The organism is Bacillus sp. D386 (assembly GCF_006346415.1).
The window spans coordinates 115,344-1,023,476 of sequence record NZ_VEMV01000001.1 but is presented as its reverse complement, the minus strand read 5'-3'; the positions used below and the strand labels follow the sequence as shown (position 1 = coordinate 1,023,476).

Sequence of the window (908,133 nt, the reverse complement as noted above, 5' to 3'; positions counted from 1 at the left end):
ATTCGTACATTTCTCAGCTATCCAAAGCGAAGGATTCAAATCTTTAGACGAAGGTCAAAGCGTAACGTTTGAAGTAGAACAAGGACAACGTGGCCCACAAGCTACAAACGTTCAAAAAGTTTAATAAGAGCTAATGAAAGATCCTGCATATGCAGGGTCTTTTTTTGTTTTTTATTCAATTTGGGCAATAAAAAAGCCCTATTCAAGAAATGAATAGAGCTTAGACAACAAAAGAATGAAACTGTATAGCAAATGGTAGGCTAAGTATAGCACAGTGCTTGAATAATCCCTAATTTAAACTTGCTTACTTGCAAGGGTTTTTTATCAAATCTTCTATCCCACTTTTGGCTCTATTTATTAGTCACGTGGACATCTTCTAATGTTTCCTCATCCAGTGAATAAAGGGACTTCCAACCGAATTATTATGCTCTGAATACGGAAAAGGCAACTCCTTCTTACACATTATAATCATAGCGCCTGATTTTCCCTCAACAAAATAATTTAATAAGAGGATTTCTTATTTCTATTTATTTACAGAAAATTCATTTAAAATAATATCAAGGTTTAACTTGAATTTTATAGTAGAGGGAGTCTTTGGTGTTGAAGCATATATTTGCATTTGAGAAAGAAGAGGATTTTCAGGAATACAAATATTTGATTGAGAGGTTTTCCAAAAAACATAAAAGGCTATCAGCTTGAATTAGTAAATCATTATGAGCTCAAAGAATTGCCAAAAGGAGTTGTATGGACAACAGATGAACTAGCCACAACTGTTTTTTCCAATATACCGATCCCAGCCTTTACAAATAAAGATCTCATTTATCTTTCTCCTGATTTGGTAAGCTGGAGGAGGTTATTTCTTACACAATTAGAGGGAAAGAAACATTCTAAAATAGAAGACTTCTATACTAATATGTCTGAAAACCATATATTAACTATACTTGGACACGAATTAACCCATCACTCCGATTTGTTTTTGGATGAATTTGATGATGAGAGAGAGAACAGTATTTGGTTTGAGGAAGGAATGTGTGAGTACTTATCAAGAAAATACTTACTAACTGATACAGAAAATAAGCAGATTACAAATATTGAGATAGAATTGATGGGTCTGTTTAAGCACAAATATGGTAACCATTCGTTAGAGGAGTTCGGAAGTGACAGTTATCAAGGGAGTTTAACAAGTATTATGTTCGATTACTGGCGAAGCTTTCTTGCAGTAAAGTATTTGGTTGAAGAGGTTGCTAATAATGACCCCAAACAAGTTTTGAAAGAATATCATAAATGGCATAACGAGGGAAGAAAAAAGCCTTTAATAGAGTACTTCCATTTGGAAAACTTATTTTAAGAGCAAGAAAAAAGGATTGAATCTTATTGTTGATTCAATCCTTCTAACTATTAATTAATATTATTTATTCAACGACTACTGTTTCTTTGTATGGAGTATCTTCGCTGGATGTACCAAGATATACAGTGTACTCGCCAGGTTTCACCACGAAATCGTGTTCGTAGTAGTCCCATACACCCATTGGATGGTTCGTAGCAGTTGGGTCAATCGTGATGCTAACTTCACGTGACTCATTAGGCTCTAGGTAAACTTTTTGGAAACCAACAAGACGCTTAGGTGGCTGTCCTTGGACAGGAATACCTAGATATACTTGAACAACCTCAGCTCCAGCAACTTTTCCTGTGTTGGTTACGGTCACCTTTACCGTAATCGGGGATTTGCCATCTGTTTGTGATGGTGTTACTGAGAATTCGGAAAGCTCAAAGGATGTGTAGGATAGACCGTATCCAAACGGGAATAATGGCTTAATTCCTTGGGATTGGAACCAACGATAACCCATGTTAAGGCCCTCAGAATATCGGATAACCGGGAAGCCATTGCCTTCATCTGTACCAGGATAGCGCTCAGGTCTGCCTGCGTACAAAAGATCATCCTCAGAAGCTGAGTATGTGGTAGGAACTTTACCGGATGGATTTACAACGCCAAAGAGTAAATCGGCAACGACGTGACCATCTTCAGTACCTTGGTTCCATGCCTCAAGAACAGCTTTAGCCTTTTGGATCCATGGCATCATGACAGGGCTGCTGTCTTTCATGACTACAACCGTTTGCGGGTTGATATCCAATAGTTCTTCGATCATACGATTCTGATCATTTAGCATGTTTGGACTAGGTAAATCAAAACCTTCAGAGGCAACTAAGCCGGCCATTAGAATAACCATATCAGCTTTAGCCGCAGCTTCTTTGGCTTCGTCAAGATTTGAAAGATCTTTAGCGACAGTAACCTTGCTGACTGACGTGTGTGAACCAAGACCTTTAAGGACATTTTGCATGCCTTCTACCGGTGGTACCGTGTAGAGCGGAGTAACCTTTGAAGAACCACCCCCACCATTGCACGCATCATCAACGTACTCAGATTGACCAATGATTACGATGGAGTCATAAGCTTTCGGATCAAGTGGCAGCATTTCGCCTTCATTTTTCAGAAGAACAGCGGTCTGGGAACCGATTTTGCGAGATCTAGCACCATGACCTTTCGCATCAATCTCACCTGGATTGTAAGGACGCTCGAATTGATTGAAACGGAACATTTGTGTATAGCGGCGCACCAATGCGCGGTCAACAGTTTCAATCTCAAGGCTAGTGTCTTGAAGAGCGTTCTTTACATTCGTCTCGTTCAACCATTTAGCATCCGGCATTTCATGGTCCATACCAGCATTCAATGATGCAGCGGCAGAACGGCAAGACCAGAAGTCGGATTGTACATAGCCTTGGAAGCCCCACTCGTCACGGAGTATATCGTTGAGGAGATATCGGCTTTCAGTTGCATATACACCACGAACGCGGTTGTAGGCACTCATCATTGCCGCGATATCCCCGTCTTTAACTAGCATTTCGAACGGTAGCAGGTAAAGCTCACGCAATACGTGCTCATCCAACTCAACACTTGTGCGGAAGCGCTCGTACTCCTGGTCGTTAACAGCATAATGCTTACCCATGGCGATAACATCATGGTCTTGAATCGCTTTCGTTACCTCAACGCCCATTACGCCAGAAAGGTATGGATCTTCAGAGAAATATTCAAAGTTACGTCCAGCAATTGGAGTTCTGTGCAGGCAAACCCCTGGTCCTTCTAGTACGTGCTGACCAAGAGTAGCCGTCTCAGAACCAATGATATCACCGTACTCACGAGCAAGCTCAGGATCAAAGCCGGCAGCAAGACCAATGGTCATTGGCAAAGCAGTAGCTGGCGGGCTTGGATGTCCGTCACCCATACCTACGCCAACAGGACCATTGGTAATACGGAAACGAGGGATGCCTAACTCGTCAATTCCCTTTACATGGCGTTGAACCTGCAACTGCGCCATTAACTTATCCTGTTCCTCAGGAGTCATGGCATTCATTTCATCCATTGAAGGCATATCGTAGATGTTGATGGTCGCCATCGCACCGTGAAGCTGAGCAATTTTTTGTTCTAATGTCATAGCAGCTACAAGCTTCTCAGCACGCTCACGTGGGGACAATGACTTGTCCATCCATGGAAACTGTCCATTCTTTTCTGTATCAGTAGTATGTTGATTATTCATGTTGAACACTCCTAACACAATATTTTTATAAAAATAAACGTATTATTTCTAATACTTTTTATCTGATAGTCTAAACCGCTTACATATTTAAGATAACCAGATAATTCTATAAAATCCTAAGTAAAGCAAATGAGACTTCCTTTGTTAGATCTGCGGAATTCTCTTTTATGATTTGGTTTCAATGTGTAAATTATATTTTTTTTATCATTCTTTTACTCGTACTATTTTTGTTTTATTAGTAGATATTTTAGTTATATGCTATTTATTAAAGTGGAAAATCGAATAAATGAGTTTTGATGGTAGAAGTCTTCGTCAAAAAAGCAAACGGATGGGTTAGTAGTTATAAAGATTGTAGATGGAAATCTTTGTTTCTGGTTTTATATATTATAAGGACAACTAGGGCAGTGGTTATGAGAAAAAAGTCTAATAGGGTAAACAGAGAATCAAAATATTAAACTACCTCTTGAAGAAAGGGTTAAATGATACTAAAAGATCTATAGTAAAGATAAGAAAAAGACGGAACTCATAATATCGTGATTGAGGAGTATTTCTAATAACATATAAGGGGACGGTAATTTGAGTTTATTACAAAAATGGTTTTATTGGCTACTTGCCTTTATATCAATCATTGTTTTTCTATTACATAATATGGGTCCCTATACGGGGCAGTTAAGATTAATCGCCTATATACTGTTTACTATTCTTTGTGCAGCTTTGCTTATTAAAAGTAGAGAGTCAAAGGCAAAGATAGCAGGAATCATTGTGTTTTACCTGGTTATTGGTATAGGTGGATATTTTTAATAAGAATACTGCTAGTCGAGAAGAGATTTTACTTATGGTTTTGGAAAGTTGAAGCAGTAAGCTGGTGATACTTTAGCTTACTGTTTTTTATTTTCTTGATTTTAATTATTAAGTCATATAATATAAGTAATGTCTTATATAAGCGTTTGGTTATATAAAGGAGGTATATATGAATACAATTGAGCAAATGGCTCAGCAATTAAAAGCAGTCAGTGACCCGAATCGGTTAAAATTATTGGCTTGTCTGAAAAAGGGAGAGGTATGTGTTTGTGATTTTGTGGATGTTCTTCAAATTTCCCAGCCTGCAGTCAGCCAACAAGTGAAAAAGTTGAAAGATGCAGGAATTATTCTGGAAAGAAAAAAAGGCACATGGAAACATTTTCGCCTAAATGAAACTCAACAGCCGTATATTCAGGCAATCATTGACCAGCTGGAGCCAATTAGTGTGAAATGCTGTTCATCAGATTGTTAAATCAACAAAGAGTGGGGGAGAACCAGATGGCAGAAAAAAGTGTGACGAAAAGGCTGTCTTTTTTAGATCGATATTTAACGGTATGGATCTTTGCAGCCATGACAGTGGGTATTTTAATTGCGCTGTTAGTACCTGATTTTAAAACAATGTTAGATACTATGTCCGTAGGGACGACATCCATTCCAATTGCTATTGGATTGATTGTAATGATGTATCCGCCATTGGCAAAAGTGAAGTATGAAGAGATGTGGCGTGTATTTAAGGATTGGAAGGTATTATTGCTATCCTTATTCCAAAACTGGTTGCTCGGTCCGGTTCTAATGTTCTTCTTAGCAATTATCTTTTTACATGATTATCCTGAGTATATGGCCGGCCTGATTATGATTGGTCTTGCGCGTTGTATAGCTATGGTTATTGTTTGGAATGATCTGGCTCGCGGGGACCGTGAATATGTAGCTGGACTTGTCGCTTTTAACTCTGTATTTCAGATTCTATTTTATTCGGCATTTGCCTACTTTTTCTTAAATATCTTGCCAGGCGTATTTGGGTTGGAGAATTTTACTGTTGTCATTTCGATGTGGGAAGTTACAAAAAGCGTTCTCATTTATTTAGGTATTCCTTTTATAGCAGGAATGGCAACACGATTCATTGGATTAAAATTAAAAGGGGAAAAGTGGTATCAGGAATCTTTTTTACCTAAAATCTCTCCTCTTACACTTATTGCTTTATTATTTACGATTGTGATGATGTTCTCCTTAAAAGGAGATAAAATTGTTGAACTCCCATTGGATGCAATTCGAATTGCTATACCATTGCTCATTTACTTTTTAATCATGTTTGCTGTATCATTTTTTGCTTCAAGAAAAGCAGGAGCATCCTATCCTGTAACGGCATCGTTATCCTTTACAGCAGCGAGTAATAACTTTGAATTGGCAATTGCAGTTGCGGTTGCTATGTTTGGGATTAATAGCGGCGTAGCTTTTGCAGCTGTTATCGGTCCATTGGTGGAAGTTCCTGTTTTGATTGCACTTGTAAGTGTAGCACTGCGCTGGGAAAAGAAATACTTCCATAGGAACAAAGTAGAAACGTCTGAACAAAAGTTCAATCAGGGGGAATAATTTAATGCCAAAGAAAAAAACACTTTATTTTTTATGTACAGGTAATTCGTGTCGCAGTCAGATGGCGGAAGGGTGGGCAAAGGAAATCCTGCCTGACTGGAATGTCAAAAGTGCTGGACTTGAAGCCCATGGATTAAATCCGAATGCAGTGAAAGCGATGCAGGAAGTAAATATAGACATAACTAATCACACTTCAGATGTGATTGATCCGGATATTTTAAATCATGCAGATTTGGTCGTAACTTTATGTGGGCATGCAGATGAACATTGCCCAGTAACACCGCCCAGAGTAAAACGAGTTCATTGGGGATTTGATGATCCGGCAAAAGCGGAAGGAAGTGAGGAAGAAAAATGGGCATTCTTCCAAAGGGTACGCGATGAGATAAGGGATCGGATTGATTGGTTTGCTAAAACTGGGGAATAAGCCTGTTAATTATTAAAGATAATGTAATGAAAAAAGCTAATCATTTAGATTAGCTTTTTTTACTTAGGCAGTGAATTGGACAACATATGTATCATTAATCAATTTTAGCTAATTCCTGAAGCCGCTCCCTATCCAAAATGATATAGCCACGATCATATTTTTTTATAAGATTTCCCTTACAGAATTGTGAGATAACATGTAATAAGTGACGGTAGGAAACTCCTAAATATTCACTGACTTCTGTGTGTTTTTCTTTGTAAAAATCATTTTCAGCTGACATTAAAATAAATGAAGCTAACCGATTTTCGAGCGGATAAATTTGAGTTTGGACAGATTTAAATGAAAGATAATGTGTTTTTTTGCTTAAAAATATGGACAAATGCCTCAGGAAAACCGGATCTTCTAATAATTGATTTTTACATATATGCATGGGAATAGCTAAACAGACCGTTTTTGTTGATGTTTGGACCCCTATAGAATATTGCTCTACTCCCAATAATTCGAGTTCGCCAATAAGTGACGGTGCTTCAATAAAATTAAGGAGAGATACTTTTCCGTTTTCAAGCGTGATATATAGTTTCGCTTTCCCTTCAACAATAAGGTATAGATACTCTGGTATAGAACCTTCTTTGTAAATGAATTCACCACGCTCAAATTCATGGACTTGAATAAATGGTTTTATCGAGACACTGGAAAAGGGTTGGATACTGTTTAAATCAATATATTGGCTGCGCAATGGTTCAGATAAAATCTGCACTTTTTTCCTCCAAATTATTAAAAAAATATGAGATATCTCACATTATTGTAAGCGTGAAACATGCTATGATGCAATAAGTATGGAGGGAGAAAGAATGAACAATCCGCGTTGGTTTTCACAGAACTTTTTTTTATTTTTTATGACATGGGGTATATTTTTACCTTATTGGACAGGTTATCTTGTACAAGGAAAAGGATTGACAGTATCAGAAGCAAGCTTAATTATGGGATTTGGATTGGTGGTACGAGGGCTATCAGCGCTCTTTGTTTATCCAATCGCCTCCAGATACTGGAGTGCTCATAAAGTCGCTTTCCTTTTAATTATCTGCTCATTAGCAGTGACAATCCTATATATACCATCGACATCATTTACTTCCCTATTTGTTGTCACTCTTATTTTTAGTGCCTTTTATCCAACTTTACTTCCCGCAGTGGAAGGTACTGCTAGTATTTTAATGAGACAGGGGGATGGGGCATATGGAAAAGCTCGCTCATATGGCTCTCTTGGATTCATTGTCTCTGTGCTAGTAATTAGTATGGTTACTGGGTATTTTGGGGATAGTGGGATTTTATGGGCAATGATGTTCATGCTTGTTTTAATGCTTATCAAGTATATTTTACCTAGCCCGGATATACTAACTGAAAAACCGATCAAAAATGAAAGTAAAAATACAATGAAAATGAGCAGCTTATGGAAGATTAAAAGCTTCTCAATTGTTTTGCTAATCGTATTTTTACTTCAGGGTGCTCACGCATCTTATTATAATTATGGCTATATTTATTTACAGGATTTAGGTGTAAACACATACTATATCGGTATGATCATTAATATTGCTGTTATTTTTGAGATCATCTGTTTTGCGAAGGCTGATCATCTGTTTAGAAAATGGCAGCCATCTTCTTTATTATTGGTAGCTGCTGCTGGATCAACTCTGCGCTGGTTATTGGTAGCTGTATTCCCGAATGTTTGGATTTTCATGTTATCGCAGAGTTTGCATGCACTATCCTTTGCTTTGGCACATTATGCATTTATCCTTTATATAACAAACTCGCTGCCAAAAGAGCAAAATTCCAATGCACAAGGTGTATACTCGGCTTTTGCTATGAGTTTTAGCACAGCGATATTGACACTGGCAGGAGGATTTTTATATGATATTTCTCCAGGACTCTCTTTTGCCGGAATGGCTATTTTTACATTGCCAGCAATTATAATCATTTTAGTGACAAGAAGAAAATATCGTTATTAATTTGGTACAATCGTATAAATGAGTGTCTTTTCAATTTATTGTAATTGGAGATGATCTAGATGGTAAATAAAGAAACATTATTGGAAAGTGCCCGTGCTGTAAAATCAAATGCTTATATGCCGTATTCTCAATTTCCTGTTGGGGCTGCCCTTTTACTTAAAGATGGAAGTATTATCAATGGTGTAAATGTTGAAAACGTATCTTTTGGTGCAACAAACTGTGCAGAAAGAACAGCCATTTTTACGGCAATTACAAAAGGTTATCAAAAAGGTGATTTTCAGGCGATAGCTATTTCAGGGGCCACAGAGGATTATTTACCGCCTTGCAGTATTTGCAGACAGGTTTTAGTTGAATTTTGTTCTCCTGACATGCCAGTTTATTTAACGAATGCAAAGAAAGAATGTAAAGAATTGACTTTAAAAGAATTAGTGCCATATGCTTTTACAGAATTAGATATGTAATGAATGCAATGACAAGAGAGAGCCACCTGGCTCTCTCTTATTTATTCAATGGAATCTGCAATTACTAATGGGAGTGTAATATCCCATCCTGCTTGAGAAGTATAAGTAAAGGAACCGTTTACTTCACCATAAATAGTGACAACGTCTTCATCAACAAAATCTGTATAACCGAGGTAAGCTACATAAATAATATCAGATACAGACCAGCCGTAAGAGGTTGGAGTAATAGAAAGACGAATTGCAGTCATTCCATCACTTTCCATTATTTGAACAATTTCACCTCTATATTTTACATATTCACCTTTGTAGCGGTCAGGGTTTTTATTCAGCTTGTCAAAACTAATGGTTTTAGCATTTGCTCTCTTAGCTTGTGCTTCTTCTTTTGCTGATAAGGTTCTTGTAAAAGCCACTTCTTTTGTTTGTTCCTTGAAATTTTCTTTAGTAGCTTTTATGGTGTATTTATATTCACCTTTTTCTTTTGTATATACATTAAAGGAGAAAGTCCCATCTTTTCCGGCAGTAGCTTGATCCAGCTTTTTTTCATCCTTCATAATCGTTACTGTTGCACCAGGTTCTGTTTTACCTTTAATCGTATAGGAAGGTGCTTGTATCTGGCTATCATTTGTAACAGTAAGAGGAATATTAGGGATTGTTCTGTTTATGGAAATGTTCAAATGTTCTTCTGTATATCCCTCTTTATTAGCATCTACAACATAGTTGTAGGTACCTTCAGCTTTTGTATCAAGTTTGAAGGAAAATGTGCCATTTGCATCAGCGGTAACTTCTCCATTTTTTGTGCCATCTTTATTTAATATGACGGTTGCCCCAGGTTGTACGGTGCCTTTTAAAGTATAAGAAGGCACTTCTATATGACTATCATATGAAATATTCAAATCGATAGGTGGATACGCTCTCATTACTTCATACTTTAACTCTTTACTATACTCTTCGTTATTGGCATAAATGACAATTGGGTTTTCTCCTTCCTCAAGTACCACATCAGTAGAAAAGCTGTCTTCTTTGATAGTTACAGTTTTACCATTAACCTTTAATTGATCAGCATGTTCTACAGTACCTTTAATAGTGATAGTATCCTGAGTAGTTTTCACTTCTTCAGGTATTTCACTTGTTACATTCAGGCTGATTTCCATAGGAATAGGGTTTACAATGGATTCAATGATAAGAAAAACAAAGGAAGCTAGAAAGCAGCCACCCGCTAGAATTAAATTCTTTTTACCTTTCCCATTCTTCTTGATAAAGCCAATAATGGATAATATCAAAAAGGCTATAAAGGCAATAATTAAGGCTAGTACAAGAAAAACCAACATTTTGCACACCTCCAGATATTATTATATTGTTATAATTAATTTACCCGTTCTAGTAGACTATAAATATGGAAAAATATTCAGGGTGTCCTAAATGCAAAATAGAGGAAGAATGTATTAGAATCAAGGGGGAAATTAGTCCATTGTTCACCAATACCTTTGTAACCAACATTTTTTTAAATATGGTACTTTGTATTTGACTTAAGAAGCTTGAATTCGAAGTGTACTGCAGCTCTTAGTAAAGTATAATAAATTGTTGCAATAATTTTATGAAACAGAAGATGGACAGGAATTATTTATCGAATTTTAATTGATCGCCAGGAGTTATTTAATGAAGTTATTTAGATTAAACAGACCGTTTAAGGGATTTAAAAAAGAAACAGAGTTTTATTTGATTGCAGAATCTGAATTTATTGGTGTTAAGGAGTTTGTATTAAGAACGACTGATTTAAAAAAAGTGATATCTGTAAATGAAAGCGAATATCTAAAGAATTTTACTCAAGTAAAGAACTAAATCTTTGGTTGTTAATTTTACGAGATTTAGATCTACAGTGGAAAGGTCCTTTTTACTGGTCTTTATAGGATACCAATTTATAAAAAAAGATAAAAGTCAGCCTGTCTGCTGACTTTTATATAGAAGCTGATTTTCTGTTGGATAGTTCATTTAATCTTTGTAAGACATAATCATTACCTTTATTTAATTCGGATATTAGTTCTTTTAATTTTCTCGCTCTTTTATATTCCTTGATTTTATAATAGTATTCAGAGGAATCTGTAGCCGAGTCAACCGCCTTTGCAGCCTTTAAGATTTCTATATTAATCATGCTTTTTAAGCTTGTATTTACGATAGTTTCCTTCATAATAGTCACCTCATAGTTTTCTTGATTTTATACTAGCATAATATTTTTTTGATTCTGTATATCTAACATACCTGTTAGATACTTATGGTCTTCTTGTTAACTTCCAATCAATTTGTTATTTTCTGAAAATACAGAAAGGATAATAAAGAAAATGGGGAATATATCAGCCTTGATTTATGGATATAATCTAGAACAGGAGCAGATGAAACTGTGAATAAATAAAGATAATTACCCATTCTCTAGTATGAGGAGTATTAAAGCAGGATTTTTTATATTTGTCTTGAAATAATTTTAAGTAGTTTCTATCATTTAGATTCTAAAATTTGCTAATTTTTATAAAGCATGTTATTCTTAAGAAGAATTATTTTTGTTCTAAGCAGATTGAGAAAAGATTTTGTTTTTCGTCTAAGGTAATTTGAGCAAGGATATTAATACATTGTGTGATATACACACTGGGAGGCAACAAACATGGAACAAGGTAAAGTTAAATGGTTTAATGCAGAAAAAGGTTTTGGATTTATCGAACGCGAAGGCGGAGAAGATGTATTTGTACATTTCTCAGCAATCCAAGGCGAAGGTTTCAAATCTTTAGACGAAGGTCAAAGTGTAACATTTGAAGTAGAACAAGGTCAACGTGGACCCCAAGCTACTAATGTTCAAAAAGCATAATAGCCAAAGCTATTAAGAAAGACTCTCCCTTGAGAGTCTTTCTTTGATTTAATAACGAAATAGGCATTCTGAAAGGCTCTATTCCATATGGAATAGGGCCTTTTCAGCTATATGCTCAACAAGTAAAATGTACAAATGGAACTTTTTGTAGGATAGGATATACTAATCCCCTTTAGGTATATTAGGAGTTCGTATATCTCTTTAATAGAGATATACGAATAATTGATAATGCTGTAAGGCTCTAAAACTTCTTGTTGTTAAAACAAAATGACATTATCAAAAAGTAATCTGGATAATCTAATATACAGATTTTCAAATCTTTTCACCTATCTTATAAACTGTTTACCAGTGCTAAAGAAAAAATGGATATTGTTAATTTGGACATCTCAAATGAATAGTTTTTTTACCTAATAAATAATATAAAGCAGAAATTTTAATTACTTCAAAGGTATATAGTATAATGATACTAATTCTTAATATTAATAAAGGAAGTCCCCATTTCAAATAAGCCTAGATAGTTTTGGACTTATATGATATGGGGTTTTTATTTTAAAATGAGGTGTTTACTATATCCTATAAAGCTTTAGCAGATAGTGTAGAGATTGAAATGAATGGATCTAAACCAAGATTAATTAAATATAGCCAGAATCTAATACTAATAGGTACAGGCAGGAGTGCTTTTGTATTTAAAATTAAAGATAAGGATTTGGCTTTAAAAATATATTTTCCACATAAAAAGAGAATAGCCCTTGAGGAAGCGACCATTTACCGTAAATTGCAGCATATAGATTATTATCCGTCGTTATATGATGATGGTAATAATTATATTATCATTGATTTTATTGAGGGCTATACATTGTTTCAATGTCTACAAAAAGGTATTTTTGTACCTGAAGAGAAAGTTAAAGAGATAAGCAAAGCTTTAAAAATGGCGGTGGAAGTCGGATTAAATCCCGCTGATATACATCTTAAAAATATTATCATTACTTCTGATGGAGGAGTAAAAGTGATTGATGTTGCTCGTTTCATGCAACAGGAAAAAGATAACCAGTGGAAAGATTTGGAGAGAGCGTATTTTCAGATGTACTCAAAAAAATATTTCCCTAAAAAAGTTCCAACCTTCATCCTCAATTTGACGTCATTCATTTATAAAAAAAGATATCTCCCAAAGCCAATACGGGTTTTATTTGATTCTACCGAGTAGATATTTTGTGCGTACAGTTGAAAGGGAGAGTCATGAAGCAAAAATGTTAAATAGAAACCTTATTTCAACTCAACCTAAATATATTGTGACTATTTACCAATAAAACACTACTTTTAAAAGGCTGGTTGTCATGGTTATAATCTACTTTATGGATAAACATGAAAATATGTAAAATGCGAATACTATTAGTGTATAGATAGTATTAATTGCTCGGAGGTTAATAATATGACAACATTGCCAAATTGCCCTAAATGTAATTCTGAATACACATATGAAGATGGTCCGCTTTTAGTTTGTCCGGAATGCGGGCATGAGTGGACGTTAGAATCTGAAAGTGAAGATGTGAAAGTGTATAAAGATGCTAACGGGAATATTTTAAATGATGGTGACACTGTTACTGTTATCAAAGATTTAAAAGTAAAAGGAAGCTCCTCGGTTTTGAAACAAGGTACTAAGGTGAAGAATATTCGTCTCGTGGATGCTGATCATGACATTGATTGTAAAATCGATGGCTTCGGACCAATGAAATTAAAATCAGAATTTGTTAAGAAAATCTAAATAATCTTTTTAAAAAGGCGTTCAACAAAATATTTGTTGAACGCCTTTTTGCTGTGATTAATGTTGAAAAGTGAGAAAATAGTAGGTCTTTTAACACGTTATGTCATGTAAATGTAATATTCATAAAGATACTTATGAATTTAGTAGCAAAAAATGTAAATAAAAATATATAGATAACAAATTTTAACATAATCTTATATATTCTGTAACTTTATTCCAATAATTAACATGTATACTTTATAATAGTTAAACTATTTTAGGGAGTGGATGAATTGAAAGCGGTTAACAAAAAGGTTTTATCTGTATTTATAGCGCTATGTTTGCTTATTGGTTTAAGTACCGGTTTTCTATCTCTTGAAAAAAAAGAACATGCCGAAGCGGCAGGAAAGAAAAAAACAGAAGTTAAAAATATCATTTTTATGGTGGGGGATGGAATGGGAGTCCCATTTTTAGCTGCTCACAGATATATGAAAGATAATCCAACCACAAAAATAATCGAAAACACAACATTTGATTCATATTTGGTAGGCATGCAAACTACATATGCTGATGATGAGGAGCAAAACATTACTGACTCTGCTTCAGCAGCAACAGCGATGTCTTCGGGTGTTAAAACATACAATGCAGCAATCGCTGTAGATGTTCATCAAAATGAAGTTAAAACGGTCCTGGAAGAAGCTAAAGCGCTTGGGAAATCAACCGGACTTGTAGCTACATCCGAATTAACACATGCAACACCAGCATCTTTTGGTGCCCATGATATTTCCAGACATAATATGGATCAGATTGCCGATGATTATTTTGATGAAATGATTAATGGAAAACATAAAGTGGATGTTATGTTAGGTGGCGGACTAAAGAATTTTGTACGCACTGATCGTGATCTAACAGAAGAATTCCAAAATAAAGGATATAGTTACGTTACAAATAAAAACGAAATGAGTTCGGATAAAAATAAACAGATTCTAGGGTTGTTTGCGGATGGTGGCCTTCCAAAAATGATCGATCGTACTAAAGAAATCCCATCATTAAAAGAAATGACAAATGTTGCAATAAATAAATTAAATAAAAATAAAGATGGATTTTTCTTATTGGTAGAAGGGTCGCAAATTGACTGGGCTGCGCATGATAACGATATTGTAGGTACAATGAGCGAAATGGAGGATTTTGAACAAGCATTTAAAGCTGTAATAGAATTTGCTAAAAAAGATAAGGAAACTTTGGTTGTCCTTACTTCAGACCATTCAACTGGTGGATATACTATGGGAGCAAACGGAGAATATAATTGGTTTCCTGAACCGGTCCAAAGCGCAAAAAGAACCCCAGACTTCATGGCAGCAGAAATAGCAGCCGGTAAATCTGTTGAAGAAACACTAAATAAGTATAGTGGCTTAGAACTAACGAGTGAAGAGCTAGATACGGTAGTGATAGCCGCTGAACCGATTGACGGTGTAAAAGACGTTACAAAAATTGATAATGCGATTGAGAACATTTATAATGCACGTTCAAATTCAGGTTGGACAACAAGCGGACACACTGGGGACGATGTGGCAGTCTTTGCATATGGACCTAAAAAAGATAGATTTAGTGGTTTAATAGATAACACAGACCAAGCAAAATTTATTTTTGATATTCTAGAAGAAAACAGTCCATACCTACCGCTGACAATCGAAGATGTATCCAGTAAGTCTACCAAAATAAAAGGAATGACTGCACCTGGAGCTACCATTTCTGTTAAAGTAGGAAAAGAGACAATTGGTTCTGGAAAAGCTAATGAAAATGGAGAATTTATAATTAATATCAAGAATCAAAAGGCTGGTAAAGAATTAACAGTATTAGCGAAGAATAAAGATAAAAGCAGCAAGGTTGTTAAATTACTCGTAAAATAATTACAAAAAAGACATTGCGATTTTGTGCAATGTCTTTCTTGTTTTTAGGAATGTTTTTATATTAGCGTTTAATTAGTTGGTTAAAAGAAAAATTATTAAAAGGAGAATTCTCAAAAGAAGATTAGAGTTTATATTTTACATTCAAAGAAATAGTCATTATAATCTAAATGGAATGCTAATTTTTTAAAAGCTGCAGAGCAAGTGTGTGGCAGGTGGATTTTTGAATGTTTTGTTTTCGCCACCCATCCCTTTATAAGGGGTGGGTGTTTTTTATTTTGGCCAGCTTCAGGGCCTAGGAGCTCGGGACATAGCAAAGCCACTACGGGGATGAAACTCCCTCTGTGCCTTTGTCTTATACTCCTCGCGGGCCTACAGGATGTAGGTCATGAAGACGTTGCCACAGGACGTGGCGTTCTTAGTCTTCGTTCCTTGAGTTTTAGCTTTATATGCAATCTAGCTTCAACGGCTAGAAACTCAGGACATAAACATAGCCTCTACGGGGGATGAACCTCCCCTTCGAGTCTCTTTCTTATGCTCCTCGTTTCTGAGCGAGCCGTTTCAGCTTTTTATTTTAGGAGGTTTTTATGGGGATTTGGAGATATGCTTTACTTGTTTTTTTAGGCGGTTGTTCGTATGGGGTGGTTTCTACTTTTGTGAAACTTGCCTATGGGGAAGGGTTCACTCAGGGTGAAATTACAGGTAGTCAGTATTTGTTGGGTGCTGTTATGCTGTGGATTGTAGCATTATTTGTACCTAAGGTTAAGTTGTCAGGTAAGCAAATAATAATTTTATTAATCAGCGGCTTCCCAATGGGACTGACGGGAATCTTTTATAATAAATCGCTGACCTATGTAGATGCATCGTTTGCCATCATTTTGCTTTTGCAATTTACATGGATTAGTTTTGTATTACAATATATTTTCGATAAAAAGGCTCCTGGTAAGAAAAATATTATTGCCACTGTGATCATTTTATTAGGATCCATTCTTGCATCAGGTATCTTGGCAAGTAATGGCGAAGTTTCATTAGTGGGTATAGTTTGGGGACTCCTATCTGCGACATCATTTGCCTCTTTCATTGTAGTAAGTGGACGCAGCAATATCGAAATTCATCCTATTTATAAGAGTGCATTTATGACAACGGGGGCAGCGTTACTCATTTTAATCGTATTCCCGCCAGTATTCCTTCTAAATGGTACATTGATGGATGGCTTATTTATATATAGTATAGTTGCAGGTTTATGTGCTTCCTTAATTCCTCCTATATTCTTTAATATAGGTATGCCTAAGATAGGAAGTGGGCTCGGGACTATCTTAAGTGCTTCAGAATTGCCTATGGCTGTATTAATGTCTGCTCTTGTGCTTAATGAAGTAGTAACTGGAGCACAATGGATAGGCGTAATTATTATTTTATGCGGAATTGCTTATCCGAATATGAGGATGCGGTGGAACCGTGAAATTCAAAATGAACCGATTGAATTGTAATATTAATTTTTTGTACAATAAAGATTTACTTAGTTCAATTTAGAGGCTGCCGACAATGTCGACAGTCTTTTTTTTGTAGATATTGCTTAGCACGAAAACTTCCGGGACTTTAAAGCAGGAGAACTTCATCGGTGTCGTCAATTAAAATATGGTTTCATCCTGATTGCTTAATTTAATGAAAAAAGGGAAAAAAATAATAATTAGTATAGCAATTGTTCCGCTTAAATAACCCAACCCCAATATAAAACCTCTATCTTTAAAAGATACATATTGCTTGCTTTTGCAGCTTGGACAATCCTTTCCTTCCTTAGTAAAGCCGAGTGACCAAATGTCTTTAACTTTCCACTTGAAATTACAGTGTGTACACCTTGCCAACAATCCATCAACCCCATCTCTATTCTTTGTTGGATTACAGGGAATTTCTGTATTTCATTTTACCATCAAATCAAAATTATTGGGAAAGTAGGAAGGTTAGAAAATAACCGTATAAGATTATACCTGCGAGAAAGTAAAGGAAATAGACTTTTGCTCAAATAATAAAATAACCCAAACCTTTTTCAATATTCAAACATATATTTGAATGATAAGTAGAAGGGATATATAATATAATCAAACGAAGGTTTGAATGAAGAGGGTGAAATAATGAGTAAAAAGGATACATGTGATGTATACGGGTTTGATCAAACTAAGGTTGATCGCATAAGGACAGATATACAAAGAGAAAATTTGTCCAGCGTTGCTCAATTATTCAAAGCGCTAGCTGATGAGAATAGAGCGAAAATAACGTATGCTTTATGCCAGGATGAAGAGCTATGTGTTTGTGATATAGCGAATATTATTGGTTCATCAGTTGCGACTGCTTCTCACCATCTAAGGACTCTTTATAAACAAGACATTGTTAAATATCGAAAAGAGGGCAAATTAGCTCTATATTCATTGGATGATGAACATATTAAACAAATCATCATGATTGCCTTAACGCACAAGAAAGAGGTGAAATGAAATGAATGAACATGTAAAAACAGATCAAAAAACATACCGTATTGAAGGGTTGAGTTGTGCTAATTGTGCCAATATATTTGAGAACAATGTAAAAAATCTAGATGGAGTCAAAGAAGCTAAGGTGAATTTCGGAGCATCCAAGATTTATGTGCAAGGCTCAGCTACAATTGAAGATATAGAAAAAGCGGGTGCTTTTGAGCATTTAAAAATACGAGATGAAAAAGAGAAAAAAATCGAAAAGACTCCGTTTTGGAAACAGAAAGAAACCTACAAAGTTTATATCTCAGCTATATTAATAGTGATTAGCTGGTTTTTAGGCCAGATATATGGTGAAGATCAGATAATTCCTACAATTGGATATGGAGCAGCGATTTTAATAGGTGGTTATACCCTTTTTATAAACGGCCTGAAAAATTTAGGGAAATTAACCTTTGACATGAATACCTTGATGACCATTGCCATTATTGGTGCAGCGTTGATTGGGGAGTGGAGTGAAGGAGCTACTGTAGTTGTCCTTTTTGCCATTAGTGAAGCATTGGAGCGTTATTCAATGGATAAAGCGCGACAATCGATTGAATCTTTAATGGATATTGCTCCGAAAGAAGCCTTGATTAGGCGTGGGCATCATGAAATTATGGTGGATGTCGAAAATATTGTGATCGGTGACGTCATGATTGTAAAGCCGGGACAAAAAATAGCAATGGACGGTAAAGTGATAAAAGGAACGTCAACTTTAAATCAGGCAGCCATTACGGGTGAAAGTGTTCCGGTTTTTAAAGCCATCGATGATGATGTGTATGCGGGTACATTAAATGAAGAGGGATTGCTCGAAGTAGAGGTTACAAAACGAGTAGAAGATACAACATTATCTAAAATCATTCATTTAGTAGAAGAGGCTCAAGCGGAAAAAGCTCCTTCACAAGCTTTTGTAGATAAATTTGCTAAGTATTACACCCCTGCAATCATCGTGATTGCGTTCTTAATTGCCATTGTACCTCCATTATTTTTCGGTGCGGAGTGGAGTGCTTGGATTTATCAAGGGTTGGCTGCTTTAGTGGTAGGCTGTCCATGTGCTTTGGTTGTATCTACACCGGTTGCTATTGTAACAGCCATAGGGAATGCTGCTAAAAATGGTGTTTTGATTAAAGGTGGTATTCATCTTGAAGAAGCTGGACATTTAAATGCAATAGCCTTCGATAAAACAGGTACCCTTACAAAAGGTATCCCTACTGTAACAGATTATATCGCCTTTGCTGAAAATAAAAATGAGTTATTCATGATTGCTGCTGCAATAGAAAATGGTTCACAGCATCCATTGGCCTCAGCGGTAACAAAAAAAGCTGAAGAAATGGGTCTGAGTTATAAAGATATAATCGTGGATGAATTTCAATCCATTACAGGTAAGGGAATAAAGGCTAGCGTTAATAAAGAAACGTATTATGTAGGAAGCTTGCACTTATTTGAAGATTTGTTAATGGATCAGATTAAAACAGAGCAAAGGAATCAGATTCAGTCACTTCAAACCCAAGGTAAAACGATGATGATTCTTGGTACGGAAAAAGAAATATTAGCTATCATTGCAGTGGCTGATGAAGTGAGGGAATCCTCTAAAGAGGTTATTAAGAAGCTTCATCAAATTGGAATACAAAAAACGATTATGCTCACAGGAGATAATGAAGGAACAGCAGCAGCAATTGGTCATGAAGTTGGTGTTTCAGATATAAAGGCTGACTTACTACCAGAGGATAAATTAAACTATATTAAAAATCTCCGTAAAAGTAATTTGCGTGTAGCTATGATTGGAGATGGAATTAATGATGCTCCTGCGCTGGCTGCAGCTAATCTTGGTGTTGCCATGGGCGGTGCTGGAACAGACACAGCCTTGGAAACAGCTGATATAGCTTTAATGTCTGATGATTTAAGTAAATTGCCATATACAATTAAGTTAAGTCGTAAGGCGCTGACCATCATCAAACAAAACATCACCTTCTCATTGGCAATTAAAGCGATTGCCCTATTATTAGTCATTCCAGGCTGGTTAACATTATGGATTGCTATCTTTGCTGATATGGGTGCGACGTTAATCGTGACATTAAATAGTTTAAGATTGTTGAGAGTGAAAGAATAGAGACGATGCAGGAAGCAATTTGCTTCCTGTTTTTTATATAAAAGGATTTTGTAATTGATATATAGAAATTGTAAGAAGAAGGGGATTATATATTATGAATAAGATAAATAAAATTGAAGCAGTTTTTATTGATCGAGACGGAACAATAGGTGGAGATGATACGATTCATTATCCGGGTAAATTTGAGTGTTTTCCCTTTACGCATTCTTGTATCGAGCAGATTAAAGAAAATAATATAAAAATTTTCGCATTTACAAATCAGCCAGGGATTTCTAGAGGAATGGCAACCGAGCAAGATTTTATCGATGAGTTAAAAGGCTTTGGTTTCGATAATGTTTTAATATGTCCTCATTCTCCGGAAGATGGATGTAAGTGCAGAAAGCCAGGGATAGGAATGTTATTGAAGGCTGCTTCTAAACATCTATTAAACTTAGAAAATTGCATTGTGATTGGGGATAGATGGAGTGATATGGCAGCAGCTAAACAGGCAAATTGTTTAAAAATACTTGTAAAAACGGGATCAGGACATGCAACATTATTGAAACATCAGAAAAAAATTAAGAGAATGACAATAGAGTATATTGCTGAAGATTTAAAGGATGCTGTGCAATGGATTTTCCAATCACTAATTAATCAAGAGGAGGATAAAATAGTTGGAAATTTATCAGGCCACTCTAAAGAATCGTGAAGGGGTTAGCCAATTATTTAATTCGTATCGAGAATTTTATCATCAACCAAGTGATTTTGATGGTGCAATGACTTTTATTAGTGAGCGCTTAGAAAAGAGGGATTCAATTATTTTTGTGGCTGTGAATCATAAAAGGTATGTGGGATTTATACAGCTTTACCCGTCGTTCTCCTCTATTGCCATGAAACGAACTTGGATACTTAATGATTTGTATGTTATACAAGAAGCAAGACGAGAGGGAATTGGACAGCTGTTAATGGATGCAGCTATTAACTTATGCACGGAAACGGGGGCAAAATCATTATCCCTTCAAACAGCACCTGACAATGAACAAGCGCGAAGACTGTATAAAAATAATGGTTTTACTTTAGATAATGAGTATGACTCATTTATTAGGTATTTTAGATAATAATGAACAGAATGATTAATGTAAAGGAGGATATTTTAGGTGGGGAATAAATATGCCTATTATTATACGACGCTAATAGGTAAAGTAGGAATCGCAGAAGATGGGATCGGGATTACAGATGTGTTTTTAGGTGAAAAGCCAATAAAAGCTGAGATTAAGGAAACACAGTTAATTAAAGAAACTGTTATGCAACTGGAGGAATATTTTAAAGGGGAACGGCAACAATTTTCTGTAAAACTGAATCCTCATGGTACTCCATTTCAACAGAGTGTATGGAAGGAATTATTGCAGATTCCTTATGGAGAGACAAGAAGCTATAAACAGGTGGCAGAGAGGATAGGGAATCCTAGTGCCTCTCGAGCAGTAGGAATGGCGAATAATAAGAATCCGATTTTTATTATCGTTCCCTGCCACCGTGTAATCGGCTCTAGTGGAAAACTGGTTGGATACGGTGGAGGAATTGATATAAAAGAAAGGCTTTTGAAGTTGGAATCTAAACTAACTACTTGATAGCTGGCATTTATGCCAGGATCCAGGACGGATGGTATACAACCGTTAAGCATAGAAATAAAGATACTTATTAATTGCAATAACCTTACCTATATCATTGAGCAAGGTTAATTGTAATTAACATAATGGTCTCCCATTATGTTAACACTTTTATATTAAACATTTATTACAATTAGGTTGGAGTCGATATTTAGCTTTTATCCGGATATAAAACTATGATATTTTGGTTCTCTAAAAAAACAATCCAATCATTATCAGGTTTTTTATCAGTAATTAAATAGTCGATTTGATGGAAATTAAACATTTTTATAAATCCAGTATGATCAAATTTACTGGAATCAACAAGCAGAATCGTTTTATTAGCTTGCTTGGACATTACCTTTTTTAATTCAGCTTCTTGTTCATTTGAATCAGTTATTCCATTCTGCATAGAAACACCTTTACAACTGATCAAAGCAATATCCACATTATACTGAAGTAAAGAGCTCCGTGCGATAACTCCGGATAACGAGTTAGTTTGATCTTTAAGAGTACCTCCAGTAGAGATAACTGTATGGTTCTCATGTTTAATGGATTGTAAGATGTTGACGGAGTTTGAAATTACAGTTAAGTTATTCCGTTCAATCATTAAAATATGTAAAGATTCATAAACTGTTGAACTGGAGTCTGCCATGATGGTGCTGGATTCTTGTATTAATGGTAGCAAAGTTTGTGCTATCGCTTTTTTTTCTTCAAGTTTTCTGGTATGACGCATTCTATATGGTAAATCCTCGTTTTGTATATTTATTACTGCCCCACCATGATTACGAGTAAGAATTCCGTCTTTCTCCAGTTTTTCCAAGTCACGACGAATGGTTTCTTCAGTTACAGAAAAAATCACGGCTAATTGAGCAACTAATACTTTTTTTTCTCTATGTAGCATATTAGTGATTTTTTCTCGTCTTTCAAAGGCTTTCATCCTCACCCACCCTTTATATGTTATTGACTCTCCTATTTTAACAAAAAAACAACAGAATGAAAGCAGTATACAAAAAAACAAAGAGAAAATGTTGTTTTATTTTTGAAATTCGAAAATTTGTCGGAAATTTTGTCATAAAAAACAAATAAAACAAAAAAATATGTTGAATTTATTTTGTTTCGAGAGTAACATGAACTTGTAAACAAAAAGGAGCATCGCCATAAAGGGAGAGTGATTATCGTTGCCTTATATTGCAGTTGATATTGGGGCTTCAAGTGGTCGATTGGTTATGGGAGAGATTATCAATCAAAAACTTGAAATCAAAGAGATTCACAGATTTGCAAACGGTTTTATGGAGAAAGATGGATTTTACCGATGGGATATCGATCATTTGTTAACTGAAATTGTTAAAGGGCTTGCAGTTGTAAAGGAAAAGGGTTACGACAACTGTATAGTTGGAATTGATACATGGGCAGTTGACTATGTTCTAGTAGACCAAAAAGGTAAGCGTTTACAAGAAGTAATTAGTTATCGGGATAACCGAACTGAAAATACGATTGAAAAAGTTACAAAAATGATTCCCAAAAAGAGTATTTATAATAAAACAGGCATTCAGTTTCAAAATTTTAATACCTTCTATCAACTATATGAAGAAGAGGACAAAATGCTCGAGCAGACGAAATATATTTTAATGGTTCCGGACTACTTAGGTTATTGCCTCACTGGAAAAGCAGTTACAGAAGTGACAAACGCTTCTACTACCCAATTATTAAATGTACATACTGGAGATTTTGATGAAGAGCTTCTTCAAATATTAAGGATCAACAAGGAACAATTTCCACCCTTGGTACAACCAGGCTACATTCTTGGAGATTTACAGAAGGAGAAATTTCCTGAATACAATCTCCCAGATTGCAAAGTAATAACTGTTGCTACGCATGATACAGCCTCAGCTGTACTAGGAACACCAGGAGAAAGTAATAATTGGGCATATTTAAGCAGTGGTACATGGTCATTGTTAGGGATGGAATTGCCAGAGCCAGTGGTTTCTGAATCGGCATATAAACATAATTACACAAATGAATGGGGTGGGTTCCATACTACCCGCTTTTTAAAAAACATCATTGGAATGTGGCTAATACAGGAAGTAAGAAGACTTTTGCCAGTTAACTATACATTTGCAGAATTTGTTGAAGAAGCTAGGATAGTCGAAAGCTATGAACCTTATATTAATTTCAATGATGATAGATTTATGAATCCCAAAAATATGATTGAAGAAATCCAGGAGTATTGTCGTGAAACGGATCAAAGAATTCCAGAAACAGCGGGTGAATTAGCAAGTTGCATATATATAAACCTCGCAATCGTTTATTCAATTGCATTGGATGAATTAGAAGAAATAACAGGTAAGAAAATCGATTGTATCCACATCGTCGGCGGTGGGGCTCATAATGAGTTGCTTAACCAACTGACGGCTAATATGAGTGGTAGGCAGGTATTCGCGGGGCCAACAGAGGCGACTGCGGTCGGCAATCTGATTATCCAAATGATTGCAATAGGAGAACTCAAATCAATGGATGTTGCAAGGCAATTCATTCGTGAATCTTTTGAAATAAAAGAATATAGATCAGAACCCGTTGACCGTGAAAGATTACTTAATAAATTCAAGGAGGTAACATCAGATGAACGAAAAAATCAAACAGAACTATTTATTGGCTAAAGAACAATATGAACAATTGGGAGTAGATGTAGAGACTGCACTTGAAAGGCTGAAAAATATCAAAATTTCCATGCACTGTTGGCAAGGAGATGATGTTAGTGGATTTCTTAGTAAAGATCAGGAGTTGACAGGAGGTATTTCTGTAACAGGTAATTATCCTGGCGTTGCAAGAACACCAGAAGAATTAAGGGCTGATTTAGAAAAGGCATATTCATTGATTCCTGGTAAACATAAATTAAATCTGCATGCCATTTATGCGGATACAGATGAAACGATAGATCTAGATGAACTGGAACCACGTCATTTCTCTAAATGGGTTGATTGGGCTAAAGAACAGGGAATTGGTTTGGATTTTAATCCTACCTGTTTCTCGCACCCTAAATCTGATGACGGATTTACATTGAGCCATCCGAATAAAGAAATTCGTGATTTCTGGATTGAACATTGTAAGCGTTCTCGTCGGATTGGAGAGTATTTCGGCAAAGAATTGGGACAAACATGTGTAACGAATTTGTGGGTTCCTGATGGATATAAAGATATCCCTGTAGATAGACTTGCTCCGCGTAAACGTTTAGAGGAATCACTGGATTTAGTCTTTGAAGAAAAGCTTGATCCGGAGTATAACCTTGATGCTTTAGAAAGTAAATTATTCGGTATCGGCGCTGAAAGTTATACAGTTGGTTCACATGAATTTTATATGGGCTATGGTTTATCAAGAAACAAATTGATTTGTCTTGATGCAGGCCACTTCCATCCAACTGAAGTTGTATCAAATAAATTATCTGCCATGAAACTATTTACTGAAAGGTTATTACTGCATGTAAGCAGACCGATCCGTTGGGATAGTGATCATGTTGTAGCATTTGATGATGAATTGCAGGCAATTGCACGGGAGTTAGTGGTCAATGACATGTTGGATACGACTCATATAGGTTTGGATTTCTTTGATGGGTCCATTAACCGTGTGGCGGCTTTGGTAATTGGAACTCGCAATATGCTAAAAGCGTTGTTACTTGCATTACTTGAGCCAACTGCCCATTTAAAAGAGGTTGAATTATCAGGTGATTATACGACTCGTTTGGCGCTAATGGAAGAATTAAAATCATATCCATTCGGAGCCATTTGGGATTATTATTGCGAATCCCAAAATGTACCTGTACGACAGGATTGGTTGAAGGAAGTTAAACAATATGAACAGGAAGTATTGGCGAAGAGAGGTCAGGAATCAGTACTGGCTTAAGGAAACGACTAGAGCCCTGTATTAAAATATGAATTTTACATGGGATCCGGATTTAACTTAAATTAAGGAAAAAGGTGAATGTTATGTCTTCAAGTATTTTACAAGCACCATTTCTAAAGGAAATGTGTGAAACCACAGCCAATTTATATCGATTGGGTTGGGATGAAAGAAACGGAGGAAATATCAGTTATTTGTTAAGCGAAGAAGAATTATCCCAATACATTGATACAACTAACGTTTTACGTACAGAAAAAATGAGTTTTGATGCCAGTGCTTTGGCAGGTCGTTATTTGATTGTAACTGGATCTGGTAAATATTTTAAAAATGTCATGACAAACCCAGCAGTTAATCTCGGTATTATTCGTATAAGTGCTGATGGTTCAAGCTATGAATTGTTGTGGGGATTTGAAGATGGTGGAAAAGCGACAAGTGAGCTGCCAACCCACTTAATGAATCATATTCAACGTTTAAGTGTAGATCCGAACCATCGTGTTATCATGCATTGCCATGCGACTAATCTGATTGCAATGACATTTACTCACAGTCTTGAAGAGAAGGAATTCACTAAAACATTATGGGAAATGTGTACAGAATGTATTGTTGTATTTCCAGAAGGTATAGGAATTATTCCTTGGATGGTACCAGGCACAGATGCCATTGGTGTCGCATCTGCAGAAAAAATGAAGGATGTAAGGATTGTAATGTGGCCACATCATGGGATTTTTGGAGCGGGAACAACAATGGATGAGACATTTGGTCTGATTGAAACAGCAGAAAAAGCTGCAGAAGTATATACCATCGTATGTGCACAAGGTGGTAAAAAACAAACCATAATAGATAGGCAACTGCAGGATTTGGCTGATGCATTTGGAGTGAAACCGAGAGAAGGCATATTAAATATAGGTGTTAGACTCTAATAAGTACTGAACTGGAGTGGTAAAGATGATTAGAAAAGCAAGTATTATGACAGTTTATCAGGATCAATATGAAGAATATAAAAAACGACATGATGAGTTATGGCCGGAAATGGCTGACGAGTTAAGAAACCATGGAGCTCATAACTATTCGATTTTTTTAATGGAAGAAACAGGGCAACTGTTTGCTTATCTGGAAATTGAAGATGAAGAAAAATGGAATCAAATGTCTGAAACAGAAGTTTGCAAAAAATGGTGGGCTTATATGGAACCTTTAATGGAAACAAACTCTGATAACAGCCCTGTATCGACTGATTTACAAGAAGTATTTTACTTAAAATAACCATGCCAACTGCATCCGGTGTATGGCAATTTGAAACCGGGTGCAGGTAGTCTTGTGGAGAGGAGCAGGAAGAATGGCCGAAAAAGGAAGTTTGAAATCTACAATCACGGTAGCGATGTCAAACTATTTAGAAGCAGGCTCGATTGTTGCAGGTGCAGGAGGATTAAGTCTTTGGGTTGAATATTTAGGACTCAATGATGCAAAAGTAGGTTTGTTGGGAGCCATAAGCGCAAACGGTTTCGGTGCAGCAATTGGAGCATTAATAGGTGGTTTTCTTGTTGATAAATATGGCCGTAAATTTATCTATAAATATGACTTATTAGTCTATATGTTGGGAGCACTTTGCATTGCACTCTCCTTTAACTTCCCAATGTTATTAGTAGGGTATGTAATTCTTGGAATTGCCGTAGGTGCTGCTATACCTGCTGCTTGGACATATATTGCTGAAGAAGCTCCAGCAAAAGAACGCGCCGCCCACGTTGGTTGGGGACAGCTTGCCTGGGGCGTAGGACCTGCAATTTCACTACTATTATCTGTTTTATTGGCTCCATTAGGCTTGTTGGGTAGTCGAATCATTTTCGCTCAATTAGTGGTAGTGGCATTAATTACATGGATCTTGCAACAACAAATTAATGAATCTAGTATTTGGGAAGAGCAAAAAGAAAAAGAAGCAAAAGACAAAGAACAGGGTAAAATTCAGATAGGTTCTCTGAAAGAATTATTTACAAATAAAGCTAATGTGAAAGCGTTAACACTATTGATTGGGATTTATTTCTTCTGGAATCTCGTGGCAGGTACGAATGGATACTTTATGCCATATATTTATGAAACAGTAGGGGGATTAACATCAGGACAAGCAAATTTACTGCAATGTTTCTTGTGGATTTTAACGGTTGCATCTACATACTTTGTGTTTATTAAATTAGGCGATAAAGTAAGTAGGAAATTATTGTTTGGTGTGGGAGCTGCAATGGGGATCGTAGCTTGGGCTGTTCTTGCATTCGGTAGTATGGGTATTACTGAATTGTTAATCTATGTTCTACTTTGGGGTGTGGCTTGTGGATTTGGTGCGCAATGCTTCTACGGTTTATGGGCTGGAGAGCTTTTCCATACAAAATATCGAGCTCAGGCTCAGGGAGTAATGTTCTTTGTTGCACGTGTTGGTGTAGGCTTAATTTCACTTGTCGTGCCAATTATGATAACGGTAATCGGATTTAAGTGGGCAGGTGCAATTATGATTGGATTCCTGATTGTCCATATGGTTATTGGGTTAATAATGGCACCAGAGACGAGAGGGAAAACATTGGAGGAAATTCAAGAGGAACGCTATGGAAAGGTTAGTTAATTGAACTTCTTGTAATATGGAATTCTCTTTATATTACGATTGATAATATAAGGAGAATTCTTTACATTAATTTGTGAAATTATGAGCATTATTTAGGAGGCCGTCGATTATAATGTACTATCTACCAAGTAAAAATTTAGTCGGACGTGGGTGTTTAAAAGAATTAGGACCAGAGGTAAAAACCTTTGGGTTCAAAAAGGCATTAATTGTGACAGATAAATTTCTGTGTGAATCGGGTGTAGTTAAACAGGTTACAGACCAACTAGATTTAATAGGAGTCTCCTATAGTATATACAATGATGTGAAGCCAAACCCTACATGTGTAGAGGTTCATAAAGGATTGGATATTTTAAAAAAAGAGGATTGTGATTTTATCCTTTCAATCGGTGGTGGTTCACCTCAGGATTGTGCAAGCGGGATCAGTGTGCTTGTGACAAATGGAGGGAACATACGTGATTATGAAGGATTACATAAATCGAAGAAATTAGGTTTTCCAACAGTTGCGGTGAATACAACTGCTGGAACTTCAGCTGAATTAACAATTAACTATGTAATTACAGATGAAGTTCGTGGGGTTAAAATGGTTTGTGTGGATAAAAATAGCTTGGCGATTCTTTCTGTAAGTGATCCGGAGCTAATGGTTGATAAACCAGCTTCATTGACTGCTGCAACCGGAATGGACGCATTGACTCATGCGATTGAAACTCTTGTAACGCCAGGAGCTAATGCCATTACAGATGCCACTGCTATTGAAGCAGTTAAATTAATATTTGATGCACTGCCGACTGCAGTTAAGGATGGTAAAAATATCGATGCGCGTGAAAAAATGGTCTATGCTTGCTTCCTTGGAGGTATGGCATTTTCAAATGCAGGTCTAGGATTTGTCCATGCAATGGCTCATCAATTGGGGGGCATTTATGATTTGCCGCATGGTGTTTGCAATGCGATGCTATTGCCAATTGTGGAACGTGAGAATGCAAAGTATGCTCCTCAGAAATTCCGTTTAATAGCTGAAGCATTGAATTTTGATATAAAAGGTAAAACAGATGAACAATGCAGTGCTTTTGTTTTAGATAAAGTTGTTGCATTGTCTGAAGAAGTTGGGATCCCTAAATCTTTAAAAGAACTTGGAGTTGAAAATCCTGATTTGGATCTTCTCTCTGAAAATGCATTGAAAGATGCATGTGCACCAGGTAATCCTTTCATGCCAACAAAAGAACAAACAGTCGAGATGTTTAAAGAAATAGTATAATTAATAATAAATGAACTGATTCGAACGGATAGATATCAATCTCTTTTCTTATCAGTTTTTTTCATTGGCTCCTAAATATCCTTGAATGATTTATAATAAAGTATATCTAATCGCACGAAAGAGACGATAAGGAGCATAACATGGAGAAGCAGTATTTTTTGATTGGTGAAGTGTCAAAGCTTACGAATACATCCGTTCAAACATTACGGTTTTACGATAAGATTGGCTTATTTAAACCTTCCTATACCGATCCTGATAATCAATATCGATATTATAGCAATACGCAGCTGTTTTATTTGGATATCATTAAATCACTGAAGCATGTCGGAGTCCCGTTGAGTGAGATAAAATCTGTATTACAGTTATCAGCGGGGGAGATGGCTGAATTTTTAGATGCGCAGGAAAGTAAAATTGAGCAGCAGCTGCGTCGGCTGGAGGATGTTAAGGCCATTCTGCGTTATAAGAAGAAGCAAATACTAAATCAACCCTCTCCTGAACAATTAGAAAAAGTGTATATAAAAAAATATGATAAACAGCGTATTCTTACTTATAATCAGGCACCTTCATCTGCCACTATTATTCCAGTAAAAGAATACGGCCATTTAATGAAAGTATTAGAAGACCATGGGACGGTATTTGATAGTGTCTATTGTGCGACGTATCCATTAAAAAAATATGATTCTATGTTAGATTGGCAATATACATCTATCTTTACACCAGTTCTCACGGACGAGGAAATCACGGTCTCAAATAAATATATGGAGATTGGTGAATTACCTGCCGGTGAATACGTATGTATTGCCTTCCATTCAGCAGAAGGAGTATATGAATCCTCTTATGAGACGCTTTATTCTTATATTATAAACAGAAAAATACCAACTGAAAAAATCGTCTATGAGTTGTATATGCCTTTTACCGATACGGCAGTCAATGAAGATGATTTTATCGTTGAATTGAAAGTACGAATAAAATCTACTTGACCCTATAGTAACTATAGGGTTTATTTTTATTAGTAGGAATTATAAACTAGTATACAAGAAAAGGAGTAAAACGATGTCAGGCAGCAAGAATCAGAATAAAGTACTTATCCTTTTATTAAGTAATATGTTTATTGCATTTTTAGGGATTGGCCTTGTAATACCAGTTATGCCTACACTTATGCGAGAACTTAACCTCGATGGCACGATTATGGGCTACCTCGTTTCAGCGTTTGCGGTCGCACAGCTCATTTTCTCACCATTTGCAGGGAAATGGGTGGATTTATACGGACGTAAGCGTATGATTATAATCGGTATGTTTTTATTTGGCATATCAGAGTTGATATTCGGTTTGGGAGAACAGGTATGGGTACTGTTCCTGTCCAGAATTTTAGGTGGAGTTAGTGCGGCATTTATTATGCCTGCAGTAACAGCATTTATCGCAGATATTACCACAATGAAGGAACGTCCAAGAGCATTGGGGTATTTATCAGCAGCAATTAATACAGGCTTTATCATTGGACCGGGAATTGGTGGTTTCTTAGCGGATATAGGTACGCGAGTGCCTTTTTATTTCGCCGCTGGACTAGGGATTTTCGCGGGAATCTTCTCCATTTTAATGTTGAAGGAACCTGAGCGCACAGTAGAAACGAATTCTTCAAAAGAAGTACCTGGCAAGAAAGGATATCATAAGCTATTTACGATTATTTACCTTATTCCGTTCCTAATTATCTTATCATCTTCACTTGGTCTATCTACCTTTGAATCTATGTATAGCTTATTCGTTGATCAAAAATATGGCTTCACTGCTAAAGATATAGCGATGCTCATTACGGTTAGTGCCATATTAGGAGTCATCGCACAAGTATTTTTATTCGAGAGAATTACAAGAGTAATCGGGGAAATATGGCTGGTTAAGCTATGTTTACTGGTAGGAGCTGTTTTTGCGTTCCTTTTAACAAGAGCATCCGCTTATTGGAGCGTGTTGGCGGTAACGTTTTTGGTATTCCTTGCTTTTGACTTAATCAGACCGGCAATAACGACTTATCTATCTCGTATAGCCGGAAAAGATCAGGGATTTGTCAGTGGTATGAACTCAGCATTCACGAGTGTTGGGAATATTATCGGACCGGCAATTGGCGGGATTTTATTTGTTATTGATCTGATCTACCCATATATTTTTGCGGCTATATTATTGGGAATTAGCTTGCTGATTTCCTTTGTATGGCGTGAAAGGACAACGGAAGTCCAGTCATAGATTGATTGTATTAAAGGCAAACCAGCTGTGTTTTTTTGCGCGGCTGGTTTTATTTTTAAAGTACTTATGGGCAATATCACTGTATTGATTTTCTTAAAACTCATTTTTCTATCTCCTTCAGCATATAATCGTGTAGTGAAGGAGGTCCGTCCAATAATCGGACAAGCATTTTTGAGGTATTATAAAGAGACATAGATAGTAATCGACGTTTCAGTTCAATCGTAAGATTAAGATATAAACTTTTTCAAACGTGATTCACAGAGAGTTTGTCCCTGAATAAAAGCTATACCCTGTCTATTAACCTGTAACCAGATTTATTAAATTCGCAAAGGAGTAAGCGATAGATGAAACTAAAAATTCGATTAGCCAAGGATTCAGAAACCATGGAGATTATCGAACTATTAAAAGGGGCTGCGTCATGGCTCAAATCTGAGGAAATTGATCAATGGTCTTATTTATTGTCCGGAGGAGAGGGTCTCGATATAGAGCGTGCTATTCTCAACAAAGAGACCTATGTAGCAAAGTATGAAAATAATCTGATAGGGACCTTTACTTTATCATCTGTTCAAAGTGAATGGGATCTCGATTTATGGGGGAATCAAGAGGATAGTTCCATATATTTACATCGCCTTGCTGTAAATAATGAATATAGAGGGCAGGGACTGGGGTGTGAAATAATTCGGTGGATTGAAGAGATATTTTCCGGTCGATATATGTATTTAAGACTAGATTGTGTGTCCAATAACCCCAGACTTAACCAGTTTTATCAGGATTGTAGATTCAAATTGGCTGGATCCACCGAAGAATTTAATAAATATGAAAAATGTATTTAAAAAGGTAAATCAAGAGGAAGCAGTAAAAAGGATTGATAATAAAAGATATTTAGATTTAAAAAAGTTTAAGTATCAAATGTTTGAAGAAATGGTTACGGAATATAGAAATGTTAAGTAATGAGTGAACGTATTAATAAGACATTTTTCTGGAAACTAGCCAACTAAAAAAGGACACCCAAATAGGCATCCTTTGAAAAGTTATTACTACCACGGAAATATGAGATAACACAAACATGCAATTATAGCTAAAACTAAGTTATAGAATATGTATTTATATTTTTTTTGTAGTACAGATATAATTGTTGAAATAATAGCAACTACCACTGCCATAGGAATAGTGAATAAAAATACGCCAAGAAAAAAAGTATCGATATAAACTAGAACAGTAAGTATGGCAGTGATGCTTGTCCATAGGATTGGATTTTTAAGCATAATTTAATCCTCCTCGTATAACTTGGTAATTATTATTTCAATATAATATAATATCGAAAACATTACTTCAATAGATTTTTGAAACCAATTTAAAGCTATTTCGTTATATACTACATACAATAATCTATACATAAACAGATATAGAAAAAGAAGGGCACCAATAAATAATAGGATTGAAAACATAATTATTATGCCCCCTTAACAGCAGAATCACTTCTCTTCGATATTCAATAGATGATACCGACAAGTCAGGAAAGAAAGGGAGTCAAATACGTATCGTGATTTACTCATACGTTGCATAAATTTCCTTGGATTTATATCTGCTGAGTTGACATCCTATAATGATAATAATGATAGACACCAGCAGTAATTTGGAAATATACATCTATATGTTTTTCTTCCTAGCCTATATTATAGGAGAGGCTAAGGGCATTTATTTTACTTTCTCCTAGCTTTATGTTGATATTGTATAATGAAGATTACTATGATTGTCCAAAGAAGGAATATTATGATAGTGCTTTAAAGGTATTTCTGATTGGTCATAACACATAACTGATACATAGAAAGGATGGTCCAATTGGAGTCTTGGATAATGGACTTGATGAATCAATTTGGTTATTGGGGAGTGTTTCTCCTAATTGCTTTAGAAAATGTATTTCCTCCTATTCCGTCTGAAGTGATTTTAACGTTTGGAGGATATATGACACATGAAACTCAGTTAACGGTAGTTGGTGTCATATTGGTATCTACAATAGGTTCGGTTTCCGGTGCAATTATTTTATATTTCATTGGCCGATTGCTTGATGTCAGTCGTTTGGAAAAAATAATTGATCGGTATGGGAAGATCCTTCGTCTTACAAAAGAAGACATTTATAAGGCTGATGCCTGGTTTGATAAGTATGGTATTTGGACAGTCTTATTCTGCCGTCTAATTCCCTTAATTCGGAGCCTAATTTCTATTCCTGCAGGGATGTCCAATATGAATTTTCCATTATTCATTTTGTTTACAACAATAGGGACAGTTGTCTGGAATACCATCCTGGTCAACCTGGGAGCAAGTGTGGGAGAAAATTGGCATGAGATTGTAAACTATATGGACACTTTCTCAAATGTAATCTATGTCATACTCATTGTGCTATTTATCCTGTGTATTGTTTGGTATATTCGAAAAAGAAAAGAACGGAAGTAAACTTGAAAAGCCCTTATTCTCCAGATGAAATGGAGGACAAGGGCTTTTATTATTTGTTTGGCATATAGTTTGTTAAAAATGAACTAACTTTTTCTTCATACAATGCTGGATTTATATCATAGGCATTGCCATGCTCTGCTTTCGGTACTGAATAGAGGTCTTTTTCTGATGGAGTAGCCTCATAAAGCTCATGTACCATTTCAACTGGAACAAAGGTATCAGCTTCACCATGGATATAGAGGATGGGTAAATTTGTCTTCTTGACCTGCTCGATAGCTGAAGCTTCTCCAAAAGAGTACCCTGCCCGGATTTTTGTTAACAAACTAGTAGTTTGGATAATTGGGAAGCTTGGAAGATGATACATTCTTTTCAATTGATAGGATAGAACATCTTTGGCAGACGTATATCCGCAATCGGCAATAATTGCTTTTACTTGATTTGTCAGCTCTTCGCCGCTTGTCATTAAGACAGTAGATGCCCCCATCGAAACACCATGCAGGGCGATGTTTGAATCTTCTCCTTTACGATCGATTATATAATCAATCCATTGAAGATAATCCTTGCGCTCTGGCCAACCAAAACCAATATAATCCCCTTCGCTAGCACCATGTCCACGCGCATCCGGCATAAGCACATTATAATTTAAAGTTTCATGATAATATTTTGCGTATGCAGCCATATTCTTAGCCTTGCCTGCGTATCCATGCGCAATAATAACGGTTTGATTGGTTGGTTCATTAGCTTCCAAATAATAGCCTTTTAATTTCAGACCATCCATAGAAGTGATTGATACAGTCTCAAAGTTTGATTTGCTCATCCATGAAAGTGCCTGTTCCAGTAGAGAGTTGTCGGTTGAGACATCTAAATCTGGATTATCATCTAGAAAATCCTTATCAGAACGATAAACGGCTACTTTATAAAAGTAGAAGCTGGCTGCAGTCAGAATGGCTAGTATGAGTATGGTGATAATCGCAATCCACTTTTTCATAGTCCACATCCTTCTTCTAAGTTGTCATAACAACTATCATACATCGAAAGATGACTTTTTGGTATAAGGTTTCTTTATCTATAATTACCTCAATTATCTATAATGCAGTAAGGATTATGTACCAGTGCGCGACTGAATAAGTGGAAGACCTGTTTGAAGGAAAAAATTGACCGTTATCACAGATAGTAGATGTTAAATTTTCCATAAATAAAATGTTCAAACAACCTGTTAAAATATAGATATACAATTTACAAGTCAAATAGGATTTTATAAAGGAACTGACAATGACTCATACAGATAAATACCAACTACGACTTAAAGAATACTTAAAGCAAGCTGGCAATCCTTTGCTTATCAAATTACTCATCAATGGTTTAACAGTAGAAATGACATATCAAAATGGACTTCTTAATAAGGTAATCATGGTTGATCAAAACCATTTTGAAGTGGATGTAACTCAAGTGGTTCGAATCAGTGTGGATGTCCCTGACAAGATTTTGTTTAAGGGATTATTAAAGGTGAGGGCACATGTCATTCACACCTTCTCGGATTTTGAAAAGTTGAATCGAAATGGCCTGTATTTACATCATAAAGATTTAACGAAAAAAATACTCCAGCAGCAGATGGATTATGAGCAAAGAAAGCTAAGGGTCATTGTTTCAAATATTGTTGATATATTCGGCTTGGATAATGACAGTGGTTATAATGAGATTGAACAGGTAGAGTTTCTAAAGAATCAAGGATTTCACGTGGTCTATTATGAGCAAATTGAAAATAGTATTGAAGGAATTCATTTATTTTACGAGACTTTTATGGAGTATCACCGTCAAGAGATAGGCTATTCCGTATCAGGTCTGCAAATACTTTCTGCTGATTCACATGACTGCAACGAAGGGTTCATATTACCTTTTTCATCTGATGAAGCAATTTTAACAGTTGATGATATTTGTCCTGAGGTAATTCCATCTGGAAGGATTGAGCCTATTGTCAGAATAAAAGCGATTGATCTAGCAGGAGAACGTTATTATTCCCTTCGGATGCATGGATTCTCTTTAATCAAGTTAATGGATATTCGAATTGGCGACCAGGTTTTGATGTCGGATGTACAAACTATTATAGGGGTGGAAATAGAAAAACGGACAGGTACAGAAACTTGCTTTGTCCTACCTGAATTTTGCCCTAATTGTGGGGATAAAGTAAAGAATGATGGTGAGCAACTATATTGTACAAATAGCGATTGCAGGAATAAACCGGTATTCAATCGAGAGCAGCATGGAATAAAAGGTAAGACTGTGGTTATAACTGGTACACTTTCAATAAGAAGATATGATTTCAGGAAATTAATTGAACAAGCTGGTGGAGTACTGGCGGGAGCGGTTACGAACCAAACAGATTACTTATTAATGGGGTCAAAAGGGGTAGGGACAGTCAAATATAGAAAGGCAAAATCTCTTAAAGTGCCTATTATAACGGAAGAACAATTTAGATTGATGATTGAATAGGTGAGGGACCAATGAAGCTCATTGGTCTCCTTTATTAATTTATGCGAAGGTTTGAGTGATTTTTCTGGAATAACCAAGAGTGTAAACGCGGATATAGGATAATTCCAGCTATTGATAAAGGCAACCATAATAGAGCATAGGGTACACAAATTTGTCCATAAAGATTAAAAGGAAGGGCACTATAATCCCATATAGATAGCTTTAGCCATATATTTAAAATAAGACCGGCGCATAGCTCTAGGAAGGTCACTAAAAGAGTACCTGCCAAAGCTTTCAGATACAGCGGGATCTTAATTAGAGTCAGGAACCCAAACAGAGTGAAGCAAATACCACCAAGCACCCCCATTGTCCAATGAGTATGTCCCCTCCATATTAGCTCTACTAACAAATAAAGAGCGCCGCCAATAATCCCGAGGTGTAAGGTTTTCATGAGAGTAAAAAACATTTGGACGCCTCCTGAGAAGAAGTTTATATAAGCTACAAGATTATTGGTCTTTTCGTGCTTCATCAGCTGTGTCCAAACGCGTAGAACCATTATTATGTAGTGCTTGATCACGGTCAGATTCAACGCGCTTGCTGTTTCTCAGCTTCTTTTCTTGTCGGTCTTTACCCATATTACTCACTCCTTTTCGTGGATTAAGCTTAGGGTAACCTTTCTTTGATTTTTCATTACTATTTTTAAAGGGAAAATATACAAGTACAAGTTAGGAGAAATCGTAGGAATAGGGATCGCTAATTTTTATAAAAAAAGATAGGATTCTTGGGTTATCTCCAAGAATCCTATCCGAGGTAATTATTAAATAAATAATCCTACAATTGTAGCAGACAAGATAGATGCCATTGTAGCTACGATGAATAGTTTGAAACCAAATGCGCTTACTTCTTTTGCTTTTGCACCATTGATCGCTTGGATAGATCCGCTAATGATACCAATAGAAGAGAAGTTAGCAAATGAGATTAAGAATGTGGAAATAACAGCAACTGCTTTCTCAGACATGTCAGCCATTAAAGGTTGGAATTGTAAAATCGCAGCAAATTCGTTTGCTAACAATTTTGTACCCATTACAGATCCAGCTGTGATCATTTCGCTTGCTGGAATACCCATAATGAAAGCGATTGGAGATAAGAGATATCCTACAATTGTAGTTAAATCAACTCCAACAATTCCGCCAACAATACCATTTAAAAGTCCTAGGATTGCTAAATATGCAACTAGCATTACAGCAACAATTACGACTACTTTTCCACCGTCTAATGCTCCGGCACCAATGGCTTCAAATACATTTTTTGTTTGAACCATATCGTTAATATCGATTTCAGTATCTTCCTTCGTTGCTTTAACTGGTGTCATGATGGAAGTAATGATTAATGCACTGAACATATTAAGGAAAATAGCGATTAATACAAATTTCGCAGGCAGCATTGTCATATAGGATGCAATCAACGCTGCAGATACGCTTGCCATTGCTGATGTTGAAACAATAAATAGTCTGTTTGAATTTAGCTTACCAATTTGACTTTTAATTGCAAGAATTGCTTCTGATTGACCGAAAAATATAGAGTTAACAGCATTGAAGCTTTCTACTTGAGGTAAACCAGTGATTTTTGAAATAAGTCCGCCAATATATTTGATAATATAAGGAAGAATTTTGTAATGTGTAAGTACAGATAATAATGCAGATGTAAAAATAACAGGCATTAAGACATTTACAAAGAATGGAGAACCTCCTTCAGGAATCCATCCACCAATTACGAATTCGATACCTTCCTGGGAGTAACTTAATAATTTATTGAACGCTCCAGCCACTGCATCAACTATCTTTAAACCGACAGTTGTACCTAGTAATAAGAAAGTTAGAACTAACTGGAAGCCAATCATGATGGCAACAGCTTTAAAATTGATATTCTTTTTATCATTGGAAAATAAATAGGAAATTCCTATTAGCAATGCGATTCCGAGAATACCGAGAATAATGCTCATTAAAAAAACCTCTCAATCTTTTTATTTATTTACAATCATTTTGCTCAATGGCAATAAAAATAACCATCAGCCTTGAAGAATTATACTTATATAACAAACTGACTGACAAGGACATATGTCCCAATAATGACTTTAAAATAAATATAAAAATTTTCTAAAAAGTGAGACCGATGATGGAAAATGCTTTGAATCATGTAAAAGAGGTAGAAGTCATTTATAATAAATTTATAAATAGCATCGAGGAGAGAGGGCATTACATGATTAAATTAATAGCAACAGATATGGACGGCACATTTTTAGATGATCATAACCAATTCCCTGAGGATTTTTATGAAGTTTTTTATAAATTAAAAAAGAAAGGGATTATTTTTGGAGCAGCCAGTGGGCGTCAATATTATAATCTTGTAGAGAGATTTCATGATATAAAAGAACAAATGCTATTTATTGCTGAGAATGGAACATATGTTGTATATAAAGGGGAAGAGTTATATTCTCATACACTAAACCTTGAAGAGGCAAGAAAATTTATAAAAATAGCAAGAACCATTGAGGGAGTACATATCGTCCTTTGTGGGAAAAAAGCAGCCTATATTGAAAGGTCGGAACCAGAGGCACTTGCAGAAGTAAATAAATATTATGCCCGATGTGATTTGGTTGAAGATTTAATGCTTGTAGAAGATGAGATTTTAAAGGTAAGCCTTCTTGATTTCAAGGGGGCTGAGCAAAACAGTGCAACCTTCTTTACTTCATTTAAAAAGGATTATCAAGTGACGATCGGTGGCTATTTTTGGATGGATATTATGAATGCGGGTGCCAATAAAGGCATCGCCATAAAGCGAGTACAAGAGCTTTTAAATATACACCATAATGAAACAATGGTATTCGGTGATTATTTAAATGACCTTGAAATGATGCAAAGTGCTTATTATAGCTTTGCGATGGGAAATGCCCATGATCAAATAAAGGACATAGCCAGATTTGAAACAAAAACAAATAATCAGTCAGGCGTGATCGAAACGATTAAAGAACATATACTGATTGCATAATAATTTGATAGATTTAAAGTAGAGTGACTTTGGTAGAAAAGGTCACTCTTATTTTGGTTGGAAATGATTATATATTTACCATCTCAAATATAAAAGCTATACTTCTACTCGTAATTCGTGATGGAATAGGGAAGATTACTGACAAACGAAGGTTAAATAATTGAAGGTGAAACATCTGATGCAAAAAGCTGAAAGAGAGAAGTTCATTTTAAAGTATCTAAAAAAATATGATATGTGCGAGATTTTTTCTGGCATTGATTTAAATGATATTGATGTTGTGCAAATAAAAAAAGGACAGTTGATTTGTTCTAAAGGCGATGAAATCAATGATATGTATTTTCTCGTTGAAGGAAAAGTTAAAATATATACCATAACCCCTGATGATAAACGCTTAATATTGCGGTTCCAAAAATCATTAGGAATTATTGGCGATATTGAATATATACAAGGTACGCTTGTACTTCATACGATTGAAGCTAGTACTGATTGTCTGGTGTTAAAAATACCGTTTCATACCATTAGACATACTGTAGGTAATGACGCAAGGTTTCTGTCATTTTTACTAGACGTGGTTACACGTAGATTTCGTGCTAAAACTGATGCAGCAACATTAAATCTTTTATATCCTGTTGAAGTGAGATTAGCTAGTTTTTTATTATCAACAACTACAGATGGTGAGCGTCCGGTTTATCATGAAGAAGCTGTAGGTTCAAGTTTAAAGGATATTGCGGATATGGTTGGAACAAGCTACCGACATTTAAACCGTATAATAAAAACCCTTTGCAATGAGGATATAATCAGTAGATCGAATGGTAAATTATTTGTTAAGGATCTCAATAGGCTAAAGGAAATAGCAAAAAATAATATTTATGAATAATAAGTGAAGAGTATATTCAAATGAAATATACTCTTTTTTATTTTTGAAAAGCATACATAAACATAAACAGGGAAACCTTGAAGCTTTAGCGTTAAGTAAAGATCGTGTGTATAATACCGAACATTTTTCCAGGAAGCAATAGCAAAAAACGCCGTAATACTAACCGATTTAATGGAAGAGGAAGATTTAATAGGCCACAAATGAATACTCATATATTCGAACGGCTAATAAAGCCGGCCCTTCTGCATCAAGGACAGTATAGAAGAAATATTAGAGCACATACTAAAATAAAATGGGTAATTACCTTATGTAGTGGAGGTAGGAATGATGACTGTTAAAGCAACAGTAAGGATATGCCTGGCAAATCTTGAAGGAATTGAAGCTAGTCTATCAATTTTAGCGTTAAATACAGAACAAAAAGAGACTGCTGCGGATTTGCATCAGGCAATGTTGCTTGTTGGAGAGATTGTTACAGATATTAAAAAAAGAGTCGAAATATTAACAAGCTAAACTCTTTATCATTCGGAGGATGTGTATTGGAAATGCCAGAATGGTTAGATGTCATAGTAAGATCCGTTCTTTTTTTACTAATTTTATTCTTCATCACCAAAATACTCGGGAAAAAGCAAATAGCCCAGTTATCCATGTTTGAATATGTCACAGGAATAACAATAGGAAATATTGGAGCTGAAGTTGTGACAGGCCTGGATCAAAAAATCCATCTGGGAATCATTGCGATTGTTGCAACAGCAGCTGTTCCTTATGTATCAGGCCGGATCACTCTAAAAAGCAAGAAGTTGCGTGACTTTGTTGATGGCAATGGTACTGTTTTAATGCAGGATGGTAAGGTTTTGGAAGGTAATTTAAAGAAAGAGAAAGTTACTACTGATGAATTACTAGAGATGTGTCGTAAGAATGGTGTTTTTGATATTTCAGAAGTAGATTATGCTGTATTAGAGGCAAACGGAGTATTGAATGTCCTATTGAAAAAAGAAAATAGACCATTAACAGCAAAAGACTTGAATATGAAGGTTCCAAAGGAAAGAGAGCCACAAACGGTTATAATGGATGGAGTAATCTTATCTGAACCACTTATACGGATTGGCAAAAATCAGTCATGGCTGAACAATGAATTAGCTAAAATGAATGTGACATTGGATAATGTATTCATCGGACAAGTAAATACATATGGTGAACTAACAGTCGATTTGTTCGACGATAAGATTCGTGTTCCATCTCCTCAGGAAAGACCCCTATTATATGCCACGATGAAAAAATGCCAGGCAGATTTAGAATTATTAGCACTATCATCAGATGACAATGAAGCAAAACAGATGTATCTAAAAAATAGTAAAAAAATGCAGAAAGCAATTAAAAAGGTCGCCTATATATTAAAGCATTAAGGACAAGGGACATCCAAAACGGAAGTCCCTTGTTTTATTTTTGATATATTTTACAATAAATGTGAAGGGGGAGGGTAATGATGCAAGTAGTAACTAACGAATTAGCAAAGTGGATTGAAGAAGTTGAAACTGACGCATTCTATTCGAGATTATCAAGAATAGAAAAAATTCCGGATAATCCTATGGGTATAGAAATACGGAAGTTCGGTAATGTGATAGCTTTTGTGGCTCAAAATATCCCAGGTCCAGCATTTAACAAAATAAAAGGAATAATGGATAAAGATATTCCTTTATTGAATGAATTGATCCAATTATACAACGATAAAGGGGTTCCAGCGAGATTTGAAATTACCCCTGCACATGCAACATCCATTCTTTATTCGGCCCTTGCAAACCTTGGCTATTTACACACCGATTTTTTAACCAATCTGTATGCTGATCCACAAAAGTTATTAATAGATGGAGATGAAAATTCATCAGTTTCAATACGCGAGTTTAAATCAAACGAATTTGATTTATTTGCAGAGCTGTATATAGACGCTTTCGATATGCCGTTATTTTTAAAAGAAAATATCGCCCGCAATAATGAAATACTGTATGGTATGCCTGGATGGAAATTTTATTTAGCTAATTATAAAGATAAACCTGCGGGCATAGGTGTACTATTTATGGGAGAGAGGGGGGCATACTTAGCTGCAGCAGGAACTATACCGCAGTATAGAAATAAAGGAGTTCAGGGAGCTTTAATACAACGACGGATTATAGAGGCAAAACGAAATAATTGTAAGGTAATAGTTGGTCAGGCGAGCTTCGGCGGTATCAGTCAAAATAATATGGGAAGAGCAGGGGTGAAAATAGCCTATACAAAGTCAGTATGGACTCATCAATCATAAGCTATATTGGAGGCACAAATTTGAGCCTTCTTTTTTTATTACCCGGGAAATGTTATTATAATATTTTTTGAAGAATATGGATTGAATGTATGAATAAATAGTCTATAAGTTTAAATTTTAGGGTATAGGGTAATATGCTGTCTTTCCAGTGCAAACTGGAAAGAAAAAGGCAAAAGAGAAGATGGTGAGAGATGAAGAAAAACATTTATAATCATTTAAATGGCAGAAAAATCTTTATTACTCTTTTACTCCTATTTGCTATTTTCTTTTTTGTTCAAATACAGGAAAGTACCCTTTATAAGGCCATTATAAATGGTAATTACGAATATATAAAAACAGCTGTATTGGACTCCATTCTATATGTCTACGTTTTCATGCTGTTTATCATGATTATCCAGAACTCATTTACAATTATTCCCCTGATTCTCGTGATTACTATCAACATTACTGTATTTGGATTTTTTAAAGGCTTTATTTGGAGCTGGCTTACAAGTGTTCTGGCGGCAATGATCATTTTTATCTTCATTAGGTATCTATTCACTGATCGTTTTTCGTCGAAAATTTCTCCTGAACAATTACAAAAAATTGAAGATAAAGGTGTTTCTTATATATTGGTTGCTAGAGTTACTCCTTTTATACCAACCAGCATCATTAATATAATTGCAGGATTAAGTTCAATTACATTGCAAAAGTTTATATTAGGTACGGCCGTTGGAAACTTTATTTATTTTTTTATCTTGGCCCTTATTCCAGCAGGTTTATATTCTAGTGGAATCAATGAATACGTGATAGTGGCAATAATCATTTTACTCATGTCTGCATCCTACTTGTTCTCCAAGATAAGAAATAAAAGGAAAAATGATTATACTAAATTAATGCGTAATAAATGTTAAAAAGAGGGAAGATGATATACTATCCCTCTTTCTTATTACCTTTTTTTCGTTAATCATTATTAGTGTAAAAGGATTTGTTATTTAATCATAATTAATTGTTTTATGCAATGGCTCTAACTGATATTGTCTATTTTTCGTTGAACCAATTGAGGGGATATTTGGGTGGATACGGAAAAGTCGCAACAAATCCAGCCAATTACTACTCGCCGAGGGAAAAGAGAGAGTCCTTTTTTAAAGACAAATGAGGACATATAACATGCAAATATCTTTTACAAAGCAATAAGGAGGAACAAACGATGATATTAATTGTTAATCGAATAGAAGGTAATTTGGCAGTCTGTGAGAAAACTGATAAAAGTATGGTGGATGTTGAGTTGAGCAAATTGCCTGTTGATGTAAGGGAAGGAGATATCCTTATTGAAAAGGATGGTAACTATAAGCTTGATTTAACGCAGACTGAAAGAAGGAAAAAACGTGTACAAGATCTTTTGGAAGACTTATTTGAATAAATACCTATTTCACTATCTTACGCCGAAAAAAGCTCAAAGCATTTTGCTTTGAGCTTTATTTTCGTGTACAACTACATATTTACTCTGCTAAAGAGGATTCCCTAAACTCAATATAAAACAGATGAGGAATGGGGTTAATTCTCCATTTACCTTAAAACCAGCTTACTTCATCGATTAATCGGTTATGCTCATTGGAGTCTCAATCTCTGCCTCAGTTTCAGGATGTATCCTTCTGTCGAGAGCAGGAACGATCTTGATAAAAATAACAATCCCAGCTACACCGATACCAGTAATAAAAATGGATGTAGCTAAATTGGATAGATACGCACTTAATGTAATCGTTAGAGAACAAATTAAATTGGCCACATTATAGGTTAATCCGTTTACAGCTAAATAAGAGCTCCTCGCATGTTCAGGGGGCAAATTAGCCATATAATTTTGCTGGACGGGCACACGCAATACTTCAGCAACAGTTGCGATGAACATTGCTCCGAATAAGAACCAGATATTATTAGAGTAAGAAATCACAGCATAGCCGGCTACAAAGACAATGCAGCTGGTGATTAATACATTTCGGTCGTTCAAATTAGAAACAAGCTTTGTCGCAAACAGGGCTAAAATTACAACCAAAATCGTATTTTCTGTACGTAAGAACCCGACCATCTCAATCCCGCCAAATTCGATTCCTAATAGATTCTGAATGGATAGATCCTCTGACAGTCTAATACTCATATAGCTTGTTAATTGGAATTCCATTGATAGAACAAAGATTCCTGCTAATACGTATAAGACAAAGAGTTTATCTTTAAAAACAGAATGATAATTTGAAAATAATTGTTTGACATGTTGGGGTGGTGTTTTTTTCTCTGTTTTATTTGGTATGTAGCTTTCTTCAATAAAAAATGTAATTAAGGTCCATGCAATCAATGAAGTAATTGAAAGAGCGAGGAGTAATTCAAAGAAGTATTCTCTAAACATAAATCCGCCAATGGCACCGCCAAAAGCGATGGATAGATTATTTGCCCAATACATAATGGTATACATCGATTTTCGTTCCTCAGGACGGCTGACATCAATCAGCATTGCCTGATTTGCAGGCCCTGCTAAGCCCCAGCATATACTGTTAACAGTCATCATAAAGAATGTAATCAGCGGTTCTGTAAACCATGGTGAATTGCAAATCATCATGGTAACGAATGCTAAAAATCGAAGCGATTCAGCAAATACGATTAATTTTTTTCTGCCGAAGCTATCTGAAAAATATCCTCCAAAGAAATTTATCGCTATGCCGACAAACACATTAATCAGCAATAAAAGTCCCGCCATTTTTACCCCGAAATGTGAAGATAAATAAATCGCCATGAATGGAAATATCATACCTCCAATGGCGGAACTTAAAAATGACTCTATAATACGTATTTTAATTGTACGGTGAAACTGTTTAAAACCCATGGTTGACCCTCCCCTTTTCCCATTATGTAATTTTATAACATTCTGATAATATTTCAATATAAATTAAGAAAACATGGAATATTGTTTCTATTTCTTATTCTATTTTTAAAAATGGAAGATTACATCCGTAATTTTACGGATAGAATCTACAACTTTCGATGGAGCATAAAAAAGCCAAATTCACAAATAAGTGAACTTGGCATAAGCATTTTTTTACTTCCTTTTTTCAAGCAAAGTGCAGTTATTCATCCAATGAGTGTACATTTTCAGCTATATCTTTATAAAGCGGATAAACGTTAAAGGCTGGCGTTTTGCTGCTAAGGCTGAGAATACCGATAAAATCAATATGATCCCAATTGCTCATGATAGGGTAGTAGTTCCATTTCCCTTTTTCTGCTACCCCATTATAGGCTTTTGCTGGTTGTCCAAATGGCGAAAAAGACGAAACCGTACTGACTAATCCATCGTTTGGCCACCAGCTTTTATCTATAATGGGTCCATCTTGTGGATTAGTTCTACTAAATTTCCCTAAGAAACTGGTAGGTTGATGGAGAAACAGATGTGTGTAAGCAGATGGTATATGCTGACCTGTCAAAATACTCTTTTTGGAGGTTTGACCGGTGTAGGAGAAATAATAAACATCTGATTTTGTCTCTACCTTTTGATTAAGTACAGCAGCCCCTGGTGTACTTAAATCATATGCACTTATATCAGTACTCTCCCAAATCTTACTGTTAATGACTTTGGAGAGATACGATTTAAAAGACTCCCCGGGTTCTCTGCGAATTCCCCAATGGTCCAATTTAAAATCATATACTAAGTTTTCTTGGCTGATCCCTGTAACACTGGCGACATTAATGATTAGATCTTTAACAAAAGATATTATTCTATTTTCATCATCTGCATATGTTGTACCGTTATGTGGGGTAGCAATGCTGCTCACACTGTGCACCCACGATTTATTGCCTTCAAAAAGAGAGGACATACTTTCATTCGGGTGGACCTGATGATAGTCACGTTCTTCTGCACTGCCGTCTTCTAGAAGATCAACTAAACTGCGTGTTGTTAATCCTCCCATGCTGTGGCCTACAAGGTGAACCGGATGATCAGCATCCCACTCAGGGTAGACCCCTTCATAGGTGCGCCCATAACGTGAATGTCCATGCTGTTTGGCATGGGACGCTCCGTAATCTACCGTGCCGCCTTTAATATAATAATAGAGTTCTACTGAACGATCATAGTTGCTGGCTACTGGACTGACACTTGCTACAAATGTTTGATGGCCCATGCTTTCTAAGTACTCCGGAACATCCTTTAGTCCGCCCCAATAATTGTAACCTAAAAATTCGCCTTCTCCCCATCCACCTAAACCATGGACAAACACGATAGGATAATCATTGCCTTGGTTTTCAGCGGCACTCGCCTTTGTCTGTGGCAAAAAAGCAAAAAAGCTAATGATTAATCCTGTGACCAAAATAAGATTTGTTACTTTCGATTTCAAACCAATTCCTCCTTAAAATAAAAAGTAGTCCATGACAAAGCGACGGGGTTCGAGTTCTTGCGAAGGAGTATTTTGATAATTCTGTCAATTATTACTATATGTTAGCGCTTACATAATAAGCAAGTGGAAAATTATGAATTAAATATAAATAGGAAATTCAGCCTAACGTTTCCGGATAGGTAAATAAGGGTATTTTACAGCCATATAAAAGTAAAAAGATTCTATAAGGGTAGAAAGTGGGATATGTATGTCGGGAATATTACTAGCATTATTAGCTGCTGTATGCTGGGGCAGCTTGGTATTAATTAGCGTAAAACTTGGTGGAAATGCTTATAGCCAAACATTGGGAATCACATTGGGTGCATTTCTCTTTGCTGTAATTATGTTGTTTTTTTCTGAACCTGTATTTAATCCTACAGTTTGGATTGTAGGGTTGATTTCAGGAGGACTGTGGGCAATTGGGCAAACAGGGCAGTTTATTAGCGTCAAGTATATAGGTGTATCGAAAACAGTACCCATTTCAACGGGCATGCAATTAATCGGAACTTCTTTATTTGGTTTGATTGTTTTTAATGAATGGAGCACGAAGGCTCAAATTATTATGGGGATACTGGCTCTTTGCTGTTTGATTGCAGGCGTGATTCTTAATTCAGTCGGAAATGATAGCGATGAAGAAGGAAGTCAGTTAAAAAAAGGCTTAATCACTCTGACATTATCATCATTAGGGTATATAGGCTATGTTGTTATTATCAGATGGTATGAAATTGATGGCTGGTCAGCTATTCTTCCGCAGGCTACCGGAATGCTAATTGTTGGTCTTGTAATAGGCTTTTGGAAGCATGCGTTTGATAAATATACAGTGAGAAATATGCTTTCGGGGCTTGTTTGGGCAACGGGTAATATTGCACTTCTTCTGTCAGTTCCAAAAATCGGAGTAGCCACAAGTTACTCTCTTTCTCAAACTGGTATTGTGATTTCCACGCTTGGGGGGATTTTCTTATTAGGTGAGAAAAAGGATAAGAAAAGGTTGATAATGGTCATCGCAGGCTGTCTCCTTGTTATTGCCGGAGGCGTTATATTGGGATATACCAAAAAATAAATAGTGGAGAGGAGAAACGTACTATGTATAAAGATTTAGAAGGTAAAGTTGTTGTTATAACTGGAGCAAGTAAAGGGCTTGGAAAGGCCATGGCCCTTCGTTTTGGGGAAGAGAAAGCAAAAGTAGTTATTAATTATCGTTCAACTGAAAAAGATCTAGATGAGATTGTTCGAATCATTAAAGCCTGTGGTGGGGACGCCATCACTGTTCAGGCGGATATTTCGAAAGAAGAGGACGTTAAAAGGTTAATAAATGAGGCAGTTGAGACATTTGGTACACTTGATGTCATGGTTAATAATGCTGGAGTTGAAAATGAAATGCCTTCACACGAATTAAGCCTTGAAGATTGGAATAAGGTTATTTCCACGAATTTAACAGGATGTTTTTTAGGAAGCAGAGAAGCCATTAAGTATATGGTTGAACATAAGATAAAAGGTTCCGTCATTAATATGTCATCTGTACATGAGCAAATTCCATGGCCCCATTTTGTCCACTATGCGGCAAGTAAAGGTGGGGTTAAACTAATGAGTGAAACGCTTGCCTTGGAGTATGCTCCGAAAGGAATTCGCGTAAATAATATATGTCCGGGCGCAATCAATACACCTATCAATGAAGAAAAATTCAATGATCCTGAAGCGAAGAAACAGGTCCTTGATCTTATTCCGATGGGGTATATCGGTAAGCCTGAAGAGGTTGCAGCATGTGCAGTTTGGCTCGCTTCTAAGGAATCAAGCTATGTGACAGGATTAAGCTTATTTGTGGATGGTGGAATGACACAATATCCGGGTTTCCAGGCAGGCAGAGGATAAACATTCCTAAAAAGTCCAAGCCCTTTGGATAATTATTAGACATTCGTACATACATTATGATGGTATGTACATAGTCTACTGTATCTGAATATATAAGGGTGGAGTTTTATGCCGACAAGATCTGGATCGGAATACATCGAAAAAATAGATAATCTTCATTCATCGATATGGATAGATGGACAAAAAGTGAATGGTAAAATTTCTGAACATCAAGCTTTTAAAGGAGTCATAAAGAGTCAGGCGGCATTATATGATTTGCAATTAAAGGAATCCAACCGAAATATCATGACATTTCGTTCACCTGTTACTGGCAATCTGGTTGGGACCTCTTTTTTGGAACCAAAAACAAAAGAGGATTTAGAAAAAAGAAGACTAATGACACAAGTATGGGCTAAATCGAGCGGGGGGTTTTTGGGCAGATCACCCGATTACATGAATACTGTGATGATGTCCTTTGCTTCTGCCGCGGCTATTTTTTCTGAGCAGGATGAACGTTTCACTAAAAACATGCTGACGATATTTGAGAATGCCCGCGAGCAAGATTTATCTTTCACCCATACTTTTATCAATCCACAGGTAAATCGCTCATCCTATTATGTTGAAAATTTTACCCAGACAATATCTGCGCAGACGACAGAAATAAAGGATGATGGGATTGTTATTAATGGAGCTAGGCTTTTAGCCACACAGGGAGGAATTACGGATGAATTACTGGTATTTCCTTCTAATGGTGCTAGCCATAATAAAGATTTTGCGTATGGATTTTCCATTCCAAGCAACACGCCGGGACTGAAATTTATATGCAGAGAACCATTTAGCTACCGTGATTCGGCATTTGATCATCCGCTTGGTTCCCGTTTTGATGAGGTGGATTCCATTGTCGTGTTTGATCAGGTATTGGTTCCCTGGGATAGAGTGCTCTTTTATGAGAATCCTCTTATAGCTCAGAAAATTTATCAGGAAAGCAGCTTCCATTTACTGGCTGCGCATCAGGTTACAAGCAGGAGAATCGTCAAGCTGAAGATGATTTTGGGGCTTGCTCAAAAGCTAATTGATTCCATTCAGGTGGGTGAGTATCAGCATATACATGATAAAATCAGTGAAATATATGTTGGTTTGGAATCATTAAAGGCGTTGCTGCTTGCATCTGAAGTAAATGCCAAGGCGGATAAGTGGGGAACGATGGTACCGGATGTAAATCCGTTACAGGCATCCATTTTATTGTTTGCTCGTTTGTATCCAAGATGTACAGAAATACTTCAATTAATCGGAGCGAGTGGGCTTATGGCCATTCCAACAGAAGCTGATTTTTCATCAGAAATCGGTGCGGATCTTGATTTGTATTTGCAGGGAGCCATCGTTGGAGCAGAAGAAAAAGTGAAGATTTTTCGGTTGGCATGGGATATATCCATGAGTGCTTTCGGATCGCGGCAATCCCTGTATGAACGATTCTTTTTTGGCGACGCAGTCAGATTGGCTTCAGGGCTCTATATGAGTTACCCAAAAGAAAAATATGTTAAATTAATTGATCAATTTTTAACTGAATACTAAGAGGGAGGACAGTTATCGGATAATGATAGCTGTCTTTATTTTTTGTGTTTTTGCACATCAACAAGTCTACATTAATCCATACATGGAATAAAATTGATGATTTTGTGGAAAATAGCTGATTTTTGTAACATTTAGTAATTAGTGGGATGACTTGCAAATCGATTAGAAACTAAATTGATTATTATCTTAATATAATAGTAGGTATTGTAAATTATCTGTTTTTAATTAATAATTAGAGTATAATTTGTAACGACTTTTTATCGGAAGGGAACCAAATGAAAGTGAGCATTAAAGAGGAATATGAGAAGCTAGATGTTTCCATGGGACAGATAAAGTATGCAAAGAGAATACAAAAATTGTTATGCGAAAGATTGGATATGGAATTGCCAAGCGAGTATGAGCTATCTGAAATTGTGGTGGAACAGGCTTTGTTTACTTATATAGATATATTAGAAAAATATTATCGCTTGGATGGAAAACCGTGGGAAGAGTTTTATGCAATATATCATGGAGTAACTAATGTTCCTAGACAATTAGAGGACTTTAAAGAACAGAAAAAAGGGACTTTGCAACTTTTAAGAAAAAGGGAGAGCTAATCCTCAGCTGAAGTAAAACTTTGAGGAAAAAGAAGCACTTAGCTAATGCTAACTCTCTTTGTGAAAGAATAAACTGAAACTATCGGGAGTACCCGCTCCAATATCAGAGCTGTGATGTAGTGACCCCAATAAGTTAGAAATCTGACTTTTGGGGTGTAATACTGATCAGCTCTTTTTTTGCTATGCAGCTAGGGGCAGTATATTTCAATGGAGTATGGATATTTATGTTAAAGTGAACATGTAGGGAGGAGAGATAGTTGGTTTATTTCGCAAAGACTCAAAGAGTAGCATTATGGTATATAATGCTATTAATGATATTGACAATTTCAATAAATGACTTTTTCGATTGGTTATTATACTTCCAAATGATATTTTCTTTAGTTATTCTTGTTTTATTATGTATCAGATATAAATTTGTGATAAATAATGACTATTTGACGTATCAAATATTGTTTTTTAAATGGCCTTTATATAAAACAAGTATATTTCCCCATCAAATAAAACAGATTAAATTTAAACGAGTCAATTGGTATACCAAAGGTGCTTTTATGCAAGTTAAAAAAGGACTTACCATCCGAATTGTAAATTTCAATCCCAACGACGTTTTCAAAGAATTAGTTGATTTTGCTAACAAACATGGTATTCCATATTCTAAAACGAAAGATTATATAATTATAGAAAAATAGTCTTATTCCCTAACGAGGGTATTACTTTCATATCAAGGGCTGGTTGATCAGCTCTTTTTTGCTATTCGGTTAAAGGAACAGATTAGTACAAGATGACCAAAGCTAATAAGTTATAGAATATGAGGTGGTAAAATGAAATTCCATCTATTGGGAGAAAAAGCTAAAGTAGAAATAGATATCATAGCTCGTGAATATCCGAATAGCTTTGATTATTGGGATGGAAACTGGGTTATTTCAAACGTGAAAGTTGAAATCCCTGGATATTATGTTGATTTTATTGCTAGTTTAAGAACTGATGACATTAGTGATTTTTTTAAATGATTTGAAGTTAATGAATAAGGATTTATCGGGTAAAGCTATATTGAAAAATTTAGATAGCTTTATTTATTTTGAATGTGAAATGGATAAGTTGGGGCATATAGAATGGTCTGGAGAGACTTGTTATCCGACAGGAAGTGGTGCTGTATTATCCTTTGAATTTTTATCAAATCAATCATATTTAGATGATTTGATTAAAGAATTAGAGAATATAATCTCTCTATATCCAGTTATAAGTAAACCGTAGCTATTGTATTAACAGGTCAATAGCAGAAAATCAAGGCTGGCATGTTGACGGTCTTTTTTTATGCTCCCCATTAGGTAAGACAGTTTGAAAAATCTGGCTTACCTAATGGGGAGTTTTTCTGTGCTCAAAAAAAAAGAACGCTGTATTGATCACATGGGGCGATTCATTTTGGGGCACAGTAAAATAGAATAGTATTATTAAAAAAACGAATTTTAAAAGAGGCGTTAATAGCATCTGTAACAACGTTATCAATAGAGATTGAGCGGCAGAACCCCTTAGAATTCAGGGTTCTGCTTTTATTATATTCATTGTTTACTAGACAGGGAGCAGTTCAATACCGCAGTTGTTTAAGTGAATATTCCTAGCTTTCCAATACGTTCAATAGCTTCTATTAGCCGGTCTTCGTCTACTAATAAGCCGACACGAATGTAGCCTTCTCCGTATTCACCAAAGCCTTTTCCTGCTGCAACGGCTACATCTGCTTTTTCAAGCAAATAATCAGCAAAGCTCTCGCTCTTGAAACCGGCAGGGACAGGAAGCCAAGCAAAGAATGAACCAGTTGGGGCTTCGACTTTCCAGCCGATTTTATTGCAAGCGCCAATGAGGGAATTTCGTCGTCGTTCATAGCGTTCGATAAGCTCTTCTACGCAGGATTGCTCCCCTGTCAAGGCTGCGATTGCCGCTTTTTGTACAGCAGGGAAGAGGCTGACGTAAAGATGATCTTGAATGAGATTGAGTGCTTCGATGATAGCTGGGTTTCCGATAGCAAAGCCAACACGCCAGCCTGCCATATTGTAAGTTTTCGAGAGTGTGTACATTTCAATGCCGACTTCTTTTGCACCCTCCGTTTCAAGAAAACTGATAGGTTTTTGTCCATCAAAGCCAATAGCTCCATAGGCAAAATCATGAAGTACGGTAATGTTATTTTCTTTTGCAAATGATACTGTTTTTTCAAAAAAAGCATGATCTGCGGTAGCTCCGGTAGGATTATTTGGGTAGTTTAAATACATTAGCTTTGCATGGGTCCTTTGTTCTAAAGGGATGCTTTCATAATCCGGCAAAAATTGATTATCTTTTGTTAGTGGAAAAGTTTCATAGTTTACGTTTGCTAATACAGCTCCAGATAAATAGTCGGGATAGCCTGGGTCTGGCAAGAGCATTAGCTCTCCATCGTTGAGCAAGCACATTGGTAGCTCAACTAGTCCGGCCTTCGTTCCAAAAAGGATGGCAACTTCAGTTTTAGGGTCAACCTCGACGCCATATTGCTTGTGATAAAATTGTGCTGCCGCTTCTTTCAACTCTTCCAAACCCCGAAATGGAGAATATTTATGAGTTTGTGCATCTTCAGCCGCCACTTGCAGGGCTTTGACGATATGCGCAGGAGTAGGTTGATCAGGATTTCCTTGTCCGAGATTAATAATGTCTCTGCCTTCAGCTATAGCGCTGTTAACTTTTAGGACAAGTGTTGCAAAAAATTGGACTGGCAGTTTTTTTAAGCGTTCTGAATATGTCATATAATTCACCTTTACGAAGAGAATATAGTTTTGAATATTTAAATAATAGATAAAATTCTATAACCTTTATTTAGAAATGTCTATAGTGAGCTGAAAGAATTTGAATATAGCGGTAGTAAATGGTTATTAGATTTGCTGAGTCATAGATTATAGGGGAACGTTTGATGAAGTGGGTGTGGTAGCTTTTTCAGAAATGATTGTTTTTCGGAAAATGTGAAATGTGGAGACTATACATTAAATGAGCTTGTTTGGCAGATGAAAATAGTGAGCGATGAAAGTGTTATTCAGTCGGCTTGCGAAAATGTAGAGTTTTACATTATCGTCAGTTCAGCCCTACGAAGAAGAATGGGGAGTTTTTTAATCCGATGTATGTGGATTGGAATATTTTATTGAAATTGCAATGATGAAAGCGGTTCAACAGTTTACGTCAAAAAGGTTTTTGTTGACAGACTATTCTGAAGTCTGTAATATCATAAACAAATCAAATAAAGCTATAGCTTATCGAGAGCGACCGAGGGACTAGGCCCTATGACGTCCGGCAACCCCCTTAATAGGGAAGGTGCCAATTCCTGCAGAATGTATTACATTCTGAAAGATAAGTCGAGATAGATGTATTTCGATGCCCCTTTCAGATGAGAGGGGCATTTTTGTTTCAAAAAATGTGTAGAGATAGAGGTTGGCATATGATAAAAATTCAGAATGTTAATAAGATTTACAAAACTAAAAGCGGTATAGTAAATGGAGTTGACAACGTTTCCTTAACAATTAAAAAAGGCGAGATATTCGGGATTGTCGGGTACTCAGGAGCAGGTAAAAGCTCGCTGCTACGCTGTATTAATTTGTTGGAGCGTCCAACATCGGGAAATATCACAGTTGATGGAATTGATCTGGCTAAGTTGAGAAGCAAGCAATTGCGTCATGCACGCTTAAAAATCGGGATGATTTTTCAGCACTTTTATCTTATTAGCCAGAAAACAGTTTTTGAAAATATAGCTTTTTCTTTAAAGGCAGCAAAAGTGCCGCAGACTCAAATACAAGACCGAGTAGAAGAACTGTTGAAAATGGTCGGATTAGCTGAAAAGCGTGAAGTGTATCCTTCGCAGCTAAGTGGGGGACAGAAGCAGCGTGTAGCGATTGCAAGGGCGTTGGCGAATAACCCGACAGTACTCCTTTGTGATGAGGCGACCTCAGCACTAGATCCGACGACAACGAAATCAATATTGAATTTGTTGAAAAAAATCAATAAGGAGCTCAATATTACGATTGTGTTGATTACACATGAGATGAATGTAGTAAAGGAAATTTGTAATCGAATGGCGATTATGCAGGATGGCAAGGTCATTGAGGAAGGCTCGGTGTATGATATTTTTGCTAAACCCCATGCCGATCTTACGAAGGAATTCATTAACAGTGTTGTTTCGTTCGATATACCTGACGCTATTTACCAAAGTTGCAAGGGTCCGATTGTCAAGGTGACGTTTAGGGGAACGGTTGCCGGTGAGGGAGTCATATCGGATACGCTTCAGCAATTTAATGTAAAAGGCAATTTTCTTCATGGCTCAATTGAATATATTCAGGAATTGCCTTTAGGTATTTTTATCATGGAGCTTCGCGGACAGAAGGAAGAGATTAATAAAGCGATATCTTATATAGAAAGTCGAGAGGCAGAAGTGGAGGTGTTCCAACATGGGCTTTGATTTCAACCACTTTATAGAGCTTATTCCTGAAATTAACACAGCATTTTTGCAGACGATTTACATGATTTCCATTTCTTTAGCTGTCGCAATCGTGATTGGTTTACCAGTTGGAATTCTATTATATGTGACAGAAAAGGGTTTATTTTGGGAAAACAAAACGGTTCAGAGGATATTAGGATTTGTCGTCAATTTGGTCCGATCAATACCATTTATTATTTTATTGGTTGCTCTTATGCCATTGACCGAATTTGTTGTAAAGACAACGATTGGACCAACAGCTGCTAGCGTATCGCTGTCAGTCGCAGCTATTCCGTTTTTTGCGAGAATCGTTGAAACGTCTTTACGAGAAATTGATAAAGGTGTTATTGAAGCCGCGATAGCAGCTGGTGCGACACCGTGGATGATTATTAAGGAAGTACTATTGCTCGAAGCGAGATCAGGTATCATTTCGGGTATTACACTTACATTAATTAGCTTGATTGGGTTTTCTGCTATGGCAGGAACGGTCGGTGGTGGCGGTATTGGTGATTTAGCGATTCGCTATGGGTATTATCGCTATGATAATACCATTATGATTGCAACTGTTATTATTTTAATCGTATTGGTTCAGGTTATCCAACTTGCCGGTGATTTCATCGCAAAAGTTATAGATAAAAGATAATAGAAAAGGGGAATTATTTCATGAAAAAGGGGTTAACAGCATTTATTTTATTCTTAGTGGTAGGTACATTGGCAGCTTGCAGCGGCAATGAAAGCATTGAGGATGCAAGCTCAGAGTCAAAGGATATTAAAATTGGAGCTACTTCTGGTCCTTATAGTGATATGGCAACGAAAGCAATCAAGCCAGGCTTGGAAGAATTGGGATACAAAGTAGAAGTGGTGGAGTTCAGTGATTATATTCAACCGAATAAAGCGTTAGATGGTGGAGATATTGATGCGAACCTTTTTCAGCATACTATTTACTTGGAAAACTTTGAAAAAGAGAACAGCATGGATTTGACAGGGTTAATTAAAGTACCGACTGCGCCGATGGGTATTTATTCAAACACGTATAAATCTTTGGATGAAGTGAAGGACGGAGCGACGATTACAATTCCGAATGATCCGGTAAATGCAGCTCGCGCATTCAATACACTTCAAGATGAAGGATTAATTGTAGTAGATGAAAATGCAGAACCCCTTAAAGTTTCTGAAAAGGACATAATCGAAAACAAGAAAAACTTAAAATTCCAGCCGCTAGAGTCAGGACAGCTACCTCGATCTATTGACAGTGCAGATTTATCAGCAGTACCAGGAAACTTCGCATTAGCTGCAGATATGGACTTATTAAGTGCATTAGCGCTTGAGAATATGCTTGATCCATATCGAAATTTAGTGGCTGTAAAGGCTAATAATGATGATTCACAGCTAGCTAAGGATATTTTATCAGTGGTAGAATCTGATGAATTCGAAAAAATAATCGATGAAGAATTTGTCGGCTTCGGCAAGCCTGAATGGATGAAATAATAAGAAAAAATGTCCTCAGTTCTCTCTTTGTTTTATGTATAAATACTAAGGCTGTATATCCCTTAGATTAAACAACTAATTCGTAAACAATACAAAACCATAGAAGGAGCATGGCGGGTGTAAGGTTAGACATACAGAATATATAAAGATAACACTTCCCACTTTATTAATGTTTTTAACAGCAAATAGAAATGAGTGATGAAAATGACTGTTTTTTCAGTTCATGGTGCTCCAAGTGAATATATTTTGAAAGATAACGCTTTAGATTTATTGGAAGCTAAGCTGCTGGAACGCAATCTCTGCAGAGTTCTTGTGGTTCGTGGCAAAAAGTCCTGGGAGGCAGTAAAGCCGTATTGGCCGCAAATGGCAGAGGTAGAATTGGAAGAATATACGTACGGAGGCGAGTGCTCATTTGCCGAAATCGAGGCGGTTACTAAGCTGGTCAAGCATCATTCATTGGATGCGGTAATAGGTGTCGGAGGCGGAAAGATACTCGATCTTGTTAAGGCGGTTTGCGATGCGACTGAAAGGCAGTCCATTCTCATTCCGACATTGGCATCTAATTGTTCGCCATGGACGCCTTTAAGCGTTATATATGATGATTCCGGAGCTTTCATTCGTTATGATATATATCCGGTTTGTACCAGTCTGGTGCTAGTGGAGCCGCAAATTTTAGTTGATGCTCCAATAGAAATGTTAATTGCCGGTATTGGAGATACTCTTGCGAAATGGTACGAAGCGGATGTACAGATGGCTGTAATTGATAATAAGACTGTTCCACTGCAAATTGCTCATTTTGCTGCAAGAGAATGTAAGGATTTATTGCTAAAATTCGCCCGTGGAGCTGTTGAAGCTGCAAAGGCTGGGGAAGTAAATGATGATTTCGTCAAAGTAGTGGAAACGATTATTATGTTTGGTGGCATGGTTGGGGGCTATGGTGATTATTACGGTCGAATTGCTGGCGCTCATTCGATTCACAATGGTTTAACGGTACTTGAAGAAACTCATCACGCCTTGCATGGTGATAAGGTGGCATATGGCATTTTAGTTCAGCTAGTGCTGGAAGACAAATGGACAGAAATTGAAGAGCTTCGACTGTTTTATGCGGAGTTGGGCCTTCCATTATCCTTAACAGATTTAGGTGTGGAAGATATAACGGAAGCGCTGATTGCTGAGGTTGCTGAAAAAGCAACAGTTACGGGTGAGTCGATTCATGTAATGTCAATTGGATTGGTTACAGCTGAGAGGGTAGTGGAAGCAATTCAGAAGTTGGAGCAATTTGTTTGTGAGAGTGAGAAATCTTGCTAAAGTTGTTTACATAAACGGTCATCATCCACTCTAGGAATTAGAAGGTGTTTTAGGATTAGTTGATTGTGCAGGTTTCTTAGTAGACAGTTAAAAAGCTGTCTACTTTTTTTATTAGTCGTTAGCAATAATGTTTATGAAAACAGCCTTATCTTTACATGTAAATAAAGTTGTTTTTTCCTAATTAAAATGCTTATCTGGCTGCATAGTTTATTACCAAAATTATAAACTTGTTTATTTGTATAAATGAACCCTAAAATGGATAGGGAAATTTACTATTAAACGAAGGAAGTTGATTATGGAATTCACCAAGTATGCGAGTAAGAAACACACCGTACAGCAAATTGCAGAAGATCTGCTACATGTTACTCAACAGGCAGCTATTGCTTCATATCCCTGGATAGGAAAGGGAAATAAGATTGAAGCAGATGGTGCAGGGACAAGGGCTATGAGGCATCATTTAAATACAATCGATATGTGTGGAAGAGTCGTAATTGGTGAAGGAGAAATGGATGAAGCGCCAATGCTTTATATCAATGAAATGCTGGGGAATGGGAACGGTCCGGCAATTGATATAGCTGTTGATCCGGTGGAAGGTACGACGTTAATGTCTAAAGGGAAAAATCATTCAATGGCTGTGTTGGCTGCTGCGAAAAGTGGAAGCATGCTTCATGCTCCTGATATGTATATGAAAAAGATCGCAGTTGGGCCAAATGCAAAAGGATGTATTAATATAAATGCCTCCTTAAAAGAGAATATGCAATCAGTTGCGAAGGCCCTTGGAAAAGATGTAAGAGAATTGACCATTATGATTCAGGACCGCGACAGGCATAGTACTTTAATGGCACAGGTTCTCGAACTGGGAGCGAAGTTGAAGTTATTCTCTGATGTTGATATAACGGGCGCTATAGCAACTGGAATCGATGGAATGGATATTGATATGCTTGTCGGTACAGGCGGAGCTCCAGAGGGTGTCATCACTGCAACTGCACTAAAATGTCTGGGAGGAGATTTTCAGGGGCAGCTAGTTCCTATGAATCATGAAGAATATAACCGATGTGTACAAATGGGTATTGAAAATCCAACTAAAATTTTCGAGCTGGATGAAATTATTCGTACAGATGATTGTTTATTTTCTGCAACGGCAATCACCGACGGTATGTTTTTGAATGGAGTCAGGAAGTTACCAAGCGGGAAAATGAGTACCCACTCCTTGTTACTGGTAGGCGCAAATACAAGAAATACAAAATTTATCCATACACACCACCATTAATGCTTTCTAAAAATAAAATCCTATAAAAGCAGTGATGATATGCTTTTATAGGATTTTTTTATTTCAAGGTTGATCAATACTTTCAAATCTTAATCCCGAATTAAATTAATCCTTTGCAAGAATCATTTTTGAGAGTAAAAAGGTAAAAGGAATCGCAATAATAGTAGCGATTATAGGTGCTATATTATCATGTATGGAAAGCAACTGGACTAAAATATAAATGGCAAGCGTGGACACTAAGATATTAACGACATAGGTTAATGGGAATTGAAGGAATTTTTTTAAAGTTGGTTTCGTTCGATAGGTAAAATAGGAATTCAGATAAAAGGAGCCAATCATACTGATAAAAAAACCAAGTAAATGGGCAGTCATATAGTTCATCTGAAACACTTCTTTAAAAAGTAAATACAAAATATAATAGTTGATTGTATTTACAATGCCAACCATATTAAATTTCCAAAATTCCTTTTCAAATAAAATCATCGAGTACAACCAGCTTTCTTCGCTTTTTTTCTAGGTTCTCTTATTATACTCAATTTAACAGTCAGCTAAAATATTCCATAAAAATGGATAAGGGTTATTAGTGATAGATGCGAAGTAAATGACTGATTACTATATGGATATAAAAAGAAGTAAGACCGGAAATGGTCATTCGCGGTCTTACTTAGTTACTGGTTAAATAGATGAAACTCTTTCCACCAATCCATTCCAATATCCCGATAAAAATTTAATTTTGTTAAGTTATAGGAGTTAGGTTGATTCAGTAAATATTTTTGAAACTCATCAGCTTGCTTTTTTTGTTCCTCCGTAACAGAACGATGGTTATCGAGTAATACGTGACCTAGTTGATGCAATAAATGGGAGTGGACATTTTTTATCGCATCTTTAGGTGTGTACTTAGCGGCATAGTGCAGGGACTTAAGATAATGGCTTGCTGATTTTTCAAAATCATTAAGTAAGTAATTCATCTTCCCGATTGATTCATGAACACGCATTTTATCCATGTCTGTTTTAGCCAGTGATAAGGCTGCTTCATATGTATCTCTAGCTTTTTGCAGGTTATTCACTTTTATATATTGATCAGCCAAAAGGATTGTAGCAGGAAACACCATTTTACTGACCCTCTTTGGCATTTTACCCGAGATGGATTGCAGGGCGGTTTCTAAAAGCTTAATAATTGTATCCGTTTCTGTGTTTTCATCAGCATTAAGTGCTTTATATAAAAGTTCTTCAGTTGGGTTGGTATGGTGAAACTTATTCAAGATACTCATATAGCATCACCTTTCAGAAAATTTATTATATTAATATAATTATAACATATTATTCCTGTTTTCATCTTTCCTAATTTAATTAAAAATGCGAACTTCATTGTGCTGGAATGTAAGAAACACGATTTTAAAATAGCTATACTTAGAGCCATATGAATCGTTTCACAGCCAAACCGACAAGCAGGATAAGTTAGACACGATTCAATCTATTAACAAGGATACTGAAAAAAGAAAGGATACTGATAAAGAGTAAGGAATTAATGGAGATTACTCTACCCATTGCTATAGAACGGGTTTGCTCAAGAATAATGACAGGTAAAATTACGGAAGTTATAACACCTCCTATGTGGGAGAGGAGTTGTCCCGAAAATAAGGACTTAAAAACGTGATTGTAAAGGGATTGAAGTGCGTATTTTTTGGAAGCAATTTATGGATTAGAGACTATGAAAATATTCCCTTTACTTTAAATTACCATATAATTCAAATGAATAGGGGATAAAACAAAAAAAGCCCAATAGACTTTTCTATTGGGCTACTAATTTGCTATTCTTCTATTTTCCACCAAACATATCGAAAAGACCTTTTGCTACACTGCCTTCATCGCTTGACCCGCCTCTAGACGGCATAGCGGAAAACACTCTGCTTGCAAGGCGGCTGAAGGGGAGTGATTGAACCCAGACTGTTCCAGGACCCTGCAATGTAGCAAAAAACAGACCCTCTCCGCCAAATAACGCGGTTTTAATACCTTTGGCAAATTCAATATCGTAATCGACATTTCTGGTCATTGCAACGATACAGCCGGTATCTACTCGTATTTTTTCTCCTGGAGCTAATACTTTTTGATGTAATGTCCCTCCGGCATGCACGAAAGCCATCCCATCACCCTCGAGTTTTTGCATGATAAATCCCTCACCGCCAAAAAAGCCAGCCCCAATTTTTTTCTGGAATTCTATACCTACTGATACACCCTTCGCAGCTGCTAAAAAGGAGTCCTTCTGGCAGATTACCTTTCCATCCAATTCACTTAAATCCAAAGGAACGATCTTTCCCGGATATGGAGAAGCAAAAGATACATGCTTTTTTTGAGTTCCTTCATTTGTAAAGGTGGTCATAAATAAACTTTCTCCAGTCAGGACTCTTTTTCCGGCACTGAATAATTTGCCCATCATTCCAGATTGGGAAGAAGAACCGTCACCGAAAATGGTTTCCATTTGAATCTGCTCATCCATCATCATTAAGCTTCCGGCCTCGGCCACGACTGTTTCTTTCGGATCTAATTCCACTTCTACAAATTGCATATCGTCTCCGTATATCTTGTAATCAATTTCATGGTTGTTCATTGCCAAACACCTCCAAATTGATAAATCTCTTCAGTTAAAGTGTAATCCAAAACAATTGAGGATGCGAGTTTGGTATACAATCAATTATTGCTTTTTTTCGCCCTTTTTTGTCCAGGGAACCACCAATTCCATTTGCCCAGCAATTTCATTAGAGAAGGAACAAGGACCATACGGACAAGGGTGGCATCTATAAAAATAGCTAAGGCCACACCAACCCCGATTTGCTTTACCGGTACAATATCTGTAAAAGCAAAGGCACCTGTAACAGCAATCATTATGGCGGCTGCCGAGGTGATAATTTTGCTTGTTGTAGTTAAGCCTTCAAGGGTAGCTTTATCGTTATCTCCAGTTTCGAGATAAATCTCTTGGATACGGGAGATTAAGAAAACTTCATAATCCATACTTAATCCAAAAACAATTGCAAAGGTTAAGATAGGTATCATTAGTGCAATTGGGTTAGGATCAACTCCTAAATTCCCGTGCTGGAAAATCCATACAATGATACCAAAGGCAGCTCCAAGGGAAAGGATATTCATCAGAATAGCTTTCACCGGAATGAGTACAGACCGGAATGCAACTAATAAAATCAAATAAGTAGCCCCGATAATCAGTAATAAACCTTTTGGGACCTGCTCCAGGATTTCATCAAAAATTTCTTGTGTGAATTTTGCCTGACCGCCAATAGTGTGAGTCAGCTCTGGATGTATGTCTTGATTCTCAGCCTCTCGAACCCAATCTTTTGCTTTCGCGGTTTTGTATGCTGCATCGAGTTTAACCGTTATGTGGGTTGTATCTTCGTTCACTAGCTTTTCGAGGACAGGAGCCATTTTTTCTCTAGCCGCATCAGATTGTAAGGTTTGATATAACTCTTCAGCGGAGTTTGTGTTTGTATACGTAAATATTGAATCAACTTGATCGACAAGCTCATCTTCCTTAAGCTCATTTATAAATGCTTCTATGTTCTCAAGGGATTCCTTTGATAATATGTCCTCTTGATTTTTTGTTTCTAAAACAATCGGTACGTTTGACTGATTGCTTGGAAGGAAAGAGTCTTCAAATTTTTCATATGCAATTCTTGTTTGACTGTCAGCCGGCAAAGAATCAGCATTAGGTATTTCTAAATCAATATTGCGAATAGGGGTGGCTGCAATCATTAAAATGAGTAAAGCGGCTAAGGCCATAATTATAGGGCGTTTCATTACGAAGTTTGCGAAACTTCTCCATTTACTGTCCGAGTTTTCTTTAGTTTTTAGAATCATAGCTTTGTTAATGTTTTTACCGATAATGCCTAATAAGGCCGGCAGGAAGGTAAGGGCAGAAATGACAGAAATGAAAACAGCGACTATACCGCCGACAGCTATACTTCGGAATATATCAATATTAATGAAAAACATCCCTGCAAGACCAAGAACAACACAGGTTCCAGAAAAAGCAATTGCTTTCCCGGCAGTTTTGTTTGTAATGCTCACGGCTTTACTGACTTCATGATGCTGCAGTTCTTCTCTGAATCGATGGATGTAGAGAAGGGCAAAATCAATGCTGACTGCTAACCCAATCATGGGAACAACATTTAAAACAAACACGGAAAGATTAATACTCTGACCAATAAAATAAATAATCCCCATCGAGGATACAACGGCTACAATCCCGGTCATCAGGGGAATGGAAGCAGCAACCAATCCTCCAAAAGCTAATAACAATACAATCATGGCGATTGGAATCCCAATCATTTCGGCATTTTTTAAATCAGTTTGAGATGCTTTGCTCATATCTTCTTCAATGACATGGCTACCAGTCAGAGAAGCGGATATATCCTGGCCAGCAATCTCTTGGTTTAAAGCTTTAATATAATCTGCAGGTTCTTGTGTGTCTTCGTCAAAAGAGATAGAGGCATAGGCAATCTCCTTTTTATATTGTAAATCATTTTCTAAGGGGGATTCTACTGAGCTAAACCCGTCGATTTTTTTCACATCATTCAATACTGAGTTTATCTTTTGTTTAAAATCCTTTTCCTCTAAATTATCCTTATTTTCAAATAAAATGATATAAGGTGAGGCTGATTGACCGAACCGATCCTCTAATAGCTCATTTGTTTTATCATAGGAGGACTCTTCCATCTCAAAGCCGCTGCCTTGCAGAATACCAGGCATTTTTAGAGCGAAGAATCCCATTACCAATGTGAAAATAATCCAAATCACTAAGATTATTTTACGATATGTATACATCATTCAATAAACCTCCTCTTTTAGCTCTATGTGCCACAATTCTCTATACCCATGTATACAAGATATATCCTCCCGCTATATAACATTTTAAACTTTAAAAGCAGTTTATCATAGGTTTTACCCGGTAAGTATAATGAAATAATTATCACTATAAATATGAAAAGATAGTGTATTTAGAAGCTAAGTGGGGAAATACTAAAACAACAGTTACATAACAAACTTAGGAGGAGACATTATGAAGAAATTATCATTAATCATGTGTATGTGCGTTTTAACAGTATTTGCAGCAGGGTGCAATAATAATGATGATGCACAAAAAGATAATCAAGCAAATGACAATCAAACAACAGAAAATAACAATGCGAATGATACAGCGACAGACAATAACAACGCAAACAATCAAGCAACAGACAATAATACGGGTACTAATACAAATGATTCAGCTTATTCTTTTAGAGATTTTGATCTTGAAGTGAAATACGAAAATAATAAGGATTATGAGGTTAGCTACGAAAATGATAACGATGGAGTAGAAGCTTCGATTGAAGATGATCGAAATAATGAGCGAGTAAATGGTAATGATGCAGTTGACCGCTTAAATCCTATATTTAAAAAATTAGATATTGATTCTAATACATCACAGGATGATGTTATATCCAAAGTTATTTCAGCATTTGAATTAGATGATAATTATCAGGCGATTGATATAGATATTTCATTTAATGACGGAACAGAAAAAGAATATAGAAATAATAAGTAATTGATATACGCAATCAGAGCATCCCTTAAGATTAAAAGGGGATGCTTTGTTTTTATGTAGATTTTATTTTTTATTATTTAGGGTGTAAGAAATGCTTTTTCCAATCAGTTGGGATAAGTAAGGGGGTTAATTGTCTTTTTAGAGAACGAAAGAGCAAAGGCTATTATAAAAAAAGGGAGTATGACAGTCAGACTAAGGTAATCTTTTTATGAATAGTTAATTTCCCATTGCACAGCTTTGAATGTTAGGTATAAGATGTAAGAGGCAAAACTATCTTCAGGAGGAGTTGAGATTATTGAGTAGCTACGATTCGAGTGACCCAGACACGAGCTTGCCTGAGGAAACCAACAGTGCTTTTTATAAAAGGTGGGGAAAGATAATCGTCATTCCATTAAAAAGAGTTGTTGCTTCCTCATAATGAGAGGAGGTTAAATCAATGTTAGAATATTATATCTCAGATACAGATAGTAAATTACAGAAAATTGATGAACTAAAAAAAGGGTGCTGGGTCAATATGGTTGCGCCAAGTGAAGCTGAAATCAAGTTAATTTCGGATCGTTTGGATATACCGGAAGATTTCATTAAAGACCCATTGGATGATGAAGAACGGTCTCGGCTTGAAAGAGAAGATAATCATATATTGATCATTGTAGACTTTCCATACATTACGTATGATGATGGGGGATTCCCGCTTTATGAAACTCTTCCAATTGGTCTGATTGTAACAGACGAATGCTTTATTACAATCTCACTCATTGAAAATCCCATTATTACTGATTTTGTGAGTAAGAAAATGAAGGGATTTTTTACGTATAAAAAGACAAGATTTGCTCTTCAAATTCTGTTTAATATCTCTAGCTATTATTTAAGATATTTAAAACAGATCAATCGTAAAACAGATGATATCGAAAAAGAATTACACCAGTCTATGAAAAATGAAGAGCTTTATGCATTTCTTTCATTAGAAAAGAGTTTGGTGTATTTTACGACGTCGCTAAAATCCAATAAAATCGTATTACAAAAACTTTTGCGGTTAAATCACTTGAAGATGTATGAAGAGGATAAGGATCTTTTAGAAGATGTTATTATTGAAAACACGCAGGCGATTGAGATGGCTGAGACGTATCATTCCATTTTGACGAGTATGATGAACACATTTGCTTCAGTTATTTCGAATAACCTGAATATCGTGATGAAATTCTTAACTTCCATAACGATTATTTTATCATTCCCGACTATTGTAGCAAGCATATATGGGATGAATGTTAATTTACCTTTTCAAAATAACCCGTATGCGTTTATAGGTGTTATTTGTGTTGCCCTATTGTTATCATCCATTACAACTATAATATTTTGGAAAAAGAGATACTTTTGAAGATAGCAAAAGCTATCTCTTTTTTTTGGGTAAGCTAAATATGTTGAGTCTCTTTCGTGAAAAAGATAAAATATTGTTTTGTGTTCACAATTGATATGTTTCCGAAATCAGTTTTATACAGTTTGATTAAACAGTGGCATAACATTTTTTTTGCACCAACGTATGGAATCCATTTCATATAGGTGTAATAAGTATGGGGTGAATTTTCTTGGAACTTAGAGAGTCAATGGCAAAAAGGGTAGCCTGGATTAGTATTTGGAGCAATATAATTCTTACAGTTGGAAAAATCGTAATCGGAATAATCGCAAGCAGTGATGCGTTATTCGCAGATGGGATACACTCGGCAGCGGATGTTTTTGCGGCGGTCATCGTATTATTGGTACTTAAAGTTTCAAATAAACCTGCGGATCTTGAGCATCCATACGGACACGGCAAAGCTGAAGTAATTGTTTCCGGGGTAATTGGAATCTTATTATTATTAGTATCCCTTTATATTGTGTATGAAGGTGTAGCTGGATTTTTCCATCCTATTGAAACTCCAAGCATGATTGCCTTCTGGATTGCTTTATTTTCTTATGTAACGAAAGAATGCTTATTCCGTTATTCCATGAATGTCGGCAAACGGGTAAACAGTAAAGCGATTGAAGCGGTAGCATATGATCACCAGGCAGATATAGTGGCATCGCTGGCTGCAGCAATAGGTATACTTTTATCTTATCTTGGGGATAAATTAGGAATTACCTTTCTCTTATATGGGGATAAAGTCGCGAGTATATTTGTAGCCTATTTGATTTTTAAAATTGCAAGGGAAATGCTGACAGAAGCCTTCCATATTCTAATCGAACGCAATGTACAGCCGGAAATGATGGAGCAATTTGAGGCTGTTATCCTTAGTTTTGAGGAAGTCAGACGTATTGACCGAATAAGGGCAAGAGAACATGGTCACTACATAATAATGGATATTCGTATCTCCATTGACCAGGATAAAACAATTAAAGAAGGTCATGACCTATCAAGAGAGATTAAGAATTCTCTAAAGGAGAAATTTGACCATATTGAAGAAGTGCTCATTCATTTAAATCCATACTTTCCAGAATAAACGAAGGCCAATTTACATGTTAATTGTAAATTGGCCTTTTTTCGTTCTGTTTTACCGAAATTTTAGTTATCCACGTTCAAGATTTAATTAACATTAACAAACCGGACAGCCATCTAACACCTGTCCGGTTTGTTTCTTATATGGATGTATATTGAAAGACAAAATTGAGCGTAAATAATAGAGCAATAATATAAAGTGGTACTGAAACATCGCGTTTTTTTCCTAAAAATAGCTTAATTAATGGATAGGCTATGAATCCTATAGCCATTCCATTGGCAATGCTGAATGTTAATGGAATTAAAACAATCACCAATAAAGCAGGGAAACTCTCAGTTAAGTCATTCAGATCAATTTCCGTTATATTTTGAATCATTAATGCCCCAATTAAAATCAAAATAGGTGATATAGCTGCATTTGGAATGATTTTAATTATAGGTAATAAAAATAATGAAGCAAAAAAGAACAAGCCTGTAGTGACAGCTGTTAATCCTGTTCGTCCGCCTGCTGTAATCCCTGCTGCTGTTTCCACAGTGGCAACAGTCGGGCTTGACCCGAATATACCGCATGACAGGACAGATAGAGCGTTAGCTTTAAGGGCTTTATTATTTTTCTCGGGTTGTTTTATAGATACAGTATGTGCATGAATTAACCCAATATTTTCAAAGGTTACAACCATGGCCATTGAAAAAGAAGTTAACAGAAAACCGATTGAGAAGATATTGGTAAATGACATGGCTCCAAAAACTTCTCCATACGAGTTAAATGATGGTTGAGTCCATTCAAACCCATCAAGGTTTACCACTCCAAGAAAGATGGCCAGGATGGTGATGATAGCGACACTGATTAGGAGATTTCCAGGAATATTACGAGTAAATAGAATAAAGGTAATTATAAGACCAAGAATGGTTAACAAGGTTTCCGCATTTGTTAAGTCACCAAGAGCAACAATAGTTTCAGGTGAGGAAACGATAATTCCGCTTTGCTCAAACCCTATAAACATTAATAAAATTCCAATCCCAACTGTAATTCCTGCTTTTAAGGAATGCGGGATTGCTTCAGTAATTTTTTTAGCTAACGGTGTGAACGCAATAAGCATGAAAAGTACACCTGAAAGAAAAACAATTCCAAGTGCTTCCTGCCAGCTATAGTTACCATTGATAACGATTGTATATGTGAACATTGCGTTAATTCCCATGCCCGGGACGACGATGATGGGAGTATTACTCCAAAGTCCCATAATCATGCAACCGAATACACAGGTAAGTATAGTTCCAATCATAGCTGCGTCATATGGTATTCCGGCTTCTGATAGGATTTTGGAATTGACAATTACGATATAAACAATGGTGATAAAAGAAATAAAGCCAGCGAGGATTTCACGTTTTATGGTAGTACCGTGCGCATCCAATTTAAATAATTTTTCCATGATGTGTCGTTCTCCTTTTTAAAAAGCTACCTTCCCATGCTATCATTGTGTGTAATATATGAAAAATATTTATTTTGTATGATAAGTATATCTTTTTGATATAACGGAAATGAGGACAGGATATGGATATAAAACAGTTACGCTATTTTGTAGCCATTGCAGAAGAAAAACAAATTACTAGAGCGGCAAAACGATTGCATATGGCTCAGCCGCCGCTCAGTCAACAATTAAAGAGAATGGAAGATGAATTAGAAGTTGTCCTTTTTAATAGGAAAGGAAACACTCTTGAATTAACTCAGGCAGGAGCCTCTCTCTATCAAAAAGCAGTGGATATCATTAGAGTATTTGAAGAAATGATAACTGAAACGAAAGAAATGGTGGAAGGATTAAGTGGTAATCTCCGCATTGGAGTAAATACATTTTCTGATTATCAATTAGCAGGTTATCTAAATGACTTTCATCAAAAATATCCTAATGTTTATTACACCGTTTATCAAGGGAATTCAGTGGAATTGACGAAAATGATTAAGGAGGGGCTGCTTGACATTGGATATGTCATCTTTCCAATTGAGTCTCATGAGGTGAATATACTGCCCATTAAAACAGAGCCATTTGTTTATTTAACAAATGAAAAAATAGAGAGCTCTGAAACAATCGTTTCTTTAAAAAGCATTAGTAAAAAACCATTAATTCTACCAAGCAATGAAGGTTTAGGAATCTACAAAATGATTGTCAGTGAATTCTCAAGGCTGCACATAAAACCGTTAGTGAAAAGCGAATGCTCAGACATCAAGCTATTACTTCAATTGGTAAAGCAGGGATTTGGGGTCACTGTTGTACCGGAATCAGTTGTAAAGACATATGATACACACCAATTATACAGTTATCAGCTTCAAGAAAAAGATTTAACATCTACGGTGGGTGTTATTTGGTCCAAAGAAAGATATCTGGCAAAGACAGTGGAAAATTTCCTGAGTATGATTAAACAAAGAACAGCGGGAAGTCCAGTTACTGAATCAAGTGATAATAACCAGTATTGATAAAGGTATTCTCTTTTTTTATAATTTTTCAAAAAAACCAATTCGTTCAACTGTGTATTCCAACAAGGAGTGGTAAAATAGTAACGAATGGGAATGATGTTTTAAAGGAGCTGAAAGAATGAATTTTGAACAAAAATTAAACAAATATGCAGAATTGGTTGTTAAAGTGGGAGTCAATATTCAAGAAGGGCAAATTTTGGTAATCTCATCCTCAATTGAATCAGCATCGTTTACACGCCAAGTTGTTAAAAAAGCTTATGAAGCCGGTGCAAAGCATGTATACGTGGATTGGGCTGATGAAGAGGTTAGCAGAATCAAATATGAATTGGCTCCAGATGAAGCCTTTAATGAATTTCCGCAATGGATAGTGGCTCAACGAGAGGAGTTGGTAGAAAAAGGTGGTGCTTTCCTATCAATTGTTTCTCAGAGTCCTGACCTATTAAAAGGAATCGATCCGAATCGAATTGCTAGCTTTCAAAAAGCGGCAGGCACTGCATTAAATAAATTTAGACAAGCTACACAATCTGATAAAGTGAGCTGGTGTGTAACAGCTGCTGCAGGGAAGGCCTGGGCTGACAAGATTTTCCCTGATTCCGAAAACAGTGTGGAATTACTTTGGGATGCGATTTTTAAAGCAGTCCGAGTAGATAGTGAGGATCCAGTTGCTGCTTGGAAGGAACACGATGAAACCCTGCGTACAAAAGCAGACTATTTAAATTCAAAAAAATATAAAGTTCTTCATTATAAAGCGCCAGGAACAGATTTATCCATTGAGCTGTCTGATAAACATATATGGTGCGGAGCCGGTAGTGTGAATTCAAAAGGTATATCGTTTATGGCTAATATGCCAACAGAGGAAGTCTTTACGGTTCCTTATAAAGAAGGCGTGAATGGAACTGTTACAAGCACGAAGCCTTTAAGCTATGGCGGAAATGTCATTAACAATTTCACGTTAACATTTGAAAAAGGGAAAGTTGTAGATGTAAAGGCAGAAACAGGTGAGAATGTTCTTAAGAATCTTCTTGACTCTGATGAAGGATCTCGCTATCTTGGTGAAGTTGCCCTAGTACCTCATCAGTCACCAATCTCTGATACAAATATTTTATTCTATAATACTCTCTTTGATGAAAATGCATCCAATCACTTGGCTATTGGCTCAGGCTATGCTTTTTGTCTTGAAGGAGGCAAAGAGATGAATGAAGATCAATTAGCGAATGATGGTGTCAATATAAGTATTAATCATGTTGATTTTATGATTGGTTCTGCTGAAATGGACATTGATGGAGAATTGGCAGATGGAACAAAAGAACCTATTTTCCGAAAAGGGAATTGGGCGTTCTAAACAAAGCTGGAGATAGAGCCGGAACATAAAAGTTCCGGTTTATTTGTATTAGTTCTTTTCTAATAGTATATTGCTGATATCTCAATAAAAAAAGACAGCTTTTGTGCTGTCATTACTTTGTTGAAGCCCCTAGCTAGCATACTAAAAAAATATATTAAATTTTATTTAAGATTTTTTTCAATTCGGTCAAGACGTTGTTTAGTCTCCTGTATATCTGTTTCTATCAGCTTTAGTTTTTGCTCAACTATTTTACTGTTAGTTAGATAACGCTTAAAAATCTTAACAATATATATAATAGCGATAATAATTAAAATCATTACCGCCAATAGAAAAAAAGGTAAAACATTCGTAAAGATATCTACAAAATTCGATGTTTCCACCTCTGGCTTCACTGTTTCCACTATAGTGTCACTCCTTTACATAGTATTTTTCTATAAGTCCATTAATTCTACATTAAACATTGTTATGGATTAACCTCACTTCAACCTGAGTTACTCTTTCTATGATTCCAAAGGGTTAAAATTTCCTTCTCAATTTCCTGCGTAATATCATATGCACCTTTAGATTTGTTAGAACATATTACGGCTGTAATTGACATCTTAGGATAAAATGCCGAATGGAAACTAACTCCCGGGTCATAACTCATAATATGATATTTGAAAATCTCATCATTATGTTTCTCTATCCATACTCCGTAATAGCTGGTGAATTGTTATACCCTTTTCAAAGTTCGGGAATTGAATATTAAGACAATCTTCTAATTTCATCTCCCATTTCTGTGTTTTGGTTCTTATGGTTGTTTATGCTTAGTGAAAAAGCTGAACAAAGCAAAAATATGAATGCTAACCCAACTCCAACTAACATTGAAAATCCGAAAATGTTTTTTAGTGCCATACCACCTGCGATACTTGCAACAAATAGCAACAGAAACATCACTGTGTAGTTCTTCAATTTAAACACCGCCTTACCAATATTATACAACAATCAGTAGGAAAACAGATTTTTATAAAAAGTATGACATCTAATGTATTAAAACATTATATTAATGGGAATGTTTTTTCTAACGAATAAATACGATATAATGGGGAATAACCGAATATGAGGAGAGGAGGATACAATTGAAATCAAAATTACATTTTTGGACATTGGAAATCTTGTTACTGTTATTGATTATATTCGTAAGTACAAAAATTTCCTTCTTATTTAATCCGATTGGGATCTTCATATCTACGCTTTTTTTCCCAATTTTGATTTCAGGATTTCTGTTTTATTTATTAAATCCACTTTTAAAATTTATGATAAAGCGGAAAGTACCAAAAATCATTGGAATCTTGATCGTATACATAGCCCTGATTGGTTTATTTATATTTGGTGGAGCAACAGTTGGGCCAATCGTTTCGAATCAAATAACAGATATAGTCGAGAATACGCCTAAAATCATTGATGATATTGGAAGAATCATTGAGGATGCATCTGATTCCCCTTTGGTTAATTATGTAATTCAACAGGATATAGTTAAAATAGACGAACTGAAGGACAGATTGCTTGAATTCACAACCACTGTGACAAAGAATATAACGACTGGAGTCTCGGCCGTCTTCTCCTTTATCACAAATCTGACATTAATTATCATAACAGTTCCGTTCATCCTGTTTTATATGTTGAAGGATGGGAATAAACTTCCCAATGCAATCATGAGATTTTTACCATCTTCTTTTAGAAAAGAAGGAATGGTTATTATTCAGGAAACCTCTGAGACATTGGCAAGCTATATACAGGGACAAATTATTGTCTGTATTTTTGTCGGTACGTGTTGTTTTATCGGTTTCTTAATACTGGATTTACCATATGCACTGACGCTGGGATTAGTAATTGCAATTACAAACATTATTCCTTATGTAGGCCCGTTTATTGGGGCTGCACCGGCAGTGGTAGTCGGTCTATTCCAATCGCCGCTAACAGCTATTTTGGTCATCTTAGTGATTGTAATAGTTCAACAAATTGATGGTAATCTGATTTCTCCGTTGATTATTGGGAAATCACTTAATATTCATCCATTGACCATTATCTTGATATTATTGGTTGCAGGAAGTTTAGCTGGTATAATGGGGATGATATTAGCCGTGCCGACCTATGCTGTTGTAAAAACGATCACCAAAAATATTGTAAGGCTCTATAGATTGTATAAGACGAAAACGACTGTTATAACCGAGTAATGATTGAGCAGGACCTGTTAAGGTTCTGCTTAATTTTGTTTTCCTGAAGTAAATAAGCTAGCTCGAAAGGATCTTGTAGCTAATCAGGAAAAGAGGCATACATTATAAAAACCGCTTCTCTAAGGAAATTAAATTCCAATTTGGAGAAGCGGTTTGTTGGTTGGTGTTCTATAAATAATTTAAATATTAAGAGAAGAGGACATTATCTTCTTCAGCGACGTTTTTTTGTGGTATACCGATTATCTGATATTCTTTAACCTTTTGCTTAATTTCAACATAATGGATATGATGGTCTTCCATATCGATGATGGTTACTTCATATCCTTCGAGGTCAATCGTATCCCCCAACTTGGCATCATAATTTTCGGTTAGAACCCATCCGCCGATTGTATCAATATCTGAGTCATCCAAATTAGTTCCAAGCAAGTCATTAATTTCACTGATAAGTACTTTTGAATCAACGATATAGGAGCCGTCTGGATTTTTACGAATCTCAGGTATCTCGTCAGCATCGAATTCGTCGCGGATTTCTCCAACAATTTCTTCAACTATATCTTCAATAGTGACTAAACCTGAAGTTCCGCCATACTCATCCATCAGAACAGCCATGTGAATGCGTTCAGTTTGCATCTTGACTAATAAGTCATGAATCGGCATGGTATCTAAGACACGGATTATCGGCCTAATGTAGGGATCAAGAGTGACAGTTGTCACCTGTTTATGCTGGACGATATCTGTCAGTATTTCTTTTACATTTACTAATCCAATGATGTGATCCTTATCTCCATCAATAATAGGATAACGAGTGAATTTCTCAGCATGAAATACATCAATAAATTCCTTTACGAGGTCATCTTTTGATAAGGAAATCATTTCTGTTCGTGGTACCATAATTTCTTTTGCAATTCGGTTATCAAATTCAAATATATTGTTCACATATTTAAACTCAGATTGATTAATTTCGCCGCTCTTCAAACTCTCAGACAAAATAATTTGCAGTTCTTCTTCTGTATGTGCAATCTCATATTTTGATGCGGGTTCAACTCCGACTGATTTGGCAATCAGCCTTGCTGACCCGTTAAGAGCCCATATAAAAGGATACATGATTTTATAGAAAGTCATAAGTGGCTTTGAAGTAAGAAGAGCAATTGATTCCGCTTTTTGAATGGCAACAGTCTTTGGTGCCAATTCACCAATGACTACGTGAATAAATGTAATTAACATAAAAGAGAGAATGATGGTCAGTGTTTTGGCAACAGCATCCGGTAATGTCAAGAATGATATTACTGGAGATATGATAGTGGCAAAGGTTTCTTCTCCGATCCAGCCAAGTGCCAGTGCTGTCATCGTTATGCCAAGCTGACAGGCAGACAAGTATTCATCCAGATTTGTGATGATTTTTTTTGTACTTATTGCCTTTTTATTTCCTTCTTCAAGTAATTGATCTATCCGTGAAGAACGAATTTTAACAATTGCGAACTCCGATGCAACAAAAAATGCGGTTAATGCAATCAAAATGGCTATAAAAACCAAATTCCATATGTCCAATAAATTTCCTTTAACCGTTTATGACGGTCAAGGAGTCACCTCCTGTAGTAATAAGCTGCTATCAGCTAAATGGTTTAAATATAAAAGATCGACTATATGAATGTTTTTGGTCATCAACTTCCCATGTGAATCACCCCTTGGATTATAAAAGAGAAGTATTTGAAAAAGAGTTATTACTATCCATTATATTAAATTTATAAATGAATAGCATTTGTTTTTATTCCTAATTTAATAATTTGACTATATTTTCAATAAATATGAAATTTGGGACTATCTTTTTTTCAGCAATTTAGTAAAATTTAAGTTGTGGAATTATTTACATAAGTAACATAATTATAGTGTTATTTACATAAAATCAGTTAGTAAATAAAACAGATATAAATGTCAAATAAAATGCTTTTATTTTGGTTTGAGGGATTAATATAAGGGTATATTTGTATGGATTAGTATAAATTAGAGGTGGAGATAGTGTGTATGGATATCGTATCTAAATTTAAGGTGCAGGGAATTATCATTGAAAAGACAAAATCACGTAATGAAATATTTTCAAATGTATTTATTTCAGGGTTCTCTGATTTGGGTCATGAATTAATGGCTGAGGAAGCATCTGAGTCCAAGAAGGAAGTAGAACTAAAAAGTCATTAATCAATCTCATACATACATATTAGTTAAAAATACGATCATTTCACAGAAGACGCATGTATGCGTCTTTTTTTGCTGTTGTATGAGGATATGCAGAAAAGACGGAAATATAAAAATTTATATTTATGTGATCAAGGGACAAAACGAGGAAAAACAGGCCCTCACTCAAGCTAAGAGTAAGATTGTACACACCTCCCTGTAATTCTTTCCATTGTCATCTTAGGAATAATCTACTATTATTATATAGAAATAAGAAAAACCATTCTAATTTGTGGGGTGTTTTTTCGTTAAATTCTCCTTTTATGTGGAGTATAGTAGATTTTTTCTAATAGATAATTGAAGGAGGGCATCTATGAACCTTACAGTTAAAATTATATTAGGATTGTTTTTTGGTGCGATTGTTGGATTGATGCTTAACATTTTTTCACCTCAATCATTTGAAATCTTAAATGCTTTAGTATTTTCACCAATCGGCAGTCTGTTCATTAACGCTATTACCATGCTGGTTGTTCCTATTGTACTTATCTCAATTACTCTAGGTACGGCGGGTTTAGGGGATCCTAAAAAACTCGGCAGAATTGGTGGTAAAACCATTCTTTATTTTCTTTCAACGACTGCATTTGCTATCACAATTGGTATATTCCTGGCCTTAGTCATTAAACCAGGGAACGGAGGTAATTTTGATATTGCCTCAGCTGAATATACAGCCACTACAGCCCCTTCTATAACTGAAACTCTCATTAATATCATTCCAAAGAATCCAATTCAGGCAATGGCGGATGGAAATATGCTTCAGGTAATTGTAATGTCTATTTTCTTTGGGATCGCAATTACGGCTCTTGGAGAAAAAACAAAAGGTATTATCAACCTTTTGGAGCAAGGTAATGAAGTACTGATGTATTTAGTTAACCTAATTATGAAGGCAGCACCTTATGCAACATTTGCCTTAATAGCAACTGCTGTCGGAAGCCAAGGTCTTCCGGCTATTAAAAATATGGGTCTTTATATGATCGTAGTTCTTTTGGCATTATTGGCTCATACAATTGTCATATACGGGGGAGCGATTGCAATATTCGCGAAACGTAATCCAATAGAGTTTTTCAAAAAGTTTTTCCCAGCTATGACAGTCGGGTTTAGTACTTCGTCGAGCAGTGCAACTTTGCCGGTAGCTATGGAGCTTACACAAAAAGAGCTGAATGTACCAAAAAGTATCAGCAGCTTTGTGCAGCCGCTTGGCGCTACCATTAATATGGATGGAACTGCTATTATGCAAGGGGTTGCTACTGTATTTATTGCCCAGGCATATAGTGTGGACCTTACAATGACGCAATTAATTACTGTCATCCTGACAGCTGTTCTTGCAAGTATTGGAACAGCAGGTGTGCCGGGTGTAGGATTAATCATGTTGACTATGGTTCTTGGCCAGGTTGGCCTTCCAGTTGAGGGTGTAGGTTTGATCCTCGGTATTGATCGCTTACTTGATATGACGAGAACAGCAGTTAATATTACTGGAGATGCATCTTGTGCTGTAATTATTGCCGAATCTGAAAAGAAACGTGAAGAAAAAGAAGATAAAGCAGATACAATAAAAATAGAAGAAATGACTGCTTAGTTAGATTTGGATTAATAATACTTGCTAATGTATGGAAAAATTAGTACGATGTAAGAAATGAATAGTATTCCACAAGGGGAGCCTATGGCTGAGAGTGAACGATCGAGTTCTGACCCTTCGAACCTGTTAGTTAGCACTAGCGTAGGAATGTGGCTGAATGAATGTAATGTAAGCAATGCGAGCCATTTTTGTGCGAGCATTGCTTTTTTGCATTTTTGGATGCCCGATCAAGATGGAGGTTACGATTCAGGAGCTCTTGATTAGAAAGGGGAAGTAAGATGAGAAACAAACGATTATTATTTATGGTGGAAATTGCTGTTTTTTCTGCTTTGGCATTTATTTTTGATTTGTTGGCCACTGTTGTATCTTTTAGTTTATGGCCGCAGGGTGGCAGCGTGTCAATCGCTATGGTACCTGTTTTTTTAATGGCTTATCGATGGGGTGTTAAAGGTGGCGTAACCACAGGATTACTGTTGGGTTTGCTACAAATTCTATCAGGAACTGCTTATATCATGCATCCTGTACAAGGTTTTCTCGATTATATTGTCGCTTATACGGTTGTTGGCTTAGCTGGGATTGTATTTAAATATGCAGATAGAGAACGAATTGGCAAAAAGGATATTAAAACATCAGGTATTATTGTTTTAGGAATACTACTGGGAAGTACGATGCGTTTTTTTGCACACTTTATTGCTGGAATGGTTTTCTTTGGAACTGGCGCAGCAGATGGCCAATCAGTCGCAGTTTTCTCATTGTTTTATAATTTATCCTATATGCTGCCAAGTGTTATTGTAAGCGGAATGGTAATGATGCTATTATTTGCAGCAGCACCACGGGTTATCTTGCGGAAATCTGTACATCATTCCTAAAAAGATTAATAATTTGAATTTAGGGCTCTCGACATAGTCGAAAGTCTTTTTGAGTTTTTCTCATTCCATGTACTTGAACCCGACCCATCTTGGCTTAGCTCCTGAAAGAGTTATAGTTCTATCATCCTTTTTAATTAATAGAAAGCAGTTTTATGTAAAAAGAAGAAGAGAATATAAAAAAATTAGTAAATTTATACATAATAATACCTATCTTCCATTTATTTCTATTATAATGATAGTAGTGAACATTAAATTTGGAGTATAAATATTATATTTTATATTGATGGGAAGTGGGATGATTATGAGTAAGGATGAAATTATTCGTCTAATATCTGAACGTATGCGATTAATCCGTGTGGAAGTTGATTATACACAAGACAAGATGGCCGAAATAATCGGTATTTCTAAAAAAACATTGGTACAAATTGAAAAAGAGCGTAATGAAGCAAGCTGGACTACTGTCGTGGCTGTCGTTTCATTATTTCGTGAAACATTAACAGTGCAGACTTTATTTGGCGGGGACCCTCTCGAGGTCATTGAAACGGTTTCAAGAGAAAGAATTGATTACAGGAAAGAAAAAATGCTTGGCGGTAAGGTATGGTGGAAAGATATTCTTAATGATGGCGGGTATGTTCTGCAGCAAAATATGATTAGTGAGCACTATCGTATTTTAGATGGGGATCAGTATCGAATCTATAGTTCATTAAACGAGAATGATGCACATAATAAATATAAAGAATTGGTTAATAAAGTGTTGCAATAATACTCTGATATTGAGAGATTCCTGTTGAACGTACGTTTGTATGAAGTTGCCTGGAATGTCTCTTTTTTTAGTTTGATGATTTTTTTAGATTTGGATTTTCTAGCAAAATAAATGGCCTCCTTTTGCTCTCTATGAGGCAGGAGGCCTTATATAGTTAAGGAACAATTAATTATTTTGCCACTAACACAGGACATGAGGCATTTTTAATGATTTTTTCAGAGATATTGCCGAGAAACAATTTACGAAGACCGGTAGTGCTGCTATTGCCGACAATAATTAAATCGACTCCCTCTTTTTCAGCATATTGAAGAATCATATCATCAATTGTCCCTTCAAGTACTACAAAATGTGAATGGATAAGATTATTACCTTCCAAGCTGTTTACATAGCGTTCAATTTCCTCAAGTCGATTGTTATTCGCAGAGTTATTGTTTATTAAAGAATTAGTTTCTGGAACGATTGCCTGCCCCTGGCTGGAGTCTGCGTAAAATGTGCTATTGGTTGAGGCTACAAATGTATTCTCAGGAATTAATCCTTCATTATTTTCTTCATAAACATAAACTACTGATAATAAGGAGTTCTCTTTACTCTTACAAAAATTTAATCCCATTGATAAACCCAATTTAGCCGAATCTGAGCCGTCGAACGCCACCAATATATGGTTAAACATATAACTCAGTCCCTTCATTTTATTTGCACTCGTTATTATTTATCCTTTATTTGGCTTTTGGAAACATCAGGCAAGGGAACCTGTCAATCCAATATCCTATATAGTGACCTTATGCCTTAAAAGAGTAGGTATGTTATTTTTGTGATAATTCGGAAAATTAGTCTTAATTTGTTGTGAAATAGGGTCAAATCAAGATTACCTATTTAGAAGTTCGAAAAATAGATAAATATGCCAAAAGACCAATGGTCATACCAGCAAATATCTTGTATTCTTGTATTATAGAAAAAAGAGGTGATGAGGATGTTAGATGAAAAACAACCCCAGGATATTCACCCAATTATTAAAAAATGCTTAACTCACTTGGATGTTTTGGGAGCAGATGTAAAATTAAAGCAAATTGTTTATATGTATATGGAAACATTGCATAAAGAAATTGGAAACTCGAATAATGAGATTAACAAGTGAAAGATATAGGTAAACCTAAAACAACTGTCTATCAGTTGTTTTTTATTTTTTGTGTATAATATGTAACAATGGATAGAAATTTAGTTGATTTTTAGAGAGGATGAGAATTGGATGGGTTATAAGTTTTTAAAAATATTTGACCATTCTCGTTTAGTACACATTCTTCTGCTTGGTCTATCGTTCATAGCCCTTATCATAAGTTCATTCCTTTATCTGCTCTTAAATCAGGAAGTTGATTTGTCTCATCTGAAAACTGAGCTTATGCAGCCAACCATCATTTATGATATGGATGGAGAAGAGGCTAGTAAAATTTCAGCAAATAAGACAGAAGGGGTTTCAATTAATCAGATTCCAGAGCATGTGATTGATGCTGTTATATCAATAGAAGACCGACGTTTTTATGAACATAGTGGGATTGATTATATAGGGATTATTCGAGCAGCATATGAGAATTTCACTGCAGGAACTGTTGTTCAGGGTGGAAGTACTATCACGCAGCAACTAGCAAAAATAACACTTTTAACGCCTGAACAAACCTTGAAGAGAAAGCTGAAGGAGGTTTCGATAGCCAGCCAGATTGAACGTGAATACTCAAAAGATGAAATCATGGAGATGTATTTAAATCAAATTTATTTTGGGCATGGCGCTTGGGGAATTCAAAATGCCAGCAAAGTATATTTTGGAAAAGAAATCGAAAAGGTCAATCTATCTGAGGCAGCTTTGTTAGCTGGTTTAATACATGCTCCCTCTGTTCTGGATCCTTATAAAAACTTTGAGGCGGCAAAAAAAAGGCAAGAAGTAGTGTTGGTTCAGATGGAAAATAGTGGGTTTATTACGAGTGAAGAGAGGGAATCAGCAGCTGAAGAAGAAATAAGTTTCACAGAGTTAAGCGATCCCTTAAAAGGAATGTTTCCCTACTATGTTGACCAGGTGATTATGGAAGCTGACAAAACATATGGAATAAAGCAGGACGAGTTGTTAACAGGTGGATATAAAATATACACAGAACTAGATCAAGGTATGCAGGAAGATATGGAAGAAGTATATAAACAAGATGATTTGTTTGCAAAAGGTTCAAATGCAGATGAATTAGTACAAAGCAGTGCCGTTTTGCTTGATCCAAAGACTGGCGGTGTCAGAGCCCTTATTGGGGGAAGGGGAGAGCATGTTTTTCTTGGATATAACAGAGCGACACAATTAAAAGCCCAGCCAGGTTCAGTGATGAAGCCGCTCGCAGTTTATACACCTGCCCTTGAAAAAGGATATAAACCTACAGATTTGATTAAAGATACGGAGATGGAATTTGCAGGAGGTTATTCACCGAAGAATTATAATGATCAGTATGAAGGAGAAGTTCCGATGTTCGAGGCTGTGTATAAATCGAAAAATATCCCTGCAGTCTGGCTTTTGAATGAAATAGGCATACAAGCTGGAATGGATTATGCAGAGAAATTTGGCATTAAACTTGGAAAGAATGACCGAACACTGGGTCTTGCTTTAGGTGGGCTAAACGAGGGAGTATCTCCACTGCAGATGGCTTCAGCCTATTCTGTATTTGCAAATGGAGGTGTACGTCAGGAAGCACACCTTATCCGGAAGATTGTAGATGCGAGCGGCAAAGAAGTTGCTGTCTTTAAAGGGAAAAAAATTAAAGTAACGACCAAGGAAGTAGCAAAAAATATGACTGCCATGCTAAAGGGTGTGGTTGATTATGAAGGTGGAACTGGAACAAATGCAAAGGTTGAAAATAGAGATATCGCTGGAAAAACAGGTTCAACTCAGGTAGATAATGTGTCTAGACAGGACGCGGTAAAGGACCAATGGTTTGTCGGTTATTCTCCCAACCTCGTTGGTGCCGTGTGGATGGGCTATGATAAAACAACAGCCAATCAGTATCTTTACAAAGATAAAATAAGCGGTGCAAATATTGTTTTTCAGGAAATCATGACAAAAGCCTTACAAAATGTCGAAAATCAAACATTTGATGTTCCAACAATAGATGATATGGAAAAGGAAGTAGAAAAGAACCGTTTTAAAAACTATTGGATTGAGCAAAAGGAAAAGATTCAGAAAAACTTTGATGAATGGATCAATCGCTGGAAAAATTAATTAAAAAATAAGTTGCCTTCCATATTCAATAGGAATGAAAAAAGCCCATTTGAAATCGTAAATTTTACGGTCTCAAATGGGCTTTTCTACTATGCTGTAATTAAGACATAGAGGGTGTTAACTCAGTATTTTCTGTCAGACATATTGTTTCGATTTGCTCAATTGCCCCTTGAGCATTTTCGCCTTTAACAAGGACTTTAACATGTGCATCCGTACCTAATGTTAGGAAAAAAGCTGTTAAAGAAGAAATATCCTTTACGTTAATTTCTTGTGTATTCCTTACCAATTTGATTGTTCCATTAAAGTTTTTCGCATATTGTGCTATACACATTAATTGTGGAAGTGTTATTTGTTTTTGAATGGAAAGTTCAGAAGAACCGATTTCATATTTTTGCATTTTGTCTCACCTTTTCCTCTGTTATTGAGCTAATTTATATACTATTTACCCTGTGTTAAATTAATTAAACAAAATATAGATAACGTGGGAAATTAATGATGGATTGGAATCAACATGAGTGATAGTCATAGAATTGTAAAATATTTTCATTTTTTAACCGGTCAGCCCAGAGTTAAATGTGCTATTTTTATCATTATAAGGATATGAGGAGGTAGGGAAAATGATTGATTATACTGTAACGCTTGCTATAGCTAGTATCATGACTTTAGGCTTTTTTATCGGGCACATGCTTTGGGATACGTAAACCTAATATCTCCTAAAAGCTAACAGTCAAGGGGGCTAGATTTAAGCGCTATCATTTGACCATCTGCTATAATAGAGAGTATGTTCTTAATAGTAAGATAATACTTTATAGGGGATGATGAAGGTGGAATATCGGATTGAAAAAGATACGATGGGAGAAGTGCGTGTTCCAGCTGATAGCTATTGGGGGGCTCAAACAGAGCGTAGCCGCAACAATTTTAAAATTGGACAAGAATTAATGCCAATTGAGATTGTATATGCCTTTGCCCACCTAAAAAAAGCAGCTGCTTATTCCAATTTTGATTTAGGTAATTTATCGGAAGAAAAAAAGAATGCGATATCATACGTATGTGATGAGATTATCGCAGGAAATTTAAATAGTCAATTTCCTCTAAAAGTTTGGCAAACTGGAAGTGGAACCCAAAGCAATATGAATGTGAATGAAGTAGTAGCACGTAAAGGGAATGAATGGCTGGAGAATAATGGGTTTGAAGCAACGCTGCACCCTAATGATGATGTAAACATGTCTCAAAGCTCCAATGATACATACCCAACGGCTTTACATATTGCAGCTTATGAAACTATACATAAAAATGTTTTGCCTGAAATTATTGCTTTTAGGAAAGTACTTCAAGAAAAAGAGCAGGAGTTTATGGGAATTGTTAAAATTGGACGTACTCACCTGCAGGATGCTACACCATTAACACTTGGCCAGGAAATAAGCGGATGGAGATTCAGTTTTGAACGTTCAGAACAGATGATTAGGGAAAGTGCCGAGAAGCTGCTTAGCCTTGCGATAGGAGGTACTGCTGTTGGTACAGGAATTAATGCCCATCTCGAATTTGGGGATAAAACAGCGGGATATATATCTGAACAAACCGGTTATAACTTCATTTCTTCACCAAACAAATTTCATGCATTGACCAGCCATGATGAGATTGTTTATGCGCATGGTGCATTAAAAGCTTTGGCTATGGATGCGATGAAGGTGGCCAATGATATACGCTGGTTGGCAAGCGGCCCTCGCAGTGGTATTGGGGAGATTACCATTCCTGCAAATGAACCTGGGAGTTCGATTATGCCTGGTAAAGTAAATCCGACGCAAAGTGAAGCTTTAACAATGGTAGCTGTTCAAGTATTGGGAAATGATACATCCATTGGATTTGCTGCAAGCCAGGGGAATTTCGAATTAAATGTATTTAAACCCGTGATTGCTTATAATTTCCTGCAATCTTCCAGATTATTGTCAGATTCGCTTAAATCCTTCAGGGTTAATTGCCTGGTTGGACTTGAGGCTAATATTGAAAGCATTCAAAAAAATGTAGAGTCCTCCCTTATGCTCGTAACGGCACTAAACCCGCATATAGGCTATGAGAAAGCAGCTGAAATTGCTAAGCTTGCCTTTAAAGATAACAGTACGTTAAAAGAAACAGCCTTGAAATTGGGTTATTTAACTGAGGAAGAATTTGATCAATGGGTAAATCCAAAAGATATGGTCAAACAAAAATCCTAAAAACATTCGTAACCCCCTTCCGAATTGTTCGGAAGGGGGTTTTAGCCATTTTATATGAAATTTTTAATTAAGATTGAGATCTGCCGCTGATTTGTTGTTCACCCATACGAACAAGTCTTTTTGTGATTTCCCCTCCAACAGATCCGTTTGCGCGAGCTGTTGTTTCAGCACCAAGTTGTACTCCAAACTCAGTAGATATTTCGTATTTCATTTGATTGATTGCTTCTGCTGCACCTGGAGCAACCAATTGATTAGAGTTATTGTTTGAGCTGTTTTGAGCCATGATGTTAATCTCCTTTAAAAAAATGATTTATTTGGCTGGGTCAGTCGGATTTGAACCGACATACAGGAGATTATCGTATGAAATCTCCTAAGCCCTAAACGGCTTGACCCATTGATGTGAGTGCGTCTTTCTACTAGCTAGTATGGAAGGTCACACTTTAATTTATACATAGATATAAAAAGGTAAAAGCTGGAGTTGATAATATTCGTAAGGGTGTACAAGCAGGAAAATATTATCTGGATTCCATGAACATAAAAAATCTCATGGGTGAAACGCTAAGGAAAAGAAAAGGTTTGGAGAGGATAATATGGAATGTCCTTTATGTAATGGTCTAACTTCTATAGAATACTTATGTAAAAATTGTGATATAAATATGGAGGACTTTGGGAAGGTAATGGATTACTATGACGACTATAGTGCATACCTGGAAACCAATATACAAAAACAAACGGACGGAGATCCTCAATCTGTAAGACAAAATATATGCAAACATCTTTTATCCTGCAGTCAATGTGGAAACGACGAGGTAGTATCTATTCACGAAATGTATATTTGAGAATAATTATAATTCCTGAAAACTGAATTAAAGCCATATCAGGAAACAAAAAAGCCAAAATCCCGAGAGATTTGGCTTTGAGTTTTTATAATTAATTATGGGCGAATTCTTAACTCAGTGTCTTTATCAAAGAAGTGTGCTTTGTTGATATCTAATCCTAATTTAATGGTATCCATTGGACTGATATCAGAACGGGAATCGATACGTGCTACGATGGATTGACCTTCAATTTGAGTATAAAGCATCGTTTCAGCACCCATTAATTCTGCCACTTCAATTATGCAGCTGACTGTAGTTTCTGGGGATGCATCCATGAATATAGGTTCATCATGGATATCCTCAGGACGAATGCCAAGGACAACGTCTTTACCTATATAGTCTTGTTTACGCAAATAGCTTAATTTACCTTCAGGTACGGCGATGCGAGTGCTGCCGGTTACAAAATATCCATCTTCTAATTTACCATTAATAAAGTTCATGGCAGGAGATCCGATAAATCCACCTACAAAGATGTTTTCTGGATTTTCATAAACGTCTTTCGGTGCACCGACTTGTTGGATGAAGCCGTCTTTCATAACTACCAGACGAGTAGCCATTGTCATTGCTTCTGTTTGGTCATGTGTTACATAAATTGTAGTTGTATTTAATCTTTGATGAAGCTTAGCGATTTCAGCACGCATTTGTACGCGCAATTTAGCATCCAGGTTAGACAAAGGCTCATCCATAAGGAAAACTTTTGCGTCACGAACGATAGCACGGCCCAATGCAACACGCTGACGTTGACCGCCGGAAAGAGCTTTTGGTTTACGATTTAAATATTCCTCGAGACCAAGAATACGTGCTGCATCTTTAACGCGGCGATCGATTTCAGCTTTATCAAATTTACGAAGCTTTAGTCCAAAAGCCATATTATCATATACACTCATATGAGGATATAATGCATAGTTTTGGAAAACCATTGCAATATCACGGTCTTTTGGAGGTACATCATTCACGCGTTTATCATCAATATAGAAGTCACCTTTAGAGATTTCTTCTAATCCGGCGATCATACGTAAGGTTGTGGATTTACCACATCCAGATGGACCTACGAAAACGATAAACTCTTTATCTTTTATGTGTAAATTAAAATCGGTTACTGCAGTTACCTTATTATCATAAACTTTATAAATATTTTCTAATTTTAACTGAGCCATCTTTAAATGTCCTCCTTGATAACTATGTAATAATGAAACCCTTTTCACAAATAATTTTACTAGTCTAATAGTTAAAAATATATGTTCAATTTGCACAAATATAATGATTATGAAATGGGCTGGTTGCACTTATAGTTAATTTGTATTCTCCAGTAACCGGATAGCTAAATAGGCACATAAGCTGTCTTCGAATTTTCGAACATCGAGATTGGTAATTTCATAAAATTTATCAAGACGATATTTCAGACTGTTACGGTGAAGAAAAAGCTGTTTTGCAGCAACAGTAGCATTGGCATTAGCTTTAATGTAAATCATAATAGTTTGGAGTAGATCTTTTTCATTTTCTAAAGTGCCGAGTAGATTTTTAGCTAGAGTTATACATAAAGTTTGATTTTTACCTAGTAATAAAAGATCCAAAAAAGCTGAAGAAAAAGTAATGACTTTATCTTTTGAGTTATACAGACGTATGGTTTTAAAGCAAGTATCTTCTGAAGAAAAATACGTTATGATTTCATTCGAAAGCGGATAATTATTTCCTATAAATAAACGGAAATGTGCGTATAAATCGCTTTCAAGGGTATGAATGACAGCATTAAAATCTTGATTTGTGAGCAAAGTGGATTTGGTGTTTTCTATAATGACTCCGCTAGATGGGTCCTTCCAGCAAATGACCGGGTCATGAAAAAAGCCATTTATAGCATCGGAGAAGTCTGTAATATTAATATCATTGTTTGGAAGATTATAATGAATAAAGCGGTATGACCCATCTTCAATTTTCGGCAATGGTGCAGAATCCTGTTGGTATAATAATTTGTGCCAATGCATTTGCTGTGCAGATCTATTAAGTTCTTCAGTATGAAGCAAAAAGGGTTCTAAAAAAATATTTAATAGAGCCAATTGATCAGATGATACAGACCTTTTTGGAATACCGATATATTGATTCGCATTTTCTATGTACCAATAATAGGATTGATCCTCCAACGGATATGAAACACGGATTGCGTTGGGAAAGAGTATAAGTAAGTCAGTGTTCATGAGTAATCCTCCAAATATTTTGTATCATAGTCTATTGATTATCATATACATGATAAAGCATCAATTCATGTACTCTGGATTCTAATTCTGCTTTAGCATAGTCAGATGGCTGTGTTTCAATCCAAGTAATAGAACCATCTTTATGGTAAACTCCTTTATACCGTTTTTTTTCAAAGTAGAAGGAAAACTTCCAACCAGGTATTTTTTCTGTTTCATATAATGATTTCCATTCAAAATGATTAATCAATAGATTGCACCTCAAATCTAAATTTAATAGCAATAATCATAATTATACACTTTAAATAAGCATTTATATCCAATTACAACCTCGTATAAGGAAAGCTAGCATCAAAATCTTTGAAAAATGGACACCGATGGTTGCAATTTAATAGTAGAAAAGACTAAACTATTTCTTACAAACAGGAAGTTTTAAAAAGGAGTTACTTATGGGTACATTTATAACGATTATCACAGTGGTTGTAGTAGGGGCTTTAATAGGCGGTATTACAAACGCCTTGGCCATAAAAATGCTATTCCACCCCTACGAGGCTATTTATATCTTTGGTAAACGCTTGCCATTTACGCCTGGGTTAATACCGAAAAGACGAGACGAATTGGCTGAGCAGATGGGGAAGATGGTTGTAGAACACTTAATCACTCCAGAGAGTATTAAAAATAAACTGCTTACTGGTACTGTCAAAGTGGAAGCTAAGAGAATTGGAGAAAATATATTAGATAAAACAATTTTTTCTGAGATCTCTATAGAAAAGGCGCTTGAAAAAGCTGGGTTGGCTGACATTCCGGATTTAATCGTAAGAAAAATTGAATCGCATTCAACAAATTGGTTAGAGGATTGGTATTTGCAGCATAAAAATAAACCTATAGCAACCTTTATACCAGCAAGTGTTGAGGAGAAAATAGAGAACAAAATACCGGATGTATCTCATTATATCTTGGATAAGGGAATCGCTTTTTTTGCCAGCAATCAAGGTAAGGAAAGACTTCAAAAAATGGCAGATGATTTCATGAGGGAACGGGGAAAACTCGGTGGAATTATGCAGATGCTATTAGGAAATGTAAATCTTGGCGAGAAACTTCAGCCGGAGATTATTAAATTTCTCTCAAATCCTGGGACTAGGGATACGCTGACACAACTCCTGCATAGTGAGTGGCATAAAATAAAACATAAGCAGATTTCAGACGTGGAGGAATTCTATTCATTGGATGAAATGAGAAGTTTACTCCATAAAGGAATTATAACCGGCTATAAAAAAGTGGATTTATCTAATCTGACACTTAATCAGATAACTGGTGAATGGAATGAGACCATCAAGGGAAGATTGCTGCCAAATGTTATTGAAGAGGTTGCAGCGATTTTAATTGAAAAAGTACCAAGCATAATGGAAAAATTGAAACTAAAGGAAATTGTCCGTGATCAGGTTGCTTCTTTTCCGGTGGCTCGTCTGGAAGAAATGGTACTGTCTATCACAAAAAGTGAATTGAAAATGATTACGTATTTAGGAGCCCTATTAGGAGGCTTGATTGGAGTTTTCCAGGGAATCTTTATGATTTTGATGAATTAAAACCATTCCAGTAAACATACAATGGATGTATAATGCTTTCGATAATGGTATAGTAAGAGAGACTTCAGTGTAATAGAAAACAGGAGGTATATGATGTCAGTTAATTTATATGATTTAGCGTATACAGTAGAAAAAGGAATACGTGAAAGTGCAGAATACCAAGAACTAAAGAATCAATACAATGCGATAATGGCTGATGAGCAAGCAAGAACGATGTTTAACAATTTCAGAGATATTCAGCTAAATCTTCAGCAAAAACAAATGATGGGTCAGGAAATTACTGAAGAAGAAGTAATGCAGGCTCAAAAAACTGTTGCGCTTGTGCAACAACATGAAGCGATTTCTAAATTAATGGATGCTGAACAAAAAATGAGCGTCATCCTTACAGATCTCAATCGTATTATCACAAAACCATTGGAAGACTTGTACGGAACACAATCCTAAGCATATATGGAACCGATTAGTGTCGAAGCTTCTCTGCCAGTTAGATTTATTTAATTGGTGAAGGGAAGTTCAGGGCGCTAAATCGGTTCTTTTTTCTTTATAACTGTTCTATTTCTGCCAAAATCCTCATACAGAATGTATATGGGCATCATGAAAGGTGGATTGGACATCATGGTATATAAACTGTTAATGATTAATATGGATGGTGCACTATTATCTTCAAAAGGAAAACTCCACACTCATACAAGAGAATCAATTGAATACGTTGCTAAAAAGGGAGTAGAAGTAGCTCTGATGACCTCTGAAAATTATGACTATACACAAAGAACCGGAAAAGCTCTTAGATGTAATCCGCATATTATTGCGCATCAGGGTGGCTTTATTTTGGAGAATCTTCATAATCCTATTTTTGTTAAGCGAATACCTGAGAACACTACCCTCGATATCATTCGTTTTTTAGAAAAATTAAGCGGGCACATCCGTTTAATTCATGAGGATATGACAATCGGAAATAGAATGGATCTTCCAACACCGCTCTTTGCAAGAATCAAATGGACGCCGGGAGAGACCAATATATATGCCCAGCAATTTGTAGATTCTCTAGATGAGTATTTACGCACCCATCCGATGTCTCCATTGCAAATTGATATATATATAGATAAGAAACAGGACAGAATAGATGCAAAGTCTGGTCTTGAAGCGATGTTTGAAAACGTAATGATCCAGGAGAGTCATCCGAATAAACTTGTGATTTTACCAGAACAAGTCACAAAAGAGAAGGCTTTTAACTACTTATTAAAAAACAGGGGTATAGCAGCAAATGAAGTGGTCTTAATTGGCAGTGATCAAGATGAATCGGAGCTGGTAAGAAATGTGGGACTTGGTGTAGCTGTGGCAAATGCTGATGCAGCGGTAAAGCGCTCAGCCAAATGGATTACCCGCAGTAATGATGAACTGGGTGTGGCCTATCTCATTAAAGAGGTATTCAGAAGACAGCATCCAATTGGCTTCTTAAAAAAGATGAATATCAAAACTGACTAAATAGGTGTTGAAGGTGTTTTTTACCACCTACCAAAAGGATGGCTCCTCTGGGGTTATCCTTTTTTATTGGGCTTCGGTAATAAATATTGTCGGTTTAGGGTTTCGTTATGATGATAAAGGTGCTATGGAGGGCTGAAACAGTTTTCTTGGCAATTAAATTAATTTTGTGTACTTAATTCTTGGCAAGAGATGTAGGATATTCAGCCCAACGAGGATGAATCCAGCCGAATTGAGCATAGATTCAGCTTAACTTCGTAATAATCCGGCCGATTCAGCTGAAAATCCAGCCAAACTCCGTAATAATCCAACCGATTCAAACAATAATCCAGCCAAACGCCTAAATGGGGCCATTCCTTTACTCTTTTGATGGAATCCAGCTTCGGCTTCTAGGAACTCAAGTCATCAGTAAATACTCAGCGGAGGCCTGCAGGATTTAGTTCACAATGATCTTTCTACGCGATGTGGTGCTTCTTAGTCTTTGCTCAATAGGACCCTTCCTCTCAGTACTCTTCTTATGCTTGTCGCTCCTAGGCAGTCTCCTAAGCTTTTTTATTGGCTGAATAGCTTCATTCCCAAATAGTCATGATAAGGAAGAGATGGTTTATTTGTGATTGACCGCTGTCTTGATGTTCAGTAAACTGATATGGATTGAATTTTTGAAAAGGGGATAGGCATGCGTATTTTAATAAATGGCATTGAGGATGAAAGGCTGTATCGGCCCTTATCTTTAATTGCGGACTTATTTTTTGAAGAGGCAACACTGCTTAATAGCGATGAATCACCATCGGATTTATCAATTACATTAAAACAAGAAATGATTAATCATACATTATATACAAAAGCGATACTAGAGGATTCTACATCTAATAAAGTACATGAATCCACATTTGAAAGAGATGTCTTGAATCAGGCGGATGAAAAGGCTCTTTTTAAGCAAAAAAAGCATTCCTATTCTTATGTTTTTTTAAAGGTTTTGGAACAACATACAGGAATGATTCAGAAGTGGGGATTGTTGACAGGTGTTCGTCCCACAAAATTGTGGCATCAATATGTGAAAAAGAATATAGATGCATCTGTTGCCAAGAGAGAGTTGAGCGCCTCCTACTCCATTACAGACGAGAAATTAAATTTACTGGAGGAAATTGCTGACCGTCAATTAGAAGTCATTCCAGATTTATATGATTTGAAAAGGGAAGTGAGCATTTATATAGGAATTCCTTTCTGCCCTACTAAATGCGCCTATTGTACATTCCCCGCTTATGCAATTAATGGACGTCAGGGAAATGTAACATCATTTCTGGGTGGACTGCATTATGAAATGCGAGAAATCGGTAAATGGCTGAAGGACAATCATATAAAAATTACTACTATTTACTTTGGCGGCGGTACACCTACGAGTATATCAGCTGAAGAAATGGACATTCTTTACGAGGAACTATATGAATCATTCCCTGATATTAAAAATGTACGGGAAATTACGGTGGAAGCAGGTCGGCCGGATACGATTACACCGGAAAAATTGAAGGTCTTAAAAAAATGGAATATTGATCGAATCAGTATTAATCCACAGTCCTATACACAGGAAACATTGAAGGCGATTGGGCGACATCACACGGTAGAGGAAACAATTGAAAAATATAAACTGGCTAAAGAGGCCGGTATGAATAATGTGAATATGGATTTAATTATAGGGCTTCCGGGTGAAGGTGTCCCTGAATTAAAGAATAGTTTACACGAAACAGAAAAATTGATGCCGGAATCATTGACTGTTCATACGTTATCCTTTAAACGGGCTTCTGAGATGACGAGAAATAAAATGCGCTATAAGGTTGCGGATCGTACGGAAGTAGAACAAATGATGAATGAAGCTGAAAAGTGGACTGCAGCCCATGGATACCATCCATACTATTTATACAGGCAAAAGAATATACTGGGTAACCTGGAGAATGTCGGATATTCATTACCTGGAATGGAGAGCTTGTATAATATCCTGATTATGGAGGAGCAGCAAACGATCATAGGACTTGGATGTGGGGCAGCAAGTAAATTCATTGATCCTGATACTGGAAAAATCACGCACTTTGCCAACCCAAAAGATCCAAAATCCTATAATGATAGTTATGAGCATTATACAACTAAAAAAATTGATTACTTAAAAGAATTATTTTTGCGCTGAAATTAACAAACCGAGTTCTTGTTTGGATGAAGAACTCGGTTATTTTTTCTTCTAATATACAAATAATTCTAATAAATTACACCTTTTTTGTGTTAAAACGCTTACATAAACCTTTATAATAAATATATATCAAATTTGAAAGGGGATTTTGCCAGTGAAACCTGCCTCTATTATCAAGAGCGTGCTTGTGGAAAAGGAAGGCACTGTAGCTACCGTGTCATTAAACCGTCCTGAAGTATTAAATGCTCTTAATAAAGAGATGCTTGTTGAATTAAACAAGGAATTAAAAGCATTGAGTCTTGATGAGGAAATTACAATTATTATTCTTAAAGGAAATGGCAACGGATTTTGCTCAGGCGGCGATATAAAATCGATGTTTAATTTAGGCAGTGAAAAAGATTTTTATGGAATAATGGATTGTATTAACGAACTAGCCATGGCCATGTATACGATGCCAAAATTAACAATTGCAGCAGTTCACGGGGCAGCAGCGGGACTTGGATTCAGCCTTGCCTTGGCCACTGACTGCATTATTGCAGAGCAGGAGAGTAAATTAGCCATGAATTTCATTGGGATCGGCTTGATTCCTGATGGCGGAGGGCACTTCTTTCTAGAACGAAGACTGGGAGAATTGAAAGCTCAGGAAGTAATCTGGGAAGGTAAAGTGATGAGCGCTGAGCAGGCATCAGAAATTGGATTGGTTGATCTGGTAACAACGAATAGCCTTGAGGATGAGGTTCAGAAAAAGGTAAAAGAATGGCAGGCAAAACCAATTTTGTCTATGATCCGGACGAAGAAAATTCTTGCTGAAACAAATCGTCCTAAGCTATTGAAGATGCTTGAATTGGAGAAATACTCGCAATATGTAATGAGACAAACAGAGGATCATGAAGAAGGTATCAAGGCGTTTGTTGAGAAAAGGAAGCCTAATTTTAAAGGGAAATAAAAAGGTTTGTATGATTCCGTTATAAACGGATCATACAAACCTTTTCTTATCTATGGAATAATAGTAGCTTGCCAAGCGGTGAGGTGAACCGATGTGTCTTTTCTTCGTATTCTTTTTCAGCTAAAAGCTTTTGTCCAAGTTCTTTTGCGCTTTCATCATTCTCTGCCTGAATCGATTCTTCTAAAATCTTTTCACCATCTGCTTCAAACACGGTTAATTTATAGATTTTCATCTTTATTCCTCCTAAATTCAGCTGATCAGCAGTTGATATTATTTTCGCATAAGAAGACAAAATTTGTAAAGTTTAGAATTACCTTTCAATTCTCTGGGCGGATAGATTAGAATATATATAGACATAAAAATTGATAAAAGGGGGAAATGCTTTTGACTTTACTGGTAAATAACGTAGTAAAACAATTTGGAGAATTTACAGCAGTAAATCATCTTTCACTTGATGTGGGAGAGGGAACGATGTTTGGTATGCTCGGGGCAAACGGGGCTGGTAAGACTACTACTTTCAGAATGATTCTTGGTTTATTGGACCCTACAGAAGGGAGCATTAGTTGGAAGGGAAGGAAAATTGACTATTCCACAAGCTCGACGATAGGTTATCTTCCTGAAGAGCGAGGGTTGTATCCAAAGATTAAAACGGGTGAACAATTAATTTATCTGGCTCGTTTGCGAGGGATGAACAAATTGGATGCAATGCAAGAAGCAAAAGTCTGGTTGGATCGCTTTAATGTCCCGGAATATTTCGATAAAAGAGTTGGTGACCTTTCTAAAGGAAATCAACAAAAAATACAATTTATTGCCTCTGTTATACATAAGCCAGAATTGTTAATTTTGGATGAACCATTTAGCGGTTTGGACCCTGTAAATGTTGAATTATTAAAAAAAGCGGTTCATGATTTAAGAAAAAACGGAACAACTATCGTCTTTTCCAGCCACCGTATGGAACACGTAGAGGAATTATGTGAACAGCTCTGCATACTTAAGCAAGGAGAGGCAGTCGTTAATGGTTCACTAAAGGATATCAAGCGTTCCTATGGCAAAAAGAATGTATCTATACATGCTGATTTTGATCTTAAATTCCTGACTGATTATCCTGGTGTGACAAAAGCAGTAGAAGTAACGGAAGGAATTCATTTGCAAATTGCGGATGAGAAGAATGCCGAATTAATCTTACAGGATACAGTTAAGCGTGGTTTCATACGTAAATTTGAATTGGAAGAACCATCCTTGAAGGATATCTTTATTGAAAAGGTTGGTGCTCAATATGAATAAGTTTTGGATTATGACATTTCAGACGTATATATCAAAGGTTAAAAGTAAGTCATTTGTCATTTCGACTGCAGTTATTTTATTAATGGTTCTCGCTTTTACGAACTTGGATCGAATTATCGGTTTGTTTGATGAAGGTGATACAACAATTGGAGTTGTGGAAAATTCAGGCAATTTCTATGCCGCACTGGAAAAGCAGCTTGATAGTAGTGGGAGCGAATTAAGCCTGAAAGCATATAAATCTGAAACTGAAGTAAAGAAAGCTGAAGAAGAGGGAGAATTGGAAGGATATTTATTGCTTGAAGAGCAAGACGGTATTCCAATAGGTGTCTATAAGGCCCAATCCATCGCCAATTCAAATGAAAGTACAGAAATTCAAAATGCTTTGCAGCAAATACAAACAAGTATTCTAACAAAGCAGGTTAACATAACAGATGAGCAGCTGGCAGCTATCTATAAGCCAGTTTCCTTTGAAGTCGTCCCATTAAATAATCAGGCTAAATCAGAGGAAGAGCTTAATCAGGCCCGCGGCCTAGTCTATGTGATGATCTTTGTCATTTATTTCTCTGTTATTGTGTATGCCGGTATGATTGCCAACGAAGTGGCCATTGAAAAATCATCACGTGTGATGGAGATCTTAATTTCAAGTGTGTCACCAATTCAGCAAATGTTCGCGAAAATCACTGGAATTGCTCTGCTGACATTGACACAGCTTGCCATATTTGTGCTGGTTGGATATTTATCATTTAAAAGCAGCAGTGGGATGGGAGAAATTTTCGAGGCTTTTGGCTTTGACAATATGAAAGCGAAGACGATTGTTTATGCGGTTATATTTACCTTCTTAGGCTATTTATTATATGCAACAATGGCAGCGTTTCTTGGTTCCTTAGTAAGTAAGATTGAAGACTTGCAACAAATGATCATGCCAATGACCATGCTGGTTATCCTGGCTTTCATGCTTGCCATGACCGGGCTTGGCAATCCGGAAGCAACCTTTATAAAGGTGTCATCCTATATTCCGTTCTTCACGCCTATGCTAATGTTTATGCGTATAGGAATGCTTGAAATATCCAATATCGAAATTGCGATAAGCATTGGTATTCTGCTTGTGACGATTGGACTATTAGCCTATTTTGGAGCTAAAGTCTATAAAGGCGGAGTTTTAATGTATGGAAATTCAAGTTCTTTTAAAGATATTAAAAAAGCACTTGATTTAACAAACAGCAATAAGTAAACAAGGACTCACTTCCAAATGGGAAGTGAGTTTTTTATGGTTCTTAGCAGTAAATTTAGTTTGCCTAAATAAAGGAATCCTTTGCAATCCCCTTGCTCATTACGGGGAGGTCATATTTATCTAATTGTATTTGTATATGAGATAATTAAATTTACGTTTTTTTTGATTAAAAGAACAATCGTTTGTAGTAAAATGGCATGGAAGGAGTGTGGTACAGTGCGAGGCGTAAAATTTATACATGCAGCTGATCTGCATTTGGGCAGCGTTTTTTCAGGATTTCAGCATATGCATAGTGCCATTTATGACAAAATAAAAAACAGCGGATATTCAGCATTAACAAGGCTTGTGGATACGGCAATTCAGGAAAGAATCGATTTTGTTATTTTTGCTGGAGATATTTATGATAATGAAGAACGAAACTTGAAGGCACAATTGAAATTTAAGGCTGAAATGGAAAGATTGGAAAACTATTCGATTCCTGTCTATTTAATTCATGGAAATCATGATTACATGAATGGGAATTACTTTGATATAAGCTTACCAGCGAATGTTCATCTGTATGGACGCGAAGTAGAAGTTAAACAATTTATTAAAGAAAATGATGCAACTACCGTAAATCTTTATGGATTCAGTTATGATAAGCGCCATATACATGATCGGGTTATTCAGGAGTATAAAAAGGCAGACGATGCTGATTATCATATTGGTATATTACACGGTAATTTAGATGGAGAGAGTGCTCATGGAAACTATGCTCCTTTTACCAGAAGTGAGCTGCTTAGTAAGCAATTTGATTACTGGGCTCTCGGGCATATCCATAAACGAATGGAAATTCTGCAGGAACCACCAGCCATTTATCCAGGCTGCTTGCAGGGGAGAAATAAAAAAGAGACAGGTGAAAAAGGCTTCTATCTAGTCTCCATGTCAGGGTCAGATACTTCTTTAGAATTTGTACCTGTATCGACAGTTGAATGGAAAACGGAAACCATTCAGGCAGATCATATTTCATCTGTAAACGAACTTATTGCTGAACTGGATAAAATAAAAGAGGGTGCGTATGAGCCGGATAAGTCTATTCTGCTGAATATCATGATCGATGCATCTGATTGCAAAATGAATCCTGAATGGCTGTTTGTGGATATGGATCATTTACTTGAAGGTCTACAGGATGAGGAGATGGATGAGATTTCTGTATGGATTCATTCCTGTACACTGATTCCACCCCGCTATGCAAGCGGAGGCGGAGAGCTGTCTGATACATTTATAGATGAACTTTTGAGGACAACTGTCAATATGAATTCTGAACAGTATCTGAAATACGGGGAAGCTCTCTTTACTCATTCTGCGGCAAGGAAATATATAGAGCCATGGGAGGAAAACGAGTGGCAGCAAATCTTGGACGAGGCAACGCTTGAATTAGTAAAGCGCCTGAATCGTTAAAAATGAGGAGAAAATGCTTTGATTATAAAGAAAATACATATATATGGATTTGGTAAATTTGTAGACTACAAACAAGAATTAACATCAGATATAAATGTATTCTACGGAGAAAATGAGGCTGGTAAATCAACGATTTTTTCCTTTATCCATGCCATGTTATTTGGATTCCCTGCTAAGAACCAAACAACAGCCTCCTACGAACCGTCGGGGAGCGGCCGGTATGGTGGAAAACTGGTCATTGAGCTCCCTGAAATAGGTGAAATAACGATTGAAAGAGTTAAAGGGCACCAGGGTACAGAATGTGGAGTTTATAACAGGTTTGGGAGAATAGGGGGGGAGGAGAAAATAAAAGAATGGTTGAAGGGAGTCGACCGAAACTTCTATGAATCTATATACTCCTTTAATCTAGACGGCTTGCAGGATATCTATCGTCTGGAAGAAGATCAATTGGGCAAATATCTCTTTTTTGCTGGCATGAGTGGCAGTGAAAGGCTTTGGGAGATGGAAGCAGGCTTGCAAAAGCAAATGGACAGTCTATTTAAGCCAGGTGGAAAGAAGCCTATTCTGAATCAAAAGCTGGCTGAATTAAAGCAAAGCTCCCAGGCAATTCAAAAAGCAAGGGAGAAAGAGAAAAGCTATAATACCTTTTTGAGCGAAGAAAGGGAACTAAGTAAAGAAATTTCGCTCACTCAAGAACAAATAGAGCGAATAAAAACGAACTTAATTCATTTAAAGGACTGGAAGAGACTGTTGCCATCCATTCAGGAGCTTGCTTCCATTGAAGTGCGCCTGTCAGAATTAGAAGAATCTCCTTTTCCGGTAAATGGGATGGGGCGCATGGGAAAGATAGAGGCTGAAAGGTCGGCAAAGGAAACATTTCTGCAAACTCAGTTAAATAAATTGAAAGTACTCCAAAATGAAAAGGATTCCCTCCAAGTCAATGAACAGTGGCTGGCAAGTGGGGAGAGGGTACGTCAAGCCGAGCTTTATAGTGATAAATTGATCATCCTACTCGAAGAAATTAGGACTCAATCGATCGAATTAAAGCATATAGAGGATAAAATCATTAAGCTTCAGGGAGAATTACATACACAATTTGATCCTGTTATGGTTGAAAGTTTTGATACAAGTATCTTTCGGAAAGAAGAAATTAAACAGATAGAATTAGAGAAGCATACACTTGCCAAGAAGAAGATGGAGCTTGATGCTCAGCTTGAAAAAGAACGAGTCAAATTGGAACAAATCGAGCAAATCACTGAAATTTATGAGAGAAAATTGCTGCCTGAAAATGAAAGAGAAAGGCTTAAAAGAATAGTAGAGCAGTATGAACATGCTGACAAGGCAGCACAGGAAGAGAAGTCAGCCAAGGAAGTCATCCAGCGATTAAAGCAACGAAGGAATCAAGCGTTGGAATCAGAGAAAAAGGGTAAGAAAAAACAGAAAGTTATTCTGGGCTCGGTCTTACTGGCTTCCATTTTGGCGGTTCTTTTATTAATCTTAGGCGGACAGCTTGGCGTTGCATTGATTGTGGCGGTTGTTGGTATCGTACTCGTTATATATATAAATTCGATGAATGGCAATCAATTGCAATCTGAGGAATTAGCGAAAGAAATTAACTACTATGAGGAAATTGTAAAAAAATCATCTTCGATTTCAATTGATGAACAAAGCTACAGAATGCAAAAAAGTATGCTTGAAGAGGATACGGCAAATCGAGAAAAATACAAGCTGGAATCACTGCGCAAAGAGCAACAGGAAGCAATATTTGACAGTTTAATTGATTCCTTTGAAGAATGGGAAAAAGAGTTGGCGCTTTGTAAACATAAATTGATTACGCTCGGAAATGAATGGTCATTGCCTAATGAGGTGTCATGTACGATGCTTTCAGATGCTTTTGAGCGAATTGAACAAATTAAAAACCTTATGTTGGAGAAGAGCAAACTCATTTCATTGCTTGCTTATACAGAGGAGAAAAAGGATGAGTATATCCGCTATATAGGGAAGCTTTCAGAGGAATTTGGTGTTACGGGCACTCAAAGTATCGAGCAAATAAACTACTCTATTGTTCAGAAGTACAAAGAGAATGAATTGGTCAATAGGCAAAAAAATAATATGCTCGAAAAAATACAGGAGCTCGAGGAAGAAATTATACCTTTAAAGGACTTGTGCAGACAGCTAAATCAAGAAAAGCAGCAATTGCTTCAGGAAGCAGATTGTCATGAAGTGGAAGGGTTCTATCAGCGCGGTAGAGATGCCGAAGAAAGAAGTCAGCTCAGCATAGCAAAGAGACAATTGATTGGGCAGCTGGGACGTTATGCAAATCTCGATCAGTACCATTCTGTTACAGACTTGGTTTTAAAGGATAGAATTGAGGAACAAGAGGCTGAGCAGTCTTCCTATGAATCAACATTAAATCGGTTACGAAAAAGACTTGCAGAGGTAAAGTACGAGATAAATAGGCTTGAGGAGGATGGAACAGTAGAGGCGTTGCTTCATAACCATCAGCTTTTAAAACAGGAATTTCAAGTGTTGGCTAAGAAGTGGACAACGCTCAGCCTCATGAAGGGGACTCTGGCTGAGTCTATAACGACGTATAAAGAAGAAAAACTGCCTGCAATTATTGAACAAGCTAATGGGTATCTACGTAACCTTACGAATGGAAGATATGAAAAAATCCTATTCTCAGAAAATGGTGAGGGACTCTCTTTATTGGACCATAGGGGATTAGAGGTTCATTCGAAAAATTTGAGCAGAGGGACGGCAGAACTTACTTATGTATCTATAAGGCTTGCTTTAGCGGGTACGATTGATGGAAGAAAAGAATGGCCGCTGATCATGGATGATACGTTTGTCAATTTTGATGATAAGCGAACGGAAAGAATGATTTCTCTATTAAAGCATATTAGTAAAGAGGGGAATCAGGTTCTCTTTTTTACCTGCCATGATCATATTGCTGCGATGTTTAATGGGCAGAATATCATCCAATTAACAAGATGATTTTTAATATTAATTTGCCTTCGCATGATATAATAAATATTGGAATGGACCGGGGAGGGATATACATGAAGGGAATTGCCCATCATGAAGTTGGAGATACGATAGATCTTCATCTATTCATAAAGAATGCTATAAAAGGAACAGCAAGTAATGGAAAACCTTTTTTATCTTTAATTTTCCAGGATAAAAGCGGAGAAATAGAAGCAAAGCTTTGGGATGTAAAACCTGAGGATGAACAGCTGTATATGCCGGAAGCAATCGTACGGGTAACAGGAGATATACAAAATTATAAAGGTAAGCTTCAGCTTCGGATTCGATCAATTCGCCTAAAGTACGATAATGAGACGGTTAATATTGCTGATTTATTGCCGACTGCTCCTCTTGGAAAAAATGAAATGTCTGAAACGATTACAAAATATATATTCGAGATGACGAATCCTAATATACAGCGGATTACTAGACATTTGGTTAAAAAATATTTTAATGAGTTTTTGGAATATCCTGCTGCCACGAAAAATCACCATGAATTTTTCTCTGGTCTGGCATATCATGTTGTATCGATGTTAAACTTAGCAAAATCAATTGCTGAGCTATACCCATCATTAAATAAAGATTTATTATATGCGGGAGTCATCCTTCATGATCTCGGAAAAGTGAAGGAACTATCAGGACCAATTGCGACTACTTACACAGTGGAGGGCAACTTGCTTGGCCATATTTCCATTATGGTGAATGAAATCGGTAAAGCTGCTGATGAATTAAATATTCAGGGGGAAGAAGTTCTTATTCTTCAGCATATCGTTTTAAGCCATCATGGAAAAGCGGAATGGGGAAGTCCGAAACCGCCATTGGTTAAAGAGGCAGAGGTTCTGCATTATATTGATAATTTGGATGCGAAAATGAATATGATGGATCGTGCGCTTGATCGGGTAAAACCGGGAGAATTTACAGAGCGAATCTTCCCTCTCGATAATCGCAGCCTTTATAAACCGAATATCAAATAGATTATCGATTTTAAAAATATGCTTTCCTTTAAGTGGAAAGCATATTTTTTTTTTAAAAGCATATAGTTTTAAAAAGGATGCTTAATCCTTAAGGAGGGGGAGGACAAGCTTGTCAATTTTTATTGGAGTAATCATAGCTGGTATCTTCTTTAGTGCCTTTATGACCATAAAATCAATCAGGGAAGAGCAAAAAGTTGATGAATCGTGGATTGAACAGGAGGGGAATGTTTATATAGAAAGAATGGAAGAAGAAAAAAGAAAAAGAGCAATGGCACAATAAAAACTCGACCAAACCGGTCGAGTTTTCTGTTTCACCTATTAGAATGCATCTTTTAAATCTTTATCTTTTACTTCAACATCAGCATCATCAATCACTTTTTGAATAGCTTCTTGAGCTTTTGCGGAATCTAGCTTGGTCATTTTAACGTTTCTAGTTACTTCATCTTTGGATTCTTCAAAAGAAGGATTGTCATTTTCTTTCTTCTCTGTTACTTGAATGATATGGAATCCATGCTCAGTTTGTACAGGATCAGAAATTTTGTTGACTTCAAGGCCGTATGCAGCATCTTCAAATGCAGTTACCATTTGTCCAACCCCAAACCAACCAAGGTCTCCACCTTTATCTTTATTGGCTGTATCTGTTGAATATTCTTTTGCCAAATCCTCGAATTTTTCACCTTTATCAAGCTTAGCCTTTACTTCTTTCGCTGTTTCCTCATCTGCTACAAGAATATGGCGAGCTTTTAAGTCGATTTTATATTTGTTATTATAGTAATCCTTAAGTTCTTTATCTGTTACTTTGATTGTATCAAGAGCGGCTTTTTCCTGTAAAAGATTGAATTTCACAGATTCTTTAAAAGCTTCTTCATCTTTAAAGCCAGACTGTGCCAAAGCTGCTTCAAAATTTTCGCCAAGATTTTCTTTGGCTTCTTCAACCTGTTTATTCACTTCTTTATCTGTTACTTTATATTTATCAGAGAGAACTTTTTTATATACGAGTTCTTTTACTGCTTGATCCCCGTATTGATCTTTTAGTTGTTGATAAAGCTCCTCTTTAGTAACATTTCCTGCTTTCGTTTCTACCACTGCTTCATCAGATTCATTATTGCAGGCTGCAAGACTGACAAGTAAAGCTGCTGATGCCAACGTAATTAACCATTTCTTCATCCATTACACTCCTTTTAGCGTGTTGCCAAGTAAAAGTATTTCATAACAAGCCTAACTATAACACAAAAATTCTGTTAAAAAAAGGATAAGCACAAATGTTATTTGATAATTATAATAATTGGAACAATCTTACTTAAATTCTAATCAGCGTTTTCATGGAATCTCATGTGTTTTTAAGTCTGTTTAGGGTCTTCATTAAAAATCATTTATTTAAGCAAAAGGCCCATTCCTTTTTGTGGAAATTGAATATGATACGGTAGCAGCTCAAAAGGAGGTGTGATCATGAGTCAAGGATTTGGTGGAGGATTTGCTTTCATCGTAGTTCTGTTTATTCTACTCGTGATTGTTGGTGCGTCATATGTGTACTAACTAAGTAAGTATGTAACTGAAGGGAGGATACAACATGTCTGGTGGATACGGCGGAGGTTTCGCTTTATTAGTAGTTTTATTTATCTTGTTGGTTATCATTGGAGCATCTTGGATTAACTAATTCAAGATTTGCAAAAGAGTGCTGCACGAACGTGGTCATGAGTACCAATTGGGCGTATGCAAGCTGAAATCATGTATATTCTCAGGCAACTATGGAGAAGAATTCAGACATTTGCAAAATCCTCTAAAAGGTCACTTATGATCTATAGGTTGAACGAAAGACGAGTGTGAGTAACACTCGTCTTTTATATGGTGTAGAATATTTCAATATAAGTAGAGATTAACAGGATGGTAATAAGGATATTGATTGTTCGAAAAAATTTGGCCTGTTTAGCTTCTGGCAATTCCTTTTTAGTACAGAAGCTGTCTGATAATTTATTGATATAATACAAAATAAAAAGTGCAAATAATGAAAACCAAATGAGAGGTATCATCCTGTTATCCTCCTTGACGCTAGTATCTCTCTAACATTATCAAAAAAGTATCAATTCTGTAAAGAATATGAATCGTTAGAACATTAATTACTCAGGAAATTAAGAGGGGGAAGAAAACGAGGGATATATAAAACATTGTGATTAAATACACAAGCCCATTCAAGATAAAAGCGGAGGTATGATAGATTAGTGTCCGCTTTTATCTATTATTATTGAATGGGCTCTTTTTGATTTTCAATTTTTTCGAGAATTCCATTTTCGTCTGTGAATTCATTCTCAAGATTTGCAAATGATTTTTCGAATATATTCATAAAGTCGTCACCATAGATATTTTTAACAATCGCCATCATTTCCATCATATCAGGGAATTTTCCGTATAAGTCTTTTAAGGGTTGAGCACCTAAATAGACGGAGTTCTTGGATGAATCGAATACGCTTACGATTTCAAGCAATAGTTCGTTCCCTTCATCTGTAAGCTCAATATAGGTGTTACGTTTGTCATTTTCCTTTTTTGAAAATCTGAGAAGACCACGTTCTTCCAGCTTTTTTGAAAAGTTAAAGGCTGTAGATACATGCATAACACCGAACTTGGCCACATCAGATATGGATGCTCCCTTAAGATGATAAGCAATCCATAGAATATGATGTTCATTGATATTTAAATTATAGGGTTTAATCCACTGCTGCCAGTCTTTTTCAATTGCTTTCCAGAGAGCTTTGCTAAGCTGAGCAACCCGCTGGGTAAATAGCATGGCTTCTTTGATGGAATTTAAATTTTCAGTCATAATACGCTCACCTACTTTTCTCAATTTATCTTACTGATTTATTATCCTTATAAAATATTAAATAACAAAAATGGTAATTTGCCAAATTTTTAGTTTTTTTACCGAGATTTTCTTGGCGCTGAGTTATTTTGTAGTGAGCGGAGATATAGCTGTTTCAAGCTCCTGGATGGCTGTTTCAACATCATTAATTTGGACTTGAATAGCACTTGTGTGTGCCTGGCTGTCTTGTTTCCATTCTTCCAATGCTTCTTTTACACCTTTTACGAACACTTGAATCTGTGTCTTGCTGACCGCGGTTGCAGATACGGATTCGTTCTTTAACTGGACGATACTTCTTTTTACATCCTGAAGAAGGTCCATAGTCTCATCTTTCGATTGTTTAAGCTTCAATCTGAGCTCTTGTCCGGATGAAGGAGTGCTTAACAATACTGAGACTCCAGCTACTGTAAACCCGGAAATAAAACCAATTAATAATGATTTTCCTTTCATTGCTATTCACCTCAATTTTATCTTTCCATAACAGATTTCTACATAAAGTTAAAATACCCTTTAAAATTATTCCTTATATTTAACAATTCCTTTTTTTATATTATTTTAAACGTAAAAAGCTATTTTCGGAAACTATTTTTGGAAAAAAATTCATTTGTTTTTAGGTTATACCTTATTTTTCATCCAGTATTATGTTATTTCATATAAATATTGAATGTGCATACAATTAGATATGTAGATGAAAAGGAGGAGGAGGAAGTGTCATTATTTTTACTCATATTAATTCTCTTCAGTGGGTTTATAAGTATATTGTTTTACTCAATCATTTCTCTGGGAAAAGGAGGCGTATATCCAGCTAGACGTGTACTAAAGAAGAGGATTCATATGAGTGGAATATGGGCTTCAGTTCTTCTTTTGGTATTAATCTTAATATGGAAGTTGTAGATAGTAGAGGAACGTAAAAAGAGGATGTTAACCTTTTATGGTTTGCATCCTCTTGTTCTATTAGTTAACTGCTATATTCGAGCGTTTTAAAATGCCGCTGGCAATGGGGTGTATAAGGGCCATTACGACAGTATTAACAACTGTTGCAGGTAAGACTACGCCAGCTGCCAAAGCTAGAAATGGTCCAGGTAATCCAACGATCAGATAGGCCGATCCAAGAAATAGCATGCCGGATACCAGTGTACCTATAAAAGTCAGTACAAGTGAAAAGGCAAAGGTTTTGCCTAACTTTTGAACGATACTAAAAATAGCATATATAAGTAAAGCAGTGAAAAATTTATCAATCAGATTTGGAATTAATCCTCCAGGGAAAGTAGTGGTCAATCCGGATATGACCCCGGTTACGCTGCCTAACAGTACCGTGCTTTTCAAATCAGGGAATAAAAATATCCCTAGGAACATCATAATCAGCATAAGGTCTGGCTTCATCCCAAACACAATTCCCGGCATGACAGTGTGCAATACAGTACCAATTCCAACTAGCAGTGATAAAGTCACCAAATTCTTCGTATTCACTTCTCATCTCTCCTATTCTAAGCTTATCTCATTTTCTTCTCCGATTGTGCACTCGTTGCCAACCGCGAAAAGGTTATATAGAGTATATCACCCATTAGCAATATTTAACACATGTTAATGCTTATTTTTAAAATTATTCATGAAGTCGGCCAGCTTTTGGCAGTGCTCAATCGGAACTGCATTATAGATAGATGCCCTGCATCCTCCAATGGAACGGTGGCCCGCCAAACCGACGAAGCCAGCATTCTTGGACTCTTGAATGAATAGGTCGGATAATTCTTTAGTAGGAAGAGTAAAGGTGATGTTCATGGTTGAGCGGCTATCTTTCTCGGCATGGCCACTGTAAAATCCGTTACTCTCGTCTATTGTCTGATAAATGATCTGGGCTTTTTGTGAATTTATTTTTTCTATTTCGTCAACACCGCCTTTATCTTTTGTCCACTCAAGGACTAAGGCCAATAAATAGATGGCCAAAGTCGGCGGTGTGTTATATAAAGACTTTGAAGCCGCATAAGTATCATAAGAGAGCATGGTTGGTAATTGCTGATGTTCTTTAATTAAGTCATCCCGGATAATCACGACTGTGACGCCAGATGGACCTAGGTTTTTTTGAGCACCTGCATAAATCAGTCCAAAATCAGTTATGTTAATTCGCCTGCTTAAAATGTCGCTGGACATATCTGCAATCAGAGGAACTGTATTTGTTTTGGGGAATTCCTGCCACTGAGTGCCGTAAATGGTATTATTACTGGTGATATGCAGATAGGCAGCATCAGGTTTCAAAGAAATATTGTTATGTTCAGGAATACGCTTATAATTTATATCCTTAGTGGAAGCGGCAATTTCTGTGTGTCCAATTTTACGAGCCTCTTTTAAAGCTTTTTCAGACCAGGATCCAGTCAAAATATAGCTTGCGCATTTATCGGGTGAAAGAAGATTCATAGGTACCATAGAAAATTGAAGACTAGCTCCGCCTTGTAAAAATAGTACTTCATAATTATCAGGAATATCTAATAGCTCTTTCAATAAATGGGTAGCTTTTGAATGCACTTTGTCATATTCTTTGCTGCGATGGCTCAATTCCATAACAGACATATGGCTGCCTTCAAAGTTCATCCACTCCTGTTTAGCCTTCAATAATACTTCTTCCGGTAATGCAGCAGGACCGGCATTAAAATTGTAAGCACGTGTCATGATTATTCCCCTTCCGATATCGCGATTCTTTACTTAATTCCCTATAATACTTTTCAGTACTAAAGTGAGTGAATTCCACCATATTCTACAACAAAAGGAGATAAAAATAAATAAATAATCAGACTATTAGGTTAATTGCAGGGGGCGTGGAGATAACTTGTTAGGATCAACACAGGTTAATGGAATAAATTAAAACTCTAATATGGGAGATTCTATCTTGAGGGTTTTATGAAATTAGATGTAGAGTTTTATAAGGCTTAAGACTTATCTTAAAATACTTCTGAGGCTCATTTCTATTATCTTGTTGCTAACTTATGATAGATAAAAAGAAAGTGGGTCATAAAAAGTAATGAAGAAAACTAAAAAAAGATATCGAATTTGGATAGTTTTAAGAAATATTTTATTCTCCATTCTAGCAGCGTTTGTTATTTGGATTACCTTTAGTAATATTATGACAGTATATGAACAAACAAAATACCAACCCATAGGGGAAGTAGTTGAAGTGGATGGTGAAAATATACACATTTATACAAAGGGTGAGGGCGCTGACACAATCGTTTTATTAAGCGGGCTCGGAACAGCAGCACCAGCATTGGATTTTGACCCTTTAATAAATGAAATCTCAAAAAATAATAAAGTAGTAGTGGTAGAGCCGTTTGGATACGGATGGAGTGATATAACCAAAAAAGAACGGACAGTTGAAAACATTGTAGAGGAAATAAGAGTAGCCTTAAAAAAATCAAACATACAAGGCCCGTATATTCTGATGCCTCATTCAGTTTCAGGAATTTACAGTATGTATTTTGCTAATACATACCCAGAGGAAGTTAAAGGTATCATAGGAATCGACCCGACATTACCACATGCTTTAGAATATTTTAGTGAGGATGCACCTAAAATGCCTAAGTTTTTAAAATATCTGGCACCAACCGGAATCGCTAGATTAGCATTGTATATTAATTCTCAAGTTTTTTTACCTATTGCAGATGACGGCACCTATTCCGAAAAAAATTTAAAAATGACCAAGGCACTTTCCGCATGGAAGGGTTACAACAAAAACGTTGTTGCTGAAGCCAATGAAATAAAAGAAAATATTGATAAAACCGTTGATATGAAGTTACCATCTACTATTCCAGTCTTATTCTTTACAACGAAAGAAGAAAAGGGATTAGAGGATGGCAAGAATAACGTGTCTTTTTATCAGACACAATTAACTAATCATCCTGCTAGTAAAGTTGTAGTCTTACAGGGTCATCACTATCTTCATTGGACACGTTCTAAGGAAATGAACAAAGAAATTAATGAATTCACAAGTTCATTTTCTGTTGAGCAATAACAACATGCGAAGGCCATTGAAGGGGCTTTAACTGAATAAGGAATACAGTCGTTCTATATAGGGGTGGCTGTTTTTATACCTCGCGTAGGAAATTGATAGTAATGTTTGAATTTAGACAAGCAATGAGGAGCATTTGATTTCTTGTCCTTAAACTATCTGGGCATTTTAGTTCAATAACAAGTACAGCCACTTCCTGTATGGAGGTGGCTGTTTTCACACTCAGAAAAAATATCAAACAATAGCAACAATTCTTACGAAACAGCCTTTTAAATAACAGCCTTATATTGGCTTACTCCTTAGAGAAGGCTGCATGATTTCTTGACCAATAGCGTATGCTCCACGAAATGCCATTTTATCATAGTGTTTATATAAAGCATGGAATCTACCGTTGTAGTTTTGTTTCCATGGCTTTTTCTTTCCGCAAAAGTGGAGAAACACGGTGTGATGGATTACATAATCCATATCCATCTTATGATTGGACATTAATTTATAATAATTGTAGTATCTGGCGTCATAGTTATAAATCGTTTCTTCTAAATTTTTAATATATTTGGAGTAAAGTGCGTTTAATATATCCTGATCAGGCAAAATTAATTTTTTCTTATTTTCTTCTACAAATTTAAAAATCTCATCCTCGTTTATTACTTTTCGCTGTTCTTTTAAATTCATTAACAATACACCTGAATTGTAATAAGCATCTATTTCATAAGGGGATAAACGGATTTGATTAATTCCTTTTACTGATATTTTATTATGACAGGCAGCAGCAAATAAATTATTGCCTAGGTCCATCTCATAAAGGTCATCAACAGAGTTTAGAACAAGAATATCCGGATCCAGGTACAGGATTCGGTCCAAATTTTTCGGTAGGAACTTGAAGGCCAATAATCGATAGTACATTTCTTTTGTATAATGCATTAAAACCGGTGCATCTTGAAAATGTCCATCATCCACCTGAACACTTATAAGCTCACTTCCATTTCTATGGACAAATTGTTCTAAGGAATGAATCTCTTCTGTTTTAATATCCGTATGCATAATAAAAATTTTAAAGGTTTTATGTGAGTTATTTAGGAACAAGGACTGAAGCATTACTTTAAGTGGTTTTAAATAAGTGGAATTTAGCGTTACCAGTATATTAATCACTGTAAATCATCCTTCCAATTGCATTTATATAGGCTTGTAAGAAATACACCTTTTATATCTGAACGATTATGTAACATCTACATCTAATAATAAATAAATAATATAAAAATAGTATAGTATATTTTTAAAATATTTCTCAAATCATTATTTCGACTTACTATACCGTTTTATTGTAATTCTAACAATTGAGTTAACAGTTATTTTCAAAAAACACCTGTATCTTAAAATGAACATTGGTTGTTTGAATGTATACTAATAAGACAGACAGCCTTCTTAGCTGTAAAATTAAAAAAAGGCTCCCCTATTGAAAGGAAGCCATTTTTCTTATTATTGTATATGCTGATTGATTGATGCAGCAATATTAGCGAGGTCTTCGCCCGTATATTCACTTGTATGTGTTTTCCAAACAGCGCCAAACCCATCGTTTTGTCCATAGCGTGGAATCAAGTGGATGTGGAAGTGGAATACGGATTGTCCAGCATGTTCACCATTATTATTTAGAACATTCATTCCGATCGGTTGATATTCCTGCTTCAAGGCACGAGTTATTTTTGGAACTACCTGGAACACATGGCTTGCTATTTCAGGAGTTAATTCATAAACATTTTCTTTATGTACTTTTGGGATGACGAGAGTATGTCCCTTAGTGACCTGGCTTATATCTAAAAATGCCATCACATGCTCATCTTCGTATACTTTTGCAGAGGGGATATCACCTTTAATAATTTTACAAAATATACAATCTTCCATGGTTAACATCCTTTCTATTTATTGATTCATTATGTATTAGTGTAGCACAGACAAAAACGGGAAAAAAGGAAAGGGACGCAACATATAATGTTACGCCCCTAAGTCCTCGAGGGGAAGCTTAATTCCTGGATATTCTTACAGAATCTTCTCTGACAATTACTCCAATCGTTTAGATGAAGCAATTTTGTCGTTTTCCCATGTTATGTCCAATGCAACCATCCCCTTAACACTTGGAATTATTGATCCCAATTTCAGGTTCTAGGCCTTTAGCGAACACCCCATTTTCGAAAGAAGTACACTGATCAAACCCTAGGTTAAAGCCTTACGTTATCGCGAACCAACACCCCATTTATCAATGAAGTAAAGTGAATGTTGTTCCCCTCTGATTATAGATTGCCCATGTTTTTTCCTAATATACATATTAAATGTCCAAAAAAGTTCCACATTTACTTTTAGCGTTTTCCGTTTTAGGAACCGTTTGTTACAATGATAGGGAGAAAAAGAAAAGGAGACTGTCTCTATGTCATTGCTTGAAATTAATCATATAACAGGCGGTTACACAAAAACACCTGTATTAAAAGACGTGAGTTTTGAAGTGAAACCCAATGAACTTGTCGCATTGATTGGATTAAATGGGGCAGGGAAATCAACGATCATCAAACATATTATTGGTTTAATGACACCGAAAAATGGCGAAATCAAGATAAATGGAAGCCAGTTTAAGGATGATAAAGACAACTATCGCAAACAATTTTCATTTGTGCCTGAAACCCCTATCTTATATGAAGAACTGACTTTGGAAGAGCATTTAAAATTGACTGCTATGGCCTATGGTATAGAAGAGTCTGTTTATCAAGAAAGAGTCGAAAAGCTATTAAAGGAATATCGAATGGAAAAAAGGCTGAAATGGTTTCCAGCTCACTTTTCCAAAGGGATGAAGCAAAAAGTAATGATCATGTGTGCATTTCTTGCTGAGCCTTCTTTATATATTGTTGACGAACCATTTGTTGGGCTTGATCCGATTGCCATCCAATCCTTATTGGATATGATGAAGGATATGAAAAATCAGGGGGCAGGAATCTTAATGTCTACCCACATCTTGGCTACGGCTGAAAAATATTGTGACTCCTTTATCATTCTTCATGAAGGTGAGGTACGGGCTAAAGGAAATATTGAAGATTTACGCAATCAATTTAACATGCCTGGAGCTTCCCTGGATGATATTTATCTGCAATTGACAAAGGAAGATCGCCATGAATAGGGAAACATTGTGGAAGGACCGTTTTAATAATTATCTGAAGGAGACAACTAAATACTTGCGGTTCATATTTAATGGACATCTGGTCTTTGTAATGATTATTCTGCTGGGAGGAGCGGGGTTCTATTACAGTGAATGGCTTAAAACATTAAGTCCTGATTTTCCAACCGTATGGATTATGGCGATTCTCTTAGGATTAGTTACAACAATTAGCCCGGTTTCAACGTTTTTCCGCGATCCGGACATAGTGTTCTTACTGCCAATCGAGTCAAAATTATCATCCTATATAAAAAAATCGATCATATTTAGCTTAGTCATGCAGGGCTATATTCTTATCATGGTTCTGGCTGTATTAATGCCAATGTATATGCAAACAATGCAAGAACAAACGGTATCCTTCTTGTGGATGCTCCTATCTTTGTTGATTGTAAAGGGGATTAATCTTTGTTCGCGCTGGTTCGTTTTGTACTATAGGGAAAAAAGTGCATCTTTCGTTGATGGATTAGTCCGTTTCGTCCTAAATGCGGCTTTTGTGTATTTTCTTGTTAAGAATGAGTCTTTTCTTTTTATGGGAATTGTCCTCCTTCTTTTAGGAGGGCTTTGCTTCTATTATTGGAAAAGCACAAGAGAGGAAAGTTTACATTGGGAAAAGCTGATTGAGCTAGAGAATGGAAGAATGGCTGCTTTTTATCGAGTAGCAAATTTGTTTACGGATGTTCCAAAATTACGTGAAAAAATCTCAGAGAGAAGATGGCTTGGTGGTGTTATGACTCTTCTTTCGGGTAAGTCTAACAATCCATTCAGCTATTTATATGCCAGAACATTTGTAAGAGCGAATGACTATCTAGGTTTATTTGTGAGGTTAACTTTCATTGCGGCTGTTTTATTCCTGTTTACAGATCTGGGATGGGGAACATTATTTATTGCGATTCTCTTTTTATATATAACAGGTTTACAGCTCCTGCCAATCTGGCATCATCATGATCAAAAAATGGTGATGGATCTTTATCCATTGCATACAGATTATAGAAGGAAGGCTGTTCTTAGACTGCTCATTACCGTTCTAGTTATTCAAAATTTAATTTTCTTTATGACGGTTCTGATTGGTGCAGGAGTTAAATTGGCAATTGTAACATTAGTGAGTGGTTTTGCGTTCATTTTCATTTTCAGACCGTATGCAATGAAAAAAATGTGAGTGGCATTGGAGGTTTTGTATGTCATCTGAACGGTACGAGGAAAGAGCCAAGCAGGATTTGATGTTATGGAAGAAGAAAATCAGCGCTAAGCCAAGTATGGCAATGCGTATCTCCAAACAGGCCCAAACGGCAATTAATCAAAAGATACCTCAAAAAGTACATGATATAATTAGCTCTTCTATTAAAACAATGGTGGACGGCGTATTATACGGTTCAACCTATTTTAAGAAAGTAGACCATGTTGGGAATACGCTCGAGGAAAAGGAAGAGCTGGCTCAATCTATGCTGAATATATATAGAAGAACAGCAGTCATTGAAGGAGCGGGAACAGGGGCAGGAGGAATATTGCTTGGTCTATCGGACTTTCCACTGCTTCTATCTATAAAAATAAAGTATCTATTTAATATCTCTCAGCTTTATGGTTTTGACCCAAGAAAATGGGAGGAAAGAGTATTTATCCTGTTAGTATTCCAGCTTGCTTTTTCTTCTTTAGAAAAAAGGAAAGAGCTTCTCCCAGTGATTGAAGACTGGGAAAACAAAAAAGGATTGTACCAGGAAATTGATTGGCAAAGCTTTCAGCAGGAGTACCGGGATTCGATTGACTTTATAAAAATGATGCAGTTGGTGCCGGGAATCGGCGCAATTGTAGGAGCCTGGGCCAATCATCAGCTGCTTGAACAATTGGGTGAAACGGCAAAACACGCTTATCAAATGAGATGGTTTACTGAAGAGGAAATGGGCTGAAAATAAAATTATTAGGCTTAAAAACTGGCATCGATTAAAGATATGCCAGTTTTTCTGTTTTTCATATTAAAATGTCGAAGATAAAATTTGCTGGTGGAAGTAAGGGGATTAGAAATAGCGCCATTCCTGAAAACCGATGGCTGCACTGCCCAAGGTCTTTGCGGCAATTAACATGGCTTTCTCATTAAAATCGAATAAAGGATGGTGGTGTGGATAAGGGTGATCTGTGTTCTCGGGAGCAGCGCCTGTAAAAAACATAGATCCCCTGACCTGTTGAAGATAGTACGAGAAATCCTCTCCTACCAACAGGGGTGTAAGTTTTTTTATGTTTTCGCATCCGACGATTTCGGTTGCCTTATATTCAATATAGTCAGTCTCTGATGGATGATTAATGGTTGGAGGATATCCTCTGAAGTATCTCAGTTCATATTGGCAGTTATTTGCCAGGCAGACACCTTGAACAATTCGTTCAATTTCCTCAATAATTTGTTCTTGAACTTCTGATTCAAAGGTTCGGACAGTACCTTCTAAAAAGGCTTTATCAGGTATGATATTAAATGCTTCCCCAGCTTTAAATTTCCCGATTGTTAAAACGGCTGCTTCCATTGGATCAATTCTTCTGCTCGTTATAGTTTGCAGGAGAGATACGATTTCTGACGCAATGACCAATGAGTCTTTTGAAGTATGAGGCTCTGCCCCATGACCACCCTGACCGTATATGGTCACTTTAAACCGATCGGCAGTGGCGGTTATTGGGCCAGGGCTTATATAAATAGATCCAGTAGGGAATGGAGACCAAAGATGTGTTCCAAAAATGGCATCTACACCATCAAGGCAGCCATCTTCAATCATAAATTTTGCCCCACCGGGAGCAAGTTCTTCTGCATGCTGATGTATAAAGACATATGTTCCTTCCAACAGATGCTGCATTTCTTTAATCGCTTTGGCCAATATTAGCAATAAAGCTGTGTGTCCGTCATGGCCACAGGCATGCATGACTCCAGGGACTGTTGAGCGGTAAGAGACATTTTTTCCATCCTGGATGGGGAGGGCATCAAAATCTGCACGCAGGGCAACTGTTCTGCCAGGGGATTTACCATGTATGGTCGCCACAATCCCGCCACCTCCAACATTGCTTCGGATAGGGACATTTAATTCTTTATAAAAATTTTTTATGAATTGTACTGTTTTCTTTTCATGAAAGGAAAGCTCAGGGTGCTTATGCAAATAACGGCGAATGGCCACCATTTCTTTGAAATCATCTTCTAATCTTTGAAATAGCTCCTTTTCCATATAATCCCCCTAATTAAATGACATGGTTTCCTAGTATCCTTATTTACATAATTAACCATTATTAAACTAAATTTAGTAAAACTTCTATAAGTTTAGTAGATTGACATTTTAAAAAAAGGATAAACAATGATTAAGGAGCCAAATAGATGATATGTCAGTATGGTTATCATTGTAGACGGTTTTCAAATATGATAATTGCATTCCCCTACTTGTTTTCTTCTTTGTAAGCATGAAAGGTGACAGTGTAAGGACTGCCTGTAAACAATACCTGTGTGTTAAAAAGGCTGGACTTATTTGGGACTAGTGCACTTGTATCCCCTTTTGCATAGGCCTGTTCGTTCTTCCAGTTTGTCAAAACAACATAGGTATCAGATTTGATAGGGCTAAGTATACGCATCGCATGGATCCCAGTTTCATTTTTGATGGACACTAATTTATTTTTAAGGTCAAATTCAAATGCAGGCCGATCTTCAATAGAAACAGGTATATTATGTAGAGCATAAAATCCTTCTTGTTTAAGTGGACCGAATCCATCCAAAACTTCGAACTTTCTTGCTGAAGAAAAGATTGTTTTCTGATCCGTTTCATGAATCAGAGCGGCAGTTTTAGGATTGTTCAATAAAATAAGAGGTAAATTTGCTCGTTTATCTTGTATCCTTTTTAAAAAGCTGAAGGTTCCTGTCGTTATATAGAAGTTCATTATTTGCCCCCTGATTAGATATTTTAGTATAATGGAGTCGTTAGTTAATAGTAATTATTCTAATTTGTAACATTTTATTTACCCATTATTAGTTAAGTCATAACCTACATTGCTGTTAGGTAAGGAGCATTTAACTATAATGGTTTAAATTAAGTCTATTTTTTGACAATTTTTTCACGATTATATACAAGGAAAGGCTGAAAGGATATAGTTGTTATTGATGCCTAAACGATGTAATTCAGGAAAAAAATATAAAATATATAGTAAAAAAGAGGGGCGGAGCGGCTTTGAGACAAAAATTCAATGATACCTTCCTAAAAGCAATTAATAAAGAGAAGGTAAATCACACTCCAGTATGGTATATGAGACAGGCGGGAAGATCTCAGCCTGAATACCGAAAAATTAAAGAAAAATATTCCTTATTTGAAATTACTCATCAACCTGAATTAGCAGCCTATGTAACTCGACTACCGGTTGAACAATACGATGTAGATGCAGCTATTCTATATAAAGATATTATGTCTCCGCTGCCTGGAATTGGTGTACAGGTTGACATTAAATCAGGAATTGGTCCGGTTATCGACAATCCAATTCAATCATTAGCCGATGTCGAAAAGCTTGGTGAATTAAATCCAGAAGAAGATGTTCCTTATATTCTCGATACGATTAAACTGTTGACTGAAGAACAATTATCCGTCCCGTTAATCGGATTTTCAGGAGCTCCTTTCACAATCGCAAGTTACATGATTGAAGGCGGTCCTTCTAAGAATTATACAAAAACAAAAGCATTTATGTATACCGAACCAAAGGCATGGTTTGCATTAATGGATAAGCTGGCAGATACCATTATTATCTATGTGAAAGCTCAAGTAAAAGCAGGCGCAAAAGCAATCCAAATATTTGATTCATGGGTCGGTGCCTTAAATGTTCAAGACTACCAATACTATATTAAACCAATTATGAATCGGATATTCACAGAACTTAGGGAAGTGCGAGTTCCTTTGATTATGTTCGGTGTGGGAGCAAGCCATTTGGCTAAGGAATGGAATAGCCTTCCACTTGATGTTGTCGGTCTTGACTGGAGGCTGTCCATTACTGAAGCAAGAAATATCGGAATAAACAAAACAGTAATGGGAAATCTTGATCCGGCATTGCTTACCTCATCCTGGGATGCCATTGAGAAGAAAGCAAAAGAGATTATTGAACAGGGATTACAGGAACCGGGTCATGTATTTAACCTTGGACATGGGGTCTTCCCAGAGGTGAATCCTGAAGTTCTAAAACGCCTGACTGCATTTATACATGAGTATTCTGCAACTATCATCACATCAAAAGGAGAGGCTGAATAATGGCACATACAAAGAAAAAAATCGGTTTATTAGTAATGGCATACGGTACACCTTATAAGGAAGAAGATATTGAGCGTTATTATACACATATTCGTCACGGAAGAAAGCCGTCTGAAGAAATGCTTGAAGACTTGACTTCAAGATATCGTGCGATTGGCGGGATTTCACCGCTTGGAAAGACAACGGAAGATCAGGCAGCTCATTTGGAAGCAGCGCTAAATAAAGTACAGGATCAATATGAATTTGTAGCTTATATAGGTTTGAAACATATTGAGCCATTTATTGAAGATACTGTTGAAAAAATGCATGCTGACGGAATCACGGAGGCAGTTAGCATTGTGCTTGCACCTCATTATTCCACTTTCAGCATTAAATCATACAATGGACGTGCAAAAGATGTTGCTGATAAATATGGCATGAAAATTACTTCAGTTGAAAGCTGGTACAAAGAACCAAACTTCATTAAATATTGGGTTGACCATGTAAAAGAAGCATTTAATCAAATGACTCCGGAGGAAAGATCAGCAGCGGTATTAATCGTATCTGCACATAGCTTACCTGAAAAAATTAAACAGCTAGGCGATCCATATGAACAGCAATTAGAAGAAACAGCAAAACTGGTTGCTGAAGGAGCAGGCGTTGAAAACTATGCGGTTGGTTGGCAAAGTGCCGGAAATACACCTGATCCATGGCTTGGACCGGATGTTCAGGATTTGACAAGAGATCTTTATGAACAACATGGATATAAAGCGTTTGTCTATACACCGGTTGGCTTTGTGGCTGAGCATTTGGAAGTTCTTTATGACAATGATTATGAATGTAAGGTGGTTACGGATGAGATAGGCGCAACATACTATCGCCCTGCCATGCCGAATACGCATCCTGATTTCATCAATGCCATGGTTGATGCAGTTATGAAAAAAATGGAGCTTAACTGATAACCAACAATGAAAAGAAGGCGATAAAATTGGATTCAACGAAACAAAATATTGCAATCATTGGTGGTGGAATCGCGGGTCTGACGGCAGCCTATTACCTTGATAAAAAAGTAAAGGAAGACAATCTTCCATATAATGTAATTCTAATAGAGTCTACAACTAGGCTTGGCGGTAAAATGCAAACGGTAGAACGTGATGGTTTTGTCATTGAAAGAGGCCCAGATTCATTCTTGGCTCGAAAGAAGAGCATGACAGAATTGGCGAAAGAAGTGGGTCTTGAAAGCACGATTGTTCCAAATTCAACAGGGAAATCTTATATTCTCGTAAAGGATAACCTTCATCCAATTCCGGGTGGATCGGTTATGGGGATTCCTACGGAGATAGGGCCGTTTATTACAACGGGGCTGTTTTCTCTATCAGGTAAAATGAGAGCAGCTATGGATTTTATCCTGCCGCGTTCTAAAGAGCCAGGCGATCAGCCATTAGGGAAATTTTTAAGGCGCCGTCTTGGGGATGAGATAGTGGAGAATCTGGTTGAGCCTCTTCTTTCAGGAATTTATGCAGGCGATCTCGACAAGTTAAGCACAATGTCCACGTTTCCTGATATGCTAAAATTGGAGAAGAAATACAGAAGCATTGTATTGGGTACAAAAAAGAACCGTCCTAAAAAACCAGTATCACAAGACAATAAATCAGCAGCAGATAGCAAAATTGGTATGTTCCGAACCTTTAATAAAGGGCTGCAATCATTGACGGATGCCATTGAAGCAAAGCTTCCAGCAAATCAAATCCTTAAAGGGACAAGAGTTGATGGGATTATTAAAACAGGTGAAGGATATATGCTGACATTAAATAATGGGGATCGGTTACCTGTCATTTCAGCTATATTGGCTACTCCCCATCAGGCTGTTCCGCAAATGCTGCCGGATTATGGGATGTTTGAGCCGTTTAAGGTAATACCTTCCACATCGGTTGCAACGGTATCAATGGCATTTGATGCAAGCGCGATTAAAGAGGATATTGATGGAACAGGATTCCTTGTATCAAGAAACAGTGATTATACGATTACGGCTTGTACATGGACTCATAAAAAATGGCCGCATACTACGCCTCATGGCAAGGTTTTACTGCGCTGTTATGTAGGAAGAGCCGGTGATGAGGTAGTCGTAGACTTATCAGACGGTGAAATTGAACAAATTGTATTGGATGATTTAAACAGAATCATGCAAATTACTGAAAAACCGGATTTCACCATCGTCACTCGTTGGAATGAAGGGATGCCTCAGTACGAAGTCGGTCATTTAGATCGTTTAAAAATGATTAAAGAAAGAATGGACAAGGAGCTTCCGGGAATTTATCTGGCCGGAGCATCCTATAATGGTATTGGAATGCCTGACTGTATTGATCAGGGGATTGCTGCCATGAATCAGGTCCTTACATTTATTAAAGAAAAAAATCTATAACTTTACAAAATAAACAAATCCGATTAATTCCTCTTATTATGGAGAAGAATTAATCGGATTTTTTATATCTTTTTATTGGGCTCTGTTCGTAGATATTGTTTTCTAATTAAACTTACTTCTTATTTAACTATCGGGGGAAGGATTAGCTGGATAGCTAGCTAATTGCAGGAATTTGCCTATAAGGAAACGAATTACCTATCTATTATAAATAATAAGTGAGGAATATTTATGCTGTTTCAAAATGGTAATCTAAAGGTTCGAAGATTAGAAAAAAAGGATAAATATCTATTTGTAAAATGGCTATCAAACCCAACGGTTCTCGTATTTTATGAGGGTAGAGACAACCCATTTAATTTAGAAAAAGTTGAAAAAGCTTTTTATCCACCTGAAGATAGTGAAGTGAGATGTATTGTGGAAATCGATGATACCGAAATTGGATATATTCAATTTTACCAATTGGATGATGACACAAAAAATGACTATGGATTTTTTCAAGAAAATGTTTTTGGTACTGACCAATTTATTGGGGAAATAGATTACTGGAATAAAGGGATTGGAACATTACTTGTATCATCTATGGTTTATTTTTTAACTGAAGAAAAAGGAGCTGAAAGAGTAGTGATGGACCCTCAATTAAGAAATACAAGGGCTATCAGATGCTATGAAAAATGTGGATTTAAAAAGGTTAAAATACTGCCTAAGAATGAATTGCACGAAGGGGAATTTCAGGACTGTTGGTTAATGGAGTACCATAAATAATTTTCCCCTTCAACTATGTGGGGTATTAACCCAAGACGGATTAACGCCCTTTTTATAATACGAAGGACAGTTTAGTTCAAAGGGGATTTTATTAATATCAGTGAATACATTAGATAATTCTATAGTGGTTAATTAAAATAGAGATAACGCAGGCGATTGCAAATAAGGTGTCGCACCCTAGGAGTTAGTTTTACCCTAACTTTTCGGATATGGCACCTAAGCTATTAGTAATAACCTCTACGAACAGCATTTTGTTTTATAAAAAAGAATCAGCTGAAAAATATTTAATTCTCTTTCAATGCTGCATCCTCAAGATCATGTGAAGATTGTATTAATTTTGTTAAATAGATATTACCTGCCGTTTCACCGATTATTAATAGTATGATAAAAAATATAAAGGCCAGCATCCAGGTTATCATATTCAATCACTCCTTAGCTTCTGAAGTATTATATATGAGTCCTATTACAGCTTTATACCCACATTCAGAAGGAGGCAATCACCTTGAATAATAAAATTGGAGATATGACGATGATTCAATCCCTAGCGGCAACGGGGGAGAACAGATAGCTGTGTAAAAACATAGGCTATCTATTATTTAGAAGGGATTGCATTTTAGAACATAGTTATTTCTTATCTAAATACAATGAAGACAGTCTAATAACGAAGAAACGCTCAAATGATGTGAACCACCGTTTGAGCGTTTCTTTATAAAGACTGTTTTCATAGAGATTGCTGTTATTGTTACTATTAATCTGAGATGTAAAGGAAGGGCTATACTTGTTATCAACAAACGCTACATCCATGATAGGAATAAAAGATATAGAATTATTTTATTAATGTTTCCCCTGTTAAAATTTTATATAGGTCTGTTGAATCTTGCTTTGATAATTTTATATATTTATTGCTATCGGTAACTATCTCTATATTTTCATTATTAGAGCTAATCCATAGTAGATAGGATGCTAATTTTTCGGAGCTATCTTTATTATTCTTGGAGCGTTTTTAGGACTTATTACAATAGCAAATGGAATTCTTATAGTGTTGATTGGAATTATAAGATGGATTATTGTCTTTTTTCAAAGGGGAGATTAACAATTCTTTCTTCTATAGAACCGAAATTCGAATTGATAAAGGGTTTAAAGCAGAAGCAGACCATTGTTTAGCTATATGTTGAAAAGTTAACATCAATAAAGGATTTCTTACTATAGGAACTCTTATCAAGTGAATTTATAAATGAATGATTTATTTATGTTTTCTTTAAAAATAACCTAAAAAATAACCAGCCATATATAATTGGCTGGTTTTTTGCAAATCGCAAAATAGAGGGAATTTAAAAAATCAGGGACTGTATGAATACAGTCGATATGAGCACCCCAGGATTAAAGGGGATTGCTGCTAACATTATTTAAAGACTATTCAGATACATGACGCAGGCATTTATCACAGACGATTCCGTAGCATTCGTGCTGTTCTTCAATGTTTTCACCGCATTCTGAACATTTCTTAGGGGGCAAATTTCTGAAGAATTCCATAACGTTTCGTACCATGTTTAAAACCTCCGTTTTTTAATTGATTTATAACAGATAATCCATTTTCGAATCTGTTATATAACTGCTTGATAATGTCATTGTATTATAACAGATATGGAAAGTCAACACTGTTTTAAGACAATTTTGAAAAAGATGAAAAAATAGGCTAATTGTTATATATTGAGTGTGAAGCTATATTAGATTTTGCGAAGTCATAACCATGAAATTGGTTATAATTGCATGCAATTAGTGGAAAAGGACAGATTATGAGAAAGAACGATAGGAATTTTATAGCTTATAGATTTCGTTACAGCCATTTGCCAACAAACAATATAAAGTTAGATTGATTTTTAATGGGGGGATAAAATGCGTTTAACAGTTATCGGGTTTTGGGGCGGCTATCCTGGGAAGAAAGAAGCCAGTTCGGGTTATCTGATTGAGCATGAAGGATTTAAATTGCTGCTTGATTGTGGAAGCGGAGTATTATCTCAGTTACAGGAATACATAAGACCAGGCGATTTGGACGCCGTTCTTTTATCACATTTTCATACAGATCATATTGCAGATATAGGGGTCCTGCAGCATGCATTATTAATCGATCAAATGGTAGGAATTGAAAAAGAGCCATTGCCTATATATGCTCATACGGAAGATAAAGCTACAGCTGTTACTCTGACATATAAAAGCCAGACTGTATGGGAACCTATTGTGGAAGGGAAATCTGTTCAAATTGGTCCTTTCCATGTTAAGGCACTTAAGACGAAGCATTCCGTTCCATGCTATGCTTATGTTATTGAAGCAGGGGGCAAAAGATTGGCTTATACGGCAGATACAGCCTATTTTCCTGAACTCGTGTCTTTTTTCAGGGATGCGAATGTTTTACTATGCGAGTGCAATTTTTATGAGGGCATGGATATGGCTGAAAGGGCCGGCCATTTAACCAGCATTCAAGCCGGAGAAATAGCCAGGGATGCAGCAGTTCAAACCTTAATCTTGACCCATTTGCCGCACTTCGGGAATCAGAATGATCTGGTAAAGCAAGCCGCAAAAGTCTATAAGGGTGAGATTGATTTAGCCAAGACTGGTTTACAAATTTATATTTAATTTTAGGGGGATTGAGTAATGCTATTTTTAGATAATAGAGGAATAACAGATCCACGTATTAATTTGGCAATTGAGGAGTATGCATTAAAACATTTGGATATTGATGAATCATATTTATTATTTTATATTAATCAGCCATCCATTATTATTGGAAAGAACCAAAATACAATTGAGGAAATCAACAGTGATTATGTAGAAGAGAACGATATTATTGTTGTCCGCAGACTTTCCGGCGGCGGTGCGGTTTACCATGATCTCGGTAATTTGAACTATAGCTTTATCACTAAAGATGATGGTGAAAGCTTCCATAATTATAAGAAGTTCACTGAACCTGTGGTGGAAGCATTGAAGGAACTAGGCGTAAATGCTGAATTAAGTGGTCGTAATGATTTAGTAGTTGGAGAACGCAAAATTTCAGGAAATGCTCAATTTGCCACTAAGGGAAGAATGTTCAGCCATGGAACATTAATGCTTTCCAGTGAAATTGAAAATGTGGTTTCGGCCTTAAAGGTGAAAGAAGATAAAATTAAATCAAAAGGAATAAAATCCATTCGCTCAAGAGTTGCCAATATTTCCGAGTTCCTGTCTGAACCATTGACTATGGAAGAATTCCGCCAAAAGCTACTTGAACATATTTTTGGTGGAATGGAGAATGTACAAGAATATCAATGGACTGATGAAGACTGGAAAAAAATTATGGAAATCTCTGAAGAACGTTATCAACAATGGGATTGGAATTATGGAAAATCACCTAAGTTTAATATTCAGCATTCTCATCGTTTCCCAGTTGGACAAATAGATGTTCGCTTAGAGGTAGCTAAAGGTAAAATTGAGGAATGCAAAATATTTGGTGACTTCTTTGGAGTGGGTGATGTAGAAGAAATCCAAAAACGATTAGTTGGTGTTAGATTTTCAAAATCTGAACTAGAAAATGCATTGAAAGATGTGAATATCAGTCATTATTTTGGCAATATCACAAAACAGGATTTTGTTAATCTTTTATATTAAATAAAAAGTGAAAATACTTTCTATCAAAAAGCTTCTAATGGGTTAAATCCGTTTGAAGCTTTTTATTTATACAAATAACTATATCAATAAAAATACGATATTTTTGTGAAAACATAAAGGTTATAGGTAAATTATCCTGTTTATGAATATTGTGAATGTAGGGATTGCTTAATCTATGATTTCGATTAAATAGTTGCTTATACCTAGTTCTTTTTCTATAATAAAAATTGGGTGTATTTAGAATATTTTAACAAAACTTACACCTTTCTAACAGGGGAGGGAATAATATGAATTTATCAACCCAACTTCTAGAAACGGCAGAAAAGTTTAAAACAAAACCAGCTTATATTTTTATGGATCAGGAAACGAGTTATGCTGAATTGAATGCAGCTGTTACACGGTTTGCTGATGGTCTTCAGAGTTTAGGGGTAAACAAAGGAGATAATGTTGCTCTATTATTGGGTAATTCACCGCATTTCATAATTGGTTTATATGGATTAATGAGATTGGGTGCAACGGCTATTCCGATTAATCCAACGTATACACCAGATGAAATAGCCTACATATTGAAAAATGGTGATGTAAAAGCAGTAATCACATTGGATTTGCTGGTCCCTATGTTTGATAAGATGAGAAAGATACTGCCAGATATTAATTATGTGATTGTTTGTCCGTCCGGTACAGGACCAGATGAATTGCCTCAGAACCTATCAATCAGCGACAAAATGAAACCGTTTACAGATATACTCAAAAATGCCACTGGACAATTTTCTCCCCCAACAGTGGAGGAGGATGACACTGCGCTTATTTTGTACACCTCAGGGACGACAGGTAAACCAAAAGGGGCCATGCTTACGCATAAAAATCTTTATAGTAATGCCCGGGATGTAGCAGGTTACTTACAGATTAATGAAGATGACCGTGTTATTACGGTGCTGCCAATGTTCCATGTGTTTTGTTTAACGGTTTCTTTAAATGCGCCACTAATAAATGGAGGTACATTAATCATCCTGCCTAAATTCAGTCCACAAGAAGTGTTCAGAGTGGCCGAGAAATATGAAGTAACCCTTTTCGCAGGTGTGCCTACTATGTTCAATTATCTATTGCAATATCCCGAGGCTAATCAAGATAGCTTTAAAACTCTCAGGTTCTGTATTTCCGGAGGTTCAGCTATGCCGGTTGCGTTATTAACAAATTTCGAGAAGAAATTTAATGTTATTGTGTCAGAGGGATATGGTCTTTCAGAAGCATCTCCAGTTACCTGTTTTAACCCAATTGATCGCCCTAGAAAACCTGGCTCTATTGGAAAATCCATCATTCATGTTGAGAATAAAGTCGTAAATGAATTGGGTGAAGAGGTTCCAGCGGGTGAAGTTGGGGAATTGATTGTTAAAGGTCCAAATGTCATGAAGGGCTATTATAAAATGCCAGAAGAAACTGCAGCTACCATTAAGGATGGTTGGTTATATACTGGTGACTTAGCTCGTGCAGATGATGAAGAATATTTTTATATTGTTGATCGGAAAAAAGACATGGTTATTGTCGGTGGCTTTAATGTTTATCCTAGGGAAGTTGAAGAAGTTTTATTTGCACACCCCGAAGTATCGGAGGTAGCTGTAATAGGGGCTCCGGATCCGAATCTTGGAGAAGTCATCCGATGTTTTGTAGTATCCAAAAGCCTAGATTTAACGGAAGAGCAATTAATCAACTATTGCCATGAGCATTTAGCAAAATATAAAGTACCTACATCGATTGAATTTATGGAGGAGCTTCCTAAAAATACGACAGGTAAGATTTTACGCAGAGCTTTAAGAAATACTGTGCTGCAGCAAACAAAATAGAAAAACGAACTTTGGACCCGCAGTGATGCGGGAATTTTTTTTGCTTAATCCGTATTTATCTATCATTTTTATGGGTCTTATCCTGCTAAAACTAATCAACCTACTCACCCAGCTAAAAAACAGCATATTATAGTTTAAGTTTCAATTTTTACAGATATGCCACTGCTTTATTGTCTGAATATTCTATATTATTTATTGCAATTCTAAAATTTTCAGGCTATAATTTAACGAATAAAAGCATAAAAGCGATAAAGGGTGGGGGAGCATATCATGAAATGGAAAAGTTTATTGGCAAGTATAGCTGTAATATCAACCATTGCACTTGCAGGCTGTGGTTCGGATGAAAAATCGTCCGGCGAAGGTGAGAAAAATGGAGAAGGAAAACAGTATACAGTAGGGATTTCTCAATTTGTTGAACATCCATCGCTTGATGAGGCCACAAAGGGCTTTAAAAAGGCTCTTGAGGATTCTGGGTTGTCCATTAAATATGATGAACAGAATGCTCAGGGGGAGTTAAATAATAATCAAACGATTGCTACTAATTTAGTGAGTGAAAAAGTCGATTTAATCTTTGCTAATGCTACTCCAAGTGCTCAAACTGCAGCCAATGTTACAAAGGATATACCGATTGTATTTACATCTGTTACAGATCCAGTAGGGGCAAAATTGGTATCCAGCATGGAAGCACCGGATAAAAATGTGACGGGAACAACAGATACTCACCCTGAAGCGATCCCTAATACAGTGAAGTTGATAAAAGAAATGGGCTATACGAAAATAGGAACGATTTATAATGCCGGTGAGCAAAATTCGGAGGTTCAGGTCAAAACTGTTGAAGATGAAGCAAAGAAAAATGGAGTGTCTGTTGAAAAGGTTTCTGTTGCAAATACTTCTGAAGTAAAGCAAGCTGCAGATTCTTTGGTGGGTAGAGTAGATGCTATTTATATCATTACAGATAATACAGTTGTATCCGCACTCGAGTCTGTGATCCAGGTTGCAGAAAAAGAAAGTATTCCTTTATTTGTTGGAGAATTGGATTCAGTCAAAAGAGGTGGCTTTGCAGCATATGGTTTCAATTATTATGATATCGGCTATCAGGCGGGGGAACAAGCTGTGCAATTACTGAAGGGTGAAAAAGAGGTGAAGGACTTGCCTGTTGAAGCACCGAATGATTTGAAATTAGTTATTAATAAATCAGCCGCTGAAAAAATGAAAATAGATCTTACCAAAATTAAAGAGGAAGCTGAATTTCTGGAATAATCTTCAGCCGTAATTAATCCAAACAGAAAGGAAGGTTAATACGTGTTTGCATCTGTTTTTGGTTCGGTGGAAGCCGGCATTATTTATAGCATTATGGCCTTAGGTGTTTACTTATCATTTCGAATTCTTAACTTTCCTGATATGACAGTGGACGGTAGCTTTGTAACAGGGGCGGCCGTCGTTTCCATTTTAATTACAGGCGGAACAAGTCCTATCCTTGCAACGTTTTCGGCGATATTTGTTGGTTTCTTCGTAGGAATAATCACGGGGTTATTGCATACAAAAGGGAAGATTAATCCTCTCTTATCGGGAATTTTAATGATGATTGCCTTATATTCTATTAATCTAAGAATTCTTGGTAAGCCAAATGTTTCCTTATTATCAGAGGATACAATTTTTACTCAGCTTGGTACATGGTGGGCAAGTCTTGGGATTGACGACTGGATCGCATCACTCTTCACAAGCATTGGATTAGAAGGCTATATTCCGCATACATGGTCTATCGTATTACCGATGATGTTATTTGTTATCGTAGGCAAGATGTTGCTGGATGCATTTTTGAAAACAGAGATAGGCCTTGCCATTCGAGGAACTGGAGATAATGAGCAAATGGTGCGCAGCTTTTCGGTTCATACAGATATGACGAAAATGCTGGGACTTGGAATCGCCAATGCGCTGGTCGCTTTATCAGGAGCTTTTGTCGCACAGTATATTGGGTCTGCTGATGTCGGAATGGGGATTGGAATAATCGTCATTGGGCTTGCATCCGTTATTATCGGGGAAGCAGTCTTCGGTTCTAAATCCATTGCCAGAGCGACCTTAGCGGTTATTGGCGGAGCGATTTTATATCGATTGGTTGTAGCCTTTGCGCTTAAAGTGGAGTTTCTTGAAGCGGGAGATATGAAACTAATTACGGCTGTAATTGTTATTATTGCTTTGCTTATTCCAAAATGGATAGACAGTACGAAAAAATCCCGGAAAAGACGCAATCGAATGAAAGAATTGAATGCAGAAACGGTTAAACCTAGTATAAATGAGAATGGAGGAGAGCAGCTTGCTGCAACTAAGTCAGATATTAAAAGTGTTTAATGAAGGCTCTCCTGATGAAAAAATGGCATTAAATCAGATTAATCTTGAATTGAAGCAGGGAGATTTTGTGACGGTAATTGGAAGTAATGGAGCGGGTAAATCCACACTTATGAATTTAATTTCAGGAAAAATCCTGCCCGATTCAGGAAAAATCATCCTTAACGGAACCGATTTGACGTATGCGGGAGAACACCGCCGTGCCCGAAAAATAGGAAGGGTTTTTCAGGATCCGCTGGCAGGTACTGCTCCGACGATGACAATCGAAGAAAACCTGGCCATTGCCTATGCAAGAACAAAAAGAGCAGGGCTCAGTTTCGGGGTTACAAATAAGCGCAGACTGTTTTTTAAAGAAAAACTAGAGGAGCTTCATTTAGGTCTGGAGAACCGATTATCTGCGAAGGTCGGCTTGTTATCAGGAGGGGAAAGACAGGCGCTATCCTTATTAATGGCTACTTTTACAGAGCCGGATATACTCCTCCTTGATGAGCATACTGCAGCACTCGATCCATCACGGGCTCAGCTTATAACCGAACTTACGAAAAAAATCGTAAAAGAACATAAATTGACAACCTTAATGGTAACCCACAATATGCAGCAGGCCCTTGATTTGGGCAATCGATTAATCATGATGGATAGCGGTGAAATTATTTATGAAGCAGATCAAAACTCTAAACAAACGTTAACCATTGATCAGTTATTGAATGAATTCCAAAAACTAAAACGGAATACGCAAATTTCTGATAGGAGCTTGTTGGGATAATAGATGTATAGGAGTAAACAAACAGAAACAGCAAGCATAATGCTTGCTGTTTCCATCTATTTTAGCCAACCTTTCTTGTTGGAACAAATGTTTCTTTGTATGTATCTTCCCACAAATCAATTCGGCTCTGGATATGGATTTCATCGCGCATGCTTTCATGATGCTTTTCGATTTTTTTGGTGATTCTCTCTCTCCAGAAGCTTTTGAAATTTGGTTGAATCGTCATAGAATGCTCTACACATACATGGTTATTGTTTTCGTGGAATACGACTAAAACCTGGCAATCTTTATAGGAATGGCCCATTTTAGAGAAAACTTCATCTAAGTGATTAACTGAAATTATTTTTTGTAAACGTTCTTGTTCGTCTGGATCAGGATGATGCAGAGTGTTTGGACAAATATGTGCTACTTTGCCAACTTCATCAATAACTACTCGTACATATCCTAATGTTTTTTCATTACCTTGCATAAGTATCCCTACTTTCATCTTCATCATAAATCCATTATATGAGGGATGAATGTAATTCTACAATATTCAAAAAATTCCAATACAAAAGATAAGTTCGATAAGACAGACTTTTGGTATAACCATTAAAAGAATAAGTAAAATACGTAAATCTCTTACAGAAGCTTGGTAGATAAGAGTAAAAACCCTTGAATTATTAGGAATAGCTTATTTTATCTTGACGTAAGAGACTAAGAAAGGAGTATGTCATGGAGGTGCAGGTTGCCGAGCGCAGTGTATCGGATTTTAAGGAGGGGATTCAGGCAGGAATCAGTATTGCGATAGGATATTTTCCAATCGCGCTAACATTTGGTCTGCTTGCCAAATCATCGGGACTAACATTTGGGGAAGCCGTAGCTATGAGTATATTGGTATATGCAGGTGCTTCTCAGTACACAGCATTAAATTTGCTGTCACTCGGTACAGGTGTAATTGGTATTATTGTCGCTACATTTATTTTAAATATACGGCATTTATTAATGGCGACATCCATTCAGTTAAAATCTGTGAATGATCCTTTATGGAAAAAGATTATTTATTCATTTGGTATTACAGATGAAACGTTTTCGGTCGCATCCTTTAAAAAGGGGAAAATAACAGCGGGCTATATGTTCGGCCTTGGAGGAATTGCTTATGTAAGCTGGGTTCTCTGTACGGGAGTTGGTTATTTGTTCGGAGCCAGTTTGCCCCATGCCTTACAGGAAAGTATGAGTATTGCCCTCTATGCGATGTTTATTGCTCTGTTAATGCCAGCATTGGCGAAAAGCCGTAAAATCCTCCTCCTTGCTGGTATGGGAGCAATCTTTAACACAATATTATCTGTAACGGGTCTTTTATCCACCGGCTGGTCAATTATTGTGGCAACGCTTTTATCAGCCTTTCTGGTTGAATGGATGTATACGTTGATTGGCAAAAGGAGGACAAGTGAATGACGGCATCTAGTTTTATACTTATATTAGGGATGGCCCTCGTTACATACATACCAAGAATGCTGCCTTTTGTTTTGTTTAAAGAAATGAAGCTCTCTCCATTTTGGGAAGGTTTTTTACAAAACATCCCCTATGCAACGCTGGGTGCATTGATTTTTCCTGGTGTGCTTTTTATACAGGAAAACATTTGGATAGGATTAATCGGTGGGATGTCAGCTATCATTCTTTCTTTGCTTGGAGCCAATGTCATGCTTGTAGTGGTGGGATCGATTAGTATTTTAACAGTCTTGTCTATCTTTTTATAATTTTATTCGCGTACCTAAAAGGGGGACTCTCTCCCCTTTTTTTCTTTATTTTCAATTATTAGTTTGTCAGATTTAGATTTATTCCAGTATATATATGGTTGGTTTTTTATTGTTAAATTATGGGTTTTTAATTATGATTAATCACAATACCTAGTATAAATATCAAATTGCTTTAGGGAAGGGAAAATACATGACTTTTTTGCATGGGAAAATAGCTTTAGTAACAGGTGCGAGTGGTTCAAGGGATATTGGGACGGCCATTTGCAGAAAACTAGCTTCACAGGGAGCTGATATATTTTTTACATACTGGAAAGCAGAACAAGAATGGCCTGAAATCTTTTTTAATGAAATACAAACTAACGGAGTCCGTTGCAAAAGCATGGAAATTGACCTGTCAGATGCAAATGCAGCCTCCGAAACAATTAAGCGTATTTCAGAGGAATTAGGTGTACCTTCCATATTGATTAATAATGCAGCCCATTCAACAAGAGATGGGTATCTAAATCTGGACGCTAAAACTTTGGATGACCATTATGCCGTTAATATGAGGACTACTTTTCTGTTATGTACAGAATTTGCTCGATGTTTTAAGAATGCTGGATATAAATCAGGCAGAATTATTAATATGACATCAGGTCAGGACTTGGGTGCGATGCCTGACGAATTAGCTTATGCAGCCACAAAAGGAGCTATTTCAGCGTTCACTCGGTCATTGTCCGCTGAACTGGCATCATTAGGAATTACAGTCAATGCTGTAAACCCTGGTCCTACTGATTCAACATGGATGACAGATGAGATTCGGGAACATCTTTTACCTAAGTTTCCAATGGGACGTATAGGTGTACCTGGAGATGTAGCCCGTATGATTGGCTTCCTTGCTTCTCAAGAAGGAGAGTGGATAACCGGTCAGATTATACATTCAGAGGGAGGATTTATACGAGGTTGAAAAGAAATAGTAGATTCATATTGGAGATATAGATGAAAATAAATAAACAGGAATACCATTCAAATAGCTTAATCTTATTAAGTTTTAAAAAGAGAAAGGGGCTCAATTATACATATGTATAAGAATCATGAGTTAATTATTCGGCCAATCAGAGAAGAAGATTTATATTCTTTATGGGAATTAGTTTATAAAGAAGAATCTCCTGAATGGAAAAAGTGGGATGCCCCCTATTTTGAACATAAGTCTATATCCTATGATGATTACTTGAAGAAAAGGGATAAGATTATCAATCAAGATTACTACTGGGGAATAGAAGTAGATGGAAAAATAATTGGTACAGTCAGTTATTACTGGGAGCATGAGCCGTCAAAGTGGCTAGAAATGGGCATTGGTATATATAATCCTCAATATTGGAATGGGGGATATGGTACGAGAGCTTTAAAATTATGGATTGACCATTTATTTAAAACGATGCCTTTAGTTCGTGTAGGGTACACAACCTGGTCTGGTAATCAGCGAATGATCAAAGTTGGAGAAAAATTAGGTATGCAAATGGAAGCAAGGTTAAGAAAATGCCGTTTCTATGATAACGAATATTACGATTCAATTAGAATGGGCTTATTGCGAGAAGAATGGGAAACTATTAAATAAAATCAAGAGCTGTCAACCAGTTCTTTTTTGTTTTCGATAAAGCTTTGGTTTTTGGAAGGTATTTCATATCTCAATGTAGAATCAAATAATTGAGAAATTTGTCGAATCAGAGGTGAGTCAATGGGTGCATTTAATAAAATAAGTCCAATTGAAGCCGGGCAACGGTTTATTAAAATTTATTTTCCAAACTGTCAGGGTGCTCTATTGGCAGGGAGCGTTGTTCGGGGTGAAGCAACTGAAACATCTGACTTGGATATCGTTATTTTCGATAAAAATATCAGTTCATCCTATCGAGAGTCATTAGTTGAATTTGGATGGCCTATTGAAATGTTCGTATATAATTTAACCTCTTATAAACTGTTTGTTGAAAGTGACTGTGAAAGGGCAAGACCTTCACTGTCAAGAATGATTTCTGAAGGGATAATCTTAAAAGATTGCGGAATAATCGATTCGATTAAAAAAGAGGCTAAAGAAATACTGGCTAAAGGTCCAGAAGAATGGACAGCCGAAATAATCAATACGAAGCGTTATTTTATTACGGATGCACTCGATGATTTTAAAGGCTGTACGAATCGGGCAGAGGAACTCTTTATAGCCAATACACTTGCTGAATTGGTAAGTGAATTTATCTTAAGAGCAAACCGTCAATGGATTGGCACATCAAAATGGGTAGTTCGTTCTCTCAAGCAATATGATGAATTATTTGCAAACCAATTTGTAGAAGCATTTGATTGTTTTTATAAGACAGGAGAAAAGGATCAAGTAATCCATTTAGTTGAAAATATATTAGAACCTTTTGGAGGGGAGTTATTCCATGGCTTTTTACTGGGGGAAAAATAAAGGAAGTCGGAATTACTAAAGAATAGAGTAGAACAGGCAAATTGCAAGATAAAATGACTAAATATTCAGAAATAAGAGGTGGATTATGGATCCGTTCACGATTAAAGAAATTAAATCAGTAAATGAAATAGTTGAAGCATTCCCTGTGATGAAGCAGCTGCGTACTCATCTCGATGAAAACTCCTATCTTGAACTCGTCTTGGATGCACAAGAAAGCGATAGATACAAAATGTTTGCTTTGGTTGATGCGGGTGAAATAGTTGCGGTAATTGGTTTTAAAACGATGATCACTCTTTATTATGGACGATTTGTTTGGGTATGTGATTTGGTTACGGATATAAATAAACGTTCCAAAGGATATGGTGAACAATTACTTACATATGTTCATCAATGGGCTAAGGAAAACAATTATGAAACGATATCCTTATCATCAGGATTGCAGCGTAAAGATACCCATCGTTTTTATGAAGAGCGGATGAACTATGACAAAGTAAGTTATGTATTTAAGAAGTCTTTAAATTAGAGATGTTCTATATATCTAGACCAGTATTAAGGGGAGGTGGTAATCATGATAGAACTAAAGTATTTTGAACGCTCTGATTTTAAACAGCTTATCAATTGGATTGATTCGCCTGCATTTTTACTTCAATGGGGTGGCCCTGGGTTTAACTATCCCTTGAATGATACTCAATTAGAAAAGTACATGGAGAATGCCAATCATGCTAACTCAGAAGCTCTGATTTATAAAGTGGTTGATCAAGAAACAGGCAACGTTATTGGACATATCTCTTTGGGGAGAATTGATAGAAAAAACGAATCTGCAAGAGTTGGAAAAGTCCTAATCGGTGATAAAAACACAAGAGGTAAAGGGATCGGTCAGCAAATGATTAAAGAAATACTTAAAATCGCATTTGAAGAACTTCACTTACATAGGGTTAGTCTTGGAGTATTTGACTTTAATGACTCTGCCATTGATTGTTACGAAAAGGCAGGATTTGTAAAAGAGGGTTTACATAGAGATGCAAGTAAAAATGGCGATGAATACTGGAGTTTATGGGAAATGAGTATTTTAGAAAATGAATGGCTGGAGATTAAAAACGTATAGTAGAAGAGATAGTTTATACTTTAGATGAATACAAAATGGCAATTTGTGGTGTAATCGGTAATGAGATTGTAATTAAATCTATTAGAAAATGACCAACCAGCTGTTCATTCATAAGTTGAGGAATGAGCAGTCAAAAAAGTCATACCTCGTCTTAGCTGAAGATGATTTTTAATAATCCTATTTTTGTAGACGGAGGTATTTTCAAAATGAAACAAAGTTTACTCGGAGCTGTTTGTTTATCCTTGGCCGCCAGTTTGTGGGGCGGTATGTACGTAGTGAGCAAATATGTTTTGGATTTTATTCCGCCATTGACGCTAGTATGGCTAAGGTATGTAGTTGCATTTGTTGTTTTGTACGCTATTTTAAAGACCATTCAAGTCAAAAGTAAAACTCGTGAAACGATACAGATGAAAGATTGGCTGCTGCTGGGGTGGATTGGGTTTATAGGTTACTTTGTATCAATTGCTTTTCAATTCATTGGTACTAAATTATCCGATGCCCATACGGGATCTTTAATAACATCAGCTACACCAGCTTTTATGGTTGTTTTTGCAACGCTTATTCTGAAGGAAAAGCTAACGGGCAGAAAAGTTATCTCGGTCATACTCGCATCAATCGGAGTCACCATTGTTATTGGATGGGATACAAAGGCTGGAGATTATTTTTTAGGTAGCATGATATTAGTGGGAGCTGCCATTACCTGGGCTTTATTATCCGTCTATGTAAAAATTGCCTCTGCGCGTTTTACGTCATTAACAATCACTACCTATGCGGTCATGTTTGCGCTTGTGTTTACAACACCTGTAATGATATGGGAACTTCAATCAAATGCTGCTGACTATGATAGTGCTTTAGTTATCATGGGGGTTATCTATCTGGGGGTAGTTTCAACTGCGGGAGCGTTTTTCCTTTGGAACAAAGGATTAGAAATGATGGATGCAGGAATCGGCTCATTATTTTTCTTTTTTCAGCCACTGGTTGGTTCTTTCTTAGGGTGGCTCATACTAAATGAAAAGTTGGGCATTAATTTCTTTGTAGGTGCCATTTTAATTATTGCTGGTGTTGTAATAGTTACTTTTCAAAAGGAAAAACAGGTGTAAATTCTTTCAAGAGGGCAAGTTATCTTGCTTTCTTTTTTACAGCTAAGGTGAATAAAAATAATGAGGAGTGAAAGATAGAATGTCATTTGAAATATATAGTATGGCACAAGAACAAGCAGAAACAATTGCTTTCACCTGGCATTATGATAGTGAATATTCTTTTTATGATTTGGAAGCGGATAAAGATGATTTAGAGGAATTTTTAGATGTTGATAAACGAGGTAACTCTATGTTCGCTGTATCAAAAGATGAAGAATTAATAGCTTTCTTGAGTATTCACAGAATTGACGATAACACGGTTGATATCGGTTTAGGGATGAGGCCTGATTTAACTGGAAAAGGGATGGGATTAGAATTTTTAAAGGAAGGTATGGAGTTTATTAAATTTGAAGCGAACCCTCAAAAAATCACCTTATCAGTTGCTACATTTAATCAAAGAGCAATTAATGTATATAGAAAAGTTGGATTTAAAGATGTTGAGATTTTTATGCAAGATACAAATGGCAGCACTTTCGAGTTTTTAAAGATGGAATACATATGTTAAATTTTGTTGTTTTATATTGAGAAACGAGTATCGTAAAGAGCGTTGTCTTTGAGCTTTCAGATAGAGTAAGTTCGATGAGGAGGAGATTTTTATTATAAAACGTATCATTGAACATTTTGGATTGCAGGTAATATCAATGAATGAAGTTGAAGATTCCTTTAGTTCAAACGTCTATAAATGTGAGTTGCTTAGGGGAGCGACGGTTTTTATTAAAATTCCTTATACAAAGTTAAAGTTTCAGCGGGAATTGGAAGCTTATGAGATTTTAAAAGGAAGAATTGCGATTCCTGATATGCTAGATTGTTGGTTTGGAGATGAGGAGTGCCCTAGTGCTTTTTTGCTTTCCGAATTAAAAGGACAACCTTTAACACCTGTGGCTTCACCCAAAGCAGTATATCATGTTGGAGTTATACATGCTTCAATGCATTCTATTCAGCTGCCGATAACGAACGAGTTGATTGCCATACAAAATGAATTCCCGAATTGGTCCGACTTTCTTGAATCAAAATTCTATAGTTTTGCTGTGGATGTAAGAGATGTATTGGATGAACATTTATATGAACAGGCTATAGAAAAGTTTGAAATCATGAAACGGCAACTCCCTGCCCCAGACGGACCAAGCTTAGTACATATGGATTTTCGCCCCGCCAATATTATAGTGGACGACAATCAAGTCTCAGGAATCATCGATTTTGAATCCGTACGATTTGGTTCAACAGAAATCGATTTCACTAAAATTTATCGTGATATTTTAAGCTGCGATCATACCCTCTACCAGGCATATAAAGAGGGCTATAAAAGTATCCGACCTTTAATTGATTTAGATATTGTATTGCCCTTTTATCGATTTACAGATGCCTTCAATAGCATTGGGTGGTGTAAGAAGCGTGGAATGGAAAAAAACGCTGCATTTCTTGAAGAAAATTTAGCGATTTTGAAAAAACTTTTACCATCAAATAGAAGTGAAGGTAAGTAATAAAAAGCTGCCCTATGGACAGCTTTGCTTTTACCGAAGTACATCTCCCTCATTATTAAAAAACGTAGAGCCAGTAGAGGTATGTCCATTAATCCATTCCTGTGAGATTTTTGATACATTAGCCCAATTAGGGATTTTTGCATTATGCTCTGCGATCCAGCTTAAGCAATATTGGGGATCGATATTTTCTTCATAGCATTGGGTTAAAAAAGTCTGGATATTGGTTTCTGTACAATTTTCAAAGGAGCCGCAGGTATGAGATAAAATTTGCTCCATTTTTATTTGAATAGAATCCTTGCTAGAGTTAGTCATCCAATTGCTCCTTTCATTTGGCTGATATCATTAGATCACTCATCATTCGTCTTGATATTTGAACCGTGACGGCTATTTACAGTGGGTATATGTTTTAAGGGAGTATCACCGTTTTTTGATGTCGTTTCCTGATTTCGTACCCGGAATTTAGATTGATCTTGATTATTCTTCATTTACTCTCACCTCCATTGTCTAACATTTGAAGAAATACAGAAAAATATTCAATTTCAAGCGCAAAATGTTAAGATACCTCACCAGAAATGAGAATGCTACACCTAATTTGAAAATAAATATTAGATAGTAAAAACACAATTAGTAGATAAAGGGCTATAAAATAAGCGGATTAAAATAATAATGCGTTAGTAAAGGGACTGATTAAATGGATGTGAAATTAAAGGAACAATTAAAGGAATTAGAAGAAAGCCATATTGGATTTGAAGTTCGTAAAAGTCGGGACAAGCTGGATAACATACTGGCAGACGATTTCTTTGAGATTGGCAGTTCAGGGTTTATGTTTGATAAAAAAGCCTGTCTGGAAGATGGAGTGGTTTTAACTGAGATGTCACTCTATAACTATAATATTTATCCGTTAGCGCAAGATGTTGTTTTATCTACTTATTTCATTGTTGATAAAACTCGAAATCGTAACACCTATCGAAGTTCAATATGGAAATTGATTGGTGGCAGATGGCAATTATATTTTCATCAAGGCACTATCTCACCTTTACAATTAAATGAGGTTCTTAAAAATTCTAATTGAATTAGGATAGTTTCGTCTCAATAGAATAGCTTAGCTATTTCTCTTTAAATAAAAGGATTTTTAAAAACTTGATTGGAGGTAAATTGTGAGGTACTGTAATATGCCGTTTCATTAACACTGTATTCTATGCTTCTCCGCAAGAGCTCCTCCTATATAGGAAGTGGACAATCCAATCATTAAATATAAGGAGGATAACTAAATGGAGAATGGACAATTAATTGATATTAAAGGGAAAAAGATATATGTGGAAATTAGCCATAAAAAATGTGATAAAGCGATTTTATATTTACACGGAGGCCCCGGAGAAGGCTGCTTCTATTTTACCTATCACCAAAAGACTCGTTTAGGAGATAAATTTAAACTAATAGCATTTGATCAAAGAGGGGTATGCAGGTCTGAAGGCATAAGTAATGGAGAAGCATTTAGTCTTGATGATTTGGTTGACGATTGTGAGGGAATTCGGCAATTCCTTGGAATAAAGAAGTGGTCTATAATAGGTCATTCTTTTGGAGGTTACCTGGCAGTACTTTATGCATCACGGTATCCTAACTCCATAGAAAAAGTGATTTTTGAAGGACCAACATTTGATTTTGGACTAACAGCTAAAGCGCTTCTTAAAAAAACGGCTAGTTTATTTGAAAAATATAAGATGGTCGAGAATGAATTAAAGTGTATAAAACTTTATAATGACGCCACTCTTTCACCACGAGAACTGGTAGAGGGATATATGGAGATTGGTGAATTTCTAGAAGAAAATAGGATGGAAATCTATACTCATAATTTTAATAATCCAACTGATACAGGCGTATATTCAGATGGTCAGTGGGGTAACTTCTATAATAAATCAGCAATCCATTTCGACCGCTTAAGAGATGAAGGAAAGATATTTGAGTCAGTTTTTCCTTTGTTGAAAAAAATCAATATCCCCTGTCTCTTAATTTTAGGAGAGCATGATGCTGTGACCTGCCCGATTCAAGTTCAAACGTATATAACCGAGGTTAAACAAGGTGAAATATATACGGTGAAATATAGCGGGCATACACCTCATTATGAAGCTGCAGATGAATTCTGTGATGTGGTAACAGACTATCTAACAAAATAAGATGTAATGAAAAGGCTGCTAAATTGAAGGTGAACCCAAAAGTTGACTTTTGACTCTAACTTTTAGGGCGTACATCAATTGCAGTCTTTTTATCATGCTTTTTGTTGCATATACAACAAAATATACTATAATAAAAGTAATAGCATAATTTAAGTGCTTAAAGTAATGGAGATGTATTTATGAAGGAAATTCTACGGGAAATAGGCATGATTGCCAGGGCTTTAGATTCGATTAGTAATATAGAATTTAAGGAATATGACCTTACTAAAGGGCAATATTTGTACCTGGTCCGCATTTGTGAGAATCCTGGTATCATTCAAGAGAAGTTAGCTGAGATGATAAAAGTGGATCGAACCACGGCTGCACGAGCTATAAAAAAACTTGAACTGAATGGTTTTATTGAAAAGAAAGCTGATCATCAAAACAAAAAAATAAAAAAGCTCTTTCCAACGGAAAAAGGGGCAAAGGTTTACCCATTTATAAAACGAGAGAATGATTATTCTAATAAAGTAGCATTAGCTGGATTATCTGAAACAGAGATAGATATTATTTTTGATCTCCTTCAAAGAGTTAGAAAAAATATTGAAGTAGATTGGGAATTTGTGAAAAAAGGAAATAAGAGAACGTATTGATTACATAAAGGAGACATCCATAAAATGAATGTAAATATACAAAAGTGCAATCATGAAGATATACAGATCCTCCAAGAAATTAGTATTCAGACATTCACTGATACATTTAAGGATCAGAATTCGCCTGAAAATTTAAAGGCCTATTTAGAAAGGGCATTTAATCGCGAACAGTTAGAGACGGAATTATCCAATGCTTCCTCTGAATTTTATTTCATCTATTTCTGTGAAGAACTCGCAGGCTATTTAAAGGTCAATTTCAATGATGCTCAAACTGAAAGAATAGCTGATGAGGCACTAGAAATTGAGCGGATTTATATAAAGTCAAAATTTAAAAGAAGCGGATTGGGCAACTATCTGATGGATAAGGCAGAGGAAATAGCCATTGGACAAAAGAAGAAGCTTATGTGGCTGGGCGTTTGGGAAAAGAATGAGATTGCTCTTAATTTTTATAAAAAAAGAGGATTTGTTCAAATAGGAGCTCACTCCTTCTATATGGGTGATGAAGAACAAGTCGACTTTATCATGAGTAAATCATTGATATAACTATTTATAGATCCTTTCATGATTAAAAACGATGAAGTGGAGTGTTGTGTGATGGTGAAATTTATTGTCGATACTGAATTTTGGGATGTTTTCCCGGATGCTCAAATTAATATGTTAATTGTTAGAAATATTAATAATCGAGGTTCGGAAGAAAACCATGATGATTTCTCTGAACTACTTAACAGAGCGGCTAAGGAGGCTAATCAGTTTCTGACAGAAGATACATTTAGCCAAAATCAAGTTGTTGATGAATGGCGTAAAGCATTTGGCAAATTTAAAACGAAAAAGGGTACTCGTTCATCGATTGAAGCATTGCTAAAGAGAGCCAATCAAGGTAGAGAGTTTACACCAATTAATCCTTTGGTGGACATCTATAATAGTGTTTCTCTAAAATATGCTGTTCCCTGTGGCGGAGAAGATTTAAATTGTATCACTGGGGACTTACGTCTTGGGAAAGCAAAAGGAGGAGAACCATTCTTGCCACTTGGTGCTGATCAAGATTCCCCTGCTTTACCGGAGGAAATCATCTATTATGATCAGGACGGAGCTATTTGCAGATGCTTAAACTGGAGAGAAGCTCAAAGAACGATGCTAACTGATGACACAACGGATGCTGTCTTATTCATTGAATCCATTAACAAAGAACAAGCTGAACGTGCTAATCAAGCCATGAATGAATTGAAGCAATTGATTGATTCCTATTTCAACACTATAAGTACGGATATGATATTGACGGCAAAAGATTCAGCTTTTGAATTTTAATATTTTTACATATTTTGAATCATATCTTTTTAACTCTTCTTTGTTCTTTTCTTAGACGAACTTAAGGAGGAATATCACAATGTTCATGCCTGAGTGCTTTACTATCGATGACGAGGAAACCATTTATGATTTTATTGAAGAATACAGCTTCGCTACTCTTTTTTCACAGCATAACGGCGAACCATATGCTACGCATTTACCCCTATTATTAGATAGAGATCAATTTGCTTTATATGGCCATATGGCACGTGCAAACAAACAGTGGGAAGAAGTAGGAAACCAGCAGGTCCTTGCTGTTTTCCATGGCCCTCATTGTTATATTTCTCCTACTTATTATAAAACGACTAAGGCAGTACCTACTTGGGATTATGTATCTATTCATGTATATGGAAAAATGGAGATTGTGAGTGAAAAGAATGTCATCCATCATACCTTAAATAGCCTGGTTAATAAGTATGAAAAGGCAGATAGCTCATACCATTATCTAGACTTAGATTCCAGTACGGTTGAAGGTATGATCAGAGAGCTTGTTGCCTTTAAGATTAAGATTTCTAAAATAGAGGCACAGGCTAAGCTGAGTCAAAATCATCCTGTGGAGAGACAAGAGTTAATTATTAAACATTTGGAAAACAATCCGGATCAAAATGATAAACAAATCGCAGCTTTAATAAAGAGAAATTTAATTAACAATTGACTGAAGGTAATAGTGGGAAAATTTGATTTTCTTAGAGAGCATTAGTCCATATGGATTAATGCTTTTTATTTGGACAAAAGATTTCTCTTATTAATAATGGATTTGATAGGATCTTTAATTTTTGGTTCTAATATAAGCTACAATAATTGCTGATAGGAACAAGGAAATACTAGGAAATATGATGTTCCATTTTGAAAATGAAATATCAGGATATTGATAATAGTATTTAGAATGCCAAACTTCAAAGATCAGGTTGGCTATTAAAGTCACTAGCGGGCCAATAAAAATTTTATTGGTTATGGCTGAGACTAATACGCCTAATCCAATCACAATGGTTGGGACAATAACTAGCTGCAATAAAAAAGGATCCATAGTGTCAAGAAAACTCATATTTATATTCTCCTCAAGACAACGGTGTATATGAATCTCATAAACGCTAAGAATAGATTGTATTAGGTAAAGAGATACAAATATACAATAGAATTATAAATAAATGAAAATCGTTACAATAAGTGAGGTTAAAAAGTATGCAAGAGAGCCAAAGAAAACATAGGAAGGATTAAACTTACTTTGAGTTCCTTCTGGTCGTAGGCCAGTACTGCCTTGAATTTGAACATCAAGACTGCGACTTGTGTAGCCGCCAGTTGAAGTAAAAAAATAAATAATTATTGTAGAAAAGAAGCCAACAAACACACTGTAATCAAAGAAAGAAGCATCAAGCGATGAGGTTAATGCAAAGTTAATAATTCCAATGATTAAAAAGGTACCTATAAAAATAATATATTTTCTGATTATATTCACCTCCATAATTTAATTATATATTATTTGGGAAATTATGTTACTTCATACTTTCTACAGTATGTAAACAAATAGTAATAATATGAAGTTTAAGGCTGAATGATTCAATTTTGTTGCTTGAGGTTAATATAGGTTCAAATAGATGGCTAGAGACACTAATTCAACACTTAGGAGTGTGTTGAGTTAGTGTCTTTTTGTTTGTTTGCAGGAAGGATTTTTATGTGATTTATATATCTAATGGTCCAGGTTAATACAAGAAGGATATTGCGTGTAATTGAAGAATTATTTAATCATCACACATTTGAAGGATAATGATATGAAAGAAATTAATACCGAAAAAATCCATCCATTAATACGGAATCTTCTTTCCTATGCGACATCAGAATTTAGGATTGACGAGGAATACAATAAATATTTAAAATCTCCAAATCGAAAATTATTTGGTTTAGAATGCAATGGGAAATATGTTGGGTGCATAGGATTTGAAATGATTAGTCCAAAAGAATGTGTCATTTCACATATTGCTGTATTTCCGGAACAAAGAGAAAAAGGGATTGGCAGCAAAATGATAAATTTCCTGTCCAATCAATTCTGTCTTATCTCTGCTGAAACGGATAAGGATGGGGTGGATTTTTATCGTAAATATGGCTTCATGATAACAAGTTTAGGAGAAAAATATCCGGGTGTGGAACGATTTCAATGTGAATTTAGAAATGAAAGTATTTGTTAAACTTGCTTGGTATGAATCTAAGAGAGATTGATAATTTTTTTGAAATGAACGAAAAGGAACCGCAATGTTCCCATAAGTTACAATTGAAGAGGAGTTTATGATGGAAACACTATCAGACCGTTTATTGCTGAGACCATATAATAATCATGATTTAGATTTTCTTGAATCACTTTTAACGAATCCTAATATTGTGCGATATATAGGAAACGGACAAATAAGAGATCAAGAAGGAATTCAAAAATTTTTGAATTGGATTATTGATACATATGCCATTAATCCTAATTATGGATTGAAGCTCATTTTAGAAAAAGAAAGCAACAACAGAATAGGTCATGCAGGATTGGTACCCCAATTGATAGATGGAAAAAAAGAGATTGAAATTGGTTACTGGATTTCACAGGAATATTGGGGTAGGGGATTTGCAACTGAAGCAGCCAGAGGGGTAATGGAATATGGGAAGAATAAGCTGAAGCTTGAAAAAATGATTGCCCTTATTCAAAAAGACAACACTGCCTCTCAAAAAGTTGCTCAAAAGATTGGTATGCGAATAGAAAAAGAACTACTATTAAATGGAAAAGATGTTTTTGTGTACTATTGCTAATTTTCTTTTTTGGTCTGAAGCCGATGCAGATTTTATTGTGGATGATTTATCTGAAATTCCTGTGATTATTAAAAAGATGAACAATGTGTATTGTTGATTCAACATGAATTTAGTGCATAGGTTAATAAATGAAGATATATTATTTTAACGATATGTAGTTAACTACTATCAGGTTCTGATTAAAGATAGAGAACAATGGTGAGACACGCTATATTGATACCAGACTAAATCAGGCGCTCACTGTGCTAAAACTTTATACATAAGCGAATAATGGAGGACTGCTTTTTGCGGAAGATAATTTTTATATTTATCATCTATGCCACTTATATTAGTTTAGGGTTACCCGATCCCCTTTTAGGGATAGCTTGGCCTGAGATGGTGGGAGAATTTAATGTAGCACATAGTGCGGCAGGCTTAATCTCAATGACTATTGCAATTTGTACGGTTATTTCTAGCTTGTCGACTATGCGAATTAATAAAAAAATCGGAACGGGAAGACTAGTTCTAGGTAGTGTATTGCTTACTGTGATTGGATTGATAGGGTTTGCGTTTACACAAAATTTCTTATTATTAATTGTCTGTGCATTACCTTTAGGTTTTGGAGCTGGCGCTATTGACACCTCTGTAAATGACTACGTGGCTGCTAACTTCAAAGCACATCATATGAATTGGTTACATGCTTTTTGGGGAGTAGGAGCAACTCTCGGCCCAGTTATTATGGGTGTCGTTTTAAATAATCAATTTTCCTGGAGAAACGGTTATTTTATTATTGGCGGTATTCAAATTGTATTAGCTATTATTCTCTTCCTATCTATTCCTCTCTGGAAGACAAATCAACAAAAGGGATCCGAAAAGTCTGAAGAGAGTCCAGTGTCCAATGGCTCGGTTTTGAAAGAAAAGGGAGTTGTTTTTGCGCTATTATCTTTTGTATTTTATGTTGGTTTAGAAGGTACAATATTTTTGTGGGGAAGTAGTTATTTAATAGAAATGAAGTCATTATCAGTAGCTACTGCTAGTTTCATAATATCAGTATTCTTTGCAAGTTTAACCATGGGAAGGTTTATTTCTGGTTTTATTACGTTTTGGCTATCTAATCAGAAATTGTTACTGTTTAGCGAAATTGCACTACTCATAGGAATTATTACGGTTGCTTTTGGAACAGGCAGCGTTTTGTACGGTGGATTCATATTAATTGGTCTTGGATGTGCGGCAATTTTTCCAACCATGATACATGAAACTCCAAGAAGGTTTGGGAAAAGGAGTGCAAGTGCAATTATTGGGCTTCAAGTAGCTTTTGGCTCTGTTGGGGTAACCATTTTACCTCCGTTAGTAGGAATCCTGTTTCAGAATTATACAATGAATCTATTTCCGGTCGTTTTAGTAATTTTTGCTCTTACGTTACTTGGGGCAACCATTATTATTGAAAAGAGGAAAAGAGCAACTGAGTTTGATACTTTATCTAAACAGTTGTAAAAAACTCTGGGGTGTATGAGTGCTTACTGATCTGAACATTAAGGAGAATCTTTACAACCTTGCGGGGTTATCATTTCTTTTGATTTACTTACAGAAAGTCCAAGCAACTTTTACCTTTTAAAGAATTATAAAGAAACAGGATTAATCATCATGACAAACACAGATATAGGTGTCCGCCAGCTGAAAGGAATTATTGGAGAAGTATTTCATTCATTCAATTTCAAGCTCTGAAGGAGATACCCAAAATAGGCACAGATTTCATCTTTAAATGAATGAAATCCGGGCCTATTTTTATTGCCGGGCCAATTTCTAGTTAGTAAAATGAGCCAGTTTAGCGAAAGAAGGATTACTTCTTATCGTTATAGAATAAAGGACATAGAGAAAATAATACTAAACGAGGTGTTTGGCTTGGTAGGAGTTTTAGAATTGGTTCTAGATGTAAAAGCGACACTGGGAGAAGGTCCATGCTGGGATAGGCAAAGACAATTGTTATATTGGATTGATATTTTAGAAAAAAAGATATACATCTTTAATCCAAATACAAATGAAAACCACGGAATTCAGTTAGAACAATATATTGGGGCAATAGTACCTCGAAATATAGACGAAGCAGTAGTGGCATTAGAAAATGGTTTTTATTTTTTGAATTACTCCACGGAAAAAGTAACCCTGATAAATGAACCGGAGAGTCACTTGATTAATAATCGGTTTAATGATGGAAAATGTGATGCTTATGGACGCTTTTGGGCAGGTACAATGGACAAATCTTATATTAAAGAACAAGGTTCCCTTTATTGCTTAGATACAAATAGAAAAGTAGAGAAGAAGCTGAGTAAGATTGGCTTATCCAATGGCATGGCATGGTCACCTGATAATAAATTTATGTATCACATAGATACTCTATCTAAAAAGGTTAGTTGTTTTAATTTTAATCTTGTTACGGGTGATATTGAAAATCCCGTGGAAATTATCAGTTTCAAAGAAGAAGAAGGAATGCCTGATGGTATGACTATAGATGAAGAAGGAATGTTGTGGATTGCCCATTGGGGTGGTTCAAAAGTATCTAGGTGGAACCCTAAAACAGGTGAACAGATAGGCTCCATAGAGGTCCCAGCACTAAATGTTACATCTTGTACTTTCGGAGGAAAAGATTTAAATGAATTATATATAACTACAGCAAAATCGGGACTTAGTGAAGAACAACTTAAGAATTACCCATTATCAGGAGGACTTTTCAGGATCAAAATGGATGTAAAGGGAAGTCCATCTTATTCGTTTAAAGGGTAATAAACCTGATTGTTGAAAGAACATCTCTAGGCTGTTTTTTTATAAATATAAAAAGGGTGAGAATCGATGATAGGATTCTAACCCTTTTTAATTTGCATAATAATATTTATCCTTTGTATAAGTTTACTTTACTTTTATAAAAGTGTAGTTTATTATATATTTATGGTAAAAAAAGGAAGGTGTTGACCTTGAAAGAAAAAATGGAGGATTACGTTGAAAATAAAGTATATGAGCATCGAGTTTTAAAAAGATTGTCCCAAAAAGAGCTGGCTGACGCTGTGGGAGTATCCAAACAAACCATATATGTGATGGAGAAGAATAATTACTCTCCTTCCCTTGTTTTAGCTTTTCGAATTGCTGAGTTCTTTAACGTAGATATTAACCATATTTTTACTTATGTGAAAGGGTGCGATCAAAATGAAAAGTGAGGAAATATCAAATACAACTTTTTATCCATTAAAAACTTGGGCGGAAGCATCAACTGGTAATTGGAATATGCTTATTGGCATCGGTATTTTATTGCTTATAGTCGGAGTAATTCTGTTGTACGTATTTTATAGAAAAATAGGTAAGGCTGACGAAAGAACAAATCAAATACACTTAAAAAGTACCTTCATTATGTTAAGCGTAGTAATTTTATGTGACGTAATTTTCCCGAAAGAATATATGTGGCAAATTTTCTTCTTATTTAAATATTCTCTTGCATTCATTGCTTCAGGAATATTTCTAGCTGTTCAATATAAAAAGGATTTTTTAAACTAAGTAGGAAACAGAAGATCATTTAATTCATACAAATTTAAAAAACGGGATATTACAATACTATCCAGAGCTGTGAACAGCTCTATTTTTTATGCAGCAAAAAGGGGATGTTTTGTAATAATATGTATATAACAGATATAATCATAGTATTGTATATTTGCAAGCTTCATTTATAAAGTTGAAATGGGGATTAACTAATGATTTGGAAACAAAATAGAAATTGCAACCATACTTCATATAAATTTGAAGCTGATTTTATGAGTGACCCAATTTGGTGTAATGATTGTGGAGTAAATTTGGAGATAGATAATTTCCCTATATCAGATAAATTACAGGAAGAACTATTGGAATGGATATCGGAATATGGCAATTGGATTGAGTTAGAAACCGACCTATTAAAGGAAAATGGAGTAAAGCTAGAGGAATGGCACAATGAAAAAGGATTGCGGCTGTTCCAGGAATTGAAGAAACAATTACGCGGAAAATATCCAATCGTATTTGTCCCATCTAGTTCAGCACAACAATATAACGAGTTAGAAAATGGTTGAAGCAGTTAAAAGTTGAAGACCAAGACTGCTACTGAGTAGTTATTTATGGAGGCTAATGGGTATTGAAATTATACTTAGCGAAATAATTAATCTTGTGAATAAATAAATGAAGGCTTTAGAGAAATAACATGGAGACTGGGGCATAAGTATTTCAGTCAATGATAAATCCGATCTATTAGGTGATTTTTTAATAAATATTTCACCTAATAGGTCGGATTCTTATTTGTTTTCAATAGATTGGTTACTTCTTGTATACCATTATTAAACTTAGTGGAATGGAGCGGAAGCCACCGACTCCTGCGGGAAGTAACGTAGGCTCAGCTTCCTCCCCGCGGAAAGCGAGTGGCTGTAGCGCAATGGAACGAACTTTTCTTCCAACTTAACTCTTTAATAAGTAACAAAGTCGAAAATTAGATATCGTTCGCTTTTTTAGGATCGTTTATAATTTGTGTCCGAGCCTCTTAATTTATATCTATTTTAGATTTAGTCTTGATAAATAAACGCTAACTGTAAGGACAGTAGATATTTTAAGGTTTAACAGATTTTACTTTCTTTGGCAATGATATAAATGAATATGAACTTCATTGATAACCATTATCATTTATGATAATATTATTCAGAAATAATTTTGTTAATCTTTATCACTTCTAATTAGAAAGGAGAAGGAAGTGAAAAAATATATTTGGCTAAATCCTGTTGTTTTAAAAATGTATGAACAGGAAGAATTATATTCTACCTTAGAATGCTTAGATTTTCAGGTTGTTACTTGTGAGGAAAATCACTTGATGACTGTGAAAAATAAATACAAAGAGCGATACGAAGGATGTAATCAGCTCCTTTGTGATAATAGATGTCCTAAAGCAATTTCCTATGTAAAAACTCATTATGATCAAATTGGCCAGGAGTACGCTACTATCCAACCAATCTTAATTCATTGTGCTGAAGAACTGGCTAATAGATATAAAGATGATGATGCAGAACTATATATCATCACTCCTTGTACAGATTTAAAAGACCTAGGAACTAGCTTGGCATTGAAAAATACGATATTTCAAACATGGACTGAATTTTGCAGAGATCACCAAATCAAGCTTAATAGTAAACCAACTGAAAACAGTCCGATTCCACCAGGCTTTTTTGATAATATCCCTAATGTAGTCAGCCTTGCATCGAAGGATGATATTGATTGCTTTTTCCAGAGTACTCCTAAGCAAGAAAAACAATTAATAGAAATGTTATATTGCCAAGGTGGCTGCCATAATGGAGATGGAGTTAGGATAACAAATGAATAATCTTATAAAAAGATTTATACCGATTGCTTGTATTTTAATCGCATGGTATTTATGCAGCTATTTCGAAGTTTGGAGTGCCTATATTCTGCCTAGTCCAATGCAAGTATGGAATACCTTTGTATCAATGGTACAAAACGGAGAATTATTTATTCATATCTTTGCAAGTTTATATAGAGTACTAGTCGGCTTTTCGATTGCCTTTGTATTCGCCTTTTTTCTAGGCATCATTGCTGGTTTAAAGCCTGCCCTTTCTCCTTATTACAATCATATTGTGGAGTTCTTCAGAAATGTACCTCCACTTAGCCTGATTCCCTTGCTAATTTTATGGGTTGGTATCGGAGAAGAATCCAAAACAATCATAATCATTTTAGCTTCCTTTTTTCCAATGTTTTTAAATATAAAAAAGGGCTTTGGTTCTTGTGATTATAAGCTTTTGGAGGTCGGAAAAGTTTTAGGATTAAATCCAAGGCAACGTTTTCTGAAAATAATTCTTCCGTCTGCTGTCCCAGATATTCTTTTAGGAATGAAGGTTGGCCTGGGATATAGCTGGAGAGCTATTATTGGTGCTGAAATGATTGCCGCTGCAAGCGGTTTGGGGTACTTCATATTGGATGCGCAGACGATGTCTCGCTCTGATAAAGTGATTGTGGGAATTCTGGTGATCGGCCTCCTGGGAGTCATCTGCGATAAAATTTTCTCGTTCTTTAGCAAGAAATTCACTCGTATTGGAGGTATAGACAATAGCTGGGATTAAAATAAATCAACTTTATAAAAGTTTTATGGTAGATGGAAAAAAGCATGATGTTTTAAAAAATGTTAATTTCGAATTCCCTCAGAATAGCATCAGTGTCATTCTCGGAAAAAGCGGATGTGGGAAGACGACACTCCTGCGCATATTAGCCAATCTGGAGCAATGCGATGCAGGAGAAGTGTCCATTAATAGCAATGAAAAAATTAGCTTTGTATTTCAAGAACCCCGTTTGATGCCATGGTTACCCGTATCTAAGAACATTACATTCGGTTTAGAAAAACAAAAGATTAATGATGTGGAAATAGAAGAGTTAATGAATTTGATAGGATTAAAAAAGTTTGAAAAAGCCTATCCACACCAATTATCCGGAGGCATGCAACAAAGAGTCGCATTAGCAAGAGCATTAGCCTATGACCCATCCATTATCTTAATGGATGAACCATTTGCTGCACTCGATTATTTCACACGTGAGGCAATGCAGAAAGAATTAATAAGAATTAACCAACTAAAAAAGAAAAGTATAATCTTTGTTACCCATAGTATCGAAGAAGCCATAGCAATAGGACAAAATATCTTTGTAGTTAATGAAGGAAGGATTCATGCTCAATTTAACTTAGAGCAATATGAATATCCAAGAGATGTATTATCGCCTTCTCTAATAGAAATAAAGAAAAACATCATAGAAAAACTAGCGTGAGAGTGGGACATAAAATGAAAAAATGGTTATTATCTTTACTTGCTTTACTGAGCATATCAGTTATCGTTGCTTGTGGAAAAGATACCGATTCTGATAAGAACAGTACAAAAAATAACGAGGAGAACACGTATACTGTTGATAAGGTGCAGACAACTTATGTGCAATCTCCTTTAAATATTCCTTCTATTGTAGAAAAGGAAAAAGGATTGTTGGCCAATTCTTTTGCGGAAGAAGGGATTGAATTCGGCTATTCCAATTTAACAACCGGCCCTGAACAAACTCAGGCTTTGGCTTCAGGTGATATCCAATTCCTGAATGCAGTCGGTGCCACATCTGTCATTTTATCTGCATCGAATGGAGCGGATATCAAAATTATGAGCATGTATAGCCGTTCTCCTGAGGCTTTCATGTTATTTACAAACCTGAAAGATATTAAATCACCTGAAGATCTAGCAGGGAAAAAAGTTGCTGGTCCAAAGGGAACAATTTTACATGAACTGCTTATCAATTATTTAGCAACTGAAGGCTTAACAGAAAAGGATATTGAATTTGTTCAAATGGATATACCTTCTGCACAAGCAGCGTTAGTAGCAGAGGAAGTCGACTTTGCGTTACTAGCTGGCCCTACCGCATATAATATGATTCAAGATGGGTACCAGGTGGTTACAAATGGTGAAGGGCTGGTCGATGGAACAATTGTAGTTGCAACTAGTGAAGATTTCTACTCGAAGAATCCTGGCTTAGTAAAGAAATTTTTACAAGTACAAGAAGAGACACTGCAATATATCGATGAAAATTATGAGGAAGTCATGGAAATTACAGCAAAGGAAACCGAACTACCTCTAGATGGTGTAAAAGAAATGTATGAAATGTATGACTTCAATATGGAAATCAAACCATCAGATATCGAGAGTATGGAAAAAACAGTGAAATTCATGAAAGAGAATAATATGATCGAAAATGATGTAGATATTGAGTCCTTAATTTTAGATGTAGAATAATAGTAAAAAGCATGTTTCTGTATCAAGAAGCATGCTTTTTTTGATTAAAAGATATGGCAATACTAAACGGCCTCAATTTGATAGTGTAGAGGTGTTTTATTGTAAAATATAAAGATAAAATCAAAAAAGATTCTTTTTTAAAGAACTATTTGCAAGATCATTAATAGAATATTGGCTCAAGACATCTTTTATTTTATGTTGTGCTTCTAGTAGAATATCTAAAATATTTTTGTCCATTTCATCGATTTCTTTATCCATTTTAGTCGGATGTGCGTCTTTCACAATGGCAACATACACATCATAAAGAGTTGTCTTTTCGGGATTAACAACCAGCTTATAACCACCGTAGCGCCCTTCAAAACCTTCAACCATTTTTTCCTGCATTAATTTAGCTAATACCTTCCTAATAAAGCTCGATTCAACATTTAGTTTTTCAGTTAAAGTGCTGCTAGTTACAAGCTTTTTTTCGTTTGCAAGTATTGCTAAGGACTTAATGGCAACGATGAAGTTCGTTTTACCTAAGTAGCTTAATTGTAAGAGGTCTTCCATACATTCACGTCCAATCTGTTACTATTTTAGCAATGAATTGTTTGAAATTAAAGATAAAATGATTGACCTTAAATGGATGGATTGTTAAGTTTTAAGTGTGATAAAAAATCACATTTAATCGAATGGAGGGATTTTGATGGGACGTTTAGATAATAAAGTAGCAATTATCACGGGTGCTGCGTCAGGTATGGGGTTAGCTGCAGTTCAATTATTCATAAGTGAAGGCGCAAAGGTTGTAGCAACAGATATCGCATTTGATAAGTTAGAAGAAGTAACTGCTGTAATAGAAGGCGATATACTATGTGCTCGTTTAGATGTCACTTCTGATGAAGATTGGAAAACTGTAATGGAACAAACAAAAGAGGCATTTGGTAAAATTGATATTTTAATTAATAATGCCGGTGTATCGTTTCATAAAACACTTTTGGAAGAAACATTAGATGGATGGAATCGTACTATTAACTTAAATTTAACCTCCGTGTTCCTAGGAATGCAATCCGTTATTCCTTATATGCAGGAAAATAGCGGTGGATCAATCGTCAATTGTGTATCTTTAGCAGCGATTATTGGAAGCGCTGACAATGGTGCAGCTGCGTATGCTGCAGCAAAAGGTGGTGTCCGTGCCCTATCAAAACATGCAGCTATCAACTTTGCTAAAGATAATATCCGAGTAAATTCTATTTATCCAGGAGCCATTTTAACAGGTGCTGCCGAGCGTCATGGTGTGACATCCCGAGAAGTATTGGGGAAAGCATTTGAAGGTACAATACCATTACCACCATTCGCAGGTGAAGCGATTGATATTGCTAACGGTTATTTATATTTAGCCTCTGATGAATCCAAATTTGTTACTGGTGAAGAATTAATCATTGATGGTGGATGGAGTTCTAAATAGTTTTATTTACCTTACTGAATTTACGGGGTAAAAACGGTAAATAAAAAGAGATATTTTACATTACTGGTGCTTTGACTTTGAATATGTATAATGAACCAAATGTTGCGTTGATTCAAAAGGATTAACGCTTTTTTCTGTTGAACCTCTTATGTGGTGGAGAAACAGTTAGCTGAAGAAGGATTTCTTAAACCTAATAGAGAATTTACTTGTTTAGAGTGACTTTTTGGAAGAGTATGCTCGTGATAAAGGGGGAAATATGATGCGTTTCACTGTCACAGGTCATGAGTTGAATACGGTACATGATATGAAAAAAATAACTTTATTATTAACTCAAGCAACCTTAGATGAGCTACATAAAGAAGAAAATAAAAAAATCCAAATAACGACTTCTCATTGTTTAATCATTGCCGACAAAATCAATACAAAAGAACCTATTATGGGTGAGATGTCTTTATTGGAACAATCAATCCTTGAAGCAGAAGATGATATACACAGCATTATTAATGAAGGCAATACTACCAATTTATCTGGAATGATATTGCTTAGAAATGTAAAAATAATTCCATTTTCAGCACCTGATAACATCATTGAATTAGAATCCTATGCACTTTATACGGATCATATTATGGGCTTTAGTCTTACTGATTGATATGTATAGGTGAGAGTGATACTCCGAGCAGTCCGCTTCATATGATGTGACCAGCTCTTTTTTTCTAATTCTATAAACTGGGCAAGAAGGCCATGGAACGAATTATAGAGAATATTGAATGTAGGATTTACTGCTTAGAAATGAGGTTAATAGGATGCCATATTGCAAAGTCTGCCAGGCAGAAATATATTATGAAGACATAGGTGAAGGTAAACCCATTTTAATGTTACACGGGTATTCCCTCGATCATCGATTAATGAAAGGGTGTATGGAACCCATATTTACTGATAGAAATGGGTATCGCCGTATTTATTTTGACCTTCCTGGCATGGGTTTGACGAAAAACTATGATGACATTACAAATGCTGATGATATGCTGAATACCGTTCAAGATTTTATTCAAGCCATCCTGCCTGACCAAGAATATATCATTGCAGGTGAGTCCTATGGGGGATATATAGCAAGAGGAGTTATTCAAAATCAATATGATAGTTTATTAGGTGCTGCTTTTATCTGTCCGGTTATCTTCCCCTATTTAGAAAACAGAAGAGTGGAGAAACATCAAATATTTAAGACGGATGAAGAATTTTTAGCCACATTAACAACGGAAGATGTAGAGAATTTCAGCAAAAATAATGTCATACTTGATGAATACACATGGTTGAGGTATAAACGAGAGATTGTAAGCGGCAGTAAACTAGGTGATGAAAAATTTTTGATGGCGTACATAGACCAATATGGATTTTCCTTCGAGATTGACCAAACAAATTTTATTAAGCCAAGCGTTTTCCTGCTGAGCAGACAAGATTCGTCTGTTGGCTATCAGGACGCACTCGAATTAATTAAAAAGTATCCTAGAGCAACTTTCGCTATTTTGGATAAAGCAGGCCATAATTTACAAATTGAACAGCCCGAAATTTTTAACGTTCTAATAAATGAATGGTTGGATCGAATTGAAGGATTATGATAGATTATTAAATAATACAAAAAACAGGTACTTTCTCTTTTCTAGAAAGTACCTGTATTATTATTGTTTTTTATACTTGAATATAATAACTTCTTTTCGAATGATCAGATATAACAAAATTAATGACCAGCCCCAACAGGAAAAAAATAAAGGAACCCATGATATAAACAGGGCGAATATCAAATAGTTCGGCAGATAATCCAATTAAGGCTGTACATATGATGATTAAAACTGCCTCTAGCATCCCTAAGACACTGGAGAATCTGCCCATAATATCTACAGGCACATTGTTTTGGTAGAAGGTTAAAAAGCCTGTATTTGCAAATGATAAAGAAAATGTTAAAACGAAAAATCCTATTGAAGCCCATATAAAATCGTTTGAAAAGGCAAAGATTAGATAACCAATCGGAGTGAAAAACGCTCCAAGTCCCATTAGTACATTTATTTTCAATTGATTCGCAAAGATTGTATTTACTAGTGAACCCCCAATGATTCCTGCACCGGCAATACTAACAAGAAATCCATAGGTACTTTCGGATAAAAAGAGAACTTTGGTTGCAAATGCAGCCTCTAATGAATCTAAGGCAGACATACATACAGAAATTCCGCTAAACAGAATATATATTAATGTTATATGTTTATTTGTTTTATTGAATTGAAGGATGATTCTCCAATCATTCACCATTAATGAAGGTTTAATTTTTTCATATATACGATCTTCACTCCCAAATTCTACATTTGGAAGAAACAAAATAATGATTACTGAAAAGAACAAAGCGAAAGAATTTATTTGGATTGCTAAATTAGGAGAACCAATGATAAAAAGGAAGCCCGCTATGGAAGGCCCTAGTATAAAACCACAGGAATTAATAAAATTTCGCATGGCATTAAATCGTTGTCGATTTGTTTTTGGAATTAATTTTGTCATGTAGACCATTGAGGTTGGTTCAAAAATAGACCTGGCAATATTGATGATAAATACAATGAAGTAAATAAATGGAAGTGAATCTAAAAACGGTAAGATAAAAATAAAAATGGCTCTTATAATATCTAGATAAATCATGAGCTTTCTTTTATTGAACCGATCAATTAAAGTCCCAGACCAGAAATTTGTACATAAGGATGCAATAGGCAATAGGATATATAGGATAGAAACGGCTAAGGGTGATTCTGTCTTATCCAAAATAATTAAATTTGATGCAATCAAATAAATCCATGCACCAACATTCGATACTCCAATTCCAAGTAAGAGTAAAAGGGGGTATTTCCACTTCATTTAATCCACTCCCAGACATTGATTTTTAGGCCAATAAAAAAGTCTCACCTCCAAGGTTAACAACCTTGGGGACGAGACTTTTGGAATTTAGTAGTTCGCGGTGCCACCCCAGTTTATTCCTGTGTCGCCACAGAAATCTTTTCGAGTACGCAGGACAAGGCCGGGTTATACTCTATCTCTTTAACGGGAGAAACCGACGCATAATCAATATCAGATGAAATATCCTATACGAAGCTCCGAGACTTGGTTCGGCGGGCTATTACATCCTCCATTCTCAGCTACTGGAGTTCTCTGTTATGCTTAAGCGCGCTTACTCTTCTCTTCATCGCTTTTTCCTTATTATGGATTTATAACATTATATATTGTTTTGGATAATATGGAAATACTAAAATAAAAATAAAAATGGGAATGTACTTCCTGATTTATAATTTTGTATTTACTAAGATTGAAATAGTATTTTTTTCAGTCACCACTTTGGCAGTCATTACAGTTAGAAAAATATATATTATTTGCCTTATAATAAATGTAAAGGGTCATAGCATAACTTCCTTGTTGAGGATTAGTTGTTCAACTTATTTAGTGGTATCAATAGATATATCAACAACGTCCTTGTATTATGGTGTTATGTGACCGGATTGTAGTGGAAGAATAAGTTTATTACTATCCTACCATTTAAATAGAATGTAAGAGCTGTCCTCTTATTAGCCATACTTCCCTGGCTTTCGGGACAGCTCCTTTTTACTAGGAAAAATAGTATAGATTAACCAGCGTTATAGAAGTTTTGATACGTTACAATTGATTGTGGATGAAGAGAGGCTTATGGCTTAAACAACATCTATAAACATCTATAATGAGCATGAATAAAGGAGACTTTTTGATGATTCCTATCAATATAAAAAATACGAGCTTGATCTTAGAGGGCGGAACATTCCGCATGGTATATACAGCGGGTGTCTTAGACGGTTTTTTAGAGAAAGAGATGATGTTTCCTTACATATTGGGAATCTCTGCGGGTGCTATTAGTGCATGTTCCTATATTTCTGAGCAAAAAAACAGGACGATTCGCTTTATATCTACTTACCGGAATGATAAGCGCTATGTCGGAGTGCGCAATTTTCTAACGGAGCGAAGTCTGTTTGGGCTGACGTTTGCCTATGATACGGTTCCTAATCAGTTGGATTTCTTTGATTGGGAGACATATCAAAACTATCAAGGTCAAGTTTTGTTTGGCGTGACAAATGCCTATACCGGACAGGTAGAATACATGGATGGTAAAACAATGGACAAAGGGGCTACAATTTTGCGGGCCACATGTGCTATTCCAGTCCTGTTTCCTGAAATTAAAATAAATAATGTTCCTTATTATGATGGAGGATTAGCTGATTCGGTACCAATCCAAAAGGCGATAGCAGATGGCTATGAAAAGCATGTCATCATCTTGACCAGGCCGCCGGGCTACAGGAAGAAGCTCGACAGTCAGACAAAATGGGCAGTGAAACTATTGCGTAAGAAATATCCGCAACTGGTTCAAGCCATGGAGAACCGTGCACATCATTATAATCAAACCATGGATTTGATAGAAAAGCTGGAGCAAGAAGGGAAAGCATTCGTTTATCGACCGCCGTTTGAACTTAAGAGTTTTGAAAAAAACACAGAGATTATGTGGAAATCACATAATAAAGGGTTAGAACAATTTCATGACCGAAATCAGGAATTACTAGATTTTCTTGGAGCTGATTATGCAGGCTGCAAAGCTGAAGCTTCTCTCATGGAAATTTAGGTTTCTCTAATTGTGCGAGGGATAGTATTTCCGCATAAGAACAAGACTGTCAATGGACAGTCTTTTCTTATACTCTTAGAGTGGATGGAGAAGGTTGATTGGTTTGATAATTAAAAGAGCTGTCTTTTTTTGCCTACACCTTTATATACAAATCTTCTGGAATCAGCTACATCTTTTCAGCATTCTTAACAATTTTCTTGTAAACTTCTTCTCGGTCAAAATCCTTTTCTCCCATTCCAAATACTTCAATGACACGGTTTTTTTCATTAATAAGATAAGTGGCATTTGTGTGGATTAGGAATCCTGAACCGGGGTCTTTATATTGGAAACGGAATGCATCTGCGAGCTTTCTTGTATCCTCTGCATCTCCACGCAATACATACCATCCGTCTGCAGCAGTTGTTTTAAAGGTCTCACCGTACTCTTTCATAATCGGGAGTGTATCCCGAGCTGGATCAATTGTGACTGTCAGGAATTCGACTTTATCGCCAAACAGACCGTCTTTCACAAGCCGATCGCGTATATCGACCATTTGATAGGTTGTATTTGGACAGACATCAGGACAGTTTGTATACATAAATTCCAATAGGCGTATTTTTTGTGGAATTTCCTTGAATGAATAATCCGTACCGGTAGTGGATTCCATTGTAACTTCATTAGGAAACTCCATTTGTGACTGCCTATAACCAGTGAAGTAGTATATACCAGCACCGATACTTAAAATTAATAAGATAGTAAAACCTATATATAACTTTTTCATATCGTTTAACAGTTCCCCTCTGTTTGTTATTCCTCCCCTATTTTACCATTATATAGATAGTGGTTATGGTAAAGTTGTTGGAAACTTGTGAGAAATGAGTGTCTATTTTGTGTCGTATGGAGAAAGAATGAATTAAGGTTCTAACTTGTACAAATGCCGGTAAACTATATAGATGGAATGTTTGAGGAGGGGTATATTTGCGGAGAAAATGGATTTTAATCATATTAGGCCTATTTCTAATTTATGCATTGGCGATATATGTTTATCTTTTTCATGGTGCCAATACAGCTATTCCTGAATCGATGAGGGGAACCAATGCAGATCCCTCTACGTTTATGAATAAGGAATTGTTAGAAAAGAGTGAAACGTATTCTAAAATACGAAACTTTTTCTTTTTTATCAGTACACCGCTTGAGTGGCTATTCTATGCGATTGTTCTGATATCTGGATTGTCCAAAGGGCTAGAGAAATGGGGGAAGCAATCCTGGAAAAGACATTCCGTTCAAATTAGCGCCTATGTCTTTTGGCTTTCACTCCTTTTATTTATTGTCTTCCTGCCGCTTTCATACATTCGATATAAAATATCGCTTGCCTATGGCATATCCTCTCAGGTTTTCTCCTCCTGGATGAAGGATAATTTTATTGAGTTTTGGGTGGATCTAGGAATGACATTAATTGTTGTTCTTGTCTTGTATTGGCTCATTCGGAAAAGTCCCGCTCGCTGGTGGCTGTATAGCTGGCTTTTATGCATTCCATTCACGATATTCGTCATGTTTATTCAGCCGGTTGTCATCGATCCGCTTTACAATGATTTTTACCCACTGAAAGATAAAGTATTGGAAGAACAAATCCTTGATTTGGCAGCAAAAGCCAATATTCCGGCTGAGCATGTGTATGAAGTAAATATGTCAGAGAAAACCAATTCTTTAAATGCTTATGTAACAGGGGTTGGCTCAAATTCCAGAATTGTACTCTGGGACACCACATTGAACAGCCTAGAGGATGATGAGATTTTATTTATCATGGCTCATGAAATGGCTCATTATGTGGAAAAACATATATACCTCGGTATTGCCGGGTATTTGGTTCTCATGTTGGTTGGTTTATGGCTGACAGATAAATGGATGAAAAGAGCCATACGGAACAGAGGGGAATTGTATCACTTAGAATCCATGAGTGATATTCGGTCATTGCCGCTCTTTTTACTGATTACGTCCATTCTGTTGTTCGCAGCAAGTCCCGTTACAAATTATGTATCCCGTGTGCAGGAAACAAGAGCAGACACCTATGCATTAAACATGACCGATAATCCTGAAGCAGCTATTTCCTCCTTTCAGAAACTTTCTGAAAAGGGGCTAAGCCAAGTGAATCCGCCTTTACTGATTAAAATATTCCGGAACAGTCATCCAACCATGCTTGAACGGATTCAAATGGCAGAGAAGTATAAAAAATAAAAAGTTATAATGAATAAAATGAAGAGCCCTTCGTTAGACGGAGTGGCTCTGTTTTTGCTATCGTGCAATAAAGGAATTTAAGCAATGAAGGTGGAATAAATAGAGGAAATACATAAAAGGAGAGGGAATATGCGAAAACAATTAAAACAAAATGAATATACCCCTTATTATCAACCATATGTAGAATTAGTTCCGGAAGGTGATTTGATTCAACTTTTATCCGAACAAATAAAACAGACGATTGCCGCTTTGGAAAAAATAACTGATACTCAGGCGGAATTCCGTTATGCCGAAGGGAAATGGAGTATCAAGGAAGTTATCGGACATATGATTGATACAGAGAGAATCATGGCATACAGGCTTCTTGCAATCGCGCGAGGAGAACGCAGAAACTTGCCAGGTTTTAATGAAGAAGAATATGTTCAGCAAGCATCCTTTACAAAACAAACAGTAGAAGAGCTTCTGCAAAACTTGTCTATCGTCCGTCAGTCAACGATTGTATTATTGAAAAGTCTTTGCAGTGAAGAGTGGCTGCGCCGGGGTTCAGCTAATGATTATGATATTACGGTTCGTGCTCTGGCTGTTATCATTGCCGGGCATGAAGTGCACCATCGTAATATCATCAGTGAACGTTATATGAACGCTGACTCAATTCTAAATCAATCATAACCATATGAGCTGAATTTTCAGCTCTTTTTGTCATTAAAAATATATAAATAAAAGGATGAACGATAATGCCAATTCGAAACTCTGCTAAAGCCATTATTATTCAGGATGATCAATTACTCGCGATAAAAAAGGAAGACCATGAAGGTGTCTATTATATATTGCCTGGTGGCGGGCAGGAGCATGGAGAAACCTTTCATCAAGCGTTAATAAGAGAATGTATAGAAGAAATAGGACAGGAGGTTGAAATTGGTGATTTAATCCTGATTCGTGAATATATCGGACAAAATCATGAACATGCTGCTTTTGATATGGAAACCCATCAAATTGAATATATGTTTTTATGTACGATTAAAGGAAGGAATACAGTGATTCAAAATGGACTAAATCCTGATGAGGGACAAATCGGAGTAGAATGGCTGCCGTTAAGTGATTTATTAGCATACAGGCTCTATCCTTGTGCAATGAGAAAACAGGTAATCAACTATCACAAAGGTGATAAGGTTCCCGTCTATTTAGGAGACATAAATTAAAGATTTGTATATTCTTTTGGGGGCGTCAAAGGTGAGGGATGATTGAATGAAGATTAAATTGGATGATTTAAGAGGAACTGAAGTGGCTGCTTTAATTAATAGCCATCTTTACAGTATGGCCGAGCATTCTTCACCTGAGAGTATACATGCTTTAAATTTGGAAGAGTTGAAAAAAACAAATATCACGGTTTGGAGTGTCTGGGAGAATGAGGAGTTAGTTGGCTGTGGGGCCCTGAAAGAACTTGATATGACTCATGGAGAGATTAAATCGATGAAAACTTCACTGAATCATTTAAGAAAAGGGGTAGCTAGAAAGCTGCTAGAGGACATTATCAATATAGCGAAGGAACGTAACTATAAGAAACTAAGTCTGGAAACTGGATCAATGGCTGCCTTTAAACCAGCCCAAAGGCTTTAGAGAGTGTTGGATTTCAATATTGTAAGCCGTTTGCAGATTACAAAGAGAACCCGAACAGTGTGTTTATGACAATAGAATTATACTAACTATAGTAATAGAGGGATAGGTATGTTGAAAATACCAAAAATCGTAGAAACTATTTTGAATGAATACGAAGGATTATTCAATGAATATCTGCCAAATGAGTTGGAGGGCTTGTATTTACATGGCTCCATTGCACTGGATGCCTTTGAAAAAGGTAAAAGTGATATCGATTTTATTTCTGTCACAAGTCGGCATTTCACAGAAGATGAAGCTGGTATTCTCTCAAAGATTCATAGAATGATCGCTCAAAAATATAAGACTCCAGAGATGGACGGTGTCTATATTACTTGGGAGACTTAGGGAAAGTGAACAATGATCATCAAAATCATTTTTATTATAATAGCGGAAATTTAAGCTTTGGCCCCTATTTTAATTTCAATCCTGTGACATGGACACTTTTTGCTAAAAAAGGAATTACTGTTCTTGGGCCTGCTTCCTCGGATTTTGAACTGGAATTCCGCTCGAAACAATTACAATCCTATGTATTCGCGAATATGAATACATACTGGGGCGATCGAGTTCAGTGGTTGGAATCCTCATTCGATGAATTGCTGAACATGCCTGCTCACGATATACGGGAGGAAATAGAATGGACAGTTCTTGGGCTGCTTTGTCAATACTATACGTTAGCGGAAGACGATATCATTTCCAAGACAGGGGCAGGGAGATATGGTTTAAGCCATATGCCAAAAGAGTATCATCAGATTATTAATGAAGCTGTTCTTGCTCGCACAACTGATAAGGAGACTTTATATAGTTCAAACAAGGAACGTTTGGATTCGACCCTAACATTTTCAAAGTATTTGATTAAATACTGTCAACGTTTTCATTTTATTTAGGGAAATACCGTGATTAAAGAGTGAAAACAAGAAAATCACAGGGCGGGATTAAATGATCCTCGCTCTGTGATTTTGTTTATACACCGTATTTATTCGTTACAAGTTGTTTGAATTAATTCCCAAAGTTTTTCTCCAATTCAATTAGCTCGGCGGAAAGTTTCATAAATGCTTCTTTGTCCTTATTGTCCAAGGCATGATCGATTTCTTCTTTCAGTTTCCTATGTGCATGGGTTAGTTGAGCTTCGTAAATCATCATATCCATCAGTAGATCTTCCATGGTCCCCTGGTCAACAGTCACATCAACAGCTTTTACGATATCTGTATTTGCTTTTTCGTGATTCATGGATATCCCCCCGTTGCTTTTTTTTATTATAAGTCAGATGAAAAGAAAAATCAACTAAATATTTAAATTATTCAGAAAATTTACTTTGGTAGTTTGAAATAGTTATTTATCATATACCCAGAATATAAAATGAATTAACCGTAACAATCATGGGGGTTCTGGGTTAAAATTGAAATTTTGGTGAATAAACCAATTATTTTAAAATATTATGTTATATTGAAATTGTAGTTTAATTGCAGGATTTATAAGGAGGAAGCTATGGAAAAGAACGTGATTACCAGGAGAGAGGATTACGAAATAAGTCCATTTACATTTGCTGTTGTTCCAGTAGAATACGGATCGAAAACGTATTCTAAAGTGATTGAATTTGATGAAGAAATTTTAGTACCTTTTAGGCCATCGGAAGTAGTAAAATCCAGCTGTGATTATTTTGGGGCTGATTATCCTGGGAGATGCCAGTCGACGAAAAAGCTCCTCGGTATCTCGCATAAAGTGCCGATATCGTTAGAACCGGCTAATCGATTATTCTTTTTTCCTACTACATCTCCTGCAAAAGAATCATGTATTTGGCTTTCTTATGAACACATTGTATCCAGAGTTAAGATTGACGCGACTAAAACCCAAATTAATTTTCATAATAAGCAATCTATCGTTGTTCCAGTTTCATATAGTATCATTGAAAACCAGATGCTCAGAACTGCAATGCTGAAGTCGAAGCTGCTTCAAACCTTAGCAGAGACGGAGCGAAAGACACATTATTTATATAACGCCATGCAAGTTAATGATAGGAATTCAGATTTCCAAGCAAAGCATGGTTTAATGCATTCATCAAATAGTTATAAGGAAGGTCGATGAAACTTATTGCTGTTAATTTTTCAGTTGGTCAGTCCACTGCTTCAAAAAATAATACTCCAGTAATTCCTGTACTTTATTTCGAATACGGGGATTGAAATAATTATGGTATTCCTCATAGCCTTTATACAGAAATAAAAAGGAGGTGAATGATTCGTCTCTTTTTGTTTCTTCCACTTTGAGTTGATGTGTCCTCATATAGTGGCTTGCTTGCTTCAATTCTGCTTGGACCTGTTTCATGGTTTCATCAATTAATAATATGTATGGTTGTTTTAATTTAAGGGGCGATGCTTTTACCACTTGAAGGTCTCGGGCAAGTACGGTGAGGACCATGGGTAGATAGATCGCTTTTTCCATTATATTGCGCTCTTCTGTAGGGATGCGGGTCATGTAAATCGCGTCCTTTCAATGTCTGTAAAAAAACGAACGTATGTTCCTATATAGAATAATCGCTTTTCACATTTTTGACAAGTTTATTTTCTAACTAATTCTCTCCTTACAGCAATCTGATATAATAGGGGTAAGGATTGTTTCAATCTAATGTATATGGGGATATTTATATAGTATGGACTGAATTTGTTATTTGTTTGTGAGGAGAGACTATGGATCTTAATTGGTTAACAGAATGGCTAACATTGGAGCATTTAGCCGAATTAATAAGTGATTATAGAAACTTAGGTCCCATTCCGGGATTGTTGCTCCCGTTTGTTGAAGCGTTCCTTCCTTTTTTGCCTTTGTTTGTTTTTGTGACGGCTAATGCCAATGCTTTTGGCTTATGGATTGGATTTCTTCTCTCCTGGACAGGTGCTGTCGCTGGTGCGATGGTTGTGTTTTATTTGTCCAGAAAATATGGAAAGAAAAAAGCCCTTTCATTTTTACATAGACATTCGGCTGTGCAAAAAGCGATGCTCTGGATCAATCATCATGGATTTGGCCCGTTGTTTATCTTGCTTTGTTTCCCATTCACTCCTTCCGCGATCGTAAATATAGTTTGCGGATTATCTGACATTAGTCCAAAACAATATATGCTTGCTGTCTTTGCAGGGAAATTGGTCATGATCTTTACTATTAGTTATATTGGCCATGACATTATGTCTTTAATTCGCGAACCAGTAAAAAGTATTATTGTTGGTATCGTCATTTTCCTTTTATGGCTAGTAGGCAAACAAGTAGAAATCCGTTTGAATCGGGTGGAACAGAAGGACCATTCGTAGAATGGAAGGATATCTGTGAAGAGTGAAAAAAGCAGTTGTTAATAATTGACTGAAAGTTTATAATTATAACTAAATTATTCCATTAAAGGAGGTGTAGAGATGAATCGTTCTGTGAAGGTATGTTTGCAATGGCTTGAAAACTTGTCATTGATCCGTGCCATTTTTCATGTGCAATTTCGCCAAGGGGGTAGTCTGCCCTTTTCAGGAAATTTCATATGAAAAAGAACGATAATAAGTCTCTATACCCTTGATAAAATAGGAATTCAAAAGCCATGGGGAAGTCTTATATCGACTTTCCTATGGCTTTTTTTCATGTACAGGGTATGAGCATGAGAGGGGTTCATACACATGATTGTATGCAGTGTACAGCAAATTGAAAAAAACTATGGCGGAACAAAGCTATTTGAAAATATTACGTTTGAGATCAAGGAAGGAGAACGAGTTGGATTCGTCGGGCGGAATGGCTGTGGGAAATCAACAATTCTAAAAATGATAGCAGGCGTCGAAACAATTGATGAGGGGGCTATTCACATTAAAAAGGGTGCAGCAATAGGTTTGCTGTCACAGATCCCTGACTTTACTGACGGTATCACGGTATATGAATGCTTGCAATCTGCTTTTAGCCATATGGTTGAGCTGAAGGAGAGACTGGATAAACTGGAACATAGTATGGCAACTGATATTAATGAAAGCTCATTGGCTCGTAGTATAGAACAGTATGGAGAAGTTCAGGAGCAGTTTGAACGGCTTGGTGGCTATGAGATGGACAGCACGATTATGAAGATAGCCAATGGGCTGATGCTCGATTTGATGCTCGATAAACGTTTTGTTTCCTTAAGCGGAGGTGAGAAAACAAAAGTTTGTTTAGGAGTGCTGCTTCTGCAAAAGCCAGATCTCCTATTGTTGGATGAACCAACCAATCATCTGGATATTGGTGCAGTTGAATGGCTTGAAGGATTCCTCGAAGACTATGATGGGACAGTTCTGATTGTCTCGCATGATCGATTTTTCCTGGATCGAACGGTTAAGAGGATTTTAGATTTGGACGATGGAGAGATATTCGTATACGAAGGAAACTACTCTGAATTCGTGCAAGCAAAAGAAAAGCGGCTTCTGGAAGAATTTAATCAATATAAGGAACAGCAGAAGAAAATCAAAAAAATGAAGGAAGCGATAAAACGATTGCGGGAATGGGCCAATCAGGCGAATCCGCCGAGTGAAGGATTGCATAAACGTGCCCGCAATATGGAACGTGCCTTAGAGAGAATGGAGAAAATTAAGCGGCCTATTTTAGAAAGACGTAAAATGGACCTAGACTTCGACCTATCTGAGCGAAGCGGTAAAGATGTCCTGCAGCTCCATGGAATTACGAAGCGATTTGGTACGCAAACACTGTTTGAGAATATGGACCTGCTTGTTCAATACGGTGAACGAATTGCGATTGTTGGTGCTAACGGCACCGGGAAATCAACCATTCTTAAACTGGTTCTGAATGAGTTTACACCTGACGTTGGAGAGGTCAAACTGGGCAGCAATGTGAAGATTGGATACTTGTCTCAACAGCTATTTCAAGAAGGAAAAGACATGACCGTTCTGGAGGCCTTCCGCCAGGAGGTCCATGTTACAGAAGGGGAAGCCCGTCATATTCTGGCCCGGTTCCTTTTCTATGGTTTTCAAGTCTTTCAAAAGGTAGAAAAATTAAGCGGGGGTGAGCGTATGAGATTACGACTCGCTCAGCTAATGTACCAGGATATTAATTTAGTGATACTGGATGAACCAACGAATCATTTGGATATTGATTCGAGAGAAGTGCTGGAAGAAGCATTAAGTGAATTTCCGGGGACCATTATTGTGGTCAGCCATGATCGATACTTGCTGAATAAGCTGTTTCAAAAAACATATTGGCTACAAAATCGGACATTACAGGTTTATTTAGGAAATTACTCTTGGGCGAGAGAGCATATGCTTGCAGATATGTTACAAGTAAAGCAAACAAGTCAATCGGTGACTCGGAGTCAGAGTAATGTGCAGCTTGAACACCATGTGATTTCGAAAGAGACTTACGAATCACTGGAGAAAAAAATTGCTACTGTGGAACATCGCTTATCAGAAATCATTCGTGATATGGAGAAGGAGATAGCGTTAGAAGCACTTCAACTACTATATGTAGAAAAGAAAGAAGCAGAAGAAGTACGTGAAGACCTTTATGAAGAATTGGATAGGTTGGATTGTGGAGAGTAGATGATCTAAAATAAATCAAATATGGGCTGAAGAGACGGCAAGCTAATGATTGCCGTCTTTTTCTTGCTTTGAAATAGAATTGTGCAGGGGAAAATTGAAATTTGTCGAATAAGATTGTTGTAGGCGAAGTGATGATATTTCTATTTTTTTATACATATAGACAGTTAGGAAAAAGTGGAATTGTTTCGGAGGAAGGTGTGAAAACGGTGATTTTGAAAAAATCCTTATATCGAGAGTTTTTATTGATTATGTTGTTTCTGCTTGTTCTAATCTCTAATGTTTGTTTATATCGTACAGCGTTTGGAGTTGAAATTTTACAATACAATCCAAATGGTGCAGTGGTAGGCTCCATAATTGATTTGGCATTGGTTTTGCCGGTTTTATTTATGGCATGGAAGAGAAGCTGGGGATGGAAAAATATGATTTTATTGGCGGCCAGCGGTCTCGTTTTAGTCCGCTTCCTAATTCCAATGGAATATTTGGCGCCATTTGAATCAATCACTTGGGTCGGCTTTCTGATTGAAGGTTTATTAGTATGTTTTGAAGTGCTGCTCATCGTCTCATTGTTCAAATATATGCCGTACATTATCCGTGCTGTTAAAAATAGTCCACTACCGGTGGTTTTTTCATTCTCGAATGCCGTTGAGCAAAAAATGAAAAAAACGCCTGTTATTATTCAAATGATTTGTTCAGAAATGCTGGTTTTTTATTATGCTTTTGCAAGCTGGAACAAAAAGATGAAGCTGAGTGAAAAGCAATATACCTTGCATCAAAAATCAAGCTATATTGCTTTCCAAGTGATGTTGATTCACGCGATTGTTTTTGAAACAGCAGCAATTCATTGGTGGCTGCATGGAAAATACTTTCTATTGTCCATGATCTTACTCCTTCTTAATATTTACTCGGTCATTCTATTTGTGGCAGATATTCAGGCTGTCCGTTTGAATCCCTTAAAGATTACGGAGGACCGTATGTATATTTCTCTTGGGTTAATGAAACGTATGGAAATAAAGTGGACAGATATTGAATCCCTAATTGATGAACAAGAACAACTTAAGCAAAAGGTTACTGAAAAGACGATTGAATTCATTTACCGAGATTTAGAAGAAGTTTATCCAAATGTTATTTTAAAATTAAAACACCCCGTTCAAGCCACTCTCATAATGGGCATAAAGAAAGAATATGAACAAGTTGCGATTCGAGTGGATGAACCAGAAAGATTCAAGGTGATTTTGAAAGAAAAGGTCACATTAGATAGGGAAACTAATCATTAGGAGTAACGATAAAAAAGGCATTGGGGGATATCATGATTTACATAGAGCATGGGCAGCCCATAGAAATCCGCAAATATAGTGAGCAGGACTTTATTTCTATAAATAAGCTGAATGCGGAAGAACAATGGACAAACTTAGTTACGGAGAAAGATAAAACAAAGCAAGCCTGGAACAATTCTAATATTGCATTTGTAGTACTCTCAAAAGAGGAAATTATCGGATATATAAGGGGCATTACTGATAAACATGTCACTCTCTATATTTGCGAACTTTTAATCGAAAAAAGATACCGGGGGCTAGGGATTGGTCAGTATCTGCTAAAGTTTGTACATGGATTGTATCCCTCTACGAGAATAGAGATGCTGGCAAGCAGTGAATCTCAATCCTTTTATAACCAAATCGGTTACAGACCTTTTTATGGATTTAGAAAAACATTTGGTGAATAATTTTAGTTATCTGTTTTCATTTTTTTGAAGAGTTTAAAGTAAGAATAGCGCCTAATAAAATGCCTGAAAAATATAAAGTGAGAGCATAGAATTTAATAAGGAAACTAACCAAAACAATGATCACAATCCAGATGGTCATTGTTTTATTTTTGCAGTGAAAGTTTTCCACTTGCCGATTGTCATTTTCATATTAGTGCCTATTTTGACTTCTCCTCTTTCTCTCGTTTCCTGTGATATAACAAAAACGAATCTTCTCATTGAAATAAACCATTTTTTACAATGCTGGGATATAGAGTCAATTGAGGAGAAAACGCCATTAATTATGATAAAATAGAGAGATAGATATAAAGGGGGGAGGCACATTTAATGTCTTTGCAATTTTATATTGGAAAAACAGGTACAGGTAAGACAGAGACTATTTTAAATGACATTAGGACCAAGCTGGAGAGTGATCCGGAAGGTCCTTCGATTATATATATTGTTCCAGATCAGATGACTTTTCAGGCTGAGCTGGAATTAATTAATACGCCAAATCTAGGCGGTATGATACGTGCCCAAGTGTTTAGCTTTAGCCGGCTTGCTTGGAAGGTTCTACAAGAAACAGGCGGCATGGGCAGACGGCATTTAAATAATGTCGGTGTCAACATGGTGATTCGCAAAATCATGGAGGAAAATAAGGACGAGTTAAAGACCTTTCAACGTTCTAGTGATAAGCAGGGCTTTATTACCCAGTTGAGTGATTTGCTGAAGGAATGTAAGCGATATTGCCTGACTCCAGAGGAAATGTTGAACCAATCAGCTGGAAAGGTATCACCGATTTTACGGTCAAAGCTTGATGATTTATCCCTTTTATACAATGGATTTGAGCATGAATTAGAAGGTCAGTACGTAGATTCAGAGGATTACTTTACTTTATTAGTAGAAAAGATGCCTGAATCAGCTTACCTTCGCGATGCTGAAATTTATATAGATGGATTTTACAGCTTTACAGCTCAGGAATACGGCATTATGGCAGCTCTAATGCAACACTGCAGGAATGTGACGGTTTCGTTGACATTAGATCAACCCTTTAAAGAACTGGCGCCTGATCCACTTCATTTATTTAGGATGACAGGGGAAACTTATTTTGATCTGTATCAGATTGCGCTCCAAAACGGAGTAAAGGTGGAGGAGGATCGTTTATTTAAGGAACCGCATCGATTTATTCAAAATGAATCCATGCAGCATTTGGATAAATGGTTTGCCAACAGACCGGCACCAGTTTACGACCAAGAGCCGAATTTTGAATTTTGCCCGGCTGGTAACAGAAGGGCTGAGGTGGAAGGAATCGCGCGTAAGATTCTAAAGAGTGTTAGGGAAGGATATCGATACAGAGATATCTTTGTGTTAATGAGAAATAGCCAGGAATATGCTGAAGTGGTGGAAACCGTCTTTATGGACTACGGTATTCCTGTCTTTATTGATCAAAAGAGACCTATGCTTAATCACCCTTTGATCGAGCTTATTCGCTCTACGCTTGAAGCCTTAACGAATAATTGGCGTTATGAACCGATGTTCCGTGCTATAAAAACAGACCTTTTGTTTGATAAGAATGCCTATATACCAAAAGAGCGTGAGAGTGCTGCCCTGCTAGAAAATTACGTATTATCCAGAGGCTATTATGGTGACCGCTGGAGTAAGAAGCAGAGCTGGAAGTATAAAAGAAATCGCGGTCTTGAACTGGTGGCCAGTATCCAGACAGATGAAGAATTGAAAATGGAAGCGTTGCTGAATGAAACGAAGGAACAAGTGGCAGAGCCCATCCGTCGACTTGCAAATCGTTTTAAAAAAGCAACATCCGGAACGGATTATGCTCAGGCTTTATATATGTATTTAGATGAGCTTGACATACCGGAAAAGCTTGAAAAAATGGCTCGAAGCGATGAGCAGGAAGGCCGACTCATCCATGCAACCGAGCACGACCAGGCATGGAATGGTGTCATGGATTTGTTGGATCAATTTGTAGAAATTGTTGGGGACAGGCCGGTTACGTTAAAGAATTTTGGTGCAATCCTAGAAAGCGGGATTGAAACACTGAACTTCTCCTTAATTCCACCTTCCCTTGACCAAGTAGTCGTGACCAATATGGATTTATCACGTCCTCAAAATGTAAAGATTGCTTTCATAGCAGGCTTAAATGAAGGGGTAATTCCTTCAAAAGTAAGTGAAGGGGGAATCCTTTCAGATACGGATAGAGAAACACTGAAGTCTACCGGAATAAAGATGGCACCGACATCAAGCACCAAATTATTGGATGAGGAGTTTGCTGCATACAAGGCATTCCTGCTGGCATCCGACTATGTATATTTTTCTTATCCACTGGCTGATGACGAAGGAAAGCAATTATTGGCTTCCTCTTATATGAAACGAGTGAAGGATTTATTTGGTTCGGTGAAAGAAACTTTCTTTGTGCATGATCCGGCTGAAATGAGTGATGAGCTGCAACTGGAGTATGTGGTTCAGACGAGAGCAACGCTGTCATTCCTGGCAAGCCAGCTTCAACAGAAAAAAAGGAATTATCCGGTATCCCCTGTTTGGTGGGATGTATATAACGAATATGTTAAAGACGGTCCGATGAAGGATCAGGCAGCTTTTGTTCTTTCAGCGCTTTCGTATCAAAATAAAGCGAAGAAAATCCCTGACCAAAAAGCTGTTGAATTGTATGGAGATACAATCCAGGGAAGCGTGTCGAGAATGGAGCTATTCAATAGCTGCCCATTTGCGCATTTTTCCTCACACGGCTTAAAGCTTAGGGAACGGGATATCTATCGTTTAGAAGCTCCTGATATCGGAGAAATGTTCCATGGTGCTCTGCAATGGATGACGGAACAAATTATCGAACGTGGGACAAGCTGGGGAGCTTTATCACGGGAGCAATGTATCCAATTAGCCAGAACGGCTGTAGAGGTAATGGCACCGAAACTGCAGAATGAAATCTTATTATCTTCCAATCGATTCCATTATTTGAAAAGGAAACTGGAACAAATTGTGGCGAGAGCCTCAATCACTTTAAGCGGACAAGCTAAAAACAGCCAATTTTCACCGATTGGGCTAGAGCTTGGATTTGGCCGGAGAGGTTCTTTGCCGCCTCTGACCTTTGAGCTTAAAAACGGAACAAAGATGGAACTGGCTGGACGAATTGATCGGATTGATCAGGCGAAGACAGATGATGGAACCTATTTGAGAATCATTGATTATAAATCGAGCTCGAAGGATTTAAACTTCACGGAAATCTATTATGGAATCGCCTTGCAAATGCTGACCTACCTCGATATTGTGGTCACACACTCACCATTGTTGGTTGGGGAACAAGCTAAGCCTGCAGGTGTCCTTTATTTCCATGTTCACAATCCATTAATTAAAAACAATGGAGTTTATACGTTAGACCAGATTGAACGTGAAGTCTTTAAAAGCTTTAAAATGAAGGGATTGCTTTTAGGGGATGACCAGGTTGTTAAAATGATGGATAGCGATTTGGAAAATGGGGAATCCCTGATTGTACCTGCAGGATTCAAGAAGGATGGGCATTTTACGGCGGCTTCACGGATCGCAAGTGAAGGAGAGTTCTCCCTTTTAAGCCAGCATGTGAAGAGAATGTATGCCGATACAGGTAATGCCATTACGAGCGGTGTAGCTGATATCAAACCTTATCGTTTGCAAAATAAATTACCATGCACCTTCTGTAATTATAAAACAGTTTGCCAGTTTGATCCTTCTCTTGAGAGCAACGAGTACAGAGTATTTAAACCGGCTAAAAAAGAAGAAATCTTTGAGGCTATACGGGAGGAGGAAGAAGATGATGAATAACCGTAAACAAATTCCCGTAAAACCGGCAGATGCCTTATGGACAGATGACCAATGGAAAGCTATCACTGCGGATGGAAATGATATTCTAGTAGCGGCTGCGGCCGGAAGTGGTAAAACAGCTGTACTGGTTGAGAGGATTATCAGGAAGATTATTTCAGAGGATAACCCTCTTGATGTGGATCGTTTATTGATAGCCACTTTTACCAATGCTTCAGCTGCTGAAATGCGCCACCGTATTGCGGAAGCGTTGGAAAAGGAAATTAAAAAGAATCCGGACTCCAGACATTTACGTAAGCAGCTCAGTTTGCTGAATAAGGCGAATATCTCAACCCTTCATTCCTTCTGCTTGGATGTAGTCCGGAGTCATTATTATTTGTTGGACATTGATCCCGGTTTTCGAATTGGGGACTCAACGGAAATCGAATTAATTAAAGATGAAATTCTTGAAGAAGTATTGGAAACACAGTATGGAATATCTGATAATGAGCCGTTTTTCAGGCTTATCGATGCATTTACGGATGACCGCAGTGATCGTACGATTCTCGAAATTATCCGAGTGCTTGATGATTTTTCACGATCTAATCCCAATCCTAAAGAATGGCTGGAAAGCCTTGCGGATATGTATGAGGTAGGGGAACATACCAGGATTGAGGATCTGCCATTTTATCCAGTCTTGAAATTTGATATCATGATGCGCCTAGCTGCAGCTAAAGAAATGATCCATGAAGGCTATCAATTAACCTTGCTGCCTGATGGTCCAGCAGCCCTGGGCGAAACATTTAAATTAGACGAAGAGCTTATTAACAAGTTATCCGAGTCGCTTGAAGCAGATTGGCAGTCGATGGCAGATGCATTTTCAGCGGTTAGCTTTGCAAAAGCAAAAACGATTCGCAAGGGAACCTGTGATGAGGACTTGGCAAAGCAAGCCAAGAAAACGAGAGATGATGTTAAGAAATTGCTGAATGGAATTTCGAGCGATTTATTTTTCCGGAAAGCAGATAGCTTTTTAAAAGATATATCAGATATGAAGCCGTATGTAGTAACACTTGCCGGGTTGGTCACAGCGTTCCAAAAACGATTCCTGGCAGAAAAGCTTGAACGCGGGATTGTTGATTTTTCCGACTTGGAGCATATGGCGTTAGAAATTCTGGGGACTTATGAGGATGGAGCATTAAAGCCAACAGATGTTGCGTTGGAGTACCGTGATAAATTCAAAGAGGTACTTGTCGATGAATATCAGGATACTAATATGGTGCAGGAAACAATCCTTCAGCTTGTTACACAGGACGGTGAGTCAACCGGCAATATGTTTATGGTTGGGGATGTTAAGCAATCTATCTATCGATTCCGCCTGGCTGAGCCTAATCTTTTCATGGGGAAATACAGCAGATTTTTAACAGAGCCGACAGATACCGGAATGAAGATTGATTTGAATAAAAATTTCCGCAGCCGAAGTGAAGTATTGGCAGGTACGAACTTTTTATTTAAACAATTGATGGGAAAAACGGTTGGTGAAATAGAATATGATGAACCCGCTGAATTGAAAAAAGGAGCAGCCTATCCTGAGGATGAAGAGTACCCGGTGGAACTTTATTTGATTGATAAATCGGCAGAAGGAGCTGGTTACGGATCTGAGGATGATGACGAGGCAGACGAAGATCTTGAAACGGTACTGTTAGAAGCTAGGCAAATGGCTGAATTAATTAAACAAATGATTAATGAACGCCGCAAAGTGTATGATGCCAAAACGAAAACATACCGGAACATTACCTATCGGGATATTGTCATCTTGCTGCGTTCCATGCCATGGGCTCCTCAAATTATGGATGAATTCAGAGCGCAGGGTATCCCGGTTTATGCCGATCTCTCAACAGGATACTTTGAGGCGACAGAAGTAGCTATTATGATCTCTCTCCTGCAAATTATTGATAATCCATATCAAGATATTCCGCTTGCATCTGTGCTGCGTTCTCCTATAGTGGGGCTGGATGAAGAAAACTTGTCAGATATCCGGATTACCTTGCCAAAGGGGCAATTCTATGATGCGTTAAAGGCCTATTGCCAGTACGGTTCATTTGAAAAATACGGAACTGTCTATTTAAAAGTGAAGCGATTCTTTGATTATCTTCACGAATGGAGAAACCAGGCGCGTGAGGGAGCACTATCCAGTTTAATTTGGCAACTGTACCGGGATACGGGCTATTATGATTTTGTTGGCGGTATGCCTGGCGGCAAACAAAGGCAGGCCAATTTATTGGCACTATATAACCGTGCCAGACAATATGAGGAAAGTTCATTCAGAGGAATATTCCGCTTTCTCCGTTTTATCGATCGGATGAGAGAAAGGGGCAGTGATTTGGGTGCGGCACGTGCCCTGGGTGAACAGGAAGATGTTGTCCGGATTATGACCATTCATAAGAGTAAGGGACTGGAATTCCCTGTCGTGATTTTGGGCGGTTTGTCTAAGAAGTTTAATCAGATGGATCTAAAGCGTTCCTATTTAGTGGATAAGGATCTGGGTCTTGCATTTCGATATGTGAATCCGGAGTTAAGGATAACCTATCCATCCTTACCACAGATTGCCTTTAAAAAGAAGCAGCTCCTTGAAAATATTGCGGAAGAGATGCGCGTCCTGTATGTAGCGTTAACCCGTGCAAAAGAGAAGCTGTACTTAATCGGAACACTCTCAGATGCTGAAAAATCCTTTAAGAAGTGGTCTGCCTATGAGAATAAAGAAGGCTGGCTTCTACCTGATTATACGAGAGCAAATGCCACGTCCTATATGGATTGGATTGGTCCGTCTCTAGTGCGGCATCGTATCTTTAAAGAAGGGGCAATCGCCAGTGATTCACTTGCTGAGATTGCTAGTCATCCGTCAGAATGGCAGGTACATGTCCGGAAATCTAATACGTTGCAATCAGTTAAAGAGGAAGAAAACCTGGAAAGTAAACGATTATTTAAATCAATTGAACAAATGGAACCAATTGAGGTAGAGTCTGAGTTTAAAGAACAGGTCAGGGACCAAATGGAATGGGATTATCGATTTAAAAGCTCGACAACTGGGCGTTCTAAGCAGTCTGTGTCCGAATTGAAACGATTAAATGAATCAAAGGATGAATACAGTGCAACTGATTTGGTTCGGGCGACCTTTAAACGGATGAATTTAAAGAGACCGGCTTTTATGCAGCAAAAAACAATGTCACCTGCAGAAAAGGGAACGATGATGCATTTAGTGATGCAGCATTTGGACTTTACAAAGCCAGTCACGGAAGAGTCTGTTCAGACGTTACTGGAGTATTTGGTGATGAAGGAATACGCTACGAAGGAACAAGTCAGTGAGATAAGAACTGACCAGATTTTGAGCTTTTTTGAAAGTGAATTGGGTCAACGCTTGCAGCATGCCAAAAAAATACGCAAGGAAATTCCATTTACAATGGCACTTCCTGCACATGAAGCGTATCAGGATTGGCAGGATGGCGACGAGAACATTCTTGTTCAGGGAATAGTGGATTGCCTATTTGAAGATGAGAATGGGATTGTACTGCTTGACTATAAAACAGACGCGATAACAGATCGATTTAAAAATGGATTTGAAGAAGCTGAGCCTGTATTAAAAGAAAGATATGAAAAGCAGATTCAGCTATATACAAGAGCGATTGAACAAATCCTGAAAAGAGAAGTTTCAGAAAGATATCTGATGTTCTTTGACGGTACACATGTATTGAAGCTTTAACTGCTGAAGGCGGCACATTTGGACGGGAAACCGTGCAGTTGTGTCGTCTATTTTTATATTTTCTCTTTCGATACTGTCTAATTTGGGAAAATATATGGCCAACAGGACCGCTATATCATTTATTGGTATTGGACCGATATAATAAATTCTTTCAAGTTAGAAGCTACTTCTTCTAGTTCGCCGGTTTCGTGATACCAAATATAAATTTTATCATCCAGGTTTGTATCTACAATCTTATAGCATAATTTGTCCCCTGTACCATCCTCGCCAATAGATATGAGATTTTTATCCATTTCTTCGTCTCGCATATCTTTATTTTGTCTTACAATATCATCCCATGTTCTTTTTAAATTTCTAGGATCTTTAATTGGGAAAAGGATCCATTCATCAATCTGTGCTTGGTTAGATAGTTTAAAAAGGTCTTTATACTGTTCAGGAAAAAGGACTTCTAATTGTTCTTCTGCTGATTTTATATCTAAATCTGTAACTCCAGGTTTTTTTGTATCAAGCAATTCGACAATATCATGCATTTAATCCATAACCTCCCTTTATAATCTTATATAAAGATTCTTGATATATTTTTAAAATCCTTCTTCAGTTAACCAAAAGAAATCCTATTAACAGTCATGTCAATAGGATTTCTCTAAGAAGTATCAGTGATCTGGTTTAAGGCTGTAGAAAGTCTTTTTTCTTATAGGCTGGATTCGGATATTTATAGAATCCTTCACCTGTTTTCATACCCAATTTACCCTTGCTAATGAATTCTGTTTTGACCAAATCTGCAATGTCCTTGAATGGATTTTGCTCTGGATTTGGATGCTTTGCTGCTTTAGTACTGACGATGTTATAAACTGTTTCCAAACCGACTATATCAATAATCGCAAATGGTCCAAGAGGTGCACCCGTAGCAATCATCCATGTTTTATCGATTGTATATGGATCCGCTACTCCATTTCCCCATAGATTTTGGGCTGCATCCAGTAATGGAACGAGTAAGCTGTTTAGAATATAGCCAGGTTGCTCTTTTTTAATATGGAGGGGAACCATTCCAATTGCGGCTGCGAATTGCAATACATCTTCAACCACTTGGTTATCAGTTTGAGGATGTGGCATGACTTCTCCAGTATTATTCATCCAAACGCGGTTTGCGAAGTGCAGGGCCAGGAATTTCTCCGGACGTCCGGTATATTCGGCAAAATCACTAGGAAGCATCGTAGAAGAGTTTGTTGCAAACACCGTATGTTCAGGTGCAACTTTACTCAACTCAGTGTAAAAGTTAATTTTGATTTCTTTTAACTCTGGAATAGCTTCAATAACCAAGTCGGCATTAGCGGTTGCGACTTTTAAGTCTGTTGCATATTGAATACGTGATTGAGCAGACCGGGCTGCTTCCAGTTCATTTTTAAAATAGGCGACATAGGTATCTTCTAAATTGATGATACGATTCTTTGCTTGTTCAATGGCGCTTTCATTAATATCATAAATGGTGACATTAAAGCCCTTAAAGGCTGTTTGAAAAGCGATTTGACTCCCTAAAACTCCACTGCCTGCAATTGTCACATTTTTATAATTCATGATTAATTTCCCCCAATCTGTAAATTGGATATTAAGTTCTTACCAGTAAATATCCATACCCTTCAAGGAAAATATACTACTATATTGTTAAAAATAAAAATAGTAAGACTTTAGACTTGTTCAAGTGAAATAAAACGATATAGATAGGAGTAAAACAGGAATGGATGTCACTTAATAATGGAAATATAAATGAATACGATCATTGTGCTAATTTAGGGAAAAGGTATGAAAAGGAGGGGATTATATGAGTAAAGCAAGGAGCGGTGTATGTGAACTCTGTCTACGAAATGATGTCGAACGGACGATTCACCATTTAATTCCACGCGAATATGGTGGGGGCCCCAATGATACCTCCAAGCTATGCATTCCATGCCATAAACAGATACATGCTCTTTATCCAAATTTGGATTTGGCTGTCAGACTTAATACGATTGAGAAACTGAGAGATGATCCTGAAATCAAGAAATATTTAAAGTGGATTGTAAAGCAGCCGGCAGGTAAATTACCGCGTATAAAAAAATCCGGCTATAAGGCCGGAAAAAGGTGATTGATTAATTATTCGCAGAGATGGGCTGATCAACCCCATTTATACCAATAACGGAGTTTCCGCTAAGTCCATTTGTATCAAAAATAATTCCACCGGTAATTCCAGAACCTGATCCATTCACACTTTTAGTTGCATATTTTGGGGAGATAACCAGAGAGTCGCCGAATTGAATAATTCCGCTTCCTGCATTAAGGACTTGAACGGAACCGACAAGAGCAGGCATTAAGTTTCCTCCCTTCTTTCATTTTTGGGCCGATTAAGAAGCTGTCTTACATTCATGACTCTAGTTTCGGATCGGATAAACCGGCCGTTTCCTACCTGTAATAAAGAGGAAGCAGAGATGGCCTGTGTTCGGATGCAATCAACAAAAAGGTATGGATTAACATTCTCAAAAATGATATGAACCATTTCTTCAATTGGTTCAAAATCAGGCACTGTGTAAAATACTTTATAATCTCCGAAATTACCTTCCTTTCCGTAAAAAATTTCCTGTTCCCGCTGATAGGCAAGGACATTGTCAACTGAGTAACTATATTGAATTTCTCCTATATCAAATGTAGATCCCCTGGATAAAATGGATACATGAATATGATCGACTATCGATGTTCTTTCCCACATGGCATGGTCCTCTTTAACGATTAACAATAGGCTGCAAGGGTCCAAATTCTAATGCGTTTAATGGCGTGTCAGAGGCAGCAAATAGCTGCATGGTTTCTGTATCGCCGACTTTAATAGCAGAGGCGCTCGATACAGATATCAACTTTATACAGCCAACCTTAATTTGTTCGTTTACGACATGGAAATTCATCACATTGCTCACTGCTCCTTCATTGAATCAGGATAAACCTCTATAAATCTGATGATGGCGTTTTCGATATCTGTTTTGAGTACTTCTAATATTTGCTCCCGAATTGCCGGGATTTTTTGCTCAGTCCGGTTATGAGGTGGCGTTTGGTCCAAATAATGATGAATGCGCTGAGGAAGCTGCCGGGCAAGATCCTCCATGATAAAGGAGCGCATGGTTTCATCCGTTTTTTGTTCGCAGATATGTTCGGCTCTTTTAAAGATTTCATCCTTCTGATTATTTAGGTCAAGTAAAACCTCACTCGTTAGTTGATGGACAAATTCATCCCTGGATGGAAAGAGAAATGGACCGGAAGGAGTATGATTATTGATGGCCAGCTCATCGATTTTTTCTAAATCTGAAGGGGTTAGCCCTATATTTAAGGTACCCTCCAATCTTTCCACTTTCAGTTGGTCAAATTTATACTCTATCCGATCGACACGAATCGGTGCCTGGTGTTTTGCCTCTGTTAATTCTTCTTTTAATTTCTTTACGTCTTCTTCCAGTTTGAAAATAGCCTGCTGTTGATATTCCAGCGTATTTTGTAAATAGTGTAGGAATTGGGTTAAATCCTGCTGCACATGACTCATCCTTTCCTATTCTGGACTTGAACCTGCGGAGAATCTTCTTCAGTCTCAAAAAGGGGATGGTGCGCTTCCGGAGCAGGTGCCTCAAAGCCACCGGAATTGGTTATGAGTGACTTGGATTTGATGATACCGGCACTGCCGATTTGCAGCACGGATGCATTAGCAATTGCATTAATTTTAATGGTATTAATCATAATCGTTTGCTTAACAAAGATGTTCATTTTCTTCACCTCTATAACGTAAATGCAATTGGTTGATCGACAACATCTGCATCAAACGTATTCGTAGCACTGTAAGGATTGTTTACAGCTACATAATCACCTGTATTAAATGAACCCGCTCCGGAAAATGTTTTAGCATTAGAGTAGGGAGTGACTTTGTAAATATCCCCCACATTAAATACACCGCTGCTCCCTACACTGAGAATTTGGACAATACCTACAATACCTGGCACATTTAACACCTTCCTTGAGTATACCTGTATCTACCTTCTTAACAATTCTTTAACAGTATATGAGGAATGGGCTGAAAGGTGAGGGAACCTCTTTGCTTTAGAAAAAACAGATAATTATGATAGGGGATTTTAGCAGAAACTGCTAAACTGGTTTTATAAGAAATTTTTAGGAGAGATGGGGTGTTCTATTGCAATCCATAACGGATAAACAAAGGATACATGTGGTTGATTTTCTGCGTGGGATTTCAATTGTAGGAATTTTATTGGTCAACATGCTCGATTTTCATTCGCCTTTTTTGTATCTTGAATTAGATTATTGGGATAACAAGCTAGATCTCTATACATATGCACTCATTGATATTTTGGCACAGGGGAATTTTTACCCGCTTTTTGCCTTTTTGTTTGGGTTCGGTACGGTCATTTTAATGATTAGGGCAGAACAAAAGGGGAAATCGTTTCCTGCTTTATTTACAAGGCGGATGATCTTTTTGCTTTTGCTGGGAATGATTCATGCATTTTTAATTTGGCACGGTGATATTTTAATCACGTATGCCGTTTGTGGGTTACTTTTGCTGCTTGTTTATCGATTAAAAGGTAAAACATTGCTTCGTTTATCGGTATGGTTATATACCATTCCTTATGGAATATTTGGGTTGCTTATTCTGCTGCTCGAATTATTGACCCCAACATCTGGTTTGTTAAATACCGATTTTTCAAAAATAAATAAAGCCATTGAAATCTATTCAAGCGGGACGTTTACAGAGATTTTTACATTGAGATTTAATGACTGGGCTGCTGTCAATGGACCGGCAAATATGTTTTTTTTATTTTTCTCCGTTTTTCCATGTATTTTGGCAGGAATGGCATTTGCCAAACTGGAATGGCTCACCAATCTTAAGGTTCATCAGAAAAAGTTACAGATCATGTTCCTTGTATCATTGCCTATAGGACTGCTTTTGAAAATGTATCCGTATCTGTCGAGCCAAAATTATGCGGCTGAATTTTGGCAGGATATTTTTGGCGGCCCCTTCCTGACACTGGCCATTATAACAGGGATTACCCTTATTTATGAGAAATCTCCAAAGGTTAGAAAAATGGCTGTTCCTTTTGTCAGACTGGGACGAATGTCGCTTACAAATTACCTTATGCACTCCATTCTGTGTACGCTGATCTTTTATTCATACGGACTCGGATTATATGGCGAAGTGGGAGCTTTTATGGGTACTTTATTAGCTGTATTGATTATCTTGTTTCAAATGGTATTTACAAAATATTGGTTACGCTCTTTTAGAATGGGACCAATTGAATATGGCTGGAGAATCGTTACTTACTGGGACAAACCATCATTCAAGCGGGAAAAGGTATATGATACATTTTAATAAAGGTGGAACGCAGTTTAATAAGAGTATAGCTTAAAAGGATAGAGATAAGTAATTTATCATTTTGTAGCAGAAAAGAGCTGCATAAATGGTTTTAAACCAATCTGAAAGGAATGGATGAAGGATGAAATTCTCAACCGTCAATGAAAATGGTAAAGCAGTAGCAGGACTGATTGATCAGGATTTATTTTATTCACTAGAAGTAATTAGACAATCGAGTGAGGCACTGAAAGGATTGCCAACTTTTTTACAGGCTTTGATTGAAGAATCCGATATATGGCTGCCAAAGCTTCAGGAATGGGTGCAAGCTGCAGTGAAAACAGAAGGTAAATCAATCGACTCTTTGATATGGCTGGCTCCTCTGCCGCGTCCGCACAAAAATATTTTTTGTGTAGGTAAAAATTACGCTGCACATGCTACTGAATTTGATGGCGGGGTTCCACCGGAGGATATGATTGTATTTACGAAGGCTCCAACCGCAGTCAATGCCCATAAACAAGTTGTGCCTCTTCATACAGAAGTAACGAATGAGCTGGACTATGAAGGGGAATTGGCTATTGTAATTGGCAAAAAGGGAACCTCTATTTCCCGTGAAAAAGCTTATGATCATGTTTTTGGATATACCATCTTAAACGATATTACAGCAAGAGATTTGCAATCAAAGCATCAGCAATATTTCCTGGGAAAAAGCCTGGATGGTACGTGTCCAATGGGTCCATGGATTGTTTCAAAAGATCATGTGCCACATCCGTATGATCTGGAAATTAAAACAAAAGTAAACGGGGAAACAAGGCAGCATGCCAGAACGTCATTATTTTTGTTTCCAATTGACGAAATCATCGCTACTATTTCGAAGGGAATTACGCTGGAGCCTGGCGACATTATTGCGACCGGTACACCGGCAGGAGTAGGAAAAGGGTTTAAACCACCGCGTTATTTAAAAGACGGGGATGTGATTGAAATAACTATAGAATCGATTGGGACTTTAAAATCTATCATTTCTAAATAAATTGTAAATACATAATGTTCGTAGAATACAACCTAGTATGCTACTATTATGTTGAATATTGCTGAAAGTGGGGGGATTTTATGAGCGGGTCTACTTATGAACATATTTTTATGTGGGTATTATCTATTGTTGTGTTCTTAGTATCTTTAAAAATGACAGGTAAAAATTTAAAAATAATGATGATGATTAATAGGGTACTATACATATTAATTATTGCAACAGGTATCATGATGTTAATGAATGTTTCCAATATTAGTGGTGAATACATCGCCAAGACGATTATTGGTGTTTGGGTAATCGCTGCAATGGAAATGACAAACGTGAAGCGATCAAAAGGAAAGAATCACAAATCTTTCTTCATCCAGTTTTGGATTGCGTTTGTTTTAGTGTTATTGCTAGGCTTTAGATTACCTATTGGTATTCAATTATTCGGATAAGCAGTGGCTCAGTCGATAGAGACTGGGCTTTTTTTATTTAATCTAATTCCTAATTTATTATAATAAAAGGTTTTTTCATTTTACTTCTAGAATTAATTTAAATTCAGAAGGGAGATGAAGTTCTTGAGATTTACGGAACGTACCTTGAGAATTTTTAAATATGCAGAAATAGAAGCCAAAAGGACAACTAATATCATTTATCCAGTTCATTTAGTATTAGGAATGTTGCTTGAAAGGACAGGTGTCTGTGCTGAGCTATCTATTAAGAATCCAGAACTTCGGGAGCTATTAGTTAAGCGGATTAAAGAAGTGTACTCGAATACTTACGAACATGGAATCAGTTATGAGCCCTTTAAAATGAACATTTCTTTATCGACTAATCAGGTGTTAATACATGCAAGTAACCGAATGAAACGCTTTAACCAGATTTATTTAAATGAAGGACATCTTTCTGATGCAATATTTAAAAGTAAGGATTTTTCAACCTATTCCATATTGGATGGCTTAGATGTTTCCAGCATACTTGGAATAATGTCTTCCCCGAGAGATATGGCTGTTCCTCTGAAGGATTATGAATTCCCAAGTATTTTAACAAGTAATATAAATTATCGGAAAGCGGAGCCAAATGATGCCGCATCGTTAAAAGTCTTTGTGGAAAGTGAATTTGGAGCTAGGTGGCTAGACTCAATTGAAAATGGGTTTTTAAAAGATAATATTCCTATTTTCATCGCTTTAGACGATAACCAAATTATTGGATTCGCTTGCTTTGATGTAGTAAGAAAAAGGAAGGGATTGTTCGGTCCGATGGGTACTACTCTATCAAATCGAGTACAAGGAATAGGATACATTCTACTTCATCATTGTTTAAGAGAGATGCAGGAAATAGGCTATGAATATGCAATCATCGGGCAGGCTGGACCACTGGAATTTTATGAAAAAGCGTGCAATGCTGTCGTGATTCCAAGGAATTAGTGACTGTGATTTTGAACTTACAGATACTCACAGATACTTACAGAGGGAAGGGGTTAAACCTATATTTGTAAGGTGAAAACCCTTATAGTATTCAATCTTACTATTTAGACCAATGGTTATATTTTGATTGTTTTATAAAATAACGCTCGGTTCGTTTTGTTATAATGAAGTTTATAAAATAATAATTTTCTCTATAGGGATATCATCCCGTGGATTAAATAATGTGAACTAGCAGCAGGTGATAATATGATTTTGGAATGTATAGTGGAAAATGAAAAAGATGCCATTAAAGCAGAGCAGCTTGGATTTAACCGTTTGGAATTAGTGTCTGCCATGTCGGAAGGCGGACTAACCCCAAGTTATGGAACAATAAAACGTGTAATCGAAAATGTGAAGATACCTGTTCAGGTGATGCTGCGACCGCATAGCTATTCTTTTGAATATGATGAGTTCGATTGGATGTCGATGAAAGAAGAGCTTCAAGCCTTTTCAGATTTGGGTGTACAAGGGATTGTATTTGGCTGCTTGAGGAACGGGAAAATCGATCAGGCTCTACTGGAGAAAGTGATAAAGGAAGTACCGCATTTTGATATTACGTTCCACAGGGCGTTCGATGAACTAAAATCTCATGTAGAGGGACTTAAAGTACTTTGTCAGTACTCCCAGCATGTAAGGCGAATTCTAACTTCCGGCGGTGAAAGAAGAGCCTATGAAGGCAGGGAAACACTGCAGCAGCTGATTACGTTATCAGATGGATGGTCGGGTCCTGAGATCTTAATCGGCGGTGGCCTGGATAAGGAGCATATTCAGGAATTGCATTCATTCCTGAATGCAAAGGAATACCATTTTGGGTCCGGGGTCCGAAAAGACCGTTCTTTTGCCAATGGGTTCGACACCGAAAAAATAGAGTACTTGCTCGAGTTATTTGAAAGTAAATGTCGAAGAAATACTACTCTATGATTCATAGAATATTAATTTTAGTTTATCCGGTATCTTGGATATTCAAAGAAACTATTGAAACTATATGGTCATTATGTGGATTGTCCGTTATGGTTCTATAACCTAGTGAATGAAGGTAGCTAGAAACAGTCAGAGGCAATGGCTAAGCCGCTTTTTTATTATTCAGTCAGGATAAATACTTGGTAGTTTCATATCAATTTAATAGGATAGAAGCATTTTTCTATGATAATGAAGTGTGTGAATATCATGCAACATAGCGGTGTTCATATATTTTCTTACCAAACAATGAGAAATGTTAATTGAGCTAGTTGTTCAAATGGATCTTTGATGCTGCCGCCAAATGTGCGGCTTTTTTTATTTATTACGAATATAAAACGCATCCATACATTCAGCATATTTTATTACTAAATATAATTTTTTGACAGCGAGAGGAGAAACAGTGATGCATAGAATTAAAATCGAAACAATCACTTTTTGGATAGTTACACTGTTAATGGGGGCTGCAACGATAATAATGTTCATAGAAGGTGACGGTACGAAAGGATTCATGGGTATTTTAACTTGTATAAGCTTAGTAGTATTAGGGGGGTGGCAATGGAAAGCAAAAAAGCCGCTTGACGGGCCGCTTATGATGATGACGTATTTATTTATTTTCATTTCAGTAGGTATTGGTACATTTGGCGGAGCGTACGCGATTAAGCACTTTGATGATTTCCTCCATGTTACCTCAGGTATTTGGCTTGGGTATGCAGCATTGGTACTCACTAGGCAAATAATTGGTGAGAAGCTTACACAAAAATTGCCGAAAGCGTTTCTGGCTAGTATCATGGTTATCTTTGCGCTTTGCCTAGCTGGTGCATGGGAGCTGCTCGAGTTTGCGGGCGATCAATTATTTCATTTTACCGCTCAAGGGCGAGATCATAAGGATACGATGTTTGATATGATGGATGGATTGATTGGTGGGATTATTAGCGCAGTTTTTTACCTTATCATCAGAAAATAATAAATGAAGTCGGCCGCATGATTGTGGCCGGCATTTTTACTATTTTATTATTTTTCGTTTGAGTTAGTTAGATACGTTGATTTTAGAAGGAGTAACACTAATTTTGTTGAAATTATAATATTGAAGTTCGGTAATAGAAGAAGGATATAGTCTAAAACTTTTTATTTTGACAGGGGATTCATATGAAAAAAATCATGCTTATTGGTTCTGGAGGTTCAGGGAAATCAACTTTAGCAAGACAACTAGGTGGAAAGTTGAATATAAATGTCTATCATCTCGATTCATTATTTTGGAAACCTAAATGGGTAGGCATTCCTAAAGAGGAACAAATACAGGTTCAAAATGAGCTAGTAACAAAAGAATATTTGATTATTGATGGTAATTACAGTAGCACGATGGATATAAGGTTAAATGTAGCCGATACGATAATCTTTCTTGATATACCGAGAACAATCTGCATTTACAGAGCATTTAAAAGAATGCTCCAATATCGAAATAAAACAAGACCAGATATGGGAGAAGGCTGTGAGGAGAGATTTTCTTTCGAGTTTTTAAAATGGATCTGGGAATATCCAAAAAAGCAAAAACCAAAAATTTTAAACAGACTCAAACAGCTAGCGGAAGACAAAGAGATTATCATTTTGAAATCAAAAGGAGAAGTTGAAAGGTTCTATGAAAAGATTAAATGATTATATTTACTGAAAAAGGGGGAGGATTTTTTTGCAAATCTTTTTTAAATATAACTGGATGGTAAGAGAAGAATGGTATCGTTGGTGCGAAGGGGTAAGTGAACAGGAACTTCTGCAAAAAAGAACGGGTGGAATGGGAAGTATATTACATACACTTTTCCATATAGTTGATGTTGAATGGAGCTGGATACGTTTATTGGAAGGTAAAATAGAATTTCAGGAGAGTTTTGAGGGTTATAGAAGTTTGGATAAGGTCCGGAAATTGGACGCAGAATTTCATCTGGAAGTGGCAAGCTTTGTGAATAACTGGAATGCTACAATGGAAAATCGGTTATTGTATGGTACCTCATATGATGGAAAAGTTGTAACAGATACTTGGGGAGAAATCATGAGACATACCATTGCCCATGAAATTCACCATATGGGACAATTATCAATTAGGGCAAGAGGAATCGGAAAAACGCCGGTTTCTGCAAACCTTATTGGACGGGGTCTTTCTTGAATTCAAATTGAATTTACTTTAGTCGGTATCTGTAAGTGCAGTAATTAAAATGATACTGAATAGCTTATATGTAAAAGTTGGATGGATAGGAGGGTGTCTATTTTCTTCCGCAGCATAGAAAACTTTTTTTATTGATATTGGTTAAATTGTTCAAAGTAGATTTTAAACAAGAAATGTTTACGGTTAATGATATAAAATTTCCTGACTTATGATGTGGGAGGATACTGATGAGTATGGAGAATGAGTATTTAAGGATTATTAAGGAACGATTTAAAAGTGTTAAAAGTCTTGGAGATAAAGCAATTTCACAATTATCAGAAGAAGATATACATTGGGCTTTAAATGAGGAATCCAATAGTGTAGCTGTTATCGTACAGCATTTAAGCGGCAATATGGTATCTAGATGGACCGATTTCTTGAATTCGGATGGAGAGAAGCCTAATCGGAATCGGGAACAGGAATTTATAACTCATCTTTTAACAAAGGATGAAATGATCGGTATTTTAGAAGACGGATGGAATACTCTCTTTAAAGCATTACATAATTTAGGCGGTGAAGATTTATTAAAGAAAGTATATATACGTGCGGAAAGCCATTTGGTAATAGACGCTATTGAGAGACAATTAGCTCATTATGCGTATCACATTGGACAAATCGTCTATATAGGTAAACAAATAAAGAGTAAAGAGTGGGAAAGTCTTAGTATACCAAAAGGCCAATCAGAAGCTTATTTGCAGCAAATGCTGAAAAAACATCAATCCTGAAATAGGGTATCCTCCTAATAAAACCCCTCTAAAAAGTAATTTGCCTATAGCAGACAGCCTTTCACTTGAAGTAAACAGTATATAACCTAAAGTGCTCACGAGCTGAAAGTACTTTAGGTTATCACGATTTAAAATGGATTGGAGATGTGTGAAAATGAAATGAGCTGCCAGTGTCCTTAATCCTTGTTCTTTACTAATTTTTCAATGATCATTCGTTTTCCAGTATTCAGGGTAAATTCAAAGCGGTTTTGTTCTTTGTTGTGCTCGTTAAAATGGTGGTGGACAGAGCAGATATAATCACCATTATCAAAAATGAAAAAGTTCGTGCCTGATGACTGGGCTGTAGATGAAAAGGATAATTGGTTATAGCCATAGATACAGTCATAAGCAGAGAAATCCATGCTGTTTAACGTCGTGATGAATTGAAAGAAAGCATCATCCCTTAATTCCTCCAGTAATCGTTCCAAAGAGTATTGTAAATTTTTTTTAATACGAACCTGGTCTTCATCTTTTATAAAAATAAGCTCTTTGCCCGATAAAAGCTTCCCGTCTTCTACTAATGTCCCTTTTCTCCAACGATTATTACGATAAATGGATATCTCATTATTCATATATTCCTCAAGTGGGTATGCCTCATCTGTTTCTTCATCGAAGAAGACCCATTGATCATTGATGTTTTCAAAGATTCCTTCTGTATATGCTCGCAGCTGTTTACTTAATAGTTGATTTCTAAGTTGATTTTTCATTTGTGCGCCTCCAAGTGCAGATAAAAGAGTCTATGTAGAACTCAAATTACTGCATATCCGTTTTGTAATGATAAAATTTATGGCACTGTTTTCTATTTCTTAACATAAGCATCTTCTTTTATAACCCCACCCCTTAAAGTTGGACAATTAACAACTTTGTGTAAGATGCATATCATGTTAGCAGGAATGGGCCATTTGCTTGTTTGAAAGGATGATGCATTTTGTGCGGTATTACTGGCTGGGTTGAATTTAATCGATCTATTGATCAAGAGAAAGAGATTCTCATTAAAATGACAAATACACTCTCAAAACGTGGACCGGATGACACGAATATTTGGGATAGCCAACATGTCGGTTTGGGACATAAAAGGCTCATTGTGGTGGATCCGCTCTGTGGAAAACAACCTATGATCCGTGAAAAAAATGGGAATCAATTTGTACTATGCTATAATGGTGAACTTTACAATACAGAAGATATACGAAAAGAACTATTATTAAAAGGATATTCATTCACTGGCCATTCGGACACTGAAGTTCTGTTAACTGCCTATATGGAATGGCAAGAAAAATGCGTGGATTTTTTTAATGGGATATTCGCCTTTGCGATTTGGGATGAAGCCAAACAACAATTATTTGTGGCAAGAGATCGATTAGGGGTAAAACCTTTTTTTTATTCCCTACAAAATGGCCAATTTTTATTTGGTTCTGAAATAAAAGCTATTATGGCTCACCCGGGAGTCAAGCCGGTTCTGACAAGAGAAGGACTTGCAGAAATATTCGGACTTGGTCCTTCACGATCACCTGGTTCAGGGGTTTTTAAAAATATTCATGAACTCCGCCCAGGACATACCTTAACCTTTAATAGAGATGGACTTAAAATTAACCGATATTGGAATGTGAAGAGTGAAACACATCAGGAGAGTCTAGATGAAACCGTGGAAAAGGTCCGTTTTCTAGTGACGGATGCTGTAAAAAGACAATTGGTTTCAGATGTTCCATTATGTACATTCCTATCAGGCGGACTTGATTCAAGTGCCATTACAGCAATTGCTGCCAAGCAATATCAGATGGACGGGAAACCTGCTCTTAATACGTATTCGATTGATTATGAGGATAATGCTGCTCATTTTCAAGCGAATGAATTCCAGCCCAATGCGGATGGTCATTGGATTGAACTAATGAATCAGGAATTTGGCACGAAACATCACTATTGTGTCATCAGTCAGGAAGAACTGATTAATAATTTGGGAGAGGCCGTAATCGTAAAAGATTTACCGGGTATGGCAGATATCGATTCTTCTTTGCTTTGGTTTTGCAGAAAAATCAAAGAGGACTATGTCGTCGGTCTTTCTGGAGAATGTGCGGATGAGATTTTTGGAGGCTATCCATGGTTTCATAATCCTGAACAATTATCAAACGATACTTTTCCATGGATGCGCTCTATCCATGAACGAAATCAATTACTTAGACAAGACTGGAGAAAAAAGCTATCTCTTGAAGAGTATGTAAAGCATAAATATCAAGAAAGTCTACAGGAGACGCCTTTGCTTTCGGGAGAATCTGACTTAGAAACAAAAAGAAGGCAGTTATTTTATTTAAATATGACCTGGTTTATGACCAATCTGTTGGATCGTAAAGACCGAATGAGTATGGGAGCAAGTTTAGAAGTACGTGTTCCATTTGCAGATCATCGTCTAGTGGAATATGCCTGGAATATACCGTGGGATATGAAAATGGCAGGTAACCGGGAAAAGGGAATTCTAAGGAAAGCCTTGAAGGGAATCCTACCGGAAGATGTTTTATACAGAAAGAAAAGCCCATATCCGAAAACGCATAATCCTCTTTATACAAAGCTTGTGAAGGATTGGCTTGAGGAATTATTAGAGGATGGGGATTCCCCCCTATTCGAATTCTTCGATAAAGATCAGCTGAAAGCCCTTGTTGATACTGGAGGATCTTCATTTAAAAAGCCATGGTTTGGGCAATTGATGTCCGGTCCGCAATTACTTGCTTATTTGATTCAAGTACATTTATGGTTTAAGCATTACAATATTACTTTGGAGGATTCATAAGTAAAACTAAGGCTGCCTATATCATGGCAGCCTTTTCTCGTGCAAAATACGGTATAACTGAAGAATCTCGTTATGTAATTTATATTTTACATTATGGAATATATATGTTACTTTAACATCGAGGTGTATTATGGAAAATTTAGTAAAAGTTGCTCGTGTAAGAGTAGGTTTGACGCAACAGCAATTGGCTGAAGCTGTTGGTATTACAAGGCAAACGGTTAGTCTTATTGAGAAAGGGAAATACAACCCATCATTAAAGCTATGCTTGCAAATTTGCTATACAGTAAATACAAAATTAGATGAAATCTTTTGGATTGAAAAGGAGGATATTGAATGAAAAAGATTACAGATGAGAGGCTTATCTTCAAAAATTTACAAAATATTAAAATAGCTTATACCATACAAACACTTGGTATTCTATGTATACTTGGATACGATTTTTTTCAGGGCGGCCTTGAACAAATGCGTTCAAATCCTTTTTGGTTTTTATTTATATTAACCTCTGTTGTGTCTGCTTATTTATCAATGAGTGTAAGTATCGAACATGAGAAAGAAAACATTAATCCTAAAAAATCATTTATGATAAGTTTAACAGTATTGACAGCTATTGTAGTCATTTCTGCCTCTCTCATTTCAATTACACCTGGCTATGGATGGGGGGAAGGTCTGCTTGTAGGAGGTGTTATTTTTATCTGTGGTCTTACACCTTTGTATTATGTTTACCGGTTAAGAATGAAATAAGGAAATAATTTTGTAGATGAATAAGTATATAGAGATATGGTTTAGCAGCTTTATAAGGTCTAAGAAAAAAGTGATTCTACATAAAAAAACATGAGACGGAGGTAGTATATTGATCGATTTCTCTTTTTGCTTCAGTCAAACCGAAAGTGAAAAAATAATTAATCGCTTTGGGTTGGATTTTTATAAGAAGGTCTTGTTAGATCTTGTATATTATGCTGACAAGTGGAGTTTAACAGCTATTCAATTCATTCCGTCTTATTCCGCAAAGGTAGTGTTTAAGTGTCAATCTAAAAAATATGGTGATGTGGTCCTGAAACTAGGTGATCCTTCTTTAGGAGAGATTATTTCAGAATATCATACATTATGTCAATATCATGCGCGGGGATTTTGTAGAGTGATTGAAGCGGACATTGAAAATGGTGTCATTCTTGAAGCCCGTATACAGCCTGGTACATCTTTGAGAGAAGAGAATTCACTTGAAAAAAGATTATCTGTTTTTTGTCACTTTTACAAAGGACTTCATATCTCCCCATCTAAATCTGTGGTTTATCCTAGTTATATGCAATGGGTCGATCGAATAACAGAATACATGAGCAAACAAAAAGATTGTAGAGAGCTATATTTATATATGAAAAAAGCGAGGAATATTTATTTATCGATTTCAGCTATGTATTCTGAAAAGGCGTTGCTTCATGGTGATTTACATCATGATAATATCCTTCTTGGTATGGATGGAGAATATATAATTATTGATCCTAAGGGTGTCATCGGTGACCCAGTGTTTGATGTTCCGCGTTTTATATTAAATGAATTTGATAATAAAAAAGATAGGGAAACGTATAAGAAAATAAACAATATCATTGAAGTTTTAGAAAAAGAGCTTACTATCCCAGATTCTATTATAAGGCAATGCCTATATGTCGAAACTCTTATGAGCGTGTGTTGGTGTATAGAGGATGGTGGAGAATATTCAAGTGTTAAGAAAGATATTATATTAGCAGAAGCTTTGTTGAATAGCTGCTCTTTAAATCTCTGAACTAAATAGAAAGTTATTGGAGGATTAATCCATTATACTAGAAGAAAAACAGAATGAAACAATATATATAAAGCCGGAAACCTTCAGAGTAAATTTAGTCTCCAAGGCTCCCGGCCATTATATTACTTGAATATATGGTTAATGACTTCATCCATAGACATTGTACTATCCACTTCAAATACGCCAGGTTTCAGTTTGTTTTCCAACTTCCTGCTTTCGATCGTTTTCGTAAAGCTAGAAGCGTCTTTAATGATTTTTCCTTTAACCAACGCTTGAGCAACATCAATACTAGTCATTCCGCTAGCTACATTGATTACTGTTTTGTAGACAACTTGTTGATCCTGCTGATTAGAGTTTTCTTTTGCAGTTTGCTCTGCTTTTTGCAGTTCAGCGGAGTATTCGTCCTCTGTTTTTATAACATATCCCAAAGAAGATAGCTCATTTTTCATTTCATCTTCTGTCATTTCTTTAGTAACGGTATTTTTTGGAGATTCTGCAGCTTGAGTAACCGTTTCTTCCTCAGAGGAGGAAAAATATACGGCGCCGCATACACCTGCTGCCACAATAATCCCTGCAGCAAAGCTACTCAGAACTTTAGGCGTCATTGGCTATTTTCCTCCTTCTTTGGCTAGGACCTTCGTATGGAGCAAGCAGTTCTACTACTTCGTTCTCCGTAAGTTTGTGCATAGAGGCAATACTTTTAGTGGAATAGCCGCGCTTATATAAGTCCAGCATTTTCACCATAACTTGGCGTTCTTCAGAGTGATGACCCATGATGCCAGCTTCCTGAGCAGTAACCTCTGCATTTAATTCTAATTTATTGATTTGCTCCTGCAGTTTGTTCGTTTCATCGAGCATGACTGCATAATAACTGTCTAACTGTTTTTTTTCCTCTTTCGTTTGCTTTTTCATTTTCATAAATGAAATAAGAAGTAAAACGACAGCTGTACTAAATAAGATAACTAAAGCTAGATTCATTTGTCTTAAATCCTCCTATAAAAATACTCTACTTATTATACATGTAAAAATAGCATTTACGACAGAAATTGCCCAAAAGAAAAAAAAATGTAATCTTCTTTTCAAAAAAAGTGCTCTTTAACAAGCGATATGGATGACTGTTATACATAACTTGTTATTTTATTGGTAATATAGTGAATATTTAGGTGTGAGTTAAAGCAGGTAAGTTATAGATAAGTTTCATTTAATAGGAGGAAGGCAATGGTTAGATTGGAAGAAATGAAATCAGATGAGTTTCAAAATTATCAAGTTATGCAATTAAAAACTATGCAAATGAACACGTAAAGGCTGGTAATTGGAAGGAGGCAGAAGCAATTGATCAGGCTGCTGCAGAATTTAAAAGGTTATTACCTGATGGAAAAGATACCGCTAATCATCACCTATTCTCTATTCGTGAGGAAGAGAGAGAAGTAGGTATGATTTGGCTTGCTCAGCTTTCAACGATTAATATTTGGAAGGATAATCAAGGACTTGGTTATGGAAAAGAGGCAATGTAAGAAATTAAAATCTTCGCCCAAAATCAGGGTCTTAACTATATAGGGCTTCACGTCTTTGGTCACAATAAGTGGGCACGAGATTTATATGAGAAATTAGGATATATAGAAACGGATATTATCATGAGGAAAAAATTAAGATAAAAACAGTCCTTAAGTGGATTATTTGTATCTATGGTAAGTTTTATGGAGATAATTGCTGAAGAATGGAAAGCATTTTGTTGAAAAAAGCCGCCCAAAAACAGGCGGCTTTATAGATACTTTATTTAGAAACAGAAAGAATCGTATATCCGTCTTCAGAAAGTGTAAGCTGACCTTTATCATTCCATTGACTTTTAGAATCCATGTAAAGTGGCTTAGCACTCTTCCATTCTTTCAAAGAAATAGACTTTGATTGTTTGCCAAGATTAATGCACACATAGGCAAGAGATTCAGAGCTTTCTCTTTTATACATAACTACATCAGGATCATGAGCTACAAAGAGAAGATCACCTTCATTGGCGAGGACCTTATGATCTTTACGTAAGTTAATTAAGGATTGCACATGCTTACGAAGCTCGAGGTCTTGATTTTTGTCCTCCCAAGGCATACATTTACGGCAGCCCGGATCATCTTCACCATCTAGTCCAATTTCATCGCCATAATAAATGCATGGCGTTCCCGTAAAGGTAAGTAATATCGTGAAAATTTGTTTGATTTTATCAAGATTACCTTCACATTCTGTTAAAATCCTAGGTGTGTCATGGCTTCCGATTAAATTGAAGGCCGCCATATTCACAATATGTGGATACATATGATAAACCTTCGTCATTTTTTCAGCAAACTGTGTAGGTGTGATGGTGTTTTTGGCGAAAATTTCCAAGATTGCAGTTAAGAATGGATAGTTCATTACAGCATCAAATTGGTCTCCACGCAGCCACGGCATGGAATCATGCCAAATTTCGCCGAGTATGTATGCATCCTCTTTTTCAGATCTGACTGCTTTACGGAAATCACGCCAGAAATCAAAATCTACTTCATTGGCTACATCTAGTCTCCAGCCATCAATATTGCATTCACGGATCCAATACTTAGCCACATTTAGCAAGTATTCTTTTACTTCTGGATTCTTTGTATTTAATTTTGGCATTGTTTCTACAAAACCAAAGGCATCATAGTTGAGATTTTCTTCAACCATTGGAAGGCTGCGCGTATGGAACCAATCCTTATACTTGGAATCTTCTCCTTTTTCTAATACATCCTGGAATGGCTTGAAATGATAGCCGCTATGATTAAATACCGCATCAAGCATGACCCTTATACCGCGCTTGTGGCTTTCTTCAACGAGTCGTTTTAATGTTTCCTTCGTTCCAAATTGTGGGTCAAGCTCCATATAATCAATGGTGTCATATTTATGGTTGGAATAAGCATGAAATACAGGGGTGAAATAAATTCCAGTAATGCCTAAATCCTTGAGATAATCTAAATGATCGATGACCCCTGCCAAGTCACCGCCAAAGAAATTGGTTGGTGTCGGTGCGGCACTTCCCCATGGCAAAGTACCTTTAGGATTTAATTTTGCATCCCCGTTTGCAAACCGTTCGGGGAAGATTTGGTACCAAACAGTATCTTTAACCCACTCTGGTGCGCTGAATACTTCTGTATGATGAAGATATGGTAAAGCAAAGAGAAGGCCGACTTTAGGAAGTTCCTCGTAAAAACCTTTTTCAGAATAATAGGCTGTTTTAGCATTCTTATCTGTTAAACGGAAAGTATAGCGAGCTCGGCGGTGGGGAAGATCAATGGTAGAACGCCAATAATCATACAGTTCATCACTGCCGGTATAGTCCATATTTTTTGCTTTGTAAATCCATTCACTGCCCTGAAAATCATAGGGATCACCATATAGTAACTCCATCTTTTCAATATCATCTTTTTTACTCATGATCATAATCGTAATGGAGTTTAATGATGAACTATACATAAATTGATCTCTTGCAAAGTGAATAACAGATGCTTTTTCCATGTAACCTTTCTCCTCTCAATATACAAGTGAATATTAATGCAAACGCTTGCGCCTTCTATTCATTAACTATATCAGTTAATGATAAATTTTCAATATCGAAAATTTCAGATAATAACAATGTGTTTTTACCCATAAAACGATGTAAAATAACTTAATAAATAATTCACAATTTTATTATTGTTAAATTTTGATAAATAAGTATAATAAAGGTGTTGAGTCTGCAATCGTTTTCATTAGAAAATTAATACAAAAATTATTATATTTGAACATCAAGTGCATTCTTATGTGCAAACGTTTGTTTACTTAGCGATATTATAAGAGGAGGGGTTGACCCATGAAAAAAGCATACTCCATGTTAATGGTGCTCATGCTCGTAATTGGCGTACTGGCTGCTTGTGGACCAGACAGAGAGAAAGAAACAGGCAGTAAGGAAGATACGAATACGGATAAACCTGAAAAACTAGTCATTTGGGAAGATACAGATAAAGGACCTGGCTTAGAGCCGGCTATAAAAGCATTTGAAAAAGAGCATGGAATTAAAGTTGAATATAAAGAAATGGGTATGGCAGATAAGATTCGTGAACAAATCAGATTGGATGGACCAGCTGGAAAAGGTCCGGATGTTATCACATTGCCGCATGATCAAATTGGTCAATTAGCTATTGAAGGTGTATTAGCTGAACTAAAAGTAGACCAAAGTGTAATCGATACTTTTACAGAATCTTCTGTTCAGGCACAAACCTATGATGGTAAATTATATGGCTTGCCAAAAGCTACTGAAACACCAGTCTTTATTTATAACAAGAAACTTATGGAAAAACCGCCTGCAACAATGGATGAATTATATACATTTGCAAAAGAGAACACAAAAGGCAAAACATATGGATTTACAGCTAAATGGGATGATTTTTATCATGCATATGGTGTAATTGGCGGTATGGGTGGTTATGTGTTTGGAAAAAAAGATGGATCTCTAAACCGTGATGATTTAGGACTAAATAATGAAGGTGCAATTGAAGGCGCTGAATTTATTGCTAAATGGTATAAAGAAGGCCTGTTCCCTAAAGGGATTATTGGAGAAAGCGGCGGTTCAGCACAGGATGGTTTATTTAATGAAGGAAAACTGGCTTCCGTACAAAATGGACCTTGGGCTTTCCAAGGATATAAAGATGCAGGTATAGATATTGGAGCAACTGCATTGCCGACACTTCCAAATGGAGAACACATGAAAACCTTCATGGGTGTTAAAGGATGGCACGTGTCAGCTTACTCTAAAAATACAGATTGGGCTACTAAATTGGTTGAACACTTAACTAATTATGATAGCGCGAAAGTTCGTTATGAAAAAACACAGGAGATTCCTCCGGTTAAAAAATTGATTGAAGATCCAATTATTGCTGACAATGAATTTTCTAAAGCAGTAGCAGAGCAATCCCAATATGCGATTCCAATGCCTAATATACCAGAAATGGGAGAAGTTTGGTCCCCGATGGCAGCGGCTTTAGAGACAATCGCAACTGGTAAAGCAGATGCTAAATCTGCAATGGATGAGGCAGCGAAGACAATCAAAACAAATATTGATACCAACCATAAAAAATAATGCTAGGTAAGGGTTAGGCGGTATCCAATTATTCTGGATATGGCCTATCCTTTTATAACAAGGTATTGGTTATATTGCATTTTAGTGAAAACTCGGGAAGAGACTTTCTCTTTGTTCATCTTCCCTTTAGAAAGTTTGTTTCTGGGCTTTCACAGAATATAGCCAATTCTTTTCGTAGAAAGGGGAAAAACCCACGATGGATATAATTCCTGCTCAAACAAAAACCAACTATGCTAAAAAGGCTGCTTTATTTTCGATTATTCCAGGGTTTGGACAGTTTTTTAATAAACAATACATAAAAGGAATTATCTTTCTTATTTTGACAGCCTCTTTTTTTATTGCTTTTGCAGATATGTTAAATATTGGATTTTGGGGATTGGTCACTTTAGGTGAAATTCCGAAGCTTGATCATTCTGTTATTTTATTGATAGACGGCATTCTAACGTTAATTGTAACGATTATTGGTTTAGGTATTTACGCTTTTAATATTTACGATGCTTATAACAATGGTAAAAAGAGAGACCAAGAGATTGCATTAAATTCTATACGCGAGCAATATCAAAATTTAATTGATAATGGATTCCCCTATCTAATTGTTTCTCCGGGATTTTTGTTATTAATTTTCGTTGTTATATTTCCGATTATCTTCTCTTTCCTTTTGGCATTCACAAACTATGATTTGTATCATTCCCCGCCTGCAAATCTGGTCGATTGGATTGGATTTCAGAACTTTATTGATATTTTTAAAATAGAAATATGGAGAACCACATTCTTTAAAGTGTTTGGCTGGACTATTGTATGGACATTTACAGCAACGACTTTACAAATTGCACTCGGAGTCTTTCTGGCAGTATTGGTTAATCAGAAAGATTTAAAGGGCAAGGCTATCATTAGAACCGTCCTGATTTTGCCTTGGGCCGTTCCTGCCTTTGTATCCATCCTTGTATTTTCAGGTATGTTTAATGAATCATTTGGTATTATCAATACGACGATTCTTCCGGCTCTTGGATTACCTCCAGTGGATTGGATGACGGAAGCAAACTGGACAAGACTTGCTTTAATTCTCATACAGGGCTGGTTAGGATTTCCGTTTATTTTTGCCATGACAACAGGAGTCCTTCAATCTATACCGGAGGATTTATATGAAGCGGCCACGATAGATGGGGCTAGCTTGATGCAGAAATTCAGAAAAATTACTTTACCGCTCGTTTTGTTTGCCACTGCGCCTATACTAATCACACAGTATACGTTTAATTTTAATAACTTTAATTTAATCTTTTTATTTAATAACGGAGGCCCTGCCATACCGGGTCAAAATGCGTGGGGTACGGATATATTAATTTCGTGGATTTATAGATTGACAATGACATCGGCTCAATATGGAAAAGCTGCCGCAGTTACGATGATTCTTTCACTAATTGTCATGTCTGTAGCATTATGGCAATTCAAACGGACTAAGTCTTTCCAAGAGGAGGATATGATGTAATGAAGAGTTCAAAAAAGAATAAAATGATCCGCTTAACCTTATCTTATATAGTCATAGCCATCATGTTTGCCATTGTCATCTATCCAATTCTTTGGATTATAGGCTCATCCTTTAATCCGGGGAACAGTTTGTCCGGTTCAACGATGTTTCCCAAAAATCCAACGCTCGACCATTATAAAGAGCTATTTGATATGAAAAACAGTGATTATCTGATTTGGTACTTTAACTCTCTTAAAATTAGTATTATGACAATGATTTTAACGGTTATTACGGTTTCTTTTACAGCCTATGCGTTTTCACGATATCGGTTTGTTGGGAGAAAAAATGGATTAATGACCTTTTTGATTTTACAAATGATCCCGAACTTTGCAGCCTTGATTGCCATTTATGTATTGGCCGTTCGGACAGGATTGCTGGATACACATATCGGCTTAATTTTACTGTATGTGGGTGGACAAATTCCGATGAATACGTGGTTGATGAAGGGGTATCTTGATACCATTCCACGTGAACTCGATGAAAGTGCGAAGATGGATGGAGCTGGTCATTTACGTATCTTCTTCCAAATCGTCCTGCCTTTGGCAAAACCAATCATAGCGGTTGTAGCGTTATTCGCTTTTGTTGCTCCTTTCGGAGATTTTATTTTAGCGAAAATATTAATTAGCTCAAGTGATCAGTATACGATTGCAGTTGGTTTATATGAACTGGTTGGTAAGAAATTTGGAGCAGAATTCACCAAGTTTGCAGCAGGTTCGGTTTTAATTGCTATTCCAATTGCTACCCTTTTCCTATTCTTCCAAAAATACTTTGTTTCCGGATTGACGGCTGGCGGTACAAAGGGATAAGGTTATTTTGATGGGAGAAATAAGGGGGAAATTAGTATGTTAAAAAAAGTAATGGCCATTCTGCTGGCGCCGTTTATCTTACTTTCGACAATTCCAGTATCTGCGGAGGAAATAGAGGGAAGAGATTGGCAGGATGAGTCCATCTACTTCATCATGGTGGACAGATTTTATAATGGTAATACGAAAAACGATCATAGTGTGGACCTTGATAATCTTAATACATACCAAGGCGGGGATTTTGCCGGTATTATGCAAAAGTTAGATTATTTGCAGGAAATGGGCTTTACCACTATTGCACTGAATTCAATCGTTGAAAACACAGAATCAGGCTATCATGGAGATTGGGCTCTGGATTATAGAAAGATCAATGCGAATTATGGAACATTAAAGGAATTTAAACAGTTAGTGCAAGAAGCTCATAAACGTAATATGAAAGTGATCGTTGACTTTAATGCGAATCATGTCGGACCTAATCATCCATGGCTTAAGGATTCGGCAAAAGAAGATTGGTTTCATGAAAGAAAAGATGTGACCTCTGCAAGTAACCAGGAAGGGAAGCAGGCTGGATGGATAGATGGATTACCAGATTTAGCACAGGAAAATCCTGAAGTATCTGCTTACTTGCTGGATGCTGCGAAGTGGTGGATTACAGAAACCAATATTGACGGCTATCGCTTGAATGATTTGGAGTATGTTTCTGTTGATTTTTGGAGTAATTTCAGTAAAGAAATGAAATCGGTTAAAAATGATTTTTTTCTACTTGGTAATGGTACTATAGAAAATACATCTGATTTGGTTGGCCTTCAGGAATCAGGCATTGATGGTGTACTAGATAAACAACAAATGGAAGCGTTGAGAGAGGTATTTGCTAAACCGGATCAGAAGATGAATTCATTATTCACTATCTGGAATGAACGAATGCAAACGATGAGTCAGCCACATCAGTTGGGAGTTATGGTTGATACAGAAGATATACCTAGATTCACTAAGTCAATGCAGGATCATAATCAATTCCCTGGAACGAGATGGGAATTACTAATGACCCATATGTATACCATGCCTGGTATCCCAATGGTTTATTACGGATCCGAAATAGCCATGAATGGTAATGAGATACCTGATAATCGCCGTATGATGGATTTCAGAACAGATAAGGATTTAATTGAATATATTGGTAAAATAGCTGCACTGCGTAAAGAATATCCTGCTTTAAGGAAAGGAACTCTTGAACTTTTGAACGAGCAGGATGGAATGGCCGTCTACAAAAGAGAGTATGAAGACCAAATAATGATAGTTGCGATTAATAATAGCTCGAAAACAAAAACCATTCAACTTGATGCAGCTAATCTTCCAGCAAGTGAAGAGTTACGTGGCAGGCTTAATGCAGATATGGTCAGAAAAAGTAATGATACCTATTCAATTACTTTGGATCGTGAAACATCAGAAGTCTATTTGGCAGCAGAAAAAAGCGGCGTAAATTATGTATTCATTGCTGTAATCGTTTTAGTTAATATCTTGTTCTTTGGGTTCCTTTATTTGGCACGAAGAAAAGGCAAACGGCAAAACAATCATAATTGAACGAAAATGGAGGGATGTTATTTCTCTCCTTTTTTTTAATAATAATCATAGACTAGCATAAGTGAGGATGAAAGTGCTTGAATAAGAAATGGTGGAAGGAAGCAGTTTGTTATCAAATATATCCAAAGAGTTTTAAAGATTCCAATGGAGATGGGATTGGAGATTTACGAGGGGTAATTAATAAACTTGATTATTTAACCGAACTGGGGATAGATGTTATCTGGATTTGCCCTATTTATCAATCCCCCAATGCGGATAATGGTTATGATATCAGTGATTACCAAGCAATCATGGACGAGTTTGGAACGATGAAGGATTTTGACGAATTACTGGAGAAAGTTCATAAACGGGGTATGAAATTAATAATGGATCTGGTTGTTAACCATACAAGTGATGAGCACCCGTGGTTTTTAGAATCCAAAACATCAGTAGATTCACCTAAAAGAGATTGGTACATATGGAGTGATGGAAGCCCTAGTGGCCCACCGAATAATTGGGAGAGTATTTTCTCCGGCAGTGCATGGGAATATGATGTGGAAAGTGGGCAATATTATTTGCATGTATTTGCAACAAAACAGCCTGATTTGAATTGGGAGAACAAGGATATGAGAGAGGCCGTTTATAATATGGTCAATTGGTGGTTAGATAAAGGGATTGACGGATTCCGTATTGACGCTATTAGCCATATAAAAAAGAAGGCTGGTTTTCCAGATGCAGCAGGATTAGATGATAACGGGATAAAAGGTTTCAAGATGTATACGGACCAGGATGGGATTCATGATTTCCTTCAAGAATTAAAGATGAAAACATACTCAAACTATGACATTATGACGGTGGGAGAAGCAAGTGGGGTAAGAGCCGAAGATGCAGACCCCTGGGTAGAAGAGCAAAAAGGTGCTTTTGATATGGTATTTCAATTCGAGCATTTGAGCCTATGGGAAAAAGAAACTGAAGTTGATCTCGACCTTGTATCATTAAAAAGAATCCTGTCAAAATGGCAAACTGTATTACATGGTAAAGGCTGGAATGCGTTGTTCATTGAAAATCATGATAAACCACGTATTGTATCCGTACTGGGAAACGATCAGGAGTATTGGCAAGAAAGCGCTAAGATGCTAGGAACTATGTATTTCTTCATGCAGGGTACCCCTTTTATTTATCAAGGGCAGGAAATTGGCATGACAAATGTAGCCTTTCCTTCTATTAATGATTACGATGATATTAGCATGAAGAATTACTATCAGTTAGAAACTGCCAAAGGAAGAGACCATCTTGAAATTATGAAGGTAATATGGAAAAACGGACGTGATAATTCCAGAACACCAATGCAATGGGATGATTCGTTAAACGGTGGTTTTACATTAGGAATACCTTGGATGAAGGTGAATCCAAATTACCAGGAGATTAATGTAAAGCATCAGCGTCAGGATTCCAATTCGATTCTTTCCTTTTATAAAAAAATGATTCGCTTGCGCAAGCAGTATGATTGTCTTGTTTATGGTGAATATAAGCTTTACCTTGAAGATGATCCTAATGTGTACATGTACTCCAGATATACAGATGAACAAACCGCTTTAGTAATCTGTAATTTCAATAAAGATAGTGAAGCTATTACTTTACCGGTGTTCAATGGGTTGACAGGGGAGCTAATCCTTAGTAATTATAATAATCATAGTGAAGAAACAGACGAACAGGGTAATATCTATTTATCACCATATGAATCAAGAGTCTATCTCTTCAAACAGATCGCTGAATAGGAAATGGGGAACAATCGTATGGCGATAACGATAAAAGACGTAGCGAAATTGGCAAATGTGGCACCTTCGACAGTTTCCAGAGTAATTGCCAACAATCCAAGAATAAGCGAGAAGACAAAAAGAAAAGTAAGAGAAGCAATGGAAGAACTCGGCTATCATCCAAATTTTATAGCGAGAAGCTTGGCAAACAAGTCAAGTGAGGTTTTAGGAATCGTTATGCCCAAGTCTGGAGATGGATCTTTTTTAAATCCATTTTTCTCTACGGTTATGAAGGGTTTAAGCCAGGCTGCGCATGAAGACTTGTATGGCTTACATATTACTACGGGGATATCGGATGAAGGAATATTTAATGAAGTTGAAAAAATGGTACATGGCGGCAGAGTGGACGGAGTTATTTTGCTTTACTCTAAAGTTGACGATACCGTATTGAACTATCTATATAAAATAAATTTCCCATTTGTTGTTATTGGAAAACCACCAATGCATGACAGCAGTATTACGTATGTGGATAACGATAATTTTCAGGCCGGCAAGGATGTAGCCGATTATTTACTTGCGAACGGGCATAAGGATATCGCCTTTATTGGAGGGAGTGCCCATCTGGTCGTCACGATTGAACGGATGAGAGGGTACGAGGAAGCATTGAAGGAAGCTGGAATACCTATTTTAAAAGAATATGCGATTCATGAAGATTTCATGCTTGAAGGCGGTAAAGAAGCAGTCAAGCAATTAATGAATCTTGAAAAACCTCCTTCAGCATTGATAGTTGCTGATGATTTTATGGCACTTGGTGTACTGAACATGCTTGATGAAATGGATATCAGTGTTCCAGAGGATATCTCAGTAGTAAGCTTTAATAATGTCTTAATTTCTCAATTGTCAAAGCCTCCTCTTTCCTCTGTGGATATCAATATAGAGAAATTGGGGTATCAGGCAGTCAAATTGCTGATTTCCAAAATAAAGAACCCTCAGGGACCAACAATGCGTATGATTATTCCGCATCAATTCATTATTCGATCATCTGTTACAAAAAAATAAGGTACTTTTATAAAGAAACGGTGAAGACATCTTAAAGGTGTCTTCACCATTTTCTATCTTTATCCATTATCCATTAACGACACTGCCGCCATTTACATGCAAGGTTTGTCCAGAAACATAGGACGAGTCATCACTTGCCAGGTAAACATAAGTAGGAGCCAATTCATCAGGCTGCCCAATACGGCCAAGCGGTGTATTTTGACCCCAGCTTTCTTCAATTTGCTCAGCAGAGAAGGATGCGGGGATTAACGGTGTCCAAATAGGTCCTGGTGCAACGGCATTCACATAGATGCCCTTAGGAGCAACACTATTTGAAAGGGCACGGGTAAAGGATACAATCGCTCCCTTTGTAGATGAGTAATCAATTAACAATGGATTACCCTGGTAGGCTGTTACACTGGCAGAATTGATAATCTTGCCGCCCTTCGGAAGATGTTTCATGGCTGCTTTTGCCATATAAAAATATCCGAATATATTGGTTCGGAATGTGCGTTCCAATTGTTCTGACGTTATGTCAGTAAATTCTTTTTGAACATGCTGTTCTGCAGCGTTATTGACAAGAATATCGAGTTTACCGAATGTTTCAACGGTCTTTTCTACAGCATTTATGCAAACATCTTCATATCCAACATCGCCTGTGATTAACAGGCATTTTCGGCCTTCCGCTTCTACAAGCTCTTTTGTTTTTTCGGCATCTTCTTGTTCTCTATCGACATAAAGAATAGCTACATCGGCGCCTTCTTTGGCAAAGTAGACTGCAACTGATCGGCCAATTCCGCTGTCACCGCCAGTAATAATAGCCACTTTATCTTTTAATTTCCCACTGCCTTTATAGGAAGAAGTAACGGTAATAGGTTCGGGATCCATTTTATACTGCAATCCCGGTTGTACTTCTTGCTCTTGTCCTGGCGCATTATTAAATCTTTCACTCATAACTGAATACCTCCTATATTTTTCATCTATGTGTATACTTTTCCACTGTTTGTTGAAACAAAACATTTTTCGTCATGAAGGTCGCTGAATAAGATTATATAGTCGGCGTCAAGTGAGGGGCGATAAACTATATAGAAAGAAAATCGAAAAGGGTAACACCCTCAATTGAGAGTGTTACCCTGTCTTTGTGTATATGATCTAGAATCGTTAATTACCCATTCACAACAGAGCCGCCATTGACATGAAGGACCTGTCCGCTGACATAGCTGGAATCATCACTTGCCAAATAAACATAAGTTGGGGCTAATTCGGATGGTTGTCCAGCACGTCCAAGTGGAACGTTTTTACCAAATTCAGCCACTTTATCAGCCTCGAATGTAGCAGGAATTAATGGTGTCCAAATTGGTCCCGGTGCTACTGCATTCACGCGGATTCCTTTGCTGGCAATACTATTGGAAAGCGCACGTGTAAAGGATACAATGGCACCTTTCGTTGAAGAATAATCAATCAATTGTGCATTACCTTGATAGGCTGTTACAGAAGTTGTATTAATGATGGAGCTTCCTTTAGATAAGTGAGGAAGGACAGCTTTTGTTAAATAGAATTGTGAAAAGATATTGGTTCTAAATGTTTTTTCTAATTGTTCATCACTGATATCCAACAGGCTCTCCTGAGGATGCTGTTCAGCTGCGTTATTGACTAAGATATCAATTTTGCCGAATTCACTTTTAACTTTTTCGGCGACTTCGCGGCAAAAAGCACTGTCACCGATATCTCCAGCCAATAGCATACATTGTACGCCTTCGTTTTCCACTAAATCTTTTGCTTTATTCGCATCCTCGTGTTCATTCAAATACACAATCGCAACATTGGCGCCTTCTTTAGCATAATAGTGGGCAACAGATCGGCCAATCCCACTGTCTCCGCCTGTGATAATCGCTACTTTTCCTTTTAATTTATCGCTGCCTTTATAATTTTCATCGACTTCTTTTGGTTCAGGATGCATTTCGTTTGTTACACCAGGTTGAGTATCCTGTTCTTGGGCTGGAAATCCATCTTTACCGATTTTTATATCTTCATTCATTTCACAACATCCTTTCCAATTAATGTTTCCCTATTGTTATTCCTCATTTATGGAAAAAGAAACATGGAAATAGGATTAAAGTTAAGGATGTTTTATTACTTACAAAAAAAGCACTGGAAAATATGGTGTATGTAAAAAAATGTGATGATTTGCTGATTTTAATGTCGTTTTGTTAATGCTCAAAACAATAGGATCCAAGTAGTGATAGTGAAGAAATTCAGGATTTTTTAACCGAATTAAAAATAAACCCTTTGAGAAGGTTGGGCTATTAAGGGTAATGCTCATTAGATGGACTGAAAATTTTAAAGCATTAGAGAATAAGAGTTTTATTACTGGGCTTCAGTGGGCATCACTGCACAAATAGTTCCCTATATTAAACCTGAAAAATAGAAAAAAAGCCATCGTGTAGCCGATGGCTTTTTAGATGCAATTCAATATGCCTCTATAAGTAGCTCTTCAAACCTATGTAACTACTAGCGGAAGTTGATAAATTGAACTTCAATAGAAAGATCCGCTTCCCGAATGGCTGCAATAACTTGCTGAAGATCATCCTTGCTTTTTCCGGTCACACGGATTTGATCGTCCTGTATTTGGGATTTAACTTTGTTACCCACATTTTTAACAATTAAATTAATTTTCTTTGCGTTGTCTTTATCTATTCCTTGAACTAATTTAGCTCGTTGACGAACTGTGCCGCCTGAAGCGCCTTCCATTTTCCCATAATCAAGGTTCTTGATGGGAACGCCGCGTTTTATGAGCTTGCTCATCAAAACATCCTTTAACTGCCCCATTTTGTAATCATCGTCAGAAACAAGCACGAGTTCCTCATTTTCCAGCTTAATATCACTTTTGCTACCTTTAAAATCATAACGTGTTTTTACTTCCTTCATTGCCATCGTTACAGCATTTGTTACTTCGGATAAGTCAATTTTTGAAACCACATCAAATGAGCTTTCTTTAGCCATACTATCCCTCCGTTTTTTAACTTTATTATAAAAAAAGCACTATATAAGTTCAATTACAAGTAAAAAAGAGGATTTTTTATTGAAATCCTCTTTATACACAGTTAATATGTTGAAATGGAGATTTTACTTATAAGTGATCAGTCTTTTTTGAAAAAGATTTTTTTCCGGCTTTTCGGTTTTTCTCTTCCTGAATATTTTTAATTTCATGTTTAGCTTGGTTATCTCTGGCTTTTTTATCATTATCTGAAGTATGATATCCCATGTGTGATTGCCCCTTTGCAATTTATTTACTACGCATATGTGTAGTATGCTGCAAGTAGGGGAAAATATGTATACATCAGAATGTATTTCAGGATAGTTTATTTAAGAAAAATATCGCAATGGTACCTGGACCGGCATGAGCGCCAACAGTTGCACCGACAGATGAAATATATACGGATTTTGGTTGGAAATTTTCTTCAATTAATTGCTTGAATTCCATAGCTTTTTCGATATCATCGCCATGACTGATTCCAATTATTTGTTTATCTAATTGGTCTCCTCGTTCTTTCATTACATCGATGACGGCTTGCATCAGTTTTTTGCGGCCGCGGAATTTATCCAGTGGAACCAGTTTGCCATCTTCAACATTTAGCAGTGGCTTGATATTCAATAACCCGCCGAAAAAAGCAGATGTTTTGGAAATTCGGCCACCTCGAGCCAGGTATTCCAAATTGTCTACCGTAAATAAATGTTCCATATGGGAGGCTGAAAACTGTGCTGTTTCTTTCAGTTCTTCAAGACTGGCTCCTTTAGCAGCTTTGCGTACGGCTTCCATGACGACTAGGCCATAGCCCAAAGACGCGCATTTACTGTCGACAATTTCTAATTGAAGATCCGGGTACTCAGCTTTAACTTCGTCTCTCATCATAACAGCTGTTTGATAGGTACCGCTTAATTCGGAAGAAAATGCGACATAAAGTCCGGGTTGTTTATTTTTTGCCAGCTCTTCGAATTTTTCGTAAAAACTTTGTGGAGACACCTGTGATGTTTTGGGTGCTTTTCCTTCGCGCATGGCATCGTAGACTACTTTTGGTTTGATTGTAACTTGATCATCATATTCATTGTCATCAAGATGTACTTTTAATGGAAAAAGAATGATGTTGTTATCCTGGAAGTATTCTAATGGCAAATCGCTTGCACTATCAGCCAAAATTTGTACACTCATATAGACACCTACTTTTTTAAAATTTACTTAGTTTAATTATAAGTCTATTATCTTTTATAGAAAACAAAAATTGTTCACATATCTATCTATCATGGGGAATTTATTTTCAGTTGTCAACTTAAGGAGGAGCTAAATTTGGTTTGGAATGAAACAAAAAAAATACTGGCTGTTGTGGTTGGAGCTTTATTAAATGCAATCGCAATGAATTATTTCTTGATACCTGCAAACGTGTTTGCGAGTGGGTTCACGGGTACAGCCCAAATTATATCAGCAGCATTGGACATGTTTACGAATATTAATTTATCTACAGGTATATTATTACTTGCTCTTAATATTCCGATTGCTATTCTTGCATGGTTTAAGGTTGGAAGGTCTTTCACAGTGTACAGCTTTTTAGCTGTTGTATTAATGTCATTATTCTTAGAAATATTACCGGTACAATCCTATTCAGATGATATTATCCTAAATGCTGTTTTCGGCGGTGTAATTGGAGCGGCCGGTGTGGGAATCACACTGCGATTCGGTGCTTCCACTGGTGGTATGGATATCGTGGCAATGATTCTTTCTAGAATCAATGATAAGCCAATCGGCATTTACTTTTTAATGCTGAATGGAGCTATTGTAGCCATTGCGGGGCTTATGTATTCAGAAGAACAGGCACTTTATACATTAATTTCATTATATGTTTCTACGAGAGTAATTGATGCTATTCATACAAGACATATAAAAGTTACAGCTATGATTGTAACAAGACATGCAGATGAATTGAAGCAGGCGATTCATTCCAAGCTGGTACGCGGAATAACAATGATTCCTGCTGTTGGAGCCTTTACGGGCGAAGATAAAAATATGCTAATGATTGTGATAAGCCGTTATGAGCTATATGATTTACAGAGTGTTATTCAGGAAGTAGACCCACATGCATTTACAAATATCGTTCAATCTACCGGAGTTATCGGTTCTTTCCGGAAAGATTGACAAGGAATAAACCCTTTCCGTGTGCTTTAGAGCGAACGGAAAGGGTTTATTTTTGAATGTAGGATAAGAATGAAGATGCATAGAGAACTAACTATCCTCAATATAGAAAGCGCTTACAATAAATGCTTTTTTTTGCGAAAAACATTTATCTTATAAAAAAGCGAAGGTAAAGTAATTTAAATTATTTTGAAATGGTGTTAAGAAAACATGGCCAAGGGCTGTTCATTATAAATTATTACCTTTGATTATTAAATCGACTGGTGGATAAGTATATAAAAATACGAAAAGGCTTACATTCATTATTTAGAATCAATATAAACTGAAATACCCTAAAATAAATAAATTTTACCAAAATACAAATTTTGACAATTTAAACCCTTTTCTAATTCTAGGTTCTATACTACAATCAACAATAAGTTCTCTTTTGAGAACAAAAAAAGAAATGTATGGAGGTTGGGATGGAAGATACAGTAAGTTTTAAGGATATTTTAAGTGTATTAAAGAGACGGTTAGTACTTATTATTTTGATGACGTTAATAGCGGCTCTGGCCAGTGGCATTATTTCCTATCTCTTTTTATCTCCTTCGTATGAATCATCCACACAAATTCTTGTCAACGACACTATGAACACGAACGAACAACAAAATCAGGATAAGAAAACAAAAAAAGAGGACGCCAAAACTGATAGCAATGAAACTAATTTAATCGACCCTAATCAAGTCCGTGCGAATATTGAATTGATTCATACATACAGTATGTTGATCAAGAGCCAGGCTATTCTAGCAGATGTAATTAGTGAGCTCAGCCTTGACAGAAGCATCGATAAATTAAATGAGCAAGTCACAGTAAACACGACTCAAAATTCTCAAGTTGTTGAAATAGTCGTCAAGGATCAGGACCCTGTTCTGGCAGCGAAAATGGCCGATAGTATTGCGACAGTATTCCAGCAAGAGGTTACTACATTAATGAATATTGATAATATTCATATTCTCGCGAATGCAAATGTTGAAGAGCCTTATGGGATATTTAATCCAGATATGATTAGAAATGTACTGATTGGTTTTTCATTAGGCTTATTTTGTGCTATTGGGGTAGCTTTCTTGTTGGAGTACCTCGACCCTACAATCAGAGATGAAAAAGATATCCTTTATGAATTAGGTATACCGGTTATTGGAAATATCCCGGAAATTAAAGTTAGCAGCAAAAGCATGGAAAGGCAGATGGAGGACAGCCGGGTGAAAATAGGAGGACGTACATTTGAGTCGTAATAGAAATAAAGACTTGCTGGTGAGCAAGGAAAGAGCGAAATATGCACAAATTTATAAACAATCGATTGTGAGTGAGCAGTACAGATTGCTGCGCTCAAGCATAACGTTTTCTCGAATTGGTAAAGACATCCAGACTCTGCTTGTCACATCTCCAAACCACGGGGACGGCAAAACGACCACCGCCGCAAATCTGGGTATCGTGCTAGCCCAGCATGATAAAAAAGTCATCGTCATTGATGCTGATTTAAGAAGACCGAAGATTCATAAATTATTTGACCTTAAACAATCTGATGGCTTAACAGCTATTCTTGCTGGCAAAGCGACTGTGGATGAAGCTATATGCATTTCAGATATACCAAATCTCCATATCATCCAGAGCGGTCCCGTAACCAAAACATCGTACGAGCTCTTAACAGCAAATCGAATAGAGGACATTATCTCGATTCTAAGCCAGCAATATGACACCATAATATTTGATACTTCACCTATCTTGTATACCGCTGAAACGCAAATACTTGCTAATCTTTGTGAAGCTTCCATGCTGGTCGTGAAAAGCGGTCAGACATTAAAAGAAGATGCAAGAAAGGCAGTAAATGTTTTACAAGATTCCAAAGCGGAATTATTGGGAGCTTCATTAAATGGAAATCCAATAAAACCAAAGGCTTATCAATATAACTGATTATTAAGGAGTGGTTAAATGCAGGTTATCCTTTTATCTGGAGGATCGGGGCAAAGATTATGGCCTTTATCTAATGATTCACGTTCAAAGCAATTTCTGAAAGTATTGGAAGGGCATGATAAGACAAACGAATCAATGTCTCAGAGAGTATGGCGACAAATGGATGAAGTAGGACTAATGAAGTCGGCAGTTATTGCGACGAGTAAGAAACAAGTGGATATCCTGAAAAATCAGCTCGGCTCAAACGTTCCCCTTATTATTGAGCCAGAGCGGCGGGATACTTTTCCGGCAATTGCTCTTGCTGCCTCCTACCTATATTCGATCAAAGGAATCAGCCTAGATGAAGTAGTTTCCGTTTTGCCCATTGATTCTTACGTGGAAAATGATTTCTATGAATCTGTGAAAAAATTGGAGGATACGCTAAACACAACAGATTGCAGTATTGCTTTAATGGGAGTGGAACCAAGCTATCCTTCTACTAGTTTTGGCTACATCGTTCCAGAAAAGAAAAATGATGGGCTAGTTCTTGTTAGCCATTTTGTAGAAAAGCCGACAGAAGAGTATGCACAAAGATTGATAAAGGAAGAGGCATTATGGAATTGTGGTGTATTTGCATTTAAGTTAGGTTTTATGATTTCGATTTTAGAAGAAATGAATTTGCCTATAGAGTACGAACAGCTACAAAATGTCTATGAACTCCTGCCTAGTATTAGTTTTGATTTTGAAGTTGTCGAGAAAACGAAGAATATTGTCGCTCTCCCCTATAAAGGAATATGGAGGGACCTGGGGATTTGGAGCACCTTAACTGAGCAAATGATCGAGACTGTTCAAGGCTTAGGTGTTATTTGCCCAAAATCTCATAATACCCATATCATCAATGAGCTGGACATTCCAGTTGCGGTTCTTGGTATGCCAGATGCGGTGGTTGTCGCGAGCCCCGATGGCATCTTAGTTGCCAATAAAGGTTTGAGTCATGATCTTAAGAAATTCATATTTCATTTTAATCAAAGGCCGATGTATGAAGAGAGACGATGGGGGTCGTATAAAGTCCTTGATCAAACCGTCTATGATAATGGGACAGAAGTGCTCACAAAAAGAATAACCATTCATGCCGGCAGCAATTTAAGCTATCAGGAGCATAATAAGAGAAAGGAAGTTTGGACTATTCTCAAAGGTGAGGGTTCTTTGGTACTGAATGAATATATATACGATGTGAAGCCGGGAAGCGTAATTGAAATTCCAGCTGGCACAAGACATGCATTGAAAGCTATTTCCGACTTGGAATTAATTGAAGTTCAAAAAGGTAGTTCGCTGACGGAGGAAGATGTGCATAGAATTAGCATGGAATGGGATGAAATTCTTCCTATGATTAGCTCAGTGACTCTTTAGTACATTTATATAGTTCGTTATTAAGAACAAAGAGAGCTATATAGAAACGTAATAGAAGGACTGAATATTCAAGCCAAAAGTAAAAGTAAGCATATTCATGGGAAAAAGAGTGAATGAAATTCTTTCTCTGATTAATTCAATCACTCTTTAGTATACCTATAAAATTCGTTATTGAGAACAAAAGGGGGCTGGAATGGAAAAATAATTAAAGGACTGGAACAACTCAAACCAAAAGTAAAAGCCACCATATATCAGGGGAAAAAGGAGTGAATTCATTGATTTCTTCTAAGGCAGGGACTGCACAGGAAGCGTTCGCAGAACCGAATGAGCTTGATAACAAGAAATTATATCTAGTATCTAAAAGATACTTAGACATTATTCTAGCTGTAGTGGGTCTTCTGCTGTTAATTCCTGTATTTTTTATTGTAGCCGTCTTGATAAAAATTGAAGATCCTAAGGCTTCTGTGTTCTTTAAACAAATACGTGTAGGCAAGGATGGAAAAACATTCTGTATGTATAAGTTCAGATCTATGGTGATGAACGCAGAGCAACTGATAGAGACACTGCTCAATCAAAATGAGTCCAGTGGGGCTATTTTTAAAATGAAAGAGGATCCTAGGGTTACAAAAATAGGACGTTTTATTCGCAAGACGAGTATTGATGAATTGCCACAACTGTGGAATGTTTTGAAAGGAGAGATGAGTTTGGTCGGTCCCAGGCCGCCATTGCCGAGAGAGGTAGAAAGTTACTCTGACTATCATAAACAGCGTTTGTCCGTTATTCCCGGCTGTACAGGATTATGGCAGGTTACTGGTAGAAGCAGTGTCGGCTTTGAAAAAATGGTTGAGCTGGACCTTTATTATATTCGTAAGCGCCATTTCTTTTATGATATAAAAATCATTTGCAAAACGTTTATCGTAATGTTCTTTCCTAATAATGCTTATTAGGAAAGAACAATAAGAAAGAAGTGATAGTCATAAATAATATTTATGTTTTATATCGACTTATTCTAAATCGTACGGTGGGAGTTACTGATGATTAAAGAATCAATGTTGTTATCAATTAATCGATTTGCCAAATCAATTGTCCAAGTTTTTTTAACTATTCTTATAGCCAGATTACTGACCTTAACAGAAATGGGCCTTTATCAGCAAATCTTTTTGATTGCAGTAATGGTAGGTGCTTTTATTCCGTTTGAGATGCATACAACGTTCAGTTATTTCTTTAACAAAACGGATAATGAACGTGAAAAATCATTAGTGATAACCAATACGTTCTGGGTTTTGTTCATTCTTGGTGTACTGATGATTTTCGGCCTGTATACTCTATACAATATTGAGTTTTTATTAAAGGATAGCCCATTGCGCAAATATGAGATTTGGATTGGATTTTGGAGCTTTGCAACCATAATGGGCTGTTATTTAGAAAATTTGTTTGTTTCTATTAAGAGGGCTAAAATTTATAGCTTTATTAATTTATCTTATTATTTTGCCTATTTCCTGATTATTGGCTATACATTATATGCGACAAAGGAGCTACTCTTAACAATTAAACTGATTGCCCTGTTTGAAATCGTTAGAGTCATCATTTTGCATCTGTTTTTCCATAAGATTCATGGCATGTCTTTAAAAGGAGATCTGCCATTATTAAAACAGCAGCTTAAATATACAGCGGCAGTTGGAGCAGTAACAGCCATCGATGTGATTACACAGACAAGTGATAAAGTCATCATTTGGTTATTCTACTCAATAGAATTGTTTGCAATTTATTCAATATCATCAAAAGAGATTCCTTTCATGTCTATTATTACTGTAGCTGTTATAACAGCGATGCTACCAAGACTAGGTCGTTTATACAGCATACAAAGGCGGAAGCTAGAAGCCTTAAATCTCTGGTCAGAATCAAGCCGATTACTATCATTAGTCATGTTCCCTATTTTTTGGATTCTATTTTTCTATCATAAAGAGTTTATCGATCTTTTATACTCTGATACTTATTTAAGCGGATCCATCATCTTTTTAATATATTTAATGAAATTCCCGCTTCGCTTTACAGTTTTTTACACGCCTTTACTTATATCCGGTAATCAAAAGCTAGTTTTAAAAAACGCGCTTATCACGGTTATTTGCAATATCGTTCTAGGACTAGCATTGATGGGGTTATTTGGGTACATCGGGGTAGCTATAGCTTCTGTTATCTCATGTTTTATTAGTATTTACCTGCAGCAAAGAGATGTATGCAAAGTATTTGAAATTCGGCAAAGGGAGCTTCTACCCTACAGGTCAATTTTGATGACATTTGGAACCTCAGGTTTCACCGCAGGAGTGGTCTATTTAATTATCTCCTTTTTGCCTGGTCATCAATTTATCCATTTTTTTTCTGGCGGCATAATCACCATGCTGTTATGCATAGGGATCGCGCTAGTGAGAAAAGAAGTATCTATTCCCTTCTTATTCAATAAACCGATTGTTTTAAAGGTTAGGAGATAAAAAACTTAATAGGGAGTGTTGTAAATGAAAGGAATTATCCTTGCTGGAGGTACCGGATCGCGGCTTTATCCTTTAACAAAGGTCACCAATAAAAATCTGCTTCCAATCGGAAAATATCCAATGATTTATCATTCAGTTTATAAACTGAAGGAGTCCGGAATTGAAGAAATATTAATTGTAACGGGCAGAGAACATATGGGGGATGTAGTTGATTTGCTTGGCAGCGGCTTTGAATTTGGAGTTGAATTTTCTTATAAGGTGCAGGAAAAGGCCGGCGGTATAGCAGAGGCTCTTGGACTTGCTCGCGATTTCACTGAAAATGAGAAAATGGTCGTCATTCTTGGAGACAATATTTTCACAGATACAATTCGACCTTATGTGCAGCATTTTGCGCAACAGGAGAGTGGCGCGAAAATTTTAATTAAAGAGGTTGAGGATCCAAAACGTTTCGGTGTTCCGGTTATATATGACGGCAGAATCATCGCGATAGAAGAAAAACCAATGGTACCAAAATCGAACTATGCAGTGACGGGCATTTATATGTACGATTCGACCGTTTATAGGATAATTGACCAGCTTACCCCATCAGCGCGAGGTGAAATGGAAATTACAGATGTCAATAATCACTATATTAAGGAGGGTTTACTGAAATTTGATGTGCTGAGAGGGCGGTGGACAGATGCTGGTACACATTCTTCTTATGCACAGGCTAATATAATGGCTCAAAATATGGATTTCAGCAATTTATTTGAAAAAGAAGCAGTGCTCATGAAATAAAATTCAGCAATCATAGATAGATTCATTGAGTTTATAATGAGCAGATAAATGGACTGAAAATAGGGGTTAAGGAGACTGATCCAAATGAAAAAGTCCCATTTGGGCAATGTTGCAATGGATATCTTTAATATAAAGGAAGGCTTATGTGTGATAGAATCCCGTCTCATAAACAAAAAGAAAGCAGCAATCTATTTCTTAAATGCCCATTGTTATAATATCGCGCAAAGGGACAATGATTACAGGGAAATCATCAATAGAGCTGACTTTTTGCTGAATGACGGCTTTGGGATTAGATTAGGAGCTAAGTTGTTCGGTATCCAGCTTAAGGAAAATTTGAATGGGACTGATTTTATCCCAATGCTGTTGCAATTAGCGAGCGAAAAAGAGTACAGTGTGTTTTTGCTTGGAGCAGGTCCTGGCGTTGCTGAACTAGCTAAACAAAATATACAGGCAGTCATGCCGAATATTAAGATTGTTGGACAACGGAGTGGATATTTTAGTGATGAAGAGAATCAAGAAGTTATTCAGCAGATTAACGATGTATCGCCAGATATCTTAATTGTTGGCAGAGGAGTGCCTATCCAAGAAAAATGGATTGACCGGAATAAAGATGCACTTGATGCTAGAGTCATACTTGGCGTTGGCGCTTATATTGATTTTGCATCAGGTCGGATCCCGCGTGCTCCTAAGCTTATAAGGACCTTGAAGATGGAATGGGTGTTCCGTCTTATGTTAGAACCGAGACGCATGTGGAGGAGATATTTGATTGGCAATTTCCAGTTTTTTTATTACACCGTCAAAAATAAGTTGTTAGTTAATCAGGAAGCGGAGATCCAACGCTAATAGAGGAAGGAATATGGTGCGTATGAAGCCAAAGGTTTGTACGATAATTGTGAATTTTAATGGTACGCAAGATACGATTGCTTGTTTGAAATCACTGAACAATATAACATATGCCAATCATGAAGTAGTTGTCGTAGATAATGCTTCAAAAGAGAATGCTAGTTTAAAAGAATTTATAGAAGAGTCCAGGTTCCATTTTCTTGAACTGGGTGGGAATCACGGATTCGCCGCTGGGAATAACAAAGGGATTCACTATGCGCTTAGCCATATTGCTGATATTGACTACTTTCTCTTACTAAACAATGATACAGAAGTTGATCCCTATTTTCTTGAACCGCTTGTAGCTGAATGTGAGAAGGATAAAGAAGTTGGTGCTTGTTGTTCCCATATCAATTACCACAGTAAACGCAATAAAACATGGTATGGGGGCGGAGATATAAAGTGGTTAACAGGACGAGTACTGCATAAAACATTGGAGAGGAATGGAAAAATAGCTAGTGATGAGAATTTTCTAACTGGTTGTGTGTTTTTATTTCCGTTGGACATTCTTGATAAAGTTGGGTACTTGAATGAAGATTATTTTCTTTATTATGAGGATGCAGCCTATAGTCTTGAAATAAGAAAGGCTGGATATAAATTACGATATGTCCCTGATTCACTTGTTTTTCACAAAATCTCAGCAACTACCGGCTATCGTTCACCTCTCTCCAATTATTACGGAACAAGAAATAATTTGCTGTTTATGTCCATTTATGCCAACAAGTTAAATTTTCTTCTATTTTTAATGTTCTTTATCGGCAAAAATTTTGTTAAATACTGTTGGTATATTTTAAGGGGCAAACAATTTAAAAAGGTTGCGTTTGCTATCCAAAAAGCATTCTCCGATTTTGCTGCGTCAGCAAGCGGAAAACGTGAATATCCTTTTATGTAATAAATAAAGGAGGAGCTCATTATTAAATTTTTATATGGTCTGATCCCCCATTCGCTGAAAAGGGGATTGAGAGTCTATATATTTAAGAAGAATAATAAGTCAGTATTTATTGGTCCTTATGTTGAAATAGATCCGGCAACAACAAAGGTCGGAAAAAATTGCGCAATAAATTTATACACAAGTATTTCGAAGACAACTATTGGTGATTACACCTATTTTTCTGCTAACTGTAGTATCATGCATGCCAATATAGGTTCCTTTTGTTCGATAGGTCCAGACAGTAAAATCGGTCTCGGCAGTCATCCGACTGACTTCATATCGACATCTCCCATTTTTTATTCCACCTCAAAGGTGGTTAATAATATCAATTGGGTAGATCGGGATTACCATGTGGAATTTAAGAAAGTGAATATTAGAGATAACGTCTGGCTTGGGGCAAATGTCTTTATTATGAATGATATCGAGATAGGTGAAGGAGCGATTTGTGCCGCAGGTTCTGTCATTACAAAGGATGTTCCACCTTATTCCATAGTGGGAGGAATACCTGCAAAAGTATTAAAATATCGCTTTGATGCCAATACGATTGAACAGTTGCTAGAGTTACGATTATACCAAAGAAGTGAAGAATGGCTTAAGGAAAATTTATGCGGTGCCATTACACCGGAAGAATTGCTAAATAAGGAAGTCACTAAGACGAAATCAATAATTTAAGAATACAAAAATTTGACTGAATTTATTAAATGGCAATCCACTAAAAGGGAGTAGACTAAATGATGCCCATACTTATACAAGTTCGTTTGACTTCACTATTGAAGGATACGAAATTTTGGTTAGTTATCTTGATTGTTATGAGTGCTCTTTTTTTTCTAGCTGTCCAAATCAAGCCCCCTGATAAGACAGATGGATTGCCAGAATCATCAGTTGATGAGGTGGCCAAGTCAATCGACCTTCAAGAGGAGATCGACCAGGTGAGTGCCAATGGGGGAGGGATTGTTAACGTGCCTAAAGGCGTTTACGAAGTCGATACAAAAATTATTTTAAAGTCAAATGTCCACTTAAAAGGTGCAGGGATAGGAAAAACCATTCTTAAGCTAAATCTAGAAAAGAGTAAAGGTACACCGGATGATTCTTCTATTCTCGTATCAGAATCGAATGCTCAAAATATTAAAATCAGTGCTTTAACATTTAATGGGGAGAAGGAAAAACGGGAAAAGCAAATTAATGACGGATATTCTCATACAGTTGTTTTGCAATTTGTGGAGGGCTTTGATATTAGCGAGGTTGAAGTTGTTCGTTCTCCTAGTGCCTCTATCATGCTCTTTAATACGAAAAACGGAAAGGTCAGAGATTCAAGAATCATTGATGGGGGCTCAAATGGAATAATCGGGTTGCAGAGTACGGAAAATGTCCAAATCATGAATAATATCATCAACCACACCGATCATCAAAATGGTATATTCATCAGTTATCAGGAAGGAAAGTCCAGTCATAATATCACCATTGAGGGAAATAAGGTCGATGATGCCGGTGATTTTGGGATTGAAGTCGGGCATCTTGTTGAAGACGGCCATGAGCAGCATGAAAATATTGTTGTTCGAAATAATGAAGTGACTGGCTCACGGAATTCAGGGATTGCCTTTCGCACAGTCAGCGATGGGGTAATTGAAAACAATACAATTAAAGGCTATGGAAAAACAGGCGGATACGGTGGAGATGGCATCTTTGTAGAAGGCTGGAAGAATAAGTCCGTAAATGTCAAAGTTTTGAATAATAGGGTTGAGCAAACATATAACACTGGTGATGCCAATGCTATTTACGTGACAGGAATGGACAATACAATCATTGAAAATAATGAAATCATCGCCAGCAGAGGGAAAGGTTTATTCATTCAAGCATCCAAGATTGGAAAGCAGACAGGAGATTTTCCAGATGGAATCAGGCAATTCAATGACATTACTGTTCAGGGTAATCGGATTGCTGATGGGCGTAAGGAAGGAATCCACATCCAAGGTTATAAGGCGCACGGAATCAGCATTTCTGATAACGAAATCAGCCATAACCAGTCGACGGGACTCTTCATTGCAAATTTAAACGTAATGAGCTCTGGTCTTGAAGTAAGAAAAAATCAAATAAGTGAAAATGGGCTGGCTGGGATTGAAATGTATAGCCAGGAGGATTTTCTCCTTGAAGGGAATTATTTAAAAAATAATGGAAAAAAATCCGAGGAACTGAAGAACCGATCTGCAGTCGTTCTCTCTCATGTTGGAAATGGCAACCTCAATCAAAATACATATGAAGATGACCAAAAATTGCCGACGCAGAAATATTATTTACAGATAGCAGAAGCTACAGCAACAGTCAGTCAAGAAAATATGGACTTCATTGGTACTAATCCAAGATTAAGAAATAGTACGGCCCATTACTTAGAATAGTCATTGGAAATCATAACGGTGGAGTTCCTAAAAGGAGGGGGATCGGTGAACAGCTTGCTCATGAACACCAATAATCGGCAGTTTATTCAAATAGCAATGGCGGTCACTCTTGCGATGGTCGTTGGAGTCTTTGCTGCCTTACCGCTTGTCTATTTACCTATCATCATATTGATTATAGCGGTCATTTTTTTCTTTCCATTATCAGTTGAGAGAATTTTCACCTTCATTGCCCTGTCCATTTTTATTGACCGATCGTTTATTACCTTTCAGGGATCATATATACGGATCTTTCAAATATTGTTTCTAGCATTATTTTTAAAGTTTGCGATTGAATATTTGCTCTCTAGACGGGAAATTGTACATGCCCCCTTATTTATCCTGATTAATTTATGGGTCTTCAGCTATTTTTTTAGTATTGGCCATTTAATCAGTGTGGGGGATTTCTGGGAATCTGTCGTTGGGCAACTATTTTTGAACCTATTCTATTTTATTTCTGTGCAATGCATCTATAGTAAAGGACTTTCTTACTTTGACAAGATTTTGAAATACACCATTATTTCGGGTGTTATTGTAACTTTTGTCGGAATCCTGCAATGGATTGGATTCTTTTTTGGATTTGAATTTGGGCTCAGCCATTATGAAGAGATAGGAATTCCTAGACCTTCATCATTTGCCCATGAACCTGACTGGTATGGCTTATTTGCCGGATATTCCGCTGTCTGGTTTGTCGTGATGTATTTAAGAAAGGATTCCCGTTTATTTTCACAGCTCTTTATTTTGATTGGCATGTTTATGTGTTTTGTAGGTGTATTTATCAGTATGGCCAGAGCAAGCATTCTATCCTTAATTGTAGCAATACTCTTTATTTTAATTATCACAAAAAATATGAGAGCGATTAAACTGCTTGCCAGTTCAGCCATTATTATGATTGTGGGGGCGATGGTACTCTTCATCATAAACCAGGACATTTTCATGAAGGTATATGATCGCTTCAATCCAAGCACAAGTCTTGAAACCGACCAGGGAGCAGCAGACAGCCGGTTTGCATCAATCCAGCTGATGCTTGATTATATCCCGAAGCATCCGCTAGTCGGCAATGGCAGCGGCGGAATGTCGGAATTATCAATGAGAGATGATATTAGGCAGGAGTATATTTATGGAGGGGAATTAAACGCTGGGAAAGGGAATGCCAATATTTTTTTAACCGTATTGTTTGATACGGGTATCATTGGTCTGATTATTTTCCTGCTGATTCTTGGAAGGGCCGCCTGGATGATTCTGTCTGTTTATCATAAATCTAATTTCATACCTCTTGGCTTTTTAGCAGCTAGTATTTTTATCTTAGTTGATTTCAATTTCAATAATGGATTTAGAATGGGATTCGTGTGGCTTCATGCTGCTTTAATTGCAAGCTATTTCCTTCTCATAAGAAAAGAAAAGAGAAGACTTAATACCATACCGGGGGGAGAATTGGATAGATGATGAAACAAAGAGTGGGCATTATCGGAAGCGGGTTTATTGGGAAAGGTTTAGTAAATGCACTACATTTATTTAATGATATAGAAGTGACAAAGGTATTAACAAGAAGTAGGGTAGATACTCGAGGAGATTACCGATATCCTGATTTACTGACCCATTCAGTCGATGAGGTGATTGAGCATTCAGATGTAATTGTTGAGTGTACAGGGGATGTTTTGTTTGGCACCGATATGATTGCTAAGGTGATGGAAGCAGGAATTCCTGTCGTGACAATGAATACGGAGCTGCAAGTTACAACAGGCTCCTATTTTGCCAAACGAGGTTACATTACAGAAGCAGAAGGAGACCAGCCTGGTTGTTTGGCGGCTTTAAGAGAAAATGTTCTTCAGATGGGATTTGAACCAATGGTTTTTGGCAATATAAAAGGATTTTTAAATCCTAATCCTTCACCCAAGGATATGCTTTATTGGTCGAATAGAAATAAAATCAGCTTAGAGATGGTTACCTCGTTTACTGATGGAACGAAAGTGGAGTTTGAACAAACACTTGTGGCAAATGGGCTTAATACAAAGTTTTTGCCATCAGGGATAATGGGAATAAGCGCGGAAGATTTACAGGAGGGGGCTAATGCACTCGCATTAGAAGCCGATCAATTAGGATATCCAATCAGCGATTATGTTCTGTCGTCAAAGGCTCCTGCTGGGGTATTTATTACGGCTAAGCATTTGGATATGCAGGGGCAGCGTAATGCACTTCAATATATGAAGCTAGGGGATGGTCCTTATTATACGATTATCCAGCCTTTTCATTTATGCCATCTTGAAGTGGTCAAAACAATAAGAAGGGTTTTTGAAAAGAAAGAAGTATTATTAAATAATAGCTGTTTTCCATCCTATAGCATGGGATCGATTGCTAAGAAGAAGCTGAATATTGGAACTGTCATCAATAGAGGCATTGGAAGTTTTGAAGTGAGAGGGAAAGCGTTAAAGATTGAAGATGAGCCTAACCATATACCAATTGGACTCTTAGATTCGGTAAGGATTATAAAACCTGTAGAAGAAGGGGAAATACTGACCTTCTCACATGTTGAAATAGACGATAGTCTGGCCTATAGGGCATGGATGGAAATAAAAGAACAGTCCATATTATTGCAGGAAATTTAATGAATATATGAGAGGATGTGAATCATCATGAGAGTTCTCCATGTCATCAGACAATACAAACCAGTTATTGGCGGTATGGAAAATTATGTGGAAAACTTGGCCGTCCACCTAAAAGAAAGAGGGATTTATTCGGAAGTATTAACGTTAAATGCAGATTTTTCAAATGGTGAAAAATTTTCCGATTCTGCCATTATAAATGGGATTAAAATCAAGAGAATTCCTTATTTCGGTTCGCGGAGATATCCGATTGCGTTATCTGCTGTCAACTATATCTCTGAATTTGATTTAATTCATATCCATGGGGTTGATTTCCTGCTCGATTACTTAGCTGGATTAAAACCATTTCATAAAAAAACGATGATTCTCTCTACACATGGCGGGTTCTTTCACACGAAGAAGTTTTACCTTTATAAAAAGCTTCACTTCCATACTGTAACGAAGTATAGTTTGAAGAATATGAAATGGATTGTCGCTGTCAGTGAAAATGATTATAAATCATTTCGACCAATCTGTCCTGAGAGGCTAGATTTGATTGAATGCGGAATAAACTTTGACCATTATCATACGATTGCAGAGGAAAATGGGTACCCGAATCGGTTTATCTTTGTTGGAAGATTCTCGAAGAACAAACGAATAGACAAGCTTCTGCTTTTGATTAAGAAGCTGAAGGTAGAATTCCCAGATGTGCACCTATCCATTGTGGGAAGGGATTATGATAACTTAAAGGGAGAGTTAGAGAAACTTATCGATGAATATGAAATTGGAAATCATGTGGCTATTTGTGAGGCATTATCTGAAGAGGAACTCCTCGAGGAAATGGCCAAGGCGTCCTATTTTATATCCGCTTCCGAATATGAAGGTTTTGGGTTATCTTCATTAGAGGCGATGGCAGCGGGAAGGGTAGCATTGCTGAACAATATCCCCTCCTTTGAAAAAATGATTCAGGATGGCAAGAATGGCTATTTGTTGTCTTTCGATGATGTCGATTCTGTTGAACAAAAGGTTAAGGAAGTTTTATTCAACAAAGATATGGAAAAAGTCAGGCGGGCAGGAGTAGAGAAGGCTAGGCAAAATTCTTGGGGAGCAGTAGTGGAAAGGTTCATTGATTTGTATGAATCTATTCATAAAGAGGCAAATGATACCCATTCAAAATTGGCAAGCAAAGTGAAATAAAGAGAGGGCGCAAGGAGTGTACCTTGGTGCCCTCTCTTTTTATTATTGAATGCTGTTTTCTAGGGAGTCAAGCACATCTTGCATTTGATGGAGTTGCGCCTGCTCAGCCAGTGTTGAATTCGCAAATGCAGAAGATAGCTCATTGCGTGCTTTAGTGATTAGTTCCTGTTGATTAGAGCTTTCTATCTGTGCCAATTCCACAGCTTTTTGAGCCCGACTAAATAATTCATTGCGCATTTACAGTCCTCCACAGGTAGAAGAATCTTGATTCTCTTCAGCCTCAGCCATCGTTAAACGATATGGGAATCGCTCACTATGTTTAGACACAGCCGTTTTACCTTGTTGAACAAAGCGCTTTGATTTATTTCTTTTTCCCATGGAAGTACCTCCTGCATTCAAGGTGTGACTCGAAAGGAAGAGTCATATCTATCATAACCAGACGGAGATTATGTTAGTCACGCAGATTTTATATTAAATTTCTCTTCAAGGAAGACTGCAATTCCATCTTCCTCATTTGATAATGTAATGTGATTAGCAACATTTTTCAGCTGTTCAATACCATTTCCCATGGCTACGCCGGTTCCTACATAATCAAGCATTTCTAGATCATTATCTTCATCGCCAAATGCGATAATATTTTTTCTGGAAATTCCTAAATCTTTTGATACCAAATCAACACCAACTGCTTTGCTCATTCCATTTCTAACGATTTCGATGACATGCCATGGATCTGCCCAGCGTCTGTGATCAATGACTTCAGCATGGACATCCGAAAGGTGTTTCCTGATTCCGGCGACATCATTTTCATCGGAATGAATAAGCATCGAAGTAGGGGAAGCCTGTAGAAATTGGCGTAGATCACCTGTAGTTATATTGCTGCTGCCGTGATGCAAAATATCAATTAATTTTTCATCATGGTAATGGAAATACACATCATCCTTTACCTCGGCAATAATATTGTGTAAACGATAATCGTCCATAGCTTCCACAATGTCTTTTGCCACTTTTATATCTAGCGGCGAATGATGCATGCCCCAGCCTGTATGGAGGGGATGGTGAATAAAAGCTCCATTAAAATTCACAATCGGGGTTTTAAATTGCATTTCACGATAATAAGGTTCACTGGATCGGTATGGTCTCCCAGTAGCAATCATCACTTCATGACCATTATTTTGTAATGTTTGCAATACTTTTTTAGTACGTGGAGAAATGGTTTTATCATCTTTCAATAATGTTCCATCTAGATCAAGTACAATTAAATGTTTATCTGACATATGGCTCTCCTTCTAAAATTATAAGTTGAATTAATTCCATTTAGATTCCTATTTTATATATCATAACAAGTATAGCCGTTTAATGGTATCGTTTGGTTTGTAAAAAAATATATAGAGAAGGGGAATAATAATGATACAAGTAGAGAAAGTATATGTTGAACATATTCCAATGCTTATAGTAGGTAAGCAGGATATGAATAATGTACCTCTCCCCGGATTTATTTTTCTTCACGGTTTTACCAGTGCAAAAGAGCATAATCTGCACTATGCTTATCTTCTGGCGGAAAAGGGGTTTAGAGTATTTTTGCCTGAAGCATACTTGCACGGTGAACGAGAGGAACGGGACATGAAGAAGGATTTATCGAGTTCATTTTGGAAAATTGTTATTTCCTCTATAAAAGAATTGCATATGATCAAAAAATATATTACAGAGCATGGATTAGCGATTTATGATTGTATTGGTCTTGGCGGTACATCTATGGGTGCAATCACGACACTTGGCGCACTAACTCAATATGATTGGATTCGTGTGGGAGTCAGTCTGATGGGAAACCCGGAATATAAAGAGTTTGCGCAGTATCAAGTGGAGGAATTTAAAAAACAGGGGATTGATTTAGGGTTTACGGAGGAAGAGAAATTGAAAGTATTCAGTACTCTTGAAGAACTTGATTTATCCTTGCAGCCCGATAAACTAAATAATCGCCCTCTTTTCTTCTGGCATGGGGAAAAGGATCCTATTGTACCGATTGCAGGTGGCCGTGCGTTTGTTGAAAACCTCCAGGAAAAAGTAGATTCTGGCAGAATTACTTACATATCTGATAAGACGGCCGGTCATGCTGTTACTAGAAGTGGATTACTGCAGGCCGTTAACTGGATAGAAGAGAATCTTGTATAAGGATTAAGAATGGTCAGATTAAGTGAAATTTGGTAGGATTGAAACAAGAACGTTGAGGAAGGAGATTTAACATGGATCAAGATATGAAAGATAGCCTTATGAGTGCATTGGAAGAAGTTTTGGACCCTGAATTGGGAATTGATATAGTAAACCTAGGCCTAGTCTATAATGTCGATATGACCGACGAAGGCGATGTGACAGTAACGATGACCTTAACCGCGATGGGCTGTCCATTGGCAGGTACCATTGTCGATCAAGTACGTTATGCATTAAAGGAATTGCCTGAAGTGAAAAACGTAGAAGTAGACATTGTTTGGACACCGGCATGGACAAAGGATCGTATGTCACGTTATGCGAAAATTGCCTTGGGTATACAATAATAAAGATTGAATATATTTGGAGAGCTGAGTTTAAGGCTCTCTTTTTTATGAAAAAAATATCTTTAAGATATTCAAATATCAACTGGGTTAATAGAATCGGTTGGTCCTATTGGAATTGGTTTTTATTTCTGATAAAGTTAAAATAATCAAATTATTTGCAGGGGGACTCTTGTTACGAGTTGAGAAGGTTAAAACCTGACCCTTTGAACCTGTCATTTAATACTGGCGCAGGGAGCGATAACATCACTTTGTTGATGCGAGACCCTTTTTTAGTATAGGAAATACCTGGTGCAGATGGAGTGGCTGTTGTTTCTGCTATTGCTTTAAGTGATTATCCACTTCAAGCGGTCGAATCGTTTAAGCAGCAGTTTGTATGTTAAGTATCATGAAATGAATTAGGGTTTATGGGAAGGATAAAAGTGAAAGAGTGAGAATCTCTTCCGCTATTATTCTTGATAGGAGGCATAACAAACATGCGTGAATATGACCTAGTCCAATTAAATGAAGAACAGGTAAGGCAATTAAATGAGTACCAGGAAAAACTCAGCGAGCAATTAGGCCAAGATATTATTCTGATTGCTTATCATGATGAGGAGGAAAGCATTTAATTCCTGTAAAAAGGCGATCAGCTATATAGCAATGAATCGCCTTTTTACATATTAGAAAAAAGATTTGGTGAATTGATCAAGAATATAGGAAGATTATAGATAGATGGTTTACAGTTAATATAGGTATTTATGAATCCTAAAACCATGCACAGAAGAGAAGGATAGAAGAAGGGATAGAGAAGAGTGATAGGGAATATTCGCATATGTACGGAAATTACCGAAAAACACTGGCGGTTGTTAATGGAGGCAGATCCTTCAAGACAGCAAATCGAAAAATATAGCGATACAGGCTATACCTTTGAACTTCTTAGTGATGATGATATAGCAGGAATTATTATTGTAACTCCAAAAACAACGGAACGAGTAGAAATTATGAATCTATCCGTAGATGAAAAATGGCGGGGCAGAGGATATGCGAAGGCACTGATTGAGTATGCTTGTTCGTTTTCAGCTGCCAAAGGGTATCGCATCGCAGAAATAGGTACTGGAAATTCCAGTATCTATCAACTTGCACTCTATCAAAAGGTTGGTTTTAGAATTATGGGTATCGATCATGATTATTTTAGTAGGAATTATCCTGAGCCAATCTATGAAAATGGTATGTTATGCCGGGACATGATTCGTTTAGAAAGAAAACTTCAATTAAATAAGTAGTATGTAGTAGCGCATATCATTTTGGGAAGTGATTTCATATTTGCAGTTTATCTATAATAATGAAGAATTAGAGACTGGGCATATGAATGTGACGGCCAGTCTCCATAAAAGATGTATATTATTTAGCCGAAGCTAAGACCCTACTAAATTTCTCTTTCCAGCTTTCTGATAAAGCATCGACGGAAAGGATACTTTGGATGGCCTCTCTATTGCTGGAGTCATGATACATAATTTGATTGGCATATGCAATCGTAATGCTCTGTGGGGCTCGATCGATAATTTCAATGACAGAACCTTTAGTAAGGATACCCTCCTCCAAAACTCGTAAATAATAGCCCGAATAGCCACTTGCTCTAATCCAAAAAGGTAATTGGTCTATATTATGCCGAGCGGCAATTTTATAACAGGGTTCCCGTGGTTGGGTAACTTGAAATAGGCAGCCATCTGCCTTAAGAATGTCGCCAATCCTAACCTTATCCTCCGTTAATCCAAATATAGTTAAATTTTCTCCAAAATCCCCTGCTTTAAATAATTGTCCGATTTTCTCTGACCAGTAAGGGTAATGTTCTGAGGGATATACACATATTGCTTTATCAGGACCTCCGTGATGATTAAGGTCACTTTGTTTATCACCTTCTAAGTTGGTCTTTGAAACATGTATGGGATGGTGGACTTCATCTTTATAGATAGCAGATTGTACAACTTTACTCTTATAATGCAGAGATGCAGGTTTTCCTACACGTATTGACTCGATTGTTCCGCTGATCAAGCTAATCCCCTCTCTCATCTTTATTTCTTTAATAATAGCAAAAATAAAGACAGTCTATTCCGCATAGACGCAACTTATTACAAAATTAAAAATAGTGCCATACCCTTAGGGAAAAGTATACCTGGCAAACTAATAATAAGGAAATTCCATTATTTGTTTTTCAATGAAGAGAATGGTAGGATAGCTATGTGAACATGCTAATGTTTAGTAGAGATAGATTGAGATGGGAGAGAATAATATGTTTTCAAATATTGGAGTACCTGGGCTTATTCTTATATTAGTTCTCGCATTAATGATATTTGGGCCATCAAAGCTTCCTGAAATAGGAAGGGCATTTGGGAAAACATTAAAAGAGTTTAAAAATGCTACAAAAGATATAATAGAAGATGATGATGAAGTTAAAAAGAACAATAAGGTCAATATTGAGAAAACGCCAAATCCTTAATGTTTCATAAAAATTAAAAAGTACTATGATAAACCACCCTTTATTTTGCAGGCAGGGGTGGTTTTTAGTTTCTTCCTAGAGTAGTGCCCAAAGATGCAGCAATATATAGAGTACACGGTAATGAGGATATAGTAGTAAAAGACAATCTTTTTATATAACTATGTATAAAGGAAACTCCATTTTGAATCTTTTTTCAAAATGGAGTTTTTATTTTTTTGTTAAATGAATAGCTTTTAAAGCGACGAATAAATAATTAGGTCATTATTTAACCTGTCTGGCAGTGAATAACAGCATTTGTAGACTATAAAATGAAAGGTAAGGGGTAATTGTTTGAAAAATTTATGGAAAAGTAATCAAGGTCATAATACTACCTTTGACATAGTTTAATGATGATGAAGTTATATATTTTGAACTATATACATTAGGCAGATGACTATTTTTCTGAAAATAAATAAAAATACATTTGATTTTATAAATATACATACTATAATAGATAGATATTACAGAATATACAATCAATGGATGGGGTGGAAACATGAATGTATCTGTTGTAGGGGCTACAGGATATAGTGGAATGGAATTAATACGTTTACTTTCGAGTCATCCAACATTCCATTTAACGGCTGTATATTCATCTTCGAGTGCAGGTAATCGACTTGATCATGAAAATAGACAGCATTTTGGACTGATTCCCCATGTTTTAAGTGAAGTGGATCCAGGGCTAATTGCTAAACAAAGTGAACTTGTATTTTTGGCAATGCCCAGTGGCGTATCAAAGGAACTTGTTCCGGAACTGTATAAGAAAGGCTTGAAAATTATAGATTTATCCGGAGATCATAGGTTGAAAAGCGGAGAATTATATGAAAAGTGGTATAAAGGATCACCGCCATCAAACGATTTATTACAAAATAGTGTGTATGGACTATCTGAATGGAATCGGGCAGCAATCCGTGAGAGCCGTTTAATCGCAAATCCTGGCTGTTACCCGACAGCTACTTTGTTAGGATTGGTTCCGCTTTTATCAAATGAATTAATTGAATCATCTGACATTATTATTGATGCTAAATCAGGTGTTTCAGGAGCAGGTAAAAAGAGTAATGATTCGAAACATTATGCCCATGTAAATGATAACCTATCAATCTATAAAGTACATCAACATCAGCATATACCTGAAATAGAGCAACAATTATCAGAATGGGACTCTGAGCTGGCGCCTATTATGTTTACTACTCATCTCATTCCTATGACACGTGGAATAATGGTGACGATGCATGCAAAGGTAAAGCCTGAAGTAACAGCTGAACATATTCATAATGCTTTTCTAACAGCTTACCAAAATGAATTCTTTATTCGTTATAGGGGTGAAAATAGCTTTTCATCGACAAAGGAAGTGTATGGCTCCAATTTTTGCGATATAGGTTTCAGAATGGATGAGAGGACAGGAAGAGTCACCGTCGTTTCTGTAATTGATAATCTCGTCAAAGGAGCAGCAGGCCAAGCGATTCACAACGCAAATATTATGATGGGACTTGAAGAAACAGAAGGTTTACGTTTTTATCCAGTCTATCCTTAAGGAACAAAGGGAGTGGAGATAATCTATGAAGGTGCTAATGAATGGGGACATTAAGGCAGTAAAAGGAGGTATTCTTATACCAAAAGGGTATCAGGCAGAAGGAATCCATGCAGGCTTACGCTACGCGCGTAATGATCTAGCTATTTTATATTCGACTGTTCCAGCGAATGCAGCAGCCGTATATACGTTAAACACTTACCAGGCAGCTCCAATCCTTGTTACTAAGGAAAGTTTGAAAATAGAAGGAAAACTGCAGGCAGTCGTAGTAAATAGTGCGTGCGCTAACGCTTGTACCGGAGAACGTGGATTGAAGGATGCCTATTGTATGCGATCACATGTAGCGGATAAATTACACATACCTCCGTCCTACGTGGCGGTTGCTTCTACTGGAGTGATTGGTGAATTTTTAGAGATTGATAAGATATGCACTGGAATTGAAAATATTCATTTGACAGATCAGGAGGCGGGAGCTGAACATTTTGAAGAGGCTATTCTGACAACGGATACAAAGACCAAGAGCTGTGCTTTTCAAACTATAATCGATGGGGTTGTCGTTTCAATGGGAGGAGCGGCAAAGGGATCTGGCATGATTCATCCTAATATGGCAACGATGCTTGGGTTTATTACAACGGATGCAAATGTGGAACAGAGTTCCTTGCAAAGAGCATTAAGAACTGTGACAAATGTTTCGTTTAATCAAATTACAGTCGATGGAGATACTTCAACCAATGATATGGTTGTTGTTATGGCAAATGGAATGGCAGAAAATCAAATGCTCTCTGAAAAGCATCCGGAGTGGAATCGCTTTGTATATTTATTAAAAGAGGTTTCCGAATCGTTGGCAAAACAAATCGCGCGTGATGGTGAAGGTGCCACCAAGCTGGTTGAAGTGGTTGTAAAAGGAGCAGAAACAGACCAAGAGGCTCAAGCACTTGCAAAAACAGTCATAGGATCAAATTTAGTGAAAACAGCTGTTTATGGGGCCGATGCCAATTGGGGCAGGATTGTCGGAGCGATGGGGAGAAGCAATATCCCTTTTAATCAGGACCGGGTAAGCATTTTTTTCGGACCGGTGGAGGTTCTCCATTTTGGTGCACCCATTATTTTTGATGAGGAAAAAGCTCGTGATTATTTACTAGGCAATGAAGTCCAAATCAGAATCGAATTGACAGATGGACTCGGCACCGGAACTGCATGGGGATGCGACCTTACGTATGATTATGTAAAAATTAATGCAAGCTATCGAACTTAAGGGGAGATGTTTGGATGAAGATAATTGTTGTCAAATGCGGGGGAAGCATTATTGATCAATTAACCGATCATTTTTTCAATAGTTTAAGGGAACTGGAGGATAAAGGATATTCCTTTGTATTCGTCCATGGGGGCGGACCAGATATAAATGATATGCTCGCTAAATTTGAGATCCCTGTTCAGTTTGAAAAGGGTTTAAGAAAAACATCTGTCAAGGTCCTTGAGATAGCAGAGCTTGTCCTTGCTGGGAAGACGAATAGGCAGCTTGTGCATAAATTACAATCAAAAGGGTTTCAAACAATCGGAATAAATGGGTCGGACGGATTCATATTAGAGGCGGAGTATATTAATAAAGCAGAGCTTGGTGAGGTAGGAATGATTAAAAAGGTAAACAGCCATCTTTTAGAGAGTCTGTTATCGAATGGGGTCTATCCCGTACTCACCCCGATTTCCATGTCAAAAGAAGGACGAAAGCTTAATGTAAATGCAGATTCCGCTGCTGGTGCTGTTGCGGCAGCCCTAAGAGCTGAAATGTGCATTTTTATAACGGATGTCAATGGAATAAGGAATGGTACAAAAACCATTGAGCATATAACAGAATCAGAAATCACCCAAATGATTGATCAGGGAACGATATATGGTGGGATGATTCCAAAAGTGCAGGCTGCTTTATCTGCTAAAAAGCAAGGTGCGTCAACAATATTAATTACAAGCGGTGTATCCAGATTCTTTGCTGATGAAAAATGGCAGGGTACATTCCTTGGAGCTGAGGAGAGGGTGATGTGATGTCTGCGCTATTACCGGTCTACAAAAAATGGGATATCACACCAATAAAAGCGGATGGCTCATGGATTGAAGCAGAGGGCGGAAAGAAATATCTTGATTTTACATCCGGTATTGGTGTGGTTAATCTCGGGCATAAAAATGATGAAGTCAAAAAATCTGTCGAGGCACAAATGGAACTGTTCTGGCATACGTCCAATTTGTTTCAGCTTCCCATCCAGGAAGAAGTGGCATTAAAGCTGAACGAGCTTACCGGATTGGATGGTGTTTTCTTTTGCAATAGCGGTGCAGAAGCAAATGAAGCGGCACTAAAGCTGGCCAGAAGAGCAACTGGAAAAACGAAAATCATTACATTCCAACAATCTTTTCACGGTCGTACATTTGGAGCAATGGCTGCTACTGGACAAAGTAGTATCCATGATGGATTTGGCCCATTACTGGAAGGCTTTGTTTATGTTCCATTTAATGATATTGATGCAGTCCATAAGGCTATAGATGAAGATGTGGCGGCTATTATGGTAGAGATCATTCAAGGTGAAGGCGGGATTATTCTTATTGATGAGGGCTTTTTAAAGAGTATTAACCAACTATGCAATGAGAACAATATATTGCTGATTATTGATGAAGTTCAAACGGGAAATGGGAGAACAGGCTATCCTTATGCATATTTAAAGTATAAGGGAATCAAACCGGATATTGTGACCACAGCTAAGGGTCTTGCTAATGGTCTGCCCATAGGTGCGATGGTAGCCAAAAAAGAGCTGAAAGAATCATTCGGCAAAGGTGTTCATGGTTCTACCTTTGGCGGAAATCCAGTATCATTGGCGGCAAGCAAAGTGGTGTTGAATCAAATAAGCAATCCTCAATTTTTAGCAGAAATCAGAGATAAAGCTGAGTGGTTTATTAGTGAACTGAAGATAGCAGCCGAGGATATCCCGGTTATAAAAGAGATTAGGGGAGAGGGTCTGATGATCGGGATTGAATTAAAGGAAGAAGTAGCTCCCTATATTAAACAAATAATTGAACATCAATTATTTGTCTTACCAGCCGGCTCGCATGTGATTCGTTTGCTTCCTCCGTTGACTGTTTCACGAGATGAGCTTTTATTAGCTTTAGCCATTTTAAAGGAAGTATGCAAAACCAATCTAACAATGACGAAGGCCTAAGTTATCTGATGCCTCGTTCGTATAGTCTATAAATTTCAAGTGAGAGGAAAGGCAGATATGAAACTACTGTATGGAACTAAACGAATAATCAGTCAAAAAGATTTTTTATCCATGGAAGCCATTACGGCGCAGCAATTGAATGAATTATTGGAGCTCGCAATGGATTTAAAAGAAAGGCTAAATAAAGGATATTTGGATACCCCATTAAAGGGGAAAATATTGGGGATGATCTTTGAAAAAAATTCAACAAGGACACGGGTTTCTTTCGAAGCAGGCATGCTTCAGCTAGGGGGTCATGCCATTTTCTTAAGTAGAAATGACACGCAGCTTGGCAGAGGTGAACCGATTTCAGACACAGCACAAGTGTTATCAGAATATGTGGATGCAATCATGATACGTACTACTGGCCATGATAGAGCGGAAACATTGGCAACAAGCTCCAGTGTGCCGGTTATTAACGGATTGACTGACCTTGAGCATCCATGCCAGGCATTGGCTGACTTGTTAACGATTAAGGAAGAGAAAGGAACTCTCCAGGGAATCAAGCTCGCTTATATCGGTGATGGGAATAATGTTGCCAATTCTTTGATGATGGCTGCTGTTAAATCGGGTATGCAAATTGCGATTGCAACGCCTCCTGGTTATGAACCAGATCCTCTTTTGGTCGAGAAAGCTATGACTGAAGCAATAATCAATGGAGGGAAAATAGAACTGACCCACAATCCAGAGGCTGCTGTTAAGGAAGCTGATGTTATTTATTGTGATGTTTGGACCAGCATGGGCCAAGAAAAAGAAAATGAAAAAAGGCTGGAAGATTTTAAAAAATTTCAGGTAAATGAGCAATTGGCTGCTGGCGCCAAACTCGATTATTTATTTATGCACTGCTTACCAGCACATCGCGGTGAAGAGGTGACATCTTCCATTATTGACTCATCTAATTCCATTGTCATTAAACAGGCGGGAAATCGTTTACATGCTCAAAAAGCACTTTTGGTTGATTTAATGGTCAAACCTAACTAATAGTTGAACAATAATTGGGGATTCTAGAACAAAAGGAGGGATTTTTTTGGGACAGAATCGTCATTTTAAACATGGACAAAAGGCACCAAATAATGGTGAATATATCGAAATAGGGGAGACTAGCAGCAATGTCGTTAACCCAAAGAAGATTAAGCTGAAAGCAGGAGAGTATTTTCCTGAGACAACCAATGATGATCGTCATTGGACATATGTATCAAAAAAGGGCCGCTAATTAGCGGCCCTTTTTTGAAAATGAATTAATGTCCGGATTCCTGTACCGGATCATTTGGTATTACAGCTGAAACCACTAAAATTAATAGGGTAATGACCACACTAAGAATGGAAGCTGTATTGAAATCGTATTTACCGCCTTCAACCATTGAGCTTGTTACATAAATCACCATATGTGTTAATGCAAATGTCCATATAAATGTCAAAATATATTTCAATTTTCTCACCCCGTTCATCTACAATCCGTTATTATTTTATCATACCATACGTAACACTGGAAACAATTTAAATTATTTAGGTAAATATGGTTTGTACTTTATTACTTTGGGTTTTATCATAACATAGCCCAAAATGCAATTGATTATGAATACAAGTTAAAAAATAAATGGTTATTCTAAGCAATCAGAGAGATAAATAGCCCGGACAAATTGATTTATAGTGACATACATTAACATGGACTAAGGTTATTTGAGGGGAAAGCTATGATAAATCACAAAACGTTTCAACTGAATAAAGAATGGACAACCATTTTTTACCCGGAACAACCGAGTGGCTTTGCCATTATGTTACTCGGTGGAGATAAGCATTATATAAATGAAAAAGCTAATTTTTGGCTGGATCATCCAGGCAAAAAACAAATGCTTGAGTATCTGTTGAAGAGAGGGTATACGGTTTTTAGCTCTTATTTATCCGGTGCGCATTGGGGTAATGCTGAAGCTGCAGATTTAGCTATGGAAATGTATGCATTTTTTATCCGCAAGGAAATCGTAAACGAAAGAATTCATATCATAGCGGAAGGAACTGGCGCGTTGGTGTTAGATACAATTTGTCATAAATTAAAAGAAAAAGTACGATCTGTTGTATTACTAAATCCCATATTATCCGTAAAACAGAGCTATGAAAAAGAAGAAATAAATAAATTTTTCTTTAAGAAAATGAAAAAAGAATTGTACCAAGCCTACCATTTGAATGATCATACATTTAAAGAATGGATGGAGAAGAAGCCGGATACGACATTAGGAAAAGATATGCCGGTCTTAATCGTGCACGTCCTCGATAGGCTGGAAAGCAACCTGCCGGTTAAATATAGCTCATTCATTAACAATCATCCTTCATCAGAAATTAAGTATATTACACCGGAAAAAAGATATATTATTCCTTATCAAATCAATTCCTTTTTTAAAAACCATGAAAAAGATTTATAAATCTGAATAACCCTCGGGTTGGTTTAATACATTTATATAAACCGACAGGGGGTTTTTATATGCCTGAACATATTGTTCTGTCTCCGTATTCCTTTGTTGGATTTGAGATATGCAATAGGTTAATGGAAGAGGGTGTAGAGGTTATTGGGGTGGATCTACCTGTTTTGGTCGATCCAAAAGAAAAGGAAGAAAAAGAATTATTTTTAGGTAGAAATTCAAATTTCAAAGTAAAGAAACATGATCAGGTTATTAATGAAATAAAGGATGGCTATTTTTTTTATATTACTGATATGGATAATGAGTGTGAAAAATGGCTTGAATATGTAGAAAAAATCCCTAAAAAAATTGAGGATACGTTTATTTATGTAGGTATGGATAAAGAGGGATTGGTTAACAAGGATATTCCTAATCGAGTGGATACCACTATCATATTGCCAACCGTATACGGTCCATGGCAGCCGGAAAATACCGTCTTTTACAATTGTCTTAGTCAATCTCAATTTCCTTTTGAGCTATATGATTTAGAAAACAAAAGAGATGCTATCTATATAAGCGATGCCATTACAGCTATTTTTGAAATATCAAAATTTGAGCATGGAATCTACCAGGTTCAATCTGATATAAAAGAACATTGGCACCTTTTATTAAAAGAGCTTGGTTATCGGATTATCGCAGAAACTGGTGAAAAGCGAAATCCTGACCTTCAAAAGCTGAACATTAGGGAATATTTAGCGGTAACAAAAATATCCCCGCATGTGGGGATCAATTTAGTTAAGCAGCATATAAGGATTAGGAACCTCATGAGCTATTAGAATACTTTTTATATAATCGCCCCTTTCTACCATGATTAAGGGGTTTTTACAATTATTTGGAAAGGCGGTGGTTAACATGAAGAGGAAGCTTGAATATATGGCAATGGGCATGAAACACTATTCAGAAATCAAAAAGAAATTAAGTGAAGCGGGCTTAGATATAGATCGTCAACAATTACAGCCATTTATGGACATTTTCTTTACGGTTATGGATGAGGCTTATGAAAAAGGATATAAAGATGGTCGTTTAAAAAAAGGTGAGTGAAAGTCCTTCACTTAATTAAATTTGTAAATTTACTTATAAGGGATGGAATCTTTTTGAAATAAGGACTCAACTCGCTGATAGTGGACATTAGAACATCAGATTGTTCCATCAGTCTAGTGAAATCAATATTGGATGCTTGCTGTTCTTCAGGGGGAGGATCTTCCTTCGCCTGATTTTTCGTATGACGATCACCAAACATAAATCGATTAAAAGCCTCCTGATTGTCTGACCTGTTTCTATGATCATTGTTCAAGACATTCACCTCGTTTTTCACATATTCTTACTAATTAATGTATGTTGATATTGCTGGCTTGTATGGACATTCATTCATCTTTTTCGGAAAATTTGTTGCAATAAGGATTGATTTCTTTTAGAATTAGTACCAAGTCATAATATCAAATAATATAATCAGATGAATATAGCAAGAGGGGTGTAAGGATGAATGCTGGCATAATCGGAATTGGCAAATATCTTCCTGAAAACGTGGTAACAAACTTTGATTTGGAAAAAAAGATTGATACGTCAGATGAATGGATCCGAACACGCACTGGAATAGAAGAAAGAAGAATTGCCGATGATACCGTTGATTCTTCACATATGGCCTACGAGGCAGCAGTCAGGGCGATGGAGAATGCTGGAGTGACTGCTGAGGAAATTGAATTAATTCTAGTGGCAACTGTCACACCGGACCAATCCTTTCCTACAGTTTCCTGTATGATTCAAGAAAGATTGGGCGCAGTTAATGCAGCAGCTATGGATATTAGTGCAGCCTGTGCAGGATTTACCTATGGAATTGTAACTGCAAGTCAATTTATTAGGACAGGCAGCTATCGCACAATCTTGGTAGTAGGTGTGGAAAAGCTTTCAAAAATTACGGATTGGAATGACCGTAATACGGCTGTACTATTCGGAGACGGAGCAGGAGCAGCAGTATTGGGTCCTGTCAGTGATGGAAAGGGCATTCTATCTTTCGAGCTTGGAGCGGACGGTTCTGGTGGCATTCATTTAGAGAAAAAGCAAGATTATCTCACGATGAATGGCCGGGAAGTGTATAAGTTTGCAGTTAGACAAATGGGTGAATCATCCATCAATGTTTTAAATAAAGCAGGTTTGACAAAAGAGGATGTAGACTTTTTAATTCCGCATCAAGCAAATATACGAATTATGGAAGCTGCGAGACAAAGATTGGAGCTTCCAATTGAAAAGATGTCCAAAACGATTCATAAATATGGCAACACATCGTCATCTACTATTCCGATTGCGCTTGCTGAAGAAGTGGAAGCAGGAAAAATAAAAGACGGTGATTTGCTCGTATTAGTTGGTTTTGGAGCCGGTTTAACATGGGGAGCAGTTGCGATGCGATGGGGCAAATAAGAAAAGCCGAGATTAACTCAAGGAGAGATTGTAATGGAGAGTAAACGTGTAGTTGTGACAGGTATGGGGACCATATCACCTTTAGGCAATACTATCCGGGAGAACTGGGAAAACTTAGTGGCCGGAGTTTCAGGAATCGGGCCATTAACCAGAGTTAATGCGGATGAGTACCCTGCTAAGACAGCGGGGGAAGTAAAAAACTTTGAGATAACAGATATTATTGATCGGAAAGAAGCTAGAAAAATGGACCGGTTCACCCATTATGCGATTGCAGCATCAAAAATGGCAGTTGAGGATGCTAAATTGGAGATTACTCCTGAGAACGCAAATCGTGTTGGTGTATGGATTGGTTCCGGAATTGGCGGCATGGAGACATTCGAACAGCAATATGAAACATTTCAAAAAAGAGGCTATCGTAGGGTCAGTCCATTTTTTGTGCCGATGCTTATTCCGGACATGGCTGCAGGACAAGTATCCATACTTCTCGGAGCTAAAGGGGTAAATTCCTGTACGGTGACAGCATGTGCTACAGGAACGAATTCAATCGGAGATGCGTTTAAAGTTATCCAGCGCGGTGATGCGGATGTGATGATTACAGGAGGTGCGGAAGCCCCTATCACGAAAATGTCTGTAGCTGGTTTCTGTGCGAATACTGCTTTATCCTCTAACCCAGATCCTAAAACATCAAGCCGTCCATTTGATAAAAATCGAGATGGATTTGTTATTGGAGAAGGTTCAGGCATTCTCGTACTCGAGGAATTATCACATGCAATTGCGAGAAATGCGCCGATATATGCTGAAATTGTCGGATATGGATCAACAGGGGATGCCCATCATATAACCGCTCCAGCCCCTGAAGGAGAAGGTGGCGCAAGAGCGATGAAAATGGCTATTGATGATGCAGGTCTTGATCCGGAACAGATTGATTATATTAATGCTCATGGAACAAGCACAGAATACAATGATTCCTATGAAACGATGGCCATTAAAACAGTCTTTGGTGATCACGCTTATAAACTGGCAGTAAGTTCAACAAAATCGATGACCGGTCATTTATTGGGAGCAGCAGGTGGCGTTGAAGCAGTCTATACGGTTTTGGCAATCAAGAATGGTATCATTCCACCGACTATTAATCTTGAAACACCGGATCCCGTGTGTGATCTTGATTATGTCCCGGGTGAAGCAAGAAAACGCCAAGTTGACTGTGCGATGAGTAATTCACTTGGATTTGGCGGCCACAATGCCACAATCGTTTTTAAAAAATATAACGGATAGAAAACTTCAAGCGGCCTCTCTTTTTGGTTCATCTACCAAAAAGGGAGGCTATTTTGATTCCCATAAAATATATCCTTTCATATAATGCTCTATTCAAATATAAACAGGATAGGTGAATGGGATGGGAGTTATCAGAACGGATAAATGGTTGGAGGAGTCCTTTAATGATCGGTTAAAAATAGAAGAGAATATTTTAGACACAGTAAATATGCGAGAACATGTTCTAATTGAAGTTTTAAATAGAATTGGCCTATACCAGCCCAACCTAAAAACAAACAAGACATATCAAAATATGAAGGAACGGAAGGTGTGGCATAGAATCGCACTTTATCATAAAAAATATAAAAAAGCATGGGATGGTCCGGATATTCCTATTTTCCTATTTCCGATGGCAAGTGAAGTGTTCAGCTTATTTCGCTCTCCCAATAAACATAAATCAGGGATTGCTTTCATTGATAAATTGTTTTTATTTATATCGGAGAAGGTGAAGGATAAAGAACTGGAAGCTCTATTTGTCCATGAATATCATCATACAACGAGATTGGAATCCCTGGGGGGGCAGGTTAAGCATAGATTGGCAGACTCTATTATTATGGAGGGTCTTGCAGAATTTGCGGTATCAGAATATTGCGGTGAATCGTATTTGGCGCCTTGGATAACCAATTATCAAACGAAGGAAATCGAAGAACTGATTACAGAAAAATTCAAACCGAACTTTGATATGAAGCGATCTGATCCCCTTCATGATAAGTTGTTATTTGGGCATGGTACAATGCCAAAAATGGCCGGATATGCGGCAGGTTACAAACTTGTAAAGGATTATGCAGATCTTCATTCCATGAAGACTAGGGATATGATTGGTCTTTCTACTGATAAAATAATCAATGGATAATTCACTATGCAAAGAAAATCAATTTGCCACTCATACAAGGAATATTTTACAGGAAACTTGCCTATAATGATTGACAAATAGGATAGAAGTGAGGGATATTCGGGAATGTTGTATCTCCATGATGTTTGGGTAAATTGGTTTGAAGGTGAAGAAAACAGTTATAACATTTGCAGCTTTCACGAGTGGAGGAAAGAGGATACGGTTGAGTTACTTGACCAGGTTCCGCTTTTGAAGTTGGAGCCGGTTCTTTTTCACTACATTGAAAATGATTTATTGGAATTGCCTTCAAGTCTTCTACAGGATGTTTATAAGAAGGCGTATATTCGGAAGAATCATGAAAGACTTCCGATGGATTATTGTTTTGTTGCTACAGATGGGACAGGCATCATTGCTATTGATACGATAGGATACACCATACCAATCCGAAAGAGTAGATTAATTCCAAGGCAGGAGCAATTGGCTTATGATATGGTACGTAATGTGGATGCGCATCAGTATGACTATCAGTCAATGATTACAGATTATCAGAAGAAAGAGTATCATATCCTTTCCCCATCTCCTGATTTTATGCTGGGGTTAACACGCAAGGAACGTCAATTAAAGCAATTATTGTTCATGGTACTTGATCAATTAAAAAGTTCAAGCAATACAGCTGAAATTCGTTATTGGTATACAGAATGGGCGCCTGAACAATATTCAACAGTTTTAAAAATGGATTTTGATGAAATATGGCACAAGCTATACTCGGAAATGAAGATAGGCTGGTCAGAAAAACACGCCATGTTATGTGAACGTTTAATAAAAGGCCAACCATTTTTCGAAAAGCTCTGGGAAATAGAAGTAGGAGATCGACCATCCATGCTGTAATGGATGGTTTTTTTATATAAAAAGCTTATGACTCAAGCTCCTAGGAGCCGAAGCTAGATTGAATAAAAGCTGAAACTAACTTAAGGAACGAAGACTAAAAGCGCCACATCGTGTGGCAACGTCTTTGTGACCAACATCCTGTTGGCCTCCGCAGAGTATTTGCTTATGACTCGAGTTCCTAGGCCCTGAAGTCGAATATAATAAAAAAGTGCTGAAGCTAGATTCAATACAAATCTAGCTTCAGCACTTTAATTTAGAACAATCTTTATCTTCTTTTACGACCTAAACCAATTGCGTTTTTCATTTTTCGTAATGTTTTATTAGCAGCTTTATTTGCCTCGAGAGCTCCTTTGTCGAGGATTTCATCCAATTCAGGGGAATTCAGTAATTCCTGATGACGTTCCTGAATAGGTCGTAGTGTTTCAACCACTACATTGGCAACCTCTGCTTTAAAATCTCCATATCCCTTACCTACAAAGCGTTTTTCAATGGATTCTATGCTTTCACCGCTTAGTGCAGAGTGAATGGATAGAAGGTTTGAAATACCTGGTTTATTTTCCTTGTCGAATTTCACGATTCCTTCTGAATCCGTAACCGCACTCTTGATTTTCTTCTCAACCTGCTTTAGATCATCTAATAAAGAAATAGTTGATTTTTTATTTGGATCGGATTTGCTCATTTTTTTGGTTGGCTCCTGTAAAGCCATGATTCGCGCCCCTGAAGCAGGTAGTTGGATATCAGGGATTGTAAAGACATCTCCATATTTTTTATTGAAGCGTTCAGCAATATCACGTGTCAATTCAACATGCTGTTTTTGATCATCGCCTACTGGAACAATGTTGGTTTGATATAAAAGGATATCAGCAGCCATCAATGGAGGATAAGTCAGAAGACCGGCTGAAACAGATACCTGTGATTTAGATTTATCTTTATATTGAGTCATTCGCTCAAGTTCACCAATAGAAGTATTACATTGCATAATCCATCCGGCTTCTGTATGAGCGGGAACCTCAGATTGGATAAAAATTGTCGCTTTCTCAGGATCAATCCCAACAGCCAGATAAAGGGCTGCAAGATTTCGAATGTTCTTTCTTAGTTCGAGGCGATCCTGCGGAACCGTAATCGCATGGTGATCAACTATGCAAAAGTAACAATGGGAATCATTTTGCAATTCTACGAACTGCCGTAATGCTCCTATATAATTACCAAGGGTCACCAGACCGGTTGGCTGAATGCCAGAAAAAATAATACTCATTTTCATTCTCCTTTCAATATAAAAAATCCCATTCGTCTCCACTATTAAAAGGGACGAATGGGATTCGCGGTACCACCCTAATTGTTTACGTTCTATACATAAACCACTCAGGAATATCCAAAAAGATATTCTTGCCCAGTAACGCGGGCAAACGTCCTGTCATACTGTCATTTTTCCTACAGGAGGCTTAAAAGTCCATTCAGGTATACGGGCTGTTTGTTCGCAGCAACCACAAACTCTCTGAAAACCTTGTACTACCTTACTACTCTTTGTCATAGCCTATAATAAATATTAAGTAATGATATTCTACTTAAACCTGATTAGAAAAGCAACTATCCAAAGAAAATAATTGAGCAAATAAAGGTAATGACACATGAAAAGATACCTGCATAAAGTAAAGGGCTAGTCCAGGAAAAGGTAAGTACCTCCATATTCGGGCCTTTATCTTTAGAATCGCCTTCTAGTTCAGATATATATTCTTCTTTTTTTGAATTGATTTTCCAGAATTTTTTAAACGAGTAGGAAAAGAAAGAAAAGAAACCTCCTCCTATTACATATAGGAGAGCGCCGGCACAAACATAAAAGAGGCCAATCATAAAATAGCTATCAATCAATGAAAGCAGAAAGGGACTTTTTATATTAATTGAATAGATAATTGAAATTAGAAGGCTGATACCGTTTAATAAAAGAAATTTTTTTTGTGAAGACTTCATGGGTTTCCTCCGAATATAAGTTGTTTTATAAAGTGTATTTAAATTTTATACCAATAATTTAAAAATTAAAAGTTGCAAGTTTATTTATAAAATTTTATTATATTCATAACGTTTCATTTTAATTAAATATGCTTTTCTGGTTGGAATTATCTGAAAAATATAATTTTTTTGTTTTTATAGGATATTTTACCCAGACATTGGTGTATCAAGGTTTGTTGTTAATTCTTGTATTCGAAATGACATATGTTCGTAAACAAAATGTAAAAAAATGATTGCAAAAAATTCTGAAACGTTTTATGATTGGTTACGAAATCTTCTGAAAATTAGAAGAGTAAAAAATAGGGAGGTCATTTACTAGTATGAAAGCAAAAAAAATCTCATTATTTCTTGTAATGATTCTTGCTTTGAGCACTTTCCTTGCAGCTTGTTCCGGCGGAGACGAAGAGACAGGTGGCAATGATAAAGGTGAAGGCAAGAAAGACGTTGAACAAGTACTTAACTTGGTAGAAAGTTCTGAAATTCCGTCTATGGACACTGTAATGGCTACTGACTCTGTTTCTTTCAACGTTATGAACAATACGATGGAAGGTCTTTACCGTTTAGGTGAGGGAGATAAAGTTGTTGCAGGTGTTGCTGAGGGAGATCCAACAGTAAGTGAAGATGGAAAAACTTTCACTATCAAACTGCGCCAAGATGCTAAATGGTCAAATGGTGATCCTGTAACAGCTCACGATTTCATTTATGCTTGGCAAAAAGCTGTAAATCCTGATACTGCTGCTGAATATGCATACATGATGTATGTAATTGAAAATGCAGAAGAAATCAACACTGGTAAAAAGAAAGTGGAAGAGTTAGGTGCTAAAGCGCTTGATGATTACACTCTTGAAATTAAACTAACAAATGCTATCCCTTATTTCCAATCTCTACTTTCTTTCGGAACATTCATGCCACAAAATCAAAAATTTGTTGAAGAACAAGGCGAAAAATTTGGTCTTGAAGCAGATACAACACTTTATAATGGACCATTCACGATGTCTGAGTGGAAACATGAAGAAAGTTTCACACTTTCTAAAAATGATCAATACTGGGATAAAGATACTGTAAAGCTCGAAACAATCAATTTTAAAATCGTAAAAGATACTAATACAGCCGTAAACTTATATGAAACAGGTAAAATTGATCGTGTAGGATTGACTGCTGAAAACGTTGATAACTACAAAGATAGCGAAGAATTCGGTACAGAAAAAGATACTTCTGTATACTTCATTCGTTATAACCAGAAGAACAAAGCATTAGCAAATGTTAATATCCGTAAAGCAATTGATATGGCTTATGACAAGGATGCTTTTGTAAAAACAATCTTAAATAACGGATCTGTACCTGCATACTACTTGGTACCAAGTGATTTTGTTAAAGGTCCGGACGGAAAAGATTTCCGTGACGCTAACGGAGATATGAACGTTACAAATAAAGAAGAAGCTGCAAAGCTTTGGGAACAAGGTTTGAAAGAAATCGGCGAATCCAAAGTTGAACTTGAATTGCTAAATTATGATGGTGACTCTGCTAAGAAAACTGGTGAGTATATCAAAGAACAGCTTGAAACTACTCTTCCAGGACTTACAATTAGCCTTAAGCAACAACCATTCAAGCAAAAACTTGAATTAGAATCTAAAGGTGATTATGACTTCTCTTATGCTGGATGGGGTCCAGATTACCAAGATCCTATGACTTTCATCGATATGTTCGTAACTGATGGAGCTCATAACCAAATGGGATACTCAAATCCTGAGTATGACAAATTGGTTAAAGAAGCTGGATCTACATTATTAAGTGATCTGCCAGCACGTTGGGAAGCTCTTCTAAAAGCAGAAAAAATCCTAATTGAAGAAGATGCGGCCATCAGCCCACTTTATCAACGCGGACTTTCATTCCTATCGAAGGAAAAAGTTAAAAATCTATATAACCACGCCTTTGGCGGAGATTACAGTTACAAGTGGGTATCAATCGAGGAATAATAGCTCGTGTGCCTGAATGGGAGAGTGCATGCCTTAAATGGCCATGTGCTCTCCTTTTCCCTAGTTATGGAATAAAATTCAGAATAAAAAAATAATTGTGATAAACTGAAAAAGGGGGGCTAATAATGCTGCGATATACATTACAACGGATATTCTATATGATTATTACTTTATTTGTTATTACAACTGCTACCTTTTTCTTGATGAAAATGCTGCCGGGATCTCCGCTGAAAAATCAGGAAAAGCTTACTGCTGAACAAAAAGAGATTATTTATGAAAAATATGGACTGAATGACCCAGTGCCGAAGCAGTATGTCACTTATATGACAAACTTAGTTAAAGGGGACTTAGGTACTTCTTTCCAATATGACAACAGACCGGTTACAGAATTAATTGCTACACGTATTCCAAATTCTGCCCATTTGGGTTTTCAAGCTTTGCTGTTTGGAACGATTGTTGGCCTAATGTTAGGAATAGCTGCTGCACTGCGTCATAATACATGGATAGATTATGGTGCCACTGTTATTGCTGTCCTGGGTGTTTCGATCCCATCCTTCGTTTTTGCAGGATTTTTACAGTATTTCTTAGCCGTAGAAAATCAAATCTTCCCGGTTGCTTTCTGGGATGGATTCGAATATACGATCTTGCCAACACTGGCGCTTTCCGCTGGGGTTATAGCAAGCATCGCTCGTTTTATGAGGTCTGAAATGCTAGAAGTTATGGGATCTGATTATATTACTCTTGCAAAAGCAAAGGGTTTATCCGGTGTAGCTGTAGTATTTAAGCATGGTATAAGAAATGCATTGATTCCAATTATTACGATTCTTGGACCAATGGCTGTCAATATTATGACTGGAACACTAATAATTGAACGAATCTTTGCTATTCCTGGATTAGGGGAACAATTTGTTAACTCTATTAATATGAATGATTATCCAACCATTATGGGTACTACGATTTTTTATAGTGCACTATTTATTCTTGTAATCTTCTTGGTGGACATCATGTATGGAATTGTTGATCCTCGTATCCGCCTTGCTGGGGGGAAAAAATAATGGAAAATAATCTAAAGACAGAAAACCTTTCTCCAGAATTATTTAAGGTTGTAGGGCAAGAATCTCATGAAGCAGAGAAAATCGTTCGCCCCAGCCTAACATTTTGGCAGGATGCATGGAGACATTTACTTAAAAATAAAGGTGCAATTTTTGGACTTGTCATGGTTGTGATCTTCGGTCTTTTAGCAATCTTTGCACCAATGACGTCTGGTTACACATATAAGCAACAGGACATAGCAAATTCTAAATTGCCGCCTCGTGTTCAGGGGTTGGAAAATATCAGCTGGCTTCCATTTGATGGTACAGATAAAAATGGTGTGAATGTCTATGAAAAAAATGGTATTGAAGACAGATATCACTGGTTTGGTACAGATGATTTAGGGCGTGACCAATGGACAAGGGTTTGGTACGGCGCAAGGATTTCCTTGTATATCGCTATATTGGCAGCCGTAATTGAGTTTTTCATTGGTGTAACCTATGGAGGGATATCCGGTTTCTTTGGAGGCAGAATTGACGCTGTCATGCAGCGTATTATTGAAGTGCTCGTCGGTATTCCATATCTAATTGTTGTTATTTTAATGATCCTAATTTTCGAAAAACCTGGGGTAATTTCGATTACACTCGCCATGGTTATAACCGGTTGGATAGGAATGGCTCGGATGGTTAGGGGGCAATTCCTGAAATTAAGAGATCAGGAGTATGTTTTGGCTTCGAAAACGCTAGGTGCTTCAAATAGAAGCTTAATATTCAAACATTTACTACCAAATGTATTAGGACCCATTATTGTTACATCGATGTTTACAATTCCGGGAGCCATATTCACCGAGGCATTCCTAAGCTTTATTGGTCTGGGAATTGCTGCACCTGAAGCTTCTTTGGGTTCTTTAGTAAATGACGGTTTTAGATATATAAAATCATATCCATATTTATTGATCATTCCATCCTTAGCTATCAGTATACTAATCTTAAGCTTTAACTTATTGGCTGATGGTCTCCGTGATGCGCTTGATCCAAAAATGCGAAAATAATAGGGAAGGAGAATTATAATGGAGAAATTACTTGAAGTAAAAAATTTGCATGTCTCCTTCGATACCTATGGTGGTGAGGTTAAAGCTGTACGTGGAGTTAGTTTTGACTTGTTCAAAGGAGAAACATTGGCAATTGTTGGAGAATCCGGTTCCGGAAAATCCGTTACAACAAAGGCATTAATGAGATTAATTCCGAATCCTCCAGGACGTATAAAAGAGGGACAAATACTTTTTGGAGAAAATCGTGACCTTGTTAAAATGACTGAAAGAGAAATGCAACGAATTCGCGGTAAAGAAATGTCAATGATATTCCAGGATCCGATGACTTCTTTAAACCCAACCATGAAAGTCGGTAAGCAAATTATGGAAGGGTTAATCAAGCATCAAAATTTAAGCAAAGCAGCCGCCCGTGAGCGAGCTATCGAGCTTTTAAGATTAGTAGGGATTGCCCAGCCTGAAATTCGTATGAACCAATATCCTCACCAATTCTCAGGCGGAATGAGACAGCGTGTAGTTGTAGCGATTGCTCTTTCATGTAATCCAAAAGTGCTGATTGCAGACGAACCAACAACAGCCTTGGATGTTACCATTCAGGCCCAAATACTAGAATTAATGAAGGATTTACAAAATAAAATTGATACATCCATTATCTTTATTACACATGATTTAGGAGTTGTTGCGAACGTAGCTGATCGTGTAGCGGTTATGTACGGAGGACAAATTGTTGAGACTGGAACGGTAGATGAAATTTTCTATGATCCGCGCCATCCGTATACATGGGGGCTATTATCCTCAATGCCTAGCCTAGATAATAGTGGGGATGTTGAGCTTACAGCGATTCCTGGTACTCCTCCGGATTTGATTCATCCACCGAAGGGGTGTCCATTTGCACCAAGGAATCCCTATGCTTTAGCAATTGATTATGAAAAGGAACCGCCTATGTTCCAGATTTCAGATACTCATTTTGCAAAAACTTGGCTCCTACATCCTGATGCACCAAAAGTAAATCCACCGGAGATAGTCCAACAGCGTATTCGCCATATGGCCTCCAATTTTGAAAAACCTGTACAAGTAGGAGGGGTTAACTAATATGGCTACAAAAGAAAAAATTATCGAAGTCAAAGGACTTAAACAATATTTTAATGTTGGTAAACCGAATATGGTTAAAGCGGTGGACGATGTATCTTTTGAAATCTATAAAGGTGAAACATTCGGTCTGGTGGGAGAATCTGGATGTGGCAAATCTACAACAGGGCGATCCATTATCCGTTTATATGATTTGAGTGGCGGAGAAGTCATTTTTAAAGGGAAAGAAGTCCATGGCAGAAAATCAGGTAAGGATCTAAAGCAATTTAACCGAGGTATGCAAATGATCTTTCAGGATCCTTATGCTTCATTAAATCCTCGTATGACTGTGGGCGATATTATTGCTGAAGGCATTGATATACACGGATTAGCGAAAAATAAGGAAGAACGTATGAAACGCGTATACGATCTTCTTGAAACGGTTGGACTTAACCGTGAGCATGCGAGTCGTTATCCGCATGAATTCTCTGGTGGTCAGCGTCAAAGGATTGGGATTGCCCGAGCACTCGCAGTGGATCCTGAATTTATTATTGCCGATGAGCCAATCTCAGCGCTTGATGTTTCCATTCAGGCACAGGTTGTTAACCTTCTGAAAAAGCTTCAAAAAGAAAAAGGGTTAACATATTTGTTCATCGCGCATGACTTGTCAATGGTGAAATACATCAGTGACCGTATTGGTGTTATGTATTATGGTAAATTGGTAGAAGTTGCAGACAGTGAAGATCTATATAAAAACCCAATGCATCCATATACACAATCTCTTCTTTCTGCGATTCCTCTGCCGGATCCGGAAAGTGAACGCACGCGCAGAAGAAAACCGTATAATCCGGACGTTCATGGTTATGATGAAAATGAACAACTAGAAATGCGTGAGATTGCACCAGGACATCATGTATTGTGTTCATTAAATGAATTTGAGCAATATAAAAAAACATATATCAAAAAAAATTAGTATGAACCGTTTGTGGTTCACGAGTCTTATTTGGAATATGTAGCAAAAAGGTTATCCTTCTGTGGATAGCCTTTTTGATGTATTTTTGGAAAAAGAGGGAAGTGAGATGTTTTTTCATATTTATAGGAGGTATAATAATAGTGACATGAAGGAGTGATGTGGGGGATGAAATTGGTTAAAAAAATGGCAGTGTTAATGTCAATCCTAATGATAGGGACACTGTTTACAGAGGTATCATATGCTGCTACAGAGGCTGAAAAAGAGTTTTTACTACATAGTGGACAGAGTATTGTTCTAGAAAACAAGGAACTTCCTGATGGGATGCAACGATTTATAAAAGAATCGAAATATTCATTTACATATCCTGATGCAGTAAGAGGCATCTATGTGACAGGAAATTCTGCAGGGGGCAGTAAATATAAAGAACTGGCAAAATTAGTGGATACAACAGATTTGAATGCGATGGTTATTGATATAAAAGATGACTTCGGTAAATTAACCTATAAACCAGATGCATCTAAGCCATATGCTGAAGCTGGAACAAATCTAATTAAAGATCCAGATAAATTATTAAAGGATATGGAAAAAAGAGAAATCTATCCGATTGCCAGAGTGACGGTTTTTAAGGATAGTTATTTGGCAAATAAAAAACCTGAATGGTCATTTTTAGATGGAAAAGAAGTATGGAAAAATGGCAGAGGAGAATCATTTGTTAACCCATTTGTAAAAGATGTATGGGAATATAACGTTGAGATTGCAAAAGAAGCAGCTGAAATGGGTTTTCAGGAAATTCAATTTGATTATGTTCGCTTTCCCGAAGGATTTGAGAATCGCGATAAAGAATTGAAATACTCAGTGGGTAATTACGGAGATAAAGCTGTAGATAATGTTCAGCATCGAGTAAATGCTGTTACAGACTTTGTAGAGTATGCTAAGAGTGAATTAGAGCCATATGGAGTAAAGGTATCAGTTGATATTTTTGGCTACTCTGCTACTCTTCCAGAAGCGCCTGGGATAGGACAAAACTTCTCTAAGATATCTGAGCATGTTGATGTCATTTCTTCTATGATCTATCCGAGTCATTGGACATCCTATTTTGGAATTGCCAAGCCAGATTTAGAACCATATAAACTTGTAAAAGAATACGCAAAACTAGAGAATAAAAAATTGAGCAGTTTAGAGAGTCCGCCAATCTCCAGGCCTTGGATTCAGGATTTTACGGCACCATGGCTAGGTAAAGGAAATTATAAGCAATACGGAAAAAAAGAAGTAGAAGATCAAATTAGAGCGTTAAAAGAAGAAGGAATCAATGAGTATTTATTATGGAACTCAGGAAACCGTTATACCTCCGGAGTAGACTATAAACAATAATAAAATCATATAAGCTGAAACAAAGGATTGGCTAAAAAAAGCCAATCCTTTTCTTTAGCTTATTTCATACTCCAATCGGGTGAGAATTTTTATTAGTAATGTATAATTTGGGGAATTTTATCAACAGGTTCTTAAGAAGTAGAATACTGGCTGCATCCGCCATTTATAATAATGTTTAAAGCCAGTGATGATTATGAAGTTTATTTCGCTACGCGAATACAGCTCTGTTAGGAAGGTTAAGAAATTGAAAAGGTTATTTGTTTTTCTTGCCGCCAACCTTATTAAATCCGGTTGTTGATCTGTTCGTTTGTATCACAAACTCAGAACGCTTGTGCCTGCCGAAAATCAGATTTCCAATACCATTTGTTAATGGACCCATAAAAGCAGTTAGACCAATAATTAAAAAGGATACCAATATAAAATCAAGGATATATTCGCTCATTCGTTCCTCCTTTTATATTTCGACTGTGTAAATTTCTTTACATTTTTATTGTAATAGATTAAGAAGTGGGAGAAAAGGGAAAAGGTAACTTGGTTGCTAAATTTTATACATTTAATAAAATATATCACCTTAGAAGATAGAAAAAATCATACGAATAGGCAGGATGCTTGTTCTAAACTATTAATCCATGAGATAGGTAACACCTATCATTTAACAACCTATAAGAATATGTATGAATGTAAAATCAAAATTACTAGATACGAACTAGATAAACAAAGGAGCAGATACATCAGATGAGTTGGTATAAAAGATTGCGTGAATATTTTCCGGAAGAGGAAATGAAATCAGAAGAACATATAAACATGCTGTTAAATCATGGCCAAAAGGACTACTTCCTTGATAATGGGAAAAATCATATTTTATTATATGCAGAGAAAGAGAACTTTATCTTTGTTGATTACTTATATGTGATGGGTAATGCAAGAGGAAATGGTACAGGAAAAAAGGTTTTGGACAAACTGAAATTGAAGGGAAAACCAATCTTTTTAGAAGTAGAGCCGATAAATGAGTCGGAAGAGGATTCAGAGAAAAGATTACGATTTTATAAACGAGAGGGTTTTAAGCATGCGAATACCGTCTCCTATGTTAAAAATTCACTCGCTACAAATAAAGATGTAGAATTGGAGATTCTTTATTGGAGTCCGGAAGCAGATAAGCATATGGATCAAGAGGTATTAGATGGAATGAAAGAAATCTATCGTGATTTGCATACTTATAAGGATGAAGAATTATATGGAGGGAAATACCGGCCAACTGAGAAAGCCTTGAAAATAAAAGAAAATAAATCTGATATTTTAGATGAAATAACAAGCTGAAGATTTAACTTCAGCTTGTTTTCTTTTTACCTCAAATGTTTAACGGCTTCGCTCTAGGGTATATAAATAATAGAAATTATTTAAAAAAAGAGACACAGGCCAAATGAAATAGGGCAAAGGAATGGAGTAATATAACAATTATTTCAATAATATGATAGTAAGGTTAATGTTTAGTAAACCCGGAAACATTTTCTAAAAAATCTCTACACATTCCATTATTAATCATGTATAATAATTTTATATGTTCCTTAATTATAATTATTTTAATTTAGATAGTATCATAAGCATTGTGAAATGTTAAATATATAGCTCTAACGGGATAAGGGAACTTAAAGAATAGGGAGAGTGACAGGGAATGGTTACACTTTACACATCACCTAGCTGTACGTCATGTAGAAAAGCAAAAGCTTGGTTAGAAGAACATGATATTCCATATAAAGAACGTAATATTTTTTCTGAATCATTAAGTCTTGATGAAATAAAAGAGATTTTACGTATGACTGAAGATGGTACCGATGAAATCATTTCAACACGCTCGAAAACTTTTCAAAAGTTAAATGTAAATCTTGATAATTTACCTTTACAGGAATTGTTTAATATCATCCAACAGAATCCCGGATTATTAAGAAGACCAATTATCATTGATGAAAAACGTCTGCAAGTTGGTTACAACGAAGATGAAATCAGACGATTTTTACCTCGTAAAGTAAGAACATTTCAACTTCGAGAAGCACAGCGCTTAGTTAATTAATTTTTATATTGTTCATAAACCCCCTTCCTGGACAGCGAAGGGGGTTTTGGTGTATCTTAAATTATTAGACATAATTATTTTATGAAATATAGGCTTTTTGTTTCCCACTATTTACTATTTATCATAAAATATAACTACCACCTGCTTTATAAAAAGAACATCCATGATTAACATTTTTAAAAACAGGGAAAAGATATAACAACCTAGTTTGGGGGTATATCCCTTCAATTACCTCAAACCAGAAGGGAGAGAGTGAATCATGGAAATCGAACGTATTAATGAGAATACTGTAAAATTCTACATTTCATATGGGGATATTGAAAAGCGAGGCTTCGATCGAGAAGAGATCTGGTATAATCGTGATCGAAGTGAGGAACTTTTCTGGGAAATGATGGATGAAGTGCATGAAGAAGAGGATTTTACTGTTGAAGGCCCACTTTGGATTCAAATCCAAGCACTTGAAAAAGGGTTGGAGATTTTAGTTACTCGAGCGCATCTATCCAAGGATGGCCATAAATTCGATTTGCCAATTGATGATCCCGCCAATTCCGTTGATGTGAAGATAGAGTCTATGCTTGAAGAGCATTTTCAAACTAACCAAGCAATAGATGAGCAAATAACAGAGGATGATACATTGGAATTTGTCCTTTCATTTAAAGACTTTGAAGATGTCATTGCATTAAGTAAAACGAACGGAATTCAAGGAGTTGTGACCAAGTTATACTCCTTTGAAAATATATATTATTTGTATGTAGAATTTCCAGATGGAGAGTTTGTGGAAGAAGAGATTGATAATAAGCTATCAATTATACTTGAATATGCTGATGAATCTCCTGTTACAATCCATCGTCTTGAAGAATATGGAAAAGTCATTATACCTAAAGATGTATTCTCGACTGTAAGCCAATACTTTTCTTAATACTCATTAATTGAAAGCTGATTTCCACTTGGAAGTCGGCTTTTTAGTTCTTAAATTGGTCTGGAATCACCACATTGAGGACCCCCTATTTAGAAAGTGTGATTGAAAAACTAATCGAGGGTTTGCGTCATTCAGACCATATTGGGGTATAGATAATGAAAGTTTTCAATGAAAAATGGATAAGGTGAGGATTATGAAGAATTTTATTAATGTTCTTTTATTTATCGCAATTTTAGGGATTGTGGGATTTATATATCAGAAAAATTTCGATGGGGATTATATTCAATATGGAAGTATATTATTTACAATAACTGTTGTTTTTATTGGATTTATTATATTCCTGGAAAATCGTCATCCTGCACAGACACTAGCATGGTTAATCGTTTTGGGTGCTTTTCCGGTAGTTGGATTCTTGTTTTATTTGTTATTTGGAAGGAATTTTAGAAAAGAAAAGATATTTAAGAAAAAATATTTTTTAGATAAGCAAAAGTATATGGATATTACAGGGGAAAGTGAGAAAAGATTATTAAGATTAGATAATGAGAATCATGATTATAGCCAATTGTTTAATCTAGCTGATCAGATTGCCAACACCCCTATCTCTTTATCTACGGAGACTAAAGTTCTTACAAATGGAAAAGAAACATTTAATTCTATTAAAGAAGCTTTATTGCAAGCAAAACATCACATACATATGGAATATTATATTGTTCGCCATGATACCTTGGGGAATGAAATTAAAGACATACTTATTAATAAAGCGAAAAACGGGGTGAAAGTTAGATTTCTTTATGATGCAGTCGGATCATGGACTCTTTCAGGGGAATATATTAAGGAAATGAGAAAATGGGGGATTGAGGTAGTGGCGTTTGGCCCTGTTAAGCTCCCCTTTTTAAATAATAAATTTAACTTTAGAAACCATCGAAAAATTGTTGTAGTGGACGGAGATATTGGCTTTGTTGGTGGTTTAAATATCGGTAATGAATATTTGGGTAAAGATGAGAACTTTGGATTTTGGCGTGATACCCATTTGAGGTTAAATGGAGAAGGAGTCCGCAGTTTACAATTAATCTTTTTGCAGGATTGGTATTACATGACCAATCACAGTTTCTTAACAGATGAGTATCTTGCTCCTGTAACAACAGATCATGAAAAAGGGCATCATGGGGGAGTACAAATAATTGCAGGTGGGCCTGATAATGAATACAGTACCATTAAAAATATATTCTTTTCTATGATTGTTTCGGCAAAAAAATCAGTTTGGATTGCCTCCCCTTATTTTATCCCAGATGAAGACATATTTTCTGCCTTGAAAATTGCTGCTCTAAGTGGTATTGATGTTCGCTTATTAGTACCTAGTAATCCGGATAAGAGAATTGTCTTCCATGCTTCGAGGTCCTATTATCCTGATTTATTGGAGACAGGAGTTAAAGTCTATGAATATCGTGAGGGTTTCTTGCATTCAAAAATCATCATTGTAGATGGAGAACTTGCATCTATAGGTACCTCAAATATGGATATGAGAAGCTTTCACTTGAACTTTGAAGTCAATGCGTTTCTCTATAAGACCGATAGTGTACAAACATTAGTAAATGATTATCTACATGACTTATTAGTTTCGAATGAGCTGCATATTGAGGTATTTAAAGGTAGACATTTCGGTATGAGAATGATGGAATCATTATTTAGACTACTATCACCGATGCTATGATGAAAAAGCTCCGCCTAGTTGAAAAGTTCAACAGATGGACATATAGAGTTCATTTAGAATGAAGGTTTATTAAATAGATAACGAGAATTTGATAGGTATCCTATAGGAAAAGGAGCCTGTACATGCTGGTTGCAATTAATAAAGAAGATAAACAAATTCATGCCAACCAAATTATAAAGAGACACGAGGAAGAGTATCGCTGTCCTGCTTGCCGGAAACGTGTGATATACCGTTCCGGCCCGCGGACGATTCCCCATTTTGCTCATCAAACAAAGGGGAATTGCCAAGCAGCAACTGAATCTGAAACAGCAGATCATCTATCAGGGAAAAATAATTTATACCGTTGGTTAAGAAGCTGTCAGTTGGATGTTGAACTGGAGAAATATATAGCTATCATAAAGCAAAGACCTGACATTTATGTAAAGAGGAAAAATCAATATTATGCAATCGAATATCAATGTTCATCTATTCATGAAGAGTTATTTTTGAAAAGAACAAAAGGATACTTGGATGCAGATGTTGTGCCTATCTGGATTTTTCACAGCCACTTCATTAAAAGAAACGGAGTTTATCTGTGGAGGCTAAATTCACTCCTTAAATCTGCTCTTAGAAAATCTTCATCACCTTTTCTCCTCTTTCACAACCCCAAGCAAGCAAATTCCATACTGGCATTTGTGAATATTATACCTGTCTCAATAGAACAATGCTTCGGTCAGATGGTATTGTTATCTGAGGGAATGGGTCTGGAAAGTATCTTATCTCCACCCAAGCAAGAAATCCCTTATTTAAACGATTGGTTTAAAAAACGTACTCTGCAACTTATGAATGAAATCCGTTTTAAAGGCTTGCAAAGTAAGCTGATTAAAGAATTATATCAGGTTGGGATATCTCCGTTTAAAATCCCTGAATTTGTTGGTGTTCCATTGTTAAGCGGCTGTATGTATGGAATGCCGGCGACTGTCTGGCAAGGATTAATCTATATCGATTTACTGAATTGCTTTAACCTGCATGGAAGAATCAGTGAAGCATGGATTCGGTCAAGATTTTTGGAAAGAATAAAGAAGAAGGATATAATTTTAAATCAATGCCCTTTAATGAGCCAGGATATATTTACCGCATTGAAAGAATATCTGAGATTCCTTGAAAAAATTGATTATTTGGAAAAAATAGATGTAAATCATTATATAATAAGAGAAGACTTCATTTTAGACGATCATTTTGAAGAGATAATCAAATTGAGGTTATTCGATTTTTATGAAGGGAATTAAAGGTATTATGAAGAACTTTATGAAAGAAGCAAATGATTGGAGGGAACTGCATGGCTGCAGATATTAAACAATTACCTGAAAGAAAAGATATACCTGTAGAAGATACTTGGAGACTGGAGGATATCTTCCCAAGCGATGAAGCATGGGAGAAGGAGTTCAAGGGCATTTTGGCTGAATTGCCAAAAGGCGATCAATATAGAGGGAAATTAGATGAGAGTGCTGATACCTTATGGCAGGCTTTGCAATTTCAGGATATGATTACTGAAAGACTTGGACGTTTATATACATATTCTCACATGAGATATGACCAGGATACCGGTAATACATTTTATCAGGGAATGGACGACCGCGCCCGGAATTTATATTCTCAGGCTGCCAGTGCTTTTTCGTATATTTTACCTGAAATCCTTGCAATTAAAGAAGAAACAATTAATCGGTTCATGCAAGAGAAAAAGGAGCTTTCCTTATATGAACAAACTTTAAAAGAGATCAATCTGCAAAGACCCCACGTTCTATCAGCAGAGGCAGAGGCTTTATTGGCTCAGGCATCAGAAGTGATGGGAACTGCATCCAATACTTTTGGCATGTTAAATAATGCCGACCTTCGTTTTCCTACAATTAAAGATGAGAACGGGGAAGAGGTTGAACTGACTCATGGAAGGTACAGCAGATTTTTGGAGAGCAGTGATCGTAGAGTTCGTGAGGAAGCCTTTAAAGCGATGTATAAGACATATGGACAGTACCGAAATACGTTCGCAAGTACATTATCCGGGACAGTGAAGAAAGATAATTTCTATGCAAAGGTACGTCATTATGATTCTGCAAGACATGCAGCTTTAAGCAATAATAATATTCCGGAAACCGTATACGAAAATCTAATCAATTCCATTCACAACAATCTGCATTTACTACACCGTTATGTGAAGCTTCGTAAAAAACTTTTAGGTGTGGATGAATTGCATATGTATGATTTATATACACCTTTAGTGAAAGACGTGAAGATGGATATTTCCTATGATGAGGCTAAAGAATATATTCTAAAAGGGCTTGAGCCTTTAGGTGAGGAATACATCAATGTATTAAAAGAAGGGTTCGAAAACCGTTGGGTAGATGTTCACGAAAATCGCGGTAAACGAAGCGGCGCATACTCCTCAGGTTCATATGGAACTAATCCATATATTCTAATGAACTGGCAGGATAATGTGAATAATCTTTTCACATTAGCTCATGAATTCGGCCATTCTGTACACAGTTTTTACACACGCAAAAATCAGCCATATCCATATGGTAATTATTCGATTTTCGTAGCTGAAGTAGCATCTACTACAAACGAAGCCCTGTTGAATGATTATTTGCTTAAAACAATAGATGATGAGAGCAAGAAAATTTATTTATTAAATCATTATCTTGAAGGTTTTAGAGGAACAGTATTCCGTCAGACGATGTTTGCGGAGTATGAACACATTATTCATAAGATGGCACAGGATGGAGAAGCTCTGACTGCTGAAAGCCTAACACAAAAATATTATGAGCTTAATAAAAAATACTTTGGTGATGATATTGTTATTGATGAGGAGATTGGTTTGGAATGGTCAAGAATCCCTCATTTCTACTACAATTATTATGTATACCAATATGCAACTGGATTCAGTGCAGCAGCAGCGTTAAGTAAACAGATTTTAGAGGAAGGGCAGCCGGCTGTTACGCGCTATATTGAATTCCTAAAAGCAGGCTCAAGTGATTTCCCAATTGAGGTTCTTAAAAAAGCAGGTGTAGACATGACTTCACCGAATCCGGTTGAAGAAGCTTGTAAAGTTTTTGAGGATAAATTAAATGAGCTGGAAGCTCTTTTAGATAAATAAAAATAATTCGAGGATTTTTTAAACCACCCCTTAGAAGTTAGACACCAATTTAACTTTTAAGGGGCGGTTTTTTTAAAATGGAATTAAATGCTGAAATTAAACTTAATGATTCCAGTACTAGTAACTCTAGAGGAGGGAAATAACCCTTGGAGGAAAAAGTTTTACACAATCCAAAAATTGAGGATCTTAGTGAAATTAAATTAGTAGGTTTTCGAGTTTTATGCGATGGCGAACAATATCTAAAATGAAATTCCAAAAGCAGCACAACTTCTTAATGAACGTATGAATGAAATTCAACAGGTTACCAATTCATCTGTACAATAGGGGCATTTGTTGTTGATAACTATTCAGAAACTGAAGATGGTTATTGGATATGTGTTCAAGTTAACGAGTACGAGGATATACCGGATGATATGGTTTGCTTAACGATTCCGCCTCAAAGATATGCTGTAGGCAAACATAATGGAGCTAATTATAGTATTAGAGATACATATGCAAGATTACACGCTTGGATTGAAAAAAACGGATATGAAAGACAATTAGATAAATGGCATTTAGAGAGGTATCATAGTTGGAATAATAAAGATAATCTAATTATTGAGTTATTGGATACTATTACAGAATCTTAAACTCTAAAAGTAAGTGCAGGCCAATCAAGAGAACTCGCCAATTTTCTGCGAGCTCTCACGTTTAATTTATAATGCAACTATAACCAGTAGTTTTAGGCCAACTTAAGGCTTTTAGAATCCCTTGAATTTTTTTTGATAACCAAGACTATAGATAAAGATGAAAAAAGAGAGAAACAAAATAGGTGACGATACATAGAGAGGAATGATCCGCATAATCCCAAACAGCTGCAGGGGAATAGAAAATAAAACTAATAGGATTAAACTGCAAATATAAATTTTTTTCATAGAAATCATCCTTTATTACATAAGATAATTTGTACTGATTTCTAAAGAATATGGCAGAGGATAACCAAGTATGCAGTAAAAATGTCAGAAATGTGAATTAATGAACAAAGTGCTTGCATATGTGAAGAGAATTTGTTATATTACTATTGTGAAGTTGATCACTAGCAAACATTTACCCCTTTGTTTGACCGTGAAAAATTTCTCCCATCCCCTTTGTTCGTATGAAGAATAAGACTCTGTCCGATTACAGAGTCTTATTCTTATTTATACGGAAAAATATTCTAGGATAATAATTATAATGACGGTTTTTAATCGTTTTCTGCATATCTCCAATACGTTATGTTGGATGATGGTATCCTCTCAACCGTACGCTTCAAGAGTAATTTTTTCATTTCCCTTTCAACTTCTTGCTTATCCATTCGGTAAATAAATGTAATCTCATGAGTATTAATAATTTGAAAATCCTTAATACAGTCCTCTAAAGAGGGGAGTGATTGTGCTTTAGGCGGAAATCCTAACATCTCCTCAAGTATTTGAACATAAACTTCATAAGGGTAAGCCCCTGATACCTTTATACCTTCATCTTCCATCTTTTGATTAAAGAAGACCAGGCTAGGCAGGTCAGTGACATCCATTTCTGATGAGATTTTTAAATCACATTGAAAAGCTTTTATGGCACTTTCTGAATTGATATCACGTGAAAACTCATCACAATCTATCTTGGCTTTATGAGCGCAGGCTAACAATGTATGCCAATTTGATACACTTTTTTGATCAAGAAATAAAGCCTCCTGAATTTTCTTAAAAAAACGATATCCAGCCTTCTTTCCTTGCATTTCTGCAGCTTTAATCGCGATAGGGGTGATATATAACGAGCTTTCAGGATTGTTGATCCAGATATTATCATCACAGGAAATACCCGACCTGTTTGCAGCTGAAAGGAATGATGGAAATGGGTGCTTAGCATTTGTATGCTTTCTTTCCACTTTTTTGCTAAACACATACTTTAAAGCAAAGTAATGTCCATATTCTAATTTCAGTCGTTTTATAATTCGTTCCAGCTCAAAGCAAATTGAACAAGTAGGATCTATAAATAAATAGATTTCTAATGGTTTTTCCAACGGTTTAAAATATTGATGGACAGACAGCCAATCCTGCCATTTTGGAATTGAAGAGTCATGCTTATTCATAACTATCACCTTTTTGCTGGATATCGTTTGTATTTATCATATGCTCAGCTGTTAAGGTAAGTCTGCCCAGCAGATACTCTCTTAAAGGAGAATCTAACTGAATACTATCCATAGCCTTCTCCATACAGCTCAGCCAGGCTTTTGCACGCATAGGTGTAATTTCAAAAGCAAGATGTCTTGCTCTCAGCATGGGATGACCATGTTCCTTAGTATACAAAGAAGGTCCACCAAGAAACTGAGTAAGAAATTGTTTCTGTTTACGAGCTGTCTCTGTAAGATCATCTGGAAAAATAGGAGCTAGCAGCGGATGCGAACCCACATGATCATAAAATGCATCTATTAATTCAGATAACCGCTCTTTCCCTAATGCATCATATGGAGTTGGATTTTCTGCCATACATTATTCTCCCTCCATGAGTTGATAAGAATAATTTTAACAAGCAAGACTTGAATTATCCAATATACTGCTTTTTTTCCTGATTTTATAAGATTTTGAAGGGTAGATGCTAGCAGAGAAGCTTAGTAGAAGGTTATTGATAGTTCTTCAATTTGCATATATAAGGGGAAATAAAAAACTGTTCATTTTATGAACAGTTTTGCAGGTTTGGTTATTTTATGCGTAATAGGAAGTCATGACTTTATTTACATAGTTTTGCGTTTCTTTAAAAGGCGGTACACCACCGTATTTATCAACATTTCCTGGACCTGCATTATAAGAAGCTAAGGTCAATTCGATATTTCCATTATATTTAGTCATCATGGATTTAAGATACTTGGTTCCACCCATAATATTATCATAGGGGTCCATGATATTGTTTACGCCAAGAGATGAAGCCGTTTTGGGCATTAGCTGCATTAAGCCTGATGCCCCGGCTGAGCTAATGGCATTTGAATTATAGCCGCTTTCCTGCTGTATGACGGATCTGATTAATTTTTCAGGGACGTGATATTTATTGGAAGCTTCTTTTATAATGTCATCGTATTCTGTATTCTGATTCATAATTGCTGTACCAGTAGTTGATTGATTAGTAATTGGGACTGGATTGTACGCAATGGACGGAGAAGACGGAATGCTGCTGTTGATTATAGTAGCCAATGTACCTAATCCCGGATTGGCAGCAAGTGCATTATTCGTAGGATGGCTGACGGATGAAAGAACTTCATTCAGCAGAGCCTGAAATAAATTGGCAGAAGAAGGTGCCTGAGTTACAGAATTACTATCTGTTGGCCTCAGGGATCCGAGAGCTTGAAGCTGAATAATCGTATTGATGTCTCCTACGTTCATTATGTTCACTCCTTAGTAAGGTATAGTATCATTTGATTATAAAAACGTTGAACTTTATTTTCAGTTGGACGAACCGGAATGCCAGATTCTGATAAAAGCAGGTCAAATTCTTTCTTTCCTTGATCAAAGTTGTCCACTTCAAATTCTACCTCATAATCCTCTATTTGGAAATAGGAGCTATTATCTAAAACGAGCAGGCCGCTCTTATAAGGAAGCTCAACCCGTTTCGTTGTCAAGGTACCAAAATAACGAATTTCTTGTGGGTTGATTTTTAGATTTTTAATTCTTTCAGAGATTTTGCTATCAGGGATACCACCATCTTTTATGATTTTATTAGCTGTATCAGGGTCTATATCCCAGTTGGTTTCCAATAAGCCTTTTTGATTTTCAAGAGGCTGTTTAAGGGTCATCTCATAGGATGAATTTTTTTCACGTATACGTAAAGCTGAGGTATATTTTTTTAAGTCAAATGTAACTGTGTCAAAGTAATGATTTTTTTGTACTGTAAAATGTTCTGGCTTTATTTTAAAACGTTGCATGAGGTGGTTAAATTCCTCAAATGTCAGCAAATTTTTGAATTCAATTTCGATTTGTTCGCTCATATGTACATTCCTCCATGATAAACTTATGTATAACTATTATGACTTTTTGAATAGATAACATCAATCTTAGATATCCGTATAATCTTTGTGTTAAAATGGGTTTGAGCAATTTAGGGTAATAATTAGTACTAAATGTATTCATTAGCATGGTTGAATAAAGACGATTAATTCATAAAATACATACTAATACATGATAATGTCTTCGATTCTGAGTTTTCCCTTGCTCTCAATAACAAGAATATTGAAAAGTATTTCAGGTGGTGGAATCCATGAGTAGAAAATGGGATGAATTTTTAGCCCCCTATAAACAGGCGGTTGATGAGTTAAAGATCAAATTAAGGGGTATAAGAACCCAATGTGACTTAGAAAAAGAACATTCACCAATAGAGTTTGTTACAGGTCGCGTTAAACCGATCGCGAGTATCCTGGATAAGGCTTACCAAAAGCAAATTCCTGAGGAAAGACTTGAAATGGAATTACAGGATATAGCCGGTCTTCGAATTATGTGCCAATTTGTGGATGATATAAAACAGGTAGTTATGCTGTTACGACAAAGAACTGACTTTGTAATTATTGAAGAAAGAGACTATATTACAAATAAAAAAGCAAGTGGATACCGTTCGTATCATGTAGTTATTGAATATCCGGTTCAAACGATTCACGGAGAGAAAAAAATATTAGCGGAAATACAAATTCGTACCCTTGCCATGAATTTCTGGGCTACGATAGAGCATTCACTTAATTATAAGTATAACGGACAGTTCCCGGAAACATTACGCAATCGCTTAGAGAGATTAGCTGAAGCAGCTTTCCATATGGATGAAGAAATGACACAGATCAAAATGGAAATCCAGGAAGCGCAGCAATATGTCTTTAAGAAGAGGGGGAAATAACACTTTACAGGTGGGGATTATGATGAAATATGCAGTTACGTCTAAAGGAGATACCAAATCCAATCATTTTATGGAGCAAGTGAAGGATCAATTGGATAGTCTGGGTGTTATTTATGATGAGGATCAACCTGATGTTGTTATATCTGTCGGCGGTGATGGAACATTGTTATATGCCTTTCATCGTTATAGCTCACGTCTTGATAAAACAGCATTTATAGGTGTACATACGGGTCATTTAGGTTTTTACGCTGACTGGAGACCTGAAGAGATTACAAAGCTAGCTAATGCTATAGCTAAGACGCCTTACCAAACTGTTGAGTACCCACTGCTGGAGGTTACTGTTCGATACAGTCACGGTGGCAGAGAGTCAAAATATTTAGCCTTGAATGAATCAACTGTTAAAAGTGTGGGGAGCACATTGGTGATGGACGTAGAAATTAGAGGGCAATCCTTTGAGAGGTTTAGAGGAGATGGTTTGTGCGTATCTACTCCTTCAGGCAGTACTGCTTATAATAAAGCCCTTGGTGGTGCTATTATTCATCCTTCCATCCCTGCTGTGCAATTGACGGAAATGGCTTCAATCAATAATAGAGTGTTCCGTACAATTGGATCTCCTCTAATACTGCCAGGTCATCATACCTGTATGATGAAACCAGTAACAAATGATGATTTTCAAATTACAATTGACCATTTAAGTCTTTTGCATAAAGAGGTAAAATCGATTCAATTCAGAGTGGCAGATGAACGAATTCGTTTTGCTCGTTTTAGACCTTTCCCATTTTGGAAAAGAGTTCGTGATTCTTTTGTTACAGAATAAAAAGAAAGTTATAGTAGGTGACCTAAAAGAATGCAATTGTCTTTTGGTCACCTTTTTTACTGAATAAATAATCCTTTAGCTTAAAAAGCTATAAATATGAATAATGAAAAGGAAGGTCTCCATGGTGAAGCCATTTACATTAGAGTGGACAGTAGAAAATCAGGAAAGCAATAAAGTTTTGAGAGAATATTTGGCGGATAAAAAAATATCAAAATCAGCGTTGGCAGATATTAAATTTAAGGGTGGTTATATTTTTGTTAATCAGCAAGAAGTGACGGTGCGATACATATTAAAAACTGGTGATCAGGTTACCGTAATCTTCCCGAAAGAGGTGGGAAGTGAGCAGCTGATAGGTGAGAAGATACCTCTTTCTATTATCTATGAGGATAACTATGTAATGGTCGTCGAAAAACCGGCCGGCATGTCTACAATTCCATCTAGAGAGCATCCAGCCGGTAGCTTAGCCAATGCAATCATTGGCCATTATGAACAAATTGGCCATTCAGCGACCGTTCATATTGTCACAAGATTGGACCGGGATACGTCTGGCTTGGTCTTAATAGCCAAGCATCGCCATATACACCATTTATTAAGTTTGTCTAAATCTATAAAAACGGTGGAGAGAAAATATAAAGCAATCGTCACCGGTGTGATTACACCCTTGGCTGGAACAGTGGAAGAACCTATTGGCCGTATGGATACCAGCATTATTAAACGTGAGGTACGGGAAGATGGCCAATATGCATGCACGGAATATAAAACGCTGCAATTATTTGAACGGTATTCACTTGTGGAATTAAAGCTGCAAACCGGAAGAACGCATCAAATACGAGTACATATGGCACATTTGGGGCATCCGCTAATAGGTGATGATTTATATGGGGAAAGCAGACAACTGATTAAGCGGCAGGCATTACATTGTTATTCGTTGAAATTTCTTCATCCAATAACGGGGAAAGAACTTTCGTTTGAGAGTGAATTACCAGAAGATATGATGCAATTAATATAGGGCTTATGAGTATTTGAGCAGATATATCTATTTTTAAAATAAATAAACTGAGGATAAATAAAGTTTTGCAAATAAGTATTTTAAAAGGAGTGAAAATAATGGTAAATAACATCAAAACAATAGATGAATGGATTGCTGATAATCATTTGAATCCAACCGAAGTTGGTTTTATTGAAACAATTCTTACCTTTGCTTCTACAGTAAGGCATCTCCAACATAAAAAGACAGCTATGAATGAGGCGATCAGGACCATGTTTCCTGATAAAAGAGCTGAAATAACTCCAAAAATAACATACCAAAAACTTGAGAAAATCCTGATAGACAATGACATATCAATTGATTTGGAGACCATGCTCAATCAATACCTTTCACAAGGAGTATGTGTTGACCTATGTAATGAGTTACTTCTGGATCGAGGATAATTCGATTTTTTTAACCAAAAGTTTTCTTGGAAAATAAAAAGGTGCTGAATGTCGCATAATAGGACAATCAGACACCTTTAATTACTAGAATTAATTGTCATAAGTATGAAATTTTTCTGGAACAAGCTGTTGAGAGGAGGTTACTGAGAAAAGGGCCATATCTGGGTAACGCAAAGCAGTTAATTTTCCTCCAAATACAGCTCCTGTATCGATATTGTACGTATTATTTTTAATTCTTGGTTCGCGGACAGGCGTATGCCCATAGACAATAATCGGATCACCTGGATGTCGAAGTGCCCAGTCCCTTCGTTCTGGTCTTCCATCCGGCAGTGTTTTTCCGGTTATATCCCCATATAAAACAAATGTTTTAACACCCTTATGTGTTGCTCCTATAAATTCTTTTTTGATACCGGCATGTGCAAGGACAAGCTTACCTTGATCTAAGACAAGATAAAGAGGAGCTGACTCGTATAATTGCATAAAATGGTCGCGCACCTTCTTTCTTACTGGTTTAGATAAAGCCTCAAGTTCAGCAATCGTTGTCTCTAAGCCATGTACAGCCTTTACTTTATTGCCTAGGAAATAACGATATAGTTTATTGCAATGATTACCAGGTATATATAAGGCAGTTTTCCGTTGTATGGTTAATGACCATACAAGGTTAATCATCTCTATAGAATTAGGTCCTCGATCAGTAATATCGCCTATAAAGACAGGGGTATTTCCGTTTGGATGGACAGGAATATTATCCTCATTAAATTGATAACCCAGTTTGTGGAATAATTCGATACATTCCCCATAACAACCATGTACATCGCCTATACAATCATAGATCATTTGCATCACTTCCTTCTATTACCTCTATATTACCCTTTTTTAAAGGGTTTCAATTATATCTATTTAGGAAATTGTAAAGGGTATGATAGATACGCCTTAAACGACATAAAAAAAGGTATGGTGACCTCTAAAATGGAAATTCAGGAAAGCAAGCAAAGAGATTTACTGCGTTTATTAAAAGAAGAGAACCTCCAACAGTTTCGGATTATATTTTTAGATATTCACCCCTATGATCAGGCAAAGTTTTATGCGAATTTAGAAGAAAAAGAACGGGCAACTGTTCATCACTTTCTCTCACCGGATGAAATGGCAGAGCTAATAGGGAATCTTGCTTATGAATATGAAGAAGAGATTGTAGAGAGAATTTTAGCAGAAATGGATCCTCGATATGCCGCCTCTATTTTAGCTGAAATGCATCCGGATGATGCTGTTGATTTGCTCAGTAATTTGGATAAGGAACAAATAATCAGTTATTTGTCTTTAATGGATGAAGAACAATCGCAAAATATCATGCATTTGCTTCACTATGAGGAATCAACTGCAGGAAGTATCATGACGACTGAATTTATAAGCATTGCAGAGAATCAAACAGTAGGATCTGCCATGAAACTAGTGAGGAAGGAAGCACAGGATGCTGAATTAATTTATTATATTTATGTTATGGATGAAAAGCAAAAATTAACAGGGGTACTATCCCTGCGTGATTTGATTGTGGCAGATGATGATACAATGGTCTTTGAATTAATGAACAAACAGGTCTATTCGGTGAAAGTAAGCGATGATCAGGAAGAAATAGCTCGAAAAATGAGAGACTATGATTTCGTTGCGATGCCGGTTGTTGATTTTCAGCATCATCTGGTCGGCATTATAACATTTGACGATATGATTGATGTTATGTATGAAATAGCTTCCGATGATTATTCCAAATTAGCAGGGGTATCCGATATGGAATACATAGATAAAAGTCCTTTTTCATCTGCCCGTAAAAGACTCCCGTGGTTGATTATATTATTATTTCTAGGCATGATTACCGCTAATTTAATCGGTCAATTTGAAGAAACTTTATCGAAAAAGGCAATTCTGGCGGTGTTCATCCCCTTAATTGCAGGGATGGCTGGGAATACAGGTACACAAAGCTTGGCTGTTATAGTGAGAGGAATTGCTACAGGGCAAATTGAGGATGAAAACAAGCTAAAGCTCCTTTGGCGTGAAGCGGGAACAGGACTTATAACCGGAATATCATGTGGAATCGTGGTTACCATTATCGTTTATGTTTGGAAAGGTGAACTAATTCTTGCTGCCCTCGTTGGTATTTCCATACTGGTAACATTAATTGTCGCCACATTAGCGGGTAGCCTTGTGCCTTTATTGATGCATAAGATGAATATTGATCCTGCTGTAGCCTCAGGACCATTTATTACGACCATTAATGACTTAATAAGTATTCTTATTTACTTTGGAATGGCTACTCTCTTTATGGGTTATCTCACATGATATATTTAGCTGAAAAAACAGAAAATGGTTGCGATTCTTCTTTACTTAGTTTAAATTAGTAGTAGGTACTAATAACTTGTGTTAATTATTTAAGGAGGAATCCTTCCTATGAACTTAAGTATGGATGGGAAAACCATTGTTGTAATGGGTGTGGCAAATAAAAGAAGTATAGCTTGGGGTATAGCTAATTCACTTTACCAGGCTGGTGCTAGATTAATTTTTACATATGCAGGGGAACGAATGGAAAAGAGTGTTTATGACCTTGTAAACAGCTTAGAGGGTGGAGAAGAGACCTTCGTCCTGCCATGTGATGTTACAAAAGATGATGAAATCGAAGGATGTTTTGCTACGATTAGAGAAAAATATGGAAAGATAGACGGGATTGCGCACTGTATTGCTTTTGCCAATAAGGAAGAGCTTAAAGGTGAGTATATGAACACGACGAGGGACGGGTTCCTATTGGCCCAAAATATTAGCTCTTATTCATTAACAGCTGTTGCAAAAGCAGCAAAAGAAATCCTGAATGAAGGGGCTAGTATCGTTACTCTTACTTATCTTGGCGGTGAACGAGTAGTCCAAAACTATAATGTCATGGGTGTGGCCAAGGCCTCACTTGAAGCAAGTGTGAAATATTTGGCTAATGATCTTGGGCCTAACGGCGTAAGAGTAAATTCTATTTCAGCAGGAGCAATCAGAACCTTGTCGGCCAAAGGAGTCGGCGATTTTAATGAAATTCGAAAAGTATTTGAAGAGCGTGCACCTTTGCGCAGACAAGTAACCCAGGAGGAAGTGGGAGACACAGCCCTATTCCTGTTCAGTCCATTGTCCCGGGGAATTACGGGGGAAAATATCCATGTGGATTCAGGGTATCACATCTTAAGCTTATAAATAAAATGACTCTCTATTGCAAGGTGGCTTTGATAACCGCTTTTGAAATAGAGAGTTTTTTTTATGAAAAGTGTTACTGTGTAAATCAGTCAATCAATCACATAAATAAAGTGGAACTGTTCCCCCTTCATTATTGTGTTAAGATCCAATATTATTCTCCTATACAATAAAAATGTTATAAATTTCTAATAAAATGATAGTCAATTGGGAAAAGCTGTGACATAATAAATCATAATATTTTAAATATTTTAATAAATTACATAATAATATTACGCAGGAGGGAATGGCTTGGATGACACTGTGGTTTTAGATGTAAACCATTTAACCGTTTCTTTTATGGATGATGGAAAATTGGTTCCTGCAGTTGAGAATATCGATTTCCAACTTCATAAAGGAGAAATTCTTGGTATTGTTGGTGAATCAGGAAGTGGGAAGAGTTTGACCTCTTTATCCATTATGGGACTGCTTCCACAACCGCCGGCTATTGTTGATCCCCAGGCAGTCATTAATTTTGAGGGAGACAATTTATTAAAAAAATCCGAATCAAAAATGAGGAAAATTCGCGGGGATCGGATATCTATGATCTTTCAGGAACCGATGACTTCTCTTAATCCTTTGTTTACAATCGGCCAACAAATGATTGAAGCATACAGGCTGCATAGAAACAGTAATAAAGTTAAGGCGCGTACTGAATGTATGGAAATGTTAAAGCAGGTAGGGCTGCCTCGGGCTGCTGATTTAATGAAAAATTATCCACATGAGTTATCAGGCGGTATGAGACAGAGGGTTATGATTGCGATGGCCATGGTTTGCAAACCAAACATATTGATTGCAGATGAACCGACTACGGCACTTGATGTTACCATTCAAGCCCAAATTCTTAAGCTGATGAAAGATTTAAATAATCAAACTGAAACATCAATCATTCTCATTACTCATGATCTTGGAGTGGTGGCTGAAATATGCGATCGCGTTCTTGTTATGTACGCAGGAAAAATTGTTGAGAAAGGAACGGTCAGGGATATATTTAAAAATCCTAAACATCCATACACAAAAGGATTACTGAAATCTGTACCCGACATCCGGCAGAAAGATAGTAAATTATATTCCATTCCAGGTAATGTTCCGAAACCAGGAATGATTCAAAATGGCTGTGTATTTGCTCCGCGTTGTGAATATGCCATGCCTGCCTGTGCCACAATGACTCCGGAATTACAAAAGGTGTCTCCCCAATATCAATGGGTAAGGTGCCTATTATATCAGGGACAGGAAGGAGGCATCCATCATGACGGAGCTATTAAAAGTTGAAGGCCTGAAGAAATTTTTCCCTATTAATGGAGGAGTTTTGAGCAGGAAGATTGGTGAAGTAAAAGCCGTCAATGATATATCCTTTCATGTGAAAAAAGGGGAAACTCTTGGGATTGTTGGGGAAAGTGGCTGTGGAAAGTCAACAACCGGCAGATTATTAATGAGATTGATTGACCCAACAGAAGGAAGTATTGTCTTCGAAGATAAGGAAATCATGTCTATGTCAAAAAAGCAGCTTAGACAAGTGCGACGTGATATTCAAATGGTTTTTCAGGATCCTTATGCGTCATTAAATCCGAGGCATTCCGTCCAGCAAATATTAGAAGAACCTTTAATTGTTCATGGCATTGGCAATAAGAAGGAGCGGGCAAATAGGGTAGCAGAAATGATAGATGTTGTGGGACTCAGTTCCTATCATTTAAAACGTTATCCCCATCAATTCAGTGGCGGTCAGCGTCAGCGGATCGGTATTGCCCGAGCCCTAATGACAAAACCTAAATTAATTATTGCAGATGAGCCTGTTTCTGCGCTTGATGTATCCATACAGGCCCAGGTACTAAACCTGTTAAAGGATATCCAAAAAGAATTTGGACTTACTTATATTTTTATAGCACATGATCTGGGGGTTGTCAGGCATATTAGTGATCGCGTTGGAGTCATGTATTTGGGGAGAATGGTAGAATTGTCGGGCAGCGAAGAGTTATACGAACACCCTCTTCACCCGTACACACAAGCTTTATTATCTTCAGTACCAATACCAGACCCTGATATTAAACGTGAATCCATCATCTTAACTGGAGACATCCCAAGCGCATCCAATCCACCGAGTGGTTGTGCATTCCATACTAGATGTCAGCATGCAATGGAAGTTTGTAAGACTATTAATCCAGTATACCAAGAAATAAAAGGGGATCATTATGCTGCATGTCATCTCCATGGTGAACATGACAGCAATGATAATAAACAAATATAAGAGGGGGTTTCATATGAAAAAGCTTTTATTGGCTATGGTCAGTATTCTAATGCTAAGCGTTGTACTGGCAGCATGTAATTCTGGCGACAAGGAGACTGAAGGTGGAGGCAGTGAAGAGAAAGGAAATACAAAGGATACACTTGTTTTTGGGCGTGGCGGTGATTCCACTTCGTTAGATCCAATCACGACAACCGAAGGAGAGTCATTTAAAGTCACGATTAATATTTTTGATACACTGCTAACTTACGGTAAACAGGATACGACGCTGCAACCTGGATTGGCTGAAAAATGGGAGGCTTCTGATGATGGTCTTTCATATACATTTACATTGAAAAAAGGCGTTAAGTTTCATGATGGTACTGATTTTAACGCAGAAGCAGTAGTATTCAACTTTAACAGATGGATGAATGGCGATGCTGATCAGTTTCCATATTACAGCATGTTTGGCGGCTATAAAAAAGATGAAGGGCATGTCATTAAGGAAGTAAAAGCGGTTGATGAATCGACTGTTCAATTTACCTTGAAAAGACCTCAGGCGACCTTCCTTAAAAATATTGCAATGAGCTGTTTTGGAATAGCCAGCCCTACTGCAGTTGAAAAAGATGGTGATAAGTTCCGGGAAAATCCAGTTGGTACCGGTCCGTATAAATTTAAAGAAAAAGCAAATGACAAAATCGTTATTGAAAAGAATGAAGATTATTATGTAGACGGAGAGCCAAAATTAAAAACAATTATTTTCCGTACGATTCCTGATAACTCGGCACGTTTGAATTCATTAAAGATCGGTGAGATTGATGTGATGGACGGTGTAAACCCATCAGACCTTGAAACAATTAAAGGAGATGCAAATTTACAGGCTATTGAACGTCCTTCCATGAACGTTGGGTATCTTGGCTTTAATGTAACGAAAAAACCATTTGATAATCCAAAAGTCCGTCAGGCTTTAAGCCATGCCGTTGATAAGCAAGCTATCATTGATGCTTTCTATTTAGGAATGGCAAAACCAGCGAAAAATCCTCTGCCGGATTCAGTGGAAGGCTATAACGATGAAATTCAGGATTATGAATTTGATTTAGATAAAGCAAAAGAATTATTAAAAGAAGCTGGTTATCCGGATGGATTTAAAATGGATCTTTGGGCTATGCCAGTTCCGCGTCCATATATACCAGAAGGAAAGAAAATTGCAGAAGCGATTCAGGCAAATTTTGAAAAAATTGGAGTTAAGGCAGAAATTCAAACTGTAGAATGGGCTACATACCTTGAAAAGGCAGCAGCTGGCGAGTTCCCGGCCTATATGCTGGGCTGGACAGGTGATAATGGAGACCCTGATAACTTTATCTATACATTGCTTGATAAAGATTCAATCGGATCTAACAACTATTCCTATTACGCGAATGATAAGCTCCACGACATTTTAATTGAAGCGCAAACAATTGTTGATCAAGACAAACGGAATGAGCTATATAAACAGGCTCAAGAAATTATCCATGAAGATGCACCGTGGATTCCGCTCGTTCACTCAACGCCTTTGTTGGCAGCATCAGCTGATTTAACAGGACTTGTACCGCATCCGACCGGATCAGATATTTTAAAGAATGTAGAATTCAAGTAAAACTGTGTTAAGTAAGGGCGCCTTTACATGGATGATTCATATAGGGGCGCCTGTTTATTATGGAGGTGCATACAGATGTTTTCTTATACAATGAAAAGGATTCTGTCTGTTATACCGGTTCTGTTTGGAATGACGCTGATTGTATTTGCCATTGTCAGAGCCATTCCTGGAGATCCGGCACAGGTTATTTTAGGGCAAAGGGCAACAAAAGAGTCCATTGCAGTTTTAACTCAAGAGCTTGGATTGGACAAAGCCTGGTATGTTCAATACATAGATTATATTAAGAATTTGTTTACCGGTGATTTGGGTACATCCATTAGAACGAATGCAGAGATTACTAGTGAGATATGGCCATATATTGCTGCTACGCTAGAATTAACGCTAGTTGCGATGATTATTGCCATCGTTATTGGTGTAAATGCCGGCATCATCAGTGCGTGGTTTTCAAATTCCTGGTTTGATTATTTAGCTATGATCTTAGCCTTAATTGGAGTATCCATGCCTATTTTTTGGCTGGGGTTAATGGAGCAATGGGCTTTTTCCCTTCAGCTGGGTTGGTTACCGACAACGGGACGTGAAGATATCAGAGATCCAATCAATGCGATAACTAATTTGTATTTGGTGGATACGTTGCTGCAAGGTGATTTCGATCAATTTTTTGTGGCGGTTAAGCATTTGATTATGCCAAGTATCGCTTTAGCAACTATTCCAATGGCCATTATTGCTAGGATGACAAGATCGACTATGCTTGAAGTTATGAAATCAGATTTTATTCGTACAGCACGTGCAAAAGGTGTCAGTATGTTTTGGGTGGTGTACAAGCACTCTTTGAAAAATGCATTTATTCCGGTTTTAACTGTCATAGGGCTGCAAACAGGATTACTTCTTGGAGGGGCTATTCTGACAGAAACTATTTTTGCTTGGCCGGGCATAGGGCGTTATTTATATGAAGCAATCGGCTATCGTGACTATCCGGTTATTCAATCTGGTATTTTACTGATTGCGGCTGCTTTTGTATTCATTAACTTAGTTGTCGACCTCCTTTATGCATTGGTCGATCCACGAATTAAATACTCCAAATAAAGGGTGGTGTAGACATTGGGGGAATTAGTACGAAATACAGAAGAGACACCATTGGTAATGGATGAAAAAGTGGTTTCTCCATGGGGGGAATCATGGGCTGCCTTTAAACGTAATCGTTTGGCAATGGTGGGCCTTGGTATCGTCTTATTCTTTATATTATTGGCATTATTAGCTCCGATTATTGCTCCTTATGGATATAAGGAGGTTAGTTTGACAGACCGTTTAAAACCGCCATCTGCTGAACATTGGTTTGGAACAGATGACTTTGGGAGGGATATTCTTTCACGAATATTATATGGTGCGCGTATATCCTTATCCGTTGGATTTTTCTCTGTACTGGGTTCTGTTATAGTAGGTTCAATAATGGGGCTTGTAGCTGGATATTATGGCGGATGGATTGATACAATTATTTCACGTTTTTTTGACATCCTTCTTGCCTTTCCAAGTATCTTATTGGCAATCGCGATTATTTCTATTTTAGGGCCATCTCTGCAAAATGCCCTGATTGCAATCGCCATTATAAATATTCCGAATTTTGGCCGCCTCATAAGGTCTAGAGTACTGAGTGTTAAACAAGAGGAATATATTATGGCAGCCAACGCAATTGGTATGAAGGATTCAAGAATTCTCTTTCGTCATATCCTTCCAAACAGTATGACACCAATTATTGTTCAGGCAACATTGGCAATTGCAACAGCAATTATAGAAGCAGCGGCGCTTGGATTCCTCGGTTTGGGAGCACAGGCACCGACACCTGAATGGGGAAAAATGCTGGCGGATTCGAAGGGTTTTTTAGTACAGGCTCCCGGAACGCTCTTTTTCCCAGGATTGGCTATCATGTTAACTGTCCTAGGATTTAATTTATTGGGTGATGGACTGAGAGATGCCCTTGATCCAAAAATGAAACAGCGTTAAATAAGAAAATAAAAATAGTATGAACCGCTCCTCTGCAATTGTTAGAGAGCGGTTTTTTTTTTGTGAAAAATTGGCTATGGGCAGGCAATGTCATGATAAACCATAATTAACGCTTTCAGCAAAGAGGGGAGCTCAGATATATCTACAGTCTTTTGCACATATATATAGCAGATAGAAGCTAAGGAGGTAACTATATGAGCCATAATGAGATTAATAGTGCACTGCCAGCAAATGCTTGGCTTGATAAGGAGCAAATAATGAGACGATTGCGTGAAGAAGAAATAGTGGAAATAGATGACTTTTTTACAAATGCTGCGACTAAAGAATTGATGCATAAAATTAATCAGCAACAGGAATGGGAACAACATATTGCTGATAAAGATAATTCGCGTGAAGGACTTGAAGAGGGAAATAGTGATGATAGTTTGCAGCAGCAGCCCCCATTATTAAGCTTTGAGATAGAAAAGAAACAATATACTGATTTGCTGAAAGAACGGGAGCCTGATTTATTGGATGTAAGTGAAGCGAATGGAAAAACAAAGCGTAAACGTATAGAGGATATGACGAAGGAGGAATTAGTCACCTATCTCTCCAAAATGCCGTCGCTCATGTCGAGCCCGGTCTGCGATTTTATAGTGGAAGATGGGAAGCGGCTGAGGGGAACGATTGAAAAAGTAAAGGGGGATTATGTCTATATTAAAGTTGCGTTTGGGAAGAAATGGATTAAATATACATTGCAGCAAATAAAAGAAATAAAAATAGTTCGTTTTTAAAATACTTCTGTATCGGATCTGGTTATCTGTATTAGACAAACCAAACCTTCCTACATACTTATACTGTATGAGTCCTAATCAGGGAAGGAGGATCCCTTTTATGAAGATACCAAAACAAAAAGCAAGCCAAATCAAGAGAACGCCTTCCAAGCAAAAGAAAAAAAACTGTGGATGTACAAAAAATAATAAAAAAGGTCGTTTACAACCATAACCTGCTGTTTAGTCAGCAGTTTTTTTTATTTTAGGTTGTTATGCAGCAATTAAGCTACATCTAATGTTATTCCAAATAAATTGGATAAAATGCCGTGTTTAACAAACAATACAGGATAATAATTTCAATTTGTAATGAGGGGGTGATGGTGCTATGAATAAAAGGATTTCTGTATTTTTAATTATAGCTATGTTTTTCACAATAGTAAGCGGATGTTCCGGTGACTCAAGCAGTAAAGAAGCCAAGATGTCACTTATTCAATCCGTGGATCAAGATCCCGTTTATCTTGGTGATCATTCAAAGGCACCATTAGAGAAAATAAAAGAGAAAGTAGCTTCCCATAAAGAAATCTACGATGTGGCTGTTGTCCAAAAGGATAAAGATATTTTGGTTGCGTACAAGGTTAAGCATATGCAACGCTTTCGAATGAAAAGTATCGAAAGTAAATTAGATAAGGAGTTAAAGAAAAACTTTAAATCCTTTGATTTTACTGTATCAAGTGATATGAAAATATTTCTTGAAACAGTCGAGTTAATCGTGAATGTGAAGGATAAAGGTTACTCCAAGAAAAAAGCTGGAAAATGGTTTGATAAAATAATGAAACTACAGAAGGATATGGCATAGGCAGGTGTACATATGGCAAATAAAAAGAATGAAAAACTAACCCCTGAACAACAAAAATATAAAGAGCTGGAACAAAAATATGAAGCAAAACGACCTGTTGTAAAGAATTGTATTAAGGCATTTTTTGTAGGTGGGCTATTTTGTCTACTAGGACAAGTTATTACGTATATGTATATATTTTATTTTAATTTTACTGAGCAAACAGCCAGTAACCCAACTGTAGCAACGATGATATTTTTAGCTATGTTATTAACAGGCTTTGGGGTTTACGATCGAATTGGCCAATTTGCTGGAGCGGGAAGTGCTGTTCCAGTTACGGGATTTGGTAATTCCGTCATTTCAGCAGCGATTGAGCATAGAACAGAAGGATTTGTGCTTGGGGTAGGAGGAAATATATTTAAATTGGCTGGAACTGTAATCCTATATGGTGTTTTTTCAGCATTTGTCGTTGCATTAGTAAAGCAAATCTATCTAATGGTTATAGGAGGTTAATATGCTAACTGGTAAACAAACCTGGGTGCTGCATAATCATCCTGTCATTTCCTCTACAGGCGTAGCTGTCGGTCCTTTTGAAGGCAATGGCCGTTTGGCTGATGATTTTGATATTATTCATGATGATCTTTGGCTAAATCAGAAAACATATGAGAAAGCGAACCGTGTATTAATTGAGGAAGCGGTTCAAAAAGCTTTGGATAAAAAGAAATTGCAAACTCGTGATATTCAATTTTTCTTTGCGGGAGATTTAATTAACCAAATCACACCTACTAGCTTTGCAGCCCGGACATTGGCCATCCCATATTTTGGGCTGTTTGGTGCATGCTCAACATCTATGGAAGGCCTTGCACTGGCATCCTTTATTATTAATTATGACGGTGCCAACAAGATATTGACTGGTGCCTCAAGCCATAATACAACCGTAGAAAAGCAATTCAGGTATCCAACAGAATATGGCGGTCAAAAACCGCCAACTGCCCAATGGACCGTAACGGGGGCGGGAGTTGCCTTGGTGGAGAAGAATGATAACTCATCTGAAAGTAAGCTCGTTGTAACCAGTGCAACCATCGGTAAAGTTGTTGATATGGGATTGAAGGATCCATTTAATATGGGAGGCGCGATGGCACCTGCTGCAGCAGATACGATTTATCATCACTTCAGGGATTTAAACCTTGACGAGGACTATTATGACCTTGTTGTTACAGGTGACCTTGGGAAAATTGGTCATGACACTGCGATTGACTTACTGGAGCAGAAGGGCTTAAAGCTAAATAAAGAAAAATTTAGGGATTGCGGTTTAATGATTTATAAAGACGATCAACCAGTAAGATCAGGTGGAAGCGGTGCAGGATGCTCCGCGACTGTTCTATATGGCCATTTACTTAATGAAATGAGAAAGGGTACATATAAACGCATCTTACTGGCAGCAACCGGAGCGCTTCTTTCTCCGCTGACCTTCCAGCAAGGGGAGTCCATTCCATGTATAGCACACGCAGTTGCTATTGAAAGACTATAGCGTTGAAAGGTGAGGAGCATATATGCTGGCAATGTTTTTTTGGGCCTTTGTTGTAGGAGGCATTATTTGTGTGATTGGACAGCTTCTATTTGATGTAGCAAAATTAACGCCTGCCCATACTCTTTCGACATTTGTTGTCATTGGCGCTATATTGGGTGGTTTTGGATGGTATGAACCATTATTGGATTTTGCAGGTGCTGGGGCATCTATTCCGATAGTAAGCTTTGGGAATTCGCTTGTAAACGGTGCTTTAGAGGAAGCAGAGAAGCATGGCATCGTTGGCGTGTTAACCGGAATGTTTAAAATTACATCATCAGGCATAACGGCAGCGATAGTCTTTGGATTTATCGCAGCCTTGATTTTTAAACCAAAAGGTTAATGAAAGAGAACCCATTAATTGTATTCTAAAATTTAAATGGATGGATGCAAAAGCGGTTGTAAGAGGGCTGGAGAGGGCTAGTAACAGCATGTGGAATGTATGATTGGTAATTTGTGTAACTTGGAAGAAAAATTCCATTTTCATGGTATTATAAAATTGAAAAAGCCGATAATTGATACCTGTTTAGAAGATCTAACACTCCAATTCCGTTGAATATATTCTGTATTAAAACAATAAGTTATGGGGAGGGCGCATGCTCTTCCTTTTTGAGGTGTAGAATTTTTTATCTGGAAAGAAGGTAAAACGGTGAAAGAAAAACTAATTCATATGAGAGATAAATTGAATGATATTAGTCGTCGTAATCGCTCTATTCGATTATTGAAAATCTACAATAAATGGAGTTTTGATTTAACTGAACTAGATAAGTTATCAAACAGTAATGAAAAAATCAGTGAAGCTATTGTAAAGAAAATCGTCATGCAGTCTAAAGGTGAAATTACGTTACTTAAGCCGACAATAGAGAATGAAGATTCGATGGTCATTTCGAAAAAACTCACAGATTTATTGCGAAATATAAAAGGAATTGAAGAAGAAACAGGTATTCACGACTTTTATTTAGGCTACCCCTTTATATCAGGAAGCCTCTCTGATGGGACTTTTTTTCAGGCTCCCCTATTCTTATATCCAATCCGTTTAGAAAAAAGTAAGGTAAATACACAGAGATGGATCATTCGTGTGGAAGAAGGTGGTCCGCAAATCAATCGCACTTTATTTTTGGCGTTTAAGAAATTAAATAGTGTCCAGTTTACCGAAGAATTTTTCGAAGAGGCTGCAGAAATCGCTAAGTCTTATGAGAGGGAAAAATGGGATACTTTCTTCCAAGCACATGATATTAATCTTTCATTTTCTAATGAAGGACTCACAAAGTTAAAAGAATATAAAAGGGATGAAATTCCTGAATCCACTGGAATCGTACTATTGGAAAATGCGATTATCGGAAACTTTCCACAAGGCGGTTCTTCACTAGTTAAAGACTTTGATGCCTTGATAGACCTTTCAGAGGACGCTAATCTATCATCGTTAGTCAGTGAATTGATAGAACCACAAGAGTTTGAGTCAGCAGTAGATTTAAACAATGACAATGAAGATAATCAGACTAAAGAACCGGATATAATGAATTTGCTTGTTACGGATGGGTCACAGGAGGAAATATTAAAAGAAGCGAGATATAAGAAAGGGATTGTTGTTCACGGACCGCCTGGAACAGGGAAATCTCAGGTTATAGTTAATTTAATTACAGACGCACTTAGTCAGGGAAAGAAAATATTAGTAGTTTGTCAGAAAAGGGCTGCTCTAGATGTAGTATACCAACGCTTAGACGGGCTGAGATTATCCAATCATATAGCTTTGGTGCATGATGAAAAAACAGATCGAAAGCCGCTTTATAATAAAATTAGTGCGGTTCTTGAGACTAATAAAGTATTATTTGATCGGTCACTTGAAGATTTGAAATCCACATCAAATAGCTTGTTTACTCATGAAAAGCTGTTAAATGATATTGCTAAAGGGCTTTATGAGTACCAGGATTTTGGGTATCGTTTATATGATTTATACGGAAAAGCAACACCATTAGATCATATGGACAAAATGCTAAATTTAAAACCTGTGTTAAGTGAGTTAAATAAAGATGTACTAGATGAGATTGGCGGAAAAATCTACAGTTATGCTGAATGGTACGAGCGATTCGGCAGCGAGTCTTACGAATTGAAAAAGCGTAAATCATTCGCTCAATTTTCCATTAAAGATAAGCTTAACCTAGTAGAACTTCTAAATGATTTAATTGTGAAAGCGAAGAACGCCTCTGATTATTTGGATTCCTTGGATTACAAAAAAATTACACCTGCGTATACATGGCTAGTAGGTGGCAAGTTAGATAGTATCTATCCTGATTTAGAGGGTACTGGTAAAAAGACACTACAAGGCTTGAGAATATGGTGGTGGACCTCTTTTTCAGGTAAAGCAATTATCGAGGAGTTATTAGAGGGCGGAAAATTTAAAGGAACAAGTTCTGCGGACTGGGTCAAAATTAAGCAAGCCCTTATAATCATGAATCAATTAGGTAAAGAAACAAAGAAAATGTCTAATGAAATCAACCAGCTAAAAAAATATTTCGATGAGAAAATGATCGAAAATTATCAAAGCAGAATTGCGGATGGAGATATTCCATTACAGGGATTAGATCAATTATTAGAGTATATTCATCAAGATTTTGAGGACTTACAGCAAATGGATTCATATTGGGAAGAGTGTTCAGAGGTCACGAAGAAAATCATTCAAGAACTCAGCGTGAAAAGTCCTGCTTCTGAACAAGCTCTACCGGAGTACTGGGTCCATTTATTTAAAAACTCGGCATATATTCATTGGATTGATGAAACGGAAAATAAATATCCCGAGGTTAAGAAGATTTCAACAAACGAATTTTCAAGGATACGGGAAAAGTTTAGTCAACTGGTTGACCGAAAAAGAGAGGTTGCTAACCAATATTTAATTCATCAATTGACACAATCAGTCGAGGAGCTTAAGAAAGCTTACCCGAGGGAAATAAGAGATCTTAAACACCAGGCAGGGAAAAAGAGAATGATTTGGCCACTGCGCAAATTGGTGAATGAATTTGCTGAGAAGGGTCTTGTGGATTTAATGCCGGTTTGGTTGGCATCACCCGAAATAGTTTCTTCGATTTTCCCGTTAAATGATGATTTATTTGATTTGGTGATTTTCGATGAAGCTTCTCAATGTACAGTGGAGAGCGGTCTACCAGCAGTTTTTAGAGCAAAACAATTAATTGTCGCTGGAGACGAAAAGCAATTGCCGCCATTTAATATGTTCCAGTCATCTTTTGTAAATGAAGATGATGAAGAAGAATATGATGTTGATGAATCGCAAAGTTTATTAAATCTAGCGAAAAGAAGGTTCCCAGAAAAAATTCTTCAGTGGCACTATCGTTCGAAATTTGAGGAACTCATTAACTTTTCTAATCATGCTTTTTATAATGGACATGTTCAGATTGCTCCCAATGTCGAGCCTTTAAAAGATCCTCCAGCTATCCAATGGAAAAAAGTGAATGGCAGATGGATCAATCAATCAAACGAAGTAGAAGCACTTGAGGTCTATAGACTATTAAAAGAAACATTGATTAAGCAGCCCGATAAAACTGTTGGTATTATAACTTTTAATGCCAAACAGCAAACAAAAATACTGGATATCATTGAAAAATCAGCTGCAAGCGATCAAGAATTCAATGTTGCTTATAATCAAGTGATGGCAAAAGAACTGGATGAAAGAGTATTTGTAAAAAATATTGAAAATGTTCAGGGTGATGAACGAGATATCATTATTTTCTCCATAGGATATGCTAAAAATGAAGAAGGAAAGGTCTATAATCGCTTCGGAATGCTTAACCAATATGGTGGAGAAAATAGATTGAATGTAGCCGTATCAAGAGCCAAGGAACGTATTATTGTAGTATCTAGTATCGAGCCGGAAGAACTGAATGTTGCGGGCACAGCACAAATTGGACCAAAGCTTCTTAAATCATATTTAAAATATGTAAGAGCTGTTTCACGTACTAACAGGGAGGAAATACAGTCGGTTGTCCAGGAAATTAATGATAATGTAAATACACATGTACAAGAACTGGCACTGCATTTTGATTCCCCCTTTGAAGAACAGGTCTATACTCAATTAAGAAATTTAGGGTATGAAGTCCACACACAAGTAGGAATGTCCGGGTACAGAATCGATATGGCCATCGTCCATCCTAATGATTCTTCCAAATATATTTTAGGGATTGAATGTGATGGAGCGATGTACCATAGCTCGGCCAATGCAAAAGAACGGGATATCTATCGTCAAAGATTCCTTGAAAGCCGAGGATGGACAATCGAAAGAATCTGGAGTAGAAACTGGTGGAAAACCCCTGCTCAAGAAATCGAAAGAATGGATCAAAAGGTGAAAGAACTATTAAGAAACGAAGAATTAAAAAAGAAAGTTAATGCAATCTGATTAATCCAGGTTGCTTATTTTGCTGCGAATCATTGATAACAGATGAAAAGGCTGGCATTAATGAGTTAAATATTGAATAGCAATACCCCGGCGATAGCCGGGGTATTTGTGTATGCGCCAAAGGTGCTCCAAAGGTGTGTGAAGTCCAGGAGAAAGCAGCTATGCCCCACCTATGAGGCACCTATGCCCGGGCTATACCGGGGTATAGGTGGGTGAAAGGTAGGTGAAGTCCTGGGAAAAGCAGCTATACCCCACCTATGAGGCACCTATGCCCGGGCTATACCGGGGGATAGGCGGGTGAAAGGTAGGAGAAGTCCTGGGAAAAGCAGCTATACCCCACCTATGAGGCACCTATGCCCGGGACATACCGGGGTAAAGGTGGGTGAAGTCCAGTGGAAAGTTCTACTATCAAACACCTACCGACCACCTTTCAGGGACCTGTGCCCCCAAAGAAACTTTTTTTTGGTTTCCACTATTGGATGGTTTCCGAAATATTCCCCTGAGACGTTATACATTCATCAAGTACAGTTGAGGAAATTTTATTCATTTTATGATATTTTTCATGATAGATTGCTTTAACAACTTGATCATAATTAATATCTTCTCCGCGAGTGAACTTTTTAAATGCGAGATATAAAGGCACTGGAGTTTGTCCAGTATATAATGGTGGCTGGACATACTGATATCCTTTTATAGGTGAAAAGCCAAGATGATTGAAGAATTGAAGGCGATTTATGGTTTCTTTGTATTCTTCTTCGTTTTGCGCATCAATTTCTCTTTCAGTTTCGAGGAAGATTCCCTTTAAGGATGGGTACCCAGCATGTACGGCATCTTCTTTAAGTAGTTTCTCCATTTTTAAAAGTGTTTGTTTCCCTAAGCCTTTCCCGCGTTCTTTCGGATCGGCTGCTATATAAACAATATAACCGCTATTTACTTGAGCTAAATAATGGGCAGTTGAGAAACAGATTACTTTATCGTCTACGATTCCAACTAAAAAATGGAAATTATTTGGTGTGTTTTTCTCACGTTGTCTGATGGACTCGTAAAATACGCATTCATCTTCACGCACGTATTCAGGAAAACAATCATGATATAAAGATAATGCTTTCCTTAATAGTTCATCCTCTAATTCTGTTACTTCTTTCCACTCTATAGCCATGTGTATGACTCCTTACTGTTTTCTTTTAGTGTAAAAGATATATTTACAGTAATTCAAGGTATTATTGCCGATTTTAATATTTGGGTATTCTTATATGGAGATTAGCCCAAACCGAGGAAACACTTTTAACATATGTTATGAGTGTACTAAGCGAAAGCGAGGTGACTTACATGTTTGGTTGTTATGGATACGGCGGCGGCGGAAGCAGCTGCGGTGGCGGCTATGGATACGGCGGTGGTGGTAGCTACGGCGGTGGCTACGGTTCTACTTTCGTACTAATCGTTGTACTATTTATCTTGTTAATTATTGTTGGCGCTAGCTTCTGCTAATAATAATTGAAATGCATAGAAGAGACCTAAAACCTCTTCTATGCCCTACTGTTAATTAAGTATTTACAATTAGTAAATGAAAGAAAGGGATTTCAGTCTATACTGAATCCCTTTTTTGCATGGAGAAATGAGTCTCACCTTTCCTATTTTCTTTCATATGATAGCAGTAACGATAAGGAGGCTGAATTATGGATAATGGATTCTTTAAAAATATGGAAAAGAAAACAGGCGTAAATATGAAAGATGTAATGGAGCTGGCTAATTCCTTACAAAATGCAAATTTTAAAGATGAAAAAACAGTCCGCAACGTCATTAAGAGGGTTTCGCAAATTGCAAACAAGCCTGTACCGAAGGATGTAGAGGACCAGTTGGTACAATCAATCATTAAGGATGGGAAATCATTAGATTTTAATACAATTGCCAATATGATGAATAATAAAAAATGAGTAAAGGAGCCACCTTTACATATGAAGAACATTTGATTTGACTCAAACTGCCGATCTGTATTACTCGGTTATTTGGTAATCAGTTCTTCTTTGTAAGAGGGCTCCCCTTTTAAAATCGTTAAGAAACGGGAAGATCTTGCCCGTTTTGAACGTCTATTTTCCGGTATGGAAATATATAATCCCGAGCATGCGCGTGTTACCGCTACATATAATAACCGTCTTTCTTCCTCCATAGGTTTCCTGTCACCGTCACGCCAAGATTCCAGAGCATAATCATGAGGCATGTTTCCGTCTACGCAGCCAAGAATATAAACATATTTATATTCAAGTCCTTTTGAACGATGGATGGTGCTCAGCTGAATAGCATTTATTGTTTTTTTAGACATTGATTTAATCTCTTTTGACATGGCTGTCATATGATCCGCATGAAGAATAAATTCCAGCACTGTATCAAAGCGTCTTGCAGCAATTTTTACATCCTTGATATCGTCCGACCCTTTGTCCATTTTATTGCCTTCATTCCCCCGCTTTTTGAGGTAGGCCCCAAAACCGAGTTCTTTTTCTATCATCTCGATAGCAGTTGATGGAGACAAATCCTTAAGTGAATGGATGACAGAGACAGCTTTATCTATTGCTCGCATTTGGAACGGTTTTAAATTATTGAGGAATCGAAGTGCCTCGAGCAAAGTGCAATCATTCAGGATGGATAGAGCTTTAGCATCCTGGACTGCCGACTTTTTCAAATATAGCGGCGGTAATAAATCCTGTAGCATTCCCGGATCATCTGGATTTATACTTGCTTTCATAAAGGCCAAAATACTGCGCACAGTCTTTCTTGTATAAAAGGAATCATAGTCAGAATCCACCCGAAATGGAAGACTTGAAGATGCAAGCTTTTCAAAAATAGCACGGCTCATTGTATTGGTACGATAAAGAATCGCAAAATCCTCTGGGTTTGCTCCATGCCTTATTTTTTCGGTTATGTCGGTCATAATCATGATTGCCTCAGATTCTTCATCAAATGGATAAAATAAAACCGGAGAAGGTGATTGATCATGTGTAGCCACCATTTTTTTTGGTGTTCTTGTTTTATTTTGAGAAACAATCTTGTTGGCTGTTTGAATGATTTTATGCCCAGAACGGTAATTAGCTGACAAGATTATGGTTTCGAGATAATCGTAGTCAAGCTTCAGGTTTTGTAAAAAGGCAGAATCACTGCCACGGAATGAATAAATGGCCTGATCATCGTCGCCTACAAAACATGCAGATTCTGCATTTGAAGCAAGCAGTCTAACAATCTCATATTGTACCTTATTAATATCTTGAAACTCATCGATTAGAAAGTGTTTGAACCGGTTTCGATAAAAATTAAGAATCTGTTCATTCTCTTTTAAAAGTTGATAACAGCCTGTTTGCATATCATCAAAATCGAATTTATTATTTATTTCTTTATATGATTCGTATTTTTTATAAAGCTCCTGGCAATTGACTTCCCAATCGTCAGCAGGATGAATATCCTGAGGAGATAATAAATCGTTTTTCCATCTGCTGATTTGCTGTAAGGCTTGATCAAATGCAAATTCCCGTTCATCGATTCCTAATTCTGAAGCTGCTATTTTTAGGACATATTCTTTCTCCCCATCAAATTTTATCAATTTACTTGAATGCCATTTTTGAGGTTCATGTTGTAAAAGAATTCGATAAAAAATGGAATGGAAGGTACCGGTAAATACATGCTGCAGCATAAAGGGAGTTACACCGGGCATTTGCTGTAGCCTGCTTTTCATCTCAGCAGCTGCTTTAGATGTAAACGTAACGAGCATCACCGATTTAGGATCCGTTTGTTTTTCTAATAGTAAAAAGGCTGTCCGAGCAGTCAAAACACGGGTTTTTCCACTGCCTGCTCCTGCAAGAACGAGTAAATGTCTTGCATCCGTTACGACAGCATTTGCTTGTTGATCGTCCAATAACCAGCCGTGGGCACTCAGAATGTCGATGAATGGATGATTGCTATTCACCCCAGGCAGATGTTTTTCATTATAGGATGGCAGACTTGTAATGGACTTTGGTCCTTGCCAGATAGTTTCATCAGAGCAATTGGTAATGGACCTGGATTGGGGTAAGCGAAATCCTCCGTATTCCACTGAAGCTTCATTCACTGCCGGATTCGTTTTCTCAGTTTTGTCCACACAAGGAGGACGTGAAGAATCACGATGAATAAAATATGGTTCTTCATGGATTCCAAGATACATATAAACAGGTTGACCACAATGATTACATTGAAGTTCACCATTTTTTCCAGCTTCATGAATACGAGCAAATGCCTCCTTGGGCCATGTGAGTAAAGAGATAGATTCGTTTTTCCAATTAGCTGTTTTCATCATATTCCTCATTTATATAAAAAATTTTAAAAACGACAGACAAATATCATCTTATCAAATCGAATCATATATTACAAAAGAGGATAGTAGTTTTATTCCCTTAAAAAGCGGGTAATAAAAGTAAAAAAAGGATAAAAAAGTGAGGTGGAAAAGGAATGGGGTACATAAGTCCAATCACGCAATACGAATACATACAGTACACGAACAGAACGATTGCAGCGGAGAAGCTGACTAAAAATATGATCTCGTGCTTTCAGCCTGTACAGCCAATCAGATTCCATCGCAAGAATGAAGAACGGGATTCATTTGACAGGGAAATCAATTCAGACGATTTTAGAGGTTCATCTAATCGCATTTACAAAAATTATGTGCCGACAGAAATAGTCAAAAAAACCGCTACTGAAATGACTGGGGTCGGTCAATTTATTAATGAAAGTATTTAAACCATACATTTAAAATCACTCTATACATATGGAAAGCAGCGTATTTTAATACGCTGCTTTCCTTTAATGTTTATGAGTATAAACACTTAAGACTGCAGTCGGCTGCAGTCTTAAATATGTTTCTTCATAGTGTGATGAGGGATGCCGGCATCTAAAAATTCATCGGATATAACTGAGTAACCGAGTTTTTCATAAAAAGGGATCGCCTGGTTTTGAGCGTTTAATTTAAGGATCTCAATTTGTTTAGATAGGGCATATTGTTCTATGGCATTCATTAAATCTTTGCCCACCCCTTTTGAGCGGAAATCTGGTAAGATACAAATCCTTTCGACTTTTCCATAGCTATCAACCACCCTGAAGCGTCCGGCACCTATTGGATTACTTTCCTCATCTATTACGAGAAAATGTGTAGATTCCTCTTCTAAATGATCAATTTCTTCTTCTTCAGGTACATTTTGTTCATCTACAAAAACTTTAGTACGTACCGAAAATACCTGATCCAATTCTTCTTTTTCTGATACAATCTTGATGTTCATCGTGATCAGTTGTCCTTTCTTAATTGGTATGTTTCATATACTTTCCATGCCCCATTTTCAGTTTGATAGAGTAAATGGAAGTGATCAACTACTTCTTCGTGTTCGAATTTCATGAGACGCAGTTGTCCGAGAATATCGTTATGTTCCTTGTCAGATAAATCTTGACCAATAGTAATATGCGGAACAAATTTGTATTTTTTATCTTTGCCCAGAATATCATTATGGAAATCTTCGTGAAGTGCACTTAATTCGGCAGTAGGGTCAATTTTTAAATAAATCACATTATTGACTGGTTGGAAGGTGCTAACTTTTAAGACCTTTAATGTAAAAGGCTGGTGTTGGTTTGCAATCTCCTCGAGTTTAGCTGAAATTTCCTTGATTTGCTCATCTGTGGCTGTGAATTCAGATTTTAATGTGACATGAGGAGATATACGAGAGTAATGTGAGTCATAACGCTTTCTATATGAGTTTACAATGTCTTGCAAATTTTTTGAAGGGAAAATAGCAATTCCAAAATTCATGTAAGAACCCCCTGACTTATTTTGTAAAATTAGATATTACTTCATTATAGCAAATATTCAAAAAAAATTCCTTGCTAATTATGTCCTGTGAAAGAGCCAGGTAAGTGTCCTCTTCATATCTGACTGCCATGCCCTCCAGGTATGGTCTCCATCAATCTCTTCGTAAAAGACCGGAAAGCCTTTGCTTTCAATAATCGAGTTAAGTTCCTGATTAGGTTGTACAAAATCTATGATCCCATCTTTAGATGTTTGTACTGTTGTTTCATTCTTTCCAATCGTATGGTAGATTTGCGTTAAATGCGGGAACTGAAAAGACTCCACTGCTGATAGTACGGACTCGTTTACAAGTGGGGAATGCAATGCAATCTTGCCGAATGTATTGGGATAATCCATAGCTGCCATTAATGAAACAGTAGCTGCCAGGGAGTCTCCGATTAGGGCGCGGCTCAGCCCCATTTGGTAGGTCGGATATTCGGCATCAATATATGGAACAAGTTCATGTGCAAGAAACCTTTTATAGGCAGTATGCTTCAGGCCGTCAGGATGATATTTATTCCAGCGATCTTCAACATTTTTATAAGGGACACCTATAATGATTATATTTTCTATTTCTTGCCTTTCTAAAAGCTCATCTGCAGCTCGTCCAATTTTGCCTAATTGGAAATAATCTTTACCATCCTGTGCAATCAGGACGGAATACTTATACAGATGGGAAAAGGCTGAAGGTAAATATACAAGGAGTTCGATTTCCTCATTTAATTCCTTGCTGTTAAAAGATATACCCTTAATTGTTCCGGCTTTTAATGCCAATGAGCTCACCCCCTGTTATTCTTTTCAGGTATATTTTAGCATACTCTAACTTGTATATAATAATCAGGAGATTTGTGATATTATGAAGATTCTGATGGTATAATGGATGAAAGTGTAAAAAGGAGTAATAGAGATATGATTAAAAAACGTGTACATAGTAAAACAGTGACAAATGCTGCTAAACTTGCCTTGCAAAGTCGAGGTGTTACACTTGAAGCAATCGCTGAAATTGTTTATGAAATGCAATTTCCTTATAATGATAATTTAACTCTGGATGAATGCATATATAGTATAGAACGTGTCCTGATGAAACGTGAAATTCAGCATGCCCTTCTTGTAGGTATTGAATTAGATCGATTAGCTGAAAAGGGCATGCTGTCAGAGCCATTGCAGTCTATTGTTGAGTCTGATGAGTCCTTATTTGGTGTGGATGAAACCATTGCCTTAGGAGCTGTGCTCGGTTATGGAAGTATTGGTGTGACAACATTTGGTCACCTGGATAAGAATAAAGTGGGGATTATCCGATATTTAGATACGAAGAAAGAGGGAAGAGGCGTAAATACATTCCTTGATGATTTGGTCGCTGCAATTGCAGCAAGTGCTGCTTCCAGATTAGCTCATCGTCTGCGTGATAAAGAGGAATCCCTGTCCGAGGATGAAATTGAAGATATAGATCATGAAGAAATGATTGGCTAAGGGAAGGGGGGGGACCTCTTCTTTTTCTTTTTATGATGACCGCTGGGATTGATAAACGAGTTGGGTAGATAAGATTTGTTCCTTCTTAAATGTTCGATAGAGTTTGCGGTTAAAACAATAGGCACGAATCAGTTGCTCACCCATTGATTTAACCAGAATACGGCGTTTTGTAAAAATATTTTTATTCGAGACATAGATGATATCGATGGGAATTTGTTCTCTCATGCTCCTAAGTAAATCATTCATTTATCTTCACCTCCTATTTTCATTATATACGAACATACGTTTCTTATTCAACAAAAAAGAAACGTATGTTCGATGTTTGTTTTTGTTGAAGTTGTTAATCATCATTAAATAATCATCCGTTTAATGAACCTTGATAGTAGAAGATATTTACCAAGATAAAAAGAAGGAAAGAGACAAGCCTAGCAATCATATACTCTTTGTGAAGGAATGAAGGAGGGGAAGTTGTTTGGCTAATACACTTGCATATCATGAAACACTGGAATTGCATGAATTAGTAGCATTTGCATCAAATGCATTAGTAGGCTTGAAAATGAAGGTCAGAGATGTACCAAATCAGGAGTTGAAAAATCTATATTTGACTACAATTAAAGTTTTGGAAAGATATATTAAAGAGTTGCTGCAATACTTTCCAAGAGCACCGCAAAGGGAAGAGGATGAAAGAGAACAACCGGACGCCAGCTTTTTTGCAGGGAATTTATTGGGATTAACAAAAACATTAATCCGGAATTATTCGATAGCCATCACTGAAACGGCTACTCCTGTTTTGAAAAAGACATTAACAAACCAACTAAACGGAATGATTGATTTGCATAGCCAGGTATTTAACTATATGTATAAGAATAATATGTATCCCGCATATGATTTAAGTGCTTTGATTAAAAACGATGTAAACAACGCTAATAGAGCAATTGCAAAAAAATATTGAAGGCTCTGGCACCTAGATGGGTGCCTTTTTGGTTCCTGAAATAAAACTGTTATAATGGCCATGAGGTGATACATATGTGTGGTAGATTTACGTTATTTTCAACGTTTGAAACGATTATTGAACGATTTCATATAGAGGCAGCCTTTGATGAGGCAGATTATCAAGTTAGTTATAATATTGCACCGTCTCAGAGAATTGTTGCCGTTATTAATGATGGATCCAAAAATCGCTTAGGTTATTTGAGGTGGGGATTGATTCCATCGTGGGCAAAGGATGAAAAAATAGGATATAAGCTGATCAATGCTCGATCAGAAACGCTTGCGGAAAAACCAAGTTTTCGGAAGGCATACCAAAATAAACGCTGTTTAATTGTGGCTGATTCCTATTATGAATGGAAGCAAACGCCTGAAAGAAAAATACCGATGCGGATTAAATTGAAAAGCGGAGAACCATTTGGATTGGCAGGTTTATGGGAATCATGGAATTCACCAGAAGGACAGGCCGTATGCACGTGTACCATTATTACAACGTCCTCCAATGAATTGATGTCTTCCATACATGACCGGATGCCAGTTATTCTTAACCCGGAAGATGAACAAAAGTGGCTGAATCCAAAGATTCATGATTCGCATTTACTAAAACAATATTTACGTCCGTTTAATCCTGAATTAATGGAAGCTTTTGAAGTAAGTGCTGATGTGAATTCACCCAAAAATAATTCGGAACACGTAATTCAAAGAATATGTTGATTATTATTTTTCTCGGCATTTATTAACGGAAATTTTCGTTTTCTGTGGAAATCCTTCAGATTATCTAAAACTCTGACGATTAGGTATTCGCCGTATAATCCCGTATTAAACCTTACTTTTAAAAAGGAGTTATTCGTTTCTTGTTAATAGGTGCTATTTTCATACTTCGATTTTTCAATTAACAACATTAGTAAAAATAAAAAAGAATAATGACTACTATCATGTTTCCCTGACCTCCTTCAAATAGGTTGATTAACTTTTTCATTCAATATAGTAAACTACAGTACAATCATACTACTGTATGGTAAAAATTAGAATATGAGAAGTAGGAAAGGCAACATATTGATTACAAAATGGTAGTAAGAGAGATACTATGAAATGCTAGTATGATTTCAATGACTGAAACTATTATTTCGAATTTAAACATTAAGTTCGAATAACAAGAGAATAACAAAAAGGTTAAATGCGTGTAATTATGTTTTTATCTTTTAAAAGAGGATAAATATAGTAGTGTAAGCAACAAAATAATTTCTTAAAAAGGAGCGATTATTTATGGCAGACAAAATGTCTAGAGAAGAAGCAGGACGCAAAGGCGGAGAAGCTACAGCTAAAAATCATGATAAGGACTTCTACCAAGAAATTGGCGAAAAGGGTGGAGAAGCCACCAAGAAAAATCATGATAAAGACTTCTATAAAGAGATTGGTGAAAAAGGCGGTAAAGCCCGCGCAAACAACGATTAAACCTTCTTCAGAAATTAAAAAAAATACTATAAGCAATCAAGGAAAAACCATGCTGACTTAGCATGGTTTTTCCTTTTTCTGATTACCTTTACCAGATGATAATAGAGTATTCCTCATTGGACAAGTTCCTTTAATTGGATTGCAATCATCCGTAATTAAATACTGTTTCCATTCTCTCTTGGATAAATCCTCATAGCCGCCTAAATCTGGATGATACGGCATGTTTTCAATCTTCTCAACTTTTTTTCTAATAACCTCAATTGCTTTTCTGCCATGTGGAGTAGTATAAGACGTATCAGCAAAAATTCTTCTTGGCTGAAAAATCATGATTAGGCAATCACCTAGATTTCGGGTAATACGATTTTGGTAAAAAGGAGCATTGCCAGATACAAAGATAGGTTCCCCGTTGAAAACAAATTCCCAATGGGGATCATCTGGATCAAGGGGAATATCATTGGACCATTCTTTATCATCCTGTTCGTGCAAATAGGATAAAATACTCCAAAAATTGGCATTATAATAATCATAATCAAGGTGCTGATAATTAAGTTCAGGCTCTACGAAAAGAACCAATGCATACCGAATAGATGGATTCTTCCTTGAAAGTTTGAGAAATTCGCTAAGTGTATGTGGAAGCGCAGAAAAATTATGATTCTCACAATACGTATAGCGGAGGAGGCCATCTCGCTCTGCTTTCATGCCAAAGTGACATGGGAATTGATTGTCACTGACAGTAGAACTCCAATAGTTATAGGCCTCATTCAGCCACCTCGGAAGAAGATTCCCCTTTTTAAAGTCAGATTTAATCAGTAAATGGTTCATAAATTAAACTCCTTGACGTATTTTTACGTACGGGACAATTAGGGATAATTTCATCATATGAAAATGATTGGAATGGTTGCTTTGTTCGATTAGATTAATGATGAAATTCTTCAGCTCTCACTGGTTTGATATAATAAAACAAACGAATAAATAGTAAGGAGCATCCTCAATATGGAAAGAAAGTATGGATGGTTAATCTATAATGGAAGTTTGCTGTCTCCAAAATTTATGGAAATCCATGATTGGTATAAAGAGTCAGCTTCAAAAAAAGGAATCATTCTCGACTTAGTTAAAAATACAGAATTATTCTCTGTTATTGAAGGAAATCAAACCATTATTAAAAGTGAAAGACAGCATGCACGGCCGGATTTTATTTTGTTCTTGGATAAGGATATTCGTCTGGCAAATCAGTTGGAACAGATGGGTTATCGACTGTTTAACAAGGCTTCCGTGATTGAAGTGTGTGATAGCAAAATCATGACATTCCAGGCACTGGCCAATCATTCAATTAAATTACCGAAAACTATATTTTCCCCGCTGACTTTTACAAATATATTGGAAAAGGATCATTCATTTATTGAGTTTATTGAAAGGGAATTATCCTATCCGATTGTTATTAAAGAGGCCTACGGATCTTTTGGTGAGCAGGTGTATCTGGTAGAAACCCGTGAAGAATTGGAGAAAAAGAGAAAAGAACTACTTCAAATCCCACATCTTTATCAGGAATTCATTAAAAACAGTAAAGGCAGAGACGTAAGAGTTCATGTGGTAGGTGACAAAGTGGTGGCGTCTATGCTGCGAACTTCCGAAACAGATTTTAGAGCAAACGTGACAAATGGTGGGGTCATGCATGAATATGTTCTTCCGAAAGAATTTGAAGAACTGGCAATTAAGGCAAGTAAGATTATCGGAGCTGATTTTAGTGGAGTGGATCTTTTGTTTGGCGAAGAGGAAGAACCGATTCTTTGTGAAGTAAATTCAAATGCTCATATAAAAAATATCTATGATTGTACAGGTATTGATGTAACTGAGCATATCTTCGATTATATTTTGCGGATGGTGTGACATGTTTAAAGGCTTACTGATCTATAAGCGCGAGGATTATGACAAAAATAAATGGTTTGCCAATCAGTTTATTAATAATAGTAATCAGCACAATCTAAATATCCAGCTTGTATTTGCCGAGGAATTGAGTTTAATAATTGATAATGGAAAATTGTCCGTTTATATGGAGGAGGGGAATTCACTTCAACCGGATTTCGTCATTAACCGCACCCGAGACAGTCAAATAAGCCTTCATTTTGAATTAATGGGGTGCAGAGTTTTTAACAATTCTCAAGTGACGGATATTTGTAATCATAAAGCTAAAACACATCAAATGATTAACAGCCATGGAATAAAATCTGTGAAGACGGCAATCTCATTCACTGAGGGACAGTCGCTATTAAATTATCCACTTATTTTGAAGACCAACAGCGGCCATGGTGGGACGGATGTTTTTAAAGTAGATTGCAAAACAGAATTAACTAAGCAGATGGGGGAGCTTAATAAGGGGGATGTTATCCTACAGGAAATGTGTGATAATCCAGGTGTTGATGTGAGAGTCTTCGTACTGGGTAAGGAGATAATTGGAGCTGTTAAACGTTATTCCAGCAACAGCTTTAAGTCTAATTTTTCACTTGGCGGAAAGGCTGAGCGTTATACTTTGTCTGAGAAACAAGTGAATTTAGTAAATAAAATAGGTGAGTTATTTGATTTTGACTTTGTAGGAATCGATTTTCTCATCGGCCAGGACGGGCAATTCCTGTTCAACGAAATAGAAGATGCAGTAGGTACCCGTACACTTTACCAACAATACGACTTTGATGTTGTACATATGTATCTGAAGTATATTAATAAACAAATGGTTGACTTGCACGCATAATAATCCTTTTATTCAAAAGAATGTAAAATATTTGATAAAATATTAGTGATATACTTCATAAATTTGAGGTAAAGGGATGAGTGGATGAGAAAGAAGGTCGTAATTGCTGGGGGAACAGGTTTTATTGGCCAGTATTTTGAGAAGCAATTTCATTCTATGGGATATGATGTGCTGGTTATTTCCAGAAGCAACGAACATATTAACTGGCATAATAAAGGTGAAATAAAGGAAGCGCTTGAAGGGGCCGAGTTATTGGTTAATTTGGCTGGAAAATCGGTAAATTGCCGCTATAATGCCAGTAATAAGCTAGAAATAGTCATGTCTAGAACTGAAACAACAGCTATATTGGGGAGTGCCCTCCTTGAGTGTATGACTCCACCTCCTTTGTGGATTAATTCCAGTACTGCCACCATATACAGACATGCGGAAGATCGACCTATGACAGAGAAAAAGGGTGAGATCGGAAGCGGCTTTTCAGTCGATGTTGCGAAAGCGTGGGAAGAAACATTTTTTAACTTTGAACTACCGCATACAAGGCAAGTTGCCTTAAGAATTGCAATCGTATTAGGGGGAAGCGGCGGAGTTATGACTCCGTATAAAAATCTCGTTACATTTGGTCTTGGAGGGTATCAGGGATCTGGACGACAAATGTTTAGCTGGATACATATTGAAGATTTATTTCAACTTGTTCTCTTTCTTAAGAACAGAGAAGACTTGGAGGGGGTATTTAATTGTTCTTCACCCCATCCAGTCACCAATCGTGAATTAATGGTTCACCTCCGTAACAGTATGAACAGAAAAATTGGCCTCCCCACACCAGCGTGGATGCTTAAGGCAGGTGCAATTCTAATCAGAACTGAGCCGGAGCTTGTTCTAAAAAGTCGTTGGGTACTCCCTGAAAGGCTTGAACAAGTGGGGTATACGTTTAAATATAAAAATTTGAAAGATGCTTTAAAAGATATATTTAAATGAGATAGTTTGATTAACCCTCTGTATTTTGTGTTGGTCCTCTTGATAAACTTCCGTTTTAATGGAAATTATATATTTATTATGGAAGTCATCTCCATTGCATTTAAATGATTAGAGGAGTATCATATTTAATACGAGCTACATTGTACGTGATGCATAATTTAAGTTTTAACCTTTAAGCTGTAATAGGGAGTTTTATTATAAAGGCTGGAATGACAAGCCTCTGTCTATATGACCTGGAGGACAAGCAGGAAAGCTTTTGCGAACACCCACTTGGAGAAGTGGTGGTTTAAAACTTTCTTATATGTAACGGCAAAAGTGGCTTATAAACCAATTCCATTTCGGAATTGGTTTTTTATATTTACCCATAAAAAATGACAGACAGTAATAAATACAAAGGCTAAAATGAAATCAGTTGTTGATTGTTTATTTTGTATTTATTAAAATATTAATATAACTTATCTTAATATTTGAAATTGAAATTACTATTAGTTTTTTTATTTTATAAAAATAAAACAGATGGAACGGGAAATATTATTTAGAGTATTTGGGTGATTTTAATGAATTCCAGGTTATTTATATTAGCAATCATATTTTCTTTAGTTATTTCTTTGATACCAGAATTAAAAAAACAGACAATCGCTGTTGCTTCTGCTAATTTAGGGATGACTAGTGAAATGGATAAGGTGCAGTTTGCACATAATTCACTTTCTAAAACCTCAAATAATATTGATTCAACAATACAAGTATTCGACCCTATTACTTCCGAAGATATTATTGGTCGTATAGTACCAAGTAAGTGTTTAACAGGGAAGGGTATGGTTGTTGAAGAAATTTCTCAGACTAGCGAACATGTTATTAGTAGCTTATATCCTTTTGGGATTTTTATTATATTTACAGGATTTATATATATGGCTTTACGTTTAAAGAGATAACCGTGATAGAATGCAGTTCTGTTGTAATTTAAATTACCTAGGCTGAACTGGTGGTACCATTAAACCTTGTTTAACACCAATGACTATAAAAGAGAAAAATAAAGACTTCTATCTGTTTAAGAGATAGAAGTCTTTATTTTGTATACATCCTTTTAAAATCCTTAATATACGGATAGATGGGAGTGTGCAGCATGTTGAAAATTAATTATCAGAATTGCTATTAGCAATTAGCTCTTTTTTTTAATGAAAGGATGTTTTGATTCAGACTTGAATACTCAATCTGATAGTACTAACAACTATAATCCTTCTAATAATAGTGAACATTCGACTGGCAGTAAGTTGGATAATTAAAGTCAAACTGATAATTGTATCTCCATACACTCGGATCCTTTAAAAATTATCATATCTTATATGGTGAAAATAAACTCCCAATTTTTCAATTAGGAGTTTATTTTATAATTGTATATTCTATTTACTTTGTAATAAAGAGAGCACTGCCAATTTTTCTGGGGCTTTCGCCTAATTTATTAATTAAATTACCATTGATATATAGGGTGCTGGATCCTCCGCCATCTAAATTTACAGCTTCAACTGCCCCTAATTTCATCATAACATCAGCGCTTTGGCTTGCTGTTAAACCACTACTCCCATTAATTCGGCCATCTGTAACTGCCATGATAAACCGTCCATCTTTAGTCTGACCAAACAATGTTCGAGGGTTCCTGCTTTTACTGTGTGAGAAATACTCACTATGCGCTAAATTTATTTTGCCGTTCTGTACTAAAGAATATGAAGTACCAACAGCAAAATAATTATTTTCCTTCATATCTTCTAATTCTTGAAGATTTATTAATGGTGTTGCGATACTACGAATATCTATTTTCCCTGTCTTTTTATATTCCATAATTACGTATTTAGGATTATGGTTACTGGTTACTTGTCCATTTACCATAAATAAACCACCATGTTCCATTTTTGAGTTAAAAAAGCCTAAGTTTATCTTTGCTAGTTCATTTGGTAGCTTAATAGATGACAATGGTTCAAGAACATTAGGTTTTCCTTTGGAAACTGTTAAATTAGCATTAGGATTACTTGTATAGATATGAATATTCGTATTATAATATCTTACATTTTTATAATTAGGTACTGTCTCTTTGATGACAGACTTCTTCATGTATGTCGAGTTGACAAAGCCTGTCTTATTAGCATATTTAACTTTAAACCAACTTCCGGATTTGGAGAGATAGGTCACATTTTTCCCTTTCGGAATGGTTAGGATTACTTTATGTTTATTAGAAGCACCAGTCCTTAAATTGACATTAGCCGTTGTTTGATATGTAACGGTAGCCTGTGAATTAGTCTGGGAATTAGCTGTTGGTTTCTTTAAATAAGAAGAGCTCACAAAGCCTGTCTTATTAGCATATTTAACCTTAAACCAACTTCCAGATTTGGAGAGATAAGTCACATTTTTTCCTTTCGGAATGGTTAGGATTACTTTATGCTTATTAGAAGCACCAGTCCTTAAATTGACATTAGCCGTTGTTTGATATGTAACGGTAGCCTGGGTACTAGCCTGTGAATTAGCAGTTGGTTTCTTTAAATAAGAAGAGCTCACAAAGCCTGTCTTATTAGCATATTTAACCTTAAACCAACTTCCGGATTTGGAGAGATAGGTCACATTTTTCCCTTTCGGAATGGTTAGGATTACTTTATGCTTATTAGAAGCACCAGTCCTTAAATTGATATTAGCCGTTGTTTGATATGTAACGGTAGCTTGGGTACTAGTCTGAGAATTAGCTGTTAGCTTCTTTAAATAAGAAGAGCTCACAAAGCCTGTCTTATTAGCGTATTTAACCTTAAACCAACTTCCGGATTTGGAGAGATAGGTCACATTTTTCCCTTTCGGAATGGTTAGGATTACTTTATGCTTATTGGACGAACCGGCTCTTAAATTGACATTAGCTGTCGTTTGATAGAGTGTGGAAGAAGAAACGGTTGCTGCGTCTACTTTTGTGTATAAATCAGTTGTTCCAAATAAAACCAAACCAAATGTAATAAAAATTAATACGATTTTTTGTGTCAATGAGTTTCTCATGCAAGACTTTCTCCTAATATTTGTGATAAATAATTTGTTGTGATAGTTATAATAATATAAAAATATTAATATATTTACTTATAGAAATAAACAAAAAATTAGCTATTTTATTATTTTTATATAATTAATAAGGAATAAATAAAGGATTCTTAATAAGGACAGAAGTAAATTATAAATGAGGATGTATTTGTGTTTTTTTAGATAAGGTGAGTTGTTTATTAAAATCATTGAACTAAAGTGAAAAAAGTATGAGGTTTGCAGATATTTTTCTGTGAAAATAACAAGATATGGACTGACACATAGGTCCTTGTTGAACTGGTTATATTTAATCAAAAAAGGGAGATATGTTGAGTTAACAACATGTCTCCCTTTTTGATTTATTGTTTTTTGACTGAAATCTCTATACGGACACCATTTTTGTATATCTATCTTATTTTTGTATTTAAATTAAATTTTCTATTTGTTTATTTTGAATTATTTCTTTGCTGGTTTTAGGAACAAATCGCTCCGTAAGTGCTGAGATAGCGCCATCGCCTGTTACATTGCATGCTGTTCCGAAGCTATCCTGAGCTAGGTATAATGCGATCATGAGGGAAAGCATGTTATCAGAGAAACCGAGCATGGATTCTAATAAACCAAGTGCAGCCATAACAGCTCCTCCTGGAACTCCTGGTGCGGCGATCATTGTGACACCAAGCATTAAAATAAATGGTAGCATTTGTGTGATGCTAGCATCCGTACCCTGTAACAGCATAACTGCCATCGCACAGCTGACGAGGGTAATTGTACTTCCAGATAAATGGATAGTTGCTAATAGTGGAACAGTGAAGTTTGCTACTTTATCTTTCACACCCATTTTTTTAGTCCGATCCACAGTAACAGGAATCGTTGATGCGGAAGACTGAGTGCCTAAAGCTGTAAAATACGCTGGTAACATAGTCTTAAGCATTTTAAATGGATTTTTCTTAGAAGCTGCACCCGCAACTGTATACTGTATGACTAACATAAACAAATGTAAAGCAATGATCATCACAAATACTTTAGCAAATACACTTAAGATAGACGCAATTTGACCGCCCTGAGTCATGTTTGCGAATATACCAAAGATATGAAATGGTAAAAGAGGGATAATAATCGTATTAATTACTTTCACGACAATCTCTTTGAATTCTTCCATTACATTAAGAAGTGCTTCTCCTTTGATAGATGCCATCCCTACACCAATTGTGAAGGCTACAAGCAAAGCCGTCATAACACCCATTACAGCAGGCATCTCAATTGTAAAATATGGAGAGAGTAAAGCTTCCTCAGGATTTGCAAAGCTTTGAGCAGTCTGGTTTTTTAATATAACAGGATACAATGCTTTGGCCACGAAAAAAGCAATCAAGCCAGCTATTATTGTAGAAGCATAGGCTAATCCAGTTGTGATACCGAGCATTTTGCCGGCACCTTTCCCCATCATTCCAATTCCTGAAGCAATAAAACCAATGATAATAAAGGGAATAATAAATTCTAAAAAGCTGCTAAAAAGCCCGTTGAAAGTAGTGAAAATACGAAGCATCCAGGCTGGAGCAATCATTCCTATACCAATACCGAGAAAAATAGCTAATATAATCTTGGGTAATATACCGAATCGTTTCATGGTGTCCTCCTTATAAATACAGTTGTACTCTATATGTGGATTATACAGAAAAATGAATTAAAAAGTAACCTTTATGCTTAAAAAGAATAAAATAATGTTTTTTGATTGGTGATTGGAGTTAAATCTCTTAAATTTGGGATATCCATATTGGTTAAATAATATAAATGAAAAAGCTATAGGGGAGCAGAGAAAATGTTTTTCTTAAATTCAATATATTTCTATGATGATACAATTGATTGGAGATATAAAAATCATTCTCTATTTATTCTTCTGTTTACTGACTTTAAATAATGAGTGATTGTGTGTATGAATGGAGGAGATATATGCTAGGAATTCTGGAGTTTCAGTTAAGCAAGATTATAGTTAATATCTTCATTATTATTGGGATTTTTTGTTTTGTGGTCCTTTTTACAAAGCAAGCCGAGTATGTTGAAAGCCTAAAAGGAAATGCGATTACCTCTGAAGATATGAAAATTTCTCTTATTAAGAGAATGGCTTATGGCGCAGTTTTAGCTATCATTACTATTTTAATTGAGTATATCTTGGTTTATTATCTGTCGGGTTATTTTAAAGTAGAGATTAACGAATTTAGTTTTATATTCAGTATCTTTGTTTTGTGTTTTTTCTTAATGATAGGAGTGGGCCCAAAGGAATATACTGAACCAACCACTAATAATTATTGGGTTAGACAAGAGTTATACTGGACACTCGACAATAAAGAATTTGATATATTGGGAAAACCATATTTAATAGGGGCTGTAACTTTTTTTCTCATCAATTTAGTTTACTTCATCGTCTAGATCCTCAACAGTTTGATCTAATCATGATATTCCATCCCTCACGATCTCCTCTTATTAAATGATAAATGGTCGTTTTTTTGTGTAAAATCATTCCAATGACCCATGTAGAATCATGAATATTTTTGATAAAAATAAATAATTATACATAGATAGAATGGTTTATTTAGGTTTTAAAGGTATAAAAAGTTAATTGCATCTATTGCTAATTTTTTCATAAACTGATAATATTAGGGCGTTGTTATTTTGGAAAGCAAATATTCAAATAGTTAGAGTCTTTCCAAGCAGATAAAAATTGACCACTTGCCCACGGGAAGTTAAGGCCATACGGACAGCCGGGTCAAATGCCGACAGGCAACATTAGTTGCCCTATTGATTGAGTTAGAAGCTCAAATTTTATAAGTTGGTTACTTTATAACCAGTACGACATAAATCGTGCAAAACTTGTGAAACGGTCAATAAGAGTGGTAAAAGTATTTATTTGCTATTTAGACTCTGATCTCCTTTTTAGGTATGTTGAATATTAAAAAGCTTTTCAGACATAAAATTCATTGGATTTTATGTGTGGCAATATGTCTGTATTTATATATGCTTTTTAATAGGATAATAATATCTACAAGCAAGTGTTGTGCAATGAAATGCGCGTACACTTGCTTTTTTGTTGTCTTTTAACTTTATCAATTAATAAAAATCACCCCATAAATTCTTATGATTTAAGCCAGATGGAAAGGGAAGTGGGAGAATTTTCAGCGAGAGGAAGTTTTGTGATGAATGAACGAGAAAGATTATTTCGTCTTTCGCAGGGGCGGGCACCTATTTATGAAGCTTTGGAAGAGTTCAAGAAAAAGCGAATTGTTCCTTTTGATGTACCCGGTCATAAACGCGGGAGAGGTAATCCCGAATTGACAGCTTTTTTGGGGGAGCAAGCGGTTAGCGTGGATGTTAACTCGATGAAGCCGCTTGATAATCTCTGTCACCCGGTATCCGTCATTAAAGAAGCAGAAGAATTAGCAGCTGAGGCATTTGGTGCTGCACATGCATTTTTTATGGTGAATGGAACGACATCTGCCGTACAGGGGATGGTCCTAACAGCTTGTAAAGCGGGAGATAGGATTATTCTTCCCCGAAATGTTCATCGCAGTGTCATTAACGCGCTTGTTCTATGTGGTGCCGTGCCGGTATATGTAAATCCAGAAATGGATAAAAATCTAGGAATTGCGCTTGGTATGTCTCTCAACCAGGTGGAAAAAGCGATTAAAGAAAACCCAGAGGCTAAAGCCATTTTGGTCAATAATCCAACCTATTATGGAATCTGCTCGGATTTACGAGGGATTGTGAGGCTTGCTCATCAGCATAACATGCTTGTTCTTGCAGATGAAGCACATGGAGCACATTTATACTTTGGAAAAAACCTTCCCGTGACTGCCATGGCTGCTGGTGCAGATATGGCTTCAGTCAGCATGCATAAATCCGGGGGAAGTTTGACGCAAAGCTCATTTATGTTAATGGGACCCTCTGTGAATGTTGGTTATGCAAGGCAAATTGTTAATCTAACACAAACAACAAGCGGATCATATTTGCTGCTTTCAAGCTTGGATCTTTCACGAAGAAATCTAGCGTTAAATGGAGAACGGATTTTCGATGATGTTATTAATCTTGCAGAATATGTTCGGAACGAAATCAATCAAATTGGTAACTATTATGCCTTTTCAAGAGAATTGGTGAATGGAGACAGCATATTTGATTTTGATGTAACTAAGCTCTCGGTACATACATTAGATATTGGACTAGCGGGAATTGAGGTATATGACTTATTGCGAGATGAGTATGATATCCAAATTGAATTTGGAGATATAGGCAATATTTTGGCCTATGTATCTGTTGGTGATCGGAAAAGAGATGTCGAACGTCTGATTAGTGCCCTATCAGAAATACGTCGCCGTTATTCGACTGATAAATCAGGTCTGATTACACAAGAATATATTGACCCGGAGGTTGTGATTACACCGCAGGAGGCATTCTATGCAGATAAAGAATCATTGAGTCTGCGAGATACAGAGGGTCGGGTGTGCAGTGAGTTTGTGATGTGCTATCCTCCTGGAATTCCAATCCTCGCACCAGGTGAAAGAATTACGAAAGAAATCATTGAGTATATTGACTATGCAAAAGCAAAAGGCTGTTCCATGACAGGACCGGAAGACCTTGCTATTGAACGTCTGAATGTACTAAAGGGAGTGTGACAGCATGGAGTTGTGGTTTCATGAACGTAGCACGGCAGAAGTAAAGCTTTCCATCAAGGTGGACAAGCATTTATACAGTGAACAGAGTGAATTTCAGAGGATTGATATCTTTGATTCGAACGAATTTGGGAGATTTTTGACCCTGGATGGCTATATGATGATGACTGAAAAAGATGAGTTTATTTATCATGAGATGATTACCCATGTACCTATGGCTGTTCATCCAAATCCACGGAAGGTTTTGGTTATTGGTGCAGGGGATGGCGGTGTTGTACGTGAGCTAACCCGTTATCAACAGATTGAACATATTGACATGGTGGAAATTGACGAAAAGGTAGTTGAAGCCTGTAAAAATTATTTGCCTTTAACAGCTTCTAAGCTTGATGACGAACGGGTTCATATTCATTATGAGGATGGGCTGAAATTTGTTCGATCCTGTGAAAATCAATATGATTTAATCATCGTGGATTCAACCGACCCATTCGGACCGGGTGAAGGCTTGTTTACGAAAGAATTTTACGGTAATTGCTACAAGGCCTTACATGAAGATGGAATTATGGTAAATCAGCATGAGAGTCCGTTTTATGCAGAAGACAGGGCAGCGATGCAGAGGGCGCACCAACGGATTATCGACTGTTTCCCAATTAGCAGGGTATATCAGGCACATATTCCATCCTACCCGTCCGGCCACTGGTTGTTTGGATTTGCATCCAAAAAATATCAACCTCTTGCAGATTTAAATCAAGAGGCTTGGAAACAGTTAGGTATTAAAACACGCTATTACAATCCTAATTTACACCGTGGTTCCTTTGCTTTGCCAACGTATGTGGAGGAGCTGCTGAGGGACGTGGAAGATATTCCATGAAAATCTTCTAGTGTTTAAAACAAGCAGAAAGAAGTTTGTTAGATAAATAAATAATGGATTGGAGATATGAAAAATGGGAAAAGCACTGATTATTGGTTGTGGCGGAGTAGCCTCTGTGGCAATAAACAAATGTGTACAAAACAGTGAGGTATTTGAAGAGATTTGTATTGCAAGTCGTACTAAGTCCAAATGTGATGATTTAAAAGCTAAGCTTGACGGCGGTAAGACAAAAATTACAACGGCTCAGGTGGATGCAAACAATGTGGATGAGCTAATTGCTTTAATAGAAGAAGTGAATCCGGATATAGTAATGAACCTTGCCTTACCATATCAGGATTTAACGATTATGGATGCCTGTCTTGCAACTAAAACTCATTATATGGATACAGCTAATTATGAGCCTGAAGATACAGCGAAGTTTGAATATAAATGGCAATGGGATTACCGTGAGCGCTTTGAAGAAGTGGGTATTACTGCATTATTAGGAAGCGGATTTGATCCTGGCGTTACAGGAGTATTCTCAGCCCATGCCTTAAAACATCATTTTGATGAAATTGAATACATTGATATTTTAGACTGTAATGCAGGTGACCATGGTTATCCTTTTGCAACAAACTTTAATCCTGAAATAAATATCCGTGAAGTAACAGCAAATGGCTCCTATTGGGAAAATGGCCAATGGGTAGAAACAGAGCCAATGGAAATTAAACGTACGTACAATTTCCCTGAGATCGGTGACAAAGATATGTATCTATTACATCATGAAGAAATTGAATCACTTGCTTTGAATATTCCTGGCATTAAGCGGATTCGTTTCTTTATGACATTTGGGCAAAGTTATCTCACTCATTTAAAATGTCTAGAAAATGTTGGGATGACATCTATTGAGCCAATCGAATTTGAAGGGAAAGAAATCATACCTCTTCAATTTTTAAAAGCAGTACTTCCAGACCCTTCTTCACTTGGTCCGCGTACAAAAGGAAAAACGAATATTGGCTGTATTTTCCGCGGTAAAAAAGATGGAAAAGATAAAACTTATTATGTATACAATGTTTGTGATCATGAAGCGTGTTACAAAGAAGTGGGATCACAGGCGGTTGCTTATACAACAGGGGTTCCTGCAATGATTGGTGCGATGATGGTTATGAACGGAAATTGGAACAAGCCTGGTGTTTACAATATTGAGGAATTTGATCCAGATCCGTTCATGGAAGCATTGAATAAATGGGGACTTCCTTGGAAAGAAAGCTTTGATCCGGAGTTAGTAGACTAAGATGCGCTTTGATCAATTACCAACACCATCTTATGTGGTAGATGAAGGTCTACTCGAGAAAAACCTAAAAATTTTAAAGGGTGTAATGGGTCGAACCGGATGTAAAATTATCCTGGCACAAAAAGCATTTTCTATGCATGCAATGTATCCGTTAATCGGTCAGTATTTGAGTGGGACTGCTGCGAGCGGATTGTATGAAGCTAAGCTTGGCTATGAGGAGATGGGAAAGGAAAATCATGTGTTTTCCCCAGCCTACCGCGAAGATGAGATAGATGAAATTATCTCTATTTGTGATCATATTATCTTCAATTCTTTTTCACAGCTTGAGAGATTTGGGGATAAAGTACTCCAGGCAGGTAAAAGCATAGGCCTCCGTATTAATCCAGAATGTTCGACTCAAGAGGGCCATGAAATCTATGATCCATGCACTAGAGGATCCAGATTTGGTATAACGGCTGATGAATTTCGTCCAGATTTGCTGGAAGGTGTATCGGGATTACATTTCCATACGCTTTGTGAACAGGATTCGGATGCCTTGGCACAAACCCTCAATGCTGTCGAAGAGAAATTTGGAAAATGGCTGCCGCAAATGAAATGGATTAATTTTGGCGGTGGCCACCATATTACAAGAGATGGGTATAATATAGGCCTGCTGGAGGACTGTATTACCCGTATTCAGAAGACATATGATTTGGAGGTTTATCTTGAGCCGGGTGAAGCAATTGCTCTTAATGCCGGATTTCTTGTGACAACGGTTCTTGATACATTAAAGAATGATGTGGAAATTGCTATCCTCGATACTTCGGCTTCCTGTCATATGCCGGATGTGTTGGAAATGCCATATCGCCCTCCGCTTCTTGGTAGTGGTGAACCCGGTGAAAAGGCCCATACGTACAGATTAGGCGGTCCAACCTGCTTAACAGGGGATATTATTGGAGATTATTCATTCGATCAGCCGTTAAAAAGTAATGACCGATTGGTTTTTGGGGATATGGCGATTTATTCGATGGTTAAAAACAATACATTTAACGGAATGGCCCTGCCGACAATTGCTGTACAGGACAAGAATGGTGAATGCCGCATTTTGCATAAATTTAATTATATGGATTTTAAAAATAGACTATCTTAATGAAAAAGCCAGATTCCAATGTGAATCTGGCTTTCTTCTATAGATAGGTATTATATATAGAAGAAACTCGTATATTAAGTTTTCTACGATTTGATTAAAGACGGATATCTCTGATTGTTAAAGGTGTTTTTAATACTTTTGTAGAATTACTTTGAATGAAGAACAACTGAAAACTAGTAAGGGGTGAGACGAAATGGAAAAAAATGAGGTTATCATGATTGAGGAACGAAGTAATAGTAAAATGAATTTTCCATTTATATTAAAGATTGTTGTGATTATTGCACTATTATTTACCGTTATTACTTTAGGTGCAGGGTTGTATAAATTATATGTGTATGAAAGTCCCTATAGTAAAGAGGAAATGATAGACCAAGGATATGAAGAAATATTCAATGAGGAGAAGGCTGTTAATGCATATAATTTATATGATGTGCAGAATTTATCGGTGAATGCCGGAATGGCTACAGCGTATTTTACATTAGCAATTTTGTTTAGCATCCTTGGAATAGGAGCTTTTGTAATGGCTGAAATACTGAAACGGAATGAGCAAAGGAGCATGTTGAGTATAGACAATCTAAAAGAATGAAAAGCTCAAACCCAGTCAGGAGTTTGAGCAAGGTTGAATAAGTTATATAGTCTCTATTGTCCGACCGCTTAACTTCGCAAAAATGTTACTAATAGATAAGAAAACGGTAAAGAATGCATTCAGCACTATATTAATCAAGCCACTGAATATACTAAGAATGAAGTAGACGATTGCTGATATTAAAATACCTTCCATTAACATTTCAATAGAAAATGAACGTTCATAAATTGCACCAATAATAGTAATGAGCCATATTAATACAATATATATCATGGGGAAATAGGCAATGAATTGACAGATCCATGAAAGGATACGTGTAATTCCTGCAGCAATCCAATAAAACGGGGAAAAAAGAATAAGTCGAAAGATCAGGAAGTAATGTTGTATGGTATTCATGCTAGCTCAACTCCTCCGTATTAGTCTAAGGTGCTTCATTATTTAAATTCCCGTAATAATTTCCTTTAAAAATGAAAAAATTGTGAATGATATAGGGGATGTGACAACCATTATAGTTGGTTAACGTTTTATATAAAAATTCAATTAAGATACGAGAAAAAATAGAGGGTTAATTTGTTTATTTTTAAACAGTCTTCTAAATGTATGAGCAGATTTATGAATCTATTAGTCATTTAAACCATAAAAATTAGCAGATAATATGATAGAAGAGGTAATGGATGGAATAAAGGGGACCACTGTAAAAATTGAATCAGCTCAAGAAACGACTGTTTATATGATTGATTACAAACCAACAACAGGTGGGGAAGAAGTAACTAATCACAAATGGGTGACAGATGACGAGTTGATGCCTGTTGAATAATTACTCGCATTGCCGTGCCATTCGTTTTGTTTGTTAAACCTTAAAAGGCACCTATCATACTGGTGTAGGTGCCTAGAATAATATCCTCTAATTAAACTCTTTAATAGCCTATAGGTAAACGAAACTTAAAGGTACTTCCTTTATCTAATTCACTTGATACATCAATGGTGCCGCCGTGCAGACTGACAATCCATTTTACGATCGACAAGCCAAGACCTGTATTGCCGTTAGCAGTTGAGGTACGAGAAGGATCGACGCGATAAAAACGATCCCATATTTTATTTATATGTTCTGCACTAATGCCAATTCCATTATCCGAAATCTCACCTATCACATGATTACCCTGCTGATATAATTTAATCTTTACATATCCGCCAGGCCTTCCATAGGCAACCGCATTCGTAATCAGGTTCATAAGTAATCTCATGATTAACGTTTGATCTGCTTTTATAAAAAGATTATCCTCTAGTTCTGTAATTATCTCAATATCAGCTTTATCAGCCATATAGGTTAATTCTTCTGCTATCATTTCTGTTAACTCACTAATATTAAGCCTTTCAAATAGAAAATGGTCCATATTCTGCTGATCAACTCTGGCCAGTAAAAGTAATTGCGAAATGAGAGAGGACATTTTTTGGGATTGTTTTAGAATGACCTCAAGGGATTCCTTTACTTCTTTTGAATCATCAATTTGAGATAAGGCGTATTCAGATTGAGAGATGATGACAGAAGTAGGTGTCCTTAATTCATGAGAGGCATCAGAAGTAAATTGTTTTTCATTCTCAAATGAAGATTGTAATCTATCGAACATTCGATCAAAGGTCTGTGCCAAAGCATGAATTTCATCATTTGATCCCTTAAGGTTAATACGTTTTGATAAATCTTGTCCGTCGTTAATTTCGCTGACTGTATCAATCATTTTTTGTACGGGACGAAACGCTCTTTTTGTAATAGAATATCCGCCGGTAGCTGCTACAATAATAAGGAATGGAAAAGCAATTAGAGTCACAAGTAAAATGGTGTTCATGGCTGACGATAATTGATTTAATTGATAAACGCCTCGAATCCATATCTCATCATTAAATTTTTTATATGGGTGATCATATAATAGCCATTCCTGTCCATTCTGTTCAATGGTTTGAAGTCCATCCTTATTCATTGGTGTGTCCCCGTTAAATCCAGATGGAACATTGCCTTCCAGTAAAGCACCATTTTTATCGTAAATTAAAAGAGTGACCCCATCATCATAATACTCAAAATCATTATCTACCTCTAAATGTCCGTTTTTATAATCTATATCTCTAAAACCTTCTTTTACTGATTCCTCGAGTTGGTCCTGGATATTTAACAGAAGAATTTTATCGGAAGAGGCCAAAATAATACTTAATACCATAGCCATAATAATCACAATCAGGCCCGTATACCAGAGAGTGATCTTCATTTTAATAGATAATTTTTTCATGACTCTATCCTCAATACGTAGCCAGATCCTCTTATGGTATGGATAAGCTTGATTTCAAAATCATTGTCTATCTTCTTTCTTAGATAACGAATATAAACATCAACGATATTTGAGCCGCCTTCATAATCATAATTCCAAACATGCTGTTCAATATTATCTCGAGACAATACAATATCTTTATTGCGAATCATATATTCCAAAATTGCAAACTCCTTGCTGGAAAGGTCAATATTTTTACCCTGTCGCGTTACCTTATGGGTATTACAGTCCACTACTAAATCGCCTATTTCATAAACGTTGGATGTGTTACCTGATTGCCGGCGCATTAACACCCGTATCCTGGCCAGTAGTTCATCGAAGGCAAATGGTTTGATTAAATAATCATCTGCGCCTAAATCCAGTCCTTTGACCCGATCTTCAATCGTATCTTTTGCGGTTAACAATAAAACAGGAGTACGATTCCCTTCTTCTCTTATATGCTGTAAAACTTCCAGTCCATTTACTTCTGGAATCATTATATCTAACACAATCAAATCATAAGAAGCCATGGAAATATAATCGAGTGCATCAGACCCATTTCCACATGCGTCCACACTGTAATTTTCCACTTTTAAACGGTTTGCAAGAACGTTTTGTAAATCTTTTTCATCTTCGACTATGAGGATCCGCATGTTTAGTCTCCTTTTCTTCTTATTTAATATATTTTACTATAATTCACGTTTATTAAAAAAAGATGAGAAAATCATTTTTATTCATTAATGTTCCTTTAATGTTTACCCATTATGATGAAGTCAAGATCAAGGAAAAGAATAAAAGACAGGAGGAGAGGCGTCAAAATTAATGGAATGATAATTGGTTCGTGTTCTGGTCAAATGGTCTTATGTTCTTCGTAAATTAAAAATTCTAATCAATTTTATTGACCAATTAGACCAGTTTGAAGATTAACTAGAAAAGGAAATTGTATATAAACGATAAAAAGGAGAGATAGCTATGTTAACAAAATACAAAAACATGGTAGTAGAAAATAAAAAGAAAATAATCGGTGGCTTTATTGCCATAATTGTTCTTGGAATCGCCATTGTAGGCGGTTATGTTGGAATGGGTTATTACTATGCAAATAAGAATGACAACTATACAGAAGCACAAATTAAAGAAATAGCTTTGAAGCAAATTGATGGAGAAGTTATCAGTGTTCAAAAAGAATTCAATTTGGAAGATGACCGTATTTCCCGTTCTGAATACGAATACGATGTTGAAATTAAAACTTCAGAAAATCTTTTGAAAACAATCACTGTAAAAGGTAGAACAGGCACTATAGAAATAGATGATGATTTTGACGATGATCATATTTCCCGTTCCGAATTTGATGGTAAAAATTAAATTCATGAAAATTTCTTAAGTACAACCAACATAAGAGGAAGAACATGTCTAATTGAATTAAATGGATTTAATAATCAGGAGACTCCGCCAAAAGATTTATCTCTTTTTGGGAGTCTCTTTTTTATGGATATGGATAAGTTAAATTCTGGTATTATGATATAAAAGATATCTGGATACAAGGAGGAGACGATATGTACCAATATTTTAACGGCTTAGTCATCCTGGAAGGGACAGAAGGAGTTCCAGCTGAAAGTGTAGAAACTCTTTTTACAGATGCAGGATGGGCGAGAAACACACCAGATTGGCAGAAAGAAAAGTTTTCATTAATATTTGAAAACTCCACCTGGGCTTATACTGTATGGGATTCTAGCCGAATGATTGGAATGGTTCGGGTTATTTCAGACAAAATAATGGCCGCTACTATAATGGATTTAGTCGTTTTAACCGAATATCGAGGAAAGGAGATCGGTAAAAAATTAGTTGAACTATGTGTACAAAAGCTTCCTCATGGAGATTGGTTCGCGCATACGTCCGCTGATAATTTCAGTTTCTATGAAAAGTGCGGATTTGAAGTCAAAGACTTGTCCCAAAATGGAACGTGCGTCTATTATGGATATATACAAGCCCGTAAAGAGGGGCATAGATAAATAAAAACAAAGCTAACACCAACTAGAATCGCAGAGGATTTAGGGTGTTAGCTTTATTTATTTCACTCTATTTGGTTTCGTTTTCTCTCAATCTTCCCAGTTTACTGTGTTTTTTTCAAGAAGAATGAAAGAACGACATTTATGATAGCTAAAATTAAACTGATCTTAAATACAAATGCTGAACCAGTAGCTGCAGCTGCAGTTAAATCATTGGCTGCACCGGATAAGTAATCAGCTTGTTTCATAGAGAATAGAGATACCATTACCGCAATACCTATAGCTCCGGCTACTTGCTGAGACGTTTGTGTAATTGCAATACCATCTGGATAATATTGTCTAGGTAATGCATTCAGTGTATTTGTTTGTACGGATGCTAAGACCATACCAACACCTAACATCATCACGATATGTGTCAATACCATAATCCAAAGAGCGGTATCTGTTCCGTATGATGCATAAAGTCCATATCCAATGACAACAAGAATTGTACCTGGAGTAATCACGGCACGTGGTCCATATTTGTCAAATAATTTACCAATTATCGGCGCAAGTACACAGTTGATTAAACTCCCCGGAAGCATCATTAATCCTGTTACAAATGCTGAAACGATAAGGGCCATTTGCATATACATTGGTAAAACAACAAGCATGGAAAGCATGTTGAGGAAGGTAATAATATTCATAGCAAGACCTAAAACGAACATTGGGTATCTAAATGCTTTTAAGTTTAACATTGGGTGTTCCATCTTATTTTGACGGATACAGAAGAATAGTAATGCGATTAAGCCGATAATAATTGTTCCTAATACGGTTGCATTTGTCCAGCCAAGCTCTCCACCGACACTTACACCGTATACAACACCACCAAAACCAATTGTAGATAATACTACAGATAAAATATCAATTGAGACATTACGGATTTCATTAACATTCGGTATATAGATATAGCCAATGATTAGTGAAATTAATAAGAATGGAATGGTGAACCAGAAAATCCAATGCCAAGATAAGGTGTCTAAAATCATGCCTGCTAAGGTTGGTCCAAAAGCTGGTCCAGCTAAAATAACTAATCCCATTGTTCCCATTGCAGCTCCACGTTTATTTGGCGGGAAAATCGTGAAAATAACACTTTGTGTTAAAGGTAAAATGATAGCCAACCCAGCTGCTTGAATAATACGTGCTGTTAAAAGTACGCTAAATGTGGGTGCTAAAGCAGCTAAAACTGTCCCTATAAGAGAGAAAAATAAAGCTGCCATGAACATTTGGCGTGTCGTGAATTTTTGCATTAAAATACCTGTAACTGGTACTAAAATACCAAGTGTTAAAAAGTAGCCTGTTGCCAACCACTGAATGGTTGTTGCATCCACACTAAAAATTTGGCTTAATTGTCCTAATGCTATATTTAAAGCTGTTTCACTAAAAAGCCCGACAAATCCTGCTACCAAGAGGGCAGCCATTATCGGTCCCGTTTTGATTTGTATTTGTTTATTCACTTGTTATAACTCCTCTAAAAATAAATTATTTGTAAATTCGAGATTGCTCTCAGGGAGAAACGCATTTGTAGAGCAAAAATCCATCTTCATTGGAAGTCTAATCACTAAAGAAATAGAAGAATACAGAATCTTCTGAAAAAAGATTCGATAAAACCTTTGATTATAAAATTTTCTCAATTAAAATCAGACTCTTGTAAACATACATACTAAAACTACATTAGGGCGAATTTTCACTCACCTATATTTGCTAACTGTAAAGCAAGTCATTGTCTCTATGTTTTTTTAGTCATTGATTCGTTTTTAATCATTCCACTTGGGCATTAATTATTGATAATTTGAGATAAATCCAGTATTCGCAAGTAGAATCATACTTCTTTCAAATGGTGAGAGAACGAAACTTTGCTATTTTTATGCTTGTTTCGTAGGATCCAACACCTGTATATCCTTTTGGCGGGATAGTCCATTGCATTCGTAAATAATCAGCAATTTTGTATCCCTCCTGTTAGTACACCTCCACCATACTAACCAGTCAGTCTGTTTTTCACTATAACAAAATATTTCTTCTTGTGTAAGTAATTTGTTTTTTTGTGACAATATTTTTATAATTGATCTTTTTATGTATTAGGAGTTTTATGCATGGGGGTAAAAATGAAACCTTGCTATATCAAGGATGAATCAGTATATAAAACTATTAAAAATGTATCCCCTTACATTTATAGCAGGGTAAACATGCACTAAATTGGGAAGTGGATTGTATTTTTTAAGTAATTCATATACCGAATTTTATTATTTCAAAATAATATAAAGCGGTGGTTAGATTAACTGGTTATTAGTGATGGTTTCATACAGCGGGGTAGTTTATTCTATCTAAATTCAACTATTGATAAATATTCATTGATAGGCAGTTCCCGATTTATTATCCTCTGAATACCTATTTCACTACTGGCCACCAAGAAAATAGTAAATAAAATCATCCTGTGATACATAATTATTTAAGATGTGAAATATTTGAAAATGAAAAGGTTCTGCTTTCTGATTAAATAAAGTTTTACATCTTTAAGAACTGTATAGAATAAAAAAGGATTAACGGCATTAGGAGTCGAAAAGCTATAGTAATAGGTTGTTACTAGGATATAAGGAGTATGGAATCATGCTGAAAATTTTACGCTATGTTTTTTCAACGGTAGTTTTAATATTTGTATTATACGGATTTATTACTAGAAGCTTTGCGTACCAACCATTTATGATTTTTTTCTTAGGGTTAATGATGTTAATCATTGGATTAGAAGAATATCAAAAAGGACGAAAACTGATTAGTTGGGTGAGTCTAGGTGGATTTTTGTTTGCCATGTATGTAGCAATTGAAGGTTTTATACTGAATTAACAATCTGCAGTAGGATCTTTTTGGCGCTTTCAGATTTATGATCAATATGTGATCACATCTTACATTTCAGATTACATTGTGAGTAATCATATTGTTTAGAGATCTGGCATAAACTGATCCATATCCACATTGGTAAAAAATCCTGAATAAATTGACAAGAAAATGTACTCGTGTTAAATTTATCCTTAATTAAAGAATTTTGAATTCGAGATATATTGCATTTTACATAAAGTCTCGAATTCGAAATAAAAGTATTGGAGGAATAAAAAATGGCGAAATGGATAGTTGACCAGTCTCATTCAACAATTGGCTTTGCAGTGAAACATATGATGGTATCAAAGGTAAAAGGAAAATTTGATTCGTATACAGCAGATATTGAAGCTGCGGATTTAACAGATTTGACAACAGCTCAAATTGCATTTCAATTTGATCCAGCAAGTATTAACACTTTTTCAGAAGATCGTGATACACACTTGAAATCTGCTGAATTTTTTGATGTGGAAGAATATCCTACAATCGAATTTAAATCTACAAGCATTACAAGATCTGGGGATGACTATAAAGTAACTGGTGATCTGACTATTAAGGATATAACAAAGTCAGTTACATTCGATGTCGAATTTGGCGGAAAAGGCAAAAATCCTTGGGGAGTTGAAGTATACGGTTTTGAAGGGGACGCGAAGATTAACCGAGAAGATTTTGGTCTTACTTATAATGCAGCACTTGAAACGGGCGGCGTTTTAATTGGTAAAGATATTAAAATAGAAATAGAATTAGAGATTAACCCGGCAGCATAAGTTTAATCGTTCTTCTAAGGGGAAATAAAGAAGGATAATGTCTTCTAAAGAGGGTAATTTATGAGTGATTCCGCTCTTTTTTTATCCATTATCTCGAATTCGAGATAAATAGTTAACGGAGGTATAGATATGATATTGAATGAATTAAAAGGATTGCACCATGTGACTGCGATTACGAGCAGTGCAGAAAAAATTTATGAATTCTTTACAGGGGTTCTTGGTATACGCTTAGTGAAGAAAACCGTCAACCAGGATGATATTAAAACGTATCATTTATTTTTTTCAGATGATGTCGGCTCCCCGGGTACAGATATGACTTTCTTTGATTTCCCTAGTATTTCAAAGGGAATTCACGGGAACAATGAAATTTCGAAAACATCTTTCCGAGTTCCAAGTGACGCAGCTCTAGACTATTGGATTAAACGGTTTGATAAATACGAAGTTAAACATACAGGAATTCAAGAATGGTTCGGCAAAAAAACAGTGTCCTTTACTGATTTTGATGATCAGTCATATCAACTAATTTCTGATCAGAGTAATGAGGGAGTAGCTTCCGGAACGCCTTGGCAAAAGGGGCCTGTCCCATTGGAATATGCTATTACAGGATTGGGTCCAATATTTATTCGTACCTCTAATTTCGATTATTTAAAAAAACTTATGGAAGAGGTTTTGTTGTTTAGAGTGTTAGACAGCCATGAATCTTATCATTTGTTTGAAATGGGCGAAGGAGGCAATGGAGCACAGGTTATTGTAGAACACAATACAACTCTTCCACAGGCACAGCAAGGCTTTGGTACAGTTCACCATGTGGCATTTCGCGTGAATGACCGCTCAGAGCTGAAGGATTGGCAAAAACGTTTGCAGGCATTTAATATACCCAATTCAGGTTATGTAGAACGTTATTATTTTGGTTCACTCTATGCAAGATTGGCACCGCATATTTTATTTGAATTTGCAACGGACGGTCCTGGATTTATGGAGGATGAACCATACGAAACTCTTGGAGAAAAATTATCCTTGCCGCCATTTTTAGAAGAAAAACGAGAACAAATTGAAAGTATAGTTCGATCCATTGATACGGTTCGCAGTACCTTAACGTTTGAAAAAGAATACTTGTAAAGAGTAAGAACAACATAATCGGCAATTCATTATAAGCAACTAAGATGAGATTGAAAACTAAGATACTATTTCAGGGCTAATCGTAAATTTCGATTAGCCCTTTTATCTTTAATAGTGAATCTAGTTTTCTATATAAGAAAGATAGATTATTTGAAAATTGTTACAATATTTTTGTAACTATTACAATTTTATTTAAATTATACCAAATTCATGTTATGATATCTGAGTTAACAAATAAAGCCATTTTTGATTAAATTTTATTTATTTTAGAATGATTTGAAACCGTTTGCGTTTAGGGAGTGAGAGTATGGCGATAGATCCGAATGCACCGATTTTTAATATGGCGATACGCACAGCAGATATGATTGTTAAAATGTTTGGGCCGCGCTGTGAAGTGGCGGTACATGATTTTGCAGATTTAAAAAAATCTCTTGTCTATTTAGCCGGCAATGTTACAGGAAGAGAAATAGGTAGTCCATGTACGGATTTAGTATTAAACGAATTGACTAAACCTGTATCTGACATAGAGGATATTCCAAACTATAAAACCAGATTGATAAATGGAATCACAATGAAATCATCGACCATTTTTCTGCGGGATGTGGAAAATCATGTTATTGGGGCTATTTGCATTAATTATGATATTTCAATGATGATTCAATACGAGGCAGAAATTCAGGATTTCATTTCTTTTACTGAAACAGAAGAGAAGTCTGAAAACTTTTATTCGACCGTACAGGAAGTCATTCAAGATATGGTTGATCAAGTTTTATCCGGTTTTAAGAAACCGCCATCCATGTTGAGTCTAGAAGAGAAAATAGAATGTGTAAGATTATTACAGGAAAAAGGTGCTTTCCTAATTAAAGGTTCAACAGACTATTTAGCATCCGTTTTAGGAGTATCGAAGTTTACAATCTATAATTATTTGCAAAAAATACGCACACAAATAGATTACCAATTAGAATATCAGGTGAAATAAAGGAATCTATTACTTGTCGATTAAGGATTTTTGCACTATTTAGCTAAGCTTCTAATAGAATGAAAGCGATGGGGCTTTGGCTGGAAGTATCTGAAGAAAAGTAAGCTATCTAAAAAGCAGATTGAAAAAAGGAGAAAAACATAATGAAGTATCGATCAGCATTTGATATAATTGGTCCGGTTATGATTGGCCCATCCAGTTCACATACAGCAGGAGCTGCCAAAATAGGAAGAGCAGCCAGAACTATATTTAGCAAACAACCAAAGCGAGCAATCATTTCGTTATACGGTTCTTTTGCAAAAACCTATAAAGGTCATGGAACAGACTTAGCCTTAATTGCTGGTTTACTGGATTTTGATACCTTTGATGAGCGTATTCCAGATGCATATAAATTCGCTGAACAGGCAGGAATGGAAGTTCAATTTCTGGTTGAAGAGGCTGTAGTTGAACATCCTAATACGGTTAAAATAAATTTGTTTGATGATGGAGATAAAAAGTTAGAATTAGTCGGCATTTCCATTGGTGGTGGAACGATTGAGATAACTGAAATAAATTCGTTTAAATTAAAGCTGTCAGGTGGGCAGCCAGCTATATTGGTTATTCACAGGGATCAATTTGGGCTGATATCATCCGTTACAAGTGTATTAGCTAAAAATGAGATTAATATCAGCCATATGGAGGTTTCGCGTAAAGAACGGGGAGACATCGCAATTATGGTAATTGAAATGGATCAAAAGCTCGGAGAAGAAATCATAGAAGAGCTTAGTTCATTGCCAAACGTAAACCATGTAATCCGTATGTAAAATTAAATACTGACAGCAAGAGGAGGAAAGAATATGTTTCGAAATGTGGCCGAGCTTGTAGAGCTGGCACAATCCAATAATGTTAAAATTTCCGAAATTATGATTAGGCAGGAAATGGAAGTGTCCGAGCGATCAAGAGAAGATATTATTGCTCAAATGGATGAGAACCTCGCAGTTATGGAACGGGCGGTAGAGAGAGGTCTTAATGGTGTTAAATCTCATTCGGGATTAACCGGAGGAGATGCGGTGTTATTACAAAACTATATTAATTCAGGTAAATCTCTATCTGGTAAACTTTTATTAGATGCTGTCAGCAAAGCAGTGGCAACCAATGAAGTAAATGCAGCAATGGGAGTTATTTGTGCCACACCAACAGCAGGTTCAGCCGGCGTTGTTCCTGGTACATTATTTGCCGTTAAAGAACAGTTGAATCCGACTAGAATGGAAATGATTGAATTCTTATTTACGACAGCAGCGTTCGGTTTTGTAGTAGCAAATAATGCATCCATCTCTGGTGCAGCTGGGGGTTGCCAGGCAGAAGTTGGATCAGCTAGTGCCATGGCGGCAGCTGCCATAGTGGAGATGGCTGGTGGAACACCGCAGCAATCCGCAGAAGCTTTTGCAATTACTATGAAAAATATGCTTGGGCTTGTATGTGACCCAGTCGCCGGGCTTGTGGAAGTTCCGTGTGTTAAACGAAATGCGATGGGAGCTTCAAATGCAATAACAGCAGCTGACATGGCGTTGGCAGGGGTAACAAGCCGTATCCCATGTGATGAAGTAATCAGTGCGATGTATGAAATCGGAAAGTCCATGCCATCTGCATTACGGGAAACAGCAGAAGGCGGACTTGCAGCCACTCCAACAGGCCGCAGATTGGAAGAAGAAATCTTCGGAAAACCAAAAGCTAAATTAGTAGATTACTTGTTGGCAAAATAATAAGAAGCGTCTGTCCGCATCAAGTTAAGATGCAGGCAGGCGCTTTTTAAATGGTTGTGAGTGTGGTCCTGAAATTAAATGGGAAGGAATCCATTAATCTTCTTTATGTGGATCTATAATCATGTAAGGCCTCATCATGTCATAATCTTCATGTTCCAGAACGTGACAATGCCAAACATACGAGCCGCTATATGGAGAGAAGCGCATGATCAAGCGGGTAATCTCTCCAGGAGGGACAGCAACTGTGTCTTTCCAACCGTATTCATTTGGCTTTGGAGGCTGTGCAGGTCCAGTAAAGATAATGGTTCGATCCTCGTTATAACGATCCAAATCAAATGGCCGGCGATCGAGTATTTGGAATTGGATTAAATGGATATGAATTGGATGAGTAACGTTTGTAAGATTCATTAAGCTCCAAATCTCAGTCGTATCTAATCGTGGTTTTTCTGTCACTGGATCCATCCACATTTTATTATCGAGTAAAAGCAGAGTACGGCTGTATTGGTCGGTTGTACTTACTAATTTGAGGTTGCGAATGGCCGATATATTGTTGTGTTTTAAAGAGGGTACATAGGATAATCTGTTGGGAATATGGCTATTGTCCTGGCTGGAAAGTGGCTGATTTACCCTGAATTGAAGGATATCACCTGTTTGATCAGCTGGGTCTGTATTAGGTCCAAGATTATTTTTTAGCGTGATGGTTTTGCCTTCATATTGGCTAAAATCGACGATGACATCCATTCTTTCTGCAGGTTCAATTAGAATGCTGTCCATCATTACTGTTTTTGGCAATAAACCGCCATCAGATCCAATTTGATAAAAAGATTGTCCGGAATCAAGTTCCATTTGGTAACCGCGTGTATTCGAACCATTCAAAATACGAAAACGATATTTGCGTGGCTCCACTTCTAAAAACGGCCATACCTTCCCATTTACAAGAATAGTATCTCCAAGAAAGAACGGTCTGATGGAAGGGTTTGGTAAACCTTCTGCGGGATTATCCGGCTGGCTTGGATAAAATAAAGAGCCGTCATCGTTGAATGTCCGGTCCTGTATCAATAGGGGAATTTCAAAAGAACCGCTTGGCAGTTTCAGCGATTTTTCCTGTTCATCCCGAATAATATACATTCCGGCAAGACCAGCATATACATTCAGTCTGGTAATGCCCATGGCGTGATCATGATACCAGAGGGTAGCTCCACGCTGATTGTTTGGATATTCATATACTTTTCTTGTGAAAGCTTCGCCAACTTCCTTGAAATTATTTGTAAACCAGGCATCCGGGTATCCATCACTATCGGGACGGGTTTCGCTGCCATGTAAATGTGTAACTGTTCGAACCTCCGGCATATGTTCTAGATGATGGAATGTTTTATCGACAGGGAGAAAATGCTTGTCAGGAAGATTATTCTTCCATTTAACCTTTACAACCTCCCCCTGCTTGGCTTCTATAGTAGGCCCGGGATATTGGCTGTTATAACCCCATAAGCGAGTTGGCGGTAAATCTCGGTGTAGCTTTTGTTGAAACTCCTGCATTCTTACTTCATAATATGTTCCGCCTCGACCATTCTCCTTGGGATTCAGGGTTTTCATAATTTGGAGTGGATCCACGAACTTTTCCAGTTTTGGACTCATGTTGTCGGTCTCCTTTTTCACAATATACATTAGACTATGATGAACAGGATGGTTTGAAGTGGTCATTTGGACTAGTAAAGAGAGATAAATTAGTGAGAATAGCGGAGCGGCGATTGTTTAAAGAAAATGCATTAAAATTTTTAGCAATAAAAAAGGGAACAACAGACTGGCTGAAGTTCCCTGAATCTATTTATTTGAGTACCTTCCACAAATCAGTTCCAGTTGAGAATGATGAAGCAATAAATGAAACCGAAAATGAGAAGACTGCTGAAATGCCTGCTTAATTTTGCTAAAATAAAGATAATTATGCTGAAGGAGCTTAGAAATGGCTATCCAAATCTTTATATTAAGCAAACTAATGGAGGATAATAATTATCCTTATAAATTAAAAAAGCAGCTTTCAGAGCCAATTCCATTGGATCAATTAGGTGGATTAACAGAAAGCAAACTGTACTATCACTTTGAATCGTTGGCTAAACAGGGATTGGTTGAACAAGTTGAAGTTATAAAAGAGGAACATCGTCCAGATAAACAAGTTTTTGCGATTACGGATAAGGGACGTGAAGAGCTTCCTAAGAAAATATACAAACTGTTGGAAAATGCCGAGGATATCAGTGATATGGTAGTAGGTATTGCTAATATCAGGTATGTCGATCGTGATCGGGTTCTAACTATTCTTAACAAGAAATCAGAGCATATCCGTGCTCAATGGATGCATATTAAAGATTTTGAAAAAAAGGTTGAAGTAGACGAGGAAAACAAGAACCTTGTAGAGTTTATAGGGGAGTATGTGACTGCTAGAGTAGATCATACTATTTACTGGTTGGAAGAGTTAATCAAACAGATCAAACAGAGGAAAATATAAATTAACAGGAACTATATTTTTTTGAAAAATTACAAAAGATTTGGAGATTTTAAGGCACCACAAATGTTAGAGTCTACTAACAATTGTGGTGCCTTTTATATGCTGCCTAATAAAGTGTTGGCGATACCTATCTAGAAGGAGAGGTGTTCTATAAAAATGAAATATAGATTGGTCAGCTTCTCACCAATAAACTCCTATATTTTATTTCTACTAGAATTGGACACAAAGATTTTCTCATTTATAAAGGTACATATATTTATGGTTCTTTTATCTACTTCACAGAATTATCATTCACCATACAACATTAGATAACTGCTGTTATTAAAAATTCTGGTAGAAATATAGGATAAATTTCATGTATTTTTTTTGAAAAAAGAGGTTTAAAACTTAGAAATACCATATCATTTGCAATCTTTTTAACCTGTAATTTATAGTAATAATAGAAGTTGTTTATAATTATTATAGATTGAAATTAATTCCAAAGATGGTACTCCTTAATACTGTATATTCATCATACAGGGGTTATAAGGAGAGCTATTAAAAGAGGAGGTTTTCAGTATGGCAGAGAACAAAGATCATAATGGTTCAAAGAAAGAAGAAATGAAACGCGAGACTTTGACAACTCGTCAGGGCCATCCAGTAACGGATAACCAAAATATCCGCACAGTCGGAAATCGTGGACCTGCAACACTTGAGAACTATCACTTTATTGAAAAGATTTCCCACTTTGACCGTGAGGAAGTACCTGAGCGTGTCGTTCATGCTCGTGGTGCAGGAGCATTTGGATATTTCGAAACATATGGAAAAGTTGGCGATGAGCCAGTAGAAAAATATACTCGTGCAAAAGTATTTTCCGGTGCTGGAAAACGTACCCCATTAATGGTTCGTTTCTCTACAGTGGCAGGTGCAAAAGATTCATCTGAAACAGCACGTGATCCACGTGGATTTGCTGTTAAAATGTATACAGAAGACGGTAACTGGGATTTGGTTGGGAACAACCTTAAAATTTTCTTTATCCGTGATGCAATGAAATTCCCTGATATGATTCATGCATTTAAAGTGGATCCAGCTTCAAACGTGGCAGATCCTAGAAGGATGTTTGATTTTGTTTCCCGCACACCTGAAGCAACACATATGATTACATTCCTATTCTCTCCATGGGGTATTCCAGCAACATACCGCCACATGCAGGGATCTGGTGTAAATACGTATAAATGGGTAAATGATAAAGGCGAAGCAGTGTTGGTTAAATATCACTGGGAGCCAAAACAAGGAATTCGTAACTTGACACAAGAAGATGCAGATTCTATCCAGGCTAAAACAACTGCCCATGCAACACAGGATTTATATGAAGCGATTGAACGTGGAGAATACCCTGAATGGGAGTTATATGTACAAATTATGGAGGATGATTATCATCCTGAACTTGATTTTGATCCTCTTGATGATACTAAACTATGGCCAGAGGACAAATTCCCATGGTTGCCAGTTGGTAAAATGGTATTAGATCGTAATCCGGTCGATTATCATGCTGAAATTGAACAAGCTGCCTTCGGTACTGGAGTTCTTGTTGATGGTATGGATTTCTCAGACGATAAAATGCTGCAAGGACGTACATTCTCCTACTCTGATACACAACGTTATCGTGTAGGACCGAACTATCTTAAATTGCCAGTGAATGCACCAAAAGTGCCAGTTCGCACTAATCAGCATCGCGGCCAAATGGATGTTCGCGATCCAAAAGAATCCGGAGATAATCCGCATATTAACTATGAGCCATCTATGGTTGGCGGATTCCAGGAAGCAAGTAAAGAAGAACGTCCGCAACACCGTCCAACATACAATGCTGCAGTCATGAGTGAACCAATTGACCGTCCTAACAACTTTGGTCAAGCAGGTGAAACATATCGCAGCTTTGAGGATTGGGAACGTGATGAGTTAATTAACAACCTATCCAATGCTCTTGCAATTTGTGATAAACGTATTCAAGATGCCATGGTGGAATACTTCACTCAAGCAGATGAAGAATATGGACGCCGTGTAAGAGAAGGCATCGAAATGAAAATGAAAGAATTAGCAGAAATGAAGGAAGAATCTGCAGTACCAGGCCGTGAAGCAGGTAAATCCAGATTCGGTCAAGGTACGGCAGCAGCAATGGAAGCAACAAAAGATGCTGTGAAGAAAAGCCATGAGGCTGATCCATATTAATAGATGGACTAAAAGAAACTGCCAGTCAATTTGACTGGCAGTTTTTTAATGACGATTTGTTATTGAAGCAATAGAAGTAGTTAGAGATAAATGATAGAAAGAGAGGATTCCCTTTATTAAATCGCCTTCCCAATATGATAATTAGGAACTTTGGTTTTCAGAATCTTCATACATGATTTCGTTCATATCTTCAATCAATTGCTTCAAGTCTTCCTGATGTCTCAATGCAGCAAAACGCAAAGAAGATACAAATAGAGGATAAATATAAGTGAGGCTGATAAATTCTAGATAATCATTGAGATTACTGGCCTCTTCGGGATCTATAGCCACCCCTGTTGAAATCATATAATCATAATCTTCTTCTGCAGCATAAGCGATTTCAAACATTTGGTGACCAGCATCATTATTAGCTTGTTCTGCCACTTTTTCCATTTCCTCCATTAAATAATCAATATTGACGCTTAAATAGAGGGCAGCTTGCGGAAGGAAATTATAATCAGCATAGAGTACTAAACAACCGTCTCCTTCACCTTCTTCCCAGATTGGATACAGGGTAGGTGATAATCCTGGAAAGGGAAAATCGGGTACTTCCTCAAAATGAAAATATGTTTGCTTAGCTCTTTTCCCATAGCTTACTAGATCTTCATAACTGATCTCTTCAGCCAGTTTTCCACTAACAGAATTTCCTTGCCCAGTTTTAATCATCGCTCTTTTCATTAGCCTTCCACTCCTTTGTAATTTGTTCGTTTATCCCTTTTTCCAGCGTGCTAATCATAGAAAATATTGAACATGTGTTTGGCAACAAATTAAAACTACTGAGGTGTTTATCTCTAGCTCATCTTTAAAAAGCTAAAAACTAACCTAAATAAACGTCATTTCATGGGATAGGAAGGAATGACTTTTTTAGTGATGTAGTATGTATTTTAAATTGATTGGCAAACTTATGTAAGATCCTCAAGGAGTACAGTCTAGCAGAGCAAGATTGCTAAGATTTGTATTCTTATTTGTTAATATATGTAATATTGTGACATCTGAGAAATCAAAGATAAAGAGAATCTACGAAAATCAATCAATATTTTGGAAAATATTTAACTAAAATAGATAGCATTATAAAATTGTAAAAGAATTGTTGGTATACGCTGGCTTGCAAAACCTTGTGAGGGCTCTTTCATTTTTTAAATGACTATAAATGTTAACAATTACAGAAATATAAATCTATTAGTATGTTAAAATATTCCTGTATAGAACTAGTGTACAGGAGTTGAAAAGATGAAAAAAGCTTTATTTATCATGATCAGTTTATGGTCCATTTTTTTGTTGATGGGATGTAATTCGGAAGAGGAAAGTAAAGAAGAAGGACAGGATATAAGGGAAATGGTTCAAGATTATAGTACGGGGAGTTTTGATAATGTCTCTGCGTCCATTACATCACGTAAGTTAATTGTGAAGGATGATAAGGAGAAGTCTTATGATCTTCCTGCGGAAGAGTTTTTTGTTTCCATTGCACCCTATGTTAAAGAGACTCATCCATGTGAAATCCACAGTTTAACAGGCTGCCAGGGGGAACTGGTTAATAAGGATTTCAATGTATATATTCAAGATGAAGATGGCAAGGTCATTGTTGATGAAACCATGACTTCCTTGGAAAATGGGTTTATAGATATATGGTTACCACGGGAGAAAACATATCAGGTAAGAATTAACTATGGAGAAAAAACATCTGAAACGACGATTTCTACCTTTAAGGACGACAATACCTGCATTACTACAATGCAATTAATATAGGTGTCTATTCAGAAATATGTTTGAGATTAACTATCCGCTGATTTTTTTATCTATACAAATATAAAAGTAGAGAGTGAACTAAAGGAAATAAATTGGGAATTACAACAAAAATTCAAAAAAAATCTACAAAGATTCCACCCCATAAGCAAAAGTAAAATCCGCCAATTTAAACGATGGGCGGATTTTTTATATCAATGATTTATCTATTTGGTTACTGTGCTTACAAATCATTTAACGAGATAATATCCCCGCTCGAGGCGCGTACTCCATAATGACAATCTAATAGTCCGCATAATATATATTTATTTTGCTGAGAATCAAAGACATAACGAGGTGTCAGCTCAAAATGATCTTTAATTTTTTGATAAGCTTCGTTTTTATTGACCAAAACTTCTTCTGAGCAAGAAAAATGACCAAATTGATCAATAAAAGGCTGATTATCCATGTAATTAATAGCTTGCAAACTCTTCGCATCAAAAATAATCATAAGCTTTCTATGAAAAACACATTTAGTGTCTTCTTGATTTAATCGTAATATTGCGTGGATGTATCCTTGATCACGGTGTAGAGTTTTCAGTGTCCAATTTCCTGTTTCATTTGAGTATACCTGGCGCAAAAATTCAGTGACCCCTACTATACATTTTTCTTCCTCAGCTTTACTAATTGGGAATGAATCCGGGCTCTGCTCATTGGATATTGCTTGCTCGATTGTTACATCCCAACTCAATTTAAGTTCCTGTCTTTCAAATGGTTTGAGGTTGGGTTCATCCCAATATATAGGTTTATTTATTTCTAAGGGTCTCATATCTTTGTTGAAATCTAATGGGATTACAGATTTCTGTTCATTTGTAACATAAATTTCCTCCACGCCATAAACGGGGATGAGTTGTTCCGATTCAAAGGATGGGAAATTGAGTAACTTTAATTGTTTCCATGCAAGGTGTTCTATTGATTCAAGAGATAGTGTGTATACTTCTTTCTTTATCATTTCATTGGGTGGAAATAGACCATGTTTAGAGTAGAGGGTGAGGTTACCATTATGATCTACAATCACTTTAATATGACCCGAGGGAGAAAAATATATATCTTCAAAGCATGCTTCAAAGTTAAATTCCCCATTTTCTTCTTTATGCAATTTAAAGTGCTTCCCATATGACAAACCAGTTTCTTGTTCAATCCAGTTTACAACGGTGTCTCTATTAACTTCAGTAAATCTAAAGCCGTTTGCATAAGAAATGTCACCTACAAAAATTACTCTCTCATATCTTAGGCTATTAATATCTAATTCAATAACTGCTGTGCCCTCAGGGTTAAGTTCTTCTTCCTCTTGTTCCTCCACATGATTAGGAAACCACTCCATTTCAAGAAAATATACCGTCTCATTTAAGATATTTAACTTGCGAGATAATGAATGTCGTTTCAAATAATAATTATCCAAACCAAATTTAGCTCTGGTAGAATCAATTAATTCGTTTATTTTTATATTCATATTTTGCACCTACCCCTTTATAATCAGAACGCATATTACCTTAATTATACAGAAGAGTGAGCTTTAGGTTATAAATTATTAATTCTTCGATTATTAGTAATAACAATAATTCATACAAAACATAGCTAATTAGTTGGAATTGACTATTGACGTAATGTTTGGATAAATTGTAAGATTATTCTTAATCATTAATTTGATAGCTCGGATTTAAAAAATTTAAGCAGTATTTGAGGTGTTCAAATGACAGAACGATTTTATGACCAATTAAGTAAAGATTTTGAGGAAATGGTTTCCTGGAGGAGATATTTACATCAAAATCCGGAATTGTCATTTCAAGAGTCCAACACTGCTAAATTCATTGCAGATAAGCTGCGAAGCTTTGGGATCAACGTGAAGGAGCAGGTTGGAGGAAATGGAGTGATCGGTGTTATTGAGGGCAATCATCCGGGAAAAACCATTGCTTTCCGAGCTGATTTTGATGCTTTACCAATCCATGATGAAAAGAACGTTGAGTATAAATCAAGTGTTGACGGAGTCATGCACGCTTGCGGTCACGATGGACATACATCGGCTTTACTTGCGGTAGCGAAAGTATTAAACAATCATCGCAATCAATTAAAGGGGAAAGTAGTTTTATTATTTCAACATGCGGAGGAGAAGCCACCAGGCGGTGCAAAATTTATGATAGAAGAGGGTGCTTTGGATGGTGTGGATTTCATCTTTAGTGGGCATCTTGCGACTGATTTGCCTGTGGGGAAGATAGCAACAAGACCGGGTCCTGTCATGGCATCTGTTGACGCATTTAAAATCACCTTGCAGGGGGTAGGAGGGCATGGTGCAAGACCGCATCAAACCATTGATACTGTAGCAATTGGGAGCAGGTTGGTTACTAATCTGCAGGAGATAGTCAGCCGCCGTGTTGATCCAGTTGAACCGGCTGTTGTAACGGTTGGAAGCTTCCATGCTGGAAATGCCTTTAATATTATTGCAGATTCGGCCGTTTTGGAAGGAACTGTTCGCGCTATGAACTCGAATGTTCGTCAACAAATCGAGTTCGAAATTCGTGCCATTCTGGATGGGATGAAGGTTGCTGATAGAATTGAGTATTCATTAGAGTATATCCACGGATATCCAGTCCTGGTCAATCATAAAGAGGAAGCCTTATTAATTGAAAAATTAGTAAAAGAAACGATTTCTTTGGATGCCTTTGTTGAAAAAGACATCGTCCTTGGAGCTGAGGATTTTGCTTATTATCTGGAAGAGAGACCAGGGGCATACTTCCATGTTGGAGCACATAATGAACAGGCAGAAACACAGTTCCCTCACCATCATCCGCGATTTGATTTTGATGAAAAGGCATTGCTGCAGTTAAGCCGTATTTTTCTACAATTAGCTAATCATTATTTAGTAACAGACTAGGGGGAAGATTTATGTTTCAATTTGACCATCTTGTTCACTTTGTTAATAGCCCAGTAGAGGCAATAGAGCAGTTTCGCGATGTTGGCTTACACGCTGTTGAAGGCGGTAAGCATGAGAGTTTAGGTACATATAATTCTCTTAGTTATTTTGATTTAAGTTACATAGAATTGATCGGTGTTTATGACAAAGAGGCAGTAGTATCTTCCTCTGGTATGAAATATAGCTTAAGGGAAACATTGAAGAACGATCAATTCGTAGAAGGATTATCAAGGATTGCGCTGCGTTCCAATGATTTAGAAAGTGTTGCGGAGAGGTTTCGTCAACATGGATTGGATGTATATTGGCCGCACCCGATGAGTCGAAAAAGACCCGATGGAAGTGTGGTCAGCTGGAAGCTATTATACGCAGGGAAACAGGGAGCAAAACTAGATTTACCATTCTTTATTGAATGGGATCAAAAAGACGAAGAACGCAAACAGGATTTAAAAGATCGATCTGTCATCGCAAAGCATGAAAAAGGTGACATTCATTTATCATACGTAGGATTTGCTGTTCAAAAGCATGATGAAACAGCGAAAAAATGGGCTGAATATTTAGATTTGCAGGAAGGAGAAACCTTTATCGATTCTTCATTGAATGCTACTGGAAAAAGGCTGCATGTAATGGGTGGAGATATTGTTTTATTTAGCCCGAATGGAGAAGGCCGTGTATCCGACATTTTAAATAAAAGAGGAGAAAAGCCATTTTTAGTCCAATTTAGCGGTGCCGGACAGGATGAAGAGGTCCAAATTTCTAAAGCAATCTATAGATTTTCAAAATAAATGAAAGATAAGGGTGGGGACCTATGAAAAAGCGCACATCAAACTATATAATCGGAATTCTATTACTGGTTGGTGTATTATTCATCACTGGTTGCGGAAAAGAAAGTTCAGGTAACGCTTCAAAAAATGGAGATAAAGAGATTACGATTGGCTATCAAAAAGGGAATACACTACATATTTTAAAAGAATCTGGCTATCTGGAAGAAACCTTGAAGGAAAAAGGGTACAAGGTGAAATGGGAAATGTTCACTCATGGCGGAACCTTGTTAGAAGGATTATATGCCGGTGCCATTGACTATGGACACGCTGCTGACGGATCCGGAATCTTTGCTCAAGCCTCCGGTAAACCACTTGTATATGTAGGGGCAGATGCACCAAATCCTGAAGGTGTTGGATTGATGGTTTTAAAGGAATCAGGGATTACTTCGATTGAACAGTTAAAAGGAAAAAAGATAGGGGTTTTAAAAGGTGGTAATCATCATTATTTAGCGGTACTGGCAATTGAAAAGGCCGGTCTGTCGGTTGATGATGTGGAGTGGGTATATCCGGAGGATGCTGCGCAGGGAAGATCCATTTTTGAAACGAAAAAAGTGGATGCTTTGGCATCCTATGACCCATTCTTTGCTGCTGCTGAAGTTGAATTAGATACGATCACATTTACAGAAAACGTGGATTATCAATATCCCAATCGTACGTTCTACTATGCAACGCCAGACTTTGCGAAAGAGCATTCAGATTTAGTTGATCTTATTTTAGAAACTACGGATAAATCAGACCAATGGGCAAATGAAAATAAAGATGAAGTAGTCAAGATTATGTCCAAGGCATTGGGGATTGACGAAAAGATCGTGAAAAAGCAGTTGGATCGTCGAACATTCGGAGCAACGAAATTAACTCAGGAGATTGTGGATACACAGCAAAAACAAGCTGATAAATATTTTGAAATTGGTTTGATACCGAAAGAACTCGATGTTTCTAAAGATATGCCAATCAACTAAAAAGGAATGAAGACAATGAATCATAAAATAGTTAGGAATATTGAGCCCTGGATTATTCCAGTTATCATCCTGATTGTCTGGGAAGTCGTCGCCAGATTAGAAATTGTTAATGCTTCCCTTTTTCCTGCCCCTATCAGTGTATTAATTAGTGGTTGGGAGTTACTCGCGAGCGGTGAATTGGTCACTCATATTGGGGCAAGCTTAGGGCGCGCTGTTGTTGGGATGGTGATTGGCGGACTAATCGGTTTTGCACTTGGTATATTTAATGGCCTTTCAGATCGCTCCTATCGTTTAACAGATACGAGCATTCAAATGCTACGCAATATACCGCACTTAGCATTATTGCCGCTCGTCATTGTTTGGTTGGGAATTGACGAAAGTGCAAAAATATTTCTGGTTGTATTAGGTGTGTTGTTCCCTGTCTATGTTAATACATTCCACGGCATTCGTAATGTGGATCCAGGACTAGTTGAAATGGGGAAAATGTATAAATTAAAGGGATGGAGATTATTTAAGGAAATTCTTCTGCCTGGTGCACTTCCTTCCATCTTCGTTGGTTTACGATATGCTCTCGGTGTAATGTGGTTAACCTTAATCGTTGCTGAAACAATTCCAACACAAGTAGGAATTGGCTATTTAGCAACGAATGCAAGGGAATTTATGCAAACGGATATCATTATATTAAGTATTGTAATCTATGCGTTACTGGGTAAACTGGCAGATATCATTGCCCAATTAGGTGAGAAAAAAGCGCTGAAGTGGAACGTAAGCTACAACAAATGAAGGAGGAGGTGGTAAGAGTGAGTAAGCTGGCAGCTGTAAAGTGGGAGAGTCAGAAAGAAATAGTTAATGATCAGGCGATTCAGATTGAAATCAATGATGTTAGCAAGCAATTCGGTGACAAAGAGGTATTAAAAAATATACAGCTAACCATTGAAAAAGGAGAGTTTGTAGCCATCATTGGGAAAAGTGGAAGTGGGAAAAGTACGCTTTTAAGACTTGTCGCAGGACTAGAGACTTTAACAAGCGGAGAACTGCTATTTAATGGAGTAGCATCCAATCAATCAACTGCCAATGTGACGATGATGTACCAGGATTCAAGATTGTTGCCATGGAAAAACGTTGTTGATAATGTAGGGCTCGGTCTTGATGGGAATTGGCAAGCAAAAGCAGAGGAAGTGTTGGACGCAGTTGGCTTATTATCGTTCAAGGATCAATGGCCGTCTACATTATCAGGAGGACAAAAACAACGTGTCGCTTTAGCGCGTGCGCTCATTCATGAACCATCTTTGCTCATGCTGGATGAACCATTAAGCGCTCTTGATGCATTTACAAGGATGGAAATGCAAAATTTAATCGAAACCCTCTGGCAACGAACTGGATTTAATGCTTTACTCGTCACTCATGACGTAAGAGAAGCAATTCGTCTGGCAGACCGGATAATCCTTATACAGGATGGTTATGTATCAATGAATGTAAAAGTCGATGCACCTAGACCGCGACAATTTACAGACAATAAGTTAACGTTATTGGAGGATAAGGTCCTGCAGCGAATTATGCAGGGGGAGTAGAAATAAAGCACGTCATTATTTTGGGGAATAAACTTGAAGAGATAAACGGTATAATCAAACAACTAAAATGTAGAACAATAAAGAATTTATAAAAATGAAATTATATTGCTATTTGATGGATCTCCCCAAAAGTTAAAGTTGGATTCTAACTTTTGGGGGTCATTTTTTTGGAGAGGTCTTCTTCTACTATCTTGTATCATCATGTAAGATCTGTGAAGTAACTTAAACCAGAAGTTATATGTTGCGGTTACTCACGGTAATTCAGTATAAAACGTGGAATATCAGAAAAACAGGTTCTTAACTGGTGTGTATATTCGGTATATCTTCAAGCACTGTATACCAATTACTATGCAGTAATCTGTTGCTATGTCCTAAAGAGTTAAAGGGCTTTATCCTGACTCTTTACATCCTCATTAAGTGCATCGTATTTGATGACTCCGTTCTCTGCCATTAGAATATAATTATCTGGATTTGCAGGGTTGAGCAGGAACACAAGGTATTCTGGTCCCAGTTCACCACTAAGTTTAGCTATTGAGTCAGCCAGATAGTTCCAGTCGTCCTTCGACATTTTACCGGTTAAAATCATTTCCATTTCCACAATAAAGTTCGGATCGGTCGGCAGAATCAGGAAGGCTTTTAATTCTGCGTTGTACTCCACCTTGGCAATTCCTTGGTATGCGTCTTGAAGGATTGACAGAGCGACTTGAGGGTCAATGGACCCCTTTTGTACTGGGGGAGGGGCTTCCTCTTTAGGCTCCACGGCTGGGGGAGCTTCTTCTTTAGGTTCCTCAATTGCAGGTGCCTCTTCTTTAGGCTCTTCTACTGAGGGAGCTTCCTCTTTAGGTTCCACTGCTGCAGGAACTTCTTCTTTAGGCTCTCCCTTCGGCTTAACTACCTCTTCTTCACCACAAGCAACCAACAGACCAACAAGACCAGCAAAAAGAATCAGTTTTTTCAAGCTATATTCCTCCTTCTGAAAATACGTTATTCAGTTAGGGGATGTTTTGCTCATCACTTTCGACTATTTCTGAACTGCTTGTTTCAACATTTAATTAAACATTTCAAGCTAGTTGTTATTACACTTTATGGCATAGTGTTATGGAGTGTATATAACCTACTAACGGCCTTCTTTTAATAAAAGTAGTATAATATTGTTTGGTGGGTGATGAAATGGATAAAAAATTGGAGAGACGCAAGAGGATGGTTAAAGCTGCTAAAGAATTATTTGCAGAGCATGGTTTTGAAAAAACAACCATGCAGAAAATTGCAGATGAATCTGGTGTAGGTGTGGCAACTCTATTTCGTTATTTTCCGAAAAAAGAGCATTTAATTATTGAAGTTATAAAAGAAGTCATAGAACAACAGGTACCAATTTTTGAGAAAATTATAGAATCTAACAAAACGGGTATAGAAAAAATGGATGACGTGCTAACTGCTTATATTATGTATATAAACGAAGAAAATAGCATATCATCAAAACTTTTGGAAGCTTTCGAAGTTTATATTGCATTTATCCAAATTGAAGTTGGATTGCTAGAAGAAATACATAAGGCCTACGGGAAAATTAGCGGCATAATTTTAAAAATTATTAATGAAGGTAAGAAGGATGGAAGCATACAGCTTTCACAAACCAATGAAGTGATTATAAGTACGATCATGAATATGTTCGGAACTGCTGTAAAGAAATATTCATTATATTCTTTAATACCAGAGGATGTTTTTATCTCTGCTCCTAAAAAGGAAAATTTAATTATAGTAAAGGATATAATTCTATCATACTTACAAAAAGGGAAGTAATAAGGGTTCCGTTATTTGAGATGTATGATTTATTAGTTTTTCTTATAAAATACTGCACAATAAATATTGTCATCATGGTTTCAAACTATGAAAGAAGAAAAAAAGACGCGTAATTTACACGTCTTTTTTTCTATCTTTTTATGATAAACAATCCTAAATAGAACTTTATATATGGGTAGATCGCTTCTATTATTTTTTTACTGTATTAATTTCAAGTAATTTATCTACAATTGCATCTGTTAGTTCCTGTGCTGTCTGTGGAACAAATTTGGTTAGTATTTGATTGACCATTGCACCCATCATACCGCCAGCAGTGATATCAAGATGTCCTGACATTTTAGTTGTCTTTTCGTCAATGACTTCGGCACGGAAATAGCCTCCGCCATTAAAGTTATCAGACAAACCTTTTAGATCAAAAATTACTTCGGATGGTTCATTCCATTCTTTAATATCGATTTGGAGCTTAACTGTCTTTTTCATAAACCCTAAGTCACCCTTGAATGCCCAAGTAGATTGGCGTTCACTTAAAATTTCATGGTCGATATATCCTGGAACAAGTGGAGCCCATTTGTTCATGTCATGAACAAATTCCCAAATTGTTTGAATATCTAATGGTACTTCAACTGTATGTGTTCCTTGTGGCATGATCTGCACCTTCCCGTTTCTGTATGGTTGTTTTATATGGTTATTGACGCAAATGAGTCATTATCTAAGAAAGTCTTTGTTTTTTTATTATGAATTGGCTGCGTGCTGTCCAGCTAAGAAGCCAAATACCATAGCAGGCCCGATTGTTCCGCCGGCACTTGGATAAATTGGGCCAAGTGGATTTCCTGAAGCATTTCCGGCAGCGTATAAACCTTTAATTGGTTCACCATTAAAGTTAACAACTTGTCCATTTTCATTGATTTTTGGTCCGCCATTCGTACCGAGTGCACCTAAATAGATAGGTAATGCGTAAAATGGACCTTTTTCAATTTTGCCTAGGTTTTTCTCAGGACTTCCGCCGCCATTTGTTAAGGCTTCAAACTGTATCGTACCGCGGTGGAAATCAGGGTCTTCACCTTGCTCACAATATTCGTTCCATTTTTGAATCTCCATTTCCAAACCGTCTGGATCAACACCAATTTTTTCAGCTAGCTCGCGAATAGTATCAGCTTGATCTACCCATTCAGGTGCAGGATCACCAGGTGCCATAGTAATAATGAGTTCGCTATCTTTTAGCTGTTGGTCAAAAATCATCCAGTTTGGTCCTTTGTTTGGAAACTCTACTTTTACTGGATCATAATTAAAGAAGGCTCTTGGCATATCGTTATAGGTTGTTCCTTCATGGACGAATCGGCGTCCGTATTTATTCACGATGATAGAGTTTGGACCATTACGGCCACCACCTAGCTGCGCCATTACATTATCTTCATATTCAAATGTTGGATCCACCATTGCTGGATACCACCATGCTTCACTCATATTTTCAAGTGCAGCGCCAGCCTTCATAGCCATTAAGAGTGCGTCTCCTTCATTACCAGGAGGGGTAACTGGATGAGTGAACTCAGCTTTTAAGAAGGCTTTGACTAATTGTTTATTCCATTCAAATCCGCCTGATGCTAGAATTACTCCTTTGCGTGCAGCGAAACGTAAAATTTCTCCATCTTTTGTTTCAGCGACAATTCCGACTACTTGTCCATCCTCGTCCATAATTAGCTCTTTACCAGCTGTTTCGATTAAGGTTTCGACGCCGCGATCCAAGCATGCTTTAAATAAAGAAGCGACTAATGAGCGACCCATAGTAACAATATTATTTTGCATACGCTCAGCCACTAACTGGAAGTCAATTCCTCCAACGGCTCCGCCTTCTTCTAATGTCAGAGGAGGGAAAATTGGGTTTTGACGGACTAATGAACCCCATTCTCCAATTTCATTTAAATCAAATGGAGCAGGGTCTAATGAACGTGTCCCATGTTTTAATGCCTCATCCATACGTGCATAATATTCTGGATAAGATTTTGGAGAAACAAATTTGACAGGAGTATGATCATCTAAAAACTTAATGATTTCATGTCCTTTATCTACAAAAGTTTCAATCATAGAATCTTCTGCTCGGCCAAGTGCTAAGCGTTTTATGAAATTAATAGCATCTTCACGATTATCTTCATACCCTTTTTCTTTCATATAATGATTAAGTGGAATCCAAGGAACTCCACCTGAAAAAGCAGTTGTTCCACCGATTTGATGGGTCTTTTCTAACACAAGAACCTTGGAACCGCTTTCAGAAGCGGCCACAGCAGCTGTCAAAGCGGCGCCACCAGTCCCTAAAACGATTACATCTACTTCTTTGTCCCAATTAGTAGGTATTTTACTAGACAAAAAATCATCCCCTTTGCCATTTTTGATAGTGACACTATCAATAAATTGATTATCACCGATAATTCTAATTATTTCAAGTTATTTGTCCAATTTGTGAAAATAATTAGAATATGACATATATTAAGATGAAAAACTCTAACATTCTCAAAAAGGCATAAGAACATTAGAGCCATTGGAATATATCTTTTTAACTATATGATAAAGGGACTGTAAAAAGGTATTGTGGTATAACTTTTTCAAGTTCCATTGGCGCCATGATAATAATCATGTTTAGTTGTAGATATTTTATTTTACTTTTTCTGACGACAAAGAAACAATGAAGAGATATTTCTGAATATACGTGATTTTTGTGAGTTTTTTGTAACAATATATAAATATTAGGATAATTATTTCCAATATATATATGAATTAGTAGTTACCCTAAACTTGTCATTTGATTCGTATTTTAATATAATTCCTCTGGTAATATATTAAGTAGTGCGGAGGACAACATGAATTTAAAAGGCAAGAAGATTTATTTAGCAAGTGGTTGGTTTAACGATAATCAGGCACAGCGTCTTTCCAAAGCAGAAGAAGTTCTGCGAAATATGGGCTTTGACGTATTTAGTCCAAGAGAGCATCAATTTAAGGAATATGTGTATAATACACAGCCTTGGAGAGATGTAGTTTTTAAGAATGATGTAGACCATGTAAAAGATGCAGATCTCATTTTCGCGATATATGATGAAACGGATTCTGGGACAATGTTTGAGATTGGGTTAGCTTATTCAATTGGTAAACCTATCTTTGTCTTCCACGAGAAAGAAGAATATTGCAACTTAATGATCACAGAATCATTGCAAGCTTATTTTAAAACGTGGGAAGAAGTGCAGAATTATGATTGGACTACATGCCCATTGATTCGTTTTGAAGGGGAAGTAGAATAAGCATTTTTGCTAAGTAGTAAACTATTAATAATATGAATATCATTAAATTAAAAGCCGGTCTAAGACTGGCTTTTTTTTATGAAGCAAAAATATCATTCTCTATTTTTCCAAGACATTTGAAAGAAAGTTGAAACTTATGTCTGCATTATCGTTAATTTTCAGGAAGTAGATGATTATATGGAGTATTAACATGATGTCCTAAAAATAAATTTCAAAAAGATAGAGGGAATAAATCTACAAGTAGATTTATATGAATGAATTATAAATGAAGGAAAGTTTAGAGAGAGGGTGGGTCTTGTTAGATCAGATTCTGAATACACAGCTAATCCAGTTCAAGGATCAATTGAATACATGGGAAGAAGCTATTCAATTAGCGGCTGCTCCCTTGATAGAAAAAGATTCTATTGAACAGACTTATGTAGATAAAATAATCAGTAATACGAAGGAACTAGGTCCTTATTATGTACTTGGCCCAAACATTGCTTTGCCTCATGCAAGACCGGAATTTGGTGTAAAACAGATGGGATTAAGCTTTCTCGTTATGAAAGAACCTGTATGGTTTTCGGATAAGGACCACCATAAGGTTCAGCTGATTATTGTACTGGCAGCAGTGGATAATCAATCACATCTAGAAGCACTATCTGAATTGGCAGCTGTCTTAGGTGAAGAATTGAATGTGAAACAACTAATCCATTCCAAATCCAAAGATGATTTTTTAGAGCAATTATTTTCATTTATACAATAGGAGGCAGCAAGATGAAAATATTAGTTGTATGTGGGAACGGTTTAGGAAGTAGTTTTATTGCAGAAATGAATGTAAAGAAAGCTTTGCGTGAAATGAATCGGGAGGCAGAAGTAGGGCATACCGATTTAACATCCGCCAAAGCGGAGACAGTAGATTACTATATTGGTTCACCTGAAATCATGGAGCAGTTAGAGGGAGATGGAAGGAAAGTCATTCCGCTCATTAATTTATTCAATGTCGAAGAAATCAAAACTGTTTTAGAAAAACATCTGGAGGATATATAACATGGATTTGATAGTAGACATATTAAGTACTCCGGCGATTTTGGTTGGTTTATTCGCTCTGATTGGTTTATTGCTGCAGAAAAGAGCAGCTACTGAGGTTGTATCTGGAACATTAAAGACTATTATGGGCTTCCTGATTATTGGTGCTGGTGCAACTGTCATTACGGGTTCACTCTATTTCTTTGGAAAAATGTTAGAGAAGGGCTTCGATATAGATGGTGTTATCCCGAACAACGAAGCGATCGTTGCGATGGCTCAAAATGCTTTTGGTACTGAAACAGCTTTAATCATGTTGTTAGGTATGATTATTAATATCCTCTTAGCTCGCTTCACTCCATTTAAATATATATTCTTAACAGGACACCATATTATGTTTATGGCTTGTTTGTTAGCAGTCGTATTATCGACAGGCGGACTAGATGGAGCAGCTTTAATTATAATTGGGTCTATTATTCTAGGATTATTAATGGTTTTAAGTCCAGCCCTGCTACAGCCCTTTGTTAGAAGGATTACAGGTAATGATGACATTGCGATCGGTCACTTTGGTTCATTCGGATATTGGGTTGCTGGATTAGTAGGTAAAGGAGCAGGGAATAGAGCTAAGTCAACAGAAGATATTCGGGTGCCAAGAAGTTTAGGGTTCCTTAGAGATACATCCGTAGCAATCTCCTTAACTATGTTAGTTATGTTCTTTATCGTTTCGATTGCTGCTGGTCCAGCTTACATTGAAAATGAGTTGAGCGGCGGTCAAAACTTTATTGTATTTTGCCTTATCCAAGCAATCACGTTCGCTGCAGGTGTTTATATCGTTTTAGCGGGTGTTCGATTATTATTAGCAGAAATCATTCCTGCCTTCAAAGGGGTAGCGGACAAAGTTGTTCCTCATGCTAAACCGGCATTGGATGTACCAGTGGTGTTCCCTTTCGCCCCTAATGCAGTCATTATCGGTTTTATTTTTAGCTTTCTCGGAGGTATTATAAGTATGTTTTTACTTCCGTTATTTGGCTTGAAAGTAATTGTTCCTGGTCTAGTACCACACTTCTTTTGCGGAGCAACAGCTGGTGTATTCGGAAACGCTACCGGCGGCAGAAGAGGAGCTATGTTAGGTGCATTTGTTAACGGTATTCTGATCAGCTTCTTGCCAGCATTATTACTACCGGTCTTAGGAGACTTAGGTTTTGAAGGTACAACATTTGGCGATACCGATTTCGCGATCGTGGGTATTTTCTTAGGATATTTAATGAAACTATTTATGTAGATGCTAGAAAAGCATCGAACAACAGAAGAAGTGATAAATATTTTAGTTTTAAATGAGTTTTAACGCAAAAAAAGCAACTACATCATAATTTGTAGTTGCTTTCTTTAATGTTTTGAATAAAATTTTCTGCGTAGACCCAGGTATTCTGTTGCCGTGATCATCATTTGAGCTTTCTTTGCTTGTTGATGTGCCATTACAATGTTTGAGCATTTCATATAAGCTTGATCTAGTACATTCTTGACCTCTTGCCGTTTATCTTCTGCGATTTCATCTGGGAACCAATCATTTGCGAACCCTGTAATCATATATAATGAAATTACTTTTTCGGGGAATGATGTTGTATCACGATTGTCCAGTTCTTCTATTATCCTTGCTAAATTAGTGTTTGATTTGAGCAGGTTATAATAGCTTGCTGTTGCCTCGTATAAAGCGTCCAGCTCTTGTTTGTGATGTAATGCTTGGAGTGTTGTCACCGCTTCTTCAATCGTATCAAACCAATCATTTATTCCGGAGATTAAAAGGCTGGTTTGCGGGTCTGCTAACCCATATCCATTCATCACTTCGCAATCTGGGTAATGCTTTAACAATTCACTTTTTGTCGTGAAGATATCCCCGTGATAGGTCTCTCCTAAAGTATCATATACTTTATTGGCATAGAGACGAATCAGGTTTCCCTCTTTCATTTCCACTATCACTTCAAGCTTCTCCATCTTGCATTCCTTCTTTCATGTAGGTTTTGGATAGGATAGCAGCTATATTGTAAATTTGTTTTATAAGTATGTATCAAAAAAGAAAGGTTATATATTTACTTTACCTTCTGCTTAATCGTTTTGTATATAGACAAAATATTACTAATAAACTGATTCTTTGAGAGAATCATCAGTGCATAAAAACTAGTTAAGAATCATAGATAAGTAGTAAAATTTAATGTAAATACCTTTAGTATCATGACTCAAATTTTATGTAGTTCCAACTAAAAACTATCGAACTATAAAAATCGTTTTTTTGTTGATTTATATGAAAATATTCCTATTCGTAGTACAGATGGGTTTGGTGAAAAATAGCTAAAAGGTAAGTTGTGTTGAAAGAATATCTCATGCCTTGATACAGCTACTTTTTGGACAAAAAATGCGCAGAAAGTATACATTCGTAATATCATCTTGGATTATCTCTTTCCTTAATTAGACCAATATATCGGTGATGACTCTAATTTATATGTAGGGGAAACTACGAGGGACATTATCTATTTCAGAGCCATATGCAGGATTAGAATCTTCGACAGTAGTAAGTTAGCTGTACAGAAAATTTTTTTGTCTTTTTCTAGTTCTAATTACCTATTTTTGTATTATTATTCTAATATTTGGGACAAAACTCCTTGTTATGGTATATTATTCTAGCAAAGAAAAAATAAGGTTTGGGGGTCGCAAATATGAATGATTTTTTTAAGTTTGACAAGATGATAACTACATCTATTATCAAGTTTGTGTGGGGGATTTCATCCGCTGCCGCTATTGTCATCGGACTTTTCATTATCATAGGTAACTTAGGTACTTACGGTAGTGGAGCAATGGTATTATTCGGTTTAATTCTTATGGTAGGTGGACCATTTTTGGTACGAATTTATTGCGAATTGCTAATTGTGTTATTTAAAATCAACGAAAATATTCAAGCTATTCGTAATGAGGCAATTAAAAAATCAGAAATGTAACTTTAAAAAAGCGATTAACTATTAAATTAATCGCTTTTTTTATGGATTCATCTACTGGAAACTTTATAAATACAATACATAAGAACATTTAAGAAAGATAGTAAAATGGCAGTGTTGCTTGGGAGGAGACCAATACGGATGAAATCTAGTTAACCGAAGGGTATCTTTGTGAATACACAAATGTATGGGAGGATTTCAAGAGGTTTCTCCTTAAGGTAGGATTCTTAGATAAATTAATAGTTAAGCCTCCTTTTGATAAGGAAAAAGTGATACTTATTTCTTAGTATCTGAAACTATTACTTTAGTTTTGTAATAAAATATTGTAAAACAATAGTTCGTTTTACATATATTGTTATATACGGATATCTGATGTGAGTTACAAAGCTGAATAAAAATGTTGAAAAAGTATGAAAGGAAGAGGTGTTGGTGTGGCAAAAAGGTTCATTCCCTTGTTGGTCAATTTAATTCTCTTTTGGGGGTATGGATTCCCAGGGATTAATGATGTATTTGAAATTTTTAAAGTGGAACAAATTACAGTAGGCTATTGGTTTTATTATTCACTTCCATTTTGGTTATTCGGTAAGTGGTACATATTCATATTGATTTTTTACTATTTATATAAAAATGATGCTCCAGAAAGTATATACTTAACTGCCATTATTGGTATTGTGCTGTTTTTGATTCATCAGAGTAAGAAAATAAAATCAAAAACAAATAAAAATGTTGATTCTACTAATCGGAGACGTTCGGCAAGAAGTGAGGCATTCGAGCAAGTGAGTGCATCTGCAGAGTTAAATCCAAAAACACGAAGGCCTGGAAAAAATAAAGACAAATACGCTTTCCAAGATTATGAAGAGTATACCGACCATTCTTCTGATTCTGCACAGAGAGCTAGTGATAATGATTCATCTGATTATTCAAATGCCTATGAGCATTCAGATAACGGGAAGGGTCGAAATACTCAACAAAGTACAAACAACCGTGATGATGAGTATTGGGAGCAAAAAAAACGAGAAGATGACGCCTATTTCTACCGTACTCACGGAGGACCTCGGTGGAAAGTTGATGCTGCAGACGATGATTTAGGTCGTTCTCAAAAGGAAAGAGATTATGAAGATGAACGCTATGAAAAAAGGTGTTCAGGATGTGACGAGCCGGAGTCACACTGTCGTTGTTGCAGGGACTGTAATTCCTACCCTTGCGAATGCTGTAAAGAATGCGGGTATGCGAGCTGTCGTTGTTGCAGGGACTGTAATTCCTACCCTTGTGAATGCTGTAAAGAATGCGGGTATGCGAGCTGTCGTTGTTGCAGAGACTGTAATTCCTACCCTTGCGAATGTTGTAGAGAATGCGGGTATGCGGACTGTCGCTGTTGTAGAGATTGCAATTCTTATCCTTGTGAATGTTGTAGAGATTGTGGTTATGCAAATTGTCGTTGCTGCTATCGTTGCAGTAGTTATCCATGTGAATGTCAATAAAAGAATCGTACTTTAAACTTTTTTTATATTTTAATTGTGTTCTGACAAAACTAGTCAATTCAGAACAAGATTCATAAAACTCATAAAACTCATAAAATTCATGATTTTTAGGACTATTAATGACTATTTTTGTAGATAAAGTTAAATGAGTATTTTAAACAAATTAATCAGAGACAGGGGAAACTATGAAAAAAGCACTGATAACACTTATTTTTTTATGTTCATTATTATTAACGGCTTGTGGAACAGAAATAGGTGATGCCACAAATGAAAAACCAATAAAAGCGGAAGCAGCAAAAACAGAAATAGCAAAAAATGAAACGGTGGAAATAGAATCAACAGATAATAAAAGTTTGGACGTTTATAATTGGTTTGTAGAATCCGGACTTATCAAGCAAGATATGGTTGCAGATGCATATACTGCAGAAGTCTACAAAGATTTAGAAGATATAATTTCCATAGCTGGCGTAATGATAGCCCAAGTTCCTGTCATGCAAATTATAGAATTTGAAACTGTAGAGGCAGCGAAAAAACATTCTGTTGAAGAAGCGGATGAAGAAGCTTATTTCCTTCACGAAAATATTTTTGTTGGAATGTTTGTGAATGTGAAACAAATGGAAAACTATAAAAAAGTGGTAGAAGCAGGTAAACCGTTAGAAAATCTAGAAAGAATTTTTTATTCTGAGGAACAAAAGCAGATAAACCAAGCTTTGAATGAAAATGACTTTGAACTTATGTCCACAATATTTAATTCGATTGAAGACGAAGAAAGCCAAAAAGAAATCTTCCAGGATGAAATGTACATGTCTAAATTTGAGATTGAAACGGTATATGTTAGCCCATATATAATTCATAACAATGATGACCATATTTTCAGTATTAAACCTGATTTATACACTGAACCATATGACCCTGAAGAAAAAAATATCGAGTTCGATAGCAATTATATGTTCGTGAATTCGGCTGATATAAAAACAGAATTAGAATCAGGAGAAAAGTATGTTATAGAAGGCTATATAAAAGACGCAAGTACGTACTTGGATTTAAGTGACCCAGAAGCTAACTATGCTTCGGCAGAAGAAAGTGACGCATGGACAGTGGTTCCTAAAGAAATTAAATAATCGGTTGCCGAGAGGATGAATACATCCTCTCTTTTTTATTTTGAAATACCCTCTCAAGTTGCCTTCAAGTTTTTCAAAAATCTCTTCCATCTTATTTTTATATGATTTTCAATTTACTATCGTAAGGGGGATAAAAGCTAAACTTAAGATAAAAATACATTTAAGTGTAAATACTTGAAAGTTATTGCACCTTATTAGCGACCTTGAATAATAGGGTAAAGGCAATGAATTGGGTGGTGACCTTTTAGGAAGTTTGACTACCAATCAGAAAAAGGTGGCCAACGTATATGAGGCGGCTTCCTCCGAAAAAGTTCAAGAGAACTTAGAAAGAAGCATACAAAAACAAATGCTTTTACTCGATGATTTTTTGGTACGGTTACTATAAAGCTGGTGTTACTTATAAAACATTGAACTACAATTCAAAACAAGATAAGTTTTTCTGGACAGTGCCAACCCTTATGAAGCCATATGATTTCACAGACCATGTAGATTATGAGAGAAACGGATTTAATTAGTAGATGGTAAATTTTAACTAAGCAACAGTAGAAAAAAGAGGCATATGCCTCTCTTTTTATTCTTCTCTTGCGTCTTCTCGTGCTTCAGCTGGGTCGGTATACTCTGTATCATTTATGATATAAGTCTCTAAAAGAACTTTATCTTCATCCCGGTCGTAATAATAATAGTAACGTCCCTTATCCCCTTTTACCGTAATCAATACTAACCAGTTTTTATCACCCTGTAGATTAGCTGTGACTGATTGCATCTCAGTAATATCAGATTCAGAATACCCTTCCTCATTTAAGAGATAGTTTTTAACTTCTTTCCTGGTTACGTAGTGTTTTCCTTGAACATAGGCTACTGCACCAGCTATTATAATAACGATTGCAATCAAGACCCTGATTAAAGTTTTCTTGCTCACAAAACCACCCTTTCCTAATGAAATTAAGCAAAAAAAATTTAGCCTTATTTTACCACAATAGAAAATAATTAGACATTACTATTTTGGTAGGATATTCTAATCAATTACTCTTCTGTGTCGACTTCCACTTCTTTTTTAAAGAAGACTTCTCCTCTGCTGACTGCAACAAATTCCTAGCCACTTTTTCCTTCTTCATTTAGCTTATGTAAGTCTAATGCAGAATAATGTTCTTCTTGCATTTTAAAGAAGGGAACTTTCTTATATTCATACTTTTTCATTAAGTTTCAATCCTTGCTGCTTATTTAGAGAAGGTAGACTTTTAGTAAACATTTTAAGCAGCAGGTACTGTACGCCTTAGTATTGTTTAAAGCGGAAATAAAGAAATGAACTTTGATTAGTAGAACAATAAACTATGTATTGGTAGCAAGGCAGCTAAAGGGAACTCAATTGAATTATAAAAGAGATAGGGATATGGGAAGGTAGTCCATAAGTACTTAAACATATGTTTAAATTTTTTAAGAGAGTAGTATTTAACGGGTGCTACTCCTATTTAAATTAACATGGTATTATTTTCCTGTGTAAATAATAAATATTTATAAACTATATAATCATAAGGTGGGAAATAGATGACTTCATTAATTTTTGATAGAGATTATTTAAAGTCTCTTTTTGCTGGAGATAAAGAAAAGAGGGTTAGTAGAATAGAAGATTCTCTTCAAAGGGAACATGAATATTCTTTTAATAGACAAGATATAATACAAAAAAAATTGAAGTCTATCCCCCAATCTGATAAAGATGAAACAATTATTACACTCTATACCTTCGCAGCCCTTCAAAAGGGTGGGAATAATGGGTGGAAAGATATACTAACAAAATGCTATCCAAGCGAGTCATGGAACATAAATAATACAAAACTATTGTTAGAGCGAGCTATTTCACCTTCAAAGAATATGCAGAATAGATTAAGAAGTCGGGCTCTTTCTAATCCAGTCAGGTATATAAGAGAACAATGTAATTCTGAGAAATTGGTCGAAGGAAAAACTAATTTTGATGCTTTGTTAGAAATCAATAATGATAAGAAGATTTTCTTCGAGTGCAAATATACTTCTGATATATCGTATCAAACAACGTATATAACTGATAGAAACCAAATAGCCAGATGTATTGAAGTAGGCTTGGAAGCTGTTGGCTATAATTTTTATTTTGTATTAGTTACTCCTAAACGTTACAGGGAGTTTCCAGGAAATAGATTGTACTATTTTAAAATGAGGCAATATCAAACTGACCCAATGGTACTTGCTAACGATATACCAACCATTTCAAATTGGTGTCATGAAGAACTAGTCAATCTTATGAAACGTATTAGCTGGATTACATGGGAAGATTGTTTTAGCAGCATTCATAAAATGAAATTCTTAACACCTTTTGAATTTAATTCATTAAGAGTATTCTATAAAGATAGAAGCATACTCCCTTGAAAATGACTATTGTATTTTACTTATTCGGTTATTCATAGTTAAGGGACATTGTACTCGAATAAAATGTTTGAAAAATCTGTTTGTAACTATTTATATTAGGAGAGAGTTACATGGAAAATGAAATTAAACAATTAGAAATGCAATTTCACAAGGATATGTTGGGTATTTATGAAAATGCAAAGAAAATAGGTTACAATGCTTCGAGGTTTAAACAAATGGTTGCTAATCAAGGTGGGTTAAATGTAGCAAAGAAGTTTATTAATAATAATGAACCTTCCGAAGGATTTACAAGTTTATGGGAACTGGGAAGATTAGATTTAACTGTAGAAGTATTAATATTAAATCAAAAATATCATGATTTATTTACTATAGAAGAAAGACGTATTGTGAGGACTAGATTAGAAGAGTATGGTTTTGAGATTAAAGATGAATATAAAGAAAGAGTGCATGAACAGATAGATAAACAAAATCATACTAATACTTGGATATTTCAAGGGAATCCAAAAGTATTTGATGTAGATAATTATGTTCAGAATAATAAGTATATCTGGTGGTCATTAAGACAGAAACATTTTAAAGAAAATATTAAATTAAATGATATTGTTTTCATATGGAGGTCAGATGGCTACGTAAAAGAAAGTGGAGGTATAATAGCTAAAACAAAAGTAGTAGCTCTACCTACAGATGAAACAGATGATGAGGGAGCCAAAGAGTATTGGCATACTGAAGACTGGAAAAATCCCTACCTTTCAGTCAAGTTAGAAGTTATTGAATTTCGCATAGAAAAGGATAAGGGATTTATTAATAGATTATCTCTAAAAGATAATCCTATTCTTTGTGATTTGTTAATATTAAGACTCCGTCAGCAAACAAATTATTTATTATCAGAGGAACAAGCAGCCGAACTAAATAATTTATGGGATTCTAAAAATAAAGCTATACATAGTTTTTCATGGCAAATCACTCCAACTAATATTGCCATAAAACATCTTGATAAGTCAGCGTTTCTCCATAACGGAACGGGTATACCTAAAGAAATAAGAGGCTTTTTTAAGGCGGGCTCCTTAGAAGTCGGTAAGAAGATGGAAATCATTTTAATGTATAAAGAAATGCCTTTTGATGCTCATATAGAAATGGATTTCCATAATAGAACAAGATTGATTTGGAATATGGATTTTTCAAAAATAATAAGAGGGGTATATAAAGAAGTTTATATCAAATTTAAACATAATGAAGAAGTACTAGAAGATGAACGGCCTCAATTGTATTTCGAAAAGAGTATAGATAATCAATATAAGCTAAGCTTTGAAGAACCTCTGTCTTTAAAACAAGTTCAAGAAGATGTAGAGGCAGAAATTCTAGAAGAAGGAAACGATGACAAGTTCCTTAAAGAAGGAAAAGTTATAGAGTACTATGGAAAGCGATATGAGAGAAATCCACAGAACCGCAAAAGAGCTATTGAAATGCACGGTTTAAACTGCACTGTATGCGGATTTAATTTTGAAAAAGTCTATGGGGAACGAGGTAAAGATTTCATTGAAGTCCACCATGTTCATCCTATAAGTACTATTAAAAAAGAAATAGAGATAAATCCAGAAACTGATTTAGTTCCGGTGTGTTCTAACTGTCATAGAATGATACATAGGAAAAAGAATGAAGTACTTTCGATAGAGGAATTGAAAGGTATACTACATCACATTTAAAAGTGATTACAATATTAGTGAAAAAATGTATATGAAGAATTAGGGATATGAGCCAATTATTTATAGTGAATAATGGCCTATTGCTTTTTAGAAGGTGGATAATGTTTTTTGATATCTGTATGATTTAGCAGGTAATCAACACTGACTCCATGGAACTCTGCAATTATATACAAAGCTAAAAGAATAATTTTATGTTCCCCTGTCTCATAGAGACTATATGTTCTTTGATTCACAGATAATTATTTTGCCATGTATGGTTGATTTATATCTTTATCTTCTTGCAATGCTCTAATTCGTGAATGTTGCATGTTTACTCCTCTTCGGATTCATTTTTTTAGTATACGATAGGCCTTTAATACTTATTGGATTTTTAGTCGAAAGAGCCTAAAATTATTATTAGAACATAATGATAATTAGGAGGAGTATATTATGGCTTTAATTAGATGTCCAGAATGCGGTAAGGAGATATCAGATACATCTGAAGTTTGTATCAATTGTGGATATAAGCTACTAAAAAAAGACTCACCACTTAAAAACTTAAAAAAGTTTAATAAAAAAATATTTCTTCTGGTTGCAGCAATATTGGTAGTAGTCGTATTGATTTTAACCTTCTTTTTGCAAAGCAGTGCTAAAGGAGAGTGGTGGACTGAAGGTAATTCAATTTCGGCAAGTCTCACCTTAAATTCAGATGGTACAGCAGATATAGTATATTTACGAGGCGAGGATGAATATGATGGCATTTCCAAAGGGATTGTGCTTGCAGAATCAGCTACTTGGGAGCAAGATGGCGAAAAGGTGACAATTACATATATTCCTACTTGGGAAAAGGATTATGATAATTTTAATGTTCATCTCATATATGGGAAAGATGCCGATGGTGATGAGTGTCTTATTAATAGTGAAACAGGGGATAGATATTATCGTACATATGCTTTAGCTGATACTAAATAAAAACAAAAAATTATTAATAATAAACAGTCTTTTAAGATGACATCGATTCATGTATAATTTCTGTCCAAACGAAAGATTTTTAAATGTGAATAGTTATACCACATATACCATAAAGAGAAACAAATTATAAATGTAAATATGCCCTTATAAAGCTTTATGCCGTAACTGGTATAAGGCTTTTAATATAATACATTATCTTCAACTAGGATTGGCAGTTCGGAGTGTAATATAGATTTTTGGAATCCCCGCAAGCAGATTGTGGATTTTTTTATTTTTAGCGGTATATATTATTGAGAAAATATAAGAAGACTGAAATTCAAATCCTGATTTTCAGTCCTCTTACCTTTTCATCGCATATATGTCTATACATCAACTAACATCATAAGCCATTTCAATGAGTCGTTTAGATTTTTCAAAATCTTCATCTTTAAATATGGTCACCTCTAAATCTCCTGTCCCATAATGTCCTATATTTCGAACATCTCGGGTAAAACCTTGCTCCAAGGTAATACTTTCAGGATTTACTTTAAGGTAAAGTAATATTTTTGCGGTTTGCGGGTGTATCTCAACACACGCAAAATTTTTGATGCGTTTAAAGGCAATGTAATGTTTTAGGACTTTCATCTGTACGTCATCACCAAGAACCATCAAAAAAGTTTTTAGTTTTTCAAATCTATCGGTTAGTTCTGTATCTGCTTGTTCTAAATAGTCGGATACAGTTTTAACTTTAGTGTTCCGATTATATGGAGAAGGTAATGTAGCATGGTCGCTAATTTGTATTGTTTGGGCGGCCGTAGAATTAACTAATTCTAACAATAAAAAACCATCTGGATAATGTTTATATTGATATAGCTCAATGTTCCTATTGATTTGTTGAACAGCGTGTTTATCATATTTAGTAAATCCTCCAGCGATACACAGTAAACGAGGGCTACTCCAATCGATAGAGTCTGAATAATCGCTACCATATTTGCGCATAACCATTAACTCAAATTCAGCTTTATGGTCAAGTAACCAATCTAAATAAAATAAGCCTTGGTTAATAACATTCTCATTAATAGACCGTTTATATTCTATTATAACGGGTGAGTTATTTTCGTCGATTCCTAGGGTATCAATACGTCCTGCATGACGTTTTCCTGTACTATGTTCTGAAGCTAAAAAACGCACTCCTAGAAATGTTTCTAAATGTTTTTCAATGATATGTTGTAATGATTTTTCAATTGTAACGGATTGACCTTGTAATTCTTCTACCGCATTATCATTTAATTTAAATAACTTTATATCCCCCATATTTTTCACACTCCTTACGATGTTTATTATACCATTTTCAAATTTTGAAAATTCATGATGACTAAATTTAATGGATAACGATGGAAAGGTTCTTCTTAACTACATTATTAGCTATGGCTGAGATGGAATGAAACTTAATTGTGAAACGTAGAGACAGGAAGGAAGAGCAGTTGAAAAGAAACTGGATATTTTTCAGAAGGAGACAAATAAAAAACACTATAGTTTAAATACTGTAGCTCTGGAACTTCCAAAGAAGTCGAAGAATTAACTGGGATTAAGAAGCAAAATGAGAGAGGCACTATAGTTCTCATTTACACTTCAGATTTGTACATGCATTCGATAATTTTAATTTAATTATTAAATTTTCTTCACACCCTTTTAAGAGTGTAAAAGTGATATAATATAAACTGGTTAATTTTGGATAAGAGAATAGAGTGAAATGTGTGAAGATAAAATAGTGTGTCTTATGTCGAATTATCATCAAATACTAAAATACCTAATCTTGTGATTGGTTTTTCGCAGGAAGATAATTACAATCGTGATTCAGATTTTATTATTATCCATTTTTGTTGAATGAAGAAAATAGTTATCAGCGTGGTAACAAGCAATTTAATAATAGACATTAATAAGGAGAAACATATGAATAATAGAAAAAAAGTGTCTGATGAAATTGAAAATGAATTATTTTTTAAATCAAAAAGAAGATGTTGCATATGTTATTGGTTAGATAATGATTTGGAAGAAAAACAAGGGCAAATTGCACATCTTGATAAAAATAAAAACAATAATAATATTGATAATCTGGCTTTTCTTTGTTTACCCCATCATGACAAATATGACACTAGGACAAGTCAGTCAAAGAACTATACAAAATCTGAAGTGAAAAAATATAGAGAATTGTTATATGAATATTGGGAGGTACAAAGCAAGGTCATAAATAAAGAAAATTACCAAACATATTTACAAGATACAATTAATTTAAAGAATGAGAATCAGATTATTAATAATGATACTATTATTTTTAAAGTATCTGATTTAGATATAGCGGAACCTCAATACGTAATGTTAGAACTATGGAATGAAGGAAAGTATGAAGTGATAATAAATAAAATTATAATGGAAAACAGAATACCTTTTCATTATAGTGCAAATGATTGGGAAATCGCACCAACAAAAGGAGTGGATAATAGTAATATTCTTTCAGTAATTAGATACAAGTACCGTCATATAAATGATTTTGAACTAGAAGTTCAAAAATATATTTATTTAAAATATATGTTTCCAAAGATTAGAGTTAATGCAGAACAACTTTACTCATTTCAATTTGATTTTAGGATTGAAGTGACAATACCATCCAAAGAATTTCAATATAATATACCTGACATTAAAAGAGAGATAGTGAAAACAATATTTTTTAAACACGAAACTGGAGATTGAGAAAAGAGAAATTTGGCGTTCTTTTTCAGTTTTTGATTATCTTTCTTAATATAATATAGATTTTAATAAATAATTAAGTTACGTAATACACTGATAAAAGCCATCATTTACTTGTTTGTTATATAATATATACATAAAATATACGGAAACGGTGATAACCATGAGAAGCAACTTTTCTTTCTTTCGTGGCAAATGGGATGTCCTGGCTAATTTAGGAGAAACAGCGGAGAAGAATGTATATCATGACCCACATACAACCATTATGAAATTAAGGTTGTTTGCGGAGACAGTGGCGAGATATGTGTTAGCATCTGAAAATATTAGAGAGCTTAATGGAACTACCCAAGTAGACCGTATTAATACTTTACGCAGGGAAGGTTTTGTAGAACCAGAGTTAATTGAAATCTTTGATACCTTAAGGCGTAAAGGAAATTACGCAATGCATGAAGGGGATTATGGAAAGACAGAAGATGCAAAAACATTACTACAATTAACCTTTCGATTATCCATTTGGTTTATGGAGGTATATGGAGACTGGGAATTTGAATCACCAGAATATATAGAACCTATTGAGCAAACAAATGTTGATACGGAAAGTTTGCAAAGGGAATATGATGAAAAGGTTCAGAGATTAGAGCAACAAATGGAATCTATTCGAGCTAAAGCAGAATTAGAGCAAGTAGATGCAAAGGACCAACGTAAAAAGAAATCTAAACAGTTTGTACGTAAAAATAAATTAACTGAGGCTGAAACTCGTTTAATTATTGATGAGAAGTTAAGAAAAGCTGGCTGGTATGCTGATAGTACCGCTATTAATAATCAAAAACATGGAACGATGCCAGAGAAGAACCGAAATATGGCTATTGCAGAATGGAAAGTTAAAGGTGGTAGAGCAGATTATGCTTTATTTATCGGCATGGAATTAGTCGGTATAATTGAAGCTAAGGCCAAGCATAGAACTATTCCTGGGGCGTTAGAAAGTCAAACAAAGACATATGCAAAGAACATTATTAAACTGGGGGAAGAAAATTTCTTACCACCAAATAATGAATATAAAGTACCGTTTTTATATGCGACAAATGGGCGCCCTTATTTAAAGCAGCTGCAAGAAGAGTCAGGTATATGGTTCTGGGATTCACGCAAGCCCACTGAGTATGCACGCCCATTGGAAGGATGGCATTCCCCTGCAGATTTAGAGCTTTTATTAAGCCAAGATGACCAAGATGCTAATAATAAGCTAAAAGAAGAAGATATAACAAAGTTTGGCCTTAGACCTTATCAACAGGAAGCCGTTCTTTCGGCAGAAAAGGGTTTGATGGACGGACAAAGAAGAATGCTTATTGCGATGGCTACTGGCACAGGTAAAACCCGAACAGCAATTGCATTAATGTACCGCTTAATTAAGACAAAAAAATGTAGACGTATCTTGTTTCTTGTAGATAGAAACTCACTAGGGAAACAAACACAGGATGCACTGATAGATACTAAAATTGAAGGATTATCATTTTCTGATATTTATGATATTAAGTCATTGGATGATATTGAACCTGAAGTAGCTACCAAAGTGCATATTGCTACAGTACAAGGCATGGTCCGTAGAATTTTTTATAATAAAGATGATAAAACACCTACTATTGGTCAGTATGATTTTATTATTGTAGATGAAGCACACCGTGGTTATACAAGTGACCGAGAGATGACAGAGGAAGAATTGCTATTTAGAGACCAAAATGAGTATATTAGTCAATATCGTCGGGTCATTGACTATTTTGATGCCTCCTGTCTAGGATTAACCGCTACACCTGCTCTCCATACAACTGAAATTTTTGGGATGCCAATTTTTAAATATTCCTATAGTGAAGCAGTGTTAGAGGGATTCTTAGTAGACCATGAGCCTCCCTATTTATTTAAAACCGAATTAACTCAAATAGGTATTACATTTGAAAAGGATGAAGAGGTAGAGGTATATGACGAAGATGAAGGCGAAGTTGTTTTAGAAAAAATGGAGGATACTATTCATTTTGAGGTAGAGCAATTTAACAAACGAGTAATAACAGAATCTTTTAATCGAGTCGTACTCAATAAATTAGTTGATTATATTGACCCTTCAAGTAAAGAGAAAACGTTAATTTTTGCTGCTACAGATGTACATGCTGATTTGGTTGTTCGCTTACTGAAAGAGGCTTATAAAGAGCGCGGTGATGATATAGAAGACGACGCAATTATGAAAATCACAGGATATATTTATAAGCCTAATGATGCTATTAAGCGCTTTAAAAATGAACGATTACCCAATATTGTTGTAACTGTTGATTTATTAACAACAGGGATAGATGTCCCATCTATAACCAATATCGTATTTCTACGACGTGTTCAATCTCGTATTTTATATGACCAAATGCTTGGTCGTGCAACCCGTCTTTGCCCAGATATAGGGAAAACTCATTTTAATATTTATGATGCTGTTGGTATCTATGATAAATTACAAACATATACGGAGATGAAACCTGTTGTAAAGAATCAAAATACTACAATTGGTGAATTGTATGATTCACTTGTACATGCTAACTCGGAAGAAGAAATAAAATATTATCGTGAACAGTTAGTAGCCAAAATTCAACGAAAAAAACAGAGATTAAATGATGAGGGGAAACAAAAATTCGAGGAGCTATCTAAAGGAAGAACGGTTGATGAATGGGTAAAAGAAGTACAATCCTATACACCTGATAAAGCTAGACAAAGTGATATCTTGTTTGATTACTTTGATGCTTATAGAGTTAAGGGAGGAAAACTCTATATTTCTAACCAGGAAGACACAATTAAGGATGTTACTCGTGGATACGGGGAAGGAAATAAACGACCAGAAGACTATTTAGATGGGTTCATTCAGTTTATTAAGGAAAATATTAATGAAATTCCTTCGCTCCATATTGTATGTACAAGACCAAGGGATTTAACGAAAAAAGATTTAAGAGAGCTTATAGTGATTTTGGAGACAAAAGGATTTAAACAATCTCATTTACAGTCTGCTTGGAAACAAACAAAAAATGAAGAAATCGCTGCAGATATTATAAGTTTTATTCGGCAGGCAGCTTTAGGAGAAGCATTAGTAGACCATGAAACAAGAATTAAACATGCGATGCAAAAGGTTTACTCTCTTCACGATTGGACACCAAGGCAGAAAAAATGGCTAGAACGTATTGAAAAGCAGCTTATAAAAATACCTGTTTTAGCCCCAACTCCACAAGATGCTTTTGCCGAAGAACCATTCCGTAGTCAAGGTGGATATAAAGTGTTAAAACGTGAATTTGGTGAAGAGATTGATAAAATCGTAAAAACAATAAACGACAACTTATACATCAGTTAAAATAATGGCCTCTTATTGAGGCTTTTTTGAGTTATAATATAAAGCGTGACTTTAAATTTTAAGGATGTATTGATAAATAATATTTTACTATTTGGAGGAAGAAAATGAACAACCAAGAAATTGTACAAAGGCTTTGGAACTTGTGTAATGTTCTGCGTGATGACGGGATTACGTATCAACAATATGTTACAGAATTAACTTATATATTATTTCTTAAAATGATGAAAGAACAGGAAACTGAGAGTGTCATTCCTGAGGGATATCGTTGGGATGACCTTACGGTAAAAGAAGGGATAGAATTAAAGAATTACTACCAACGGCTATTATTAGAATTGGGTAATAGTGAAAATGAGCAACTCCGCTTAATTTATCATGATGCAGCAACCAGTATTGATGAACCTAAGAACTTAGAAAAAATCATAAAATCTATTGATGCCCTTGATTGGTATAATGCAAAAGAAGAGGGATTAGGAAATCTTTATGAAGGTTTACTCGAAAAAAATGCGAGTGAAACAAAATCAGGAGCGGGTCAATACTTCACACCTCGTGTACTAATTGATGTTATGGTTCAACTTATTGACCCCCGAGTTGGAGAACGTTGCAATGACCCAGCGGCAGGAACATTTGGTTTTATGATAGCCGCTGACCAATATTTAAAAAATAAAACAGATGAATATTTTAGCATTGACCCTCAACAAGCTGAGTTTCAAAAGAAAGAAGCTTTTAGCGGAATGGAACTTGTAAAGGGAACACATCGTTTGGCGCTTATGAACGCACTCCTTCATAATATTGAAGGTCGACTAGAAAACGGGGATTCTTTATCAGGCAACGGTAAATGGATGAAGAACTTTGATGTGATATTAACAAACCCTCCTTTTGGTACAAAGAAAGGTGGAGAAAGAGTCTCACGTGATGATTTAACATTTGAGACTTCTAACAAACAATTAAACTTTTTACAACTTATTTATAATGCTTTAAAGGATGATGGCAAGGCTAGAGCTGCAGTTGTCGTTCCTGATAATGTTTTATTTGAGGGTGGAGTAGGAGCGCAGATTCGACGTGATTTAATGGATAAGTGTAATTTGCACACTATTCTTCGTTTACCTACAGGAATTTTTTATGCTCCAGGTGTAAAAACAAATGTTTTGTTCTTTACAAGAGGAAAAACAGACCAAGGCAATACAAAAGATGTATGGGTATATGATTTACGAACTAATATGCCATCCTTTGGTAAGAGGAACAGGTTAACGATGGCTCATTTTGAAGACTTCATGAAAGCCTATATTGCAGAAGAGCGTTCTAAGATAGAAGACGAAAGATGGAATAAATTTAAAAGAGAAGAAATTGCTAAGAAATATGATAGTCTAGATATTGGTCTGATTGCTGATGAAGCATTATCCAGCTATGATAATCTTCCTGACCCAATTGAATCTGCTGAAGATGCCATTATGAAACTCCAACAAGCAATGAATTTGTTATATGAGGTTGTTGAAGAATTACGTGAAACACAAGAAGTTAAGGTGAATAGATAATGGGGAAGAAAAAGAAATCAGTAGATGAGTTGTTAGAAGAGGCCTTGGTTCCAAAGGAAGAGCAACCTTACGAAGTGCCTGGAAATTGGGTATGGACAAGAATTGAAAATACTATAAAACCGATGGAAACTAGAGAGCCAAAAAAATTAGATGGAGAAGTCTTTAATTATATAGATGTTGATGCGATTGATAATAAAAAACAAACAGTTAGACAAGTAAAGCAAATAGAAATAACTTTAGCACCCAGTAGAGCAAAAAGAAAAGTTTCTAAAGGTGATGTGATTATTTCACTAGTACGACCATATTTAAAAAATATTGCTCATATAGAGGTAGAGGATAATAAATTGGTAGTGTCTACAGCATTTTATGTTTGTACACCTAAAGAAATATTGAAAGCTAATTATTTATATCGCTATCTATGTACTAATTATGCTACTCAATATTTGATTGACCATACAAGGGGAGATAATTCTCCTTCGGTTCGAAGTACAGACTATGAGAAGATGCCAATTCCTATTCCACCTATATATGAGCAAAAACGCATTGCTGAAAAGTTGGAGCGGCTTATAAATAAAATTGATGAAGCAGAGTGTTTGATTAAAGAAGCAAAAGAATCATTTGAAATTCGGCGAGCGGCTATATTGAATAAGGCTTTTCGTGGGGAGTTAACTAAAGAGTGGAGAAAAGATACAAAGAATACTACCACAATAGATTTAAACTCTATTAGCGAAAAAAAAGATGAGGTGTACAAGGCTTTATTACATGAGGCTAAAATAAAAGGTATAAAGAAGCCTGCAAAACCTAAAAAATTCAAAACTGAATTTAATGATGATTATTATCCCAAAATTCCTTCAAATTGGATTTACTGTACTTTAGGTGAAATTGTTTATGATTTTAAATATGGAACTTCTGAAAAAAGTGATTACCTATATAAAGGCACTCCCGTAATAAGAATACCTAATATTGGCGAAGAGTTTATTAATACTTCTGATTTAAAATATTTGAATAATAATGAAACTATGCATATAAATTCTTCTGTAAAGAAAGATGATATTCTAATAGTACGCTCTAACGGTAGTAAAGACCTTGTAGGAAAATGTTCAATTGTGACAGAAAGTGAATCAGAGTTTGCGTTTGCTTCTTATTTAATAAGATTACGACCTATAATGGTTGATTCAAAATATGTTTTATGGCTTTTAAAATCAGAAAATGTTCGGAATCAATTATTTTCAAAATCAAAATCTTCTGCTGGCATAAATAATATAAACACTGAGGAATTAGCGACCACTGTAATTCCTATACCTTCAATTGAAGAACAGAAAGAGATTGTTAATAAGATTGAAAAATTAGTTGCTCTAGAAAGAGATTCTTTATTAGAACTACAAGTTAAAATTGAAGAAATAAAACAATCCATTCTTACAAGAGCTTTCAAAGGTGAACTTGGCACAAACGACCCCTTGGACGAAAATGCAATTGAATTAATAAAAGACGTTCTTAAAGAACAAGTAAATTAATATCTAAAGGACACTCAATGATTATTGGGTGCCTTTTTTTGTAAGCGATGGATATTACTCGCATTATTCTAATTTCATTAATCAAGACTACAATTGATACTAATGACGGAGAAGCGCTTTGTTTTAAATCATTTTCCCCCTGCAAAATCCACTAATATAACGATTAAATCAGTAAAAGAGAAATCATAATAGCACATGATACTTATAAAGGTGCTATCAGTGTATAAAAGTTCGATTTTTCGTCCAAAATGATATTAAAAGTTCGATAAAATATCCAATATACAATATTTGTAATAAATCAATTGGTTATTACTAAAGTAAAAAGAATAGAAAAAAGACCTTGTTGATATGAGGTCTTTTATTAATTGATAACTAACTTAGTATCATCAATATGTTGTGGATATATGGACTTTATCTATTATATCGAATTCATTATCCTTTGGTTAAGTTAATTGAAGTAATTGGTGGTTATTTATACATGATAATTAATTTAATTCGTCTAAGCCATACATAGAAATGATACGAATTTTGATATTAAAATTCTCTTCATGGCTAATAATATTACATTTTTTTAAATGGTCAGCTATCTCTAACATTCTATAAGTATATTCTGTATGTCCATCTGGTGGAAAGTCTGGTGATTCATCGTCTACTTCATCATATAAAGCTTTAACCTTTTGTTTTAGCATAGTATAAAAATTTTTCCCGTCACGTAGACTTTCAATTTCCTCGAACTTAAAAGAGATAATTGGAATATCAGATTTACAGAGTATTTTTTTTCTTTTACCTTCGCCGAATCTCCATTCATATCCTCCTATACCAAGAATAGAAAAAAAGACACCAAAACGTGCTCCTCTAATTGGTATCAACTCAGCAAGCTTTGTTATCATTCCTACATCAATAGATTTGGACTTATAATTTTTGCATTCACACAAAATTTTAGGTCCAATAAAATCATTCATAAAAGATGGACGTGTTTTTTCTGATAAGGTAGCTTCAATATCTGATTCATTATCAGCTGGACGGTTATTAGAAACCACATTTGTATCCTGAAAACGGTTAAAGATAAATACGGCGAGTTCTTCAAGGACTTTTCCTTTTTTCCAATTTAAATCTTTTTTCCAACTAAACGATTTTTTTACTTCTGAAACATATTGCTCAAATTCGGCAAGTGAGGTTTCATCTGAATTTATTGGCTTCCAAAAAAAATTATCGTCTAATTTATCAATGAAATTTGTTAAATCATCGAAAGTATTTATGTTCATTAATAATTTCCTCTCTTAAAACCAATCTTAACATTTTTAAAATCAAAAACATCCCCACATATAGGACATTTCATTTTAGAATTTGCTTTATAAAAATCATCAAATGAATTAAAAAAATATGGATGGTTATAATCTTCATTGATACAACTCACAACAAGTAGCACATTTAATAATCCCTCATTTGTTAAGTCAGCTAATAATAGCTCTGCAAAATCGTATGTTAAATTAACTTTTATAGCCATTATATTTGTTGTTATGACATCATTAGGTCGAAGAGAAAGTAGTTCCATTTTTACTTTGAATAGGATAGAAGGAGGTAGATTGTATTTGTTTTCTATATTCGTTAAGTTTACGGATGACAATATTAACAACCTCCTCTTCAACAAAAGCGTTTGTACCTCTGATTAAATATGAATCTGAGCCTTGTTCAACTAAAAATCTATAACTTTTTTCTGGGGATTTGTATATTATACCAATCAAATCTAAGTCACCATCAGACCTAGAGCGTCTAGCGGCTTGAGCAGCAGAACCATTCAAGCCATCTTTTCTGGATTCAACATTAATAGTATGAGTGATACCATCTGAACGCTGTCGAAAAAGAATGAAGTTTTCATCGTGGTTAGAACCAAATTTTTCAATTAATTGTGCTTCAAAAGATTGTTGTATATCTTGTATAAATCGTGTTAATAAAGCCTGATTTTTTTCTTGAACAATGTCTATTCCAGATTTTTTAAGAAGATTCTCAGCAAAAGATTCTATTTGACCCTGTAAATCAAATAATTGTTTTGTTATATCGGGGTTATTATGATTAGTAGCATCTTCTGCAAGACTATATTATGCACGGGGTATCCATTTAGGAGCAATAATCGTATGCTTACCAACTAATTTTTTGAACTCATTGAAGAATTGAGTTGCAATAGGAGACCAATCATAGCGTTGTTTACTAACCCCGTTAACATTTAGTAAATTGCTAGTAGGATTAATCACAATTTTCAAATCATTACTATCGTCAAAAAGAACACAATGTGCGAAATAGATTCTTTTATATAGTTTCTTAGTGCCATCTAAAAGTGTACCGGTTATTACACAGGGTGCTATATAAGAAAATATATATTCACCTTTTTCATTGTTACGATGTAAACCTACAAGTAAAATTTTATTCAAATTAGGAAGTACTGTTTCTATATCATCGCTAGTATTATCTATATTGAATTCCGATAGTTTATGGTTTATATGTTTATCCCTATTTAAATATATGTTCTGTAGTAACTCTCTTTTTGGTTTGTTATCTAAATTATAAATAAAAGAATAGTTATTACCATCTATTTGATGAAGAGCAAGCCAATCTTCGAATAATTCATCTGGGATTAATGAACCTACCAAATTGGGTTGTTCTATTTCATTTTGTAAGTAATCTATCATATCATTACGAGATGACTTTTTTGGTAAGTTGTATTTATCGAATAAAATTTGAAAATGCCTAAGCTGTGTATAGTTTTTAAGTATTACTTTCACATTTGCCCAATCCAATAGTTTTGCCTCCTAACACTTTATTCTTTTATAATGATAGTAACATATATTAACATATTTATGTGGTATATGGAAATTGATTTACGCTTATGGATTTTAGTCAATAGATAATGAATCAAAATAAATTTGCGTGATTAGGATGATTTTTTATGAAGGATAGGAAGAGTAGAAAGGCTCCTTTATTAAAAAGTGGGCTTGAATTTGAAGAACTTTGTTATGATATTTTCAAGAGTAAGGGTATAAAAGTTCAGGTTTTTGATACCTTTGGAATAGACTTTATATTAGAAACTAGACAGATTGAGAGAGTAGCAGTATATGTGAAATTTTATTTAACTAAGCAACCGAGTAAAGTAATGTTGAGAAAATCCCTTTTTTCTTTAAAAGAATCAGCTACCAAGATAGGTGTAATTAAAAATATATTTATTGTAGGTTGTCCTTTAGATAAAGAAATAAAGTTTGACTTAACAAAAGAATTTCCAAATACCTCAATTCTTGATAGTAACAATTTACTTTTCTTGATAAACAATGATGTCGAGTTAATTGATAGATTTTATAGATTAATGAATGAAATCCTCTTTGATGTTCGAATAGATAGTGAGAAGCCTTTTGATTGTATCAATGATTTTATATTTAATGATATCCCAAATACTTCCTCTGATTACAAAGAAGCATTATCGCTTGGAAATAAATTATATAGGGACTTAAAAGAGATAAGGGCTGGGCGAAATGAATTTTCTTTATATGAAAAAAAGGGAGAGGAAATTTTAAAGTACCTGTTTGACCAGAATTTAAAAGGGTGGCACCCGCAAGTAACAACAGACGATGGATTAAATAGATATGATTTAGTATGTAGAATTCTTCGTGGAAACGAATTTTGGGAGTATTTAATTAATGATTTCCAATCAAGGTATATTATATTTGAGTTTAAAAATTATTCCCAAAAGATTAAACAGACTGAAATCTATACTACAGAAAAGTATTTATTCCAAACAGCATTAAGAAATGTGTGTTTTATTATTTCACGTAGAGGTTTAAGTGATAGTGCTTTAAAAGCAACTGATGGAATATTAAGGGAAACAGGGAAGTTGATTATTGGTCTTGATGATAAAGATTTAAGAGAACTGCTTAATCTTAAAGATACAGGAAATGAACCCTCAGATTATCTGTTTGAAAAAATTGATAATACATTACTAAGATTGTCAAAGTAGACAGAGAGAACAGTCACAATAACCTAAACTATAGACACTATGACTAACCGCCACTAAACCGCCACTATGGAGCTATATTGTTAATGTTATGTTTAAGAAATAAAAGAAAAAACCCTTGATATATCAAGGGTTTTTGGTATGATCCCGACTGGGTTCGAACCAGCGACCCCCACCCTGTCAAGGTGGTGCTCTCCCAGCTGAGCTACGGAATCAAAATACTATTTAATTAACAATATTTAATATAAAGGGTAAGTCAGTTAAAGTCAAGATGAATTTTTGTTTCAGGATCTTTCTTCCATGTAGGCACAAAAAACGATTTATTAAATTTTGGGAGGTACTTAGCCTCTATCCACACTTACTTAATCCTCATAATCTATCTGAGACACTTCAGAGTAAAGCCTGTAATATTTATCACCATAATCTGTCTAATAATTGGCGATATTGAACGCAAATTTTATCATTCGGTTGGTCTTTTTGTGTATATTAAAAATTATAAAATTTTTCTGTAAATTTGTTTGACATAATTTACTAAAGATGATATTTTTAGGATGCGTTAGTTCTCTATAAAGAACTTGCGACTATTGATCTATGAATTATATATAGAAGTTTGAAAGAACAGATTGTAATTTGGATTATATCTGTGACATATAGATGTAATTCAATACAATAATAGGATGAAAAGGGCTCTGTTTTGCTCTTGTTGTTCTAAATAAAGAACATATACATAAGGGGGTGAAGGAATGAAAATTGAAGAATCAGAATCTCCGTTAGATATCGTCATAAATTATGAAGATTTAGCTGATGAATGGAACTGTGCTGAGGAAAAAGAAAAAGGATACTGGGTTCGAGACAATCGTGTTTTATTCGAAATTGATCAGGTAGCGATTTTTGCAGTTGATTCTGGTAAAACAATCAGCATTTCACCACATCTGGATTCAGATCTATGTGTTGGGGACATGTATGGGAGTTATTTTGATGCAGCATCATTTGTTGCCTTTCCATGGGAGTGCCATCGTACTGGATGGTGAAGCGTATGCAATTGTTGGCGAGTCAGGTGCCGGAAAATCAACACTTGCTTCAGCCTTTATGAGTCAGGGATATAAACTGTTAAGTGATGATGTTATTCCAATATGTTTTACCGGGGATTGACCCATGGTCATTCCATCCTATCCATCTCAAAAGCTATGGCAGGAATCATTGGATCATTTTGGAATGAAATCCTCGAATTATCAACCTTTATATGGAAGAGAAACGAAATTTTCAGTACCTGTTCTGGATGATTTTCTACAAAAATCTGTTCCGCTCGCAGGGGTCATTGTTTAACAGAAGAGTATGACGTTAGCCATGAAGAATGTGAAAGTCAGGTTCGTTCATTCCTGGATATGTTGAAAAAAGAAGAATTAATTGATTAAACCATTACTTCCTAAGGAGTTATGTTTATGAACCTCATTCAGAAAGCTCGAACCTTGCTGTCCTTAGATAGCAACACCTTCATGATGTATGTAGAAGCTTATTGTTCCTTAGGAGTGGCCAGGATACAAAAGAGTTTGCCCTTTTCCAAAATTGCGCCTAAACTAGGAAGGAAAATGGAAGAGACCTCCTTAACGTATGTGCCAGCCCATGCTGAAATCCTGGAGTCAGTATCCAAAAGTTTGGAGACGATGAGCAGATATACACTTTGGGAAAGTAAATGTCTTGTAATGGCGATTGCAGGAATGAGAATGCTTGAGCGGCGTGGAATTGAAAGCACTCTTTATATGGCAACAGCAAGAGATAAGGATGGAAAGATGAAGGCTCATGCCTGGCTGCGGAGTGGATTATATTTTGTAGCTGGAGCCAATGGGAAGGAAGCATACACAGTAGTGGGAACCTTCGCGAAAAGAATGGGGGATCAGAAGGAGGAAAAATGATGGATAGACAACCTTTGCAAGTGACCGGTTTTTCCAAAGAGCTGAACCTGATGCTCGCCTTGATCAAAAATAATAGGGACTCCGTAAAAATTTTATTAAACAGTTTCTGGGACAGCGGCAATTCATTTAGCGCTTTCTTTAATGAATGTGGGCAAAGGTGATATTGTTTTTTGTTCATCACTTACCTTTATTGCCAGTGCCAATCCAGTGATTTATCAGGGTGCTCAGCTTGTCTTTATTGATTCTGAACCGGAGACGTGGAATATGTCCCCGGAGGCTCTTGAATGAGCGCTTGAATTCGCAGCGAAAAGGCATAAACTTCCTAAAGCTGTTATTGTTGTGGATTTATATGGGCAAAGTGCGAAGATGAATGAGATTTGTGAAATATGTTCTAAATACAAAGTGCCAATTCTAGAGGATGCAGCAGAGGCTCTTGAACGGGCAAAATTTTTAGCCACGCAGGCAAAGGAAATTGCCCCCTATTATCAGCATAAGGAAGTCGGATATAATTATCGGCTTAGCAATATATTGGCAGGAATAGGAAGGGCGCAGTTTGAGGTTTTACAGGAAAGAATTGATAGAAAGAGATTAATCTATGAAATGTATCGGTTAGCTTTATCGGAGATTGACGGTCTAAACTTTTTGCCGGAACTAGAACATACCGTCTCGAATCGTTGGTTGACAGTCTTCACACTGGAACATAACGATGCAGTTACCCGTTGCTTGCAGGCGTTTGCAAATGAAAATATTGAAGCCAGACCCATGTGGAAACCATTGCATATGCAGCCGCTGTTCAAAGGTGTAGATTTTTTTACCCACAAGGATGATGTGTCTGTATCTGAACAATTATTCAACAAAGGCATTTGTCTTCCATCAGGTACCCATATGACAGAAGATGATATGGAAAGAGTAATTGACTGTTTGCAGAGGGCCTTAATGAAGTAAATAATCTGAGCTAAAGAGGTAGAAAAATGATAGGAAAAAATATACAGGATTTACGTAAGCGTAAAGGAATGACACTGACCCAGCTAGCTGCCAATGCCGGAATATCAAAATCCTATTTAAGCAATATTGAGAGGGGAGTGAATCAAAATCCTTCAATTGAAGTATTGAAAAGGCTGGCTTTTGTTTTAAATGCAGATTTAAAAACATTATTGCGCGTACAGGAAAGTGATGAAAACGATCAAAATCTGAATCAGGAATTAATCGAACTAATCGAGGAATTAAAGACAGCCGTAATTGATAAAGAGCAAATGGATGAGTACCGTGCATTAATTGAGTATATTAAGTGGAAAAGTAAAGTGTAAAATAGCTGTTTCTATTTGAGAAGCAAAGGATTGAAGTAGGATGTTGAAAACGAAAAAGGTGAGTATCATTGTACCCATTTTCAAAGTGGAGAAGTATTTACCGCGCTGTATTGAAAGTCTGATTGCCCAAACCTATCAAAATATTGAAATCATCCTGGTCAATGATGGATCAAAGGATTCCTGCGGAGAAATTATCGACTATTATGGGGAACGTGATCATAGAATCATTCCGGTTCATAAAGAAAATGGCGGTGTCTCAGACGCGAGAAATACAGGAATGGCCTATTCGAGCGGTGACTACACATTCTTTGTGGATGGAGATGATTGGATTGATTTGACCTTGGTAAAAAGGTTAGTTGAAAGAATAGAACAGGATAACGCTGATATTGTACAAACATCCTATTATTACGCATATAAGGATTATCTACTATATGATGAACGTTTTGAAAAACGGGACGATCCGCCAAACGTGCTGGATAACCAACAAGTAATGAAGGAGCTAGTTGTTAATCAAATCGTGAAAAACTTTGCCTGGGGTAAGCTTTATAAAACAGCATTAATTAGAGATATCCCCTTTCAAAACTCTAAGTCGTATTTTGGTTGTTCCTGATGATACTATTTTTATTAATATGGTTTCTATTTCAGAAATGAATACTGAAATTCAAAAAACCTCCCGGTATAAGACGGGAGGGAGACTTGCGAAAAGCCTATGTCTGGCTGAGTAACCTGGATAAATCGTTCCTAATGATATCGAGCCGACCTTCCATAAGTACCTGTGGAATCTTATAGCCGACAAACAAGGGAGATACAACAAAGCGTGGGATCGCCTTGCAAATAATCAAGTCATGAAAATGGTAAAAGAAAAGGTTATAGCTGGTGCATCCCCTATGGAAACCATCCAAAATATAACGGACCAGGATTTGAAGTTTATCAGCAAAATCATCAATCTCATCTAATGTGTTCAATATTAAATTGAATTCAGTAAAACCGATAACTGGATACTTTGATACATTTAACTCAATACCGGATTTCTTGTAAACCTCTGTGCCTTCAAAATCAATCATTGCCATATTCTTATGGTAATCTACATGTTTCATTCCAATGACTTGCATATGGGCATGCTGAATGCTGCCGCCTGAAAAGGGACCATGATTCTTAAATAAGATAACGGACTCATACTCACCAGTCTTCTCCACTTCAAGCCATTTAGCAATACTGAAGCGAATTAATTCACGCATATGCTTCTGTTCATATCCCCTTATATCTTCGTGACATTGATTGGTTTCAATAATGACCGTTTGATAGGTATCCAGAAGAGTGGGATATTTATTCATCAACCAAATAATATCTCCCTTTGTCTCAAGAATATCGGTAAGCTCATCTCTTTGGCAAAAGGGGCAGGCTGCTGTTTTATTACGGATAGTTTCAGGCTTTTGACTGCCAATTGTACTTGAAAAATATAATTGTTGCTGATCCATACTTGCACCTACCTCGTTAACTGTTAAAACTCGATATGTTTATTATAAATTAAAGATATGTATGATTGTATATTTTTAGCCACATTATAGAAATAAAAAAGTGTAAAAATACATAATAAAATGTCGATAGTAACAATGACATATATCTTTAATTGATTGATTATAAAAACATGGACGGTGAGTAGTGAAATGGATTTCGAGTATAGGGATCAATATGTACAGGGAGAAATAGGTGATGTGATTGTCTTTAAAAGAGGAAATTTATTTATCTTTGGAGAAATTATAATACTGAGGGAAGCTTCGTGTATTGTGGAAATTTCTAAAGAATATGCAGACGAATTGAAACTCAACACAACGAGAACAGTTGTCAGACATGGTAATTATAAAATTATTGAGACCTTAAAAGTTCGCGCAAAAGTAAGTGAGCAACAAATCGATCCATTCAGTACACAGGTTTATCATTAAATTTACAATTCGTAGGGGGTGATTGTAAAAGAACCAATCGTGCAATGAAATCACCATTGAATATGCCTTTAAAGTTTTTTAAACCAATTTTGGAAGGAGAGAAGAAATGAAAATTAAATTATACGTCTTTTTAACATCTACCAAGGATAAAGAAAATAGTAGAAGCGAAATGATGATGAAAACAGTTGAGTCATCTTTCCGTCCGGTAATAGGAGACATTATTGAAGACCCTGGATTTGATCAGGGATTTCACAATGGATATGAGGTTGTGAAGGTGACGGTTAATTATGAGAAGAATGAATGCTATGTATCGCTTAGTCCAATGGCAATTGAATTAGAGGAAATTAGTTTCGATGATTATATAAATAAGCTTACAGCCAATGGATGGGAAATCGTTTCAAAAGAGGATGTATCAATTGGCTAACTCTTAACTAAGATCTTTATACATATTATGACTTCATGTGATTTATATTGGTATGTAAAAGACACCATTAATATTCCTATACCAAAAAGTGAACATGATACATATTCATCCAAAACAAATACTTTTGTTGCAGGAGTAAGTAAGGAAACAGCAGTAGAAAATGATAGAAGAATGATTGTGCCTATTCCTGATCATGAATATTTTGTTTGGGTTGAAAGGCTTGAAAAAGAATAACACTTCCATGCTCTTTCTAAATAAGAAGAAACCAGGTCGGTAAGCCGAGCTCACAGGAGAATAGCTGTTTGTATGTGAAACACTTAAAGATATTCAGTAATAGTAGTTTGCTATCATCCATTAAAGGGGCAATCACATTATGAAAAGAGAATGTGATTGCCCCTCTCTGTGCTATTAGATTAAGCACCAACCTTCACATGGTCGGTGTCAGGCTGATTGGTTAAATCTTTCTTCTGAAGCAGCCACATGAGTCCTGCTGAAATGAATCCGAGGGATCCAATTACCATCCAGGCAGATGTAATCGAGTATGCTGCAATAAAGCTTCCCATAATCATTGGGCTTGTTGCATATCCGGCGCCAATTATCAGTGGGAGAATACTGCTGACTCTGCCTCTGTGCGAAGCTGGTGTTTGATTAGCTATAAAGGTCGAAGCATTGATTGCAATCATGATTTCTCCAATGGTCATGATGAAAATAGATACATAGAAGAAGGGAAGTATCGTGGTGAAGGCGAGCATACCAAAGGCAAAAGCATAGCACAAGGCTCCGGTGGCTATCACTTTTATAGGCCTTATCTTATTTGTCAGTTTCGTAATAATCGGCGTAAACGAGATAACCAATATACCGTTAAATGCGGCAAGTGTTCCGTAATAGGCTGCGCCAGAATCATTAAACAACTCCTCTAAATGCAGCGGTATGGTAAATGCCCATTGAGCGTATTCAAATTCGATACATAATAGAATAAAAGCGAACATAATTAATATTGGTCTTGCCCTCAGCACTTTAAAAACAGATCCTTCTACATGCTCCTCAAGCTTTCTTTCCGTTTTCTCTGTTACTGAAATATGTTTGGTTTTTGTCTCTTTTATAAAAATGAAAATTAATGTTGTTGCTAAGAGCGTAGCAATTCCATCAATGATGAAAACAAGATCTAAATGATTTTTATATAGTAGACCGGCCATGATTGGACCAACCGCAAAACCTAAATTAAAACCCATATAGGTTAATGAATAAGCACCTTTCCGATTCTCGGGGGTAGTTAAATCCGCCAATAGTGCATCGTAGGCAGGTGAGCACAAAGCAAAGAAGAGTGATGATAGCATGAGCAAATAAGCCATGGTCATCGAAGGCTCTATTAAACCTATGGATATAACGGTTATGCCTCCTAGACCTTGCGAAACTACAATAATAAATTTTCTCCCCAAGGTATCAGCCAGCTTTCCGCCTAAAATCATACTTGGTGCAGAAATGACACTGACTAAAGTAACATATAGCCCTGCTTGCGCACTATCCATGCCGATCTTCTGAGTGAGGATTAAAACAAGTAATGGATGTACAAACCCTCCCAGACTATTAATAATTCGAGCAAAAAATATAATATAAATTTCTTTGGGTAACCCCCGATATGGACTAAATAAATTTTTAAAAAACTGCATAATGCCTCCTGATTCCTTTAATTAAATTCCAATAATTTCTATTTTAATAGATAAATAGGTAAAAGAGAATATTTGTTTAAAAAATTTTAAATATTTTGAAATTTTAAAGGAAGGAATTGGTATAATGGTGTGTGAAAGATGATAGCTTCAACCAGAGAGAAGGTAAGCAGATGGAGTTTTTTAATGTATTGATTCCGGTATTTGTTATATTTGCTTTAGGATATATAGGCGAGAAGAAGATAGGATTTGATCCAAAAACGATCTCAACGATGTCCCTTTATTTAATGACACCATTACTGGTGTTTCAAACGTTTTATACTAATGAACTGACGTTAGATTATCTTTATATTGTTATTTACGCGTTTGGGCTTTGTTTAGCACTTATTATCTTTGTATGTTTTATCGCTTTTATAAATAAATACAACATAAAGGAAACCTGTGGGCTCATTCTTGGTTCGGTTTTTATGAACAATGGTAATTATGGAACACCTGTTGCGTTATTATTGTTTGGCGCTGCCGGATTTGATTATGCCATCATCTTAATGGTCACCCAAAGTATCGTGATGGCGACAATTGGGGTATATGTAGCGGCGCGAGGAAGTGATATAGGCGGAGGGATTAGAGATACACTTGCAATTGTATTACGTATGCCTGTTGCATATGGAGCGATTTTTGGACTGTTATTTCAGTACACGGGTATTACCATCAGCCATTCCTTAATGACTACCATTGATTTAGTTGGAAGCGCGGCTATTCCGACAATCATGCTTGTTTTAGGTATGCAATTAGCCAAAATCAGTCTGAAGAATATTGAATATAAAAAGGTTACGTATGCACTAATCATTAAATTGGCAGTGGCGCCCCTTGTAGCGTGGGGAATTTCAGCCCTTTTGCCAATCGATACCTTGCTTAAACAATTAATGATTATCATGGCCGGAATGCCTGCTGCTGCAAATACGACGATGTATGCCATTCAGTTTAATACAAAGCCGGAATTTGTTTCGGTTTGTACATTTATAAGTACAGTACTTAGCTTAATCACTTTACCAATCATTTTTTATTTTGTTTTATAGTGAGAAGGATTTATTAGAAAGTGAAGTACATAAAATGGGATTAAACGAATCAATTTATATGAAATATTAGTTGTTCCGCAGAAAGGATGGTATTGGGAATGAAAAGAAACAAAGTATGGATTCCAGCGCTTTTAATGGGGGTAAGCTTGGTGGTATGTATAATGGCCCTTATCCAATCGATCAACTCAACTCCTCAAAGATATCCATTATTAGGCTTGATCCCCTGTGTTATAGGTGCAGCTTCTTTTCTATATATTAATAAAACCGCCCAAAAAAAGACTTTGTTTCTATGGTTCACTCAGATATTAAATATAGTATTTATGATATTTCCATTGATAACACTTCTATACTTTATGTCCTCTAATTAGATTCTTAATTATTGACCTCTTGATTTTGAGGTCTTTTATTTATGCTATAAATCTTAAAACTATAAAATTATGGTATTTTTTATAATATATTGAAACTTTTTTCTAGGATAAACAGTCTAATAAGTAGAGAGAAAACAGGGGGGAGCCGCATGCATGAAGATGCTTCTTTAGTACAAAGGGCTATAAAAGGGGATGATACAGCATTTTTAACTTTATTAGATCTTCATAAGGAACAGCTGTATCGAATGGCCATTGTCTATTTAAAAAATGAAGGAGAAGCTCTGGAAGCTATCCAGGAAACGTCTTTTCGAGCATACCGTTCAATTAAAAAGCTGCGAGAGCCATCCTATTTCTCTACATGGCTTGTAAGAATTTTATTAAACGTTTGTTCAAATGAATTGAAGGCCAAAAAAATACACCATCATTTCATTGGACAGGAAATGGTCCATACGGATGATTATGGTCAGCTTGAAATAGAAGAGGCGCTCATGTTCCTGGATGAACCATCACGTGAAATCATCGTATTAAAGTATTTACGGGACCTATCCATAAGTGAGATTGCGGATATATGTGAATGCCCACAAAGTACGGTTAAAACAAGACTTTACAAAGGCCTTCGGAAGCTCAAGGAACTAATGAAGGAATCGGGAGGTACCCGCCATGTATGAAAAAGAGAGACAAGAATTATTGGATTTAAAAAAACAAATGGAATATGTGCCTGTACCAAACGAAAAAGTTTCCGCAGCCATTCAGTCAGGCTTTAGTAAAGCCAAACACAAGAAGAGAAAAAGACTTATAAAATATACAGGATTAGCAGCGGCTGCTATTGTACTCCTGTTTTGCATTAGCCTGGTACGAGTGTCACCGTCCTTTGCAAATGCCCTTTCTTCTATACCGGGCGCAGAAAAAATTATCAATCTAATCCGAAACGATAAAGGCTATATGTCTGCAGTGGAGAATGATTTTTTACAGTCAGTTGGACAGACGCAAGAGAAGGATGGGTATAAGGTAACGATTGAATCCTTAATTGTTGATAGGCATAGGATGGTTGTTTTTTATCATATAGAGGGAGCAGGGGATGAAATACAAATAGAATTTCCCGATCTATTGATTGACGGAGACGGTGTCGAGCAATCCATATCCTATTCAGCTCATGAAAATGGGTTCGGCTCCTTAGATTTTAATCTAGTGCATCAGCTTGAAGATAGAGAAGAAATAGAACTAAAAGTCCATCTGAAAAATGACACTAGCTTAATAGGTCCATTTAAGTTCCCTTTGAAAATAGATCATTCCTTGTATAAAGGTCAGCATAAACAGATGGCCATTGATGAAACAGTGACCATAGACAATCAGCGGATTACGTTTGGAAAAGTAGAAATTGATCCACTAAGTGTCAGGGTTGACGTAAAATATGATCCGAATAATACAAAAAAAATATTTCATTTGAATCATGTTAGGCTAATGGATGATAAAGGTGAGATATGGGGATCTACTGGCAGTCATTTTAATGAGGAAGAAAGTGAAATCTATATAGAAAGTAATTATTTTCGGAAACCCGAGAAGCTGTACCTACTATTCGATGGTATTCATGCTCTAGATAAGGATGAGTTAATCATTGAAGTTGATGAAAAAACAGGCAGGCTATTGAAATATCCATCGGATGGATTAGTGAAATCTTCTAAGATAGAAGAAAATAAGGTGTCTATTTTCATGGAAATCCCCAAGAGTAAAGATACTGTTTCTGGCGGTGGAATGATAACTGATGGAACAGGTAAAGAAATTTCAACAGGGGAAGCGGAGTACTGGGAAATAGACGGTTTAGACGCTATAAGCTTCTACTATAAACCAGAAGAAATCATTAAGGGTCCTCTTAATATTGAATTAGACACCTACCCACTTACCCACAAAAAGCAAGTCAAGCTCCAAATAAAATAATGGAACAAAATTGTTCTCAATGATTGTTGGCCGGTTTTATCATAAAAGTCACCTGAGGAGCTTATACATAATAATAGGAACGGAAAGGGGGAAATCGATTGAAAAGGAGTGCCATTATAAAAGGAAATTATCGATATTCCCTAAAGAGGGAATGGGATGATTACAATTTAAGAAAAGCTGTCTTTGTTCTTTTACACCCAAGCGAGGCTGATGACAGAGTGGATGACCGGACGACCATGCGTTGTGTTTCGTTTGCTAAGAAATTAGATTGCGGTTCTGTGGAATTGGTGAATGTATTTGCCTATCGGAGCAGGGAATGGAGAGATCTCAGGAATCTGTCCTTGGAGGAGGCTACAGGTCCTGAAAACCGCTTCTATTTAGAAAATGCCTTACACAGCGGTTCTGAAATTATCGTTGGCTGGGGAGAAAACTGTACCATCCATCACAAAGATTATCAGTTATTATCGGACTGGTTTAAGGGATATGATCCTAACTGCCTGGGTACAACAAGAGAGGGGCATCCCCTGCATCCGTTGTTTGTAAGAAGTGATACGACCGTTCAACCCTATCTCTTTCCAAATGTAAGTTCGTTTAAACCGTCATGACAAAGGAGCTGTCGATTCATTTCGACAGCTCCTTTTTAGATAGATAAGTAGTTTATGAAGCAGGTGGCGGAGTTGGTATTTCAGTTTCGTCTGTGCCATCGTCCACAGGAGGATCAGGTTCTTCTACACCATCATCCGGATTTTCACTGTCTTCTTCCTCTTCTGGTTCAGTTGGTACATAGGATCTGGGGCAGGTTCGATAGCCGGTGTCTCAGCTTCCGGTGTTTCAGGTTCAGCTGCAGGCTGATCGCCCGAAGGTTTGTCCGATTCTTCCTCTTTATTGGTTTCTTCTTTATCTTGCTCCTCTGACTTGTTTGTTTCTTCTTAGTCCCCTCTTGTAAACTCTTAATAATATCCTTTAATTCCTCTTCACTGCTATCTTCCATCTGACCACCTACACCTGAGCAATAGGAGTATACGCCCACCATATAGATAATCAGGAACAAATCATAAACATTCCTGCACTGACACATTATTTGAATAAATTAAAACCAGCAGGAAATGAGCTGCGTAATTTTCAGCCTGTTTTTATAGAGGATGCCACATACGGTTTTCCTGAAAAATTTATTAAGCAATTTAATCTCGTATCCATGTTAATTGTCCCTATTTATGTTCCGGAAGAAGGTAAGGTGATTGGCGGCATTTTACTAGATAAAGGGCCAGAGCGGAAATTTGAGCGAGATAGGAGCTTGGTATCCTGCATTAATGAAATAGGGGCAAATGCAGGAGAGCTGTTGCTTAGGTTTACGAACCCTGAAAATTCTGTAACACAGAATGATTTAAATCGTAAACTATCATTTTCTTCTCATGAAGTTGATATTATTAAGTTATTGGCTGCAGGAGCTTCTACAACAGAGGTAGCTGTTCAGCTTTATTTAAGTGAGTATACGGTCAGAGAATATATTTCAACCATTATGAGAAGGCTGGATGCCAAAAATCGAACAGAAGTAGCTGTAAAGGCTATTAGAATGGGAATTATAGATTAGAAATATGGAAATAAGAGGATTAAAGAAAATACTTAGATAGTTTAGATGTTTTATTCGCCAATAATCACGGGATTTTTAAGTGGATTTTAGCTTAATTTTCTCCTTCTGTTAAAAGTAATTTACAATTATTTTACTAAAAAACTTACTTTTTGTAAGTTTTTTTATAGAATCGAAGTTATTTATGCCCTATTATTACAAATTAAAAACTAGTAACATGTTTTTGAAATATAATTGTAATATTACTATAACTTATTTGTTAAATTAGCATGATATACTTATCCATGTTAGATAAATAGATAAATAGAAATGGTATGAAAGACCCGATAAATTAAAAAACTAGGAAGCAGGTAATACTTTAATGATGAATAAAAGAATTATTGCGCTAAGTACGGCTTTATTGCTTGGGTTCAGCAGTTACATAGGCACTCCATCAGCAAGTGCTGCAAAAGACCCAGCTAGGCAAGCTGAGGTTGATAAAGCTCAAGCTGCTCTAAATGAGGTACAAGTTGAAATTTCTACTCTGAATACTCGTATTGATCAAATCAACCAGGCTGTGAAAGATAATCAGAACATGATTAATAAAACAGAAGATGATATTATCAAAACGGAAAAACAAGTAGAGACTTTAGATAATGAAATTACCGAACTGGAAGAAAAAAATGAAAAACGCCAAGAAATTTTAAAGAAGCGTGCTATTACGTACCAACAAACAAATGGTAACGTCAGCTATTTAGAGGTAATTTTTGGATCTACTAGTTTTGGAGATTTTATTGAACGAATCGGAGCCGTATCAACAATTGTTAAAGCGGACCGTCAATTAATTGATGAAATTCAAGAGGATCAGACCCAACTTGAGGATAAACAAGCAACAGTAGAAGAAAAGCTTACTGGTTTAAAGGATATGAAAACTGAGCTTGTTGGTATGCAGCAGGATATTAAGCAACAACAAGATCAAACAAATTCCTTAAAGGAAGAGCTTAAAGCTAAGGAAAAAGAAAGTCAACGTCAATTAGCAGATGCTAAAGCAAGAAATATCGACATTGTGGTGGAGCCAGTTGTTGTAAAAGAATCTTCCAATGTAAAAGAGAAAATTGAGAAGATTGCTGATACTCAAAAAGAAGAAACAAACTCTTCAACTAAGAATGAAACAACAAATAAAGTGAATTCCAGCTCTAAAGAAGAAGCTGTAAGCACTTCGAAGAACGAACAAACTAGCTCTAAACCAGCTAATTCAAACTCTTCTAATAAGAAGCCAAGTTCTACTAATAGTTCTACCCAAAATAAAAATATTCAAACCGTTATTACTGCAGGCAATAAATATATTGGGAACTCTGTTTATGTATTCGGCGGTGGAAGAACTCAAGCTGATATTGCAGCAGGACGCTTTGATTGCTCCGGTTTTGTTAGCTGGGCATTTAAACAAGGTGGATATTCTGTACCAGCGAGCACAGATGCTCTGAAACATGCTGGAAGACAGATTCCAACAAGCCAAATGCAACCGGGAGATATGGTTTTCTTCGATACGTATAAAAAAGACGGTCACGTCGGCATTTATGTTGGCGGTGGAAAATTCATCGGTTCCCAAAGCTCTACTGGTGTAGCAATTGCCAGCCTTAAAACAGGATACTGGAAACAAAAATTTAACGGACGTGTTGTGCGCGTTCATTAATAATCAATAGAAAATTTTTAAGGAACGCCCATCTAAGGCGTTCCTTTTTGTATTTGAACTAGGTTTGAAATTGTGTGTTAAAAAGCTCAGCTATGGGCTACTTACTTTCTATTGTAATCCATATGGTTGTGATCCCTCTTTTTTTACAGGAATTCGCCACACTTCATTTTTTGAGGATTCAGTAATATACAAGTACCCGTCATGAAAGGCTAGATTAGTTATAAATGTTCCAGCACCGACAGGCAGACGAATAACCCCGTATTTAAATCCATCTGAGTCCTGGACTACAATTTCACCGGCTTGAAAATGAGCTATATATAAATTTCCCTCAGTATCGACTGCTAAGCCATCAGGACCGATTCCGCCCTCAAATTGCCCAAAGATAAAAGCAGTTTCAGGTGAAGAAAGGGCATTTTTGGAAGGGACAGAGAGTACTCTGTTTTTATTAAACTCAGAGATATAAACACGTTGGCGATTTGCGGAGATAGCGATCCCGTTCGGATAAGCTATGTTTTCGGCAAACAGTTGCGCTTCATTGCTATTTGGAGGAAGATAAAAAACGCGACCGACGGGGTGAGTTGCACTAGAACCCATTGGTTCAGTGAAATACAGGCCCCCATCTTCATCAAATACTAAATCATTCAGCCCTTTTAAAGGTTCCCCATTAAAAGAATCTACTGCGACTGTACTTTCATTCGTATTAGGATTATAGGCATGTATAACCCCGGTTAAATCTGTTATAAATAACCTTCCGTCCTTATGGAACTTTGCACCAACAGGACTGGGAAATTGTTTTACTACTTCTATTTTATTTTTTTTTATAGTGAGAAGTTCACCGGTTGTTGGACTGACCAGCCAGATATTTCCTTTGCGGTCGAAATTTATTCCTTCAATAAACCCTTCATCGCCTTTTGCGATTTTTTCCCATTTTGCTTTTGGGGGAATAATTTCAGAAAGTTGATGTCTTTCTCCTTTTGGTACAGGCTTTGTTTCATACCATCCTTTTGCACCTACATAGGTTCCAGTTAGTAACATAATTCCACATAGTACAGATAGAGAGAACCATCTTTTTTTCAAATCTAGAATGCCTCCTTTTTATTGGTTATTAATCATGGTTGTATAACATGCTGTATCAACAAAGATTTTAACTATTAACTAGAAATATACATGGAAGAAGGTGGTAAAACAATATGAAAAATCATTGGTATATTTGTCATTCTCCGTAACTATTTCATCTATACTGGATGTGGGGAATTTGTTAAAATAATGTATTTCACTTGCGATATGGAAAATATCGGGGATATAGAATTAAAAAGAGATTTGAGAACAGGTATATGATGTTTGCTAGTGCTTCATAAAAATTAAAGCCTCAAGTCTTAAAATCACTTGAGGCCATAGTATTTAATATCCTAAGCTTTAAAAATCCGGAATATTTCCTACCCAATAATCATTCCTGCAATTGCAGCACTTAAACAGGATGCCAGTGCACCTGCTATGATCGCTTTAATGCCTAATCGTGCGATATCAGGTCTCCTCTTTGGAGATAACTTTCCAAGTCCTCCAAGTAAGATACCAAGAGAAGAAAGATTTGCAAATCCACAGAGTGCAAAGCTAATAATGACAACGGCTTTATTTGATAAGGAGTCAATCATTGGAGCAAAATTACTATATGCCACAAATTCATTTATAACAAGCTTTTGACCAATGAAGTTCCCAGCTGTCAAGGCTTCATTCCAAGGTACACCAATGACAAAAGCTAATGGAGCAAATATGTAGCTTAATAGTAATTCAATTGATAACTGATCAAATCCAAACCATCCACCAACGAAACTTAACAGACCGTTCAGCAGAGCAATTAAAGCGATAAAGGCAAGCAGCATGGCTCCAACATTCAGTGCTAATTGAAGCCCAGTTGATGCTCCGTTAGCAGCTGCATCTATTACATTGGCTGCCTCTTCATCCTTTTCCATTTCAAAACCTGTCGCATCTTCCTGACTGTGTTCCATCTCAGGTATCATGATCTTAGAAAGTAATAGTCCTGCCGGTGCAGACATAATACTTGCTGCTAGCAAATATTCTAAGGGAACACCTAATAAAGAATATCCTACAAGTACGCTACCTGATACTGAAGCCAACCCACAGACCATAACAGAAAATAATTCGGAATTGGTCAATCTATCTATAAACGGCCTTATAACCAAAGGTGCTTCTGTACACCCAACAAATATATTAGCTGTTGCATTAAATGTCTCGGCTTTTTTTGTGCCTAATAGTCTTGCAAGAGCGCCACCTACATATTTAATGACAAATTGCATAATCCCCAAATAATACAAAACAGAGATTAAAGCAGAGAAGAAAATGATGATTCCTAAAACATTAAATAAGAAAACGGTTGTAATGCCTGATTGTGGTGTATAAAGACCGCCAACCAGGAAGTTTATTCCTTCATTTGCGTAACCGATTATGTTATTCACAACATCGGTTATTTTCTGAAATGCTGCACGTCCAAGTGGCCATTTTAAAACAATAAAAGCAAAAGAAATTTGAATAGCCAATGCTACAACTACAGTTCGAATATTAATATTTCGTTTGTTGGTTGATAGAAGGAAGGCGATTCCTAAAATACAGATAATCCCGAGCATTCCCCATAAGTAATTCATTATGTCACCTCTGGTTAGTATTTTTCTGTCTGAGAATAGTAAAAAAGTTACTTTTACACAAAAACTTAATATATCAATTGGATGCATAATTTGCAAGTGAAGTATATTTTATCCATTGTTTTTATAGTATGGAGTTAAAATAGCCAAAATATTTGTCAAAATGCACTCCTAATTATGTTTTGGTAAGTAGGGGAATAGATGTTAACAGCATTTCAACGATAGGCGATTCAGTATATTGAAGCATACTCAAAAAAACTACAAAAAGATGCAAAACGAACTCTTAATCATGTACTGACGATGTCAAATATATCAACAGAAGTATTTGAGCAAGCGGTTAATAATATGAAGAATAACGCAAGAATTGGCTTGCATTTTCATCCGGATCGGCTCACTCACAACCGGATAAGCGTGGCTGAATCTTTATTCAATGAGGGTGTATACAAGAGTCAATTTGAAACATTCATTTCAAATGGAAGTGTCTCTGCCTATCAAGGGGGTGAGCGTGATCTTTGGGAGACAAGAATGTTTGGAGGAGCTTATCAGTTTAAAGGCACAAGCCATAAAGAACATCCTAAATATGGGGCATTGAATGTTATGTTACATTCTGATGGACCTGCACCACGTTTTGGTTCCTGTTGTTTTCTGCTTTCTCCGAAAGTCTCCTATCGTTCTACCTACACATATATGGACTCACACCTCGAATTAAAGGAAAAAGGGATATATCAAGAATTCGATTTAATTTTGGCAGCGCTTTTAGAAGAGTCATTTTCCAGAGAAATTGTACTTGGCAAATCAGAATTACGACCACCTAAGCTAATAAGTTATTTGGCCAACCTATATAATATACAATCAGACCTTGTGAAACGAAAACCTAATCGCAATCTGGATTATTACATTGAAGCACAAGTACACGGGGAAGTATCGCTTGAAAAGGATGTTGATGCACTTGTGGCTGATGATTCTTTTCAAGCTACTGAAATCGGAAATATGCTAGAGCAGCTTTGCGGACAGTATTCAATCAGCCTATATTGGAGAAAGGGCTTTAAACTTAATAGCAAGGACGTCCCTTCAGATTTCAGAGGAGCGAAAATGCCTCATCTGGCAAAACGAATAACTAATTGTGATTATATTGATGCAAGCGTAATTGGTTCAGCAGCAAAAGACCTGTGCTGTTATCCTGAGAATTGGTCTGATTATGGAACTGTCAAAGAGGTGCTACAGGAGTTAAAGCTCCTTTGGCATGTATTGGTGAGATATTAATCCAAATTTGTTCGCAATCGATGACATGATATAAATTATGTGGAATACTACCCATTCCACCCATGCGTTTTTTTGTCAGTTCTTCTTTGGGTACTGTTACACCAATTAAACCACTCATCTCTAACCTGCCAATTATATAAGAACATATCTAACATGAACAAATCCCTCTTGGTATAACAGTAGTTTCATCTTCTATCAGAATGAATCGAAGCTTTAAAAGACAGATTATTAGGTAAAAATAAAAGGTGCCCTGGGCGACAAGCCAGGGCACCTTTTTGCTTTACTTATTTTTTCACTTTAACCGTTTTTGCTTTGCTCGTATTGCCAGCTTTATCTTTGGCAGTTACAGAAAGAGTCGTACCGGCTTTTTGCTTTTTGATTTTAACGGTATAGTTCCCTTTGCTGTTGGCCGTAGCAGTGCTAAGAGTTTTAGAACCGGCTTTGACCGTTACTTTAGCCCCGGCTTCTGTTTTTCCTGTCACTTTTGTAGAACTTGATTTTACTGGATTAACAGAAGGAGTAGATGGAGCAGTTTTATCTACTACCTTTATTGTTTTTGCTTTGCTCGTATTGCCAGCTTTATCTTTCGCAGTTACAGAAAGGGAAGTGCCAGCTTTTTGTTTTTTGATTTTGACTGTATAGTTTCCTTTGCTATTAGCAGTAGCTGTACCGAGAGTTTTAGAACCAGCCTTAACTGTTACTTTTGCACCAGCTTCCGTTTTACCTGTTACAGTTGTAGACTTGTCTGAAACAGCATTGACAGAAGGAGCGGAAGGAGCTGTTTTATCTGCCACTTTAACTGTTTTCGCTTTGCTTATATTACCTGCTTTGTCTGATGCTGTTACAGAAAGGGAAGTTCCGGCTTTTTGTTTCTTGATTTTTACAGTGTAGTTTCCATTGCTATTGGCAGTAGCTGTACCGAGAGTTTTAGAACCAGCCTTAACTGTTACTTTTGCACCAGCTTCCGTTTTACCTGTTACAGTTGTAGACTTGTCTGAAACAGCATTGACAGAAGGAGCGGAAGGAGCTGTTTTATCCGTTACTGTGATCGTTGTTACTTCGCTCACTAATCCAGTTTTCGGATCTGTAACAGTAGCGTATAATTTAGTACCGGCTTTCAGCTTCGTTTTTAAATCTATCGAGAATTTACCATCATTCGCTGTAGTTGTTAGTGTTAAGTTCTTTTTATCTGTAATGGTTACTTTTGAATCGGTTGGTGCAGTTCCCGTAATTTTTGTGCTGGCATCCGTTACAGCATTTACGGATGGCTTAACAGGAATTGGCACCTTATTAATTTCAATTTTCTTCTTAACTTGGTACCCTGCTATATCCTCAAGCACGAATTCATACTCGTTCACACCTTCCGCTAATGGAAGTTCAATTTCCTGAGTTACAGAGTAAGGTGCGTAAACAGGTAAGTCACCCAAATCATTAAATGTGTTTATTTCTTCATTTCCATTAACGACTAGTCGAAGAGCATTGTAGTTATCACCAACTTTGACCTTAACTTTTTGGCTATCACCTGTGGAGAATGCCTTGTAGTCAACTTCAATTGTTGGCTTTTTAGTATCAATAAAGATTTCTCTGTTGAAATCAATCTTGTTACCGGCTACATCTGCTCCATAGAATCGAATATCATGTTTACCTTCTTTGGAGAACTCAAAAATATCAAAGAAATAAGGCTCCTTAGTTTCTTCATCCAACTCAATTATAAGGTTCTGGCGTTTCCCTTCATATTCAGCCCATACATAATCTATCTCAGAATCGTCAGTTATATATCCGAAGACAAATACTTCAAGTTCATTGTAGATTCCAAGTGGTGCAGGTTCTATGACACTGATATAAGGAATTGTCTTATCCAATAATGATTTAGCACCGCGGTTCCCAGCATAGTCATGGGCAACTACGTTGATATTGTCACCGTTTTTCACTTCTACTGGTGTATCATCGCTATACTTCAGGTCGGATAATTTGACACTGTATGTGTTGGTGCTGTTTGGTGCTACATAATCTTTCAGTGCTTTACCGTTAACGGAAAGCTCGATATATTGAAGTCCTGCGCCTGAATTTGTATCTTCAGCTTTAAATGTAACTGTCTTTGTTGCATCATCATATTTAAGATCAGACACAGTTGGTTCTGTATTATCTACTAGGATTGGCATTTTAAATACTTGAGGTTCCTTGCCCTCGTAATCGATTATTGCCTTGACTTGGTAATAGTACAGTCCTTCTTCAACAGATTTGTTATTTACTTTACCATCCCATTCAGTGAAGTATGGCTCGAATGTTACGATAGAGTCTGCTGCATAGTTCTTTCTTTGGTACTTATCAGTAGTTATTTTACGCAATGTTTTACCATCTGTATCGGTAATACTGTATTCCACCGTTTTGCTGTTTCGTAAAAATGATAGGGCAGGGGCCACTGCATCATAATGACCGTCAGCATTTGGTGAAAAAGCTATTTTAGATGGATCAACAATTTGATTCTTATCGAATGGACTAACTCCTAAAAATTCACCGGTATTAGAATCGGCAAGACCTGTATATCCATAGAATGAATCGACGGAATTATTCATTGGATCGATAATGTTTGGTTTATTCCAGTCACCTTTAAATCCAACAAATGGTATGGATAAAGTAGGTAGAGAGTCTTCGAGATTCTTAGCTTTTAAGAATACGAAGCCTTCAACAAAGTATCCGTTTTTCATCGCTTTTTCTAAATCAGCTTTTGCATTTTTTAAATCAATTGTGATTGTAAAATCTTTAGATTTACCAGCTGCAACAGTAATTTCACTATCGGATGTAACAATTGCTTTTTTGATTTCCTGTGGTGTCAGATCATTGAACGTATATCCACCTGCTTCGTACAGAGCATCGGATAGTACAGTTGTATCAACTGTGTATGTTGCATCTTTCTCACTGAAGTTAGTAGCAGTCAGTGTAAAAGAGAACTTATCGTTGGAAATTTCTTTTAATGTAACTTTTCCATCATCCGTTCCTTTATTTACCACGTAAACTGGGGAAGTAATTGCTGAGTTTAATTTCATAACCCCGGCACCCTGACGACGTGGTGAATAATAGGTTGTACCGAGAGGATCTTTAATAGTTTCAGATGTATTCATTAATAAAGTTTTCGCACGTTGGACTTTATCCTTGCCTTCAAGATTTGGAAAATTTTTCTCTACATATTCCAACACAAGGGCAGATCCGCCTGCTACATGCGGTGCAGCCATGGATGTACCGCTCATAACTCCATACTTATCATCATTTAATGTTGAATAGATTTTTCCACCTGGTGCTGTGATTTCAGGTTTAAAATCTAAGTTTGGTGTTACTCCCCATGAAGTGAAGGTAGACAACTGTCCGGCTGTACCGTTTTCTAGTTGTATCATTTCCCCGGTGAATTTAACTTTACCTACATCACCAGCTGCTTTAATTTTTTCTTCAAACATAGTACCATCGCTTACTCGCAGTGAAACCAATGGGATAGTAGGGCTGTTTAGAGCCATGCTGACAAAATCTCCATGTGCAGGAGTTCCCCTGATAATAACACCGATGGCTCCGGCAGCTTCGGCTTGCTTTTGGATTTCACCGTAGTTTGGAGTAGCAGCTGTTCTGACAGCAAAAACTATTTTACCAGCTACATCCTTTCCTTGATATTGATCTGGATGACCATTACCAACATAAACAACATCTTTTTCAGTTGTACCGAAAACATCTAATGGTAGAGGAGAGGATTGTGTTTTATATCCAGCTGAGTATGTCGTTCCACCAATCGTAAATTCAAATTTATCTACAAATACATGTGTGTTTTCAAGAGAAGCAACTGAGATGGAATCTTTGGAAACACTTGGTGATCCTACAAGCCCGATATCAGGGTTCGTTGCAAAAGGATCTGCGTATCCATCAGAGATCTGAGCAGAGTTACCCGCTGAAATGGCCATTAATACACCGTTATTAACAGCTCTTTCAATCGCCTTTTGCTCAGGATCTTCAGGAGATTGGAATCCTGCAGTTGATCCAAGACTCATATTCAACACATCTGCACCAAGCAAAATGGCATCATCAATTGCTTTAACGTAAATATCGCCCCATGTAGAAGGCATTTCTGAATCATTACCAAATACTTTTAAAGCTAATAATTGTGTTTCAGGAGCAATTCCTTTAATGCCTCCAGCATCTTTGGATCCATTTGCTCCAACCGTTCCACCAACATGCATACCATGCATGGATGCATCAGAGCCAAGATCAAGAATTTCTTGATTCTTATCATAATAGTTGTATCCGTATGGAACCTTCGCTGTATGGTATTTTCCTGGTAATTTATTTTTAGAAATGCTTGCATCTACATCCGATTTTGTTAACTTTGCTTTGCTTTCATCAGTTAGAACCATATCTTTATGGCTGGGATCAATTCCAGTATCAATAATACCAACAACTGTACCTGTACCATTGTATCCTTTGACCCATGTTTCTTCTGCTTCAACGATATCACCACTGGATACCATTTCAGGTTTTACTTCCGGTCGCTTATATTCATTAGCGATATATACAAATGAAACAGTGGAGATACTTTCAATTTTTGATATGTCTGAAGCCTTTACTTCACCACTGACCCCATTTGCGACTACTGTAAAGGAGTTTTCAACGTCGAATTTTACACGTTTTTTATTAATAGATGATAGGAAATCGGATTGTTGGTCTTTAACGTTTGCTTGTAATTCCGATTGTTTTGATTTGGAGAGTTCTTTAAACATAACACCTTGTTTAGTGGCGTAATCAATTGCAGGAGTACCTTCGAGTTCTACAATAACGCGCACCTTTTCATCTGGGTCATATTTACTTACATCCAGTTTCTTTTTTACTGTGTTGCTAAAGGGCTTTAGTTTAGAGTTTTCATATGTATTAGCGCTCGCTGTACCTATACCGATTAATAAGTTAGATAATAGTAATACCAGTGATAGTAAAACAAAAACGACATTCTTAGTATTTTTGAAATGCAAAGCTCCAACCTCCTTTTTATTTGTCAATATCTGAAATCTACAAAATCACCCCTTAATTGAAAATGAAAGTTTAGGTAAATAATTTACTATCTACCACACTATTAATTTACCACCACGATTATAAATAGTCTTTTTAATTTTTTGATTTTTCAAAAAATAGTAAATACGACTTAGCTAATTATGGGGTTTATGCTCGAAAAACAGAGAAGAGTGGGTAGAAACACACAGAAGGAAGATGAGTAGAAAAGTGTGTTTTTTAAGTATACAAGGCCATTTTAACTGGTAAGTAGCAAAAAAGAAGAGATATTGACATTATTAGAAAACTTGAATGACAACCAAAAACTCAGCGTTCTTTGGCTCTGAGTATGTATTCTTTAAAACTATATTAATTTCGATACATCCCGACAGATTGGGGAGCGTTATATTCAAAATCGAATTTCTCATAAAGCTTATCAGCTGGGGAATCAACTATTAAACTTACGTATGCTCCCCGGGGCAGATGGTTATTTAGATAGTCTGTTAGATTTTCCATTATTACTTTACTTAATATATGGTGTGATTCGGCTTCGATTCCTAGTCCCTCGAGGTCATAAGGATAGCCACTACGGTAGGAGAAATCGCCCCTGGCGCGCCTCTTCTTATGCTTATCGGGCCTGTACAGTCGTCTCAGCACTAGCTGTATAGGATTTTCTTCTCCCAGTGCAATACTCGATTCTCTCAATGTTTTTTGCGCTATTTATTGGAAGCAGTACTGTAGAGCTTTTAATAGTCTTAGTTTAGCTACGCCTCAAGACCTAGTTGGAAATCAAGCTCAGGGTCGTTATAAAGAATATTCTTCCAAGCTAAACTAAAGACATAAGGAGGGAATATCAATGAAAAATCTCGGATTGATTTTGATTGTTATGGTGGCTGGTCTAATCGTGATCGGTCATATTGGTCCCATTATTACATTGGCCATTACATTAGCTATTTTGTATTTTGCCGTGAAAGGCTTTATGAAGGCAGATACCAATTTATCGAAAGTGGTTTGGGGAGCAATTGCGGTCATTACATTATTAGCTTCAGTTAGTAATATACCTGCGCTAATCGGCTTGGTTGCTATGTATGTTCTTTATTATCTATATAAGGAACATAAGCAGGAAAAGGACTATGTGAGTCATGATGATCCATTTACAAACTTTGAAAAAGAATGGGAACAATTAAATAAAAATTTTAAATGAGGAGTGTGCAGGGAACATGGCAAATTTATTTACTCGTATGAAAAATTCGGTGGAAGCAGATATTCATGATTTAATCGATAAGCAGGAGGAGAGGAATCCAATTTCAAAATTGAATCAATATTTGAGACAATCCGAAAGAGAGGTAGAACAGGTTCAACAATTAATACAACGTCAATATCGATTGAAAGAGGAAATGAAGCGTGAATTAGCTGTTGCTAAGGAAATGGCTGATAAACGTAAACACCAGGCTCATATTGCAAAGGAAGCAGGCGATGTGAGTGAATTATTCGAATTTGCCATTAAGGAACAGGCGGTTTATGAGGATCGTTCAGCCAAAATTGAACATCTGCTTGTGCAAATTGGCCTTGATTTAAAACAGCTTGAAGAGAAGTTTGCTTTAATGAAGCAAAAGCTGAAAGATATGCATATAAAGAGACTTGAGCTGATGGGACGGGAAAATATTGCAAAGGTTCATCATAAAATGGATAAGTTAATGGAGTCCGGTAAAGAAGCAGTAGAGGGTGAGGGGCAACAATCCTTAGAAATTGATGATTATATGATGCAAATAGAAAATAGAGTGAAATCCAATTATTATGAAGCAACGATTGATACCCGCATTGCAGAAATTGAAAAAGATTTAAAAAGGAAGGAAACAGTGAATTAAAAAATGGTATTCTAGTATGTAGGACGCAGTATTTTGCTGCGTCTGTTTTAGATTAGTAATCAGCAAGTTTCATCTAAGATGAATGACGGATAGGGGGTAGGAATATGCAGAGATATAAAGAAGGCCATTGGGCAGAAAAAATAGTAATTGCTATTTTAATCATTGCTTTAATTGAAATTATCTTTTTTCGCTTTCATCAAATTCTTTTTAGCGTATTATTTTCGGGAATTTGTATTTATTATGGCTATTCCCGTTATTCTAAGCTATTTGGGAAAATGATATTTTGGATGGGTATAATATCAGGTCTTATAGGCTTAATTCATCTATTCATTGTCAGACTCATTTTCTTTATTCTTTTTCTCTATTTTATTTCTCAGCATCTTCAAAAGAGACGTGAACCTATTCAAATCAAACCTAAAGAATCGTTGGAACAGCAGGAAAAACAGAATGGTGAAATATCTAAGCCTGTGATTACCAATAGAATTTTTGGAAGTCAGCAAACTCCTGAGTACGTATACGAATGGAATGATCTGAATGTGATAAGCGTATACGGAGATACTCATATCAATTTGAGCAATACAGTCTTGCCAAAGGAAATATCAGTCATTTCGATTCGCAATGGTATTGGGGACATTGAAATATTTGTACCGTACGATGTGGGTGTGCAAATTTCCCACACTTGTTTATTTGGAACAGTACGTTTATTTGAAGAAAAGGAAAAAGAGCTTAGAAATCAGCAAATTATGTATAGGTCAGAAGGATATAACGAGGCTAGCTATAAAATAAAGGTCGTTACTTCGATCGGTGCTGGCAATTTGGTGGTGAAGTGGATATGAGTATACTAAAACGCCAATTACTGATCTGTATATCAATCTCTCTACTGCTATTTTTAACTATATTCTTATGTTATTATGTAATCTTTTTCTCCTCTGATTGGACTCCTCTATATGAGAAGAAGATCTTTAATGTGCCATTTCTGTTATTTGCGCTAAGTATTTCCCTGTTGTTTGGTGTTTTGTTCGGAATTGCAAGCGGGTTATTCTATAAATCTGAAATTAATCAGTTGAATGATACTTTGCGAAGTGTAAACCTCGGGGAAAATCTTTCGGAAAAAGAGATTAAGACAAGGGAGTTATCTGAATCTGTCGAGAAAGTAAAACAAATCCAAACGGTCCTTCTTGATCAGGCAAAACGTTCTCAGGCACTGGCTACTGAAAATTCAGTGGAACAGGAAAAACGAGTTCAGGCAATGGTTAAAGAGGAGAGAAACAGATTGGCCCGAGAACTCCATGATTCTGTCAGCCAACAGCTTTTTGCTGCTTCTATGCTTATGTCAGCCATCAATGAATCAGGTGGGGATGAAGAGACAAGTGAGAAAAAACAGCTTAGGATGGTTGAAAGTATGATTCAACAGTCCCAATTAGAAATGCGAGCCTTACTTTTACATCTCCGTCCTGTACATTTAAAGGATAAAAGTTTGAAGGAAGGCGTAGATAATCTTTTGAGCGAACTCAAACAAAAAATCCCTTTTACGGTAAAATGGAAGGTAGAAGATCTGGAATTGGAGAAAGGGATTGAGGATCATTTATTTAGAATCCTCCAGGAATCCGTTTCGAATACATTACGGCACGCTAAAGCACAATTATTGGAAGTGTATATTATTCAGCATGAACGTTCTTTAATTATGAGAGTGATTGATGATGGTGTTGGATTTACCGCAGATGAAGCGAAGGCTGGCTCTTACGGGTTACAAAATATGAAAGAGCGGGCGATAGAAATTGGCGGCATTCTAAAGGTGGTTTCGGTACCAAAGCAAGGCACGCGAATCGAAGTAAGAGTACCATTAGTGAATGTAGGTGAGAAAGTATGATAAGAGTATTGTTTGTAGATGACCATGAAATGGTTCGTATAGGTGTTTCTGCTTATTTATCTTCTTTATCCGACATTGAAGTGGTAGGGGAAGCGGAAAATGGACTTAAGGGTGTCGAAATGGCATTGAGCCTAAAGCCTGATGTAATATTGATGGATTTGGTAATGCCTGAAATGGATGGGATTGAGGCAACCAAGCAGATTCTAGCGGAGTGGCCGGAGGCAAAAATAATCATTGTGACGAGTTTTGTTGATGATGAAAAAGTGTACCCGGCTCTTGAAGCAGGTGCAATCAGCTATATGTTAAAAACCTCGAAAGCAAGTGAAATAGCAGATTCGATACGCGAAACCTATAAAGGGCAATCCGTTCTGGTACCGGAAGTGACAGATAAACTCATGTCTAAATTTAGGAACGCAAATAAAAGAGATTTGCACGAAGATTTAACATCACGAGAAATAGAAATTTTATTATTAATGGCGGAAGGAAAGACGAACCAAGAGATAGCAGATCAATTATTTATTGCACTTAAAACGGTTAAAACACATGTGAGCAATATTTTAGGTAAACTTCAAGTTCAGGATCGTACCCAAGCAGTAATTTATGCTTTCCATCATAAATTAACAAAATAGATTACCGATTGAATGAGTATGGTAATCACTTTTGTTAAGATAATTATCATTATAATTTTAATAATAAAGTGAAGCTCAACTCCGACTGTTCTAATTCAAATGGATTTGAGCTCTTTTATTTATGGATATGTTAAACTTAAGTGTTAATTATATCCAATTAATTTAGGAAATCCTATTTATGAAGGATTTTCCCCTTACTACCTTTTATTGAACGTGTTCTACTCCGTTTTCTACATACGATTCTAAAATTACTTCATTTTTATTTTTGTAATAATAGTAGGTTTTATTATCATCTTTTAGTCGAATACTAACCATCCAATTCTTATCTCCTCGTAAATTTGCAATAAATGGTTCACTGGAAATAATGTCATTCTTTGAAATGTTCTCTTCAGTTGTCAGATACTCAATTACACGTTGTTCAACAGTTGACTTTTTATATTGAATATAGCCTAATCCAATTCCGATAAAAGTTAACAAAATTAATACAGTCGCTCCTATTTTTCTCATTTACAACCTCCTAATAAAAATTTATTAATAAATTTAATAGAATAAAGACTACACACTGGACTTTTACAAGCATGAGCTATCATAAGTATCTGTCATTTCAAATAAAAATGATATTATAAAAATTGTTTGATAGTATGCTGGTAGATTCAGATGTGGAACCTTTCAACATTATAGGAAGTTAATTTATAAATACATTTTAAGCAAGTAGTCTTTAATACAGAAAGGTGTAGGATACTATCAAATGGGAATAACAATATATTACTCCCTTGCCTACAAAAGAAGGGATTTTTTGTGTATTTTTTAAATTTCCATAGAAAGATAGTTTCGTATTCGGGTAATATAAATAATGTAAAGGAGCAGAAAGAAGGTATAAAATGATTGATCAAGCACAACAAGGAGTTAAACAAAAAATAAAGAAGGAAAAAATATGGACAAGAGATTTTGTCTTCATTTGTATTACAAACTTCCTGATCTTTTTAGGTTTTCAAATGACCTTGCCGACAATTTCGTTGTACGTTAAACATCTCGGTGGAAGTGACCAGCTAATAGGAGTAGTTGTGGGGATATTTACATTTTCAGCTTTGCTGATTAGGCCCTTTGCCGGCAAGGCATTGGAAACGAAGGGAAGACGAATTGTCTATTTCGGAGGTTTAATTGTTGTTATCCTTACCCTCGGGTCATTTGGTTTTATGGCAAGTATTGCTTTGCTGTTCATGATGCGGATTATTCAAGGATTGGGTTGGGGAGCATTAACTACAGCTACTGGTACGGTTGCTTCAGACTTGGTTCCGGCATCAAGACGGGGTGAAGGAATGGGTTACTTTGGGCTGTCCGGAAATATTGCGATGGCTATTGGGCCATCTCTTGGTCTTGCTTTGGTTGTTATGATACCATTTAATCAGTTTTTCTTAATTTGTGCTATTCTAGGAGTTATTGCTCTTCTGGTAGCAACGCAGATTAAGTTCAAGAAAGCTGAGAAAGTGACTGTGCAGCCAACTGGTAAGAAGATACTGGATCTATATGAAAAAAGCTCGTTAAAACCATCCATACTGGCATTTTTCATCACATTTACTTTTGGGGGAATAGCTACTTTTCTTCCTTTATATACAGCACAAAAGGGAATCGATGGAATCCAGTGGTATTTTGTTATCTATGCATTATCTGTTATGTTGACAAGAACGTTTGCCGGACAATTATATGACCGTAAAGGGCACAAGGCTGTATTTATACCGGGAACATTGTTGGTGTTTATTGCGATGCTATTACTATCCTGGCTGCCTAGCACCAGCATGATGTTATTTGCGGCTTTCCTTTATGGATTTGGATTTGGAAGCGTTCAGCCAGCCTTACAGGCATGGGCAATTGATCAGGCACCCCAAAATCGTAAAGGAATGGCTAATGCTACATTTTACTCGTTCTTTGACTTAGGTATAGGGATAGGAGCTATGATTTTCGGACAGATTGGACATTCATTTGGCTACAGCAGTATTTATATGACAGCGGCTGTGTCCGTATTCATGTCGATGGTTATTTACGTACTTATAACCCGTGAGAAAGCAGTTCGCTAATTGCTTAATTACGTATAAAAAACCAGGTGAGTCATGACTCACCTGGTTTTTTATATAGATTTTCTATTCTCTTTTTTTTACCGGATGAATTGAATGGAAGAGTACATAAATCCCCAATAAAATAACAGCGAATCCAAATCAATTAAAAACCATTTCGTATCGCAAAAAGAGCAGCCTGAGTACGGTCCTGCAGCTCTAGCTTAGACAGGATATTGGATACATGAGTTTTTACCGTTTTTTCGGTTATGTAAAGTGCTGAAGCAATCTCTTTATTGCTTTTGCCGTTGGTGATTTCCTTGAGAACTTCCTTTTCTCTTTGAGTCAATGATTCTAACGAATTCTGCTTGGATTTATTCGTTTGCAGAACTGTCATTAATTCTGCGGTAATTTTGGAATGAATATAGATTTCTCCGTTTACTGCCTTTTTAATAGCTAGGATTAGTTCCTCTGGGTCGCTTTCCTTTAATAGATAGCCACTGGCTCCCGCATCCAAGGCAGGAATGGCATGGTCTTGATCTGACATGCTGGTGAGGATTAAAACTTTCACATTCGGTATGGTTTCCACAATGTGTTTTGTTGCATCGATTCCGTCCATTACAGGCATTAGTAAGTCCATTATCATAATCTCGGGAGTCAGTTTTTTGGCCAGTTCAATTGCTTCCTTACCGTTTGTTCCTTCTCCAATTACGCTCATATCAGGATGGCTATTTAATAATAATGCCAGTCCTTTCCTAACGACATGGTGATCATCCACTAAAACAATTTTTATCGTCATTAAAATTCTCCTTTAGTATGGCAATTCAACCGTTAAACTGGTGCCGGAGTTCTTTTTGCTAATTATGCTTAATTTCCCTTGCAGGGCTGTTACGCGTTCTTCTATACTCTTAAGCCCAAGACTCGGCAATCCCTTTACTGATGAAATATCGAATCCTACTCCGCCATCTTCAACCGACATGATAATATGATTTTGTTTGTATTCAAGAAAAAGTAAGACTTCTTTTTGACCGGAATATTTAATGGCATTATTGAAGGCTTCCTGCCCAATCCTCCATAAATTTCCTTCGATTTTTGAAGGGAGAGATCCTGTCCCTTTCACCTGAACAATAACTTGTAAACCGAGTATTTCAGCATATGATTTGAGGGCACAAACGAGTCCGTTCTTTAGTCCATCTGGCCGTAATTGCCAGATCAATGCCTTCATTTCAGCCTGTGCATACTGTGACATCCTCCCAATATCAGCAAAAATCTGTTTGATTGAATCCTCTTTTGATAGATTGATTCCGGCCTTTGATGTCACATTAATAGAGTAAAGTAATTGATTTACAGAATCATGCAGGTCCCGTGCCAAGCGATTTCGTTCCTCTGCAACTTTCAGTTCCTGCTCCCGTTTTGTTAAATGGATTCGTCTCAGGGCATTGCCGATTTGATAGGCAACGGATTCTAAGAGACCCAACTCTTCTGCTTCGAATCTTTCTTTATTCGTTACGGCTACGTTTAATACGCCGAATTTTTCATCCCCAGCTGATAAGGGAACAGTAGCATGGTAAACAAGGCCATACGTATCGCCCCATTGATTCAATCTTGCATTTTCCAACCGCTTGCATTCCATAATGTTCGAAGCTTTATGTAGATTATCTTTTAAAAATTTATTCACACACCAACAGTCACCTGTACACATGGGTTCATAGTCTGAAATTTTTAAAGCGGGCGGCAGTCCCTCAGAAGCGGCTAATTTGTAATTGCCCCGTTCGTCAATAAGGAAGATCCAGCCGGTTTCCAAAGAGGTTATTTTTAAAAGCTTCTTTAATACCTGAGCCAAAACTTCTGTTAAATCAGTGCCTTCGTTTAATGTTTCAGCGATTTCTTTCAATATATGAATCTCTGAGAGAAAAATTTTACGGACCACCTTTAGTCTCCTTAATAGATGTTTTGTTATTATTATACATTTTTTATGGTGGAGTACTACTAAAGATGTAGCTGAAACTCCATCCATCCTCCGAGGGCATGGCTGTTTTTTTGCAATACGCTATAAGTATAAGTTTCTATAGGAGGTATAAATCATGAAAACAGTTGTGATTACAGGAGCATCTAAAGGATTAGGGAAAGCATTAGCCCTTGCTTTTGCAAAACAAGGATACAATCTCGCAATTTGTGCGCGGGGAGAAGAGCGGTTACAGGAAGTGAAAAGAATGACTGAGGAATTGGGTAGTACAGTTCTGGCAGTAAAAGCGGATGTTACAAATCAGCGTGATGTGGAAGCCTTTATTTCCATGACAGAAAGCAGATTTGGTCAAATTGATGTTTTAATTAATAATGCTGCTGTATTGGGGCCTAGCCCGATGCCACTCTTACTGGATTATTCAGAGGTTGATTTCATGAATGTTATAAAGGCAAACAGCCTAAGTCCATTTATGGTCACAAAACGTGTTCTGCCTGGAATGCTTCAGCGTAATGAAGGCTCTATTATCAATGTGACATCAGAAGCAGGGCAAAAAGGATATGCGGGATGGGGAGCCTATGGAATTTCGAAGTTTGCACTGGAAGGACTGACCGAAACATGGGCAGATGAGCTCTCGGAAACGAATATACGAATCAATATGATTGACCCCGGCAGTATGGATACGGACATGTATGCATTGGCAGACCCTAATCATAATGAGGAGCTGGCTAAACCGGAGGAGGTACTGGGTGCCTTTGTTTATTTAGCCTCGAATCATTCACGGCATATTAACGGTAAACGGTTTGAAGCACAGAAGTTCGAGCTTGAACAGGAGGGATTATAATGGCATTGCCTCTCAGGAAAAAATTTTTTCTGCCTCAAGAATTAAATGCGTCCGAACCTCCCGAGTTCAGAGGTATGAGAAGGGACCAAGTCAAGCTAATGGTGACAGATAAAGGGATTGGAACAATGGAACACACTCAATTTTCCCATCTAGATCGGTATCTGAAGAAAGGTGATATTCTGGTTTTAAATAATAGCAGGACAATTCCTGCCTCAGCAAGGGCAACAATTACTAGAAAAGGGATCGTTAAAGCCGAAGCTGTAGAAATAAGGTTTGCAAAAAAGATTGAGAATAACGCCTGGGAAGTGCTGGCCCTGCATGAAGATATAGAAGTTGGAGATGTGCTCATTTTTTCTGAAGGACAATTGAAAGGAGAGATAAGTGGCAGGGTAGAAGCTACCCCTTTGTGGAGTGTTTGTTTTTCTCAATCAGAGGATCGTATTTTACATTATTTATATCAGAAAGGAGAACCCATTCGGTATGAATATGCGAAACAGGCACTTGATTTAAACTTCTATCAAACGGTCTATGCTTCAGTCCCTGGCTCCGTTGAAATGCCATCTGCTGGCCGAGCCTTTACCTGGGAAATGCTTTTCAATCTTCAAAGAAAGGGAGTTAAGCTTCAGTTTATTCAGCTTCACACAGGCTTGAGCTATTTACTAGATGACTACTGGCCAGTAAAACCGGAAACCAATCCTGAACTCTATGAAATCCCCAGTGAGACAATGGATATGATTCGGCATGCGAAAAAAGAGAGGAGAAGAGTGATTGCTGTCGGAACCACGGTCGTTCGTGCTTTGGAGACGGCTAGACTAACTGAAAAGCTCAAGGGTAGCACCCATTTGTATATAGGACCTGATTACGAAATGAAAGCAGTTGATGGTATCCTAACCGGTTTTCATGAACCTGAGGCGAGCCATTTGGATATGCTCACTGCTTTTATTGATTCGGAGTTCCTTTTTAAAACGTATGAGGAAGCCGTACTAAAGGAGTATTTATGGCATGAGTTTGGAGATGTGAACTTAATTATATGAAAAAGTTGAATATCCATCACGTCGGTTTTGAGGTGAGAAGCCTGGAGCTTACAAGGTTCTTTTTTGAAAAATATCTAGGATTTCGCACTGAACAATACATGGAATTGGATGGAGAAAAGATCGTATTCTTAGTGAATGACCGATTAAGGATTGAATTGATTGAAAATGGAATGATTGATGAAAAAGGATTATACGAGGCACATATATGTTTTGAAACGGATTGTTTACAAATTTTAAATGAAAATGATGTATCTATTTTAGAGGGGCCAATAAGGATGGGAAATGGCTGGACAATTGTTTTTATTGAGGGGAATAATGGTGAAAGAATTGAGTTATTAAAGAGGATTTAGGCTTTCTGCAAGCGAACAACTTACGTATAAGTACAGATGTGGATTAAACATAACGCTGATTGGAATATAGGTATGTTCTTTTAAAACATGTTTTCCAGTCAGTTGAGGTATCCAGCAGATTCTTTATTAACCTACCATTGGCTAATAAAGAAATGGTGACTATTATAAAAGAACTTGGTTCACTGAAACGATTGGTCAGGTATCGATGGAAAAATCACTTCAATAGAATTGGTAATTATTCCTGTTATAATAAGAGGGATTTTATAATTGGTTGGGGGAGGTTTGAGGATATGTATGATGTTATAGTTATTGGAGCAGGACCAAGCGGTGCAAGTGCTGCATTATTCACTGCCAAAGCAGGTAAAAAAACGTTGGTGTTGGATAATGATAAAAGTGTCACAAAACGTGCCTGGATTGAAAATCATTATGGTGTAGAAGAAATCACTGGACCTGACCTTATTGCAATCGGTAAAAAACAGGCAGAGAAATTTGGCGCTGAATTCAAGGTTGCAACCGCTGAAAAAATCGAAGTGGCGAATGATGGAGTAATCATCCAAACGGAAGAATCCAACTATATGGCAAGTGAAGTGATCTTGGCTTCTGGTATGTTAGTTGACCTCGCTGAAGCTTCAGGCATCAAAACAAAGGAAGGTACTGAACCGCGTATTAAAAAAGTGATTGATGTCGATGATTCCGGTAAAACCTATCTTGATCATGTCTGGGCAGCCGGCACAGTTGCAGGTGTGAGCATGCATACAATTATTACAGCAGGGGACGGAGCAAGAGTCGCGATTAATGTAATCAGTTCTCTGAATGGGGAACGGTATGTTGACCACGATATTCTAAAATCTTAAATTAAATGAATAATAGTTGAATGATATCGTTACGGCTCATGAGTGGGTCGTTTTTTTGTTTGACTCTGTTTGTAGATAATGTTCGTTTTTGAATTCCCGTTCTTATTCAACCAAGGCAAAGATTAGTGGAATAAGAGAAGCGATGCTTTTATGTCGTATTTTTGACCAAAATTATGCAGTTAGGGGAGCTAGATTAACAGAGTCATTTATGAATAACAACCCTAGTACCAATTGGAACTCTAGATGATAATTCTAGAACATCATGATTAAACATCCTAATACAACCATGTGAGACATTCTTACCGATTGAAGCTGGGGTATTTGTTCCATGTATACCGTAATGAGGCTTTGACAAACCCATCCAAAGAACTCCGAATTGTCTTCCTGGATTACGTTGTTTATTGATTATCTTGTATGTCCCAGAAGGTGTTGGTGATAATATTTTCCCAACTGCAATTGGGTAAGCTTTTATCAGCCTATTTCCATCAAAAAGTTTTAATTGATGTTTCGATGTTGATATGTCAATCCATCTCGCCATGAATAACAACTCCATTTTTTAAAATATTGTATGAAGTAGCTCAGGCATTTGTTAATTAACAGACATTAGCAGCAATATATACGAACAGAGCCTTTTGTTTAGTTACAATTTGTACAGCTTTCAGGTACTGAGATGGAAGATAACTGCATATAAAAAAGCCAATCTCCTTCTCAAAGATTGGCCTGAATCTATTAATAATTTTCAATTAACTCGGCATCTATTTCTGCCAAAAGCTCGCCGGCTTTACGGTCATTAATCACGAGGTCTGCATAAAAATCAAAATTAGTAGGCTCTAAATTAATAATAACCAGTTTCGCACCATTTTGCTTAGCAATTAAAGGGAACTGATTAGCAGGTGTCACTGATAACGATGATCCGAGAACAATAAACAGGTCTGCTTTTTCACTTTCAGCCTCAGCCATCATGAATGGTTTTTCAGGCAACATTTCACCAAATAAAATGACGGATGGACGAAGCTTGCCGCCACACTCACATTGATAGGATTCATTTAAATACATTTCACTGCCATATTCCTTACCGCATGTTTGGCAATGTACCTTTTGTAAGGTTCCGTGCAACTCTGCTACCCGACTGCTGCCGGCTTCCTGGTGGAAACCATCTACATTTTGCGTAATAATACTTTGAATAATACCTTCACGTTCCCATTTAGCGAGAATAGAATGGCCTTTATGTGGGCCGTGTTCCTTCACTCCTACCACACGCTGGCGATAAAATTCAAAAAACTCTTTGACATTTTGATTAAGTGCATCTGTACTGGCAATAGTGCCTGAATCTTGCTTCTTCCACAATCCGTTATTAGTTGAGCGGAAATCAGGTAACCCGCTTTCAGTCGAAAAACCTGCACCAGTGAAGATAACGGTGTAGTTAGATTCTTTTAATAAAGTTACTAGTTTGGACAAAATACCTGCCTCCTGTTTTAGGGTCCTCTGTACATAATTATTCATCATTATATCACGAGCCGATTAGCTATTCTAAATCATTGGTTTCGCGAAAATCGATGTATTATATGAGAAAATAGAAGAAACTATTCGAATAATCGAGAATCAGCTTCGAACATGGAGCTTCTATTCTCTTTTCATTTTTATGTTATAAAGGAGGATCCCAAAAAATGAGTTTAATTAAAGCGAGCAGGTTTATGAGTTTGATTCTTCGTCACAAACCGGAATCCATTGGAATTACCCTGGATGAGCATGGATGGGCGAATGTCGAGGAATTGATTAAGGGTATTTCTAAAAAATATCCTTTTGATATGAACATCCTAGAGGAAATTGTGCGAACCGATGATAAGCAGAGATACTCTTTTAATGAGGACAAGTCACTTATTCGAGCTAATCAAGGACATTCCATTTCGGTTGATGTAGAACTGGAAATCGTGGATCCACCAGAGTTTTTATGGCATGGTACGGGAGAAAAGTATACAGAATCCATTGAACGTATTGGACTAATTCCAAAGAGTCGTTTATATGTTCATCTATCATCTGATGAAGAAACAGCAATCAATGTAGGGAAACGGCATGGGAGACCGGTTGTGTATCGTGTACGAAGTGGTGAAATGATGAAACAAGGATATGTATTTTATCGTTCAAAAAATCATGTTTGGTTAACAAAAACAGTACCCGTTGAGTTTTTAGAGGTGCAACGGTAAAAATAACAGAGGGATGTAACATTTAGTAGACGTGTTAGCTAGAATTCTTAATAAAATCTCATCAAAATATTTCTTGCCCCGTCGTTCTGCGTGACTCATAAAATAAATAACTCCTTTAGAAATCTGGATTTAATTGTACTTTCTAAAAAGGGGTTTTATTCGATATTGTCGAATGTAGGGAACAAGGAATGCGACTGATTGTAAATTACAAGAAACAATGAGGTGGGAATAAATGAATAAAAATCCACGTGAACTTCTGGATAATGCTATTGCGCTGCGTGAAGATGGTCGTGAGAAACAGGATTCGACTATTTTAAATCATGCACTTAATCTTCTGTTAAATCTATCAGAAAATGATCCGGAAAATGCAGAAATAAATTATCAGATTGGGATTGCCTATGATAATTCTGGGTTATGTAACAAAGCAATTCCTTACTATGTTAAAGCAATTGAACTAGGTCTATCCGGTTCTGATTTACAAAGATGTTTCCTTGGTTTAGGAAGCAGTTACCGCATTTTGGGGCATTATAAAGAGTCTGTTGACGTCCTTCGCCGCGGTGTGACTGAATTTCCTGAACATCGAGCCCTGCAAGTCTTTTATTCTATGGCTTTATATAATACAGGGGAATATAAAAGGGCTATGGAAATTGTCTTAATGAATTTAATGGAAACTACAAATGATGAAATACTTCAGTACTTTAAGCGTGGTATTTCTTACTATGCCCAGCACCTTGATGAAACTTTAGATTTAGACAATCCTTAAATCGGAATTACCTCATCCTGTAGGTTGAATTAGCTAACTGTATATAACCTTTTTACTTAGAAGAAACATTCTATATGAAAGCAATGAAAAAAGGAGGATTCACTCAAAATGTGTATCCTCCTTTTTTGGTGTTTCTTTTTCTCTGGTATAACTGTACGCTTTCAGTAAATCTTACCTCTTTCATAATGTTATTTTAGTATAATAAAATAAAGAACTAGCTAAATTTACATGTAGTACTATGAGAGAAATAGAGGTTCAGTCGAGGGCGTAGTTTCTTTTAATTTTTATATTTATAGAATAAAAAGAAGGGAGAAGAAAAGTGTTAAACTCTTACCAAAAACCCCTTAAAGGAAAAAAAGTTGGTATTGTATTTGGATCATTCGCTCCGCTTCATCGAGGGCATTTGGATCTAATTATGCAAGCAAAAAAAGAAAACGACGGCGGTTGTATTGTCATTGTATGTGGATATGACGGGGACAAAGGTGAACCACTTATGCCTCATAAAATGCGATATCGTTACGTGAGAGAGTTTTTTTCGGATGATGATTTGGTTGCTGTATATGCAATCAATGAAAATGAAATTGGTATTGAAAATTATCCTAATGGTTGGAACGGTTGGCTTAAAGAGTTTGAAACTATTTATCGCAAGGCGGTAGAAATACCTACAGATACCGACAGAATTTGGTATGTCGGGGATAGGAATTACCATGAGGACTTAATCGGAAAGTTTAATGAAACCTCAATCTTGGTTGACCGACTTGCATTAACTCCAATATCAGCAACGATGATAAGGGAAAACCCCATAAAGCATTGGGATAAAATAACGTATCCATTCCGGAGAGTTTTTAGTACAAACATTCTTATATGCGGTACTGCTTCGGAAGGAAAATCAGTATTAACCGCCGACCTGGGCAAATATTTCAATGCGCCATACAGTTATGAGTTTGCAAGAGGCTACATGCAAGAAAGTAATATAGCAGAATGGGAATTAAACGGAACGGACTATATGGCTTTTCTTGAAGGGCAGTATAATCTCAATAAAAAATTAATTAACTCACCCTCCAATCAAGGAATCTTTTTTGCGGACTCCGACTCGATGGTAACAAGAATGTACGCAGAGGGGTATTCCAGAGACAGCCAATGTGACTTAACAGAGGAAGAATTTGAAAAAGTTGCTATAGTGGCCGATGAAATCACAAAAAAATGTCGGTGGGATAAAATTTATTTACTATGTCCTTGCGGCGAGTTTGTGGATGACCACGAGCGATTTATGGCTCATTCTGGAATGGAGGAACGCAATGAGTTATTCAACATACTTTGCAACAATATTAAAAGTTCGGGAAATTGGGACAAGGTAACGGTTCTAAATGGCGGCTATTGGAACAACTTCAAAACTATTGTAAGTGATGTGAAAAGAATCATTGAAAATGGAAAGAATTAAAAATTATCTAAAAAACGAATTTTGGAACGGTTATAATCTCTTTGAAAAAATATTTATGATAAGTATGGTACTGCTTCAAATCATTGTATATTGCTTTGTTCCTGATTCTCCTATCGGTATGATTTGCGGAGTATCAGGTGTAATCTGTGTTGTTTTGACAGCGAAAGGCAAACTGTCGTCTTATATCTTCAACTTTATACAGATTGTAACCTATATGTATATCGTATGGGGGTTGGGGCTGTATCTTGAGTTCTTCGAAAATATTTTCTACTTCGTAACTTGTATTCTCGGTGTATTTATTTGGAAGAAGAATATGACCGAGGAAACAATGCAAGTAAAAGCAAAAAGTCTTAAGTCAGTGCAGATGATCATTACAGCTGTGTTAATTGTTATATGTACTATCGCACTGGGTTATATCGGTAAAAATTATCTCGGTAATACTCTGCCTTACTATGATGCATTTACTAATGTAATGGCAATAGTAGCTCAAATCCTCATGGTATTACGATATAGAGAACAATGGCTCGTATGGATTGTAATTGACCTTGTTTGCTTGGTTATGTTCATTATGCTTGGACAGTGGTCTATGGTTGCCATGTATGTTTCGTGGACAATCAATGCGATTTACGGTTGGTACAATTGGAGTAAATTAAATAAAGAAGAAGTAAAATAATAGTTCCTAAAAAATTCAAGAATTTAAAAAAGGGTCAGTCATAGTGACGGCCCTTTTATTGTTATTGGTACAAGTTATAAAGAATCAAAGATTGAATCAAAATTATGGATTTAACTGATTGATGCTATTGCTTTTCTTGATTTCGTCACGAATATCCTTTAGATATTCATTTTTTTGTTACATTAACTTTAAGATAGTAAGTGCTACATAAATAATAAAAACGATAATCCCTAAATATACCAATATGGAAATTAATCCAAATAAAGATGCCGCCATCATAAGATAACCCTCCAGACTAAATATTATAATTATTTTACCTTGTTTTTCCTCAACGCTCTTTATTTTTAAGAATTATACTTCCAACTTATGTCTATAAATGACAGGTTTACGACATAATCTATTAAAATTTATAATTTATTTATTTTACGGCATCAAAATTTTATCGATAACTAGAATATTTATTACGCCTTCATGAACATCCTGCCATTCTAATTCTTTGGTGAATGAGACTTACTTCCGAAGAATAGAAGTCCCGATGGATATTATTTGAAATTTTTCATATTTTCTCTTGAAACTTTAGCGCTGAGAAGTGATAATAGTTAATATTATCTGAAAATTAAACATAGGGGATATGCAGAATGAAAGTAGTTAAATTTGGGGGAACTTCTCTTGCATCCGGTGAGCAGTTGAATAAAGTTTTTGAGATTGTCGTATCAGATCCACAACGTAAAATAGTGGTAGTATCGGCACCAGGTAAACGATTTTCATCCGATACTAAAGTGACAGACTTGCTCATTGCCTGTGGAGAAAGCTGGTTAAATGGGGCTTGTGATCAATATTTATTTGATATGGTTATTGATCGATACCGATTAATAGCAGAGGATTTATCTATTTCAGGCTCTGTTGTCGAAAGAATTAGAGCTGATTTAATGGAAATTCTTAATGGAGACCTGAGCGATAAGGGTCAGTTTATGGATGCCGTTAAAGCCAGTGGAGAAGACAATAATGCCAAATTGGTAGCTGCTTTTTTCCAAGCCAGAGGTGTAGAGGCTGAATACATGAATCCTCATGAGGCAGGACTAATCGTCAGTGATGAGCCGGGGAATGCTCAGGTTTTAGCAGAATCGTATGCCAATCTGTATCATTTAAGAAATAAAAAAGGAATTGTCATATTTCCAGGATTCTTTGGTTATACAACGGATGGAAAGGTGATGACGTTCCCGCGGAGCGGCTCGGATATTACAGGTGCAATTCTGGCTAATGCAGTTAAAGCTGATTTATACGAAAATTATACAGATGTTGATGCCGTATTTTCGGTTAATCCAACGATTATTAATAAACCTAAGGAAATCAGTGTATTGACGTATCGGGAAATGCGTGAACTTTCCTATGCAGGATTTAGTGTTTTACATGATGAAGCGTTAATTCCCGCCTTTAAAGCAGGGATTCCAGTAAATATTAAAAATACGAATAATCCGTTATCACCTGGTACCATGATTGTGAATAAAAAAGAGCTAACCAATGGTCCGGTTGTCGGTATTGCAAGTGACAATGATTTTTGCAGCATTTATGTCAGCAAATATTTAATGAACAGAGAAATAGGTTTTGGACGTAAACTTCTTCAAATCCTTGAAGATTTAAAGTTGTCCTATGAACATGTTCCTTCGGGAATTGATGATTTGACTGTCATTTTAAGACAGAATCAAATGGACTCTGAGCTTGAAGAGATTATTAGGAACCGGATTATAGAGGAATTAGAGGCTGACGAGGTGAAAATTGAACACAATTTATCCTTGATTATGATTGTGGGAGAGGGAATGCGTTCGAATGTTGGTACAGTTGCGAGGGCATCCAAGGCTTTGGCAAATGCCGGCATTAATATCGAAATGATCAATCAAGGGTCTTCTGAAGTCAGTATGATGTTTGGTGTGAAAGAACTTCAGGAAAACCGAGCAGTGGCTGCTCTTTACAATGAATTTTTTACCAGTGTAAGCGTGTAAGGAAAAGTGGTAAATCGAATAATAGAAATGTTTCATAATGCCATTATCCAAAGAACAAAACTTTTCTATATTAATAGGATCAAACCGGAGCGGTTGATGCTGGGACGGAGGAACCGATATGGTAAAGGCAATCATGTTTGACCTCGATGATACATTGTTATGGGATCAAAAAAGTGTTCAGGAAGCTTTCAGGGTAACCTGCGGGCTGTCTATAAACAAATATCAGATTGACCCAGTGCAGCTAGAAGAATCAGTTAGAAAGGAAGCCACTAAACTGTATAGCTCCTATGAAACATTCGCTTTTACACAAATGATTGGGATAAATCCATTTGAGGGATTATGGGGGGATTTTCAGGACAAACATGAGCAATTTCAAAAGATGGCTCAAATTATGCCGCTCTATCGCAAGGATGCGTGGACGAATGGGTTGAAAGCATTGGGAATAGAGGATGCAGAGTTAGGACAGGAATTAGCGGAAAAGTTTCCTGAAGAAAGAAGAAAACATCCCTTTATTTATGAGGATACCTTTGAAGTGCTGGATCAATTAAAGGGTTGTGTTAAACTTCTTTTACTGACAAATGGCTCCCCGCAATTGCAAACAACAAAGCTGGAAATAACACCTGAAATAGCTCCCTATTTCGATCATATTGTCATTTCAGGGGATTTTGGACAAGGTAAGCCGGCTCCCGAACTCTTTGAACATGCTGTAGGATTATTAGAGGTTGAAAAAAAAGAAGTCCTGATGGTTGGAGATAATCTGATGACGGATATTCTCGGTGCCAATCGTGCAGGAATAAAATCTGTTTGGGTAAACCGCCATCATAAAGTAACGGATCAAGTGAAGCCTACCTATGAGATTAAGAAACTGGCGGATTTACTACCATTGCTGAAGGAAATATAATTATGAATATCTTGTGAAAGAAATTTCAAGAAGTGTCGCGGAGACCAATTCATCCTTAAGGGGTTAAGTACCCCAGGTTGAATTGGTTTTTTATTTTTGACTGTTTTCGTAATGATGATTTGCCTTTACATACAACAATAAGCCTATATTTGAAAATTACCTAGTTTACATTAAAAAAGGTTGAGGGTGAAGATTTGTAATATCCATATTGACCCAATAGCTCCTTGACATGGGGTATATAAATAGCTACCATGAGTACATTATAATTTTACAATTATTGGTGGGTTGATTTAAATATATCTTGAAAAGTCGGTGTATAGCAGTGGGGGAATTAAGAAACAAATGGACTGAGGAAACTAAGTTATTGATAGCTGCGATGGTGTTGTTGATCATTTATTTGGCTCCGATGTTTATACTTGGTGAAGATTCTCATATACGGGTGCATGATAACTTAGATTCCAATATCGCTTGGTACAAGGTTCTGAAGGATAATCAAATGCTGTTTGGACCGATAAATGAGACTATTCCACAAATCATTAATGGTTTGCCGAGGAATTCAATTGGAACTGAATTCAGCGGAATTGAATGGCTCCATTATTTATTACCATCCATGACGGCATATTCAATCAGTCAGGCGATTACTAGAATCTTTGCGTTTATTGGAATGTATCTCTTACTTAAAAAGCATGTTGTTAGAAAAGAGGAACATGGCTTTATACGTGTATTCGTTGCATTGGCCTTTGCTTTGACTCCTTTTTGGCCATCCGGAATGCTTGCCACATTGGGGCATCCATTAGCCTTGTATGCCTTTTTGAATATTAGAGGCAGAGATAGTAAATGGACGGATTGGCTCATTTTAATTCTTCTGCCTTTTTATTCGAGCTTTGTACTGGGGTTCTTTTTCTTCCTGGTGGCTATGGGATTGCTTTGGCTTTATGATTGGATCAAGAAAAAAGACCCTAATTGGAAATTCTTCGGCAGTATTGCTTTAATGACTTTTATTTACCTGTTGATTGAATATCGCTTGGTTTATTCTTTGATATTTCCTGAAGAGCCCAACAGCCGGGATGAATATTTCAGCTCTGCATTAGGATTTGCGCGATCTGTCCGTCTGATATTTAAAAATTACATAATTGGACATAATCATGTATTAACGCTTCATCAATATATTATTTTGCCTGTGTCATTTATAGCTTTATGGTTTATTTATCGGAATAAGCTTTGGAAAAGTGAGAAACGCTATGTTCAGCTGTTTATCTTGAATTTTATTTTATCTGCATGGTATGCGTTTTGGTTTTATGAGGGATGGGCATCCTTGAAAGAACAAATTTCACTTTTAAATAATTTTAATTTTGCCCGTTTTCATTTCCTGAGACCGTTAGTTTTGTACTTATTGTTTGCCCTGTCCTGCCGTATTCTTTGGAAAAATGGAGGGAGATGGAGGCAGTTTTCAAAAGGAGTCATTGTCGCTCAGCTGATTGTCTTATTTATGTACAATCCGGAAGTGTATTATGGAAGACTGGATTCACCGACTTTTAGGGAGTTTTATGCTGTTGACCAATTTACTGAGATAAAAGATTATATTGGAAAACCTCAGGATACGTACAGAGTGGTAAGTATAGGATTACATCCTGCTATTGCTCAATATAATGGCTTTTATACTTTGGATACGTATAACAATTACTATCCATTGGCGTACAAGCATCAGTTCCGAGAAATTATTGAGAAGGAGCTGGATAAGAACGCTCAGCTTAAAAAATATTTTGATAAATGGGGCGGGCGTTGTTATATTTTTGTGGATGAGCTTGGTAAGAAATATGATTACGAAAAAAATTCATCCAAAACAATAAAAAATTTAGAGTTGAATACGAAGGTACTGAAAGAAATGGGCGGTCAATATATAATCTCAGCTGTACCTATTGTGAATGCAGATGAGAATAACCTTGAATTGATGGATGTTTTTGATCATGAAGATTCAGCTTGGAAGATCTATCTATATCATGTCATGTAAAGGAGTTACTCATAATGAATCTGCCTGTATTAACAATCGTTGTGCCTTGTTACAATGAACAGGAGGTATTGTCTAAAACATCTGAAGAGCTTTCATCCATTCTAAAAGAGTTATTGGACTCCCGTGTAATCTCAGAAAGGAGTGCTATTTTATTTGTGGATGATGGCAGTGTTGATGATACCTGGGATTTAATACAAATGGAGAGTGTACAGAATAGTTTAGTCAAGGGGCTAAAATTAGCTGGCAATGTAGGTCATCAAAATGCATTGCTCGCTGGTCTGGCAACAGCCCAAAAGCATTCTGATTGTGTCATCTCCATCGATGCTGATTTACAGGATGACATACAGGTCATTAAAGAGATGGTTGAAAAATACAATCAGGGATATGATATTGTCTATGGAGTCCGAGATCAGCGAAAGAAGGATACTATATTCAAGCGGACTACAGCGCTTAGCTTTTATCGTATGATGGGCAAATTGGGAATCAAACTAATTCCTAATCATGCAGATTTTAGATTAATGAGCAAGCGTGCATTGGGAGAACTTTTAAAATATAAGGAACGGAATTTATTCTTAAGAGGTATGATTCCAATGATTGGATTTTCCTCCGCTGAAGTCTTTTATGATCGGAAGGAAAGAGAAGCGGGAGAGTCTAAATATCCGTTGAAGAAAATGATTTCTTTTGCGCTTGATGGGATTACCTCCTTTAGTGTTGCGCCGATACGCTGTGTTACCTACATTGGCTTTTTGACGCTGTTTATCAGTGTGGTCGCAGGCAGCTATGCTCTGATTCAAAAAACACTGGGGAATACACAATCTGGTTGGACATCCATCATGATTTCTCTGTGGATTATTGGTGGCCTGCAGTTGATTGGTATTGGAATAGTGGGTGAATACATTGGCAAGATTTTTAAAGAGGTTAAACAAAGGCCGATTTATGCCATTGATGTGGACAACTATACTGAAGATCAAAAAGACCAGGCGAACCAGGAAAATCAATATAAATCTCGCTAACAGGGTTATATATGTATCTTGGTTTGAAAACAGGAAGGAAACTACATGACGCTTGATGCTATTACAAATTATATACAGCTGTATGGATACTGGGTGATTATCTTAGTTTTATTTTGCGGGATTGTGGGAATTCCTGCACCTGAAGAAACATTTGTTATTTTTATCGGTGCTGTCATTGCTGAACAAAACCTCAATTTTCTTTGGGCCATCTGCGCTGCACTATTGGGTACTAATGTGGGTATGCTTTTTACCTATATGATTGGAAGGAAGCTTGGGACATCCATCATCAAGAAGTATGGAAATCTAGTGAAAATCACACCGAAACGCTGGATGAGTATGCATAAAAGGTTTGATCAATTTGAAAATAAAATGGTTGTTATAGGATATTTTTTACCGGGACTTAGACAGCTAACTCCCTATATGTCAGGAACACGTGAATTACCATATGCAAAATTTTTCTCGCTCGCGTTTTTAGCAAGCTTACTATGGACAACCTTTTATATGACGATTGGATTTTATTTCGGAAATATGATTGGTCTCAAGTATTTAAGCTTCATTGCGGTCATTTTTTTCTTGATTTTCATCGTAGTACTTTCATGGAAAAATTGGTTCTCTCCTGCGAGAAGTAAAGTTAGCTCTTAAAAAATATTTTACATATTGTTCATTATAATGTAGAGAAAACAGAAGCCCCTGTTAGGATGACCTGACAGGGGCTTCTGTTTTAACATATCTTATATCTTTTTTGTTTTGAAAATCATAACCGCAACAGCGAGGCATATTCCGACTATGCCGGCAGATATTGCAATCGTCGTGACATACTCTCCCGGTTCTTTGAGCCCTGTCAGGAGACTCATGGTTTCAGTTAGCTTCATCGGTGTGAGAGATTCTAGCTTTGGGAAAAGTCCGATGAGATAAACCGCCAGTACAGTACCACCAGTTCCGAGTAAAACAGTGGTATTACTAGAGGATAGTGTAGAAAACAGCACCATAAATGATAACACCCAAAGCCCGAAAAGCCAGTAACACATTGCTGCAAAGCTAGTGTACATGGCGATGCTATTATCCCAATAAAAAGCATTATAAGCATAAGTGATACCAAAGCAAATCCAATAGCAAGCTGTCCACGATATAAATATCATCATGCTTTTTGCGATAACGAATTTCCAGCGAGAAAGACCCTTTGTCAGAACAGGGATGAGTGTTCCTTTTTGATATTCTGAAGTAAAGGATCCACTGCATAGCAGTATAAAAATAATCAGGGCTATTGGCATGTTTTTATAAAACTGAGTCCAGGAGGTCAAGGCATCTACTGTAACCTCTGTAACGACAAGGCCTGATCCCTCCAGAGAGTCTGCCATCATTTCCATCATCCATGGAGTTATCTTTGCTATAGCTGGATTCATAATCCCGAAAAGTACAAATACTAGCAGTAGAATGAGCAATCGTCCTGTTCGACTCCATTCCATCCACTCTTTTTTGAAAAAAGCTAGAAAAGATTTCATTTACTGACGACCTCCATAAACAGAGATTCCAGCGATAGCTCCTGCTTTTCGAAACGGCGGAAAGGAATATGATGTTCCAATATAAAACGTAATACGGCTTCTGTCTGTACCTGATCAGCTCGCTCCAGCAATAGGTGTTTCTCATTGCTTTTTTTGATGCTTGGAAAAGCAGCAAGTAGTTTTGCCGTATCTTCTGGATACTCCAACTCAATTTCATACCCGATGCTTGCATAGTCTCTTTTTAACTTTTCCATTGATTCCTGCAACACGATTTGGCCTTCGTGAAGGAATGCGACCTCATCACATATACGCTCAACATCGGAAAGAATATGCGTGGAAAAGAGAATAGTTGTATGTTCCTTTGCTGCGGTAAGAATATCTAGAATTTCCCTTCTTCCAACAGGATCGAGAGAGGAGGTCGGTTCATCGCAAATCAACAGTCTAGGTCGGTTGAAAAGCGCTTGTGCAATTCCGAGCCGTTGCTTCATGCCGCGTGAAAAACCTTTGATTCGCCGTTTCTCATTGGAGAGTCCCACAAGCTCCAGAAGCTCCGTTGTACGAGCCTTGATACTCGAAGATGACATCCCTGTGAGCTCACCGCAAAAATGCAAATATTCTTTAGGAGCCATAAAAGAATAAAACTCAGGTACATCAGGTAAATATCCAATAAGCCGATTTGTGGGAGTATCGCCGTAGCGAACCTTTTCTCCGCCAACAGTAATCTCCCCGCTGTTTGCCTCCAGCAAGCCAAGAATAATTTTCATAGTCGTAGTTTTCCCAGCGCCATTCTGACCCACAAAACCAAAAACAGTATGCTCCGGTACAGAAAAAGTGACATCCTCTAATACTTTTTTATCTCCAAACCGCTTTTTTACATGAGATAAAGTTAACATATTCATCATTCATCCTCTTTTCCAAGCAGGAAATACAGAATAGGTCCTATGAATTGCATGCCGATTATCACGATAACTAGCCACATGGTACGACTGCCGCGCTTATAGGTATTATGTGTCAAAATATGATGGATGGTATAACCCAGCAATGTAAATTCTGCAATAACCAAAGGAATAATAAAGGGTAAGAATTCTTTAACTTCATTCATAATATTTCACTCCTTCCGTAAGTTCTCTTTGTATTCTCTTAAATTCTAGATTGTCCTGAAGTGCTGTCAATAATGGATGCTTAAAAGACTCCAGTACACTTTTTGCCACAAGGCGCATATTTCGTGGCGGTGATGCTCCTAGGTCAAGTTTGCTAATCCATTCATCCAGCCTGTCAAAATAAGCATCGCCGTGGAGCAACGCGTGCTCATGGGTAAAAAGCACTCGAACTACCTGAACATATTGATTTAGCATTCCCAGCGCCTTTTCTTTTTCTCCATGTGTGATATAGACAAGTGCTGCCTGATAGAAAAATTGTGCTGCGCTATTGGGATGCAGGTTGTTTAAATCATATAGCCGAATCAATCCCTCTGTTTTTTTAATCGTTTTTTCACATACTGCAAGGTCATCCATATGAATGGCTAGGTATTGGACCGCAGTTGTAATCAGCGATATCACATGTAGATACATATTGATTTGTGTATAGCTTTTGGCTTTGTCTAAATCCCCGACGGTCAGATAGGCCTGTGCCAAAATTGAATCACTTTGGTGATAGATGCGAGTTGGATCTGCTATCATCTCCAATGCTTCAATGACTTCTTCAGCTTTACCGAGTTGGAGGTTGAATACAGCTTTCACAGTGATAGCATCATTACAAATATCTATTACTTTACAATTTTCCTCTATATGCTCACAAAGTGTTACAGCTTCGTGCAAAATTCTTTGTTGCTCATCATGGTCCTTTGCAAGAGGAAAATGGTTCAGCCAAAGGATGCAGATCTGGAGTAAAAAGGAATAACAGGAATAATAGCGGCGAACCAGTTCTCGTGATTTATTCATCACTTCATTAAAGGGCAGTCTTGTATAGTCAGAAGCAAGCTCCACATATAGCTTTTGGATTTGTTCCCGACTCAACTGTGCTTCATAGCCCAGCAATTCATCTATACTTACATCTAGAAAAGATGCGAGCTGGGGTAATAGTAAGATGTCCGGCAAGCTCTGTTTATTTTCCCATTTAGATACGGATGCCTTCGTAACACCGATAAAATCCGCTAATTCCTTTTGGGTGAGTTTCTTTTTACGGCGCAGGTTAGCAAGGTTATGTGAAAAATTTAATGAGTACATACAACTACCTCCTATAACTATTGTAACCATAGATGCTGTAAAGCTAAATGGAGCAATACGATATTTTTCGATACAAAATCAACTAACGAGAAACTTTACGTTAAACAGTCAATAATAAATAAGCCTCAGGATCTTGTTATGGTGATCCAATGAATGTCAGTTCACGGCAACTCCAATCATAAATCCAATCTCCAAGTGGCTTACCTATGATATTTTTTTGCCTGTTGATATTAAAAAATCGTTCCTCTAAATCGTTGTTTACTTATGTAAATTAAGGGGGTTATTGTTATTATGAATAAGGGATAGTAAAAGTACTTTTTGTATTCTTTTGAAGAAATGGGTTTTCTAAGATTTCTTATAGCATTAATTGATTGATAATTTAGAAAATAGGTAAGGGCATGTGGATATGTTTTTAGTTATAGAACTGAATAGGACTGATTTATTTTACATACATTTATTTTAGTTGGCTCTTTATTAAGTAGGAATCGCAAAGAAGTTATTAATATTAAAGATTCCTATAAAGAAATGAACCTATAGTTCTCAGCTAATTTATGGATGTTCAATAGAGAATCCTTTATTACATAATCAGGGAGTGAGAAGATGTTAGAACAACTTAAACCAAAACGGATCAAAAAGGGAGATACAGTGGGCGTCATTGCTCCTGCCAGTCCTCCAAAGAAGGAGGCCCTTCAAAAAGCACTGTCTTTTCTGGAACAGGATTTAGGTCTTACCGTAAAAATGGGCAGTCATATCTATAAGGAATATGGCTATCTTGCAGGCGAAGACGCAGAACGGGTGGAAGATCTTGAAGCGATGTTTAAGGACGAAGACGTAAAAGCCATTATCTGTGCTTGTGGGGGATATGGGACGGCGCGAATTGCGGATGCCATTAATTATGAAGTCATTAGGAATAACCCAAAGATTTTCTGGGGATATTCAGATATTACATTTATACATACGGCAATTCGACAAAAGACTGGCTTGGTTACCTTTCACGGTCCTATGCTTGCATCTGATTTAGGAAATGATGATATACATCCTCGCTCTAAGGAATCATTTAAACAGCTTTTTCAATCAGAAGAAGTGAATTATAAAGAGGATATCTCCCCTTTACACCCATTTATTGAGGGAGAAGCGGAGGGTGAATTAGTAGGAGGAAATCTAAGCTTGATCACAACGACCTTGGGGACTCCTTTCGAAATAGATACGAAAGGAAAGCTCCTTTTAATAGAAGATATTTATGAAGAGCCTAGGAATATTGATATCTTCTTAAATCATTTATGGTTGGCTGGAAAGTTAAGTGATATTGCCGGTCTTGTCATCGGTGATTTTGCCGATTGCGAGCCAAAAAGCAGACGGACACTCACCCTTGATGAGGTATTGACTCACTATACAAAACTGATTAATAAGCCAGCTATGGGTGGATTTAAAATTGGTCATTGCAATCCACATATTGGAATACCACTTGGCGTGAAAGCCAAAATCAGCACTGCAGAGAAGACACTTACCATTGAAAGCGGAATTGCAGATGAAAATTAGTAATATCGAAACCTATCGTATACAAGTTCCTTTAATTAAACCATTTAAAACAGCATTAAGGATTGTAAATACAGCTGACTCTGTTTATGTCAAAATTCAATGTGACAATGGTTTGGTTGGATGGGGAGAAGCAACCGCAACTGCTGTTATTACTGGTGATACATTACAATCAATAGAAACAGCTATTCACGACTTTTTTAAACCCAGTTTAATAGGAAAAGATATTTTGTGTTTCGAAGAGATTTTTCATGACCTATCCGCTATTATGACAAGAAATTCAAGCGGAAGAGCGGCAATTGATATGGCTATTTATGATTGTCTGGCCCAAAATAGTAAGCTGCCCCTTTATCAGTATTTAGGTGGCAGAAGCTCTCGGCTTGAAACAGACTTTACGGTAAGTGTGGATATCCCTCACATAATGGGGGAGGAGGCATTGGAATATGTAAAGAGCGGTTTTACAACCTTAAAGGTTAAAGTAGGTCTCGGTAATATAAATGAGGATATTGCGAGAGTGAAAGAAATTAGAAAGTGTGTGGGGAATGAGATTACGATACGTCTGGATGCTAACCAAGGATGGACTGCGAAGGAAGCGATTCAGGCAATCCGCCGTATGGAGGAAATGGGTTTACAAATTGAATTGGTGGAACAACCGGTCAAGGCAGATGATTTGGAAGGGCTCAGACAAGTAACTAATCAGGTAAATACATTTATTATGGCAGATGAAAGTGTATTTACCCCAAGGCAAGCCTTAGAGGTCATTCGTACACGGAGTGCAGACATGATTAATATTAAATTGATGAAAACTGGAGGGATTTTTTACGCCCAGTACATTAACCAATTAGCTGAGGCGGCAGGGATGGAATGCATGATGGGCAGTATGATTGAAACACATTTAGGTTTAACAGCTGCTGCTCACTTTGCTGCAAGTAAACGTAATATTACCCGCTATGATTTTGATGCCCCTCTCATGTTATCCCGCTCCCTGATTGAAGGCGGCATACAATATAAGGGTAGTAAATTTACTTTACCCGAAATAGAAGGCTTAGGTATAAGGAATATTCAGCTCAAGTGAGAGGAGGATCAAAAAGTGGGATTTACTCACAAAATCATGACCGTTAATGTAACTGTAGCGACCGTTTGGACTACAAATCAGTCTTATAGAGAGCTTGATCGTCCAGCCATTAGCCATCCGGTCCGATTGGAGGATTGGCTTCTATTTATGAATGAGGCTGAGCGGCTTGATTTATGCGAATCCAATAGAATCCAGACCCAATTATTATTTGGTGAACAGGTCCTGCTGCTCGAATATAAACATGGATGGGCCCATATCATTGCCATCGAGCAGTCTTCAAAGAAAGATTCCAGAGGATATCCAGGCTGGGTACCTCTATGCCAGCTGGAGAATTATGAACCTGCATCCAATGACACTTTTGCCTTGATTACAAGTCGGAAGGCTTTGCTTACACTGGAAAAAACACAAGATACCCTAGTGCTAAGCTATCAAACGAAGTTATCATACCTTGGTGAAAAAGATGGACGGATACTTGTAGACACCCCCTTAGGTATTGGAAATTTACACAGAGATGATATAGCTTTATTTAACTGTAAAGAGAGAGGGAAGCCAGGGAGTGATATAGACATTGTCACTTCTGGAGAGCAATTCGTCGGCTTACCCTATTTGTGGGGTGGACTGAGCAGTTATGGGTATGATTGCTCAGGATTTACCTATACAATTTATAAGGCAAATGGCTATAGTATTCCACGTGATGCAAGTGAGCAGGCGCAATATGGTACGCCGATTGCGCTGAATGGGGTACAAAGGGGGGACTTGCTTTTCTTTGCATATGATAATGGAAAAGGAGCCATTCATCATGTCGGGATTTATTATGGACAAGGTAAACTTCTTCATTCACCGCATACGGGTAAATCAATTGAAATTATCCCGATTGAAGGCACTATATATGAAAAAGAGTTATGCATGGCAATGAGATGTTTGGAAAAGTAGAATTCAAAGCATGTATGTATTTAATATTGTCCCTATTTTATCGAAAGACTCCAAACATATAGTTTAACTGCTTAATAAGATAGTTTAAATGATTCGTACCAAAAAAGACAAAACCATGATGGAAAGAAAGGTTAGAAGAAACAATGTGGAACCATATTATCGGTATCAATGATTAGTCCTGATCAGAGCTTTTCCATACTGATCGGGACCTTTTTGTATTGAGTGGTTATCTGAATAATGTTAATGGTCATTCCCTATAATGACCCTTTATGCTAATCGATTATTTTAATAGAGGTAATACTCTTGCTACTCAATTTTGTAATAAATAAAGTTGTATAATATACTAGTTTCAAGATAAATTTAAAGTGATCTTAATAGAATTGAAATCCTGTGAGGTAAGAATCTCAAGAATTCGAGGGATAAATTGGAACGTTTCAAGCGATCAATTGGGGGAATATGCATGAGAGACTATTTTATAAAGGGAACAAATATGAAACTTCCAACACTTTTTATGCTGCATGGTACAGGTGGAACAGAGCATGATTTAGTGCCGATTGCTAAATTAATTTCACCTGAGTCCTCCATTTTAAGTGTACGAGGCAACGTTTCGGAAAATGGAATGCCAAGGTTCTTTAAAAGATTGGCTGAAGGTATTTTTGATGTTGAAGATTTAAAGTTTCGTACAAAGGAACTAAACGATTATTTAAACGAAGCCTCAGTCAAGTATGGGTTTGACCGAAACAATGTGTTGGCAATCGGTTATTCAAATGGAGCTAATATAGCTGCCAGTATGCTTTTTCACTACCAACATGTATTAAAAGGAGCTATTTTGCATCATCCTATGGTTCCTTTAAGAGGAATAAAGCTGCCAGAAATGGAACGTCTGCCAATCTTTATAGGTGCCGGCAAAAACGATCCAATTTGTTCACCGGAAGAAACAAAAGAACTGAGTGAAATACTGAAGGCTGCCGGAGCCAAAGTAGAGGTTTATTGGGAACAAAATGGACACCAGCTGACACAATCAGAGGTAGAGGCTGCAGGATTATGGTTTTCTCAGCAATTTAAATAAATTGGAGATGATTAGATGATATCGCTAAATCCAACTGAAATGAGTGAGCGAGAGAATTATACCTTTTTAACAGGGGCAGTCGTTCCTAGACCGATTGCCATTATCTCAACCATTTCTAACGAAGGAATTATGAATATTGCACCTTTTAGTTATTTTACGATCGTTAGTTCAAATCCCCCGCTGATTGCTGTATCAATCCAGCGACGGAATGGCGAAAGAAAGGATACAGCAAGAAATGCAATCGATTCGGGAGAATTTGTCCTCCATATTACAGATGAAGAAAACGTGGAGGGAGCGAATTGGACAGCAGCTGAATTGCCTCCGGACCAAAGTGAACTAGAAGGATCTCCCTTTCAAACAGTAGATAGTGTTCATGTACGAGTCCCAGGGCTTAGCCCTGCGAAGATTCGGATGGAATGTACCGTACATAAAGTAATACCGCTTGGAGGCCATACCGCAGAAGATGCAGGTTGTGATCTACTAATCGGTAATATTGTTTTTTATCATATAGATGAAGCCATCTACAAGGATGGTACAATCAGTACAGAATTACTCAAGCCTGTTTCCCGGCTTGCTGGCCAAAATTTTATGAAGATTGGTGAACAATTTATTCTGGAAAGACCAAAATAATAGAGTACAAAACTTCCCACTTCAAGTAGGGAGGTTTTTTTATGGGTTCTTTTGGTAATAGAAAAGGTCTAAAAGACTATAAAAGATAAGTTTTTCTTTAATTAAGTCATAAGATTTTCTTATTAAAAATTAAAAAAAGGTACAAAATATCTAATTAATTTACAAATTTGTTAAATTACTAGAAGGACTTTCACTAAATATTCAGAATATATAATCAGTATACGAGTGGTTGCGCTTTCATAACCACCTTAATATAGATAAATCAGACAAGTGGGGGTAATGAATGAACGCTTTAGGTAATGGGAATCGGATGTCAGAACTCGGTCGCAGGAGAGGTTTTTGGATCTCATTAATTGCTGTATTATTGGTACCGTTAGTTTATGGATTGATTATGCTAACGCCAAGTTGGGGACCATATGATAATCTTTCAAACTTGCCGGTCGCAGTTGTGAATAATGATTCAGGTACTGTAACAGACGGTAAGGAAGTTAATGTTGGTAGAGATTTGGTAGCGAAACTGAAAGACGGGAATGACCTGGGATGGAGATTTGTCAGTAAGGAACAAGCAAATCGCGGACTTAATGATAATGAATATTATATGGTAATTGAGATTCCTGAAGACTTTTCCCAAAAGGTAGCAACCGTAATGGATGAAAATCCGGAAAAACCGGAACTAAAGTATACGCAGAATGAAGGGTTGCATTTTATAGCTGCAACAGCAACGAAAACAGCTATAGGAACAATTAAAGAGCAGCTTGCTGATACAATCACCGCTACCTATACCAGTACAGTTTTTGCCCAGCTTGGTGATGTAGCAGAAGGATTTAAATCCGGTGCGGATGGTTCAACAAAGCTCCATGAAGGCTCTGTTAAACTGAAGGATGGTACTGGAACTCTTCTGGATTCTTTAACGACAAAATCAGGAGATATTCAAAAACTGGCAGACGGTTCAAAGGAACTTGAACAGGGACTCGGTCAATTGAATGGAACAATGGCTGGAAAATCAGCTGATATCGCAAGATTGGCAAATGGAGCAGCTCAGGTCAGTGATGGGTCGAGCCTTATGCATTCAACAGTAAGTGGTAAGACCGGCGATATCAATACACTTGCAAGTGGGTCGAAGCAGGTTGAGGATGGGTTAGGCCAGTTGAATGGCACAATGGCAGGAAGTTCAGCTAGTATTGCCATGCTGGCTGATGGGGCAGCTGATCTCAGAAACGGCTCAGGTTTAATTTATTCAACCGTTGGCGGTAAGGCCGCTGAAATTCAACAACTAGCAGATGGATCAAAGTCAATTGAAGACGGTTTAGGGACCTTGTCAGGAACATTTAGTGCGAAGGAGAAGGATATTGAGGCTCTTGCAAAAGGATCCAAAGAACTTAAAGATGGATCAGATTATCTTTATTCCCAGCTTGATGGCAATAAAGGTAAGATTGAGGAGTTGGCTAATGGTGGAGCAGCTATTTATGATGGGACTGAAAAGTTGAAAAAAGGTACTTCTGATATGTTGCTTGGTTTACAATCAGCTCAAACAGGAGTCAAACAATTAAATGGTAGTATGCCTGAACTGGAAAATGGAAGCGCTAAAATTTCTGGAGGTTTAAATCAATTAGCAGCGAAAACACCTGACTTAGCAGATGGAGCTGCCAGAGTTGCGGCAGGTATAGAAAAATTAGCTGAGAAAATTCCTGGGATAGAACTTAACCCAGATTATCAAGAGTTATTAAAAGGTGCAAAAGCTGTAGCTGAAGGAACTGCTCTGGTAAATGGAGGTATAAAGGGAGAAAATGGTCTCAATGCAGGTGCAGCTTTATTGGCTTCAGGTATTTCTGAAAAGCTTAAACCAGGTATAGAACAATTAAATGGTGCATTTGAAAATCAAATAATACCGGGTCAAAAGGATATTGTTCAAGGAGCATCAGAATTAACAGTGGGTGCTGAACAAATAAAATCTGGTACGGATTCAGTAAAAACAAATTGGGGAGTAATCACTAATGGTGTTGGTGAAATTAATGGCGGTCTTACCACAGTAGCTGCCGGAAATCAATCAGTTAACGAAGGTTGGAAAACTGCAGTAGACGGATCCAAACGTCTTTATGACGGATCCAAACAAGTAGCAGCAGGCACAGGGTCAGTTAATACTGCATGGGGTACGTTAACAACATCTTTAGACACGCTAAATAAAGGTGCTGCGCAAGTGGCAGACGGTAATGCTACGGTAAACGATGGCTGGAAAACCGCAGTAGCAGGTTCTAAACAGCTTTATGATGGTTCCAAGCAAGTGGCCGATGGAACAGCAACAGTGAATAGCGCATGGGGTACATTATCAACATCTTTGAATACGTTGAAAAATGGTGCTGCTGAAGTGGCTGGTGGTAATGCCACAGTGAATGCAGGCTGGAAAACAGCTGTTGATGGATCTAAGCAGCTATTTGATGGATCTAAGCAAGTAGCCGATGGTAACGCAACGGTTAATACTGGCTGGGGTACGATGAAGGAAGGGGTAACTGAAATTGATAAAGGTGTCGGTCAAATCAAAGATGGTACACTTGAATTATCCAACGGCTTAGGTGACGGAGCTGAAAAAACGGCCGGTATAAATGCTACTGATGAAACGATTAGCATGTTCTCCTCGCCGGTTGAGCTGATCGATTCGAAAATTAATAGTTATCCGTATTATCGTTACGCAAACGCACCATATGTACTATCGTTAGCATTATTTGTGGGTGTTTTATTAATGATGTTAGTTGTTGGGGTTAGAAAACCAATGGATGAAGCTAGTTCAGGCTTCGCATGGTATTCAAAAAGATTTGGTTTGCTTGCTTTATTGGTAGCTGGTCAGGCCATCCTTCTTTCTGGCTTTACCATATTCTTTGTTAATTCAGGATTTGCGAATAGCCTGTTGCTTATCTTGTTTGCTGTATTGGCGAGTATCTCATTTATGTCCATTGTGTTCTTCCTGACTATGCTTGCCGGCAACATTGGTTTGTTTATAGGCGTGGCACTTCTGATTATGCAGCTATCTACTACCGGATCTGCATTGCCAATTGATATGCTGCCTGAATATTTACGTACTCTAAGCAATTTCTTGCCGATGACTTATTCGATTGCAGGCTTCCGAGCATTAGTATCATTGGATGACATCGGTATGATGTTTGCGAATGCAACGATACTAGTTGTGTTCCTGCTCCTGTTTGCTGGACTGTCCGTTGGATTATCCTTTTTCAAAAAAAATGAATCAGGAGGAGATGCAGAAATAGTAAGGTAAATATAATTATATAAATCCCTTTTAGTAGAAGAATGCATAGATTAATTGTATTCTATATTGAAAGGGATTTTTACTTATGAATAAGGGGTCCGAATGGGAGAGATTAGATTGAATCAGAAAATATTACCGGCAGCTTCAACTATGAAGGACTTTGAAAAGTTTTTACAATCAGGATTTAAAACAGGTGTTATTTTAGAGACTCATCTTGGGCAAATCAAACATATTACTCAAATGGCCAAAATGGCAGATAAACAACTGTTTTTTCACGTGGATTTAATCAATGGATTAAAAAATGATGAATATGGTACTCAATATTTATGTCAGGAGTTTAAACCATTTGGTGTCATATCCACAAAATCAGCGGTTATCCAAGAAGCAAAAAAACATCAGGCAATAGCTGTGCAGCGAATCTTTATGATTGATAGCCATGCGCTCGAACGCAGCTATAAGATGGTCAAAAAATCACAGCCTGATTATATTGAAGTACTACCGGGCGCACTTCCTAATATGATTAAAGAAGTTGCAGGGGAAATTCAGCTGCCGATCTTTGCGGGTGGTTTAATCCGAACAGTTGAGGAAGCGAAAGAAGCACTTGAAGCTGGTGCTGTCTCGATAACCTCGTCTAAACGAGAACTTTGGCAGTATTTTGCAGGGGAATGAGTCGAATTCCCTATTTATTTCTTTTTATTTGACAGCGTTTACAAAAAGTTTTACACTGTGTTTAAGTTAATAAGTATGTGGAAAGACATGGAGACACAGGTGGCAGTATTCCTTAATAAGTAGGAATACTTTAGTGCTTGTTTCTTCATTTTTTTTTGAAATTATATGATAGGGAGATGGAAGGAATGACACCATTTTGGGGTGAATTAGTAGGCACGATGATCTTGATTGTTTTTGGAGCAGGAGTGTGTGCTGGAGCCAACTTAACTAAATCTTATGCAAAGGATGCTGGGTGGATTGTTATCACTATAGCTTGGGGGCTTGGTGTTACATTAGGCGTATTTGCAGTCGGCGGCATTAGCGGTGCTCATTTAAATCCTGCTGTTACATTTGGTCTTGCGTTTAGCGGAGATTTTGCTTGGGCAGATGTACCTGGATATATTTTGGCGCAAATGATTGGAGCAATGATTGGGGCAACTCTTATTTATTTACAATACTTACCACATTGGAAGGCGACTGAAGATCCAGGGACAAAATTAGGGGTTTTCGCAACTGGTCCGGCTATTCCTCATACATTTTCAAATTTACTTAGTGAAATTATAGGAACATTTATTTTATTGCTTGGTCTGCAATTTATTGGAGCAAATGATTTTACGGAAGGCCTAAATCCATTCGCAGTCGGTCTTTTAATCGTAGGAATCGGTATGGCTCTTGGGGGAACAACTGGTTACGCCATCAATCCGGCACGTGACTTAGGTCCGCGTATTGCACATGCGATTCTTCCGATAGCGGGGAAAGGCCCATCTAATTGGGGATATGCTTGGATTCCGGTTGTAGGTCCTATTCTCGGCGGATCCTTGGGGGCTTTGTTCCATAAAGCGGTCTTCAATAATACGTTGACAGGCGCTTTCTGGGCAGTATTAGCTGGCACTGTAGTTATCTTGGTAATCGCTTATTTTATGACTAATAAAGATTCAGAACAAGCACTACGACAAGCTAATGATCCAGCAAAAGCAAGGTTATAAGTTACTAACTTTAGAGAAATCGATTATAATATAAAAATTAGTAGATGGGAGATGAAAAAAATGGAGAAATATATTTTATCAATTGATCAGGGGACCACTAGTTCCAGAGCTATTTTATTCAATAAAAAAGGGGAAATTGTACATAGTGCTCAAAAGGAATTTACACAGTACTTTCCAAAGCCGGGCTGGGTGGAGCATAATGCCAACGAAATTTGGGGTTCAGTGCTTGCTGTTATTGCGGGCTGTCTTTCAGAATCAGGTATAGAGGCAACAGATATTGAAGGAATCGGAATTACAAATCAGCGTGAAACAGCGGTGGTTTGGAATAAAGAAACAGGTCAACCTATTTATAATGCGATAGTTTGGCAATCCCGCCAGACAAGAGATATATGCGAGGAATTGAAAAATGCTGGCCACAATGATCTTTTTCATTCCAAAACTGGTTTATTAATAGATGCCTATTTTTCTGGGACAAAAGTTAAGTGGATCCTCGATAATGTAGAAGGTGCGCGTGATTTAGCCAATGAAGGAAAATTGTTATTCGGGACAATTGATACATGGCTAATCTGGAAGCTATCCGGCGGTAAAGCTCACGTAACTGATTATTCCAATGCTTCAAGAACAATGATGTACAATATTTATGACCTGCAATGGGATGATGAATTGCTGGAGATATTAGATGTTCCGAAATCCATGCTTCCAGAAGTGCGTCCTTCATCTGAAGTATATGCACAAACCATTGATTATCACTTCTTTGGTAAGAGTATCCCAATTGCCGGTATTGCTGGTGACCAACAGGCAGCATTGTTTGGCCAGGCATGCTTTGAAAAAGGAATGGCTAAAAACACATATGGAACAGGCTGTTTTATGCTCATGAATACTGGTGAAAAACCGGTTAAATCGGAAAAAGGATTATTGACGACTTTAGCCTGGGGATTAAATGGTAAAGTTGAATATGCATTGGAAGGTAGTATCTTTGTAGCGGGTTCTGCTGTTCAATGGCTCCGAGATGGATTAAGGATGCTTAAGGATGCTGCTGATAGCGAGACATATTGCCGGGCAGTTGACTCTACAGATGGAGTATATGTCGTTCCAGCCTTCGTAGGTCTTGGTACTCCATATTGGGATAGTGATGCAAGAGGAGCGGTCTTCGGTCTGACAAGAGGGACTACAAAAGATCACTTTATCAGAGCAACAGTTGAATCTTTAGCTTACCAAACAAAAGCTGTTATTGATGCAATGGAAGAGGAATCCGGAATTGAATTGAAAACATTGCGTGCCGATGGCGGGGCCGTTAAGAATTCATTCTTAATGGAATTCCAGAGTGATATCTTAAACGTGCCGGTTGAAATACCAAAAATTAATGAAACGACTGCCCTTGGAGCTGCTTATTTAGCTGGGCTGGCTGTTGGATTCTGGGAAAGCCAGGATGAAATTGCTGCCCAATGGATCATTGATAAATCATATGAACCAACTATGGAACAAGAGAAACGTAATGAATTAGTTGATGGTTGGGAAAGAGCTGTGGCAAGTACCAGAACCTTTAAATGATAATTCAATTTTGTATGAGTTTTACTCAAAAAATGATATAATGAAAATAAGTTAATATAAGGTTAGAGATTTTAAGAGACCGCGAGTACATTCCTTTAAATAAGGGTAATGTATTTTGTGGTCTCTTTTTATTATCTCAATAGCACTTATCAACAGAGGAGGAACAAGAGGATGGGTTTAAATAGTTTAAATAGACATGAATATAAAAATAAATTACAAAACACACATTTCGATGTGCTTGTCATTGGTGGAGGAATTACCGGAGCAGGGATTGCTTTAGATGCAGCTACAAGAGGGATGAAGGTGGGCCTAGTTGAAATGCAGGATTTTGCAGCCGGTACATCAAGCCGTTCAACCAAGCTGGTTCACGGTGGATTGCGCTATCTAAAGCAATTGCAAGTAGGAGTAGTTGCAGAGGTTGGGAAAGAAAGGGCTATTGTTTACGAAAATGGTCCTCATGTTACAACACCTGAATGGATGTTATTACCCTTCCATGAAGGCGGTACATTTGGTAAATTTACTACTTCCATTGGCTTACAGATGTATGATTTTCTTGCTGGAGTGAAAAAGGAAGAACGCCGCACTATGCTTACAGTAGATGAAACAATTGAAAAAGCTCCATTGGTTAGAAAAGATGGCTTAAAGGGTGGGGGCTACTATGTTGAATACAGAACCGATGATGCCCGCCTGACGATGGAAGTCATGAAAGAAGCGTTTGAACAAGGAGCAAGCTTACTGAATTATGCCAAGGTCGAGGATTTAATCTATGAAAATGGAAAAATAGTAGGTGTAAATGTTAAGGATATATTGGATGAGGATTCCTTCCAAATTAAAGCTAGGAAGATTATAAATGCAACGGGTCCATGGGTAGACTTTATACGTGAAAAAGACAATTCTAAAAAAGGTAAAGTGCTTCAGCTTACTAAAGGTGCACACATAGTGATTGACCAATCCCGTTTCCCTTTGAAACAAGCGGTTTATTTTGATACCCCTGATGGAAGAATGGTATTCGCGATTCCGCGTGAAGGGAAAGCCTATGTTGGGACAACAGATACATTCTATGGTCAAGATCCAATCAATCCAAAAATGACTGATCAAGACAGAGATTATATATTGGATGCTATTAACTATATGTTCCCTTCAGTAAACGTTACTAAAGAGGATGTGGAATCCAGTTGGGCTGGAGTGCGCCCATTAATCAGCCAGGAGGGGAAAGGTGCTTCTGAGATATCCAGGAAAGATGAAACATGGGTATCTGATTCTGGGTTAATTACGATTGCAGGCGGAAAATTGACAGGATATCGTAAAATGGCTGAAACCGTTTTGGATTTAGTAGCTAAACAATTCAGAGATGAAGGATATAAACATTTCGGTAGCTGCTATACTGAAAAAATGCCGATATCCGGCGGCCGTGTTGGAGGCTCAACGAAATTTAGTTCATATATAAGCAAAACTAAAGAAAAAGCAATCGGAACCGGGTTATCAGATACAGAAGCAAGAGAGATTATTTCAACATATGGATCCAATGCTCCGCTTCTGTTTGAAATAGCCCGAAAAAACAAAGAAAAAGCGAGCGAAATAGGGCTGCCATTACCAGTATTGGCTAAATTGGGCTATGCAATTGAATATGAATTGGCTTATACGCCGCTTGATTTCTTTAATCGCAGAACTGGCATGGTCCTATTTGATATTAAGCATGTTCATGAATACAAAGATCAAGTGATTTCGTATATGAAAAAAGTACTGCATTGGACTGAACAGCAAACAGAAATGTATACTAAAGAGCTTGAAACTGAATTGCATGATGCTGCGTATCCACAATCCGAGCTGGTTACGAATTAATATAAATACGGATAAATGACCCCACTTCCTTGAAATATAGGTTGTGGGTTTTTTTTTAAGATTCAATATCTTTAAAAAGGGGAATAGAAATGAAACAGAAACTATTAGTTTATTTAACACGGGATGGGGGCAGTCAAGATGAATGAAATTCAAGGAAATAAGAAAAATGAATGGATGATTTATACCGGATCTTATGCAGAAGAAACAAGTACGGGTATTCATCTATTCAAATTGAACGTGAAAGAAAAAAAACTTGACTTAGTTGAGAAATATACGGGTATTGAAAATCCTTCCTTTCTTGTTATAAATAAAGCTCAGACCCATTTATACGCGGTAAGTGAAGTTGAGTATGGGATGGTTGTCTCTTATGCAATCAATCGGCAATCCGAACAGATTAGAGAGTTAAATCGCAAATCTACGAATGGGATGGCACCTTGCTATGTCAGTCTTAGTGAAAATGAATCTTGTTTATACATTAGTAATTATGGTGGCACGGTAACTAGGATAGAACTACAAGAGGACGGAACACTTGGAGAACATACGACAACAAATGAACATGTTGGATCAGGGGTTTGGGCAGACAGACAGGATGCACCGCATGCTCACTCAATCGTACCGGTACCGAATTCCTCCGTTGTAGTTGCAGCAGATTTAGGTACTGATAAAATTTATGTATACGATGATAAGGATTTTGCCAATTTGGCTAAAATGTCTACTATTCCTGGATCGGGTCCAAGACATTTTGCCTTTCACCCTACATTGCCAATCATGTATGTCATCCAGGAATTAAGCAATACAATCGCAGTATTTGAATTAAATGACCAACATATACCGGATTCTCTTCTAGGGGTGGTTACTACATTGCCGGATGATTACAAAGAGGAAAATACAGCAGCCGATTTGCATATTTCAGAGGATGGCCAATTCTTATATGCCTCAAATAGAGGGCATGACAGTATTGCAACGTACAAAGTGGCAGAATCAGGTATACCGGAAATTATCGCATTTACACATACGGAAGGAAAGGGACCGAGAAATTTCGAGTTAATAGACGAAGAAAAAGTACTCATTGCAGCAAATGAGCAAAGTGATTCATTAGTTTTATTTGAAATTAATAAAGAAGGTATTCCAACCTTTACAGGGAATACGATTTCTCTTTCGAAACCCGTTTGTGTTCAAGCGATTGCAAGAAATCATGAATGATACAAAAATAGCTGGTTTGGATTCTCCCAAACCAGCTGTTATTTAATTGGATTGTTCTTTTAAAGACTGTGTATAAGCCGTAAAGATACCTAATACAATAATAGCCATTCCGCCGTTTAATAGGGAGTATTGCAAATCCCAATGGCCTGCATATAAATTTTTAATAGACAACACGCTGATTAACACAAGCATTAATGTAATTAAAATATTGTATGCTTTCATTCGTGAATCAACACCCCTTGATTTGTAATTGATTTTTTTCATAGATTTTATTTTACTATGGTTTAGGTATAAAATAAAAAAGTATAATTTTGTCTTTTTTGTTATTTTTTATTGGGTATACTTTGGGTCGCTCCTCAATCAATTGTTTCCATCAGATTTTTTATCGTTTCTTTTTGCAAGGGTCCGATTATTCGCTTTTGTATGATACCGTTGGAGTCAATGAAATAACTGGTTGGGATTGTTATAATTTTATATAATCCTGCAATAGTTCCTGTTTGGTCCAGTAATACAGGATACCTGATCTTATACATATCTTGAAATGCTTGTATGATTTGCTTGTTTTTTTCTGAATAGGTCATATTCACGCTTAATACAGTAATCTTCTCCATACTATGTTCACCATAAAATTCATTGAGGTCTGGTATCTCTTTTTTGCAGGGAGGGCACCAGCTTGCCCAAAAGTTTAATAAAACTTTTTGACCGCGATAATCAGATAATTTTATGCTTTTTCCGTCCTGAGTTTTTAATTCGAAATCAGGTGCAGATTGACCTTCTTTAATTCCTGTTTGAGTCAAAACAGGTATAGTTTCCTCTGTAATAGACTCTTTTTGTGTCTGCGTGTAAATAAATAGAAATATGAATAAAAAGAATGGAGCAAGAATGGCAATTGTTTTATTCTTCAATTTGGATGAGGCCTCCTGATGTCGTTTTTATTTAGTAGAAAGTATTTGCCAGTCGTGAAAAAATTAATCAATGGGCATCAAATTGTGTTAAGTTGTTTATAAAAATATGAATAAAGGTAAGAATCTAGTATTGAGCTTTTAGGGAAGTGAGGGAAGATAGATGTTTTATATAGGAGTTGATATAGGAACCACGAGTACAAAGGCTGTATTATTTTCGGGAGACGCATCTGTGCTCAGCACCTATCATGTAGAGTACCCATTATATAGCCCGACTCCACTTACAGCAGAGCAGAAGCCTGATGAGATCTTTCATGCTGTACTTAATGCAATAAGAGGAGTAATGGTCCAAAGCCAAATAAATCCTGATGAACTGTCGTTAGTATCCTTTAGCTCGGCTATGCACAGCGTAATTGCGGTTGAGGAAAATGGAAATCCATTAACTCAATGCATTACATGGGCTGACAGCCGTTCAAAGAAGTGGTCCGACTATATTAAAAATGAGAGGAATGGACAAGAAATTTATCGGAGAACTGGAACGCCAATCCATCCAATGTCTCCTCTTACAAAAATCACCTGGTTGATGAATGATTATCCCGAATTAGCGGGTAGGACATATAAATTCATTTCCATTAAAGAATATGTTTTTTATAAATTATTTGGGCAATATGTGATTGATTATTCGGTTGCCTCAGCAACAGGAATGTTTCATCTTAAAAATTTAGAATGGGATTCTGAGGCATTGGCAATCGCGGGTATTACAGAGACCCATTTGTCTAAACCAGTACCAACTACATATTATTTATCTGGCATGGACTCCGCCTATGCTGCGGATATGGGGCTGTTGCCGGATACTCCATTTGTAATAGGAGCCAGTGATGGCGTTCTCTCCAATCTGGGTGTCAATGCGATTGATCCAGGGATTGTAGCAGTCACGATTGGAACGAGCGGAGCCATTCGTACGGTAACAGATAGGCCGATTACGGATGAAAAGGGCCGAATTTTTTGTTATGCATTGACGGATAAGCATTGGGTGATTGGCGGACCAGTTAATAATGGAGGTATGACTTTTAGATGGCTAAGAGATGAGCTGGCTTCAGCGGAAGTAGAAACAGCTAAACGCCTCGGAATTGACTCATATGAAGTACTCACCAAGATAGCATCAAAAGTAGCGCCGGGGGCAGATGGACTACTATTCCACCCATATTTAGCTGGAGAGAGAGCGCCCATTTGGAACCCTGATGCCAGAGGATCGTTCTTTGGCTTGGGACTTCATCATAAAAAGGAACATATGGTCAGAGCGGTGCTTGAAGGAGTCATTTTTAATCTCTATACAGTCTTATTAGCTTTGCAGGAATTGATAGGTGTGCCAAGTAAAATCAGGGCAACGGGGGGATTTGCGCGCTCAGAGTTATGGAGGCAAATGCTTGCGGATATTTTTAATCAGGAAGTAGATGTGCCAGAAAGCTTTGAAAGCTCTTGTTTAGGAGCAGTTGTACTCGGCAGATATGCACTCGGTGAAATTGAAGACCTATCCGTTGTATCAAATTATGTGGGAACTACACATGTCCATACGCCGGTTAAAGCAAATGTAGAAAGATACGAGGAATTACTGCCAATTTACATCAATATATACAGAAAATTGGAGACTGAATATAGCAGTATAGCAGCTTTCCAAAACAAATGGATTAATCATAAATAAGTTGATTTGAAAATAACATTGTCGAATAATATTGACAGCATTCGCGTTTTCACTGTATCCTTTATACAGGAATAATTTAATTTAATACAAATCCTCATCGGACTAAAAGATGAGGTAGAGGTCGCAGATTTTATTAGTAAACTAAAAAGAGAGCCGGAAAGCTTGCTGACTTTAGTTGAAAGGAAAATCTGCCGAAGCGCTCTTTTTTTCCGAAGAGAGCAGCTGGGACTGTATCCGAATAGGTGCAGGACTGTCATGGAATATATACATCGCGATATGTATATAGACCATGGAGAACTATCCATTTATTGTCTGGTGTGGCTAATCATAAAATGTTGCACACCTTAACAATAAGGTGTGTTTTTTATTTAGTTTATTTACACAGAAATGGATAATTCAAAAATAGAGAGTAACATGACAGCTTTGGAAGGGGAATTATCGTGCACAATAAGAAGCAACTGGGTTTTTGGATTTTAACGGCATTTGTAGTCGGCAATATGGTTGGGTCTGGTATTTTTATGTTGCCGCGTACGCTGGCAGAAGTAGCTAGTCCTGCCGGAGTAATTATGGCATGGGGATTAACAGGATTGGGTGTACTAACTATTGCGCTGGTTTTTGGGAATCTGGCTGTTCGTAAGCCACATTTAACAGGTGGCCCTCAGATTTATGCTAAGGAATTGTTCAAGGAAAATTCTTTAGCCTCAAGATTATCCGGGTTTATGTCTACATGGGGATACTGGATTGGTAATTTTGCAGGTAATATTGCCATCATTACTACGTTTGCAGGGTATTTATCTACCTTCTTCCCAAGTTTGACCAGTACGGCTGAATTGTTCAGTATAGGGGATTTTAGTCTAAAAGTTGGCAATGCTTTAACATTCCTTGTCTGCACAATCATGCTCTGGGGCGTTCATTTCTTTATTATGCGAGGCATAGAGAATGCTGGTAAATTAAACTTTGTTGCGACTGCGGCAAAAGTACTTGGATTTGGATTATTCATAGTAATTGGGCTATTTGCCTTTGAACAATCTAATATTGTACCGTTTGCGGAAACTCGTATAATTGATGGTGAGAGTCGGGGATTACTCAGCCAGGTAAATTTTGCTGCCGTCTCAACCTTATGGGCTTTTGTAGGGGTTGAATCCGCTGTTGTATTCGCATCAAGGGCGAAGAGAAAGGCAGATGTAAAGAGAGCGACCATTTTAGGGCTATTGATTGCCCTGGCTATCTATATGGGAATCAGTACACTTGTTATGGGATTATTAACACAGGATGCACTTATCCATTCAGAAAAACCATTAATCGATGCAATTGAAACGGTGCTGGGACCTGTTGGTGGGAAAGCATTGGCGGTCATTGGATTGATCAGTTTATTTGGTTCAACAATTGGCTGGATCTTGTTAAGCGCTGAAATCCCGTATCAGGCAGCAAAACAAGGTTTATTTATCCCTAAGTTTTTACAGGTCAATAAGCGTGGGATTCCTAATTTCTCTATGATTGTTTCAAATGGTTTAGGTCAATTATTTATTTTCTCAACTATTTCAAATTCAATTGCTCATGCATTTGACTTTATTATTTATATCGCGACACTTTCTTATTTAGTGCCATATTTAATTTCCTCCTCATTCCAACTGAAATTAGTTTGGACTGGCGAGACATATAAATCTGATGAAATGCGTTCACGAATTATTGATGGTACCATAGCCATATTGGCGACGGCATATTCCATTTGGGTGATCATCAAAGGAACGGCTGATTTAAAAACATTTATTTTCGGTGTTATCCTTCTGGCAAGCGGAATCCTATTCTATCGTTTACTGCCTAAAAATATGGAGGAAGTTAAACAACACGAGAACTATTATTTGAAAAAATCTTTTTAACTGTAATAAGAAGCAAACCCATTGTTAAAAGTGGGTTTGCTTTTTTTGGGTATTATTTAAAAGTAAAACGGTGTTATGAAAACTGTTATCGGGAGCAATGATAGAGTGTAATCATGTGAGTTTGATAAATTGACATACCCAATAGGGTATATTACGATTAGACTAATCGATGAACTAATGGAGGTCTATTAAAATGAAGATTTTAATTGTTGGCGGTGTGGCAGGCGGAGCATCTGCTGCGGCAAGACTGCGCCGTCTAAGCGAAAAAGATGAAATCATCATGTTTGAAAAAGGTGAATATATTTCATTTGCGAATTGTGGTCTTCCATATTATATAGGAGAAGTTATCCAAAACCGTAATAAACTGCTTGTTCAAACAGTTGAAGGAATGGGGCAACGCTATAATTTAGATATACGTAATTGGACAGAAATTATCAAAATCAATCGGGAGCAGAAGACTGTCATAGCCAGAAAAGCAATGACAGGCGAGGAATATGAGGAATCCTACGATGTGCTAATCCTATCTCCGGGTTCAAAACCGGTTAGGCCAGCCATTCCGGGAATCGATGAGGCTAAATCTGTTTATACGCTTCGGAATGTTCCTGATACGGACCGTATCAAAGAAAAGGTAGATCAGGATAAACCTGAGAAGGCTGTTATCATTGGCGGCGGGTTTATTGGGATTGAAATGGCTGAAAATTTACGGGAGCGCGGCATAGATGTAACAGTTATTGAGATGGGAAATCAGGTGATGGCGCCAATTGATTTGGAGATGGCTCAAATGGTCCACACACATTTGCGGGACAATGGAGTTCATTTAATACTTGAGGATGGTGTATCATCTTTTGAAAAGAATGGTCGTATCATTCGCTTGAAAAGCGGCAAAGAAGTAGAAACGGATATGATACTTTTAGCGATTGGTGTTCAACCTGAAAGTACCATTGCGAAAGATGCCGGCCTCGAGCTTGGGGTTCGGAATGCGATAAAAGTCAATGAGCATCTGCAAACATCAGACCCATCTATTTATGCGGTCGGTGATGTCATTGAAGTAAAGGATTATATTAACGGAACGGATACTTATGTGCCGCTCGCTTGGCCTGCCAATCGTCAAGGGCGTTTAGTAGCGGATCATATTCACGGGAAAGAAAGTGTTTATAACGGTACATTGGGCACTTCCATAGCCAAGGTGTTTGAATTGACCGTTGCTTCAACAGGAAGCAATGAAAAGATGCTGAAGCGTTTAGGTATACCATATGAGGTTGTTCATGTTGCACCAAGCAGCCATGCTGGCTATTATCCAGGTGCTTCCCAATTGCATTTGAAACTGATCTTCGATAAGGAAACGGGGAAAATATACGGAGCGCAGGCAGTTGGAAAGGATGGGGTAGATAAACGTATTGATGTTATCGCGACAGCTATCAAAGGTGGCTTAACTGTATTGGATCTTCCGGATATCGAGATTGCCTATGCTCCTCCATATTCCTCAGCTAAAGATCCTGTAAATATGGCTGGTTACGCAGCAACCAATATTATTGAGGGAATGGTCAGCACAGTGCAATGGCATGAAATTGATGAGATTGTGGAAAACGGAGGTTATTTAATTGATGTCCGCTCACCTGCTGAGGTTGCTAAAGGAGCAATTGCCGGCTCGGTCAATATTCCTGTTGATGAACTGAGAGAGCGATTATCAGAGATACCGACTGATAAAGATTTATATCTTACATGCCAGGTAGGTATGAGGGGTTACTTAGCTACCAGAATACTTGAAGGAAACGGCATTAAAGTTAAGAACCTTGATGGCGGATATAATTTGTATTCTAAGGCATTTCCTAAAGAAAAATAATAGTAAATGAGAGTTGGAGCTCCCTTTATGCGATAGTTTAGATTATCGCATAAAGGGGCTTTTTTGAATTGCTGAGACGGTTTGTGTCATGCTTGATTTAGAGCTTGGCTGGATTCAAGGGGCGATCGGCCGGATTCAAGCTCAGATTGGCTGGATTCGAAGAGGAATCGGCTGTATTAAAGCAGTGAATCAGCCGGAATCTAGCCCGATTCGGCTCGAATCGAAGTCGATACAGACAGTAACCAGCTAGAAATTCAATCAGAATCAATTCATTATAGAGGAATCTGCAAGATACGCCTATAATCGAGTAAAAACAATTAGGGGAGTATAAAAATGCCCGGCTGGATATAACCCAAGCCGGGCGATACTTCTTTATCATTAACTTGCCAATTCAGATTCCTTTGGTTCTTTTACTTTTGACATGGCAAGAAAGCTAATTAAGAGCAGTGAAAATCCAGTGATGAGAGGTATATAAAAAGCTGGTATGTAGTCAAGCAAGACACCGAAAAGAATCATCCCAAGCGGTGAGATTGCAGATGCAATCGTTTCAACTAATCCGAAAATACGACCAAGATAGTGGCTCGGGGTTGTACGCTGTATTAATACATGAATAGGAATATTTACAACCATGACGATGGAACCTATCATTCCAAGGACGATGATGTAGTAACTGACATTGGCAATCACAGAAGTCATTTGGAGCATAGGAGGCAAGCCAATCATAATGACAAGTATTGCTAAACCAATTAAGCCCAATCTAATTTTCTTTAATTTATCTTTCATTTCAGGACGTTGTGAAATGATCAATGATGTGATAAGTGCTCCAACAGATACCATCGAAGCAGCAATTCCGTATGATTGAGAAGAAAAATTCAGTGATGTGTTCAGGATGTAGGGGATTGCAACATTTATACCCGCAAAGAAGAAGTTAATCCAAAGTGATACTTTGAGCAGGGAGAATAAAAAATCGTTTTCTTTTAAATAGGAGAAGCCTTCAGCCAAACTCTTCATGAATTGCGTCTTTTCCTGTTGTGCCGCTTTCTCAGTGTACAGGTTGAAAATAATAAATAATTCAATTATACCGGCAAGTATAAAGGTGATTCCAGTTAGCAGAATGATTTCCTCAATTGCTAAGAACCCGTATAAAATACCAGCTATGATTGGACCGAGTATACCGGCAAGCGATGATGCGGATTGATTTAAAGAGCCAGCCTTTTGTATAGATTTATCCCCAGCCATTGAGGGAATGGTTGAAGATGCAGTCACAGAAAAGAAAGTAGAAAAAATCCCTAGCAGTACTTCTGATGTATATAACAATGCAAGTGAGAGCCCCGAAAAGTGAGAATAGGCAATCATAAAAAACATGAGTATTCCGCTAAGAATTTCCGTCAATATAATGATTGTTTTGCGGTTAAAGCGATCTGCAAGGGTTCCGGCAATTGGTCCAAAAATAATTCTGGGAACAGAGGCAAACACAAGAGCAAGTGCAAAACTTGTACCCGAACCGGTAATTTTTAAAATGTATAATCCGATGGCGAATGAATAGATGCTTGCACCAAATAATGAAATAAATTTTCCAATAAAAAACAATAAAATATTCCTTGCGCTTAATCTCTCTTGTTCTGCTTCGGTATAACGTACACTCATGGGCTTTTCTCCTTTAGTTTAAAAGTTTAATGTCATTAAACTTATTATATAAATACTAATTTTTGGAAGTCAACAAAAAGTTTAAAATAATTAAACTTTAATTTGTGGATCAGAATTATTTACCGTATACTTTCCATAAGGAGGGGATAACCATGCTGGGCAATAAAATTAAAACGTTACGGAAAGCTTTAGGGATGACCCAATCCGAGTTGGCTGGAAATCGATTGACAAAAGGAATGCTGAGCCAAATTGAAAACAGTAAAGCAACCCCATCGATGAGCACACTTGAATATCTTGCTCAACAGCTTGGTTGTGAACCTAGTGATCTTCTGAATGAGAAAGAGGATTATCTACCTTTATTAAATGAGATAAAGAATGATAAAAAACAAGAGAATTATTCAGCTATTTACGATAAATTATCCCATGTGGTTTCTGAAAATATGCCTCAGGGAGTAATGGAGGCGAAGTTATACAGCCTTTATGCGGAAGCAGGCCTTTATTTAGATAAACCAAACATGAAGAAATATATCGAATTGGCAGCCTCCTATTTTAAGATGAATTCTTTATTCTTAGACAGTGCTGAAACATTATGGATTTATCATCAGTATCGTTTGTCTCATGGAAATTGGGATGAATCTTTATCCATTTTGAGTGAAATTAGAAAATTCTACTCTGGTAATGGACTTGAAGAAAATACGGTATTTCAATTAAAGCTTTTATTGGATGAAGGAATCGTCTTATTAGCGTTGGAAGAATATAAAGAATCCCATACAAGAATGCAGGAAGCCATCGCATTGTCCAAAGAGACGAATGTCTATTATCGTATGGATGATATATACAGGATTGCTTCCAATTATCCGCTTGTGATGAAGGATGATAAGGAGTTTCTTAGATTAATCAGTAAATCTCGTCAATATGCGATTTTTTCGGAAAATAAGATTGCATTGATGATGTTTCCACTTTTATATGCGGTTTATCATAATGAAATAACAAAAGACTACAAAAAAGCTATTCACTACCTAGAAGAATTTGCGATAAATCCGGAAAAGATAGACGAACTTTATTATCTGGAATATGGGAGAGCACTATATGGTCTGGGAGAAATTGATCGAGCTTTGGAAAATCTGCTTAAATGTCATCTATCCGGTGCGTTGGTGCATCCAATCGATGTAGGAATGGTACAGTCTGCAGGAATCTATATTGCTCTTTGTTTAAATCAACAGGGCCACAAGGATGAAGCCCTGGAGCAAATTAACAAAACATGTGATTTAATAAAGAATATGCCGAAATCTATTTATTATAAAAGGGCTGTTGAGGTTAAAGAAACATTGCTAAATGATAATGGAACTGTACATTGAAATTATGTGTGGCTGTTCATTCAGTTCCTTTATCCATTTGTTTCAAAGATTTAGGTTAACGTTTGTAAACGCTTCACCTAAATATACAATGTCGTTAGGACACAGTGGTGATAATAATGTTGACAGATGGTAGTGGGCTTTTATTTTATATTCCAATCCATTCATATCTGGCATTCAAATGTCTATTAAGATTTTCGGTTAGTTTACTTACCCTATTCGGTCATTGCTTCGCAAGAACTCTTCCTATCCCTCTAATATCTCCCTGGTTACTTCCCCTGCACAAGAATAATCTTCTGCAATAATAGTTGCCTGTAAATTTAACCTATTAAACTTCTATGCTGAAACATATAAAATTCTCCATAAAATAGCTCCTAATACAATATGATGATGGGCTTGATACCTTTATGCTGGAAAATATAATTATTTTTCAAGTAAAATAATTATATAAATTATAATGAATATGATCATACCATCAACTGCTTAAAGTGGAGCAAACGATTGATAGAAAAAGGTGGGTTAATGATGAAAAGGTTACGCATCTTTTTAGTGTTTGTAGCGTTATTGATTATATATGAACCGAGTAGTTTCGCAGAATCAACTCTGCAGCAGCAAATTGACCAAACGCCCATTGGAGGAACATTGATTGTTAAAAGCGGTACCTATGAAGATCCGGTTTCCATTAATAAGCCAATGACCATTAAAGGAACAGAAAATACAGTGCTGAGTTATACAGGAGAGGGATCCTTTATAAACATTTCTGGTGAGGGTGTACAAATATCAAATATTGAAATAGAGGCAACACGCCTACCAATTGAGGAATCTGCAATTGTGCTGGCTGGAAATTATCATAAACTTAACAATCTCACAATCAAGTCAGCTGGGACTGGTATTAAACTGGATAAGGCGAATCATGTAAGTGTGCTAGAAAGTTCATTTACAGGGACATCTGAAGGCCATGCTATTAATCTGTGGGAGTCAAATTACAACACGTTCGGTAAAAATTCAATACGGAATGTTCAGGATGGATTTTATGTAGAATACAGCCACCATAATACATTTAAAAATAATAAAATTTGGGATGCCCATTATGGGGTGCATTTAATGTATTCCAATTCCTGTTTGATTGAAGAAAATGAATCATTCAATAACTTTACCGGCGCCATGATTATGGGGGCTGAAGATGCAATGGTACGTAAGAATACATTCACCGAAAATAATGAAAATGTGAATTCTCAGGGTTTGTTACTATATGACTCTAGGAATGTTACGGTTGAAACAAATGAGATTCACAATAACCGGATTGGCATATTTATTGAAAAGGCCAATGTGAATACCGTTAAGGATAACAGGCTGCAATCAAATTTTGTAGGTATTCAGTTTAAAGAATCAGAGAATAATCGAATCTATCAAAATGATTTTCTGGGTAATGTAAATGACGCTCAGGCTATTGAAAGTGAAGGGAATCAATTGGATGGGAACTACTGGGACGCATCAGCGAAAATAGATTCAGACGGAGATGGTATAAGTAATTTAATCTACCGAGCCGATCCTTATTTTCTGGCTTTGACAGAGGAAGTTCCTGAGTATCAACTCTTTTTTCAGGCACCGGGCATGACAATTCTGCAAAAAATGCTGAAAAGTACCGATGAAGAGCTATTAACGGACTCAGGTCCCTTAATGGACCCTATCCAATCAAACAATCAAAACAATCAAGCTGATCTGCCAGTATGGATAGTCAGCGGATTATTGTATATAGGCAGTTTATTTCTATTCATAAAAGGGAGGAAACAACGATGAAACAATCATTATGGAAAATTGCGTTAATCGGAATTGCAGTTATGCTTATGTCTGCTTGCGGTAATGAATCGACTGAGCCAGTGGAAATTGATTCGAAGACTGACACATGCGCAAACTGTAATATGTCGGTTGCGGATAATCAGCATGCAACAGAAATTATCTTAACTGATGGTAAAACATTTGTTTTTGATGATATCGGTTGCATGTTTAATTGGACAGATGAAAACGAGAATAAGGAAATTGAGAAGACCTTTGTACGTGATTATCATTCTAAAGAATGGATAGAAGTTGAAAAATCCTATTTCGTATATGGAGAAGAAATCAAGACGCCAATGTCATACAATGTAATTTCTTTTGAAGACCAATCAAGTGCTGAAGAATTTGCTGAAGAATCAGGGGGAAGTTTATTATCCTATGAAGATTTACAAAAACATGATTGGAAACAGCATAAAGAGATGAATCATAAGGAAACGGACAGTCATAGCCATAGTTAACAGGTGAAAAAAACAAGGCAGCCGGCATGGTTGCCTTTTATTTAGATGTCGTCACGGGAGGTAAGAAGAATGTGGAACATATGGAGCTCTGAATGGAGAATGACATCACGGGGCCGTTCGTATTATTCAATCGCCATTCTATGGATTGTTGTCATTTCTCTTTTATTGGCATTGGAGCGGACAAATGGAGCAATCTCAGGATATACAAATATTACGGGAACAGTCGTTAATATTATGTTATATATATTGCCATTATTTATGTTGATTTTTGGCTCTTTTTCAATAGCTAATGAAATGGAAAATGGCCAATGGAGATTATTATGTACGTATCCATTAGATATCGTCTCCTACTTCTTTGGTAAACTTGGAGGCCAGTTTACTGCCCAGGCAGTGTGTTTTTCACTGGCGTATTGGTTGAGTATGGTAATTGGGTTGCTGACTGGGATTGATATTTCGTTAACTTGGATGCTTGTGCTTTTTCTATTTAGTATGCTGTTAATCTTGTTTTTCCTGACACTTGGCCTTTTTATAGGATCATTTGTAAGCACGAAATGGCAGGCACTTACTCTATCTGTTGCAGTCTGGTTTCTTCTTATTATGATATGGCCGACTGCGTTAATTGCTATTTTAGGTGCTTTACCTTATTCAATGATAGGAGTGCTTATGAAAATTGCGATGATCATAAATCCAGCAGAATTCTTACGCTTTTTCTTGGTGATTAGATTGGACGGCGGTTCTATCTTCGGCCAAGCCTATGATGGATTGGTTCCGCTATTTAATGAAGGAATTGTATGGGGTGTACTATTCTTATATGCGTTTGTATTTATTGCTGCGTTAGGCTTTATTGCAATTTGGTATTTAAAAAGGAGAAGAGCACAATGACAGGGTTAGAAGTGACTGATATCTCAAAACACTATAAAACCAATACAGCGTTGCAGCCATTTTCGTTGGCAGTGAAGGAAGGGCAATGTGTTTCTTTATGCGGAGGGAATGGTGCTGGAAAAAGTACTATCCTGAATATTTTGGCCAGTATCTCTTCCCCCTCAGCCGGAACCGTTCTGTTGGATGGGGTCAATATGACTGCACAAAATAAAGAATATGTATCATTGATCGGTTATATGCCTGATGAATTTTATGCTCAGGGCGACATGAATGTGGGAGAGTTTATGTCTTTTTATGCAGCTATCCGAGAGATTTCCAATGAACGAGTGAGAGAGGTGATTGATCGTTTGGGATTAACCGACAAGCGGAAAGAGCTCGTAAAAAATCTTTCTAAAGGAATGAGACAAAGGTTGTTATTCGGCCAATCGATTTTAGCTGAACCAAGACTTTTAATTATGGACGAGCCGACCAATGGGCTCGATCCTTACTGGATTAATGAATTTATAGAAATGATTAAAAAGCTTAAAGAAGCAGGCACGATTACGATTTTCTCTACTCATATGATGGATGTTGCCGCAGAACTTGCCGACCGGGTGTTATTCATTGAAAAGGGGCAGCTGGCTCAATCACTTGAAAATGATTTTTCTGATATTGATGGTTTTACGAAAGAGCTATCAACCTTGTACAGACAACGAATATAAAAGGGTGGACTGCAGCCGTGCTCTGTAAGACGTACGGTTGAATTATATTTAAGAATAACAATAGGCATGAGTTCGAAAGATTCCGAAACTCATGCCTATTTTACGATCCATTATATATTCTTAGGTTCAGTCACTTCAGCATCTGGAACATCAAGCATATTTAATAAGAAGATAAAAATAGGAATACCTAAAATCAAGCCCCATATTCCAAGGAAATGTTCACCGAACACCAATACCAGGAATGTGAAAAACGTAGGTAAATGAGTTTTGGCCGACATGAATTTAGGATTTAGTACATAACTTTCCAAAGCATGTATGGCTGCTATTAGAATAACTACATACAGTACATGCATTCCTCCACCTATACTATAGGCAATTGTACAAAGAGGAATTAAGGAAATAATAACGCCCGCAACAGGAATAAGTCCCAGTAGGAAAATCATAAATGCGAGTCCCAATAGCTGTGGAAACCCTAAGAAATAAAGAATAATAATCGATAATATAGCATTAACAAATGCAATTAAAAATTGAACTTCGATAACCTTACCAAATGAATTTACAAATATATTACCTAAATACTCTAATTCAGTGAATAAAACTCCCAGTTTGCTTTTCTTGAATGAACCGGTAAATCGTTTGATTTTTTCCTTTTCCAAAAGAAAGAATAAACTTAGCAGCAAAGCTAAAAATAACTGCAGGCTTAATTTACCGATATTTGCAGCATAACTGTACAGCGCCATTGCATTTTCCTCAATTTCAGAAGGTGATACAAACTTCTGCATTGCACTGATCACAACATCAATTGCTGTGTTATCAGGCGGGTGCTTGTAAAAATCTATAATTACTTTTACAAGGTCGGTTATTTGCATGGTAATGACAGGTATGTATTTATAAATAATCATAACCAAAGAGGAAATTATGATTGTGTAGAGCAGGATAATTATTATTTGTGGCTTGACTCGTATTGGACTGATTTTGGATATGGACGATGAAATGATTCTCTCCAAACCGCCCATTAAGAAAATAAAAATAAAAGTGAATAGAACTAAATTCATCATACCTCTAAGGGCATAGAAAATCCCTATCAAAAATAAGATGGTAAGAAAACGGACGAACCCTCTGCTTTTTATAAATTGGTTGAGTGAAAACATAAACCTGTTGTTTCTCCTTTCGGCAGCACCGCATGCTTGATATGTTAATTATATCTGTTAGTAGTACGGTTTATAAGAGGGTTTGGAAATAATTTTTTAAAAATTGGTGGAATATAGGAAATGTTCTATGAATATATGTATAAACTGTTCAGGCATACGTTTCAATATTGTACTTATTGGATAAATAAGTAGATAAATAGAAATGTGCATGGGAGATGAAACGTATGGCGTTATCTGAAAAATCAAAGGGTAAAGTTGCAATCGTAACTGGTGGAGGTTCTGGGATTGGCGCAGCCACAGCTAAGAAGTTTGCGGACAATGGCATTCGTGTCTGTATTATGGACATAAATATTGATAATGCAGAGAAAATAAAGGAAGAAATCACAAATGCAGGAGGAGAAGCCTGTGTTTATGAGGTTGATATCCGTGATGAAGCTCAAATTCGTGAAGGAATTTCACAGGTCATGAATAAGTGGGAAAGGCTTGATATTCTGTTCAGTAACGCTGGTATAAACGGGACCTTGTCTTCTATTGAAGAATTTGAAATTTCGGACTGGAATGAAGTGATTGAAACGAACCTTAGAAGCACATTCTTGTTTGTTAAATATTGCATTCCTCATATGAAAGAGCAAGGTGGCAGCATCATAATCACAAGCTCAATCAATGGAAATAGACGGTTCGCTGGCTTTGGTATGGCAGCCTATAGTACTTCGAAGGCCGGTCAAATTGGATTTATGAAAATGGCGGCCTTAGAGTTGGCCAGATATAAAATCCGAGTTAATGCCATTTGTCCTGGTGCAATTGAAACAAATATAGATAGCAGCACAACTAAGTCTGAAAGTTTAAAGGAAATCGAAATACCTATCGAATATCCTGAAGGAATGCAGCCATTGGCAGATGGACCAGGATCAGCTGAACAGGTAGCAAATTTGGTTTACTTCCTTGCATCTGACGAGTCAAGTCATGTTTCCGGTACCGAAATATATGTCGATGGAACTGAATCATTACTGTAAGTGAGTTTTTTGTATCTTAGTTAACATCTAGTAAGTAAGATAGGGGCATTTGATAAAACATCCTGTAATTATAGTATTAATCATTTAATAGATAGCACTCAAAAGGTAGCCAAGGCAATGGCTATCTTTTTTGTATCTTTAGCAAGGATTTCTTTTAAACACCGTAATGGATCATATGTTTTGTCTCTTCAGATGCCTCCAAAATTTTTGAAGCCAAGTTACTTAGTTCGTTGGAGGTTTTATAATCCTCTAATGATACTACTGCCTCATAAAATAATGACAACGATTCCGGCGGAATTCATTCACTCGCTGACATATTCTTTGTTTTTATTCCCATACTATAAATATGAAATGTCGAATGCTGTTGCACTATTAGATGGAAGGTGAAAATATGGACCCTATAAAACCCTTTGAGCCGATTTCCGCTGAAGTTATACCAATAGGGGAGGAATGGATCTTCCAGGTTAAATGGGATGGTGTGCGGATGTTAGTTTACAAAATAGATGATGAAGTAGAGCTGGTTAATCGTAATTTAAATAATAGAACAAAGCAATATCCGGAGTTTACGGATTTAGGCAGCTATTGTTCTGCATCCTCTGTAATTTTGGATGGCGAAATTATCGCTATGCAAGATGGAAAGCCATCTTTTCATGAGGTAATGAAGCGGGACCGGATGAACCGATCAGAATTGATTCATCTTTCCATAAAGGAACGACCTGTCATCTATATGATTTTTGATATTCTTTACCTGGATGGAAAATGGGTTATTGATGACGAACTTGCAGAACGTCAAAGATTATTGTCATCTATAATTACGCCAACAGAGAATGTACAGGTTGTAGAAAGCTTTTCGAATGGAGAGGCATTATACGAGGCCATCAAGGAGCAGGGATTAGAGGGTATCGTTGCAAAGGATTTGCGTAAACCCTATAGCTTGAATGGGAAAGACGGTCGGTGGCAGAAGGTGAAATTTTATAAAGACCTCATTGCTATAGTTGGGGGATATGTGACAAAGGGGAGTGAACTGCAATCCTTAGTACTGGGATTGTATGACTCCTCGGGAGGACTCAAGTATATTGGTCGTGCAGGAAAAGGACGCTATAAGCTGGATGAGTGGAAGGTGATTAAAGAATTTATGGAAAAAGCCTTACAAACTGAAAATCCTTTCACCTCAAAAGTGGGAAATACAAAGCAGTATCACTGGATACAACCCATTTATACAGTGAAGGTCTCTTATCTGGAATGGACAGAATCTATGACATTAAGGCAGCCTTTATTAGAATCATTTGTCGACCGTAATCCAAAGGAATGTTTATTGGAGCTTGAGATATGAGATATACAGGTCTATGTTTTTTAACTAAATATGATAGTGAAAATAAAGTCTGTACAGTGGCAGTTCTTCATGAAGAAAAAATCATTGAGGTTGCTGAAGTAAAAGAAGCATTTACTGATGAAGAGCGCGAGGCAATTTTAGGTATTTTACATCAAACTGGGAAAGCACAGCAAAACCAAATTTATAAGGTCCCTCCTGGTATTTGCATTCAAGTGGCATACAAGGCAGTAACAAATTATAAATTAAATTCTCCGGTCTATATAAGCCTGGCGGTGACTGAGAATTGGACAGCCTGTACATGGACGAAATTAGTACTGTCCCAATATGAACAGGTAGCCATTACGAATCCAGGGAAAATCATCTGGACAGAGCAATCAGTGACCAAAGAAATGTATTTGGAATACCTTCTTACTGTCGCAGACTTTATGCTGCCCTTTTTAAAGGACAGGCACTTAACAGTTAAAAGATATCCAGAAGGTGTCGATTCTCAGGGATTCTATCAAAAAGCAACACCTGACTATGCACCTGATTTTGTAAAAACGGATATGAACCATGATATTAACTATACCGTATGTAATAATATCGAAACTCTTTTATGGCTCGGGAATCAGGCAGCCATTGAATTTCATATTCCCTTTAATGATATTAAAAAACAAAATCCGGCAGAAATCGTGTTTGATCTTGATCCACCTGAACTAGGCGATTTACGCTTGGCTGTAAAAGCTGCACTGGAAATGAAACAAATACTCGATCAATTTCAGTTAACGGCTTTCGTGAAGTTATCAGGCAGAAAGGGGATTCAAATTCATCTTCCATTGAAGGGAGCTACAATCAGTTATGCGGAAACACGTATATTTACCGAATTCATTGCTCTCTATCTAATTAATCGTTTTCCGGACAATTTTACAATAGAACGGATGAAAAAAAATAGAGCAAATCGTCTCTATATAGACTATATTCAACATGACAAAGACAAGACGATTATCTGTCCGTATTCACCGAGGGAAACAGCCTTCCCCTCTGTTGCAGCGCCATTGTTTTGGGATGAAGTAAAGAGCGGGTTGCAGACAGAGCATTACTCAATGAAAACTGTTAAGGATAGATTAGTAAAGGGAATGAATCCGTTTGAAAATTACTTTACAGTTGATCAATCGAACCAAATGAAAAAAATCATAGACTTCATTAAAAAAGAACATAAACCATAACATCACCTTGAATAATCATTTTAAAATTAATTAGTTTGGATATAATATACAAAAAAAGGAAGGTGTATTTATGCATACAATTTGGAAGGGAACCATTAGTTTTGGTCTTGTCAGTATACCAATAAAGCTTCATGCGGCAACGGAGAATAAAGATATATCCCTGCGCACCTTACATAATAAATGCCATGCGCCTATCAAATATTCGAAAGTATGTTCAGTTTGCGGAGAAGAGGTGAGCCAAGAGGATATTGTTAAAGCCTATGAGTACGTGAAAGGAAAATATGTTGTGCTCGATGATGAAGAACTGGAAAAATTGAAGAAAGAGCAAGAGGACAAGGCAGTTGAAATTATCGATTTTGTCAAAATAGATGAAATCGATCCTATTTATTTTGATAAGAGTTATTATATGTCACCAAATGAGGGCGGTACAAAAGCTTATTCCCTGTTGAGGAAGGCGTTGGAGGAATCAGGAAAAGTTGGGCTGGCGAAAATTACGATCCGTGCAAAGGAGTCGCTCGCTGTGGTCAGAATCTTAGAAAATACTTTACTAATGGAGACCATTCATTTTCCTGATGAGGTAAGAAAAGCTGCAGATGTACCCAATATCCCCGCTGTTGAAGAAATTGTACAGAAGGAATTGGATACAGCTATTTTATTAATCGATCAGTTGACTACCACATTTGATCCATCTAAATATCATGATGAATACCGGACAGCTTTACTTGAATTGATTGAGCAGAAAAAACAATCCGATACGGTCACACCTACAGCTGGAAAGAAAACAGCATCAAATGTTGTTGATCTTATGGCAGCACTCCAGGCATCTATTGACCAAACAAAACCAGCAACAAAGCCAGCCAGAAAAAGAGCCCCACGCAGGAAAAAAGAGACTTCCTGATTTATTTTGAATAGATAAGCTTGTTTTAGAAGCCGTTTCTGTAAAGAAACAGGCTTTTTATTATTATCCAATAATTCAGAAAATATAAACTTTTGTTTTCCTTTTGAAAGACCAGGTTTATTTCTATGGGTGAAAAGATTCATTTTTAATAGCGAATTGTAGCTTTATTAGCAAAAAGTATGTCGAAATTACTAGAAAAATGGACTTTATTAAATATATTACAAGATCGAAATTCCGCGAAATATAAATGTAATGTTTGAATGGTAGAAAAAAATTGTCAGATTGATATAATAAGGCAGTACCAATCATTGGTTTGATTGGCAATTATATATATGAATTTTTAATAGTCGCTTATTTTAATAGTCACTTATATAGAGAGAAGCAAGATACAAACTAACATGTGAGACATTGAAAGGGGATCATTGCTTGAAGAAGTCATTTATTGCGTTTAACATTGCTTTAGCAGTTGGTGCAGGGTCATTATTATCAGGAGGATATGCTACGGCTGCATCCTTATCAGAATTAGAGAAAAAAGAGAATCAAATTAGAGGCGAAAAAGAGAAAGTAAATCAAGATATTAATCAAACAAACGAATCTATCGGTCATGTAGTAGATCAGCAAACTGATTTAACAGCACAACTTAAAAAGCTGGAATCAGAGATTACTGAAACGAATTCAAAAATTGACAAGATAAATACAAAAATTGATAACACAAAAAAGGATATTGAACAATTAAGAAAAGATATCGTAGTACTTGAAGAGAAGATTGAAGCAAGAACAGAATTATTAAAAGAACGTGCTAGATCCTATCAGGTTACAGGCGGTAAGATGAATTATCTGGAAGTTGTAGTGGGAGCGAGCAGCTTTGGCGACTTTGTTGAACGGGTGAATGCCGTATCTACAATAATGGAAGCTGATAATGATCTAATCGCTGAACAAGAAAAAGATAAAAAGGATTTAGAGAAGAAAAAGCAAGAAGTAGAAACTAAGCTTCAAAGTTTAGAATCTATGAAAAAAGAATTAACAGATTTGAAGGCAAAACAAGAAAATCAGAAGCAAGAAAAAAATAAACTAATGAAAAAGCTTAAACTTGAAGAGAAACACTTGGAAGAGCATAAATTAAGTATGGAAGAAGAATCTTCTATCTTAGCTGGCCAAGAAACAGCTTTAAGCAAAGCGATTGCGCAGGAAAAAGAACGTCAGGCTATAGTTGCCAGACAAAAAGCGGCTGAGGCGGCTGCAGAAAAAAAACGTCAGGCTGAACTTGCAGCACAAAGAGCAGAGGAAGCTAAAAAGAGTGAATCCTCTTCTAGTGCATCTACAGGAAGTTCATCTGTTAAAAAATCTAGTGCACCAAAAGTCAGTGAACCAACATACAGTGCACCAGCTTCAAGCAGCTCATCTGGCATGTTCATGAAACCATCTGCAGGGTATTATACTTCTGGATATGGTCCAAGATGGGGAAAATCACATGGCGGAGTTGATATTGCAACATCTGGTACTGTTCCAATCGTGGCAGCTGCAAGCGGTGTTGTATCTAGAGCTTACAAATCTTCCAGTTATGGTAATGTAGTATTTATCACTCACTATATTAATGGACAACAATACACAACTGTGTATGCGCATATGAGAGACAATAGTATGAGAGTAAGTACTGGACAAACTGTCAGCAAGGGTCAACAGATCGGTTTGATGGGGAATACTGGACGTTCAACAGGCCAGCATTTACACTTTGAGCTTCATAAAGGACCTTGGACACAAAGTAAAGCCAATGCTATAAATCCTACGAATTATATAAATTGATTTTAAAGGAGGCCAATGGCCTCTTTTTTTGTTGCTCTTGAAAAAAAAGAATTTCCATTTTCTAGTATTATAAAAATGATGATAATTAACTAAAGATTGTGGTAGGCTAGTTCGACAATACTACCAATGAAACTTGAATAATGAGTGATAATCCCGAAAAAGGGGGAATGTAGTTGAAAAAACAATATCTGCTTTTGATTACAGTCTTATTTGTTTTACTTACTTCATTTTTACCAGCAAAAGCAATGGCAACTAAATGGTTATATCCGTTTGTGGTTTGGGGCGGGTATGTCTATGAGGTAAGTGAAGAATCTGTGACCGAAATTGGGGATGAAATTGGACAAGTAACAAAGTATTCGGATATGGAACCGCAATCGGGTAATTTTTCTAATGCTTATCCGAAAGGTACTAAATACTTTACTATTAAAGAGGTTAGTACAGAGGAAGCGTTAGTCGTACAAGAATCCGATGGTCAATATGTGAAAGCAGATAGAAGAGAAGAATATGAATTTAAACAAGACTTAAATGAACCACAAGACATCCTTAAAGGGATTATTTTTTCATTGGTGGGGATTTTAGCTGGTATTCTCATTTATAAAATTCTAAAGAATCATCTGGATAAAAGGTAAATACTTCTTTCAACCACTGAGATAGCAAAAAGCTATCTCTTTTTTATATGCTATTAGCAACATCCTTACTTAAATAACTCTTTTTTGTAGTGTTTAGTTGACTGGAATTGCTGTATGTAAATCCTTTTTCAATAAACGGTCTCCCATATTCAAACCTCATTTTAACTTGTATAAAAATAAGCCTAAATATTGATTTACCAAAGGCTCTGAATGAAGTATACTAATAGTGTTTATAATATTTAGAATATTTTGTAAGCGTTTCAATTAAATATTAGAAAGGGGATTAAGATGGAAGAAAAAATGTTATCCAAGGAGGAACAAAAGGGGAAAAGGGATTATTCGGCTATTGTAAAAAGTCCAGAGTTTCAACAACTTTTAAATGAAAAGAAAAAATTTATAATACCCTTAACCTTGTTTTTCCTAATCTTTTATTTTGCACTTCCCATAATGACATCCTATTCATCGGTGCTGAATAATTCTTTCTATGGACATATCACTTGGGCGTGGGTATTTGCATTTGCACAGTTTATTATGACGTGGACGTTATGTATGATCTATTCTAAAAGAGCAACCAGATTTGACCGCTTAAGTGATAAGGTGTTGAAAATAGGGGGTAAACAGTAGATGAATTATACGGCTTTTTTTATGTTTCTCGCTATTGTATTTGTTACTTTGCTCATTACTTATTGGGCTTCTAAAAGAACAAACAATGCGAGTGAGTTTTACACAGCAGGAGGTGGTCTGACCGGTTGGCAAAATGGCTTAGCAATAGCGGGTGATTATATGTCTGCAGCTTCGTTTTTGGGAATAGCCGGTGCAGTCGCTTTAACAGGTTTTGATGGCTTCTTTTATAGTATAGGTTTTTTGGTCGCTTACTTGGTTGTACTTTATTTGGTGGCTGAGCCACTTAGAAATCTGGGCAAATATACATTGGCAGACATGCTGGCAGCAAGGTTTGATGCAAAAAAAATACGTGGTGTAGCTGCTTTTAATACGATGTCTATTTCTATATTTTATATGATTGCTCAGTTGGTAGGGGCAGGAGCACTGATTAAATTATTGCTGGGCTTAGAATATGCCACCTCCGTTTTAATTGTTGGAGCTCTCATGACCATATACGTTATTTTTGGTGGCATGCATGCTACTAGCTGGGTTCAAATTGTCAAAGCTGTATTACTGATGGCAGGGACCTTTATCATTTCATTCATCGTTTTTGCCAAATTTAATTTTAATATTGCAAGTATGTTTGAACAGATGAGTACAGCTACTCCATTAAAGGAGGCGTTCCTGAATCCGGGGGTAAAATACACTGATGGCCTAGATACATTATCGCTAACAATGGGACTTGTTCTTGGAACCGCTGGTTTGCCACATATCCTTGTACGATTCTTTACGGTAAAGGATGCTAAAACAGCGCGAAGCTCAGTTGTATATGCTACCTGGATCATTGGGATTTTTTATGTCATGACCATTTTCCTTGGATTTGGAGCAGCAGCTTTTGTGGGTAATGCTGATATAGTAAACGCGAATGCAGCAGGGAATATGGCAGCACCATTACTAGCCAAGGCTATTGGTGGGGATATATTGTTTGCTTTTATCTCGGCAGTTGCATTTGCGACAATATTGGCCGTTGTTGCTGGTCTTGTATTAACTGGGGCATCTGCGTTTGCCCATGATTTTTATAATGAAATATTGAGAAAAGGAAAGGCAACTGAAAAAGAGCAGGTTAAGATGGCAAGATATGCATCTGTTGGTGTTTCCGTCTTATCGATTCTTTTGGCTTTAGTAGCACAAAATTTAAATGTCGCCTTTCTTGTATCATTAGCCTTTGCCGTGGCTGCCAGTGCAAATTTACCTGTAATTATTTATACAATCTACTGGAAGAAATTTAACACTACTGGTGCTATCAGTGCAATGGTAGTAGGTTTAATCACTTCAGTTGGACTTGTTTTAGTCAGCCCTAACGTGTTTAATCCGGAAGCTGGAGCGGCGATACTGGTTGGTGACCCTTTATTTCCTTTGTCAACACCTGGTCTGGTATCCATTCCGCTAGGGTTTCTGGCTGGATTTGTAGGGACATTATTATCTCGTAAGAAGGAAGATGAAGCGAAGTTCGATGAAATTTTGGTTAAATCTAATACGGGTTTAGATACTATAAAATAGTGGTATGACCTCTTTTAGGTCAAGCATAAATTAGGGAAGGGGCTGTTCGTAGGTTATTTAATGACTTACAGCGGCCTCTTTTTACATGCAATTGAGCCAATGAAAAAGACAGGCAAAGGTACGTACACGTGACTCCTCTGCCTGCTTTATTTATCATTTCCCAAGAAATAACTAAATATTAATCAACTACTAAGATTATTTTTCCTCTCGCATGAGAGGATTCACTTAATTCGTGTGCATTTTTAACACCTTTTTCATTTAAAGGGAAGGTTTCACCAACTACTGGTTTCAATCTTCCCTCGCTAAGAAGCTTAGCCAATTCTTTTAGCTGGTTACCATTTGGGTTTAACCATACAAATTCTTCCGTAATGCCATAACGATTGGCTAATTGTTCGTTTGGCGGGTCTACAATGGATACCAATCTGCCGCCTCGACGTAGGATTTTCATGCTGGCAGTTTGAACGGATGTCCCAATTGTATCTAAAACAGCATCGTATTTTGTCAATTTATCTTCTATATTTTCGGTATGGTAGTCAATGCATAGATCGGCTCCTAATTCCTTTAGAAATCCATGGTTTTTTTTGCTGGCTGTGGTGGCTACATAGGCTCCTTTAAGTTTAGCTAATTGGATTGCGTACGAACCAACACCTCCTGCACCACCATGAATAAGAATTTTCTGTCCTTCCATAATTTCCAATGCATCAAATAAACACTGATATGCCGTCATTCCAGCCAATGGGACGGATGCAGCCTCCTTAAAAGATAAATTATCAGGGATTTTCGCAATTAGTAATTCATCAACAGCTGTGTATTCAGCATAGGCTCCATAACGAGTTGTATCGAGACGTGCAAAAACCCTGTCTCCATTTGTAAAATCAACGACGTGTTTACCAACCTCTTTAACAATTCCTGCAACGTCCAAGCCTAATATAATAGGGAATTCGAATGCATATTGATCAGCAAGATGGCCTTCTCTTAATTTCCAATCAATTGGATTGACGGATGCAGCTTTTACTTCGATTAAGACCTGATTATCTAATAGAGGCGGCTTTTCAACTACTTTTTCTTTTAAAGCATTCTGTCCGCCATACTCTTCTATTACTATTGCTTTCATCTTGGTATTTTGCATATAATTCCTCCTTGACTGGTAATTAAGGCTTTGGAAATCCTTATTATGTTCATTCCCTGTACAAAAGAAGGTAACCGTTTTTAACGTGTAATGAATAAAAAACAGGAAATTTATCCTAAGAGGATTAATTGAGTTTTTATCTTATAAATGGAGGATTGAGTTATCTAATTTTGAGGAAGGTATGGATTACTGCCATAAGTAAGACGGAGGAGAAGGGAGGGATGATCATCCTCTAAAGAAAATGTCTAAAACATTGCTGCTAGCAGAGGACTTTTTATTATAAAACTCCGAATAGCCACAATGATTGCATTAAACTACGAGAAATTGATTATTTTGAATATCAAACATTTTTGACAGACCGGTTCCTGTCATAGAAACTTCTTTTTGGCTGGCATCAAGGCTTCCACATTTAAACATCCTGATTGTGACAAAGCAAATCACTCCTTTTATGAAGATAATTTCCGATATAATTATAACATTAAAAAACATGTCCCAGTTGCCTATATAGGCGTGGGACATGTTTTTTAGGTAGCTGCTTTTTCATCACTCTTTATAAATTTGAGAACAATAAAGAATAAAATCAATGAAATAGCACCAAAGCTATAAAAAAGATAAGATTGATTATGCTTCATAAAATAAGACATGAGTGGAGGACCTGCTGCTACACCAAAAAATCGTGCCGAGCTGTAAAAAGATGTGATTGTTCCTCTTTGTTTTTTATCGATGTTTTCAGTAATAATTGCATCCAGTGACGGTAAAATCGTCCCAAGGCCGGCACCAAAAATCGATAATACTCCGATTAATATATAGATATTATCGAAATAAGTTGTAAAGGTGATGGCAATCGCGCTAACAATGATAGAAGCCAGAATTAGGATTTTCATTAATTTAATATTATCTTTTATTTTTTTTCCGGTGATAAATGAAGCAACACACAAGAAAAATAGGGGAACAGCAAGCACAAGTCCCTTTTTAATTTGATGAATATCATACTTGGATTCAAGTATGGAAGATAAATAAAACTGGATGGCAAACAATATTAACATGACGAATGCCCCTGTCAGGAATACACTGTATAACCATGACCCATCCTTCTTAAATATTTTTTTGGTATCCTTTAAAAATTCTTTTAGTGTAGGAGGTTCTTCTGTTTTCTTTGGCAACTTTATACAAAAAAGAATCATAAAAAATGTGACTAAACTTAAAAAAGAGATAGCAAAGAAAGGAAGAAACCATAGAGAAATGGCTAATGCAGCTCCAAGTACGGGACTTAAAACTTTTCCAAAGGTATTGGATGTTTCCACAATTCCCAGAACAGAGCTTGCTTTATCATCGTCTTTAAAAAGATCGCCAACTAAGGGTAATATGATTGGAAAAGCACCAGATGATCCTATTCCTTGAATGATTCGTCCTATTATAATGACCATAAATGGATTTTCCATTTTCCAAGAGGCAAAGCCTGATACTAGCCCGCCGATAAAAGCTAAAACTAAACTAGGCAGTAAGATCATTTTCCTCCCAAAACGGTCGGATAAATATCCTGCAATCGGTATTAAAAGGATGGAGGCGATTGAATAGCTTGTAATAATCAAACTGGATTGGAAAGAGGAGATTCCAACTCTCTTTTCTAAAATAGGTAGAACAGGGATAAGCATTGAATTACCTAATGTCATTATTAGTGGCACTGCTGCTATACTGGCCAAACACCAAAAACTAATTTTATCGGTATCCGTTTGTGAACTCATTTAATTCCCTCATCTCTCTAAGCAGTTCTATGCAATTACTTTGCCACACAGGATGAGAAATTATGTACATTAAGTGTTCTTAAATGCTTATTATAAATGGATTGGAATATATATACAAAAGAACTGTGAAGGTTATTCACAGTTCTTTTTTGCCTAATCATCCGAAGATAAAATACCAATAAATCTAAGGATAAAAAGGAACAGGTTAACAAAATCAAGATATAAATTGAGTGCAGCCAATGGGATTTCATCTTCAGGTACTCCGTACTGTTTCATACGGTTCACATCATATAATACGTATCCGCTGAATACGAGTATACCTATAAATGAATAGACAAGCATGGCAGTAGAAGATAAAGGTGAAAAAATATTGAAAATCCCAATAACCAGGATGGCGAGCAATGCGGCTAACAGAAATCCGCTTAAAAATGTTAAATCCCGCTTTGTTGTCGCGGCGTAGAGAGAGAGTCCGCCAAATACAACTACTGTAGCAGCCAAGCTCATGATAATGGGCTGCGGTCCTATTGTTACTAAATAGTTTGCGATTACAGGATATAAGGTGATGCCTGATATAAAAGTAAACGCATATAAGAAACTATATGAGAGAATTTTCCTTCTTCTCACAAAAAACGCCGCAATAAGCATACCGAATTCTATAATCATCAGTGGCAAGAACAAGGATGGAGGAACAAAATTACCTACAATAAAGCCAATTAAAGAAATAGCTAATGATAAAGCGAAAGTTCTGATAACGGCTGGAATGTGATATTTATTGGTTTCCGTATATGAATTCATTTATTTACCTCTCCTTTTATTTATCATATATGTATCTACGATTAACTATATCAAAGGTTTCAAGGAATATCCTGATTTTTACATAGAAATAGTAGAGACAAATACAAATGGATTTTATATAATAAAAATAAGAACATTTGTTCTTTTTTTGGTAGGTGTTGTATATAGCTGTGAATATTTGGGAGTGTTAGGTTCAGGGCTCTAGTGTATACCATTTTATGCTATTCTATGATTATGAGGATGAGGAAAGGGGGAGACTTTGTGAACTTTACATTTATCCATGCTGCTGATATCCATTTAGATAGTCCATTAAAAGGTTTATCAAGATATGAAGGAGCACCAGTCGAAAAGTTGCGCAGTGCTACCAGAGATGCATTTAAAAATATGATTGATTTTGCTATTAAAGAAAAAGTGCATTTCATCATTATTGCAGGTGATTTATATGATGGGGATTGGAAGGATTACAATACAGGTCTCTTTTTTGCAAACGAAATGGCAAGGCTAAAAATGCATCAAATCCCTGTTTATATGATTAAAGGGAATCATGATGCAGCAAGTATCATTACTAAAGAAATAAAACTTCCTGATAATGTTTATATTTTTGATGATAAAAAATGCAAAAGTATGTTTATAGATGAACTTGGAGTGGCCCTACATGGTCAAGGATTTTCAACACGTGCTGTAACAGATAATCTTGCTAAAAGCTATCCGCAAAAGGAAGATGGATATTTCAATATTGGGATTTTGCATACATCGGCAGTAGGCCGGGAAGGACATGAGAATTATGCCCCCTGTTCCATAGAGGACATGAAGGGGAAAGAATATGACTATTGGGCTCTTGGGCATATTCATAAACGGGAGTTTTTATGTGAGAAAAACCCAGTCATTCTCTTTCCAGGCAATATTCAAAGCCGGCACAGCAAAGAGACAGGTCCAAAAGGATGTTCCTTGATTAAAGTTAGCGATGGTCAGATACAGGAATTAAATCATATATCACTGGATGTATTACGCTGGGAGATCATTGAGATAGATGCGACCCCCCTTGGTGATTACGATCAATTTCTCCAGAAAATCGAAGAGCAGCTGGAAAATTACCTAGATACTGCAGATGGTAGAATGCTCGCAGCCAGAGTAGTCGTCAGTGGCAATACTTCTTTATATCAGGAGCTTATGAAAAATAAAGAAAAAGTATTAAATGACATTAGATCTGCAGCTTTTGCCGTTGGACATGGGCAAATATGGATAGAGAAAATAAAGAATAAAACGGCTCCACCGTTAGAGTCCAATCATTTCTCTGATGAAAATAACCCAGTGACCTCCATTTTTAACTGGCTTGAGAAAAGTGATATGGATGAATTGCTCGAAGATGTAAGAAAAGAGTTTTCTGCGATTACTAACGTATTACCGACCGATTTAAAAAGAGGAGAGAATATGGTTATTCCTGATTCAGTTGCCATGCTGGAAGAAAAACTGGAGGAAGTTAAACAACTGGTGAGCCTTGAGTTACAAATGGAAGGAGGTAAATAAGGCATGCGTTTTGAAGAGTTAAATCTGACTGCGTTTGGTCATTTTACTGATTACCCGGTTAACTTTCAGCCAAATCAATCTTTACACGTAGTGTATGGAAATAATGAAGCTGGAAAGAGTACTATGCTGCGTTCTATTACTCAACTCTTGTATGGCATTCCGCATAATTCTAAGGATTCATTTTTACATCCCAATTCCAATTTACGTATAAAGGCCCGCCTATCCAATTCATCGGGTAATACTCTGTCCTTCATACGAAGGAAAGGAAAGTCAAAGACCATTCTTAATGAGGCGGGAGAAGCATTACCAGATAATGTTTTATTACCGTATATAAATGTGCTGTCAGAGGAAACATTCCGAAATATGTTTGCACTCAATCATGAAACTTTGCGAGAAGGCGGAGAAGCTTTGCTTGAGTCAAATGGAAGCGTCGGAGAGAGCTTATTTGCTGCAGCTTCAGGGATAAATACAGTAAAGAAAATTATGCAGGAATTTGATTCGGCAAGTAAAGAATTATATAAATCAGGTGGTTCAAAACCAAAAATAAACGAATTATTAAAGAAAGAAAAAGAGTTAACTCGCCGACTTAATGATTCGCAAATGCTCGCCAGACAATGGATGCAGCTGGAGGATGATTATCTTCATGGTAAGAAACAGCTGGATGAATTAAGAGAGCATTACCTCCAGGTAGACGCAACTCTAAAAAAATTATCGAAGTTAAACCAAGCTGCTCCTATTCTTATTGAAAGAGACAGATTAATAGAGCAACAAAAGAGCTTCACTGAAATTCCGGATTTACCCAACGATTTTAATTTACAAAGAGAAAATGTATTAAATGAATTAAAACATGCTGATGAAAATGCCAAAATATCCAATACAGAAATAATGGCGCTTGAAGAGAAGTTAGCCAAACTGGATATCGATGAAAAACTTTTAACATGTGAGTCTAGGATTCAATCTCTTTTCAGCCAAGTTGGTGCATACGAGAAAGAGAATAAAGACTTACATGTAAATGAGGCAAAGGCTGAGCAGGCACTCAATCGGATGAACGATATTCTCCTTAAGCTGGGCTATAGTAGGGTAGATAGTGTCAATATTGAGGATTTTAGAATTGCCATTTCTCGCAAAGAAAAAATCCGTATGCTTTATAAGCAATATGGGATTTTACATGAAACGATAAAAGAAATAAATAAACGACATGAAAGTCTAAAGGAAACTGTTGCTTTAAAGCGTGCGGAATGGGAAGGTTTTGGAGAAGTAAAGAATATTGCCAAGCTTAAACTTGTGCTTGACCATGCCCAGATAGAAGGAAATATTGAAAAAACCATAGATGTTTTATCAGAGGAAATGAAGGATCTTAAAGACAAATCAATGGAAGAGCTAAACTATTTACCACTATGGGATGGTTCGGTAGAGGAGTTTGATTCCTTTTACATTTCCATTTTAGAAGAAACTATTAATCAGTACATCGGGCAACTTGAAAGATTTAATGAAGATAAAACAAATTTAGAGCGCAGTATTAAGGTTGAAAAAACGATTATTTTGGAAGCGGAGAAATCGATTGCTGAATTAGAAGCCTTGTCTGTTATTCCTACAGAAGATGATTTAGAGAGAACCCGTCAGATTCGCGACCATGGTTGGAGCTTAATTAAGAATAAACTTAAAGGTGAAGACATTGATCGTGAAGCAATTAAGGAATACTGCAGTCAGCAAGAGGTAGAAGAAAAATTTGAGCATGATTTAAAAACAACGGATGAACTTTCAGATACTATGTGGAAAGAATCTGCAAAGGTGGGCATGAAGAATAAGTCGTTGCAGGATATAAAGAGATCTGAAACCAAAATTGCAGCTGCAGAGACACAGCTGCAGTTCCTTAAAGATGAGATGAATCTGTTTTTTCAACAGTGGAATGAGCTATGGCAGCCGTTCGGTATTGAGCCATTATCGCCAACTGAAATGAAAGAATGGGTAAGAAAATACACGGTTATTAAGCAGAATCAAGGCGAATATAAAAAGAAACAGAAACTTTGGGATGAGCTGACAGAAAAACGATTGGCTATCAAAAGCCGTTTATACCTTGCCCTGTCAGAAGTAATCGATGATCTAGATACTCAAGTGTCAGAATGGACACTCACAGACTTAATAAGAGAAGCAAATAGAGTAGTCCATTTAGCAACAGAGCGTTTCAATGAGAAGAATTCATTGGAAAAAGAGTGGAAGAGCAAGGCTGCTGATCTTAAACAAATCGAGCAGGAGCTGGCGAGCAAGCAAAGTGAATTAGTCAATTGGAGAGAAGCATGGGAGGATGCTACTAAACCCTTGCAAGTTGAAAGTCAGGCTCCGATTGATTACACAATGGAAAGGCTTGATAAGTACAATGAATTGACTACTACGTATGATGAATGGGCAGATATCAATAGCAAAGCAAAAGCTGGCATGTTATTTGTACAGGATTATGTAGATTATATCAGAATTGTAGCTAACACGTTACAGTTACCTGAACCAATAAATATCCAATCCTTTATCTATGATTTAACGAATCAGTTGCAGGAGCAGAAAAAGTGTAAGCAAAATCAACTCGAATGGCAAGGACAATTGGATAAACGGAAAAAAGAATATCGGTTAGCGAAGGATAAGAAAGAGATGGCGCTTAATCGTCTTGATGAATTGTTACAGACAGCAAGTGTAAAGACCATCGAGGAAATGCAAATTATTGAAGATAAATATCGACAAAAGCAAAAGCTGTCTGCAGAACTGATCAATCTGGAGAAGGTGTTACTTGAGATTGGCAATGGCTTATCGATTCAAGAAATGAAGGATGAAATAGACAAGCTTGATTTAGATTTTATGGAAAGTGAAATGGCAGAATTAAAGGCAGAGCTTGCAGATTTGGAAGAGAAAAGAACGGAACAGAACCAAATCTTTGGTGTATGCAGAAAAGAATATGAAGAAAAGATTAAGGGAAATTCATATGCAGCTGTTCAGGCCGCAGAAGAAAGAGAAAGTATCCTGGCTGAGCTCGCAGAATTGACCGATCAATATGTCCAAAAAAAATTAGCTACATTTGTATTACAGAAGGGAATAGAATATTTCCGTTCCGAAAATCAAAATCCGATTTTAACAAAAGCATCAAAACTGTTTGCAAAATTAACACTGAACTCCTTTGAAGGATTGACTGTTGATTATAATGAAAAGGATGAAGAAGTACTACTGGGTTTAAGAAATAACGAGAAAATTGGAATAGACGCGATGAGTGATGGAACAAAAGATCAATTGTATTTATCCTTAAGAGTTGCAAGCATAGAAAAATATTGTGAGGAAAATGAACCTATTCCATTTATTGTCGATGATATTCTTGTTCACTTTGATAATGAACGTTCAAAAATTACGTTATCTATCTTAAAAGAATTATCGAAAAAAACTCAAGTTATCTTTTTCACTCATCATTATCATTTATTGGATTTGTTGGAGGAAACATTGTCGCATGAGGAGTATCAATTGATTCACATTCATAAAGAGGCCGTCATGAGCTGAAATTAAAAGAAGACCAATTCAAACTTTATGAATTGGTCTTCTTTTTCTTGGTTCACTTTATTATTTTGTATTTTCTTTCTCAGTGATTTCAGAGATTTTATTCATGTTGTCCTGTAATTGAAGCTTTGTGCTTGATTTACTTAAGAACTGATATAACATTCCTACAAATATTGCTCCACCGACAATATTACCCAAAGTAACAGGAATCAAATTGTAGATGGCATTTCCGATTGTAATGGTATCAGGATGTGGTGATACTAATGCAATTGAGAATAATGATAAGTTTGCAATGCTATGTTCAAAGCCTGATGAGAAGAATAAAAATACAACTGCAATCATCATTGCCATTTTAGCTCCGTCACCTTTTACTTGGCTAGGCAAGTAACAAGCTAAACAAACAAGCCAGTTACAAAGGATTCCTTTAAAGAATAAAGCTGAAACAGATCCATGCATTTTATAAGAAACAATTTCGTGCATTAAATGCTCGTTTGGAATGTGGCTGAATATGCCTGTAAGGTAAAATAAAATGGCAAAGAAGATTGCCCCAACAGCATTGCCAAGATAACAAGCGCCCCAGTTTCGGCCTAAATCTCTGAGAGTTACCTCATTACGCATATAAGCGACAGTGAAATAAGCGGTATTACCGGTAAATAGCTCTGCCCCACCGTAAATAATGAGTATTAATGCGATACCAAAGAAAAGTGCCGGGAATAGGTATGCAAAAGGTGAGTCGGCTACCCTGAAATATTCTCCTGTTCTAAAGCAGGTAATGATTACAAACCCTACAAATATTCCTGCCATCATCGCTCTTAAGAAATAATGAAGAGGAAAATGGTCTAACAGCCTTTTCTTTTTCTTTGCAAGGGCAACTAAATACTGTAATCCTTGTTCTTCCATGATGTTAAATTCCTCCTATGCTGAAAAAACGTCTACTAAATAAACTACTATGACTTCTATAATTAATCAATAAGCTTGTGAAATTATTCACTTTTCTGATAGCCTCTTTTATTCAAATAAGGTAAACTTGCGTAAATCTTGTGATTATCTTCCACCGAATACGGGTAAGGTAAGTATAAGGATGGTGATTATCTTGAAAAGTAAAATCTTAAAAAGAGTTATTGCAGCAGCTGCACCTTTCGTGATCAGCTATATTACAAAAAAATTAACCAATAAGAAAAAAGTAGCTTAAAGGACGGGCAATAATGCTCGTTTTTTTTATGTTATCTTACCTTGCCCCAAAGAATTGCGAAATACTTAAACGGACACTAATTGACTGTAATTCACTACATATGAGAAAATATGACTGTTTGATTAAAACTTATGATTCGCCTATTCACATATTATTTTTTTACATGGTATATTTGATAAGATGGATTTTGATTTTAATAAGAATTGTTAAAGTGGTTATTTTCTTTTTACAACATCAAAGTATCATTGGAGATGTAGATCCAAGATGAATAGATTTATGAAGTTTTACTATATATAAAAGGATGGCTTACATGACAAATTTAAAAGAACAGATAGAATCAAGAAGAACCTTTGCAATTATTTCTCACCCTGACGCAGGTAAAACGACGTTAACAGAAAAGTTGCTCTTATTTGGTGGCGCAATCCGTGACGCTGGAACTGTAAAAGGACGTAAAACCGGTAAATATGCGACAAGCGACTGGATGGAAATTGAGAAGCAGCGTGGAATTTCCGTAACCTCTAGTGTTATGCAGTTTGACTATAATGGGACCCGTGTTAATATCCTCGACACACCTGGACACCAAGATTTCAGTGAAGATACGTACCGTACATTAATGGCTGTTGATAGCGCAGTTATGATTATTGATGCTGCCAAAGGGATTGAAGCACAAACATTGAAATTATTTAAGGTTTGTCGCATGAGAGGAATTCCTATTTTCACATTTATTAATAAAATGGATCGCCAAGGTAAATTGCCGCTTGAGCTATTGGCTGAGTTGGAGGAAGTGCTTGGAATAGAATCCTATCCAATGAACTGGCCAATCGGGATGGGTAAAGACTTCTTCGGTATTTATGACCGTTATTATAACCGAATTGAAATGTTTAAGGCTGAAGATGAAGAGAGATACTTAAAATTGAATGAAGAAGGCGAAGTAGAAGATGAAAATCACTCTATTGTTGAGTCTCCTTTATATGAGCAAACATTGGAAGAAGTGTTATTGTTAAATGAAGCAGGAAATGAATTTTCGCGTGAAAAAGTCAGAAATGGTGAATTAATTCCTGTATTCTTTGGAAGTGCCCTTACTAATTTTGGCGTTCAGACATTTTTGGATACGTATTTAGAGTTTGCGCCAAAGCCTCAGCCAAGACCATCATCCGTGGGGCCGGTTGAACCCGTTCAGGATACTTTTTCAGGATTTATATTTAAAATCCAAGCAAATATGAATCCGATGCACCGTGACCGAATTGCCTTTTTGCGCATTTGCTCAGGTAAGTTTGAACGTGGGATGACTGTTCAATTAAGCCGAACAGGCAAGCCTATGAAACTTAATAATTCAACACAATTTCTTGCAGAGGAAAGAAACAATATTGCTGAAGCAGTAGCAGGAGATATTATCGGATTATATGATACAGGAACCTATCAGATTGGTGATACGCTAACTTCAGGAAAAGAAGCATTTTCTTTCGAACGTCTGCCACAATTTACACCTGAAATGTTTGTACGTGTCAGCGCTAAAAATGTATTAAAACAAAAGCATTTTCACAAGGGAATTAATCAGCTTGTACAGGAAGGTGCCATTCAATTATTTAAAACAGTTGGGATTGAATCCTATATTCTTGGAGCAGTCGGACAGTTACAGTTTGAGGTATTTGAGCACCGTATGAAAAATGAGTATAATACAGAAGTTATCATGGAAAGAATGGGTGACAAGATTGCCCGTTGGACAACGAATGAAAAAATCGATGAAAAGCTTTCAAGTTCAAGAAGTCTTTTGGTACGCGATCGCTATGATCAATATGCTTTCTTATTCGAAAATGACTTTGCACTGCGTTGGTTCCAGGAAAAAAATCCTTCTATAGAACTATATAATCCAATGGATCAGCACGAACGTTAACTAAATTTAAGCAGGATTTAGCCTATATAGGGTTAAATCCTGCTTTTTTCTGTTATATAACAATTAACCATTGACATATTTTTCTAAATATTCTTACAATAGTGGAAAGAAGATTAGGAGAGTGAAACAATGAAACATGTCTATTTTTTTACCGGGTTTCCAGGTTTTATTTCAAATCAACTAATAAGAGAGCTAAAAAAACAGGATCAGTTATTTAATAAAGTGATTGCTATTGTACTGCCGTCTGTGTGGCATAAGGCTGTCAGTGAAAGATTAAAAATTATAAACGAGTTCAATTTAGATGAAAATCAGTTTATCCTTATTGAAGGAGACATCACCAAACCCGGTTTAAACATCAGTAAAAAAGAAAGCGGTTTCAAAAAGGGAGAAATTACCCATTTTTTTCACTTAGCTGCGATTTATGATTTAGCTGTTCCAAAAAATATAGCCTATTTGGTGAATGTCGATGGAACACACAATGTAAATGATTATGTATTGACCCTTCCTAACCTATTGAGGTATACCTATTTTAGTACAGCTTATGTAGCTGGAAGACGTGAAGGAAAGCTGTATGAGCATGAATTAATTAAACCAGATAAATTTAAAAATTATTATGAAGAAACCAAATATGAAGCAGAAGTCCTTGTTCGAAAGATTATGGATCATGTTCCTGTTACAGTCATTCGGCCGGGTATCGTAAAAGGAAATACCCTAACTGGAGAAACCATTAAATTTGACGGCCCATATTTTATATTAAATTTCCTCGACAGAATCAGATACCTTCCAATTATCCCTAATATAACTAAGTCAACCTGTGTGATCAATTTGGTTCCTGTTGACTATATAATAAAAGCAACAGCTTATTTAACTTTAAGCCCTAAAGGTGCTGGAAAAACATATCATTTAACGGATCCTAATCCATATACGGTTACAGATATTTATAAGTTGTTTTTGAAAGGGTATAATGGAAAACGACCAATTGGGTATTTGCCGTTCGGGCTGACGAAAATGGCTTTATCAATCAAGCCAATAAGAAAGTTTCTGGGTGTGGAAGTTGAATCACTTGATTATTTCACCTGGAAAGGAGAATTTGATTGTGTACAGGCACAGGCTGATTTAGCTGAAGGGGGCATTTTATGTCCTGATTTTAAGGAAGGTGTAGTGCCAATGGTTGAATATTATAGAGCCAATAAGAACAATCGGGCGTTTCATATAGAGATTACATAATTAGAGGAGGAACAAAGTTGGAAGCCTTAAAAGAAATGGTAAATGTATATGCTCCTGCAACGGGAGAACTGATTATGCAGTATGAGGAGATGCCGGCTAGTCAAGCTGGTGAAATAATGAATAAATCCAAAGGGGCTTTTCTTTCGTGGTCACAATTAGATATAGACGAACGTTTACGCTATCTAAAGCAGTTGCGGCATACGATTGTGAATAGACTTGATGAAATTGTTGAGCTCATTTCAAAGGATACAGGGAAAGTCAAAACAGATGCATTAGTGGCTGATATCATGCCTGCCCTCGATGCTATTAGTCATATTGAAAAACATGCGAAAAAAACATTTAAGGCACAAAAGGTTCGTACACCTTTTTTGTTAATGGGTCATAAATCGAGTATTCATTATATGCCAAGAGGCTCTGTGCTTGTTATCTCACCATGGAATTATCCATTCCTTTTGGCTATGGTTCCTGTTGTATCCGCGCTTGCAGGCGGTAATACGGTTATTTTGAAACCATCAGAAGTTACTCCGGCAGTGGGTAAGTTAATTGAAACATTGTTTAAAGAAGCTGGATTTCCTGATCATGTTTTTCAAGTAGCCCATGGCGGTAAGGAACTTGGTGCCAGTCTTACGAAGCAAAAGCCTGATTATATCTTTTTTACAGGGTCTGTAGGTACGGGACGTATTATTCAGGAAATAGCAGCACGAGATCTTATCCCAACCACTCTTGAGCTCGGTGGAAAGGATCCAATGATTGTGTTTAGTGATGCTGATTATAAGCGTGCAGCAAAGGGGGCTGTTTGGGGAGCATTTACAAATAGCGGTCAAGTTTGTATGAGTGTAGAGAGATTGATTATCCAAAGAGAGGCGCTTGAGCCATTCTTACAGGAGTTACTTCCAATTGTTAATCAATTAAAGCAAGGAAATGGAAAAGAATCAGATATCGGTTCTATGACCTCAATACAGCAAATATCTATTGTAAGAGAGCATATTGAAGATGCCCTATTAAAAGGCGCCACTCTCCTGACTGGTGATCCGCCTTCTGAATGGAATGAAAATTCCATGTTTATTAAGCCGATTGTTTTAACAAATGTTTCAGAGGATATGCTTGTGATGCAGGAGGAAACATTTGGTCCGGTTCTGCCTATACTGACTGTTGAAACAGAAGAAGAAGCTATACGAGCCGCTAATCATTCCAAATACGGATTAAATGCAAGTGTTTGGACAACAAATAAGGAAAAAGGACGGCTGACAGCTAAGAAGCTTTTGTCAGGTGCTGTGTTAATTAATGATGTTTTAATAACAGTTGCCAATAATAATCTTCCATTTGGCGGAGTTAAAGAAAGCGGAATAGGCAGGTATCATGGGGATCAGGGTCTTCGTATATTTTGTCATGAAAAAGCAGTAATGGAAGATATGGGCCTCAAAAAATCGGAGATTCAGTGGTATCCTTATGAAGGGAAATATGAACATTTCCATGCACTGTTAACAGCCTACTTTGGCAAAAGGAAATCGATGATGAAGGTAATCAAGGAATATCTGAAATTAATAAAACTATCAAAATAAATACTATCTATGAGTTAATACTTGCGCTTGTATCCAGAAGCCAATATAATAGGTATACAAACTTCATACAAACCTTTCAAAGGGGAGTAGCGTTAGGGAAACCTAAAACAAAGTCGTCAGTACGTGGTTTTTACCATCGGCTTTGTTGGCATTTTTACAATGTCTAGCAAGACCTTTGTCAAAAAAGAATTACTTTTTTGGCATGGGTCTTTTTTGTTGGTTTGGAAAATAAAAGGAGGTTTACTTATGGATTGGGCAATAATTTTAGAGTACGCCTGGGTATTATTGGTGTTAATTGGACTTGAAGGAATTCTTGCAGCCGATAACGCAGTCGTAATGGCTGTAATGGTTAAACATCTTCCGAAGGAACAACAGAAAAAAGCTTTGTTTTATGGACTAATTGGTGCGTTCGTCTTTAGGATCGGTTCCCTGTTCCTGATTTCATTACTTGTAGATTTATGGCAAATACAAGCAATTGGAGCTGTATATTTGCTCTACATTATGATTAATTATTTAGTGAAACACTATTTCTTGAAATCTGAAGATGAAGCGGTCAAGGAAAAAAAGAAATCCGGTTTCTGGATGACTGTTCTAAAGGTCGAGGTAGCAGACTTGGCATTTGCAGTAGATTCCATGCTTGCAGCTGTTGCTTTAGCTGTAACTCTACCGGCGGTAGGGTCGTTTAATATCGGCGGTATCAATGGTGGGCAATTTATTGTTATGTTCCTTGGAGGATTTATTGGATTAGTTATTATGAGGTTTGCTGCAACACAATTTGTTGTACTATTAAACAAGCGACCATCTCTGGAAACAGCTGCTTTTCTAATTGTCGGCTGGGTGGGGGTTAAGCTGGCTGTCATGACATTAGCACATCCAGGTGTTGGAATTCTTGACCATCATTTCCCAGAGTCTACAACTTGGAAAATCATATTCTGGGGTGTCTTAGTATCGATTGTGGTTATTGGATACCTCGTATCAGGTAAAGATTTGAAAGCTAAAAATCAAATTGACCAGGAAATGTAAAATTACAAAGATATAAATTAATAGATTAAGTGAAGACCCGGGATGCATGATTATGTGCGTTCCGGTTTTTTTATTTTTGCAACCACTTGGATAAAATTTGGTTATAACCCCTATATACGGAAATTTGTGTACGTATGATATAGCATAATAAATAAACCGACCAAGCATTATTTATAACAAATGAAGAGTGAAAACATCCCACAAAGACCATACATTGCAACATATGGTATAATTTGTGCAGGGATGAGGTGAACATAATGCTTGGTATGCTTTTTCCGATTCTGAGAAAAAAGCAGGATTTAACAGAAACCGTACTCTTAATACAAGAAGGGGATCTGGAATTAAGAAATAATTTGCTTAAAAAATACAAACCCTTTATTAAAAAATCTGTTTCATCTGTATGCCGGCGTTATATCCGAGAAACAGATGATGAATTTAGTATTGGTCTAATTGCTTTTAACGATGCAATAGATAAGTTTTCACCTGATAAAGGAAATGGCTTATTGCCATTTGCAGATACGGTAATCCGAAGAAGAGTTATAGATTATATAAGGTCACAATCAAAAAAAATGAATGAACTGTCTTTTGAAATCCAACATGTTTCAGAAGATGAATACATACAAAGTCCATTAGATATAGAAAAATCAATTGAAAACCATCAGAGACAATTAAACTCCGAAAATTTAAAGGATGAGATTATTCGATATACTGAATTATTAAAAATCTTTCATATAACCTTTGACCAATTAGTCAAACATACACCAAAGCATGTGGATGCAAGGAATAATGCCATAAAAATCGCTAAAACAATAGCAGATGAGCCTTTGATGCTTCAATATGTCATAGACAAGAAAAAACTGCCTATCAAAATGATGGAAGAAAAAGTTGAGGTTTCAAGAAAGACAATTGAACGCAACCGCATTTATATAATAGCTATGGTTTTGATTTTAACGGGAGATTATTTGTTCTTAAAGGATTACTTGAAGGGGGTTCTTTCAAATTGAAGTGTGGAATCATTATGCAAATATCATCAACGGAAATTACTGTATTGACCCCTGAAGGCGATTTCATTAAATTGAATAAAGAACGCAAAGACTATCAAATCGGTGAAGAAGTCAGGATTGATGTTACAAACTCAAAACCAATATTCAGCAAGAAGAATGGATGGAAATTAAAAATACTGGTTCCAGCATTAGCAGCAGCTGTTTTTTTAATAGTTTGTTTCTTTCCTGCGTTTTTAACTAATTCAAAGGTATCAGCTTATGTCAGTATGGATGTTAAATCAAGTATCGAACTTGGTATAACAGACGAACTAAAAGTGGTTGAAGTAAAGGGAATTAACGAAGAAGGGAAAGAAATTATAGCAAGACTTAAGGAATGGAAGGGCAGAGATATGGACGATGTTATCAGTGAAATGGTTACTTTAAATCGCAGTGCCGGGCATCTTAAAACCAATTCCAATATCTTGTTCTCCACCGTAATGATTGAAAAGGATAATCGAAATTTTGAATATTCCTTACAGAAAAAATTAACTGATACTCAGGATATCCCGCAAATTGATAATTCCGTGAACATTGAAATGAAAAAGGCCTCTGTTAAAGATAGACAGGAAGCAACAGATAAAGGGATTTCTACGGGTACATACCTAGAGCAAACCAATAAGAAAACCAAGAATCAGCCTTCAACTGGAGTAAAGAAAAATGATAAAATTAAAGTAACAGAAGAAAAAAGCAATCATAAAAGCTCAAGTGTGGAAAAAGTTGAAATAAAACAGCAAACCAGTAACAGTAGTGACCGAACCCAAATTCCGAATAAGTCTGCAGTCATTCAGGAAAATAAGCAAGGATCTGTTGAAGTGCCTAAAAAGGCGGGCACCGTTACAAAAGATGCTAAAGCTATACATACTACAGAAGAGAAGGCTGTAAAACAACAACATAAGGATAACAATTCAAAGCAGAGGCCACCCTCTAAAGACCAGCCTATAAACAAAGAGGTAAGAAAGGATACCATCCAGAAAGAAAGGAAAACCAATCAAAATAAAAGAGATACTGACCGAAACAAACAACAAGTAGATAAGCGAAATAAACCAAATAAGCAACCTTATAAAAGTCGGAAACAAGATCAGGTGGACAAGCGAGATGCGAGGAAGCAAGAGCAGGTGGACAAGCGTGATGTCCGGAAACCGCAGCATCAAAGAGGGAAGCAAGATGAACGTAATCAGAATCAGAAAAGAAAAGGAATGTATCAATAAATTCAGTCATTTACATAACTAATCAGAAAATGTCCGGTAAAATACCGGACATTTTCTTTGCCATATAAGGTTATTTAGTTTTTCCACTCATTTGCGCTTGTGCATGTTTAACGAGCTGTTTGGTTATTTCTCCTCCTACTGATCCGTTCGCTCGTGAGACCGTATCTGACCCTAACGTAACGCCGAATTCAGCGGCTATTTCATATTTATATTGATCAAGCATTTGCTGTACACCTGGTACCAATAATTTATTACTGCTGGACATTTCATTCACCTCACTACATATACTGTGGATTTTTGATTCCTCCACACCATTAATATGGATGAAAAACATGATCTAATGCAGTTTAAAGTATGGAGGAATAGGCATGGTTTCCCTTTTGATAAAGTATGAAATATTGCATGAAATAGATTCCCGAACAAATACTAACCGCATAAAGGAGTGTGTAAAATGAAACGTAAGGCAGAAATGAATGCGGTTAATAAACTGAGTAAAACCCCTAAAAAAAATCTACAGGAAACTGAGTTTTCTGCGGAATTTACACATGGTGAGAACCCAATGAAGGGCGCTAACCGTAATTCTAAGCGTGGTAAACAGGGAGAATAAAAAAATAGAGACTCGACGTTAGTCGAGCTCTATTTCTTATGAAAATACTGCTGAAGGGACATAAAATAGCTTGGACCCACCATGCTTTGGGTGGAAGTATGCAATCAACAAGGTCGGAGCCGTTATTATTTCGCCAGTTTCTAAATAATGATTCATATCAATAGATAGTTCATCAATCAGAACATGCTTGTACAGTTCTTTTTCGTTTAAATTCAGTGCCTTAAATTTCTCACCAACCAGATGAGGATTAGCCAAAACGGCCTGATAGATTGGAGATTTCTCATTTTTTGTCATGGAATATTCCCACCATGGTTTACGTGGTTTAAAGGTAAGTTGTGATAAATAATCCACTTTTAGTAAGGCAATCAGTGTTTTAAGGCTATCGGGATTCGTTACACCGATAAATTCGACGAGGCGCTTAAATAGATCCTCAGGCTGATGTCCAATGCGTGACCATTTTTTTTCTTCCCAATAACTTCCGAATTCTTGGAAGAAATCAAAAGGGGAGCTATAAACAGTGCCTACTATATACTCCATTCCAAGATCCATTCGGTGATCATTCCAATACTTTTCCAGTACATCCTCAACCTGCTTAATTTTAATAATATCGGAAAACGGCATTACATTATTGCTGACAATTTCGTATGGGGCTTGATCCATATATTGATAATCCCATTGTTTAGCCTGAGTTCTCAAGCCTGTGCCGCGAAGCATTTTTAAGAAGCCCAATTGAAGTTCCTCTGGCCGCATTTCAAACACATCATCAAATGTTTTTCGGAAGGAGCTATAATTTTCTTCGGGAAGTCCTGCAATAAGATCAAGATGCTGATCCACTTTCCCGCCATCCTTAATCATGGTGACTGTACGCTTTAATTTATCGAAGTTCTGTTTTCTTTTGACTAGTTCATTAGTATAATCATTGGTTGATTGGACTCCTATCTCGAAGCGAAATAGGCCGGGAGGAGCTTCTTTGTTTAAGTATTCAATTACTTCAGGCTTCATAATATCTGCTGTAATCTCAAATTGAAAAACGCAACCTGGTTCATGCTCTTTAATTAAAAATTCAAATATGTCGAGAGCATAGCTACGACTGATATTAAAAGTACGGTCCATAAATTTAATTGTTTTTGCTCCATTTTTCATCAAGAAACGGATATCTTCTTTAATATCTTCTCTATTAAAGAAACGTACGCCGGTTTCGATGGATGAGAGACAGAATTGACAGTTAAAAGGACAACCGCGGCTTGTTTCAATATACGTGATTCTCTTCGACAAGTTAGGGATATCTTCTTCAAATCTAAATGGTGATGGAATAGACTTTAAATCTACCTTTGGAGCGGCAGGTGTCAGGATAGGTTTTTCACCTTCAAGATACGCAATTCCCTGAACAGTGTGAAAGTCTTTATTGCCATCTATTTCAGCTATAAGATTTTTAAATGTGGCTTCTCCTTCACCTATTACGATGAAATCAGCGCCTGGGATATCTTTGAGCCAGAAAAATGGATCGTATGTTACCTCTGGACCTCCAAGAACAATATAGATGTCCGGATTGATTTTTTTGAGTATGGTAATGACTTTTTTAATTTCTTCCATATTCCATATATAACAGCTAAAGCCGATTACATCTGGCTTTTGGTTATACAAATCTGTAACGATGTTCATAACCGGATCTTTAATGGTGTATTCAATAATTTCTACATTGTACTCGGGTGCTGCATACGCTTTTAAATAACGAAGGGCTAAATTGGTATGAATATATTTGGCATTTAAAGTAGTTCCAATAATTCTCATGTATTTGTCATACTTCCTTTCACCGTTTGCTAACAATTCATATTATCATATTTGAGTATGGGTTTACAGTATTGGCGATATTTTACATGGGTTCTAAGATGGTACGGTTTAATTTTCAGTAGTTAAAAATGAGAGATGACCAAGGGAATAATGGAGTGTATGGGTAAAAGGTTTTGGGAAATATAGCGGTACAAAAAAGTCCTTCGGAATATTCATTATTCCGAAGGACTGCGATTCATGGATTTAGATAAATCATATTTTTGTTTATAAAAATGTAATAAGCCTTTTAATTTATAGAACATCATTTTAGTATGACGGGTGTTAAACTCAATCATTGGCTGTGTAATTGACTTGACTAATGTACTCGACAGGATGATTGTAATAATCAATGAAATTGCTGCTAATAGTATATAGTGTTCTGCAGTAGTGAAATATTCATTTAAACTTGTAAATCTAAAGGTCCGGACAAAAAAGCCATGCAATAAATATACATAAAGGGTTTGAGTGCCCCATCTAGTAAAGAAATAGCTACCTCTAGGTACAAGGGCCATAAAGCTGACGATCATAAGAGAATTAACGATGAAAAATCCAAGGCGCTTAAACATAGAAAGGAACGATACTGTCTCAATTTCCGAATAAGGCTTTGAACCGAGCAGCCACTGGGAGTCTATTTCCGGGAAAAATGAAAACCATATAAAAATTACACCAAAGGATGCCAAAGCGTAAAATTTACTTTTCACTGTTGTTATTTTTTGAAAATGTTCCTTCTGACTGTGATAACCAATCAGGAAAAATGGAAAGAAGACAAATGTTCGGGATAAACTCAGATAAGTAGAGATTGTATCAATATATCCCACAAGTAAAGCAAGCGCTATTGCTAATCCAATCCCTACTAAAGGTTTGAATTTTGTAAAGACGAAAAGCATTAAATTCCAAAAGAATAGACTTAACAGAAACCATAAGGACCAATTGGGTTCCAATGCTTCGAACTTAAGTGTTGATTTATCAAATAGGTAATAATAATAAATCGTATAGATAACCTGAAAAAGTAAATAGGGAAGAATCAGTTTAGTACTTAGCTTTTTTATATAGCCTTTTTTGTTAAAGCCTTTTGCAAAAAAGCCTGATAACAGTATAAAAGCAGGCATATGGAAGGTATAGATTGTAGTGTATAAAGCATAAATCGTTTCATTTTGATCAATATATGTTCGTAAAATATGACCAAAGACAACAAAAAACATTAATATGACTTTTGCGTTGTCAAAATAACTTTCCCTCTGTCTCATAGCTGCCTCCTATTATTTCCGGAAAAATTCTTTCTATTATTCCCCTTTATAATGGTAATCAAACAATTGAGAGATGAATTGGTAAAACCATCCGTTTGAACCATTATTAACAATGTGATAATCGTGTATTTCCGTACTATAATCTATGTATCTGTACTATAAGAATATAGATATCTGTTATATATAGTTTAAATGCAGAATAGCTATTGGTTTCAATATATAAATAATTCCAATTAAAAAACTGTATTCATCAGTATTTAAATAATATTTAAAGATAAACTAAACAAACTTTTTCGTTATGAAATAGGGAGGGAAAATAATGACAATTCTTCCGAAAAAGAATGAGCAAGGTTTTTATGAAATTCGCCTAGAGTCAATCGGAGGACTAGGGGCAAATCTAGCCGGAAAAATGCTGGCTGAATCAGGTGTTCTGGGGCATGGTTTAAATGGATCCAATTTTTCCTCCTATGGTTCGGAAAAAAAGGGATCTCCTGTAAAGAGCTTTGTTCGTTTCTGCGATGCCGAAACTGAAATACGTGATCATAGTCCAATTGAAGAGCCTCATGTTATTGGTGTTTTTCATGAAGCACTTTATAAAATGGTTGATGTGGTGAGTGGTTTACGTCCGGATGGTATCGTTCTTGTTAATTCAACTCGTCAGTTCGATGAAATAAAAAATGACTTAAATCTTCAGTATGGAACGCTTGCAATCGTCGATGCACTTGGTATTGCAGTAGAAGAAAAAACAAAAGTGAACACAGCTATGCTTGGAGCTTTGTTCCGTATATGTGATTTCCTCAATCCCGAGTCCATGAAAGACGTAATTAGAAAAACATTCGAAAAGAAATATCCACATTTAGTTGAGCCAAATATCCGTACGTTTGAACGTGGCTATCATGAAGTGACGTTTAAACATTTTGAGGTACCTCAAGATGCAGAGGGCAAAAGTTTTAAAAGAGCATTACCTTTATTGGGATACGAAACCCAAGTTATTGGCGGCACGATCATTGCTCAGGGTAACAGTATACTTAAAGACTTGTCCGGTTCCAGACAGGGTTTTTTACCTGAATGGGATGCTGAAAAATGTATACATTGTGCTGCCTGTGATACAGCTTGTCCGGATTTTTGTTTTGTCTGGGAAGAGGGAGAAGATAAGCGTGGACGCAAGCAAATGTTTTTAACAGGGATTGATTATCAATACTGTAAAGGCTGCTTGAAATGTATTGAAGCGTGTCCGACTAGCGCCCTTCGGGAAATGCGGGAAATCTTAGGTTTTGCTGAGGAAAATACAGTGAAACAACGTAATCCTTATGTAGCAGGAGGGATGAAATAATGGCGATATCAGAAGTAGAACTAACTGAATTGGTAAAGGATACAATGGCTGAACAAGTGACTACCTTTGAATCAGGTAATGAAATGGCCGCAATGGCTGCAGCACAAATCAATTATCACTTAATGGGGTATTTTCCAATTACCCCATCAACTGAAATAGCTCAGTATTTAGATATTATGAAATCCAGAGGAGAACATGATATTCAATTAATTGCGGCTGATGGAGAACATGGTTCGGCAGGTATTTGTTATGGTGCTGCCGTGACAGGAGCCAGGGTTTTTAATGCCACAAGCGCAAATGGACTTATGTATATGCTAGAGCAGCTACCTGTTCAATCAGGTACAAGATTTCCAATGGTTATGAATCTTGTTACTAGATCAATCAGTGGTCCGCTCGACATTCGGGGCGACCATTCTGATTTATATTTTGCCTTAAATACAGGTTGGATCATTTTGACAGCCAGAACACCTCAAGCTGTTTACGATATGAATATAATGGCGTTGAAAATCTCGGAGCATTCCGATGTACGTTTACCTGTTATAGTCGCTTATGATGGATTCTTTACATCCCATCAAAAGAGAAAAGTAAACTACTTTAAAGATAGAGAGATTGTGCAAAAATTTATTGGTGAAATGCCAACTCATTTTCCGCACGTAGATATTCACAACCCGGTAACGATTGGTGCACATATGAATGGGGATGATTTGATCAATAATCACTATCAGCAGTCTGAAGCGATGTATAAAGCCGGAGAGGTTTTTACTCAGGTAGCTTGTGAATATGCTGAACTGTCAGGTCGCCAATATGGAGTATTGGATCTATATAAGATGGAGGACGCGGAAGTTGCCTTATTCCTGTTAAATTCAGCTGCCGAGACAGCTAAAGATACGGTCGATGATTTAAGAAAACAAGGAATTAAAGCTGGCGTGATCAGTCCTAACATAATTCGTCCGTTCCCGGCAGAAGAAATCAGAAAGGCTCTGAAGAATGTTAAAGTACTGTTGGTTGGCGAGAGAGCAGATTCCTATGGTGCCAATGGTCCCAACCTTACACATGAAGTGAAATCTGCCTTACAGGAAGATCAGGATAATCATACTGCTGTGTTAAGCCGTGTGTTTGGTTTAGGAGGAAAGGATTTTTATCCGGAGGATGCAAGGGCATTTTTTGATATGGCATTGCAAACATTAAATAATGGCCAAATTGAAAAAGTATTTGATTATTACGGTGTCAATCCGGGATTGCCTGAAGCCCAACCACAGCCACTTTTAAAGCCGAATAACGAAGATTTATATAAGACAGGGCTTATTCAGGTAACTCCTGATGAGGAGAGTGGAAAATTAAAGGTACGTATACCTCCTTTACGCTCATTAATGAGCAAACCAAAACGTTTGGCTTCCGGTCATGGAGCATGTCCAGGATGCGGAATTTTTCCAGCATTGGAGCTGTTCTTTAAAGGAATCGAGGGGGATGTTGTTGTTCTGTTCCAAACAGGCTGTGCCTATGTGGTAACAACGGCATATCCATATAGCTCTCACAAACAAACGATGATTCACAACTTATTCCAAAACGGGCCGGCAACTTTATCAGGTACACTTGAAGCATTTTTGGAGAAAAAACGCCGTGGTGAAATCTCTATCAGTGATGATGCGACCTTCGTTATGATCACCGGTGATGGTGGCATGGATATAGGGATGGGTTCAGCTATTGGAACTGCACTGCGCAATCACAAACTCATTATGCTTGAGTATGATAATGAGGGATATATGAATACAGGCTCGCAAATGTCCTACTCTACTCCGCTTGGTCATATGACAAGTACAACAGGTGTAGGAAGAGCACAAAAAGGAAAAGCTTTTCATCATAAGGATACAGCTCAAATCATGGCTGCCACTGGAATACCATATGTATTTACAGGATCGGAAGCTTTCCCGCAGGATTTAATTAAGAAAGCGGTGAAGGCACAATGGTATGCGCAGAATGTAGGTACCGTTTATGGCAAAATATTAATCACCTGTCCTTTGAATTGGAAGGCAGAGGAACGTTATGGTGCTAAGATTATGGAAGCGGCAGTAAACTCATGTTTCTTCCCTCTATACGAAGTTGAGAATGGTGAAACTACCATTACTTATAATCCGGAAACGAGGAAAAAACGTATTCAACTATCTGAATGGTTAACATATATGGGGAAAACAAAGCATCTGCTGCAGGAAGAAAATGCAGGTATGCTTGAGGAATTTGAACAAGAAGTGGATAGAAGATGGAACCGATTGCTGGCTAAGCATGAAAATCCATCCCTTTAATAGTATTTTAAAAGCCTGAAGAGATTCTATAAGATATCTCTTCAGGTTTTTTTATATTTTAATCTATACCATAAGGAGGTATTTAGTCTGATTCTGATTGTTTAAAAAGGTTTTTCCATAATTTTGTAGAATAAGTATCTTATTATGTCACAGGTATTAGGAGGATCCCCTTGGCTGATATGGATTTGAATGATAAGGAAGTAAAGATTATAGAAAAAAATACGGCCTTGAAAACTGATTACGAGACATGGGAGCATTTTTTAAACTCATTTACAAAAGCAATTATTGTTACTGATTTGGAAATGGAAATCATATCTCAGAATGAACAGGCAATCAAGTTATACCATCAGTTAGGGCGAGAGGGTAAACCAGGAAATCTTCGGGACTTTTATATCTCTGTTTCAAAAGAGGTGGTTGATGATCAACTCAGAAACGTGAAACAGCATGGTTTTTCAAATTATATATATTCAGTAAGGAATTCTGATGACACCTGCTCAGTTGAGCTTGAACTTAATGGACTTTTGGATTCATATTCAAAAAAAATTATCTATGTGTTAATCCCATTAAAAACAGAGAGTACAAGGGATCATGTAAAAAAGGATAATTTATATGTAGATATTATTAATGATTTAAAGTGCTATATTGTTATCCATACTAAAGAAGGAATCATCGTGGATGGTAATAAAGCCTTTTGTGGGTTGGTCAAAATTGAGAGATCGAAAATTCTAGGCAAAAGTATTTATCAATTTATTACTGCCGCCGATAAAGATAAATTTGATACTGTTATCAAGCATCTATCATCCGGAAATTCCCGTTTTAATTTATTTCAGCTTTGTCTTGATTCAAAAGAGATTACATATCAATATACTACACAATTTAATTTTTACAGTGGTTTGTACTATACAATTATTTACGATTGTTTTGAAGAATCAGAGCAAAATCACTATTTAATAGAAGGAATTCAAAATGTCTTTTGTCAATCCGTGGATGGAATAATCATGCTGGACTCTAAAGGAATCATCGTACAGGCTAATGAGCAAGCCTGCATATTGTTTGAGAAAACGCAGGTGGAATTAATTAATACGAATATAGAGAAAATTACGGGCGAAAAGATAAATACGCTTTTTATCTTGGAAGAACAAGAGAGTTATGAGCTTATTTTCAGTTCATCGAGTGGGAAAAAGAAGATTATAGAATTAACAAAAAGTCAGATTAGCAGTAGTCCTTATACTCTTTTAATTTGTAAAGATATTAGTGAAAAGTGGGTGATGGAGCAGGAACTTCTTATCTCGGAAAATAAATTCAAGAAAATTTTTGACGGTACCTTTGATGGAATTATGATTTGGGGAGCAGACGGGGAAATATATGATATTAATGAACCTGGTGCTGCAATTATAGGGGCTTCTATTGATCATATCCAAAACAAAAACTTCCATGAAATATTCGAACTGACTGAACATCAGATGAAACATTTACAAAGGCATATTTCCTTGATCAATAAAAATAAGCATCATCATTTTGTGTGTGAGCTTACTTGCAGGGATGGGCAAAATAAACAGCTGGATTTTTCCTCCAGACTGGATGTTATACCGGGTAAGAATCTAACCATTTTTAGAGATGTAACAGATAAGATTCGAATGGAGGAACAATTAAAAAAATCAGATACGTTGAATGTTGTGGGTGAGCTGGCAGCTGGTATTGCTCATGAAATCAGGAATCCTATGACAGCTTTGAAAGGTTTTATTCAATTACTGGAAGGCAGCTTGAATGGCGAATTTTCAACCTATTTCCAGGTTATTTCTTCAGAATTACAAAGAATCGAGACAATCATTACAGATTTTTTAATTCTTGCAAAACCACAGGCAGTTTCCTATCAAATTAAACAGGTAAATAACACAATCGAAAATACGTTGGATCTGCTAAGTGCGCAGGCATCTATGCATAATATTCAATTCCACACACATTTTTCTAAAATACCACCCATCCATTGTGAGAGTAACCAACTTAAACAAGTTTTTATAAATTTAATCAAAAACGCTATAGAGGCTATGCCTACAGGAGGGTTTATTGATATCACAACAGAATTATTTTTTGATAGCCATGTATTAATATCGATACAGGATTATGGAACCGGAATCCCTGAGACTGTTCTTGATAAATTGGGAGAACCATTCTATACAACAAAAGAAAAGGGGACGGGTCTAGGTTTGATGGTTACCTACAAAATCATTGAAGAGCACGCCGGTTGGATTGAAGTTGCCAGTGAAGAAGAGAAAGGAACCCTGTTTCAAATCTATCTGCCTATTAATCATGAGTTCACTTGAGAGAAAAAATTAGAATAGGATGGTAAAATGGAAACTCTTCTGATTTATAAGGGTTTCTTATTTTTGTTTGCTGGAAGTGTTAGACAGATTCTTTAATAAGAAGATGAAATAATTATTATTTTTTGTCTTTTTTTGCGATTGTATTTACATTATTTTAAAATTCTGACATAATACCACTTAATGTTATTTTTTTAGTGAATAAGAAGGAGGAGCTTTTCTTGCAGAATCAAAAAGATTGGCTGGAAACTGCCATAAGAAATAAAAGAGAACAAATGATTAGCCATGCTAAGAACAATGGCCTTCTAGATGAAGGTACATTAAATCTGAGTCGGCAGCTTGACCAGTTAATTCTTGAACATATTAGGATGAAATACTCAATAACTAATTATTAAATAAACAAGGAATGCGTAAAGGTGAAAACTAGGATTTTATGACATAAAACGTATTTACCATTTACTATTTACATATGGTTTGTGGATAAAAGCAAAGTAACAATTTAATACTAGGATAGGTATAATCAGTTCTGAAAAAGATATCTCTACCTGGTCGGCAAGTACATTTTAGCCCAGGTCGATTTATATACTCCTTTAGTATACGCGATTTTAGGCCATATTTATGAATGCATGAATAACCCCTTTTCTAAATGATCACAGTGGAAGGAATAGGTATACCATACACTTCCGTCACCTATCCTCAGGCGAGACCTTCTCCATATTCGTTATAAATCCTATTTTTTCAGGTTAAGTGCGCAGTACTTTTTCTGGGAACTGAAAAGCTCATACTTAAAAAATCCATCAATACAGCACGATTTGGATGACTGAATCTCATCCTACGAATAGATGAAATGATTGTTTGCATCCAGAGGATATTCCTTATATGATGTCTATTTATATAGAGCAATACCTATTAGAAGACATTAGAAGATTCATTTTGTACCTTAGGAAAAATAATCTCCTCGTTTGCATAAGGTTATACATCATCAATAAAGGATTAGTGCTCAAAATATTAGGATGTTCTGCAAAAGAATTGTAAAGTGAAAAATAAATAAAGGTTAAATACTAGGTTATTACTACTATCAGGATGATTATAAAGTTTTACTTTTTAATAGGAAAGAAGTATAATTACGCGGATGATAATAGTGAATTTTATCCGTTAATTGTGGGTGATTAAATATGGAAGAACAAAATCAATCTTTAAAAGTATTTATAGTTCTGTCGAGGGCTTTTCGAGCTATCAGTGACTATACCAACAAATATATCCAAGCCTCAGGTGTAAATCCAACCGAATTTGCTGTCCTTGAGCTACTCTACCATAAAGGTGATCAACCATTGCAGCATATAGGGGATAAAATCCTGCTTGCCAGTGGAAGTATCACGTATGTAGTAGATAAGCTGGAAAAAAAGCAATTATTAAAAAGGATTGCATGTCCCAATGATCGAAGAGTAACATATGCGCAAATTACGGAAAAGGGAAAGAAGTTCCTGGAAGGGATATTCCCGGAGCATCAGGAACGAATTGAGCATTTAATGGATGGGTTAACAGTCGAAGAGAAGGAAACGGTGATTGAGCTTCTGAAAAGAATTGGTAAATCCGTACCGTTAACTAAATAATCCATTAATACCTATATATTAATGAATAAAATGAAATAGAAGAATAAGATGGACTGGCTGTCGTTAACCGGCAGTTATTTTTTTTGTCTAAAAGCTGAGGAGGAAATAAGATGTCACTCGTTCATTAATGAAACAAGGTGGTAAGAAGCAACCGGTATTCACCAGAATAATAATTTGTCATAAAGACAATCAGCCCGCATACAGTGAGTAGTAAGCGGGGAGGGACAAGGGTGAATCGTCAATATGTAAATATTTTTCAAGTTGCAGCTGTTTATGTTGGAACGGTTATTGGAGCGGGTTTTGCAACTGGAAAGGAAATATATGAATTTTTTACCCAATATGGACTTTATGGCCTATTAGGGATTCTTCTTTCGGGATTTATTTTTATTCGGATTGGCAGAAAAATAATGATTGTAGCATTACATAGAAATATTAAAAATTATATGGAATTTAATGATTGGTTATTTGGTAAACGTATATCCTTTTTTGTTAATATCATCTCTATGGGCATGTTGTTTGGGGTTACAGGTGTTATGATGTCAGGAGTTGGCGGTCTATTTGAAGAGCAATTGGGATTTTCTAAAATAGGGGGCATGCTTTTTACTACATTTCTATCAATTGTTGTCATGAGCTGGGGGACTAAAGGTTTATTATCTATTAACACCTTTGTGGTACCTGCAATGATTATGTTTAATTTAATCCTGATGTTTGCTTCATTATTCCATATGAATCCTGTTCAAAATCTGCTAACCATTCCTGATGAAGTAAGCTGGAAGATGGTCTTATCGCCCTTCTCCTATACGGCATTTAACCTTGCTTTGACACAGGCTGTTTTGGTTCCATTGGCTGCCGAAATAAAGGATGAAGATATTATTCGAAAAGGTGCAAATTTAGGAGGATTTATTTTATCCGTTGTTTTGGTAAGCTGCCATATTTCCTTATCCTCCATACCAGGAATTGAACAGATTAACATTCCTACTGCCTATGTAATGAAACAAATAGCACCTTTTTTATATGGGCTCTATTTATTCATTATTTTTGGAGAAATTTTTTCAACCTTAATTGGAAATGCCTTTGGACTCGAAAGGCAACTAAAAAAAGCAACGGAACTGCCTTCCTGGTCGCTATATGTTGGGATTTTTGCCATAAGTTTAATAATTGGCCAAATTGAATATGGTCCTTTGATTTCTATATTGTATCCGATTTTTGGATATATTAGTTTAATCTTTTTGCTGTTAATAACTGTCAAAAAGTAAGTGTCAGCTACGATTTATGCTGTTTCTAGAAAGATTTATAAAAATGACAAAAAGAAAGAGAAGGGATAGTCCCCTCTCTTTATAAGGTCAATGCCGTAGGCACATTATAATGTTAATATAATCGGCTCATTCTTTGTCACTATGATAGTATGTTCACATTGTGCAACCAAGCTTTTGTCACTCGTGATAAATGTCCATCCATCACCGGCTTCTGTAACCATGGTTGCTTTTGTAGAAATAAACGGTTCAACGGCCAATACTGTACCTTCATGAAGAAGCTCTGAATCCCATGGGTCAAAATAGTTTAAAATATGATCTGGTTTTTCATGCAGACTTCTACCTATTCCATGGCCGGTTAAATTTTTGATGACAGTGAATCCATTTTGTTTTGCTGTATTGAAGACAGCTTTACCAATTTGGTTTTTCTTGGAGCCTGCTTTAGCTTTGCTGATTCCCTGATAAAAAGCATCAACTGCGCATTGGCATAATTTTTCTTTTTCACTAGTTGTAGTGCCAACCGGGAACGAAATTCCTGTATCCCCATAATATCCATTTAATACTGCAGAGACGTCGATATTTACCATATCGCCTTCGTTAATTATACGTTTTCCTGGTATTCCATGAGCAACTTCTTCGTTTACACTGATACATGTAAACCCGGGAAAATCATACTCATTTTTAGGTGCAGAAACAGCTCCGGTTTCCTCAAATATTTTCTTTGCGATTAAATCAAGCTCCAGTGTTGTAATACCGGGAACGGTAGCTAATTTCATTGCTTCCCTGACACGTGAAACAACTGCACCTACTGCTTTTAATCCTTCTAAATCTTTTTCGTTTTTTACAATCATGATACTAAACCTGCTTTCTGTAATGCTCTTCATTAGTATAAAAAGTTTAGTGGAAAGGTTCCAGATGGAATCGATTCTCACTATTATATCTAAGTTTTTTACAAATTTAAAGTAAGGGAAATTAATGGGACAAGAAGAGAACGAGGCAAGTAGCCCCGTTCTCGAATTATTCATATATGATTTTATAATTTTTATGGTTAACGACTGTCTTTTCTTCTAATTCAAGATCATGAAAGTTCTCCATTAAAGTTAAATCAACAATCACTGAGTTTTCATTTACTTTTTCTACAATCCCACGCAATCCATCGCGGAATTCAATTATATTGCCTACATCAGCCTTTTTCATCATGTTCACACCTTTTCAGTTTATTAAAGTTATCAACAGATCTTGATTAGTAAACTAATATCCTTGCAATTTCGGGATTCGTAAGTCCGCTTATAAAGAAATTATCCCTACTATTTAGCTTATGCAGAATAATATTGTAATTATAGTATAAATTGTGATTAATTGGAATGTTAAAAGAATAAATAGTCTTTATATTTTCGCTCCTATGGAATACTTGTTTAATGTAGGGGTTTGAGAGTATCATGTTTTGTATATATAGGAGGTTTTACGAATGAATAAAGAAGAGATCCAATCCATATTTGATCAATTAAAAAATGGAGAAATAGATAAACTTGAAGTTGCAAAGCAGGATTTCATGGCGTTTCGATCTGTGCTTGTAGAAAGGGAAGATTTTAAACATTTTCGGGGAACTGCTCATATAGGCGGGGGTGTGACCTATCATTATTTAGAGGAGCCTAGAAGCTGAATAGAAATCAACAAACCCAATTATAAAGTAATTGGGTTTGTTAACATTTTAATCAGTATTGTCCTTATTTGATAAACACATCTGGATGTATTTCAAGGTAATGCTTTAGTTTTTTTAGCGCCATCCGTTTCCAAGATTTCACCGTTGCATACGTTGTATGGTATTCGTATGCGATATCTGTGATGGTTTTACCAAATTGAATGTATTCAGCCAACCAAATATATTGGTTGTTTGTTAAGGAAGTTAGAAAAGGTTTAGGGAAGTACCATTCAAGGAAGGAAACATCTTCTTCAACCTTTAATAAATCCCAATACTCAGGTGATTTTTTTAATTCTCTCCCATTTATTTTAGTGGACTTGCAAAGCTGTATAAGCATTTTACCTTGTATGGACTTATAGGCATAGGAAAGGAACTGTCCTTTTTCAGGGTTGAAATTTTGGCTGGCCTCCCAAAGTGCAATTAATCCTATTTGGTAAAATTCATCCTTTTCACAAATAATATTAAGCTTTCTCATAATATGATGTATTAATGGATTATATTGGTTAACTAATGATTCGAAGTCTTCCATACTCGTAATCCTGCCCTATGAGGAGCGACCTCTATATTCCCGGGTACCTTTAAAGTACGCTTAAAGATTCTTTCTGTAAAAAAAGCAAATTTGAAAATTTGTTGAGTTTTTAGCGAAAAATGAGGATAAATTCTATTAAAATAATCATTATTTTAAAAAATATGGATTCCTATAACAAAATCTAACCATTTAATTTAAAAGAGAGGATTGGATACAATGAATTTTCAGGATCAAGTTGTGTTAGTAACAGGTGCTGCAAATGGGATTGGTAAAGAAATCGCAATACAATATGCAAATAAAGGCGCGAAAGTTGTTTTAACCGATATAGATGTGGAAGCTGGAAAGAAAATTGAAGCTGAACTATTGGCAATGGGAAAAGTTGCTTTATTTGCTGAGGCCGATCTCAGCAAAGAGGATGATTGCCTTCATATAATGGAAATAATTAGAGGTGAATGGGGTAGGTTAAATATTATAGTAAATAATGCAGGCATAAGTGAATTTACTCCATTATTTGAAATGACAACAGAGAATTGGAATCGCATTATCAATACCAATTTACGAAGTGTATTTATTTTGGCAAGAGAAGGAGCTAAGCTGATGACTGGAACGGGTGGTTCTATCATTAATATAGCATCAACCCGAGCCATACAATCTGAACCGAATTCTGAAGCTTATGCTGCATCCAAAGGTGGAATCCTAGCTCTAACGCACGCTCTTGGCGCATCATTAGCCAAAAAAGGTATTCGAGTTAACAGTATTAGCCCTGGCTGGATTCAAACGACTGATTACACTGGTTTACGTGAGATAGATCACGCCCAGCATTTTTCGGGTAGGGTAGGTAAGCCAATAGATATAGCAAAAGCATGTTTATTCCTAAGTGATCCAGAGAACGATTTTATTAATGGAGAGAATCTGGTTATTGATGGTGGAATGACAAGGAAAATGATTTATGAAGATTGAAAATATGAATAAAAAACAGAATAGAAAGGTTCTTCAAATTTGTCATTAGAAATACCTTTGTTGTAAAATCGATAGGAAATACAATATATAGATATTTCTCCAAGCTATGTGAAATTTAGTTGTAGAATTGCTTATCTGTGTGCAAACACTTTACTGAATAAATTCATTGTATATAGGATTCTGGTATATATTAGAAATGAATCTTATATTTATTGAAAGACTATGTTTCAATCAATCTTACAGGTGAGATATATTTATGGTTCTTAATTTATAAAAGCAGTTGAACAATTTTAATTTTTCAGGTACATTTCTCTTATAGGGTTTTACTCTATATTGTGAGAAAAGCTACATAATTTCGACTGTTCATCCTTTTATACATAGGACCGGTTGAAACTGGGTAAAATCATAAGATGTAAGCAGCTAGAATTCGTATAGCTAAAACAAAATAATTATTAATAAAGGAGCTCGATTACTTATGGTACAAAAAACTTTTCATGTAACTGCAGAAACAGGAATTCATGCTCGTCCAGCAACATTGCTTGTACAAGCAGCAGGTAAATTCAACTCTGATATCAACCTCGAATATAAAGAAAAGAAAGTTAATCTTAAATCAATTATGGGCGTTATGTCTTTAGGAATCGGCAGTGGTTCAGATATTACAATTATCGCTGAAGGAAATGACGAACAAGATGCATTAAATGCCATTGAGGAAACATTAACAAAAGAAGGATTGGCTAAGTAATGACAACGATGTTAAACGGGATAGCGGCATCTAATGGAATTGTCATAGCAAAAGCTTATCGTTTAATGGAGCCTGACTTAACTGTAACAAAAAGCACGATTAATGAAGTGGATACCGAATTAACTCGTCTTCAAGAGGCGGTTAATAAGGCTCAGACCGAATTGGAAACAATTCGTGAAAAAGTCAAAACAGAACAAGGTGAAGATAAAGCAGCCATTTTTGATGCTCACATACTTGTTTTGAATGACCCTGAATTGCTTGGTGCTGTACAGGAGAAAGTTAAGTCTGAAAAAATCAACTCTGAATTTGCTATGCGCGAAATTGCTGATATGTTCATCACTATGTTTGAACAAATGGATAATGAATATATGAAAGAAAGAGCAGCTGATATTCGTGATGTAACAAAACGGGTTATCAGTCATCTTCTTGGGGTACAAATACCAAATCCAAGTATGATTGCTGAAGAAGTGATTGTTGTGTCCGAGGATTTAACTCCTTCAGATACAGCTCAATTAAACAGAGAATTTGTTAAAGGCTTTACAACTGATATTGGAGGGCGTACTTCTCACTCCGCAATTATGGCACGCTCGCTTGAAATTCCAGCAGTTGTTGGGACTAAACAGGCAACTGAAACTATTCAAAACGGCGATATGATTATACTTGATGGGCTTAAAGGTGAAGTACATATTAATCCGACACCTGAATTGATTGAAGAATACAAAAAAGCTGCTGATGCTTATGCACAGCAGAAACTTGAATGGGCTAAGCTTGTTAACGAAAAAACGGTAACAGCAGATGGCCATCACATAGAATTAGCAGCGAACATCGGCACTCCTAAAGATCTTGAAGGTGTTAAAGCAAATGGTGCTGAGGCTGTAGGCTTATATAGAACAGAGTTCTTGTATATGGGAAGAGATAATCTTCCTGGAGAAGAAGAACAGTTTGAATCCTATAAAGCTGTACTTGAAGGTATGGAAGGTAAGCCGGTTGTGGTACGCACATTGGATATTGGTGGAGATAAGGAGCTTCCATATCTAGATCTACCGAAAGAAATGAATCCATTCCTTGGATTCCGTGCTATTCGATTATGCCTTGAGGAACTACCGATTTTCAGAACGCAGCTTAGAGCACTTTTACGGGCAAGTGTGTATGGGAATTTAAGAATTATGTTCCCGATGATTGCCACTTTAGATGAATTCAGATCCGCCAAAAAGGTTCTTGAAGAAGAAAAGGCGAAATTAATTGAAGAAGGTATTGAAGTATCAGATTCTATTCAATTGGGAATCATGGTGGAAATCCCTTCAACTGCGGTAATCGCAGATCAATTTGCTAAGGAAGTAGATTTCTTCAGCATTGGTACGAATGACTTGATTCAATATACAATGGCTGCAGATAGAATGAACGAACGTGTATCTTACTTGTACCAACCATATAATCCAGCTATTTTACGTTTAGTAAAAATGGTGATTGAAGCTGCACATAAAGAAGGCAAATGGGCTGGAATGTGTGGAGAAATGGCTGGGGATGAACTGGCGATTCCGTTGCTTGTTGGATTAGGGTTGGATGAGTTTTCAATGAGCGCAACATCTGTTCTGCGTGCACGTTCCCAAATTAAAACACTTACTAGAACCGAAATGCAAGACTTGGCTGAAAAAGCTATACAAATGCAAACATCAGCAGAGATTGTTGAAATGGTTAAAAAAGCTACAGCTCAAAAATAGTTTCAATAAAAATAGATATACAGGTTTATTTATTTGAACGGAGGGGTACATTAAAGGTGGACACAAAACAGCAACATGCTTTTAGTGACCCCCCTTTCTTAATCAACTGGTTTTCCAGTTGATTTTTTTTGCTATTATAGAGGTATAGGAGGGAGCGTTATGATGAATTTACATATTGGTTTTATCGGTATTGGTGTAATGGGTAAAAGTATGGCATTGAATATAATGAAGGCGGGATACCCTGTCAGTGTTTATTCCAGAACAAAGTCCAAATGTGAGCCTTTGCTTTCGGAAGGTGCAGATTGGAAGGAGTCCCCTCGTGCAATCGCTGAGGAAGCCGATGTTATTATTACGATGGTTGGCTATCCTTCTGACGTTGAAGAGATATATCTAGGGGCGGAAGGCTTATTAAAATATGCCAAGCCGGGTACTTATTTAATTGATATGACCACTTCAGCTCCGTCTTTAGCACAAAAGTTATATGCTGCTGGTAAGGAATTAGGATTGCATGTCCTTGATGCACCTGTCTCCGGAGGAGATATTGGTGCACAAAATGCTAATCTTGCCATTATGGTTGGCGGTGATCAATCTGATTTTGAGAGCATGATGCCTGTATTTAAAGCAATGGGGACAAATATTATCCATCAGGGCGATGCTGGCTCGGGCCAACATACTAAACTATGCAATCAGATAGCCATTGCTACGAATATGATTGGTGTATGTGAAGCGATTGTTTATGCCGAAAAATCTGGCCTGGATCCTGAAACAGTTTTGAAAAGCATTTCAACTGGTGCTGCTGGAAGTTTTTCCTTAACCAATTTAGCGCCTAGGATATTAAAAGGTGATTTTGAACCGGGATTTTATATCAAACATTTCTTAAAAGACCTAAAAATTGCATTAGAAGAATCCGAACGGTTAGGTCTTGACTTTCCAGGGCTAACTTTAGCCAAAGCTATGTATGAAAAATTGGCGGATATGGGAGAAGAGAACCGTGGAACACAAGCCTTGTATAAATATTATACTGAGGCATCCAATCAGTAACTTAGTCTCATTAAAAAAAGAAGCATTTCGAAAAGGTATCATGCCTTTAACGAAATGCCTCTTGTTATTTTATCTGCTGAATTAGGAAATGTTCAAGTCTGTTTAATCCTTCTTTAAGCTGCTCCATGGAAACAGCATATGATAATCGGAAATATCCTTCTCCATATTTTGAAAAAGCAGATCCAGGTATAACAGCTACTTTTTCAAATTGAACCAGCTTGAGGGCAAAATCGAGTGAATTTTTAAAGGCATCTGGTATTTTAATGAAAAAGTAAAATGCGCCATCCGGTAATACAGTCTGGAGATTCATCGCCGCAAGTCTATTAAAAACATAATCACGACGGTTTTTATATTCCTCTCTCATAGCAGCTGGATCATGTTCACCGTTCCTCATAGCCTCGAGTGCAGCCATCTGTGAGACAGAGGAGGCACAGGATACGTTATATTGATGAACCTTTATCATATGTTTAATGATTGCTTTTGGTGCCATCAGAAAGCCGATTCTCCAACCGGTCATGGAATGTGACTTTGATAGACCATTTATAGTAATGGTTTGCTCTCTTATAATGGAACCAATCGATGTATGAGTTATGTCCAAAGTTAATTCACTATAGATTTCATCAGCCAGGATAAAAATATTTTTTCCTCTAACAAGGTCAGCAATTTCCTCCAGTTCCTCTCTCGTTAATGATACCCCTGTTGGGTTGGACGGATAGGGAAGAACAATACATTTTGTTTTTTCGGTTAGACTTTCTGTGATTAATTGTGGAGTCAATTTAAAGGAGGTGCTTCTTGTATCAACATGGACTGCTTTTCCCCCTGCTAAGTGAATTAATGGTTCATAACCGGGATAAACAGGGCCAGGCAGAATGACTTCATCTCCAGGTGTTAAAATAGTCCTGAAGGCAATATCAATCGCCTGACTTGCTCCTACAGTAATCAAAATTTCATCATCCGGATTATATTTAAGTGAATAATGGCTATACATAAATTTTGATACTTCTTGCCGGAGATCGAGTAAACCGGCATTGTGGGTGTAGGTGGTACAATCTTTTTGAATGGCGTTTATTGCTTTATCTTTTATATGTAAGGGTGTTGGGAAGTCAGGTAATCCTATTGTAAAGGACAGGACATCATCAATATCAGATACCATATTATAAAACTGCCGAATACCGGATATTTCTATCTCTTTTACATGAGGATTAATTAAGTGTTCCATTCCAGGTCATACCTCCTAATTACAGTTCTTATCTTTATTATTATAAGGTTGCTTTAGGAAAGTGTACACTATCCTACTCTAAATGGTTGTATGCAAGATTGGGTGAATGATGCATACTTGGTTTGGAATACTATGGGTAATTCGTTTTGCTTAGGTGGGGGAAGATAGTGTACCGAATACTTGTTAAGGATCAAACTGATGGTATAAAGGAAATGACTTTGGAGGACTTACAGAAGCGTGATTATAGCCTGGTATGGGTTGATATCCTCGCACCGCAAGAATATGAGGCTAATATACTCCGTACGTATTTTAATTTTCACCCTCTCACTATAGAGGACTGTCTTGATCGAATCAACCAGAGACCTAAAGTGGATTTTTATCAATCCTATATGTTTTTTATCATTCATTCCTTAAATGAAAACTTCGAAAGAAATGAGATTGATATTTACGTAAATGAAAAAGCAATCGTAACCGTTCATGAAGATCATATAGAGGAAATAGATAAAGTATGGGGAGTAACAGATCAATTGGATACTTCTATCCATGTCCTGCATAAAATTATTGATGCAGTAGTAGATGCTTATCTTCCAAAGGCCTATCAAATAGAGGAGCAATTAAATGTCTTGGAAGATCACCTGCAGCATTCTCTTAATAATGATCCAATGAGTCAGTTATACGAAATTCGAACGATGATTTCGCGACTAAGAAGAATTATCTTGCCCATGAATGATTTGATGTACAGGATTATTCATTCTGAGAGAATCAGTGCTCTTTCTGAACATCATCATTACCTTAATGATGTGTATGATCATTTATTGAAATTAAAAGAATTGGTTGATGGCTACAAAGAGTTCTCAACAGATCTGAGAGATAGTTATATGGCGGTCAGTTCAAATAAAATGAATGAAACAATGATGACCTTGACGATTATTACGACTATTTTCATGCCATTAACATTTATTGCAGGTTTATATGGTATGAATTTTTCTGAAATGCCTGGTTTAAGTTTTCGCAATGGTTTTTGGTATGTTCTTCTTTTTATGATCATCATCACAGTTATAATGATGATTCTCTTTATGCTGAAAGGTTGGTTATTCCGAAGGCTGTACAGAAATGAAAAATAAATAGCGGCTTAGCTCTATTGTATTTAGAACTAAAGCCGCTTAGGTCATGTTTACAGGACTGGGTCCTTTATTTATATTAATATCCGTAATCCCAATCGATTTCTTCTGGATGCCACATAGTAAGCTGAGGAGTTGCGTAAGATTCATCAGTTTGGTTATGTGTGTATTTTTCAACTTCGCTAAATTGAATATTCTCTAAACAAGTAATAACATGGTTATCTTCATATAAAATGGCAGTACCTTTCATAAGTCGGACCCCTTCTTTCCAGCATATTGATTTAAGTTATGCTTTTATCTGTATAATAGTCCTCATTTGTTAAAGCGTCTATATCATTGAGCAAAGTTTCACAAAATAAACACGATTATCGATTTAAATTTAAATATTTATAAAAAAACATTAATTTAAGCCGATACTAGAAAGAAGGCTTTATCTTACTGCAATTAATCGTAAGAGATATGGAAAGGCGCTGTTAAAAATGAATGAACAAAAAGGAATCCTGCTAGAGAGCGGAACAAATGAGTTGGAAATCGTGGAATTTGGTATTGGCGAGCATAAATTTGGAATTAATGTTATCAAAGTTAAAGAAATTATTAACCCAGTACGGATTACCGGTGTTCCACAAACACATCATCATGTTGAAGGAATCATTGAACTTCGTGGAGAGATACTCCCTGTAGTAGATATTGCCAGTGCACTGAATCTCCCAGCATCCCAAGCTCCTGAAAAAGATAAATTTATAGTGACTGAGTTTAATAAAATGAAGGTCATTTTTCATGTACATACCGTTACCCAAATCCATAGGATTTCATGGAACCAAATAGAAAAACCATCTGATATGTACCAGGGATTGGATAGTCAGATTACTGGTGTCATTAAAATGAATAATGAAATGCTTTTACTGCTTGATTATGAAAAAATTATTTTGGAAATCAATCCGGAATCAGGAATAACCATTAATCAGATTCAAAAATTAGGAGTTAGAGAACGATCTAATAAGCATTTATTAATTGCTGAGGATTCACCGCTGTTGCGGAAGCTGTTGATGCAGACATTAAAAGAAGCCGGTTATGAACAACTCGATTTCTTTGAAAATGGCAAGGAAGCGCTAACCTTTATAGAGGGAAAGGCACTAGCAGGAACCTTACTGAATGATGTACATTTGGTAATTACAGATATAGAAATGCCACAAATGGATGGTCACCATCTAACCAAACGAATTAAAGAAAATCCTACCTTGTCGGATTTGCCTGTTATCATTTTTTCATCATTAATTACGGACGATTTAAGGCATAAGGGAGAGTTGGTAGGAGCAGATGCACAAATTAGTAAACCTGAAATAGTTGAACTGGTCAAACAGTTAGACAAACTTTTACAAAAGTAAAGCTGCTGAACCCTTTGTTCAGCAGCTTTACTTTTTCCAATTTTGATATGGATAGGATTCACCAAGACGCGTAAAAGTCGGTTTTTGGTATTTCTTTTTATAGTCTTTAGCGCGATCATTATCTGAATTTTCCTTGCATCCTGTATAAGACATCAATAGTTTTTTTGCTTTAGATAAAGAAAGACGTGAAGAGGGGTTTCTTACCTCTTTTGATAAATGACCAAGATGTGTTAATGTTTGAAAGTCGTCCTTTGAGGGCGGAATATGGAATGTATACTTTCCGCATTGTATCAGTACATCTGATTGTTGGAAGCTTAAATGAGGATGGTCTGAATATTGAAGGCCTATTTTCTTTGCCTTTCCTTCTTCAAGCATTTTAATAATCGTTTTTTTCTTTAGATTGTATAGAAATTTAGGGTCTGATGCAGTTTTTGCATGTCTATTCACAGAATAAATCGCTTCTCCCAGGTCATCGGCAGTAAAACAGGCGGGATTAGGAAGATTCCCATTATTTTGATTCATAAATGTTCCTTTCTTCTAAGAATATTTCATGATAATAAGTAAAAGCATATAACTGATTATAACGTGTTCTGCTATGGGATAAAAGGAAAAACGTTTCATATCTTATTTGAACGAATTAATTTTCAAAACAGACTATTGAGAAATTGAAGGTAAAAGAATTATGAAAGTGAGTGTGATACCTTGCAAAAGCTGCTACTTACTGGTTGCGGAGGGGCAATGGGTGCGTTAGCTCGATACGGGATAAGTTTATTGATCCCGTCATCTGGCAGTCCTATTCCGTTTAACACCTTATTCATAAATGGTTTTGGAAGCTTTGTTTTAGCCTATCTCACCTATTCGCTATTTAAAAATGAGGGAAATGAAAGATTAAAATTATTTTTTGGAACTGGTTTATGTGGAGGATTTACAACGATGAGTAGCTTTTCATTGGAAATAACCAATCTCGCAGCAACTTATCCCCTATATAGTCTTATTTATTTTTTTCTGAGTATGATTGCAGGTCTCTTAATGGCATGGTTAGGGTTTATTATGTCTAGTTGGATAAAGAGGGAAGCGCGTTGATTATATTAATTGTATTAGGTGGTTTTCTCGGAGCATGTTTAAGATATGTAATGACTGGCTGGTTAAAAAAATATAATCATTCATTTCCTCTAGCTACTCTTGTTATTAATTTAATTGGTTCGTGTTTAATTGGTATATCGGCCGGGATAGGAATAGAGCGGGGAAGCGGTATGCATATGTTTACTGTGATAGGAAGCTTGGGGGCTTTTACTACATTCTCAACTTTTGCAATTGAAGCCTTGGATTTAATGCTGAGCCGGGAACACCGCAAGTTATTGCTTTATGTAAGTTTTTCTTTGGCAGGAACGTCAGTTTGTTGTATGTTGTGCTATCATCTTATGAAAAATATAGGACATTAACCGCTCGTCTCTATGAAAATTCGACAATGTATTATAAAATAATCGAAAGAAATGTAATTTATTTCAAAAAATGAACTATTAGGTGCACTGACTATGACAACTTTAAAGAGTAACATTAAAAGCTATACAGGTAATAAACAGGTAGATTTTCTGTTAGATATACAATGTGAAAAAGCACAGGGTTTTTATTTTTCAAGACCAATTCCTGCTATTGAAGCTGAAGAGAAGTATCTGAAAAAGAAGAAATAACACATGGCATAAAACAGCCAGAAAATAGGCAAACGGGCAGAATGTAGGGTCTGCTCGTTTGCCTTTATCGTTTTTTTAAGCCTTCTTGGCCTTTCTGCAAATCAATGACCGTGATTTCAGGACGTGAAAATAACCGGTATGGAATTCGGGTTGTACCTAAACCACGATTTACATACAAGGATAAAGGGCCAACTTTATAGGATCCTTCCCTGTATTTTTCTGCAAAAGGAGGAGTCACAATCGCACCCAAAAGAGGAAACTGAATTTGTCCTCCATGACTATGTCCGCTTAATTGTAAATGAACTGGGTAACTGGCGGCATAATCAGCATAATCAGGAGCGTGAGATAGAAGAATGGTAAATAAATCACTGGATTGTACCGGTATACTTACATCCAGGTTGGGCTTGCCGAGCATTGCATCATCTACCCCGCTTATTACGATTTGACGGCCATTCTGCAGGGTTATAAAGTTTGATTCATTTACTAACAGGGTAAATCCATTACTAACCATAGTCTCTTTGTAAATTTCCGTACCATAACCGCCATGGTCATGATTGCCAAAAACGCAATATTTACCAAGAGGTGCCTCCAGCTGACTTAATAATTGATTGAGCTTAGGAGTTATTCTATATTCATTCGGATTATCCATCAGGTCACCTGTAAAACAAATAATATCGGGATTAAGTGAATGAATGGTTTCAACCGTTTTTTCTAAATCTGACAAATTATATTGGAAACCCAAATGAGTATCACTGAATTGGACAATTCTAATATTTTGAAAGGAGTCTGGAATAAGTGGGTGGGAATAGGAAAAACGTGTTATATCAACCCAGGAGGGTTCAATATCTTTCATATAAAATCGCCCTCCTATAAGAGAGCAAAGAATAGTAGCTATATAGGCAAATGATTTTTTTAAAAAGAATCTTCTGGTTATTTTCTTCATTATAAAGTTCCTATCTCATAATAGTCAGTCTAATCCTATCATTCATTAAGAAAATTGTTAAGATGTATGAGTATTACTTTTTGATTACAAAATTTATGTGCTATTTGGTCTATAGATTAACTACCTAAAATAAGGTAAAATTAAAATACAATAGGTATTTAGATTTATAGAAATAATGATTTATATATTTAGTTAACTGAATGGGATGTTTCATTCTGAGGACGAGGGTGTTACAGATGAATAAAGCCAAATCATATGAAATGATCTATCTTCCTGCAAAAATAGGAATGATAAAAGTATATATGTATGGATTCCATAAAAAAGGAGATCCCGGCAGAGTATTTGTTATGCTTAATGATTTAAAAGTAAATGGCAAAGGTACGAATAAAAAGGAAACATTGATTAGTACTCTTTCTAAACTTAATGAACTAATCAATCAATCATAAGTAAAACATATAAAATTTTTAAGGGCGGCCATTAGGCGGCCCTTTTATCATTTAATTTGATTGGCTAAAATTTAAAAATCCCGTTATATCTATATTTTTCATCTATTTTGCTAATTCAGCATTTCTGGATATTATTGACAGAATTTTGTGATATAATAAAAGTGAATAATCATTCATTTTATTTGGAGGGCTCATATGAAGGGAAAAGTAGTGATTGTAACTGGTGGTTCTAGTGGAATGGGAAAGGCTATGGCTCAACGTTTTGCAAATGAGGGGGCTAAAGTAGTCATTACCGGAAGGAATAAAGAAAAACTGGATAACACCATTAAAGAATTTGCAGAAAATCAGGAGAATATACTGGCTGTTCAGATGGATGTTCGAAATGTGGAGGATGTTAAAAGAACCATTGAAGAGACGGTTAACAGATTTGGTACAATCGATTATTTGATTAATAACGCAGCAGGTAATTTTATTTGTCCGGCAGAGGATCTATCACCGAATGGCTGGAAATCTGTCATTGATATTGTTTTGAATGGTACTTTTTACTGCAGCAGCCTCATCGGCAAGTATTGGATAGAAAATGGCATTAAAGGATCAATCATCAATATGGTCGCTACCTATGCGTGGGATGCAGGTCCATATGTCATTCACTCTGCCTCAGCAAAGGCTGGTGTGCTGACAATGACTAGAACTTTGGCTGTGGAATGGGGTAAAAAATATGGAATCCGCGTAAATGCGATAGCTCCCGGGCCGATTGAAAGAACTGGGGGAGCAGATAAGTTATTTCAATCGGAAGAAGCAGCTCAAAGAACGCTTGAAAGTGTTCCGCTTGGAAGATTAGGAACACCGGAGGAAATTGCAGATTTAGCCCTGTATTTACTGTCTGATCGGGCATACTATATTAATGGTGATTGTATTACAATGGATGGCGGTGCTCATCTCAATCAATTTCCGTTTTAGGCATAGGATGGATGAATGGTTTTAATAAGAATTGAAATCTTTAAAGAGCAGTTCAATATGCTGATTTAATTGAACTGTTTTTTGTGCGTTCATTTGACTAGCTGTTTAAGATGATATTTTAGTTTTCACTATCCTTGTATTATTTTTCAGTAAAAAGTGTTTATTCTGGTAAAAAGGGGAATAAGCTAATAAAGGCCTTGAGATATGTACTTAAAAAGGAGGATCATAATGAAAAAGGTTTTAACTTCGTTGTTTATTACCATGCTTGTATTAGCGGTTTCTCCTCTTGTCAAAGTAGATGCTAAAAGTACACTGGATAAACAAGATGCATTTAATCTTTTAGATAGCGCATTTCAATTGCAGGTATCTCTTTCAGAAAAACCAAGATCAATGGACAATATTCGAGATTTATTAAAAAATTCCTTCTCAGAGGAATACACTGAGGATTTTATAAACATGAATGTACAAAAAAGTGTGGATGGTAGTGGCTATCAAACCTATGGTACGGATATAGCCCTTTATTATATTCCTTTTTTTACATATAGTGAACATACTAAACTAGGATATAGTTCTGCTAATGATCAATGGTATGTGTATGAATGGTTTCCAGGCAATACAGATGGACCAGTCAGCTATGAAGGGCATTACGAGGCAATCGGGCTGATGTATGACCATAATAAATGGGTAATTAATGATTACCAAATTGCTTTCGATCCGAAAACACTTGATGACAGTCAAGAAATAGCCCAAAATTCGAGTGTGGATAAGGAGCCATCCAATCCGACTTTCATAAACAGATTGACAGATTATATTAGCTACGGGTTCATTAATCATATGTCTCATTGGTTTGGGATGATTGCTTTCTAGATACTGATGGCATGAATGGAAAAGCTAATCCTGCTTGAATGAGGATTAGCTTTTTTGTATTAATCTCTAATATTTAACAATTCCATAATTCGTTCCTGGTTAAATCCAATGATTACTTGATCACCAATGACAAACGTTGGGGTAGAATATGAATCATATTTGGTCATAAGTATTTTTTTTGCTTTTGCATCCTTCTGAATATCTTTTAAGGTATAGGGAATATTGTGCTCATCAAAATAATTTTTGGCGTAAGCACATGGCGGACAGCCTGGTTGCGTAAAAAAAAGAACTGGTTCCACTTTTTTCTATCCTTTCTTTTGTTTAATTTGTATCTACCAGTATACATGAAACTTTTTTGTTTACTATAGTACAAATTTTAAGTAGGATATCAGGCAGGGCTATCTTTTATCAAATTAAAGAACTAGAAAGAGAAAAAGAATTGCCAACACCAGAGAGATCTTGTCAATTTATTTTGATTGAGTCTGCTTTAAAGTGAAAAATATGGCGCTGGAATTTTTCTTGGAACGTTTTTATGATAAAATGATGAAGTCTCTAAAAAAAGAGATGAAATAAAAGGTGTAACCATCAAATACGTTATAATGAATTTGGGTATACAAATGATGCCTATTCCTCTATTCTGTTACTAATGGCCAGTCCATAAGCGACAATATATTTTATTTGTTGGTAAGTCATGAAAGGAGCATATATTAGATATGTCACGATTACAAGGAATTTTATCACGTTTGAAAAACTTACAGGAGCAAGGGAAAGTATCAGATACAGCACAACGTGTGTTTGAAGTTGAAGGTCAAGTTAAATGTCAAGTATCTTATTTCGATAAAACTGAAACATTCGAATTAGAGATTTTTCAGGATAAAGGAAAAACTATGAAGTATCAATTTGATAATATTGATATGATTGCCATTGAAATTTTTGAGTTAATTTATAGCTAATTTGGAAATTTGAGATGATTTGGTTATGTTCCATTATCATGATGAAGGTATTTGTTCCTAATCATGTAGGTTATGCTTCTGAAAATCTCTAACTTAAATTTTTAAAGTGGGGAAGGGAAGATAATTACTGACAAATCGAACAGTTAAGTCTTCCGAATAAAACCAAAAGTGGATAACCAGGAACTAACTATATAAGGGGTTCTTAACCATGTTAGATATGCAAAAATTAGATGGATTCGAACTGACTGTAAAGGATTTAATGATTTCGTCTGAACGTGTTGCTCATGTACAGCAGGAAAATAATCTCGAACATGCATTATTGGTTCTTACTAGAAGCGGATATACTGCTATACCAGTTCTGGGACATGATTATAAGCTGCATGGATTAATTAGTACACCAAAGATAATGGATGCAATATTGGGCTTGGAGCGAATTGAATTTGAAAAACTGGAAGAGATGAAGGTTGCAGAAGTGATGGATCCCAATCTTCCATGTCTTAAAGAAAATGATTCAATTGAAAAAGCAATGGAACTTCTCATTGATCATCCATTTGTATGTGTGGTAGGTACTGAGGGAGCTTTCGAAGGTATATTGACCAGAAGGCAGGTTATGAAGCATACAAATCGTTTAATAAAAATCATTAAATATAATTAATATCAGTATCTCAATCGATAATGATGAGTGGATTAAAAAATAAACATTTTTTAAAACGCCTGGATAAAGATCCAGGCGTTTTTTACATGGTTTATAAAGTTGTATAACTTAAATTTAAAAGTGACTTTAAACAATGTTATCAATAAAACACTCTAAGACATGCTAATAACTCAACAAAACTTTTAATAGATATAATATTCCAAATTAACTTTATCCAGGATAGGAACTTCGTTAAAATGATAGGGAGGGGCGTGGAAAAATGAATTCAATCGATTCAAGCATAGAAAAAAAGTCTTTCAAAAGGGCAAAGAAGAAGACAAAACGCCCTTTAGTATTAATTTCAATCCTATTGGCTTTATTCATGGGTGCCATCGAGGGTACTATCGTTTCAACTGCAATGCCTGAGATCGTTGGTGATCTGGGAGGCTTCTCCCTGTATAGTTGGGTCTTCTCAGCCTATTTGCTAATGAATACGGTAACGGTATTAATCTATGGGAAGCTATCTGATTTATTTGGCAGAAAACCAGTATTGTTATTTGGGATTACAGTGTTTCTGCTTGGTTCCCTCGGCTCTGGATATGCATGGTCCATGCAAAGCTTAATTTTTTTTCGTTTAATACAGGGTTTTGGAGCTGGAGCCATTACGCCCGTTGCAATGACAATTGTAGGGGATATATATACGAAAGAAGAACGAGCAAAAGTTCAGGGTTATTTATCAAGTGTTTGGGGAATATCGGCTATTTTGGGACCTGCTATTGGCGGATTATTAATCGAGTACATATCATGGAGCTGGATCTTTTGGATTAATATTCCGTTAGGATTTCTCTCTTTAGGAGGTTTGCTATTTTTCTTCCATGAGCAAAAGACGGTTAAAAAACAAAAGGTAGATTATATGGGTTCAGCAATGCTTGCTGTTTCTTTGTCGCTTTTAATGTTTTTATTTGTGCAAGGAGGGATTTCATTTTCCTGGCTTTCTTTAAAAAGTTCGTTGTTAATTATACTCCTGCTAATTTTGGTGTTTTGCTTTGTGAAGCATGAAAACAGAACTGTAGAGCCCGTTATGCCTTTTTCTATCTGGAAGAATCAATCAATATTGTTTGCTAATTTAACCTCTCTTACAACCGGTATTGTTTTAATTGGAGTATCAAGCTATTTACCAACATTTGTACAGGGAGTAATGGAGGAATCCCCAATGATAGCAGGATTTACTCTTACTGCCATGTCTATAGGGTGGCCGATAGCATCCTTTATATCAGGCAATATGATCTTGAAGATAGGGTATCGTACTACTTGTATAACAGGTGGAATCTTTATCATACTGGGTGCACTGGCTTTTACATTTTTGCCCTCCCATGGATATGTGTTTTTGGCCGCTTCTGGATCCTTCTTGCTTGGTGTGGGAATGGGGCTTACAAGCACTGCTTTTATCGTGTCCATCCAATCTACTGTGGATTGGGAACAAAGAGGTGCTGCAACAGCTGCAAACATGTTCATGAGAAATCTGGGAAACACAATCGGTGCCGCATTATTGGGAGGTATATTGAATAATCGTTTAAACGCTTATTATTCACAAAATGAAAATATAGATTTAAATTCGGTAAACGAATTGCTTAACACTGAGATTCGATCTTCTTTAGAGCCGGAAAGATTGGAACAGATCCAAAGTGGATTAACACATTCATTGGGTATTGTGTATTTCATTGTCTTACTACTGGCTATACTGAGCTTGTTCTTGATATTGAAAATGCCAAAAGAGAAATCGTAACAGCCTCATTAAATCTGCTATATTGTAATATTTGCAGTTCAGCAGAATATAAAGGTAAAATAAAATGAATGTCTGATTAAGAAGAGATTGGTTTGTGAGGAGAACAAATGGTTATAACTGATTTTGAATTATTGGATACTCTTGCTGTTGAACTGAATTTACGTAAGACTGCCGAAAGAATGTTTGTCTCTCAGCCGGCACTTTCACAACGTCTTCAATCAATAGAAAGAGAATGGGGAACACCGCTTTTTATTAGATCAGCAAAAGGAATGACGTTGACGGAGGCGGGAGAAATTGTCGTTCAATATGCCAGGGAATCCCTGAAATTAAAAGAAAAAACACGAGAAAAAGTAGATGCTCTCAATCATAATGTACAAGGTACATTAAAAATTGCGAGTGCTTCTATAGTCGGCCAATATTGGCTCCCGATGATTTTAAAGAAATATGTTAACAAATATCCCAATGTTAAGATCTCACTTGTGACAGGCTGGAGCAGTGAAATGATCGAAAATATCTATAATGGAGAGTCTCATATTGGTATATTGAGAGGGGTTCCTGACTGGCATGGTTATAAAAAGCTATTGTTCAGTGATCACTTATACCTTGTGGATACCGAGCTTAACCAATTATCAGATGCGTTAACTACAGAACGCCCATTTATCTTGTTTAAAAGTGATTCGAACTATTATCGAGAGATTCAAAATTGGTGGATCCGCCATTATGGAATTCCACCGACACGTACCATTCTTGTGGATCAAATTGAAACCTGTAAACAAATGGTGATGAATGGAATTGGGTATGCCATATTGCCCGGTATTTCTTTAAGAGAAGGTGAAGCCTCGTATTTTAAACATCCCTTGTATGATTTGGAGGGGCAGTCTGTTGAAAGAAAGACATGGCTTGTAAGCTACGATGCTTCCTTAGAATTAAGACAGGTTAAGGCTTTTGTAAGTTTGATTGAGGAAATGTTAATTGAATAGAAATGAAATCTCTATTCTTGTTTTTCCTACTCTTGTTTGATAAAGTAATAGAAAATTATTTAGGGGAGAGAAATATACTATGAAAATGATGGATGCAAATGAAATTATATCCTTTATCGGAAACAGTGTGAAAAAAACGCCGGTTAAAGTATACATAAAGGGAGAAATCAGTGAGCTGGTATTTAATCCTGAGGTTAAAACATTTATTACCGGTAACACAGGGGTGATTTTTGGAGAATGGTCTGATATTCAACCAACATTAGAGGAAAACAAGGCGAAAATAGAAGATTATGTTATTGAAAATGATTGTCGAAATTCCGCAATTCCAATGCTGGATTTAAAAGGGATTAATGCACGTATTGAGCCGGGGGCGATTATCCGTGATCAGGTTCATATTGGAAATAATGCGGTGATTATGATGGGAGCGTCCATTAATATTGGTGCAAGCATCGGAGATAAGACTATGATTGATATGAATGCCGTGCTTGGCGGACGTGCAACTGTCGGTGAAAATTGCCATATTGGAGCAGGAGCAGTGTTGGCTGGCGTAATAGAGCCTCCATCTGCCAATCCTGTTGTAATCGAAGATAATGTACTTGTTGGTGCTAATGCGGTTATTTTAGAAGGTGTCAGAGTAGGAGAGGGAGCTGTAGTAGCGGCTGGAGCAATTGTAGTAGAAGATGTTCCTGCTCATACAGTAGTTGCTGGAGTTCCGGCTAAAGTAATTAAAACAATTGATGAAAAGACTAAATCCAAAATTGAAATTAAGGATGAGCTTCGTCAGCTATAATAAAAATGGAAGGGGCGTGGAGATGATGATTTCCGCGCCTGTTTTTAAATTGGAGATGAGGTGAGCTGCAATTTGGAAAAGTTAATTTCTATAAGAAGAGATTTGCATAGGATCCCTGAACCTGGTTATAAGGAATTTAAGACGCAACAATATTTGATAGATTACATAAGAAATCTTCCTCAGGATCGTATAGAATGGGAAAAATGGAGAACAGGAATTTTTGTTCGAGTAAAAGGGCTATCTCCTGAGAAAACCATAGGCTACCGTGCTGACATTGATGGTTTGCCGATTCGAGAAGAAACGGAGCTTCCCTTTAAATCCGAGCATGCAGATTATATGCATGCATGCGGCCATGATTTTCATATGACCATCGCCCTTGGTGTATTAACAAATTTAGTGGAAAATCCAATCAATGACCATGTATTATTTATGTTCCAGCCCGCAGAAGAGGGCCCTGGAGGAGCAGAGGAGATGATTGCTGCTGAGCAGTTTTCTAAGTGGAGACCTGATTTGATTTTTGGATTGCATATAGCTCCGGAATATCCGGTAGGAACAATCGCTACCAAAACAGGTTTACTCTTTGCTAATACCTCGGAGATCTTTATAGATTTTAAAGGGGTTGGTGGACATGCTGCTTATCCGCATCTGACGAATGATATGGTGATTGCATCCTGTCAATTTGTTACTCAGCTTCAGACTATTGTAGCAAGAAATATTAATCCACTTGATTCGGCTGTTGTTACAATTGGGAAAATAACAGGAGGGACTGTCCAAAATAGTATTGCTGAAAATGCGCGGATAGAAGGGACGATTCGGACGCTATCTGAGGATTCTATGCTATTGATCCGGAATCGAATACTGGAAATGGCAAAAGGAATGGAAGTGGCTCTTGATTGTAAGATTAATGTTGATTTTGGTTCTTCCTACTATCAAGTATATAACGAATCTAATCTAACAGAAGAGTTTATGAAATTTCTGTATCAGCGGCAGGATACGACATTCGTCAATTGCAAGGAAGCAATGACGGGTGAGGACTTTGGATACATGATTAAGGAGATTCCAGGCTTTATGTTCTGGCTTGGTGTTCAGTCATCGTATGGATTGCACCATGCTAAATTAAATCCTGATGAAAAGGCACTACCCTTTGCTGTATCGGTTATAACAGATTATATTCGAATGAAATCAATATAAAAAGAGAACCCGGCTAAAGAGATAGCAGCCGGGTTCTCTATATTATTCTGTTCCTTCAGCAGCGTATTGAAGCCTTATTTGATCGATGGCTATTTTAATCCTAGAGCGCAGCTGACGTTCAACATGGTATTGCTGTCCATTTGTTGTTCGGGCTACAATTTGAATTGTATAATCAGCTGTACCCATATCCTGGATGCCAAGAATCTCGGGTCCCATTAGGATATCTTCATCTTTTTCGGCCATTGTATGGCATATTTCTTTAATTGATTTTGTGATTTCCTCCAAATTATCTTCTGCTTTAAGTTTAATTTCCACCATAGCTCTCATAGCTCCACGTGAATGATTGCTTAGTATGGCAATTTGTCGATTGGGAATATAGTGGAGGCTTCCGTCATAACCTCTTATTTGGATTGTTTTAAGTCCGACTACTTCTACAACGCCTTTAATAACTCCTATTGTCACTTCATCCCCAACATCAATCTGTTTTTCGAGCAGGATAAAGAAGCCGGTTACTACATCACTCACTAATCCCTGGGCCCCAAAGCCGACCGCTAAACCAACGATTCCGGCACCGGCTAGAATCGCACTAACGTTGATTCCTAACATTTCCAGGATGGTGACTATTAAGATAAATATAAAGACGTACCCAAAAGCGTTTTTCGTTAAGGATTCCAATGTTTTCGTACGGTTCTCAGAAAGATTCTCTTTGGCCTGCATGCGCGAGAAAATCTTTTCAATGATTTTAAAAGTAAACGTGCGTATTACTTTATAGATTAAATAAAATAAAAAGATTTTTAGAACCCAAATTCCAATATCGAAAAGCCAGGTTTCCCACTTGAGATCTGAAAATTTAAAACCCATTATGAACGAATTCTCCATTAAACCAATCCTTTCCTAACAACTTCTTTATTGATATAAACGGAAGTATTCAATTATGATAGATACAATTTTTTTGGTATACTATAACCTTCATCTTGAAGGAAAATGTATGCAGCCTTTTACTATCATAATAGAATAATATAGATATACCATAAAGGAAGTTGAATGATTTGCCAAGTGAAAGGTAAAATGTTTGAAAAGACATAATCATTATTCAACATAAACTGATACAATGATAAAGTTATAGATAATAAAGCTTGCTTTTATCAATTTCTACAAATTTTAAATATTGACCCTTGAGTTATGTTACTGGTGTGTTCATAGCCACTTTTACTATTTTCCCAAAAAGTTTGGTTGAAAATACTGTAAACATTTAACCGGATTATGTATTATTTGCATATGTGATATTTATTTTGGATATATATTGGAATTTTAGGCGAAAAGAGGGTTCGTTGATTGGAAATCAATCGGTGATTAATAGTTCCGTGGGACATTCAAGAAACATGTGAAGAATGAAGAGCGGTTCTCTCTTTCCGGTAAATAGTATGGATAGGTAATAATCACTTTATAAAACTAAAAAGGAGGCGTCGTAACCTTGAATTTTGAACTGCTGACAATAACGGTATTATGGTCCTTCCTTTATGTATATGTCATAATTGCTTCCATTGAGTTTGGGGTTGGTTTTTTTACATATTATGGTCGTTTTAAAGGTAAGCAGGTGGGAATTCCTAAATCGACAGGTCATTATGATCCACGACTCTGGCATATTACGATTATTTTCTTTATATTTTTTGTGGCAGGATTAATTGGATTTTTTCCGGATACATTTAATTATTTTGGCAGAGCATTGGTTCTACCAGGGCTGGTCGTTTTATTACTGGTAGTCATCAGATTTATGGCACATTTTTTGTATAAAAAAGGGAACAAAACAAGCTGGTCATTTTTGTTCGTTTATGTTTCGACTGGGATCCTTATTCCTGCCTCTTTATCCATTGGGCTTACGATATCTGAGGGAGGTTTTATAAAAAAAGAAGGAGAACGAGTGTTTCTCCTGGTAAAAAAATTGTTCCTCAGTCCTTATTCCTGGAGTGTCGTGTTTCTGACAATTGTAAGTGTATTGTTTATAAGCGCCGTATTCTTGCTCTATTATAAGGAAAAGTCTAATGATAAGGAGGCAAGTATGACTGTGCGAGGCTATGCTCTTTTTTGGAGTGTTCCTACGATCATTGCAGTTGCTTTAGCGACTATTTCATTAAGGGGACATAATTTGCGTCATTTTCAAAATGCTCTGGAGATTTGGTGGTTATTTGCGCTTTCTTTAATTAGCTTTATGGCTGCCCTATACTTAATCATTCGAAATAAAAGACATGGTTTAGCATTTATATTTGTATTACTTCAGTTTTTGTTTGCTTTCTACGGATATGGTATTTCACATTTGCCTTTTATACTTGATCCGTTCATTACATTGGACTCGTTTAATGGGAGCCACTTATGGTTAACATTAGGATGCTTATTGGTAATCGGATTATTGCTTCTGACTCCATTTACTCTATTGATCAATAAAATGTTATTCCGAACAAAATGAAAAACGCGAGTACCTGTTAAGGTACTCGCGTTTGTGCTTTTTATACTTCCATGATAATAGGCAGAATCATCGGACGTCTTTTGGTTCTTTCGTATAAGAAAGGTCCGAGTGTGTCTGTAACTTGATTTTTAATTTCAGACCATTGTGTAGTCTTACGTGCCATGATTTTATTTAAATGCTGAGTGATTAGGTTTTGAGCATCGTTAATCAGATCTCCTGATTCACGCATATAGACGAACCCGCGAGAAATGATATCCGGCCCAGCAGCAATTTTGAACTCTTTCATATTGATGCTGACAACAACTATCACAAGACCTTCTTCTGAAAGAATACGACGGTCGCGAAGGACGATATTTCCAATGTCCCCGATTCCGCTTCCATCAATATAGACATTGCCGGAAGGTACCTTGCCAGCAACGGTAGCACTATCCTGAGTAAGTGCCAGCACTTCACCGTTGTCCATGATAAAGCAATTTTCCTCCAAGACACCGCAATCCACAGCTGTTTGTACATGTGTTCGCTGCATGCGGTATTCTCCATGGATTGGCATAAAGAACTTAGGCTTCATCAATCTGAGCATTAATTTTTGTTCTTCCTGTCCACCATGGCCAGATGTATGAATATTACTTAAAGGACCATGAATGACATCGGCTCCAGCACGGAATAACATATTAATGGTGCGTGATACACTAACCGTATTACCTGGTATTGGTGATGATGAGAATACAACTGTATCACCAGGATTAATCTGGATTTGTCTGTGAGTACCGTTTGCAATTCTAGATAAGGCAGCCATCGGTTCACCCTGTGAACCAGTACAAAGAATCGTTACTTCGTTTGCCGGTAATCTATTTAATTGCTGAGTATCAATAAATGTTTCTTTTGGTGCGGTAATATAACCAAGTTGAAGTCCAATTTCGATGGCATTTTCCATACTGCGACCAAAAACGGCTACTTTCCTGTTGTTTTGTACAGCTGCTTCTGTAACTTGCTGCAGGCGATGAATATTCGAAGCAAAGGTTGCGAAAATAATGCGTCCTTCTACTTTTCGGAATATATCATGTATACTTTCGCCAACTTTACGCTCAGACATAGTGAAATTAGGGATTTCACTATTTGTACTGTCTGAGAGAAGGCATAGAACACCTTCTTTACCAATTTCAGCCATTTTAGTTAAATTGGCAGGTTCTCCAACCGGAGTAAAATCGAACTTGAAATCACCGGTATGTACAATATTGCCCTGTGGTGTTTTAACCACAATGCCGTATGCATCCGGGATACTGTGAGTGGTACGATAGAAAGTAACAGATGTTTTCCGGAACTTGATCACATCGTCCTCTTTAATTTCATGGATAATGGCTTGTCTTAGTAAACCGTGTTCTTCTAATTTCTTCTTTACTAATCCAAGTGCCAATTTGCCTCCATAAAGTGGAATATTCACTTGCTTTAGTAAATAAGGTATCCCGCCAATATGATCCTCATGACCATGAGTAATAAACAAACCTTTAATCTTGTCCGCGTTTTTTACGATATAGGAATAATCCGGTATGACATAATCAATGCCAAGTAATTCATCTTCCGGAAACTTTATTCCGGCGTCAATTAGAATAATTTCATCCTGGAATTGAACGCCATATGTGTTTTTGCCGATTTCGCCTAGCCCTCCGAGGGCGAAAACAGCTGTTTGGTCGTTCTTGACAAATTTCATATATTATTTGGTCTCCGTAATATGGAAATCTGGATTCTGTTTTTCAAATTCCAAATATTCATCTTTAAGAACTTGAACAAATTCAATATTGTATGGAAGGCTTTTTAACTTTTGGCGGACATCTCTTTCCGATTCCCCTTCAACGTAAATAGATTTAGTATTTTCGCGAACGGGTGTCTCAGCTGCGTTCTCCTGAAAAAAAACTTTAAAAATCATGTAAATCTCTCCTAACTTACTCTTGTAAAATTTATAAATAAAGAGGTGGCAAGGAGCAACAACCAGGCCACCTTATCTATTGATATTCATCTTAGACTGTCGGTCTAAACAGTTCATCATCTCTATTATAAGAAAATTTCCTAACATTTGCATGTTTAAACAATTTTCTTTAAGGACTGTTATCTACTTTACCGTATAGAATAAGCCCTCCGCAAGGATATTTGAAGGGCTTTTCAAAAAATTATGCAATTGATTTCCTGCCCATCAGGTCTTTCCATTGTTTGAGAAGCTTTTTTCTGAGCTTTTTTAACATGGCTGACCATCTCCTTTATCTATTATTTTAATGGTAATTAAGCGTTTGGTAAATATGCTTGAGGGATATAAGTACCTAAACGTAAAAATAAATTTATCGTCCCACTCATAAATAGTATATGCTTGGATTCAAAAGCTTATATTGTAATTTATTTACAATCGCGTCTGATTCATAATCTAAGTATAACTAATATCTTTAACCGTTACTATTTTTCCTGAAGAGTCAAGATAACTAATCATAGCTGTTTTCCTGTTGTATGAGATTCCTCATGCAGAGGTTTACTATTTATTATGATAGTATGATTGTAGACAATAATACGTTATATATAGTATTGCGCATCTGGGAGGAAATGTTTATGGGTAAAATTGTATTTTTTGACATTGATGGGACACTTCTAAATTCTGAAAAGAAATTACCGGAATCCACTAAGGAAGCAATCCATTTACTTAGAAAAAATGGGACATACGTTGCAATAGCGACAGGTAGGGCACCTTTTATGTTCAGCCATCTTATTCATGAACTGGAAATCGACTCTTTTGTCAGCTTTAATGGTCAATATGTTGTTTTTGAGCATGAGATGATTTATAAAAACCCTCTATCTCAATCACAATTAGAAAAATTAACGAGAGAAGCAAAGGCGAATGGTCACTCCATGATCTATATGAATGAGAAAACAATGAAAGCCAACGTTACACATGATCCCTTTATAGAAGAGAGTATGGGATCTCTTCATTTTCCACATCCCGAGGAAAAGGGAGACTTTTATAAAAACCATGAAATTTACCAAGCTCTTTTATTTTGTGAGGAACATCATACGTCTCTTTATGAAGGAAACTATTCGGATCTGCAATTCATACGCTGGCATCCATATGCAATGGATGTAGTACCAAATGGAGGGTCAAAAGCTAAAGGAATTGAGTATGTGATTGAGCGCAAGGGATTCTCTATGGATGAAATTTATGCATTTGGTGATGGATTAAATGATCTTGAAATGATTAAGGCAGCAGGTACGGGTGTGGTCATGGGAAATGGTGTACCGCTGTTAAAGAAAGAAGCGGACTTTATTACAAAAAGCGTAGATTCAGATGGGATTTATTACGGATTAAAGGAATTAAAGCTTATATAAATTTGTTAGTAATCAGCAACTGACTAGTCATAAAATAGGGCAGAGCGGTTTAGCCACATAGTTTCTATAAATAAGTGAACAAAAAAAGACTGTAGACCAACCTAAATAGGGAAAATGTCTACAGTCACAGCCGGTGATTAATCACCGGTTTTTATTTTTCAATGGCTACCGCATTGTCTAAATGGGCAAATGGATCTTTAGGATTTATATGATCATAGAACATGACTCCATTTAAATGATCAATTTCATGCTGAATAATAATGGCCATCATGCCGCTTAATCTTAAAGTAATCTCTTCCCCCTCAAGCGTATAAGCTTGTACTTTTACTTTATTGTAACGGGGAACATAGCCTGGTATGGCACGATCTACTGATAAACAGCCTTCTCCGGTACTTAAATAAGCCTTCTGAACAGAATGGCTAATAATTTTTGGATTAAAGAGAGAATAGCTATGGAGCTTATTTTTATCGTCTGTAGCGTGAATGGCAATCATTCGTTTTGAAATATTAATTTGAGGAGCTGCCAGCCCAACCCCAGGACGTAGACCGTATTTTTCTGCTTTTACTGGATCCTGGCTGTTTTGTACATATTCCATTAAGCTTTTGAGAATTTCTTGGTCTTCTTTGGAAGGCGGAATTTGTACTTCCCCCGCTCTTTTTCGTAGAGTGGGATGCCCTTCTCTGATAATATCTTGCATTGTAATCATTATTTCACCTCATAAAACTGTCCATTTATACTCTATAGTCTATCAAACCTTGCATAAAAAGTTAATTATGACTTCTGTAATCTTAACAAACATATAAGGGGTCTGTACGCCTTACTTATCTTTACGTAGTAGCGTATTTTAAGTTTAGGAATTAATCAATAGCAATCATACTACAATATATTACCTTATATTTAGATTACTAAGTAATTTCGGGGGTATTACTCCTATTATATATGTTATTTGTTGTCAAAATATTTCCATTTCGTTATAGTAAAGTAGGGATAGATAGGAGTGCTAATCATGGAAAAATACAAAAAAAATATTACACTTACAAGTATGTTAGTAGTAATCCTTGCATTAACAGGATGTCTAAACAATAGCAGTCCAGAAGAGAAAATTTATGATACTCTGGAGGAAGTGGCTGCATTGGAGGAAGACTTCCAAAAACAACAAGAGCCGCTTCAAAAGCTGGAGGAAGAAGATAATGAACTGTATGGAAAGATTATACAATTGGGTATGAAGGAAATAGAAGAAATACAATCATTATCAAATGATGCTATTAAAGGAATAGAAGAAAGACAAGCGTTAATGAAGAAGGAAAAAGAAGCTATCGATAAAGCTAAGGAACAATTTAAGGATTTAAATGGTCATATAAACGATCTTGAAGACTCATCCTTAAAAGCAGAAGCGAATGAATTAAAGGATACAATGACGAAAAGATATGATGAGTATGATGAACTGTATAAACATTATACAAAGAGTCTTACACAGGAGAATGAGTTATACACACTCTTTAAAAAAGAGGATGTGACCAAAGAAGATTTACAAGAACAAATTGAGAAAATCAATGAAACGTATAATTCACTGATGAACTCAAACAAAAAATTTAATGACTTAACGAATGAATATAATGAACAAAAGATTGCTTTCTATAAAAGGGCAAAACTAGATGTTGATACAGAATAAGAAAAAGCCATCAGGAGTGATGGCTTTTTTTATAGAAATTCCAGGTTGTCGATAATCAATTCGATAAGTTTTGGTATGTTTTGTTAAGTAGTAAAACCTAATTGATTTTTGACCAGTATCGAGTATGATTATTTTTATTATAATTTAAAAATGGTTATTAGGTTTTATACATTTAGTATTGCATGTTTAATAAGGTTAGTTATTTTGCCCATATTACTTTAGTTTAGGGGATTATAAATACAGAAAGTTCATCTTTGTAAGCGCTTTTTCCACATTCTGTATTAGTATAAAAAAATATTAATGTATAACAGTTTGTCGTTAAAGAAAGTTTGTGAAAATGTTTACATACTCGAATCATATAAGTTGACGGCAATTATTTAAATCGTGTAAACTTTAACCATTGATACAGTTGTACTACTATTTATCAAGAGAAAACTAATACAGTTATCTAATGGTTTAGGTGTGGAAAACTGGCATTATGATAATTTGAAGATGGATATTTAACCATTTATAGAAAGGAAGATGTGAATCCTATGGCTTCTAAACAACAAAAAGTCCTTTTTGAGGCAGAGAAGCAGTTGGAAAGCGTAAGCGACCAGTTCAAGACGTTGCAAATTTTAAATGAAGAGGGAGAAGTCGTAAATAAATCAGCTATGCCTGATTTAAGCGATGAACAGCTTCAAGAATTAATGAGAAGAATGGTTTACACTCGTATTCTTGATCAACGTTCTATCTCTTTGAATAGACAAGGTCGTCTTGGTTTCTATGCTCCAACAGCTGGACAAGAAGCTTCACAATTGGCATCCCAATTTGCTTTGGAAAAAGAAGATTTCATTTTACCAGGTTACCGAGATGTACCACAAATGATTTGGCATGGTCTTCCGTTGACTCAAGCCTTCTTGTTCTCTCGTGGCCATTTTGCTGGAAATCAAATTCCTGCAGATGTTAATGTGATTTCTCCGCAAATCATCATTGGTGCACAATATATCCAATGTGCAGGTGTAGCTCTTGGTATGAAGAAAAATGGAGCGAAATCTGTTGCAATCACATATACAGGTGACGGCGGTGCTTCCCAAGGTGATTTCTACGAGGGAATCAACTTTGCCGGTGCATTTAAAGCTCCTGCAATCTTTATCGTTCAAAATAACCGTTTTGCGATTTCTACACCGGTTGAAAAACAATCCGCTGCTAAAACAATCGCTCAAAAAGCAGTGGCTGCCGGAATCCCAGGTATTCAGGTAGACGGTATGGATCCATTGGCTGTTTACGCTGCAGTTAAAGAGGCACGCGAAAGAGCAATCAATGGAGAAGGTCCTACTTTAATTGAAACTTTAACTTATCGTTATGGTCCACATACAATGGCTGGTGATGATCCAACACGTTACCGTACAGCTGACCTTGATAACGAGTGGGAGAAAAAAGATCCACTTGTTCGTTTCCGTAAATTCCTAGAAGGAAAAGGACTATGGAGCGAAGAGAAAGAAAATGAAGTAATTGAACAAGCAAAAGAAGATATCAAAGTTGCTATTAAAGAAGCGGATAATACTCCAAAACAAAAAGTAACTGATTTAATTATGAATATGTATGAAGAGCTTCCATACAACCTAGAAGAACAATATGAAATTTACAAAGAAAAGGAGTCGAAATAAGCCATGGCCCAAATGACGATGATTCAAGCCATCACTGATGCATTACGTACTGAAATGCGTAATGATCCTAAAGTTCTCGTATTTGGTGAGGACGTAGGAGTAAACGGTGGTGTCTTCCGTGCTACTGAAGGATTACAAAAGGAGTTTGGAGAAGACCGCATCTTTGATACCCCTTTAGCTGAATCTGGTATTAGTGGATTGGCAATTGGACTTGGATTGCAAGGATTCCGTCCTGTTCCTGAAATCCAATTCTTCGGCTTCGTATTCGAAGTTATGGACTCTATTGCTGGTCAAATGGCTCGTATGAGATATCGCTCCGGTGGTACTTATACTTCACCAATTACAATCCGTTCACCATTTGGCGGTGGTGTACATACACCTGAGATGCACGCAGACAGCCTTGAAGGTTTAATGGCTCAAACACCAGGTGTAAAAGTGGTTATTCCATCTACACCATATGATGCAAAAGGTTTGTTAATCTCTGCTATCCGTGATAACGATCCGGTAATCTTCTTAGAACACATGAAATTATACCGTTCTTTCCGTCAAGAAGTACCTGAAGGGGAATATACAATTCCATTAGGTAAAGCTGACGTGAAACGTGAAGGTACTGATCTTTCTATTATTACTTATGGCGCAATGGTTCAGGAATCACTTAAAGCTGCAGAGCAACTTGAAAAAGAAGGTGTATCTGCAGAAGTAATCGATTTAAGAACAATCAGCCCGCTTGATATGGATACAATTATTGCATCTGTTGAGAAAACTGGACGCGCAATTGTAGTACAAGAAGCACAAAAGCAAGCAGGTATTGCTGCTCAAGTTGTTGCTGAAATCAACGACCGTGCCATTTTAAGCCTGGAAGCACCAGTATTGCGTGTAACTGCACCTGATACAGTATTTGCATTCTCTCAAGCAGAGCCTATATGGTTGCCAAATCATAAAGATGTACTTGAAACTGCAAAAAAAGTTTTAGAATTTTAACATAACAGGAGATGCTTTCGTGGCATTTCCTGACTAACACAACCATAACTTTAAAAACTGAAAAGAAAGAGGAGGAAGAAAAGCCATGGCTTTTAAATTTAAACTCCCGGATATCGGCGAAGGTATACATGAAGGTGAAATAGTAAAATGGTTTATTAAACCAGGTGATAAAGTACAGGAAGATGACGTACTATGTGAAGTGCAAAATGACAAATCTGTTGTTGAAATTCCATCTCCAGTAGAAGGTACTGTTCAAGAAGTATTAGTTGAAGAAGGTACTGTAGCAGTAGTTGGTGATGTACTTGTAACTTTTGATGCACCAGGTTATGAAGATGTACAATTTAAAGGTGATGAGCACGGTGAAGAAAAAACTGAAGCTCAAGTTCAATCTACTTTAGAAAGCGGACAAGACCTTAAGAAAGAAGCAGCAGCTCCAGCAAACTCAGATACTCCAACTGGTGCAGGTTCACAGCCACAAGCAGAAGAAACTGCAAGTGATCGTGTAATCGCTATGCCATCTGTTAGAAAATTTGCTAGAGAAAACGGTGTGGATATTCACAAGGTTAAAGGCACAGGCAAAAATGGCCGTGTATTAAAAGAAGATATCCAAGCATTTATGAATGGTGGACAAGAAAGTGCGCCTGTACAAGAAGCTCCTGCTGCCAAAGAAGATTCTAAACCAGCTGCAGCGGCTATTCCTGCAGGAGAATATCCTGAAACTCGTGAAAAAATGAGTGGAATTCGTAAAGCTATTTCTAAAGCGATGGTTAACTCTAAACATACAGCTCCACACGTTACATTGATGGACGAAGTAGATGTGACTAAATTGGTTGCTCACAGAAAGAAATTCAAAGAAGTTGCAGCTGAAAAAGGAATTAAGCTAACATTCCTTCCTTACGTTGTTAAAGCTTTAACAAGTGCATTAAGAGAGTACCCAGCATTAAATACATCTCTTGATGATGCTACACAAGAAATTATCCATAAACACTATTACAATATCGGTATTGCAGCTGATACTGAAAAAGGACTTCTTGTACCTGTAGTTAAAGATGCAGATCGTAAATCTATGTTTGCTATCTCTAATGAAATCAACACACTTGCCGGAAAAGCTCGTGATGGTAAATTAGCTCCTAATGAAATGAAGGGTGCTTCTTGCACAATTTCAAATATCGGTTCTGCCGGTGGACAATGGTTCACACCAGTTATTAACCACCCAGAAGTTGCGATTCTTGGAATCGGACGTATTGCAGAAAAACCAATCGTTCGTGATGGTGAAATTGTAGCTGCTCCTGTATTATCATTATCTTTAAGCTTTGACCACCGTATGATTGATGGAGCTACTGGTCAAAATGCATTAAATCACATTAAACGTTTATTAAATGACCCAGAATTATTATTGATGGAGGGATAAGACATGGTAGTTGGAGATTTTCCAATTGAAACAGATACTATAGTAATCGGTTCTGGTCCAGGAGGTTACGTGGCTGCAATCCGTGCTGCGCAACTTGGACAAAAAGTAACAATCGTTGAAAAAGGAGACCTTGGTGGCGTATGTTTGAACGTTGGATGTATTCCATCCAAAGCCTTAATTACTGCAGGTCACCGTTATCATGATGCCAAACATTCTGAAGATCTTGGTATCACTGCTGAAAACGTAAAAGTGGACTTCTCTAAAGTTCAAGCCTGGAAAGGTACTGTAGTAGAAAAATTAACAAGTGGTGTTGGCGGATTACTTAAAGGTAACAAAGTAGACATCGTTAAAGGTGAAGCTTACTTTGTAGACGCTAATAACATCCGTGTTATGACTGAAAATAGCGCTCAAACATATACATTTAAAAACGCTATTATCGCAACAGGTTCTAGACCGATTGAATTACCGACATTTAAATATTCTGATCGTGTCATTCATTCCACTGGTGCTTTAAACCTTGATCATATCCCTGCAAGCATGGCTATTATCGGCGGTGGAGTAATTGGAGTTGAGCTTGGTTCTGTATATGCTAACTTTGGTACTAAAGTAACCATTCTAGAAGGTATGGACGAAATCTTGGCTGCTTTCGAAAAACCAATGTCTTCTATCGTTAAACGTAACTTGAAGAAGAAAGATGTAGATATCTTCACTAAAGTTAAAGCTAAAGGCGTGGAAGAAACTGAAAATGGTGTAATTGTTACTTACGAAGAAAAAGGCGAAGAGAAAAAAGTTGAAGCTGAATATCTATTGGTAACGGTTGGAAGAAAACCTAATACTGATGAAATTGGTTTAGAACAAGTCGGTATTGAACTAGATGAAAGAGGCTTCATTAAAACAGATAAGCAATGCCGTACATCTGTAAGTAATATTTTTGCGATTGGTGATATCATCTCTGGCCCTCAATTAGCTCATAAGGCTTCTTATGAAGGTAAAATCGCTGCTGAAGTTATTTCAGGACATGCAGCTGAGATTGATTATCTAGGTATTCCTGCAGTTGTATTCTCCGAACCGGAACTTGCAACAGTTGGTTATACTGAACAACAAGCAAAAGAAGAAGGTTTAGATATCGTTGCTGCTAAATTCCCATTTGCAGCAAACGGACGTGCTTTAGCATTAAATTCTGCAGAAGGATTTATGAAGTTAATTACACGTAAAGAAGACGGATTAGTAATCGGTTCTCAAATTGCTGGACCTGGTGCTTCTGATATGATTGCAGAGCTAGGCCTTGCAATTGAAGCAGGAATGACTGCTGAAGACATCGCTATGACTATTCATGCTCACCCTACATTGGGAGAAATCACAATGGAAGCAGCAGAAGTTGCGATGGGAAGCCCAATCCACATTATTAAATAATTAATTATTTTTTACACCCCTATCCTTTTTGGACAGGGGTGTTTTATTTTGTCGGTAAAGTGGTAAAATATAGGATAAGGTTGTCGAAAGGTGGAATTTCATGAGATATGCTATAGCTTTGCTTACATCTATGGTTCTGTTGCTATCTGGTTGCGGAGAAGAAGAGAAGGCGAAAGAAGATACACCTAATAAAAGTGTAGAACAGACACAATCAAATCAGGGAACAAAGCCTAATAAAGCTGAAATTAACAAAGAGGTACCTAAAGAAACAGCAGCGAAGCCGATAGAGGAGATTTCACAAAACTATCAGGTCAATCTAACAAATTGGAAAATTGAGCCTATAGAAGATGGTGAAAAGAAAGTAGCTCTATTAACCATCGATGATGCACCGGATCGATATAGTTTAGCAATGGCAAAAAAATTAAAAGAAATGAATGCCTCTGCTATATTTTTCGTTAACGGACATTTTTTGGAATCGGATGCGCAAAAAAAGATATTGAAACAAATCTATGATATGGGATTTGAAATCGGTAACCATACATATAGCCATGCCGTCCTGCCAGAATTGGATGAAGAGGCGCAAAAAGAAGAAATTATTAAAGTGAATGATATGGTGGAAACTATAACCGGTGAAAGGCCCAGATTTTTTAGAGCTCCATATGGGCAAAACACAGAGTTCTCAAAACAAATAGCCAAAGAAGAAAAAATGCAGTTAATGAATTGGACAATAGGATACGATTGGGAAAAACAGTACCAAGATAAGGACGCTTTAGTGAAAGTTATGCTTACTAGCAAAGAATTGTATCCGGGAGCAAACCTGCTTATGCATGACCGTAAATGGACTAATGATGCAATGCCAGAATTAGTTGAAGGATTACGTGCAAAGGGTTATAGGGTGATAAATCCTCGTGAAATAAAATCTTTTTAATGGAAGAGTTCTGGCAGCCTCAGTAATTAGGCTGCCTTTTTCAATACTATTTTTAAGTAACTAGTTGAAGAGTGGATGGGTGGGTAATATGTTTGTACAGAAATCCTTTGGTATGGTTAGCGCCTGCTTAAGGGGAAACCTCCGGATTGAGTTAATATGTGTTGGCAAAACTAGATCTGTCCTTGCTCGGTAGATGATTCATGATTTGACGACTTTCTAGATAGCTATTCAACCAGTAGCTTGATCATCACTATTAGGTACATATAGGTTATAAGCCCTCTAAATAAACCAATTTAAAGTATAAAGTATGGCTCTACTTTTTTAGATTAAAATGGATGATTCTCCCGTTAAATAAATGAAGTTCCCCTTTTAATTTCTTTGATAAAAATTTAGCAAACTCATTAGCCTTCGATTTATCACCAATTGTAGAGTGTTGAGATAGACTGATTTGGATATAAGGGACTCTTTGTTTATTTTCATCAGGGGTTTGTATATATTCATAATCCACTCCAATGGCTATCATGTGATAGTCCTTTTCCTCTGAGTATAAATAAAACCAATTATGTTTCCCTTCGTCTGTTACTTTCAAAACATAAGGAAATGCAGTTTTACTATAATCCCATGCTAATTGTTCGGAAGTATGCGAGATTGATTGTCTATACTGATTGATCAATTGTTTAATGTCCTCAATAGTTATGTCATCTTTTATGGATCCCTTCATTTTTATAAACGTTGATAAAGTCATAGGAACCTCCCTGAATTAATTTATTTTAATTAGTTTATCATTACCTGAAAATGGATAACAAGGGTGATAATGAAAACGCTTTTCTTGGTTAAGTGTATTTAATTTCATTAATGAAGGAATTCATGGATAAAATCATTAGAATAATAGCCAATTTAACTGTTTAAATATTGATATTACACTTACTGATACATTTGCAGGATAAGAGTGTCTAATTGTCATATTAATAATATATTATACACAATTTAACGAAAAATATTTTAATGTGTTATACAATTTGGGCTTGAAATATTCAATGAGTTATACTATTATTGATTTATGGAATTAAAACGCTTTCTTGGAAGGCGTTTACATTTAGAAAAGGAGATGAAATGAATGGGTACAATCGTATGTACAGGATGCAACAATACAATCGATCATTTTGAAGACGAAAAAGTAACAGTATTGTATGCAACATGCACTGATTGCCACAGTTGTGAACAAGAATAGTCACTAGACCAAAACCGGTTCATTTCAAAAACTATAATCATTTAATCTTGAAAACTATAAAAAGTTAACATTAGCGATGACAACCTTCAATTTTCCAGGGGTTGTCTTTTTTATTTACTCGCAAGAACACGGTGTATTCTTTACTTATTCTTTATATGATAAATTAATGATACACAAATGATTGGTTTCACTTTTCAATTAAGAAGCGAATCATATATTGCCATTGTGTAAAAGCAATCCTAACGACAAAGGAGGGTGTTTTATGTGGAAAACGCGTGTAACAGAGTTGCTTGGCATAGAGCTGCCAATAATTCAAGGGGGGCTGGCTTATCTAGCCTATGCTGAATTGGCTGCCGCCGTTTCAAACGCTGGTGGACTTGGTCAAATTACAGCTATGTCATTGAGCAGTCCTGAGGATTTAGCTAGTGAAATTGATAAGGTACGTTCTATGACTTCTTCCCCATTCGGAGTTAATTTTGCTATTGGTAACCACGGTAAACCTTATGAAGAATTTGTACAAGTGGTACTCTCCAAAGGAGTAGAAGTTGTTTCTGTTACAGGGGGAAACCCGAAAGAATTTTTAGAGATGTTTAAGGGTACTGGAGTAAAAACACTCGTATTGACTGCAGGGGTAAGGCATGCTATGAAAGCTGAAGAACTTGGAGCAGACGCAGTTATGGTGGTTGGCTATGAAGGTGGAGGCCATATAGGAAGAGATGAGTTGAGTACAATGGTCCTGGTGCCTCAGACAGTTGATCATGTCTCCATTCCTGTTATTGCTGCTGGAGGTATTGGAGATGGAAGAGGTTTAATGGCAGCGCTGGCCCTGGGTGCTGAAGGTATAGAAATGGGTACACGATTCATTACTACGAAAGAATGTATACATGCTCATGCCGCTTATAAGCAAGCAATCATAGATAGCTCTGAAAAGGATACGGTAGTGATTAAAAAGAGCTTAGGTGCTCCAGGACGTGCCATTCATAATCCGCTTACGGATATTATCCTTGGAATGGAGGATAATAATTGTACATATGAGGATTTAAAAGATTATATTAGTGGTGTAAGAAACAAAGCATTTATATATAATGGAGATTCAGAAGCTGGTTTTGGTTGGGCTGGTCAAGTTGTTGGTATAATTAAGGATGAGCCAACAGTAGAGCAATTGTTCAGTAGAATGCTAGCGGAAGCAGCAGCTATAAGAGAACGCTGGAAAGCAATTACAACATAAGAGGTGGTACATATGGATTATCAATATCCGATTGATTATGAATGGTCTACTGATGAGATCGTAAAGGTTATATCTTTTTTTCAAGGAATCGAGAAAGCTTATGAGAACGGGATAGAAAGGGAACAGTTAATGAACCTTTACAATGAGTTTAAGCGAATTGTTCCTTCTAAATCTGAGGAAAAGAAATTGTGCAATGAGTTTGAAGAAGTGAGTGGCTACTCTGCCTATCAAGCAATTAAGCGAGCAAAAAACAGTGCTAATGAAGGATTTATAAAATTAAGCCGATAAAAGACATTAACCCCCTTGGCATAGTGCTAATGGGGGTTAATGTCTTTTTCGAGTTTATTAGACATTGTACAGGGGTATTAAATGTACAAATACATCATGAATAATTTCAACTAATTGATCACCGGAAAGCTGAACAGCTTCCTCGCGTGGAATTTGATAGCCGCATAATAATTCAGCTTTTTTGACTGTTTGTAAACGATTAAACATATCGTTTAAGCCATCGGTTGATAATGTACTGTGAGGAATAACTTCCGGCTTCATGTGATCAATAGACCACACGTAATCAGATGGGATAAGATTTTTTATCGATTCAGTTTGGCTAGCCAAACGTTGTCCCTTTTGCGCTTTGTCTTTGGCTTCATAAATAATTGCATACCAAATAAATAAATGGGTTTCCCACAGACCGATTTGAAAATGTGGCTGCATTTTGTAACCGCGTGGATTGGATGAAAAAGATACCCATGTATCATTCGGCGGGTTAATCGTACGACGAGCATGCTTTGCAATATGGGGATACATTGGATCTTGTGTTAAAACAGATAATTCCTCTGTGAAAATCTGACTTAATGTTTCAAATTTGGGACGTATTAAGGTTTTGATTGCATCCATTCGTTGGTCGAGACCATCTATTGTAAATACATTAAAGTCTTCATTTGTGAAACCTTTTATAACCATATATATTACCTCCTATTCTCTCTTATTTTAGCATAAGAATAGAGAGGCCAAATAATATTATGCATATGTAACTAGGCGCTTGTCTATTTTGGTTGCAATAATCCAGAAAGAACATACTATAGTACAAAGTACAATTAAATTTCTGAATTTTCTTAAAATAAATGCAAGGAGAGGATTTTTATGAAACAGGTAGTTAATCACAAACTGAAAGCTCAAGAAGTCGAGAAACATAGAAAAGTAGTTCTCCGGATGGAACTGGATTATGAATTGGCTACCTTATATGAAGCTATTCAGCAGGATGATGAAAAACAAAAAAATTGTTCAAAACAAAAACTTGAAAGAATAAGAAAAGAACTTCTGCGCTTAAAAGCACTTTAATAGTGGATATTATTATATGATTTTTTGATTGATTAAGACGAACTGCATGTTCTCGTTCATGATGTTCGTCTTTTCTTGTTATTTAATGTCATTCGAATTAAACTGGAATTAATATACATACTATAGAAAAGATTTTAATTGAGGTGGGAAAAATGGCGGAATGGTCCAACATTCACGAGATGGCGGTTCAATGGATTAAAGAAGCAGGGGTAAAGATTATTAACTCATTTGAATCAATTTTAGATATTAACACAAAATCAAATGTAAATGATTTAGTCACTAATATGGATATGGAAATAGAGCAATTCTTTAAAGAAAAAATATCTGAACAATTTCCTACTCATCATATTCTCGGTGAAGAAGGTTCTGGCCATGATTTGCAGTCACTGGATGGAGTAGTTTGGATTATCGATCCTATAGACGGAACAATGAATTTTGTGCACCAGCAAAGAAATTTTGCGATATCAATAGGTATAATAGAAAATGGTATTGGAAAGATTGGGCTAATATATGATGTTGTCCATGATGAACTGTATCACTGTATAAAGGGAAAAGGAGCTTTTCTCAATGATAGCGAGATTCCTAAGATAAAGGAAGTTCCACTTCCCGAATCTATTATAGGTTTAAATCCAATTTGGCTGACGGACAATAAAAAAATTGATAAGAATCTGACGGGCAGACTTGTCAAAGATATAAGAGGGACCAGGTCCTATGGATCTGCTGCCCTTGAAATTGCCTATGTTGCTACTGGGAGAATGAACGCTTATATATCGATGAGATTGGCGCCATGGGATTTTGCGGGGGGAGCCGTGATTATTGAAGAATTGGGTGGAAAAGTGACTGATCTGCAAGGTAACCCGATTCATTATCTAAAGAAGAGCTCATTCCTAGTGTCATCGCCAGCTTTACATGGAGTGATTCTTGAGCAGTATTTATCATCCTGATGGCTATAAAAGAGAAAAAGCATCAGTACTGATGCTTTTTTATTGCTTAAAATATGATATTGCGGTAAAATTATTTAGTTAAAAGAATAGTCTAAAGTTTTTCTCTCCAACGCTTTTTTAGTGTAAAGCCGCTTCCCATAATGCCGATAAAAGCTAACAGGCATAGGACAATGGCCACTACACTTCCTTCAGCGATGGATATAGCAATTCCGCATAAGCTTGTCACAGCGAGAACTGCTAGCAGCATAAATATAAAGTTAATATTCATATGTAATCACCCCAATCTTCATATTCATTGTACACAATACGATAGCAGCTTTCTAGTTTCAGTATGTTATAATGACAAGGTTGGTTTCGATAAGCATAAAATCTGGGAGTTGAAATAGTTTGCAATACAGAAATGACGTCAAAAATATAGCGATTATCGCTCACGTTGACCATGGTAAAACAACTTTGGTCGACCAATTGTTAAAACAAGCAGGTACATTCCGTTCTAATGAACAAGTTGCTGAAAGAGCAATGGATTCCAATGATCTTGAAAGAGAGCGCGGTATTACAATTTTAGCGAAAAATACTGCCGTTAACTATAAAGATACACGTATTAACATATTGGATACACCGGGACACGCAGACTTCGGCGGAGAAGTAGAACGTATCATGAAAATGGTAGACGGTGTTCTCTTAATCGTTGATGCGTATGAGGGTTGTATGCCGCAAACCCGTTTTGTACTAAAAAAAGCATTAGAACAAAAACTTACGCCAATCGTTGTTGTTAACAAAATTGACCGTGACTTTGCTCGCCCTGAGGAAGTAATTGATGAAGTTATTGATTTGTTTATTGAATTGGGTGCTACTGAAGAACAATTGGAATTCCCAGTTGTTTATGCATCAGCAATTAACGGTACCGCTTCTTTAAGCCCTGATGTGGCTGATCAAGAAGAAAATATGGAGTGTTTATTTGAATCAATCGTAGAAAATATTCCATCACCTGTTGACAATCGTGAAGAACCGCTGCAATTCCAGGTTGCTTTGCTGGATTATAGTGATTATTTAGGAAGAATAGGAATTGGCCGTGTTTTCCGTGGCACAATGAAAGTTGGACAACAAGTATCCTTAATGAAACTTGATGGAACTGCGAAAAATTTCCGTGTAACTAAAATATTCGGCTTCCAAGGATTGAAACGTGTGGAAGTAGAAGAAGCCTTACCGGGTGATTTGATTGCTGTCAGCGGTATGGAAGACATTAACGTTGGGGAAACAGTTTGCCCAGTAGATGTTCAGGAGCCGCTTCCAGTTCTGCGTATAGACGAGCCTACATTACAAATGACATTTGTAGTAAACAACAGTCCATTCGCCGGCAGAGAAGGTAAATGGGTAACATCACGTAAAATCGAGGAGCGTTTAATGAGCCAGCTCCAAACAGATGTAAGTTTACGTGTGGATCCTACTGATTCTCCGGATGCCTGGATTGTTTCCGGACGCGGAGAGTTACACTTATCCATTCTTATCGAAAATATGCGCCGTGAAGGATATGAACTTCAAGTGTCTAAGCCTGAAGTAATCATCCGTGTTATTGATGGTGTTAAATGTGAACCTGTGGAACGCGTACAAGTTGATATTCCTGAGGAATACACAGGTGCAATCATGGAATCATTAGGGGAAAGAAAAGGCGAAATGCTGGATATGGTCAATAACGGAAGCGGACAAGTACGTTTAGTGTTTAACGTTCCTTCCCGTGGATTGATCGGGTATACAACTGAATTCTTAACATTAACTCGTGGTTATGGTATTTTGAACCATACATTCGATTCTTATCAACCTATGCAGGCAGGTCAGGTTGGAGGGAGAAGACAAGGTGTTCTTGTATCCATTGAGACAGGTAAAGCTACTCAATACGGTATCATTCAAATTGAAGACCGCGGCGTTATTTTTGTAGAGCCAGGTACTGAAATTTATGAAGGTATGATTGTTGGGGAACATAATCGTGAAAATGACTTAACTGTCAATATTGTTCGTGCTAAACAACAAACAAACGTTCGTTCCGCTACAAAAGATAATACAGTTACTATGAAAAAACCTAGAATCATGTCACTTGAAGAAGCATTGGAATATTTAAATGATGATGAATACTGCGAAGTAACACCAGAATCAATTCGTTTACGTAAGAAGATTTTGGATAAAAACGAACGTGAAAAAGCAGCTAAGAAAAAGAAATTCGCTGAATAACTTTTACCTTTGGGGAGAGGGAGCGTTTTAAAGTGGATATTACAAATAACCTGCCGTTCTTTGCAGACTTGTATCGAATAGGAGACCCACAATATTCACAAATAGGGGTGTGGGCTCTATATTTGACGATTATAGTACTTTGCGGAATAGTGTATAAACTGGGGTTTGCTAGAAAATTAAGTCTTGGAAAAAGCATAGTAGTCTATGCCATTATGGCCTTTGGATGCAGCTTTTTGACCTTTTTGGCACTATTCTTGCCTGTAGCAGAAGTACTGGTAGTGGCTGCTGCTTTTCTGGGAATTTATAAATATAGACTCCGTAAGGAAATGAAAAACGAGGTAAATGCGGAATAAGGAGTGAGCGAATGAACTCTGTTCAGGATACGATCTATAATTGGTTAACGATAAAAGTTGTCATTGATCATCGACCTGAAGATACCGCAGCAAATGAAACAGTCCTCTGGTTCGAAAATACCTTGCAGGAGAAGTTTGGTATATCAGACTATCACTATAAAAAAAGTGGCGGTTGGTATATCGTCACCTATAAAAATGAAGAGTCTGTAAATGAATTCAGGTTTCCGGAGGATATGATTGAGGTTATGCTCAATCAAATACTCCAGAATCCGGATCATTACCGTAATTATCCATCATAAAAAAACAGAGAAGATGAGTATCTCATTCTTCTCTGTTTTTTTGTTTTTATTTGAAGATTACAGGTAAAACAGCCCGATTTCTTTCAGGTATATGTAGTTTACCACGTGTCCTCTTCTTTAGCCGCCCGATATAATCTGAAATTTCCAGTGCTTTTTCGTGCAATTGTTCGTTCTTCGATACGTTTATTGCATTCCTGACACATATATGTATGAATTGGACGATTTCTAAGTCGTTTAGCCATTAACGTTTCATCATCAATTGATTCGATTTTATCACAGATTACACATTTAACTCGCATTACAGGACACCCCAATCTATTGCATGTAAAGTCATTATACCATATAAGGATTTTCCATACATGGTTATGGAATGGTCTGGTTATTTGAAACGGATAAGATGAATGATTAAAATTTTTTTCAAACTTTAAGAATAAAACAATTTAAAGGAAATGGGTTATTTTCTTCTATTTTTGTATGTAAATACATATATTTGAGCATCAGATTTGTCCAGCTATTAAAAACAAAATTCCATCCGGCTTATTTTGATTAAACGTGAAAAATGCAACTCTTGCTTATTAAATGTTGTATTTCAATAAGTCATCAGCGTGTTGTAAAGCTCTGGATAGGTAATGAAATTATGACACAGGAGGATATATTTTGAGCAAAATTTATGTTCTAGATACGAATGTATTATTGCAGGATCCAATGTCTATTTTTTCATTCCAGGATAACGAGGTCATCATCCCGGCAGTAGTATTGGAGGAACTGGATTCAAAAAAACGAAACTTGGACGAAGTAGGGAAAAACGCCCGCTATGTTTCAAGACTTATTGATCAGCTGCGTACAAAAGGTAAGCTTCATCATAAAATCCCATTGTCGAATGGTGGGGTGTTAAAAATAGAGATGAATCATCGCTCACCCCACAATGTCGCAGAATACTTTGCAGAAAAAACAAATGATAATCGTATATTGGCAATTGCCAAAAATTTATCGCTGGAAGAACAGGCAAAAGAAAATGGGCGGAGCGTAATATTAGTAAGTAAAGATATTCTAATGCGGGTAAAAGCGGATGTACTGGGACTTTTAGCAGAGGATTTTTTGAGTGATCGAGTTATACATGAGGATCAGATGTACGCCGGCTTTATCGAGATATTTGTTTCGCGAGCTGATATAAATGAATTCTATTCCAAGGGAGAGATAGCAGCTCCTGCTGATGTAGCAGAGGGGATTCATTTAAATCAATTTGTCATTATGAAATGCACAGAAATAACTTCGCTTTCTGCTTTAGGAATTATTAGCGGACATGAAAAAAGAATAAAAAAGCTTCGATATAATCAGGAGCATGTTTGGGGTATAAAGCCGCGAAATGTGCAGCAGCATATGGCAATCGAATTATTATTAAGAAGTGATATCCAGTTAGTCACATTAACTGGAAAAGCAGGTACAGGGAAAACACTTTTAGCACTCGCATCAGGTTTGCTTCAAACAGAGGATTTGGGGGAGTATAATAAATTACTGGTAGCAAGGCCAATTGTACCAATGGGGAAAGATTTGGGTTTCCTGCCTGGTGAAAAAGAAGAAAAACTGCGTCCATGGATGCAGCCAATCTATGATAATCTTGAATTTTTATTTAACACAAAAAAGCCAGGTGAATTGGACTCTATTTTAGCTGGTATAAATTCTATTGAGGTGGAGGCCTTAACATATATAAGAGGACGCAGCTTACCGGATAGCTTTATTATCATGGATGAAGCTCAGAACCTTACCAAACATGAAGTGAAAACCATACTGACACGTGTAGGTGAGCGCAGTAAGATTATTTTACTGGGGGATCCTGCTCAAATTGATCATCCTTATTTGGATGAATGGAACAATGGGCTGACATATGTTTTGGAAAAGTTTAAGAATGAAGCCATTGCAGGCCATGTGAATTTAGTGAAGGGGGAACGTTCCGGATTAGCTCAATTAGCGGCAGATTTATTATGAGTGAATCTTCTATCTAATTATCCTAACAGGAATGGGTCAGTGTACTTCCTGCTCCAAATCATTTAGAGTGTTTGTGTATTAGTAGCTTGTAGTTATCAGGGGCCATATAGCGTCTATACGGCTCCTGAACTCTTTATTGAATTGTAAAACCTGTTACGTTTTTAATGGGTGCTTGCCTGTTGGAGCCATTGCCGTGGTAAATATGAATGGGTCCACCCTCATCGGCTTTGATTGGTCGCCCTTTAATAGAAAAGCCAGCAACCAGTTGAAGCGCTTCCTCAAAAGAGAATGTGAAATTAGCATTTTCTGTATGTACAATAACAGCTGCAGAAGTACTTTCAGGTTCAGTGTTCAAGAAAAAAGGCTTTAATACAATCCCGAAACTGTTTTCAGTAAGCTGCTGTTTCTTTGTTTTTATTACAGGTTTACTTGGCGGTGGGGATGCCCCTTCAATGATCTCTTTATCCCATTGTGATGATACCTGTTTTAAATAGGTCTCCTGTTCAGGATTTTCTTTCTGATTGTTTTCTGGATGCCAAGCATCAAGATCGAATTTCCTGTCATCAAATATCCAAGTGCCAGGGTCGAGATATATCGGGAATTTTACATTCCCTTTTATTTGTAGAATATCTTTCATAATTGACTCTCCTTTCCAATTTTAATCTTATAGCTGCTGAATGAGTATGTACAGTAATTCGCTGCACGAAGGTTATCTTTTTTTAGAAAAAACTAAACTCCTTGACATTACCTTTTCTTGCAATTTTACGATTTTAAGGGTAGAATTTTATAATAGATTGGTTCATTGGGCCATAATGGGGGGTTGCACATTGACATCTGATATCCTTGTCAATCATCAAGAAAAGGCCTACGCATTGTTAAAGGCTGACGCTGATAAAATATTTAAACTAATAAAGGTGCAAATGGACAATTTGACTATGCCTCAGTGTCCGTTATATGAAGAAGTTTTAGATACCCAAATGTTTGGTCTCTCCAGAGAAATTGACTTTGCCGTTCGATTAGGATTAATAGAAGAGAAAGACGGTAAAGAGCTATTGGGATTCCTTGAACAAGAACTTTCTGCTCTTCATGATGCTTCCTTAAGAAAATAAGTAGCAGTCGAAACTCAAACGATGCCGATGTTGTTTGAGTTTTTTTGTTTTTCTTTATATAATTTTTAAACAAGCATATTTTTTAAAATGAAATTTATTCAAGGAGACCTATATGATAAAACGTATTTTAAAATCGTATGATTTTACCCTCATCGCTGTCATTATCGCTATAAGTATTTTTGGTCTTGTAATGGTCTATAGCGCCAGTATGGTAACGGCTGTGTCAAGATTTGGACTTCCGAGCGATTTTTTCTACATAAAACAATTTAGGCATTTAATCATCGGGTTTATCCTGTTTTTCATTGTAGCTGCTATACCTTATCCGGTTTTTAAAAATAAAAAGTTTTTGGTGATCATCGTACTAGGCTCGATTATCTCTCTCGTTGCTTTAAATTTTATTGGCCACACCGCCGGAAATGCGGAGAGCTGGTTTAAGCTTGGAGCGCTAGGGAGTTTGCAGCCATCAGAGTTTATTAAGTTAGGTATGATTATATACTTATCCGCAGTCTATTCGAATAAACAAAAATATATCAATGTCTTTAATAAGGGTGTAGTACCACCACTATTATTCTTGTTAGTTATCTGTTTATTGATCGTTTTGCAGCCGGATATCGGGACGGCATTCATTCTTTTTATGAGTTCTTGTACTATTATCTTATGCTCTGGTATGAATTTTAAGAGTTTAGGTAAACTGCTATCGATTTTGTTCGGAGCTATCCTTGTTGCGACACCAATCATTTTTCTTTTTAAAGACAAGATCTTTACTCCAAAAAGGCTTGAACGTTTCGTAGGATTTTTAGACCCGTTTTCCAGTGAGAAGTATGAAGGATATCAGTTGGTCAATTCTTATGTGGCAATTGGCAATGGTGGCATTACCGGTGTGGGATTTGGACAAAGCACGCAGAAATATGGTTATCTGCCTGAACCGCACACTGACTTTATAATGTCTGTGATTTCTGAAGAGTTAGGACTTATTGGGGTAGGATTTGTTATTATATGCTTGGCTACGATTGTATTAAAAGGGATTCATACCGCGATAAAATCGAATGATCCATTTGGGAGTATGCTGGCAGTAGGTATTTCCAGTATGATTGGAATTCAAGCTATGGTTAACTTAGGTGGAGTAGCTGGACTAATACCGATTACTGGGGTTACTTTACCATTTATCAGCTATGGTGGTTCTTCCTTAATTATTCTTTTGATATCTGTCGGATTACTGGTCAATGTCTCTATGATGACGAGATATGATGCAGCCTACAAAAAAGAACCAGTTGAAAAAGGGGAGACACTCCAGGGATAAGCTGGCTTAAAATAATGAGTAAGAATAATCTTCTTACTCATTATTTTTACTAAAAAATTACTATATTGTCATAATTTTCAGGAAGCTGTGAGGTGCTCAGGATGAGAAAAATTAAAAAAGTATTGGCTGCCAACCGTGGAGAAATTGCTATCCGTATTTTTCGAGCTTGCAATGAATTGGATATTAAAACTGTTGCTATTTATTCAAAAGAGGATTACAAATCCTATCATCGATATAAAGCAGACGAAGCCTATTTAGTTGGTGCCGGTAAAAAGCCGATTGATGCCTATCTTGATATTGAAGGAATTATTGAGATTGCTAAGATGAGTGATGTAGATGCTATACATCCTGGATATGGTTTGCTCTCTGAAAATATCGAATTTGCAAAACGATGTGAAGAAGAGGGACTTATTTTTATTGGTCCTAAAACAAATCATCTCGATATGTTTGGAGATAAAGTAAAGGCAAAAGAGCAAGCGAAAATGGCAGGTATTCCTATTATTCCAGGAAGTGAAGGACCAGTTTCTGGTTTGGAAGAAGTTACGAAGTTTGGAGAAATCAATGGTTACCCGATTATTATAAAAGCTTCTCTCGGCGGCGGCGGAAGGGGTATGCGCATTGTTCGTAACCCAGAGGAAGTAGAAGAAGCCTATAACCGGGCAAAATCAGAGGCAAAAGCTGCTTTTGGCAATGATGAAGTTTACGTAGAAAAATTTATTGAGAATCCCAAGCATATTGAAGTTCAAATACTGGGTGATCAAAGCGGAAATATTGTCCATTTGTATGAAAGGGACTGCTCTGTGCAACGCCGTCACCAAAAAGTAGTCGAGGTAGCTCCATGTGTGTCACTTACCGATTCCTTACGAGAAAGGATATGTGACGCTGCAGTTCAATTAATGAAGAATGTAGAATATGTAAATGCGGGTACGGTAGAATTCCTTGTTTCTGGAGATGAATTTTTCTTTATCGAGGTAAACCCTCGTGTCCAGGTTGAGCATACAATCACTGAGATGATTACGGGCATTGATATTGTTCAATCTCAAATCAAGATTGCTGAGGGACACAGTTTACACGGTACTTCATTAAACATACCTAAACAAGACAATATACATATCAATGGGTATGCCATTCAGGCAAGGGTGACGACGGAAGATCCCTTAAATAATTTTATGCCGGATACAGGCCGAATTGCAGCTTATCGTTCTAGCGGCGGTTTTGGTGTTCGTCTGGATGCTGGAAATGCTTTTCATGGATCGGTTATTACACCATATTATGATTCCTTGCTTGTTAAAGTATCCACTCATGCTACCAGATTCGATCAGGCAGCTATAAAAATGCTGCGTAATTTAAGAGAATTCCGTGTCAGAGGAATTAAAACAAATATTCCTTTCCTTGAAAATGTGGTAAAGCATAAAAAATTTATTGCAGGAGAATACGATACATCATTCATCGATACAACACCTGAGCTTTTTGTTTTCTCTAACCGACAAGATCGTGGAACCAAAATGCTGAATTATATCGCTAATGTGACTGTCAATGGTTTTCCGGGCATAGGTGTTAAGGAGAAACCGGTTTTCGAAAAACCAAAAGTTCCCCAAACTCACGATTACTTAGCATCTCAGACAGGTACCAAGCAATTATTAGATAAACTGGGACCAGAGGGGCTGGCTCAATGGGTTAAAGAACAAAAAAATGTGTTAATCACAGATACTACATTCAGGGATGCACACCAATCACTTTTAGCTACCAGAGTGAGAACGAAGGATTTACAAGAGATTGCTGCACCAACCTCAAAGCTTATGCCGAATCTGTTTTCACTTGAAATGTGGGGCGGGGCAACATTTGATGTAGCCTACCGGTTCTTAAAGGAAGATCCATGGGAAAGATTATTATTACTTAGACAGGAAATCCCTAATGTATTATTCCAGATGCTCCTGCGCTCATCTAATGCAGTTGGCTATAAGAATTATCCTGATAATGTTATCCGGGAATTTGTTGAAAAATCTGCCTATGCGGGAATAGACGTATTCCGAATTTTTGATAGCCTTAACTGGGTTAAGGGAATGGAGAAGACAATTGATTATGTTCGCCAATCAGGAAAAATTGCCGAGGCAGCGATTTGCTATACAGGTGATATACTCGACCTAAGCAGGCAAAAATATGATGTGCAATACTATAGAAATCTTGCTAAAGAGCTAGAGGCACAGGGAGCACATCTATTAGCTATTAAAGATATGGCAGGCTTATTGAAGCCGGAAGCAGCCTACCGCCTGATTTCAGAGTTAAAAGATGCAGTTGACATACCGATCCAGCTTCATACACATGATACGAGCGGGAATGGTATCTATCAGTACGCACGAGCGATTGATGCCGGTGTGGATATCGTTGATACGGCACTTGGATCAATGGCTGGACTTACCTCACAGCCAAGCTTAAATTCTCTTTATTATGCATTGGAGGGTCATGAGAGGCAGCCGCAATTCGATATTAAGCCAGTCGAAAAGTTATCAGAGTATTGGGAAGGGGTCAGAAGTTACTATGCTGATTTTGAAAGTGGAATGAAGTCCCCCCATACAGAAATCTATGTACATGAAATGCCAGGCGGTCAATACTCCAACCTTCAGCAGCAAGCGAAAGCAGTTGGTTTAGGTGAACGCTGGGATGAAGTAAAAGAAATGTATCATCGAGTAAGTATGATGTTTGGTGATATTATCAAAGTAACACCATCGTCCAAGGTAGTAGGCGATATGGCTTTGTTTATGGTACAAAATGATTTGACAGAAAGTAGTGTGTTGGAGAAAGGCCATTTGATCGATTTCCCTGATTCAGTTATTGAATTGTTCAGCGGATATTTAGGACAGCCATATGGCGGTTTCCCTGAAGAACTTCAAAAGGTAATTCTAAAAAATAGATCTCCTATTACAGTTCGCCCAGGTGAGTTGCTTGAGGACGTGGATTTTGTGAAGATAAAGGAAGAGTTGTTTGAGAAAATCAAACGTCCAGTTACGATGTTTGATGCACTCGCTTATGCACTATATCCAAAAGTCTTCCTTGATTATGTGAACTCGAATAGTGAGTATGGCAATATAACAGAGTTAGATACACCAACGTTCCACTATGGACTTTCCATTGGAGAGGAAATAGAAGTGGAAATCGAAAAGGGAAAAACCTTAATTATTAAACTAATTTCAATTAGTGAGCCACGTATAGATGGCACAAGAATGGTTTATTTTGAACTCAATGGACAGGCTCGAGAAGTGGTAGTTAAGGACGAAAGTGTTAAAACTCTTATTCAGTCGAAACCAAAGCAGGACGTTTCCAATCCAAACCATATTGGTGCAACAATGCCTGGAACCGTGATGAAGGTATTAGTGTCTCATGGACAAAAAGTCAAAAAAGGAGACCATTTAATCATAACGGAGGCAATGAAAATGGAAACAACAGTTCAGGCACCATTTGACGGAGTCATCAAAGAGATTTATGTTAATGATGGAGAAGCCATACAGACGGGCGATTTGTTGATTGTGCTTGATAAATAAAACTAAAACACAATAAAAAGGAGCGTGGGTTTTTAACTCACGTTCCTTTTTATGTATTGGATTATTTCCCTAGTTTGTATAATGTGATGCAAAAGGATGATTTTATACATTCTAATCAGCTTGTTTTCCTAACAGACGGATTCGAGGCTTCTGCAGCTTTGCTTTTCCGTGATCTCGTTACAAGAAGGATAAAATAGGAAAAAACTCCAAATAAACAAGAAATCAATATGGCGTGTAAGAGGGCTACATACAAGTTTAAACGGGTATAAATGATAAAAGCACCTGCTATAACCTGTAAACTGACAAGAATAAGGGAGAGCGTCCATCCCCAGTATAAAACTTTTATATGGCGATAATTGCGCCAAGTATAGACGAAAATATATAAAATCCAGATAAAGATGAGGCCTGCAGCAGCGCGATGCCCCATTTGAATAAACTGATACATATTATGAGGGACTATAGTACCATCATTAAAACAAAGGGGCCACTCAGGACAGACGAGACTTGCTTCTGCGTGACGTACCAGCGCACCGGTATAGATAACAATATAGGAATAAATAAATAGAGCGATAATGTGAATGGACATTTTCCTCGGGATTATCAGCTTTTCCGCATCGAACTTTTTATCAACTTCAAAAATCAGTAGAGTTAAAAGTAGAACGGCGGCAAAAGAGATGAGTGATATCCCAAAATGCAAAGCCAGCACGAAATCAGAATGACTCCAAACGACGGCGGCAGCTCCCAGCAATGCTTGAATGATTAGAAATGCAATAGATAGGAGAGCAAGAAATTTGGTTTCTCTAATATGTCCAATGGCTTTCCATGACCAGATCGCTAATCCAACTACCATGAAGGATCCAAGGCCGGTAAAAAGACGGTGTGCGAATTCAATTAGTAGTGCGGGCGTGATATCCGTGGGAATCAATTCTCCGTTGCAAAGCGGCCAGGAGCGTCCACATCCTAAACCAGAATCTGTTTTTGTGACGAGCGCACCGCCGATTAAGATTACAAGCATGACAAAGGATGTCATAACGGCAAACCATTTCAAAGATTTTTGCATGTAAATCTAACACCTGCTTTGTTTTTATAAAATAGTAAGCTTAAACATTTGTTTCCTAATAACTGGAACCGTATAATGAGGTAAATATTACAAAGTTTGATAATCATTACTAACATATCATAAATAATTTTTACAATAATTACAAAGAAAAGTTTCTAAATAGTCAAAGAAATTATTTATTTAGTGATAATTGAAAATTCATGTAATTGTTTATAGTTGAAACTTAAAGAAGAGTTTGTTAGAAATAGAGAGGGGATTTAATTGGTTAAATAAGGTTTTCATACTTTCAATGTTACAAAAATATATTTACAGGATAAAATTACCACTATATAATGATTAGGTCACACTTATGACAAAAAATGGACAAATTATTTTCACAATAGAAGTGTAATCTGTGTTTAAATATATATTAGGCAAATTTTTCTATATAAATATCACTGTTATAATTTGTGAATATATCGCTTGAAACTAAAAGTTTGGAAATCTACTATTCAGATAGGAGGTAACAGCATGAAACCTAAACCGGCATCGCAGACCTCGTATGAAAACCAGAAGGGACTAGACGTGGAGAAGGATATGAACAGTACAGCATTTAAGGACTTTTTGGTATTAGTAAAGGTAGGCATCGTCAATTCAAATTTAATCACTGTTTTTGCAGGTATTTGGCTCGGTCTTTATTTTACTGACCAGAGTTTCCTAGGGAATCTTGATCTCGTTCTATATGGTGTTATAGGGTCAGCACTGATCATAGCTGGCGCTGGCAGCTTAAACAATTACATAGACCGGGATATCGACGTGTTTATGTCTCGTACAAAGAAGCGTCCGACAGTTACTGGGAAGGTGAACCCTATAAAAGTGTTGTATATGGGCCTGGCACTGGTGGTAACTGGATTATTGATTCTATTAATGGCTACTCCAATGGCAGCTTTTATGGGGTTACTTGGGGTATTGGCCTATGTATTGCTGTATACAATGTGGTCAAAAAGACGGTTTGTCTCAAATACTGTTATCGGCAGTTTTTCTGGTGCTATACCGCCACTAATTGGGTGGGCCGCCGTTGACCCAGGATTACATCCGATTGCCTGGGGATTATTTCTATTAATGTTTGTGTGGCAGCCTCCACATTTCTACGCATTGGCTATGAAGCGGACGGAGGAATACAGAGCGGCTGGAATTCCTATGCTGCCTGTAGTAAAAGGATTTAAAGAAACTAAGATTCATATGCTTATATGGGTAGCTTTATTGTTTCCAATTCCATTTATACTGAAACCAATCGGGGTTTCTTTTGTAGTTTTGGCAACAATTTTAAATATAGGTTGGCTTATATTAACTTTAAAGGGATTCTCATTAAAAAAGGAGTTTTCCAAAGAAGAAGATTTAAAGTGGGCCAATAAGATGTTCATTTATTCATTAAACTATATGACTATTTCTTTTGTGGCAATGGTCATTGTTTCTTTAATTAATCGTTTTTAACATTGGGGGTTCTTTCTTAAAGAAATTCAATATATAAGATGTTCCTTTGGAAAGAAGAAATTTTTTACGAAAGAGGGGTAATTATTTGCTATGAAAAAATGGCGCATTGCATCCTTAATTGCTGTTTTGATGCTAATACTTTCGGGTTGTGGAAAGCCGTATCTATCAGCATTGGATCCAGCAGGTGAGGTAGCGAAGAAACAGTATGATTTAATGATACTCAGTACTGCCATTATGGTATTGGTAATCATTGTTGTTGTTATTCTTTTTGTACTTGCAATTTTAAAATTTCGTCGTAAAAAGGGAGATAATACAATCCCTAAGCAAATTGAGGGTAACCACAAATTAGAAATACTTTGGACGGTTATCCCGATTGTTTTATTAATCATCCTTGCAGTTCCAACGATTTATTATACATTTGATTTTGCAGATGTATCTGCCAAGGATGAAAAGGATAAGGATGGGAATCCTACAGCCTTAACTGTAAATGTAAGGGCTAATTATTACTGGTGGGAGTTTGAATATCCTGGCGAAGGTATCATGACAGGGCAAGAACTTGTTGTTCCAACTGATGAAAAGGTTTACTTTAATTTAACAGCGTCAGATGTAAAGCATTCCTTCTGGATTCCTTCAGCTGGGGGTAAGCTTGATACGAACACAGAGGGAGAAAATAGCTTCTGGCTTGAGTTTGATGATGGAAAAAGTGAAGAAGCCGGCAGGATTTTTTATGGAAAATGTGCTGAATTATGTGGGGCTTCCCATGCATTAATGGATTTCAAAGTGAAAGCTTTGCCAAGGGATGAATTTGACCAATGGGTAGCCAGCATGAAAGAAACAAAGCACACGGAAGTAAAACTTACTGATGCAACAGCAAGTGAAGGCCAGGAAATTTTCAATAAAAGCTGTATCGGATGTCATGCGATCGATTCCAATGATCAGCGACCGGAGCAGGCTCGATTAGCACCTAATCTATCAAATTTTGCTGATCGTGAAGTAGTAGCGGGTTATTTGGAAAATAATGAAGAAAATGTGAAGAAGTGGCTTAAGGATCCGGAGTCAGTTAAAGAAGGAAACAAAATGACTGACACTTACGGAGAGCTTTCTGATTCACAAATCGATGCGCTTACTAAGTACCTGGAAACCTTATCGCAAAAATAAGAGTTTGCTAGTTTTCAAAGGGGAGGTTAAAACGTGAGTACTATTGCTCAAAAAAAGGGGTTTCTTAGTGTCATTTGGGATTATTTAACGACTGTTGACCATAAGAAAATTGCCAAGCTCTATATCTTTGCAGGTGGATTTTTCTTCTTGCTGGGTGGGCTTGAGGCAATGTTTATAAGAATTCAGCTTGTAAAGCCAGAAAATGATTTTATCAGTGGTGGAATGTTTAACCAAATTATTACCATGCATGGAACAACCATGATTTTCCTTGCCGCCATGCCTTTATTGCTTGGATTTATGAATGCGATTATGCCGCTGCAAATCGGGGCTAGAGACGTAGCATTTCCATTTTTAAATTCATTAGGTTTTTGGTTGTTTTTCTTTGGAGGAGTCTTTTTAAACTTATCCTGGTTTATGGGCGGAGCGCCTGATGCCGGATGGACATCTTATGCAACTCTATCATTGGCTTCTGAAGGTCACGGTATAGATTTTTACATACTTGGACTTCAGATATCAGGTATGGGCTCGTTAATAGGGGGAATTAACTTCCTGGCCACAATTATTAATATGAGAGCACCTGGAATGACGTTTATGCGTATGCCGCTTTTCACGTGGACAACATTTGTGGCATCTGCCTTAATTCTATTTGCTTTCCCGCCGCTTACAGTTGGTTTGACACTAATGATGTTTGACCGTATGTTTGGTTCCAGTTTCTTTGTAACGGCTTTGGGTGGAAATACAATTATTTGGGAACATTTATTCTGGATCTTTGGACATCCGGAAGTATATATTTTGGTTCTTCCGGCATTCGGAATATTCTCTGAAATTATTCCAACATTCTCGAGAAAGAGATTATTTGGATACTCATCTATGGTCTTTGCAACCATTTTAATCGGTTTCCTAGGATTCATGGTATGGGCTCACCATATGTTTACGGTTGGTCTTGGGCCAGTCGCAAATGCGATATTCGCAGTAGCAACAATGGCGATAGCTGTTCCGACTGGTATAAAGATCTTCAACTGGATTTTCACGATGTGGGGTGGTCAGATTACGTTTACGACCCCTATGTTATACGCCGTTGCATTTATTCCATCTTTTGTAATGGGTGGAGTAACGGGAATTATGAATGCTGCAGCTCCGGCTGACTATCAGTATCATGATAGCTATTTCGTTGTTGCCCATTTCCACTATGTTATCGTCGGTGGAGTAGTTCTGGCCTTGTTGGCAGGTACACATTTTTACTGGCCAAAAATATTCGGTACAGTATTGAATGAATTCATGGGTAAAATCACATTCTGGTTATTCCTAATCGGATTCCATTTAACATTCTTTGTTCAACATTTCCTAGGATTAATGGGAATGCCTAGACGTGTTTTCACTTATTTGGACGGACAGGGATGGGATAATGGCAACTTAATATCTACTGTCGGTGCATTCATGATGGCTGTAGCAGTCATTATATTATTGGTTAATATCGTAGTTACTTCAGTTAAAAATGTTAAAGTCGGTAATGACCCATGGCAAGATGGACGTACACTTGAGTGGGCAATTTCTTCACCGGCTCCTGAATACAACTTTGAAAGATTACCATTAGTAAGAGGATATGATGCATGGTGGCTTGAAAAAATGGAAGGTAGAAATGCGATGACACCGGCTGAACCTCTTGGTGATATCCATATGCCTAACAATTCAATTCTTCCTGTTATTATTTCTTTTGGATTGTTTGTTGCTGCATTTGGAGCACTTTATAATGCAACGGATAAAGAATGGACAGTCCCGGTAATGGTGATTGGTTTGTTGATTACCTTTATAGCTATGCTCATCCGTTCCGTTAAAGATGATCATGGGTATCATATCCATAAAGAAGATTTGGTATCTTCTAATGCTAAAAGTGATAAGGGGGTTGAGGTGTAATGAATGCAGGGCAAAAATTCACACCAGAAACATGGCCATCTCACCCTGAGAAACATACAGATGACGGAAAGCATAAATTTTTAGGTTTTTGGCTTTTCCTCGCTGCAGAGACAGTGCTTTTTGCTTCATTATTTGCAACATACTTAGCTCTGAAAGATAGTGTACCGCCTAATAAGGAAATGACTCTAGCCAAAGATTTATTTGATATGCCGCTGGCGTTTATTGCTACTATGCTGCTGTTAACCAGCTCATTAACAAGTGTTTATGCGATGTATCATATGAGAAACTACGATTTTAAACAAATGCAGTTTTGGCTGTTAATCACTGTTTTATTAGGGGCTGCTTTCCTGGGCTTAGAAATCTATGAATTTAATCATTATGTGCATGAATATCATCACACATTTACAGGTTCTGCATTTGGATCCGCCTTCTACACATTAGTCGGCTTCCATGGTGCCCATGTAACCTTTGGACTATTGTGGATTATTACGTTAATGCTCCGTAATTCGAAACGTGGCTTAAATCTGTATAATGCTCCGAAATTTTATGTTGCGAGCCTATACTGGCATTTTATCGACGTTGTATGGGTATTCATTTTTACAGTCGTTTACTTAATGGGAATGGTGGGGTGATGATAAATGGAAAATCAACCTAAAACACATCTTAGTAAAGAAGCTCTTAAATATAGACGTAAGAAAAATGCGGAAGATATGAAGATGCAGGTTATTACATTTATTATGATGATCTTTCTAACCTTAATTGCGTTCTTTGCAGTAGGTTATGATGGATTTTCCAAGTGGTTCGTTTTACCATTCATCTTGTTGCTTGCGGTAATCCAAGTCATTTTTCAGCTCTATTATTTCATGCATATGAATAAAGAAGGTCATGGAACGATGGCAGGATTTATGTATACCGGGTTACTGATCGGTGTGACTACTATCCTTGCATTTGTATTAATTGTGTGGATTTAAGATGGAATCGGCTTAACTTGTTAAGCCGATTTTTTTTAGAAACTAAAACTATATGATTTCTGGGTTATTTGATATTTTCTTGTGAATTTCTGGGCAGGAAAACTAATTATGAGGTGAGATAAATGGAATTAGATATATTTGGATTTAGGGCCCTATGGAGTCCTTACCTGTTCCTCGTGACACTATTGATCATAGCCTTCTATTTTTATATCACCTATTTTAAAGCAGGTGACCAATTTAAAAAGAAAGAAGCTGTATACTTCTCGATAGCTATGATTCTTTTATACATGATAAAGGGGTCGCCAATAGATTTATTGGGACATCTTTCTTTTACGGTTCATATGGTTCAAATGGCTTTTTTATTTTTAGTTATTCCACCATTTTTTCTATTGGGATTGCCGGATTGGTTACTAAAAAAGTTCGTATTTAAAAAATGGTTTTTAATGATTACACAACCATTAATAACATTGATTTTCTTTAATGGACTGTTTTCTTTTTACCATGTTCCGTCAATTTTTGATATCGTCAAAGTCAATATGTTGCTTCATGGGCTTTTCACAGTGGTATTGTTTATTTCCTCGCTGTTCATGTGGTGGCATCTAGTTAATAAAATCGAAGAAAGCCAGCGATTATCAGGATTAAAGAAAATTGGCTATATCTTTGCCAATGGTATATTAATTACACCGGCCTGTGCGCTTATCATCTTTTCTAAAGATCCCATGTATGCAACCTATGCAGATCCAGCTGTATGGATGGAGGCGATGAAATTGTGTGTTCCTGCCGGTACCTTATCCACTTTGGACTTAAGCAGTCCTCAAATGTTTATAAATATGCCGGCTGTTGAAGATCAGCAAACAGGCGGTGTAATTATGAAAATAATTCAAGAAATAGTATATGGAATTATCCTGGCTACAACTTTCTTCACTTGGTTTAAAGAAGATACCAAACATGCGGATGCAGAAACAAAACGTTTTATGGAGGCAAATCCGCATTTAGGGAACTAATTAATAATAGTGAAACTTTAGTGAATACTGTAAAATAATTTGAGTTTTCAAATTTAGTATTTTACAATTATAGAGTTAACAGAATAAGTAAAGTGAGGTTCCACCATTATGAGCAGTTCATTACCAGTCCTGCCTACGATCAGCACGGCTTGTATCGTAATCAGCGCAATCCTTGTAGGCTTTGGAGTATGGCAAGTAAAAAAAGGGAATATAAAGGTCCACGAAAAATTAATGTTTTGGGCAGCTGTTTTTGCAGTTGTGTTCTTCATTATTTATGCAAGCAGAACGTTATTTATAGGGAACACGGCATTTGGAGGACCTGAATCAATAAAAATTTACTATACAATCTTTTTAATCTCACATATTACATTGGCTACAATAGGAGCCGTAATGGGGATTATCAGTCTGTATTATGGTTTTAAAGGGAAGATTGAGAAACATCGAAAAATCGCTCCGCCTACAAGCGTCATTTGGATGGTGAACGCGGTTGCTGGTGTCACTGTATATTTATTGCTTTATGTAATATACGAAGGTGGTAAAACAACAAGTGTATTTAAAGCGATTATTGGTTCATAAAAAATAAAAGTTGCATAGGTAAAACGGGTCGTCTCATAGAATTAGAGATGACCTTTTTTCGTTTCTTTCTTTTACATGGCGGCTTAGGAATGGATTTTGTCAGGACTGGCTGATGTTTATCATAGGCTTTATTTAGAGGCAATTAATCGGAGGTGCGGTAATGAAACAAATTAGGACTAATCGCATTCTTATCTTTCCTTGTTCCATCTCATTGGCTAAGTCCCTTATTTTGTACCCGTATGATTTCAAAATGGTATCGCCGGTAATTGTTCCTGAATCTTTCCCATCTGATCGCGTAAAATGTATACTCCCTCTTTTAATAGAATTATATGAATTGGAAGGTGGGGATGTAGGTTGGTGGATCTGTTTTATTATTGATTTGCAAAGCCAAAAATTCATTGGAGAATTGGAGTTGGAGGGAGAAGGTGAAAAATTAACCTTTTCCTTAAGCTTTACAGATGCTCAGACAGAAAAAGAGTTTGTTTCTGAAGTTATGGAGGGTTTTTTCTATTATATTCATAAAATAGGGATTGCCCAAATGATCCAAACAGAAATAGCAGATAAACGTTTTTATTATAAGGAAACCTTAAAAAAGTATGGATTTAAAGCAGTGGGAGTGGAGGGGGATTATTGTTTAATGAGAAAAAAAATAAAATAAGCCTGCGGAGATCATACAATCTGCAGGCTTATTTAATAATCCTTTATTCCACTTCTACAAATATATCCAGTTCAGCTTTAACTGCCGCAAGAACTGTCTCGCATTGTTTTTGAAGAGATGTAGGAAAATGCTCTGTTTCACCATATTCAACACCATGTGGATAATAGTGTTTACCTAGGACTGGTGTCATGAGTTGGATAGTTGCCCGATGTGCACCTACGTCACCTTCAACCGCATAGCCAAAGACACGTAAATAAAAAGTGCCATCCCTTAATTCATATTTCTTATCGTAGGATACGCGTTCGTAATCCCATTGTTCGGCTCTGACTAAACCGTTTTCACTCATAACCTCATCTAGCCTGTTAAGGTTAACTTGGTATTTTTCAAGTCCTGTATTTTCAAATCTCATCTTATTTCCTCCTATCCCCTTTTAGAAAATGCTTTGTTCGGTATGAAACAAGTTTTGGAAATTCTCAATTTTAATTTTAGTATTATTTTACCTTATCTGCAATAAATTGTTCTTTTATAGAGGCAGAAAGGTAAATTCGTTCATTTTGCTATCCAATATGTTTATATTATACTTATTTTTCATTGTTTACATTTAAGTGATAGGTTTGTTTGAATTCTAATGGTATAATAAAAAAATATAAAGTAAGAATGACAGGAGGGACCACCTCTGAAATTGGTCTTTAGGGTTTTCTTTAGTTTAATTTTAATCACCATCTTCGGCATCTATGTAACGGTTAAAGATGATGTCAAAGAAAATACAGCTATCATTGATCAAAATTCCGTTAATGAAAATACAATGGAAACTTCGGATAAGATTAAAGAATTAACAGATAACGAATCCAGACCTGAACAGGGTGTATCTAAATGGATTGGTAAAACCAGTAATCAGTTACTGGATGAATATGGGGAGCCAGACCGTATTGATCCTTCAGCTTATGGATATAACTGGTGGATCTATAATGATACATTAAGTAAGTATATACAATTTGGCGTAAACGAAAAAGATAAAAAAATTGTAACCCTATACAGTTCAGCAGAAGATATTAATTTATATCCATTCTTTATTGATCAAACAGTGGAGTCCTTGTATAAGGAATTGAATATGAATAGTTATATAGAACTGAATTGGAAAGGCACTGAATATCGTTTCGAGTTGTCGGAAGAAGATCTTCATTATCGCCCTCTAATAAAGTTTGGCGATATGTATGCTCAGGTTTATTTGGATAAAATTCTCGGTCAGGTATCAGGTGTGAGGTTTATGGATGCAAAGACATTGATTATGCATAAGCCATATGAGCTGACATACCGTGGAGAATTGGATGAACCTGAAGAGTTAACGGATGAAGAATGGAAGCTGGTTGAAGAAGGAAGTCAGCAGCAAATTCTTGATTTGACAAATATCATACGAACACGTTTTGACTTAGGTACCCTTGAATTTGATGAAAAAATTTCAGCTGTGGCATTTAAACATAGCGAAGACATGATGGTGAATGAGTATTTCGATCATGTATCACCCGATGATAAAGATGTTGGTGATCGTTTGAAGGAAGGCGGTGTTTCTTACTACTCAGCTGGCGAAAACATAGCTGCTCAGTATACAGATGCAATTGCGGCTGTTGAAGGATGGTTAAATAGTAAAGGGCACAGAGATATAATGTTAAATGAAGATTTTACGCGCCTTGGTGTGGGAGTATATAAAAGATACTATACTCAAAACTTTGTTGCGTTATCTGATTAAATGATACAAAAAAGAGCACTGAAGGAAAGTATTTCTCCTCAGTGCTCTTTTTTGTGTGTAAATATTATTTGTATAAAGGAAATCTATGTGCGGAGTTCTTTGGAAATATGCATCACTTTTCTATATATCGAAACATATACTACCCTAGGCGTATGTCATGTGGTGAGGTGAAATTAAATGGATGATTCCAAATTGCATCCTTCTGTTCAGGATTTTAAGCTTTTTCTTAAGAGTAATCCGAAAATCGTAAAAGATGTAAGAATGGGTAAGAAAACATGGCAGGAAATTTATGAAGATTGGTCTTTGCTGGGTGATCAGGATGAAGTGTGGAATGAATATAAAGAGGAAAAAAAGGAAAAGGATGAGACTGAAAAAACAGATAAGGGCGAGTTTATTTCGCAGCTTTTAAATCAACTTAAAAAAATGGACCCTGATCAAATTCAAAAACAAATTGGGAATTTTAGTCAGGTTTTAGGAGTGGTTCAGGGAGTCATCTCTCAATTTCAATCTTCCGGACAATCAGAAAGTGCACCACCTTCCGTCCAGAATAATCATCCTTTCAAATTTCGGCAAGATTAGCTAGGTAGGAGTGAGAGCTTGAGACAAGATATCTATGAATTAATTGAGGCAGATGAAGATTTACTGAGTTTTTTGAGGCAACAACCAATCTGGTACAGACGTTTGTGCAGAAATCCACAGGATTTTTCGAAATTTGATACTGAAGCTAAGTACTTTTTTAAAAAAACGATTCCGGATCGTGTTCATCAGCTTTCAAACAGCGTTCAAATGGCTTCTATGATGGTTTCGATGTTTCAGTCAATGAATACTGGTGAATAACGGTTCCTAAAAAAATGAGGACGTTCTGTAAGAGTAGATGAAGTAAGGGGTGTTTGGCAGCGAATTACTTCTTCTACTTACCAAAGTAATAGGGGACAAGCCATATATCTTTTATAGGTGGATAATATTTCTAAGTTATAGCATCCTTGGATATTACATGGTATGATAAAGTTGGAGGTGAGTATTTTCATGCTTGCTACTATTGAAACGGTTGAAATCATTGACCATGCTGAACAATTGGCTAAAGATATAATGAACTCAGATATAGCTAAGCAATACTTTTTAAGTTTAACTCAGATGTATAAGGATAAAACGGCCCAGAAAAAAATTCAAGCGTTTAATTCTTTAAAGGACGCTTACGAAGAAGTACAGCGTTTCGGAAGATACCATCCGGATTATCGTACTGTCTCTAAAGCAATTCGTGAGGCTAAAAGAGAAATGGACCTTCATCCATCTGTTATTGAATATAAACAGGCTGAAACAAACTTACAGCAATTACTTGATGAAATTAGTATGCTGATTGGTCATTCAGTATCCCCTCATATAAAAGTCCCGACAGGAAATCCGTTTTTTGAATCATCCTGTAGCGGAGGCTGTGGCAGCGGAGGAAGCTGTGGATGTTCCTGATAGGAACGAGAAAAAAAGGCAATCCCAGAACAAATGGGGTTGCCTTTTGGTATATGCCGAAATTAGATTTTGTAGCAACTAATACAAACGTTGAGGTTGTATGATAAACCTATCCGATTCTCCATAGGAAAGTGGGATCGATATCTTTTCTATTATGCAGTTTCATTTAAAGTACTCCTATCATTTTTGATATAAACTCTGATAGTGCAGACCTATCCAAGGAGATAATCGAGTTAGTTGCAATCTCTAGATTTATTCACTAATTCTGCATAGCATTTCTAAATATTGATACATCTTTTAGTAATATGGTACACTAAATATAAATTGCATCCTAAAGGGGTATGTATATGTTTGTAGAAAGGCAAAGCCTGATTGTTTGGCTGCATAGTCTAAAACAAGTGAAAACTCTGCGTAAAACAGGCAATCTGCATTATGTTTCCCGCAAATTAAAATATGCCGTATTATATGTAAATATGGACGAAATAGAAGCAGTTTCAGAAAAATTATCTTCCTATGCTTTTGTCAAAAAAGTTGAATTTTCTCAAAAACCTTTTATTAAAACTGAATTTGAGAGTAAAAAGCATGAAAAAGAAAAGGAAGAATATAGAATAGGCATTTAAAGAAAACCGGATCCTAATGGGTCCGGTTTTTCTTTATTGCCATGGGGGTAAAAAACGGTTCATGCGCAGGATACCTATTAAATACTGATAATAAAGGTCAGGGTCAGCAAAAGTAGATGAATGCCTAACTTCCAACGATATAATTTCTTTACCTTGCTCCTTGGCTGCTTGGTCAAAAAGTTCATAACGCTTGCTTGGCTTATTAACTAAAACAGGTATTCCTTCTCTGCAAATATAAAGTGGGATGAAGTCGCCATAGCTTGATTTTTTCATAACCAATACAAACGACATGACTTTGCCGCTAGGTCCCTCTGACTGTAAGCATAAAAAATAATTGATTCGATATTGATTAGCCTTTGCTAATTCCAATAGCTCATAAAGGTCAGAATATCCGGGGCCTAGTTCTATAAAACGTTGATTCATTCTTGTTTTTCCTCCTGTAAATCGGATATTGATAAGTGTATCATAATCCGGTCTAGTTCATCAGGAATATAAATGTATCCCAATAAAGTGTTCGAATCAACTGTTCTATTAATCAAATTAGTTATTTTTGAAACTGTCCACCTTGTTCACTGTGGAAAAAATGGGTGTCGGTTGATCTGTAGTTAATTCACCTAAAAGAAAAGCCCTGGCACACATAGGCACCAGGGCTTCCTTCTACGCGCTTTTACAAACGCAGAAGGCAAAGGGAGAGGAGAAACCGGAGGAAGAACTTATGGGGAAACGTAAGTCTTCTCCGCGGTTGGCAACAACACCTCTGAAGATGTTGTTGTTAGTAGTATGACCAAATCAACCTGAACTATTCACTGATCGCAGAAATTTGATTTCTATTTGTGAAATCAAGATTTTGTGGTAGGATATTTTAGAAAGTTGAATACATATGAAATTTGGTGACAGATTATGCGAGTCATTTCAGGTACTTGTAAAGGAAGGCCATTAAAGGCTGTTCCAGGCATGACAACCCGGCCAACAACGGACAAAGTAAAAGAATCTTTATTTAATATTGTAGGACCATATTTTGAAGGTGGAGCGGTTCTGGATTTATTTTCAGGAAGCGGATCCCTTGGGCTTGAAGCCTTGAGCAGAGGAATGGAAAAAGGAGTTTTTGTTGATAAGGACTCAAAAGCTATTCAAATTATTAAAACGAATATCAGTTCATGTAAATTCGAAAGTCAATCCGAGGTACATAGGAGTGATGCTTTAAGATCATTAAAAGCTCTTGGAAAGAGAAAAGCTCAATTTGACCTCATTTTTATGGATCCTCCCTATAAAATAGCTAATATGATACCTGTTCTTATTGAAGAAATCGAAAGTGCTGAATTATTGGCAGAAGACGGTATGATAATATGCGAACATGGAGAAGAATTAACGTTGCCTGAAAAGATTGGTAATTTTACTAAGTTCCGTGTTGAAAAGTATGGCATTACGGCTGTGTCCTTTTTTGAGCGTTAAATATTTATAGAAATGGGGGGAGAATAGTGAAGAAAATAGCTGTATGTCCTGGAAGTTTTGATCCTATAACATATGGACATCTTGATATTATTCAAAGAGGAGCAAACATATTTGACGAAATATATGTCGGTGTCCTTCATAATTCTGCTAAAAAATCTCTATTTACTGTGGAGGAGAGAGTGCAAATCATTGAAGAAGCAACTGCCCATATACCAAATGTGAAAGTGGATAGCTTTCAGGGGTTGCTCGTGGATTATGCTAAGGCAAGAAATGCAAATGCAGTCATCCGAGGGTTGAGAGCCGTTTCTGACTTCGAGTATGAGATGCAAATCACCTCTATGAATCGCTTATTAAACGATCAAATTGAAACATTCTTTATCATGACAAATAATCAATATTCTTTTTTGAGCTCATCGATCGTAAAAGAAGTAGCGAAGTACGGTGGAGATGTTTCAGAGCTTGTTCCTGAATGTGTACAAAAACGGCTGAGAATAAAGATGTCTGAATAAAATGTACTCATTTATATTGCTGTTAAAAAGAAGCCAATCCTACTTAAATTAGGGATTGGCTTTTTATATGGATTTCCTATACTGTATGTATAATAAAAGGGTGTAGCCAGCCAAAGAAAGAATAGTAATCAATGCACCGTAATTAAGGAAGAAACTGAAGATAGTGCTGGATAATCCCTGCGTTTCCATTGAAAAAACAAATTCGGTGATTGATGTATTTTCAGAAGTAGATAATCGCAGATATACAGGTTTCCACAAAATCAATGTAAGTATCGCAGCAAAAAATGTATGGATGAGGCGTGCAAGAAAGAATGGTTTAAAGCGTATATCCGTTTCGGCTAAGATGCTGGCAACTTGAGCTTGTATACTGAATCCTCCAAATGCGAGTAAAGCACTGACTATGATTGCTTGTGTCAATAGTGTTGCACCGCCAGCTTGGCTTGTTAATTGCGATCCCAACGTGATTTCAAATAACCCCGAAATAAAAGGGATGCTTAAAGTAGATGGCAGATGAAGCGTGTGGAACAGGCTGCTGAAAATGGATGCAAAGAAGCTGGTAATATGTAAGTGAAACAATAGCTTGTTGATCACGGAAAAAATAATGATAAATCCTCCAATCATCAAAAGGGTTTGTATGGAGGAATTAACTGCGTCTCCTAATATTTTTCCAAATGGCCGCTGGTCATTTAGACGGGTACGGTGCATACTTTTTAAAGCTGTCATGATTGGGAAAATACTTGTATCTTTTTTACTGCGGTTAAGATTTTTTTTCTCTTCATTTCTCCCGTAAAACCTCATTACTAAACCGACGAAAATATTCGCTGCATAATGAGTTAATCCTAAAAGTATTCCAAGTTTAGCATTATTAAAAAAACCGATAGATACAGCACCGAAAATAAATAATGGATTCGATGAGCTGGTAAACGACACTAACCGTTCAGCTTCTATTCTGGATAGCTGACCTTCATCTCTCAGCCTAGCTGTTAGTTTTGCTCCAGAAGGATTACCGGATGCAAGTCCCATTGCCCATACAAATCCTCCTACTCCTGGTACCTTAAACAATGGACGCATTAGTGGCTCTAAAAAGACACCCAGTAGTTTTACGACACCAAATGCAATCAACATTTCTGCAATAATTAAAAAAGGCAATAAGGAAGGAAAGACAATTTCAAGCCATATATTCAACCCTCGAACAGAGGCTTCGAAGGCTTCCTGTGGCATCAAGATCAATGCAGCTGCCATAATAACTGCAATTAACGCAAAAAGCATTGATTTTAAGATTGATTTATCCAATTTATATCCCTTCCCTTATTAAATTTAAGCGTGGTAAATAATCTGGTGCTAAAATATATTTAGTAAAATCAAAAGAAGTTTTGTATATAGCTGGGTTGTCCCCAATAACAAAATATACTCAAAGTAAAATAATTTAGAACTAAGACTCCTATTAAGGGAACATGCCTTAAATCAGTACGGATAAAGGAGAGTCAAAAGAAATGGAACCTAAAATTGGATTAGCGCTTGGCTCTGGTGGTGCAAGGGGATTTGCACATATTGGTTTATTAAAAGTGCTAAATAGTGAAGGTATAAATATCGACTGCATAGCCGGGAGCAGTATGGGAGCTTTAATAGGCAGTTTTTATGCAAGTGGATCAGATTTAGAACTGCTGCAAAAAGTTTCGTTGCAATTTAAAAGAAAATACTTTATGGATCTGACTGTACCCAGATTAGGTTTTGTAGCCGGGAAAAAGATTGAGGAATACATTCGATTATTTACAAAAAATCAAAATATAGAGGATCTTTCAATTCCATTGGCTATAGTGGCAACGGATATAGAAAAAGGAGAGAGAGTTATTTTTACGGAAGGTCCTGTTTATGAAGCGGTAAGAGCAAGTATTTCTATACCAGGCATTTTTGTGCCCAAAAGGATTAATGGGAAATTACTTGTAGATGGAGGATTAATGGATCGGGTCCCTGTATCGGTTGTGAAAGAAATGGGAGCGGATATTGTGATTGCAAGCGATGTCTCTGCAACAAGAGGAGATACGGATATTGAATCTATATACGATGTTATTTTTAAAAGTTTAGATATACTGCAAATGGAAATTGTCAAAATGAAAGGGATTAACGCTGACGTAATGATTCAGCCTGCTGTAGAATCATTTAGTTCATTGGCATTTACAAACATTCTTGAAATTATTATGATTGGGGAGCAAGAAGCAAGAAAAAAACTGCCGGAGATTAAAGAGGCCATACAGCATTGGAAGGAGAAAAAAGATGAAGCATAAGCGTAAACTTAATATAGGCAAAATTGGGGTTGCAGTTCTATTGCTGGCATTTCTGGCTGCATTTTATAAATTGCCTTATTATGTTTCCACCCCTGGGTCGGCGGAGACATTGGAGCAATTTGTAGAGGTTGAAAATGGAAGTGAAGCAGATGGCTCTTTTATGCTGACAACGATCCGAATGGGCAGAGCGAATATTTATACATATGCATGGGCTAAAATAGCAGATTATCATAGGATTTATGAACTGGAACAAATTAGAAGTCAGGATGAAACCGATGAAGAATATACGGTTAGACAATTGAAATTGATGGATGATTCCCAAACATCCGCTATCCTGAACGGGTATAAAAAAGCAGGCTATGAAGCCAAAGTAAAAGTAGAAGGCATATATGTGCTGCAGATTGCCAAGGGTAAACCTGCAGACGGAGTATTGAAACCTGGAGATCGAATTATTAAAGTCGATGGAAGTGAAATTGAGTCAAGTGAATTTTTCATAGACTATATCTCCTCGAAAAAAGCTGGGGACCAAGTGAAATTAGAAATAAAGCGTGATAATAAAAATATTGTTAAGACACTTCAATTGGAGATGCTAGAGGAAACTGGACGAGTTGGCGTTGGCATTACCTTGGTTGAGGATCGAAGTGTTGAAACAGACCGAGATATCGAGATAAACGCAGATAGCATTGGGGGGCCTTCTGCTGGGTTAATGTTTACATTGGAGATCTTTAATCAATTAACGGAAGAGGATTACACGAAAGGGAAGAAAATAGCAGGAACAGGTACCATTTCTGATGATGGAACAGTCGGTCCTATCGGTGGTGTTGATCAGAAAATTGTAGCAGCTGATCGTGCAGATGCGGAAGTGTTTTTTGCACCCAATCAACAAGGTGCTGAGGAATCGGATTATAAAATTGCTGTAAAAACAGCAGAAGAGATTGGAACAGATATGATTATTGTTCCTGTGGACACAGTTGATGATGCACTGGATTATTTAAAAAGCATGAAATAAGAGCTGCTTGATTTAAAGCAGAAGCCATTGATTCGTACGGTGAATCAATGGCTTCGTTTTTTAATCAGTTAATACAATGGGTGACATATATTCACGTTTTTGAGCTTTCATAGAAATAGCTGAGGGAAGAGCGGCAGCATGAACAATGGCAGCCCTCTTATCAATATTTATTAAAGGATTTTTACAGGCTGCTAGGCGTGATACGATCTGATTTCCCTTTTCTTTTTTTATGCTTTTTAAATATTGCTGCCCGGCAGCTGTAAATCCCAATACGCGAATATATGGCGGAGTCAGGTCTTTTGGCATTTCATCTCTTGTGAAATTTAACAGCGTATAGGTTAGTATTCTTTGTAGCCGAGTCCAGGTATAACGCTTTGTTTTAATTAATGACATAAAATCCATGAAATTACTGGCGCGTTCAGCGGCTTCAATTAATCGATTCTCTAAGCCCTCTTTCATTTCGTAAATTTGGGCAAGAGATTCTGCGGGCGTCGTGATTAATTTAACTTTTAAAAATGGCCAATACAACTCCCAATTATGCAAAGTGCGCTGCTCTGTTAGATATGCTTTTAGATGGGCAAATGTTGTATCCGGAACAAAGGAAGAGATAGCATCCAGTTTACCGCTTTCCATTAATTCTTTCCGTATACCAGTTGCACTTGCTATTGTACCTGGCATGAGAGTTGGATCGTGATATCCGGAACCTGTTCGTTTAATGGTTACTGGCTCGATGGATAATTTATGTTTTAAAATCGCGGATACATAGTGATATCCAAGGATATTATTAGGCTGGTCTAAAGAAAGCATAGAAGGATGACGCGCTTGTAGTTCCGAAAAGGCCAGAGAGGCAGCCTTGGGGTAGCTGTATCCCTCCTTGCTATAGTGCTGTATCCATTGATCGATTTCCTTAGAATTTTCCTGAATAATTGAGTATGTATGTATAAAAGGTTCTATTTCTCCTTGCTCGCTGCCAAAACAAACAGACTGACAGCCAACTTCCTCTAATAATAGGATAGATGCTTCGGAGAAATATTCAGCCTTTTGAACAGCATGAACAAATGGAAGTTCGATGATTAGATCAATACCAGCCTTTAAGGCCATGGAAGTCCTTGTCCATTTATCCACCAGGGCTGGTTCCCCCCGCTGAAGGAAATTTCCGCTCATCACGCCTATGGTCACATCAGCATTTGTAATAGCTTTGGCTTGTTGTAAATGATATAAATGTCCATTATGAAAAGGATTATATTCTACTACAAGTCCCAGGGCATTCATATTGTACACCTCCTGATAAATGGTTGTTTTTTTTATAGTATATGATGGAGGAATCAGGAAGCAAGCATTCCCTAAACTTGCACTTGATTAATTCTGTTTTCAAAATGAAACATTTCGGGTAAAATAAATAGATAAGCGCTTAAAATTTGCATAAGGGTATCACATATGGCTGTAAAGAAAAAACATTGACAAATGAATTTACCAAAGCTATAATTACCTTTGTTGCCTTGAGGTGATATAATATGAAATGGACAATTCCACAACTGCAAAAATTTCGCGACAATGGTTTTAATGTAGATGAGACAGCAGATCTTTCTGAACTGAAAAAGGCAGATCCGCAAATTCGTGATATTTCACCAATTCGTGTATTTGGGAAAGCTGACTTGAGTTCCAATCGAGTTACTTTTCATTTGAAAATATCTGGTACATTGACATTACCATGTTCAAGAACCTTAGTTGATGTCCCATTCCCAATCGATGTTCAAACAACAGAGACATACCTTTTTAATCAATATGAAGGTATGGAGACTGAGGATGGAGAATATCATGTGGCTGAGGGTGATGTAGTGGATCTTACGCCGGTAATCAAAGAAATAATTCTCACGGAGATTCCATTGCAGGTATTCTGTGATACGGATCATCCTGTAGGTGCTGCTCCGCTAGCTGGAGATGACTGGGAATTAATCTTAGAGGACCAACAAGTTAAAAAAGTTGACCCAAGACTGGCAAAGTTGGCCCATTTTTTTGACAACAATGATGATAACAGTGAAAAATGAAAGACTACATAAGTCTTCCATAGAACCATCGTTTTTTAAGGAGGTGTAAAACATGGCTGTACCTTTCAGAAGAACTTCGAAAACTAGAAAGAGATTGCGTCGTACGCATTTCAAACTTCAAGTCCCTGGTATGGTTGAATGCCCAAACTGCGGTGAAATGAAATTATCTCACCGTATCTGTAAAGCATGTGGAACATACAAAGGAAAAGAAGTTGTAAATAAATAATCAACTCGAGAGAACACAGGGAAACCTGTGTTCTTTTTTGTTTTTAAGGGGGATTCACGGTGAAAGAAGTGATTGTGGAGAAAAAAGAAGGATATTTGCTTGTTACGCTAAACCGGCCGCATGTTAGGAACGCCATAAATTTTGAGGTTATGGATTTATTGGAAGAGTCCATCGAACAAGTGAAAACGGATGGAAATTGTAAGGCCATGGTGATCACAGGAACTGGTAATGTTTTTTGTTCGGGTGGTGATTTAAAAGTCTTTCATCTTCTTGATAATCAAAAAGATGCTTACCAAATGTTATCGCGTATGGGAGAAATTTTATATAAAATAGCTACTTTGCCGAAGCCTGTTTTTGCTTTTTTAAATGGACCGGCTGTCGGCGGTGGATTGGAACTGGCTACAGCATGTGATTTTCGATATGTAAAAAAAGGATCTTTTATGGGCTTTATTCAAATTCAGCAGGGAATTACCTCCGGTTGGGGCGGTGGAGCTCTTTTACTTGAGAGGGTGGCAGAATCCAAGGGACTGGAATGGCTGATGTCGGGGAGAAAATTTACTGAAGAAGAGGCAAGCTTGTATGGATTTGCAAATGGCGTTGTGTCAAATATAGATGAGAAAACCATAGTAGGGATTATTGAGCCTATTATTAAAAATGATATTAATGCGTTGATGGCGTATAAAAGTATGACTATCCGCAAAAAGAAAGCATCTGATTTGTATAAACGGATGCAAGAAGAGATTAAACGATGTTCAGAGTTATGGGTATTACCATTCCATATGGAGACTGTGGAACGATTTCAGAAAAAGTCTCAATAAGAAGCGATTATCATGTTAATAGAATCTTGTTTATTCTATCTTTCCTACTAGACGCATATGATTGAATATTATGAATGCTTATTGGGGGGAAGAGTGGATGACAGGTTCAAGGCAGGATGGATGGTCGCAGGATGAGGATGTATATTTGGCGGAGGTGGTATTACGTCATATCCGTGAGGGAAGCACACAATTAAAAGCATTTGAAGAGGTTGGTAAAGGGTTGTCGAGAACTCCGGCTGCATGTGGCTTTAGATGGAATTCTTATGTCCGTAAGCAATATTCGGAAGGGATAGAGCTGGCTAAAAAAGTACGTAAAGATCTTAAAAAATCGCTAGGGACTGCGGAATTGGAGGTGGAGCAGCCGCAGTGTGAGGAACAAAAAATCTCGGTCGGAATAGTCGGGGATGCTGAGCTCAATCTTTCTCTAGATACGGTTATTGCCTATTTAACCAACTTAAAGAGTAGGTTGGAAGAACGATCATTCCGCTCGCCTGAAGAATTACTGCTGGAATACTCAGAGTTAAAAAAGCACGCAGATTATTTAGTTCAAGAGAGAGATACAGTAGAAATACGATTTAAGCAGATGGAGAAGGATTACCGTGGATTGCTTGATTTACTGAATCGGGCACGTCAATTATCGGAGGAAAAATGATGATTGCTACAGGAGCATGCCTTTTTAAAAGGTGTGCTTCTATTAATGTTTGATGAAAAGAAAAAGCTTTCTCGCTGGAAAGCTTAAAGTCAATCTATTTATCATTATTAGGCTGCCAAATCAGTGGGTTCTCTCCTAAATCTCTTTCCATATCATACTCTACAGGTTCGAAGCCCTGTTTTTCCCAAAAAGTACGCGAATGGACTCTTGGGTTTGTTTTGATCGGCAGGCCAAGGTCTTTGGAGAATTGGACGAGCATGGAGCCGTATCCCTTTTTTTGATAATCCGGTAAAACTTCAAGCTTCCATATTTCGTAGTAATCCTGTGGAGGGTCAAAATATTTATCAAACCTGGCATCGATTTTATAAAGACTCATCCTGGCCACTAATTTATCCCCAAAATAGATGCCGTAAAAAGGTGATTCGCTATTATCTTCAATAAGATTTGCCTGCAGATCTTCTAGCATGGATAATTCCTGCAAACCATATTCCTTAAATTTCTTGAATTCTTCAAGCGTGCGGTAGTTAACGCGTAATTTTTCAACCTTTACACTCACTTCATAGCCCCCTTAAATGTATGTGAAAAGTTTATACTTATATTTCCATTATAGCTAAATATATAGAAAAATCATAATTTTTAGTCGTCAGGACGGCTACTGAAACACTTGTTGAATGAGGATCGGCCGAATAAGTGTGAATAAGTGTGAAATTCAGCCGAATAAGTAGGTAATCTGGCCAATCGACAAAGAAATAGAGCGGAGTTCATGATTAATCCAGCCACAAGAATGAAGTGGTTGATAAGCGATGGGTAATCCAGCCGTATAAGTTATGCTATTCCTCCAAACTACAAGGAAATAGAGCGGAAGCCATCGATAATTCAGCTAAATGACGATTGACTCAAAACAGGATGAGTTATCTTTTCATCATACATAGCAAATGTTACAATTATTGCAAAAGATCACTTGGAGGAGAACATGAGGATTGGGATAATAGGAGGAGGGGCAATTGGATTATTGGCAGCTTCCAAGCTGAGTGATAACCATCAAATTACGCTATTCACGCACACATCATTACAAGCGGACGAAATCAATAAAAAAGGAATCACCCTGATTGACATGCAGGGTGAGCATAATTATAAAAATATTAATGCGGTATGTATTAATGATTCGGAAGAATTAATTCAAAGACAAGAAATCATCATTCTAACCGTAAAGCAGACCGCTCTCATAAATCTATGGTCTCTACTAGAAGAGAATGCATCTGCAGTTGTCTTTTTACAAAACGGTATGAGCCATTTCGCTCATTTACCTGAATTGCTGGTTTCCACAATCTATACTGGGATTGTTGAGCATGGTGCCATTCGGGAAAATAATCATACGGTTCACCATACAGGAATTGGAATGATAAAAATGGGCTTATATAGAGGAAGGAAGCTGCCGGGTATGGAATATTTGGATACGGATGGTTTTCCGGTGCAATTGCTCCCTGATATCAAATCAATTCATACTGAAAAATTGATTATTAATTCTGTTATAAACCCGTTGACCAGTATATTAGGGGTTCGCAACGGTGAATTAATAAAAAATACATATTACATTAAGCTGTTGAAATCCATCTGTCAGGAGGTTTGTCATTCGTTATTAATTCCGGAAACTGAGCATCAGATTTATTTAGAGAGAGTTATTACAATATGTGGTCGAACAGCTAAGAATACCTCTTCTATGTTAAGGGATCTTCAGTTGGGTAAAAAAACTGAAATAGAGGCAATCCTTGGATATTGTATTCGCGAAGCAGATAAGAATGATATCCCAGCACCTCAATGTAAAATGCTGTTTAATATGGTGCGTGGTATGGAAGAAAGTGAGGAGATGTGAGTGGACAGCTTATTAGCAGGCCTTATCGCTATTTGCGTAATCATGCCAATTATTGTTTATTTGACCGTATATACAATTTCCCGACAGATGCTTAAAAATAACAAAAAGGCAGTCAGGCTTTCTGCCGACGCTACGACGGTTTTTTTGATTATGGCAGTTCATTATGCAATCATCGCTCTTTTTGAACATTCATACTTATGGATTATTTTAATTGTCTTGATTATAATCGCTTCCGCTGTGTTGTTTATGCATTACAAAGTAAGGGAAGAGGTTGACTTGAAAAGAGTTTTCACTGGTTTTTGGAGAGCTTCATTCCTGTTATTCTCTGCCGCCTATTTTTTATTGGCCGCAATTGGGATTCTTGAGAGAATAGTAAAAGTATTTACATAGGCGAGTAGCAATACCTTTTAAAGCTTTCAAAGGGAATGATATACTGTTATATGAATTTGTTCAAAAGGAGACAACCATTGATGATGGAATACATAAAAATGAATCTTCCAGCTATGAATAGTTTTGCATCTGACTATATCAAGGGAAGTATAAATAAATCTTTTGCAGAGTATGATTGGAAGAATGAGAAGCATATTCAAGATCGGGCGGATTGGCTTGATGGTCGAACTTATCCACGAGATGAAATGGCAACCTATATTGAATCCTTCATGAGTAAATATGGAATATCAGAGCAAGTAAAGGAAAATATCGATGCCTTGCGTGAGGATGCTTTAGTAATCGTTGGGGGCCAGCAAGCAGGATTATTGACTGGACCGCTGTATTCTATTCATAAAGTTATCTCGATTATAAAATTGGCAAAGGAACAAAGTGAAAGATTAAATAAAAGGGTAGTCCCAATCTTCTGGATTGCTGGTGAGGATCATGATTACCAAGAGATTAATCATGTTTACGCTGAAGAGGGGCATGAAACTAAAAAAATCGTGTACCCGGAAAAACCTTTATCGAAAAAAATGATATCTGATATTAATATGAATCCGGATATAGCGAAAGATTGGCTGCAGGATGTATTTTCCTTATGGGGAGAGACAGAGCGTACGAACGAATTGCTGGATTGGGCGGAAAAAGCAATTGATCAATCCGAAACCATCACCGATTTTTTCGCTATTCTTATAAATGATCTCTTTAAAATGCATGGTCTCTTAATGGTGGATTCAGGTGACCCAGGCTTTAGGAAGCTGGCTGGGCCTGTCTATCAGCAAATTGCTTATGAAGCAGGAATTAGCAAAGCCGTAATTGAACAGCAAAATCTTTTGAAAAAAAACGGATATAATCCGATTATTGATCTTGATGAACAATGTACGAACTTATTTTACTACGAGCCTTCAACTCTTAACCGGCTGCTGTTGGAACGTGAAGAAGGTTCAAGTGACTTAATTGGGAAGGGAAGCGGAATTAAATTATCACAAATAGAGCTGGATCGTTTACTATCTAAACATCCAGAGTATTTCAGTACAAATGTTGTATCTCGTCCACTTTTACAGGAAAAACTGTTTCCTGTCTTAGGATTTATAGCTGGACCCGGCGAGATTGCCTATTGGAGTGAAATTAAACCTGCGTTTGCCATGACTGGAGAAAAGATGCCACCGATATGGCCTCGACTTTCCTTTACGTTATTGGAAGGAAATATTGAAAGATTATTAGAGGAACTTAATCTTCCCTTGGAAAAAGTTTTGAGAAAAGGTTGTTCAGAGGATAGGGAGTTCTATCTGGAAGAATTGCGTAAACAGGCTCCGGATACATATAGCAGTATAATTAAAAATCTGGAATCTGCTCATCTTACGTGGCAACAAAAAGCGGTTGAATTCGATAAAGGATTGGAACCTCTTTTCGAAAAAAATCGCCACTTGATTAAAGAACAGCTCCTTTTTATGCAGAAAAAGGTGGAGAGCCATTTAGAGAGAAAAAATGAAGAAACGATTGCAAAATACAATCGTGTCGAAAATAGTCTCCATCCGGCAGGCGGCCTGCAGGAAAGAATTCTCAATCCGTTTTACTTTTTCAATCAATATGGGACATTATGGGTCGATTGCCTCTTGGCGGAATCGCTCGAATTTGATGGGTCGCATTATGTCGTAACCATATAAAGATGCTGTAAGAACTTAAGTGGAGATTTGCTTCGTTTGACAATAAATAAAGAGTGAATTATGGAAGCTTTTGTCCAAATAGAACATAAAAAAACAGATAATAATATCTAGAAAAAACTGTCTTAGAAAGGCAGTTTTTTTTGTTTTTCTAGGCTTGGCTGAAATCAATGAATCATAGTCTGAAATTTTATTCAAATATTAAAGTTTTTTTATATAAATTGTGGAGAAAAGTGGGGCGATGTGGTACTCTAAGGTGGAGAAGTGGGGTGAAGGACATGTTCATGGGTGAATACCATCATTCAATTGATTCAAAAGGACGCATAATCATACCTTCTAAATTTCGGGAAAGTTTAGGCGATATGTTTGTAATTACACGCGGCCTTGATCAATGCCTGTTTGGATATCCACTGGATGAATGGTCTCAACTTGAAGAAAAACTAAAAGGCCTTCCACTTACGAAGAAGGATGCAAGAGCATTTACCCGTTTCTTTTTTTCAGGTGCGACTGAATGTGAACTGGATAAACAGGGACGTGTGAACATCCCGGGACCACTTTTAAACTATGGAAAATTGGAAAAAGAATGCGTAGTTTTAGGAGTATCTAACCGGATAGAAATATGGAGTAAATCAATATGGGAAGAATATTTCTCGGAATCAGAAGAATCTTTCTCAGAGATTGCTGAAAATATGATTGGTTTTGATATTTAATGCGCATACTTCCTTTCAGGAAGGTGAAGAAATGTTTAATCATACGACTGTACTATTAAAAGAAGCTGTGGATGGACTGAATATAAAACCTGACGGTATCTATGTTGATTGTACCCTTGGGGGCGCAGGACACAGTGAATTAATTGCGAAGTCTTTATCCGGACAAGGAAGATTAATATCGTTTGACCAGGATGAGACTGCATTAAAGCATGCAGAGAAGAAGCTAGAGCCTTATATGGACAAGGTAACATTAATTAATAGTAATTTTGTTTATTTTGATGAAAAACTCACTGAATTAGGTATTACAAAGATAGACGGTATTCTATACGATCTGGGTGTTTCATCTCCTCAATTTGATACCCCGGAAAGAGGATTCAGCTATAACCATGACGCATTACTTGATATGCGAATGGATCTATCATCTCCTTTAACAGCTTATGATGTAGTGAATAGCTGGACATACGAAGAGTTGGTCCGGATTTTCTTTAGGTACGGTGAGGAAAAGTTTTCGAAACAAATTGCCCGCAAAATCGAACAAGCCAGAGAGATTGGGCCAATTCGTACAACCTTTGATTTGGTAGATATTATTAAGGAAGCTATCCCTGCTCCAGCAAGGCGAAAAGGCGGACATCCCGCTAAGCGAATCTTTCAAGCCATACGAATAGCCGTGAATGATGAACTGAGAGTTTTTGAAGTATCTTTAGAAAAAGTGCTTCCTATGCTCAATAAAGGCGGCAGAATTTCAGTGATTACGTTCCATTCGTTGGAAGATCGGATTTGCAAAAGCTTCTTTAAAGAACATTCGGAATTACCGCCAATGCCACATGGATTGCCGATTATTCCAAAAGAATTCGAGCCGGATTTAAAGTTGATAACCAGAAAACCGATTTTACCGAGTGAAGAAGAAGTGGAAGCGAATAAAAGAGCGCGTTCAGCTAAATTAAGAATAGCAGAAAAGAAATGAATAGATTATGAAAAATTATTTAATGGGAGGGGATAAACTTGAGTAGTTTAGCAAGAAAACTTCAGCAAGAACAGCAACGTCATGTAGGAACAACAACAAAGAAGGTTAAAGTAAAAGGCGGCATTACGATTGGTGAGAAGATTCTATATTTAACGTTCTCATTGTTTATCGCTTTCTTTGCTGTAAAAATCATTTCCGCACAAGCGAATATATACTCAACGAATAATGAAATTATTGCTCTTGAAAGCAAGATAGAGAATCAGGAAAAGCTTAATAAAGATTATGCAGATCAAGTGGCGGAGTTAAGTACATATGACCGAATCTGGCAAAAAGCAAAAGAATTGGGATTAACACTAAAAGATAAAAATGTTAAGGTAGTGCAAGATTAATGAGTAATCGAAAAAGCCGCAATAGGGGAGCAGCACTCTTATTTGTAATATTTGGGCTGCTTTTTTGTGTAGTATTTTTTCGCTTTTTGTATATTCAGTATACTGGTGTTGCCGGTGGACAGGAGCTTGCTGCTAAAGCGCAGGATAAGTATGAAGTCACCCGTACCTTGTCGGCACAAAGAGGAACGATTGTTGACAAAAATGGTGAGGTGCTGGCAAGGGATACGTCAACCTATAAGCTAATTGCCCTCCTTAATTCATCTGTAACTGAAAATCCGAAAAAGCCAAAACATGTTGTAGATAAGGAAGAAACAGCAAGAGTATTGGCTGAGCACATTGATATGGATGAAAGCGAAATATTAAGTCGTTTGAACAAAAAGGGACTTTATCAAACTGAATTTGGTGCTGCTGGACGTGATTTAACCCATCAACAAAAAAATGATATCGAAGGATTAAATTTACCAGGTATTACGTTTGTAAAGGATACGAAGAGATTTTATCCGAATGGAATCTTCTCCTCACATGTAATAGGGTTTGTTGAGAATAATGAAGAAACAGGGAAAACAACTGGAGCGTTAGGGCTAGAAAAAGAATTGGATAAGTATTTACAGGAAGAGGATGGATCTATCAAGTTTGAGGGTGACCTATGGCGAAATATTCTTCCTAATAAAGAGACGGTAGTGAACGAACCTTCGAATGGAGCTTCTGTTCAGCTGACGCTCGATAAAAAAATTCAAATCTTTTTAGAAGACGCAATGTCGGAAGTCAATAAGAAATATAACCCAACTAAAATGATTGGTGTCGTAGCAGATCCAAAGACAGGGAAAATATTGGCTATGTCACAGCGCCCTACTTTTGATTTAAACACAAGGGATGGACTTGCAGATACCTGGCAGAATCTAGCGGTTGAAGAATCTTTTGAGCCAGGTTCTACCATGAAGATTTTTACGTTGGCTGCTGCTGTTGAAGAAGGAGTATTTAATCCTAATGAAAAATATAAATCAGGCATGTTTAAGATTAAAGGTTCTAGACCGATAAGAGACCATAATGGTGGAGCAGGGTGGGGGACGATTAGCTATCTAGAAGGGGTTCAACGTTCTTCAAATGTTGCTTTTGCTAAATTGGCTGATGAAAAAATCGGAACTGAAAAACTTTTAACATACTTTGAAAGCTTTGGTTTTGGTAAAAAAACAGGTATTGATCTCCCGAGTGAAACGACCGGTAAATTTGTTTATAAATATAAATCTGAACAAATCACGACTGCCTTTGGGCAGGGTTCAACTGTTACACCGATCCAAATGATTCAGGCAGCAACTGCCGTCGCAAATGACGGAAAAATGATGAAGCCCTATGTAGTTGAAAAAATTGTGGACTCCAACACGAAAAAAGTATTGAAGGAAACGAAACCTACTGTAGCAGGCAAACCGATTTCCAAGGAAACGGCAGCTGAGGTGCGTGATATATTGGAAACGGTCGTAACCTCTAAACATGGAACCGGTAAGCCATATAAATTGGATGGCTATGATGTTATAGGTAAAACGGGAACGGCTCAGATTCGCAGTCAAACTGGCGCGGGTTACGCTACTGGTCATGAAAATTATTTATTTTCTTTCTTAGGAATGGCACCGAAGGATAATCCTGAGGTTGTAGTATATGTGGCTATTCAACAGCCGAAAATCAGCGCTAGTGAGTCTGGTTCAGCCCCAGTTTCCCAAGTATTTAACTCAGTAATGGAAAATACATTAAAGTACCTAAATATTAAATCAGATAATACAAAGAAAAAATCCACTAGTGAAGTTCCTGAATTAAAAGAAACGAATGTTGAGACTGCTAAGGCGAAGGTTGAAGAGCTTGGCCTGACACCTATTGTTATAGGGAAAGGGATGAGTGTTTCTAAACAATCGCCGAGTGCAGGATCTCAGATTATTCAAGGAGAGAAGGTTCTTCTTCTGACCGATGGCGACTTAACAGTACCTAATTTTTCAGGATGGTCAATTAGGGATGTTATGAAGGCGGCTTCCTTAATGGAGGTGGAGTTAAATACTTCAGGCTCCGGGTATGCTGTTACTCAAAAACCAAAAGCAGGAACAAAATTGAAGGATGATACTTTCCTAGTTGTTCAATTTGAGAATCCTAAAACCATATATGAAAAATCAAAAGAGAATAGTTCAAAAACCAAGGAAGAGGATGTAGAATCCGATTAGATTTATTTCAGAGCCTGATAGCTTTTAAAGCTATCAGGCTCTTTTTTTCTTTTCATAATGTGCATACATAAACCAAAGGGTACAAGCATACAGTGAAAAAGAGTCGTGCATTGGAGGGATGGGCATGAGAGCATCAAATATTACTGTCAGAAAACGATTAATCGCAGCATTGTTGATCGGATTGTTCGTATTTCTGGTAATCATCATCAGACTAGGATATGTTCAGTTTTATTTAGGAGATTTTTTGACGGGCTTAGCTAAAGATTCGTGGAGCAGAAATGTTCCATTTGAGCCAAAACGGGGAGAGATCAAGGACCGTAATGGAGTGGTTTATGCTACTAATAAATCCGCCCCTACTGTTTATATTGTCCCTCGCCAGGTGGTGAATCCAGCGGATACAGCTAAACAAATAGCCTCAGTACTGAATATGAGGACGGATAAAGCTTTTAAACTCATAACCTCAAATACGTCTATCGTAAAGATACCTGAAGGCCGAAAAATCAGCCACAATAAAGCAAAAGAAATTAGAAACTTAGATTTAAAAGGAGTCTATATTGCTGAGGACTCAATTCGTTATTATCCTAAAGGATCTACACTGGCACATGTTCTTGGATTTGCGGGTATCGATAATCAAGGATTGATGGGCCTTGAATTGGCCTATGATGATGAGCTGAAGGGACAAAAAGGGTATGTTAAGTTTTATGCTGATGCAAAAGGAAAACGGATGGAGAATATGGCTGATGACTATAAAGCTCCAGCAAATGGGTATGATTTAAAGCTAACAGTTGACAGCAGAATTCAAACGATTATTGATAGAGAACTGGAAATTGCCGAAGAAACATATAACCCCGATGGTATTGTTGCTATTGCCGTTAATCCTAATACAGGAGAAATACTAGCAATGTCGAGCAGGCCTACATTTGATCCGTCGAATTTTAGAAATGTGGCACCTGAGGTTTATAATCGGAACTTACCTGTATGGAGTACCTATGAGCCAGGTTCTACATTTAAGATTATTACGTTGGCCGCAGCGCTTGAAGAAGGAAAAGTGGATTTGAAAAATGATCATTTTTATGATCCAGGCTATACAAAGGTAGGCGGAGCTAGTTTAAGATGCTGGAAACGGGGGGGACATGGATCTGAAACATTCCTTGAGGTAGTACAGAACTCCTGTAACCCTGGGTTCGTTGAGCTTGGTCAAAGACTCGGAAAAGAAAAATTATTTAATTATATTCATGACTTTGGATTTGGAGAAAAAACGGGTATTGATTTACAGGGAGAGGGGAAAGGGATTTTATTTAATATAAATCGAGTTGGCCCGGTTGAACAGGCAACAACTGCTTTTGGCCAAGGAGTCTCAGTTACACCAATCCAACAGGTGATGGCTGTGTCGGCGGCGATTAACGGCGGAACACTTTATACCCCCTATATCGCAAAAGAAATTGTAAATCCTGTCACAGGTGATACCATCATTAAGAAAACTCCAAAGGCGAAAAGGAATGTTATCTCAAAGGAAACTTCAAAGGAAATTCGTGAAGCTCTTGAAACAGTAGTGGCACAAGGTTCAGGGAAAGGTGCATTTGTTGATGGTTATCGAGTTGGCGGGAAAACCGGTACAGCTCAGAAGGCTCAAAACGGCAGATACCTAGAAAATAATTTCATTGTCTCATTTATCGGGTTTGCACCAGCTGATGATCCGCAATTGGTTGTCTATTTAGCGATTGATAATCCAAAAGGAACGGTTCAATTTGGAGGGGTCGTAGCAGCTCCTATTGTTGGAAGGATCATGAAGGATAGTTTGCCAGCACTTGGTATTGAGCAGCGTAAAAATCAAGTAGAGAAAGAAAAAAACTATTTAGATCCGAGAATGGAAGAAGTTCCTGATTTGATTGGAATGACACTAAAGGATTTGGGTGAGCAATATTCTACCTTCAAAGTAGAAAAGTCTGGGAGCGGAAATCGGATTGTGCAGCAATCACCGCAAGCAGGTGTCAAATTGAAAGAGGGTTCTTCCATCCGAATATATCTGGAAGAGGATGATACAGAGGAATAATAGGTTATAAAAGTGGTGCTGCTTTCAGGATATTTCTGCATAGAATAACAAATTGGCAGCTGATAAAAGTTCTTTTCAGCTGCCTCTTCGTAATCTAAAAAAAGTGTAAGCGGTTATTCTTTTACCTGACTAGAAGATTATATACTTTATTATTTCTAAACGGCTTAAATTACGATACAATAGTGAAGATTGCTTTAAAAAGAAAGGAACAGTTTTATGAAACTCGATGAATTAATCTCTAGAATACCGTTTAAACAGAAACAGGGAGATGGCAACCCTCTTATTTCATCCATTGAGAATGACCACCGCAAGGTAAAGGAAGGCAGCTTGTTTATCTGTATTAAGGGATATACTGTCGACGGCCATGATCTTGCAGAAGAGGCGGTTAGAAATGGAGCAGTCGCTATTGTTGCAGAGAAGCCTCTATCACTCTCTGTACCTGTCGTAATTGTTAAAAGCACACAAAAGTTAATGGCTTTACTGGCTGATTTCTTTTATGGCCACCCTACACAAAAGCTTAATCTAATCGGAATTACCGGAACAAATGGAAAAACAACAATTAGTCATCTGGTAGAAAGAATATTTCAGGATGCAAACTATACAACAGGTTTAATCGGAACCATGTATACGAAGATTGGATCTGAAAAGTTCGAAACAAAAAATACAACACCTGATAGCCTAACCTTACAAAAAACATTTGCAGATATGGTGAACAATCGTGTACATACTGCAGTTATGGAAGTATCTTCGCATGCACTCGATATGGGGCGTGTATTTGGCTGTGATTACGATATTGCTGTTTTTTCAAACTTAACACAGGACCATCTTGATTATCATGGAACAATGGATAATTACCGTTATGCAAAAAGCTTATTATTCTCACGTTTAGGAAATACTTATCAGGATAATAAGCCGAAGTATGCCATTTTAAACGCTGATGATTCAGCATCCATCATGTTTGAAAAATCAACTTCTGCTAGTGTGGTAACATATGGAATTATTCAAAAAGCAGATGTTAGGGCAACTGATATTATTATTACTTCAGAAGGAACAAAATTTACTTTGACAACGCCAGACCATAGCTGTCCAATAACAATCCCGATGATTGGAAAATTCAACGTATACAATTGTCTTGCTGCCATTGCTGTTGGACTTGTTTCAGGTCTTCATATCAAACAGATCTTATCGTCTTTACAGAATATTAAAGGAGTGACGGGGCGTTTTGAGCCGGTCTTCGGAGGACAGGAATTTACAGTTATAGTAGATTATGCACATACACCTGATAGCTTGGAAAATGTTCTGAAGACAATCAATGAGTTTGCTTCTAAAAAAGTATATACGATCGTTGGCTGCGGTGGTGATCGTGATCGTACAAAACGTCCAATTATGGCTCGGGTAGCATGTGAATATAGTTCAAATGCCATATTCACCTCTGATAATCCGAGGAGTGAAGATGCTTTATCCATTCTTTCTGATATGGAAAATGGTGTCGCCGGCTATGATTACAAAGTTATTGCTGATCGTAAGGAAGCAATTTATGATGCCGTGTTTAGTGCTGAACCTGGTGATGTAGTCCTGATTGCAGGAAAAGGTCATGAAAATTATCAAATCATTGGTAAGGAAGTTCTTCATTTTGACGATAAAGAAGTCGCATTAGAAGCAATTGAACAGAAATTAAATTTGAACCGAAGAGACGAAAGGGAGTAGAACCATGCTGGAGCAAGTTTTATTTTTTACTATACTCGTATCATTCTTAATTACGGTTCTTCTCTCCCCTATTTTTATACCGTTCCTAAGACGTTTGAAATTTGGTCAGAGTATTAGAGAAGAAGGACCGAAATCCCATCAGAAAAAAACAGGTACACCTACGATGGGAGGGGTTGTATTCTTACTGTCAATCCTTGTTACAACCCTTGTAATGACTGGTAAATTTAGAGATCCGGGTACTGAAACCTATTTACTGCTATTTGTAACCATCGGTTTTGGTTTACTTGGTTTCCTGGATGATTTTATTAAAATCGTCATGAAGAGAAATCTTGGATTAACATCTAGACAAAAATTGCTTGGGCAAATAGTTATATCTTGTATCTTTTATTTCATTATGAGACAGAGCAATATGTCTACTGAAATTAGTATTCCATTGACTGATTACAGCATTGATTTTGGATGGTTTTACATCTTTATTATTATTTTCTGGTTAGTCGGTTTTTCGAATGCTGTCAATTTAACTGATGGTCTTGATGGGTTGGTATCTGGGGCTTCTGCTATCGCGTTTGGAGCATTTGCTGTATTAGCCTGGGATTTAAAAGAATATGATATTGCTTTATTCTGTGTAGCTGTTGTCGGGGCTGTGTTGGGATTCCTAGTTTTTAACGCTCATCCTGCGAAGGTGTTTATGGGTGATACGGGATCACTTGCCTTAGGTGGAGCTATTGCGACAGTGGCGATATTGCTAAAATTAGAATTACTTCTTGTTATTATTGGCGGTGTTTTTGTTATTGAGACTTTATCCGTTATTATTCAGGTAGCTTCTTTTAAAACGACAGGTAAGCGTGTATTTAAAATGAGTCCATTACACCATCATTATGAATTAAGCGGATGGTCAGAGTGGCGTGTAGTTGTAACGTTTTGGACGGTTGGCTTACTTTTCGCTATTTTAGGAATCTACTTAGAGGTGTGGTTATAATATGAAGCAAATAAATGATTATTTAAGAAAAAAAGTGCTTGTCCTCGGGCTGGCAAAGAGCGGGGTAAGTGCGGCTTCACTTTTGCATAAACTTGGTGCTTTTGTAACTGTAAATGATTTTAAGCCTTTGAATGAAAACCCAGAAGCTCAAGGTTTACTGGAAGAAGGTATTAAGGTCGTTTGCGGTAGCCACCCGATTGAATTATTGGATGAAGGGTTCGAGTTAATCGTAAAAAACCCCGGGATTCCGTATACAAATCCGATGATACAGGAAGCGCTGAAAAAGAATATAGAAATTATTACTGAAGTAGAGCTTGCTTATCGAATATCTGAGGCTCCTTTTATTGGAATAACAGGTACGAATGGAAAAACAACTACGACTACATTGATCTATGAGATGCTTGAACGCGGAGGGAAAAAGCCGCTTATAGCCGGGAATATAGGAACGGTAGCAAGCGGAGTGGCTCAGGAAGCAACGGCGGAGAATGTTATAGTAATTGAATTGTCCTCGTTTCAGTTGATGGGTATTCAAACGTTCAGACCTTATATTTCAGTCTATTTAAATCTATTTGATGCCCATTTGGATTATCATGGGACGAAAGAAGAATATGCATTCGCTAAAGCACAAATAACCAAAAACCAAAAGGATACTGATTTCATAGTGTATAATGCCAGTCAGGCGCCTACCAAAGAGGCGGCAGAGCGTTCAGCTGCTATTTCAGTTCCGTTCAGCACTGAATCCGTGGATGAAACAGGTGCTTACACGAATGACGGATTTATTTGGTTCAGAGATGAAAAGATTATTGCTATAGATGAGGTAGTATTGCCTGGTAAGCATAATCTCGAAAATATTTTGTCCGCTGTTGCTGCTGTTAAATTATATGGTGTAGCAAATGAAGCGATTCAATATGTACTAAAAACATTCAGCGGTGTTAAACATCGTACTCAATTTGTTGCAGAAATAAATGGACGAAAATTTTATAACGATTCCAAAGCAACAAATATTTTGGCTGCGTCAGCCGCTATATCCTCGTTTAAAAGTCCATTAATCCTGTTAGCTGGAGGCTTGGATCGAGGAAATGAATTTGATGAATTAATTCCGCTTCTCACTCATGTTAAGGCAATGATTGTTTTTGGAGAAACAGCTGAAAAATTAACGAAAACTGCACAGGAAGCAGGGATATCTATAATCAAACATGTCGATAATGTAGCTATAGCCGCCAATGAAGCATATAAACTTTCAGAAAGTGGCGATACTATTTTACTTTCACCGGCATGTGCAAGTTGGGATCAATATAAAACTTTTGAAGCCCGGGGAGACATGTTTATGGATGCCGTGCATAAGTTAAAATAGGGAGCTTGTTCAAGAGTCAGTATTTCTCATGAAAGGCACTGCCTAAATGCAATAGAGACGATTTTGAAGTCGTCTCTTTTTGTTAGCATTTATCACGCCCAGGAATACTTCCCTAATTTAAAACAAAGAGGTGCATGGAAGTGCCTGCAAAAAAAACCACTCCTGACTTTATTTTGATCATCGCAATGTTTTCCTTGCTTTCAATAGGGCTAATCATGGTATACAGCGCCAGTGCAATATGGGCTACCTATAAATTTGATGACACCTTTTTCTTTGCAAAGAGACAATTATTATTTGCAGGTGTAGGAATTGTAGCTATGCTGGTTATTATGAATATTGATTATTGGAATTGGAGAAGATGGGCAAAACCTTTAATCATCATTTGTTTTATTTTATTGTTGGTGGTGCTCATCCCGGGAATAGGAACATTAAGAAATGGTTCGAGGAGTTGGATTGGAGTAGGAGCTTTTTCCATTCAGCCTTCTGAATTTATGAAGCTGGCAATGATCGTCTTCCTCGCTAAATTCTTATCTGAAAGACAAAAGTACATAACTTCTTTTAAGAAAGGTTTAGCACCCTCGTTAGGTCTTGTCTTTTTAGCATTTGGGTTAATTATGATGCAGCCTGATCTTGGAACAGGAACTGTAATGGTAGGAACATGTATAGCGATGATTTTTATTGCAGGTGCCAGGATAAGTCACTTCGTCGGTCTTGGAATGCTTGGGGTGGCAGGCTTTGTCGCACTTGTTATATCTGCACCTTACCGGATGAAGAGAATCACATCATTTCTTGACCCTTGGCAGGACCCTCTCGGGAGCGGATTTCAAATCATTCAGTCACTCTATGCTATTGGACCTGGCGGGTTGTTTGGGCTCGGACTGGGCCAAAGCAGACAAAAGTTCTTCTATTTGCCTGAACCGCAAACAGATTTCATCTTTGCGATTCTCTCCGAAGAACTGGGTTTTATAGGTGGTTCACTTGTAATACTTTTATTCTCTCTCCTGTTATGGAGAGGTATCAGAATCGCCCTTGGAGCACCTGATTTATTTGGAGCCTTTTTAGCAGTTGGAATCATCATTATGATTGCCATACAGGTGATGATTAATATTGGTGTTGTGACAGGACTTATGCCGGTTACTGGGATTACATTGCCGTTTTTAAGCTATGGAGGTTCTTCATTGACCTTGATGTTAATGGCGGTTGGTGTATTGCTCAATATAAGCAGGTATTCTAATTATTAGAGTGAAATGAAGCTGATCCATTTAGCTTCTTTTTTTTTACAGATTATCATTATTTAAGTATAATGGTATTTTTAAGTAATATATATAATGAAGAACCTATGTAAACCTGGTTTAGAGTGTAGTAGAATATGGGTAAATCATATAGTTAGTAACATGTATGTTAAGTGAAAGGTGAATCAATCATGAAAATAGTATTAAGTGGTGGAGGTACAGGAGGACATATATACCCTGCACTGGCCATGGCAAGAGAAATTAAGAAGTTAAATCCGGAGGCATCTTTTTTATATATAGGTACCGAAAAAGGATTAGAAAAAGACCTCGTTAGTCGAGAAGGTCTTGATTTTAAAGCTATTGAGATTACAGGATTTAAACGATCTTTAAGCTTAGAAAATGTTAAAACAATATGGCGCTTCTTAAAAGGTGTTTCAAACAGCAAAAAACTATTAAAAGAGTTTAAGCCGGATGTCGTCATCGGGACCGGTGGATATGTATGTGGACCGGTTGTTTATGCAGCGTCCAAAATGAAGATTCCAACGATTATACATGAACAAAATAGTGTGCCAGGTTTAACAAATAAATTTTTAAGTCGATATGTTAATAAAGTGGCTATAAGCTTTGAAGAGGCTCGGCAATATTTCCCGAAGGAAAAAGTGGTCTTTACTGGAAATCCGAGGGGCTCAGAGGTTGTATCACATATTGGCTCAAATGCAATTCAGCAATTGGGCATTAAGAAAGGCATTCCTTCTGTGCTCATATTCGGAGGAAGCCGCGGAGCAAAAGCAATTAATGAAGCTGTTTTAAAAAATGTTGAAGTATTAAAGGATAAACCATACCAAGTGATATATATAACTGGTGACGTTCATTATCAATCTGTAAAAGAAGAGCTTGATTTAGTTGGAACTCCAGATAATGTCATTGTAAAACCATTTATACACAATATGCCGGAAATATTGCCTTCGGTTGATTTGGTTGTATCGCGAGCGGGAGCGACCACTTTGGCTGAATTAACAGCATTGGGAATAGCCAGTATCTTGATTCCAAGTCCTTATGTAACGAATAATCATCAGGAAAAGAATGCACAGGCTTTAGTACAAAAAGGGGCAGCAACCATGATAAAAGAAAGTGAATTGAATGGTAGCACCTTAATTAAAGCGATTGATGAAATAATGCTCGATACAGACAGGATTGAATCTATGAAGAAGTCAGCGAAGCAAATGGGTATACCTGATTCGGCTGAGCGTTTATTAAAAATGATGCAGGATCTGCAGTAAATAAATAGGACTAAATGAAATCAAAGAGGAATAAAAATCTTGATTCTAAAGATATCAAGCAGGACTTACGGTTAATGACTTATACTTATGTTCTTTTCTATTGTGATTAAAGGACTCATTAGATATGTTGGTTTTACCTTCTGATGGCCTGCTATGAAAAATGAATACCTCGTCCCTTCCGATTCATGATAATCCAATCCTCCTGTTTTTTAACCGTTGGGATCGGAAGTGGATTTCTTGATTCATTCCTTTAAAAAAGCAGAAAAAAATAAGAGATTATATGTTATAATTTTCTCATAATTGATGCGTTATCTATCAATTTTTGGTAAATGAGTTCTTTGAAATTTAAAAATAAAATCTTCACCCATCGATATAATTTTGCAATAATACCTATATATCATGGTGAGAATATTTTATTATGTATATGTAAAACGACGAGGGTATGCAGATTCTTAGTTGTTGGTTAAATGAGGTGTTTGTATTGGATAAGAATTTGGTATCTCTTGAAGATCGAATTCCTAAATTGAAACAGATGAGAAAAAAGAAAGCAAATAGGCGCCTAATTGGGCTGTTGACGATTTTCTTTTTACTTATATTCAGTATTATCTATTTGCAATCTCCATTGAGTCGAATCCAATCTATACAGGTCGAAGGCAATGCGTATTTGACAGATAAAGAAATCATTGAGCAAAGCGGTTTGGAAGTAGAGGATAATATTTGGGAGATTAAAGGTGACAAAATTGAAACGATGATTAAAAAACATCCCGAGATTGAGGATGTTAAATTAAAAAAAGGATTTCCCAACCATATAACATTGGAAGTCAGTGAATATAAATACACCGCCTATGTACAAAAGGGAAAGGAATATTATCCAATATTATCGAATGGTAAGATATTGGACAAGAAGTTAAGCCATATTCCTGATTCAGGGCCTTTACTTGTTTCATTTAAAGAGGGGAAACCATTGTCAATCGTTATTGGTCAGCTTGAAGAAATGTCCGAGGATGTGATGAACTCAATATCTGAGATTCACCACAATCCATCTAAGACTGATAAAACGAAAGTCACTCTTTACATGAATGACGGTTTTGAAGTAACTGCGAGTGGAGAAACTCTTGCTGAGAAGCTGGTGCATTATGCTGCAATTGTGAGTCAATTGGAGGAAGGCAGCAAAGGGGTTATCGATCTCGAAGTTGGTTCATATTTTCATTCTTATTAGTCAGATTCAAGGAGTGAAAAATGAAGGTAATTCCAAAAATTGTATTTAGGAACATAAAAAGAATCTTTGAACGTAATTTTAAGTCAACTGATATAGAAAATGAATTTTTAGGACATAGCGTATTATTTTAGTAGCTTAATTTTCTGAAATAAAACAGAATGAATTGGTTAGATGTGAGAAAATTCTTTTTTTATATGATATATGCTACAAATTTGACTTTTCTAGGCGTTCATATTGGTGTAGACTTGTAGTTAATAAGGTAATATGAAATAACAAATTGTTTTTCTAAAATATTTCTTATCATTAAAAAACAGACATTCTTTATACATTCTGATATTTTACAGGAAATAACAGGATAATAAAGGGTTTTGGCGAATAGTTGTTTTGTAGGGTTTCAAAAAGCTCAAACATAATATAGATAGCTATTAAAGGAGGTGCCAAAGGGTGCACAACAATGAAATTTATGTTAGCCTTGACATCGGTACATCCACTGTGAAAGTGATAATAGGAGAAATGGAAAATGACTCCTTGAACATAATCGGTGTGGGGAATGCAGCATCTGAAGGCTTGAAAAAAGGTCAGATTGTTGATATAGATGAAACTGTCAAATCCATTCGAAAAGCAGTTGAACAAGCTGAAAGAATGGTAGGTATGGAGATTCGTAAAGTGATTGTCGGAATCAGCGCCAATCATATTATGCTTCAGCCATGCCATGGGGTAGTCGCTGTATCCAATGACAATCGAGAGATTACAGAAGAGGATAAAACTCGTGTTAGAGAACAGGCGGAATTAGTTACAATTCCTTCTGATCGAGAAATTATTGATGTTATTCCTGTTCATTACAAAGTGGATGAAATAGATGAAATCAGCGACCCAAAAGGTATGACTGGAGTTCGCCTTGAAATGAGGGGCGTATTAATTACCGGACTCAGAACCATTTTACATAATACCCTTCGCGCTGTAGAACGTGCAGGTTTAGAAATAACTGATATTGCATTGCAGCCTATGGCGGCCGGCTCACTTGTTTTATCCAAGGATGAGCGTAATCTTGGAATAGCCCTAGTTGATATAGGTGGCGGTTCTACACAAGTCGCTGTATTTGAAGATGGGGAGTTAAAAGGAGCTACAGTTATCCCGCTTGGCGGAAATAATATTACAAAAGATATCAGCATTGTGTTAAAAACACCAACTGATGTTTCCGAACAAATTAAAGTTAGACATGGTCATGCATTTATTGATGATGATGCGGAAGAAGAAACATTCACAGTACCGGTGATTGGCAGCGAAAAACAACAGACCTGCAATCAATTTATCGTATCTGATATTATGGAAGATAGATTAACAGAAATCTTTGAAATGGTAGAAGATGCTATAGTGAATATGGGTGTAACTGATTTGCTTGGGGGGTATGTTCTCACTGGTGGAGTAGTAAAAACCCCTGGTATACTGGATTTAGCACAGAATATCTTGCAAAATCGCGTTCGTGGAGCGGAACCAAATTACATAGGTGTCAGAGAACCTCAGTACACAACTTCTGTTGGTCTTATCACATATGCATGTAACAAAGCCAGATCGCAAGGCTTGAAGTTAGGAGCGCATACTGTTGCTGCTACCAGAGAAACAACAGAAAAGCGTCCGGCTCAAAAACCAGCTCCAAAAGAAAAAGCACCAAAAAATCCAGAAGATAAAGTGAGTACAAAAATGAAAAAATTCTTCGGAGTATTTTTCGAATAAGGGAAACACTTTACCGAAAATAATAGGAGGACTTTCCATGCTAGAATTTGATACAAATATTGATTCGTTAGCAACGATAAAAGTAATCGGAGTAGGGGGCGGCGGAAATAACGCCGTTAACCGAATGATTGAACATGGCTTACAAGGGGTAGAATTTATTGCGGTTAACACAGATGCCCAAGCTTTGAATCTATCAAAAGCTGAAATAAAAATGCAAATAGGCGGTAAATTGACACGAGGACTTGGTGCAGGCGCCAATCCGGATGTTGGAAAAAAAGCTGCTGAAGAAAGTAAAGAACAAATTGAGCAAGCCCTTCAAGGAGCAGATATGGTATTTGTTACAGCTGGTATGGGCGGTGGTACCGGAACAGGAGCTGCTCCAGTTGTAGCTCAGATTGCCCGTGAGTTGGGTGCCCTGACTGTTGGTGTAGTGACAAGACCATTTACATTCGAAGGCCGTAAGCGTTCCACGCAGGCTCAGGGTGGAATTGCGGCTATGAAAGAATCTGTTGATACATTAATTGTTATTCCAAATGATCGATTATTGGAAATCGTTGATAAAAGTACACCAATGCTTGAAGCTTTCCGTGAAGCAGATAATGTTTTAAGACAAGGTGTACAAGGTATTTCTGATTTAATCGCAGTGCCAGGATTAATTAACCTGGACTTTGCAGATGTGAAAACAATTATGTCCAATAAAGGATCCGCTTTAATGGGAATCGGGGTTGCATCAGGTGAAAGCCGTGCTGCTGAAGCGGCTAAAAAAGCTATCTCCAGTCCATTGCTTGAAACATCCATTGACGGTGCTCAAGGTGTGTTAATGAACATCACTGGAGGAACGAACTTAAGCTTATTCGAAGTTCAGGAAGCTGCCGATATTGTAGCATCAGCCTCCGATCAGGAAGTAAATATGATTTTTGGTTCTGTTATTAATGAGAATCTGAAAGATGAAATTGTAGTAACTGTGATTGCGACTGGCTTCAATGAAATTGAACAACAACGTCCGGCGGCAAGACCGAACTTTGGCCAATCACGCCCTGCTCCTCAAACGAATCCAATCAAGCGCGAAGTACCTAAGCGTGAGGAATCTTATACTTCAGAACCTAGCAGAAATAATCAAGTGAGCAGCAATACTGATGATACACTTGATATTCCAACATTCTTAAGAAATCGTAATCGTCGTAGATAATATATTTCATAGAGGAAGATGATGATGTAATAGTAAATTACATCATCATCTTTTTTTGTTTTTGTAGATTCCCGCTGCAGGGTTTATAGCTCATTCTATGGATTTAGTCCGATAGTTCTATTTCAAACATTTTAATTAAGAATCTGATTGATTATCTCAATTCCTTTTTTCACCCCGATAGTTCTAATAGTTCAAATTAAATATGATTGGGGAAATTTTGCAGTAAACCATCGACAAATACTGATGAAAATATAAATAAAAAACGGTTGCACTCTTTACATGAAGTGACAACCTTTTGGATTATGTCAGGTTATAATTTCTCATATGTTCTATTAAAAAAAGTATGGGGAAACAATATGACTATTTATATTGATGCCATTTGGTTTCTCAATTGGGTCTTTGATACAAGTATATTAGTGTGGACTGCGGTTTTACTAAAAAACCAAATAAAATGGATTAGAATGCTAGCTGGAGGATTAGTGGGATCTATGGTTGTTTGGCTATATATCACTCCCTTTTCCTATTTAGCTGATCAAATTTGGCTGAAAAGCATGGTTTCTATTTTGATGGTTTTAACCGCATTTGGTTTTAGAAGTATCCGAGCATTTTTTAAAAGAGTTGTAACTTTATATGCTGTAACCTTTACAATTGGTGGAATCCTCTTAGGCAGTCACTATTTTTTTAGCTTTGAAGTGACTGAATATTTCAACGGATTCACAAGTGGAGCAGGCAGCTTCGGTGACCCGGTCAGTTGGATTTTTGTCATGATTGGATTTCCATTGGCATGGCATTTTTCAAAAAAACACATTAACATCCTTGATCTAGCCAAGTGGAATAAAGAGCAGAGGGTTACCATGATTGTTGAAATTAATGGCGTTTCATTTGAATCAGAAGGGCTTGTTGACACAGGGAATCAATTACTCGATCCATTATCCGGTTCTCCTGTAGCAATTATTTCACTCTATGGAAGGGAAACAATGATACCTGCGTCTGTATCCAAGTTAATTGACAAAGGGATCCAGAATTTGCATGGCGATTTTGCTGATTTCCCTGATGAGTGGCAAGAAAAAATGAGAATTATTCCGTGTAAGGTTGTTGGGAATGACAGTCAATTGTTAATTGCATTTAAACCAGATGTCCTATTCATTAAAGTAGCCAATGAATGTCGTGAGGTTCAAAAATGTTTAATTTCTTTTACCATGCAGCAATTATCAGGAGAAGGGCTTTTCGATTCCATTGTTCATCCAAAAATGGTACCGGCCGGTGATTCAGCATCTGCCTCTTAATGTAATAATCACTATACTCATTTCAGGAAGAAAATAGACGTTGAGGATTAGGAAAGGGGTTAAACAATTGAGAAATTTCCGCTTTAGACTATCCTATTATTGGACAAAAGTTTTAGTTAAATTAAAGCTTAAGTCAGATGAAGTGTATTATATTGGCGGCAGTGAGGCTCTTCCACCGCCACTCAGTAAGGAAGAGGAAGAAATATTAATTCATAAACTGCCTGCTGGAGATGAAACAGCAAGATCTATGCTAATTGAACGAAATCTTCGTTTAGTTGTATACATAGCACGTAAATTTGAGAATACAGGTATTAACATTGAAGATTTAATCAGTATTGGCACAATCGGCCTTATTAAAGCAGTAAATACCTTTAATCCTGAAAAGAAAATAAAGCTGGCAACATATGCATCAAGATGTATAGAAAACGAAATTTTAATGTATTTACGACGGAATAGTAAAACACGTTCCGAAGTCTCATTCGATGAACCGCTGAATATTGATTGGGATGGGAATGAATTGCTTTTATCAGATGTATTGGGCACAGATGATGATATCATCACAAAAAACTTAGAGACAAGTATTGATAAAAAACTTTTGGCTAAAGCACTGGAACAATTGAATGATCGGGAAAAGCAGATTATGGAACTAAGATTTGGCTTGGTTGGAGGGGAGGAAAAAACACAAAAGGATGTTGCTGATTTACTGGGGATATCGCAATCCTATATCTCCCGTCTTGAGAAGCGAATTATAAAAAGGCTTAGAAAAGAATTTAATAAAATGGTTTAAGGAAGGTGTAAAAAATATTTAGTCGTATAAAAGCTTTATGAAATCAGGGATTTTTCATTTAGTCACTATACGGAAATAATTTTCATATGCATATAATTCCCTCCCGCGGAGATACTTTACTTTGTACAGCAGCTCCTGCTAGGAGGGAATGGATTGACACGAAACAAAGTAGAAATATGTGGTGTGGATACATCAAAATTACCTGTTTTAAAAAATGATGAAATGCGAGAGTTGTTTAAACAGATGCAATCTGGAGAATCATCATCAGCACGGGAGAAGTTGGTTAACGGTAATCTTAGACTTGTCCTAAGTGTCATTCAGCGCTTTAATAACAGAGGTGAGTATGTTGATGACCTCTTCCAGGTTGGATGCATTGGTTTAATGAAATCGATTGACAACTTTGACTTAAGTCAGAATGTAAAATTTTCTACGTATGCTGTTCCAATGATTATTGGGGAAATTCGCCGTTATTTACGGGATAATAACCCGATTAGGGTTTCCAGATCGTTGAGAGATATTGCATACAAGGCTTTACAGGTCAGAGAGAGACTGATGAGTGAAACATCGAGAGAACCGACATCTGAAGAAATTGCAAAAGCTCTTGATGTTACGTATGAAGAGGTAGTATTCGCACTAGATGCAATCCAGGACCCAGTGTCATTATTTGAACCTATCTACAATGATGGAGGCGATCCAATTTTTGTAATGGATCAGCTCAGTGATGAGAAGAGTAAAGATAGCACATGGATTAATGAGATTGCATTAAAAGATGGCATGCGCAGGTTAAATGAGCGTGAGAAAATGATCCTTAAGAAACGTTTCTTCCAAGGGAAAACGCAAATGGAAGTTGCTGAGGAAATCGGAATTTCACAGGCACAGGTATCCCGCTTGGAAAAAGCGGCTATTCGCCAAATGAATAAAAATATCTAGCTGCTGATTAATGAACTTATAATTAAATATGTATTGCCCTTAAGCTATCCTCATTTGCAGGATAGTTTTTATTTATATTAGGCCAATTTATTATAGCAGAGTCTTCATTCCTATTTAAAAGAGGGGAACTCAAAATTCTTGCATCACCAGCATCTGTTTTTTATGGTTTTGTAGATAGCCAGATATGAAAGAAACTAAATCCTTTTCTTATAACGTTCAAGATTTGATGGATAGGAGGGCGTTCCAGAGAGAAGTTCTTTATTGTTCTTTCCATTCATATAATGCCTGTAACTACAGATCCCGAGTGGAGGAGATAGAGTATGATTAAAATTTCTGAGTTACAAGTCAAAGATATCGTAAATACATTCGACGGAAAACGATTGGGAAATGTTGAAGATATTGAAATTAATCTAAGTACTGGGAAAATAGAAAGTATAACGGTAGCAAACAGTAAAATGCTTTCGTTTTTAAATAAAGAGGAAGACACTGTCATTCCGTGGTATAAAATTAAAATGATTGGAGAAGATGTGATTCTTGTGGAATACAAGGGATACGGAAGTTTTAATGATTAGAAGAAGAAAATTATGCGGGATTGTGATAAAATGAAAGAAAAATCGAGGGGTATTAGCTTGGAACCATTTGTTCAGTTTTCCGAATCATTTATGTCGATAAAAGGTTGGAAGGATTGGCATCCGAATTTATTGGCGGGATTTACTACGAAGAACGGAGGCATCAGCGATTTTCCGTTTCAGTCGATGAATACAGCTTTTCACGTCTTTGATTTAGATGGAAAAGTAATAGAAAACAGGCGTATTCTAGCTGACCAGCTCCATTTTCCTGTTGAAAGATGGGTTGGAGCTGAGCAGACGCATGAAGCGTCTATTTTGAAAATTGACAAAAGTCATGCCGGGCTTGGTGCTATAGATTATAAAACAGCATTAAAAGCAACGGATGGTTTATATACAAAAGAAAGCGGAATATTATTGACGCTTTGTTTTGCAGATTGTGTACCCGTATATTTTATGGCGCCTAACCATCATTTGATTGGGATTGTACATGCAGGCTGGAAGGGGACGGTTGCTGGCATAGGTTCATCTATGATTGATATCTGGAGACAGGATGAAGGTGTTCAGCCTGAAGAGATATATGCTGCAATAGGGCCATCTATTTGCCAAAACTGTTATACGGTCGACAAAAAAGTAATTAACTATTTAGAGGTTATACTAGAAGAACAGACAAAAACCGCTTATAATCAAATTACGGAGAATCAATATCAGCTTGATTTAAAGCTGGCGAATGCTTTAATTCTTCAGAAAGCCGGTATTTTACCAGAGAATATTATGACAACTGGTTTTTGTACAAGTTGTGATGATTCTTACTTTTTTTCTCACCGACGTGATGAGGGGAAAACTGGTCGAATGTTGGGGTTAATCGGCTGGAAGGAGGAGTAGGATATTGGAAGTGACGGAAAACCTGCAAATCATTCATGAAAAAATCGAGAGTGCTGCAAAACGTGCAGGTCGTAATCCACAAGATATACAAATAATTGCTGTTACAAAATATGTTTCAACAAAACGTGCTCTAGAAGCCTATAAAGCCGGAATTAAAAACTTTGGTGAAAACCGCTCGGAAGGATTAATAGCCAAGCAAGAGGGTATAAAAGAACGACCAGTTTGGCATTTTATCGGTTCGCTTCAAACGAGAAAGGTAAAAACGATCATAAATCGTGTGGACGTTCTACATTCTCTTGATCGCTTATCATTGGCTGAAGAAATAGAAAAGAGAGCCACGCGCCCGATTGACTGTTTTGTTCAGATAAATGTAAGCGGAGAAGATACTAAACATGGAATACAGCCTCAGATTGCAATTGAGTTTGTACAACAGCTTGCTGAATTTGAAAAAATTAGGGTAATGGGACTTATGACGATGGCTCCTTTCACAGATGATGAAGAAGAAATACGTACTTGTTTCCGTAAACTCAAAGAATTGCAAGTAGTGATACAAAATATGAAGTTGCCCAATGCCCCATGCACAGAACTCTCAATGGGCATGTCTAATGACTATGAAATCGCCATTGAAGAGGGTGCAACCATGGTTAGAATCGGAACTGCCTTGGTAGGGAATGAATAAAAGAGAGGTGTAAATGATGTCAATCGTATCAAAAATGAAAACGTTCTTTGCACTCGAGGATGAAGAATATGAGTATGAGGAACAATATGTTGAAGAAGAAAAAGTTCCGGCAAAAGTGAATAAACATGATCAGCAGCAAAAACAACAAAATATAGTGAGTCTTCAAAGCATACAGAAATCTTCTAAGTTAGTATTGCTGGAACCAAGAGCGTATGCAGATGCTCAGGAGATTGCCGACCATTTAAAAAATCGCCGTGGGGTTGTTGTGAATTTACAAAGGATTTCACCAGACCAGGCTAGAAGAATTGTTGACTTTTTAAGTGGGACAGTCTATGCAATCGGTGGGGATATTCAGCGTATCGGGTCAAATATATTCTTATGTACCCCTGATAATGTTGATGTTTCAGGTTCCATCTCTGGATATGCTCAAGAAGATGAACTGGAGGATATAAGGTGGTAAGTAAATAATGGATATATTTTTTTATATACTTTATAAAGCAGTAGATATATATTCCTGGGCCTTAATTATTTACATATTAATGTCGTGGTTTCCAAATGCAAGGGATACAGGAATTGGAATGTTTTTAGCACGCATATGTGAGCCGTTTTTGGAACCATTCAGGAGAATTGTACCTTCGCTCGGCATGATTGATATTTCTCCAATTATAGCGATTCTTGTGTTAAATATGGCACGAGTAGGAATCTCCGCGTTGGCAGGCATTTTTTAAGAAGAATGTTAGCTCCCTTTCAAAACAGGGAGCTTTTATATTTTAGCTGGAGGATGTAAATGGATATTTATCAGCATTTTCGTCAGGAAGAAAGAGAATTTATCGATCAGGTGCTTGGATGGATTGATCAAGTGCAGGAGCAATATGCCCCTAAACTGACAGATTTTCTTGACCCCAGAGAATCAGAGATTGTAAGGATGCTAATTGGTACAAATGGAGATGTACATGTTTCCTTTTTTGGAGGAAGCGAAGCGGCCGAGCGGCAAAGAGCGCTCCTCTATCCGGACTATTATGAACCGCAAATCGAGGATTACGAACTGACCATTTATGAATTATTTTATTCTGCAAAATTTACGACACTGAAACATAGGCAGATTCTTGGCACGTTAATGTCTGTTGGCTTAAAGAGAGAAAAATTTGGTGATATATGGATTGAAGGCGAGCGAGTACAATTCGTTGTTGCAAAAGATGTAGCATCCTATCTGGAGATGAATATATCTAAAATGGGCAATGCGGGTGTAAAGTTTCAGGAAATACCTGCTGATCAGGCTATGACTGTTACGGAACAATGGAAGGAATGCCAAGTGACAGTTTCCTCCATGAGAATTGATACGATATTGTCGGCTATCGCCAATATTTCGAGGCAAAAGAGCCAAACACTCGTACAGCAGGGGCGTGTTAAGGTAAACTGGAAACAAGTCGATAATCCATCATATGAAATCAGAGAAAGTGATGTGTTATCCACTCGTGGGATAGGAAGAATGAAGATATTTTCCATTGAAGGAAAAACAAAGAAAGATAAATGGAAAATAAAGTGTGGTATACAAAAATAATCAGGAATTTAGAAGGAATATCACCATTACTGTCGAAAGCATAGTATAATAATTAAGAGAAGAATCAGTATTCGGAGGTGCAGTCTATGCCATTATCACCGCTAGACATACATAACAAGGAATTCGGCAGAGGATTCCGCGGTTACGATGAAGATGAAGTAAATGAGTTTCTTGACCAAATAATTAAAGATTACGAGTTGGTCCTTCGAGATAAGAAAGATCTTGAAGCCAAAGTGGAAGAGTTGGAACAACGCCTTGAGCATTTCTCCAGCATTGAGGAAACGTTGAATAAATCAATCGTCATTGCTCAGGAAGCCGGAGAAGATGTCAAACGAAATTCTCAAAAAGAGGCTAAATTGATTATGAAGGAAGCAGAAAAAAATGCTGACCGAATTGTCAATGAGGCATTATCTAAAGCAAGAAAAATTGCTATTGAAATTGAAGACCTTAAAAAGCAATCTAAAGTATTCAGAATGCGTTTTAAAATGCTTGTTGAAGCCCAGCTTGATTTATTAAACAGTGAAGATTGGGATAAACTTCTTAAATATGACGTGGATGCCACTGAATTTGATATCGACCTGAATGAAGAAGAAATGTAAGGTCTTGACTTTATCGTAAGTTATTGAATATAATATTTTAACAAATCTATTCAAAAAATGTTAAAACGAAGACGGGAACAGTACATCAGATCATACTTTTTGTAGCGAGCCGGGGAAGGTGGGAGTCCGGTAAAAGAATCTGGATGGAAGATCATCCCTGAGTCTGCTTTTGAACCCAGCTTGGCTGGCAGTAAATAGCGGCGAGTCATTCACGTTACGAATACCAAGAGGAATATTGTCAGGCAATATTCTAAAAGGGTGGTACCGCGGAAATATAGCCTTTTCGTCCCTTTACCGGGATGAAAAGGCTTTTTTGTATTTATTTATGAGGAAGTTTAAGGAGTGAATGGAATGGAATTTAAAGACACATTATTGATGCCTAAAACAGAATTTCCAATGCGTGGGAATTTACCAAAAAGAGAACCGGAAGTTCAAGCAGGTTGGGAAGAAAAAAATATTTACAAATTAGTACAGGAGCGTACAAAGGACCTTCCTAAATTTGTGCTGCATGACGGACCTCCTTATGCGAATGGAAACATTCATATCGGGCATGCGATGAATAAAATCTTAAAGGATTTTATTGTTCGCTTTAAATCAATGAATGGTTATAATGCGCCATATGTACCAGGTTGGGATACTCATGGTTTACCAATTGAAACAGCGCTAACTAAAAACAAAAAAGTAAATCGTAAGGAAATGACAATCGCTGACTTCCGTAAACTTTGTGAGGAATATGCTTATACACAAATTGATCAGCAGCGCACTCAATTTAAACGTTTAGGTGTAAGAGGGGACTGGGAAAATCCTTACATCACACTGAAACCTGAATATGAAGCTGAGCAAATCAAAGTTTTCGGTGATATGGCGAAAAAAGGCTATATCTATAAAGGATTAAAACCGGTTTATTGGTCTCCTTCCAGTGAATCTGCACTAGCTGAAGCGGAAATCGAATACCACGACAAGAAATCAGCATCTATCTTTGTTGCATTTGATGTGAAGGACGGCAAAGGAGTAGTGGAAGAGGGAGCGAAGTTCATTATTTGGACAACGACACCTTGGACTATTCCAGCTAACCTTGGAATTGCTGTTCACCCACGCCTTGATTATGTACTTGTGAATGTTGATGGTACAAAATATATTGTGGCTGAAACACTATTGCCTTCCGTTAAAGAAACACTTGGATGGGAGAATGCTGAAGTTGAGAAGACTGTTAAAGGTGCTGAACTGGAATATGTAGTCACTAAACATCCATTGTATGACCGTGACTCACTTGTTATTTTAGGAGAGCATGTAACCACTGATGCAGGTACAGGCTGTGTTCATACTGCGCCAGGACATGGTGAAGATGACTTTATCGTAGGTCAGAAATATAATCTTGGAGTACTCTGCCCAGTGGATGGAAAAGGCCATATGACTTCTGATGCTCCTGGATTTGAAGGATTATTCTATGATAAAGCAAACAAAGAAATCACGGATAAACTCGAGGAAGTCGGTGCTCTGTTAAAACTTGATTTCATTACACACTCTTATCCGCATGATTGGAGAACGAAAAAGCCAACAATTTTCCGTGCAACCGATCAATGGTTTGCTTCTGTTGATGATATCCGTGAAGACCTATTGCAGCAGATCAAAGAAACTAAATGGGTACCTGCATGGGGTGAAACGAGATTATTTAACATGATTCGTGATCGTGGAGACTGGTGTATTTCCCGTCAGCGTGCATGGGGCGTACCGATTCCGGTGTTTTATGCAGAAAATGGTGAAGCAATCATTACAGATGAAACGATTAAGCATGTATCTGATTTATTCCGACAATACGGTTCCACTGTTTGGTTTGAGAAAGACGCAAAAGATCTTCTCCCAGAAGGCTTTACACATGAAGGCAGCCCGAATGGCTTATTTACGAAAGAAACAGATATTATGGACGTATGGTTTGATTCTGGTTCCTCCCATCAATCAGTTCTTGAAGCAAGAGAAGATTTGAGAAGACCAGCTGACCTTTACCTCGAGGGTTCAGACCAATATCGTGGATGGTTTAACTCCTCTTTGATCACGTCAGTTGCTGTTACTGGTAAAGCTCCTTACAAGGAAGTATTAAGCCACGGATTTACACTTGATGGAGAAGGCCGTAAAATGAGTAAATCCCTAGGAAACACAATTGACCCATTAAAAGTTATCAATCAAATGGGTGCAGATATTCTGCGTCTTTGGGTTGCGAGTGTCGATTACCAGGCTGATGTACGTGTTTCTGATAATATCCTGAAACAAGTATCCGAAGTATATCGTAAAATTCGTAACACATTCAGATTCCTGCTTGGAAACCTGAGCGGATTTAACGCAGAGCATGATGCTGTTTCTTACGAGAATCTTCGTGAAGTGGATCAATATATGCTCATTAAGTTAAATGATTTGGTTGATCAGGTAAAACAATCCTATGACAATTATGAATTTGCTGATATCTATAATGGTATCAATAATTTCTGTACACAGGATTTAAGTTCCTTCTATCTGGATTATGCAAAGGATATTCTATACTGCGATGCGGAAAACAGTGATGGCCGCCGTGCAATTCAAACTGTACTGCATGAATGCGTTATGAAGCTAGTTAAATTGATTGCTCCTATTCTGCCGCATACAGCTGATGAAGTTTGGACTTTTATCGATGATGCTGATGCAGAGAGCGTACAATTAACAGATATGCCGTCGGTTGAAAATTATCCAAATAGTACAGCTGTTAAAGCTAAATGGGATCTGTTCATGAATTTGCGTGATGATGTCCTTAAAGCGCTTGAAGAAGCAAGAAATGCAAAAGTAATTGGTAAATCATTAAATGCGAAAGTAGCATTGTATGTAAGTGAAGAAACAAAAGATTTGCTTGAAAGCATTGAAGAAAGCCTTGAACAATTATTTATCGTTTCTTCAGTGGAAGTTGCCGGATACATTTACGATGCACCGGAAGAAGCTATTAAGTTAGAGCATGCGGCAATTTTAGTCACAAAAGCAAATGGAGAAACTTGTGAACGTTGCTGGAATATTAGTGAAGAGGTTGGTACAATTGAGAAACATCCAACTTTATGTGAACGCTGCTCTACAGTGGTAGATAACGAATATCCAGAACTCGGATAAGGTTATTTAAAATGATAGAGAACCGATTTCCTGAGTGCTTAAGCAATCAGCGAAAAGTGAGGCATACTCTCATTTGAAGTGTTAGATAAGTTTTATGTGTGGGCAGTAGAGGTGATAGACCAACCTGTCCAAAATACTGGGATGCTATTCCTTCTATAGGCCCTTTCATTTATTCGAAAGGGCCTGTATTTTTGTTAAAGTTCTAAAACATTTGTTAGATAGATATGCTACAATTTGTTAAGCAGTGTGTACATTTTAAGCAGGCAGGGGGCAAGCTTATGTTATATATGTATTATTTGATTGCGTTGCTCATTATCATGATTGACCAATTTACAAAATGGTTGGTCGTTAAGTATATGACCTTAGGGGAGAGTATACCAATCATTGAAAACTTTCTATACATCACCTCGCACAGAAACCGAGGGGCGGCATGGGGAATTCTTCAGGGACAAATGTGGTTTTTTTACATCGTAACAACCGTGGTTATTATTGGAATTGTCTTTTACATAAGAAAATTCAGTACCGATAAGTTGACGGGGATATCCCTTGGACTTATTCTTGGGGGAGCGATTGGTAATTTTATTGATCGGATTTTCCGCAATGAAGTGGTTGATTTTGTGCATACGTATATATTCTCATACAGTTTTCCTGTCTTTAATGTGGCAGATTCTGCTCTTTGTATAGGAGTTGGATTATTGGTTATTGCTATGTTTATGGAGGAAAAAAGAGCTAAGGAGCTAAAGAATGGATAGTCAAAGACTGATAGTAACAGAAGAACAAAAAGGTGAAAGGCTTGATAAAGTCCTTTCCGTTTTAAATGAAGAATGGTCACGTTCTCAAGTCCAGCAGTGGATAAAAGAAGGGAATATTCTGGTGAATGACAAACAGATAAAGGCAAATTATAAATGTCAGCCTGGTGACTCTATTGAAATCACACCATCAGAGCCAGAGGAACTTGATGTTGTAGCTGAGAACATTCCTCTTGATATTTATTATGAGGATGCGGATGTCATTGTTGTCAATAAACCAAAAGGCATGGTTGTACATCCGGCAGCAGGACATGGATCAGGTACACTTGTAAATGCTTTAATGTACCATTGCAAGGATTTATCAGGGATCAATGGTGTGATGCGTCCAGGTATCGTCCATCGTATCGATAAGGATACTTCAGGATTGCTCATGGTCGCTAAAAATGATTATGCGCATGAGAGACTTGTAAAGCAATTAACTGAAAAAACAGTTACCCGGAAGTATAAGGCACTTGTCCACGGTATCATTCCACATGATGCAGGAACGGTAGATGCGCCGATAGGCCGTGATAAACGAGATCGTCAAAGCATGACAGTAACAGACGATAATTCTAGGCATGCAGTTACACATTTTCATGTACTGGAAAGATTTAAAGACTTTACTTTTATTGAATGTCAGCTTGAAACAGGACGCACTCATCAAATTCGTGTCCATATGAAATATATTGGTTATCCTCTTGCTGGTGACCCTAAGTATGGACCAAGAAAAACTCCTGATTTAAATGGACAGGCTTTACATGCAGCAGTTCTGGGATTTGTCCATCCTAGAACAGAGGAATATTTGGAATTTGAAGCTCCATTACCAGCATATTTTGTCGATTATTTGGAAACTTTAAGAATTGACTGTTGACAAGGATAACAATCCTAAAGTAATATAGATACAACTGAATAGGGTCCTTTAAATACAGTCCCGTGAGGCTGAAAAGGTACGTGAAAACTAATGGAAGATGTGTGTCTTTTTCTATGGTTTATTATATCCTTTTGCCTACACGGCAAAAGGATTTTTTACGTTTTTTAGGAAAGGGACGATGATATGTTAGAGAAAGCAATCTTGCTTGATGAAAAGGCAATCTCAAGAGCGTTAACAAGGATTTCTCATGAAATTATCGAGAAAAATAAGGGTGTGAGTGATTGTGTGTTGATCGGTATTCGTACCCGTGGTATTTTTCTTGCTAAACGTCTGGGAGAAAGAATTCACGAAATTGAAGGAGCGGAAATTCCTGTTGGTGAACTGGATATTACCTTGTACCGGGATGATTTAAGCACAAAGACAAAAAGCGGGGATCCACAGGTAAATGGATCAGATGTATCATTTAGCTTAAAAGATAAGAAAGTCATTCTGGTTGATGATGTTTTATATACTGGCAGAACGGCGAGAGCAGCTCTTGATGCTCTTATAGATATTGGCAGACCGGCTCAAATCCAATTAGCTGTCCTGATCGACAGAGGGCACAGAGAGCTTCCAATCCGAGCTGATTATGTAGGCAAGAATATACCTACTGCAAAAAATGAAAAGATTGTCGTCAAATTAAAAGAAATGGATGATGGTGAACAAGTCTCCATTTTTGAATAAAAAAACCTTTTTAATTCAGTCCTGTGAGGCTGAAAAGGGGAGCATGCGATATTTGCTTATGCAAATAATCATCTCCCTTCGAAACCTATTAATTTCATCAGGGAGGCAATAATTATGACTTCTATAGAAATAGCAAACAATCCTCAAATAAGGTACGATGTCAATGAAAAACCTACTCCGAAGCAATGGTTTATATTAAGCCTGCAGCATTTATTTGCGATGTTTGGTTCAACCATTCTTGTACCGATTCTAACAGGGCTGGATCCTGGAATTGCCCTATTGACAAGCGGTATAGGTACACTGGTTTACATTCTGATCACCAAAGGGCAAATACCTGCTTATCTTGGTTCATCCTTTGCCTTTATCTATCCGATTACTTTACTAAATGAAAGCAGCGGTGTTGGTTCTGCTTTAGTAGGCGGCTTTTTGATTGGACTTGTTTATGCACTCGTTGCTTTATTAGTTAAAAAACTAGGCACTAAAACCATCCTAAACTTTTTACCGCCTGTAGTCGTAGGTCCTATCATTATGGTAATTGGTCTTGGTCTTGCCTCAACAGCAGTCAATATGGCCATGTATGAAAATCCGAATGCAGAAGTGCTTGTTTACAGCACAAAACATATTACGGTTGCCTTAATTACACTTGCCATCACAATCACATGCAGTGTTGTCTTTAAAAACTTTTTTTCACTGATTCCAGTATTAATCGGTATTATTGGTGGTTATATTACCGCCTGCTTCTTTGGAATTGTAGATTTCACTCCGGTAAAAGAAGCAGCCTGGTTCCAGCTTCCAAATTTCACGGTGCCATTCGTAGATTATACACCGGCTTTAACATGGGAAATTATTCTGATCATGATTCCAATTGCCATCGTTCCAATATCAGAACATATTGGCGATCAATTAGTTCTTGGTAAACTTGCTGGACGCAATTTTGTTGAGAAACCGGGTCTACATCGTTCGTTATTTGGCGATGGAGTTTCCATTATGATTGCATCTTGCCTGGGTGGTCCTCCGAATACAACCTATGGAGAAAATATTGGTGTTATGGGTCTTACAAGAGTATTCAGTGTTTATGTAATAGGCGGAGCAGCGGTATTCGCAATCTTGTTCGGATTTATTGGAAAAATTTCAGCCCTTATTCAATCCATTCCATCAGCTGTGATGGGTGGGGTGTCCATTCTTCTGTTCGGCATCATAGCTTCAAGCGGTTTACGGATGTTGATCGACAGCAAAATCGATTTATCTAAAAATAGAAACTTAGTCATATCCTCTGTTATTTTAATCATTGGTGTTGGTGGTGCAATGCTCAAAATTACCGATCATGCCTCCATTTCTGGAATGGCATTGGCCGCCATTGTAGGTGTCATCTTAAATCTTGTACTTCCCGGTAAGGAAACCAGTGAAAGTCAGGGTTGAAAGTAGATCCAACAAGTAAAATACAGGGGTTAGATTAAGTGCGATAATTCCAGTATGCGATATTGGGATGAATCGACTAAATAAACTAAAACCCTGATTCGTAAAAAACGAATTAGGGTTTTTTTTAGAATATGGGAGGCTGATTGATCGTGAAACATTTGCTTACGATGACAGATTTATCGATTGAGGAAATTACAGGCTTGCTATCAGATGCTGAGGCATTTGCCAATGGGGAAACCTGGATGCCTGCAAAAAGACACTTTGTAGCAAATTTATTTTTTGAAGCGAGCACGCGTACTAAAATCAGCTTTGAAATGGCACAGCGAAAGCTTGGGTTGGATGTAATCCCTTTTGAAGTGCAAGCATCAAGTGTATTAAAAGGTGAAACCCTATCCGATACAGTGAAGACATTAGAAGCGATTGGAGTGGAAACCGTAGTAATTCGTCATACAGAAGATAATTATTTTGCAAATTTAATACAAAGTGGTGTATATTTATCCATAATGAATGCTGGTGATGGATGCGGGCATCATCCTACGCAATGTTTATTGGACTTGATGACCATTAAACAGGAATTTCAAACGTTTCGAGGTTTAAAAGTGGCAATCATAGGAGATATCAGGCATAGCCGCGTAGCGCGATCAAATGCGGAAACACTGACCAGATTAGGTGCAAAGGTTGTATTCTCTGGCCCACAAGCTTGGGCGAATCTCTCGGGAAGCAATGTGGCCTATGAACCAATTGATGACGCCATCGAAAACGCAGATGTAGTTATGTTGCTTCGAATCCAGCATGAACGTCATTCAGTGGAAATGCCAATGAGAAAAATGGAATATTTGAACAGTTATGGATTGACGATTGAAAGGGAGAGACGTCTTAGGAGTAATTGTATAATTATGCATCCTGCGCCAGTAAATAGAGGTGTGGAAATTGATGATTCATTAGTTGAATGCGCTCGTTCGCGAATATTTAAACAAATGGCCAACGGAGTATATGTGAGAATGGCTGCTTTAAAAAATAGTATCGAGCAAAGGGGAGGAGCGGCAAATCATGAATACAATTATAAAAAGTGCGCAATTTTTAACTGATGATGGAACACTGGCCACCAAAGATATCTTAATTCAGAGCGGAGTAATCTCCGATATCCAAGATGAATTGCCCAATCAGCAGGCAAACATCATTCATGCTAAAGGATTTTTGCTGGCGCCTGGTTTTATAGATTTGCATGTTCACTTAAGAGAGCCCGGCGGCGAGCATAAAGAAACGATTGAAACAGGGACACAGGCTGCTGCAAAAGGTGGATTTACTACTGTAGCTGCTATGCCGAATACACGACCTGTTCCGGATACTGCCGAACAATTACGTTCGTTAAATAATAGAATTAGAGAAAAGGCGAGCACAAGGGTATTGCCCTATGCCTCAATTACTATCAGGGAGCTTGGAAAGGAATTAACTGATTTTGAATCTCTGAAAAAATCCGGAGCATTTGCCTTTACAGATGACGGCGTCGGCATCCAGTCAGCTGGTATGATGCTTGAAGCTATGAAAAAAGCTGCAAAACTGAATATGGCCATTGTCGCTCACTGTGAGGATAATACATTAATTCAAAGTGGATGTGTGCATGAAGGAATCTATTCGAGAAAACATGAATTACCTGGTATCCCTTCAGTATGTGAAGCGGTCCATATTGCTAGGGATGTATTACTGGCTGAGACAGCAGGTTGCCATTATCATGTTTGTCATATCAGCACGAAGGAGTCTGTAAGAACGGTTCGTGATGCCAAGAAAGCAGGCATTCATGTAACAGCAGAGGTAACCCCCCATCATTTGTTACTGTCCGAAATGGACATTAAGGAGCTGGATACTAATTTTAAAATGAATCCGCCTTTAAGAGGTGAGGATGACAAAAAAGCATTGCTAGAAGGCCTGTTAGACGGGACGATTGATTTTATCGCTACAGATCATGCTCCCCATTCAGTAGAGGAAAAATCACAAAATATCAGACTTGCGCCGTTTGGCATAGTTGGATTAGAAACAGCCTTTCCGCTGTTGTATACATATTTGGTAAAAAAGGGAGCGATGACCCTGAAACAATTAATTGATTTCTTGACGATTAAACCAGCGCAAGCATTTGAACTTAACTACGGAAAAATAGAAATAGGGATGCCTGCGGATCTCGTCCTGCTTGATTTAGAAGAAGAACAAGTGATTAATCCTGATACCTTCCTTTCCAAAGGAAAAAACACGCCATTTGCTGGCCTGAGCTGTCAAGGATGGCCGGTCATGACGATTGTGGAAGGAAAAGTAGTTTGGCAGAAAGGAAGTCTAACTGAATGAAGAGACAATTGATTTTAGAAGATGGAACAATTTTTATTGGCGAAGCATTTGGAGGAGAAAGCGATAAAATTGGTGAGGTTGTATTTAATACGGGGATGACCGGTTATCAGGAGATTTTATCTGACCCTTCTTATTGCGGTCAAATTATTACGATGACTTATCCTTTAATCGGTAACTATGGAATCAATAGGGATGATTTTGAGTCAATCGCTCCGAGCCTAAGTGGCCTAATTGTAAAAGAAGTGGCTGATTTTCCTTCGAATTGGAGAAGTGATTTTTCTCTTGATGAATATATGAAAATAAAGAATATCCCTGGCATTGCAGGGATTGATACTCGGAAGTTGACAAGAATGATTCGTGAAAGAGGTACAGTAAAAGGTGTGATTTGTTCAATAACTAAAGATGCTGAAACGATGCTCCATCAAGTGAAAGCAACTGTGCTGCCTCGTAATCAGGTTCAAAAGGTATCTACAAAAAAAGCATATCCGAGTCCAGGACGCGGTTATCGGGTAGTTGTAGTAGATTTTGGAATGAAGCATGGAATATTAAGAGAATTAAACAATCGAGGCTGTGATGTAATCGTTGTGCCTTATAATACTACCTTTGAAGAAATTATGACACTTCGTCCAGATGGTATCATGCTGACAAATGGACCGGGAGACCCTGAAAATGTACCGGAAGCGATTGAAATGATAAGAAAAATTATCGGAAAAGTGCCAATGTTCGGCATTTGTCTTGGGCACCAGTTGTTTGCTCTAGCATGTAATGCAGAAACTGAAAAAATGAAATTTGGGCATCGCGGTTCCAATCACCCAGTTAAAGATTTAAAAACAGGCAAAATTGCACTGACCTCGCAAAACCATGGATACACAGTGAAATATGACTCTATTGAACAAACAGACTTGGAAGTTACGCATATTGCATTAAATGACGGAACGATTGAGGGATTAAGACATAAATACTACGATGCTTTCACCGTCCAATATCACCCGGAATCATCGCCTGGCCCGGAGGACGCAAATTATTTATTTGATCAATTCATTAGCATGATTGAGAGATCCAAACTGAAGGAGGCAGTAAAATGAGTAAACGTACAGATATTAAATCCATCCTGGTTATTGGATCCGGACCGATTGTAATCGGCCAGGCAGCAGAATTTGATTATGCGGGTACACAAGCTTGTCTGGCATTAAAAGAAGAAGGGTATCGTGTTGTCTTGGTTAATTCCAACCCGGCTACAATTATGACAGACACGGAAATTGCAGATGCGGTTTATATTGAGCCATTAACGTTAGAGTTTGTCAGTAAAATTATCCGTAAAGAACGCCCTGATGCTCTATTGCCGACTCTTGGAGGGCAGACTGGATTAAATCTGGCTGTAGAACTGTCCAAATCTGGAGTGCTCGAGGAATGCGGTGTTGAAATTCTGGGAACAAAGCTATCGGCAATTGAGCAGGCTGAGGACCGTGATCTATTCCGAAGCTTAATGAACGAATTGAGTGAACCGGTTCCTGACAGTGCGATCATTCATAATCTGGAAGAAGCCGAGGCTTTTATTCAGACTGTAGGATACCCTGTAATTGTACGACCGGCTTATACACTTGGAGGGACAGGCGGCGGAATCTGTTCAAACGAAGAGGAATTACGCGAGATTGTAGCCGGTGGTCTCAAGAGCAGTCCTGTCACCCAATGCTTGCTGGAAAAAAGCATTGCAGGGTTCAAGGAAATTGAATATGAGGTCATGAGAGATTCGAATGATAATGCAATCGTAGTTTGTAACATGGAAAATATCGATCCTGTCGGAATACATACGGGAGATTCGATTGTAGTGGCACCGAGCCAAACATTGAGTGACCGGGAATACCAATTATTGCGCAATGCGTCGTTGAAAATTATACGTTCTTTAAAAATAGAAGGAGGCTGCAATGTTCAGCTTGCTCTTGATCCAGATAGCTTCAATTACTACATTATCGAGGTTAACCCAAGGGTGAGCCGTTCGTCTGCCCTTGCTTCTAAAGCAACCGGTTATCCTATCGCAAAGCTTGCAGCTAAAATTGCAGTTGGTTTGACACTCGATGAGATGATCAATCCCGTAACTGGAAAAACTTATGCGAGCTTTGAACCGGCACTTGATTATGTCGTAACCAAAATACCACGCTGGCCTTTTGATAAATTTGAGGAAGGGAACAGAACCCTCGGAACGCAAATGAAAGCAACTGGTGAGGTTATGGCAATCGGCAGAACGTTCGAGGAATCTCTATTAAAAGCAATTCGCTCCCTAGAGGTTGGAATCTTGCACTTTGAACTGCCTAAGGCTGAGATGATCACAGATGAAGAGATAGAAAAACAAATTAAAATAGCAACAGACGAACGACTATTTTATATTGCTGAAGGGTTAAAGCGCGGATTAACGATTCAGTTAATCCATGAATGGTCTCGGATTGATTTATTCTTTCTGCATAAATTTGCAAAGATTGTTGAGATGGAAGCTAAACTGTTAGAAGCCCCCTTCCATCCGAGATATACATTAATAGCCAAAAAACTTGGTTTCTCTGATTATATCTTAGCAAAGCTTTGGAAAAGCTCTGAATTGGAAGTGTATCAGTGGCGCATGGACAATCAAATCAAACCGGTATTTAAAATGGTCGATACCTGTGCTGCGGAGTTTGAATCTGAAACACCATATTTTTACTCCACTTATGAGGATGAGAATGAATCAATCGTAACGCCAAAGAGGAGTGTCGTTGTACTTGGTTCCGGACCCATTCGAATCGGGCAGGGAGTTGAGTTTGATTACGCAACTGTTCATTCTGTCTGGGCGATTAAAGAAGCCGGCTATGAAGCGATTATTATAAACAGCAATCCGGAAACGGTCTCAACAGATTTTAGCATTTCAGACAAACTATATTTTGAGCCCTTAACGATTGAAGATGTGATGAATGTCATTGATTTAGAAAAACCAGAAGGGGTTATTGTACAATTTGGCGGTCAGACAGCCATTAATCTTGCCTCAGCCCTTGTAGAAAGAGGAGTTAAGATACTGGGTACGTCTTTAGAGGATGTGGATCGATCTGAAAATCGCGATATGTTTGAGCAAGCCTTAACAGAATTGAATATCCCGCAGCCTAAAGGGAAAACAGCCTTGTCAGTGGAGGAAGCAGTCGAAGTGGCTGATGAGATTGGATACCCTATTTTGGTAAGACCGTCCTATGTTCTTGGTGGAAGGGCAATGGAGATCGTGGATGATCAGGAGGATTTGCTTCATTATATGAAAAATGCCGTGAAGATAAATCCGAAGCATCCTGTATTAATCGATCGTTATTTAACAGGGAAAGAAATTGAAGTAGATGCAATTTCTGATGGTGAAACAGTTGTTATTCCGGGTATCATGGAGCATATTGAACGTGCTGGAGTCCATTCTGGTGATTCTATAGCAGTCTACCCTCCACAGAATCTGTCAGAAAATACGAAAGAAAAAATTATAGATTATACGATTAAACTAGCAAAGGGTTTGAATATAATTGGTCTGTTTAATATCCAATATGTAGTCTCTAATAATGAAGTGTTTGTAATTGAAGTTAATCCCCGTTCAAGCAGGACGGTACCGTTCTTAAGCAAAATCACTAATGTTCCAATGGCGAATTTGGCCACTAAGGTCATTTTGGGACAAAAGCTTAAGGATTATGGTCTTGAAAATGGCCTTGTCCCTGAAAAGGCGGGTGTGTTCGTAAAAGTACCAGTATTTTCATTTGCAAAGCTTCGCCAGGTTGAAATTACGCTCGGACCAGAAATGAAATCAACGGGTGAAGTACTGGGAAAAGACGATACATTGCAAAAGGCTTTGTATAAAGGGTTGATTGCTTCAGGAATTCAAATTAAGCAATATGGAACTGTCCTCTTGACTGTTGCGGATAAGGACAAAGAAGAAGCCGTTTTACTTGCAGAACGTTTCAATGAAATTGGTTATCAAATCATCGCTACCGAGGGTACGGCTCAAGCGTTAGATCAAGCGAATATTCCATGCCAAATTGTTGGCAAAATTGGCAGTGAAGAGCCGAATTTATTGGATATGATTCATAATGGAAAAGCACAGCTGGTGATTAATACGTTAACCAAAGGAAAACAGCCTGAACGTGATGGTTTTAGAATTCGCCGTGAATCGGTTGAAAATGGGATTCCTTGTATGACTTCCTTGGATACGGCCAATGCAATTTTAACAGTACTGGAATCGCTAACGTTTTCGACAACTAAAATGAACCATATGCAAACGGCCAAGGAGGCAATCAGTTTATGATTCAAAAAGAGATGATGACCGTCGTCAGCCATCGAATGATTGCACCGAATATATTTGAAATGACTATGGAGGGGACACTTGTCTCCTCCATGGCAATGCCTGGGCAATTTGTACATATCAAAGTATCGAACGGAATAGATCCTTTGCTGCGCAGGCCAATCAGTATATGTAAAATTGACCCTGAGCAATCTCGTTTTACAATCGTTTACAGAGCGGAAGGGAAAGGAACCAGGATTCTTTCTGAAAAAAAAACAGGGGAAAAAGTCGATGTGCTTGGGCCGCTTGGCAACGGGTTTACGGTTGAGGATGTGAACCCGGGAGGAAAAGCGCTTTTGATAGGCGGAGGAATTGGAATACCACCTTTATTGCAGCTATCAAGAGATTTAACGGCTAAAGGTGTATCTGTGATTCATATTTTGGGCCTCCGTACCGCAGCAGATATTTTTTATGAAAACGAATTTGCTGAGCTTGGGGAGACCATTATCACAACTGAAGACGGGACTTACGGAATAAAAGGCTATGTAACAAATGCTTCAGTTCCAATGGACATTGATGTGGTCTATACATGTGGGCCAACACCAATGCTAAAGGCCGTTAAGGATAAATATAAAGGGAAAAAGGTGTTTATTTCGCTTGAAGAGAGAATGGGCTGCGGAATAGGTGCGTGCTTTGCCTGTGTGTGCCGTACCCCGGGAAATGGATACCGGAAGATATGTATCGATGGCCCGGTATTTCGTTCAGAGGAGGTCGTCATATGAATAATCCATTAAGCATGCAGCTGCCTGGATTAGCGTTGAAAAATCCGATTATGCCGGCGTCTGGTTGTTTCGGCTTTGGCATGGAATACAGTCAGTTTTATGATCTCGATAAGCTGGGTGCCGTCATCATTAAATCAACGACACTTGAACCGCGTATTGGAAATCCGACCCCAAGGGTTGCGGAAACAAATGCAGGGATGCTAAATGCCATTGGACTTCAAAACCCTGGCTTGGAGCATGTGATGAATGAGGAGCTTCCATGGCTTGATACGTACGATGTACCGATTATTGCTAATGTGGCAGGAACCATGATGGAGGATTACGTGGAGACGGCGAAACGGATCAGTACAGCTCCGAATGTGCATGCTCTTGAACTGAATATTTCCTGTCCGAATGTAAAATGCGGAGGTATTCAATTTGGTACCGATCCGTCTGTGGCTAAAGAATTAACTAAAGCGGTAAAAGAAGTATCTTCAGTGCCAGTCTATGTTAAATTGTCTCCGAATGTCAGCGATATAGTATCCATTGCGAAGGCAGTTGAAGATGGTGGTGCTGATGGACTGACGATGATTAATACACTAATAGGAATGCGTATTGATCTCAAAACAGCCCAGCCGATTTTAGCTAATCGGACAGGCGGTTTATCAGGGCCGGCCATTAAACCGGTTGCGATTCGAATGATTCATGATGTTAGCTCGCAGGTTTCGATTCCTATCATTGGCATGGGCGGCATTGAAACAGCAGAGGATGTTATTGAATTCCTTTATGCAGGTGCGAGTGCGGTTGCGGTTGGAACAGCCAATTTTATTAATCCGTTTGTTATGCCTGAGATTATTGACGCTCTGCCAGACCTAATTTTATCACTCGGGTTTGATCATATATCAGAATGTGTTGGAAGGAGCTGGAATAGGAATGCGGAATACACCGGTCATCGCACTTGATTTTCCTAATAGAGAGCTAACCTTGCGATTTTTACATAAATTTAATGAGGAAAAATTGGCTGTTAAAGTAGGTATGGAGCTTTATTACGGAGAAGGTCCTTCTATCATCACTGCAATTAAAGGATTGGGACATGACATTTTTTTGGACTTGAAATTGCACGATATTCCTAATACGGTTGGAAAAGCAATGGAGACAGTGGCAAGACTGGGAGTCGATATGGTTAATGTTCATGCAGCAGGCGGAAGAAAGATGATGGAATATGCGCTTGATGGTCTTGAAAAGGGTACCCCTCCTGGAGAAAAAAGACCGCTATGTATAGCGGTTACGCAATTGACAAGCACAAGTGAAGAGCAGATGCAAAGAGAGCAATTCATTCAGACAACCCTGGCTGAAAGTGTCATTCATTATAGTCAATTAGCAAAAGAATCAGGTCTTGATGGAGTAGTTTGCTCCGTACATGAAGTACAGCAAATTAAAAATCAGGTTGGTCGAAATTTCGTAACAGTTACTCCGGGAATTCGTCTGGCCAGTGATGCAGCAGGAGACCAACAAAGGGTGGCTACACCGTTTATGGCTAGTAGGCAGGGCAGTGATTTTATCGTTGTGGGAAGAAGTATTACAACGGCAGAGAATCCAATAGAGGCCTATTATAAGATAGTTGAAGAATGGGAGAGACCGATATGAAAAGAAAAATAGCAGAGCATTTATTATCTATTCAAGCTGTAGCCTTACAGCCAAGCAATCCATTTACTTGGTCATCAGGTATCAAATCCCCGATTTATTGTGATAATCGATTAACGATGTCTTACCCGGAGGTACGGCGGGATGTAGCGAGAGGCCTAGCTCAATTAATAAAAGAAAAATTTCCTGAAGCTGAGATTATTGCAGGAACAGCTACAGCAGGCATTCCGCATGCTGCCTGGGTAAGTGAACAGCTAGATTTGCCGATGATTTATGTTCGTTCCAGTTCAAAAGGGCATGGAAAAGGAAATCAAATTGAAGGGAAAGCGGAAAAGAATGATAAAGTAGTCATCGTGGAGGATTTGATTTCAACAGGAGGAAGTTCGATCACATGTGCCAAGGCATTACGTGAAGTCGGTTGTGATGTACTAGGGGTTGTATCAATCTTTACATATGAAATGGATAAAGCAAGAATTGCATTTGCTGATAGCGAGGTTCCATACTACTCCTTAAGCGATTATTCAACTCTTATCGAAGTTGCGGAAGAACATCAGTACGTGACAAAGGAGGAGCTGAATAAGCTCCGCAAATGGAAGCAAAACCCTTATGATGAGAGCTGGGTTAACTAAAAACATAAAGAATCAGTGGGATAAAATCTGAAATAGTTGGATTTTATCTCTTTTTATTTGTGTCTGTTAAACTTAGATGTTGATAAATATATAATCTGATTGACCGATTGCTAGAATTAGAGAAAGAGTATGCAGCAAGCTGCCAACAAGAAATATCATAATGAAAAAGACTGAGTGGTTATATTCAGCCTTTTTGTTCGTTCGGTTCTTCGGAATAGTCTCCGATGAGGTAAATTTGCATAAAAGGGGGAATGGAGAATGGCAGAGTTACCCGAAATCTATCAATTAAGTACCCAGATGAATGACTCTCTCTCGGGCAAACAAATCGAACGGGTGGAAATAAAGCAGGAAAAGTGCTGCAATGTTTCGGGGTTGGTATTTTCATCACGAGTAATAGGATCAACGGTTAAAGCGGTTCAAAATAAAGGGAAATGGATCATCGTTTCCCTATCGAATGGAGAAAACATGTTAATTTCGCTCGGGATGGGAGGGGATTTGCTTTATTTTGAACCTATTTCATCCAATCCCGTTCAGGAAAAATATCAATTCCTCATCCAATTTCAAGATGGGACAGGGTTTTCCATCCGATTTTGGTGGTTTGGAAAAGTGTATATCGCCAATGATCAAGAAATCAAAGAAGAAAAAATAATCAAAGCTATTGCCTTCACCCCATTCGATAAGGAATTTACCTATGACTATTTCAGACAGTTGGTTAACGGGAAAAAAGCGGGAATTAAATCCTTCTTGTTGAATCAAAAAAACGTCGGCGGAATCGGCAATATGTATATTCACGATATCTTGTTTGAAAGCGGAATCCATCCTCAGAAGAAAGTATCCGACCTATCGGAAGAAGAGGTCAAAAACCTCTATAACAATATGCAGAAACAATTGCACCATTCTTTATCCAAGGGGAGTTTTTCTCTTGAAAAGGATTTTTACGGACATAACGGTGAGTACTTGACGAGTGATTTTCAAATTGCGTATAAAAAAGGGGAACCTTGCCCTAGATGCGGGGAGACCATTCAATCAATCAAAACAGGAAGCACCACTTCATACATTTGCCCTGCGTGTCAGCGGTTATCAAAGACGGAATGAAATATTCTGTCTTTTTCTTGATCGTATTCATCCAGGGAACATCCGTTTTAGTTAGACAATCCCACTTAAAAATGCTTGGAAATACCAAAAATTGGGTAAGGGTGTGAGTGTGAATGTGAATAAAAAGGAGGAAAGATTATGGGGAGACTGGATGGAAAAGTGGCAATTATCACGGGTGCATCACGAGGAATGGGTTCTGAACACGTTAGAGAGTTTGTCAAAGAAGGAGCTAAAGTAGTGATTACGGATATACTCGAAGCGGAAGGAAGGACGTTATCGAAAGAGCTCGGGGAGAACACACTATTTGTGAAACACGATGTTACCAATCCAGACGATTGGAAACATGTCATAAACCAAGCGGTTGAAGCCTTTGGCCCTGTTACGGTTTTGGTGAATAATGCTGGATATGCTGGTCCTGTGTCTTTGCTGACCGATTTGGCAGATGAAGACTACCTCAAAATCATAAGTATAGACCAACATGGAACATTCTATGGGATGAAAGCGTTAATTCCGCATATGATTGAGGCGGGGGGAGGCTCAATTGTGAATATTTCATCTACCGCAGGATTAAGACATGTCAATGGGACCCCCAATGTGGCGTATACGGCAGCCAAACATGCGGTTAACGGGTTGACGAAAGCAGCAGCCGTAGAATACGCCGACAAGAATATTCGAATCAATGTGATATGTCCAGGGGGTGTATTAACCCCACTGCTAAAAGAAACCTATACGCAAGAACAACTGGATATGTATGCTACATCTCCGATAGGACGATTATCAGACCCACAAGAAATCTCTAAACCAGTCTTGTTTTTAGCCTCTGACGACGCCTCCTATATAACGGGAGCGGAATATGTCGTGGATGGGGGACTATTAGCTAGATAGCTCAATCGGGGACAGGTGAAAATCAACCGACTGGCCGTCTTCAGAGGCTCAAAAAAATATCAGGGAAGATCCCTGATATTTTTTTATTGGCAGTCTTTTTCTCCCCCCACTTTAGCAAGTGTGTATAAGGAGGAAATTTAAGAAGATAACAAAACAGGTTAATATAACTGTGGATATACTTTGATACTGTTCGTAATATGCAGCGAGCGGGAACTGATTTTTTTGTTGGGATACGAACGCCCTGGACACTCAGCAATGATGAAGTATCTTATTTCCTATTTAGAGTAATAACAAAAGAATAATAATATAATAAAAACGCAGCGGAAAATTAAAACCGCTGCGTTTATCTATGCTTTTAAGGATAAAACCACTTCTTCATCCGGGGTAACATAGTAGGTTGTTTGATTATCATAGGTTACAAAGCCTGGTTTTGCTCCAGCTGGTTTTTTGACATGCCTGATTAGTGTAGAGTCTACCGGAACTTGGCTCGACTGCCTGGCTTTACTGAAATAGGCAGCCAGAATGGCGGCTTCTTTTATCGTTTGTTCGGTAGGGTTTGCATCGCGGATGACAACATGGGATCCCGGAATATCCTTCGTATGGAACCAAAGCTGATTTTTAGCCGCTAAGCGATTGGTTAAATATTCATTCTGCTTATTGTTTTTACCTACCAAAATTTCCATGCCATCACTGGACAAATAGGAATCAAGGACAGGTTTTAAATCTTTTTTCTTACCTTGCTTTTTGGTATATCTTTTTTTCACATATCCGCCTTCTTCAAGCTCTTCACGGATTTCCTGCAAATCTCTTGGTGAGGCAGTGTTCATTTGGTGGATTAAATTATCGAGATATTGAATTTCGTCATTTGTTTTTTCGATTTGATCGATTACAAAGGATTTGGCGTTCTTTGCCTTTTGGTATTTAGAAAAATACCATTGAGCATTTTCAGAAGGGGTTTTTCGGACATCGAGCTCAATCAAAAGAGTAGGTTGATTTTCATCATAATAATCAATTACTTCAGCACTCTTCATTCCTTTGTTCAAAGCGTAAATATGACCAGTTATCAGTTCCCCGTATTTCTTGAATATTTCTGCCTTCTCTGAATCCTGCAGAGTCTCTTCTAATTTTATTAGTTTCTTTTCATTTTTTTCTTTTTCATTTGAGAGAATTCTCTCCAGGTCATGCGCTTGCTGCTTGACACGATCCCGATCCGCTTTTTGATAATAAAAGCGATCTAACAATAAGCTTAGCGAAGGAAATTCCTTCTTATCACCTTTCAAATGCTGAAGTGGGATGAGGTAAAAAGCTTCCTTATCTCCTGTAACCAATGTTGGCTGATAATTATGTGATTTTAATTGCTCCATTATTGTATTGAAGCTCTCTGGAACGGTCTCCCTGTTTACAAGTCCAGCCCTGTAGGTTATTTCTTTCGCAAGAAGAGGAGAGATACCAGCAAACTGTGTGACCAATTGTTTATCAATTTTGCCAGCAAAATAATCAATATGTGTCAAGCCTTTATCTATATCTGATAGCGGATTGATTTTATTCTGAGCTGGCGGCAAAACGTAGGAATGACCTGGCAATAATGTCCTGTAGCTGTTTAAAGCAGACGGTACATGCTTGATACAGTCTATAATCATATTTCTTTCTTTATCAACAAGAATAATATTGCTGTGTTTGCCCATTATCTCTATGATTAATAATTTTTGAGTTATGTCGCCGATTTCATTGCGCCCTCTAATCTCAAATTTAATGATTCTTTCCAATTCAGGCTGTTCGATTTTCTCTATAAAATAGCCTTCCAAATGTTTACGAAGCAGCATGCAAAACATGGGTGCTTCTGAAGGGTTATCCGTGTTTTCTTCTGTTAGTTGTACACGAGCATAGCTGGGATGTGCAGACAACAGAAGCTTATGATTGGTTCTGCCTGCGCGAATGACTAGCAGTAATTCATTTCTATAGGGCTGATGAATTTTTGTTATTCGTCCACCAGTTAACGTCTCTGATAATTCTTCGGTCATTGCTCTTGTAAAAAAACCGTCAAAGGACATATATGTGACACCTTCTTTAGTAAGTATTCGAATTATAAATCTCCATTCAAACAAGTATAGCATTTTTTAGGACAACTCTGAATAAACATGTATCAAAGAAAGTTATTCGGATTGTTAAGGAGGTTGTATCCGTCACATGAAACTTGCAGAAATGGACAAAGAAAAGCTACAATCCGCTTTTGGAGTACATACAAAAAAAGGGTTAAGTCATCAGGAAGCAAAAAAAAGGTTAAACCAATACGGAGAAAATGAATTAGCAGAAGGAGAAAAGCAATCTGCTTTAATTCTGTTTTTTCAGCAGTTTAAAGATTTTATGGTCCTTATCCTGCTTGCGGCTACTCTCGTTTCAGGTTTGCTGGGAGAGTATATTGATGCAATTGCCATTATCATGATCGTATTGATTAATGGTTTATTAGGGTTCTTTCAGGAAAGGAAAGCAGAAAAATCGCTGTCGGCTTTAAAGGAAATGGCTGCACCTCAAATGATTGTATTACGTGATGGGTTATGGTCGAAAATTCCGGCTAAAGAATGTGTTCCGGGAGATATAGTAAAGTTTTCAAGTGGCGACCGTATTGGTGCAGATGTGAGGATTTTCCAGCAGTATAATCTTGAAATAGAAGAATCTGCATTGACAGGTGAATCGCTCCCTGTTGCTAAAACGGAAGAACCAAAAAGAGATGGGCAAGACGGAATCGGCGATCAGGTTAATATGGCATTTATGGGAACGATGGTAACACGTGGGTCAGGTGAGGGTATAGTTGTTGCGACAGGAATGAAAACGGCAATGGGCCAAATTGCAGATCTGCTGCAAAATGCCAATACGCAACAGACGCCTTTGCAGCTTCGCCTGGAACAACTGGGAAAGATACTCATTGTTGTTGCATTACTGCTGACTTTATTGGTTGTAGGAATTGGTGTTTTACAAGGAAATAACTTATACACCATGGTTCTTGCGGGAGTATCTTTAGCCGTGGCTGCTATTCCGGAAGGTTTACCGGCTATTGTTACGGTAGCCTTATCCCTGGGAGTCCAGCGAATGATTCGACAGAAAGCAATCGTAAGGAAACTGCCTGCTGTAGAAACATTGGGCTGTGCATCAGTCATTTGTTCTGATAAAACAGGGACGATGACTGAGAATAAGATGATGGTGACTAAGGTTTGGGTTTCAGGGCAGCAGTGGTCAGTGTCTGGGAAGGGGTTTGATCCAACCGGTAAGTTTGAATGTGTGAGCGGTCATCAGGATGATACAGAGCTGAAGCAATTGCTAACCTATGGTATCCTCTGTAACAACTCTGAGCTTAAGCTTAAAAAGAAAAAGTATTATATAGATGGGGATCCGACTGAAGGAGCTATGCTTGTTGCCGCTATGAAGAAGGGAATTGACCGCCAGCTTTTATTCGAAAAGTATAAGATTTTAAAGGAGTTTCCTTTTGAATCAGAACGTAAATTAATGAGTGTATTGGTAAAGGATCATAACGGAAGGCAATTTGTCATTACTAAAGGGGCACCTGATGTTTTACTTGGGAAATGTACAACGGTTATGTCCAATGGAAGAGTGAAGCATATGGATGAGCAACTTCGTGAGTCCATAGGGAATACAACTGAACATATGGCTGAACAAGCATTAAGGACAATTGCGGTTGCCTACAAAAGTGTACCAGCCAATCAAGCAATTCTTGACCAAACGGATGCTGAAAATGAATTGATATTCCTTGGCCTTGAAGGAATGATGGATCCACCGCGTCCAGAAGTAAGGAAAGCGGTGCTGGAATGTCGCGATGCCGGTATTAAAACGGTGATGATAACCGGCGATCACTTAATAACAGCAAAGGCTATCGGTAAACAATTGGAGATATTCTGCGAAGGAGACCGTGTGCTGACCGGTAAAGATTTAGATGCGATGTCTGTGGATGATTTGGAAAATATCGTTGATGAGACGACTGTTTTTGCCCGTGTTTCACCAGAGCATAAATTAAAAATAGTCAGTGCCTTTCAACGAGTAGGACATATAGTGGCTATGACAGGAGACGGAGTGAATGATGCACCTGCTATAAAGGCTGCAGATATTGGAATAGCGATGGGTATATCCGGTACAGATGTGGCCAAAGAAACATCTTCTTTAATTTTATTGGACGATAATTTTGCAACCATAAAATCGGCCATAAGAGAAGGCAGAAATATTTACGAAAATATTCGTAAATTCGTACGCTATTTATTAGCATCAAATGTAGGAGAGATTTTAGTTATGCTATTTGCGATGGTCATGGGATTGCCCTTGCCTTTATTGCCAATCCAGATTTTATGGGTAAACCTGGTTACCGATGGATTGCCGGCTATGGCACTGGGACTCGATCAACCTGAAGAAAATGTGATGAAGCGGGGTCCGCGTCATCCAAAAGAAGGCGTATTCGCTAGGGGATTGGGGTGGAAAATCATATCAAGAGGATTCTTGATTGGTATCGCCACATTGCTTGCGTTTATAACTGTATATAAATCAAACCCTGATAATTTACAATATGCTCAGACCGTAGCCTTTGTAACTTTGGTTCTTGCACAATTAATCCATGTATTTGACTGCAGAAGTGAAAAATCAATCTTTTCAAGAAACCCATTTGGCAATATGTATCTTGTATGGGCAGTCGTATCTTCTTTAATTCTTATGCTGATTGCCTTGTACTATCCACCTTTACAAACCGTTTTCCATACGGTGCCGATTGCCCCTCGTGATTGGCTATTAATTGTCGGAATGGCGTCTATTCCAACTTTTTTATTGGCGGGTACATTTTATGTAAGTAAATCTAAATAAATTGTGATATAATTTTTAAGGTAGTAGAGTGAGCTCTATTACCTTTTTATTTTATATTAGCGTGTATAATGTTACTGATTGGAGCTGGGGCCGGATGATTTTAAGCATGACAGGGTATGGAAGAGCGAAGACAGAAAACGATTCTTTATCCATAACCATTGAGATGAAAAGTGTGAATCATCGTTTTTTTGAATGCAGTATCCGATCACCTCGTCAACTGCTCATGTATGAAGACAGGATTAAAAAGATTATTCAGCAAAAGCTGCATAGAGGTAGAATAGAAGTATTTATCAGCCTTCAGGGTGAAGGAACCGTTAAAAGAACGATGACACCTAATTGGGATTTAATTGACCAATTCATGAATATATCTACTGAATTCAATAATAAGTACAGTGCGTTTGCAGAACCGGAGATGACTGATTTGCTTCATCTCGAACATATTATCTCTATTGATGAGAAGGAAGAAGTTAATGCCGATCTTGAGAAAATGCTGCTTGGTACGGTAGAAAAAGCTGCTTCTCGCTTGTCAAATATGCGGGAAACAGAAGGTGAGTTCCTAAAGAGCGATTTAACTGAGCATATTAAAAAATTTGATGCAGAGGTTGAGGATGTCAGGGAGCGTGCACCGGAAGTTGTTAAGCAATATAGCAGCCGGCTCAAACAAAAGCTTGAAGAAGCAGTTGGAGATATCTTTGATCCAAACAGGCTGTTAACAGAAATAGCTTTATTTACAGATAAAGCAGATATACATGAAGAAGTTTCAAGGTTGAAAAGCCATATTGCACAATTTCTAGAATCATTGGAGGCAAGCGGTCCGATTGGCAGAAAGCTTGATTTTCTCATCCAGGAGATGAATCGGGAAACAAATACAATCGGCTCTAAAGCAAACGATGCAATAATTGCAAGAAAAGTTGTCGAGATGAAAACAATTCTTGAGAAAATGAAGGAACAGGTTCAAAATGTAGAATAATACAGTTTATGACAGTACATACAAGCATACACTAGGTAAGAGGGATGGAGGCTGCTTCAATGTCCATAAAGTTGATTAATATTGGATTTGGGAATATAGTTTCTGCTAATCGCATTGTTACCATTGTAAGTCCTGAATCTGCACCTATTAAAAGGATTATTCAGGATGCCAGGGACAAGGGTTCGCTTATAGATGCTACATATGGAAGAAGAACACGCGCAGTGATTATAACCGATAGTGACCATGTGGTTCTTTCAGCGGTACAGCCGGAGACCGTGGCTGCGAGGTTACATGACCGTGATGAGAGCGTGTTGGAAGGATAGGTGATTGTTTTGGAGGAAAAAGGGTTATTAATAGTTTTATCAGGTCCATCTGGAGTGGGGAAAGGTACAGTCAGAAAGGCGATTTTTTCTCAGCCGGATGTTGATTTTCAATATTCAATTTCAGCAACTTCCAGAAAACCTCGTGAGGGAGAAGTTGATGGGGTGGATTATTTCTTTAAATCAAAGGAACAATTTGAAGATATGATTGCCAATGATGAACTTTTGGAGCATGCTGAATATGTGGGAAATTATTATGGAACACCAATTGAATACGTTCGCCAAACGTTAAATGAGGGCAAGGATGTATTTCTTGAAATAGAAGTACAAGGAGCGCGTCAGGTTCGTGAGAAGTTTCCTGACGGTTTATTTATTTTCCTTGCTCCGCCAAGCCTTAAGGAGCTTGAAAATCGAATCGTAACAAGAGGCACGGAAACAGATGAGTTAATCCGTAACCGAATGAAAGCGGCTCGGGAAGAAATCGAAATGATGAATCTTTACGATTATGTAGTTGAAAATGATCGTGTAGAGCATGCGTGCGAGCGCATCAATGCAATCGTGGTGGCTGAACATCTACGCCGTGAACGAGTAGAAAAAAGATACAAAAAATTATTGGAGGATGATAAATAATATGTTATACCCATCTATTGACTCACTATTAACAAAAATTGATTCTAAATATTCTTTGGTATCCGTTGCAGCTAAACGTGCACGTTATATGCAGGAATCTGGAGAAAGCACAAAAATTGCAAAGCCGGTATCTCATAAATATGTTGGAAAAGCGCTTGAGGAAATCCATTCTGGTGACTTAACGTATCGAGTGGTAACTGAAGGTCGTCAAGACTTTTAATAGGCAATGCTTTCGAAAAAACAACCTTACGATTGATAATAAGGTTGTTTTTTTTTGCTGGCTGATGATATGTTTTCGAATTATAGTAAAACATATTAGTGCAAATTTAATAGATAATATATGATATAAAAGATGTATATAAAGGAATTCTCAAGAATACCAGTTATGGAGTGATTAGATGCTTGATAATAAGAAGATACTTGTTTGTGTAACAGGAGGTATTGCTGTATACAAATCGGCCGCCTTAACAAGCAAACTTGTTCAGGCGGGTGCACAAGTAAAGGTAATAATGAGTGAATCAGCAACTAAATTCGTGATGCCGCTAACTTTTCAGGCTTTATCCAAAAACGATGTTTATATAGATACATTCGACGAGAAAATCCCTGGTAAAATCGCACATATTGAGCTTGCTGACTGGGCGGATGTCATTCTGGTTGCACCTGCTACAGCCAATATTATAGGGAAATTGGCAAATGGAATTGCCGATGATATGATTTCAACTACCTTGCTGGCAGCAACGGCGCCTGTTATGATTGCTCCGGCTATGAATGTCCATATGTATCACCATAAAGCTGTGCAGCGAAATATGGCGCAGCTACGAGAAGATGGCTATTTATTTATGGAGCCTTCAGAAGGCTATTTAGCCTGTGGGTATGTTGGAAAGGGAAGGCTGGAGGAACCCGAAACAATTGTTGATAATTTAGAAGATTATTTTGCTGAAGAAAAGAAATCATTAAGTGGCAGAAAAGTCCTGATTACAGCTGGTCCAACCCGTGAACGAATCGACCCGGTACGTTATATATCCAATTTTTCGAGCGGTAAAATGGGATATGCTTTAGCGGAGGTGGCAAGAAGCATGGGAGCTGAGGTTACATTGGTGTCAGGCCCGGTGTCATTGGACGCTCCTGCAGGTGTCAAAGTAATTAAAGTAGAAAGTGCTTCCGAAATGTATGAAGCGGTAATGGATGTAATGGATGAGCAGCATATTATTATTGGTACAGCTGCTGTAGCTGATTATAAACCAGCTGTTTATGAGAATCAAAAGGTGAAGAAACAAGCAGGCGACAGTACGCTTGAACTGACTCGTACAAAGGATATTCTCCGAGAGGTTGGTAAGAGAAAAACAAACCAAATCTTGATAGGCTTTGCAGCTGAAACGAATGATTTGGATGAGTATGCAAAGAAAAAGCTGGTTAAGAAAAATGCTGATATGATTGTCGCTAATAATGTGACCCATGAAGGTGCCGGGTTCGGAACGGATACCAATATTGTTACCTTATATAAAAAGGATGGCAGTTTCAGAGAACTTCCTTTACTAAGTAAAGCTGAAGTTGCCAAAGAAATATTGAAAGAAATAGAATCCCTTCAAGTAAATGAGGATCACTCTTTATGATAGCAGAAGTAATCGTAGATGTACCGGCCCAGCAAACGGACCGTCCATTCGATTATAAAATCCCGGAAAAATGGGCCGGCATTATTCGTGAGGGAATGCGAGTGACAGTTCCTTTTGGCCCAAGGAAATTGCTTGGCTTCGTCGTAAGACTAAAGGAGCATACAGAAGTAAAGGGCTTAAAATCAATCAGCAGTTTATTGGATATTGAACCAGCGCTAAATAACGAATTGTTGGATGTAGGACATTGGCTCGCGGATGAGACGATGTGTTTTAAAATATCAGCATTCCAGGCAATGCTTCCGGCAGCATTGAAAGCAAAGTATGAAAAACAAATCCGGCTTGCTCCAGGTAAGCAGACAAATGATCTCCCAAAACAAATCCAGTATTTGTTCAGTAAAGCGGAAGCCGTCAGCTGGATTAAGATTCAAAATGACGAGCTTTTGTCCTGTATAAAGACTGAAATTGACAATGGAAATCTTGAAATTACTGTTCAGGTATCTGATAAAACAAAAATAAAAAAGCAAAAATATATAGCGTCATTGCTAACAAGGAACGAGTTGCTTGAACAATTAGACCACTTAAATGCGAATGCCAGCAATCAGAAAAAACTAGTATCCTATCTGGTAGAACATCCTGGGGAGCAATTGCTGGCAAAAGTGCTGGAAGAAACAAATATTAACAGTTCCTCTGCCATCAAACCTCTTGTTTCAAAAGGAATCGTTCAGATTACTGAGAAAGAGGAATATCGTAATCCTTATGCGGAAGGCCAATTTACAAAGGATCAATGCCTGAAGTTAACAGATAACCAACAGGCAGCTATTAATCCGATTAAGTTAGCTATAAAGGAAAATCGGAATGAAAATTTCCTATTATATGGTGTAACGGGAAGCGGCAAAACAGAAATCTATTTACAATCCATCAAGCAAATCGTAGATAAAGGGAAGGAAGCCATTGTTTTGGTGCCTGAAATTTCTTTAACACCCATGATGGTGACTAGATTTAAGCGACGATTTGGAGATTTGGTAGCCGTATTACATAGCGGCCTGTCTCATGGTGAAAAATATGATGAATGGCGCAAAATACAACGCGGAGAAGTTAAGGTTGTAGTTGGTGCCCGTTCCGCTGTATTTGCACCGTTTACTAATTTAGGTCTGATTATTATTGATGAGGAGCATGAGGGTAGTTATAAACAGGAAGAAACACCTCGTTATCATGCACGCGATGTAGCACTTAAACGGGCGGCCTATCACAATTGTCCGGTTGTCCTCGGCAGTGCTACACCGTCTCTGGAGAGTTTTGCAAGAGCGAAAAAAGGTGTATATACGTTGTTAACATTAAATAGCAGAGTAAACGATCAGGCTTTACCAGCTGTTTCAGTCGTTGATATGAGGGATGAAATGAGAGGGGGAAACCGCTCGATGTTCTCCGGCCTATTATTTGAAAAGCTGAAGGATCGTGTAGACAAAGGGGAACAGACTGTTCTCTTGTTAAATAAAAGAGGACATTCATCCTTTGTGATGTGCCGAAACTGCGGACTAGTAGTTACATGTCCAAATTGTGATATATCAATGACATATCATCGTGTTCAAGCGCTTATGAAATGCCATTATTGCGGTCTTGAAGAACGGGTTCCAGAGGTTTGTCCTGACTGCGGCAGTGACCATATCCGTTTTTTTGGTACAGGAACTCAAAAGGTTGAGGAAGAGCTGGGGAAATTGCTGCCGCATGCCAGAGTCATTCGAATGGATGTGGATACAACCAGACGCAAAGGAGCACATGAAGCGTTGCTGAAAAAATTCGAAGATGGACAAGCAGATATTCTTCTTGGTACGCAGATGATTGCCAAAGGCCTCGACTTTCCAAGAGTGACTTTGGTAGGGGTTCTTACTGCAGATACAATGCTGCACTTACCTGACTTCCGCTCATCAGAACGTACCTTTCAGCTACTAACGCAGGTCAGTGGGCGTGCCGGAAGACATGAATTGCCAGGCGAAGTGGTAATTCAAACCTATACTCCTGAACATTACAGCATTCAACTGGCATCAGAGCAGGATTATGACGGTTTCTTTATGAGAGAGATGTTCTTACGGAAACAAAATGACTATCCTCCCTATTATTATATCGCGCTTTTAACAATTTCTCATGAAGATGTGATGAAAACGGTGGAAGCAGCCGAGAAAATAGCAGCATTTATTAAGCGGCAGGTAGGGCCGGAAACGGTTGTATTTGGACCATCTGCTTCCCCAATGTCTCGAATCAACAATAGATATAGGTACCAATGTCTGATAAAATACAAGCGGGAACCTAATCTAAGTACAATTTTAAAAAAATTGAATGAAACATATGGACGTAATGCCACCCAATCAGGGTTACAATTATCGATTGATGTCAATCCGTTCATTATGATGTAAATAGAAAGGCGGAAAAGAATAAGTGGCAGTATTACCTATAGTAAAACATCCGGATAAAATTCTTGAAACTCCCTGTAAAAAGGTTGAAGTTTTTGATCGTAAATTAGCGAAGTTACTTGATGATATGTACGACACAATGATAGACGCGGATGGCGTGGGATTGGCTGCGCCGCAAATCGGCAAAAATATTAGAGTAGCGATTGTTGATGTAGATGATGAGTCTGGAACATTTGAATTAATTAATCCGACAATTCTTTCCACGAAGGGTAAGGATCGTGATGTGGAGGGCTGTTTAAGTTTTCCCAATCTGTATGGAGAGGTTGAACGACCTGCATATGTTAAGATACAAGCACAGGATCGTCAGGGACGAACGTATATTTTAGAAGCTGAGGATTACTTGGCCAGAGCTATTCAACATGAAATGGATCATTTGGAAGGAATCTTATTTACTTCAAAAGTTGTGCGTTATATAAGTGAAGAAGAGTTAGAAGGGTATGAAGTAGAATGACTAGAATAATATTTATGGGAACACCTGATTTTTCTGTCGGTGTATTAGAACGTTTAATAAATGATGGATATGAAATCGTTGGTGTCGTAACCCAGCCTGACCGTCCGGTTGGACGGAAACGCATTTTGACACCACCTCCTGTAAAGGTGACAGCCGAGAAACATGGTATTCCAGTTCTCCAGCCAGAAAAAATTCGTGTGGATTCAGAAGTTGACAAGGTACTTGCTTTAAATCCAGACTTAATTGTTACCGCGGCATTTGGACAAATCCTGCCGAATCGTTTATTAGAGGCTCCAAAGTATGGTTGTATAAACGTTCATGCCTCCTTACTGCCTGAATTACGTGGTGGTGCACCTATTCACTATGCAATCATGCAAGGGAAAGAAAAAACAGGTGTAACCATTATGTACATGGTAGAAAAGCTGGATGCAGGTGACATGCTGTCAAAAGTAGAAGTTCCAATTGAGGAAACTGACCATACAGGCAGTTTACATGATAAATTGAGTAAAGCTGGTGCACAACTGGTTTCTGAGACCATTCCAAAATTATTGAATGGAGAAATCACTCCAATTAAACAAAATGAGGAAGATGCTACCTTCGCTTTCAATATTAAAAGAGAACAGGAATTAATCGATTGGGCACAAGGCGGAGAAGAGGTTTATAACCATATCCGCGGTTTACATCCATGGCCTGTAGCCTATACTTTGTTAAATGGAACAGTTTTAAAGGTTTGGTGGGGCGAAAAAGTGAAGACCGCCAAGCAAGGTAGTGCCGGTGAAGTGCTTGATATCGAAAAAGATGGTTTCGTTGTGAAGACAGGAAATGATACAGCAATCAAAATTACTGATTTACAACTAGCTGGTAAAAAGAGAATGACTGCTGAACAGATGCTCCGAGGTACTGCAATCATATCAACAGGAATGAAATTGGGAGAATAAAGAATGCCACAAAAAAAGAATGTAAGAGAAGTTGCGCTTGATATTCTGGTGTCTGTCGAAAAAAGCCAGGCATACAGTAATCTATCATTAAACCATGCCATAAAAGAAAATGAACTCTCCCCACAGGATGTAGGGTTGTTGACCGAGCTGACGTATGGAACGATACAACGGAAAATGACATTGGAATACTATGTTAAACCGTTTATCAAAAACCCTAAAAAGCTTCAATCCTGGGTGTTATTGCTCATTGAAATGACAGTTTTTCAAATGTTTTATCTTGATCGGGTTCCTGATCGGGCTGCTATCCATGAAGCAGTGGAAATTGCAAAAAAACGCGGCCATCGCGGAATTGCCTCATTGGTTAATGGTGTACTGAGGTCTATCCAACGTGAAGGAGTTCCATCATTGGATGACATAAAAGATCCCCTGGAAAAAATCTCAGTCTCAACAAGCCATCCATTATGGCTTGTAAGAAAGTGGGCAGAGGGATTTGGAGTGGCTAAAACCAAGGAAATGTGTGAGGAGAACTTGCACGCTCCTGTTCAAACCGGCAGAGTAAACCTGACGAAAATCAGCAGGGAAGAATTGATGGAAAAGCTGAAAAGCGAAGGATACATGGTTGAACCAAGTCTTTTAATAGAAGAAGGAATTCGCTGCCTCAAAGGTAATATGGCTTTGTCAGCAAGCTTTAAAGAAGGGCTTTTTAGTATTCAGGATGAGAGCTCCATGCTTGTGGCTTATGCTTTAGCACCGAAAGAAAATGATACGATTCTTGATAGCTGTGCGGCTCCAGGCGGGAAAACCATGCATATGGCAGAAAAGATGAACGATACCGGGCAAATTTACGCACTTGACCTTCATGCACATAAAACTAAATTAATTGATATGCAGGCAAAACGTCTTGGTTTATCGAATATTGTAACCAAACAAATGGATGCCAGAAAAACTCAAGAATTTTTTGAAACAGAGATGTTTGATAAAGTCCTTGTGGATGCTCCTTGTTCAGGACTAGGAGTGTTAAAGCGTAAACCGGATGCCAAGTATACAAAAAGCGAGAACGATTTGAGCGCGCTTGCGAAAATTCAATTTGATATTTTACATCAAGTATCCCAATTGGTAAAAAAAGGCGGTACAATAGTTTATAGTACTTGTACTGTTGGCAATGATGAAAATAATGATGTGATTGATGCGTTTATACAGGCGCATCCTGAGTTTGAAAAGGATCTTACCCTAAAGGAAAGAATGCCGGAACCGGTAAGACCTTATATAATGGATAATAGTTTGCAAGTACTACCTCAATATTTTGGAAGCGACGGATTTTTTATTGCTTCTATTCGAAAGAAGGCATAAGGAATGGAACAAACAACAGCTAAGGAAGTAAAGAAACAGGAGCAACTCCCATCTATATATTCCTTACAATTAGATCAACTGAAAGAATGGCTTGAAGAAAACGGAGAAAAAGCATTCCGGGCAACACAAATTTTTGAATGGTTATATGAAAAAAGGGTTTCTACTTATGAAGATATGACGAACCTTTCCAAAAATTTACGTACAAAATTGGAAGAATCATTTACATTAACCACTTTAAATACACTAATCAAGCAAACATCAAAAGACGGCACGATTAAATTCTTATTTGAATTGAAGGATGGTTATTCAATCGAGACCGTATTAATGCGCCATGATTATGGAAACTCAGTCTGTGTAACCACACAGGTTGGCTGCAGAATAGGCTGTACATTCTGTGCATCCACTCTGGGCGGGTTAAAGCGAAATCTTGAAGCAGGTGAAATTGTTGCACAGGTTGTAAAAGTGCAGCAGGCCCTTGATGAAACTAATGAGCGTGTTAGTTCCGTAGTAATCATGGGTATCGGGGAACCATTCGATAACTATGATAATATGATGGGATTCTTACGAATCATTAACCATGATAAAGGGTTAAATATCGGAGCGCGTCATATAACGGTTTCAACTAGCGGAATCATTCCTAAAATATATAAATTTGCAGATGAAAAATTACAAATTAATTTTGCGATTTCCCTGCATGCGCCAAACACTGAGCTTCGCAGTAAGCTTATGCCTATTAACAGAGCCTACAAGCTTCCGCAGTTAATGGAAGCTGTTAAGTATTATGTTGAAAAAACGGGCAGAAGGATTACATTTGAATATGGTCTCTTTGGTGGTGAAAATGACCAAGTAGAGCATGCGCTTGAACTTGCGGCACTTATCAAGGATATAAAATGCCATGTGAATTTAATACCGGTCAACTATGTTCCAGAACGGGATTATGTCCGGACACCAAGAGAGCAAATCGATCTGTTTGAAAAAACATTGAAGGATCAAGGCGTTAATGTTACTACGAGAAGAGAGCAAGGGCATGATATTGATGCGGCTTGCGGACAACTAAGAGCAAAAGAGAGGAAAGAAGAGACGAGGTGATGGGATGAAGGCAGTTTTTAGGACAGACCGGGGCAAGGTGAGAATCCATAATGAGGATCAGGGCGGTATATTTTACAAGGAAAATTCTCAAATGGTTTTTGCTGTCATTGCCGATGGAATGGGTGGTCACAAAGCTGGTGATGTAGCAAGTGAAATGGCTGTTTCCAAACTAAAAGAAGCATGGGAAACCGAGTTGCAGTCTGATTCACCAAGTTCAATCGAATTGTTTTTGGAGGAGCAGGTTAAAAGGGTTAACCATGAAATTTTTGAGCACTCCATGGCACACGAGGAATGTGAAGGAATGGGGACAACAATAGTTGGCGTAGTTTGTACAGACAAATCAGCCACCATTGTGAATGTTGGAGATTCGAGATGTTATCTGCTGAATGATAGTGGGTTTAAACAAGTAACTGAAGACCATTCCCTGGTTAATGAGCTTGTCCGTTCCGGTCAAATATCTAAAGAAGACGCCGCACATCATCCTAGAAAAAATGTCATCCTTCGCGCTCTTGGAACAGAAAATAGTGTGGATGTAGATATTAAAACAATCAGTTTTGAGGAAGGGGACCGTCTGTTATTATGCTCAGACGGCCTCTCTGATAAACTATCTGAAACTGAAATAGAAACCATTATTACAGGCAATGATTCTTTAGACCATATTGCAGATACATTTATTCAAAAAGCTAATGAAAACGGAGGAGAAGATAATATAACTCTAGTAATCCTTCTGCACAGCTTTGAAAGTGAAAGAGGGTGAGTTATATGTTGACCGGCAAACGAATTAGCGATAGATATAAAATCCTCCGTATGATTGGCGGAGGCGGTATGGCTAATGTTTATCTGGCAAGAGATATGATTCTTGATCGTGATGTAGCATTAAAAATTCTTCGTATGGACTTTTCCAACGATGAGGAATTTATCAGGCGCTTTCATAGGGAGGCACAATCAGCCACAAGCCTGACTCACCCAAACATTGTTAGTATTTATGATGTTGGAGAAGAAGGCGATATATATTATATTGTGATGGAATTTGTCGATGGTATGACCTTAAAGCAATATATCCAAGCCTATTCGCCAATTCCGGTTGAGAAAGCCTTGGATATTATGAAACAAATTACATCAGCGGTCACACATGCCCATCAGAACCATATTGTACATAGAGACATTAAGCCGCATAATGTATTAATTGATCATGACGGCAATGTGAAAATCACTGACTTTGGGATTGCAATGGCTCTTAGTGCAACGTCCATAACTCAAACGAACTCTGTTCTTGGGTCGGTTCATTATTTGTCTCCTGAACAAGCAAGAGGCGGTATGGCGAATAAAAAGTCCGATATCTATTCTTTGGGGATAGTGATGTTTGAATTACTTACAGGCCGATTGCCTTTTTCCGGTGAGTCTGCTGTTTCGATTGCCCTGAAGCATCTGCAATCAGAGACACCGTCTCCAAGACGATGGAATCCAGCTATACCTCAAAGTGTGGAAAATATTATCCTAAAGGCAACCGCAAAGGATTCATTTCACCGATATTCGAGTGTGGAGGAAATGGAACAAGACATAGAAACGGCCTTGAATCCAGACAGATTAAATGAAAGCAAATTTATCATCCCAAGTGATGATGACGCGACAAAAGCGATTCCGATTATTACAAACGATGAAATGTTTGGAAATCATGATGAGACGAAAATCCTGACTCTGGACGAAGATACCGTGATGATGGAACCAGCGGAACAATCAAGCGGTAAAAAGGGATTGTTAAAAAACAAAAAGCAAAAACAAAAGCAAAAGAAAGATAAAACAAAAAAGCAAAAGCAACAGCCTAAGAAAAAGAAAAAATGGCCTAAAATAATTGGGGTTATTTTAGCCAGTCTAATTTTGATTGCTGTTCTGGCTGTCTTGTTTTTGCCGGGAATGCTCGCAGCAAAGGATGTTAAAGTACCTGATGTAAGGGATGAACAATTGGAAAACGCTCTGTCGACTCTAATTGAGCAAGGTTTTGAAATCGGTGAGACGGTTGAAAAGCCTGATGAAGAAATCGCCGCGGGAAATGTTATAAACACTGATCCTGAAGCAGGTGATACCGTTAAGGAAGGTTCAGTTATTAATGTATTTTTCAGCAGTGGCAAAGAGCAGGTAGAAGTTCTCGATTATGAGGATCGGAATTATGAAGATATTAAATCACTCATTGAGGGTTTCGGATTCAAAGATATTGAGATAGAGCGGGTAAATGATGATTCAGAAGTAGGGACTGTACTTGAACAGGATCCTAGGCAAGGGGATGAGGTCATCCCATCGGAAACCATTTTGAAATTAACGCTAAGCAGCGGCCCAGCCAAAATCACCCTGAAAGATTTAACGGATTACAACCAGAGAGCACTGGATGATTATGAGGCTGATACCGGGTTAAAGATTACAATCGCAAAAGAGGAGTACAGTTCGAAAATTAAAGAGGGACAAGTCATTTCCCAGGAACCGGCTGCCGGCACTGCTGTTGAGATTGGGTCGGAAGTCAAAGTAACAGTTTCAAAAGGAGAAGAAGAAATTCCTCCTAAGGTTATGAGTAAAGAGGTTACCATAACGTATGATGAAGAATTAGCCGGTGTGCCACAAACCGTGACCATCCTAATTGAGGACTTAAATAACAATATGACAGAACCTGTTGAAACGTTTGAAATGACTTCAACTGTCAAAAAAACGTTGCAATTTACTATCCCGCATGATGGAAAAGCAGGGTATAAGATTATAAAGGATAACAGTGTTTATGATGAGGGCGTTATTAGTTATTCGGATAGTTAACTTTGAAGGAGGGAATATATGCCTGAAGGAAAAATTATTAAAGCACTGAGCGGCTTTTATTATGTAGCGGATGAAGGTCAAATCATTCAATGCAGAGGCCGAGGTGTTTTCAGAAAACAAAAGGTAACTCCGCTTGTTGGAGATACAGTTATTTATCAAGCGGAAAATCCAACAGATGGATATATAATGGAAATTAAAGAACGCCAAAATGAATTGGTACGTCCTCCTATTTCAAATGTGGATCAAGCGATTCTCGTATTTTCCGCTGCAGAACCGGATTTCAGTACGAGTTTATTGGATCGATTTTTAGTTTTGGTTGAATCGAAGAATATTGCTCCAATTATTTGTATCAGTAAAATGGATTTACTGGAACCTGAAGATGAAAAAAGGATTCATGAATATGCCGATCAGTACAGGGCAATTGGCTATGATGTTATATTAACGTCTTCCTTGGAAGAAGCAGGAGTATCAGAGTTAATGCCTTTCTTGAGGGGGAAAATCTCAGTATTTGCAGGACAATCCGGAGTAGGCAAGTCTTCTTTGTTGAATGTGCTTGATCCTTCTCTTAATTTGAAAACTAATATCATTTCCTCCCATTTGGGCAGGGGGAAGCATACAACAAGACATGTGGAGCTTATTGACCTTGGTGATGGGTTATTAGCTGACACACCTGGTTTTAGTTCGCTTGAATTTACTGAAATTGAAGCAGAGGAGCTGCCAGGCTGTTTCCCTGAAATCAGGGAAAGAAGCTCAGAATGCAAATTTAGAGGCTGCTTGCATGTAAAAGAGCCAAAATGTGCTGTAAAGCATGGTGTTGAAATTGGGGAAATCCAGAAATATAGATACGAGCATTATTTGCAGTTTCTGGAGGAAATAAAAGATAGAAAGCCGAGGTATTAACGATGGTTAAAATTGCTCCATCCATATTATCAGCTGATTTTTCGAAATTGGGAGAGGAAATACGGGATGTAGAAAGAGGGGGAGCAGATTGGATTCATATCGATGTTATGGATGGTCATTTTGTTCCTAATATAACGATTGGTCCACTTATTGTTGATTCTGTACGCCCCATCACTAAATTAACGCTTGATGTTCATCTCATGATTGAAAATCCTGACCAATATATTGAAGCATTTGCAAAGGCCGGTGCTGACTATATAACAGTTCATGCGGAAGCCTGTACACACTTGCATCGTACGATCCAATTAATTAAATCCTATGGGGTTAAGGCAGGGGTAGTATTAAATCCAGGGACGTCACCTGCCGTTTTGGAATATATTTTGGATGATCTTGATATGGTCCTCTTAATGTCGGTCAATCCTGGCTTTGGTGGACAAGCCTTTATTCCAAGTGTCCTTGATAAAATCGAGCAGGTGGATAAAATGATCAAAGAAAAAGGCTTGTCTATCGAAATTGAGATTGATGGCGGTGTAAATGAGGAAACTGCCAAGTTGTGCATTGAAAAAGGTGCAACAGTTCTTGTGGCAGGTTCGGCTATATATAATAAGGATGATAGAAAGAAAGCAATCGCTGCCATTCGTGGGGAATAATTTTGTGTGAGTTTTTTCCTTGTTATAAATTCAGTTAGAAGAGCAGTTTATGTGGTCTATAAATGATTCTAAGTCTATTAGCCAGATCATTGTAAGTATAAAAGAAGTGAGCAGGATTTGTATACCAGGGGGAAACCGATCTGGTATCTGAATTAGTAAAGAATCATATAATAAAAAAGTAAAGGGTTGTCCATTCGCTAAAAGAGGATAACCCTTTTTTTGTGAAAATAAGTAAAGGAGCTGACTTTATGGAAATAAATATCGTCGCAGGCGGTCCTGATATATATATTCCGGATTTAAGGAAGTTAAATAGCAAAGAGATGATTTGGGTTGGTGTTGATCGGGGCTCGCTACAAATTTTAGAGGCGGGTATTCATCTACATAGTGTGTTTGGTGATTTCGATTCAATCTCTAAGGATGAGCTCAACCGTGTACGAGAGCACAGTGAACACTTTTATGAGTATCCTCCTGAAAAAGATGCTACCGACCTGGAATTAGCTCTTGAATGGGCTTATAAGCAAGTGCCGGACAGAATCACGATTTATGGGGCAACGGGCGGCAGAATGGACCATACATTGGCCAATATCATGATGCTTGCAGATGAGAAGCATATGAAAGAAGGAATTCCTACAAGAATAGTGGATCGTAACAATGAGATCAGACTTTTTAAACCTGGTTCCTATGTATTGGATGAGACTGAGTTTAAATACATATCGTTTATACCAATAACAGAAGAAATAGAGGGAATCACCCTTGTAAACTTTAAATATCCATTATCAAATGTCACTCTTTACCGTGGCCGGACATTATCGGTTAGCAATGAATTAAATTTTAAAACTGGTACTTTTTCGTTTTTGAAAGGCATATTATTGGTGGTAAGAAGCAGAGATTGATTTATGTGTTGGAATTTTTACTATATAAATGAAAATGTATAATGAGAACCGGGCAGAGCTAAGGAGGGACACAATGAAATTTTATACAATTAAATTGCCCCGCTTTTTGGGAGGAATCGTCAAGGCGATGTTGGGAGCTTTTAAGAAAGGATAATTAAATATATGGCACCCTGTAAAAGGGTGTTTTTCTTATGTTTAATTTAATTCTTTATAAAATTTCTTGTCTTAGGCTAAGTCCTGGAAATTATAAAAATTTTCCTTCGGTGGTTTTATTTTCATAAAAATATTCAAGAACACAAGACTAAACAGGGGTTATGATGGGAAAAATAAACAAGCATCCTTTAAAAGGATGCTTGTTTTCGTTTATTATACGCGTTCAACTTTACCAGATTTTAACGCTCTTGTAGAAACGTATACTCTTTTCGGTTTTCCGTTAACAAGAATACGAACTTTTTGAACGTTAGCTTTCCATGTACGTTTGTTAGCGTTCATGGCATGAGAACGATGGTTTCCGGAAGTTGTTTTTCTGCCGGTAATAACACATTTGCGTGACATAGCCCAATTCCCTCCTTACTGCCTATATTAATCATTTCTTTTTTAGTCGGTCTCTTCAAAAGATACTTTAATAATTTAACATACCTATCGCTATAATGCAATACAATTGAAAGGGTCTTTCAAGAAAAAAACCTTGACATACTATTTTATCTTTGATTAATTGGAAAAGGATAAAGGCTTTCCATTCAAAAGTGATTATAGTAAAATGGATTCTAGCTATGGTTACTATAAAGGGGGAACAAACATGTCCATTGAAATGAGTACAAAATACGGACAAATAGATATTTCTAATGATGTATTAGCAATCATTGCTGGTGGAGCAGCCGTAGATTGTTACGGGATCGTCGGTATGGCTTCAAAACATCAGATTAAAGACGGAATCAGTGAGATACTGCGTAAAGAGAACTTTTCCAAAGGAGTCGTAGTCAGACAGGTTGAAGATGAATTACATATTGATATGTATATCATTGTAAGCTACGGAACAAAAATTTCCGAAATAGCTCATAATGTTCAATCTAAGGTTAAATATACATTAAGCCAAACTGTTGGACTTTCGGTAGAATCCGTTAATATCTTTGTTCAAGGGGTTCGTGTTACGAATCCGTAATTTAAGGAGGAAATTTGAGTGGCTATAACATCTATTGACGGCAAAAGATTCGCCGAAATGGTCATACAGGGTGCGAACAGGCTGTCTGCCAACGCTAAATTAGTTGATTCATTAAACGTATTTCCTGTGCCTGATGGTGATACAGGAACAAATATGAATCTTTCCATGACATCAGGTGCTAAAGAAGTGAAAAATAATGTACAGGACCATATTGGTAAGGTTGGTTCTTCTTTAGCTAAAGGATTGTTGATGGGAGCGCGTGGAAACTCAGGCGTTATTTTATCCCAATTATTCAGGGGATTTGCAAAAAATATTGAGCCAAAAGCGACCATTGATGGTAAAGAATTTGCTTTGGCATTTGAAGCTGGTGTAGAAACTGCCTACAAAGCGGTTATGAAACCTGTTGAAGGAACGATCCTGACGGTTGCTAGAGAAGCATCAAAAGCAGGCCTTGCAGCTTCTGAAACGGAAACAAATATCATTGCAATTATGGAAGCTATTTTGAAAGAAGCTAAAGCTTCATTAAAACGTACTCCAGATTTATTGCCAGTGCTTAAAGAAGTAGGCGTAGTAGATAGTGGTGGTCAGGGATTAGTTTTCGTTTATGAAGGATTTCTGGCTGAATTAAAAGGTGAAAAGCTTGCTGAAACACCTGAATCCATGCCTAAGATGGATGAGCTTGTAAAAGCAGAGCATCATATCAATGTTCAGGGACATATGAAAACAGAAGATATCGAATTTGGATATTGCACAGAGTTCATGGTCCGTTTTGAACCTGAAAAGATTGCTGAGAATCCTTTCAATGAAGAGCAGTTCAGAAATGACTTGAGCCAGTACGGTGATTCCCTGCTTGTCATTGCAGATGATGATATCGTAAAAGTCCATGTTCATGCAGAAAATCCTGGGAACTGTTTAAATTACGCTCAACAATACGGCAGCTTGATTAAAATCAAAATCGAGAATATGCGTGAACAGCATTCAACGATTTTAAATGAAACTGCGAATGACTTACGAGAAACTGCACCTGTAAAAACAGAGAAGAAAGATTTTGGTGTAGTAGCGATTGCTATGGGCGAAGGAATTGCTGATTTGTTCAGAAGCATCGGTGCAGATGTGGTGATTGAAGGCGGACAAACTATGAACCCTTCAACTGAAGATATCGTAAAAGCAATTGAATCTGTTAATGCAGATCATGTATACATCCTTCCAAATAATAAAAATATTATTATGGCAGCTGAACAGGCTTCCGATGTAATGGAAAAGGCTGTTACAGTGATTCCAAGTAAGACGATACCTCAAGGGTTAACTGCCTTGTTGTCCTTTAATCCTGCTGCTTCAGCAAGCGAGAATGAAGGTATAATGAAAGACGCGCTGGAGAGTGTTATAACAGGACAAGTTACGTTTGCGGTACGTGACACAAACATTGAAGGTCTTGAAATCGAGAAAAACGACTATATGGGCCTAATTGATGGTAAGATAAAAGTGAAAAACAAGGATAGAGTGGAAGCGGCTAAACAGGTGCTTGAAAACATTCTGGATGATGCTGAAATCTTAACGATTCTTTATGGTGAAGAGAGCTCACAGGATGAAGTGGACCGTCTAGTTCAATACTGTGCGGATAGCTACCCAGAAGTAGAAGTTGAAGTGCATAACGGAAAACAGCCGTTGTACTCCTATATTTTTGCTGCTGAATAAAAAGCATATATAAATCATCACATTAATAGAAGGGGGATACCCCTTCTATTTCAGTATGTAAAGATTTTTTTGATTTTACTGGGAGAGGATAAGAAATGAAATATAAAAGTGGATTTGATATAATCGGCCCAATAATGGTTGGTCCTTCCAGTTCTCATACGGCTGGGGCTGCACGAATAGGACGGGTGGCGAGAAGCCTGTTTAATAGAAAGCCTAAATGGGCGATTATTTCATTTTATGGTTCATTTGCCAAAACGTACAAGGGACATGGAACCGATGTCGCCATTGTGGCTGGGTTATTAGATTTCGATACTTCGGATACACGTCTTATTCAATCTCTTGACATAGCAAAAGAGCAGAACATAGAAATCACATTTGTAGAAGAAGATGCTGTAACTGATCATCCAAATACAGCCAGAATTAGAATGGGCGATGATACCGGAGAAATGGAATTAGTCGGCATTTCGATAGGCGGTGGAAAAATAGAAATACTTGAACTGAATGGGTTTGAATTACGTTTATCAGGCCATCACCCGGCCATTTTAGTTGTACACGACGATCGTTTCGGAGCTATAGCAAGTGTTTCTAATGTCCTAGCCAAGCATGAAATTAATATTGGTCATATGGAAGTATCGCGAAAAGATGTAGGAAAAATGGCTCTAATGACAATTGAGGTCGATCAAAATATCGGTGATGATATAGTAGAGGAAATTTCATTGCTGAATCATGTGACACAAGTTACAAAAGTTTCAGATTAAAAGCAGACTACCCTTTATTAGGAGGTTACTGTATGTTTCGCCATGTTGCCGAATTAGTTAAACTTGCTGAAAATAAAGGTGAGAAGATATTTGACATGATTCAGCAGGGAATGAAGTGCATCGTCATATCAAAGGAAACACTTATCAGGCAGATGAATCAAATTCTAGCCGTTTTGGAACAAGCTATCGAAAGAGGATGGGATGACATTCGTTCTCATATACGGTTTAGCATCCTCTGTGATGAAAGAATTAAAGCAATGGTTAACATCATACAAATGTTGCCGATATCATTGCATGAAACAGCTCAAGGTGGATTAGCTGCTACACCAACGGGCAAAGAAATAAATGAAAAATACTTAGGATTTCAAAGGATATAAAATGAGTAGACTAAATGATTTATCAGTAGATACAGTAAAGGGGATAGGACCTGAATCCGCTCTGCAGCTTAATAATCTTGGCATTTATACAGTTGCGGATTTGCTTGAATATTTTCCGTATCGCTATGAAGATTTTCGAATTAAAGATATCGTGGAAGCAGCCCATGATGAACGTCTAACGATTGAGGGTGTTATTCAATCAGCCCCAAATTTAACCTATTTCGGACGAAAAAAATCCCGCTTAAATGTTAAACTTTTAACGGGACGCCACATTATTACTGTTACATTCTTCAATCAACCCTATATGAAAAACAAATTAAAACTGAATGAAACGATAACGGTAACAGGGAAATGGGATAAAAACCGTTTAACCCTGACGGCATCTGAATATAAACTGGGTTCAGAGGCGAGGGAACAGGAATTTGAACCAGTTTATCATACAAAAGGTGATATCTCTGTCAAATCACTGCGCAAATGGATTAAAAATGCGTATCTTGCTCATAGAGAAGATCTTGTAGAAATTTTACCTGAACATTATCTTACCCAATATAAATTACCGGAAAGAGGTCTTGCTTTACGTTACTTGCATTTTCCTCAGAACGCCGCTGAAGTAAAGCATGCACACAGGAGATTTGTCTACGAGGAATTTTTATTGTTTCAAATTAAAATGCAGGCCCTTAGGAAAGTTAAAAGGGAAAATTCAAATGGACAGTCTCATATGTACGATAATACGAAATTGAAGAAGTTTATCGCTTCTTTACCATTTGAGCTGACAGATGCTCAAAAAAAGGTCGTAAATGAAATTGCGCAGGATTTACGGTCTCCTTATCGTATGAATCGACTGCTCCAGGGGGATGTTGGTTCTGGAAAAACGGTAGTGGCAGCAATCCTTCTTTATGCTGTAGTGACTGCCGGGTATCAAGGCGCCTTAATGGTACCGACTGAAATTTTGGCAGAGCAGCATGCCAATTCCCTGTTTGAACTTCTGCAGCCCTTTGGTGTAAATGTAGCTCTGCTAACATCGAGTGTGAAGGGAAAACGCCGGAGAGAAATGATGGAGATGCTTGAACAAGGTGAAATCGATATATTAATAGGAACACATGCTTTAATACAAAAGGATGTTAATTTCAAAAACCTCGGCCTTGTCATTACAGATGAACAACATCGGTTTGGTGTGGAGCAACGTCGTATATTGAGGGAAAAAGGGGAGAGTCCCGATGTATTATTCATGACCGCTACGCCTATTCCCAGAACTCTTGCGATAACGGTGTTTGGTGAAATGGATGTATCAATCATTGATCAAATGCCATCTGGAAGGAAAAAGATAGAAACGTATTGGGCCAAGCATAATATGTTAGACAGAATTCTGGCATTTATGAGCAAGGAATTGGACAATGGACGGCAGGCATATGTGATTTGTCCACTGATTGAGGAATCAGAAAAGCTGGATTTGCAAAATGTATTGGATGTTCATACGGCTATGACACAGTATTTTAGCCCGAAATATTCTGTTGGGCTTATGCATGGTAAGCTCCATTCAGATGAAAAGGATGAAATCATGCGCGGTTTCGGAAATAATGATATTCAAGTCCTCGTATCAACGACCGTCGTGGAAGTGGGGGTGAATGTGCCTAATGCGACTGTGATGGTGATTTATGATGCCGAAAGATTTGGTTTGTCGCAGCTTCATCAATTAAGAGGCCGTGTAGGACGGGGTGCAGAACAATCCTATTGTATCTTAATAGCAGACCCAAAAACAGAGGTGGGAATTGAACGGTTGAATGCAATGTGCGATACAACTGATGGTTTCGCATTGAGTGAGAAGGATTTAGAGTTAAGAGGACCAGGGGACTTTTTTGGCAGAAAGCAGAGTGGGGTACCTGAATTTAAGATAGCAGACATGGTGCATGACTACCGCGCGCTTGAAACGGCCAGGAAGGATGCTGAAGAATTAATTTCCGGAAATGAATTCTGGACTGACGAAAAGTATAAATATCTAAGAGATTATCTGGCTGGCTCTGGGGTTCTAGAGGGAGAGAAATTAGATTGATTAACAGATTGCATGATAACCCGAAAAATTCTTGCAATCTGGTTTTTTAAATTATATACTACTATTAGTACCTAGTCATAATACTTCGGAAGGTGAAGGTTTTTGAAAAGAAACAAGAAGGATAGACAAGCTATATTAAAGGATATGATACAGGATAATCCTTTTATTACCGATGAGGAATTGGCTGAACAATTAAAGGTTAGTATCCAAACGATTCGTCTGGATCGCCTCGAACTATCCATCCCGGAATTGAGAGAAAGAATAAAGTCTGTCGCCGAGAAAAGAATGACAGACGAGATTAAATCTTTACCTGTTGATGAAATAATCGGGGATATTATTGATCTTGATTTAGATAACAGTGCTATTTCCTTGTTGGATATAAAACCTGAACATGTATTTAAGAGAAATAAAATAGCCAGAGGGCATCATTTATTCGCACAAGCCAATTCATTGGCCGTTGCGGTAACTAATGAGGAACTGGCGTTAACAGCAAAAGCTGCCATCCACTTCACAAAATCTGTGTATGAAGGCGATCGTGTGATTGCCAAAGCCAAGGTTATTGAAGTGGATAACGATAAAGGAAGATCCCTGATTACTGTGCATAGCTATGTAGGTAAGGAGCTTGTATTTAAAGGGGAGTTTTCCATGTACCGAACGACTACAGAGAAAAAGGATGAACAAGAATGAAAATTGCATTAGATGCTATGGGTGGAGACCACGGACCAAAAGAGTCTGTGAAAGGCGCAGAAAAAGCGATTAAATCTTTCCCGGAACTAGAAATTATGCTTATTGGCGATGAAGCTGAAATTAAAAAGCATTTAACTTCAGATGAACGGATAACCATTATCCATACGAATGAGGTTATAACTGGTGATGATGAACCGGTAAGAGCCGTGCGAAGAAAGAAAAATGCCTCTATGGTACTTGCTGCTCAGTATGTAAAAGATGGACAGGCCGATGCGTGCATCTCAGCAGGAAATACGGGAGCTCTAATGGCCGCAGGTCTCTTTGTGGTTGGAAGAATTGATGGAATTGATCGACCTGCACTAAGCCCAACATTACCGACAATTGATGGAAAAGGATTTGTTCTGTTGGATGTGGGAGCCAATGCTGATGCGAAGCCGGAGCATCTTTACCAATATGGCTTGATGGGGTCTGTTTATGCTGAGAAGGTCCGCAATATTGAAAAACCGCGAGTTGGTTTATTGAATATTGGTACCGAGGATAAAAAAGGAAATGAGCTTACCAAGCAGGCATTTGCTTTATTGAAGGATGCTGACTTTAATTTTATCGGTAATGTGGAAGCTCGGGATTTGTTAAATGGAGTAGCTGATGTTGTCGTAACCGACGGGTTTACCGGAAACATGGTTTTAAAAACAACTGAAGGTACGGCTTCTGCTTTATTTAAAATGTTAAAAGAAGCGATGATGGTCGATCTAAAGAGCAAACTGGCCGCAGCTGTTTTAAAGCCAGGGTTTAAAGAACTGAAAAATAAGCTGGATTACTCTGAATACGGTGGTGCAGGTCTATTTGGATTAAAAGCTCCTGTCATAAAAGCACATGGTTCCTCAGATGCAAATGCATTCTATAATGCCATTCGTCAGGCGAAAATTATGGTAGAACATCATGTTGCAGAAACGATTCATGAGGCAATAAAATAAACGAAGAAAAGGGAACGAATGTAAGGGGACGAATAGTAAGGGGGATATGATGACTAAATTTGCTTTTATTTTTCCGGGTCAGGGCTCACAAACTGTAGGTATGGGAAAAGATGCTTACGACAATTATCAAAATGTGAAAAATCTCTTTTTAAAAGCAGATGAATGCTTGGCTGAAGAGTTCAGTAAGCTTATTTTCGAAGGACCGCAAGAGAAATTGACACGTACATACAATGCTCAGCCGAGTCTGTTAATTACAAGTTTAGCGCTTCTTAGCGTATTTCGTGAAATGTCTGATTTAAAACCTGATTATATGGCAGGTCACAGCCTGGGTGAATATACGGCTTATGCTGCAGCTGGGTCCATTCAATACGAGGATGCGGTAAAACTCGTACGAAATCGAGGCTTATATATGGAGCAGGCTGTTCCATCTGGGATAGGCACGATGAGTGCTATTCTTGGTATGGATGAGTCAAGTCTAGAAGAAGTAACGAAAACGATAACGAATCAAGGTGAACCTGTACAATTAGCAAACTTAAATTCCCCTGGCCAAATTATTATCTCTGGAACAATGGATGGGGTAAGATTGGCAGGAGAGCTTGCAAAGGAAAAAGGAGCAAAGAGAGTGCTTCCCCTGGAAGTCAGCGGTCCTTTTCACTCTTCGTTGATGAAACCCGCAGCGAGTAAGCTTGCGGATACACTCAATACAATAGAAATTAGGACTCCTGATTATCCAATCATATCGAACTATACGGGAACCCTAGCTGGAACAGGTGATGAAATAAAAGACAGTCTGGTCAAACAGCTGTATTCTCCAGTGAAATGGCAGCAATCTGTTGAGTATATGATTCATGAAGGTGTGACAACCTTTATCGAATTTGGTCCTGGAACTGTTCTTTCAGGCCTAGTTAAGAAAATCAACCGCGGTGTTAAAGTATACTCAGTCAAAGATATTGAATCATGTAAAAATGTGGTCAGTTCACTTGATGCGGAGGTTAAAGCAAATGGGTAAATTGGATGGGAAAATTGCGCTTGTGACGGGCGCATCTAGAGGAATCGGTCGTGCCATTGCTATTGCTCTGGCAAAAGAAGGGGCTTCAGTTGCTGTTAATTATGCCGGGAACAGCGAAAAAGCTGAAAATGTTGTTAAAGAAATAACGGAGATTGGCAGAGAAGCAATATCCATCCAGGGGGATGTGACAAATGCTGAGTCTGTTACTGATATGGTGAAAATTGTAACTGAAAAATTTGGCAAGATTGATATTTTGATAAATAATGCAGGAATCACACGTGACAATTTGTTGATCCGTATGAAGGAAGATGATTGGGATTCTGTCATCAATACAAACTTAAAAGGTGTTTTCCTTTGTACAAAAGCTGTATCCAGGCAAATGATGAAGCAAAGGCAGGGACGGATTATTAATATTTCGTCTGTGGTGGGTGTGAGCGGAAATGCCGGTCAGGCCAATTATGTAGCTGCTAAATCAGGAGTCATAGGGTTAACCAAAACATCGGCTAAAGAATTGGCAACACGTGGGATTACTGTAAATGCGATTGCCCCTGGATTTATTGAAACAGATATGACCAATGCATTAACGGAGAATGTTGGAGAGCAAATGTTGAAGCAAATACCATTGGGCCGATTTGGTAAGCCGGAGGACGTGGCTAAAACAGCTGTTTTCCTGGCTGCGGAAGATTCCGGATATATTACTGGCCAAACGATTCATGTCGATGGCGGAATGGTTATGTAATAACTCAAAGATTGAATATGTCGATTAACCCTTGTACAATATACTAGATGCAATCTTGAAGGGAGGTGAAGTTGTGTCAGACGTATTAGAGAAAGTATCTAAAATAATCGTAGATCGCCTTGGTGTAGATGAATCCGAAGTAACACTTGAAGCTTCTTTTAAAGATGATCTTGGTGCTGATTCCCTTGATGTTGTGGAATTGGTTATGGAACTTGAAGATGAATTCGGTATGGAAATTTCAGATGATGATGCTGAAAAAATTTCAACAGTTGGCGATGCTGTGAACTACATAAAAAGCCAAAACTAATTAGTTCTTATGAAAAGCTCCGTATAAATACGGGGCTTTTCATGCTATTATAATAAAAGTCTGTATATATCAAAGAATTTCGTTATCAATTTGTACCTTTTCCAATTCTTTGGATTTATATATACTAAAATGTGAGAAACTTTTTAGTCAGATTTAGCAGGGGGTCAATATGCAGAAGAGTAAAAGAAAGATAAACAATGATGCAGATTTTATCGCATTTCAGGATCGGCTTGGTGTTTCATTTGAAAACATCAATTTATTAAAACAAGCATTTACACATTCATCCTATGTGAATGAGCATCGTCGCAAGCCATATGAAGATAACGAACGATTGGAATTTTTGGGGGATGCGGTATTGGAATTGACTGTATCACAATTTTTATACAAAAAATTCAATACGATGAGTGAAGGAGAATTAACAAAGCTTAGAGCTGCTATCGTTTGTGAGCCTTCACTTGTTAAGTTTGCCACTGAATATTCCTTTGGTCCTTTAATATTACTTGGAAAAGGGGAAGAAATGACTGGAGGAAGGGAACGTCCGGCTCTTCTGGCAGATGTCTTTGAGGCTTTTATCGGGGCATTATATTTAGACCAGGGGTTAGATGTCGTAATTGAGTTCCTCAAAAAATCAGTCTATCCAAAAATAGATAACGGTGCTTTTTCTCATGTGATGGATTTTAAGAGCCAGTTACAGGAATTGGTTCAGAAAGACGGAATTGGTACATTGGAATACAAAATTCTTAATGAAAAAGGTCCTGCACACAACAGAGAATTTATCGCCAGAGTATCCTTGAATGGGAAGGAATTTGGAGCAGGTAAGGGCAAATCGAAAAAAGAAGCAGAACAACATGCTGCGCAGCAAGCATTGATGCACTTGCAGAAAAGCAGTAAATAAATGATTAAAAGGCAGTTGGGTACCATGTCAGAAGATAAACAATTGTTTTTGAAACGATTGGATATAGTAGGTTTCAAATCTTTTGCTGAACGCATTTCCGTTGAATTTGTTTCGGGTGTAACTGCTGTAGTAGGTCCGAATGGAAGCGGGAAAAGCAATATCACAGATTCAATCCGTTGGGTGTTGGGTGAACAATCTGCAAAATCGTTGAGGGGCTCCAAAATGGAGGATATTATTTTTGCTGGAAGTGACTCCAGAAAGGCTCTTAACTTTGCAGAGGTTACACTTACATTAAATAATGAAAGTCAGTTCCTTCCGATTGATTTCCATGAAGTTAGTGTCACAAGAAGGGTGACCCGTTCTGGTGACAGTGACTTTTTCATTAATAAAAAACCATGTCGTTTGAAAGACATCGTTGATTTATTCATGGATTCAGGACTTGGGAAGGAAGCTTTTTCAATTATAAGCCAAGGGAAAGTAGAAGAGATTTTAAGCAGTAAAGCGGAGGAACGCCGCACTATATTTGAAGAAGCAGCTGGTGTATTAAAATATAAAACAAGGAAGAAGAAAGCGGAGGTTAAGCTTGAGGAAACAAGGGCTAACCTGAACCGTGTTCATGATATTTTACATGAACTGGAGGGACAGGTGGAGCCACTCAAGATACAGGCATCCATTGCCCGCGATTATCTTCAGCAAAAAGAGGAACTTGAGGAATTTGAAGCTGCCTTGCTTGTATATGAAATTGAAGTCCTTCACGAAAAATGGACTTCATTATCAAAGCAGCTTGAAGAGCATCAAATAAAGGATTCTGAATTCAGTTTATTAATTCAGAAAAAGGAATCCGCAGTAGAAGCGACTCGCTTGCAGTTGACTGAGCTAGATAATCGTATTCAGTCTTTACAGTCTACTTTGTTATCTGTCAGTGAAGAACTTGAAAAGGTAGAAGGCCGTAAACAAGTTTTAATTGAAAGAATGAAGAATGCAAGCCAAAACAAGCAGCATCTTGAAAAAAGTCTGCAAAACTGGCGAGATAAATTGATTCAGGTCTCACGTATCCGAGATGAAAAAGTGGGTACATTGCATCTTCTTCAGGCAGAAACGAAAAACTTTAAACAAAAATTACAGGAAAAACAAAATTTGCTTAGTAACTTTGCGGGAGACCTGGAAGCTAAAATTGATGCTCTGAAAAGTGAGTATATTGAACAGTTAAACCAACAGGCTGCGGCGAAACATGAGCTGACCTATTTAGAACAGCAATTAAGCCAACAGCAAAGTAAGCATGCAAAATTAAATCTTGATAATGGGAAATTATTGTCTTCTAGGGAACAGGTGACGGCTCGCTTGAAAGAAACGGAAATCCGACTCCATGCCGTTCAGCAGGATCTAGAGAATCAAATTTATCGTTATCGTGAATTACAGCATTCGCATGAAAATTTAAAAACCCAATATGAAAAACAGGAAAAAACTCTTTATCAGGCATATCAATATTTGCAAAAAGCAAAATCAAGAAAAGAAATGCTTGAAGAAATGGAAGAGGATTACTCCGGATTTTTCCAGGGTGTAAAAGAAATTCTTAAAGAAAAGAATAAAAACTTACATGGAATTGAAGGCGCTATTGCTGAATTACTTAATGTGCCGAAGGATTATGCGGTTGCCATTGAGACTGCTCTGGGTGGAGCCCTGCAAAATATTGTGGTGGAAGAAGAACATCATGCACGTACAGCGATTGCTTTCTTAAAACGCAATCGACTTGGAAGAGCTACGTTCTTGCCTTTATCCACAATAAAAGGTAAGTCTGTCCTATCTCAGGTTTTACAGACTGCTGGGTCTCATCAGGCTTTTATTGGGCTTGCTTCTAATCTTGTTCAGTATGATGAGAAGTATAAAGAAGTCATGACAAGTCTTTTGGGAAATGTTTTTATTGTTCAGGATTTGGTCGGAGCTAATGAAATCGCAAAGCTTACAGGATATCGATATAGAATTGTTACCCTGGAAGGGGATATTGTCAGTCCAGGTGGAGCAATGACAGGTGGAGCGAACAGACAGTCGGGTTCATCTATTCTTTCACGTAAGGGAGAAAAAGAGGAGCTTGTTGAAAAAATCGCCCAAATGGACGAGCAGACAGCCAAGCTGGAAGCTCATGTAAAGAAAATAAAAGCAGATTTGGCTGATTCTGAGAAACAAGTCACCCGTCTTCGTGAAGCTGGTGAAACGCTTCGTTTGAATGAAGAATCTATTAAAGGGCAAATAAGAGAGCTGCAGCTTGAAGAACGCAATGTCAATGAACGATTAACGATTTATGATATGGAAAAATCGTCACTTGATGAAGAACGCCATATGAAAGAAAGTCGTATAAAGGAATTGGTAAACAGTCTCTCCTCCTATGAACAATCCATTAAACAAATGGATGCTGATATTAGCAGGTATACCGAGCAAAAGCAGATGGATCAATCGAGCAAGGATTCCCTCGTAGAGGAATTGAATGAATTAAAGATTCAATTAGCATCAAAAACCGAACAGCTTCAGCATCAGCAAAATGAAGTAGAGCGGTTGACATCAGAATTAAATGAGGTAAAACAAAACATTCGTGATAATGAAGAAGACCTTTCCCTGTTAAATGGTGAAATGTCATCAAGCTCCACAGGTGAAACTAATCTGGAACAAACTGCAGCAGAGAAGCTGGAACAAAAGGAACAAGCGGTTCGTGAAATTGAAGCTTCACGAGCAAAGCGACAGGAACTATTAGAGCTTGTTGAAGAAAATGAAATGGAACTAAAAGAGTGGAAACGCCAGCATAGAGGACTATCAGAAACATTAAAAGATGAAGAGATTAAACTCAATCGTTTAGATGTGGAAATGGACACCCGTTTGGATACGCTTCGGGAGGAATATGCACTTACCTTTGAGGCAGCTAAAGAACAATATCCACTTACGGTTGAACCTGAAGAAGCAAAACGGAAAGTGAAATTAATTAAGCTTTCTATCGAAGAGCTTGGTACAGTGAATATTGGAGCGATTGAAGAATATGATCGCGTTTCAGAGCGATATGAATTTTTAACAGCTCAAAGAGATGATTTGCAGGAAGCAAAAGATACATTGTTTGATGTGATTGATGAAATGGATGAAGAAATGAAGCGCCGTTTCGAGATTACCTTCAATGCAATTAAGAAAGAATTCAATTTGGTGTTCCCTTCACTGTTTGGCGGAGGTCGAGCAGAGCTCAAGTTGACAGATCCAGAGGACATACTAAATACCGGTGTGGATATCATTGCGCAGCCTCCTGGTAAAAAGCTGCAAAATCTCAGTTTATTATCAGGTGGGGAACGTGCGCTAACAGCCATCGCTCTTTTGTTCGCTATTTTACGCGTAAGACCGGTTCCGTTTTGTATATTGGATGAAGTGGAAGCGGCGCTTGATGAAGCGAACGTGTACCGTTTCAGCCAATACTTAAAGCAATTTAGTAAAGAAACGCAATTTATCGTAATCACGCACCGCAAGGGAACAATGGAAGAAGCGGACGTCCTGTATGGTGTTACCATGCAGGAATCAGGAGTTTCGAAGCTTGTTTCTGTCCGGTTAGAGGAATCAAAGGAATTAATTGAATCAACTTAAAGGTGGTAAATACATGAGTTTTTTTAAGAAGCTAAAAGAAAAATTTAGTGAACAAACAACTAGTACATCTGAAAAGTTTAAACAGGGATTGACTAAAACAAGAAATTCATTTTCCGAAAAGGTCAATGATTTAGTTGCCCGCTACAGAGAAGTGGATGAAGACTTTTTTGAAGAGCTTGAAGATGTCATGATTCAGGCGGATATCGGTGTTGAAACCGTAATGGAATTGATTGATAAGCTGAAATTTGAAGTGAAACGCCGCAATATAAAAGATACAAAAGATGTACGAAGCGTTATTTCTGAGAAGCTTGTTGAAATTTATCAGGCTGGTGAGGAGAAATCCAATGCTGTAAACATCCAGAACGATCAACTGACAGTTATCTTGTTTGTTGGTGTGAATGGTGTCGGTAAAACGACAACGATTGGAAAACTTGCTCATAAATATAAGAGTGAGGGTAAAAAGGTCCTTTTGGCAGCAGGAGATACTTTCCGTGCCGGTGCGATTGAACAATTAGAAGTATGGGGCCACCGGGTTGGTGTAGAGGTCATTAAGCAGGGAGCAGGTTCAGATCCGGCTGCTGTTATGTTTGATGCTGTACAGGCTGCTAAATCACGTAAAGCGGATATCCTTCTATGTGACACAGCGGGAAGACTTCAAAATAAGGTTAACCTTATGAAAGAGCTTGAAAAGGTTAAGAAGGTTATTGAACGGGAAGTACCGGGTGCACCGCATGAAGTGTTGTTGGTTCTCGATGCCACCACTGGACAGAATGCGTTAATTCAAACCAAAACATTTAAGGAAGCAACTGATGTTTCCGGGATTGTATTAACAAAGCTAGATGGAACAGCGAAAGGCGGAATTGTCATCGCCATTCGAAATGAGCTCGGCATTCCAGTTAAATTCGCTGGCCTGGGTGAGCAAATGGATGATTTACAGGAATTCGATGCAGAACAATTTGTATATGGATTATTTGCCGAGTTAGTAGATGAAGCAGAAGAGTAAACAATTATTTTGAAGGGAAGAGCCAGTGTTTATACGGGCTCTTTTCTCTTTTACGGAGCCTATGTCGTAATTTTAGAGGATTTTTAGACAGGGATAATCATTCGGGAAAAGGCAGTTGGTTCGAAAGGAGCAAGGATAGAAGAGATTTGACCATTGGTGTCACCTTGGATTAATCTATCTTTTTAAATAAAAACTGCGCTCTTTTGCATGTGTTTTTAAAACTGAAATATGACAGTAAAGCATTGGTAATACAAGCCTTGCCTCTTCAGGAAAGGGTTCTTGACATTCTTTGATTTTCCGATTAAACTTGTATATTGTAAAGGTATTTCACTTAACAGAGTTGGAGGGTCAGTAATGCTCGAGAAAACAATGCGGATGAATTACCTATATGACTTCTATCAATCATTGCTGACACCAAAGCAAAAAAGTTATATGTCTCTTTATTATCTGGACGATTATTCCCTGGGTGAAATTGCCGATGAATATGAGGTGAGCCGCCAGGCCGTTTATGATAATATTAAGCGAACAGAAGCGATGCTTGAAGAATACGAGGCTAAGCTTTTACTGTTTTATAAATCACAGGAACGCAGCCTTTTGCTCAATAAGTTAGGAAGTTTAACAGAACAGATGAATGAAAATGATGTTAAAGAACAACTGATTGAGATTATAGCATCTCTTGAAAAGTTAGATTAGGAGGCGGCATAATGGCATTTGAAGGTTTAGCCGACCGACTGCAGGGCACTTTGCAAAGAATCCGAGGCAAGGGTAAAGTGACGGAAGCTGATGTAAAAGAAATGATGAGAGAAGTAAAGCTCGCACTTCTTGAAGCAGACGTTAACTTTAAAGTAGTTAAGGATTTTATCAAACGTGTCAATGAAAGGGCTATTGGTCAAGAAGTTTTAAAGAGCTTGACACCTGGTCAACAGGTAATCAAGGTCGTTAAGGAAGAATTGACGGAATTAATGGGTGGCGAACAAAGCAAGATTGCTGTTTCAAATCGTCCTCCAACTGTTATCCTTATGGTTGGTTTACAGGGTGCCGGTAAAACAACAACCACAGGTAAACTGGCTAATCTGCTCCGCAAGAAATATAATCGTAAACCAATGCTAGTTGCAGCCGATATTTATCGTCCCGCAGCAATTAAGCAGCTTGAAACTTTAGGCGGTCAGCTCTCTATGCCTGTCTTTTCTTTGGGAGATCAAGTGAGTCCTGTAGAAATTGCCAAGCAAGGGGTTGCCAAAGCTAAAGAAGAGCATTGCGATTATGTTTTAGTCGATACAGCAGGGCGTTTGCATATTGATGAAAATCTGATGGGCGAATTGGCTGAAATTAAAGAAGCTGTAAAACCAGATGAGATTTTCTTAGTTGTAGATGCCATGACAGGACAGGATGCGGTCACTGTAGCTAAAAGCTTTAACGACCAACTCGAAATCACCGGTGTTATTTTAACCAAATTGGATGGAGATACACGTGGTGGTGCAGCATTATCAATTCGTTCAGTAGCTGAAAAACCGATTAAGTTTGTCGGTATGGGTGAAAAGATGGATGCATTAGAGCCATTCCACCCGGAACGAATGGCTTCAAGGATTCTAGGGATGGGCGATGTTCTCACGCTGATTGAGAAGGCCCAAACTGATGTTGATGAGGAGAAAGCACGCGAACTCGAGAAGAAGATGCGTACAAACTCTTTCACATTTGATGATTTCCTCGAACAGCTAGCACAGGTCAAAAAAATGGGACCGCTGGATGACATTTTAAAAATGCTTCCAGGTGCAAACAAAATTAAAGGGATGAACAATCTTTCCATTGATGATAAGCAAATTGCTCATGTTGAGGCAATCATTCAATCAATGACGAAGAAAGAGAAGGATCAGCCTGAAATTATTAATGCCAGCAGACGTAAACGGATTGCTAAAGGAAGCGGAAGACCGATTCAGGAAGTAAACCGACTTCTAAAGCAATTTGAAGACATGAAGAAGTTGATGAAGCAAATGACTGGCATGCAGCAAAAAGGTAAGAAAAAAGGCGGCTTTAAGCTACCTTTTATGTAAAAAAATATGGGTGTTAAGAAAAAACACTTTACAAGGGTATATTGATTTGGTAATATACTATCTTGTGTGATACTATTCGGAGGTGCAAGTATAAAATGGCAGTAAAAATTCGTTTAAAACGTATGGGAGCTAAAAAGACTCCTTTCTATCGTATTGTAGTAGCAGATTCTCGTTCTCCTCGTGACGGTCGTTTCATTGAGACAGTTGGAACTTACAACCCAGTTGCAAACCCAGCTGAAGTGAAAATTGACGAGGAACTTACTTTACAATGGCTTCAAAATGGTGCTAAACCATCTGACACAGTTCGTAACTTGTTGTCAAAAGAAGGCATCATGGAAAAATTCCACAACGCGAAGCAAAGCAAGTAATATAAAGGTCCGTTATGATAGAATTGATTGAAACAATCGTAAAGCCTCTTGTCGATCATCCGGATGACGTGACCGTAGCAATGGATGAACAAGCCAATAAGATTGTCTTTACCCTGTCGGTCAATAAGAAAGACATGGGGAAGGTAATCGGCAAACAGGGGCGTGTAGCTAAAGCTATTCGAACAGTAGTGTATACTGCTGCATCCAAGAATGACAAAAAAGTCTATCTGGAAATACGCGATTGAAAAAAGGAGGGAGCAATCCCTCCTTTTTCTTATATATTCATGCATACTCACTAAGGGCTGAGCAAGAGGGCAAGGAGATGAGGTAACGAAGATGTTGCCACAGGATGTGGCGTTTTTAGTCTTCGTTCCTTGAATTAGGCCCTTCAGCTTTTGGTTGTCATCCAGCTTCATGAGCTAGGAGTTCGGGACATAAGCATAGCCTCTACAGGAGGGCAACAGGATGTTGGACACAAAGACGTTGCGACACGATGTGGCGTTCTTAGTCTTTGTACCTTATCCCCCCTTCTGAGCCTCTGTCTTATGCTCCTCACTCCTGGGTGAGCTCTTTCAGCTTTTGGTTGTCATCTAGCTTCGACGGCTAGAAGCTCAGGACATAAGCATGGTCTCTTCGGGAGGGGAGAGCGCCTCCCTCCGAACCCCTGTCTTATGCTCCTCGCTTCTGGACGAGCCGTCTCAGCTTTTGGTTGTCATCTAGCTTCGGCTCCTAGACCCTCGAGACATAAGTGTAGCCACTGCGGGAGGAAAGGACGCCTCCCTACGTGCCTCCTCTTATGCTTGTCGGGTCTGAACAGTCGCATCAGCTTTTGGTTGTCATTTATTGTGGTTCGGGATAGTATTAAGTTATGAATTATGAGGGTTTTGGGTTGGTTAAAGTGTGAAGTGTATAATCCATACATAGTACCGTTATTTGAAAGTAGCTATAATGATGATGAGTTGATAAGTTTCAGGATTTCTTCAGTACCGTAATACAATTGGTGGATTGGTATGTATGAAAGAGGTGCCATAATGAAAATACTTCAAAATGTTATAGTGAAACAGGTATTAACTGAGAAGAGTAAAATACAGCTGTTGGAGCAGTTTGAATATAAAAAAAGCGTTTTGAATAAAGAATGTGATCAATTGCGCTTTGAATTAAAGAAGCTGGAAAAAACAAAGAAATTCCAACCCGCAAGCTTAAAAACGCATTTTGAGAAAGAAATCGATATGCGTAAGGAAAAAGTGAAGCTGCTGGACTTTCAAATTCAACAGCTTGATATTCTCCCCTATGGGAGTGAATTAAAGGAACGAGAAGTTCAGGCAATAATTGATGTTGAAGTCGGGCAAAATTGGGAAGAAGTTGTACAAACTAAAACCATCATTATTAAAGATGGAATCATTGATGAATTTAAATAGAGGTGAACAGAAAGAAATGCAAAAATGGTTTAAAGTTGGCAAAATTGTTAATACCCACGGAATAAAAGGCGAGGTCAGGGTTATTTCAAGCACTGATTTCCCGGAAGAACGATATAAAAATGGGAGCACTTTATATATCTTTAAAAAGAGCTCAAATGAGCCTGTTGAAGTCACTGTTCAATCTTCAAGACAACACAAAAACTTTTATTTATTGACGTTTGAAGGGCATGGCACGATAGAATCAGTGGAGTCTTATAAAGAAGGCGTATTAAAGATATCAGAGGAACAAATGGGCAGCCTTGATGAAGGGGAATATTATTACCATGAAATCATCGGATGCACAGTACGTACAGCAGATGGTGCCGAATTGGGTGTGGTAAAAGAAATCCTTTCACCTGGAGCAAATGATGTATGGGTCATCAGCGGGAAAAACGGTAAAGAAGTATTGATTCCTTATATTGATGATGTTGTTAAAGAAATTGATGTAGATGCAAAAATGATCTCGATTGATCCGATGGAAGGACTGCTTGATTAATGAGAATCGATATCCTAACCTTATTTCCTGAAATGTTCAGCGGAGTGTTTGGATCCTCCATCCTTAAGAAGGCTGCTGAAAAACAGGCAGTTGAATACCATACCCATAATTTCCGGGAGTATTCAGATAACAAGCATCAATCTGTCGATGATTACCCATATGGCGGTGGGGCAGGAATGGTACTGAAACCTCAGCCGATTTTTGATTGCTTGGAGCAAATCACTCCAAAAGAGCAGAAGAAAAAGCCTCGGGTCATCCTTTTATGTCCACAGGGGGAACGCTATAACCAAGCTAAAGCAGAGGAACTGGCAAAGGAAGATCAGCTTATTTTCGTGTGCGGGCATTACGAAGGGTATGACGAAAGGATACGCGAACATGCGGTAACAGACGAAATATCAATTGGTGATTTCGTATTAACGGGTGGAGAGCTTGGAGCAATGGTGATCATCGATAGTGTAGTGCGGCTATTGCCAGGGGTGCTGGGGAATGAGGATTCACCTGTACTGGATTCATTTAGTTCAGGTCTTTTGGAACACCCTCATTATACGCGTCCGGCTGATTTTCGCGGGATGAAGGTCCCGGATGTTCTCATTTCGGGAAACCATAAATATATTGAGGAATGGAGAAAGAAAGAATCTTTGCGCAGAACCTGGCAAAGGCGTCCGGATTTATTGAATCATTATGATCTGACCAAAGAAGAAAAAAAATGGCTCGAAGAAATAAAAAATGAAGATAGATAGTTGCGCTTTAGGTGTTTTATATGATAAGATACATTTTGTGAGTTAGGCTGTAAAGCCTTGCTTTTATAACAATGTTCCGCTGTCATTATCTCGAGAAGGGGTGGCAAGAGCATTGGGTGGAAGGAGTTGAATACGATGCATAAATTAATCGAAGAAATCACGAAGGATCAATTAAGAACTGATCTTCCTACTTTCCGTTCCGGTGATACTGTAAGAGTACACGTTAAGGTTGTTGAGGGAACTCGTGAACGTATTCAGGTATACGAAGGCGTAGTAATCAAGCGTCGTGGAGGCGGAATCAGTGAAACTTTCACAGTCCGCAAAATTTCCTATGGTGTAGGTGTTGAACGTGCATTCCCATTGCACACACCACGTATCGCTAAATTGGAAGTTATCCGTCGCGGTAAAGTACGTCGTGCTAAGCTTTATTACTTGCGTAACCTACGCGGTAAAGCAGCACGTATTAAAGAAATCCGATAATTACGTGTTTAACGTGAGTGGATACAAGGAGCTTGTGCTGACACAAGCTCCTTTTTCACATTAAACATCAAATTATTGCCTTTTTATGTGAAAAGTATATATTTATACATATATAGAGAAGATATAGGCGGTGTACGAATATGGCTAAGTCTAAAGGGAAAAGTGAAATCCTCGAGTGGGTTAAAGCTTTAGTTATTGCAATAGTATTGGCAGCAATCATCCGATATTTCCTATTTGCACCTATATTGGTTGATGGTTTATCGATGATGCCAACCCTTCATAATGAAAATAGAATGGTAGTCAATAAAATGTCCTATAAAATCGGTGAACCTGAGCGATTTGATATAGTGGTATTTCACGCTACAGAAGAAAAAGATTACATTAAAAGAGTAATTGGCTTACCTGGAGATAAAATAGAATATAAAGATGATACTTTATATATTAATGGCAAGGCATATGAAGAGCCTTACCTGGATGAAGCCAAGGAACAAATGATTGAAGGACCTTTGACAGAACCATTTACACTGGAAGAAATTATTGGCCAGGAAACGGTTCCCGAGGGTGAAGTGTTTGTGATGGGGGATAATCGAAGATACTCGAAAGATAGCCGCCATATTGGAACGATCAAGCAAAGTGAGATTTTGGGCAAAACCAGTCTAGTGTACTGGCCGTTAAAAGAATTTAGAATTGTTGACTAATGACTGAAAAGGTGAAAGTATGACGATACAATGGTTTCCCGGGCATATGGCTAAAGCTCGGCGTGAAGTAACAGAAAAATTAAAGCTGGTAGACATAATATTTGAGCTAGTAGATGCTCGGCTTCCCCAATCATCTAGAAATCCTATGATTGATGAAATTATTCAGCATAAACCGCGGCTGGTGATTTTAAATAAGGCAGATATGGCAGATCAAAGTAAAACAAATCAATGGTTAGCCTATTTCGAAGCTAAGGGAATTAAAGCCGTAGCCGTAAATGCACATCAAGGGACAGGCTTGAAAAGTATTATGGCGGGAGCTCAAGAAGTTCTTAAAGAAAAAATAGAAAAGATGAAATCTAGAGGAATAAAACCACGTGCAATCCGTGCCATGATTGTCGGAATTCCCAATGTTGGGAAGTCTACATTAATAAATAGGCTTGCTGGAAAAAATATTGCCAAAACCGGTAATATGCCAGGTGTGACAAAAGCGCAGCAATGGATTAAAGTTGGTAAGGAGCTTGAACTATTGGACACTCCTGGTATCCTATGGCCGAAGTTTGAGGATCAGGAAGTCGGCTGTAAACTAGCTGTAACAGGAGCTATTAAGGATACCATTTTAAATCTTCATGATATTGCAATCTATGGATTGAAATTTTTGGAGAGGGAATATCCAGCGCGTTTGCTCGATGGGTATAAGCTTGAGGAAATTCCAGAAGAAATTGTGGAAGCCTTTGACCAAGTAGGGAAATTGCGAGGATGTTTAGCTAGCGGTGGCATAGTGGATTATGATAAAACTGCTGAATTGATTATAAGAGATATCCGTACACAAAAATTTGGAAGATTAACGTTTGAATCTCCATTTGAATTGGAATCTGATATATAATAAAAAACTAGAAGGCCCCCTTGTTTGGGGGTCTTTACATTTGTGTGCCAAAACCGATATTAATTAGGAAGGATAGCAGAAATGACGAATTCACTTACCATTTCAGAAATAAAAAATAAGCTTAAAGAGCTAGAAACCATCGAGGATCCGTTTGTTCAGGAATGCCGCAAGGATCAGCGTAAAGGCGTCCAGGTTGCCCTCTCAGGCTTTGAAAGAGCAATTGCCAGGAAAGTAGAGGAAAGACGCCATTTCGACTCCATATCGGTTTTTGAGAACCAACTAAGGGATGAAGGATATCAATATATAGTGGGCATAGACGAAGCAGGCAGAGGGCCGCTTGCTGGTCCTGTAGTAGCAGGGGCTGTGATTTTGCCTGAAAACTTTTATTTAGCCGGCCTTACTGACTCAAAGAAACTCTCTGCTGCAAAAAGAGAGCAATACTACGAGTACATACTGGAAAATGCGCTTGCGGTTGGGGTTGGCATTATACACAGTGAGGAAATCGACAAAATAAATATTTATGAAGCTGCCAAAAAGGCGATGCTTTCAGCAGTGAATCAGTTAAAAGTATTCCCGGAATATGCATTGATAGATGCTATGAAGTTAGATTTGCCTATACCACAGATGTCGCTGATTAAAGGGGATGCCAAGTCTATCTCTATTGCAGCTGCTTCAGTCATTGCCAAAGAAACGAGAGACAGACTTATGAAGGAATATGCAGAAATCTATCCACAATATGGATTTGATAAGCATATGGGGTATGGAACGAGCAGTCATTTAGAAGCTATCGAAAAGTATGGTCCGGTTGATTGGCACAGGATGACATTTGCTCCTTTAAAGAATAATTACTGATAAGAGAGGTGTGATTTTTTGCAGCCTGTCATAAATATAGATTCATGGATCAATAAACTGGCTTATAGCAAGGTATCAACAGGCTTCAGAGATGGCCAAATATTTGCTGGAAAAATCACGAAATTTTATCCTCATAATATGGCGGAAGTTCTCGTAAATGGAACAAAAATGATAGCGAAATTGGATGTATCAGTGGAAGCGCATGTGCGCCAATTATTTCAGGTCAGGCAAACAGAAAATGGTTTGATGCAATTAAAGGTATTGCCTTTTGGCAGTGGAATATCAAAGCCCGATTTGCCCGCTCAACTATTAAGTGCATTCCAGATAAAGGCATCAAGGGCGGGGGGAAATCTGGCTGAAATGGTGATTGCCAACCAGCTGGCTGTGACGAAAGATAGCTTTACCAGGGCTTTAAACTGGCTGAATTCAACAGGCGATCCATCGATAGGAATGCCAACCATTAAATTAGCGTACATGAACCAGCTTCCGATACATAAAACTGTGTTGGATGCTCTTTTATCACTGAAAACTGGAGAATCATTAACTAGTATGCTTGATTCCCTGACAAAATATCTTAAGACTTCCGACAATCTAGGTAAATATGCTCATATAATAAATAGATTAGAGGAATTTCTTCAGACAGGTAAGAGGGAAGCCTTTCAAGGGATAGCTATGTCTCTTATGGACGAGAATATGGAAATTTTTCAAAAGGCTGGGCTGATCCTTAAGGAAGGAGAGGTAATTTTATCGAATTCTAGTCATAATAGATTACAGGAATGGATAGAAAGGGTATTTAGTGGAAATAGCACACGTCCCCCTGAACTAACAGCAGAAGAATGGCAAAAGGTTCAGGAAAAAATTTTGAAAAGTGATCTGTTTAGTCATCTTGATAAGAATAACACCTTATATAAAGCGATAAACTCCATCATGCAATCACTAGGAATTAAGGATCAATCAAAACAGCCTGAGACAAGTATAGTAAAGGATACATTGATACAATTGACGGCCGAAAAAACACCCATCCAACTAAAAAAACAGGCTGAAGCCATTCTGACAAGGTTAGCCGCGTTTCAATTATTATCCCAGGAAACCGGACCACTGCAGAATGTATTTATGCAGATTCCAGTTCCCTTAACTTCGGTTAAAGGTGATTTGACATTGCAATGGACTGGTCGAAAACGAGAAGATGGGACAATTGATCCAGCATATTGCCGAATTGTATTTTATTTAGAGCTAGCCCACTTAAAAGAAACCGTTATTGATATGAATATCCAAAACCGGATCATTAGTTTAAAGATATGGACTGGGGAGAAAAAGGAGGCAAATATTGCTGCCAGTTCCCTGGTGACCATACTGAAGGAAAATTTAGAGGAGAAGGGGTATATTCTATCAACTGTAAAAATTGCTGATTTTTCGCAGGAGAAGTCTGTAAATTCTGAAATAAGTAAATCATATTATCCCTCTTTTGGGTATACCGGGGTTGATTATAAAATATGAAAAAAAGCAGAAAATCTGCCTCTGTTTTAAAATATGAGGAAAATCAGGATGTCTCCCCAAAATTAATAGCTAAGGGAAAAGGTATTGTAGCTGATCATATCTTAAAGGAAGCTGTAAAACATGAGATTCCTGTCCGAAAGGATCCTAGTCTTACAGAATTACTATCACAGCTTGAGATTAATCAATCGATTCCTGAGGAACTTTATCAGGCAGTTGCAGAGGTTTTTGCCTTTATATATAAGGTTGACCATAAAACTAGTAAATAATTTATAGAAAGGGTTTCCTAAGAGATAGAGAATTTCGCCATAGAATACCTGTGTATTGTGGACAGGTCTTTTAGTTTGAAAAATATGGGTAAATAAGGAGTGGGCGTGATCGATTTTTTTCTGTTTCTAATGATTATTTTCATTCTGGCAGCGAATTTAATTGCGTTCTTTGTTTTTAATAAAAAGCGCAATTTGTATCTAGCTGCATTAGTCACTTTATTATTGGCCGGTGTGTTTGGTTTAGTCGCTGGAATGTTAGCCGTCTGGCTGATAGAAGATGGATTTGCGTTCTTTTACGGATTTAACATAGCAGCTATTTTGCTGTGGAATAGTATCGCCGTCTTTTTGATTGCCATCATCGTTTCGCTTGTTAAATTGTATCGAAAACAAACCTAATGGATATAGCTCCTGAAGTTGGGATGAAGCGAAAAGCTAAAAAGAAAAGTTGTGAGATTTTGAGGGAGTAGTGGATAGAATTATCTTCTATTACTATAGTAACTTATCCGAAGAAGTTTTCTACGGAATGCCAAAATATATATCTTTTTTGAAGGCTGAAAATGATGATTTCAGCCTTTCTTTTAGTATGCTTTCTTTATCATTTTATGTAATAAGTGTAAAAAAATTACTGATATTTGGTGAAATCGCTTTAAATTATTGGACTTTGAATACTAGTTTTAATACAATGAAAACGCAATATATTTTTTATAGTCTGAAAGTTTTGATGGGAGGATAAGAAATGAATATCCATGAGTATCAAGGTAAAGAGATCCTCAGACAATACGGGGTAAATGTTCCAAATGGAAAAGTCGCTTTTTCTGTTGAGGAAGCAGTTAACGCAGCAAGTGAACTTGGAACTGCGGTTACTGTTGTGAAAGCTCAAATCCATGCGGGTGGAAGAGGGAAAGCTGGCGGTGTCAAGGTTGCCAAATCGCTGGATGAGGTTCGTACATATGCTGGTGAAATACTCGGCAAAGTATTGGTAACGCATCAAACGGGTCCGGATGGTAAAGAAGTAAAACGCTTACTTATTGAAGAAGGCTGTGACATCAAGAAAGAATATTATGTTGGGCTTGTTCTTGATAGAGCAACTTCAAGAGTTGTGTTAATGGCTTCTGAAGAGGGCGGAACAGAAATAGAAGAAGTTGCTGAAAAGACACCGGAAAAAATCTTCAAGGAAGTTATTGATCCTGTAATCGGATTAACACCATTCCAAGCTAGAAGAATAGCTTTTAATATTAATATACCAAATGAATTAATCAACAAAGCAGCTAAATTTATGACTAGTCTTTACACGGCATTTATTGAAAAAGACTGTTCTATTGCTGAAATCAATCCTTTGGTCGTTACAGGCGACGGAGAAGTGATGGCTTTGGATGCTAAGTTGAATTTTGACGAAAATGCGCTTTATCGCCACAAGGATATTGTCGCTTATCGAGATCTTGAGGAAGAAGACCCAAAAGAAATCGAAGCTTCCAAATACGACCTAAGCTATATATCTCTTGATGGCAATATCGGCTGTATGGTTAATGGAGCAGGACTTGCGATGTCAACAATGGATATTATTAATCACTATGGTGGCACTCCTGCCAACTTCCTGGATGTTGGGGGCAGTGCAACGGCTGAAAAAGTTACGGAAGCATTTAAGATTATCCTTTCAGACAGCCATGTTAAGGGGATTTTTGTAAATATATTTGGCGGCATAATGAAATGTGATGTTATTGCTGAGGGTGTTGTTGAAGCAGCTAAACAGGTTAGCTTACAGGTACCGCTGGTCGTACGCCTAGAAGGTACGAATGTAGACCTTGGTAAAAAGATATTAGAGGAATCCGGTATTAATGTCACAGCTGCAGAATCAATGGCTGATGGTGCACAAAAAATCGTTTCGTTAATAGGCTAAGACTGGAGGATATATGAAATGAGCGTATTTGTTAATAAAGATTCAAAAGTGATTGTACAAGGTATTACAGGATCTACAGCCCGTTTTCATACGAAGCAAATGTTAGAATACGGCACGAATATTGTGGGCGGTGTAACACCTGGTAAAGGCGGCGCTGAGGCTGAAGGTGTTCCTGTCTTCAATACCGTAATTGAAGCAAAAGAAGCAACAGGTGCCAATGTATCAGTTATCTATGTACCAGCTCCTTTTGCTGCAGATTCCATTCTTGAAGCAGTTGATGCAGAGCTTGATCTCGTCATCTGTATTACAGAGCATATCCCTGTATTGGACATGGTAAAAGTAAAACGTTATATGGAAGGGAAGAAAACACGTCTAATCGGGCCGAACTGTCCGGGCGTTATTACTCCTGAAGAATGTAAGGTAGGGATCATGCCTGGTTATATCCACAGAAAAGGGCATATTGGCGTTGTTTCTCGCTCGGGTACATTAACCTATGAAGCGGTGCATCAATTAACTCAGGCGGGCTTTGGACAGTCATCAGCAGTTGGTATTGGTGGCGACCCTGTCAATGGAACTGATTTCATCGACGTTTTAAAAGCTTTTAATGAAGATCCTGAAACGTATGCGGTGATTATGATCGGTGAAATAGGTGGTACAGCGGAAGAAGAAGCAGCCCAATGGGTGAAAGAAAATATGACAAAACCGGTTACCGGATTTATCGGAGGCCGTACTGCTCCTCCAGGGAAACGAATGGGCCATGCAGGCGCCATTATTTCCGGTGGAAAAGGAACAGCCGATGAGAAAATTCGTGTGTTGAATGAATGCGGTATAAAAGTGGCGGAAACTCCGGCTATAATGGGTGAAACGATGCTAAGCGTATTAAAAGAAAAAGGGCTATACGATAAATGTAAAACGCATTAATAATAAGACAAGCCTCCCCTTATCCTTTTTAAGGGGAGCGTCTTTATATATTAAATATTAAGAGGTGAAGCTGTTATGGATGAATGGAAGAATAGGCTTGTGCACCTGGATCATTGTCGGGGTATGAGTTGGAAAGCTAAATTTCGCATATTGAAAGATGATCCGAACCTTCAGAAGATGTATGATCAGCCCTACCGTTATTGGGTGGAAACATTGGAGTTACCCTCGTCAAAAATCTCCTTATTCATGAAAGACCTCCACAATGAAGATCTTCAAAAAATGCCTTCTATATATGAGAAAAACCACATCCGTTGTATAACATTCCTCGATGACCTATATCCCGGACAACTTTCTGTTATTTATCAACAACCATGGATTTTATATTGCAAAGGAAATCTTGAACTCTTGCATAATTCAAGGATATTAGCCATAATAGGTAGCCGTGCCCCTACTGAATACGGAAAAAAGATGGTTAACTATCTAATTCCCGATTTAGTTAAGGCGGATGTATGTATTGCAAGTGGATTAGCAAGAGGGATCGATTCACATGCACAAATTAAAGCTCTCCAAAGCGGTGGAAAGGTTATAGCTGTTATTGGTGGTGGGCTTTTTAATATTTACCCAAAGGAAAATACAGCACTTGCTGAATTAATTATGAAAAATGGTGTAGTATTGTCTGAATATCCACCCATCATGAAACCGGAACCCTGGCATTTTCCTATGAGAAACAGAATTATTAGTGGTTTATCACGGGCGATACTAGTGGTAGAGGGAAAACAAAGAAGTGGGACATTTATCACAATCCAGCATGGATTAGAACAGGGTAAAGATATCTATGCGGTACCGGGAAGTGTGTTTTCTGAACTGTCTGCAGGTCCGCATGAACTGATTAAAGAGGGTGCCAAATTAATCAATCATGCGAATGACATTCTCTATGAGTGGTGACATTAAACAGAGCTTCGGGACATGATGGATGAAGATTACCATTTTGTTAGTTAGGCTATTTTAAAACTCTTTAAGTTGCAAAATTATAATTTCTGTTATACATTGTGCTTCAGACAAGGTTTTTTGGTCAGGGTAATTATTCAGATTATATTGATTGTTGTTAATAGTAAAAAAATCATTAGAACATACCATTGACAGAAGTAAATCTAAACCTTCATAATCATACATGCATGAATATAGAGAATGATACCCTCTTAAGGAGGAAAGAAATGGCGGATTATTTAGTTATAGTGGAATCGCCTGCTAAAGCGAAAACCATTGAAAAATATTTAGGAAAAAAATATAAAGTGAAAGCATCCATGGGCCATGTACGTGATTTACCGAAGAGCCAGATGGGTGTAGATTTTGAACACAATTATCAATTGAAATATATCACCATTCGCGGTAAAGGTGATGTACTAAAAGATTTAAAGACAGCCGCAAAAAAAGCTAAGAAAGTCTATCTCGCGGCTGACCCCGACAGAGAAGGGGAAGCAATCGCGTGGCATTTAGCTCATAGTCTCGGTGTGGATGTAAGCTCTGATTGCCGTGTCGTATTTAATGAAATAACAAAAGACGCAATTAAAGAGTCATTTAAACATCCAAGGCCTATTAAAATGAATCTGGTAGATGCACAGCAAGCGAGAAGAGTATTAGACCGTATTGTGGGATACAGCATAAGCCCAATTCTATGGAAAAAAATAAAAAAAGGCCTAAGTGCCGGACGTGTTCAATCCGTTGCTGTACGTCTAATTATCGATCGTGAAAAAGAAATAGCGGCATTTGAACCGGAAGAGTATTGGTCCATTAATGGATCGTTTCTGAAAGGCAAGAAGGATTTTGAAGCTAACTTTCAATCTTTGAATGGCAAGAAAGTTCCGTTGCAATCCAAAGACGATGTAAATAATATACTTTCAAAATTAAATGGAAACGAATTCTTAGTACAATCGGTAACGAAGAAGGAGCGAAAACGTAATCCAGCTCCTCCGTTTACAACATCATCCCTGCAACAGGAAGCAGCTCGTAAACTTAATTTCAGAGCAAAGAAAACCATGATGATTGCTCAGCAACTGTATGAAGGTATTGAGATTGGCAAAGAAGGAACTGTGGGTCTGATTACGTATATGAGAACGGACTCTACCAGGATTTCAGAAACTGCTCAAAAAGAAGCAAGCGGATGGATTACATCTCAGTTTGGGGAAGAGTACTTACCAAAGACCCAAAGGAAGGATAAGCAAACATCTGGAGCACAGGATGCCCATGAGGCAGTAAGGCCGACCGGGGTGATCAGGGAACCTTCTATGATGAAGCAATATCTCTCCAGGGACCAATACCGCTTATATAAATTAATATGGGAACGATTTGTTGCCAGCCAGATGGCGCCTGCCATTATGGACACGATGGCCGTAGATTTAAAAAACGGTGATGTCGTATTCAGAGCAAATGGGTCAAAAGTAAAATTTGCCGGTTTTATGAAAGTATATATTGAAGGCAATGATGATAATAATGAAGAAAAGGAAAATTTACTGCCAGATCTGAAAGAAGGGGATGTTGTATTTTCGAAGGACATCGAGTCAAATCAACATTTTACTCAGCCGCCTCCTCGTTATACAGAAGCAAGGCTGGTTAAAACCCTTGAGGAATTAGGCATTGGCAGACCATCAACCTATGCGCCAACACTTGACACTATCCAAAAGAGAGGCTATGTAGCTCTAGATAATAAGCGCTTTGTTCCGACAGAGCTTGGCGAGATTATTATTGAAGTTATGAGTGAATTCTTCCCTGACATCCTGGACGTAGAATTCACAGCTAAAATGGAAAACGAACTGGATAATGTAGAAGATGGTGAAGTTGAATGGGTTAATATTATCGATCATTTCTACAAAGAGTTCGAAAAGGATTTAGCCAAGGCTGAAGAAGAGATGAAAGAAATCGAAATAAAGGATGAACCAACAGGCGAATCATGTGAGGAATGTGGATCGGCGATGGTGTATAAAATGGGACGTTACGGAAAATTTGCTGCATGCAGTAATTTCCCGGATTGCCGGAATACCAAGCCGATTGTCAAAGAAATCGGTGTGAAATGTCCTAAATGTCATGAAGGCAATATCGTTGAACGAAAAAGCAAAAAACGCCGCATCTTTTATGGCTGTGATCGTTACCCGGCCTGTGAATTCATTTCTTGGGATAAGCCAATACAGCGACCTTGTCCAAAATGTCAAGGACCGTTAGTTGAGAAAAAACTTAAAAAAGGCATTCAAGTTACATGTCTTGATTGCAATTATAAGGAAGAACCACAAAGTTAAAGGAAGGAAGAGCTGAGGCTCTTCCTTCTTAAATCTCAATAAAATACGTGAAATATCCTGAAACTTTTTAATAACAGATACGTATGACTTATAAAACATATTGTTTTTAAATGTGTTACATGATATAACGATTTACGTAATAAATATAGCTGGAGGGTATACATAATGCAAAGAGTAATAGTAGTAGGTGCCGGATTAGCTGGCAGCGAAGCGGCCTGGCAATTGGCCGAGAGAGGCATACAGGTTGATTTATATGAGATGAGACCTGTGAAACAAACTCCGGCACATCATACAGATAAGTTCGCTGAATTGGTTTGCAGCAATTCTTTGCGAGCAAATACTTTAACCAATGCGGTTGGAGTATTGAAAGAGGAAATGCGTCAATTAAACTCACTTATTATTGATTCTGCAGATCACTGTTCTGTACCGGCTGGAGGAGCACTGGCTGTTGACCGCCATGAGTTTGCAGGCAGAGTAACAGAAACATTAAGAAATCATCCAAATGTAACGATTCATAATGAGGAATTAACGGAAATACCAAAAGATGAGATAACGATTATTGCGACGGGGCCTCTTACCAGTGAATTATTATCACGTGAAATCAGCCAATTAACAGGAGAGGACTATTTTTATTTTTATGATGCGGCTGCACCGATTATTGAAAAAGACAGTATTGATTTAGACAAAGTTTATTTGAAATCACGCTATGATAAAGGGGAAGCAGCTTATTTAAATTGCCCAATGACTGAAGAGGAATTTAATACTTTTTATGACGCGCTAATTGAAGCAGAAACTGTTCCGTTAAAAGAGTTTGAAAAGGAAATTTTCTTTGAAGGATGCATGCCTATTGAAGTGATGGCAAAGCGAGGAAAGAAAACCATGCTGTTTGGCCCGATGAAGCCGGTTGGCCTAGAAGATCCTAAAACGGGAAAACGACCGTATGCAGTTGTGCAGCTTCGTCAGGATGATGCAGCTGGAACATTGTATAATATTGTTGGCTTCCAAACTCATTTAAAATGGGGCCCGCAAAAAGAAGTGATTAGATTAATTCCAGGTCTGGAAAATGCTGAAATTGTAAGATATGGTGTTATGCACAGAAATACCTTTATCAATTCGCCTAAAGTGCTGGAAGCTACATATCAGCTAAAAGAAAAGCCTAATTTATTCTTCGCAGGTCAAATGACAGGTGTAGAGGGATATGTAGAATCGGCAGCGTCAGGCTTAATTGCAGGTATTAATGCAGCTCGGATGGCTTCAGGACAGGAACCATTAACCTTCCCTCAGGAAACAGCAATGGGAAGCATGGCTCACTATATCACCTCAACTAATTCCAAAAACTTCCAACCTATGAATGCTAATTTTGGCTTATTCCCGGATTTAGGAAGGAAAATTAAATCCAAACAAGAACGAGCTGAAGCTCACGCTGAACGTGCTTTACAAACAATTCGGAACTTTTTGAATAGTTTGTAAAATAATTGCAAGGGTTACTATTATATGTTAGTATTTAGTAGCCCTTGATAAGGAGTGACTTTTTTGAATAATGGAACTTCTTTAGAATTTTATATAAAGTATTTACAAATCGAAAAAAACTATTCAAAATATACTATTGCATATTACAAACAGGATATAGAGGAATTTTTCTTGTTCATGAGTGAACAAGTTATTTCCAGTTTGAAAACAGTCACATATCCCGATGCTCGATTATATGTTACGAATCTCACTGAACGTAATTTGTCTAAAAGAAGTATCAGCAGGAAAATATCTTGCTTACGATCGTTTTATAAGTTTCTCATGAGGGAAAATATGGTGGATGAAAATCCATTTGCAATGCTTTCATTGCCAAAAAAGGAACAGAGGCTGCCTAGGTTTATGTATGAAGAAGAGATGGAAGCGATATTTTCAGCTATCGATCATACTTCGACCATAGGAAAGCGGGACTTGGCTATATTAGAACTTTTGTATGCCACAGGTATGAGGGTAAGTGAATGTTGCAGTGTGGAACTGGGGGATTTGGATTTTTCTCTTATGACTGTTCTTGCTCATGGGAAGGGGAAGAAGGATCGTTATATTCCTTTTGGTGAACATGCTAAAAAAGCATTGCAGGAATATATTGAAGGACCCAGAAATGAATTGATACAAAAATCTTCACAACAGCACACGTTTCTGTTTGTTAACCAAAGAGGTAACCCTTTAACTCCAAGGGGTGTTCGGTATATTTTAACGAATATTATAGATAAAGCTTCCGTTAATAAACATCTATATCCACATATGCTGCGGCATAGTTTTGCGACACACCTATTAAATAGCGGTGCGGATATACGCTCTGTACAGGAACTTCTCGGTCATTCCTCCATACAGGCGACGCAGGTTTATACGCATGTCAGTAAGGAAAGACTAAGAGAAGTTTATAGAAACAGCCATCCGAGAGCTTAAAGATATTTGCCTTAATTTTAGTAAGGGAGAGTTGTATTATGGAACAATTTCATGCTACTACCATTTTTGCAGTGCAACATAATGGGGAATGTGCTATGGCTGGTGATGGTCAGGTAACAATGGGAAATGCCGTTGTAATGAAACACACTGCAAAAAAAGTGAGAAAATTATTTAATGGAAAAGTGTTAGCCGGTTTTGCAGGCTCAGTTGCGGATGCTTTTTCATTATTTGAAATGTTCGAGAATAAGTTACATGAATATAATGGAAACTTACAGCGTGCAGCGGTTGAACTTGCTAAATCCTGGAGAAGCGATAAAGTTTTACGTAAGCTTGAAGCTATGTTAATCGTAATGGATACCAATCATATGCTGCTGATTTCAGGTACCGGAGAAGTGATTGAGCCTGATGATGGTATATTGGCGATTGGTTCCGGTGGGAATTATGCGCTGGCCGCTGGACGTGCCCTGAAACGTTTTTCCGGTGAAAATATGACAGCCCGAGAAATTGCTCATGCTTCGTTAACAATTGCATCTGAAATTTGTGTATATACGAATTCTAATATTATTTTGGAAGAGCTATGAACAAAGGAGGGTCATAATGAAACAGGACATCAAAAATCTAACACCGAGACAAATAGTTGAGAAATTGGATCAATACATAATTGGGCAAGCGGATGCTAAAAGAGCAGTCGCTATAGCATTAAGAAATAGGTATCGACGCGGTCTCTTAAAAGAAAACATGCGTGATGAGGTTGTACCGAAAAATATCCTTATGATTGGACCGACTGGTGTTGGGAAAACTGAGATAGCTCGTCGAATTGCTAAAATTGTTAAAGCCCCTTTTATTAAAGTGGAAGCAACAAAATTCACAGAAGTTGGCTATGTCGGACGTGATGTAGAAAGCATGGTGCGTGATTTAGCTGAAACTTCTGTTAGACTTGTAAAAGAAGAAAGAATGCTGGAAGTGAAGGATAAAGCATTAGAAAATGCTAACAATCGAATTGTAGAATTGTTAGTACCTTCAGGCAAAAAGTCGTCTTCCTTTAAAAATCCTTTCGAGATGATATTCGGCGGTTCAGGTGATACTTCCAATCCATCTGATCAAGATAATCAGGAAGATGAAAGAAATATATATGAAAAACGCAGATTAATCAAAGAGCGTTTATTAAAAGGTGAGTTAGAAGAAGAAGTAATTACTGTAGAGGTAGAAGAACAGCCCCCATCTATGTTTGATATGCTTCAGGGATCCGGTATGGAACAAATGGGTATGAATATGCAGGATGCATTCAGTAATCTAATGCCTAAAAAGCAGAAAAAACGAAAACTAGCTATTAAAGATGCACGTAAGGTATTGGCAAATGAAGAAGCGCAAAAATTGATTGATATGGATGAGGTAACACAGGTAGCTATTGAACGAGCTGAACAGACTGGTATCATCTTTATTGATGAAATCGATAAAATAGCGAGTAAGAGCGGCGGTGCCTCTTCAGCAGACGTATCGAGAGAGGGAGTCCAAAGAGATATTCTTCCTGTTGTTGAAGGTTCGACAGTCGTAACGAAATACGGTACTGTTAAAACGGATCACGTGTTATTTATTGCTGCAGGTGCTTTCCATATTGCAAAGCCTTCTGACCTTATTCCTGAACTGCAAGGTCGTTTTCCAATCAGAGTAGAACTTAAAAAATTATCTGTGGATGATTTTTATAAAGTGTTAATAGAACCTGACAATGCTTTGATTAAACAATATATAGCATTATTAGAAACAGAAGGTATAGAAATTGAATTTTCAGACGAAGCTATTCGTAGGATAGCCGAGGTTGCCTTTGAAGTGAACCAAAACACGGATAACATTGGAGCAAGAAGATTACATACTATTATGGAAAAGCTTTTAGAGGACTTATCATTTGAAGCTCCTGAAATTTCTATGGGGCATATTATGATTACCCCTAAGTATGTGGATGAAAAACTGGGCGCAATATCTAAAAATAAAGACTTAAGTGAGTTTATATTATAAGTAGTTTGATGTTTCAGATTATTGCTCAAGGGTACAACTAATTAGTTACATTTTACTCTTTTCCATTATCCTGTTCACTCAATAAACTTGATAAATATCCATAAAAGAAGACATTATAGGAGGAAGTAAACAATGGATTTACTGAATAAAACAAGAAAAATAAACTCGATGCTGCAACAAACAGGCGGAAAGCAAGTTAATTTTAAAGAAATGGCTGAAAGCTTAAGCGAAGTAATTCAGGCGAATATCTTCGTAGTTAGCCGCAGAGGAAAATTACTTGGTTTTCAAATAAACCAACAAATTGAAAATGAGCGTATGAAAAAAATGCTCGAAGATCGTCAATTTCCTGAAGAGTATACAAATAATCTTTTCAATATTAAAGAAACATCTTCCAATCTTGATGTTGAAAGCGAATATACAGCTTTCCCTGTAGAAAACAAAGAATTATTCAAATCAGGCTGGACTACAATTATTCCTATCGTAGGCGGCGGTGAGCGCCTTGGTACATTAATTCTTTCCCGTGTAGAACAAAAATTCGCTGACGATGATTTGATTCTAGGTGAATACGGTGCTACTGTTGTTGGAATGGAAATTTTGCGTGAAAAGGCAGAAGAGATTGAAGAGGAAGCTAGAAGCAAGGCTGTTGTTCAAATGGCTATCAGTTCATTATCTTACAGTGAATTAGAAGCTATTGAGCATATCTTTGAAGAATTAAAAGGTAATGAAGGTTTATTGGTTGCTTCCAAAATAGCTGACCGAGTAGGAATTACGCGTTCTGTTATTGTTAACGCATTAAGAAAGTTAGAAAGTGCCGGTGTTATCGAATCTCGCTCTTTAGGTATGAAAGGTACTTATATCAAAGTATTGAATGCTAAATTCTTAAACGAGCTTGAAGGATTAAAACGCTAATACAGCAAATAGATAGACCGAAGTCAAAAAGTGACTTCGGTTTTTTTGTTACTGGATAAAAGAAGTCGGTTGGACGTAATTAACATCACTACAATTAACGTAAGATGTTGATAGTAATGTTATTGCACTCTTATTACTTAATAATGGGAAATCAATGAAGGGTTTTCAAACTAACTTTATTTACTTCTATAAGTAATGAAAAAAAACGAACTCCTAAAAATGGGTTCGTTTTTTTGTTAGTTGAAATTTGAACAAAATGAGAAAATAGCCAGATAAATTCAAAAATAAACCATAAAAAATAAAAAAAGTTAATTTTTCTTGGTCAAAATAGGACTATTGTACTTATCATTTTATGTTAATTTTCTTTAATATAAATTATGACAAATAATTTATAAATGTGACTATTTTGTCTTATTTATACTTAAAATAAAGAAATATGTAATATTACTCTGTAAAATAATAGTGAATATAGTAGTATATTGGATAGATGTTCAATATATAGAAGGATTTGTCGTAGTAAATGAATAACTAATAGAGTAGGGAAAACTCTCTTTAAGTATGAAAGGGTGATAAAATGAAGCTTTTTTCCAACACAGTCAGCTTGCTTGAACAAGGGTTGAATTACTCGTCATTAAAATCAAAAGCTATCTCCCAAAATATTGCAAATGTCGACACGCCTAACTATAAAGCAAAAAATGTGAGTTTTAAATCTGAATTAGATCAAGCAGCACAAATAAATAATCAATCCTTTAAAACCGATAGCAGGCACTTTGAATTTGAGAAAACAGGAAGCAGTGCCATTCAAGTAACCAGTAACAGTCGGAATTATAATAGTACAGGAAATAGTGTGGATATGGATAGTGAAATGAGCGATTTGGCTACTAACCAAATCTATTACAATGCATTGATTGAACGGCTGAATGGCAATTTTCAAACATTAAAAAGTGTTATACAGGGAGGTAAGTAGGTATGGGTTTGTTCACTGGCATGAACATTACATCCAGTGCGTTAACAGCACAGCGACTGCGTATGGATGTGATTTCATCCAATATGGCCAACGCTGAAACAACAAGAGGCAAGTATGTTGATGGTGAATGGCAACCTTATCAAAGGAAATCAATTGAATTGCAAACAAAGGATAATGGGTTTTCTAATTTTTTGAATACAGCTATGAATAAAACAAATAATTCTTCTGTTGGTAATGGTGTTAGAGTTGCTGCGATTAAGGAAGATGTCAATATGGTTTACGACCCTGGCAATCAGGCAGCCAATGAAGCTGGTTATATCGAGGAGCCCGATTATAAACTGGTCTATGATCCAGCCCATGCAGATGCTGATCCAGAAATGGGGTACGTTAAAATGCCCAATGTTGATCCATTGCGTGAGACAGTTGATTTAATCAGTGCAACAAGGTCATATGAAGCGAATATTACAGTATTCAATGCATCCAAAGGGATGATGATGAAAGCACTTGAAATAGGAAAATAAAATTAGGGGGCTATAAGGGATGGAACCAATTCAATTAAACAACTCTGTTTCTTCAATTTTTACTCAAAAACTACCTAACTCACCCAATACTACACCATACGAATCTCAAAACTCTTTTGCGTCCGTCCTAAAGAAATCTATTGAAGAAATTAATACGACTCAGCAAGAATCAGCTACGATGACACAAAAATTAGCACTTGGTGAAAATGTTGATTTGCATAATGTAATGATTACATCCCAAAAAGCGAGTATAACGCTGCAGGCGGCTATGGAAGTCCGCAATAAAGCAGTCGAAGCTTATCAGGAAATAATGAGAATGAGCATGTAGAAAAATAATATATGCATTGTCCCAACGAAATTAATATTCCCTACATATGACAGGGAAGTCTCTGTGGACGTTAATATTGATGCAAAAGCTAAGTTCGGGGGATCACGATGAAGGAAACGTTCATAAAAATTGGAAATCAAATAAAAGATTTTTGGAAGAGCCGTTCAAGTAAACAGAAAACACTCTATATCAGTATGATGGCTGCAGTAATACTAATTGCTGCTGCGGTTGTTTTTCTTACTTCAAGAACAACGCTCGTTCCTCTATATAGTGATCTTTCACCAACAGAAACTGGATCTATAAAAGAGAATCTGGATGGCAGAGGAATCACGTCGGAAATCGCTGATAATGGCAGTACGATACTAGTTCCAAGTGAAATGGCAGATACGTTGCTAGTTGAGCTTGCTGCAGAGGGTATTCCGAAGTCAGGAAGCATAGATTATTCATATTTCAGTGAAAATGCAAGCTTTGGTATGACTGATAATGAATTTAATGTCATTAAACAGGATGCTATGCAGAATGAAATAGCAGGCCTTATTAAAGGGATAGAAGGAGTTCAAGGTGCTGAGGTTATTCTCACCCTCCCTGATAAAGGGGTATTCGTTAGTGATACAAAAGAGGAGGCCTCGGCTTCCATAGTATTAAATACAAAGCCTGGACAGGAATTTGAAGAGAAGCAAATACAAGCCTTATATCATTTAGTATCAAAAAGCGTCCCAAATCTTCCTACAGATAATATCGTCATTATGAATCAATACTTTGAGTACTTTGATTTAAATAATAGTGGCAGCAATAGTACGGATAGTTTTGCATCCCAAAATGAAATAAAGAAAGAGATTGAGAAGGATATACAACGCAGAGTTCAAAGTATGCTTGGAACGATCATGGGTAACGATAAAGTTGTTGTTTCTGTAACAGCTGATGTGGATTTTACCCAAGAAAATAGAGAAGAAAATCTTGTGGAACCCGTGGATGAAGAGAATATGGAAGGCCTGACGATCAGTGCCCAAAAACTATCAGAGACCTATACAGGCGAAACAGGAGCAGAAGGCGGTACACCTGTTACTGAAGATCCTTCAGACTCACTGGGATCGCAGTATCTTGAAGGATCAAATGGAAATGGTGATTATGAGAAGACTGAGGAAACAGTAAACACAGAGGTTAACCGAATACGTAAAGAGATTAGTGAATCTCCATACAAAGTAAGAGATTTGGGGATTCAGGTTATGGTTGAACCACCTGATGCTAATGACACCAACTCTCTCCCAGAAGAAAGAATAACTGATATAAGAGATATTTTGGGGACGATTGTGCGAACAAGTATCGATAAATCAGAAAATGAAAATCCTCTAACAGATGATCAATTAGAGGAAAAAATTGCGATTTCCATCCAGCCATTTAATGGGAAAGTTACATTTGACGAACAGCAGGAAAACAGTACTCCGTGGTGGATTTATGTAATTGGCGGTGTATTATGTTTAGCGATTATTCTGCTTTTGATTTTTATTATCAAATCCAGAAAAAATAAAGAAATTGAGATAGAACAATATGAAGAACCGATCCCTCCTGTTTTGGTAGCCGATATTGTAGACGAAGCAGAATCAGAAGCCACTGTTAAAAGAAAGCAACTAGAAAAATTGGCGAAAGAAAAGCCTGATGAATTTGCGAAACTCTTAAGATCATGGATTACGGAAGACTAGGGGGTAAGAAGACATGTCTATCAGAGATAAAAAAAGTGGTCTAACGGGAAAACAAAAGGCTGCAGTCCTGCTCATTTCAATGGGGCCGGATGTATCTGCAAATGTTTATAAGCATTTATCGGAAGAGGAAATTGAAAAGCTGACCTTAGAAATTTCAGGCGTACGAAAGGTAGGCCCAAAAGAGAAGGAAGACATCGTAGATGAATTCCATACGATTGCGCTGGCACAGGATTACATTTCTCAGGGTGGAATTGGTTATGCCAAAACTGTATTAGAAAAAGCATTGGGCAGTGACCAGGCACAGGCCATTATCAATCGCTTAACATCATCTCTGCAGGTGAAGCCCTTTGATTTTGTCAGAAAAGCAGATCCGGGCCAAATTCTGAATTTTATACAGAATGAGCATCCTCAAACGATTGCTTTAATACTATCTTATTTGGAAGCGGGACAGGCAGGACAGATTTTATCAGAGCTTCCTCAGGATATGCAGGCAGATGTAGCGAAACGGATTGCCTTAATGGACAGCACCTCGCCTGAAATCATCAATGAGGTAGAACAAATTCTAGAACGAAAGCTATCTGCCACTGTTACGCAAGACTATACGCAAACCGGTGGAATTGAAGCCGTTGTAGAAGTGTTAAATGGTGTTGATCGTTCAACAGAAAGAACCATTTTGGATGCTTTAGAAATACAGGATCCTGAATTGGCTGAAGAAATTAAGAAACGAATGTTTGTATTCGAAGACATTGTCACCTTGGATAATAGAGCCATCCAAAGGGTGATTAAAGATGTAGAAAACGAAGATTTAATGCTATCTCTTAAAGTCGCCAGTGAAGAGGTTAAGGAAATTGTTTATAAAAACATGTCCAAACGGATGGTCGATACATTTACAGAAGAGATGGAATTTATGGGACCGGTTCGTTTACGGGATGTAGAAGAAGCGCAGTCAAGAATTGTTGCGATTATTCGACGCCTTGAGGATGCCGGTGAAATCGTCCTAGCCCGTGGTGGGGGAGATGACATTATTGTCTAGAATTATAAAGTCCCATTATACAGAAACACATGCGCAAGAGAAGAAAATAATCCGGATTAAAAAAATAATGAATGAACAGAATGAGTCCCTTTTTCAAGAAGAGTCAGTAGCTTCTAATCTAAATCGGCTCTTGATGGAAGCCAATCAAAAAGCTGAGGCAATTGTTTTAGAAGCTCAGAAACAGGCTGATCAAGTTTATCTAAAGATACAGGAAGAAGTAAAGCAATGGGATAAGGAAAAACAAATTCTCATTGAAGAGGCCAGACAGGAAGGGTATCTCATTGGTAAGGAACAGGGTGCTTCGGACTCAAAAAGAGAATATCAGCACATGCTGAACCTTGCACAAGAGACAATGAACCAAGCTAAAAAAGAATACCAATCTGTTGTGGAAAAGTCTGAGTTTACCATCCTCAACCTCGGAATAAAGGTAGCTGAAAAAATTATGAATCAGCACTTAGACGAAAATGAGGAAGATTATTTATTTATTGTGAAAAAAGCAATTAAGGAAGCGCGAGAATATAAAAATATTGAACTACATATTCCTCCGCTTCATTACTCTTTTGTCTTAACACATAAAAAAGAATTAATGTCCTTATTTCCAAGAGAAACAGAGTTTTATATCTATCCGAATGATGAGTTAGAAGGAAATGGATGTGTAATTGAATCATCCAATGGACGTTTGGTAGCAAGTGTGGATGAACAGCTGGAACAAATCAGAATTAAGCTTCAGGAAATCCTTGAGGAGGACCTCTCATGAAAGTCTCTCAATTAATAGATCAAATTGATACTCTCGATACGTTTAAGAGATATGGGCGAATTAAAAGAGTGGTAGGTCTTATGATTGAGTCTCAGGGGCCGGCCAGCTCAATTGGAGATGTATGCTTGATCCATACCGGCAAAAAGAACAAGGTAAAGGCTGAAGTAGTAGGATTCCGGGATGAGATTGTCATTTTAATGCCCTATAGTGTTGTAAGTGAGATAGCACCCGGCTCTATTGTCGAGGCGACTCGTAAACCGCTCGAGATCAAAGTAGGAACAGGTTTAATAGGCAAGGCACTTGATGCTATCGGAAACCCACTTGATGGAGGGTCACTTCCATACGGTTTATCCTCTACAGCAACGGAGCAGGATCCTCCAAATCCAATGTCACGTCCGCCTATTAATGAGGGAATTGAAACAGGTGTCCGCATGATTGATAGTTTACTCACGGTTGGAAAAGGTCAGAGGGTTGGAATTTTCGCGGGAAGCGGAGTAGGAAAGAGCACATTATTAGGAATGATTGCCAGGAATACGACAGCTGATTTAAATGTGATAGCTCTTGTTGGTGAACGTGGGAGAGAAGTCCGAGAATTTATCGAAAGAGATTTAGGTCCTCTTGGATTAAAAAGATCTATAGTAGTTGTGGCCACATCAGATCAGCCGCCCTTAATGAGAATAAAGGCTGCTTATACGGCAACAGCCATAGCTGAGTTTTTTCGCGATCGGGGGATGAATGTCATGCTGATGATGGACTCGGTTACAAGGATTGCTATGGCACAGAGAGAATTGGGTCTGGCTGTTGGGGAACCGCCGACAACTAAAGGGTATACTCCATCTGTCTTCAGTATTCTGCCAAGATTGCTAGAGAGAACTGGAACGAACAGTAAGGGAACGATTACAGCCTTTTATACGGTATTGGTAGATGGTGATGATATGAATGAACCTATTGCTGATACAGTACGTGGGATATTAGATGGACATTTTGTTTTAGACAGAGACCTTGCTAATAAGGGACAGTTTCCAGCAATCAATATTTTAAAAAGTATCAGCAGAATAATGGCTCATATTATAGAACCGGCTCATGCTAAAGCAGCTGAAAAGGTACGACAATCCTTAGCTGCTTATCTGGAAGCAGAAGATTTAATTAATATTGGTGCCTATAAAAAGGGCTCCAACCCAATCATTGATGAAGCTATTACTAAATATCCTGCAATCATTGAGTATTTAAAACAGGATGTAAATGAAAAAGTGACGAAACAGCAAAGTATCGAACAACTGCACTTATTAGTAGAGATGGGTGGATGATTCAATGCACTATCAGTATAAATTCGAAAAAATATTAACGATAAAAGAAAAAGAAAAGAATGATTCAGAGTCAAAATATACAGAAGCTGTAAAAGAGTTTGAATCAGAGGCCGAAAATCTCTATCAAGTGCTGAAAAAGAAAGAAGAGTTATTGGATTCACAATCTGAACAATTAAAACAGGGATTGTCCGTACAGCAGGTCAGATATAATCAGCATTTTTTGGATAATCATGAAAAGATGATTGCCCATTATCAAAAGCGTGTGATGGATACACGATCTAAAATGCACTTTTATCACCAGCTTCTGATAGAAAGCAATGTAGAGGTTAAAAAATACGAGAAAATCAAAGAGAAAGATTTTCAAAGATATTTTAATACAATGAAATACGAAGAAAATCGGCAAATGGATGAAATATCTATTCAACAATACATGAGCCGTTCATGATGGAGGCGTAGTAGTTGGATCGTATGGAAGAAAAGGAAAACAAAGGATTTAGTAAACTGAATTTGTTCCTTACTATATTGATTGTTCTGATATTCATAGCTGGAATTCTGGTAATCACCGTAACTTTCTCAGGTAAAAGTATAGGGGAACAAGCTGGAAAACTTGCTGAAAATATTCCCTTTTTAGGTGAGAGTGAGGAAAAGGCAGAAAAACAGACAAATCAAACAAATCAAGCGGATTATGTGAAAGAAATTGCTAGTCTTAAGTCAGAGCTTAAGGATAAAGAGAAAGAAACGGAAAGTCTTGAAAAATTGCTGGATAACAAGGAGATTGAACTCAAGCGCAGTCAGTTATCCGTAGAGCAACTGGAACAGATGATTTCAGAATTAGATCAAAAAAAAGAACAAAACTCAAGATCCTCAAAAGATATCATTGATACCTATGAGAAAATGGCTCCCAAACAGGCGGCCTTAATAGTAGCAGAAATGAATGAGAAAGAAGCGGTGAAAGTCCTATCCTCTATTACTACAGAAGCCTTGGCTGACATTATGGAAAAGATGGAAGCTAAAAAAGCTGCCGTATTAATGGAAAAAATCTCGGCCGAGAAAAGTAATGGTGCTGAGGATTCTTAAGGGGAAAGCAGAAAGATTGAAAGGAGGTGAATAAATGAATCAGATGGGTGTATTGCCTAACAACCAATTTGTAAAAACAACTGCTTTACCTAATGACCAAGTGCAAATAAATAAAAAATCTCAGGATAAATCTTTTCATAAAATGCTCCAAGATGAAAAGAGCTTGGACAAAGCAGAGAAAACAGAGGATCCAGTATATGAAATAATGCATGATGGAGTTGAAGTAGATGATACTTTGAGTTTCCTGGAAAAAGAGGGACTTGAAGAGTTGGAAGGAGCATTTGAGCTGTTAAATATGCTGCTAACCAATAACCAGGAAGCTCTTCCAGAATCAGAGTTTATTCAACAGCTTCTGGGTGAAAATCCTTCTGAAGCAATTAAAGAGGCATTAAGGAATTTATTGGATTCATACGATACATTTAAGGAGATCGATTTTACTCAATTGCCTCCTGTTGAAGATGATATTGAAACACTTAATGGCATATTAACTAATGGGTTAGCAAAACCATTTGAAGGTTTAACAAATGATCAAAGAAATGCATTTCTTACTCTGTTGAATTTCGGAAAATTGGTTGTGATGAGCCATAAGCATACGTTCAATCAAAAAGGAGCAGAAAATGTTGGTCAATTAGATGCTCTTTTAATGAACTGGAAATACAAATTGACAGCCTTGGATGAAACAAAAAAACCAATTCTGTCTGATGTAAAAAACAATCCTGCTTCATTAAGAGATATAGGCATGAACACATACAATCTGCAATCTAAAACCTATTCATTAAACTTCAAAAATGGTGGTTCCATTGTCGGATTCAATCCTATGTCTGCTAAAAGTGCAGATATTCCGTTAAACCAAACAGTGATGATTGGAGACCTTCAGTTACAAACACAGCAGCAGAGTCCTGTCTTGACCCTTGAAAAAGGTGGACAAGCAGTAGGTGCAGATGAATTCATTAAATCATTTGAATCTCTCTTATCTAAATCGAATTTTACTAACCAAAATGGTGTTCAAAGATTATTTGTTCGATTGACACCGGAGAACCTGGGTACCTTGCAAATTGAATTAATACAAAAAGACGGCCAGCTGGTAGCCAAAATTATTGCCAATACACAAAAAGGAAAAGAGCTATTAGAATCTCAGATTCAAGGACTAAGAGTTTCATTGGCTGCACAGGGAATTGATTTCGACGAAATAGACCTAGAACAATCACAGGATACGCACTTCCAGGAAGAATCTCCTTCGGAAGAGAGAAGAAATCAGCATGAACATCAAGAAGATCAAAATGTTAGGGATCATGATGAAGAATTATTTTCAGGATTTTCAAGTGTTCTGGAAGAATCAATCATTAATCAGGAAATATAGGAGGAGTCATTTTGACAACGATTGATACAAGTCTTTTATATAGTTCCTTACAGAATCAAACGAGGGAAGTAAAAAATAACCTGGATAAGGATGATTTTCTGAAATTATTGCTGACACAGCTACAAAATCAGGATCCAACCAGTCCAATGGACGATACGGACTTTATAGCGCAAATGGCAACCTTCTCAAGTCTTGAGCAAATGACGAATATGAATACGACGTTAGAGAGCTTTGTGAACTCACAAAATCAAAATCTATTAATCACCTATTCGCAGTTTGTGGGGCAGGAAGTGACCTATCATAAACTGGCCAACCCAGATAACGAAGGTGGGGACACGGAGGTTGTGGAAGGAAAGGGTGTTGTGAAATCCATCCAATTTGTTGATGAGAGTGTGAAATTTATTCTAGAAGACGGGACTGTATTAGAGCCTGCAAATATTTCTTCCATAAATCAGCTATCAGAGGGCAATAATCTTGCCGAAGCGAGTCGTCTAATAGGGAAACAAGTGACTTGGCTGGATGATAAAGGGGAAGAACACACGGCAGAAGTATCTTCGGTCTTTCAAAGAGACGGAAAAGTTAAACTAGAGGTGAATGATGAAGCGAAAACCTCTCTGCTTCTCAATCAGTTGATTAAAGTAGGATAAAGATAAGAGGCGAAGTCAATGGATCAAAAAATTATATTCAGGCCACAAGTGCCAATTGCCAATCCACTTAAAGGTGCGCAAAAAAACCAAATGAAAAGTGGAAATGATTCTTTTGAAAGCTTTCTTAGGCCTGAACTGGACGCTGCAAATAAAGGTATTACAATCAGCAAGCATGCCCAACAGCGCATCCAACAACGAAATTTACAGATAGATGAACATCAATGGGGCCAGCTGGAAGTAAAATTGGCTGAAGCAAGGCGCAAGGGTTTAAATGATTCATTGGTGTTGATGGATCATGCAGCCCTCATTGTAAATGCAAAAAATAATACGGTCATTACTGCAATGGATAGAGACGAAGCGGGAGCCCAAATTTTCACAAATATTAATGGGGCAATCATTTTAAAATAAAAACTGGATGGCTGGACCTCATGAGAGGAAGCCAGGCTGTTGATCGACTGATACAGCCAAGCTGAAAGGGGAAAAATAATAATATGTTACGTTCCATGTATTCTGGCATTAGCGGATTAAAAAACTTCCAAACAAAATTGGATGTAATCGGTAATAACATCGCAAATGTGAACACATATGGCTTTAAAAAAGGCAGGGTTACATTTAAAGATACTATGAGCCAAACTGTTTCGGGTGCCAGCGGAGCCACTGCTGATAAGGGCGGTACGAATGCTATTCAGGTAGGCCTCGGAAGCTCACTGGCTTCGATTGATAATATTGATACACAGGGAAGTGCCCAAACGACGAATCGAACACTGGATTTTTCTATTGAAGGTGATGGATATTTCGTAGTTAAAAATGGAAATCAACAATCATATACACGTGCAGGGAATTTTTATTTAGATCAGGATGGGGCACTTGTGACAAGTGAAGGATTTAAGGTTCTAGATATAGACGAACAGGAGATCACTATCCCGCAAAATATAGTCAGCTTCAGTATTGGACAGGGCGGCGAAATAACGGGTGTCGATGCAAATAGAGCTAGTGACACTATAGCAACAATTGGAGTAGCTAAATTCACTAACCCGGCCGGATTAACGAAGGCGGGTAATAATACATTTCAAGCATCTGCAAATTCTGGGGTACTCGACATAGGAACAGCAGACACCGAAGGTAGAGGGAAACTGACATCAGGTCGACTTGAAATGTCAAATGTGGATTTATCTGAAGAATTTACAGATATGATTGTGGCACAGCGTGGTTTTCAGGCTAATACCCGCATTATCACAACATCTGATGAAATCCTTCAGGAATTAGTTAATTTGAAAAGGTAATGGTAAAGGAGGCAGGGGCTAAAGAAATCCTTTAGCCCTCCCAATTATGATACAGGTAACCAAATTGAACGGAAAAAAATACTTTTTAAATGCATTATTCATAGAGTCTGTAGAAGCAAATCCAGATACGACTATAACACTTACCAATGGAAAAAAGTTAATCGTCGCAACTGAGGAAAGAGAACTTATACAGATGATTAATCATTTTTATCGCAGCATAAACGTTTTAGGACATCAGCAGAACCGGGAGGATACCGATGAAGAATAAATTAATACTTTTATTTTTGTCAGCTATTTCTTTGCTGGGGATCATCGCGGTTGTTGTGTTAATGAATTACACAGGCGACTCTGCAGATAAAGAACCGAGTATTGATGAGGTTATTAAATATTCTGTTGAAATACCGGAAATTACGACTAACTTAACGGATAATACGTTAATTCGAGTAACGTATATGATGGAAACAGACGGTAAAAAGGCAAAAGAGGAATTAGAAAAAAGAATTTTCCAAGTAAATGACATTGTCATTAAAGAATTATCTGAGATGAAAGCTGAACAACTGAATGATAAAAAGGGCAAACTGGAATTTGAAAATAAACTTAAGGAACAAGTGAATGAGTTGATGCAGGAAGGTAAGGTTATTCAAGTTTATACTACCTCGTCTATTCTCCAATAAAAAGCGACGGACATAAAAGTATCTGAAACTACGGAGGTGATTCGATTGTCTGGCGAGGTTTTATCACAGAATGAAATTGATGCATTATTATCTGCCCTCTCAACAGGTGAAATGGATGCAGATGAATTGAAAAAGGAAGAGAATGAAAGAAAAGTAAGAGTTTATGATTTTAAAAGAGCTTTACGGTTTTCGAAAGACCAAATTCGAAATTTAACAAGAATACATGAGAATTTTGCTCGTTTACTGACCACTTATTTTTCAGCGCAGTTACGCACGTATGTCAATATCAATGTTGCGACAGCTGATCAGCTTCCGTATGAAGAATTTATACGTTCAATTCCTAAAATGACGATTATGAATGTTTTTGAGGTTCCTCCTTTAGATGGACGAATCTTGATGGAAGTTAATCCGATTATCGCTTATACCATGCTCGATCGTGTATTAGGCGGCAGAGGTTCAAGTCTTAATAAAGTTGAGAGCCTCACAGAGATAGAAACCAAAATTATGTCCAATCTATTTGAACGTGCATTTGAGAATCTAAAGGAAGCGTGGGCTAACATAGCCGATATAAACCCGGAGCTATCAGAGTTTGAGGTTAATCCACAATTCTTACAGATGGTTTCCCCAAATGATACGGTGGTTGTAATTTCATTAAATATTACAATCGGTGAAGTTAGCGGGATGATAAATATATGTATACCGCATGTAGTATTAGAGCCTATTATTCCCAATTTATCTGTACATTATTGGATGCATACAAACAAAAAGAAAAGAGAACCAAATGAAGTACAAGCGATAGAACAACAAGTTCGAACAGCAGAGTTACCCCTGATTGCTCAATTGGGAACTGCTGATATTTTAATCCAAGACTTCTTAAATCTAACTGTGGGGGATGTTATTGAATTAGGTCAGCCAATAGACAGCCCAATCGTGTTGTCCATAGGAGATGTTCCTAAATTCCTTGGACAGGCAGGAAAGGTAAATAAGAAGATAGGCATTCAAATATTGGAGAACTTGAAAGGGGGAAGCTTAGAATGATGAACAATGAAAGACTTACTCAGGAAGAAATTGATGCATTATTAGATAGTTCTAATCAGGAAGTGTTTCCTGCTTCACCAGCGATAGGTGATTATTTTTCATCAATGGAACAGGATGCTCTTGGTGAAATTGGCAATATATCATTTGGAAGCTCAGCAACTGCTTTATCTATACTATTAAATCACAAAGTGGATATTACGACACCTTGCGTTTCTATAGTTGCCAGTGAAAAATTAGTGGAAGAATTTCCACAGCCATATGTAGCCATTCAGGTGGAATATACAGATGGTTTTATTGGTTCTAATTTGTTGGTCATAAAGCAAACAGATGCTGCTATTATTGCTGACCTCATGCTGGGTGGAGATGGGCATTCTCCAGCTGAGGATTTATCTGAGATTCATCTAAGCGCTGTACAGGAAGCGATGAATCAAATGATGGGTTCTGCTGCAACCTCCATGTCGACTGTTTTTAATAAGCGTGTAGATATCTCGCCTCCATCCATAGAGCTTATAGATTTAATGGAAGGCTCTGGACATGATGTTTTTCCAAAAGCTGATTTGCTTGTGAAAGTGTCTTTTAGATTAACGATAGGGAACTTAATAGATTCCTATATCATGCAATTATTGCCTGCGCATTTTGCCAGAAGTTTAGTAGATGAATTGATGAAGAAAACTTCTCCTGAGATGGGAGAGACAATTAAACAGAATCAACCAGCTGCCTATTCTATGAGTGGAGTGGAACCAACTGTGAGAACCAGTAATGAGAGAGTAGCTAAAACGGCATCTGATCAATCGTATCAAGCGGAGCACATCAACGACGCACTGTTGGGAGGTAAAACAGAGATAAATATGCAAAGCAATCAATATCTAGGAACGAATTCTGCTCCCTATAGCCAGCCGGTTCAGGTACAGCCTGCCACGTTTTCTGAATTTGAGCACACGCAGCGGTTAGATGAAAAAGAGGTTAATAACCTCAATATGTTATTGGATATTCCTTTGCAGGTAACCGTAGAACTGGGAAGAACAAATCGGTCCGTCAAAGAAATTCTTGAGCTATCATCAGGATCTATTATTGAATTGGATAAATTAGCCGGTGAACCGGTCGATATTTTGGTGAATAAGCGTTTGATTGCCAAAGGAGAAGTCGTTGTAATTGATGAAAATTTTGGTGTTCGGGTTACAGATATTATTAGCCGAACTGACCGTCTGAAAAAATTAAAGTAAGCTGGGGGAAGAAAGAATGTCACACAAAATTTTAGTAGTCGATGATGCTGCATTTATGAGAATGATGATTAAAGATATCCTGGTTAAGAATGGATATGATGTTGTGGGAGAAGGAGCGGATGGTCATCAGGCTATTGAGCTATATAAAGAAACAAATCCTGATTTGGTCACAATGGATATTACGATGCCAGATATGGACGGAATTACAGCATTAAAAGAAATACGCAAAATCAATCCAAATGCCAAGGTTATTATGTGTTCGGCAATGGGTCAGCAGGCAATGGTTATTGATGCTATTCAGGCAGGTGCAAAGGATTTTATTGTAAAACCTTTTGCAGCTGACCGAGTTTTGGAGGCAATCAGCAAAGCTTTATCGTAAAGAGGGGAAGTAAACGTGCAACGGATGCCAAGCTATATAAAGGTTATTCTTTTCTTCATTTTGTGTTTTGCCATTACTGCACCATTCAAAGAAATTGCAGTAAATGCAGCGCCAGACAATGGCAGCCAAAGTGTGGACAGTTATTACAATACTAAAGATCGTAAGACAGAGACAGGGGATATCGACCAGACCAATAATAACAGTATCTCTGATTCAGCTGAAAATGAGACAAATGACATTGGAATTACAATTGGAGATATCTTTAGAATGGTATTCGCCCTACTATTTGTTGCTGGATTAATGTACATTCTTCTGCGCGTCATTAATAAAAAGAATCGTGGATATCAGCACGGCCAAACTATTGAAAACCTGGGAGGGACTCCGTTAGGTGGAAATCGCTCTGTCCAGATGGTAAGGGTTGGGGAGAAAATCTACATTGTAGGTGTTGGAGACTCGGTTCAATTACTCAATGTGATTGATGATAAGGAAGAATACAGCAAGCTAATTGAAGAACATAATCAGAAATTAGAAACTCAGATTGCCCCAATGGACCTTGCAGGCAAGCTCATTGATAAATGGAAAATAAAAACTTCCAGGCAAACGGAGAAGTCGTTCAAAAGTCAATTTAATGAACAGTTGAAACAACTAAAGGAAGACCGCAAACAGATTACAAAAGAAATAAGCAAGAAAGGAACACACCGAGATGAATGACTTAATGACTCTCTTTAGCAGTGGGGATGCCGATACCGTTTCTACATCAGTTAAGCTGCTCCTGTTATTAACGGTTCTTTCTCTTGCACCAAGCATTTTAATTTTAATGACCTGTTTTACAAGAATTGTTATTGTTCTGGGCTTTGTAAGGACAGCTTTATCGACACAGCAAATGCCCCCTACACAAGTGTTGATCGGATTATCGCTCTTCATTACATTTTTTGTAATGGCACCGGTTTTATCTGAAGTGAATGATGAGGCGCTTCAACCGCTTTTTAAGGATGAAATAAAGCTGGAAGAAGCATATGAAAAGGCAGCAGGGCCCTTTAAGGAGTTTATGAGTAAACATACAAGGCAAAAGGATTTACAGCTATTCCTGGAATATTCTAAGGCGGATACACCTGAATCAATTGAAGATATTTCTTTAACTACGCTGGTACCTGCATTCGCGATCAGTGAAATGAAAACAGCCTTTCAAATTGGCTTCATGATTTTTATCCCATTTCTGGTGATAGACATGATTGTGGCGAGTGTTCTAATGTCCATGGGTATGATGATGCTACCGCCGGTCATGATCTCATTACCCTTTAAAATCTTACTGTTTGTGATGGTCGATGGATGGTATTTAGTTGTTAAATCTTTATTACAAAGTTTTTAGGCAGGTGAGAGAAAGATGACATCAGAAGCAGTAATTTCGTTGGCTGAAAAGGGGATTTATACTGTATTAATCATAAGTGCTCCCTTACTGATCCTAGCTCTTGGGATTGGTTTAATTGTCAGTATTTTTCAGGCGACCACACAAATCCAGGAGCAAACGTTAGCTTTTATTCCGAAAATCGTCGCTGTTTTGTTGGGCATTGTATTTTTTGGGCCATGGATGCTGAGTAAAATGCTCTCTTACACGGCTGACATTTTTAATAATCTAACGAAGTTTGTAGGATAGGCTATGGAAGAGATTGTCCCCAAATTTAGTGTATACTTATTGATTTTTGTACGTCTTGCATCCTTTTTTATGACAATGCCTATCTTTTCATATAGAACGATTCCTGCACAGCATCGCTTAGGAATCAGTGCTCTGCTCGCCTGGATTATGTATTATACGGTATCTTCTCCAGTCTTTGAAATTGACGGTTTATATCTTTTATTGGTGTTAAAAGAAGCCTTAGTCGGATTAATGATTGGCTTTTTTGCGTATATGATGTTCTCAGCTGTTCAAACAGCCGGAGGATTCATTGATTTTCAGATGGGCTTTTCAATGGCTAATGTCATTGATCCGCAGACAGGGGTTCAAAGTCCCTTAATGGGTCAATATCTTTATACATTTGCACTCCTTTTTTTGCTGGCGATTGACGGACATCATTTGTTATTGGACGGAATTTTTTACAGCTATGAATTCATCCCTTTGTCAACAGATTTTCTTCCGTTTGGAAATGAGCAAATCCTCACATTGATGATTCAATTCTTTACACAGTCATTTATCATTGCTTTTCAAATGTCTATCCCAATTGTTGGAAGTTTGTTTTTGGTAGATATAGCACTAGGTATTGTAGCAAGAACGGTGCCGCAAATGAATATATTTGTTATTGGTTTTCCAATCAAAATATTTGTCAGTTTAATTTTGTTAACTATTACGATGGGAACCATCTTACTTCTGGTAAAAGGGCTTTTGAATACAACATTGGAAGGAATGCGTTCGCTTATGCATCTGCTTGGAGGAAGTTAGAATGAGCCTACTAAAACTGGATTTGCAATTTTTTTCAGGGGAGAAAACAGAGAAGGCTACTCCTAAAAAAAGACAGGATGCAAGGAAAAAAGGGCAGGTTGCCAAAAGTCAGGATATCAATACAGCAGTTGTTTTGTTAGGGGTATTTCTCATTTTATATATAGCAGGTGGTTTTTTAAAAGATAGATTACTAGTTATTTTTAAGTATCCAATCAATCTATCTGCTACCTTCTCATATTCAGAAGCGGATTTATATTTAATGTTTATTGAACTTCTTAAACAAATGGCTATTATCTTGGGACCTATTATGTTAGCGGCTTTTATAGCCGGAATTATCGCTAATTTTGCGCAGGTAGGAGCCATGTTTTCAACCGAAACTATACAATTTAAGCTTGAAAAAATTGACCCAATAAAAGGGTTTAAACGGATTTTTTCAATGAGAGCGCTCGTCGAAATGCTCAAATCTATATTAAAGATTACGGTCATTGGAGTTATAACCTTTTATTCTATTTGGTCGCGGTTGGATGAAATTATGATGCTTTCAACTAAAACGATGGGGGCATCCTTAATTACACTTGCAGATATTACAGTCAAAACCGGTTTGTTTGCTTCGGGAGCTTTATTGTTTTTAGCCCTGTTGGACTATCTTTATCAACGTTTCGATTTTGAAAAGAGCATTCGAATGTCCAAACAGGAAATTAAACAAGAGTATAAAACAATCGAAGGAGATCCGATAATAAAGTCTCGAATCAAGCAAAAACAAAGAGAAATGGCCATGTCGAGAATGATGCAGGAGATACCAAAAGCTGATGTAGTAATTACGAATCCGACCCACTATGCGATTGCTTTAAAATATGACGAAAATCAGCTGGATGCACCATATGTAGTAGGAAAAGGGCTGGATTTTGTTGCCCAGAAAATAAAGCTTGTCGCTAAAGAAAATGATATTCCGATGATGGAAAACAGACCATTAGCAAGAGCATTGTACAATCAGGCAGATATCGGTCAGGCAATCCCTGAAGAGTTTTACAAAGGAGTGGCTGAGATTCTTGCGTACGTCTATAAACTGAAAGGCAAGTCGTAGGAAATATGATTAGCCTGATATCATTTTTGCCGTTTGATTATAGTTAGCATAATTAATCTAAGATATTGATAGATTCACGTTCTATTAATTACCCGTTAGGAGAGAAGTAGCATGCGAGCAAGAGATTTATCAGTTTTAATAGCCGTCATAATGATTGTAGCCATGTTAATTATCCCTTTACCAACATGGTTGATAAGTTTTTTAATCATGGTCAATATTTCTCTTGCCTTATTAGTATTATTGACTTCAATGAATACACAGGAACCTTTGCAATTTTCTATTTTCCCTTCCTTACTGTTGCTCCTCACGTTATTTAGACTCGGCCTTAATATTTCTACGACTAGAGCAATCCTGACACACGGGGATGCCGGTGGAGTCGTTCATGTATTCGGTGACTTTGTAGTTGGCGGTCAAGTGATCGTTGGATTGGTCGTTTTCCTAATCTTAATCATTATTCAATTCATTGTCATTACAAAAGGGGCTGAACGTGTAGCAGAGGTGGCAGCCCGATTTACGCTTGATGCAATGCCAGGTAAACAAATGAGTATTGATGCCGATTTAAATGCCGGAATGATTTCTGAACAAGAGGCGAGAACCAGACGTGATAAGGTGTCGAGAGAAGCTGATTTTTTTGGTTCGATGGATGGTGCCAGCAAGTTTGTTAAAGGTGACGCCATAGCCAGTATTATTATTGTCTTAATCAACCTGATATTCGGAATGATTATCGGTGTTATGCAAATGGATTTATCATTTGGTGAGGCGGCTGTGAAATTTTCACTTTTATCTGTAGGGGACGGGATTGTCAGTCAGGTGCCAGCCTTACTGATTTCAACTGCGACAGGTATTATCGTGACGAGAGCAGCATCAGATGGCAATCTTGCTTCAGATATTACATCTCAGCTTTTTGCTTATCCACAAATGCTGTATATTGCTGCCGGAACTATTCTGTTATTAGGGCTTTTTACACCGATTAATAATTTTCTAACATTATTTATTTCTGGTCTATTGGCTTTGGGGGCTTATAAAGCTACATCTATTCAACAAAAAGAAAGCACTGTTTCTGAACTGGAACCAGATGATACCGCAGAAGCGGAAGAAATGAAAAGTCCGGAAAGCGTCATTAGTCTTCTCAGTATTGATCCGATTGAGTTTGAATTCGGTTATGGGTTAATTCCATTAGCGGATGCCAATCAGGGCGGAGACCTTTTGGACAGGGTGGTTATGATTCGCAGGCAGCTTGCTATTGAATTGGGTCTTGTTATACCCGTTGTAAGAATCAGAGATAATATTCAGCTTAAGCCTAATGAATATAGGCTGAAAATTAAAGGTGCTGAAATGGCCAGGGGTGAGCTTTTGTTAGATCACTATTTAGCGATGGCTCCAGGAATGGATGATGATTCTATTGAAGGAATTGATACGATAGAACCTTCCTTTGGGCTGCCGGCCAAGTGGATTACGGAAGAGACCAAGGAATATGCTGAAATGCTAGGCTATACCGTTGTGGATCCACCATCAGTTGTTTCCACACATATTACTGAAGTAATTAAAACAAATGCAGCTGATTTGATTGGGCGTCAGGAAACAAAACAATTAATTGAGCATCTCAGAGAGTCTGCACCAATTTTAATAGAAGAAGTTACGCCTAATCCTTTATCTGTAGGTGATATACAAAAAGTTCTGGCTAAATTATTGAGAGAAAAGGTCTCAATTAGGAACCTACCAGTTATTTTTGAAACCTTAGCTGATTTTGGAAGGATGACAAATGATACTGACATTTTAGCGGAATATGTTAGACAGGCACTTGCCCGTCAAATCACAAACCAATATGTAACGGGTGATAATTTAAAAGTGTTAACTCTTTCTGGAAGAGTTGAAAAAATCGTTGCCGACAGTGTTCAACAGACAGAACAAGGTAATTATCTATCGCTAGATCCGACTAACTCACAGAAAATCCTTGAATCAGTAGCAGGAAAGCTGGAGGAGCATGCCTTACTTGATCAGGCACCTGTATTGTTATGTTCACCAGCTGTAAGGATGTATGTGCGCCAGCTGACAGAGAGATATTTCCCGCAGCTTCCGGTGCTATCATATAACGAATTGGAAGCAAATATAGAGGTACAAAGTGTAGGGGTGGTGAATGCTGAATGAATGTGAAGAAGTTTACAGGGATATCCATGCAAGAAGTGATGAGTAAAATACGGGCGGAATTTGGAAATGATGCCGTCATATTAAATTCAAAAGTAGTCAATAGCAATGGTATTCTTGGTCTATTTAAAAAGAAATCATTTGAAGTGATTGCCGCATTGGATACCGATTCAGTGGAAAGTAAAAAAACAACATTCACGAAGGTAAATAAAGATACGATTCCATCCATAAAAAAGGAATCAATTGAACAACCTGTTCAATTTTCCAATTCAACAAAAAAAGATATCGATAACCCATCTAATGAAATACTTAAAAAATTGCACGATATGAAACAAATGTTATCACTAGAATCCAAATACAATCACTTTCCAGATCCATTAAGAGAATTACACCATCAGCTTGTTGTAATGGAGTTGGATAAGCATATAATCGACAAACTGTTGGAGTATCTATTGGGAAAATGGAGGAATAATCAAAGGTCTGCTGAAATAACTAAGGCGGACCTATCAGAGCTGGTCCATATCTACTTACTTGAACAATTAAAGAATTTTGCCGTTAATGGTGAGCAATTATTTAAGAGAAAATATATAAATATTGTAGGTCCGACTGGTGTTGGGAAAACCACTACAATTGCAAAAATTGCAGCTGAATATGTGATTAAGCATAATAAAAAAATTGCGTTCATCACTACGGACACCTATCGAATCGCAGCTATTGAACAATTGAAAACATATGCAGAGATATTGAGAGTACCAGTCGAAGTGGCGTATAACAGTGATGATTTTAAACAAGCTGCTGAGCGTTTTGCCCATTACGATCATGTATTTATAGATACAGCAGGCAGAAATTTTCGAAATCAGGAATTTGTTGAGGAACTTAAAGGGCTGATTGATTTTAATATCGATATGCTGACATATCTTGTCCTTTCCGCTACTTCCAAAGAGATTGATATGACAGCGATCTATAACCAGTTTTCCATAATACCCATTCACGGAGCTATTTTTACCAAATTAGATGAAACTGCCTATCATGGTTCCGTGGTGAATTTTATTCTTAAACATCATGTTCCAGTTATTTATATGACAAATGGACAAGATGTTCCCGATGATATTATTGCTGCCACCCCGGACAAAATTGTCAAAATGGTATGTGGAGGTCATTTATATGTATGACCAAGCGGAACTGCTTCGACAAAAGATACAATATAAAAAAGAAGAGCCATCTGCCAAAGTAATTGCAGTTGTAAGTGGAAAAGGCGGAGTCGGTAAATCCAATTTTTCATTAAATTTTTCAATTGGACTCGCTAAGCAAAATAAAAAAGTATTGATTATAGATATTGATGTAGGAATGGGAAATATCAATATCTTAATAGGCCAAACGGGCAGATATACAATAGCAAATCATTTTAATGAGGGGATCCCTCTAAGGATGGCTATTTCTGCTGGGCCTGAAGGAATCCATTATATTCCTGGGGGTACAGGTTTAACAAATTTTTTTAAAATGGATCAAAAACAATTTGCTCACTTTAGCCATCAATTTCAAAGCATTCTGGAAGAATATGATTTTATTATTTTGGATATGGGTGCGGGAATATCAGAACAATCCTTGCAATTTATCGTTTCTGCGAATGAATTGATTTATATTACAACACCAGAGCCAACGGCAATAACGGATGCTTATTCCATGATGAAATATCTTGTTAGCAGAACGGATGCACCGTTCTATCTTCTCTGTAACCGGGCTTCAAGCCGGAAAGAAGGCAATGAGGTCATTTTACGTTTAACGAGAGCTGCGCAACAGTTTTTACATAAAGAAATCGTGGCACTTGGGATTTTGCCAGATGATAAAACGGTACAAAAAGCAGTCATAAGACAAATTCCATTTATCCTCTTGAATTCTCGGGCTCCATCTAGTGAAGCACTAAACAAAATCATTGCTCAGTATATGGGAAGCGTGGATAAAGAGGGCAATTCACCTGCTTCGTTTATGAAAAAGATGAAGAATTTTCTTTTCGAAAGGCAGGCTTAAGATTTGGCTGCTATTAAAGTTCTAATCATTGAAGATTCACCTTTTATGAGAAAGTTGATAACTGAATTTTTACAAGAAGATGAACAAATTGAAGTGGTGGGCATTGCTAGAAATGGAGCAGATGGGCTTTTGAAAATGGAAAAGCTGAAACCTGATGTCATTACACTGGATATAGAAATGCCTGTAATGGACGGTATAACGACATTGCAGGTAATCATGGAAAAAAATCCAATGCCTGTGGTTATACTTTCCGGTACTAACAGATCGGGTGTAGATATGATTATGGAGAGCATGAAGCTTGGTGCAGTCAATTTTATCGAAAAGCCCTCTGGTTCATTTTCACAGGATTTACACAGAATTAAGAGTCTAATGATTCAGAAAGTGAAAGAGGCTGCCAAAGTAAATATGAGCGTGTTTGACCAAAATAATCGCCTGATGAATGTGCCGCCAATCGCTGAAATTTCACAGGAACTGAATCTGACTGAAAATGTCAAAGAAAAAAATACGGATGTTCCCTTGCAAAAAATTATTTGTATCGGAACCTCGACGGGAGGACCGCGAGCACTGTATACCGTATTGCCATTACTTAAAAAGATTACGGTACCTATTCTCATTGTACAGCATATGCCGGAAGGGTTTACAAAACACTTGGCTGAGAGACTAAATGAGTTGTCAGAAATAACTGTGAAGGAAGCTGAAGAGGGAGAAATTTTATGTAATGGAACAGCCTATATTGCACCTGGTGGATTTCATTTAAAAGCTTCAGTTCAAGCTGGTGTGCTGATTGCCAAATTGGATAAAACTAATTCCGTTAATGGCCACCGTCCATCGGTGGATGTCTTGTTTGATTCAGTTTCCGAACTGCCCCCTGTATACGAATGTGTAGCCGTTATTATGACAGGTATGGGATCAGATGGTACGAAGGGAATTATGAATTTAAGAAAGTTTAAAAAGTCCAGAATTATTGCTGAATCTGAAGAAACTTGTGTGGTCTATGGTATGCCAAAAGCGGCAATCGCTACGGGATTGGTGGATGAAATAATTCCTCTGGGTCATATAGCTGGAGTATTGAATGAAATTTGTAAGGGTGAGAGGTGAAGGTAAATGAGCTTGGATTTAGATCAATATTTAGAGGTTTTTATAGAAGAAAGCAAGGAACACTTACAAACTTGTAATGAACTATTATTGGAGCTCGAAAAAAATCCTGATGATGTCATGATTGTGCATGAAATTTTTAGGTCAGCCCATACATTAAAAGGAATGTCTGCGACAATGGGTTTTGATGATTTAGCACGATTAACTCATCAAATGGAAAATGTGTTGGATGAGATCCGAAATCAGCGAATAAAAGTTAATACCGACATTTTAGACATTGTATTTTTAGCTGTTGATGATTTGGAAGCAATGGTTTTATCGGTTGCAGATGGTGGAAACGGAAAAAGAGATGTCTCTTTAACAATAGAAAAATTAGAAAACATAGTAGCAGGTCAAATCGTTATGATAGGTTCTGCAGATAGAGAACATCCTGGTGCTCCGGTAGAAATGGAATCCCGTGCGGATATTTATGACGAATACGAATGGGCGGTCATGGAACAATCAATCGACCAAGGCTTTAAAGCTTACTCTGTTAAGGTGATTTTAAATGATGATTGTATCTTAAAAGCAGTCCGTGTTTTTATGGTTTATGAAATTTTTGCTGAACTGGGAGAAGTAATTAAGTCGGTTCCTCCCGTCGATGTTCTTGAGGAAGAAGATTTTGGGCAGGAGTTTACGGCAACGATCCTATCAAAACAATCTGCAATAGATATCGAACAGAGAATCTTAAAAGTATCAGAGCTTGAGTCTGTACGAGTTTCGCTGGTGCCGAATAAGACATCTAAGGATCAGGAATATAAAGCCACAAAGGATCTGGAAAATGCGAATCAGCTGCAGGTGCATTCAACAAAGCAGGTAAAGGGTAAGGAAGATGAAAAAGCTTCCTCTGTTAATACTGCAGTGGCTCATAGTAAGACGATACGGGTCAATATTGAGCGCCTTGACATATTAATGAATCTATTTGAAGAGTTAGTGATTGATCGCGGAAGACTCGAACAAATTTCGAAGGATTTAAAAGATGCAGAGCTGTTTGAAACAGTTGAACATATGACAAGAATTTCTGGTGATATGCAAACAATAATCCTAAATATGAGGATGGTACCAGTAGAAACAGTTTTTAATCGGTTTCCGCGTATGGTCAGGCAGCTTGCGCGTAATCTGAATAAACACATCCGTCTTGAAATTATTGGTGCGGAAACGGAGTTAGACCGGACTGTTATTGACGAAATTGGTGATCCTCTGCTGCATCTTTTACGAAACGCTTTGGATCATGGTATTGAAACACCGGAAGCTAGACGGGACAAGGGCAAGCCTGAAGAGGGTACAGTCATCCTGAAGGCTTATCATAGTGGCAACCACGTTTTTATAGAAATAGAAGATGATGGCGCTGGTATTAATACAGATGTGGTTGTAACAAAAGCAGTGGATAAAGGAATTATTACAGAAGAACAAGCTGAAATCATGACAGAACGTCAAAAAAACGAACTTCTTTTCGCTTCGGGTTTTTCCACAGCTAAGGAGATTTCTGATATATCAGGCCGGGGGGTTGGCTTAGATGTTGTGAAAAATACCATCGAATCTCTTGGTGGAAGTGTGTCTATTAATTCACGCCTAGGATATGGATCTATTTTTTCTGTGAAATTGCCACTTACCTTATCAATCATATCAGTCATGCTAGTTGAAGTTCAGGATGAAAAGTACGCAATTCCCTTATCTTCCATAATTGAAACGTATATCGTCCAAAGAGAAGAAGTATTAAGATCACATAATCAAGATGTCATTGACTTTAGAGGTAAGATTATCCCGCTCGTGTATCTGCATTCAATTCTTTCTATCCCTGTTTGTCGGGAGGAGGAAGACTTTTTGTCATTAGTAATTGTGCGTAATGGAGACAAGATGGCCGGGTTAGTTGTCAATTCATTCATTGGTCAGCAAGAAATCGTTTTAAAATCATTGGGTAATTACTTAAATTCTGTCTTCGCTGTTTCAGGAGCTACGATTCTCGGGGATGGTCAAGTTGCATTGATTATAGATTGCAATTCTCTTGTTAAGTAAGCAGGGCTGTAAGATAAGGAGGAGTTTATATGGCTGACAATGATAATAGACAGATGCAGAAAGTTATAGTCTTTGAGTTAGTGAATAAAGAATATGCAATACCTGTCGAGTATGTGCTGTCTATCGAAAAAGTATCAACTATTACAAGAGTTCCGGGTGTAGAACCCTTTGTGATGGGAGTAATTAATCTTAAAGGGACGATTACACCGATTATTGACCTTCGAATGCGGTTTGGCCTAGAGCAAAAAGAATATGATGAGTCTTCAAGGATTATCATTATTTCCTTTAATGAATTTGAAGTGGGATTGATTGTTGATTCAGCCAGGGATGTTTTAGAGTTTCCGGCTGATTTAATTGAACCGCAGCCTAAAGTTATCGGTATGCAGGAGATTGATTTTATAAATGGCGTTGTGAAGGTTGATAAACGTTTGTTGATATTAATCAAACTCGAACGAATTTTACAAGTACTTGGAACAACACAATCTATATAGGAAGAAGGCGGGCAGGACATGTCATATCTGGATTCCATAACACATCTCCAACTGGATACCTTAAAGGAAATTGGTAATATCGGTGCAGGTAATGCTGCGACTGCTTTATCTCTATTAGTGAACAAACCGGTTATGATGAGTGTCCCTTCCGTGAAAATTGCAACATTTGACGAAACAATGGAGCTTGCAGGAGGAGCGGATAATGTTGTAGCCAGTGTTTACATGAGAATAGAAGGTGACATCACCGGCAATATGTATTTTATCCTTTCTTTATCGCAGGCAACCAGATTTATTAACCAAATGACCGGTTCCAATCAATTTTCCTTTGATCATTCATTGGATGATGAAATTTCTTTATCTGCCCTGACAGAAATGGGCAATATTCTATCTGGCTCGTATTTATCTTCCTTGTCTGATTTTACTGGTATGAAAATATATCCTTCTGTTCCTGTGCTGGGGATTGATATGGTGGGAGCCTTGCTCGGGTATGGATTACTAGAATTTTCCCAAGTTGGCGATTATGCGATTATCATTGATACGGATTTTACCGAGTCTGATAGTAAGGAAGAAAAAGATGTAAATGGGCACTTTTTCTTACTGCCTGATCCTGAATCATTTGATACACTCTTTTCCACATTGGGAGTGAATATGGAATGAATCCTCGTCACGAACAGGAAATTATCCGCGTTGGAATTGCAGATATGAATTTTGCTTATAAGGGTTCCATTATTAGAACAGCCGGTCTTGGATCTTGTGTTGGTGTTGTCCTTTACTGCCCATCTCAACAGATAGCAGGAATGGTTCATGTTATGCTGCCGGATTCCTCACTTGCCAGAGGTAAAACATTTAATAAAGCAAAATATGCAGATACTGCAATACCAGAGCTTATTAAACAATTCAAGAATAAGGGAATAAAAAGTCAATTGCTCAAGGCAAAACTTGCAGGTGGAGCGCAAATGTTTCAATTCAGTTCAGGAAGTGATCTGATGAGAATCGGACCGCGAAATGTAGATGCTGTGAAAATTCAGCTTATGGAAAATCATATCCAGATAATTGCTGAAGATGTTGGCGGAAACAGTGGAAGAACAATTGAATTTAATCCGATTACAAGTATATTGCACATTCGTACGGTTAATCAGGGTTCCTGCTCTATTTAAGTTTTCATTCGGTAAAGAGCGAAATTAAGGGAAATTTGTCGGATGTATATCTGTTGTTTTTTGTTATAATTTAATTACCATAATAAACCAACTAAGGGGAGGGTCAAAATGTCTCAAGTGAATACCGGTGAAGAACAGACGTATTGGCATAAATGGCTTGAAGGCCGGGACGCGCAGGCTGGAGACATATTGGCAAAAAAATACTTGCCATTGGTCAGTTATCATGTACAACGAATTTCAGTGAATCTGCCTAAAAATGTGAATAGAGATGATATAAGAAGTTTAGCGAATATGGGTCTATTTGATGCTTTAGAAAAATTCGACCCATCCCGTGATTTAAAATTTGAGACCTATGCTTCCTTTCGAATTAGGGGAGCCATTATAGATGGATTGCGTAAAGAAGATTGGTTGCCAAGAAGTACGAGAGAAAAAGCAAAATTAATAGATTCGACTATAGAAGCGTTAGAGCAGAAGAATATGCGTAATATCACACCTGTTGAAATTGCCGAAGAATTAGGGATTACAGAGGATGAGGTTGTCAAAATCACGAATGAGAATTTCTTTTCCAATATTTTATCAATGGATGAACAGCCGCATGATACTCACTCGGAACAGGAAGCGCAATCGTATACAGTGAAAGACGAGCGCATGCTATCTCCTGAAGAAGCCCTTGTTAAAAAAGAATTGCTCAAAGAGATGGGAGACCTCATTCATAGGCTAAGTGAAAAAGAACAATTAGTGTTGGACTTATTTTATCGGCAGGAGCTGACTCTTACAGAGATCGGCTACATTTTGAAGCTATCGACTTCGAGAATTTCACAAATACATTCACGTGCACTATTTAAATTAAAAGAGTTATTAGCAAAAACAATCTACCGCTAAAGCTATTGGTTTGGGAGTGGAATAATGGATTTTCCATATAAACTAGAGGTTTCCCAAGATAAAATGAAGGCCTGGATTATACCTATAGGGAATCAGGCACAATCGGTTTCTGATAGACAAATAGATGAATGGCTTGTTTCTTTGCCGATTATCTTTGGCATAAAAAAGGAAACAAAAGTACATTTACTGAATACGGAGCAGGTTGTTTTTCCTTTATTGATTGCTGAAGGGAAATTACCGGAAAACGGACAGGATGGAGAATTAAAACTCGAATATACAAAGGGAATAGACACAGGGGAGCAACCGTTTAACTTCCGAAATGTAATGGATATCCCATCCATCTCTACAGGAGATAAAATTGCGGCTGCATCTCAACCAACTTATGGTCTATTTGGAATGGATATTTTCGGAAATGAAATCAAACCGAAACTAGGCAAAAGAGCCGTCTATAAATTGGGACCCAATGTCATTGAACATGAATCAAGCCTCTATTCAACGATTAACGGACAAATCAGTATAGTAGGTCATACTATACAGGTTAATCCTGTTTTTTATGTAAAAGGAGATTTGAGCCTGGAGGTAGGCAATATTGATTTTGTTGGAAATGTGTATATTGAGGGCAATATACCCGTCGGTTATACGATTTCGTGCGGTGGCGATTTAAAAGTTTTCGGTATGATTGAGGGATCAGACATTAATGTTGGCGGCTCGGTTATTGTCAAGGGCGGAATTACTGGGGAAAAGAATTGCAGTATTCGAACAGGCGGAGATCTATACGCCTTATACATAAACTATGCAAATGTAATATCAAGCGGTAATATCATTATTCAACATGCTATTCTCCATAGTTTTGTAACTTCCATGAAATCTGTAACCTGTAAAAAAGGACATCTAATAGGCGGAGTTTTAAGGGCTGGCAAGAGAGTGGAACTGATGGATGCAGGGAATTTACACTATACACGTACTGAAATACATATCGGAAATAATGATGCAATTGAAATGATTAAGCAGGATTTGGATTCTCGTTATCAAAAAATGCAAAAAACACTCTCGAAACTCTCGTATATAGCTGTGAAGCTTGAAGAAAAAACAAGGTTATCGAATGACAAAAAGGATGCTCTTTTGCTGGAAAAACAAAGGAAAACAAAAGATTTTTTAGTGGATGAAATGAAAAAACTTAAGCAAGAGAGATTAATGTTAGATTATGAGCTGCAAATCGATGAGGAATTAATTATTAACGGTGCATGCTACCCTAATCTTTATATAAAAATGGGTAAGTATAGCATGCCTCTGAATCAAAATTACCAGTCAGTGAGATTTACTGATAAGGGAAACGAGATATCTGTTTATCCGCTCTAAAAGGGGGCAATGAATCATGAGTTTAAAAGCGATTGAATTGCAAGTTGCAATACCCAGAACGCAGGATGCAGGTAAAATCCAGGAGCTGTTGCAGAATCGTAGTCAACAACTGATTGAGCATGCTTCCGAACAGGAAAAAAAGAGTACAAGAGCAAAAAATGAAACAGTACTTAGGCAAGAAAAGAATAGCTCGGTTGATTGGAATAATCATTCCAAGGGCCGGCAGCAGGAAAAACGGCGGCAGAATGATGAATCTACTAAAAATCATTCTGCCTTTTCGCAAGCAGAAACCCAACCTTATAAGGGAAAGAGAATAGATTTTTCGGGATAAGAGGAGACAAAATGACATTTATACTCATAGTAAGCATCATGGTCAATATGGTGGCTGTTTTAGCAATTGTTATCCTTTATTTGAGGCAGAATCGTCTTATTCAATTCGAGAAGGAATGTAAAGAATATCAAAAAGAAGTTGAGGAACTAATCCATACGTTTATAATCGAAATGAAGGAAGAAAACGATGAAATTAAACAGTTGTTTGTGGGTGATACTGGTAAGATATCACGCACTGAAGGACCTCGAAAGCTATCTGATCAAGAAGAGAAAATAGATCACACTATGACAGGGTTACCAAATGGATATAGACAGCAGAGTGCACGGAATGCCTACGAAAATACGAGCCGGCAATCCGTTACGAATCATCTTAAGGAAGAAAAAACGGAATCAGATGTTATCGACCAAGATTTAGAACGAGTCCCTATATTGGCTGAGGCCCAGAATATGAAGAATCAAGGGAAAACAATTGAGGAAATTGCAAAAAAAATGGGCCGTGGCAAAACAGAAATTGACCTTTTATTTAAATTAAATCAAAAGTAAAGTAAAAAGACTTGATTGTATGCTGAGATTATGCTATATTATGACATGGTGTTAATACACACGCTTGAGGATTTGGACTGATCGTGCTGTAAACCTACAGTTTCAGCCTGAAAATGATTTGAGCGGAGGAAAAACAAAATATAGGAGGAACAAACATGTCTGTAATTTCAATGAAACAACTGCTTGAAGCAGGTGTACACTTCGGGCACCAAACTCGTCGTTGGAACCCAAAAATGAAAAAATATATTTTCACGGAGCGTAATGGTATCTACATTATTGACCTTCAAAAAACGGTTAAAAAAGTAGAAGAAGCTTATAACTTCGTAAGAGACTTGGCTGCTGATGGCGGTACTATGCTTTTCGTTGGTACTAAAAAGCAAGCTCAAGATTCTGTAAAAGAAGAAGCTGGCCGTGCTGGTATGTACTATGTTAACCAACGTTGGTTAGGTGGTACATTAACAAACTTCGTAACAATTCAAAAACGTATTGCACGTCTTAAAGAAATCGAAAAAATGGAAGAAAACGGAACATTTGAAGTTCTTCCTAAAAAAGAAGTTATTCAATTGAAAAAAGAACAAGAGCGTCTTGAAAAATTCTTAGGCGGTATCAAGGATATGAAACAAATCCCTGATGCATTGTTCATCATTGACCCACGTAAAGAGCGTATCGCTGTTGCGGAAGCTCATAAATTGAATATTCCAATCGTAGGTATCGTTGATACAAACTGTGATCCGGATGAAATCGATTATGTAATCCCTGCAAACGATGATGCAATCCGTGCTGTTAAATTGCTTACTGGTAAAATGGCTGATGCTATCCTTGAAGGTAAACAAGGTGAAGAAACAGCTCCAGTTGCAGAAGAAACAGTAGTTGAAGAAACTGTTGAAGCAGAAGAAGCAACTACAGTTGAAAATGCTTAATTGATTTTTTAAAGGTGATAAGAGGACAGTGCCTTTTATCACCTTTTTTTGAAATAAAATAGAGTGGTGTATACGGATTCGCACACTGCTACATACTGATTTTATCGGATGATATAAAGGAGGAAGACCAAATGGCTATTACTGCTCAAATGGTTAAAGAATTACGTGAAAAAACTGGTGCAGGTATGATGGACTGCAAAAAAGCACTACAAGAAACAAGCGGTGACATGGATAAAGCAATCGATTACCTTCGTGAAAAAGGTATTGCGAAAGCGGCTAAAAAAGGCGATCGTATTGCTGCTGAAGGTTTAACTTCTATCGTTGTTGAAGGCGATAAAGCAGTTATCCTTGAAGTAAATGCTGAAACAGATTTCGTTGCTAAAAATGAAGCATTCCAAACTCTTGTAAAAGAATTGGCTGCACATCTTTTAACAAATGAACCTGCAAATGTTGAGGAAGCTTTAACTCAAACAATGACTAACGGTGCAACTGTTGCTGACCACATCAATGCTGCTATTGCAAAAATTGGTGAGCGCATCACTCTTCGTCGTTTTGAAATCAAAACAAAACCTGAAAACGGAGCTTTCGGAGCTTACATCCACCAAGGCGGACGTATCAGCGTATTAACTATCGTTGAAGGTACAACTGAAGAAGCGGTTGCGAAAGATGTTTCTATGCACATCGCTGCTTTAAACCCTAAATACGTATCACGTGACCAAGTTACTGCTGAAGAAGTTGAACATGAGCGTCAAGTTCTAACACAACAAGCATTAAACGAAGGAAAACCTGAAAAAATCGTTGCGAAAATGGTTGAAGGCCGTCTAGGTAAATATTTTGAAGAAATTTGTGTACTGGATCAAACATTCGTTAAAAATCCAGATCAAAAAGTTGGTCAATTTGTACAAGCAAATGGCGCTACAATCGTTGAGTTCGTACGTTACGAAGTAGGAGAAGGTATCGAGAAGAAACAAGATAACTTCGCTGAAGAAGTAATGAGCCAAATTAAAAAAGACTAATCTAATTACATGTGTATAGCATAAAAATAGGGGACACGTTGTGTTCCCTATTTTTCAAGAATACATTTCCTTAAAATAAACAGAGTATTAGATGAGGATATCGACTATTAAAGCTTGTGATAGATCGATAACTAATGACGGTGGAGGTTACTATGAGCAGCGTAAAGTATAAAAGAGTTGTATTAAAGTTAAGTGGAGAGGCACTTGCCGGTGCTCAAGGATTTGGGATTGACCCAACCATAATTTTTTCAGTTGCTAAACAAGTGAAAGAAGTTGCGGAGCTTGGTGTAGAAGTCGCAGTAGTGGTTGGTGGCGGAAATATTTGGCGCGGTAAAACAGGCAGTGAACTTGGAATGGACCGTGCAACTGCCGATTATATGGGAATGCTTGCAACAGTCATGAATTCACTTGCGCTTCAGGATAGTTTGGAACAACAAGGGATTGAGACACGTGTCCAAACATCTATTGAAATGAGACAAGTAGCTGAGCCTTATATCCGTCGCAGAGCAATCCGCCATTTAGAGAAAACACGTGTGGTTATCTTTGCTGCAGGTACTGGAAATCCGTATTTCTCTACAGATACGACAGCAGCTTTACGGGCTGCCGAAATAGAAGCAGATGTCATTCTCATGGGTAAAAATAATGTTGATGGTGTATATAGTGCAGACCCTGTATTAGATAGCAGTGCCGTAAAATATGATGAACTTTCTTATCTTGATTTAATTAAGGATGGTTTATCTGTAATGGACTCCACAGCATCATCTTTATGTATGGATAATGACATTCCACTAATTGTCTTCTCAATAATGGAAGAAGGAAATATTAAACGTGCCGTTATGGGTGAAACTATAGGTACTATTGTTAGGGGGAAAGAATAATGGCAAAACAAGTTATAGACAATACGAAGGAAAAGATGAATAAAGGAATTCAGGCATTCTCCAGAGAATTAGCCTCTATCCGTGCAGGTCGTGCTAGTGCATCCCTTTTAGACAGATTGACTGTAAATTATTATGGAGCACCTACACCTGTAAATCAGCTTGGGTCAATCAGCGTTCCGGAAGCTCGTATGCTGGTTATTACACCTTATGACAAAACCATTCTTGGTGATATTGAAAAGGCAATTCTGAAATCTGATCTTGGACTTAACCCAGTGAACGATGGTAATATTATTCGTTTAAGTGTTCCTGCACTAACTGAAGAACGTCGTCGTGACCTTGTTAAACAAGTGAAGAAGGAAGCTGAAGAAGCGAAAGTTGCGATTCGTAATGTACGCCGTGATGGTAATGATGACCTTAAAAAGCTTGAGAAAAACGGGGAAATTACAGAAGATGCACTTCGTGGATATTCTGATGACGTTCAAAAAATGACGGATGATCATATCGCAAAAATCGATGCTCTTGCTAAAGATAAAGAAAAGGAAATCATGGAAGTTTGATTTTTATATCATAAAGCCCCTTTTATCTAAAGGGGCTTTTTTGTTACACCTAGTATGTATTAGGTGACGAAATTATATAATAACAGAATCATACAGTGTGTCCAAAAAGGTTAACTGTTAGAAATCCATAAAACTGCCAGGAAACAAACATACAAACAGAAATGTTTGTGACAATTAAATGTGGTATGATAGGTTATGGAATTTGTACTAAGGCTAAATGATCAAATATACATAAGCAGGGAAGATTAATTCCTTTTGGAGGAAATAACATGTTTGGATGGAAGATAGTTAAGAAAAAAGGGAAACAGTATTCTATACCAGAAAGAATAGAAAAGGTAAAACAAAATAAAATACCAGACCATATTGCCATTATTATGGATGGGAATGGCCGGTGGGCAAGAAAAAGAGCACTGCCAAGAGTAGCTGGACATCATGAGGGTATGAAGGTCGTGCGTAAAACGACTAAATTAGCTAATGAATTGGGAGTTAAGGTTTTAACGGTTTATGCCTTTTCAACTGAGAATTGGAAACGTCCAAAAGATGAAGTGGATTATTTGTTAAAATTACCCGAAGAATTTCTAGGAACGTTTTTGCCGGAATTAATGAAAGAAAACGTTAGGGTTCAAATTATGGGTGATCAAAAGAGACTGCCTTTGCATACTGTCAATGCAGTCACTACAGCATTAGATCAAACTAAAGATAATGATGGTCTAATTTTAAATTTCGCTCTTAATTATGGAAGCCGTGCAGAAATCCTCGAAGGTGTAAAAAAAGCCGCAGCTGATATGAAAGATGGTCGTTTGGAAGAAAGCGATTTGACAGAAGAACGATTCTCTGAGTATTTGATGACCAATCAGCTGATGGATCCGGATTTATTAATCAGAACGAGCGGCGAAATTCGACTGAGCAACTTTATGTTATGGCAATTAGCCTATACGGAGTTTTATTTTACAGATGTATTGTGGCCGGACTTCAATGACCATGAATTGCTCAATGCAATTGAAGAATTCCAGGGCAGATCGAGAAGATACGGCGGCGTATAATGAGGAAGGCAGGGGTTTTAGGATGAAACAAAGAATCATTACTGCGATAGTCGCGATTGCATTATTTTTACCGATATTAATTTATGGAAATATTCCGTTTCTTATTTTAATCTATGCGATGGCGACAATTGGATTATATGAACTACTTAAGATGAAGAAAATGCCGCTAATGACGATATCATCGTTACTATCGTTTTTATTAGTATGGGTTTTATTGATACCTGATCGTTACAGTAGTTTCTTTGATATGATTCAATACGATAAAATGGATATAGTTATTATCATTGCATTTTTGTTATTAGTGATTACGGTAATTTCTAAAAATGCTTTTACGTTTGATGATGCGGCTTTTCTATTGTTGTCTTCTCTATACATAGGTGTAGCTTTTTATTACTTTTTTGGGACAAGAGATGTTGAGAATGGCCTCTTAACGATACTTTTTGTATTAATTACGATTTGGGTTACTGATTCAGGTGCCTATTTTGTAGGGCGATCTTTAGGAAAACGAAAGCTTTGGCCGGAAATCAGCCCAAATAAAACAGTAGAAGGATTCCTTGGTGGAGTTGGAAGTGCATTAGTTGTTGCAATTCTGTTCTATTTTTTCTCTAATTTGGACTACAATATAAGTAAGCTGATTATAATGGCATTATTAATTTCGATTTTTGGGCAGTTGGGTGATCTTGTACAATCTGCATATAAAAGGCATTATGGTGTTAAGGATTCCGGTAATATCTTACCGGGACATGGAGGAATTTTGGACAGATTTGATAGTTTGATTTTTATTCTTCCCATATTGCACTTCTTCATTTTTTAAACGTAACTATACAATTGCTGGGGGAGGAGCTTTAGTTTGAAAAGGATCAATTTATTAGGGGCTACAGGGTCTATCGGTATGCAAACGATAGATATTGTACGCAATCATCCAGAGGAATTTAACTTAACAGCTGTTTCAGGCGGAAGAAATGTGGACGGAATTCGGAAAATCATTCAGGAATTCCAGCCCGAACTGATTTGTGTACAGCTAAAAGAAGATGCGGAAAGACTGAAGACGGAATATCCGGGCAGGAAAATTATATACGGACATGAAGGCTTAATAGAGGCAGCTACTTATGTAAACGGAGATATTGTAGTGAATGCCGTAATGGGAAGCATTGGTTTAATTCCTACCATGCAGGCGATGGAAGCTGGTAAACAAATTGCCCTTGCTAATAAGGAAACATTGGTGACAGCCGGACATTTAGTTATGGAGGCTGCCAAGAGGTTTCAAACGCCTATACTGCCGGTTGACAGTGAGCATTCTGCTATATTCCAGGCATTACAGGGTGAAAAGGCTAAAAATATTGAACGCTTGATTATCACAGCATCTGGAGGAAGCTTCAGAGACCGAACAAGAGATGAGTTAAAGAATGTTACAGTTAAAGATGCACTCAATCATCCAAATTGGTCTATGGGCGCAAAAATAACAATAGATTCTGCCACAATGATGAATAAGGGACTTGAAGTGATTGAAGCCCATTGGCTGTTTAATTTGCCATATGAACAGATTGATGTCCTATTGCACCAGGAAAGCATTATCCATTCTATGGTGGAATTTCACGATTCAAGTGTGATGGCGCAGCTGGGGACCCCAGATATGCGTGTGCCTATCCAATATGCTCTTTCATATCCGGATCGGTTACCGCTTTTCTCTTCAAAGAGACTTAATTTAGCAGAAGCGGCAACTTTACATTTTAAAAAGATGGACTTTGACCGCTATCCATGTTTACAATACGCTTATAATGCCGGAAGAATTGGCGGATCAATGCCGACTGTTTTAAATGCTGCCAATGAGGTGGCGGTCGAATTGTTCTTACAGGGCAAGATTCCATTCTTGGAAATTGAGGCACTGGTGGAAAAAGCTATGGAGCGTCATCAGCTAATCAAAAAACCTGAACTCGAGACTATTCAGGAAGTCGATCAGGAGACAAGAAGGTATATCGAGTCACTATATTAAAAGGGATGGTCGATTAAGTGGAAACAATATTAGCGTTTATACTTATTTTTGGAGGATTAGTGTTTTTTCATGAATTAGGCCACTTAATCTTTGCAAAAAGAGCAGGTATACTCTGTCGAGAGTTTGCCATCGGTTTTGGGCCGAAAATCTTTACAATAAAAAAGAATGAAACTGTCTATACCATTCGTTTACTTCCGCTTGGAGGCTTTGTACGGATGGCTGGTGAAGACGCAGAAACAGTTGAGTTGAAACCAGGCTATCGAATTGGGGTACTGTTTAACGAAAATCAGGAAATTAACAAAATCATTGTCACTAACAAGGATAAATATCCTGAAGCAAGAATTATTGAGGTGGAACAAGCAGATCTGGATCATCAGTTAATCATTCGTGGATATGAAGATGGAAATGATGAAGCTATGCAAACCTTTAAGGTTCATTCAAAAGCGGTAATGGTAGAAGATGGCCTTGAGCTTCAAATAGCACCATATGACCGCCAGTTTAATTCAAAAACATTACCGCAAAGAGCGATGGCAATCTTTGCCGGACCGATGATGAATTTTGTTTTAGCAGCTGTGTTATTCATGATTATTGGGATTGCCCAAGGTGTTGTGGTCGATGAGCCGAAGCTTGGCAAACTGACAGAAGATGGACCTGCTATTAGCTCTGGACTTAAGGCAGGAGACATCGTACACTCCATTAATGGTGAAAAAGTTGATTCATGGAGTGATATTCAATCAACTATTCAAAAGAATGCCAATAATGAACTGACTTTTGAGGTTGAACGTGATGGCCAAAATAAGGAGATAAATGTCACACCTAAATTAGTGGATGATTCAGCCGGCAAACGGGGAATCATAGGGGTCTATGCTCCGACGGAAAAATCCTTTATCAAAGCGATCGGTTATGGATTTACGGAAACGTATTTATGGACTAAACAAATTTTCATTGTACTTGGTGATTTAATCACAGGAGGATTCTCCATAGATGCATTATCAGGTCCTGTGGGTATATATGTTTCCACAGAAGAGGTGGCAAAATCAGGTATTTTTTACTTGATAAAATGGGCAGGGGTCTTAAGTATTAACCTTGGGATTATGAATCTCTTGCCGTTGCCCGCGTTGGATGGAGGAAGGCTGTTATTCTTTGCAATTGAAGCAATTAGAGGGAAACCGGTTGATAAGCAAAAGGAAGGTATGTTCCATTTTATTGGATTTGCCTTATTGATGCTATTAATGATCGTCGTCACCTGGAATGATATACAGCGATTTTTCTTTTAAAATAGTCAGTAGCGGGGGCTAAACACGTGTTAAGCTCCTGCTATACATAAAGTAAAGTGATTAGGATAGAAAGGTGAATAGATATGAGACAAAGTATGACGATGATTCCAACATTAAGAGAGGTGCCATCAGACGCTGAAGTAAAAAGTCATCAATTATTGCTTCGTGCCGGATTTATGCGCCAAAATGCAAGTGGAATATATAGTTATCTTCCACTTGGTTTAAAAGTAATCCAAAATGTTGAAAAAATTATTCGAGAAGAGATGGAGCGCGCAGGAGCGGTAGAATTACTAATGCCGACACTGCAGCAGGCAGAGCTATGGCAGGAATCCGGCAGATGGTATTCCTATGGTCCTGAGTTAATGAGAATGCATGACCGCCATAATCGTGAATTTGCAATGGGACCAACCCATGAAGAAGTTATTACAAGCTTACTTCGTGATGAGGTGAAATCATACAAACGTTTACCTCTAACTCTTTATCAAATTCAAACAAAATTCCGCGATGAAAAGCGTCCTCGTTTCGGCTTGCTTCGCGGCCGTGAATTTATTATGAAGGATGCGTATTCTTTCCATTCCAGCCAGGAAAGCCTGGATGAAGTGTATGATCGTATCTTTACAGCCTATTCCAATATTTTCAGCCGTTGTGGTCTTGATTTCAGAGCGGTTATAGCAGATTCTGGAGCTATGGGCGGAAAAGATACACATGAATTTATGGTGCTTTCTGAAATAGGTGAGGACACAATCGCTTATTCGGATACATCTGACTTTGCAGCTAATATTGAAATGGCACCTGTTGTTAACACGGCTGTAAAAACAGGTGAAGAGCTTAAAGAACTGACTAAAGTATCAACACCTGATCAAAAAACAATCGAAGAAGTATCAAGATATTTAAATACAACTAATGATAAGTGTATTAAATCACTTCTTTGGAAAGTGGACGATCAGTTTGTGCTTGTATTGATCAGAGGAGATCATGAATTAAATGATATTAAACTAAAAAATATCTTTAATGCTACAATCGTTGAACCTGCAAGTCCGGAGGAGACACAGGATATACTGAATTGCAGCGTTGGTTCTATTGGACCAATTGGAGTGGACCTAAACCGCGTGACAATTATTGCTGATTTCGCTGTTGAAGTTTTGGAAAATGCGGTTTGTGGAGCCAATGAAGAAGGGATACATTACATTAATGTAAATCCTGACCGTGATTTTACTAATGTGAAATATGAAGATCTTCGTTTTATACAGGCTGGTGATGCTTCTCCAGATGGAAAAGGCACCATTCAGTTTGCTAAAGGAATAGAAGTGGGTCATGTATTTAAGTTAGGAACACGATACAGTGAAGCAATGAACGGTACGTACTTGGATGAAAATGGTCGCAGTCAGCCGATGATTATGGGTTGCTATGGAATTGGAGTATCCAGAACCGTTGCGGCGATTGCTGAGCAATTTAATGATGAAAAAGGTTTAATGTGGCCTGCTAATATAGCTCCATATCAAGTGCATCTTATTCCAGTTAATATGAAGGATGAAAATCAACGGAATCTAGGTGAGAAATTATATGACGAGCTTATGCAAGCTGGATATGATGTATTAATGGATGACCGTAATGAACGTGCAGGTGTTAAATTTGCTGATTCTGATTTAATTGGACTACCTGTTCGAGTCACAGTTGGTAAAAAAGCTGCCGAAGGAATCGTAGAAGTTAAAGTGAGACGAACAGGGGAAAGTTTTGAAGTGCCTGTTACTGATCTTGCTGGTCGATTAAACGAAATCCTGTAAAATATTAAAGTACAAGCTCTCCCTTTTGCAATGGGGAGAGCTTGTTTTTACGTGCCGATTTTTTTTGATAAGTTGTTTTAAGGTTTGGATAATGCTTTTTACTCCCAACACCGGTCTTTAATAAGTATGGCTAAAGGTGTTTTCTGAATTGATAAAAGCATTAATCTTTGCAAGAAGGGATTTGAATAAAAAAGAGTTGTGTTATAATTACAAGACGGAAAAGGAGAATGACGTTTGGGAGAGATAGAAATGGAAGAGAATTCTCGTATTAAACAAGATAAATTCAGAACGTTGCTCCAGCAACTTCAGCTGACGGAAGATGCGGTTGTTGTGCATTTTTCCAATGCGGAAATCGATAAAGTAATCATTGAAAAAGTTGCCCGCAAATGGCATTTCTTTTTCAGATTTGAACATATAATTCCTTGCAGTATTTGGACCAGATTTACGACACAATTAATGCAGGTCTTTTCTCCAATAGCCACTGTCGGGTATTCGGTTGAGGTTAGGAATCCACTCATCACGAATGAATTGATTACGGATTATTGGAAAAACTGTATTAGCGAAATCGATGGAATTTCTCCGGCAATTCTGGAATTATTGCATGGACAAGCTCCAAAGGTTGAAGGGAATAAGCTGATTGTAACTGCTCGTAACGATGCAGAGGCTGGCCAGCTTAAACGGAAATATACCGGCTTAATTTCAGAAGTTTATCAGCGTTTTGGTTTTCCGCCATTGCAGCTCGATGCCATTGTAGATAAAGATGCATACAGTGAGGCAATGGAGACATTCAAAAAGCAAAAGCAAATAGAAGATGAAGAAAAAGCTCTGCAGGCAGTTCAGGATATGAAGAAGGCCGCAGAGGCTAAGGATGATGGCGGAATACCAGAAGGCCCACTAGTTATCGGGTACAAAATCAAGCCGGATGCTGACTTTAAGACACTTGATGAGATTGTTGAAGAAGAACGTCGTATTGCGGTTGAAGGGTATGTTTTTGATGCTGAAACAAGAGAGTTAAAGAGCGGACGCACCTTATTAACCTTTAAAATTACGGATTATACAAATAGCATTCTTGTTAAAATGTTCTCACGTGACAGAGAAGACGCAAGCCAATTGGCACGTGTGAAAAAAGGTATGTGGGTACGTGTACAGGGAAGTGTACAAAATGATACATTCGTCCGTGACTTAGTAATGATTGCAAATGATATTAATGAAATAGCAGGTAAAAATCGTAAGGATACAGCACCCGAAGATGAAAAGCGTGTTGAATTACATTTGCATACACCAATGAGCCAAATGGACGCTGTTACACCTGTCTCTACACTAGTGTCCCAGGCAGCTAAGTGGGGACATAAAGCGATTGCTATAACAGATCATGCGGTCGCACAGTCATTCCCTGAGGCTTACGCTGCCGGAAAGAAAAATAATATTAAAATCTTATATGGCGTAGAAGTAAATTTAGTGGATGATGGTGTGCCGATTGCTTACAATACGTCAGATTTAAATTTGGAAGAAAGCACATATGTTGTATTTGACGTGGAAACAACAGGACTTTCTGCCATATATGACACCATTATCGAGCTTGCGGCAGTTAAGATGAAAAATGGTGAGATTATTGATCGCTTTGAGTCTTTTGCCAATCCACATCATAAATTATCATCTACAACCATTAATTTAACAGGGATTACCGATGACCTTGTAGAGAATGCTCCTGAAGTCGATGAAGTTTTGACGAAGTTCAGGGATTGGTCTGAGGATGCAATTTTTGTTGCGCATAACGCGAGCTTTGATATGGGCTTCTTGAATATGGGTTATAAAAAGCTTGGGTTTGGTAAAGCCACCAACCCGGTCATAGATACATTGGAGCTGGCTCGTTTCCTCTATCCGGATTTGAAAAATCACCGCCTGAATAATTTGGCGAAAAAATTTGATGTTGAGCTTGTTCAGCATCACCGTGCGATTTATGATGCTGAAACAACCGGTCATTTGTTAATGAAAATGTTAAAGGATGCCAATGAAAAAGGCATTACGAATCATAATCAATTAAATGACAATATGGGAAAAGGAAAGGCATTCCAGAGAGCGCGTCCGTATCATTGCACATTACTCGCGCAAACACAGGAAGGTTTAAAGAATTTATTTAAGCTTGTTTCCATTGCTCATATTGATTATTTTTACCGTGTCCCAAGGATTCCAAGATCCGTCCTTATGCAATATCGAGAAGGGATTTTGGTTGGATCCGGCTGTGATCGCGGCGAAGTATTTGAAAATATGATGCAAAAATCATTTGAAGAGGCAGAGGATGTCGCTGAATTCTATGATTATCTTGAGGTGCATCCAAAAGAAGTTTACGCTCCTCTTATCGAAATGGAACTGGTTCAAAGCGATAAGGCTCTTGAATCTATAATCGCCAATATTGTAAAGCTGGGAGAGAAATTAAACAAACCAGTTGTGGCGACAGGCAATGTTCATTACCTGAATCCAAATGATAAAATCTATCGAAAAATATTAATCAATTCACAAGGGGGAGCAAACCCTCTAAATCGCCACAGCTTGCCTGATGTACATTTCCGTACAACAGATGAGATGATGAATTGCTTCTCGTTCCTTGGGCAAGAAAAAGCAAAAGAAATTGTTGTAACAAACACCAATAAAATTGCCGATTTAATTGATGAAATCAAACCGATTAAAGATGATTTATATACACCGAAAATCGAGGGTGCTGAAGAGGATATTCGGGAAATGAGTTATACAAGAGCACGGATGATCTACGGTGAAAATTTGCCAGAGATCGTGGAAGCTCGTCTTGAAAAAGAATTGAAGAGTATCATTGGTCATGGATTTGCGGTTATTTACTTAATTTCGCATAAGCTGGTTAAGAAATCACTTGATGATGGATACTTGGTTGGATCCCGTGGTTCCGTAGGTTCATCCTTTGTGGCAACGATGACTGAAATAACGGAAGTAAATCCATTGCCTCCCCATTATGTATGTCCGAAGTGCAAGAAGTCTGAATTCTTTAATGATGGATCGGTCGGGTCAGGTTTTGACCTCCCAGATAAGGATTGTCCGGACTGCGCTGTAAGCTATGTGAAAGATGGACATGATATTCCGTTTGAAACATTCCTTGGCTTCAAGGGAGACAAAGTTCCAGATATCGACTTAAACTTCTCAGGTGAATATCAGCCGCAGGCTCATAATTACACAAAAGTCCTGTTTGGTGAAGATTATGTATATCGAGCAGGAACGATTGGTACGGTAGCTGAAAAAACGGCATATGGATATGTTAGAGGATATGCCCAGGAAAATAATCTTCATTTCCGTTCAGCAGAAACAGATCGTTTAGTAAGTGGATGTACAGGTGTTAAGCGTACAACCGGGCAGCATCCGGGCGGAATTATTGTAGTTCCTGATTATATGGATATTTATGATTTCTCGCCTATCCAGTTCCCGGCTGATGCGAGTGACTCTGAATGGAAAACGACTCACTTCGACTTCCATTCCATCCATGATAATATTTTGAAGCTTGATATTCTGGGTCATGATGATCCAACTGTAATCCGGATGCTACAGGATTTAAGCGGAATAGATCCAAAAACGATTCCTACAGACGATCCTGAAGTCATGAAGATTTTCAGTACACCGGAAGTACTTGGTGTTACTGCAGAACAAATCAATTGCAAAACAGGTACACTGGGTGTACCGGAATTTGGTACTCGTTTTGTAAGGCAAATGCTTGAGGATACTAAGCCAACCACTTTTGCAGAGCTTGTTCAAATATCCGGGCTCTCACACGGTACAGATGTGTGGCTGGGCAATGCACAGGAATTGATTCAGGATAATATTTGTAATCTAAGCCAGGTAATTGGCTGTCGTGATGATATTATGGTGTATTTAATTTATCAGGGTCTTGATCCATCACTTGCCTTCAAAATTATGGAGTCTGTCCGTAAGGGGAAAGGGCTCTCCGAGGAAATGGAAGAAGAAATGCTGAAGAACAATGTACCAGGATGGTATATTGGCTCATGTAAAAAGATTAAATATATGTTCCCGAAAGCCCATGCGGCAGCATATGTATTAATGGCTGTCCGAATTGCTTATTTTAAAGTGCACCATGCACTCCTGTACTACGCAGCTTATTTCACGGTTCGTGCAGATGATTTTGACCTTGATGCGATGGTGAAAGGATCAGAAATGATTCGTTCCCGCATTGATGAAATCAATCAAAAAGGTCTCGAAGCCTCTACTAAAGAGAAAAACTTGATGACTGTTCTTGAAATAGCACTTGAAATGTGTGAGCGAGGATATAGCTTCCAAAAAGTTGATTTATATCGATCCAGTGCAAATGAATTTATTATTGACGGAAATACTTTAATTCCACCGTTCAATTCAATCCCAGGACTTGGAACGAATGCGGCTTTCAATATTGTGAAAGCTAGAGAAAACGGCGAATTTTTATCTAAAGAAGATTTGCAGCAAAGAGGCAAAGTTTCCAAAACTATATTAGAATACTTGGATAATCACGGTTGCTTGGGCGATATGCCTGATCAAAACCAACTTTCTTTATTCTGATACAGAATCGCTAATTTGCAAAAACCAACTCTTTATGTTATATTCAAGTAAGAATTACTGCTGATACGTATGTGCTAAAGAGTGGGGAAACCCACTCTTTCGTTTGTATTAGGATGATATTCAGTCGTTTACATAGACGTAAAGGAGTGAAAGCATGAGCAAGAAAGTCACTGAGATTGTCGAGGAAATGGCTGCCCCGATCCTCGAAGAATTAAACCTCGAGCTCGTTGAAGTAGAGTATGTAAAAGAGGGCAGAAACTGGTTCCTTAGAGTGTATATCGATAAGGAAAACGGTGTGGACATTGAAGAATGCGGTATTGTTTCTGAAAGGTTGAGCGAGAAGCTCGATGAAAAAGATCCAATTTCCAATAACTATTTCCTGGAGGTTTCTTCTCCAGGTGCTGAACGCCCATTAAAAAAAGATAGCGATTTTATGAAGGCAGTCGGTAAAAATGTACATATTAAAACATATGAACCGATTGATAATGAAAAAGAGTTTGAAGGTATCTTAAAAGATTTTGATGGTGACACCGTTATAATCGAAATTAAAATTAAAACACGTAAAAAGGAAATAACTATTCCTTATGATAAGATTGCCAAGGCAAGATTAGCGATTAGTTTTTCATAAGGGTTTAAGATTGTAAGGAGGGGATTAGTAAAATGAGTAATGAATTACTCGATGCACTGACCATTTTAGAAAAGGAAAAAGGAATTTCAAGGGATGTGCTCGTAGAGGCGATTGAAGCCGCTCTTGTATCAGCCTATAAGAGAAATTTTAATCAGGCTCAAAATGTCCGTGTGGATTTTAATTTGGTGAATGGATCCATGCGTGTATTTGCTCGTAAAGAAATTGTTGATGAAGTTTTTGATTCCCGCCTTGAGATCTCTTTGGAAGAAGCAAAAAGCATCAATCCAAACTATGAAGTAGAAGATGTTCTGGAGCTTGAAGTTACACCAAAAAACTTTGGTCGTATCGCAGCTCAAACAGCTAAGCAAGTTGTAACTCAACGTGTACGTGAAGCTGAAAGAGGCATTGTATACAATGAATTTATTGACCGTGAAGAAGACATTATGACTGGAATTGTCCAACGCCGTGATTCTAAATATATATATGTAGCTCTCGGTAAAACAGAAGCATTGCTTCCAGCCAATGAGCAGATGCCGAATGAATCCTATCAACCGCATGAACGTTATAAAGTATTTCTAACAAAAGTAGAAAAAACTTCAAAAGGGCCGCAAATTTTCGTTTCACGTACACATCCGGGCCTTTTAAAGAGATTATTTGAACTTGAGGTGCCTGAGATTTTTGACGGCACAGTTGAAATTAAATCTGTTGCCCGTGAAGCAGGAGACCGCTCAAAAATATCAGTTCATACTGATAATCATGAGGTGGATCCGGTAGGTGCTTGTGTAGGTCCTAAAGGCCAACGTGTTCAAGCGATTGTAAACGAACTAAAAGGCGAAAAAATTGATATCGTAAAATGGTCAGATGACCCTGTTGTTTTCGTAGCTAATGCTTTAAGTCCTTCAAAAGTACTTGAAGTCATTGTGAATGAAGAAGAGAAGGCAACAACAGTTATTGTACCTGACTATCAGCTTTCCCTGGCAATTGGTAAACGTGGGCAAAATGCTCGCCTTGCTGCAAAGCTTACTGGGTGGAAGATAGATATTAAGAGTGAAACAGATGCGCGTGAAGCGGGAATCTATCCTGTTAATCGCCTGACTGAAGAAAGTGATGAAGACGAGCTCGAATTTAAAGGCTTTACTTTCGGACTCGATGATGAAACAGAAGAATGATCCTATTGGTGAGGTGAAAATGGTGAACAACCGAAAGAAAGTACCGCTGAGAAAATGTATCGGCACCGGTGAAATGAAACCAAAAAAAGAAATGATCCGGATTGTTCGCTCCAAGGAAGGAGAGGTTTCAATAGATCCGACCGGCAAGAAATCAGGCCGCGGGGCCTATTTGAGCCTATCTGAGGAAGCCATTAACGCTGCCAAAAAGAAGAATAGCCTATCTAATCATCTGGAGGCAGATGTAGATTCTTCTATATACGAAGAACTTTTAAAGCTGGCTGCTAAGGAGAACAAATCACGACCATGATGCAAAAACAATGGATGTCCCTTTTGGGACTCGCATATCGAGCGAGAAAAGTTATTTCCGGGGAAGAATTGGTTATAAAAGAAATACGCTCTCGTCGAGCGAAAATAGTTTTATTATCAAAAGATGCTTCTTTAAATACGGAAAAGAAAATCACCGACAAATGTCATTTTTACAAAGTACCGATATGCCGAGTTGAAAACCGAACCGTGCTTGGTCAAGCAATAGGCAAGGATTCAAGAGTGGTAGTCGCTGTACTTGATGATGGATTTGCAAAGAAATTAATCTCCTTGCTCGATTAACTAATTCGGGGGTGAAGGAATGGGTAAAGTACGTGTATATGAATATGCGAAGAAGAACAATGTTTCTAGTAAAGTGGTAATTAATAAACTTAAAGATATGGGGATTGACGTCAATAATCATATGACGGCTCTAGAGGATCAGGCAGTAGAAAAATTAGAGAAACTGTTTAATCCTAAATCGGAAAAGATAAATACCGAGAAACCTCAAAATACTAACCAAACTAGAACTAGTCAAAATCAGAACCAGAACCAAAACCGAGGAAATATAAACGGGCAACAACAAAAACAGCAAACAAATAGTAACCAGCAAAGAGGTGGCCAGCAAGCTTCAAGGCAATCTCAAAGTTCCGCAAGACCTAATCCTGGTGTAACAGCAACTAGGAATAACCAGGGAACTAATCAAAATACAAAGAATAAACCGGCATCTAAGGGTAATGAAGGGAAAAAAAGCGTGCAAGATAATCAAAAAAGAGGTAACTTCAGAAATAATCGAAATAAAAAAAATAACCAACGTCATCAAAGTAAGTCAACTTATCAACCAACACCTAGAAAAGAAAGAGAATTACCGGAGAAAATCACATTCACCGAATCTCTGTCTGTGCAGGAGTTAAGTAAAAAGATTTATCGTGAACCAAGTGAAATTATTAAAAAACTATTTATGCTTGGAGTCATGGCAACGATTAATGCAGAATTAGATAAAGATGCAATTGAACTTATTTGTGCTGATTATGGCGTAGAAGTAGAAGAAATCATTAAAATTGATGTAACAGATCTTGAAGCTGTCATTGCGGATGATGAAAATCCAGATGAAAATACAGTGGAAAGACCGGCAGTAGTTACGATTATGGGTCACGTTGACCATGGTAAAACAACATTGCTGGATGCAATCAGAAATACAAAAGTTACTGAAGGCGAAGCAGGCGGAATTACGCAGCATATCGGTGCTTATCAAGTTGAGGTAGATGGTAAGAAAATCACGTTCCTTGATACACCGGGACATGCTGCCTTCACTACAATGCGTGCGCGTGGTGCTCAAGTAACGGATATTACAATTATCGTTGTAGCTGCTGACGATGGAGTAATGCCACAAACAGTTGAAGCGATTAACCATGCTAAAGCAGCAGAGGTTCCAATTATTGTGGCAGTTAACAAGATGGATAAAGAAGGAGCTAATCCTGATCGCGTAAAACAGGAATTGGTTGAAAATGGCCTGGTACCAGAAGAGTGGGGCGGGGATACTATTTTTGTACCAATGTCTGCGAAAAAAGGTGAAGGTATCGAGACATTGCTTGAAATGATTTTACTTGTAAGTGAAGTAAATGAATATAAGGCAAATCCTAAACGTAAAGCCATTGGTACGGTTATTGAAGCGGAATTGGATAAAGGACGTGGATCTGTCGCTACTTTACTTGTTCAAAATGGAACACTGCGTATAGGAGATCCAATTGTTGTTGGAGATACTTTTGGTAAAGTACGTGCGATGGTAAATGATTTAGGCCGCCGTGTTAAAGAAGCGGGTCCATCCACTCCGATTGAAATTACCGGATTAAACGAGGTGCCTCAGGCAGGCGATCGCTTCGTTGTATTTGAAGATGAAAAAACAGCACGCCAGGTTGGGGAAGCTCGTGCTCAAAGACATATCTTAGCTTCACGTAATGAAAGCTCCCGTGTAACACTTGAAAACTTGTTTGATCAATTAAAACAAGGGGAAGTAAAAGAAATTAATATCATTGTAAAAGGTGATGTTCAAGGTTCTGTTGAAGCGGTAGCTGCTTCCTTGCAAAAAATTGAGGTTGAAGGCGTAAAAGTTAAAATTATTCATGCGGGTGTTGGTGCAATTACTGAATCCGATATTATTTTAGCGACTGCCTCTAATGCAATTGTAATTGGTTTCAACGTGCGTCCGGATGTTAATGCTAAGCGTGCTGCTGAAGCTGAAAAAGTAGATGTACGTCTGCACAGAATTATCTATAAAGCAATCGAAGAAATCGAAGCAGCGATGAAAGGGATGCTTGATCCTGAGTATGAGGAGAAAGTAATCGGTCAGGCTGAAGTTCGTCAAACCATCAAAATTTCCAAAGTAGGAACAATTGCAGGAAGCTATGTAACAGATGGTAAGATTACACGTAACAGTGGAATCCGTCTAATCCGTGAAGGCATCGTAATCTTTGAAGGTGAACTGGATACACTTAAACGCTTCAAAGATGACGTGAAAGAAGTAGCTCAAGGCTACGAATGCGGAATAACGATCAAAAACTTTAATGATATTAAAGAAGGCGATGTTATCGAAGCATATGTAATGGAAGAAATTAAAAGAGCATGATTGCTGCGGCAGAATGTGAATGTTTGATTCCTAATGCTCAATCCTTAAAGGAAAAAAGAGCGGTTCTGCAGCGCGTTATGACGCGATTAAAACAAAAATTTAATGTTTCTGTCGCAGAGGTTGACTATCAGGACATGTGGCAACGCACGGTTATCGCAATCGTGGTTGTCTCGTCGTCCAGAACCAGTTCTGAAAGGGAATTGCAAAAAGCATTATCCTACCTCGATTCTTTTCCTGAATTGGAGAGTATTGCGACAAATATAGAATGGCTTTAAAAGAGGTGAAAAATATGAGCCTTAGAGCTACCCGTGTGGGAGAGCAAATGAAAAAAGAACTCAGTGATATACTTGGCAGAAAAATCAAAGATCCACGAGTTGGATTTGTGACTGTCACAGATGTTGAAGTTTCTGGAGACCTTCAGCAAGCCAAAGTCTATATATCGGTTCTCGGTGATGCCGAAAAAAGAGAAGATACACTTAAAGGTCTTGCTAAAGCTACTGGATTTATTCGTTCTGAGCTGGGCCAGCGTATTCGATTACGAAAAACTCCGGAAATTATTTTTGAATTTGATGAGTCGATTGACTATGGAAACAGAATTGAAAATCTATTGCATCAAATTCATCAGGAAAATAAAGAACCCAATGAATAAGGACTAGGATAGACGTTATGTCTATCCCCTTTTTATATAAAAAATTAGGAGAACAGGGTGATAGTGATGGAAGAGTTAAATGGAATCCTGATTCTCAATAAACCGGCAGGATTTACTTCTCATGACTGTATTATGAAAGTCAGAAAAATACTGAGGATGAAAAAAGTCGGACATACAGGAACGTTGGATCCGGATGTCACAGGTGTACTGCCTATATGTCTTGGAAAAGCAACCAGAGTTGCGGAGTACATAACGGATGCTGGTAAAGAATACATAGGTGAAGTGACTATTGGCTGGTCCACAACCACAGAAGATGCTTCGGGCGACATGGTGGATAAGAAGGTAATTGAGAAGCCGATAAAACGTACTAAGATTATCGAGATTTTGAACTCGCTCACAGGAACGATTGTTCAAACACCTCCAATCTACTCAGCTGTTAAAGTAAATGGAAAGCGCTTGTATGAGTACGCATTAAAGGGAGAAAAGGTAGACATCCCCTCGCGTAAGGTGAATATTTATGAAATTGAACTTTTGGACGATAGAGAACTATTTGAAGGTGAATCCATTTCGTTTTCTTTTCGTGTCTCATGTGGGAAAGGAACGTATATCAGAACGCTCTCCTGCATGATAGGTGACCAATTAGGTTATCCAGCCCATATGTCTAAGCTCATCAGGTCACGCTCAGCGGCTTTCACCCTTGAGGAGGCAATTACACTTGAACAGCTGGCTTTACATGCGGAGAAGGGCACTGTAAGCGACGTACTGAAGCCTATAGAAGAAGGTGTTCCCAATCTGCCGATTATTAAGGTTTCCAGTGAAATTGCAGAAAAAGTCCGTAATGGTGCTGTACTGACCTCTGACAACCTATCTGCTGAAAATACGGAGAGTCCTTTTGCTATTTTTAATGAACAAGAAGAACTAATGGCAATTTATCAGCATCATCCAGAGAAAAAAGGATTGTGTAAACCGGTTAAAGTTATTCCATTTATATAGTATGATATGGATGGAGATTGAAATTAGAGGGGAATAGAGATGAAAATAATCAATATTACACATCCCCATGACTATAAGCGGGGGGACTTTCCGCCAATAGCAGTAGCTCTTGGTTATTTTGATGGCGTTCATATTGGCCATCAAAAGGTTATTGAAACGGTAAAACAAATTGGTGAAGAAAAAGGGCTGGCAACAGCGGTGATGACATTTGATCCTCACCCATCTGTCATTTTGAATAAACATATAAAGCACGTGAGGCTTTTAACACCATTGCAGGATAAAATTGAATTAATGAAGAACATAGGGTTGGATTATCTTTTTATTGTCCAATTCACACCTGATTTTTCAAGTCTTTCACCACAAAAATTTGTGGATGATTATTTGATTTCATTGCATATTCAGCATGTGGTTGCCGGCTTTGATTATTCATATGGACAATACGGAAGAGGAACTATGGAAACTCTTCCGCACCATGCAAAGGGTATGTTTGATGTAACAACCGTGTCAAAGCAAGATATTGGAGAGGAAAAAATCAGTTCCACTCGTATTCGAGAGGAATTAATTAACGGCCATACTGAAACAATTAATCAATTATTAAGCAGGTATTTCACTGTTAAAGGATGTATTGTAGATGGAGAGAAACGCGGGAGGTTATTAGGGTTTCCTACTGCCAATATAGAAGTGGACCCCGATTATTATCTTCCTGGTACCGGAGTTTATTGCGTACGTATGAAAGTACGAGGTAATTGGTATAATGGTATATGTAATGTAGGCTATAAACCTACTTTTCATACGGAAAAAGAAGAGATTCCCACTATAGAAGTACATCTATTAGATTTTGAGGCTGATATCTATCAAGAGAGAGTTGTGGTAGAGTGGCATAAACGCATACGGAGTGAACAGAAATTCAGCTCTGTGGAACAATTGGTTACTCAGCTTGAAAAAGATAAACAATTCGCAATAGAATATTTTGGAGTGAATTAAGTACTTGCTTTTTTAACCGAGAAGTAGTATTCTTAATATCGTATGAAAAGAACCTTTCCTTGGCTAAGCGCATCACCAACGTTCGCTCAGGAATAGGGGATTTTGAAAATTTTAGGAGGTGAATTAGGATGGCATTAACGCAAGAGCGTAAAAATGAGATCATTAATGAGTACAAAACTCATGAGAGCGACACTGGTTCTCCAGAAGTTCAGATCGCTGTCCTTACTGAACAAATCAACACACTTAACGAACACTTACGCACTCACAAGAAAGATCACCACTCACGTCGCGGTCTTTTGAAAATGGTAGGTAAACGTCGTAACTTACTTACTTACCTGCGTAATAAAGACGTTACTCGTTATCGCGAATTAATCAACAAGCTTGGTTTACGTCGATAAACTACTCAGAAAAAGCGGGATTTTTCCCGCTTTTTTGTTATACATAGAGGAGAAAGAGGAAAGTTAAAGGGTAATGTCGCTTTTTAACTCGACAACTATGGAGTATACTAATATTAATTTGATTGAAATCCAACAGATCTTGTCAAAATGATGAGAAACAGGATAAATTTTGTAAGATTATTGTAAGTAGAGAGGAGCAATGAAGAAATGGAGCAAACAAAACGCACATTTTCTTTAGATTGGGCAGGACGTCCATTAACGGTTGAAATCGGCCAATTAGCAAAGCAAGCTAATGGTGCTGCTTTGATTCGCTATGGAGATTCAGCCGTATTAAGTACAGCTGTAGCTTCAAAGGAACCGAAGAATTTAGATTTCTTCCCATTAACTGTAAGCTATGAAGAAAAATTATACGCAGTAGGTAAAATCCCTGGAGGGTTCATTAAACGTGAGGGTAGACCAAGTGAAAAAGCGGTACTTACAAGTCGTCTAATCGACCGTCCAATTCGCCCGCTGTTCGCAGATGGGTTCCGTAATGATGTACAAGTAGTCAGTATGGTTCTTAGTGTAGATCAAAACTGCCCAACTGAAATGGCAGCTATGTTCGGATCCTCATTGGCACTTTGTGTTTCTGATATCCCGTTTGAAGGACCAATTGCCGGTGTTATTGTAGGTCGCGTTGATGGTAAGTTTGTCATTAACCCAACGATCGAACAACTTGAAAACAGTGATATTCATTTAACTGTTGCAGGAACAATGGATGCTATTAACATGGTTGAAGCAGGAGCACAGGAAGTGCCGGAAGAAACCATGCTGGAAGCTATCATGTTTGGACATGATGAAATCAAGAAACTGATTGCATTCCAAAATGAGATTGTGGCTGCAGTTGGTAAAGAAAAACGTGAAATAACTCTTTATGAGCTAGATGCAGAATTAATCGAGGAAGTTAAAGGTATGTGTTTAGAAGAAATGAACACTGCTGTGCAAGTTCAAGAAAAACATGCTCGTGAAGATGCAATCAAAGCAGTAAGAGAAAAAGTTGTTGCTGTCTTTGAAGAAAAAGAAGCTGATGAAGAAAAGCTTAAGCAAGTAAATGAAATCTTGAGTAAATTGGTGAAGGATGAAGTTCGCCGTTTAATTACGGAAGAGAAAATCCGCCCTGATGGAAGAAGTCCTGAAGAAATTCGTCCATTATCCTCTGAAGTTGGCTTATTGCCTCGTACTCATGGTTCCGGATTATTTACTCGTGGACAAACTCAAGCCCTTTCTATTGCTACACTGGGTGCATTAGGAGATGTTCAGATATTGGACGGGCTTGGCCTTGAAGAGTCTAAACGTTTCATGCATCATTATAATTTCCCGCATTTCAGCGTTGGTGAAACTGGACCTATCAGAGGACCAGGCAGACGTGAAATCGGACATGGTGCATTAGGTGAGAGAGCGCTTGAGCCGGTTATTCCAAATGAAAATGATTTTCCATATACTATTCGTCTTGTGTCAGAAGTACTTGAATCTAATGGCTCTACGTCTCAGGCAAGTATTTGTGCAAGCACATTGGCATTAATGGATGCGGGTGTTCCAATTAAAGCGCCGGTAGCAGGAATTGCAATGGGTCTTATTAAAAAGGGAGAACATTATACAGTTCTTTCCGATATTCAAGGAATGGAAGACCACTTGGGAGATATGGACTTTAAAGTAGCAGGTACAGCAAAAGGTGTAACTGCACTTCAAATGGACATAAAAATTGCAGGTCTGACTCGTGAAATCTTAGAGGAAGCATTAATGCAAGCTCAAAAGGGCCGGAATCATATTCTGAATCACCTTACAAGCACATTAGAGCAGCCAAGAAAAAATCTTTCTCAATATGCGCCTAAGATTTTAACGATGGCTATTAAACCTGACAAAATCAGAGACGTTATTGGACCAAGCGGAAAACAAATCAATAAAATTATTGAAGAAACCGGTGTAAAAATTGATATCGAGCAGGATGGTACAATCTACATCGCATCCACTGATCAGGAAATGAATGAAAAGGCTAAAACGATTATTGAAGATTTGGTACGCGAAGTTGAAGTTGGCCAAATTTATCTTGGTACGGTTAAACGTATTGAGAAATTTGGATGCTTCGTTGAAATCTTCAAAGGTAAAGATGGTCTTGTCCACATTTCTGAACTGGCAGAAGAACGTGTAGGAAAAGTCGAGGATGTAGTAAAAATTGGTGATGAGATCCTTGTTAAGGTAACTGAAATAGACAGACAAGGAAGAGTCAACCTTTCTCGTAAAGCAGTTCTAAAAGAACAAAAAGAAAAAGCAGAACAGAAATAAACATGACTTGGTCGGCTAGGAGACATTGGTTTCCTAGTCTTTTAATCATGTTCATATCTAATTATGGATTCTTGCGGTTCTAACCTGTCCTACCTGCTCATACATTTTGTGTGAGGAGGAGAAGAGATGGATAAAAAATTGTTGCAATTTCTTGCATTTTGTACCATTTGCGTTATATCATGGGTGTTGGTGCAAAGCTCATTTATGGACCAATATGTAAAAGGTATTCCAAATGGAACTGTCGCTTATGTTACAAATACAAATGATGAACTGTACCAACAAATTGAACAAGCAGCTAAAACATATAATCAAGAGCCTGTAGACGCTGTTATAGATAAGGTGTGGAAGAAAACACCCGGATACAATGGCATTCAGGTCAACATTGAGAAATCTTATAAAAAGATGAAAACTAAGGGTAAATTTCAGGAAGCTCAACTCATTTTCAAAGAAAACAGCCCTAATGTTCATTTACAAGACTTGTCACCATCGCCAATATACCGTGCGAATCCAAATAAACCCGTTGTATCCTTTATTATTAATGTAGCCTGGGGTAATGAGTATATTGAAGGAATGCTGGACACTTTAAAGAGACATAAGATTCATGCTACATTTGTATTGGAAGGACGCTGGGTAAAGAATAATCCGGATCTAGCCAAGCGGATAGCAGCAGCCGGTCATGAATTAGGGAATCATTCATATACTCATCCAAATATGCAACAATTATCAGCTGCGGCTGCCGAGAAAGAAATCAGCGAAACAAACCGGGTCATCCAGGAGGTAACAGGATATACTCCTAAGCTATTTGGACCTCCGAGCGGAAGTTTTAATGATCGTACAGTTAAGGTTGCAGCAAGTCTTGGAATGGAAACCATATTATGGACAGTTGATACAGTAGATTGGAAAAAACCCACACCGGAAGTCTTAACAAAAAGGGTCCTTGACCACATACATAAAGGTGCGCTTATTCTTATGCACCCAACAGAATCAACATCAAAATCAATGGATATATTAATCAAGAACATTGAGAAGGAATATAAAATTGTACCTGTCAGTGAGGCATTCAAAGAAGAACGTATAAGTCCCTGAAGACTTTCCTGCCTTTATTTTGGCGGGAAAGTTTCTCTATGCTATAAAAATGTATACATATTGGGTATGGTAATAAAGAGGGGCATCATGAATAGGAGGAACATTTGTTGATAAAAAAATATACTTGTCAAAATGGGGTCCGTATCGTATTGGAAACAATCCCTACTGTTCGTTCAGTGGCGATTGGTGTTTGGATTAAAACCGGTTCCCGAAATGAAGATTCCTTAAATAATGGAATTTCGCATTTCTTGGAGCATATGTTTTTTAAAGGAACAACAACAAGATCTGCCAAAGAAATAGCCGAATCATTTGATCGGATTGGCGGTCAGGTAAATGCTTTCACCTCAAAAGAATATACGTGCTACTATGCCAAAGTATTGGACGATCATGCACCTTATGCGCTGGATGTTCTTGGTGATATGTTCTTTAATTCTACATTTGCTGAAGAGGAATTGAAAAAAGAAAAAAATGTAGTTTGCGAAGAGATTAAGATGTATGAAGACACACCTGATGATATTGTTCATGATATTTTAAGCCAGGCTGTTTACGAAAAACACCCGCTTGGTTACCCTATTTTAGGTACAGATAAAATTCTTGATACCATTAATTCAGAGACATTGAAACAATATGTCTATAATCACTATACACCTGATAAAGTGGTAATCTCGATTGCAGGAAATGTGGATGAGAGTTTTATCAAGCAGGTTGAAGGTTTATTTGGAAGCTATGAAGGCGGTACAGCACGTCCTGAATTGGAAAAACCAACTTTCCATACCAATAAGATTGTCAGAAAAAAAGATACCGAACAAGCCCATTTATGTCTTGGGTATAACGGTTATGATATAGGCAATGAAAATATTTATAGCTTAATCACTCTGAACAATGTACTTGGAGGATCTATGAGCAGCCGTTTATTCCAAAATGTGCGAGAAGAAAAAGGGCTTGCTTACAGTGTCTATTCCTATCATACCTCCTATCAGGATAATGGTATGGTGGTTATTTATGGTGGAACAGGGGCAAATCAAGTTCATCAGCTTTATGATACAATACAGGAAACTCTTACTGAATTGCGTAATTACGGCATTACTGCCAAAGAGCTTGATAACTGTAAAGAGCAGCTGAAAGGAAGTTTGATGCTAAGCTTAGAAAGCACAAACAGCCGAATGAGCCGTAACGGTAAAAATGAGCTGTTATTGGGTAGACATCGAACTCTTGATGACATAGTTGAATTAATCGATGCTGTTTCGCTTAACAGCGTAAATCAGTGTATAGAAGATATTTTTACAGACTCCTATGCAGCAGCTTTATTGGGTCCGCAAGATGAGTGGAACTTAGATTAAAAAATAAATCTCTGGCAAGCTGGCGTGAACATCCATTGGATTTTGCGCCGGCTTGTTTTTTTGCGTGTTTGGAACAACTTTTTCTTCTAAAAGGATGTCACTCATTCATATAGTGAGATTAAGCAGAATGTGATAGGAGTGTCCTAAAATGAAGCTGAGCGAATTAAGTGGCAAAGAAATTGTGGATGTAAAAAAAGCAGAACGATTGGGCGTCCTTGGTCAAACTGACCTTGAGATCGATGAGTTAACCGGACAAATAACCGCCCTTTTAATCCCATCTGGAAAATGGTTTGGTTTTAGAAAGAATGGTGATGAGGTCCGTGTGCCATGGAGTCAAATAAAAAAGATTGGTACGGATATGGTCATCATTGATATTCCTGATGGAAATTCAATAAAGGAAACTTAAAAAACGCCGAAGGGCGTTTTTTTTTTGTTTACCTCGTTTTTATCACGTCTGGTTCCTGTATTTCATACTATGGGTTGTATGAATTGATCTTTAAAAAATAAAGAAGGTGAAAATCTTCCATGCTCACAGGAATGAATATTGCCGTTCTTGGTGGAGATGCCAGGCAGCTTGAAGTGATTCGAAAATTAACCGAGTTGGACGCAAAGGTATATTTAACAGGTTTTGAACAGTTAGCACATGCATACACGGGAGCAGTAAAGGAAAAACTGGAAGATTTGCCGGTAAAAGAGCTGGATGCGATTATTTTGCCTGTTGCTGGCACAAATATGGAAGGTAAGCTGGATACCATTTTTTCAAATATGCAAGTCATCCTGACAGAAGCTTTTTTAAAGGAGACACCGGAACATTGTACAATCTATTCCGGTATAAGCAATGATTATTTAATAAATATAACGAAACAGGCAAACCGTAAACTAGTTCAATTATTTGAACGAGATGATGTAGCTATTTATAATTCTATTCCCACAGTAGAAGGTACCATTATGATGGCCATTCAGCATACAGATTTTACGATACACGGATCAAATGTGATTGTTCTTGGATTAGGAAGAGTGGGAATGAGTGTGGCACGTGCTTTCCATGGACTGGGGGCCAAAGTTCAAGTTGGTGCCCGTAAATCAGAACATATAGCCAGAATAGAGGAAATGGGGTTAACTCCCTTCCATTTATCTGCGTTGGAATCTGTGGTTGAAAATGTGGATATTTGTATTAATACGATTCCTCACAAAATCATTACCGCAGGAATTATTTCAAGGATGCCGTCCCGAACGTTGATTATTGATTTGGCTTCGAAACCGGGCGGAACAGATTTTAGATATGCAGAAAAACGTGGAGTTAAAGCCATATTAGCACCAGGGTTACCCGGTATAGTGGCCCCAAAGACAGCCGGTCAGATTATTGCAAATGTGCTGGGACAGTTATTGTTGGATGATTTAGGAAATGGAAGGGAGACACCATGATGGATGTTAAGGGGATGAGAATAGGGTTTGGATTGACAGGATCGCACTGTACGTATGATGAAGTATATCCACAAATTGAAAAGCTGGTACATGCAGGAGCCGAGGTTGTCCCTGTTGTCAGTTATACTGTTAAAAATACCGACACAAGATTTGGCAAGGGAGAGGATTGGATAGCAAGAATAGAAAAACTGACAAACAGAAAAGCGATTGATACCATCGTCGATGCGGAGCCTTTAGGTCCCAAATATCCGTTGGATTGTATGGTGATTGCACCCCTGACAGGTGTTTCGATGAGTAAATTTGCAAATGCACAAAATGATTCACCCGTTTTAATGGCTGCAAAAGCTACACTTCGGAATCATCGCCCAGTTGTTCTCGGTATATCGACAAATGATGCCCTAGGTTTAAATGGTGTGAATTTAATGAGACTCTTAAGCACTAAGGACATATACTTCATTCCATTTGGCCAGGATGATCCTGAAAAAAAACCAAATTCTATGGTTGCCCGAATGGAAAGTCTCGTGGAAACGGTGGAATATGCTCTTGAGGCAAAACAAATCCAGCCTATTATCATCGAAAAATACAGAGATTAAAGTGCATGATTTAAAAAAAAGATATCTTATGATATATTTTATAGAAGAATATATTCATTGTTCTGAAAAGAAGGTTGCTCCTTTTATAAAAAATATATAAATAGCTATGACAGCATATCTTATTATTTCTAGTAGTTTACATGAAAATAAATACCTAATTTTATAGGAAGGGGTAACAAACATGAATGAAAAAAAATTACACGTAGCTGTAGTCGGGGCTACTGGTGCAGTTGGACAGCAAATGATTGACACTCTTCAAAAAAGGAATTTCCCTATTGGGAAGATAAGTCTGTTATCCTCTTCTCGTTCAGCAGGTAAACAAATCGAATTTAATGGAGAGACCATAACAGTACAGGAAGCAAAGCCAGAGAGCTTTGAAGGGGTAGACATTGCCCTGTTTAGTGCTGGCGGAAGTATATCTAAAGCATTAGCTCCTGAGGCTGTTAAAAGGGGTGCTATCGTTGTGGATAATACAAGTGCCTTCCGTATGGACGAAAATGTTCCGCTTGTAGTTCCTGAGGTGAATGAGGATGATCTTCGTAAGCATCAGGGAATCATAGCTAACCCTAATTGTTCGACAATCCAAATGGTAGCAGCACTTGAACCAATCAGGAAAGCCTATGGACTTAAAAAAATTATTGTTTCCACTTATCAGGCTGTTTCTGGAGCGGGTGCAGCAGCTGTTGAGGAATTAAATACGCAAGCAAGCGATATTTTAGCCGGTAAGACTGTTAATCCATCTATATTACCTGTTAAAGGTGCGGAAAAACATTATCAGATAGCTTTTAATGCTATTCCTCAGATTGATGTTTTCGGTGAGAATGGGTATACATTTGAAGAAATGAAAATGGTAAATGAAACGAAGAAAATTATGCATTTGCCGTCACTGCAGGTAGCAGCAACATGCGTTCGCCTTCCAATCGCAGTTGGTCATTCAGAATCCGTGTATATAGAAATTGAAAATAACGGTGTCAGTGCTGAGCAAGTAAAAGAAATATTACTAAATGCTCCTGGAATTGTCCTTCAGGATGATCCCGCCAATCAAGTCTATCCAATGCCGGCAGATTGTGTTGGGAAGAATGAAGTTTTTGTTGGGAGAGTAAGGAAAGATTTGGACGAAGATGCCGGGTTCCATATGTGGGTTGTTTCCGATAACCTATTAAAAGGGGCCGCCTGGAATTCTGTTCAAATTGCAGAGAGCCTTATTCGATTAGGGCTAGTGTAATTATTGAAATGATAGGATATCTTGGCCTTCTTATTTTCTCTAAAGTAGGAAGGCTCATTTTGGGGTGTAAAAAGTGAAGATCATCATTCAAAAGTTTGGCGGTACCTCTGTAAAAGATGCAGAGAGCAGAGAGTATGCGTTTCAACATATAAAAAGAGGTATAGGCAAAGGGTACAAAATAGTGGTTGTTGTATCTGCAATGGGAAGAAAAGGTGATCCATATGCAACGGATTCCTTACTTTCACTTGTTAATGAAAAAGGAATGTACTTGGGGGAACGTGAGCAGGACTTGCTATTATCTTGCGGAGAGATAATCTCAGCGGTTGTATTTACCAATATGCTCTTAGAAAAAGGAATTCGAGCGACTGCCTTAACTGGCGGACAGGCCGGTTTCAGAACAAATAATGACTATACAAATGCAAAAATAATGGAAATGAAGACCGATAGACTGATTGATGAGCTAGGAAAATCAGACGTTATCGTTGTGACTGGTTTTCAGGGTATTGCTGAAAATGGCGATATTACAACGATAGGGCGCGGCGGCAGTGATACATCTGCTGCAGCCCTTGGAGCTGCACTGAAGGCAGAGTATGTTGACATTTTTACGGATGTAGAGGGAATTATGACAGCTGATCCCCGTATTGCGGAACAAGCCAGACCGCTGTCAGTAGTAACCTATACAGAGGTATGTAACATGGCCTACCAGGGGGCTAAGGTCATTCATCCACGTGCTGTTGAAATTGCGATGCAGGCAAAGGTGCCGATGCGAATCCGTTCAACCTATGCTGAAGGTGAGGGTACGCTGGTTACAGGTCATCCGAAACACCGTCGAGGCAGTGATATACAGGAACGTCTTGTTACTGGTATTGCCCATGTAAGCAATATCACTCAGATAAAAGTAAAGGCTAAGGAAGATCAGTATGATCTGCAGGCGGAAGTCTTTACAGCGATGGCGAATTCAGGCATAAGCGTTGATTTTATTAATATTTATCCAAATGGTGCTGTGTATACTGTCTCCAACAACGATGCTAATAAGGCAATTTCGGTATTACGTGAATTAGGATATGAGCCTGGTATCCAATCAAACTGTGCCAAAGTGTCTGTCGTTGGAGCCGGGATAACGGGAGTGCCGGGAGTAACAGCGAAAATTGTTACTCCATTATCAGAACGAGGCATACAGATTCTGCAATCCGCAGATAGCCACACAACGATATGGGTATTAGTTAAAGAAGAAGATTTAGTAGAAGCTGTAAATGCTCTTCATAATGCCTTTAATCTCCATTTAATGGACGATGATCTGTTTGAATGGGAAGAACTTGCGGAATAATAAAATATAAGATTGGAAGTGGAAATATGGGTCTTTTTGGACGCGTGTCCACCGCGATGGTTACACCTTTTGATAATAAAGGAAATATTGATTTTGGTAAGACTGCAAAACTCATAGATTACTTAATTGAAACAGGCACAGATTCACTGGTGGTTTCAGGAACTACTGGTGAATCCCCAACCTTGTCAACAGAAGAAAAAGTGGCATTATTTGAATATGTCGTGAAAATTGTAAACAAACGCATCCCTGTGATAGCAGGAACTGGCTCAAATAATACGTATGCGTCCATCCATTTAACAAAGAAGGCGGAAGCGGCCGGTGTAGATGCGATTATGCTTGTAGCGCCTTATTATAATAAACCAAACCAAGAGGGGCTATATCAACATTTCAAATCTGTGGCGGATGCTACTACTCTGCCGTGCATGATTTATAATGTGCCAGGCAGAACGGTGACGAATATTCATCCGGAAACCGTTATTCGCCTGTCAGAGATTCCGAATATTGTTGCTGTAAAAGAGGCCAGCGGTAATTTAAATGCAATGACAAAAATTATTGCCAACACACCGGATGATTTCGATTTATACAGTGGAGATGATGGTTTAACTTTACCTGTACTTTCAATTGGAGGAGCAGGTGTGGTCTCGGTGGCCTCCCATATAATCGGACGTGACATCCAAAAAATGATTGAACATTTCTACGCTGGTGAAATGGCTGAGGCAGCCCAAATGCACCAGAAATTACTGCCAGTCATTGAGGGGTTATTTTTGACACCAAGCCCAGCTCCTTTAAAGACAGCCTTGCAAATCAAGGGTATGAGCGTTGGGTCTGTTCGTTTGCCTCTTGTACCAATGAATGAAGTTGAACGGAACACATTGATAAATCTATTAAATACATTAAAATAATGCTTAGTTTGTCTGTTTTTAGAGTCTGTTGAGGATAAGCCAATCCAATGCGATTGGCTTATCTATCTATTTAGTACAATTTTATACATATTCTTTTTTATACATGTTTAGTTAGCATTGAAGATGTCTGCTTTTTTTGTTATGCCTATAGCAAACAAACAGCAGTGTATATATATTATGAACCTAAAGAAAAGCATATTTTCAAAAAAAGAACGATAGTCGGAATTCATAGATAAATCTAAAAAGATGATGTCAGTGGCATGCCGATACACTATCGGTTATAATGGATTCAACTGGAAAATGGACGAGTAGTTGATAACAGGAGGAACAATAAATTGGTTAAACAAATTAGACAGAAGATCAAAGTAATTGCATTAGGCGGAGCAGGAGAGATTGGAAAAAATATGTATCTCGTCGAAGTAGACGAAGATATATTTGTGCTGGATGCCGGGTTAATGTTTCCGGAAACCGAAATGCTTGGAATAGATGTAGTAATTCCAGATATCTCTTACCTTATCGAAAATAAAGAAAGAATTCAGGGGATTTTTCTATCCCATGGTCATGAGGATCATATTGGTGCACTCCCTTATATTATTGAGGAATTGGATGCACCGGTTTATGGTACAAGATTGAGCATAGAATTAACAAAATCCAAAATCGCAGAAATTAACGAAAATTTAAATGTTGACTTTGAAGTAATAGATTCAAATACATCCCTGCGTTTTTCTTCTGCAAGAATCACATTTTTCAAAACAAATCACAGCATTCCTGATTCTGTTGGAATCTGTATTGAAACAAAAGATGGTGCAATCGTTTATACGGGTGATTTTAAATTTGATCAGGCTGCCCAGGGACTTTACAAAGCGGAAATTGGCAAAATGGCAGCAATCGGTGAGTCAGGAGTTCTCTGTCTATTATCAGATAGCTCAGGAGCAGAACGGATTGGATTTACACCTTCTGAATCCCTTGTTGCAAGAAATATGTCTGATGAATTTTACAATGCAAAAGGCAGAATTATTGTAGCATGCTATGCATCTAATCTTAACGGTCTACAGCAAGTGTTCAATGCTGCGTTTGATAATCATAAAAAAGTAGCGGTTGTCGGTAAATCTATGGAAAAAGTATTGGAAATTGCCTTGGAATTTAATTATTTGGATGTCCATGAGGATGTGTTGATTCCGATAACTGAGATCGACCAATATGAAGATCGTGAAATAATTATCCTTGCGACTGGATTGCAGGGAGAGCCATTTGAAGCACTGCAAAAAATGGCTAAGCATGGTCATAAACAAGTTAATATTAAGCAAGGTGATACTGTATTATTGGCGGCTAATGCTGTCCATGGCGGAGAATTGCTTATGTCCAGGACTATCGATTTATTATTTAGAGCAGGTGCAAAGGTAGTAGCTGGTAAAAATCAAATCCATGTATCGGGCCATGGCAGCCAGGAAGAGCTAAAAATGATGCTTAACCTCATGAAACCGAAGTATTTTATTCCCATCCAAGGTGACTATAAAATGCTAATTGCTCATATGCGCATTGCAAAATCAATTGGCTTTAACCAAAATCAAATCCATATACCAGAAAATGGTGAGGTTATTGAAATAACAAATGACTCGATTGAAAGCGCTGGAAAAGTGACTGCTGGGAATGTTTTGATTGATGGAAGTGGCGTTGGTGATGTAGGAAATATTGTCTTGCGTGACCGCCGTTTGCTATCTCAGGACGGAATTCTAATTGTAGTTGTGACTTTAAGCCGTGCGGATAAGAGTATAGTAGCAGGTCCTGAAATCATATCACGTGGATTTGTGTATGTTCGAGAATCAGAATCATTAATGGAACAATCAACAAATATTGTGCGTGAGATTGTAATCAAAAATACTTCTAAAGACCATTTTGACTGGGCCGGAATGAAACAGGAAGTCCGTGATAGTCTAAATCATTATTTGTTCGATAAAACAAAAAGACGCCCAATGATTTTACCAATTATTATGGAAGTGTAAAAAAGGACGTAAATGGCTATCCAGCGGATAGCCATTTTTCTTATTCGGGTAAGTTCCTGGTGAAAAAGATAGGCTAGTTTATGAATTAAAGAAGAATGGGAGAGTGATACATAGTGATTACATTTGAACGCGTAACAGAAGAGAATTTATATATAGCAAAAGAAATGATGGATTCTAATTCTTCCTATTTTGATAATGAGTACGGTATATCGAAAAATAGGGAGGAAGTGTTAAAATTATTGACTTCAAACCAAGGTGATTATTTGATTAAAGCCGAGGATACGTATATTGGACTAACTGCTTTTATGGAGCATAAAGAGGAGCAGCTCGTTACGATTAATCTGATGATCATTCATGCAGATTACCAGGGATTTGGTTATGGTACTACAGCCTACTATGAATTGGAGGATCTATTTATCAAGCGTGGATTTAAAAAAACTACACTGAATGTGAGAAGTGATAACAACAGAATCAAATTATTTTGGGAGAGAAATGGGTATACAGCTAGTGAACAAGATACAAGTAATGAGAAAGATAGGGTTCATTACGAAAAGCATCTAGTTTAGTTTTAAGGTTACAGGCGGCTTGTTATAGAAAAGCCGCTCTGTTTTGTTTCTGCTCACATTTAAGACTGATGATATGGAAGTAATTTCACCAATCAAAAAAAATAAAAAAAATTTAAATGAAAACGGTTTATTCTCTTAGAAATGGGTATTATATAAATAAGAAAGGAGGAAACAATAAAGTTTAACACTTCAGGTGACTCAATCATATAGTGTTCGTTCCGTAAAAGGAAGCTTAAGTAATAAGAGTGAACGATATATGATCGAAACTATTTCTAAAAGGATTATGTGAATCTTAAACAAATGTGATAATGTGGTTTAATTCTAATGGTGAATTCTTAGGAAATTAACTCAAATGGGGAAGGATTGAAAGACAGATTTATACTGGATAGTAAGAAGTTTCAGTATAAAAAAGTCCAGATATGTTTAACCAAAAGCCTTTCACCGGATATTTTTCAAAAGGGTGGAGTTAATAATAATAGGATTCTTACCAAATGAAAAACCAAAAAAGGCAAGGTGATGGTCACAATTGGATAAGAGTGGAATGGTTGTTTAGTTCCACATAATCAGGATTGATTGAAATGGAAAATCGGGTATGAGTAACCAATAATTGAATATGCAGTGTGTTTTCAAGGTAAACGTAAAAGGTGTAAAGAAACCTTTATAATGCGGAACTAACACACTTCAGCTGAAAAGTTTGTACAGAAGTACCGGGCAGTAAAAAGTTATAATCAGCTGATGCATGGTTGAGTCTCCTAAGGTGTTAAACGATTGTTTCTCCTCAAGAATCCTAAATAAGGATTCTTTTTTTTGTATGTACTAAGTGCCCCTCAAATTGAATGGAAATGATTCCGCTGTACATACTAAAGGGGAGAGCGTTTTTGTAGAGGGGGATTAAGAGTGGATAAAAAGTTAGAGGTACCTCATGAGGAAAAGCCAGTGGATGATAATAAGGGAGCTCCCAGTGCACTTGTAGATAAGATACAAGCTTTGGGACAAACCAATGTGCCGCAGTTGCCAAAAGATTCAACCATCCATTGTTTAACGATTATAGGGCAAATAGAGGGTCATGTACAATTACCTCCACAGAATAAAACAACAAAATATGAACATGTTATTCCACAGCTGGTGGCAATAGAACAAAATCCTGATATTAAAGGGTTATTGGTTATCTTAAATACCGTTGGGGGTGATGTGGAAGCAGGGCTTGCTATGTCAGAAATGATTGCTTCTCTATCAAAGCCGACTGTATCTATCGTTTTGGGGGGAGGTCATAGTATCGGCGTCCCTATTGCAACTAGCTGTGACTATTCTTTCATAGCAGAAACAGCTACTATGACAATTCACCCTATTCGTCTTACAGGACTTGTAATCGGAGTACCCCAATCATTTGAATATCTTGATAAAATGCAGGATCGGGTTGTGAATTTTGTGGTCAAGCACTCAGACATTAATGAAGACACATTTAAGGATTTGATGTTTGCGAGAGGAAATCTTGCGAGAGATATTGGAACAAATGTAGTGGGGGAAGATGCTGTGAAAACAGGTTTAATTGATGAGGTTGGCGGAATCGGTGCAGCGATTTCAAAGCTTAACGAGATGATAAGAGAAAAAAGTGACTCTTCGAAAGGAGATTAAATATGACTTTTTATACAATTATGCCTTTGGATACTTTGATGTATGAAGAATTATATCAAGCCAGTCATGAAATGTTTAAGAAGGATGGTATTCCGTTTATTGGTGAAAGATTACCTAATGGAGCAGTAAAGGTTAACCGGATTATCAGTACAGATCCGAATGATTACTTATCAGAGACACTTGCGCCAGGAGCGGTAATTAACAACCTGTAATAGCAGTCAGTGTGTATTATTTATGCTATAATAAAGGGTGAACGGGGTAAAGGCAGCCAAGTTGGCTGCTTTCTTTCGTTTTTAATTCTATATGAAATACGGGTGGTCGAATGAGTAAGAAAAAAAAGAAATCTCGCTCCAAAAAAGGTGACCAAATAAAGTCAACTTTAAAATATGAAATATCGGGACTTTCTATATTTGGGTTTTCTGCGATTGCGATGGCAAAGCTTGGGGCAGTAGGTACTTCATTCGTGTTTCTTTCTAGGTTTTTTATGGGTGAGTGGTACATTTTACTTCTGCTTGGCTTAATGGTCTTTGGTGTGTTCCTAATGTGGAAAAGAGAGATTCCGTTCTTTTTTAAACGCCAGCTGGTCGGTATATACTTCATTATTTTAGCAATCTTACTCTCATCACATATTATTTTATTTGAGAATTTGTCCTCTAATAATGGATTTACCCAGCCAAGTGTCATTTTAAATACCTGGGAAATCTTTTGGATGGAATTACAGGGAACTGCAAGTACCATTGATCTTGGCGGTGGGATGATAGGTGCAATCCTTTATGCCGTCTTCCATTTTTTATTTGCAGATGCCGGCAGTAAATTTATTTCATTTTTATTGATTGTTGCAGGTTTAATTCTTATAACCGGTAAAGGCTTAAGTGATTCAATTGGCAAAGTACTTGGTGCGATTGGAAGATTTATCGTCAGCCAGTGGAAATCGTTTATGGCTGAACTGCGAGAGCCTAAGACTTCAAAGAATAAAAACAAAAACCAGAAAGCTAAAAGTAAAAGTGAATCGGTACAAGCTTCCTCAGTACTACAAGATGAGGGAAGTAATCCAGAAAAAGAAGATACACTTGAAGAAAGAATTATTTCGAATTTTGCTGATCGTGCCTATTTGGATGAGGAAATTGATGATAAGAAAAATGATGATCAGATAAGTAAACCAAATGATAGCACAGAAGCTCCTGCTGAACCTGTGCCACATATGAATTTTACAGAAGTTGAAAATGTGGACTATAAACTTCCAAAATTATCGCTATTGAAGTCACCAAAAAAAGCAGATCAAAGTGGAGAATATGAATTAATACATACAAATGCTGAGAAATTAGAGAGTACTTTTAAAAGCTTTGGAGTGAAAGCTAGGGTCACTCAAGTTCACTTAGGACCTGCAGTTACGAAATATGAAGTACATCCTGATGTAGGTGTAAAGGTTAGTAAGATTGTGTCATTATCAGACGATCTGGCATTAGCGCTCGCTGCTAAGGATATACGTATTGAAGCACCAATCCCAGGTAAATCAGCGATTGGGATAGAAGTGCCTAATTCAGATGTAGCAGTCGTTTCATTAAGAGAGGTTCTCGAGGTACAGCCTTCTGAAAAAAGCGGTTCTAAACTATTAATTGCTTTGGGTAGAGACATATCAGGTGAAGCAGTTTCTGCTGAACTGAATAAAATGCCTCACTTACTCGTAGCCGGAGCAACCGGAAGCGGGAAAAGTGTCTGTATTAACGGAATCATTACTAGTGTACTCATGAGAGCAAAACCACATGAAGTTAAAATGATGATGATTGATCCAAAAATGGTGGAGTTAAATGTTTATAATGGAATTCCTCATCTATTAGCTCCAGTTGTAACGGATCCTAAAAAAGCAGCTCAGGCATTAAAGAAAGTTGTTATGGAAATGGAAAGACGTTATGAGCTGTTTTCCCACTCAGGAACTCGAAATATTGAGGGGTACAATGACTTAGTGACGAGACAAAATTTAGAAGAAGGCGAAAAAAATCCTTTATTGCCATATATTATTGTCATTGTGGATGAGTTGGCAGACCTTATGATGGTTGCGTCCAGCGAGGTGGAGGATGCGATAACAAGGCTTGCACAAATGGCAAGGGCTGCAGGCATACATTTGATTATTGCAACCCAGCGGCCATCTGTAGATGTTATAACAGGAGTTATAAAAGCTAACATACCATCAAGGATTGCCTTTAGTGTTTCCTCCCAAATTGATTCAAGAACCATATTAGATATGGGAGGGGCAGAAAAACTTCTCGGTCGCGGGGATATGTTATTCCTGCCTGTAGGTGCGTCAAAGCCAGTACGGGTACAAGGTGCCTTTTTATCAGATCAGGAAGTGGAAGATGTAGTAGACTTCGTGATTTCTCAGCAAAGAGCCCAATATCAAGAGAATATGATTCCGGATGAAGTTCAGGAAACAGTAAGTGAATCAACAGATGACTTATATGATGAAGCCGTCAAATTAATTGCTGATATGCAAACCGCCTCTGTTTCGATGCTCCAAAGACGATTCAGGATTGGGTATACAAGGGCTGCACGTTTGATCGATGAGATGGAAGCTCGCGGTGTCGTTGGTCCGTATGAAGGAAGCAAACCAAGAACTGTACTTGTTCCCAAGGACTTCGATCAAGCTAGTAATTCATAAAAAGAGCAGTATAGATACCAAACCCGAAAGTTAGATTTAAAAACTAACTTTTGGGTTTTTTAGTATGTTAAATAACTGAATTTTGAACTGTAAAGAAATTTTATAAGTGAGTATTTTTTCAAAAAGTTATCAATAATTTTATATTAGGATAATTTATTTATTTTTACTTAAATTCATGTTAAATTAAAATCGAATTAGCAAACATATATATATATAATTATCAGGAAATAATTTTTCCGGATAAGAAGTACATGCACTTATTTATTGTACATATTTGTATAATACAAAAGCGAAAAATTGTACCCAAGTACACAATGCACCATTTAAGTATGGATTTTCTATAATCATTTAACAGATTCATCTAAAACGATGTTATGTGTAAAAGGATAGGGAAAAGCTCATACTATATGGAGCACCGACTAATTATTTTGGAGGTTGTTATGTTGAAAAAGAGTAAATTTGGACTGGCTTTGTCTCTTGTGCTAGCTGCTAGTACCATTCTTGGTGCTTGCGGAAGCAAAGAGGAGAGCAATGAAGGCGGCACGGCCAATGAGAAAAATAATTTCACTGTCGCAATGGTTAGTGACACAGGTGGTATTGATGACAAATCCTTCAATCAATCTGCATGGGAAGGTATTCAAGCTTTTGGTAAAGAGAATGGATTAAAAGAAGGTAAAAACGGCTATACCTACCTGCAATCTGAATCAGATGCTGATTACACCACAAACTTAAACCAACTTGTACGCCAAAAGTATAATTTAATATATGGTGTCGGATTCACAATGGAGGATGCAATTAAAGAAGCGGCTGATCAAAATCCGGATGGGAAATTTGCAATTATCGACTCAGTGGTTGAAGCTGATAACGTTGCAAGTATCACATTCAAGGAGCATGAAGGTTCATTTATTGTAGGTGTTATTGCCGGTATGCAAACAAAATCCAATAAAGTTGGCTTTGTAGGTGGAATAGAGAACCCGCTAATTCAAAAATTTGAAAAGGGCTTTATTGCTGGTGTTAAAACAGTAAATCCTAATGCTGAAGTACAAGTGAAATATACAGGAAGTTTCAGTGATGCATCTCTTGGTAAAGCAACAGCATCAGCTATGTATAAATCAGGTATTGATGTCATTTATCACGCAGCAGGAAATGGTGGTAAAGGAGTCTTCACTGAGGCAAAAAACATTAAGAAAAGCAATCCTGAAAAAGATATATGGGTAATTGGTGTAGATAAAGACCAAGCTGATGAAGGTGAAATCAGCGGTACAGACATGAACGTAACGCTCACCTCCATGGTTAAGCGTGTTGACTTAGCTGTACAAGAAGTTTCAAAACAAGCGATGGAAGGATCCTTCCCAGGAGGAAAGAACGTAGAGTTTGGTCTTGAAAATAATGGTGTTGATATTGCACCGACTAAAGATAACTTATCTGACGATATACTTAAAAAAGTTGATGAATATAAAGGTAAAATTAAGAATGGTGATATAAAAGTACCATCTACTCAAAAAGAACTTGATGCATTTTTAAAATAAGATAAAGGGATAAGGGCCTCGGTCCTTATCCCTTTAATCTCTAAAGGACCTATTAGGACTTAGCAAAGGGAAAATAGTTTTGAGGATGGACCACGATGCCAGTCTTTCGTAATTAGGCTAGAAGAATATGAAAGGTATTTTAGAAAAATATTAAAAGTCAGTCACATGGTACAAAAGGGTAGCCTAGCGATTAGATGGAAAATAGATATTTATTGAATTTTTTTTCAGTTTATGTTTTAACAGAATATTTATAATATATAAACTTTTTTTGTAGGAAAAAAGACTTACGTGAAAAAAAGTCAGATATACCAGGGTTTTTTCGACATTTCCGTGGAAAAAAACGGATAAGGTAACGCTTCCAAAATATGATATTTTTGTGAATAGCTATTTCTTTCTTTGGAAATACATGATAAATTATGAGTGGTTAGTAGATAACATCAATAGAATGAGAGTGGGAAATTTCCTGGGGGAAAAGAGTATGTCTATCAGACACGACAACCGACAATTATATCTGCAAGTAATCGACAAGATTAGACAGGACATAAGAACCGGTATCTATAAGGAGCATGAAAAATTGCCATCTGAGTCTGAATGGGCCAAAATACTCGGTGTGAGTAGAGCGACATTAAGAGAAGCACTCAGAATTTTGGAAGAGGATAATGTGATTATACGCAGGCATGGGGTAGGTACTTTTGTGAATTCCACTCCTTTATTCTCTTCGGGAATTGAACAATTAAAGAGTGTGACAGATATGATTTGCGAAGCGAACATGAAACCAGGAACAATTTTTTTAAACTCATTCATAGAGGGTGCAACAGAAGAAGATATGCGAAGGTTCGACTGTCAAATTGAGGATCAGTTTTTAGTAATCGAGCGAGTCAGAACTGCTAATGGGGAACCTGTCGTTTATTGCTTGGACAAGATACCTGTTCGTGTGTTACCGGAACCATCTCTTTATCAAGAGGAATCATTACTTCATGTCTTAGAAAGAACTGCCGGTATACAAATTACATACGCTGTGGCTGATATCGAACCACATGGCTATCACGAAAAGATTTCACCTATTTTAAATTGCAAATTGGACACTGCTCTGCTTTTACTAAAACAAACTCACTATGATAGTAAGGACAAACCATATCTATACTCGGCCAACTTCTTTAAAGCGGATACATTTCGCTTTCATATTTTGCGTAAAAGAACATAATTTATGCGCAAAATAAGAGAACTACTGCCAAAAAAATATAGGGGGTTAAGACCTTGAAAAAACGCAAATTTGGAATGGCATTGTCACTAGTTCTGGCTGCGGGCACAATTTTAGGTGCTTGTGGAAACAAAGAAGAGAAAGGTAACAGCAGTGAAACAGAAGGTAAGGACAATTTCACAGTTGCCATGGTAACAGATACAGGCGGGGTTGATGACAAATCCTTTAACCAATCCGCTTGGGTAGGTATACAACAGTTTGGTAAAGATAACAATCTTGAAAAAGGTAAAAACGGTTATGATTACCTCCAGTCCAAATCTGATGCTGATTACACTACTAACTTAAATCAGCTGGTACGACAAAAATTTGACCTTATTTATGGGGTAGGTTTCTTATTGTCTGACTCCATTACAGAAGTTGCCGAGCAAAATCCTAAGAGCCAATTCGCATTAATTGATTCTGTTGTAGATGTTGATAACGTGGCAAGTATCACATTCAAAGAGCATGAAGGATCCTTCCTGGTAGGTGTAGTAGCCGCGATGCAAACTAAATCCAATAAAATTGGATTTATTGGTGGAGTTGAAAGTGAACTTATTAAAAAATTTGAGAGCGGATTTATAGCAGGTGTTAAATCAGTTAAACCTGAGGCAGATGTTCAGGTAAAATATGCAGGTGATTTTAATAAAGCTGATATTGGTAAAGCTACAGCACAAGCAATGTATAAATCCGGTATTGATATTATCTACCATGCAGCCGGCGGAACAGGTAAAGGCGTATTTACAGAAGCAGTTAACATCACTAAAAATGATCCAAGCAAAGAAATCTGGGTTATTGGGGTTGACTCTGACCAAGCAGCATTAGGTGATGTACCTGGTACAGACAAAAATATCACATTAACATCTATGATTAAACGTGTTGATTTGGCAGTTGTGGAAGTATCCAATCTTGCTAAGGAAGGCAAATTCCCTGGCGGAGAAAATGTTGAATTTGGTTTAGAAAATGATGCAGTTGATATCGCACCTTCACAAGAAAACTTGTCAGATGAAATTAAAACTAAAGTTGCAGAATATAAAGAAAAGATTAAGAGTGGAGAAATTAAAGTACCATCTACTCGTGAAGATTTAGATACATTCTTAAAATAAGCACTTCCTAGTAAGGGATGAGGATGTGATCCTTATCCCTTGCGATTACCTTGGCTGATGTCAGTCTGACATCAGACCTTTAAGCAATATGGTAAAGGAAAGGTTGCTAAAACTAGATTGGCAACTTTTCTTTTGTCATCTTACTTATGAATCTTCTCTGGAAAAAGGAGTGAAAAAACTGTGGACTATGTTATTGAGATGTTGCACATCCGTAAAGAGTTCCCGGGCATCGTCGCAAATGATGATATCACCTTGCAATTAAAAAAAGGTGAGATTCATGCGTTGTTGGGAGAAAATGGTGCAGGAAAATCCACGTTAATGAATGTCTTGTTCGGTCTTTACCAGCCAGAACAAGGGGAAATCCGTGTAAATGGTAAGGAAGTAAAAATTACAAGCCCAAATATTGCAAATGACTTGGGCATAGGAATGGTGCATCAGCATTTCATGCTTGTTGATACGTTCACAGTAACAGAAAACATTATTCTTGGTAAGGAGCCCACCAAAGGTGGAAAAATTGATTTAAAAGAGGCTGCCCAGGAAGTTAGGCAGTTATCAGAAAGATATGGATTGAAAATTGATCCGGATGCCAAGATTTCTGATATCTCTGTAGGTATGCAGCAAAGGGTTGAAATCCTTAAAACTCTATATCGTGGAGCTGACATTCTTATTTTTGATGAACCTACAGCCGTATTGACACCACAGGAAATCAAAGAGTTAATACAGATCATGCAAAATTTGATCACTGAAGGTAAATCCATCATACTGATTACTCACAAACTTAAAGAGATTATGGAAGTCTGTGACCGTTGTACGGTTATTCGTAAAGGAAAAGGAATTGGTACTGTAAATGTCAGTGAAACGAATCCTAATGAATTAGCGAGTCTGATGGTAGGGCGAGAAGTGGTTTTTACAACTGTGAAGCAGGATGCAAATCCAAGTGGAGAGGTATTGAATATACAAGATCTTGTAGTTAAAGACTCCCGTGGTGTTGAAGCAATTCGAAGCCTTAACCTATCCGTTCGTGCAGGAGAAATTGTGGGGATTGCAGGTGTCGATGGAAATGGACAATCTGAGCTGATTGAAGCAATCACTGGCCTGAGAAAACCAGAATCCGGTACCATTTCTATAAATGGGACTGAAATCCAGAAGAAGAGTCCAAGGAAAATTACAGAAACAGGAATTGGGCATATTCCTCAGGATCGACATAAATATGGTCTTGTACTAGACTATTCAATTGGCGAGAATATGGTTCTCCAAACATATTATCAAAAACCACTTTCAAAATGGGGAATCTTAAATTATAAAAATATCTTTAATAAAGCTCGTACTTTAATTAAAGAGTTTGATGTTCGTACTCCAAGTGAGTATACTCCGGCAAGAGCTTTGTCTGGAGGAAACCAGCAAAAGGCGATCATTGCTCGTGAAATAGATCGAAATCCTGATTTGTTAATTGCTGCTCAGCCAACACGTGGCCTTGATGTAGGAGCTATTGAGTTCATTCACAAACGTTTAATTGAGCAACGAGATCAGGGGAAAGCAGTATTGCTTGTTTCCTTTGAGCTGGATGAAATTTTAAATGTTAGTGACCGTATTGCTGTTATATATGAAGGTTCCATTGTGGCTATTGTTGATCCTAAGAAAACGACTGAACAGGAACTCGGATTATTAATGGCAGGAAGTAAGGTTAAGGAAGCGGGGAAAAGCTAATGTATAAAAGATTATCGAACTTATTAATCCCTGTTATAGCTGTCTTGCTCGGTTTAATCGCAGGTGCTATCGTAATGTGGGTCAGCGGTTATGATCCGATAGCTGGTTATGGAGCTTTATGGGATGGTATATTCTATGATTCCTATGCAATAGGTGAGACAATCCGTCAAGTGAGCCCTTATATACTTGCAGGTTTAGCCGTTGCCTTTGCATTTAGGACTGGACTTTTTAATATTGGTGTTGAGGGCCAGTTTTTAATGGGATGGTTAGGTGCTGTTTGGATTGGAACGTTATTTACTGACCTTCCTAAAATCATCCATTTGCCGCTTGCGGTCATTGTTGCTGCTTTAGCTGGTGCTTTATGGGCATTCATTCCAGGTCTCTTAAAAGCTAAATTTAGAGTGCATGAAGTTATAACAACCATTATGATGAACTACATTTCTCTTCATGTAGTTAACTATATTATCACTTACGTTTTAACAGATAACATGGACAAAACTGAAAAGATTGCTCCATCAGCATCTTTACGTTCTGACTTTTTAGCTGAAATGACGATTAACTCTAGATTACACTGGGGATTTGCGATAGCTATTCTTGGAGCAATCATAATGTGGTTTTTATTAGAGAAAACAACAAGAGGCTACGAATTAAAAGCTGTCGGTTTTAACCAGCATGCATCTAAATATGCAGGTATCAGTGTAGATCGCAATATAGTTTATGCCATGCTGATCTCTGGTGCTTTTGCAGGACTTGCTGGTGCTATGGAAGGACTTGGAACATTCGAGTATATTGGTGTAAAAGGGGCGCATACAGGAGTAGGTTTTGACGGAATCGCAGTTGCATTACTAGGTGCTAATACAGCGATTGGAGTTGTGCTTGCAGCTTTATTATTCGGTGGATTGAAATATGGTTCATTAAATATGCCAATGGAAACTGGAATACCAACTGAAATCATTGATGTAGTTATAGCTTTAATCATATTCTTTGTTGCATCCAGTTATGTTATTCGTCTCATGCTGAGAAAGTTTAGCAAGAAAAAGGGGGTGGAATAAGTGAGTTTTTTAGAGATACTAGCGATACTTGTTCCTTCTACACTTGTTTACGCCTCTCCACTTATTCTGACAGCCCTCGGTGGTGTATTTTCTGAGCGTTCTGGTGTAGTAAATATTGGATTAGAAGGTTTAATGGTAGTTGGTGCTTTTACAAGCATTGTATTCAACTTGACATTTGCAGATACATTTCATGAATGGACTCCTTGGATTTCATTAGTTGTAGCTATGGTAGTTGGTGGGATTTTCTCCCTATTGCATGCAGTTGCATCTATAACATTCAGGGCTGACCAAACAGTCAGTGGGGTAGCCATTAATATGTTGGCGCTTGGAGCTTGTATGTTCCTTGTGAAATTAGTTTACGGAAAAGGACAAACTGATAAAATTGCTGAACCATTTTACAGTTTTGATATACCTGGTTTAAGTGATATACCTGTATTGGGTAAAATTTTATTCTCAGATGTATATTTAACCTCGATTCTGGCGATTGTGATTGCTGTGATTTGCTGGTATGCCATTTATAAAACACCGTTTGGTTTACGCCTTCGTTCAGTTGGTGAACATCCAATGGCCGCTGACACAATGGGGATAAACGTTAATAAAATGCGTTATATTGGTGTTATTTTAAGTGGAATTCTGGGAGCGTTGGGTGGAGCTATTTATGCTTCGACTATTGCTTTAGACTTTACTCATGCGACAATATCCGGACAAGGTTTTATGGCGCTTGCAGCTATGATATTCGGTAAATGGCATCCAATTGGTGCAATGGGCGCAGCGTTATTCTTTGGATTTGCGCAATGTTTAAGTATTGTAAGCTCAATGCTGCCATTCTTTAGTGACATTCCGAATGTATATATGTTAATTTTGCCATATGTATTAACGATTCTGGCTTTAACAGGATTTATTGGACGTGCAGATGCTCCAAAAGCATCCGGTACGCCATATATCAAAGGAAAACGTTAAAAGGTAAACTCATTCATGATTTAATCAAAGACAAGTGCTGTTCTTATTGCAAGAGCAGTCCTTGTCTTTTTTTTTCTAACCTAAAGCGTGTCGATTTTAATTAGATCGAATTTAGAAGAAAGAATGAAAGAAGGTCAGGGTCAGTTCCTTGATTTACATTCCATTTAACCTGTATATTCAAACTAAAGGTTTAAAAAAAATCCTTGAGACGAACAATATGGTTAAGAACCTGCATAACATTGAGTAAAGGGAGGTCAAAAATATGGCAGTTATTGATGAGATTAAACTAAAACAAGCTGGCATTACGATTCATTTTGTACCAACTAAGAAATTTAAAACAACGACGCTTGTTTGGAAGATGAAAGCACCTTTAAAGGAAGAAACCGTTACATATAGAGCTTTGTTGCCAAATGTCCTGCAAAGTAATACAGCTGCATATCCAACATCTACAGCTTTCCGCTCCCATCTAGATCAATTATATGGAGCCAGTCTTTTTACAGATGTCAGTAAAAAAGGCGAATATCATATTATGAGTTTTCAAATGGAAATGGTAAATGAACGATTTTTATCCAAGCCTGAACCGATGTTGGAACAAGCGTTTAAGCTTTTACATGATGTTTTGATTAATCCTAATGTAAAGGGAGATGCTTTTGATGCGGATACAGTTGCAAAGGAAAAGCGTGCTCTGAAACAAAGGCTGCAGGCTGTATATGATGATAAAATGCGTTATTCTTCATTACGCTTAACTCAGGAAATGTGTATGGAAGAAAATTATCGGCTGGAAGCAAACGGGATTATAAGCGAAGTCGATGAAATCACTCCTGAATCCCTATACAATTATTATAAAAAAGCGTTTGCCAAAGATGAATTGGACCTCTATGTAATTGGGGATTTGGATGAAGCCAGGGTAACGCAAATGTCTAGTGAATACTTTCAGTTCGCGGAGAGAAAACCTGAACGGGTTATGCATAATAAACATGATATCCTTGAAGTGAAAGAACTGAAAGAAACGCAGGATATCAAACAGGGTAAGCTGAATATTGGCTACCGAACAAATATCACTTATGGCGATCGAGATTATTTTGCTTTGCAAATGTTTAATGGGATATTTGGAGGGTTTTCACACTCTAAACTTTTCATAAACGTTCGTGAAAAAGCAAGTTTGGCGTATTATGCCGCATCACGACTTGAAAGTCATAAAGGTCTTTTAATGGTTATGTCCGGCATTGATAATAAAAATTATAATCAGGCAGTAACGATCATAAAAGAACAAATGGAAGCTATGAAAAAGGGCGAATTTTCGGATCAAGAAATGGAACAAACAAAAGCAATCATTAAAAATCAATTGCTCGAAACGATCGACACCTCCCGTGGTCTAACAGAAGTTCTATATCATAATGTGGTTGCCGCTGTTGATAAACCATTGGATGATTGGTTGTCTTCGATTGATAGAGTAACAAAGGATGAAATTGTGGCTTGTGGAGAAAAAATTCAAATGGATACGATCTATTTTTTAAGTGGAGATGAGGTGACTGAGTAATGGAGAAAATACTATTTGACCAGCTTCAGGAAGAATTATATTTCGAAAAAATGGATAATGGTTTGTCTGTGTACATCCTTCCGAAAAAAGGATTTAATAAGACCTATGCCACTTTTACAACTAAATATGGATCAATCGATAATCATTTTAAAGAGCCCGGTGCAGATGAATATTCCAGGGTCCCGGATGGAATTGCACACTTCCTAGAGCATAAATTGTTCGAAAAAGAAGATGGTGATGTATTCCAGCAGTTCAGTAAACAAGGTGCAGCGGCCAATGCTTTTACATCCTTTACTCGAACAGCGTACCTTTTTTCCAGTACAACGGATGTAGAGAAAAATTTAGAAACATTAGTTGATTTTGTCCAGGAACCATATTTCTCGGATAAGAGTGTGGAAAAAGAAAAAGGGATTATTGGCCAGGAAATTACCATGTATGATGATAATGCAGATTGGAGATTATATTTCGGTATTATTGAAAACCTATATCATAATCATCCTGTGAAAATTGATATAGCTGGTACCATTGAGTCGATTTCAGGAATAACAAAAGAACTGCTCTATAAGTGCTACAATGCATTTTATCATCCAAGCAACATGCTTCTGTTTATTACAGGGCCATTGGATCCGGAAACAATCATGCAGCAAGTTCGTGACAACCAGGCTAAGAAAAACTTCGATAAACGTGGGGAAATCGAACGGAAATTTGATGCAGAGCCGGCTAATGTCGCTACTAAAAAACGCTCAACCAATATGCATGTCCAGACGCCTAAGTGTGTGGTTGGATTGAAGGCAAATAATCCAACTCTCCAGGGGATTGATTTATTAAAACAAGAGCTATCTATCAGCCTCTTTCTGGATATGACTTTTGGAAAAAGCTCCGAGTATTATGAAAAACTATATTCTGAAGGGTTAATTGACCATTCATTCTTTTATGATTATACACAGGAATATGGATTTGGATTTGGAATGGTCGGCAGTGATACAGATAAGCCGGATCATTTAGAGGAAGAATTGAAAAATATTCTTTTTGCGGCCCGCGAAGGAAAAATTGTAACAGAGGAAAAATTAAATTCAATTCGTAAGAAGAAAATTGGTGCCTTCCTCAGGTCATTGAATTCACCTGAATCGATAGCCAATCAATTTACACGATATGCTTTTAATGACATGAAGCTATTTGATGTTGTGACTGTTTTGGAAGCTTTGACCTATGATGAAGTGAATAAAGCAGTACAGGAATTTATAGATGAGGATAGAATGTCAGTATTTCAAATACTTCCATCCTGAATGGGTAAGAGCCAAGCCGTAATGGTTTTGGCTCTTTTTGTATTTAAATTTGTTTATATAATACAAGGTAAACGGACAATTAACCAGCTTAACTGATTCACTGGTTTACGATAACTATTTGGTAGGATTAAAGAAGCTTATATTAGAAACAATTGACTATTTTCAATTGGAGGTTTTACTTTTCATCTTCAAGCTTTATAATGAAAAGTATTGTAAGTGTTATTTACGGCAAGGGGTTTTTATTATGAATGGAAAATATGCACTCATTACGGGTGCTAGTGGAGGAATTGGTCAAGCAATTGCATTACGTTTGGCTGCAGAGGGCTGGAATCTATATCTCCATTATAACCGTAATCTTAGCGGAATTAATTCGCTTTTAGATCAGTTAAAACCATTTCAAATACAGGTGAAAGTAATTCAGGCTGATCTAAGTAAAGATGGCGGACATCAAGTTATAATTGACGAAATTAATCAAATTGATACGATAATACTAAATAGCGGTGACAGTCATTTTGGTTTAATAACAGATATAACCGATGACCGAGCCAAACAGATGGTTTCATTACATATTACATCTCCCTTTTTATTGACTAAAGGACTAGTTCCTAAGTTAATACAAAAAAAAGATGGCAGTATCATTGCCATTACTTCTATTTGGGGAGAAGTGGGTGCTTCCTGTGAAGTTCTTTATTCAATGGTAAAAGGTGGACAGAATTCTTTTATCAAGGCACTTGCGAAGGAGCTTGCACCTTCTGGAATCCGTGTAAATGCTATATCACCCGGTGCAATTTCCACACCTATGCTCAATCGATTCGATTCTGAAGAGCTTAGAGAATTGGAAGAAGAAATCCCAATGGGGCGGCTGGGGCATCCGAAGGATATCTCTGGAGTTGTTTCCTTTGTCCTCTCAGAAGACTCCAGTTATATAACAGGGCAGATTATCAGTGTGAATGGCGGATGGAATACATAAGTATTTAATGCTACACTATGTATTTTGCTTTCCACTCGTCAGTAAATCAGATATGATAGGATATAGGGAAAATATTGAAGGAATTTGTCAAATATTTCTCTTAGGGGGAACGGTATGGACAAGAAGGAATGGTATTTTGAATATGAAATTAAAATTAACCGTCCCGGTTTGTTAGGGGATATTTCTTCTTTGCTAGGAATGCTCTCCATAAATATCGTAACCATCAATGGTGTGGATGAGGGGAGAAGAGGTATGCTTCTCTTGGCGAAGGATAATCGTCAAATTGAACGCCTGGAATCAATTCTGCAAACAATGGATACGATAAAAGTAACTAAACTTAGAGAGCCGAAATTAAGAGATCGGTTAGCAGTCAGACATGGTCGTTATATACAAAGAGATGCAGATGATCGAAAAACATTCCGATTTGTAAGAGAAGATCTTGGGCTTCTAGTTGATTTTATGGCCGAGCTTTTTAAACAGGAAGGCCATAAACTAATTGGAATCAGGGGTATGCCCCGGGTTGGTAAAACTGAATCGATTGTTGCTGCAAGTGTTTGTGCGAATAAGCGGTGGTTATTTGTATCTTCCACCTTATTAAAACAAACCGTTCGAAATCAATTAATTGAAGATGAATACAATGAAGATAACTTATTTATTCTGGATGGGATTGTTTCAACTCGCAGAGCCAATGAAAGGCATTGGCAGCTTGTGCGTGAGATCATGAGACTTGATTCAATTAAAGTTGTTGAACATCCTGATGTGTTTGTACAAAATTCAGAGTATACAATGAACGATTTTGATTATATTATTGAACTACGTAATGACCCGAACGAAGAGATCACATATGAAGCAGTAGACCAACAGTCCTCTTTATTTGGAGGATCCGAATTTGGATCGTTTGATTTTTAGTGATTAGAAGGTGTTTATATGACGGAATTAGGTAAAGTATTAAAGGAAGCCAGAGAGTCTAAAGGATTAACCCTGGATGACCTTCAACAGATAACCAAAATACAAAAGCGTTATCTTGTTGGTATAGAAGAAGGCAATTATGAAATGATGCCGGGCAAATTCTATGTCAGAGCGTTTATTAAACAATATGCTGAAGCAGTTGGATTAGATCCTGAACAGCTTTTTGCGGAGCATCAAACGGATATTCCTGCGGCAGTTCAGCAGGAGGAGATTCCTCAAAAATTATCTAGAGTGCAATCGAAAAAAACATTGCCAGTACAGCATTCAAAGTGGATGGAAGTACTTCCTAAAATTTTGATAGCTGTGTTCCTTGTTGCAGTAGTGGCTATTATTTATTACTTTGTAGCAAAAGCCATTGGTAATAATGATGACACAGGGACAGTTAATCAAAACGGTGACCCTGTAAGACTTGAGCAGGGTGAATCCACAAACCAAGAAGAAAACACCAATGAGAAAGAAGAAGCGGAAACAGAAGAAGAAAGTAATCCAGAGAATGCTGAGGAAGAATCTAAAGAGCCGGAAGAAGCAGGTTCTGCTGAGCTGAAAGTGACCTCCGCGAATGGAAAAAATACAACATATGAATTAAGTAATACAGATGAATTTAAGGTATCAGTAAAATCTACCGGCGAGACATGGGTATCTGTTAAAAACTCCAAGGGAGAAAATCTCTTCAATGGGGTGATTCAAAATGGAGAAAGCCAGGATTTTGATCTTTCAGATGATAATCAAATAGTCATGAATATAGGGAAAACTCCAGACACTGAAATTTTTGTTAATGATGAAAAACTGGAGTATGAAAGTGAACTGATTGTTCAAAACATAACGATTGATTACACGAAGGAGTAAGATTGGAAGGTCATCAATGGATGGCCTTCTCTCGTCTATCCTTTTATAAATAAAATTTAAAAGTAAAGTGAGGAACATCAAGTGAATTTACCGAACAAGATAACAATTTCCAGAATTTGCATGATCCCTGTGTTTATGATTATCATGCTTCCATCCATTGATTGGGGAACGTGGGTGATTAACGATGTGGAGTTGCCTATCTCTCATTTTGTTGGAGCTATCATTTTTATCATTGCTTCCACTACTGATTGGATTGATGGATATTATGCTAGAAAACATAATCTGGTCACAACCCTTGGAAAGTTTCTTGATCCGTTGGCAGATAAACTTCTTGTATCTGCAGCATTAATTATCCTTGTAGGATACGAGTTGGCCCCTGCTTGGATTGTTATTTTAATTATCAGCCGTGAATTTGCGGTAACAGGTCTTCGCCTGGTTCTAGCCGGTGAAGGTGAAGTGGTTGCAGCGAATCAATTGGGTAAAATTAAAACATGGACTCAAATCATAGCTATAGCTGCATTACTATTGCATAATCTACCATTTGCGTGGATTAATTTCCCGTTTGCTGATATAGCTCTTTACGTAGCCTTATTCTTTACTCTATGGTCTGGCTGGGATTACTTTGCTAAGAATAAACATGCGTTTTTAAATTCTAAATAAGGGTATCATTCTAAATATAACTTGTTAAATGGCGGGTGACAGAATGAATGCAGAATTAATAGCGGTAGGCTCTGAGTTATTACTTGGACAGATTGCAAATACCAATGCTCAGTTTATATCAAAAAGCCTGGCAGAGATAGGTATTAACGTATATTACCATACAGTAGTTGGGGATAATCCTGTACGATTAAAAAAGGCTATTGAAATTGCAGAATCCCGAGCAAATCTCATAATATACACTGGTGGGTTGGGACCAACAAAGGATGATATAACAAAAGAAGTTGTAGCTGCCCATATAGGTAAAACATTAATAACAGACCAAAAAGCTATGGAAAATATTGAAGAATATTTCAAGAAAATAAAACGGGTGATGACAGAAAACAACCGGAAGCAAGCATTGGTTATTGGAGGATCGGAAGTATTCCCTAATCAAAATGGAATGGCTCCCGGAATGGTTGTGTCTCATGGGGATATTCTTCACATTTTATTACCAGGTCCTCCAAGTGAAATGCAGCCAATGCATCAAAATTTTGCAGTTCCTTATCTTTTGAGATTAATGGACAGGGTGGAGCGTATAGATTCCCGAGTCCTCCGTTTCTTTGGTATTGGGGAATCACAGCTTGAAACAGAAATAGAAGATTTACTGGATCAGCAAAGTAATCCGACAATAGCGCCTCTTGCCTCAGATGGAGAGGTAACTCTTCGTATTACAGCTAAACATGAATCTATTGAAGAAGCTGACAAACTATTAAAAGAGACAGAAGAAAAAATTCTTTCGCGTGTGGGAGAATATTTTTACGGATATGATGATGCGACTATTATGACTGAACTTATCAATCTTTTAAAAGAAAATGAGCTTACAATATCGGCAGCAGAAAGCTTAACCGGCGGAATGTTTCAGGAAAAAATGACGGATATACAGGGAGCCGGTTTAATCCTTAAGGGCGGTATTGTTGTTTATACCAATGAAGCAAAGGAAAAGCTTTTGAAGGTCGAACAATCAACCATCGACCAATATGGAGTTGTCAGTGAGCAATGTGCTATGGAAATGGCTGATAATATTAAAGCCATGCTCCAATCTGATATTGGGATTAGTTTTACTGGAGTAGCTGGACCAGATGAATTGGAAGGTCATCCGGTAGGGACTGTTTATATCGGTATAGCCATTTCCGGTCAGAAAACGTACGCAAAGAGATTGGACTTAGGCGGTATGCGTGAGGTTAATCGGGTAAGAAGCATGAAGTATGGCTGTCATTTTCTTATCCGAAAGTTGAGAGAGTTATATGCATAATAGAAAACCCCAACTTATATGGTTGGGGATTTCTATTGTTTATAAAATTGAGATAATTTTAGTTTTACTTTAATTACTGCTAAAAGCATTCTGTTTGCTAGAGAGTTTCTTTAAATTTATTAGCAAAATTACCATTAAAACAATACGAATAAATGTTCGCTTTTTTACTTGTTAAATGGGGACAGATGAGGTATAGTATAAATAAGTTCTAAATTATACATGTAATGTTTTTATATAGATATGGGGAGGAAATAAACTGTGAGTGAACGTCAAGCTGCGCTCGATATGGCGCTAAAACAAATTGAAAAGCAATTTGGTAAAGGTTCAGTAATGAAGCTGGGGGAAAGAGCAGACAGAAAGGTTTCTACCATTCCAAGTGGTTCGCTTGCTCTTGATTCAGCCCTCGGTGTGGGTGGATATCCAAGAGGTAGAATAATTGAGATTTATGGACCGGAGAGTTCCGGTAAAACGACAGTAGCTTTACATGCAATTGCTGAAGTACAGGCACAGGGTGGACAAGCAGCATTTATTGATGCAGAACATGCTTTAGATCCGGCATATGCACAAAAGCTTGGCGTAAATATAGATGAATTATTACTTTCCCAACCAGATACAGGTGAACAGGCATTGGAAATTGCTGAGGCGCTTGTACGAAGTGGTGCAATTGATATTATCGTTGTTGACTCAGTGGCTGCTTTAGTACCAAAAGCTGAGATTGAAGGTGAAATGGGAGATTCTCATATGGGTCTACAAGCCCGTTTAATGTCTCAGGCTCTTCGTAAACTTTCTGGATCCATTAATAAATCTAACACCATAGCAATCTTTATCAACCAAATCCGTGAGAAGATTGGTGTTATGTTTGGTAACCCAGAAACAACTCCAGGTGGTCGTGCTCTTAAGTTCTATTCTACGGTTCGCCTTGAAGTAAGACGTGCAGAACAACTGAAACAGGGAAATGATATTGTAGGGAACAGGACTAAAGTAAAGGTTGTTAAAAATAAAGTGGCTCCACCTTTCAAAGTGGCAGAACTTGATATTATGTATGGTGAGGGTATTTCCAAAGAAGGAGAAATCATCGACATTGGTTCTGAATTGGATATTATTGAAAAGAGTGGGTCTTGGTACTCATATAATGGAGATCGCTTAGGACAGGGAAGAGAGAATGCGAAGCTCTTCTTAAAAGAAAATCCAGATGTTCGGGATGAAATTTCCATTAAAATCCGCTCAGCCTATGGATTAAACGGTGAAGCGAAAGTGGTTGAAGCAGCAGAGGAAATGGATAAATTTGATTTACCTGAATAAGTAGTTTGTAATGGGCAAACCTGATTATGGGTTTGCTCTTTCTATAGGTGGGCCTCAGGGTGTGTTTTATTATAAATTTAGCTGTTTCTGAAGAGAATCATGAAAGAAATAATATTTAGGTAGTATTGTGACTGGCAGAGTATGATCAATCAGTAAGTGTTGTTTGAGAAAAATCTATAACTTTATTAGAAAAGATGCGAAAAACAAATAATTTCTTCGGCTTTTGTACTTTTACTCAACTTAATGGGAAGCGGCTGTCTTAAAGTGGAGAGTATTATTAGAAACTATGACCTAGGTGGATAGGGTCACGAAAATTGTATATCTGTCTGTATTTTCTAAAAACGATTAAAAGAGCGTCAGGACTTGCTCTTGACAACAAATTTTCATAACTTTACAATAGAAATGTATTAATATCTTTTTTTATGACATGCCTAAAAGCGATTGTGCTGTATATTTTTAGATGATGTACATGCCAGAATTGAAAACAATGTAGTAAAAGAGATTAAAAAAGTTAATAGCAAGAGGAGGTGTAATGATGGATCCAATCGCTATCATCTCCATTTTGCTTGGCCTAATTGTTGGTGCAGTTGTTGGCTATTTGTTAAGAAGATCTATAGCTGAATCTAAAATATCCGGCGCAACGAACGCAGCTGAAAAAATTATTGAGGACGCAAAGCGTGAAGCGGACGCCTTGAAAAAGGAATCCCTTCTTGAAGCAAAGGATGAGATTCATAAGCTTCGGACTGATGCTGAAAAGGAAGTTCGTGATCGACGAACTGAATTACAGAGACAGGAAAATCGAATTCTACAAAAAGAAGAGAATCTGGACCGTAAAGCAGACTCTCAAGATAAACGTGAGGCTTTATTGGAGAAGAAAGAAGATTCTCTGAACCAAAGACAACAGCATATTGAACAGATGGAAAGCAAAGTGGACGAGATAATTCAAGCTCAAAGTTCTGAACTTGAACGTATTTCTAGCCTGACTAGAGAAGAAGCAAAAGCCATTATCCTTGATCGTGTTGAGAAAGAGCTATCACATGATATTGCAATCATGATGAAAGAGAGCGATAACCGAGCGAAGGAAGAAGCAGACAAAAAGGCACGTGAAATCTTGTCACTTGCGATTCAACGTTGTGCAGCAGATCATGTGGCCGAAACGACCGTTTCTGTTGTTAATCTTCCAAATGATGAAATGAAAGGTCGAATTATCGGTCGAGAAGGACGTAATATTCGAACACTTGAAACGTTGACGGGAATCGATTTAATTATTGATGATACACCTGAAGCTGTCATTTTATCTGGATTTGATCCAATTAGACGTGAAACTGCAAGACTTGCCCTTGAAAAGCTTGTTCAGGATGGGCGTATCCATCCGGCTCGTATTGAAGAAATGGTTGATAAAGCAAGAAGGGAAGTCGATGAGCATATCCGTGAAATCGGTGAGCAAACAACATTTGAAGTTGGGGTTCATGGCTTACACCCAGATTTAATAAAAATTCTTGGCCGCTTAAGATACCGTACAAGCTATGGTCAGAATGTGCTTAAACATTCGATGGAAGTAGCTTATTTATCCGGCTTGATGGCAGCAGAACTTGGTCAAGATATTACATTGGCAAAGCGCGCTGGACTATTGCATGATATCGGTAAAGCGATTGACCATGAAGTAGAAGGAAGCCATGTGGAAATAGGAGTGGAACTTGCTACGAAGTACAAGGAACATCCTGTTGTCATTAATAGTATTGCTTCTCACCATGGAGACGCCGAACCAAAATCTATAATTGCCATTCTGGTAGCAGCTGCTGATGCATTATCTGCAGCTAGACCTGGAGCTAGAAGTGAAACGCTTGAAAACTATATTCGTCGCCTTGAAAAACTTGAGGATATTTCTGAATCCTATGAAGGTGTTGAAAAATCATTTGCAATCCAGGCAGGACGAGAAGTTCGTATTATTGTTAAGCCTGAAAGTATTGATGATTTAGAGGCACACCGATTAGCCAGAGATATTAGAAAACGTATTGAAGATGAACTGGACTATCCGGGACATATTAAAGTGACGGTTATTCGTGAGACCAGAGCAGTTGAATATGCAAAATAAAGCGGTGTTCCTCACCGCTTTATTTTTTTGGAGATCGAAACTTTTTTAAACAAAAAAGTTAAACTATACCAAAGATAATCTTGGCCTAGTTTCAAAGAAAGGAAAGCGAAAATGAGGTTATTATTTATAGGGGATATTGTTGGATCACCTGGAAGAGCAATGGTGAAAGAATATTTAGGGAAGTTAAAGGAAAAATATAGACCGCAGTTTGTCATCATTAATGGAGAAAATGCTGCAGCTGGAAGAGGGATTACCCAAAAAATTTATAAAGAATTACTTGAGTACGGAGCTAATATCATTACACTTGGTAATCATTCCTGGGACAATCGTGATATTTTTGAATTTATAGGAGAAGCAAAATATCTGGTGCGCCCTGGGAATTTTCCGGAGGGAACACCGGGCACGGGACTTTCCTTTGTTAAGATGAATCAGTTTGAATTGGCTGTTATTAACCTGCAGGGCAGAACCTTTATGCCTGCGCTTGATGATCCATTTTTATGTGCAGATAAATTGGTAGAAGAGGCCAGTAAGCGAACGCCATTTATATTTGTTGACATGCATGCTGAAGCAACCAGTGAAAAACAGGCAATGGGATGGTATCTGGATGGACGAGTGTCAGCGGTAGTTGGGACCCATACACATGTCCAAACAGCTGATAACCGAATTCTGCCTAAAGGAACTGCTTACATGTCTGACGTAGGAATGACAGGGCCTTATGATGGTATTCTAGGAATGGAACGCGATGCTGTCATCAAGAAATTCTTAACAAGCCTGCCTGTGAGATTTGAAGTACCAAAAGAGGGAAGAGCTGTACTTAGTGGTTTAATTATTGATTTAGATCCTAAAACGGGCAAAGCGAAAAAAACTGAGAGAATTTTAATTAATGAAGATCATCCATTCTTTTATTAAAAACGATTGCGAGGAGCCAACCTATAGGGGTTGGCTTTTTTGTATGGTATATCTTTTGTTCATTATGAATATAGTTAACAGAAAAAACATACTCACTAGGGGACATGTCTTGGAATAAGATGAGGAGGACCAGAAATGGAAATATTAAAGGTTTCAGCAAAATCTAATCCCAACTCTGTGGCTGGAGCGCTGGCTGGAGTACTTAGAGAAAGAGGAGCAGCAGAAATCCAAGCAATAGGTGCAGGTGCATTAAACCAAGCAGTAAAAGCCGTAGCGATTGCAAGAGGATTCGTCGCACCCAGCGGGATGGATCTTATATGCATTCCTGCTTTTACAGATATCTTAATTGATGGTGAGGAACGTACCGCCATAAAACTAATTATAGAACCACGGTGAAATGAAACTGCAGTAAAACTGGAGCTGACTCTGATAAGGGATCGGTAGGCGTATTCTCCGACCGGGAGGATGCTCCTTTTTGTTAACCGAAGCTAACATAACATGGGGGATTAGCTTAAATGAGAATATTTGATGCACATTGTGATGTGTTAATGAAGCTGTTTCTTAATCCAAAATTGGACTTTTATCATAGCAGGGAGCTAGAGGTAACAAATCTTGGTTTGAAAGCAGCTAATATACAAGTACAAGTTTTCGCTATTTATATACCGGAAAATGTACATCCTTCTATCCGCTTTGATGCAGCTCTTGCCATGGTGGATATTTTTTATGACCAAATAATTGGCACAGGGAAGTTAAAATTCATTCGAAAGTATAAGGATATTGGCAGGCTTAAAGAGGGAGAGACAGGTGCGATTCTCATGTTGGAGGGTTGTGACTGTATTGGCGACGACATGTTGAAGTTGAAGCTATTACTGAGGCTTGGTGTTACAGTGGTAGGGTTGACATGGAACTGGGCTAATCTGGTCGCTGATGGTGCATTGGAAAAACGCGCTGCCGGTCTAACCGCCTTTGGGAAAAAGGTAGTTGAATTGTTGAATGTTACGAACAACTGGTGTGATGTATCTCATTTATCGGAGAGAGCATTTTGGGATTGCATAGAAATACATAGCAGACCAATTGCTTCTCACTCAAATTGCCGATCGCTAGTTGATCATCCAAGAAATTTGAGTGATGAACAAATTAAAGCATTAATTCAAAAAAAATCGGTTATGGGACTTACATTTGTCCCTGAATTTTTAACAGGTACCAATCAGGCAAACTTGACTGATGTATTGAGGCATCTGGAACATGTTTGTTCACTTGGAGGTGCCCGTCATGTAGGATTTGGATCTGACTTTGATGGGACGACAACAAGCGTACATTCTCTCAGCAGAGTGGAACAATATAGTAATCTGGTTAACGAGCTGCTGAAGTATTATAAGGAAGAGGATGTCCGTCACTTCTTATTTGATAATTTTGCATCAAGATATGGCCAATAGGGGTTGAATTGAATACGCTATTTCTTTATTTATGGTTTTTTTAGAAACTTAAGCTTAATATTGTAGACATAATGGTATATTCTAGTAAATAATAAAATTATTGTTAATAGTTTTATAGCTGACATGAAAAACCAATATTTCATATAAGGGAATCGAAGGGGTGTAAAGGAAATGAATAAACAACTTTCATGGAAAGTTGGAGGGCAGCAAGGTGAAGGCATAGAAAGTACTGGAGAAATTTTTTCTATTGCATTAAATCGTCTGGGATATTACTTGTATGGGTATCGCCATTTTTCTTCCCGTATTAAAGGGGGCCATACAAATAATAAAATTCGAGTAAGCACAACACAGGTTCGATCAATAGCCGACGATTTGGATGTGTTAGTGGCATTTGACCAAGAAACCATTGATGTGAATTATAAAGAATTACATAAAGACGGTATTATTTTGGCCGACACCAAGTTTGATCCCAAAGCTCCTTTAGATACCGAAGCAGTACTCTATTCCGTCCCATTTACAGAAATAGCCTCTCAGCTTGGGACATCTTTGATGAAGAACATGGTAGCTATCGGCGCTTCTAGTGCTGTGCTTGGTTTAAATATTCAGGTATTTTCAGAAGTGGTTGAGGAAATATTTGGAAGAAAAGGAGCCGCTGTCGTTGAAAAGAATTTAGAAGCGATTCAAGCTGGCTATGACTTTTTAATGGAACAAATGGGTAACAAGGCTGGAGTGTTGCAGCTAGTAGAAGCTGATGGAAAAAAACGTTTATTCATGATTGGTAATGATGCGATTGCCATGGGTGCTCTGGCTGGTGGAACTCGCTTTATGGCTGCCTATCCGATTACGCCTGCCTCTGAGATAATGGAGTATTTAATTAAGCAACTGCCAAAGTTTGGAGGAGCCGTCATACAGACAGAAGATGAGATTGCTGCTTGTACGATGGCAATTGGCGCAAATTATGCAGGTGTACGCAGTTTAACAGCTTCAGCTGGTCCAGGTTTATCGCTAATGATGGAGGCAATTGGATTGTCGGGTATTACAGAAACTCCGCTTGTAATTGTCGACACACAACGTGGAGGCCCTTCGACAGGTATGCCTACAAAACAGGAACAATCCGATTTGATGGCAATGATTTATGGAACTCATGGTGAAATTCCAAAAATCGTTCTTGCACCAAGTACAGTGGAGGAAGCATTCTACGATACAGTAGAAGCTTTTAATTTAGCTGAAGAATATCAGGTTCCGGTGATTATCCTTTCCGATTTACAATTATCATTGGGTAAACAAACCGTTGAGCCTTTAGATTTTAGCAGGGTTGAGATTAGGAGAGGTAAATTAATTTCTGAGGAGTTACCTGAGCCTACTGATAAAAGTTATTTTAAGAGATATGCTGTAACGGAAGACGGGATATCACGAAGACCTCTTCCAGGAATGAAAAATGGAATCCATCATGTTACAGGCGTTGAACATGATGAGACGGGAAAACCCTCAGAGGTTGCTTCCAATCGTGTAGCTCAAATGGATAAACGAATGCGCAAAATCGAGTCTGTAAGATTTAAAGATCCAATCCATATAAATGCTGTCCATGAGAATCCAGACTTGCTATTGGTCGGATTTATTTCTACTAGAGGTGTCATTGAAGAGACGATGAAAAACCTGGCTGATGACGGGATTAAAGTCAACCATGTACATGTAAGGCTTCTTCATCCATTCCCTGCCCATGAGTTACTGCCCTATGTTCAGGATGCGAAAAAGGTAGTTGTTATCGAGAATAATGCAACAGGACAACTTGCCAACATTCTGAAAATGAATATTGGCCATGCCGAGAAGATTACGAAGCTTTTAAAATATGACGGCAATCCATTTTTGCCGTACGAAGTGTATACAAAATGCAGGGAGTTGGTTTAAATGGCTACATTTAAAGACTTTAGAAATAATGTAAAACCAAACTGGTGTCCCGGCTGTGGTGACTTCTCTGTTCAGGCCGCTATCCAGAGGGCAGCAGCTAATGTAGGTCTGGAACCGGATCAACTTGCTGTGATTTCCGGAATAGGCTGTTCAGGCCGTATTTCCGGTTATATCCAATCCTATGGGTTTCACAGTATACATGGCCGTTCTTTACCAATCGCACAGGGTGTCAAAATGGCGAATCGTGATTTAACCGTCCTTGCCTCAGGTGGAGATGGTGATGGATTTGCAATTGGCATGGGTCATACAGTACATGCGATTAGGAGAAATATTGATATCACCTATATTGTTATGGACAATCAAATATACGGTTTAACGAAGGGTCAGACATCACCGCGCTCTGCAGCCGGCTTTAAGACGAAATCTACGCCTGGAGGTTCGATTGAACAGGCGATATCTCCAATGGAAATGGCCTTGTCAGTTGGTGCGACTTTTGTGGCGCAAAGCTTTTCCAGCGACTTAAAAGATTTGACAGCATTGATTGAAGCAGGTATTCGTCATAAAGGTTTTTCTTTAATTAATGTTTTCAGTCCATGCGTGACCTATAATAAAGTGAATACGTATGATTGGTTCAAGGGTAATTTAACAAAGCTTTCAACAATTGAAGGTTACGATCCATCCAATAAAGAAGCAGCGATGCAGACGTTAATGGAGCATAAAGGCTTAGTTACCGGCTTAATTTATCAAAATACTGCTCAGCCTTCCTATCAGGAATTAATTCAGGGGTATGCTGAAAAACCTTTATCTTCTGCTGATTTGAAATTGACTCAGGAACATTTTGATAAATTGACAGCAGAATTTATGTAATTGAATAAACACCGGCCGAGTAATCGGTCGGTATTATTTTTATGTAATGTGAGGTAAGTATTCATGGAGAAATCTCTTGAAGAATGAACCCCTTGATATATCAGGGGTTTTTATTATGATTAGCAGATACCTTTGATAACGACTTATACATGGGGATTCATTCTTAGATGACAATGTAGGTTGTCTTAGTCCGGAAAAAATATTCACTTTAGTATACTTTTTTAAAAAAATATTCTTCTTATAATCAACTGTCCGCCATACGAGGAATAGCCTATTTACATAATTAAGTTAAAAATTTAAAATTTTGGTATAAACCAGGTTTTTTTAGACAGGAGTGTGTATACGGTGGATGGAAAAATGAAAGCGGTTGTAAAACATAAAAGAGGTTATGGAGCAGAACTCCAATTGATTGATATTCCTTCTATCAAAGAGGATGAAGTGTTGATTAAAGTAAAGGCGACGTCCATATGCGGGACGGATGTCCATATTTATACTTGGGATGAATGGTCTCAACATAGGGTTAATCCTCCTTATGCATTTGGGCATGAATTCTCAGGAGAGATTGTTGAAGTGGGAAATAAAGTACAGGATTTCCAGATAGGTGATTATGTTTCCGCTGAGACACATTTAGTTTGTGGAATCTGCCCTCAATGTATGACGGGACAATATCATATATGTAAAAACACAAAGATAATTGGGGTTGATACACAGGGGTGTTTTGCTGAATATGTAGCTTTACCGGCATCTAATCTTTGGAAAAATCCTGTAGATATGCCTATAGATGTAGCTTCTATACAGGAGCCTATGGGGAATGCGGTCCACACCGTATTGTCAGGTGAAGTAGTCGGGAAAACGGTCGCTATTATCGGTTGCGGTCCAATTGGTATTATGGCAGTGGGAGTGGCAAAAGCAGCTGGGGCTTCACAGGTCATTGCGTTAGATCTTAATGATTACCGTTTAGAGCTAGCGGGTAAATTGGGCGCTACTGTGATGATTAATTCATCGAAGACAGATCCTGTTCAGGCAGTTTATGATTTAACGGGTGGCAATGGGGTTGATATTGTTTGTGAAATGAGTGGTCATCCTATAGCCATCGATCAAGGATTTAAAATGATTACGAATGGAGGCAGGTTTTCTATTTTAAGCTTACCCTCTAAGCCTGTGCCTCTCAATATTACTGATGATATCGTTTTTAAGGGGATAACCGTTCAAGGAATTACAGGGAGACAAATGTTTAAAACGTGGCAGCAGGTTTCCCGATTGCTGGAATCAGGGCAGGTTGATGTTAAACCATTAATCACCCATCAGTTCCCTTTAGAAGAGTATGAAAAAGGCTTTGACCTTATGATCAAAGGTGAGTGTGGAAAAGTGATATTACTGCCGTAAAAGGGTGCTGAATGAGGAAGAGTAATAAATTTATTCAATACTATTGATATAATGCAAAAATATAGGGAATAGAAGGAATATAAGGTAAACAATTGGATGAGGAGGAAGCGATTTGAAGGGGTTTGAATACTTGCAAACAGAATTAGACGAAATGAAAGGAACAGGTTTGTTCCATCCATTAATTCCTCTGGAATCAGAACAAGGTACAAAAGTTAAGATTAATGGGGAAAATTTGATTCAATTATCATCTAACAACTATCTTGGATTGACTTCACATCCTCGTTTAAAGGATGCAGCGCTTGATGCCATTGAAGAATATGGAGTGGGAACAGGTTCGGTACGTACAATTGCCGGTACCATGGATATGCATATAGAGTTAGAAGAGAAGTTGGCGAAATTTAAACATACGGAAGCGGCTTTAGTATTTCAATCTGGATTTACAACGAATCAAGGAGTTCTATCCGCGATTCTTACACAGGAAGATGTGGTTATATCGGATGAATTAAACCATGCTTCCATAATCGATGGAATAAGACTAACAAAAGCTACACGCCGTGTTTATAAGCATGTCGATATGAACAGCTTGGAGGATGTCCTGAAAGAGACTCAATCCTATCGTAAACGCTTAGTTGTAACAGATGGTGTCTTTTCCATGGATGGCAATATCGCACCGCTACCCGAGATTGTGGAGTTAGCAGAAAAATATGATGCACTTATTATGGTCGATGATGCGCATGCCTCAGGAGTACTTGGCCAAAATGGGCGTGGAACCGTCAATCACTTCGGTTTGGATGGACGTGTTCATATTCAGGTAGGTACGTTAAGCAAGGCTATAGGGGTTCTTGGAGGATATGTGGCAAGCAGCCGTACATTGGTTGATTATTTAATTCATAAAGGCAGACCTTTCTTATTTAGTACATCACACCCGCCTGCAGTGACAATGGCTAATATAGAAGCAATTGATGTATTATTGGAAGAACCGGAATTAATTGAGCGTTTGTGGGAGAATACAAAGTTTTTCAAAGAAGGACTAGAATTTATGGGCTTTAATACCGGAAAAAGCGAAACACCGATCACTCCCATTATCGTTGGGGATGAGGCTTTGACAAATAAGCTGTCTAATAAATTAATGGAATATGGTGTATTTGCTCAGGGGATTGCATTCCCAACTGTTGCAAAGGGTCATGCACGTGTCAGGACCATTGTAACAGCAGAACATTCCAAAGAGGAGCTGGCTAAAGCATTAAATGCATTTGAAAAGGCTGGTAAAGAGCTGGGGATTATTAAATAAACTGTATGAATGGTCTTTCGAAAATAGTTATTTAAAATAATAGGCTACTTAGAGGGAACTTCAGATATCTCTAATTAACAAGTTAATAGTAATACAGAAAAGCATTAATTCATGAAGGACGTGAATTAATGCTTTTTTTAGTTAGTTAGTCTGTCGCTTGTTCCATTCTTCTCTCAGTAAACCATATACATGTACATCATGGAATGACCCAAATCTGAAGATTTCATTTCGTAATGTACCCTCCTTACTAAAATAGCATTTTTCGTAAGAGCGGATAGCATTGGTATTAAAACTGAACACCTGAAGTTTGATTTTATGGATATGGATGTAATTAAAAACAAAAGAAATTAATGTATTCATAGCATCTGTGCCAAAGCCTTTATTGTGCCACTCGTTGCCAATGGATATCCCAACAAAACACGTGCTATTCTTCCAGTTAATTGCGAATACACCACATGATCCAATAAGTTCATTTGATTCTTTCTCAAAAATACCAAACATAAACTATTCTTTTTTCCCACTAATCGTTTTGAAAAAATTTGTGTGATCTTCAGCTGTTAATGGAAATGGAATATCATCATTTGCAAGTAATAGTGTACTATTTTCATTTTCAATTTCAGCAAAGCGCTCAAAATGATGTGGTTCCATTTGTTTCAATAAAACTGTTTTACCTGATAAATAGTTATCAAAAAATTGTTTCATGTTTTTCTCCCTTTAATAAGGGGTGCAGTCGGAGATACACTCCCTCAGATTATTTGTTGGTTAACAAAACATCTACTGCCATATGCGCGGTCATATCCACAACTCCTGTTTATTAATAGTATAACTATATCCCAAAACCAAATATTTGAAAATTACAAATAGTATTTAAAAGGATTCTCGCTTGTTTAATTACTTAGGATGAGTAACCTTTAGGGTCGATATCTCTGAAAGTAGTTTCAATGAACAAAATGAAGAAAAAGCAGTGGGGGGAAACTTGTCGTTGATTCACTAGGTAATCCTATTCAGGTGGCTTTATTATTTTTTCTATGTAATTGTCCTATTGCGCTATCTGTTTTTTTGCTATTCTCCAACAGTCTTTAAGTGGTACAGAAAATTCATTAAGAATGATAGAACATAAAGGCTTGTTAGCTCATTGACATTGTACGTCTTATACATCCAACACGTTTGTATTTTTCTTTGTAAGGGAATGAATGAAGAAGAGAACAGAGCGGGTGTACATGAATTAGGTTAAAGGAGTACGGTTTATGAATGATAAAATAAATATAGGAAAAGAAGCTATGTCAGTGTTTAAATCTGTCGTATTGGCAATTGTTATTGTGACTTTAATGCGTCAGTTTGTTTTTACGCCAACTACAGTGAGGGGAGAATCTATGCTTCCCAGTCTCGAGGATGGAAATCGGGTTATCTTAAGTAAAATGACAACGATTAACCGTTTTGATGAGGTCGTATTTCATGCAACAGATTCATCTGATAGTTATGTAAAACGTGTAATTGGTCTTCCAGGAGATACTGTTGAGATGAAGAATGATGTTCTATATATCAATGGAAAAGCGGTTGATGAACCTTATCTGGTGGAATTTAAGAAGGATTTACTAGAGAGGGAACGTCTGACTGAAGATTTTACATTGAAGAATTTGACAGGTAAACAAAAAGTTCCAAAGGGACAAATGTTTGTTCTTGGAGATAATCGCTTGTACAGTAAAGATAGCAGGATATTTGGTTTTGTGCCGATGGATCGAATTATTGGTGAAGTGAAACTGCGCATTTGGCCAATAAGTGATATTGGTTTTGCGAAGTAACATGAATAGTGTTGGAGGATGTTTGTCTGCCTTATATCAAAGAATACATTGGTATAACGCAGACAAACATTTTTTTGGAGACATATGTGATTGATTTAGGGATTGTTTAGAAAGACAAATGCTCTTAAGTAATAGGAAGAACCAAAAAAATTGTATATATGCCTGTACAGGTATTTTTATCTGCATGTTTATCCCAAAAAAGGCTATTTTACACTTCATATTGAGAAATTTGCCCAAAACCATTATACTAAATGAATGTGACAAAGATAGTTTTAAAAATGATTGCAATACAGTTTGTAATTGTTATTTTTGAGTTTAGTGCTTTTATAATTGTGTTTATGAGTGGTTTGGTCTATTTAATAATATATATAGATTTAATCAATAAGTGTGGATACATGGAAGGGGATTTATATGAACGAGCAGCAACGATTGGATACAACGACCGCTGTTAAAAATGACAAAAAGCAAGAGAAAGATTATAGCAAGTATTTTGAAACGGTTTACATGCCACCATCCTTAAAAGATGCTAAGAAACGCGGAAAAGAAGCGATTAATTATCATAAGGATTTTAATATTAATGAACAATTCCGTGGTATGGGTGAAGGACGCAAGTTTTATATCCGTACGTACGGTTGCCAAATGAATGAGCATGATACTGAAGTTATGTCCGGTATCTTTTTAGCTCTTGGATATGAACCAACTGACAGCGTGGAGGATGCCAATGTAATTTTATTGAATACATGTGCCATTCGAGAAAATGCTGAAAATAAAGTGTTCGGTGAACTTGGCCATTTAAAAGCATTGAGAAAAAATAAGCCTGATTTATTGCTTGGTGTATGTGGATGTATGTCACAGGAAGAATCTGTTGTGAATAAAATTTTACAAAAGCATGCCTTTGTAGATATGATATTTGGAACACATAATATCCATCGTTTACCGGAAATACTGATGGAAGCATATATGTCCAAAGAAATGGTTATTGAGGTTTGGTCCAAGGAAGGGGATATTATTGAGAACCTTCCAAAAGTAAGAAAAGGAAACATCAAGGCTTGGGTTAATATTATGTATGGCTGTGATAAGTTCTGTACGTACTGTATTGTTCCATTTACACGTGGAAAGGAACGGAGCCGCAGACCTGAAGATATCATTCAGGAGGTTCGTCAGCTGGCTGCTCAAGGATATCAGGAAATCACATTGCTTGGGCAAAATGTAAATGCATACGGTAAGGACTTTGAAGATATCGACTATCGTCTAGGCGATTTAATGGAAGAAATTCGTAAAATCGATATCCCGCGTGTGCGCTTCACGACAAGTCACCCTCGTGATTTTGATGATCATTTGATTGAAGTTCTGGCTAAGGGCGGAAACATGATGGATCATATCCATTTGCCTGTTCAATCCGGTAATAATGATGTCTTAAAAATCATGGCTCGTAAATACACTCGTGAACAATACTTGGAATTGGTTCGTAAAATCAAGGAAGCAATCCCTAACGTCACACTGACAACTGATATTATAGTTGGCTATCCGAATGAAACGGACGAACAGTTTGAAGAAACGATGTCTCTTTATCAAGAAGTTGGATATGACTTGGCTTATACATTTATTTATTCTCCGCGTGAAGGTACACCAGCCGCAAAAATGAAGGATAATGTTCCGATGGAAGTCAAAAAAGAGCGTCTTCAACGCTTGAATGCACTGGTAAACGAAACAGCCAACAAAAAGAATCAATTATATAAAGGCCAAATTCTCGATGTTTTAGTTGAAGGGGAAAGTAAAAATAATCCGGATGTACTGGCGGGTTATACAACTAAAAATAAATTGGTTAACTTTAGAGCTCCAAAATCTGTTATCGGTAAAATTGTAAAAGTAAAAATTACAAATGCTAAAACATGGTCACTTGATGGTGAGTATGTGGAAGAAACAAATGAGGTAGAGGTGGGAGTTTAAAAATGGGGAACTACACGAAAGAACAAATTATTGACAAAGCAAAAGACTTGGCTAAAATGATCTCAACGACTAATGAAGTTGATTTCTTTAAACGAGCGGAAGCACAAATCAATGAAAATAAAAATGTAGCTGAGTTAATGTCAGTAATCAAGGGGTTACAAAAGCAATCGGTCAACTTCCAACATTATGGAAAGACAGAAGCCTTTAAAAAGACAGAGGAAAAATTAGCGAAGGTAGAACGTGAATTGGATGAAATTCCGATTGTCCAGGAATTCAAACAATCGCAGATGGAAGTTAATGATCTTCTGCAGATGGTAGCTAATGTCATCTCAAATACAGTGACAGATGAAATCATTAAAGCAACTAATGGTGATTTGTTACGTGGGGAAACTGGCTCAAAAGTAAAAAATAATTCTCACAGCCATAGCTGCTAATTTTAGAAAGCCATACATTACTCCTTTATTAAAAAGGTGTGATGTGTGGCTTTTTTACTTATTTAATAATATGGATTCATTTACACATACTAAGCAAAAAGGAAGATGTAATTTGTCTTCCATTCAAAGGACAGTCAGGATGCTGAAAAAAATAATTATATATTTCATTAACGGTCTTTTACTGTTTAGTACCTTTATAGGCTTGCTTTTAGTATGGGTGAATTATGATATTAAAGCGGGAAGAGAAGCGGCGGAAGCAGGTAGCCAACCTCATACCTATCCAATTCGTAACAGTAATTTTGGATTGTACACGGATTGGAAAACTTTTTATCCTCAGTTTTCAAAAGATATTTTAGAGGCTAAGGAATATGTGTATATTCATTATTTTTCAATTGGTAGCGGTGAAGCAAGCGAAGCATTTTTCGATTTATTGAAGAAAAAGGCGAATCAAGGAGTCGAAGTTTATTATTCGGTAGACCGAGCAGGCTCTTTAAAGGGTAAGAATGATTGGTTTGATGAACTGAGAAAAGCAGGGGTGCATATAACCTATAGCAATGATCCTCATTTTCCTCATATTTGGTACTCCATCCAGCATAGAAATCATCGTCGAATAGCTGTGATAGATGGGAAAATCGGATACACAGGCGGACTTAATGTAGCACAAAAATATACAAAGAATACATGGCATGATTATCAGATCCGTATGACAGGTGAGGGTGTTCAGGACTTTGAACAACAATTTTGCGAGGATTGGAAGGTAAATACAGGTAACTCTGCACCCATACATAAGGTTGACTTGGAAAAAGGAGAAACCAATCATTATTTGAAGGTATATTCAAGTGGATTTGGCTTGGTTGAGGATTTTATTCAAGAATTCGATGCGGCAAAAAAACAAATTATCATTGCGACCCCCTATTTTATTCCAGATAATCGTGATTTTATGGATGCTTTAAAACGGGCAAGAAAACGTGATGTGGAGGTTATCATCATGTGGCCCAAACATTCAGATGGATTAATGTTAACCCAGGCTGCGTATCCTTTTGTCAGAGAAGCACTCGAAAACGGAATGAAGGTATACCAATATGATAAAGGAATTTTCCATGGGAAGGTTGTCCTGGTAGATCATGAAAGATTAATGATTGGAACAGTCAACATCGATTCACGTTCATTTAGGTTGAATGATGAAATGACTTTATTTATGAAATCATCACCATTTAGTCAAACGGTTCAAAAACAATTAGATGTAGATCTCGGGGATTCAAAGGAAATTAAATTAGATTATTTTGATAACCTTAAAATGAAAGATAAAATACTGATGAAAATTGCCAAATACGTACATTATTATCTATAATAGAAGTAACTTCTAAGAAACGGATCATTGTAATGATCCGTTTTTTTTTAGGACTTTGGAAAGGAGAAATAAGAATGCCAAAAATAAAATGGGGTATTTTAAGTACGGCAGATATTGGGCAAACTCAAGTGATTCCCGCCATTAAACGTTCTGTCCATGGAGAGGCAACAGCGATTGCCAGCCAAAGTCAAAAGGCTAAAGATGTGGCTGCAAGCTTGGAGATTCCGAGGACATATGATTCATACGAAGAATTATTAGCGGATCCTGAAATACAAGCTGTTTATATTCCATTACCAAATCATTTGCATGCAAAATGGACAATGGAAGCAGCAAAAGCTGGTAAACATGTGTTGGTTGAGAAGCCAGCTGCTTTGACAGAGGCAGAAACAATTGAAATGATGAATGCGTGTGAGCGTTATGGTGTGAAAATGATGGAAGCGTTCATGTACCAATTTCATGCCCAACATAAACGTGTAAAAGATATTATTAAAACGGGAGAAATAGGCGAGGTAAAGTATATGTATGCCAGTCATTCGTTTTTATTAAGTGATGATGAGGATAATATTCGTTTATCTTCGGAAAAAGGGGGAGGGGCCCTATATGACGTTGGCTGTTATAATATCCATGCTATCAGGCATATTTTAGGAGCTGAACCAATAGAAATAATGGGCTTTGCAGATCTGAATAATCCTTATGATGTAGACTTAACTACCACAGCGCATATGACGATGGATAATGGTGTGCGAGCGATGTTTGATTGCAGTTTTGAAATGACTAATCGAAATGAATACCGCGTGGTTGGCACTCTAGGAGAGATTATATGCAGAAATGCTTATCGTCCAGATCTTGTTGGACATCAAGGGGAATTATTGGTTAAAAGCGGAGGGGAGACCCGAAAAGAAGTGATTATGTGTGATCAATATATGATGCAAGTGGATCATTTTGCAGAATGTATACTTAACGATCAAACCCCAGCATATACGCCATTGGATACCGTGCAAAATATGAAAATAATTGAAGCTTGTTATAAATCAATCAAAGATCAAAGTATTGTTAAGTTGTAACTTTTAATTGAGGTCTGTTAAGTGCGAAACATAAGTTTTTTCTGTGAGTATATGAAAGAAGAGTTTAGACAGATCAACATTGATTATACTTACTATATACTGCCAGACGAGCAAAATTTCCAGTTTGTGTATCCAGTTGTGGAAGAGCTGGTTATGTAAAAAACAAAGAAGTGGAAAGAGGCATTCAGGATCTTGGATGCCTCTTTAAGTTTTCAAACCAATGATTAAGGCTAAATGGCAACCCAGTGTCCGGCAGACACTTCCACTAGTTTTGTGTTTTCAACATTATACTCTCTTTTCTCTGTTTTAATTGATCCATCATTTTTTCTTTTTTGTGTTTCAATCTTTGGATCCGGGATAGGGATCGAGGCCAATAACGATTTTGTGTAATCATGCTGAGGGTTAGAATATAATTCTTCACTTTCGGCCAACTCTACTATTTTTCCTTTATACATGACGGCTACCCTATCGCTAATGTGTTTAACCATGGAAAGATCATGAGCGATGAACAGGTAGGTGAGACCGAGCCGTTGTTGCAAATCTTCCATCAATTCAACGATCTGTGCTTGGATGGAGACATCGAGGGCTGATAATGGCTCGTCACACACGATGAAGGCAGGGTCGACTGCTAATGCCCTGGCGATACCGATTCGTTGTCTTTGCCCTCCAGAGAATTCATGCGGATATCTCATCGCGAATGCAAGATCCAAACCAACCATATCAAGCAAAGTCTCAACCCGTTTCTTTCGATTTGATTTATTGGTGGCGAGATGATGGACATCCAGTGCTTCACCTATGATATCCAATACCCGCATCCTTGGATTGAGAGAAGCATAAGGATCTTGAAAGATCATTTGCATATGACGCCGCATGATGAGCATTTCATTAGGAGAAAAGTCGTTTAGCGCCATACCTTTAAAAAGAATATCCCCTCCGGTAGGGGTATGTAATTGAAGGATTGAGCGTCCGGTAGTGGATTTACCGCTTCCTGATTCGCCGACGATTCCTAATGTTTCCCCAGCTTTAATACTGAAAGAAATATCATCTACTGCTTTTATTGTATTGCCTTTGCCAATATCGAAGTATTGCTTAAGATTGCGCACTTCCAGCAACGGGACATCTTCAGTATTTCTGATTATATTAGGTACCGGTTTCAATTTCTTCTTTTCATTTAGTTTCGGAAGTGCATGAAGTAACTTCTTTGTATAAGGGTGAGTGGGTGAGGTAAAGATTTTCTCTGTCGAACCAGTCTCTACAATTTCCCCGTTTTGCATGACGGCTACTCGGTCGCACATTCCAGCTACTACACCAAAGTCATGCGTGATTAAAATGATTGAAGTTCCGAACTTTTCTTGCATCTTCTTCATTAGATTAAGGATTTGCGCCTGAATGGTGACGTCAAGAGCAGTTGTAGGTTCATCTGCTATTAGCAAAGACGGTCGGCATGCCAATGCTATTGCAATCATTACCCGCTGTCTCATTCCCCCAGAAAATTCATGAGGATACTGTTCATAGCGAATTTCGCTGTCCTTAATACCGACCAATTCCAACATATCGAGCGCTTGGTTTTTGGCTTGTTTATCGGATAGATTTTCGTGTTTTATTAATCCTTCTGCAATCTGATCTCCGATTTTCATGGTCGGATTCAAAGATGTCATTGGATCTTGGAATATCATTCCGATATCGCGTCCACGAATGACCTCCATTTCTTTTTCTGAGTATTTCCCAATATCTTTTCCGTTAAAGAGAACCGTTCCGTTCTTTCGTCTGGCGCTCACTGGTAACAGCTGCATGATTGAACGTGCAGTGACGCTTTTACCACTGCCTGATTCACCGACAATTCCTAAGGTTTCTCCTTTATTAAGTGAAAAGCTGATATTTTGTACAGCTTGAAATTCCTGTTCTTCTTGTTCAAAAGATACCGATAAGTGTTGCACTTGCAATAATGAATTCATCAAAAGACACCTGCCAAATCATCATATTGGTCCAAAAAAGACTAATGGATATATTTCCTCGTACTGTTGACTTTTACCAATTGCTAAAATAAAATATACTATACCACTCGGAAAAGTGCAATTATTCTTAAATCTTTTGTTTATACGAATGATTATATGTATTCGGCTAAACGCTGAAGGAAAAAAGGAGGGGATATTATTGATTAATGAGCAGGAGTGGAAGGGGAACCATTCTTTTGTACAGAGGATAGATCAAATTTTTAGGAAAATGATGGCTAACTCTGCATATAAAAGTTTCCTCCTGATTTTGGGGGCTCCGCTCTTTTTAATTGTTATGTTTTATTATCTTTTCAAAAGAAACAAAGGTAGTTATACAGCTGCAGAAGCAGAGCTAAAGCAATCCCTTATCGATTCTGGCCATTTCACTGCTTTTAAGAAGGACTATCAGGATCAGCTTAGAAAAAAGCGGGATTTCTTTGACAAGAAAGTAGACGATAAGGAGATTGAGCAAAAAGCAACCCAACTTGCCGAGCATCGATTAAATGTCTATATATCAGAGTTAATGGTCTCTTCGACTCGCGATGATAGTGAACCGTGGAAAGGGAAGATGCAGTTCGAGGATGTATTTTCTGTATTGCTCCGCGAAAGGTGGTTCTTCTTCATTTCCTTCATTGCTGGTTTTTTTATGTACATATTGATGTTTATCTTTAGTTACCCTTATGTAAAATACGTGATGGAACGTTTAATCATGACTATTTTCGTTGTTTTGGGTGTAAGTATACTTGTCTTTACGATTTTGTATATTTCACCGTTCAATCCTGCTGCTAACATATTGGGAGAAACGGCAACGAAGGAGCAGATTGCCGCATTCAATACTTTGCATGGATTGGATCAGCCCTACTTTATTCAATTACGAGACACCATAATCGGAATCTTCACTTTTGATCTAGGTAGTTCTTTTGCTGGAAATGAAGACGTGATATCTTCCATTATGCGTAAGTTTCCAATTACATTGACGATCGCCGTCTTTTCTTTATTGCTCGCAGTACTGGTCGCATTACCAACCGGAATCATTTCGGCTATCAGAAGGAATACAATCTTTGATCATTCTTTTATGTTAATTGCCTTGCTTGGACTATCAATTCCGAGTTTCTGGCAAGGGCTGATCTTCATATTGGGCTTCTCGGTTCATTTAGAATGGCTACCTGCAACGTATCGTGCTAACAATTGGCTTTCGCTAATCATGCCTGTCGTGGTACTTGGAACAGGACTGACAGCTGCAGTTGCCAGAATGACCAGGTCATCGACACTTGAAGTCATACATGAAGATTATATGTTGACGGCAAGGGCAAAAGGTTTAAGTGGAAAAAGAGTTGTCATGAGACATGCAGTACCAAATGCTCTTATCCCAATTATTACGGTGATAGGACTACAATTTGGAGGAATGCTCGGAGGGGCAGCAGTCACAGAAAAAGTGTTTAATATCAGCGGTCTGGGCAGTTATATTGTCGATAAACAATTTATACCGGATGTGCCGGCAGTAATGGGCGCTGTCATCTATACAGCCATTATCATTTCTATTGTTAATATGTTCATCGATATCTTGTATGCATTCTTTGATCCGCGGATTCGGCATAAGATGAAACAATACTAAAGCAGGTGTATGAAATGAATAGTTTAAAAGCTTCACAGGAATATAGACAGGCGAAGTTCGCTTTAGGTATTTCTTTGATACTTACAATCATTTTTCTGCTAAATGTCTATGATTTCAAAAGTATGGAAAGTAGAGGATTTTTCTTATGGATGTTTGGGATTTATACCTGCTTTACTGCCATACAGGGCATTTTGCTGAGGAGAATGAAAATAGACTTACTGGAAAAAGGAGATATTTCGATTATTACCAGGAGGTTGGGGATTATTCAACTGGCAAGTCTATTCAGCGGGAATGTCTTTTTGACAGCAGCTGCGTTGATCTTGATTAAAAAGAAGAAAAATTTCTATTACTCTCTTGGAATTTATATGCTATTGGTTGATTGCTTTGTAATAGGTGTTTCTGCCCTTAATTTGTTTAAACCGTATGTGTCAAACAGTTTTATGACAGGAATGGCTACCTTGATTGCGATAACATTGTTCCATCTGTTAGGTGTTTTGTTGCTCCTGAAAGGGAGACTGCATAAGAAGGCATCCATCGTTGTCGCTATTTTCTTTCTGTTGAGCACCCTTACCGGAAATCTGTTTTCTCTAGTGTTTGGAATAACGATCCTACTAAGGGCTAGAAATCTGCAGTATGGTGTTAAGACAGAGTGGGAATCAATATGGGAAAGGTTATCAAAGCATTTTGCAGCGATGCTGAGTTTGTTTTTTATCATCTTTCTGTTCATGATTTCAGTGTGCAGTATGTTTACTTTTGAAATGAGTCTTGCAATCGAAAATAATTACGGAGCAATCTTGCAATCTCCGAGTCTCGTTTATCCATTCGGTACGGATAATTTCGGCAGGGACGTTTTTTCCAGGCTTGTATTCGGTGCTAGAATATCACTCATTGTTGGTTTCCTGGCTACCCTTATTCCTGTATTGATCGGAGGATTCCTAGGTGCCATCTCAGGCTATTATGGCAGACATACTGATAATATCATCATGCGGCTTTTAGATATTTTATATGCTATCCCAGGTATTTTGCTGGCGATTACAATCATTGCTGCCTTTGGAGCTAATACTGTTAATTTGATTATCGCCTTAAGCGTAGGGGCTATTCCTACATATGCCAGGACGATGCGCGCTAATGTGCTCCAGGTTTCTAATTATGAATTTGTAGAGGCTTCGAGGGCTCTTGGAGTAAAGGATCGTGCCATCATTTTCAAACATATCATCCCTAACTCCATGGCTCCTATGATCGTGAAATCCACTTTAACAATAGGTGCAGCTGTCATATCGACAAGCAGCTTAAGTTATCTTGGACTTGGGGTTGAACCACATATACCAGAATGGGGAAATATTTTGCGAATTGGAAGCGCCTACTTGGAATCTAATCCTTATCTTGCTATTTTTCCTGGAGTAGCAATCGTTTTGCTTGTGTTGTCATTCAATTTTCTTGGGGATGGTCTGAGGGATGCACTTGATCCTAAGCTTGATCGATCATCCTGATTATGAAAAGAAGCTTTATCAAATATGAATCATTTGGGGGAGTTATTTTGAAGATAAAAGGATTTATGCCGTTATTGCTTGTATTCTTATTGGTTCTTAGCGCATGCACAGTCCAAACAAAAGATGATGTAAGTAATAAAGTTAATGATGGTGAAAAAAAGGAAGCTATTGAGATTGAAATATTGAGTACGAGTGCCAACGAGTCAGATGTAAATATTCTTCGTGATCAACTTACGAAAAATGGATTTGAAGTCAAATTGAATCTTCAACCGGATTTCGGAAGCTTTAAAGCACAGGAAGATGCAGGCAATTTCGATGTGTCTATGTCGAGTTGGACCACAGTTACGGGTAATCCGGATTATGCGGTGCGATCGTTGTTTATAACAGGAGGGGATTATAGCATTATATCAGATCCTAAATTGGATAAATTGATTAATAAAGCATCTACTCAAACTCCAGAAGAATATAAAGGAACCTACAAAGAGTTAGAAGACCACCTTGTATTTGAAAAGGCTTATATTGCTCCTTTGTATATATCCAACAAAAATCAAGCGGTTAATACAGATATATTAAAGGAAAAATCCGTACGTTTGTCGAAGTCGCGGGCCTTGGCGTGGGATTCAATTGATTTTGCCGATACTACAAAGCGTGATAAGGAACCTTTGAAATTGACACAGTCGATGTCTACGCTAACTTCTCTTGATCCAATCAAAGGGAATGATGGTTCCATCAACCAATTGAATACGAATATGTATATACGTTTGGTGAATTTGACTGACGATGATAAAATCACCTCGGATGCATCCTTATCGTTGAATCATGCCATTGCTGAAGGAAATACGGAATATTATTTTGTACTCAGAAATGACATTCGGTTTGCTAAAGTAGAAAATAAAAAGGCAGTTGACTCAGGTGAAAGAGTCGGAGCAGAAGATGTCATATTTTCCTTGAATCGTGCGAAAGACAAAGATTCCGTACCGGACCACAGAACATACAGCTTGCATGAGCATATCAAGAAAGTAGAAATCGTTGAGGACGTGGCGAGCCTTGAATCAGTGAAGCTTTCCAATGAGAAAGGCACCGTAAAGGACGCTCTTAATAAAGATCTGGAAAGTGAAATAACGGGACTAGTCAAAGTAAAAGAGGATGCCGATCAAAAAAATGGGATGTATCAAGTCGTAAAAATGACAACAACTGAGCCATTCCCACAGGTGTTGAATTATCTGGCCCACCAATCTGCAGGAATTGTTTCGAAAAAACAAGTTGAAAGCATCAATACTTATGATGTAGCTTCTTTCGATGTCAAGAAAGATATCCCTTATGGAGATCAAAGTACGGTAACCGAGGGCAGCCAATATAATAACACGTTATATACAAGCGGACCTTATATAATGCTGTACAAAAATGACTATGAAGCTGTATTCCAAAAGAACCCTGCTTATATGGAAGGGGGAGAATACGAACCATATATTAATAGAGTTTCCGTACGATTTATCAAAGACCCTGATAGCGCATTTAGTGCACTACGAAGCAGTGAAATCGACATGCTATCCGGTGTACCAGAAACAAAGTTTGATATTCTTAAGGAAGACAGCAAGATGAAACTACAAAGCATCCAGAGTAATGCCGTTTCTTACTTGTTATTTAACACGAAAAATCGTGATGTTGCACAAAGTGAGAACTTAAGAAAGGCAGTTCTTTATTCCATTAATCAGGATGAGTTCATTCAATTCTATAAAGGCGATAAAGCAAAGGCTATTTCAACCGTCAGCCCGCTTGTTGATACAGGTAACGAATTATCCCCTGATGCTGAAAAAGTCAAAAAAGCTTTAGAAGCCTATCGCTCTGAAAAGTAAATAGAAACAAAAAAAGAATCCCGAAAAGGATTCTTTTTTGTTCAGTATGACTGATTAAGAATATATTCTGTATATACAAAATACGAAACTGGGAAAGGAAAACAAACTGATTTTCTATCGCCGGGTTCAATTATGGTATTGATTAGTTATAGGTATTTATAATTTACCAGCCTCTCGAAGCCCCGCCGCCGCCAGATGAACCGCCACCGCCGCCGCGATTTCCACCTCCACGACCTCCGCCGTTCCTTGAAAATGCAGACAGAATGTGAAGAAGCATATAAGTAAATGTACCACCAAAGAAAGTCATATCAATAATGATAAATGTAACAAGTGCAGCTCCTATTAATAGTTTTTTCCAGGTCGCCATACCGCCTTCATTATTTACTTCGGAGACATAAGCTTTCGAATCGGTTGATTCATTTAGTTGATATTCCTGAGAGACGACATTAAATAATTCCTTATACGTATTGATGACAGCCTCGTTAGGTTGGTTAGATTGCATATATGGAATAGTATACGTGTCCAATATTCTGCCAACCTTTCCATCAGGCAATGCCCCTTCAAGACCGTATCCAACTTCAATACGGGCTTTTCTATCCTTATTCGCTATTAATAAAAGGACACCATTATTAAGTTCCTTATCACCTAGCTCATATGTACGGAAGGCATCCAGTGCGTATTCTTCAGGTGTTTGATTATCTAAAGTATTTACGGTTAACACAGCAATTTGGGCTTTTGTTTGATCTTCCAATGTACGACCTAACTGAATCAACTGTTGTTTCTCACTGTCATCTAATAGATTGGCGAAATCCTGAACGTAAATATCCCCTTGTGGTTTGGGAACAGCTGCGGACACTGGACTTCCAATCAAGCTGACCAATAAGAATAAGAAAGTCGCCATTGAGTGGAGAATTCTTTTAAACATCATTCAGTTCCATTAAAATCTACTGTCGGTGCCTGCTCTGCGCCATCAGCAGCTTTAAAATATTCCTTGCTATCAAAATTAAATAATCCGGCAATCAAGGCACCGGGAAATTGCTTCACTTTTTTATTATAAGTGGATACTTCCGTATTATAATCCTGTCTTGCTACAGCAATCCGATTTTCAGTACCGGCCAGTTCATCCATTAATTGCTGGAAACTTTGATTGGCCTTCAGATCAGGATAGTTTTCAACAACAACTAATAGTCGATTTAATGCACCTGTAAGTTCATCATTGGCCGTTGCTTGTTCCTGCGGTGTATTAGCACCGGCAAGATTTGCACGAGCAGTTGAGACATCATTTATAACGGCTTCTTCATGCTCGGCATACCCTTTAACGGTATTAACTAAATTAGGAATTAAGTCCATCCTTCTTTGTAATTGGTTGTCGATCTGGGAATAAGCTTTATCGACATTCTCTTCTGCGTTCACAAAGCCATTATAACTCGAAGCAAACATAGCGATTATAATGCCAATAACCACAACCCCAGCAAGTAATATGATTGATCCTCTTTTCAATATTTTTGCACTCCTTTCTTACACTATATAACGTTTGATGGGTGAAAAAGTTTCATTAATCATCATACCCCTAAATATAAAAAAGCAATCTTAGTTGAAAGGCTTCATTTCCTAATTATAATGGGGTTTACCTAATAAAAAGAATGTTTTAATTAATATTCTTGCCAAATTGTCAGGTTAGTATAGTAAAGAGAAATGTTAAAGAGAGGTCAGTCTAAATCAGATAATAATTTGCAAGCAAGTTGAAGCCAATTGAATAAAATGCGACAGAGTACTGTCGGCCATTTATTATCTAAACAGTATAGGAAGAGTTTTGTTGAACTATTCTCCAAGTTCTAGGTGATAACCTGGCTATTGTATTAAATGGTTAAAGGGTTGTGAATTGAGGAATATATTGACTATCTTATTCTTGGAAGGGGTTGTTTATGATTAGACGGGAGTTAAATACTCTTGTCTTTATCTTAATTGTGGTTATTAATGCTTTGGCTAACTTGCTGCCAATCAACGGTCAGACGACAGGAGAAATATCAAATCGAATTGATGTATTAATCACACGTGCAGGTTACGCATTTTCTATCTGGTCTTTAATATTTTAATAGGTATATGGATTATTCGACAGTATCCAGGGGAGCGTCGAGGATTGCCTGTTTATACAAATACTAGCATTATATTTATGTTAAGCGGGCTATTGAACTGTACGTGGATCCTGACCTGGCATTATGAATATTTCATAGCTAGTCTTGCTGTTATGTTTACCTATTTAATCAGTTTGATCATCTTGTATAGGCGAATGAAAAATAGCAATCCTGGCTTATTAGACATCGCACCATTTTCAATCAATCTTGGATGGATTAGTGTTGCGACAATTGTTAATGTAGCTTATGTATTGAAAGAATATGGGTGGGACGGCTTTGGTTTATCCGGTGAGATATGGACAGCTATTATGCTTGTGGTTGGTACAGGACTGGCGATTATCTTTAAATTTAAGGAATCGAATTATTGATATCCCTTTGTCTTTGTTTGGGCATACAATGCGATTGGAATTCGTAATCAGGAGACTTCAGAGGGCATTGCCTACATATGGCATATGGGTTGGCTGTTATCATCTTTATTGCATCATGTATCCCGGTAAACAAACAAAAACAAACATATAATCACAACGTAAGGTAGATAAATAGTTAATGTTAAAGAGGCTGGGACAAATAAAACGAAATAAAGACAATAGAGCTCAGCATAATCCTCCTTCAAATATACCGATCAGAATGCTAGTTTATAAATTTGAAAGGGATATGAAGGGTATACATAAAAGAAAGTTTGGAGAATTATTCCGTGATTGGCTGAACCGGATTCATTTAAATAATGATGAGCTGAATCGTCAATTAAGCGAAATATATGAAAGATCTCGTTATGGGGAAGAGGATATTCCGAAAAACGATGTAAAGGTATTTAAAGAGATGCTTAAGCAAATTAAGAAACAATTGGATAAATCAGCTGAATAATTGGATATAAATAGATATGATAAGCACCGACTGGATAATAAATAACAAAAATATATTATAGCACGTGCAATAATGAATTAAATTTATAGCAATGTAATAATACAGCTGCCCACAGATATTCTTCTAGAAGGATAAAAATTTCATGATTATTAGTTAGATAAATAAGTAAAAGGGCTTATCTTCCTTAAATATTAAAATGACTTTGGGCATCTTTTCATATCCGTAGGTAACGATTTATACTAAAAATATAAATTAGTCAGAATATTTGGTATTATGGAATTGGAAAAACTCTAAAGCAGGGAGGATGAAAGATTTGTTGATTCATTCACACGAAAAGAGTTTACATAAAAATAGAAGCAGGATAAGTACACAGGTACCCTATATGGATAATCCGGATCAAAAACTTGATGTTTTATTAAATGTAGCCGGGAATGTACTTTTGGTTCAAGGTTATCTGATGGAATTTGAGAAGATGATTCAATTATCTAAAGATGCAAAAAGGATAAAGAGACAGTACATAAAAATTATGAATTATATTAATGCGGAATTGCATGAAGATTATCGGGAATATTATTCAGAACGTGCCCAAACTTTATATGCTGAGTATATGAGATCATCTAAAAAAAGAAACTTTGGAGGAATCCATATACTTCATAGATACATACCACAGCGTAAATCCATCTATTAATAACTAATCATATTATTTTTCTGATCTTTATAAGAGCCTCATTTCCTTTTTAGGGAATGAGGCTCTTAGTTTATTTTACAATACTAGGAATACTTAGGAAAAAAGTATATACTTCGACAAAACTTGTTATTATACTAGGACTATAGACTTGTTTTACCAAAAATTACAAATAGGTAAAGTGTATAAAACTTTTCAATAATCCAGTAACGAAGGGTAAGAAGTGATGTGGAATGTATGAGTAAAATAAATATTCTTATAGGAGAGAGTCAGGCCATTATTCGTGATGGATTATTTATGATTTTGAAGGATGAACATGACTTTGAAATGACAGGTTGTGCTGGAGATACTGATAGTCTTATAAAAATGATGTCTGAGCAAAAACCAGATGTAATACTCCTTGATAGCAATCTTCCTCCAAATGGAGGGAATGAAGCCTTAGCAATCATTAAAAATGCCTATCCTTCTAGTCAAGTAATCATGCTTGCAGCGGATACAAATGAAGATGAAATCATCGATAGTATCAAAAAGGGAACAACCGGGTATATTTTAAAAAATGTGGAAACGAAGCATCTTCTTTATTCAATTAGGCAATGCGTGAATGGGCATATCGTACTGCCCTCTATTATTCAAAAGAATTTAATTATGTATTTACAAAATGAACCATCATCGCCAATACCAATTAAACTGGAGAAACAGGGAATTAACCTGAACGATCGGGAACATGACATTATTAAACTGTTGTCAGAAGGGCATACAAATGAACAAATAGCCCACTATTTATTCTTATCTAATGGTACAGTTAAGAATTATGTAAGTCAGCTATACAGAAAGTTTAAAGTAAATAACCGTTCAGAATTGATGGCTTATATATATTCTTTAGTGAATTAAATAAATAGGAATGAAATAGTCGATTGAACTTCACCCAAGAATGGTCGATAAATAGAGTGGGATTCTTTTTAATACTCACTAAATTATTGATTAGGCTGCTAGAAATGAAAAGAGGTGAGCTATCTTTGTTTAGTCATTATTATACCTATGGATTCATGTCGCCGGCTGTATTCATCAAGATAGCTGAAGAGGCCAAACTTATTGTACCGCTTGAAAGGTTAATTATCCGCCAAGTATTCCAGCAAATTAAGGTATGGAAAAGGGAAGGGATATATATTCAACTTATTTCAATAAATATATCTGTTATTCATTTTTCACAGGAGGACTTTGTTGAATTTTTTGCAGAAGCATTAAAAGAATATGGGTTAACCGGGAAAGAAATTGGTATTGAAGTGATCGAAACTATCATGATGCATGATAAACAGGAAAATAATCATTTATTACAACAGCTCCGTCAAATGGGGATACAAGTCAGTATTGACGATTTTGGAACCGGATATAGTTCATTTAGTTATTTAAATCAATTGGCTGTTGACACTTTAAAGATTGATAAAAGCTTTGTTGATGATTTCGAAAGTAATAGTAAAATCATTTCTGCTATTATTTCGATGTCACATTCTCTAAATTTGAAAGTAATCGCTGAAGGTGTGGAGACGGATAAGCAGATGGCATTTCTAAAAAGTATCCGCTGTGACGAAGTCCAAGGTTATTTATATTCAGAACCTGTGCCTGCACATGAACTAAAAACAAAGCTTAGGAGAATCGCTAATTAACTAGTAAATTAGGTCCTTGTTCTTATGCATAGAACAAGAGGCTTTTTAGTTGAGGGAAAGTATCTATCCAAAAATAAAAAACGCGAGCAAGGCTATTAGGATCTATTGCCTTCTCGCGTTTTATTCAATTTTAATCGAAGCATCCATCATCTGTGCAAAATTCATTTACATGTTGTTTGTTTGAAGCGGTCATTAATGCCATATCATATTCTTCTTCCCATACATCCTGAAGCACTTCTTTAAGTGTTTCAGTGCTTTGGGCTCCGGAGATGGCATATTTATTATTGAATACGAATAAAGGGACTCCCTTAACTCCTATTTGTTCGGCTATTTGTATATCCTCATTTACTTGTTGTTTATATTGCTCCGTGTTAAGTACATCTAGTACTTCATGTCCGGGAAGTCCTATTTCATTTGTAAGTTTCAGAAGGGTTGCGCGGTCTCCTATATGCAGTGATTCAGAAAAATAAGCTTTAAGTATTCGTTCAGTCATCTCCTCGCTTTTCCCATACTCCTTAGCATAGTGGGTAAGACGGTGAGCATCTGTTGTATTTGTAGGAATCATTGAATCAAAGCGAAATATAATCCCTTCTTCGCGGGCCTGTTCAGATATATGTTCATTCATTTTTCTGGCATGGTCAACTGTAGTGCCATATTTAGCAGCAATAAGCTCATGAATATTTGAATTTGATTTCTTTGGAGCATCAGGCTGCAGTTGATAGCTGTGAAAATGTACTTCTATCTGATCTTTGTATATGAATTCAGCTATGGCGGCTTCTAATCGCCGTTTCCCTATATAACAGAAAGGACAAGCATAATCGAACCATATATCAACTCTCATTTTTCAAGCCTCCCTGGTCTATCTGGTTGTATGTTCAAAGTATACATTTTCAAATAGGGCAAGACAATATACATGCTTGCAGGTGTGTGTCTTATCGGGTAACAGTTCGGAGTTTAATTGCTCTATGTAGTTTGCCTTAGATACATATTATACATGTTGATATATATATGAATGCTGCAACCAGAGTATCTGGACTAATTAAATTTTCCGCTTTTGAACAAAGGAATACTGCATTGGATTTACAAAGGAATCCTGATAAATACAGTTATTTTATTTGATTATAATGACTTTTACAACAATGGAATAATCCTTTTTAAAAAGCGAAAGAGATATGTCACTTTATACATGGTTATCAATAAAACAATGAAATTGAGTTAAATAATGTCATTTATTTAGATAGTTATATATAATTAATAGAAATACTCGAAATATTTGAAGTATTTATTGGTTAGAGAGTGGGAGGGATTTTTGAGTGGTCACAAAACAGGATACGAATCAGCCGTTGCGCAAGGAAGTAAAATTGCTAGGCAATATACTAGGAGAGGTTCTCATCTATCAGGGTGGACAAGAGCTTTTTAATACCGTTGAAAAGATTCGTACAATGTGTAAATCTCTTCGTTTACACGTGGAAGATGAGACGTATCATACATTAAAAAAGGAAATAGAAATGCTTAGCCCAGAGACAAGAATGCAAGTTATTAAGGCTTTTTCCGTTTATTTTCACTTAATAAATGCAGCTGAACAAAATCATCGTATTCGACGAAAGCGTGAATATCAACTGAACAATTCCGATGAGCAGCCTGGTTCAATTGAAAAAGCCATCCAATCTATGAAGGATAAAAATATTAGTGGTGAAATTATACAGCATGTTCTTGAACGAATATCACTGGAATTGATTATTACTGCCCATCCTACAGAGGCGGCTAAACGGTCTATATTAGAAATCCAAAAGAGATTATTACTTCTCCTTAAAACGCTTAATAATCCTATGTTAACCGAAAATGAATATAAGGAAATTAAAGAAGACCTCTATAATGAGATTACTACTTTATGGCATTCTGATGAATTAAGGGACAGGAAACCAACAGTCATTGATGAAGTCAGAAATGGATTGTATTATTTTGATAAGATTTTCTTTGATGTCATACCCGAAATACATCAGGAAGTAGAAGACAAATTGACTGAACATTACAGCGGTGAAATCTGGAATGTGCCAAATTTTCTTCGATTCGGTTCATGGATTGGAGGGGATCGGGATGGAAATCCGTATGTAACCCCAGCTGTTACATGGGAAACTCTAAATAGACACAGAGCATTAGTTCTCAAAAAATATGAAAAGGCTTTAATTGAATTAATGAAACGTTTATCTCACTCAACAGTCCAAATTAGAGTTGGTGATGAGATAATGAGATCGATAGAATTGGGAGAATCAAAATATATAAACGACGATAAAAAATGGCCTGTCAAAAATGAAGCGTACCGTCGTAAATTGGCTATTATGGTTGAACGTGTCCGCATGGTGGCTAATGATGAACGAGGGTATCAAACATCGGAAGAACTGCTTGAGGATCTACTGATGATTAAAGAAAGTATAGATACGCATCATCCAAAAGGGCATCAGTTAAAGCTTTTACATAAATTAATTAGACAGGTTCAGTTGTTTGGCTTCCACCTTGGAACATTGGATATTCGAAATCATAGTGATGAGCATGCAGGTGCCATTGATGAAATCCTAAGGAAAATTAAGATTACAGACAGTTATGCAAATTTGACTGAGCCAGAAAAAGAAAAGCTGCTGGAAAAATTGTTGATGGATCCAAGGCCGCTATTGCTAGACAATGAAGAATATACCAAGGAAACGCAGGAAATTATTACGGTATTTAAATTAATCAAAAAGGCCCATAAAGAATTTGGAAAAGCATCCATTAGGGTCTATATCGTCAGTATGACACGTTCGGCAAGTGATTTGCTGGAAGTTTTATTATTGGCCAAAGAAGCGGGATTATATAAGCTTCATGCAGATGGTACAGTTGAAAGTGATTTGAATGTAGCTCCATTACTAGAAACAATAGAAGATTTGTCAAACGGACCTGCTATTTTAAAAGCATTGTTTGACCTGCCAGTTTATCGTGAGCATCTAAGAAAGCTGAAAAACCAGCAGGAAATTATGCTGGGGTATTCGGATGGCAGTAAGGATGGGGGGACTCTGACCGCCAATTGGAAGCTTTATAAAGCACAGATAGAACTGCATGAATTGGCAAAGGAATATGATATTTCAACAAAATTCTTTCACGGCCGTGGTGGTTCTCTTGGCCGTGGTGGCGGGCCTTTGAGCAGAAGTCTTCTCTCTCAGCCGCTCGAAACACTGGGAGACGGGGTGAAAATAACAGAGCAAGGAGAGGTATTATCGTCTCGTTATTTAATAGAAGACATCGCATATCGTTCCTTAGAGCAAGCAACGTCAACGCTTCTGGAAACGGCTGCTAATGTTTCGAAATCTTCTGAACAAGGCCATTTAAGGGATGATAGCTGGGTACGCGCCATGGAAAGTATCTCTGATATCTCTTATGAAAAATATCAGTCACTTGTATTTAAGGATGAAGGTTTTTTAACTTACTTTAACCAAGCTACACCTCTAAAAGAAATTGGTGAACTGAATATTGGTTCCAGACCGATGGCTCGTAAAAACAGTGATAAGTTTGAAAATTTACGAGCTATTCCCTGGGTGTTTGCCTGGACACAAAGCAGACAGTTATTTCCTGCTTGGTATGCTTCCGGTACTGGTCTAGCAACATACGCATATAAAGAAAAAGGCAATATAGAGACATTGAAAGAGATGTATCAGGATTGGCCATTCTTTAGATCCACAATTGATAATTTGCAAATGGCATTAATGAAAGCAGATCTTAAAACAGCGAAAGAATATGCTGATTTGGTTGAAGATCCTTTAATTGGAGATCGGATATTTGAGGATATAGTGGAAGAGTACAACAAAACCAAATCAGTTCTGCTTGAGATAACTGGAGATGAAGAATTACTTGATCAAACACCGAATATTAAGGATTCAGTTCGTCTTCGAAATCCTTATGTGGACCCATTGAATTTCATTCAAGTTCACTTAATTAAAGAACTAAGAAGTTTAAAGGAAGTGGATACCCAATTAGTTGTTCAGGTATTACATACGATTAATGGTATAGCCGCAGGTCTTCGTAATACAGGATGATTGATTAAGGTAGGGAGGATGACAGTAGAGTCATCCTTCTTTTTATTTTCTTGAGATGCGTAAAAGCATTTATTTGAATTTATTGTGAAAAATTAAAAATTAAATTTTACAGGTAAATTTTCTCCGAATTTAAAGGTTTTCCTAAGGGAAACATGAAAATTATACGGTAAAAACTGCTTATTTATTATGATTTTGCTATAATACCAATTTCAAAATATATTATTATAATATAAAAACCTAAGGATGTAAATAAACGATAGATTTTAAGGTAAAGACGCTTATAAAAAATGATATAGGAAAGATTTGGAGAAGAATGTCGGTTGTCATATAATTATTTAAGGATAGGATAAAAATCCTATCTATTTCCAGGAAAGGAGATTAAGAGGATATCAGAAATTGGGCCTGCAGTCTGGGGGACCGGGCCCAATAGTCTGTTGCTGGGTACACCAACATAATAGTAGTATACCCATTATTGAATAGAAAGCAAATATAATTCAAAAAGGGTGGAGTATATGATAGTGGAAAACAGACCATATATTAGGATAGATACAAAGGTTTTATTACCCGTTTTTGTGGAAGGTTATTTGTATACTCAGTTATATTTTCAGGATACTTTTTATATGGTGGAGAAATCTCCGCTTGCTATTTTAAAAGACAGTATCATTGGCTATGGTGCTGATTATCAAGGGGCAAAAAACAGTTCAAAATCATATCTGGGAGGAAGTTATATTTTGCCTCTGCAGATTAGCGGCCAACATAGTATTTATATGTTTCCGACTCATTCTTGTCGTGATGTAGAATGTGCTTGGATAGCACTAGATCACTATCGAGGATGCGACCCGATTGATAGTAGTGAGTGTTACGTATACCTTTCCAATCAAACAACTATAAACATTAATTGTAAAGCATCCATACTAATGAAACGATATAATAACGCATTAAAGCTAAAAGATAAAATAGAAAAGTTCAGTCTCACTTAATGATCTTTCTTTGAAATCATGAAGGCTGTTTAATAGAAAGTTTCGTAATTTTGAAAAATGATATTCTAAAAGTTTAGATTAAAAGAATTCAGCACTAGACTGGATTCTTTTTTGTCAGGTTTTAAGTGCAAAGCGACAGACGTACTGCTACTTCTATCTATTTAAGATATAAATAGTAAATAATCAGAATAGTAGTTATTTTAGAAAACAAAATGAGAAAATAGACTCTTTTTTTTGAAAACTCAATTGATTCTTAATACTATTTGTGTTAAATTCTATGTAAATGGTCACAAATTACACTGATTTGTTGAATTAATTACTAAATTATGCATAAAAATTTATATATTAGTCTGATGAGGAGGAAAAGAAGTGGATAATATGCTACTAAATGAACTTGCTATAGAGGATAAAGGTAAAGTGGGAGATATCGTTGAATTTGAGCGACGTGGTCTTTCTATTTTAGGAAAAGTATCAATTGTTAGGGAGTTATCATGTATTGTTGAAATAGATGAAGAAGTAGCAGAGCATTTTTGTTATGAAACACCGAGAACGGTCGTGCGCCATAATAATTACAAAGTAGTTAGATCATCATCCATGTAACCTGTATCTGTCTATAAAACTAGCACTTAAACTGAATGAAATAGATTTAATAATCTGAAATATTCATATATAGATAAAAGCACTCGGTTTATGAACTGTACATAAAAGTTAGCTGCTTATCTAACTTTCTTAGTTCAGATTTTTATGCTGAGTGCCTTTATCTGTTCATTCTTCTTGTAACCAGGGACTTGGTCTATCAATCTGTATAAAAAGCTGGTTATTCCCACAACAAAAAAAAATTATTCCCCCAACAAATTATCATAATAATTTTTCTGAATATTTAAAATTATAGGTAGGAATTTAAAGGTCGTGTAAAGAACATATTGTAAGAAGCATAGTGGAATTAATCATCTGAAAAAAGATAGCTTTGTTTGTATCGACAGTTTTTTAAAATTTTATTTGAAAACGCTTACATGCAAAGGGGGTGTTTAATAGGCTTTGTTTATTCTTTTATTTACGTCCTGGAGTCTTTAGATAAAAAGGTAAAGTAGTACCGTAATCTTTCTTTGTTTCTAATATGCAAGAGAATGGTTAACTGCTACATTGAAAATCCTTTGGTAAATTTATGAATCCTCTGAGGTATCGTAGCGTTTTAAATAGGAATAACACTTCAAGATTAGCAGTGTTCAGTTTGATATAATTGGTAGTTTTAATTGGTAGGTCCTTATAGGAAGCTTCAAGCTGGAGACATGAGAATTTATTTTTTTTGTGAAAAATTCCGCGAATTGGAGGAGAAAAAGTGAAGCTATCACAATTGCTTGATTCGAATATCGAAAAATTCGATGAGTACTCTTTTTTATTCTATGGAAACAAGCAATTTACAAATGTAGAGACAAGGAGATATGCCAATCGATTGGCCAATGGATTTAGAAATAGAGGGATTCAGCCAGGAGACAGAATCCTTGTCATTATGCCAAATATGCCTGAAGTATTAATTGCGTATCAAGGGATAACAAGAGCCGGTGCTATCATTGTACCTGTTATGTTTTCACTCCATCCAAAAGAAATTGCCTATATTGCCGCAAATTGCGGAGCCAAACTAATTATCACCTCTAAAATCATACTCGATCATATCCAACAAGCGATTGATTTATTAAACATAAAACCAACCGTAATTATTACAGATGATGATACTTCCAGTACTGCGATTAATATATATGAATATATGGATTCCAATGAGAATTTGGACAAGCGATTTTCTATAGATATCGATTCAAAAGATACTGCTGTTATTCTCTATACCTCAGGTACTACAGGTAACCCAAAGGGAGTTATGCTGACTCATTCAAACCTCTATTCAAATGCGGTTAACTCTGCCAAACATGCTAATACAGAGAGAGGAACGACACTCGGAATTCTTCCGCTAGCTCATGTGTATGGGTTAACCATATCAAATACATGTTACATAGTGGGAAGTTCAATTGTTATCTTCTCCAGGTTTGACCCTGCAAAAACATTAGCAGCAATAGAAAAGCACAGAATTAAATCGTTTGCCAGTGTTCCTGCCATGATTCATGCCTTGGTCTCGTATCCTGATTATAATCAATACGATCTTCAAAGCTTGGAATCTATAAGTTCAGGTTCTGCGCCATTACCCACTGCCTTGCTGGCAGCATTTGAAGAAAGGTTTGGGGCAAAGGTTTATGAAGGTTATGGATTATCTGAGGCCTCACCTATTGTTACAGCTCATAAAAAGGGTCAGCCGGTTAGACCCGGATCTGTTGGATTTCCTATACCGGGGGTACAAATTAAAATTGTGGATGGATTGGCTTTGGAGCTACCAACCGGTGAGATTGGAGAAGTGGTGGTGAAGGGAGAAAATGTGACACCCGGTTATTTTCACAATGAAAGCGAAACAAACAACGTATTAATAGACGGTTGGTTGCATACGGGAGATTTAGGACGTATCGACGAAGATGGTTATTTATATATTGTCGACCGAAAAAAAGATTTAGTTATCCGTGGAGGGTTCAATATTTATCCACGTGATGTAGAGGAGATATTAAGTCAGCATCATGCGGTATCTGAAGTGGCTGTCATTGGAATACCAGATGCCAGTATGGGTGAAGAGTTGGTAGCATGCATTGTCAGGGAATCAAAAAAAGATATCCAGGAAGAGGAACTAATTGCATATTGCCAGGAACATCTTGCAAAAAATAAAACGCCAAGAAAAATATTATTTTTTGATGCACTACCGCGGAATGGTGTAGGGAAAATTCTGAAGACTCATCTCCGAACTGCCGCATCCGAGAGAATAATAGAGCGGGACTATAAATAATTTTAATGAAGGGAGTTTATAAATATGAGAGAAACCATTACAGCTACGTCAAGAGGCCTCTTGGTAGATTCATTTCCATATCGTTTGTATCAAAAAGCAAAAAGGGTGGGGACATGGAATCCAGCTGATATCGATTTTACAAAGGATGCTACGGATTGGAAGCAGGCAACACCGGGACAAAGGCATAGCATTCTTCGTCTTCTTTCACAATTTCAGGCAGGAGAAGAAGCTGTCACACTTGATTTATTACCGCTTATGATGGCAATTGCCAAGGAGGGACGGATTGAAGAGGAAATGTTCCTGACTACCTTCCTGTTTGAAGAAGCAAAGCATACTGAATTTTTTAGAGCCGTCTTGGACGCAATTGGAGAAAAGGGTGAGTTAAATCCTTTATTAACAGATACGTATAAGCAAGTATTTCAAGTCATTTTACCAAATGCAATGGATCGCCTGCTTACAGATCAATCACCTGAGGCGATTGCGGATGCCTCCACTGTATATAACATGTTTGTAGAAGGGGTACTTGCTGAAACGGGATATTTTTCATTTTATCAATCGCTGGAAAAATCAAATTTAATGCCAGGATTGCTTGAGGGAATTGGCAATTTGAAGAGGGATGAATCTCGCCATATCGGCTATGGTACTTACTTGCTTCAGCGTTTGATTTGTGAGCATCCTCATATATATGATGATGTTGTCATGAAACGGATGGCGGAGTTAACGCCGCTGGCTCTAACAATTGTGGAAGAGGGATTAACAGATGCGGATATAGAGGCATTTGGGACAAGCCCTGAAGAGGTTGTTAACTTTTCCATGAAGCAGCTTCAAATTAGAATGGATATTCTATCAAGGGCGAGAGGAAAGAAAATTGAAGAGATCTATAGAACTTCTGAAAGCGAAGTTGGCATGATTTAAGTAAGAACACTCGACTCTATAAATCTAGTAAATCTATTCAGGTGCTCTATAGAGCATCTGTAAATAAAACATACCGACTGGTTAGTATTTAAATGATAGGGGGATTAGTATGTATTTACGTTTAACTGATGAACAAAAAATGGTTCAAAAAACAATTCGTAGATTTGTGGAAAAGGAATTAATGCCATTAGAAAATGAAGTGTTACGAAATGAACGAGAAGGGAAACCAAGCCTCTCTCCGGGTAAGCTTAAGGAATTACAATTAAAAGCGAAGGAAGCTGGATTTTGGGGCATTAACACACCTGAAGAATATGGCGGCGCTGACTTAGGTCAGATGATGATGGCTATTGTAGCTATTGAGGTAGCCAAAACGTTTGTCCCTTTCACCTTTGGCGGTTCAGCGGACAATATTCTGTACTATGCAAATGATGAACAAAAGAAAAAATACTTGATCCCTACAATAAACGGTGACAAGAAATCCTGTTTCGCCATGACAGAACCAGGTGCAGGCTCGGATACGCAAAATATAAAAATGACAGCTGTAAAGAATGGCTCAGAATGGGTCCTTAATGGAGAGAAGACCTTTATTACGGGAGGAAATGATGCTGACTTTGTTATGGCCATGGCAATTACCGATAAACAACAGCACATCGAATCAAGAGGTCGTGAAGGAGTAACCTGTTTTATCGTAGACCGTGATATGGGATGGCGTTCTGAGTTTATCCAAACGATGGGGGAAGGAGGTCCAGCCGGATTAGTGTTTGATAATGTTCGAGTTCCTGAGGAAAATATCTTAGGTGAGTTGCATAAAGGATATAATTTAGGGCTTGAATGGATTGGCTTTGCAAGATGGATTGTAGGAGCGCGCGCTGTTGGTGCGGCTGAGCGATTATTGCAAATGGCAATTGATTATGCAAAGGAGCGTATCACATTCGGTAAACCAATTGCCGAGCGACAAGCCATTCAATGGCAGATAGCTGATTCTGCGGTTGAGATTGAAGCAGCGAGGTGGCTTACCTTAAATGCTGCATTTACTCTTGATCATGGGGAAGATAACCGGCATGTAGCGTCGATTGCAAAATTGTATGGGGCCAATATGGGAAATCGGGTGGTCGATCGGGTTTTACAAATTCATGGTGGTATGGGTTATACGAGAGAATTACCGATTGAGCGTTGGTACCGTGAAGCAAGACTTTGGAGAATTTATGATGGAACTGACGAAATCCAGCGAATGATCATCGCCCGTAATCTTATAAAAGGTCATGTTAAAATAGGAGAATTTAGCTGAATCAACTCCTAATAAAAGGAATTTTGTGGTTTTTGTAGAAATAATTAACGTTTATCTTATTTGAAAGGGATGTGAACGTAGCATGACTGGGAGATTTGAAAATAGAGTGGCCATTATTACCGGAGGAAGTAGAGGGATAGGTAAAGCAATTGCAGAAAATTTGGCCGTACAAGGTGCTAAGGTAGCGCTTTTTGATGTAAATGAAGAAGCACTGCAAGCGACTGCGGAACAATTTAAACAGAAAGAATTTGATTGTATGACTCGTGTTGCAGATGTTACTTCATCAGAGGAAGTGGAGAAAGCTGTAAAGGAAGTATATGAACACTATGGCGCTATTGATATTCTGGTTAATAATGCAGGAGTCATCCGAGATAACCTGATTTTTAAAATGACAGATACAGATTGGCAATTGGTAATGGATGTTCACTTGAAGGGCTCCTTTAATATGACTAGAGCAGCGCAAAAATATATGGTCCAGCAAAAGTATGGGCGCATTATTAATATCTCCTCCACCTCAGCGCTTGGGAACAGAGGGCAAGTGAATTATTCTGCAGCAAAGGCCGGTTTGCAGGGGTTTACTAAAACCTTGGCTATTGAACTGGGTGGGTTTGGTATTACGGCTAATTCAGTGGCACCTGGATTTATTGAAACAGATATGACAAAGGAGACAGCTGCTCGAGTCGGTATACCATTTGAACAGTTAATTGAAGCAAATGTTTCAATCATTCCTGTTGGACGCAGTGGTAAACCTGAAGATATTGCTAACGCTGTTTTATTTTTTGCTGATGAAAAGTCTTCGTTTGTAAACGGACAGGTTTTATATGTGGCAGGTGGACCTAAAAATTAATTGAGGTGAGATGAATGTTTGCTCAAGCAGTAGGCAAGAGATCAAATCGAGTGTTAAATAGAGTTGACAGAGAACGTGTTAAACAATTTGCCAAAGCAATTGGAGATGAGCATCCTATATATGTTGATCGGGAATATGGCAAGAAATCAAGATACGGTGAGAATATCGCTCCACCAACATATCCAAGAGTATTCAATTATGGAGAGTTAGAAGGTCTGGAGCTGCCATCTAAAGGACTAATCCATGGAGAGCAAATCTATCATTATGAGAGACCTTTATTAATAGATGAAGAAGTATATTGTTTTTCAAAAGTAAAAGATTATAAAGAGAGAACTGGAAGTAACGGAAAAATGGGCATTTTGCGGATTGAAAACAATGGTGAAGATAAAGAAGGAAACTCGATATTTACTTCTACCATTGTCATTATTATAAATGAAGTTGTGCAAAAGGAGTTGAAAGCATGACATGTTTGCTTGATATACAGACTGGTGATGAATTGGAAGAAGTAAAATTGGAACCTGTTTCTAAAGAAGCATTGGTTGAGTACGCTAATGCTTCTGGGGATCATAATCCTATCCATAAGGATGAGGAGCAAGCAAAAAGATTAGGACTTCCGGGTATTATAGCACATGGAATGTGGACAATGGGGAATCTGTCAAAACTGTTTACCCCTTATTATGAGGATGGATTTATAAAAGATTTTACAATTCGTTTTCGTGACATGGTCTTTTTGAACGATTCAATAAGATTAAAAGCAAAGCTTGAAACAAAATTAGAAAATGAGTTACATTTTATCGTTTCTGCTATTAATCAAAAAGAGCAGGAGGTACTGAAAGGTACCGTAGTGTATTATTTATACGAAACTAGTTAAATACAGGCAGCTTTTAAGCTGCCTGTATCCGGTAAATGATTAACGATAGAAGAGGCCTAATGAGATATCTAACAGACGCTGTTTTTCATCCTCTGTTAAGGTTCTGCCATATAGCACAATCTCATTCTCATGCATGAATTTATGCAAGTCATAGGATCCTTGTAACTGTGTTAATTCAGGTATTTTTCGTTCATTAGAGTTACCCAGTAAATAATCGACAGATACATCAAAATAATGGGCAAGTTCCAATATTCCGTCAATACTTGGTTCGCGTGTTTCCCGTTCGTAAGATCCCATGGTTGATTGTGCGACCCCTATAATAGCTCCTAGTTCTTCCTGTGACAAACGCTTCTCTTTACGCAACTCTTTTAACCTGCTTCCAAAAGAGGATTTCATGGTTGCTCCCACCTTTTACGAAACGTATTGTATATATATATTATAGGACAAAAGTTACAAATGAGCGAGTAATAAGGTGTAAAATGTCTCTTTATAGTACATTTTATATGTCTTTTTATCGTGCATAATTAGAAATCACCCAAATTGTGCCTATGATCTCTTTTATCCTTCTTGTTGTCTAAACAATGCCGTAATCCATATTTAAGTATTGCCAATCAGTATGGCTCAACCATTAATTTCGTAAACTTTTCCTGTTGTAACGTTAACTCCATACCATCCCCAGGTTGCGGTATGCTGGCTTTCTCCCTCATCAACTACTACTTCATATACATGTATAGATAAATCCTCAGTGCCTGATATCTTCCCTTGGACTTCGAAATGAACGTTTGATTCATTGGTATAATTAATATGATCCTTTACGAGATTAATAGCCTGATCCTGAGCGGATTCGAGATCAGAAGTGCCCTGTTGTTTTTCGTTTTCTTCATCAGACGAGAGTTTGGTTGTTTCATCTTCAACCGTATTCGTTGTATCAGCAGTGTTTATTTTATCTTCTGTGGAGTTTATATTTGAATCAACATCATCGGTAATAGGTGATTCCTCTTCGGCGGATTTTTCGATTTCTTTGTGTAAATTTATGATTTCCCTTTCCAACTGTTTATTGTTTTCTTTAGCAAGATTAATTTCTTTATTTAATTGTTCCAGCTCAGCGGAAGCTTTAGAATGCTGATAGTAATATTGAATGATTAATCCGAGGCTAAACAAACCTGCTAAAACAAATAATAGTACTATTTTTCTTGTGTTTAATTTTCTCATATGAATCTCCCTCTTGTTATTTTAATATAATTTTATAAATAAATAGGCTAGATGTGTAGTCTAAAATGCGAATATTCCGTTTTATCTTGAGTTGCTAAAGTGTGTTGATAAAATTGATTTAATAAATGCATAAGTGGTTGATATGATTACGAAGAATAGTTTTATAAGAATAGGGAATAGGTACATAAGAAATGATTGATAGGGAGTGACATTATGAGATTAAAGGATAAGAAGATTCTAAGTTTTGTACATCATGAATTTGAGGACCTCGAATTGTGGTATCCAATTCATCGACTGCGTGAAGAAGGAGCAATAGTTCATTTGGCGGGTGAACAGGCAAAAGTCAAGTATATTGGCAAGTATGGCGTACCCGCAGAAAGTGAGTATAGCTTTGCAGAAGTAAATCCAAATGATTATGACGCAGTTTTAGTTCCTGGAGGCTGGGCTCCTGATAAACTTCGCAGATTTCCAGAAGTATTAGAGTTTATCCAAAAAATGGATGAACAGCAAAAACCAATCGGACAAATTTGCCATGCAGGCTGGGTATTGATATCAGCTGATATTTTAAAGGGAGTAAAGGTGACAAGTACACCTGGAATACGAGATGATATGGTCAATGCAGGAGCTTCCTGGTATGATGAAGCGGTTATCGTAGACGGACATATTGTTTCAAGTCGACGCCCGCCTGATTTACCGGATTACATGCGTGAATTTATCAAAGTACTAGAGAACTAATAAAGAAGCCAGTGTTTAAATGTAAACACTGGCTTCTTTATATTGTCTGTGGATCCTAAGACTTAAGATGGAATAGCTACTCTTAATTGTCGAATCACATTATTAATATATTTTCTGTTTTTGTAAATGAAAAGTTTTAATTGATCACCTGAAAGCTGTAATTCATCTATGTCGCTATAAAACTCTCCCTTACCATGCGCTGTCCATTTTCCTTCTTTATCATAAAACATTAAGGTCCAGTGGCCACCTCTAATATGGTCTTCAAAGATAAAGTAATACTTCTTACCAACTTCATCATAAGAAGAGATAGATTTAAAATCAGCCAGGAATTGATCGATATCTTTTTTATACACAATGACCTTCATACAAGTTCCCTCCTAATTTATTATTCTACTCTTAACATGAGTTTTTTATAAGAAACATGTGTGTATGGTGTCCTATAAGATTTAATTATATAATTTTATCTGAATTTTCACCATAGCTAGATTTTCGATATTGTTAACTAAAATTTAATATGGAGAAAGTTTCTTTTAAATGACCAAAACTGTAATATTTTTTATTTATAATTATTATAAATAAAAAGGGTTCCTGGAGAGCGAATGGGATGGAATATATACACTTATAAAAATTTTTTTAGTGATAAAAAATATTGATATTTTAAAGGTTTATAAGTGTTTTTAAAGGGGGAGAGTGTGGGCGCTATTCTTGTTGTAGGTATGTTGATTGTACCGGCCGCAACTGGCTATCTTTTAACAGAGCGCCTGAGTGTCATGATTATGATCAGTTTAATAGTTGGGGCTCTAAGCTCCGTTTTCGGTTATTACACAGCCGTTGTTTTAGATGTCTCTATTGCCGGTTGTATGGTTGCAGTGTCTGGCTTGATTTTTGGACGTGTTTTTGTTCTCATCTACCCATGGAATCGTGTTTAAAAATTTCCAACATAGAAAATTAAGAAATTCTTTTATTTAAAATGTTCAAAGGTAAATGAAGCGATTGTCTAATAAGCTGAACAGAAGCAGTTTATTGAGCAATCCTTGTTTTGTTTATGTTCTTTATTCATCTGGCGGTTTAAAGTATGGTAACATGCTAAGGGAAGATTTTAGGTAAAAAGGATAAAAGGAGTTTTTATGAAAGTTTTTAAGTTCATCAGTTCTTCATTTGTAATTGTAATAGCTTATTTTTGTCGTTAAAGAGAGCATTTGGCTTTATCCGTACTTGCATATGTCGATAGGATTCATGTTTATGGTGACGTGTATTGAACAAATACGTTTAAAACATAAGGGATTAGCTATAGTAAACAGTGTGCTATCGTTTTTCTTTTTCAGTTTAGCTCTTATTAGGCTATTCTACGCTGAATTGTAGAATATTTTATGACCATGCTTCATTTTTCTGGCGTGAATGACGAAATAATGTATAAGAGATGATGGTCATTTAGCTGTCAATGAAGAAGCAGGTGTAAAGAATGAAATGTCGCTATTGTCAGAATGAAATAAATACCCGAAGTAAGTACTGTTTGCATTGTGGTAAATTGAAGAATGGACCAAAAAGAAAGAGATCAAAAGTTGTCTTGGTTTCTTTTAGTATCATCGCTATTCTTTCAGCAAGCATCTATTTATTAGCTGCAAATCAAACGGATAATCATAAGCAGGTCGAATATGGAAGCATAAAAGAAATAAAATTGGTACATAAAGAGAATGGAAAAACGAATCAAGCAGAGGAAATTAAAACAACGCCTAAACCGGCAACTGAAATAAAAGTAGATACCAAAAAAGAGGTTTCTGAGATTATAACTGAATCACTTGCAAAAGTTTTTACTATTTTCACTGAGGATAATCAAGGTACTGGATTTATCATTAATGATCATGGAGATATCCTTACAAATGCTCATGTAGTAGAGGGCTCTGTTGATATAACAGCAATCGATTATACAAGTCAATCCTATGCAGGAAAAGTCATTGGATATTCGAATATCCATGATGTCGCAATTATCAGGATACCTGAATTGGCGAATCAGCAATCCTTGGGGCTAGCTACCCAGGAATATGCTTCGATAGGTGAGGAAGTAATAGCATTGGGGAGTCCGCTCGGAAAAACTAATACAGCAACTTTGGGAACAATTGCAGCCATTAACCGAAGTTTTTATATTGGGGAGCGTATATATGAAAATATTTACCAAATGACTGCTCGGATATCTCCTGGAAGCAGTGGCGGTCCATTAGTATCTGTAAAATCAGGCAAAGTAATTGGAATCAATTCAGCGAGATTGATTGAGGATGAATCAATTGGGTTTAGCATTCCCCTGAAGGATGTTTATTCGTTTATCAGTGGTTGGGTTTCAAATCCGTTATCGGAGAGTGATATAACAGGCTTTTTTATACGGAGACCGGTGATTATCATTTTGAGGAAGAAGATGAAGAGATTGACGGAGGATATTTTGAAGGTGGAGAAACAACTGATGAGCCAGGGGTTTATTACGAAATTCCTGAAGACTGGTATGAGGTAGATGGGGAATATAATAATCAATCTGAGGCTGAAAAAGAGGATGTTATTGAAGGAAATCTTTTAGACAATAAACAAGAGGAACAATTAATAGTAGAACCCAGTGACGAAAAAACCAGTAAGTATTTCTGTAAAAGAACAAAAGGAGAACGAAGAATAATCAACTTCTGTAAGGTTATCCATTATGGAATTTTCGCTGAAGTAATTTTGGGGTCTAATTATGCTAGACAGAGGGAAAAAATGTACATATTTGCCGAAGGATAGGAATCGTCTGATCTAAATTGAAAACCTTATAGGTCAATAGTGTTAGAGTGATTTGGATAATCACTCTAATTTTTTGTTAAGTATCATTTAAAAATATGAGGCTACTATAATTTTAATATCGTCGATAAACACATAGGTATGAATAAGAACAAAATAGATAAGTAAAGGCAGAATAAAACACCAGCTGGTTCGCCCTTTTTTTATTAGTAAGCGTTTCATCTCCTTTTCATCGAGATGTGGATGTCTACGTCTTATCTGTTCAACATGTTTTTTTGTACCGGCTAAATATAAAAGATTACCGCTTCTGCCTATATAAAGGTGCATTAATGCGGCAAAAACTAACCAATAAAACAGGTGGTTACGGAATAGGAGAGATACTAAAATATCAATCAGGATGAAAATACCGACAATCAGATATCTTTTTCGATACGCAAGCCAGAACATCCCGAAGACTAAACCGAAAAAATTCCATCTTTTAATTCTATGATTCTCATTTAAAAATGAATGATAGTGATCGCCGATATATACTTTTATATCTTGTTTTTCCTGCTGAGAATCTTTTAATTTAACCATAAAAATACCTCATTTTTATTTACACGATTGAATGATGGTTTGATCAATGACTGAAACTAAATTTAAGCTATTAAATTTAGTTTCAGTCATTGCACTCAGGACATTTCTTTATGGCAGGATATAATCTGGTTGCCCTTTTAAAGGCTTCGTCATAGGAAAAATGGCTTACTTCAATAAGGCGAACTAACTCACGATCTAGATTTTCATATTGCTCATGTTGTTCATCAACTATATTCCCATCAAAGCATTCTTTGCAAATTTCCATCTTATTACTCTCCTTTATTATTTATCTATATAGAATTTTAACTAATTTTTGTTGAATAGGCAAAGAATTGGAAACCTCACTACACAATTAAGAATTCGAAAGTTTAGTATTAGACTATTGGCAAGATGTAACGGATTGAAATGTTTATTTGTTGAAAATAACGGTATGTAACTAATAAAGATATTAATAAGGAGGAGACTTGATGAAGGTAGGTTTAATCGGTCTTGGCAAGATGGGGATGAATTTGGCTAAAAATTTAATAGACCACCAAATTATTGTGCATGCTTATGATGTAAATTCAGCTTCGGTTGAGAGCCTTCAAAAATATGGAGCCATTGGCAGTCCTAATATGAAAGACATAGTGGATAAACTGGAGCAACCCAGAGTCATATGGCTGATGGTACCACATACTGTGGTTGATAATGTTATAGAAGAGCTTTTTCCACTGTTAAGTCCTGGAGATATTTTAATAGATGGGGGAAATTCAAATTATAAGGAATCGATGAGACGAAGCAGGGTATTAAAAGAAGCTGGAATCTATTTTATGGATGTCGGTACTTCCGGGGGAATGGAAGGAGCAAGAAATGGGGCATGTTATATGATTGGTGGCAATCAAAACGCATGGAAAGTAATTGAACCATTATTTGCAGCCACTTCCGTACCAAATGGGTACTTATATGCAGGTGATTCGGGGAGCGGACATTATTTAAAAATGGTTCATAACGGAATTGAGTATGGGATGATGGCAGCTATTGGTGAGGGATTTGAAATCCTCGAAAAAAGTGAGTTTAATTTTGATTATGAACAAGTAGCAAGAGTCTGGAATAATGGATCGGTTGTGCGCTCCTGGTTAATGGAATTAACGGAGCAAGCTTTTGCTAAAGATGCCCGTTTGGAAGAAATTAAGGGAGTTATGCATTCGTCTGGTGAAGGAAAATGGGCACTAGAAACTGCTTTAGACCTTCAAGCCTCGACACCAGTAATGGCATTGGCCCTATTAATGCGTTTTCGCTCACAGGAAAATGACACATTTAACGGTAAGGTTGTAGCTGCTTTAAGAAATGAGTTTGGCGGCCATAAAGTCGAAAAAATGAATAAATACAAGTAGTACATGATTAATAGATTAATGAACAAGCATAACTGTTAATGGAGGTATGCTCTTTGTATAGGGGATTTGTTACTAATTTGATCAACTCTTTGCGACCAAAGAACGAGTGAATCAAATACCTTTAACAAAGATATAAAGTTTATCACGGAAAAATATTTATGGAAGTGTGAAAAAGCCAGCTTCATTAGGAAACGGACAACGGATTATTCAACTAAGTCCCCGACTGCGGAATGGGAGATTATTATCAATTAAAGGCTTTCCATCCTTTATCGCCCATGACAGTCAATTCGGAAGCTGGAAAGCTATCATGAAAATATAGGACTCCTGTCTCATTATCACGAATAATTTTAGATAATCCCCTGTATAAACATCCTCAAAATGTTTATTTTCCACTATGACATACTCTTTTTTGGTTTGTTGAAGTAGCTAACTTCATATATAATGGCACCACAAAATAGTAATTTTATTCTTCTTATAAATCAAAATCTATTAGAAAACAGCATTTTATAGAAGCGACCCACAAAGTTAATTAGTAAATCATAATACTTAAAGAAATGATAAATAATGATTTGGAGATGTAGAATAAGTATATTCGAGTAGCTATTTAAATTCCTATATAGGAATTACTTTACAGGAAGTGGTTCATTGAATGGACATAGATGATTTATTGAAGTAACCGATGATTCTCAATTCATAATTCATAAGAAATAAATATGTGATTTTTCAAGATTTAATAAGCCAATAAAAATACGAGAAACAGCTTTTAATAAACAAAATTAGATTAAAAAAGATTGGCTTATTGTTTTGTCAGTAGCATCACAAAGTTCTATCTTTATCATTATAAATGGAAGATGAGCGGAACCTGACTTTAAAGAGGTCATGCTATTTAAATCCCCGATACCCTTAAGAAGTCATGAGGATGAATAGATCATAAATAAATTTAATTGATTGTAATTGTTCTTGATATATTTATAGTGTTGTACGTAGGTTTAGACAGGGTGAGTAAGAATGTATTTCAGTTGTTTTTAAGGAGAAATAGTAGATTGAAAAAGAAAAATATATATAAAACACCTTCGAGAACTGGATGTAAACTCGAAGGTGTCGTTTAAAGCGAAATGTGTTAGTTTAAAATTTGAATGTTAACTTGTTTACGTCCCCAATTAAGAGCAGCATCTTGTGTAGGGATGAAAACATCTATTTTGTTCCCTTTAATAGCACCACCGGTATCAGCAGCAGTAGCATATCCATAACCTTCAACATAAACTTTTGAACCTAATGGAATTACACTAGGGTCAACTGCGATTACTTTAGCATTTGGATTCGCATTTAAATCGACTCCGGTAGCAGTGACGCCAGAACAACCGTTACAACTAGCTGTATAAGCTGTGGCTGAAACAGAGAGAGTTTTTCCTGCTTTTTGCCCAGTAGACTTTGCAGTAGTAGTTGTTGTCTCTGTTTTTGTTTCAGTTTTAGTAGTTGTTGATGTAGTTGTTGTTTTTTGTTGAACAGCTTCAGTATTATTTTTTGCCGGTTGGCCTACACCAGACAAATTAAGGACTTGACCTGGTTGAATAATTTCTGAATTTAAGCTATTCCAACTTTTTAGCTGATTAATAGAGATTTTATTTTTAACAGCTATCTTCCAAAGACTATCACCTTTTTTAACGGTATAAGTTTTTGGTTGGTCTTCCTTTACGATCAATTTAGTATTCTCAATAATGATATCGGAATCTAAATTATTGAGTTCTTTAATATGATCAACAGAAGTGTCGTATTTATTTGAGATACCCCATAGTGTATCACCTTTTTTGATTGTGATTTCTTGGGCAGATGCTTGGGGTCCGCCCATAGCAACGGCGATGGAAGCTACCGCTACGAATGATAACAAAGTTTTCTTCATGTAGTTTGAACCTCCTAAAATTGTTTGTTTTGAGCTAACAGTGACAATCTTATCAGGTTTACGAGAAAGAAGTAATAACGAGGAGATGATAAATTCATTACTGATATAACGGGAATATGTCAAATACATATCTAATAATTTGAATATTCAGAAAACTATAGGTAAAAAAACTTAATAAAACCATGGTATTAATATATTTTTCTAGTAAATTTAGATAGAGGAGTTTTTGTCATAATTGTCACAAAAATATCCATTATTTTGAATTAATGGTAAAAAAAGAGATTAAAAAAACTGAGAAAAAATATTAAACTTATGAAAAACAATGCTTAAAATTGGAAGAAAAGGGTAATGAATGGGTGTGATTGCTATAAAGTAAAAAATGAAAATATCAAAAATTATAGTTCGTAGTTATAAGAATAGATGTAAATTTAGTTTTTAAGAGAATGGATGTTGATAACTAATTAGTAATTAAAAGAAACTTTAGTAAATTCATTTTCCTGTATGTAAGGAAGCATATTAGCTGGTCGATTTTCATTCTTTTGTTGTAATAAAATAATCTATTCCTATTATACCCTAAAATATGACATAGTTCTAAGGTTTTTTTAAATAAATTAGGTTAACGGACTTAATTCGTCAAAAAGATAATTAATCAGTTCTTGAAAGAATCAATATAATAGAAGAAACACGATAACAATTTGTTAGAAATCTGCTAATGAAACGCTAAATTACCGTATGTCGAGCTTATAAAGATGAGGAGATTGTTTTTAGTCAGATATCGGAACGAAAGAGAGTAACTGATGCCATATCTGGATAGTATGTAATAAAGAATTGACTGGATACATAAGAACTTAAATAATGCCTTATATGCTTGGAGGATTGAAAAGTTTTATTACTTGAGTTCCAGCCCTTTTAGAAAGATGAGGTGAATTATTTGATTCCTGATAGAAATATGAAAAATGAAACATTTAGCTGGTTAAAGTCCATTCTGATCATTGTTGCTGTCATTATGTTAATCAGGACTTTCCTATTTACTCCGTATAAAGTGGAAGGAGTATCGATGGAACCTACTCTCCGCAATCAAGAGAGAATACTGGTCAGTAAATCATTAGTAGAAAAGAAATATAATAGAGGAGATATTGTCATCATTAAGGGTGATAACAGTGAAATGTTCATTAAGAGAATAATTGGTGTAGCAGGGGATAAGATTGAAGTAAAAAATAATATCCTTTATATTAATGATGTTCAGAAAAAGGAAAGATATCTGGATAAAAATCGACAAGAAACCCATGAAGAAGGCGAAAAATCAAATGGAGATTTCGAAGCGATTCTTATTCCTGAAAATGAATATTTTGTTATGGGTGATAATCGTCTTGTAAGTATGGATAGTCGCAATGGATTAGGGTTAATTAAACAGGATCAGGTTATAGGACAAGGTAAATATGTCTTTTATCCATTTACCGATTTAAGAAAACTGGACTGAGGAGTCTTCTTAAATCAATGAAAAATAATTCTATTTCAAGTACATATTAATAGTTTATAAAAAGTGAATTTCTTAATAATAGTAAAGTATGTGGTGTATTGTCATTTTTTGTTATAAAATAAAGTTAATATATGGAGGCGGAGGTAGTCTGCGTGGTGTATATATTAACTTTATTCATTGTTATGATTGCTTTTTTATTGTTTATTAAATATAAACGGGATGAGAGAAATACAATTATACTCAGGATGAATGAAACGTATCCAAATGCGAATGAATATGTAGTTGCCATTAAATATGAGTTGGAGAAACAAGGGAAATATGTTGCCTACTCTGGCAATGGACATTTTATCGTTGATGGAATGAATTACAAGATAAAGGAACGGAAAAAAATCATAACAGACGGTATATCGATGCAGCTTACTATACTTAAGTGTCTAAAGTCCTCCTGATAAAGAAGAAAACATCCAACCAAGATTGGATGTTTTTTTGATTGAATTGAATTTCTTATCTTTAGAGGTTTCGTACTATGGAATGGTAATTTAGTTGATTTTTAGCTTCATTTAAATAGTTATTCTAATTGGTTACAAAGTAGGAAGGGAATTGTCAATCACAGCCCGAAATAAATGGATATACCACAATTTAGGAGGGTTGAATATGTTAAAAAGACATGAAGTACTCTTTAAGCAATTGGCTGATTATCGGCATGAATTGTTAGTGGCGGTGGATTCGATGAATGAGGATGAGGTGAATATTGTACCTGAGGGATTTCGAAATAATATACGATGGAACCTGGGACATGTATACCTGGATCAATATTTGTGGATTCAACATTTGACAAAGGAACCAATCATCCTGCCTAATCATTTTAATGAATGGTTTGGTTATGGTACGAGCCCGGAAGATTGGAGGGGAGAGGTTCCTAAACTTGATTATTTAAAAAGACTGCTTGCTGTACAGCCTTTTATGATTCGAGATTTATATGGAGAAAGACTGGAAGAAGAATATTCTGTAACGGAATCTGGAATGTTTACAGTGGAACAAGTCCTCGTTAGAACTATTTTTCATGAAGGAATACATTTGGGGAATATTCTTGCATTGAAAAAGCTTGTTACATCTCAAGAGGTATTAAGTTAAAATAATTTAATCCTTATAGGAAGACAAGTAAAAAAAGCTGAATGAATCCCTATTTTATATGCATGATAGAATAAAAAAACATTCAACTCCATTTATTTGTTTTCCTCTTTAATTAGTAGCCATATATCCCTTGTGCTAAATCAATTAAATTATATAACTCTAAATAATAATTATTTGTAATGATTTTCTTGGAAAAATATGAAGAAGTGCACTTAAAGTGCATATGGAATCCATAAAGTGATCAGAAACTGTAATATATAATATATCTAAAAGCCTCGCAATTCCCAATGGATATGTTTTTTTAAGAAACGGAAATGTTTTAATGGTACTGTTAAATGGCTGACCTCCTTAAATATCATTACTTCGAATATCCAAATACCATAATGAAGATTTTTGTAATTTTTTATAAACTCCATCAGTCCATCCTGTACTTTGTTCCTTTTCGAAATCTCCATGATTCAAAATCCAACGAGCTATTTTTAGTAGTTCCTCATCTTTAAGCTCTTTCTGAATAGCTGTTAATTTGTCCAACCAAGGCTTTTTTGGTGAACTGCCAACAGCATTATCTAACCAAATTATACAATCTCTTTTAATTTCGAATGTCCTGTAACTATTAGTTTTGAGATCATTAAAAATGAAGCTTATAATTTGATAGCACCCCTGATTATTATTTACTTTGTAATGAACAAGGTAATGTATGATATCCGTATTATCTGGTTTTATAAATCCTATAATTTTCTTGAAATCCTTGATAGTATGATGGAATCCTCTTATCTCATTTAGGTCCAGTAGGTATTTAAGAGCTTTATTGCGCATAAAAAAATCAGCAGAATGAAAGAATTTACTTAGTTTTTCTATTTTCCAAATATAATCAAACCTATTAAAGAAAATGCTTCATCTATATACTCTTTAATCCTCCATGTAGTACGATCTATAACGGATGAAAAAACATTGCCCCACATAGAGTCGTAAATCTTAAGAAGCCGACCTAAAATATATTTTAAAGAACTACTATCTAAAGAATCTGATGCTCCCTGCAGAGTATTATAAATCGAAAAAAAACCCTCCGTTTGTTTGCTCCCTATTTCTTTCTTTGTATTGATTTCGATCAATGATTCCACCCAATTATCTATCAATTTTGCTTCTTCTTTTTGTAGTTTAAGACTGGCGGCAAAAGTAGCAGCTTGAAGAATTTCTGTTTCTCTGTATCTTTCTAACTCGTTCAAAAACATAGATTCACCTTCTATTCGTGGATTATTAAATTGAAGTACAGAGCTTTGTGGCTAAAAAAAGGGTGTGCGTGTGCGGTTCTTTTTTATTTATTTTCCAACCCCCCTAAGAGAATTGCTGCTATTGCAACCATACTGAAATGATAGATTTTCCTATAAAAAGTAAAACCTTTTTATATAGAAGAATATTGATTTCTAAATCAGTTCACTCCATTTTTATATTGAAATTGTACTACTTATTTTACAAACAGATTACATAGAAGACATCATCCTTACAATAACGTTATAATCTGATGAATTCATACATTTCTGGCAAAGACTTTTGATATAGTACAAGAGTAACAAAAAGTAGTAAAAAAGTTGCTAATGAAAAGGAGTTTATATGATTAAATTACAACCTAAACTATTTGGGAAAATTGCTATCAGTTTACTATTCATTTTTGCGTTAATCGCAAGTACGACTATACCGGGACAAAAAGCTGATGCAGCAAGTAGCAGTTTAGCTGGATTTAAGTATTCAAAAAAAGTTCCTTTGCCTAAAGCTCAACAACAATATCTCTATAAAATGACTAAACAAAGAGGATTGGATTATAAAGAAACGCTGGCAGTGATGCTGCATGAAAGCAATATGAAAGTAAAAGCAAAAGGTGGAAGTAATTACGGATATTTCCAAATTAATAAAATTAACCATAAAAATTTAGCTAAAATTACAAAGACAAAGAACAAACCCTATGATCCTTACGTAAATATGAATTGGGGAACATACATGTTATCCGATTTACAAAAGAAATATAAGAAAAAAGGTTATAAGGGTACTGCTTTAAAAGAAGCTACCTTGAGTGCTTATAACAAAGGTGAAGGTGGATTTAAGAAGTATGGAAAAGCCAAAGCCTACATAAAAAAGCATAACCAATGTCTAGCGAAAGTTAAAAAATGGTTCTAATTAACACTAATTAACAACAGCGTTCGTTTATCGGACGCTGTTGTTATTTGATTAATGAAAGTGCATAAATATCTATAATTATAAGGAACAGTACTATAATGATTAAGGTTTATCGGAAGAATTTTATTTAAACAGCAATTAAAAAGAAGTATCTAGAATCTCGTGTACCAGTAGCTTAGGTCTTCTTTATAGAAACTTTACCTTCTTGATTTCTCTCATTATCCAATTCGACCTGAATCTCAAATGTTCCTTCTTCAAAAAACAATGGAAATCTTCTTCTTATAGATTCTTGCATAGGGAGATTAGAAGCTTCATCTATATGAACCCATACAGGTTTACCCTCGGTTGAGTTTTGCAACAATGTGCCGCTAAAACTAGTAGCTAAATAGTTAAAAATAATATGTCTGTCATGTTTTTCGGGATTGACATACTCATAAAGCCCTTTGTAGACAAGATTACTTACATTTAACCCTGTCTCTTCTTTCACTTCTCTAATAGCGGAATCCGTAAAACTTTCTGGAAACTCTACTTTTCCTCCTGGTGGTATAAATCCCTTGAAATGATCGTGTTGTCTATTTAATAACAGGACATAATCTCCATTCTGAACCAAACAAACAGTCCAAAATTTGTAATGAATAGATTGCTCCAGTTCCACCTAATTCACCTCGATCATCAGTCTTTAATAACTATCGGTATTAAATTTAATTTTACCTTAAAATTCCATAATATCACCAAACTAAATTAGATAAACCAGATTGATCAAAAGATAAAAAAGAATGGAGAAGAAATGAGGGATGTCGGGGATTGAACAAAGTGTTTGGTGGTTTAATCGATCCTTTCCTATCTATATAGACATAAAAAATGGCCGATTTCTAAAAATCGACCATTCTTTTTTTAAATAGCGGTCTGTTCGTATTTAAAAGATGGAACCGTTATAAATTGGTTTTATTTAATTTGAAATTCATTTCTGGATAATAAGCGTTTTTAACCAATACATTTGGACCTAGGCATTTTACTGTCGGGCAATGGCAATTTAATGAATCGGCCAGGCTTGATTTCATCCAATTATTATAGGCGACAGGCAATGACTGCTCCTTAATATTGCCAAGTGGCGGAGTATCTCCAAAGTCAGTTACGATTACATCACCACTAAAGATATTTACATTTAAACGAGATCGTCCGTCAGGGTCGTTCCGAACAGTCACGTTTTTACTTGAATATAATCTTTGCAGTAATTCGAGATCTTCACTGTTTTGGCTGCATGGGTAAAAAGGCAGTGTACCAAACAGCATCCAAACGTTTTCATTACGAATATCCAGAAGATGGTGAATGGCTTTTCTTGTTTCATCCAATGAAAGTGTTTCTAAAGTAGATGCAAAAGAACTAGGGTACATAGGATGCACCTCATGCCTTTGGCAGCCCATTTCTTCAACAATTTGTTTGTGAATATGTTCTAAATGGGGGAGCGTTCTTTTATTGAGCATGGTTTCAGCAGATACGAGTACTCCCGCTTTCGTTAATGCCTGGGAATTGGTAATAATTCTATTAAATAAGACTTCTCGCTGTTCACGAGTTGGTTTTCTTTCCATCATAGCAAAACCGCCATCTATAAAATCATCGATGGTTCCCCAGTTATGTGAAATATGTAAAACATCCAAATAAGGAATAATTGTTTCATATCTCTCTAACGGAAGTGTTAAATTAGAATTTATTTGTGTTCGCACCCCACGTGAGTGTGCATATTTTAATAGAGGCTGAACATAATTTTCAACACTCTTTTTTGAGAGCATAGGTTCACCGCCGGTTATACTGATGGAACGTAAAGCAGGGATTTCTTCCAGACGGTGTAAGATTAGTTCCAAAGGCAGAGCATCAGGATCTTTCGGTTGCAGGGTATATCCAACAGCACAATGCTCACAACGCATATTACATAGAGTTGTGGTTGTAAATTCTATATTAGAAAGGGTTAGCTTTCCATATTGTTCTATATCCATATAGGTTTCCCATGGGTCATAATCCGGGCTTAAAGGCGTTGCTTTTTGTGTGCTTTTCGTGATCATCCTATTACTCCTCATAAAAATTCATATCCCATATTATGGTCATTAATTTAGAAGTATGTCAACATTCTTATAATTGAGATTCTATAAAATTATTAAAATTGAAATGGAGAGAAGACTCGGATAATAGATAAAGGGCATAAGAATATCCTATTAGCTTCAGTGAAAATAAATGATTGGGTTAAGAATGGGTAGGATATGAGGATTTAATCCCCACTTACAGAAATATTTGGTAAAAAGCGGAAAATATATAACGAATATGCTAATTTTATTTTGATGGTAGGCGTTTAATTTATACTTCGAGAGCTAAGGGGAATTTTATAAGTGATAATTCAAGATGGATTAAGAAATTAGTATCTACAATGTAACGGTAAAGTTTAACGCACTGGGGGAGCAAACATTAGGATAATCATAAGAAATTTACTATCGGTTATTATTGTTTCTGTATTAACATCCTTATTTCTTACAGGTACTTCATATATCTTAGGAGAACAAAGTGATAATGTAATTAATTTTTTTTAATTCTTGGCATTTCCATATTCATTCCTGTTTGTTTTTCTTTATGGATTTATAGCATCAATCATTGGAGAAATAATCGCTGGTCTAGTACAGCATAAAAAAGCACGACTTCTAATAAAAATTACAGTATATGGAATGTTTCTTTCAGGATTTTTATTTGTAGCAATGGAGACTAAATTTTTTGCTTATCTTGGGATTGTTGCAGCGATTTTGTATGTAGTAATAGATGAATATCTTAGAAAAAGAACAAACCTAGCTTTTACGGATTCACACTATAATAAAGGATCTGTTGGGAATGACCATATCGATTAATAGAAAAAGGATTTATTGAAATAGCAGAAGCAAAGGTAAGCTTATATGTAAAAATTGTTTTCTGCATTCGAATAGAACTACACCCATTCGAACGAGCGACCCAAATGAGGACATCTCTACTGATTCTTGCAGTGTGTTTTTTAATAAATCAATCGCTTCTTCTGTTTATTCTATAGACATTAGATGTAACTATAGCATAAAAAACCTCCATTACAGTAATCTCCTTATATAAGCCTATTGTACCAATTTTTGAAGAGAATAGTTATTATTGTAAACATCATAATAAGCATTTAAAATGTGTAAAGTATTTAAAATGTTTACTATAGTAATAGAGAAAGAGAAGGGAGATTTAGAGAATGCAACAAGTTACATCTATAGAAGAATTTGATAATCAAATAAAAAGCGATAAACTAACAGTAAATATATTTACGACTACTTGGTGTCCAGATTGTAAACGACTTGATTTATTTATTGACGAAATTATTACGGAGCATCAAGATAAACAATGGTTTACAATTGATAAAGATGAATTACCCGAATTGGCAGAAAAAGAAAATGTTATGGGAATTCCGTCCTTATTAGTTTATAAAAATGGAGAAAAAATAGCTCATTTACATAGCGCTAATGCTAAAACGCCTGATCAAGTCAGAGATTTTTTAAGCAATTTCTAAAAAAGAGGTTAACCAATCATCTCTATTGCTGAGAAAAATTATCCAGGCATAAAGTAGATTAAATAAAGAGCATAACAGATTAGAATATCATATCTGTTATGCTCTTTATTATTGGCTTTATTCGTATATATTATTGCTTTTGCACCTATTTTACATAGTTTGCTTTATAAGAGAAGTAGATATGTATAGTACGTCTCAAACTAGGTTGGTCTAATATGGATGCTTCTCATTGAATGGGAATGGATTCTATAGCCAGTGAGAACGTTCTGATTAAACTTTTTGAATATAATCACTCAGTAGCGAGTGGAGAGGGATTCGATCCGCTAAGCTGTTCGCTCCCTAGAGAAGGACCTTAGCATGCAAATGAAAAATATCTATCACTATATAATGTAAATAAACGAGAATATAAGGAGTAACTGAAGAAAATAAACGGAACGAAATCTTTAAATATTGCATTTTTAATACTGATAATATCTGTCCTATCAGCTTGTGTTTCAAATCCCGATTTCGAGTTATACGAAGGAAATGCCTTACGGATAGCTGTTGTTGGAGAAAAACCGGAAGTGAAAGAAGAACAAGTGGAATTTACAGAAATTTCATTTGGAGAAATGACAAACAAAGAAATGAACTCTTATGATGCTGTCATTATTTCGGAAAATAACCTTTTGAAGCTGCTGAAAGTCAATATGCAGATTTTTACTTAAATTCTGCTATCCCTTACTTTTTTATGAGAACAAATCATTATGCCTCTTTTACTGAAAAAGATTTGGAATACGATAAAATAATGAATTGGACTTCAGGTAATAGTTATGCTGTTGGAATTTTTACAACACAAGATGATGATACATTAAAAAAGTGGGGATATGGTTTATATAATGATGAAAAAAATGATGAACATATAAAAGATGTATATTCCAGGATTTTCAAGACAATAGATGAACTAAATTCAAATGAATAATCCTAATAATATAAATTGGGGCGTTAGATCAATAATGGAGACAGCTATAGTCGGCTGTCTCCATTATTGATTTATTAGCAACAAATGTCTGGACAGAGCCCTGTTATTTAAGCTGAATTACAGTAGTATAATATTTGAAGTAATTTAGTCTAATTTATGGATTTCCTGATAATTGGATAATTCATAACAAGAATATCGACTTAATCATTGCGAAATAGTGAATTATAGGGTTAGATTATTAGTCTTATCCTCTCTATTAACAAAGTTTTAGTTTTCGCTCATTTTACCTCTATCTTTTCAGAAAAATTATTGTACAATATATAGGCATTGATTGATATTAAATGTGAAGTGAGTTGACGAAAGTGGCAGTAGACAAAAATAAGATTATTATTGATGCCAGTCTTCTGGCCGGGCGTATTATGCTGGAAAACGGAGCGGAAACGAGCCGGGTAGAGGATACAATGGAAAGAATGATTAGTACTTCACTAGGAATAAAGCATGGAACAAATGCATTTACATATGTGACAGTTAATGGAATTTTTGTGAATATAGGCTTGGACAATACGAATTTCGTTAGAATCGATAATCGGGATCATAATCTTGAAAAGGTAACGAAGGTCAATCAAATATCAAGAATGTATTCAGAAGGCCGTCTGACAATTGAGGAAGTTCTTTCGGAACTGAAAGCAGTGGATCAGGACCCGCTTGACTACCCCTTATGGTTCAGACTTATTTGTACAGCTGTATTGAGCGGAAGCGTTATGCTGATTATGAATGGCACATTTGTGGATTTACCGGCTAGTATGATTGGTGGCCTTTTGTGTTATATAACCTATTTAATTGGCTTTAAAATAATGAAAACACCATTCATAGTGGAATACATAGCTGCTTTTTTGGGTGGGATTGTTGCCTATTATATTAACAGTATAATGGGAAGTCATTTAAATTCCGTCATGATAGGGACGGTTGCACCGCTTGTACCTGGAATTGCGATGACCAATGCTATTCGCGATATGATGGCAAAGCATTATCTCTCAGGAACAATCCGGTTAGTGGAGGCTGTCTTCATTGCGGGTGCGATTGGTACGGGTATTGCTACCGTCTATTATTTATTTATCAATTAGGAGGCGGAAATAGTGAATCAGACCCTTATTCATATGGTTTTTAGCTTTCTATCATCGATATCCTTCGCAGTTATTTGTAATGTTCCGCGCAAGTCTATACCAATAGGAGGACTTGTAGGGATGTGCGGTTGGATGGGATACTGGATTTTAAGCACGGAAGGGTACGGCGTATTTCTATCCAGTATAGTGTGTTCGTTGTTATTAGCCTTTGCCGGACAAATCTCTGCACGAATTTTTAAGATGCCGCTGACTGTCTTTTATGTACCGGGACTGGTGCCAATCGTTCCGGGAATAACAGCTTTTCAGGCATTTCGTTTATTAACACTACAGGACTATGATGGTGCGCTAATCGGATTTTTAAATGTTGGTTACTGTGCAGTTGGGATTGCAATTGGACTGGTTTTATCTGATATCCTATTTAAGAGCAGTTTATATATGATTAAAAATTTCAAGATAGTTCGTTAAGGCAGTATGATAATAATCATACTGTTTTTTAGTGGAGTTAATTAGGAGAGAAAATTATCTAGTGGAATAGGTTCCTTTAAATGAATATATGATAAAAATGGAAGAAATGTTGCTAGATTAGAAATTCATGAACCGAGCTAAATAAACAATAAAGGACGTTCCAGAAAAAGGGTTGGTTCTTTATTGTTTATTTTTTTGCTGGTTATGATAAAATTAAATTGGAATATTTTCCAATATTGCTATGCTAAATGATTTTTATTGGAGCCAAATAAGGCTTAATGATATCCATCAGGCATTCAATAAATAAAGGATCGTCATTGGCAGCTTCTATATAATGATATTTTTCACCGCCGTTTTCCATAAAAATAGTATGATTCTCAACCTGAAGTTCTTCCAGTGTTTCCAGGCAATCTACTGTAAAACTGGGAGCGAGAATGTGAATATGTTTAGAACCGCTTTTGGCAAGATGACGTAACGTTTCACTGGTTGAAGGTTCAAGCCAAGGTTCCTTACCAAATTTAGATTGATAGCATGTAATGATAGTGTGATCTGGCAATTCTTTTTTTAGAGCTTGAATGGTTTTTAAGCATTGGTATGGATAATCGTCACCATCAGATACATATCTTTTAGGTATGCCATGATAGGACAGGACTACCGCATCAGGGTGGCCATGTTCTTTTGTGCATAGTTCAATACGCGTTTTTAATAATTTAATCCATATTGGATGATCAGGGTAGTCACGTATAAATATTACTTCCGGGATATCTCTCCATTTAGATAATGTTTGGTTCAAATGATCCCATACAGATCCTGTAGTAGTGGAGGAATATTGCGGAAATAAAGGCACGACAATTAATCGGCGCATTCCCCATTTATGCAGCTTTTCTAATTCATCCTTTATAGATGGTTTACCATAATTCATAGCAAGTGAGACTTTAATATTAGAATGTGCGAATTGTTTCTCTAATTCTTGTTTTTGTTTAATAGAGATGGTTAATAAAGGTGATCCTTCATTCGTCCATATAGATTGGTAGAGCTTTGCGGTTTTCGGCGGCCGTGTTCTCAGAATAATTCCGTGCAGGACAGGCATCCATTTCCACCTAGGTAAATCAATTACTCTACTGTCACTTAGAAATTCTTTTAAATACGAACGTACAGAGGACGTGGTTGGTTGATCAGGTGTACCCAAGTTAACTAAAAGAATAGCTGTCTTTTCCATATCCATTCTCCTGCCGTATAATAATATTGTTATTATTATTATTATTATTTTAATATATATATAATTTATATTACAAAACTTTTTGTACAAAAACGTACTATTTGACTCAATTGTTACAGTCCCAGATAAAAGGAGTGTGTATATTGCTTGTTCTAAATCAAAAAATACTCGCAAAGACCATTCGGATGATGGAACGTAAGATGGTACAGGCCTCCTTCCTGAAACCTAGTATAAAACCTAACGTTGAAAGGGAGGAGCGGTTGATTGAAACAAATTTAGGAAATACTCGCGTCATTACATATCGGCCAAACCGGAATACAGAGGGACCATTACCCGTTTTTGTGAATATGCATGGCGGTGGATTTGTGATGGGAAGTGCTGAATTGGATGATGCGTGGTGTCCTGTGATAGCGGACCGAGCCAGTTGTTTAGTAGTGAATATTGATTATCATCTGGCACCAGAATACAAATTTCCTGCTGCAATATATGAATGCTATGATATTCTGAAATGGCTTTATGAGAACCCCAATGTCCTTCAGGTAGACAATAAGCGAATAGCAGTTGGGGGACATAGTGCAGGTGGGAATTTAGCAGCTGCTCTTTGTTTGCTGAACAAGGAGAGAGAGCAGATTCCTTTAGTGAAGCAAATCCTTAATTATCCACCGCTGGACCTTGCTACTGATCCGGACCTGAAATTCAAGCATAAAAAAGCCATACCACCCAGACTGGCAAAACTGTTTAATGAATCCTATTTAAAATCAATGAAAGATGCGGAAAACCCATTGGTCTCTCCTGTATATGCTGAGGATTTGGAAGACTTGCCGCCTGCTTTAATCATCACTGCTGAATTTGACTCTCTTGCAGATGAAGCCGACTACTATGCAAGCCAGCTTGAAGAAGCTGGGGTGACAGTCAAGAAGAAGAGGTACATGGAAGCTGCACATGCATTTACTCATACAGGTGAATTGAAACAGGCTGAAGAGGCATGGCACTTAATTAGTGATGAATTAAAAGAGGCCTTTTCCTAGATTAATGCTGGGCTTACGCTGTCCTGATGATTTTTGATAAATCTATATAAATAAATCGAAAAACAATGGCGGTTCAATTCATTTAGAGTTGGACTGCTTCTTTTTATAAGCACATATCCTTAAACATATTTATTAAAAAAGTTCATAATAATGTTATTAAATGGATATATATACATGAATGATGGATTTTATTAATAATAAGGCTGTTTTGTATAGTTTGTGCCCTGTATAAATGGGTATAATTGATTTAAGGATAATATTGGAAATTATCTCTATTGGTTCCATTGGCTTGAATCAGGAAAAGATTTAGGATTTAATAAACGCGTGGAACAAATGTTTATTTCAAAAAAATCTAATTATAAAACAGTTGGAATGTTGAGAAATGCATAAAAAGACCTTGATATGTGTGATCACCTTAAAGAGATATCTAAATATTTTTCATATCTTTGCTTTTCAATGTTCAGTTCATATATTCTAATAAAATCTACTGTAAAATTAGGGTACGGTTTCAACTCTCTATCTGCTATTTTTTCCATTTCTATTAGTTCTTTTTTAGAGAGCCCAGTAGAAATATTTCCACCGTATTTTTCTTTCCCCAGAGTTAAGTGAGGTACAAAGGCATCAAGTTCAAAATACTGTTTTATTAAGTCTTCTGACGGTGAAATCTCATTAATGATTTTTTGATGCAATTTGTGTAAGTTAGTTGAGTTAACACCTCAAATATAAAACGCTATCTCCAAAATAGTTGGGCTTATCTAATGATACTTGAAAAGGTTTGAAGGTATCGCATACGGTTTGTACCTTATCAATCCATTGTTTATCTGGAGTTAGTCCTCCTTGTGCTTTCAATGTTATGTGTGGTTCTACACCCGATTGTTTAATCCATTTACTTTGAAAATGCTCAATACGTTCCAAATATTCTTCAGGTGGAACAATCCCTATAAAATACTCCAAATTCATTCTTCTTTACACCCTTATTTTCAGTTTTAATTATTTTAACAGAAAATTCCGAACATGCAAATGGAATTATTACGTGAAAAACAACAGCCATAAAAAAGATGCTATTCATATACTTTTAATGAGACAAAGAAACTTTAACTGTCTCGAAGTTTAAGACTTTAATATAAAATTTGTATTCAATTATATCTTCAATAGTCCTTATGAGGATTAGCTTCTAAAATGTTATATACCGATAATCAACCAGTCTATTCATATACTTTACAGATGTCATAAATAATAAAAGATGGGAGAGGGTTATTGTGCCTGGCTGTAGTAACGATTTTTATATAGCAATTGGCGGTAATATTGTTGCTCAGATAGAATTTGTGGCAGATGAGCAAGAGGTATCTGAACAAGGGAGTATCATCATTAATCATACATTAGTTGCAAATAGCTACAGGGGGAAAGGTTTGGGCAAGGCATTAGTAAACCGTGTAGTATTGCATGCAAGAAATGAAAATAAATATATTAAGCCCGTTTGTCCATTTGCAAAAATGATGCTTGAAAATAAAAAAGAATATCAGGATGTTTTAATGTAATCCAATAATCTAAAATGTACACACCTATTTCACTTCCTTATTTGCAAAAGTAAGGATTTTTGTTTTTAAAATATGGATATACAAAATCTGTTTGGGCCGAGGTACTTCTTGTTTTGCTGACATTAAAGAGGCTTTCACCCCTTTATGTTAATGATTTGTTATTTCGAATACAGATTTTTACGAAAAGCAGAAATAGTAGATATTCCGTCCTCCAAAAAGTATGATAAAAGTATAGAAATAACAAAATATGGCGATGCATGGAGTGGGAGTGTGAATAGGTAATGAAAGTAATAGGATTATCAGGTTCCATAATTGGTGAAAAAACACCTAAATCAGTGGAAGAGGTATTGGCAGCTGTAAACAAAATAGATAATCAATTAGATACAGAATTAATAGATCTTAGAAATTATAATGTGGAATTTGTAAGAGGCATTCCTTTTTCATCCTATAATCAGGATACCCGAACGGTAGTCAATAAACTAAACGATGCGGATATTATAATAATTGGTACACCCATTTATCAGGCGTCGATACCGGGTGTTCTAAAAAATCTATTTGATCATTTAGCTCCGGATTGTTTTAAAGGAAAAGTGGTAGGAATTGTTACGAATGGAGGATCTGAAAAACACTTTTTAGTAACTGAGTACCAATTAAAACCGATATTATCTTATTTCAAAGCGATAATACCATTTAATAATGTATTTTTACATACAAGCTGCTTTGGACCTGGCAATAAAATTGTAAATGAAGAGGAGAATAATAGGATCCAAGCATTGGCTCAGGAAGTTATTGATTTAAAGGAGATTCACTAAAATTTTATCAGATCCTCTAACTAAATGTGAATGAGAAAAATGGTATCTGCATTCCTAGCATTTCAATAGAATATAGAGCATTCAAGATAAAGATAGGAGTAGACGACTTACTAAGACATAAAAAAGTAAGAGATTTTCTTCCTACAGAGAATTGGATGAAGAGATTGAATTGATTTTTAAACTGCTCAATCTCTTTTTCATTCAATTTATATGAAAGGGTTAATTGTGTTTATTAAAATCAGATGAATAGTTTGAAATATCGCTTATTAATGATTTATCTTCATTGATATCCAATGTACGAAGTTTCATAATTAAATGTACGCGTCGTTTATAAAAATCTTTGTGTGATATGGACCGGTTATCATAGTACATTTGATAATTTTTTCTCAATTCATTTAATAATTCATTATATTTTTTTTGAGCGCACACTATATCACCTTCTTTCCTCATGATGTTATATTTAAATAATATCACAAAAGATTCTGTTAATTCACCGTTAAAATTTTTCCACATTCAAAATATTATGTAAATTATAACCCTTAAGACTAATGGTTAGTATCAAGTTCCTGTTAAAGGTAGAATCCTATTTAGAATTAGACCGAGATTGTTTATAGTAAAAATTGTATCACGACGAATTTCCTTTCGTAGGTTCCAACCTTCGCATAGAATGACATTCAAAAAAGCTTCAGGTAATGATAAATGGTCTAAAATAGACCATGATATCAAAGAGAAAAACTTACTGCCTTTTAAAGAGAGGCGAGGCTGGGACAAGTATTTCAGTTAATGATAAACCCAAACTATTAGGTGATATTTCAATTGGATATTCGCCGGCTAGGTTGCGTTTTAATTGTCTTCAATAGAAAGGTTCATTCTGCATACGATTATTCATATCAAGTGGAATGGAACGGAAGCCACTCGACTCCTTGGGAAGTAGAGGAGGCTTAAGACCCAGCAGGCTCAGCCGAGGAAGCGCCCAATGGAACAGACTTTTTTCTCAAACTTAACTCTTTAATAAGCAACAAAGTCTAGTAAGATTAATTTAGATATCGTTCGTCTACAGGATTGTTTTCAAGTTATTTCCCAGCCTCGTTTTTTTATTTGCTTATCTATAATACTCTCACAGCGAACGATTATGATTATTGGAATTTAGATGATAGAAGAATGAAGATTTAATATAGGACGGTTCTCTTCAACGATTTAATGTGGTACGTAAATATAATTTGTCTAAAAAGGCAGTGCAACAGGCCATAAATGACTGCCGCACTGCCTTTTAAATAGATTTGTATCATAAATGTTATTTCTAAAGTGGATTTTACGAATCATTGTTTACTTCGGAATAAGCTCCTAGAAATTGAGCTAACACTTCTTTGTTTTGAGATATATCTGCGAGTGTATAGCCATCTAATACGTTTAAAAAAGCATACAATGCTTTATTTAAAATACCTCTCAACGTACAAACAGGAGAGATGGGACATGTATTATGATCAGAAAAACACTCAACTATGTTAAAATCTTCTTCAGTTTTTCTTACTAAACCCCCGATATTGATTTCATGAGGTTTCATTGCCAGTCTCATGCCGCCATTACGCCCACGTATTGTTTCTATATAACCTAACTTGCCCAGCTGGTATATAATTTTCATTAAATGATTTTTGGATATGCCATAGGCATCAGCAATTTCTTTTATATTTACTAATCGATCGGGATGACTTGCCAAGTACATAAGCACCCTGATGGAATAGTCACTGAAATTTGTTAATCGCATAGTCACGCCCCGCTTCAGATTATCTACTCATCTTTAATACTACCATACATAAATAGGCTTCCAAAGAAAGTTCACAGAAAAGATGTATCTGAAATATTGCTTTTACTTTCCAATAGAGTAAAATTAAAGATGTATTTCAAATACATCTTTAAAAGGGGATTTTTATATGTTGTCTACTCAAACAATCGAAATTGTGAAATCAACTGCACCAATATTGGAAACAAGGGGTAAGGAAATAACTACGGTATTTTATAAAACGATGTTTGAAGCACATCCTGAGCTTTTGAATATTTTTAATCATGCAAATCAAAAAAGAGGCAGACAGCAGACTGCATTAGCAAATACGGTAACAGCTGCGGCCTATTATATCGATCAATTGGAAGTGCTTCTGCCGGTTGTAAAACAAATTGCACATAAACACCGTAGTTTAATGATTAAACCTGAGCATTATCCGATTGTAGGAAAATATTTATTGTTGGCTATTAAAAAAGTATTAGGTGATGCGGCTACAGATGATATTTTAAAAGCGTGGGAAGAGGCCTATGGGGCAATCGCTGATATCTTCATAGGGGTTGAACGTGAAATGTATGAAGAAGCGGAAAATAAGGTTGGTGGTTGGAGAGACTATCGAGAATTTGAAGTCATAAAGAAAGTGAGGGAAAGTGACGGTATTACTTCCTTCTATTTAAAACCAACCGATGGGCTGGCAATACCCGAATTTGAACCGGGCCAATATATAACTGTTCGGGTTCAAATTCCAGGAGAACAGTTTATGATGAATCGCCAATATAGCTTAACGAATGTATCCAATGGTGAATACTATCGAATTTCTGTAAAAAGTGAAAGTATGCATGACAATCCTGATGGTAAAGTATCTAATTACCTGCATAAGGAAGTTTGTACGGGTGATATAGTACAACTAACGGTACCAGCGGGAGATTTTACTTTAGAAGAGGACACCGAGCCAATTACCTTTATAGCTGCCGGAGTAGGGATAACGCCATTTATTAGTATGTTGAATACACTTTATAAACAGGAATCATTAAGAAAAATTACTTTGATACACGCGTTTAAAAACAGGAAGCTTCAAGCATTTGCTGATGAGCTCTCCATGTTAAACAGGCAAATGCATGATATGACAATCAACTTTTATAATGAAGAAGCTGATGTAATCGAGGAGAATTATAAAATAGGCAGAATCAATGAAGAGGTATTGAGGCAATTAGATCAGAATGGAATTTTCTATGTTTGTGGGCCAGTCGAATTTATGCAAGGTGTCATTCAAATGCTTTATAAACTAGGCGTACCGCAAGAAAAAGTACGGTTTGAATTTTTTGGACCTTCCATGAAAATCGAAACAGTAACAGAAAAAGTGTGAAAAAAACATGCTGGGAAGTTTATTCCTGGCATATTTTTTATAAATTCCTCGTCTGTTAAACTCTTTGTTGTGAAAATCAGCAGAGAATATGTTTTGTCTCCGTAACTCACCATGATTTTATTATTCTATAACGATCCCAAACATTACTAAAAGTGTGCGCTGAATTGATTGGTTTAATAGATTAAAAGAGGGGAGGATGGTAAAGGAATATACAGAGATAAAGATTATAAAAAACAATAAGAAGAATTCCTCAAGCACCTTTAGTGCGTTTGTTGATCAGGTATTAATTACCGTCATTTGTTTAGTGAAAGACATTCAAATGAAGTGCCTAAGGATTAATCTAATACTTCTTGCCTTAAATCGGTATGTTCAGAGACACAACTATCTCAGCTGGTTAACCCTAAATGATTAATCTGCAGCTGTACACAAAAACCAGGTTTCTTTTAGTCTATATGTACATTTCATATGTTTGCATTGACATTTCATAAAGGTAGCTGATTGAATGGCTAGATAGTCAGTATACTTAATAAAAGGATCACCCGATAAAATCAGTCTCTATTCATATCGGTTAATAATTTGGTGTCGTGTATAATATGTACCGTAGCGAAACAAGAATTTCAATTGTAATTGACTCTCATTGATACAGAAATAATAAACAGTGTTAGTCGAATTTGACTCTTTTTTATAATTAATTGATAAAGAGCTTGCAACATTTTCTATATAATGTTCCATTTCCATCCGTTTAATTATGTGGCTGCCTAATAATTTCTGTTTCTTAAACGAATCTAATCTGTCTAATAGTTCCTTCTTTATTAGTATACAATCTTCCATATTTATAGGTAATCATCCCCTGTTTTTTTGAATTTATTCATAAAAAAAGCCAGAAAAGGACAAATTTATTAATCCTTTCCTGACTTATGTATGGTTCTATGCCCACTCATTGCTATCAGTTATTTTATTAAGATGTTACAGATAACTTTATCGCAGATGGGGGTTATTGTCAATCAACCAATCAACTTTGCAAAATGAAAATAATATAGCTAGTATCTTTCTCGAAATTCCAAAAAGTAAATTTATCGATTATTTTGGTGTTTAAATAGTTCTCGAAGTTTCTTTTATGCTCTATTATCAAACGTTTCTCCAAATCCCGCTTCGCGATCGTTAATTGTTCAGTAAAGCCGAACTTGATCAATTCCTTTTCGTCGGAACCATTATACCTTTTCGGACAATCATCAGCTGCCGCTTATTGAGCATAGTTGAATAGATTTCCACTGGTTCTTTTTGAGCAAGCTTGGTAACCTTCGCTAATTCTCGTTCGACTTTCTCTCTATTTCTATAATCACTGATGCTCGTTGCTGTTTTTGATAGCGTAATAATAAACATGCCAGTCGAAGTTTGCAAATTCCAATCATAAAAGAATTCATCAACTTTTGTTCCTAATGCTGCTTCAATATAGGAGGTGATGTCTTTGATTATGGTTTCCATGAGAAGGTCCCGGTTCTTTTGCACGTAAACTTCACCATCTTAATTAGCCAATAAGGATTTCTCCATAGGGGAAAGGAAATCGGCAAGATGCACAGCAAGAGTAGGAGACGATAACGTACAAATAACGTGGCTGGGGCCCCGTCCGAAGGTTTCTCTTAGCATTCTTCCTATATAACTGCTAATGTCTTTTTCGGCTTTTGTTATTTCCATATCATACACCTCAGGCTTTGTGACTTTCTTATCATTTATCCCTAAGTAATTTTTTTGAAACATCAGACAAAGACTTATTACAGGGGATTTTAGTCTGAATTAAAAGATTAAAGTCAACGAAAACATCTAGAAACGATTAGGACATGAGAGGGGTGATTGGTCAAACTTTGGCGCTGCGGAAATAATATTTAATATTATCAAATGTGCCGGGAAGTTTTCTTCCCGGCACATTTGTTTTATACGGCTTCATCTGCAAACTGGCTGTTATAAAGATCCGCATAGAAACCATTTTGTCTCAGCAACTCATCATGAGTACCTTGTTCAATGACGGTTCCTTTATTCATTACTAGAATTAAATCTGCATCTTTAATCGTGGATAAACGGTGAGCGATCACAAAGCTTGTACGATTTTCCATTAAGCGATTCATCGCTTTCTGAATAAAGATTTCAGTTCTTGTATCAACACTGCTTGTTGCTTCATCCAAGATTAGAATAGAAGGGTTTGCTAAAATGGCACGAGCTATTGTAAGCAATTGTTTTTGACCCTGTGATATATTGGATGCTTCTTCATTTAATTCAGTTTCATATCCTTCTGGCAATGTACGAATAAAATGATCGGCATGAGCTGCTTGGGCTGCTTCAATAATTTCTTCACGAGTGGCACCTTCACGACCATAGCCAATATTATCTGCAATGGTACCATTAAAGAGCCATGTATCCTGAAGAACCATACCGAATAATCCATGGAGATCTCCGCGTTTCATTTCTTTAATATCGACACCATCAATTTTTATGCTTCCGCCATTTAATTCATAAAAACGCATTAACAGGTTAATCATTGTTGTTTTACCTGCACCGGTCGGACCTACTATGGCTACTTTTTGCCCTGGTTTGACATCAAGATTCATATCTTCAATCAATAGCTGATCCTGCTTATATCCGAATGCAACATGATCAAAAACCACATGTCCTTTTGGATGAGAAATCATTTGTGGATTCGTTGTTTCTGCTTCCTCCTCCTCCTCATCTAGCAGTTCAAATACACGTTCTGCAGAAGCAACAGTAGATTGAATAATGTTAGCGATATTCGCCGTTTGAGTAATCGGTTGTGTGAATTGGCGTGCATATTGTATAAAAGCCTGTATATCACCAACTGTTATTCTTCCGTTTGTAACAAAAATACCGCCAACTACACATATGAGTACATATCCGATGTTTCCGATAAATTGCATGAAGGGCATAATTACACCTGAAATAAACTGTGCTTTCCAGGATGATTCGTATAATTTTTCATTTATTGCCTCAAACTCTTCCAAAGCTTTTTCCTCTTGGCCAAAGGCTTTCACGACCTCATGTCCAGTATAGATTTCTTCAACATGGCCACTTAAATTTCCAAGTGATTTTTGTTGGCCAGCAAAGTAGGTTTGAGATTTTTTGGCTACAAATACAGCGACTACTCCGCTTAAAGGTAATGTTAAAAGAAGAATTCCTGTCATAACCGGGCTGATCGACAGCATCATAATAATAACACCAATAATCGTTACTACACTGGTAATAAGCTGTGTTAAGCTTTGTTGTAAGGTAGTGCTGATATTATCAATATCATTCACAATCCGGCTTAAAGTTTCACCTGTAGTTGTTCCATCAAAATACTTTAAAGGCAGCCGAGATACCTTAGCTTCAGCTTCTTCTCTTAATGTAAATACCGTATTTTGAGCAACGCTTGCCATAATATATTGCTGGATAAAGGCGAAGATTGAGCTAAACAAATATAAGGCGCCGAGTAGGAAGAGAATTCGAATGATATACTCAAAATCGATGCCTGCGCCAGGAATACCTGACATTTTTTCCATAATGCCTTCAAATATTTTGGTTGTCGCTTTACCTAATACTTTTGGGCCGACAATGGTGAAAACCGTACTGAGGATTGCAGCCAGCAATACAGTTAAAAGGCGAAATTTATAAGGTGCTAAATAACGAATTAATCGTTTTAACGTACCCTTAAAATCTTTTGCTTTTTGTATCGGTGCTCCTGGACCACCTGGAGGACCAAATCCCGGATTTGATTGTCTTCTTGTCATTCTGCTCATGCAATCTCCTCCTCAGAAAGCTGTGACTTCACAATTTCTTGATAGGTATCACATGATTTTAGTAATTCTTCATGTGTACCAATTCCCATAACATTTCCTTCATCCAATACAATGATACGATCGGCATCCATAACCGTAGATACACGTTGGGCAACCAATAAAACCGTTCCTTCCGTGGTTTCACTTTTTAAAGCATTCCGCAGCTTAGCGTCCGTTTTGAAATCCAGTGCAGAAAAGCTGTCATCAAACATATAGATTTCCGGTTTTCGAACCAAGGCTCTCGCAATGGACAGACGTTGCTTTTGTCCTCCGGAAATATTTGTACCGCCCTGAGAAATAGGAGAGTCAAAGCCTTCCTTCATATTAGAAACAAAATCATAGGCTTGTGCGACTTTTGCAGCATGGATGACTTCCTCATCACTGGCATTCTCATTTCCGTAGAGGATATTTTCCTTTACGGTACCGGTGAATAAAACAGCTTTCTGAGGAACTAGACCAATTCGGTTACGTAAATCCACTAATTCCAGTTCCTTAATATTGATTCCATTAAGATAAATACTGCCTTCAGTCGGTTCATAAAAACGAGGAATCAGCTTTAATAATGTTGATTTCCCAGAACCAGTTCCGCCGATAATGGCTGTAACCTCACCAGGACCAGCGCTAAATGAAAGGCCTTTTAAGGCAGGTTCTTCGGCACCTGGATAGCTGAATGTAACATTCTTAAATTCCAGGTAGCCAGTTTTAGTTGGTTTAGCTTCATGTTTAATTGGCTCATCTTTAATAGTGGGCTTAATCGCCAATACTTCATTAATACGAGCTGCGGAAGCAGAAGCACGAGGAATCATGACAAACATCATGGAAAGCATAACCATGGAGAACATAATTTGCATGGCATATTGAATAAAGGCCATTAAATCACCGACCTGCATATCTCCATGATCAATCCTGATTGCACCAAACCAAACAACCGCAATGGTTGTATAGTTCATAATCAGCATCATGAGCGGCATAAGTGTAGCCATTAATTTATTCACTTTGATAGTAGTGTCTCTTAAGTCTTTGTTGGCCTTCTTAAAACGTTCCTTTTCAAAATTGATCCGATTAAAGGAACGAATGACACGGACACCAGTCAAATTTTCGCGAATGACACGGTTTACAGCATCCAATCTGCGTTGAACCAGTTTAAATAGAGGGACGCCTTTCCAGATGACAAAAAGAATAACGCCCACTAAGACCGGAATCGCAAGGATGATAACCCAGGATAGTTCGGGATCTTTTGAAAAGGCCATAATAATGCCACCAATAGCCATTAAAGGTGCCATTATCATCATTCTAAGGATCATGTTAAGGACCAATTGTACCTGTGTTATATCATTGGTTGTTCTTGTAATTAAGGAAGCAGTACCAACTTGTTCAAATTCATGAAGTGAAAAATTCTCAACATGGGAGAATACTCTGGAGCGAAGATTTTTGCCAAATGACATGGATACTTTGGCGCTGAAGTAACTTGCCGTAATAGAGCAAAGCGTACCAACTGCAGCAACCAAAAGCATAAATCCGCCAATTTTCCATATGTATGGTATGTTCTGATTAATGACACCTTTGTCGATGATGTCAGACATCAATGTGGGTAAGAATAATTCTGATAATGACTGTATAAATACCAATGCGAATATAAAAACAATCGGTAATTTATACGGTGCTAAATAGCGAAACAATTTCCTCAAAAATTAACAACTCCTTAATACTGATTTTCATTAAAAAACTCATACACTTTGGTTAATAATCGGGTGAGTTCCTTACTATCATCTAATCCGATATATTCCTCTAGAAGGGTAAAAGTTTGATGTAATTTAGCAAGTGCTGCATCTGCTACAGAATCTCCCTCACATGTTAATGTAACCAGTACCACCCTGCGATCATTTTTATCAATTCTGCGGGTAATTAGGTTATGCTGTTCCAGCTTATTTAAAATGGGGGTAACAGATGGCATTTTAACATTTAACTGCTTGCTGATCTCGGATACCTTAATCTCGGTAATATGTTGAGTTTTTTCTTTGATACATGTCAAAACTCTTATTTCACTTGGTTTATATCCTTTTATTGTTTTCTTTTCCCAATCCAATTTGTCAAACTGTGTAAAAGCCCTGATCAATTTTTCAACTGATCGGTCTTTGTTAACTGTCATACCTCCACCTCTAAAACAAAGTCTTCCTAATAGTTAAGTAACCAAATTAAAAGCAAATAAAATTATATTTATATAATATATACAAGTCAATATAGCTATACAGTTTCAGAAAGTGTAAAATATGACAAATTAAATACGATGGTTTTGTAGGTCTGTTAAATAAAAGAAATAGGAAATGAAAAAATGTATAATGTATAAAACATATTAAATTCAGCTTAAAATCCCAATGTTTTACATAATTAGGATTGTCTTTATATCAGTTCTTCGGTAACGTTATATATAGAAGCTAAACTCAGGAGGAAGAAAGTTTATGAAAGAAAGAAAACAGAAGGGGAGTTATAAACGCTTTTTTCGGTTATTGCATGCAACGAACCCTTCATATGGAAGACTTGGTTTTGCACTCGGTCTGAGTATTATTACTACCCTTATTGGGTTGCTCATTCCATTGTTAACAAAGGAATTGGTAGACGGCTTCAGTATGTCTTCATTATCTAAAAGTCAGATTCTCATAATTGTATTGGTGTTTATTGCTCAAGCTGGTTTAAGTGCATACGCGACCTATGCACTTGGATATAATGGTCAAAAAATCATTGCAGGCTTGAGGGATTTATTATGGAAAAAGTTGATTAAGCTGCCTGTATCGTACTCTGACAAATATGGTTCAGGGGAAATGATTAGCAGATTAACAAATGACACAATGGTCGTCAAAGAATTGATAACTACCCATTTAGTTGGGGCTATTACTGGAATGATTTCAGTTATTGGGTCTATAACGATATTATTTATCATGAACTGGAAATTAACCCTGTTAATATTTATTGTTTTCCCAATAGCAGCCATGATTTTAATACCAATTGGCCGAATTATGCTTAATATCTCGAAGGAGACCCAAGCTGAAACTGGTAGATTTACAGGGGTATTAAATCAGGTCCTACCTGAAATCCGCTTAGTCAAGGCATCCAATGCAGAAGAAATTGAATATAATAGGGGAATGTCAGGTGTAAACCGGTTGTTCGCTCTTGGTTTAAAAGAAGCGAAGACCCAGTCTCTTGTTTCACCAATTATCACATTAGTGCTAATGGCTGCTCTAGTAGGAATTATTGGGTATGGCGGTATGCAGGTAGCGAGCGGAATTATTACAGCAGGTTCGCTTGTAGCTTTTATTCTTTACATTTTTCAAATTATTATGCCTATGGGGCAAATTACGACATTTTTTACTCAATTGCAGCGTTCGATGGGAGCAACCATGAGAATAATTGAAATCCTGAATGAAAAAGAAGAGGATTTACTCAAAGGGAAAGAACTAGTAAAAGCAAATGTCGATATCGTTCTCGATGATTTATCATTTGGATATGCAGAGGAGTCTTTAATTCTTCGTCATTTAAATGCAAAGATTGAAGCGGGAAAAGTAACAGCGATTGTTGGACCAAGCGGTGGAGGGAAGACGACTCTGTTTAAATTGCTTGAACGCTTTTACGAACCAAGTGAGGGATCAATCAGGATAGGTGAAATTCCTATCGGTGAATACAATTTGCAATCGTGGCGGAAGCATATTGGGTATGTATCTCAAGAAAGCCCGCTGTTGGCAGGTACGATCCAGGATAATATATGTTATGGTTTGGAAAGGGAAGTCACCTCCGCTGAACTGGAGCAAGCAGCTGAAATGGCTCATGCACTTGAATTCATTCAGCAGCTTCCAGAAGGATTCCAAACGGATGTAGGGGAGAGGGGATTGAAGCTGTCAGGAGGACAGCGCCAACGAATTGCGATAGCAAGAGCGTTATTGAGAAATCCAAGTATTCTAATGCTAGACGAGGCCACATCAAGTTTAGACAGCCAGTCTGAACAAATCGTGCAGGCTGCATTAAATAAACTAATGGTAGGGAGGACGACAATCGTTATTGCCCATCGATTATCAACCGTCGTCAATGCCGATCAGTTGTTATTTATTGAAAAAGGTGAAATTACAGGTAGAGGAACACATGAAGAATTAATGCAAACTCACAAGCTCTACCATGAATTCGCAACACAGCAATTAAAAATTAATGAGAATTTAAAAGAGAAGGCATAAATTGCACAAAGCATAACAATTTTTTTTGATATTTAAGAATGAACAACTAGCTAAACGAAACCAAAACTCGCTTAGAAATATTTTACTAAGCGCGTTTTGGTTTTTTTAAAAGCAATTTTACTATTATTTAAGGGTTATAAACCTGTAAATAGAATCAAAACGCCCAATTCCCATTTCGGAATATGGCCTCACGTGTACCATCAGGCAATTCTCCATCAATGTCCATATCAGCTGAACCAATCATAAAGTCCTCATGCACTTGGCTGATATTTACCCCATACTTATGCAATTGTTCGATATTCATTTCTTCTCCACCTTCGAGGCAAAATGGATATCCAGCTCCAATGGCGAGGTGGTTAGAAGCATTTTCATCAAATAACGTATTATAGAATAAGATATTTGATTCAGAGATCGGTGAATGGTGAGGTACCAGCGCAATTTCACCCAGGTATTTAGCTCCTTCATCAACATTGATAAGATGATTTAAAATTTTATTTCCTTTTTTTGCCACGGCATTTACGATTCTTCCTTCTTCAAATGTTAACGTAAATTCATCAATTACATTGCCGCCATAAGCTAACGGTTTTGTGCTTGAAACCGTGCCATTTACTCCATTTTTTAAAGGAATCGTAAATACTTCTTCAGTAGGCATATTGGCTACGAATTCTTTGCCGGTTGAGTCTTTAGCTCCTGCTGCGCACCACTTATGTTTCTCGGAAAGTTCAATTCTTAAATCCGTACCAGGTGCTTTATAGTGTATGTATTTATATTTTTTGTTATTTAAATAATCAGCTTTACTGATTAATGTATCAAGATGCTCCTCCCATGCTTGGATAACATTTTCCTGATCAACACGGACTGAAGAAAAGATGGCATCCCAAAGTAAATCTAAGCTGTTTTCTTGTCCAGGGAATATTTTTTTGGACCAACCCTCACCTGCAGCAGCAACGACTGTCCAACTGATCTTATTGGACTGCATTGCTTCGCGTAAATTATTGAGAGCCTTACCTGCAGCCTTTTGAAAATTAGCGATCCGATTTGAGTCGATCCCATTCAGTAAGTCCGGATCTTGAGAGACAATCGTTATAAAAGTTGCACCTCTTTCAACCATTTCGTTTCTGGAGGCAGCCATCCATGAAGGAAATTCAGTAAATGCCTCGTCAGGTGCCAGCAAATATTTCGTTCGGTTAATTTCTTCATCACTCCATTCCACAAAAACCTGCTTTGCACCTGCTTCATAGGCTTTTTTAACAAGTTTACGTGTAAATGGTGCAGTTTCAATAGTGGATATGATGAATACAATTTGATCCTTTTGTACATTAGCAGCTTTCTTAACAGTCAAGTCAGCATAACGATCTAATTTTTCTTCAAAATTATTCATGGATTAATCCTCCCCATACAATATTATTTACTATAAAAGTATATCATCTAGATATCAGAAAATATCAAAAATTTATTTGGATAAAAATATAGAGCTGGATCTATAAGAAATCCAGCTCTATATAGCATTTTTATTAATGTCCTCCTAAGAAGACCAATTGAATAAGGAATAGTACACCAAAGATGTAAACAAGAGGTGGAACTTCTTTCGCTTTGCCACCAACTAATTTCAAGATTGGATAAATAATAAATCCAAATGCGATTCCAGTAGAGATACTTGAAGTTAAAGGCATCGCAAGGATAATAACAAATGCTGTAAAAGCTTCATCAAACTCAGACCATCTAATCTTTGATATACCTTCCATCATAAAGCACCCAACAATAATTAAAACAGGAGCTGTAATGGAAGCTAAGTTTGAGATGGCTCCAATAAATGGTGAGAAGAATAATGCTAAGCTGAACAATATAGCAACAACTACTGCTGTTAAACCAGTACGACCACCGGCAGCAACACCTGTACTTGATTCTACATATGCTGTTGAAGGACTTGTACCAAAAGCAGCACCAACAGTAGTAGCGATAGAATCACCAAGGAAAGCTTGCTTTGCCCTAGGAAACTTACCGTCTTTTAATAATCCGGCCTGTTCGGATACAGCCACCATTGTACCTGTTGTGTCAAAAATCGTTACGAGTAGGAATGAAAATACAACGGCGTATAAGCTGTTAGTGAATACACCACCGAGATCTAAATCAAAAAATGCTATTCCTTCTGGAAGTGAAGGGAGTAATTGCTTGGCTGTAATGTCCAGCATGCCTGTAAAATAGCCAATAATTGCTGTAATAATCATTCCAATAAACAAAGCACCAGGTACTTTTCTTACCATAAGAATAAGGGTAATGAATAAACCGGCAATTGTTAATAATGGAACAGGAGCAGTTAAATCACCTAAACCAACAAGATTGCTTTCGTTTGCGACAAAGATTTGTGCTTGTTTAAAACCAAGAAACGCTATGAATAAACCAATACCGGATGTAATTCCATATTTAATAGAAAGAGGGATGGAATTAATGATCTTTTCACGTAAATTACTAAAACTTAATAACATAAATAAAAGTCCGGCGATAAATACTGCGCCTAAAACCACTTGATAGCTAAGTCCTTGTGTCGCAACAACACTCGTAAAGTAAGCGTTTATTCCCATACCTGGCGCAACGGCGATTGGGTATTTTGCATACAAGCCCATAATTAAAGTACCAATTACTGCCGAGATAATGGTAGCAATAAATACCTGATTAAAGGGAATTCCTGAAGCGGAAAGGATTGCCGGGTTAACTATTACAATGTACACCATTGTAAAGAAAGTAGTTATACCAGCTAAAACTTCCGTTTTAACAGTAGACCCGTTTTGGCTAATTGAGAAAAATTTGTCTAACAATTCGTATACCTCCATCTATTCACCTTTAAAAAAGCGAACGTTTTTGACGACATTTAATATAATATTCGCTTTTAGGTTATTTTTCAACCACAAATTAATAATTATATTAATTATTTGCAATAACTACTTATAATATGAGGATTAAAGAGAGGCTTTATCCTAGTTATGAGGTTGATATTTAAAACATTATCATACTAAAACTGATTGTTAGTATTAGAAGTCATTATGAATAGTGCTTCAACATTTCAGGACTTTGATTTGTAAATGGTTGATGTTACTTTTGTGACTTCTGTATAGGTTGAAATACAAAGTAGACTGTGACCAAAAAACAAAAAGAAATTTATGTGAATAAATTAAAAATATACAAAAATTAGTAGATGAAAATATTTACATTTTTCATATCGGGAGTATTATTATCAAAGTTTCTAATTTCTAAATCGCTTAAGCATAATTGCGCGGGGGACCCATTGTGTTCTGGGGTGAATCCATTATGGTAGGGCTACTCAGTAGGCACGAATCCGACAGCTAACTCCTCAGCGTTTTATGAGAAGGAAGGTGGAACTTGTGAGACGAAACTAATATAACGTCTGCAGGTCTATTTATTGATGGCTTGCAGGCGTTTTTTGTTGATCAAGCTATTAATTTATTAATTTCTTAATAATAAAAGCGGGTGAGCAGAGTGGTTTCATCAATAAAACGTATACTCATTGGTCGTACTTTAAAGTCAATATAAACACAGAGTGATTTCCGCTATTAATGGAATCACTCTTTTTTTGCTTAAACTACACATCCCTTTAGATTTAATAGTTATATGAAATAATGATGGCATTTTTATGCATAAAAATACAAGTAAGTATTTACCTCAAAAAATTATGGTGATATAATTTATTTACTTTTTTAAAGAGGGTGATTCCCATTAGAATGTTAATTTTAGAAGATGAGCCTGTTGCGAGAAAAGTACTAAGGAAAAGGCTTGAATTACAAGGATATACAGTAGATGATTTTGACGATCCAGAGGATGCAATTATAGCTTGTGATAAAGTGAAATACGATTTATTAATTTTTGATATTACCATTCATGGTGCAATTATTGATGGTTTGGAAGCTGCTTCTATTATAAGGAAAAAACATAATATTCCCTTTGTCCTCGTTACCGGAGCAGATTCGTCAGATGCAAGATTGCGAGGATTACAGGAAGGTGCGCTTTTGTATTTTACAAAGCCTTTCAGCTACAAAGAACTTGTCCTTAACATAAAAAATATTATGGAAAGTACAGCAGTAAAAAATAATTCGTATTATATACATAGAGGATTAAAAATTGAGCCTCTTCGTGGTACGATTACGAAAGAAGATGGCAGTGTTGAAACGCTATCGAAAATTCCAATGCAGGTGTATACGTATTTATTAGAACATAAAAATCAAGTTGTCAGTAAACAAGAATTATGGGAAAAAATATGGACTGAGCATGGGGATATGAGTGATGACATTATTAATACAACGATAAATCGGATTAGACGAAAGATAGGTAAGAATAGCATTAATACGATTAAAAATGTTGGATATGAAATCAATGACTAAAAATTGGCTTACTGTTAAACGGTTTACCATTTTATCCAATATTCTCATGTTCTTGATATTTACAGGCATAGTCTTACTGCAAAATATTAATCGGGTAAACGATTATGCAAAACATCGAATCAATGAAGTATTGCCGAACTTCTATTTGGTTGAAACTCATTTAGCTGAATACGGTTTACAGGAAGACTTTCTAAATGATAAATTCGGTAAGCTACCTGGTGCTTATGAGTATATGATGATTTTGGATAATGACTCAAGTTATCAAAATATTGCTTATAACCAAACATCAAAGAATATCAATATTTATGAAGGAAAAGATAAAAAATATTTACCAATAATTAAGTGGTTATTAGGTCAGAGTCGAGAAGACATCTATGTAAAAGATGGTTTAAGTGATAAAAAAATTAAGGTTGAGTTTTATGAAGTTAATGGATCTGTAATAGCTGAAATTGAGCATGCCATTCATACGGAAGCATTCAATGGTCAGTTATATACGAAAATAAATCTCTCGGTTCTGCTTATTGAAGATTTTAAAGAAATACTCATCACGAATGGTTATTTATATTTGATTATATTCATTTTTTTCTTTTTGTTTCAGGCCTTATTATTTGAAACTATTTTTAAACCTTTATCGAAGATGACCAATCATTATAAGCTGAAAAACAAGTTTAATATTACACCCCATTTTATGAATGACTATATGTTAAGGGAAATGGAAGAGTTAAACAATGTTACCAATAGTAGTGTTGAAAAAATGCTCGCTGTAACCGACGAGACGCATGCTTTCCTAGAAGAGATTGTCCATGAGGTTCGGAATCCTGCTCATAATATTAAGAATACCATTGAATATTTGGAGGACCTGATTGATAACGAAACTCATCCTGAGATTAAAGAAGGATTGTTTCATATTAAAAACCAATCTAGTAATATAGATTCGTTATTAACAGGTATTAAATTATCGCATGAACTTTATTATTTAGGAGGAAATCCTCCCGATAGCTGGATAGAACCAAAAGGTTGTATTGAACCATTAATGGCTGCCTATATGAGGAATTACCCCTCCTACACATTTATTTTTAATGATAATGTAAGTAAAACCACCAAAATCTGGATTGATGAGTATTCATTTGAATTAGTCATGCAGAATTTATTGAGCAATGCAGTGAAATATTCTACAAAGGAATCAACCATTTTTGTGGGAATTAGAGAGAATAAGCTTGATAATACTATTAATATTGACGTAACCAACACTGGCTCATCTATCCATTATTCTAATATCAATAAGATCTTTGATAAGTATGTACGTCTAAGTATGGCTAAGCAGATAACGTCTGGATCGGGTATTGGGTTATGGATTGTTAAAAGGGTTTCTGAAATTTATGATGTGAATATTGATGTAAATAGTACAAATCAATCAGCAACCTTTTCGCTGAAGTTCAAGCATATTAAACAGGAAAATATTGAAGAATAGCGCAGGGAAGAGTGGGGCAACAATTTAATGCATGCCTCACTCTTTTTTACATTACTGAATATTTCTTGGAGAATACGTTTTATTACTTGAAGTTTTAGCTGCTTTAGAGCATTTATCATAGCGGTTAAAATAGAATGAGAATGCTATTATGCTGAATGAAAATCGAATTAATAGAAAAAAGCGGAATATCCAAAATCGGACATTCCGCTTTTTTTCCTTAATGGTGATTTTAATTTGATTTTGTTTCCTCTAGCTTTGTTAATTTATTGCGCATCTCTAAAGAATCCTTTTTTCCATGCATAAAATAATAGACTACGATTAATGCCAATACGAGAATCGACATGATTAGATAGAGATTTCGATAGCCTGTGAAAGGAATAATCATTCCAAGTACATATGGGCCAATTCCGAAGCCTACATCCAAAAAGATAAAAAAGGTTGCTGTTGCTAAACCGATTCGGTGAGGAGGAGTCACTTTTACGGCAATAGCCTGAGTTGTAGATTGGATATTCCCAAAACCGAGTCCAATAATTGCGCCGGCTAAAAGCAAAATAAATCCGTTATTAGCATAGCTTAATAGAAGAAGTCCAAGGGCAAATACAAGTAAGCAGGGATACATAATAATATTAGATCCTTTTAAGTCTAACAAGCGGCCAGTAAAAGGTCTTGACACTAAAACCGCTGCTGCATAAACGACAAAAAAGAAACTTGCTGCTTCAACTAATTGAATCTCTTCTGAATAGAAAGTAATAAATGATAAGACGCTTGAATAGCATAGGGCTCCCAGCATCATAACGATAGCAATGGGGATAGCCTTTGGTTCAATAAAACTGGAAAGCTTAACTCTATTGTTTTCTGATTCAACAGAAGTGTGAGATTGTTCATTTTGTATTTTTAATAGAAAGGCAGTTAAAAAGCTAACAGCTCCCAATGCTATACAAAAGCTGAAAATGACTTCAAATGTTGTATGCTGTTTTAAATAAATACCTAAAAAAGGACCAATCGCAGTAGCAAGAGTGGCACTAAGGCTAAAATATCCAACGCCTTCACCACGTCGTTCTGCTGGTATGATTTGCGCTACAATGGTACCGGTAGCCGTACTTGCAATTCCTAATCCGATTCCATGTAATAAGCGGTTAACCATCAAAAAAGACAAGCTATTAATCCCAAAATATAAAATAGTTGTTAATGTAAAAACGATAAGTCCGAATAATAATATTCTTTTTCTGCCGTATTTATCGATAATTCTACCTGTCAGAAGTCGGCCAATAAGTGCTCCAATAATAAAAATTCCGGTAACCAGTCCTGCTTCACTCGTTGAAGCACTAAATTGTTCAACAGCATAGACCGAAATTGACACCATTAATAAATAAAAAACAAGTGTTAATAAAAAATTAATGGTGGATACAATGATAAAATCTTTTGTCCATAATTTTGCTCGTTCCGTTTGCATAGTTATCTCCTTACTCATTAAAATTTTGCTTAATCCTTTCTAGGATATTTAGGAATTGTTCTTGTTCATCTGTCGTAATACCTATTAACTTTCCAATCTGAAATTCATCAATCTCACTTCTTACAACTTTATATTGTTTCTCTCCTTTAGCAGTCAGTTGAATATTTTTCTTCCTTTTATCTGAGCTTGAAAATGACTGAATATACCCTTGCTGCTCGAGGCTGTTGACTGTGCGGGTTATCGCTGGCTTTTCGATACTTTGATATTTAGATATCTCAACAAGGGTATGTGGCCCATAATTAAAAAGGATATACATAATTGTCCATTGTGGTCTGTTCAAAGCATATCTACCTAGAATTTCATTTAACTGGTCAATATAAGGTTTATGCACCATAGACAACTCGTGAAATAACTGTTGATATCTTTTCATTTTACCTCCTTATAAATTAGTTACTTTAGTTAACTAATCCAATTTTTTTATTATGGCAGAGAAGAGGAGAAGATGTCCAGTCTTTTTATAATGGTAAAAGATAGGCATATTATTTTGCTTTGAATTCAAACTATATTAAAATAAATTTACAAATCATATATCGTACATGGAGGTATACATATGACTAAAGTTTTATTTGTTAAAGTAAACGATCGACCGGCAGACCAAGCTGTTTCTGTTCAAATGTACAATGCATTTTTACATGCATATAAAGAAGCAAATCCAACTGATCAAATTACAGAGCTGGATTTATTCCAAGTAGAACTCCCTTACTATGGAAATGCGGCGATTACCGCTCTTTATAAAAACAATCAAGGAATCGAATTAACAGAAGAAGAAACTAAATATGTTAATTTAGCAAATCAATATATCGATCAATTCTTATCCATGGATAAAATTGTTTTTGCCTTCCCTCTTTGGAATTCAACTGTTCCTGCGCCATTAATTACGTATATTTCGTATTTGGCTCAAGCCGGAAAAATGTTTAAGTATACTGCTGAAGGTCCGATAGGATATGCAGCTGATAAAAAGGTAGCACTATTGTCTGCAAGAGGTTCTGATTACTCAGCTATACCAGGAGCGGAAATGGCAGTTAATTTAGTTAAATCTGCTATTAGCCTTTGGGGAATTACTAACCCAGAAGTTATGGTTATTGAAGGACATAATCAATACCCAGACCGTACGGTTGAAATTGTTGCAGAAGGGCTTGAGAAAACCGCTAAACTTGCTGCCCGCTTCTAATTAAGAAACATCAATACTATATCGTTGGATTTACCATTAATATAGAAAACAATAAAAACAGTGGGATTCGATTAAGAATTCCCACTGTTTTTATATATAAAGGACGATAAATGACGCGTTTGTTAAAAAATAAGCAGAATAGTACCAATTGTAATCGCAATACCACCAATAATCGTATTTTTATTAGGTTTTTCTTTTAAAATAATAAAGCTTAATACCATTGTAATGACTACGCTGAATTTATCGATGGGAGCTACGATGGATACCTGTCCGATTTGAATGGCAGCAAAGTAGCACAACCAAGATAAGCCAGTTGCGATACCCGATAGGATTAAAAAGAGATAGGACCTATTAGATATCGTTTTAAGATCTTTTTGCGTCCTTTGGAAAAATACAATGCTCCAGGCAAAAATTAAGATCACTACAGTACGAATGAAGGTGGCAACATTTGAATCAACATCCTCGATACCGATTTTCGCCAATATACTGGTTAGTGCTGCAAAAACGGCTGATAAGACAGCTAGGAAAATATACGACTGAAGATAGCCTTCTTTCTTCTTTTTTTCTCTCTTACCGATAAGAATAAAAGTACCAATCGTAATAACGACCCCTCCTGCAATCACTAACGGAGTCAACGGCTCCTGAAGGATGATAAAGGATAAAATAATTGTAATTATGACGCTTGATTTATCAATAGGAACTACTTTTGATACATCACCAATTTGTATGGCCTTAAAAAAACATAGCCACGATAGGCCAGTGGTTATACCTGATAAGATAATGAAAATCCATGCCTTAGGATGGATAGTATACAGCTCATCCCATTGCCCGGTTATTCGAACAACGGCATAAGCCATAATTAGGACTACAAACGTTCGAATCGCAGTGGCCAAATTTGAATTCACATTATTAATCCCGATTTTTGCTAATATTGACGTTAATGCTGCAAATAAAGCAGCCAGTAAAGCTAACAGTATGCTCATGAAAATCCTCGCTTATTTATGTACTTAGAATCGGTTTGTTCCTCTGGTTTTTTCTAACTTTAACTATAACTCAATTCCATTTAAAAAGGTATTTGGTTTCATATAAGTTTAAATACTTGATTCTTGAGTTGTATTTACATGAAGAAAAAATACACTCCTTATGTCACATAGATTATCTACCCGGCATAAAAAGTGTATTTTAGTTTTAGGATTCAAAGGATATATAGTAGGGATATGGGAATCTCATTTCAAGCTGTTAATTCAAACGTTCCAACGGTTTAACTGCTGGGCCTTCGATGACTTCCCCGTTAGGTGCAAAGCGGGATCCATGACATGGGCAATCCCAGGAACGTTCTCCATTATTCCATTTCACTTCACACCCCATATGGGTACAGGTAGTATCTACTACACAAACGTTACCTGTATGGTCGCGATAGGCACCGGCTCTTTTACCATTAAAGGTAACGATACTGCCTTCATCGGGTTTAAGTTCATCTGGACTGATATCTTTATCAGCAAGTTTTCCTTTAATTAATTCTTTTGCTACATTTATATTTTCTTTTATGAATTTACCGGCAGATTGTATATGTGTTTCTGAACGAGTGGGGGTAAACAGATCAAAATATGGATTTTCTTTTCCACGTACTAAATCACTTAAAATTAGAGCAGCGACAGCTCCGTTCGACATTCCCCATTTCCCAAAACCAGTTGCAACAAAAATATGATCCTTCATAGAAGAATATGGACCAATATAAGGGACATAATCCAATGTTTCTAAATCCTGTGCTGACCATCTGTATGGAAGGTCATTAACTGTGTAATACTTTTCGGCAAAATCCTTTAGTGCTTCATAATGCTTAAATGGATTTTCGCTTTGACCGGTTTTATGACTTTCTCCTCCAAATAATACCAGGGTTTTATCCCCGTCTTTTGTATGGCGGATTGAGCGGGTAGGCTGCTCGGCGCTAATGTACATTCCATCTGGTAGGTCTTCCTTGATTTCAGCGGCAACAATGTAAGAGCGTTTCGGGCTCAGGCGAGAGAAGTACAGTCCCTGCATATCATAGAATGGATAGTGGGAAGCAATCACAACTTTATTGCAATAAATGGTATGTCCATTCTTCACTTTAACTTGAACAGGTCCTTTATCGTCATCTTCAATAGCTTCTACTGGCGATTGTTCAAATACTTGTCCGCCTTTTTTTATAATCAGGTTTAAAATATGGCCTAAGTATTTAACTGGATGAAATTGTGCTTGATTAGGCATAATAATGGCATTTTTGATTGGATAAGGCAAAGGCAGGTGTTCGACAAGTTTACCTGGAATGCCCAGTTTTTGATAAGCTTCGAACTCTGACTTGATTTTCTTTTCAAATTTTTCAGTCTCTGCGTAAAGGATGGCTTCCTGTTCTTCATAATCACAATCGATCTCTTCTTCTTTGTAGAGAGAATGGATAAATTCAAGGCCATCCATATTTGCCTGATAGTATAGTTTCGCTTTTTCTTCACCTACCGAATTAATTAATTTGTCATAAATTAATCCATGCTGGGCGGTTATTTTTGCTGTTGTATGGCCTGTTGTCCCATTCATCACTTCGCTTGCCTCAACTAATGCAACCTTTACTCCTTTGCTGACCAATTGATAAGCCGTTAAAATACCGACTATTCCAGCTCCAACTATAACAACATCTGTTTCTAAATCATTTTGTAGCTTATTAAATTTCAGTTCTTCTTGATTCTGCATGAACTTCGTCCAATATGAACTCGATTGATTAGGTAATTGATTCATTTTAACCCCTCCGGTTTTTCCAATATAGTATATAGTTACCCATGTTTTGTTAAAAAAATCAGCTAATTATGATAAACGGATTGTTTATAATGAAGACCGATTGGATATTAAGTAAAAAAAATGGGGGCTGGAGGGGAATTCGATTGAGGAGTCAAACTAAAAAGAAATTATTAGTAATAGGAAGCTTTCTGTTGGGATCCGGCTTTATGGGTGCTATGGATGGGATTATTTTTCATCAGCTTTTACAATGGCATAGTGTCGTGATGGAAACGAGTCGCTCAGGTCAAATCATGAGTGATGGGATTTTTCATTTTGCGGTGACGATTGCTTTGGTGGCAGGGGGCTTTATTTTATGGCTTGCTGGGAACCCATCAGACCAAAAGCAGGGTGTCAAACAGATTATTAGTTGGTTTTTAATTGGCTCAGGTTTATTCAATATGTTGGAAGGGATTGTTAATCATCATATCCTGCAGATTCATAGGGTAAAACCAGGTGATCCCAATGCTTTATTCTATGATATAGCGTTTCTGATAGTTGGAGCTATTTTATTTTTGATTGGTTTGTATTTGAAAAATAGTGCGTCCAGGCATAAGGGTGGCGAAGAGATTCATGTATAGAATACTTAGCTTTATTGTTATCGCTGGGTTTGTATCCATCATGCTATATTTTCATCAACAAAGCAGCCATTTCAGCAATGATGCTCATGCTGGGCATACGGGACAACATGATGGATTAGAAATAAGCAATATAAGTGAAGTGAAAATTCCGGAAATTAATGGATGGATCAAGCAGGATCAAACAGGGTGTTGGATGCTGAAAATCAACACAAAAAACTTTTCGTTTAAACCAGAAAAGCTGGGTTCGAATGAGCAACGAATTAATGAAGGTCATGCCCATCTATATATGAATGGAGATAAAAAGAATAGAATTTATGGTCAATATTATGATTTAGGCACACTCAAACCAGGGGTGTACAAGGTGAAGGTTACGTTAAATACGAATAATCATAAAGCACTAATGTATAACGGTAAGGAGATTGCCTATCACTATAAACTTAAGGTGAAATAGATTACAAACAGTCATCTGACAATTCAGAAGATATACCTATATGGTAATTTGGAATTAAATGGTATGATTATTCATATAAATGATTATCGATGGAGGATGAAATGTTTGGAAAAATTTATATTGCTATTCTAGTATGTTTTTCTCTCGTTTCTTGTATGATGGCCATCGTAAAACCTTCCATATTTGACTTGCATTTAAAAAATTTTCGCCGAAGCCTTTATACGTTATTTGTGCTTTGCCTCGGAATCGGCATTATTGCAGGCGGAATAAATATAACCAACTGGACATATATATTGAGTTTAACTGCAATCGTTGTTTTTATCGATTTATCCGTTCTTTTAACACCAAGCATTTTAAAGATATGGCAGGCAGAGTTTATAACAGGTTCTGAATTTCTTGAAGCTACCATAAAGGAAAATGAAAAAATTCAACGAGCGACGGTGACAAAGGTAGAGCATATGTCCTTATTAGTACAGGATGCTATCTATTATTTTGAGCAAAAGCCTGTTCCTGAAAACGGAGAAGAATATGAGAGAGAGTTAAAGAAATATCTTGTCCTGTATTGTGAGGAATTTGGTTTGTCAGTTGATATCAATCAGTACGAAGCTGACGATTCGATTGACTTAGATATATCCGTCAGGGAGAGAATTAAACAAAAGCTTATCAGGATTGATCATATACATAATTTCGATTTTAATCAGCAGCTTTTACAAAGCTTTACCGATTCGATTTTCAATTTAGAGGTTATCACCCTTGAAGACCACGATGCTTTGTTAATTCCTATCCATTTACAAATGTATAACTTTATTATAGTTTTAAAGAAAGATAAGGGCATTCCCATTGAAGTGGATGGTGTTCATATTGCTAATTTAGTTCACATTTATGATTCGTTTATGTAAAACTTTGGTATAATAAGGGTATAAAAGTTAAGGAAGAGAGGAGTAAGATGGCTATGAGGCGTAGGAGAAATAACATTCAGTCTGACGATTCCGCTGAGGCAATGGCAAAAAACTCCCAGTCAGGTCCCAAAATCACCCATCTCTCTGATAAATCAGTCAGTAAGCAGACAAAGAAAGTAAAAGAAATGAATAAAAAAGCATTGGCTTATATATACTCTGTAAAATAACAAAGTGATGGGACTTTGTTATTTTTTTTTGTATTGCTTTTTTGTGTTATAGCATAAGCTATAACAAAATGCACATGTTAGGAGCATAAAATATGACATCTAAGAATGTAACTAAACAATTAGGAAAAAACAGAAGGTACACAGTTTTGGGCAATAAGGCATTAAGGATCAGTAAAATGAATCATGAGGCCATTAGAGTTTTAAAAAAACTTCGAGGTAAATTTGGATAATTGAAGAGACTAAAGGCTAAATAAAACATTCGTTAAAGATAAAAAAGACAGCTTCCGGATAGGGAGAGCTGCCTTAAATTGTAATAAGAATATGTTATTATTTATCCCATGGAAGTAAGTAGAAGAGAATACAGAAGAAATGCATAACACTTCCGGCGATAACGAAAAGATGCCAAATGGCATGATGGAATTTGAAGCCTCTCCATACATAAAAGATAGCACCTACCGTGTATAGAATACCTCCAGTAACTAATAAAATCATTCCATTTGGCTCAAGGAAGTTGACCAATGGTTTCCATGCGAAGACAATCATCCAACCCATTACTATGTAAAGAAGTGTTGATACGATCATATATTTTTTAACAAAAAATGATTTAAAAACTGTTCCCCCAAAAGCTATTCCCCAGACAATACCGAATAAAGTCCAACGTGTCCAACCGTCCAATACAATAAAACAAAATGGCGTGTACGTACCTGCGATAAAAAAATAGATAGCTGAATGGTCGAATATTTCAAATACATTCTTAGCTTTGCCCTGGGGTAAGCTGTGCAAAAGAGTGGAGCACAGATACATAAGAAGCATTGTTATTCCAAATATAGTAAAACTAACGATGTGCCAAGCGGTCCCATATATAGAGGAATGGAAAACCAGCAAAATCAGCGCTACTATACTTAATATAACACCCAGGCCATGGGTAACTGCATTTGCGATTTCTTCACCTTTGCTATAAACATGAATGTCCTTCATTAAATTTCCTTCTTTCTAGTACAATATGAATTATTATCATTAGTATAATGCAATATCATTAATATGTAAATATTAATACTCTATATTATTGCTTCGACAATTCATTATATAGTTTTAATAACTACTTATCACCCATTTTATAGTATGCATGTTAAATGAGATATTTTTGAATTCATCTTAATTAAGAAAAGGAAACTGGTTATCAGTTTTTTTGTGGTTTACGCAGGTCTGTTATATGAAAGATTTAACTATACCAAGACTCGCATTAGTTCTTCTGAGGCGTGTTGTTTAACTATTCAATAAGAATCATTATTTTAACCATTATAAATAATGAATGGCTTCTACGAATTTAATGAATATAGTAGTATACTAGTATGGTATTTATTTAAGTTACAGTAAAAGGAATGATTGACGTTGAGATTAATTGCAACAGACATGGATGGGACTTTGTTGAATGGTAAAGGTCGTATCAGTAAGGAGAATATAATCGCAATTGAAAAAGCACAGGCGGAAGGGATTCAGGTAGTTATTGTTACAGGAAGACCATACAGTTATGCCTTGATGCCATTGGAACTGGCTGGATTGTGTTGTCCTGTAATTGCATTAAACGGAGCTGAAATAAGAGACGAGCAGAGAGAAGTATTAAATAAACTCCCACTAAAAAAAGAATGGTGCCGCTCAATTCAAAAAGTACTGGAAAATAAAAACGTATATATTGAGTTTTTTACTAACGTTGGAGTTTTTTCTAAAAGTATGGAACAGTATATTGACATTAGAATGCAATTAAAAATGGAGAGATTCCCATACGCTGATGAAGCTCTAATGCTAGAGGATGTTAGAAGAAGAGCGGAGGAACGATTTAAATTCGAACACTGCCATTTTGTAGATAACTTTGAAGGTATATACCTGGATGAAGAATTGATTATCTATAAGATTTTAGTATTATCAGCTGATATGGATGAATTGGCACGTATAAATAGCGAATTAGCCGGTGAAACCGAGTATATCATTACCTCTTCTGAGCGCGGAAACATAGAATTTAATCATCCAAAAGCTCAGAAAGGAACATCATTAAAGATGTTGGCTGATCAATTTAATATCGAGATGAAAGAAGTTATGGCACTTGGTGACCATTTAAATGATGTTTCCATGCTTCAGCTGGCTGGACGTGGAGTAGCTATGGGAAATGCTTCCGATGAGGTGAAAGAACTCTGCCAATATCATACTAAAACGAATGTAGAACATGGTGTTGCCTGTGCGATTGAAGAAGTCCTTGCAATACGTCAAGTTTAAGGTAGTTAGTATGATTACAGCTTAAGTCAATTCTAAATGAGATTGCTAATAATATATTTCATCAAGTCTAATTCTAACAAAACTCAAACTTTATATATGATATATGATTTTCTGCTGATTCTAACGTGATATGTTTATAAATTTTCAGTTGTTAACATCCGTATATACATTCATTTTGTTTATATAAATATGTAAAACAATAGCGAAATAGAATGATTGGTGTATAATGGTAACGGAGCTGACTCCGTAAAATTTTGCAGGGTTATAATTGATCTAATTATAGCCTCAGGAGGAAAAACATGACGATAAGCACAGAAAATATTATGGAATTGATTACGGTTGACCAATGGGATGATGCATATTCAATAATGAAGCAATTACGTACTGATTTGGATAAGCATTCGTATTTAGAATTAATGAATCAAATGCATAAAGAAGGGTACAGGCTTTTTGCATTGTTTTTAGGTGAAGAAGTGGTAGCTGTAATTGGTGTTAGTTCTCGTGTGAATTTCTATAATAAACGTCATATCATTGTTCATGATTTGGTAACAACTGAAAGTAAACGTTCGAGAGGATATGGGGAAAAGCTGCTTGTTTTTATTCATGAATGGGCTAAGGAAAATGGTGCGAATTATGTAGCATTAGAATCTGCTCTTTCACGCACGGATGCTCACCGCTTCTATGAAGAAAAGTTAGGCTACGATAAATGGTGTTACTCATTTCGTAAAAAGCTGTAATACATGATTTCAGATTCTGCGGAACGCCCTTCTTTCGGCATACAAGGTGCAAGCTTTGCATATTTTATTTTTTTTGCCGTGACCATTTTGATATTTGCGTAAATCTTTATCTTTCTTTTTGCAAATAGAACATTTATTGAAAAAAGTGAACATACAAACTTTCTCCTTTAGGAATAAAATAATAGTAGCATAGAACTACTATGAGTATGATAATGAATAACAAAAAAGCCGAAGAAATGTTGTTAATCAGCATTTCTTCGGCTTTTTTGATATTTGCTGATGACTTAAAAAGCTTCATGCCACAGCATAGTTATGGTTAAGGCACTGCTGGAGTCATTTGGATTACCTGGGAATAATTTAATTAATATGGCTCCTGGTGTAAAGACTACCTCTGGGCGATGCTTTAAAGGTAAACTGTTAAGCATTCCTAAGATTTCATTTTTTTGCCCATGCTGAGCATACGTCATTATTTGTCTTGAAAACTGTGGATTGTTTTGAATGTGGTTAGTTATGGTGTAGGCATCATTTATAAGCTCCTTGGCAACCCCTGCTGAATTAATAAATATTACTGGTTGAACTGGAGGAAGCTGGCGATCATAATTTTGGTAATTATTATGGTAACCGGGGTGCATATTATTCATGTCATATGGATTATTCATGTTCCTATCTCCTTTTATCAAAGTAATTATAAATGAATGGATATTAAAGATGGTCTATAGTATTCATACCTATGAAGAGGACTGGCGATAGGTGAATCTTTGGATATGTAAGGAGAAGATGCCTGGTTAAAAGTGTTAATGATACTTTTACTTATAATTACTCCTTGTTTTATTGGGATTTTAGTTGGGTCCTTAACCTAGACAACCTATATAGCTGGTTGTCTTTTTATTTACTCTTCTTTAAAAGAAGAACTAAAGAAAAAAATTCCACTAATAATCTGCTTTAAATAAGGCATGATATATCAGAAAAATGATATAGACGATCTAGCAGATTAACTCATTGTAAGTGTATTAGAAACTTTTTGATGTGAAGCTAACAGGAGGTATTTCATTGAATGCTGGAAAAGTGGATTTAGAAGAGAAAAAGGAGTTCAGGGCTGTACCAATGATGGCAGTTTTGGCAGTGGCAGCATTCATTGGTTTATTCAGTGAAACAGCCTTAAATTTGGCTTTAATCAATATTATGCATGACTTTAATATAGAAGCTTCAACAGCACAATGGCTGACCACAGGATATTTATTGACATTGGGAATTTTGGTACCTGTTTCGGCTATCTTAATTCAAACGTTTACGACCAGGCAATTGTTTTTTTTCTCTCTGGCGATGGGAATTGTTGGCACATTGATTGGTGGCCTTGCGCATTCATTTCCTATATTGGTGTCGGCGCGAGTCATCCAGGCCATTGGAACCGCTATTCTTTTACCCTTAATGACTAATTGCACACTTATTATTTTTCCTCCGCATAAACGTGGGGTAGTGATGGGATTAATGGGGCTTGTTATCATGTCTGCTCCTGCATTTGGCCCTACCTTCTCTGGAATCATTGTAGACCAATTAAGTTGGCATTGGATTTTTTGGACATGTTTGCCGATATTATTGCTTTCCATGGGTGCCGGGATATTTTTTATGAAAAATGTTACAAAACTAACAAAACCAAAGATCGATATAAGGTCAGTAATACTTTCCTCAATTGGATTTGGCGGGATTGTTTACGGATTTAGTGCTGCCGGAGAGGGCGGAGGTGGATGGGGAGAAGCACATGTGTTACTCCCTATTGGAATCGGTCTATTTTTCTTGATATTGTTCTCCTTCCGTCAAATTTATACTGATAATCCTATGATTAATTTGCGCGTATTCACTTACCCTATGTTTTCCCTGGGTGTCTCATTGGTTTTTTTAGCTATGTTAATGATTTTATCGAATGCCATTCTATTACCGATGTATTTAAAAGGAGGGCTACTATTATCGGCATTTACAGCTGGTTTAACGCTTTTGCCTGGTGGGATAATGAATGGGATTATGTCTCCAATTAACGGAAAATTAATGGATAAATATGGGGCGAGATGGTTGGTGGTTATTGGGTTTGTATTAACTAGTATAGCGAGTATTTTATTTTTACAAATCACAGCTGATACTTCTTTATCGACAATTATCATAATGCATGTTTGCTTATCAATTGGCATTGCTTTTATCATGATGCCTTCACAGACAAATGGCTTAAATCAATTACCCAGAAAATATTATCCTGATGGGACCGCTGTCATGAGCACGCTTCAGCAAATTGCCGGAGCTATCGGAACTGCATTGGCGATTACCTTTATGACAATGGGGCAAAATTCATATTTAAATGAAGCAGGGAGTTATCCTAATTCAGAGGTTCTAACGGAGGCTCTCATTTATGGTGTGAAAAAAGGGTATATCCTTATAATGGTTGCTTCAATTACCGGGTTATTATTGTCTTTATTTCTGAAAAGAGTGAAAGTATAGAGAAAGAAAACTCCTTATGTGAAATAGGGAGTTTTCTTTTTGGGTATATAGGGCGATTATTTTGAAATAAATGTATATATTAAAGTAAAAAAATAATCAAAAAGTGTAAAAAGGGTTTATAAGTTTGTAAATAGAGGAATTTAGGTATAGGTGTTGTTCTGTTTGTATAATATGAAAGCTAATACAAAACATATAACTAACTATCTTTTATACAGATAGTAAATCGGAAAAGATAGTGAATTACCATAGAATACCACAAAAAATCTTGAATATTTTCACAGAAGCAGAAGAACAAAAGGGGTTGCTAAGACTTGAAGCTTAAAAATTTGTTGAGTGATGTCGCAAAAGTGTCAGATAAGGATAAAGAAATATATATTACCGGGATTGCTAATAATTCATTAGAGGTAAAAGAGGGATTCATATTTGTAGCCATTACAGGATTTCAGGTGGATGGTCATACGTATATTGAAAAGGCAATTGAAGCTGGAGCGAGAGTTATAATCGGCGAAAAAGAAATCACTGATCTATCGGTCCCGTATATTAGGGTTGAAAATAGCCGCGCTATCCTGGCTGATTTAGCTAAACGTTTTTATCCTGTGCAAGCAGATAGAACAATTATTGGAGTAACAGGTACAAATGGAAAAACTACTACTTCGTTTATGTTGAAGCATATCCTTGAAGCTTATGGTAGATCCTGTTCTTTATTTGGTTCGGTTTATAATTATATAAATGGTGAAAAATCTACACCCTCTGTAAATACAACCATGGATGCATTGCAATTACAAAAAGAATTATCAAGAAGTCAAGATGATATTGTCATAATGGAAGTATCTTCACACGCACTGTCACAATATCGAGTGAAAGGGATTAGCTATGATTATGCTCTTTTTACAAACTTAGACCATGACCATTTAGATTATCATAAGGATATGGATGATTATTTTTCAGTAAAAGCACAGCTTTTTACTCAATTAAAGCCAGATGGTGCTGCTGTGATTAATACGAATAACAAATGGGGCAGTAAACTTGAAAAAAGGTTATGCGGTACTAATGACCAAATTTTTTGTGTAGGGAATAAAGAATCTGATTTGTATATTCAGCAAAATAAAACGGGTGATATACAGTTTGTATATAAAAATAAAGAAATCTATCCTATTAGGCTTTCTATTAAGGGAAAACATAATATTCAAAATGCGGCGCTTGCATTTCTAACAGCGAGAAATATGTGTGTACCAGGTGAAGTAATAATTAATGCACTACAATCATTTCCTGGCGTGCCGGGGAGATTTGAAGTAGTGAATCACCCGACAGGTGCACAGTTAGTTGTAGATTATGCTCATACTTGCGATGCTTTTGCACAATGTCTTAAAACCGGAAGAGAGATGGGGGCAAAGCGCATCATTCATATCTTTGGATTTAGGGGAAATCGAGATGTGACAAAGAGACGTGGTATGGTTGAAATCTCGAAAAAGCACAGTGACCTATGTATTTTAACGCTGGATGATTTAGGGACCGAATCTTTTGAGGGGATGATAGAAGCACTACATGATTTAAAGCCATCTGCCAAAGGGAAGGTCATACCGGATCGTACGTCGGCAATCGAATATGCTTGGAAAATTGCAAAAGATGGTGACTGGATTTTTATTACCGGAAAAGGCAATGAAGTTTATAAAAATACGTATCTTTTACCGACTAATTCCGACATAGATACATTAACTTATCTTTCAAAAGAGGAAAAAACAGTTAAGGTAATTTGAGCCTGATTGCAAAATTTGTTGAATAAATAATAATATAGTCGAATTTCCAAGAAAACGTTTGACTATAGTAAGTAGTTAAATTATATTAAGTATGTAGTAATGATTACTACATACTATTTTTAATATAAAATTGGTCATACCATTTTGTTTAAAAGGGGAAGAGGGAATGAAACAAGAACCACCAAGAATTGCTTGGATTACAGACACGACATGCACATTAAACGAGAATTTTATTAAAAAAAATCGAATAAATATTATTCCTTTACAAATTGTTATCGATGGAGTTTCATACAAAGAAACAATTGATATTACAGAAAAAGAATTTTACGAAAGAATGGCAAGTGAAAATACCACTTTCCAATCATCACAACCATCAATTGGTGAATTTGTTGAATTATATGAAAAACTGAAAGAAGAGTATGATTATGGAATAGCGTTCCATTGCTCGGGTAAACTATCAGGTACTTTTTCAACATCTGTAATGGCTGCTGAGCAAGTAGGTTTTAAATTGTTTGCAATTGATTCACGTACTGGATCTTACCCTCTTTCTTATTTGATGAAAAAAGGTATAGAGTTATTTGAACAGGGTTTTGATGCTGAAGAAATTGTCAGACAAATCGAAGAAATCAAAACGAATGCAAGGCTTTTCCTCATACCGTCTAATCTTAATCAGCTCCATAAAAGCGGGCGAGTCTCAGGAAGCCAACGGCTCATTGCTAACTTGTTTAATATTAAGCCTATTCTTTCTATAGAAACAGAAGGGGCTAAAATTAGAGAAAAAGTTAGAACTGAAAAGAGAGCTATCCATTATATATTGGATTTATTAAGAGAAGATATGAAAGTTTGTAAGGTTAGTAAAATAGTAGTTATCCATGCTGATGACGAAGAAAATGCGTGTAAATTGGAAAAACAAATAAATGAAGAATTTAACTCCATTCCTACTGAGCGAATGCTATTGGTTCCTGTTGCTGGAGTCCATACAGGAGTAGGAACAATCGGAGTCTCATGGGTATGTGAATAAATAGTAAAACTAAAGAAACTAAAGCTCCTCGACTGGGAGCTTTAGTTTTTTATAGTTACATACTGGTTGTATCATTTAAATTTATTTCGTTTGGATTATCCAATGCTTCCTTAGGAAGTACAATCTTATCAATTTTATTATAGTCATAGTAGCTAGATTCAATACTTTGTTCTAATACAAGGGAATTTCCGTTTTCCGAGATACCTATATTCATATCTACATTCATCACCGATGGTAAAAAAGTATTTTTGTCTATAAAGATTTCATATTCGACTTCTTGTAGTGTCATAGATTTCAGAGCTGTTTCTAATTCAGGTATATTAGCAGGTAATGATCCTTTTACGTATTCATTTAATTTTTCATCATTGCCTGCTAAAGTTAAAACATATTGATCAGCTTCCTGCTCAAAGGTAAAGTCGTCTGCAAATGACTCTAAATCTTTCAGAGAATCTAATTGATTCGTTCCCGGCTGTAAATTAAGCCCTTTCGCCACCTCAGTATAATCTGCATTATATCTTCCCCACTGATCTCCCTCGATATCGTGCATGAAAAATCCTTCATCTGTTAAATATTGATCGATTTTACCTTCCTGTTCTCCGGTTGCTGGATTTTTATAATAAATTTCAATCTGTTGGTATAAGGACAAAGGTTCCTGAATCATTTTAGAGTCTGTCCTTGTTTCTGTTGTCAAAATGATTCCATCAGCTTCAGTTGATATTTCTTGATCTATATCTAATTTAAGACCAAGACTTTTAACTTCAGAAGAAGCCTCAACCATTTTTTTATAGACTTCCTTGGCTGTTAGTTCAGATTCACCATTTTTTGTTTCCTCTGCCTTTGCTACCTCATTGCCATTTTTAGATACCGGTGAAGCTTCCTCATTACAAGCAGTTAAAAATAAAATGAAAAAAATACTTCCCAAATAAGATACTGACTTCTTCAACATATGTTCCTCCTTGATATTGAATTCACTGAAAACGAAGTACATTCTAAAGCATATTAAGCAAAGTCATATATGTATAAATTAATTGCAAGTTTGCAAGTGCTTAACTAAGTAGACAATTGGACTGATATCAGGAAATGAATTTTTTATACTGATTGAGATGATACCTAATGAAGAGAGCATCTGGAGATTATTCATAGTGGTAATGATCAAATCAACAATAACACAATACCCTAAATTTTGTAAAAAATGCATCTTTATAAATATAATTAATATTTTGTTTGAATATGATTATAGCAACTGTATTACTAGTTATATAAGTAAACAAAACAGAAGAGAAGGGGGGCAAAAGCTGGTGTGAATTCTGAATGGAGGATACCGCTACATTAATCTAAACTTTAAATTTATAAATGATAATCTAAAAGTAGCAAAGAATGGCTGGATCAATGAAAGGGGTTCTGGCCAATTTTTATATAGCCGGTTTTGTCAGAATGCAGATAAATTTTTTACTAGCAATAGTGGCAAAAAATGGATTGTCTTAATATCCAATCTTAAATAGTGTTTAAAAAAATAGGCTGTCGACAAAGTCGGCAGCCTAAAAACCATCTAATCTAAAGGTTATCATATATCAGGATTTATAGCTTTAAAATCAGAACCCTTCTTTAAATCATGGAATTTAACCTATGATTTAAAAAGTATTATTTTCATAGGTCTTTTTATTTATTTTATCGATTACCCTATGCAGGTCATCAGGTTTGTGGAATTCGATGGGGGAGAATCCCTTCTCAAATAAAATTTGCTCTGCTTCAATCACCAATACATAACGATTGTTAATTTTGGCTAAATGAATGGTTTCACTGAAATCGGCCAGCAATCCTTTAATATTCGTATTATCCAGCTTCATCTTTAGTTCAATATCCGGTTCTTGTTCAACAATTTGAGCGGCTGCTTCTACAACTTGTTCAGTTGTTAATCGTTCCTGAAGCTCACGCTTGGGACTGTCAGCCCAGATTTCAATAGCTTCTTCAAACTGACGGCGTTCCTCACTTTCGGGCTCATATACTTCACCAATATGCTCCTGTACCATGTCAATGACATGATTCTTCACTAATTCTTGTTTAGATTCACCATACTCTACAAATTTTAAAAAATCTTCGAAATATCGGGCATGTGAGGATTGATGAATTTTTAATTCGCTTTCCTCAATCATGCCTTCTTCAGGCATATGAGGGTATAGAATGGATTTCATATTTTTAGTAGTGATGGCCATCTCGACATTGCGAATTAATGTTTTTTCATCAGATATAGAAGCGACCTTTGGTTCAAAATCACATTTCATTAAAAATAAAAATCGATGTTCGAAAAATTTCCGCGGTACGGCTGAAGCCATAACAAACACACCGCCCCGAACTGCACTTGTATCAAGATAAGCATGAACGAATTCCTCACTGAATGCTTTAAAATCTTCTTTATTATCAGCAAAGCGAGTACGGTTAAATGCATTGTAGTTTGGATTTGAATCCAATGTATGACCTGGTTCAATTATAAAATGGCCCAGCTTTGTTGGTACTTGTTCTGAATTGGGATGACGATCGACTTTACGTTTTACGATTTTCTTGAATTCGCCATCAAGGAAATCTTTAAGAGCACTTTCCTCATATTCATCTGTATCAAGTGTTTGATAATGCTTAGCTGTAGGCTGTTCCTTATCTTCTGTTTCCACAACAAAGAAAGATAAAAATTTAATCTCAAATTCCATGTTATACACCTTTTTTCCTTAGAGTCAGCCTTTTCAGTATCCCAAAACAGAGGTATTTCGTCAATGAAGACATGGTCGAAGATCGAAATAATGAAAGCTGAGAGTTCTTTTTAAATTTAACCAACCATCTAGCCATGAACTTTCCTTAGTGATGCAATAATAAAAGCGAATGAACAGGGTGCTTCATTCGCTTAGAAGGTAGATATTCAGGAGGCTTCTATACTGTTTTTATGATTCCTGTTAAGTACCAATAAACGTCTTTTTAATTCATTGGCATATAGGATATCATGATGTTTCATAGCTATATTAAGTAAATCTAATAAATCATCAAGTGTTAGATGAGGGGTTGATTGTTCGTCAACAGAAGGCATTTGATCTTTAAGAGGGTTATCTTCATTCTGATTGGTATAAAAATCAGTGAAAATATCTACCAATAAGGCATCTGTGATTTTTTCCCCATTTGTTTCTGGTAGTCGATTCTGAGACTCAAGTTCTTCTACAACACAATCGAATCCTTTATCGGATAAGGAAAACTCTCCGTTTCTGCCGAATAATTGTTTGAAAATAGTAAGTAGGACTGGAGTTGTTAATGATATCAATAGCTTTTCATATACAGTTTTTGTCTGCCTGATTTCTGATACTATGATTTCCTTAGTCGTTGATTTCATTTAAATCCCCCTCAAAAAATAATAATCGCACAATATTTTGTTGGGACCATAATAACATATACCTTTATATGATTTACACTGTAGTGAACTGAATAATTGCAATTGTCACAATATAGTAGTATTTTCCCTATATTAGAAGGAATACCCTGTAATTAGATGGCATCTTTGTTGGAAATACTTCTATATGTAATCGCTTGGCAAAATAATCTATTTATAATGGTTGCTGATCAATTTTGATATTTTATTGTAATTAACATTTGTACGCATTAAAAAGGATGCCTTTTAAAAAAGCATCCCCACATATTTATAATTTTTATCGTAATAAAGAACAAATTTGAGAAAGGCGATCTTTAATATGTTCTGCATAAAGCTCATCATGATCTTCGTTTGCGAAATTAAGTAAATCCAGTAGGTCATCTACTGTTAAATCATTTGTTTCTTCTTTGGAGTCCCCTTCATCATCCTCCAAAACGGTCTCAGCCGTGACGTGCCTGCCAATCTTGTCATAAAATAAATGAATCAGTGTTGAACTGGCATATGGCACAGAAGTGTTTGGAAGCTCTTCCGTGTGGTCTTTCAATTCAGTAAGAATTTTATAATAAGCATTTTCACTTAACCGGTGTGTCCCAGAAGGTCCGAATAAATTATAAAACATTTTTATAATAATCGGAGCTGATAAAGAATGTAATAATTTTTGAGAAACTTGGTCTGATTGATTTAGTTCAGCAATAATTGTATGATATGTGTTTTTTTTCATCTTAAGACCTAACTTTCCTTTTTTAATAATCTATGATAGAACAAAAAATAAAAAAAACAAAATATTTTGATTCCATATGAATCATATATTTATAATTTCATCTAACATAAATCATTCTTATAGCAAGGTTTTAACGTTTGTTTTTTAGAGGTCCTCTTGAAATACGGAAATGTTATTACAAAATAAAGGAAAATAGGTGTTAACATTTGGCAAGGGATTACGGTATAGTGAAAGTAGAAGACTTTCAGAAAGGTTGAATAAGATGGCTCATATTATAATATTTAACAAAAATATTCTTACCACTATTATTTCTTTTATAAAGATAATTTGCTCTGCACTATTTGTTGGATTCATTGCTGTTGCTGGTATAGCATTAGTGATTTACACTTTTATGATATTAGAGGAATTCATTTCCTCAATTATATAGGTTGTGCTCGGTTTAACATATGCTTAGATTTTAAAATGATTGTTTACATAATATTTTTATTTAGTATTAGTAAAAGTTTTGACTAATGAATCTAAAAACAACTAAAAGTATAGAATTATGTATATATCTCTACATTATATAATAAGAATTAACTACATAGTTAAGGTGACAGCTTGTCTCTTCATTGGTCATTCAAATTAAGTATGTTCTACATATTTTAAAATTAGAGGTTATGGCTACTCCAATCATATAAAAAAGGATGCTAACGCCTGGCATTATTTTTTTTATAATATGATTGGTGATTCGAGCTGTTTGAATACTGTTGCCAAGACCACACTATAACTTTATAGGTCTTTCCATCCTTGTACATATTTTTCCCCTTGATAACCCCAACATTTACTCCAAACATCAAGACAAGCACTGGGGGTACTAACCCTGTTTCTGAAAACGTGTTTGTACATAATCTTCCTAACTCACAGTCTTTTTTAGCTGTTTCTTCATCCCCACACTATATAGCTAATAAATCAGAATATATAAAGTTAAGGGGGGAGCAACCAATGTATTCGCGAACTATATCCCTTCTCTGAATGTTTTAACAATAGAAGCAGTACTAGTAAATATGATTAGGGAGAAGATAATTAGTAAAAAGTGTGAGGTCATTTTTTAAAAATGATTCTCCTTTTAGGTGCTTTCATATACAAATTAATATGGCTATGCCTTCATAGCCAGTTATACTCTGCTGTTTAATAAAAGTGTTTAAAAAAATATAGAAGGGGAGAGTCCATTGTACAAGCAGATGAAATGGTTATGTCTGTTAATGGTTGTTATGGTTATTAGTTTTAGCTCTGTCAGTCCCTTGAAAAAGGACGAGGCTTCTAATGCCGCTGGAGGAAGCCAGTTAAGCTCTAAAATCGCCAAGGTGCTAAGCCATCCTGATTTAAAAGGTGCCAGTATTGGAATAAGCGTGAGAAATGCATCTAATGGAAAAATAATATACAAGCATAATGGGGATACCAGATTAAGGCCGGCCTCAAGTATGAAGTTAGTTACCGGTGCTGCTGCTCTTCAATTACTTGGAGAAAACTATCGTTTCAAAACTGAGATCTATACAGATGGTAAACAAAAAGGAAGTACCTTAAAGGGAAATATTTACATCAGAGGGAAGGGGGATCCTACTCTAGGGGAGAAGGATCTAGACAATATTGCTTTAGCTCTAAAAAAGAAGGGGATAAAGAAGATTAAAGGAAATCTTGTGGCGGATGATACATGGTATGACCAAATCCGATTATCATTGGATATGCCATGGAGTGATGAGCAAGAGTATTATGGTGCTCAAATTTCTGGATTAACCTTTTCCCCCAATGCTGATTATGATGCAGGTACAGTGATTATACAAGTCAAGTCTGGCAATAAAGTAGGTAAAGCCGCCTCTGTAACCATGACTCCAAAGACGGATTATGTGAAGATATCGAACAAAACCAAAGTTGGTAAGGTTAACAGTAAAAATACTGTTAAGATACATAGAAAACATGGCAGCAATGGAATTACTGTCACCGGGAATGTCCCTCTAAATTCCGGTACTACAAAAACATGGATTTCTGTATGGGAGCCTACTCGATATACCCTTGCTTTATTTAAAAGATCTTTAGAAAAGCAAGGCATTAAAATTACTGGGAATTATACAGCCGGAAAAATACCAGCTAAGCCTACAAAGCTTGCCACCGACCATTCACCTAAATTGGGTACGATTCTTGTACCATATATGAAGCTTAGTAATAATACAATATCTGAGGTTCTTGTAAAAGAAATGGGCAGGGTAAAAGGAAAAGTGGGAAGCTGGGATAAGGGATTATCAGTTGTTGAGGGCCAGTTTGTCGATTTGGGGATTGGAAATGATGCCATACTTATGAGAGACGGTTCAGGGTTGTCTCATGTTAGTATGATCTCAGCTAACGCATTAACAAATTTACTTTATAAAGCGCAAACCAAACCATGGTATAAAACATATAAGAATGCACTTCCAGTAGCAGGTGATAGTGATCGAAGTGTAGGAGGGACATTAAGAAACAGAATGAAGGGCACAGCTGCACAAGGTAAAATCATAGCCAAAACAGGTACGATTTCAACGGTCAGTAGTTTGACGGGATATGTAAAAGGAAAGAAGGGGAATAAATACGTTTTCTCCATCATTATTAACAATGCCAAGAAAGAAAATCAGCTGAAGAAAATTGAAGACGAGATGGCTGTCATTCTGGCTAGCAATTAGAAAGAACAATCCAATTAAGTAGGACCTGCACTATTATGAGCTCAAGACCATCTAACCTTGGTGCAGGTCATGCTGATATCTGAATTAGTTTTGTATTTTATAGTAATCTATAAATTATTTGAAATCATGAGTATAAAGTGATGAAGATTCTTAATAGGAAGATCATTGGTAATAAAATGATAAATTTTGTCACGGAGTATTTCGATAGTCCTTCAATAACTAAAATGGCAAATACGGCATATATGGTTATAAGCAATCCGAAAATCCAGTCATTAAAGCCAAAGTTCAACTGTAAAAAGGTTATGCAGATAATCGCTAAGAAATGGAGACCGTCGTACTTATCTCTGTTCAAAAAAAACCGCTCCTTTCCTTTATAGTCTATTCATGATGTAGGAATGGGAACATTTTAAAAACATCATTAAAACAAATAAACATGTAACTGACGTCTTTATTCTGAGGCACATTCGTTCCTTTAAACTGTACACTATGTCAATTGTATTTTTATAAACATAAGGGGGAGACCTATATTAGGTATTACCTTATACTATAAAGTTAATGGCAAAGGTATACCTCCTATTTTTGTAAAATTCATTGGTACATAGAATAATGCTAATTAGTTGGAATCCTTTTACTTAAAAAGCGGCATTTAGCAATTCTAAATGATAATTTTTGATGATAAAATCAATAAATAAGTTTCACTTAATTATTGAAAAAATCAGAATACATGTTTAAGAATATGCTGATGAATTATGAGGAGGAAAGAGAATGCTTTTGCCTTCTGTTGTACTTGCGGTGATCGGTATATTACTCATGATGAGTGGGAACTCGATTAGAAAAAAAGGAAAAACGTCCTTTATCGCAGGGAATAATGAAGTCTTTATTCCGAAGAATGAGAAAAAATTGGCTGAAAGAATAGGGTGGCTATTGGTTTTATTTGGTTATGAAACCGTTGCTTTTCCCATCTTTTTTTATTATATAAAAATCCTTGAAGGATACCATTTCGCAATATTGGCAATTCTTCATTTGGCGATTGTTTTTATTTTTATGCTTATGGATCAATTCGAAGCAGGGAATTCATAAGAAGATATGCCTCTTGGAGTACTCCTTTTTAAAACTATTCATTACAAAAACATTGACTTAGCACATTAGACATATCGACAATGGGATGGTTTTTGCAATTCCGCTAATCTCATCCTTAATCATTAACAGAGTTGAAACAAAAGAATGTCGCAATAAAAGGAGTGGAATTTTCACTCCTTCTTTTAATTATTGGTATTATTTTAAGTCTCATTTTGCTTAAATGTAGATTGTGTGAGTGTTTGAGTAAAGTGCTGATAGGCTAAGAGAGAGGAAATAATAACTCCTGATAGTAGTATGCTGGAATAAATAAATTTTGTCCCCACATGATCAGAGAGTATCATTAAACCTGCACTTGCCATTACACAAGCCAAGACCGAAAAATAATAAGCATGAGTCTTTGGATTTTTAATACCAATATAACTGGCTAAGATGAGGATACTAATGAGACATATCAACATAATAGCAGGAAAAAACGGCTGGAATTTTGCAGCATAAACCAGGTAATCTAATTTTGATACTTGATCGGCATGTGAAATTCTTTCTGCTGTAAGCATAGTAAATGGAGTGGACCACCGCCATTCGAAAATGTCATCTCGGAGAGCACTTCCTTCATAGAAAGCGGCCATTGTTGATAAACATAGCAATAACAATGAAGCTGAAAGCGGAATAATGGTTTTCAGTTTCATTTTGTATCCCTCATTTTTTATAGTATGGATCATGTAGTTACCAAAAAATATGACTGGAATCTTCAATTGTTAGCAAACTCTGAAAAAATATCTTATAATCATGTGAAATCCAGCTCAGGAAAATCAATATAGGGATTTCGATTTCCTTGGAGTTTAAAAATTGCCCAATTTCGATGTTTTTCATGAAGAGAGACCGGATGGTTGTTGTGCCATTTTTTGTATAGGTCGATATCAATCAATGACATTTTTTCTTGTATAATTTCATCAGGATACCTCATTAAAAAATATAAGCATGCTCGTGCTATTTCACCTTTGCCATTTTCAGGCTCAAACCTTTGATTGCCATCTCTTTTTCCGCAAAAGGATTTTATGACTTCTTTATAAGCTCCAGGTTTGTAGTCTTCAAAATCATAATAAGGAATATTACTTCTGAATGAATTACAATCTTTTTCACACGTAAATAAATGATGAAGATCTCCAACCATGGGGTGTCTTTTCTCAAACCACGATTGTGGAATGACATGTTCAATATTGAATTGGAGAGACCGCAATACGGACTCAATCAATATATTTTTATGTTCATGAAGCACTCCGAAATCCTTACTCAATACTTGTATCATTTGGTCGATTGCCGCATCTTCCAGCAGTTTATCCTGAGCAATTACATCACTGGGATTTAAGCTTTGGTCGGAATATATGCTTTTTATTTGACCATCTTCACGCAAATCTACCCATGAATGGAGCGCTTTTCTGCTGGTTGAATAGGAGAGCTGGGGATTATGAGTTCTTGTCAGCAATTCGGTCAGCTCCGAAACTAAATTGTCATTTGAAAAGTCATCCAGTGGAAGGTTTTTGTAATACATATCAATAATGCTCTGGTCCTCTTTTTCATCGTAATAAATTTCATTAATCATGTCTGTAACTAGCTGGAATTCAATTTTCTCTGTAGGTTGTTCCTGAAGTTGGCGGGTAAGGGGTTGTGTAACATGAATAATAGAGTCATAGCATACATTAAGAGTTTCCTTTATCAAACGGTGTGAGGGATTTTTATGGAATAAAGCTAGCAAAAAATGGACGGTATCCTGCAAGATTATTTCATAGGAATGAGAAAAAGACGGATGGATTCTTTTTTTCATCAGCTTCACCTCTTTATTTTGATAATATCAAGTGTGGAAACAAATGTAAATAAATGATGGTTACAGATTATCTAGAGGTTAAGAAATATATGATTTCAGTAGAATGATTATAAGATAATCATAGAGTGAATATTAACAAAAAGGGTGAAGAAATTCTTCGAATAATAAAATTTTCTATAAATCAATGTATAATATATCGTTTAAAGTTAGAATTAGCTATTGTATACGAGGGTAGAACTATTTATTACATAATGTAATCATTATTCCAATATTGTAGTTATATTTAAAAGAAAATTCTAAATATAATTACTTTTTATATCCTTCCATATATAAGAAGACAACTTTTGGTAAACCGTTTATACTTTTAAGTACTTAGCAGAAGGAGTTGGTATTTATGGTTACAAGCACTAGTTTAGAAGTAGAAGAAGAGATTAAGGCTATACAAGCTGAACATGAAATGTTAGAAGACACGCCTGAGGATTTCTTTGAAAAAGCTCCGTATCACTACAAAAATAATTACGGTGTAAAATTTGCTGCAATCATTGAAGAAGACTCTGTATTATTTACGAAGGATGATCAGGATTGGGGAAATAAGCTTTTAAGATTCTCAAAAGGTCAAGCTGAAGAAGCTATTATTCAATTAAAAAAAGAACAGATAGGTAAACTTGATAGAGAATCGATTAATATGCATAATCCAATGAATCGAATTTTAATCAGTATAGGAGAAACTCTTTTTTTAGCATCTGTATTACAGACTGCACTTGAAAAATGGCGCAGTCCCAAAAAATAAATATTTGAATATTACTATTATAACGAAATAATACCTCTAGTCTCATAGACTTGTCTATGGGGCTTTTATTATATCGGCCGATGTTAATTTATCATGAACTATAAAAAGTGCTTTTTCTCTTTTGGCTTATTTAATACTCTGATTATCGTTTGTTTCACAAAGTCCCTTACTGAAAGATTCAGTATGATTAGACTATGTATCGTCTTTTACCGCTGCTCCTTCATTTATTAAAAATATTTGTATATCTAGCACCCAAGAGGAAATAAATGTTAGAAGTGATAAATGCTTGATCAAACGCTAGCAGGAAGCGAAAAAATTATAGATATGTTCGGTATCTGATAAATGGAAATGTTTACGGATATTACTTTTGGGCATACATCTAATGTAAAATACTCTAAAATTTGAAACCATGAGTGTTGCTGTACGTAATGATAGTATATGTTAAATAACTAAAGGATGAAAAATTTGTTACATTATAAAATCTATAGTCAACAACATAAAGAATGGGTTGTTTTAGTACACGGTGCAGGAGGTAGCTCAACTATTTGGTACAAGCAAATTCGAGTATACCGTAAGCATTTTAATGTGTTGGTCGTCGATCTTCGCGGCCATGGTGATTGTGAGATTGAGAACAGTCCAACTAAATATACACTTGATTTGGTTAGCGAAGATATTTTAAATGTTTTAGATGAAGTAAAGATTGATAAAGCTCACTTTGTAGGAATTTCACTGGGGACAATGCTGATTCGTCAGTTAGCTGAGACGAACCCTGAAAGGTTTCATTCGATGGTACTTGCAGGCGCTGTAATACGTATTACACCAAGGCTGCACTTTTTACTTGGTATCGCAAATATGTTTAAGAAAATAATCCCATTTATGTGGTTATATAAACTATTTGCCTGGATTTTAATGCCGAGAAAAACCCATGAAACTTCACGTCATTTATTTGTTCAAGAGGCGAGAAAAATTAAGCATAGAGAATTTTTGCGTTGGTTATCACTAACTGGTGATATCGCAAGCTATTTATTGAAAATCAATGAAAAAGATACACATATTCCTACATTATATATTATGGGAGATGAGGATTATGTGTTTTTAGAACCAGTGAAGCGGCTAGTAAAAAAACAATCATCAAGTCAGTTAGTCATATTAAAGGATAGCGGTCATGTATGTAATATAGATCAAGCTGCCCAATTCAATGAGATATCCTTACAATTTTTATTGGCGCATTGAAATAACAAAAAGCCAAAGTTGATGATAGTAAAGCGATTGGCATATATATCGATTAAACAATTCATTTACTAAAATAATCTTAATTCTTTTACATCGGTTATTAAACCTTTTAGAGTGATGTGGTAATCTCTCTAGAAGGTTTTTTATTTTGGACTGTGAATGGGTGTGATGAGAGAATATAGTCCACTCTCCTCTTAATATTAGTACTTGTTTTGTATATATTGAATATAAACCCAATTATTCATCATAGGTTATTATATAAACCAATCAATAAGTTTTTTAATCCAGTATTGAGGGAAAAGAGAGATAGATAGAGAGATGGGGGTATACAGAATGTCTAAGATAGAAATCCCAGAACTTCAAGTGGAACAATCCTACCTACAGTTCATCTTCCCCTTTCAAATAAAGGACTCACGGAGTGAGGGCTTGGTTCAGCAGTTAATAAAAGAGCAGTGGGAGTTTTTTGATTTAAGAGATACAAGTCAGGATTGCAAATTTTATGGAGATATACGAGTATCTCATGAACGCATGGAGAAATTTTTTCTTCCTAATATGGAGCCCATTTTATTTCCCCCAACTATAAAGGATAAAAATGCATTTCGTCGCTTTAGTAAAATTATCAATCAAAAGGGTTGTTTACAATCCAAGTATTTAGAAACTGATTTTATATTAGTATCTTTTGATATCTTTGTTTGTCCGTATAATATTGGCATTATGAATATGCGAATTAATTTGCCTGATCATATGAGCTATAATGATGTTCTTCATTTTATAGACTTATTCAGACAACTAGATAAACCGCATGATATAGTTATTAGATTAAATGAAAAAGAGTATTCTGAAACAAAAGGAATTATTTTCAATGAATATTGTCCATGGCTGGAGGATCATTTATCAAAGAAAGAGCATACAACCTATTTTGGCAGTTTGCCATTTTTTATAGAAGAACGTATGCAAGTTTACTACTATTTAGCTTTCGAAAAGAATACCCTCCTGGATGAAATTTCTTTATACAGAGCCGCTTTGATTAAGGGATATGATAGGGAAGGACATCCCTATGCCGGTGCTAAATCGGAGGCATACATCCATCGCTTTTGTGATCAGCATGTATATGATCGATGGGGCGATTCTTCCTATTATATAATCAGTAATTATGCATTTGTCTGTCTATCAAATGAATGTGAAGAGAAAAGTAAATTTATTGCTGAGCGTATGTATGGAGAAAATTTTTACACAAATATTTTATTCTTTTTCAATCGACTCCTCTTATTAGAATTATCGTATGAGAATTCCCAGCTGAGAGTGGATGATAAAAAAGGTTCTATTGAAAAGCTTATCATTCGAATCACGAATTTTTCTGCACAATTTTATCAGCCTGAAGTACATAGCCGGATTTTTGGGAAAGAAATCTATTTAAAAATGAAAGATATTTTTCATATGGATGAGCTTTATAATCATGTGAACCGAACACTTGGCAATCTCTATAAAAACCACGAAAAGCTAACAGGGAAACGACATGAATATTTACTTACGTTTTTAACTACATATACGGTTATTTCGGGAATTTACGGCATGAATCTGGTCATTGAACAGGATTGGAAAGGGAATATTAACTGGTCCCAGGCTGCTTCCTATTCCTTCTTTGAATATATCGCTTTATTTGTAGCATTATCCGGAATTGCGTTGGGTGGAGTGTTAGGAATCGTAACAGTCTATAAATGGATGAAGGAAAAAATAAAATCTAAGAATGATTGAGCAGGGGAATGGCAGATGATTGTAGAACCTAACAAACAAAGGAATTATAAGGAGGTGTGAGTTTGAAAAAAAGTCTAAGCTTTATTTTATGTATCCTCCTGTTGGCAGCATGCGGGCAAGAACCCAGTCCAAACAAAGGAAGTGATGATAAACCAGTGAATATAGATAAGAGTACAAATCGTATCAATGATGCAAGTTTAACGTCAAGCTTAGTCCAAAAGAACAAAGTCGAAAATGATTACTTATTTGTATATACAGTTGAAAACGAGACAGCGAAACCGATTAAATTAACGTTTAACAGCGGCCAAACGTTTGATTATATTTTAAAGGATCAAGCGGGAAAAACAATCATCCAGTATTCAGAGGGAAAATCCTTTATACAGGTTATTACTGAAAAAGAACTGGTTAAAGGAGCGCAATTAACGCATGATATCCATTTGAAAGACCTTGAACCTGGAGAATACACTCTAGAAGCATGGTTAACAGCCAAAGGGGTGAAGGATGACTCAAGGAAAAAAATTCAGTTCAAAGTAGACTAACGAAAGGAGGGTACCAATTTATATTATATTTGGATACTCAACCTTCAAATCAATGTAAAAAAATAGCCCAATCATATTTTAATTTTATAATATGATTGGGCTATTTTTTTTATGATTCAATTCCTAATGATTCTACCTTATACAACTATCAAGCCAGACACATTCGTGTTCATTAAATAGTTAGTTTTGTGTTTCTATCTTCTTCTTAGCAGCACGTTTTCTCGGTTTAGATACTTTAGCCAGATATAAAGCTTTATTATTTATTACATCTGTGAACCCGCTTAGCATCATTTGAGCGGATAAAATGGTTAATCCTAAAAATAGGATAGGTATAAGTGGTAACCAGGGATACCCGATCAGATTATCGTAAGCTTGGCCAATCAAACCTGACCATTCGTGAGAAGCTGAGTTAGCATTTCCATCAGAATCCTGTAATGTACCGCCAAAGAAAATTTTTAGTACTCCTAGATGAGCTAATACAACGAGTACTTGTATGTACTGCTGAATCAAAATAATAACGATATTTTCTTTTAAATGAGGAAGTATATGTGTCTTTAATTTATGTAGTTTACCGCCACCTAACACCATAGCAGCCTCCATGAATTCTTCTTTATGAAGTTTTTTTATTTCATTAGCTTGATAGATAGCCAATGTCGGTACAGCATAAAAAGTTAGAATTGCTATTTCAAAAAAGCTCTTTCCCAAAATGGAAAAGGAGAACCATCTCCTCCATAGACAATTACACTGAATAGAACATAGTATGCTACTAACGTTAGTGGAATCACCGTAATTGGATCAAATATTTTTTCGTACCAACGAATATACTTTTGGCAATATACTCCTAAAAAAGCGCCAAATATTAAGGCAAATAAAACCCGTAAGATAGCAATGAGAAAAGCAATCCCTATCGTAAATTTTGCACCATGTATAATCATATGAAGTAAATCTCTGCCACCTGAATCTGAACCAGCTATAAACCCATGTGTAAATGGCTGGTAAGGAGGAGAATCTACTATATTCGCTTGATCATCCATATATAGAGGCACAGTTCTAATCGTACTATCGTTAAAGAGTGTATTAGCCATACTCAAAATCAATAAGATAAATACAAATAAAAATCCAACCATAAATGTTTTATTTTTTAGCAAAAGTTTAATCAATCGCTTCACCTCTTACAACCGGGGGAATTAACCAATCGCATATACGATAAATAAGATATAATGGCAAATAAATCATCAGTATACCGATTACAAATATTTCGGGTGATTTTCTAAAGATAAAATAGATAATCCCTGTCATATTGAACATATACTCCAAAATAACCAAATTAGATATAACAAACCAAATCGCCGTTTTGGAATAGTGGTATAAACTGAATAATACATTTTTAAATATATGAATATTAAATATGTATAGTGGCTTCATTCCCTTAGTTACAGCATATTCTACATATAACTTCCCTTGTTCTTTCTCAAATTGCTGTATTAAAAATTTAGTCAACAGTAAGGTTAAAGGCAAACTAAGACATACAATAGGGAGAAAAAAGGCCCGATCATCCCCCGCGGAAGCTACGTTTAATAAGAGCGTACCTGTTTTTTTAAAAAACATAATAGTAAGAAATTGAAGTGCGATTATATAAAATATATCTGGTAGGGACTCAATAATCGTGAGAAACCACATAATCTTACCTTTAATTGTTTGAAAAACTAATAGGATTAGGTAAGTTAATAAGAATGCAAGTATGGTTGAAATTAAAAGTGATGCAACAATCAGTAGGACTGATTCTTTATAATGGTAGAATATTTGTGGAAAAACTGGTCTTTGGATGCCCATCCCATATGTGATATCTAGAGGGTGTAATAACGATAGAAAAGTGTTTTTGATTTCTACTAAGAAAGCAAAAAAATTAACAGAAATATCTCTGAAGAGTGTTGGCAATGCACTAACGCAGATAATTACAAAAATGGCTATAAGCACTTCTGTTATCATTACTGCAGTTTTTTTGAAAATTAAAATAAAATCATCTCCTTTTTATCCTAATTTTTGGATATGATTTTATCATAATTATATCTATCTTTTTTGTCTATAAATTATTTTTGTTTCCAGAATACGAATCTTTAAGTCTATTTACACGAATATATGGTTATTTAATAAAAGGAAGTTTGTTAAAAATAACTGAGAGGAAGTGATTAATAATAAAAGGTTTCTGCCCATATTTTTGCTTATTTTTCTTGTAACGTTAGTAAGCTGTTCTCCAAAAAAAGAAACCGAAAATAATAAACCAAAAGAAACCATAATGAATCAAGAATGGCAAGTTCGTAATGAATATAAATTTTATTAACGGTAAATCCAGAACCTAATCTAATAGCAGGTAAACCATTTGGGTAGGTATTCCATTTTACTGCCCCTTTTAAAACCTTTGAAGGTAAAGAATTAGCTATATATGCCTATCATAAAGAAACAGAAGAGAAGATAACGGCTCTAAATCCAATAAGAATCAAAGAATCGTCACCGGGTTATTCAAAATTAGAGCGTTTTACAGTTAATTTTGAAGTTCCTCAAAGTGGGTTATGGCGTTATGAAGTTATATAAGACAATGAGTTTTATGCAGACGTTGTTTTTTTAATTAAAAATAAATAGAGTAATAGATTTAATAGCGGCATTGATTCAAGGCGAATTACTGCCTTTTTTCGATGAATTCTTACAGGGGTAAAGGGCAGTTCTTCGGAAGAAAGAAGGACTTTCTATTTTATCTGTCGAATAAATTTAAATTATATGTCGTGAAAAGGAATGGTCTATATGAAGTTAATTAAACAATTTATTTTAAAACGTCCTGCTGAAAAAAGACTTACTTATTTTTATGCTATGGTTGTGACGGATGAACAGGTGTGGCTACTTCGTGATAAAAATAATGGCGACTTATTACTATTAGAAGATGAAGGAGAATATCATTTTTTGCTTCCAGTTTGGCCAAGCCGAAGTTTTGCTGAAATAGAGGCTGCTAAAATAGATCATAATTCATACGAAGCTTTTAACGTTCCATTAACTACATTTTTAGATGATATACTTGTTGATATTGAAAATGACCGTGGTATTGCGGTGATTTTTCCTAACGGGAAAGATTCGAACATTCAATCACGTGATGAAATTAAGGAAATGATTCGTAATCTATAGGATAGGTTGTTCCTACTGGCTGGGTAGGTTAAATGAATAATAAATGGAATTATTTTGTACTGTGAAAGGGGAATAGGATTGTGATTTTTAATTATAGTGATTTTATTAGTCTATCTCTTTGACTTTGTAAAACTGAGAAAGCAAAATGAAATAATAATCGCACAAAACGAAAAAGTTATTGCCCTATTGGAGAAAATTGAAAATAAGTAGTATATATTTTGCGGCTTGCGGAGGGATATAATTGGGGTTTTAATAGTTCTTTTATATTGGATATACTATTTTCCTTGTCAGGTTAAATTCAAATAAAAGAGGATACCTAGCCTCTATAATAGACTTGGTATCCTCTATTCTGCACACTCTTTTTCATATAAGAGAAATTATGCCCGTTTCTCAAATAATTGTACAAGTTCTATGATGACTTCGGTGGCTTTTTCCATACTTTCAACAGCTACATATTCATATTTACCGTGGAAATTTTCTCCTCCGGCAAAGATGTTAGGAGTAGGCAGGCCCATATAGGATAGTTGGGAACCATCTGTACCGCCGCGAATTGGTTTAACAATTGGTTTAATGCCCAAGTTTTCCATGGCTTGATGGGCGACATCGACTATTTCCTTTACAGGTTCAATTTTTTCTCCCATATTATAATATTGATCATTCATATCTAATATAATATTTTCTTCGCCGTATTTAGCCTTGTATTTTGCAACAAGGTCTTTCATCGTCGCTTTTTTGGCTTCAAATTTTTCACGGTCATGATCGCGGATAATATAAGCGGCATGAGTACGTTCTACATCACCGTTTAACGATAGGAGATGATAGAAGCCTTCGTAGCCTTCTGTATATTCGGGTGATTCTTCTTTTGGAAGCTCATCATTGAAATTCACGGCAATCTTTAAGGAGTTGACCATTTTATTTTTAGCGGATCCTGGGTGGACATTGGTTCCTTTAAAAGTCAATTTTGCCCCTGCAGCATTAAAGCTTTCAAATTCAAGTTCACCAATGGGACCGCCATCCAGTGTGTAAGCAAAGTCAGCATTAAAACGCTCCACATCAAACTTATGAGGGCCTCTGCCAATTTCTTCATCCGGTGTAAAAGCGACACGAAGTTTGCCGTGCTTAATTTCCGGATGTTTAATTAGGTAATCCATTGCCGTTACGATTTCAGCGATGCCTGCTTTATCATCAGCACCAAGCAGAGTAGTGCCGTCAGTGGTAATAAGTGTTTTACCTATATACTCTTTTAGCTCAGGAAAGTCTTTCGGTGATAGGATGACATTAAGATTTTTATTAAGCGTAATATCACCGCCATCATAATTCTCTACGATTTGTGGTTTTACATTCTTACCGGTAAAATCAGTAGCCGTATCGACATGAGCAAGGAAGCCGATTGTTGGTACTTCTTTTTCTGTATTCGCGGGAAGGGTGGCAAATAAATAGCCATTTTCATCAAGTGTTACTTCTTCCATTCCTATTGTCTGCAATTCATCTTTTAGAAGATTTAAGAGGTCAAATTGCTTCTCTGTAGAAGGGCATGTTTGACTGTTTTCATCGGATTGGGTATCAATTTTTACATATGTAAGAAAGCGTTCAACTAATTTTTTATTCATCAGATTCATCTCCTTCTGTATTCCTATTATAACGAAAGTTTTATTGATCAACAAAAAGTTATTCGAATTTTCTTTAGGTTAATATTTCCGTACAGAGGTAATTTTATTTATTTCGGGTATTCTTATATAATGGGGATGGAAAGAAAGAAGGGATCGATACAACCATGTTTACAATTGGAAGCCGCACAGTTAAGACAGCGATTGGCGCGATGATTGCCTTGGTTATTGCTCAAGTTTTGTCGCTGGAAAATACAGCAACCGCTGCAGTTATCACCTTATTAAGTGTTCAGAGTACACAGCGCAGAAGTATACAGATTGCATGGCAGCGGTTTGCAGCTTGTATACTTGGGATTTTATTGGCTGTATTGATATTTGAAGGATGTGCTTATACAGCTGTTGCAGTAGGTTTATTATTATTTATTTATATACCGGTCATGGCTAAGCTGGGGCTTCAGGACGGTATTGTACCTGGTTTTGTTATTGTCATGCAATTATACATATCGCAAAATATTACGTATGAGCTTATTTTAAACCAAATCTGCATCGTATCGATTGGAATTCTGGTCGCTCTTTTGTTCAACTTATATATGCCAAGTGTTGAAGGTGAGATTAAGAAGATTATAAAGGAGCTAGAAGGAAATTTTAAAGTGATCTTCTTGCAATTCGGTCAGTTTATTCGGAAGAAAGAACGTGTTTGGAATGATGAATACATTATTAAAACAAAGAAGCTAATCGAAGTGGGTATGGAATTAGCCAAGAGAAGTGAGGAAAATTCCTTTTTTAAAAGAGACTCCTATTATTTGCAATACTTCACTAAAGTGCATCAGCAATTCCAAATCGTTGAGCGAATGGCTCCTTTAATCATTCATCTGCCTACAACATTTGAGCAGAATGAAATGGTAGCTGACTTCGTAGATGATTTGGGTGCAAATATAGAAGACCGGAATCGTCTACTGTTAAAATTACAGAATCTAAGAGGTAAGTTTGAGAATATGGATTTACCAAAAACAAGGGAGGAGTTTGAAACTCGTGCTGCCCTGTTAATCTTGATCAATAAAATTGAGCAATTTATCGAAATCCAATCGTAGTAAAAGAACGTGCTGTTTTCAAAACAGTTCGTTTTTTTTGTGTGGAAGAAAGGTATGGCGTCTATAATATTGCTGCTTCTGACCGTAAACTTTCACAGTATTCATGCAACAATTTCCATCCATCTTCATATCTTTTAAATCTCTGTACAAACAGTTTAACAACCTCTTTCTTTTCACCATCCATTTCAAATGTTACCCAAAATAAAACAATGACCTCATCCTCAGACGCTGGAGTAGTATGTAAAATAGTAAAATTCCATTTTGGGTTATGTCCGCAATATTGTTCAAAAGCTTCTGCCCATCCTAGGCAAGCCTCCTTATATCCCCAATCTGAAACGACACCATCCGCATTTGCCCAACGAACAGATAAATTCAGAGAAAGCTTGGAAATCATCAATTCAGTATTACAGCTATTCCATATAGATTGAAATTCAAGAAAGAAGGACTTAAAATCCTCAATAAGTACTGACTGATTCAAATTGGAACCTCCTCGTCAAAGTAAAGATGGAGCCTCTTTAATACTATTCTATACAATGGATATATTTCCCTTTTATCAATAAGAGAAACTATTTTGTATGAGAGCATTTTATCATTCATTTTGAAAGCATGTGTTTAAAAATGCAAAAAGCGCGTCTATGTTGCTAAAAGAACACAAAAGTACAATATAGATCAAGCTTTGCTCTTTTTCAACAAATATATGGTGTATTGAATTAATTCATGTCAAAAAGGAGCGAACGATTCATTTGCTCTGCAGATGGTAATTAATTGAAAATGGAAAATAGATGGAATATACTGAAAGCGTTCACAAAATGATGGATATAAATGGAGGGAATTAAATGACCACTACTATAAGCTCTAATATTAGTCCCAAATTAGCAGAGTTTCTAAAAGGTACAAAACAGTTATATATGAATGGTGAATTCGTAGACTCAGTATCTGGTAAAACATTTGAAACAATGAATCCGGCTACTGGTGAAGTTTTGGCTGTGATTTCAGAAGCGCAATCTGAAGATATTGATTTAGCTGTCAAAGCTGCACGTAAAGCATTTGATCAAGGACCATGGAGAACAATGAATGCTGCAGAACGCAGTCGTTTAATATACAAATTGGCAGATTTAATGGAAGAAAACAAGCTGGAGTTGGCTCAATTGGAAACATTGGATAACGGGAAGCCTTTCCGTGAAACATCTAATGCAGATATTCCATTAGCCATTGAACACTTCCGCTATTTTGCAGGTTGGTCGACTAAAATCATGGGACAAACCATCCCAGTAGCCGGTAATTTTTTTAATTATACAAAACATGAACCAGTTGGAGTGGTTGGCCAGATTATCCCGTGGAATTTCCCATTATTAATGGCTGCCTGGAAACTCGGAGCGGCACTTGCTACCGGGTGTACAATCGTATTAAAACCAGCAGAAAACACACCTCTTTCTGCATTATACCTGGCACAACTAATTAGTGAAGCTGGATTCCCGGATGGAGTCGTCAATATTGTCCCAGGATATGGTCCGTCAGCAGGACAACCATTGGTCGATCATCCAATGATCGATAAGATTGCCTTTACGGGTTCGACTAAGGTTGGTAAACAAATTATGAAATCAGCTGCTGATACGCTGAAACGCGTAACATTGGAACTTGGAGGAAAATCGCCGAATATCATTCTTCCGGATGCAGATTTATCAAAGGCTGTTCCGGGTGCATTAATGGGTATCATGTTCAATCAGGGGCAAGTTTGCTGTGCAGGCAGCCGTTTATATGTCCAAAAGAAAATGTATGATAATGTCGTTTCTGATTTAATAACGTGTGCCAAGGATATTAAACAGGGTAATGGGTTAGAAGAAGATACAACGATGGGCCCGCTTATTTCCGCCCAGCAGCAGTCCAGGGTAAAAGGATATATTGACCAAGGTGTTGAAGAAGGAGCCGAAGTGTTAATTGGAGGGGATATTCCATTTGATAAAGGCTATTTTGTATCACCGACCGTGTTTGCAGATGTAAACCATAGCATGACAATAGCAAAAGAAGAAATATTTGGACCTGTTGTAGCGGCCATGCCATTTGATGATATTGATGATCTTATACAAAAAGCCAATGACAGCAACTACGGATTAGCGGCAGGTGTTTGGACACAGGACTTGAAAAAGGCTCATCAAATCGCACATAAGTTACAAGCGGGTACGGTATGGGTAAATACCTATAATACATTTGATGCGGCTTCTCCTTTTGGAGGGTACAAACAATCCGGTATTGGTCGTGAAATGGGAAGCTATGCACTCGATAACTACACAGAAGTGAAGAGTGTATGGATTAATATGGACTAAGATCTTTAAGAAAGCAGTGTGGTTATGGACGGTAATCACACTGTTTTTCCTTATTTGGTTAATCAGTCAAATAAGAGCATAAATAAGCCCCATAAAAGTCAGAGCTATGTCTGTCTTTTATGGGGTGATTTTATTTATTAAGAGCTTAGCTTTTCTTTAAAGATGGCTCAGTTTGAATTTTTGCAAGGTCTTTTGGTTCTTCCTGTTTAAAGATACTTTGTAAAACGAATGTCTGGATGATCAAGAAGATTCCGCTTGTTATCCAATAGAGCGGAAGAGCAGCCGGAGCCGAAAAAGAAATGAACATAATCATCATAGGTGACAAGAGTCCCATTAATTTCATTTGATTCTGCTGTTCAGGCTGCATTTGGCTTGAGCTGACTTTGAATTGGAGATAGTAAATCAATCCGGCAATTAACGCCATGATCATGTTCGCCTCGCCAAGACTAAACCAAAGGAAGTCATGGGTTGCAATTGTATGTGAGTCCCTAATGGCATAATAGAATCCCATTAATATCGGCATTTGAATCAGCATTGGTAAGCATCCGATATTGAGAGGATTTACGCCATGCTTCTGATAAAGCTGCATCATTTCCTGTTGAATTTCTGCTTTCTTCGCTGCATCAGTTGTTTGTTTTAATTTTTCTTGTATAGCTTCCATCTCAGGCTTTAAAACTTCCATTTTCCGTTTCATATCAGCTTGAGTTTTATACTGTTTAACAGTCAACGGCATGAGCAATAATTTAATCAGCAACGTAGCCAAAATAATGGCGAGCCCATAATTCCCCTGAAATAGATCTGCATTAAATTCCAGTAAGGATAATAAGGGAGAGACAATAAAGTGTTGGAAAAAACCGTCTCCGTTAGAATTGGCTGAACATCCACTCAACAACATTCCTGCGAATAAAACACCTATTAATTTTTTCAATCCATTTCCTCCGATCATGTATTTGTTTATACGATGGGATGGAAATGGCTGCTTTCTTTATCTCCGGGGTTTACCTTAATACGAAATAAAGTGAAAAAGCGTTGAATATGGCGTTTATCTATAATTGGCTGTTTCTTATTGCTTTTTAAAATCGGTTGATTCGTTCCTTCTTCATAGTGGTTACTGAAAAGGACTTTATTTTGCTTATGCACTATGAATAAGGCGGCTAACGGAAAGACAACCGAGAATAAAAAGGCAATTATTAATGTCTGCTGTATGACATCATAATCGTATTCAATTATTAATCCTATCATGGCTGGCAACTCTCCGTTAAAGATTTTCAAATTATGAAGTGATTTGTTATGGATACTATACCATTAAATGAATGCCAGGGATAGAAGAAGTTCTCTTATTAAGTGAGAAGAGACGAATAAGAAGGGAATAAAGTTTTAGCTGAGAGGTGAAACAGTTTTTTGATTGATATTTACTTATATAAACAAAGGTGTTAGCTACCTTAATCATTATGCTGCAAGACCAAAATAAAGTTTAATAAAAGGATTTAACAATATTTTAATCGAATAAATATAGATGCATATAAAAGAGTCAGAATTCGAAGGGAAATTTCTTTGTGTTTACTAGAATTAAAGAAGGGGGAGATAGATTTGGAAATAGATATATCAGGTGCAGGAATAAATTTTGGGCTATTTTGTATTGGAGTTGGATTAGCTTTATTGGGGCATTACATAGGTAAAGGACTCATAAATTTTCGTCAGTCTAAAAATGTAATTGATTACAATGTGTTTTTAAAAGAAAGTGACCTAGCCTATGTTTTTAAATTAAATAGGAATGAAATAAAGGCTTTATTGACTGAATATCAGGATGTCCCTAAGCTGGTATTAAACGGAACTACCTATTATCCTAAAAATCAATTAATTGAATGGATTTCATCCAAGAATTTTAGCAGTTAAACGGACGGTTTAAGTAAAAAAAGAACAAACGGCTGGTTTCCCAGTCGTTTGTTCTGTTATTTATAAGCGAATAGACTCTATCCTAATAAAAATACTTATATAGAAAGTAAGCAATCACACCGTAATAATGGTTACCTCAATATTTCCACGCGTTGCTTTAGAATAAGGGCAAACCTGGTGGGCCATATCAGCATATTTTTTAACTTCTTCTTTATCCAAACCAGGGATAGAGACATCTAAGCGGACAGCCAGTTTAAAACCGCCATCTTCTCCATCTTTACCAATCGTTACATTAGACGTGACCGTTGTATCTACTTTTTTTCGATCCTTACGTAATACGAGGTTTAATGCACTGTCATAACAAGCAGCATATCCTGCTGCAAACAGTAATTCTGGGTTTGCAGCTTGTTCTCCGCTACCTCCCAATGCTTTTGGTTGCCTCACATCTAAATCTATAATCCCGTCTTCAGATTTTACATGTCCTTCACGACCGCCTGTGGATGTGACGGTTGCTGTATATAATGGTTCCATCAAACCAACTCCTTAATTAATGATATATAGCACTTTTCCCTATTTTGGTTTTATTAAACAGATTGTCAAAAGAATAGGTATTAATTATTATGAAAATATTTCCTTTTTTATCTAGACTACATAGAAAAGCTAGGTATATAATAATGGTGAAAGTAAATTTATGGGAAGTAGTGTGTATATGTATGGAAACAGAAATGCTAACTATTTTTGATGAATCAGGTTCCGCGATTGGGGTAGCCACACGCGATGAAGTCCATAATAAAGGATATTGGCATCAAACCTTTCAATGTTATGTGGTTGGAAAAGAAAATCATGAAGAATATATGTATCTTCAACTTAGAAGTCATTTAAAAAAAGATTTTGCTAATGTTTACGATATAACTGCAGCGGGACATATTCTTTCAAATGAAACGGTAGCTGATGGTGTAAGAGAAGTTAATGAGGAACTTGGATTAAATGTTACCTATGATCAACTAAACAGCCTTGGTATGTTTCCTAATGTAATAGAAACAGAGACAATCAAAGACCATGAATTAAGTCATGTTTTTCTTTATGAAATGACAGAACCTATGGAGACTTTTATCCTGCAGCCGGAAGAAGTATCTGGAATGGCAAAAGCTCGATTATATGATTTTATTTCTTTTTACAATGGAGATTCAGATCATTTGGAGATTGAAGGCTATAAGCAGGATTCTAGCGGAGGTAAAACCTGGTTTAAGGAGACAATAAGTAAGGACCGGTTTGTACCGCATTCTAAGCAGTATTTTGTTAGCGTGGCAGAAGCTATTTGCTCTAACCGGAAAGCTTAAATCGAGGAAGTGCTTAGAAAAGATAAACGATCGGTAGCATAGTCAACTGAATCTCGGAATGGACATAGAAATCAAAGTAAATTATAACTCAATATATGCCGAGTCTATGCAGCAAGTCTATCAATCTGTGGGCTGGAATAAGCATACAATTGAAATGATTAATCAAGTATTCACAGTAAGCACGCATGTGGCCATTGCTTTTAAAGAAGATAGACTAATTGGTTTTGGAAGAGCGCTATCAGATGGTGTATTTAATGGTGCGATTTATGATCTCGTAGTCCATACAGACGAACAGGGTAATGGAGTAGCTAAGGAAATTATTAACTCTCTATTAACACAATTGAATCCGTATCTTGTATCCACTTAATTTCGACAGTCGGAAACGAGGAATTTTATAAAAAATGCGGATTTTACCCATTGAAAACAGGTATGGCCCGCTATTTGAATCAGGAGTTGGCTGAAACCTATTTGGTTAAATAAAAAAGGGGGAATACAATGTTTGAACAGATTATAACGGAGGCAAATGAACTGCGTGCTCTGATAGGAGAACCAAGTAAACTAGTAAAAAATAAAGTGATTAAACGATTGGATGATCATTGTGTTCATTTCATAAGCAAATCTCCGTTTGTGTTTATTGGTACAACGGATGGAAACGGGAATTTAGATGTTTCACCTAGGGGAGACCAAGCTGGATTTGTTCGAATATTGGATGAAAATTATTTGATAATTCCAGAACGGAGAGGCAATAAAAGAATGGACACCCTATACAATCTTCTAATGAACCCTGGAGTAGGCTTGTTGTTTATTATTCCAGGCTTGGGTGAAACCCTCCGTGTAAATGGAAAAGGGTACGTAGTAAAAGATCCAGACTTGCTTGAGTGTTTAGGTGTTAATGGAAAGACACCAAACATCGGTATTGGGGTTAAGGTAGAGGAATGCTTTATTCATTGTGCAAAAGCATTTATTAGATCAGAATTATGGAACCCGACAACGTGGCCAGATAAAAATTCTCTTCCTCAAGCTTCAAAGATACTTGCAGCGCATGCCAGCAAATTGAAAACAAGAGCTGAAGACATTGAAATTCAATTAAAGGAGGGTTACACAACCAGATTATATTAAGCAATTTTTTTTTTGCTCTCTGATAGTAATCTTATTCTTTCGCCACAGTAAAAATAAGACTGTTTTCGTAAGGATGTGGCTGTTCTTGTTATTTAAAGAAATCACGCGTTAATTCATGTACCTTTTTACATATTTATAGAGTGGTTTTACATCATTAATCGGTTTATTTTTTAATACATTAAGAAAATTGAGGAGCATCATATTGTCGTGTAAATATCTCGAAGTTCTCCCTCAATCTGTAAATCCAGTCTATATATGTTTTAATCAGGATAGAATGTTCATTTCATCGCATATATTTCATCGCCAAATTGCTTCTATCCGAGCTATAATATAATTAAATATTACGAATTGACCCCATTTTTAAAACTCTCCAGCGAAAAAACATTCTAATCTGCCTATTTATATGAATTGAGGTGTTTATATGGAAAAAATCATTGAGGTACGCCGCCTCACCAAAACCTATGGTGACATTACTGCGGTGAATGATATTGATTTTTATGTAGAGCAAGGAAAGCTGTTTGCCTTCCTCGGTCCTAATGGCGCGGGCAAAAGCACGACAATTGATATGTTATGCACGCTCTTGAAGCCAGATAAAGGAGAAATCATCATCAATGGCTTTCAGATTGCTAAAAATGATTCAAAAATCCGTGAATCAATCGGGGTAGTCTTCCAGGAAAGTCTGCTCGACCCTCTCCTGACTGTACGGGAAAATCTCCTAACAAGAGCCAAATTCTATCAGATTCCAAAATCGGAGCTCAAATCCAGAGTGGAACAAGCAGCGATTGCAGCTGATGTCATGGACTTTATTGATCGCCCATACGGAAAATTATCAGGAGGACAAAGGCGCCGCGCTGATATAGCAAGAGCTCTTGTGAACACACCGAAGGTTCTTTTCCTGGATGAGCCGACTACCGGTCTTGACCCCCAAACAAGAAGAAGTGTTTGGGAGACGATTACGAACCTGCAAAGAGATCAGGGACTGACTGTATTCTTGACGACACATTATATGGAGGAAGCCGCCTCTGCCGACTATATCATGATTATTGATGATGGAGAGATTGTGGCAAAGGGAACTCCTTATGAACTGCGAAATACATATAGCTCAGATATGCTGAAAATTGAACCGATTGACTATGCTGCTCTCGATGAGCTTTTTCAAGCCAATGGAATCAGTTACAAAAACGAGCATCAACTGATGATCATTAAAATAGCGAATACAAAAGAGGCCCTCTCGATTCTAAAATTGGCAGAGCCCTTGATTGCAAATTTTGAAGTGATGCATGGGACAATGGATGACGTGTTCATCGAAATCACAGGAAAGGAAATACGTGCTGATGTTTAATTTAGCAAAGCGTAATCTAAAACTATTTTTTCGGGATAAAAGTGCGGTCTTCTTCTCCTTATTGGCCGTCTTCATTATCATTGGCTTATATGTCCTCTTTCTTGGAGATACCATTGCAGGGGACATGACCGAAATTAAGGAAGCTCGATACTTAATGGACAGTTGGATTATGGGCGGTCTTCTTGCCGTTACCTCTGTCACGACGACAATGGGCGCTTTTGGCACAATGGTAGAGGATCGGGCAAATGGCAATGCAAAAGATTTCTATGCTTCGCCATTAAAAAGGTATCAAATCGCTGGTGGTTATGTAATCAGTTCATTTATGGTCGGCCTCATCATGTGTATGGTCACTTTTGTCTTAGCGGAGATATATATTGTCGCAAACGGTGGGGAGCTTTTGCCACTCATAGGTATGTTAAAAATCATTGTGTTGATGTTCCTATCGGTTCTAGCCTCAAGCGCAATGGTGTTTTTCTTAGTTAGCTTCTTTTCAAGTGTTAATGCATTTGCAACTGGCAGTACGATTATCGGGACATTAATCGGGTTTCTTACCGGCATTTACATACCAATTGGCAATCTTCCTGATGCTGTACAAATGATTGTGAAGATCTTTCCGGTCACCCATGCAGGCGTCTTATTTCGTCAGGTATTTATGGAAGAGCCCTTAAAAATATCATTCGACGGTGCACCAAGTGCTGCAGTCGATGGTTTAAAAGAAGAACTGGGTGTTGTGCTGACATATGGTGACTTTACTGCCCAAGGCAGCACGCATATTCTTGTCCTGGTAGGAGTCACCATTTTATTTTTCGCTCTTGCCGTATGGAATGTATCACGAAAGAAATCTTAGCAGGGGACATAGTTTCCTGCTTTTTTCATGCACTAATATAGTTATCTTTTTCCTGAATCAATTTCATGTTAATCCAGCTAAATTGCCCTTCACCGCATCCTCAACCAGTATTTTTTAATAATGACTCTTATTCGATTATTATATCGAAGCTGTATGATCCTTTCTTATTCCCTAAAGCTTTAATTAGAATCAATATTAGGGAATGTGAATTGCAAATATTTTCCTAATATTTGATATAATGGTAGAGGTTGGAGAGAATTGAAAGTAAGAGGAATTACTATAAAGGTATATTTTTATAATTCAAACAGCAAAAATACCATTAACAAATACCGCGGAAAAATGATAATAAGGGGCGAATAAATTGATCAAAACCACTGAAGAATTGTTAATTGCTCTGCGAAGTGTTATTCAAGAAAGCCGAGTAACGACCAATCATACTATTTTAGAACAACACAGCATAGATGAATCGTATCATCGTGCTAGTCTGCCTGATATAGTAGTGTTTCCGACAAACACAGAAGAAGTGAGGGAGATAATTACTATAGCGGATCAATATAAAGTGCCGATTGTGCCATTTGGAAGGGGAACAAGCTTGGAAGGGCATGTTATTCCTTATGACCATGGAATCATGATTGACTTTTCTCTTATGGATAAAATAGTAGAGGTTAGGGAGAAGGACTTTCTTGTGAAAGTTCAACCAGGGGTGACGCGTTCTCAGTTGAATAAAGAGCTGAAAAAATACGGATTGTTTTTCTCCGTAGATCCGGGAGCAGATGCAACACTTGGTGGGATGGCAGCTACAAATGCCAGTGGAACAACATCTGTTAAATATGGAATTATGCGTGACCAAGTTCGGGATTTAGAGGTTGTTCTCGCAGATGGCACAGTGATTCATACAGGAAATTTAGCAGAAAAATCTTCTTCTGGCTATCATTTAAATGGTGTATTTGTTGGTTCGGAAGGGACACTTGGATGTTTTACTGAATTGACATTAAGAGTGTACGGTATTCCTGAAAATATTATGGCAGCGCGAGCATCCTTTAAAACAGTTAGTGATGCTGTTGAAGCAGTCTTGAATATTTTACAAGCGGGAATTCCAATTGCAAGAGTTGAGCTCGTAGATGAACCTTCTATGAAACAAGTAAACCTTCATAATAAGACGGCCTATCTGGAACAGCCAACCTTATTTTTAGAATTTGAGGGGAATGAGGCGGGCTTAAAGCAAGATGTTGAATTTATGAAAGAGATTGTGGAAGCTCACAATTGTGAACGTATTGAATTCGAGACCGATAATGCTGCTCGAAATCAGCTATGGGAAGCTCGCCATAATCTAGCTTACTCCTATATTCACGGACACCCAGGAAAAAAACTCATGATAACCGATGTTTGTTTGCCCCTTTCCGAGTTAGCAGGTGCTATTGCTCATGCAAGAGAAACACTTGATTTGTTAATGCTTACAGGCGGTGTTGTTGGGCACGTCGGTGATGGCAATTTTCATGTTCTGTTAATGATTGATATGAATGATTTTGATGAACTGAAAAGAGCTGATCAATATAATGAAATGATTGTCATGTATGCACTTGAACGAGGAGGAACTTGTACAGGAGAACATGGTGTCGGCATTGGGAAACAGAAATACCAAGAGAAAGAACACGGAGAAGCACTGCTGGTGATGGAAAAGATTAAACGGGTACTAGATCCAGATAATCTTCTAAACCCAAATAAAATTTTTAAAATAAAGAAAGAGAAATAAATAGATTGGTAGAATTTGTTCTAACCTTGATAGCTCTCTTAAGATAGAGACATGTATTGGTGGATGAGTTTTTATAATGATAACAGGAGGGTTTTAGGGGTGGAATTACAACAATGGTTTGAAAAAGGTTTAACAACGGAACAGTATATCGATGGTATGAAAACAAATAAAGAAAATCTCCTAAAGGTATATGAATCGTTCCATCTATCAGGGGAGAGTAAAGAGGCGCTTTTAACTATACCGCCCACTGGGATTAAGGTTATTGTGTTGACAGAAGATTGGTGCGGGGATGCAATGGTAAATATCCCGATTTTACTGCGTATTGCAGAGGCAACAAATATCGACGTTCGTTTTATCCTGCGTGACAGCAATTTAGAGTTAATGGATCAGTATTTAACCAATGGAACGGCTCGATCGATCCCGATTTTTATTTTCATAGATGAGGATGGAAATGAATTAACCGTCTGGGGACCACGCGCTGCTAAAATTCAACAAAGCTTTGAGGAATTGAAATCACAGTTACCAAGCGCAGATGCCCCTGATTTTAAAGAAAAACAACTTGAGATGTTCAAAGAATTTGTAAATAAATTTACGGTGGATTATGATACTTGGCATGTTATTGCAGATAGCATTATTAGTAAGTTAAAAGAAATTAAGTAGCGAGTGATTCATCTAAAAGTATTAGAAGAGGATATATCACCGAGAAAAGCTTAGGCGACATACAAGGACGGGCTTCAATGATTCAATAGAATGGAATCCAGCCATAAAATTTTGACAATCATTTAACTTCAGGCTTCGGTAATTAGGAACTTAAAATCTAGATAATTGAATGTGTAGAGAAAATATTTTTGGAAAGGACAGAAGGAGCAGGCTTCCCAACAAGAAGAAACCTGCTTTTATATATGGGCCATTAAAAAATGTGAAAGGATTGCAAAGTCAATAAAAGACGGTGGAACTGCAAAGTTAGTCAAGTACTCAAAGGAATAGAATGCTGGTTATATGAAAGGATTTTTGAATTGGAGAAATATAAAAAAAGAAAGTGTCCGTTTGTTATTTCAATTGCTGCTGTTTCAGGTGGAGGAAAAACGACCATCACCTCTTACCTGAAAAATAATTTGCAAAATAGTGGAACTCTATCCTTTGATGATTATGATTTTAATGGTCCCAATGACATGATTAATTGGATTGATAATGGAGGTAATCCAGATGATTGGGATTTATCACCGCTTCTTACAGATATAAAAAAGTTAGTTAATGAACCGCTGGATTACATAATAGTAGATTTTCCATTCGCTAATTTACATAGTCAAATGAAGGAAATTATTGATTTAGCAGTATTTATTGATACTCCACTGGATATTGCCATGGCACGAAGATTAACTCGAGATTTTAGAAATGGTGCCGTTGAGGAGATTATGATGGATTTAAATTACTACATTGGTTGGGGAAGAAGGGGATATCTTCATATGTTGAATACGATCAAACCAATTTCTGACCTCATTGTAGATGGAACATTACCTGAATATGAGATTGTAAATATTATTACTAAAAAAATAGAAACATAGTTGATTTTAGGGGGTAAACATGGTGAATATACGCTATGTAACAACAGAAGAGGAAAAGCAAAAGGTCTTGTCAGCCTATTTTAAAGAAGGTTTGAGTGGTCAATTAGATACTTTTCCGAGTAAGGAGAAAAGAAAGCTGATCATTTTACAAAATATAAGTGAACGTTTTGAACTGGGGAGAGTATATTCAGAAATAGAAATTAACGAAGTATTGAAAACAATTTACGGTGATTTTGCAACAATTAGAAGAGAGCTTATCGTGTATGGATTTATGAATCGCAGCACGGATTGTTCGGAATATTGGATAAAAGAAGATTAAATGGATAAAATTTATATTGAGCAAGCCAAGCAAAAATGTTAGGGGATAATAGGATATTTAAATTATGTTGAATGATGAACTATTTAGTCTCACCCTTTGGAGACCGGTATTCTATCAAACTATAGCGAAAGTCCACGGCTGTCAAATTGACGGTCTTCTTTTATGCTGTTAAAGAGCAGTTTAGTTGAAAACAAATAGTGGATTGATAAACTGGAATAAGTGTATATTTATACCATGAGTGTAATAATGATACTAATTTGATTAGTAGGTTTTGTAATCATAATACAAGTATACTGCATGAAATAAAATTTTATTTACATAATATGATTATTATACGGCAATCATTTCTTTTGACCGACGAAAAAGGGTATCGGATAACTAATTATATAAATTATACAACTAAGGGTGAGGTAGCATGAAAAACTTATTAAAAAAGATAACCCGATTTTTCAAAACAGATAAAGAGTTATTTATTGAAGAATTGAACGATTACCGCCAAATGTTAGATGATGCTATAAAAATTTTAGAGGAGAACATTCAAATTTTAAAGTTAGCATTAGCAAAGCATATAGAAATCGGTCATTACTTGGATATGAAACAATCGAACAAGCTTATTCGAATTGAAAGTATAAATAAGTTAGTCACACAGTATGTGGATCATAAGAAAGATACAGCTGCCAGGGAAATGATTCGAGAAAAAGTTAAGGAACAGCAGAAATTACAATGTCTGAATGAAATAATAGATATGCATAATCAAAGAATCCAAGAATATCAATATAGGCTAAATAAAGCCCTTTGTGTTTTAGATAATGATAAAAGCAATCGAGAAGCTTTTATTATCAAACAGAAAATAGCATTACAGGAATTGGTGATTTCTGAAAAGTTAGACAGAGGGAACTGCAAGAAGCATATTGAACGGATTAAAAGGGAAATTATCGATAAAGAGTCCTATAAAGAACTTAATCCAAAAGAGGATACAGTAAATGAAGTGTTAATAGATAGCGAGATTGAGAAGGAACTTTCCATCTTTAAACTGAATTACTCTTCAAGTAATGTGTAAACCCTTTAAAATCAAAAGCTTATGTTGAGCTTTTATGAGGTTAGTTTTGGTCGGGCTAATCGAATAAAGGTTTATGATGCCATTAACGTATGAATATTAAGATTGAAGACAGGGAGATTATTTCTCTGTCTTTTTTACTTTTCCATTTAGGACTTCGCTTTCTTGCTGTTAAGAATGATCATTGCCATACTATCTTGTTCGATATTATCTTGGTTCAGTTTATCAACAGAAGAATTGAATTGAAGTAAGGATAATTACAACGATAACGAATGGAGTAAATTATAAATGGTGATAATTTAAATATTTTAATAATTCAAACAATTAAAGTATAATAATGGAATATCTGGATATTTTTATTATTTCTACAAAACATTACATATTTCTCTTGAATGGGATGGAAGGTGAGGGATGGTAGTTGAATTATTCGTTACATCCACTTGGAGACCGAGCAATTTTAATTGAATTTGGCAAAGAGATAGATGAAGAGACCTATAACTCTGTCCGAAAGATAAGCAACATATTGGAAAGTGAGCAACCTGAGTGGCTGATTGAGGTGGTTCCCGCGTATACAACACTTACCTTATTTTATTCTCCTGAATATGTTTATCGAGCATTTCAGGAAAGTCGGCTACCATATGAAATAATCACTAGTGAATTAAAAAGATTGCTAGACCGTCTTCAACCATCAATTAAAAACGAACAAAGAAGAGTGAAAATTCCAATTTGCTATGGCGGAGAATACGGTCCGGATCTAGTATATGTGGCTAAATATAATTATTTAACTGAACAGGAAGTTATTGAGATTCATTCAAGTGGTGATTATCTTATATACATGCTTGGTTTTGCACCTGGATTCCCCTATATTGGAGGAATGTCTAAGGAAATTTCAGCACCAAGAAGAAAATCGCCAAGACAAAATATACCCCCGGGAACGGTAGGAATTGCTGGTGAACAAACAGGAATTTATCCAATTGAAACACCAGGAGGTTGGCAGTTGATTGGCAGAACTCCTCTGAAATTATTTAATCCAACTGATTCGTCACCCACTTTATTGCAAGCTGGGGACCGGGTTCAATTTAAACCAATTAGCCATGAAGAGTATGTCAGTCTGGAGGGGGAACGGCAATGTTAATAATTGAAAAATCGGGTTTGTTAACCTCCATTCAGGATTTAGGAAGGTATGGATTTAAAAAATATGGGATTATCACAGGCGGAGCAATGGATCCGTTATCTCATAGAATGGCAAATCTGTTGGTCCAGAATCATGAAAATGAACCGACGATTGAAATGACCCTCTATGGTCCAACTATACGATTTTTAGAGAATACGATAGTTTCTTTGTGCGGAGGAAACTTATCCCCTTCTTTAAATGGCAGGCCAATGCAAATGGCAAGTCCTATTCACATTCAAAAAGGGGATGTTCTGACATTCGGCCAGCCTAAGACAGGATGCCGTGCCTATTTAGCAATACGCGGGGGCATAAAGATTCCAAAAGTGATGGGGAGCTATTCCACTTATTTACGTGCACAAATAGGGGGATTCAAAGGGAGACCTTTGCAAAAGGGCGATCACTTAGGGGCTGGTCCTTTAAAACTTGAGAGGGATGTAATTAGCACGAAGTGGTTTGCTTCGGACTTGTTGCATATAGAGCCAGAAGGCCGTAAAAAGGTAAGGGTTTTAAAGGGCAGGCATTTTGAAGAATTTACAAAAAGGAGTATAGATGCCTTTTCTAAGCAATCTTATAAAATATCTCCTCAATCAGATAGAATGGGTTATCGTCTTGATGGAGTCTCGCTTGAACTTTTTAAGCAGAAAGAGATTATTTCAGAAGCCGTCACTTTTGGGACGATACAGGTTCCTGCAAATGGGAAACCAATTATATTGATGGCTGATAGTCAGACGATCGGCGGCTATCCAAAAATAGCAGAAGTTATTTCGGTTGATTTGCCAGTTGTTGCCCAGGCAAAACCGGGTGATTCTTTGCAATTTGAATTCGTCACATTGGATGAGGCGCAGCAGCTTTATATTAATCAAGAAAAACAACTGAAAATTTTAAAAAGGGGAATTGGGATGAAATTTAATAAGGGAAAACAATATGTATAAGATTGACATTAATTGCGATATGGGAGAAAGCTTTGGGCAGTATCGATTGGGGCGAGATGAAGAGATACTAAATTATGTATCTTCAGCTAATATAGCCTGTGGTTTTCATGCAGGCGATCCATCGACAATGAAGAAAACAGTACGGTTAGCGCTTTCGAAGGGAGTTGGAATAGGAGCACATCCGGGTTTTCAGGATTTAATAGGTTTTGGGCGCAGGGAAATGAGGGTTAGTCCTGAGGAAGCCTATGATCTGGTAATCTATCAAATCGGTGCATTATATGCGTTTACAAAGGCAGAGGGAGGCAAGCTACAGCACGTAAAACCGCACGGAGCTTTATTTAATATGGCGGCAAAGGATGTTGCTCTGTCCGAAGCCATTTCGGAAGCGGTATATGATGTCGATCCTGAATTGATTTTATTTGGATTATCCGGTGGAGAATTGGTGAAGGCGGCCAAACGTATTGGTTTACGTGCTGCCAGTGAGGTTTTTTCAGACCGCACTTATCAGGCGGATGGAACATTAACCTCCAGAACGGAAGCCAATGCATTGATTAAAGATCCAACAAAAGCCATTCATCAAGTTGTTCGTATGGTGAAAGAGCAGAGGGTTACTTCCGTTCAGGATGAGGTGATAACGATAAAAGCAGATACAGTCTGTATTCATGGAGATGGAGAAAACGCGTTGGAATTTGCAAAGCAAATCTCAGAAACATTAAAAAGAGAAGATATCGAAATTCAAAAAATAGATCGTTTCATAAATGAATTGATATAAAAAATCTCTTTGGAAGACATTTGAATACAGCTGGTTGTTATTCTAACTAATGAGCCAAAGCTGGATGGGGGAGTCGTATGAAAAAGAAAGAATCGCATTTGAGTATTTTAGTAGGGGCTGCCTTTTTAATGGCCACATCAGCGATCGGCCCAGGATTTTTAACACAAACGTCTGTATTTACTGAACAGCTATTGGCGAGTATGGGCTTTGTTATTTTGATATCCATTATTATAGATATTGGGGCACAGGTGAATATTTGGAGAATTATAGCTGTATCAGAAAAGAGGGCGCAGGATATAGCGAATGAATTACTACCGGGATTAGGTTATTTTTTAGCTACTTTAATTGTATTAGGGGGATTAGCATTTAATATTGGGAATATTGCGGGGGCAGGACTCGGTATCAATGTAATCACTGGGGTCGATGCAAAATGGGGTGCGCTTTTAAGTGGATTAGTTGCGGTAGGAATATTCTTAGTTCGTGAGGCTGGTAAAGTAATGGATCGGTTTGTACAAATTATGGGCTTTATTATGATTTTTCTTACTGTTTATGTAATGTTCACAGCTAATCCTCCCTATGCCAAAGCTCTTGTACATACAGTGTGGCCTGATGAGATTAATCTGCTGGCGATTGTCACATTGGTTGGAGGAACAGTCGGTGGTTATATAACTTTTGCGGGTGGGCACAGATTAATTGATGCCGGGTTGACTGGAAAACAAAATTTACCTCAAGTTACTAAGAGTGCGGTTAGTGCCATTGGCATTGCATCCATCATGCGAATATTTTTGTTTTTAGCAGTATTGGGAGTGGTTTCACAGGGGTTTGTTTTGGATGCCGGTAATCCGGCAGCCTCTGTCTTTAAGCAAGCTGCAGGGAATGTAGGATATAAAATGTTTGGGGTCATAATGTGGGCTGCTGCCATTACTTCAGTTATAGGTGCAGCATATACATCGGTTTCCTTTATCAAAACCTTTAGTAGTTTTGTTGATCGTTATCAAAAATGGTTTGTCATAGCTTTTATCGTTATTTCAACGGCAGTGTTCGCGACAATTGGCCAGCCTGTACAGATTCTCGTGCTGGTGGGGGCATTAAATGGTTTGATTCTTCCTGTGGCTCTTGGTGTTATGCTAATAGCAGCCTATAAGAAGAAAATAGTAGGAGACTATAAACAGCCTTTATGGCTTACTGTTTTTGGTGTAGTTATCGTTATTGGTATGGCGATAATGGGAGGTTATTCACTCATTAATGGTTTGTCACAATTGTTTTAGTAAATAATCTTTGATTAATGAGTCTCAATATCATTTAATCCATTGAGAAGTTATAACATCTAGATTTTAATCAAAACCCTAATTTCGTTCATATAATCTTTGTGAAAATCAGGGTCTTTTTATGTAATGTTCCGCATATATGGTTCGTGGCACGGATTCATTCATCGGTTAATTTTCCAGGAAAGGAATCAACTTATTGTATATTATATTCACCCCTGTTTATCAGCGGTGATTTAAGCGGATTTCCTTAGAGTTTTGCGCCTTTTTATACACCTTAAATTTATGGTTATTATACGTAAGTGCGTGGAATAAAATTTCATTCTACATCAACACAAAATGTTTTGTCAATAATTAATTTGTAAAAATATCAAAAAAATGGTATAATAGTTTTACAGTTGTTTTTTATCGTATTTCAAATTCCGCTGGACTTTTCTTTACAGATAGAATTTGCATACGTTTTTTTTTATATACTTTTATAAAACGAAGGAAAATTCAGATGTTTTTTAAGCTTTAAAGTAAGTTAGTTGAATAAAATTTTCAATAAACTATTTATCCCGTTCAAACTGGTGCTAAGACTCCGCCTTCAAACGTAAGCAGAAGCAATCACGGTTAAGGCGGAGATAAGCGTCGGTAAGAACCCGATTGGTTCAACGAATGCTCGGGAGGGGATGAAAGAAAACCTTCACCGAGCAAAGTTTCACTTTATTAGTAAACGAGTTTTTATATACAAGGAGGACTTTAATAATGAATCTAATCAATAAGAAAGTTACACACAAACGTTTTGGAACGGGTAGTATAGTTGGGCATAATGAGTCTAAAATTGAAATAAATTTCGAATCGGAAAATAAAATGTTTGTTTACCCTGATGTTTTTGGAGAGCATCTAAAACTACATGATAAAAGTGATGCTAAGTCACTCGAAGAAATTATACAAAAAAAGGAAGATGAACTAAAAGAGGAAGAATGGAAAAAGGAAGAAGAAAAAAAACTACAACGAAAAAAACAGGAACTTCGCGTAGAACACGAAAAACTTATGAAGCATCATAAGCTACATCCTGAATCACAAATGGTTTTTTGGTGTGACACAGAAGAACAGAATAGTTCTCTTTCAGAGTGGAAGGTTTTTTCGGGTGTAATAAAAAGCGGTAAAAACAAAGGAAATCCGAACAAGCCAGTCCGTTTACATCAAAATAGCGCTGTCCTGTTAACTGCAGTCGATTCCAATATGTCTGAAAAAGACAGACGTATCTTAGGTGTCTATATGGTGCATGAAAATTTTGTCGGAAAGATGTGTGAAGATGGAATTATTCCTGCTCATTCAAAATACAGAATCCAACTTACAGAAGAGGAATCAGATCAGTTGGCTTTCTGGGAATATTATGTAAATGAGAAAAATCCAGAAAAAATGACATGGAATACAGGTAAATACCGTTATTTCGATAATTTATGGATGGCTCAAATTTTACTTGCTATCATTTCGTTGAAAAGTGACCCGAATGAACGAGAACTTGCACAGCAATTCTTTAATCATTTTTGTAAAATGAATCAGATCATGGAACAAGATATACCAAAGCCTAATGGCGCTATAATGCGTACTTAGACGCTAGTCTAAAGATTAGTTGAAAACGAATAAAAAATAGCGAGCATATGTCATTAAAACCAACAGGATCATGTGTACACACATATAGTATACTCTAGGTTGAGTGAATGACACAGATTGAAACAGTTTTAATTCGAATGAAAGTACCCTAATCTCTGAGCGGAGATTAGGGTTTTTTTTATGCCGTGTGAAAAAGTGAAATTAAAAATCTGATTTTTGATTTATAGGTATATGAACCACTTGATGTTATATTAAAATATTGGTGGAGACGTATATATAATTAATTTTATACTGTGAGTGGTTACTGAAGTGTAGATATATTTAAAAATTTGAATAGCTCTTTGGCAAACTATATTTGTTTTCGTGAACAATGAAACCTCAGTAAGAGAAGCTGGAACATTAGAAATTTGATTTTTTATTACCAAGGTAATGCTAATGACTTAAAGGTTGTTACAGTTGTCTGTCTAAATTTCCTTTCGTTTTTTAAGCCTTGAAATAGTGAGTTGAGTAATGAGAGAGAGGGATTATTTATGATTGGTGCGATTATAGGTGATGTTGTTGGATCTCGTTTTGAATTTAATAATCATCGTAGCAAGGAATTTGAGTTGTTTACCGAAGAGTGCCGAGTAACGGACGACAGCATTATGACTCTTGCGATTGCTAAAGCTTTTATGGAGACAGAAGGGTCTATTCACTCTTCTATCACTGCAGGGGATTATGACGGTGAGTACGAGACACTTCTTGAGAATATGTCGATTACATATATGCAAGAATTGGGGCGTAAATATCCGAATTGTGGATTTGGTGGGATGTTTGCGAAATGGGTCTTCAGTGAGAATCCCGAACCTTATAACAGTTTTGGAAACGGGGCAGCAATGCGAATAAGTCCTGTAGGATTTTTAGCAAGAACCGAGAACGAAGCAAGGGATTTATCTAAGATTGTTACCAGAACAACCCATAATCATGAAGAGGGAATAAAGGGTGCTGAGGCTACCACAGTAGCTATATTTATGGCAAGGCAGGGGTTAACCAAAAATGAAATTAAAAATAGGATTAATTGTGATTACTATCATTTAGATTTCTCAATTGATCAAATCCGAGACACATACGTGTTTAATGAGATATGCCAAGAGACCGTTCCGCAAGCGATTGTTGCTTTTTTAGAATCAACGTCCTTTGAAGATGCAATTCGTAATGCCATTTCGATTGGTGGAGATAGTGATACTCTGGCAGCCATTACCGGCGCTATAGCGGAAGCGTATTACGGAGTACCTGAAACCCTGAAGGAAAAGGTATTAACCTATTTGGATGATGAACTGCAGTCTATTTACGATGACTGGTGTCTTTATAAGAACGAACATCACTCTGGTAAGTTCACAGTACTAACAAAATATATACCTAAAATTTGTGATACGGATTCCTTTGGTGAATGGTTTATAGATCGAGAGTATAATGAAACACTAGGGCAATCCATCCAAATGCCATATGTCATGTATAAAAAGCTTATAAATTTATTTGTTAAGGAATTCTATCACTTTTCTGAATCCCATCCGGAATACAATTTGACCAGTTACAGTGATATTTTGGAGAGGAATGGTCTTAAATGGAATCAGGAAGCAATGCGTAATGCGGATGAGGATTCTCTCGATGCCCAATGTATCCTTGCACTCATTATGGGTGCCACTCGAGCGGAGCGATTCAGCGAGGGGGTTCTGCTAAGCTTTTTTGAGAATGGATGCATGGTGAAGTGGCTAAAAAGGTTGAAAACGATTGATGAGAATAATTCTACTGGTATTAATGGAATTTGTTAAACTGGTGAGTATCCGGAAAGAAGAATGTTAAGTACCAATATTGTGTAATTAATAAAGGATTATATCCAGAGTATTTTAAATAATCATCTGGGCGTAATCCTCACGTATATGTATCAATACATAACAATCGCATACTTTTTTTCTTCTTCCTCTTCATCAAAGATAAAGGCAAAGTTAAGTGTCACATCCACTCCATCTTCTGTTAACCAATTAAAAGGAAAAGTGGCAGGCTGAGCACTAGTTGTTAATCCATGCTTTAAAATTACCTTTCTTTCGAATGTGCTGAATGCTTCTTCAAGTCCGTGCTCCTGAAAATCGTATTCTGTTATTAAATAATTTTTTAATAAGGGCCAGCTGTAAAATTCAATCACGATAGAAACTCCTTTATTTGTATAGAATCAGGTTTATTATAAGTGTTGCTTGATGGATAAACAAATTCAAGTGCTTGATTACAACATATACATAAGTTTGAACCATTATTCTAAGAGCACAATGGCAGTAAAGCCTTTGTGTTTTTATTCGTTATAAAAATTAATATACGATATTTGATACCGTAGCTGTTAATTCACTTTTTATCTTTTATATAATTACAAACTTTAATCTGACCAACCAATCAGGTATAAAAAATCGTTAAATAACTTGAATTAACGTTTAATTATAAGAATTTAGAGAAATTATATTAATATAGAATAAATGCTCTTATTAAGAGAAATAGACTTATAAAATCGAAAACAAGCTAATGTGAAGGAGAGAGGGCAAATGGTCAAAGGACTAGGAATTGACTTGGGAACAACTTTTTCATGTGTGGCGTATATCGATGAAAACCAAAATCCAATTGTATTAAAAAATGCAGAAGGCAATGCTACAACACCATCTGTTGTTTATTTTGAATCACAGGAAAATATTGTAGTAGGAGAAGTAGCAAAACAAAGCTTGGTATCTGAACCGGATAATACGGTAGCCTTTATTAAGCGTGATATGGGGAAAATAGACGATGAAACAAAGGCGCCAATTATGAGAACAATTCATGGAATAAGTATGTCTCCACAAGAGATTTCGGCAAAGATTCTTACGAAAATAGTCAAGGATGCTAATGCTGAGCTAAGGAAAATAGGGAAATTAAGTGATGGAAATCCAGATATTAAGGATGTGGTGATTACCTGTCCTGCCTATTTTGGTATGGCTGAAAGAGAGGCAACTAAGGCTGCAGGCAAGATTGCAGGTTTAAATGTAATGAATATTATCCCAGAGCCTACAGCTGCAGCATTAAATTATGCTCATGTTAATAAGGGTAAAGAACAAACCGTTATGGTTTATGATTTAGGCGGAGGTACATTTGACGTTACGATTATTGAAGTCCACGATGGTATTCCGCGAGTTATTTGTACAGATGGTAGTCATACATTAGGCGGGAAAGATTGGGATGATGCACTTGTTCAATATTTTGCTGAAAAATATATAGAAGAAAAGGGTGAAGACCCTAGAGAAAACCTGGATATCTTACAGGAGTTATTTTTAAAGGCGGAACAAACTAAAATAACTCTGAGCAACAGAGAATCAGCACCAATTATGATTATTGGTGATTCAGGACGAATAAACTTTACGATGACACGCAACGAATTTGATGAAAAAACGAAGGATCTATTAGAAAGAAGTATTAGTTATACAGATAAATGTTTGAAAATTGCTGCAGCGAAAAAATATGGAAAAGATATTGAAGCTATAACGAATGAAGAAATAAATAAATATCTTCATGAAGAACTTACCGACATATTATTAGTCGGGGGTTCTTCCAAAATGCCTCAAGTATCAAAATTAATTCAGAGTAAATATGGTATTAAAGCAAAAGAAGCAGACTTGGATGAGGCTGTTGCAAAGGGAGCGGCCATTTGTGCAAGCAATGATTATGTGGAATTCAGTGAAGAAGACTGGCAATTGGTAAAAAAATCAGTTGGCGAGCAAGATTATGATTTTGTGAAAGAAGCGATTCAGGAGGGAAATGAAAGCATAATCAAACAGTATGAAGATGTACTGCCAAGACATATGGTTCAAAAGCAAGAATCGCGTGGCATGATTTTTACAAATGTTTCTCCAAGAACATACGGAACAGCAGCCTATGAAAGCTCTTCCAGAGATAAACTAGTAATCTTTAATTTTATAAAAAGAAATGATGAACTTCCACAAAAACAAACCCTGATGTTTTATACGATGGATGAAGGGCAAGTTGGAGTGGATATTGACGTATATGAATCATTTACTATGAGTGCAAAGGCTGAACTTGAAGAAGGTAATAAAATTGGATCAGGAATACTTGAGTTTCCAAATAGCATGCCGAAGGGAACACCTATTGAGATCACACTTCGCATGAATAGTGCTGGTTTATTGGAAGTTAGTGCCTTTCATAAAGAAACAAATAGTATGTATAATGGTACTTTTGATGTTTCGAACTCTTTATCCACTGAGGAAACAAAACGAGCTATAGAACGTAATAAACACCAATCATTCAATTAAGAAGAAAATCATACAACCTTGGAATGTGGTGATTGATATGACGAATGATAATTATTTTGATTTGTTTAAACTTAAAGTGGATGAGTCGCTGATATTAAATCCTACTTCTGAGTATGAAGAGCAAATAAATAAAGCTTTTTTAGAAACGGAAAACAGATGGAAGCAATTAAAGCTAAAACATTTAGGTAAGAAAAGCGATGAAGCGTCTGAAAATTTAAAGAGATTGAAAGCACATGAATTTGATATTTTAAAAAATCCGACAGAACGACAACGGTATTACTTGAAAATTAAAGAGGAGAAGCAATCGGAACTAAAAACTAGATTAATCGAATCTAATGAAGAGGATATGGATCTTGAAGCTTTAAAGAAACAATACCATCAATATCTAGATGAATCGGAAATTGAAAAAATAGTCAAAGAGATATTTAAAGCTAAAGAAAGACCAGATGAAGCCATATCAATGAATCTACTTAATAAGCTAGCCATTTATGAAAATGAATTGAAACAGTTAGGAGAAGTGAATTTATTTACTGCTTTTGGATTTGATGAAAAAGCAAACTATGAAACAGTCAAAAATAAAATCAAGCAAAAACAAGATGATTTACAAAAAATATATGATGAGCACCCAAATGATAGTAGTTATAAAAAATATATTAATAAGAAGGATATCCTGAAAAAGTTTGAAAAAGAAGTGTTCTTAACAAATGATTTCAAAGATCACTATGAGGAATATAAACATTTTCTAAAATATTCAATGTTTATCCAATTATTACTGAATATAAAAGATAAGGATATTACTACCATTTATTTCAAAGATATTTTATTGGAGAAAGTAAAAGAAGAAGGTATCGATGAAAAAAAATTCATCTTGTTTTTATTAAAAAACCACAAGTATTTTGGCATTAAAGGTATTTCTCCTGTTACGGATTATTATATCGCCAATGTCGGGCATAAGGATTTTGGAGAGGAAGATACTCAACAAACATTGCAAAAAGTTCTTTCTATAAAAGATTATGAGTATCATTGTGGTCGTGAGGCATTAAAAAATAAAGAGTTTGATAAAGCTTTTGAGCATTTTAAAGAATCTAATATTATTGATCACAGTTATGCACTGTATGAATTAGCTGAATTATATTATACAGGTACAGATAGCCTTCCTAGGGATCTGAATAGGGCAATAAAATTACATGAAGAGGCGATAAATAAAAACAATTCTAAAAAAGGAAATAATAAAAATTCGTTGTATCGGATAAGTCAGATGTGTTTCAGTGGAGAGGGTTGCGTAAAAAATGAACAAGTTGGTTTTAGTCATTTAAAGGAATTTGTCAATAATTTGCATGCTTCGAATGATTTTTACAATCAAGCTCATTTAGATTTAGGTGACTGTTATTATAAAGGGAAAGGCACTACTAAGAATTATAAAAAAGCACTGGTTCATTACAACAAAGTAAGTGATGAAACGGCTAAAGGAAGAATAAGAAAAATAGAGCGAGAGATTACTTATAGACCAATTATAATGATTGGGATAACTTCAGGTTCTTATATTTTATTGTGTTTAGTATCTTTGTATTATTTACAAGAAGTTCTTCCAACTGATTTTAATATAGCTAATGTATTAATCTATTTTGGGATATTATTTGCATGGATGATCTTTACAAGCTTGTATTTCTATATAAATCCATCATGGTTAAATCAACTAATCAAGTTTGATAATATAAGGACACTTCAGGCAAAGATTGTACAATATATATATTTAAATAAAAAGCGGATATTAACCATAGCGATATTATTGTTTGGATGTGTTTGTTTCTTGTTGTTTTACACGGAGGGGTTAATTAAACCTTGGTTAACTGAAGCAGACGTTGGAGAAATCCCGGAATTTTTATCCCTCCTATTAAATTATGGAGTAAACTGGGTTTCTGTGGGAATATATTTAATAGTGTTGTTTCCTCTATATATTATTAAGGAAGTTCATAGTCCAAATGACGCAATTAAGGTCAATGTTAAAACAATCATTTTTGACGGAGTAAAAACTTATTTATTCGCATCAGGTATCTATTATGCTATCCAGTGGTCTGCAGAAAACGTATTAACAGAGTTTAGTGTATTAAAGTATATTGGAATAAGTATTTTTTTGTTGATAATCGTATCAATAATTAATACTACAAAAATAATTAATCGGTTATTTAATGGAAAGTTAACCGTATATGTATTTGCGGTGTTATTGTTGTACGGTTCATTAACTTGTGCATTAGTGGCTGAAAATAACGGGGACTTGCCAATAGCTACTACATTGCTGCAAGTCGCGTTTACCTCTCTTTTTATAGAGACAAAGAACCCATAAATTATTTTTTGACCTTGGGTTAGTCGTTTTGCTAATTAATACAAGAAATGATTCAATAAATAATACGTTAAATTAACTTTAATACCATCTAATTGGTAATGGTATAGTTAGCTCTATATGAAAAAAATTTCATTATATAATTAACAGACCTCCAATTGTAAAAACAATTGGAGGTCTTTCGTTCTTTAAGATTATAGGTAAAGAATATTAAAACTACAGGCTAGATTAAGACCTATTTGCTTTATCTAATTCGGCTCCCAAAAATTTTGCGAGCTCAAGCATTCCATATAGGCCTGCCTCAGCTTCGGCGTCGGAATTATAGTTTGTATTTGTATTGATATCATATGTGTAAATCATTCCATCCTGATCACGGATAAACTCAATTCCGGCAATGTCAATACTTGCTGAGGTAAGAAATTCTTCGTATTTCGCAATAATAGGATCATTGAAATCCTTAATAATTTTAAATTGCGGAGATATATCCTCTTGTTCTCCAACTGGGCAAAATAAATCCTCTATTTGGCAGGCATCGGCAGGACATAATTCAAAACCTTTTGATGTATCCACACGAACAGCATAAAGAAATTTTCCTCCAATAAATTCACAACGGGTTATTGAAGAATCAGGAGAGAGGATATATTGCTGTATGAGTGTGATCCCATCTACTGGCTCTTCAAAAAGAGGGCTGTTTACGTATTCCTCTAGGGCTTCTACAGATTGAAATAGCTGCACACCAAGACCTTTTCCAGCTCTGTTGTGTTTAGTAATAAAAGGTGTCATTCCAAGTTTTTTAGCGGCAGAAATGATATTACTCCGACCGACAGCTGCAATCGTGGCAGGAGTTTTGATACCTGAAGCTTGAAGAGCTGTATATTGATTGATTTTGCTGATTTCCATTCCTAAAGCCTTTGAACCGTTAAATACTTTTCGATTATGACGTTCGAGCCAGTTGATTACTCCGCTAGCAAGTTCAGGTGCATAACGGTGTCCGCGTGTGTGGGATGACGCACTCATACGGTTGTAAAAAATACCATCTGGCGGTGTATCCGTCAAATCGACTAAGCCCTCAGCTAAATGCCAGTTTTTGTATGGAAGGTTTAATTCTTCCATTCTATTAATTAAATGATTGGTCCAGTCATCATTTTCATGAATGATATGTATATGTGTCATTAGGAAAATCTCCCTCTAGTTTTCGTCAATTTATGAAAATCATACCATTTAACTTGGAATTGGGTCAAATGTTGAAATTTAGGAAAAATAATTATTGCAGTGGAAAAACCGTTTGGCAAAGTTTATACTGTTGATTGAGAAAGAGATTAAAAGGGAGATACCATGCCAAATTTTTCGCCATACAGATATTTTTCAAAAAAAGACTGGGCTAACTTGCGATTTAATACGCCAATGACATTGACTCAATCGGAAATAGAAGAACTTCAAGGTGTTAATGAAAAGCTTTCTGTTGAGGAAATTACGACTATTTATCTGCCGTTAACCCGTTTATTAAATTTATATGTGAACTCATCACAAATGCTGCACACGGTCACGGACACATTCTTTGGGAATACCACAAGAAAAGTGCCATATGTTATTGGTGTAGCAGGAAGTGTGGCTGTAGGGAAAAGTACAACAGCCCGTATTATTCAGGCTCTTTTATCCCGATGGCCAAATACTCCACAGGTAGAAATTATCACAACCGATGGATTCCTCTATCCTAATGCTGTGCTGGAGGAACGAGGAATAATGGACAAAAAGGGCTTTCCTGAGAGTTATAATACGAAGGAATTAATCAAGGTTTTATCTAGAATTAAAGCTGGTCATCCAAAAGTGAAGGCACCTATATATTCGCATCTATATTATGATATAATGCCTAACCAATATACCGTCATCCAACAACCGGATATCGTCATCGTGGAAGGAATTAATGTTCTGCAAACTCCTAAACAGGATGATCATTTTCCAAGTGTTTACGTATCAGACTTCTTCGACATCTCCATCTATGTCGATGCCACTGAAAATAATATTTATAATTGGTATGTTGAACGTTTTAAAACGCTTCGTAAAACCGCTTTCGCCAATCCGGCGTCTTATTTCCATCGTTATGCCGATTTGACGGATGAAGAAGCAGACGAAATTGCAACAAATATTTGGAACACCATTAATAAAATCAACTTGGACTTAAATATTGCTCCAACTAAAACGAGAGCGAACATTATTCTTAAGAAGGACTCAGATCATTCTATTTCCTCGGTGAAATTGAGAAAGATTTAAAAGGATGTACTCATAGGGAGCAGGTGAACTATGGCAACTGAGAAACAGAAAATGATTAATGGAGAATTATATAGGCCACTAGATGAAGAGCTCGTCCATGACCGTCTCCGTGCCAGGAAGCTTACGAGACTATATAATCAGACGATAGAAACTGATTATGCAGAACGAACCGCTTTATTAAAAGAGTTATTCGGTTCAACCGAAAAAAATTGCTATATTGAACCGACTTTTCGGTGTGATTATGGGTACAATATTCATGTTGGTGAAAACTTTTATGCTAATTTTGATTGTGTTATCTTAGATACATGCGAAGTGCGAATTGGTCAAAATTGTATGCTTGCACCTGGTGTTCATATTTATACTGCTACACACCCGCTCAACCCTGATGAACGAAATTCCGGTAAAGAATATGGAAAGCCGGTCACAATTGGTGACAATGTATGGATTGGTGGTCGGGCGGTTATTAATCCAGGTGTTACAATTGGTAACAATGTAGTGGTAGCATCAGGAGTTGTTGTAACGAAAGATATTCCAGATGATGTGGTTGTTGGCGGTAACCCAGCCCGCATTATAAAACGAATTGATAAAGAATAAGATTCTATTCCCATTTACATAATGAGTTGTGTAGGAAGAATAATATTCCTTGGTGCTATTATTCCATTGATAAATGAACTTATTGTTAAAATGAGATTATTTTGATTACATTATATGGGTACTTTTGATAAAATTTAATTAATAGTTTAAGATATAATAGCACTTATAACTTCAAATGAAGTACGAACAAAATTGAGGATGTGAAGAATGAAGAAACATATACCAAATTTATTGACTTTAGGAAATCTTTATTGTGGTTATCTGTCCATTTCTTACATTATCAGCGGGGATGTGCGAAATGCGACTATACTCATTTTTATTGCATTGATGCTTGATGCGCTGGATGGAAGAATGGCAAGAATTTTAAGGGTAGCCGATGATATGGGAAAACAGCTTGATTCATTGGCTGATATTGTATCATTTGGGGTCGCGCCTGCCTTTTTAGCATCTTATACATATTTATACGATTTTGAACAATATGGTCTTTTGATTGCCGGTTTGTTCCCGCTTTTTGGATGTTATCGACTTGCAAGATTTAATATTACGCCTACTGAGGAATCATTAAAGCATTTTAAAGGAATCCCAATTACATTTGCAGGGGGACTTGTTGCCTTTTTAGTACTATTTGAAAACTGGATTCATGTCAGCGTATTTGTCATTATATTCTTTAGTTTGGCAATCTTGATGGTCAGTACCATTAAAATCCCAAGCTTCAAAAAGGTAAAATTAAATTATTATACGGTCATTATAACTTTATTCCTATTGTATATGTTTTATCTTATTGCAAAGTCAGGATTTAAAAGTGTTCCTGAATTTTTCTATGTTGCCATTGCTATTTATATTATCTTTATCATTGCCCGATACATTAAAGGTAAGACACCTAAGTTTCGCCTTAAAAAAATGAGAACGATTCGGGTCAGAAAAAAGAAAATTAAAAAAGGAATGAAAAAGAAATAATGACCTATTGAGTCTACTGCACCTTATATTCCTTTTTGGTTTCTATGACGGGGAAAAGGCATTCAGGTTTACCACGAATAAGAGGACTCATATCTTTAAGAGTACTTGTGGATTGATTCAAACGTGTTATGATTCTCCGAGTTTTTTCACACCCCAAATGTTGGATTTCGAATCTGACTTTTGGGGTGTTTATTTATGGTTAATTTTTGAGAAATGGATAGCTGGGGAAGAATCCTATGTAACAATCGGAAAGAAAGGGTAGGATTCAGATTTAGATATGGAGTCTGAAAATTAAGACATCCGAGATAAGCTATCCTGCAACTATTTCTAGCTATTATCCTAAGTAAATGAAATTGATTGTTTGACAGCATAAGTGAAGGTGGGTATTTTTATGAATTCTTTTTTAGCATTAATCAAATATCTAAAGTCATACAAGTTAATTGTATTGCTTGGCCCCTTATGTATGATTGTGGAAGTAACTATGGACCTGATTCAGCCGACAATCATGCAAAATATTATTGATAAAGGGATTGCTTCGAGTGATAGTCGTTATGTAGTAACAATGAGTATATTTATGCTGTTCTCTGCAATTATAGGGCTGCTTGGTGGTATGGGAAGTACGATATTCAGTACGCGTTCAGCGATTCATTTTTCAACTGAGCTCCGCAGAGATGTTTTCGAGAAGATTGATTACTTTTCCGGTGAAAATACGGATAAATTCGGTGCTGGAAAATTGATTACCATCATGACGAATGATATAACAGCCGTGCAGCAGGCTGTCATGATGACCTTACGGATATTTGTTCGTGGCCCGATTATGTTTATTGGCAGTATTATTATTGTATTTTTCACTGCCAGAGAACTTTTTCCAATTCTTCTGGCAGTTGTACCTTTATTGACAATATTAATAGTTTTATTTACATGGAAGGCCGGTCATCTTTTTCAATTGGTGCAGAAGGCAATTGATCGTGTCAATACGAAATTACAGGAAAACCTTGCCGGAATCCGGGTAATTAAAGCATTCGGTACACAGGACCATGAAATGAAACAATTTCAGATTGTTAATAAGGAATTAACAGCGGTGAATATTCGTGCTGACCAAGTCATTATGGGTTTAATGCCCATACTATTGTTTATCGTTAATATGGGAATAGTTGCTGCTATTTGGATGGGTGCGATTAAGGTTGATAACGGAAGCTTGAATGTGGGAGTAATTGTAGCATTTATAAATTATTTAACAATCATTTTGAACTCCCTTATGACAAGCAGTAATGTTCTCATGCAAATCACTAGAGCCTTTCCATCTGCTGGGCGAATTGTTGATGTATTGAATACAGAGCAAGACATTAAACAATCTGAACAACCGTTCGTTCCTATACCGGATAAAGGTACTTTGGAATTCAAAAATGTGAGCTTTAGTTATAGCAAAAATGGGGAGAGAGTTCTTTCTAATGTTTCTTTTAGTGTACCGAGTGGACAAACACTTGGAATCATTGGAGCAACAGGTAGCGGAAAGACAACACTGGTAAAATTAGTACCGAGACTTTATGACGTGGATGAAGGACAAATCCTGTTGAATGGAATAGATATCAAAGACATGGATATACAAGAATTACGAAAGTCCATCGGGTTTGTACCGCAGAAAGCATTGTTGTTTTCTGGAACCATTAGCCAGAATTTAACTCAGGGTAATGAAAATGCAACAAAGGGCGACATGACAGAAGCTCTTCAAAATGCTGAAGCCCTTCAATTTGTAGAACAATTAGACCCGGATTATGCTTATGAACTCACTCAGGGGGCAACTAATCTGTCAGGTGGACAAAGACAAAGAATATCCATTGCCCGGGCTTTTATCCGGAAGCCATCCATTATTATATTGGATGATTCTACTTCAGCTGTGGATGCGATATCGGAAAGCCGTATCCGAAAAGTATTGATAAATAAATATCCGGATTCAACCAAAATTATTATTTCCTCAAAGCTTTCATCTTTAAAACATGCGGATCAAATTTTGGTTCTTGAGGATGGTAAAGTAACTGGAATTGGCAGCCATAATGACCTTTACCGAAAAAATGAACTCTATCGTGAATTATGTTCTATACAGAGTGAGCAGGGGGTGAGCCATCTATGAGCCAGCAGACGCAAACTCAAAAACAAGTGAATATGAGACCAGGTCACAGACATTCATTTGGGCCTAAAAGCAAGGCAAAACATCAAAAGGAAACGGTTCTAAGAATATGGTCTTATCTTAAAAGGCGAAATTTGACACTGATTGCGTCAATTATATGCGTGCTATTTTCGACTGTTATCAATTTACTTGGTCCTTATTATATTGGAATTACAATTGATGAATATGTACTTGTTAAAGATGTAGATGGTTCTATTCGAATGACTTTGTTATTAGCCGTTATTTATATAGTAGGTGCGATTCTTACCTGGCTTCAGCAAAACTTGATGATACATATTTCATTAAAAACGATTCGGACAATTAGAGAAGAATTATTTTCAACCCTGCATACATTAAGCCTCCGATTTTTTGATAAACGTTCATCCGGCGATTTAATGAGTCGGGTAACCAACGATATTGATAATTTAAATAATGCATTAAGCCAAAGTGTAGTCCAGATTTTTTCTTCCTTACTGACAATCATTGGTGTCTCAATCGCCATGTTTGCATTAAATTGGATGTTGGCAATTGTCTCATTTCTGGTGATACCCCTTATGATCTTTACATCCAAAAAGATTATCCAAGTGAGCAGCCGTAATTATGCCAAGAGGCAGCAAAATTTAGGTAACCTGAATGGGTATGTAGAAGAAGCAATAAGCGGCAAAGAGGTCATCACTCTTTTTGGACGAGAGCAGGAAACCATCAAGGAGTTTAAAAAGATCAATGAGGACTTGCGTGAATCGGCTATACAGGCTGATACATATGGTGGTTTTCTCGGCCCTGTCAATAACTTTATCAATAATCTCGGCCTTAGCTTGATTATTGGCACTGGGGCCATCATGTCGGTGCATGGGCTGACAACAATAGGTGTAATCGCTGCTTTTGTTACGTATTCAAGATTATTTTTCAGACCGATCAATCAGTTATCCAATTTGATGAATACGATTCAATCCGCTATAGCAGGAGCTGAGCGTGTGTTTGAGATAATGGATGAAGTACCTGATTTAAAGAATAAAAGGGGAGCTATACCAGCGACTTCTATAAAAGGGAATGTCCGATTTAAAGGTGTTCGATTTGGCTATGAGAAAGAGAAGGAAATTATAAAAGGTATTTCCTTAGAAGCTAAAAGCGGACAAACCATAGCATTGGTAGGCAAAACTGGTTCAGGAAAAACGACTATTATTAATCTGCTATCAAGATTCTATGATCGATTAAGCGGTGAAATTTGGATTGATGACAGATTAATAGAGGATTATTTAGTCGAAGATTTAAGAAAAAGGATAGGAATCGTTCTACAGGAAACATATTTGTTTTCTGGAACAATCATGGAGAATATCCGTTATGGTAAACTGGATGCCTCTGATGAGGAGGTCATTCGAGCTGCTAAGATTGCTGCTGCACACCAGTTTATTAAACATTTGCCAAATCAATATAATACAGTCGTCACATCGGGTGGTATCAACTTAAGCCAGGGTCAAAGGCAATTAATCTCGATTGCACGAGCGGTTTTAGCAGATTCAGATATTTTAATATTGGATGAAGCCACTTCAAGTATTGATACACGCACAGAAATAGCCATTCAAAACGGAATGAAGAATTTGACTAAGGGTCGTACAACCTTTGTAATTGCACACCGCTTAAAAACAATCGAGAATGCTGACTGTATATATGTCATCGATGATGGGTTGATTGTGGAACATGGAACTCATAACGAGCTTATTCAAAATAAAGGGTATTATCACAGACTATATGAAAGCCAATTCACGACTTGATTTCACTATATAATATGCTTTTCAAAAGAAGAGCAATGGATTTACTTCCGTTGCTCTTTTTTCGTTCAAACTGAAGTCAAGATCCTCACTTCAAACGAATGAGAAGCAATAACGAATAGTGGGAGACTAGCGGATTAGTTCAACTGACGCTAGAGCCCTGCACCGAGCATGTATACTATCTTGCTTTCGGTCTTACAATTACATTCATCAGTACAGGGATATTTCTGCCAAGAATAAAACTGTACTTTACTTCCAAAAAAGTACAAATTGCATTCAAAAAAGAAATTTATAATAGGAAGAATGATTGCCTAATATCATAAACAGCACGATATCGAGATAAATACATCGGTTGCCCAGAAATATCAAACTAGCTAAGAATAGAGAAATAATATTTTTATAGATGCTCCTTTTTAGCTTCTTTATTTATATATAAGAGGTGAAAAGGAGGTGAGAACATGGAAAATCAATTCTTAGAGTTAACAAAGCTGCAAATTGAATTTGTTGTTGGGGTTGATGCACAAGGGGAACCAATCACCCAAAAAAGAACACTATCCAATATTAATAATGGGGCAGACGGTGAAGCATTAAAACGATGTGCGAATGCGATTATCTCTCTTCAAGTCCATGAAGTAGCAGGGGTAAGGCGCTTGGATACTTGGCAAATCTAGTATCGGTAGAAGGAAATATCGGATAGAAAGGAGGGGCTACAGATGGAAAATGTTCTAGAATTATATTTTCTAACAGAAGAAGGTAAAACTGCTAAACTATCAATTGATAACCCAAAAATGCCAGTTGACCAAGAAGCGGTTAGACAGGCAATGGATATCATTATTGAATCGAAAGTATTCTTAACAAAATCAGGTTATTACGTTAGTAAAGAAGAAGCACAGTTAGTTGAAACAGCAAAAACCGAATATTCATTTGTGTAATTGATGAACAGATGGCTAATCCAAATAAGCTGGATTAGCCATTTTTAAAGGATTGAGCGAGGAGGTGGCAATCCGTGAACGATTTAATTCCGTTAATTAAAGATGTGGGTTTTCCTATTGTGGTAACCGTTTATCTTTTATACCGTATTGAAGGAAAACTGGAGATGCTGAATAATTCCATACAATCATTACCTTTAATGCTTAGTGAACTGATCAAAAAATAATTCTAAGGCTTGCCATCAGTAAGAATGGCGAGCTTTTTTTATTGGACCATCACTCCTTGCGAATACTAAGTGCCAGTGTAGTAAGTGCAAGTGATACGTATGAAATAACAACCACTTTCAACATCAAAAATTAAGCTCTCTGGCTTTGGCTTTCCCGTCTATCCTATACGTTTTATTTTCTACCTAATTATTGCTATATTAATTGCTTTTAAATTTTTAAGGTTTAAAAATAATGAATCAGTGGTATTTTTTGAAAAATATGTAACTTTACATATGTATATCTATATATGAAACCATTAGACAAAGAGATGAGGTAGAGATGATGGCTGGTAAACATATTCACAACGAAAAAGACAAGCAATTGGATGATTTTAGAGTGGATAATAGCGAAAAAAAATTAACAACCAATCATGGTGTACGGGTTTCTGAAGATGAACATTCTTTAAAAGCGGGTGACCGTGGACCGACTCTCATGGAGGATTTTCATTTTAGGGAAAAAATGACGCATTTTGACCATGAGAGAATTCCGGAACGAATCGTCCATGCTCGTGGTTTTGGTGCACATGGTTATTTTCAGGTGTATGAACCAATGACGAAGCTGACCAAAGCAAGTTTTTTGCAGGATCCATCTAAAAAAACGCCAGTCTTTGTACGATTTTCCACTGTTGCAGGCTCCAGGGGATCTGCTGATTCTGTAAGGGATGCCCGTGGATTTGCAACCAAATTTTATACGGATGAAGGTAATTTTGATCTCGTAGGAAATAATATTCCTGTATTTTTCATTCAGGATGCGATTAAGTTTCCAGATTTAGTTCATTCCTTTAAGCCTGAGCCACACAATGAGATGCCTCAAGCAGCAACAGCCCACGATACTTTTTATGATTTTGTTGTAAATAATACTGAATCTGCACATATGGTTCTATGGACGAACTCTGATAGGGGTATACCTAGAAGCTATCGGATGATGGAAGGGTTTGGTGTCCATACATTTAGACTTGTAAATGAACAAGGAGAAGCCCATTTTGTTAAATTCCATTGGAAACCAATACTTGGGGTCCATTCTCTTGTCTGGGATGAAGCGCAAAAAATCGCAGGTAAAGATCCTGATTTTCATCGTCGTGATTTATATGAAGCGATTGAAATGGGAAATTATCCAGAGTATGAGTTTGGTATTCAGGTAGTTAAGGAAGAAGATGAATTTAAGTTTGATTTCGATATACTGGATCCTACTAAAGTGTGGCCAGAAGAACTCATACCTGTACAGAAAATAGGTAAAATGACGCTTAATAAAAATGTGGATAATGTATTTGCGGAAACGGAACAGGCGGCATTCCATATTGGTCATATTGTACCGGGAATTGATTTTACCAATGATCCATTATTACAGGGGCGTCTATTCTCTTATACGGATACACAGCTGTTAAGGCTTGGGGGACCGAACTTCCAACAAATTCCGATTAACCGCCCGATTTCACCCGTACACAATCACCAACGTGACGGATATCATCAAATGCGTATCGATAAAGGGCAGGTTAGCTACAATAAAAATGGGTTAGCCAATAATTCTCCATCACCGGCCTCTCCTGAAGAAGGCGGTTTCGAGCATTATCAGGAAAAGGTAGATGGATCTAAAGTTCGGAAGAGAAGTGAAAGTTTTAAGGATCACTACAGCCAAGCTAAATTATTTTGGAACAGCATGTCTTCAGTAGAAAAACAACATATCATCGATGCATTCCGCTTTGAGCTTGGTAAATGTCTAAGTAAGGATATCCAACAACAAGTTGTTAATATGTATGCGAATGTGGATCATTATTTGGCTGAACAAATTGCGATTGGTTTAGGTCTTGAGGTACCATCAAATACTGAAGTTAAAGAATCAAAAGTAATTGATTCATCACCTGCACTCAGTCAATTGAATACAACCATGGGTGCCGCGACAAGAAAGGTTGCTGTCCTTGTCCATAATGGATTTGATGGAATTGATTTAAAACAGGCGCTGGTAGCCTTTGAGGAGGCTGGTTTAATTGCAGAAATTGTTTCTGAGAACCAAGGAGAAATAACTAGCGCTAATGGAGCTGTGTTAAAGGTAGACCAGACGTTTTTGACAACAGATTCAGTTTTATATGATGCTGTCTATCTTGCTTCGGGTCAACATAGTGTAGATGCTCTAAAAACGATCAACAAGGTGAATGAGTTTATAATGGATGCATTCAATCACTTTAAAGCAATAGGTGCCGCAAAAGAAGCTGCAGATTTGGTTGCTCCATTTATCCGGACATCTAATGGAGCTGCCGGTATTATTACCTCGGCTTCTGATGAACCAATAAATAAGTCAGTTGAGCAGTTTATTGAAGCGGTTGCTAAGCATCGCCACTGGGATCGTATTCAATAAGAAAGTTCAAATATTGATTAAAAAGCCTCTAATCCACAACAACGGATTTAGAGGCTTTTTGTCAGTTAGGAAATATGAATAGGATCTTGTTTTTTTGTCTGATGAGCGAATTTTTTCTCCCATGGACGGCTGTGCCAGCGTTTGACTGCAAAGATTGCACGGAACCATTCGTCAATTCCCTGAGCAATCCATATTCCGAGTAAACCAAGCCCGAATGTAATGCCAAACAAATACCCGAAACCTACAGTAAATGTCCACATAGATAAAATGCCGATAATGACTGGGAAACGAACATCCCCTGCTGATTTTAATGAGCTCATTAAAACAATGTTGACAGCTCTGCCAGGTTCAACAAAGGCAATTCCCCAGAGAACAGGCAAAGCAATCGCTAAAATGGCCGCATTAGATGTAAATAACTCAATCAATGAATTTCCCATTAGTGCAAATGTCAGTGACACAGCTGTAGAGGCAAATACAGCTATTTTTACGGTTTTCATTCCTCTTTTTAAGGCCTGATCAAAGTGACCGCCCCCTATATATCTTGCAACCAACAGTTGTGTTCCCTCGCCAATCGCAACGCTGAATAAATAACAGAGCATTGTAATATTCGTTAAATAAACACGTGCAACTAATGAAGCATCACCGAGGGTGGCAACGAAAGCAGTTACCAACAGCTGTGAAAAATGATAGGATAAATTTTCACCGGCAGAGGGAATACCTATTTGAAAAAGATTTTTCATGTCTTCAGTGTTAATATGAAATAAATCACTTAATCGGAAGCGCAATGCAAGCTCTTTGGCAACGATCATTATTAAAGCGACCACTGCAAAACTTCGAGCAATAACCATCGTCCATGAAACACCAGTCACACCGGTTATCGGAAGATTGAATACTCCGTAAATACTAATGACATAGCCTAGTGTACTGATAATATTCATAAAGAGTGAAACATACATAGGTTCCTTTGTTCTTCCATGGCTCCTGAGAATAGCGCTTAGAACAAGTGAAATTGACTCAAGAAATAAAGAAAATCCAACAATCCTTATGAATAGAAGAGCATAGTCATAAACCTCTCCGCTAATGTCAAATAAATTCAATAAACTCTGCCCGAAAATAACTACAATAAGAGATATGAGGACACCAAACCATACATTAATGCTAAATGCAGATCTTGATAATTGTCTTGCTTTATCAAGACGCTGTGCCCCGATCCTTTGTCCAATTAAGATCATCGCACCAATAGAAGAGACATTAAAAACTAAGATAAAAATACTTATTAATTGGTTGGCGACACCTACTCCTGCTGCAGCTAGGTCAGAATAATGTCCAAGCATCAATGTAGCCAGTAACCCCATTGCTATATGTAAGCTAAGCTCTATAAATAAAGGCCATGATATAGAAAAAAGCGATTGATTTTTTAAATTTTCTGTATTTACCAATCCGTCTGACTCCTTTAGTTTAAATTAAACACCTAATAAATCATTCTATAATACTTTACCATTATATGTATAGAAGAGATTATGAAAACATGAGTTTTATCTTTTGGAAGTATCTTTTATCTGGGGGATTTGGTTCGTTTTCAAGTATAATGAACCAAAAACAAAGGGTGAATAAAGGATGAATATAAAAGGGATTAATCATTTGTTATTTTCCGTATCCAATCTGGATCAATCCATTTTATTTTATGAACAAGTGTTCGAAGCGAAATTACTTGTAAAAGGGAGAACAACTGCATATTTTAATTTTAATGGTTTATGGTTAGCATTGAATGAAGAAAAAATGATACCTCGGAGGGACATAGAATATTCATATACCCACATAGCTTTCTCCGTAGAAGAAGCAGATTTCGATGAGTGTATAAATCACTTAAAAAAGTTAAACGTGAATATTCTTCCAGGAAGAATGAGAGATCTAAAAGATCAGCGATCCGTTTATTTTACTGATCCTGATGGACATAAATTTGAGTTCCATACTGGGAATCTTGATGATCGTCTTTCCTATTATAAAGAAGCGAAAACCCATATGAAGTTTTTTTAGTTGATGTGAAAGCAGCTTAAAGTAATCATTATTCTATATTTATTAAGCTTGGATGCCAATGATAATGTATTCACGCAGCATTTAAAAAAAGATAAAATGATTGAAACTTGTTCCTTAATTCTAACTTTTTTGCCGTTACGAATATTACACGTTTCATAGATAAACGTTTGAGGAAAAGAATGATTTTCTTGTTATTAGAAGGTTGTTAATAATTCCAAATGTACATTTTATTTTACCTACGCATCTTTTACATTTGTAAAACCTTTTATAATAGATGGTTTAAGAGAAAGGCATAGCCATTTTGAGAAGAATTTAGTATAGGGAGTTGATGTGAGTGCAATCCATATTGTTAGGTATATTGGCATCTTTTTTCTTTGCGGTGACATTTATACTAAACAGGTCAATGGAACTCTCAGGAAGTAGCTGGCTTTGGAGTGCGTCATTGCGCTATATTTATATGATTCCATTTTTAATGGCAATTGTTTATTTCCGAAAGAATTTATGGCAATTGTTTGTTATTATGCGAGAAAACTTAAAGGCATGGTTTTTTTGGAGCTTTATTGGTTTTGGGATGTTCTATCTGCCTTTATGTTTTGCTGCAGCATATTCTCCAGGGTGGCTTACAGCAGGAACCTGGCAAATTACAATAGTGGCAGGTACTTTATTGACACCATTGTTTTTTGAATTTAAAGAGGGGATTTATTCAAAAAAAGGTATCATACCTAAAAAGCAATTGTTTTTCTCATGCTTTATTTTACTGGGGATTTTATTGATACAGATGGAAAATATGAATCAGTTAACAATAAAGGAATTCTTATTTGGTTTTATCCCAATCCTGATAGCAGCATTTGCTTATCCATTAGGAAACCGTAAAATGATGGAAATTACAAAAGGTCGGTTGGATGCATATCAACGAGTACTAGGAATGATCATAGCCAGCTTACCTCTTTGGATTATCGTCTCCATTCTGGCGCTGTCTACAGTTGGACCACCAAGCCCTATGCAAAATATTCAAACATTGATAGTTGCTATTTCTTCAGGAGTCATTGCCACCGTTCTATTTTTTAAAGCAACCGATCTCGTTAACCGTGATATGAAAAAGATGGCAGCGGTGGAGGCCACTCAATCCATGGAAATTTTGTTTGCTTTAGCAGGAGAGATGATAATCTTATCTATTTTATTTCCGTCCATCTCGGCTATGATTGGAATATTTATTGTCATGTTTGGATTAGTCTTGCATAGCTTAAGTTCTGTTGAGAAGAAAGAGAATACGATTACTGCAAAAGAAATATAAAAAGGTAGAAATATATAAATAGTAATCCTTCTAAAATGTTAATTCTGCTGAAATTGACATTTTTTCTTTTTTTATCTCCTAGTAAGACTTTATTCTGATTAATTTAACAAAAATTTCAGACATCTTTCTTGCCTAGGAGGATGGAAGCATTGTATTATTGGAAAGGTAGTTTGATAAAACCAACAATTTCTTATAACTTCTAACTTCAATACAGTTTATAACCTCCTCTGTTTAGTACATAAATGATTACTTACTCCGCCTCTGTACTTTCTCTTAAATTTCACAAATTGGACTAGTTAATGAATGACTGAATAGAAATACATCTTTAGGATAATGAATTAAATGCTTAAATATTGGAAGGAGTATTGTGAGAAAATGAACTATACAATTTTTAAAGATTACGAAGAAATGTCCACATCCGCGGCTGAAATAATCATACAAGAAATCAATGAAAAACCAAACCTTTTTATAGGTCTCCCTGCAGAAAATAGTCTAAGGCGAGTATTGGAGATATTAGCGAACCAATATTCATTGGGGTTGGTTGATTTTTCAGAGTGCCGTTTTGCAGTTATGTATGAATGGATGGGCAGAAGCACTTATGATGAAGGCAGCTGCAATCAATTCCTCTATAAAGAATTTTTTTCTAAAGTTAATGTCAAAGCTTCACAATTGGTTTTTTTTAACGGAAAATCTGAGATACCTCATAAGGAATGTAAGAGAATTGACAATGATATTATTAAAAACGGGGGATTAGATTTAGTCCTATTGGGAATTGGCGGAGATTGCAAGATTGGTTTTATTAGTCCCAGTAGTTCTTTTTCTTGTTATTCACATGTTCGCCGCATAGGAGATAAGGATTATTATAATCAGTCTGATACACAGGATCTGCCTGCAGCTTACTTGGTAGGATATAAACATATAATGGGAGCACGGGAAGTTATTGTGTTGGCGAATGGTTTGCATAAAGCGCAAATAATCAGGAAAACGTTAAAGGAGAATTTACATTTACATACACAAAAGAAAGTTTTACACCAAAATACAACTTTCTTATTAGATCAGGAAGCTGGAAGCTTATTAAGGGTTTAAAAAACGTACATGGTATAAAAATCAATATTAAGTAAAATAATCAGTCAGCTTTATTACATACCATTTTCTGAATATTCATTATACTATTTATCGGTTTTGAATCAGTGAAGAGGTCGGATAATCGTTTTTTGTATTAGTGATAAAATACGATTTTGTCTTTCATTTTTGAATCACGCCCATTGTTACACTCAGGTTAATTATAATGTTAACTTGTCAAATTATAACGATTGATAAGTAGTAACCATGAATCATGAATAATTATGTAAATAAGCTAATTAAAAATCAGTGCGAATGTACCTATGATATTTTTATATATATTGTTAAAATATGGGTAACAACTGGTACCGGCTTCAAATTAATCTCAAGTGGAGGAGATAAGATGAAGAGAGAAGTGCAAGTTATACCATATCATATTGATCAACAGCTTGATTCAGTCAATGAGGTGCCAAAGGGCATTGAAATGATTGAAGCCCCTGAAATCTGGAATGTTACGATGGGTGAAGGTGTAACCATTGCAGTGTTGGATACTGGTTGTGATGTGAACCATCCTGATTTGGCAAAGCAAATTATTGGCGGCCGGAATTTTACTACAGACGATGATAGTGACCCTGATAAATTCCAGGATTATAACGGGCATGGTACACATGTGGCGGGAACAATTGCAGCCACGCAAGATAAAAGTGGGGTAGTTGGGGTTGCTCCAGCTGCCAAGCTGCTTATTCTGAAAGTATTGGATAAGGATGGCTTCGGTGAGTATGACTGGATTATTAACGGGATTCTTTATGCAATCGAGCAAAAAGCAGATATTATTTCTATGTCTCTAGGGGGAACAGAAGATGTACCTGAGCTGCATGAAGCAATTAAGAAGGCAGTAATGAATAATATTGCAGTTATTTGTGCCGCAGGCAATGATGGAGATGGTAATGAAGAGACGGAAGAGCTTTGCTATCCGGCAGTTTACAACGAAGTCATCAGTGTTGGCGCAATTGATCTCGAACACCGGTCATCCCGATTCTCTAATTCGAATAAGGAGATTGATTTGGTAGCACCTGGTGAGAAAATTCTATCCACTTATTTGAACGGAAAATATGCGACTTTAAGTGGAACATCTATGGCTACGCCTCATGTGGCAGGAGCAATGGCTCTTATTAAGGTTATGACCAATAACAGCTTTGAACGTAACTTAAGTGAGCCGGAAATATATGCACAATTAATAAAGAGAACAATACCGCTTGGGAACTCACCTAAATTAGAGGGAAATGGCTTGCTGTATTTGACAGCCCCTGACTATTTAACAGAGCTGGTTAATAAACTGTCCTTAGATGATGCTATAAATATGTAGATTGTTGACAGTACAAAAGTATTCTTGAATCGTTAAAAAGATTTATGATGCGAATGAGAAGATTTGAAAAGCTTCATTATAACAGTGATAGTAAGATTGGCCGCGTAACCATAAAAAGGACCGCCACACTGAATAGCTAGCTCAGTATGGCAGTCCTTTCGTTTATGTAGGAAATGGATTAGCATTCTTTTTTAATGATGACGATTGATATGGTTTGTGTTGAAGATGCGCCAGCCTCTGTGAGTCAATGCGCCAATAAAGGAAATGAAGAGGAGAGCGCCAGTCCAAATTTCAAATTGTTCAGGAACATAGTTGAAAACGGAAAATGCTAGATTCTCAACTTTAAGGCTAAAAGATAAAACAAGTACAAACAAGCCTATCATTAACAGTTCTTTAAATAAATTAATAAGTTTAATGTTGTTCTGATCCCAGCGAATAAGAAAGAGAGCAATCGCTAGGGCGCCAAATAAATTCCAATCCAATGTCTCCACTCCTTTATTAGTTATTCTTTTAATATTTGAAAAATGATTGGTGGACAGGCAGGATAAAGGGCTTCATTAACGAATGCCAATCATTTAGGGGGACATCGTGAAAATGGATAATTTTGTATTCATTATAAAGGTAGACAAACTTCAGTGGCAATATATATTTTAAGGCAGGAATACGGTTTTAGATGTAGAAATGTTAATGAAGAGGGAATTAAGAATGTCAGGGAGTGGCAATATGGATTATAAGAATTTATACTTTACAGATAGTTTTTTTTCATCTGGCCAAAAAGATATTTATACAAGGGATGAACACATTGTTGGTAAATTAGATTTAAAAAGTGCCTTTACTTCCACAATCGATGTATTAGATTTGAAGGGAAATATTTTGATTAGCGGCAAATTCCCGCTTTTCAGCAACAGGTGGATCGTTACAAATCAAGAGGGGGATGAACTTGGCTTCGTACGTGCAAGATTTAGCTTTTTTGCCAAAAAATACGAGTACACAGCTCATAACCGGGGAGTATTCCGCATTGATTCAGAAACCTTTTCCAAAAGATATGAAATCCTCAGTGAAAAAGGAAAGCAAGTTGGCCGATTTAGAAAAGTCAACTCCATCTTATCAAGTCCTGCCTATGAATTATCTAAAACTTCCAATGAAATCGAAATAGGTGAAATGATAGCTGTTGTCATGGGTGTAAATGCTATTCAAAAAAGGAGTCATTCGGCTGCGAACAGTACCGTATAAACGAGAGATTACTATTAAAACTTTAATTGATAGAACTAAAAGAGTAAATAGAGGTGACTTAGCCAGACTGATTGAACGCGATAATAATTGAAGTGCCTCCAATAAGTAATTGAATAATAAAGTTGAAGGCACCATGATAGGTTTTTAATATATCTAATTGGATAATCTTAATAAGTGTTATCATGGTAATAATGGGGCAGAAAAAATAGGCGAGCTGGGAAAAAGAAAATGACCAATCCTGAAGTAAGGACTCTGTTAATAAGGGTAAAAGGATAAATAAGTTCATAGCTGTGACTCCATATAAGGATTTTATCGTTATCATCCTTAACCTCCGTTAAAAATTTTCATAATCCATATTAGTATATAATTGAATTTACAAAAAAGTAGTAGAAATTAAGAGTAACAATTTTTAATCAAACAAATGCTATGAGACTAAAATGAACTCTGTAAGCGAGATTATATGGGTTCATTCTAGTTTTTTTTATGTTCTTCTAAGTGACCAACGATTCGTTCCAGAATACATAACCCTTCATGACTTTTCTTTTTTAAAGGCTGTTTTCGTGATGGTTATACCAAATGGGGGTTGATATATTAAGCTTAAAGAGGGAATAACGATATTTTTTATAGTAGACTGAAGATCCGTTAGCATATTTAAGTTGTTGCAACTCAATATTTGATAACTGCCTCAATTGGTTTCGCTGGCTTAAATTAGGAAAGAGTTTAGGTGTGGAAAACACGTATAGACACAACTACATACAAGCTCAAAAATGTCAAAGATCCCCAATATCTTTTATACATTGAATCCCCCATCTAATTAAAATACTACAAGTATTTATATCACATTTCTCTTCGTATTTATTGGATTTTTTTACTTTATTTTCCTCTAATTTGGGTTTTCGCACTCAACCTTTGACTACTAACAACAAACTATACGAAAAGCCTTTATAAAGGGTAAAATCCTTTTTAGCTTTTCTGTCATACGAATTAATAAGATGACCTATTAAATACTTTAGAAAGGAAGAGTTAATATTTTACGATTTTTGAAGTGTCTGATAAAATTTATGTAGCCAGACGACTATAATAGGAGGGATAGAATGGATACAACCTTGGATAAAGCTGCCATGATCAAAGAATATATCGTGGAAAATCGCCAGTCCTTTAGTGATATGTTATTATCTGAAGCAGTAAATGTCAGGCGGAAAATAGAAGAAATCTTACTGATTGGCAATATTGATTTGATAAATAACGCCCATAAACTGGTTATATACGTTCTTGACCAGGAGAAGAAAGAAGTTATTGATTTTGCTAAGCAAGAAGGCATAGCTTGGGCTACTCATTCCCTTACTTTGAATTTTAAATTGGAATGGGTACAGGCAATAAGAAGAACGATGTGGGCATTTATCAATCAATTTGTTCAACAATCAGAAGAATCTTTTAATATGGAAGATTTTTTTATTATGGAAAAACAAATTAACAATCAAATTGATAGTTTCTTGAATACTTTCTTTATCAGCTATTCGAATTATAAAGATATATTAATTGAAAAGCAGACTAAAATGGTTGAAAATTTATCCGTCCCGATTATACCGATCACACCGACGATTTGTATCTTACCACTAATCGGTGTATGGGATGATAATAGGTCCAAAATTATAGAAAAGAAAGCGTTACAGGCAGTTGGAGAACACCATATCCAAACCTTAATTATTGATTTATCCGGTATAGCTGAGATGGATCCTGATGTTATTGATCAACTAATGAAGTTAATTGAGGGTACTTCAATGATGGGGTGTGAATCCATTATCACAGGACTTCGCCCCGATATTGTACAGCAAATTATCCATATGGGGATTAATTTTGAAAACAAAGCTACTACAATGGGCAGTCTTCAACAAGCTATCAAAAGATTTCTTTAAAACTTTTAAGTAAAAGAAAAGTAGGCCCTGAAAATTCAGGACCTACTTTTTTTGAAATAGCTGGTTAAATAAATAATAATAAACTGATTGCCATTAACGCCATCCCTGCTATCAACCCATAAATGGCATGGTGACCTTCATCATACTTTTTAGCTGCAGGTAATAATTCATCCAACGAAATGAATACCATAATCCCCGCAACCGCCGAAAAGATAATTCCAAACAACATATCAGTTAAGAATGGCATTAACAGTAAGTAAGCTACTAGAGCACCGACTGGCTCTGCCAATCCGGAGAGAAATGAAAGTTTAAAGGCTTTTCGTTTGTCCCCGGTCGCAAAATAGATAGGCACGGCAACCGCTATCCCCTCGGGAATATTGTGAATAGCGATGGCGACTGCAATAGCAATTCCTAAGCCAGGATCCTGTATTGCTGATGTAAATGTAGCGATACCTTCCGGGAAATTGTGAATACCAATTGCCAAAGCGGTAAACACACCCATTTTCATAAGCTCATCACTATGAATTTCACTTCGCGGCTTATTCATGTCCTCCACTTTTTTTGGTTCATGAGGATTCCCTTGCTTTGGGATAAAACGGTCAATTAAGGCGATAAGTAAGATACCGCCAAAAAAACCAACCACAGTCATTGTATAGCCCTTTTCATAGCCTAAAGCACTGACAAGAGAATCTTTTGCCTTAACAAAAATTTCAACCATTGAAACATAAATCATGACGCCGGCAGAAAAGCCAAGGGAAACGGATAAAAATACTTTATTGGTACGAGATGTTAACAGAGCAATCAAGCTCCCGATTCCTGTTGCTAAACCAGCCATGAGTGTTAATGCAAAGGCAAATAAAATAGTTTGATCCATTATGAAAACCTCTCTAACCTTATAACTTAAACATAGTGTACCTTTTTGAATCAAGTAAAATCAAAATATAACTCTATAGATTATAATTCTATACTCTAATTAATATGTTCGTCAAAAGTATATTGTTCATAAAAAATTGAATCTTTAAAATAAATTAGGTATTATAAATTATTACTTCTATTTTGAAAAATATGGAGGATGAAACATTTGGATACTTCTAAAATTACATTAGCTAGTTATTCCGACGAATATATAGAAGGTATAAGAGATTATAAGCTACCCCCTGAACAATATCTATTTACATCATATCCGCTCGAAGCATTAGAACAAGTATATCAGGGTTGTGATAAGTTTCCAGTGTTGATTCTTAATAACGGAAAGGCAGTCGGCTTTTTCTGTTTATACAGTGGCAAAAGGGTGGCTGAAGTGACGACAAACCATAGAGCACTGTTATTAACCAGTTTTTCAGTTAATTATAAATACCAAAAGAGAGGGTTTGCCAAACAAGCATTATACTCCATCTCCAACTTTATCAAAAATCATTTTGAGGAAATTGATGAAGTTGTTCTGCTAGTGAATATGAAAAATATCCCTGCTCAATCCTTATACATAAACTGCGGCTTTAAGGATATGGGGGAGAGGAGAATGGGGAAAAGAGGAGAACAAATGGTTTTGCATTTGAAGATTTAAGGGGATAAGAAATGGAGGAGTTAAAATGGATTTTGTAGAATTAGAAACTAAGCGTTTACAATTAGTAAGATTAAATACCTCTCATCTAAACCAGTATTTTACGATCATGTCTAAACAAGAAGTAATGGAGTATTATGGGATGGAGCCTTTGACCAAAAAGGAAGATGCTGCTTTAATTTTTGCAACTCTGGATAGAGGGCTGGCACTTGGGCAATCCATAAGGTGGGGTATTACTTTAAAGGAATCTGGTCAGTTAATTGGTACAGTTGGCTTAAATAATCTTAGTTTAAAAAGCAAACGTGCCGAGATTGGGTATGAGATTCATCCGGATTTTTGGCGGTTAGGATATGCAACAGAAGCTATTATATCAGTAGTAAACTATTCCTTTCATCAACTTGATTTATTCCGGATAGGGGCTATTACGTATCCGGCTAATACTTCATCTAATCATTTGTTGCTGAAAATGGGTTTTACATTAGAAGGGACACTTCGAGGATATTTATATCAGAGAAATCAATCACATGATGCCTATGTATTTTCAATTACGAAACCGGAATGGAAACACTGATAAATACTCCGCTGTATTATTTTTCGGCGGTTGGACGTATACAGACATTAATAAAGCAAATAACGGAACTTATTGAAAAAGTCCCGTTATACTTCTAAGTTAATATCCTTATAACCCAAACATGATTTGTGTTATTTTCCGTTTCCTTTTTCGCCTGGATTTTATTGTATCAAGTGCAATCGGCTTAGAAATAGCGGGAGGTTTTTTTGTTCCGCTTAATTGGGTCTCAAGATGATCCATTCGAGTTGTTAGTTCATTTACGATTGACAGTAAATCCTCAAGTTCATTTCGATGTTGGAGTAGCTGGATGGACGCAACACCATCCGCTTTTTTATACAGTTTTAATTCAAGTTCATTAACTTTTAGTTTTAGTTTCTCTACCTCTTCGTTATTTGGATGAGAGAGCATTTGAACGGATTGAATTTGATCTTGATTATGATAGTGTTCCAATTGGCTGAATTCTTCCTTTGTAAAGATAAAGTGCCCTTTAGAATTTCTGGCAGGTTCAATAGATAGGTGTTTAACCCAACGTTTAACTGTACTCGATGAAACTCCTAAGATTTTAGCTACTTCGTTTGTATTCATTTTTAATACCACCTTTAGATTTTACTTCTTGCGTCGAAAACTCCACCATTTCTTTTCTGCTGGAACCATATCCTTTTCCTTTAAAGTCTGTTTATCTTGCTTATTTTTTTCTGTTTTGACTTTTCCTTTTTC

Annotated in this window: 900 protein-coding genes, 1 tRNA gene, 1 other RNA gene, 9 pseudogenes, 6 riboswitches and 3 other annotated features (1 of these 920 cut by a window edge); of the genes and pseudogenes, 696 read left to right on the top strand and 215 right to left on the bottom strand. The window is 36.9% G+C overall.

The genetic code is table 11. The annotated features are described in order from the left end of the window. Window positions 1–124 (top strand): cold-shock protein (locus FHY45_RS05005; protein ID WP_139891545.1); only part of this gene is annotated, 124 nt, incomplete at its 5' end. A gap of 534 nt (window positions 125–658) precedes the next feature. Next, window positions 659–1,348, top strand: coding sequence for a hypothetical protein (locus FHY45_RS05000; protein WP_225983651.1), 690 nt, complete (start codon window positions 659–661; stop codon window positions 1,346–1,348). A 64-nt stretch (window positions 1,349–1,412) separates the two neighbouring features. Here the strand turns inward: FHY45_RS05000 and FHY45_RS04995 are convergent, their stop codons facing one another. Beyond that, complete coding sequence (locus FHY45_RS04995) at window positions 1,413–3,593, bottom strand: beta-glucosidase family protein (RefSeq protein WP_139891544.1); 2,181 nt, start codon at window positions 3,591–3,593, stop codon at window positions 1,413–1,415. A 576-nt stretch (window positions 3,594–4,169) separates the two neighbouring features. Here FHY45_RS04995 and FHY45_RS04990 point away from each other — a divergent pair. The 4 genes from FHY45_RS04990 (at window position 4,170) to arsC (ending at window position 6,408) form a co-directional block, all read left to right on the top strand. After that, entirely contained in the window at window positions 4,170–4,394 is a 225-nt protein-coding gene (locus tag FHY45_RS04990; protein ID WP_066102144.1) for a hypothetical protein, read from the top strand. Between the two features lie 169 nt (window positions 4,395–4,563). Continuing rightward, window positions 4,564–4,866 carry an ArsR/SmtB family transcription factor gene (locus FHY45_RS04985; protein ID WP_066102141.1) on the top strand — a complete coding sequence of 101 codons (303 nt, stop codon included), beginning with the start codon at window positions 4,564–4,566 and terminating at the stop codon, window positions 4,864–4,866. A 26-nt stretch (window positions 4,867–4,892) separates the two neighbouring features. Then, window positions 4,893–5,984 (top strand): ACR3 family arsenite efflux transporter, encoded by a 1,092-nt coding sequence (arsB, locus tag FHY45_RS04980; RefSeq protein ID WP_139891543.1) that lies wholly within the window; start codon window positions 4,893–4,895, stop codon window positions 5,982–5,984. Window positions 5,985–5,988: 4 nt separating this feature from the next. Next, window positions 5,989–6,408: an arsenate reductase (thioredoxin) gene (gene arsC / locus FHY45_RS04975; RefSeq protein ID WP_139891542.1), complete on the top strand. Its 420-nt coding sequence runs from the start codon at window positions 5,989–5,991 to the stop codon at window positions 6,406–6,408. A 94-nt stretch (window positions 6,409–6,502) separates the two neighbouring features. On the opposite strand, the gene yeiL is transcribed toward arsC, so the two are convergent. Further along, the gene (gene yeiL, locus FHY45_RS04970) at window positions 6,503–7,165 is read right to left on the bottom strand and encodes a transcriptional regulator YeiL (RefSeq protein ID WP_139891541.1); all 663 of its coding nucleotides are present in this window, start codon (window positions 7,163–7,165) and stop codon (window positions 6,503–6,505) included. Between the two features lie 94 nt (window positions 7,166–7,259). Between yeiL and FHY45_RS04965 the strand changes: the two genes are divergently transcribed. Both FHY45_RS04965 and FHY45_RS04960 read left to right on the top strand, forming a co-directional pair. Beyond that, entirely contained in the window at window positions 7,260–8,411 is a 1,152-nt protein-coding gene (locus FHY45_RS04965; protein WP_139891540.1) for an MFS transporter, read from the top strand. Between the two features lie 59 nt (window positions 8,412–8,470). After that, the gene (locus FHY45_RS04960; RefSeq protein ID WP_066102130.1) at window positions 8,471–8,872 is read left to right on the top strand and encodes a cytidine deaminase; all 402 of its coding nucleotides are present in this window, start codon (window positions 8,471–8,473) and stop codon (window positions 8,870–8,872) included. Window positions 8,873–8,913: 41 nt separating this feature from the next. Here FHY45_RS04960 and FHY45_RS04955 read toward each other — a convergent pair whose 3' ends face one another. Further along, window positions 8,914–10,200, bottom strand: a complete 1,287-nt coding sequence (locus FHY45_RS04955) for an Ig-like domain-containing protein (protein ID WP_139891539.1) — start codon at window positions 10,198–10,200, stop codon at window positions 8,914–8,916. A 328-nt stretch (window positions 10,201–10,528) separates the two neighbouring features. Here FHY45_RS04955 and FHY45_RS04950 point away from each other — a divergent pair, with 328 nt between their 5' ends. Next, on the top strand, window positions 10,529–10,711 hold the full coding sequence (locus FHY45_RS04950; protein ID WP_066102125.1) for a hypothetical protein: 183 nt from the start codon (window positions 10,529–10,531) through the stop codon (window positions 10,709–10,711). A 115-nt stretch (window positions 10,712–10,826) separates the two neighbouring features. Here FHY45_RS04950 and FHY45_RS04945 read toward each other — a convergent pair whose 3' ends face one another. Continuing rightward, the gene (locus FHY45_RS04945; protein ID WP_066102123.1) at window positions 10,827–11,057 is read right to left on the bottom strand and encodes a hypothetical protein; all 231 of its coding nucleotides are present in this window, start codon (window positions 11,055–11,057) and stop codon (window positions 10,827–10,829) included. A gap of 468 nt (window positions 11,058–11,525) precedes the next feature. Here FHY45_RS04945 and FHY45_RS04940 point away from each other — a divergent pair, with 468 nt between their 5' ends. From FHY45_RS04940 to FHY45_RS04920, 5 genes are all read left to right on the top strand, one after another. Further along, window positions 11,526–11,726, top strand: coding sequence for a cold-shock protein (locus FHY45_RS04940; RefSeq protein WP_066102120.1), 201 nt, complete (start codon window positions 11,526–11,528; stop codon window positions 11,724–11,726). 607 nt (window positions 11,727–12,333) lie between these two features. Further along, the gene (locus FHY45_RS04935) at window positions 12,334–12,930 is read left to right on the top strand and encodes a protein kinase domain-containing protein (protein ID WP_139891538.1); all 597 of its coding nucleotides are present in this window, start codon (window positions 12,334–12,336) and stop codon (window positions 12,928–12,930) included. A gap of 225 nt (window positions 12,931–13,155) precedes the next feature. After that, window positions 13,156–13,488 carry a zinc ribbon domain-containing protein YjdM gene (locus tag FHY45_RS04930; protein WP_066102117.1) on the top strand — a complete coding sequence of 111 codons (333 nt, stop codon included), beginning with the start codon at window positions 13,156–13,158 and terminating at the stop codon, window positions 13,486–13,488. Window positions 13,489–13,760: 272 nt separating this feature from the next. After that, on the top strand, window positions 13,761–15,377 hold the full coding sequence (locus FHY45_RS04925) for an alkaline phosphatase (RefSeq protein WP_306821540.1): 1,617 nt from the start codon (window positions 13,761–13,763) through the stop codon (window positions 15,375–15,377). Between the two features lie 584 nt (window positions 15,378–15,961). Next, entirely contained in the window at window positions 15,962–16,861 is a 900-nt protein-coding gene (locus FHY45_RS04920; RefSeq protein ID WP_066102108.1) for an EamA family transporter, read from the top strand. Between the two features lie 221 nt (window positions 16,862–17,082). On the opposite strand, the gene FHY45_RS04915 is transcribed toward FHY45_RS04920, so the two are convergent. Continuing rightward, window positions 17,083–17,244, bottom strand: coding sequence for a hypothetical protein (locus tag FHY45_RS04915; protein ID WP_180349929.1), 162 nt, complete (start codon window positions 17,242–17,244; stop codon window positions 17,083–17,085). A gap of 259 nt (window positions 17,245–17,503) precedes the next feature. On the opposite strand from FHY45_RS04915, the gene FHY45_RS04910 reads away from it, so the two are divergent. The 5 genes from FHY45_RS04910 to FHY45_RS04890 all read left to right on the top strand — a co-directional run bounded on the left by FHY45_RS04910 (window position 17,504) and on the right by FHY45_RS04890 (window position 21,598). Then, window positions 17,504–17,863, top strand: a complete 360-nt coding sequence (locus tag FHY45_RS04910; RefSeq protein WP_066102105.1) for an ArsR/SmtB family transcription factor — start codon at window positions 17,504–17,506, stop codon at window positions 17,861–17,863. A gap of 1 nt (window position 17,864) precedes the next feature. Further along, entirely contained in the window at window positions 17,865–19,991 is a 2,127-nt protein-coding gene (locus tag FHY45_RS04905) for a heavy metal translocating P-type ATPase (protein WP_139891537.1), read from the top strand. Between the two features lie 103 nt (window positions 19,992–20,094). Further along, window positions 20,095–20,679, top strand: a complete 585-nt coding sequence (locus FHY45_RS04900; RefSeq protein ID WP_066102425.1) for an HAD-IIIA family hydrolase — start codon at window positions 20,095–20,097, stop codon at window positions 20,677–20,679. Next, window positions 20,645–21,088: a GNAT family N-acetyltransferase gene (locus FHY45_RS04895; protein ID WP_066102099.1), complete on the top strand. Its 444-nt coding sequence runs from the start codon at window positions 20,645–20,647 to the stop codon at window positions 21,086–21,088. Before FHY45_RS04900 ends, FHY45_RS04895 begins: the two co-directional genes overlap by 35 nt. 39 nt (window positions 21,089–21,127) lie before the next feature. Next, window positions 21,128–21,598 carry a methylated-DNA--[protein]-cysteine S-methyltransferase gene (locus FHY45_RS04890; RefSeq protein ID WP_139891536.1) on the top strand — a complete coding sequence of 157 codons (471 nt, stop codon included), beginning with the start codon at window positions 21,128–21,130 and terminating at the stop codon, window positions 21,596–21,598. A gap of 190 nt (window positions 21,599–21,788) precedes the next feature. On the opposite strand, the gene FHY45_RS04885 is transcribed toward FHY45_RS04890, so the two are convergent. Next, window positions 21,789–22,556, bottom strand: coding sequence for a DeoR/GlpR family DNA-binding transcription regulator (locus FHY45_RS04885; protein WP_139891535.1), 768 nt, complete (start codon window positions 22,554–22,556; stop codon window positions 21,789–21,791). Window positions 22,557–22,797: 241 nt separating this feature from the next. On the opposite strand from FHY45_RS04885, the gene rhaB reads away from it, so the two are divergent. The 10 genes from rhaB (at window position 22,798) to FHY45_RS04835 (ending at window position 34,059) form a co-directional block, all read left to right on the top strand. Continuing rightward, a complete protein-coding gene (gene rhaB, locus FHY45_RS04880) occupies window positions 22,798–24,276 on the top strand; it encodes a rhamnulokinase (protein ID WP_139891534.1) in 1,479 nt (492 codons plus the stop codon). After that, complete coding sequence (gene rhaA / locus FHY45_RS04875; protein WP_139891533.1) at window positions 24,239–25,516, top strand: L-rhamnose isomerase; 1,278 nt, start codon at window positions 24,239–24,241, stop codon at window positions 25,514–25,516. Before rhaB ends, rhaA begins: the two co-directional genes overlap by 38 nt. A gap of 83 nt (window positions 25,517–25,599) precedes the next feature. Further along, window positions 25,600–26,433, top strand: a complete 834-nt coding sequence (rhaD, locus tag FHY45_RS04870; RefSeq protein ID WP_139891532.1) for a rhamnulose-1-phosphate aldolase — start codon at window positions 25,600–25,602, stop codon at window positions 26,431–26,433. Between the two features lie 25 nt (window positions 26,434–26,458). Then, complete coding sequence (gene rhaM / locus FHY45_RS04865; protein ID WP_139891531.1) at window positions 26,459–26,773, top strand: L-rhamnose mutarotase; 315 nt, start codon at window positions 26,459–26,461, stop codon at window positions 26,771–26,773. 73 nt (window positions 26,774–26,846) lie between these two features. Next, window positions 26,847–28,118: an MFS transporter gene (locus FHY45_RS04860; RefSeq protein WP_139891530.1), complete on the top strand. Its 1,272-nt coding sequence runs from the start codon at window positions 26,847–26,849 to the stop codon at window positions 28,116–28,118. 112 nt (window positions 28,119–28,230) lie between these two features. Further along, window positions 28,231–29,370 carry an iron-containing alcohol dehydrogenase gene (locus FHY45_RS04855; RefSeq protein ID WP_139891529.1) on the top strand — a complete coding sequence of 380 codons (1,140 nt, stop codon included), beginning with the start codon at window positions 28,231–28,233 and terminating at the stop codon, window positions 29,368–29,370. Between the two features lie 140 nt (window positions 29,371–29,510). Beyond that, the gene (locus FHY45_RS04850) at window positions 29,511–30,350 is read left to right on the top strand and encodes a MerR family transcriptional regulator (protein WP_066102093.1); all 840 of its coding nucleotides are present in this window, start codon (window positions 29,511–29,513) and stop codon (window positions 30,348–30,350) included. Between the two features lie 73 nt (window positions 30,351–30,423). Beyond that, window positions 30,424–31,605 (top strand): MFS transporter, encoded by a 1,182-nt coding sequence (locus FHY45_RS04845; protein WP_139891528.1) that lies wholly within the window; start codon window positions 30,424–30,426, stop codon window positions 31,603–31,605. Between the two features lie 344 nt (window positions 31,606–31,949). Beyond that, window positions 31,950–32,438 (top strand): GNAT family N-acetyltransferase, encoded by a 489-nt coding sequence (locus FHY45_RS04840; protein WP_139891527.1) that lies wholly within the window; start codon window positions 31,950–31,952, stop codon window positions 32,436–32,438. Between the two features lie 1,009 nt (window positions 32,439–33,447). After that, window positions 33,448–34,059, top strand: coding sequence for a DedA family protein (locus FHY45_RS04835; RefSeq protein ID WP_066102076.1), 612 nt, complete (start codon window positions 33,448–33,450; stop codon window positions 34,057–34,059). Window positions 34,060–34,108: 49 nt separating this feature from the next. On the opposite strand, the gene FHY45_RS04830 is transcribed toward FHY45_RS04835, so the two are convergent. Beyond that, window positions 34,109–35,047, bottom strand: a complete 939-nt coding sequence (locus FHY45_RS04830; protein ID WP_139891526.1) for an alpha/beta hydrolase — start codon at window positions 35,045–35,047, stop codon at window positions 34,109–34,111. Window positions 35,048–35,331: 284 nt separating this feature from the next. Here FHY45_RS04830 and FHY45_RS04825 point away from each other — a divergent pair, with 284 nt between their 5' ends. Beyond that, window positions 35,332–36,549 (top strand): BRCT domain-containing protein, encoded by a 1,218-nt coding sequence (locus FHY45_RS04825; protein ID WP_139891525.1) that lies wholly within the window; start codon window positions 35,332–35,334, stop codon window positions 36,547–36,549. A gap of 34 nt (window positions 36,550–36,583) precedes the next feature. On the opposite strand, the gene FHY45_RS04820 is transcribed toward FHY45_RS04825, so the two are convergent. From FHY45_RS04820 to FHY45_RS04810, 3 genes are all read right to left on the bottom strand, one after another. Continuing rightward, on the bottom strand, window positions 36,584–36,994 hold the full coding sequence (locus tag FHY45_RS04820) for a putative ABC transporter permease (RefSeq protein ID WP_066102067.1): 411 nt from the start codon (window positions 36,992–36,994) through the stop codon (window positions 36,584–36,586). Window positions 36,995–37,034: 40 nt separating this feature from the next. Continuing rightward, window positions 37,035–37,163 (bottom strand): YpzI family protein, encoded by a 129-nt coding sequence (locus FHY45_RS04815; protein WP_066102064.1) that lies wholly within the window; start codon window positions 37,161–37,163, stop codon window positions 37,035–37,037. Between the two features lie 182 nt (window positions 37,164–37,345). After that, a complete protein-coding gene (locus FHY45_RS04810; protein WP_139891524.1) occupies window positions 37,346–38,530 on the bottom strand; it encodes a NupC/NupG family nucleoside CNT transporter in 1,185 nt (394 codons plus the stop codon). A 257-nt stretch (window positions 38,531–38,787) separates the two neighbouring features. Between FHY45_RS04810 and FHY45_RS04805 the strand changes: the two genes are divergently transcribed. The 7 genes from FHY45_RS04805 (at window position 38,788) to FHY45_RS04775 (ending at window position 44,151) form a co-directional block, all read left to right on the top strand. Further along, on the top strand, window positions 38,788–39,576 hold the full coding sequence (locus FHY45_RS04805; protein WP_066102422.1) for an HAD family hydrolase: 789 nt from the start codon (window positions 38,788–38,790) through the stop codon (window positions 39,574–39,576). A gap of 178 nt (window positions 39,577–39,754) precedes the next feature. Next, entirely contained in the window at window positions 39,755–40,453 is a 699-nt protein-coding gene (locus tag FHY45_RS04800; RefSeq protein ID WP_066102056.1) for a Crp/Fnr family transcriptional regulator, read from the top strand. Window positions 40,454–40,777: 324 nt separating this feature from the next. After that, a complete protein-coding gene (locus tag FHY45_RS04795) occupies window positions 40,778–40,963 on the top strand; it encodes a DUF1657 domain-containing protein (protein WP_225983653.1) in 186 nt (61 codons plus the stop codon). Between the two features lie 32 nt (window positions 40,964–40,995). Then, window positions 40,996–41,856 (top strand): DUF421 domain-containing protein, encoded by an 861-nt coding sequence (locus tag FHY45_RS04790; protein WP_139891580.1) that lies wholly within the window; start codon window positions 40,996–40,998, stop codon window positions 41,854–41,856. A gap of 77 nt (window positions 41,857–41,933) precedes the next feature. Further along, window positions 41,934–42,749, top strand: coding sequence for a GNAT family N-acetyltransferase (locus tag FHY45_RS04785; protein ID WP_139891523.1), 816 nt, complete (start codon window positions 41,934–41,936; stop codon window positions 42,747–42,749). A gap of 191 nt (window positions 42,750–42,940) precedes the next feature. Beyond that, window positions 42,941–43,642 carry a TVP38/TMEM64 family protein gene (locus tag FHY45_RS04780; RefSeq protein ID WP_139891522.1) on the top strand — a complete coding sequence of 234 codons (702 nt, stop codon included), beginning with the start codon at window positions 42,941–42,943 and terminating at the stop codon, window positions 43,640–43,642. Window positions 43,643–43,938: 296 nt separating this feature from the next. Then, window positions 43,939–44,151 (top strand): DUF3006 domain-containing protein, encoded by a 213-nt coding sequence (locus FHY45_RS04775; RefSeq protein WP_066102047.1) that lies wholly within the window; start codon window positions 43,939–43,941, stop codon window positions 44,149–44,151. A 174-nt stretch (window positions 44,152–44,325) separates the two neighbouring features. Here the strand turns inward: FHY45_RS04775 and FHY45_RS04770 are convergent, their stop codons facing one another. Continuing rightward, complete coding sequence (locus FHY45_RS04770; protein ID WP_139891521.1) at window positions 44,326–45,603, bottom strand: MDR family MFS transporter; 1,278 nt, start codon at window positions 45,601–45,603, stop codon at window positions 44,326–44,328. A gap of 241 nt (window positions 45,604–45,844) precedes the next feature. Continuing rightward, a complete protein-coding gene (locus tag FHY45_RS04765; protein ID WP_139891520.1) occupies window positions 45,845–47,104 on the bottom strand; it encodes an esterase/lipase family protein in 1,260 nt (419 codons plus the stop codon). Window positions 47,105–47,351: 247 nt separating this feature from the next. Between FHY45_RS04765 and FHY45_RS04760 the strand changes: the two genes are divergently transcribed. The 6 genes from FHY45_RS04760 (at window position 47,352) to FHY45_RS04735 (ending at window position 52,410) form a co-directional block, all read left to right on the top strand. Next, window positions 47,352–48,203 (top strand): GRP family sugar transporter, encoded by an 852-nt coding sequence (locus tag FHY45_RS04760; RefSeq protein WP_066102037.1) that lies wholly within the window; start codon window positions 47,352–47,354, stop codon window positions 48,201–48,203. A gap of 23 nt (window positions 48,204–48,226) precedes the next feature. After that, a complete protein-coding gene (locus FHY45_RS04755) occupies window positions 48,227–49,012 on the top strand; it encodes a glucose 1-dehydrogenase (protein ID WP_139891519.1) in 786 nt (261 codons plus the stop codon). Between the two features lie 108 nt (window positions 49,013–49,120). After that, complete coding sequence (gene hpaB, locus FHY45_RS04750) at window positions 49,121–50,563, top strand: 4-hydroxyphenylacetate 3-monooxygenase, oxygenase component (protein WP_139891518.1); 1,443 nt, start codon at window positions 49,121–49,123, stop codon at window positions 50,561–50,563. A 275-nt stretch (window positions 50,564–50,838) separates the two neighbouring features. Beyond that, a complete protein-coding gene (locus FHY45_RS04745) occupies window positions 50,839–51,159 on the top strand; it encodes a hypothetical protein (protein ID WP_066102026.1) in 321 nt (106 codons plus the stop codon). Between the two features lie 818 nt (window positions 51,160–51,977). Beyond that, window positions 51,978–52,166, top strand: a complete 189-nt coding sequence (locus FHY45_RS04740; protein WP_139891517.1) for a WapI family immunity protein — start codon at window positions 51,978–51,980, stop codon at window positions 52,164–52,166. 10 nt (window positions 52,167–52,176) lie between these two features. Beyond that, entirely contained in the window at window positions 52,177–52,410 is a 234-nt protein-coding gene (locus FHY45_RS04735) for a WapI family immunity protein (RefSeq protein ID WP_139891516.1), read from the top strand. A 347-nt stretch (window positions 52,411–52,757) separates the two neighbouring features. Here the strand turns inward: FHY45_RS04735 and FHY45_RS04730 are convergent, their stop codons facing one another. Next, a complete protein-coding gene (locus FHY45_RS04730; RefSeq protein WP_139891515.1) occupies window positions 52,758–53,924 on the bottom strand; it encodes a pyridoxal phosphate-dependent aminotransferase in 1,167 nt (388 codons plus the stop codon). A gap of 495 nt (window positions 53,925–54,419) precedes the next feature. Next, window positions 54,420–54,526, top strand: a riboswitch (SAM riboswitch). Window positions 54,527–54,607: 81 nt separating this feature from the next. Here FHY45_RS04730 and FHY45_RS04725 point away from each other — a divergent pair. The 5 genes from FHY45_RS04725 to glpX all read left to right on the top strand — a co-directional run bounded on the left by FHY45_RS04725 (window position 54,608) and on the right by glpX (window position 59,705). Next, window positions 54,608–55,621, top strand: coding sequence for a methionine ABC transporter ATP-binding protein (locus FHY45_RS04725; protein ID WP_139891514.1), 1,014 nt, complete (start codon window positions 54,608–54,610; stop codon window positions 55,619–55,621). Next, complete coding sequence (locus FHY45_RS04720) at window positions 55,611–56,282, top strand: methionine ABC transporter permease (RefSeq protein ID WP_066102014.1); 672 nt, start codon at window positions 55,611–55,613, stop codon at window positions 56,280–56,282. Before FHY45_RS04725 ends, FHY45_RS04720 begins: the two co-directional genes overlap by 11 nt. Window positions 56,283–56,302: 20 nt before the next feature. Continuing rightward, window positions 56,303–57,127 carry a MetQ/NlpA family ABC transporter substrate-binding protein gene (locus FHY45_RS04715; protein ID WP_077247973.1) on the top strand — a complete coding sequence of 275 codons (825 nt, stop codon included), beginning with the start codon at window positions 56,303–56,305 and terminating at the stop codon, window positions 57,125–57,127. A 204-nt stretch (window positions 57,128–57,331) separates the two neighbouring features. After that, entirely contained in the window at window positions 57,332–58,435 is a 1,104-nt protein-coding gene (locus FHY45_RS04710; RefSeq protein ID WP_139891513.1) for an iron-containing alcohol dehydrogenase family protein, read from the top strand. Between the two features lie 295 nt (window positions 58,436–58,730). After that, window positions 58,731–59,705 carry a class II fructose-bisphosphatase gene (gene glpX / locus FHY45_RS04705; protein ID WP_139891512.1) on the top strand — a complete coding sequence of 325 codons (975 nt, stop codon included), beginning with the start codon at window positions 58,731–58,733 and terminating at the stop codon, window positions 59,703–59,705. A gap of 105 nt (window positions 59,706–59,810) precedes the next feature. Here glpX and FHY45_RS04700 read toward each other — a convergent pair whose 3' ends face one another. From FHY45_RS04700 to FHY45_RS04685, 4 genes are all read right to left on the bottom strand, one after another. Continuing rightward, a complete protein-coding gene (locus FHY45_RS04700; protein ID WP_066102005.1) occupies window positions 59,811–60,188 on the bottom strand; it encodes a GtrA family protein in 378 nt (125 codons plus the stop codon). 185 nt (window positions 60,189–60,373) lie between these two features. Continuing rightward, entirely contained in the window at window positions 60,374–60,976 is a 603-nt protein-coding gene (locus tag FHY45_RS04695) for a tetratricopeptide repeat protein (protein WP_066102001.1), read from the bottom strand. A 548-nt stretch (window positions 60,977–61,524) separates the two neighbouring features. Further along, entirely contained in the window at window positions 61,525–62,313 is a 789-nt protein-coding gene (locus FHY45_RS04690; protein WP_066101999.1) for a TIGR00266 family protein, read from the bottom strand. An 80-nt stretch (window positions 62,314–62,393) separates the two neighbouring features. Next, window positions 62,394–64,541, bottom strand: a complete 2,148-nt coding sequence (locus tag FHY45_RS04685) for an MMPL family transporter (protein ID WP_139891511.1) — start codon at window positions 64,539–64,541, stop codon at window positions 62,394–62,396. Between the two features lie 232 nt (window positions 64,542–64,773). On the opposite strand from FHY45_RS04685, the gene FHY45_RS04680 reads away from it, so the two are divergent. The 4 genes from FHY45_RS04680 to FHY45_RS04670 all read left to right on the top strand — a co-directional run bounded on the left by FHY45_RS04680 (window position 64,774) and on the right by FHY45_RS04670 (window position 67,772). Then, window positions 64,774–65,298: a YusW family protein gene (locus FHY45_RS04680; RefSeq protein WP_066101994.1), complete on the top strand. Its 525-nt coding sequence runs from the start codon at window positions 64,774–64,776 to the stop codon at window positions 65,296–65,298. A 295-nt stretch (window positions 65,299–65,593) separates the two neighbouring features. Beyond that, complete coding sequence (locus FHY45_RS20800) at window positions 65,594–65,716, top strand: hypothetical protein (RefSeq protein ID WP_257468979.1); 123 nt, start codon at window positions 65,594–65,596, stop codon at window positions 65,714–65,716. 18 nt (window positions 65,717–65,734) lie between these two features. Continuing rightward, window positions 65,735–66,673, top strand: coding sequence for a magnesium transporter CorA family protein (locus FHY45_RS04675; RefSeq protein ID WP_066101990.1), 939 nt, complete (start codon window positions 65,735–65,737; stop codon window positions 66,671–66,673). A 226-nt stretch (window positions 66,674–66,899) separates the two neighbouring features. Then, complete coding sequence (locus FHY45_RS04670; protein ID WP_139891579.1) at window positions 66,900–67,772, top strand: cation diffusion facilitator family transporter; 873 nt, start codon at window positions 66,900–66,902, stop codon at window positions 67,770–67,772. 136 nt (window positions 67,773–67,908) lie between these two features. On the opposite strand, the gene FHY45_RS04665 is transcribed toward FHY45_RS04670, so the two are convergent. Further along, complete coding sequence (locus FHY45_RS04665) at window positions 67,909–69,198, bottom strand: NCS2 family permease (RefSeq protein WP_139891510.1); 1,290 nt, start codon at window positions 69,196–69,198, stop codon at window positions 67,909–67,911. Between the two features lie 122 nt (window positions 69,199–69,320). On the opposite strand from FHY45_RS04665, the gene FHY45_RS04660 reads away from it, so the two are divergent. Together FHY45_RS04660 and FHY45_RS04655 are read left to right on the top strand one after the other, a co-directional pair. After that, the gene (locus FHY45_RS04660) at window positions 69,321–70,238 is read left to right on the top strand and encodes a LysR family transcriptional regulator (RefSeq protein ID WP_066101984.1); all 918 of its coding nucleotides are present in this window, start codon (window positions 69,321–69,323) and stop codon (window positions 70,236–70,238) included. Between the two features lie 118 nt (window positions 70,239–70,356). Then, window positions 70,357–71,580 carry an aminopeptidase gene (locus tag FHY45_RS04655; RefSeq protein WP_066101980.1) on the top strand — a complete coding sequence of 408 codons (1,224 nt, stop codon included), beginning with the start codon at window positions 70,357–70,359 and terminating at the stop codon, window positions 71,578–71,580. A 161-nt stretch (window positions 71,581–71,741) separates the two neighbouring features. Here FHY45_RS04655 and FHY45_RS04650 read toward each other — a convergent pair whose 3' ends face one another. The 3 genes and pseudogenes from FHY45_RS04650 to FHY45_RS04645 form a co-directional block, all read right to left on the bottom strand. Beyond that, complete coding sequence (locus FHY45_RS04650) at window positions 71,742–71,981, bottom strand: hypothetical protein (RefSeq protein WP_066101977.1); 240 nt, start codon at window positions 71,979–71,981, stop codon at window positions 71,742–71,744. Between the two features lie 80 nt (window positions 71,982–72,061). Continuing rightward, window positions 72,062–72,277 (bottom strand): annotated as a pseudogene (locus FHY45_RS20795) (hypothetical protein); the annotation flags it as partial. A 47-nt stretch (window positions 72,278–72,324) separates the two neighbouring features. Then, window positions 72,325–72,531 (bottom strand): hypothetical protein, encoded by a 207-nt coding sequence (locus FHY45_RS04645; RefSeq protein WP_139891509.1) that lies wholly within the window; start codon window positions 72,529–72,531, stop codon window positions 72,325–72,327. Between the two features lie 167 nt (window positions 72,532–72,698). Here FHY45_RS04645 and FHY45_RS04640 point away from each other — a divergent pair, with 167 nt between their 5' ends. Beyond that, entirely contained in the window at window positions 72,699–73,796 is a 1,098-nt protein-coding gene (locus tag FHY45_RS04640; protein WP_066101969.1) for an AI-2E family transporter, read from the top strand. A gap of 186 nt (window positions 73,797–73,982) precedes the next feature. Here the strand turns inward: FHY45_RS04640 and FHY45_RS04635 are convergent, their stop codons facing one another. Continuing rightward, entirely contained in the window at window positions 73,983–75,344 is a 1,362-nt protein-coding gene (locus FHY45_RS04635) for a hemolysin family protein (RefSeq protein WP_077247972.1), read from the bottom strand. A gap of 474 nt (window positions 75,345–75,818) precedes the next feature. On the opposite strand from FHY45_RS04635, the gene FHY45_RS20445 reads away from it, so the two are divergent. The 4 genes from FHY45_RS20445 (at window position 75,819) to FHY45_RS04620 (ending at window position 79,230) form a co-directional block, all read left to right on the top strand. Beyond that, entirely contained in the window at window positions 75,819–75,989 is a 171-nt protein-coding gene (locus FHY45_RS20445) for a hypothetical protein (protein WP_180349928.1), read from the top strand. A gap of 349 nt (window positions 75,990–76,338) precedes the next feature. Next, entirely contained in the window at window positions 76,339–77,598 is a 1,260-nt protein-coding gene (locus FHY45_RS04630; protein WP_066101967.1) for a dicarboxylate/amino acid:cation symporter, read from the top strand. A 64-nt stretch (window positions 77,599–77,662) separates the two neighbouring features. After that, window positions 77,663–77,763, top strand: a riboswitch (TPP riboswitch). 113 nt (window positions 77,764–77,876) lie between these two features. Further along, the gene (gene thiT, locus FHY45_RS04625) at window positions 77,877–78,467 is read left to right on the top strand and encodes an energy-coupled thiamine transporter ThiT (protein WP_066101964.1); all 591 of its coding nucleotides are present in this window, start codon (window positions 77,877–77,879) and stop codon (window positions 78,465–78,467) included. A gap of 301 nt (window positions 78,468–78,768) precedes the next feature. Beyond that, window positions 78,769–79,230: a helix-turn-helix domain-containing protein gene (locus FHY45_RS04620; protein ID WP_066101963.1), complete on the top strand. Its 462-nt coding sequence runs from the start codon at window positions 78,769–78,771 to the stop codon at window positions 79,228–79,230. A 169-nt stretch (window positions 79,231–79,399) separates the two neighbouring features. On the opposite strand, the gene FHY45_RS04615 is transcribed toward FHY45_RS04620, so the two are convergent. Further along, window positions 79,400–79,900 (bottom strand): universal stress protein, encoded by a 501-nt coding sequence (locus FHY45_RS04615; RefSeq protein ID WP_066101960.1) that lies wholly within the window; start codon window positions 79,898–79,900, stop codon window positions 79,400–79,402. A gap of 300 nt (window positions 79,901–80,200) precedes the next feature. Here FHY45_RS04615 and FHY45_RS20440 point away from each other — a divergent pair, with 300 nt between their 5' ends. Together FHY45_RS20440 and FHY45_RS04610 are read left to right on the top strand one after the other, a co-directional pair. Next, window positions 80,201–80,365 carry a hypothetical protein gene (locus FHY45_RS20440; RefSeq protein WP_175354229.1) on the top strand — a complete coding sequence of 55 codons (165 nt, stop codon included), beginning with the start codon at window positions 80,201–80,203 and terminating at the stop codon, window positions 80,363–80,365. A gap of 111 nt (window positions 80,366–80,476) precedes the next feature. Beyond that, window positions 80,477–82,474: a transglycosylase domain-containing protein gene (locus tag FHY45_RS04610; protein ID WP_066101956.1), complete on the top strand. Its 1,998-nt coding sequence runs from the start codon at window positions 80,477–80,479 to the stop codon at window positions 82,472–82,474. A 100-nt stretch (window positions 82,475–82,574) separates the two neighbouring features. Here the strand turns inward: FHY45_RS04610 and FHY45_RS04605 are convergent, their stop codons facing one another. Then, window positions 82,575–82,871 (bottom strand): HPr family phosphocarrier protein, encoded by a 297-nt coding sequence (locus tag FHY45_RS04605; RefSeq protein WP_066101953.1) that lies wholly within the window; start codon window positions 82,869–82,871, stop codon window positions 82,575–82,577. A gap of 427 nt (window positions 82,872–83,298) precedes the next feature. Here FHY45_RS04605 and fumC point away from each other — a divergent pair, with 427 nt between their 5' ends. Continuing rightward, a complete protein-coding gene (fumC, locus tag FHY45_RS04600; protein WP_139891508.1) occupies window positions 83,299–84,687 on the top strand; it encodes a class II fumarate hydratase in 1,389 nt (462 codons plus the stop codon). Window positions 84,688–84,754: 67 nt separating this feature from the next. On the opposite strand, the gene FHY45_RS04595 is transcribed toward fumC, so the two are convergent. The 4 genes from FHY45_RS04595 to FHY45_RS04575 all read right to left on the bottom strand — a co-directional run bounded on the left by FHY45_RS04595 (window position 84,755) and on the right by FHY45_RS04575 (window position 88,004). Then, a complete protein-coding gene (locus FHY45_RS04595; RefSeq protein WP_066101945.1) occupies window positions 84,755–84,970 on the bottom strand; it encodes an alpha/beta-type small acid-soluble spore protein in 216 nt (71 codons plus the stop codon). Between the two features lie 651 nt (window positions 84,971–85,621). Continuing rightward, entirely contained in the window at window positions 85,622–86,722 is a 1,101-nt protein-coding gene (locus FHY45_RS04585) for an ABC transporter ATP-binding protein (RefSeq protein ID WP_066101941.1), read from the bottom strand. Between the two features lie 135 nt (window positions 86,723–86,857). Further along, a complete protein-coding gene (locus FHY45_RS04580) occupies window positions 86,858–87,757 on the bottom strand; it encodes a PucR family transcriptional regulator (protein WP_066101938.1) in 900 nt (299 codons plus the stop codon). A 31-nt stretch (window positions 87,758–87,788) separates the two neighbouring features. After that, entirely contained in the window at window positions 87,789–88,004 is a 216-nt protein-coding gene (locus FHY45_RS04575) for a YheE family protein (RefSeq protein WP_066101936.1), read from the bottom strand. A 199-nt stretch (window positions 88,005–88,203) separates the two neighbouring features. On the opposite strand from FHY45_RS04575, the gene FHY45_RS04570 reads away from it, so the two are divergent. The 5 genes from FHY45_RS04570 (at window position 88,204) to FHY45_RS04550 (ending at window position 93,947) form a co-directional block, all read left to right on the top strand. Beyond that, window positions 88,204–89,340, top strand: a complete 1,137-nt coding sequence (locus FHY45_RS04570) for a DUF445 domain-containing protein (RefSeq protein WP_139891507.1) — start codon at window positions 88,204–88,206, stop codon at window positions 89,338–89,340. Between the two features lie 93 nt (window positions 89,341–89,433). After that, window positions 89,434–89,784: a YlbF/YmcA family competence regulator gene (locus FHY45_RS04565; protein ID WP_066101929.1), complete on the top strand. Its 351-nt coding sequence runs from the start codon at window positions 89,434–89,436 to the stop codon at window positions 89,782–89,784. A 171-nt stretch (window positions 89,785–89,955) separates the two neighbouring features. Continuing rightward, window positions 89,956–90,825: an HAD hydrolase family protein gene (locus FHY45_RS04560; protein ID WP_066101926.1), complete on the top strand. Its 870-nt coding sequence runs from the start codon at window positions 89,956–89,958 to the stop codon at window positions 90,823–90,825. 673 nt (window positions 90,826–91,498) lie between these two features. Continuing rightward, entirely contained in the window at window positions 91,499–93,001 is a 1,503-nt protein-coding gene (locus FHY45_RS04555) for a coproporphyrinogen III oxidase (protein WP_139891506.1), read from the top strand. Window positions 93,002–93,155: 154 nt separating this feature from the next. Further along, entirely contained in the window at window positions 93,156–93,947 is a 792-nt protein-coding gene (locus FHY45_RS04550; RefSeq protein ID WP_139891505.1) for an enoyl-CoA hydratase, read from the top strand. A gap of 46 nt (window positions 93,948–93,993) precedes the next feature. Here the strand turns inward: FHY45_RS04550 and FHY45_RS04545 are convergent, their stop codons facing one another. Then, entirely contained in the window at window positions 93,994–94,179 is a 186-nt protein-coding gene (locus tag FHY45_RS04545; RefSeq protein WP_139891504.1) for a YhzD family protein, read from the bottom strand. Between the two features lie 152 nt (window positions 94,180–94,331). Here FHY45_RS04545 and FHY45_RS04540 point away from each other — a divergent pair, with 152 nt between their 5' ends. The 6 genes from FHY45_RS04540 to FHY45_RS04515 all read left to right on the top strand — a co-directional run bounded on the left by FHY45_RS04540 (window position 94,332) and on the right by FHY45_RS04515 (window position 102,183). After that, the gene (locus tag FHY45_RS04540; protein ID WP_139891503.1) at window positions 94,332–95,231 is read left to right on the top strand and encodes an ABC transporter ATP-binding protein; all 900 of its coding nucleotides are present in this window, start codon (window positions 94,332–94,334) and stop codon (window positions 95,229–95,231) included. Further along, window positions 95,224–96,462: an ABC transporter permease gene (locus tag FHY45_RS04535; RefSeq protein ID WP_139891502.1), complete on the top strand. Its 1,239-nt coding sequence runs from the start codon at window positions 95,224–95,226 to the stop codon at window positions 96,460–96,462. Before FHY45_RS04540 ends, FHY45_RS04535 begins: the two co-directional genes overlap by 8 nt. 216 nt (window positions 96,463–96,678) lie before the next feature. Beyond that, on the top strand, window positions 96,679–97,902 hold the full coding sequence (locus FHY45_RS04530) for a metallophosphoesterase family protein (RefSeq protein WP_180349927.1): 1,224 nt from the start codon (window positions 96,679–96,681) through the stop codon (window positions 97,900–97,902). A gap of 18 nt (window positions 97,903–97,920) precedes the next feature. Further along, window positions 97,921–100,899 carry an ATP-binding protein gene (locus tag FHY45_RS04525; RefSeq protein ID WP_139891500.1) on the top strand — a complete coding sequence of 993 codons (2,979 nt, stop codon included), beginning with the start codon at window positions 97,921–97,923 and terminating at the stop codon, window positions 100,897–100,899. A 65-nt stretch (window positions 100,900–100,964) separates the two neighbouring features. Then, complete coding sequence (yhaM, locus tag FHY45_RS04520) at window positions 100,965–101,903, top strand: 3'-5' exoribonuclease YhaM (protein WP_066101894.1); 939 nt, start codon at window positions 100,965–100,967, stop codon at window positions 101,901–101,903. Between the two features lie 109 nt (window positions 101,904–102,012). Further along, window positions 102,013–102,183: a sporulation YhaL family protein gene (locus FHY45_RS04515; RefSeq protein ID WP_066101891.1), complete on the top strand. Its 171-nt coding sequence runs from the start codon at window positions 102,013–102,015 to the stop codon at window positions 102,181–102,183. Window positions 102,184–102,221: 38 nt separating this feature from the next. On the opposite strand, the gene FHY45_RS04510 is transcribed toward FHY45_RS04515, so the two are convergent. Continuing rightward, window positions 102,222–103,070, bottom strand: a complete 849-nt coding sequence (locus FHY45_RS04510) for a peptidylprolyl isomerase (protein WP_066101888.1) — start codon at window positions 103,068–103,070, stop codon at window positions 102,222–102,224. Between the two features lie 282 nt (window positions 103,071–103,352). Here FHY45_RS04510 and FHY45_RS04505 point away from each other — a divergent pair, with 282 nt between their 5' ends. Together FHY45_RS04505 and FHY45_RS04500 are read left to right on the top strand one after the other, a co-directional pair. Then, window positions 103,353–103,439, top strand: a complete 87-nt coding sequence (locus FHY45_RS04505; protein ID WP_066101885.1) for a YjcZ family sporulation protein — start codon at window positions 103,353–103,355, stop codon at window positions 103,437–103,439. A 34-nt stretch (window positions 103,440–103,473) separates the two neighbouring features. Further along, complete coding sequence (locus tag FHY45_RS04500; protein WP_066101882.1) at window positions 103,474–103,560, top strand: YjcZ family sporulation protein; 87 nt, start codon at window positions 103,474–103,476, stop codon at window positions 103,558–103,560. Window positions 103,561–103,744: 184 nt separating this feature from the next. Here the strand turns inward: FHY45_RS04500 and FHY45_RS20790 are convergent, their stop codons facing one another. From FHY45_RS20790 to FHY45_RS04485, 3 genes are all read right to left on the bottom strand, one after another. Continuing rightward, on the bottom strand, window positions 103,745–103,933 hold the full coding sequence (locus FHY45_RS20790; protein WP_066101879.1) for a hypothetical protein: 189 nt from the start codon (window positions 103,931–103,933) through the stop codon (window positions 103,745–103,747). 209 nt (window positions 103,934–104,142) lie between these two features. After that, on the bottom strand, window positions 104,143–104,718 hold the full coding sequence (locus FHY45_RS04490) for an HTH-type transcriptional regulator Hpr (protein ID WP_066101876.1): 576 nt from the start codon (window positions 104,716–104,718) through the stop codon (window positions 104,143–104,145). A 123-nt stretch (window positions 104,719–104,841) separates the two neighbouring features. Further along, window positions 104,842–105,207, bottom strand: a complete 366-nt coding sequence (locus tag FHY45_RS04485; RefSeq protein ID WP_139891499.1) for a YtxH domain-containing protein — start codon at window positions 105,205–105,207, stop codon at window positions 104,842–104,844. Between the two features lie 216 nt (window positions 105,208–105,423). On the opposite strand from FHY45_RS04485, the gene yhzF reads away from it, so the two are divergent. Beyond that, window positions 105,424–105,651: a membrane protein YhzF gene (yhzF, locus tag FHY45_RS21290; RefSeq protein WP_483861443.1), complete on the top strand. Its 228-nt coding sequence runs from the start codon at window positions 105,424–105,426 to the stop codon at window positions 105,649–105,651. Window positions 105,652–105,711: 60 nt separating this feature from the next. Here yhzF and FHY45_RS04480 read toward each other — a convergent pair whose 3' ends face one another. Next, window positions 105,712–106,227: a tryptophan transporter gene (locus FHY45_RS04480; RefSeq protein WP_066101867.1), complete on the bottom strand. Its 516-nt coding sequence runs from the start codon at window positions 106,225–106,227 to the stop codon at window positions 105,712–105,714. Between the two features lie 114 nt (window positions 106,228–106,341). Further along, window positions 106,342–107,421, bottom strand: coding sequence for a 3-phosphoserine/phosphohydroxythreonine transaminase (gene serC / locus FHY45_RS04475; protein ID WP_066101865.1), 1,080 nt, complete (start codon window positions 107,419–107,421; stop codon window positions 106,342–106,344). 349 nt (window positions 107,422–107,770) lie between these two features. On the opposite strand from serC, the gene FHY45_RS04470 reads away from it, so the two are divergent. Further along, window positions 107,771–108,757 (top strand): alpha/beta fold hydrolase, encoded by a 987-nt coding sequence (locus FHY45_RS04470; protein WP_257468977.1) that lies wholly within the window; start codon window positions 107,771–107,773, stop codon window positions 108,755–108,757. Between the two features lie 279 nt (window positions 108,758–109,036). On the opposite strand, the gene FHY45_RS04465 is transcribed toward FHY45_RS04470, so the two are convergent. Together FHY45_RS04465 and FHY45_RS04460 are read right to left on the bottom strand one after the other, a co-directional pair. Then, window positions 109,037–109,903, bottom strand: coding sequence for a glycosyltransferase family 8 protein (locus tag FHY45_RS04465; protein ID WP_139891498.1), 867 nt, complete (start codon window positions 109,901–109,903; stop codon window positions 109,037–109,039). 327 nt (window positions 109,904–110,230) lie between these two features. Then, the gene (locus tag FHY45_RS04460) at window positions 110,231–110,653 is read right to left on the bottom strand and encodes an HIT family protein (protein WP_066101859.1); all 423 of its coding nucleotides are present in this window, start codon (window positions 110,651–110,653) and stop codon (window positions 110,231–110,233) included. A 520-nt stretch (window positions 110,654–111,173) separates the two neighbouring features. Between FHY45_RS04460 and FHY45_RS04455 the strand changes: the two genes are divergently transcribed. The 3 genes from FHY45_RS04455 to FHY45_RS04445 are packed head-to-tail and all read left to right on the top strand — an operon-like array spanning window position 111,174 to window position 113,851. After that, entirely contained in the window at window positions 111,174–111,914 is a 741-nt protein-coding gene (locus tag FHY45_RS04455) for an ABC transporter ATP-binding protein (RefSeq protein WP_066101856.1), read from the top strand. After that, window positions 111,907–113,106, top strand: a complete 1,200-nt coding sequence (locus FHY45_RS04450; RefSeq protein WP_066101853.1) for an ABC transporter permease — start codon at window positions 111,907–111,909, stop codon at window positions 113,104–113,106. Before FHY45_RS04455 ends, FHY45_RS04450 begins: the two co-directional genes overlap by 8 nt. 19 nt (window positions 113,107–113,125) lie before the next feature. Beyond that, complete coding sequence (locus tag FHY45_RS04445) at window positions 113,126–113,851, top strand: EcsC family protein (RefSeq protein ID WP_139891497.1); 726 nt, start codon at window positions 113,126–113,128, stop codon at window positions 113,849–113,851. Between the two features lie 108 nt (window positions 113,852–113,959). Here the strand turns inward: FHY45_RS04445 and FHY45_RS04440 are convergent, their stop codons facing one another. Together FHY45_RS04440 and FHY45_RS04435 are read right to left on the bottom strand one after the other, a co-directional pair. Beyond that, on the bottom strand, window positions 113,960–115,144 hold the full coding sequence (locus FHY45_RS04440; RefSeq protein ID WP_139891496.1) for a M20 metallopeptidase family protein: 1,185 nt from the start codon (window positions 115,142–115,144) through the stop codon (window positions 113,960–113,962). Between the two features lie 205 nt (window positions 115,145–115,349). After that, window positions 115,350–115,844, bottom strand: a complete 495-nt coding sequence (locus FHY45_RS04435) for a hypothetical protein (RefSeq protein WP_066101844.1) — start codon at window positions 115,842–115,844, stop codon at window positions 115,350–115,352. Window positions 115,845–116,131: 287 nt separating this feature from the next. Here FHY45_RS04435 and hemE point away from each other — a divergent pair, with 287 nt between their 5' ends. From hemE to FHY45_RS04415, 4 genes are all read left to right on the top strand, one after another. Next, on the top strand, window positions 116,132–117,193 hold the full coding sequence (hemE, locus tag FHY45_RS04430; protein WP_066101841.1) for a uroporphyrinogen decarboxylase: 1,062 nt from the start codon (window positions 116,132–116,134) through the stop codon (window positions 117,191–117,193). Next, window positions 117,193–118,131: a ferrochelatase gene (hemH, locus tag FHY45_RS04425; RefSeq protein WP_139891495.1), complete on the top strand. Its 939-nt coding sequence runs from the start codon at window positions 117,193–117,195 to the stop codon at window positions 118,129–118,131. Before hemE ends, hemH (FHY45_RS04425) begins: the two co-directional genes overlap by 1 nt. 29 nt (window positions 118,132–118,160) lie before the next feature. Further along, a complete protein-coding gene (gene hemY, locus FHY45_RS04420) occupies window positions 118,161–119,594 on the top strand; it encodes a protoporphyrinogen oxidase (protein ID WP_139891494.1) in 1,434 nt (477 codons plus the stop codon). Window positions 119,595–119,822: 228 nt separating this feature from the next. Then, a complete protein-coding gene (locus FHY45_RS04415; RefSeq protein WP_139891493.1) occupies window positions 119,823–120,353 on the top strand; it encodes a GNAT family N-acetyltransferase in 531 nt (176 codons plus the stop codon). A gap of 284 nt (window positions 120,354–120,637) precedes the next feature. Here FHY45_RS04415 and FHY45_RS20785 read toward each other — a convergent pair whose 3' ends face one another. Continuing rightward, window positions 120,638–120,772 carry a hypothetical protein gene (locus tag FHY45_RS20785; RefSeq protein ID WP_257468976.1) on the bottom strand — a complete coding sequence of 45 codons (135 nt, stop codon included), beginning with the start codon at window positions 120,770–120,772 and terminating at the stop codon, window positions 120,638–120,640. 994 nt (window positions 120,773–121,766) lie between these two features. Continuing rightward, window positions 121,767–121,901, bottom strand: coding sequence for a protein YhfH (yhfH, locus tag FHY45_RS04410; protein WP_077247967.1), 135 nt, complete (start codon window positions 121,899–121,901; stop codon window positions 121,767–121,769). A gap of 348 nt (window positions 121,902–122,249) precedes the next feature. On the opposite strand from yhfH, the gene FHY45_RS04405 reads away from it, so the two are divergent. The 6 genes from FHY45_RS04405 (at window position 122,250) to FHY45_RS04380 (ending at window position 128,945) form a co-directional block, all read left to right on the top strand. After that, window positions 122,250–122,987, top strand: coding sequence for an MBL fold metallo-hydrolase (locus tag FHY45_RS04405; protein ID WP_066101825.1), 738 nt, complete (start codon window positions 122,250–122,252; stop codon window positions 122,985–122,987). A gap of 18 nt (window positions 122,988–123,005) precedes the next feature. Then, entirely contained in the window at window positions 123,006–123,995 is a 990-nt protein-coding gene (lplA, locus tag FHY45_RS04400) for a lipoate--protein ligase (RefSeq protein WP_139891492.1), read from the top strand. A 287-nt stretch (window positions 123,996–124,282) separates the two neighbouring features. Further along, window positions 124,283–125,836, top strand: coding sequence for a fatty acid--CoA ligase family protein (locus FHY45_RS04395; protein ID WP_139891491.1), 1,554 nt, complete (start codon window positions 124,283–124,285; stop codon window positions 125,834–125,836). Between the two features lie 270 nt (window positions 125,837–126,106). Further along, window positions 126,107–127,096: an ABC transporter substrate-binding protein gene (locus FHY45_RS04390; RefSeq protein WP_066101818.1), complete on the top strand. Its 990-nt coding sequence runs from the start codon at window positions 126,107–126,109 to the stop codon at window positions 127,094–127,096. Between the two features lie 42 nt (window positions 127,097–127,138). Next, window positions 127,139–128,185 (top strand): ABC transporter permease, encoded by a 1,047-nt coding sequence (locus FHY45_RS04385; RefSeq protein ID WP_139891490.1) that lies wholly within the window; start codon window positions 127,139–127,141, stop codon window positions 128,183–128,185. Continuing rightward, the gene (locus tag FHY45_RS04380) at window positions 128,151–128,945 is read left to right on the top strand and encodes an ABC transporter ATP-binding protein (RefSeq protein WP_066101815.1); all 795 of its coding nucleotides are present in this window, start codon (window positions 128,151–128,153) and stop codon (window positions 128,943–128,945) included. The genes FHY45_RS04385 and FHY45_RS04380 overlap by 35 nt, the downstream gene beginning before the upstream one ends. A gap of 61 nt (window positions 128,946–129,006) precedes the next feature. On the opposite strand, the gene FHY45_RS04375 is transcribed toward FHY45_RS04380, so the two are convergent. Next, entirely contained in the window at window positions 129,007–129,414 is a 408-nt protein-coding gene (locus FHY45_RS04375; RefSeq protein WP_066101814.1) for a hypothetical protein, read from the bottom strand. A gap of 245 nt (window positions 129,415–129,659) precedes the next feature. On the opposite strand from FHY45_RS04375, the gene FHY45_RS04370 reads away from it, so the two are divergent. From FHY45_RS04370 to FHY45_RS04325, 10 genes are all read left to right on the top strand, one after another. Then, window positions 129,660–130,382 (top strand): AzlC family ABC transporter permease, encoded by a 723-nt coding sequence (locus tag FHY45_RS04370; protein ID WP_139891489.1) that lies wholly within the window; start codon window positions 129,660–129,662, stop codon window positions 130,380–130,382. After that, a complete protein-coding gene (locus FHY45_RS04365) occupies window positions 130,379–130,684 on the top strand; it encodes an AzlD domain-containing protein (protein WP_066101807.1) in 306 nt (101 codons plus the stop codon). The genes FHY45_RS04370 and FHY45_RS04365 overlap by 4 nt, the downstream gene beginning before the upstream one ends. Window positions 130,685–130,874: 190 nt before the next feature. Then, on the top strand, window positions 130,875–131,630 hold the full coding sequence (locus FHY45_RS04360) for an SDR family oxidoreductase (RefSeq protein WP_139891488.1): 756 nt from the start codon (window positions 130,875–130,877) through the stop codon (window positions 131,628–131,630). A gap of 114 nt (window positions 131,631–131,744) precedes the next feature. Then, window positions 131,745–132,281: a GNAT family N-acetyltransferase gene (locus FHY45_RS04355; protein WP_066101801.1), complete on the top strand. Its 537-nt coding sequence runs from the start codon at window positions 131,745–131,747 to the stop codon at window positions 132,279–132,281. A gap of 120 nt (window positions 132,282–132,401) precedes the next feature. Continuing rightward, entirely contained in the window at window positions 132,402–133,121 is a 720-nt protein-coding gene (locus FHY45_RS04350; protein WP_139891487.1) for a nucleotidyltransferase domain-containing protein, read from the top strand. An 85-nt stretch (window positions 133,122–133,206) separates the two neighbouring features. Beyond that, on the top strand, window positions 133,207–133,644 hold the full coding sequence (locus tag FHY45_RS04345) for a GNAT family N-acetyltransferase (RefSeq protein WP_066101797.1): 438 nt from the start codon (window positions 133,207–133,209) through the stop codon (window positions 133,642–133,644). A gap of 45 nt (window positions 133,645–133,689) precedes the next feature. Further along, window positions 133,690–134,226 carry a GNAT family N-acetyltransferase gene (locus FHY45_RS04340; protein ID WP_066101794.1) on the top strand — a complete coding sequence of 179 codons (537 nt, stop codon included), beginning with the start codon at window positions 133,690–133,692 and terminating at the stop codon, window positions 134,224–134,226. 206 nt (window positions 134,227–134,432) lie between these two features. After that, the gene (locus FHY45_RS04335) at window positions 134,433–135,326 is read left to right on the top strand and encodes a DMT family transporter (protein ID WP_066101791.1); all 894 of its coding nucleotides are present in this window, start codon (window positions 134,433–134,435) and stop codon (window positions 135,324–135,326) included. Between the two features lie 79 nt (window positions 135,327–135,405). Next, on the top strand, window positions 135,406–135,870 hold the full coding sequence (locus FHY45_RS04330; protein ID WP_066101788.1) for a GNAT family N-acetyltransferase: 465 nt from the start codon (window positions 135,406–135,408) through the stop codon (window positions 135,868–135,870). Window positions 135,871–136,006: 136 nt separating this feature from the next. Continuing rightward, on the top strand, window positions 136,007–136,846 hold the full coding sequence (locus FHY45_RS04325) for a phosphotransferase family protein (RefSeq protein WP_175354228.1): 840 nt from the start codon (window positions 136,007–136,009) through the stop codon (window positions 136,844–136,846). A gap of 30 nt (window positions 136,847–136,876) precedes the next feature. On the opposite strand, the gene FHY45_RS04320 is transcribed toward FHY45_RS04325, so the two are convergent. Further along, window positions 136,877–137,158 (bottom strand): hypothetical protein, encoded by a 282-nt coding sequence (locus FHY45_RS04320; protein WP_066101781.1) that lies wholly within the window; start codon window positions 137,156–137,158, stop codon window positions 136,877–136,879. Between the two features lie 35 nt (window positions 137,159–137,193). Then, on the bottom strand, window positions 137,194–137,331 hold the full coding sequence (locus FHY45_RS20435; protein WP_180349926.1) for a hypothetical protein: 138 nt from the start codon (window positions 137,329–137,331) through the stop codon (window positions 137,194–137,196). Window positions 137,332–137,537: 206 nt separating this feature from the next. Between FHY45_RS20435 and FHY45_RS04315 the strand changes: the two genes are divergently transcribed. The 6 genes from FHY45_RS04315 (at window position 137,538) to FHY45_RS04290 (ending at window position 141,651) form a co-directional block, all read left to right on the top strand. Further along, complete coding sequence (locus FHY45_RS04315) at window positions 137,538–137,918, top strand: nuclear transport factor 2 family protein (RefSeq protein ID WP_139891486.1); 381 nt, start codon at window positions 137,538–137,540, stop codon at window positions 137,916–137,918. A 199-nt stretch (window positions 137,919–138,117) separates the two neighbouring features. Beyond that, the gene (locus tag FHY45_RS04310; RefSeq protein ID WP_139891485.1) at window positions 138,118–139,020 is read left to right on the top strand and encodes an alpha/beta fold hydrolase; all 903 of its coding nucleotides are present in this window, start codon (window positions 138,118–138,120) and stop codon (window positions 139,018–139,020) included. Between the two features lie 179 nt (window positions 139,021–139,199). Further along, the gene (locus FHY45_RS04305; RefSeq protein ID WP_066101766.1) at window positions 139,200–139,652 is read left to right on the top strand and encodes a MarR family winged helix-turn-helix transcriptional regulator; all 453 of its coding nucleotides are present in this window, start codon (window positions 139,200–139,202) and stop codon (window positions 139,650–139,652) included. A gap of 24 nt (window positions 139,653–139,676) precedes the next feature. Next, the gene (paiA, locus tag FHY45_RS04300; protein ID WP_066101763.1) at window positions 139,677–140,195 is read left to right on the top strand and encodes a spermidine/spermine N(1)-acetyltransferase; all 519 of its coding nucleotides are present in this window, start codon (window positions 139,677–139,679) and stop codon (window positions 140,193–140,195) included. Window positions 140,196–140,246: 51 nt separating this feature from the next. Continuing rightward, window positions 140,247–140,957: a B3/B4 domain-containing protein gene (locus FHY45_RS04295; RefSeq protein WP_139891484.1), complete on the top strand. Its 711-nt coding sequence runs from the start codon at window positions 140,247–140,249 to the stop codon at window positions 140,955–140,957. Between the two features lie 79 nt (window positions 140,958–141,036). After that, a complete protein-coding gene (locus FHY45_RS04290; RefSeq protein ID WP_139891483.1) occupies window positions 141,037–141,651 on the top strand; it encodes an FMN-binding negative transcriptional regulator in 615 nt (204 codons plus the stop codon). 114 nt (window positions 141,652–141,765) lie between these two features. Here the strand turns inward: FHY45_RS04290 and FHY45_RS04285 are convergent, their stop codons facing one another. Further along, window positions 141,766–142,041 carry a hypothetical protein gene (locus tag FHY45_RS04285; RefSeq protein WP_139891482.1) on the bottom strand — a complete coding sequence of 92 codons (276 nt, stop codon included), beginning with the start codon at window positions 142,039–142,041 and terminating at the stop codon, window positions 141,766–141,768. Window positions 142,042–142,134: 93 nt separating this feature from the next. Then, on the bottom strand, window positions 142,135–142,452 hold the full coding sequence (locus tag FHY45_RS04280) for a hypothetical protein (protein ID WP_139063794.1): 318 nt from the start codon (window positions 142,450–142,452) through the stop codon (window positions 142,135–142,137). Between the two features lie 271 nt (window positions 142,453–142,723). Between FHY45_RS04280 and FHY45_RS04275 the strand changes: the two genes are divergently transcribed. The 11 genes from FHY45_RS04275 to FHY45_RS04225 all read left to right on the top strand — a co-directional run bounded on the left by FHY45_RS04275 (window position 142,724) and on the right by FHY45_RS04225 (window position 151,588). Then, complete coding sequence (locus tag FHY45_RS04275; RefSeq protein WP_306821539.1) at window positions 142,724–143,179, top strand: GNAT family N-acetyltransferase; 456 nt, start codon at window positions 142,724–142,726, stop codon at window positions 143,177–143,179. 97 nt (window positions 143,180–143,276) lie between these two features. Then, window positions 143,277–143,780 carry a GNAT family N-acetyltransferase gene (locus FHY45_RS04270; RefSeq protein WP_066101750.1) on the top strand — a complete coding sequence of 168 codons (504 nt, stop codon included), beginning with the start codon at window positions 143,277–143,279 and terminating at the stop codon, window positions 143,778–143,780. A 285-nt stretch (window positions 143,781–144,065) separates the two neighbouring features. Continuing rightward, entirely contained in the window at window positions 144,066–145,253 is a 1,188-nt protein-coding gene (locus FHY45_RS04265) for an MFS transporter (RefSeq protein ID WP_225983657.1), read from the top strand. Between the two features lie 408 nt (window positions 145,254–145,661). Further along, window positions 145,662–146,540, top strand: a complete 879-nt coding sequence (locus FHY45_RS04260) for an SMP-30/gluconolactonase/LRE family protein (RefSeq protein WP_139891480.1) — start codon at window positions 145,662–145,664, stop codon at window positions 146,538–146,540. Between the two features lie 188 nt (window positions 146,541–146,728). After that, the gene (locus FHY45_RS04255; RefSeq protein WP_077247964.1) at window positions 146,729–146,968 is read left to right on the top strand and encodes a helix-turn-helix transcriptional regulator; all 240 of its coding nucleotides are present in this window, start codon (window positions 146,729–146,731) and stop codon (window positions 146,966–146,968) included. Further along, a complete protein-coding gene (locus FHY45_RS04250) occupies window positions 146,958–147,302 on the top strand; it encodes a DUF2178 domain-containing protein (protein ID WP_066101743.1) in 345 nt (114 codons plus the stop codon). Before FHY45_RS04255 ends, FHY45_RS04250 begins: the two co-directional genes overlap by 11 nt. A 194-nt stretch (window positions 147,303–147,496) precedes the next feature. Further along, on the top strand, window positions 147,497–147,847 hold the full coding sequence (locus FHY45_RS04245) for a hypothetical protein (RefSeq protein ID WP_139891479.1): 351 nt from the start codon (window positions 147,497–147,499) through the stop codon (window positions 147,845–147,847). 668 nt (window positions 147,848–148,515) lie between these two features. After that, window positions 148,516–149,139: a hypothetical protein gene (locus tag FHY45_RS04240; RefSeq protein ID WP_066101735.1), complete on the top strand. Its 624-nt coding sequence runs from the start codon at window positions 148,516–148,518 to the stop codon at window positions 149,137–149,139. Then, window positions 149,132–149,893, top strand: coding sequence for an ABC transporter permease (locus FHY45_RS04235; protein ID WP_139891478.1), 762 nt, complete (start codon window positions 149,132–149,134; stop codon window positions 149,891–149,893). Before FHY45_RS04240 ends, FHY45_RS04235 begins: the two co-directional genes overlap by 8 nt. Window positions 149,894–149,918: 25 nt before the next feature. Next, window positions 149,919–150,587, top strand: a complete 669-nt coding sequence (locus FHY45_RS04230) for an ABC transporter ATP-binding protein (RefSeq protein WP_139891477.1) — start codon at window positions 149,919–149,921, stop codon at window positions 150,585–150,587. 14 nt (window positions 150,588–150,601) lie between these two features. Next, window positions 150,602–151,588, top strand: coding sequence for an ABC transporter substrate-binding protein (locus FHY45_RS04225; protein ID WP_139891476.1), 987 nt, complete (start codon window positions 150,602–150,604; stop codon window positions 151,586–151,588). A 120-nt stretch (window positions 151,589–151,708) separates the two neighbouring features. Here the strand turns inward: FHY45_RS04225 and FHY45_RS04220 are convergent, their stop codons facing one another. Then, complete coding sequence (locus tag FHY45_RS04220; protein WP_066101725.1) at window positions 151,709–152,137, bottom strand: RrF2 family transcriptional regulator; 429 nt, start codon at window positions 152,135–152,137, stop codon at window positions 151,709–151,711. A 136-nt stretch (window positions 152,138–152,273) separates the two neighbouring features. On the opposite strand from FHY45_RS04220, the gene FHY45_RS04215 reads away from it, so the two are divergent. The 3 genes from FHY45_RS04215 (at window position 152,274) to FHY45_RS04205 (ending at window position 154,648) form a co-directional block, all read left to right on the top strand. After that, the gene (locus FHY45_RS04215) at window positions 152,274–153,032 is read left to right on the top strand and encodes an SDR family NAD(P)-dependent oxidoreductase (protein ID WP_066101722.1); all 759 of its coding nucleotides are present in this window, start codon (window positions 152,274–152,276) and stop codon (window positions 153,030–153,032) included. Between the two features lie 223 nt (window positions 153,033–153,255). Beyond that, a complete protein-coding gene (locus FHY45_RS04210; RefSeq protein ID WP_139891475.1) occupies window positions 153,256–153,681 on the top strand; it encodes a hypothetical protein in 426 nt (141 codons plus the stop codon). Between the two features lie 154 nt (window positions 153,682–153,835). Further along, a complete protein-coding gene (locus FHY45_RS04205; RefSeq protein WP_066101718.1) occupies window positions 153,836–154,648 on the top strand; it encodes an alpha/beta fold hydrolase in 813 nt (270 codons plus the stop codon). A 70-nt stretch (window positions 154,649–154,718) separates the two neighbouring features. Here the strand turns inward: FHY45_RS04205 and FHY45_RS04200 are convergent, their stop codons facing one another. Beyond that, window positions 154,719–155,924 carry an MFS transporter gene (locus FHY45_RS04200; protein WP_139891474.1) on the bottom strand — a complete coding sequence of 402 codons (1,206 nt, stop codon included), beginning with the start codon at window positions 155,922–155,924 and terminating at the stop codon, window positions 154,719–154,721. A gap of 64 nt (window positions 155,925–155,988) precedes the next feature. Then, window positions 155,989–156,259 (bottom strand) — a binding site (T-box leader). A 542-nt stretch (window positions 156,260–156,801) separates the two neighbouring features. On the opposite strand from FHY45_RS04200, the gene FHY45_RS04195 reads away from it, so the two are divergent. Then, window positions 156,802–157,704 (top strand): patatin-like phospholipase family protein, encoded by a 903-nt coding sequence (locus FHY45_RS04195; protein WP_139891473.1) that lies wholly within the window; start codon window positions 156,802–156,804, stop codon window positions 157,702–157,704. A 166-nt stretch (window positions 157,705–157,870) separates the two neighbouring features. On the opposite strand, the gene FHY45_RS04190 is transcribed toward FHY45_RS04195, so the two are convergent. Beyond that, entirely contained in the window at window positions 157,871–158,464 is a 594-nt protein-coding gene (locus FHY45_RS04190) for an SCO family protein (protein ID WP_139891472.1), read from the bottom strand. A gap of 197 nt (window positions 158,465–158,661) precedes the next feature. Between FHY45_RS04190 and FHY45_RS04185 the strand changes: the two genes are divergently transcribed. The 6 genes and pseudogenes from FHY45_RS04185 (at window position 158,662) to FHY45_RS04165 (ending at window position 162,458) form a co-directional block, all read left to right on the top strand. Continuing rightward, on the top strand, window positions 158,662–159,918 hold the full coding sequence (locus FHY45_RS04185) for a M48 family metallopeptidase (protein WP_139891471.1): 1,257 nt from the start codon (window positions 158,662–158,664) through the stop codon (window positions 159,916–159,918). Window positions 159,919–160,047: 129 nt separating this feature from the next. Beyond that, on the top strand, window positions 160,048–160,587 hold the full coding sequence (locus tag FHY45_RS04180) for a DinB family protein (RefSeq protein WP_139891470.1): 540 nt from the start codon (window positions 160,048–160,050) through the stop codon (window positions 160,585–160,587). A 65-nt stretch (window positions 160,588–160,652) separates the two neighbouring features. After that, on the top strand, window positions 160,653–161,117 hold the full coding sequence (locus tag FHY45_RS04175) for an NUDIX domain-containing protein (protein WP_139891469.1): 465 nt from the start codon (window positions 160,653–160,655) through the stop codon (window positions 161,115–161,117). A gap of 46 nt (window positions 161,118–161,163) precedes the next feature. Continuing rightward, window positions 161,164–161,621, top strand: a pseudogene (locus FHY45_RS04170) (GNAT family N-acetyltransferase). Between the two features lie 22 nt (window positions 161,622–161,643). Beyond that, complete coding sequence (locus tag FHY45_RS20780; RefSeq protein WP_257468974.1) at window positions 161,644–161,919, top strand: nucleotidyltransferase domain-containing protein; 276 nt, start codon at window positions 161,644–161,646, stop codon at window positions 161,917–161,919. Window positions 161,920–161,924: 5 nt separating this feature from the next. Beyond that, on the top strand, window positions 161,925–162,458 hold the full coding sequence (locus FHY45_RS04165) for a DUF4111 domain-containing protein (protein ID WP_257468973.1): 534 nt from the start codon (window positions 161,925–161,927) through the stop codon (window positions 162,456–162,458). Between the two features lie 112 nt (window positions 162,459–162,570). Here FHY45_RS04165 and FHY45_RS04160 read toward each other — a convergent pair whose 3' ends face one another. Then, window positions 162,571–162,801 carry an IDEAL domain-containing protein gene (locus FHY45_RS04160; protein WP_066101689.1) on the bottom strand — a complete coding sequence of 77 codons (231 nt, stop codon included), beginning with the start codon at window positions 162,799–162,801 and terminating at the stop codon, window positions 162,571–162,573. 258 nt (window positions 162,802–163,059) lie between these two features. Between FHY45_RS04160 and FHY45_RS04155 the strand changes: the two genes are divergently transcribed. Further along, window positions 163,060–163,656, top strand: coding sequence for a competence protein ComK (locus FHY45_RS04155; RefSeq protein ID WP_066101684.1), 597 nt, complete (start codon window positions 163,060–163,062; stop codon window positions 163,654–163,656). A 12-nt stretch (window positions 163,657–163,668) separates the two neighbouring features. Here FHY45_RS04155 and FHY45_RS04150 read toward each other — a convergent pair whose 3' ends face one another. Further along, window positions 163,669–164,043: a YhjD family protein gene (locus FHY45_RS04150; RefSeq protein WP_066101681.1), complete on the bottom strand. Its 375-nt coding sequence runs from the start codon at window positions 164,041–164,043 to the stop codon at window positions 163,669–163,671. Window positions 164,044–164,255: 212 nt separating this feature from the next. Here FHY45_RS04150 and FHY45_RS04145 point away from each other — a divergent pair, with 212 nt between their 5' ends. The 7 genes from FHY45_RS04145 (at window position 164,256) to addA (ending at window position 176,407) form a co-directional block, all read left to right on the top strand. Continuing rightward, a complete protein-coding gene (locus FHY45_RS04145) occupies window positions 164,256–164,867 on the top strand; it encodes a TVP38/TMEM64 family protein (protein WP_066101678.1) in 612 nt (203 codons plus the stop codon). Between the two features lie 99 nt (window positions 164,868–164,966). Continuing rightward, on the top strand, window positions 164,967–165,086 hold the full coding sequence (locus FHY45_RS21190; protein ID WP_368072416.1) for an RAxF-45 family protein: 120 nt from the start codon (window positions 164,967–164,969) through the stop codon (window positions 165,084–165,086). 129 nt (window positions 165,087–165,215) lie between these two features. Then, complete coding sequence (abc-f, locus tag FHY45_RS04140) at window positions 165,216–167,108, top strand: ribosomal protection-like ABC-F family protein (protein WP_139891468.1); 1,893 nt, start codon at window positions 165,216–165,218, stop codon at window positions 167,106–167,108. A gap of 101 nt (window positions 167,109–167,209) precedes the next feature. After that, entirely contained in the window at window positions 167,210–168,382 is a 1,173-nt protein-coding gene (locus FHY45_RS04135) for a beta-carotene 15,15'-monooxygenase (protein WP_257468971.1), read from the top strand. Window positions 168,383–168,414: 32 nt separating this feature from the next. Then, a complete protein-coding gene (locus FHY45_RS04130) occupies window positions 168,415–168,828 on the top strand; it encodes a GNAT family N-acetyltransferase (protein ID WP_139891467.1) in 414 nt (137 codons plus the stop codon). A 366-nt stretch (window positions 168,829–169,194) separates the two neighbouring features. Beyond that, entirely contained in the window at window positions 169,195–172,674 is a 3,480-nt protein-coding gene (addB, locus tag FHY45_RS04125; protein WP_139891466.1) for a helicase-exonuclease AddAB subunit AddB, read from the top strand. Further along, a complete protein-coding gene (addA, locus tag FHY45_RS04120; RefSeq protein WP_306821538.1) occupies window positions 172,664–176,407 on the top strand; it encodes a helicase-exonuclease AddAB subunit AddA in 3,744 nt (1,247 codons plus the stop codon). The genes addB and addA overlap by 11 nt, the downstream gene beginning before the upstream one ends. Window positions 176,408–176,526: 119 nt before the next feature. Here addA and FHY45_RS04115 read toward each other — a convergent pair whose 3' ends face one another. Next, the gene (locus FHY45_RS04115; RefSeq protein ID WP_139891465.1) at window positions 176,527–176,937 is read right to left on the bottom strand and encodes an SMI1/KNR4 family protein; all 411 of its coding nucleotides are present in this window, start codon (window positions 176,935–176,937) and stop codon (window positions 176,527–176,529) included. 136 nt (window positions 176,938–177,073) lie between these two features. Next, complete coding sequence (locus FHY45_RS04110) at window positions 177,074–177,982, bottom strand: 3-hydroxyacyl-CoA dehydrogenase (RefSeq protein WP_139891464.1); 909 nt, start codon at window positions 177,980–177,982, stop codon at window positions 177,074–177,076. Between the two features lie 244 nt (window positions 177,983–178,226). Here FHY45_RS04110 and FHY45_RS04105 point away from each other — a divergent pair, with 244 nt between their 5' ends. Next, window positions 178,227–178,529 carry an HNH endonuclease signature motif containing protein gene (locus FHY45_RS04105; protein ID WP_066101654.1) on the top strand — a complete coding sequence of 101 codons (303 nt, stop codon included), beginning with the start codon at window positions 178,227–178,229 and terminating at the stop codon, window positions 178,527–178,529. A gap of 4 nt (window positions 178,530–178,533) precedes the next feature. On the opposite strand, the gene FHY45_RS04100 is transcribed toward FHY45_RS04105, so the two are convergent. From FHY45_RS04100 to FHY45_RS04075, 6 genes are read right to left on the bottom strand one after another with little or no spacing between them, the layout of a single operon-like run. Further along, on the bottom strand, window positions 178,534–178,752 hold the full coding sequence (locus FHY45_RS04100; protein ID WP_066101652.1) for a spore germination protein: 219 nt from the start codon (window positions 178,750–178,752) through the stop codon (window positions 178,534–178,536). Further along, window positions 178,752–179,147, bottom strand: a complete 396-nt coding sequence (locus FHY45_RS04095; protein ID WP_139891463.1) for a spore germination protein GerPE — start codon at window positions 179,145–179,147, stop codon at window positions 178,752–178,754. Before FHY45_RS04095 ends, FHY45_RS04100 begins: the two co-directional genes overlap by 1 nt. 13 nt (window positions 179,148–179,160) lie before the next feature. After that, window positions 179,161–179,340 (bottom strand): hypothetical protein, encoded by a 180-nt coding sequence (locus FHY45_RS04090; protein WP_066101647.1) that lies wholly within the window; start codon window positions 179,338–179,340, stop codon window positions 179,161–179,163. 5 nt (window positions 179,341–179,345) lie between these two features. Continuing rightward, complete coding sequence (gene gerPC / locus FHY45_RS04085; protein ID WP_180349925.1) at window positions 179,346–179,954, bottom strand: spore germination protein GerPC; 609 nt, start codon at window positions 179,952–179,954, stop codon at window positions 179,346–179,348. A gap of 5 nt (window positions 179,955–179,959) precedes the next feature. Beyond that, window positions 179,960–180,181: a spore germination protein GerPB gene (locus FHY45_RS04080; protein WP_139891461.1), complete on the bottom strand. Its 222-nt coding sequence runs from the start codon at window positions 180,179–180,181 to the stop codon at window positions 179,960–179,962. An 11-nt stretch (window positions 180,182–180,192) separates the two neighbouring features. After that, window positions 180,193–180,414 carry a spore germination protein gene (locus FHY45_RS04075; RefSeq protein WP_139891460.1) on the bottom strand — a complete coding sequence of 74 codons (222 nt, stop codon included), beginning with the start codon at window positions 180,412–180,414 and terminating at the stop codon, window positions 180,193–180,195. A gap of 188 nt (window positions 180,415–180,602) precedes the next feature. Here FHY45_RS04075 and FHY45_RS04070 point away from each other — a divergent pair, with 188 nt between their 5' ends. The 9 genes from FHY45_RS04070 (at window position 180,603) to FHY45_RS04030 (ending at window position 188,129) form a co-directional block, all read left to right on the top strand. Further along, window positions 180,603–181,793, top strand: coding sequence for a DUF418 domain-containing protein (locus tag FHY45_RS04070; RefSeq protein ID WP_139891459.1), 1,191 nt, complete (start codon window positions 180,603–180,605; stop codon window positions 181,791–181,793). 124 nt (window positions 181,794–181,917) lie between these two features. Next, window positions 181,918–182,802: a fumarylacetoacetate hydrolase family protein gene (locus FHY45_RS04065; RefSeq protein WP_139891458.1), complete on the top strand. Its 885-nt coding sequence runs from the start codon at window positions 181,918–181,920 to the stop codon at window positions 182,800–182,802. Between the two features lie 80 nt (window positions 182,803–182,882). After that, window positions 182,883–183,239, top strand: a complete 357-nt coding sequence (locus FHY45_RS04060; RefSeq protein ID WP_066101632.1) for a YisL family protein — start codon at window positions 182,883–182,885, stop codon at window positions 183,237–183,239. A 123-nt stretch (window positions 183,240–183,362) separates the two neighbouring features. Continuing rightward, on the top strand, window positions 183,363–184,211 hold the full coding sequence (locus tag FHY45_RS04055; RefSeq protein WP_180349924.1) for a GNAT family N-acetyltransferase: 849 nt from the start codon (window positions 183,363–183,365) through the stop codon (window positions 184,209–184,211). Window positions 184,212–184,457: 246 nt separating this feature from the next. Next, window positions 184,458–185,171 (top strand): copper homeostasis protein CutC, encoded by a 714-nt coding sequence (locus tag FHY45_RS04050; protein WP_139891456.1) that lies wholly within the window; start codon window positions 184,458–184,460, stop codon window positions 185,169–185,171. Window positions 185,172–185,613: 442 nt separating this feature from the next. Continuing rightward, window positions 185,614–186,174: a DUF2238 domain-containing protein gene (locus tag FHY45_RS04045; RefSeq protein ID WP_066101624.1), complete on the top strand. Its 561-nt coding sequence runs from the start codon at window positions 185,614–185,616 to the stop codon at window positions 186,172–186,174. Between the two features lie 182 nt (window positions 186,175–186,356). After that, complete coding sequence (locus FHY45_RS04040) at window positions 186,357–186,863, top strand: DNA topology modulation protein (protein ID WP_139891455.1); 507 nt, start codon at window positions 186,357–186,359, stop codon at window positions 186,861–186,863. 31 nt (window positions 186,864–186,894) lie between these two features. Beyond that, the gene (locus tag FHY45_RS04035) at window positions 186,895–187,365 is read left to right on the top strand and encodes a DinB family protein (protein ID WP_139891454.1); all 471 of its coding nucleotides are present in this window, start codon (window positions 186,895–186,897) and stop codon (window positions 187,363–187,365) included. Between the two features lie 227 nt (window positions 187,366–187,592). Then, entirely contained in the window at window positions 187,593–188,129 is a 537-nt protein-coding gene (locus FHY45_RS04030) for a DUF1572 family protein (protein WP_066101614.1), read from the top strand. A 176-nt stretch (window positions 188,130–188,305) separates the two neighbouring features. On the opposite strand, the gene FHY45_RS04025 is transcribed toward FHY45_RS04030, so the two are convergent. After that, the gene (locus tag FHY45_RS04025) at window positions 188,306–188,875 is read right to left on the bottom strand and encodes a DUF2777 family protein (RefSeq protein WP_066101611.1); all 570 of its coding nucleotides are present in this window, start codon (window positions 188,873–188,875) and stop codon (window positions 188,306–188,308) included. Window positions 188,876–189,096: 221 nt separating this feature from the next. Here FHY45_RS04025 and asnB point away from each other — a divergent pair, with 221 nt between their 5' ends. From asnB to FHY45_RS04005, 4 genes are all read left to right on the top strand, one after another. Then, window positions 189,097–190,947 (top strand): asparagine synthase (glutamine-hydrolyzing), encoded by a 1,851-nt coding sequence (asnB, locus tag FHY45_RS04020; protein ID WP_139891453.1) that lies wholly within the window; start codon window positions 189,097–189,099, stop codon window positions 190,945–190,947. 130 nt (window positions 190,948–191,077) lie between these two features. Then, window positions 191,078–191,284 carry a helix-turn-helix transcriptional regulator gene (locus FHY45_RS04015; RefSeq protein ID WP_066101605.1) on the top strand — a complete coding sequence of 69 codons (207 nt, stop codon included), beginning with the start codon at window positions 191,078–191,080 and terminating at the stop codon, window positions 191,282–191,284. Then, window positions 191,281–191,688 (top strand): hypothetical protein, encoded by a 408-nt coding sequence (locus FHY45_RS04010; RefSeq protein WP_066101603.1) that lies wholly within the window; start codon window positions 191,281–191,283, stop codon window positions 191,686–191,688. Before FHY45_RS04015 ends, FHY45_RS04010 begins: the two co-directional genes overlap by 4 nt. 109 nt (window positions 191,689–191,797) lie before the next feature. Beyond that, window positions 191,798–192,724, top strand: a complete 927-nt coding sequence (locus FHY45_RS04005; protein WP_254654684.1) for an aminoglycoside phosphotransferase family protein — start codon at window positions 191,798–191,800, stop codon at window positions 192,722–192,724. Between the two features lie 122 nt (window positions 192,725–192,846). On the opposite strand, the gene FHY45_RS04000 is transcribed toward FHY45_RS04005, so the two are convergent. From FHY45_RS04000 to FHY45_RS03985, 3 genes are all read right to left on the bottom strand, one after another. After that, window positions 192,847–193,329 carry an endolytic transglycosylase MltG gene (locus FHY45_RS04000; RefSeq protein ID WP_139891452.1) on the bottom strand — a complete coding sequence of 161 codons (483 nt, stop codon included), beginning with the start codon at window positions 193,327–193,329 and terminating at the stop codon, window positions 192,847–192,849. Further along, a complete protein-coding gene (locus FHY45_RS03995) occupies window positions 193,319–193,702 on the bottom strand; it encodes a hypothetical protein (protein ID WP_139891451.1) in 384 nt (127 codons plus the stop codon). Before FHY45_RS03995 ends, FHY45_RS04000 begins: the two co-directional genes overlap by 11 nt. 795 nt (window positions 193,703–194,497) lie before the next feature. After that, window positions 194,498–196,240: a glycoside hydrolase family 13 protein gene (locus tag FHY45_RS03985; protein WP_066101596.1), complete on the bottom strand. Its 1,743-nt coding sequence runs from the start codon at window positions 196,238–196,240 to the stop codon at window positions 194,498–194,500. 334 nt (window positions 196,241–196,574) lie between these two features. Between FHY45_RS03985 and FHY45_RS03980 the strand changes: the two genes are divergently transcribed. From FHY45_RS03980 to FHY45_RS03955, 6 genes are all read left to right on the top strand, one after another. Next, window positions 196,575–197,840: an extracellular solute-binding protein gene (locus FHY45_RS03980; RefSeq protein WP_139891450.1), complete on the top strand. Its 1,266-nt coding sequence runs from the start codon at window positions 196,575–196,577 to the stop codon at window positions 197,838–197,840. 196 nt (window positions 197,841–198,036) lie between these two features. After that, entirely contained in the window at window positions 198,037–199,326 is a 1,290-nt protein-coding gene (locus FHY45_RS03975; RefSeq protein ID WP_066101593.1) for a carbohydrate ABC transporter permease, read from the top strand. Continuing rightward, the gene (locus FHY45_RS03970; protein WP_066101590.1) at window positions 199,326–200,171 is read left to right on the top strand and encodes a sugar ABC transporter permease; all 846 of its coding nucleotides are present in this window, start codon (window positions 199,326–199,328) and stop codon (window positions 200,169–200,171) included. Before FHY45_RS03975 ends, FHY45_RS03970 begins: the two co-directional genes overlap by 1 nt. A gap of 36 nt (window positions 200,172–200,207) precedes the next feature. Beyond that, window positions 200,208–201,749, top strand: a complete 1,542-nt coding sequence (locus FHY45_RS03965) for an alpha-amylase family glycosyl hydrolase (protein WP_139891449.1) — start codon at window positions 200,208–200,210, stop codon at window positions 201,747–201,749. 77 nt (window positions 201,750–201,826) lie between these two features. Next, entirely contained in the window at window positions 201,827–203,506 is a 1,680-nt protein-coding gene (locus tag FHY45_RS03960; protein ID WP_066101584.1) for a glycoside hydrolase family 13 protein, read from the top strand. 18 nt (window positions 203,507–203,524) lie between these two features. Then, entirely contained in the window at window positions 203,525–204,544 is a 1,020-nt protein-coding gene (locus FHY45_RS03955) for a LacI family DNA-binding transcriptional regulator (RefSeq protein ID WP_066101581.1), read from the top strand. A gap of 66 nt (window positions 204,545–204,610) precedes the next feature. Here FHY45_RS03955 and FHY45_RS03950 read toward each other — a convergent pair whose 3' ends face one another. Together FHY45_RS03950 and FHY45_RS03945 are read right to left on the bottom strand one after the other, a co-directional pair. Then, window positions 204,611–205,477, bottom strand: a complete 867-nt coding sequence (locus FHY45_RS03950; protein WP_139891448.1) for an SDR family oxidoreductase — start codon at window positions 205,475–205,477, stop codon at window positions 204,611–204,613. 211 nt (window positions 205,478–205,688) lie between these two features. After that, entirely contained in the window at window positions 205,689–206,561 is an 873-nt protein-coding gene (locus FHY45_RS03945) for an SDR family oxidoreductase (RefSeq protein ID WP_066101576.1), read from the bottom strand. A 209-nt stretch (window positions 206,562–206,770) separates the two neighbouring features. Between FHY45_RS03945 and FHY45_RS20775 the strand changes: the two are divergent. Further along, window positions 206,771–206,951 (top strand): annotated as a pseudogene (locus tag FHY45_RS20775) (hypothetical protein); the annotation flags it as partial. Window positions 206,952–207,034: 83 nt separating this feature from the next. Here FHY45_RS20775 and FHY45_RS03935 read toward each other — a convergent pair. The 3 genes from FHY45_RS03935 to FHY45_RS03925 form a co-directional block, all read right to left on the bottom strand. Then, window positions 207,035–207,526: a YajQ family cyclic di-GMP-binding protein gene (locus FHY45_RS03935; RefSeq protein WP_066101573.1), complete on the bottom strand. Its 492-nt coding sequence runs from the start codon at window positions 207,524–207,526 to the stop codon at window positions 207,035–207,037. A 127-nt stretch (window positions 207,527–207,653) separates the two neighbouring features. After that, the gene (locus FHY45_RS03930; RefSeq protein ID WP_139891447.1) at window positions 207,654–207,788 is read right to left on the bottom strand and encodes a DUF3941 domain-containing protein; all 135 of its coding nucleotides are present in this window, start codon (window positions 207,786–207,788) and stop codon (window positions 207,654–207,656) included. 87 nt (window positions 207,789–207,875) lie between these two features. Then, complete coding sequence (locus FHY45_RS03925; RefSeq protein ID WP_139891446.1) at window positions 207,876–208,733, bottom strand: DegV family protein; 858 nt, start codon at window positions 208,731–208,733, stop codon at window positions 207,876–207,878. A 135-nt stretch (window positions 208,734–208,868) separates the two neighbouring features. On the opposite strand from FHY45_RS03925, the gene FHY45_RS03920 reads away from it, so the two are divergent. The 14 genes from FHY45_RS03920 to FHY45_RS03855 all read left to right on the top strand — a co-directional run bounded on the left by FHY45_RS03920 (window position 208,869) and on the right by FHY45_RS03855 (window position 224,334). Further along, window positions 208,869–209,711, top strand: a complete 843-nt coding sequence (locus tag FHY45_RS03920) for a YitT family protein (protein WP_066101567.1) — start codon at window positions 208,869–208,871, stop codon at window positions 209,709–209,711. A 458-nt stretch (window positions 209,712–210,169) separates the two neighbouring features. After that, window positions 210,170–210,979 carry a YveK family protein gene (locus FHY45_RS03915; protein ID WP_066101564.1) on the top strand — a complete coding sequence of 270 codons (810 nt, stop codon included), beginning with the start codon at window positions 210,170–210,172 and terminating at the stop codon, window positions 210,977–210,979. Continuing rightward, entirely contained in the window at window positions 210,969–211,658 is a 690-nt protein-coding gene (locus tag FHY45_RS03910; RefSeq protein WP_077247960.1) for a CpsD/CapB family tyrosine-protein kinase, read from the top strand. Before FHY45_RS03915 ends, FHY45_RS03910 begins: the two co-directional genes overlap by 11 nt. Before the next feature lie 18 nt (window positions 211,659–211,676). Next, window positions 211,677–213,047, top strand: coding sequence for a sugar phosphate nucleotidyltransferase (locus FHY45_RS03905; RefSeq protein WP_139891445.1), 1,371 nt, complete (start codon window positions 211,677–211,679; stop codon window positions 213,045–213,047). A 275-nt stretch (window positions 213,048–213,322) separates the two neighbouring features. Further along, window positions 213,323–213,994: a sugar transferase gene (locus FHY45_RS03900; protein ID WP_066102381.1), complete on the top strand. Its 672-nt coding sequence runs from the start codon at window positions 213,323–213,325 to the stop codon at window positions 213,992–213,994. 87 nt (window positions 213,995–214,081) lie between these two features. Continuing rightward, the gene (locus FHY45_RS03895; protein WP_066101556.1) at window positions 214,082–215,536 is read left to right on the top strand and encodes an oligosaccharide flippase family protein; all 1,455 of its coding nucleotides are present in this window, start codon (window positions 214,082–214,084) and stop codon (window positions 215,534–215,536) included. A gap of 24 nt (window positions 215,537–215,560) precedes the next feature. Next, window positions 215,561–216,313 carry a sugar phosphate nucleotidyltransferase gene (locus FHY45_RS03890; RefSeq protein WP_066101553.1) on the top strand — a complete coding sequence of 251 codons (753 nt, stop codon included), beginning with the start codon at window positions 215,561–215,563 and terminating at the stop codon, window positions 216,311–216,313. 84 nt (window positions 216,314–216,397) lie between these two features. After that, window positions 216,398–217,156: a WecB/TagA/CpsF family glycosyltransferase gene (locus tag FHY45_RS03885; protein ID WP_066101550.1), complete on the top strand. Its 759-nt coding sequence runs from the start codon at window positions 216,398–216,400 to the stop codon at window positions 217,154–217,156. A gap of 13 nt (window positions 217,157–217,169) precedes the next feature. Then, window positions 217,170–218,087 (top strand): glycosyltransferase family 2 protein, encoded by a 918-nt coding sequence (locus FHY45_RS03880; RefSeq protein ID WP_139891444.1) that lies wholly within the window; start codon window positions 217,170–217,172, stop codon window positions 218,085–218,087. 66 nt (window positions 218,088–218,153) lie between these two features. Next, window positions 218,154–218,798, top strand: coding sequence for a CatB-related O-acetyltransferase (locus FHY45_RS03875; RefSeq protein WP_139891443.1), 645 nt, complete (start codon window positions 218,154–218,156; stop codon window positions 218,796–218,798). A 59-nt stretch (window positions 218,799–218,857) separates the two neighbouring features. Continuing rightward, window positions 218,858–220,519 carry a right-handed parallel beta-helix repeat-containing protein gene (locus FHY45_RS03870; protein ID WP_139891442.1) on the top strand — a complete coding sequence of 554 codons (1,662 nt, stop codon included), beginning with the start codon at window positions 218,858–218,860 and terminating at the stop codon, window positions 220,517–220,519. A gap of 45 nt (window positions 220,520–220,564) precedes the next feature. After that, a complete protein-coding gene (locus FHY45_RS03865) occupies window positions 220,565–222,001 on the top strand; it encodes an O-antigen ligase family protein (protein WP_139891441.1) in 1,437 nt (478 codons plus the stop codon). Then, window positions 221,998–223,161: an NAD(P)-dependent oxidoreductase gene (locus FHY45_RS03860; RefSeq protein WP_066101538.1), complete on the top strand. Its 1,164-nt coding sequence runs from the start codon at window positions 221,998–222,000 to the stop codon at window positions 223,159–223,161. The genes FHY45_RS03865 and FHY45_RS03860 overlap by 4 nt, the downstream gene beginning before the upstream one ends. A gap of 27 nt (window positions 223,162–223,188) precedes the next feature. Continuing rightward, window positions 223,189–224,334 (top strand): glycosyltransferase family 4 protein, encoded by a 1,146-nt coding sequence (locus FHY45_RS03855; RefSeq protein WP_139891440.1) that lies wholly within the window; start codon window positions 223,189–223,191, stop codon window positions 224,332–224,334. 42 nt (window positions 224,335–224,376) lie between these two features. Here FHY45_RS03855 and FHY45_RS03850 read toward each other — a convergent pair whose 3' ends face one another. The 3 genes from FHY45_RS03850 to FHY45_RS03840 all read right to left on the bottom strand — a co-directional run bounded on the left by FHY45_RS03850 (window position 224,377) and on the right by FHY45_RS03840 (window position 225,608). Next, window positions 224,377–224,571, bottom strand: coding sequence for a DUF3813 domain-containing protein (locus tag FHY45_RS03850; protein WP_066101532.1), 195 nt, complete (start codon window positions 224,569–224,571; stop codon window positions 224,377–224,379). Next, the gene (locus FHY45_RS03845) at window positions 224,572–224,712 is read right to left on the bottom strand and encodes a competence protein (RefSeq protein ID WP_066101530.1); all 141 of its coding nucleotides are present in this window, start codon (window positions 224,710–224,712) and stop codon (window positions 224,572–224,574) included. It abuts the gene before it with no gap. Between the two features lie 77 nt (window positions 224,713–224,789). Beyond that, window positions 224,790–225,608, bottom strand: a complete 819-nt coding sequence (locus tag FHY45_RS03840) for a Cof-type HAD-IIB family hydrolase (RefSeq protein WP_066101526.1) — start codon at window positions 225,606–225,608, stop codon at window positions 224,790–224,792. A gap of 130 nt (window positions 225,609–225,738) precedes the next feature. Here FHY45_RS03840 and FHY45_RS03835 point away from each other — a divergent pair, with 130 nt between their 5' ends. The 4 genes from FHY45_RS03835 to FHY45_RS03825 all read left to right on the top strand — a co-directional run bounded on the left by FHY45_RS03835 (window position 225,739) and on the right by FHY45_RS03825 (window position 228,145). Next, window positions 225,739–226,503: a prolyl oligopeptidase family serine peptidase gene (locus FHY45_RS03835; protein ID WP_139891439.1), complete on the top strand. Its 765-nt coding sequence runs from the start codon at window positions 225,739–225,741 to the stop codon at window positions 226,501–226,503. A 71-nt stretch (window positions 226,504–226,574) separates the two neighbouring features. Next, a complete protein-coding gene (locus FHY45_RS03830) occupies window positions 226,575–226,883 on the top strand; it encodes a metal-sulfur cluster assembly factor (RefSeq protein WP_066101520.1) in 309 nt (102 codons plus the stop codon). A gap of 149 nt (window positions 226,884–227,032) precedes the next feature. Continuing rightward, window positions 227,033–227,134, top strand: a riboswitch (TPP riboswitch). 222 nt (window positions 227,135–227,356) lie between these two features. Then, window positions 227,357–227,491 carry a hypothetical protein gene (locus FHY45_RS20770; RefSeq protein WP_257468970.1) on the top strand — a complete coding sequence of 45 codons (135 nt, stop codon included), beginning with the start codon at window positions 227,357–227,359 and terminating at the stop codon, window positions 227,489–227,491. A 183-nt stretch (window positions 227,492–227,674) separates the two neighbouring features. Then, window positions 227,675–228,145 (top strand): GNAT family N-acetyltransferase, encoded by a 471-nt coding sequence (locus tag FHY45_RS03825; protein WP_254654683.1) that lies wholly within the window; start codon window positions 227,675–227,677, stop codon window positions 228,143–228,145. Window positions 228,146–228,263: 118 nt separating this feature from the next. On the opposite strand, the gene FHY45_RS03820 is transcribed toward FHY45_RS03825, so the two are convergent. Continuing rightward, entirely contained in the window at window positions 228,264–228,914 is a 651-nt protein-coding gene (locus FHY45_RS03820) for an MOSC domain-containing protein (protein WP_257468969.1), read from the bottom strand. Between the two features lie 238 nt (window positions 228,915–229,152). Between FHY45_RS03820 and FHY45_RS03815 the strand changes: the two genes are divergently transcribed. The 7 genes from FHY45_RS03815 (at window position 229,153) to FHY45_RS03785 (ending at window position 235,384) form a co-directional block, all read left to right on the top strand. Continuing rightward, window positions 229,153–229,359 carry a twin-arginine translocase TatA/TatE family subunit gene (locus FHY45_RS03815; RefSeq protein WP_066101510.1) on the top strand — a complete coding sequence of 69 codons (207 nt, stop codon included), beginning with the start codon at window positions 229,153–229,155 and terminating at the stop codon, window positions 229,357–229,359. A gap of 535 nt (window positions 229,360–229,894) precedes the next feature. Further along, entirely contained in the window at window positions 229,895–230,932 is a 1,038-nt protein-coding gene (gene argC / locus FHY45_RS03810; RefSeq protein WP_066101507.1) for an N-acetyl-gamma-glutamyl-phosphate reductase, read from the top strand. A gap of 25 nt (window positions 230,933–230,957) precedes the next feature. Beyond that, window positions 230,958–232,184, top strand: a complete 1,227-nt coding sequence (gene argJ / locus FHY45_RS03805; protein WP_066101503.1) for a bifunctional ornithine acetyltransferase/N-acetylglutamate synthase — start codon at window positions 230,958–230,960, stop codon at window positions 232,182–232,184. Between the two features lie 14 nt (window positions 232,185–232,198). Further along, window positions 232,199–232,969: an acetylglutamate kinase gene (gene argB / locus FHY45_RS03800; protein WP_139891437.1), complete on the top strand. Its 771-nt coding sequence runs from the start codon at window positions 232,199–232,201 to the stop codon at window positions 232,967–232,969. Next, window positions 232,969–234,132, top strand: a complete 1,164-nt coding sequence (locus FHY45_RS03795; protein WP_139891436.1) for an acetylornithine transaminase — start codon at window positions 232,969–232,971, stop codon at window positions 234,130–234,132. The genes argB and FHY45_RS03795 overlap by 1 nt, the downstream gene beginning before the upstream one ends. 57 nt (window positions 234,133–234,189) lie before the next feature. Then, window positions 234,190–235,152: an ornithine carbamoyltransferase gene (gene argF / locus FHY45_RS03790; RefSeq protein WP_139891435.1), complete on the top strand. Its 963-nt coding sequence runs from the start codon at window positions 234,190–234,192 to the stop codon at window positions 235,150–235,152. A 46-nt stretch (window positions 235,153–235,198) separates the two neighbouring features. Beyond that, window positions 235,199–235,384, top strand: a complete 186-nt coding sequence (locus FHY45_RS03785; RefSeq protein WP_139891434.1) for a YjzC family protein — start codon at window positions 235,199–235,201, stop codon at window positions 235,382–235,384. Between the two features lie 25 nt (window positions 235,385–235,409). Here FHY45_RS03785 and FHY45_RS03780 read toward each other — a convergent pair whose 3' ends face one another. Then, entirely contained in the window at window positions 235,410–235,601 is a 192-nt protein-coding gene (locus tag FHY45_RS03780) for a YjzD family protein (protein WP_066101490.1), read from the bottom strand. Window positions 235,602–235,865: 264 nt separating this feature from the next. Between FHY45_RS03780 and FHY45_RS03775 the strand changes: the two genes are divergently transcribed. The 3 genes from FHY45_RS03775 to FHY45_RS03765 all read left to right on the top strand — a co-directional run bounded on the left by FHY45_RS03775 (window position 235,866) and on the right by FHY45_RS03765 (window position 237,665). Continuing rightward, on the top strand, window positions 235,866–236,588 hold the full coding sequence (locus FHY45_RS03775; protein WP_139891433.1) for an alpha/beta fold hydrolase: 723 nt from the start codon (window positions 235,866–235,868) through the stop codon (window positions 236,586–236,588). Window positions 236,589–236,647: 59 nt separating this feature from the next. After that, the gene (locus FHY45_RS03770; RefSeq protein WP_066101488.1) at window positions 236,648–237,400 is read left to right on the top strand and encodes a Rossmann-fold NAD(P)-binding domain-containing protein; all 753 of its coding nucleotides are present in this window, start codon (window positions 236,648–236,650) and stop codon (window positions 237,398–237,400) included. Window positions 237,401–237,476: 76 nt separating this feature from the next. Further along, on the top strand, window positions 237,477–237,665 hold the full coding sequence (locus FHY45_RS03765; protein ID WP_066101485.1) for a ComZ family protein: 189 nt from the start codon (window positions 237,477–237,479) through the stop codon (window positions 237,663–237,665). A 7-nt stretch (window positions 237,666–237,672) separates the two neighbouring features. Here FHY45_RS03765 and FHY45_RS03760 read toward each other — a convergent pair whose 3' ends face one another. Further along, window positions 237,673–237,918: a hypothetical protein gene (locus FHY45_RS03760; protein ID WP_139063793.1), complete on the bottom strand. Its 246-nt coding sequence runs from the start codon at window positions 237,916–237,918 to the stop codon at window positions 237,673–237,675. 185 nt (window positions 237,919–238,103) lie between these two features. Here FHY45_RS03760 and FHY45_RS03755 point away from each other — a divergent pair, with 185 nt between their 5' ends. The 4 genes from FHY45_RS03755 (at window position 238,104) to FHY45_RS03740 (ending at window position 242,073) form a co-directional block, all read left to right on the top strand. Next, window positions 238,104–239,039 carry a beta-ketoacyl-ACP synthase III gene (locus tag FHY45_RS03755; protein WP_066101479.1) on the top strand — a complete coding sequence of 312 codons (936 nt, stop codon included), beginning with the start codon at window positions 238,104–238,106 and terminating at the stop codon, window positions 239,037–239,039. A 33-nt stretch (window positions 239,040–239,072) separates the two neighbouring features. After that, window positions 239,073–240,314, top strand: a complete 1,242-nt coding sequence (gene fabF, locus FHY45_RS03750) for a beta-ketoacyl-ACP synthase II (RefSeq protein ID WP_139891431.1) — start codon at window positions 239,073–239,075, stop codon at window positions 240,312–240,314. Between the two features lie 121 nt (window positions 240,315–240,435). Then, the gene (locus FHY45_RS03745; RefSeq protein WP_066101474.1) at window positions 240,436–241,206 is read left to right on the top strand and encodes a DUF2268 domain-containing putative Zn-dependent protease; all 771 of its coding nucleotides are present in this window, start codon (window positions 240,436–240,438) and stop codon (window positions 241,204–241,206) included. A 105-nt stretch (window positions 241,207–241,311) separates the two neighbouring features. Then, entirely contained in the window at window positions 241,312–242,073 is a 762-nt protein-coding gene (locus FHY45_RS03740; RefSeq protein ID WP_066101471.1) for a YjbA family protein, read from the top strand. A gap of 265 nt (window positions 242,074–242,338) precedes the next feature. Here FHY45_RS03740 and trpS read toward each other — a convergent pair whose 3' ends face one another. Then, on the bottom strand, window positions 242,339–243,328 hold the full coding sequence (gene trpS / locus FHY45_RS03735) for a tryptophan--tRNA ligase (protein ID WP_066101468.1): 990 nt from the start codon (window positions 243,326–243,328) through the stop codon (window positions 242,339–242,341). A gap of 46 nt (window positions 243,329–243,374) precedes the next feature. Further along, window positions 243,375–243,613 (bottom strand) — a binding site (T-box leader). A gap of 47 nt (window positions 243,614–243,660) precedes the next feature. After that, the gene (locus FHY45_RS03730; protein WP_077247957.1) at window positions 243,661–244,041 is read right to left on the bottom strand and encodes a DUF3899 domain-containing protein; all 381 of its coding nucleotides are present in this window, start codon (window positions 244,039–244,041) and stop codon (window positions 243,661–243,663) included. Window positions 244,042–244,400: 359 nt separating this feature from the next. Between FHY45_RS03730 and FHY45_RS03725 the strand changes: the two genes are divergently transcribed. The 6 genes from FHY45_RS03725 (at window position 244,401) to FHY45_RS03700 (ending at window position 251,548) form a co-directional block, all read left to right on the top strand. After that, entirely contained in the window at window positions 244,401–246,056 is a 1,656-nt protein-coding gene (locus FHY45_RS03725; protein ID WP_139891430.1) for a peptide ABC transporter substrate-binding protein, read from the top strand. A 125-nt stretch (window positions 246,057–246,181) separates the two neighbouring features. Next, window positions 246,182–247,111: an oligopeptide ABC transporter permease gene (gene opp3b, locus FHY45_RS03720; RefSeq protein ID WP_066101463.1), complete on the top strand. Its 930-nt coding sequence runs from the start codon at window positions 246,182–246,184 to the stop codon at window positions 247,109–247,111. Next, window positions 247,111–248,139, top strand: coding sequence for an oligopeptide ABC transporter permease (opp3C, locus tag FHY45_RS03715; protein WP_066101462.1), 1,029 nt, complete (start codon window positions 247,111–247,113; stop codon window positions 248,137–248,139). Before opp3b ends, opp3C begins: the two co-directional genes overlap by 1 nt. A gap of 18 nt (window positions 248,140–248,157) precedes the next feature. Next, window positions 248,158–249,228 carry an ABC transporter ATP-binding protein gene (locus FHY45_RS03710; RefSeq protein WP_139891429.1) on the top strand — a complete coding sequence of 357 codons (1,071 nt, stop codon included), beginning with the start codon at window positions 248,158–248,160 and terminating at the stop codon, window positions 249,226–249,228. Window position 249,229: 1 nt separating this feature from the next. After that, on the top strand, window positions 249,230–250,177 hold the full coding sequence (locus tag FHY45_RS03705; protein WP_066101457.1) for an ABC transporter ATP-binding protein: 948 nt from the start codon (window positions 249,230–249,232) through the stop codon (window positions 250,175–250,177). A 183-nt stretch (window positions 250,178–250,360) separates the two neighbouring features. Further along, window positions 250,361–251,548 carry a putative glycoside hydrolase gene (locus FHY45_RS03700; protein ID WP_373925466.1) on the top strand — a complete coding sequence of 396 codons (1,188 nt, stop codon included), beginning with the start codon at window positions 250,361–250,363 and terminating at the stop codon, window positions 251,546–251,548. 253 nt (window positions 251,549–251,801) lie between these two features. Here the strand turns inward: FHY45_RS03700 and FHY45_RS03695 are convergent, their stop codons facing one another. Next, complete coding sequence (locus tag FHY45_RS03695; protein ID WP_066101454.1) at window positions 251,802–251,990, bottom strand: hypothetical protein; 189 nt, start codon at window positions 251,988–251,990, stop codon at window positions 251,802–251,804. A gap of 293 nt (window positions 251,991–252,283) precedes the next feature. On the opposite strand from FHY45_RS03695, the gene FHY45_RS03690 reads away from it, so the two are divergent. The 7 genes from FHY45_RS03690 to FHY45_RS20765 all read left to right on the top strand — a co-directional run bounded on the left by FHY45_RS03690 (window position 252,284) and on the right by FHY45_RS20765 (window position 260,005). Next, window positions 252,284–252,865: a GNAT family N-acetyltransferase gene (locus FHY45_RS03690; protein WP_139891428.1), complete on the top strand. Its 582-nt coding sequence runs from the start codon at window positions 252,284–252,286 to the stop codon at window positions 252,863–252,865. Window positions 252,866–253,220: 355 nt separating this feature from the next. Continuing rightward, the gene (gene spxA, locus FHY45_RS03685; protein ID WP_066101447.1) at window positions 253,221–253,616 is read left to right on the top strand and encodes a transcriptional regulator SpxA; all 396 of its coding nucleotides are present in this window, start codon (window positions 253,221–253,223) and stop codon (window positions 253,614–253,616) included. Window positions 253,617–253,875: 259 nt separating this feature from the next. Continuing rightward, the gene (gene mecA, locus FHY45_RS03680; RefSeq protein WP_066101444.1) at window positions 253,876–254,535 is read left to right on the top strand and encodes an adaptor protein MecA; all 660 of its coding nucleotides are present in this window, start codon (window positions 253,876–253,878) and stop codon (window positions 254,533–254,535) included. A gap of 193 nt (window positions 254,536–254,728) precedes the next feature. After that, complete coding sequence (cls, locus tag FHY45_RS03675) at window positions 254,729–256,246, top strand: cardiolipin synthase (RefSeq protein ID WP_066101441.1); 1,518 nt, start codon at window positions 254,729–254,731, stop codon at window positions 256,244–256,246. 122 nt (window positions 256,247–256,368) lie between these two features. After that, the gene (locus tag FHY45_RS03670) at window positions 256,369–257,514 is read left to right on the top strand and encodes a competence protein CoiA (RefSeq protein ID WP_139891427.1); all 1,146 of its coding nucleotides are present in this window, start codon (window positions 256,369–256,371) and stop codon (window positions 257,512–257,514) included. Between the two features lie 50 nt (window positions 257,515–257,564). Beyond that, window positions 257,565–259,376, top strand: a complete 1,812-nt coding sequence (gene pepF / locus FHY45_RS03665) for an oligoendopeptidase F (RefSeq protein ID WP_066101435.1) — start codon at window positions 257,565–257,567, stop codon at window positions 259,374–259,376. 311 nt (window positions 259,377–259,687) lie between these two features. Further along, window positions 259,688–260,005 (top strand): GyrI-like domain-containing protein, encoded by a 318-nt coding sequence (locus FHY45_RS20765; RefSeq protein ID WP_306821543.1) that lies wholly within the window; start codon window positions 259,688–259,690, stop codon window positions 260,003–260,005. A gap of 593 nt (window positions 260,006–260,598) precedes the next feature. Here the strand turns inward: FHY45_RS20765 and FHY45_RS03655 are convergent. The 4 genes from FHY45_RS03655 to FHY45_RS03640 all read right to left on the bottom strand — a co-directional run bounded on the left by FHY45_RS03655 (window position 260,599) and on the right by FHY45_RS03640 (window position 263,367). Beyond that, window positions 260,599–261,480: a ClpXP adapter SpxH family protein gene (locus tag FHY45_RS03655; RefSeq protein ID WP_139891426.1), complete on the bottom strand. Its 882-nt coding sequence runs from the start codon at window positions 261,478–261,480 to the stop codon at window positions 260,599–260,601. Continuing rightward, window positions 261,473–261,877, bottom strand: a complete 405-nt coding sequence (locus tag FHY45_RS03650) for a globin domain-containing protein (protein WP_139891425.1) — start codon at window positions 261,875–261,877, stop codon at window positions 261,473–261,475. The genes FHY45_RS03655 and FHY45_RS03650 overlap by 8 nt, the downstream gene beginning before the upstream one ends. Window positions 261,878–262,093: 216 nt before the next feature. Beyond that, window positions 262,094–262,765 carry a lytic transglycosylase domain-containing protein gene (locus FHY45_RS03645; RefSeq protein WP_066101424.1) on the bottom strand — a complete coding sequence of 224 codons (672 nt, stop codon included), beginning with the start codon at window positions 262,763–262,765 and terminating at the stop codon, window positions 262,094–262,096. Window positions 262,766–262,770: 5 nt separating this feature from the next. Continuing rightward, the gene (locus FHY45_RS03640; RefSeq protein ID WP_066101421.1) at window positions 262,771–263,367 is read right to left on the bottom strand and encodes a CYTH domain-containing protein; all 597 of its coding nucleotides are present in this window, start codon (window positions 263,365–263,367) and stop codon (window positions 262,771–262,773) included. A 269-nt stretch (window positions 263,368–263,636) separates the two neighbouring features. Between FHY45_RS03640 and yjbM the strand changes: the two genes are divergently transcribed. The 4 genes from yjbM (at window position 263,637) to FHY45_RS03620 (ending at window position 266,508) form a co-directional block, all read left to right on the top strand. Further along, on the top strand, window positions 263,637–264,260 hold the full coding sequence (yjbM, locus tag FHY45_RS03635) for a GTP diphosphokinase (RefSeq protein ID WP_139891424.1): 624 nt from the start codon (window positions 263,637–263,639) through the stop codon (window positions 264,258–264,260). Between the two features lie 22 nt (window positions 264,261–264,282). After that, window positions 264,283–265,077 carry an NAD kinase gene (locus FHY45_RS03630; RefSeq protein WP_066102367.1) on the top strand — a complete coding sequence of 265 codons (795 nt, stop codon included), beginning with the start codon at window positions 264,283–264,285 and terminating at the stop codon, window positions 265,075–265,077. A 121-nt stretch (window positions 265,078–265,198) separates the two neighbouring features. Beyond that, entirely contained in the window at window positions 265,199–266,086 is an 888-nt protein-coding gene (locus FHY45_RS03625; RefSeq protein WP_066101416.1) for an RluA family pseudouridine synthase, read from the top strand. A 98-nt stretch (window positions 266,087–266,184) separates the two neighbouring features. After that, window positions 266,185–266,508, top strand: a complete 324-nt coding sequence (locus tag FHY45_RS03620; RefSeq protein ID WP_139891423.1) for a hypothetical protein — start codon at window positions 266,185–266,187, stop codon at window positions 266,506–266,508. Window positions 266,509–266,598: 90 nt separating this feature from the next. On the opposite strand, the gene prpE is transcribed toward FHY45_RS03620, so the two are convergent. Continuing rightward, entirely contained in the window at window positions 266,599–267,345 is a 747-nt protein-coding gene (gene prpE / locus FHY45_RS03615; RefSeq protein WP_139891574.1) for a bis(5'-nucleosyl)-tetraphosphatase PrpE, read from the bottom strand. A gap of 132 nt (window positions 267,346–267,477) precedes the next feature. On the opposite strand from prpE, the gene mgtE reads away from it, so the two are divergent. The 13 genes from mgtE to FHY45_RS03550 all read left to right on the top strand — a co-directional run bounded on the left by mgtE (window position 267,478) and on the right by FHY45_RS03550 (window position 283,177). Beyond that, window positions 267,478–268,839, top strand: coding sequence for a magnesium transporter (mgtE, locus tag FHY45_RS03610; RefSeq protein WP_066101407.1), 1,362 nt, complete (start codon window positions 267,478–267,480; stop codon window positions 268,837–268,839). Window positions 268,840–268,947: 108 nt separating this feature from the next. After that, a complete protein-coding gene (gene fabI, locus FHY45_RS03605; protein ID WP_066101403.1) occupies window positions 268,948–269,727 on the top strand; it encodes an enoyl-ACP reductase FabI in 780 nt (259 codons plus the stop codon). A 288-nt stretch (window positions 269,728–270,015) separates the two neighbouring features. After that, a complete protein-coding gene (locus FHY45_RS03600) occupies window positions 270,016–271,035 on the top strand; it encodes an ABC transporter ATP-binding protein (RefSeq protein WP_373925457.1) in 1,020 nt (339 codons plus the stop codon). Then, window positions 271,013–272,008: an ABC transporter ATP-binding protein gene (locus FHY45_RS03595; RefSeq protein WP_139891422.1), complete on the top strand. Its 996-nt coding sequence runs from the start codon at window positions 271,013–271,015 to the stop codon at window positions 272,006–272,008. Before FHY45_RS03600 ends, FHY45_RS03595 begins: the two co-directional genes overlap by 23 nt. Window positions 272,009–272,021: 13 nt before the next feature. Next, a complete protein-coding gene (locus tag FHY45_RS03590) occupies window positions 272,022–273,620 on the top strand; it encodes an ABC transporter substrate-binding protein (protein WP_139891421.1) in 1,599 nt (532 codons plus the stop codon). A gap of 75 nt (window positions 273,621–273,695) precedes the next feature. After that, entirely contained in the window at window positions 273,696–274,703 is a 1,008-nt protein-coding gene (locus tag FHY45_RS03585) for an ABC transporter permease (protein WP_066101395.1), read from the top strand. A gap of 57 nt (window positions 274,704–274,760) precedes the next feature. Further along, on the top strand, window positions 274,761–275,618 hold the full coding sequence (gene nikC, locus FHY45_RS03580; protein WP_066102359.1) for a nickel transporter permease: 858 nt from the start codon (window positions 274,761–274,763) through the stop codon (window positions 275,616–275,618). Between the two features lie 194 nt (window positions 275,619–275,812). Then, a complete protein-coding gene (locus FHY45_RS03575; protein WP_139891420.1) occupies window positions 275,813–276,391 on the top strand; it encodes a hypothetical protein in 579 nt (192 codons plus the stop codon). A gap of 364 nt (window positions 276,392–276,755) precedes the next feature. Further along, window positions 276,756–277,226: a sporulation protein gene (locus FHY45_RS03570; RefSeq protein WP_139891419.1), complete on the top strand. Its 471-nt coding sequence runs from the start codon at window positions 276,756–276,758 to the stop codon at window positions 277,224–277,226. Between the two features lie 12 nt (window positions 277,227–277,238). Then, on the top strand, window positions 277,239–277,718 hold the full coding sequence (gene spoVAC / locus FHY45_RS03565) for a stage V sporulation protein AC (protein ID WP_066101382.1): 480 nt from the start codon (window positions 277,239–277,241) through the stop codon (window positions 277,716–277,718). A 1-nt stretch (window position 277,719) separates the two neighbouring features. After that, window positions 277,720–278,736, top strand: coding sequence for a stage V sporulation protein AD (spoVAD, locus tag FHY45_RS03560; protein ID WP_066101379.1), 1,017 nt, complete (start codon window positions 277,720–277,722; stop codon window positions 278,734–278,736). Between the two features lie 22 nt (window positions 278,737–278,758). Continuing rightward, window positions 278,759–279,115, top strand: a complete 357-nt coding sequence (spoVAE, locus tag FHY45_RS03555; RefSeq protein ID WP_066101378.1) for a stage V sporulation protein AE — start codon at window positions 278,759–278,761, stop codon at window positions 279,113–279,115. A gap of 306 nt (window positions 279,116–279,421) precedes the next feature. Beyond that, window positions 279,422–283,177 carry an AAA domain-containing protein gene (locus FHY45_RS03550; protein WP_139891418.1) on the top strand — a complete coding sequence of 1,252 codons (3,756 nt, stop codon included), beginning with the start codon at window positions 279,422–279,424 and terminating at the stop codon, window positions 283,175–283,177. A gap of 472 nt (window positions 283,178–283,649) precedes the next feature. On the opposite strand, the gene FHY45_RS03545 is transcribed toward FHY45_RS03550, so the two are convergent. Beyond that, window positions 283,650–284,336 carry a GNAT family N-acetyltransferase gene (locus tag FHY45_RS03545; RefSeq protein ID WP_139891417.1) on the bottom strand — a complete coding sequence of 229 codons (687 nt, stop codon included), beginning with the start codon at window positions 284,334–284,336 and terminating at the stop codon, window positions 283,650–283,652. Between the two features lie 170 nt (window positions 284,337–284,506). Between FHY45_RS03545 and FHY45_RS03540 the strand changes: the two genes are divergently transcribed. Both FHY45_RS03540 and spoVIF read left to right on the top strand, forming a co-directional pair. Next, window positions 284,507–284,665 (top strand): YjcZ family sporulation protein, encoded by a 159-nt coding sequence (locus FHY45_RS03540; RefSeq protein ID WP_066101369.1) that lies wholly within the window; start codon window positions 284,507–284,509, stop codon window positions 284,663–284,665. Window positions 284,666–284,853: 188 nt separating this feature from the next. Beyond that, complete coding sequence (gene spoVIF / locus FHY45_RS03535; RefSeq protein ID WP_066101365.1) at window positions 284,854–285,111, top strand: sporulation-specific transcription regulator SpoVIF; 258 nt, start codon at window positions 284,854–284,856, stop codon at window positions 285,109–285,111. A 68-nt stretch (window positions 285,112–285,179) separates the two neighbouring features. Here the strand turns inward: spoVIF and FHY45_RS03530 are convergent, their stop codons facing one another. Next, on the bottom strand, window positions 285,180–287,492 hold the full coding sequence (locus tag FHY45_RS03530; RefSeq protein ID WP_066101363.1) for a UvrD-helicase domain-containing protein: 2,313 nt from the start codon (window positions 287,490–287,492) through the stop codon (window positions 285,180–285,182). Between the two features lie 155 nt (window positions 287,493–287,647). Here FHY45_RS03530 and FHY45_RS03525 point away from each other — a divergent pair, with 155 nt between their 5' ends. Then, the gene (locus FHY45_RS03525) at window positions 287,648–287,935 is read left to right on the top strand and encodes a hypothetical protein (protein ID WP_066101360.1); all 288 of its coding nucleotides are present in this window, start codon (window positions 287,648–287,650) and stop codon (window positions 287,933–287,935) included. A gap of 110 nt (window positions 287,936–288,045) precedes the next feature. On the opposite strand, the gene FHY45_RS03520 is transcribed toward FHY45_RS03525, so the two are convergent. From FHY45_RS03520 to FHY45_RS03510, 3 genes are all read right to left on the bottom strand, one after another. Next, complete coding sequence (locus FHY45_RS03520; protein ID WP_066101357.1) at window positions 288,046–288,471, bottom strand: GNAT family N-acetyltransferase; 426 nt, start codon at window positions 288,469–288,471, stop codon at window positions 288,046–288,048. A 5-nt stretch (window positions 288,472–288,476) separates the two neighbouring features. Then, entirely contained in the window at window positions 288,477–288,992 is a 516-nt protein-coding gene (locus tag FHY45_RS03515; RefSeq protein WP_066101354.1) for a 2'-5' RNA ligase family protein, read from the bottom strand. A 78-nt stretch (window positions 288,993–289,070) separates the two neighbouring features. After that, entirely contained in the window at window positions 289,071–289,802 is a 732-nt protein-coding gene (locus tag FHY45_RS03510) for an alpha/beta hydrolase (protein ID WP_139891416.1), read from the bottom strand. Window positions 289,803–289,937: 135 nt separating this feature from the next. On the opposite strand from FHY45_RS03510, the gene FHY45_RS03505 reads away from it, so the two are divergent. Continuing rightward, window positions 289,938–290,498 carry a phosphatidylglycerophosphatase A family protein gene (locus tag FHY45_RS03505; RefSeq protein ID WP_139891415.1) on the top strand — a complete coding sequence of 187 codons (561 nt, stop codon included), beginning with the start codon at window positions 289,938–289,940 and terminating at the stop codon, window positions 290,496–290,498. A 30-nt stretch (window positions 290,499–290,528) separates the two neighbouring features. On the opposite strand, the gene FHY45_RS03500 is transcribed toward FHY45_RS03505, so the two are convergent. Beyond that, window positions 290,529–290,744: a hypothetical protein gene (locus FHY45_RS03500; protein ID WP_066101348.1), complete on the bottom strand. Its 216-nt coding sequence runs from the start codon at window positions 290,742–290,744 to the stop codon at window positions 290,529–290,531. A gap of 226 nt (window positions 290,745–290,970) precedes the next feature. Between FHY45_RS03500 and FHY45_RS03495 the strand changes: the two genes are divergently transcribed. The 3 genes and pseudogenes from FHY45_RS03495 to FHY45_RS03485 all read left to right on the top strand — a co-directional run. Further along, the gene (locus FHY45_RS03495) at window positions 290,971–291,450 is read left to right on the top strand and encodes a spore coat protein (protein WP_225983664.1); all 480 of its coding nucleotides are present in this window, start codon (window positions 290,971–290,973) and stop codon (window positions 291,448–291,450) included. Window positions 291,451–291,524: 74 nt separating this feature from the next. Beyond that, window positions 291,525–292,199 (top strand): SOS response-associated peptidase, encoded by a 675-nt coding sequence (locus tag FHY45_RS03490; RefSeq protein WP_066101340.1) that lies wholly within the window; start codon window positions 291,525–291,527, stop codon window positions 292,197–292,199. Between the two features lie 552 nt (window positions 292,200–292,751). Beyond that, window positions 292,752–292,934: pseudogene (locus FHY45_RS03485) on the top strand (KGG domain-containing protein); the annotation flags it as partial. A gap of 63 nt (window positions 292,935–292,997) precedes the next feature. On the opposite strand, the gene FHY45_RS03480 reads toward FHY45_RS03485, so the two are convergent. After that, window positions 292,998–293,762, bottom strand: coding sequence for a YqcI/YcgG family protein (locus FHY45_RS03480; protein WP_139891414.1), 765 nt, complete (start codon window positions 293,760–293,762; stop codon window positions 292,998–293,000). Window positions 293,763–293,933: 171 nt separating this feature from the next. On the opposite strand from FHY45_RS03480, the gene FHY45_RS03475 reads away from it, so the two are divergent. From FHY45_RS03475 to FHY45_RS03455, 5 genes are all read left to right on the top strand, one after another. Then, on the top strand, window positions 293,934–294,827 hold the full coding sequence (locus FHY45_RS03475; RefSeq protein ID WP_139891413.1) for an ATP-grasp domain-containing protein: 894 nt from the start codon (window positions 293,934–293,936) through the stop codon (window positions 294,825–294,827). Between the two features lies 1 nt (window position 294,828). Continuing rightward, a complete protein-coding gene (locus tag FHY45_RS03470) occupies window positions 294,829–295,686 on the top strand; it encodes an ATP-grasp domain-containing protein (protein ID WP_139891412.1) in 858 nt (285 codons plus the stop codon). A gap of 84 nt (window positions 295,687–295,770) precedes the next feature. Then, window positions 295,771–296,658 (top strand): TIGR01777 family oxidoreductase, encoded by an 888-nt coding sequence (locus tag FHY45_RS03465; RefSeq protein ID WP_139891411.1) that lies wholly within the window; start codon window positions 295,771–295,773, stop codon window positions 296,656–296,658. A 129-nt stretch (window positions 296,659–296,787) separates the two neighbouring features. Beyond that, a non-coding RNA gene (gene ssrS, locus FHY45_RS03460) (6S RNA) lies at window positions 296,788–296,984 on the top strand. 231 nt (window positions 296,985–297,215) lie between these two features. Beyond that, entirely contained in the window at window positions 297,216–297,590 is a 375-nt protein-coding gene (locus tag FHY45_RS03455) for a hypothetical protein (RefSeq protein WP_066101323.1), read from the top strand. Between the two features lie 472 nt (window positions 297,591–298,062). On the opposite strand, the gene FHY45_RS03450 is transcribed toward FHY45_RS03455, so the two are convergent. Together FHY45_RS03450 and FHY45_RS03445 are read right to left on the bottom strand one after the other, a co-directional pair. Beyond that, a complete protein-coding gene (locus tag FHY45_RS03450) occupies window positions 298,063–299,685 on the bottom strand; it encodes an SH3 domain-containing protein (protein WP_066101322.1) in 1,623 nt (540 codons plus the stop codon). A 442-nt stretch (window positions 299,686–300,127) separates the two neighbouring features. After that, window positions 300,128–301,327 carry a dicarboxylate/amino acid:cation symporter gene (locus FHY45_RS03445; RefSeq protein WP_066101320.1) on the bottom strand — a complete coding sequence of 400 codons (1,200 nt, stop codon included), beginning with the start codon at window positions 301,325–301,327 and terminating at the stop codon, window positions 300,128–300,130. A 323-nt stretch (window positions 301,328–301,650) separates the two neighbouring features. Between FHY45_RS03445 and FHY45_RS03440 the strand changes: the two genes are divergently transcribed. From FHY45_RS03440 to FHY45_RS03415, 6 genes are all read left to right on the top strand, one after another. Continuing rightward, window positions 301,651–302,127: a hypothetical protein gene (locus FHY45_RS03440; protein WP_066101318.1), complete on the top strand. Its 477-nt coding sequence runs from the start codon at window positions 301,651–301,653 to the stop codon at window positions 302,125–302,127. 764 nt (window positions 302,128–302,891) lie between these two features. Further along, window positions 302,892–304,364 (top strand): aminotransferase class I/II-fold pyridoxal phosphate-dependent enzyme, encoded by a 1,473-nt coding sequence (locus FHY45_RS03435; RefSeq protein ID WP_139891410.1) that lies wholly within the window; start codon window positions 302,892–302,894, stop codon window positions 304,362–304,364. Between the two features lie 4 nt (window positions 304,365–304,368). Further along, window positions 304,369–305,229: a polyamine aminopropyltransferase gene (gene speE, locus FHY45_RS03430; protein ID WP_139891409.1), complete on the top strand. Its 861-nt coding sequence runs from the start codon at window positions 304,369–304,371 to the stop codon at window positions 305,227–305,229. A gap of 73 nt (window positions 305,230–305,302) precedes the next feature. Then, a complete protein-coding gene (locus tag FHY45_RS03425) occupies window positions 305,303–306,502 on the top strand; it encodes a saccharopine dehydrogenase family protein (RefSeq protein ID WP_139891408.1) in 1,200 nt (399 codons plus the stop codon). A gap of 1 nt (window position 306,503) precedes the next feature. Next, complete coding sequence (gene nspC / locus FHY45_RS03420) at window positions 306,504–307,631, top strand: carboxynorspermidine decarboxylase (protein ID WP_066101306.1); 1,128 nt, start codon at window positions 306,504–306,506, stop codon at window positions 307,629–307,631. 193 nt (window positions 307,632–307,824) lie between these two features. Next, window positions 307,825–308,217 (top strand): hypothetical protein, encoded by a 393-nt coding sequence (locus tag FHY45_RS03415; protein ID WP_066101303.1) that lies wholly within the window; start codon window positions 307,825–307,827, stop codon window positions 308,215–308,217. Window positions 308,218–308,259: 42 nt separating this feature from the next. Here the strand turns inward: FHY45_RS03415 and FHY45_RS03410 are convergent, their stop codons facing one another. Continuing rightward, window positions 308,260–308,613 carry a hypothetical protein gene (locus FHY45_RS03410; RefSeq protein ID WP_066101300.1) on the bottom strand — a complete coding sequence of 118 codons (354 nt, stop codon included), beginning with the start codon at window positions 308,611–308,613 and terminating at the stop codon, window positions 308,260–308,262. Window positions 308,614–308,887: 274 nt separating this feature from the next. Between FHY45_RS03410 and FHY45_RS03405 the strand changes: the two are divergent. Next, window positions 308,888–309,034, top strand: a pseudogene (locus FHY45_RS03405) (DUF1541 domain-containing protein); the annotation flags it as partial. Between the two features lie 100 nt (window positions 309,035–309,134). Here FHY45_RS03405 and FHY45_RS03400 read toward each other — a convergent pair. Both FHY45_RS03400 and FHY45_RS03395 read right to left on the bottom strand, forming a co-directional pair. Continuing rightward, window positions 309,135–310,496, bottom strand: a complete 1,362-nt coding sequence (locus tag FHY45_RS03400; RefSeq protein ID WP_139891406.1) for a sensor histidine kinase — start codon at window positions 310,494–310,496, stop codon at window positions 309,135–309,137. Further along, window positions 310,493–311,167, bottom strand: coding sequence for a response regulator transcription factor (locus FHY45_RS03395; RefSeq protein ID WP_139891405.1), 675 nt, complete (start codon window positions 311,165–311,167; stop codon window positions 310,493–310,495). Before FHY45_RS03395 ends, FHY45_RS03400 begins: the two co-directional genes overlap by 4 nt. A 319-nt stretch (window positions 311,168–311,486) precedes the next feature. Between FHY45_RS03395 and FHY45_RS03390 the strand changes: the two genes are divergently transcribed. Both FHY45_RS03390 and FHY45_RS03385 read left to right on the top strand, forming a co-directional pair. After that, window positions 311,487–311,876, top strand: coding sequence for a PepSY domain-containing protein (locus FHY45_RS03390; protein ID WP_257468965.1), 390 nt, complete (start codon window positions 311,487–311,489; stop codon window positions 311,874–311,876). 191 nt (window positions 311,877–312,067) lie between these two features. Next, window positions 312,068–312,523 (top strand): GNAT family N-acetyltransferase, encoded by a 456-nt coding sequence (locus tag FHY45_RS03385; protein WP_139891404.1) that lies wholly within the window; start codon window positions 312,068–312,070, stop codon window positions 312,521–312,523. Between the two features lie 101 nt (window positions 312,524–312,624). Here FHY45_RS03385 and FHY45_RS03380 read toward each other — a convergent pair whose 3' ends face one another. Then, the gene (locus FHY45_RS03380; RefSeq protein ID WP_139891403.1) at window positions 312,625–314,016 is read right to left on the bottom strand and encodes a DHA2 family efflux MFS transporter permease subunit; all 1,392 of its coding nucleotides are present in this window, start codon (window positions 314,014–314,016) and stop codon (window positions 312,625–312,627) included. A gap of 1,150 nt (window positions 314,017–315,166) precedes the next feature. On the opposite strand from FHY45_RS03380, the gene FHY45_RS03375 reads away from it, so the two are divergent. The 6 genes from FHY45_RS03375 to sdaAA all read left to right on the top strand — a co-directional run bounded on the left by FHY45_RS03375 (window position 315,167) and on the right by sdaAA (window position 320,037). After that, window positions 315,167–315,400 (top strand): DUF3953 domain-containing protein, encoded by a 234-nt coding sequence (locus FHY45_RS03375; protein ID WP_139891402.1) that lies wholly within the window; start codon window positions 315,167–315,169, stop codon window positions 315,398–315,400. A gap of 269 nt (window positions 315,401–315,669) precedes the next feature. Then, window positions 315,670–316,197, top strand: coding sequence for a YceI family protein (locus FHY45_RS03370; protein ID WP_139891401.1), 528 nt, complete (start codon window positions 315,670–315,672; stop codon window positions 316,195–316,197). Between the two features lie 135 nt (window positions 316,198–316,332). Next, on the top strand, window positions 316,333–317,316 hold the full coding sequence (locus tag FHY45_RS03365; protein WP_139891571.1) for a ring-cleaving dioxygenase: 984 nt from the start codon (window positions 316,333–316,335) through the stop codon (window positions 317,314–317,316). A gap of 307 nt (window positions 317,317–317,623) precedes the next feature. After that, window positions 317,624–318,295 carry a helix-turn-helix transcriptional regulator gene (locus FHY45_RS03360; protein WP_066101283.1) on the top strand — a complete coding sequence of 224 codons (672 nt, stop codon included), beginning with the start codon at window positions 317,624–317,626 and terminating at the stop codon, window positions 318,293–318,295. A 143-nt stretch (window positions 318,296–318,438) separates the two neighbouring features. After that, window positions 318,439–319,098 (top strand): L-serine ammonia-lyase, iron-sulfur-dependent subunit beta, encoded by a 660-nt coding sequence (gene sdaAB / locus FHY45_RS03355; RefSeq protein ID WP_066101280.1) that lies wholly within the window; start codon window positions 318,439–318,441, stop codon window positions 319,096–319,098. Window positions 319,099–319,131: 33 nt separating this feature from the next. After that, complete coding sequence (gene sdaAA / locus FHY45_RS03350; protein ID WP_066101277.1) at window positions 319,132–320,037, top strand: L-serine ammonia-lyase, iron-sulfur-dependent, subunit alpha; 906 nt, start codon at window positions 319,132–319,134, stop codon at window positions 320,035–320,037. 93 nt (window positions 320,038–320,130) lie between these two features. Here sdaAA and FHY45_RS03345 read toward each other — a convergent pair whose 3' ends face one another. Next, window positions 320,131–321,672 (bottom strand): multicopper oxidase family protein, encoded by a 1,542-nt coding sequence (locus tag FHY45_RS03345; RefSeq protein ID WP_139891400.1) that lies wholly within the window; start codon window positions 321,670–321,672, stop codon window positions 320,131–320,133. A gap of 53 nt (window positions 321,673–321,725) precedes the next feature. On the opposite strand from FHY45_RS03345, the gene FHY45_RS03340 reads away from it, so the two are divergent. The 3 genes from FHY45_RS03340 to FHY45_RS03330 all read left to right on the top strand — a co-directional run bounded on the left by FHY45_RS03340 (window position 321,726) and on the right by FHY45_RS03330 (window position 324,745). Then, window positions 321,726–321,956 carry a hypothetical protein gene (locus FHY45_RS03340; RefSeq protein ID WP_139063792.1) on the top strand — a complete coding sequence of 77 codons (231 nt, stop codon included), beginning with the start codon at window positions 321,726–321,728 and terminating at the stop codon, window positions 321,954–321,956. A 41-nt stretch (window positions 321,957–321,997) separates the two neighbouring features. After that, the gene (locus FHY45_RS03335) at window positions 321,998–322,537 is read left to right on the top strand and encodes a PadR family transcriptional regulator (protein WP_066101271.1); all 540 of its coding nucleotides are present in this window, start codon (window positions 321,998–322,000) and stop codon (window positions 322,535–322,537) included. A 558-nt stretch (window positions 322,538–323,095) separates the two neighbouring features. Next, entirely contained in the window at window positions 323,096–324,745 is a 1,650-nt protein-coding gene (locus FHY45_RS03330) for a catalase (RefSeq protein WP_066101268.1), read from the top strand. A gap of 141 nt (window positions 324,746–324,886) precedes the next feature. Here the strand turns inward: FHY45_RS03330 and FHY45_RS03325 are convergent, their stop codons facing one another. Continuing rightward, the gene (locus FHY45_RS03325) at window positions 324,887–325,462 is read right to left on the bottom strand and encodes a hypothetical protein (protein ID WP_139891399.1); all 576 of its coding nucleotides are present in this window, start codon (window positions 325,460–325,462) and stop codon (window positions 324,887–324,889) included. A 552-nt stretch (window positions 325,463–326,014) separates the two neighbouring features. Here FHY45_RS03325 and FHY45_RS03320 point away from each other — a divergent pair. Then, the gene (locus FHY45_RS03320) at window positions 326,015–326,530 is read left to right on the top strand and encodes a CueP family metal-binding protein (RefSeq protein WP_139891398.1); all 516 of its coding nucleotides are present in this window, start codon (window positions 326,015–326,017) and stop codon (window positions 326,528–326,530) included. Between the two features lie 220 nt (window positions 326,531–326,750). Here the strand turns inward: FHY45_RS03320 and FHY45_RS03315 are convergent, their stop codons facing one another. Beyond that, entirely contained in the window at window positions 326,751–328,019 is a 1,269-nt protein-coding gene (locus tag FHY45_RS03315) for a hypothetical protein (protein ID WP_066101257.1), read from the bottom strand. A gap of 240 nt (window positions 328,020–328,259) precedes the next feature. Here FHY45_RS03315 and FHY45_RS03310 point away from each other — a divergent pair, with 240 nt between their 5' ends. From FHY45_RS03310 to FHY45_RS03290, 5 genes are read left to right on the top strand one after another with little or no spacing between them, the layout of a single operon-like run. Next, entirely contained in the window at window positions 328,260–329,438 is a 1,179-nt protein-coding gene (locus tag FHY45_RS03310) for a M20 metallopeptidase family protein (protein WP_066101254.1), read from the top strand. An 11-nt stretch (window positions 329,439–329,449) separates the two neighbouring features. Then, entirely contained in the window at window positions 329,450–330,259 is an 810-nt protein-coding gene (locus FHY45_RS03305) for a VOC family protein (protein WP_139891397.1), read from the top strand. A 23-nt stretch (window positions 330,260–330,282) separates the two neighbouring features. Then, the gene (locus FHY45_RS03300) at window positions 330,283–331,257 is read left to right on the top strand and encodes an aliphatic sulfonate ABC transporter substrate-binding protein (protein WP_139891396.1); all 975 of its coding nucleotides are present in this window, start codon (window positions 330,283–330,285) and stop codon (window positions 331,255–331,257) included. A gap of 15 nt (window positions 331,258–331,272) precedes the next feature. Further along, window positions 331,273–332,040 carry an ABC transporter permease subunit gene (locus FHY45_RS03295; protein ID WP_139891395.1) on the top strand — a complete coding sequence of 256 codons (768 nt, stop codon included), beginning with the start codon at window positions 331,273–331,275 and terminating at the stop codon, window positions 332,038–332,040. Between the two features lie 17 nt (window positions 332,041–332,057). Then, window positions 332,058–332,828: an ATP-binding cassette domain-containing protein gene (locus FHY45_RS03290; protein WP_225983666.1), complete on the top strand. Its 771-nt coding sequence runs from the start codon at window positions 332,058–332,060 to the stop codon at window positions 332,826–332,828. Window positions 332,829–333,207: 379 nt separating this feature from the next. Here the strand turns inward: FHY45_RS03290 and FHY45_RS03285 are convergent, their stop codons facing one another. After that, the gene (locus FHY45_RS03285; protein ID WP_139891394.1) at window positions 333,208–333,786 is read right to left on the bottom strand and encodes a hypothetical protein; all 579 of its coding nucleotides are present in this window, start codon (window positions 333,784–333,786) and stop codon (window positions 333,208–333,210) included. Between the two features lie 212 nt (window positions 333,787–333,998). Here FHY45_RS03285 and FHY45_RS03280 point away from each other — a divergent pair, with 212 nt between their 5' ends. Continuing rightward, window positions 333,999–334,625 carry a TetR/AcrR family transcriptional regulator gene (locus tag FHY45_RS03280; RefSeq protein ID WP_066101237.1) on the top strand — a complete coding sequence of 209 codons (627 nt, stop codon included), beginning with the start codon at window positions 333,999–334,001 and terminating at the stop codon, window positions 334,623–334,625. Between the two features lie 189 nt (window positions 334,626–334,814). On the opposite strand, the gene FHY45_RS03275 is transcribed toward FHY45_RS03280, so the two are convergent. Both FHY45_RS03275 and FHY45_RS03270 read right to left on the bottom strand, forming a co-directional pair. Next, on the bottom strand, window positions 334,815–335,270 hold the full coding sequence (locus FHY45_RS03275; RefSeq protein ID WP_066101234.1) for an SRPBCC family protein: 456 nt from the start codon (window positions 335,268–335,270) through the stop codon (window positions 334,815–334,817). Window positions 335,271–335,357: 87 nt separating this feature from the next. After that, window positions 335,358–336,986: an FAD-binding protein gene (locus FHY45_RS03270; protein WP_175354222.1), complete on the bottom strand. Its 1,629-nt coding sequence runs from the start codon at window positions 336,984–336,986 to the stop codon at window positions 335,358–335,360. A gap of 491 nt (window positions 336,987–337,477) precedes the next feature. Between FHY45_RS03270 and FHY45_RS03265 the strand changes: the two genes are divergently transcribed. From FHY45_RS03265 to FHY45_RS03250, 4 genes are all read left to right on the top strand, one after another. Then, a complete protein-coding gene (locus FHY45_RS03265) occupies window positions 337,478–337,912 on the top strand; it encodes a nucleoside 2-deoxyribosyltransferase (RefSeq protein ID WP_066101231.1) in 435 nt (144 codons plus the stop codon). A 295-nt stretch (window positions 337,913–338,207) separates the two neighbouring features. After that, window positions 338,208–338,657 (top strand): PTS sugar transporter subunit IIA, encoded by a 450-nt coding sequence (locus tag FHY45_RS03260; protein ID WP_066101228.1) that lies wholly within the window; start codon window positions 338,208–338,210, stop codon window positions 338,655–338,657. 11 nt (window positions 338,658–338,668) lie between these two features. After that, complete coding sequence (locus FHY45_RS03255) at window positions 338,669–338,941, top strand: PTS sugar transporter subunit IIB (RefSeq protein ID WP_066101225.1); 273 nt, start codon at window positions 338,669–338,671, stop codon at window positions 338,939–338,941. Window position 338,942: 1 nt separating this feature from the next. Beyond that, on the top strand, window positions 338,943–340,199 hold the full coding sequence (locus FHY45_RS03250) for a PTS ascorbate transporter subunit IIC (RefSeq protein WP_066101224.1): 1,257 nt from the start codon (window positions 338,943–338,945) through the stop codon (window positions 340,197–340,199). Between the two features lie 104 nt (window positions 340,200–340,303). Here the strand turns inward: FHY45_RS03250 and FHY45_RS03245 are convergent, their stop codons facing one another. Continuing rightward, window positions 340,304–340,909, bottom strand: a complete 606-nt coding sequence (locus FHY45_RS03245) for a hypothetical protein (protein ID WP_066101221.1) — start codon at window positions 340,907–340,909, stop codon at window positions 340,304–340,306. Window positions 340,910–341,628: 719 nt separating this feature from the next. On the opposite strand from FHY45_RS03245, the gene FHY45_RS03240 reads away from it, so the two are divergent. The 4 genes from FHY45_RS03240 to FHY45_RS03230 all read left to right on the top strand — a co-directional run bounded on the left by FHY45_RS03240 (window position 341,629) and on the right by FHY45_RS03230 (window position 344,506). Continuing rightward, a complete protein-coding gene (locus FHY45_RS03240) occupies window positions 341,629–341,907 on the top strand; it encodes a DUF4282 domain-containing protein (RefSeq protein WP_139891393.1) in 279 nt (92 codons plus the stop codon). Between the two features lie 900 nt (window positions 341,908–342,807). Continuing rightward, complete coding sequence (locus FHY45_RS20430) at window positions 342,808–342,993, top strand: hypothetical protein (RefSeq protein ID WP_180349922.1); 186 nt, start codon at window positions 342,808–342,810, stop codon at window positions 342,991–342,993. Between the two features lie 30 nt (window positions 342,994–343,023). Then, window positions 343,024–343,401, top strand: a complete 378-nt coding sequence (locus FHY45_RS03235; RefSeq protein WP_180349921.1) for a hypothetical protein — start codon at window positions 343,024–343,026, stop codon at window positions 343,399–343,401. A gap of 169 nt (window positions 343,402–343,570) precedes the next feature. Continuing rightward, window positions 343,571–344,506, top strand: coding sequence for a hypothetical protein (locus FHY45_RS03230; RefSeq protein WP_139891392.1), 936 nt, complete (start codon window positions 343,571–343,573; stop codon window positions 344,504–344,506). A 571-nt stretch (window positions 344,507–345,077) separates the two neighbouring features. Here FHY45_RS03230 and FHY45_RS03225 read toward each other — a convergent pair. Further along, window positions 345,078–345,425: a DUF3139 domain-containing protein gene (locus FHY45_RS03225; RefSeq protein WP_180349920.1), complete on the bottom strand. Its 348-nt coding sequence runs from the start codon at window positions 345,423–345,425 to the stop codon at window positions 345,078–345,080. Between the two features lie 626 nt (window positions 345,426–346,051). Between FHY45_RS03225 and FHY45_RS03220 the strand changes: the two genes are divergently transcribed. The 3 genes from FHY45_RS03220 (at window position 346,052) to FHY45_RS03205 (ending at window position 349,557) form a co-directional block, all read left to right on the top strand. Then, complete coding sequence (locus FHY45_RS03220) at window positions 346,052–346,903, top strand: hypothetical protein (RefSeq protein ID WP_139891390.1); 852 nt, start codon at window positions 346,052–346,054, stop codon at window positions 346,901–346,903. 110 nt (window positions 346,904–347,013) lie between these two features. Continuing rightward, entirely contained in the window at window positions 347,014–348,606 is a 1,593-nt protein-coding gene (locus FHY45_RS03215; RefSeq protein WP_139891389.1) for an EVE domain-containing protein, read from the top strand. Window positions 348,607–349,035: 429 nt separating this feature from the next. Continuing rightward, entirely contained in the window at window positions 349,036–349,557 is a 522-nt protein-coding gene (locus FHY45_RS03205) for a zinc ribbon domain-containing protein (protein ID WP_139891388.1), read from the top strand. Window positions 349,558–349,926: 369 nt separating this feature from the next. Here FHY45_RS03205 and FHY45_RS03200 read toward each other — a convergent pair whose 3' ends face one another. Next, on the bottom strand, window positions 349,927–350,850 hold the full coding sequence (locus FHY45_RS03200; protein ID WP_139891387.1) for a DUF5655 domain-containing protein: 924 nt from the start codon (window positions 350,848–350,850) through the stop codon (window positions 349,927–349,929). Between the two features lie 639 nt (window positions 350,851–351,489). Here FHY45_RS03200 and FHY45_RS03195 point away from each other — a divergent pair. The 4 genes from FHY45_RS03195 (at window position 351,490) to FHY45_RS03180 (ending at window position 358,700) form a co-directional block, all read left to right on the top strand. After that, a complete protein-coding gene (locus FHY45_RS03195) occupies window positions 351,490–352,287 on the top strand; it encodes a hypothetical protein (RefSeq protein ID WP_139891386.1) in 798 nt (265 codons plus the stop codon). Between the two features lie 160 nt (window positions 352,288–352,447). After that, window positions 352,448–355,654, top strand: a complete 3,207-nt coding sequence (hsdR, locus tag FHY45_RS03190) for a type I restriction-modification system endonuclease (RefSeq protein WP_139891385.1) — start codon at window positions 352,448–352,450, stop codon at window positions 355,652–355,654. Window positions 355,655–355,758: 104 nt separating this feature from the next. Continuing rightward, on the top strand, window positions 355,759–357,186 hold the full coding sequence (locus FHY45_RS03185) for a class I SAM-dependent DNA methyltransferase (RefSeq protein WP_139891384.1): 1,428 nt from the start codon (window positions 355,759–355,761) through the stop codon (window positions 357,184–357,186). After that, window positions 357,186–358,700, top strand: coding sequence for a restriction endonuclease subunit S (locus tag FHY45_RS03180; RefSeq protein ID WP_139891383.1), 1,515 nt, complete (start codon window positions 357,186–357,188; stop codon window positions 358,698–358,700). Before FHY45_RS03185 ends, FHY45_RS03180 begins: the two co-directional genes overlap by 1 nt. A gap of 485 nt (window positions 358,701–359,185) precedes the next feature. On the opposite strand, the gene FHY45_RS03175 is transcribed toward FHY45_RS03180, so the two are convergent. The 3 genes from FHY45_RS03175 to FHY45_RS03165 form a co-directional block, all read right to left on the bottom strand. Further along, window positions 359,186–359,965 (bottom strand): hypothetical protein, encoded by a 780-nt coding sequence (locus FHY45_RS03175; RefSeq protein ID WP_139891382.1) that lies wholly within the window; start codon window positions 359,963–359,965, stop codon window positions 359,186–359,188. After that, the gene (locus tag FHY45_RS03170; RefSeq protein WP_139891381.1) at window positions 359,965–360,327 is read right to left on the bottom strand and encodes a hypothetical protein; all 363 of its coding nucleotides are present in this window, start codon (window positions 360,325–360,327) and stop codon (window positions 359,965–359,967) included. Before FHY45_RS03170 ends, FHY45_RS03175 begins: the two co-directional genes overlap by 1 nt. 472 nt (window positions 360,328–360,799) lie before the next feature. Further along, entirely contained in the window at window positions 360,800–361,495 is a 696-nt protein-coding gene (locus FHY45_RS03165; protein WP_139891380.1) for a hypothetical protein, read from the bottom strand. Between the two features lie 149 nt (window positions 361,496–361,644). Here FHY45_RS03165 and FHY45_RS03160 point away from each other — a divergent pair, with 149 nt between their 5' ends. Beyond that, window positions 361,645–362,703 carry a restriction endonuclease gene (locus FHY45_RS03160; protein WP_139891379.1) on the top strand — a complete coding sequence of 353 codons (1,059 nt, stop codon included), beginning with the start codon at window positions 361,645–361,647 and terminating at the stop codon, window positions 362,701–362,703. A gap of 139 nt (window positions 362,704–362,842) precedes the next feature. On the opposite strand, the gene FHY45_RS03155 is transcribed toward FHY45_RS03160, so the two are convergent. Continuing rightward, window positions 362,843–362,915 (bottom strand) — tRNA-Val (locus FHY45_RS03155). Between the two features lie 528 nt (window positions 362,916–363,443). On the opposite strand from FHY45_RS03155, the gene FHY45_RS03150 reads away from it, so the two are divergent. From FHY45_RS03150 to FHY45_RS03120, 9 genes and pseudogenes are all read left to right on the top strand, one after another. Then, a complete protein-coding gene (locus FHY45_RS03150; RefSeq protein WP_139891378.1) occupies window positions 363,444–363,731 on the top strand; it encodes a hypothetical protein in 288 nt (95 codons plus the stop codon). Next, the gene (locus FHY45_RS03145) at window positions 363,679–363,852 is read left to right on the top strand and encodes an ATP-binding cassette domain-containing protein (RefSeq protein WP_180349919.1); all 174 of its coding nucleotides are present in this window, start codon (window positions 363,679–363,681) and stop codon (window positions 363,850–363,852) included. Before FHY45_RS03150 ends, FHY45_RS03145 begins: the two co-directional genes overlap by 53 nt. 3 nt (window positions 363,853–363,855) lie before the next feature. Next, a complete protein-coding gene (locus FHY45_RS20425) occupies window positions 363,856–364,026 on the top strand; it encodes a hypothetical protein (RefSeq protein WP_180349918.1) in 171 nt (56 codons plus the stop codon). Next, complete coding sequence (locus tag FHY45_RS21185; protein ID WP_139891569.1) at window positions 363,996–364,115, top strand: PqqD family peptide modification chaperone; 120 nt, start codon at window positions 363,996–363,998, stop codon at window positions 364,113–364,115. The genes FHY45_RS20425 and FHY45_RS21185 overlap by 31 nt, the downstream gene beginning before the upstream one ends. Before the next feature lie 27 nt (window positions 364,116–364,142). Continuing rightward, the gene (locus FHY45_RS03135; protein ID WP_139891376.1) at window positions 364,143–364,613 is read left to right on the top strand and encodes a lasso peptide biosynthesis B2 protein; all 471 of its coding nucleotides are present in this window, start codon (window positions 364,143–364,145) and stop codon (window positions 364,611–364,613) included. Then, entirely contained in the window at window positions 364,613–364,774 is a 162-nt protein-coding gene (locus tag FHY45_RS20420; RefSeq protein ID WP_180349917.1) for a hypothetical protein, read from the top strand. The genes FHY45_RS03135 and FHY45_RS20420 overlap by 1 nt, the downstream gene beginning before the upstream one ends. Continuing rightward, a pseudogene (locus FHY45_RS03130) lies at window positions 364,719–365,558 on the top strand (DegT/DnrJ/EryC1/StrS family aminotransferase); the annotation flags it as partial. The gene FHY45_RS20420 and the pseudogene FHY45_RS03130, both read left to right, overlap by 56 nt. A 26-nt stretch (window positions 365,559–365,584) precedes the next feature. Beyond that, on the top strand, window positions 365,585–365,920 hold the full coding sequence (locus FHY45_RS03125; RefSeq protein WP_139891375.1) for a helix-turn-helix domain-containing protein: 336 nt from the start codon (window positions 365,585–365,587) through the stop codon (window positions 365,918–365,920). 40 nt (window positions 365,921–365,960) lie between these two features. Next, complete coding sequence (locus tag FHY45_RS03120) at window positions 365,961–366,530, top strand: glycosyltransferase family 2 protein (RefSeq protein ID WP_139891374.1); 570 nt, start codon at window positions 365,961–365,963, stop codon at window positions 366,528–366,530. Between the two features lie 97 nt (window positions 366,531–366,627). Here FHY45_RS03120 and FHY45_RS03115 read toward each other — a convergent pair whose 3' ends face one another. Further along, complete coding sequence (locus tag FHY45_RS03115; protein WP_139891373.1) at window positions 366,628–367,398, bottom strand: DUF4931 domain-containing protein; 771 nt, start codon at window positions 367,396–367,398, stop codon at window positions 366,628–366,630. Between the two features lie 189 nt (window positions 367,399–367,587). On the opposite strand from FHY45_RS03115, the gene FHY45_RS03110 reads away from it, so the two are divergent. The 3 genes from FHY45_RS03110 to FHY45_RS03100 all read left to right on the top strand — a co-directional run bounded on the left by FHY45_RS03110 (window position 367,588) and on the right by FHY45_RS03100 (window position 368,521). Next, window positions 367,588–367,863, top strand: coding sequence for a DUF2187 family protein (locus FHY45_RS03110; protein ID WP_139891372.1), 276 nt, complete (start codon window positions 367,588–367,590; stop codon window positions 367,861–367,863). 106 nt (window positions 367,864–367,969) lie between these two features. Continuing rightward, window positions 367,970–368,287 (top strand): hypothetical protein, encoded by a 318-nt coding sequence (locus FHY45_RS03105; protein ID WP_139891371.1) that lies wholly within the window; start codon window positions 367,970–367,972, stop codon window positions 368,285–368,287. A 27-nt stretch (window positions 368,288–368,314) separates the two neighbouring features. After that, window positions 368,315–368,521 carry a hypothetical protein gene (locus tag FHY45_RS03100; RefSeq protein WP_139891370.1) on the top strand — a complete coding sequence of 69 codons (207 nt, stop codon included), beginning with the start codon at window positions 368,315–368,317 and terminating at the stop codon, window positions 368,519–368,521. Between the two features lie 179 nt (window positions 368,522–368,700). Here the strand turns inward: FHY45_RS03100 and FHY45_RS03095 are convergent, their stop codons facing one another. Then, window positions 368,701–369,957: an MDR family MFS transporter gene (locus FHY45_RS03095; RefSeq protein ID WP_139891369.1), complete on the bottom strand. Its 1,257-nt coding sequence runs from the start codon at window positions 369,955–369,957 to the stop codon at window positions 368,701–368,703. 170 nt (window positions 369,958–370,127) lie between these two features. Between FHY45_RS03095 and FHY45_RS03090 the strand changes: the two genes are divergently transcribed. The 6 genes from FHY45_RS03090 to FHY45_RS03065 all read left to right on the top strand — a co-directional run bounded on the left by FHY45_RS03090 (window position 370,128) and on the right by FHY45_RS03065 (window position 376,593). Then, window positions 370,128–371,030, top strand: coding sequence for an AEC family transporter (locus FHY45_RS03090; RefSeq protein WP_066101200.1), 903 nt, complete (start codon window positions 370,128–370,130; stop codon window positions 371,028–371,030). Window positions 371,031–371,547: 517 nt separating this feature from the next. Then, on the top strand, window positions 371,548–372,066 hold the full coding sequence (locus FHY45_RS03085; RefSeq protein ID WP_066101192.1) for a sigma-70 family RNA polymerase sigma factor: 519 nt from the start codon (window positions 371,548–371,550) through the stop codon (window positions 372,064–372,066). After that, window positions 372,059–373,333: a DUF4179 domain-containing protein gene (locus tag FHY45_RS03080; RefSeq protein ID WP_139891368.1), complete on the top strand. Its 1,275-nt coding sequence runs from the start codon at window positions 372,059–372,061 to the stop codon at window positions 373,331–373,333. The genes FHY45_RS03085 and FHY45_RS03080 overlap by 8 nt, the downstream gene beginning before the upstream one ends. Before the next feature lie 98 nt (window positions 373,334–373,431). Next, window positions 373,432–373,938: a DUF1643 domain-containing protein gene (locus FHY45_RS03075; protein WP_066101187.1), complete on the top strand. Its 507-nt coding sequence runs from the start codon at window positions 373,432–373,434 to the stop codon at window positions 373,936–373,938. A gap of 476 nt (window positions 373,939–374,414) precedes the next feature. Beyond that, entirely contained in the window at window positions 374,415–374,924 is a 510-nt protein-coding gene (locus tag FHY45_RS03070; protein WP_139891367.1) for a LuxR C-terminal-related transcriptional regulator, read from the top strand. Between the two features lie 358 nt (window positions 374,925–375,282). Then, on the top strand, window positions 375,283–376,593 hold the full coding sequence (locus tag FHY45_RS03065) for a C40 family peptidase (RefSeq protein ID WP_257468963.1): 1,311 nt from the start codon (window positions 375,283–375,285) through the stop codon (window positions 376,591–376,593). 108 nt (window positions 376,594–376,701) lie between these two features. On the opposite strand, the gene FHY45_RS03060 is transcribed toward FHY45_RS03065, so the two are convergent. Further along, window positions 376,702–377,670, bottom strand: coding sequence for an SMP-30/gluconolactonase/LRE family protein (locus FHY45_RS03060; protein WP_257468962.1), 969 nt, complete (start codon window positions 377,668–377,670; stop codon window positions 376,702–376,704). Between the two features lie 359 nt (window positions 377,671–378,029). Further along, window positions 378,030–379,253, bottom strand: a complete 1,224-nt coding sequence (locus tag FHY45_RS03055; RefSeq protein ID WP_139891366.1) for a NupC/NupG family nucleoside CNT transporter — start codon at window positions 379,251–379,253, stop codon at window positions 378,030–378,032. A 225-nt stretch (window positions 379,254–379,478) separates the two neighbouring features. Here FHY45_RS03055 and FHY45_RS03050 point away from each other — a divergent pair, with 225 nt between their 5' ends. Then, window positions 379,479–380,513, top strand: a complete 1,035-nt coding sequence (locus tag FHY45_RS03050) for a DUF3626 domain-containing protein (protein WP_306821542.1) — start codon at window positions 379,479–379,481, stop codon at window positions 380,511–380,513. A 284-nt stretch (window positions 380,514–380,797) separates the two neighbouring features. Here the strand turns inward: FHY45_RS03050 and FHY45_RS03045 are convergent, their stop codons facing one another. Both FHY45_RS03045 and FHY45_RS03040 read right to left on the bottom strand, forming a co-directional pair. Then, on the bottom strand, window positions 380,798–385,516 hold the full coding sequence (locus FHY45_RS03045; RefSeq protein WP_139891364.1) for an Ig-like domain-containing protein: 4,719 nt from the start codon (window positions 385,514–385,516) through the stop codon (window positions 380,798–380,800). A gap of 385 nt (window positions 385,517–385,901) precedes the next feature. Then, complete coding sequence (locus FHY45_RS03040) at window positions 385,902–386,237, bottom strand: hypothetical protein (RefSeq protein WP_139891363.1); 336 nt, start codon at window positions 386,235–386,237, stop codon at window positions 385,902–385,904. A 151-nt stretch (window positions 386,238–386,388) separates the two neighbouring features. Here FHY45_RS03040 and FHY45_RS03035 point away from each other — a divergent pair, with 151 nt between their 5' ends. From FHY45_RS03035 to FHY45_RS03015, 5 genes are all read left to right on the top strand, one after another. Continuing rightward, complete coding sequence (locus tag FHY45_RS03035) at window positions 386,389–386,736, top strand: lmo0954 family membrane protein (protein ID WP_139891362.1); 348 nt, start codon at window positions 386,389–386,391, stop codon at window positions 386,734–386,736. A 16-nt stretch (window positions 386,737–386,752) separates the two neighbouring features. Further along, window positions 386,753–387,400: a PspA/IM30 family protein gene (locus tag FHY45_RS03030; RefSeq protein ID WP_139891361.1), complete on the top strand. Its 648-nt coding sequence runs from the start codon at window positions 386,753–386,755 to the stop codon at window positions 387,398–387,400. A 104-nt stretch (window positions 387,401–387,504) separates the two neighbouring features. Continuing rightward, window positions 387,505–388,236: a cell wall-active antibiotics response protein LiaF gene (liaF, locus tag FHY45_RS03025; RefSeq protein WP_139891360.1), complete on the top strand. Its 732-nt coding sequence runs from the start codon at window positions 387,505–387,507 to the stop codon at window positions 388,234–388,236. Continuing rightward, window positions 388,233–389,270 (top strand): sensor histidine kinase, encoded by a 1,038-nt coding sequence (locus FHY45_RS03020; protein WP_139891359.1) that lies wholly within the window; start codon window positions 388,233–388,235, stop codon window positions 389,268–389,270. Before liaF ends, FHY45_RS03020 begins: the two co-directional genes overlap by 4 nt. Continuing rightward, window positions 389,267–389,899 carry a response regulator transcription factor gene (locus FHY45_RS03015; protein ID WP_066101156.1) on the top strand — a complete coding sequence of 211 codons (633 nt, stop codon included), beginning with the start codon at window positions 389,267–389,269 and terminating at the stop codon, window positions 389,897–389,899. Before FHY45_RS03020 ends, FHY45_RS03015 begins: the two co-directional genes overlap by 4 nt. A gap of 204 nt (window positions 389,900–390,103) precedes the next feature. Here FHY45_RS03015 and FHY45_RS03010 read toward each other — a convergent pair whose 3' ends face one another. Continuing rightward, complete coding sequence (locus FHY45_RS03010) at window positions 390,104–390,406, bottom strand: DUF3139 domain-containing protein (protein ID WP_066101154.1); 303 nt, start codon at window positions 390,404–390,406, stop codon at window positions 390,104–390,106. A 374-nt stretch (window positions 390,407–390,780) separates the two neighbouring features. Here FHY45_RS03010 and FHY45_RS03005 point away from each other — a divergent pair, with 374 nt between their 5' ends. Further along, window positions 390,781–391,974 carry an MFS transporter gene (locus FHY45_RS03005; RefSeq protein ID WP_139891358.1) on the top strand — a complete coding sequence of 398 codons (1,194 nt, stop codon included), beginning with the start codon at window positions 390,781–390,783 and terminating at the stop codon, window positions 391,972–391,974. A 142-nt stretch (window positions 391,975–392,116) separates the two neighbouring features. Here the strand turns inward: FHY45_RS03005 and FHY45_RS03000 are convergent, their stop codons facing one another. Together FHY45_RS03000 and FHY45_RS02995 are read right to left on the bottom strand one after the other, a co-directional pair. Beyond that, a complete protein-coding gene (locus FHY45_RS03000; protein WP_139891357.1) occupies window positions 392,117–392,749 on the bottom strand; it encodes a response regulator in 633 nt (210 codons plus the stop codon). Between the two features lie 12 nt (window positions 392,750–392,761). Further along, window positions 392,762–393,880: a GAF domain-containing sensor histidine kinase gene (locus FHY45_RS02995; RefSeq protein WP_257468959.1), complete on the bottom strand. Its 1,119-nt coding sequence runs from the start codon at window positions 393,878–393,880 to the stop codon at window positions 392,762–392,764. A 154-nt stretch (window positions 393,881–394,034) separates the two neighbouring features. On the opposite strand from FHY45_RS02995, the gene FHY45_RS02990 reads away from it, so the two are divergent. From FHY45_RS02990 to FHY45_RS02975, 4 genes are all read left to right on the top strand, one after another. Next, window positions 394,035–394,757: an SDR family NAD(P)-dependent oxidoreductase gene (locus tag FHY45_RS02990; protein ID WP_139891355.1), complete on the top strand. Its 723-nt coding sequence runs from the start codon at window positions 394,035–394,037 to the stop codon at window positions 394,755–394,757. Then, window positions 394,757–395,791: an S-adenosylmethionine:tRNA ribosyltransferase-isomerase gene (locus FHY45_RS02985; RefSeq protein ID WP_139891354.1), complete on the top strand. Its 1,035-nt coding sequence runs from the start codon at window positions 394,757–394,759 to the stop codon at window positions 395,789–395,791. The genes FHY45_RS02990 and FHY45_RS02985 overlap by 1 nt, the downstream gene beginning before the upstream one ends. Then, window positions 395,788–396,141: a VOC family protein gene (locus FHY45_RS02980; RefSeq protein ID WP_139891353.1), complete on the top strand. Its 354-nt coding sequence runs from the start codon at window positions 395,788–395,790 to the stop codon at window positions 396,139–396,141. Before FHY45_RS02985 ends, FHY45_RS02980 begins: the two co-directional genes overlap by 4 nt. Before the next feature lie 290 nt (window positions 396,142–396,431). After that, window positions 396,432–396,995 carry an NAD(P)/FAD-dependent oxidoreductase gene (locus tag FHY45_RS02975; protein ID WP_139891352.1) on the top strand — a complete coding sequence of 188 codons (564 nt, stop codon included), beginning with the start codon at window positions 396,432–396,434 and terminating at the stop codon, window positions 396,993–396,995. Between the two features lie 202 nt (window positions 396,996–397,197). On the opposite strand, the gene FHY45_RS02970 is transcribed toward FHY45_RS02975, so the two are convergent. Together FHY45_RS02970 and FHY45_RS02965 are read right to left on the bottom strand one after the other, a co-directional pair. Next, window positions 397,198–397,533 carry a L,D-transpeptidase gene (locus tag FHY45_RS02970; RefSeq protein WP_139891351.1) on the bottom strand — a complete coding sequence of 112 codons (336 nt, stop codon included), beginning with the start codon at window positions 397,531–397,533 and terminating at the stop codon, window positions 397,198–397,200. Window positions 397,534–397,724: 191 nt separating this feature from the next. Beyond that, entirely contained in the window at window positions 397,725–398,453 is a 729-nt protein-coding gene (locus tag FHY45_RS02965; RefSeq protein ID WP_257468957.1) for an NAD-dependent protein deacylase, read from the bottom strand. A 209-nt stretch (window positions 398,454–398,662) separates the two neighbouring features. Here FHY45_RS02965 and FHY45_RS02960 point away from each other — a divergent pair, with 209 nt between their 5' ends. From FHY45_RS02960 to FHY45_RS02920, 9 genes are all read left to right on the top strand, one after another. Continuing rightward, window positions 398,663–399,199 carry an RNA 2'-phosphotransferase gene (locus FHY45_RS02960; protein WP_139891350.1) on the top strand — a complete coding sequence of 179 codons (537 nt, stop codon included), beginning with the start codon at window positions 398,663–398,665 and terminating at the stop codon, window positions 399,197–399,199. 232 nt (window positions 399,200–399,431) lie between these two features. After that, the gene (locus tag FHY45_RS02955; RefSeq protein WP_139891349.1) at window positions 399,432–399,962 is read left to right on the top strand and encodes a tetratricopeptide repeat protein; all 531 of its coding nucleotides are present in this window, start codon (window positions 399,432–399,434) and stop codon (window positions 399,960–399,962) included. A 319-nt stretch (window positions 399,963–400,281) separates the two neighbouring features. Beyond that, complete coding sequence (locus FHY45_RS02950) at window positions 400,282–401,403, top strand: AAA family ATPase (RefSeq protein WP_139891348.1); 1,122 nt, start codon at window positions 400,282–400,284, stop codon at window positions 401,401–401,403. Then, a complete protein-coding gene (gene pnuC, locus FHY45_RS02945) occupies window positions 401,390–402,076 on the top strand; it encodes a nicotinamide riboside transporter PnuC (RefSeq protein WP_139891347.1) in 687 nt (228 codons plus the stop codon). Before FHY45_RS02950 ends, pnuC begins: the two co-directional genes overlap by 14 nt. 638 nt (window positions 402,077–402,714) lie before the next feature. Further along, window positions 402,715–404,076 (top strand): aspartate kinase, encoded by a 1,362-nt coding sequence (locus FHY45_RS02940; protein ID WP_066101103.1) that lies wholly within the window; start codon window positions 402,715–402,717, stop codon window positions 404,074–404,076. A 118-nt stretch (window positions 404,077–404,194) separates the two neighbouring features. Next, entirely contained in the window at window positions 404,195–404,977 is a 783-nt protein-coding gene (locus FHY45_RS02935) for an HAD family hydrolase (protein ID WP_139891346.1), read from the top strand. Between the two features lie 322 nt (window positions 404,978–405,299). After that, on the top strand, window positions 405,300–406,988 hold the full coding sequence (locus FHY45_RS02930) for a DUF6044 family protein (RefSeq protein ID WP_257468956.1): 1,689 nt from the start codon (window positions 405,300–405,302) through the stop codon (window positions 406,986–406,988). Between the two features lie 14 nt (window positions 406,989–407,002). Continuing rightward, window positions 407,003–408,001: a glycosyltransferase family 2 protein gene (locus FHY45_RS02925; protein ID WP_139891345.1), complete on the top strand. Its 999-nt coding sequence runs from the start codon at window positions 407,003–407,005 to the stop codon at window positions 407,999–408,001. Between the two features lie 45 nt (window positions 408,002–408,046). After that, entirely contained in the window at window positions 408,047–408,643 is a 597-nt protein-coding gene (locus FHY45_RS02920; RefSeq protein ID WP_066101096.1) for a DedA family protein, read from the top strand. An 89-nt stretch (window positions 408,644–408,732) separates the two neighbouring features. Here FHY45_RS02920 and FHY45_RS02915 read toward each other — a convergent pair whose 3' ends face one another. From FHY45_RS02915 to FHY45_RS02900, 4 genes are read right to left on the bottom strand one after another with little or no spacing between them, the layout of a single operon-like run. Then, window positions 408,733–409,503: an ABC transporter permease gene (locus FHY45_RS02915; RefSeq protein ID WP_066101095.1), complete on the bottom strand. Its 771-nt coding sequence runs from the start codon at window positions 409,501–409,503 to the stop codon at window positions 408,733–408,735. After that, entirely contained in the window at window positions 409,500–410,402 is a 903-nt protein-coding gene (locus FHY45_RS02910; protein ID WP_066101092.1) for an ABC transporter ATP-binding protein, read from the bottom strand. The genes FHY45_RS02915 and FHY45_RS02910 overlap by 4 nt, the downstream gene beginning before the upstream one ends. Next, entirely contained in the window at window positions 410,402–410,605 is a 204-nt protein-coding gene (locus FHY45_RS02905) for a PLDc N-terminal domain-containing protein (RefSeq protein ID WP_066101089.1), read from the bottom strand. Before FHY45_RS02905 ends, FHY45_RS02910 begins: the two co-directional genes overlap by 1 nt. After that, window positions 410,598–411,728 carry a helix-turn-helix domain-containing protein gene (locus tag FHY45_RS02900; RefSeq protein ID WP_139891344.1) on the bottom strand — a complete coding sequence of 377 codons (1,131 nt, stop codon included), beginning with the start codon at window positions 411,726–411,728 and terminating at the stop codon, window positions 410,598–410,600. Before FHY45_RS02900 ends, FHY45_RS02905 begins: the two co-directional genes overlap by 8 nt. Window positions 411,729–412,328: 600 nt before the next feature. On the opposite strand from FHY45_RS02900, the gene FHY45_RS02895 reads away from it, so the two are divergent. The 11 genes from FHY45_RS02895 (at window position 412,329) to FHY45_RS02845 (ending at window position 426,520) form a co-directional block, all read left to right on the top strand. After that, window positions 412,329–413,267 carry a S66 peptidase family protein gene (locus tag FHY45_RS02895; protein ID WP_139891343.1) on the top strand — a complete coding sequence of 313 codons (939 nt, stop codon included), beginning with the start codon at window positions 412,329–412,331 and terminating at the stop codon, window positions 413,265–413,267. Then, the gene (locus tag FHY45_RS02890) at window positions 413,257–414,339 is read left to right on the top strand and encodes a dipeptide epimerase (protein WP_066101083.1); all 1,083 of its coding nucleotides are present in this window, start codon (window positions 413,257–413,259) and stop codon (window positions 414,337–414,339) included. The genes FHY45_RS02895 and FHY45_RS02890 overlap by 11 nt, the downstream gene beginning before the upstream one ends. A gap of 15 nt (window positions 414,340–414,354) precedes the next feature. Next, window positions 414,355–415,272, top strand: coding sequence for a C40 family peptidase (locus FHY45_RS02885; RefSeq protein WP_306821537.1), 918 nt, complete (start codon window positions 414,355–414,357; stop codon window positions 415,270–415,272). A gap of 460 nt (window positions 415,273–415,732) precedes the next feature. Then, window positions 415,733–416,341, top strand: a complete 609-nt coding sequence (locus FHY45_RS02880) for an alpha/beta hydrolase (protein WP_139891342.1) — start codon at window positions 415,733–415,735, stop codon at window positions 416,339–416,341. A gap of 15 nt (window positions 416,342–416,356) precedes the next feature. Then, window positions 416,357–416,971 (top strand): flavin reductase family protein, encoded by a 615-nt coding sequence (locus FHY45_RS02875; RefSeq protein WP_066101077.1) that lies wholly within the window; start codon window positions 416,357–416,359, stop codon window positions 416,969–416,971. A 283-nt stretch (window positions 416,972–417,254) separates the two neighbouring features. Continuing rightward, complete coding sequence (locus tag FHY45_RS02870) at window positions 417,255–420,239, top strand: YhgE/Pip domain-containing protein (RefSeq protein ID WP_139891341.1); 2,985 nt, start codon at window positions 417,255–417,257, stop codon at window positions 420,237–420,239. Window positions 420,240–420,347: 108 nt separating this feature from the next. Next, window positions 420,348–420,899, top strand: a complete 552-nt coding sequence (locus FHY45_RS02865; RefSeq protein ID WP_066102330.1) for a glycerol-3-phosphate responsive antiterminator — start codon at window positions 420,348–420,350, stop codon at window positions 420,897–420,899. A gap of 185 nt (window positions 420,900–421,084) precedes the next feature. Further along, on the top strand, window positions 421,085–421,924 hold the full coding sequence (locus FHY45_RS02860) for an MIP/aquaporin family protein (protein ID WP_066101072.1): 840 nt from the start codon (window positions 421,085–421,087) through the stop codon (window positions 421,922–421,924). A 60-nt stretch (window positions 421,925–421,984) separates the two neighbouring features. Further along, window positions 421,985–423,475, top strand: a complete 1,491-nt coding sequence (glpK, locus tag FHY45_RS02855; protein ID WP_139891340.1) for a glycerol kinase GlpK — start codon at window positions 421,985–421,987, stop codon at window positions 423,473–423,475. Window positions 423,476–423,646: 171 nt separating this feature from the next. Further along, window positions 423,647–425,317 carry a glycerol-3-phosphate dehydrogenase/oxidase gene (locus FHY45_RS02850; protein WP_066101068.1) on the top strand — a complete coding sequence of 557 codons (1,671 nt, stop codon included), beginning with the start codon at window positions 423,647–423,649 and terminating at the stop codon, window positions 425,315–425,317. A 138-nt stretch (window positions 425,318–425,455) separates the two neighbouring features. Next, window positions 425,456–426,520: a lactonase family protein gene (locus FHY45_RS02845; protein ID WP_180349916.1), complete on the top strand. Its 1,065-nt coding sequence runs from the start codon at window positions 425,456–425,458 to the stop codon at window positions 426,518–426,520. A 42-nt stretch (window positions 426,521–426,562) separates the two neighbouring features. On the opposite strand, the gene FHY45_RS02840 is transcribed toward FHY45_RS02845, so the two are convergent. Beyond that, window positions 426,563–426,742 carry a hypothetical protein gene (locus FHY45_RS02840; protein WP_139891338.1) on the bottom strand — a complete coding sequence of 60 codons (180 nt, stop codon included), beginning with the start codon at window positions 426,740–426,742 and terminating at the stop codon, window positions 426,563–426,565. 134 nt (window positions 426,743–426,876) lie between these two features. Then, on the bottom strand, window positions 426,877–427,425 hold the full coding sequence (locus FHY45_RS02835; RefSeq protein ID WP_139891337.1) for a peroxiredoxin family protein: 549 nt from the start codon (window positions 427,423–427,425) through the stop codon (window positions 426,877–426,879). Window positions 427,426–427,585: 160 nt separating this feature from the next. On the opposite strand from FHY45_RS02835, the gene gntK reads away from it, so the two are divergent. The 3 genes from gntK (at window position 427,586) to cdr (ending at window position 432,847) form a co-directional block, all read left to right on the top strand. Beyond that, complete coding sequence (gene gntK / locus FHY45_RS02830; RefSeq protein ID WP_139891336.1) at window positions 427,586–429,124, top strand: gluconokinase; 1,539 nt, start codon at window positions 427,586–427,588, stop codon at window positions 429,122–429,124. A 107-nt stretch (window positions 429,125–429,231) separates the two neighbouring features. After that, window positions 429,232–429,432: riboswitch (Lysine riboswitch) on the top strand. A 132-nt stretch (window positions 429,433–429,564) separates the two neighbouring features. After that, on the top strand, window positions 429,565–431,004 hold the full coding sequence (locus tag FHY45_RS02825) for an amino acid permease (protein WP_139891335.1): 1,440 nt from the start codon (window positions 429,565–429,567) through the stop codon (window positions 431,002–431,004). Between the two features lie 193 nt (window positions 431,005–431,197). Further along, window positions 431,198–432,847: a CoA-disulfide reductase gene (cdr, locus tag FHY45_RS02820; RefSeq protein ID WP_066101056.1), complete on the top strand. Its 1,650-nt coding sequence runs from the start codon at window positions 431,198–431,200 to the stop codon at window positions 432,845–432,847. A 378-nt stretch (window positions 432,848–433,225) separates the two neighbouring features. Here cdr and FHY45_RS02815 read toward each other — a convergent pair whose 3' ends face one another. Further along, window positions 433,226–434,494: an MFS transporter gene (locus FHY45_RS02815; RefSeq protein WP_066101053.1), complete on the bottom strand. Its 1,269-nt coding sequence runs from the start codon at window positions 434,492–434,494 to the stop codon at window positions 433,226–433,228. Between the two features lie 152 nt (window positions 434,495–434,646). Between FHY45_RS02815 and FHY45_RS02810 the strand changes: the two genes are divergently transcribed. The 5 genes from FHY45_RS02810 to FHY45_RS02790 all read left to right on the top strand — a co-directional run bounded on the left by FHY45_RS02810 (window position 434,647) and on the right by FHY45_RS02790 (window position 439,726). Next, window positions 434,647–435,852, top strand: a complete 1,206-nt coding sequence (locus tag FHY45_RS02810; RefSeq protein ID WP_139891334.1) for a helix-turn-helix domain-containing protein — start codon at window positions 434,647–434,649, stop codon at window positions 435,850–435,852. A gap of 522 nt (window positions 435,853–436,374) precedes the next feature. Next, a complete protein-coding gene (locus FHY45_RS02805) occupies window positions 436,375–437,649 on the top strand; it encodes a right-handed parallel beta-helix repeat-containing protein (protein ID WP_180349915.1) in 1,275 nt (424 codons plus the stop codon). Continuing rightward, entirely contained in the window at window positions 437,646–438,143 is a 498-nt protein-coding gene (locus FHY45_RS02800) for a nitrous oxide reductase accessory protein NosL (protein ID WP_139891332.1), read from the top strand. Before FHY45_RS02805 ends, FHY45_RS02800 begins: the two co-directional genes overlap by 4 nt. 69 nt (window positions 438,144–438,212) lie before the next feature. After that, the gene (locus FHY45_RS02795) at window positions 438,213–439,025 is read left to right on the top strand and encodes an ABC transporter permease (protein WP_066101040.1); all 813 of its coding nucleotides are present in this window, start codon (window positions 438,213–438,215) and stop codon (window positions 439,023–439,025) included. Next, window positions 439,022–439,726, top strand: coding sequence for an ABC transporter ATP-binding protein (locus tag FHY45_RS02790; RefSeq protein WP_066101037.1), 705 nt, complete (start codon window positions 439,022–439,024; stop codon window positions 439,724–439,726). Before FHY45_RS02795 ends, FHY45_RS02790 begins: the two co-directional genes overlap by 4 nt. A 110-nt stretch (window positions 439,727–439,836) precedes the next feature. Here the strand turns inward: FHY45_RS02790 and FHY45_RS02785 are convergent, their stop codons facing one another. After that, a complete protein-coding gene (locus tag FHY45_RS02785; protein ID WP_139891331.1) occupies window positions 439,837–440,877 on the bottom strand; it encodes an AI-2E family transporter in 1,041 nt (346 codons plus the stop codon). Window positions 440,878–441,101: 224 nt separating this feature from the next. Between FHY45_RS02785 and FHY45_RS02780 the strand changes: the two genes are divergently transcribed. The 8 genes from FHY45_RS02780 to FHY45_RS02745 all read left to right on the top strand — a co-directional run bounded on the left by FHY45_RS02780 (window position 441,102) and on the right by FHY45_RS02745 (window position 449,921). Then, complete coding sequence (locus FHY45_RS02780; RefSeq protein WP_139891330.1) at window positions 441,102–441,890, top strand: SDR family oxidoreductase; 789 nt, start codon at window positions 441,102–441,104, stop codon at window positions 441,888–441,890. Window positions 441,891–442,281: 391 nt separating this feature from the next. Beyond that, window positions 442,282–443,223: an ATP-dependent DNA ligase gene (locus FHY45_RS02775; RefSeq protein ID WP_066101018.1), complete on the top strand. Its 942-nt coding sequence runs from the start codon at window positions 442,282–442,284 to the stop codon at window positions 443,221–443,223. Further along, entirely contained in the window at window positions 443,220–444,428 is a 1,209-nt protein-coding gene (ligD, locus tag FHY45_RS02770; RefSeq protein ID WP_139891329.1) for a non-homologous end-joining DNA ligase, read from the top strand. Before FHY45_RS02775 ends, ligD begins: the two co-directional genes overlap by 4 nt. A 70-nt stretch (window positions 444,429–444,498) precedes the next feature. Continuing rightward, the gene (gene ku / locus FHY45_RS02765; RefSeq protein ID WP_066101014.1) at window positions 444,499–445,326 is read left to right on the top strand and encodes a non-homologous end joining protein Ku; all 828 of its coding nucleotides are present in this window, start codon (window positions 444,499–444,501) and stop codon (window positions 445,324–445,326) included. Between the two features lie 426 nt (window positions 445,327–445,752). Next, window positions 445,753–447,129, top strand: coding sequence for a murein hydrolase activator EnvC family protein (locus FHY45_RS21090; RefSeq protein WP_139891328.1), 1,377 nt, complete (start codon window positions 445,753–445,755; stop codon window positions 447,127–447,129). A 173-nt stretch (window positions 447,130–447,302) separates the two neighbouring features. After that, entirely contained in the window at window positions 447,303–447,758 is a 456-nt protein-coding gene (locus FHY45_RS02755) for a hypothetical protein (protein ID WP_139891327.1), read from the top strand. A gap of 288 nt (window positions 447,759–448,046) precedes the next feature. Then, a complete protein-coding gene (locus tag FHY45_RS02750; RefSeq protein WP_066101009.1) occupies window positions 448,047–448,382 on the top strand; it encodes a DUF485 domain-containing protein in 336 nt (111 codons plus the stop codon). Next, window positions 448,383–449,921 carry a solute symporter family protein gene (locus FHY45_RS02745; RefSeq protein WP_139891326.1) on the top strand — a complete coding sequence of 513 codons (1,539 nt, stop codon included), beginning with the start codon at window positions 448,383–448,385 and terminating at the stop codon, window positions 449,919–449,921. A gap of 178 nt (window positions 449,922–450,099) precedes the next feature. Here FHY45_RS02745 and FHY45_RS02740 read toward each other — a convergent pair whose 3' ends face one another. From FHY45_RS02740 to FHY45_RS02725, 4 genes and pseudogenes are all read right to left on the bottom strand, one after another. Further along, the gene (locus tag FHY45_RS02740; protein ID WP_306821536.1) at window positions 450,100–451,050 is read right to left on the bottom strand and encodes an NADP-dependent oxidoreductase; all 951 of its coding nucleotides are present in this window, start codon (window positions 451,048–451,050) and stop codon (window positions 450,100–450,102) included. 225 nt (window positions 451,051–451,275) lie between these two features. Next, window positions 451,276–451,481 (bottom strand): annotated as a pseudogene (locus FHY45_RS02735) (zinc ribbon domain-containing protein). A gap of 93 nt (window positions 451,482–451,574) precedes the next feature. After that, on the bottom strand, window positions 451,575–452,795 hold the full coding sequence (locus FHY45_RS02730) for an MFS transporter (RefSeq protein WP_066100997.1): 1,221 nt from the start codon (window positions 452,793–452,795) through the stop codon (window positions 451,575–451,577). Window positions 452,796–452,948: 153 nt separating this feature from the next. Next, the gene (locus tag FHY45_RS02725) at window positions 452,949–453,590 is read right to left on the bottom strand and encodes a Bax inhibitor-1/YccA family protein (RefSeq protein ID WP_066100995.1); all 642 of its coding nucleotides are present in this window, start codon (window positions 453,588–453,590) and stop codon (window positions 452,949–452,951) included. A 261-nt stretch (window positions 453,591–453,851) separates the two neighbouring features. On the opposite strand from FHY45_RS02725, the gene FHY45_RS02720 reads away from it, so the two are divergent. Both FHY45_RS02720 and FHY45_RS02715 read left to right on the top strand, forming a co-directional pair. After that, complete coding sequence (locus FHY45_RS02720; protein ID WP_066100993.1) at window positions 453,852–455,117, top strand: metallophosphoesterase family protein; 1,266 nt, start codon at window positions 453,852–453,854, stop codon at window positions 455,115–455,117. A gap of 3 nt (window positions 455,118–455,120) precedes the next feature. Further along, window positions 455,121–458,651 carry a YhaN family protein gene (locus FHY45_RS02715; RefSeq protein WP_139891325.1) on the top strand — a complete coding sequence of 1,177 codons (3,531 nt, stop codon included), beginning with the start codon at window positions 455,121–455,123 and terminating at the stop codon, window positions 458,649–458,651. 60 nt (window positions 458,652–458,711) lie between these two features. Here FHY45_RS02715 and FHY45_RS02710 read toward each other — a convergent pair whose 3' ends face one another. Beyond that, a complete protein-coding gene (locus tag FHY45_RS02710; protein ID WP_066100989.1) occupies window positions 458,712–459,548 on the bottom strand; it encodes a formate/nitrite transporter family protein in 837 nt (278 codons plus the stop codon). 602 nt (window positions 459,549–460,150) lie between these two features. Here FHY45_RS02710 and FHY45_RS02705 point away from each other — a divergent pair. From FHY45_RS02705 to FHY45_RS02680, 6 genes are all read left to right on the top strand, one after another. Next, a complete protein-coding gene (locus FHY45_RS02705) occupies window positions 460,151–461,734 on the top strand; it encodes a peptide chain release factor 3 (protein WP_066100986.1) in 1,584 nt (527 codons plus the stop codon). A 129-nt stretch (window positions 461,735–461,863) separates the two neighbouring features. After that, entirely contained in the window at window positions 461,864–462,961 is a 1,098-nt protein-coding gene (locus tag FHY45_RS02700) for an SDR family oxidoreductase (protein ID WP_139891324.1), read from the top strand. Window positions 462,962–462,978: 17 nt separating this feature from the next. Continuing rightward, on the top strand, window positions 462,979–464,523 hold the full coding sequence (locus FHY45_RS02695; protein WP_257468954.1) for an aldehyde dehydrogenase family protein: 1,545 nt from the start codon (window positions 462,979–462,981) through the stop codon (window positions 464,521–464,523). Window positions 464,524–464,592: 69 nt separating this feature from the next. After that, a riboswitch (yybP-ykoY riboswitch) is annotated at window positions 464,593–464,688 on the top strand. An 81-nt stretch (window positions 464,689–464,769) separates the two neighbouring features. Beyond that, complete coding sequence (locus FHY45_RS02690) at window positions 464,770–465,546, top strand: TerC family protein (RefSeq protein WP_066100981.1); 777 nt, start codon at window positions 464,770–464,772, stop codon at window positions 465,544–465,546. A 248-nt stretch (window positions 465,547–465,794) separates the two neighbouring features. Continuing rightward, window positions 465,795–466,550, top strand: coding sequence for an RNA polymerase sigma factor SigI (gene sigI, locus FHY45_RS02685; RefSeq protein WP_225983669.1), 756 nt, complete (start codon window positions 465,795–465,797; stop codon window positions 466,548–466,550). Continuing rightward, window positions 466,547–467,797: an anti-sigma factor domain-containing protein gene (locus tag FHY45_RS02680; protein WP_139891323.1), complete on the top strand. Its 1,251-nt coding sequence runs from the start codon at window positions 466,547–466,549 to the stop codon at window positions 467,795–467,797. The genes sigI and FHY45_RS02680 overlap by 4 nt, the downstream gene beginning before the upstream one ends. A gap of 70 nt (window positions 467,798–467,867) precedes the next feature. Here the strand turns inward: FHY45_RS02680 and FHY45_RS02675 are convergent, their stop codons facing one another. Beyond that, a complete protein-coding gene (locus FHY45_RS02675) occupies window positions 467,868–468,062 on the bottom strand; it encodes an alpha/beta-type small acid-soluble spore protein (protein WP_066100972.1) in 195 nt (64 codons plus the stop codon). A gap of 186 nt (window positions 468,063–468,248) precedes the next feature. Here FHY45_RS02675 and FHY45_RS20415 point away from each other — a divergent pair, with 186 nt between their 5' ends. Further along, entirely contained in the window at window positions 468,249–468,404 is a 156-nt protein-coding gene (locus FHY45_RS20415; RefSeq protein WP_175354219.1) for a hypothetical protein, read from the top strand. Between the two features lie 36 nt (window positions 468,405–468,440). Here the strand turns inward: FHY45_RS20415 and FHY45_RS02670 are convergent, their stop codons facing one another. Together FHY45_RS02670 and FHY45_RS02665 are read right to left on the bottom strand one after the other, a co-directional pair. Further along, window positions 468,441–470,195 (bottom strand): B12-binding domain-containing radical SAM protein, encoded by a 1,755-nt coding sequence (locus FHY45_RS02670; protein ID WP_066100969.1) that lies wholly within the window; start codon window positions 470,193–470,195, stop codon window positions 468,441–468,443. Between the two features lie 215 nt (window positions 470,196–470,410). Further along, a complete protein-coding gene (locus FHY45_RS02665; RefSeq protein WP_139891322.1) occupies window positions 470,411–471,481 on the bottom strand; it encodes an acyltransferase family protein in 1,071 nt (356 codons plus the stop codon). 319 nt (window positions 471,482–471,800) lie between these two features. On the opposite strand from FHY45_RS02665, the gene FHY45_RS02660 reads away from it, so the two are divergent. From FHY45_RS02660 to FHY45_RS02635, 6 genes are all read left to right on the top strand, one after another. Continuing rightward, window positions 471,801–472,814 (top strand): 2-oxoacid:acceptor oxidoreductase family protein, encoded by a 1,014-nt coding sequence (locus FHY45_RS02660; protein WP_066100961.1) that lies wholly within the window; start codon window positions 471,801–471,803, stop codon window positions 472,812–472,814. Next, a complete protein-coding gene (locus tag FHY45_RS02655) occupies window positions 472,814–475,114 on the top strand; it encodes a thiamine pyrophosphate-dependent enzyme (RefSeq protein ID WP_066100958.1) in 2,301 nt (766 codons plus the stop codon). The genes FHY45_RS02660 and FHY45_RS02655 overlap by 1 nt, the downstream gene beginning before the upstream one ends. A 179-nt stretch (window positions 475,115–475,293) precedes the next feature. Further along, window positions 475,294–477,438, top strand: a complete 2,145-nt coding sequence (locus FHY45_RS02650) for a PAS domain S-box protein (RefSeq protein WP_225983712.1) — start codon at window positions 475,294–475,296, stop codon at window positions 477,436–477,438. Between the two features lie 218 nt (window positions 477,439–477,656). Beyond that, entirely contained in the window at window positions 477,657–477,830 is a 174-nt protein-coding gene (locus FHY45_RS02645; RefSeq protein ID WP_077247946.1) for an aspartyl-phosphate phosphatase Spo0E family protein, read from the top strand. A 780-nt stretch (window positions 477,831–478,610) separates the two neighbouring features. Beyond that, window positions 478,611–479,048: a MarR family winged helix-turn-helix transcriptional regulator gene (locus FHY45_RS02640; RefSeq protein WP_066100952.1), complete on the top strand. Its 438-nt coding sequence runs from the start codon at window positions 478,611–478,613 to the stop codon at window positions 479,046–479,048. 230 nt (window positions 479,049–479,278) lie between these two features. Continuing rightward, window positions 479,279–480,304, top strand: coding sequence for a YkvI family membrane protein (locus FHY45_RS02635; protein WP_066100949.1), 1,026 nt, complete (start codon window positions 479,279–479,281; stop codon window positions 480,302–480,304). 104 nt (window positions 480,305–480,408) lie between these two features. Here the strand turns inward: FHY45_RS02635 and map are convergent, their stop codons facing one another. Together map and FHY45_RS02625 are read right to left on the bottom strand one after the other, a co-directional pair. After that, the gene (gene map / locus FHY45_RS02630; RefSeq protein WP_066100948.1) at window positions 480,409–481,152 is read right to left on the bottom strand and encodes a type I methionyl aminopeptidase; all 744 of its coding nucleotides are present in this window, start codon (window positions 481,150–481,152) and stop codon (window positions 480,409–480,411) included. Window positions 481,153–481,318: 166 nt separating this feature from the next. Continuing rightward, on the bottom strand, window positions 481,319–481,498 hold the full coding sequence (locus FHY45_RS02625; protein ID WP_066100944.1) for a YkvS family protein: 180 nt from the start codon (window positions 481,496–481,498) through the stop codon (window positions 481,319–481,321). A gap of 271 nt (window positions 481,499–481,769) precedes the next feature. On the opposite strand from FHY45_RS02625, the gene FHY45_RS02620 reads away from it, so the two are divergent. Then, on the top strand, window positions 481,770–481,964 hold the full coding sequence (locus tag FHY45_RS02620) for a hypothetical protein (protein ID WP_066100941.1): 195 nt from the start codon (window positions 481,770–481,772) through the stop codon (window positions 481,962–481,964). A 64-nt stretch (window positions 481,965–482,028) separates the two neighbouring features. Here the strand turns inward: FHY45_RS02620 and FHY45_RS02615 are convergent, their stop codons facing one another. Beyond that, window positions 482,029–482,532 (bottom strand): sigma-70 family RNA polymerase sigma factor, encoded by a 504-nt coding sequence (locus FHY45_RS02615; protein WP_066100938.1) that lies wholly within the window; start codon window positions 482,530–482,532, stop codon window positions 482,029–482,031. 216 nt (window positions 482,533–482,748) lie between these two features. On the opposite strand from FHY45_RS02615, the gene FHY45_RS02610 reads away from it, so the two are divergent. The 4 genes from FHY45_RS02610 to FHY45_RS02595 all read left to right on the top strand — a co-directional run bounded on the left by FHY45_RS02610 (window position 482,749) and on the right by FHY45_RS02595 (window position 486,996). Beyond that, window positions 482,749–483,492: an SDR family oxidoreductase gene (locus tag FHY45_RS02610; RefSeq protein ID WP_066100935.1), complete on the top strand. Its 744-nt coding sequence runs from the start codon at window positions 482,749–482,751 to the stop codon at window positions 483,490–483,492. A 475-nt stretch (window positions 483,493–483,967) separates the two neighbouring features. After that, window positions 483,968–484,234, top strand: a complete 267-nt coding sequence (locus FHY45_RS02605; protein WP_066100932.1) for a phosphocarrier protein HPr — start codon at window positions 483,968–483,970, stop codon at window positions 484,232–484,234. Then, window positions 484,234–485,955: a phosphoenolpyruvate--protein phosphotransferase gene (gene ptsP / locus FHY45_RS02600; RefSeq protein WP_066100929.1), complete on the top strand. Its 1,722-nt coding sequence runs from the start codon at window positions 484,234–484,236 to the stop codon at window positions 485,953–485,955. The genes FHY45_RS02605 and ptsP overlap by 1 nt, the downstream gene beginning before the upstream one ends. A 162-nt stretch (window positions 485,956–486,117) precedes the next feature. Next, a complete protein-coding gene (locus FHY45_RS02595; RefSeq protein ID WP_373925465.1) occupies window positions 486,118–486,996 on the top strand; it encodes an NAD(P)-dependent oxidoreductase in 879 nt (292 codons plus the stop codon). Window positions 486,997–487,060: 64 nt separating this feature from the next. Here FHY45_RS02595 and FHY45_RS02590 read toward each other — a convergent pair whose 3' ends face one another. Beyond that, window positions 487,061–488,215, bottom strand: coding sequence for an aminotransferase A (locus FHY45_RS02590; RefSeq protein ID WP_139891321.1), 1,155 nt, complete (start codon window positions 488,213–488,215; stop codon window positions 487,061–487,063). Window positions 488,216–488,382: 167 nt separating this feature from the next. Between FHY45_RS02590 and corA the strand changes: the two genes are divergently transcribed. Continuing rightward, entirely contained in the window at window positions 488,383–489,339 is a 957-nt protein-coding gene (gene corA / locus FHY45_RS02585; protein ID WP_077247945.1) for a magnesium/cobalt transporter CorA, read from the top strand. A gap of 76 nt (window positions 489,340–489,415) precedes the next feature. Here corA and FHY45_RS20410 read toward each other — a convergent pair whose 3' ends face one another. Then, window positions 489,416–489,586 (bottom strand): hypothetical protein, encoded by a 171-nt coding sequence (locus FHY45_RS20410; RefSeq protein WP_175354218.1) that lies wholly within the window; start codon window positions 489,584–489,586, stop codon window positions 489,416–489,418. Window positions 489,587–489,815: 229 nt separating this feature from the next. Here FHY45_RS20410 and FHY45_RS02580 point away from each other — a divergent pair, with 229 nt between their 5' ends. Next, window positions 489,816–490,721: a chemotaxis protein gene (locus FHY45_RS02580; protein WP_066100918.1), complete on the top strand. Its 906-nt coding sequence runs from the start codon at window positions 489,816–489,818 to the stop codon at window positions 490,719–490,721. A gap of 27 nt (window positions 490,722–490,748) precedes the next feature. On the opposite strand, the gene FHY45_RS02575 is transcribed toward FHY45_RS02580, so the two are convergent. Continuing rightward, window positions 490,749–491,243, bottom strand: coding sequence for a YkyB family protein (locus tag FHY45_RS02575; RefSeq protein WP_066100915.1), 495 nt, complete (start codon window positions 491,241–491,243; stop codon window positions 490,749–490,751). Between the two features lie 180 nt (window positions 491,244–491,423). On the opposite strand from FHY45_RS02575, the gene FHY45_RS02570 reads away from it, so the two are divergent. From FHY45_RS02570 to FHY45_RS20405, 3 genes are all read left to right on the top strand, one after another. After that, the gene (locus tag FHY45_RS02570; protein WP_139891320.1) at window positions 491,424–491,804 is read left to right on the top strand and encodes a fluoride efflux transporter FluC; all 381 of its coding nucleotides are present in this window, start codon (window positions 491,424–491,426) and stop codon (window positions 491,802–491,804) included. Beyond that, window positions 491,801–492,163 carry a fluoride efflux transporter FluC gene (locus FHY45_RS02565; RefSeq protein WP_077247944.1) on the top strand — a complete coding sequence of 121 codons (363 nt, stop codon included), beginning with the start codon at window positions 491,801–491,803 and terminating at the stop codon, window positions 492,161–492,163. Before FHY45_RS02570 ends, FHY45_RS02565 begins: the two co-directional genes overlap by 4 nt. A gap of 93 nt (window positions 492,164–492,256) precedes the next feature. Further along, window positions 492,257–492,412 (top strand): hypothetical protein, encoded by a 156-nt coding sequence (locus FHY45_RS20405; protein WP_175354217.1) that lies wholly within the window; start codon window positions 492,257–492,259, stop codon window positions 492,410–492,412. Window positions 492,413–492,476: 64 nt separating this feature from the next. On the opposite strand, the gene FHY45_RS02560 is transcribed toward FHY45_RS20405, so the two are convergent. Beyond that, a complete protein-coding gene (locus FHY45_RS02560; protein ID WP_306821535.1) occupies window positions 492,477–493,265 on the bottom strand; it encodes a metallophosphoesterase in 789 nt (262 codons plus the stop codon). A gap of 326 nt (window positions 493,266–493,591) precedes the next feature. On the opposite strand from FHY45_RS02560, the gene FHY45_RS02555 reads away from it, so the two are divergent. The 3 genes from FHY45_RS02555 (at window position 493,592) to FHY45_RS02545 (ending at window position 495,628) form a co-directional block, all read left to right on the top strand. Next, window positions 493,592–493,801 carry a hypothetical protein gene (locus FHY45_RS02555; RefSeq protein WP_066100906.1) on the top strand — a complete coding sequence of 70 codons (210 nt, stop codon included), beginning with the start codon at window positions 493,592–493,594 and terminating at the stop codon, window positions 493,799–493,801. Window positions 493,802–493,996: 195 nt separating this feature from the next. Next, entirely contained in the window at window positions 493,997–494,761 is a 765-nt protein-coding gene (gene fadH / locus FHY45_RS02550) for a 2,4-dienoyl-CoA reductase (RefSeq protein ID WP_066100902.1), read from the top strand. A gap of 228 nt (window positions 494,762–494,989) precedes the next feature. Beyond that, window positions 494,990–495,628 (top strand): DUF3993 domain-containing protein, encoded by a 639-nt coding sequence (locus tag FHY45_RS02545; protein ID WP_180349914.1) that lies wholly within the window; start codon window positions 494,990–494,992, stop codon window positions 495,626–495,628. A gap of 59 nt (window positions 495,629–495,687) precedes the next feature. Here FHY45_RS02545 and FHY45_RS02540 read toward each other — a convergent pair whose 3' ends face one another. Continuing rightward, a complete protein-coding gene (locus FHY45_RS02540; RefSeq protein ID WP_066100896.1) occupies window positions 495,688–495,927 on the bottom strand; it encodes a glutaredoxin family protein in 240 nt (79 codons plus the stop codon). 414 nt (window positions 495,928–496,341) lie between these two features. Between FHY45_RS02540 and FHY45_RS02535 the strand changes: the two genes are divergently transcribed. From FHY45_RS02535 to FHY45_RS02510, 6 genes are all read left to right on the top strand, one after another. Beyond that, window positions 496,342–496,581 (top strand): YkuJ family protein, encoded by a 240-nt coding sequence (locus FHY45_RS02535; RefSeq protein ID WP_066100892.1) that lies wholly within the window; start codon window positions 496,342–496,344, stop codon window positions 496,579–496,581. A gap of 208 nt (window positions 496,582–496,789) precedes the next feature. Further along, window positions 496,790–497,236, top strand: a complete 447-nt coding sequence (gene cbpB / locus FHY45_RS02530; RefSeq protein ID WP_139891317.1) for a cyclic-di-AMP-binding protein CbpB — start codon at window positions 496,790–496,792, stop codon at window positions 497,234–497,236. Between the two features lie 259 nt (window positions 497,237–497,495). Beyond that, on the top strand, window positions 497,496–499,001 hold the full coding sequence (locus FHY45_RS02525; protein WP_066100885.1) for an MDR family MFS transporter: 1,506 nt from the start codon (window positions 497,496–497,498) through the stop codon (window positions 498,999–499,001). A 107-nt stretch (window positions 499,002–499,108) separates the two neighbouring features. Beyond that, window positions 499,109–499,981: a transcriptional regulator CcpC gene (locus FHY45_RS02520; RefSeq protein WP_066100883.1), complete on the top strand. Its 873-nt coding sequence runs from the start codon at window positions 499,109–499,111 to the stop codon at window positions 499,979–499,981. Window positions 499,982–500,060: 79 nt separating this feature from the next. Then, on the top strand, window positions 500,061–500,771 hold the full coding sequence (gene dapD / locus FHY45_RS02515; RefSeq protein ID WP_066100880.1) for a 2,3,4,5-tetrahydropyridine-2,6-dicarboxylate N-acetyltransferase: 711 nt from the start codon (window positions 500,061–500,063) through the stop codon (window positions 500,769–500,771). 72 nt (window positions 500,772–500,843) lie between these two features. Continuing rightward, window positions 500,844–501,962: an N-acetyldiaminopimelate deacetylase gene (locus FHY45_RS02510; protein WP_139891316.1), complete on the top strand. Its 1,119-nt coding sequence runs from the start codon at window positions 500,844–500,846 to the stop codon at window positions 501,960–501,962. 42 nt (window positions 501,963–502,004) lie between these two features. Here FHY45_RS02510 and FHY45_RS02505 read toward each other — a convergent pair whose 3' ends face one another. Next, on the bottom strand, window positions 502,005–502,823 hold the full coding sequence (locus FHY45_RS02505; RefSeq protein ID WP_066100873.1) for a mechanosensitive ion channel family protein: 819 nt from the start codon (window positions 502,821–502,823) through the stop codon (window positions 502,005–502,007). A 613-nt stretch (window positions 502,824–503,436) separates the two neighbouring features. Between FHY45_RS02505 and FHY45_RS02500 the strand changes: the two genes are divergently transcribed. Then, window positions 503,437–504,426 (top strand): cytochrome d ubiquinol oxidase subunit II, encoded by a 990-nt coding sequence (locus FHY45_RS02500; protein ID WP_066100870.1) that lies wholly within the window; start codon window positions 503,437–503,439, stop codon window positions 504,424–504,426. Window positions 504,427–504,466: 40 nt separating this feature from the next. Here the strand turns inward: FHY45_RS02500 and rnjA are convergent, their stop codons facing one another. After that, window positions 504,467–506,134: a ribonuclease J1 gene (gene rnjA, locus FHY45_RS02495; protein WP_066100868.1), complete on the bottom strand. Its 1,668-nt coding sequence runs from the start codon at window positions 506,132–506,134 to the stop codon at window positions 504,467–504,469. A gap of 3 nt (window positions 506,135–506,137) precedes the next feature. Continuing rightward, window positions 506,138–506,350, bottom strand: coding sequence for a DNA-dependent RNA polymerase subunit epsilon (locus FHY45_RS02490; protein WP_066100864.1), 213 nt, complete (start codon window positions 506,348–506,350; stop codon window positions 506,138–506,140). Window positions 506,351–507,018: 668 nt separating this feature from the next. Here FHY45_RS02490 and FHY45_RS02485 point away from each other — a divergent pair. Next, window positions 507,019–507,789, top strand: coding sequence for a Cof-type HAD-IIB family hydrolase (locus FHY45_RS02485; RefSeq protein WP_066100860.1), 771 nt, complete (start codon window positions 507,019–507,021; stop codon window positions 507,787–507,789). Between the two features lie 151 nt (window positions 507,790–507,940). On the opposite strand, the gene def (FHY45_RS02480) is transcribed toward FHY45_RS02485, so the two are convergent. Further along, a complete protein-coding gene (gene def / locus FHY45_RS02480; protein ID WP_066100859.1) occupies window positions 507,941–508,495 on the bottom strand; it encodes a peptide deformylase in 555 nt (184 codons plus the stop codon). Window positions 508,496–508,795: 300 nt separating this feature from the next. On the opposite strand from def (FHY45_RS02480), the gene FHY45_RS02475 reads away from it, so the two are divergent. The 6 genes from FHY45_RS02475 (at window position 508,796) to FHY45_RS02450 (ending at window position 515,843) form a co-directional block, all read left to right on the top strand. Further along, the gene (locus tag FHY45_RS02475) at window positions 508,796–509,461 is read left to right on the top strand and encodes a YkyA family protein (protein ID WP_139891315.1); all 666 of its coding nucleotides are present in this window, start codon (window positions 508,796–508,798) and stop codon (window positions 509,459–509,461) included. 533 nt (window positions 509,462–509,994) lie between these two features. Further along, complete coding sequence (pdhA, locus tag FHY45_RS02470; RefSeq protein ID WP_139891314.1) at window positions 509,995–511,110, top strand: pyruvate dehydrogenase (acetyl-transferring) E1 component subunit alpha; 1,116 nt, start codon at window positions 509,995–509,997, stop codon at window positions 511,108–511,110. A 3-nt stretch (window positions 511,111–511,113) separates the two neighbouring features. Beyond that, window positions 511,114–512,091, top strand: coding sequence for an alpha-ketoacid dehydrogenase subunit beta (locus tag FHY45_RS02465; protein WP_139891313.1), 978 nt, complete (start codon window positions 511,114–511,116; stop codon window positions 512,089–512,091). An 85-nt stretch (window positions 512,092–512,176) separates the two neighbouring features. Next, a complete protein-coding gene (locus FHY45_RS02460; RefSeq protein WP_066100849.1) occupies window positions 512,177–513,502 on the top strand; it encodes a dihydrolipoamide acetyltransferase family protein in 1,326 nt (441 codons plus the stop codon). 3 nt (window positions 513,503–513,505) lie between these two features. Next, the gene (gene lpdA, locus FHY45_RS02455; protein ID WP_066100846.1) at window positions 513,506–514,915 is read left to right on the top strand and encodes a dihydrolipoyl dehydrogenase; all 1,410 of its coding nucleotides are present in this window, start codon (window positions 513,506–513,508) and stop codon (window positions 514,913–514,915) included. A gap of 100 nt (window positions 514,916–515,015) precedes the next feature. After that, on the top strand, window positions 515,016–515,843 hold the full coding sequence (locus tag FHY45_RS02450; RefSeq protein WP_066100842.1) for a polysaccharide deacetylase family protein: 828 nt from the start codon (window positions 515,016–515,018) through the stop codon (window positions 515,841–515,843). A gap of 313 nt (window positions 515,844–516,156) precedes the next feature. On the opposite strand, the gene FHY45_RS02445 is transcribed toward FHY45_RS02450, so the two are convergent. Then, window positions 516,157–516,588 carry a DUF1885 family protein gene (locus tag FHY45_RS02445; RefSeq protein ID WP_066100840.1) on the bottom strand — a complete coding sequence of 144 codons (432 nt, stop codon included), beginning with the start codon at window positions 516,586–516,588 and terminating at the stop codon, window positions 516,157–516,159. Between the two features lie 372 nt (window positions 516,589–516,960). Here FHY45_RS02445 and FHY45_RS02440 point away from each other — a divergent pair, with 372 nt between their 5' ends. From FHY45_RS02440 to FHY45_RS02430, 3 genes are all read left to right on the top strand, one after another. After that, window positions 516,961–517,074 carry a GapA-binding peptide SR1P gene (locus FHY45_RS02440; protein WP_077247942.1) on the top strand — a complete coding sequence of 38 codons (114 nt, stop codon included), beginning with the start codon at window positions 516,961–516,963 and terminating at the stop codon, window positions 517,072–517,074. Window positions 517,075–517,336: 262 nt separating this feature from the next. Beyond that, the gene (locus FHY45_RS02435; RefSeq protein WP_066100837.1) at window positions 517,337–518,302 is read left to right on the top strand and encodes an NAD(P)H-dependent flavin oxidoreductase; all 966 of its coding nucleotides are present in this window, start codon (window positions 517,337–517,339) and stop codon (window positions 518,300–518,302) included. A 12-nt stretch (window positions 518,303–518,314) separates the two neighbouring features. Next, on the top strand, window positions 518,315–518,590 hold the full coding sequence (locus FHY45_RS02430; RefSeq protein WP_066100834.1) for a UPF0223 family protein: 276 nt from the start codon (window positions 518,315–518,317) through the stop codon (window positions 518,588–518,590). A 57-nt stretch (window positions 518,591–518,647) separates the two neighbouring features. Here FHY45_RS02430 and FHY45_RS02425 read toward each other — a convergent pair whose 3' ends face one another. After that, a complete protein-coding gene (locus FHY45_RS02425) occupies window positions 518,648–519,265 on the bottom strand; it encodes a DUF1054 domain-containing protein (RefSeq protein ID WP_139891312.1) in 618 nt (205 codons plus the stop codon). A gap of 180 nt (window positions 519,266–519,445) precedes the next feature. Here FHY45_RS02425 and FHY45_RS02420 point away from each other — a divergent pair, with 180 nt between their 5' ends. Beyond that, window positions 519,446–519,643, top strand: coding sequence for a hypothetical protein (locus tag FHY45_RS02420; RefSeq protein ID WP_066100827.1), 198 nt, complete (start codon window positions 519,446–519,448; stop codon window positions 519,641–519,643). Window positions 519,644–519,795: 152 nt separating this feature from the next. After that, window positions 519,796–520,587: an inositol monophosphatase family protein gene (locus FHY45_RS02415; RefSeq protein WP_066100824.1), complete on the top strand. Its 792-nt coding sequence runs from the start codon at window positions 519,796–519,798 to the stop codon at window positions 520,585–520,587. A gap of 91 nt (window positions 520,588–520,678) precedes the next feature. Here FHY45_RS02415 and FHY45_RS20400 read toward each other — a convergent pair whose 3' ends face one another. Continuing rightward, a complete protein-coding gene (locus FHY45_RS20400) occupies window positions 520,679–520,855 on the bottom strand; it encodes a DUF5325 family protein (RefSeq protein ID WP_175354216.1) in 177 nt (58 codons plus the stop codon). Between the two features lie 119 nt (window positions 520,856–520,974). Here FHY45_RS20400 and typA point away from each other — a divergent pair, with 119 nt between their 5' ends. The 3 genes from typA to FHY45_RS02400 are packed head-to-tail and all read left to right on the top strand — an operon-like array spanning window position 520,975 to window position 523,465. Beyond that, window positions 520,975–522,813, top strand: coding sequence for a translational GTPase TypA (gene typA / locus FHY45_RS02410; protein ID WP_066100821.1), 1,839 nt, complete (start codon window positions 520,975–520,977; stop codon window positions 522,811–522,813). A gap of 32 nt (window positions 522,814–522,845) precedes the next feature. Continuing rightward, window positions 522,846–523,166 carry a YlaH-like family protein gene (locus FHY45_RS02405; RefSeq protein WP_139891311.1) on the top strand — a complete coding sequence of 107 codons (321 nt, stop codon included), beginning with the start codon at window positions 522,846–522,848 and terminating at the stop codon, window positions 523,164–523,166. Between the two features lie 11 nt (window positions 523,167–523,177). Continuing rightward, window positions 523,178–523,465 (top strand): hypothetical protein, encoded by a 288-nt coding sequence (locus tag FHY45_RS02400; protein WP_139891310.1) that lies wholly within the window; start codon window positions 523,178–523,180, stop codon window positions 523,463–523,465. Between the two features lie 98 nt (window positions 523,466–523,563). Here the strand turns inward: FHY45_RS02400 and FHY45_RS02395 are convergent, their stop codons facing one another. After that, window positions 523,564–523,764: a YlaI family protein gene (locus FHY45_RS02395; RefSeq protein WP_066100812.1), complete on the bottom strand. Its 201-nt coding sequence runs from the start codon at window positions 523,762–523,764 to the stop codon at window positions 523,564–523,566. A gap of 355 nt (window positions 523,765–524,119) precedes the next feature. On the opposite strand from FHY45_RS02395, the gene FHY45_RS02390 reads away from it, so the two are divergent. Beyond that, on the top strand, window positions 524,120–525,451 hold the full coding sequence (locus tag FHY45_RS02390) for a PhoH family protein (protein ID WP_175354235.1): 1,332 nt from the start codon (window positions 524,120–524,122) through the stop codon (window positions 525,449–525,451). A gap of 133 nt (window positions 525,452–525,584) precedes the next feature. On the opposite strand, the gene FHY45_RS02385 is transcribed toward FHY45_RS02390, so the two are convergent. Next, a complete protein-coding gene (locus FHY45_RS02385) occupies window positions 525,585–526,088 on the bottom strand; it encodes a peptidyl-prolyl cis-trans isomerase (protein ID WP_139891309.1) in 504 nt (167 codons plus the stop codon). A 175-nt stretch (window positions 526,089–526,263) separates the two neighbouring features. On the opposite strand from FHY45_RS02385, the gene FHY45_RS02380 reads away from it, so the two are divergent. The 3 genes from FHY45_RS02380 (at window position 526,264) to pyc (ending at window position 531,399) form a co-directional block, all read left to right on the top strand. Further along, the gene (locus FHY45_RS02380; protein WP_373925453.1) at window positions 526,264–526,560 is read left to right on the top strand and encodes an Fpa/YlaN family protein; all 297 of its coding nucleotides are present in this window, start codon (window positions 526,264–526,266) and stop codon (window positions 526,558–526,560) included. A 112-nt stretch (window positions 526,561–526,672) separates the two neighbouring features. Then, on the top strand, window positions 526,673–527,860 hold the full coding sequence (locus FHY45_RS02375) for an FtsW/RodA/SpoVE family cell cycle protein (RefSeq protein WP_066100800.1): 1,188 nt from the start codon (window positions 526,673–526,675) through the stop codon (window positions 527,858–527,860). A gap of 101 nt (window positions 527,861–527,961) precedes the next feature. Further along, on the top strand, window positions 527,962–531,399 hold the full coding sequence (pyc, locus tag FHY45_RS02370; RefSeq protein ID WP_066100794.1) for a pyruvate carboxylase: 3,438 nt from the start codon (window positions 527,962–527,964) through the stop codon (window positions 531,397–531,399). A gap of 115 nt (window positions 531,400–531,514) precedes the next feature. On the opposite strand, the gene FHY45_RS02365 is transcribed toward pyc, so the two are convergent. Then, window positions 531,515–532,459: a COX15/CtaA family protein gene (locus FHY45_RS02365; RefSeq protein ID WP_066100791.1), complete on the bottom strand. Its 945-nt coding sequence runs from the start codon at window positions 532,457–532,459 to the stop codon at window positions 531,515–531,517. Window positions 532,460–532,969: 510 nt separating this feature from the next. On the opposite strand from FHY45_RS02365, the gene cyoE reads away from it, so the two are divergent. The 8 genes from cyoE to FHY45_RS02325 all read left to right on the top strand — a co-directional run bounded on the left by cyoE (window position 532,970) and on the right by FHY45_RS02325 (window position 540,213). Further along, window positions 532,970–533,932 carry a heme o synthase gene (gene cyoE, locus FHY45_RS02360; protein ID WP_175354215.1) on the top strand — a complete coding sequence of 321 codons (963 nt, stop codon included), beginning with the start codon at window positions 532,970–532,972 and terminating at the stop codon, window positions 533,930–533,932. A 90-nt stretch (window positions 533,933–534,022) separates the two neighbouring features. Further along, entirely contained in the window at window positions 534,023–535,090 is a 1,068-nt protein-coding gene (gene coxB / locus FHY45_RS02355; RefSeq protein ID WP_066100788.1) for a cytochrome c oxidase subunit II, read from the top strand. Between the two features lie 33 nt (window positions 535,091–535,123). Further along, window positions 535,124–537,004: a cytochrome c oxidase subunit I gene (gene ctaD / locus FHY45_RS02350; RefSeq protein ID WP_066100787.1), complete on the top strand. Its 1,881-nt coding sequence runs from the start codon at window positions 535,124–535,126 to the stop codon at window positions 537,002–537,004. Beyond that, a complete protein-coding gene (locus FHY45_RS02345; protein ID WP_066100784.1) occupies window positions 537,004–537,636 on the top strand; it encodes a cytochrome (ubi)quinol oxidase subunit III in 633 nt (210 codons plus the stop codon). Before ctaD ends, FHY45_RS02345 begins: the two co-directional genes overlap by 1 nt. 6 nt (window positions 537,637–537,642) lie before the next feature. Then, window positions 537,643–537,975: a cytochrome c oxidase subunit IVB gene (gene ctaF / locus FHY45_RS02340; RefSeq protein WP_066100781.1), complete on the top strand. Its 333-nt coding sequence runs from the start codon at window positions 537,643–537,645 to the stop codon at window positions 537,973–537,975. A 122-nt stretch (window positions 537,976–538,097) separates the two neighbouring features. Then, window positions 538,098–538,979: a cytochrome c oxidase assembly factor CtaG gene (gene ctaG, locus FHY45_RS02335; RefSeq protein ID WP_066100778.1), complete on the top strand. Its 882-nt coding sequence runs from the start codon at window positions 538,098–538,100 to the stop codon at window positions 538,977–538,979. Between the two features lie 108 nt (window positions 538,980–539,087). Next, window positions 539,088–539,555, top strand: coding sequence for a DUF420 domain-containing protein (locus FHY45_RS02330; protein WP_066100775.1), 468 nt, complete (start codon window positions 539,088–539,090; stop codon window positions 539,553–539,555). A gap of 160 nt (window positions 539,556–539,715) precedes the next feature. After that, entirely contained in the window at window positions 539,716–540,213 is a 498-nt protein-coding gene (locus FHY45_RS02325) for a hypothetical protein (RefSeq protein WP_139891308.1), read from the top strand. 43 nt (window positions 540,214–540,256) lie between these two features. Here FHY45_RS02325 and FHY45_RS02320 read toward each other — a convergent pair whose 3' ends face one another. Next, window positions 540,257–540,622 carry a YugN family protein gene (locus FHY45_RS02320; RefSeq protein ID WP_066100769.1) on the bottom strand — a complete coding sequence of 122 codons (366 nt, stop codon included), beginning with the start codon at window positions 540,620–540,622 and terminating at the stop codon, window positions 540,257–540,259. A 273-nt stretch (window positions 540,623–540,895) separates the two neighbouring features. On the opposite strand from FHY45_RS02320, the gene FHY45_RS02315 reads away from it, so the two are divergent. The 5 genes from FHY45_RS02315 (at window position 540,896) to FHY45_RS02295 (ending at window position 544,044) form a co-directional block, all read left to right on the top strand. Next, window positions 540,896–541,960 carry a CAP domain-containing protein gene (locus tag FHY45_RS02315; protein WP_139063788.1) on the top strand — a complete coding sequence of 355 codons (1,065 nt, stop codon included), beginning with the start codon at window positions 540,896–540,898 and terminating at the stop codon, window positions 541,958–541,960. A 177-nt stretch (window positions 541,961–542,137) separates the two neighbouring features. Further along, entirely contained in the window at window positions 542,138–542,539 is a 402-nt protein-coding gene (gene ylbD / locus FHY45_RS02310; RefSeq protein WP_139891307.1) for a spore coat protein YlbD, read from the top strand. Between the two features lie 18 nt (window positions 542,540–542,557). Then, window positions 542,558–542,797 (top strand): YlbE-like family protein, encoded by a 240-nt coding sequence (locus tag FHY45_RS02305; protein ID WP_066100764.1) that lies wholly within the window; start codon window positions 542,558–542,560, stop codon window positions 542,795–542,797. Window positions 542,798–542,986: 189 nt separating this feature from the next. Next, entirely contained in the window at window positions 542,987–543,424 is a 438-nt protein-coding gene (locus tag FHY45_RS02300; RefSeq protein WP_066100761.1) for a YlbF/YmcA family competence regulator, read from the top strand. Window positions 543,425–543,771: 347 nt separating this feature from the next. Next, a complete protein-coding gene (locus FHY45_RS02295) occupies window positions 543,772–544,044 on the top strand; it encodes a YlbG family protein (protein ID WP_066100758.1) in 273 nt (90 codons plus the stop codon). Between the two features lie 33 nt (window positions 544,045–544,077). On the opposite strand, the gene FHY45_RS02290 is transcribed toward FHY45_RS02295, so the two are convergent. Further along, window positions 544,078–544,467, bottom strand: coding sequence for a DUF7147 family protein (locus tag FHY45_RS02290; protein WP_066100755.1), 390 nt, complete (start codon window positions 544,465–544,467; stop codon window positions 544,078–544,080). Between the two features lie 477 nt (window positions 544,468–544,944). On the opposite strand from FHY45_RS02290, the gene rsmD reads away from it, so the two are divergent. Further along, window positions 544,945–545,496 (top strand): 16S rRNA (guanine(966)-N(2))-methyltransferase RsmD, encoded by a 552-nt coding sequence (gene rsmD / locus FHY45_RS02285; protein WP_066100754.1) that lies wholly within the window; start codon window positions 544,945–544,947, stop codon window positions 545,494–545,496. Window positions 545,497–545,522: 26 nt separating this feature from the next. Further along, on the top strand, window positions 545,523–546,005 hold the full coding sequence (coaD, locus tag FHY45_RS02280) for a pantetheine-phosphate adenylyltransferase (RefSeq protein WP_066100752.1): 483 nt from the start codon (window positions 545,523–545,525) through the stop codon (window positions 546,003–546,005). A 63-nt stretch (window positions 546,006–546,068) separates the two neighbouring features. Here coaD and ylbJ read toward each other — a convergent pair whose 3' ends face one another. Next, window positions 546,069–547,298: a sporulation integral membrane protein YlbJ gene (gene ylbJ, locus FHY45_RS02275; protein ID WP_066100751.1), complete on the bottom strand. Its 1,230-nt coding sequence runs from the start codon at window positions 547,296–547,298 to the stop codon at window positions 546,069–546,071. 200 nt (window positions 547,299–547,498) lie between these two features. On the opposite strand from ylbJ, the gene FHY45_RS02270 reads away from it, so the two are divergent. Together FHY45_RS02270 and FHY45_RS02265 are read left to right on the top strand one after the other, a co-directional pair. Next, window positions 547,499–548,290, top strand: coding sequence for a patatin-like phospholipase family protein (locus FHY45_RS02270; protein ID WP_066100748.1), 792 nt, complete (start codon window positions 547,499–547,501; stop codon window positions 548,288–548,290). Beyond that, window positions 548,280–549,299, top strand: coding sequence for a SepM family pheromone-processing serine protease (locus tag FHY45_RS02265; RefSeq protein ID WP_066100745.1), 1,020 nt, complete (start codon window positions 548,280–548,282; stop codon window positions 549,297–549,299). Before FHY45_RS02270 ends, FHY45_RS02265 begins: the two co-directional genes overlap by 11 nt. A 60-nt stretch (window positions 549,300–549,359) precedes the next feature. Here FHY45_RS02265 and FHY45_RS02260 read toward each other — a convergent pair whose 3' ends face one another. Beyond that, a complete protein-coding gene (locus FHY45_RS02260; protein WP_139891306.1) occupies window positions 549,360–550,571 on the bottom strand; it encodes a nucleotidyltransferase in 1,212 nt (403 codons plus the stop codon). A gap of 242 nt (window positions 550,572–550,813) precedes the next feature. Here FHY45_RS02260 and FHY45_RS02255 point away from each other — a divergent pair, with 242 nt between their 5' ends. From FHY45_RS02255 to FHY45_RS21085, 4 genes are all read left to right on the top strand, one after another. Further along, window positions 550,814–551,347, top strand: coding sequence for a YceD family protein (locus FHY45_RS02255; RefSeq protein WP_066100738.1), 534 nt, complete (start codon window positions 550,814–550,816; stop codon window positions 551,345–551,347). A gap of 52 nt (window positions 551,348–551,399) precedes the next feature. Next, entirely contained in the window at window positions 551,400–551,573 is a 174-nt protein-coding gene (gene rpmF, locus FHY45_RS02250) for a 50S ribosomal protein L32 (RefSeq protein WP_066100735.1), read from the top strand. A 59-nt stretch (window positions 551,574–551,632) separates the two neighbouring features. After that, the gene (locus FHY45_RS02245; RefSeq protein WP_139891305.1) at window positions 551,633–552,391 is read left to right on the top strand and encodes an enoyl-CoA hydratase/isomerase family protein; all 759 of its coding nucleotides are present in this window, start codon (window positions 551,633–551,635) and stop codon (window positions 552,389–552,391) included. Window positions 552,392–552,488: 97 nt separating this feature from the next. Further along, window positions 552,489–553,043, top strand: a complete 555-nt coding sequence (locus FHY45_RS21085; protein ID WP_139891304.1) for an RsfA family transcriptional regulator — start codon at window positions 552,489–552,491, stop codon at window positions 553,041–553,043. Window positions 553,044–553,137: 94 nt separating this feature from the next. On the opposite strand, the gene FHY45_RS02235 is transcribed toward FHY45_RS21085, so the two are convergent. Then, entirely contained in the window at window positions 553,138–553,599 is a 462-nt protein-coding gene (locus tag FHY45_RS02235) for an N-acetyltransferase (RefSeq protein WP_139891303.1), read from the bottom strand. A 417-nt stretch (window positions 553,600–554,016) separates the two neighbouring features. Between FHY45_RS02235 and FHY45_RS02230 the strand changes: the two genes are divergently transcribed. The 41 genes from FHY45_RS02230 (at window position 554,017) to FHY45_RS02030 (ending at window position 599,864) form a co-directional block, all read left to right on the top strand. After that, window positions 554,017–554,916, top strand: a complete 900-nt coding sequence (locus FHY45_RS02230) for a 2-dehydropantoate 2-reductase (RefSeq protein ID WP_139891302.1) — start codon at window positions 554,017–554,019, stop codon at window positions 554,914–554,916. Continuing rightward, complete coding sequence (locus FHY45_RS02225; RefSeq protein WP_077247941.1) at window positions 554,917–555,306, top strand: DUF3397 domain-containing protein; 390 nt, start codon at window positions 554,917–554,919, stop codon at window positions 555,304–555,306. Between the two features lie 80 nt (window positions 555,307–555,386). Continuing rightward, a complete protein-coding gene (gene bshC, locus FHY45_RS02220) occupies window positions 555,387–557,012 on the top strand; it encodes a bacillithiol biosynthesis cysteine-adding enzyme BshC (protein WP_175354214.1) in 1,626 nt (541 codons plus the stop codon). Window positions 557,013–557,287: 275 nt separating this feature from the next. Then, the gene (mraZ, locus tag FHY45_RS02215; protein ID WP_066102303.1) at window positions 557,288–557,719 is read left to right on the top strand and encodes a division/cell wall cluster transcriptional repressor MraZ; all 432 of its coding nucleotides are present in this window, start codon (window positions 557,288–557,290) and stop codon (window positions 557,717–557,719) included. A 31-nt stretch (window positions 557,720–557,750) separates the two neighbouring features. After that, window positions 557,751–558,683, top strand: a complete 933-nt coding sequence (gene rsmH, locus FHY45_RS02210) for a 16S rRNA (cytosine(1402)-N(4))-methyltransferase RsmH (RefSeq protein ID WP_066102300.1) — start codon at window positions 557,751–557,753, stop codon at window positions 558,681–558,683. Between the two features lie 38 nt (window positions 558,684–558,721). After that, the gene (ftsL, locus tag FHY45_RS02205) at window positions 558,722–559,072 is read left to right on the top strand and encodes a cell division protein FtsL (protein ID WP_066100720.1); all 351 of its coding nucleotides are present in this window, start codon (window positions 558,722–558,724) and stop codon (window positions 559,070–559,072) included. Then, window positions 559,072–561,276, top strand: a complete 2,205-nt coding sequence (locus tag FHY45_RS02200) for a penicillin-binding protein (protein ID WP_139891301.1) — start codon at window positions 559,072–559,074, stop codon at window positions 561,274–561,276. The genes ftsL and FHY45_RS02200 overlap by 1 nt, the downstream gene beginning before the upstream one ends. Window positions 561,277–561,400: 124 nt before the next feature. Further along, a complete protein-coding gene (locus tag FHY45_RS02195) occupies window positions 561,401–563,329 on the top strand; it encodes a stage V sporulation protein D (protein WP_066100713.1) in 1,929 nt (642 codons plus the stop codon). Window positions 563,330–563,545: 216 nt separating this feature from the next. Then, complete coding sequence (locus FHY45_RS02190) at window positions 563,546–565,036, top strand: UDP-N-acetylmuramoyl-L-alanyl-D-glutamate--2,6-diaminopimelate ligase (RefSeq protein ID WP_139891300.1); 1,491 nt, start codon at window positions 563,546–563,548, stop codon at window positions 565,034–565,036. A 4-nt stretch (window positions 565,037–565,040) separates the two neighbouring features. After that, the gene (mraY, locus tag FHY45_RS02185) at window positions 565,041–566,015 is read left to right on the top strand and encodes a phospho-N-acetylmuramoyl-pentapeptide-transferase (RefSeq protein ID WP_066100706.1); all 975 of its coding nucleotides are present in this window, start codon (window positions 565,041–565,043) and stop codon (window positions 566,013–566,015) included. A gap of 1 nt (window position 566,016) precedes the next feature. Then, window positions 566,017–567,369: a UDP-N-acetylmuramoyl-L-alanine--D-glutamate ligase gene (murD, locus tag FHY45_RS02180; protein WP_139891299.1), complete on the top strand. Its 1,353-nt coding sequence runs from the start codon at window positions 566,017–566,019 to the stop codon at window positions 567,367–567,369. Window positions 567,370–567,509: 140 nt separating this feature from the next. Then, the gene (spoVE, locus tag FHY45_RS02175) at window positions 567,510–568,610 is read left to right on the top strand and encodes a stage V sporulation protein E (protein WP_066102297.1); all 1,101 of its coding nucleotides are present in this window, start codon (window positions 567,510–567,512) and stop codon (window positions 568,608–568,610) included. A gap of 182 nt (window positions 568,611–568,792) precedes the next feature. Next, a complete protein-coding gene (gene murG / locus FHY45_RS02170) occupies window positions 568,793–569,881 on the top strand; it encodes an undecaprenyldiphospho-muramoylpentapeptide beta-N-acetylglucosaminyltransferase (RefSeq protein ID WP_139891298.1) in 1,089 nt (362 codons plus the stop codon). 472 nt (window positions 569,882–570,353) lie between these two features. After that, complete coding sequence (locus FHY45_RS02165) at window positions 570,354–571,100, top strand: cell division protein FtsQ/DivIB (protein WP_257468950.1); 747 nt, start codon at window positions 570,354–570,356, stop codon at window positions 571,098–571,100. A 444-nt stretch (window positions 571,101–571,544) separates the two neighbouring features. Then, entirely contained in the window at window positions 571,545–572,834 is a 1,290-nt protein-coding gene (gene ftsA / locus FHY45_RS02160) for a cell division protein FtsA (RefSeq protein WP_139891296.1), read from the top strand. A 37-nt stretch (window positions 572,835–572,871) separates the two neighbouring features. Then, a complete protein-coding gene (gene ftsZ / locus FHY45_RS02155; RefSeq protein WP_066100689.1) occupies window positions 572,872–574,023 on the top strand; it encodes a cell division protein FtsZ in 1,152 nt (383 codons plus the stop codon). Window positions 574,024–574,379: 356 nt separating this feature from the next. Further along, window positions 574,380–575,309 (top strand): sigma-E processing peptidase SpoIIGA, encoded by a 930-nt coding sequence (spoIIGA, locus tag FHY45_RS02150; RefSeq protein WP_180349913.1) that lies wholly within the window; start codon window positions 574,380–574,382, stop codon window positions 575,307–575,309. A 67-nt stretch (window positions 575,310–575,376) separates the two neighbouring features. Further along, window positions 575,377–576,096, top strand: a complete 720-nt coding sequence (sigE, locus tag FHY45_RS02145) for an RNA polymerase sporulation sigma factor SigE (RefSeq protein WP_066100683.1) — start codon at window positions 575,377–575,379, stop codon at window positions 576,094–576,096. Between the two features lie 153 nt (window positions 576,097–576,249). Continuing rightward, window positions 576,250–577,026 (top strand): RNA polymerase sporulation sigma factor SigG, encoded by a 777-nt coding sequence (sigG, locus tag FHY45_RS02140; protein ID WP_066100680.1) that lies wholly within the window; start codon window positions 576,250–576,252, stop codon window positions 577,024–577,026. A 320-nt stretch (window positions 577,027–577,346) separates the two neighbouring features. Then, window positions 577,347–577,598 (top strand): YlmC/YmxH family sporulation protein, encoded by a 252-nt coding sequence (locus tag FHY45_RS02135; protein WP_139891294.1) that lies wholly within the window; start codon window positions 577,347–577,349, stop codon window positions 577,596–577,598. A gap of 30 nt (window positions 577,599–577,628) precedes the next feature. Next, entirely contained in the window at window positions 577,629–578,477 is an 849-nt protein-coding gene (gene pgeF, locus FHY45_RS02130; protein ID WP_139891293.1) for a peptidoglycan editing factor PgeF, read from the top strand. Window positions 578,478–578,481: 4 nt separating this feature from the next. Beyond that, complete coding sequence (locus FHY45_RS02125; protein WP_139891292.1) at window positions 578,482–579,156, top strand: YggS family pyridoxal phosphate-dependent enzyme; 675 nt, start codon at window positions 578,482–578,484, stop codon at window positions 579,154–579,156. Window positions 579,157–579,172: 16 nt separating this feature from the next. After that, on the top strand, window positions 579,173–579,616 hold the full coding sequence (locus FHY45_RS02120; protein WP_066100673.1) for a cell division protein SepF: 444 nt from the start codon (window positions 579,173–579,175) through the stop codon (window positions 579,614–579,616). A gap of 7 nt (window positions 579,617–579,623) precedes the next feature. Further along, the gene (locus FHY45_RS02115; protein ID WP_139891291.1) at window positions 579,624–579,884 is read left to right on the top strand and encodes a YggT family protein; all 261 of its coding nucleotides are present in this window, start codon (window positions 579,624–579,626) and stop codon (window positions 579,882–579,884) included. A gap of 59 nt (window positions 579,885–579,943) precedes the next feature. Next, on the top strand, window positions 579,944–580,717 hold the full coding sequence (locus tag FHY45_RS02110; protein ID WP_139891290.1) for a YlmH family RNA-binding protein: 774 nt from the start codon (window positions 579,944–579,946) through the stop codon (window positions 580,715–580,717). 86 nt (window positions 580,718–580,803) lie between these two features. Beyond that, window positions 580,804–581,316, top strand: a complete 513-nt coding sequence (locus FHY45_RS02105) for a DivIVA domain-containing protein (protein ID WP_139891289.1) — start codon at window positions 580,804–580,806, stop codon at window positions 581,314–581,316. Window positions 581,317–581,375: 59 nt separating this feature from the next. Beyond that, window positions 581,376–581,610 (top strand) — a binding site (T-box leader). 57 nt (window positions 581,611–581,667) lie between these two features. Continuing rightward, window positions 581,668–584,442 (top strand): isoleucine--tRNA ligase, encoded by a 2,775-nt coding sequence (ileS, locus tag FHY45_RS02100; RefSeq protein ID WP_139891288.1) that lies wholly within the window; start codon window positions 581,668–581,670, stop codon window positions 584,440–584,442. A 278-nt stretch (window positions 584,443–584,720) separates the two neighbouring features. After that, window positions 584,721–585,194, top strand: coding sequence for a signal peptidase II (gene lspA, locus FHY45_RS02095; protein WP_066100658.1), 474 nt, complete (start codon window positions 584,721–584,723; stop codon window positions 585,192–585,194). Further along, window positions 585,187–586,101 carry an RluA family pseudouridine synthase gene (locus tag FHY45_RS02090; RefSeq protein WP_066100655.1) on the top strand — a complete coding sequence of 305 codons (915 nt, stop codon included), beginning with the start codon at window positions 585,187–585,189 and terminating at the stop codon, window positions 586,099–586,101. Before lspA ends, FHY45_RS02090 begins: the two co-directional genes overlap by 8 nt. Window positions 586,102–586,284: 183 nt before the next feature. After that, on the top strand, window positions 586,285–586,824 hold the full coding sequence (gene pyrR / locus FHY45_RS02085) for a bifunctional pyr operon transcriptional regulator/uracil phosphoribosyltransferase PyrR (protein ID WP_066100653.1): 540 nt from the start codon (window positions 586,285–586,287) through the stop codon (window positions 586,822–586,824). A gap of 114 nt (window positions 586,825–586,938) precedes the next feature. Beyond that, a complete protein-coding gene (uraA, locus tag FHY45_RS02080; RefSeq protein ID WP_139891287.1) occupies window positions 586,939–588,243 on the top strand; it encodes a uracil permease in 1,305 nt (434 codons plus the stop codon). Window positions 588,244–588,392: 149 nt separating this feature from the next. Continuing rightward, window positions 588,393–589,331: an aspartate carbamoyltransferase catalytic subunit gene (locus FHY45_RS02075; RefSeq protein ID WP_139891286.1), complete on the top strand. Its 939-nt coding sequence runs from the start codon at window positions 588,393–588,395 to the stop codon at window positions 589,329–589,331. Next, window positions 589,294–590,580: a dihydroorotase gene (locus FHY45_RS02070; protein ID WP_139891285.1), complete on the top strand. Its 1,287-nt coding sequence runs from the start codon at window positions 589,294–589,296 to the stop codon at window positions 590,578–590,580. Before FHY45_RS02075 ends, FHY45_RS02070 begins: the two co-directional genes overlap by 38 nt. Beyond that, a complete protein-coding gene (locus FHY45_RS02065; RefSeq protein ID WP_139891284.1) occupies window positions 590,577–591,665 on the top strand; it encodes a carbamoyl phosphate synthase small subunit in 1,089 nt (362 codons plus the stop codon). Before FHY45_RS02070 ends, FHY45_RS02065 begins: the two co-directional genes overlap by 4 nt. Continuing rightward, window positions 591,662–594,874: a carbamoyl-phosphate synthase large subunit gene (gene carB, locus FHY45_RS02060; RefSeq protein WP_139891283.1), complete on the top strand. Its 3,213-nt coding sequence runs from the start codon at window positions 591,662–591,664 to the stop codon at window positions 594,872–594,874. Before FHY45_RS02065 ends, carB begins: the two co-directional genes overlap by 4 nt. Beyond that, window positions 594,871–595,632, top strand: a complete 762-nt coding sequence (locus tag FHY45_RS02055) for a dihydroorotate dehydrogenase electron transfer subunit (protein ID WP_139891282.1) — start codon at window positions 594,871–594,873, stop codon at window positions 595,630–595,632. Before carB ends, FHY45_RS02055 begins: the two co-directional genes overlap by 4 nt. Next, complete coding sequence (locus tag FHY45_RS02050) at window positions 595,629–596,573, top strand: dihydroorotate dehydrogenase (protein ID WP_139891281.1); 945 nt, start codon at window positions 595,629–595,631, stop codon at window positions 596,571–596,573. The genes FHY45_RS02055 and FHY45_RS02050 overlap by 4 nt, the downstream gene beginning before the upstream one ends. Continuing rightward, window positions 596,545–597,258, top strand: coding sequence for an orotidine-5'-phosphate decarboxylase (pyrF, locus tag FHY45_RS02045; protein ID WP_139891280.1), 714 nt, complete (start codon window positions 596,545–596,547; stop codon window positions 597,256–597,258). Before FHY45_RS02050 ends, pyrF begins: the two co-directional genes overlap by 29 nt. Then, on the top strand, window positions 597,255–597,884 hold the full coding sequence (pyrE, locus tag FHY45_RS02040; RefSeq protein WP_139891279.1) for an orotate phosphoribosyltransferase: 630 nt from the start codon (window positions 597,255–597,257) through the stop codon (window positions 597,882–597,884). Before pyrF ends, pyrE begins: the two co-directional genes overlap by 4 nt. Before the next feature lie 258 nt (window positions 597,885–598,142). Further along, window positions 598,143–598,979, top strand: coding sequence for an Fpg/Nei family DNA glycosylase (locus FHY45_RS02035; protein ID WP_139891278.1), 837 nt, complete (start codon window positions 598,143–598,145; stop codon window positions 598,977–598,979). A gap of 138 nt (window positions 598,980–599,117) precedes the next feature. After that, complete coding sequence (locus FHY45_RS02030) at window positions 599,118–599,864, top strand: SDR family NAD(P)-dependent oxidoreductase (RefSeq protein ID WP_139891277.1); 747 nt, start codon at window positions 599,118–599,120, stop codon at window positions 599,862–599,864. A gap of 347 nt (window positions 599,865–600,211) precedes the next feature. Here FHY45_RS02030 and FHY45_RS02025 read toward each other — a convergent pair whose 3' ends face one another. Further along, on the bottom strand, window positions 600,212–601,915 hold the full coding sequence (locus FHY45_RS02025; RefSeq protein ID WP_139891276.1) for an Rqc2 family fibronectin-binding protein: 1,704 nt from the start codon (window positions 601,913–601,915) through the stop codon (window positions 600,212–600,214). Between the two features lie 136 nt (window positions 601,916–602,051). On the opposite strand from FHY45_RS02025, the gene FHY45_RS02020 reads away from it, so the two are divergent. The 17 genes from FHY45_RS02020 (at window position 602,052) to spoVM (ending at window position 619,946) form a co-directional block, all read left to right on the top strand. Next, window positions 602,052–604,721 carry a calcium-translocating P-type ATPase, SERCA-type gene (locus FHY45_RS02020; protein ID WP_139891275.1) on the top strand — a complete coding sequence of 890 codons (2,670 nt, stop codon included), beginning with the start codon at window positions 602,052–602,054 and terminating at the stop codon, window positions 604,719–604,721. A gap of 94 nt (window positions 604,722–604,815) precedes the next feature. After that, on the top strand, window positions 604,816–605,691 hold the full coding sequence (locus tag FHY45_RS02015) for a YicC/YloC family endoribonuclease (protein ID WP_139891274.1): 876 nt from the start codon (window positions 604,816–604,818) through the stop codon (window positions 605,689–605,691). Between the two features lie 59 nt (window positions 605,692–605,750). Then, a complete protein-coding gene (gene remA / locus FHY45_RS02010) occupies window positions 605,751–606,014 on the top strand; it encodes an extracellular matrix/biofilm regulator RemA (protein ID WP_066100607.1) in 264 nt (87 codons plus the stop codon). 9 nt (window positions 606,015–606,023) lie between these two features. After that, window positions 606,024–606,641 (top strand): guanylate kinase, encoded by a 618-nt coding sequence (gene gmk, locus FHY45_RS02005; protein WP_066102291.1) that lies wholly within the window; start codon window positions 606,024–606,026, stop codon window positions 606,639–606,641. A 1-nt stretch (window position 606,642) separates the two neighbouring features. Next, the gene (rpoZ, locus tag FHY45_RS02000) at window positions 606,643–606,861 is read left to right on the top strand and encodes a DNA-directed RNA polymerase subunit omega (protein WP_066100606.1); all 219 of its coding nucleotides are present in this window, start codon (window positions 606,643–606,645) and stop codon (window positions 606,859–606,861) included. A 178-nt stretch (window positions 606,862–607,039) separates the two neighbouring features. Beyond that, window positions 607,040–608,254: a bifunctional phosphopantothenoylcysteine decarboxylase/phosphopantothenate--cysteine ligase CoaBC gene (gene coaBC / locus FHY45_RS01995; protein WP_139891273.1), complete on the top strand. Its 1,215-nt coding sequence runs from the start codon at window positions 607,040–607,042 to the stop codon at window positions 608,252–608,254. Continuing rightward, window positions 608,251–610,665 carry a primosomal protein N' gene (priA, locus tag FHY45_RS01990; RefSeq protein WP_139891272.1) on the top strand — a complete coding sequence of 805 codons (2,415 nt, stop codon included), beginning with the start codon at window positions 608,251–608,253 and terminating at the stop codon, window positions 610,663–610,665. Before coaBC ends, priA begins: the two co-directional genes overlap by 4 nt. Before the next feature lie 22 nt (window positions 610,666–610,687). Next, window positions 610,688–611,173, top strand: a complete 486-nt coding sequence (def, locus tag FHY45_RS01985; protein ID WP_066100599.1) for a peptide deformylase — start codon at window positions 610,688–610,690, stop codon at window positions 611,171–611,173. Next, complete coding sequence (gene fmt, locus FHY45_RS01980; protein WP_066100596.1) at window positions 611,170–612,111, top strand: methionyl-tRNA formyltransferase; 942 nt, start codon at window positions 611,170–611,172, stop codon at window positions 612,109–612,111. The genes def (FHY45_RS01985) and fmt overlap by 4 nt, the downstream gene beginning before the upstream one ends. A 3-nt stretch (window positions 612,112–612,114) precedes the next feature. Then, entirely contained in the window at window positions 612,115–613,461 is a 1,347-nt protein-coding gene (rsmB, locus tag FHY45_RS01975; RefSeq protein WP_139891271.1) for a 16S rRNA (cytosine(967)-C(5))-methyltransferase RsmB, read from the top strand. Between the two features lie 3 nt (window positions 613,462–613,464). Continuing rightward, window positions 613,465–614,550: a dual-specificity RNA methyltransferase RlmN gene (gene rlmN, locus FHY45_RS01970; protein WP_066100590.1), complete on the top strand. Its 1,086-nt coding sequence runs from the start codon at window positions 613,465–613,467 to the stop codon at window positions 614,548–614,550. Between the two features lie 4 nt (window positions 614,551–614,554). Then, on the top strand, window positions 614,555–615,307 hold the full coding sequence (locus FHY45_RS01965; RefSeq protein ID WP_066100586.1) for a Stp1/IreP family PP2C-type Ser/Thr phosphatase: 753 nt from the start codon (window positions 614,555–614,557) through the stop codon (window positions 615,305–615,307). A 5-nt stretch (window positions 615,308–615,312) separates the two neighbouring features. Then, window positions 615,313–617,349, top strand: a complete 2,037-nt coding sequence (pknB, locus tag FHY45_RS01960) for a Stk1 family PASTA domain-containing Ser/Thr kinase (protein WP_066100585.1) — start codon at window positions 615,313–615,315, stop codon at window positions 617,347–617,349. An 18-nt stretch (window positions 617,350–617,367) separates the two neighbouring features. Continuing rightward, on the top strand, window positions 617,368–618,249 hold the full coding sequence (gene rsgA, locus FHY45_RS01955; RefSeq protein ID WP_139891270.1) for a ribosome small subunit-dependent GTPase A: 882 nt from the start codon (window positions 617,368–617,370) through the stop codon (window positions 618,247–618,249). Window positions 618,250–618,251: 2 nt separating this feature from the next. Further along, a complete protein-coding gene (rpe, locus tag FHY45_RS01950) occupies window positions 618,252–618,899 on the top strand; it encodes a ribulose-phosphate 3-epimerase (RefSeq protein ID WP_139891269.1) in 648 nt (215 codons plus the stop codon). A 248-nt stretch (window positions 618,900–619,147) separates the two neighbouring features. Beyond that, complete coding sequence (locus tag FHY45_RS01945) at window positions 619,148–619,792, top strand: thiamine diphosphokinase (protein WP_139891268.1); 645 nt, start codon at window positions 619,148–619,150, stop codon at window positions 619,790–619,792. A gap of 73 nt (window positions 619,793–619,865) precedes the next feature. Next, window positions 619,866–619,946, top strand: coding sequence for a stage V sporulation protein SpoVM (spoVM, locus tag FHY45_RS01940; protein ID WP_049671465.1), 81 nt, complete (start codon window positions 619,866–619,868; stop codon window positions 619,944–619,946). A 212-nt stretch (window positions 619,947–620,158) separates the two neighbouring features. Here the strand turns inward: spoVM and rpmB are convergent, their stop codons facing one another. Beyond that, the gene (gene rpmB, locus FHY45_RS01935) at window positions 620,159–620,347 is read right to left on the bottom strand and encodes a 50S ribosomal protein L28 (protein ID WP_066100570.1); all 189 of its coding nucleotides are present in this window, start codon (window positions 620,345–620,347) and stop codon (window positions 620,159–620,161) included. A 244-nt stretch (window positions 620,348–620,591) separates the two neighbouring features. Here rpmB and FHY45_RS01930 point away from each other — a divergent pair, with 244 nt between their 5' ends. The 127 genes from FHY45_RS01930 (at window position 620,592) to FHY45_RS01300 (ending at window position 751,422) form a co-directional block, all read left to right on the top strand. Continuing rightward, window positions 620,592–620,954, top strand: a complete 363-nt coding sequence (locus tag FHY45_RS01930) for an Asp23/Gls24 family envelope stress response protein (protein ID WP_066100567.1) — start codon at window positions 620,592–620,594, stop codon at window positions 620,952–620,954. Window positions 620,955–620,972: 18 nt separating this feature from the next. After that, complete coding sequence (locus tag FHY45_RS01925) at window positions 620,973–622,649, top strand: DAK2 domain-containing protein (protein WP_066100564.1); 1,677 nt, start codon at window positions 620,973–620,975, stop codon at window positions 622,647–622,649. Window positions 622,650–622,744: 95 nt separating this feature from the next. Then, window positions 622,745–623,407: an L-serine ammonia-lyase, iron-sulfur-dependent subunit beta gene (gene sdaAB, locus FHY45_RS01920; protein ID WP_066100561.1), complete on the top strand. Its 663-nt coding sequence runs from the start codon at window positions 622,745–622,747 to the stop codon at window positions 623,405–623,407. Between the two features lie 32 nt (window positions 623,408–623,439). Further along, window positions 623,440–623,784 carry a hypothetical protein gene (locus tag FHY45_RS01915; protein ID WP_139891267.1) on the top strand — a complete coding sequence of 115 codons (345 nt, stop codon included), beginning with the start codon at window positions 623,440–623,442 and terminating at the stop codon, window positions 623,782–623,784. 1 nt (window position 623,785) lies between these two features. Next, window positions 623,786–625,834 carry an ATP-dependent DNA helicase RecG gene (gene recG, locus FHY45_RS01910; RefSeq protein ID WP_139891266.1) on the top strand — a complete coding sequence of 683 codons (2,049 nt, stop codon included), beginning with the start codon at window positions 623,786–623,788 and terminating at the stop codon, window positions 625,832–625,834. Between the two features lie 102 nt (window positions 625,835–625,936). Then, window positions 625,937–626,521: a transcription factor FapR gene (gene fapR, locus FHY45_RS01905; RefSeq protein WP_066100552.1), complete on the top strand. Its 585-nt coding sequence runs from the start codon at window positions 625,937–625,939 to the stop codon at window positions 626,519–626,521. Next, window positions 626,518–627,495 (top strand): phosphate acyltransferase PlsX, encoded by a 978-nt coding sequence (plsX, locus tag FHY45_RS01900; RefSeq protein ID WP_139891265.1) that lies wholly within the window; start codon window positions 626,518–626,520, stop codon window positions 627,493–627,495. The genes fapR and plsX overlap by 4 nt, the downstream gene beginning before the upstream one ends. 49 nt (window positions 627,496–627,544) lie before the next feature. Then, window positions 627,545–628,504 (top strand): ACP S-malonyltransferase, encoded by a 960-nt coding sequence (gene fabD / locus FHY45_RS01895; RefSeq protein ID WP_139891561.1) that lies wholly within the window; start codon window positions 627,545–627,547, stop codon window positions 628,502–628,504. Further along, window positions 628,497–629,243, top strand: coding sequence for a 3-oxoacyl-[acyl-carrier-protein] reductase (gene fabG / locus FHY45_RS01890; protein WP_066100536.1), 747 nt, complete (start codon window positions 628,497–628,499; stop codon window positions 629,241–629,243). Before fabD ends, fabG begins: the two co-directional genes overlap by 8 nt. Before the next feature lie 73 nt (window positions 629,244–629,316). Further along, window positions 629,317–629,550, top strand: a complete 234-nt coding sequence (locus tag FHY45_RS01885) for an acyl carrier protein (protein WP_066100531.1) — start codon at window positions 629,317–629,319, stop codon at window positions 629,548–629,550. A gap of 169 nt (window positions 629,551–629,719) precedes the next feature. Beyond that, window positions 629,720–630,445, top strand: a complete 726-nt coding sequence (gene rnc / locus FHY45_RS01880; protein WP_066100529.1) for a ribonuclease III — start codon at window positions 629,720–629,722, stop codon at window positions 630,443–630,445. 42 nt (window positions 630,446–630,487) lie between these two features. Then, window positions 630,488–634,057, top strand: a complete 3,570-nt coding sequence (gene smc, locus FHY45_RS01875) for a chromosome segregation protein SMC (protein ID WP_139891560.1) — start codon at window positions 630,488–630,490, stop codon at window positions 634,055–634,057. 13 nt (window positions 634,058–634,070) lie between these two features. Beyond that, complete coding sequence (ftsY, locus tag FHY45_RS01870; RefSeq protein WP_139891264.1) at window positions 634,071–635,060, top strand: signal recognition particle-docking protein FtsY; 990 nt, start codon at window positions 634,071–634,073, stop codon at window positions 635,058–635,060. A 354-nt stretch (window positions 635,061–635,414) separates the two neighbouring features. Then, the gene (locus FHY45_RS01865; protein WP_066100523.1) at window positions 635,415–635,753 is read left to right on the top strand and encodes a putative DNA-binding protein; all 339 of its coding nucleotides are present in this window, start codon (window positions 635,415–635,417) and stop codon (window positions 635,751–635,753) included. A gap of 11 nt (window positions 635,754–635,764) precedes the next feature. Next, the gene (ffh, locus tag FHY45_RS01860; RefSeq protein ID WP_139891263.1) at window positions 635,765–637,111 is read left to right on the top strand and encodes a signal recognition particle protein; all 1,347 of its coding nucleotides are present in this window, start codon (window positions 635,765–635,767) and stop codon (window positions 637,109–637,111) included. Window positions 637,112–637,206: 95 nt separating this feature from the next. After that, complete coding sequence (gene rpsP / locus FHY45_RS01855) at window positions 637,207–637,479, top strand: 30S ribosomal protein S16 (protein WP_066100518.1); 273 nt, start codon at window positions 637,207–637,209, stop codon at window positions 637,477–637,479. Between the two features lie 14 nt (window positions 637,480–637,493). Next, window positions 637,494–637,724 (top strand): KH domain-containing protein, encoded by a 231-nt coding sequence (locus FHY45_RS01850; protein WP_066100515.1) that lies wholly within the window; start codon window positions 637,494–637,496, stop codon window positions 637,722–637,724. Window positions 637,725–638,510: 786 nt separating this feature from the next. Then, window positions 638,511–638,897, top strand: a complete 387-nt coding sequence (locus tag FHY45_RS01845) for a YlqD family protein (RefSeq protein ID WP_066102285.1) — start codon at window positions 638,511–638,513, stop codon at window positions 638,895–638,897. A 16-nt stretch (window positions 638,898–638,913) separates the two neighbouring features. Next, window positions 638,914–639,432 (top strand): ribosome maturation factor RimM, encoded by a 519-nt coding sequence (gene rimM / locus FHY45_RS01840; RefSeq protein ID WP_139891559.1) that lies wholly within the window; start codon window positions 638,914–638,916, stop codon window positions 639,430–639,432. After that, window positions 639,432–640,172 carry a tRNA (guanosine(37)-N1)-methyltransferase TrmD gene (gene trmD, locus FHY45_RS01835; RefSeq protein WP_066100512.1) on the top strand — a complete coding sequence of 247 codons (741 nt, stop codon included), beginning with the start codon at window positions 639,432–639,434 and terminating at the stop codon, window positions 640,170–640,172. The genes rimM and trmD overlap by 1 nt, the downstream gene beginning before the upstream one ends. A gap of 135 nt (window positions 640,173–640,307) precedes the next feature. Then, window positions 640,308–640,652 carry a 50S ribosomal protein L19 gene (gene rplS / locus FHY45_RS01830; RefSeq protein WP_066100509.1) on the top strand — a complete coding sequence of 115 codons (345 nt, stop codon included), beginning with the start codon at window positions 640,308–640,310 and terminating at the stop codon, window positions 640,650–640,652. A gap of 140 nt (window positions 640,653–640,792) precedes the next feature. Further along, window positions 640,793–641,350, top strand: coding sequence for a signal peptidase I (gene lepB, locus FHY45_RS01825; RefSeq protein WP_066100505.1), 558 nt, complete (start codon window positions 640,793–640,795; stop codon window positions 641,348–641,350). A 19-nt stretch (window positions 641,351–641,369) separates the two neighbouring features. After that, the gene (ylqF, locus tag FHY45_RS01820) at window positions 641,370–642,233 is read left to right on the top strand and encodes a ribosome biogenesis GTPase YlqF (RefSeq protein WP_139891262.1); all 864 of its coding nucleotides are present in this window, start codon (window positions 641,370–641,372) and stop codon (window positions 642,231–642,233) included. A gap of 81 nt (window positions 642,234–642,314) precedes the next feature. After that, a complete protein-coding gene (locus tag FHY45_RS01815) occupies window positions 642,315–643,085 on the top strand; it encodes a ribonuclease HII (RefSeq protein ID WP_066100499.1) in 771 nt (256 codons plus the stop codon). Between the two features lie 18 nt (window positions 643,086–643,103). Next, window positions 643,104–644,582, top strand: a complete 1,479-nt coding sequence (locus FHY45_RS01810; protein WP_139891261.1) for a hypothetical protein — start codon at window positions 643,104–643,106, stop codon at window positions 644,580–644,582. Further along, window positions 644,579–644,848 carry an EscU/YscU/HrcU family type III secretion system export apparatus switch protein gene (locus tag FHY45_RS01805; protein WP_139891260.1) on the top strand — a complete coding sequence of 90 codons (270 nt, stop codon included), beginning with the start codon at window positions 644,579–644,581 and terminating at the stop codon, window positions 644,846–644,848. The genes FHY45_RS01810 and FHY45_RS01805 overlap by 4 nt, the downstream gene beginning before the upstream one ends. Window positions 644,849–644,953: 105 nt before the next feature. Further along, window positions 644,954–645,244 carry a hypothetical protein gene (locus tag FHY45_RS01800; RefSeq protein ID WP_066100479.1) on the top strand — a complete coding sequence of 97 codons (291 nt, stop codon included), beginning with the start codon at window positions 644,954–644,956 and terminating at the stop codon, window positions 645,242–645,244. Window positions 645,245–645,584: 340 nt separating this feature from the next. Then, window positions 645,585–646,745: an ADP-forming succinate--CoA ligase subunit beta gene (gene sucC, locus FHY45_RS01795; RefSeq protein ID WP_139891259.1), complete on the top strand. Its 1,161-nt coding sequence runs from the start codon at window positions 645,585–645,587 to the stop codon at window positions 646,743–646,745. 18 nt (window positions 646,746–646,763) lie between these two features. After that, the gene (gene sucD / locus FHY45_RS01790) at window positions 646,764–647,666 is read left to right on the top strand and encodes a succinate--CoA ligase subunit alpha (RefSeq protein WP_139891258.1); all 903 of its coding nucleotides are present in this window, start codon (window positions 646,764–646,766) and stop codon (window positions 647,664–647,666) included. Window positions 647,667–647,741: 75 nt separating this feature from the next. Then, on the top strand, window positions 647,742–648,611 hold the full coding sequence (gene dprA, locus FHY45_RS01785) for a DNA-processing protein DprA (protein ID WP_066100468.1): 870 nt from the start codon (window positions 647,742–647,744) through the stop codon (window positions 648,609–648,611). A gap of 269 nt (window positions 648,612–648,880) precedes the next feature. Next, complete coding sequence (gene topA / locus FHY45_RS01780; protein WP_066100462.1) at window positions 648,881–650,956, top strand: type I DNA topoisomerase; 2,076 nt, start codon at window positions 648,881–648,883, stop codon at window positions 650,954–650,956. 165 nt (window positions 650,957–651,121) lie between these two features. Continuing rightward, window positions 651,122–652,426 carry an FADH(2)-oxidizing methylenetetrahydrofolate--tRNA-(uracil(54)-C(5))-methyltransferase TrmFO gene (gene trmFO, locus FHY45_RS01775; protein WP_139891257.1) on the top strand — a complete coding sequence of 435 codons (1,305 nt, stop codon included), beginning with the start codon at window positions 651,122–651,124 and terminating at the stop codon, window positions 652,424–652,426. A gap of 63 nt (window positions 652,427–652,489) precedes the next feature. Beyond that, window positions 652,490–653,389: a tyrosine recombinase XerC gene (xerC, locus tag FHY45_RS01770; RefSeq protein WP_066100455.1), complete on the top strand. Its 900-nt coding sequence runs from the start codon at window positions 652,490–652,492 to the stop codon at window positions 653,387–653,389. A gap of 38 nt (window positions 653,390–653,427) precedes the next feature. Then, the gene (gene hslV, locus FHY45_RS01765; RefSeq protein WP_066100452.1) at window positions 653,428–653,970 is read left to right on the top strand and encodes an ATP-dependent protease subunit HslV; all 543 of its coding nucleotides are present in this window, start codon (window positions 653,428–653,430) and stop codon (window positions 653,968–653,970) included. 16 nt (window positions 653,971–653,986) lie between these two features. After that, on the top strand, window positions 653,987–655,402 hold the full coding sequence (hslU, locus tag FHY45_RS01760) for an ATP-dependent protease ATPase subunit HslU (RefSeq protein WP_066100449.1): 1,416 nt from the start codon (window positions 653,987–653,989) through the stop codon (window positions 655,400–655,402). A gap of 132 nt (window positions 655,403–655,534) precedes the next feature. After that, window positions 655,535–656,311 carry a GTP-sensing pleiotropic transcriptional regulator CodY gene (gene codY, locus FHY45_RS01755; protein WP_066100446.1) on the top strand — a complete coding sequence of 259 codons (777 nt, stop codon included), beginning with the start codon at window positions 655,535–655,537 and terminating at the stop codon, window positions 656,309–656,311. Window positions 656,312–656,885: 574 nt separating this feature from the next. Beyond that, window positions 656,886–657,278 (top strand): flagellar basal body rod protein FlgB, encoded by a 393-nt coding sequence (gene flgB, locus FHY45_RS01750; protein ID WP_139891256.1) that lies wholly within the window; start codon window positions 656,886–656,888, stop codon window positions 657,276–657,278. Window positions 657,279–657,280: 2 nt separating this feature from the next. Then, the gene (locus FHY45_RS01745) at window positions 657,281–657,799 is read left to right on the top strand and encodes a flagellar basal body rod protein FlgC (protein WP_139891255.1); all 519 of its coding nucleotides are present in this window, start codon (window positions 657,281–657,283) and stop codon (window positions 657,797–657,799) included. Window positions 657,800–657,818: 19 nt separating this feature from the next. Further along, a complete protein-coding gene (fliE, locus tag FHY45_RS01740; RefSeq protein ID WP_139891254.1) occupies window positions 657,819–658,127 on the top strand; it encodes a flagellar hook-basal body complex protein FliE in 309 nt (102 codons plus the stop codon). Window positions 658,128–658,234: 107 nt separating this feature from the next. Continuing rightward, the gene (gene fliF, locus FHY45_RS01735; protein ID WP_139891253.1) at window positions 658,235–659,827 is read left to right on the top strand and encodes a flagellar basal-body MS-ring/collar protein FliF; all 1,593 of its coding nucleotides are present in this window, start codon (window positions 658,235–658,237) and stop codon (window positions 659,825–659,827) included. Between the two features lie 13 nt (window positions 659,828–659,840). Beyond that, entirely contained in the window at window positions 659,841–660,860 is a 1,020-nt protein-coding gene (gene fliG / locus FHY45_RS01730) for a flagellar motor switch protein FliG (RefSeq protein WP_066100433.1), read from the top strand. Then, a complete protein-coding gene (gene fliH, locus FHY45_RS01725) occupies window positions 660,853–661,617 on the top strand; it encodes a flagellar assembly protein FliH (protein ID WP_180349912.1) in 765 nt (254 codons plus the stop codon). The genes fliG and fliH overlap by 8 nt, the downstream gene beginning before the upstream one ends. Further along, a complete protein-coding gene (fliI, locus tag FHY45_RS01720; RefSeq protein WP_139891251.1) occupies window positions 661,614–662,924 on the top strand; it encodes a flagellar protein export ATPase FliI in 1,311 nt (436 codons plus the stop codon). The genes fliH and fliI overlap by 4 nt, the downstream gene beginning before the upstream one ends. A 4-nt stretch (window positions 662,925–662,928) precedes the next feature. After that, window positions 662,929–663,369, top strand: coding sequence for a flagellar export protein FliJ (gene fliJ / locus FHY45_RS01715; RefSeq protein WP_139891250.1), 441 nt, complete (start codon window positions 662,929–662,931; stop codon window positions 663,367–663,369). Window positions 663,370–663,383: 14 nt separating this feature from the next. Then, a complete protein-coding gene (locus tag FHY45_RS01710) occupies window positions 663,384–664,001 on the top strand; it encodes a MotE family protein (protein ID WP_139891249.1) in 618 nt (205 codons plus the stop codon). A 34-nt stretch (window positions 664,002–664,035) separates the two neighbouring features. Further along, a complete protein-coding gene (locus FHY45_RS01705) occupies window positions 664,036–665,361 on the top strand; it encodes a flagellar hook-length control protein FliK (RefSeq protein WP_139891248.1) in 1,326 nt (441 codons plus the stop codon). An 11-nt stretch (window positions 665,362–665,372) separates the two neighbouring features. After that, window positions 665,373–666,008, top strand: a complete 636-nt coding sequence (gene flgD / locus FHY45_RS01700) for a flagellar hook assembly protein FlgD (protein ID WP_225983672.1) — start codon at window positions 665,373–665,375, stop codon at window positions 666,006–666,008. A gap of 18 nt (window positions 666,009–666,026) precedes the next feature. Continuing rightward, entirely contained in the window at window positions 666,027–666,416 is a 390-nt protein-coding gene (locus FHY45_RS01695) for a TIGR02530 family flagellar biosynthesis protein (RefSeq protein ID WP_139891246.1), read from the top strand. Between the two features lie 83 nt (window positions 666,417–666,499). After that, entirely contained in the window at window positions 666,500–667,291 is a 792-nt protein-coding gene (gene flgG, locus FHY45_RS01690) for a flagellar basal body rod protein FlgG (RefSeq protein WP_139891245.1), read from the top strand. Between the two features lie 46 nt (window positions 667,292–667,337). Further along, window positions 667,338–667,559 (top strand): flagellar FlbD family protein, encoded by a 222-nt coding sequence (locus FHY45_RS01685; RefSeq protein WP_139891244.1) that lies wholly within the window; start codon window positions 667,338–667,340, stop codon window positions 667,557–667,559. Beyond that, the gene (gene fliL, locus FHY45_RS01680) at window positions 667,549–667,965 is read left to right on the top strand and encodes a flagellar basal body-associated protein FliL (protein WP_139891243.1); all 417 of its coding nucleotides are present in this window, start codon (window positions 667,549–667,551) and stop codon (window positions 667,963–667,965) included. The genes FHY45_RS01685 and fliL overlap by 11 nt, the downstream gene beginning before the upstream one ends. A gap of 45 nt (window positions 667,966–668,010) precedes the next feature. After that, window positions 668,011–669,003 carry a flagellar motor switch protein FliM gene (fliM, locus tag FHY45_RS01675; RefSeq protein ID WP_139891242.1) on the top strand — a complete coding sequence of 331 codons (993 nt, stop codon included), beginning with the start codon at window positions 668,011–668,013 and terminating at the stop codon, window positions 669,001–669,003. Further along, the gene (gene fliY, locus FHY45_RS01670; RefSeq protein ID WP_139891241.1) at window positions 669,000–670,226 is read left to right on the top strand and encodes a flagellar motor switch phosphatase FliY; all 1,227 of its coding nucleotides are present in this window, start codon (window positions 669,000–669,002) and stop codon (window positions 670,224–670,226) included. The genes fliM and fliY overlap by 4 nt, the downstream gene beginning before the upstream one ends. A 16-nt stretch (window positions 670,227–670,242) precedes the next feature. After that, window positions 670,243–670,605 carry a response regulator gene (locus FHY45_RS01665; protein WP_139891240.1) on the top strand — a complete coding sequence of 121 codons (363 nt, stop codon included), beginning with the start codon at window positions 670,243–670,245 and terminating at the stop codon, window positions 670,603–670,605. A gap of 24 nt (window positions 670,606–670,629) precedes the next feature. Further along, window positions 670,630–671,316: a flagellar biosynthetic protein FliO gene (locus FHY45_RS01660; protein WP_254654688.1), complete on the top strand. Its 687-nt coding sequence runs from the start codon at window positions 670,630–670,632 to the stop codon at window positions 671,314–671,316. Beyond that, window positions 671,309–671,974: a flagellar type III secretion system pore protein FliP gene (gene fliP, locus FHY45_RS01655; RefSeq protein ID WP_066100426.1), complete on the top strand. Its 666-nt coding sequence runs from the start codon at window positions 671,309–671,311 to the stop codon at window positions 671,972–671,974. The genes FHY45_RS01660 and fliP overlap by 8 nt, the downstream gene beginning before the upstream one ends. Before the next feature lie 15 nt (window positions 671,975–671,989). After that, window positions 671,990–672,259: a flagellar biosynthesis protein FliQ gene (gene fliQ / locus FHY45_RS01650; RefSeq protein ID WP_066100423.1), complete on the top strand. Its 270-nt coding sequence runs from the start codon at window positions 671,990–671,992 to the stop codon at window positions 672,257–672,259. A gap of 3 nt (window positions 672,260–672,262) precedes the next feature. Beyond that, window positions 672,263–673,039, top strand: a complete 777-nt coding sequence (gene fliR / locus FHY45_RS01645; protein ID WP_139891239.1) for a flagellar biosynthetic protein FliR — start codon at window positions 672,263–672,265, stop codon at window positions 673,037–673,039. A gap of 1 nt (window position 673,040) precedes the next feature. Continuing rightward, window positions 673,041–674,123 carry a flagellar biosynthesis protein FlhB gene (flhB, locus tag FHY45_RS01640; protein WP_139891238.1) on the top strand — a complete coding sequence of 361 codons (1,083 nt, stop codon included), beginning with the start codon at window positions 673,041–673,043 and terminating at the stop codon, window positions 674,121–674,123. A 111-nt stretch (window positions 674,124–674,234) separates the two neighbouring features. Further along, window positions 674,235–676,271 carry a flagellar biosynthesis protein FlhA gene (gene flhA / locus FHY45_RS01635; RefSeq protein ID WP_066100412.1) on the top strand — a complete coding sequence of 679 codons (2,037 nt, stop codon included), beginning with the start codon at window positions 674,235–674,237 and terminating at the stop codon, window positions 676,269–676,271. After that, window positions 676,268–677,440, top strand: coding sequence for a flagellar biosynthesis GTPase FlhF (flhF, locus tag FHY45_RS01630; RefSeq protein WP_139891237.1), 1,173 nt, complete (start codon window positions 676,268–676,270; stop codon window positions 677,438–677,440). Before flhA ends, flhF begins: the two co-directional genes overlap by 4 nt. Beyond that, on the top strand, window positions 677,433–678,296 hold the full coding sequence (locus FHY45_RS01625) for a MinD/ParA family protein (RefSeq protein WP_066100404.1): 864 nt from the start codon (window positions 677,433–677,435) through the stop codon (window positions 678,294–678,296). Before flhF ends, FHY45_RS01625 begins: the two co-directional genes overlap by 8 nt. A 3-nt stretch (window positions 678,297–678,299) precedes the next feature. Beyond that, window positions 678,300–679,394 (top strand): protein-glutamate methylesterase/protein-glutamine glutaminase, encoded by a 1,095-nt coding sequence (locus tag FHY45_RS01620; protein WP_139891236.1) that lies wholly within the window; start codon window positions 678,300–678,302, stop codon window positions 679,392–679,394. A gap of 12 nt (window positions 679,395–679,406) precedes the next feature. Beyond that, window positions 679,407–681,446, top strand: a complete 2,040-nt coding sequence (locus FHY45_RS01615; protein ID WP_139891558.1) for a chemotaxis protein CheA — start codon at window positions 679,407–679,409, stop codon at window positions 681,444–681,446. Between the two features lie 29 nt (window positions 681,447–681,475). Continuing rightward, window positions 681,476–681,937, top strand: coding sequence for a chemotaxis protein CheW (locus FHY45_RS01610; protein ID WP_139891235.1), 462 nt, complete (start codon window positions 681,476–681,478; stop codon window positions 681,935–681,937). A gap of 18 nt (window positions 681,938–681,955) precedes the next feature. After that, window positions 681,956–682,594 (top strand): chemotaxis protein CheC, encoded by a 639-nt coding sequence (locus FHY45_RS01605; protein ID WP_139891234.1) that lies wholly within the window; start codon window positions 681,956–681,958, stop codon window positions 682,592–682,594. Beyond that, window positions 682,591–683,094, top strand: coding sequence for a chemotaxis protein CheD (locus FHY45_RS01600; protein ID WP_066100389.1), 504 nt, complete (start codon window positions 682,591–682,593; stop codon window positions 683,092–683,094). Before FHY45_RS01605 ends, FHY45_RS01600 begins: the two co-directional genes overlap by 4 nt. 108 nt (window positions 683,095–683,202) lie before the next feature. Beyond that, a complete protein-coding gene (locus FHY45_RS01595; RefSeq protein ID WP_139891233.1) occupies window positions 683,203–683,976 on the top strand; it encodes a FliA/WhiG family RNA polymerase sigma factor in 774 nt (257 codons plus the stop codon). A 24-nt stretch (window positions 683,977–684,000) separates the two neighbouring features. Beyond that, on the top strand, window positions 684,001–685,335 hold the full coding sequence (locus tag FHY45_RS01590) for a flagellar assembly protein A (protein ID WP_139891232.1): 1,335 nt from the start codon (window positions 684,001–684,003) through the stop codon (window positions 685,333–685,335). 16 nt (window positions 685,336–685,351) lie between these two features. Next, entirely contained in the window at window positions 685,352–685,666 is a 315-nt protein-coding gene (locus tag FHY45_RS01585; RefSeq protein ID WP_066100375.1) for a hypothetical protein, read from the top strand. Window positions 685,667–685,677: 11 nt separating this feature from the next. Beyond that, complete coding sequence (locus FHY45_RS01580; protein ID WP_066100372.1) at window positions 685,678–686,208, top strand: hypothetical protein; 531 nt, start codon at window positions 685,678–685,680, stop codon at window positions 686,206–686,208. A gap of 155 nt (window positions 686,209–686,363) precedes the next feature. After that, window positions 686,364–687,128 carry a 30S ribosomal protein S2 gene (gene rpsB, locus FHY45_RS01575; RefSeq protein ID WP_066100370.1) on the top strand — a complete coding sequence of 255 codons (765 nt, stop codon included), beginning with the start codon at window positions 686,364–686,366 and terminating at the stop codon, window positions 687,126–687,128. 131 nt (window positions 687,129–687,259) lie between these two features. Then, a complete protein-coding gene (gene tsf, locus FHY45_RS01570) occupies window positions 687,260–688,144 on the top strand; it encodes a translation elongation factor Ts (protein ID WP_066100367.1) in 885 nt (294 codons plus the stop codon). Between the two features lie 152 nt (window positions 688,145–688,296). Beyond that, complete coding sequence (gene pyrH / locus FHY45_RS01565; protein ID WP_139891231.1) at window positions 688,297–689,022, top strand: UMP kinase; 726 nt, start codon at window positions 688,297–688,299, stop codon at window positions 689,020–689,022. After that, window positions 689,022–689,579 (top strand): ribosome recycling factor, encoded by a 558-nt coding sequence (frr, locus tag FHY45_RS01560; RefSeq protein WP_139891230.1) that lies wholly within the window; start codon window positions 689,022–689,024, stop codon window positions 689,577–689,579. The genes pyrH and frr overlap by 1 nt, the downstream gene beginning before the upstream one ends. Before the next feature lie 269 nt (window positions 689,580–689,848). Then, window positions 689,849–690,622 carry an undecaprenyl pyrophosphate synthase gene (locus tag FHY45_RS01555; RefSeq protein ID WP_139891229.1) on the top strand — a complete coding sequence of 258 codons (774 nt, stop codon included), beginning with the start codon at window positions 689,849–689,851 and terminating at the stop codon, window positions 690,620–690,622. 22 nt (window positions 690,623–690,644) lie between these two features. Then, window positions 690,645–691,436, top strand: coding sequence for a phosphatidate cytidylyltransferase (locus FHY45_RS01550; RefSeq protein ID WP_139891228.1), 792 nt, complete (start codon window positions 690,645–690,647; stop codon window positions 691,434–691,436). Between the two features lie 36 nt (window positions 691,437–691,472). Then, window positions 691,473–692,615: a 1-deoxy-D-xylulose-5-phosphate reductoisomerase gene (gene dxr / locus FHY45_RS01545; protein WP_139891227.1), complete on the top strand. Its 1,143-nt coding sequence runs from the start codon at window positions 691,473–691,475 to the stop codon at window positions 692,613–692,615. Between the two features lie 17 nt (window positions 692,616–692,632). Beyond that, the gene (gene rseP, locus FHY45_RS01540) at window positions 692,633–693,892 is read left to right on the top strand and encodes an RIP metalloprotease RseP (RefSeq protein ID WP_139891226.1); all 1,260 of its coding nucleotides are present in this window, start codon (window positions 692,633–692,635) and stop codon (window positions 693,890–693,892) included. An 83-nt stretch (window positions 693,893–693,975) separates the two neighbouring features. After that, window positions 693,976–695,676 (top strand): proline--tRNA ligase, encoded by a 1,701-nt coding sequence (locus FHY45_RS01535; protein WP_139891225.1) that lies wholly within the window; start codon window positions 693,976–693,978, stop codon window positions 695,674–695,676. 249 nt (window positions 695,677–695,925) lie between these two features. Beyond that, window positions 695,926–700,245, top strand: coding sequence for a PolC-type DNA polymerase III (locus FHY45_RS01530; RefSeq protein ID WP_139891557.1), 4,320 nt, complete (start codon window positions 695,926–695,928; stop codon window positions 700,243–700,245). Window positions 700,246–700,399: 154 nt separating this feature from the next. After that, on the top strand, window positions 700,400–700,873 hold the full coding sequence (gene rimP, locus FHY45_RS01525) for a ribosome maturation factor RimP (RefSeq protein ID WP_066100348.1): 474 nt from the start codon (window positions 700,400–700,402) through the stop codon (window positions 700,871–700,873). Between the two features lie 32 nt (window positions 700,874–700,905). Beyond that, a complete protein-coding gene (gene nusA / locus FHY45_RS01520; RefSeq protein WP_066100344.1) occupies window positions 700,906–702,042 on the top strand; it encodes a transcription termination factor NusA in 1,137 nt (378 codons plus the stop codon). Continuing rightward, on the top strand, window positions 702,026–702,349 hold the full coding sequence (gene rnpM, locus FHY45_RS01515) for an RNase P modulator RnpM (RefSeq protein ID WP_302621333.1): 324 nt from the start codon (window positions 702,026–702,028) through the stop codon (window positions 702,347–702,349). The genes nusA and rnpM overlap by 17 nt, the downstream gene beginning before the upstream one ends. After that, window positions 702,346–702,648 carry a YlxQ family RNA-binding protein gene (locus FHY45_RS01510; protein ID WP_139891224.1) on the top strand — a complete coding sequence of 101 codons (303 nt, stop codon included), beginning with the start codon at window positions 702,346–702,348 and terminating at the stop codon, window positions 702,646–702,648. Before rnpM ends, FHY45_RS01510 begins: the two co-directional genes overlap by 4 nt. 19 nt (window positions 702,649–702,667) lie before the next feature. Next, the gene (gene infB, locus FHY45_RS01505) at window positions 702,668–704,971 is read left to right on the top strand and encodes a translation initiation factor IF-2 (protein WP_066100338.1); all 2,304 of its coding nucleotides are present in this window, start codon (window positions 702,668–702,670) and stop codon (window positions 704,969–704,971) included. Further along, entirely contained in the window at window positions 704,968–705,246 is a 279-nt protein-coding gene (locus FHY45_RS01500) for a DUF503 domain-containing protein (RefSeq protein ID WP_066100337.1), read from the top strand. The genes infB and FHY45_RS01500 overlap by 4 nt, the downstream gene beginning before the upstream one ends. A gap of 14 nt (window positions 705,247–705,260) precedes the next feature. Then, on the top strand, window positions 705,261–705,620 hold the full coding sequence (rbfA, locus tag FHY45_RS01495; protein WP_066102267.1) for a 30S ribosome-binding factor RbfA: 360 nt from the start codon (window positions 705,261–705,263) through the stop codon (window positions 705,618–705,620). A gap of 66 nt (window positions 705,621–705,686) precedes the next feature. Beyond that, complete coding sequence (gene truB, locus FHY45_RS01490) at window positions 705,687–706,613, top strand: tRNA pseudouridine(55) synthase TruB (RefSeq protein WP_066102266.1); 927 nt, start codon at window positions 705,687–705,689, stop codon at window positions 706,611–706,613. Window positions 706,614–706,652: 39 nt separating this feature from the next. Beyond that, on the top strand, window positions 706,653–707,597 hold the full coding sequence (gene ribF / locus FHY45_RS01485) for a bifunctional riboflavin kinase/FAD synthetase (RefSeq protein WP_066100336.1): 945 nt from the start codon (window positions 706,653–706,655) through the stop codon (window positions 707,595–707,597). A 128-nt stretch (window positions 707,598–707,725) separates the two neighbouring features. Beyond that, on the top strand, window positions 707,726–707,995 hold the full coding sequence (rpsO, locus tag FHY45_RS01480) for a 30S ribosomal protein S15 (protein WP_066100335.1): 270 nt from the start codon (window positions 707,726–707,728) through the stop codon (window positions 707,993–707,995). Between the two features lie 207 nt (window positions 707,996–708,202). Continuing rightward, window positions 708,203–710,317 (top strand): polyribonucleotide nucleotidyltransferase, encoded by a 2,115-nt coding sequence (pnp, locus tag FHY45_RS01475; protein ID WP_066100333.1) that lies wholly within the window; start codon window positions 708,203–708,205, stop codon window positions 710,315–710,317. Between the two features lie 126 nt (window positions 710,318–710,443). Further along, window positions 710,444–711,403, top strand: a complete 960-nt coding sequence (locus tag FHY45_RS01470; protein ID WP_139891223.1) for a polysaccharide deacetylase family protein — start codon at window positions 710,444–710,446, stop codon at window positions 711,401–711,403. A 107-nt stretch (window positions 711,404–711,510) separates the two neighbouring features. Then, entirely contained in the window at window positions 711,511–712,743 is a 1,233-nt protein-coding gene (locus FHY45_RS01465; RefSeq protein ID WP_139891222.1) for a M16 family metallopeptidase, read from the top strand. A 148-nt stretch (window positions 712,744–712,891) separates the two neighbouring features. Further along, complete coding sequence (locus FHY45_RS01460; protein ID WP_139891221.1) at window positions 712,892–713,149, top strand: YlmC/YmxH family sporulation protein; 258 nt, start codon at window positions 712,892–712,894, stop codon at window positions 713,147–713,149. 119 nt (window positions 713,150–713,268) lie between these two features. Next, a complete protein-coding gene (gene dpaA / locus FHY45_RS01455) occupies window positions 713,269–714,168 on the top strand; it encodes a dipicolinic acid synthetase subunit A (protein ID WP_066100326.1) in 900 nt (299 codons plus the stop codon). Further along, window positions 714,168–714,761 (top strand): dipicolinate synthase subunit B, encoded by a 594-nt coding sequence (locus FHY45_RS01450; RefSeq protein WP_139891556.1) that lies wholly within the window; start codon window positions 714,168–714,170, stop codon window positions 714,759–714,761. Before dpaA ends, FHY45_RS01450 begins: the two co-directional genes overlap by 1 nt. 181 nt (window positions 714,762–714,942) lie before the next feature. Further along, the gene (gene asd, locus FHY45_RS01445; RefSeq protein WP_066100321.1) at window positions 714,943–715,986 is read left to right on the top strand and encodes an aspartate-semialdehyde dehydrogenase; all 1,044 of its coding nucleotides are present in this window, start codon (window positions 714,943–714,945) and stop codon (window positions 715,984–715,986) included. A gap of 73 nt (window positions 715,987–716,059) precedes the next feature. Continuing rightward, window positions 716,060–717,313, top strand: coding sequence for an aspartate kinase (gene dapG, locus FHY45_RS01440; RefSeq protein WP_139891220.1), 1,254 nt, complete (start codon window positions 716,060–716,062; stop codon window positions 717,311–717,313). A 26-nt stretch (window positions 717,314–717,339) separates the two neighbouring features. After that, complete coding sequence (dapA, locus tag FHY45_RS01435; protein WP_066100317.1) at window positions 717,340–718,215, top strand: 4-hydroxy-tetrahydrodipicolinate synthase; 876 nt, start codon at window positions 717,340–717,342, stop codon at window positions 718,213–718,215. 335 nt (window positions 718,216–718,550) lie between these two features. Then, window positions 718,551–720,218: a ribonuclease J gene (locus tag FHY45_RS01430; RefSeq protein WP_139891219.1), complete on the top strand. Its 1,668-nt coding sequence runs from the start codon at window positions 718,551–718,553 to the stop codon at window positions 720,216–720,218. Window positions 720,219–720,331: 113 nt separating this feature from the next. Then, window positions 720,332–720,784 carry a GNAT family N-acetyltransferase gene (locus tag FHY45_RS01425; protein WP_139891218.1) on the top strand — a complete coding sequence of 151 codons (453 nt, stop codon included), beginning with the start codon at window positions 720,332–720,334 and terminating at the stop codon, window positions 720,782–720,784. A 936-nt stretch (window positions 720,785–721,720) separates the two neighbouring features. Continuing rightward, window positions 721,721–722,419, top strand: coding sequence for a ClpP family protease (locus FHY45_RS01420; RefSeq protein WP_373925464.1), 699 nt, complete (start codon window positions 721,721–721,723; stop codon window positions 722,417–722,419). 2 nt (window positions 722,420–722,421) lie between these two features. Further along, complete coding sequence (locus tag FHY45_RS01415) at window positions 722,422–722,631, top strand: YlzJ-like family protein (protein ID WP_139891216.1); 210 nt, start codon at window positions 722,422–722,424, stop codon at window positions 722,629–722,631. Between the two features lie 110 nt (window positions 722,632–722,741). Continuing rightward, on the top strand, window positions 722,742–725,075 hold the full coding sequence (locus tag FHY45_RS01410; RefSeq protein WP_139891215.1) for a DNA translocase FtsK: 2,334 nt from the start codon (window positions 722,742–722,744) through the stop codon (window positions 725,073–725,075). A gap of 443 nt (window positions 725,076–725,518) precedes the next feature. Further along, window positions 725,519–726,604, top strand: a complete 1,086-nt coding sequence (locus tag FHY45_RS01405; protein ID WP_066102259.1) for a BMP family lipoprotein — start codon at window positions 725,519–725,521, stop codon at window positions 726,602–726,604. 478 nt (window positions 726,605–727,082) lie between these two features. Then, the gene (locus FHY45_RS01400) at window positions 727,083–727,808 is read left to right on the top strand and encodes a GntR family transcriptional regulator (protein ID WP_066100299.1); all 726 of its coding nucleotides are present in this window, start codon (window positions 727,083–727,085) and stop codon (window positions 727,806–727,808) included. 53 nt (window positions 727,809–727,861) lie between these two features. After that, window positions 727,862–728,947 carry a BMP family lipoprotein gene (locus FHY45_RS01395; RefSeq protein WP_066100296.1) on the top strand — a complete coding sequence of 362 codons (1,086 nt, stop codon included), beginning with the start codon at window positions 727,862–727,864 and terminating at the stop codon, window positions 728,945–728,947. 180 nt (window positions 728,948–729,127) lie between these two features. Next, window positions 729,128–730,654, top strand: coding sequence for an ABC transporter ATP-binding protein (locus tag FHY45_RS01390; protein WP_066100293.1), 1,527 nt, complete (start codon window positions 729,128–729,130; stop codon window positions 730,652–730,654). Next, complete coding sequence (locus tag FHY45_RS01385) at window positions 730,654–731,706, top strand: ABC transporter permease (RefSeq protein ID WP_066100291.1); 1,053 nt, start codon at window positions 730,654–730,656, stop codon at window positions 731,704–731,706. The genes FHY45_RS01390 and FHY45_RS01385 overlap by 1 nt, the downstream gene beginning before the upstream one ends. Then, a complete protein-coding gene (locus FHY45_RS01380) occupies window positions 731,707–732,666 on the top strand; it encodes an ABC transporter permease (RefSeq protein ID WP_066100288.1) in 960 nt (319 codons plus the stop codon). Window positions 732,667–732,928: 262 nt separating this feature from the next. After that, window positions 732,929–734,206, top strand: coding sequence for an EF-P 5-aminopentanol modification-associated protein YfmF (gene yfmF, locus FHY45_RS01375; protein ID WP_139891214.1), 1,278 nt, complete (start codon window positions 732,929–732,931; stop codon window positions 734,204–734,206). After that, window positions 734,206–735,492, top strand: coding sequence for an EF-P 5-aminopentanol modification-associated protein YfmH (gene yfmH / locus FHY45_RS01370; protein ID WP_139891213.1), 1,287 nt, complete (start codon window positions 734,206–734,208; stop codon window positions 735,490–735,492). Before yfmF ends, yfmH begins: the two co-directional genes overlap by 1 nt. Before the next feature lie 244 nt (window positions 735,493–735,736). Further along, window positions 735,737–736,462: an elongation factor P 5-aminopentanone reductase gene (gene ymfI, locus FHY45_RS01365; RefSeq protein WP_066100280.1), complete on the top strand. Its 726-nt coding sequence runs from the start codon at window positions 735,737–735,739 to the stop codon at window positions 736,460–736,462. Between the two features lie 114 nt (window positions 736,463–736,576). Further along, window positions 736,577–737,371 (top strand): DUF3388 domain-containing protein, encoded by a 795-nt coding sequence (locus FHY45_RS01360; protein WP_066100277.1) that lies wholly within the window; start codon window positions 736,577–736,579, stop codon window positions 737,369–737,371. Window positions 737,372–737,389: 18 nt separating this feature from the next. After that, on the top strand, window positions 737,390–738,277 hold the full coding sequence (locus FHY45_RS01355) for a helix-turn-helix domain-containing protein (protein ID WP_066100274.1): 888 nt from the start codon (window positions 737,390–737,392) through the stop codon (window positions 738,275–738,277). 81 nt (window positions 738,278–738,358) lie between these two features. Beyond that, window positions 738,359–738,937: a CDP-diacylglycerol--glycerol-3-phosphate 3-phosphatidyltransferase gene (gene pgsA / locus FHY45_RS01350; protein ID WP_066100270.1), complete on the top strand. Its 579-nt coding sequence runs from the start codon at window positions 738,359–738,361 to the stop codon at window positions 738,935–738,937. Between the two features lie 43 nt (window positions 738,938–738,980). After that, window positions 738,981–740,228: a competence/damage-inducible protein A gene (locus tag FHY45_RS01345; protein WP_066100267.1), complete on the top strand. Its 1,248-nt coding sequence runs from the start codon at window positions 738,981–738,983 to the stop codon at window positions 740,226–740,228. Window positions 740,229–740,486: 258 nt separating this feature from the next. Next, window positions 740,487–741,530, top strand: coding sequence for a recombinase RecA (recA, locus tag FHY45_RS01340; protein WP_066100261.1), 1,044 nt, complete (start codon window positions 740,487–740,489; stop codon window positions 741,528–741,530). A gap of 535 nt (window positions 741,531–742,065) precedes the next feature. Next, window positions 742,066–743,625, top strand: coding sequence for a ribonuclease Y (rny, locus tag FHY45_RS01335; protein ID WP_066100258.1), 1,560 nt, complete (start codon window positions 742,066–742,068; stop codon window positions 743,623–743,625). Between the two features lie 111 nt (window positions 743,626–743,736). Next, a complete protein-coding gene (locus FHY45_RS01330) occupies window positions 743,737–744,534 on the top strand; it encodes a TIGR00282 family metallophosphoesterase (RefSeq protein WP_066100255.1) in 798 nt (265 codons plus the stop codon). A 135-nt stretch (window positions 744,535–744,669) separates the two neighbouring features. Continuing rightward, a complete protein-coding gene (gene spoVS, locus FHY45_RS01325; RefSeq protein ID WP_066100252.1) occupies window positions 744,670–744,930 on the top strand; it encodes a stage V sporulation protein SpoVS in 261 nt (86 codons plus the stop codon). 119 nt (window positions 744,931–745,049) lie between these two features. Continuing rightward, window positions 745,050–745,970, top strand: coding sequence for a dipeptidase (locus FHY45_RS01320; RefSeq protein ID WP_139891212.1), 921 nt, complete (start codon window positions 745,050–745,052; stop codon window positions 745,968–745,970). Window positions 745,971–746,141: 171 nt separating this feature from the next. Continuing rightward, window positions 746,142–747,878 carry a 2-oxoacid:acceptor oxidoreductase subunit alpha gene (locus FHY45_RS01315; RefSeq protein ID WP_139891211.1) on the top strand — a complete coding sequence of 579 codons (1,737 nt, stop codon included), beginning with the start codon at window positions 746,142–746,144 and terminating at the stop codon, window positions 747,876–747,878. After that, a complete protein-coding gene (locus tag FHY45_RS01310) occupies window positions 747,879–748,745 on the top strand; it encodes a 2-oxoacid:ferredoxin oxidoreductase subunit beta (protein WP_066100243.1) in 867 nt (288 codons plus the stop codon). A gap of 345 nt (window positions 748,746–749,090) precedes the next feature. Next, window positions 749,091–750,131, top strand: a complete 1,041-nt coding sequence (tdh, locus tag FHY45_RS01305; protein ID WP_139891210.1) for an L-threonine 3-dehydrogenase — start codon at window positions 749,091–749,093, stop codon at window positions 750,129–750,131. Window positions 750,132–750,243: 112 nt separating this feature from the next. After that, complete coding sequence (locus FHY45_RS01300) at window positions 750,244–751,422, top strand: glycine C-acetyltransferase (protein ID WP_066100241.1); 1,179 nt, start codon at window positions 750,244–750,246, stop codon at window positions 751,420–751,422. A 141-nt stretch (window positions 751,423–751,563) separates the two neighbouring features. On the opposite strand, the gene FHY45_RS20745 is transcribed toward FHY45_RS01300, so the two are convergent. Together FHY45_RS20745 and FHY45_RS20740 are read right to left on the bottom strand one after the other, a co-directional pair. Beyond that, window positions 751,564–751,923 carry a GNAT family N-acetyltransferase gene (locus FHY45_RS20745; RefSeq protein WP_257468942.1) on the bottom strand — a complete coding sequence of 120 codons (360 nt, stop codon included), beginning with the start codon at window positions 751,921–751,923 and terminating at the stop codon, window positions 751,564–751,566. A gap of 3 nt (window positions 751,924–751,926) precedes the next feature. Further along, complete coding sequence (locus FHY45_RS20740; RefSeq protein WP_257468941.1) at window positions 751,927–752,124, bottom strand: hypothetical protein; 198 nt, start codon at window positions 752,122–752,124, stop codon at window positions 751,927–751,929. Window positions 752,125–752,669: 545 nt separating this feature from the next. Here FHY45_RS20740 and lepB (FHY45_RS01290) point away from each other — a divergent pair. The 5 genes from lepB (FHY45_RS01290) (at window position 752,670) to FHY45_RS01270 (ending at window position 758,023) form a co-directional block, all read left to right on the top strand. Then, the gene (gene lepB, locus FHY45_RS01290; protein ID WP_139891209.1) at window positions 752,670–753,224 is read left to right on the top strand and encodes a signal peptidase I; all 555 of its coding nucleotides are present in this window, start codon (window positions 752,670–752,672) and stop codon (window positions 753,222–753,224) included. Between the two features lie 411 nt (window positions 753,225–753,635). Continuing rightward, on the top strand, window positions 753,636–755,174 hold the full coding sequence (miaB, locus tag FHY45_RS01285; protein WP_139891208.1) for a tRNA (N6-isopentenyl adenosine(37)-C2)-methylthiotransferase MiaB: 1,539 nt from the start codon (window positions 753,636–753,638) through the stop codon (window positions 755,172–755,174). A 2-nt stretch (window positions 755,175–755,176) separates the two neighbouring features. Further along, window positions 755,177–755,608, top strand: a complete 432-nt coding sequence (locus FHY45_RS01280) for a YlbF/YmcA family competence regulator (protein WP_066100229.1) — start codon at window positions 755,177–755,179, stop codon at window positions 755,606–755,608. 139 nt (window positions 755,609–755,747) lie between these two features. Further along, window positions 755,748–756,959 carry a phospholipase D-like domain-containing protein gene (locus tag FHY45_RS01275; RefSeq protein WP_180349911.1) on the top strand — a complete coding sequence of 404 codons (1,212 nt, stop codon included), beginning with the start codon at window positions 755,748–755,750 and terminating at the stop codon, window positions 756,957–756,959. 74 nt (window positions 756,960–757,033) lie between these two features. Continuing rightward, window positions 757,034–758,023: a Gfo/Idh/MocA family protein gene (locus FHY45_RS01270; protein WP_066100226.1), complete on the top strand. Its 990-nt coding sequence runs from the start codon at window positions 757,034–757,036 to the stop codon at window positions 758,021–758,023. A gap of 230 nt (window positions 758,024–758,253) precedes the next feature. Here the strand turns inward: FHY45_RS01270 and FHY45_RS01265 are convergent, their stop codons facing one another. Then, window positions 758,254–759,978: an ABC transporter ATP-binding protein gene (locus FHY45_RS01265; RefSeq protein ID WP_139891206.1), complete on the bottom strand. Its 1,725-nt coding sequence runs from the start codon at window positions 759,976–759,978 to the stop codon at window positions 758,254–758,256. Window positions 759,979–760,180: 202 nt separating this feature from the next. On the opposite strand from FHY45_RS01265, the gene FHY45_RS01260 reads away from it, so the two are divergent. Genes FHY45_RS01260 through FHY45_RS01250 form a run of 3 tightly spaced genes read left to right on the top strand, consistent with a single transcriptional unit; the run spans window position 760,181 to window position 764,978 of the window. Further along, on the top strand, window positions 760,181–761,632 hold the full coding sequence (locus tag FHY45_RS01260) for an ABC transporter permease (RefSeq protein ID WP_373925463.1): 1,452 nt from the start codon (window positions 760,181–760,183) through the stop codon (window positions 761,630–761,632). Window positions 761,633–761,646: 14 nt separating this feature from the next. After that, window positions 761,647–763,122 carry an ABC transporter permease gene (locus tag FHY45_RS01255; protein ID WP_139891205.1) on the top strand — a complete coding sequence of 492 codons (1,476 nt, stop codon included), beginning with the start codon at window positions 761,647–761,649 and terminating at the stop codon, window positions 763,120–763,122. Window positions 763,123–763,169: 47 nt separating this feature from the next. Further along, entirely contained in the window at window positions 763,170–764,978 is a 1,809-nt protein-coding gene (locus FHY45_RS01250) for an ABC transporter substrate-binding protein (RefSeq protein WP_373925451.1), read from the top strand. A gap of 163 nt (window positions 764,979–765,141) precedes the next feature. Here the strand turns inward: FHY45_RS01250 and FHY45_RS01245 are convergent, their stop codons facing one another. Both FHY45_RS01245 and FHY45_RS01240 read right to left on the bottom strand, forming a co-directional pair. Continuing rightward, entirely contained in the window at window positions 765,142–765,903 is a 762-nt protein-coding gene (locus tag FHY45_RS01245) for a TPM domain-containing protein (protein ID WP_066102243.1), read from the bottom strand. Continuing rightward, a complete protein-coding gene (locus FHY45_RS01240; RefSeq protein ID WP_180349931.1) occupies window positions 765,903–766,418 on the bottom strand; it encodes a LemA family protein in 516 nt (171 codons plus the stop codon). The genes FHY45_RS01245 and FHY45_RS01240 overlap by 1 nt, the downstream gene beginning before the upstream one ends. 485 nt (window positions 766,419–766,903) lie before the next feature. On the opposite strand from FHY45_RS01240, the gene FHY45_RS20735 reads away from it, so the two are divergent. The 6 genes from FHY45_RS20735 to FHY45_RS01215 all read left to right on the top strand — a co-directional run bounded on the left by FHY45_RS20735 (window position 766,904) and on the right by FHY45_RS01215 (window position 770,326). Then, the gene (locus FHY45_RS20735; RefSeq protein ID WP_225983674.1) at window positions 766,904–767,074 is read left to right on the top strand and encodes a hypothetical protein; all 171 of its coding nucleotides are present in this window, start codon (window positions 766,904–766,906) and stop codon (window positions 767,072–767,074) included. A 44-nt stretch (window positions 767,075–767,118) separates the two neighbouring features. Then, window positions 767,119–767,481 (top strand): hypothetical protein, encoded by a 363-nt coding sequence (locus tag FHY45_RS20730; RefSeq protein WP_257468940.1) that lies wholly within the window; start codon window positions 767,119–767,121, stop codon window positions 767,479–767,481. Window positions 767,482–767,659: 178 nt separating this feature from the next. Beyond that, window positions 767,660–767,977: a hypothetical protein gene (locus FHY45_RS01230; protein ID WP_066100214.1), complete on the top strand. Its 318-nt coding sequence runs from the start codon at window positions 767,660–767,662 to the stop codon at window positions 767,975–767,977. Between the two features lie 304 nt (window positions 767,978–768,281). Next, window positions 768,282–768,665, top strand: coding sequence for a hypothetical protein (locus tag FHY45_RS01225; RefSeq protein ID WP_139891203.1), 384 nt, complete (start codon window positions 768,282–768,284; stop codon window positions 768,663–768,665). 234 nt (window positions 768,666–768,899) lie between these two features. After that, on the top strand, window positions 768,900–769,553 hold the full coding sequence (locus tag FHY45_RS01220) for a response regulator (protein WP_066100207.1): 654 nt from the start codon (window positions 768,900–768,902) through the stop codon (window positions 769,551–769,553). A 104-nt stretch (window positions 769,554–769,657) separates the two neighbouring features. Next, entirely contained in the window at window positions 769,658–770,326 is a 669-nt protein-coding gene (locus tag FHY45_RS01215) for an EAL domain-containing protein (RefSeq protein ID WP_077247933.1), read from the top strand. 130 nt (window positions 770,327–770,456) lie between these two features. Here FHY45_RS01215 and FHY45_RS01210 read toward each other — a convergent pair whose 3' ends face one another. Further along, a complete protein-coding gene (locus tag FHY45_RS01210; protein ID WP_066100201.1) occupies window positions 770,457–771,167 on the bottom strand; it encodes a DsbA family oxidoreductase in 711 nt (236 codons plus the stop codon). Between the two features lie 472 nt (window positions 771,168–771,639). Between FHY45_RS01210 and ppc the strand changes: the two genes are divergently transcribed. The 9 genes from ppc (at window position 771,640) to FHY45_RS01165 (ending at window position 782,169) form a co-directional block, all read left to right on the top strand. After that, window positions 771,640–774,390: a phosphoenolpyruvate carboxylase gene (gene ppc, locus FHY45_RS01205; protein ID WP_139891202.1), complete on the top strand. Its 2,751-nt coding sequence runs from the start codon at window positions 771,640–771,642 to the stop codon at window positions 774,388–774,390. A gap of 518 nt (window positions 774,391–774,908) precedes the next feature. Beyond that, window positions 774,909–775,370: a competence protein ComK gene (locus FHY45_RS01200; RefSeq protein ID WP_175354212.1), complete on the top strand. Its 462-nt coding sequence runs from the start codon at window positions 774,909–774,911 to the stop codon at window positions 775,368–775,370. A 378-nt stretch (window positions 775,371–775,748) separates the two neighbouring features. After that, complete coding sequence (locus tag FHY45_RS01195) at window positions 775,749–775,970, top strand: DUF2187 family protein (protein ID WP_066102241.1); 222 nt, start codon at window positions 775,749–775,751, stop codon at window positions 775,968–775,970. A gap of 739 nt (window positions 775,971–776,709) precedes the next feature. Beyond that, a complete protein-coding gene (locus FHY45_RS01190) occupies window positions 776,710–778,248 on the top strand; it encodes a class I adenylate-forming enzyme family protein (RefSeq protein ID WP_066100192.1) in 1,539 nt (512 codons plus the stop codon). 24 nt (window positions 778,249–778,272) lie between these two features. After that, on the top strand, window positions 778,273–779,163 hold the full coding sequence (locus tag FHY45_RS01185; protein ID WP_139891201.1) for a R2-like ligand-binding oxidase: 891 nt from the start codon (window positions 778,273–778,275) through the stop codon (window positions 779,161–779,163). Between the two features lie 109 nt (window positions 779,164–779,272). Further along, complete coding sequence (locus FHY45_RS01180; RefSeq protein ID WP_066100188.1) at window positions 779,273–780,451, top strand: acyl-CoA dehydrogenase family protein; 1,179 nt, start codon at window positions 779,273–779,275, stop codon at window positions 780,449–780,451. 82 nt (window positions 780,452–780,533) lie between these two features. Next, the gene (locus FHY45_RS01175) at window positions 780,534–781,298 is read left to right on the top strand and encodes a beta-ketoacyl-ACP reductase (protein WP_066100185.1); all 765 of its coding nucleotides are present in this window, start codon (window positions 780,534–780,536) and stop codon (window positions 781,296–781,298) included. A 14-nt stretch (window positions 781,299–781,312) separates the two neighbouring features. Beyond that, entirely contained in the window at window positions 781,313–781,762 is a 450-nt protein-coding gene (locus tag FHY45_RS01170; RefSeq protein ID WP_139891200.1) for a MaoC family dehydratase N-terminal domain-containing protein, read from the top strand. Beyond that, complete coding sequence (locus tag FHY45_RS01165) at window positions 781,759–782,169, top strand: MaoC/PaaZ C-terminal domain-containing protein (protein ID WP_066100179.1); 411 nt, start codon at window positions 781,759–781,761, stop codon at window positions 782,167–782,169. The genes FHY45_RS01170 and FHY45_RS01165 overlap by 4 nt, the downstream gene beginning before the upstream one ends. A gap of 39 nt (window positions 782,170–782,208) precedes the next feature. On the opposite strand, the gene FHY45_RS01160 is transcribed toward FHY45_RS01165, so the two are convergent. Both FHY45_RS01160 and FHY45_RS01155 read right to left on the bottom strand, forming a co-directional pair. After that, window positions 782,209–782,565 (bottom strand): helix-turn-helix domain-containing protein, encoded by a 357-nt coding sequence (locus tag FHY45_RS01160; protein WP_066100178.1) that lies wholly within the window; start codon window positions 782,563–782,565, stop codon window positions 782,209–782,211. 225 nt (window positions 782,566–782,790) lie between these two features. Then, a complete protein-coding gene (locus FHY45_RS01155; RefSeq protein WP_139891199.1) occupies window positions 782,791–783,381 on the bottom strand; it encodes a hypothetical protein in 591 nt (196 codons plus the stop codon). A gap of 213 nt (window positions 783,382–783,594) precedes the next feature. Here FHY45_RS01155 and FHY45_RS01150 point away from each other — a divergent pair, with 213 nt between their 5' ends. Beyond that, complete coding sequence (locus FHY45_RS01150) at window positions 783,595–784,116, top strand: type 1 glutamine amidotransferase domain-containing protein (RefSeq protein ID WP_139891198.1); 522 nt, start codon at window positions 783,595–783,597, stop codon at window positions 784,114–784,116. A gap of 62 nt (window positions 784,117–784,178) precedes the next feature. Here FHY45_RS01150 and FHY45_RS01145 read toward each other — a convergent pair whose 3' ends face one another. Further along, entirely contained in the window at window positions 784,179–784,481 is a 303-nt protein-coding gene (locus FHY45_RS01145) for a hypothetical protein (protein ID WP_066100171.1), read from the bottom strand. Window positions 784,482–784,808: 327 nt separating this feature from the next. On the opposite strand from FHY45_RS01145, the gene FHY45_RS01140 reads away from it, so the two are divergent. The 3 genes from FHY45_RS01140 to FHY45_RS01135 all read left to right on the top strand — a co-directional run bounded on the left by FHY45_RS01140 (window position 784,809) and on the right by FHY45_RS01135 (window position 786,619). Continuing rightward, complete coding sequence (locus FHY45_RS01140; RefSeq protein ID WP_257468938.1) at window positions 784,809–785,045, top strand: metal ABC transporter permease; 237 nt, start codon at window positions 784,809–784,811, stop codon at window positions 785,043–785,045. Window positions 785,046–785,337: 292 nt separating this feature from the next. Further along, window positions 785,338–785,478 (top strand): DUF3953 domain-containing protein, encoded by a 141-nt coding sequence (locus FHY45_RS21180; RefSeq protein WP_373925462.1) that lies wholly within the window; start codon window positions 785,338–785,340, stop codon window positions 785,476–785,478. A 100-nt stretch (window positions 785,479–785,578) separates the two neighbouring features. Beyond that, on the top strand, window positions 785,579–786,619 hold the full coding sequence (locus FHY45_RS01135; RefSeq protein WP_139891197.1) for a S1C family serine protease: 1,041 nt from the start codon (window positions 785,579–785,581) through the stop codon (window positions 786,617–786,619). 347 nt (window positions 786,620–786,966) lie between these two features. On the opposite strand, the gene FHY45_RS01130 is transcribed toward FHY45_RS01135, so the two are convergent. Together FHY45_RS01130 and FHY45_RS01125 are read right to left on the bottom strand one after the other, a co-directional pair. Further along, entirely contained in the window at window positions 786,967–787,452 is a 486-nt protein-coding gene (locus FHY45_RS01130; protein ID WP_139891196.1) for a DUF2628 domain-containing protein, read from the bottom strand. 82 nt (window positions 787,453–787,534) lie between these two features. Continuing rightward, window positions 787,535–787,717 (bottom strand): hypothetical protein, encoded by a 183-nt coding sequence (locus FHY45_RS01125; protein WP_139891195.1) that lies wholly within the window; start codon window positions 787,715–787,717, stop codon window positions 787,535–787,537. A gap of 202 nt (window positions 787,718–787,919) precedes the next feature. Between FHY45_RS01125 and gnd the strand changes: the two genes are divergently transcribed. After that, window positions 787,920–788,825, top strand: a complete 906-nt coding sequence (gene gnd, locus FHY45_RS01120) for a phosphogluconate dehydrogenase (NAD(+)-dependent, decarboxylating) (RefSeq protein WP_139891194.1) — start codon at window positions 787,920–787,922, stop codon at window positions 788,823–788,825. A gap of 1,120 nt (window positions 788,826–789,945) precedes the next feature. On the opposite strand, the pseudogene FHY45_RS21175 reads toward gnd, so the two are convergent. Next, window positions 789,946–790,236, bottom strand: a pseudogene (locus FHY45_RS21175) (3D domain-containing protein); the annotation flags it as partial. A 1,438-nt stretch (window positions 790,237–791,674) separates the two neighbouring features. Here FHY45_RS21175 and lepB (FHY45_RS01110) point away from each other — a divergent pair. The 3 genes from lepB (FHY45_RS01110) to FHY45_RS01100 all read left to right on the top strand — a co-directional run bounded on the left by lepB (FHY45_RS01110) (window position 791,675) and on the right by FHY45_RS01100 (window position 793,339). Beyond that, entirely contained in the window at window positions 791,675–792,205 is a 531-nt protein-coding gene (lepB, locus tag FHY45_RS01110) for a signal peptidase I (protein WP_066102238.1), read from the top strand. Window positions 792,206–792,357: 152 nt separating this feature from the next. Further along, complete coding sequence (locus FHY45_RS01105) at window positions 792,358–792,654, top strand: hypothetical protein (RefSeq protein ID WP_066100150.1); 297 nt, start codon at window positions 792,358–792,360, stop codon at window positions 792,652–792,654. A 205-nt stretch (window positions 792,655–792,859) separates the two neighbouring features. Further along, on the top strand, window positions 792,860–793,339 hold the full coding sequence (locus FHY45_RS01100) for a DinB family protein (RefSeq protein WP_066100145.1): 480 nt from the start codon (window positions 792,860–792,862) through the stop codon (window positions 793,337–793,339). A gap of 348 nt (window positions 793,340–793,687) precedes the next feature. On the opposite strand, the gene FHY45_RS01095 is transcribed toward FHY45_RS01100, so the two are convergent. Further along, complete coding sequence (locus tag FHY45_RS01095) at window positions 793,688–794,155, bottom strand: hypothetical protein (RefSeq protein ID WP_139891193.1); 468 nt, start codon at window positions 794,153–794,155, stop codon at window positions 793,688–793,690. 38 nt (window positions 794,156–794,193) lie between these two features. Beyond that, window positions 794,194–794,565: a hypothetical protein gene (locus FHY45_RS01090; RefSeq protein WP_139891192.1), complete on the bottom strand. Its 372-nt coding sequence runs from the start codon at window positions 794,563–794,565 to the stop codon at window positions 794,194–794,196. Window positions 794,566–794,950: 385 nt separating this feature from the next. On the opposite strand from FHY45_RS01090, the gene FHY45_RS01085 reads away from it, so the two are divergent. After that, the gene (locus FHY45_RS01085; RefSeq protein WP_066100133.1) at window positions 794,951–795,511 is read left to right on the top strand and encodes a transglycosylase SLT domain-containing protein; all 561 of its coding nucleotides are present in this window, start codon (window positions 794,951–794,953) and stop codon (window positions 795,509–795,511) included. Between the two features lie 175 nt (window positions 795,512–795,686). Here the strand turns inward: FHY45_RS01085 and FHY45_RS01080 are convergent, their stop codons facing one another. Continuing rightward, window positions 795,687–796,160, bottom strand: coding sequence for an 8-oxo-dGTP diphosphatase (locus FHY45_RS01080; protein WP_180349930.1), 474 nt, complete (start codon window positions 796,158–796,160; stop codon window positions 795,687–795,689). 283 nt (window positions 796,161–796,443) lie between these two features. After that, window positions 796,444–797,571, bottom strand: coding sequence for a radical SAM/CxCxxxxC motif protein YfkAB (gene yfkAB / locus FHY45_RS01075; protein WP_139891191.1), 1,128 nt, complete (start codon window positions 797,569–797,571; stop codon window positions 796,444–796,446). A gap of 681 nt (window positions 797,572–798,252) precedes the next feature. Here yfkAB and FHY45_RS20395 point away from each other — a divergent pair. From FHY45_RS20395 to FHY45_RS01055, 6 genes are all read left to right on the top strand, one after another. Further along, entirely contained in the window at window positions 798,253–798,399 is a 147-nt protein-coding gene (locus tag FHY45_RS20395) for a hypothetical protein (protein ID WP_180349910.1), read from the top strand. Between the two features lie 356 nt (window positions 798,400–798,755). Then, on the top strand, window positions 798,756–799,070 hold the full coding sequence (locus tag FHY45_RS01070) for a thioredoxin family protein (protein WP_066100123.1): 315 nt from the start codon (window positions 798,756–798,758) through the stop codon (window positions 799,068–799,070). A 563-nt stretch (window positions 799,071–799,633) separates the two neighbouring features. After that, window positions 799,634–799,774, top strand: a complete 141-nt coding sequence (locus FHY45_RS20725) for a hypothetical protein (RefSeq protein WP_257468937.1) — start codon at window positions 799,634–799,636, stop codon at window positions 799,772–799,774. Between the two features lie 80 nt (window positions 799,775–799,854). Next, entirely contained in the window at window positions 799,855–800,028 is a 174-nt protein-coding gene (locus FHY45_RS20720) for a hypothetical protein (RefSeq protein WP_225983678.1), read from the top strand. Between the two features lie 362 nt (window positions 800,029–800,390). After that, window positions 800,391–801,152, top strand: coding sequence for a threonine/serine exporter family protein (locus tag FHY45_RS01060; RefSeq protein ID WP_225983679.1), 762 nt, complete (start codon window positions 800,391–800,393; stop codon window positions 801,150–801,152). A 12-nt stretch (window positions 801,153–801,164) separates the two neighbouring features. Next, window positions 801,165–801,617: a threonine/serine exporter family protein gene (locus FHY45_RS01055; RefSeq protein WP_257468936.1), complete on the top strand. Its 453-nt coding sequence runs from the start codon at window positions 801,165–801,167 to the stop codon at window positions 801,615–801,617. 244 nt (window positions 801,618–801,861) lie between these two features. Here the strand turns inward: FHY45_RS01055 and hemH (FHY45_RS01050) are convergent, their stop codons facing one another. Then, the gene (gene hemH / locus FHY45_RS01050) at window positions 801,862–802,836 is read right to left on the bottom strand and encodes a ferrochelatase (protein WP_218975777.1); all 975 of its coding nucleotides are present in this window, start codon (window positions 802,834–802,836) and stop codon (window positions 801,862–801,864) included. A 134-nt stretch (window positions 802,837–802,970) separates the two neighbouring features. Between hemH (FHY45_RS01050) and FHY45_RS01045 the strand changes: the two genes are divergently transcribed. Further along, window positions 802,971–803,864, top strand: coding sequence for an alpha/beta hydrolase (locus FHY45_RS01045; RefSeq protein WP_373925461.1), 894 nt, complete (start codon window positions 802,971–802,973; stop codon window positions 803,862–803,864). A 410-nt stretch (window positions 803,865–804,274) separates the two neighbouring features. Here the strand turns inward: FHY45_RS01045 and FHY45_RS21080 are convergent, their stop codons facing one another. Together FHY45_RS21080 and FHY45_RS21075 are read right to left on the bottom strand one after the other, a co-directional pair. Then, entirely contained in the window at window positions 804,275–804,553 is a 279-nt protein-coding gene (locus FHY45_RS21080; protein ID WP_306821534.1) for a hypothetical protein, read from the bottom strand. Between the two features lie 19 nt (window positions 804,554–804,572). Beyond that, the gene (locus tag FHY45_RS21075) at window positions 804,573–804,824 is read right to left on the bottom strand and encodes a 2'-5' RNA ligase family protein (RefSeq protein ID WP_306821533.1); all 252 of its coding nucleotides are present in this window, start codon (window positions 804,822–804,824) and stop codon (window positions 804,573–804,575) included. 251 nt (window positions 804,825–805,075) lie between these two features. Here FHY45_RS21075 and FHY45_RS01035 point away from each other — a divergent pair, with 251 nt between their 5' ends. Both FHY45_RS01035 and FHY45_RS01030 read left to right on the top strand, forming a co-directional pair. Then, window positions 805,076–805,402 carry a GNAT family N-acetyltransferase gene (locus FHY45_RS01035; protein WP_077247930.1) on the top strand — a complete coding sequence of 109 codons (327 nt, stop codon included), beginning with the start codon at window positions 805,076–805,078 and terminating at the stop codon, window positions 805,400–805,402. Window positions 805,403–805,683: 281 nt separating this feature from the next. Beyond that, on the top strand, window positions 805,684–806,214 hold the full coding sequence (locus FHY45_RS01030) for an NADPH-dependent FMN reductase (RefSeq protein ID WP_066100107.1): 531 nt from the start codon (window positions 805,684–805,686) through the stop codon (window positions 806,212–806,214). Between the two features lie 1,312 nt (window positions 806,215–807,526). Here FHY45_RS01030 and FHY45_RS01025 read toward each other — a convergent pair. Beyond that, window positions 807,527–807,979: an RrF2 family transcriptional regulator gene (locus tag FHY45_RS01025; RefSeq protein WP_066100101.1), complete on the bottom strand. Its 453-nt coding sequence runs from the start codon at window positions 807,977–807,979 to the stop codon at window positions 807,527–807,529. 166 nt (window positions 807,980–808,145) lie between these two features. Here FHY45_RS01025 and hmpA point away from each other — a divergent pair, with 166 nt between their 5' ends. Continuing rightward, window positions 808,146–809,357, top strand: coding sequence for an NO-inducible flavohemoprotein (gene hmpA / locus FHY45_RS01020; protein ID WP_066100099.1), 1,212 nt, complete (start codon window positions 808,146–808,148; stop codon window positions 809,355–809,357). 1,188 nt (window positions 809,358–810,545) lie between these two features. Here hmpA and FHY45_RS01015 read toward each other — a convergent pair. The 4 genes and pseudogenes from FHY45_RS01015 to FHY45_RS00995 all read right to left on the bottom strand — a co-directional run bounded on the left by FHY45_RS01015 (window position 810,546) and on the right by FHY45_RS00995 (window position 815,330). Next, window positions 810,546–811,004: pseudogene (locus FHY45_RS01015) on the bottom strand (Na-translocating system protein MpsC family protein). A gap of 284 nt (window positions 811,005–811,288) precedes the next feature. After that, the gene (locus tag FHY45_RS01005) at window positions 811,289–813,142 is read right to left on the bottom strand and encodes an ABC transporter ATP-binding protein (RefSeq protein WP_139891187.1); all 1,854 of its coding nucleotides are present in this window, start codon (window positions 813,140–813,142) and stop codon (window positions 811,289–811,291) included. Next, the gene (locus FHY45_RS01000) at window positions 813,139–814,869 is read right to left on the bottom strand and encodes an ABC transporter ATP-binding protein (RefSeq protein WP_139891186.1); all 1,731 of its coding nucleotides are present in this window, start codon (window positions 814,867–814,869) and stop codon (window positions 813,139–813,141) included. Before FHY45_RS01000 ends, FHY45_RS01005 begins: the two co-directional genes overlap by 4 nt. Before the next feature lie 14 nt (window positions 814,870–814,883). Further along, entirely contained in the window at window positions 814,884–815,330 is a 447-nt protein-coding gene (locus FHY45_RS00995) for a MarR family winged helix-turn-helix transcriptional regulator (protein ID WP_066100083.1), read from the bottom strand. A gap of 310 nt (window positions 815,331–815,640) precedes the next feature. Here FHY45_RS00995 and FHY45_RS00990 point away from each other — a divergent pair, with 310 nt between their 5' ends. Next, window positions 815,641–817,401, top strand: coding sequence for an ABC transporter ATP-binding protein (locus FHY45_RS00990; protein ID WP_139891185.1), 1,761 nt, complete (start codon window positions 815,641–815,643; stop codon window positions 817,399–817,401). Window positions 817,402–817,555: 154 nt separating this feature from the next. On the opposite strand, the gene FHY45_RS00985 is transcribed toward FHY45_RS00990, so the two are convergent. Together FHY45_RS00985 and FHY45_RS00980 are read right to left on the bottom strand one after the other, a co-directional pair. Then, window positions 817,556–818,782, bottom strand: a complete 1,227-nt coding sequence (locus tag FHY45_RS00985) for an aminopeptidase (protein ID WP_066100078.1) — start codon at window positions 818,780–818,782, stop codon at window positions 817,556–817,558. 133 nt (window positions 818,783–818,915) lie between these two features. Further along, window positions 818,916–820,217 (bottom strand): NCS2 family permease, encoded by a 1,302-nt coding sequence (locus FHY45_RS00980; RefSeq protein WP_066100075.1) that lies wholly within the window; start codon window positions 820,215–820,217, stop codon window positions 818,916–818,918. Window positions 820,218–820,645: 428 nt separating this feature from the next. Continuing rightward, window positions 820,646–820,772: riboswitch (cyclic di-AMP (ydaO/yuaA leader) on the top strand. A 366-nt stretch (window positions 820,773–821,138) separates the two neighbouring features. On the opposite strand from FHY45_RS00980, the gene FHY45_RS00975 reads away from it, so the two are divergent. Further along, complete coding sequence (locus FHY45_RS00975) at window positions 821,139–821,795, top strand: response regulator transcription factor (protein ID WP_066100072.1); 657 nt, start codon at window positions 821,139–821,141, stop codon at window positions 821,793–821,795. Next, window positions 821,788–823,266, top strand: coding sequence for a sensor histidine kinase (locus FHY45_RS00970; RefSeq protein WP_180349908.1), 1,479 nt, complete (start codon window positions 821,788–821,790; stop codon window positions 823,264–823,266). The genes FHY45_RS00975 and FHY45_RS00970 overlap by 8 nt, the downstream gene beginning before the upstream one ends. Before the next feature lie 229 nt (window positions 823,267–823,495). Here the strand turns inward: FHY45_RS00970 and FHY45_RS00965 are convergent, their stop codons facing one another. Both FHY45_RS00965 and FHY45_RS00960 read right to left on the bottom strand, forming a co-directional pair. Beyond that, on the bottom strand, window positions 823,496–824,719 hold the full coding sequence (locus FHY45_RS00965) for an MFS transporter (protein WP_066100066.1): 1,224 nt from the start codon (window positions 824,717–824,719) through the stop codon (window positions 823,496–823,498). 10 nt (window positions 824,720–824,729) lie between these two features. Continuing rightward, window positions 824,730–825,149, bottom strand: coding sequence for a MarR family winged helix-turn-helix transcriptional regulator (locus tag FHY45_RS00960; RefSeq protein ID WP_139891183.1), 420 nt, complete (start codon window positions 825,147–825,149; stop codon window positions 824,730–824,732). Window positions 825,150–825,329: 180 nt separating this feature from the next. Between FHY45_RS00960 and FHY45_RS00955 the strand changes: the two genes are divergently transcribed. Next, window positions 825,330–825,950, top strand: a complete 621-nt coding sequence (locus tag FHY45_RS00955; RefSeq protein ID WP_066100058.1) for an FMN-dependent NADH-azoreductase — start codon at window positions 825,330–825,332, stop codon at window positions 825,948–825,950. A gap of 122 nt (window positions 825,951–826,072) precedes the next feature. On the opposite strand, the gene FHY45_RS00950 is transcribed toward FHY45_RS00955, so the two are convergent. After that, complete coding sequence (locus FHY45_RS00950) at window positions 826,073–826,933, bottom strand: EamA family transporter (protein WP_139891182.1); 861 nt, start codon at window positions 826,931–826,933, stop codon at window positions 826,073–826,075. A 256-nt stretch (window positions 826,934–827,189) separates the two neighbouring features. Then, on the bottom strand, window positions 827,190–828,722 hold the full coding sequence (locus FHY45_RS00945; RefSeq protein WP_139891181.1) for an FAD-dependent oxidoreductase: 1,533 nt from the start codon (window positions 828,720–828,722) through the stop codon (window positions 827,190–827,192). Window positions 828,723–828,865: 143 nt separating this feature from the next. On the opposite strand from FHY45_RS00945, the gene FHY45_RS00940 reads away from it, so the two are divergent. The 4 genes from FHY45_RS00940 (at window position 828,866) to FHY45_RS00925 (ending at window position 830,916) form a co-directional block, all read left to right on the top strand. After that, window positions 828,866–829,339, top strand: coding sequence for a DUF2243 domain-containing protein (locus tag FHY45_RS00940; protein ID WP_257468935.1), 474 nt, complete (start codon window positions 828,866–828,868; stop codon window positions 829,337–829,339). Then, window positions 829,332–829,790 carry a hypothetical protein gene (locus FHY45_RS00935; RefSeq protein ID WP_066100045.1) on the top strand — a complete coding sequence of 153 codons (459 nt, stop codon included), beginning with the start codon at window positions 829,332–829,334 and terminating at the stop codon, window positions 829,788–829,790. Before FHY45_RS00940 ends, FHY45_RS00935 begins: the two co-directional genes overlap by 8 nt. Before the next feature lie 101 nt (window positions 829,791–829,891). After that, window positions 829,892–830,689 carry a type II toxin-antitoxin system SpoIISA family toxin gene (locus FHY45_RS00930; protein WP_066100042.1) on the top strand — a complete coding sequence of 266 codons (798 nt, stop codon included), beginning with the start codon at window positions 829,892–829,894 and terminating at the stop codon, window positions 830,687–830,689. 47 nt (window positions 830,690–830,736) lie between these two features. After that, the gene (locus tag FHY45_RS00925) at window positions 830,737–830,916 is read left to right on the top strand and encodes a hypothetical protein (protein ID WP_139891179.1); all 180 of its coding nucleotides are present in this window, start codon (window positions 830,737–830,739) and stop codon (window positions 830,914–830,916) included. A 327-nt stretch (window positions 830,917–831,243) separates the two neighbouring features. Here the strand turns inward: FHY45_RS00925 and trhA are convergent, their stop codons facing one another. After that, window positions 831,244–831,894 carry a PAQR family membrane homeostasis protein TrhA gene (gene trhA, locus FHY45_RS00920; protein ID WP_066100039.1) on the bottom strand — a complete coding sequence of 217 codons (651 nt, stop codon included), beginning with the start codon at window positions 831,892–831,894 and terminating at the stop codon, window positions 831,244–831,246. 414 nt (window positions 831,895–832,308) lie between these two features. Between trhA and FHY45_RS00915 the strand changes: the two genes are divergently transcribed. Next, entirely contained in the window at window positions 832,309–833,187 is an 879-nt protein-coding gene (locus FHY45_RS00915; protein ID WP_139891178.1) for a Cof-type HAD-IIB family hydrolase, read from the top strand. A gap of 299 nt (window positions 833,188–833,486) precedes the next feature. Continuing rightward, the gene (locus tag FHY45_RS00910) at window positions 833,487–833,924 is read left to right on the top strand and encodes a GNAT family N-acetyltransferase (protein ID WP_077247926.1); all 438 of its coding nucleotides are present in this window, start codon (window positions 833,487–833,489) and stop codon (window positions 833,922–833,924) included. Between the two features lie 284 nt (window positions 833,925–834,208). On the opposite strand, the gene FHY45_RS00905 is transcribed toward FHY45_RS00910, so the two are convergent. Beyond that, window positions 834,209–834,583, bottom strand: a complete 375-nt coding sequence (locus FHY45_RS00905) for a YuzC family spore coat inner layer protein (protein WP_066100033.1) — start codon at window positions 834,581–834,583, stop codon at window positions 834,209–834,211. A gap of 445 nt (window positions 834,584–835,028) precedes the next feature. Between FHY45_RS00905 and FHY45_RS00900 the strand changes: the two genes are divergently transcribed. From FHY45_RS00900 to FHY45_RS00890, 3 genes are all read left to right on the top strand, one after another. Then, complete coding sequence (locus FHY45_RS00900) at window positions 835,029–836,411, top strand: DHA2 family efflux MFS transporter permease subunit (protein WP_066102227.1); 1,383 nt, start codon at window positions 835,029–835,031, stop codon at window positions 836,409–836,411. Between the two features lie 311 nt (window positions 836,412–836,722). Continuing rightward, window positions 836,723–838,168, top strand: a complete 1,446-nt coding sequence (locus FHY45_RS00895; protein ID WP_066100031.1) for a UDP-N-acetylmuramoyl-L-alanyl-D-glutamate--2,6-diaminopimelate ligase — start codon at window positions 836,723–836,725, stop codon at window positions 838,166–838,168. Between the two features lie 166 nt (window positions 838,169–838,334). Continuing rightward, window positions 838,335–839,189 (top strand): DegV family protein, encoded by an 855-nt coding sequence (locus FHY45_RS00890; RefSeq protein ID WP_139891177.1) that lies wholly within the window; start codon window positions 838,335–838,337, stop codon window positions 839,187–839,189. A 55-nt stretch (window positions 839,190–839,244) separates the two neighbouring features. Here the strand turns inward: FHY45_RS00890 and FHY45_RS00885 are convergent, their stop codons facing one another. The 4 genes from FHY45_RS00885 to FHY45_RS00870 all read right to left on the bottom strand — a co-directional run bounded on the left by FHY45_RS00885 (window position 839,245) and on the right by FHY45_RS00870 (window position 843,316). After that, complete coding sequence (locus tag FHY45_RS00885) at window positions 839,245–840,135, bottom strand: DUF6612 family protein (RefSeq protein WP_066100023.1); 891 nt, start codon at window positions 840,133–840,135, stop codon at window positions 839,245–839,247. Window positions 840,136–840,820: 685 nt separating this feature from the next. Then, the gene (locus FHY45_RS00880; protein ID WP_139891176.1) at window positions 840,821–841,891 is read right to left on the bottom strand and encodes a DUF3900 domain-containing protein; all 1,071 of its coding nucleotides are present in this window, start codon (window positions 841,889–841,891) and stop codon (window positions 840,821–840,823) included. 206 nt (window positions 841,892–842,097) lie between these two features. Further along, on the bottom strand, window positions 842,098–842,559 hold the full coding sequence (locus tag FHY45_RS00875) for a hypothetical protein (protein ID WP_139891175.1): 462 nt from the start codon (window positions 842,557–842,559) through the stop codon (window positions 842,098–842,100). A gap of 313 nt (window positions 842,560–842,872) precedes the next feature. After that, window positions 842,873–843,316: a hypothetical protein gene (locus FHY45_RS00870; protein ID WP_066100014.1), complete on the bottom strand. Its 444-nt coding sequence runs from the start codon at window positions 843,314–843,316 to the stop codon at window positions 842,873–842,875. 1,211 nt (window positions 843,317–844,527) lie between these two features. Here FHY45_RS00870 and dacB point away from each other — a divergent pair. After that, complete coding sequence (gene dacB / locus FHY45_RS00865; protein ID WP_225983682.1) at window positions 844,528–846,009, top strand: D-alanyl-D-alanine carboxypeptidase/D-alanyl-D-alanine endopeptidase; 1,482 nt, start codon at window positions 844,528–844,530, stop codon at window positions 846,007–846,009. Window positions 846,010–846,133: 124 nt separating this feature from the next. Here the strand turns inward: dacB and FHY45_RS00860 are convergent, their stop codons facing one another. Next, a complete protein-coding gene (locus FHY45_RS00860; protein ID WP_139063780.1) occupies window positions 846,134–846,361 on the bottom strand; it encodes a hypothetical protein in 228 nt (75 codons plus the stop codon). A gap of 413 nt (window positions 846,362–846,774) precedes the next feature. Here FHY45_RS00860 and FHY45_RS00855 point away from each other — a divergent pair, with 413 nt between their 5' ends. Beyond that, on the top strand, window positions 846,775–847,089 hold the full coding sequence (locus FHY45_RS00855; RefSeq protein WP_066100008.1) for a hypothetical protein: 315 nt from the start codon (window positions 846,775–846,777) through the stop codon (window positions 847,087–847,089). Between the two features lie 200 nt (window positions 847,090–847,289). Here FHY45_RS00855 and FHY45_RS00850 read toward each other — a convergent pair whose 3' ends face one another. Then, window positions 847,290–847,775 (bottom strand): DUF4306 domain-containing protein, encoded by a 486-nt coding sequence (locus FHY45_RS00850; protein ID WP_066100001.1) that lies wholly within the window; start codon window positions 847,773–847,775, stop codon window positions 847,290–847,292. A gap of 98 nt (window positions 847,776–847,873) precedes the next feature. Continuing rightward, the gene (locus FHY45_RS00845) at window positions 847,874–848,911 is read right to left on the bottom strand and encodes an endonuclease I family protein (protein ID WP_139891174.1); all 1,038 of its coding nucleotides are present in this window, start codon (window positions 848,909–848,911) and stop codon (window positions 847,874–847,876) included. A gap of 394 nt (window positions 848,912–849,305) precedes the next feature. On the opposite strand from FHY45_RS00845, the gene FHY45_RS00840 reads away from it, so the two are divergent. The 4 genes from FHY45_RS00840 to FHY45_RS00825 all read left to right on the top strand — a co-directional run bounded on the left by FHY45_RS00840 (window position 849,306) and on the right by FHY45_RS00825 (window position 853,228). Next, a complete protein-coding gene (locus FHY45_RS00840) occupies window positions 849,306–849,701 on the top strand; it encodes a hypothetical protein (protein WP_066099998.1) in 396 nt (131 codons plus the stop codon). A 465-nt stretch (window positions 849,702–850,166) separates the two neighbouring features. Next, window positions 850,167–850,934 carry an alpha/beta fold hydrolase gene (locus FHY45_RS00835; protein ID WP_066099995.1) on the top strand — a complete coding sequence of 256 codons (768 nt, stop codon included), beginning with the start codon at window positions 850,167–850,169 and terminating at the stop codon, window positions 850,932–850,934. 333 nt (window positions 850,935–851,267) lie between these two features. Then, the gene (locus FHY45_RS00830; RefSeq protein WP_066099991.1) at window positions 851,268–852,689 is read left to right on the top strand and encodes a hypothetical protein; all 1,422 of its coding nucleotides are present in this window, start codon (window positions 851,268–851,270) and stop codon (window positions 852,687–852,689) included. A gap of 62 nt (window positions 852,690–852,751) precedes the next feature. Continuing rightward, a complete protein-coding gene (locus tag FHY45_RS00825; protein WP_066099988.1) occupies window positions 852,752–853,228 on the top strand; it encodes a BsuPI-related putative proteinase inhibitor in 477 nt (158 codons plus the stop codon). Window positions 853,229–853,408: 180 nt separating this feature from the next. Here FHY45_RS00825 and FHY45_RS20390 read toward each other — a convergent pair whose 3' ends face one another. The 3 genes from FHY45_RS20390 to FHY45_RS00815 are packed head-to-tail and all read right to left on the bottom strand — an operon-like array spanning window position 853,409 to window position 855,217. Continuing rightward, a complete protein-coding gene (locus tag FHY45_RS20390) occupies window positions 853,409–853,879 on the bottom strand; it encodes a hypothetical protein (RefSeq protein ID WP_180349907.1) in 471 nt (156 codons plus the stop codon). A 29-nt stretch (window positions 853,880–853,908) separates the two neighbouring features. Next, the gene (locus FHY45_RS20385) at window positions 853,909–854,388 is read right to left on the bottom strand and encodes a hypothetical protein (protein WP_180349906.1); all 480 of its coding nucleotides are present in this window, start codon (window positions 854,386–854,388) and stop codon (window positions 853,909–853,911) included. Further along, window positions 854,381–855,217 (bottom strand): peptide ABC transporter permease, encoded by an 837-nt coding sequence (locus tag FHY45_RS00815; protein ID WP_139891173.1) that lies wholly within the window; start codon window positions 855,215–855,217, stop codon window positions 854,381–854,383. Before FHY45_RS00815 ends, FHY45_RS20385 begins: the two co-directional genes overlap by 8 nt. Before the next feature lie 810 nt (window positions 855,218–856,027). Between FHY45_RS00815 and FHY45_RS00810 the strand changes: the two genes are divergently transcribed. Then, entirely contained in the window at window positions 856,028–856,402 is a 375-nt protein-coding gene (locus FHY45_RS00810) for a DUF2750 domain-containing protein (RefSeq protein WP_066099981.1), read from the top strand. Between the two features lie 377 nt (window positions 856,403–856,779). Here FHY45_RS00810 and pepT read toward each other — a convergent pair whose 3' ends face one another. Then, window positions 856,780–858,012: a peptidase T gene (pepT, locus tag FHY45_RS00805; protein ID WP_139891171.1), complete on the bottom strand. Its 1,233-nt coding sequence runs from the start codon at window positions 858,010–858,012 to the stop codon at window positions 856,780–856,782. A gap of 164 nt (window positions 858,013–858,176) precedes the next feature. On the opposite strand from pepT, the gene FHY45_RS00800 reads away from it, so the two are divergent. After that, a complete protein-coding gene (locus FHY45_RS00800) occupies window positions 858,177–859,100 on the top strand; it encodes an aromatic acid exporter family protein (RefSeq protein ID WP_066099977.1) in 924 nt (307 codons plus the stop codon). A gap of 61 nt (window positions 859,101–859,161) precedes the next feature. On the opposite strand, the gene FHY45_RS00795 is transcribed toward FHY45_RS00800, so the two are convergent. Then, on the bottom strand, window positions 859,162–859,578 hold the full coding sequence (locus tag FHY45_RS00795) for a hypothetical protein (RefSeq protein WP_139891170.1): 417 nt from the start codon (window positions 859,576–859,578) through the stop codon (window positions 859,162–859,164). A gap of 358 nt (window positions 859,579–859,936) precedes the next feature. Between FHY45_RS00795 and FHY45_RS00790 the strand changes: the two genes are divergently transcribed. Then, complete coding sequence (locus tag FHY45_RS00790) at window positions 859,937–861,424, top strand: aldehyde dehydrogenase family protein (RefSeq protein ID WP_066099972.1); 1,488 nt, start codon at window positions 859,937–859,939, stop codon at window positions 861,422–861,424. A 145-nt stretch (window positions 861,425–861,569) separates the two neighbouring features. On the opposite strand, the gene yidC is transcribed toward FHY45_RS00790, so the two are convergent. Both yidC and FHY45_RS00780 read right to left on the bottom strand, forming a co-directional pair. Then, complete coding sequence (gene yidC, locus FHY45_RS00785) at window positions 861,570–862,352, bottom strand: membrane protein insertase YidC (RefSeq protein WP_306821532.1); 783 nt, start codon at window positions 862,350–862,352, stop codon at window positions 861,570–861,572. Between the two features lie 26 nt (window positions 862,353–862,378). Beyond that, window positions 862,379–862,666, bottom strand: a complete 288-nt coding sequence (locus tag FHY45_RS00780; RefSeq protein ID WP_139891168.1) for a hypothetical protein — start codon at window positions 862,664–862,666, stop codon at window positions 862,379–862,381. A gap of 348 nt (window positions 862,667–863,014) precedes the next feature. Here FHY45_RS00780 and FHY45_RS00775 point away from each other — a divergent pair, with 348 nt between their 5' ends. After that, a complete protein-coding gene (locus FHY45_RS00775) occupies window positions 863,015–863,320 on the top strand; it encodes a DNA-binding protein (RefSeq protein ID WP_257468933.1) in 306 nt (101 codons plus the stop codon). A gap of 114 nt (window positions 863,321–863,434) precedes the next feature. Here FHY45_RS00775 and FHY45_RS00770 read toward each other — a convergent pair whose 3' ends face one another. Further along, window positions 863,435–863,851, bottom strand: coding sequence for an organic hydroperoxide resistance protein (locus FHY45_RS00770; protein ID WP_139891167.1), 417 nt, complete (start codon window positions 863,849–863,851; stop codon window positions 863,435–863,437). Window positions 863,852–863,994: 143 nt separating this feature from the next. Between FHY45_RS00770 and FHY45_RS00765 the strand changes: the two genes are divergently transcribed. The 16 genes from FHY45_RS00765 (at window position 863,995) to FHY45_RS00690 (ending at window position 880,218) form a co-directional block, all read left to right on the top strand. Beyond that, window positions 863,995–864,660, top strand: a complete 666-nt coding sequence (locus tag FHY45_RS00765) for an NUDIX hydrolase (RefSeq protein WP_180349905.1) — start codon at window positions 863,995–863,997, stop codon at window positions 864,658–864,660. A gap of 58 nt (window positions 864,661–864,718) precedes the next feature. Continuing rightward, complete coding sequence (locus FHY45_RS00760; protein ID WP_306821531.1) at window positions 864,719–865,027, top strand: GNAT family N-acetyltransferase; 309 nt, start codon at window positions 864,719–864,721, stop codon at window positions 865,025–865,027. 128 nt (window positions 865,028–865,155) lie between these two features. After that, window positions 865,156–865,779 carry a pyridoxamine 5'-phosphate oxidase family protein gene (locus FHY45_RS00755; RefSeq protein WP_139891165.1) on the top strand — a complete coding sequence of 208 codons (624 nt, stop codon included), beginning with the start codon at window positions 865,156–865,158 and terminating at the stop codon, window positions 865,777–865,779. 421 nt (window positions 865,780–866,200) lie between these two features. Further along, window positions 866,201–867,121 carry an ABC transporter ATP-binding protein gene (locus tag FHY45_RS00750; RefSeq protein WP_139891164.1) on the top strand — a complete coding sequence of 307 codons (921 nt, stop codon included), beginning with the start codon at window positions 866,201–866,203 and terminating at the stop codon, window positions 867,119–867,121. Next, window positions 867,114–867,968 carry an ABC transporter permease gene (locus tag FHY45_RS00745; protein WP_139891163.1) on the top strand — a complete coding sequence of 285 codons (855 nt, stop codon included), beginning with the start codon at window positions 867,114–867,116 and terminating at the stop codon, window positions 867,966–867,968. Before FHY45_RS00750 ends, FHY45_RS00745 begins: the two co-directional genes overlap by 8 nt. A 361-nt stretch (window positions 867,969–868,329) precedes the next feature. Beyond that, complete coding sequence (locus tag FHY45_RS00740; protein ID WP_139891162.1) at window positions 868,330–869,721, top strand: FAD-binding oxidoreductase; 1,392 nt, start codon at window positions 868,330–868,332, stop codon at window positions 869,719–869,721. 99 nt (window positions 869,722–869,820) lie between these two features. Further along, entirely contained in the window at window positions 869,821–870,381 is a 561-nt protein-coding gene (locus FHY45_RS00735; protein WP_066099951.1) for a thioredoxin family protein, read from the top strand. Window positions 870,382–870,737: 356 nt separating this feature from the next. Continuing rightward, on the top strand, window positions 870,738–871,286 hold the full coding sequence (locus FHY45_RS00730; RefSeq protein ID WP_139891161.1) for a nucleoside/nucleotide kinase family protein: 549 nt from the start codon (window positions 870,738–870,740) through the stop codon (window positions 871,284–871,286). A gap of 19 nt (window positions 871,287–871,305) precedes the next feature. Next, entirely contained in the window at window positions 871,306–871,605 is a 300-nt protein-coding gene (locus FHY45_RS00725) for a DUF2087 domain-containing protein (protein WP_139891160.1), read from the top strand. A gap of 415 nt (window positions 871,606–872,020) precedes the next feature. After that, window positions 872,021–872,665: a hypothetical protein gene (locus tag FHY45_RS00720; RefSeq protein ID WP_139891159.1), complete on the top strand. Its 645-nt coding sequence runs from the start codon at window positions 872,021–872,023 to the stop codon at window positions 872,663–872,665. Between the two features lie 415 nt (window positions 872,666–873,080). Then, window positions 873,081–873,797: a 5-oxoprolinase subunit PxpB gene (pxpB, locus tag FHY45_RS00715; protein ID WP_139891158.1), complete on the top strand. Its 717-nt coding sequence runs from the start codon at window positions 873,081–873,083 to the stop codon at window positions 873,795–873,797. Then, window positions 873,791–874,768 (top strand): 5-oxoprolinase subunit C family protein, encoded by a 978-nt coding sequence (locus FHY45_RS00710; RefSeq protein ID WP_066099934.1) that lies wholly within the window; start codon window positions 873,791–873,793, stop codon window positions 874,766–874,768. The genes pxpB and FHY45_RS00710 overlap by 7 nt, the downstream gene beginning before the upstream one ends. Further along, the gene (locus tag FHY45_RS00705) at window positions 874,761–875,540 is read left to right on the top strand and encodes a LamB/YcsF family protein (protein WP_066099931.1); all 780 of its coding nucleotides are present in this window, start codon (window positions 874,761–874,763) and stop codon (window positions 875,538–875,540) included. Before FHY45_RS00710 ends, FHY45_RS00705 begins: the two co-directional genes overlap by 8 nt. A gap of 77 nt (window positions 875,541–875,617) precedes the next feature. Next, window positions 875,618–876,808 (top strand): NRAMP family divalent metal transporter, encoded by a 1,191-nt coding sequence (locus FHY45_RS00700; RefSeq protein ID WP_066099928.1) that lies wholly within the window; start codon window positions 875,618–875,620, stop codon window positions 876,806–876,808. A gap of 744 nt (window positions 876,809–877,552) precedes the next feature. Further along, the gene (locus FHY45_RS00695; protein ID WP_066099925.1) at window positions 877,553–878,407 is read left to right on the top strand and encodes a malate synthase; all 855 of its coding nucleotides are present in this window, start codon (window positions 877,553–877,555) and stop codon (window positions 878,405–878,407) included. Window positions 878,408–878,937: 530 nt separating this feature from the next. Then, window positions 878,938–880,218, top strand: a complete 1,281-nt coding sequence (locus FHY45_RS00690; protein ID WP_139891157.1) for an ADP-ribosylglycohydrolase family protein — start codon at window positions 878,938–878,940, stop codon at window positions 880,216–880,218. Between the two features lie 113 nt (window positions 880,219–880,331). Here the strand turns inward: FHY45_RS00690 and FHY45_RS00685 are convergent, their stop codons facing one another. After that, on the bottom strand, window positions 880,332–880,589 hold the full coding sequence (locus FHY45_RS00685; protein ID WP_139891156.1) for a hypothetical protein: 258 nt from the start codon (window positions 880,587–880,589) through the stop codon (window positions 880,332–880,334). 388 nt (window positions 880,590–880,977) lie between these two features. Between FHY45_RS00685 and FHY45_RS00680 the strand changes: the two genes are divergently transcribed. After that, window positions 880,978–882,729, top strand: coding sequence for an Hsp70 family protein (locus FHY45_RS00680; RefSeq protein ID WP_066099917.1), 1,752 nt, complete (start codon window positions 880,978–880,980; stop codon window positions 882,727–882,729). Between the two features lie 37 nt (window positions 882,730–882,766). Then, entirely contained in the window at window positions 882,767–885,073 is a 2,307-nt protein-coding gene (locus FHY45_RS00675; protein WP_139891155.1) for an SEL1-like repeat protein, read from the top strand. A gap of 225 nt (window positions 885,074–885,298) precedes the next feature. On the opposite strand, the gene FHY45_RS00670 is transcribed toward FHY45_RS00675, so the two are convergent. Beyond that, window positions 885,299–886,243 carry an ATP-grasp domain-containing protein gene (locus FHY45_RS00670; RefSeq protein ID WP_066099910.1) on the bottom strand — a complete coding sequence of 315 codons (945 nt, stop codon included), beginning with the start codon at window positions 886,241–886,243 and terminating at the stop codon, window positions 885,299–885,301. A gap of 162 nt (window positions 886,244–886,405) precedes the next feature. On the opposite strand from FHY45_RS00670, the gene coaA reads away from it, so the two are divergent. The 9 genes from coaA (at window position 886,406) to FHY45_RS00625 (ending at window position 896,376) form a co-directional block, all read left to right on the top strand. Beyond that, on the top strand, window positions 886,406–887,341 hold the full coding sequence (gene coaA, locus FHY45_RS00665) for a type I pantothenate kinase (protein ID WP_139891154.1): 936 nt from the start codon (window positions 886,406–886,408) through the stop codon (window positions 887,339–887,341). A 30-nt stretch (window positions 887,342–887,371) separates the two neighbouring features. After that, window positions 887,372–887,935 carry a maltose O-acetyltransferase gene (gene maa, locus FHY45_RS00660; protein ID WP_139891153.1) on the top strand — a complete coding sequence of 188 codons (564 nt, stop codon included), beginning with the start codon at window positions 887,372–887,374 and terminating at the stop codon, window positions 887,933–887,935. A 207-nt stretch (window positions 887,936–888,142) separates the two neighbouring features. Then, a complete protein-coding gene (pssA, locus tag FHY45_RS00655) occupies window positions 888,143–888,892 on the top strand; it encodes a CDP-diacylglycerol--serine O-phosphatidyltransferase (RefSeq protein WP_139891152.1) in 750 nt (249 codons plus the stop codon). Between the two features lie 391 nt (window positions 888,893–889,283). Next, window positions 889,284–891,023 carry an ABC transporter ATP-binding protein gene (locus tag FHY45_RS00650; RefSeq protein ID WP_139891151.1) on the top strand — a complete coding sequence of 580 codons (1,740 nt, stop codon included), beginning with the start codon at window positions 889,284–889,286 and terminating at the stop codon, window positions 891,021–891,023. A 32-nt stretch (window positions 891,024–891,055) separates the two neighbouring features. Beyond that, complete coding sequence (locus FHY45_RS00645; protein WP_257468983.1) at window positions 891,056–892,831, top strand: ABC transporter ATP-binding protein; 1,776 nt, start codon at window positions 891,056–891,058, stop codon at window positions 892,829–892,831. A gap of 455 nt (window positions 892,832–893,286) precedes the next feature. Next, window positions 893,287–893,499 carry a DUF1659 domain-containing protein gene (locus FHY45_RS00640; protein ID WP_066099901.1) on the top strand — a complete coding sequence of 71 codons (213 nt, stop codon included), beginning with the start codon at window positions 893,287–893,289 and terminating at the stop codon, window positions 893,497–893,499. Between the two features lie 42 nt (window positions 893,500–893,541). Next, a complete protein-coding gene (locus FHY45_RS00635) occupies window positions 893,542–893,760 on the top strand; it encodes a DUF2922 domain-containing protein (RefSeq protein ID WP_139891149.1) in 219 nt (72 codons plus the stop codon). A gap of 74 nt (window positions 893,761–893,834) precedes the next feature. Beyond that, a complete protein-coding gene (locus tag FHY45_RS00630) occupies window positions 893,835–893,984 on the top strand; it encodes a YvrJ family protein (protein ID WP_066099896.1) in 150 nt (49 codons plus the stop codon). A gap of 322 nt (window positions 893,985–894,306) precedes the next feature. Continuing rightward, a complete protein-coding gene (locus tag FHY45_RS00625; protein WP_257468931.1) occupies window positions 894,307–896,376 on the top strand; it encodes a catalase in 2,070 nt (689 codons plus the stop codon). Between the two features lie 65 nt (window positions 896,377–896,441). Here the strand turns inward: FHY45_RS00625 and FHY45_RS00620 are convergent, their stop codons facing one another. Continuing rightward, window positions 896,442–897,815 (bottom strand): MATE family efflux transporter, encoded by a 1,374-nt coding sequence (locus FHY45_RS00620; RefSeq protein ID WP_225983684.1) that lies wholly within the window; start codon window positions 897,813–897,815, stop codon window positions 896,442–896,444. A gap of 178 nt (window positions 897,816–897,993) precedes the next feature. Between FHY45_RS00620 and fosB the strand changes: the two genes are divergently transcribed. From fosB to FHY45_RS00600, 4 genes are all read left to right on the top strand, one after another. Continuing rightward, a complete protein-coding gene (gene fosB, locus FHY45_RS00615) occupies window positions 897,994–898,413 on the top strand; it encodes a metallothiol transferase FosB (RefSeq protein ID WP_066099887.1) in 420 nt (139 codons plus the stop codon). 334 nt (window positions 898,414–898,747) lie between these two features. Further along, on the top strand, window positions 898,748–899,707 hold the full coding sequence (locus FHY45_RS00610) for a DMT family transporter (RefSeq protein WP_139891147.1): 960 nt from the start codon (window positions 898,748–898,750) through the stop codon (window positions 899,705–899,707). A gap of 375 nt (window positions 899,708–900,082) precedes the next feature. Beyond that, window positions 900,083–900,793 carry a 6-phosphogluconolactonase gene (locus FHY45_RS00605; RefSeq protein ID WP_066099884.1) on the top strand — a complete coding sequence of 237 codons (711 nt, stop codon included), beginning with the start codon at window positions 900,083–900,085 and terminating at the stop codon, window positions 900,791–900,793. A gap of 379 nt (window positions 900,794–901,172) precedes the next feature. Then, a complete protein-coding gene (locus FHY45_RS00600) occupies window positions 901,173–902,135 on the top strand; it encodes a S8 family peptidase (protein WP_066099880.1) in 963 nt (320 codons plus the stop codon). A gap of 191 nt (window positions 902,136–902,326) precedes the next feature. Here FHY45_RS00600 and FHY45_RS00595 read toward each other — a convergent pair whose 3' ends face one another. Beyond that, window positions 902,327–902,617, bottom strand: a complete 291-nt coding sequence (locus FHY45_RS00595; RefSeq protein WP_139891146.1) for a hypothetical protein — start codon at window positions 902,615–902,617, stop codon at window positions 902,327–902,329. A 241-nt stretch (window positions 902,618–902,858) separates the two neighbouring features. Here FHY45_RS00595 and FHY45_RS00590 point away from each other — a divergent pair, with 241 nt between their 5' ends. Then, on the top strand, window positions 902,859–903,368 hold the full coding sequence (locus FHY45_RS00590; RefSeq protein ID WP_066102213.1) for an LURP-one-related family protein: 510 nt from the start codon (window positions 902,859–902,861) through the stop codon (window positions 903,366–903,368). 58 nt (window positions 903,369–903,426) lie between these two features. Here FHY45_RS00590 and FHY45_RS00585 read toward each other — a convergent pair whose 3' ends face one another. Then, on the bottom strand, window positions 903,427–903,690 hold the full coding sequence (locus FHY45_RS00585) for a hypothetical protein (RefSeq protein WP_139891145.1): 264 nt from the start codon (window positions 903,688–903,690) through the stop codon (window positions 903,427–903,429). Window positions 903,691–904,462: 772 nt separating this feature from the next. Between FHY45_RS00585 and FHY45_RS00580 the strand changes: the two genes are divergently transcribed. Then, on the top strand, window positions 904,463–905,284 hold the full coding sequence (locus FHY45_RS00580) for an STAS domain-containing protein (protein WP_066099869.1): 822 nt from the start codon (window positions 904,463–904,465) through the stop codon (window positions 905,282–905,284). Window positions 905,285–905,348: 64 nt separating this feature from the next. On the opposite strand, the gene zupT is transcribed toward FHY45_RS00580, so the two are convergent. Next, on the bottom strand, window positions 905,349–906,158 hold the full coding sequence (zupT, locus tag FHY45_RS00575) for a zinc transporter ZupT (RefSeq protein ID WP_066099864.1): 810 nt from the start codon (window positions 906,156–906,158) through the stop codon (window positions 905,349–905,351). Window positions 906,159–906,365: 207 nt separating this feature from the next. Between zupT and FHY45_RS00570 the strand changes: the two genes are divergently transcribed. Next, window positions 906,366–906,848 carry a GNAT family N-acetyltransferase gene (locus FHY45_RS00570; protein ID WP_175354207.1) on the top strand — a complete coding sequence of 161 codons (483 nt, stop codon included), beginning with the start codon at window positions 906,366–906,368 and terminating at the stop codon, window positions 906,846–906,848. Between the two features lie 25 nt (window positions 906,849–906,873). Beyond that, window positions 906,874–907,416, top strand: coding sequence for a GNAT family N-acetyltransferase (locus tag FHY45_RS00565; RefSeq protein ID WP_066099858.1), 543 nt, complete (start codon window positions 906,874–906,876; stop codon window positions 907,414–907,416). Between the two features lie 108 nt (window positions 907,417–907,524). Here the strand turns inward: FHY45_RS00565 and FHY45_RS00560 are convergent, their stop codons facing one another. Continuing rightward, a complete protein-coding gene (locus FHY45_RS00560; protein ID WP_066099855.1) occupies window positions 907,525–908,001 on the bottom strand; it encodes a MerR family transcriptional regulator in 477 nt (158 codons plus the stop codon). 21 nt (window positions 908,002–908,022) lie between these two features. Continuing rightward, window positions 908,023–908,133 carry the end of a MerR family transcriptional regulator gene (locus FHY45_RS00555; RefSeq protein WP_066099853.1) on the bottom strand. The gene runs 927 nt beyond the window's last position, so only the last 111 of its 1,038 coding nucleotides appear in the window; its start codon lies off the right edge, out of view; the stop codon is at window positions 908,023–908,025.

Coding starts and splice junctions, on each gene's coding strand:
- FHY45_RS04995 (WP_139891544.1), bottom strand. CDS start 3,593: ATGAATAATCAACATACTACTGATACAGAAAAGAATGGACAGTTTCCA.
- FHY45_RS04985 (WP_066102141.1), top strand. CDS start 4,564: ATGAATACAATTGAGCAAATGGCTCAGCAATTAAAAGCAGTCAGTGAC.
- arsB (WP_139891543.1), top strand. CDS start 4,893: ATGGCAGAAAAAAGTGTGACGAAAAGGCTGTCTTTTTTAGATCGATAT.
- arsC (WP_139891542.1), top strand. CDS start 5,989: ATGCCAAAGAAAAAAACACTTTATTTTTTATGTACAGGTAATTCGTGT.
- FHY45_RS04965 (WP_139891540.1), top strand. CDS start 7,260: ATGAACAATCCGCGTTGGTTTTCACAGAACTTTTTTTTATTTTTTATG.
- FHY45_RS04960 (WP_066102130.1), top strand. CDS start 8,471: ATGGTAAATAAAGAAACATTATTGGAAAGTGCCCGTGCTGTAAAATCA.
- FHY45_RS04955 (WP_139891539.1), bottom strand. CDS start 10,200: ATGTTGGTTTTTCTTGTACTAGCCTTAATTATTGCCTTTATAGCCTTT.
- FHY45_RS04950 (WP_066102125.1), top strand. CDS start 10,529: ATGAAGTTATTTAGATTAAACAGACCGTTTAAGGGATTTAAAAAAGAA.
- FHY45_RS04945 (WP_066102123.1), bottom strand. CDS start 11,057: ATGAAGGAAACTATCGTAAATACAAGCTTAAAAAGCATGATTAATATA.
- FHY45_RS04940 (WP_066102120.1), top strand. CDS start 11,526: ATGGAACAAGGTAAAGTTAAATGGTTTAATGCAGAAAAAGGTTTTGGA.
- FHY45_RS04935 (WP_139891538.1), top strand. CDS start 12,334: ATGAATGGATCTAAACCAAGATTAATTAAATATAGCCAGAATCTAATA.
- FHY45_RS04930 (WP_066102117.1), top strand. CDS start 13,156: ATGACAACATTGCCAAATTGCCCTAAATGTAATTCTGAATACACATAT.
- FHY45_RS04920 (WP_066102108.1), top strand. CDS start 15,962: ATGGGGATTTGGAGATATGCTTTACTTGTTTTTTTAGGCGGTTGTTCG.
- FHY45_RS04915 (WP_180349929.1), bottom strand. CDS start 17,244: ATGGATTGTTGGCAAGGTGTACACACTGTAATTTCAAGTGGAAAGTTA.
- FHY45_RS04910 (WP_066102105.1), top strand. CDS start 17,504: ATGAGTAAAAAGGATACATGTGATGTATACGGGTTTGATCAAACTAAG.
- FHY45_RS04905 (WP_139891537.1), top strand. CDS start 17,865: ATGAATGAACATGTAAAAACAGATCAAAAAACATACCGTATTGAAGGG.
- FHY45_RS04885 (WP_139891535.1), bottom strand. CDS start 22,556: ATGAAAGCCTTTGAAAGACGAGAAAAAATCACTAATATGCTACATAGA.
- rhaA (WP_139891533.1), top strand. CDS start 24,239: ATGAACGAAAAAATCAAACAGAACTATTTATTGGCTAAAGAACAATAT.
- rhaD (WP_139891532.1), top strand. CDS start 25,600: ATGTCTTCAAGTATTTTACAAGCACCATTTCTAAAGGAAATGTGTGAA.
- rhaM (WP_139891531.1), top strand. CDS start 26,459: ATGATTAGAAAAGCAAGTATTATGACAGTTTATCAGGATCAATATGAA.
- FHY45_RS04860 (WP_139891530.1), top strand. CDS start 26,847: ATGGCCGAAAAAGGAAGTTTGAAATCTACAATCACGGTAGCGATGTCA.
- FHY45_RS04855 (WP_139891529.1), top strand. CDS start 28,231: ATGTACTATCTACCAAGTAAAAATTTAGTCGGACGTGGGTGTTTAAAA.
- FHY45_RS04850 (WP_066102093.1), top strand. CDS start 29,511: ATGGAGAAGCAGTATTTTTTGATTGGTGAAGTGTCAAAGCTTACGAAT.
- FHY45_RS04845 (WP_139891528.1), top strand. CDS start 30,424: ATGTCAGGCAGCAAGAATCAGAATAAAGTACTTATCCTTTTATTAAGT.
- FHY45_RS04840 (WP_139891527.1), top strand. CDS start 31,950: ATGAAACTAAAAATTCGATTAGCCAAGGATTCAGAAACCATGGAGATT.
- FHY45_RS04830 (WP_139891526.1), bottom strand. CDS start 35,047: ATGAAAAAGTGGATTGCGATTATCACCATACTCATACTAGCCATTCTG.
- FHY45_RS04825 (WP_139891525.1), top strand. CDS start 35,332: ATGACTCATACAGATAAATACCAACTACGACTTAAAGAATACTTAAAG.
- FHY45_RS04820 (WP_066102067.1), bottom strand. CDS start 36,994: ATGTTTTTTACTCTCATGAAAACCTTACACCTCGGGATTATTGGCGGC.
- FHY45_RS04815 (WP_066102064.1), bottom strand. CDS start 37,163: ATGGGTAAAGACCGACAAGAAAAGAAGCTGAGAAACAGCAAGCGCGTT.
- FHY45_RS04810 (WP_139891524.1), bottom strand. CDS start 38,530: ATGAGCATTATTCTCGGTATTCTCGGAATCGCATTGCTAATAGGAATT.
- FHY45_RS04805 (WP_066102422.1), top strand. CDS start 38,788: ATGATTAAATTAATAGCAACAGATATGGACGGCACATTTTTAGATGAT.
- FHY45_RS04800 (WP_066102056.1), top strand. CDS start 39,755: ATGCAAAAAGCTGAAAGAGAGAAGTTCATTTTAAAGTATCTAAAAAAA.
- FHY45_RS04795 (WP_225983653.1), top strand. CDS start 40,778: ATGATGACTGTTAAAGCAACAGTAAGGATATGCCTGGCAAATCTTGAA.
- FHY45_RS04790 (WP_139891580.1), top strand. CDS start 40,996: ATGCCAGAATGGTTAGATGTCATAGTAAGATCCGTTCTTTTTTTACTA.
- FHY45_RS04785 (WP_139891523.1), top strand. CDS start 41,934: ATGATGCAAGTAGTAACTAACGAATTAGCAAAGTGGATTGAAGAAGTT.
- FHY45_RS04780 (WP_139891522.1), top strand. CDS start 42,941: ATGAAGAAAAACATTTATAATCATTTAAATGGCAGAAAAATCTTTATT.
- FHY45_RS04775 (WP_066102047.1), top strand. CDS start 43,939: ATGATATTAATTGTTAATCGAATAGAAGGTAATTTGGCAGTCTGTGAG.
- FHY45_RS04770 (WP_139891521.1), bottom strand. CDS start 45,603: ATGGGTTTTAAACAGTTTCACCGTACAATTAAAATACGTATTATAGAG.
- FHY45_RS04760 (WP_066102037.1), top strand. CDS start 47,352: ATGTCGGGAATATTACTAGCATTATTAGCTGCTGTATGCTGGGGCAGC.
- FHY45_RS04755 (WP_139891519.1), top strand. CDS start 48,227: ATGTATAAAGATTTAGAAGGTAAAGTTGTTGTTATAACTGGAGCAAGT.
- hpaB (WP_139891518.1), top strand. CDS start 49,121: ATGCCGACAAGATCTGGATCGGAATACATCGAAAAAATAGATAATCTT.
- FHY45_RS04745 (WP_066102026.1), top strand. CDS start 50,839: ATGAAAGTGAGCATTAAAGAGGAATATGAGAAGCTAGATGTTTCCATG.
- FHY45_RS04740 (WP_139891517.1), top strand. CDS start 51,978: ATGAAATTCCATCTATTGGGAGAAAAAGCTAAAGTAGAAATAGATATC.
- FHY45_RS04735 (WP_139891516.1), top strand. CDS start 52,177: ATGAATAAGGATTTATCGGGTAAAGCTATATTGAAAAATTTAGATAGC.
- FHY45_RS04730 (WP_139891515.1), bottom strand. CDS start 53,924: ATGACATATTCAGAACGCTTAAAAAAACTGCCAGTCCAATTTTTTGCA.
- FHY45_RS04725 (WP_139891514.1), top strand. CDS start 54,608: ATGATAAAAATTCAGAATGTTAATAAGATTTACAAAACTAAAAGCGGT.
- FHY45_RS04720 (WP_066102014.1), top strand. CDS start 55,611: ATGGGCTTTGATTTCAACCACTTTATAGAGCTTATTCCTGAAATTAAC.
- FHY45_RS04715 (WP_077247973.1), top strand. CDS start 56,303: ATGAAAAAGGGGTTAACAGCATTTATTTTATTCTTAGTGGTAGGTACA.
- FHY45_RS04710 (WP_139891513.1), top strand. CDS start 57,332: ATGACTGTTTTTTCAGTTCATGGTGCTCCAAGTGAATATATTTTGAAA.
- glpX (WP_139891512.1), top strand. CDS start 58,731: ATGGAATTCACCAAGTATGCGAGTAAGAAACACACCGTACAGCAAATT.
- FHY45_RS04700 (WP_066102005.1), bottom strand. CDS start 60,188: ATGATTTTATTTGAAAAGGAATTTTGGAAATTTAATATGGTTGGCATT.
- FHY45_RS04695 (WP_066102001.1), bottom strand. CDS start 60,976: ATGAGTATCTTGAATAAGTTTCACCATACCAACCCAACTGAAGAACTT.
- FHY45_RS04690 (WP_066101999.1), bottom strand. CDS start 62,313: ATGAACAACCATGAAATTGATTACAAGATATACGGAGACGATATGCAA.
- FHY45_RS04685 (WP_139891511.1), bottom strand. CDS start 64,541: ATGATGTATACATATCGTAAAATAATCTTAGTGATTTGGATTATTTTC.
- FHY45_RS04680 (WP_066101994.1), top strand. CDS start 64,774: ATGAAGAAATTATCATTAATCATGTGTATGTGCGTTTTAACAGTATTT.
- FHY45_RS04675 (WP_066101990.1), top strand. CDS start 65,735: ATGTTAGAATATTATATCTCAGATACAGATAGTAAATTACAGAAAATT.
- FHY45_RS04670 (WP_139891579.1), top strand. CDS start 66,900: ATGGCAAAAAGGGTAGCCTGGATTAGTATTTGGAGCAATATAATTCTT.
- FHY45_RS04665 (WP_139891510.1), bottom strand. CDS start 69,198: ATGGAAAAATTATTTAAATTGGATGCGCACGGTACTACCATAAAACGT.
- FHY45_RS04660 (WP_066101984.1), top strand. CDS start 69,321: ATGGATATAAAACAGTTACGCTATTTTGTAGCCATTGCAGAAGAAAAA.
- FHY45_RS04655 (WP_066101980.1), top strand. CDS start 70,357: ATGAATTTTGAACAAAAATTAAACAAATATGCAGAATTGGTTGTTAAA.
- FHY45_RS20445 (WP_180349928.1), top strand. CDS start 75,819: ATGGATATCGTATCTAAATTTAAGGTGCAGGGAATTATCATTGAAAAG.
- FHY45_RS04630 (WP_066101967.1), top strand. CDS start 76,339: ATGAACCTTACAGTTAAAATTATATTAGGATTGTTTTTTGGTGCGATT.
- thiT (WP_066101964.1), top strand. CDS start 77,877: ATGAGAAACAAACGATTATTATTTATGGTGGAAATTGCTGTTTTTTCT.
- FHY45_RS04620 (WP_066101963.1), top strand. CDS start 78,769: ATGAGTAAGGATGAAATTATTCGTCTAATATCTGAACGTATGCGATTA.
- FHY45_RS04615 (WP_066101960.1), bottom strand. CDS start 79,900: ATGTTTAACCATATATTGGTGGCGTTCGACGGCTCAGATTCGGCTAAA.
- FHY45_RS20440 (WP_175354229.1), top strand. CDS start 80,201: ATGTTAGATGAAAAACAACCCCAGGATATTCACCCAATTATTAAAAAA.
- FHY45_RS04610 (WP_066101956.1), top strand. CDS start 80,477: ATGGGTTATAAGTTTTTAAAAATATTTGACCATTCTCGTTTAGTACAC.
- FHY45_RS04605 (WP_066101953.1), bottom strand. CDS start 82,871: ATGCAAAAATATGAAATCGGTTCTTCTGAACTTTCCATTCAAAAACAA.
- FHY45_RS04595 (WP_066101945.1), bottom strand. CDS start 84,970: ATGGCTCAAAACAGCTCAAACAATAACTCTAATCAATTGGTTGCTCCA.
- FHY45_RS04585 (WP_066101941.1), bottom strand. CDS start 86,722: ATGGCTCAGTTAAAATTAGAAAATATTTATAAAGTTTATGATAATAAG.
- FHY45_RS04580 (WP_066101938.1), bottom strand. CDS start 87,757: ATGAACACTGACTTACTTATACTCTTTCCCAACGCAATCCGTGTTTCA.
- FHY45_RS04570 (WP_139891507.1), top strand. CDS start 88,204: ATGGGTACATTTATAACGATTATCACAGTGGTTGTAGTAGGGGCTTTA.
- FHY45_RS04565 (WP_066101929.1), top strand. CDS start 89,434: ATGTCAGTTAATTTATATGATTTAGCGTATACAGTAGAAAAAGGAATA.
- FHY45_RS04560 (WP_066101926.1), top strand. CDS start 89,956: ATGGTATATAAACTGTTAATGATTAATATGGATGGTGCACTATTATCT.
- FHY45_RS04555 (WP_139891506.1), top strand. CDS start 91,499: ATGCGTATTTTAATAAATGGCATTGAGGATGAAAGGCTGTATCGGCCC.
- FHY45_RS04545 (WP_139891504.1), bottom strand. CDS start 94,179: ATGAAAATCTATAAATTAACCGTGTTTGAAGCAGATGGTGAAAAGATT.
- FHY45_RS04535 (WP_139891502.1), top strand. CDS start 95,224: ATGAATAAGTTTTGGATTATGACATTTCAGACGTATATATCAAAGGTT.
- yhaM (WP_066101894.1), top strand. CDS start 100,965: ATGAAGGGAATTGCCCATCATGAAGTTGGAGATACGATAGATCTTCAT.
- FHY45_RS04510 (WP_066101888.1), bottom strand. CDS start 103,070: ATGAAGAAATGGTTAATTACGTTGGCATCAGCAGCTTTACTTGTCAGT.
- FHY45_RS04505 (WP_066101885.1), top strand. CDS start 103,353: ATGAGTCAAGGATTTGGTGGAGGATTTGCTTTCATCGTAGTTCTGTTT.
- FHY45_RS04500 (WP_066101882.1), top strand. CDS start 103,474: ATGTCTGGTGGATACGGCGGAGGTTTCGCTTTATTAGTAGTTTTATTT.
- FHY45_RS20790 (WP_066101879.1), bottom strand. CDS start 103,933: ATGATACCTCTCATTTGGTTTTCATTATTTGCACTTTTTATTTTGTAT.
- FHY45_RS04490 (WP_066101876.1), bottom strand. CDS start 104,718: ATGACTGAAAATTTAAATTCCATCAAAGAAGCCATGCTATTTACCCAG.
- FHY45_RS04485 (WP_139891499.1), bottom strand. CDS start 105,207: ATGAAAGGAAAATCATTATTAATTGGTTTTATTTCCGGGTTTACAGTA.
- serC (WP_066101865.1), bottom strand. CDS start 107,421: ATGACACGTGCTTACAATTTTAATGCCGGTCCTGCTGCATTACCGGAA.
- FHY45_RS04470 (WP_257468977.1), top strand. CDS start 107,771: ATGAAGAAAACTAAAAAAAGATATCGAATTTGGATAGTTTTAAGAAAT.
- FHY45_RS04460 (WP_066101859.1), bottom strand. CDS start 110,653: ATGGAAGATTGTATATTTTGTAAAATTATTAAAGGTGATATCCCCTCT.
- FHY45_RS04455 (WP_066101856.1), top strand. CDS start 111,174: ATGTCATTGCTTGAAATTAATCATATAACAGGCGGTTACACAAAAACA.
- FHY45_RS04450 (WP_066101853.1), top strand. CDS start 111,907: ATGAATAGGGAAACATTGTGGAAGGACCGTTTTAATAATTATCTGAAG.
- FHY45_RS04445 (WP_139891497.1), top strand. CDS start 113,126: ATGTCATCTGAACGGTACGAGGAAAGAGCCAAGCAGGATTTGATGTTA.
- FHY45_RS04440 (WP_139891496.1), bottom strand. CDS start 115,144: ATGGAAAAGGAGCTATTTCAAAGATTAGAAGATGATTTCAAAGAAATG.
- FHY45_RS04435 (WP_066101844.1), bottom strand. CDS start 115,844: ATGAACTTCTATATAACGACAGGAACCTTCAGCTTTTTAAAAAGGATA.
- hemH (WP_139891495.1), top strand. CDS start 117,193: ATGGCACATACAAAGAAAAAAATCGGTTTATTAGTAATGGCATACGGT.
- FHY45_RS04415 (WP_139891493.1), top strand. CDS start 119,823: ATGCTGTTTCAAAATGGTAATCTAAAGGTTCGAAGATTAGAAAAAAAG.
- FHY45_RS20785 (WP_257468976.1), bottom strand. CDS start 120,772: ATGATAACCTGGATGCTGGCCTTTATATTTTTTATCATACTATTAATA.
- yhfH (WP_077247967.1), bottom strand. CDS start 121,901: ATGGTACGAAACGTTATGGAATTCTTCAGAAATTTGCCCCCTAAGAAA.
- FHY45_RS04405 (WP_066101825.1), top strand. CDS start 122,250: ATGCGTTTAACAGTTATCGGGTTTTGGGGCGGCTATCCTGGGAAGAAA.
- lplA (WP_139891492.1), top strand. CDS start 123,006: ATGCTATTTTTAGATAATAGAGGAATAACAGATCCACGTATTAATTTG.
- FHY45_RS04395 (WP_139891491.1), top strand. CDS start 124,283: ATGAATTTATCAACCCAACTTCTAGAAACGGCAGAAAAGTTTAAAACA.
- FHY45_RS04390 (WP_066101818.1), top strand. CDS start 126,107: ATGAAATGGAAAAGTTTATTGGCAAGTATAGCTGTAATATCAACCATT.
- FHY45_RS04375 (WP_066101814.1), bottom strand. CDS start 129,414: ATGCAAGGTAATGAAAAAACATTAGGATATGTACGAGTAGTTATTGAT.
- FHY45_RS04370 (WP_139891489.1), top strand. CDS start 129,660: ATGGAGGTGCAGGTTGCCGAGCGCAGTGTATCGGATTTTAAGGAGGGG.
- FHY45_RS04365 (WP_066101807.1), top strand. CDS start 130,379: ATGACGGCATCTAGTTTTATACTTATATTAGGGATGGCCCTCGTTACA.
- FHY45_RS04360 (WP_139891488.1), top strand. CDS start 130,875: ATGACTTTTTTGCATGGGAAAATAGCTTTAGTAACAGGTGCGAGTGGT.
- FHY45_RS04355 (WP_066101801.1), top strand. CDS start 131,745: ATGTATAAGAATCATGAGTTAATTATTCGGCCAATCAGAGAAGAAGAT.
- FHY45_RS04350 (WP_139891487.1), top strand. CDS start 132,402: ATGGGTGCATTTAATAAAATAAGTCCAATTGAAGCCGGGCAACGGTTT.
- FHY45_RS04345 (WP_066101797.1), top strand. CDS start 133,207: ATGGATCCGTTCACGATTAAAGAAATTAAATCAGTAAATGAAATAGTT.
- FHY45_RS04340 (WP_066101794.1), top strand. CDS start 133,690: ATGATAGAACTAAAGTATTTTGAACGCTCTGATTTTAAACAGCTTATC.
- FHY45_RS04335 (WP_066101791.1), top strand. CDS start 134,433: ATGAAACAAAGTTTACTCGGAGCTGTTTGTTTATCCTTGGCCGCCAGT.
- FHY45_RS04330 (WP_066101788.1), top strand. CDS start 135,406: ATGTCATTTGAAATATATAGTATGGCACAAGAACAAGCAGAAACAATT.
- FHY45_RS04325 (WP_175354228.1), top strand. CDS start 136,007: ATGAATGAAGTTGAAGATTCCTTTAGTTCAAACGTCTATAAATGTGAG.
- FHY45_RS04320 (WP_066101781.1), bottom strand. CDS start 137,158: ATGACTAACTCTAGCAAGGATTCTATTCAAATAAAAATGGAGCAAATT.
- FHY45_RS20435 (WP_180349926.1), bottom strand. CDS start 137,331: ATGAAGAATAATCAAGATCAATCTAAATTCCGGGTACGAAATCAGGAA.
- FHY45_RS04315 (WP_139891486.1), top strand. CDS start 137,538: ATGGATGTGAAATTAAAGGAACAATTAAAGGAATTAGAAGAAAGCCAT.
- FHY45_RS04310 (WP_139891485.1), top strand. CDS start 138,118: ATGGAGAATGGACAATTAATTGATATTAAAGGGAAAAAGATATATGTG.
- FHY45_RS04305 (WP_066101766.1), top strand. CDS start 139,200: ATGAAGGAAATTCTACGGGAAATAGGCATGATTGCCAGGGCTTTAGAT.
- paiA (WP_066101763.1), top strand. CDS start 139,677: ATGAATGTAAATATACAAAAGTGCAATCATGAAGATATACAGATCCTC.
- FHY45_RS04295 (WP_139891484.1), top strand. CDS start 140,247: ATGGTGAAATTTATTGTCGATACTGAATTTTGGGATGTTTTCCCGGAT.
- FHY45_RS04290 (WP_139891483.1), top strand. CDS start 141,037: ATGTTCATGCCTGAGTGCTTTACTATCGATGACGAGGAAACCATTTAT.
- FHY45_RS04285 (WP_139891482.1), bottom strand. CDS start 142,041: ATGAGTTTTCTTGACACTATGGATCCTTTTTTATTGCAGCTAGTTATT.
- FHY45_RS04270 (WP_066101750.1), top strand. CDS start 143,277: ATGATGGAAACACTATCAGACCGTTTATTGCTGAGACCATATAATAAT.
- FHY45_RS04250 (WP_066101743.1), top strand. CDS start 146,958: ATGAAAAGTGAGGAAATATCAAATACAACTTTTTATCCATTAAAAACT.
- FHY45_RS04245 (WP_139891479.1), top strand. CDS start 147,497: ATGATTTGGAAACAAAATAGAAATTGCAACCATACTTCATATAAATTT.
- FHY45_RS04235 (WP_139891478.1), top strand. CDS start 149,132: ATGAATAATCTTATAAAAAGATTTATACCGATTGCTTGTATTTTAATC.
- FHY45_RS04230 (WP_139891477.1), top strand. CDS start 149,919: ATGGTAGATGGAAAAAAGCATGATGTTTTAAAAAATGTTAATTTCGAA.
- FHY45_RS04225 (WP_139891476.1), top strand. CDS start 150,602: ATGAAAAAATGGTTATTATCTTTACTTGCTTTACTGAGCATATCAGTT.
- FHY45_RS04220 (WP_066101725.1), bottom strand. CDS start 152,137: ATGGAAGACCTCTTACAATTAAGCTACTTAGGTAAAACGAACTTCATC.
- FHY45_RS04215 (WP_066101722.1), top strand. CDS start 152,274: ATGGGACGTTTAGATAATAAAGTAGCAATTATCACGGGTGCTGCGTCA.
- FHY45_RS04205 (WP_066101718.1), top strand. CDS start 153,836: ATGCCATATTGCAAAGTCTGCCAGGCAGAAATATATTATGAAGACATA.
- FHY45_RS04200 (WP_139891474.1), bottom strand. CDS start 155,924: ATGAAGTGGAAATACCCCCTTTTACTCTTACTTGGAATTGGAGTATCG.
- FHY45_RS04195 (WP_139891473.1), top strand. CDS start 156,802: ATGATTCCTATCAATATAAAAAATACGAGCTTGATCTTAGAGGGCGGA.
- FHY45_RS04190 (WP_139891472.1), bottom strand. CDS start 158,464: ATGAAAAAGTTATATATAGGTTTTACTATCTTATTAATTTTAAGTATC.
- FHY45_RS04180 (WP_139891470.1), top strand. CDS start 160,048: ATGCGAAAACAATTAAAACAAAATGAATATACCCCTTATTATCAACCA.
- FHY45_RS04175 (WP_139891469.1), top strand. CDS start 160,653: ATGCCAATTCGAAACTCTGCTAAAGCCATTATTATTCAGGATGATCAA.
- FHY45_RS20780 (WP_257468974.1), top strand. CDS start 161,644: ATGTTGAAAATACCAAAAATCGTAGAAACTATTTTGAATGAATACGAA.
- FHY45_RS04160 (WP_066101689.1), bottom strand. CDS start 162,801: ATGAATCACGAAAAAGCAAATACAGATATCGTAAAAGCTGTTGATGTG.
- FHY45_RS04155 (WP_066101684.1), top strand. CDS start 163,060: ATGGAAAAGAACGTGATTACCAGGAGAGAGGATTACGAAATAAGTCCA.
- FHY45_RS04150 (WP_066101681.1), bottom strand. CDS start 164,043: ATGACCCGCATCCCTACAGAAGAGCGCAATATAATGGAAAAAGCGATC.
- FHY45_RS04145 (WP_066101678.1), top strand. CDS start 164,256: ATGGATCTTAATTGGTTAACAGAATGGCTAACATTGGAGCATTTAGCC.
- FHY45_RS21190 (WP_368072416.1), top strand. CDS start 164,967: ATGAATCGTTCTGTGAAGGTATGTTTGCAATGGCTTGAAAACTTGTCA.
- abc-f (WP_139891468.1), top strand. CDS start 165,216: ATGATTGTATGCAGTGTACAGCAAATTGAAAAAAACTATGGCGGAACA.
- FHY45_RS04130 (WP_139891467.1), top strand. CDS start 168,415: ATGATTTACATAGAGCATGGGCAGCCCATAGAAATCCGCAAATATAGT.
- addB (WP_139891466.1), top strand. CDS start 169,195: ATGTCTTTGCAATTTTATATTGGAAAAACAGGTACAGGTAAGACAGAG.
- addA (WP_306821538.1), top strand. CDS start 172,664: ATGATGAATAACCGTAAACAAATTCCCGTAAAACCGGCAGATGCCTTA.
- FHY45_RS04115 (WP_139891465.1), bottom strand. CDS start 176,937: ATGCATGATATTGTCGAATTGCTTGATACAAAAAAACCTGGAGTTACA.
- FHY45_RS04110 (WP_139891464.1), bottom strand. CDS start 177,982: ATGAATTATAAAAATGTGACAATTGCAGGCAGTGGAGTTTTAGGGAGT.
- FHY45_RS04105 (WP_066101654.1), top strand. CDS start 178,227: ATGAGTAAAGCAAGGAGCGGTGTATGTGAACTCTGTCTACGAAATGAT.
- FHY45_RS04100 (WP_066101652.1), bottom strand. CDS start 178,752: ATGCCTGCTCTTGTCGGTTCCGTTCAAGTCCTTAATGCAGGAAGCGGA.
- FHY45_RS04095 (WP_139891463.1), bottom strand. CDS start 179,147: ATGTGGGAAAGAACATCGATAGTCGATCATATTCATGTATCCATTTTA.
- FHY45_RS04080 (WP_139891461.1), bottom strand. CDS start 180,181: ATGAACATCTTTGTTAAGCAAACGATTATGATTAATACCATTAAAATT.
- FHY45_RS04065 (WP_139891458.1), top strand. CDS start 181,918: ATGAAATTCTCAACCGTCAATGAAAATGGTAAAGCAGTAGCAGGACTG.
- FHY45_RS04060 (WP_066101632.1), top strand. CDS start 182,883: ATGAGCGGGTCTACTTATGAACATATTTTTATGTGGGTATTATCTATT.
- FHY45_RS04050 (WP_139891456.1), top strand. CDS start 184,458: ATGATTTTGGAATGTATAGTGGAAAATGAAAAAGATGCCATTAAAGCA.
- FHY45_RS04045 (WP_066101624.1), top strand. CDS start 185,614: ATGCATAGAATTAAAATCGAAACAATCACTTTTTGGATAGTTACACTG.
- FHY45_RS04040 (WP_139891455.1), top strand. CDS start 186,357: ATGAAAAAAATCATGCTTATTGGTTCTGGAGGTTCAGGGAAATCAACT.
- FHY45_RS04030 (WP_066101614.1), top strand. CDS start 187,593: ATGAGTATGGAGAATGAGTATTTAAGGATTATTAAGGAACGATTTAAA.
- FHY45_RS04025 (WP_066101611.1), bottom strand. CDS start 188,875: ATGAAAAATCAACTTAGAAATCAACTATTAAGTAAACAGCTGCGAGCA.
- FHY45_RS04015 (WP_066101605.1), top strand. CDS start 191,078: ATGGAAAATTTAGTAAAAGTTGCTCGTGTAAGAGTAGGTTTGACGCAA.
- FHY45_RS04010 (WP_066101603.1), top strand. CDS start 191,281: ATGAAAAAGATTACAGATGAGAGGCTTATCTTCAAAAATTTACAAAAT.
- FHY45_RS04000 (WP_139891452.1), bottom strand. CDS start 193,329: ATGACGCCTAAAGTTCTGAGTAGCTTTGCTGCAGGGATTATTGTGGCA.
- FHY45_RS03995 (WP_139891451.1), bottom strand. CDS start 193,702: ATGAATCTAGCTTTAGTTATCTTATTTAGTACAGCTGTCGTTTTACTT.
- FHY45_RS03985 (WP_066101596.1), bottom strand. CDS start 196,240: ATGGAAAAAGCATCTGTTATTCACTTTGCAAGAGATCAATTTATGTAT.
- FHY45_RS03980 (WP_139891450.1), top strand. CDS start 196,575: ATGAAAAAAGCATACTCCATGTTAATGGTGCTCATGCTCGTAATTGGC.
- FHY45_RS03975 (WP_066101593.1), top strand. CDS start 198,037: ATGGATATAATTCCTGCTCAAACAAAAACCAACTATGCTAAAAAGGCT.
- FHY45_RS03970 (WP_066101590.1), top strand. CDS start 199,326: ATGAAGAGTTCAAAAAAGAATAAAATGATCCGCTTAACCTTATCTTAT.
- FHY45_RS03965 (WP_139891449.1), top strand. CDS start 200,208: ATGTTAAAAAAAGTAATGGCCATTCTGCTGGCGCCGTTTATCTTACTT.
- FHY45_RS03955 (WP_066101581.1), top strand. CDS start 203,525: ATGGCGATAACGATAAAAGACGTAGCGAAATTGGCAAATGTGGCACCT.
- FHY45_RS03950 (WP_139891448.1), bottom strand. CDS start 205,477: ATGAGTGAAAGATTTAATAATGCGCCAGGACAAGAGCAAGAAGTACAA.
- FHY45_RS03945 (WP_066101576.1), bottom strand. CDS start 206,561: ATGAATGAAGATATAAAAATCGGTAAAGATGGATTTCCAGCCCAAGAA.
- FHY45_RS03935 (WP_066101573.1), bottom strand. CDS start 207,526: ATGGCTAAAGAAAGCTCATTTGATGTGGTTTCAAAAATTGACTTATCC.
- FHY45_RS03930 (WP_139891447.1), bottom strand. CDS start 207,788: ATGGGATATCATACTTCAGATAATGATAAAAAAGCCAGAGATAACCAA.
- FHY45_RS03925 (WP_139891446.1), bottom strand. CDS start 208,733: ATGAGTGTACAAATTTTGGCTGATAGTGCAAGCGATTTGCCATTAGAA.
- FHY45_RS03915 (WP_066101564.1), top strand. CDS start 210,170: ATGGAAGATACAGTAAGTTTTAAGGATATTTTAAGTGTATTAAAGAGA.
- FHY45_RS03905 (WP_139891445.1), top strand. CDS start 211,677: ATGCAGGTTATCCTTTTATCTGGAGGATCGGGGCAAAGATTATGGCCT.
- FHY45_RS03895 (WP_066101556.1), top strand. CDS start 214,082: ATGATTAAAGAATCAATGTTGTTATCAATTAATCGATTTGCCAAATCA.
- FHY45_RS03890 (WP_066101553.1), top strand. CDS start 215,561: ATGAAAGGAATTATCCTTGCTGGAGGTACCGGATCGCGGCTTTATCCT.
- FHY45_RS03885 (WP_066101550.1), top strand. CDS start 216,398: ATGAAAAAGTCCCATTTGGGCAATGTTGCAATGGATATCTTTAATATA.
- FHY45_RS03880 (WP_139891444.1), top strand. CDS start 217,170: ATGGTGCGTATGAAGCCAAAGGTTTGTACGATAATTGTGAATTTTAAT.
- FHY45_RS03870 (WP_139891442.1), top strand. CDS start 218,858: ATGATGCCCATACTTATACAAGTTCGTTTGACTTCACTATTGAAGGAT.
- FHY45_RS03860 (WP_066101538.1), top strand. CDS start 221,998: ATGATGAAACAAAGAGTGGGCATTATCGGAAGCGGGTTTATTGGGAAA.
- FHY45_RS03855 (WP_139891440.1), top strand. CDS start 223,189: ATGAGAGTTCTCCATGTCATCAGACAATACAAACCAGTTATTGGCGGT.
- FHY45_RS03850 (WP_066101532.1), bottom strand. CDS start 224,571: ATGCGCAATGAATTATTTAGTCGGGCTCAAAAAGCTGTGGAATTGGCA.
- FHY45_RS03845 (WP_066101530.1), bottom strand. CDS start 224,712: ATGGGAAAAAGAAATAAATCAAAGCGCTTTGTTCAACAAGGTAAAACG.
- FHY45_RS03840 (WP_066101526.1), bottom strand. CDS start 225,608: ATGTCAGATAAACATTTAATTGTACTTGATCTAGATGGAACATTATTG.
- FHY45_RS03835 (WP_139891439.1), top strand. CDS start 225,739: ATGATACAAGTAGAGAAAGTATATGTTGAACATATTCCAATGCTTATA.
- FHY45_RS03830 (WP_066101520.1), top strand. CDS start 226,575: ATGGATCAAGATATGAAAGATAGCCTTATGAGTGCATTGGAAGAAGTT.
- FHY45_RS20770 (WP_257468970.1), top strand. CDS start 227,357: ATGCGTGAATATGACCTAGTCCAATTAAATGAAGAACAGGTAAGGCAA.
- FHY45_RS03815 (WP_066101510.1), top strand. CDS start 229,153: ATGTTTTCAAATATTGGAGTACCTGGGCTTATTCTTATATTAGTTCTC.
- argC (WP_066101507.1), top strand. CDS start 229,895: ATGAATGTATCTGTTGTAGGGGCTACAGGATATAGTGGAATGGAATTA.
- argJ (WP_066101503.1), top strand. CDS start 230,958: ATGAAGGTGCTAATGAATGGGGACATTAAGGCAGTAAAAGGAGGTATT.
- argB (WP_139891437.1), top strand. CDS start 232,199: ATGAAGATAATTGTTGTCAAATGCGGGGGAAGCATTATTGATCAATTA.
- FHY45_RS03795 (WP_139891436.1), top strand. CDS start 232,969: ATGTCTGCGCTATTACCGGTCTACAAAAAATGGGATATCACACCAATA.
- argF (WP_139891435.1), top strand. CDS start 234,190: ATGAAACTACTGTATGGAACTAAACGAATAATCAGTCAAAAAGATTTT.
- FHY45_RS03775 (WP_139891433.1), top strand. CDS start 235,866: ATGATAAATCACAAAACGTTTCAACTGAATAAAGAATGGACAACCATT.
- FHY45_RS03770 (WP_066101488.1), top strand. CDS start 236,648: ATGCCTGAACATATTGTTCTGTCTCCGTATTCCTTTGTTGGATTTGAG.
- FHY45_RS03765 (WP_066101485.1), top strand. CDS start 237,477: ATGAAGAGGAAGCTTGAATATATGGCAATGGGCATGAAACACTATTCA.
- FHY45_RS03755 (WP_066101479.1), top strand. CDS start 238,104: ATGAATGCTGGCATAATCGGAATTGGCAAATATCTTCCTGAAAACGTG.
- fabF (WP_139891431.1), top strand. CDS start 239,073: ATGGAGAGTAAACGTGTAGTTGTGACAGGTATGGGGACCATATCACCT.
- FHY45_RS03745 (WP_066101474.1), top strand. CDS start 240,436: ATGGGAGTTATCAGAACGGATAAATGGTTGGAGGAGTCCTTTAATGAT.
- FHY45_RS03740 (WP_066101471.1), top strand. CDS start 241,312: ATGTTGTATCTCCATGATGTTTGGGTAAATTGGTTTGAAGGTGAAGAA.
- trpS (WP_066101468.1), bottom strand. CDS start 243,328: ATGAGTATTATTTTTTCTGGCATTCAGCCAACCGGTCTGGTGACCCTT.
- FHY45_RS03730 (WP_077247957.1), bottom strand. CDS start 244,041: ATGAAGTCTTCACAAAAAAAATTTCTTTTATTAAACGGTATCAGCCTT.
- FHY45_RS03725 (WP_139891430.1), top strand. CDS start 244,401: ATGAAAGCAAAAAAAATCTCATTATTTCTTGTAATGATTCTTGCTTTG.
- opp3b (WP_066101463.1), top strand. CDS start 246,182: ATGCTGCGATATACATTACAACGGATATTCTATATGATTATTACTTTA.
- opp3C (WP_066101462.1), top strand. CDS start 247,111: ATGGAAAATAATCTAAAGACAGAAAACCTTTCTCCAGAATTATTTAAG.
- FHY45_RS03710 (WP_139891429.1), top strand. CDS start 248,158: ATGGAGAAATTACTTGAAGTAAAAAATTTGCATGTCTCCTTCGATACC.
- FHY45_RS03705 (WP_066101457.1), top strand. CDS start 249,230: ATGGCTACAAAAGAAAAAATTATCGAAGTCAAAGGACTTAAACAATAT.
- FHY45_RS03700 (WP_373925466.1), top strand. CDS start 250,361: ATGGCAGTGTTAATGTCAATCCTAATGATAGGGACACTGTTTACAGAG.
- FHY45_RS03695 (WP_066101454.1), bottom strand. CDS start 251,990: ATGAGCGAATATATCCTTGATTTTATATTGGTATCCTTTTTAATTATT.
- FHY45_RS03690 (WP_139891428.1), top strand. CDS start 252,284: ATGAGTTGGTATAAAAGATTGCGTGAATATTTTCCGGAAGAGGAAATG.
- spxA (WP_066101447.1), top strand. CDS start 253,221: ATGGTTACACTTTACACATCACCTAGCTGTACGTCATGTAGAAAAGCA.
- mecA (WP_066101444.1), top strand. CDS start 253,876: ATGGAAATCGAACGTATTAATGAGAATACTGTAAAATTCTACATTTCA.
- cls (WP_066101441.1), top strand. CDS start 254,729: ATGAAGAATTTTATTAATGTTCTTTTATTTATCGCAATTTTAGGGATT.
- FHY45_RS03670 (WP_139891427.1), top strand. CDS start 256,369: ATGCTGGTTGCAATTAATAAAGAAGATAAACAAATTCATGCCAACCAA.
- pepF (WP_066101435.1), top strand. CDS start 257,565: ATGGCTGCAGATATTAAACAATTACCTGAAAGAAAAGATATACCTGTA.
- FHY45_RS03655 (WP_139891426.1), bottom strand. CDS start 261,480: ATGAATAAGCATGACTCTTCAATTCCAAAATGGCAGGATTGGCTGTCT.
- FHY45_RS03650 (WP_139891425.1), bottom strand. CDS start 261,877: ATGGCAGAAAATCCAACTCCATATGATGCATTAGGGAAAGAGCGGTTA.
- FHY45_RS03645 (WP_066101424.1), bottom strand. CDS start 262,765: ATGAACGTAGGAGACATCAATACGATTATTCAGCTTCAAGCTCTCGGA.
- FHY45_RS03640 (WP_066101421.1), bottom strand. CDS start 263,367: ATGAGCGAACAAATCGAAATTGAATTCAAAAATTTGCTGACATTTGAG.
- yjbM (WP_139891424.1), top strand. CDS start 263,637: ATGAGTAGAAAATGGGATGAATTTTTAGCCCCCTATAAACAGGCGGTT.
- FHY45_RS03630 (WP_066102367.1), top strand. CDS start 264,283: ATGAAATATGCAGTTACGTCTAAAGGAGATACCAAATCCAATCATTTT.
- FHY45_RS03625 (WP_066101416.1), top strand. CDS start 265,199: ATGGTGAAGCCATTTACATTAGAGTGGACAGTAGAAAATCAGGAAAGC.
- FHY45_RS03620 (WP_139891423.1), top strand. CDS start 266,185: ATGGTAAATAACATCAAAACAATAGATGAATGGATTGCTGATAATCAT.
- prpE (WP_139891574.1), bottom strand. CDS start 267,345: ATGATCTATGATTGTATAGGCGATGTACATGGTTGTTATGGGGAATGT.
- mgtE (WP_066101407.1), top strand. CDS start 267,478: ATGGAAATTCAGGAAAGCAAGCAAAGAGATTTACTGCGTTTATTAAAA.
- fabI (WP_066101403.1), top strand. CDS start 268,948: ATGAACTTAAGTATGGATGGGAAAACCATTGTTGTAATGGGTGTGGCA.
- FHY45_RS03595 (WP_139891422.1), top strand. CDS start 271,013: ATGACGGAGCTATTAAAAGTTGAAGGCCTGAAGAAATTTTTCCCTATT.
- FHY45_RS03590 (WP_139891421.1), top strand. CDS start 272,022: ATGAAAAAGCTTTTATTGGCTATGGTCAGTATTCTAATGCTAAGCGTT.
- FHY45_RS03585 (WP_066101395.1), top strand. CDS start 273,696: ATGTTTTCTTATACAATGAAAAGGATTCTGTCTGTTATACCGGTTCTG.
- nikC (WP_066102359.1), top strand. CDS start 274,761: ATGGATGAAAAAGTGGTTTCTCCATGGGGGGAATCATGGGCTGCCTTT.
- FHY45_RS03575 (WP_139891420.1), top strand. CDS start 275,813: ATGAGCCATAATGAGATTAATAGTGCACTGCCAGCAAATGCTTGGCTT.
- FHY45_RS03570 (WP_139891419.1), top strand. CDS start 276,756: ATGAATAAAAGGATTTCTGTATTTTTAATTATAGCTATGTTTTTCACA.
- spoVAC (WP_066101382.1), top strand. CDS start 277,239: ATGGCAAATAAAAAGAATGAAAAACTAACCCCTGAACAACAAAAATAT.
- spoVAD (WP_066101379.1), top strand. CDS start 277,720: ATGCTAACTGGTAAACAAACCTGGGTGCTGCATAATCATCCTGTCATT.
- spoVAE (WP_066101378.1), top strand. CDS start 278,759: ATGCTGGCAATGTTTTTTTGGGCCTTTGTTGTAGGAGGCATTATTTGT.
- FHY45_RS03545 (WP_139891417.1), bottom strand. CDS start 284,336: ATGGCTATAGAGTGGAAAGAAGTAACAGAATTAGAGGATGAACTATTA.
- FHY45_RS03540 (WP_066101369.1), top strand. CDS start 284,507: ATGTTTGGTTGTTATGGATACGGCGGCGGCGGAAGCAGCTGCGGTGGC.
- spoVIF (WP_066101365.1), top strand. CDS start 284,854: ATGGATAATGGATTCTTTAAAAATATGGAAAAGAAAACAGGCGTAAAT.
- FHY45_RS03530 (WP_066101363.1), bottom strand. CDS start 287,492: ATGAAAACAGCTAATTGGAAAAACGAATCTATCTCTTTACTCACATGG.
- FHY45_RS03525 (WP_066101360.1), top strand. CDS start 287,648: ATGGGGTACATAAGTCCAATCACGCAATACGAATACATACAGTACACG.
- FHY45_RS03520 (WP_066101357.1), bottom strand. CDS start 288,471: ATGAACATCAAGATTGTATCAGAAAAAGAAGAATTGGATCAGGTATTT.
- FHY45_RS03515 (WP_066101354.1), bottom strand. CDS start 288,992: ATGAATTTTGGAATTGCTATTTTCCCTTCAAAAAATTTGCAAGACATT.
- FHY45_RS03505 (WP_139891415.1), top strand. CDS start 289,938: ATGATTAAAAAACGTGTACATAGTAAAACAGTGACAAATGCTGCTAAA.
- FHY45_RS03500 (WP_066101348.1), bottom strand. CDS start 290,744: ATGAATGATTTACTTAGGAGCATGAGAGAACAAATTCCCATCGATATC.
- FHY45_RS03490 (WP_066101340.1), top strand. CDS start 291,525: ATGTGTGGTAGATTTACGTTATTTTCAACGTTTGAAACGATTATTGAA.
- FHY45_RS03480 (WP_139891414.1), bottom strand. CDS start 293,762: ATGAACCATTTACTGATTAAATCTGACTTTAAAAAGGGGAATCTTCTT.
- FHY45_RS03475 (WP_139891413.1), top strand. CDS start 293,934: ATGGAAAGAAAGTATGGATGGTTAATCTATAATGGAAGTTTGCTGTCT.
- FHY45_RS03470 (WP_139891412.1), top strand. CDS start 294,829: ATGTTTAAAGGCTTACTGATCTATAAGCGCGAGGATTATGACAAAAAT.
- FHY45_RS03465 (WP_139891411.1), top strand. CDS start 295,771: ATGAGAAAGAAGGTCGTAATTGCTGGGGGAACAGGTTTTATTGGCCAG.
- FHY45_RS03455 (WP_066101323.1), top strand. CDS start 297,216: ATGAATTCCAGGTTATTTATATTAGCAATCATATTTTCTTTAGTTATT.
- FHY45_RS03450 (WP_066101322.1), bottom strand. CDS start 299,685: ATGAGAAACTCATTGACACAAAAAATCGTATTAATTTTTATTACATTT.
- FHY45_RS03445 (WP_066101320.1), bottom strand. CDS start 301,327: ATGAAACGATTCGGTATATTACCCAAGATTATATTAGCTATTTTTCTC.
- FHY45_RS03440 (WP_066101318.1), top strand. CDS start 301,651: ATGCTAGGAATTCTGGAGTTTCAGTTAAGCAAGATTATAGTTAATATC.
- FHY45_RS03435 (WP_139891410.1), top strand. CDS start 302,892: ATGAATGAACGAGAAAGATTATTTCGTCTTTCGCAGGGGCGGGCACCT.
- speE (WP_139891409.1), top strand. CDS start 304,369: ATGGAGTTGTGGTTTCATGAACGTAGCACGGCAGAAGTAAAGCTTTCC.
- FHY45_RS03425 (WP_139891408.1), top strand. CDS start 305,303: ATGGGAAAAGCACTGATTATTGGTTGTGGCGGAGTAGCCTCTGTGGCA.
- nspC (WP_066101306.1), top strand. CDS start 306,504: ATGCGCTTTGATCAATTACCAACACCATCTTATGTGGTAGATGAAGGT.
- FHY45_RS03415 (WP_066101303.1), top strand. CDS start 307,825: ATGGAAAAAAATGAGGTTATCATGATTGAGGAACGAAGTAATAGTAAA.
- FHY45_RS03410 (WP_066101300.1), bottom strand. CDS start 308,613: ATGAATACCATACAACATTACTTCCTGATCTTTCGACTTATTCTTTTT.
- FHY45_RS03400 (WP_139891406.1), bottom strand. CDS start 310,496: ATGAAAAAATTATCTATTAAAATGAAGATCACTCTCTGGTATACGGGC.
- FHY45_RS03395 (WP_139891405.1), bottom strand. CDS start 311,167: ATGCGGATCCTCATAGTCGAAGATGAAAAAGATTTACAAAACGTTCTT.
- FHY45_RS03390 (WP_257468965.1), top strand. CDS start 311,487: ATGTTAACAAAATACAAAAACATGGTAGTAGAAAATAAAAAGAAAATA.
- FHY45_RS03385 (WP_139891404.1), top strand. CDS start 312,068: ATGTACCAATATTTTAACGGCTTAGTCATCCTGGAAGGGACAGAAGGA.
- FHY45_RS03375 (WP_139891402.1), top strand. CDS start 315,167: ATGCTGAAAATTTTACGCTATGTTTTTTCAACGGTAGTTTTAATATTT.
- FHY45_RS03370 (WP_139891401.1), top strand. CDS start 315,670: ATGGCGAAATGGATAGTTGACCAGTCTCATTCAACAATTGGCTTTGCA.
- FHY45_RS03360 (WP_066101283.1), top strand. CDS start 317,624: ATGGCGATAGATCCGAATGCACCGATTTTTAATATGGCGATACGCACA.
- sdaAB (WP_066101280.1), top strand. CDS start 318,439: ATGAAGTATCGATCAGCATTTGATATAATTGGTCCGGTTATGATTGGC.
- sdaAA (WP_066101277.1), top strand. CDS start 319,132: ATGTTTCGAAATGTGGCCGAGCTTGTAGAGCTGGCACAATCCAATAAT.
- FHY45_RS03345 (WP_139891400.1), bottom strand. CDS start 321,672: ATGAGTCCAAAACTGGAAAAGTTCGTGGATCCACTCCAAATTATGAAA.
- FHY45_RS03335 (WP_066101271.1), top strand. CDS start 321,998: ATGGCTATCCAAATCTTTATATTAAGCAAACTAATGGAGGATAATAAT.
- FHY45_RS03330 (WP_066101268.1), top strand. CDS start 323,096: ATGGCAGAGAACAAAGATCATAATGGTTCAAAGAAAGAAGAAATGAAA.
- FHY45_RS03325 (WP_139891399.1), bottom strand. CDS start 325,462: ATGAAAAGAGCGATGATTAAAACTGGGCAAGGAAATTCTGTTAGTGGA.
- FHY45_RS03320 (WP_139891398.1), top strand. CDS start 326,015: ATGAAAAAAGCTTTATTTATCATGATCAGTTTATGGTCCATTTTTTTG.
- FHY45_RS03315 (WP_066101257.1), bottom strand. CDS start 328,019: ATGAATATAAAAATAAACGAATTAATTGATTCTACCAGAGCTAAATTT.
- FHY45_RS03310 (WP_066101254.1), top strand. CDS start 328,260: ATGACAGAACGATTTTATGACCAATTAAGTAAAGATTTTGAGGAAATG.
- FHY45_RS03305 (WP_139891397.1), top strand. CDS start 329,450: ATGTTTCAATTTGACCATCTTGTTCACTTTGTTAATAGCCCAGTAGAG.
- FHY45_RS03300 (WP_139891396.1), top strand. CDS start 330,283: ATGAAAAAGCGCACATCAAACTATATAATCGGAATTCTATTACTGGTT.
- FHY45_RS03295 (WP_139891395.1), top strand. CDS start 331,273: ATGAATCATAAAATAGTTAGGAATATTGAGCCCTGGATTATTCCAGTT.
- FHY45_RS03280 (WP_066101237.1), top strand. CDS start 333,999: ATGGATAAAAAATTGGAGAGACGCAAGAGGATGGTTAAAGCTGCTAAA.
- FHY45_RS03275 (WP_066101234.1), bottom strand. CDS start 335,270: ATGCCACAAGGAACACATACAGTTGAAGTACCATTAGATATTCAAACA.
- FHY45_RS03265 (WP_066101231.1), top strand. CDS start 337,478: ATGAATTTAAAAGGCAAGAAGATTTATTTAGCAAGTGGTTGGTTTAAC.
- FHY45_RS03255 (WP_066101225.1), top strand. CDS start 338,669: ATGAAAATATTAGTTGTATGTGGGAACGGTTTAGGAAGTAGTTTTATT.
- FHY45_RS03250 (WP_066101224.1), top strand. CDS start 338,943: ATGGATTTGATAGTAGACATATTAAGTACTCCGGCGATTTTGGTTGGT.
- FHY45_RS03245 (WP_066101221.1), bottom strand. CDS start 340,909: ATGGAGAAGCTTGAAGTGATAGTGGAAATGAAAGAGGGAAACCTGATT.
- FHY45_RS03240 (WP_139891393.1), top strand. CDS start 341,629: ATGAATGATTTTTTTAAGTTTGACAAGATGATAACTACATCTATTATC.
- FHY45_RS20430 (WP_180349922.1), top strand. CDS start 342,808: ATGATTCATCTGATTATTCAAATGCCTATGAGCATTCAGATAACGGGA.
- FHY45_RS03235 (WP_180349921.1), top strand. CDS start 343,024: ATGAACGCTATGAAAAAAGGTGTTCAGGATGTGACGAGCCGGAGTCAC.
- FHY45_RS03230 (WP_139891392.1), top strand. CDS start 343,571: ATGAAAAAAGCACTGATAACACTTATTTTTTTATGTTCATTATTATTA.
- FHY45_RS03220 (WP_139891390.1), top strand. CDS start 346,052: ATGACTTCATTAATTTTTGATAGAGATTATTTAAAGTCTCTTTTTGCT.
- FHY45_RS03215 (WP_139891389.1), top strand. CDS start 347,014: ATGGAAAATGAAATTAAACAATTAGAAATGCAATTTCACAAGGATATG.
- FHY45_RS03205 (WP_139891388.1), top strand. CDS start 349,036: ATGGCTTTAATTAGATGTCCAGAATGCGGTAAGGAGATATCAGATACA.
- FHY45_RS03200 (WP_139891387.1), bottom strand. CDS start 350,850: ATGGGGGATATAAAGTTATTTAAATTAAATGATAATGCGGTAGAAGAA.
- FHY45_RS03195 (WP_139891386.1), top strand. CDS start 351,490: ATGAATAATAGAAAAAAAGTGTCTGATGAAATTGAAAATGAATTATTT.
- hsdR (WP_139891385.1), top strand. CDS start 352,448: ATGAGAAGCAACTTTTCTTTCTTTCGTGGCAAATGGGATGTCCTGGCT.
- FHY45_RS03185 (WP_139891384.1), top strand. CDS start 355,759: ATGAACAACCAAGAAATTGTACAAAGGCTTTGGAACTTGTGTAATGTT.
- FHY45_RS03180 (WP_139891383.1), top strand. CDS start 357,186: ATGGGGAAGAAAAAGAAATCAGTAGATGAGTTGTTAGAAGAGGCCTTG.
- FHY45_RS03175 (WP_139891382.1), bottom strand. CDS start 359,965: ATGAACATAAATACTTTCGATGATTTAACAAATTTCATTGATAAATTA.
- FHY45_RS03160 (WP_139891379.1), top strand. CDS start 361,645: ATGAAGGATAGGAAGAGTAGAAAGGCTCCTTTATTAAAAAGTGGGCTT.
- FHY45_RS03150 (WP_139891378.1), top strand. CDS start 363,444: ATGAAAATTGAAGAATCAGAATCTCCGTTAGATATCGTCATAAATTAT.
- FHY45_RS03145 (WP_180349919.1), top strand. CDS start 363,679: ATGCAGCATCATTTGTTGCCTTTCCATGGGAGTGCCATCGTACTGGAT.
- FHY45_RS20425 (WP_180349918.1), top strand. CDS start 363,856: ATGGTCATTCCATCCTATCCATCTCAAAAGCTATGGCAGGAATCATTG.
- FHY45_RS03135 (WP_139891376.1), top strand. CDS start 364,143: ATGAACCTCATTCAGAAAGCTCGAACCTTGCTGTCCTTAGATAGCAAC.
- FHY45_RS20420 (WP_180349917.1), top strand. CDS start 364,613: ATGGATAGACAACCTTTGCAAGTGACCGGTTTTTCCAAAGAGCTGAAC.
- FHY45_RS03125 (WP_139891375.1), top strand. CDS start 365,585: ATGATAGGAAAAAATATACAGGATTTACGTAAGCGTAAAGGAATGACA.
- FHY45_RS03120 (WP_139891374.1), top strand. CDS start 365,961: ATGTTGAAAACGAAAAAGGTGAGTATCATTGTACCCATTTTCAAAGTG.
- FHY45_RS03115 (WP_139891373.1), bottom strand. CDS start 367,398: ATGGATCAGCAACAATTATATTTTTCAAGTACAATTGGCAGTCAAAAG.
- FHY45_RS03110 (WP_139891372.1), top strand. CDS start 367,588: ATGGATTTCGAGTATAGGGATCAATATGTACAGGGAGAAATAGGTGAT.
- FHY45_RS03105 (WP_139891371.1), top strand. CDS start 367,970: ATGAAAATTAAATTATACGTCTTTTTAACATCTACCAAGGATAAAGAA.
- FHY45_RS03100 (WP_139891370.1), top strand. CDS start 368,315: ATGACTTCATGTGATTTATATTGGTATGTAAAAGACACCATTAATATT.
- FHY45_RS03095 (WP_139891369.1), bottom strand. CDS start 369,957: ATGCAGTTTTTTAAAAATTTATTTAGTCCATATCGGGGGTTACCCAAA.
- FHY45_RS03090 (WP_066101200.1), top strand. CDS start 370,128: ATGGAGTTTTTTAATGTATTGATTCCGGTATTTGTTATATTTGCTTTA.
- FHY45_RS03085 (WP_066101192.1), top strand. CDS start 371,548: ATGCATGAAGATGCTTCTTTAGTACAAAGGGCTATAAAAGGGGATGAT.
- FHY45_RS03080 (WP_139891368.1), top strand. CDS start 372,059: ATGTATGAAAAAGAGAGACAAGAATTATTGGATTTAAAAAAACAAATG.
- FHY45_RS03065 (WP_257468963.1), top strand. CDS start 375,283: ATGATGAATAAAAGAATTATTGCGCTAAGTACGGCTTTATTGCTTGGG.
- FHY45_RS03055 (WP_139891366.1), bottom strand. CDS start 379,253: ATGAATTACTTATGGGGAATGCTCGGGATTATCTGTATTTTAGGAATC.
- FHY45_RS03035 (WP_139891362.1), top strand. CDS start 386,389: ATGAAAAATCTCGGATTGATTTTGATTGTTATGGTGGCTGGTCTAATC.
- FHY45_RS03030 (WP_139891361.1), top strand. CDS start 386,753: ATGGCAAATTTATTTACTCGTATGAAAAATTCGGTGGAAGCAGATATT.
- liaF (WP_139891360.1), top strand. CDS start 387,505: ATGCAGAGATATAAAGAAGGCCATTGGGCAGAAAAAATAGTAATTGCT.
- FHY45_RS03020 (WP_139891359.1), top strand. CDS start 388,233: ATGAGTATACTAAAACGCCAATTACTGATCTGTATATCAATCTCTCTA.
- FHY45_RS03015 (WP_066101156.1), top strand. CDS start 389,267: ATGATAAGAGTATTGTTTGTAGATGACCATGAAATGGTTCGTATAGGT.
- FHY45_RS03010 (WP_066101154.1), bottom strand. CDS start 390,406: ATGAGAAAAATAGGAGCGACTGTATTAATTTTGTTAACTTTTATCGGA.
- FHY45_RS03005 (WP_139891358.1), top strand. CDS start 390,781: ATGATTGATCAAGCACAACAAGGAGTTAAACAAAAAATAAAGAAGGAA.
- FHY45_RS03000 (WP_139891357.1), bottom strand. CDS start 392,749: ATGACGATAAAAATTGTTTTAGTGGATGATCACCATGTCGTTAGGAAA.
- FHY45_RS02990 (WP_139891355.1), top strand. CDS start 394,035: ATGAAAACAGTTGTGATTACAGGAGCATCTAAAGGATTAGGGAAAGCA.
- FHY45_RS02985 (WP_139891354.1), top strand. CDS start 394,757: ATGGCATTGCCTCTCAGGAAAAAATTTTTTCTGCCTCAAGAATTAAAT.
- FHY45_RS02980 (WP_139891353.1), top strand. CDS start 395,788: ATGAAAAAGTTGAATATCCATCACGTCGGTTTTGAGGTGAGAAGCCTG.
- FHY45_RS02975 (WP_139891352.1), top strand. CDS start 396,432: ATGTATGATGTTATAGTTATTGGAGCAGGACCAAGCGGTGCAAGTGCT.
- FHY45_RS02970 (WP_139891351.1), bottom strand. CDS start 397,533: ATGGCGAGATGGATTGACATATCAACATCGAAACATCAATTAAAACTT.
- FHY45_RS02960 (WP_139891350.1), top strand. CDS start 398,663: ATGAGTTTAATTAAAGCGAGCAGGTTTATGAGTTTGATTCTTCGTCAC.
- FHY45_RS02955 (WP_139891349.1), top strand. CDS start 399,432: ATGAATAAAAATCCACGTGAACTTCTGGATAATGCTATTGCGCTGCGT.
- pnuC (WP_139891347.1), top strand. CDS start 401,390: ATGGAAAGAATTAAAAATTATCTAAAAAACGAATTTTGGAACGGTTAT.
- FHY45_RS02940 (WP_066101103.1), top strand. CDS start 402,715: ATGAAAGTAGTTAAATTTGGGGGAACTTCTCTTGCATCCGGTGAGCAG.
- FHY45_RS02935 (WP_139891346.1), top strand. CDS start 404,195: ATGGTAAAGGCAATCATGTTTGACCTCGATGATACATTGTTATGGGAT.
- FHY45_RS02925 (WP_139891345.1), top strand. CDS start 407,003: ATGAATCTGCCTGTATTAACAATCGTTGTGCCTTGTTACAATGAACAG.
- FHY45_RS02920 (WP_066101096.1), top strand. CDS start 408,047: ATGACGCTTGATGCTATTACAAATTATATACAGCTGTATGGATACTGG.
- FHY45_RS02915 (WP_066101095.1), bottom strand. CDS start 409,503: ATGAAATCTTTTCTAGCTTTTTTCAAAAAAGAGTGGATGGAATGGAGT.
- FHY45_RS02910 (WP_066101092.1), bottom strand. CDS start 410,402: ATGAATATGTTAACTTTATCTCATGTAAAAAAGCGGTTTGGAGATAAA.
- FHY45_RS02905 (WP_066101089.1), bottom strand. CDS start 410,605: ATGAATGAAGTTAAAGAATTCTTACCCTTTATTATTCCTTTGGTTATT.
- FHY45_RS02900 (WP_139891344.1), bottom strand. CDS start 411,728: ATGTACTCATTAAATTTTTCACATAACCTTGCTAACCTGCGCCGTAAA.
- FHY45_RS02895 (WP_139891343.1), top strand. CDS start 412,329: ATGTTAGAACAACTTAAACCAAAACGGATCAAAAAGGGAGATACAGTG.
- FHY45_RS02890 (WP_066101083.1), top strand. CDS start 413,257: ATGAAAATTAGTAATATCGAAACCTATCGTATACAAGTTCCTTTAATT.
- FHY45_RS02880 (WP_139891342.1), top strand. CDS start 415,733: ATGAGAGACTATTTTATAAAGGGAACAAATATGAAACTTCCAACACTT.
- FHY45_RS02875 (WP_066101077.1), top strand. CDS start 416,357: ATGATATCGCTAAATCCAACTGAAATGAGTGAGCGAGAGAATTATACC.
- FHY45_RS02870 (WP_139891341.1), top strand. CDS start 417,255: ATGAACGCTTTAGGTAATGGGAATCGGATGTCAGAACTCGGTCGCAGG.
- FHY45_RS02860 (WP_066101072.1), top strand. CDS start 421,085: ATGACACCATTTTGGGGTGAATTAGTAGGCACGATGATCTTGATTGTT.
- glpK (WP_139891340.1), top strand. CDS start 421,985: ATGGAGAAATATATTTTATCAATTGATCAGGGGACCACTAGTTCCAGA.
- FHY45_RS02850 (WP_066101068.1), top strand. CDS start 423,647: ATGGGTTTAAATAGTTTAAATAGACATGAATATAAAAATAAATTACAA.
- FHY45_RS02845 (WP_180349916.1), top strand. CDS start 425,456: ATGAATGAAATTCAAGGAAATAAGAAAAATGAATGGATGATTTATACC.
- FHY45_RS02840 (WP_139891338.1), bottom strand. CDS start 426,742: ATGAAAGCATACAATATTTTAATTACATTAATGCTTGTGTTAATCAGC.
- gntK (WP_139891336.1), top strand. CDS start 427,586: ATGTTTTATATAGGAGTTGATATAGGAACCACGAGTACAAAGGCTGTA.
- cdr (WP_066101056.1), top strand. CDS start 431,198: ATGAAGATTTTAATTGTTGGCGGTGTGGCAGGCGGAGCATCTGCTGCG.
- FHY45_RS02815 (WP_066101053.1), bottom strand. CDS start 434,494: ATGAGTGTACGTTATACCGAAGCAGAACAAGAGAGATTAAGCGCAAGG.
- FHY45_RS02810 (WP_139891334.1), top strand. CDS start 434,647: ATGCTGGGCAATAAAATTAAAACGTTACGGAAAGCTTTAGGGATGACC.
- FHY45_RS02805 (WP_180349915.1), top strand. CDS start 436,375: ATGAAAAGGTTACGCATCTTTTTAGTGTTTGTAGCGTTATTGATTATA.
- FHY45_RS02800 (WP_139891332.1), top strand. CDS start 437,646: ATGAAACAATCATTATGGAAAATTGCGTTAATCGGAATTGCAGTTATG.
- FHY45_RS02795 (WP_066101040.1), top strand. CDS start 438,213: ATGTGGAACATATGGAGCTCTGAATGGAGAATGACATCACGGGGCCGT.
- FHY45_RS02790 (WP_066101037.1), top strand. CDS start 439,022: ATGACAGGGTTAGAAGTGACTGATATCTCAAAACACTATAAAACCAAT.
- FHY45_RS02785 (WP_139891331.1), bottom strand. CDS start 440,877: ATGTTTTCACTCAACCAATTTATAAAAAGCAGAGGGTTCGTCCGTTTT.
- FHY45_RS02780 (WP_139891330.1), top strand. CDS start 441,102: ATGGCGTTATCTGAAAAATCAAAGGGTAAAGTTGCAATCGTAACTGGT.
- FHY45_RS02775 (WP_066101018.1), top strand. CDS start 442,282: ATGGACCCTATAAAACCCTTTGAGCCGATTTCCGCTGAAGTTATACCA.
- ligD (WP_139891329.1), top strand. CDS start 443,220: ATGAGATATACAGGTCTATGTTTTTTAACTAAATATGATAGTGAAAAT.
- ku (WP_066101014.1), top strand. CDS start 444,499: ATGCATACAATTTGGAAGGGAACCATTAGTTTTGGTCTTGTCAGTATA.
- FHY45_RS02750 (WP_066101009.1), top strand. CDS start 448,047: ATGGAAGAAAAAATGTTATCCAAGGAGGAACAAAAGGGGAAAAGGGAT.
- FHY45_RS02745 (WP_139891326.1), top strand. CDS start 448,383: ATGAATTATACGGCTTTTTTTATGTTTCTCGCTATTGTATTTGTTACT.
- FHY45_RS02740 (WP_306821536.1), bottom strand. CDS start 451,050: ATGCAAAATACCAAGATGAAAGCAATAGTAATAGAAGAGTATGGCGGA.
- FHY45_RS02730 (WP_066100997.1), bottom strand. CDS start 452,795: ATGAGTTCACAAACGGATACCGATAAAATTAGTTTTTGGTGTTTGGCC.
- FHY45_RS02725 (WP_066100995.1), bottom strand. CDS start 453,590: ATGAATTCATATACGGAAACCAATAAATATCACATTCCAGCCGTTATC.
- FHY45_RS02715 (WP_139891325.1), top strand. CDS start 455,121: ATGCGTTTTGAAGAGTTAAATCTGACTGCGTTTGGTCATTTTACTGAT.
- FHY45_RS02710 (WP_066100989.1), bottom strand. CDS start 459,548: ATGGAAGAACAAGGATTACAGTATTTAGTTGCCCTTGCAAAGAAAAAG.
- FHY45_RS02705 (WP_066100986.1), top strand. CDS start 460,151: ATGACAAATTTAAAAGAACAGATAGAATCAAGAAGAACCTTTGCAATT.
- FHY45_RS02700 (WP_139891324.1), top strand. CDS start 461,864: ATGAAACATGTCTATTTTTTTACCGGGTTTCCAGGTTTTATTTCAAAT.
- FHY45_RS02690 (WP_066100981.1), top strand. CDS start 464,770: ATGGATTGGGCAATAATTTTAGAGTACGCCTGGGTATTATTGGTGTTA.
- FHY45_RS02675 (WP_066100972.1), bottom strand. CDS start 468,062: ATGTCCAGCAGTAATAAATTATTGGTACCAGGTGTACAGCAAATGCTT.
- FHY45_RS20415 (WP_175354219.1), top strand. CDS start 468,249: ATGAAACGTAAGGCAGAAATGAATGCGGTTAATAAACTGAGTAAAACC.
- FHY45_RS02670 (WP_066100969.1), bottom strand. CDS start 470,195: ATGAGAATTATTGGAACTACTTTAAATGCCAAATATATTCATACCAAT.
- FHY45_RS02665 (WP_139891322.1), bottom strand. CDS start 471,481: ATGAGACAGAGGGAAAGTTATTTTGACAACGCAAAAGTCATATTAATG.
- FHY45_RS02660 (WP_066100961.1), top strand. CDS start 471,801: ATGACAATTCTTCCGAAAAAGAATGAGCAAGGTTTTTATGAAATTCGC.
- FHY45_RS02655 (WP_066100958.1), top strand. CDS start 472,814: ATGGCGATATCAGAAGTAGAACTAACTGAATTGGTAAAGGATACAATG.
- FHY45_RS02650 (WP_225983712.1), top strand. CDS start 475,294: ATGGATTTGAATGATAAGGAAGTAAAGATTATAGAAAAAAATACGGCC.
- FHY45_RS02640 (WP_066100952.1), top strand. CDS start 478,611: ATGGAAGAACAAAATCAATCTTTAAAAGTATTTATAGTTCTGTCGAGG.
- map (WP_066100948.1), bottom strand. CDS start 481,152: ATGATTGTAAAAAACGAAAAAGATTTAGAAGGATTAAAAGCAGTAGGT.
- FHY45_RS02625 (WP_066100944.1), bottom strand. CDS start 481,498: ATGAAAAAGGCTGATGTAGGCAATATAATTGAATTCCGCGATGGATTG.
- FHY45_RS02620 (WP_066100941.1), top strand. CDS start 481,770: ATGAATAAAGAAGAGATCCAATCCATATTTGATCAATTAAAAAATGGA.
- FHY45_RS02615 (WP_066100938.1), bottom strand. CDS start 482,532: ATGGAAGACTTCGAATCATTAGTTAACCAATATAATCCATTAATACAT.
- FHY45_RS02610 (WP_066100935.1), top strand. CDS start 482,749: ATGAATTTTCAGGATCAAGTTGTGTTAGTAACAGGTGCTGCAAATGGG.
- FHY45_RS02605 (WP_066100932.1), top strand. CDS start 483,968: ATGGTACAAAAAACTTTTCATGTAACTGCAGAAACAGGAATTCATGCT.
- ptsP (WP_066100929.1), top strand. CDS start 484,234: ATGACAACGATGTTAAACGGGATAGCGGCATCTAATGGAATTGTCATA.
- FHY45_RS02595 (WP_373925465.1), top strand. CDS start 486,118: ATGAATTTACATATTGGTTTTATCGGTATTGGTGTAATGGGTAAAAGT.
- FHY45_RS02590 (WP_139891321.1), bottom strand. CDS start 488,215: ATGGAACACTTAATTAATCCTCATGTAAAAGAGATAGAAATATCCGGT.
- FHY45_RS20410 (WP_175354218.1), bottom strand. CDS start 489,586: ATGAAAGGTACTGCCATTTTATATGAAGATAACCATGTTATTACTTGT.
- FHY45_RS02580 (WP_066100918.1), top strand. CDS start 489,816: ATGAATGAACAAAAAGGAATCCTGCTAGAGAGCGGAACAAATGAGTTG.
- FHY45_RS02575 (WP_066100915.1), bottom strand. CDS start 491,243: ATGAATCAAAATAATGGGAATCTTCCTAATCCCGCCTGTTTTACTGCC.
- FHY45_RS20405 (WP_175354217.1), top strand. CDS start 492,257: ATGACAACTTTAAAGAGTAACATTAAAAGCTATACAGGTAATAAACAG.
- FHY45_RS02560 (WP_306821535.1), bottom strand. CDS start 493,265: ATGAAAGATATTGAACCCTCCTGGGTTGATATAACACGTTTTTCCTAT.
- FHY45_RS02555 (WP_066100906.1), top strand. CDS start 493,592: ATGAATAAAGCCAAATCATATGAAATGATCTATCTTCCTGCAAAAATA.
- fadH (WP_066100902.1), top strand. CDS start 493,997: ATGAAGGGAAAAGTAGTGATTGTAACTGGTGGTTCTAGTGGAATGGGA.
- FHY45_RS02545 (WP_180349914.1), top strand. CDS start 494,990: ATGAAAAAGGTTTTAACTTCGTTGTTTATTACCATGCTTGTATTAGCG.
- FHY45_RS02535 (WP_066100892.1), top strand. CDS start 496,342: ATGTCACGATTACAAGGAATTTTATCACGTTTGAAAAACTTACAGGAG.
- cbpB (WP_139891317.1), top strand. CDS start 496,790: ATGTTAGATATGCAAAAATTAGATGGATTCGAACTGACTGTAAAGGAT.
- FHY45_RS02525 (WP_066100885.1), top strand. CDS start 497,496: ATGAATTCAATCGATTCAAGCATAGAAAAAAAGTCTTTCAAAAGGGCA.
- FHY45_RS02520 (WP_066100883.1), top strand. CDS start 499,109: ATGGTTATAACTGATTTTGAATTATTGGATACTCTTGCTGTTGAACTG.
- dapD (WP_066100880.1), top strand. CDS start 500,061: ATGAAAATGATGGATGCAAATGAAATTATATCCTTTATCGGAAACAGT.
- FHY45_RS02505 (WP_066100873.1), bottom strand. CDS start 502,823: ATGGGTTTTAAATTTTCAGATCTCAAGTGGGAAACCTGGCTTTTCGAT.
- rnjA (WP_066100868.1), bottom strand. CDS start 506,134: ATGAAATTTGTCAAGAACGACCAAACAGCTGTTTTCGCCCTCGGAGGG.
- FHY45_RS02490 (WP_066100864.1), bottom strand. CDS start 506,350: ATGATTTTTAAAGTTTTTTTTCAGGAGAACGCAGCTGAGACACCCGTT.
- FHY45_RS02485 (WP_066100860.1), top strand. CDS start 507,019: ATGGGTAAAATTGTATTTTTTGACATTGATGGGACACTTCTAAATTCT.
- def (WP_066100859.1), bottom strand. CDS start 508,495: ATGATTACAATGCAAGATATTATCAGAGAAGGGCATCCCACTCTACGA.
- FHY45_RS02475 (WP_139891315.1), top strand. CDS start 508,796: ATGGAAAAATACAAAAAAAATATTACACTTACAAGTATGTTAGTAGTA.
- pdhA (WP_139891314.1), top strand. CDS start 509,995: ATGGCTTCTAAACAACAAAAAGTCCTTTTTGAGGCAGAGAAGCAGTTG.
- FHY45_RS02465 (WP_139891313.1), top strand. CDS start 511,114: ATGGCCCAAATGACGATGATTCAAGCCATCACTGATGCATTACGTACT.
- FHY45_RS02460 (WP_066100849.1), top strand. CDS start 512,177: ATGGCTTTTAAATTTAAACTCCCGGATATCGGCGAAGGTATACATGAA.
- lpdA (WP_066100846.1), top strand. CDS start 513,506: ATGGTAGTTGGAGATTTTCCAATTGAAACAGATACTATAGTAATCGGT.
- FHY45_RS02450 (WP_066100842.1), top strand. CDS start 515,016: ATGAGATATGCTATAGCTTTGCTTACATCTATGGTTCTGTTGCTATCT.
- FHY45_RS02445 (WP_066100840.1), bottom strand. CDS start 516,588: ATGACTTTATCAACGTTTATAAAAATGAAGGGATCCATAAAAGATGAC.
- FHY45_RS02440 (WP_077247942.1), top strand. CDS start 516,961: ATGGGTACAATCGTATGTACAGGATGCAACAATACAATCGATCATTTT.
- FHY45_RS02435 (WP_066100837.1), top strand. CDS start 517,337: ATGTGGAAAACGCGTGTAACAGAGTTGCTTGGCATAGAGCTGCCAATA.
- FHY45_RS02430 (WP_066100834.1), top strand. CDS start 518,315: ATGGATTATCAATATCCGATTGATTATGAATGGTCTACTGATGAGATC.
- FHY45_RS02425 (WP_139891312.1), bottom strand. CDS start 519,265: ATGGTTATAAAAGGTTTCACAAATGAAGACTTTAATGTATTTACAATA.
- FHY45_RS02420 (WP_066100827.1), top strand. CDS start 519,446: ATGAAACAGGTAGTTAATCACAAACTGAAAGCTCAAGAAGTCGAGAAA.
- FHY45_RS02415 (WP_066100824.1), top strand. CDS start 519,796: ATGGCGGAATGGTCCAACATTCACGAGATGGCGGTTCAATGGATTAAA.
- FHY45_RS20400 (WP_175354216.1), bottom strand. CDS start 520,855: ATGAATATTAACTTTATATTTATGCTGCTAGCAGTTCTCGCTGTGACA.
- FHY45_RS02400 (WP_139891310.1), top strand. CDS start 523,178: ATGAACTCTGTTCAGGATACGATCTATAATTGGTTAACGATAAAAGTT.
- FHY45_RS02395 (WP_066100812.1), bottom strand. CDS start 523,764: ATGCGAGTTAAATGTGTAATCTGTGATAAAATCGAATCAATTGATGAT.
- FHY45_RS02385 (WP_139891309.1), bottom strand. CDS start 526,088: ATGAAAGATATTCTACAAATAAAAGGGAATGTAAAATTCCCGATATAT.
- FHY45_RS02380 (WP_373925453.1), top strand. CDS start 526,264: ATGGGGGGTTGCACATTGACATCTGATATCCTTGTCAATCATCAAGAA.
- FHY45_RS02375 (WP_066100800.1), top strand. CDS start 526,673: ATGATAAAACGTATTTTAAAATCGTATGATTTTACCCTCATCGCTGTC.
- pyc (WP_066100794.1), top strand. CDS start 527,962: ATGAGAAAAATTAAAAAAGTATTGGCTGCCAACCGTGGAGAAATTGCT.
- FHY45_RS02365 (WP_066100791.1), bottom strand. CDS start 532,459: ATGCAAAAATCTTTGAAATGGTTTGCCGTTATGACATCCTTTGTCATG.
- cyoE (WP_175354215.1), top strand. CDS start 532,970: ATGAAACCTAAACCGGCATCGCAGACCTCGTATGAAAACCAGAAGGGA.
- coxB (WP_066100788.1), top strand. CDS start 534,023: ATGAAAAAATGGCGCATTGCATCCTTAATTGCTGTTTTGATGCTAATA.
- FHY45_RS02345 (WP_066100784.1), top strand. CDS start 537,004: ATGAATGCAGGGCAAAAATTCACACCAGAAACATGGCCATCTCACCCT.
- ctaF (WP_066100781.1), top strand. CDS start 537,643: ATGGAAAATCAACCTAAAACACATCTTAGTAAAGAAGCTCTTAAATAT.
- ctaG (WP_066100778.1), top strand. CDS start 538,098: ATGGAATTAGATATATTTGGATTTAGGGCCCTATGGAGTCCTTACCTG.
- FHY45_RS02330 (WP_066100775.1), top strand. CDS start 539,088: ATGAGCAGTTCATTACCAGTCCTGCCTACGATCAGCACGGCTTGTATC.
- FHY45_RS02325 (WP_139891308.1), top strand. CDS start 539,716: ATGAAACAAATTAGGACTAATCGCATTCTTATCTTTCCTTGTTCCATC.
- FHY45_RS02320 (WP_066100769.1), bottom strand. CDS start 540,622: ATGAGATTTGAAAATACAGGACTTGAAAAATACCAAGTTAACCTTAAC.
- ylbD (WP_139891307.1), top strand. CDS start 542,138: ATGGATGATTCCAAATTGCATCCTTCTGTTCAGGATTTTAAGCTTTTT.
- FHY45_RS02300 (WP_066100761.1), top strand. CDS start 542,987: ATGCTTGCTACTATTGAAACGGTTGAAATCATTGACCATGCTGAACAA.
- FHY45_RS02295 (WP_066100758.1), top strand. CDS start 543,772: ATGTTTGTAGAAAGGCAAAGCCTGATTGTTTGGCTGCATAGTCTAAAA.
- FHY45_RS02290 (WP_066100755.1), bottom strand. CDS start 544,467: ATGAATCAACGTTTTATAGAACTAGGCCCCGGATATTCTGACCTTTAT.
- rsmD (WP_066100754.1), top strand. CDS start 544,945: ATGCGAGTCATTTCAGGTACTTGTAAAGGAAGGCCATTAAAGGCTGTT.
- FHY45_RS02270 (WP_066100748.1), top strand. CDS start 547,499: ATGGAACCTAAAATTGGATTAGCGCTTGGCTCTGGTGGTGCAAGGGGA.
- FHY45_RS02265 (WP_066100745.1), top strand. CDS start 548,280: ATGAAGCATAAGCGTAAACTTAATATAGGCAAAATTGGGGTTGCAGTT.
- FHY45_RS02260 (WP_139891306.1), bottom strand. CDS start 550,571: ATGAATGCCCTGGGACTTGTAGTAGAATATAATCCTTTTCATAATGGA.
- FHY45_RS02255 (WP_066100738.1), top strand. CDS start 550,814: ATGAAATGGACAATTCCACAACTGCAAAAATTTCGCGACAATGGTTTT.
- rpmF (WP_066100735.1), top strand. CDS start 551,400: ATGGCTGTACCTTTCAGAAGAACTTCGAAAACTAGAAAGAGATTGCGT.
- FHY45_RS21085 (WP_139891304.1), top strand. CDS start 552,489: ATGACAGGTTCAAGGCAGGATGGATGGTCGCAGGATGAGGATGTATAT.
- FHY45_RS02230 (WP_139891302.1), top strand. CDS start 554,017: ATGAGGATTGGGATAATAGGAGGAGGGGCAATTGGATTATTGGCAGCT.
- bshC (WP_175354214.1), top strand. CDS start 555,387: ATGATGGAATACATAAAAATGAATCTTCCAGCTATGAATAGTTTTGCA.
- mraZ (WP_066102303.1), top strand. CDS start 557,288: ATGTTCATGGGTGAATACCATCATTCAATTGATTCAAAAGGACGCATA.
- rsmH (WP_066102300.1), top strand. CDS start 557,751: ATGTTTAATCATACGACTGTACTATTAAAAGAAGCTGTGGATGGACTG.
- FHY45_RS02200 (WP_139891301.1), top strand. CDS start 559,072: ATGAGTAATCGAAAAAGCCGCAATAGGGGAGCAGCACTCTTATTTGTA.
- FHY45_RS02195 (WP_066100713.1), top strand. CDS start 561,401: ATGAGAGCATCAAATATTACTGTCAGAAAACGATTAATCGCAGCATTG.
- FHY45_RS02190 (WP_139891300.1), top strand. CDS start 563,546: ATGAAACTCGATGAATTAATCTCTAGAATACCGTTTAAACAGAAACAG.
- mraY (WP_066100706.1), top strand. CDS start 565,041: ATGCTGGAGCAAGTTTTATTTTTTACTATACTCGTATCATTCTTAATT.
- murD (WP_139891299.1), top strand. CDS start 566,017: ATGAAGCAAATAAATGATTATTTAAGAAAAAAAGTGCTTGTCCTCGGG.
- murG (WP_139891298.1), top strand. CDS start 568,793: ATGAAAATAGTATTAAGTGGTGGAGGTACAGGAGGACATATATACCCT.
- ftsZ (WP_066100689.1), top strand. CDS start 572,872: ATGCTAGAATTTGATACAAATATTGATTCGTTAGCAACGATAAAAGTA.
- spoIIGA (WP_180349913.1), top strand. CDS start 574,380: ATGACTATTTATATTGATGCCATTTGGTTTCTCAATTGGGTCTTTGAT.
- FHY45_RS02135 (WP_139891294.1), top strand. CDS start 577,347: ATGATTAAAATTTCTGAGTTACAAGTCAAAGATATCGTAAATACATTC.
- pgeF (WP_139891293.1), top strand. CDS start 577,629: ATGAAAGAAAAATCGAGGGGTATTAGCTTGGAACCATTTGTTCAGTTT.
- FHY45_RS02120 (WP_066100673.1), top strand. CDS start 579,173: ATGTCAATCGTATCAAAAATGAAAACGTTCTTTGCACTCGAGGATGAA.
- FHY45_RS02115 (WP_139891291.1), top strand. CDS start 579,624: ATGGATATATTTTTTTATATACTTTATAAAGCAGTAGATATATATTCC.
- FHY45_RS02110 (WP_139891290.1), top strand. CDS start 579,944: ATGGATATTTATCAGCATTTTCGTCAGGAAGAAAGAGAATTTATCGAT.
- FHY45_RS02105 (WP_139891289.1), top strand. CDS start 580,804: ATGCCATTATCACCGCTAGACATACATAACAAGGAATTCGGCAGAGGA.
- ileS (WP_139891288.1), top strand. CDS start 581,668: ATGGAATTTAAAGACACATTATTGATGCCTAAAACAGAATTTCCAATG.
- lspA (WP_066100658.1), top strand. CDS start 584,721: ATGTTATATATGTATTATTTGATTGCGTTGCTCATTATCATGATTGAC.
- FHY45_RS02090 (WP_066100655.1), top strand. CDS start 585,187: ATGGATAGTCAAAGACTGATAGTAACAGAAGAACAAAAAGGTGAAAGG.
- pyrR (WP_066100653.1), top strand. CDS start 586,285: ATGTTAGAGAAAGCAATCTTGCTTGATGAAAAGGCAATCTCAAGAGCG.
- uraA (WP_139891287.1), top strand. CDS start 586,939: ATGACTTCTATAGAAATAGCAAACAATCCTCAAATAAGGTACGATGTC.
- FHY45_RS02070 (WP_139891285.1), top strand. CDS start 589,294: ATGAATACAATTATAAAAAGTGCGCAATTTTTAACTGATGATGGAACA.
- FHY45_RS02065 (WP_139891284.1), top strand. CDS start 590,577: ATGAAGAGACAATTGATTTTAGAAGATGGAACAATTTTTATTGGCGAA.
- carB (WP_139891283.1), top strand. CDS start 591,662: ATGAGTAAACGTACAGATATTAAATCCATCCTGGTTATTGGATCCGGA.
- FHY45_RS02055 (WP_139891282.1), top strand. CDS start 594,871: ATGATTCAAAAAGAGATGATGACCGTCGTCAGCCATCGAATGATTGCA.
- FHY45_RS02050 (WP_139891281.1), top strand. CDS start 595,629: ATGAATAATCCATTAAGCATGCAGCTGCCTGGATTAGCGTTGAAAAAT.
- pyrF (WP_139891280.1), top strand. CDS start 596,545: ATGCGGAATACACCGGTCATCGCACTTGATTTTCCTAATAGAGAGCTA.
- pyrE (WP_139891279.1), top strand. CDS start 597,255: ATGAAAAGAAAAATAGCAGAGCATTTATTATCTATTCAAGCTGTAGCC.
- FHY45_RS02035 (WP_139891278.1), top strand. CDS start 598,143: ATGGCAGAGTTACCCGAAATCTATCAATTAAGTACCCAGATGAATGAC.
- FHY45_RS02030 (WP_139891277.1), top strand. CDS start 599,118: ATGGGGAGACTGGATGGAAAAGTGGCAATTATCACGGGTGCATCACGA.
- FHY45_RS02025 (WP_139891276.1), bottom strand. CDS start 601,915: ATGTCCTTTGACGGTTTTTTTACAAGAGCAATGACCGAAGAATTATCA.
- FHY45_RS02020 (WP_139891275.1), top strand. CDS start 602,052: ATGAAACTTGCAGAAATGGACAAAGAAAAGCTACAATCCGCTTTTGGA.
- FHY45_RS02015 (WP_139891274.1), top strand. CDS start 604,816: ATGATTTTAAGCATGACAGGGTATGGAAGAGCGAAGACAGAAAACGAT.
- remA (WP_066100607.1), top strand. CDS start 605,751: ATGTCCATAAAGTTGATTAATATTGGATTTGGGAATATAGTTTCTGCT.
- rpoZ (WP_066100606.1), top strand. CDS start 606,643: ATGTTATACCCATCTATTGACTCACTATTAACAAAAATTGATTCTAAA.
- coaBC (WP_139891273.1), top strand. CDS start 607,040: ATGCTTGATAATAAGAAGATACTTGTTTGTGTAACAGGAGGTATTGCT.
- priA (WP_139891272.1), top strand. CDS start 608,251: ATGATAGCAGAAGTAATCGTAGATGTACCGGCCCAGCAAACGGACCGT.
- fmt (WP_066100596.1), top strand. CDS start 611,170: ATGACTAGAATAATATTTATGGGAACACCTGATTTTTCTGTCGGTGTA.
- rsmB (WP_139891271.1), top strand. CDS start 612,115: ATGCCACAAAAAAAGAATGTAAGAGAAGTTGCGCTTGATATTCTGGTG.
- rlmN (WP_066100590.1), top strand. CDS start 613,465: ATGGAACAAACAACAGCTAAGGAAGTAAAGAAACAGGAGCAACTCCCA.
- FHY45_RS01965 (WP_066100586.1), top strand. CDS start 614,555: ATGAAGGCAGTTTTTAGGACAGACCGGGGCAAGGTGAGAATCCATAAT.
- pknB (WP_066100585.1), top strand. CDS start 615,313: ATGTTGACCGGCAAACGAATTAGCGATAGATATAAAATCCTCCGTATG.
- rsgA (WP_139891270.1), top strand. CDS start 617,368: ATGCCTGAAGGAAAAATTATTAAAGCACTGAGCGGCTTTTATTATGTA.
- rpe (WP_139891269.1), top strand. CDS start 618,252: ATGGTTAAAATTGCTCCATCCATATTATCAGCTGATTTTTCGAAATTG.
- FHY45_RS01945 (WP_139891268.1), top strand. CDS start 619,148: ATGGAAATAAATATCGTCGCAGGCGGTCCTGATATATATATTCCGGAT.
- spoVM (WP_049671465.1), top strand. CDS start 619,866: ATGAAATTTTATACAATTAAATTGCCCCGCTTTTTGGGAGGAATCGTC.
- rpmB (WP_066100570.1), bottom strand. CDS start 620,347: ATGTCACGCAAATGTGTTATTACCGGCAGAAAAACAACTTCCGGAAAC.
- FHY45_RS01930 (WP_066100567.1), top strand. CDS start 620,592: ATGTCCATTGAAATGAGTACAAAATACGGACAAATAGATATTTCTAAT.
- sdaAB (WP_066100561.1), top strand. CDS start 622,745: ATGAAATATAAAAGTGGATTTGATATAATCGGCCCAATAATGGTTGGT.
- FHY45_RS01915 (WP_139891267.1), top strand. CDS start 623,440: ATGTTTCGCCATGTTGCCGAATTAGTTAAACTTGCTGAAAATAAAGGT.
- recG (WP_139891266.1), top strand. CDS start 623,786: ATGAGTAGACTAAATGATTTATCAGTAGATACAGTAAAGGGGATAGGA.
- plsX (WP_139891265.1), top strand. CDS start 626,518: ATGAAAATTGCATTAGATGCTATGGGTGGAGACCACGGACCAAAAGAG.
- fabD (WP_139891561.1), top strand. CDS start 627,545: ATGACTAAATTTGCTTTTATTTTTCCGGGTCAGGGCTCACAAACTGTA.
- fabG (WP_066100536.1), top strand. CDS start 628,497: ATGGGTAAATTGGATGGGAAAATTGCGCTTGTGACGGGCGCATCTAGA.
- rnc (WP_066100529.1), top strand. CDS start 629,720: ATGCAGAAGAGTAAAAGAAAGATAAACAATGATGCAGATTTTATCGCA.
- ftsY (WP_139891264.1), top strand. CDS start 634,071: ATGAGTTTTTTTAAGAAGCTAAAAGAAAAATTTAGTGAACAAACAACT.
- FHY45_RS01865 (WP_066100523.1), top strand. CDS start 635,415: ATGCTCGAGAAAACAATGCGGATGAATTACCTATATGACTTCTATCAA.
- ffh (WP_139891263.1), top strand. CDS start 635,765: ATGGCATTTGAAGGTTTAGCCGACCGACTGCAGGGCACTTTGCAAAGA.
- rpsP (WP_066100518.1), top strand. CDS start 637,207: ATGGCAGTAAAAATTCGTTTAAAACGTATGGGAGCTAAAAAGACTCCT.
- FHY45_RS01850 (WP_066100515.1), top strand. CDS start 637,494: ATGATAGAATTGATTGAAACAATCGTAAAGCCTCTTGTCGATCATCCG.
- FHY45_RS01845 (WP_066102285.1), top strand. CDS start 638,511: ATGAAAATACTTCAAAATGTTATAGTGAAACAGGTATTAACTGAGAAG.
- rimM (WP_139891559.1), top strand. CDS start 638,914: ATGCAAAAATGGTTTAAAGTTGGCAAAATTGTTAATACCCACGGAATA.
- trmD (WP_066100512.1), top strand. CDS start 639,432: ATGAGAATCGATATCCTAACCTTATTTCCTGAAATGTTCAGCGGAGTG.
- rplS (WP_066100509.1), top strand. CDS start 640,308: ATGCATAAATTAATCGAAGAAATCACGAAGGATCAATTAAGAACTGAT.
- lepB (WP_066100505.1), top strand. CDS start 640,793: ATGGCTAAGTCTAAAGGGAAAAGTGAAATCCTCGAGTGGGTTAAAGCT.
- ylqF (WP_139891262.1), top strand. CDS start 641,370: ATGACGATACAATGGTTTCCCGGGCATATGGCTAAAGCTCGGCGTGAA.
- FHY45_RS01815 (WP_066100499.1), top strand. CDS start 642,315: ATGACGAATTCACTTACCATTTCAGAAATAAAAAATAAGCTTAAAGAG.
- FHY45_RS01805 (WP_139891260.1), top strand. CDS start 644,579: ATGAAAAAAAGCAGAAAATCTGCCTCTGTTTTAAAATATGAGGAAAAT.
- sucC (WP_139891259.1), top strand. CDS start 645,585: ATGAATATCCATGAGTATCAAGGTAAAGAGATCCTCAGACAATACGGG.
- sucD (WP_139891258.1), top strand. CDS start 646,764: ATGAGCGTATTTGTTAATAAAGATTCAAAAGTGATTGTACAAGGTATT.
- dprA (WP_066100468.1), top strand. CDS start 647,742: ATGGATGAATGGAAGAATAGGCTTGTGCACCTGGATCATTGTCGGGGT.
- topA (WP_066100462.1), top strand. CDS start 648,881: ATGGCGGATTATTTAGTTATAGTGGAATCGCCTGCTAAAGCGAAAACC.
- trmFO (WP_139891257.1), top strand. CDS start 651,122: ATGCAAAGAGTAATAGTAGTAGGTGCCGGATTAGCTGGCAGCGAAGCG.
- hslV (WP_066100452.1), top strand. CDS start 653,428: ATGGAACAATTTCATGCTACTACCATTTTTGCAGTGCAACATAATGGG.
- hslU (WP_066100449.1), top strand. CDS start 653,987: ATGAAACAGGACATCAAAAATCTAACACCGAGACAAATAGTTGAGAAA.
- codY (WP_066100446.1), top strand. CDS start 655,535: ATGGATTTACTGAATAAAACAAGAAAAATAAACTCGATGCTGCAACAA.
- flgB (WP_139891256.1), top strand. CDS start 656,886: ATGAAGCTTTTTTCCAACACAGTCAGCTTGCTTGAACAAGGGTTGAAT.
- FHY45_RS01745 (WP_139891255.1), top strand. CDS start 657,281: ATGGGTTTGTTCACTGGCATGAACATTACATCCAGTGCGTTAACAGCA.
- fliE (WP_139891254.1), top strand. CDS start 657,819: ATGGAACCAATTCAATTAAACAACTCTGTTTCTTCAATTTTTACTCAA.
- fliF (WP_139891253.1), top strand. CDS start 658,235: ATGAAGGAAACGTTCATAAAAATTGGAAATCAAATAAAAGATTTTTGG.
- fliG (WP_066100433.1), top strand. CDS start 659,841: ATGTCTATCAGAGATAAAAAAAGTGGTCTAACGGGAAAACAAAAGGCT.
- fliI (WP_139891251.1), top strand. CDS start 661,614: ATGAAAGTCTCTCAATTAATAGATCAAATTGATACTCTCGATACGTTT.
- fliJ (WP_139891250.1), top strand. CDS start 662,929: ATGCACTATCAGTATAAATTCGAAAAAATATTAACGATAAAAGAAAAA.
- FHY45_RS01705 (WP_139891248.1), top strand. CDS start 664,036: ATGAATCAGATGGGTGTATTGCCTAACAACCAATTTGTAAAAACAACT.
- FHY45_RS01695 (WP_139891246.1), top strand. CDS start 666,027: ATGGATCAAAAAATTATATTCAGGCCACAAGTGCCAATTGCCAATCCA.
- flgG (WP_139891245.1), top strand. CDS start 666,500: ATGTTACGTTCCATGTATTCTGGCATTAGCGGATTAAAAAACTTCCAA.
- FHY45_RS01685 (WP_139891244.1), top strand. CDS start 667,338: ATGATACAGGTAACCAAATTGAACGGAAAAAAATACTTTTTAAATGCA.
- fliL (WP_139891243.1), top strand. CDS start 667,549: ATGAAGAATAAATTAATACTTTTATTTTTGTCAGCTATTTCTTTGCTG.
- fliY (WP_139891241.1), top strand. CDS start 669,000: ATGATGAACAATGAAAGACTTACTCAGGAAGAAATTGATGCATTATTA.
- FHY45_RS01665 (WP_139891240.1), top strand. CDS start 670,243: ATGTCACACAAAATTTTAGTAGTCGATGATGCTGCATTTATGAGAATG.
- FHY45_RS01660 (WP_254654688.1), top strand. CDS start 670,630: ATGCCAAGCTATATAAAGGTTATTCTTTTCTTCATTTTGTGTTTTGCC.
- fliP (WP_066100426.1), top strand. CDS start 671,309: ATGAATGACTTAATGACTCTCTTTAGCAGTGGGGATGCCGATACCGTT.
- fliQ (WP_066100423.1), top strand. CDS start 671,990: ATGACATCAGAAGCAGTAATTTCGTTGGCTGAAAAGGGGATTTATACT.
- fliR (WP_139891239.1), top strand. CDS start 672,263: ATGGAAGAGATTGTCCCCAAATTTAGTGTATACTTATTGATTTTTGTA.
- flhB (WP_139891238.1), top strand. CDS start 673,041: ATGAGCCTACTAAAACTGGATTTGCAATTTTTTTCAGGGGAGAAAACA.
- flhA (WP_066100412.1), top strand. CDS start 674,235: ATGCGAGCAAGAGATTTATCAGTTTTAATAGCCGTCATAATGATTGTA.
- flhF (WP_139891237.1), top strand. CDS start 676,268: ATGAATGTGAAGAAGTTTACAGGGATATCCATGCAAGAAGTGATGAGT.
- FHY45_RS01625 (WP_066100404.1), top strand. CDS start 677,433: ATGTATGACCAAGCGGAACTGCTTCGACAAAAGATACAATATAAAAAA.
- FHY45_RS01610 (WP_139891235.1), top strand. CDS start 681,476: ATGGCTGACAATGATAATAGACAGATGCAGAAAGTTATAGTCTTTGAG.
- FHY45_RS01605 (WP_139891234.1), top strand. CDS start 681,956: ATGTCATATCTGGATTCCATAACACATCTCCAACTGGATACCTTAAAG.
- FHY45_RS01600 (WP_066100389.1), top strand. CDS start 682,591: ATGAATCCTCGTCACGAACAGGAAATTATCCGCGTTGGAATTGCAGAT.
- FHY45_RS01595 (WP_139891233.1), top strand. CDS start 683,203: ATGTCTCAAGTGAATACCGGTGAAGAACAGACGTATTGGCATAAATGG.
- FHY45_RS01590 (WP_139891232.1), top strand. CDS start 684,001: ATGGATTTTCCATATAAACTAGAGGTTTCCCAAGATAAAATGAAGGCC.
- FHY45_RS01585 (WP_066100375.1), top strand. CDS start 685,352: ATGAGTTTAAAAGCGATTGAATTGCAAGTTGCAATACCCAGAACGCAG.
- FHY45_RS01580 (WP_066100372.1), top strand. CDS start 685,678: ATGACATTTATACTCATAGTAAGCATCATGGTCAATATGGTGGCTGTT.
- rpsB (WP_066100370.1), top strand. CDS start 686,364: ATGTCTGTAATTTCAATGAAACAACTGCTTGAAGCAGGTGTACACTTC.
- tsf (WP_066100367.1), top strand. CDS start 687,260: ATGGCTATTACTGCTCAAATGGTTAAAGAATTACGTGAAAAAACTGGT.
- pyrH (WP_139891231.1), top strand. CDS start 688,297: ATGAGCAGCGTAAAGTATAAAAGAGTTGTATTAAAGTTAAGTGGAGAG.
- frr (WP_139891230.1), top strand. CDS start 689,022: ATGGCAAAACAAGTTATAGACAATACGAAGGAAAAGATGAATAAAGGA.
- FHY45_RS01555 (WP_139891229.1), top strand. CDS start 689,849: ATGTTTGGATGGAAGATAGTTAAGAAAAAAGGGAAACAGTATTCTATA.
- FHY45_RS01550 (WP_139891228.1), top strand. CDS start 690,645: ATGAAACAAAGAATCATTACTGCGATAGTCGCGATTGCATTATTTTTA.
- FHY45_RS01535 (WP_139891225.1), top strand. CDS start 693,976: ATGAGACAAAGTATGACGATGATTCCAACATTAAGAGAGGTGCCATCA.
- FHY45_RS01530 (WP_139891557.1), top strand. CDS start 695,926: ATGGAAGAGAATTCTCGTATTAAACAAGATAAATTCAGAACGTTGCTC.
- rimP (WP_066100348.1), top strand. CDS start 700,400: ATGAGCAAGAAAGTCACTGAGATTGTCGAGGAAATGGCTGCCCCGATC.
- nusA (WP_066100344.1), top strand. CDS start 700,906: ATGAGTAATGAATTACTCGATGCACTGACCATTTTAGAAAAGGAAAAA.
- rnpM (WP_302621333.1), top strand. CDS start 702,026: ATGAAACAGAAGAATGATCCTATTGGTGAGGTGAAAATGGTGAACAAC.
- FHY45_RS01510 (WP_139891224.1), top strand. CDS start 702,346: ATGATGCAAAAACAATGGATGTCCCTTTTGGGACTCGCATATCGAGCG.
- infB (WP_066100338.1), top strand. CDS start 702,668: ATGGGTAAAGTACGTGTATATGAATATGCGAAGAAGAACAATGTTTCT.
- FHY45_RS01500 (WP_066100337.1), top strand. CDS start 704,968: ATGATTGCTGCGGCAGAATGTGAATGTTTGATTCCTAATGCTCAATCC.
- rbfA (WP_066102267.1), top strand. CDS start 705,261: ATGAGCCTTAGAGCTACCCGTGTGGGAGAGCAAATGAAAAAAGAACTC.
- truB (WP_066102266.1), top strand. CDS start 705,687: ATGGAAGAGTTAAATGGAATCCTGATTCTCAATAAACCGGCAGGATTT.
- ribF (WP_066100336.1), top strand. CDS start 706,653: ATGAAAATAATCAATATTACACATCCCCATGACTATAAGCGGGGGGAC.
- rpsO (WP_066100335.1), top strand. CDS start 707,726: ATGGCATTAACGCAAGAGCGTAAAAATGAGATCATTAATGAGTACAAA.
- pnp (WP_066100333.1), top strand. CDS start 708,203: ATGGAGCAAACAAAACGCACATTTTCTTTAGATTGGGCAGGACGTCCA.
- FHY45_RS01470 (WP_139891223.1), top strand. CDS start 710,444: ATGGATAAAAAATTGTTGCAATTTCTTGCATTTTGTACCATTTGCGTT.
- FHY45_RS01460 (WP_139891221.1), top strand. CDS start 712,892: ATGAAGCTGAGCGAATTAAGTGGCAAAGAAATTGTGGATGTAAAAAAA.
- dpaA (WP_066100326.1), top strand. CDS start 713,269: ATGCTCACAGGAATGAATATTGCCGTTCTTGGTGGAGATGCCAGGCAG.
- FHY45_RS01450 (WP_139891556.1), top strand. CDS start 714,168: ATGGATGTTAAGGGGATGAGAATAGGGTTTGGATTGACAGGATCGCAC.
- asd (WP_066100321.1), top strand. CDS start 714,943: ATGAATGAAAAAAAATTACACGTAGCTGTAGTCGGGGCTACTGGTGCA.
- dapA (WP_066100317.1), top strand. CDS start 717,340: ATGGGTCTTTTTGGACGCGTGTCCACCGCGATGGTTACACCTTTTGAT.
- FHY45_RS01415 (WP_139891216.1), top strand. CDS start 722,422: ATGACTTTTTATACAATTATGCCTTTGGATACTTTGATGTATGAAGAA.
- FHY45_RS01410 (WP_139891215.1), top strand. CDS start 722,742: ATGAGTAAGAAAAAAAAGAAATCTCGCTCCAAAAAAGGTGACCAAATA.
- FHY45_RS01400 (WP_066100299.1), top strand. CDS start 727,083: ATGTCTATCAGACACGACAACCGACAATTATATCTGCAAGTAATCGAC.
- FHY45_RS01385 (WP_066100291.1), top strand. CDS start 730,654: ATGTATAAAAGATTATCGAACTTATTAATCCCTGTTATAGCTGTCTTG.
- yfmF (WP_139891214.1), top strand. CDS start 732,929: ATGGCAGTTATTGATGAGATTAAACTAAAACAAGCTGGCATTACGATT.
- yfmH (WP_139891213.1), top strand. CDS start 734,206: ATGGAGAAAATACTATTTGACCAGCTTCAGGAAGAATTATATTTCGAA.
- ymfI (WP_066100280.1), top strand. CDS start 735,737: ATGAATGGAAAATATGCACTCATTACGGGTGCTAGTGGAGGAATTGGT.
- FHY45_RS01360 (WP_066100277.1), top strand. CDS start 736,577: ATGGACAAGAAGGAATGGTATTTTGAATATGAAATTAAAATTAACCGT.
- FHY45_RS01355 (WP_066100274.1), top strand. CDS start 737,390: ATGACGGAATTAGGTAAAGTATTAAAGGAAGCCAGAGAGTCTAAAGGA.
- FHY45_RS01345 (WP_066100267.1), top strand. CDS start 738,981: ATGAATGCAGAATTAATAGCGGTAGGCTCTGAGTTATTACTTGGACAG.
- rny (WP_066100258.1), top strand. CDS start 742,066: ATGGATCCAATCGCTATCATCTCCATTTTGCTTGGCCTAATTGTTGGT.
- FHY45_RS01330 (WP_066100255.1), top strand. CDS start 743,737: ATGAGGTTATTATTTATAGGGGATATTGTTGGATCACCTGGAAGAGCA.
- spoVS (WP_066100252.1), top strand. CDS start 744,670: ATGGAAATATTAAAGGTTTCAGCAAAATCTAATCCCAACTCTGTGGCT.
- FHY45_RS01320 (WP_139891212.1), top strand. CDS start 745,050: ATGAGAATATTTGATGCACATTGTGATGTGTTAATGAAGCTGTTTCTT.
- FHY45_RS01315 (WP_139891211.1), top strand. CDS start 746,142: ATGAATAAACAACTTTCATGGAAAGTTGGAGGGCAGCAAGGTGAAGGC.
- FHY45_RS01310 (WP_066100243.1), top strand. CDS start 747,879: ATGGCTACATTTAAAGACTTTAGAAATAATGTAAAACCAAACTGGTGT.
- FHY45_RS20745 (WP_257468942.1), bottom strand. CDS start 751,923: ATGTTTGGTATTTTTGAGAAAGAATCAAATGAACTTATTGGATCATGT.
- FHY45_RS20740 (WP_257468941.1), bottom strand. CDS start 752,124: ATGAAACAATTTTTTGATAACTATTTATCAGGTAAAACAGTTTTATTG.
- lepB (WP_139891209.1), top strand. CDS start 752,670: ATGAATGATAAAATAAATATAGGAAAAGAAGCTATGTCAGTGTTTAAA.
- miaB (WP_139891208.1), top strand. CDS start 753,636: ATGAACGAGCAGCAACGATTGGATACAACGACCGCTGTTAAAAATGAC.
- FHY45_RS01280 (WP_066100229.1), top strand. CDS start 755,177: ATGGGGAACTACACGAAAGAACAAATTATTGACAAAGCAAAAGACTTG.
- FHY45_RS01275 (WP_180349911.1), top strand. CDS start 755,748: ATGCTGAAAAAAATAATTATATATTTCATTAACGGTCTTTTACTGTTT.
- FHY45_RS01270 (WP_066100226.1), top strand. CDS start 757,034: ATGCCAAAAATAAAATGGGGTATTTTAAGTACGGCAGATATTGGGCAA.
- FHY45_RS01265 (WP_139891206.1), bottom strand. CDS start 759,978: ATGAATTCATTATTGCAAGTGCAACACTTATCGGTATCTTTTGAACAA.
- FHY45_RS01255 (WP_139891205.1), top strand. CDS start 761,647: ATGAATAGTTTAAAAGCTTCACAGGAATATAGACAGGCGAAGTTCGCT.
- FHY45_RS01245 (WP_066102243.1), bottom strand. CDS start 765,903: ATGTTTAAAAGAATTCTCCACTCAATGGCGACTTTCTTATTCTTATTG.
- FHY45_RS01240 (WP_180349931.1), bottom strand. CDS start 766,418: ATGTTTGCTTCGAGTTATAATGGCTTTGTGAACGCAGAAGAGAATGTC.
- FHY45_RS20735 (WP_225983674.1), top strand. CDS start 766,904: ATGATTAGACGGGAGTTAAATACTCTTGTCTTTATCTTAATTGTGGTT.
- FHY45_RS01230 (WP_066100214.1), top strand. CDS start 767,660: ATGTTAAAGAGGCTGGGACAAATAAAACGAAATAAAGACAATAGAGCT.
- FHY45_RS01225 (WP_139891203.1), top strand. CDS start 768,282: ATGAAAGATTTGTTGATTCATTCACACGAAAAGAGTTTACATAAAAAT.
- FHY45_RS01220 (WP_066100207.1), top strand. CDS start 768,900: ATGAGTAAAATAAATATTCTTATAGGAGAGAGTCAGGCCATTATTCGT.
- FHY45_RS01215 (WP_077247933.1), top strand. CDS start 769,658: ATGAAAAGAGGTGAGCTATCTTTGTTTAGTCATTATTATACCTATGGA.
- FHY45_RS01210 (WP_066100201.1), bottom strand. CDS start 771,167: ATGAGAGTTGATATATGGTTCGATTATGCTTGTCCTTTCTGTTATATA.
- FHY45_RS01195 (WP_066102241.1), top strand. CDS start 775,749: ATGCTACTAAATGAACTTGCTATAGAGGATAAAGGTAAAGTGGGAGAT.
- FHY45_RS01185 (WP_139891201.1), top strand. CDS start 778,273: ATGAGAGAAACCATTACAGCTACGTCAAGAGGCCTCTTGGTAGATTCA.
- FHY45_RS01180 (WP_066100188.1), top strand. CDS start 779,273: ATGTATTTACGTTTAACTGATGAACAAAAAATGGTTCAAAAAACAATT.
- FHY45_RS01175 (WP_066100185.1), top strand. CDS start 780,534: ATGACTGGGAGATTTGAAAATAGAGTGGCCATTATTACCGGAGGAAGT.
- FHY45_RS01170 (WP_139891200.1), top strand. CDS start 781,313: ATGTTTGCTCAAGCAGTAGGCAAGAGATCAAATCGAGTGTTAAATAGA.
- FHY45_RS01165 (WP_066100179.1), top strand. CDS start 781,759: ATGACATGTTTGCTTGATATACAGACTGGTGATGAATTGGAAGAAGTA.
- FHY45_RS01160 (WP_066100178.1), bottom strand. CDS start 782,565: ATGAAATCCTCTTTTGGAAGCAGGTTAAAAGAGTTGCGTAAAGAGAAG.
- FHY45_RS01155 (WP_139891199.1), bottom strand. CDS start 783,381: ATGAGAAAATTAAACACAAGAAAAATAGTACTATTATTTGTTTTAGCA.
- FHY45_RS01150 (WP_139891198.1), top strand. CDS start 783,595: ATGAGATTAAAGGATAAGAAGATTCTAAGTTTTGTACATCATGAATTT.
- FHY45_RS01145 (WP_066100171.1), bottom strand. CDS start 784,481: ATGAAGGTCATTGTGTATAAAAAAGATATCGATCAATTCCTGGCTGAT.
- FHY45_RS21180 (WP_373925462.1), top strand. CDS start 785,338: ATGTCGATAGGATTCATGTTTATGGTGACGTGTATTGAACAAATACGT.
- FHY45_RS01135 (WP_139891197.1), top strand. CDS start 785,579: ATGAAATGTCGCTATTGTCAGAATGAAATAAATACCCGAAGTAAGTAC.
- FHY45_RS01130 (WP_139891196.1), bottom strand. CDS start 787,452: ATGGTTAAATTAAAAGATTCTCAGCAGGAAAAACAAGATATAAAAGTA.
- FHY45_RS01125 (WP_139891195.1), bottom strand. CDS start 787,717: ATGGAAATTTGCAAAGAATGCTTTGATGGGAATATAGTTGATGAACAA.
- gnd (WP_139891194.1), top strand. CDS start 787,920: ATGAAGGTAGGTTTAATCGGTCTTGGCAAGATGGGGATGAATTTGGCT.
- lepB (WP_066102238.1), top strand. CDS start 791,675: ATGAAAAATGAAACATTTAGCTGGTTAAAGTCCATTCTGATCATTGTT.
- FHY45_RS01100 (WP_066100145.1), top strand. CDS start 792,860: ATGTTAAAAAGACATGAAGTACTCTTTAAGCAATTGGCTGATTATCGG.
- FHY45_RS01095 (WP_139891193.1), bottom strand. CDS start 794,155: ATGCGCAATAAAGCTCTTAAATACCTACTGGACCTAAATGAGATAAGA.
- FHY45_RS01085 (WP_066100133.1), top strand. CDS start 794,951: ATGATTAAATTACAACCTAAACTATTTGGGAAAATTGCTATCAGTTTA.
- yfkAB (WP_139891191.1), bottom strand. CDS start 797,571: ATGATCACGAAAAGCACACAAAAAGCAACGCCTTTAAGCCCGGATTAT.
- FHY45_RS20395 (WP_180349910.1), top strand. CDS start 798,253: ATGGAGACTAAATTTTTTGCTTATCTTGGGATTGTTGCAGCGATTTTG.
- FHY45_RS01070 (WP_066100123.1), top strand. CDS start 798,756: ATGCAACAAGTTACATCTATAGAAGAATTTGATAATCAAATAAAAAGC.
- FHY45_RS20720 (WP_225983678.1), top strand. CDS start 799,855: ATGAATTGGACTTCAGGTAATAGTTATGCTGTTGGAATTTTTACAACA.
- hemH (WP_218975777.1), bottom strand. CDS start 802,836: ATGGAAAAGACAGCTATTCTTTTAGTTAACTTGGGTACACCTGATCAA.
- FHY45_RS21075 (WP_306821533.1), bottom strand. CDS start 804,824: ATGAATTTGGAGTATTTTATAGGGATTGTTCCACCTGAAGAATATTTG.
- FHY45_RS01030 (WP_066100107.1), top strand. CDS start 805,684: ATGAAAGTAATAGGATTATCAGGTTCCATAATTGGTGAAAAAACACCT.
- FHY45_RS01025 (WP_066100101.1), bottom strand. CDS start 807,979: ATGCGATTAACAAATTTCAGTGACTATTCCATCAGGGTGCTTATGTAC.
- hmpA (WP_066100099.1), top strand. CDS start 808,146: ATGTTGTCTACTCAAACAATCGAAATTGTGAAATCAACTGCACCAATA.
- FHY45_RS01005 (WP_139891187.1), bottom strand. CDS start 813,142: ATGAGCAGAATGACAAGAAGACAATCAAATCCGGGATTTGGTCCTCCA.
- FHY45_RS00995 (WP_066100083.1), bottom strand. CDS start 815,330: ATGACAGTTAACAAAGACCGATCAGTTGAAAAATTGATCAGGGCTTTT.
- FHY45_RS00990 (WP_139891185.1), top strand. CDS start 815,641: ATGAAAGAAAGAAAACAGAAGGGGAGTTATAAACGCTTTTTTCGGTTA.
- FHY45_RS00985 (WP_066100078.1), bottom strand. CDS start 818,782: ATGAATAATTTTGAAGAAAAATTAGATCGTTATGCTGACTTGACTGTT.
- FHY45_RS00975 (WP_066100072.1), top strand. CDS start 821,139: ATGTTAATTTTAGAAGATGAGCCTGTTGCGAGAAAAGTACTAAGGAAA.
- FHY45_RS00970 (WP_180349908.1), top strand. CDS start 821,788: ATGACTAAAAATTGGCTTACTGTTAAACGGTTTACCATTTTATCCAAT.
- FHY45_RS00965 (WP_066100066.1), bottom strand. CDS start 824,719: ATGCAAACGGAACGAGCAAAATTATGGACAAAAGATTTTATCATTGTA.
- FHY45_RS00960 (WP_139891183.1), bottom strand. CDS start 825,149: ATGAAAAGATATCAACAGTTATTTCACGAGTTGTCTATGGTGCATAAA.
- FHY45_RS00955 (WP_066100058.1), top strand. CDS start 825,330: ATGACTAAAGTTTTATTTGTTAAAGTAAACGATCGACCGGCAGACCAA.
- FHY45_RS00950 (WP_139891182.1), bottom strand. CDS start 826,933: ATGAGCATACTGTTAGCTTTACTGGCTGCTTTATTTGCAGCATTAACG.
- FHY45_RS00945 (WP_139891181.1), bottom strand. CDS start 828,722: ATGAATCAATTACCTAATCAATCGAGTTCATATTGGACGAAGTTCATG.
- FHY45_RS00935 (WP_066100045.1), top strand. CDS start 829,332: ATGTATAGAATACTTAGCTTTATTGTTATCGCTGGGTTTGTATCCATC.
- FHY45_RS00930 (WP_066100042.1), top strand. CDS start 829,892: ATGTTTGGAAAAATTTATATTGCTATTCTAGTATGTTTTTCTCTCGTT.
- FHY45_RS00925 (WP_139891179.1), top strand. CDS start 830,737: ATGGCTATGAGGCGTAGGAGAAATAACATTCAGTCTGACGATTCCGCT.
- trhA (WP_066100039.1), bottom strand. CDS start 831,894: ATGAAGGACATTCATGTTTATAGCAAAGGTGAAGAAATCGCAAATGCA.
- FHY45_RS00910 (WP_077247926.1), top strand. CDS start 833,487: ATGACGATAAGCACAGAAAATATTATGGAATTGATTACGGTTGACCAA.
- FHY45_RS00905 (WP_066100033.1), bottom strand. CDS start 834,583: ATGAATAATCCATATGACATGAATAATATGCACCCCGGTTACCATAAT.
- FHY45_RS00900 (WP_066102227.1), top strand. CDS start 835,029: ATGATGGCAGTTTTGGCAGTGGCAGCATTCATTGGTTTATTCAGTGAA.
- FHY45_RS00890 (WP_139891177.1), top strand. CDS start 838,335: ATGAAACAAGAACCACCAAGAATTGCTTGGATTACAGACACGACATGC.
- FHY45_RS00885 (WP_066100023.1), bottom strand. CDS start 840,135: ATGTTGAAGAAGTCAGTATCTTATTTGGGAAGTATTTTTTTCATTTTA.
- FHY45_RS00880 (WP_139891176.1), bottom strand. CDS start 841,891: ATGGAATTTGAGATTAAATTTTTATCTTTCTTTGTTGTGGAAACAGAA.
- FHY45_RS00875 (WP_139891175.1), bottom strand. CDS start 842,559: ATGAAATCAACGACTAAGGAAATCATAGTATCAGAAATCAGGCAGACA.
- FHY45_RS00870 (WP_066100014.1), bottom strand. CDS start 843,316: ATGAAAAAAAACACATATCATACAATTATTGCTGAACTAAATCAATCA.
- FHY45_RS00855 (WP_066100008.1), top strand. CDS start 846,775: ATGCTTTTGCCTTCTGTTGTACTTGCGGTGATCGGTATATTACTCATG.
- FHY45_RS00850 (WP_066100001.1), bottom strand. CDS start 847,775: ATGAAACTGAAAACCATTATTCCGCTTTCAGCTTCATTGTTATTGCTA.
- FHY45_RS00845 (WP_139891174.1), bottom strand. CDS start 848,911: ATGAAAAAAAGAATCCATCCGTCTTTTTCTCATTCCTATGAAATAATC.
- FHY45_RS00840 (WP_066099998.1), top strand. CDS start 849,306: ATGGTTACAAGCACTAGTTTAGAAGTAGAAGAAGAGATTAAGGCTATA.
- FHY45_RS00830 (WP_066099991.1), top strand. CDS start 851,268: ATGTCTAAGATAGAAATCCCAGAACTTCAAGTGGAACAATCCTACCTA.
- FHY45_RS00815 (WP_139891173.1), bottom strand. CDS start 855,217: ATGATAACAGAAGTGCTTATAGCCATTTTTGTAATTATCTGCGTTAGT.
- FHY45_RS00810 (WP_066099981.1), top strand. CDS start 856,028: ATGAAGTTAATTAAACAATTTATTTTAAAACGTCCTGCTGAAAAAAGA.
- pepT (WP_139891171.1), bottom strand. CDS start 858,012: ATGAATAAAAAATTAGTTGAACGCTTTCTTACATATGTAAAAATTGAT.
- FHY45_RS00800 (WP_066099977.1), top strand. CDS start 858,177: ATGTTTACAATTGGAAGCCGCACAGTTAAGACAGCGATTGGCGCGATG.
- FHY45_RS00790 (WP_066099972.1), top strand. CDS start 859,937: ATGACCACTACTATAAGCTCTAATATTAGTCCCAAATTAGCAGAGTTT.
- FHY45_RS00780 (WP_139891168.1), bottom strand. CDS start 862,666: ATGATAGGATTAATAATTGAATACGATTATGATGTCATACAGCAGACA.
- FHY45_RS00770 (WP_139891167.1), bottom strand. CDS start 863,851: ATGGAACCATTATATACAGCAACCGTCACATCCACAGGCGGTCGTGAA.
- FHY45_RS00765 (WP_180349905.1), top strand. CDS start 863,995: ATGGTGAAAGTAAATTTATGGGAAGTAGTGTGTATATGTATGGAAACA.
- FHY45_RS00760 (WP_306821531.1), top strand. CDS start 864,719: ATGGACATAGAAATCAAAGTAAATTATAACTCAATATATGCCGAGTCT.
- FHY45_RS00755 (WP_139891165.1), top strand. CDS start 865,156: ATGTTTGAACAGATTATAACGGAGGCAAATGAACTGCGTGCTCTGATA.
- FHY45_RS00750 (WP_139891164.1), top strand. CDS start 866,201: ATGGAAAAAATCATTGAGGTACGCCGCCTCACCAAAACCTATGGTGAC.
- FHY45_RS00745 (WP_139891163.1), top strand. CDS start 867,114: ATGTTTAATTTAGCAAAGCGTAATCTAAAACTATTTTTTCGGGATAAA.
- FHY45_RS00725 (WP_139891160.1), top strand. CDS start 871,306: ATGGTGAATATACGCTATGTAACAACAGAAGAGGAAAAGCAAAAGGTC.
- FHY45_RS00720 (WP_139891159.1), top strand. CDS start 872,021: ATGAAAAACTTATTAAAAAAGATAACCCGATTTTTCAAAACAGATAAA.
- FHY45_RS00710 (WP_066099934.1), top strand. CDS start 873,791: ATGTTAATAATTGAAAAATCGGGTTTGTTAACCTCCATTCAGGATTTA.
- FHY45_RS00705 (WP_066099931.1), top strand. CDS start 874,761: ATGTATAAGATTGACATTAATTGCGATATGGGAGAAAGCTTTGGGCAG.
- FHY45_RS00700 (WP_066099928.1), top strand. CDS start 875,618: ATGAAAAAGAAAGAATCGCATTTGAGTATTTTAGTAGGGGCTGCCTTT.
- FHY45_RS00695 (WP_066099925.1), top strand. CDS start 877,553: ATGAATCTAATCAATAAGAAAGTTACACACAAACGTTTTGGAACGGGT.
- FHY45_RS00690 (WP_139891157.1), top strand. CDS start 878,938: ATGATTGGTGCGATTATAGGTGATGTTGTTGGATCTCGTTTTGAATTT.
- FHY45_RS00680 (WP_066099917.1), top strand. CDS start 880,978: ATGGTCAAAGGACTAGGAATTGACTTGGGAACAACTTTTTCATGTGTG.
- FHY45_RS00675 (WP_139891155.1), top strand. CDS start 882,767: ATGACGAATGATAATTATTTTGATTTGTTTAAACTTAAAGTGGATGAG.
- FHY45_RS00670 (WP_066099910.1), bottom strand. CDS start 886,243: ATGACACATATACATATCATTCATGAAAATGATGACTGGACCAATCAT.
- coaA (WP_139891154.1), top strand. CDS start 886,406: ATGCCAAATTTTTCGCCATACAGATATTTTTCAAAAAAAGACTGGGCT.
- maa (WP_139891153.1), top strand. CDS start 887,372: ATGGCAACTGAGAAACAGAAAATGATTAATGGAGAATTATATAGGCCA.
- pssA (WP_139891152.1), top strand. CDS start 888,143: ATGAAGAAACATATACCAAATTTATTGACTTTAGGAAATCTTTATTGT.
- FHY45_RS00650 (WP_139891151.1), top strand. CDS start 889,284: ATGAATTCTTTTTTAGCATTAATCAAATATCTAAAGTCATACAAGTTA.
- FHY45_RS00645 (WP_257468983.1), top strand. CDS start 891,056: ATGAGACCAGGTCACAGACATTCATTTGGGCCTAAAAGCAAGGCAAAA.
- FHY45_RS00640 (WP_066099901.1), top strand. CDS start 893,287: ATGGAAAATCAATTCTTAGAGTTAACAAAGCTGCAAATTGAATTTGTT.
- FHY45_RS00635 (WP_139891149.1), top strand. CDS start 893,542: ATGGAAAATGTTCTAGAATTATATTTTCTAACAGAAGAAGGTAAAACT.
- FHY45_RS00625 (WP_257468931.1), top strand. CDS start 894,307: ATGGCTGGTAAACATATTCACAACGAAAAAGACAAGCAATTGGATGAT.
- fosB (WP_066099887.1), top strand. CDS start 897,994: ATGAATATAAAAGGGATTAATCATTTGTTATTTTCCGTATCCAATCTG.
- FHY45_RS00605 (WP_066099884.1), top strand. CDS start 900,083: ATGAACTATACAATTTTTAAAGATTACGAAGAAATGTCCACATCCGCG.
- FHY45_RS00600 (WP_066099880.1), top strand. CDS start 901,173: ATGAAGAGAGAAGTGCAAGTTATACCATATCATATTGATCAACAGCTT.
- FHY45_RS00590 (WP_066102213.1), top strand. CDS start 902,859: ATGGATTATAAGAATTTATACTTTACAGATAGTTTTTTTTCATCTGGC.
- FHY45_RS00585 (WP_139891145.1), bottom strand. CDS start 903,690: ATGATAACGATAAAATCCTTATATGGAGTCACAGCTATGAACTTATTT.
- FHY45_RS00580 (WP_066099869.1), top strand. CDS start 904,463: ATGGATACAACCTTGGATAAAGCTGCCATGATCAAAGAATATATCGTG.
- zupT (WP_066099864.1), bottom strand. CDS start 906,158: ATGGATCAAACTATTTTATTTGCCTTTGCATTAACACTCATGGCTGGT.
- FHY45_RS00565 (WP_066099858.1), top strand. CDS start 906,874: ATGGATTTTGTAGAATTAGAAACTAAGCGTTTACAATTAGTAAGATTA.
- FHY45_RS00560 (WP_066099855.1), bottom strand. CDS start 908,001: ATGAATACAAACGAAGTAGCTAAAATCTTAGGAGTTTCATCGAGTACA.